Below are 907657 nucleotides of genomic sequence, written 5' to 3'. Positions count from 1 at the left end.
TGAGCATGTCGATGAGCGTCATCAGTTCCGGCTTGCCGCCGTTAAGCGCCACCATATTGACCCCGAACGAGGTCTGCAGCGGCGTATAGCGGTAGAGCTGGTTGATGATCACGTCGGCAACCGCATCGCGCTTGAGCTCGATGACGACGCGGTAGCCCTGGCGGTCGGACTCGTCACGCAGGTCGGAGATGCCCTCGATGCGCTTGTCGCGCACCAGTTCGGCCATCTTCTCGATCATCGTCGCCTTGTTCACCTGGTAGGGAACCTCGGTAATGATGATCGCTTCGCGGTCGTTGCGCATCGGCTCGACGTGAACCTTGCCGCGCATCATCACCGAGCCGCGGCCGGTTTCGAACGCCTGGCGGATGCCGGCCTGGCCGAGAATGATGCCCGAAGTCGGGAAATCCGGGCCCGGGATGATTTGCATCAGCTCGATCAGGTCGATCGCCGGGTTGTCCATGATCGCCATGCAGCCATTGATCACTTCGATCAGATTGTGCGGCGGGATGTTGGTCGCCATGCCGACGGCGATGCCGCCGGCGCCGTTGACCAAGAGGTTCGGGAAGCGCGCCGGCACCACCTTCGGTTCGGATCCGGAGGAATCATAGGTCTCCTGGAAGTCGACGGTTTCCTTGTCGATATCTTCCAGCATCTCGTGAGAGAGCTTCGCCAGCCGCGATTCCGTGTACCGCATCGCCGCCGGGGGATCGCCGTCGATCGAGCCGAAATTGCCCTGCCCGTCGACAAGCATCGCCCCCATCGACCAATGCTGAGCCATGCGCACCATGGCGTCATAGATCGACTGGTCGCCGTGCGGGTGATATTTACCCATCACGTCACCGACGATGCGCGACGATTTCACATATTTGCGGTTCCAGTGGTAACCGCCCTCATGCATGGCATAGAGGATCCGGCGGTGTACGGGCTTGAGGCCGTCGCGCACATCCGGCAACGCCCGGCTGACGATCACGCTCATGGCGTAATCGAGATAGGAACGCTGCATTTCCTCGATGATCGAAACCGGCTCGATGCCTGGCGTTATCGGTCCGGCGGGTGTGTTCTGGTCTGTCAAAGCGGTCCACGACAATTGGATGGAATCATTTGTGCGTTATAGCCGAAAGCCACTGCTGTCGCCAATTTTCGCACCCGGATTCAGCGCTTGAAGACAGTTTCTCCACCGTTGTGACCCGCCAAGGGGGTTTCGAACCTTCCCGCGGTGTCGTAAGTCCTTGGGAAGGGCTTTTTTGCCGGGCCAGCGGGGGTAAGCCATGAATGTCGAATTGATTATAAACGCTTTCGTCACGATCATCGTGATGTTCGACCCACCGGGACTGGCCGCGATCTTTCTGGGCCTGACGACGGGGATGACCCGCAGTCAGCGTCTGCAGGTCGCCATGCGCGGCACGGTGACGGCTGCCGGCATTCTGGCTGTCTTTGCCATCGCCGGCGCCAGCATTCTCAACATCCTCGGCATATCCCTGGGTGCCTTCCGGATCGCCGGCGGATTGCTGCTGTTCTGGATTGCCTTCGAGATGATTTTCGAAAAGCGCCATGAGCGCCAGGAAAAGAGCGCCGAGCGGGCAATCACCAAGGACCACATTTCCAATGTCGCAGTGTTTCCGCTGGCCATCCCGCTGATTGCGGGGCCGGGCGCCATCTCCGCGGTCATCCTGCTCGCGGGTTCGTTTTATCAGCCGGTCGAGCGCGCCGGGCTGATCGGTGTCATCATAGCCGCATCGCTGGTGCTGTTCGCCTTCCTGGTGATTGCCGATCGCATCGACCGGTTTCTCGGCGACACCGGCCGCACCATCCTGACCCGTCTGCTCGGCGTCGTGCTCGCCGCACTGTCGGTGCAGTTTGTCGTCGACGGCATCAAGCAGGCCTTCGTCACGGTGTGATCGGGGACAGGCCGGTGGACCCCGAACAGACATTCGCATTCGACGCCGAACTCTGGGTCCACAGCGCGGCCAAGGCATCATGGCACTTTGTCACCGTGCCGGCAGAAGTCTCCCGCCGGATCCGTTTCGTTGCCGGTAGGACAAACGGTTTCGGCTCAATCAGGGTCCGGGCCTGCATAGGCGAAAGCCGCTGGGCGACATCGCTGTTTCCGGACAAGGCAACGGGTTGCTACTTCCTTCCGCTCAAGGCTGAAGTGCGCCGGGCTCGCGCCATCACCACCGGCGACCGCGTCAGCGTCGAATTGATGATGGGCTGATCATTCATGCCCATTGAATGCGCCGCGGCTCTTCTTCAGGCTCCATAGTCAGTTGCCGCCCCCCGGGGTCATACGGCCTGTCATCAGCAAAGAAAGCGACGCTTTTCACACCGGCAGGATTGGCAGGTCCCGACCTGCTGCGGATGACTGGTTGCAGCTCCAGCGCATCCGCTTCGCCAAGCGCAACCGCGATGCGCTGGCCTGTTGTCAATCGATACCGGCCTTGGACTAAAGTCGCCTCGCTGCAGCCCAGATTTATTTACGCGCGAAAACATATGTAATTTACTTTATGATAGATATCTGATTTAAAAATCCACCCTAAACATGGGTTTCCTGAGGACAGTTCGTTCCAGTGAGAACACTTCAAAAGCGGCCGTGGTCAGATTAGCGATGTCAGATACCAAGCATGAAAATGTGGTTTCGCGGTTGGTAGAACTGCTTCTGGACGATCCGGTGATTTCAGAACATGCAATCTCAACAACGAACTACTCGTTGGGAAGGCTTTGCCTTGATAGTGAAGACTTCATCGATCACAAATGGTGGGGTGTACACGGTAGCATCGTCAGAAGAATAATCATGGATGCCTACGCGTACATGAATATAGTAGATAATTTCAAGCATACTCTTTAAGACATGGCGTGGCCGCGTGATTTCAAAGTACCGTACTAAGTGGCGAGTGCCGTACCGCGCGGCTTCCACGTCAATCGCAGATTTGAAACGTGACGTGAGGCAAACCCCGAATCGCGGCACAACCACTCTTGTCGCGAGCACGGCTTCTCACCGGCGGGGCGCGGGACATTGGAGTTCACCTCCACATGTGTCCGGCAAATCCCTGCGGCAACTGTCGACTGCAATCAGGTACGGTCAGGCAGCAGCCGGATGCCCATCGGTCAGTTGCAGTAGATCCCACAGATTGCCATAGAGATCCTGGAACACGGCAACCGTGCCGTAATCTTCGGCCTTCGGCTCGCGGATGAACGTGACGCCTTCAGCGATCAAGCGATTGTAATCGCGCCAGAAATCATCGGTGTTGAGAAACATGAACACCCGACCGCCGGTCTGGTCGCCAACAAACGGCTCCTGTTCCGGCTTCGATGCCCGCGCCAGAACGATCGATGTGCCCTGCCCGCCCTTGGGACGGACCACCACCCAGCGCTTGTCCTGTTCGGGCTGGTATGTGTCTTCAAGAAGATCGAACCCGAGCACGCCGCAATAGAACGCGATGGCTTCATCATAGTCGCGAACGACCAGCGCAACATGGGTGATGGATTGGCGCATCCCGGTCTCCTGTTCCCAATGGCTGCCTGATCTTGCGGATCCGAATGGATGCGCTGCCAGCAAACGCCGCTTCCTAGTCCTGCGGATTGTCCTCGAACCATTTAACGATCGACGGCATGAAGATATTGAGCAGACCGACGGGTGCATCAGTCCGGTTTTCGAAGTCATGCATGGTGCCTGCCGGAATGCGCAGAAAGCTTCCCTTTGAGAGCATCCGCCATGTGTCACCGACAAGAATGCTCGCCGTGCCTTCAAGCACATAGAAGAGCTCCTCATTGGCTTCGTGCAAATGCGCGCCAGGCCCGGCGCAGTGCGGCTGCAGCCACCATTCCGACACGGCATAACGGCTGCCGCTCTCATCATGGTCGGCCTTGAACACCGCCCGCATCCGGCCCAGCGAGTAGGCGCGGCCCTGACCTGGCCCAAGTTCAAGTACGTCGCTCTCAGACGTCATGAATCATCGCTCCATTGCAGAATGGAAACGCACACGCCCGCCGCAATGGCTCAGAACGGAATATCGTCGTCCAGATCGCGCGACGAGCCGCCGCCGCCGCCAAATCCGCCGCTGGAACCGCCGCGATCGCCGCCGGACGGCCCGCCGCCGAAGTCACCGCCGCCGCCATAATCGCCGCCACGGCCGCCGCCGCCGCCACCGCCTTCATTGCGACCGTCCAGCATCGTCAGGTTGCCGTTGAAGCCCTGCAGCACGACTTCCGTCGAGTACTTGTCCTGACCGGACTGATCCTGCCACTTGCGGGTCTGCAGCTGGCCTTCGAGATAAACCTTCGAGCCTTTCTTGAGATAATTCTCTGCGATCTTGCACAGACCTTCATTGAAGATCACCACACGGTGCCATTCCGTCTTCTCGCGACGTTCGCCCGAGTTCTTGTCGCGCCAGCTCTCAGACGTCGCCACCGACAGGTTGGCGATCGGACGACCGTCCTGGGTGCGCCGGATTTCCGGGTCCGCGCCCAGATTGCCCACGAGAATGACCTTGTTGACGCTACCCGCCATGATACTTCACCTTCCAACACTTCAGGCGGCCTTGCGCCGCCCCGTCCAAATCGTTTTTTACCTTACAGGATCGCCCCTCTGCCCGTCACTCGGGTGATGACAATCCACAAGCCTTTTTTGTTCTTTATTTGTTCTATTGCTTGTGTCAGTTTCTGTCAAGAGATTCGGCTTTCGCACAGGCAACAACCGGTCAGGTGTCTCGACATTACCTCCGAGGTGCTTATGTATGGATCTGGTCTGCCCCGGAACTATCTTTGATCTCCAGTGTTGCGCAGGGGCAAGGCATTTTGCGAAATGCGGATCAGATGTCTCAACGGTGCATTCCACCCGGCGAGACCTACAGGCAATTGAGCGATCCATGCGCGTTTTGCAAAATGCGCCGGACACTCCACGGCAAATCGGCGGCGACATGACTGAACTGAAATCCATCACCATTCGCGGGGCCCGCGAGCACAATCTCAAGAATGTCGATCTCGACCTCCCCCGTAACAGCCTGATCGTGATGACGGGACTGTCCGGATCGGGCAAGTCGTCGCTCGCCTTCGACACCATCTACGCCGAAGGCCAGCGTCGCTATGTCGAGAGCCTTTCGGCCTACGCGCGCCAGTTTCTCGAGATGATGCAGAAGCCCGATGTCGACCAGATCGACGGGCTATCGCCGGCCATTTCCATCGAGCAGAAGACCACCAGCCGCAACCCGCGCTCGACCGTGGGAACCGTGACCGAGATCTACGACTACATGCGGCTGCTGTTTGCCCGCGTCGGCGTGCCCTATTCGCCGGCAACCGGCCTGCCGATCGAAAGCCAGACGGTCAGCCAGATGGTGGACCGGGTTCTGGCACTGGAGGAAGGCACAAGGCTCTACATCCTTGCTCCGGTGGTGCGCGGGCGAAAGGGTGAATACCGCAAGGAACTCGCCGACTTCATGAAAAAGGGCTTTCAGCGGGTCAAGGTCGACGGCCAGTATTACGAGATCGCGGATGCGCCGCCGCTCGACAAGAAATACAAGCACGACATCGACATCGTCGTCGACCGCATCGTCGTGCGCCCCGACATCGCCGCGCGCCTGGCCGACAGCCTCGAGACCTGCCTTCGGCTTGCCGAAGGCCTGGCGATCGCCGAATTTGCCGACAAGCCGTTGCCGGACGCCGAAACCTCGGCCGGCGGCTCGGCCAACAAGTCATTGAATGAGACCCACGAGCGCGTGCTCTTTTCGGAGAAATTCGCCTGCCCGGTCTCCGGTTTCACCATTTCCGAGATCGAGCCAAGGCTGTTTTCCTTCAACAATCCGCACGGCGCCTGCCCGACCTGCGATGGCCTGGGCACCCAGAAGACCATTGACGAGGCGCTGATTGTCCCCGAGCAGAACCTGACCCTGCGCGGTGGCGCCATCGCGCCCTGGGCCAAGTCAAGTTCACCCTATTACACCCAGACGCTGGAAGCCCTGGGCAAGCATTTTGGCTTCAAGCTGTCAGACCGCTGGAACGACCTTCCCGCCAAGGGGCAGAATGCCATCCTGCGCGGCACCCAGGAGAAGATCTCCTTCAAGTATGATGACGGTCTGCGCTCCTACACCACCTCGAAGACCTTCGAGGGCATCATTCCCAATCTGGAACGCCGCTGGAAGGAAACCGACAGCGCCTGGGCGCGCGAGGAGATCGAGCGCTACATGTCAAACGCGCCCTGCCCGGCCTGTGACGGCTACCGGCTCAAGCCGGAGGCCCGCGCGGTCAAGATCAATGGCTGCCACATCGGCGAGGTCACCGAACTGTCGATCCGCGTGGCGGGGGACTGGTTCGATGAATTGCCGGCGCAGCTCAACGAGCAGCAGAACCAGATCGCCGTGCGGATCCTCAAGGAAATCCGCGACCGGCTGAAGTTCCTCAATGACGTCGGCCTCGATTACCTGACGCTGTCGCGCAACTCCGGCTCGCTGTCAGGTGGCGAAAGCCAGCGCATCCGCCTCGCCTCGCAGATCGGCTCGGGACTGACCGGCGTGCTCTATGTGCTGGATGAGCCCTCCATCGGCCTGCACCAGCGCGACAATGCCCGGCTCCTGGAAACGCTCAAGCACCTGCGCGACATCGGCAACACGGTGATCGTGGTGGAACATGACGAGGACGCAATCCTCACCGCCGATTACGTGGTCGATATCGGGCCGCATGCCGGTGTGCATGGTGGCGAGATCATCGCCCAGGGCACGCCTGGCGACATCATGGCCAATCCGCGCTCGATCACCGGCAAGTATCTCTCTGGCGAACTCGCGGTCGAGGTGCCCTCCCAGCGCCGCAAGTCCTCCAGGAAGAAAGAACTCAAGGTCATCGGCGCCCGCGGCAACAATCTCAAGAATGTCTCGGCCTCGGTACCACTCGGCGTCTTCACCGCAGTCACCGGCGTGTCGGGCGGTGGCAAGTCCACCTTCCTGATCGAAACACTCTACAAGGCCGCCGCACGCAGGGTGATGGGCGCGCGCGAGAACCCGGCGGATCACGACAGGATTGACGGTTTCGAACACATCGACAAGGTCATCGACATCGATCAGTCGCCGATCGGCCGCACGCCGCGCTCGAACCCGGCCACCTACACCGGAGCCTTCACGCCGATCCGCGACTGGTTCGCGGGCCTGCCCGAGGCCAAGGCGCGCGGCTACCAGCCAGGCCGCTTCTCGTTCAACGTCAAGGGCGGCCGCTGCGAGGCCTGCCAGGGCGACGGCGTCATCAAGATCGAGATGCACTTCCTGCCCGACGTCTACGTCACCTGCGACGTCTGCCACGGCAAGCGCTACAACCGCGAGACCCTCGATGTCACTTTCAAGGGCAAGTCGATCGCCGACGTGCTCGACATGACCGTCGAGGAAGGTGTGGACTTCTTTGCGGCTGTCCCAGCCGTGCGCGACAAGCTGCAAGCGCTTCAGGGCGTCGGCCTGGGCTATATCAAGGTCGGCCAGCAGGCGACAACGCTGTCGGGCGGCGAGGCCCAGCGGGTGAAGCTGGCCAAGGAGCTGTCCAAGCGCTCGACCGGCCGCACCCTTTACATTCTCGACGAACCGACGACAGGCCTGCACTTCCACGATGTCGCAAAGCTTCTTGAAGTGCTGCACGAACTGGTCGACCAGGGCAATTCGGTTGTGGTCATCGAGCACAATCTTGAAGTCATCAAGACCGCAGACTGGGTCATCGATTTGGGCCCCGAAGGTGGCGACGGCGGCGGCGAGATCGTTGCAGAAGGCACGCCCGAGGACATCGTCAAGGTCGAACGCAGCTACACCGGCCAGTTCCTCAAGGAACTGCTGGACCGCCGGCCCGGAAGACGGGTGGAAGCGGCGGAGTAACGCCGGCAATCAGGAGGTAAACCGATGAGTAAGCGCTCCGGCTACCACACGGTCACGCCTTACCTCGTCTGTCAGGACGCATCAGGCGCGATCGCCTGGTACGCAAGGCATCTCGGCGCGCAGGAGCTTTACAGGCTGGAGATGCCCGACCATTCAATCGCTCATGCTGAGTTTCAGATCGGAGACAGCCGTTTCATGATCTCAGATGAAATCGTGACAATGGGCATCCTCTCACCTCGGTCTTTGGGAGGGTCACCGGTGTCGCTCAATCTCTATGTTTCAGATTGCGATGCGGCCTTCGAGGCCATGACAAAAGATGGTGCCGAACCCTTGTTTGAAGTCAAGGATCAGTTCCATGGCGACCGCTCGGGCAAGCTGCGCGATCCGTTCGGCCATATCTGGCACATCTCAACCAACCGGGAACCGTGCGACGATGCTGAAATCGTCAAGCGCTTCAATGCGATGGTATCGGGTGGATAAATACCGGCGTGCCGGCGCACAATGCTTTTGATGACGTGAATGATTGACGGGATACGAGCAAATGACCACCTACGGAAACATTCGCACCGGCATCGGCGGTTGGGTCTTTGACGCCTGGAACGAGAGTTTCTATCCGCCAAAGCTGCCCAAGACCAAGCAGTTGCAGCATGCAGGCAGCAAGTTGCGCGCCATTGAGATCAACGGCACCTATTACGGCAGCCAGAAGCCGGCGACTTTCGCCAAATGGGCGGCTGATGTGCCCGACGGGTTCGTGTTTTCACTGAAGGCCAGCCGCTATTGCACCAACCGCAAGGTGCTGGCGGAAAGCGAGCCGTCAATCACCAAGTTCCTCACACAAGGGATTACCGAACTGGGCGACAGGCTCGGCCCGATCCTCTGGCAATTCATGCCGACCAAGAAATTCGAGCCGGATGATTTCGCGGCCTTTCTGGCGCTGCTTCCGGCGGAGCAGGACGGCATTGCGCTGCGCCATGTGGTCGAGGCCCGGCACGAGAGTTTCTGCACGCCGGAGTTCATTGAGCTGCTGGCCAGGCACAATGTGGCGGCGGTCTGCGCCGATCATGACGTCTATCCGATGGTGGCTGATGTCACCTCGGATTTCGTCTATGCGCGGCTGCAGCGCGGCTCCGACGATGTTCCGACCTGCTATCCTGAGGAAGACATGGACCTCTGGGCCCAACGGCTCCAGACCTATGCTGAAGGCTCCGCCCCCGTTGATCTTCCCGTGATCGCCCCGGACCGAACCGTCGAAAAACAGCCGCGTGACGTCTTTGCCTTCTTCATCACCGGCGGCAAGGTCAATGCGCCTGCCGGCGCGATGGCTCTGCAAGCCAAGATCTGACTCTCAGGCGGTTTCAGATATCCGTAACCCTCTTCAGCAGTATCAAGGCGGCTTCAGGTTCGCGAGTGTATCCTTGCCATCAACGCAACCCTGAAGGAGCATTGAAGATGACAGGATTTTCGGGAAAAATCGTACTCGTTACCGGATCCGGCGCAGGCATTGGCCGGGCCACAGCGCTGAAGTTCGCCGCTGAAGGCGCCAATGTCGTTGTTTCGGACATCCACATCCCCGGCGGCGAGGAAACCGTGGCGATGATCCATTCGGCCGGCGGCAACGCGATGTTCCAGCATGCCGATGTCTCAAAGTCCACGGACGTGGCCGCCCTGGTGGCCGGCGCCGTCGACCAGTACGGCCGGCTTGACTGCGCGGTGAACAATGCCGGGATAGAGGGCAAGATCGCTCCGCTCGCCGATCAGGCGGAAGATAATTTCGACGCCATCATGCGGATCAATGCCAAGGGCACTTATCTGTGCCTTCAGGCTGAAATCCGCCACATGCTCCAGGCCGGCGGCGGCACAATCGTCAATCTCGCCTCCGTCGCAGGCCTGATCGGGTTTCCCGGTCTTTCGCCCTACGTCGCCTCCAAGCACGCAGTGATCGGCATGACCAAGAACGCCGCGCTTGAATACGGCAAGGCGGGAATCCGGGTCAACGCGGTCTGCCCCGGTGGTATCGACACGCGGATGCTGGATTCGCTTGCCGAGCAGGCAACGTCAGGCGCCCAGTCAAGCAGCCAGATGATGGATCCGCTGCATCCGCTCGGCCGCATCGGTACGCCCGAAGAAGTGGCAAACCTGATTGTCTGGCTGTCTTCGCCAGAAGCATCCTACATGCTCGGCGCGATCGTTCCTGTCGACGGCGGATATGTCGCGCAGTAGCGCGACATATGTAATGCAATAAGACCTGCCGGAGCCGCACAGAGAAATCGTGGCTCCGCCAGTCTGGCCGAAACCAGCTTCGTCTAGCGGGCGTTTCTTGGCAGGAAGACCGTCAGCAGCCCGAGGAACGGCAGGAACGAGCAGATCTGGTAGACGAAGACGATGCCTTTCGCGTCCGCCACCTGTCCCAGCACCGCGGCGGAAATGCCGCCCATGCCGAAGGCGAAGCCGAAGAACACGCCCGCGATCAGCCCGACACGGCCCGGCACCAGCTCCTGGGCGAAGACCACGATGGCCGGAAACGCCGAGGCCAGCACGATGCCGATGATTACGGTCAGCACCGCCGTCCAGAACAGGTCCGCATAGGGCAGCATCAGCGTGAACGGCAACACTCCCAGGATAGACACCCAGATCACCGCCTTCGCCCCGATCCGGTCGCCGATCGGCCCGCCGATCAGCGTGCCCGCGGCCATTGCACCGAGAAAGACGAACAGCAGCAGTTGCGCTTCCTGTACCCCCACGCCGAAACGCTCGATGGTGTAGAACGTGTAGAAGCTGGTGAAACTTGCCACATAGATGTTCTTGGTGAACACCAGAAGGGCCAGGACCACCAGCGCCGCAATCACCCGCCGGCGGCTGTGCACCAGGGCCGTGTCTGCCGCCGGACGTCCGGCAGAAGCCCGGCGATAGGCCGCGTACCAGCGGCTGACCCAGGTCAGGATCACCATCCCGGTCAGGGCCGCCAGCCCGAACCAGGCGACGGAAGTCTGGCCGTTGGGAACGATGATGAAAGCCGCCAGCAGCGGCCCGCTTGCCGTGCCGATATTGCCGCCCACCTGAAACACCGATTGGGCGGTACCATGTCTGCCGCCCGAAGCGAGCCGGGCAATCCGCGACGATTCCGGATGGAACACAGCTGACCCTAAGCCCACCAGAGCCGCCGCCAGCAGCAGTAACGCATAGTAACCTGCAGATGACAGCAACAGGAGCCCTACCAGCGTGAACCCGGTTCCAACCGGCAGTGCATAGCCGATCGGCCGCTTGTCGGTGAACGCCCCGATCGCCGGCTGCAATAACGAGGCTGTGAACTGAAAGGCAAAGGTCAGCAGGCCGATCTGTGTAAAGCTGAGATCATAGTTGATCTTGAGTATCGGGTAGATCGCCGCCAGCACCGACTGCATCGTGTCATTGAGAAAATGGCAGATGCTCAGCGCCACCACCACTGAAAACGCAGCCGGCGTTGCAGCCTTGGTGACTGGACCTGCCCCAGTGGTTTCGGGAACGACACTCATGGTTTTTCCTCGGCATCAGGCCAGGCATCAAAGCAGGGTTGTGACCTGCTGAAGAGCCGCCTCCAAACATCGACGTGACGAACAGCTCTGTCAGACCCGCATCTGACAGGCAGCAACGAACCCCGCGTTACGGTCCCATCCACCACGTCAAAGCCTGACCGGAGCCTTCGTTTTGTCACTGATACATGCCTTGCCTGCAGCCCGCCTTCGTGGTTTGGTCTAGTCTTTACGCATTTGGGCCAAAAACATGTCGCTTTCGAGTATCCCGCGGGACCCCTCGCCCGCCGTCGCATCATCGCAACCCCACCGCGCCGTGGTCGAAGCCTCAACCATGCCGGCCGTCGCCTTCGCGCACCGATTGGATCGCGACGGGCATTTCACCGAGCACGAACACAGCCGCTCGCAACTCCTGCACCCGATCACCGGTGTCGTCATCGTCAACACCTCAGCCGGACGCTGGATGGTGCCGCCCGATCACGCCTTGTGGATACCCGCTGGTGTCCGCCACGCAGTCGACACGATTGGCCGGGTCGAAATGCAGTCGGCCTATGTCAGGCCCAATGCCGTGGAAGGCCTGCCAGACCACCTGCATGTGACCGGAATGACCCGGTTGATGCGCAGTCTGCTTGCCGAAACGGTCAGACTGGGGCCGGATGCGGCCGACCCCCGGGCGCAGCTCATTCAGGAAGCATTGCTGCACGAAATACCGTTGTTGCCCGAGCGGCCACTCGGCCTTCCATTGCCGCGAAGCTCGCGTCTTGCAGCATTGTGCCGCGACTTCGTGGCGCAGCCATCGGCCCGCGTCGAGATTGACGACTGGGCCAGTGAGGCCGGCATGAGCCGACGCAGCTTCACCCGCGTGTTCCGCCAGCAAACCGGGCTCAGCCTTTCCGCCTGGCGCCAGCAGGCCTGCGTCATGGCGGCGCTGCCGCGCCTGAGCGCAGGTGAACCGGTCACCGCGGTTGCGATTGATCTGGGCTATGAAAGCCTGCCTGCCTTCACCACCATGTTCTCCCGCGTTATGGGCGCGCCGCCCAGAACCTATCTCAAGAACCAACGCGCGCATTGAAACCGAACCCGGTTTCAGGCACTGCAGTCCATACCAAGCGGATATGCGCGCAATACGGGCGCAGACTGATTGAATCCCCAATAAGTAAGCAAATTGTGACATTTGTGAAAATGCGATAATCTGAGTCGCACTCCCGTCAGATCCGGCGCGCATGGACAGCAAGCCTTCGTTGGCTGGATCCGGCATGCCACCGGCTCTGGCGTTTCATTTCAGTCTCAGGTGTTTCATGTCCGGAATGGTCGTTTTCATCAATCTTGCCGGCGCGGTAGCGCTTTTGCTCTGGGCGACACGTATGGTCCGCACCGGTATCGAGCGGGCCTACGGGAACATTCTGCGCGAAAAGCTGCGCCTTGCGATCGGCAACCGGATCACCGCGGCCATAGCAGGCTTTTTCTTTGCGATAGCCCTGCAGAGTGCAACAGCGGTGGCGCTGATCGTCGCGGGCTTCGTTGCCAGCGGCTATGTCTCCACCGCGATCGGCATAGCAACGCTGCTCGGTGCGGATCTCGGATCGGCACTGGTCGTGCGCATCCTGCGTCAGGATCTCTCGCTGCTGATCCCGGTACTGCTGCTTGCCGGAACCATTGCGTTCCGGGCTAGCGAGTCACGGCAATGGCGCCAGGTCGGGCGGATCCTGTTCGGGCTGGGACTGCTGCTGCTCTCGCTGCGCCTGATCGGAGAGGCATCGATCCCGCTCAAGACCAGTGAGATCCTGCCGGTCATCATAAACTACCTGTCGCGCGACTGGATTACCGCCTTCGTGCTTGCCGGCCTGCTTGCCTGGGCCTTCCATTCGAGTGTTGCCGCCGTGTTGCTGCTTGCGTCCCTGGCGGACCGGGCATTGATACCGCCCGTGCTGATCATTCCGCTGGTGCTCGGCATCAATTTCGGTGCGGCGGTCATCGGCGCTGTGCTGACCCGGGGCGAGCGCATCGATGCGCGGATCGTGCCGTTGGGCAATGTCGCCATCCGCGGGTTCGGCACGCTGCTGGCGCTCGCTGCACAACTCGCTTTCGAACTGGAAAGCAGTTTCTTCTCCGCTCAACCCGGCGATGCTGTGGTGCTCGTGCACCTGGCCATCAACCTCGCAGTGCTTGTCTTCGGCCTGCCGTTCTGCGGTCTCGTCGGCAAGATCCTGAAGGCCTGGCTGACGCCAGTGATCCAGCTTGAGGAACAAGAGGCCGAAACCCGCATCACCGCGCTTAACCCGGACCATCTTTCTGATCCGAAGCAGGCAATCGCCAATGCCACCCGCGAGGTGCTGACCGTCTGTGACCGTATAGAACTGATGTTGACCTGGATTTTCGACGTGTTCGACAAGCTCGACAAGCAGAAGATTGCCCGCATCGAGGATCTCGACGATGAGGTCGACGAGACCCATCGCGAGATCAAGTTCTACCTGGCAAAGATCTCGCAGTCCGAACTCGACGACAAGTCCGCGGCGCAGCTGCAGGATCTGCTCGGCGCCACCATCAAGCTCGAGCAGGCCGCCGACATCATCGCCCAGAACATGGTGACGAGGGTGCGCAAGAAGCACGCACGCGATATCGCCTTCTCCGCCGAGGGCTGGCACGAACTCAAGGGCCTGCACAAGGAAGTCATGCGCAATGCGCGGCTCGCCTTCAACCTGTTTGTCAGCCGTGACGTCGACCACGCTCGCCAGCTTGTCGCCCAGAAGGAGGTTGTCCGCACCATGGTGCGCAACAGCGAGGAGAGCCACATGCAAAGGCTGCGTGACGGCAACGACGACAGCTACGACAGCAGCTCGATCCACATCGACACCATGCGAGATCTCAAGGAGATCAACTCGCTGTTCGCATCGATTGCCTACCCGGTTCTAGCCGGGGCCGGAATGCTGCGCAAGAGCCGGCTGCTGTAGCCCCGTGCAGGCACCACCGCCCGGACGCGAAGCGGTTCAAAGGGCAGGAATGTGCGTGGGCAGATCCTCGGCGGTCAGCCCGCTGCCAGCCCGGCGTGCGGCCTCACCATGCATGGCGACACCGGCGCAGGCAGCTTCGAATACCGGCATGCCCCGCGCCAGCAATCCGCCTATGATCCCGGCCAGCACATCGCCGCTGCCAGCAGTGGCCAGCCAGGCCGGCGCATCTGCATTCACCGCGGCGCGTCCGTCGGGAGCCGCGATCACGCTATCCGCGCCCTTGTAGACGACAACCGCATTCTGCGCCCGCGCCGCAGCCCGCGCCCGGTCGATCTTTGACAGCGTTACGTCATCGGCAAGATCGGCGAACAGGCGGCGGAACTCACCCTCATGCGGGGTCAGGACAAGACGTGCCTCACCGGCAAACAACTCCGCCAGTTCCTCGGTCTTTCCGGCGAAAGCAGTCAGTCCATCGGCATCCAGCACAACCGGCTGGCCGGCTTCAGCCAGCAGGGAAGTATAGGCCCGCGCCTTTTCCAGATCCCCAAATCCCGGCCCGATCACGAACCCAGACAACCGGCTATCGCCAAGCCAGTCCGCGAGCTCGGCGGCATCCCGAATTGCCCTTTGCATGATGGCGGTCAGGTGGGTGGCCTGGACCATGACCGCACTCGGCTGCGCCGCCACCGTGACAAGCCCGGCGCCACACCGGAGCCCGGCCATGGCCGAAAGCCGCGCGGCTCCGGAGGAAATCAGAGGCCCGGAAAAGACAACCAGGTGCCCGCGCGTGTACTTGTGCTGGGATGCCGCACTGCCAGGCAGGTGTGCTGCATAGAGACCTCGATGATTACGCCAGACCGTATCATCACTCGCGATCAATCGTGCCGGTATGCCGATATCGCACAAATGCATCTCACCGCAAAGCTCCCTGCCCGGCATCAGCAGATGCCCGGGCTTCAATGCAGCGAAGGTAACCGTGTGAAGCGCTTGAAAACAGGCGCCGGTCGGCTCTCCCGTGCGCCCGGAAAGTCCCGATGGCAGATCGACCGCGACAACCGGTGTTTTCGCTCGGCTGGCACGCTCGATCAGCGCCTCGACATCGCCACTGACCGGCCGGTCCAGCCCGGCACCGAACAAGGCATCGACAATCACGTCACCAGCGCGCGGCCGCCAGTCCGAAAGCGGGCAGATATCACCGGGAAACTGGGCCCGCGCACGAGCCGCATCGCTTCCGGGCTTTGGCTCCAGACCGAAGCGCTGAACCTCCATTCCGCTGCGCTGGAGGAGCATTCCGGCCACATGTCCATCGCCTCCATTGTTGCCCGGGCCGCACAAGACAACCGCACGCTGTGCTTGCGGGAAGCGCGCAAGCACGACCGCAGCCACATGGGCGCCAGCGGACCGCATCAGGCCAAAACTGTCGATGCCGCTATCGGCGGCAGCCTTGTCAATTTGGCCCATCGCATCGGGCGAGACCAGAACGGTTCTGTCTATTGCCATGTTGTGTTGGTGACATGGCCTTACGGCAACGGTCAAGACGGCTGCGCCAACGAGGCCGCCAACACACTCCCATCACAATTATGCACACATTATAGGCATTCAGGGTGAAAAACATGCAGATGATGGCGCACAAAAAATCATCAACAATGAAATCCATTTTTGTGCATTTGCTGCAAATCGTGCAAGAACTGAGCTCCCAAAGGCTCGAGGTGACAAATCGAGCCAGCTTTTCCGGGGAATTTGCGTTGAATTTTAATTTTTTCACCCGGATCCGGAGTTTTTTCGACAAAGTGGCACGGCGTGTGCTTTGATAGACGCGAGTGGGTATTTGGCGTCAGTCTAGCTGCCCGCTTTCACAGGACAGAGCGGAGAATTGGTTCTCATGAAAAAGATCGAAGCGATCATCAAGCCGTTCAAGCTTGATGAAGTGAAGGAAGCTCTTCAGGAAGTCGGCCTGCAGGGCATTACTGTCACCGAGGCCAAGGGTTTCGGTCGCCAGAAGGGCCACACCGAACTCTATCGCGGGGCAGAGTACGTCGTAGACTTCCTGCCCAAGGTTAAGGTCGAAATCGTTCTCGCGGACGAAACGGCGGAAGCAGCGATAGATGCAATTCGCAATGCAGCCCAGACCGGCCGCATCGGCGATGGCAAGATCTTCGTTTCCAACATCGAGGAAGTTATCCGCATCCGGACCGGTGAAACCGGCAACGACGCCATCTGACCACTGTGCGCGGCCGCGCGCCGTGCACCCATCGTCATTTATAAACAGGGAATATCGCACATGACGACTGCCACTGAAATCCTCAAGCAAATCAAGGACAACGACGTCAAGTTTGTCGATCTGCGCTTCACCGACCCGAAGGGCAAGATGCAGCACGTGACCATGGACGTGTCCTGCGTCGATGAAGATCTTTTCGCCGATGGCGTTATGTTCGACGGCTCATCGATCCAGGGCTGGAAAGCCATCAATGAGTCCGACATGGTTCTGATGCCGGACACCTCGACCGTCCACATGGATCCGTTCTTTGCACAGTCGACCATGGTCATCTTCTGCGACATTCTCGATCCGATCACAGGTGAAGCCTACAATCGCGACCCGCGCACGACCGCCAAGAAGGCTGAAGCCTATCTGCAGGCATCCGGCCTCGGTGATACCGTCTATATCGGTCCTGAGCCTGAGTTCTTCATTTTTGATGACGTCAAGTACAAGGCAGACCCTTACAACACCGGCTTCAAGCTCGACTCGTCGGAACTGCCATCCAACGACGACACCGACTATGAAACCGGCAACATGGGCCACCGCCCGCGCGTCAAGGGTGGCTACTTCCCGGTTCCCCCGGTTGACAGCTGCCAGGACATGCGTTCCGAAATGCTCACCGTTCTGGCCGAAATGGGCCTCGTGGTTGAAAAGCATCACCACGAAGTGGCATCGGCGCAGCACGAACTGTGCATGGTCTTCGACACCCTGACCCGCATGGCCGACAAGACCCAGATCTACAAGTACGGCGTCCACCAGGTTGCCCACGCCTATGGCAAGACAGCAACCTTCATGCCGAAGCCGGTCTTTGGTGACAACGGTTCGGGCATGCACGTGCACCAGTCGATCTGGAAGGGCGGCAAGCCGACTTTCGCCGGCGACGAATACGCTGGTCTGTCTGAAAACTGCCTTTACTACATCGGCGGCATCATCAAGCATGCCAAGGCGATCAATGCCTTCTCGAACCCGTCGACCAACTCCTACAAGCGTCTTGTTCCCGGCTACGAAGCTCCGGTGCTGCTGGCATACTCGGCTCGCAACCGGTCGGCATCCTGCCGCATTCCGTTCGGCTCTTCGCCGAAGTCCAAGCGCGTTGAAGTCCGCTTCGGTGATCCGACGGCCAACCCGTACCTCGCCTTTGCTGCCATGCTGATGGCCGGCATTGACGGCATCAAGAACAAGATCCATCCCGGCAAGGCCATGGACAAGGATCTCTATGATCTTCCTGCCAAGGAACTCAAGAAGATCCCGACCGTTTCAGGCTCGCTTCGCGAAGCGCTCGAGAACCTCGACAAGGACCGCAAGTTCCTCACCGCCGGCGGCGTTTTCGACGACGACCAGATCGATGCTTTCATCGAGCTGAAGATGGCCGAAGTCATGCGTTTCGAAATGACTCCGCACCCTGTCGAATTCGACATGTACTACTCGGCCTGATCGACCAACACCGGGCCGCCCTGGCGGCCCGGCACAACAAAGCCGGCGAACCCCTTGTGGCTTCGCCGGCTTTTCATTAGATTATATTTATGTTTATCGTCAGTTCTTCAGCCGCTGCTTTAGCAGATTGAGATATTCCTCATTGCTGTCTGCGGGTGCGGGCTGGGCCGTCGCCGAGCACTCCGGAGCATAGTCAAGCGCCATGCCCGCCTTGACGCAGGACCCGACCTGCCAGCCTGGCGGCAGCGCCGTCAGGTCGACCGATTTCCATTTCGGATGGCCGGTTTCACGCAGTCTTTCCATGTTGTTGAGGACCAGGCTGGAGAAGTCCGATACCGTGGTGCAGCTCTCTCGATGGTAGGCGTTGCGGTTCGGATCGTAATCATACGTCATCAGCACCGCCTTGACCGCGACCAGGTCGACAGCCTCCCGCTGAAAACCATAGGTCCCGCCGGGAATGCTGGTTTCGGTGTAGGTCGCCAGAAGCGGCGCCTCCGTTATGGGCAGAAGATGGAACTTGTCCGGGTCGATATCGGCCTTGGCAAACAAGGAAGCCGGTGCCCCAGCGACATAAAAGAAGGCATCGATCTCGCCGGCCTGAAGCTTCGGCAGCGCCTGGTCCGGATTGAGCGGCAACCGCTCGGCGTCCTTGACCTGAAGAATATCCAGGATCAGCGAGGCGGTAAGGAACGTTCCGCTGTCCTTGACCCCGATGGCCACTCTCTGCCCCTCGAGATCCCTGATCCCCGAGAGGCCGGACCTCGCCAGAACATGAACCTCCTCATTGTAGAGCGGAAACATGATCCGGACGCCGCGCACCGCATCCTGGATTTCGGCGTCATTGGCCTCGAAGGTCTTGAGATACTCGAGCACATCGCTCTGGACGATACCGAACTGGGTGTTGCGCCGTTTGCGCACGCCGACGAAGTTTTCAAGCGACCCTGCGCTTTCCATCACATTCAGCGTCAATCCGCATTGAGCCCCAAGCGCGGCCATGTCCTGACCGATCCGGATATAGGTTCCGGTCGGCCCGCCGGTCATGATGTTGCGCTCGAATTCCTGGGCATGGCCTGGGCTCGCGGCACACAGTGAAATGCCGGTCGCCAGTGCCAGCCCCCGCAAACCGGTGACAAAATCTCTCAAGGGCGTTCTCCTCATCTCAGCAGTTGCTGTTCAGGTCGCGGATCAGATTGCGCAGTGTCAGAATCGGCACCCGGTCGAACAGGCTTTCAAGCGCGCTCGTCACGCATTCGCCGTTGACCAGGCGATCGGTCAATTCCTGCCGTTCCGCCTCGCCCAGTGTTTCAAGGCCGGGCGCGGCGCGCAAGGCCTGGGCAACATCGCCGCGGTCACGCGGATCAAGGGCTGAAGCAGCACCTTGCGCGTCTTGCTCCTCCTGCGGCTGTTCAGGCGAGACATCTATGTTCTCGGCCTGATCGGTGTTTACTGCAGCCTCAACTTCATTGTTGAGCGCTTCAATCGCCAGACGGGCCACCTCCAACTCTCTCCGCGTTGATGTCAGGCTCTCTTCCAGCTCGACGATCCGCGCTGCCTCAGCGACCTGGTCCTCGGATGCAGCCTTGAGCCGGGCTTCGAGCGCAACCTGATCTGCCTGAAGCGTTTCTGCTTGGCGTTTCAACTGATCCCGCTCCGAAGTCAGTGCCGGCAAGACCTCGCCCTGCAGCCGTTCCAGTTCCGCTTGCAGCCTTTGCCTGTCGGTCTCGGCTTGCCGTTCGAGCGCCTGGCGTTCGGCTTCCAGGGCTTCAAGGCCGGACCTGAACGCCTCGTTCTCCGCAGCCAGAACGTCACGCTCGCGTTCCAGCGCATCCATGGCTCCAATTGTCTCTTCCGGCAATGCTGTCGGGGTGTTGCTGGCGGCGAGTTCCTGTGCCAACGCGTCCAGATCGCCGGCCATCCGCGCAACATCCGCCTTCAACGCTTCGACTTCAGCAGCCCTCGCGGCCTCGGCGGCGCGGGCGTCACTGAGCTCATCTCGGGCCTCGGCCAGCGCCTTGTTGAGTTCGGCTGTCTCAACCTGCGCTGCATCGCTGACGACACTCTGACCATCCTGAAGGATCAACGAGGCAGAATAGCCGCCAGCCCCACCGACCAGGAGGGCAATCAGAACCGCAATCACCGTGCGAGCGCCACCGCGCCTGGCACCAGCCCTGAAATCGTTGTCCCTGCCCCACTGGTTTGCCAAATTGCTGCCTTCCTTGCGCAATCTCGCGCGTTTTTTCTGCCGGATACAGCTGTTCCCGGCGCCGTCTGCAAGCGGCACACCCGCTGCCGCCCAGAGGTACCGGCAATGCGCCGGGCGCGCAAGCAAGGCACCACACTCGAAGGCACCCGGTAACGCTTGCTTCGTTCTATCTGGTTAGTCATCAGATCCCCTGCAAGACCGGACTTCTCGCTGTGCGCGCCGGAAATGCACAAGGCCGGGACGCGATCACACGCGCCCCGGCCGAATGGGTGACCTCTGAAAGTAAAGTGCGAGAGCCCTATTTCTTCGTCTGGCTTCCGATGAAATCGCGCACGATGCGAACGATGCCGCGGCCGAGCACCGCATCGAGCGCGGTGATGAACTCATCCACATGCTCGCGACCACAGACAAGCGGCGGCTCGAGCCGGATGACGTTGCGGTTGTATTCGGTGAACGCCACCAGCACATTGTGATCGCGCAGCAGTTCGGCGCCGACAAAGCCCGACAGCGACCCCTTCAGCTTGTCGTCCAGCAGCGCAACCATGGGCCTGAGCAATGCCGGCAGGGTCTGGCTGAAGTCCTGGAACTCGAGCCCGACCATGAAGCCGCTGCCCCGCACATCCTTGATGATCTGCGGATACTTGGCTTTCAAGCCGTTCAGCCGTTCGATCAGGTAGGACCCGACCCGCTCGGCATTGCCGATCAGATCCTCGTCATACATGACGTTGAGCCCCTCGATTGCCGTGACACAGGCCTCGCCGATGCCACCAAAGGTGGCCTGGGCATGGATCATCGCGGTCTTCGGCGTGCCATAGGCCTTCATGTAGACCTTGCGGGAAGCGATCATTGCCGCCATCGCGGTCTTTCCGCCGCCCAGCGACTTGGCCAGCGCGGTGACATCCGGCACGACACCGGCCTTCTCGAAGGCAAAGAAGTGCCCGGACCGGCCCATGCCGCACTGGACTTCATCGGCGATCCACAACACGCCGTGCTTGTCGCACAGCGCCCGCAGTTCCTGCCAGAACTCGACCGGCGCTTCGATGATGCCGCCGCCGCCCTGGATGGTCTCGAGCACGATGACGCCGATTCCCGGATCCGCTTCGAAGGCATTGCGAATGGCATCGATATCGCCGAAGGGCACCTTCACCGTGTTGCCGGTCAGCTGGAATTCACCGCGGTAGAGTTCGGAGTCGGTCAGCGACAACACGCCCTTGGTCTTGCCGTGGAACGAGTTCTGCGCATAGACGATCTTCGGTCGACCGGGACCGGCGGCGCGTTCAGCCACCTTGATCGCGGCTTCCATGGCCTCCGATCCGGACGAGCCGAGGAACACCATGTCGAGGTCACCGGGTGCAATCGCGGCCAGGTTCTTGGCCAGAGCCGACGCATACTGGCTCATGAAGGCGATCGCGATCTCGTGACGATCCTCGTCCTGGAACTGCTTGCGCGCCTCGATGATGCGCGGGTGATTGTGGCCAAGCGCCAGCGAGCCGAAGCCGCCGAAGAAATCGAGGATCTTCCGGCCGTTCTGGTCGGTATAGTACATCCCCGACGCGGTCTCGATCTTGACCTTGTGGAACCCGAGAAGCTTCATGAAATGAAGCTGGCCGGGATTGATGTGATCCTTGAACAGCTCGGTCATTTCAGCGACCGACATTGCCTTTGCATCCGCCACCGTCAGCAGATCGGGACGGTTTGTGCGGCCTGCAGGCGCGTGGCTGCCAGCGCCGGTATCAGACAAGGGCGGAGCGTCGACGGCGACGCGTGTTGGGGTATCTAGCATGGTTCAGGCTCCTTCGGAACGAGTTCATTCGGCCGGTGCGACCTGGGCGGCAGCGGAAGACCCGCCGCGCGCCTTGGCTGCGCGATATTCGTCATAGGCCGCGATCAGCATGTCTTCATCGCGGTATTGCGGCACCCAGCCGAGCTGACGCTCGCCCTTGGAAACGTCGAGAACGCAGTTCTCGTCGGCAATCAGATACTGTTCCGGATCCATGATCGGCATGTTGACAAGGTCAAACAGGTCCAGCGTCCGCTTCACCGCCCAGCCCGGGGTCGGGATCAGGAACGATTTCGAACCGGCATGCTTGACCAGATCGCCAAGCAGCTTGCGCACCGGCGGCGGATTGATCGAGCCCAGATTGTAGGCCTCGTTCGGAACGCCCGCCTTCCAGGCCAGCCGCGCGGCTTCCGCGCAGTCGAACACGGAGATGAACTGATACGGGTTCTTGCCCGACCCGATCATCGGTACCGGCAGGTTGGCATCGATCAGCTTGAACAGTTTCTCGAGGATCCCGAGCCGGCCCGGGCCGATGATCAGCCTTGGACGGAACAGCGATATCGACATGCCCCGCGTCCGCCAATCGGCTGCCAGAACCTCGGTATCGAGCTTGGACTGGCCGTATTCGCCAAGCGGCTCAACCGGATGGTCCTCGGTCATCGGGAACGTGACGGTGTGCCCGTAAATCATGTCGGTGGTGAAATGCACCAGCTTGCTGGCGCCCGCCTTGTCCATCGCCTCGATGATGTTCTTCGTACCGTCGAAATTGACCGGATAGAAGAACTCATGACGCTTGGAGCGGATCTGCAGCGGCGACAACATCTTGGCCGAAAGGTTGTAGACCATGTCGTCTGCGGCGATCGGCACATTGGCGACCATGTCCGGCCTGGTTACATCGCACTCAACGATCGTGGCATCGCGATAGAATGCCCGGTTGTCGTTGACGATATCGGCGATGATCACCTCTTCGCCATCTGCGAGCAGTTTCTTAGCAAGATGGCGTCCGACAAAGCCGTCGCCGCCGAAGAGAATGTGTTTCATCGCGTGATCTCATTTGCTGCTACGTTGATCTTGGAAAGCTGTGCGGACTGCTGCGCCTCGCCGGCTGTATCGTCCCGACCGGACTGGGCGATCAGCACGGTCCCGACGCAGATGAAGGCGATTCCGGCAATGCGCCAGCTGTTGAGGTCTTCCTTGAAGAGCACAAAGGCAAACACGGCCACGGCCACATAGGCGAGGCTCAGGAAGGGATAGGCAAACGACAGTTCAACCTTGGACAGCACATACAAGTGCGACGCCATCGAGATGACGAAAGTGGCGAGCCCGGCAAAGACCCAGGGGTTGAACAGGATCTGGAAGATCCGCGCGATCATGGTGTCGGCGGTAAAGGAGACAGGCCCCAGAGAAATCATGCCCTGCTTGAGCATCAATTGTGCCGCCGCATTGGTCAGCACAGTAAACAGAATGAAGACGATATATTTCATGTCCCGCTCCAAATTAGGATTGGTGCGGTTCTAGTCGTATTTCCCCAATATCCGGTTGATCGGCGCGGTCAATTTTTCCTTAAATTGAATCTATTCCCGAAATGAACCGTTCTCACCTGCAGTCAGGCACCGGATCAGCGGCGCCTGAAGACAAATTCGAGCGTCTGTTTCCAGTCCGTCATCCGGATGGGTGTGCCATGCGAACCGGTGTCAAACAGGATGAATTGAGCCGGGTAGCCACCGGCACTGCGCCGGACCGCGTCGAACACGGACTTCTGGTCCTGCCAGTCATAGACCGTATCGTAACTGCCATGGGTAAAGACCAGGGGCAGTTTCGAGCGCACTGCAAGGCTCCTTGCCAGTGTCATGTCGGGTGCCCCGCCGAGTATTGCCATGCCCGCAAGCCGCGGCACAACAGCCGGGTCGTTGGCAAGTTTCGAACAGATGATCGATCCCATCGACGCGCAGGCCAGCAGCACCGGAGCCCTCCCCGCCATGATCAGCGCCTTGATATCCCTGGCCCCTGCATCGTCGAAACTGGACACGGTCGGAGACAGGTATGCACCGCCATTGAGCACCATCAGGTTCTTGAGCCGGTTGAAATTGCCTCCGAAGGTATAGTCATTCATGCCGAGCCGTTGGTCGCCGCCCCGCCCGTGTACGAAAATCACGGCGAGCCGGGCCCGCGAATAGTCACCGGCGACGCCGGTTTCGATCTTGCGGCCATTGGCTTCGTGTACCGCCACCCGGCTGTATTTTCGAACGCCGGTCGCCACATAATTTGATCGTACGCGCCTTTCCGGTTCGCTGTCTCGGCGATGGATGTCGCGCATCTTGTCGTAGTCGACTACGAAGAACGTCCCCTCGTCGGCCACCGATAGGATGCCGGGATAGGCAAACAAGCGGTCCTTGTGCCCTCTGAGGTCGAGTGCCTGGCCGAGAACAACCGCGCCCGGCATCAGCGTCAGGACGAGCAATAACGCGCCGGACACGACAAGAACGTCGCGCCAAGCCGCAAAGCAAATGCTACACAGTCGATTGAAGGAATGGATTCTGGCACACTCCGGCTGATTCGTTTCCACAATCTACATCAGGCATTACGGCGATATGGACGATTCCAACGATCTTTTTTCCACAACTGGCACCCCGGCGGCAACACCCGAGTCAAAATCGGAAGACATAACGCCCAGGCAAGCTCCGGCGGCGGCGCCGAAAGCGGCACGCCCGGCGGTCTCCAAATCCGGAGCGCCGGCCAGCGGCGACGAGTATGATGCCTCCACCATCGAGGTCCTCGAGGGCCTGGAACCGGTGCGGCGGCGTCCGGGCATGTATATCGGCGGCACCGACGAGCGCGCGTTGCACCACCTTTTCGCAGAAGTCATCGACAACTCGATGGATGAAGCCGTCGCCGGACACGCCAATTTCATCGAAGTCGAGCTTGATGCCGAGGGATATCTTTCCGTAACCGACAATGGCCGCGGCATCCCGGTGGAAAACCATCCAAAATTTCCGGGCAAATCCACCCTCGAGGTGATCATGACCGTGCTGCATGCAGGTGGCAAGTTCGACAGCAAGGTCTACGAGACCTCGGGCGGTCTGCACGGTGTCGGCGTTTCCGTGGTAAACGCCCTTTCGGATGACCTTGTGGTCGAAATCGCCCGCAACAAGAAGCTCTACCGCCAGCGTTTTTCCCGCGGAATTCCTCAGGGTGGCCTTGAAGAACTCGGCGATATCCACAACCGGCGTGGCACCAAGGTCCGGTTTCATCCAGATCCGGACATCTTTGGCCCAGGTGCGCGCTTTGATCCCGGCCGGCTCTACCGCATGGCCCGCTCAAAGGCCTATCTCTTCGGTGGAGTGGAGATCCGCTGGGTCTGCGCACCGTCGCTGGTCGAGGGCACGGAAACGCCTGAGAAGGCCGTGTTTCATTTCCCCGGCGGTCTCAAGGATTATCTCGAAGCCTCGCTCGGCAAGGAACACCGGGTCAACCGCGACATCTTCGCAGGCAAAACGGAACGTGCCGGCGGCCATGGCTCGCTCGAGTGGGCCATCACCTGGTATGGCGGCGATTCCTCCATCAGTTCCTACTGCAACACCATTCCGACGCCAGAGGGCGGAACCCATGAAGCAGGATTGCGGATTGCGCTGACCAAGGGTCTGAAATCCTATGCTGAACTGACCGGAAACAAGCGAGCCGCCGCCATCACCACAGACGACGTGATGATCTCGTCGATAGGCATGCTTTCGGTCTTCATCCGTGAACCGGAATTCGTTGGTCAGACAAAGGACAAGCTCGCAACCGTCGAGGCCCAGAGGATCGTCGAAAACGCCATACGCGATCCATTCGACCATTTCCTTGCAGATTCTCCCGCCGAGGCAGACAAGCTGCTCGAATGGGTCATCGATCGCGCCGATGAACGGGTCCGGCGGCGCAAGGAGAAGGAAGTCAACCGCAAGACTGCGGTACGTAAACTCAGGCTTCCCGGCAAGCTTGCCGATTGCAGCCAGACCAGTTCCGAAGGCGCCGAACTGTTTATCGTCGAGGGTGATTCCGCCGGCGGCTCGGCCAAGCAGGCCCGCAACCGTGCCAACCAGGCAATCCTGCCTCTGCGCGGCAAGATCCTCAACGTCGCCAGCGCAGGACGCGAGAAACTTGGCGCCAACCAGCAGATCGCCGACCTGGTTCAGGCGCTGGGATGCGGCACACGGTCAAAGTACCGCGAGGAAGATCTGCGTTACGATCGCATCATCATCATGACCGATGCGGATGTCGATGGCGCGCACATCGCGTCCCTGCTGATCACCTTTTTCTACCAGGAGATGCCCGAACTGATCCGCCAGGGGCACCTCTATCTCGCCGTTCCGCCGCTCTACAAGCTCACCCAGGGCGCCAAATCGCTCTACGCGCGCGACGATGATCACAGGGTTGAGCTCCTGGAGACGGAATTCACCGGCCGTGGCAAGGTGGAGATCAACCGCTTCAAGGGTCTTGGCGAAATGCTGCCGGCGCAGCTCAAGGAGACCACCATGGATCCGGCCAAGCGAACGCTGCTCAAGGTGGCCGTCGATGCGACCGATCCTGAATCGACCCGTGATGCCGTTGACAACCTGATGGGAACCAAGGCCGATGCCAGGTTCCGTTTCATCCAGGAACATGCAGCTTTCGCCGACAATCTCGACATATAGGCGGGGCGCCAGTGCTTGGGACGGTCGGTCGAGAAGGTATATCCTGCTTCTTCATCGGCGATGAACCGAGCATAAGCTGTTGCTTAAAGACGATAATCCTGCTGTAACATCGCCAAGCAATCATGCAATGTTCGGGGGGACAATGATTTGAGCAATCTTGCGATATCCTTTCTTAAACGCACGATACTGGCCGCCGCGATAGCCATATCGACGGCTGGCGCAGCGGTCGCGGCAGACAAATTCGGGGCCATTGCGTTTTCGAAGTCGACCGGAGCCTACGGGTTTTCCTACGATCATCAATCGCGCCGTGATGCCGAAGCCCGCGCCATGTCCGAGTGCAAGTCACGCAGCCGCGGCTGCATGATCGGCATCTGGTTCAAGAATGCGTGCGGTTCCGTCGCACTTGGAACCAATGGCTGGGGGAGCGCATGGGCAGGCTCACGCGGCAACGCAGAACGCGCAGCTGTCGCCAACTGCTCGAAACACACCGGCAACTGCAGGGTGCTGGCCTGGACCTGTACGGCGCGGTGACTTGACTGCCGCCTACGCGGCCTCGGCCACCAGCGACTGGGCATAGTCGCGCGACTGACTGCGCTGCCAGCTCAGATGCATCGACTCGACAAGCCGCAACAGCTCGGCCACGGACGGCTGCAGTTCTGCGTCCTGCCAATGACGTTGCAGCAATTCGGTGGTGACACGCCCGGTGTCCACGTTTGCGTTGTTGCGCGATGCCGCGCGCCAGATCTGGGTCGCGGTGACAAACACCGGCGCAAGGTCGCCGCCAAGCCCGATCGACCTGTAAAGCGCCCGCATCGCGGTTTCACGTCCATCGACGAGAATGCCTCTTACCCGCGATTCGCTCATTCCTGACAAGGATACCACCGCGCCCGCGAAGAAATCGACATTGCCGGTGCAAAGGGCATGGATGAGAAAGGCGGGAGTCAGGCGTCCGGAGATGCGAAGATGTTCCACCAGCGCCGGGATCTCCGCCGTGACAACCGTTTCCGCAAGCCTGAGCGTCGCGTTCATGCAGGCCTCTTCGGTGATCTTGCGCCCCCTGCCGCTGCCGATCGCCGCGCGGACAAGATCCGATCCGGCCAGCGCCGCCCCGAGACGCTCAACCAGCGACTGACGCACGTCGCAGGGCAGATCCGCACGGTCAAACAGACGCGCCCGGATCTCCGGGTCATCGCCGAACCGCTCGGCGATCCGCCGCAGCGAAATCCGTGCCAGCGACACGTGCGGATTGTCAAGCAGGTCGCCCACGGCCGCGACCTCTCCGACCTCGGCCATTGCGGCCGCAACCGATATGGAAACCGGGCAGCGGAACGCCACGAACCTTTGCAGCGAAGACCGTCCACTTGCAACGATCTCGATCAGGTCATTGTCGCCCAGCACCGGCGAAAGCGCGATGATCCGGCCAGCAACCTCGATCTGGTCGCTGGCAAGCCCAAGCACCACGCTGCGCGGCGCGTGTTCGACCATCGCCAGCCCCTCGGCAAGCGAGAGGCGGACCTTTGGAGAAGGGTCTTCCATCAGCAGCGCCAAGGCGGCCTCCGCCTCGCGGCGTTCCGCCTGGTTCATCTGTCCCTGCGCGTAGGCCCTAGTCAGAGCCTTGGTGGCAAGGCAGCGATCACCGACCTTGGCGGTTTCCGACCACTTCAAAAACGAACTTACGATCATGAATTTGCGACCCCACTCGGTACCAGTTGCTCGACACTAGAGCGAAATGGTTTACGATCGGTTCACCATGATTGTTAACGCCTCGGCAGTGCGCGGTTGCATGAGCGAGCCTCACCGGCCCTGATACCAAAAGGCCATGAAGCCGCGACAACGGCCCGGAATTTGCGAATCTATTCAACATCATCGCGTTATGTGACCCTGATGCCCCCTCCCGCTGTGGAGCTTCGGCATTCTTAAGTAACTGGAACTTGCACATCGGTTTCGAACGCGGCATCAATAAAGCTCAGATTGTGTGAGGAGTAAGCCATGCGCGGCATGTATCTTGAGGAATTCGAACCGGGCGCGGTGATTTCCCACACCTTGCGGCGGACCGTCACCGAAATGGACAACATGCTGTTTTCCAACATGACGCTCAATCCGCAGCCGCTGCATATCGATTTTGAATTCTGCAAGACCACCGAGTTTGGCCAGCCGCTGGTCAACTCCCTCTTCACTCTGGGATTGATGATCGGCATTTCCGTCAACGACACGACTGTCGGCACCACAATCGCCAATCTTGGCATGAGCGAAGTCACTTTCCCGCATCCGCTGTTTCATGGCGATACCGTGCGCGTGGAGACAAAGGTTCTCTCGGTGCGCGAATCGAAATCAAAGCCCGATCGCGGCATTGTCGAGATGGAGCATCAGGCCTTCAATCAGCACGACAAACTCGTCGCTCGCTGTGTTCGCCAGGCGATGATGCGCAAGAGGCCTCAGTCATGATGCGGTCCCTGCTGTTCGTACCCGGGGATTCGGAACGGAAGATGGCAAAGGCGGCGGACACAGGTGCCGACGCGCTGATCCTCGATCTTGAGGACTCCGTGTCACAATCGCGCAAGGCTGATGCCCGGCAGATCGTGACATCCTTTCTCAACGCCGCCGACCGGAGCGCCGGAACCCCTTGGCTGATCGTGCGCGTCAATGCACTCGATACCGGCATGAGCGATGAAGATCTCGCTGCCGTCATCTCCGCTGCCCCCGATGCGATCCTTCTCCCGAAAGCAGGCTCGGGCGCCGACATCCAGCACCTCAGTGCCCGGATTGCTGTCCATGAAGCCGAAGCCGGCTTGGAAGACGGCAAGATCAAGATCCACGCCCTGATGACCGAAACGGCCGGCGGCATGCTGTCCGCAGGCTCCTTCGCCGCCAAGTCAGAGCGGCTTTCGGCGCTGGCCTGGGGCGCGGAGGATCTGGCCGCGGACATTGGTGCATCGTCCAACAAGAATGAAAACGGTGCCTACACCGATGTGTTCCGCATGGCCCGCGCCCTGACGATATTGGCAGCCGCCAATGCCCGCGTCGATGCCATCGATACCGTGTTTACGGATTTCCGCGACATGGAAGGCCTGGATGCCGAATGCCGCGCCGCGGTCCGCGACGGCTTTACCGGAAAAATGGCGATCCATCCCGATCAGGTGGCGGTGATCAACAGGGCTTTCACACCGCCGCCGGAAGATGTTGAGCGTGCGGTCCGGATCCTGGCGCTGTTCGCGGCGGCAGGCCCCGAGGCGGGGGTCCTGTCACTTGACGGAAAGATGATCGACAGGCCGCATCTGCGCCAGGCCGAACGGATTGCGCGCCGGGCGGGACTTGAGCCGCATACCCTGCCCGAGATCAGCTAGGCCGGGTCACTTTTTCAAAGGCCAGGGCGGGCGCCGAAGTTCAAAAGTCTGGGAGCCATCGGCGTAGTCCATGTAGCCGAGCCGCGCCAAAGGCGCCACCGCAGCCATGTCGAGCCTGCCGTTGACCAGTGCAGCCTCGTCGATGTGAATGCCAACCACCTGACCGATAACGACGAAGGCATCGCTGGAGTGACCATCGAGCGCTTTCGGCTGGAACATTTCAGTCACCTTGCACTCGAGCGCGGCATGAGCCTCGGCCACGAAGGGCGCATTGATGAGCCGCGCTTCGGCCATTTCCAGTCCGGAAAAGCCGAACTCGTTCTCGCCATAGGGAGCATTGGCCGAGGACAAGTTCATCTTCTCGGTCAAGGCGCGGCCGACCATGCTGGTGGTGAAAACGCCGGTCTCCTCGACATTGCGCAGGGTATCCTTGCGCCCCACTGAGGAAAACATGACCATCTTGGGGTTGTCGGAAATCGCGTTGAAGAACGAATAGGGTGCCAGATTGACCGACCCGTCTGCGCCCCTCGAGCCGATCCAGCCGATCGGTCGCGGCGAAACGATTGCCTTGAACGGATCATGCGGCAGGCCGTGAGCATTGTCCTTGGTTTCGTAAAACATGGCTCTCACTCACCTGCGAACGTAACAATGTCGGCAAGCGCCGGCCGTGGCCGTTCTCCCGGATGCATTTTCGGCGTGCCGATATGGATGAAGCCCGCGACCTTTTCACCATCGGCAATTCCGAGCACGCCGTATGCGTCTTCGTCAAAGGCAAACCATTCGGTCAGCCAGTTGGAAGCATAGCCAAGTGCATTGGCCGCCATCACCAGGTTGAGGCACACGGCGCCGGCACTCATCACCTGTTCCCATTCAGGTATCTTGACGTGAGGAGCAGCGCGCGAAACCACCGCGATCACTACCGGTGCACGCGTCAGCCGGCTCTTCTCTACCGCAATCATGTCGTCTGCCATGTCCGGCTTCCGCGCCATGGCGATACCCGCGAGTTCCAGCGACATCCGTTCGCGAACATCACCCGCATAGACGATGAACCGCCACGGTGCGAGCTTGCCGTGATCGGGAACCCGGCTGGCAAGCGCGAGTATTTCCTCGATCTCGCCCCGCGACGGACCCGGCTCGCTCATCTGGAAGGCGGGAATCGAGCGGCGGGTTTCAAGATAGGATTTCAGGGCAGCATTGACCGGCATGTCTTCCTCGTGCATTCAGGTTCGACCGAAAACGGCCATGAATTTGCCATGGCTTTGGGGTCCAAGTGACCTCTCGCATTCAAGAAGTCAACCGGACCGCGCCCGCATGAACAGACTGTCGATTGTTCTACTCTCTGCCCTAGCATTGCTGACACAACCGTCCGCTGCCAGTGCTCAGGATGCCTTCGGCAACAGCGGCGATCCGAAAATCGCGTTGCCGGGACTGACAGAATACGCACCGGCAGATCCCGATAGCGCGGCCGCGGCGGTCCGTAGGACCGTCAGGATGGAAGCGGCACTGACAGAGAACGGCGAACCGCTCAGGCATGGCCTGACCTGGCGGATCTTCCATCCGACGCCCGGCACCGACGGCAAGCTGCCGCTGCTTGCCAGTTCGGAAGGCGGTTCGGCCGAGTTCGAATTCGAGCCCGGCGATTATTTCCTGCACGTGGCCTTCGGACGCGCAGGTGTCACCAAGAAGCTGACAGTGCCAAGGGACGGCCCGATCGAGAAGCAGCACATTGTCATGGAAGCCGGCGGATTGATCCTCAACGCCGTCTCCGGGATCGATGCCCGCATCCCTTCAACCCAGCTTCGCTTCAACATCTACAAGGCCGAAGAAGGCATCGATGGCGAGCAGCAGCTTGTGGTCGAGGACGTCAAGCCGAACACGATCGTCAGGCTCAATGCCGGCACCTATCACATCGTCTCCGAATATGGGTCCGTCAATGCCGTCATCCGCTCCGACATCCGCGTCGAGGCCGGAAAGCTGACCGAGGCGGTCATTCAGCACCGCGCCGCCCAGCTTACCCTCAAGCTGGTGGCCGAACCCGGTGGAGAGGCGATCGCCGACACCGCTTGGTCAATCCTCACATCCGGCGGTGACGTGGTCTCAGAAAGCGTCGGCGCCTTCCCCACCATCGTTCTGGCCGAAGGCGAATACACCGCCATCGCACGCAACAAGGCCAAGGTGCACCAGCGCGACTTTACGGTGGTTGCTGGTCGGAATTCGGACGTGGAAGTCTTGCTGAACTAGGCGATTTCGAGCCGCTTTTCGGATGCGCGCTGCGGCATTTCGAGTTCGAAAACAGCGTCGTAAAGCCTGCCGAGCAGCTGCTTCCGGTCGGAGATCTTCGCAAGCTCGTCGGCTTCGAGTACCTGGCCCGGATAGGCGACGATCGCTGAGCCGGACAGCCTCCGGAACTCACGCACCAGCAGCGACGTTCGCAACGTCAGCGACACCCGGCTTGCCAGATGGAACAGGGCGCCGCACTGACCCTCGAAATAGACCGGGATCACCGATGCCCGGGCGGCCTGCACCAGGCGTGCGGGAAACATCTTCCAGGGCAGGTCCACCGCGCGACCGAACCCTTTCGGCGCGGTCGCAACGCCACCTGCGGGGAACACGACGATGGTCACGCCTGCCTTGAGCAGTTCCACGGCCTGCTGCCGCGTTGCCATGTTGATGGCCATGGCCTCGCGCGTTTCATCAAATGAAATCGGCAAGGCGAAGGGCGCGATTTCCGGGATTTTCATCAGGTCATTGTTGATCAGCACCCGGAACGGCCTGCCGAGCGCCTCAGCCATGGCCAGAACCGCAATGCCGTCACCGATCCCGTAGGGATGGTTGGCAATGATCACGAGAGGGCCATCGGGCAGATTGCGCGGCGGCCACTCGGACCTGATATCCAGCCGTATGTTGATCAGCTCGAGCATGCGCGAGAAGACATGCCGCCCCTGCGGAACGATCTCCCGGCTCCAGATCTGGTAGAGCCGAAAGTAGCGGTCGCGGCCTGACAGGCCTTCGATCGACCGGATGATCCAGCGTTTGAACCGCGGCTGGTTCTGGTTGGCGTAGCTAAGCTGATCGAGGCGCATGGTGACTCTCGAAGAATGACACGGTCACTCCGAATGCCACGTCTCCATGAAAGTCATGTGACAACCGGCGCGGCATGGTTTTTCCCGCCGCGCCGGAAAGGGGTCAGGCCGCTCGCGACGCCTTCTCTGCGTTCTTGCGCAGAACGTCGGGTGGCGTGGCTTCCTCGGCCAGCGTCGCAATCGCGTCGGCAAGCGTCATCGACGCCTGGTCACGGCTGCCAAGCCGGCGGATATTGACAGTCTGCTCTTCCGCCTCGCGCATGCCGCAAACCAGGATCACCGGCACCTTGGCCAGCGAATGCTCACGGACCTTGTAATTGATCTTCTCATTGCGGAAGTCGGTATCGACCTGAAGCCCCGCATCCCGCAGCTTCTGAGCCACGGTTGCGCCATAGTCGTCAGCCTCTGACGTAATCGTCGCCACCACGACCTGCAGCGGCGCAAACCACAGCGGCATGTGGCCGGCATGGCTTTCGATCAGGATACCGAGGAAGCGCTCGAGCGATCCGCAGATCGCGCGGTGCACCATGACCGGCTGCTTCTTTTCCGAATCCGCCCCAATGTAGAAGGCGCCGAAGCGTTCAGGCAGGTTGAAGTCGACCTGCGTCGTGCCACACTGCCAGTCGCGGCCGATCGCATCGCGCAGGGTGTATTCGAACTTCGGACCATAGAAAGTCCCCTCGCCCTCATTGATGCCGACCTTGATGCGTCCACCGGATTCGGCTGCCATCTTGTCGAGCACCTTCCTGAGGATATCTTCCGCGTGGTCCCACATCGCGTCGGTGCCGACACGTTTCTCAGGCCGTGTCGCAAGCTTGACGACCACTTCCTCGAAGCCGAAATCACGGTAGACCGACATCATCAGGTCATTGATCTTCAGGCACTCCGCCTCGAGCTGCTCCTCGGTGCAGAACACATGTGCATCATCCTGGGTGAAGGCGCGGACCCGCATCAGCCCGTGCAGCGCGCCCGAGGGCTCGTAGCGGTGCACATTGCCGAATTCGGCCAGCCTGACCGGCAGGTCGCGGTAGGATTTCAGCCCGTGCTTGAAGATCTGCACATGGCCGGGGCAATTCATCGGCTTGAGCGCGAAGATCCGGTTGTCGGCCTCCTCGTCGTCTGGATTGGTGAAGGCATGGGCGGATTTCACCGCGAACATGTTTTCCTGGTACCAGCCCCAGTGGCCCGAGGTTTCCCACAGGCTCTTGTCGAGGATTTGCGGTGCATTGACCTCTTCATAGTCGTTCTCGAGCCGCCGTCGCATGTAGGCGACGAGGTTCTGGAACATCTTCCAGCCCTTGGAGTGCCAGAATACGACGCCTGGCCCCTCTTCCTGGAAATGAAACAGATCCATCTCCCGGCCAAGCCGGCGGTGATCGCGCTTCTCGGCTTCTTCCAGCATGTGCAGATACGCATCGAGTTCCGCCTGCTCGGCCCATGCCGTGCCGTAGATGCGGGTCAGCATTGTGTTGTTGGAATCACCGCGCCAGTAGGCACCCGCGACCTTCATCAGCTTGAAGGCGGTGCCGATCTGACCGGTCGAGGCCATGTGCGGACCGCGGCAGAGGTCGAACCAGTCGCCCTGCTTGTAGATCTTGAGATCCTGGTCGGCAGGGATAGCCTCGATCAGCTCGACCTTGTAGGCCTCGCCCTTTTCCTCGAACACCCGTCTCGCCTCATCGCGCGACCAGACCTCCTTGGTGAAAGGCTTGTTGCGGGCGATGATCTCCTTCATCTTCTTTTCGATCACCGGCAGGTCTTCCGGCGTGAACGGCTGGTTCCTGGCAAAATCGTAATAGAAGCCGTTCTCGATCACCGGACCGATGGTCACCTGGGTGCCCGGAAACAGCTCCTGCACGGCCTCTGCCATCACATGCGCGGTATCATGGCGGATCAGTTCCAGCGCCCGGGGATCGGTGCGGGTGACGATTTCCAGTGCGCCGTCGCGCACCGGGTCGCTCAGATCGGTGAGTTCACCGTCGAGCGCGATCGCAACCGCCTTTTTGGCCAGCGACTTGGATATCGACTCGGCCACCTCGCGGCCGGTTGTGCCGGCAGGGTATTCACGCTTGGAGCCATCGGGAAATGTGAGGGATACGGCTGATGCCATGGCAGTCTCTCCTGAGTCCAGTCCCGCCAACGAACGCGGGTGGTTGAGTATGGTGTGTGTGCAGGGCGGCGTTTACGCGATTTGACGGGGGGCATCAAGTATCGGCAACCTGCTTGGCCGGGCATGCGTGGACGAAGCTTCTGCGCGGCACTCGCACAAGTCCATTATTCGTGGGCACACCGGCGACCAAATGCGGCAAACCTCCACGGCGCCCACCACACGAACCGGGGGCCGAGAGTTTCAGGCACATTGTCGATGCCGTGGGTGCCGCCTGGGCCGCAGCGACCGACCCTGAACAGCGCCATCCATCCACCATTCCACAGCCCGTGCCGGGCGATGGCCTCGTAGGCATACTCGGAACAGGTCGGCAGATGGCGGCACGAATTGCCAATGAACCCGGAGAGCGTGAGTTGATAGAACCGCACCAGCCCGGTGCCCAGCAGCCGTCCCGGCGTTTTCGGCCAGGGGCCGGCCCAATTGCGGCCGGCGGATGTGGCACCCATCAGGCTGCGTCTTCCTTGTCCTTGCGTGCCTCGATCTGGTCGAGGCAGTCGACCACCGCGTCGAATGTCAGCAGCGTCGAGGCATGCCGTGCCTTGTAGTCGCGAACAGGTTCGAGGAACTTGAGATCGGCAAACCGCCCGTCCGGTGCCGGGCCGTTTTCCTTCAGCATCCGACGCATGGTTTCGCGCACCTCGCGCAGTTCTGCAGCACTTGCCCCGACAATGTTGCGCGCCATGATCGAGGACGAAGCCTGACCAAGCGCACAGGCCTTTACGTCCTGGGCGAAATCGGCGACTTGATCGCCATCCATCTTCAGCCAGACCTTGACCTTCGAGCCGCAGAGCTTCGAATGGGCCGAGGCTTCGGCATCCGCATCCTCAAGCATGCCGATACGCGGGATGTTACCGGCAAAATCCAGGATCCGGGCATTGTAGACATCGTCAATCATCACTTCGGACCTTTCCTATATTGCGATCCCGTCGTTCGGCTTGCGACACGAGATGGCGACGGCCATCTCGACGCGCGCCTCATGATGACTATATAGTAACCGTCAGGCGTTCGGCAAAACCTGTTTGCCGGAGCCAAGGGAGACCGTGCCGGAGGGTTAGCGCCCGAAAGCCCCGGAGCCCGCTGGACACGAAATTCGGCGTGATCGAGTATCGGGCACCCGATTAAAATGTCCAACTGCGTGGTCCGATCGAATGTGAACAACGTAAAGGGTGCAATTCCCTACGGAGACCACGAGCATGGATGCCATCGTCAACAGCCTGAAGACAAACGACAATCGCCCAACCGAGGCAGAAGCGGAAGAAGCCGTCCGCACGCTGCTGCGATGGGTTGGCGACGACATCACCCGCGAGGGCCTGCTCGATACCCCGAAGCGCGTGGTCAAGGCCTACAAGGAACTGTTTTCCGGCTACGACCAGGACGCCGAGGAAGAACTCGGCCGCACTTTCGAGGAAGTCGCCGGCTATGACGACATCGTGCTGGTCAAGGACATCCCGTTCTTCTCCCATTGCGAACACCACATGGTACCCATCATCGGCAAGGCGCATGTCGCCTACCTGCCCGACGGCAAGGTTCTCGGCCTGTCGAAAATCGCCCGCGTGATCGAGATCTATGGCCGCCGCCTGCAGATCCAGGAAACCATGACCGCCCAGGTCGCCCATTCCATCGACGACGCCTTGCACCCGCGCGGTGTCGCGGTGATGATCGAGGCCGAGCACATGTGCATGGCCATGCGCGGCATCAAGAAGCAGGGCTCGACAACAATCACCACGACCTTTACAGGCGCTTTCAAGACGGATCCGCACGAACAGGTCCGTTTCATGACACTGATCAGGGGTTGATTGCAGACCCCAGCATGAGGGGTTCCGATGACACCGTCATTCAAGACACCATCAGATGACAAGTCCGTGCTTGAGGAAGGCACGGACATATCTCCCCGTTTCGATGCCATGGGGTTGATCACCGCCGTGGTCGCGGACAGCCGCGACAACGAAATCCTCATGCTCGCGCACATGAATGACGAGGCTCTCAGGCTCACCATCGACACGGGAATCGCCCACTACTGGAGCCGGTCACGAAGCGCGCTGTGGAAGAAGGGCGAGACTTCGGGCAATCTCCAGATGGTCGATGAGATCCGGTTTGACTGCGATCAGGACGCCGTCCTGCTCAAGGTTCGCGTCAGCGGCTCAGATGCCACATGCCACACCGGCAGGCGCTCTTGTTTCTACCGGAAAGTGGTCAAGACCGAGGGCGAAACCCGGCTGGAAACCGATTCCGCGCCGCTTTTCGACCCAAAGTCTGTGTATACCGATCATTAGGCAAGCTGCGCCATTTTGGGTCAACTGCCCGCATCCTTCATGATTTTGCAACCCATGTCTGGTGTCATGACCCTGAACGCGGAGGAGTGTTCGGCAGGGAAGGACCTGGAAATGCTGAACTGGAACATGAGCCGTACCACAGAGCCAGTGGCTGCCGCCGACAGCGGCGACGTCATGGCCATGACACCGGTAGGTGGGATGCAACACAAGCCTTCGCAAAAACCCAAGATTGCCCTGGCGCTGGGCGGCGGCGCAGCCCGCGGATGGGCCCATATCGGGGTTCTCCGGGCGCTGGATGAAGCCGGCGTCGAAGTCTCCATGATTGCCGGCACCTCCATCGGCGCCCTTGTCGGCGGCTGCTACCTGGCCGGTCGGCTCGATGAACTCGAGAATTTCGCCCGCAGCCTGACCATGCGCCGCATCGCCGGCCTGCTCGATTTCGCCATCGGAGGCGGCGGCCTGTTTGGCGGCATGCGGCTTAACGACCGCATGCAGGAACACCTGATCGGCGTCAACATCGAGGATATGGACAGGACTTTCGTTGCCGTTGCCGCGGAGCTCAACACCGGCCACGAGGTCTGGATTTCATCGGGGTCGCTGATTACCGGCATTCGCGCCTCTTATGCGCTGCCTGGCATTTTCGAGCCGGTTCGCTGCAACAACCGGATCCTGCTCGACGGCGCACTCGTCAATCCGGTACCGGTTTCGGTCTGCCGCGCACACGAGCAGCCGCTGGTGGTCGCAGTCAATCTGCATTATGATCTGTACGGTCGCTCGGCCGTCATCAAGCACACCGCAAGCGACCCGGCGCCCACCTATGATGGCCCGGAACGCCGCCAGAGGGCGCGCGAAAGCCGTGTCGGCATGACTTCGGTGATGGTGCAGGCCTTCAACATCATTCAGGACCGGATTTCCCGGGCACGTCTTGCGGGCGATCCGCCCGATCTTTCGCTGCATCCGAGGCTGTCGGACATCGGTCTGTCGGAATTCCACCGCGCCAGCGAAGCCATTGATCGAGGCTACCAGGAAGCCTCCGCCAAACTCGGCGAAATCATGCGCATGCAGGCAATCCTGGCGCCACTCTGAGCCAACAGCCAGCAACGAGAACCGGACCTCCGGCCTCATTAGAACACTGCGACCGGCTCGGCCCGCTTGCCGCTCCGGTCACGATGGTACCTGGTCCAGTGCTTGCCAGATCAGCCCGCGATGTAGGCCTTGATCTCCTCGGCCTCCCGCTCGACGTCCTCGATCCGCCGCCGGACCACGTCGCCGATCGAGATGATGCCGATCAGCGTTCCGTCCTTTTCGACCGGCAAATGCCTGAACCGGCCATTGGTCATCAGTTCCATCACCTGGTTGACGGTATGATCCTCACCACAGGTTGTCACCTTCGATGTCATGATCGCGGAGATCGGTGCGGTCAGGGCTCCAGCGCCTTTCGATGCAAAGGCACGGACGATATCACGTTCGGAAAGAATGCCTGCGATCTTGCCACCGTCACCGGTCACGACCACAGCGCCGATCTTGTTGTCTGAGAGAAACCGCACGGCCTCCTCGGTGCCCATAGAGGGATTAACGGTAACGACATTGCGTCCCTTCTGGTCAAGTATCTGTTTTACAGTCATTCAATCCTCCTTCCGCCAGATTCCCACTTGGTCCCGGCGCTCCCCCGCACCAGAACCCAAGCATATGGTGCGCTCGAACTCGAGCGTTTGCAAGCCTGCGCAGGTTCCGTCCCGCGTTGCTTGCCGGACACTCTTCAAGCTGTCCCGGAACGGGTCAGGAGATCTCTGCCATCCCCGCGGATTCACGAAAAAGGGCACCTGCGGCGGTGCTTTTCACACCGCCGGGACGAAAAGGTTCACAAACCGCCCATGCAATCAGTAAGCGTCCGATTGGCCATGGCCGATCGGATCAAACAGGGAAAAGGCCAGAAACCCGAACAGGAAGCCGCCGACATGGGCCTCCCAAGCGATCGCCGAATCGGCAATACCAAAGGAAAATCCCACGGCCGCCAGCAGGTTGATACCGAACCAGACCACGAGAAAACCGAACACTGTCCGGTTGGTCAGCGACTGGGCTATACTCAGGCGCTCATTGAGATGCGCCCGGTCGCGGTGGAAACCGCCCCCATCACCGAATGCAAACCGTGCCGCCGCGCCCATCAGCGCCGAGACTACGCCCGATGCACCGACCATGATGCTCTGGTCGCCCCAGTGGAAAACAAGGAAAAGCGCCGCCGACGCCAACGCGCTCAAAAGCCAGAAGATGACAAACCGGACCGGGCCAATACGGCGGGCGACAACCGCACCGAATGCAGCCAGCCAGAAACAGTTGAGTGCCAGATGCGCGTAGCCGCCGTGAAGCAGGGAATAGGTGATGGGCGACCAGAGATACGGACCCGCCTGCCCGGCCATGGAGACGGCATAGCGCTGCGGGATAAAGGCTGTCTGCAGATAGATTTCGAGCACTGCGGCCCGTGGCAGCAGTGAATCGAGCGCCACCTGTATCGCCACCATCAGCAGAACCATCGCCAGAACAACATTGGGCAGATTGAACACCGGCTCGCGCTTTCGCGATTCCGGGCCGTGGCCCGCTGGATCATTCTTATGGCTCATGCGAAAGCACTCTCTCTTCAGCTCACACCGACGTCACGAGCAGTAGAACCCATGCCCCGCACTGGCAACAGCGGGACAAAAAAAAGCCGTTCGCGCTGTGCGAACGGCTGGTCGAGTCCCCTCGTCCGAATTGTGCTGAAGGACATCCCTTCAAGAACTGATGGCCCAGAATGGCACGCACTCCGGGCAGCCGCAATCCAAACCGAAAATTAACCTTAACGGCGGCGCGGTGGCATGGTTTTCGCTTCGTTAAAGCCAGATCACGCCGTGGAGATCCGGTTGCGCCAGATTGGCACGACACCGGATCAAAATGGCACCTCGAAACGATTGGTGGCGAGCCTACATGAAACACAAGAACAGTTTTGAACTCTTCGAATACTGGACCGAGAAGCGCGGTAAGCGGGCCGCACCGAGCCGGATCGACATCGAACCTGCCGATATCCGCACTCTCCTGCCGAATGTCTTCATTTGCGATCTTGCAGCAGACAACCAGTTGAACTTCCGTCTCGCGGGTACAGCCCTGTGCGCGCTCCATGGCAGAGAACTCAAGGGCTCGTCCTTTGCTTCACTCTGGCTTGCCGACGGCGTTCGCAATGCCGGACGCACCGGCGCTTCCGTCGCAACCGGCGCAACCCCGGCCGTCATGTCACTCGATTGCCTGAGCCAGGGCGGACGAGTGGCGCAGGCCGAGATGCTGCTGCTGCCCATTACCGGTCCCAGCGGCCTCAACGACCGGTTGATCGGCCTTCTGTCGGTCTTTGATGCACCCTACTGGATCGGCCATGAACCGGTGGTCGGCCTGTCGACAACCGGCATCCGTTTCATCGATCAGAGCCGCAATCCGGTCTTTCTGGCAAACCGGCCGGAGGTCAGGATGCAAGCCTCTTCTCCGAATTTTGCCAATGGATTCAATGCAAATCGAAAGAAAGTGGCCCATCTGGTTGTGCTTGACGGCGGGCGTCGCGATTAACGAGTATAATCGACCGGCGCTTACCCATTGTTAACACTGCGCAGATTAACATGAGGGCTCAAATGTCAGGGAATCGACAGGCTCTCATGTTATCCGCAAGCTCCGCATCACAGCCGACCGACGGCAATGACACCGGCGAACAGAAGTTTCACCGGGTGACCATTTCGGTGCAGGGACGGTTCATGCGTGCGGACCACTCCGAGCATGACTGCATCGTCGACGCCATGTCCCCTTTCGACGCCGTCATCCTGAGCAGCTCCCGCCCCGAAACCGGTGAGCGCATCGTTGCCTATGTCGATTACATCGGTCGCATCGAAGGCAAGGTCACCGAAGCCGGGCTTCGCGCCTTCACGATTTCGCTCAACGCCACCGACCGCAAGCGCGACAAACTCTCCGCGCAGCTGACATGGCTTGCCAACAAGCACGAGCTCGGCCTGCCCGAAGACCGCCGCCACGAGCGCGTTTCGCCCAACAATCCGGTTTCCGAAATCCGCCTCGACGACGGCAGACGATACCCATGCCGCATCATCGACCTGTCTGTTTCCGGCGCAGCCGTGGAAATCGACGTACGTCCCGCCTTCGGCACCATGGTGCTGCTCGGCAACATGCGCGGGCGGGTGGTGCGCCATTTCCAGGAAGGCATCGCCATGGAATTCATGACGCTTCAGCCCGAGGAAACAATCGACAAACTTTCCTAGACGCCCTTCACCCGGGCGCCCTTATTGAAAGCCGGTCCTGTGACCGGCTTTTTTTATGCGAACGGTTGAGGGCTGGCCGCCGCCATCTGCCGACGGCTTAGCGCTGGTGAAACACGGCTGCCCGGCTCCACCCCTCACCCTCCAGAGTTGCCACCCTTCCCATCCAGCAACGACGTCCTGACGCCTCATGCATTCGCACCTGTGCGTGATCGCGCGCGGTCAGAACAAACCACACTTGGTTGTCAAAATCTGAACCCGCAGGATCGAATTTTATACTTGTTTTAGATCAATTTTAATACAGATTTATACTTGTTTTAGTCGCATTAGACTCAACTAAGTACTTAATTATACTGTTGTTTTTTGCGTCATGTCAAAACCTGCATGGCATTGTTGTCCCATAACGGGGAAACAAGACAATGCACACACACATGCAAGCACTGGGGAAATTTGCTGCGGCCTGTGGCCTGGCAATCACATTCAGCACCGCCTCCATGGCGACACCGACAAATCTCGTTGCCGCCGGCAACACCAACCCGCCAATCGGACATTACGAGTTCTGCAAGAACTATCCGGATGAATGCACCTCGCTCGGTCGCGATTCAGGCCCGATGGCACTTACCCGAAAGCGATGGGCAACCATGCTCGAGGTCAACACCAGGGTCAATCAGAGCATCCGGCCCGACACCGACCTCAACATATACGGCGTCGAGGAGCTTTGGTCCTATCCGCGCTCGGTCGGAGACTGCGAAGACTACGTGCTGCTCAAGCGCCACATGCTCATGCAACAGGGATTTTCGCCCAAGGATCTGCTGATCACCGTGGTCCTTCAGCCAAATGGCGATGGTCACGCGGTTCTCACCGTCCGCACCGATTACGGTGACTACATTCTCGACAACATGCGCGGTGATGTCCGTTTGTGGTCGGAAACCGGCTACACCTTCATCAAGCGCCAATCACCTGAACACGCGGCCCGATGGACCAAGCTCGGACCAGGATCGGCCTCCAAGGTCGGCGCCATCAACAATTGATCTTGACGTTCCGGACTTAGGGCCTGCGGGGGCCGTCCGGAACAAGCAATCGCAACCGGTTGCTTACAACAGCCGGTTCAGGGTCAGGCTCTGGTCGAGTCCCCATGCTTCCCCGCAACGGCCAGGCCTCGAGCCGACCCCAATGTCCCCTGGGGTCGGCTCCTTCTTTTTCTGCAGAGCCGCAACGGCAGAGTTCGACCTAGTCGATCCGCTTCAGACCTTGCGAAAATCGCTTGGCATTTTCAACATAATGCTCGGCCGAGAGTTTCAGCATGGCTTCCGCACTGGCATCTAGCTGTCTCACCACCTTGGCCGGCGACCCCATCACCAGTGAATTGTCGGGAATGACCTTGCCTTCCGTCACCAGCGCTCCCGCGCCGATCAGGCAATTCTCTCCGATCTGAGCTCCATTCAACACGGTGGCCCCCATTCCCACCAGGCTGTTGTTGCCGATCGTGCATCCGTGCAGGATCGCCGAATGGCCGATGGTGCAGCCCTTGCCGATCACCAGCGGATATCCCATGTCCGTATGCAACACGCAGTTTTCCTGGATGTTCGACCCCGCACCGACGGTGATCGGTTCATTATCGCCCCGCAGCACGGCGCCAAACCAGATGCCGGCGCCCTCCTCCAGTATGACATTGCCGATCACCTGGGCGCTTTCCGCTACATAATAGAAACCGTCAGGCAGTTGCGGCTGCTTGCCGTCCAGGCTGTAGATCGCCATACGATACTCCTCTCTCGCGTCACCGCTGCCGAAACCCGATCACGCAGGCCTGGAAGCGAAAGATCCCTGATGCCATGACCCGGCGTCACTTCCAAAGCTTCATAACATGATAAATCAGGCTGCTCCGCCACCGCTGACATCAGCCTAAGCCAGAAAATAGCCGCTCGCAAAAGCCATCTGCAGAACAAGCACACCGGAACAGATCGACCATCCCGCGGCAACCAGTGCAAGAACGGCATACAATGGCAGCGATACCATGCCTGCCCGCCAGTTTCTGAAACCATTGATAAGCAGCAACCGAGGGCCGACGAGAGCAGCGAGTACCAGTTCGATACCGACCCGAACCGGATGCGCCCGCATGCCGGCAAACTGCGGCTCACGCCATCCGGCAAGCCTGACAAGCTCGAGCCCAACCCAGGCGGCGGCAAATCCGGTCGCCATGGCGAAAATCGCGGCAAGGAAATCGAGAGAATAAATCATTGGTTAACCATGTCCGGTCCAGTGTTTGCATTCGTCAAGACATCAAGCAAGCGCCATGCCGCAGCGGGATGTTCCACTTTGGCACACATCGAAATCACTGGCACTCCATGTCCGAGACCTCATCCACACTTGAACACGCTCCATTGCTCTCGCCGCGCTTTGTGTGGAGGTTGACCGCGGTGATCGTGGTCATGTGTCTCGTCACCGCTGCAATTGCACTGACGGGCCGGATGATCGGAAAAAGCATTTCCTATGCCGGCAACACGGCCGACCGCACCATTCAGGAGATCGTCATCGGCGATGACGTCATCCACCTTCCATCGAATGTGATCCGGTTCGAAAGCCAAAGGGCGTCAGGCGTCCAGAATGCGGTGGACACCTATTTTTCCTGGCCTGGAATGAATGGCTATAGCGAAGCGCGCCGGGACATCTTCAACCAGACGCGGTCGGCCAACGGGTTGATTTTTGCGCGCATTACCCAGGCGACAATGTCCAGAGACATGTCCGGGCGGTTCGAGCCGATCTACAAGCGCCTGACCGACGGCCCGCCGCTTGCCGGGCCCAACGGCCTCGATTCCTTCCGGCTCCGCCCCGGTGCGGGCTATGCCAACGAACTGATGTATGTGGAGCGCACCGCAGGCCAGCGGCCCTATGCGGTGCGATGCCTGGTCGAGGATCTGACTGGAGCAGACAGCGGGTTTACCACCCAGACCGGTTGCCAGCGTGATATCTTCATTGGCAAGGACCTGTCGGTCACCTACCGGTTTTCGATCGATCTTCTGCCTCATTGGCGTGAGATCGAGCGCGATGTCCGCAACCGCCTCGAGACCGCGCTGGTCAGGTAAGGTCGACGTCGAGAATGGCCATCGAGAAATTGTATGACAGATCTCCGTCTTCATCGTCACGGAAAACGATGCCGAGAAACTCGTCACCGAGATAGACTTCCGCCGAATCATCCTTCCGCGGCCGGGCCTTGATCACCATCTTGTCATTGAAAATGCGCTTGAAATAGGCGTCCAGCTTGATGATTTCGTCCGGTTTCACAGTGCTCTCCTGGGCAATTGGGTTCGACCGGCTTTTGGCACGGACCGCGGGCTAAATCAAACCCGCGATCCCGCCAAAGGACAAAAATCCCGCATCAACTGCGCGTGAGCGTGCTCAGTTGCCGCCGTTGAGCATCTGGTCCATAGCCCGCGATGGCTCAGAGCATCCGGCTGTTCCGACGACCCGTGCAGGTACCCCCGCGACAGTGGAATTGGGTGGAACCGGTTTCAGCACGACCGAGCCGGCCGCCACGCGGCTGCAATGGCCGATCTCGATATTGCCAAGCACATTCGCGCCGGCGCCGATCAGCACACCGTCCCTGATCTTCGGATGACGGTCACCTGTTTCCTTGCCGGTACCGCCGAGCGTGACGCCCTGCAGGATCGACACGTTGTCGCCGATGGTCGCGGTCATGCCGACCACCAGACCGGTGGCATGATCGAGGAACAGCCCCTTGCCGACCTTCGCCGCCGGATGAATGTCGGTCTGGAAGATCTCCGAGGAGCGGCTTTGAAGATACAGCGCCAGGTCCACCCTTCCCTTGCCCCACAGCCAGTGGGCCAGACGGTGGGTCTGGATGGCATGGAAGCCCTTGAAATAGAGCACCGGCTGGATGAACCGGGTGCAGGCGGGGTCACGGTCATAGACGGCCTGGATGTCGACCCGCAGCACCGAGCCCCACTCCCGCCAGTCACTGACCATTTCAAGGAAGGTCTGGCGCAGGATGTTGGCTTGAAGATCCTGGTGATCGAGCCGTTCACAGACACGGTGGATCACTGCTTCCTCAAGCGACGGCTGGTTCAGCACGGTCGAGTAGAGGAACGATGCAAGCAGCGGATCCTGCGCAATTGATCTTTCGGCTTCCAGGCGAATCGAATCCCATATCGGGTCGATCGCCTTGACGGATTCACCCGCCCGCACACCTGATTTCGCTGACATTGCCGCCTCCGGGCCCGCTTCCGGGCTTGTTTGAACCTTCAGCACCAAAGCAGGTTTTTCTTGACCCGCCGGATGCACTGAAGCGCCTTGATAAGGTGTCCAGGACCGATGTTCAAACGAAGAGATTTGAACGCAGCCTTCAATAAAGGATAAGACACATCCGGCAAAAAACAATCGGGCGGATGAAATGGACGTAAACATATCCTTTGCAAACGGCGGAATTGGTGCCGCTGCCAATGAAAGCGGTGTCGGTTTTCTCACCGTCAGCAGGCCGGAAAAACGCAATGCATTGACCGATGCAATGTGGCGGTCGGTACCCGATGCAATCAATTGGCTGGTCGTCGAGCAGCACGTCCGCGTCGTCATCCTGTCCGGTGCCGGAGGCCGTGATTTTTCCGCCGGTGCCGATATCGGTGAATTCGCCACCCTGCGCAAGGATGCTACCACGGCGCGCGACTACGAGGCGGGCAACTCGGCAGCTTTCGCAGCAGTGCGCAACTGCCCGGTGCCCGTTATCGCATCGGTGCGGGGCATCTGTTTTGGCGGCGGTTTCGGCCTTGCAGCAGCAGCGGATCTGAGGCTGGCAGACCATACGGCCCGTTTCGCCATTCCCGCTGCCCGTCTTGGCCTCGCCTACCCGCTGGATGCTGTGCAGGATCTCGTCAGGGCATTGGGGGACCAAGAGGCGCGCCGGGCGCTCTATTCAACCGCCGAACTTTCCGCCGCGCAGGCCTTGGCCTGCGGATGCCTTCTGAAACTGAGCGAGCCCAACCAGCTTGACAGCGATGCGCTGGACCTCGCCGCGTCGATTGCCGGGGCAGCGCCCCTTTCCGTTCGCGCCTCAAAGGCTGCGATCGCGGCAGTGCAAAGCAACTATGAAGAAGACTACAAACGTGCAGCTGGTCTTGCAGCGTCGACCTTCGACAGCGCCGACTACGCGGAGGGCCGCCGCGCTTTCATGGAAAAGCGCAAACCCGCCTTCAACGGCCGCTGAGATCTCAGCGCCGCCCCTCGAGCTTGTCGAGAAACGCAGAAATTGCGTCATTGAACGCGTCATTGCGGTCGCCCGCCACCATGTGTCCGGCCCCCGACACATCGACATAATCGGCATGGGGCACCATTTCGCGGAAGGCTCTGACCGCTTCCTCGGTGACCAGCTCGGATTGCTGGCCGCGCACCAAGAGCACCGGGATTTCCAACCCGCATGCCGCTTCGATCAGACGCTGCTGACCGGTTTCCCAACCGTGATTGATGTTGCGCGGGCCATCGATAAAGGCCGGATCCCAGTGCCAGCGGTAGCGGCCGTCGGCGCCCAGCCGGAGGTTCTTTGCCAGACCGTCTAGCGAACGACGCGGCGCCCGGTTCGGCAGATAGGCCGCAATCGCGTCGGCCGCTTCCTCGAGCGTGGCGAAACCTTCGCGCATCCGTTCCGCCATGAAACCCTGAATGCGGCTAACGCCATCGGCATCCATGTGCGGCGTGATGTCGACAAGAACCAGTCCTGCAAGCAGTGCTGGTCCTCCAAGATGCTCGGCCATCAACCCGGAAATACCACCAAGCGAAGCTCCAACCAGGACCGCTTTCTTGCCGGTCATTTCGGCAATCTCGCGGCTCACCGCAACAGCGTCGGCTGCATAATCATCAAACGCATAGCCTTTGTCCTCGACCCAGGCGCTGTCGCCGTGACCACGCTGGTCGAGCGTAAATGCCATGTGGCCGGCATCGGCGATCCGCCGTGCGGCGCCGCCCCAGGCATGGCGTGTCTGTCCGCCACCATGCAGCAGCAGCACCGGATTGCCATACACTTCACCCCGCGGCTCGTGTACATCGGCAGTCAGCAGATTGTCTGATACACCTTTGAAATTAATTTGTTTTTTCATGTCTTTCATCAAATTGATCCGGCTTCCACGTCACCAAAAAACTCAAGCGCCGCAGCCTTGAAAACCTTGTCGCCAACCGCAAGCATGTGGTCGCGGTTGGGAATATCCAGCGCCCTCGCCCGCAGCATCAGGTCCGCAAGGCCTTCGGCTGATCCCGCAATGTCGTCACGGCTCCCGACGCCGATCAGCGTTGGCACGGTGAGCCGGGCAATCTCCTCCCGGCTCACCAGCGTCCGCGAAGTCCGGATGCAGGCGGCCAGCGCCAGACGGTCGCTCTTGGTCTGCTCGGCAAAGGCCCGGAACATGCGGCCTCGCTCGTCGCTGACATCATCGATTGACGGCGCCAAAAGCGCTTCGGCGATCGGATCCCAGTCCCCGACCCCGTCGATCATGCCGAGCCCCAGACCGCCGAACACCAGCGAATGAACCAGGTCCGGTCGCGCAATTGCCAGGAACGCCGAGATCCGCGCACCCATCGAGTAACCCATCACATGCGCGGATCCGATGCCGAGCGAATCAAGCAGGCCTGCCGCGTCCGCAGCCATGGTTTCGGGATGATAGGCTTCGGCATCGTGCGGCTTGTCGGACTGGCCGTGCCCGCGATTGTCAAGTGCAATGACCCGGAAACCGGCCTGATCGAGCGTCTTGACCCAGCCAGGGAACACCCAGTTTACATGAGCGGTGGAGGCAAATCCGTGAATCAGCAACACCGGAAATCCGTCCGGACTGCCCGCTTCGTACCATGCGATTTCAACATCCCCGGACGTAAACCGCCCGGCCTGCAGCCGATCCAGATTCATGTGAGGCCCCTTTCGCACCCTACCTATCTCAATCCCGTCGCCTTGCAAATGTTCCGGTCTGATGATGACTGCATTGCTCCCCACAAGTATCAGCGCTGTCTTCAATTACCGGCTACACTTTTGCCGGACCAGCGTATAAGGTCCGCTCGAAATCGAGTTCGCCACGACGGAGAGATGTATGGCTGACCACAAAATCCCGCATTTCCAGAATGACGCGGGACACGCCTCTATCGAAATCGGCGTCAAGGAATTCATGTGCGTGGGTGCCAACCCGCCTTTCGATCACCCGCACGAATTTCTCGACATGGGATCGGACAGCGAGAAGGTCTGCCCTTACTGCTCGACCCTCTACAAGTACAATCCGGCTTTGCACGGCGATGACACCCTGCCTGCAGGCTGTTCCTGGGCATACGCCGCAGCCTGAGACCGTTCCGGCCCGGATTGACTGGGTGAGAGCCGCGGACACGGCACCGGGACACAACATTGCCCGGATTTCCGACCTTCGTTTTCTCAAAGCCTTCAGGTCGAAAGACAGATGCTCTTTGCCGTGTCGGGAGGACGCAGTGACGGTCCGTAACATTCTGATCATCGGCGCGGGTATTGGCGGCCTGACAACCGCCCTCTCCTTCGCCCGCGCGGGCCACGAAGTTCACCTTGTCGAACAGGCACCGGCCTTGAGCGAAGTCGGCGCCGGCCTCCAGGTTTCGCCCAATGCGAGCCGCATCCTCATTGCACTCGGTCTCGGCGAGACCTTGCAGCGAGCAATGGTTCATCCGCACGAGATTGTGCTGGCCTCCGGCGGATCGCTGCGCAAGATCACTCATGTCCCCTGTGGCGCGTTTGCCGCCGAGCGGTGGGGTGCGCCCTATGGCGTCATGCATCGTGCCGACCTGCAGACACTGCTGCTTGATGCGGTCAACACCCAACCCAGCTGCCATATGCATCTTGGCCAGCGCATCAGTTCGACCGGAATGGGAGACCTTGCCAACCGCCTGGGATTGCCGCGCCCGGATCTCGTCGTCGGCGCCGACGGGGTCTGGTCTGAGATCCGGAAGCTGATCAAGGGGGCGCCGTCGCCACGCTTTTCCGGTCAGGTTGCCTGGCGGTTCAAGGTGCCAGCAGATATTGCCCGTTCGGTGTTGAACCCGGCCAGTGTCACCGCATTTCTCGGACCCAGGACCCACCTCGTCGCCTACCCGCTAGAGAACGGAAAAACGTTCAACATGGTGGCGATCACCCGAGGCAACGATCCCGGCCAGACCTGGGCCCAGCGCGAACAGCCCGACCGCCGCCAGGATCTGCTCACCGCCTTTTCCGGCTGGCAGCGGGACCTGGTCGCAATCCTGCGCCAGGCGCCGGAAATGACGCGCTGGCCGCTTTACGAACTGCCCGACGGCCCCTGGCATGATGGGGCGAGCACCATACTGATCGGCGATGCGGCGCATGCCATGACACCTTTCGCAGCCCAGGGCGCAGCGATGGCCATCGAGGATGGCTATGAACTGGCCCAGGCTTGCAACGGCGTTGAAGGAGAACTGGCCGCCACGCTTCAGGCCTATCAGGCCAAGCGCCGGGCACGTGTGGGCCGCGCCCGTTCCCGCGGCGCCTTCAACCAGTTCGCCTATCATGCCCGCGGTCCGATCCGCCTCGGCCGGGATCTGGTACTGGCATTGCGGCAGCCGGAAAACCTGGCAGCCGAACTCGACTGGCTTTACGGCTACCGCACCACAGGGCTGTAACCAAACCGGTTTGACGTATTGTGCAACCCGAGACTTGTGGTCAGCAAAACCGGCAACGGCGTCCACCATCCGGTCGCCAGTCCCGCCTGCCTGAGCATGCGTGCGGTCCAGACATTGCATCCAACGATCGCATTGAACCGCCCTTCCGCCTCATAAAACCGGTCATAATCTCCGTACCTGGCGCCCGCAACGAGTACCGGCACGCCATCGGGCGTTCGGATGAAGCTGGCAAGAACCGACTGGAGCAGACGTTGAAAGGATGCCTCGTCGAGTTCGATAGTCCGGACCGTCGGATGGCTTTGGTCGATGTCACCTGCAAGTCCGACATGCATCACCGACCGGTCCAGCGTCAGGGCTCTGAGCACCGGGCCGGGTTTGAGATCCGACCATGTCGGCGTTTCGATGTAAAAACTGCGGCCACCCCATCCGGCGATCAGATACTCGACACCTGGTTGGGCCGGATCAAGCCCGTCGGCAGCCATGAATGCAAAGTCAGCAGCCACATCAGGCGTTACCGGCAACGCCAGATCGGTATGGATCTCGCTGGAAAGCACCAGAACGGTCCGCATGTTGCCGAGAGCTCGGGAATCGGTTGCATCCGCCACAGGGAGCAAAGCCGACAAGGGCCTCGGAACGACAGTCCCGAGGCCCAATGAAACGAGTATCAGCAGCGCCGCGGCCAACAGACATCGCCGGACACGGGGTCGGCGAGCGCCGGCGCCCGGTGCCATATCCTGCGACCCTAGTGCAGGATCTGGCTGAGGAACAGCTTGGTCCGCTCATGCTGGGGATTGTCGAAGAACTCGCCCGGCTCGTTCTGCTCAACGATCTGGCCCTGGTCCATGAAGATCACGCGGTTGGCGACCTGGCGCGCAAAACCCATTTCGTGGGTGACGCACAGCATGGTCATGCCTTCTTCGGCCAGACCCACCATGGTGTCGAGCACTTCCTTGATCATTTCCGGATCGAGCGCCGAGGTCGGCTCGTCAAACAGCATGATGCGCGGGTTCATGCACAGCGACCGGGCGATCGCCACACGCTGCTGCTGGCCACCGGACAGCTGGCCCGGATACTTGTTCGCCTGTTCCGGGATCTTCACCCGTTCCAGGTAGTGCATGGCGATTTCCTCGGCCTTCTTCTTCGGCATCTTGCGCACCCAGATCGGCGCCAGGGTGCAGTTCTCGAGGATGGTCAGGTGCGGAAACAGGTTGAAGTGCTGGAACACCATGCCGACTTCGCGGCGAACCTCGTCGATCTTTTTCAGATCGTTGGTCAGCTCGATGCCATCGACGATGATCTTGCCCTTCTGGTGCTCTTCCAGCCGGTTGATGCAGCGGATCATCGTCGATTTGCCCGAGCCGGAAGGCCCGGCAATGACGATGCGCTCGCCGCGCATGACCTTGAGATTGATGTCACGGAGAACATGAAATTCACCGTACCACTTGTTCATGCCGATGAGCTCGATCGCCACATCGGTTTCCGACACGGTCATTTTTGAAGGACCGGCACCTTCTGTTGCTGCTGCGTTGCTGTCAGCCATGGTTGAGTTCCCTTTTATCGTTTGTGGCCAGTATCGAGACGCCGTTCCATATAGGCGGAATAGCGCGACATGCCGAAGCAGAAGATGAAGAAGACGAACGCGGCAAAGACGAAACCGGTCGCCGGCGTTGCAGGTGAAATCCAGTTCTGGTCGTTCATGTTCTGCTGAACGATGCCGAGCAGGTCAAACAGCCCAATGATGAGCACAAGGCTTGTGTCCTTGAACAGGCCGATGAACGTGTTGACGATGCCTGGAATGACCAGTTTCAGAGCCTGCGGCATGATCACCAGACGTGTGCCCTGCCAGAAGGTCAGCGCCATCGCGTTGGCTGCCTCGTACTGCCCCTTGGGGATTGCCTGCAGGCCACCGCGGATCACCTCGGCCATGTAAGCCGAAGAAAACAGTGCCACGCCGATCAGCGCCCTGAGCAGTTTGTCGAATGTCACACCGTCCGGAAGGAACAGCGGCAACATCACCGAGGACATGAACAGCACCGTGATCAGCGGAACGCCGCGCCAGAACTCGATGAAGATCACGCTGAACATCTTGACGATCGGCATCTCCGACCGGCGCCCCAGCGCCAGCAGGATCCCGAGCGGGAAAGACACCACGATACCGACGATCGCCACGACCAGGGTCACCAGCAGACCGCCCCACAGGGCCGTCTCGACCGGTTCAAGCCCGAACTGGCCGGTGAGCAGGATGAAGGCCAGTATCGGGAAGACCACCAGCAGATAAAGCGCGTTCTCACGCTTGTAGGGCACCGAGGGGATGGCGATCGGGACAAGGCCGGCGATCAGCAGAAGCCCGGACAGGTTGACCCGCCAGCGTTCCTCGATCGGGTAGCGTCCATAGATGAACTGACCAAACTTGGCCTCGACAAAGGCCCAACAGGCACCGGTTCCTGGCCCAAGGCAGGCTTCACGGCTGTCACCGGTCCAGACCGCGCTGATAAAGGCCCAGTCGATGATCGGTGGGATTATCCACAGCAGGAAAAGGGCTGTCACGATGGTCAGAATCGTGTCGCGCGTGCTTGCGAAAAGGTTCTCCTTGAGCCAGCCACCGACACCACCGGTCGAAACCGGAGGCGCCATCGTCGGGCTTTCTTCAGAGCGAACATACCGTATTGAAGTTGGGAGTGTTTCCATGGTTCAGCGCTCCACCAGTGCGACACTGGAGTTAAACCAGTTCATGAATGCCGAAGTCAGCAAGGAAAGGGTGAGATAGACCAGCATGGTAATCGAGATCACCTCCACCGCCTGTCCGGTCTGGTTGAGCACCGTACCGCCAAAGATCGACACAAGGTCAGGGTAGCCGATGGCAACAGCCAGCGAAGAGTTCTTGGTCAGGTTCAAGAACTGGCTGGTCAGTGGCGGAATGATGACCCGCATCGCCTGCGGCACCACCACAAGACGGCTGGTCAGGTTTGGCCTGAGACCCAGCGCGAAGGCTGCCTCCGACTGACCATGCGACACAGCCAGGATACCGGCGCGGACGATTTCGGCGATGAACGAAGCCGTGTAGAGCGACAGCCCCAGAAGAAGCGCCATGAATTCGGGCTGGATCACCCAGCCGCCAACCATGTTGAAACCCTGAAGGCTGGCATATTCGAGCGACATCGGCATGCCGGTCACCAGGAAGGTCAGCAGCGGCAGCGCAATCACCAGAGCCAGCCCGGTGAGGAAGACCGGAAACTGCTGGCCGGTGGCCATCTGCCGCTTCTTGGCCCAGCGGCCGATAAAGAACCAGGCGACGACCGCAATGATGAAGGCAAAGAGAATAAACTGGGCGCCGCCCTCCGGGACGATGCGCGGCATGTAAAGCCCGCGGTTGTTGAGGTTGAAAACCACCTCGACGCCAGGCTCCAGTCCAACGGCGCGCGGCGACGGCAGGATCGAAAGCACTGCCTTGTACCAGAACAGCAACTGCAGCAGCAGCGGGATGTTGCGCAGCGTCTCGACATAGACGGTGGCGAATTTCTGCACGAGATAGTTTTTCGACAGCCTGGCAAGACCGACGATGAAACCGATCACCGTGGCAAGGAAGATACCGATGATGGCCACCACCATCGTGTTCAGCAGACCGACGAAGAAGGCCCGAAGATAGGTGCTGTCATTGGTATAGGGAATGAAGGACTGGCCGATATCGAAACCGGCACGTTCACCGAAAAATCCGAGGCCGGAGGCGATTCCCGCCCGCGCCAGATTGTCAATGGCGTTGCTTACACCCGAATACACCAGAAAGATGACGGCAATGATAAGCAATGCCTGGAATACAAGGCCACGCGCCTTGGGATCATTCATCAACGATACACGTCCGGCATCGTCAGCGTCAGCTGAGACGCCTGTTTGATGAGCCATGTCTGTCCCCAACTCTTTTCGTCCGGACCTTGTGGCCGGATCGTTTGATTGCCTGCCGTCGTTGCGTCAGGTTCTTACGGTTCCGGATGGAACCGGAGAAAGCGGGCTCCGAAGAGCCCGCTTTCAGTTTTGGGTGCTTAGCGAAGCGGCGGTGCGTACTGCAGACCACCCTTCGACCACAGCGCATTCACGCCGCGTGCGATACCGAGCGGGGTCGAAGCGCCGACATTGGCTTCAAAGACTTCGCCGTAATTGCCGACTTCCTTGATCACGTTGTAGGCCCAGTCGTTGCCAAGGCCGATGCCTTCGCCGAAAGTGCCTTCCTTGCCGAGCAGACGCATGACGTTCGGGTCGGTGGAATTGGCCATTTCATCGACATTGGCCGACGTGATGCCCATTTCTTCGGCGTTCAGCATGGCGTTGTGAACCCACTTGACGATGTTGAACCACTGGTCATCACCCTGGCGGACCACGGGGCCGAGCGGCTCCTTGGAGATCACTTCCGGAAGAACCATGTGCTCATCGGGAGCCGACAGGCCGAGGCGGATCGAATACAGGCCCGACTGGTCGGTGGTGTAGACGTCGCAACGGTTGGCGTCATAGGCAGCGTTCACTTCTTCAAGCTTCTCGAACACGACCGGGTTGTAGGTCATGTCGTTGGCCTTGAAATAGTCGGTCAGGTTCAGCTCGGTGGTTGTTCCGGTCTGCACGCAGACCGAAGCGCCCGAAAGCTGCAGCGCGGAATTCACGCCGAGCGACTTGCGCACCATGAAGCCCTGGCCGTCGTAGTAGTTGACGCCAGCAAAGTTGAGACCCAGCTGGGTGTCACGGCTCATGGTCCAGGTGGTGTTGCGGGAAAGCACATCGATCTCGCCAGACTGCAGAGCGGTGAAACGCTCCTTGGCCGAAAGCGGGCTGAACTTCACAGCGGTTGCGTCGCCGAAGACGGCTGCAGCAATACCGCGGCAAAGGTCAACGTCGATACCCGACCAGTCACCTGCGTCGTTCGGAGCGGAAAAGCCGGCGAGGCCGGTGGAGACGCCGCACTGGACGAATCCCTTTGCCTTGACATCATCGAGAGTCGCGGCGGAAGCAGCAGATGCTCCCATGCCAGCAACGGCAGCGATGCCAACGACAGCCGACAGAATCTTTTTGTTCATTTGATACAACCTTTTTTTCTGTTGCCCTGTTTTGGGTGCGACAAAGGCGGCAGGAGCCATTAACCTGGCTCTCAGCCGTATCTCTTAGCGCCCAAGCATACCATGCCGAAATCCGCCATGGGTCAAGTCTTCCATGGTCGAAAATTGTCGAATCAAACGATTCGCATGATAATTTCGGCCTCGGCGGACAGGCGGAATAAGTCACTCTGACGCAGCATGGCCGCCTCTCCTGACACAAATCGTCGCCCTGAGCGCAGCTGCTGCCGGTTCTTGTGATTGCCGGCCACTCACGATAGATCTTTCCGCCTGAAGACACCCCAATGATGCAACTCCCAGGCAGACGGATCCGGCATGAGCAGCAAGAGCAAGACTTCGCAAACGGGCATCAACACGCGGCTGGCCCATACCGGTCATGATCCGCGTAGCTTCCACGGTTTCGTCAATCCTCCGGTGGTCCACGCATCGACCGTCCTCTTCCCCGATTCGGCCACCATGGTCTCCCGTGACCAGAAATACACCTACGGCACTTACGGCACCCCGACCACCGACGCGTTGACATCCGCTATCAACGAACTGGAAGGCTCGGAAGGAACCGTAGCGCTGCCTTCGGGCCTCGCAGCCGTTACCGTTCCTTTCCTGGGCACGCTGAGTGCCGGAGACCACCTGCTCGTCGTCGATTCAGTCTACGCGCCGACGCGCAACTTCTGCCACGGCATGCTGGCCAGGTTCGGCGTTGAAACCAGCTATTACGACCCGGCAATCGGTGCGGATATCGAAAGTCTGATCCGGCCCAATACAAAGCTCGTCCACACCGAAGCGCCTGGCTCCAACACGTTCGAGATGCAGGATATCCCGGCCATTGCCGAGGTTGCGCATGCGCACGGCGCGCTGGTCTCGATGGACAACACATGGGCCACGCCGCTCTTTTTCAAACCGCTCGACCATGGCGTGGACATCTCCATTCACGCCGCCACGAAATACCCGGCCGGTCATTCGGACGTCCTGATCGGCACGGTCTCGGCCAACAAGCAGGCTTGGCCTGCGCTGTGGAAGGCCTTTGCGATGCTGGGCGTTTGCGCCGCACCGGACGACAGCTACATGACCCTGCGCGGATTGCGCACCATGGGGGTCAGGCTGGACCGGCACCAGCAAAGCACCCTGGCGATTGCCCGCGCGCTCGAAAACATGCCAGGCGTTGCCAGGGTGCTGCATCCTGCACTGGAAAGCTTTCCGGGGCACGCGTTGTGGAAGCGCGATTTTTCCGGGTCGTCCGGCATCTTCTCGATCGTTCTCGACGTGGCCGACACCGCCAGGCACCAGGCCAAGGCACATGCTTTCCTTGATGCCCTTGAGATCTTCGGGCTGGGCTACTCCTGGGGTGGTTATGAAAGCCTCGCCGTCCACGCCAACCTGAGCGACAGGACCGTTGCCCTGCCACCCAAGGAGGGTCCGGTGATCAGGCTGCAGATCGGACTTGAGGATGTGGAGGACCTGATGGCTGACATCGAGCGCGGCCTGGACGCTGCTAAAGCCGCCCGATAGCCCGCGCCCTCAAACCGGCAGGGAAACCACGAACCGGGCGCCATTCCGGTACTCCGTATCGAGCACTATGTTTCCGTCATGGCTTTCGGCGATGCGGCGGCAAAGTGCCAGCCCGATTCCCGTGCCCGAATAAAGCTTTTCATCGACATGCAGACGTTGAAACACGCCGAAAATTCTTTCCGACTGCACCGGATCGATTCCGATGCCGTTGTCCTCAACGATGATCTCAACCCCCTCCGGACCGGTTCTGGCATGCACGCGGACAACCACTGCCACCCCCTTCCGGCCATATTTCAGTGAATTGGCGAAAAGGTTTTGAAACATCTGGGTGAGAAGGTTTCGGTCACCGTCAACGGAGATATCCGCTTTGACTTCGAGCTGCCCCTTGACCTCGACGACGTTGACGGCAAGGTTATCCCAGGCCGCAGCCAACGCCTCGGACAGCCGGAAACTCTCCGGATTGATCTGCTGATAGGCCAGTTGGGAAAACTCAAGCAGATTCGAAATCATCCGCTCCATCGAACTGACTCGATCTGAGATGTAGCCCGAGAACTGTGCCAGCTCATCTGTCTTTCCCGTACTGACATCTTCGGCGATCATGTCTGCGAACAGCCTGATCTGTCTGAGCGGCGCCTTCAGGTCATGCGACACGATCCCGCTGAATTGCTCGAGTGCATCATTGCGCAGCTCGAGCTCCCGGGACTGGTCCGCTATCCTGGTCTGGAATTCCCGGATCTCGGAAATGTCGCGCCCCACCGAGACGAGCTCCACCGGTTCGCCGTCCTCGAACACCATCAGGTTTGACCACTGGTACCAGAAGTGCTTGCCCATCGAATCAACCATCGCCTGCTCGCTCGCCTTCAGAGGCCGTTCCTCCGACAGGCTCGATAGATGCGCGATCAGCAATGGCTTGTGTTGCTCCGGCACAAACTCGAGAAACTTCCGCCCGATCATCTCGTCTGCAGAAAGCCCTACAAACCGGGCATAGTGCTCGTTGACATAGGTCAGCGTGGTATCCGGCGTTGCACGGGTGATGAAATCCGGAATGTTCTGCACCAGCGTCTGGAACTCATGTTCCTTGCGCGCCAGCGCCCGCTCGATTTCCCGCCGCTCGGTAATGTCTTCGGCAAAGGACAGGATCACCGGTTCCGGTGTCTCATCCATCAATTCCAGCCGCACCCTGCAGTCATAGGTGCTTCCATCCTTGCGCCGGTGGCAGGTCTCGGTGACCAGCACCTTTGTTTCCCCCGAAACGATCGGGGCAATCTTCTCGGCAATTTCCAGTGGGCTGTGCCCGACATTCAGATCGAGCGGATTGAGGTTGCGCAGTTCCTCCATGCTGTACTGGAGGTTCTCACGCGCCGACTTGTTGGCGCTGATGATCCGGCCGTTCTTGACGGAGATCAGATAGACTTCCTGCTTGACCCCTTCGATGATCAGGCCGAGCTGTTCTGCCTCACTCCTGATCTTGTTCAACGCCGTGATATCGGTTCGAACACCGACCCGGAAATTCTGCTCGGTCACGCGCTCTTCGACCAGCATGATCCTGTCCGGATTGAGATGCTGGACGAAGGGGTCCCCCGGCCGGTTATGCCGTTCCAGCCGCATCCGCAGCCATTCATCCTGTTCTTCAACCGTCTCCCCGGCATCAGGATACTGACCGTGTTCCAGCCCGTAGCGCAACACTGTCTCGAATGTATTGCCAATCCTTATGGCTGGAGCGGACAGTGCGTAGATCTCACGGTAAGCGTCATTGCACAGTACCAGCCGGTCCTGATCGTCATAGACGACAAACCCCTCCGCGATGGCATCCAGAGCGGTGTTCAGTATTGCTTCCGCCCGCAAGCGTTTCGCCCGCGCCTTGTAGACTTCGCTGAGATCGCGGACCAGGGCGACTGAACCGATCGCCTCTCCATCGGCCGTTTCGAGCCGGCTCACAGTCAGTTCGGCCGGAAACACACTGCCGTCCTTGCGTCTGAGGTCAAGGCGTCGGTGTATGGGATCGACCTTCAGGCTCAGGGGATAAACCGCGTTGCGCATCTCCTCTGCATCCAAACTGGAGGCATAGAGGCCAACGGCATTCATCCCGACCAGCTCCTCGCGGGTGAAACCAAATTTTTCCGTTGCTGCGGCATTGGCGGCTACGACCTGCCGATTGCCGTCAACGACAAGAACCGGGTCCGGCAAAGTGTCGTAAAGAGCCTTGAGCAGATTCTCTGGGGACAGCTGCATCGGGCTTACAGGTCCCGCACGGCCGGTGACCGGGTCACATGTAGTCTTCGGAGCATGTGTCGGAAAGCTGCTCTTTCGTGTATTCTTCGACAATGAAGCTGATCACGGTTCGGTCGATCTCGTCCTTGCCAATTTTGAAATCGACGCCGTATTCCCTGATTTGCTCGAAATACTTGCCGCTGATATCCGATGAAATGATTCCGATCGGTCCGATGAACCCGGCCTGTCTGAGCTGCGGCGCGGTTTCCCGGAAATCGTTGTTGGGCACCAGGCGGTTGTCCAGAAACACCATGTCGATCGCGCCGGATTTCACCTTTTCAACGGCTGCCTCGATATCTCCCACATAGTCCAGATCGACTGCCTTGCCCTCGGCTTTCTCGAGTTTGCGCCTGAGCAGAACGTGCTCGGCAGGATCATCATCGACCAGCAACACCCTGACAGGAGTGCCATTCCGTGTGTCACTCATGATTGGCCTCCCGTTTTCTAGGTGATCAGACCGCTGCGGATGGCCGATGCCACCATCTGCGCCCGATTGACGACATGCAGCTTGCGCAGGACCCCGGCAATGTAGGAATTGACCGTGTGCTCGGACAGTCCGAGGATGATCGCGATCTCCGCAGACGTTTTTCCTTCCGACGTCCAGCGGACGATCTGCAACTCCCTGTCGCTCAGGCCGCTGATCGAATCCAGAGACAGGATAACCTCGAAATAGCGTTGGAAGATCAGTGCTGCATCGAGGGCAATCGAAGCAAGAGACTGGTGTTCCACCTCGGGATTGTCTCCGACCATGACCAGTCCATGCCGTTTTCCGCTCGCCCCATGCAACGGCACGATTGCCGCAACGGCTGATCCACTCGGTGTCAGCACCTCGGACGGTGTTTGCGCCAGGTTCAGCACGCCGGGTGCCGAAGAGCGCTGCAGATACTGCACCACCGGATCGTACGCACCGATCACCAGGCTGCCAGGATCACAAAACCAGGAAACCGGAAAATTATGCAGCGCATGGGTGTGTTTGAAGTCAATTCCCTGGTCCTCAGCCGCGATCTCGGCAACGCCGAAATGGGAAAAACCATGACTGTCTGTCAGGGATTTGAACAGCCGGAAGAAATCGATCCGGTTTACAGCACGTGCAAGCTCAGGACCAAGATGGAGGGCGGTTTCCGTCACCAGCATAATGTCTCTTTCGAATCCGATGTTTCGATAACGCTGCAATAATCAAAGGCAACATCACATGATACGTCATATGTTATACGGCATTTGAGCAAGTGTGAAAATGCCCGCCGCGTGTGTCGTCCGGCTGCAGGTAACAAAATATCGCTCGAAGCAGTGACAGTCATGCGAATGGCGACCCCTGCAGGATTCGAACCTGCGACCGTCGGCTTAGAAGGCCGGTGCTCTATCCAGCTGAGCTAAGGGGCCGTTACGCTTGACCAGACATTCGATGCGGCCAAACGCCGGTTTCTAGTGGGTCCAGGGCTGGCGGCGGTCATAGCGGAAATTGTCCGAATAGGCGACCCGGCGCCGCTTGCTTTCCTTCGGCTCGTCCACCCGGTAGGCAATTCCGTTGCGGGTTGCATAGGCAACCGCCGCATCACGCGTTTCGAACGTCATGCGGATCTGGCTCTTCATGTCGGCGGAGGATGTATAGCCCATCATCGGATCGATACTGCGGGGCTTTTCCTGCTCGAATTCGAGAACCCAGTCGAGGCTCTTGGCCTTGCCGGATTGCATCGCTGTCTTTGCGGGACGATAGATTTTCGCGGTCATGTCCCAATCCCTCTTCATGGCGGTTTCCACCGTAAGAGGCGGAACACGGCGCCCTAATTCATCACGTCCGGAAACCGGATGCGAAAAAAGTGGTCGGAGCGGAGAGATTCGAACTCCCGACCCTCTGGTCCCAAACCAGATGCGCTACCAGGCTGCGCTACGCTCCGATGCCTAAGGCGTGACCCGGATACACCGGAAAGCCATGCCCCGCAACTCCAAATCGTCGCTTATCCGGACATGGCGGCAAATCAGTTGCCGATCACCCGGTGCCGCACTCGGTCACCCACCGAAACACCGGTCTTCGCGGCCGTTCCGGCATTCAATTCGAGCACATACCGGACCGGGCTTCCAGACGGGATGATGGTCTCCGAATAGGGAACCGTGTTCTCCGCTATCCGCGCGATCCGCCCGTTCTCCGCGATGAAGAGCATATCAAGCGAGAGCGGCGTGTTTTTCATCCACATCAGCACGTCGCGTGTCTGGTCAAATCTGAACAGCATCCCGTGGTCGGCTGCCATGCTCTGCCGGTTCATCAATCCGGTCGCCCGGTTTTCGGGTGTCAGCGCCAGCTCGACCGTAAAACCAACCGGCCCCTTTGAAGTATCGATGAAAAGCCGTTCCGAATCGACGGGAAGCGGACCGGCCACCAAGGCGCCGGGACCAAAAGACAGAACCAGGAAAATCAGGAATGCCGCGACCTGCTTGAAGTGGCGCATGGCAGCGTCAGTGGGAATTCGGGATGGGCGCATCGATATCAGGATGGATTTCGGCCGCCATAAGGCCCTTCTCGCCGTCGCCGAACCGCACCAGCACCACCTGGCCAGGCCGCAGTTCCGCCAGCCCGTAGCGCCTGAGCGTCTCCATGTGGATGAAGATGTCTTCCGTCCCCTCGCCCCGGGTCAGGAAGCCAAACCCCTTGGTCCGGTTGAACCACTTGACGATCGCGCGTTCAAGTCCGCTGGACGGCTTGACCTGCACATGGGTGCGAACCGGCGGCAGTTGCGATGGGTGAACCGCCGTCGAAGTGTCCATGGAGATGATTCTGAATGTCTGGTAGCCGCGTTCCCGTTTCTGGATTTCGCAGACCACACGGGTGCCTTCAAGAACGGTTTGATATCCGTCGCGGCGCAGGCAGGTCACGTGCAGAAGAACATCCTCCATTCCGTTGTCCGGAATGATGAAACCGAACCCCTTGGCGACGTCAAACCACTTGATGACGCCGGTAATCTCCATGAGATCCACCGCGTCGCCGCGGGCCTCGGCGTCAGCCTGGTTTTTCTCTGAGGACCTTTCCCCCATCCGGATGCCTCTCCAATACGCGCCACAAACAACTGAAGTGATTCTTGATTAAAACATTAACATTGTATTGCGAGGACAGCGCAAGCCCCGCCTGAAAACTTGTTCATTCATCCCCGCATATCCTTCGGCCATTGCCTCATGGACTTTTCCGCCTATCGTTACGCCCATCAAGAATCATGAGGTAAAGCCAATGCGTTATCTGCACACGATGGTCCGGGTCTCCGACGTCGATGCATCTCTCGACTTCTACTGCAACAAAATGGGACTTGTGGAAATCCGTCGCCATGAAAGCGAAGCCGGCCGTTTCACGCTGATTTTTCTGGCCGCGCCGGAAGACAAGGAGCGCGGGCTGGCCGAACAGGCGCCTCTTCTCGAACTGACCTACAACTGGGATCCGGAAGACTATGACGGCGGCCGTAATTTCGGACATCTCGCCTATGTTGTCGACAATATCTACGACCTGTGTCAGTCGCTGATGGAGAACGGCGTCATTATCAACCGTCCACCGCGTGACGGCCGCATGGCATTCGTCAAGTCGCCCGACGGAATCTCGATCGAGCTGCTGCAGAAGGGTGACGCTCTTGAGCCCGCCGAACCATGGAAGTCGATGGAGAACAGCGGCACCTGGTAAGGCTCGCCGACAAGATGCCCGGAACTGTCGCTGTGCCGGGTCTTCGCGACGCACAAGGCTCACGCAACGATCGAGCCTTAGCCTTGGCTCAAGGGTCATGCTTTCGCCGTATTTGCGACGCATCGCATGGATTTTGGCGTCCGCGCCGGAATGCCTTATCAATGTGCCTGCATTCTCGTTTACAAAATCGTCGCAAATCGGTAGGCACTTTTTCGGACCTTCGGGTCCGCCACTGCAACAGACCCCGGGGGCTCCAGAGTTTGCAAACAGGCGGGAACAAAACGGGCAACGGGCGCGGCACCTCGCGTGCGTTGCTGTTGGCCGGAGCGGCAGTCATTCTCAGTGGATGCGTGTCGGCAGCTGACCCTGAGATGTTTGCCGTACAGGGCTTCACACCAGGCACTCCCGGCCTCGCCGACAGCGGCTTGATCGTTGATCCCTCCACGCAGATGGCCATGAACGGTGACACCGCGACCCAAACCGCCGGTGGCGTTCCTATGCCGGTCCCCTCGCCCAGTGCATCCGACGCAACAAGCCGCATGCCTGCGCCGACGGATGCAGCGCCCCAGACGGCGCTGTCCCCCGGACAATCGGTTGTCATGGCCAGCACCGAAGTAGACGCGCTCAATCGCGGCATCACGCAAACCCAGACTGCCCAGCCCGTTGCCAATCTCTACACGGCCCCGGCGGCCCCGGTAGCGGTTGAGGCAACGAACACGGCTTTGCAGCCGGCCGCCGAACAGGCTGTGCCTTCCGGTGAAACTGTCGCTGCAGAGGATGACGCGTCAGTCGCCGAACCGCAGCCTCCGGTGCAGGAACTCGCCGTTGTCGCGCCACCCAAGAAGAAGTCGATCTTTGCGCGCATGTTCGCCCCGCAGAAGACTTCGAGCAGCGATGCCCGCGCAGGCACGAAAAAACGTCTCGTATCTCAGAAGCCAGCTCCGGTAACAGTTGCGTCCGCCGGGGCAAGTGCACTTCCAGGCGTCAACGTGGCGAGAGCGCTTGGCACGGAATCGCTGAACGCCCCGACGGATCCCGACTCGGGACAGATCCAGCTCGCCTCCGCCGCAGGCCTGGCGCGCCTTGCACCGAACGGGCTGCACCTTCAGACCGAGAAGGTGGAAGTTGCCTGTTTCAAGCCTCAGCTTGTCCGCACGCTCAAGAGCATCGAGCGCCATTACGGCCGCCCGGTGATGGTCACTTCCGGATACCGCAGCCCCAAACACAACCGGCGAATTGGTGGTGCGTCGGGATCGCGCCACACCTCCTGTGAAGCAGCAGACATCCAGGTCGAGGGCGTTTCCAAGTGGCAGTTGGCAAAGTACCTGCGCTCGATGCCGGGCCGGGGTGGCGTCGGCACCTATTGCCATACGGAATCGGTTCATATCGATATTGGAAACAGCCGTGACTGGAACTGGCGCTGCCGTCGCCGCAAGTAAAATCGAGCCGGAAACGGCGAGGCTTCAGCGTCGCCCTCCACCTGACTTCTCCCAAGCCAAAAAATCTTCACACGGATGTCATTTTTTTCTCTCTGAGGCCAATTATCCGCTTGCGGTCCGAAAGCGGTCTGATTATAAGACGCCTCATCGCACGCGCCCTTCGTCTATCGGTTAGGACGCCAGATTTTCATTCTGGAAAGAGGGGTTCGACTCCCCTAGGGCGTGCCACCCTCTTCAAGCACTTAGCTTGAAATTCTCACCTGAAAAATGAACTCGGCCATTGCTCACGGACAGCGTCCGCTGTGCTGTCGTTTCGCTGTCCAGGCTATCTGGCAAGCGCCGTGAAATGGGACCGATCGAGCCGCCTGGAATGGATCTGCGGCGAACCCTGGAGGCGCTGCGCGCAGCATGTCAGCAGGGGCTCTCCTAGCGTGCCGGCGCGGCGTCGGTGACGCGCATCTGGACCCGTCTGACACCCTGCCAGTAATCCGCCGAGAGCGTACCCGCGACATGAAAACTCATGCCCTGCCCGCCAAGCAGCGCGGCTCCCATTTCCGTATCGGCCGCTCGGAATGCGATTCCGTTCAGGCGGCCTCCGTCGGGACCGGCAAAGGACAGCTTGATGTGATTCTGCCCGACCACGCGGGCGTCCTTGAGCGTGTGACCGGGCATCGCAAAGACAGGCTGCGGATGACCGGCACCGTAAGGCCCGGCGCGCTCGATCATGTCGACCAGATCCAGCGTTGCGCCCGACGCGGAAACAGCCCCGTCGATCTTCAGCCGGTGCGTCGATGTCAGCCCCGCCACCGCTTCCTTGGCGCTGTCTTCGAAGAACGCCCGGAGCTCTCCGAGGCGGCTCTGCTCCACGGTCAGTCCCGCAGCCATCGCGTGCCCGCCGCCCTTGACCAGCAGGCCGGTTTCCACCGCCTTGCGCACCAGCCGGCCGAGATCGATCCCAGGCACTGAGCGGCCCGAGCCGGTGCCCTTGCCGTTGCCGTCAAAGGCAATCGCGAAGGCCGGCCGGCGATAACGTTCCTTGAGCCGTGAGGCGAGCAGCCCGACCACGCCCGGGTGCCATCCCTGGCGTTCAGTCACAATGATTGCGGGTCCCTCGCCACTGGCCATTTCGGCAGCAGCTTCCGCGTCGGCTTCCTCCAGCATTGCGGCCTCTATGGCCTGGCGTTCGCGGTTGAGCTCCTCGAGCCGCTCGGCGATCGCTGCCGCTTCGTCGCGATCCTCAAGCGTCAGCAACCGGCTGCCCAGCGCCGCGTCACCAATGCGCCCGCCGGCATTGATCCGCGGACCGATCAGGAAGCCCAGATGATAGGGCGTCAGGGGACCGTTGACACCGGCTCTCTGCGCAAGCGCCGCAAGCCCGACATTGCCCATGCTCCGCGCCGCAAGCAGCCCCTTGACCACAAAGGCACGATTGAGCCCCCTGAGCGGCACCACGTCGCATACTGTCGCCAGAGCGACGAGGTCCAGGGTTGCCAGCAGATCAAAGCTGGAAGCGCGGCTGTCGCCCTTGCCGCGCAAAAACCGCAACGTGCCCGCCAGCACCATGAACACCACGCCGCAGGCGCACAGGTGCCCGAGACCCGAGAGGTCATCCTCCCGGTTCGGATTGACCAGCGCGCGGGCCACAGGCAGCTCGTTTGCCACCTGGTGATGGTCGATCACCACGACATCCACCCCGCGCCGCGCGGCCTCCGACAGCGCCTCGTGGCTGGTCGAGCCGCAGTCAACCGTGACGATCAACCCGGCTCCGCGATCGACAAGCTCGCCGATGGCCGTCGGATTGGGTCCGTAGCCTTCGAAGATCCGGTCGGGAATATAGATCTCGCTGACAACACCGAAATGGCGCAGGAAGCGCTGCATCAGCGCGGAGGAAGCAGCCCCGTCGACATCATAGTCGCCAAAGATCGCCACCCGTTCGTTTCGGGCAATTGCCTGGCCGATCCTCTCGGCCGCCTTGTCGCAATCCGTCAGCTTCGAGGGGTCGGGCATCAACGCCTTGATGGTCGGGTCGAGAAAGGCCTTCGCGTCACCGATGGCGATGTCCCGCCCGGCCAGGACGCGCGCGATCACATCCGGCAACCCGGTCGTCTGAGCAATCGAGATCGCCTTGTTCTCGCCAGCCATGTCGAGCCGCGCCACCCATTTCTGGCCGGAAAAGGATTGCTCAACGCCGAGAAAAGCGCGCTCCGATGTGGTCTTGCCTGTCATCCACTCACCAACCTGTTGCCGCCGTGCCGGGTATGCATCGACAGGGCCAAGGATCGCTCATAGCGCAAACCGGCCGGTGCGGCAAAGCAGCCCTGACGGACCCGACAGACAGTTTCGCCCCGTCTTCGGCGGAAGACGGGGCGAAACAATTGAACCATTGAACGCGGAAACCGGAAACGCCGGTTCTAGTCGAACTTGGCCAGGTCCTGATGGCGCGCCTTGATCTCACGCACGGTGCGCGATGAGGAGCGCATGACAATGGTGTGGGTGACGATCGCATCCCGGGCAAACCGTACGCCCTGCAGCAGGTTGCCGTCCGTGACACCGGTGGCAGCAAACAGCACGTCACCGCGCGCCATTTCTTCCATCGTGTAGATCTTGTTGGGATCGGAAATCCCCATCTTGGCGGCGCGCGCCACCTTCTCCTCAGTGTTAAGCTGGAGCCTGCCCTGCATCTGGCCGCCAATGCACCTCAACGCCGCCGCGGCGAGAACCCCTTCGGGCGCGCCGCCGATACCGAGATAGATATCGATACCGGTCTCGTCGGGATCGGTCGTGTGGATCACTCCGGCCACGTCACCGTCGCCGATCAGCCGGATCGCGGCACCGGTGGCCCGCACTTCCTCGATCATGCGCGCATGGCGGGGCCGGTCGAGAATACACGCCGTTACCTGATCCACGGAAACACCCTTTGCACGGGCGACTGCGTGAATGTTCTCGGTGGCCGAAGCCTCCAGCGCAACCGTGTTGGCCGGATACCCCGGGCCGATGGCAATCTTCTCCATGTAGACGTCCGGCGCGTAAAGCAGGCTGCCTTTTTCCGCAATCGCGATCACGGCCAGCGAATTCGGCAGGTTCTTGGCGCAGATCGTCGTGCCTTCGAGCGGGTCAAGCGCGATGTCCACCTTGGCGCCCTCGCGTGTGCCGACTTCCTCGCCGATATAGAGCATTGGCGCTTCATCGCGCTCACCTTCGCCGATCACCACGGTGCCGTCGATCGGGAGCCGGTTCAGCTCCTGGCGCATGGCGTCAACGGCCACCTGGTCGGCAGCCATTTCATCGCCCCGTCCGCGAAGCCGGGCCGCGGCAACCGCCGCCCGCTCGGTCACGCGCGCAATTTCAAGCGTCAGAATCCGGTCCAGCCCGCTCGTTTCCATCGATGGTTTCGCCATGTTCAGATTTTCCTCAGGGTAAATTCTTGGCCGCTCATACAGCTTTGAAAGCTATCAAGGCAATGTGAACCGCGCATTAAAAGCCGTTGTTTTTTCGAGATAATGGCCTGATCCAACACTAAATCGATTAAAGCGTGCGCTTTCCCGGCCCACCCTTCGGCGCCCGGCGCGCGAACCGGCCGTGGGTCACCGGCGCTTGCCTTCACGGCAACGTCCCTAATCGGTTCATGAATGGTAAAGGTCGATGCGCTGTGGCGGCTTGCACATCTCCTCTCGACTGGTAGACCTGACATCACTCAACCCAGAGGAGAGCCCCATGAACCACCCGATCGCCGGTCTAATCCTTGCCGTGTGCTGTCTCAGCTTCATGACCGAATCAAGGGCAACAGAAGCAGCCGCCCCCTTTGCGGCGAAAACGGTGGCCGAGCGCGACGCGGCCCTGCAGGCTCTTGAAAATGAACGACGGTCTCCCGAAACTGCCATGACACTTGCCACCTGGCAGGCGCTCTCCTCGATCGAGCGATTCGGGCAGGCGCTGCACCGGCACGGCTTCCGCTCTCCTCGTATAACCCTGCTTCCGCTGCTGCGGTTGCCGGTGCCCGAGAACGCGACCCCCGAGACCATGACCTACGAGACATGGCGCAGCACCCTTGCCGAACTCGTCGCCGATCTCGATAAAGCCAAATCCATGCTGGCCGATATCCCGGACGATGCAGAGATCGGTATCGATGTCGACTTGAACGCCTTGCGCTTCGATCTCAATTCAGACGGCCTGCTCGACGAAAGCGAAAGCGTGGCCATGATCTTCCAGGCGATCAGCGGGCCGCAACGCCGTGGCCGGACGGCTCGCGCCGAGACAAATGACGACACGCAGTCACCGCCCCTTTCGCCGTCCTTCCGGTTTGACCGCGCCGACGGCTACTGGCTTCAGGGCTACGCGAATTTCGTCTCCGCCAACGCACGCATGTGGCTGGCCCACGAATTCAGCAAGACGTTCGATACCTCGTTTCAGATGTTCTTTCCCGGCGCAGGTATGGCCGCAGCAGCGCCTGACCGTGCGGACGCCGCCCGGCAGAAAATCAATGCCCAGATAAGACGCAACCCCTATCTGGGTCTGGAGTTTGCCGAAACGGAAGAAGCAAAACAGAGGTTGTCGCGAGAGATCGAGGCGCTTCCGGCGTCCAGGCAGCAACGCCTGGAGCGGGATGCGAAAATGGCGATGATGCTTTATCAGAGTGAGCTTCGCGGGACGGGCAACGGCGGCTTCAACTCCGAGATTTTTGACGCCATAAGCCTTATCCATACGGTCAATTGGCCGGTTGCAGACGCTGATGCGAGAGCCGGGATCCGTCTCGACCTGCTCGAGATGGTACGTTTGTCCCGCCTGAACTGGCGGTCGATCCAGGCTGAAACGGACAATGAGCGCGAATGGCTGCCGGGTCCGCAGCAGCCCGGGCCGCACCCCCTGACAACACTCGAGGTCAGCGGGGAAACCGTCGCGGCATGGCATGATGCGCTGGACCTGTTTGAAAATGCGCTGGAAGGCCGCATACTGCTGCCGCACATCCGGTTTGCGGACCGCGGCTTCAACCTGAAAAGATTCTTCGACGAGCCCACGCCATTCGATCTGGTCCTGACAATCACCGGCCCGGGCGCCCAACCCTATCTGGAAACGGGATCGGTGGCCTCGAACCGTGATTGGAGAGAGCTCACACGCGCCTTCGGCCGGAACGGGTTCTGGTCCTACGCGATCTGGTTCAACTAGGCGCGCGACACTGCGAAGCGCTAGCAGGCAGGTGGCTTAACACCGCCGCTCTTCCGACCTGGCTTCAGCTTTCCCGGGTCCGCTCGATCCGGATTACCTGCGGTTCACCGGAGAGATAACCTTCGCTCTTGATGGCGTCTACCGCGGCGCGCACCCGGGATTCCGTGGTCGCATGCGTGACAAGGATAACCGTCTGCGGCCCCGCCTCGGCGGCGGAGGGACGTGCCCGCTGGACGATCGATTCCAGTGAGATGTCGTTCTTCGCCATCAAGGTGGCGATGGAGGCGAACACCCCTGCCCGGTCATCCACCTTGAGCGAGATGAAATAGCCACCTTCATGGCTCTGGATCTGCGCCCGCGTGTAGGGTTCGAGCTTGTCAGCTGGACGGCCAAGCGCCGGCGCATGCTGATGCCCGGGCCGGCTCTTGGCGATGTCGGCGATATCCCCCAGAACGGCTGAAGCCGTGGCATCGCCGCCGGCACCGGGCCCTGAAAGCATCAGTTCGCCCAGAATATCGGCCTCGATCGTCACCGCATTGGTCACGCCTTCGACCTGGGCGATCATCGATCCCTTCGGCACCATGGTCGGGTGCACACGCTGCTCGATGCCGGTCGCCGTGCGCTGCGACACGCCAAGAAGCTTGATCCTGTAGCCAAGCTCATCGGCGGCGTGAATATCGTCAATGGAGATATTGGTGATGCCCTCGATATAGACTTCGTCCGCAGCAATCTGCGTTCCGAACGCCAGGCTGGTCAGGATCGAGAGCTTGTGAGCGGTGTCGTTGCCTTCGATGTCGAAAGCCGGATCGGCTTCCGCATAGCCAAGCCGCTGCGCTTCGGCCAGGCACTCGGCAAATCCCATGTTGTCGCGCTGCATCCGGGTCAGGATGTAGTTGCAGGTGCCGTTGAGGATGCCGTAGATCCGCGTCACAGCATTGCCGGTCAGCGATTCCCGCATGGCCTTGATCACCGGAATGCCGCCGGCAACAGCGGCCTCGAAGTTCAGCAGGACACCGTTGGATTCGGCAAGCAGTGCGAGTTCCACGCCATGCCGCGCCAGCATTGCCTTGTTGGCCGTAACCACGTGACGCCCGGCGGTCAGCGCGGCAGTCGCCGCTGCATGGGCAGGATCGCCCTCCCCGCCGATCAGCTCGACCAGGACATCGATATCGGCGTCGCGCGCCATCACCACCGGATCATCGAACCAGGCCACGCCGTCGAGGTTGAGACCCCGGTCGCGGCTGCGGTCGCGGGCGCACACGGCGGTAATCGTGATTTCGCGGCCGCAGATATCGGCCAGCAGATTGTGCCGGCTGGAAACGATTTGGAACAGTGCCGCGCCGACAGTGCCAAGGCCCGCAATGCCGATTTTCAGGGCATCAGTCATATCAAGAACCACCTGTATGGGATTGCCCGCAACGACTGTGCGGGCCAATGAAACTCCCGGCGGGTTTAACGGCGGCAAGCCGGACGGTCAACGCCGGGCGGTCAGGGAAACCACATTCTCGCCGCCGCCATTGGTGGCGGTCGAGAAGAAACGCTTGATGTTGCGGGCAGCCTGGCGGATGCGATGCTCGTTCTCGACCAGCGCAATGCGGACATGTTCGTCGCCATGTTCACCGAAGCCGATGCCGGGTGCGACCGCCACATCGGCCTTTTCCACCAGAAGCTTGGAAAATTCCAGCGATCCGAGATGCTTGAACTGGTCCGGGATCGGCGCCCAGGCAAACATTGTCGCCGCCGGCGGCGGCACAACCCAACCGGCCTTGCCGAAGCTGTCCACCAGCACGTCGCGACGGCGTTTATAGACCGAGCGGACTTCAGCAATGTCGGAGCCATCACCATTGAGCGCTGCGGTCGCCGCCACCTGGATCGGAGTGAACGCGCCGTAGTCGAGATAGGATTTGACCCTTGTCAGCGCGGAAATCAGCCGCTCGTTGCCAACCGCGAAGCCCATCCGCCAACCCGGCATCGAAAAGGTTTTCGACATGGAGGTGAATTCGACGCAGATGTCCATCGCGCCCGGCACCTCGAGAACCGAAGGTGGCGGCATGTCGTCGAAATAGATTTCGGCATAGGCCAGGTCGGAGAGCACGATGATGTCGTGTTTCCTGGCAAAGGCCACGACCTCCTTGTAGAAGTCGAGCGTCGCCACATAGCTGGTCGGGTTGGACGGGTAATTCAGGATCAGTGCCAGCGGCTTGGGGATCGAATGCCGCACGGCGCGTTCAAGAGCCGCAAAGAAACTGTTGTCCGGCACCACGTCAAGCGAACGGATGACCCCTCCAGACATGATGAACCCGAACGCATGGATCGGATAGGTCGGGTTGGGACACAGGATCACGTCGCCCGGAGCGGTAATCGCCTGGGCCATGTTGGCAAACCCTTCCTTCGAGCCCAGCGTGGCGACCACCTGTGTGTCGGGATTGAGTTTGACGCCAAAACGTCTCTGGTAATAATTGGCCTGGGCGCGCCTGAGCCCCGGAATCCCGCGCGAGGTGGAATAGCGGTGGGTACGCGGATCCCGGACCGCCTCACACAATTTGTCGACGATGGCCGTGGGAGTCGGCAGATCGGGATTGCCCATCCCGAGATCGATGATATCGGCGCCCCCGGCCCGCGCCGACGCCTTCAGCCGGTTGACCTGCTCGAAGACATAAGGTGGAAGTCTGCGGACCTTGTGAAATTCTTCCATGGAATTCCCCGGAATTGTGGGCTTGACTGCGCTGTCTGATCGCACGGATTTGCGTCCAAACCAAGTCAAACGCAAGCGCTAATTCTCGATTTCCTGCTGCGTGTCATTGCCATGGTTGGCCGCAAGCGCCCGCAATTGCCTGAGCCGCGCCTCGTATTGGGCCCGCGCATCGGCCGTGGTGGCCCGGTTTCGCAGCAACTCGGTCATCTCGGCTTCCGCCGCCAGCTTGTCCGCTTCGCTCAATTGCACATTTGCCGCGACAGGCTGCCGGCCAAACGTCGGATACCGCCCGCTCCGGCTGGCGCCGGCAGCGACGAAATCGCTGGTTCTCGCCGGAGCGGTCTTTTCGATCGGGACAGGCGAAATGAAACCGGGATTGTTGCGCACCACCCCCGGCGTTGAGCTGCCGCCTCCGGCCGCCTCCCCGGGTGGTGGCGTTGTCGCGTCAGAAACTGTCGTCTCATCCACCGGCAGGACATCGGACCGCACGACCTGGGCCTGCCTCGGGGCCGCGTCTTCCAGCGAGGCGGTCTGGCAGCCGGCCACGATAAGGCCGGCGAGGCAGACAAGTGCGGGACGAATTCTCGGTCTCATGATCGTGATTATTCCGGTCTCCACCAAATGGTGGTCATGACATGGACAAAAAAAGCCCGTATCAAGAAAGGATAGATGCCAGTAACGGCACACAAGCAAAGCAAGTAAGCCGATTTAAGGCAGAAGACGGGCCGGAGGCAAGCTCGGGAACTCAGGAGGAGGCGCCACCATGGCGGACAAGGGGAAAACCACGGCCGGAAAAGATGGCGCGGAGACAAGCTCATCTCCTGCGGACGCCTATATTGTCAGGAACCCCGAAGCCTTTGCCCGCAACGTCGCACGCATGCTCGAAGGCCTTGGCAAGGCAGCCTCCGCCTGGGTGGAACCACGCGAAAAGGGCGAGGTCGTCGACACCGTTTCCGAACCCATGGCCGACATGGTCAAGACCTTTTCCAAGGTCGGGGAGTACTGGCTATCCGATCCCAAACGCGCGCTCGAGGCACAAACCTCTCTGCTGACAGGCTATTTCGACATGTGGAGCCAGTCAGTCAAGCGCATGTCCGGCGAAGACGAAAGCCCCAAACCGAAAACCGGCGACAAGCGCTTCTCCGATCCTGATTGGGAGAACAATCCGTTCTTCGAGTTTCTCAAGAACGCCTATTTCATCACGTCGGACTGGGCCAACAAGCTTGTTGACGACAGCGAGGGCTTGGACGAGCACACAAGGCACAAGGCCGCCTTCTATGTCCGCCAGATCACCAGCGCGCTGTCACCGGCCAATTTTCTCGCCACCAATCCCGAGCTCTACAAGGAAATGGTCGCGTCCAATGGCGAAAACCTGGTCAAGGGCATGCAGATGCTTGCCGAGGACATCGCTGCCGGCAAGGGCGAGTTGCGGCTGCGTCAATCCGATGCGTCGAAGTTCAAGGTCGGAGAGAACGTCGCCGTTTCGCCTGGCAAGGTAATCGCCCAGAATGAAGTCTGCCAGATCATCCAGTACGAGCCTTCGACCGAAACCGTTCTCAAGCGCCCCCTGCTGATCGTGCCGCCCTGGATCAACAAGTTCTATATTCTCGACCTCAACCCCAAGAAGTCGTTCATCAAGTGGGCGGTTGACCAAGGTCATACGGTCTTCGTGATATCCTGGGTCAATCCCGACCAGCGTCACGCCACCAAGGACTGGGAAGCCTACTCGCGCGAAGGCATTTCCTTTGCACTCGACACAGTCGAAAAGGCCACGGGCGAGCGGGAGGTCAATGCCATCGGCTATTGCGTCGGCGGAACACTGCTGGCCGCGACCCTTGCCTTGCACGCTCAGGAAAAAGACAGCCGGATCGCCACCGCTACCTTCTTCACCACGCAGACCGACTTCACTTATGCCGGCGATCTGAAGGTCTTTGTTGACGAGGCTCAGATCGCTTCAATCGAATCGGCGATGGAGAAGAACGGCTATCTCGACGGGTCCAAGATGGCGACCGCCTTCAACATGCTCAGGGCGTCCGACCTGATCTGGCCCTATGTCGTCAACAACTACCTCAAGGGCAAGGATCCGATGCCCTTCGACCTGCTCTACTGGAATTCGGATGCGACCCGCATGCCCGCGGCCAATCACTCCTATTACCTGCGCAATTGCTATCTCGAGAACAACCTTTCCCAGGGCAAGATGGAGCTCGCCGGCAGAACGCTGAAGCTCGGCGACATCAAGATCCCGATCTACAATCTGGCCGCAAAGGAAGATCACATCGCCCCTGCACGCTCCGCCTATATTGGCGGCAAGCTGTTTGGCGGCGATGTCACCTATGTGATGGCCGGATCCGGGCACATCGCCGGCGTCGTCAATCCGCCGGAAGCTGGCAAGTACCAGTTCTGGTCGGACGGCCCGCAGAATGCCGAGTTCGAAGACTGGGTAGCCGGCGCCCGGGAAACGCCCGGATCCTGGTGGCCGCACTGGCACAACTGGATCCGCGAGGGCTCCGATGAAGAGATCCCGGCCCGCAAACCCGGCGGCAAGAAACTCAAGCCACTCGAGGATGCGCCGGGTTCTTATGTTCGTGTCCGGGTGTAAGCGGTCCGACACGGATGCGAGCACTAAACGCCTGGCCCGCTAGACCACGCGAGTTTCCAACACGGCGCGCACTGTGTTAGTGGCGGAGCATGAAGTTCGACCCGCCGCTGGTGCCTGCCACTCTCATCCGTCGCTACAAGCGCTTCCTCTTCGACGCGGAGCTTGAAACCGGCGAACGGATCACCGGGTCGTGTCCCAATACGGGCTCGATGCGCGGCCTGACAACGCCCGGCTCGCGCTGTTTTCTCACCCGGCATTCCGGAGGCACCCGCAAATATCCTCACGCGCTGGAACTGGTCGAGGCGGACGGCACCCTGGTGGGGATTAACACCGCGCGCCCCAACCGGCTGGTCGCTGAAGCCATCGATAAGGGCCTCATCGGATCCCTTGGCCGCTACGCCGAGCGCAAGGCCGAGCAGAAATACGGGACCAGTTCACGCATCGACTTCCTGCTGAGCGATCCGGTGAAGGGATTGGCCTATGTGGAAGTCAAGAACGTGCATTTTCGCCGCAACGGCCGCCTGGCAGAGTTTCCCGACAGCGTTACCAGCCGCGGCGCCAAGCACCTGGAAGAACTTGGCGACATGGTGGAGGCTGGACACCGCGCCATAATGGTCTATCTCATTCAGCGCGACGACGTCGACAGCCTCAGCTTGTGCCGTAATCTCGATCCGGCCTATGCCTTAGCCTTCGATCGCGCCATGAAACGCGGGGTTGAAGCTTGCGCTATACGATGCAAGATCACATCTGAGCATATAGATGCTGAAACGATGGTTCCCGTTGAGGAATCCGGTGTAAACAGCGTATCATGAAGCAATACCGGCCCTTGCGGCCGCGACAAGACAGAGTGAGCCTGACATGGTTACCTATATCGATGCCGCTTCGGCCCCGATGAAAAACACCGGCCAGATACGGCTTTACGGCCCGGAAGGCTTCGAAGGCATGCGCAAGGCGAGCCAGATTACCGCCCGCTGCCTTGATGAACTGGTCAGCCGCGTCGTTCCCGGTGTCACCACCAACGAGATCGACCGTTTCGTCTACGAATTCGGCATGGACCACGGCGCCCTTCCCGCAACACTCAACTACCGCGGCTACACGAAATCCTGCTGCACCTCGATCAACCACGTCGTCTGTCACGGCATTCCCAATGACAAGCCACTGCGCGAAGGCGAGATCGTCAACATCGACGTCACCTACGTGCTCGATGGCTGGCATGGCGATTCAAGCCGGATGTACCCCGTCGGCGAGATCAAGCGCGCTGCCGAGCGGCTGCTGGAAATCACCCACAAGACGCTGATGCTCGGCATCGAGGCGGTCAAGCCCGGCGCGCGGACCGGCGCCATCGGCGAAGCGATCCAGAAATACGCCGAAGCCGAACGCTGTTCGGTGGTCCGCGATTTCTGCGGCCACGGCGTCGGCAAGCTGTTTCACGACGCGCCCAACATCCTGCATTACGGCCGCGCCGAAGAAGGTCCGGAAATGCGTCCCGGCATGATCTTCACCATCGAGCCGATGATCAATCTGGGCCGTCCCCACGTCAAGGTTCTCTCGGACGGCTGGACAGCCGTGACCCGTGACCGATCACTGACGGCACAGTACGAGCACACGATCGGCGTCACAGAAACCGGATGCGAGATCTTCACCCTCTCGCCAGCCGGTCTGGACCGGCCCGGCCTTCCCGCATGACATCACGCCGTCGCCCAGGTCTGAAGGAGGAGGGACCGGAGGCAGACGGCATGAACGATGAACGTCTTGGAGCTGAGCCTTCCGAAGACATGCCGCAGGACGAACGCACCTATTTCGCCGAGAGCCGCCAGGGCAAGACCCGCGGACAGGCGCTGGGTCCCGGAGCTGACGCCGCACCTGCCGCACGCGACGAGCATTTTCACGGCCACCGCGATCGGCTGCGTCAACGCTTCCGCGACGGTGGCGACCGGGCGCTCGCCGATTACGAACTGCTCGAGCTGCTGCTGTTCAGGCTGATCCCGCGCCGCGACACCAAGCCGATCGCCAAGGCGCTGCTGGCCCGGTTTGGCTCCCTGGCCGAAGTGCTCGGCGCACCGGCGCACCTGCTTACCGAGATCAAGGGCGTCGGAGAGAGTGTCGCTACCGAGCTCAAGCTCACCGCTGCAATCGCCCACCGCATGCTCAAGGGCGAGCTCAAGGACCGGCAGGTGCTGGCCTCCTGGACGTCAGTGATCGAGTATTGCCGCGCGGCGATGGCGTTCGAGGCCCGCGAGCAGTTTCGGGTGCTGTTCCTCGACAAGAAAAATGCCCTCATCGCCGACGAGGTGCAGCAGACGGGTACAGTCGATCACACGCCAGTCTATCCACGCGAGGTGGTCAAGCGCGCGCTCGAACTCTCCGCCACCGCGATTATTCTGGTCCACAATCACCCTTCCGGCGACCCGACCCCGTCACGCGCTGACATCGAGATGACCAAGCTGATCATCGACACCGCCCGCCCGCTTGGGATCACGGTCCATGACCACATCATTATCGGCAAGGACGGCCATGCGAGCCTCAAGGGGCTGAAGCTGATCTAACCGGACGCGGATTCGTCCCATACCCTCATTTCGGAGCTGTCGAAAAACCGTTCGGAATCAGTCCGCACCTCCTCCAGCCGTTCCTTCTTCATCTTGCCGAGCGACCCCATGATGAGTCCCATGCGGTGGTTCTTCTTCAGAACCTTCTCGTTCTCGGACAGGAAATTCCAGTAGAGATAGTTGAACGGACAGGCCTTCTCCCCGCTCTTCTGCTTCACATCGAACCGGCAGGAACCACAATAATCACTCATCTTGTTGATGTAGGATCCCGAGGCCGCATAGGGCTTGGAGGCGACGAAGCCGCCATCGGCGAACAGGGCCATGCCCACCACATTGGGCATCTCCACCCATTCATAGGCGTCGGAATAGACGATCAGGAACCACTCCTGGACCTCACGCGGATCAATGCCGGCAATCAGGCAGAAATTGCCGATCACCATCAGCCGCTGGATATGGTGGGCATAGGCGTTGGATCTGGTTTCAGAGATCGCCTGACCCAGGCAGTTCATCGCCGTCTCGCCGGTCCAGAAGAACCCCGGCAGGGGGCGCGTCGCCTCCAGCGCATTGCTGTTGGCATAGTCAGGCATCTTCAGCCAGTAAACACCGCGAATGAATTCGCGCCAGCCAATGATCTGCCGGATGAAGCCTTCGACCGCGTTGAGCGGCGCGTCTCCGTCCCGATAGGCCTGCTCGGCCTTTTCACAACACTCACGCGGGTCCAGCAGGCCGCAATTGATCAGCGTCGAGAGGTGACTGTGAAACAGCAGCGGCTCGCCCTGTTTCATGGCGTCCTGCCAGTCGCCGAAACAGGGAAGCGCTTCGGCCACGAACCAGTCGAGATAGGCTTTCGCATCCTTGGCCTTCACCGGATAATCGAAGGGTTCGAGATCGCCAAAATGCCCGTCAAACCGGTCGGCGACGAGCTCCATCACTGCGCGCGTGGTCTCGTCGGGTGCAAATTCGGGACGCTTCGGAACCTTGATCGAATCGGGCAGCGACTTGCGGTTCTCGGCGTCATAGTTCCATTCTCCGCCGGTAGGCTCGCCATCGTCCATCAGATATCCGGTCCGCCGCCGCATCTCGCGGTAGAAATACTCCATCCGCAGTGATTTCGGCTGACCGCCATCATCTTTCGTCGCCCAGCTGACGAAGTCTTCATGGCTCGCCAGAAAACGGTTATCGGCCAGGATGTCGAGATCGACGTCAAGTTCCTCGCGCCAGCTCTCGGCCGCCTCGAGCACCCGCATTTCGGACGGCTCCGTCATGACCACGCGGGCCGCGTCATGCCGTTCCACCGCTTCGGCCAGCGCGCTGCCGAAATCGCCAGGACTGTTCTGTGCATCCAGGCACAGATAGTCGACCGTAAAACCTTCGTCCCGGAGATTTTCGGCGAAGTGCCGCATGGCCGAAAACAGGAACGCAATCTTCTTCTTGTGATGTTTGACCGAAGTCGCCTCGGCCATCACCTCCGCCATGAAGATCACATCGGTGTCGGGTCGGGCATCTTCAAGGCTTGAAATCCAGCGCGACAGCTGATCGCCCAGGACAAATCTCAGTACTTTGTCTTTTACCATGAGGTCTCCCGGCTCAGGCCAGAAATGCCGCAACCATCAGCGGCGGGCCTGCCCTACCTACGGTGCCGGATGCGATATGGATTGCCGGGCACGGGACTGGCCGGCATCCGTCTGCCGTCGGCAAATGCTGCCCACAAACGCAAAAACGCCGGAGCAAGCCCCGGCGTTTTTCCGATCTGGGAACGAAGGGCTTACTCGGAAGCCGCTTCATCCTTCTTGGCGGCCTTTTTCTTGGCAGGCGCCTTTTTCTTCGCGGCCGGCTTTTCCGAGGCTTCCGCCTCGTCTTCGGCCATCAGCTCGTCCTTGGTCACCGTCTTGTCGGTCACCTCGATGACGGTCATCAGGTGATCGACGGTCTTTTCTTCGAAGATCGGCGCGCGCAGCGAGGCGACGGCGCCGGGTGTCTTCTGGAAGTATTCGTAGATTTCCTGTTCCTGGCCCGGGAACCTGCGAACCTGTTCGAACAGCGAGCGCTGCAGCTCTTCGTCGCTGACTTCGACACCGGCCTCTTCGCCGATCTTCGACAGAACCAGTCCAAGGCGGACCCGGCGCTCGGCCAGGGCGCGGTACTCTTCCCGCGCGGCTTCCTCGGTGGTGTCCTCGTCGGCGAAGGTCTTGCCGTTGTCGGACAGTTCCTGGTTGATCTGGCGCCAGATGCTTTCGAACTCGGCGTCGACAAGCTTCGACGGCGTATCGAACTTGTGGGCTTCATCGAGCTGATCAAGGATCTGCCGCTTCAGCTTCTGGCGGGTGACCTGACCATACTGATCTTCGATCTGCGACCGCACGATCTCGCGCAGCTTGTCAGCCGACTCCAGGCCCAGCGTCTTGGCCAGTTCGTCGTTGATTTCCAGCTCGCCCGGTGCGGCAATGGCCTTGACCTTGATATCGAAGGTGGCTTCCTTGCCGGCAAGGTGTGCAGCCTGGTATTCGGCAGGGAAGGTCACGGTGATGACCTTCTCGTCACCTTCCTTGAGGCCAACCAGCTGCTCCTCGAAACCCGGAATGAAACGGTTCGAGCCGATCACCAGCTCCGCATCCTGGTCGGCGCCGCCTTCGAAAGGCTCGCCATCGACCTTGCCGAGGTAGTCGATCGTCACCTTGTCGCCGTCGGCGGCCTTGCCCTTCTTGGGCTCGAAGCTGCGGCTGTTTTCGGCAACGCGCAGCACCTGCTCCTCGACTTCTTCGGCAGGAACTTCAACCACTTCACGGACAACCTTCACGCCCGAAAGATCGGCGATATCGAATGCCGGGATCACTTCGTAGGACATGGTGAACTCGAAATCGGCCGCACCGTTGAGGATCTGGTCGGCTTCCTTCTCGTCCTCGGTCATCGAGATCTCGGGCTGGGTCGCCGAGCGTTCGCCCCGCTCTGCAAGGATAGAGGCCGGCTTTTCCTGGATCATTTCATTGACCAGCTGCGCCATGATCGACTTGCCGTAGACCTTCTTCAGATGCGAGATCGGCACCTTGCCGGGGCGGAAGCCCTTGATCTGCATCTTGCCCTTGGCTTCGGCAAGCTTCTCGTTCATCTGCGATGTCATGTCCGCAGCCGGAACGACAATCTTCAATTCGCGCTTCAGCCCTTCGGCAAGCGTTTCGGTTACCTGCATGTTCAAACCTTCATTTCCTCGCGACTGCGACCGTTCGGGTTGGCCCCGCGACTGGGCCGGTTCTCCGGCGTCGCTTGTGGCTTTCTTCATTATAAGCCCCAGACCGGATCAACCGACTGAATGCCTTTCGTGCACGCCCTGCCATCCAACACCATGCGGTGATCGGACCGGACCTTAATCTGGTGCGGGTAGAGAGACTTGAACTCCCACGCCTTGCGGCACCAGAACCTAAATCTGGCGTGTCTACCAATTTCACCATACCCGCTCTTAGGGCCGCAAAACCACGCTCGCGCGAGGCGACCCTGAACGCGGTCGCTCTATATCACCCGATTGCCGGTGATCAAAGGAAAAATCACCCCGAGCGCAAGGGATTTTGAGGCCTAATGATGCACCTGGCGGTTTTGAAGCCGGCTTTTCAGTACAACGGCTCCTCATATAGGGTCTCGCCGTCGATCATCAGGCGGGAAATTTGTGGCTCTCCATCCTCCGACACGCGAACCGCGACTCTTGTCCGGCCTTCGTTCTGCGCCTTCTCGATCTCGAGCCCCTCGCCTTCGGGAACATAATACCTTTCGATCCCAAATCTCAGCGGACCAATGGAATTCAGCCCGCCGTCGGGACGAGCGATCGTTATCCGCACTGGCAGCGACCTGAGAACCACGAGTTCCTGCACAGCCATCACCGAGGGCTTCGAGAAACGAGCAGCCTTGGGGACATAGGCACCATCGCCGCCCGGTGCCAGGATCAGCCACACCGGCGCGGTCGTGTCCTGCGCGGGCCAGCCGCCCTCGATAAGGCCTTTATCTATGGATGAGATGTCGGTGTAGCCCAGACGGACATAATCTCCGCGCATCAGATCGCGCGGATCGACCGGTTCGGTCTTGAGCACGATTTCAGCCCCGTCACGCAGGATTGCGGCGCGGCCCTGTATCATCAAGACCAAACTTCCGACCAGAACAACGCTGCACACGATCGCTGCCAGCAGCGGATTGAGTTCGCGGCGGAGCAGCCTATCCAGCATGCTCATGACAGGCCCTCCCCGCTCTTGAAGCGCTTTTCAATCTTCATCACGACAAAGGCGACAACGGCCAGCACCACGCCCCCGAAGAACAGAAAGCCGGAGCTGCCCAGAAGTGAGCCCAGGGTTTCGCTGACCACATAGATGGTTTCGCAGGCAAAGGCGAAATAGGCAAAGGTTCGAATCAACCGGTTCTCTCTGCCGGCCATGATGAGCAGGATGACGCTCGCTGCCAGAATGAGCCCGGCCAAGCCCATCTCCCACGCAAGGCTGGCATCATGGAGATCCAGCTGAACCATGCCGAGCCCTGACAAGATCAGAAAGGCGCCATAGGCCGACAGCACCCCGTGCCGCGGCACCACGCCGGCCAGAATCGGAGGCGCAAGCGATCCCATGACAAAGGCTGCAACGCCGATCACCGCCAGCATGTAGCCCGGATTGCTGTCCGTCGTCTCGACAACAACCCAGATGACCCATCCAAGACAGAGTAAAGCGCAAAGATGCCCCGCGACGACGGAGCGCGACCGCCAGGCCGACACCCCGATCGCAATCGCTACCGCCAGCACACTCAGGTATGCAGCCACATTGATCAGGTCGACCGACCGGAAATCGAAGACTGAGGCCTCAGCGAAAAGGTAGCCGAGACCCAAAAACCCTGCACCGATGGCGGCCATCGCCGACGAAAACGCCAGCGATACGACCAGCGCCCCAATGGTCCATGTCAGCATGAAGGCGGCTTCGTCACCACTGAGATGATACATCTGCCCCACCAGGGCGACACCTGCCCCGTAGCACAGCACCGCAAACACAAGTGCCGCTTCCATCACCCAGCGGGCGTTGCGGCGCACGGCAACGGCCGCCGCCACCAAGGCGCCCACAATAAAGAAGATGATCATTGCCACACGCACGGGCCGGGCGATGGCTTCCCAATTGGCCGCGATGAGCGCCACGACCGCGCCACCCAGCAGCAGGGCAGCCAGTACCGCCAGCACGCTGGAAAGGCTGAAGCCTGTATGGCGACGGTCATGATCCTTGAGCAGTGCCTGGCCTTTCTCCGGCTCAAGCAGCCCGGCGCGGACCCAGTGATCGATTTCGCGCGACAGGTATCTCCGAAACATCTGGCGATTCTTCCCTTGCAGCAGCCGGTTTCGAGATTACATCAACGGCCCGACCGCACAACGGCGAGATTTAAGGCACACTGCCCGCTGATTGAGGCCACATTGCACAGCTCTGAGGCAAATATCACTGGATCACCACCCAGTTATGCGTTCTCGGAATGGCTTCCATGACGATATTGCACTGCACAAATCGATTGAATGCCCCTATATTCGAAACATCGGAACGCCACGGTGGTGAACCGGACAACAGCAGGACAAAGGACGATCGACCATGAAACTGATCCAATCCTACGCCAGCTGGCGGAAGTACCGCGAAACCTGCGTCGAGCTGAACCGGCTTTCGGAACGCGAGTTGAGCGATATCGGCATGACGCGGGGCGATATTCCATTCGCCGCACGGCGCGCCCTGTAACAGATTTAGGAATTCGGAGCGGCATCCTCCTCCTCCCAATAGCCGCTTCGATGTGACTGGCGTTCATCCTCCTCCCGAGCGTCAGTCTCCCAAAATGACGCCCACCGGATCCTCCTCCCCCGGTGGGCGTTATTTTTTTGCCCGCATTGCATCATCCCACCGAAGATCATCTCCCTTAAAGCCCGCTGGTCAGCGCGCTTCTTCGAGCCGCTGCCATTACGCCCAGCGGCACGGATCGCGCTCACTGATTGCCAAGCCATTTTCCAAACCATGCAAATTAACGATCATTAACAACCGTTTGTTAAGACGCAATGCACAAACCGCATGGCTCCTTTGCAATATTTTGCACTGCACAAAACACCCGTTTGCACCTATATCAGGATCAACCAAACACGGCGGCCATTCTTCGGAACGGCACCACATCGAAAGGAAAAGACCATGAACTTCCGTAAGGCATACAAAGACTGGCGCGAATACCGCAACACCGTCAACGAACTCTCCCGCATGTCCGAGCGCGAACTCAACGACCTCGGCATCTCCCGCGGCGACATCCCCTTCGTTGCACGCCGTCCCGGCCAGTAAACGGCAACAGCCCTGACCGGTCCGATTGACCGGTCATGTCAAACGGCGCCCTGGAAACAGGGCGCTGTTTCTGTTTGAGCACTTGGTAAAGTCTGCAGGCGTGTCCGGTCACCCCGATCGCGGCAGTGCCCAACTATTGATCACGTCGAAGTATTGACAATCCGATAATCCAGCCATTCCGGGCTTGCATATCAGGGCTGCGATTATTGCGCTGCACAAATGGGCAGCAATCGCCTATATGACAGGCATAAGATTGCTTACATCGTCATCACCGCCCGAACCGGGCGCACCTCAGGAGACTGCCATGAAGATTCTCAGCAGAGCCCGCAACTGGATGAAATCGCGCCAGACTGCACAGGAACTCGCAAACCTTTCCAACGAGACCCTCGCCGACATCGGCCTGACCCGTTTCGACATCGACAACGTGGCCCGCGGCCTGCGCACCCGCTGATCGCATACACAATGTCCGTTCGTTACGGCGTCCCTCGGGGCGCCGTTTTCGTTTTGGTCGAACAGAAAACAACTTTGAGACGGCAACTCGGCCGTGGTAAATGGACGCCATGACCCAGACCAGACCTTCACTCGCCCCCATCCACGTCGTCGGCGGCGGCCTCGCCGGCTCCGAAGCAGCCTGGCAGATCGCCAGGCGCGGACTTCCGGTGGTCCTGCATGAAATGCGCCCGGTGCGGGGCACAGACGCCCACAAGACCGACAGCCTTGCCGAGCTGGTCTGTTCCAACTCGTTCCGTTCCGATGATGCGGAAAACAACGCCGTCGGCGTCATTCACGCGGAAATGCGCATGGCAGGTTCGCTGATCATGTCCTGTGCTGACGCCAATCAGGTTCCCGCCGGCGGCGCGCTTGCCGTCGATCGTGAAGGCTTTGCCCAGGCCGTAACCGATGCGATCCAGGCCGAGCCGCTGATCACCATCGCACGCGAGGAAGTCACCGGCCTGCCGCCGGCAGAGTGGGATCAGACCATCATCGCCACCGGACCGCTGACCGCACCGGGGCTCGCGGAAGCCATCAGTGCCGAGACAGGCCAGGACGCGCTGGCCTTTTTCGATGCCATCGCACCGATCATCCATACCGATTCGATCGACATGTCGGTCTGCTGGTTCCAGTCCCGCTACGACAAGGTCGGGCCTGGCGGCTCCGGCAAGGATTACATCAACTGCCCGATGGACAAGGATCAGTATGACGCCTTCATCGACGCACTGATCGCCGGCGACACCACCGGCTTCAAGGAATGGGAAGGCACGCCCTATTTCGACGGCTGCCTGCCGATCGAGATCATGGCAGAGCGCGGCCGCGAGACCCTGCGTCACGGGCCGATGAAGCCGATGGGGCTGACCAATGCGCACCAGCCCGACATCAAGCCCTATGCGGTCGTACAGCTGCGCCAGGACAATGCTCTCGGCACGCTTTACAACATGGTCGGATTCCAGACCAAGCTGAAATACGGCGCCCAGGGCGACATCTTCCGGATGATTCCGGGCCTTGAAAACGCTGAATTTGCAAGGCTCGGCGGCCTGCATCGCAACACTTATCTCAACTCACCGCTGCTGCTTGACGGAACCCTACAGCTCAAGAGCAGGCCCGGCCTGCGCTTTGCCGGGCAGATCACCGGTTGTGAGGGATATGTCGAAAGCGCGGCCATCGGGCTGCTGGCCGGCCGCTTCGCCGCAGCCGAGCGCCTTGGCGACGAACTGTCCGCGCCGCCGCTGACATCTGCCTTCGGCGCACTGCTCAATCACATCACCGGTGGTCACATCGTCAGCAACGATGAGCCGGGCAAACGCTCGTTCCAGCCGATGAATGTCAATTTCGGGCTGTTTCCGCCACTGGATCCTGGCGCCATAGTCCGCCCGGAAGGTGGCGGCCGCTTCCGCGGCAAGGAAAAGGCCAAGGCAAAGAAACAGGCCATGGCCCGCCGTGCCCTGAATGACTTCGGTGCCTGGCTGGGTCAGTCCGGCGCGCGGCAGGCTGCCGAATAGCGCCCTTCTTCCAATCGAACGATTGACCCACGCCTTCTGGCGTTTCACCATGCCCTTCTTAAACACAGGGGTGAGCGTCATGGGGTTTGAAAGCGGGGCAATCAACGCAAGTACCAAAGGCTTCGCGGCAGCAGCAATGCTTGCCGCTGTTGGCGCAGCGCCAGCTCAGGCTGCGGCGGAATGCGCCGATGCGGTCCGCGCCCTGATACAGGGCTCGCCATCGATCGAGGTACCGGTGAAAAGCAGGTCGATCACGACGATGGCCGGTGGTCTGAAAATGGTCAATCTCGGACTGACCGAAGGCAAAAACCACCTGACGATGGACGAAAACGGCGTTCCGGTTTCGCTCTTTCGCGAAGACAAGTTCTACACTACCGCCGACAAGGGCGAGACCTGGACGCTGGTGCAGACCTATTCGCCCGAGGTGATGGCGCAGACCCGCGAGGGACTTGCCTCCCAGGCCGAGAACGCAACCAACATCACCTGCAACTACGGCGTCGACCTGGATGGCAGGTCTGTCAACCACTTCACCGTGGACTACGCTATCTACAACACCGGCACCCCGGTCCACAGCGAGTACTGGGTGGACCCCGAAACCGGTTTTGCCTGGAAAGCCAGAACAGTCACCGATCCCGGCGGCAACGAGATCATCATCGAACAGGTGAGCGAGCCTGCGCCGGGGGAAAGCCCGCCCGACCCGGACAACTGACCGCCGGGTTTCAGGCTGGTAACGGTGCCATTGCGCGGGCAGCTATTCCGCAGCCGCTACCGGCGTCGATGCACCGGGGCCGGTAGCGCGGCCTGGCAGGCCCGGCATGCCGGCGGCCTCAGGATGCAGTGCTACATAATCGGCCTTGAGCAGTTCCGAGCCTTTTCGCGACCCGTCGTGGCTCCAGCCCGGCGGCGCGAACAGATAGGACAGCCTCTGCCTGATGTTCAAGCCTGGCCGCATCGCATCCCTGAACATGTCGACCCATTCATGAAAGGCGACCCGCACCGGGTTGAACGTGCCGATGTTCTTGACGATGCCGTAGCGCGGCATGTCCTCGTCGAGTTCGGGAACGAAGGTGCCGAACATCCGGTCCCAGATGATCAGCGTGCCGGCATAGTTCGAATCGAGATAGCGCGGATTGGTGGCATGATGCACCCGGTGGTGTGACGGCGTGTTGAAGATCGCCTCGATTGGCTTCCACATCCGGCCAATCGTCTCAGTATGGATCCAGAACTGGTAGACCAGGTTGAGACCGCCGACAAACAGCAACAGCACCGGATGAAACCCGATCAACGCCAGCGGAATCCTCAGGATGAACATGCCGGTGAATGTTCCGGTCCAGCTCTGCCTGAGCGCGGTTGAAAGATTGTAGTGCTGCGAGGAGTGGTGAATCACATGCTCCGCCCACACCCAGCGACAGCGATGCGCAATCCGGTGGTACCAATAGTAGCGCAGATCATCGAGCAGGAAGCAAAGCGCTATCACCCACCAGGAGCTGCCGAGGTCAACGAGGCGGAACTGCCAGGCCCACATCAGGACGCCAAAGGCTATGAAGCCGAGCAGCAGGCCCGATGCCACATTGCCCACCCCCATCAGCAAAGAAGTCGTGGTATCGCGTGTCTCATAGTCGCCACGCCCCTTGAGATAGCGGATCACGAAGACCTCTATGAGGATGGCGATCACGAAGAACGGAATCGCCATCTGCGTTACATCGGGAAAATCCTTGAGGTCAGGCATTGCCGTTTTCCTCAGGTGTTTCATGCCCGGGGCTCGCCAGGGCAAATGTGCCGCAAAGCCAGAGCGAGACCTCCGCAGCGTCCTCGGTCGAATCGAAAACATAATCTCCGCCCTTGAGCGTCGATTCGTGGAACTGTACCCGCAGACCAGGCTGCTCCTCGAGAGCTTCCACGCTGACGTCGCCGGGAAGGATCAGCCGTGCCACCTGATGCCGGCCCATACTTTGTATGAAGCCGGTCTTGCCATCCGCCAGCCTCAGGAAGCTGGCATTGCCGTCCTTCGTCATGGTGACGGAGCGGATCGCCTCACCGGGATAGGCGCGGGCGAACTCCATGATGACCTCGCCGTGGTCACGACCGGTCCTCTGGCGCGATCCGCCGGTATAGTGAACCACGCCGATCACCAGCATGACCGCGAAGGCGACGACAACGATCAGGGCTCCAAGACTCATGCATTCCTCCGACTGACGTAGCTTGCGACCGCGTCAACGTCTCGTGACTATGCCGCTCCAGCTAACACTGCGCAAGCCACCACAGAATCCTTGCGCGAGGCGGTTTTCCGCACAAATCGAGCGAGCATCAATGAAAAACTCAGATACTTCCGCGCCGCGCGGCGCTCCAGAGCTGCCACTGCCGCCGCCATTGCGGCAAGCGAACCGAGGTGCTGAGGCAGCCGGCGCCCTCGCGCTCGGCTCTGGCAAAAACCGATTCGGCAAGCGCGACCGGCAGATAGGCCGGGCGGGCGGAAGCCGGAACACCGGTCAAGGCCCGCCTCGCCTTGTCGAGATGCTCGCGACCGAAGCCGCCGAAGGCACGAACCGCATTCGTCACCCTTTCGGTTTCCGTGCCAACCAGGAAGGCCTCGCGATCGAGCCCGGTCGCCGCCAGCAGGTCACCAGGAATGAAGACCTGTCCCCGCGCCTGGGAAATGGGAAGCATCAGCAGATGCCCTGCCACGGCCTGCGCAACGCCGGCATGGCCACTGGCCGTCGCGCTCAGCGTGGAGGCATCCGGATCGATCAAAAACGCCGACATCTGCAGAAGCGCGGAAGCCGTCTCGCCCGCGTAGCCCTCGTAACTGGTGCGGTCAGGCATCGGATCGTCATAGAGATCGAACACCCGCGCGTCACACATGGCAATCAGCGGAGCGACGGGCATTGCCCGCCGCTCTATTACCTCAACCAGGGCGGAAGCAACCGGATGCGCCCGCGCCTCGCTATCCCTTTGCCCCGACAGCACATCTCTCCACCACTGCAGACGGACTTCCCCGGGCAGGGCTTCGCGAATCCTGTCACGGATGGACGCGATCTCGGCGTTGAACAAGAACAGCGCCAGCAGGTCGTTGCGAACGGCGTCAGGCATCAGCAACAGCGAGAGGTAGCGGTCGATATCCGCTTCGCGAAGCGCTGCCAGCATGCCTGGCCGGGAACTGTCAGCCGGCTGCGTTGACGAGGCGGCCATCCGCTCAGACAGCGATCAGCGCGACTGCCACCGCGCGTGATTCGGCCAGCATCACATTGTAGGTACGCACCGCGGCCCCCGTGCTCATGGGATCCGAAGATACATTGGCAGCCCGCAGTGCCGCTTTCAGATCGACCGGCAAGGGCCGGATCGAGGAGCCGGTGCCAACCAGCAGGAACTCTATGTCCCCGGCTTCATCGAGAACGCGCCGGAACTGCTCCATGTTCAGCGGCATATCCTCCGTCACATCCCAGCCGTGCACGCCAGACGGCAGACACAGGATTGAGCCGCGGTGCGACATCTCCGCAAACCGGAACCCGCCATTGCCATAGGCGTCTATCGGCGGCCTTCCCGGAAAATGCGCCTCGCGGATCTCGATGCCTGACCCCATCCGTCAGGCCCTGCTCTGGCCCGGCATCTCGGGAGGCGTCTCTCCTTCGGTCTCCGTATCCAGCCCAACCCGGAAATTGTCCGCACGGAGCTTGAAAAGGATCAGCACCGGCGCCGCGATGAAGATCGAGGAGTACGTGCCCACAGCGACACCGAAGATCATGGCGAATGTGAACGAGCGGATAACCTCGCCGCCAAAGATGAACAGAGCCAGAAGCGCCAGAAGCGTCGTCACGGAAGTCAGGATGGTGCGCGGCAACATCTGGTTGATCGATAGATCAAGCAGACCGGTCAACGGCATCTTCTTGTAACGCCTCAGGTTCTCGCGGACGCGGTCATAGACGACAACCGTATCGTTGAGCGAATAGCCGACAATTGTCAGCACCGCCGCGATACTCGACAGGTTGAACTCTATACCCGACAACACGAAAATCCCGATCGTCAGCACCACATCGTGCAGCGTCGCGATAATCGCGCCGAGCGCAAACTGCCACTCGAACCGGAACCAGATGTAGACCAGGATCGCAAGCAGGGACGCAATCACAGCGATCGTGCCGGCCTGGGCCAGCTCGCCCGACACCGTCGGTCCGACAACCTCGACACGGCGGATGTCGTAATCGCCCTCGAGTTCGCCGCGCACCAGGGTGATGACGGTCTGCTCGGCATTCTCGCCGCCGCCCTGCGCCTGAACCCGGATCAGCACTTCACGCGGTGAACCGAACTCCTGTACCTGGATATCGCCAAGATTGAGTTCGGACATGCGTGCGCGGATATCGGCAACATCGGCATTGCCTTCCTTGGCCTGGACCTCGATCATCGATCCACCCTTGAAGTCGATGCCGTAGTTCATGTTGATCGTGGCAAACAGAACCATTGCACCGACCGAGAGTACGGCCGACAACATGAAGGTGAACCTGCGCAACTTCATAAACCGAAAGGTGAAATCGCGGATGATGCCATCCAGCGCCCCCCTCGGCATTGATTTTGGCCGCCTGCGCTTGACCCACTCGGCCACCATCCACCGGGTAAAGGTGAAAGCCGTGAACACGGTGGTGACGATACCGACGGCAAGCGTCACCGCGAAGCCGCGTACCGGACCGGTGCCGAGATAGAACAGGATCACGGCTGCGATCAGGGTGGTCACGTTGGCATCCAGAATGGTCGCAAACGCTTTAGAGAAGCCCGCGTCGATGGCCTGAATCAGTGATCGGCCCGAACGGTGCTCCTCGCGGATGCGCTCGTAGATCAGCACGTTGGAATCGACCGCCATACCGACGGTCAGCACAATACCCGCAATACCAGGCAAGGTCAGCGTCGCGCCGATCATGGTCAGCACCGCCATGATCATCACAACGTTGGCAATCAGCGCCAGATTGGCGATGAAGCCAAGCATGCCGTAGGCCACGAACATGAAAAACAGCACCAGGACCGCGCCAATGATACCGGCGATTTCACCGGCGGCCACCGAATCGGCGCCGAGGCCGGGCCCGACGGTCCGCTCTTCGATCACCGTCAGGGTTGCGGGCAATGCACCCGCGCGCAGCAGGATCGCCAGATCGTTGGCACTCTGAACATCGAAATTGCCGGAGATCTGTCCGGTACCGCCGAGAATCGGTTCGCGGATCACCGGTGCCGAAATCACCTGTTCATCGAGCACGATGGCAAAAGGCAAACCGACATTCTGCGTGGTTGCCTGGCCGAACCGCTGCCCACCTTTGGAATCGAAGCGGAAGCTGACGATCGGCTCATTGGTGCGCTGGTCATATCCGGCCTGCGCATCGACCAGGTTTTCACCCGAAACCAGGACAGAACGCTGAATGAGATAGGGAATCGGCGGGTCATCAGTTGTGTAGAGAACTTCCGAATTTGCCGGCGGTCGACCCTGGATGGCTTCCTGCACCGGCATCGTGGTGTCCACCATGCGGAAGGCCAGCTTGGCGGTCTGGTTGAGCAGGCTCTTCAGACGCTCCGGATCGTCAAGACCGGGAACCTGGACGAGGATCCGGTCAGCACCCTGCCGCTGGATGACTGGCTCGGTCGTTCCGAGTTCGTCGATACGCTTGCGCACCACTTCGATCGACTGGGTAACGGCGGACGAAATCCGGTAGGTGATGCCGTCATCGGTCAGAAGAATCCGAAGCTGGCCAGGCTGCATTTCCTCGATTGTGGCCTCGGAAACAGTACCACCGCCGAACAGGCCGGAATTGACCGGCTCGGTCAGCTCGGAAAGAACTGTTTTAGCTTCCTCTATCCGTGCATCGTCGCGGATCCGGACCTGAACCATCTGCCCGGTGCCAGACAATCCGGTGTATCCGATGCCGGCCTCACGCAAAAGCCGCCGCACGTCATCAACCGTGGTTGTCAGGCGATCCTTGATAATGTCCTGCCGCTCCACCTGCAGCAGCATGTAGGAGCCGCCCTGCAGGTCGAGACCGAGAGTGATTTTCTTCGAAGGCGCCCAATCCGGCAGGCTGTCCGCCTGCTGCTGGCTCAGAAGATTGGGGAATGCGAACACCACACTGGCGAGCACGGCTAGCCAGATCAGGGTTGTTTTCCAACGGGAGAAATAAAGCATGGGGCTCTCGGTTCATCCTCGGGGACGAAATGGGGTTAGGTAATCAATGCCGCCGGCACGCGGACAGGACCGGGATCCTGTCCGCGATTTGCGGTTATTCCTTGACCGGCTCGCCCTTGACCCGAACGTCCGCGATCAGGCTGCGAACGAGGCGCACCTTGACGCCGTCGGCGATTTCAACTTCGAGTTCCGCGTCATCAATCACCTTTGTGACCTTGCCGACAACACCGCCACCGGTAATCACCTGGTCGCCGCGCCGCACGTTCTTGAGCATCTCCTCGCGCTTCTTCATCTGTGTCCGCTGCGGCCGGATGATGAGGAAATACATGATCACGAAGATCAGCAGGAACGGCAGGATCGACATAAGGATCTCGCCGCCACCGCCTGCGGTCTGGGCATAGGCCGGGGTAACAAACATGAAAAACTCCTTGAAGATAAGGCATGGCGGCCTTCACGGGGCCTCCAGCGGTCGAGCGGAATATAGTGGCAAGATGGCCGAATGCAACGCAAACATGGCCCCTTTCCAGCTGATTTCACGCTCAAAACCGCTTTTCGGCGTCTGTCCAGCGTGCTACCCGGTTTTGACAACCAGCCGCCCGCCGCTTTTACCGGTGTTAAGCAAGACATAGCCCGCGCCGTGCCTTCCGGAGCCCGTACCGTATCTTGAATGGGCACGACACCGCAAACGCCGACCCACGGGCGCCCTGAGACATGGACCAGCCATATGCAAGATGAAATCGCCCGCCAAATCCTTGCGGAACTCACCCGGCTCTCCCGCGCGGTCGAATCCCTGGCGCCGGCAAGATTGGCAGAGAATGATTTCGATGCCGCACAGTGTTTTGTGTGGAACGCAGAGGCTGCTCATCTCGCTCCGGTCGCCAAGCCGAACCGTATCGATATAGGCCTTATCAAGGGCGTAGATCATGTCCGCGACATCCTGGTCGACAACACCCGGCGTTTTGCCCGCGGGCTGCCTGCCAACAATGTCTTGCTGTGGGGCGCGCGCGGCATGGGAAAATCCTCTCTGGTCAAGTCAGCTCATGCCGAACTGGCCGCAGAGGCCGAGACCATCGCACCTTTGAAGCTGGTTGAGATCCACCGAGAGGACATCAACAGCCTCCCCGAGCTTATGGCCATTCTCAGACCGGCCACCGCCCGCTTCATCCTGTTTTGCGATGACCTGTCCTTCGACCATGATGACACTGCCTACAAATCGCTCAAGGCAGCTCTTGATGGTGGCATCGAGGGACGGCCCGACAACGTCGTGCTCTACGCCACCTCCAACCGCCGTCACTTGCTGCCGCGTGACATGATGGAGAATGAACGCTCAACGGCGATCAACCCCAGCGAAGCCGTCGAGGAAAAGGTCTCGCTCTCCGACCGGTTCGGACTGTGGCTCGGCTTTCACAAGTGCTCCCAGGAGGACTATCTCGAAATGGTCGACGGCTATGCTCAACATTTTGGCCTCGAGACCGCTCACGAAGACCTGAAGGCTCAGGCGCTTGAGTGGTCGACCACACGAGGCGCACGCTCCGGTCGCGTAGCCTGGCAGTTCATACAGGACCTGGCGGGTAGGAGCGGACAGAGGCTCTGAGGCGCACCGCATCGAACCCGCCCCAAATTGTGCGGTTCAATCTTTTGTTTTTAAATGTCTTTACCGCGGTGCCGGTACAATTCTTGTGCGGAATGCACTGGCGCAGTGCCACCGTTAGCCCGCCAACGAAAAAGGCCGGCACCTTGCAGCACCGGCCTTTTGCGTTTTGCCTGGAGGGGCATCTATTCCAGATACTTCATCGGATCGACCGGTGAGGCGTTCTTGCGGACTTCGAAGTGCAGACGCGGGGTCTTTGCCACGCCTGTCATGCCGGAATTGGCGATCACCTGACCGCGTGCCACCTTGTCGCCACGGTTGACCTGAAGCTGGTCGGCGTGGGCATAGACCGTGACAAGGCCGTCATCGTGCCGGATCAGAACAGTCTTACCGTATTCCTTGAGCCCGTCGCCCGAATAGATCACCACACCATTCTCAGCGGCCTTGATCGGCGTTCCCGTCGGCATCGAGATGTCAATGCCGTCGTTGCGCTTGCCATTTTCGCTCTTGGCAAAGCCGGTGATAACCTGTCCGCGCGCAGGCCAGCGGAACTTGCCGATGCCGGTGGCTGCAGGCGCAACGGCTGCGGTTTCCACCTTGGTCTTTGCCGCGACAGTGTCGGTCGCTGCACTTGCCGGAGGCGTGTAGGCCTTGGGCGCCTTTGCCTCCGGAACCGATGCGGTCGATGAGGGTTCGAGCCCGGCTGCACCGGTTCCAGGGATAGAGAGCGCCTGCCCGATGCGGATGTTGGAGCCCGCCACGTTGTTGGCAGCCTTCAGCGCATCGACGCTGACACCATGGTTCCGCGCGATCTTGCTCAGCGTATCGCCACCCTTGACGACATAAACCCCACCGGCAGCCTGTCCAGTGTTGGAGGCAGGGCCGGAGACGGCCTGGTTCGAGGCCGACTGGTTTGACGGGCTGCGCAGGACCGGTGCGCTCGGCAGGACCGCGACGTCACGACCCGGCGACGGCGCAGGTACCGGCAGTCTGTCATGCTTGACCTCGCCGACAAGACCGGAACTGGAATGCGACGCCCGCGTCTTGGGGTTGTTGTCCGGCGCAGACACCGGCGCCTGCCGCGAGTAGACATAGACCGGAATCAGCAACTGCCGCCCGCTCGCCACATTGGAGGCGTCGGTGATGCCGTTTGCCTTCATGATCTCGTTCGCCGGAACTCCATAACGCTTTGACAGGTTATAGATGGTCTCACCCTGGCCCAGCGTGATCCGTGTGGCGCCTGCGGTGGTCCAGCCGGCGCTCTGCGGCGCTGAACCGGTAACGATCGGATCAGGCGCCAGAACCGGATCGGCGTTCTGATAGCGCGGATTGACCGGGACCGAGGAGGACAGTTGCTGCGGGCGCTCGGGGAAAGCCTGTGCCTGGGGCGCCTGGGGTGCCTGAGCGGCAGGCTGGGACATCGGCTCAAGCAACGGCTGCTGAACCGGCTGCCGCGACGGCAACACGTTGCGCGCAACCGAAGACACGCGCTGCACTCCGTTGGTGATGATGTTCGAGGACGAAGACGCCACCCGCGCCACCGAACCGGGTATGGACCCCGTCGATCCGGGGTCGTATGCCGGCTGTGACGGCGACCGGTAGTCTCCCGGAAACGCCTGGGACACCGACGCAGGAGCGGCCGGATAGGAGTTGTTCTGGGGAAAGGAATTGCTCTGCGGATAGGCAGGCGCCTGCGGGAAACCCTGCGGAGCCTCGCCTGCACCGATATCACCCATCGGGGCAAGCCGGTCGGCGGACGGCTGCGGTACGGAAGCCGTCGTCAACTGATCCGTGTTTCGATAGGCGAAGCGGCTGGCGTCCGAGCTGCACGCGGCAGCAGAACCCGCCAGGAGCGCAACACCGAGCAAACGGGTTACCGAAGCACCGGAAACAACAGTCTGTCTGAGACGCATAACACTACCCAATCAACGCAAAACCAACTGGGATGATTAAAGCGCGTTAGTGTTACTCATCGGTTAAGCTGGCGAAATTCGATGCTTTTTGTGGCGATTTTGGCGCTACAAGGCGGCGGCCACGCCCGGGATGAATGCCCGGTATGGCACTTCGAACAGGTCCTCGCGCTCGAAGCGACTGCCGATCTTTGTCAACCGTACCATCCTCGCCTTGCCGTTTTCCTGAAGCATGGGCGCGAGCATTACGCCGCCGGAGGCGAGCTGGTCGACAAACTGGCGTGGCATTGCGTCAAAAGCGCAGGTTGCAATGACCCTGTCGAAACTGCCCTCCCCGTTCATACCCTTGAGCCCATCCACCTGCCGCGACACAACATTGCCGAGCCCGAGATGGGCAAACCGCTGCTGGGCAAGCTGGATCAGCGTCTTGAAACGGTCCACCGTCACCACCCTCTCGGAAAGCCTTGCTGCAACCGCCGCAAGAAAACCGCTGCCGGTTCCCAGATCGAGAACCCGGTGCCCGGGTTCGATCCCGAGCGCCACGATCAGTCTTGCGACGAGGTCTGCGCTTTCAGCAAATCCACCGCAATCGATCGGCACCAGCCGGTCCTGGTAGGCACAATCTGAATAGGCGGCGGACAGGAACAGCGTACGCGGCGTCTGCTCGAGCGCTGTCAACAAGGCCTTGTCGGCAAGCCCTTCGGCCCTGAGGCGAAGAAAAAGCCCGGCAAACCCTTCCTTCTCCGCCAGCCGCACATCCATCGTTCAGTTTTCCAGCACGCTGGCGATCTGTTCCTGAACCTCGTGATTTGTCAGATCCAGCTTCAACGGCGTCACCGATATGTAGCCGTTGGAGATCGCCTTGATGTCGCTGTTGGCCTCGGGCGAAAAATCGCGGCGACCGAATTTGAGCCAGAAATAGGGAAAGCCGCGCCCGTCATGGCGTTCTTCGATCGACAGCCCGTGGGTCATTTGTCCCTGGTCTGTGACGATCACCCCCTTGACCTCGTCGGCGGCGCAATTGGGGAAGTTGACATTGAGCAGCGTGCCTGCCGGAAGATCGATCTTCACCAGCTTCTTCAGAAGGTCCGGCGCCAGCGTCTCGACCACATCCCAGGGAACGATCCTGCCATTGACGAAGTTGTAGGCCTGACTGATCGCGATCGAGCGGACGCCGAGCAGCGTGCCTTCCATGGCGCCTGCAACCGTGCCGGAATAGGTCACATCGTCGGCAACATTCTGGCCCGAGTTCACACCGGAAAGCACCAGGTCCGGAGCCTCGTCCATCAGGCTCCTGATGGCCATGATCACACAATCGGTGGGCGTGCCGCGCAACGCGTAGCTCTTGTCGCGGACCTTGCGCAGCCTGAGCGGCTCCGACAAAGTCAGGGAGTGCGCAAGCCCGCTCTGGTCGGTTTCAGGCGCGACGATCCAGACATCATCCGAGAGTGTCCTTGCGATGCGCTCAAGCACCTCCAGTCCCTCGGCGTGGATGCCGTCGTCATTGGTGATGAGTATGCGCATGCCTGCTCTCCTGAATTGAATGCGTTACGCCGCCTTCTCGATCTTCGTGATTCCGCCCATATAGGGCCGCAATACGTCGGGCACGGTGATCGAACCATCGGCGTTCTGATAGTTTTCCATGACCGCGATCAGGGCACGTCCGACGGCCACGCCGGAGCCGTTCAGGGTATGGACAAAGCGCGTGGCCTTGTCTCCGGCCTTCCGGCAGCGTGCGTTCATGCGCCGTGCCTGGAAATCGCCGCATACCGAACAGGACGAGATTTCGCGGTAAGCCTTCTGCCCGGGCAGCCAAACCTCGATGTCATAGGTTTTGCGCGCGCCGAACCCCATGTCTCCGGTGCACAGCACAATGGTGCGGAAATGCAGACCCAGCCCCTTCAGCACGGCTTCCGCGCTCGCCGTCATCCGCTCGTGCTCCTCCAGTGAGGTTTCAGGCGTGGTGACCGAAACAAGCTCGACCTTGGTGAACTGGTGCTGGCGCAGCATGCCGCGCGTGTCACGTCCCGCCGAACCGGCTTCGGAACGGAAGCAGGCCGTTTGTGCCGCATAGCGCTTCGGCAGCTCTTCCTCGGCAATGATTTCGCCGGCCGCCATGTAGGTCAGCGGCACTTCCGCCGTCGGGATCAGCCAGCGGCCATCGGTGGTGCGGAACAGATCATCGCCAAACTTGGGAAGCTTGTCGGTGCCGTAGGCTGCCGCGTCATTGACCATCAGCGGCGGATTGACTTCCGTGTAGCCGTGCTCGCCGGTGTGCAGATCCAGCATGTACTGACCGAGCGCCCGCTCGAGCCGCGCCAGACCGCCCGACAGGATAGTAAACCTCGAGCCCGACATCTTGGCCGCACGTTCGAAATCCATCATGCCCAGCGCTTCGCCGAGTTCGAAATGCTCCCTGGTCTCGAAGCCGAGTTCAGGCTTGGTCCCTGAAACCCGGATCTCGACATTGTCGCTCTCGTCCTTGCCTACCGGCACGTCATCATGCGGAATGTTCGGCAACACCGAAAGCGCGTGCTTGAGCGCATCGTCGAGTTCGCGTTCCTTGGCTTCGCCGGCCTGCAACTCGTCCTTGAGTTTGGCCACCTCCGCCTTCAGACTGTCGGCCGTCGCCTGATCCTTGGCCGCCATGGCCTTGCCAATATCCTTGGAGGCAGCATTGCGGCGTTCCTGCAGGGCCTGCAGCGCGCCGACATGGCTTCGGCGCGCCTCATCCAGCGCAATCAACTGTTCCGACTGGGGCTCGGCACCGCGCTTGGCAAGCGCCGCGTCGAGAGCTGCGGGGTTCTCACGTATCCATTTGATGTCAAGCATGGCAGGTTCCGGTACTTAAATGGCAGCGCCAAACCCGCAACCGTGCCGCCAGACGGCACGGTCTGCACATCAATACGGAGCTCAGGCGTCCCCTTCGGGATCAGAGGCTGCCGCCGATTTCTTGTCATCGGCTTCCGCCAAGGCCGCGTTCGCAGCGCGCTGGCGCTCCACGAGTCGGGCGCAATAGATTGCAATCTCGTAAAGAAGGATGGTTGGCAGCGCAAGCCCGATCTGGGAGACCGGGTCCGGCGGCGTCAGGATGGCCGCCGCAATGAAAGCCGCGACGATGGCGTACTTGCGCTTGTCGGCGAGCCCCTGACTGCTTACCAGCCCGACACGGGCGAGCAACGTCGTCACCACGGGCAGCTGGAACACCAGCCCGAAGGCGAAGATCAGCGTCATGATCAACCCGAGATACTCGGAAACCTTGGGAAGCAGCATGATCGAGGCTTCACCGGTGCCGCCTACCTGCTCCATCGACAGGAAGAACCACATCACCATCGGCGTGAAGAAGAAATAGACCAGCGCCGCGCCGAGCAGGAAAAGCAGCGGAGATGCCACCAGAAACGGCAGGAAGGCGCCTCGCTCGTTCTTGTAGAGCCCAGGAGCGACAAACTTGTAGACCTGCGCGGCAATCATCGGAAACGCCAGCACCAGACCGCCGAACATGCCGATCTTGATCTGCGTGAAGAAAAACTCCTGCGGCGCGGTGTAGATCAACTCGATCTTGCGATCCGACATCCCCGCCCAGTCGACCGCCCAGGTAAAGGGCTGAACCAGCATGTTGAACAGCGGTTTTGCAAAGGAGAAACACAACAGGAATGCGATGAAGAAGGCGCCGATCGCCCACATCAGGCGATTGCGCAACTCCAGCAAGTGCGCCAGCAGCGGCTGCGGCTTGTCTTCGATATCGTCGGTCACGCCTTGTCCTCGCCTTGCTTGGGTTTACTGGCGCGAGGCGCAGTTTTCGTCGTTGCAGGTTTGGCGGACGATTTCGCCTTGATACCTGAAGCCGCGGTCTTTGAAGCGGGTTTCGACGCAGCGGCTTTTGTGGCTGCCGGTTTCGCCGTGGACTTTGCAGCCGTGGACTTGCCAGCGGCAGGCTTGGTATCTGCCGGCTTGGCAGCGGCGGGTTTGGCCTTTGCGTCAGACGCAGCTTTGGCAGGCTTGGCCGCGGCGACCTTCTTTGTGTCAGCCTTTGCCTTGGCAGCAGCTTGTCCGGCATCGGATTTAGCCGGCGTTTCCGCTGTTTTGGCCGGAGCCTCCGCCTTGAACTCCGGCGGACCGTCAGACAGCTTCATTGACGGCTCCGGAGCGGTCATCTTCGGCGGCTCTTTTTCCGCCGAAGATGGTGAGTTCACCGATTTTTCAAGATCCGCCTTGATATCCTTCGCCGTGTCCTTGAGCGGATTTACGGCATCGCGAATGCCCTGCATTGGGTTGAGCTTGCGCGCGTCGTCAAACGTCTTCTTAACGTCATCGAGCTCCGCCTCCCGCAACGCTTCGTCGAACTGCCCGCGAAACTCCGAGGCCATGCCCCGGAGTTTCTTGGTGGTACGTCCGAAAGCGCGCAGCATTGGCGGCAAGTCCTTCGGACCAACCACGACGATCAGCACAATGGCTACGACCAGAAGCTCTGGCCAACCGATGTCTAACATTCAGGCGTCTCCTCACCCGTCAGGGCAACGGGATAGGGATATTAGCCGCGATCCTTGGCTTCTTCGGCCTTGCTTTCGACTGTCTTGGTTTCGGCTGGCGGAGTTTCTTCCTCGCCCATGCCTTTTTTGAAGCTCTTGATGCCCTTGGCTACATCGCCCATCAGTTCCGGAATCTTGCCGCGACCGAAAAGAAGCAGAACGACGACCAGAACGATTAGCCAATGCCAAATGCTGAATGAACCCATGATACTCTCCTGTATGCACCTACCCTGATTTAGGGTGTTTATCCGTTTCTTTCAAACACCAAAATGTCACGCGCGTTGACAGTGACCGAAACATCGCGGATGCCGCCCCTCAATTGACCTGCGCGGATGCGCGCGTCAATCGGGTTTTCTCCTCCCGCAACCACCACTGTCACCAGTTCCTCCACTCCGAGGAACCGCCGCGCCACAATTCGTGCCGAAACACCGCAAGGCGTTTCCGTAACTTCAACGCCCGGAAGCCTTATGGCAATCGAGACGTTAGCACCATCTCTAAAACCCTTGGCCGCAACCGGTCCAAGCGGGGTTTGTGCGTACTCGCCCGAAACCGTGCCCTCGAAAACGTTGATTTCGGAAAAGAATCCGGCCGCAAACAGGTTGGCGGGGCGATGATAGAGATCTTCCGCTGTACCGACCTGTTCCAGCGCCCCGTCTTTGAGCAGGGCGATCCTGTCGCCCATCCGCATCGCTTCCTCGGCATCATGGGTGACCACGATCGCCGTGGCCCGCGCCTCACGCAGGATGGCAAGCGTCTCGGCCCTGACACTGTCCTTGAGCCGGGAATCAAGACCCGAGAAAGGCTCGTCCATCAGCAGCACCGCCGGCCGCGGCGCCAGGGCGCGCGCCAGCGCCACGCGCTGCTGTTCGCCGCCCGACAGGGCATGCGGATAGTTTTCGGCATAGTGCACCATGCCGACGCGATCGAGCGCGGCAAGCGCTTCCCGCTTGGCGTCCACTGACGAAAGTGCGGTCAGCCCGAACCGGACATTGTCAAGAATTGTCAAATGGGGAAACAGCGCGAAATCCTGAAACATCAGCCCGATGCCGCGCCGTTCAGGCGGCAGATTGATCGAAGGCCCGGCAATCTCGCGGTCGTTGAGCAGCAGCCGTCCGCGGTGCAACGGTTCGATCCCCGCCGCAAGCCGCAACAGTGTGGTCTTGCCCGAGCCTGAAGGACCGAGAAGGCACAGCACCTCGCCCGGTTCTGCCGTCAGCGTCACGCCACGCAGCGTCGGCAGCTCACCATAGGAATGATGAACATCCTCGAAGGCCAGACGCGCGGCAAAGGTAACACCGGCCGTCCTGCGCGCGATCGCCGTTCTTGTCTGCTGTGTAACGATGGTCGCAACCCTTGCAATCAGCCTCAAGCACCCCGGAAAGTTCCGGGGCCGGACGCTTAGTCCTCCGCTTCACCCATCGGTGTCAAGAGACCAAGCTCTTCCAAATCGAGTTGGGTAATCGGATCCTCGTCATCGGTAAGCTCGTCGCCCGATGGCAGAAGCGGCGGCTGGAAGTTCGACGGCACCCGTCCCGAGAGCAGGCCCGCGCCCTTGAGTTCGTCCATTCCCGGCAGGTCGCGCAGGTCCTCAAGGCCGAAATGATCGAGAAACGCCATCGTCGTGCCATAGGTCACAGGACGGCCCGGCGAACGGCGGCGGCCGCGCATCCGCACCCAGCCGGTCTCCAGCAGCACATCGAGCGTTCCCTTCGAGGTCGCCACCCCACGCACATCCTCGATCTCCGCCCGCGTCACCGGCTGGTGATAGGCGATCGTCGACAAAACCTCCAGGCCGGCCCGCGAGAGCTTCTTGACCTCGGTCTCGTCGCGCCGGATCAGGAAACCGAGATCGGCCGCCGTCCGGAACGCCCAGGCGTCGCCGACACGCACAAGGTTGACCCCGCGCGCCGCATAGCGCTCGGCCAGCCGTTCCATGACTACCCCAACCGGTGTATCTTCGGGCAGCTTGCCCGAGATCAGTTTTTCCGAGACCGGTTCGCTTGAGGCAAACACCAGTGCCTCGGCAATCCGTTCGGCCTCGTGCAGGGCCCGCTCCTTGAGCGCATCAAGTGCGTCCGACCCCATCTCGCCGTCCTCCGCGCCATCCGTCTCTGCCCCGTAGGCAAAAGCTGCGCTGTGGCCTGGATCCATAATCATGCTTTGCTCCCTGCGCTGACGGCACTCTCCGGCGGCCGTCGCATGAAGATTGGCTGGAACGCACCGTCCTGACGGATTTCCAGCCGCCCTTCCCGCACCATTTCAAGACTGGCGGCGAACGAACTGGCAATCGCCGTGGTCCGTTCTTCCGGATCGGACAGATAGCGCAACAGGTACTGGTCCAGCGCAGTCCAGTCCTTGAGCTCTCCAATCAGCCGGATCAGGATCACCCGGGCGTCGCTGAGCGACCAGACCCGCCGCCGTGAAATTGTCACTTGGGTGATGGTTTGCCGCTGCTTCTGCGCGGCATAGGCCGTCAGCAGATCGTAGAGGCTTGCCTCAAAGCTCGATTCCTTGTCGATCACCATCGGCTCTGGCGCACCGCGGGCGAAGACATCGCGCCCAAGCCGGTTCCGGTTGACCAGCCGCGTCGCAGCTTCCCGCATCGCTTCGAGCCGTTTCAGCCGGAAGGCCAACTGTGCCGCCATTTCCTCGCCGCTGGGCTCGTCGCCCTTCGGGCCTTGCGGGATCAAGAGCTTCGACTTGAGATAGGCAAGCCAGGCAGCCATCACCAGATAGTCGGCCGCGAGCTCGAGCCGGAGCGCCCGGGCCCTCTCGACAAATTGCAGATATTGCTCGGCAAGCGCCAGGACTGAAATCCGCGCGAGGTCGACCCGCTGGGTGCGCGCCAGATGCAGGAGCAGATCGAGCGGTCCTTCGAAACCGGCGACATCGATCACCAGGGCGGGGTCGCCGGTTGCCCGGTCGGCCTTGGCATCATCCCACATCACGTCCATGGGCGTTTTGCCTTGGGCCGTCCTGCCAGGATTTCCAGCATTCTGCCGGTTGCCGTTGCTCACACCTGCCACCTTTCGCACCAGAGGTTAGGAGGCCGCCATCAACCCCTCGAATTCGTCCCGCAATGCCGCCTCGTCGCTCTTGTCGGGCGCCTTGAACGCCGCCATCACCGCATTTGCACGGCGCAGGCTGTCGCCGGAAAGCGCTGGCGTGGCCGACACCACGGCGTCCATTTCGGCGCGATCACCATTGCAGTGCAATGTGACATCGCATCCTCCGGCGAAAATTGCACTGGCCCTTGTGGCGAAATCCCCAGAAAGCGCGTTCATCGACACATCATCGGACATCAACAGCCCGTCAAAACCGATCTCGCCGCGGATCACCTCATCGACCACACGGCGCGAGGTCGTCGCCGGGTTGGCAGGATCTATGTCGGTGAACACCACATGCGCCGACATCGCCATGGCTTCGCCGGCAAGCGCCTTGAACGGAACGAAATCCCGGCCTGACAGTTCGGAACGCCTCGCATCCACATGCGGCAGTTCGTGGTGTGTATCCGTCCCGGCACGGCCATGCCCGGGAATGTGCTTGATCACCGGCAACAGGCCGCCCGCCTTGAGACCTTCGCACGCCGCAGCGCCGAGGACCGAGACCACATCGGGCGTGATGCCGTAGGCACGGCTGCCGATGACCTCATGTCCACCCGGTGACGGCACATCCAGCACCGGCAGGCAGTCAACATTGATCCCGAGCGGATACAGATCGAACGCATGCAGTCGCGACATGATCCAGGTGGCCCGCAGACCTGCCTCCGGGTTCGCGTTATAAAGCGCGCCGAGGTCCGCTCCGGATGGATATTGCGGGACCAGCGGCGGTTTGAACCGCTGCACCCGCCCGCCTTCCTGGTCGATCAGCACCGGCGCGTCGGGCCGGCCGATGCTTTCACGCAGGCTGTTGGTCAGTTCCGCGACCTGATTGAGACTGACGATATTTCGGCCGAACAGGATGAACCCCCACGGCCTTGTATCTGCAAAAAACGCGGCTTCCGCCGGGCTAAGCTCCGGCCCGGCACACCCGAGAATGACTGCTCTTGATTCGCTCATCGGACAATCCTAGTCCAACCGCCTGGTTTTGACAGCAAGACATGGCCAGATCATCAGAACAGGAAAGGCCGCGCTGCCGTAAGCTGCGCGGCCTCCTGTTGGATCACGGTCCCTCTGAAAATCAGCGCGAGACGAAACAGCTTCCACCGGCCGCCTTGTAGCGGGTGCACAAGGCATTGGCCTGGTCACGTGTGCCTGCAGGCACACGCACCCGGTGAAACACTCCCTTGCCGGGAATGTCCGCACGCTGGATATCCACGCCGCGCCCGCCCAGGACGGAGCTGTAACGATTGGACAGGGTCTGCCAAGAGGCCTGCGCGCCCTCCACTGTCGGCTGAGACGCAATCTGCACGTAATATCCGCCGGGGTTGGCTGCAGGTGCCGCGGCCTGGGGTGCGGCAGCAACTTCGACCGGAGCAGGCGTGACAGGCGCAGGCGCGACCGGAGCAGCGGTTGCCGTCGGCGCTGTGGTGGTTGCGGGTGCGGCACCAACCCGGCCAGCCTGGCTGACGGTGCCAACCACATTGACCGGCTGGTCTGCGGGACGGCCCTGCGGAACCGGAGCATTGGCAACGGGCCGGATCGGCTGGGTCGTGACAACCCGTACCGGCGCCAGCGTGCCTTCAGCCGCCGGTGTCTCGGTTGCGGCGGCCTGGTCCTGCGATCCGGCTTGCGTCTGTGTCGAAGCGGCTGTCTCCGCAGCCTCGCCACCAGCCACCGGTCCGGCCGCAGCAGCATCCTGCGACGAGGCCACCGCAAGAGCCTGTGGAGCGGCTTCGGAAGTCTGCGGCGCGACTGTTTCAGGCTCGGAAACCTCGCGCGCGACAATGGAACCATCGGGCTTGACGATCATGGTGCGCACCTTGCGCGGTGAAACAACCGGCGCCGGCGCACCGCCTGCAGCGGTCTCCTCGCCATTGGTTTCGGCCGACAGGCGTTCTTCGGACTTGACGGAGAAATCTGTCCTCCCTTCCAGCGGAAGGATTTCAGGATCAAGTGTCCGCTGAACGACATCGACCGGTTCTTCGGCCGAATTCACCAGCGCCGGCTGCCCGGTCGAGGATTCGGATCCGCCGGCGACGCGGTCATAGACAGCCTTGTCCTGGTTGGGCACGGTCACACCACCGGGATTTTCGGGCAGCACCTTCACCGGCTCCTTGTCGGCGCGGATGATCCGGGGGCCTCCGTCGGCCGTTGTCGAGTCACCGCCGGAAAGCATGCTCCAGCCAAACCCGCCAATGCCCGCGACCACGGCCAGCGCCAGCACCGCGATGGCCACCATCGGGCCGCGTGAGCGGTTGTCGGCCTCAGCCGGATCATTCTCCGAGGCGTCGGAAAAATCGCCGGTATCCGACAGCCTGTCGCCAATCAGATCCGCGGTTGCTGCGGCAGCGAAATTCGTCCGCTCGACCCCGCTGCCAAGCTCGCGTTCAAGCGCGATGTAATCATCCGAAACCTCGTAGCCGCGCGGAGTTGCCGTATCCCGGCTCCATCCTTCGGCTGCGGCAAAGACCGCACCGCCGCCGTCAACCGGAAGGCTGTCCGCGCTCGGCTCATTGCGATCGATGATATCGGCAAACTCACGCTCTATCTCGATATCATAATCCGGATCGACCGTTTGCGGCTCCTGATGCTCAAGTTCCGGCACATCGATATCGGGAACAATCTCAACCGCTTCATCCGGTTCGGAAATCAGATCCGCATCGAAATAGTAATCCGAAGATGGCGATCTTCCGGAAGCTTCATTGGCGGTCTCGTCCGCGGCATCGAACCCGGCAAGCCAGTCGCCCTGCCCGGCGGGATTGCCACCCGCATCACCGGTATTCGCAGGCACCGCAGCCGTTGCGGCTTGCGAGGTGGGCGGCTCTTCATCGGGAAGCAGGCCCTGAAACGCCTCGGTCAACTCGTCCCGCTGCGGCGGTTGATCGTCCGTGGGATACGAGGAAAGCCAATCGTCATTTTCAACACCAGCAACGGCTTCGATCTCAGGCTCGATTTCCACCGGCTCCGCCCAGTCGTCGTCGCCGTCGAAGCTGTCAGCCAGGATCTTTTCCAGATCAAACTCCAGATCATCGCCCGCATCCGGTCTCGCAGCGACGGGATCGGCACTGCGCTCGGGCAGGCCGAACATGTCGCCAAGCTCTTCGTCGAGCTCTTCTGCGGCGCCTTCCTCGATGCTTTCGATCGACCAATCATCGGGAGTCTCGCCCGCGGCCGCTGATCGGCCGCTGAACTCGACATCATCGTTGATTGCAGCCAGCAATTCCTCTGCTGCATCATCGAAAACCGTGACATCATCATCAAGCGTGCTGTCATTCAACGCTTCCAGAGCGTTTCCGACATCGAAGGGATCATCAGCGTCTGAAGACTGCGGCGTGGCGTCCGGTACCGGGGTCTGTTGCCCAGTATCGGAAACGCCGCCAACTTCGCCCATCGAGTATTCCTGCTCGAAGACATCGAGTTCTGTCGACAAATACTCTTCGAAGTCCAGAGCCGCTTCCCGGCTCGTAGTGTCGGACCCCGCACCACTGCCCGAACCACTGTCAGCAACGTTCTGCGTCGACACCGTGCCTTGCGGATCCCGCGGATCCTTCGAAGACAACTCGAACCGGGCCATGTCGGCAAGAACCTGATCATCGATCGCATCTGCCGGATATGCCGGCTGGACAATGTCCTCGGCTTCCACGGCAGCTTCGGTCAAATATTGGGGAGTGTCTTCTTCGTAAACGGGCTGCTCGTCGGGCGCAGCTGGCTGTTCTGCTGGCAACTCCTCTGGTTCCGAAGAGACAAACCAATGATCGTCTTCGCCAGCCAACAGGTCAGCCGCGGCACTTTCTTCTGGTTCGGAGGGAAACTCGTTCTCTATCGCCTTGAGCAGGGATTCGGAGGATTGCCCCTCTACGGGCGTGCGGTCCGCACTACTGGCGTCCTGGATTTCATCGCCCTGGAAATCGTCAGGCAGATAAGCGAAGGCATCGTCCGCACCTTCAGCATCATCAGGCCCGGCTTCCGGTTCGATTTCAGGTTCCGGATCCGGCTGAGGCTCGAAAGGCGCTTCGGCGAGAATGACATCAAGCGCTTCATCGGCCTCTATCCGGTCCAGCTCGTCGATGGACGGAGCAAGCGGCACATCGAGCTCGCGCATCAGCTCAGCTTCCAGATCGAATTCACTCGATTGGGAAGCCCCGTCGGTCGTCGCCGTATCGCCGGATGGCCGTTCGTAACCGATGATCCTGGCAAGCTCTGCCAAAGGATCATCGATTTCGGCATCCGGATTCGGGGACCGGGCGTTGTTATCGAATTGATCAGCCATGCATCACTCACATACTCTCGCACACTCTACTGCCAGAGCAATGTGGGGAAAAGGTGTCGTTCAGCGCATTTCTTCGGGTGCGTCGGTTCCTGTAATGGCGAGACCTGACTTCAACACCGACGCTACTGCGTACACCAGACCCAACCTGGCAATTGTCGATTGTCTGTTTTTATCGTTAACAAACCGCAAACCCGGCTCATCCCGGCCCTTGTTCCAGTGCCCGTGCAGCAGACTTGCCAGTTCATAGAGGTAGAAAGCGACCCTGTGTGGCTCCTGGCCGGAAGCGGCAGCCTCAATCATCCGCGGATACTCGCCGAGCTTGGCGATCAGCGCCAGCTCGCTCTCGTGGGCGAGATCGGACATATCGGCCGAAGCCAGCGTTTCTGGCGCCAGATCGAGGTCCGGAAAGGTCTCAAGCGCCTGCCGCATCACCGAGGCACAGCGGGCGTGGGCATATTGAACATAGAAGACCGGGTTGTCCTTGGACTGTTCGGTCACCTTGGCAAAGTCGAAATCGAGCGATTCCGAGCTCTTGCGGTAGAGCATCATGAAACGCACCGAATCCACGCCGACTTCATCCACGACATCGCGCAGCGTGACGAAATCGCCCGAGCGCTTTGACATCCGGACGGGTTCGCCGTTGCGATAGATCTTCACAAGCTGGCACAGCAGCACGGTGAGCTTCGCATCCCCGGCGGACACGGCCCTGGCAACGGCTTCAAGCCGCTTGATGTATCCACCATGATCGGCGCCGAGCACATAGATCATCTCGGTGAAGCCGCGCTCGAACTTGTCGCGGAAATAGGCAACGTCAGCTGCGAAATAGGTATAACTGCCGTCTGACTTGATCAGCGGCCGGTCAATGTCGTCGCCGACCTCGGTGGAGCGGAACAGGGTCTGCTCGCGATCTTCCCAGTCCTCGGGCGACTGGCCCTTGGGCGGCGGCAGCTTGCCCTTGTAGACATGGCCCTTGAAGGTCAGGTCGTTGATGGCGTTGCGGATGGCGCGTTCGCTGTCGGCATGCAGGCTGCGCTCGGAAAAGAACACGTCATGCTCGACATTGAGCGCCTTGAGGTCAGAGCGGATCATGTCCATCATCGCATCGATGGTCCTGTCCTTGATCAGGGCCATGCGCTCGGCTTCCGGCATCGCCCTGAGCGACGTGCCGAATTCATCGGCGAGGCTCTGCCCGACCGGGACAAGGTAATCGCCGGGATAAAGCCCTGCCGGGATCTCGCCGATCTCCTCGCCAAGTGCCTCGCGGTATCGCAGATAGACCGACTTCGCCAGCACATCGATCTGCGACCCGGCGTCGTTGATGTAGTATTCCTTGGTCACCTGGTAGCCGGCAAACCCCATCAGGTTCGCCAGCGCATCGCCGACAACCGCGCCGCGGCAATGGCCGACATGCATCGGCCCGGTCGGATTTGCCGAAACATACTCGACATTGACCTTGCGGTCCGCACCCAGGGTGGAACGCCCGTAATCCGTTCCCTCCCGGATTATCGTTGCGGCCAGCCGGCGCCAGAAGGCAGCAGTCAGCCTGAAATTGAGAAATCCGGGGCCCGCGACGGCCGTTTCGGCAACGTCGGCATCATCGGCAAATTGTGCCGCGATCATGTCGGCCAGTGCGCGCGGGTTCATGCCCAGCGGCTTGGCAAGGACCATGGCCGCATTGGTCGAGATGTCGCCATGTGCGGGATCGCGGGGCGGCTCGACAGCCAATCGCTCGAAGCTGACTTCGCCGCCCTTTTCCTGCACTGCATCAAGCGCTTGCACAGCCTGCTTGATTCTGTTTTCGAAGTCCTTGAACACGTTCATTGTAAAAGTCCGGATATGGCGGGATGCGGGGCGAGACTGCTGCTCGCTCGAGGTGAGCGCTGCCTATCGCAAATCCGGCGTATGGTCAAACAAACGCCGGTGCGCCGCAATGGCGTAAGTGTCCGTCATCCCCGCAAGATAGTCGCGCACCTTTCGCGCACGCTTGTGGACCGGCAAATCCTCGATTCCCGCATGCCGGTGCTTCTCTCCCATCGCCGAAGGATTGGCCATGAAGGCTGAGAACAGATCACGCACGATCAGGGTGGCCGATGCCCTCACCCGCATCACATCCGGATGACGGTAGAGATGGCGATAGAGGAAGGCCTTGATGTGTCGGTCGGCCTCAACGAACTCTTCGGAGAAATGCGCCATCGTCCGTCCCGCATGACGCACATCGTCAGCCGATTGCGGCTTGATCTCTTGAATGTGAGCCTGGGTCACCCCGATCACGTCTTCAACCATACGGGTGATCTGCCGCCGCATCACCTCGTGAATCAGACGAGGTTCCTCAAGACCGGGATATAGATCCCGCACCTCGGCCAGCAAACGCGAAATCAGCGGCAGTTCTTCAAGCATCTCGAGCGTGATCAGGCCAGACCGCAGCCCGTCGTCAATATCATGGGTGTTGTAGGCGATATCGTCGGCAATCGCTGCGACCTGGCTCTCGAGACTGGAATGGGTAGAGAGCCAAAGATCATGAGATGAATTGTAGTGCGCAATCGGCTCGGGCACAGCCTTGCCGCCCTCGACAATCAAAGGGCCATTATGCTTGACCAGACCTTCCAGCGTTTCCCAGGTCAGATTCAGCCCGTCGAAATCGGCGTAGCGCTGCTCCAGCTTGGTGACGATACGCAGCGACTGCGCATTGTGATCGAACCCGCCGGCATCCGCCATCAGCTCATCCAGCGCTTCTTCGCCGGTATGGCCAAACGGCGTATGGCCGAAATCATGCACCAGAGCCACGCCTTCGGCCAGATCCTCGTCCAGCTTCAGAGCCCTGGCCAGCGCCCGGGCAATCTGCGCCACTTCGATGGTGTGCGTCAGTCGGGTGCGGTAGTGGTCGCCCTCATGGGCAACGAAGACCTGGGTCTTGTGCTTGAGCCGCCGGAACGCCGTGGTGTGTATGATCCGGTCCCGGTCGCGCTGGAATTCGGACCGGGTCGGACTGACCGGTTCGGCGACCAGCCGGCCGCGGCTCGACCACGGATCAACCGCCCATGGCGCACGCCCACCGGTCCCGAAGCCCAGTTGCTTGATGTCGATTTCCATGCCTATCCCGTCAACAGGCGCCAAACACATGCCCGACTCGCTCCGTCCAAGCATTGACGCCGGGCCAGCGCCTTCATACCTATAGAACAAGTGATTTGAAACATGTCTCTTCCGGACCTTGACCCCGGCAAGGAGGTACCATGACTGAAACAGCCAATGTCACCCTTTCGGATTCGGCCGCCCGCAGGATCCGCGAGATCGTTTCCGCCGAAGCCGGCAAGTCCGCTCTTCGCGTGTCAGTGGAAGGCGGCGGATGCTCCGGATTTTCCTACAAGTTCGATCTCGCCGATCAGCCAGCGGACGATGACATCGTTCTGGAAAAGGACGACGCCAGGGTGCTCATCGACCAGGTGTCGCTTGTCTACATGGCCGGATCGGAGATTGATTTCGTCGACAATCTGATGGGACAGGCGTTCCAGATCAGGAACCCCAACGCCGTCGCCTCCTGCGGCTGCGGCACCAGCTTTTCCATTTGAGCAGCCGTTCAATTCCGCAGTCGGGCGGATCATCTGCTGAAGGACACATGCCTTGAAAATCGTCACCTGGAACATCAATGGCGTCAAGGCGCGTATCGACAATCTGCAGACCTGGCTGAAGGAAAGCGATCCGGACATCGCGTGTCTGCAGGAAATCAAGTCAGTGGATGAGGGCTTTCCCAGGCTGGAACTCGAGGCACTTGGCTATCACGTTGAAACGCATGGACAAAAGGGCTTCAACGGCGTAGCGATCCTGTCCAAGAAAAGCCCCGATGAAGTCAATCGCGGTCTTCCCGGCGATGACAGCGACGAGCAGGCCCGGTTCATCGAGGCGGTGTTCTCGACCGATGGCGGCGTGCTGCGTGTGGTGTCACTGTATCTTCCCAACGGCAACCCAGTCGACACCGAGAAGTTTCCCTACAAGCTGTCCTGGATGAAGCGTCTGCAGGCGTTCGCCGAAGACCGGCTGGCGCTTGAGGAGCCACTGGTTCTTGCCGGCGACTACAATGTCATTCCCGAGCCCGTCGATTGCCACGACCCCAAGGCTTGGGAGGGGGACGCACTGTTTCGTCCCGAATCCCGCAATGCCTTCAGGCAGCTTGAGAATCTCGGCTTCACCGACGCCTTGCGGGCGGTCAATGACGAAGCGGAAACCTACACGTTTTGGGATTATCAGGCCGGCGCCTGGCCCAAGAACAACGGCATCCGCATCGATCATCTGATGCTCTCGCCCGAGGCGGCCAACCTGCTGAAATCGGCAACAGTGGAAAAACACGTTCGCGGCTGGGAGAAACCTTCGGATCACGTCCCCGTGGCGATCCTGCTGGCAGCCTGATCACCAGCAACGCGCGCTCACCTTGATCCCGTCCCGGCAAGTCTTGCCAAATTTCCGGAACGAGCGCATCATCGAGCTATGAAACAAGCTCTGACACAGCGGATTGCCTTGAGCATCGGTTTTGTGGCCGTTACCTTTTTTACCGCGCCTTCGGCATTTGCCGGCCAGGACTGCGAGTGTGTCGGCAACGGCAAGCGCATCAAGGAAGGCGGCGTGATCTGCCTGCAGATCGGCTCGTCGCAACGCTATCTGGCGCGCTGCGAACGCAACCTCAACAACACCAGCTGGAAGAAGATTTCGGACGGCTGCCCGGTGTCGGAAACGTCACCGTCGCAGATGTCTCCGTGGCAGGCTGGATAGGTTGCCCTGAAAAAAGGCTGACACGTCAACCACCGGCCATAGACACGGTGATCATCGTGAACTGGCACTTAACCGAATGAGCAGCGGTTTGCGGCTGTCCTAGTTCAGGCCCTTCGCCAGCATATCCTGTGCAAGCGCGATCGCGGTACGGCGGTCGGCTTCGCCTGCAAGCGAGAAGGCTCGCTCCTGCATCGACTGGATCCAGGCCTTGTCGGAGGCCGGCGAGCGCTCGAGCGCAGCGGTCATGAACGCCAGGCCGCGCACGGTCTGGCCCTCCTCAAACACCACATTGCCGAGAACCGCGGCAGCGGCGGGATGGCCGCTGACCCGGGCGCGGTTTAGCCATTTCTTGGCCTGCTGGATGTCGTTGGCGCCACCCTGCCCTTCAAGGATCATGCGTCCAAGCCGGTACTGCGCTTCCGGCACGCCAAAAGCGGAAGCAGCCTGGAAATAGAGCTGCCGGGCGGCACCGAGATTGGCCTTGACCGGGCTGCCGGGAATACCTTTCTGGTAATAGGTCGCCAGCGACAGCAGCGCATTGACGAAGTAACCGGTGTCCTGCGATCCCGGTTCCACACCCTGGCGGGCGATATCGTCATAGATCTTGAAAGCCTCGTAGTCGTTTTCGACCACGCCATCGCCATAGGCGTACATGTTCGCAAGCGCCCACCGCGCTCCCGGATGGCCCTTTTCAGCCGCATACCGGTAGGCCTCAACCGCCTCATCCTTGCGGCCGCTCTTGTAAGCTGAAAAGCCAAACTTGAAGAGATCGAACGGTCCCGATTCGCGCGTCACCCCTGCATTCGGATCAAGCGCAAACGCCTGTCCGCCAAAGCCGAGGGCAGCGGCAACAACAACACCAAAAAGACCCGTCCGGGTGCGGCTAGATGTCTGCATAGCAGTGTTTTTCTTTCGCTCCGCCCGGATGGGTGACAGCACCGTAACGCGCCGATCCCACTGTCTGGGCGTATTTCCAAAGCGCGCCTGATGCGTAATCAGTCTCCCGCGCCATCCATTTTTCCCTGCGCGCAGCCAGTTCCTCGTCGGAAAGTTGCACATTCAATGTACCGGCAACCGCATCGATCTCGATGATGTCGCCATCTTGAAGCAGGCCGATCGGCCCGCCTTCGGCGGCTTCCGGGCCGACATGGCCGATGCAGAAACCGCGGGTCGCGCCGGAGAACCGGCCGTCGGTGATCAGCGCAACCTTGTCGCCCATGCCCTGGCCGTAGAGCGCAGCGGTGGTCGACAGCATCTCGCGCATGCCCGGGCCACCCTTGGGGCCCTCATAGCGGATCACCAGAACCTCGCCTTCCTTGTAATTCCGATTTGTGACAGCATTGAAGCAGTCTTCCTCGGAATCGAAACACCGTGCCGGACCGGTAAATGCCAGTTTCGACATCCCGGCGACCTTCACGATCGCGCCGTCTTCGGCCAGGTTGCCCTTCAGGCCCACAACTCCACCGGTCTTGGTGATCGGCTTGTTGGCCGGATGCACCACGTCCTGATCGTCATTCCAGCGCACATGCTCCATGTTCTCGGCAAGCGTCCGGCCGGTCACGGTCATGCAGTCGCCGTGAAGATAGCCATGCTCCAGCATGGTCTTCATCAGCACCGGAATGCCGCCGGCTTCGAACATGTCCTTGGCAACATATTTGCCACCGGGCTTCAGATTGGCGATGTAGGGCGTGCGCTCGAAGATCCTCGCAACGTCGAAAAGATCGAACTCGATGCCGCATTCATGGGCAAGCGCCGGCAGGTGCAGCGCCGCATTGGTCGACCCCCCGGTGGCCGATACGACGGCCGCGGCATTCTCGAGCGATTTGCGCGTGACGATATCGCGCGGCCGGATCTGCTTGGCGATCAGCTCCATCACCTTCTCGCCTGCCGCGTAGCAGAACTTGTCGCGCATGTCGTAGGCTGCCGGAGCGCCGCAGGAATAAGGCAGAGCCAGTCCGATCGCCTCGGCCACGGTCGCCATGGTGTTGGCGGTAAACTGGGCGCCGCAGGAGCCTGCAGAGGGACAGGCTGCCTGCTCGATCTCAAGCAGGTCCTCGTCCGAAATGTCGCCAACCGAATGCTGGCCGACGGCTTCGAACACGTCTTGGATCGTAATCTGGCGGCCCCGGTAGCTGCCCGGAAGGATCGATCCGCCATACAGGAAGATCGAGGGAACATTGAGCCGGACCATCGACATCATCATGCCCGGCAGCGACTTGTCGCAGCCTGCAAGACCCACAATCGCATCATAGCAGTGGCCGCGCATGGTGAGCTCCACCGAATCGGCAATCAGGTCACGGCTTGCCAGCGACGCCTTCATGCCCTGGTGACCCATGGCGATGCCATCGGTCACGGTGATGGTGCAGAATTCACGTGGTGTGCCCTTGCCGGCGGCAACACCCTTCTTGACGATCTGCGCCTGCCGCATCAGCGAGATGTTGCAGGGCGCCGCCTCGTTCCAGCAGGACGCCACACCGACCAGCGGCTGAGCGATCTCCTCGCTTGACAGTCCCATTGCATAAAGGAAAGAGCGATGCGGGGCGCGCTCCGGCCCAACCGTCGTGTAACGGCTCGGAAGGCGGGACTTGTCAAACTTCGTGGTGCTCATCATATCCTCAGACGCGTCATGCCGGCAGGGGCGAGCCGCGGGGCTGAAACGGTACCCTGCCCTGCGCCCCGTTTGTGGCGGGAAATGGGCATCTCATACCCCTGCATTTTCATAGCAGAAGCTTTCATGAAATGTGTTGCGGAATCGTCACATTGCGTGATCTCGCGCATCCAAGTGACAAAAAACCGAAAGCTCGAACAGCTACGCCGAGCCGGGCAGAGCCATCGATGCGCCGCCACCAGGCGAAAAGCATCTCAATGAAAAGCGAGGCAGGAACATCACGCGCGATGTTCCTGCCTCGCAATAGACAAGGCGGCCCGTTTCCGGACCGCCTTCACTTCTGAACATTCAGTCTTGCCGTCAGCCCGCCTGACCAAGTCGCTCGATGGCCGCCGCGAGCTTCTCGTTCTGACCGGTGAGATCGACGAGCTTTTCACGCTCAGCTTCCACCACTTCCGGCTTGGCATTGGCCACGAACTTCTCGTTGGCAAGCTTGCGCTCGATCTTCTCGATGTCATCACGAACCTTGGCGAGCGCCTTTTCAAGCCGCGCCTTTTCCGCATCAAGATCGATAAGATCACCGAGCGGAAGGCAGGCGGTTGCCTCCCCCACCACGATCTGGGCCGAGCCAGACGGCACCGCGGCTTGCAAAATGATGTCGGTCACCCGCGCCAGCCGCTTGATGGCGGGATCATGACGCAACAGCCTTGCTTCTGTCGCCTGGTTCGCGCCGACCATCACCAGCGCCGCTTTGGCCGATGGCGGAACATTCATTTCCGCGCGCACCGATCGCAAACCGGAAACCAGATCGATCAGCCAGTTGATTTCCGAGGCCGCATCCTCATCCGAAAACACCGGCTGCGGCCAGGATGCATGGCAGGCAAGACCGGCGCTCTCACCGGCCAGATGCTCCCAGAGTTCCTCGGTCATGAACGGCATGAACGGATGCAACAGCTTGACGGCTTGCGCCAGCACGTGGGCCGCACAGGCGCGGGCCTCGACCTTGGACGCCTCGTCCTCGCCGTTGAACACCGGCTTGAGCAGTTCCAGGTACCAGTCGCACAGCTGGTTCCAGACAAACCGGTAGAGAGCGCTCGAGGCTTCGTTGAACTTGTAGGCCTCGATCGCGGTTTTCACCTCGTTTGCGGTCCGGGTCAGTTCCGTAAGAATCCAGCGGTTGATCGTCAGCTTCGCGGCAGAGGGATCGAAGGCCGGGTCCAGCACGGCGCCGTTCATGTCGGCAAAACGGGCGGCGTTCCAAAGCTTGGTGCCAAAGTTGCGGTAGCCGGCGATCCGTGCCGGATCAAGTTTCACATCGCGGCCCTGTGCCGCCATGATCGCCAGCGTGAAGCGCAAGGCATCTGCGCCATACTCGTCGATCAGGTCCAGCGGATCGATGACATTGCCCTTCGACTTGGACATCTTGGCGCCATCCTTGTCGCGGACCAGCGCATGGACATAGACAGTGTGAAACGGCTCTTCATCCATGAAGTGCAGTCCCATCATCATCATCCGGGCAACCCAGAAGAAGATGATGTCGAAGCCGGTCACCAGCACGTCGGTCTGATAGTAGCGGGCAAGTTCTGGCGTCTTGTCGGGCCAACCCAAGGTCGAGAACGGCCACAGGGCGGAGGAAAACCAGGTATCGAGCACGTCCTCGTCCCGGGTCAGGATCTCTCCCGGCTTGAAGTTCTCAAGCTTTTCCTCGACCCAGGCCTTCCAGGGGCCCTCATGGGCGATGTAGTGCTGGATCGCGGCTTCGAGCGCGGTTTCCTCATCCTTCTCGACAAACACCTGGCCATCGGGTCCATACCAGGCCGGGATCTGGTGCCCCCACCACAATTGCCGGGAAATGCACCATGGCTGGATGTTCTCCATCCACTCGAAATAGGTCTTTTCCCAGTTCTTCGGAACGAAGTTGGTCCGCCCCTCACGCACGCTTTCAATGGCGGGCTTGGCCATTTCGGCAGCGTTGACATACCATTGATCGGTCAGGAACGGCTCGATCGGCACCCCGCCACGGTCGCCATGCGGCACCATGTGGGTGTGCGGCTCGATATGGTCGAGACAGCCGATCTCCTCCATCTTGGAGACGATTTCCTTGCGCGCGGCAAAACGGTCCATGCCGTCAAGCTCCTCGATCACCTCGATGAGCTTGCCCTCGACCTTGAGGCCTTCGAGAAAATCCTCATTGTCCTTGAGCGTCACGCTGCCATCGGTGGTCAGGATGTTGATCGCCTTGAGGTGATGCCGCTTGCCGACCTCGAAATCGTTGAAGTCGTGCGCCGGCGTGATCTTCACCGCGCCGGACCCGGCCGTTTCATCAGCATAGTCGTCGCCGACGATCGGTATGCGCCGTCCAACCAGCGGCAGAACCACCTGCTTGCCGATCAGGTCCTTGTAGCGCGCATCCTCCGGATTGACCGCCACAGCCGTGTCGCCCAGCATGGTTTCGGGCCGGGTCGTGGCGACGATGATATAGTCACGGGTCTCGTAGGTATGGGTTCCGCTTTCCTCGTCGTGGGAAACAGGATGCTCATAGGTCATGCCGTCGGCCAGCGGGTAACGGAAATGCCAGAGATTGCCCTTGACCTCGACCTGCTCCACCTCGAGATCGGAAATCGCCGTCAGCAGTTTGGGATCCCAGTTGACCAGGCGCTTGTCCTTGTAGATCAGCCCTTCCTTGTAGAGGCTGACAAAGACTTCCAGCACGGCCCGCGAAAGCCCCTCATCCATGGTGAAGCGCTCGCGCGACCAGTCACACGATGCGCCAAGCCGCTTGAGCTGGTTGAAGATCATGCCGCCGGACTGGTCTTTCCACTCCCAGATCTTGTCGACGAATGCTTCCCGGCCAATTTCGCGGCGATGGATCTGCTGCTCCGCAAGCTGCCGCTCGACAACCATCTGGGTTGCGATCCCCGCGTGGTCCATCCCGGGCTGCCAGAGAACATTCTCACCCAGCATGCGGTGGTAACGCACAAGGATATCCTGCAGCGTGTTGTTGAGCGCGTGCCCCATGTGCAGAGAGCCGGTGACGTTCGGCGGCGGGATCACGACACAGAATGAATCCTGCTCCGGCTGCGCCCCCGCGCCGGCAGCGAATGCATTCGCCTCCGCCCAGCGTGTCGCAATTTTCGGCTCAATAGCCGCGGCATCATAGGTTTTTTCGAGCATGATCGGGGAACCGTTCGCATCTGTGGGAATAGGACTGTGATAAAGCGGAACCGATTGGCAGTGTCAACACGAGCGGTACTGCCGATAGCGTCATGCAGCAGGCACAAAACCCGCTGCAAAGGACCATCAGGCTCCGCCAGTCAAACTGCGACGCATCGGACCGCCCCGGGTCGGCGGGGCACGCCCAATGCGTAAAAGGAAGTCTCAGCTCTGCAGTTCTGGGCTCACATTTTTTCGTATGAACACATCGCCTCAGCGGCGATTGCCGCGCGATACCCGCTCGATTTCTTCCCTTACAAGCCGCTCGACCAGGGTCGGCAGATTGTCATCGAGCCACTGCGTCAGCATCGGCCGCAGCATTTCTTCGGCAATCTCGTCGAAGGACCGTTGCTGGCCGGCAGCAATCGCTGCATCAAGTTCGTTGAACGCAGCCGCAACCTTCTCGCCGGTTTGCAGCGAAACCAGCTGTCCGCCGCCCTGAGGTTCCGCAGCCGGGGCTGAAGCCCCGGAAGCCGTTTCGGGTGAGGCGGCAACCGCTTCTTTCATTTCGGGGTGTTCGACTTCTTCCGCCTCGTTTGAAACCGGATTTGGTTCTTCGGCCACAGGCTGAACCGGCGCTTCCAACGGCTCCTCGGACACCAGTGCTTCACGCAATTCCTCTGCCGCCGCATCCATTACCTCGGGCGCGGGGTCCGCGGCGTAGTCTTCTGTGCCCTGATCATGGATTGGTGCCTGATCGGTCTCGGGCATCATGCGCGCCCGCGCAGCCACTTCGGCCAGCGAAACCGGCTGCGCGCCAGCCGCATCATTCGCCGCTGAACGCTGGCTCTCCAAACCGCCCACCGCGACGCTCGCATCGGAGGTGTCTGCTTCTGCGTCGTCGGAAACTTCATCGGCGGTCGTTGCATCGGCATCGTACCGGTCGGCCGGGTCGCCGTCGGCGAGACCAAGACCGAGTGGATTGCCATCGGCACCAGGCTCGTTGTTCTCAATGATCCTGCGGATGGAAGCCAGGATTTCTTCCATCGTCGGTTCGCGCTGTGCGCCGGCCTGTCCCATGAATACGCTCCGTTACTCTCGTCGCCAGGCTCATGCCAACCGGCGAATCACCAGACCAGTCTACGGCATTGATCTGGATTTGAGAATCGCACCGGCCGCCGCTTGCATGTTCATGCACAGGAATTCCTGGCGGCCATCGGCTGCAGCAGCGCGCGGCAGCAGCGTGGCTCAAGCGTGGCGGCTCAGCGGCCGTCGACGGTTCGAAGACCGTACCAGCGGTCCTTGGTCGCTTCGTAATGGACTTCAGGCCGGTAGTTGGCAACCTGAAGGCCAAGCTGGTCGATCGTCAGCTTGCCCGTCGAAGCAAGCACGGAGAAGCTTGCAACGATTGCATTTCGTTCCGACTGGGAAATCGCTTCCTTGGCATTGAGCACAGTCTGCTGGGCATTGAGCACGTCAAGCGTCGTGCGCTGTCCGACCCGGCGCTCCTCTACCACGCCGTTCAGGGCAAGATTGGCAGCCGAAAGCTGCGCCCTGTTGGCTTCGATGGTCGCCCGCGCCGCTTCCATCTGCGTCCAGGAGGACACCACAGATTGCTCGATCGACCGACGGGCCGAATCCACCAGAATGCGCTGCTGGCCAAGCTGCTCCTTGGCCTGGCGCACCTGCGCCGAGGCAGCGCCACCCTGGTAGAGCGGCACGGTCAATTTGGCCTGGATCTGGCTGGTGCTCACGCCGCCATCGGCTTCCGCAACCGATCCGGACACCGTCACACCTGGAAGGAACGCGCCCTCCTCGGACTTGACCTTGTACCCGGCTGCATCAACACCGAAGAGAGCGGCAAGCACTGCCGGATGCTCGCGGGTACCCTGCGCCACCGCTGTATCGAGCGATGCAGGCAGCAACTTGCCCGGCAATGGCACCGGCTTGAGGTTCTTCGGCATCGAGCCGACAATCTGGGCATAAACAGCGGCGCTGGACTTGGCCTGTGCCACCGCCGCCGTCAGGCTGGCCTTGGCGCCGGCGAGCTGGGCTTCGGCCAGACTCACGTCCGTACGCGTGCTCTCTCCAACGTCGAAACGGGCCCGCGCCGCCGAAAACTGCTCCTGAAGGAACGCAATGTTCTGCTTGCGGTAGACGACGATCTGGTTGTCGCGGTTGACGTTGGCATAGGCCTGTACGGTTGCAAGCAGGATATCGATTTCGGTACCGCGAAGGTTCTCGCGACCGGCAAAAACCGCAGCTTCGGCCGCCCGCACATTGTTGCGGGTCTGGAATCCGTCAAAAAGGGTTTGCGTGATCGAGACCCCGATGCTGGCCGATTTGGCGACGCGCCCCTCGGTGTTGACAACTGCCGTGGTCGCTTCCGCACCGATGAACGGCCGGTAGCCCGATTTCGCCAGCGCCACCCCCTCGTCGGTTGCGCGCAAGCCGGCACGTGCAGCATTGAGATCGGGATTGTTCTCGTAGGCCTTTGCCATGGCCTGGTAGATTGTCTCTGCGAAAACCGGCTGCGGAGCCAGGGCGACCATGGAAACGACGGCAACACAGGCCAGTGAATTCTTGAGAAATGACACGAGTACATACTCCAGCATGCGCGAAAGCGGTGATCCCGAAGCTGCGCAGGACACCATCATGATGTTCCATCAATATATGATGGCTGGCGCCGCAGGACGCAATCGCGCAGAGTGAATAATCGTTCACTAATCCCCATCAAGTTGCCATCGCGCAACAGCGCGACGATTGGCAGCACCCTTCAAACCCCTTGAGGCAGGAGGCTAGAAGACGAATTCTTCGGCCTTGCGGAAACCTGGCAACGGTTTGACAGAGACGTTGAAAGCAGCCCTGCCCGACACGGCGCCACCCTCCTTGACGAAGAGTCTGGCCTGGGCGGAAAGTCCGACACCGACCGCGGCAACAAGCCGGCCGCCCTCGCGCAACTGGTCGAACAAGGCTGCAGGAACCGTTTCCACCGCGCCGTTGATGAAGATCACATCATAGGGTGCTTCGGCTGCGTAGCCCTTCTCGAGTTCGCCGGTCACCACCGCGACATTGTCGTAGCCGCCGTCACTCAGCCTCTCGCTTGCCGCATCTGCGAGCTCCGTATCGCTTTCGACCGCAACCACGGATCCAGCCAGCAGCGACAGAATGGCCGCGGTGTAGCCCGAGCCGCACCCGATCTCGAGGACGACCTGGTCACGGTTGATCTGCGCCAGTTGAAGCATCTTTGCCAGCGGCGACGGCTCCATTACATAACGGGCAACGCCATCGTCTCCGCCTGCAGCAATCCGGATATCGTCGTCGATGTAAGCCAGCGGCTTGAGCGGCGTTGGGACAAAGTCCTCACGCGCAACCGTCAGGAAAGCCTTCAAAACGGAATGCGATGTCACATCCGTCGTGCGGATCTGGTTGTCCACCATTTTCTGGCGCGCGTCTTGATAGTCGGTGCCCATCCGGTCTCTCCGATGCATCTGGTCTTGCGCTTCATTAAAGCGCCGCACCGCGAGATTCAAGCTGATCCGGACTGCCGCCCGTCGAATTCAGGGTTTTCAACCGGAGAGGCTCACGAGAAACCGGTACACGGGCCAAGATCCCCCCTTGCGCCGCTGCGATTCTCCGTCTATTTGCCAGCCGTCCGGTGAGTAACCGGCAAGAGGCCTCGTGGCGGAGTGGTTACGCAGAGGACTGCAAATCCTTGCACCCCGGTTCGATTCCGGGCGAGGCCTCCATTCATTTCCCCTTCTCCTCCTTGTCTGCCGGGCTTCGTGACGCGGCGCCTTCGCGCTGCTCTCTCTTGCCGTTCCGTCGTTCCCTGCGCACCACGAAAGACCTGCGCCAGCGCCTGACCAGCGGCAGATCAAGGGAAAGCACCAGCAATCCAAGCGGAAGCATCCAGAATCCAAGCACTGGCAGGAAACCGAGAACTCCGCCGAGAATGAGACCCACGCCCAATGCGATTCGCAGGGACGGGTGTCGCGGCAGGCCAAACAGCCTCGACCCGATCCGGATCTCGCCACGGCCGGCATTGAATGTGAAGAACGGTTTTCGGGTCATTGTCACCAGAGCCGTCCAGGGCGGCTGAAGAGGCTGCGGTGAGCCGGGTTGGATGAGCGCAAGAGATGGGCTTTGGAAGACGACTTCGCAAGATCGACACATTTTCTTCAAAAACCGCTTGGCAAATCAGAGAGGCATTTGTTATAGGCCCCCCACGCTGCTTGACGCAGTGATCCCCGGTAGCTCAGTGGTAGAGCAATCGACTGTTAATCGATCGGTCGCTGGTTCGAATCCGGCCCGGGGAGCCAGATTTCCAAAGGCCGCATCCCGCTCGGGACTGCGGCCTTTTTTTGCCGGCTCGCGACAGGCCGCAACTCTTTCGCAATCAAGCATTTTTTCGTGAAACTTTTGATCCGGCTTTTACGTACATCCGTAGAGACATTCAAAAGGCGCGGCGACTTTCGCCAAAACGGAAACAATGCATCGAATGGAACGCGACACAGACCATCTGGAGAGCCCGGCGATTGTCTGGTTTCGCAGTGACCTGCGGCTCTCCGACAACGAGGCGCTGGCGGCCGCTTGCAGCCACGCGTCCCTGATTCCGGTCTACATACGAGAAACCCCGTGCTCGGCACGCCCGCTCGGCGCGGCACGGCAATGGTGGCTGCATCATTCGCTTGCGCGGCTGGCGTCCGAGCTCGAGAACCGCGGAACGCAGCTCGTCCTGCTGACCGGCAAACCCGCTGAGCTGATCCCGCAGCTGGTCAAGGCCACAGGCGCCTCGACAGTGTACTGGAACCGCAGATACGACCCGGCCTTCAGCGATGCCGATGCGGCTCTCAAGGCCGAACTCCAGTCAGACGAGCTTGTGGCGGAAAGCTTTCCCGGTCAGTTGCTGCACGAGCCGACCCGGCTGCGCACGGGATCGGGAACCTACTACAAGGTCTACAGCCCGTTCTGGCGTGCCATCGAATCCGGCATCGAAAACCGGCCGCCGCTTGACGCCCCCAAACGTCTCAAGGCCTTCCCCGGCATTTCCAGGCTCGAATCGGAAAACCTTGAGGATTGGGGTCTGCTTCCAACCAAGCCCGACTGGTCGGGAGGGATCAAGGAGACCTGGACGCCCGGGGAAGCGGGCGCCCGACAACGGCTGGCCGAATTCCTGGAAGACCGGCTCAAGGGCTACTCCGAGCGTCGCGATATCCCGGGCGTGGATGCCACATCCGGCCTCTCGCCGCACCTTGCCAACGGCGAAATCTCGCCAGCACAGATCATCGAAGCCATGAGGGACGCGGACACCAGCGCCTCTTCCGATGATCGCACCACGTTTCGCAAGGAAGTCGGCTGGCGCGAGTTCTCCTGGCACCTGCTGGTCAACCAACCGGAACTCACGAAGAAAAACCACAACTCCAAGTTCGATGACTTCCCCTGGCTCAATGACGACGAGGCGTTGGTTGCGTGGCAGAAGGGGCAGACCGGATATCCCATCGTTGATGCAGGAATGCGCCAGCTCTGGCAGACAGGCTGGATGCACAACCGCATCCGCATGGTGGTTGCGTCCTTTCTCACCAAGCATCTGATGATCGACTGGCGCAAGGGCGAGGAATGGTTCTGGGACACCCTCGTCGATGCCGACGCCGCCTCCAACGCGGCCAGCTGGCAATGGGTCGCCGGTTCCGGCGCCGATGCGGCTCCCTATTTCAGGATCTTCAATCCGGTGCTTCAGGGCGAGAAATTCGACCCTCAAGGAGACTATGTCCGTCGATTTGTGCCCGAACTGGAAAAGATACCGGCCAAATTCATCCATAAACCGTGGAGCGCGCCCGACAAGGTTCTCAAAACCGCTGGCGTTTCCCTCGGTGACACATACCCTACACCGATTGTCGACCATAAACGGGCGCGAGAGCGCGCGCTGGACGCCTATAAGCAGATCAAGGATGCCGCATGAACGTACACATGAAACCCTTCCCGGCCACCACGAGCCCCAAGCGCCTGAAAGTGGCCGTTGTCGGCTCGGGCATTTCCGGCGCTTCCGCGGCTTGGGCCATGCGCGATCTGCATGACGTCACGCTCTACGAAGCCGAAAAACGGCCGGGCGGGCATACGGCAACGGTCGACATTGACTATGACGGCGCTCCGATCTCGGTGGATACCGGCTTCATCGTCTACAACGAGCTGAACTACCCGAACCTCACCGCGCTGTTCGAGCACCTCGATGTGACAACCCATGACAGCGACATGAGCTTTGCCCTGTCACTGGACTACGGCAAGCTCGAATGGGGTGGCGACAATCTCTCGACGCTGTTCGCCCAGAAGCGCAATCTTCTGCGTCCCTCGTTCCTGCTGATGCTGCGTGAGATCCTTCGCTTCAACAAGATCTGCCTTCTCGATCGCGCCGAGGGCCACCTCGCCGCACGCTCGATCGGCGATTATCTCAACTGGCGGGGCTTTTCGCCCGGCTTCATGAACAACTATCTGGTTCCGATGGCGGCAGCCATCTGGTCGACTCCGGCCAAGCGGATGATGGAGTTCCCGGCTACCTATTTCGTCAATTTCTTCGAGAACCACCGGCTCATCTATTCCGAGCGCCCAACCTGGCGCACCGTGACCGGCGGCAGCCGCAACTATCTGACCAAGTTGCTGGCGCCGCTCGGAGACCGCGTCCGCCTCGATGCCGGCGTGGTGTCGGTCTGCCGGAGCGCGGACGGCGTCGACATTCTCGACACCAGCGGCGCGACCATGTCCTATGACCGGGTCATTCTTGCCTGCCACACCGACCAGGCACTGCGCATTCTTGACCGGCCGACCGAACAGGAAACATCAATCCTCAACGCCATCCCCTACAGTCCAAACCGTGTGCTGCTGCACCGTGACGATCGCTTGATGCCGACCCGCAAGAAGGTCTGGGCGTCCTGGAACTACCTGCGCTCCTCCGATCAGCGCAGCGATGCCAATGTCGCCGTCTCCTACTGGATGAACCGGCTGCAGGGCATTGACGCCTCCAAACCGTTGTTCGTCACGCTCAATCCCGACCGGGAGCCGCGGCCCGAGCTGGTTTTCGGCGAATTCAGCTATGACCACCCGCAGTTCGGTTCGGATGCGATGGATGTCCAGGCCCGGCTGCGGCAGATCCAGGGTGACAACAACACCCTGTTTGCCGGCGCCTGGACCGGTTACGGCTTTCACGAGGACGGACTGACCTCAGGCATTCTGGCAGCAGAAGCGCTCGGCGCGGTTCTGCCCTGGCGCAAGGACCCGGCGCAAACCACAGAAGTGGCTGCGTGATCATGAAACACGCCCCACAATCCGCCTCGGCGGATCCGGACGCCGCCAGATCACCGGCATGCCTTTATGCCGGTGATGTCATGCACCAGCGCATGAAACCCGTCGGCCACCGGTTCCGCTACCGGGTCTATTCGCTGCTGATCGATCTCGATCGTCTCGACGAGGCCGACCGGCTTTCGCCGCTGTTCTCTGTCAACCGGGCAAATGTCGCCTCCTTCCACGAGGCCGACCACCTGCGAGGCGCGAAACAGCCGTCCCTGCGCGCCCATGTCGACGCCCTGCTCACCGATGCAGGTCTTGACCGGCCCGCCGCGCGCATCGAACTGGCCTGCTATCCGCGCATCTTCGGCCAGGTCTTCAATCCGCTGTCAGTCTACTACGCTTATGACGAGGCCGGAGAGCTGCTGGCGCTGGTTTACGAGGTGCGCAACACGTTTGGCGAAAACCACACCTATGTCTGCAAGCTCGAGCCAGGAGACATGACGCCCGCCGGAATACGCCAGAGCCGTTCAAAGCTCTTCTACGTCTCGCCCTTCATCGAGATGCAAGCGCGCTACAATTTCCGCATGAACATTCCGGGCGAGCAGATTAGGTGGCGCATTCTGGAAATAGATCGCTCCGGGCCGCTGCTTGCTGCCACCTACAGTGGCCAGAGACGGGCCCTGACAACACCGTCAATTTTGGGCTGCCTCTTGCAGATTCCACTGCTGACGTGGAAGATTGTCGGTGGCATCCACTACGAGGCGCTCAAATTGTGGCTCAAGGGGGTGCGTTATGTGCCGCGCCCGGCGCCGCCTCCCGCAACGAGTTATCGTGACCGGGAAGAGTTCGAAAGTCAGGCGGCAAGGCCGTGACGAGTGAAACATTGGCGAGACGGAGGAGGCTGCTATCATGAAGACTGAAGCCACCTGGAATGAAACTCAAGCGGTTGAAAAGCTCTCAACCGACAATTTGTCAGCCTATCTTCGGGGGCTGCCGGCCAAGGCCAAGATTGCCTTGCGCGGCCTGCTGCACATGGCACACGGGCGATTGTCAATCCGCATGCCCGACGGCCGTATGGTGCTCATAGAAGGCAGGTCCGAAGGCCCCGATGCAACGCTGATCCTGCACAACTGGAATCTTGCCCATCGTGCCCTCACCGGTGGGACCATCGGGGTTGCCGAATCCTACATCGACGGCGACTGGGAAAGCCCGGATGTGACGGCCTTTCTCGAGTTGTTTCTGGTCAATGTGGAAGTCGGAGATAACCTGGCCAGCGGCGCGCGCGGCATCGCCCGTGTCGTGGAGCTGATCCGTCACTGGCTCAGATCGAACTCGCGGTCGCAGGCCAGGAAGAACATCTCGGCTCATTATGATCTCGGCAACACTTTCTACTCGAAATGGCTGGACGAGACGATGACCTATTCCTCGGCGCTGTACAGTGACGGCGCCAATGATCTGGCCAGCGCCCAGACGGCAAAATACCGCGCACTTGCCGAGGCCGCGGGCCTCAAGGCCGGCGATCATGTGCTTGAGATCGGCTGCGGCTGGGGTGGTTTTGCGGAGTTCGCCGCAAGCGAAATCGGGTGCCGTGTCACCGGCCTGACCATTTCCAGGGAACAGCTGGCATTTGCACGCGAGCGCATTGAAAAGGCTGGTCTTTCCGACAAGGTCGACCTTCGGTTCCAGGATTATCGCGACGAAACCGGCAAATATGACGGGATCGTCTCGATCGAGATGTTCGAGGCGGTGGGTGAAAAGTACTGGCCCACCTACTTCTCCAAGGTCCGTCAGTGCCTCAAGCCCGGGGGCAAGGCCGGCCTGCAGATCATCACCATCAAGCCCGACGCCTATGAAGCCTATCGCGCCAATCCCGACTTCATCCAGCGCTACGTCTTCCCCGGCGGCATGCTGCCGACCGAAAACCATCTCAAGTTCCTTGGCGAGGCTGCCGAGCTTGAAATGGTCGGGCATCGCGCCTTCGGGCCCGACTACGGCCGCACTCTGGCCGAATGGCGCCAGCGCTTCTGGAATGCCTGGGACGAAATCCAGCCGATGGGCTTCGATCTTCGCTTCAGACGGCTGTGGGAATTTTACATGTACTATTGCGAAGCCGGTTTCCGCTCTGGTCACATCAATGTCCGGCAGGTCGTCTACAGCTGATCGCACCGAACACGTCTTGTCACCTCGCTGAAGCGGTCTTCGGCGGGGTGAACCATTTCCGGCTTCGCAGCGTATCCAACAACACACCCAAAACTCCTCAAGGTCCCGACCGCTAGGGTCCGGCCAAACCCCGGATGAAACATTGGCCGCAAGCTCCGATACTGCCTCCCACAGCCCGCAGGTGACACCCGAGCGCCTGGCGTTGACCCGGATCGTGGCCTATGCGCTGCCGGCCGTTCCGCTGGCGGCACTGACATTGCCGCTCTATGTGCTGGTTCCGACCTTCTACACCGAGACACTCGGCCTTTCGCTGGCTTCGGTCGGCTTCGCGCTGCTGCTGGTGAGGATTTTCGATGCGGTCAACGATCCGCTGATCGGCTGGGCCGCAGACAGGTTCCGGCCCCGCTTCGGCCGCCGCCGCGCGCTTTTCGCGATCAGCCTGCCCCTAACCGCGATCTCGGCCTTCATGCTGTTCTGGCCTCCCGTCGATGCAACCGTGCTGTGGCTGGCGGTCTGGGGCCTGATGCTGTCTCTCGGCTACACCTCCGCCATGATCCCATTTGCGGCCTGGGGCGCCGAACTTGCGACCGACTATCACGGCCGCTCGCGGATCACCGCCTGGCGCGAGGGCCTTATCCTGGTTGGAACCCTGATTGCCATCGCCCTGCCCTTCACGATCGGGTTTGACCAAGCCGACGGCGTCCATGGCCTTGCCGTGCTCGGGCTGACCATCCTGATCGGCCTGCCGCTGTTCGGCGCCCTGGCGGTCTCTCTGACGCCGGAACCGATTGAACATTCGCGGGTCCGCGTCGATCTCAAGTCAGGTCTCTCGCATCTCGTTCGCAACCGGCCATTCGTTCGGCTGATCGTGGCGTTCTTTCTCAACGGATTGGCAAACGGCATACCGGCGACATTGTTTCTCTATTTTGTCTCCGCGCGTCTGGGCCTTCCCGACGCGCGCGGCCCTCTGCTGTTCTTCTATTTTCTGTGCGCTATCGCAGGCGTACCATTGGCGGCATGGGTGGCGCGCAAGGTCGGCAAGCACCGCGCCTGGTGCTACGGCATGCTGGCCGCCTGTGTCGCATTCGCGCCTGCGCCGCTTCTGCCCGAGGGCAGTCTGATCGCTTTTGCCGTCATCTGCGCCCTGACCGGCGTGTTGCTCGGATTTGACCTGACCCTTCCGCCTGCAATTCAGGCGGACGTCATCGATGTCGACACCGCAGCCTCCGGCGAACAACGGTCAGGCACCTATTTCGCTGCCTGGAGTCTGGCAACCAAGCTATCGCTTGCCGGCGGCGTCGGCGTGGTTTTCCCGGCGCTTGCCGCCTTCGGGTTCGACCCGGCTGAAAGCAACGCAACCGGAGAAGGACTGACGGCGCTGGCCGTCGCCTACGCTTGGGTGCCGATTGCCGCGAAGCTCGCCAGCATCGCCATCATGTGGAATTTCCCGCTGGACGAAGAAACCCAACGTTCCTTGCGTCAGCGGATCGAGTCCGCCTGACGCATCATGTAATCACGCGAAACCGACCGACGCGGATAAAATCTCTTGAATTGAATTTCGCGGAGAGCCTCTTGCGCGCCGTACTGCACGCGCAACCGCTCGCTGCAGCTCAGTCAGTGGTCGTTTCGAGCGGCCGCTTTTTCCAGCCGGTCGCCGCGTTCATCAGCCAGAAATAGGCTGGATAAGGCAGGAACTGCAGCGCCTTGAGCACATAGGTGAAGCGGCGTGGAAACGTGATCTCGAAAGATCCGGATTTCAGCCCTTGCGCGATGCGCTTGGCCGCCTCCTCCGGCTGCAGCAGAGCCGGCATTTCGAATGCGTTGTCCGCGGTTGCCGGCGTATCGACGAAGCCGGGATTGACCACCTGGATGCTCACGCCGAATTTGTCGAGATCGAATTTCAGGCTTTCCGCCATGTTGATAAGCGCGGCTTTTGTCGCACCATAGGCTGCACTTGTCGGCATGCCGCCGTAGCCCGTCACCGACGAGACGATGGCGATCTGACCTCGACCGCGGGCTTTCATCCGGTCGATGGCCGGAACAAGTCCATTGACCACGCCGGAAAGGTTGACCGCGAATGTCTTGTCAAAATCGCCGACCTTCAGTGTTTCACCATGAACGGGGAGATAGACCCCGGCATTGAACACTGCGAGCGCCAGCCCTTTGCCCTCGGTGTCGATGTGCCCGGCAATTCGGGCCATTGCCTGGCTGTCGGTCACGTCCCCGGGTGCGGCGACGATCCGGCCCTTGAGCTTCCCCGCCTCGCCGGCAAGTTTGGCCAGCGCATCTTCGCTGCGTGCGGTCGCATAAACGGTAAATCCTTCGGCGGCCAGATTGAGCGCCAGCGCCTTGCCGATGCCGCTGGATGCTCCGGTCACCCAGACGGCTCCATCTGCTGGGCTGGCGGTAAATGTGCTCATCTGTCTCTCCAATCAAAAAGGCCGTCTGGAACTGATACGTTCCAGACGGCCTGTTGGTTCAATAAATTCGAGGCTTGCGCGGCGTCAGCCGATGATATCTCCGATAAGCTGGCGGAACGACCCGGTCAGCTTCAGCGGCGCATCCATGACGGCCAATCCGATGCACGGACGACCCATATCGGCATTCGGGCGGTGATCGACACTGTCGTCGGCCACGGAAATATCACCCCGTCCGTAATGCCCGCGCGCATCGCTGAAAGCACCATCCAGCACCAGCGAAATTTCGCTGCCTTCATGCGTGTGGGCCGGCACCGTACGACCTGGCTTGATCCAGAACAGGTTGACATGGCAGCCTTCGATCTCGCCGATGTCATATTCTTTGAAGCCGGGCATCCGCGTGCGCCACGGTACGTCGTCGGCGTCAAAGCCGACGAAATCGTAAAGCGCCTTGGGAAACACCCGCTCAGAGCCACCGGCGTCGCGTCCAGAAACCTCGGGCGCGGACGATCCAAGTACCGCAGCCAGCATGGCATCGCGGTTACTGAGAGGAACCGGGTCAATATCCATCAACTCGAGGCCGGCCATTGATTCAAGATTGGCAACCTTGATCCGGTTCTTCGGCTTGAGTTCGAGATGAGCCTCGACGAGAACCCTTGCTGGTGTCGGAAGTGTTCCTGCGACATACCTTGCAAGCAGCGAGTCGATCGTATCGATGTGTTCACGCACCATGCGTATCTAGCTTTCTTTCATTTGCGGCAGCTGCTTTCCACAAGGGACACCACAGCCGTTCCTCAGTACTCCGATTTACCTTCCTTACGCCCACGGACACAATATGGATCACCGGAACATGCCATTTCTCATTTTTGCCGATTGAAGGCAAATTTTCCCTTATCCCCGAGCACCCGGAGTGCCTGTGTCTTGCAACAAAAGCCTTGAGAAGCCAGAACTGGCTGCTTAGTCTCGCCCAGCCTTTACACAAGCAGCCACCACCAGGAAACATCATGCCAGCGATAAATTCCGTTCTCGACGCCATCGGCAACACCCCTCTCATCCGCCTGAAGGCGGCGTCGGAGGCCACCGGCTGCACCATTCTCGGAAAGGCGGAGTTTCTCAATCCAGGCCAGTCGGTCAAGGACAGGGCAGCGCTGGAGATCATCCGCGACGCCGAACGCAAAGGCCTGCTGCGTCCCGGCGGCACGATCGTCGAGGGAACTGCCGGCAACACCGGCATCGGACTGGCCCTGGTTGCCTGTGCTTTGGGCTACAGGACGGTGATCGTCATTCCCGAAACCCAGAGCCAGGAAAAGAAGGACGCGCTGCGCCTGCTCGGCGCCGAACTGGTCGAGGTGCCTGCCGCCCCCTACCGCAATCCCAACAACTACGTGCGGCTGTCGGGCCGGCTGGCGGAACAGATCGCCGCATCCGATCCCAATGGCGCGATCTGGGCCAACCAGTTCGACAATGTCGCCAACCGTCAGGCCCACGTGAAGACCACGGCGCCGGAAATCTGGCGCGACACTGACGGCAAGGTCGATGGTTTCATTTGCGCGGTCGGTTCCGGCGGCACCCTCGCCGGCGTGGCCGAAGGGCTGCGCAGCCACAAACCGTCGGTCAAGATCGGCCTTGCCGATCCCGATGGCGCAGCGCTCTACAATTTCTACACCACCGGCGAAATGAAATCTTCGGGCGGTTCCATCACCGAGGGTATCGGCCAGGGACGTATCACCGCTAACCTCGAGGGCTTCACCCCCGACATGAGCTTCAACATCCCTGATTCGGAAGCCATCCCGCTGGTCTTCGACCTGCTCGAGCATGAAGGTCTGTGCCTTGGCGGCTCATCGGGGATCAATGTCGCCGGCGCCGTTCGCATGGCCCGCGAAATGGGTCCGGGCCATACCATCGTCACCATCCTTTGCGATTACGGCAACCGCTACCAGTCCAAGCTGTTCAATCCGGAGTTCCTCGCGTCCAAGGATCTGCCGGTGCCGGAATGGCTGACCAGAAACAGCGACCTTTCCATCCCCTATGCGAGTGAACAGTAATCAGATGACCGCCCTTTTTCTTGAAGACGCCTATCTCTCAACCGTTGAGGCACTGGTCATTGCGGTTCGCGAAGACGGCGGCATATTGCTCGATCAGACCTGTTTTTACGCAACCTCCGGCGGCCAGCCGGGCGACACCGGCTTCCTTGAGCGCGAAAACGGCGACAGGATCGAGATCGCCGGCACCGTCACCGGCGACACCAAGGCCGAGATCATCCTGATCCCGGCGCCCGGCCAGCCAGCACCTGCGGTGGGCGAGAAGCTGGTTCAGCACATCGACTGGGACCGGCGCTACAATCTGATGCGCATGCACACCGCCTGCCATCTGCTGTCGGTGGTCTGCCCCTACCCGATCACGGGAGCTGCGGTGAGCGAAACCGACAGCCGCATCGATTTCGACATGACCGACACCATCGACAAGGCCGAGGTGACGGCAAGGCTGATGGAGCTGGTCAACGCCAACCATCCGGTCTTCCATCAGTGGATTGCGGAAGAGGATCTTGAAGCCAATCCCGACCTGGTCAAATCCAAGAATGTCCGCCCGCCACGGGGTCAGGGGCGCATTCGCCTGGTCTGCATCGGTGACGGTTCCTCGATTGACAGCCAGCCCTGCGGCGGCACCCATGTTGGTGAAACCGCGGAAGTCGGCGAAATCCACATCGGCAAGATCGAGAAGAAAGGCAAGGAAAACCGCCGTTTCCGCATCCGCTTCGGCCCGCTGCCCGATTGACGGCGGTTCAGCCGGACAATGGCGATCTATCAACAAGCCTTTCGGCGCGGCCATGCGGCGCGATAACGGCAATTGTAAACAATTTGAACCATCGAATTGATAATGCATTAAGCCGCGCCGCGTAAAACATGCGGTGCGTCTCGTGGCAGCTTGTCCTTGCGGCGTGTTCATCCGGTTGCATCAGCCACTTCGGCTGAGGTCCCCAAGCGTCGGAAAGCGCTCGAATGTCCTTGATTCTCGGCAGCACTTATCCCGTCTCCGCCCTTGTGCCCAGCATCATGCCTGCCCCCGCTGCAGGCAGCGACAGCAAGCAGCCCGCACACAAGCCGAACGAATTGTCTGCAGCAGAACCGTCTCGGGTTCTCTCCAACCGCGTCACGGCCTTTCTGACAACCGACCAGACCGCCACGAGCAAGGGCTCTCGCCCCGATAGTCAGGGAACTCGCGGTCCCGCTCCGCAAGAACCCAAAGTAGGCAGAGAAGCCGAAACAGCGCTCTTGCTGGACAAAGCCGTCAACGACGAGAGCGACATCCCCGCTCATCAGTCCGGGAACCTGGCCGGTTCAATCGTTCTTGACGAGGCGAAGATCTATCGCCCCTCCTCACTCTATTGATCCGTTTCGCCAGCTCTGGAGTGATTTTCAGGCCAGGCGATCGGTTGGACTTTTCTGCGATTTTCCACGCTCAAGCGCAGCACCTGTCATTGCGACAGTGCTTGGCCATGGCATAACATGCATGTCGATCCGGCTCCGGTAGCCGCATTCCCCGCCACATTGCTTGCAAGGACACAACCATGACCGAACCCACCGACCGGAGCCCGTTTGTGGTCTCCTTTGATTGGCTGGCGCAATCGCTGGGAGAAGCGGACCTTAAGATCGTTGACGCCTCATGGTACCTTCCGGCACAGAATCGCGATGGTGCCGCCGAATTCGCGGCCGCACGCATTCCCGGCGCCGTGTTCTTCGATCAGGACAGGATCGTGGCTCCGGGCTCCGATCTGCCGCACACCATTCCGCACCCGGACGCATTCGCACGCGCCGCCGGCGATCTCGGCCTGAGCGGCACCGACACGATTGTCGTCTATGACGGCCCCGGCATGTTCACCGCACCGCGCGTCTGGTGGCTGTTGCGCATTTTCGGCGCAGCCAACACCTACGTGCTGGACGGCGGCTTCGATGCCTGGAAGGCACAGGGACTGCCGCTTGAAACCGGCGATCACGCCCGACCTTCGCCCGCTGACTTCAATGCTTCTCTCACTTCCGGCGCGATAACCGATTTTTCCGCCATGCGGTCGATCGTCGAACACCGGTCTTCCCAGATTGCCGACGCCCGCGGGCCAGGCCGTTTTGCCGGGGTGGAGCCCGAACCACGGGAAGGCATGCGTTCCGGCCATATGCCCGGTGCGCGCAATGTCCCTTTCTCCAACCTCTCTGAGGGCGGCAGCCTCAAGCCACTGAGTGAGTTGCGCCGGGTGCTGGAGGGATCGGGGCTCGAGCTCGACAAGCCCGTTGTCACCACCTGCGGTTCCGGCGTCACCGCCGCGGTGATCACTCTGGCCCTTCACTCCATAGGGCACCGCGACAACACGCTCTATGATGGCTCCTGGTCGGAGTGGGGCGGACGTGACGATACGCCGATTGCCACCGGAGAAGCCTGACATGGCCAAGGCCGCAAAACCGAAATCGCTCAAGGCGACCGTCACCCATCTCGAAATGAAGCGCAGGCCGCGCACGATTACGCCGTTGCCGGTCAACCTGCACGCAACCCTGATGAAGGCAACGGATATCCCGTTGCATTTCTACCGCTATCTGCAGTGGCAGGTGGGCCGCGAATGGCATTGGGTTGCGCGCCTGCGCATGACAGATGACCAGCTGTCCAAGATCGTTCATGCCAAGACCAGCCGCATTTTCGTTCTCAGCGTCGACGGCGCACCGGCGGGTTTCTTCGAACTGGCCGATCTTGAAGAGTCCACCGTCGAACTCTGCTATTTCGGCCTGATGGAACATGTGCGCAGACGCGGGCTTGGCGAATGGATGCTCGGCCAGGCGCTGACAACCGCGTGGTCGACCACTCCGGCCCGCGTTGTCGTTTCGACCAACACGCTCGATCATCCCGCCGCCCTGCCGCTCTACCAGAAGATGGGGTTCGAGCCGGTCAGTCAGAACCAGGCCATCATAAGGCCGCTGGCAGACGAGGAAATTCTGGCGCTGATGAAGGCGGGTTCCGCAACGCCGGGCTGAAATCGGGTGGCGGGCTTTTTGGCCGCTGCATAGACGTGATGACGCTACACCAGAAGGAGCGTCGTCATGAACATCAAGTTTGTTGCCCTCGAAACAGAGACAGTCCGCGCACTGCAACGTGGCGGACAAGATGCCAATCAACAGATTCCCCAGCGGGCCATATCAGATGGCGGAGCCATTCCCTGCCGGCATTGCCTCTCGCCTGTCGCCAAGGGAGAGGAATACCTGATCCTGTCACACCGCCCGTTTCCCCGGGCTCAGCCCTATGCCGAGTCCGGACCGATTTTCCTGCATGCGCGCGAATGCGAACGCGCGGCCGACACACACGATGCGGCACCCATGTTTACCTATGGACGCGCCTTCATTCTCCGTGGGTACAGGAACAATGACTGGATCAACTATGACGCAGCGGAGGTCGTGACCCCGGACAAGATCGAGCAGACTGCCAAGCGCCTGCTTGAGCGTGACGACGTCGCCTATGTCCACATGCGTTCATCGCAAATGAATTGCTATCAGTGCCGCATCGAGCGTGCCTGATTCAAAAAAACACCCGCCGGTATCTTGCGGCGGGTGTTTCAATACACGTCTGATGGCCCCTGATGCTACGTCAGGCGACCTTGAGGACCTGATCGAGGTCCGCCAGTTCGTACCCGAGCGCATCGGCAACCGGACGGTTGGTGATGCGGCCCTTGTGTACATTGAGGCCGGCGCGCAGGTGACGGTCTTCTGCGATCGCCTTCAGCCCCTTGTCGGCCAGCATCAGGCCGTAATACAGCGTGGCATTGTTGAGCGCATGAGCTGAAGTGATCGGCACCGCACCGGGCATGTTGGCGACGCAATAATGGATCACGCCGTCGACCTCGTAGGTCGGTTCAGCATGGGTGGTGGCGTGGGAGGTCTCGAAGCAGCCGCCTTGGTCAATGGCGACATCAACGATCACCGAGCCCTTCTTCATGCCCGACAGCATGTCGCGGGTCACCAGCTTCGGCGCCGCGGCGCCGGGAATGAGAACCGCGCCAACCACGACATCGGCCGAGAACACTTCCTCTTCCAGCGCCTCGATGGTCGAGTAGCGGGTATGAACCCGGCCGTTGAAAATGTCATCCAGCTGGCGCAGGCGCGGCAGCGAACGGTCGAGAATGGTCACGTCGGCGCCCAGCCCGACAGCCATCTTGGCCGAGTTCAGGCCAACCACGCCGCCGCCGATGACCGCGATCTTGGCTGGCAGCACGCCGGGGACTCCGCCCAGAAGAATGCCGCGGCCGCCATTGGCCTTCTGCAGCGAGGTTGCACCGGCCTGGATGGCCAGGCGACCGGCCACCTCCGACATCGGCGCCAGCAACGGCAGGCCGCCGCGGTCGTCGGTCACAGTTTCATAGGCAACGGCGGTGCAGCCCGAGGCCAGCAGGCCCTTGGTCTGCTCCGGATCCGGAGCCAGGTGGAGATAGGTGTAGAGAAGCTGGCCATCGCGCAGCTGTGCCCATTCGGACGGCTGCGGCTCCTTGACCTTGACGACCATGTCGGAGCGCTCGAAGACTTCCCTGGCGCTGCCGACGATCTTGGCGCCTGCCGCCTGGTAGGCCGCATCGTCTTCGCCAATGCCCATGCCCGCCTTGGTCTCAATGATGACCTCGTGGCCATGGGCCACATATTCGCGGACAGCGCCTGGGGTCAGGCCGACGCGATATTCATGGTTCTTGATTTCCTTGGGGCAGCCTACGCGCATTGACATCTCCTCCGAGCGTTGACCGGCGCATCAGGCGCCAGGTCAGGTTTCAATGCGGCCAATAAAAACATTCCCCCCCCGAAATGTCCTTGCAAACTGAGCTTGTCCCTCCCCCCTCGATCGAATATTCTTGCGCAGACAACATCGATATTCGGACATTCCACACATGCATGAGCTCGACGCAATCGATACTGCCATTTTGAAGACGCTTCAAAACGAGGGGCGAATCTCCAACGCGGCACTGGCGGAACGTGTCGGACTGTCGGCATCGGCCTGTTCCCGGCGGCTCGACATTCTGGAAAAATCCGGCGTCATCAAGGGCTATCACGCACGGTTGTCGCACAAGGCGCTCGACTACCGGATGATCGCGATCGTGCACATCTCGCTCTCAGGCCAGTTCGCCAAGACGCTCGCGGAATTCGAGGCCGCTGTGAAACGCTGTCCCAACGTTCTGGTCTGCTATCTGATGAGCGGCGAGTATGACTACATCCTGCGCATCGCCGCCCGCGATCTCGAGGACTATGAGCGCATCCACCGCGACTGGCTGTCCGCTCTGCCCCACGTGGTCAAGATCAATTCGAGTTTCGCTCTGCGCGAGGTCATCGACCGCCCCAATGTCGGCCTTGCATGATACATGACTATTTTACTCATGTTATTTTGCGAAAGACCTGCTAGACAGGCTCCCGAAGTTTGAACTCAAGGAGCGCTGACATGGCACGGCCCGAACCAAGACAACTCGTTGTAATCGCCAAGCGGCAGGTAACGCCGAACATGCTGCGCATCACGCTGGGCGGAGCCGGCATGGCTGCTTTCCCGGAAGACCAGGCCAGCGCCTATATCAAGCTCCGAGTGCCGGATGCGTCAGCCGGACGCGAAGTGGTCCGTACTTATACGGTCCGCTCGCACCGTGCAGATGAGATCGACGTCGATTTCGCTCTGCACGAGGAGTGCGGCCCCGCAACCCTCTGGGCGTTGAATGCGCAGGCTGGCGACAGCATCATGGTCGGCGGCCCGGGCCCGCGCAAGCTCGTCCACCCGGAGGCGGACTGGTATCTGCTGGTCGGCGATATGACCGCGCTGCCGGCAATTTCCGGCAATCTCGAATTGCTTCCGGATACGGCAATTGGAACTGCCGTGATCGAGGTCATGGATGAAGCCGATGTCCAGGACCTGCGAAAACCACCGCATCTGACCATCGAGTGGGTGATCAATCCCCGGTCCGGCCATGACAGTGCTCCGCTGATTGAACGCGTCAGATCCGTTGAATGGATCGAAGGACAACCCTCTGTCTGGGCGGCCTGCGAATTTGCAAGCATGCGGCAACTGCGCGACTATTTCCGCACCGAGCGCGGACTTGGCACCGGCCATCTCTACATCTCGAGCTACTGGAAGGCCGGCAACACAGAGGAAACACACAAGCTCGCCAAACGTGAAGATGCCATCGCTCAAAGCGGCTGAATTGGGGCAGCAGCAAACATTTACCCCTAATATCTAACTGGACCACAGGATTTCCAACCGCTACGCTTTGCCAAGGGATCACCAAGAGACCTGGCAAGAGACCTGGGGGGAAAACAAGCGTGAAACAGATCAATCTGAGAGCAGCAATCGTCTGCGCGGCAATATGTGCAGCCAGTGGCGCCTGGGCGCAGTCGGGTTCGGAAGGTGTTTTCACCATCCACAACGACACCGAATCCAATGTGCTGACCGGCTTCTACACCAATGACGGAAGCGGCTGGAGTTCTAACTGGCTGTCGGAAGACCTTGATCCTGGCACCGCGGCCTCGGCAGAGTTCACCGCTGAAACGGGGTCCTGCGAACAGACATTCCAGGCCGGATGGCTGGGTGACGACGGTTCGGAAGTCATGGATGAGCCACATTCGATCGACATCTGCGAAGCCAGCAATGTCTATCTCGGCGACAACGAGATCAGTTTTGACTGACCGTTCTCTGATCCGCTCGACAACAAAAGGCGCGAAACCCTCGGTTTCGCGCCTTTTTCCGTTTGAAGGCAACATGGTCGCCGATGGCAACAATCGTTGACGAAACGGCCACAGGCCACAGGTGCGGCATGCAGATTACCGGAACAGCGCCGGTCCCTGTTCGTCTATGATCTGGCGCGCCTTGCGGTAAGTGGCCGCTTCAACCTCATCGCGGTTGGTGAAAATGTCAGCGCGGATGAACTTGTGCTCCCTGGCCGCCTCTCCTTCGCCCTTGACGATCCGTCCGGCCAGCCGCCACTGCCCGCCTTCCGGCATCGGCTCCGCATAGATCTGGCAGTCCTTGTAGGTTTCGGGCTCATTGGCGGCCACCGGAGGGCTGGATGCGGATTTGCCGCCGAACAAGTTGCGGATGCTGCCCAAAATACCTGCCATGCCATGTTCCTCACTGTCGATACTGCCCGGCTTCAGACTACCCGGTTTTCCGCCTCAACGCTCGCCATCCGCGTATCAGTCGCTGCCGCTGAATTAGGTTGCACAAGTGTCACGCCGGGATCACACTCATTCATTATGGCTTGCCGCCATGAATGACGTAAGGCGGCAATTTGAATGCGTGCCGAACACCCGCATGCACCCTTTTTAGGTCATCTGCAGGGAGAAAGTCCATGAAAGACCAACAACTTCTTGAAATGCTGCACCCGATCTCGCGCCGCTCGCTGCTGGGCGGACTTGCCGCCACAGGCGCTCTGGTCATGGTTCATCCGTTCACAGCAAGGGCGAATGCCAACCAGGCCCACCTGCGCATCATGGAGACCACCGACCTTCATGTCCATGTCTTCGCCTATGACTATTATGGCGACAAACCCAACGACACCATGGGCCTCGCCCGCACCGCGTCGATCATCGACCAGATCCGTGCAGAGGCTCAGAATTCGATCCTTGTCGACAATGGCGACTTCCTGCAGGGCAATCCGATGGGAGATTACATTGCCTATGAGCGCGGCATGAAAGAGGGCGACATTCACCCGATCATCGCCGCAATGAACGTGCTCGGCTATGACGGCGGAACGCTGGGCAACCACGAGTTCAATTACGGCCTCGATTTCATGTTCAAGGTCTTGGGCGGCGCCAATTTCCCCATGGTCTGCGCCAACCTCACCAAGGGCGCGCTGGCCGAAAACCCGCGCGACGACGACCTGTTCCTCAAGCCCTACATGATCCTCGACCGCACCATCAAGGATGGCGCTGGCGCCGAGCACAAGATCAGGATCGGCCTCATCGGCTTTGTCCCGCCCCAGATCATGACCTGGGACGCCCGGCACCTCACAGGCAAGGCCGCCACCCGCGACATCGTCAAGGCGGCCGAAGCCTGGGTGCCGCAGATGCGCGAGGAAGGTGCCGACATCGTCATTGCTCTGTCCCACTCCGGTATCGGCCAGCAGGAATGGGCGGAAAACCTCGAGAATGCCTCGGTCCCGCTCGCCGCTGTGCCCGGCATCGACGCTATTGTCACCGGCCACAGCCATCTCGATTTCCCCGGCCCGAAATTCGACGGATTCGCCGGCGTCGACAATGCCAAGGGCACCGTCTCGGGCAAGCCTGCGGTCATGGGCGGTTTCTGGGGATCGCATCTGGGACTGATTGACCTGATGCTGGAGCGCGACGGAAACACCTGGAAGATTGTCAGCCACAGCTCCGAAGCCCGGCCGATCTACGAGCGCGTCGACAGAAAGGTCAACGCACTTGTTGCCGACAAGCCGGAAGTGCTGGCCGCAACCCAGGCGGACCACGACGCAACCCTTGCCTATGTCCGCACCGCGGTCGGCAAGACCTCTGCACCGCTGCACTCCTATTTTGCTCTCGTCGCCGACGACCCGTCCGTGCAGATCGTCAGCCAGGCCCAGACCTGGTACATCGCCGACATGCTCAAGGACACCGAATGGAAGGATCTGCCGGTGCTCTCAGCCGCGGCGCCCTTCAAGGCCGGCGGCCGCGGCGGTGCGGACTACTACACCGATGTGCCCGCAGGCGACATCGCCATCAAGAACGTGGCCGACCTCTACCTCTATCCCAACACGGTTCAGGCGGTGGTCATCACCGGCGCCGAGCTCAAGGACTGGCTGGAAATGTCAGCCGGCATCTTCAACCGGATCGAACCCGGCGCCAGCGACGCGGAGTTGATCAACGGCGATTTCCCATCCTACAATTTCGATGTCATTGACGGCGTGACCTATCGGGTCGACCTCACCCAGCCCGCCAAATACACCCCCAAGGGCGAGTTGCAGAACGCCGGAGCCAACCGGATTCAGGATCTCAGCTTCAACGGGCAGCCCGTTGATCCGGAACAGAAATTCGTGGTTGCCACCAACAATTATCGTGGCGGCGGCGGCGGTAACTTCCCCGGTATCGGTCCCGACAAGGTGGTCTTCCAGGCGCCCGACACCAACCGTGACGTCATCGTGCGCTACATCGTAGAGCAAGGCACCATCAACCCTTCCGCCGACGCCAACTGGAGCTTCGCGCCTGCCGAAGGCGCCACCGTTCTGTTCTCGACGGGCCCCAAGGCGAAAGACTTCGTCGGTGACGTCAAAGGCGTCTCCATCGAACCGGCCGGCGAAGGCACCGACGGCTTTGCCCTCTACCGCATCAAGCTCTGAACCATTTCGAAGGCCTGCCTGTCCCGGCGTTGACCGCGCCGGGACGACCATCGGCGGCGTTCTCTCGGCACCCGCACCTCCCGCTTGTGCGAACAGGCAGTTTCCATCCGCGCCTTAGCAATTTGATTACCGGCAAATGCGAGACTGAACCGTCAGTCAGCCAGGGGGAACTTTGAAATGACCGGATTGACCGGCCGCTCCATCAAGCGGGACAAGACCAGGGTAAAGGCCAGGATCGACTGCATGGGGCAGAAGACCACCGGAGCGGTTATCGACCTGTCGCCGCAGGGCATATGCCTTCAGCTTGATGCCGGTATTCCCATGGCCCGTGGCGACAAGATCGATGTCGAAACCGAGGAAATGGGTCTACTGGTCGGCACCATCCGCTGGATAAGGGCGGGTCGCATCGGCGCAGCCCTGGTGTTGACCTCCAACAACCGCGCCAAGGTCGAAAGCTACTACAAGATGTTCCTGCACAATCGTCAGCCAGCCTGACACCGGACCCACAGGGCCTGTCTTGCGGACCAACACGCCGCGATCTAAGTTCAGCTCAGCTAGACATGACACGCGGTCGATGACCCGGCAGGCAGGACCTTTCCCATGGCGAAGACCATTACGAGGAGGCGCATTGTGCTCTATCTCCTTGGCCTGCTGATCCTCGCTGGCCTGGCCGCCTTCGCGCTTGGCCCGAGACCCCAGGCAGACACGACGGTCAGCTTCGATGAAGCCACCTTGCCCGATGATCTCGATGCCTATCTCGCTTCAGCGGAGGCAAGGTTTGAGGATCTGCGCCCCGGCAATGAGCGGCAGATCATCTGGGCCTATCCGGCGTCGCGCGCCCGCACGCCCATGGCCATCGTCTATATTCACGGCTACTCGGCAAGCCCCGGAGAATTGCGGCCCCTGCCCGACATGGTCGCCCAAAGACTGGGCGCCAACCTCTATTTTGCCCGTCTCAGGGGCCATGGACGCGGCGGCGATGCCATGCTCGAAGGCTCAGTCCACGGCTGGGTCGACGATTTTGCAGAAGCCGTCGCCATCGGCCGCAGGCTGGGGGAACGCGTCGTTGTCATGGCCACCTCCACCGGAGCCTCGCTCACCACCTGGGCGGCTACGCAACCGGCCCTGATGCGCGATGTCGTTGGACTGGTCCAGTTTTCCCCCAATTACGGCATCCAGGCCTCGGGATCGGGCCTGCTGACCATGCCCTGGGCCGAGCAATTGGTGCGATTGATTGTCGGGGAACGCCGTGCCTTCGAACCGCGCAACGAGCTGCACCGGCAATTCTGGACCTACGAATACCCCAGTGCTGCCTTGCTGCCGATGGCGTCCCTGGTCGATCTTGCCAACGCGGTGGATCCCGGCACGATCACCCTTCCCTCGCTCTTCGTCTATTCGCCGCTGGATCAGGTCATCCGGCCGGAACTGGTCAGGGACAAGGCCTCCCGATGGGGCGGTCCGGCCACAACCATCCAAGTCACGGATTCTGATGATCCGAGCCACCATGTCATCGCCGGCGATGCCCTGTCGCCGTCCACCACAGAAAGACTGGCTGCTGAAACGGCGGAATGGATTTCCGGCCTCTGACATGGTTCAAATGATCAGGTTCGAAATGATCTCGTTGTCCGTGATGTCCTGATAGCTCAGGCCGGCGCCGTCAAAAGCCTCTGTCAGATGCAGGAAGTTTTCGGGCGAGCTGGTCTCGATACCGATCAGGATCGAACCGAAATTGCGTGCCGATTTCTTAAGGTATTCGAACCGGGAAATGTCATCTTCCGGCCCCAGCAGTGTCAGCAGGTCCCTCAGCGCCCCCGGTCGTTGCGGCAGGCGCAGAATGAAATATTTCTTGGTGCCCGCATAGCGCATGGCCCTTTCCTTGACGTCGGGCAGCCGGTCGAAATCGAAATTGCCGCCCGAGACCACTGCCACGACCGACTTGCCCTTCAGGCTTGCCGGATCCATGGCCTCGAGGGCGGCAATTGAAAGCGCGCCGGCCGGTTCAAGCACGATGCCCTCGGTATTGAGGATCCTCGTCATGGTCAGGCAGATCGCGTTTTCGGGAACGGTAAGCACCTGCTCGGCGCGAAACCGTTGCAGGATTTCGAAGTTGCGCTCGCCGATTTCCGCCACCGCAGCGCCGTCGACGAAATTGTCGATCTTTCCGAGCTTGACCCGGAGACCGGCGGCCAGGCTCTCCTTCAGGCTCGGCGCTCCTTCCGGTTCCACAAGCAGGAACCGGGCAGCATCGAGCCTGCCCTCCAGATAGCGCGCCACACCGGCCGAAAGTCCGCCCCCTCCGACCGGCAGCACGACAAGATCCGGCGCTTCGCCCTCGGGCAGCTGCGCTTCGATTTCCGCTCCGACGCTGGCCTGTCCCTCGATGATGTCGTCGTGATCGAACGGCGGCGCCATCAGCGCGCCTTCGGCTGCCGCGAACTCCCGCGCCGCATCGTAGCAAGCGTCGAAAAAGTCACCGGTCAGGCGGATCTCGATGAACTCGCCGCCGAAGACCCGGGTCTTGTCGATCTTCTGCTGCGGTGTCGTCACCGGCATGAACACGACGCCCTTGCGGCCGAAATGCCGGCAGACATAGGCAAATCCCTGAGCATGGTTTCCTGCCGATGCGCAGACAAACAGCTTCTGCTCCGGATTGGCAACAAGCGCCTTGCGGATGAAATTGAACGCGCCACGGATCTTGTAGGATCTGACCGGCGACAGATCCTCCCGCTTGAGCCAGATCCGCGCGCCAAATCGAGCCGAAAGATGATCATTAAGCTGCAGAGGCGTTTCCGCAAACAGCTCCCGCATCTCGGCAAGAGAGCCGTCGACACAGCGGCGGAAATCATCGGGAGATTGTTTTTCGGTCATCACGGGTCTATGCCACGGGAACCGGCCGGTTGCCAACCTGAACCGGCTTTCGAGAGGGCAAGGGGTGCACGGCAACACTTTCCGATCCGCGATCTTCATTGCGTCCATGGCTGGACTCTATCTGTCGCTTGCCATGCTGGCTCCAGCCGCGGTCGATTTCTATTTCGGCAATCCGGACTGGCAGGTCTTTGCGGTCTCGTCATTTGCGGTCGGAGCGATCTGCCTGGCATCGGCGGCTGCCAACCGCGGCATCAACGCGCCGTTCTCGCGGCGCCTCGGCTTTCTCGTCGTCAACCTTTTGTGGATCACGCTGTCGGTCACCGGCGCCATTCCGTTCTATCTTGCCTCGCTCGGGCTCGACATGGCCGATGCGTTGTTTGAATCGGTCTCCGCCGTCACCACCACCGGCGCCACGGTCATCTCCGGGCTCGATAAGGCGCCCCCCGGGCTTCTGCTCTGGCGCTCGCTGCTGCAATGGATCGGCGGGATCGGCATTGTCGCCCTTGGCCTGCTGGTGCTGCCATACCTCAAGGTCGGCGGCTTCACTGTCTTCAAGATGGAATCCTCCGACACCTCCGAAAAGCCCTTCGCCCGCTTCGCGGTTTTCGTCCGCGCCTTCTTCGCCATCTATATCGGCCTGACCCTGACCTGCGCCATTCTCTACCGGGTGCTCGGCATGAGCGATTTCGACGCTCTCAACCATGCCATGACCACCATGGCCACCGGCGGGTTCTCCACCCATGACGCCTCCTTCGGCGCCTTCACCTCCCCGGGGTTGATATGGACCGGCACCGTCTTCATGGCGATTGCCGGCCTGCCCTTCTCGGTGCTGATCCTGTTTGCCGTACGCGGCCGTCTCGACGCACTGCGCGACCCGCAGATCTTCGCCTATGGCGGCATCCTTCTCGTGCTTTCCATTGTCATCGCGCTGAGCCTTCGGCTTTCGCATGACGAGAGCTTCGGCATGGCCCTGACCCATGCGACCTTCAACGTGGTTTCTGTCGTTACCACCACCGGCTACGCCAGCAGCGACTACACGCTGTGGGGCCCGCTGACCGTGGCAATCCTGCTGGTGGCGACCTTTCTTGGCGGCTGCTCAGGATCCACATCGGGCGGCATCAAGGCCTACCGGCTGGTGATCATCGCAAGTTCGATCCGGTCGGGACTGATGCGGCTGATCTATCCCAACAGCGTGCGCCCGGTGCGTTACGGCTCTGTCGCCGTCGAACCCGACATGCAACGCACCGTGTTTCTCTTCGTGTGCGCCTATATCGGCATCTGGGCGCTGGGATCGATCGCCCTGGCCGCGACCGGCCTCGATATCGAAACCGCACTTTCAGGTTCGATTACCGCGCTGGCCAATGTCGGCCCGGGCATCGGACCCATCATCGGGCCATCGGGAAACTTCAGCTCGCTCGGTGATCCCGCCAAACTGATCCTGGTCTTCTTGATGTTGCTTGGACGACTGGAGATTCTGGTGGTTCTAGTCCTGCTGCTTCCCGCTTTCTGGCGCGAGTAGACCATCGGATAACCTACAGGGCCGCTAAATTATCCATCGGTTAACCAAAATCTGCTTATATCTTCAGATCTGGAGGACCGAAACCTATGCAAGCATTGCAAGTTGCCTATGCCGATGAGCCGGAGGTTCGGCACGACGCAGACCCACAGCATGTGGACGTCTTGACGCCTCCCGCAGAAGACCAGGCCAGGCTCGAGCGGGCGATGAACGTCATCGGTTCGCAGATCGGCGAATTGTCCGTCAACATTGCCGACACCAGCGGCATGGTCGGCGATGTCTCGAGTTCAATGTCGCAGCAGGCTGACGAATTCCACGCCCTGACCCGTGACATCTCGATGATCGCCCGGTCCAATCAGACGGTCGCCGAGGCTTCGCGTGGCGCAATCGAGGCTGCCAGAACCACCCAGGCAGGACTCGACACCACAACACAGAGCGTCAACGGCATCCTGGTCAACGCAGTCTCCGACATCAAGTCGATGGCAAGCAACGCCACCGAGATTACCGGCGTGCTTGATTCCGTCTCAATCCAGATCAAGGAAATCCATTCCTTTTCCGAATCCATCCAGGGCATTGCCACGCAGACCCAGCTGCTTGCCGTCAATGCCGGCATCATGGCAGCCCACGCCGGCGAGGCCGGCCGCGGTTTTGCCGTCGTCGCCGATGCGGTCAAGCAACTGGCCGACAAGACCGGCACGGTCTCGCGCGACATCGTCTCCCGGCTCGAGGCGTTGCGCTCGATCGTCGACAAGCTGCAGAAGCAGAACGCCGACAACGAACTGGTGGCCAATGCCGCGCACCAGCGTTCGACCGAGATCGACGGAGAACTGCAGAAATTCACAGGCTTCAGCCAGACGGTTGCCGGCATGATCAGCGAAATCGAACGGATCAGCGACCCGGTCGAGGAAACCACCCGCGCCTGCTCGACCGTGCTCTCCAAGGTCTCCGAACTCGACAAGCAGGTTCACAACAGCGCCGAAATGCTGACCGCGGCCAGCGCCAAGATCGACCGCCTCGTGTCATTTTCCGAAAACGTCATCGGCGAAGTCGCCGAAAGCGGCATTGAAACCGAAGACACCCCGCTCATCCGCCATTGCATCGCCAAGGCCGGCGAAGTCTCCACACTCTTTGAACAGGCCATAAGATCCGGGGCGATGTCGCTTTCCGATCTGTTTGACGAGAACTATACCCCCATCCGTGGGACCGATCCGCTTCAGCACATGACCCGGTTCACCCAGCACACCGACCGGCTGCTGCCGCCGATCCAGGAGGCGATGCTGGAATTCGATCCACGCGTCACCTTCTGCGCGGCGATCGACCGCAACGGATATCTGCCCACCCACAACCATATCTATTCTCAACCGCAAAGCGCGGATCCGGTCTGGAACGCGGGCAACTGCCGCAACCGCCGCATCTTCAACGATCGCACCGGGCTTGCCGCGGGCCGCAACACCAGGCCGTTCCTGCTGCAGACCTACCGCCGCGACATGGGCGGCGGCAATTTCGTGCTGATGAAGGACCTCTCGGCCCCGATCGTCGTTAACGGCCGCCACTGGGGCGGCTTGCGCATCGGCTTCAAGATCGCTGTTTGACCGAGCTTCCGGTTCGGCTATGCCGACCGGGTCGCTTGCGACATCCGTCAGGCAGATGCTATTTGTCACCGTCCCGGACGATAGAGGTGACGTCAGATGCGCTCAATGGCCCTCTCCCTGCTGACAGCAGCATTCCTTGCTGGCTGCCAGTACTCCGCCGAACCCACGATCACCGAGCCGGTGCAGGTCTACGTATCAGACACACGGAAAAACCCTGGCAAGTATCTGCTGTACATTGATGCGTCGGAGCTCAGCCGGAACGTGCGGGCTTCAGATTTCACATGCATCGCCCACACATTCCCGGTCGATCTGCGGGCCGGCTTCAAGACCGCTGTCGAGCTGGCAATGCAACAGCAGTTTGAGACGGTTGAGACCGTTACCGCGCCGGTGAAGCAGTCCGAGTTGCGGGCGCGTCAAGCCGCAGGCGTGATAAAGGTGACCGGCATCACACTCGACGCCGAGCTGACAGCCGTTCCGGGTTTCCTGCGCAACACCATGAACACATCGGTTCTGATGACTGCCGGCCTTACGGTCGACGGCAGCGCCAACGGCAGGCTGCTGGGAACGACGGTTCAAGGTGCGGGCAAGGCGCAAGCCGATGGCGGAATGGCCTGCGAAGGCGGGTCAAGGGCATTTAACGCCTCATCCGAAGCCGCAATCGCGCAAGCAAAACGACAAATCGTCGAGGCAATCGCCAACTCGCCGGAAATCCGAAACAACCGCTGATAAGCAATCCCACCGGCCACTTCCCTGCCGGAAGCCTTCAGCTTTGATCGTCGGGCGGGCCCTGTAAATGGAAAACGCCTGGAGCCGGCACGCGGATTCACGCGCTCATCGGCTAGCAGGTCTGGGAAAATTGGTGCGGACGACGGGGCTCGAACCCGTACAGCCTCGCGGCCGAGGGATTTTAAGTCCTTGTTTTTAAAAGGAAAGTTATTGATTCTATTGCGCGATTTTAAATGATCGCGCTTACTGTGTATAAAAATGTGCACAAAATAGGCAGAACGTTACCAGAACAAATTCCGAATTTCGGGAAAGTCCTCGCCCACTAAGGGTTTGCGGCGCTTGCGCCGCCACCGCTCCATTTGCCCTTCCTGAGCCAGGCGCAGGCGGAGCGCAGCAGTCAAGGCCAACGCCCGCTTGCGGGTGCTGAAAGCAGCCTTGACGGGTGCGGGACGTCTGCAAGGATATTGTAGGGCTAATTAGATGCCGTTTTACTCTCTAGAGCCCGCCGGCTTGGCGATGCATGTGAACCGGCAGGTAAAGCGATCCTGACGCCCGCATAATCGGCGTAGGTCGATTCACGCAATTTTTCGTCGACAACCACAGTCATCGTGTTTGGATTGATCCGGATGAGCTTACAATCAAAAAGCGTATGAAGGTCTGCCCGCAGGAGAATTCCATTCGTCACAACGTTGGATGCCTCGCCTCGATACGGGTCGATATGTGCAGCCTCCAAAACATCCAGGACATTGCAGCCGGAAATAGCGCATTTCCCATCGTAGGCTTTGATCAGTCTATCGCGGAATTGCTTCTGACCACGCCGCGCCTTAATGGCGCGCATCGTCTTCTCGCGTGTGTCCTCAACATTATCGGGATCGAACGGGGCCTCGTCCGCATCCTCTGCAATTAAGGAAGTATCCTTTCCAACACGTTGTAGGATGAAATCCGCAGGCAACTTACCGGAATGACTGACATAGTCGAACTTCCCGAGGTATCGAAAACCGGCTCCTGGATGCTCGTATTTCTTCGTCCGAAAAAATACCAATAATTCCAGCCCTAAGGCTTTCTGATCGATATAAAGATGGTCTTTTCGCCCGGCAGATTGTCCCTGACAGTACAGGACGTCATCCTCGATCCTATCATGGTATTGTGTGCGATCGGCCGTCTTGTTTTGTGTGATGAATATCCAAACGGACTTCGTTCCCTTCGGTTGGAAAATTCCGGTGTTGAGGGTGGCATCAGTAATGCCGAAATGTTCCCTCAGATCGTCACGCGTGTAGACCGAACCCGGATCCAATTGCTCTGAGGTGTAAATCAATTCGTTTGCGCCGTCCTTCATCCAAACTGCTTTCATTCATCAATATTTACTGGATCCTATCACGATGCATGTTCTCTGGTCAGCAAACAAACTAAGCCAAACTGCGTCCGACGGACGTTGCACAGGGGTGCGCGTAGGGTCGCAACAGATCATAAGAAAGAAGTTAGTCTGGTTTATATGTCTCAGTGGGTTTTCCGTCCCACAGAGTTCCTTCTCGGGACAACGCCTGTTCGGGGACAATTAGATTTCCGGACGCAAGTGGTAGCCAACCCGGCACCCTGGCCTGCCAATGCACCGTTTCGTCAATAGCCCAAGGCTCTTCCGCCGGAGCTTCTGGAGAAAAGTAATTGCAGTACACAAACATGATAGGTTTGTCTTGAATGTCAAAATTGTCGATTGTATTTCGGATTTTCTGATAGCGGCGCTGCTCAACAATATCTCCGCCTAAGCTCTCAATCCCAATGTGGATAATACTAGGTCGATTAGTCGGAACTTGCCTGTGCGCTTTTACGAGCAGCCGTTTTACGTCCCGTGCTTTGCGATCGATTGATGTCTCTGAGGCACTTCGCCAGCGCGCGGCAACCACCTGATCTACCTCATCAATAAAATGAGGGTTTGGACCCAGTTTTGCCTTCTGAAGTAGGTGCAAATTGTCATTTCTAACGTACTCACCAAAAAGCGTTTTGTTATAGACTGACCCTGGGTGAAGCATATAACCCTTTTTCAAGGCCGTCTGGATAGGCTCAAGATCCAAGTATCGAATGCGCCCAATCGAGATGTCATCGCTCAAAACATGTTCCGTTTTCGATGAAAGAAGAAAGCTACGGACAGCTCTGAGCAAATAGTCATCCGGCACTTCCGCTAACGGAACCTGAAAATCAATCTCGAGGAATACACTGCGTCCAGTTAAAACGATCGAATGCGCAGCCTCACGCCAGAGCTCTCGCATTCTTTGGCGTTCGCTTTCGTCAAACTCTCCTGCTTCAAGTCGCTTGCACTCAACCGCAAAAGTCGTTCCATCAATCTCCACTTCAAGATCTGGAGATTTATCGCCACCAGGGTTCTCCGGAACAAATCGAACACTTCGGCCTTCTCTGGCATAGGCAAGGGCTACCAGTAATTCGAAAAGCGTCCCGTTTGGCTGTTTTTTTTCATCGCTCCAAAGGCGCCGAGCACGGTCTTCAAATCCATCGATCTGATCAGCGAGCGCTATGTTGCGCCCGATGGCAGACAGTACCGGTATTACCTTGGACCCAAACATAGGTTCATAGTTTGGTGGATGATGGTTGAGCGCTTCACCAAGGAACACATACCAAGCGAATCTGTCTTCTTGAGCAAAGAAGTGCCCTTTGCCCGTTGGATCTTTCACTTCACCAATAAGGCTTCGGTAAAACCACTGAGCTATCGCCAGTCGTCGGGCTTTCCAATCTTCTTCTGAAATCAGAGACTTAAAATACTCAGTTCCGCGATCAACTTCGGGCTCAAACCCGTACATTGGGATTTCTCCCTCGCGCAATTCAAACATATCATCGGGGAGCCGAATTCGTGACATGCAACTACCAATCTATTCTGCACTGAAACAGGGTCTTATTCACCTTTGCTCTTCGGTTTGGTGCTTCGGGATTTTTTCTTGGGCATTCCTAAAAGGGAACGCCACCAGATCGCATTGTCCTTCTTCACCTCAGAATCAGCCTCATCGATAGTTTCAAGCATTTCTTCAAGAGCGCCAATCGAGGTTTCCTTTGCAAGTTTCAGTGCCGTACGCAGTGATTTTTTCATATCCTCGTAGATCGCTTTGATATCGGAGAGGTCGTCCAACATGAGCAACGGCATCACGAACTTCTGAATAGTGATGTCTGGCTGCTCATCGAAGGGAAAAAGGCTAAATTGTTGTGGGAACGTTCGCGCTAGTCGCACAATGTTTTCACCTTGGATTTCCGTATCTTTTGCCCGAGTGAGCAATTGACTTGCCACAACGCGCCGAAGATTGGGCTTAAGCCCGCTGGAAAGGCCATCCCAGTTCAAATTTTCAGAAATCTGTCCATTGAGGACCTGTTCAAGATAATCTAGTAGCGGGGTTTGGTAGATGGCGGGATCAAACCGGAGCCCAGACTCTATCCGTGACTCAGCGATAATCTTCACTCTGGTATTTTTGGTGAGAATCTCTTGCCACTCTTCCTGGGTGAGCTCCAATAGTCTTTTGTCATATTGCTCTCGCACATACTCCCAACCCGATTCATTTCGATCTGCGATATCTTGAACCAGTGCAGAGTCGAGCTTCAGTAGATCAATATCGCTCCAGTCCTCTGGTGGCATCTGACCGATAACTACCAGCCATTTTTCAATTGATTCACCGGTAAGTTCCTTAAGAAATTGGTAATTAGGGAGCACCGAGTTTAGAGCAGGAGGCGCAAGATCCAAACTATTTGTCGCTTCTAATATTATCTGCTGAGCAAGTTCGCTCGTTTTTGGTGCCTCTGCTGCAGATTTAATGAGCTGCGACATTTTCCCTTGAGCAATGCAGATTTGCGCTAAGAATTTTAGTGCATCAGGCTCGATGTTACCCTCTAGCAGCGTTCGCTGTACCCACTCTCGTCCTGTTGTAAGGTTTCCAAGTTGGTGTGCGGTGAGATCTACAGCCGGAAGCTTAAAGTTAGGATGAGCGTCCAAATGGAACCAAAGGGTATAAGCGATTATCTTTCCGGCATCATCTCCCGGTAAATCTTTCTGCCCAATCTGACTTAGTGCACCATCAGCCACTAGGCCCTGGATAGCTTGTTTTGCAGTCTGTTTGTTTTTGCCGCTTAAGCCAATGTATCCCCAAGCGTACAAAGTCTGGAGCAAAGCAGCATAAGACTGAGGGTCCTCTGCTAGATCTGTTTTCTGCAGATGAGCAATTGACGCTTTGATGAGCGAAAGTTGATCTGGTTGGCTAACCTTAGAATTAATCTGCGGCCATGCATCCACGAGCATCAACGGATTCTCGGTTATCTCCTTAGTGAGTTCTGCTGTAAAATTCTCTGGGGCCTGATATGGGGCCAGATCATTTATATCAAGGTCGTTTTCAGAGGCATCGGCCGCGAAACCAATTAGGTGTTCGTAGTTTGTTGGCACTCTAATTTGCCGCATCGCCACCCGCGCCATCGTTTCATCATGTGAACGTTCAATAGTATGCTTCAACGCACCTACAAATTCGGCGAGAAAGGCCCCTTCATCATAGCCATTATCTTCTTTTGTATTTTCTGGGCGAACAGAGAGCCAGTGTGAGAATAGTTGTGATAGCTTTATAACTTCGTTTTCTGTTTCACAAAACTCATAGAGAGCTAGTAGGCCAGTGTGAGCCGACCAGTCTTTCGGTCGGATCGGTTTGACCTCGTTAAAGGCTTCCAAAATTCGCTTCTTAGCTGTCCGTGTTACAGCGCCGCTGCAGCCGATCATATTGAGATTCTGAACCACATTACGGAACCGAGTCGCGGAATGACGAGCCCAATTGCCGGCCTTATCGCGAGCTACGGCAGTGATCATGTGAGAAAAGCCGGGGGCTTCTCTTAGCTTTTTCAGTTCGACCGGCTCACCACTGTTTTCCTTCTCCGACTCGGACCAGTCTGCGGTCAACACACCCTCGATGGGGTCCGCGAGAAGTAGTTGTTCAGCGTGATCAGACGGAACATTAAAGGCTAATGCGGCTAGATTTCGATCCAAGTTGGGATCATTAGCGGCCAATCGGTAGTCACTGGAAATCGTCATCGGATCCAACAGAGAATTAGGATCACGATCGATCTTATCTCGATGCAGTACATAGATTGCGACTGTTGGCATCGGAATCTCATCATTCCATTGAGCCCAAAGGGACACAGTCTGATTGATAAACGAAATGATGTGACGAGGAGTAACAACGACACGGTGCTGGAGCAAGCGCTCATGAAAAACCTGATAGGTGCGGTGCATGGTGTCCTCGTCAGCACCACTACTCACCGCATAATTGATTTTTTGTTGAAAGTAGGCTGCGCGATCGGACAACACGGGAGGCGCCACATTCAGGATTGTATCGAATGTTTTTCGGAGTAGGTCTTGCTGCTGATAACGCCCTTCGTCTTCGTTAGGCATATAAAGCGCAAGCTGTTCTTCAGAGGGATTTCGCGCAACAATGGCACGTTCTGCCCTCGGGTTTAGCGAATTCACAATGTGGGCGCGGTCATAGGGTACGATCGCTGTAACCGTTGAATTTGGGTCTTCGAGCTCCCCATTGATTGGGTCGAAAGTTTCTTCTCCTGCAAACACCGCTCGGATATTTGACCACGCATCTGCAATCCTGTCACTTGGTAGTCGATCAATATTATCAAAGACAACAACGAGGCGTCTCTCATCGCTTTGAAATAAGCTAAGCAGCTTGCGAAACGTCTTCGTAAACTCGTAATCCGTTGGATCTATATCCCGAATTTCTTGACTTATTTTTTCGTATTGCGAATCATTGGAGAATAGACCGAGCGCTCTTGATACCGCTTGCCGGTGGGAGATTTCTTTATCAGCGGTAACCGACTTATTATGATTTTTCTTAATGCAATGGGCTTCCCAGAACACTCCAGCGATCATAATGGCAAGCACAACCAAAAACGCCATGGTGATTGGATTGATGACGAAATTCTTGTCCGAGTTCAAAACCGCAAATGGGCTTAGCCACGTATATAGGATGGGTAAAGATATGACAAAAAAGACGGCGATAATGCCGAAGAGGCTCAGGTTGCGGTGCTTGTCTGTCGTGATCTCACGCGTCTTATTTTGAAGTCCTGATAGGACCTTCTCGAAATCATCTCTCTCCGTCTTGGCGCAGTTTTCCATCATCCACTTTGTTAAAGATTCAAGGAACGATCGACGGAAATGGCTCGTTTGGTGACGCCATAGATCAAACGTATAGAAATGAAACGTTTTCCGGAAACCCTCGCTCTTTTTGTCGGCCGGCTCTGCGGTTTTATTCCGTTGTAGGCTGTCGGAAGCCATTCTGATGATGGAAGATTTCCCAGCACCCCAGTTTCCTTCAAGTCCGATCGATTTATCGGTGCCGTCAAAATCCTGGATTAGACGGGCGAGAACGCCTGCCGTGCGCTTATGCCCTTGCCCTGAAAATTCATCTTCTTTCGCTGGGTCGTCAGGAATGGTTCTAAATTTGATGTGTGTCTGCCCCACTAAGCAAGCCTCCTTATTCGTTCCTCGGCTTCATACTAACTCCTAAATCGTCATGCTCATAATTTGTTTTCGTTTTGTTCGCGCTTCTCAACGGCATTCAGTACGAGAAATATTGCTTCCCTAAATTGCAGATATCCTTAATTAAACCGCAGGCTTTAATTTGTCCAAGGCGAAGTTCAGTTCAGTTGGGGGCGTTGCGGGGTCTCCCCGCAGAAGGGGTAGCGCAAAACCACCGGGTTGGAGCGAGGGGAAGGCTTTCCCCTCCTGATTCTCCCCACCACTCATCAGACAAGCGAGCCGAGAAGGGGCCAAACGAGCCTTCTCTCATCGGACATATATTATCCGATGAGAGAAGGCGGCGCGTCCGTCACTCCCTGCCGCAACAGGGAGTGACGGAAAGCGCCCTACCCCGTGAAGCCCCTGTAACCAAGGCAAGTGACCACACATGACGCTTACGGGATCGCGTCAGCCGATCCCGTTCAAGCATCATTTTTCGCCTCTTTTTATAGCACTTCGCCCTTCCGGCCTGCATGATACCGATGGATCACGCACCACGCCTGACCCTATCTCCCAGCCCGTTTAACCCACGAAAGGAGCGCGTTATGTCAACGCCCTATCCCCGGCCGCCACCATGGGGCGGCACCCCCTGGTTTCGATCCGGAAAGGATCGTCACCATTTGCCCACCGGGCAATCTTACATGATCGGTTACCCAATCGATCTGAGGAGGCTCTTACCGCACTGAAAGGAGTTCAAGCACGTCTTCGGCCATTGTCGCAGACGATGTCTGCGGGCTGCCCTGCGCCACGGCCAGGCAGCGGCCATCAACACTCACCATCCTAACCGAGGAATGAGCAAGATGGACAACTTGACAATGGACCTGCGCCGTATGTGTCGCCATAACCGCGACGGCTCTTACGGCACTTTCAACAACCGCCTGCGTGGCCTCATTGCCATCGCGGCCGAGCTGCGCACCCTGGGCTATAAACTGCCGGGATCGGCCTCCCTTAAACCCAAACATGTTTCCGCCCTGGTCGAGCACTGGCACAGTGCCGATCTGGATGACGCCACCATCCGCAATCGCCTGACCTGGCTGCGCTGGTGGGCCACTAAAATCGATAAACCCAACGTGGTCGAGCGCGATAACGCCGCCTACAACGTCGCCGCCAAAGCCGCACCCCGCCGCAATCGCGCCTATGCTCTTGATCCAACGAAATTCCATGCGATCGAGTGCCCGTATGTTAGGGCCTCAGTCCTGTTGCAGGCCACCTTCGGCCTGCGCCGCGAGGAGGCGATCAAGTTCCAGCCCGCCACCGCAATCCAGCGTAATCAGCTGGTGCTTAAACCGTCCTGGACCAAGGGCGGCAGAGGCCGCACTATTCCGATCACCACGGCGCAGCAGGCCAAAGCCCTGCAGCAGATCTGCCGTCTGGTCAACGGCAAGGGATCACTGATTCCGCCGCGCATGACCTATGTGGAGCAGCTTAAACGCTACGAGTATTTCACTCTCAAGGCCGGCTTGCGCAATACCCACGGCCTGCGCCATGCCTACGCCCAGCAGCGCTATCTTACCCTGACCGGTCGCCCATGCCCTCTGGCCGGCGGTAAACACTGGCACCAGCTCACCCCGATCGAGCGGGAAGGCGACCGCGCCGCCCGCTACAAGATCTCCGGCGAGCTGGGCCATGGCCGCCTTGCCATCACCGATACGTATCTGGGACGGGCCTGCCAATGACCCGCGCCGAAACCACCTATCTGCTGACCGCCGCTGCCCGCAAAGCCTACGCTGACGAGTTCTTCGATCTGGCCAGCGTTGCCGCCGCCATCGATCAGCGCGCAGAGAAGGGGCATCGGTTCTGCCGTTTGATCCAGGATCAGCCCTTTGATCTCCGCGAGACCAAAGCGGCCCAGCATCTGCAGGTCTGGCTGGATGACGAAGCCTATCGCTATATCTGGCGCCCTACCCCGACGGTCATCGATCCACTGCACCCGGCTCCGGCCTTCGACTACCCCGAGCTGGAGATACAGTGGTGAGCCCGCTCACCCTCCTGCTGCTGCTTGCACTTCTCACAGGCATCCGTGTCATCCTTACAGTCAGCGGCTGGGTGACACGGGTGATAAGTATCTTGGTGTGGCTGGCACTGGTGGTGATGCTGATGGTCAGTCTGGCAAATTGAACAGGCGGCCAAGGAATGTTTGGTCAGGTATAGCTGCGACGCAGCGACATAGGCATAGCGGGATTACGCAATGGAATCTTGCAAACGCCAAGCCGCTGAAATCAATAGATTAATTTGGGCGCTGCATAAGTTATGACTTTTGGCTGGGTCGAGAACAGCTATGCCTGATACCTTTTTTACGATGCTAGCATTACGTAGGCCACTCCGATCAGGAATAACCCTGTCGCGACCTGGAGGGCCACTCCTAACAGATGTGCCGCAACGCTATTTTTGCCAATGGCACTGCTGAGAGTCTTTCTGGCAACTGCGGCTGTGACAGCGACCAGCCCCAGCACCGAGGCAACCCCCATGAGCATAACTAGCGCAAAGGCAAGGCCTGCTTCGGTAACACCACGGGATGCCGCGAACGTCATGACAAACAGAGTAAGTGGGCATGGGATCAAACCGGCGACGACCGCGAAGCCAAGACCCTGTCCGGCATGACCATGACGGTGGTGCAGCCGAAAGGCCTGCCAGATCATCCAAACGCCGATCAGGCCAATCAGTCCCCGGCTTAGATTTTCAAGAAAATAGGCGCGTCCTGCCGATCCGAGCACGACAGAAACAAGCGGTAGCGCGAGCGTAACAATGATGATCGATGTACCGATATGCACGGCCGACAGAACAAAGGCCAATCGCAGGGCGGGCCACAAATCTTGTCCTGTTCCAGCGGTGTAGGCCGCCAGAACCGTCTTTGAGTGGCCTGGCGTCATAGCGTGGACTGCACCGAAGAGGATGCCCATGGGCAGAAACACCGCGAGCTGGGACCAGTCGCCGGTTTCCGCGTAGGCTTTAATCCGATCGGCAAAGGCATGATAGATCTCGCGCTGAATACCTATCGCATGTTGAATGAACGACAACATCAAGACATCAGACCGGAAGTCATGAGAGCAAGAATGATGTACCGTCCCGTCTTGGCGATGGTAACAATCAGGAGAAAGCTCCACAGTGGTTCACGCAGCACACCGGCCACGACCGTTAAGGCATCCCCTCCAATGGGCGCCCATGACAGCAGCAGGGACCACCGGCCCCATTTATGGTACCACGCAGTAGCCCTTTGCATTTGCTCGGGCGTTGCCGGAAACCAGCGGCTGCCCTGAAAGCGTTCGATACCCCGGCCAAAGAACCAGTTCACCACAGCACCAAGCGTGTTGCCAATGCTGGCAATGATGACAAGAGCCACAACGGGATACCCCGCCAGCTGTAATCCGACCAAAACCGCTTCGGACTGAGCCGGCAAAAGCGTCGCTGCCACAAACGCCGAGGCGAAGAGGCCCAGATAAGCCGGTAAAATCTCCATCAGCCCTGACGCTCTGGCCAATGAGCATGCAGGTCATCGATCACAAAATTATGGCTGTGCACCGTAACGCGACGGTCGTGGCCTTCACCCAAATGAGGATGATCCGGCGAAAGATCGTTGTGATCGTGCACCAGTTCCTGGGTAGCCTCCGGCGGCCAGATAAAAAGAGCCACAACCGAACCGATCAACGCAATCAGCCCCAGAATAATCATTGCAGCAGCTAATCCAAATGCCTGACCTGCCCATCCAGCGACGGGATAGGTCAAAAGCCAGCAGGCATGCGAAAGTGCAAACTGTGCTGAAAAAATGGATGGCCTGTCTTCCGGGTGCGCAGATTTCCGGAGCAAGCGGCCTGAGGGGGTCAGGATTGCTGAATATAGCGCCCCGCTGGCCATCCATACGCACAAGAACAACGCCCACCCAAGCAAACCATTGGTGAGCATATAAAGTGCGTGTCCAATTGTGAGCGCCGTCAAAACGAATGCCGCCACCAGCATCAGCGTGCGGTCGGCGATCAGGTCGAGAAGGCGGGGAAGCAACAGCGCGGTCAGCATCGAACCGCTGCCAAATGCCATAAGAGCATAAGCTACATCACTTTGGCTTGCACCATAACCTGACTGGACAATCACAACGGTATTTACGATTACAAAAGCACCTGCCGCTGCCGCCACCAGGTTCAAAGCGAGCAGCCCGCGCAAACGCGGCGTTGCGAGATAGATGCGCGATCCTCTGGTGAGGCGTTCAAAAAACGTCCTGACTTTCTGGTGACCAGCTCTGGCTGGAATGCTGGTGATCGACACAAGCGCTGCCGAACCAACGAACCCGACTACTGTGCCGCCAAAGAGCCAATGATAGCTCATGAAAGCCAGCAGGAGCCCTGCGAGGGCAGGACTGATCAGATTTTCCAGATCATAAGCGAGGCGCGAGAGCGACAGCGCTTTGGTATAGTCTTTCTCATCCTTCAGAATATCAGGAATGATCGCCTGAAAAGCAGGCGTGAACGTTGCTGACGCTGCCTGAAGGACAAAGATCAGGATGTAGATTTGCCAGATGGCGTCGATAAACGGGAGAGACAAGGCCACCGTCGCCCGCAGAAGATCCGCGCCGATCAGGACGGCTTTGCGCGGGAGTTTCTCGGACACCGCATTCGCCACGGGCGCGAGACCGACATAGGCGATCATCTTGATCGCGAAAGCGGTTCCCAAAACGGCCCCGGCATTGGCCCCGGCGAGATCGAAAGCAAGCAGACCCATGGCAACAGTCAAGAGACCTGTTCCCAACAAGGCGATAACCTGAGCTGAGAACAACCGGGCATAAATTGGATGCTTGAGAACCTCAATCATGGGGAAACTTTCAAATAGGTGCCCCTCCGACGATGGTTGTCGGAGGGGCGATTTTAGCGATTTTACTTATACACGATGATGTCGCTGTAAGCGCCACGAACGGACAGCGTCAACTGCACATCCTGCTTGTCGCGATTACGCCAGAACCAGCCGTGATTGCCTGAAAAAGCCGCCTTCAAGACACCATCCTGACCAGGGACGCCGCGTCCTTTTTCATAGCTGATGTTTTTGCCGGAGCCGTCCCCATGCAGATCAAAATTGAGCCGACCGTTTGCCGCGACCCATTTGAATTCAGCTTCAGCGCCTTCTTCCATGACCAGCTTGACTTCGATGCTTTCACCGGGTGCCAGTGTATAGGTTTGTTCATCAGTCCAGGCTTCGCTGGCAGACTGGGCATGAGCTGAACTCACAAAAAGACCGAACACGCTTTCCAGCAAGCTGCTCGACTTATCATCCGTCTCCATCTTTTGCATTTCCAGCTGACGATCTGCTTCCGCTTCCGCGTGCAGCTGCTGCTTGATCTCGCCCATTTCGGTGAGATTGAGCATCTTGCCGACGCCGGTCGGATCAACCGCATATTCGGACGGCAGCACGATCGTCACGAGAATAACGATGGCCGCCACGATGGCGATGATGGTGGATTTGATGAGCTGACGGGTTGACGGCAGCTCTGCACGGGTTGGGATATCTGAGTTATACATGAGAGTTCTCCTTATGAATTGATCGTTGTGAAGTAGCCAGTGAGGTGCATGCCAACCAGAACGAATCCGGCGGTCATCATCACCACATTGGCCGTGTAAGCATGTCGCCAGAAACTGCCTGATCGCCGCCAGTAACTCATGGCAATCAGGATGGCTGCGAGAGCCAGCAGTTGACCGACTTCAACCCCGAGATTGAAGGCAATCAGGTTGGTGAGCAGGCCGTCAGGGGCAATTTCATATTCCTGCACCTTGGTCGCCAGACCAAAGCCATGAAACAGCCCGAAGATCAGGGTTGCCGCCTTGGTATTCGGCTGGAAGCCAAACCAGCGCTGATAGGCGCCCATATTGTCGAGCGCCTTGTAGACGACCGACAGGCCGATGATCGCATCGATGAGGTAAGAGCTCATCGTGATGTTGTAGTAAACACCGACGATCATGGTGGTTGAATGCCCGATGGCAAACAGGGTCACGTAAATTCCGATGTGTTTCATCCGGTACAGGAAGAAGATCACACCTGCCAAAAACAGCAGATGGTCATACCCCGTCATCATGTGTTTGGCGCCCAAATACATGAACGGGATAAAGTGAACCCCATAGATTTCCTGGATGTAACCTTTGTCACCTTCGGTGACCGCGTGTGCCCAGGCGGCTTGTTCCAAAAACGGAAGAAAAGCCAGCGTAAGCAAGATAGTGAGAGTCAGCCGCCACAAAGCAAAACGCTTTTGTCGCAGCCTCTCGTTAAGAGAGTAGTGCATGATAGTTCCTATTTCTTTGTTCGATATTTTTGGCTGCAGCAGCAGCCGGGATCAGATCAAAGAAATAGATTTTGGCGGGCGATCCAGCCTGAATGAAGCGCCAGGCGTGATGGATTCTGGAATGGCTACGAAATCAATCCGGGCCAGTTCACGGCTAGCCAAATGCACATGGGCATTCAGGTGCGGTGTTTCGTGAGAATGATCAGCAGGGTTGTGGTCATGGGTGTGACCTATGCGCTGTTCGTCAAATTCTCCGTCGTCATGGCTGTGGCCATGCTCGTCGGTGGTAGGGGCTAATTCGGCGTGCCTGACTTGTTCAGCTGCCTTCAGATCTGTGGGCAGATGTGAAATAGAAGCCCCCACAGCAGATATCACCATGCCAAGCGTCAGCGCGAACGCAAGGGAGAATCGGAATGTTCTGGCGAAAGGGATGATCATCATTGTTGGTCAACAAATTACCACAGGCCGGACAAAGCTGAAATCATTTTTTGCGCATCTTTTGAAAGCTTTGACCCATAGATCGGAGCATCAAATCCGATCAGACCAGACTGGAGTTTTGAGGCTGCCGACGGATGTAAACTACCCGACGTGAGGTCATGGCCCTGACGGTCCTGATCAACTAATGCAGCTCCCGCTGGAATGGTAACTGTATCTCCGCACCGAGACGAGCTGAATCTAGATTCAATTCTCGCAATGCTAGAACTTCTTCGTCTGTAACAACCTTGGCAGGCACCCAATTTTCCCGTATCATCTTATGAAACAGTAACGGTGAGCGGACATAATACACGCCACCATCAATCTTTTTTAAATGATGTTGGATCTGATGCCAGATAGACTGCGAAATCATAAAGTACCCGTTGCGCGACTGCTCCGTAAGCAGCAGCTGCAAGGGAGTATTGGCCAAGGTTAGAGTTTCGGATGGAGTTATATTCATGACTTATCCTTACCTCGTTGGCGACTTTTTGTCACGCGCAACCAACGCCTCCACCCTCGAAGAATTGATGAATTTGTATGCGGAGGAGCTGCGCCGCTTCGGTCTCAATCACTGGGCATATCAGGCAATTCCTCAGGAAATCCGGCCTGACAAACCACCGGTGATTGTGTCCAATTATCCTGAAGCCTGGGTCGAGCGCTACGTGGAAAAGTCATACCATGTGGTGGATCCGGTAATCTCCCAGGGCAAGGCCTGCTTTGAGCCCTTTACCTGGCGCAGCCTGGAAGATCGCAACACGTTCAATTCGTCACAACGCGAATTTTTCAATGAAGCCACCGAGTTCAATCTTGGTGATGGCATCGGCATTGCGATCCACGGGCGCAAACAGGTGCATGCCATGATCAGTATGGGTGCTCCCGAAGATACCGGAGATTTCGGCGCGTTCTTCCAGGAATACAGCCAGAGCATCTATCTGATCTCGTTGGTCTTCAACAACGTGGCACAGGATCTGGTTCAGGCCGATCTGATTTACAAGGTTGGTGATGTCCGCTTGTCACCCCGCGAATCCGAGTGCCTGCAATGGTATGCTGCCGGCAAATCTGTCCCGGAAATCGCCCTGATCCTGAATCTGTCAGAGTCGGCGGTGAAACTTTACCTCTCCAACGCTCGCGGCAAGTTCGGGGTTCATTCGACCACCGAAGCGGTGGTCAAAGCCATTCTGGGCAACTTCCTGACCGTCTGATCCTGCTGACCAACTTTGTCTGACTATGGCCATTCGGCCATATTTCCCTGTTCTGCAATCCCCGCCATCATGCCAAAAAAGAAAGTAAGAGGCATGTTTAAGTTATTGAGTGGACGGAATTTTGAGGCAGACCGGGCGTTATTTGAATCAATGCATCGCTTGCGTTACCGGGTGTTTGTTGAAGAGCTGAAATGGCCGGTTGGGCGCGGTCTCTTCGTGGAAAACCAGATGGAGTTTGACCAGTTCGACACGGAGGATGCGTTTTACATTGTCCGGATCAATGAAGCGGGCGAAGTGGATGCCTGCACCCGGCTGATCCCGACGAATGTACCTTACCTGCTTGGTGATGTGTTCACCGAATATGTGGAAACGCAACCGGTTCCCCGGAGCAGCTCCATCTGGGAGACCAGCCGGTTTTGTGCAGATCGCCGGACAGCACCACGCAACATCGTCGGTCAACTGGTCGCGGCCATGCTGGAGTTTGGTCTCGAGATGGACATGACCAACTATGTATCGATTTCGGATGTCCGGATCGAGCCGCTGTTGGTGCGTTGCGGCTGGCAACCAACCCGTCTGGGCGAGCCCCGCTTTACCGGAACGGATTATGCGGCTGGCGAAATCTTTGAGGTGTCACCCGAGGCCCTGGCACAGGTGCGCCTGAAATCAAAAATCAACGATACCCTGCTGACCGAAAACAGCCCGATGGTGCCAATGCCGCATCCGGTGGCCGGCATGCCGAATTATGAAGGGAGAGCATGATGCAACAGGATCTGATGTGTCTGATCGATATGGTGGAAGTGGTCTCCCAACGTTACCCGCGCTACCGCAAATACTTCATGGTGATGAACCGGGCGCTGGTGCGGATGATGTATCAAAGTGAAGGGGGCAAATAATGATTATTCAGGGAGCAGATACCCCTACCTCGGGCTACTGGGTCGGCTTTCAGCGCTGTCTGGAATATCTGGCGCAGGAAGCGGAGCTGAAAGGCAAGGAACAATTGGCTGATACGCTCAAACAAAGCATGACATTGATTGAACAGGAAGCAGCAGAAGAGCAGCAGCAATCTGGAGGCACCGGCTGGTAAGGAGTTTACCAGCCGCTAGAAACGGGCATCCTGGAAAAACTCGATCAGCGGCGCATTCAGGAACTGCGCCAGCACAAACAGCCGCCCGGCCGAGATACGGTTGGTGCCGTTTTCAAATTTCTGTATCTGCTGAAAGGAGATGCCAAGTTTCTCTCCGACCTGCTGCTGGGAAAGTCCGCGTTCGTTGCGGAGCCTTCTGAGATTGATCCCGACCAGTTTTTCCAGCTTTGCCTGACGTTCGGGGGTAATAGATGCGGACGTATTCATTACCGCTACTATAAAAAAATTCCGGGCATCGCACAATTAAAAGTTGCGTCATGCATTTGAAATCACGCAACAAACGTGGCGAAATTGCTGCTGTGCGGATTTACCCGCCCAGCAGCAACAGATCGCGTTCCAGCTCGGTAATCGAGCCTTCCAGCACCATATCGCGGCCAAGCCGCTCATAGTCGAGATAGTACGCGATCCGATCGGGCAGCTGGTAGCAGTCCGCGACCATCTCTTCGGCATATTCGGCTGCTGTCCCGTGATAGATGCTGAAGTCGTCCCAGCGTGGCGCAAGCTCATCGATGGCATAGCCGTCTTCAGCCAGATGGCAGGCAATCAGATACCGTTCCTCGTCATCATCCAGCTGCTCCAGCAGGTCAAACCATGCGGCCAGCGAGGCCTGGGTGACAACAATGGCGTTAAACAGCCGGTAAAACTCGCCGTCGATGTACTGGAGTTCAAACTCTTCAACCGGCAAGCCGAAGCGATCAACCGCCTTGGCCGCTTTGGCCTGATAGTCCGCCAGATCGGTGAAGTAGAAACCCACCGCATCGAGGCTGTACGGTTGGGCGAAGTATTCAGACTCCGCCCCGGTGGTGTGTGCAGCGGTGGTCATGCGTCCGCCTCCTGCGTACCGATAACCGTGACGTCATCGAGCCCGTTATCCCGGAACCGGAACGCTTCCGGCCCGAGTTCATGCCACATGTGTTCGGCATCCTTGCGGGCGGTTTCGGCATCAGCGGCCTTGATCCAGATCTCGTAGAGTTCCCAGGTGGTCAGCTGCACGCGGAATTCCTGCGTGCGGCTGACGGTTTCTGGCTGGCGGCGGCTCATTATGCCTCCTCCTGCTGGGCCTTGATCTTGCGCACCACGGTGCGGCCGGCGACGAGGGGCGTATAGTTGATGACGAGATTGAGTCCGTCGTGATCCTGATGCTGCCAGCCGACACCGATCTTGGTCCAGCGGGCTTTGTCCTTGTCGCCCACCACGTGAAAGACTTCATGGGTGGGTCCTTTGGGCGTATTGGTTTTGGTCATTGGTGTGTTCCTTCGTTGGTTTCCCGGCCACCCCTTGCGGCCGGTCGCCAACATGAAGGGCTGATCTTCAAGGGACAGGGGCATGGTCTTCTCGGGAGACCGTCTGCGGCGGAAGACCATTGCGCATGGCCCGGATCAGCCCAGTTTGGCGATTTTCAAGGCCAGCGAGGGTGACGGGTCCAACAAAGGATCAGGACACGCCACAAAACCGCGCCCACGGCACCACCATGCAAGGCAGCACCGGGCGACAGCAAAACCGCACCAACAATCAGAGAGGGATGGGTTTAACGCTCGGGTTCGTCGTGGTCAGGCTCTTCCCGCAGATGCTCGTCGAGCATCCGTTCCTGGGCGCGGTCAAGTTCCCGTTGGGTGAGGAGTTCCCCATGGGGCCCCGGCACCGGCAAATCCCGGTCGGCTTCGTCGCGATCATGCCGCAGCGCTTCCAGCTTCCGGCGAACCTCGGGTTGGATCTGGGCCAGTTTGGCCGCGCGATCCCGCTCGCGGATGACCTGCATCCGTTCCTGCAGAATGAAGTCTTCGACAAAGCGTTGCGCTTCCGGCGGCGCGTCCCGCATGGCGATCAGGGCTTCGTGTTCCGCCTGATTGCGGGTCATGGCTTTGGCCCTGCGCATCACCTCGGCGTCGTAACGTTCCTGCGCCTCGTCATGCCGACGGTTGGGCTGTTCCATATCTGACTGGCGGAGATAAGTCTCCAGTGCCGCAGCCTGCTGGGGTTCCATCCGCTGCTTGAGTTGACCGATGAGCTGTTGTTCATTCTGACTGCGGCGGGCAGCAATCCGCCGTGAATGAATCAGGGTTTCAACCTGCTCCTGCGTGCGCGGGTCACTGCTCTGCAGCAGATTGAGGAGGACGTGTTCTTCGGCCTGCAGGGGCTCCTGCAAGGCCTGATTGGCGAGATCGCGTTCATAGTCGGCACGCTCGGCATCCTGCTCGGGATCGGGAACGGGCAGGCCATAGACGGATTCGGAACGCGCCTTGGTCAAGGCCTGTTGATACCATGGCTGTTCAGCCTTTGAAGCGCTGACCTGTTCAGGTTCAGCAAGAGCTTGTTGCTCCAACTGATTGATTTTCTGGTCTTGCCAGTAGCGATGATGTTCATCCCGCTCCTGTCTGGTCATGTCGGGAGACGCCTCCGGTTCCGGCGGCCATGTCTCCCGTGCAGTTAAATGCGGATACTGACGGCGATCATACACGTCGGGTTTGGCCATGGTGTGCTCCTCTCGTTGTCCCTGTCTGACGCGCCGCGCGTGTTCACGCTTGGTGCGGCGCTCCAGCCGATCAGGCCCGCGATGCACGGTCGGTACCGCCTCGATGCCACGGGCCTTGTAGCTGCGGTGATCAACCCGCAGGGTTGATCCGGCTTTGGCTAAATACTGATTGGTCAGGTCCGCCCATTGGCGGCGGACCTGTTTGACGAACTGGCGCTGCTCCAACGCTGCAAGTTTCGCTGCAAACCCGTCTGCGCTCAGCTGACGGGTGGTGAGCAGAATATGGACATGGGGATTGTGGTCGGTGCCATCCTCATGGATGGCGACATCGGCCACACATCCAAGCTTCACAAAGGGCGCAACAAATTCCAGCAGAAAGGCCTGCCGCTGATCAGCGGGGATATCCCGCGCCAGCGCACCCTCAATGGTTTTGGCCAGACGGGCGTCTTTGCGTTTCGCGGTCAGATCCACCCGGTTCCACAGGGTGGTGCGATCACTGGCCCAGTCAGGCGCGCCGTCCGGCAGGACAAGCTTGGCAAACACCACATCTTCGCGGATACCGAAGTCGACAAAACGCTTTTCCAGTTCTGACCAGAGGCGCTGCCCCGCGTTATAGGCAGCAGTCGCCACGGCGATCCGCTCGCCGTTCTTGCCGTTGCGCCGGGAAAGATTGTCGATATGACAATGGATGTTGCCATCCTGCATGCACCGGAACTCCCAAACTCAAATCCCCTGCCGCTGGTGCGGAACGCACGGCGTGGGGTGCAGGGGGTATCCCCCGCCGCACTTCGGGGTTTCGCGGCTGTGAAGCCGTCTGAAACGCCGCAATGTTGCCAACCTGTAGTACAGGTCAGGCAACATGTAAGTGCGCTGTACACATATGTTCGCGTTATTGTTGACTCATTTTCGGGTTGTTGGCTAGTCTGCCCGCAAGTACCGGGTGTGGGGCACAGGTAATGAGTAAGAACCCGTTTGATCTTTCCAAGGCGATCACCTCTCCAGCAAAGGACATCATGCGTTCCGCACAGGTCGGTGTGCAGATCGGCCGCGCCTTTTCCGGCTGGGGTTTCAAACGGCGGCTGGAGAAGGAAGGCTACGACCCCATCACCGTCGAGGCAGCGGTCCAGGCCCTCAAGGAAGGGCGCGATCCTTCACCCATTCTCCAGCAGGCCGAGCGGGCCTATGCCCTGCAGCGCAAACAGGCGGCCATGCGGACCAATCCCCCACCAGTGCACGGCTCGGCGCGCTGGGCGACCGCGGATGATCTCAAGGCCGCCAACCTGCTGCGCCCGATCGACGGACGCAGCCTGAGCCTTGGTCAACATGGCGGCCAGTCCGTCACCTGGGACGGCGAAAGCCATCTGCTGACGATTGCCCCGACCCGCACCGGCAAGAGCACCATGCAGATTGTGCCAAACCTGCTGACCTATCAGGGCTCGGCAGTGGTGCTCGATCCGAAAGGCGAGCTTTACCAGCACACCGCCAAATGGCGAGCGGAGAACGTCGGGCCGGTTCACGTGATCAATCCGTTCGGCGTGGAGGGGATTCCCGCCACAGCGGCCTTCAACCCGCTGGACGGGGTGACGGACAGCCAAAGTGCGCTGGAGCTGGCAGAGATTCTCTATCCGCGCACCCACGACGAAAAACAGCAGTTCTTCGAGAATGAGGCCGTGGCCTTCCTGACTGCCGTGGTGGAGTTTACCGCCCGCTTTGCCCCGGCTGGTCATCGCTCGCTTGGCACGATCCGGGACGCACTCTCCACCATCGATGCCAATCTCTATGGCCTGCTTGATGCAATGGCAGATGAGGTGATGCCTGCCTCGATCCGCAACGCTGCCCGCAATTTCAAGACCAAGACCCGCGAGACCGGCCAGCCACGGGTGCTGGACAGCCTCAACACCCATCTGCGGATCTGGGATGCGGACGGGCTGCGCCGGGCCACGGCACGTTCGGACTTCAGGTTTCAGGAGCTGAAGGATCAGCCTGCCACCATCTATCTGGTGCTGCCGTTCGAGAAGATCGGCGCGTATTCCACCTTTGTCCGGATGCTGTTTGCCACCGCACTCGATGCAATGCTGGGCAATCCGCGCATACCGGAGATTCCGGTGCTGTTTGTGCTGGATGAGTTTCTGGCGCTGGATCGCGACGATCGCTTTGTCAGTGCATTGCGCACCCATGCCAGTGCCGGGGTGCGGCTGTGGTTTTTCCTGCAGGATCTGCCGACGCTGGAGCAGAAGTACCCCACCACCTGGAAATCCTTCCTGCAGGTCGAAACCAAGACCTTTTTCGGCACCGATGATCCCTACACGGCGGAACTGATCTCGCGCTATCTGGGCGACGTCACCGTGGCCTATGAGACTCCCAACATGTCTGCCTCCACCACGGGCGGGCAATCGCCGTCAGCGAGCTATTCCATCTCGGAAAACCTCCATCTGACCGGGCGCAAGCTGATGATGCCGGAAGAAGTGATCAGCCTGCTGCGCGGCAATGCGCAGGGCCGCAAGGCCATCCACTTCCTGCGCGATCTGCCCCATGCGGCGCAGGCCGAACTGGTGCCGTGGTTCCTGCAGGAGACGCTGCGGGGACGGGTATGAACAAGATCCCCATGAAGCTTCCCAGACATCCGGTCTGGCCAACAGTCCTTATCCTGTGCGCAGGTGCGGTTATCGGCGCCATTGTTGGCGGGCTCATTACATTGATGGGGTCTACGTTTGCGGTGGCCGCAACAGGTCCGGTGGGCTGGCTGATTTTCGGGCCGATTGCATTGGCGCTGTACACCGTGTCGGTGAGTTGGGCCCTGATCGGGGTGCCGCTCTGGGCGCTGTTTGGTGGGCAGCTTTTTGCAGGAATGAGCAGCGGCAAACAAGGCAGCGCCGCCCGCAATATGAAGGTCACGTTCTTTTCGGAGACGCACCCGATCAGTCAGGCAACCCGGCGGCTGACCGATCTGATGGGCGTGCCACCGGTGGCTTACATCGGCTGGTTTCCGAATGAAGAGATCAACGCTTTTGCGATGGGAACCAATTCTGGGAATTCCCTCATTGCGCTGAGCAAAGGGGCGGTCGAGCGTCTGACCAAAAAAGAACTGCTGGCCGTCATCGGCCATGAGCTTGGTCATGTGGCCAGCCAGGACATGGCCCGGATGACGTTTGCGCGCGGCGTCCAGAATGCGCTGACCTTCTTTTTGATTTTTCGCGGCCTCAAACGGCTGGCGCGGTGGGTATTCACCCCGCTTTCGGAGCTGGAAATCCTGCGCATGTCCCGCGCACGTGAGTTCACCGCCGACAAAATCTCGGCCATGGTGCTCGGCCCGGAGGCGATGATCTCGGTGCTGCAGAAACTTGAGGGCGAAAAGGTGAAGCCCAAAACCAGAGGCTATGCCAATGCCATGATGTGGTCCGGCTTCGTCCGGCGCAGCTGGCTGAGCACTCATCCACCGCTGGACGCGAGGATAGCGGCGCTGGAAGCATTTCAACGTGAGATCGAACAGATGCAGACATTGCCGGAGCCGATTGCAGCGGAATAACCGGATCATTGATTGAGGAATGGAAAGGCCTCTGCTAGCAAAGGGCATCATGCGGACGTGGTGGAATCGGTAGACACAAGGGACTTAAACGAAAATTGAGTGCACTGGCGGAAACGCCGGCTGTAGAACTGCTCAAATTCGGGGAAACCTGTCAGATGGCAATCCCGAGCCAAGCCTGAATCATCATACATTCAGGAAGGTGTAGAGACTAAACGGGCAGCACCTAAGGCAAGCGCTAGGGTGAAGAGATAGTCCAGACCACAAACGCCCGCCGGGCGGCGGTGAAAACCGTAGCTGGTAAGAAAATCCCTCGGCCTATGGCTATGCGGGTTCGAGTCCCGCCGTCCGCACCATGTTAATATGTTTGGTTAAGTCTATCCATATTTTCTGTTGCCCGAAACAAACGGCATCTTATTAAAAAATTTACAGTCGATTAGAAAGGCCGTAGCATCATTTGATGCAAATTTTGGGTGAGTATTGGGCTCATCTATTTTAGCGCCAGCAAAAAGATTGACAGATACATGCGTATATTCTCACTCCAAATCGAAGGTTTCCGCGGCATTAGAGAAGGCACAGTTATCTTCAACGATTTCACTGTTCTTATTGGCCCTAACAATTCTGGAAAGACAACTATCATAGAGGCTCTCGCCCTGCTGTTTGGACGAGACCGCCTTGTTCGCGCGCTAACAGAGCATGATTTCTACGGTTCGAACCCTGAGGCCGCTGACCGCATCAAGATCGTCGCGACCATTTCCGGCTTCCTGCACAATGATCCCTCTCGGCATGGTGAATGGTTCCGTGCTGGTCGGGCTGTGCCGAAGTGGTTAGACCCAACTACAGGAGATTTATCTCCGGAGAAACAGAATGAGACTGACCTTCTCGCGTGTCAAATCGCATTTTGTGCTCGTTTCGACTACACTTCGCTCGAAACAGAGAGCATTCGTTACTTTCTTGATGATGAAGCACAAGTCGACCCATTCGCTGACGATGCCGGTACAATCCAAGTTCCGACTAACCTCATCAGAGAACTTGGCTTTTTTCTCGTCCCGGCTAGTCGCACTTGGGATCGAATGATTTCTTTCGGTTCCGAGCTCTTCAGGCGCGCAGTAACCTATGTCGGCGGTCAGCCTGCTGAAGCAGTTCTGGCCGAGCGGGATCGGCTGCGAAAGCCTGAACATCCCTTGGAAACCGACACAAGGCTGAAACCCTTGGTAGATGAGGTAAACAAGGATATACTTAGCCTGTTTGGTCGGCAAACGGAACTTCGGCTTAGACTGACTTCCACTGACAGTGAAGGCGTCTTGGAAGCTGTCATTCCCCATTTTTCCGAGGGTGAGCAGATACCGTTACCATCTCGCCGTCATGGAAGCGGTCTAATATCGCTGCAAACGCTCATCCTGCTGATGCGATTTGGGGCTCTTCGAAAAGCAAACGGAGAGAACTTTCTAATGGCTATTGAAGAACCGGAGCTTCATATCTCCCCGCCGCAACAGCGCAAACTGCTACACATCATTCAGAAACACGCATCGCAGACAATTATCACCACCCACTCTCCAACTGTTGCAGCTATTCCCAGCCCGCATCAACTGGTCCTCTTAGTCAACGAACAGGGCTCACTAAGAGCATCGCCCCTACTAAAATCCCCATTAGGGGGCGACGCGTCGAGTCCCAGGCGGGGCCTATTTCTTTCAGATCGGGACGCGACCGTAACAGCAATTATGAATCCTGCGGTCATCATCCCGGAAGGAAAGACAGACGCTGGTTGGCTACGCCTTTTGTCACGCGTCGCAGATCTTACGTCCACCGAAGAGGATCCAAGCAACTTCACTCACGAAGTCGGAGTTATTCCGACAAAAGACGCGCGAATCGGTGATGTCTTCGACGATCTGCGGGAAGTTCACCCTAAACTGACTTGTCTCGTGGATGGAGACAGGCAGGGCCACGAATATGTGGCAGCGCTTGCCGCCAAGGCAAGTCCGCCAGAACGCCTTATTATCTGGCCCAACAATTGGACGATTGAAAATGTAATAACGTGGGTTCTCTCTGCAGATGCAGGCATTCTTCAAGATGCTGAGCTGGTCGCGTATGGTATTCCGCCCAACCTGGCAAATGTGCCCCGTTTTCTTGTCGAGAAGAAAGCCGATGAAGTGTTTCACGGTCTAATTGCTGATGCAATTTCCCAAAAGCCTAGATGTTGCGCGAGGGTTGCCCATTTGTTGGATGTTGTCGGGTCAATTGCGATGGGAAGGCCCGGGCCCGCAAACGGCGCAAATTCAGTAATGAATGCAAATGGTATAACCACAATTTGGACTTTCAACGATGCCGTTTCGGGGATTTGAAGGACCGGCTGGAACTGGCAAGACGCACCGGCTGATAGAAGAAGTCGGGCAGCACCTAATTGAAACCTCGCTAGATCCACATCAGCGTGTACTGGCACTGACCTTTATGCATGGATCACGCAAGCGTTTGGATACACGTTTCGGCGCTACGCCTGCTCTTCGAGGTAAAGCAGTTTGCATGACAATAGATAGTTTTGCGCAATCTGTATTGCAAAGATGGTCTACATTATCACGAGCAAAAGCAATAGCGCCGGATGGCTTCGATCAAGTGTGCGATTCCTGTGGGCAACTACTTGAGGATCCTACCGTGGCTAACTGGGTAGCACGCACCTTCCCAGTGGTCGTAGTTGATGAAGCACAAGAGTTAAAGCCTGTGCGGCTCCGTATCTTAAGAGCGCTTGCACCTCATGTTTCACTCTATGTTGCGGCAGACGAATTCCAGTGTTTGGATGAGGGCGTAGATACAGAACCTTTCCGTGACTGGTTTAACAGCGGTCGAGTAGAGACTTTGAACATTGTTCATCGAACTAACCAGCGGGGGCTTCTTGATGCTGGACTTGCGTTGCGATCACTTTGCGCTCCTGTTCAGGGGCCTGGACTCCGTATCAGGTATGAATTCAAGAACGTAATGCCTTTCGCCATTGCCTCTACTTTATATCGTGCGCGTGGCAGTAGTGCACTAATCTATGGGCCTGCTGGGCGCGCCTGGGCGGACGAGATTATCGCTAGAGCTGCTAAAGGAATGCGGTCAGCCGGTTACGGTGAAATACCGGCAATGACGCTTATTCACGAGGATAGAAACCAAGAAGAAAAAGAGGCAGTCTTGGGCCTATTTCAAGGACCAGAAGCCATTGAGACTGCTGCAATCTTAAGAGCGCTGAACGGCCTAGAATCACCACCACCATGGATTGAAAGTGTTCGATCAACAGTTATCCGAACAGAACAGACACAAGGTTTAACTGATTGGCAGCCAGCCGACCTCGCCCAGCTAGTCGAACGGAAAGCTGCTCAACATCGTGCCTACGGATATCATCGGACCAATGGAATCTCTGTAATGTCGATTCATCAAGCTAAGAACCGTCAGTTTGACAATGTCGTCCTTCTATGGCCCCCAGGAGTACCAGGAAGCGACGAACAGAAGTGTCGGCTTTTGTATAACGGCATAACGAGAGCTGCGCGCAACTGTTCTGTATTCGTCCGCGTCGAAAGAAACTTGAGGGAGCCACCCTTTGGTTTCTAGCCGTCGAAATGCGAATTTCGGATTTCGGACGATCTAAGACCGATGAGCGTTCCGCCGAGCATGCTCCACAATCTCACGCTTTGACTTCGCCTTGCGCTTCACGTTGATCGCGGCGGCGCTGATGCTCGTGGCGATGTGTGATGCGTAATATTTCTCGATCATCTCCACGCTGGTGCGGCAGTTCTTGGCGATCTGATAGATGTCCGCGCCCTCCATCAGACGAAGGCAGATATAGGTGTGCCGCAGGCTGTAAGCCGTGCGGCGGTTGCCCTCCCGGTCGAACTTCAAACTCTCCTCGTCGAGGATGTTGTTGAACATGATCACATGACTACCCGGAAAAACCAGATCATCCGGTTTGGGCAGATTGCGCTTGAGCAGGCGCTCGAACGGGTAGACGGCGTTCGCCGTGCTTTTGCAGTAGCCCACACCCCGTTTGCCGCGCACCTGGATGAGGAGGATGGTTTCATCCGTTTCCTCATCCAGTACGATTTCCACGTCCCGGTATTGCAGCCGGTTGGCTTCATCGGGCCGCAGGCCGGTATTGGCCATGAAGAGGACGTAGTCGTGCAGCTGTTCAGCATGCCAGCCGAAACGTCCGCCTCTATGCTTTTCCGCCCGGTTCCGGGTGGCCATATAGAGCTGCTTGTATTCGCTGGCTGAAAACCACGCCCGGTGTGAGATCTTCTCGGCGTGACGATACGGCATCGACAGATCCGGCAGATGGGTCAGCCAGCCATGCCGGATGGCGGTCTTGAGTACCTGCCGCAAGACGACAATTTCCTGGTGGATGGTGTTTTTGGCCGGCGGTTTCCCCGGCAGCGCGGTCTGGTGCCGCATGACGCGGTATTCCTGGACCTGACTTGTTGTGACATCAGACAGACCCAAAGAGCCAAAGAAGGGGATCAGGTAAAGCCTGAGCCGTCGCTCGTTGCCCGCCACATAGGTGCGGTTGCGGGTGCCGCCGGTGACGACGTCATATTCCGCGAGGTACTTTTTTGCCGCGTCGGCAAAGGTTTTCTCGTGTTTGAGGCTGCCGCCCTTTTCCTTGGCCTTCATCCGGAAGTACCAGTCCTCGGCAAACTCCTTGGCCATGGCCAGGCTGGTTTCGCCGCTGCTGACCCGCCAGTTACGGCCATTCAGGCGCGTTGAACATTGCCATTTGCGGCTGTTTTCGCGTCGGTAGACCCGAACTTCCCCTCCCAAAACAGCATGACTTTCCATCGTTTGACTCTCACCCTCTCTCATTGGTGAAAACCATACTATACTGTGTACAGACTGTGTACGCAAAAATCGACTGAAAATGATGGTGAAAAGTAGGCTAAGTTGTTGATTTTATGGTGCCCGGGGTCGGACTCGAACCGACACTGGAAGGATTTTAAGTCCCTTGCGTCTACCAGTTTCGCCACGTCCGCACGTGATCTAGTCGGTAGCCGACGATCAGCGAGCAGGCAAGGCTTGCAACCCAGTTTGGGCAAAAAACGACAAGTGCCCCGCTGTCACTGACAGCGGGGCACACGCCATCCGGCCTGCGATGGCCCGGGGTCTCGGCCAGTCTGTTCAGGCGACCAGCTTGGCAGCGATCTCGGCGACCCGCTTGCCCTGGAATTCGGCGCCTTCAAGTTCCTGCTCGGAAGGCATCCGCGAACCGTCGGTGTTCGACGTGGTGGTCATGCCGTAGGGCGAGCCGCCGCGCACGACGTCGTTGCCCGACTGGCCCTGGTAGGCGTAGGACAGCGGCACGATGATCATGCCATGGTGCTGCAGTGAAGCCTGCGTGGTCAGGATCGCAAGTTCCGCGCCACCATGCTGGGTGGCGGTCGACGACATCACCGAAGCGACCTTGTTGATCAGTTTGCCTTCTGCCCAGAGCGGCCCCGTCTGGTCGACGAAGTTCTTCATCTGCGCCGACATCATGCCGTAGCGGGTCGAAACACCGAAGATGATCGCGTCGTAGTTGGCAAGCTCCAGCGGGTCGGCGATTTCCGCGTCCTGATCGAGCTTGTAGTGAGCCGCCTTGGCAACGTCTTCGGGCACCAGTTCGGGCACGCGCTTGATTGTCACATCGGCGCCGGCGGAAGCCGCGCCCTTGGCGGCTGCCTGCGCCATCGTCTCCATGTGGCCCCAGCTCGAATAGTAAAGCACCAGTACCTTCGCCATTTTCATCTCCTTGTCCGTGGTTGCCGCCCGCGGCGGTTCATGCAGACAAGTAAGCGATCTGCTGTTCACATAAACCTCCCGATCACAGCACAGATTGTTCACAATCCAACCCAAGCGACACGGCGATGCTCTCTTGCGCCGGCGCCGGAAACAGGTCTATTCAAACGCGTTTGGCTGAGGAGCAAAATCATGAGCGACACCCGTTCCGTCACCGCAGCAGCGCTCGCCATCGGCGACGAATTGCTGTCCGGCCGTACCCGGGACAAGAACATCGGCCACCTGGCCGAATTGCTCACCGCCGCCGGTATAGAGCTGCAGGAAGTCCGCATCGTGCCCGATGAGCGGGACCGGATTGTCGAGGCCCTCAACGCCCTGAGAAGCCGTTATGATTACGTTTTCACCTCAGGCGGCATCGGCCCCACCCATGACGACATCACCGCCGACGCCGTGGCCGCAGCCTTCGGCGTCGAATGCACCCATGATGCGGCTGCGCTCGCCCTGCTCGGCGCGCATTACGCCGAGCGTGGACTGGAGTTCACCGAAGCACGGCGCCGCATGGCGCGGATGCCGGTGGGAGCCAAGCATATCGACAATCCCGTCAGCCGCGCGCCTGGCTTCGTCATCGGCAACGTGCACGTAATGGCCGGCGTACCCTCCGTCTTCCAGGCCATGCTCGACAATGTCCTGCCGACCTTGAACACCGGCGTGAAGATTCTCTCCGACAAGGTCAGCTGCCCTTATGGAGAAGGCGATATCGGTGACCCGTTGAGCGCCATTGCCAAGGCTCATCCAGACGTCAATATCGGCTCCTACCCGCGTTTTTCCGGCGACAGCTTTTCAACCGAAATTGTCATTCGCGGCCGCGATTCGGTTGCCATCCGTGCCGCCAGGCGGGATGTCGAGGCCATGTTGAGCGAAATCACCTCGAAATTGACCAAAAAGGACGTTTGATAAGGATCAATGCGGCAACCTCCCGCGCGACGCATGGTGGCCGGACAGACACCTGCCATTGTGCCTCGACAAAGGAGATCAACCCATGGCCTACCATACGATTCTTGCCGTCTACTCATCCCAGGCCGACGTGGCACCCCTGACCTCCGCCATCGCCGATTTTGCCGCCGGCAGGGATCTGCACCTGATTGGCTGCCATGGAGAGCCGTCGCAGTTTGTTGTCCTTTCTGCCCCCATCGACGTTCCGGATGCAGCGACCATCGCCGCGCTCTATGAGCAGGCCGACCAGCGCATGCGAGATCTCGGTGCCGCTTTCGAGAAAGCCTGTGAAACCGCTGGTCTTTCGCACGAATGGCGGCCGGTCCGTTCCCCCGGAGGCGACAGCGCGGTTTCCGCACTTGTCAGCGCCCGCTCGGCCGATCTGGTGGTTGTCCGTCAGCCCGACCGGGCCGCAGACGAGGACATGGCCACAAATGTCGAGGCGCTGCTGTTCGAAGGCGGCCGCCCGGTCCTGTTCCTGCCGCCCAACGGCAAGCTTGCCTCGCCGATCCGCCGGGTGCTCATCGCCTGGGACGGCTCACGCGAGGCCGCCCGCGCCACCCATGACGCACTGCCGCTGCTCAAGGCCGCCGAAGCGGTCGAGGTGGTCATTGTCGATCCCGACAAGCTGCCTGACATCGACGCGCCGCTGGCGGGCACCGACATCGCCAGCTGCCTGTCGCGCCACCACATCCACGTCAATGTCACGACCGTGTCCAAGGGATCGGGCTCGACTGCCGAGGCGATTTCGGCCCAGGTTGCCGCCAGCAACGCCGATCTTGTGGTCATGGGCGCCTACACCCACCAGCGGCTGAGGGAATGGCTGTTTGGCGGCGTTACCCGGGCATTCCTGGAAAGCTCTCCGGTACCGGTGCTGATGTCTCGCTGACCTGCTGCAGGCACCGCGCGGCTCACAAGGGGCGCGCGGTCCGTCATCCGAGCATCATCCAGAATCCGACACCGGCCAGTATGGCGGCAAAGACCAGGTTGAGCCGGCGCGCATGGGCTTCGCTTCGAAACAGCCGGCCCAATCCGTCCCCGGCCACTGTCCACAGCAGGAATGCCAACAGATTGTTGAGCGTGAACACAAGCGATATCACGCCAACCCGCGCGAGCAGGTCGGCGGGTCCCATCGCACCGAACTGCGAGTACATCAACAAGATGATGACATAGGCCTTGGGGTTGAGCAGAAGCAGCCAGACGCCATCAAGAAACCCGGCCTTGCCGCTCTCCATGCCCGCGCCGGTGCTGCCTGATGTCGCCAACTTCCAGGCCAGCCACATCACGTAGACCGATCCGGCCAGCTTCAACCCCACAAACAGGGATGTGCCGGGATGCACCGCCGACACAAGTCCCAGGCCCAGCAGGCCGGTGACCACCAGCGTGGCGATATGATAACCGGCATTGGCCGGCAAGGTAGCCACGGTCCCGAAACGCGCGCCAAGCGCGGCAAAGAACATGTTGCCGGGCCCCGGGCTGTAAGCCAGCGGAAACAGGAAGGCCATAAGAGCAATGACAAACAGCATGATCAATCATCCCCGTTTTGCAATGAGACGTGATGATTGCGCACGGGTGACGCGGCCGCCACCCGATTCCAGCCACAGCTTTTGGGGATAGCCGCAGCTCTGCGGCTTGCGCTTGATACCGGATTCCGGCTATTTGCCGCGTTTAATCATGTTGGAACGCAGCCATCGCGGTTGCCAGCTCTCGCAAGGAAGCAAACCATGTCCCTTCCAGACAAAGCATTTCCGGTCTCATGGGACCAGTTTCACCGCGACGCACGCGCGCTCGCATGGCGTCTGAGCGGCACCGGGCAGGAATGGACGGCGATTGTCTGCATCACCCGCGGCGGCCTGGTTCCGGCCGCAATCATTTCGCGGGAACTCGATATCCGCCGCATTGATACGGTGTCCGTCGCCTCCTACCATGATTACATCAGCCAGGGCGAAATGAAGGTGCTCAAGGAGATCAACTCCGACATCCTCGAAACCGAGGGCGAAGGCGTTCTCATAGTCGATGACCTCACCGACACCGGCAAAACGGCGGCGATCGTCCGTGCCATGCTGCCGAAAGCCCATTTTGCCACGGTCTACGCCAAGCCCAAGGGCCGGCCGCTGGTGGATACTTTCGTGACCGAGGTCAGCCAGGACACCTGGATCTACTTCCCCTGGGACATGGGTTTTGCCTATGTCGAACCGATTGCCAAGGATTCCCGCGGTTAAATCGCGCAATGCCTCACTCGAAGAAGCTGTGGCCGCCAGTGACCTGGCGGCCTTTTTGTTTTCGCGCTGACGTTAACCGTCTCTTATATAGATCTGTAGCAATGTGGGGCACTAGGACACCATCCCCGGCTGGAATGATATCAGCTTGTCAAAGCCTGTGACAGGCATGTACCGCGGCCCACCGGCGTATCATTCACCACCATGCAGCATGCCACACCAGCTTCCAGCAAAACGCTCAGTCAGTACCGTATCGTCGGCATCAATCTTGCCGTGATCCTGTTCGTGCTGTCCGCAGCCGCCATTGTTCCACGCAACGGGCAGGCCCTGGTGATTGTCGCGCCATGGAGTGATCCGGGACGCGTCATCGACGTCATCGGGCGGGCCGGCGGATCTGTGATGAACGGCACCGGCGCGCCCTATGCGGCTATCGCCTATTCCGACGACCCGGGCTTCACCCTTCGCTTGTTCAAATCCGGCGCAATGCTGGTTCTCGACGGCAGTCTCGCTTTCTTTTGCAGGAGTACATCTTCGCTATGAATTACATGAATTCGCTCCGTACCCGGGCAGCCATCGCCATCGTATCGCTGCTGTGGATCAATCTCGGCATGATGGTGCTCCGTTACCTTTGGGGCATGGAAGCAGATCCCGTTGTCGTTCTGGGTGGCGGCGCCGCCATCGCAGGTGTTGCAACGCTTACCTGGTGGCGCGACCGGACCGGCACCGCGACGCAGATATCGACTGCGCTGGCACATGCAGCAAGCGTGGCGCTGCTTGTCTACGCCTTCTCCGGCTCGCCGCTGCAGATCGACATGCACATGTACTTCTTCGCCAGCCTTGCGATCTGTGCGTCATGGGTGAACTGGCAGCCGATTCTGGCTTTTGCCGGCCTGACCGCCGTCCACCATCTTGCACTGTTCTTCCTGATCCCGGCTGCAGTCTTCCCCGGCGAAACGGATTTCAGCCGCGTGGTTCTGCATGCGGTCATCCTGATCCTCGAAGCCGGCGCCCTTGTGGCCCTTGGCCATTCGCTTGCCACCGCCTTCGCCCAGAATGACGAAGCGATGCGTGAAACCGAAGCCGCCAACAAACAGGCCGGCGAAATGTCACGCAAGGCCGAGGCGGCGCAGCAGCAGAACCTTGAGGATGCACGCAGCCGCGAAGCCGAACGCGCAGCCGACACCGAACGCCTTCAGTTCGCCATGCAGTCGCTCGGCCGCGGCCTGCGCCAGCTGGCGCAAGGCGACCTTCGCATTCGCCTGACCGACCGCTTCGACGAGACGCTGGAAGTTCTCAGGAGCGACTTCAACTCCTCCATGGAATCTCTTGAGCAACTGGTTGCGGAATTGAGCCGCTCTGCCCGCCAGATGAGCGAAGGATCGAATGACGTGTGTTCCGACGCGGAGCGCATCTCGCAGCGCACCGAGCAGCAGGCTGTCTCGCTTGAAGAAACCGCCGCAGCCATCGGCCGCATCACCGAAAACGTCCAGACCGCATCAAAGCGGGCCGGTGAAGCCGGTCGCCTGGTCGACGAGGCAACCAAGAATGCCTCCGTCTCCGAGCAGATCGTCTCCAAGGCCGTCAGCGCCATGACCGAGATCGAGGGCTCGTCCCGCCAGATCGGCCAGATCATCACTGTGATCGACGAAATCGCCTTCCAGACAAACTTGCTGGCGCTCAATGCCGGCGTTGAAGCAGCCCGCGCAGGTGAGGCCGGCAAGGGATTTGCCGTGGTTGCCCAGGAAGTTCGCGAACTGGCCCAACGCTCGGCTGGCGCCGCCAAGGAGATCAACGCGCTGATCGAAACCTCCTCGACGCAGGTCAGCAGCGGCGTGACCCTGGTCAACCAGACCGGCGAGGCGCTTCGTTCGATCGGCGAGCAGGTCAAGCACATCAACGACTACATCGCCAAGATTGTCGATACGGCGCGGGAACAGGCGGCCGACATCTCCGAGATCAACTCGGCCGTGGTCAACATGGACCAGACCACCCAGCAGAACACCGCACTGGTGTCCGACACCACCAAGTCGATCCGCGGCCTGGCAACCGATGCCGACGGTCTGGTCGCCAAACTTGCGGTGTTCAGCGTCAACGAGACCAGCACGTCTCGGCCGAGCGCGCCTGCGGCGAGGCCAAAGACGGCTGCGGCGGCTCCCGCGCCCAAGCCCGTGCGGCGCGCGGCCAGCGGCGGTGGCGCAGCAGCTGCGGCCGCAGAACAGTGGGACGAGTTCTGATACCGCATGCCTCCTCTCCCCGTCCCGCCGGACAAGAAACTTGGCCAGACGGATTGAGACACTATATCAGGGACACGGCCAGCGCCGTGTCCCTTTTGCGTTCGCTTGCCATGCATCCGCCAATAGCCCTTTCAGAACACGGCGATGATGCCATGACACAACAGCATGAAAGCCCGCACAGGCCGAAAGAATGGTCGGCCAGGGTCCGATTGTAGCAAAACGGTCAAGATTCCATGCGAAGACCAATCAAGGAGATGATTCGTTCCCATGACTGCATTTGACAGGCTCAAACACCTGCTGGACCTGTTCAGGCTTCCGGACGATGAACCGAATGGTCTCAAGCGCAAGACCAGGCGGCAATCGGCAGCGGCGGTTTTCCGCGGCTCGGGCGAAGCGCGGGAACTTCTCCTGGTCACCAGCCGTGACACCGGACGCTGGATCCTACCAAAGGGCTGGATCGAGGAAGACGAGGACGGTGGGCAGGCCGCACTGCGGGAAACATGGGAAGAAGCCGGGCTCATCGGCGAGGTGATGCCAGGCGGCCCGGTCGGTCACTACCGCTATGTCAAGCAGCGCACCCGGCGCGGCGATGCCCTGTGCGACGTCGATGTCTACCTCCTCCGGCTTGTCGAGGAAAAGGAACAATGGCCCGAAAAGGGCCAGCGCCGGCGCAAGTGGTTCCCCGTCGCCACCGCCATCGGCCTCATCGGGGAGGACGGATTGAAGGACGTCATCCGCGACGCCTTCCAGCTTTTGCGTGCGGCCTGATTCGCGCCTCGGGATCAGTAATCCAAGCGGCTGCAGTCGCGATGACTGCGAACAGCTGACTAGATCCCTGCCGATCACGGCGAGGCATCCCGACACTGACTGTGCGTTACTTGACCTTCCCGCAGTCTTGAGTGTGCAGTTCAAGGTTCTCCTAAAGCTTTGATTGTTCGGGCATCCTGCCTGAACTGAGTCGGCCCTGAACAGTCGCCGCACCCCGGCAGGCGTTTCCATCATCTTTCTTGGAGCAATGGGCGACAGGCGCATTTGCGGCCCTGTCCTCGTTTTCCACAATCGCAGTCCACTAGATATGGTGTGCAAGAATCTGGCACAGACAACCCCTTGACGCATTCATACGAGTCGCTGCTTATAGGAAACACGTTGCGGCGGCGGCGCGGCTGGAATGTTTAGAGCCCAGTCAAATCCCGACATTTTCGGTTCAGAGCATCTTTCCCCGTGAGTTTTGCGGTGGTTTGAGGGGCACGCTTTGATGTGCGGAATTGACGGCGATCTGCCATGATGGGGACTGGCATAAATGAGTTGTTAACACTATATTTAGTGTTTACAGCCAACCTACCCACAAGATAGAGCGTTCCCCTGAGCGGGAACACATTGAGTGACCGAGTTGAGCAACTGGCTGTACAATGACTGTGCGGCCTGCGGGGAAGATATTGTCGCGACGCAAGAATGCGTTCGGCTACGAATTTAAAAAAGAGGACGACAATGCGCATTGAACGCCGGTTCACCAAAGAGGGCCAATCTGCCTACGCGGACATCGAATTCCGCAAGGCGACAAGCGAGATCAGGAACCCGGACGGCTCGATCGTCTTCCGCCTCGCCGACATTGATGTCCCGGTACAGTTCAGCCAGGTCGCAGCCGACATCCTGGCGCAGAAATATTTCCGCAAGGCAGGTGTGCCTGCGCGCCTGAAGAAGGTCGAGGAAAACTCGGTGCCGTCATGGCTGTGGCGCTCGGTCGCCGATGAAGAGGCTCTCGCGGAGCTTCCCGAGGACGAACGCTACGGCTCGGAAACCGATGCCCGCCAGGTCTTCGACCGGCTCGCCGGCACCTGGACCTACTGGGGGTGGAAGGGCGGCTACTTCACCTCTGAAGAAGACGCTCGCGCCTTCATGGACGAGCAGGCCTACATGCTGGCCACCCAGCGCGTCGCACCGAACTCCCCGCAATGGTTCAACACCGGCCTGCACTGGGCCTACGGCATCGACGGTCCCGGCCAGGGCCACTTCTATGTCGACCCCTTCACCGGCAAGCTGACCAAGTCGAAATCCTCCTACGAGCACCCGCAGCCGCATGCCTGCTTCATCCAGTCGGTCGAGGACGATCTCGTCAACGAGAACGGCATCATGGACCTGTGGGTGCGTGAAGCCCGCCTGTTCAAATACGGCTCCGGCACCGGCTCCAACTTCTCGCATCTCAGGGGCGAAGGCGAGAAGCTGTCGGGCGGCGGCAAGTCGTCGGGCCTGATGAGCTTCCTCAAGATCGGCGACCGCGCCGCCGGCGCCATCAAGTCGGGCGGCACCACCCGCCGTGCGGCCAAGATGGTCGTGGTCGACATCGATCACCCCGATATCGAGGACTACATCAACTGGAAGGTCAAGGAAGAGCAGAAGGTCGCGGCCCTTGTCACCGGCTCGAAGATCGTCGCCGGTCACCTGAAAGCCATCATGAAGGCCTGCATGAACTGCGAGGCCGACAACGACGCCTGCTTCGATCCCAAGCAGAACCCCGCGCTCAAGCGCGAGATCAAGGCTGCCAAGAAGGACCAGGTGCCGGAAAACTACGTCAAGCGCGTTATCCAGTTTGCGCGCCAGGGCTACACCGACATCGAGTTCAAGACCTACGACACCGACTGGGATTCGGAGGCCTACCTGACGGTTTCGGGCCAGAATTCCAACAACTCCGTCTCGATCAAGGACGACTTCCTGCAGGCGGTCGAAGCCGACGGCGACTGGAACCTGACCGCCCGCAAGGACGGCAAGGTGATGAAGACGCTCAAGGCCCGTGACCTGTGGGAATCGATCGGCCATGCCGCCTGGGCCTCGGCCGATCCGGGCCTGCACTACAACACCACCATGAACGACTGGCACACCTGCCCGGCGGCCGGCCCGATCCGCGCTTCCAACCCGTGCTCGGAATACATGTTCCTCGACGACACGGCCTGCAACCTTGCCTCGCTCAATCTGCTGCGCTTCAAGGACAAGGACACCAAGCGCATCAACATCGCCGATTACGAGCATGCCGTCCGGCTCTGGACCATCGTGCTTGAAGTTTCGGTGATGATGGCGCAGTTCCCCTCCCACCAGATCGCGGAACTGAGCTACAAGTACCGCACCCTGGGCCTCGGCTTCGCCAATATCGGCGGCCTGTTGATGACCACCGGCATTCCCTATGACTCCAAGGAAGGCCGCGCAATCTGCGGTGCGCTGACCGCGATCATGACCGGTGTTGCCTACGCCACCTCGGCCGAGATGGCCGGCGAGATCGGCCCCTTTGCCGGTTACAAGGAAAACAAGAAGAACATGCTGCGGGTCATCCGCAACCACCGCCGCGCTGCCCACGGCGAGGTCACCGGCTACGAGGACCTGTCGGTCAACCCGGTCGCCCTTATCCATGAGGATTGCCCCGACCCGGACCTGATCGCCCACGCAACCGCTGCCTGGGACAAGGCGCTCAAGCTCGGCGAGAAGCACGGCTACCGCAACGCCCAGGCCACCGTGATTGCGCCCACCGGCACCATCGGCCTGGTGATGGATTGCGACACCACCGGCATCGAGCCCGATTTCGCGCTGGTCAAGTTCAAGAAGCTCGCCGGCGGCGGCTACTTCAAGATCATCAACAACGCGGTCCCCGAGGCGCTCCGCACGCTCGGCTACTCCGAAGCCCAGCTGGCCGAGATCGAGGCCTACGCCGTCGGTCACGGCAACATCAACCAGGCGCCCGGCATCAACCCCGGCTCGCTCAAGGCCAAGGGCTTCACCGACACCCAGATCGAGGCCATCAACGGCGCCACCAAGGCCGCCTTCGACATCAAGTTCGTCTTCAACAAGTGGACGCTGGGCGAGGACTTCTGCAAGGACGTGCTCGGCTTCACCGACGATCAGATGAACGATTTCTCCTTCGACATGCTCTCTGCCATGGGCTTTTCGAAGAAGGACATCGAGGCCGCCAACATCCATGTCTGCGGGGCGATGACGCTGGAAAGCGCGCCGCACCTCAAGGTCGAGCACTATCCGGTGTTCGACTGCGCCAATCCCTGCGGCAAGGTCGGCAAGCGCTACCTCTCGGTGGAAAGCCACATCCGCATGATGGCGGCGGCCCAGCCGTTCATCTCGGGCGCGATCTCGAAGACCATCAACATGCCCAACGACGCCACCGTCGATGACTGCAAGAGCGCCTACATGCTCTCGTGGAAGCTGGCGCTGAAGGCCAACGCGCTCTATCGCGATGGCTCCAAGCTCTCGCAGCCGCTCAATTCCTCGCTGATCGAGGATGACGAGGACGAGGATGACGCCATCGAGGCGCTGGTGGCCCAGCCCGCCGCCGCCCAGGCCGTCACCGTCACCGAGAAGATCGTCGAGCGGGTGGTCGAGCGGCTCTACCGCGACCGCGAGAAGCTGCCGAACCGCCGCAAGGGCTACACCCAGAAAGCCGTCATCGGCGGCCACAAGGTCTATCTGCGCACCGGCGAATTCGATGACGGCCGCCTCGGCGAGATCTTCATCGACATGCACAAGGAAGGCGCTGCCTTCCGCGCGATGATGAACAACTTCGCCATTGCCATCTCGCTCGGCCTGCAATACGGCGTGCCGCTCGAGGAATATGTCGAGGCCTTCACCTTCACCAAGTTCGAGCCGGCCGGCATGGTGCAGGGCAACGACGCCATCAAGAACGCCACCTCGATCCTGGATTACATCTTCCGCGAGCTGGCCGTCTCCTACCTGTCGCGCCACGACCTTGCCCATGTCGACACGTCCGATTTCACCAACACTGCGCTCGGCAAGGGGATCTCGGAAGGCAAGGCACAGCCCTTCTCCAAGGGCCTGACCCGCGGCGCCTCGCTCAAGGTCGTCACCGGTGCCGGCACGGCGGCCAACGCCGAACCCAAGGGCCAGGCCGCACCTTCGCCCTCCTCCGGCGCTTCGGTGATCACCGCCTCGTTCTCGTCGAAGACCACCTCGACCAAGGCCTCGGGCAACCTGGCCGTCCGCGCCGAACCGGAAGCCATCGCCTCCGACGGCGCCCTCGCCTTCAAGCGCGAGTACGAGGAACGCGCCGAGGAACTGGCCGTCGAGATCGAGATGGACGAAATGTTCTCCGACGACGCAGCCCAGGACGCGGCACACGCCAAGGCCGATGCAGCGACCGAGGCCAAGAAGCTCGAAGCCGACCGCCGCCTGCGCTCGATCGCGCAGGGCTACACCGGCAACATGTGCGCCGAGTGCCAGAACTTCACCATGGTGAGGAACGGCACCTGCGAGAAGTGCGATACGTGTGGAAGCACGAGTGGTTGTTCGTAAGATCGGATTGAATTGAAGAGATCAGCCCGGGGCGAAAGCTCCGGGCTTTTTGTTTGAGGCGCGGAACAGCACCGCCTCGGCCCTATCATTGCCTCCAATCCGCCCCTCAACATCACGCATTGGATCCTCAGCTCGGAGGCAAGGATGACGACGGAGAGATGTGCAGGGCAGCAGCACAATCCCCTCACCTGCAATTTCTAGCGCTTAGCCTTCGGCTAAGACGCTGAAATTGCTTCCTCTACCACAAGGGGCGAGGATGAAGGCGGAAAGCGCGGCACCCTGCCTCTCCCTTGGTGGGAGAGGACACAAAATCGCGGTCTTAGCGCAGCTAAGTCGCAGATTTTGTTGGTGATGGGGTACGGCGGACACCGCAAAATTCCCCTCACCTGCAATTTCTAGCACTTGGCTGCGCCAAGACGCTGAAATTGCTTCCTCTCCCACAAGGGGAGAGGCGGGATCCATCATCCCTCTCCGGCATTCCTCAACTCCGCAAGGATCATCAGGCAGACGCCATCGATGTTTGTCAGCACCTCCTCATTCCAGAAACGCAGAATGCGAAAGCCGTCCGCTTAAAAGGCGGCGTCACGGCGGCGATCATGCGTGCTGTCCGCATGTTGCCATCCGTCAACCTCGACGATCAGCTTCGCATCGAAACAGACGAAATCGAGGATGTAGCCCTTGAGCGGCGCCTGCCGGCGGAACTTGAAGCCTTCGAGCTGGCGTCCGCGCAAGGCATCCCAAAGCTTCGCCTCCGGACGCGTCGGGTCAAAACGCATCCGCTTGGCACGCTGGCGATGTAGAACTGGCGGCGGGTGGCGCATGGGTTTTCTTCTACCCATGCGAGAATAGCACTGATCCCCTCACCTGGAAAATCTACGACTTGGCTGAAGCCAAGGCCGTGATTTTCCTTCCTCTCTCACAAGGGGCGAGGAGGAAGACGGAATGCGCGGCACCCCACCTCTCCCTTGGTGGGAGAGGATAAAAAATCGCGGTCTTAACGTGAGCCAAGTCGCAGATTTTGTTGGTGAGGGGGTAAAGTCTCTCGGCTAACCTCAGCGACGCGCCTTGCGGGCGGCGTAGCGCTGGTCGCGCTTTTCCTTCATCGCCGCCATGTCGGCGACGGCGCGTTCGGCGCGGGCGGCCTCTTCCGCCTCGCGGGCAATGGCTTCGGCATGTTCGGCTTCATAGGCGGCAGCGGCGTCGGCAGCATCCTGCGCGGCCTTGCGCTCCTGCTCTTCAAGCTTTGCCCGCGCGCGTTCGGCCTGGCGCTCTTCGCGCGCCTTGGCCACCGCGGCGCGTTCGGCGCGCTTGGCAATGACTTCGGGATCATCCGCCTTTGGCGCCGCCTTCATTTTCTCCAGAAGCTTCTTCTTGGCTTCCATGGCATCCTGACGGCGGTCGGTGAAGGCAGTGCGTAGTGAGTTTTTCAAACGAAATTCATCCTGGGTTGAGATCAATGCCGGGTAGGCAAGCCGCCGGATGCGGCGATCAGCCCCGTGTTTGAACGCTGCCGAGGCTTTGCACAACCCCATCTGCCCCGATTGGCCCGGACTTTTTGACACAACAGAGCCCTTCGGCGGACAAACCTCACCCGATTGCCCGGTTTTCACCAATAGACAAGCCACAGCAGCGCCGGACCCATTGGATTGCAGGTGGCTGGTCTTGCGGGCAGTCGGTCTTGACGAGCAACACCCGGCGGGTCAGACAATTGGCACCGAGGCTGCGACCAGACCCTGGCCGGCATCAGTGCCACAGACAACAGCAAGGATCCCCGAATGTCGCTCACCTACGCCATTGGCGATGTCCACGGCCGGCGCGACCTGCTGCAGGCCCTGCTCGAAGCCATCCGCACGGATGCGGGCGATCGCCAGTTTCGCATCATCTTCCTGGGCGACCTCATCGATCGCGGCCCGGAAAGCCGGCAATGCCTCGATCTGGCAATTGCCACGCTCGAGGCGCATCCCGGTTCGCGGCTGATCCTCGGCAATCACGAGGAATTTCTGCTCAGCTTCCTCAATGCCGCCCACGACCGAGAAACGATAATGCACCGCTGGCTGATGAATGGGGGCGACGAGACCCTGCGCTCCTACGGGTTTGAGAACATCGACGACGTGGACGGCGCCGTCCGACAACTGGCCATCGCTCATCCCGGCCATGTCGCAGCCCTGCGTGCGGCGGACTGGATGGTGGAAACCGACTGCCACGTCTTCGTCCACGGCGGCATAGACCCCAATCTTGCCCTTGCCGATCAGGATCCGGTGACCACCCGCTGGATCCGCGAGAAATTCCTTGGTTTCACCGGGCCGCTCCCCAAGACCGTTGTCCACGGCCACACCGTCACCGCCTCCGCGCTTCCCGAACTCCACGCCAACCGCATCGCCATCGACACCGGCGCGGTCAACACCGGCCATCTCACCTGTGCCGCGTTCGACGCGGATGCGCCGCCACGGTTTCTCGCCACCGACGATCATGGCCGAAACATCGAAGTCGGCGAGGTCCGACCGCTCGACTGCCGCTGAGAGCAAATTCCTCGCCGGCGCGGATGCGACATCAGGCGAAAAAGGCCACGCCTCATTCGGCATGGCCAGTTTCCGGTCGGGCGGTGTCCCCGGTTGTTGAGCGATGAAGAGAAGACCTACTTCAAACCCGTGCAGCTCGCGTAATAGCTCACCGTCGCCGGCCAGTCGGAGAACATGCCGACAATGCCGACCTGGCGCGCCAGCACGTCGAGCACCTCGTACATCTGCCCGTCATTGTTGATCACGTCGCCCACCGACTGATAGTACCAGCCGCCGCCGCTGTTGAGCGGGCCCGACCTTTCGAACGACCAGGCGATGATGTTCAGCCCGGCCTTCTTCGCCTCCAGCGCATAGGCTGACGGCACCACTTTGCCATCCGCCAGCGTCAGCAGCATCCAGATCGGCGGCGCGATGTAGTTGACTCCCTGGTCGGCAAGCTGCTGCATGGAGGGCTTGAACGTTTCCGGCTTGCGGAAATCAAACCCGTCTTCGCTGTAGCGGCCATCGAGATAGACCGCCTGGGCGCCGAATTCCGGCTCGTTCTCGATCCAGTAGAGCACATCATCGAGATTGAACGATTGCGGCCAGACATCGGATGCGGGGATGCCGGCATCCTTGTACTCGTCGATCATCTTCTGCGCATAGTCAGCCTGGCTGAAGCCGTCATAGGGCATCTCCACCGAGGGAGATTTCAGCTCCGGCGTGAACTTGCCGCCGAGCGAGGCGATCAGCGCGATTGATTCGCGGTGGGTCAACACCGTGCCGCCGGCCGCCGCATAAAGGTCGGTCCGCCACTCCGCGGTACCGTTAATGTAGTCCTCGACGGTTTCGGCCTGGCTGTTGGCTGCGTCCATCTTGCCATTGAGCGTCTTGAACTCCGAGAGGGTGATGTCGGAGGCGCGGCACTCGGCAGAAGCCTTGCCGCCAGCAGCCGGAGTGAACCCCTTCGTGCATTTTTGGGCCAGATCGGTCGCCAGAATATTGGTCGTGGTGTGCAGATCGTTCTGAGCGTGGCGGCAGACCAGTTCCTTGTTCTTCGTGAACGTCACGTCGCACTCGATGATGCCCGCGCCCATCTTCGCGGCTGCCATGTAGGATTCCCGTGTGTGCTCGGGGAACTGCAGCGGCGCGCCGCGATGGCCGATCGAGAACAGCGTTGTCGACACCGGCTTGCCGTCACAGGCGAGCAGCTCGTCCTTGAGCGCCCCTTCGGCCATCTTGTCTATCAGGAAGGCGGGACGCGGTCCCAGTTCGATATCCGCCGCCGGCGCGGCACCGGCCAGTGTGGCCGAGACAAGAATGGCGCCGGCAACAAGCCTGTACAACATCGTCATGATCAATCTCCATGTGCAATGACGCCCCCTTAAACCGTCATTGCGACAGCCACGTGTCAGCCGGACAACGGTCTGGTTCGTAGTGCGAAAGCGCACCCGGGCGCCAACCCGCCTGCCGGCCCTTCCCCTGGGCGCATCGAAACGCTACACCGGCCGCCAACCCCTGCGAAAGGCAAATATGATGAGCGACGAAACCCGGGATTCCAATGGCGCGGTGCTGGCCGACGGAGACAATGTCACCGTGATCAAGGATCTCAAGGTCAAGGGCACCTCCTCGACCATCAAGCGCGGCACGCTGGTCAAGGGCATCAGGCTCACCGGCAATCCCGACGAGGTCGAGTGCCGGGTCGAAAAGATCAAGGGTCTGGTGCTCCGCACCGAGTTTCTGAAAAAGGCCTGAGCCTCGCAAACACTCCCTCGCAGCCCGGCCGGAACTCAACGTCCCGAGACTCTGCCGATCCACCGGGCCAGCGGCGTCGAACTCAGCCCGTGAACGATGATCGACAGCGCCACCGTCATCGATACGCAGGCAAGCAGTTCGGCCTCGTTGGCAAACTCGAACTCGTCGATGATCACCAACGTGAACAGGATCGAGGCCAGCCCGCGCGGCCCGAACCAGCCGAGAAACAGCTTTTCGCGCGTCTTCAGCCCCGAGCCCAGAAGCGACAGCCAGATTGCGCCCACCCGCACGACGGTGAGGAACAGCACCGCTATCAGCACGGTCTTCATCGACGCATGCGCCAGTCCATCGGGCAGGAGAAGCGCACCGAACACCAGGAAGGCGGACATGGTCAGAAGCAGTCCCGCCCCTTCCATGAATTCGCGCACGAAGCGGATATTGTGCCTGTAGGTGTTGCCGAAGATCATGCCGGCGACGAACGCCGCGATAAACCCGTTGCCGCCGATGACCGTGGCCTGCACATAGGCCGCAAAGGCAGCGGCCAGGAACACCACCCCTTCCGCCGATGCGGCAATCAGCCGGCGCGCCTGAGCCACATCCATCAGCCGCGCCACCACCCATCCCGTGAAAATCCCGGCCAGCGGGCCAAGCACGATCTGCAGCACCGCCTTGAGCGCCAGCCCGTCGGTCGCAGCATTCGCCATGCCGGCGGAGGCGAGGATCGCGCCCAGCAGCACGAAGGGCAGCACCAGCCCATCATTCAGTCCGCTTTCCACATTGATGGTTTCGCTTAGCTTTTCAGGGACATTGGCGCTGGTGACAACGCTCTGGCCCAGAGCGGCGTCGGTCGGCGTCAACACCGCGGCGGTCAGCAGCGCCATCGCGACCCCGCCCTCCGGGCTGACCAGGAAGGTGACCAGCGTGCCAAGTCCGATCGAGAGCGGCAGGCCGATCAGCAGCATCCGGGCAGGCAATCGCCAGCTTTGCCTGAGTTGCGAGAACTGCACATGCGATGCGTCGGAAAACAGCACCAGCACCAAGGTGACTTCGGCGAGCAGCCGCTTGCCCTCGTCGAGGACTTCCGGCGGCGCGGCCATGCGCAACGGTTCCGACAGCGCGAAGCCCAGACACATGAAGATGATCGGCAGCGTCAGCAGCGAGCGGTCAACGGCGCGTGTCACCAGCGAATAGGCCATGAAGGCACACAGGATGCCAAGCACCACCAGATCGAATTGCATGTTCTGGTTCATTCAACCCGCCTCAAGCCACCCTTCTTAGGCCCGACTATGGCCCGGCGCGGGATGATTATCCACCACCCAGGCCCCTCGGCCCGGATCAGGTGCCGCAAAAGGTTGTGTAGGGTCCGAAGTCCGAGGGCGCCCCCAGCGCGAAGACCTCCAGCCCCTTGCGCTCCGTGAACGGGTCGGCAAGCACCTCGACCAGCCGCTCGAATGGCGCCAGGTCGCCCTTTGTCGCAGAATCGAGCGCCGCCTCGACCATGTGGTTGCGCGGAATATAGACCGGGTTGACCCGGTTCATGGCCCCGATCCGCTCTTCCTGCGGCATCTCTTCGCGCTTCAGCCGCGCTTGCCAGAGCGGCAGCCAGACATCGAAGCCGGCAGGATTAGCAAGCAGCGCGCGGACCGGCGCCACATCCCCGGCTGCGGCGTGTCCGAGGCTGCGGAAGATGCGGGTGAAATCTGCGCCCTGGGTTTCCAGAACCGCAAGCAGCCCGACGGCAAGATCCATGTCGTCCGGCTCCTCGCGCGCGAGCCCGAGCTTCGCCCGCATGCCGGAAAGCCAGGCGCGCTCATAGGCAAGCGGAAAACCGTTGACCACATCGCTGGCGCGCTTGACCGCGTCGTCGCTGTCCTCGGGATTGATCAGGTCGAGCAGGGTTTCCGCCAGCCGCGCCAGGTTCCACTGCGCGATCTTCGGCTGGTTGCCATAGGCATAGCGGCCATGGCTGTCGATCGAGCTGAACACCATCGCCGGATCGTAGCCGTCGATGAAGGCGCACGGACCATAATCAATGGTCTCGCCGGATATCGTCATGTTGTCGGTGTTCATCACCCCGTGCACGAAACCGAGGTTCATCCACTGGGCGATCAGCGAAGCCTGGCGGTCGCGCACCGCTTCAAGCAGGCCGAGATAACGCTCAGGCTGTCCCGCAAGCTCGGGATAGTGCCGGGCGATGGCATAGTCCGCCAGTTGCCTCAACCGCTCGGTTTCGCCGCGCGCCGCAAAGAACTGGAACGTGCCGACCCGCAGATGGCTCGACGCCACCCGCGCCAGCACGGCACCCGGCGCGGGTCCGTCCTGCCGCATGATCTCCTCGCCGGTGGCAACCGCCGCCAGCGCCCGCGTCGTTGGAACCCCGAGCGCATGCATCGCCTCGCCGATGATGTATTCGCGCAGCACAGGTCCAAGCACCGCCTTGCCATCACCGCCGCGCGAAAAAGGCGTCCGCCCCGATCCCTTGAGATGGATGTCGCGCCGCCGGCCCTGCCTGTCGATCACCTCGCCCAGAAGCAGCGCCCGTCCATCGCCCAGCTGCGGTGAAAATCCGCCGAACTGGTGCCCGGCATAAGCCATGGCCAGCGGCTCGGCGCCCTCGGGGGCTTCATGACCGGCGAAGATCGCGGCGCCGGCGTCGCTCTCGAGTACTTCCGCATCAAGGCCCAGTTCCCCGGCAAGCGCCCGGTTGAAGTGGATCATCCGCGGCGCGGGCACCTCGGCGCCTTTCCAGGGCACGTAGAACCCCTCGAGCTCGCGCGCGTAGGTGTTGTCGAACTGGAAGCCGGCGATGCTCATGGTGAAGTCCCTTTGTTTGCTGGTTCCGAAAACGCAAGCGACCGGCTGATGCCGGTCGCTGCTCTTTCCATGGAGATCCGGCTGCCGCTATTCAGCCGCATCCCGCTTCGGCAGCACCCAGTCGGGCCGCACGAAATGGCAGGTGTATCCGTGCGGAATCCGCTCGAGGTAATCCTGATGCTCGGGCTCGGCTTCCCAGAAGTCACCGACAGGCTCGACTTCCGTGACTACCCTGCCCGGCCAGAGCCCCGAGGCATTCACGTCGGCGATGGTCTCGAGCGCGGTCTGGCGCTGCTGATCGTCGGTGTAGTAGATCGCAGAGCGGTAGGACATGCCACGGTCATTGCCCTGCCGGTTGGGTGTGGTCGGATCATGGATCTGGAAGAAGAACTCCAGAAGCTGCCTGTAGCTGATCCGGTTTGGATCATAGATGATCTCGATACCCTCGGCATGGGTGCCGTGGTTTCGGTAGGTGGCGTTCTTCACATCACCACCGGTATAGCCGACCCGGGTCTTCTCGACGCCTGGCATCTTGCGGATCAGATCCTGCATGCCCCAGAAACATCCGCCGGCAAGTACTGCACGTTCGCTCATCTAGATATCCTCCACCTGGTCGAGATAGTCGCCATATCCTTCAGCCACCATGTCGGCTTTGGGCACGAACCGCAAGGATGCGGAATTGATGCAGTAGCGCAACCCGCCCCGGTCCCTGGGGCCGTCTGGGAACACGTGCCCGAGATGGCTGTCTCCATGCTTGGAGCGCACCTCCGTTCGGATCATGCCGTGGGTGGAATCGCGCAATTCCGTCACGTGAGCAGGTTCGATCGGTTTGGTGAAGCTCGGCCAGCCGCAGCCGCTCTCGAACTTGTCAGAGGATGCAAAGAGCGGCTCTCCGGAGACGATGTCGACATAGATGCCGACCGCCTTGTTGTCATTGTATTCGCCGGTAAAGGGCCGCTCGGTTCCGTTCTGCTGCGTCACCCGGAACTGCTCGGGTGTCAGTCGGGCAATGGCTTCATCGGTCTTGGCAAAAGCTTTGGTCATGCCGGTTTCCTCCTTCAAGGCGCATGGTGTCAGAAAGAGAGATGGGCCACACCGGTCCGGTTTTCAATCGGCCCATGTGGATCCGCCGATGGCTTTTCTCTCACTGGGAGTCAACTTGTGGTGAGGCAGGGCCAATCCGGCCCTATCCCGTCTAGTATTCGCGCTCGTAGAAGATGCCGCCCTTGGTTTCACCGCCCGAACTGGCCTCGCCGCGCAATTTGATCCCGCGGCCGATGTCGAGGTCGATACGGGCCTTGCCCGATCCAGCAGACGATCCACTCTCGATTCCGAGGTAGGTGCGGTCGTTGAGATACTTGCCGACCCCGAGCGACGTGTCGCCGGTTTCCTCATCGGTGCGCACATCGATATCGTCGACACCGGTTGCCCTGCGCAGTCTTTCAAGCACACCACCGCCTTGCACCGCACCGGTCAACTGCGCGGCCGCTTCGGCAAGCTGGGCGATCTGCAGCGGCGACAGGCTGCTGATCGAGCGGCCGAAGATCAGCTGTGCGAGCACCTCGTCCTCAGGCAGCTCCGGGCTCGAGCTGAAAGTGAATCTCGGAGCATCCGCAGGCCCGGTGACAAGCACGGTGACCGTGGTGCTGCCCGCCTGGCTCGAGGCCGCAAGATCGAGAATGGGAACAACGGAGCCGGCAAACCCCAGCGAGCCGCGGGTGAACTCGAGCCGTTTGCCCAGAACGCTCAGCCGGCCACGCACCAGATCGAAGCCGCCTGCGGCGATGGGTGAGCCGGTGGTTCCAGTCAGGCGCAGCGATCCTCCCAGTTCGACATCCATGCCCCTGCCGCGGATGAAAATGCGGCTGGCCTGCACCCTGAGATCAAGTCCCAGCCCGCCCGATGAGCTGCCTTGGCTGTCGCCGGAGAGGCGCTCGGCCTGGGATTGAATGTCGGCCGAAGCATTCTTGTGGGTCACGTCAAGGCTTGCGATCGAACTCGGCAGCGTGTCGGGCACCGTGATCGTGGTTTCGTCCAGCAGCACTGTTCCGCCAAGTTGGGGCAGTGCGGTCAAGGGACCCGACAGAGTGAGATTGGCATCGAAACGAGTGGCCACCATCTGGCCATCGGCATAGCGCCCACGCTCGACTTTCAGGTTGAGATCGGCGGGAAAATTGCCTGCCGGATCGATCGCAACGGTCCCGGATCCGCTGATCCGCCCGCCCGAAGACAATTCCCCGGACAGCGATCGAATCGAAGCCTGGCTGGGAGTAAGAGCAATGTCTGCGGCCAGGTTGTCGATGGCGATCCCGGACCGGCCATCGACCAGACGACCGCCCGACGTTGTGATAGCACCGGAAATCTCCGGCGCGCCGACAGAGCCGCTGACGGAAATGTTTGCCTGGGCCGTCCCCGTTAGCGCCAGTCCCTGCTTGGCGATCGCGCCCGAGAGCAGCGAGAATGGAACGCTGCCATTTATCTGCGCCGAGATCGCCCGCGCGCCCGAGGTCGACAGCCCGCCGGTGGCTGTGAAGGCCAGACCGCCGCCGCTTGCCCGCGCCTCAAACCGAAGCCGGTCGGCCTCAAAGCCCCCCGTGGCACTGATCGACAAGGGCACATCCGAAACCGACGAGGCGGCAGCGGCCCGCACCTCGCCAGCGTTGAGATCGTACTGCACCACCGGCGCGGAGGCCGCGCCGCGAATGCGGACATCGCCGGAGAGCGCGCCTGAGAGCCCCGCTCCCGGCGCAACCGCATTAACCGAGGTCAGCGGCAGACCGGCGAGCGCCACGTCGATCGCCAGGGTTTCGCCAGCCGAGCCGGTCACCGAAACCCGGCCGCCGCCGGGCGAAACCACCAGCCGTTCGATCTCGGCCACCCCGTCGCGCACCACGACCCGCGCAGGCTCGAGCAGATTGATCGCCAGGCCTTGCCACGCGGTCCGCGCGGTTTCGACTTCGAGTTCCGTTCCTGCTTCGCTCTGCCGTACCCGCGCATTGACCGACACCGGAAGCCCGGCGGCCTGCGCCTTGCCTTCGATGACGGTCCAGGATTGAGCCTGGGTGAACGAGGCCGTGAGGTTTGACACGTCGGTCCCGCCGGCACTCAGTCTGGCCACATCCAGCGTTCCCTCGGGCTTGGGAGCGCCCAACAGGTCGGCGACGGTGAGATTGAGCCGCGCATCGCGCAGCAGGAACGCTTCACCCGACAGCTCCGGAAAGCCCAGACCGATTTCGGCAAACGACTGTTCGTCGCGAACCTCAAATCTGATCGACCCGCCGCCGTTTCCCTTGATCGCCTGCAGCGCCAGCGCCGAGAGCGATCCGATATCTTTCAAATCGAGATCGATAACGCCTTCCGGGCGATAGGCCTCATCCAGCACCAGCGATCCGGAAATCAGATTGTCGGCGACCTGCAATCGCAACGGACTGACCCGCACCACGCCGTCCGATTGCCCGATCACCAGGCTGCCGTTGACCGGCCGGCCTTCCAGCGCACCGGTCAGTTCGACATCGGCTTGCGGCGATACGGGGTCGGCCACTCCTTTGGCCGTGAGCACCAGTTCGGAAAGATCGCGGCTCTGAACTTTCAACTGCTTGCCGGTCAGGCTCAGTTCGAATGCCGGTGCGGAGGAAGGACCGGAAAGACTGGCCGTCAGTTCCAGTCCGCCGGATATCGCCGCATCGGCGCCCGCGAGTTTCGACAGACTTGCGTTGATGTCGCCGGCTATTTCCCCCTCGGAGGAAAGCGCAACCGAGCCAGAGAGTGCGACAAACTCCGACGACGCCTCGAACTCCTCCACGAAGAGGTCACCGCCCTCCTCCAGTGCGAGGTTCGCGGAAAAACCGGTGTCCGGCCCCAGAAATCCCGGCGCCTGCTCGGACAATACGGCGTTCCTCATCGTGCCCGAAAGCCGCGCCGCCAGCGCGCCTGCGCCGTCGAAGGCAAGATCCTCAATCGTCAGCGCCGCCACGCCCGTGCGCACCTCGATCGCATCGCTGGAGATCGCTCCGCCTTCCTCAAGCACCAAGGGGCCGGAGAGTGTGAGACCACCTGCCACGGCTCGCGCCGCAATGTCGTTGCTCGATCCGATCGCATCGATGGCCAGCTTGATCGAACCCGTACCGCTGCGGCTGTCCATTGAAAACCGGTCGAAATCCGCAACCGCGGAGATGCCGCTGATATCGAAATCGGCTCCGGCGACCTCGCCCGCGGTGATTTCAAGACGCACTGCGGCTTCGTCCGCATTGCCGTTCACCTGGATCGTTGCCTCCGGCTCGGTCAGACTGATCCGGGCGGCCTCTTCGCCGAACACAAGCGGTGCGGCGCCGGGTCGCGATACCACCGAGGCCGAGAGGTCGACTTCGCCCTCCCGCGCCACTCGGCCGCGCCCTTGGGCGGTCAGTTGCGATGACGAGAATGTAAAGATGTCGATCACAGCGCCGTTGCGGTCCGGCTCAAGCAGGCCCTCAAGCACAAGCTCGCTCTGACCTGAGAGCAATTGACCAACAGACGGCGGCAGGAAACGGTCAAATGTACCGATGGCCTCAAGCGATACCGCATCACCGGCTTCGCCGGAGACCATCTGCAGATTGGCTTCGGCAACGATTTCGTCGTTGACGGTGCCTGAAGCGTTGAGCCGCCAGTCCGCAAGCGAGCCTTGCGAGGTTGCGGAGAGGCTGATGGCGTCGTCGGGCGCAAGATTGAGCAGATGCGCCATCACCCCGCCGGCTGGCTCGGACAGCTTCGCAGACACGTTGAAACGGTCTTCCGCCTCAAGGTAGTCGGCATCCACCGTCAGCTCGCCGCCGACCCCGTCGATGCGCTTGACCACAAGATCGGCAAGCGCGGACGACAGCGACGCGTCCACGCGGGCACTGCCGCGGGCTTCGAACCGGGCCACGCGACCGGCAACCGGTTCACCGACCAGGATATCCGGCGCGGTAAACCGCTTGATGTCGAACGCCAGCGGCAGTTGCAAGGCTCCGCCTTCCGACTGACTCTCGCCGCTCTCGGGCAGCTGCGCCAGCTCGACCGCCTCGATGGTCAGGTCATCCACCGCCAGGCCGGCATTCAACAATGCCAGCGGCGACCAATCGATCCGGATACCCTTGAGCAGCAGCCAGGGCTCGCCTTCCGCGTCGCTGAGCATGACATGACCGATCCGGGTCGATCCGGACAACAGTCCCTCGATCCTGTCGATCTCGACGCTCTGGCCGGGACCGGAACCGAGACGGTTCAAGGTCAGCGCGATCAACCGCCCCCCCGGGCTCGTGGCGAAGATGAATATCAACCCGGCCAGAAGGATCAGGATGACAATGGCAAGCCATCGCGCCGCGCGCCGGATCAGACCCGGCCGGGAGCTTTTGCGTTCGTCAACCGTCATGTCAGAATGCCTGCCCGATCCCGGCATAAATCCCGTAATCGGGATCCGTCGCATCCTTGTTCAAGGGAACTGCGACGTCGACCCGCAGCGGGCCGAACGGTGTCGAATAGCGCACGCCGATCCCCGCTCCCGCCTTGAATTTCGCACCGGAGAATGTCTCGCTGGCGCTGACCAGCCCCGCATCCACGAACGGCACCAGCCCGATCGTGTCGGTCACACCGATGCGCACTTCGGCCGATGTCTCTATCAGGGAACGGCCGCCCGTGGGCTGCCCCGCAGCGTTGACCGGACCGATGTCCTGATAGCCGTAGCCGCGCACAGAGCCTCCGCCGCCCGCATAGAACCGGCGGTTGGCCGGAACCGAGGCGAGGCTCGCGCCGTAAATGGTGCCCGCGGCGACGCGCCCGGCCAGCACGAATCGCTTGTCGGCATCAAGCGCCCGATAAGCCGAGGCTTCGGCCCGCAGTTTGACGAAAGTTGCGCCGCCATTGATCTCGTAAGTCGGCTCGACCAGCAGCGACAGCCTTGTGCCGGACGTCGGGTTGAGCTTGCTGTCGCGGGTATCGCGCACATATTCGAGCGGCAGCGCCACTGTGATGGTTTCGAGGTCGACATTGAAGCTGTCAGTCAACCTGGCATACTCGACATTGACGCCGGCCGAGACAGTCTGCTGCGGCGTCAATTCGTAAGTGATGCCTGCCGCTGCCTCGACGGAGAAGCGCCGGTAGGCGTCGGGATTTTCCTGCTCGACTTCCAGGCGGGAGACGAACTTCGAGGCGGGACCGAGCACGCCAGGCTTCTCGAACAACGCGGCACCCCGCCATGTCATGTCCTTCGCCTGTCCGGTTGTGCCCAGGCTGCTGACGGATCCCTCAATCCTCAGTTTCTCGGCGCGTCCGAAAAGGTTCCGGTGGCCCCAATAGGCTTCCAGCCCGCCACCATCTGTGGACGAGTATGTGGCGCCAACCCCGAGATAGCGATGCTTGCGCTCGGCAACCGTCACCTCGACCGGCACCGAGCCGTCGCCCGAAAGGCTTTCACTGCCGCGCACGGTCACACTCGAGAACACCTCGAGCGCCCGCAACCTTTTTTCGGCGGCTGCAAGCTCTTCGGGATCATACTGCTCACCCTGGCGGATGCCTGCCATACGGGCGATGAATTGGGAATCGACACTTTCCGCCCCATCCACAGCGGTCTGCCCGAACGGAGCGACCGGACCCGCTTCGAGTTCGAGCGAGACGTCGAGCAGACCCCGGGCGTGATCGGCGACGACATCGCGGCCGGAAACCTTTGCGAACGGATGCCCGTCCCTCTCCAGTTCCAGCACGAGCGCCTGTTCGGCGTCGAGGATGACGGTGGACTTGGCAAGCTGACCGGGCGCCAGCCCCTGTTCGCCGGCGGAATAGGCACGTCCGTCGGCGTCACGCACCGAGACATCGCCGAATCGGAACTGCTTGCCGGGATCGACGAGAATACGAACCGGAACGGGTCCACTGCCCCCCAGGCTTGCGTCGGGCGGAAGGTCGGCAAGCCGCCTTCCGTCAAGCAGGATGCGGACTTCACCGGCATATCGGGCGTTTTCATAAAGCGCGGCGATCAGCTGCTCGAAGTCACCATTGGCACGCTGGATCAGTCCGATCGATCCCGAGACCGGCCGATCGGCTCCCTGTACGAGCTGCGATGCTGCTTCCAGCTCGCTGCGCAGGTCCCCGTCAGGATCATTACCGGTTACTTCAAGTGTTACCGAATAGGAAAGCGGATCAACCACTTCCACCGCTTCGGCGGTGTCGTTTTCAAACAACTTGAAACCGAACAACTCGAACGCCTCGGCCCGCTCGGCGGCCAGACTGACAGCGCTCGACATGAGCAAGACAGCCGAAAGGGTTCGCAGCCACGAGAAGCCGCGCGCCCGGGATCTGATGTCCTGCACGTTTGTCATCATCACCAATCTAGCAGTCCACAATGAACGGTTGCTGAACATTATGGCCCGAAGTCGAAGTCTTAGCTAACCACATGGGATCCTTATATAGAACATACGACCGGTTTGTCGCCCTCTCAGGTTAAGCCACGCCCAAAGATTTCGCCTCTGCCAAGCGACACGCCATTGACGCGGGATCGCGCAGGGCGCGGTGCTGTGAAACGCCCTGTCATTCAATGCAACCGGGCTGGCCGCCGGACCGTAGACGTCTTTGTTGCCTCATGTCGCTTTTCCCTCTTGTGCGCACCGGACCTATTTCGCAATCTGCCGCCGGATCGAGCCGGGAGAAACCGATGAAATCGCATGTCAGGGCAGTTGTAATCGGTGGCGGCGTCGTCGGATGCTCCGTGCTCTATCACCTGGCAAAGGCCGGATGGACCGACGTGATGCTGATCGAGCGATCGGAACTGACCTCGGGATCGTCATGGCATGCCGCCGGTGGCTTCCACACTTTGAATGGCGACCCCAACGTCGCCAAGCTGCAGGCCTACACGGTTAGCCTCTACGACGAACTGGAAAAGCTCTCCGGCCAGTCCTGCGGCCTGCACCTGACCGGCGGCGTGATGATGGCCGACACCCCCGAGCGCATGGATTTCCTTCGCCTGGTGCATGCCAAGGGTCGCTATCTCGGCATGGAGACCGAACTGATCACCCCGTCCGAAGCCAAGGCAATGTTCCCGTTGATGGACGAAAGCAATTTCGTCGGCGCGCTCTGGGATCCGGTCGAGGGCCATCTCGATCCGTCCGGCACCACCCACGCCTACGCCAAGGCGGCCAAGAAGCTTGGCGCCGAGATCGTTCTCCGCAATCGTGTCATCGAGCTCACCCAGGAGACCGACGGCACCTGGAACGTCGTCACCGAACAGGGCACCGTCAAGGCAGACCACGTGGTCAATGCCGGGGGTCTCTGGGCGCGTGAAGTCGGCCGCATGGTCGGCCTCGAACTGCCGCTTCTCGCCATGGAGCACATGTATCTGCTCACCGAGGAAATGCCCGAGGTTCTCGAATTCAACGCCAGGACCGGCCGCGAACTGGTCGGCGTCATTGATTTCAAGGGCGAGATCTACACCCGCCAGGAGCGCACGGGGATCCTGCTCGGCACCTACGAGAAGGCCTGCAAGCCCTGGTCGCCGGTCAACACGCCGTGGGATTTCGGCCATGAGCTGCTGGCGCCCGATCTCGACCGCATCGCGCCCTCACTGGAAGTGGGCTTCCGCCATTTCCCGGCGATGGAAAACGCCGGCATCAAGCAGGTGATCAACGGCCCCTTCACCTTCGCGCCGGACGGCAATCCGCTGGTGGGCCCGGTGCCGGGACTTACCAACTATTGGACCGCCTGCGCCGTCATGGCCGGGTTCTCCCAGGGCGGCGGCGTTGGTCTGGCGCTGTCGAACTGGATGGTGCATGGCGATCCCGGCGCCGACATCTGGGGCATGGATGTCGCCCGCTTCGGCGAATGGTCGACACTGCGCTACACCAACGCCAAGGTGCGCGAAAACTATTCGCGCCGCTTCTCGATCCGCTTCCCCAACGAGGAACTGCCCGCCGCCCGGCCGCAGCAGACCACGGCCCTTTACGACGTCATGGTGCGCGACAATCACGCGGTGATGGGCGACAGCTGGGGGCTGGAAACACCTCTCTGGTTCGCCCCGAGCGCAGAGGAGGCACACGACGTACTCTCCTTCCACCGCTCGAATGATTTCAAGCACATTGGCAATGAAGTCCGCGCGGTGCGCGAGCGCGTCGGCGTCACCGAGATTGCCAACTTCGCCAAGTACCGTGTCTCCGGCAAGGGCGCCGAGGCCTGGCTGTCGCAGCTGATGACCAACACCATGCCCAAGCAGGGCCGGATCGTGCTGACCCCGATGCTCAACGAGTTCGGCAAGCTGATCGGCGATTTCACCATCGCCAAGGCGGGCGACGAGGACTTCATGATCTGGGGATCGTCGGCGGCGCAGCGCTACCACATGCGCTGGTTCGAAAAGCACCTGCCGAAGGACGGCTCGATCCGCGTCCACCGTTACGACCTCACCCTGGTTGGCCTGTCGATCGCCGGCCCCCGCGCCCGCGACGTGCTTCAGAAACTGACCGACGACGACGTCTCCAACTCCGCCTTCCGCTTTATGGATTTCCGCAAGATGGACGTCGGCGGCGCGCCCTGCATGGTCAACCGCGTGACCTACACCGGCGACCTGGGCTACGAGATCTGGATGGAGCCCTGCTACCAGCAGGCGGTCTACCGCGCCATCAAGGCGGCAGGCGCGGAATTCGGCATCGCCGATTTCGGCATGCGCGCGCTGCTCTCGATGCGGCTCGAGAAGAACTTCCCGACCTGGTTCCGCGAGTTGCGACCGATCTACGGCCCCTATGAGGCCGGCATGGAGCGCTTCATCAAGCTCTCGAAGAACGACTTCATCGGCCGCGAGGCCGCCGCCAAGGAACATGCGGACGGCCCAAGGCTGATGCGCACCTCGTTCCTGGTTGATGCGGCTGACGCCGACGTGATGGGCGACGAGCCGGTGTGGGCGAAAGTCGGCGACACCGACTACGGCACCGTCGAAGCCCCGCACGGTTACGGCGCCCCGCGGTTTGATGCGGATGGCATCGAAATCGCCAAGCCCGAAGGCGGTACCTTGCGCGATGGTCAATGGCGCGTCGTCGGCTGGATCACCTCGGGCGGCTATGCCCACACCATCGGCAACTCGATGGCCCAGGGCTACATCCCGGCGGCGTTGGCGACCAACGGCGATGCGGGCATGTTCGAAATCGAGATCATGGGCATCCGCCGCCCGGCCCGCATCGCGCTCGAAGCGCAGTTTGATCCGATGGGCGAGAAAATGCGGAGCTGAACCGATGACGCAATTCGAGAACGAAAATCGGGCGCAGGACATCCTCAAGGCCCGCCGCGACAGGCGGCAGATCGCCTGTACCGGGCCGGGAGAACTCCCGATGGACGCAGCCTACCGGATCAGCCGGCGGATCAGGGATCTGCGCACGGATGATGGGGAGCGTGTCTTCGGGCGGAAGCTCGGCTTCACCAACCGCACCATCTGGGATGAATACAACGTCCACGCCCCCATCTGGGGTTACATGTACGACACCACCTTCCACGACGTCTCGTCGGCGGAGACCCCGTTTTCACTCGCTCCTTTCTGCGAGCCGCGGATTGAACCCGAAATCGCCTTCGCGTTCACGCGCGCCCCCCGGGCCGGAGCAAGCGACGACGAACTGCTCAGCGCTATTGCCTGGTACGCGCACGGCTTTGAGATCGTCGATTCGCTCTACAAGGACTGGAAATTCGAAGCGGCCGACACGGTGGCCGCCTTCGGCCTGCACGGTGCCTATCTGTGCGGACCGCGCCGGCAAGTGGCGGATGAAGATGCTGCTCTGCTGCGGTCGGCTTTGCAAAGCTTTCAGATCGAACTCGCGCGCGATGGCGAACCGGTCGACACCGGCCACGGTTCAAATGTTCTTGGCAGCCCGTTGTCGGCGCTCCGCCATGCCATCGAGGTGATTGCAGATGATCCCGACGCCGACCCGATCCGCGCCGGTGAAATCGTCACCACCGGTACGGTGACGCGGGCGTTTCCGATCAAGCCCGGCCAGACATGGTCAACAACGGTCAGTGGCCTTCCGCTCGACGGCCTGCGTATCACGTTCGCATAGCGCATCACGCACGCAACAGAAAAATCGCTTGACGCAAACACAAAAAAAACCGCGAAGTCAGCGACTTGCGGGCATTTCAGGACTCAGTGTCAAAAGCACTTGAATCGATCTCTCAAATCAATCGGTGCGCACCACCGGATTGCCGGCTTCCGCCAGCCTGGCCAGATCGGCGGGCTTGAGTTCGACCGATTCCCCGCAGCCGCAGGCCGAGGTCTGGTTCGGGTTGTTGAACACGAAGCCCGAGCGCAGCTTGGTGACTTCGTAATCCATCTCGGTGCCGAGCAGGTAGAGCACCGCTTCGGGCGCCACGAACACGGTGGCGCCGTCGCGCTCGATACGGTCGTCCTTCTCATTCACTACCGTCGCCATGTCGATGGCGTATTCCATCCCGGCACATCCGCCCTTCTTGATGCTCACGCGAATCCCCGCGGCATTGTCGGATGTCTTCACGATCGTCTTGACCCGCTCGGCAGCGGCCGGGGTCAAGGTCATTACGGCAAAACCCATCACGGTCTCCTTCGGCTACACGGGTTCAAGGCCCGCGGCTTCGTTCCATGAATGTAGTGTGGATCAGTCAACTTAACAAGCGACCAAGATCGCGGTCCGAGTTTTCTCTCAGTACCAGCCGACCGCAACTTGCGCCTCTTCGCTCATCCGATCCGGTGTCCAGGGCGGATCAAATGTCATCGACACGTCAACGCCCGAGATGCCCTCGACCGTGTTGACGGCGTTCTCGACCCAGCCCGGCATTTCGCCGGCCACCGGACAGCCAGGTGCAGTCAGCGTCATCTGGATCTTGACCATCCGGTCGTCCTCGATGTCGATCTTGTAGATCAGACCGAGCTCATAGATGTCGGCCGGAATTTCCGGGTCGTAGACGGTCTTCAGTGCCGAGATGATATCGTCGCTCAGCCGCGCCAGTTCCTCGCGCGGGATCGCCGAGTCCGCCACGTTTGGGTCGGCGGTTGAAGTGTCCGTTTCGGATGCGTCGCTCATTGGCTTTGCTCCTTCAAGAGTTTGTCCGGGAAAGTGGAAACCGGTATTCCCGAAAAGACAAACGAAAACAAGAAACCTTGACCTTGTCTGATTGAGACCAGGTCTAGGAGAAAAACGCCCGGGCCTTTTCGAGTGCTTCAACCAGCACATCGATCTCCGCGCGGGTATTGTACAGCCCCATCGAGGCCCGGCAAGTCGAGGTTGCGCCGAACCGCTTGAGCAGCGGCTGGGCGCAATGGGTCCCTGCCCTGACGGCAACGCCCGAGCGGTCGATCAGCATCGAGACATCATGGGCATGGATGCCCTCGATCTCGAAGGCGAAGATCGCGCCTTTGCCAGGAGCGGTGCCGATCAGCCGGAGCGCGTTCACCGCTGAGAGCCGTTGCTGCGCATAGGACGTGAGGTCGGCTTCATGTGCCGCGATCCGGTCACGGCCGAGCTTTTCCATGTAGTCGAGCGACGCGCCAAGCCCGATCGCCTGGACGATCGGCGGCGTACCGGCTTCAAACCGGTGCGGCGGATCATTGTAGGTGACGCTGTCTTCGCTGACATCGACGATCATCTCGCCGCCGCCCATGAAAGGTTGCATGGCGTTGAGGGCGTCTGTCTTGCCGTAAAGCACGCCGATCCCCGACGGACCATAGAGCTTGTGACCGGTCATCACATACCAGTCGCAATCGATGTCCTGGACATCGACCGGCATGTGCACCGCCGCCTGACTGCCGTCGACCAGCACCTTGACGCCGCGCTCATGCGCGATGCGGCAGACTTCCTTGACGTCAACAACCGTGCCCAGCACGTTCGACATGTGGGCGATCGCCACCAGCTTGGTGCGGTCGGTCAGCGCCTTGCGGAAATCATCGAGATCGAAATTGCCCTGGTCGTCGACGCCGACCCAGATGATTTTTGCACCCTGGCGTTCGCGCAGGAAATGCCACGGTACGATGTTGGAGTGGTGCTCCATGATGGTGATGACGATCTCGTCGCCCTCGCCGATGAAGGGCTGGCCATAGCCATAGGCAACGGTATTGATCGCCTCGGTGGTCGACTTGGTGAACACCACATTGTCGACCGATGGCGCGTTGAGGAACCGCTTGACGATCTCGCGCGCATTCTCATAGGCGTCGGTGGCCGCATTGGAGAGGTAATGCAGCCCGCGATGTACATTGGCGTACTCGTTCGCATAGGCATGGCTGACCGCGTCAATCATCGCCTGCGGTTTCTGTGCCGAGGCGCCATTGTCGAGATAGACCAGCGGCTTGTCATGAACCTTGCGTGACAGGATCGGGAAATCCCGGCGCACCGCTTCAACATCGTAGGTCTGATTCAGAATCTCAGCCATGATCGTTAAGCCATTGTTCAATCAAGGTTTCCAACGCCTCAACAAGCTCCTCATTGTCGAGTTCGTCAATCAGTTCATCGACGAAGCCGTTGACCAGCAGCCCGCGCGCCGACTTTTCGCTGATACCGCGCGCCATCAGGTAGAACAGGTGATTGTGGTCGATATCGATCACCGTCGCGCCATGCGCGCAAACCACGTCGTCGGCAAAGATCTCCAGTTCCGGCTTGGCGGCAAATTCACCGTCATCGGACAGAAGCAGCGTATTGCACGCCATCTGCGCGTCGGTCTTCTGGGCGATCTGAGCCACCCGGATCTGACCCTGGAACACACCGCGCGCCCGGTTCAGCACCACGTTGCGGACGATCTCGGAGGACGTGGTGTTGGGCACGTTATGGCCCAGCGTCAGCGTCACGTCGGTGTGGCTTTCGCCCGCCAGCAGGTTGACGCAGCGCAGGTCCAGATGCGCGCCCTCGCCCGCTGCCTCGACATGCAGCTCCTGGCGCACCAGCTTGCCGCCGGCATTGATCACGTAGAGCTTCAGTTTCGCATCGGCGCCGAGCCGCGCATTGAGCTGGCCCAGATGCTGGTCCGCGTCGCCGCAGCCCTGCAGGATGATCCAGGTCACCTCTGCGCCATCCGCAAGCTCCAGCGAGGAGACCGCCGTCGACAGCCCGGCGTCGGACGTGTCGGCGAGATACCGCTCGATCACCGTCGCACCTGCCTTCGCGCCGAATGAGGCCACGTACCGGTTGTGCACCTGGCCGCCGGACTGGACCGACTGGATCTCGATGATTTCGTCGATCACCGTGTCGGCAGCGACCGTGAAACTGTAGCCGTCCTGCACAAAGGCGCCGTTGAACTGCCCGATCAGGTCATCGGATCCGCGCGCCGTCAGGCTTTTCGCAGCCGCTCCCGAGACCAGCAGGTCCATAAAGGGCTCGAGTTCCAGGCCTTCGGGCGCGCTCGGCTCCCCGCTCTGGCCCTGCACCATCGGCAACACCAGGCTTCCGCGAACTAGCGGTTCCACCAGCGTGGCCGATCCCTTGCCCGGCTTCGGCAGATCGCGCATCAGGTTGCGCAGATCGGTGTAGTGCCAGCTTTCGATCCTCCGTGTCGGAAGACCCGACGTGCTGATCTCGCTGAGCAGCTTGTCGCGCGCGGCGGTCACCGGCGCATCGCCCGGCAGTTGACCGATCATTTCGGCGAAACTGTCGACGATCGCCTGTTCTGCTGCGGTATGGGGCGGCTTTGTCTGCATGTTCATGCCTGTCTCTCCTGGCCTTGCGGCCCGTCTGTCCCGCGTCGCCTCAAGCGGCGGCTTCGATGATCCCGGCATAGCCATTGGCTTCGAGATCGAGCGCCAGGTCCTTGGTCCCGGACTTGATCACCTGGCCCTTGTAGAGCACGTGCACGGTATCGGGCACGATGTGCTCGAGCAGGCGCTGGTAGTGGGTGATGACGATGACCGCACGGTCCGGCGAACGAAGCGCGTTGACACCGTCGGACACGATCTTCAGCGCATCGATGTCGAGGCCGGAGTCGGTCTCGTCGAGCACGCACAGCTGCGGCGCCAGCAGTTTCATCTGCAGGATCTCGGCGCGCTTCTTCTCGCCGCCCGAGAACCCGACATTGAGCGGACGCTTGAGCATGTCCGGATTGATTTCGAGGCTGGCGGCAGCCTCCTTGACCAGCTTGATGAAGTCCGGCGTCTTCAGCTCTTCCTCGCCGCGCGCCTTGCGCTGCTCGTTCATCGCCACCTTGAGGAACTGCATGGTGGCCACACCCGGGATCTCGACCGGGTACTGAAACGCCAGGAAGATGCCCTTGGCGGCGCGCTCGGACGGGTCGAGTTCGAGAATGCTCTCGCCATTGTAGAGGATGTCACCCTCGGTGACCTCGTAATCGTCGCGGCCGGCCAAAATGTAGGACAGCGTCGACTTGCCCGAGCCGTTCGGCCCCATGATGGCGGCCACTTCGCCGGCCTTGACCGTCAGGTTGAGGCCGCGAATGATTTCCGTGCCATCTTCGGCGATACGGGCGTGAAGGTTCTTGATTTCCAGCATGTCTGATTCCGATACCTAGATAATTTCAAGCCACTTGTTACAGCGGCGATACAAACTGCGAAGCTGCCGCCGGGTGCCTTGGCCTTGTCGGCCGGCACCCGCGGATCAGCCAATGGCCACTATCCCACGCTGCCTTCGAGCGAGATGCCGATCAGCTTCTGGGCTTCAACGGCAAACTCCATCGGCAATTCCTGGATGACGTCCTTGACGAAGCCGTTGACGATCAGCGCGATGGCTTCTTCCTCGGGAATGCCGCGGGCCAGGCAGTAGAACAGCTGGTCTTCCGAGATCTTCGAGGTCGTGGCTTCGTGCTCGAACTGGGCGGTCGAGTTCTTGGCTTCGATATAGGGCACCGTATGCGCGCCGCAGTCATTGCCGATCAGCAGCGAGTCGCACTGGGTGAAGTTGCGGGCATTCGTTGCCTTGCGGTGGGCCGAAACCTGGCCACGATAGGTGTTGGACGAATGGCCGGCGGAGATGCCCTTGGAGATGATCCGGCTCGAGGTGTTCTTGCCGAGATGAATCATCTTGGTGCCACTGTCGATCTGCTGGTAGCCGTTCGACACCGCGATCGAGTAGAACTCGCCACGGCTGTCGTCGCCGCGCAGGATGCAGGACGGATATTTCCAGGTGATCGCCGATCCGGTCTCGACCTGGGTCCAGGAGATCTTCGATCGGTCGCCGCGGCAATCGCCGCGCTTGGTGACGAAATTGTAGATCCCGCCCTTGCCGTCCTTGTCGCCGGGGTACCAGTTCTGCACCGTCGAGTACTTGATCTCGGCGTCGTCCATGGCAATCAGCTCGACCACGGCCGCATGCAGCTGGTTCTCGTCGCGCTGCGGCGCGGTGCAGCCCTCGAGATAGGACACATAGGCCCCTTCTTCGGCGATGATCAGCGTGCGCTCGAACTGGCCGGTGTTCTTCTCGTTGATGCGGAAATAGGTCGACAGCTCCATCGGGCAGCGGACGCCATTGGGCACGTAGACGAAGGATCCGTCGGTGAACACCGCCGCGTTGAGCGTGGCGTAGTAGTTGTCGGTCACCGGCACCACGGTGCCGAGATACTTCTTCACCAGTTCGGGATGCTCGCGCATGGCTTCGGAGATCGACATGAAGATCACGCCGGCCTTGGACAGCTCTTCCTTGAAGGTGGTGACCACCGAGACCGAATCGAACACCGCGTCGACGGCGATCTTCGACTGCTGCACGCCGGCCAGGATTTCCTGCTCGCGCAGCGGAATACCAAGCTTCTCGTAGACGCGGAGCAGTTCCGGATCGACATCGTCGATCGACTTCGGCCCGGTGATGCCCTTGGGCGCCGAGTAATAGTGGATGTCCTGAAAATCGATCTTCGGATAGTCGACACGCGCCCAGGTCGGCTCTTCCAGCGTCAGCCAGCGCTTGAACGCATCCAGCCGCCACTCGAGCATCCAGTCCGGCTCGTTCTTCTTGGCCGAGATCATCCGGATGGTGTCTTCGTTGAGACCCTTCGGTGCGGTATCGCTCTCGATGACGGTCTCGAAACCGTATTTGTACTGGTCCACGTCGATCTGACGGACCTGATCGATGGTCTCCTGCACAGCAGGCATGGCGCTCTCCAATCTCGCCGGGTCAAGGCCGGCAGCTTGTTAACGTCGTGTGATGTGCCATTCATGGCTCACCACTATGTAGGGCGGGACGGCTGTCCACGCTATGTCATTCGCGAAATATTCTGGCTCGCGAAACGAATTCTATCGGGCCACATCACGCGGCCACGGCGGCTCCCATTCGGGCAAGCCGACGTGTGTTAATCGCTTTGAACGCTTCAAGGAACCGCTCAATGTCATTTTCCGTGTGCGCGCTGCCCAGGCTGACGCGTATCGCGCCGAGATCGGCATCCGCACCCATCGCCGTCAGCACGTGGCTCAAGCCGATCTTGCCCGACGAACAGGCAGCGCCCGCCGACACCGCAACACCTTCCATGTCAAACGCGATCTGCGCCGTCTCGGCCTTCAGGCCGGGAAGCGAGAAGAAACTGGTGTTGGCAAGGCGATCAACCGCCGCGCCATGCAGGATCACGTCGGGCGCCTGGTCGCGCAAACCGGCCTCGAGCCCGTCGCGCAAGGCCGCGATCCGGCCGATATCGCTCAGCCCCTCGAGCGCGGCATCGGCCGCGGCACCGAAGCCCGCGATGCTGACAAGGTTCTCGGTTCCGCCGCGATGGCCCTTTTCCTGACCGCCGCCACGCAGGAGCGGCGCCGGCATCAGGATTTCGCCGGCACTGACAAGCGCCCCGATCCCCTTTGGCCCGCCGATCTTGTGACCCGACAGGATCAGGAAGTCGGCCCCGAGCGCTTCAAGCGACAGCGGCAGACGGCCTGCCCCCTGCACCGCGTCGACAACCATCAGCCCGTGATGGGCCCGGACGATGTCGGCGGCTTGCCGGACAGGCTGGATCACGCCGGTCTCGTTGTTGGCGAGCTGCAGCCCGAGCATCGCCTGCCCGCTTGTCTGGTCATGTGCGGCGAGAGCATCTTCCAGCGCGTCGAGATCGAGCCGCCCGTCGCGGTCAACCGGAAGCACCGTGATCTCATCTGCTGCGAACCGGCCGCCGGCCAGCATGGCCGGATGCTCGACAGCCGAAACGAACAGCCGCGACACCCGCACCGGCGAGCGGCCCATCCGGAAATCCGGTGTCAGAACATGGTTGGCGGCTTCCGTCGCGCCCGAGCAGAACGTCACCTGTGCGGCAGGAACACCGCAAAGCCTTGCCACGGCCTCGCGCGCCTGGCCGATCACGGCGCGGGCCTTGCGACCCTCGGCATGCACCGATGACGGGTTTCCGGGCAGGTCCATCGCATCGATCATCGCCGACCGCGCCTCGTCAAGAAGCGGAGCCGTCGCGTTGTAATCGAAGTAGAGACGCTCCCTGGCCATCATTGCCGTTGCCTGCCCGTTGCCCTGTTCGTCACGCCGGCCACCATGGCAGGCGCATTTTTCTTGAATTTTCAGTGTCCGATGCCGTAAGACACACAGACTTTCAGCGATCACGCTGCAGTTTCGAACGATTCTAAACTAGGTTCTAGGGAGCCGCCCTGCCCCCGTCAAGGGCACGCAAGCGATATCCACCCGCCCGCCGGCATCCACAAACCCGGACGGCAGGCCGCCCGAACCTGAGCCCATGCATGGAGTATCAATGCCTGAAGTCATTTTCAACGGACCCGCCGGTCGTCTCGAAGGCCGCTATCAGCCGGGCAAGGAAAAGAACGCACCGATCGCCATTGTGCTGCATCCGCACCCGCAGTTCGGCGGCACCATGAACAACCAGATCGTCTACCAGCTGTTCTACATGTTCCAGCAGCGCGGCTTCACCACGCTCCGCTTCAATTTCCGCTCGATCGGCCGCAGCCAGGGCGATTTCGACCACGGCGCCGGCGAACTGTCCGATGCCGCCGCGGCACTCGACTGGGTGCAGAGCCTGCATCCGGACTCAAAGAGCTGCTGGGTTGCCGGCTATTCCTTCGGCGCCTGGATCGGCATGCAGCTGCTGATGCGGCGCCCCGAGATCGAGGGCTTCTTCTCGATCGCGCCGCAGCCCAACACCTACGATTTCTCGTTCCTCGCCCCCTGCCCGTCCTCGGGCCTGATCATCCATGGCGACGCCGACAAGGTGGCGCCAGAAAAGGACGTCAACGGCCTGGTCGAGAAGCTCAAGCTGCAGAAGGGCATCCTCATCACCCAGAAGACCATGCCCGGCGCCAACCACTTCTTCACCGGCAAGGTCGACGAGCTGATGGAAGAATGCGAGGACTATCTCGACCGCCGCCTGGCGGGAGAGCTAGTGCCGGAGACGGCTGCCAAGCGGCTGCGCTGAGCGGGTCCGATCAGGGCTGAATGCAAGGGCATGGCGGGGGAACCCGCCGTGCCTTTTTGTGTGTGGACCGGATGTCGGAACTTGGGCTTTGGTCAGGAACTGTTCGTCAATGACGAACAAATGCGGGTTCGGTGGTTTTCGAATATTCGACTGATCACGGCTTAAGGCTGGAATGGGCGGGGAGTTGACCTTCACTGCGTCGGAAACGAATGATCGAGTTGAGCCGTTTCAGGTCCGATAGCCTTTCGAAGTACAAGGTTGTATATTCCTGCATGTATGCAATTGAACCGAGTTCACGAGCAAACAACGGAATCCCAGACTGGCAAACTATAACCGACCGGAATGGCTAGGATGAATGATGTCAAAGCCCGTAATAACCATATCGCCGTATGGCGGCGGTTCACCGTTACCTGGTCTAAATGCTCTTTCCTCGCTGAAGATTGGCGCGTCGTATCACGAGCAGCGCGACTGTCGGCATCCGCTTGGCGTTTACAATATTTCCATCGGACGTATTTGTGACAAAGTAGCGAAGTGCGCTGACAAACTGGAAGCTTATTGGAGGATACCGGGCGACCTCGATAGCGTGGAAAGTTTTGGATCTGTCATAAGCGATATAGTGGATTATCTTGATCTAACCATTTACGCGGCGGCTGAGCATGTTGACGACCTCGAAGTAATAACGAAGACATTATATAAAACAGATCGCGAAGCTGCGAAATCTCTAGATATAAAGAGGTTCAAAAAGGCGATAAAACCATTACGAGATGAAACATCAATGATTGCCAATACTATAAAACATACGCATGGCCGCTTGAGGATATATCAAACTGAGCTTGGCCATGCCGGAAATATCACTCGTTTAGTTGGTTTTTTCATAGAGGGATGGGAAAATGGGGGAATCGCACCTCACCCACTTCTTCATAGCGGCGGTAAGACCGTTATTTCAGTAACATCTTTTCTTTGGAACGTGCTTACTTACGTTGGAGAAATGTCTGTGGCTCTGGCCGAGTTTCTGACAAGGATCAATGCTAGCGATCCCGACGTTGTCGACGTGTGTGACACGCCGAATTTCCGGAAAGCGGCAATGAAACTCGCTAGGCTTCCGCTCTATTCCTTTGATGATGACCATCCTTTCCGTCGAGTTAGATGGGTAATAAAGCCGGATGATGAAATGAGGGTTGAAGCCGATTCTGGGATTTACGGCTCTCTCCTTACGCGTTGGTCAAAGAGTAGCGACGGACAAATCGGCAGATCGATAGTATTGTATGCCGGCGACGGAGCTACGAAAATGATCAGGATAGCCCATCCAACGAAAGCCAGCATTAATCGTTGGGATTGATCCGATAGTCTGCACAAATTTGTTACCTACAAATTTCATCAGATGCACAAATAGTTAGTCGAAAAATCCAACCATACCAAATCAGTATGCAAGACAGAAACAGCTTGAATATATGTTCTGACATTCGCTTGTGAGTTTAAGAATTATTGCAAATAACAACTGAATTGCTGCACAACGCAGCCATCACACGAGTCATGGCTAAGAGTCGGCAATGGGCAGGAAGCGTCCTAGCGACAAGGCTCCTCAATTGTCTCAACAGATCAGAGAGATAAAGCCCAATATCAATCCTAGAGAACCCAGCGCGACGGACCAAACTGCGAGCCACGCAGGAACGTGCACGGCCGGCTCAGGCACCGACAAATACCAGCGAACCCTGCCGCAGAACCCCACTCGCGTCAGCGTTAAATCAATGGAACTGCTATCATCAACGCCGAGGTCAGCACGTTGGTCGATGTCCAGTAGGATCTTATCAGCCTCTTCTTCGTGCCCAAGAACGCTTGCTAGAAAGGACGTCTCACCGTTGGAAATTCTGAACACGGTGAACCTTTTGGCCCCATTGCGTCGGCTAAGGTGGATGCGGACACGCCCCCTACCGATGTCGTCGATCGGCGCCTTTCCAACCTTGAAAGTGTAGTTCGCCATCCTCTGTGCTTCCTACTAGAATGCATCGGTCGATAAGACTCCGGCAGCGCGGCAAACGTCTCATACCACTTCAAGTAATATGTCCGCATTCTAAACCTACACGCCTACACGACTGAATCGGATGCAGCCGCGACACTCCCCCCTAAACCTCCACCACCTTCCCATCCTGCAGCGTCACCCGGCGGTTCATCAGGCTGGCGAGGTCGTGGTTGTGGGTGGCGATGACGGCGGACAGGCCCGACTGGCGCACAAGCGCATCGAGCGCCTCGAACACGTAGCCGGCGGTTTCGGGGTCGAGATTGCCGGTGGGCTCGTCGGCGAGCAGCACCAGCGGCGCGTTGGCGACTGCGCGGGCGATCGCCACGCGCTGCTGTTCGCCGCCCGACAGTTCGGCCGGCCGATGATCGGCGCGGTGGCCGATGCGCATGTAGTCGAGCAATTGCTCGGCGCGCTCCCTGGCGTCGGCCTTCGGCAGCCCGGAAATCAGCTGCGGCATCATGATGTTTTCAAGCGCCGTGAATTCCGGCAGCAAATGATGGAACTGGTAGACAAAGCCGATCTCGGAGCGGCGGATCGCCGTCCGGCGGTCGTCGGACAGGTCTCCGCAAGCCTCGCCGTCGATCAGCACGTCGCCTTCGTCGGGCCGCTCAAGCAGTCCCGCCAGGTGCAGCAACGTGGATTTGCCGGTGCCCGAAGGCGCCACCAGGGCCACCGTTTCGCCGGCCTGAAGCGTGAAGTCCGCGCCGTCGAGAATCGAGATCTGGTTTTCGCCCTGCAGGAAGTGGCGCCCCACGCCGGACAGCTGCAGAACCGGGTGCGGGCGTGCGCCCATGCGATCACTCATAGCGCAGCGCCTGAACCGGATCGAGCCTCGACGCCCGCCAGGACGGGATCAGGGTCGCGATGAAGGACAGAACCAGCGCCACCACCAGCACGACGATGGTTTCGCCCGAATCCATGTCGGCGGGCAACTGGCTCAAGAAATAGAGTTCCGGGTTGAACAGCGTGGTGCCCGACAGCCAGGAGAAGAACTGCCTTATGCTTTCGACGTTGAGACAGACCACGACGCCGAGCAGAAACCCTGCAATCGTGCCGGTCACGCCGATCGCGGCCCCGGTCATGAAGAAGATCCGCATCACCGATCCCGACGTCGCCCCCATGGTTCTCAGGATCGCGATGTCGCGTCCCTTGTCCTTGACCAGCATGATCAGCCCCGAGATGATGTTGAGCGCCGCCACGAGAATGATCAGCGTCAGGATCATGAACATCACGTTGCGCTCGACCTGCAGCGCCGAAAAGAAGGTCTGGTTGCGCTGCCGCCAGTCGGTGATGAACACCTGCCGTTCCGCCGCCGCCTCGACCAGCGGCCGCAAGCGGTCGATATCGTCGGGCCTGTCGACAAACAACTCGATCGACTGAACCAGTCCCTCGGCATTGAAATAGAGCTGCGCCTCCTCGAGCGGCATGTAGATGATCGAGGCATCGTATTCCGACATTCCGACTTCGAAGATGCCGGAGATCGGATAGGCCTTGACCCGCGGATTGACGCCGAACGGCGTCACGTCGCCTTCCGGCGCCACCAGCGTGATCAGGTCGCCGGCGCCAAGCCCGAGCGACTGGGCCATGCGCGAGCCGACCAGAACCCCCTCGCCCGCGGTGAAGCCGACAAGGTCGCCGGTCCGGATATTATCGGAGACGATCTTCATCGATTGCAGGTCCTCGACCCTTACGCCGCGCACCAGCGCGCCGGTCCCGGCCCCGCCCACGCCCGAGGCCAGCGTCTGGCCTTCCACCATCGGGATCGCATTGAGCACGCCATCGACGGCCTTGAAGCGGGTCGCCAGCGCCGCATAGTCATCGAGCGGCCGGTCGATCGGCTGCACCACCATGTGCCCGTTGATGCCGAGGATACGGGTGATCAGCTCGCCGCGAAACCCGTTCATCACCGCCATGACGATGATCAGCGTCGCCACGCCGAGCATGATGCCGACAAAGGAGAACCCGGCAATCACCGAAATGAACGCTTCTTTCCGCCGTGAGCGCAGGTAGCGCCAGGCGACCATCCGCTCGAAGGTCGAGAACGGCCTGGCGGCGGCGGGCGCAATTGCGGCGTCTGGATCGGTCATAGGCTTTTCCTTTGCCCCATGCTTGACCTAGCGGGCTTGCGCGAGGCGGTTGATGGCAGCCTCGATAGAAAGCGTTTCGCGCTCGCCCGTTGCCCGCACCTTGATTTCCACATTGCCATCGGCGACAGCCCGCGGCCCGGCGATCATCTGGATCGGCAGGCCGATCAGATCGGCGGTGGCGAACTTGGCGCCGGCGCGCTCGTCGGTATCATCGTAAAGCACCTCGAGCCCGGCATTCTCGAGCGCGGTCTCGAGCTTCTCGCAGGCCGCGTCGCAGGCAGCATCCCCGGGCTTCATGTTGATCAGGCCGATGTCGAACGGCGCCACGCCCTTGGGCCAGATGATGCCGTTGTCGTCATGCGAGGCCTCGATGATGGCGCCGAGCAACCGCGACGGCCCGATGCCGTAGGAGCCCATGGAAACGAAGTGCTGCTTGCCGTCGGGCCCCTGCACATAGGCGTTCATCGGTTCGGAATACTTGGTGCCGAAATGGAAGATGTGGCCGACCTCGATGCCGCGGGCGGAAACACGGGAATCCTCGCTCAAGCCGTCCCAGGCCTGGCGCGCCCAGTCTTCCTTTTCCATGATCTCGTCGGTGGCGGCAAACGGCGTGGTCCACTTGTCGACGATCGACGCCACCGCCGCGTCGTCATCATAGTTCATGTCCGCGCCGGGCACGGCAAACGCCTCGAAATCGCGGTGGCAGAACACCTGGCTTTCGCCCGTCTCGGCCAGGACGATGAATTCATGGCTGAGACTGCCGCCGATCGGCCCGGTGTCGGCACGCATCGGGATAGATTTCAGCCCGCAGCGCTCGAAGGTCCTGAGGTAGGAGACGAACATCCGGTTGTAGGCGGCCTTCGATGCCTCGTAGTCGAGATCGAACGAATAGGCGTCCTTCATCAGGAATTCGCGTCCGCGCATCACGCCGAAGCGGGGCCGGCGCTCGTCGCGGAATTTCCACTGGATGTGGTAGAGGTTGAGCGGCAGGTTCTTGTAGGACTTGACGTAGGACCGGAAGATGTCGGTGACCATTTCCTCGTTGGTCGGTCCGTACAGCATCTCACGGTCGTTGCGGTCATTGATGCGCAGCATTTCCTGGCCGTAATCGTCATAGCGGCCGCTTTCCCGCCAGAGATCGGCCGGCTGAACCGTCGGCATCAGGATCTCGATGGCGCCGGCCCGGTTCTGTTCTTCCCGGACAATGTTGCAGACCTTGTCGAGAACCCGCTTGCCCAGCGGCAGCCAGGAATAGACCCCCGCCGACTGCTGCTTGATCATGCCGGCACGCGCCATGAGGCGGTGCGAGACAATTTCCGCATCCTTGGGATTTTCCTTCAGAATCGGCAGGAAGTATTTTGACAGGCGCATGGGATGATCCGGTTTGGCTTCAAGCCTTGAGGGCTGAATCGGGCAAAATGAGGGTTGTCATGACGAGCATGGTGACTCATGCGTACATAGCCGCTTCGTCAAGCAATGAAAACCCGTACAGCAAGGCTGTACGGGCACGATTCGGTATAGCTCGAGGATATATTTCACTACCGCCACGTCACTGTCACAAAACGCGTGACAAGCCGTCTTTGTTGAGCTAAATAAAGCTCACTAAAGAGGCATATCCCACTGGGAACTGCCCAATTCGCGGTCAAAGTCTTGGGAGGATAGGATCTCAGGCGCGCTTTGTTCGCAGCCCCCGGGCAACCGGGAAACAGATCACGCGACACCTGAACAACAAGGCTTCATGCCTTGTTTTTTTTTGGCTTGATCACCGTTCAGATACACGCGGCGGCACAACAACAGTACGGCCCCGGCACTACAAGTACCGGAACCGCTGCAGGCTCTGCCGGTTTGTCAATCGGGTTTACGGGCGCCCTTGCCGAGTTCTCTCTTGGCGCGGACGTCCTTGTCCATCTTCTCGAGGCTGTCGACCACGCTCTTGTCTGGCTCCTGCTTGGCGTCCGGGACAGCGTGGCGCTGATTGCGCACATTGGCCTGGTCATCGCCTTGCAGGGAGTTGTCACCCATCTTGTCCTGGGCAAGATCGTTTTCGTTGAGCCGCGACGTCTTGTTGAGGGTCTTCGACATGAACATCTCCTTGAAACTGTTGCATTCACTCGTCAACGGCACGAGGGAGGCAAAGTTCCATTGGGAGTCGGGCAAACGAACCGGCGAAAGCGCCGCCGAAACAGAGACCGCGGGTCAGTTGCCGGCAGGCCTGAAATCCGGCGACAGCGCGATAAGATCGTCGAGCGAATAACCGCCGATCACGGTGACAACAAAATAGGTGCCGAAGACCAGTGCCGAGATCAGCGTTGTGCGCCAGAAGATCGGTGCGAACCGGAAATTGGCAGGCGCGCTGTGGGCGGTGCCAAGCGTGATCTCACCTTCATCCGCCTGGCTGCGTGCGGAAAACGGCAGAACGGTGAACAGCACCACCCACCAGATGATGAAGTAGATTGCAAACGCTGTTCCAAATCCCATCAGAAACGCTCCTCAGACCTGCTCGAGTTCGATCAGGGTGCCGTTGAAATCCTTCGGGTGAAGAAACAGCACCGGCTTGTTGTGGGCGCCGGTCTTCGGCTCACCGCTGCCCAGAACCCGTGCGCCTTCGTTTCTGAGCCGGTCACGCGCCGCCAGGATGTCTTCCACCTCGTAACAGACATGATGCATGCCGCCCGAAGGGTTCTTTTCCAGAAACGCCGCGATCGGAGATCCTTCACCCAGCGGCTCCAGAAGCTCGATCTTGGTGTTGGGCAGCTCGATGAACACCACCGTGACGCCATGTTCGGGCAATGCCTGCGGTTCGGTCACTTCGGCCCCGAGCATGGTCCGGTACTGGGCGGCCGCTGCCGCAAGGTCCGGCACCGCAATCGCAACATGGTTCAGGCGTCCAAGCATGATGGTCCTCTTACACCTTGGTGACGAACACCGTCACGACGGGTTTCTTGCCCCATACCTCGTTTGCGGCGGCGCGAACAGAGCGGCGAATTGCCTCGCGTACCCCATCGGTGTCCTTGCGCCGTCCGCGCGGAATGCTTTCGACCGCGCCCAGGACGGAATCATAGAGGATGTCCTCCATGTCGTCCCCCTCGGCATCGAAGGCCGGCAGACCGATGGCCGAGACCACCGGGTCACGCTGAAACTCGAAGCGGTGATCGAGGACGACATTGACCGACACGTGGCCGGCAAACGAGAGCTTTCGGCGCTCCGAAATGCCCATCTCGTCATAATCACCGATCAGCTGGCCATCCTTGTAGATGCGGCCATGATGGGCTTCACCGATGACTTCCGGATTGCCCGGCGCCAGACGCAGGATCGAGCCGTTGCGCACCCGCGGGGTAATCTCGATTCCCGATGCCCGGGCCAATTCGGCCTGGGCGGTCAGATGCGCCGCCTCGCCGTGAACCGGCACCAGGATCCTGGGCTTGACCCATTCATACATCTGCACCAGTTCCGAGCGCCGTGGATGGCCCGAGACGTGCACCAGCGCATCGGAATCGGTGATAATCTTGATGCCCTGGTCGATCAGGCCATTCTTGATCTCGAGGATCCCTTTCTCATTGCCCGGGATGGTGCGCGAGGAGAACACAACAGTGTCGCCGGAAGCCAGGGCAACATTGCGCATTTCGTCGCGTGAGAGCTTGGCAAGTGCTGCCCGCGGCTCGCCCTGGCTGCCGGTCAGGATCACCACCACCTTGTCGCGGGGAATATAGCCATACTCGTCTTCGGCCAGGAATTCGGGAATTCCCTCCATCATGCCGAGTTCGGTGGCGACATTGACCACCCGCTTGATCGAGCTTCCGAGCAGCAGGACTTCGCGGCCGGCATCGCGTGCCGCTTCCGCGATCGAGCGGATACGGCCAACATTGGAAGAGAAGGTGGTGATTGCCACCCGGCCTTCCGCCTGCTCGATGACCTCGCGCAGCCCCTGGCTGATTTCCTTCTCGGACGGCGACACGCCGTCGCGCATGGCATTAGTGGAATCGCACATCATCGCGAGGATCCCCTCCTCGCCCAACTGCCGGAACCTGTTCTCGTCAGTCAGCGGTCCAAGCGATGGCGTGAGGTCGATCTTCCAGTCACCGGTGTGAATGAGATTGCCCAGCGGCGTCCGGATCGCCAGCGAAAACGGCTCGGGGATCGAGTGGTTGACCGCAACCGGCTCGATCTCGAAGGGGCCGACGGTGAACCGCTCGCCCGCCTTGAACAGCGTGATCGGCACCTCCGCGCGGGTTCGTTCATAGGCCCGCTTGGCCTCAAGCATACCTGCGGTGAAGGCCGACGCATAGACAGGAACATTCAGACGCGGCCAGATCTGCGCCAGTCCGCCATAGTGGTCTTCATGCGCATGCGTGATGATGATCGCCTTGAGCTGCTTGCCCAGGCTCTTGACGAAATCCACATCGGGCAGCACCAGATCGACACCCGGAAGCTCCGGTCCCGGAAACGTCACGCCGCAGTCAACCATGATCCATTCGCGCTGTTTTGGTGAACCATAGCCGTAAAGCGCGAGATTCATGCCGATTTCGCCAACGCCGCCAAGCGGTACGAACACGAGATCCTGGTCTTTTGACATCAACTATCCTTGTCTGGTCATTGGCTGCGGCGCCCGGCATCAGGATTGACGCATGCAGGCAGCGGCAGGATTTGTGGTCTATGTATGGTTTTCATCTGGAGCCGGAATCGGATCAAGGTGAAAAACATGCCTTGTTACGAGAAAAACACATCACCTGAGGCGATTGTTTGTCTGTTCCCGTCCGGCAATGCAAGCATCAACCTGCCTTCGATATCTATTCCATCAAACAGACCACTGATTTGCCGGTCAGGCAAATTCACGGTCACCGGCTCCCCGATGCCCTGCGCGCGTTCGATCCAGGCATCGCGGATAGCTGCCACCCCCCGTCCCTGGTCCCATAGGCTCAGCACGCTGTCCATGGTGACAACCAGCTGCGCAAACAGGTCTTGCGGGGTTACCGCACTTCCCTGCTCCGCCAGACAGGTGGTCGGATAAAGCCCCGCTTCCGGGCGGTGGGCGACATTGATGCCGCAACCTATGACCACTGCCCTGCGTCCATCGGGCATCTGTTCGGCTTCGATCAGGATACCGGAGGTCTTGCGGCCGCCAATCAGCAGATCGTTCGGCCACTTGATCCTGAGCGCCTTCGCGGCCTCGGCCGGCAACGCCGAGGACACCGCCGCCTCAACCGCAACGGTGACCGCAAGCGGCAGGCTCGCCAACGCCGCCCATGGCGCCGGGTCAATCAGCAAGAGTGAGGAATAGAGATTGCCGGGTTCCGAAACCCAACTTCTGCCACGACGCGCGCGGCCACCGGTCTGGCGCACCGCCGTAATCCACAGATTGCCCTCATCACCGGAGCGGGCCCTGTCCATGCATTCGAGATTGGTCGACGCGACGTCTCCAAGCTCGATATGCCGGAAATCAGGCCCCCTCATGCAGCCTTCCGCCGCATGCTAGAAGAACGTCTTCGCGGCAACGTCGGCGGCAAGGCCCAGAGGGTTGGAGACAAGCACATAGAACATGACGAACAGGCCGGAAATCCCGAACACCAGCCTCAGTTCACCCGCAACCGGGGCAAACGAGCCGCTGGGCTGATCAAACCACATGATCTTGACGATCCGAAGATAGTAATAGGCACCCACGACCGAGGCCAGCACACCAATGATGGCCAGACCATAGAGCTTGGCCTCGATTGCCGCGACAAAGACGAAATACTTGCCGAAGAAACCTGCCAGCGGCGGAATGCCCGCAAGCGAGAACATCAGGATGGTCAGCATAAGCGCCATGAACGGGTTGGTCGACGACAGCCCGGCCAGATCGTCGATCTGCTCGACATTGCCATCTTCCTTGCGCCGCATGGCGAGAATGCAGGCAAACGTGCCGAGCGTCATGACCATATAGATCAGCATGTAAAGAATGACGCCGCGTACACCGGCCTGGCTGCCGGCCGCAAGACCAACCAGGGCAAAGCCCATATGGGCGATCGAGGAATAGGCCATCAGCCGCTTGATGTTCTTCTGGCCGATTGCCGCGAAGGCACCCAGCACCATCGAGGCAATCGAGATAAACACCACGATCTGCTGCCAGTCGAGCGTCACCGGCTCGAAGGCAACGATGACGATACGAACGAACAGCGCCATCGCCGCGACCTTGGGCGCAGCCGCAAAGAACGCGGTGACCGGCGTCGGCGCACCCTCATAGACGTCCGGCGTCCACATGTGGAACGGCACCGCGGAGATCTTGAAGGCGACGCCTGCAAGCAGGAACACCAGACCGAAGATAAGGCCGAGAGACCGCTCGCCGCCGGAAATCGCGGCCGCAATCTCGTCGAAACCGGTGTGTCCGGTATAGCCGTAGACAAGCGATGCGCCGTAAAGCAGCATGCCCGAGGACAGTGCGCCAAGCACGAAATACTTCAGGCCGGCTTCGGTCGAACGCTGGCTGTCGCGGTTGATCGCCGCGACGACGTAGAGTGCAAGCGACTGCAGCTCGAGCCCCATGTAGAGCGCGATCATGTCATTGGCGGAGATCATCAGCAGCATGCCGAGTGTCGCCAGCACGAACAGCACCGGAAGCTCGAACTTGTCGATCCGCTCCGCCTTGGCATGACCGACCGTCATCACCATCGCGGTGATCGATCCGATCAGCACCAGCACCTTCATGAACTTCGCGAACGGATCGGACAGGAAGGCGCCATTGTAGGCTTCCCCGTTCTCGGTCACCAGCACCAGCACAAGGCCGGCCATGATCAGGAGCGCCACCGCCAGTCCGTTGACCAGCGTCACCGACTTCTCGCCGGAGAACACACCGACCATCAGAAGCGCCATGGCGCCCAGGGCAAGCATGAGTTCGGGCACGGAAAGCAGAAGGCTGGAAGTGAGTATCTCTGACGTCATGGTCCTGCAGTCTCCGTAGCTCAGTTAACCGACAGCGCGAGATCGCGCGCTGCCTGCAGCGAAGCCGTGTAGTTGTTGATCAGTGCGTCAACCGAGGCTGCCGTCACATCAAAGATCGGCGCCGGATAGACCCCGAAGAGGATAGTCAGCGCGATCAGCGGATAGAGGATCGCCTTCTCGCGGCCCGACAGGTCCAGCATGGCCTTGAGGCTTTCCTTCTCCAGCGATCCGAAGACGACGCGGCGGTAGAGCCACAATGCGTAGCCGGCCGACAGGATCACCCCGGTCGCGGCAAACAGCGCCACCCAGCTGTTGACCTGGAACACACCCATCAGCGTCAGGAATTCACCGACGAAGCCGGAGGTGCCGGGAAGACCGACATTGGCCATGGTGAAGATCATGAACGCAACCGCGTATTTCGGCATGTTGTTGACCAGACCGCCATAGGCGGCGATCTCGCGGGTGTGCAGCCGGTCGTAAACCACGCCGACGCACAGGAACAACGCACCCGATACCAGACCATGGCTCAGCATCTGGAAGATCGCCCCTTGCACGCCCTGCTCGTTGGCGGCGAAGATGCCCATGGTCACGTAGCCCATATGCGCCACCGAGGAGTAGGCGATCAGCTTCTTGATGTCTTCCTGCATCAGCGCCACCAGCGAGGTGTAGATGATCGCAACAACGGACAGCGTGAAGATGAACGGCGCGAAATCGGCCGAGGCGAGCGGGAACATCGGCAGCGAGAACCTCAGGAAGCCGTAGCCGCCGAGTTTCAAGAGAATGCCGGCCAGGATCACCGATCCAGCGGTCGGCGCCTCGACGTGCGCATCGGGAAGCCAGGTGTGCACCGGCCACATCGGCATCTTCACAGCAAACGAGGCGAAAAACGCCAGCCAAAGCCATGTCTGCATTTCCGCCGGGAAGTTGTGCGCCAGCAGCATACGGATATCGGTCGTGCCCGCATCCCAGTACATCGCCATGATCGCCAGCAGCATCAGCACCGAACCGGCGAGCGTGTAGAGGAAGAACTTGAAGCTCGCATAGACCCGGCGCTTGCCGCCCCACACACCGATGATGATGAACATCGGGATCAGGCCTGCTTCGAAGAACACGTAGAACAGCACGATATCGAGCGCGCAGAACACGCCGATCATCATCGTCTCGAGCACCAGGAAGGCGATCATGTATTCCCGCACGCGCGTCTGGATCGAATTCCAGCTGGCAAGGATGCACAGCGGCATCAGGAAGGTGGTGAGGATGACGAACAGCATCGAAATGCCGTCAACGCCCATCGCGTAGGAGAACATCGAGCCCGGAAGATCGATGCTTTCCACCATCTGGAACCCGGGGTCGGTTACATCGAAGCTCGCCCAGATCAACAGCGACATCACGAAGGTCGCGGTCGTGCCCAAAAGTGCGACCTGACGGATGTTGCGCCGGCCGATCTCGGTATCATCCTTGATCGGCAGCAGGAACAGCACGCAGATCAGCGGTATGAAGGTGACAACTGACAGAAGAGGCCAATCGGTCATCAGAATGCACTCCCGAGCATCATCCATGTGACAAGCGCTGCAATTCCGATCAGCATCACGAAGGCGTAGTGGTAGAGGTATCCGGTCTGCAGCCGGATAACCCGGCCGGTGATGTCCTGCACCCGCGCGGCGATGCCGTTGGGGCCGTAACCGTCGATGACGCGCATGTCACCCTGCTTCCACAGGAATGAGCCGAGCCACTTCGCAGGGCGGACAAAGATGAAATCGTAAAGCTCGTCAAAATACCATTTGTTGAGCAGGAACCGGTAAAGGGCCTGATGGTCCTCGGCCAGCTGCTTGGGCGTCTCAGGCGAGCGGATGTAGAAATACCAAGCGGTCACAAGGCCCAGCAGCATGGCCACGAACGGGCTCAGCTTCACCCACAGCGGCACATGGTGGAATTCCTCGAGAATCTGGTTCTCGGCGCCGGTGAACAGCGCGCCCTTCCAGAAAGCCTCGTAGTGATCACCGAAGAAGAAATCCTTGAACACCACGCCGGAAAGCAGTGCGCCAACCGCCAGAATGAACAATGGCACCAGCATCACCGGGGGCGATTCATGGGCGTGATGCATCACGTCCGACGAAGCGCGCGGCTTGCCGTGGAAGGTCATGAAGATCAGGCGCCAGGAATAGAAGCTCGTAAACAGCGCCGCGATCACAAGCAACCCGAAGGCGATGCCAGCGGCGGAGTTGTGCGCCACGTAGGCAGACTCGATGATGATGTCCTTGGAGAAGAAGCCGGCGGTCCCGATCAGCGTGCCGGGAATGCCGACGCCGGTCAGAGCGATGGTGCCGATGATCATCATCCAGTAGGTCATCGGGATCTTCTTGCGCAACCCGCCCATGCGCCGCATGTCCTGCTCGTCGGAGACGGCATGGATCACCGAACCGGCACCAAGGAACAACAGCGCCTTGAAGAAGGCATGGGTGAACAGGTGGAAGACCGCGCCGCCATAAGCGCCGATGCCGAGCGCCACGAACATGTAGCCGAGCTGCGAGCAGGTCGAATAGGCGATCACCCGCTTGATGTCATTCTGCACCAGGCCAACGGTGGCGGCAAAGAACGCCGTGATCGCACCGATCCAGGTCACCACGGTGAGCGCATCCGGTGCGTGTTCGAACACCGGAGACATGCGCGCGACGAGAAACACGCCTGCGGTCACCATGGTCGCGGCATGGATCAGCGCCGACACGGGTGTCGGGCCTTCCATGGCGTCAGGCAACCAGGTGTGCAGCAGGAACTGGGCCGACTTGCCCATCGCGCCCATGAACAGAAGCAGGCAGACGCCGGTCAGAGCGTGCGCCTTGTCGAGATGCATGCCGAACAGGTTGAGAACCGTCTCGCCGCCCTCGGCGCCTTCCGCCGGCAGATAGTCCGCAACACCGGCAAAGATAGCATCGAACGAGGATGAGCCAAACAGCACGAACAGGCCGAAGATGCCAAGCAGGAAGCCGAAGTCGCCGACGCGGTTGACGATGAACGCCTTCATTGCCGCGGCATTGGCCGACGGCTTCTTGTACCAGAAACCGATCAGCAGGTAGGAGGCCACGCCCACGCCTTCCCAGCCGAAGAACATCTGCAAGAGATTGTCCGAGGTCACCAGCATCAGCATGGCGAAGGTGAAGAACGACAGGTAGGCAAAGAACCGCGGACGGTGCGGGTCATGATGCATGTAGCCGATCGAATAGACGTGAACCAGGCAGGACACCGTGTTGACGACAACCAGCATCACCGCGGTCAGCGTGTCGATCCTGAGTGCCCAGTCGACGCTGAACCCGCCCGAATCCATCCAGCGCATGATCGGCACGCGAACAGTTTCGCCGTCGCCCATGGCAACCGTGAAGAAGGCCACCCAGGACAGGAGCGCGGCGACGATCAGGAACAGCGTGGTCACGTATTCCGAGGCCTTGGCGCCGATGGCGCGGCCACCGAAACCCGCAATCAGCGCGCCGATGAGGGGAAGAAAGACGATAGCGTGGTACATGGCTCTCTCAGCCCTTCATCATGTTGACGTCTTCCACGGCAATGGAGCCGCGGTTCCGGTAGAAGACGACGAGAATGGCAAGACCGATCGCCGCTTCCGCCGCGGCAACCGTCAGGATCAGCAACGCGAACACCTGCCCGACGATATCGTTGAGATGCATCGAGAACGCCACCATGTTCAGGTTCACGGCAAGCAGGATCAACTCGATCGACATCAGGATGACGATCACGTTCTTGCGGTTCAGGAATATCCCGAAAACGCCAAGCGTGAACAGGATCGCGCTGACAGTCAGGTAATGGGAGAGTCCGATTTCCATGCGATTATTCCTTCACGTCCCCGCGTTCAAATGCCCTGGCCGGGCTTGACCTTGACCACCTCGATGGCGGTCTCCGGTGTCCGGGCGACCTGCTGGTTGATGTCTTGCCGCTTGATGTGTTCCCGATGCCTGAGCGTCAGCACGATGGCGCCGATCATGGCCACCAGCAGCACCATGCCGGCGATCTGGAAGAAGAAGATGTAGTCGGTGTAGAGCACATCGCCGAGCGCCTGGGTGTTGGACCGTTCGCTCAGTGCCGGGATCGGACTGGCCCCGCTGCCGGCCGCTGCCGGATGAAAGGCGTTGCCGGCAAGCACGATGATCAGCTCGGCCGCCAGAATGATGCCGACAAGCGCGCCGACGGGCGCGTATTCGAGCGCACCGGACTTCATCTCGGCGAAGTCCACGTCGAGCATCATGACGACGAACAGGAACAGAACCGCAACTGCGCCGACATAGACTACCAGCAGGATCATCGCCAGGAACTCGGCGCCTGTGAGCAGGAACAATCCGGCCGCGTTGAAGAAGGTGAGGATCAGGAACAACACGGAATGCACCGGATTGCGCGCTGCGATCACCATGAAGGCGGAAGCCACTGCCACGAAGGCAAACAAATAGAAAAACAGAGCCTGCAGACCCATGATCGGCGCCTTTTCGTCTTTCCCCCGAGTGACAGGAACCATTTGTTCCCGCCCCGAATGGAGGCAGATGGACCGAAGCCGGCCCCTGCCCCCCGCATGTGAATTCAGGACGGCGCGCCCCGATGGTGCGCCGTTCCGGTGTCTTACCTGTAGGGCGAATCGATCGCGATGTTGCGAGCGATTTCCCGTTCCCAGCGGTCGCCATTGGCGAGCAGCCGGTCCTTGTCGTAGTAGAGCTCTTCGCGCGTTTCCGTCGCGAACTCGAAGTTCGGCCCCTCGACGATCGCGTCGACCGGGCAGGCTTCCTGGCAGAAGCCGCAATAGATGCACTTGACCATGTCGATGTCGTAGCGAACCGTGCGGCGGGTGCCGTCATTGCGTCGCGGACCGGCCTCAATGGTGATCGCCTGCGCCGGGCAGATGGCCTCGCACAGCTTGCAGGCGATACAGCGTTCCTCGCCGTTCGGATACCGTCGCAGCGCATGTTCACCGCGGAAACGCGGGCTGACAGGCCCCTTTTCGTTCGGGTAGTTCACGGTCGCCTTCGGCGCGAAGAAATAGCGCATCGACAGGAAGAACGCGCCGACGAATTCCTTCAGGAACAGCGATTTTGCGGCTTGAGCCAACATGGTCAGTCTCCGCTCTTGCTAGGCTTGATCAGCCGGATGGAAAAACAGGTGGTCAGGATCACGGCGCGGTTCCCGTCAGCTTGAGAACGAAGGCCACGATCACCAGCATGCCCAGCGAAATCGGCAGGAACACCTTCCAGCCAAGCCGCATCAGCTGGTCGTAGCGGTAGCGCGGTACGAAGGCCTTGACCATCGAGAACATGAAGAATACGAGGCAGGCCTTGAGCACGAACCAGACGATGCCGGGGACCCAGTTGAGGAACCACACATCTAGCGGCGGCAGCCAGCCGCCCAGGAACAGGATCGTGGTCAGCGCGCACATCAGCACGATCGCTGCATACTCGCCGAGCATGAACATCATGTAGGGCGTCGAGCCGTATTCGACCATGAAGCCCGCCACCAGTTCCGATTCCGCTTCCGGCAGATCGAAGGGCGGACGGTTGGTCTCGGCCAGCGCCGAAATGAAGAAGATGATGAACAGCGGGAACAGTGCGAACCAGTGCCAGTCGAACAGCGAGTTCGGCAGCCCCATCCGGGTTCCGATGCCGTCGGCCTGCGCCAAAACGATATCGGTGAGGTTGAGCGAACCGACGCAGAGCAGCACGGCGACGATGACGAAGCCGATCGAGACCTCGTAGGACACCATCTGCGCCGCCGAGCGAAGCGCGCCGAGGAACGGATATTTCGAGTTCGAGGCCCAGCCGCCCATAATGATCGCGTAGACTTCGAGCGACGAGATCGCGAAAACGAACAGGATGCCGACATTGATGTCTGCAATCACCCAGCCGGCATCGAAGGGAATGACCGCCCAGGCCGCCAGCGCCAGCGTCACCGCCACCAGCGGGGCGAGCAGGAACACCGCCTTGTTGGCACCCGATGGAATCACCGGTTCCTTGAAGACGAACTTCAGAAGGTCGGCGAAGGACTGGAACAGACCCCACGGGCCAACAACGTTCGGGCCGCGGCGCAACTGCACGGCAGCCCAGATCTTCCGGTCGGCGTAGAGGATGTAGGCGATGAACAGCAGCAGCGCCACCATCACCAGCAGCGACTGCGCCAGAATGATGGCCCCGGGCCAGACATAAGATGTGATGAAACCGTCCATGGTGTTTCCCGCCCCTATTCCGCCGCCACTGCCTTGGCGGTCTTCGCCAAGGCCGAGCACTCAGCCATCACCGCAGAAGCGCGTGCGATCGGGTTGGTCAAATAGAAGTCTTTGACCGCGGACGCAAACGCCGATTTGTTCATCCGGCCCGCTTTCTTCGCAATTGCGGCAATTGCACTGCTGTCACCGGTGGAAATCATGTCGATTTCCGCGAAATGCGGATACTCGGCATAAAGCGCGGCCCTGAGCGCGACAAGCGAATCATAGGGCAGCTTCTTGCCCAGAACGTCCGAAAGCGCCCTCAGAATGGCCCAGTCTTCGCGCGCCTCGCCCGGCGCGAAGGCGGCGCGGCTGCCAAGCTGAACCCGGCCTTCGGTGTTGACATAGGTCCCGGACTTTTCCGTGTAGGTCGCAGCCGGCAGGATCACGTCGGCATGGTGCGCGCCATTGTCGCCATGGGTACCGATATAGACGGTGAAGCCCGCGGTCTTCTTGGTGAAGTCGAGTTCGTCCGCGCCGAGCAGGAACAGAACGTCGGTGCCGGTCAGCATGGCTGCGGCATCGAGGCCGCCCTCGCCCGGCACCAGGCCGAGATCGAGGCCGCCGACGCGCGCTGCCGCCGTGTGCAGCACCGCAAAACCGTTCCAGTCGCCCTTCACCGCCCCGACCGCATCGGCGAGCTTGGCGGCGTTAGCGAGAACACCCGCGCCATCGCCGCGCGCCAGCGCGCCCTGGCCGATGATGATCATCGGCTTCTTGGCGCGCTTCAGCTTGGCCGCAAACTTGTTGGTGCCGTCGACCAGTTCCTTCAGCGTTTCCGGGCCGGCGCCGAGATACTCGTGAGCATAGCGCAGATCGGCCTGCTCGCCGATCAGACCGATCGGCAGCTCGCCCATGCGCCAGCGCTTGCGGATCCGGGCATTCAGGATCGCAGCTTCGCGGCGCGGGTTCGACCCGATGATCAGGATCGCGTCCGCATCCTCGATGCCTTCGATGGTCGGATTGAAGATGTAGCTCGAGCGGCCAAGTGACGGGTCAAGTGCAGCGCCATCCTGGCGGCAATCGATGTTGGTCGAGCCGAGCGAGCTGATCAGCGCCTTGAGCGCGTACATTTCTTCCACGGCTGCCAGGTCTCCGGCGACAGCCCCGATGCGCTCGGGCTTTGCGCCGGCAACAGCTGTTGCGATCGCACCGAAAGCTTCGCCCCAGGATGCGGCTTCCAGGCGGCCGTTGCGGCGTACATATGGGCGGTCGAGGCGTTGCGTGCGCAAGCCGTCCCAGATGAACCGGGTCTTGTCGGAAATCCATTCCTCGTTGATCGCCTCGTTGACGCGCGGCATCACCCGCATCACTTCGCGGCCGCGGGTATCGACCCGGATCGCCGAGCCGCAGGCGTCCATGACGTCGATCGATTCGGTCTTGTTCAATTCCCACGGACGCGCCTGGAAGGCATAGGGCCGCGAGGTCAGCGCGCCGACCGGGCAGAGATCGATGACGTTGCCCTGCAACTCCGAGCTCATCGCATGCTCGAGATAGGTGGTGATCTCGGCATCTTCGCCACGGCCGATCAGGCCAAGCTCGGAAATGCCGGCCACTTCGGTGGTGAAACGGACACAGCGCGTGCAGTGGATGCAGCGGTTCATGATCGTCTTGACCAGCGGTCCGATATACTTGTCTTCGACGGCGCGCTTGTTCTCGGCATAGCGCGAATTGTCCATGCCGAAGGCCATGGCCTGGTCCTGCAGATCGCACTCGCCGCCCTGGTCGCAGATCGGGCAATCAAGCGGATGGTTGATGAGCAGGAACTCCATCACCCCTTCGCGCGCCTTCTTGACCATCGGCGTGTTGGTGAACACTTCCGGCGTTTCGCCGTTCGGGCCAGGCCGGAGATCGCGCACGCCCATGGCGCAGGAGGCTGCGGGCTTGGGCGGTCCGCCCTTCACCTCGACCAGGCACATCCGGCAATTGCCGGCAATCGACAGCCGCTCGTGAAAACAGAACCGCGGCACTTCCGCGCCGGCCTCCTCACACGCCTGCAGCAGCGTGTAGTGATCCGGCACTTCGATCTCGTTTCCATCAACCTTGATCTTGGCCATGCAAGCAGTCCTACCTTTGCGAACGGTCGGAGCGACCGCGTACCATCCCTCACCGGGACCTGATTGTGTTTTGCCGGGCGGCGGTCAGACCGCCCGGCTTTGCATTCCTGTTTGGCGGTTACCCGCCCTTTGCCAGCGCACCGGCCTGTGTGATCCAGTTGTCGCGACCGATCCTGCCGCTGAACTGCAGATAATCGTCGACCCAGGCCGCCTCTTCCGGCTGCCATGCGGCGATCTGGTCAAAAGTCCAGATCCCCAGACCGTTGAGCACCTGCTCGAGTTTCGGCCCCACACCTGAGATCAACTTCAGATCGTCCGGAGTTTCCGGCTTCTCGATTTCTGCCGGACGGCGGAAATCTTCAGGCTCAAGCGCCGGTGCGGGGGCTGGCTTTGCCGGGGTATCAACGACGGCCACGCTCTCGCTGGCCACACCTGCAGCAACCTCGGCATCCGACTTCAGCTTCTCCACCGCTGCAACGGTGACCGGCTTGCTCTCAGCGGCTTCAACCTTGGCCTTGGCTGATGCGGCCTTGGCCGGAGCCGGCTTGGCATTGGCCGGCTTTGCCGCAGTTGGCTTTGCCTTCGCCTTGCTCTTGGCAGGCACCGGCTTGGCTGCAGGCGTCAAGGTGACCACATCGGCAGTCTTGGCCCTTGCTGCCGGTTGCACCTCCACTGCCTCGCTCTCATCTTCTTCGGGCGCAAGGTCCTCGGCCAGCGTCGGCACGATCCAGCTCAGATCAGGGTGGTTGCCAAGCAACGAAGACTGGTTCTGCATCGCCGCCTGCATGGCGCCCATCATCATGCCGGCCATCTGGCCTGCCATGCCGAAACCGATGGCGGTGGCTGCCGCCGCCGCACCCAACGGATAGACCATAAGCGGCGAGACGGGCATCTCGTCGAGCTTGGTCCAGTCGGTCATGGATTGCATCGGTTTCATCATTTCATTCATGTCTGCGGGAAAAGAAAACATCGACATCAGTTTCTCCTTAGTCGGTTGTTGGCTCTTGTCCCTCGTGACGTTTCCTTGTCTTTCCGGGCCCGGCTAGGTGCGGGCCTCTTATTCCGCCGCTTCCAGCCGCGTGTTGCGGCTTTGCACGGCATTGCGTGTGTACTGGTCGATCCGCGCTTCCATCTCGGGACGGAAATGCCGGATCAGGCCCTGGATCGGCCAAGCCGCCGCATCGCCAAGCGCACAGATGGTGTGACCCTCGATCTGCTTGGTAACATCAAACAGCATGTCGATTTCGCGTTTCTGGGCGTTGCCTTTGACCATGCGGTCCATCACCCGCATCATCCAGCCGGTGCCCTCGCGGCACGGCGTGCACTGGCCGCAGCTCTCATGCTTGTAGAAGGCCGACAGCCGCCAGATCGCTTTGACGATATCGGTCGACTTGTCCATGACGATCACTGCCGCCGTGCCGAGGCCCGACTTGAGATCGCGCAGACTGTCGAAATCCATCGGCGTGTCGATGATGTCGGCGCCCGGCACGCATGGCACCGAGGAGCCGCCCGGAATCACCGCCAGCAGATTGTCCCAGCCGCCGCGAATGCCGCCGCAATGGGTGTCGATCAGCTCGCGGAACGGGATCGACATCGCCTCTTCGACCGTGCAGGGCGTGTTGACGTGTCCCGACACGCAAAACAGCTTGGTGCCGGTGTTGTTGGGCCGGCCGATCCCGGAAAACCAGGCGCCGCCACGGCGCAGGATCGTGGGCGCAACCGCGACGGATTCAACGTTGTTGACCGTTGTCGGGCAGCCGTAGAGACCCATGTTGGCCGGGAATGGCGGCTTCAGCCGCGGCTGGCCCTTCTTGCCTTCGAGGCTTTCGAGCAGCGCGGTTTCCTCGCCGCAGATATAGGCGCCGGCGCCATGATGGACATAGATGTCCATGTCGTAGCCAAGCTTGTTGTTCTTGCCCAGAAGGCCCGCGTCGTAGCACTCGTCGATCGCCGTCTGCAATGCTTCGCGTTCGCGCATGTATTCGCCGCGGACATAGATGTAGGTCGCATGCGCGCCCATGGCGAAGCCGGCAATCACGCAGCCCTCGATCAGCGTATGCGGATCGTGGCGCATGATGTCGCGGTCCTTGCATGTGCCGGGCTCGGACTCGTCGGCATTGATGACGAGATAGTGCGGGCGCCCGTCGCTTTCCTTGGGCATGAACGACCATTTCAGGCCGGTCGGAAATCCTGCCCCGCCTCGGCCGCGCAGGCCGGAAGCCTTCATCTCGTTGATGATCCAGTCACGACCCTTTTCCAGGATCTGCTTGGTGCCGTCCCAGTGGCCGCGCGCCATCGCGCCTTTCAACGACTTGTCGTAGACGCCGTAGATATTGGTAAAGATCCGGTCTTTGTCATCTAACATCATTCACCTCTATCGCGGCTTCTTGCCGAAGACCTTGATGTACTCGGCCTCGCCACCCTTGGCCAGCGCCTTGGCCTGCTTGAGCCAGTCCTCGCGCTCGATGCGGCCCTTGAACTTGAGATACCCGTCGACCCAGTCCCGTTCGGCCTTCTTCCACGACGCAACTTGCGCGAACGTGTAGATGCCGAGCGAATGTAGGATGCCCTCGATTTTCGGACCGACGCCCGAGATCATCTTCAAATCGTCCGGCTGGGCCGGCTTGGCGATACCCGCGGGACGATTCCTGTCTTCCGGTGCCGCGGCGGGAGCCGCTTTCGCGGTACCCTTTGCAGTCGCCGCAACGGCCATCGTCGCATTGCCCTTGGTCACCGGTTTGGCGGTCTTTTTCGCAGACGCAACAGATTTGGCCGTTGAAGCCAGGTCCGAGGAGGAATTGCCCTTGGCAGCCGTCGCACCGGCGCTCTTGGTCTTCGCCGTCGCCGATTCCTTGCGCGCAGAACTCATCTTCGGCGCTTCGCTTGCAGTGGCAGCGGTCTTCGCATCAGCCTTCACATTCGCCTTGGCCTTGGCGGGTGACTTTGTCTCGGTTTCCGTCGCAGCCGATTTCGGACGTCCGGCCTTGGTCGCGGCGGGCGATTTGGCCTTCGCCGACGTCTTGGAACCGCCCTTGCTTCCCGGCTTGATTTCCTCGGTCAGGCTGGTCAGCCCGCCCTCAGGCGCCGAGAAGGTGCGCTTGACCTGTGGCCCCGGCGTCACGTCCTCGGGACGCCCCGCTTCGAAGCGGTCGATGATATAGGCCAGCCGCTCGGGCGACAGGTCTTCGTAGGAATCCTTGAAGATCATCACCATCGGCGCATTGACGCAAGCCCCCTGGCACTCGACCTCCTCCCACGACAGCGTGCCGCTCTCGTTGAGATGGAACGGCTCCGGGTGGATCTTGCTGCGGCAGACTTCCATCAGCGCTTCCGAACCGCGCAGCATGCACGGCGTGGTGCCGCACACCTGAACGTGAGCGCGGGTGCCCACCGGCTTGAGCTGGAACTGGGTGTAGAAGGTCGCCACTTCGAGCGCGCGGATGTAAGGCATGCCCAGCATGTCGGCAATCGTCTCGATCGCCCGCTTGGTCACCCAGCCGTCCTGTTCCTGCGCCAGCATCAGCAGCGGAATCACCGCCGACTGGGCACGCTCCTTGGGATACTTCTTGATCCACACCTTTGCCTGCGCGGAAAATTCGCGGTTGAAGGCGAATTCCGCTGGCTGGACATTATCTTCGGCAAGTCGACGAACGGACATGATGTACTCTTCTGTCTTATTTCCGGCCTAGTGGATCTCGCCGAGCGGCGACCTGGTCATGAACCTGAAACCTCTGAGTCACGCTCACCGGTCAACCTCCCCGAACACGATGTCGAGCGAACCGAGCGCAGCCGACACATCGGCCAACTGGTGGCCGCGGCAGACGAAATCCATCGCCTGCAGATGCGCATAGCCGGGCGCGCGGATCTTGCAGCGGTAAGGCTTGTTCGATCCATCCGACACCAGATAGACACCGAACTCGCCCTTCGGCGCCTCGACGGCTGCGTAGACCGATCCTTCCGGAACCCGGTAGCCTTCGGTGTAGAGCTTGAAGTGGTGAATCAGCGCTTCCATGGACCGCTTCATCTCGCCGCGCTTGGGCGGCACGATCTTGCCGTCGGTGGCAGACACAGGCCCGGTCTTTTCCTTGCCAAGCAGCTGTTCGACGCACTGCTTCATGATCTTCACCGATTCACGCATTTCCTGCATGCGGATCAGGTAACGGTCGTAGCAGTCGCCATTCTTGCCGATCGGGATATCGAAATCGAGTTCCGAATAGCATTCATAGGGCTGCGAACGGCGCAGATCCCAGGCGGCACCCGAGCCGCGCACCATCACTCCCGAGAAGCCCCAGGCCCAGGCGTCATCGAGCTTGACGACGGCGATGTCGACATTGCGCTGCTTGAAGATGCGGTTGTCGGTGAGCAGACCCTCGATGTCATCGCAGGTCTGCAGGAAAGGATCGCACCACTTGCCGATATCCTCGACCAGCTCATGCGGCAGGTCCTGGTGAACGCCGCCGGGACGGAAATAGGCCGCATGCAGCCGCGCGCCGCAGGCACGCTCGTAAAACACCATCAGCTTCTCACGCTCTTCGAAGCCCCAGAGCGGCGGCGTCAGCGCGCCCACGTCAAGGGCCTGCGTGGTGATGTTGAGAAGATGCGACAGGATCCGGCCGATCTCCGAGTAGAGCACCCGGATCAACTGCCCGCGCTTGGGTACGGTCACGCCCGCGAGCTTTTCCACGGCCAGCGCGAAGGCATGCTCCTGGTTCATCGGCGCGACGTAGTCGAGCCGGTCGAAATAGGGAATGGCCTGCAGATAGGTCTTGGCTTCGATCAGCTTTTCGGTGCCGCGGTGCAGAAGACCGATATGCGGGTCCACGCGCTCGACAATCTCGCCATCGAGTTCCAGCACCAGCCGGAGCACGCCGTGCGCCGCCGGATGCTGCGGACCGAAGTTGATGTTGAAGTTACGGACGTTGTGTTCGTTCATGGTTCCCGTCCTCAACCCTTGGCTTTTTCGTCGCCCGGAAGCACGTAGTCGGTGCCTTCCCAGGGGGAGAGAAAATCGAAATTGCGGAATTCCTGCCTGAGTTCGACCGGCTCGTAGACGACCCGCTTGACTTCATCGTCGTAGCGCACCTCGACAAAGCCGGTCAGCGGGAAGTCCTTCCTGAGCGGGTGGCCTTCGAAACCGTAGTCGGTGAGGATGCGGCGCAGGTCGGGGTGGCCGGTAAACAGGATGCCATAGAGATCATAGGCTTCGCGCTCGAACCAGTCCGCGCCCGGAAACACCGGCGTCAGCGACGGCACCGGAACATCCTCCGACGTCATGACCTTGACCCGGATGCGGAAATTCTGGCGTGGCGACAGCAGGTGATAGACCACGTCGAAACGATCCGCCCGCCCAGGCCAGTCGACGCCGCAGATATCGATGAAGCTGACGAACTGGCACTGCGCGTCATCGCGCAGGAAGGTCATCAGCTCGATCAGATTTCCCGGCACCGCAATCAGCGTCAGCTCGTCATAGGCGAGTTCGGCCCGGTCAATCAGATTGCCTTTGACCTCCACGAGATAGTCGGAAAGATCCTTGAGGGCTTGGCTCATCTTCCGCTCTCCTATCGCTCGATCGTGCCGGTGCGGCGGATCTTCTTCTGCAGAAGCAGAACCCCGTACAACAGCGCTTCGGCCGTGGGCGGGCATCCGGGAACATAGATGTCAACCGGGACCACCCGGTCGCAGCCGCGCACCACCGAGTAGGAGTAGTGATAGTAGCCGCCGCCATTGGCGCAGGAGCCCATCGAGATCACGTAGCGCGGCTCGGGCATCTGGTCGTAGACCTTCCTGAGCGCTGGCGCCATCTTGTTGGTCAGCGTTCCGGCAACGATCATCACGTCCGACTGGCGCGGTGAGGCGCGCGGCGCAAATCCGAATCGCTCTGCGTCATAGCGCGGCATCGACATCTGCATCATTTCGACCGCGCAACAGGCAAGACCGAAGGTCATCCACATCAGCGAACCGGTCCGCGACCAGTTGATCAGCTCGTCTGTAGAGGTAACAAGAAAGCCCTTGTCGGCCAGCTCGTTGTTGATCTCGCCGAAAAACGCGTCGTCGCTGCCAACCGGCTTGCCGGTATTGGGATCGATGATTCCCTTGGGCGCAGGCGCCACCAATGGTGCGTTGCTCACTCCCATTCGAGCGCTCCCTTCTTCCATTCGTACACAAAGCCGACCGTCAGAACGCCGAGGAACGCCATCATCGACCAGAAACCGATCCAGCCGATATCGCCGAACGACACCGCCCACGGAAACAAGAATGCAACCTCGAGGTCGAAGATGATGAACAGGATCGAGACCAGGTAGAACCGCACATCGAATTTCATGCGGGCATCATCGAATGCATTGAAGCCGCACTCATAGGCCGACAGCTTTTCCGGATCGGGATTCTTGTAGGCGATCGCGAATGGCGCGATCAGCAAAGCCAGACCGATAACCAAAGCCAGACCGATGAAGATAGCAATCGGCACATAAGCGCCCAGAAGTTCCGTCATGACGTCCGTTCCTGTATCCGTCACAGTCGAAGCCCCTGCCTTTCCCGAAGGTCTGGAGCCGGCCCCTCACCTGTGCGGCTGATCATGTTGCAACGCGGCGTGGTTAGCGCAGCCCGCCAAGCGGCGCAAGAGCACAAGAAACATTTGATCAGATAGTGTGAGCTTTCGCCACCCAATGTTTCGCCGCACCCCTTTGCACTCACCGTTTTTTCCGTTTCGCTTGCCGCATCGGTGGATTTCGGGGCTTGAAGAGAATCAGTGCCAACACGGCTTTTCCGGCTAAGGCACCTTGCGGAAACGACACGCGACCCAACCTGCCCTGTGCGGCACGGCTCCTGTTGTGCTGTCTCCCGGCGTCATTGTCCGTAGCTGCGGCTGAAGCAGAGCGGCAAGGTCGCGAAGGGAGCGACAACGGGTACAGCATGGGGCACCGGCACAGACTATCCGGCTTGATGGCGACCTGAACCTGGAATCAGCCCGAAAACGAAAAAAGCCCGGCAAAGCCGGGCCTTTTCGCAAATGTGTCCACCCCTCCAAGAAGAGAAGTGGCGCGAGTGACGGGGCTCGAACCCGCGACCTCCGGCGTGACAGGCCGGCACTCTAACCAACTGAGCTACACCCGCGCATTTGTTCCGGAACAGTGGGTGACCGCCGTTCCGTGAGCGGTGAATTACGGCGTTCGCACAAAGGTGTCAAGCGTCGAATGCGAAGGAAAAACGACAAAGTTCAAACTGGGCGAAAACAGTCCCCGGAAGTTCAGGCGTTCCGGGGCCTGTTCACAAAATCATGGTTCCGCGGCCACATTTTTTCTTGCGGATCGCAAGCGAACCCCCTAAAGCATGCGCCACCGATCTGGGGGCGATTAGCTCAGTTGGTAGAGCGCTTCGTTTACACCGAAGATGTCGGGAGTTCGAGTCTCTCATCGCCCACCATTCGGCCTGAACTTTCATGACAATCTCATATGCCAGGCAGGGTCAGCCCTGTGCCGTTGCTTTCGGCTGCGCCAGCACGCCGCCGGTTGCGGGTTTTTTCACGCCGGTGGTCCCGGGATAGGTGATCGGCAATCCCCTCAGCGAGCGCACCGCGAGCCAGGCCCAGGCCTCCGCTTCCATCGAATCGCCGTTCAGCCCAGCCTCCTCGGCCTTGATCACCTGGCCGGTGTGCCGCAGCGCCACGGTCAGGTCCTCGACGACCCTCTGGTTATGGCGCCCGCCGCCGGTCAGGATCCAGAGTTTCGGCTTCTCCGGCAGATGCGCCTGCGCCTTGGCGATGGCCGCGGCAGTCACGAAGGCCAGCGTGCGCGCGCCATCCTCGAGTCCGGCCTCGTCGTCGTCTGGCAGCTCAAAATCGTTGCGGTCCAGCGACACCCGCTCCCGGGCCGTGAAGAACGGCGACGAAAGATAGCGGTTGGCAAGCCCCGACAGCACCCGGCCTTCAGAGGCGATGGCGCCGCCCGAATCGTAGGGAATGCCGGCATGGCGGCTCACCCATTGGTCGATCAGAGTGTTGCCGGGGCCGCTGTCGAACGCGCGCAGGTCTCCATCAGCGCCGATATAGGTGATGTTGGAAATGCCGCCGATATTGACGAAGACGACGGGCGTCTCGCCGGCCCATTCAGCCGGAAGACCAGCGGCAAGCGCCCGGTGATAGGCCGGCACCAGCGGCGCGCCCTGCCCGCCGAGCTCCATGTCATTGGCCCGCAGATCATAAACGACATCGATACCGAGCCGTTCCGCCAGCCGCGCGCCGTCCCCCAGTTGCACGGTCAATCCCTCGAGCGGGCGATGCAGCACGGTCTGGCCGTGGAATCCGACCACGTCGATGTCGCTGGCCGCGAGCCCCTCGCGCGCCAGAAACGCCTCGACCGCCGACGCATGCCGGTCCGTCAGTTCCGTCTCGAGTTCAGCGAGATCACCCGGACGCTCGTGCCGCTCGCGGATTGCCTTTGCCGTGCCAAGCGCCTGCTCGAGCTGCTTGCGGAAGGCCGCATCATAGGGGGTGAAGGACGATCCGCCGCGCAACACGTTTCCATCGCCGTCGGTATCGAGCATGGCGAGATCGATGCCGTCCATCGAGGTGCCGCTCATCAGTCCGATTGCCCGTTTCACAGTCACGTGTGGTGCCATCACCTTCATCCTCGATTCCTTGGCTTTTCCGTGTCACGCAGAATCAGCCTTCTTATGGGGCTGGTTTTTACACGCCCGGGCAAGACGCGTCAGCAGCCGCAGTGACCGGGTTCAGTTGAATGCGCCCGCCGCTAGTGCTAAAGGCCCGCCCGGGCGTTCCTCACCCCGTGACGCCTGATCTGTTTTCCGGAATTGCCGACAACCCCAAGGACAGTGTTATGTCAGCCTTCAAGTCCGATTTTCTCCGCACGCTTTCAGAACGCGGGTTCATCCACCAGCTCTCCGACGAGACTGGCCTGGATGACCTGTTCGCAAAGGAAACCGTGACGGCCTATATCGGCTATGACCCGACGGCTTCCAGTCTTCATGTCGGACACCTCACACAGACCATGATGCTGCACTGGCTGCAGGCGACCGGTCATCGGCCGATCTCGCTGATGGGCGGCGGCACCGGCATGGTCGGCGACCCGTCCTTCAAGGAGGAGGCCCGCAAGCTGATGACCGTCGAGATGATCGAGGACAACATCGCCTCGCTCAAGCACTGCTTCGGCAACTACCTCGATTACGATCGCGCCGAAAATCCTGCCCTGATGATCAACAATGCCGACTGGCTGCGCGGGCTGAACTACCTTGAGTTCCTGCGCGATGTCGGCCGGCATTTCTCCGTCAACCGGATGCTGGCGTTTGACAGCGTCAAGACCCGGCTCGACCGGGATCAGTCGCTGTCGTTCCTGGAATTCAACTACATGATCCTCCAGGCCTATGATTTCGTCGAGCTCAACAAGCGCTACGGCTGCCGCGTGCAGATGGGCGGGTCCGACCAGTGGGGCAACATCATCAACGGCATTGATCTCGGCCATCGCATGGGCTGCCCGCAGCTCTACGCCCTGACCTCGCCGCTCTTGACCACCTCGTCGGGCGTCAAGATGGGCAAGACCGCCAATGGAGCGGTCTGGCTCAATGCCGACCTGCTTCCGGTCTATGATTTCTGGCAGTTCTGGCGCAACACGGAAGATGCCGATGTCGGCCGGTTCCTCAAGCTCTACACCACACTTCCGATGGACGAGATCGCCCGTCTCGAGGCGCTTGAGGGCGCGGAGATGAACGAGGCCAAGAAAGCCCTGGCAACCGAGGTCACAGCGATGCTGCATGGCCGGTCGGCGGCAGAGGAAGCAGCCGAAACCGCCCGCAAGACCTTCGAGGAAGGTGCCATTTCCGAAAATCTGCCGACCATCACGGTCTCCGCATCCGAGCTCGATACCGGCATCGGCCTGCTGGCGCTGTTTGTCCGTGCCGGCCTGGCCGGCTCGAACGGCGAAGCCCGCCGCCATGTCCAGGGCGGCGCCATCAAGCTCAATGACGTGTCGATCACGGACGACAAGACACTCGTCGACGCCGGCTATCTCAATGATGATGGCGTCATCAAGCTTTCGCTTGGCAAGAAGAAGCACGTGCTGGTCCGCCCGCAGTAGCCGGAGGCTCCCACCCCCCCTGGACAAGGCCGCCGACCTCAGGATCTGGCGGCCTTTTTCATGGCCGGAATTCGAAAATCGAACGGAACACGCCGGGCGCGATCACCGAGAGTGGATTGACTTCGAGCAGCGGCGAAGCAGCCATGCCGGTCAGGCGGAAGGTAATGCCGATCAGCCCGCGATCGCGGCCATTGCCCAAGAGCACGCCGATGATCGGCAGTTCGCTGAACAGCCGGTTGACCCCGTAGGCCGGCATGAAGGTGCCGGTCAGGTCGATGCGGCCCTTGCTGTCATGGACCTTTCCCTGGAACGACGCGCCGATCTGCGGGCCGCGGACAACACCTTCGCTGATCAGCAGCTCTCCGTTGCCGGAGACGAGCCGTGCGCTGGCGATCTCGAACCGCGCCACCGACACATCTATATCCGCCTTGACCGCATCCCTGAGGCTCCGGCCGTCCTGCTTGCTCGGCGTGGACACCAGCGAGCCGAGCCGTGGCTCGCCCACGACCTGGAAATTCCTCAGATCGAGGGTTCCGCGCCGCAACGGACCACCCTCGCGCTTCAGCCTGACATTGAGCAGTCCGCCCTGAATCCGCGAATAGATCCCGGCAAACCGCGAAAACGCACCCGCATCACCGCTGGTGATCTGGATCGTTTCTCCCGATGCTCCGCCGGAGATGGCGATCACCACGGCCTGGCCACTTTTGGTCGCCGCCTTGAAATCGAGCAGGTCGATCCGGTCGCCCTGTCCCTTGTAGCTGACGGTCCCTGACGAAAGCTGCTCGTCGGAATAGCCATGGAGGGTCGCGACACTGCCCGACACTTCCACCGGCACCTTGTTGCCCCCCGTGCTTTGGCTGGCAGATTCGGCCGCCTTTGCCAGCGTGATGACCGGCCTCAGGTCGATCGATGCGCCGCTCACCTTGATCTGGTAGCCCTTGCCCTTGCGGTCGATAACTGCCTGGTAGTTGTCACGCGGCGACAGGCCGATCCGGTCGAAACGGGCGGAAGCGAGTTGACCCTTTTTCAGGGAAACCTCGCCCGAGGCCGCAAAGCCGTCGCCCGATAATTTCAGATCAGAAAGCGTCATCGCATCGCCATCGGCCAGCAAGACGAAGTCGAGCTTGGCGCCGACGCCCTCATCTTTCACCCAGCCTATGCCGGGAATGGTGAGTTTGGCGGCTTTCAGGTCAAGGCTGACAAGCTGGCGGCCTTCGGTGTCGGGATCGACTTCCAGTGAAAACCCGACAGGCCCGGAAAACAGTGCGCCACTGCCGGGCGCGATCTTCTCACGGTCTTCAGGGCTCAGCGTTCCGGACAGCCGGCGTTGCACCGCGGTCTGGGACGCCTCGCCCACCGGCTGCACGATATCGAGGCTCATCTGCGCCCCGTCGACCTGCGCATCGGCTTTCAGCGTGGCTTTCTCCGGCGTGACCGACAGGGTGCCGTCCATCTTGCTCAGCATTCTGCCTTCGACCGGCTTGGCGATGTCCACACCGGTCATGTCAAGATTGACGGTCCAGTCCGGCGGCGGTGGAGACTGCTCCCGGATCAATCCGAATCTTGCGGTTACCGTCGATTCGATTTCCCCACTCAGCTCGGACGGCTGTAAACCGATCCGGTCAAGCGCATTGATCGGGTGATAGGTGATCAGTTCGGCAACGGCGTCGGCCTTTCCCTGCACCGCCATCGACAGTTCGGCCATCAGCGGCTGCTTGTCGGCTTCCGGGATAGAGAACACCGCGTCGTTGATGTCCACCGTGCGCCCGGTCGGGAAGAACGCGGTGGCCGATTCGATCGTGACGCTGATTTCAGAGCCGCGAAGCCGCATGTGGCCGGTCGTGTCGCGCAAGGGCGGGATGTCGCCAGCGACGTTCATCCGGGCCCGCTCGATATCAAAATCGATCTGCAACTGGTTTTCGTCAAACGTCACATCGCCATAGGGCTTGTAGTGTCCGGCCGGCGCGGCCAGCTGAATGCGCGCATTGCTCACCGTGCCGCCATAGAGATTTTCAAGCACCCACTGCCTGGCCCGCTTGCCGACCCAGTAGGGCCAAAGCTGCTTGACCGCGGCAGTCGACATCCGCTCTGCCTGGGCGACCAGATTGATTTCCGGGGATATGCCTTCGACAAAACGCCAGGAGGCCGAACCGAACATTGCGCCCTGCGCCGACGCAACCGTCAGCTCGTCGGCGACAAGCCGCCTGTTGGCAGCGTCAAACCAGCCGAAAGCCTTGCCCGCGAAAGGAATTGGTGCCTCGTCGGAATCACCGGGAGCGGCAAGCCCCCTGTCGATGACGAAATCGAAGGCGATCCCTTCGCCGCCGAGATTGTCGAGCCGGTCACTGTCGATCAGCCCGCCGGTAAACGGGATGTTGGTTTCACCGATCCGGAAAATCGAGGGAAGGATCTCGATCTTGTTGGCTGCCGGCATGTAAGCCAGGTTAACGCTGGCATCGCGGATATCCGCCTCGACCCCGCCCATGGTCATTGTCCCATCCACCGCGACCACCTTGATCGAGAGCGCCGTCTTTCGCCTTTCGGTCGCCCGTCCCGCGGTGAAGGTGATCTCGAGTGGCGCCTTCATCCCGTTCTGCCGGTCGCTCGGCCCCTCCGTCAGGAAGTCGATCGCCAGCCCGCCGATTTCGCCGGTCACTTTGGTCAGTTCGCTTTCATTGGGCCGTGCGCTGGCTGAGCCGTTGACCGAGATCCGCCGCCCGGACTGTTCGATTTCCGCTTCGATCTGGTAACGCTTGGCGTCCATGCGGCGCACCAGCGCACTTTCCACCACCACGGGGTCCCCAACGCCGGAAATGCGTATGTCCGAAAACCGGAACGCCCCGGCCTCGACGGCATTGACCTGAACGGCCACGCGGTTGAGCGCATCGAACAGCTGCTCGATCATCGCATCGGTGCCATCCACCCGGAACCCGGCAAGGTCGGTCAGGTTGAAGCCATTGCCCTGCGGTGCGGCCAGCTCAACACCGCCGATTTCCACCGATGAAATGGAGATTCTGCCGGACAGCAGCGCCAGCGGATCGAGCGCGATCAGGGCACTCTCGGCGCGGCTTGCGGGTGTCGTGCCGTCCAGCCGTTCCACCACCACGTCCCGCGCCAGAAGCGCAAGCTGCCCGCGCCCGGTAAGCCTGATCCCGGCACTTTGCAGCTCCGCCCGGTTGTCAGGCCCGACTGCTCGCGCCAGGGCAATCTGTGCCCGCTCGCGGATAAGACCGTCGACCACACCGGTTTCAAGGGCTGTCAGCAGCCCGCCGGCGAGTACCGCGAGCAACAGCACGAGTCCGAACACCCAGCGAAGTGTCGTCCCGCTCCAGTGCCGCGGATGATGCCCGCGCACCAGAATCGCGTCCTTGCACTGCGCCGACGGATACTCGTGCAACCCGGTAATGTCGCGTCTCTTGAACAGAACCTTGTCTATCGGCTTATCCGGCATGGGCGTTGGAACGATATCTTTCTATTATGGCGGTGATTCCGCTGGACTGTCGGTTGGCCGTTTATATATCCCCGGAAGGCAGGGTCACCTGCGAAAACGCGACTGAACCGGCGAAAGGGTTTGATAGTGAACGAATTGCTTGAAGGCGCACCGGCGCCAAATATGAATTTGCCACGCGATGGCGGCGGAAACGTGTCGCTGGCTGAATTGGCCGGCAAGAAAGTGGTACTCTATTTTTACCCGAAAGACGATACCAGCGGCTGCACGACCGAGGCACTCGACTTCACCGCACTCGCGGACGATTTCGCCGCCACCGGCGCCGCGGTCGTCGGCGTCTCGCCCGACCCCGTAAAGGCGCACGACAAGTTTGTCGCCAAGCACAATTTGGGCGTCATCCTGGCCTCGGACGAAGAAAAGACCGTTCTCGAGGCCTACGGCGTCTGGAAGGAAAAGAGCATGTACGGCCGCCAGTATATGGGCGTCGAGCGCTCCACCTTCCTCATCAACGCCAATGGCGAGATCGCCAGGATCTGGCGCAAGGTCAAGGTCAAGGGGCACGCTCAGGAAGTGCTCGAGGCGGCCAGAGCGCTTTGATCTCATCAGAACATCAGGATCCGGATTGAAGTGACAGCACAAGCCCACACCATACTGTCCCTGCGCGACGGCGCCGCGCAGGCGATCAGGGCTGCGGACCTGGTTGAGAAAACCGCTCTCGCTCAGGACGTCGCCAGGCGCTGGCATGCGCGACGGCTGTCGCTTCGCTCACCGCTCGACACGCTGGCTCCGGTGCGGCCCGGCCGCCCGGAAAGGCCGGAGCTTGTGCCGCCCACCAAGGTGGTCCGGCGCTCGCTCAATTCGCGCCGCGGCCGGATCGCGCTTCTGCATGCCATCGCCCATATCGAGCTTAACGCGGTGGACCTTGCACTCGACATCGTTGCCCGGTTCGCCGCCGCTCCCATGCCGCAGAGCTTTTTCGACGGGTGGATGCAGGTGGCATTCGAGGAAGCCAAGCATTTCAACCTGGTCAGGGAGCGGCTTCAGGCGCTGGATGCGGATTACGGCGACATGCCGGCCCATGACGGGCTGTGGCAGGCCGCCCACGACACCCGTAACGACCTGACCGCGCGTCTCGCGGTGGTGCCGCTCATCCTCGAGGCCCGCGGGCTTGATGTCACCCCTTCCCTGCGCGCCAAGATGCGCGAGGTCGGAGACCATGACACCGCCGCTGTCCTTGATGTCATCTACGAGGACGAGAAGAAACACGTCGCCGTCGGCGCAAAGTGGTTCCGCTTCATCTGCGCCCGCGAAGGCAGGGATCCGGCCGAAACCTTCCGCCTGCTGGTACGGGCCAATTTCCGCGGAGGCCTGAAGCCTCCCTTCAACGATCTGGCCCGCGCCGCTGCAGGGCTGACCCCCACCTTCTACCGGGCTCTGTCGAGCCAGAACATGTCCTGATCCCATTGAATTTGCCTGTCGCGGCTTCAATTCAAAGCTTTATTAACCTTAACAGGCTGTAATCCCCTCGAACAATCAACGGCAACCCGTTCTGAGGATTATCGCGTGTCGCAGAGGCAGGACAGCCGCGTATTTGGCAAGAGGCCAAAGCATTCCCACACCATCATTTTCGCCAGCGGCGAAACCATCCGGCACATCACGGTTCGTCCCTGGATGGCTGGCTTGCTGATGTCCGTGCTCGGGGTCATGGCAATCGGCTATCTCGCTGCCACATCCTATCTGGTGCTGCGCGATGATCTGATCGGCGCGTCGATGGCGCGCCAGGCCCGCATGCAGCACGCCTACGAGGACCGCATCGCCGCCCTGCGTTCGCAGGTCGACCGGGTCACCAGTCGGCAGCTCCTCGACCAGCAACTGATGGAGGAGAAGGTCGCCGAACTGATTGCTCGCCAGAACGCACTCAGCAACCGCCATGGCAAGCTCGGCCCGCTTCTCGACCGCGCCGGAGCCGCGGCTGGCCAGGTGCCGGTTCCAATTGTCAAACCGAAGGACCAGGCCTCGCTGCCTGCCGTTTCGGCGAAAACCGCGCGTCTTGCAGCGCTCGCTGCCCAGCCCACGATCGTCTCGGATCCGGCGGAAAAGCATCTCAATCCGCTGGCATTTGCGCCTGTCTCCAAGCCAGCGGGGCAGGAATCCGTCGGCGAACGCGCAGACCGGATCTTCTCAAGCGTCACGCTGTCGCTCAAGTCGATTGAGCGTGAACAGATCGAAAAGATGCAGGGCCTGGCCATCGACGCCTTCGAAACCGCTTCGGAGATCGGCGAAATACTCAAATCCACCGGCCTTCCGGTACCGGCGTATGACGACAACGCAGTCGGCGGTCCGTTTGTCAGGCCCAATGATCCCAATGCCTTCGAGGCGACGCTTGACGATCTCGACCAGGCACTCGGCCGGCTCGACACAGTGCGGCGCCATGCCCGGAAACTGCCGATAGGCATGCCTGCGCCCGGACGCGAGATCACATCCCGCTTCGGCAACCGCCGCGATCCCTTCCTCGGCCGGCTCGCCTTCCATGGCGGGATTGATTTTCGCACCCCGACCGGAACCCCGATCTATTCCACCGGCTCGGGAACCGTTGTGCATGCGGGCCGCAATGGCGGCTACGGCAAGATGGTGGAAATCGACCACGGCAACGGCCTGACCACCCGTTATGCTCACCTCTCCGCCGTTGAGGTTCGCGAGGGCGACCGCGTCGGCATCGGCGCCCGTATCGGAAAATCCGGCTCGACCGGACGGTCCACCGGCCCTCACCTGCATTATGAAGTCCGCCGCAATGGAAATGCCATCGACCCGATGCGTTTTCTCAAGGCCGCACAGAAGCTCAAGCCGCTGCTCGTCTCCAACTGACCGGGCGGTTTGGCCGCTCCGTCCGGGACGCATCCCGCAGACACGAAAAAGGGCCGCAAAAGCGGCCCTTCTCTATTCCATCAAGTGCTCTGATTACAGAACGCCTTCAGGCACCAGCACCTTGTCGATGACGTGAATGACGCCATTCGAGGTATCGATGTCGGCGGTTACCACCTTGGCATCGTTGACCATTGCACCGTTGTCGAGGTCAATAGTGACCATTGAGCCCTGAACGGTTGCAGGGGTCGAATCGTCGACGAGATCGGTCGACATTACCTTGCCGGGCACCACGTGGTAGGTCAGCACGGCAACCAGCTTGTCCTTGTTTTCCGGCTTCAGCAGGTCATCGACGGTCATTCCGAGTGCGGCAAAAGCCTCATCGGTCGGTGCGAAGACCGTGAACGGGCCGTCGCCTTTCAGTGTATCGACAAGACCTGCTGCCTGAACGGCTGCAACCAGGGTCTGAAAGCTGCCGGCTTCGACGGCCGTGTCGACGATGTCCTTCTTGTCCGAATGCGAACCGGCCATGGCGGCACCACCGGCAAGACCAAATGCGATGACGGCTGCTGCGATAGTCTTTGTCAGTTTCATAAGTAAACTCCGTTGTGAGGTGTAGCCCCCCGACGCGACCTTTCACGCAGGCCGGTGTGCATTGGTTCACCGCCTCACCCCGTCAGAAGGGGTGAAAATGAAAACGCGCCTTCACCGTTTGTCGAGCCTTGAAAAAAACAGCAGGCGCCCAAGCGGCCGGGGGTGCCGATACTGCCCTTATCCGGGCTTTTCCTTGACTTAATGCACTGCAGCGACTATTCGAAAGCCTATGGGACCGCGCCAGACACCGCGCTCCCGCGCATCGCCGCAAACTCCGAAACGGAAAACGCTCCCAATTGACCACTTTTGCTGATCTTGGCTTAAGCCAAAAAGTACTGTCCGCCGTAACTGACGCCGGCTACTCGACGCCAACACCGATCCAGGCAGGCGCGATCCCGCCAGCCCTTGAAAGGCGCGATATTCTAGGCATCGCCCAGACTGGAACCGGCAAGACCGCATCCTTCGTCCTGCCGATGCTGACCATGCTGGAACGAGGCCGCGCCCGGGCGCGGATGCCGCGCACTCTGATCCTCGAGCCGACCCGCGAACTGGCGGCCCAGGTGCACGAGAATTTCGAGAAATACGGCAAGAACCACCGTCTCAACATCGTTCTGCTGATCGGCGGCGTTTCCTTTGACGAACAGGATCGCAAGCTTGAGCGCGGCGCCGATGTGCTGATTGCCACGCCCGGCCGCCTTCTCGACCACACGGAACGCGGCAAGCTCCTGATGACCGGCGTTGAGCTTCTGGTGATCGACGAAGCCGACAGAATGCTCGATATGGGCTTCATTCCCGACATCGAGCGCATTGTGAAGTTCATCCCGTTCACCCGGCAGACTCTGTTCTTCTCGGCCACCATGCCGCCGGAAATCCAGAAGCTGGCCGACAAGTTCCTGCAGAACCCTGCACGCATCGAGGTGGCCCCGCCCTCCTCGACCGCAGCCACTGTCGAACAGCGGCTCGTGGCCTGCGGCAGCAAGGATTTCGAAAAACGCGAACGCCTGCGCGATCTGATCCGCTCCCAGTCGGAACTGACCAACGCGATCATCTTCTGCAACCGCAAGAAAGATGTTGCCGATCTCTACAAATCACTTGAGAAGCACGGCTTCTCCGTCGGCGCGCTTCATGGCGACATGGACCAGCGCTCGCGCACCAACATGTTGCAGGGCTTCAAGGACAACGAGATCACCCTGCTTGTGGCCTCCGATGTCGCGGCCCGCGGTCTCGACATTCCGGCGGTCAGCCACGTCTTCAATTTCGACGTCCCCATCCACGCAGAGGACTATGTCCACCGGATCGGCCGCACCGGTCGAGCCGGACGCGCAGGCGCCGCATTCACGCTGGTTTCGCGCCGCGATGCGAAATATGTCGACGCCATCACCAAGCTGATCGACCGCGAGATCAGCTGGCTGGACGGCCAGCAGGCGATCGAGAACGCCGACCCGGCCGATGACAAGCCGGCTCGCGGCCGCCGCGGCGAAAGCAAGTCGCCGGCACGCAAGACCGCACGCGGAGAAAAACGCGCTAAGGAAGACGCAGTCGAACCCGCAGCGGTGGCCGAGAAGGCTGCCGAAACGGTCGAAGCCGACAAGCCCACAGAGGTGGCTCCGGCGACCAAGGAAGCGCCCCGTAAGGATCGCGAGGAGCGGCAGCCACGCCAGGAACGCGAAAGCCGTGCGGCGTCCCAACGGACCCCGGAACCGGCCAATGCCAACAATGACCGCAATCGCGGCCGCAACCGCCGTGGCGGTCGGGACAATGATGATCGCGAGCCCACTCCGGTCGGCTTCGGCGACGAGATCCCGGCCTTCATGATGATCGGCAGCTGATCTCACGATCCGCTCCTGACCATCCAGACAATCAGCCGCCAGCGTCCTAGCCGGCGGCTTTTTTGTCTGTGGCCGGGCATGAGAGACTTCAGGAAACTGCATCAATCGATGTATTCAGCCTGCGGGTCAGCATCGTCGAGTGGTGCCAGAATTTCAGCGATCCGGTCACGCAGCCAGCTATGGCCGGGAGACGAGGTCGATCGCCGGTGCCAGACCATCGTGATCTGTGCCAGGTCGACAGGCATCGGTGCCGCATAGATCGACAAACCGGCCCCGGGCGCAACCTGCAGCGCCAGCTGGTGCGGAATAAGCGCGATCAGGTCGGACTGGCTGACCGCACGGTATACCCCGGAAAAGACCGGCAGGGTCATGGCAACACGGCGTTGACGGCCGACCCGCGCCAGCGCCGCATCGCCCATGCCCTTGAGATTGCCCTCCGGAGAAAACAACACGTGGCCGAGATCGCAGAACAGATCGATCGGCACGATGTCGCCCGGACTGAGGCCTGCACGCTGAAGCCGGGAATTGCCCTGGCGCGCGATGACGGAAAAATTCGACCGGAACACAGGGCGTTGCTCCGCCCAGTCCGGCAGAGCAATAGCCGGGATCAGGGCGATGTCGACCTCGTAGCGCTCGATCGTATCGATGTGGCTGTCGGGCACAAGATCGACAAGCTGCACCCGAACGCCCGGTGCCTGGCTGGAGAGAAGCTCGGCAAGCCGCGGCATTAGCATCTCCGCGAAGAAGTCGCTGCCGGAGATCCTGAAACTCGCCGATGCTGTCAGCGGATCAAAGATCCTCGGCTTCTCGAACATCAGCTCGAGGCCGTCGAGAATCTCCCGCAGGGGCAACTCCAGTGATTTTGCGTAGTCTGTTGGTTCCAGCCCCTGCCCCCGCCTGAGAAACAGCTCATCCTTCAGCGCCGTGCGCAAACGCGATAGAGAGGCGGAGACTGCCGGCTGCGACAAGCCGATCCTGCGCCCTGCCTTGACGGTGGAACCTTCACGAAGAAGCGCATCAAGCACCCGCAACAGGTTCAGATCAAACGCAGATAAATTCATCAGACGAATACCTTTCATATCAAAATGCGATTTCACGAATAGGTATAGCCGATCTAACATCGGTTCAATCGAATGCGCGTTCGTTTCTTTCCACACCTGAACCGGAGGAAACGATGAGACCGAACATCCTGGGCGCTGAGGCTATTGAATGGCTTGGCGTTCACTACAAGACCATCCTCAGACAAGAAGAGACCGGCGGCACGATGTCCGTGGTGGATTCGGTGTCACCGCCGAATTCAGGGCCACCGCGCCACATCCATCATGATGCCGACGAGACCTTCGTCATCTTGTCCGGAGATATCCTGTTCTGGCTGGAGGGCGACGAGTTCACCAGGGGGCCCGGCCAGACCATGTTCGTACCCCGCGGAAAACAGCACACGTTCCGCGTCGTCAGCGACGCGCCCGCCCGCCATCTGGTCATCCTGACACCTGGCGGTTTCGAAGGGTTTTTCGCGGAGATGGCTGACAACAACTACCGAATTCCCGAAGACATGCCGGCGATAGCCGATTGCGCAGCCCGTTATCAGCTCAGCTTCACCGGTCCGGCGCTGTAACCAGACAAAAACCAATGAGGAGCAGACCCATGAAAACCATTGCCACCAGATTCTTTGCCACTGGAGCCATTTTCGCCCTGTGCGGCATGGCGTGGGGGATCGTCATGTCCGCCACCCAGAACCACACACTGTCCCCCGCGCACGGCCATCTCAACCTGATCGGGTTCGTGATCATGTCGGTTTCCGGCACGTTCTATGCGCTCAGTCCGGGCGCTGCTGCATCGAAGCTTGCCGGCGTCCACTACTGGCTGAGCCTTGCGGCGGTGCTCGCAATCGTGCCCGGGATCGTCATGGCGATTTCAGGCTCGGGCGAGGCACTCGCCAAGATCGGATCCGTGTTGACGCTTGCTGCAATGGCGCTGTTCGCTTTCCAGGTCATGCGTCATGGAATCGGAGGCGGCCCGCTGCGGGAAACGGCCTAGAGCATAAGTACCGGCACCGCCGTGCGCGCCTGATGTCACCCGTCAACCGCGCACGGCTCACGAGTTCAAGTCATTGAACACCCTGTTTTCTGGCGCGAAGCGCTGCCTGGCAGGCGAGGCCCACCCATTTCGCCAGCTCCTCCGGATCGTCGAGCGCCTGGTCGGGGATCGACCAATAGGGCATCGCCACCGGCTTGCTCTTGCCGTCATAGATCCACTGGCTGGCGCCGGCATCGGCAAAGTCCGGTGCACTTTCCGCATCGGCCTTGAGCAAAACCTCGCCACTGACTTCCAGCGCCAAGATCCGGCCCTGATGATAGATCCCCTTGCCGCCGAACATGTGCCTGATCGTCACCTCGCCGAGGCTGTCAAACATGTCCCGGATCAGATCATTGTCCACACCAGCACTCCCGTTCCAACTGATCGCGCCTACTGTGCTGCGCATTTTTCCAGGCGGCAAGCTTGTCATCCCCCAAGACCGGACCATATCGCTCGAATGGGCAAGACCGTCACGAAATCGAACCTGCCGCAGAAGCTGTGCACGACGTGCAGACGCCCGTTCACCTGGCGGAAGAAATGGGCGCGGGCCTGGGACGAGGTCAAGTACTGCTCAGCACGTTGCCGCAGCGAGGCCCGCCGCGCCACAAACGCAAAGTGAAACCCACCGGGGCGCTTCAGGATTGACGGTCGTGCGCCGGTTCACGTATCGCGCGCGGTGTTTTCAGTCACGCCGCCGGCCTCTCGAACTGCTTCGGGCGTATCGACATCCAGCCGCGCCGCGGCGCCGATCTCGACATCGATCACCGGCCAGACCCCGCTTTCGATCAACGCGCGGGCGCCGACATCGCCCGTAAGCTCCATCGCCTCGGCAAAGGCGCTTGCCGGCAGGATGACCGGATTGCCGCGCCGCTCGCCGTCACAGGCACGCACGATGGCGCGGCCCCTATGGTCGGCAAACGCCTCGATCAGGCGGTCCAGGTGCGCGGTGGTCAGCGCCGGCATGTCGCCAAGCAGGACAAGCGCGCCGTCACACTCTTTGCCAAGTGCGGCCAGCCCGGTTTTCAGCGACGACGCCATGCCGGTTTCATAGTCCCCATTGCGCACCAGGCTGACATCGAGGCCCTTGAGGCTCGCTTCGATCTCAACGCTGCGATGCCCGGTCACGACCACCGTTTCCGCTGCCTTCGAGGATAGCGCCATACCGGCCATGCGGCGGATCAGCGTTTCTCCACTAAATTCCGCCAGCAGTTTGTGTCCGGCCTCGTCACCCATGCGGCTTGCCCGGCCCGCCGCAAGCAGCACCACGCCGACGGCCGCACCAGCCTTGCGTCCGCTTGTCGCCGCATTCGGCTGCCGCGGTTGCGGACGGGTCGGGATCTCCTTGAGCAGGCCACCCACGCCCATCCCGGCAATGTCCATCGATGTCGGAGTGTCACCCGCCACGATCCGTGCCAGCACCCAGTCGAACCCGTTCTCCTTGGGACTGCGGGCGCATCCGGGCGCGCCGATCACAGGAACGGCACCGACCGAGCCCAGCACCAGAAGGTTGCCTGGATCGACCGGCATGCCCACCCGTTCCACGCGCCCGCCAGCCTTCCCGATCGCCGCGGGAATGACGTCCTGCGGATCGGTCACCGCCGAGGCGCCGAAGACGATGATCATCTCGTGCACACTCGCCATGCGGACGATCTCGCCCGCGACCGCATCGGCATCATGCGCAACCCGTCTTTCCTCCGCGAGGCTTGAGCCGCTGAGCGCCAGCCGGGCCTCGAGCAATCCTCTGGTCTTGTCCATGACCGACTCCTTGAGCGAGGGCAGCACGGTCGAAATCAACCCGGCACGGACCGGGCGGAACGGCAAGAGATGCGCCAGACCCGGCGCCGCAATCGCTGCTTTGGCCCGGTCGAGGGAATTGCCGGACACGGCCAGCGGAATGATCTTGATCGTCGCCACCATTTCTCCGGCCTGAACCGCGGTATGATCGGCAAGGCAGGCAAAGGTGATGGCGGGGTCGATCGCATTGAAGGCGTCGACGAGTCCTTCGTCGGCGCGAAAAAGACCGGCGCAATCGGCATGAAGATTGACCCGCCCGGTCGACGCATTTGCCGCACGGATGCCGGGTACCGAGAAAGCCCGCGACAAGGCTTCGGCGCTGGCATCTTCCCCGACATCGCCCGCCTCCAGCCGCGCCACGATCACCGTGTCGATGCCACCCTGCCTGATCTGTTCCAGGTCATCGGCAGTGAGCACGTGCCCCTTCTTCAACCGCATGCGGCCGAGCGCCAGCGAATGTGCCAGCACCGCACCCTCGGCCTCCAACAGAGCAACCGGGCCGAATTTCATGCCTCAGACTTTCTCCGCTTGCGCCAGCGTGTGCGGTGACGGTCTGCGCAGCGCCGCAATCACCTGGCCGAGGATCGCCACGGCGATCTCTTCCGGGCTCTGCGCCCCGATATCAAGCCCGATGGGCGCATCGATCCGGCCGATTTCGGCCTCACCAAGACCAGCATCGCTCAGTCGCTCCACGCGCCGTGCATGGGTCTTGCGCGAGCCGAGCGCACCCACGTAGAACGCACCGGTCTTCAGTGCCGAGATCAGCGGCCAGTCGTCGATCTTCGGATCATGGGTCACCGCCACAAGCGCCGTGAACGGGTCGATCGGCCGGTCCTTGAGTGCGTCCTCCGGCCAGTCGGCGACAAGGTCCACATTCTCGAACCGCTCGGGCGTGGCAAAGGCCGTACGCGGATCGATCACCCGGACATCGAAGCCCGCCATCGCCGCCATCGGTGCCAGCGCCTGCGAGATGTGCACCGCGCCGATAATCACCATCCGCGGCGACGGCACATGCACATTGAGAAAGAAGCGCTGTCCTTCCGCCTCCACCACTCCGGCCTTGCCGGTCCGGAACGCCTTCTCGACGGCCTCGCCGAGTTCTCCGGCAATCGGATCGCCCTTCATCACCAGCCGGTTGCGACCGTCGGCAAGGTCGGTGAGCATGATGGCGGCCCGCCGGTCGCGCCGCGCAGCATTGAGTTTCCTGAGCAGATGCGGATCCATCAGCCGACCCGCTCCACATAGACCTGGATCTTGCCGCCGCAGGACAGCCCGACCCGCCAGGCGGTCTCGTCGGCCACGCCGAACTCGAGCATCTTGGCCTCCCCGCTCGCGATCACCTCCACGGCTTCCGAAATCACCGCACCTTCAACGCAACCACCGGAAACCGATCCGCTGAAATTGCCGTCAGTGTCGATCACCAGATGACTGCCGACCGGACGTGGCGCCGAGCCCCAGGTCTCGATCACCGTCGCCACGGCAACGTCACGCCCGTCCAGCATCCAGCGTTCGGCCACCATCAGCGGATCGAGCTGATCGTCCGTCGCCTGCGCAATAGTCTGAGATGTCATGCCAGCCTCCGTCCTCTGTCACTCAATCAAATATGGCCACCACCACCGTGTGAATACAAGGGCGAATACAAGAGTGCTCAGAGATAGCGCCGGGGATCGGCCTTCGCCGCATTGCGTTCGCCCAGCGCCGAGACAAGATCCGCCATCGCATTGATATTGTGCACCGGCCGGAATTCGTCGACATGATCGAGCATGGTGCGCACGCCGCGGGCGCGGGCTTCAAAACCATCGAAGCGCAGCAGCGGGTTGAGCCAGATCAGCCGACGGCAGGACCGGTGCAGCCGGTCGATCTCGGCATCCAGTTCCTCGATGGAATCGCGCTCAAGCCCGTCGGTGATCAGGATCACCACCGCACCCTGCCCCAGAACCCGGCGCGACCATTGCCGGTTGAACAGCCTCAGGGCCTCGCCGATGCGGGTGCCGCCCGACCAGTCCTTCACAGCGCCGGTGCACTGGTCCACCGCATCGTCGGGATCCTTGTTGCGCATCTGCCTCGTGATGTTGGTAAGCCGCGTGCCAAAAAGAAAGGTATGAACGCCGCGCCGCTTCTCACTGATCACATGCATGAAATGCAGGAAGATCCGGGTGTACTGGCTCATCGATCCAGAGATGTCGGCAATGATCACCAGCGGTGGATGCACCTTCCGGCGCTTGCGGAAGCGCGGCAGGATCAGGTCGCCACCGGTCCGCATCGCCGCGCGCATGGTCGCCCGCGGATCGATCTTGCGCGCCTTTGCCGCAGACTTGTAACGCCGCGTCTCGACCTGGTCGAAGGGCAGCATCAGTTGGGCAATGGCGCGTTTGGCATCCGCCAGTTCGACCGCCGTCATCTGGGCGAAATCCTGCTGCCGCAACACTTCGTTTCCCGACATCGTCTCGCGCGCATCGATGTCGATCATCGGCTTGTCTTCGGGCGGGCGCTGCTTCTCGTGCCCTTCGAACAGGGCCTGGCTGACCCGTGTCTCGCCGGCCTTCAGCTTCTCCCGCTGCTTGTTCTCCATCGCCACCGGCGAAAACAGCGCAATCATCTTCTCGACAAGGTCGCGTGTCCGCCAGAACAGCCGGAAAGCCTGGTCGAAGACCTCGTGGTCCTCGCGCCGCTTGACGAATACCGAGTGCAGCACCCAGTAGAACTCCTCGCGGCTGCCGATGCCGGCGATCTGCACGGCTTCCACCGCATCGCGCACCGCTGCAGGGCCAACCTTGAGGCCCGCCTTGCGCAGCACCCGCGCGAAATAGACGATGTTGTTGACGATGCGGCCGTCGCCGCCCTTGAAATTGATCGCGTTGCCGGGTTCGGCCATCAGATTGCCGCCATCAGATCGATTGCGCCAGCTCGGCCTTCACCTCGGCCAGCAGTTCCCGGCCGGCGCTGCCGTCGATGCGGGCGATGTCATCCTGGTATTTCAGCAGCGTTCCGAGCGTATCGGAGACGGTCTCGGGATCGAGCGCCAGCCGGTCGAGCTCGGTAAGCGCCGTCGCCCAGTCGATGGTCTCGGCCACGCCGGGGCTCTTGAACAGGTCCATCTGCCGGAGCTTCTGCACATAGGCGACCACCTGCCGCGAAAGCTCCTCGTGGCATCCCGGAACCTTCAGCCGGACGATCTCGAGCTCGACATCGGCGGCGGGATAGTCGACCCAGTGATACAGGCAGCGCCGCTTCAGCGCATCATGGATCTCGCGGGTGCGGTTGGTGGTAATGATCACGATCGGCGGCTCTTGCGCCTTGATCGTGCCAAGCTCGGGGATCGTCACCTGGTAGTCCGACAGGATTTCCAGCAGGAACGCCTCGAAGGCTTCGTCCGTCCGGTCAAGCTCATCAATCAGAAACACCGGCGCGCGACCGCCTGTTCCCTCGAGCGCCTGCAGCACGGGCCGCCGGATCAGGTGTTTTTCGGAGAAGATGGTGCGCTCGATCGCCCCCCGGTCGTCCTCGCCGGTGGCTTCCGCCAGCCGGATCTCGAGCATCTGCGCCGGGTAGTTCCACTCATAGACCGCCGAGGAGACATCGAGCCCCTCATAACACTGCAGCCGGATCAGCGGCCGGTCGAGCGCCTTGGACAGCACCTTGGCAATCTCGGTCTTGCCGACCCCGGCCTCGCCTTCGAGAAACAAAGGCCGCTGCATCTTCAGGCTGAGAAACAGCACCGTCGCCAGCGCCTTGCTGGCGACATAGTCCTGGCTCGACAGCAAGGCCATGGTTTCATCAATCGAGGTTGGCAGCGGGTTGGTGATCGACATCATGGCTCCGGCTTGAGGCTTGGGCGTGTCCCGTCGGGCAGGAGGCTAAACAGAATGGTATCCGCGGTCCAGATACAAAAGCGCCGGTCCTGCGGGCCCTTTGCGCAATCCCGTCACCTCGCCGAACAATACCGTGTGAGTAGCCACGATTTTCGCCTCGATGAGACGGCAATCGAACACGGCTGCGGCTCCGACGAGTGTCGGCGCGCCGGTGGTGATCGTATCCCATTGTGCCCGCGCAAACCGCTCGTCGACGGTCAGATCCTCGAGACCGGAAAACGCCATGGCCAGATCCTCGTGACCGCTCATCAGCGAGTTGAGCGCAAACACGCCTGATTCGGCAAAGATCTCGTTGTGCGGGTTCGAATGATTCAGGCAGACAAGCAGCGTACCCGGATTGTCCGACACCGAGCAGGCGGCAGTCACGGTCACACCGCGGCGTACGCCCTCATGCGCGGTCGTGGCGATCTGCACGTGCCCGGCATAGCGCGCCATGGCGTCGCGATAGTCCCTGGAATCTATAGTCTGCCGTTTCAACACGCCTGCGCCTCGGTTTCGGGATCGGTTCTGCAACGATGCAGCTTGCGACCATACATAAAGTGCATGCACGAATTTGAAACCCGCCGCCCACGACTTTTTCTCCCCCAACCCCGTCAGATCAGACCCAAGCGACGGATTTCGCTTTGATCCGCCGGGATCGCCGGGCTAAATACCGCCCATGTTAATCCGTCTTGCACTTTCACCCCTGCAGCTTCTCATGGCTCTGCTCATCGCCGCCGCTCCGGTGCGGGCGGACTCGCTGCATGTCGGGCTGGTGATCCCCCAGGAAGGCCAGTTCAAACCGCTTGGTGATCATGTCCGTGAAGCCTTCGAGATCTGGGAGACCGGGCATCCCGAGATCTTCGCCGACCTGGTCGAGGGCGATGACGGCTGTAGCGAAGAGGCCGGCACCGACGCCGCCGCGGCAATGATCGAGGCCGGCGTCAACGTTGTCGTGGGCTTTCTGTGCACCGAGAGCCTGGCGGCCGCCCTGCCGCTATTGTCGGCGGAAGACATCCCGGTCATGACGCTGACCGTGCGCGCCGACATCATCGCCGAGGAAGCCGGGCGGCTGGGCTGGAATTTCTTCCGCCTCGCTCCGCGCGCCGGCTCCGAGGCCGAGATCGCCGCCGACGCCATCCTCAGGCTCTGGGCCGACAAGTCCTTCGCCCTGATCGAGGACGGCGCCATTTCGGGACGGGAACTGGTCGAGGCAATCCGGGTCATTCTCGAAAACCGTGGGCTCAAGCCGAATTTCGTCGACAACTACCGCCCCGGCCAGGCCACCCAGCCGAGCCTCGTGCGTCGCCTCAAGGCCGCCGGCGTCTCCCGCGTCTTCGTCGGTGGGGAACGCTCGGACATGGCGGTCATCGCCATGGAAGCCGACCGCCAGGGTGTACCGCTTGAATTCATGGGTGGTGATCAGCTCAATGCGCCGCAGGGAGAACTCCCGCTGCCCGACGGCACGATCGCCGTGCTCGCTGCCGGCGCCACGCCCGGGCCGGAAGCGGAAGCCGCGCGGGCCTCTTTTGAAGAACGCGGCCTGATCGCGGAAGGGTTGCGCATTCCGGCCTATGCGGCAGCCGAGATCCTCGGCGCCATCGCAATCCGCATGGATTACAGCCAGACCGGGCTCGGCGAAGCCCTGCGTTCGACCACCTTTTCCACGGCGCTGGGACCGGTCACCTTCGACCAGAACGGCGAACGCCGCGAACCGGGATTCGTGCTGGCGATCTGGCGCGACGGCGCCTTTCATCGGCTCAGTCTCGAAGACATGGCGCGCATTGCCGGAGAAAGCCGATGAAGACGACCGGCCCGAAAAACCTGATCACCGACGTTGCTGGGCTGCGCGTCGGCAATGCCAGCGATCGCAAGCTCAATTCCGGCGTCACGGCGATTGTCTGCGACCCGCCGGCAACCGCCGCCGTTCAGGTGCTCGGCGGCGCGCCGGGCACCCGCGAGACCGATCTGCTCGAACCCCACAACACGGTCGAGACCGTCAACGGCATCATCCTGTCCGGCGGCTCGGCCTTCGGTCTCGATGCCGCCAGCGGTGCCCAGGCCTGCCTGCGCCAAGAGGGCAAGGGATTCGAAGTCGGCCCGCACCGTATTCCGCTGGTTCCTGCGGCCATCCTGTTCGACCTGATCAATGGCGGCGACAAGGATTGGGGAACCTATCCGCCCTACCGCGAACTCGGCTATCAGGCCACCGAAGCCGCATCCGGGGATTTCGATCTCGGCACTGTGGGCGCAGGCACCGGTGCGCTGACGGCAACCTTCAAGGGCGGCCTCGGATCCGCATCGACCCTCGTGGCTGACGGTATCACTATTGGTGCCCTCGTTGCCGCCAATCCGATGGGCTCGGCAACGATCGGTGACACCCGCCATTTCTGGGCAGCACCCTTCGAAATCGGCGACGAGTTCGGTGGTCTTGGCATGCCCTCCCCTCTGCCCGCTGAGACCAGCGAGCTAAAGATCAAGTTCCGTGACATGAACCGTGGCGTCTCCAACACCACCATTGCCGTCATCGCCACCGACGCAAGCCTCACCAAGGCCGAAGCCAAACGCCTGGCGATTGCCGCCCATGCGGGCTTCGCAAGGGCGATCTGGCCGAGCCACACGCCTTTTGACGGCGACCTGGTGTTCGCACTTGCCACCGGCGCCTCCGGCCGCAAGCCGACCCCTGACGAATTCATCGACCTGTGCGCGGCGGCGGCCTCGACCATGAGCCGCGCCATCGCACGCGGCGTCTTTGCGGCCACGCCCGACGAGCGCGACCTGATGCCGGCCTGGACAACCGCCAAGGCTTGAACCGGCTTGCGGTTGCCCGCCCGCCCCGGCAATGCTAGGCGGTGCTGTCTTGAAGCCCGAGATCTGCTCATGCCGTCAGCGCCTCGCAAAGTGCCCGTTCTGAAAGCCCGAGCGCTGCGGATTTTTACCGGAACCCGAAACAGTCCATGACCAACCCCGTCAAACGCCACAAGGGACCGCGACCCAGACCGGCCAACGACAATTCCAATCTGCGGGACCGGTTTCTGGCGGCAAGACCGCACTGGCGTGACGTCGTCTACGGCGCGATCGGCTGGGGTGCGGCCATGGCAGTCTCGGCGCAGGGCTGGCTGTGGCTGTCGGTGGGGGCCCTCACCAGCAATTACTGGAGCCTCACCCTACTGGCTTTCTGCGGCGGGATGCTCGCCTGGCCCTTCGCACTTGCCACGTTCCGCTTCGTCGCCTTCGGGCGAAGCCGTGAGGCCGCCTTTGCAGCCGCCTTCATATGTCTGACCGTTTTCACCATCGGCGCCACTTCGCTGATGTTCGCCATCATCTACCGCAATTTTTATGCGCAATGGCACGGCGACCCGTTTACCAGGCTCTGGGTCATCCAGCTTGTCTTCACCACGGCCGCGGCGCTCTATCAGTTCGCCGTCCAGGGGCTGCGCCTCTATCTTCCTTTGGGCGTGATCTTCCTGTTCGGCGCCTCCTGGCTGCTGGCCAGCCGCAACATGCCCTCCAAACTGCGGAAAACCGCTACCAACGTCTAGCCGCTTGAGATCCCGCGTTTGATTTCGCCCGAAAATGGTCTAGACCCGCCGCAACGCCAACCTTTACGGAACTTGCCATGATACCTCGTTACTCCCGCCCGGAAATGGTCGCAGTCTGGTCGCCGGAATCGAAGTTCCGGATCTGGTTCGAGATCGAGGCCCATGCCTGCGATGCACTGGCCGAACTCGGAGTCATTCCGAAAGAGGCCGCGCAGACCATCTGGAAAAAGGGCGGCAACGCCACCTTCGACATCGACCGCATCGATGAAATCGAGCGCGAAACCAAGCACGACGTCATCGCCTTCCTTACCCACCTGGCTGAGATTGTCGGCCCCGATGCCCGCTTCGTCCATCAGGGCATGACTTCCTCCGATGTCCTCGACACCTGCTTCAACGTCCAGCTGGTCAAGGCCACCGACCTTCTGCTCGCCGACATGGATGCGCTCCTCGCCGCCATCAAGCGTCGCGCCATCGAGCACAAGGACACCGTCTGCATCGGTCGATCGCACGGCATCCACGCCGAACCCGTGACCTTCGGGCTGAAGATGGCCGAGGCCTATGCCGAGTTCGACCGCTGCCGTACCCGCCTTGTCAACGCACGCGAGGAAATCGCCACCTGCGCCATTTCCGGCGCTGTCGGCACCTTCGCCAACATCGATCCGCGCGTCGAAGAACACGTTGCCAAGGCAATGGGCCTGACCGCCGAGCCGGTCTCGACCCAGGTCATCCCGCGCGACCGCCACGCAATGTATTTCGCCACGCTCGGCGTCATCGCCTCCTCGATAGAGCGTGTCGCCACCGAAATCCGCCACCTGCAGCGCACCGAGGTTCTGGAAGCCGAGGAGTATTTCTCCAAGGGCCAGAAGGGCTCGTCGGCGATGCCGCACAAGCGCAATCCGGTGCTCACCGAAAACCTCACCGGCCTGTCGCGGCTGGTGCGCATGGCGGTCACGCCGGCGATGGAGAACGTCGCGCTCTGGCACGAGCGTGACATCTCCCACTCCTCGGTCGAACGCATGATTGGCCCCGACACCACCGTCACGCTCGACTTTGCGCTGGCGCGACTGACCGGGGTCATCGACAAGCTGATGGTCTATCCCGAGCGCATGGTCGGCAACATGGACCGGCTTGGCGGCCTAGTGCATTCGCAGCGCATTCTCCTGGCGCTGACCCAGGCAGGATCGTCGCGCGAGGACGCTTACCGGCTGGTCCAGCGCAATGCCATGAAGGTCTGGAACAGCTACCAGACTTCAGGCGATTCCGAGGTCGACTTCCTCACCGAATTGCTCAATGACGAGGATGTGCGCAAGTATCTCTCGGAAACCGAAATCCGCGACCGCTTCGATCTTGGCTATCACACCAAGCATGTCGACACGATCTTCGCACGGGTGTTCAAGGACAGCTGATCCTCTCCCCCCGGCAGTTCACCTGAGACATAAATGACACGCATTCATCCGAAGTGATTGCGTGTCACCATACTGCCCTGCTGTTGCCCCCATCTTGCCGCGGTTACCGCCCAGTCTGGCGTTCATCCGACACATTGGAGGATCCCATGCAGGACCACCCGCCCCTTGCCGGCAACGGCCATCACCGCCGCAACGACGGCGCCGAACAGCATCAGACCCACGACAGCGGCATCAGCCTCTGGATTGCGGCCGCAACCGTGATCATCTCGCTTGGCGTCCTGCTGGTCTTCTCCCAGGGGCAACTAAAAAATGGCGGCGGACCGTTTGTGATCACCCCACCGACGGAAATCAGCGCCTACCCTGCAAGCGGCCTTTAGGCGGCCGCATGGCCAGTCAAGGCCGTAAAATGCCCGGCCCGGAGCCCACGCCGGTCGGCGAATGTGGCACGAAAGCCAGTTTCAACCACCCGCAGACCATCTCGGCCCGCTGCACCGGTTGACATTTGACCCGCCCTCGCCCACCTCGGCGGCATGAAAGTAGCAGAAGCAGACATCCTCATTGTACCGGGCTACACAAATTCCGGTCCCGACCACTGGCAATCCCGCTGGCAAGGCCGCCTGTCGACAGCCCGCCGCGTCGAACAGGACGCCTGGGCCAAGCCGGTCCGCGAGGACTGGACCGCGCGCTTCGCCGAAGCCGTCAACGAAGCAACCAGGCCGGTGGTGGTGATTGCCCATTCGCTGGGCGTGGCAACGGCGCTGCAGGCATTGCCACAGTGCAACAAAAAGATTGCCGGCGCCTTCCTGGTGGCGCCCCCCGAAGTCAACAACCCGAGAGTCCGGCCAAAGCACCTGATGACCTTCGGCCCTTACAAGGAAGAGCCGCTGGAGTTCCCGTCGATCGTGGTGGCCAGCCGCAACGATCCCTTCGGATCCTTCGAACATGCCGGCGACATGGCCAATGCCTGGGGGTCGATGCTGATCGACGCCGGCGAAGCCGGTCACATCAACGCCGAATCGGGCCATGGCCCCTGGCCGGAAGGCATCATGGTATTCGCCAACTTCCTGACCCGGCTGCAGCCTTAGGGCAGCGGGACGGCGGTCAGCCCCGCGCCTTGTCCAGCATCACCGCGGCACCGGCATGAATGATCGCAGGATCCGTATTCAAGGCCGCCAGCCGGTAACCCATCTTGCCAAAGCGTGGTACATCGGCCGGATCGACGGCAAAGATCGCCGCTGCCTTGCCGGCCCGGTGAGCCCGGTTGCCGATCTCGGCAATCACGTCCTGAAGCTCTTCGTTTTGCGGATCGACACCTGCCCCGTCCGACCACGAGATCGAAAGATCCGAAGGTCCGACAAAGATTCCGTCGATCCCGTCGGTTGCAAGAATCCCGTCAAGCGCTGCGAATGCGGCGCGGGTTTCGATCATTGCCAGCGCCAGGGTGTCGCTGTTGGCCGACCTGAAATAGCTCTCGGGCGAATGCCCCGAATGCAGCTGCAGCGCTCTCATCGGTCCCCATGAGCGTTCGCCCACCGGCGGGTATTTCATCGCGGCCGCGAACGCCTCTGCATCGGAAACCGAGTTGATCATCGGCGCGATGACCGCCTCGAAGCCCATATCGAGCGCCCGGCTGGCAAGATCGTTCCGCCCCACCGGTATGCGCATGATCGCAGGCTTGCCCGCGGCAAAGATCGCCTTCGCGGAGGCAAAGGCAGTCGTTTCTGTATGCGCGCCGTGCTGCATGTCGACTGTGACGGTGTCGAACGGGCAGCGGGCCAGTGCGCCCGCCATTTCCTCGGACGGCGAGGTCGACCAGGCGGTGATCAGCATCCTGTCCTGATCAAGCTTGTCTCGCAGTTGCATTGCCGGCTCCTCCCGAATCGCTGTTGCGCCCGCTGGTGGCGGTTTGTTTCCTTCAATCCAACAAAAAACCGCCCCCGGCAAGCCGCGGGCGGTTTGAAGATAAGACGGCAGAAAAGCCTTAGCTGTTCTGGATCTGCTCGACGGCGACCGCGAGAAGCTCATCCATCCTGCGGCGCAGCTGATGATCGGACTGGTCCACACCGGCCGCATCGAAATCTGCGCGCACCTTGCGGAACACGTCCTCGTCGCCCGCTTCCTCGAAGTCGGCCATGACAACAGACTTGGCATAGGTTTCCGCCTCATCGCCGCTCTTGCCGAGCAATTCGGCCGCCCAGAGGCCCAGAAGCTTGTTCCGGCGGGCTTCCGCCTTGAACTTCAACTCCTCGTCATGGGCAAATTTGTTTTCAAATGCGTTTTCGCGGTCTTTCATACTGCTCATGAGCTGGCTCCCGGCGGTGAATCGATAATCCCTATATGGGGGTTTGGTCCATAAAACAAAAGACCGCCGAAAGTGCAATGTAAACTCGTCTCATGCCGTGCAATTCGGGGGACATTGCCGATAACAGCGTTGTGAAAGCCTGGACAATCCGCTAAAGCACGGCTCAAAATCGACCCTATGCCGAGTTGCCGCGGCTTCAGCCGGCTCAACTGACAGAGATGCTCCATGACCCGTCGCCGCCGTATCTACGAAGGCAAGGCCAAGATTCTTTATGAAGGCCCAGAACCAGGCACGCTGATCCAGTTCTTCAAGGACGACGCCACCGCGTTCAACAAGAAGAAGCACGACGTGGTTGACGGCAAGGGCGTGCTCAACAATCGCATCTCCGAATATATATTCTCGCATCTCAACCGGATCGGCATCCCGACGCACTTCATCAAGCGCATCAACATGCGCGAGCAGCTGATCAAGGAAGTCGAGATCATCCCGCTGGAGATCGTCGTGCGCAACGTTGCCGCCGGCTCGCTCGCCAAGCGCCTCGGCATCGAGGAAGGCACCGTGCTGCCGCGCTCGATCATCGAATTCTACTACAAGGCCGATGCGCTCGACGATCCGATGGTTTCCGAAGAGCACGTCACCGCCTTCGGCTGGGCCAGCCCCCAGGAAATCGATGACATCATGGCGCTTGCCATCCGCGTCAACGACTTCCTCACCGGCCTGTTCCTCGGCGTCGGCATCCAGCTGGTCGATTTCAAGATCGAATGCGGACGCCTGTTCGAAGGCGACATGATGCGCATTGTCGTCGCCGACGAGATCTCACCCGATTCCTGCCGCCTCTGGGACGTCAACACCAACCAGAAGCTCGACAAGGACGTCTTCCGCCGCGATCTGGGCAATCTGGTTGAGGCCTACCAGGAGGTCGCCCGCCGGCTTGGCATCATGAACGAGAACGAGCCGAACCGCCCGACCGGGCCGGTTCTGGTCAAGTAAGCCTCAGGAGTTGGGTCAATGATCAAGGCACGCGTCACGGTAACGCTCAAGAACGGCGTTCTCGACCCGCAGGGCAAGGCCATCGAGCACGCACTCGGCGGTCTCGGCTTCTCCGGCGTTGATTCCGTCCGCCAGGGCAAGGTCTTCGATGTGGTTCTTGAAACATCCGACCGCGCCAAGGCCGAGGCCGAACTCAAGGCCATGGGCGAAAAACTGCTCGCCAATACGGTGATCGAGGATTTCGCGGTCGAGGTGCTCTGAGCCATGAAAGCCGCCGTCATCCTGCTTCCCGGCCTCAACCGCGACCGCGACATGATCGCGGCGCTGACCAAGATTTCGGGTCAGGCCCCGCAAACGATCTGGCAGACCGAGACTTCGATCGATGACGACGTCGATCTGATCGTCATCCCCGGCGGCTTTTCCTATGGCGATTATCTCCGCTGCGGCGCCATTGCCGCGCGCATGCCGGTCATGCAGGCGGTGCGCGAGAAGGCCGAAAAGGGCACCCGCGTCATCGGCGTCTGCAACGGCTTCCAGATCCTGCTCGAAGCCGGCCTTTTGCCCGGCGCTCTGATGCGCAACGCCTCGCTCAAATTCGTCTGCCGCGAGGTCAAGCTCGAAGTCACCAACGCGAAGACCGCGTTCACGCAAGGCTATTCGCAGGGCCAGGTCATCCGCTGCCCGGTGGCGCATCACGACGGCAACTATTTCACCGATCCCGGCACGCTGGCCGACCTCGAAGCCAGCAATCAGGTCGCGTTCCGCTATACCGCCGACACCAACCCCAACGGATCGCTCAACAACATCGCCGGCATAGTTAACAAGGCGGGCAACGTGCTGGGCATGATGCCGCATCCTGAAAACCTGATCGAACCCGCGCATGGCGGCAGCGACGGTCGCGCCCTGTTCGAGTCCGCGCTGGGACTGGTCGACGCTTGAGACGGGTTATGGCGATCGGCGTTCTTATCACAGGATCTCATCCCCGCTCGCGGCGGACCGCAATCTGGCTGCTGGCAGCCCTGGTTCTGGCCACTTTGACAGGTGCGCCTCGCGCTGAAGCGGCAAGCAAGACAACCGCCACAACGACCCAGGTCTATTTTATTCGCGGTTTCATGGGCGTGTTTTCGACCGGTTTCGATACGATGGCCAAGACCCTTGCCAAATCCGGGGTCACCGCCAAGGTCTATGGACACCTCAGCGGCGCGGCCATTCGCTCCGCCATTGTCGAGGAAAACGCCGGTTCGAAGCGAAACAAGCCCGTCATCCTTGTCGGACATTCCTTCGGCGGCAATGCCGCGTTACAGGTTGCCGCGGGCTTGCGCAGGGACAACATCCCGGTCGCCCTGGTTGTCACCGTGGATCCGACCCGCGGCGGCCCACTTTCAACCAATGTCGGGCGCTATGTGAATTTCTTCTTCTCCGGCAATGGCCTGGGATCCCGTCTCAAGTCCGCCCCCGGCGTGCCGCAGTCGCGCATCACCAATATCGACATGGGCGAGCGCGACGAAGTAGCCGGAGCCGGTGACGACCACTGGACCGTCACCCACAACGCCGCCATTCAGTCCGAAATCCTCAAACTGGTCAAACGCGCCGCCCGTTGAGGCAAAGCGCGATGCTTACCCGCGCAGTTCTTTCAGAACCGCTTCCAGCTCGCCTTGGTATTCGTAGGTTTCGACCTGTACGGCATGCCGTGGGCTGGCCTTGTACCGCAAGGCATCGCGCCGGTTGTCACGCTCAATCAGCTTGGCCATGTCACTTGGCCGCTGCCATTTGCCCGAGATCTCGGAAGCCGCGATCTTGGCCTGCAGATCGGCAAGCACCCAGATACATCCGACCGGTTGAATGAGGCCGATGAAGAACAGTCCGGGCACGTCCGCCATCATCATCTTGAGGTAGAGCGGCACCTGCTGCGCCTCGCTCCAGTCCGGACAGACACGGGAAAGGTAGGACGTACCAAGCCGGTAGCCGGTGGCCCAGATGATGGTGTCGAACTCGTCACTCGCGCCATCGCTGAACGTCACCATGCGGTTGTTGGCAGAACTGATGCCGCGCCGCATGGTCACCGTGCCATGGCGGATCCTGTCGAGAACATCCGTGTTGAGGGTCGGATGCTGCCTCAGCACCCTGCCCTTTGGCTCCTGCAGCCCGTACCGGTCATAAGGCCCCACGGCCAACCTGACCCCGAGCTTGAGAAGCGTGTCCCTGAGCCATCGGGAATGGATTTTGCGCAACTTTGAGAATTGAACATCCACCGGGCGTCCGGCGATCAGTTTCGGCACGATGACTTGCGGGCTGCGTATGCTCAGACTGACATGATCGGCGACCCGGCTGAGTGCTGCCGCAATATCGCAGGCCGAGTTTCCTCCCCCGACAACAAGCACCTTCTTGCCTTCGAAGCCGCGAGCCGTCTTGTAGCGCCCGGCATGAAGCTGTTCGCCCGAAAAATCCCCTGCAAGGTCCGGAACAAACGGCTCCCTGTGGTGGCCTGAGCAGATGATCAGGTAATCAGCCGTCTGGGTGTGCCGCCCAGAAGCATCTTCATAGGCGATCACCCATCCACCCCCATCTCGGGCGCTCACATCTGCGACCCTGGAGTTCAGCCGGATGTGGCTGCCGAGACCGAAATGGGATTCGTAGGCCCGCATGTAAGCGAGGATTTGCCGGTTCGACGGATAATCGGGATAGTCCTCCGGCATCGGAAAATCCGGAAATTGCGACAACCGCCTTGAACTGATCGTATGCGCGTTTTCATAGACGCTCGGCCGGTCCGGATCATCGCTGAAAACCCAGATACCGCCGCTCTCGCCCTGCGCTTCATGGCAGACGATATCGGTGATGCCCGCCTCGACAAGGTTCTTCACCGTCGTCAGTCCGGTCGGACCCGCCCCGACCACGCAAACCCGGACATGATCCGCCCTGCTCATCCCACCTGTACTCACACTGATGTCCCCTTGCCGTGCGTCTTACCAGCAGGTATCCCCCGCGACAATGTCTACGCCGCCCGGCTCAGAGCGATAGAACCCAGCCAAGAACCGCTGTCACGCGCAGGAATCGTGCTATTGCAGCAGTATAACTGACTTCCATCCCTGAAGCCGCCCGGAGACCTTGATGAAACTGAGTAAGACATTGCTTGTCCCGGCTGTTGGGTTCGTACTGTCCGCCTGTGCGCCTGCGTCAGGCCCGCCGGCGGGAATGAGCAGCAATGCAATTGCTGTCGCGACCCTGCAGAAGGTCAACAGCCAGGCCCATGCCTGCTGGCTCAAGGATGGCGACTTCGCCGCCTACGGGATTGTCCCGGAACTCGACACCACCAGCACGCCGCGCCTGTTGATCATCCCGCGCGGCAAGCCGCAGTCCCTGCCCCAGGCGGTCATCATTGCTTCCGCCGGCAATGCTCAGTTCTACGGCCCGCTCTCCACCTCGCCGCTGGCCGGCCGGATCAATGGCGACATTTCGCGCTGGGCGTCAGGCGGCACCGGCTGCTGACCGGTGCCGGCCGGGCGGATTGGCATCGGCCATGTCCACAGTTTAGCGCTTTCTTTCGGCCCAAATCCGAATTTACAGGTGCCAACCGGCCCGTCATTGCGCTATAGCCACAGGCACGCGCAGGACAAGAAGGGCGACCACCGCCATGAGCATTCCAAACATCGTTCCCATCACAGAAGACCTGATTGCCGCTCACGGGCTCAAGCCCGAGGAATACCAGCGCATTCTCGATCTGATCGGGCGTGAACCGACATTTACCGAACTCGGCATCTTCTCGGCGATGTGGAACGAGCATTGCTCCTACAAGTCCTCGAAGAAGTGGCTGCGCACCCTGCCGACCACCGGCCCGCGGGTGATACAGGGGCCGGGCGAGAATGCCGGCGTGGTTGATATCGGCGATGGCGACTGCGTCGTCTTCAAGATGGAAAGCCACAACCACCCCTCCTACATCGAGCCCTACCAGGGTGCTGCCACCGGCGTTGGCGGCATCCTCCGCGATGTCTTCACCATGGGCGCGCGGCCGATCGCGGCGATGAACGCGCTCAGGTTCGGTTCGCCCGATCATCCGAAGACCCGCCACCTGGTCTCGGGCGTCGTCGCAGGCGTCGGCGGCTACGGCAATTCCTTCGGCGTGCCCACCGTCGGCGGCGAGGTCGAGTTCGACCCGCGCTACAACGGCAACTGCCTGGTCAACGCCTTTGCCGCGGGCATCGCCAGGACCGACGCGATCTTCCTGTCTGAAGCAAAGGGCGTCGGCCTGCCGGTGGTCTATCTCGGTGCAAAGACCGGCCGCGACGGCGTCGGCGGCGCCACCATGGCCTCTGCCGAGTTCGACGAATCCATCGAGGAAAAGCGCCCCACCGTCCAGGTCGGCGACCCCTTCACCGAAAAATGCCTGCTCGAGGCCTGCCTCGAACTGATGCAGACCGGCGCGGTCATCGCCATCCAGGACATGGGTGCCGCAGGCCTCACCTGCTCGGCGGTCGAGATGGGCGCCAAGGGCGATCTCGGTATCGAGCTCGATCTCGACAAGGTGCCGGTGCGCGAAGAGAACATGAGCGCCTACGAAATGATGCTCTCGGAAAGCCAGGAGCGCATGCTCATGGTGCTTGAGCCGTCCAAGGAAGAGGTTGCCAAGGCGATCTTCGTCAAGTGGGGCCTCGACTTCGCCATTGTCGGCAAGACCACCGATGATCTGCGCTTCCGCATTCTGCACCAGGGCGATGAGGTCGCCAACCTGCCGATCAAGGAACTGGGCGACGAAGCCCCCGAATATGACCGCGAATGGCGCGAGATCGGCGGCCTGTCGCCGCTCGACATCACCGAAGTCGAAGAGCCCGAGGACTACGGCCAGTCGCTGCTCGACCTTCTGGGCTCGGCCAACAACGCCTCAAGGCGCTGGGTCTGGGAGCAGTACGACACCCTGATCCAGGGCAATTCGCTGCAGATCCCCGGCGGCGACGCCGGCGTGGTCCGTGTCGAGGGCCACGACACCAAGGCGCTGGCCTTCTCTTCCGATGTCACGCCCCGCTATGTCGAGGCCAACCCCTACGAGGGCGGCAAGCAGGCGGTGGCAGAATGCTGGCGCAACCTCACCGCCACCGGCGCCGAACCGCTCGCCGCGACCGACAACCTCAATTTCGGCAATCCGGAACGGCCCGAGATCATGGGCCAGCTGGTGATGGCCATCCAGGGCATCGGCGAGGCCTGCACGGCGCTCGGCTTCCCCATCGTTTCCGGCAATGTCTCGCTCTACAACGAGACAAATGGCGAGGCGATCCTGCCCACGCCCACCATTGGCGGCGTCGGCCTGATCGACGACTGGAACCACATGGCCCGCATCGGCGGTGCCAATGCCGGTGATGCCGTCATCCTGATCGGCGGCGATTGCAGCCATCTCGGCCAGTCGGCCTGGATGCGCGATTGCCTCGGCCGTTCCGAAGGCGCGCCGCCAACGGTCGACCTGATGGAAGAGCGCCGCAACGGCGATTTCGTCCGCTCCGCCATCCGCAACGGCCAGGTCACGTCCTGTCACGACATTTCCTCGGGCGGCCTCGCCACCACGCTGGCCGAAATGGCCATGGCTTCCGATCTCGGCATGAAACTTGACCTCTCCTCAAGCCACGGACCCGCCCATGCACTCTTGTTCGGCGAGGACCAGGCCCGCTATGTCATCACCGTCCCTTCCGATCTGTCGGGATACATCATGGCCAGCGCCGAGGGAGCGGGTGTTCCCTTCCGCCACCTGGGCACGATGTCCGGTGACAGCCTGACCATCGGTGGCCTGCTCTCGCTGCCGGTATCCACATTGCGCGCCACCCATGAATCGTGGTTTCCTGCCTTTATGGATGTTCCCGAAACCCTTGCCGCCGAATAGCCCAATCAGGAGCCGACCCACATGCCAATGAATGCAGGCGATATCGAAAAACTCATCAAGACCGGGATTCCTGACGCCAAGGTGACCATCCGTGACCTGGCTGGCGACGGTGATCACTATGCGGCGGAGGTTGTCTCCGAGAGTTTTCGCGGCAAGAGCCGGGTGCAGCAGCACCAGATGGTCTACAACGCGCTTGAAGGAAACATGGGCGGCGTTCTGCACGCATTGGCGCTGCAGACCAGCGTGCCCGACTGAGCCAATCCATGGCTGGGTTTCTCGACAGCCTGATCAGCGAGATCATCGACGGTGTGGTTGACGGCATGGCCAAGGGCGCCGTCACCCGCAAGCGCCGCCGCTCCTCCATACGCCGCACGAAAACCCGCCGGAAAACCACGTCGCGGCGCAAGCGCTCGACCACTACATCGACAATCGAGAAAATCCTGGTCGAGGCGCTGACCGGCAAGAAGCCGGCGCCCAAGCGCACCAGGATCCGCCGCACAAAGATCCGCAAGACGCGCACCACACGGCGGAAGTCGACGGCTCGCAAGCCTGCATAGACCGACCGTCCGAGATCTAGTGGTCCGCTTTCGCGAACACCGCCACAACCGGCCCCGCCGGTTCGCCTGCATCGATTTCCATATGGATGCTGAGGGCCAGGCTCGAGACCGCACCGTCGAAGAACAGCGCGTTGTCACATCTCGCGACATCCCTGAAAAGCCGCGCGAAGGAGCCGAGGCTGACCCGATCGCGGGTGATCGCCAGCACGATTTTTCCGTCAGCCCTCACGCCGACACCGTTGCGGATGTATTTCGAGGTGCCGTCAGGCAGGAAGCGCGGATGCATGGCGCCGTCGATCAGAAGCATGGGCCCAGACTGGGTCGCAAATTCCGGCGCGATACCGGCAGCCAGATAGGCATCGGTTTCCATCACCCCGGCGCTGCCGTCCTCGCGGACAAAGAACACCCCGTTGGGCTTGAGAAAGAAATTGCCGAACCCGTCATCTTCATTGAGCGGCGCAATCTCCACACCGTTTTCGACATAAAGCCCCACCGGCGTCATGTCGGCGTGATACATACCGGCATTCATCGCCAGGATCGGTGTTTGCCCGCCGGCCGCCAGCGCCGTCACCGCCTTCTCCACGCTGCCCAGAACAGCGCCATCCGGCCCGCGATAGGCAAGCCGGACCGAATGAACGGAGGGATCGGCAACACACAGGATCGATCGCGCACCCTCGAACACGGTTTCTTCGCAGATATCGGGCATGTCGGTCACCGTCTCATTCCTTCCTTGCGGGCTCTTCTCCATTGCACCTTCCGGCAGGCTTCGCTGCGGCAGGACCAGCCCGGACGGCTCGCTTTGGCCACCCACAACATTCCACACAGCCCAGCCGCCCCAAAGGGCCAGCAGGATCAGGACAAGATAACCGGCGCCACGTATCCACATCTCATCACTTATAGGGCTCCCCTTCTTGTCTTGTCATGCCGCCCGCGTTATCTGAAAGGCAAGAACTATCGTGGCCACACGCTTTGAAAGGATCCAACGATGTCCGGCATCAATGATTTCATCGACAACGAAGTGAAAAACAACGACGTGGTGCTGTTCATGAAGGGCACCCCGCAGTTTCCGCAATGCGGCTTCTCCGGTCAGGTCGTGCAGATTCTCGATTACCTCGGCGTTCCCTACAAGGGCGTCAACGTTTTGGCCGACGATGCGCTCAGGAACGGCATCAAGGAATATTCCAACTGGCCGACCATCCCCCAGCTCTACGTCAAGGGCGAGTTCATCGGCGGCTGCGACATCATCCGCGAGATGTTTCAGTCAAGCGAGCTGCAGCAGCACATGACCGACGCCGGCGTGCCGGTCAAAGCCGCCTGAGACTGACGACAGGACGACACGGCAAGAGGCGGATTTTCCGCCTCTTTTCGTTTCAGGGGCAGAAGGCAATCGAGGACCTCTGCCAAGACATGCAAGACACGACTGGAGACGATCATGAACTGGACCATTTATCTCTCGGGCGAAATCCACACCGACTGGCGCGAGCAGATCGAGGCTGGCGCCAAGGCGGCCGGACTGCCGGTGACATTCTCGGGCCCGGTCACCCATCATGAGGCTTCCGACGATGTCGGCGTCGCCATCCTCGGCGCAGAGCCTGACAAGTTCTGGCACGATCACAAGGGCGCGCAGATCAACGCCATCCGCACCCGCACGCTGTTGCAGAAGGCCGACATCGTAGTCGTCCGCTTCGGCGAAAAATACAAACAGTGGAACGCCGCCTTTGACGCGGGCTTTGCGAGCGCCCTCGGCAAGCCGCTGATCATCCTGCACCAGGACGAGCACGCACACGCGCTCAAGGAAGTCGATGCCGCAGCCCTTGCCGTCGCCAAGTTTCCTGACCAGGTGGTTTCGATCCTCAGCTACGTGATCGACGGGGAGTTATCCGGCTACACCGGTGTCAAGGACGCCGCGCAGTAAGCCGCCGATTGCGATGGCCGACAGCAGGAACTCTTGATGGCCGCGGCTGAAGCCCCGTCACTCTCACGCTCCAGCACCGTACATTTTGTCAAACCCGCAAAGGTCGCTGCAGAACGTTGACTCCCTGCATGATTTTCATCCTAGATCGATTCCGATTTGGAGAATTGAGCAGTAAAGTTGGCACGTCAGGATTTCGAATTGAGCAAAGAACCCGACCCGCCTCGACCAGAAGCCCGGGATTCGCGGCTGGCTTTGGTGGTCACCTCATCATCGCTGTTCAGGCTCACGCTTACGGTCGGGCTTGCCGTCGTCATCTCGATCGCTGCGGTCACGCTGCGTGCCAATAACCAACGCAACCACTGCGAAACCTATCTCGAAGCCCCTGCTGAAGTGACCCTTGTTGCCCACGCCGGCGGCGGCTTGCCGGAGGGAGACTATTCGAATTCGAAAGAGGCGCTTGATCAATCGGCGGCAAACGGCCTTCGCCTTTTCGAACTGGACTTCAACTGGACCGCGGATGGCGAGCTTGCAATCGCCCATGATTGGAACCGTGAATACCGGTACTGGCATCATCTGGGCTGGACCGATTGGCTGGCATCCCATTTTGTTGCACCTTCATCCGCAAGGTTTCACGCCAGCACACCCAAATACGGCCTGACCCGGCTGTCCCTCGAAACGTTGATCGAATGGCTACGGGCCAATCCGGGCAGGATCATCACCGATATCAAGGGCGGCAACATCGAAGGCCTCGCCCTTATTGCCAGCCTGGCCGGACCATTGCAGAACCGCTTCGTGCCTCAGATATACTCGGCTGCGGAGTACCAGGCGGTGCGGCAAATGGGGTATGAAGACATCATCCTGACAACCTATCGGCTGTCTCTTTCTCCGAAATCGCTTCAAGAGATTGACGAGCTTGATCTCTTCGCCGTGACCGTGCCCGAAAATCAGGTTGCGGATGCAGCAGATATCATCTCGAAAAACCGGATTTTCACTCATACAATCAACACGCCGATCAATTTGACGGCGGCAGGCTATTACACCGATTGTCTGATTCCGGCAGAAACACGCAACGGTGTCTGAAAGCGCAATCCACGAGGGCGGACATCAATGACAGACACCACTTACACAGGTTTCGGCGACAAGGCCCTGCCCTTCCTCAAGGCGCTCGGCTTTCACCAGAACCGCGAATGGTTTCACGAGAACAAGCCCATCTTCGAGGAGCATCTCAACGAGCCGCGCGGACGGCTGATTGACGATCTTGCCGTGCGGCTCGCGGAAAAGAAGATCCCGCTCACCTGCTCCCGCAAGGCCTCCACCTTCCGCATCAACCGCGACGTCCGTTTTGCCAAGGAAAAACATCCCTACAACACTCATGTCAGCGCGGTCATCACCCGCTCGGGCACCAAGAAGGACCAGGGGCTGCTCTATTTCCACGTCTCTCCGGACGAGAGCTTCCTCGCCGTCGGCTTCTATTCGATGGAATCCGATGAAGTGCGCGCCTTCCGCGAGGCCATCGTTGCACGCAAGGACCAGTTTGACGTGGCGCTGAAGCCGCTCACCGCTCTCGGCTTCGCCTTCGACCGCGAAAACAGCCTCAAGCGCACGCCGCGCGGCTTCGAGGACATCACCGATCCCGAAATCGTCGATCTGCTGCGGCTCCGGCACCTGACCCTGTCGCGGCGTTTCTCCCCGGACCGACTCGAAGGCACGGCGCTGCTTGATGACCTCACCGAACTTGCCATCGCGGCGCAACCGTTCCTGAATTTCGGCTGGCGCGTCATCGACCCGGTGCGCGCCGCCCGCGACGAACCCAACCGCTAGGAAAGAAACACGGCCATGCACCTCAAATCCCTGTTCGGCCTGCTGGCCTTCGCTGTTGCCCTGCTACCGATTTCGACCGCCGCCGACGATGCCGACGAGATCGACCTCAAGCTGTTTGGCGAGAACGTGATTCAGGGCTGGGATGGATGCCGCTTCGCGCTTTGGCAGAACAACCGCGATCCGTCGGAAGACCGATACGCCTATGTGTTCTTCGCGCCGATCCCCGATGGCGAGGAGCTGCCGGGATGGGTCAAGATCGGCGACGATGTCATCGAGATCTCCCGGCTCGACATCGGCTCGGCCGACACCGGCATGCTGGAGCCGTTCCGGCTCTATCGCGACCCGGACGCCAGGCTGACGGTGATGATGGAGATCCTTGAGCAGACCCGCACCGATGACGGCATCGAGGTCACCGACGGACGCCTGACCTTCCTCAGGAACGACAAGTTCCCCTTTGCCATAAGGGTCAAGGGCCTCAATGGCTGCCCCGGCGCCGGTGCCGATGAGGCGGCAATGGCGCCGGCCTCGTCTGGTCTCAGCCTCGGTGCGCCGGTCGGCTATGACAGCCTCTCGGCTGTCCCCGCGCCGGTGCTTCGCGCCATTGCCGCCGATGCGCCTCAGTGCGAGCCGCAAGCCACAGCTGGTTATTCCTCCGCCTATGCCATCAACACCGAAGTGACCTTGTGGGAAGTACCGTGCAATCTCTACGCCGCCAGCGGATCAAGCGTGTTTGCGGTGACATGGGCCGGCTATCCCGATCACGCGACCATTCTCCCGTTCCCCGCTCCACCCGGCATGGGCATGAATGATGACGCCGAACTGTTGAACGCGAGTGTCGATCCGGCCAGCGGCAGCGTCACCTCCTATTCGCTCGACAGTGGCGGCGATTGCGGCTCCTTCAGCCGGTTCCAGCTGGCCGATGCCGAGGGCGAAACGGTCGAATTCGTGCTGCGCGAATTCCGCGAGAAGACGCTATGTGACGGCGTTCAGTCCGATCCGGCAGGCTTTCCGCTGGTTTATCAGAATCCCTGAGCCGGCCTGGCGGCGGCCGGGCATCACCCGAGCTGCACCATGGCACCCTGTTGCGATGACTGTGTGATCGCATCGATCAACGCATGGACCTTGAGCGCCTCGCGCCCGGTGATCGCAGGAGGACGGTTGTCGCGGATTGCACCGGCGAAATCCTCAATCACCGCCCTGTGCCAGTCGCACGGAAACGCCATAGGATCGGCCCCGCCGCCGGTTGCCGCCGGTTCCCCGGTCTCCTCTCGCCGTCCATCGCGCCAGGAAACCGTCAGCTGTCCTGCCCTGAGCACCGCCGTGCCAAGCGCGCCATCAAGCGTGATCGTTTCCTCCGAACCCGGATAGCTCGCCGTCGTCGCCATGATCGTGCCAACTGCCCCGGACGCAAAGCGCAGGCCCGCAGTCGCAAAATCCTCGGCTTCCATCCGGTGCAGGCGCGTAGTGGCGCACATCGCCTGAACAGAGACCACCGGTCCGGCAAGATGCAGCATCAGGTCAAGCGGATGGATTGCCTGGCTGATCAGAACACCGCCGCCATCGCGCGCATAGGTGCCGCGGCCCGGCTGGTCGTAGTAATCCTGGCCGCGCCACCAGGGCACCTCGACCCGCACCAGCCCGATCTCGCCCAGGGCGCCATCTTCCATCAGGGTGCGCAAATGCCGGGCTCCGGCGCGAAACCTGTGCTGCAGCACAATGCCCAGCTGCACACCACGGCGCTCGCAAGTCTCCACCAGGTCTCGAGCGGCTGAAACCGTCCGCTCAACCGGCTTTTCCATCAGGATATGCTTGCCCGCCTGCGCCATCATCCCGACAATCTCGGCCCGCTGGTCCGGTGGGGTGGCAAGGATGATGCCATCCACGCCGGGATCGGTTGCAATCTGCTCCAGACTGTCAAAAACCTGATAGCTGCGGCCTTCAGCGACACTCTCCGCTTTCGCCCGGCTGCGGTTGAAAATACCCGCAACATCAATGCCCGTTCCCGGATCCGACAGGGCTTCAAGATGTGGTTTGGCCGCCATGCCGAGACCGATCAGGGCAAGGCGCACAGGCCGCTCTCCATTCATTCCCCGCATCTCCCTTTCTGGCAGAGTTTCTGATCCGGTCGCGCCCGGTGTCCCGGACAAGCCTAGCCGTGTTGTGTCGTAGCTGAAAGACCATCCACAGTTCATCCGCCGTGACTGCACCGTTTCGCCGAACTCCCATGGAATTCCGAGGCTTGCCGGATCGGAAAACCGGGTTTAAGAACGAAACCGGCACAAGCCAGAACGGCCTGCCTTCTGATCTCAGGACCGGTCAAGTCCAGGCAAATGGTGCGCCGAGCGGCGTCCATTGCAAAGACAGCTTCGAAAATCAACCGGGCGCTTTAACGCGCTCTGGTCCCGATAGGACAGCATCCCCATGCACGGAACAACGGCAACCGCCGTCAGCCCACCTGCGACCATCGGCGGAATTGGCCGCCCGCAATTCATCGCCATCATCGCTTCGCTGATGGCGCTCAATGCGGTGGCCATCGACATCATGTTGCCCGCGTTCCCCAACATCGCCGGCAGCTATGGAATCACCGATGCCAACCGGATTCAGCACATCCTGCTGTCCTATGTGATCGGCTTCGGCCTGGCCCAGCTGTTTTTTGGGCCGGTGTCCGATCGCTACGGCCGTCGCGCTCCCCTGTTCATCGGTATCGGGCTTTATGCCGTGTGCGCGGTCGCCGGGGCCTTTGCGCCGAGTTTCGAGTTTCTTCTGATTTCACGGTTTCTGCAGGGCGTCGGCGCAGCTGCAACCCGCGTCATTGCCATTTCCGTTGTCCGCGACACCCATTCGGGCCGCGGCATGGCGGCCACCATGTCGCTGGTCATGATGGTCTTCATGGTCGTCCCGGTTTTCGCCCCGATGATCGGACAGGTGATCATTCTGGCCGGCGACTGGCACCTCATCTTCATTTTCATGGCATTTGTGTCTCTCGCGGTTGGCATGTGGGCGCTGTTTCGCCTTCCCGAAACCCTGCATGAGCAGAACCGCCGCCCGCTGACCGTGAAGAGCATCAGCCAGGCCTTCGCCATCGTGCTGTCGAACCGGATCGCGCTGTTCTACACGCTGGCGACGAGCTTCTATTTCGGTTCGCTTTTCGGCTTCCTCAATGTGGCCCAGCCGATCTATGTCGACATCTATGGTCTGGGGTCCTATTTCCCGATCGCTTTCGCGGCGGTGGCCGTTGTCATGGCCGGGTCATCATTCATCAATTCACGGCTCGTCGGACGTTTTGGCCAGCGCCGTCTGTCCCATGGCGCGCTGCTCGCCTATTTCGGCTTTTCGCTGCTGCTTGCCGGGCTGACGGCGATGGGCCCGATCCCGTTCTGGCTGTTCTTCGGAATCTCCATGCTGATGATGCCGTTGTTCGGCTTTGTCGGCTCCAATTTCAATTCGATCGCCATGGAGCCGCTCGGCGCCATCGCCGGCACCGCGTCGTCGACACTGGGCTTTGCCCAGACCGTCGGCGGTGGGCTTGTCGGCGCGCTGATCGGCCAGGCCTATGACGGCACGGTGTTCCCGCTGGCAGCCGGCTACGCCCTGGTCTCCGCGGTGGCGGTGATGATGGTGCTCATCGCCGAGAAAGGGCGCCTGTTCGGCGTCGGAACGCCGGACTGACGTGAATCAGGATCAGCCCCGCCAAAGCGCCTCACGCACCATGTTCCAGCTGTCGATGTCGGTGGTCGCAAGCACGCCGCCATCGGTGTGTTCGGGCCGGTAGACGCTGCCATCGAAACGGCGGACATAGCCGCCTGCTTCCGTGGTGATCAGGCTGCCCGCCAGATGGTCCCAGGGCATCAGCTTGTTGTAGAGCGCAAAATGGATATGGCCGCCGGCAAGCAGCCGGTATTCCTGCGCGGCACAGCGATAGGCGACGCTGCCCAGGCAAAGCGCCTGGTTGCGCGCCAGAGTACTGCGCTCGGGCTCGGGCATGTATTGCCAGGAGGCCGAGCCGATCATCCGGTTGATTGCCCCGGCCGGCTCGGCAACCTGAAGCGCGGTTTCGCGGCCATCGAGCCGGCGCAGGATCGCGCCGCTGCCCTTCTCGGCCATGATCCAGTCCTTGCCAACCGGATCGTGTATGATACCTGCGACGGTCTCGCCGGCTTCGACGACCGCCAGCATGACCCCAAACGAGGCCACCCCTGAAGCGAAGTTGAAGGTACCGTCGATCGGATCGACCACGAAAGCCAGCCCCTCGGCCCTGCTCCAGCCCTCGAGCAGCGCCGGATTTTCCGAAACGGCCTCCTCGCCGATTACCACGGCGCCGTCAAATCGCTGGAGCAGCGCATCGGTGATCACCCGTTCCGCGTTGACATCGGCCTCGGTGACCAGATCGGCGGCAGAGGTCTTCTCTTGAACCGCGCCATCGCCGAGATTGCGGAACCGCGGCATGATTTCCGCCGTGCCCACGTCCAGCAGCAGCGCCGCCAGCCAGTCCATGTCCCCTGAACTCAGAGTGCTCATGTATCCACCTTCCTGGATTGAACGGTAAGTCCCGCAAAATCGAACAGCGATCTGTCCAGCAGATGGGAAGGCCGCGTGTTGGAGAGCGCCCGGATCATCGAATCCTTGCGGCCGGGCATCCGCCGCTCGATGTCGCCGATCATCAGCTTCATGGCATTGCGCTGCAAGCCGTCCTGCGATCCGCATAGGTCGCACGGAATGATCGGAAACTTCAGCGCTTCGGCAAAGCGCGCCAGATCCTCTTCCGCGCAATAGGCCATGGGGCGGAGCACCATCACGTCGCCGTCATCGTTGAGCAGCTTCGGCGGCATCGCTTCCAGCCGCCCGCCATGGAAGAAATTGAGAAAGAAGGTCTCGAGAATATCGTCGCGGTGATGGCCGAGCACCAGCGCCTCGCAGCCTTCCTCGCGCGCGATGCGGTAGAGGTTGCCGCGCCTCAGCCGCGAGCACAGCGCGCAATAGGTGGCGCCTTCGGGAACCTTCGAGGTCACCACCGAGTAGGTGTCGCGGTACTCGATCCGGTGCGGCACGCCATGGGCAGTGAGATAATCGGGCAGGATGTGTTTCGGGAAATTCGGCTGTCCCTGGTCGAGATTGCAGGCGATGAGATCAACCGGCAGCATGCCGCGCCATTGCAGGTCCATCAGGAGCGCCAAGAGCCCGTAGGAATCCTTGCCGCCCGACAGCGCCACCAGCCAGCGCGGCCGCTTGCCGGTCCCGCCCGCGGCCGGCCCGACCATGGAGAAATCCTCGATCGCCTGGCGCACATTGCGGATCAGCCGCTTGCGCAGCTTGTTGAAAGACACGCTTGACGGAGCCTCTGCATAAAGCGACGGCCCGGCCTCCATTGCGTCCGCAAGCGCAGGCGCGGCCTCCCGCTCCGGTGACGGATCGGTGCCGGTGTCCTGCACGTCTGGGGTCTGAAGTGTCTCGTTCATGCCACCGGGCATGATGGCTTTGCGCAGCTCCGTCAAGCCCCGAACACCGACCAATCCATCCGCCGGGCCAATTGTTCCAGCGCCGCCGTTCCGAGTTTGGAATTGCCGACCCTGTCGAGCCCCGGCGACCAGACCGCGATCGAGGCCTTGCCGGGCGCGATCGCCAGAATACCGCCGCCGACACCGCTCTTGCCCGGCAGGCCGACGCGAAAGGCAAATTCACCCGATCCGTCGTAATGGCCGCAGGTCAGCATGATGGCGTTGATGCGCCGTGCGCGCTGTTCCGAAACCACCTGCGCGCCGGTCACCGGGTCACGCCCCTGGCTGGCCAGAAACAGCCCCGCGCGCGCAAGCTGCCGGCAGTTCATCACCAGCGCGCACTGGTGGAAATAGACGCCCAGAACATGGTCGACCGGATGATCGATATTGCCGAAGGACCGCATGAAATGCGCCAGCGACGCGTTGCGGTCTCCATGCGCGGTTTCCGAGCGCGCCACATGTTCGTCGATCAGAATGGAATCGTCATCGGCCAGATGGCGGATGAACTGGATGATCTCGCCGATCGCCTCCTTCGGCTGATGCCCGGCCATGATCAGGTCAACCACGGCGATGGCGCCTGCGTTGATGAACGGATTGCGCGGCCGGCCCTTTTCCTGCTCCAGCTGAACGATCGAGTTGAACGGGTTGCCAGACGGCTCGCGCCCAACGCTGCTCCACACCGAATCGCCGAGCTTGCCCAGCGCCAGAGCAAGGGTGAACACCTTCGACACGCTTTGAATGGAAAAACCGGTCACCGAATCGCCCGCCGAGTGGACGGTTCCATCCGGCAGGGTGACGGCAATGCCAAACTGCTTCGCATCGACCTTGGCAAGTTCGGGAATATATTGCGCCACCACGCCGCAATCTTCGACACTGGCGGCCTCGGCGGCAATCTCGTCTAGAACCTCTTGCAGATCAGTCATCGGCGATCTCCGGAGCTGGACCTTCATGTCTTCGCATACAAAAAAGCCGCCCCGAAGGGCGGCCTTGATCTGACGCGACCCGGAAAGGGATCAGCGCGAATAGAATTCGACGACCAGGTTCGGTTCCATCACGACGGCGTAAGGAACGTCCGACAGGGCCGGCACGCGAACGTATGTGGCAGCCATCTTGTGGTGATCGGCTTCGACATATTCAGGAACGTCGCGCTCGGCCAGCTGCGAGGCTTCAATGACGAAGGCCAGCTGCTTGGACTTTTCCTTGACCGCAACCACATCGCCCGGCTTGCAACGGTACGAACCGATGTTGACGCGCTTGCCGTTGACGGTGACATGGCCGTGGTTGACGAACTGGCGGGCAGCAAAGATCGTGGCGACGAACTTGGCGCGGTAGACGATGGCGTCCAGACGCGATTCCAACAGGCCGATCAGGTTCTCGGGCGTATCGCCCTTCATCCGGTTGGCTTCGTCGTAGATCTTGCGGAACTGCTTTTCCGAGATATCGCCGTAGTAGCCCTTCAGCTTCTGCTTGGCGCGCAGCTGCACGCCGAAGTCGGAAAGCTTGCTCTTGCGGCGCTGGCCGTGCTGGCCGGGGCCGTATTCGCGGCGGTTGACCGGGGACTTCGGACGGCCCCAGATGTTTTCGCCCATACGGCGATCAAGTTTGTATTTTGCCGATTCGCGCTTGCTCATCGCATTTCCTCTCAAAAGGTTACACCGGTTTGTTGTCAAACCGGATGAAGGAAACGCGCCCTCCTCTGGCCCCTGTTTATGAGACCTGACAGAACGGTTCACGCACGCATTGTGACAAACCGTCCACGGGACACGTAAGAAAACGCGAGGGCATGAACCCTCGCGCTGGCCGGGTCTCTAGAGCATCGTGCCGTGGCTGTCAACGCTTGCGGCGAAAGGCAGATGCCGCAAAACGGATTGCCGGCATGCGCCCGATCCGGCGCAGGCATCCCTGCCTGCATCCCCGGTCATCAATGGATGGCGGCGACGGCAGCGCAATGCCGCGTCAAGCCGATGTTCCCCAAGCCCGCAAGGATCGGTATAGCAGGGCATGCCCCAATTGGAATCGGATTCTCCCATGACAGACACCGTTCTCGACCGCCTGCTCCGCTACGTCGTCATCGACACCCAGTCAGATCCGGAATCGCACGCGCAGCCCTCGACGGAAAAGCAGAAGGATCTCGGCCGCGTTCTGGTCGAGGAGTTGCTGGCTCTCGGACTCTCCGACGCCCACATGGACGAGCACGGCAATGTCTATGCGACGCTTGACGCCAACACGGACAAGGACGTTCCGGTCATCTGCTTCTGCTCGCACATGGACACCGCCCCCGATTTCACCGGCACCAACGTCAAGCCCAATATCGTCAGCAACTACCAGGGCGGCGATATCCAGCTCACCGGCGACACAACCCGCATCATCAAGGTCTCAGAGCATCCCGACCTCAAGCACCAGATCGGCCACGACATCGTCACCACCGACGGCACCACCCTGCTCGGCGCCGACGACAAGGCCGGCATCGCCGAGATCATGACCGCCGCCGCCACTCTGATCGCCAACCCGGAGATCCGGCACGGCACCATCAGGATCCTGTTCACCACCGACGAGGAAATCGGCCGCGGTGCCGACAAGGTCGATATTGCCAAGCTTGGCGCAGCCTTCGCCTACACGCTAGACGGTGGCCGCATCGGCGAGATCGACGACGAGACCTTCTCCGCCGATGGCGTCGACATCGAGATCTCGGGCGTCGCCCAGCACCCGGGCACCTCCAAGGGCGTGATGGAGAACGCCATCAAGATCGCCTCAGACATCGTCGCACGGCTGCCCAGGGATCTGGCGCCCGAAACAACCGACGGCCGCCAGGGCTTCATCCATCCGACCGACATTTCCGGATCAATGGACGCGGCACATGTAAAGTTCATCATTCGTGATTTCGTCAACGAGGGCCTGACCCAAAAGGAAGACCTGCTCAGGTCCATCGCGGAAGACGTGATGAAAGCCTATCCCGGCTCGACCATGCGCTTCACCGTTACCGAGCAGTACCGCAATATGAAGCAAGTGCTCGACCGCAATCCCGAGATCGTCGGCAATCTCATCGAAGCCGTCCGCCGCGTTGGCCTCGAGCCGGTGACCAGTTCGATCCGCGGCGGCACCGACGGCTCGCGGCTCTCCTTCATGGGCTTGCCCTGCCCCAACATCTACACCGGCGGCCACTCCTACCACTCGCCGCTTGAATGGATCAGCGTTCAGGACATGGAAAAGTCGGTGGAGACGATCGTCGAACTGGTCAAGGTCTGGGAGGAACGGGCGTGAAACACAATTGACTGTGGACTGCCGCTCCTGGTCACAACCCGGCTCAAAAGCCTGGTTGCCGGAAACCCGCCATTGTTGTCATCACAGTTGTGCCCCGGCGCCAGATCAGACAGGAAAGCCATGCAAGCCTATTTGCTGTGAACCTTGATGCGCCACCATTTCGGGCGACTTCCAGTATAGGAATGTGCCACGGGAACAAGATCACTTCGGCCGGGTTTGTCAAAGCAGCCCACCAGCAAGGCAATCGTGGGCTGATCATCAATAGCGCCTAAAGTGCTGCCGCATACTTGGCAAAAAGCGCGGCTGGAGTAGTCCGATGATCGGTACACCGACGGAGCACCTCCCGGCCCGGTCCACGACACCGCGTCCTTTGGAAAATCCACCCAGACCGAGGTAGGGCACCCGGTATGACGCTGGCACATCTTGCACGAACAGGTGTGAGGGTTTGACGCTGGCGCTCGAGCTTCGAAACGGATCGCGCCGCAAAGACACCCACCAAGATGTATTGACCTGCTTGCCATCACCACCTCTTTACGCTGCGGAGAGACGATCACTCGCCAATGAGCTCATTGCTCACTCCCTTGATGAAGCAAGGATTGTGTCCTTACGTCAATGCGACACCTCGTTGTTTCCGGGTGAATGAAACACGGGCCAGAACCACAGGTTCAGGAATTTCAACCTGAACGGCGAGCAAGCAACAGAATGCGGGCCCGACTCAAACTCCAGAAAAATTCATCCGACCGGGCTCACCCGCCAGGCCACACACGAAAACCCGGAAACGGCCTTCTATCCAATTCTGCCTTGTGAAGGGCGCTTCTGGGCAGCGGTGGTGGGGCCATTTTCACAGCGGCATTCCACACCTCGTCTCCCACAAAGCGAGGAAAACAGTGCCTGATTACTCCGCCGCCTGTGCCGCGTCCTCGTCCGGCGCATCCGCGGCTCCCGGCGCCGTTTCCGCCTGCAGTTCCGGGATGCCAACGATCCGTTTTCCCGAATGATCGGCATGCACGATGATCAGCTCCTGCTCCTCGAAATAGCCGAGCAGCCTGCGCGCGCGCCGCGCCGAGTGGGTGCCGTAGGCCCGCGCAATGCGGGCGTCGGACGGGCACGGCTCGGCCCGGATCGCGGCCACCGCCAGCATCAGGAACACGCCCTGCAGATCCTCAGACACCTGCGCCGAGAGCCTCAGCGCCGTGGCCCAGGCCTCGCCGGCCGCGGTCTCGGCGTCAACGCCCGAGCGGGCGATGGCGACACGGCGGCGGAATTCGGCAAGCGGCATCGGCGAGCCCGTCACCCGCCGCATCCTCAGCCGCACCAGGAAGTCCTGGTAGAGCGCGGAATCCGTCCGGTAGCCGGACTCCGGATCGGCGAGAATTTCCGAGAGCACCGCCGCGACCCGCTCCTCGCGCTCTTCCGCCGACAGGCCACCGGCGCTTGCCGCCTCCCCGCCCGACCGCGCGATCGGCTGATCCTGCAAGGGCGTGGCGCGCGACAATTCGGCCAGGATATCGGTGGTCGGCCGCGGCGCCGGACGCGCCCTGCGAACGGGCGGCCGGGTCAGTTCCTCCGGATCGGGGGTGAAGATCAGGTCTTCGACGTCCTCCACCGTTTCGGGCATCGGCATCAGCTTCGGGCTCGAAGACCGCGCCTGGGTTTCCACCGCACCAATGGCAATCGGCAGCGGCCTGCGCGACAGCGCCGGGCCGAGGCCGACGAAATTGCCGCGCTGCAGGTCGCGGAACATTTCCGCCTGGCGCCGGTCCATGCCTAGGAGATCGGCGGCGCGGGCCATGTCGATGTCGAGAAAGGTCCGGCCCATCAGAAAGTTGGACGCTTCAGCAGCCACGTTCTTGGCCAGTTTCGCCAGCCGCTGGGTGGCGATGACGCCGGCCAGCCCGCGTTTTCTGCCGCGGCACATCAAATTGGTCATCGCGCCGAGCGACATCTTGCGCGCGTCCTCGGAAACATCCCCGCCGACGGCGGGCGCAAACATCTGTGCCTCGTCCACCACCACCAGCACCGGATACCAGAACTCGTGCTCGGCATCGAACATGGCGTTGAGAAACACCGCCGCGGCGCGCATCTGCTGCTCGACATCGAGCCCCTCGAGCGACAAGACGCAGGAGACCCGGTGCCGCCGGATCCGGCTGGCGATACCCGCAAGCTCGCCCTCGCTGCGCTCGCCCTCGACCACCAGGTGGCCATACTTTTCAGACAGCGTGACGAAATCGCCTTCGGGATCGATGATCACCTGCTGCACCCATTGCGCCGATTGCTCCAGCAGGCGCCTGAGCAGATGCGACTTTCCCGAGCCCGAATTGCCCTGCACCAGGAGACGGGTCGCCAGCAGCTCTTCGATGTCGAGCTTGGCTGGCTGTCCGCCCGTCAAGCTTCCCATGTCAATTCCGACCTGCACCTTGGCTTTACTCCGTGAACGCGACGCGACAGTTCTGCGATTCGGCCACCACCAGGCCACCGCATTCCCTAACAGAATTTGCCGGTCCTGCCGCCGCTGATACGTGAAATACACAGGATTTCGTGCCCGGCAGACGGTCTCAGCCGGCAGTCAATCCAAACCCGTGCATCAGTCTGAGCGCGCTGTAATCCGGCTTGCCCGAGGTGAACACCACGCTGTCGCGCGCGTCGGGCAGCGCGTGGCCGCCCGGCAGGGTCTCGACGATCGCGAGCGCCCGCCGGGCAATGGCTTCCGCCGGATCGATCCAGTCCACCGGCCATGGCGCGAGCTTGCGCATGCGGTTGACCAGGAACGGGAAATGCGTGCAGGCAAGCACCACGATATCGGTCTTTTGCCCGTCCTTCTCCACGAAACAAGGCTCGATCTCGGCCTTCACTGCCGCTTCGTCGACAAAGCCCTTGCGCATATAGGTCTCGGCCAGTTCGGCGAGGTTTTCCGATCCCACCAGCCGCACATGCACGGTGTCGGCATAATCGCGGATCAGGTCGCGCGTGTATTGCCGCTTCACCGTGCCCGGCGTTGCCAGCACCGAGACCAGGCCCGAGCGGGTCCGTTCCGCAGCCGGCTTGATCGCAGGCACCGTGCCGACAAACGGCAGCTCCGGATAGGTCTGCCTCAGTGACGGCATGACGATGGTCGATGCGGTGTTGCAGGCAATCAGCGCCAGTGCCGGGTTGTGACGCTTGATCAGGCCAGCGAACAGGCCGACGATCCGGTCGTTGAGCGCGCCTTCTTCCCAGCGTCCATAGGGAAAGCCGGCATCATCGGCGACATAGACGAATCGCCGTCCGGGCATGATCACCCGGGCCTCGCGCAACACGCTCAATCCGCCAATACCGCTGTCAAAGACCAGAACCGGCCGCTCGCTCATTCCTCGTCACCCCGCCCTTCGTCCAGAGGCTCCCTGCCGGCGCCGGGCACGCGCTGTCCCCGGCGAGCAAACCTGTCAAATGAGGCGAAAAGACCGCGCAGCACGGCAATTTCATCGCTGGAAAACCCCGGCCGCGTCAGCACGGCGCGCAGATTGTCGACCGCCTTCATCTTCTTGGTCTCGGAGCGGAAATAGCCGCGCGCCTCGAGCCCCTCCTCGATCTGGTCGAACAGGCCAAACAGATCCGCCTTCGGCGCCGGTTCCACCTCGGCCTTGTCGAATGCCGTCTCGTGCGGGCTGGAGAGCCCCGATTTCATCCATTCATACGACATCAGCAGCACGGCCTGGGCGATGTTCAATGAAGCGTAGGCCGGGTTGACCGGAAAGGTGACGATCTCGTCGGCAAGCCCCACTTCCCAGTTGCGCAGCCCGATGCGCTCGCGCCCGAACAGGATCCCGGTCTTCTCGCCGTCATTCTCCCGCCCGCGCAGCACTTCGCCCGCTTGCACCGGCCCGCGCACCGGCTTGTGCCCGTCGCGCGGCCGCGCCGTGGTGGCATAGACAAAGTTCAGATCCGCAACGGCTGCTTCCAGCGTCTCGTACACCACTGCCGCGGCAATCACGTGATCGGCCTTCGCCGCAGCACTCACCGCCTTGTCGTTGGGCCAGCCGTCGCGTGGATTGACGATCCTGAGATTGGACAGGCCGAAATTGGCCATGGCGCGCGCCACCATGCCGATGTTCTCGCCCAGCTGCGGCTCCACCAGGATGATCGCCGGCCCGCCGGTCATCAGCTCGCGATTTCGGTCGGTTCCGGCCACTAGCTTGCTCCCAGCCAGGCGCAACGCAGAAACGACGCCACCAGGCCGGTATACCCGGGGCGGCGGAGGTGAGGCTTATTGGTTTTCACAAGCACAAATCTTCCATTCTCAATCCGGACATGCCTAGAGCCCGGCGTTTGCACAGTCAATCTGAACGGCAGGTTCGGAAGCTGCCGCGCCGGTGCGATATCAGGCTTTGGTCGCGATCCCGCCTGAACGGCCGGCCTGCATGTTGTGCGCCCGCAACTGTTTTGTTATGAGAAGCGCCAACTGAACGGGCGGTTTTCTGCCGCCCCCCGACAACCCTCTCAAAAGGTCAAATAAGAATGGCAAAGATCAAGGTTGCAAACCCCGTCGTCGATCTCGACGGCGATGAGATGACACGCATCATCTGGCAGTTCATCAAGGAAAAGCTGATCCTGCCCTACCTCGATCTGCCGATCGACTATTACGACCTTTCGGTCGAGTATCGCGACGAGACCAACGACCAGGTCACCATCGACGCCGCAAACGCCATCAAGAAGCACGGCGTCGGCATCAAGTGCGCCACCATCACCCCCGATGAAGCCCGCGTCGAGGAATTCGGCCTCAAGAAGATGTGGCGTTCGCCCAACGGCACCATCCGCAACATCCTTGGCGGCGTCATCTTCCGCGAGCCGATCATCATGAAGAACGTGCCGCGCCTGGTTCCCGGCTGGACCAAGCCGATCATCGTCGGCCGTCATGCTTTCGGCGACCAGTACCGCGCCACCGATTTCAAGTTCCCCGGCAAGGGCAAGCTGTCGATCAAGTTCGTTGGTGATGATGGCGAAACCATCGAGCACGAAGTCTATGACGCACCATCCTCCGGCGTTGCCATGGCGATGTACAATCTTGATGATTCGATCCGCGATTTCGCCCGCGCCTCATTGAACTACGCCCTGATGCGCGGCGTGCCGTGCTACCTGTCAACCAAGAACACCATCCTCAAGGCCTATGACGGCCGCTTCAAGGATCTGTTTCAGGAAGTCTTCGATGCAGAATTCAAGGCTCAGTACGACGAAGCCAAGATCTGGTACGAACACCGCCTGATCGACGACATGGTCGCTTCCGCACTGAAATGGTCCGGCGGCTACGTCTGGGCCTGCAAGAACTACGACGGCGACGTGCAGTCCGACATCGTTGCCCAGGGCTTCGGCTCGCTCGGTCTCATGACTTCGGTCCTGATGACGCCGGATGGCAAGACGGTGGAAGCCGAAGCAGCCCACGGCACGGTGACCCGTCACTACCGCCAGCACCAGAAGGGCGAGGAAACATCGACCAACTCGATCGCCTCGATCTTCGCCTGGACCCGTGGCCTGGCCCACCGCGCCAAGCTCGACGACAATGCCGAGCTCGCCACCTTCGCCGAAACGCTGGAAAAGGTCTGCATCCAGACCGTCGAATCGGGCTTCATGACCAAGGACCTGGCGCTGCTGATCGGTCCCGACCAGCCATGGCTCTCGACCACCGGCTTCCTCGACAAGATCGACGAGAACCTGCAGAAGGCCATGGGCTGATCCATGGCCACCGGACCTGCCGTCACGCTCAAGCGGTTGTGGCGGCAAAACCGGTGGCTCACGATTGCCTTTGCATTGACATTGACGCTGGCGCTGGTGTTCATCATCCGCGCCGGCGTTTTTCTTGTCTACTGGCAGCAGCATCAGGACGAACCGATCGAAGGCTGGATGACCGTCCGCTATGTCGCCCGCTCCTACCGGGTTGACCCGAAACTGGTTCACGATGCCATCGGCCTGCCGCAAACAGGCCCGGACCGCCGCCCGCTGATCAGGATCGCCAACGACCAGCGTCAGTCGCTCGACGCCCTGACCGACAGGATCATCGAGGCCATCAGGCTCGATCGCGCCATCCGCGGCGTTCCCGATGCCGGCCTCAACGCTGCCCGCCCGCCGCTGCCACGCGCCTCTGCGCCATCCGATCCCCAGCCATGACCGCAACCCTGCTGGAGTTCCTCACCAGCTATGGCCTCCCCGCAGCCGCCCTGCTGCTGGCCATCGGGCAAATGGGTGTGCCGCTGCCCACATCCCTGGCGTTGCTCACACTGGGGGCACTGGCCGCCAATGGCGACACCGGCCTGGCAAACGCCTTCATCTGGGCGCTGGGCGGGACCGTCCTGGGTGATCAGGGAGGCTATCTGGCGGGGCGCTTCGTCATCCTTTCCGCCGAGGGCCGCCCCGGCTTTCGCGGCAGAATGGCCAGAAAGGCGCGCTCCGCAGAGCCGCATCTCGCCAGATGGGGCGGAAGCGGCGTGTTCTTCACCCGTTGGCTGTTCACGCCGCTCGGCCCGGCCATCAACATCGCCAGCGGCATTGCCGGCCTCTCCTGGCCGCGTTTTTCTTTCTGGGGCGTTGCCGGTGAAGTTGTCTGGGTGTCGATCTACATTGCACTGGGTTACAGTTTCGGTTCGAACATCGAGACCCTGGCCGGTATTTTGGGCAACCTTTCAATGGCGCTCGCCATGCTGGCTCTGGCAGCCTTTCTCGGCTGGCGGTTGTTGCATGCCGTTCGCGCAACGCAGACCAGGGCACACGAGGATCGGGACGAAGAGCGATGAAATCTCCGGGCGATCGGGTAATTCCTGTCCTGTATGGCGCCAGCTACAGCGTCTACACGCGCATCTGCCTTTCCACGTTCGGGATGAAGGCTGTGCCCTTCCGGTTCGAAGCCCTCGATGTGTTTGCCGGGGACGGCCCCGCCCGGGCCCGCCTTGCGGGGCACCCGTTCGGCAAGATCCCTATCCTGCATCATGGCGATCTCACCCTTTACGAGACGCTCGCGATCACCCGCTACATTGATGATCGCTTCGAAGGCCCGCCGCTGCAACCCGATGATGCGGCCGGTCGCGCCCGCATGAACCAGTTCATTTCGATCGTCGACACCCAGGTCTACCCGGTCCTTGTCTGGGGACTCTACGTGCCGAAATCGGAAGGCAGGAAACCGAAGCCCGGGACGCTGGGCAAAGGCCGCGCTGTTCTCGCAGCACTTGAAACGCTTGCCGGGCCTGAATGGCTGTGCGGCGCCAGGCCGACGCTCGCCGATGCCTATCTCGCCGCCTGCATGGACTACATCATCGACAGCGCCGCCGGAAACGACATGGCCAGCAATGCGCCGCGATTGATGAACTGGTGGCAACGCGCCCAGGCACTGAAGCCAAAGGCCTGATACTGCGGCATGCCGCTGCCGAACAACCGCCGGAAGCCCCGTCTACGTCTCCTGCTCGGCCGCCAGCGCGCGCACAGGCTGACGCAACAGCGTCCTGATCTTTTCCGGCGCCACCTTTCGCGGATCGTTGAGATAGATCTCGTGGTGCAGCCCGGCAGGCTGATAGCCATGTTCGGGCATGAACCGGTCGTGCAGATCGATCAGCAGCGGCGCCTCGTCGACATAAGGGCCGAAATAGAGCCGCTGCAGCGAACGTCCCTCCTCGTAGGCGTTCAAAGCCACAGCCTTAATCGCGCCCCTGGAGGCTTCGGCCTCGGCACCCTTGATCTTGCCCAGCACCGTCGCGCGGACGGCCTCGAGATCCGCCTCCGTGATCCAGTCAGGCTGCCGGATCATCATCCGCCATTTCCACGCCGCCCGGTCGCCTGCCCGGTACGCCTGCATGTCATCGGCCCACCACAGCCCCTCGAGCGGGCCGACCACGCAATCGCGGTCATGAACCGATTTCGACCGGAACTTCAGCCCGTAGGACAGGCTGTAGAGTGCGGAAACGGCCGCGGTGTAGCCGGGCGAACTCTGCGGATCGCCCTGCCCTTCGGCACTTAGAAACTGCCATTCGGGAACATCGACCAGTTCCCACCGGTCGGTCTTACCCGTGTAGAATGTCCTGTCGGTTCTCTTGAAATCGATCTTGTCCATGTCAGCCTCTCCAACCGCTGCGCTTCAGCCGAGCTGCATGTGGATTTCAGTCAGCAATTCGGTCGGCGCGGCATCGAGCGGCGTGTTCAGATAGCGCTCCACCGCCGGTGCCGGACCGGCGCTTTCGCCGCTCGCCGCCAGCCAGGGCCCGAAGAACCAGTGATAGGCCTTGGCCAGTTCCGCATAGGGACCCTTGTGGGTCAGCACCGCATAGCGGCCTGCCGGCAGCACGCAGGTTTCCATCCCGTCCGGTGGCACAGAACCGGGCTTCAGCGCCATGCCGGCCAGTGACCTGAGCGCTTCGGGCGGGGTGATGTCGGGATCGGAGAAATAGACCGCGGCCATGCCCGCTGATTTCTCCCAGCCGCCTGTCGCCGCCATGTGCGAGCCGAACCGCTCGAAGGCCGCGCCAACATCAATATAGGGTCCGGTGTGGGCAAGCCCTGCAATCACCACCGGTTCGTGCTCTTCTATGCAGACATCATACATGTCTTCGGTCTCCCGCCAGTCAGGATTGTCATAGCGCCGGTGACCGCCCTCGGCGCGATAGCGAAGCGGTGGCAGACCGAAATCGGATTTGAAGGCCTGGGAGAAAGCGCGCGGATTGGTGTATCCCGACCTCTCCGCGATCTCTTCGATCGGCAAAGTGCCGTTGACCAGGTCCGAGGCTGCACGGTGCAACCTCAGCCGTCTGACCGTCTGCCACACGGTTTCCCCGGTCAGTCCGCGATAGGTGCGGTGCCAGTGAAAGCGGGACAGGCAGGCGATGTCGGCAAGGTCGTCGAGATTGAGCGGCCCATCGAGATTGGCGCGGATATGTGACCGCACCCGCTCGAGCCGTTCGCGATAATCCCTGATGTCTTGCGTCGTCGCCATGCCTCTCCCTCCGTCGGTCGACAGAGTAACAGCACACCGCGACCGCACAAATCTTGCTGAATTGCTTACCCCGGCACCGGCCGATGATTCCTGCAAACGCAAAACGCCCGGGACAGTCCCGGGCGTTTGACGAAATCAAATATTCAAGAACCGGCCGCGCAGTCAGCCTATCCGATGGCGGCCGCCACTGCGTCTACCGCCGCGCTGGCCTTGGTCCCGTCCGGGCCACCGGCCTGGGCCATGTCGGGCCGTCCGCCACCGCCCTTGCCGCCGATGGCTTCGGAGCCAGCACGCACCAGATCGACCGCCGACAGTCGCGATGTCAGATCCTCTGTGACGCCGACCACAATGCTGGCCTTGCCGTCTTCGCTGACTGCGACAAAGGCCGCCACGCCGGATCCAAGCGACGCCTTGGCGGCATCGACCAGCCCCTTGAGCTCCTTCGGCGCCACACCGGTAACCACCTTGCCGAGATATTTCACCCCGCCGATGTCGCGGCTTTCATCGCTGCCCGCGGCACCGCCGCCGCCCAGCGCCAGCTTCTTGCGTGCTTCGGTAAGCTCGCGCTCGAGCTTCCTGCGCTCGTCCATCAGCGCTTCGATCCGCGAGGGAACGTCTCCGGGCTGCACCTTGAGCAGTGATGCTGCCTGCCTGAGCTTCTCGTCCTGCTCGCTCAGGTGCTGGCGCGCGGCATCGCCAGTCAATGCCTCGATGCGGCGCACCCCGGCGCTTACCGCGCTGTCCGACAAGACCCGCACCAGGCCGATCTCGCCGGTGGCGGCGACGTGGGTGCCGCCGCACAGCTCGACCGAGTAAGGACGGTTGGCCTTGACCCCGCGCATGGCCGTGCCCATCGACACCACCCGCACCTCGTCGCCGTATTTCTCGCCGAACAATGCCATGGCGCCCTCGGCAATGGCGTCATCGACCGCCATCAGCCGCGTTGTCACCGCGCTGTTCTGAAGGATGATCTCGTTGGCCATGGTCTCGACCTCGGCCAGTTCTTCCGCTGTCATCGGCTTGGGGTGAGAGACATCGAACCTGAGCCGCTCGGGCGCAACCAGCGATCCCTTCTGCGCCACATGGGTGCCAAGCACCTCCCGGAGCGCTTCATGCAGAAGATGGGTGGCCGAATGATTGGCGCGGATCTTCGCCCGCCGGGAATGATCGACGGCCAGCTGCGCCACCGCGCCCTTCGTCACGGCGCCCGAAACCACCTTCGCCCGGTGCACGAACAGGCCTTCGCCACGCTTCTGCGTGTCGCTGACTTCGAGCTGGTAGCCTTCGCCCGAAATTTTGCCCTGGTCGCCCATCTGGCCGCCGGACTCACCATAAAACGGCGTCTGGTTGACCACGACATCGACCAGGTCACCGGCTTGCGCTGTGTCCACCTGCTTGCCGTCGCGGACCAGCGCCTGGATCACGCCCTCGGCGGTCTCTGTATCATAGCCGAGGAAATCGGTGGCGCCGGCCTTGTCCTTGATCTCGAACCAGATCGTTTCGGTCGCCGCATCACCCGAGCCGGACCAGTGCTTGCGCGCCTCGGCCTTCTGACGCTCCATCGCCTCGCTGAAACCCGCCGTGTCGACATCGACGCCGCGCTGCCGGAGCGCATCCTGGGTCAGGTCGAGCGGGAAGCCATAGGTATCATAGAGCTTGAAGGCGGTCTCGCCATCGAGCCGGTCGCCCTCGCCAAGCTCGGCGCTGGCTTCGTCAAGCAGGCTGAGCCCGCGTTCCAGCGTCTTGCGGAAGCGGGTTTCCTCAAGCTTCAGGGTTTCCGAGATCAGCGCTTCGGCACGCTGCAGCTCCGGATAGGCGCGGCCCATCTCGGCCACCAGCGTCGGCAGCAACCGGTACATCAGCGGATCGCGCGCACCGAGAAGCTGCGCATGGCGCATGGCCCGGCGCATGATCCGGCGGAGCACATAGCCGCGGCCCTCATTGGACGGCAGCACCCCGTCAGCAATCAGGAACGAGGCCGAACGCAGATGGTCGGCAATCACCCGGTGGCTGGCTCGGTTCTTGCCCTCGGCGGGGACGCCGGTGGCATCCTCCGAGGCAGAAATCAGCCGGCGGAACAGATCGATGTCGTAATTGTCGTGCTGCCCCTGCAACAGCGCCGCAATGCGCTCAAGCCCCATGCCGGTATCGATCGACGGCCGCGGCAGGTCGACCCGCTCATCGGTCGTGATCTGCTCGAACTGCATGAAAACCAGGTTCCAGATCTCGATGAAGCGGTCACCGTCTTCATCCGCCGAACCGGGAGGCCCGCCCCAGATATGATCGCCGTGATCGTAGAAGATCTCGGAACAGGGGCCGCATGGTCCGGTATCACCCATCGCCCAGAAATTGTCATTGGTCGGGATCCGGATGATCCGGCTTTCGGGAATTCCGGCGATCTTGCGCCACAGATCGAAAGCATCGTCATCGGTGTGGTAGACCGTGACCAGCAGCCGCTCCTTGTTGATCGCGAAATCCTTCGTCAGAAGGTTCCAGGCAAGCTCGATCGCGCGCTCCTTGAAATAGTCGCCAAAGGAGAAATTGCCGAGCATCTCGAAGAACGTGTGATGGCGCGCGGTGTAGCCGACATTGTCGAGGTCGTTGTGCTTGCCGCCGGCACGCACGCATTTCTGCGAGGTCGCCGCCGTCGAATAGGGACGGTGTTCGAGTCCCGTAAAGACATTCTTGAACTGCACCATGCCCGCATTGGTAAACATCAGTGTCGGGTCATTGCGCGGCACCAGCGGGCTTGAGGCCACAACTTCATGCCCGTTTGTCTTGAAATAGTCGAGAAACGCCGACCGGATTTCGTTCACGCCACTCATGATCAACCCTTTGTCTGATAGGCAGGCAGTCCCGGAAACCGTGCCAGATGACCGTTCCGGAGTCCGCATCGCGACTTGCGGACCGCCGCTTTTATCGTTCGCCCGGATGCCTGTCCAGACGCCAGCCGCCGCACGCTCAACGGAAAACCGGCCCCAGGCCCTTCAAGGGACCGGCGACCGGCTCAAAACAGCGCGATGGCTGCGAAAACGGCCTACATTTCGGCCGCACCATCGCTGTCGTCGTTATCCTCGCCGCCACTGCGGCCATCCTCGAGGAACTTCTCGGCGATCAGCCCGGCGTTCTGTCGGAGCGCCAGTTCGATCTCGTCGGCCAGCACAGGATTGTCGCGCAGGAACTGCTTGGCGTTCTCGCGCCCCTGCCCCAGCCGCTGGCTGTTGTAGGAGAACCAGGCGCCGGATTTCTCGACGATGCCGGCCTTGACGCCGAGATCGACCAGTTCGCCCATCTTCGACACGCCCTCGCCATACATGATGTCGAACTCGACCTGCTTGAAGGGCGGCGCCATCTTGTTCTTGACCACCTTGACCCGGGTCTGGTTGCCGACCACCTCGTCGCGGTCCTTGACCGAACCGATGCGGCGGATGTCGAGGCGCACCGAGGCGTAGAATTTCAGCGCATTGCCGCCGGTGGTGGTTTCGGGAGAGCCGAACATCACGCCGATCTTCATGCGGATCTGGTTGATGAAGATCACCATGCAGTTCGACCGCGAGATCGAGGCGGTGAGCTTCCTGAGCGCCTGGCTCATCAACCGCGCCTGCAGGCCGGGAAGGCTGTCGCCCATCTCGCCCTCGATTTCAGCCCGCGGCGTCAGCGCCGCCACCGAATCGACCACCAGAACATCAAGGGCGCCCGAGCGGACCAGCGTGTCGGTGATTTCAAGCGCCTGCTCGCCATTGTCGGGCTGCGAAATCAGCAGGCTCTCGAGATCGACGCCGAGCTTGCGGGCATAGACCGGGTCGAGCGCATGCTCGGCGTCAATGAAGCCGCAGATGCCGCCCTTCTTCTGGGCTTCGGCGATGGTCTGAAGCGCCAGCGTGGTCTTGCCCGAGCTTTCAGGCCCGAAAATCTCGATCACACGGCCACGCGGCAGGCCGCCAATGCCGAGCGCGATGTCGAGCCCCAGCGAGCCGGTCGGAACCGTCTCGATCTCGACCACGCCCTCATTGGCGCCGAGCTTCATGATCGAGCCCTTGCCGAATGAACGTTCGATCTGGGAAAGTGCGGCGTCGAGCGCCTTGCTTTTGTCCACGGATTTTTCCTCTACCAGCCGCAAAGAGTTCTGTGCCATTCGGTCCACCTTTAGGTTATCGTGCCATCGCAAGCAATGAGTGCTCGTTTGTCCAATTTGTACCCTATTTGTTCCGACTTCGCAAGGCCACATCAAGGCACTGAAATACAATGACAAATCCCTTCATGTTCTTTTTTTGTTTTTCAATTGCGGAGAGAGCTGCCGCAGGCGGGGCGGCGGTCAATCACCATTGCTTGCGGCGCGGGGCGATTCGCCCTGGCGCGGCTCTGGGGGGACATTGAGATGGCGCGCATTCTGGCAATCGGCGGCGCCCATATCGACCGCAAGGGCTGGCTTTCGGCCCCGCACCAGCCCGGCGCCTCCAATCCCGGCCGCTGGGAGACCGAGGCCGGCGGCGGCGCCTTCAACGCGGCGCGCAACCTCTCCCGGCTCGGCCACCAGGTCACCCTCGTCGCCCCCCGCGGCGGTGATGCGGCTTCCGACATGGTTGCCCGCGCGGCCGACGAGGCGGGTATCGAGGATTGCCCGCTGACCTTTCTCGACCGCGCCACGCCGAGCTACTCGGCGATCCTCGAGCCAGACGGCAATCTGGTCACGGCACTGGCCGACATGGCGCTCTACGATCTCATCCCGGCGCGCCGGCTGCTGACGTCGCGGCTGCGCAAGCGCCTCACTGGCGCCGATCTGCTGCTGATGGATTCCAACCTTCCGGCAAGCGCCCTCATCGCGATGGCCGAGGCTGCATATGAGCGCGGCCTGCCGCTCGCCGTCATTGCCGTTTCCCCGGCCAAGGTGGTGCGCTGGAAGCCAAGCCTGTCGAAGATCAGCTGTCTCGCCATGAATGCCGCTGAGGCCGCAGCCTTGACCGGCGCGCCGGCGCAATCGCCCGATGACTGGCAGGCGATGCTTTCTGCGAGCGGGCTGAAAGGCGGCCTTGTCTCCGCCGGCGCGGGCCCGGTGGCGGCCTTTGCCTCCCTGCCCTCTACCACCGCATCCAGCGTATTGGTGCCGCCACCGCTCGACGATGTCCGCGATGTGGTCGGCGCCGGAGATGCCCTCGCCTCGGGCTATCTCGACGGCTGGCTGGCAGGAGACACAATCGGCGACAGCCTCACCCGTGGCATCGCGCTGGCCCGGCTGATAGCATCGGTGCGCGGCCCCGTGCGGCAGGATTTGTCACGCGAGCTGCTTGCGCAGGCGCTCCAGACCATGCCAAAGCCGGCCCAATACGAAAATCCCGCTGCAGGAGCCCCCGCATGACAGCCCCCCTCACCATCGAAACCACGCCGGAAGTGAAGGCCGCCCTGTCGGCGGGCCGCCCGGTGGTGGCGCTCGAATCCACCATCATCACCCATGGCATGCCCTGGCCGGGCAACCGCGACATGGCGCTCGAGGTCGAGGCCGTCATCCGTTCGGAAGGCGCCGTGCCCGCCACCATCGCGGTGATCGACGGGCGCCTGCATGCGGGCCTAGACGAGGCCGCCATCACCGCGCTCGCCCAGGCGAAAGATGTGATGAAACTCTCGCGCGCCGACTTTGCCTATGCGCTGGCCGAAGGCCGAACCGGCGCGACCACGGTCGCCGCCACAATGATGGCGGCCCACCTCGCAGGCATTTCGGTCTTTGCCACCGGCGGGATCGGCGGCGTGCACCAGGGCGCTGCGGAAAGTTTCGATATCTCCGCCGATCTCGATGAACTCGGCCGCACCCCGGTCATCGTCGTCTCCGCCGGCGCCAAGGCCATTCTCGACATTCCCAAGACACTTGAAGCACTGGAGACCCGCGGCGTGCCGGTGGTGGCTTACGGCCAGGACGCCATGCCCGCCTTCTGGTCGCGCGAGTCCGGCCTGAAGGCCCCGCTCAGGCTCGACGACCCGGCCGCCATCGCCCGTTTCGAGGCGACCCGCCGAATGCTCGGCGGCCATGGCGGCATGCTGATCGCCAACCCGGTGCCGGTCGAAGACGAGATCGCGGCCTCCGAGATGAACCGCCACATCGCCGCGGCCCTGGCCACCGCAAAGGCAAAGAGCATCGAGGGCAAGGCGGTCACACCGTTCCTGCTCGGCGAGATCCTGAACCTGACCGATGGCGCAAGCCTCAAGACCAACATCGCGCTGGTGCTCAACAATGCCCGCCTCGCCGCCCGCATCGCAGCCGCCCTCGCCTCCCCCGCCATCTGATCGCCCGCCGAACCAGCCAACCGAGAGGACATTCACGATGAAGCCACCCCGCCGCACCGGCAGCGCCTTCGAGCGCGCCGAAGCCGCCTTCAAGTCCGCAACCACCAAGCCGGTTGAGGCAGCGTCCAGGCCCGCGCCCAAGACCATTGGCGTGCCTGAAGGCAAGGAAACGGTCTCGATCCGCCTCGACCGGGCCGTGCTCGAGCATTTCCAGGAAGACGGTCCCGGCTGGCAGGACCGCATCAACGCGGCACTTCGCATCGCCGCGGGGCTGGAAGGGGAATAGGGTTCGGCGTCCGGTGATAAGTTGGCCCGCTCCCGGAATTCCGTCATCCCGGCCTTGAGCCAGACAAGCGAAGCGACGTCGCAGACAGCGGGATCCGGTGACCCGACGTCTGCCGGGTCGAAAGACTGATTCAGCCCAGGGAGTTGGGCTGGCTGGATTCCGGAACAGGTCCGGAATGACGGGGGATGATTGCCATTGCGCGCCCTGACAATCCCCTTGCAGCCCCCATGAGTTCCGCGACAACCGCTATCGCACCATCAGCAAATCCCTCAGCCCCCAGCCCGACACAAAAAGACCCGGCCGCTTGCGCAGCCGGGTCCGGTGTCGCCTCAAACGATCTGTTCGTCGCTGATCAGCTCAGCGGCGAGATCTGGATTGTCACGCGGCGGTTGGCGGCACGGCCGGCCTCCGTGCCGTTGTCGGCGATCGGCTGGCTTTCGCCAAACCCTTGCGTGAAGAAGCGGCGCGGGTCGTTGCCCTGCGAGATCAGGTAGCTCGTTACCGACTGCGCCCGCTGCTGCGACAGTGTCAGGTTGTAGCTGTCCGACCCGGTCGAGTCGGTATGGCCTGCCACGTCCACCAGCGAGCGGTTGAACTTCTGCAGCACCAGCGCCACCGAATTCAGCGTGTCGTAGAACTGCGGCTTGACCGCCGACTGGTCGGTATCAAAGGTGATGTTGGAGGGCATGTTGAGCACGATCTTGTCGCCAACTCGGGTCACCGACACGCCGGTGCCCTGCAATTGCGCGCGCAATTGCGCTTCCTGCTGGTCCATGTAGCCGCCCACCGCGCCACCGGCGAGCGCGCCGATGCCCGCGCCGATCAGCGCGTTGCGGCGGTCGTCGCCGCCGGCCAGCGTGCCCAGCGCCGCCCCGCCGAGCGCGCCAAGCGCCGCGCCGCCGGCCAGGTTGGAAACCTTCTGCTGACCGGTATAGGGATCGGTCGTGCAGCCGGAGACGAAGACGGCGGCAAGCGCCGCGATCAGGAGTTTGGATTTCATGATGGCCCCTCTTGGCGAAACTCGAAAATCGGACTTTAGCGGAAAATGCGGCAGGATGATGAATATTCTGTCACCGCAAAATTAACCCTGTGCCGGGCGGCGCTGCCCCTGCGCCCCGCTCCGCCTTCCTTTTGTGTTCCGCTGCGCTCTCCTCTCGTCATCCTCGGCCTCCGAGCAAGACAAGCGAAGCGACGTAGTGCCTCCGAGGATCCATTCCGTGATCCATCCACGTGTCACTTTGTTTGGAGAGACAACGGAATGGATCCCAGGGTCGCGGCCCTGGGATGACGACGGGAGGTGCAGCAATCACCCGCGCCCAACGTCCAGCCATTCCAGAAATCGCTGCCCTCCGCCAGCGGATTGGGATTGTCCGTGCCGCGATAGGAGATGACGGTTTCGCCGTTCCACTGATAGGCGACCGCGTAGAAGCCGGCGGCTTCTGCTATCCCCTCGATATCTTGTGCATCTTGAACAACGGTTGCATTTCCGATCTGTGATCCAACCCGGCCCAGACCATCAGAATCTACGCCATCAACGACATTCTGCCCATCGCCAATGCCTGCATCGTAGCCACGGTTGTAGGCATCCATCGACAGAATGGCCAAGAACAGTTTAGGCGAGATACTCGTGGTCATGATCAATTGCTCCTGAGATATCCGATTTCGGGCGGCAGCGTATTGGTGAATGGATTTTTTGGATCTGTTCGGTAGGCGGAAAGATTGTCCAACCACCCCAGCACCGCCTCCACCCGGCCCATGGTCACCGGCTCGTCGGTGATCGCAAGCGTGATCGAGGAGAGCGCATAGCCGGGGCCGAACTGGGCTGCGAGATCGTCGGGATCGACGCGTTGAACGCTCGCCGGGTCATTGATGTCGGCGAAGGTGACCAACAGCGGGTAAGCCTCGACCGGAAGGACAAGCGGCTCCTTCAGTCCGAGAATGGCCCGGCTGTTGTCCTTCATGCTGGCGCCGCGGCCATCCTTGTTGCGGAACTGGTAGAGCAGCTTGCTGTCCATGCCCTTGAGCAGCGTAAACAGATAGCGCCCGTTGCCGAGCTTCACCACGGGAGCTTCCCCCGTCAGATTGAAGCCGCCGCCCTTGGCATCGCCTACGATAAAGGGAATGCCGCCGCTCCACGAGACTTCCATGACGCTTGCGCCGGACACTTCGCCATTCGGGGTTGCGACCGTGACTGTCACCTTCTGCTGCCAGCTGACATCATTGCCGCAGCCGGCCAGCCCCGCGACGGCCAAGGCCAGTACCAAACCCGTCCAAAACCCGCGCCAGTCACTCATGCGTACTGCCCTCCACTCTCGTCATCCTCGGCCTCCGAGCAAAACAAGCGAAGCGCCGTCGTTGCCTCCGAGGATCCATTCCGTGATCCTCCGGTATACCGTTTGTCTGGAGAGATATCGGAATGGATCCCAGGGTCGGAGCCCTGGGATGACGAATGAAGTTGATGCGCCCAGAATCGACGATGTAGCCCGCGCTTGGCCTGTGTCTCCGTCGCTTCTGACTCATCGCACCCCCGCCCTCTGCAACCCAGAGACGAGCACCGTTTGCCATTGCGCACAACCCGAAATTCTATTGAGCCTGCTGGTATGCTTGACGGTCCGTTAGCACCGGCCCGCTCGAAGCGCCCGCAGATTTGCGCCCCGCCTCAGGCGTCCAGCATCTCGCGCACCGCCGTTGCCAACTGCTTGAGCGAGAACGGCTTGGCGAGGAAGCCGAACTTGGCGTCGGCGGGCAGGTTTTTCGCGAACGCGTCCTCGGCATAGCCTGAGACAAAGATGAACTTCATGTCGGGGTAATCCTTGCGCAGCTCGGTCAGAAGCGTCGGCCCGTCCATCTCCGGCATCACCACGTCGGAGACGACGATGTCGACCTTGCCTTCGAGCTCCTGCAGCACTTCCAGCGCCTCGACGCCGGTGCCGGCCTCGTGCACCTCGTAGCCGCGGGCTTCGAGCATGCGCTTGCCGCCGCGCCGCACCGCCTCCTCGTCCTCGACCAGCAGCACCACGGCCGAGCCGCCGGTGAGGTCTTCGGGTCCGTCCGAGCCTGCCTTTGCGGCTGCGCCAGGCGAACCCTCGGCAGCGGCGCGGCCGGCGGCGGCCTCGGCTTCGGCCAAAGCTGCCGCCTTCTCAGCCTCGTCCTCAACGTGGCGCGGCAGGTAGATGCGGAAAATGGTGCCCTGGCCCACTTCGGATTCGGGATAGATATAGCCTCCCGACTGCTTGACGATGCCGTAAACCATCGACAGCCCCAGCCCGGTGCCCTTGCCGACATCCTTGGTGGTGAAGAACGGCTCGAAAACCTTTTCCATCACCTCCGGCGCGATTCCCGTGCCCTGGTCGGCAACCTCGATCAGCACATAGTCGCCCACTTCCATGCCGCGGTGGTTGAGGCCTTCGACCTCGTCGGCCTCGACATTGCGGGTCCTGACGGTGATCGTGCCGCCCTCGGGCATGGCGTCACGGGCATTGACCGCCAGGTTGATCAGCACCTGCTCGAACTGCCCCAGATCGGTCTTGACCGGCCAAAGGTCGCGGCCAAATTCGAGATCGAGCTTCACATTGGTGCCGGTCAGCCGGTCGACCAGCATTCGAAGGTCCCCGATCACATCTGTCATCGACAACACCGTCGGCCGCATCGTCTGCTTGCGCGAGAACGCCAGCAACTGCCGCACCAGCACCGCGGCGCGGTTGGCGTTGCGCTTGATCTCGATGAGATCGGCAAAGCTCGAATCAGCTGGCCTCAGCGACATCAGCAGGTGATCGGCGGACAACAGGATCGCCGTCAGCACGTTGTTGAAGTCGTGCGCGATGCCGCCGGCGAGCGTTCCCACGGCATTCATCTTCTGGGTTTGCGCCATCTGCGCTTCCAGCGCCTTTTGCTCGGTGGTCTCCACCGCATAGATGATCGCGGTCTCTTCCGGCGCTTCTTCCGAATGTTCGATCACCGCGTTGACGTAGAAGCGGAAATGCCGCTCCTCGTTGTCGGCGCGGCGGCTGTCGATCGGCGCGATGTCGCCCTGCTTGTCGGCCGCCTGGGAAAGCGCGTCCTGAAAACTCTTGCGGTCATCCTCGCGCAGCACGGTCTCAAACAGCGAGCCGCGCTCCATGTCGTCGCGCGTCACCAGGCCGTGAAACATCTGCAGGAACGGTCCGTTGGTCCTCAGGATCTTACCGTCGCCGTCGACCGAGGCGATCGCCATCGGCGTGTTGTTGAAGAAACGGGTAAAGCGCATCTCGGCGCTTGCCGCATCGTGCACGCCCGAGCCGCCCTCTTCGCGGCTGATGACGATGGTCCGGCTTTCGCCCGGCGCGCCGTCGCGGGTGGCCGAAACCCGGTGCACCAGCCGCACCGGCAGGCTCTGGCCGTTGGATTTCAAAAGATCGAGATCAAGCTGCGCGGTGCGGTTGAGGCCCGGTTCGGCCTGCACCGATTCCACCAGCGCCATGCCGGCGCCGGCAACCAGGTCGCGCAGCATCACCTTGCCCGGCAGGAACGAGGTCAGGTCGATGCCCAGCCAGTCGGCCAGCGTCGCGTTGAGATAGACGATCTCGCCGTCGCGGCCCGCCGAAAAGAAGCCGACCGGCGCATGATCGAGATAGTTGATGGCGTTCTGCAGCTCCTTGAACACCATTTCCTGCTCGGTGCGCTCATGGCTGATATCGGACAATTGCCACGCCATCAGCGTGACGTCCTTTTCACCCGAGGCGACCGGCCGCCCGCGCAAGCGGTACCAGTGGCCGGCATCGGTGCTTTCCTGGCCGGCGCCCAGCGGCTGCGGCATGCGGAACTCTTCCTGCCCCTCGCGGCCCTCGCGCATGGCGTTGGTCAGCCGGTAGACGGCTTCGGCCGATTCCCGGTGGCGCGACAGGATCGCCTCTATCGACTGCACGTCGCTCGCACTGGTCGAGCCGGTCAGCCGACCGTAGGCGTGGTTGGCATAGATCACCCGGCCCTTCTGGTCGGTGACCAGCGTGCCTTCGGGATGGGTGTCGATGAAGGCGCGGGCCAGCGGGTCGGCTGTGGTTTTCGGCATGATGTCGACGAAGCCGATCACCGTGGAAACCAGGAAGAAGATGCCGACCACGGCGAGCACGCCAAGAATGCCGAGCATCAGCTCGTTGTTGAGCTTGTCCTTGAACAGGAAGAAGGTGACCGACGCGCCGATCATCACCAGCGCGAGGAAGATCAGCCTCGACACCGAGCGTGGTTTTGCGCTTCGGTCTACAAGCGCCGCCGGGTTGCCGGCCGCAGGTGTCGTCTCGGTCATGAATCGCTCTTTCGCCCCGCCACGGATCCGTCCGGTTTGAATCACATTCCGCCGCTGATGGAAAGCCCAAACACGGCTGCTTGCGGTTTGGCCGCCCAGTTTGCCGGAGAATCCGACGCCGTCCGGCGACCGCGAGGCATACCCTCGCCACATTTCACACCATATTGGATAAATCCCGCGCGCCGCTTGTGGACCGGGTGCAAAACAAGTCAAATACATTCTGGTCACGATCAGATCCGGAAAACGACCCGGATTTCATCGCCAAATCTGGACTGAAACAGGAGGACACCGGATGCCGGACAATCTTTTGGGCGGCCAGGGTGCAACTCTGCTGACCGCCATCATCATCGTCGCCGTGGCGCTTCTGGCCCTGGTCGGGGTCTTCTGGCTGATCCGCAACCGCGCCGCCTCGACCTTCATCCGCGGCGGCAAGAACCGCCAGCCCCGCCTGGCCGTGCTCGATGCCACAGCGGTCGACACACGCCGCCGGCTGGTGCTGATCCGGCGCGACGATGTCGAGCACCTGGTCATGATCGGCGGTCCGACCGACATCGTCATCGAAAGCCGCATCACCCCGCACGACGACATGCAATCCGCGCAGGCAGCCCAGCCGCGCCAGCAGCGGGCAGCACCGCCTGCGCCGGAACCGGCGCGCCCTGCCCGCGCCGCTGCCCCGGTCCAGGCCGCACCGCAACCACCCGAACGGCAGGCCCGCTCGGCCGACACCGCCGCCCCGACGCCGCCACAGGCCCGGCAGCAGCCGGTTTCGGCGCCACTGGCGGCAGCATCCGCAGGCGCCGCCGCTGCCCCGGCAGACAGCGCCCGCAGCGAGGCGGCGGACCTGCTGGAAACCGCCCGGAACAGGGTTTTCGAGGAGCCGTCCTTTGAGGACGCCGGCCTTGATGAGGACCTGTCAGCCGCCCCGAAACCGGCGCCGCCTGCGCAAGCCCGGCAACAGCCCGCACCCGCTTCGCGTCCCGAGGTTTCCCAGGCCGCATCGCCGGGCGCAAGACTGGGCGCCGGACCGGGCACCGCAGCCGCCGACCCGATCCAGGCCAAGGCCGTCGATGTGCTTGACACCGTCAGGACCCGGGTTTTTGAAGAACCGAGTTTTGACGAGAGCGCCTTTGACGAACTGACCTCCGCGCCGCAGCCGGACCCTGCCCGCGCCACCCGCCCCGCTCCCTCGGCATCGGCCGCTCCGCCAGCTTCTGCGCCTGCGGCGGCATTGGCGGCAACCGGCTCCGGCATGGCAACCAGCCGCCCGGCTCCGGCGGCCGAGCAGCCTGCCGCGGCCTCTTCCGACTTCGAGACCGTCCTCGCCGCGGAACTGTCGCAGGACCTGACGATCGAGCCCGCACAGGACAGCCTCATCACCGCGCATTACAGCGAGCACCAGCTCGACCCCGAGGAAGCCGAACTGCTCGAAGCCCCGGAAGTCCAGCCGGAAACACAGGAATCAAGGGACTCGCTCGAGGCCGAGATGGAACGGCTGCTTGGCGACATGTCGCGCAAGACCTGAGAGTGGAACTGCTCGCCTCCATAGAACGGCTTGACCCGCCCGGCGCAGGTATGGTGCCGGACTGGATCTGGCTTGCCGCAACCTGGTTCGGCGCTGGGCTGCTGGCGCCGTTCCGGGCCGGGCTCGCCGTCTTCGCGGTGCTTCCGATGCTGGCGCTGGCAATCGCGCTTCCAAGATACGTCCTGCCGGTCCTCGCCGTTGCGATCTTCCTCGCCGGCGTTCATGTGGCAACGGAGATCGAACTGGCGACCGGCGACAAGGACGACCGCCGGATCGTGATTGACGAGGTCGCCGCATTCGTCCTCGGAGCCGCCATCATTCGCCAGGCGGGATGGAAAATGCTTGTGCCGTTCGCGGTCATCTTCCTGTTTCTGGACCGGCTCAAGCCCTGGCCGATGGCCTATGTCGAGCAACTGCCCTCGGGCTGGGGCGTGATGGCGGATGACCTTGTGCCGGCAGTGATCCTCGGCGTGCTGTTCATGGGCGTTCAGACCCTGATCAAACGACGGACGACCTGAACCCGGCCTCAGCGCAGCAGACCGATGTGAGAGTGCGCAAGCCCGTTCAAGCCGCGTTGGGGGAATCCGGAGCCTTGCTGACCAGCAGCTTGTCGATGCGGCGGCCATCAAGATCGATGATCTCGAAGCGCCAGCCTTTCGCCGTAAAGCTTTCGCCGAGCGCAGGCAGGCGCTTCATTTCGTCGATGGCGAAGCCGGCCACAGTCTCGTAGTCGAAATCCTTGTCGAGCGAGAACCCCATTTCATCGGCAAACTCGTCAATTGGCATCCAGCCCGAGACGAGAAAAGAGCCGTCTTCACGCTCCAGCATGGCGGCCTCCTCGGTGGTGTCCTCACGAAACACCCCGGTGATCGCCTCCAGCACATCGCCCGACGAAATGACCCCTTCAAAATGGCCGTATTCGTCATAGACCAGCACCATGTGAGAAGGTGACTTGCGCAGCGACCCGATCACATCCATCGCTCCCGACCGGTCGGACACCACCGGCGCGTCGCGCATCAGGCTGCGAACGTCAAGATTGGCGCCCTGCAGGAAGGCGTCCAGCGCATCCTTGACGAAGATGACACCGATGATCTCGTCCGTGGGCCCGTTTCGAACCGGAAGGCGGGTCCGGTTCGAGTTGCGCAACTGCTCGCGGATATCGGCCGGATCATCCTCGATGTCGATGACCTCCACCTCGCGGCGCGGCGTCATCAGACCGCGCGCCGTGCGATCGGCAAGCCGCATGACGCCCGATATCATTTCCGATTCCGCTGTTTCGATCACACCGGCGCTCTGCGCCTCGGCCAGCACCGAACGGACCTCCTCGTCGGTCATCCTCTGGTTTGTTTCACCCTTTTGGCCCAGAAGCGCCAGAACCGCCTTCCCCGAGGCGTTCAGCAGCCAGACCAGAGGCAGGGCGACCCTCGACAGCATCGCCATCGCCGGCGCGACCTTCGCCGCCACGGCTTCCGGCGCCCGCAAGGCGATCTGCTTGGGCACCAACTCGCCCACGATCAGCGACAGATAGGTGATGGCCAGGACGACCGAACCGACGCCAAGGGCATCCGCCATCACGTCCGTCAGACCCCGGGCTTCGAGCCAGTCCGCCAACCGCGCGCCCAGCGTCGCACCCGAAAACGCGCCGGACAGGACGCCGACCAGCGTGATGCCGATCTGCACCGTGGACAGGAACCGTCCCGGATCCTCCACCAGGCGAAGCGCCGTGGCGGCTCCCGTGCTGCCCTGGTCGGCGAGCAGCTTCAAGCGAACGGGGCGCGAGGAGACGACAGCCAGCTCCGACATGGCGAGAACGCCATTGATCAGAATAAGGACGATGACGATAGCGATTTCGATAAACACGCGAGGTCCATTGAGTGGGTCTGGATGTCCGGTAACGCAACAGCGCCGGACTCCGGGATGCCGATGAGCCGGCCAATCCTCCCATCCTTGCATGGGAATGAATACTCACCAGGCGAAAGGACGTCGACCCCGTCGATATAAGATGCCTACCCGGACGTGAGCAATGCATCCGTGAAAATTCTGTCGCTGGCGCCTGCCGAGCTCGAAGACCGCCCCGGCTTCAATGCTCGTCCCAAGAAAGGCCACAGCCCAAAACGCCAAAACCGGCCAGAAGGCCGGTTATGCAGTCCTGTACCGATCCATCGCAACCCGATTACTCGTCGCGGTAGACCTTCTCCCGCCGCTCGTGGCGTTCCTGCGCCTCGATCGACAAGGTGGCGATAGGCCGGGCGTCAAGCCGTTTCAGGCTGATCGGTTCGCCGGTTTCCTCGCAGTAACCGTAGGTTCCGTCGTCGATGCGCGCCAGAGCCGCATCGATCTTGCCGATCAGTTTGCGTTGACGGTCGCGCGCCCGCAATTCAATGGCGCGATCCGTCTCGGACGATGCGCGATCGGCCACATCAGGGTGGTTGGCACTTTCCTCCGCGAGATGGTCAAGCGTCTCGCGAGCCTCCTTGAGAATGTCATTCCGCCAGTCAATCAGCTTGGCCCGGAAATAGGCCTTCTGCTTGGCGTTCATGAAATCCTCGTCATCCGAGGGCACATAAGAGGAAAAATCGAAGTCTTCACTCATGACGATTCTCCCGGCTAAGCCATTCCGGGGGGTGTATAGCCAGACGGGGGCATTGGTACAAGCGGTAAAGTAGCGTTTCACGGCAATTTCATTGAACTGTCAAACTGTGCCAATGCGATGAAAAAAACCAGCTTTTACGCCTGAAAAGCCCCGAAATCCGGTCGCGATTCGGTGAAATCGAGCCAACTGACGCGAGCGGTCGGGCTACATCCGGCCAGACGCGACGAATGCTGCAGTGCACTTTGTGCTTTTGGTCAATTGAAGCACCGCCGCAAATAGCTACATTCACAAGATGAGCCCGGCACCCGATACGAATCTGCGTGTTTTCCTGGTCCGCCACGCCCACGCGGCATGGGGACTTCCGGGCATGCGCGATTTCGACCGGCCGCTGGACGAGCGGGGCCGCGAGGAAGCCGCCCGCCTCGCCGCCGCCATCTCGGTCAACGGATTTGAACCCGATCTCGTACACTGCTCCAACGCCCGCCGCTGTATGGAGACATTCGAGATCCTGAATGCCAGCACGGGTGCCAATCTGAAGGTCGAGTACTCCGACGCGCTCTATGCGGCCAATCATGACGCCTATCTCGACCTGATCGCCGCGGCCGGCAACGACACCATCCGCTCACTGATGATCATCGGCCACAATCCGATGCTTGAGGACACCGCCCAGGCCCTGCTGCAGGACGATCCGGCAAGCTTCGAGACAGCGCTTGGCTCTGGCTTTCCAACCGCCGGGCTGCTGATCGTCGATTGCGGGCAAAGGGGCGTCAACGCCGTGCGCGGCGGCGCGAGCTTCGTCGGCCGGCTCTCCCCGGTCGACGCCTGACGGTCGAGGCCTGCCCCGGCTTTCACCGCTCCCGAGCGTCCCAACGCGGCAGCATCGCAATTGCCTTGCGTGCTTTTAATCGACCGGGCCATCTCCTATATCGGTAAAAGCAATTCGGAGCAGTTTCCAACGTGTCATCGCCCATAACCAGTTTCACCGACGAGGCCCTGATTGCCTTTGACACGCTCGCGGACCGGGCAAGCAATCTGATCCAGCCGACGCTGAGACTGGGCGTTACCGGGTTGTCCCGGGCCGGCAAGACGGTTTTCATCACGGCACTTGTGCACAACCTGCTGCATGGCGGCCGCCTGCCGATGTTCGAGGCTGCCCATTCCGGCAGGCTTGCCCGCTCCTTTCTCGAGCCCCAGCCCGACGACGCGGTGCCGCGGTTTCAATACGAGGATCACGCCGCCCGCATGATCAGCGATCGCATCTGGCCCGACTCCACCCGCGCCATCTCGGAATTGCGGCTGGTCGTCGAGTATGAATCGGCCAGCGGCTGGAACCGCTTCTTCTCCGGCGGCAGGCTCTGCCTCGATATTGTTGACTATCCCGGCGAATGGCTGCTCGACCTGCCCCTGCTCGGCCAGGATTTCGCCGCCTTCTCGCTCAATGCCGCCTCGCTGGCCCGGTCCCCGGTGCGTGCCGACCTGGCTGCGCCCTGGCTCGAGAAGGCCGGCACCATCGATCCGCATAAACCCGCCGACGAGGCCGATGCGCGTGAACTGGCCCGTCTCTTCACCGACTATCTCAGGGCCTGCAAGCAGGACGAACGGGCGCTGTCGACGCTTCCCCCCGGCCGGTTCCTGATGCCGGGCGATCTCGACGGATCCCCGGCGCTGACCTTTGCGCCGCTGCCCAACCTGCCCGACACGCCCGCCCCCAAAGGCTCGCTGATGGCGATGATGGAGCGGCGCTACGAGAGCTACAAGTCGGTCGTCGTCAAACCGTTCTTCCGCGAACACGTGGCCCGCCTCGACCGGCAAATCGTGCTGATCGACGCCATGCAGGCGATGAATGCCGGCCATGAGGCGGTCATTGATCTCGAGCGCGCGCTGTCGGATGTGCTGTCCTGTTTCCGCCCCGGCAGCGGCAGCCTGCTGACCAGCCTGGTTTCGCGCCGCATCGACAAGGTGCTGATCGCGGCCACCAAGGCCGATCACCTGCATCATGAAAGCCACGACCGGCTCGAAGCCATCGCCCGCCGCATCGTCGAGCGCGCCTCGAGCCATATCGGGTCGTCAGGCGCCGATATCGAGGTGCTGGCCATGGCGGCGGTCCGGGCTACCCGGGAGGCCACGGTCAGGCAGGATGGCGAAGAGCTTCCCGTCATCGTCGGCACCCCGCTTGACGGCGAGCGCATTGGTGGCGAGCTGTTCGACGGCAAGCGCAAAACGGCCATTTTTCCCGGTGACTTGCCAAAGAACCCTGATGCATTTTTCAAGGCGGTAGATGCAGCATCCAAACCACCGCTGCCCGACATCAACATCGTCCGTTTCCGCCCGCCACTGATCGAGGAAACCGAAAACGGCATCAAGCTGTCCTTGCCGCATATTCGCCTCGACCGGGCCTTGGACTATCTCCTGGGAGACCGCCTGGCATGACCACCGGCAACGACGCCAATTCCCCCACCCGCAAGCCACGGTCCTTCAGGGTGAATGAGCCGGAAGGCAAGACAGCTTCCGCACCATCCGGCGAAGAGCCCCGGACAGAGCAAAAACCGCGCAAGCCAGCGGCCATCCCCGTCACGGTTTCCATGACGTTGGAGGAAGACGACCCGTTCCTGTCGCAGCCGGAAGAGCTTGACGGCCTGACCCCGCCACCCGCGAAACCCCGCCGCCGCCGGATGACCCCGGGCAAGATCCTTCTGGCCAGCCTCGGCTTCCTTCTGGCCCTGGCCTTGGGCGTCTGGACGGACGCTCTGATCCGCAGCCTGTTCGAGCGCATTCCCTGGCTCGGCTGGGCCGCGATTGCGGCAGCAGCCATTGCCGCCGTGGCGCTGCTGGCGCTGATCATCCGTGAGATCATCGGCATCCGCCGCCTGGCCAAGGTCGCGCATCTGCGTGAGGCCGTCGCGGCAAAGTCCCGGTCGGCGACGCCGAAGGAGGCCCGCGCGCTTGCCGGCGAAGTCTCGGCGCTGATCGCCGTCAATCCGCTCTCGGCGCGCGGCCGGAAGAACCTCGAGGCGCTCGATGACGAGATCATTGACGGCCCGCACTATCTGGCCTTTGCCGAACGCGAGCTGATGACGCCTCTCGACCGCCAGGCCCGGCAACTCACCGTCAACGCGGCCCGCCGGGTGTCCGTCGTCACCGCAGTCAGCCCGCGCGCCTTCGTCGATCTCGCCTATGTCGGCTTCGAGGCCATCCGCCTGATCCGCGCCATGGCCGAGCTTTACGGCGGACGGCCGGGCGCCATCGGCATGATCCGTCTGTTCCGCGATGTCATCGCCCATCTGGCCGTGACCGGCGCCATCGCCGCCGGCGACAGCCTGATCCAGCAGGTGGTCGGCCATGGCATGGCAGCGAAGCTCTCTGCCCGGCTTGGCGAAGGCGTGATCAACGGGCTGATGACAGCCAGAATCGGCATCTCGGCGATGGACCTGTGCCGCCCGATGCCGTTTGCAGCACTCAAGCGGCCCGGCATCGGTGACTTCATGTCGGACATCGCGGGCTTTGCCGGCAAGTCGGCGGGCAGCGGAAAAAGCACCGACGGGCTATGAATTTCCCCGAAACTGTGGATTAATCGGCGCCGATTACGGTCCATTAACCATTCTGGGTCACTTTCAGACCTCGTCTCCAGCCGCAACAGGTGTGACCATGTTCTCCAAGTTTCGCATCATCCCGCTTTGTCTTGCGGCAATCATCCTCTCCCCCGCCTCGCCCTCTGTCGCACGCGACAAGGATACGGTCTTCTTCGAATCCGTGGCCGGCGAGTGGAAGGGCCCGGGCGAAATCGTCGCCGGAAAATACAAGGGGACGAAATTCGTCTGCAATCTGAGCGGCGACCCGGTTCAGGGCAGCGCCGCGGGCATTTCGCTTGACGGTCATTGCCGTGTCGGCGTCTTCAACCAGAAAATGTCGGCGCTGATTACCCGCAAGGGCAAGACCTATACCGGCCGCTTTCTTGACGGCTCCGCCGGCGACGGCCTCGACATCGTTTCGGGCAAGATCAGCCGCGACCGCGCCGTCATGGCGATCAACCGCAAGACGCTCGACGGCGCCATGATTGCCCGCCTCCACGACGAGGAAACCATGAACGTCACCATTTCCGTCAAGGTCGGACAGGAAATGGTCCCGGTGATCGGCATGACCCTCAAGCGCGGCGCCCGCAAGGTTGCCTCCGGCATCCTGCGCTGAAGCCAGCCTGCCGGCCTAAGCCTCGTCCCGCCACCAGTCGCCGGTGCGGGTCAGCGCCTCGATCCCTTCGGAATCCACCTCGCTCGACCAGTCGGCGATACTTTGCAGATTGACCACGGCCCGCGGCGCGATGTCGGCCAGCGGCACCATCACGAAGGCGCGCTCGGTCATCCGCGGATGCGGGACCGTCAGATCGGTATGGTCTGAGAGAAAATCGCCATGCAGCAGAACGTCGAGATCGATCGTCCGCGGCCCCCAGCGGTCGGTCCGCACACGGTCAAGCTGCAATTCGATATCAAGGCATACCCTGAGCAACTCGTGCGGATCGAGGGTCGTCTCCACCAGCGCGCAGGCGTTATGGAACCATTCCTGGTCGGTCTTGCCCCAGGGCGGTGTCCGGTAAAGCCGTGACACGGTGCGGATCGAAACGTCGTCGCGCGCATCAAGCAGCTTGAGCGCCCGCGCCATGGTCCGGCGCGGATTGCCGATATTGCCGCCGAGCCCGATCGCCGCAATGACCTTCTTCACCTCAGGCACGATGCTCGACCGTCACTTCGACATGGTCGAGGATACCCGGAACCGCAGCACTCGGCTTGCGCACCGTGATCCGGGCCAGACGGATCTGTGCAAACCGGGCGGTCAGCGCCGTGGCGATGTCCATCGCCAGCGCCTCGATCAGGTAGCGCCGCTTGCCGGTAACGATGTCCTCGATCACCTTGAACGCAATGCCGTAGTGCACCGTGCCCTCGATGTCGTCGGTTTGAAGCGCATCGCCCGGATCGACTTCCAGCTCGGCGTCGACGAAGAAGCGCTGGCCGAGGAACTCCTCCTCGTCATGCACGCCGTGGCGGGCGAAGAAAGCGCAATTGGCAAGGCGGATTGTGTAAGTGTCAGCCATGGCCGGGTTCCTTTTTGCGGCTGCTTTGAACCATCGCGTCGGCGACCGCAAGCCCGTCCCTGTTGAATGCCACATTGTGTACCCGAAACATCGCGGCACCGGCGAGCCTGAGCGCGACGCTGGTCGCAACGGTCCCGACATCGCGGTCCGCTGCCTCTCGCCCCGTCAGCCCGCCGATGAAGCGCTTGCGCGAGGTCCCCGCAAGCAGCGGCAGGCCGAGCGCATGCAGTTCCGCAAACCGCGCCATCAGTTCGAGATTGTCATCCGCGTCCTTGGCAAAGCCGAACCCCGGATCAAGCAGGATCCTGTCGTCTTCGATCCCCGCCTTCCGCGCAATCTCCAGCGACGTGGCGAACCAGAAGAACTGGTCTTCGACGAGATCGGGCAGACACTCACGTTCGCGGCCGGTATGCATGATCGCCACCGCGGCGCCGGCCTCGGCGGCAACCTGCGCCATCGCGGGCTCGCGCTGCAGCCCCCAGACATCGTTGATCATGTGCGCCCCGGCGGCAAGCGCCAGCCGCGCGGTCTCCGCCCGCCATGTGTCGACCGAGATCAGCACATCGTCATGCCCGGCCAGCGCCTCGATCACCGGCAGCACCCTGCGCTGCTCTTCCAGTGCGCTTACAGGATCTGCGCCCGGCCGGGTCGATTCGCCACCGATATCGACGATATCGGCCCCCTCCCCGACCATCGCCAGCGCCGCCTCGACGGCGACGCGCGGATCAGCGTGCAGCCCTCCATCGGAGAATGAATCCGGCGTCACGTTGACAATGCCCATCACCCGCGCCCGGGGACCAAGGCCGATCACCCGGTCGCGGCCAAGGCGCAGAATGTTCGGGTCAAACACGGAGTCTGGCGGCAGTTGCATGGGGAAGGATCCTGTCACCTGTGGCAAATTGGCTTGCGCTTCCTGTTGCATGAGCCCGCTCCATGACGCAAGTTCGGGCTTCGTGTTTGTTAACGGGAGTCTGCAATGCGCCGCCTGGGCACCACTGTCACCGCCCTGACATTGCTGTGCGCATCAGCCATCGCGGTGGCGTCTGCACCGCTGATCAAGAAGACCTATTCCTACTTCAACATCTCCGGGCTGACCGGGGCCGATCTCGAGCGCGAACTGTCCAAACACGGACCGATGCTGGCGGAAACCGGCATCCGCCATCCCGGGGCCACCAAGATCAAGCTCGGCGGATCGGTCGACTACAGGAATTCAGACGGCAGATGCCGCGTGCTCGACGCCAAGGTGACGCTCGAGACCCATCTCACCCTGCCGCGCTGGACCGACCGCAACCGCGCCAACCGAGAAACCGTGCTGGTCTGGGACACGCTGTCGTCCGACATCAAGCGCCACGAGGAGCGCCACGCCGAAATCGCCCGGCAGTATGCCCGCAAGCTCGAAAAGACGCTTGAAGCGCTGCATCCCGAGCGCAACTGCCAGCGGATGGAAGCCAAGGTCGACGCGACCAGCAAGCGGATCATCGAGGAACACGCCGCCGACCAGCAGAGGTTCGACCGGGTCGAGGCCGCAAGCTTTGAACGCCGCATGCTCAGAATGCTGCGTTTCAAGGCAGCCAAGCAGAACAACCGCAGCTGACCCCTGGCTCGCGGCAAGAAGCACCCGGTTTGCCGGCGGTCCGGCATCGACGCCTGAAGCGGACAGGAATCCCCCCGCTTCCATAAGGGAAGCTTTTCGGCATCAACAATCGGCAAAGTGAAACGACGCGCGCAAGAGCTGTCTGGCACAGCAAAGGCGCGTTTGCGGCAACTCTCGCTCAACTAAGCTTCGCCCAAGACCAAACAGTTCCACTATATGGACTAAGATTAACGCTGAACATCTCGCCAACTAAGGCGTACCCCAAGTTTCCACCGGGCATTACTTCCAATATTCGCACAAGCTTCATTGTATAAGAGTGTGCTTAAGGGGCAGTTTTCAGCATTTGATTCGGGTTCCCCGGCGCATGGATGTCACCTGACGGTCCTCCCTCGTCAGGTTTGATACCTGAGCGCCCATTGGCCCCGCTTTGCCGTAACGGGAAAGCGGGGCTCTTTTTGCGGTTTTTCCGGGAATGCTGCGCTGGGCCTGTGTCTTACTGGACGCCGAGCTTCTTCTGCAGGCTGGTCGACGATGTGGTGTACTGGAACACCATCTTCTCGCCCGGATGCGCCAGCCGCTTGACCGCCTGGGTCATCAGCGCGGCTTCGTGGAAGCCCGACAGGATCAGCTTGAGCTTGCCCGGATACCAGTTGATGTCGCCGATGGCGAACACGCCGGGAATGCTGGTCTCGAATTTCTCGGTGTCGACCTTGATCAGGTTTTCATGCTGGTTGAGGCCCCAGTCGGCAATCGGACCGAGCTTCATGGTCAACCCGAAGAACGGCAGCATCCGGTTGCAGGCAACCTCGACCTCTCCGTCGGGTCCCTTGATCGTGGCGCCCTCAAGCTGGCCGTTCTCGCCCTTCAGCCCGGTTACCTGGCCGACTTCGAACTTGATCTTGCCCTCTTCGCGCATCGCGAACATCTTGTTGACGCTGTCGGGAGCTGCGCGGAATTCGGGCCGGCGGTGCACCAGCGTCACCGATTTGGCCACCGGCTGCAGGTTCAGCGTCCAGTCGAGCGCCGAATCGCCGCCGCCGACGATCAGCAGATCCTTGTCGCGGAACTCTTCCATCCGGCGGACCGAATAGAACACGCTCTTGCCTTCATAGGCCTCGATGCCCGGCACCGGCGGCCGTTTCGGCTGGAACGATCCGCCGCCGGCCGCAATCACCACCGCATGCGCATGGAACAATTCACCCTCGTCGGTCTCGACTTCAAACCGGCCGTTTTCCAGCTTGCGGAAGCCGGTCACCATCCGGTTGAAGTGGAACTGCGGCGAAAACGGCGCAATCTGCTCCATCAGCTTCGAGGTCAGTTCCTGACCGGAAATCTCCGGCCATGCCGGAATGTCGTAGATCGGTTTTTCCGGGTAGAGCTCGGCGCACTGACCGCCCGGCCGGTCCAGAATGTCAATCAGATGGCACTTGAGGTCATAAAGGCCAAGTTCAAACACGGCAAACAGGCCAACCGGCCCGGCGCCAATAATCACGACATCGGTTTCAATCGGGGAAGTCATCGCAAAAATCCGGAAATCAGAGAAAAATCAGGCCTGCCGCTCGGGCACATGCACCACCAGACCGTCGAGTTCGTCACGCACCTTGATCTGGCACGAGAGCCGCGAGGTCGGACGCACATCGAAGGCGAAGTCCAGCATGTCTTCTTCCATCGCCTCGGGCGCGCCCACGGTCTCGGCCCAGGCGTCATCGACATAGACATGGCAGGTCGCGCAGGCGCACGCCCCGCCACACTCAGCTTCGATGCCTGGAACAGAGTTGCGGATCGCGTTCTCCATCACAGTCGAGCCGTTCTCGGCATCAACATCGAAACGCGTTCCGTCAAAAGCGACGAGGGTGATCTTGGTCATTGCGGCCTCTGGCATAGTCTCGGGAGTAGGAGGCTTTCATACACGCTGGACTGTATGAGGCAAGAATGAAAACCGCGCTGCGACAGTGATTCGCGGCATGGTATTCCAAAAAGCGGATTTCCCGGATGCAATCGGCCGGCGCCTCAGCGCATCAGTCCGACGATGAAGCTGTCAGCCTCGACCACCGCCTTGGTGAATGCGGCAATGGCGGCTGAGTTGCCGGGTTCGGCTTCGATGGTGGCGGAGCAGCGCGCCACTTCGAATGCGCCCACGCCCTTGGCTGCGCCTGCAATCTTGTGTGCCAGTTCGGAGCGCGCGGCTTCCTTCATGTCACCAATCTGGGTCACTGCCTGGCGGGCCTGGCGGGCAAACAGCGCCAGCACTTCGGTTTCCAGCGCCTTGTCGCCACCGGTCTGACGCGCCAGATGGACGAGATCAATCGGCCGGCCGCCCGAGGGGCGCGGCGGGTGGGCGATTTCCTGGACTTCAAACGCGATACCGAGTGCCGCCATGGCGGTTTTTCCTTTCCTTCGACAACAGTTAAGTGAGTTTGGCGTCAACAGTCTCTAGAACCGGTAAACACGGGAGCGCCCCGGCTCCAGAAACTTGCCGGGATGGTTAACGACGCGTAAATGTGGCGTTTCATTGACGTTTGTGGCTCTTTTTGAGACACGCAATCGTTAAAAACCAGTGGATGCAGGGGCCATCCCACCGGTTTCATTTGTGAATTCGAGCCGTGTATGCCACTTAATTGATAGTTTAAGAGGCCGGAAAGCTGTTTTTCGGATCTCGTCGCGTGCCCGGACGGAGCGTGTTGTACCGCACCGGGGCCGCGGACAATAACGGGGCATGCGCAAACCCCGTTTGGAGTAATGAGGCTTGAGTGGCATGAGTAAGACACCAGCGGACAAGAGCATAGAAGACCAGACGTTCGAAGCGCTTGAAGATGCGCTGAAAATCGATCTGAACGACGACGGCCTGGGTGTTCTCGACGACGTTTCCCTGGACGAACTGGAAGACAAGGTCTCCAGCGCGGCCCGCGAACTCAAGAGTGCTGGAGCCACGCAACGCCAGTCAGCGCAATCGGCGAAGACTGCGCCGGGCGAAAACACTGCGCCCAAGACTCCCACCCCGCCGTTCACGCCGGCAGGCCCGATGGCCCCGGCCAACGACGACAGCCGCAAGAACACCGCCGGTTTGCTGCGCGCGCTCGAAAGCCGTTCGAGCCGCGGCGCGATCCGCAACGCCGCCCTGCTCTCGCTGCTGTGGGCCGTGGGCGTGCTCGGACTGGCAAACCTGCTCTACGCCCCGGCGATCTGGCAGATCCGCTCCGTCTCCGGTCTGCTGGCAATGCCGGCGGCCATCGGCTTCCTGGTCGCAATCATCATTCCGATCCTCGTCTTCTTCGCGTTCTCGATCATGATGGCGCGCGCCCGCGAGATGCGCTCGGCCGCCCGCTCGATGGCCGAGGTCGCCCTGCGCCTCGCCGAGCCGGAAAACATTGCCGGCGACCGCATTCTCACCGTCGGCCAGGCCGTCCGCCGCGAAGTCTCCGCCATGAACGAGGGCATCGAGCGCACCATTGCCCGCGCATCGGAACTCGAGACCCTGGTCCATTCCGAGGTCAACGCGCTTGAACGCAGTTATTCCGACAACGAGATGCGCGTGCGCAGCCTGGTGCAGGAACTTGGCAGCGAGCGCGATGCGATCGTCAGCCACGCCGAGCGCATCCGCGCCTCCATCGCCGGCGCGCACGAGCAGCTCAAGGAAGAGCTGACCACCGCCAGCGAGGAAATCGCCACCCGGATCTCGACGTCCGGAGAGGCCTTCGCCCAGCTCATGGAAACCCGCGCCGCAGCCCTCCAGGAGCGGACCACCCAGACCAGCCGCGAGCTGGAGCAACTGCTCGACGGCCGCACGGAAGCGCTCGTCACCACGCTCAAGACCTCCGGCGGCGAACTCACCGACGAATTCGACACCCGTCTGGAAATGCTCAACGTCCAGCTCAATCATCGCGGCAAGGCGCTGCTGGCCGAGTTCGAGACCCGGGCATCGACGCTCGACGCCAACACCGAGAAGCTCAACGCGGCTCTCGGCGAGCGCGCCCGCCAGCTCAACGAAACCCTCATCGCCCGCACCCGCGAAATCTCCGACAGCCTGTTTTCTGGCCAGCAGGCGATTTCCGCCGGTCTCGAGGAAACGCTGGCAGCCCTCAATTCCTCGCTCGACGAGAAGGGCTCGACCTTCAGCCAGGCGCTCAAGTCGAGCGCCGACGACGCGATCATGGACCTCGATCTGCGCTCCGGCTTCTTCGAGGAAAAGCTCGAATCCACCATCGGCCGCATCACCACGGTGTTCGACGAGCGTGTCGGCGAGTTCACCTCCGCCTTCGACAGCCGCGCCGGCAATCTGGACACCAAGCTGTCCGAAAGCCTGTCGCAGATCAACGAGACCCTCAATGGCGGCACCAACGCCATGGACGGCATCCTCTCGGCCAGCCTCGAGCGCATCGGTGCCACCCTTGCGGACCGCAGCCAGGCGCTGGAAGCAACCCTCGGCACCGGGGCCGAACGGATCGAGAATTCGGCCTCGGCAGTCTCCGAGCGCATTGAAGCCTCCAGCACAAGCGCAGCCGAGCGCCTTGAAGCCAGTGCCGAAGGCCTGGCCCAGCGGATCGAAGCATCGACCGGCAGCGCCACCGAACGGCTTGAGACAACGGCCACGAGCGCCGCCGATCGGGTTGAAACCACAGCCGCAAACCTTGCGGAACGGGCCGAAACGGCATCGAAGAGCACTGCCGAACAACTCGAAGCCACGGCCACCAGCCTCGCCGAGCGCATGGACACGACTGTTCTCGATCGCACCATCGCCCTGGAAATGGCGCTGGCAAGCGGCGCCGAGCGTATCGAGGTCTCGACGAGCAGCGCGGCAGAACGGGTGGAAACCTCCACCAGCAGCGTTGCCGAGCGGGTGGAAACGTCGACCCGCAATGTCACCGAGCAGATCGACAGTACACTGGCAAGCCGCACCGTAGCTCTTGAAAGGGCTCTGGAAGCCGGCGCCGAGCGCATTGACAGCAGCTTGAGCGAGCGCTCCACCGCACTGTTCGGCTCGATCGCTGAACACGCCGATGCCCTGGATCTCCGGCTCGCCGAGCGCGCCAAGTCCTTCGGGACCGCCATCACCCAGTCGACAGAGGCAATGGACGGGCTGCTCAACGAGCGGACAAGCGCAGTGCAGGCAAGCCTGTCGGAAGCCTCGGAGCGTCTGGCGGCCACGCTCGATGTCGAAGGCCAGCGCTTCGCGGAACTCTCGAACGCGGCATCCGAACGGGTCGACGCCAGCTTCCTCAAGGGCACCGACCATATCAACGAACGCCTGACGACGATGAACAACATGCTCGGGATCGGCCTCGATTCCGTCTCCAAGACCATCGAAGGCAAGGCAACCGGCCTCGCGGCGAAACTGCGCGAAGCCGTGGCTCAGGCCGCCACCGAACTCGACGCCGAGGCCCTCAAGGCGGGCGACGCGCTGCAGTCGGTCGGCACCGGATTTGCTGGACGCATGGATGAACAGGCCCGCAACTTCGTCGAGCGGCTCGACAGCCACGTCGATGAGCGCACCGCCGATCTGGCGGCCCACGCCGAGAACATCGCCAACCGCATTTCCAACGGCGCAACCGAACTGCGCAGCGAAGCCAGCCGCATCAGCGAACTGGTCGAGCGCGTCGGCGAGACCGTCGGCAAGCAGGCAGACGCCATTTCCGGCACGCTGGACGCCACCGAGAGCCGCTTCACCGCCCAGGCCGAAGCCCTGGCTTCGCGGCTGGAAAAGGAAACTGGCGCCATCTCGAACCGGCTTGGACAGACCGCCAGCGAGCTGGTCTCGACCCTCGACGAGAAGACCAGCACGATCGATGCCCGCCTTGCCGAATCCGGCAAGAAACTGGTCGACCAGACCGGCTCGCTGGGCACGGCGCTCGACCAGAAGGCGGTCTCCATCATCCAGCGGCTGGTGGAAGCCGAGCAGGCAATGGACGTCCGCGCCACATCGGTCCACTCGACCCTCGACGAGCGCACCCGCGAGCTCAATTCGATGCTGGCAAGCCGCTCCGCCGAACTGTCCCGCGTCATCGACGAGCAGGCACGCCCGCTGGTCGACCGCTATGCCGCAAGCGGCGAGGAGTTCGCCAACCGCCTGACGGAAGTCACCCAGAACTCGACCGATCGCCTGCGTGCCGAAAACGCAGCCCTGATCAACGCCATCACCAATCGCACCAGCGAGACCCTGTCGGCCCTCGAAACCGTCAACCAGAGCCTGAGCAGCAGTGTCGGCTCGCTGCTTGACCGTCTGGGCAGCAGCAACGAGGAAATCTCGAGCGTCGTGGCCAAGGCCGCAAGCACGCTGGGCGAGGCCAACACGCAGTTGAGCCAGACCTCCGGCGAGATCTCCTCGTCGACAGAAAAGGCGGCCGAGCTCTTGTCCGGTTCGGCCCGCCTGCTCGACGGCAAGGTCGAACGGCTCACCGACATTTCCAGCCGCACCCTCAACCAGGTGGGCGCCATTGCCGGCCGGTTCGACGATCATTCCAAGGTGCTCGCTTCCGCCTCCGACCTTCTCGGAGCGGCGCAATCCAACCTCGCCACCACGCTCGAGGAACGCCGCGAGGCACTGCAGGCGCTGTCACTGGGACTGGTCAACCGTTCCGAACAGATCGAAGCCACGATGCACTCGCTCGAAGAGATCATCGAGAAGGCCTTCGACGGTGCCGAGGAACTTTCCAGGCGCTCCGCGATGCGGCTTGAAGGCGGCCTGCGCAATGCCGCTGAAAATGCCGGCAAACTGATGGGCGAGACCGAAGAACGGGCACATGTTGCTGCCGGACTGATGCGCGAAAGCATGCGCGAGGCCGTCGAGGACGCCGACAAGCTGCTCGGCAAGACCGAAAACCGCGCCCACTCGGCGGCTGGCACTGTCCGCCACACCGTTGGCGAGGCCGTCTCCGAGGCCGACAAGCTGCTCAGCCAGACCGAAAGCCGGGCGCAGGCCGCGGCCGGAACAATGCGCGAAAGCGTTCGCGAAGCCATCGAGGACGCGATCTCGCGCTTCTCGGGCGCCACCGAGGAGATCCGCCAGTCCGCTTCCAGCATCCGCAAGGAACTGGAAGACACCAGGGGCGAACTCAAGCGCGGCGCGTTTGACCTTCCCGAGGAAACCCGCGAAAGCGCCGCGGCAATGCGCCGTGCGGTCGCAGACCAGATCAAGGCGCTGCAGGAACTCTCGCAAATCGTCGGCCAGTCCAGCTACCGCGCCGAAGTCAGCGAACCCGCTCCACGCCCTGCCCCGCGCGCGGCAGCCCCGCAGCCTGCTCCCGCACCGGCGCCTCAACGCGCGCCGCGGCGTGATCCGGCGCCCGCGCCGCGCCCCGAGCCTCAGGCCCAGCGCGCTCCGTTGCGCGGCAGCCTCGAGCCCGCCGGTGCTGCGCCCGCCAAGAGCGAAGGCTGGGTCAGCGACTTGCTGCGCGGTGCCTCCCGCGAGGAGAACACCCCTGCACCGGCACCGGTGGCCAGCAAGACGCCAGAGCGCAATCCGCGCCATGTCGTCGAATCGCTCAACTCGCTCTCGGTCGACATCGCCCGCGCGATCGACCACGACGCCTCGGTTGACCTGTGGCGCCGCTACCAGCGCGGCGAGCGCGATGTCTTCACCCGAAGGCTCTACACGCTCAAGGGTCAGCAGACCTTCGAGGAGATCAAGAACAAGTATGGCCGCGAACCGGAATTCCGCGATGCCGTCGACCGCTACATCGCCGATTTCGAGAAGCTGCTGTCCGATGTTGCCCGCAACGACCGCGACAACATGATGACCCAGACCTATCTCACGTCCGATACCGGCAAGGTCTACACCATGCTGGCCCACGCCAGCGGCCGTTTCGGACGGGACTGACACCCGGATAAGTCAGACGATCTCAGCGACCGGACAGACACCAAGAACCCCGCCACCGAGCGGGGTTTTTTCTGTTGAGGGCCGCAACGAGATTGCCATTCGCCAAGTGGTTTGCGCGCGGATTTGTCACCTCAGAAGCACGGATCACACTCGATGTGGTGTCTGTACCCAGGATGTTCGAGGAGTGTCAGAGCGCCATAGGCGAAACCCAGCCAGAGTATGGGAAGGAACAAGACCAACACGATCGATACTGCGGCCAACTGCCCCTGGATACCTAGCCTCGTCGAACCGCATTTGAGAACCGCGAAAAGAACCCCCGCCGCAATCGCAATTGTCAGGACGGGCACCCAAAGCACATGGGCATAGATTTCCAGAACCAGATGGAATGGTGTGTCAGTGTGAACCTGCATCGTGGGGGGCTTCCGTCTGCAATCTGTTCAAAACGGGATCATCCCGAAAAAACCTTCGCAGGCATGAATGATCCTGGCGAGAGCAGCGGTTGCCGGAGCCCCGTGCTGCCAATCCGGAACGGCGACGGGCAGTGTCATTTTGTCTCGCCCCTATCCCCCCAAATGCGGCGTTTTGCCTTCGTGCAGGCCTTCATCCGCCGTGCAAGAAACCTACATCCCGGTTACACCTATTGCGCTGGGCGCTTCACGGTACGGAAAGCAAGGAACACAATCATGGCTCTGGCAATACTGGCTTACGCGGCAATCATCGGTCTTCTCGGCTGGGCGGCCTGGAACAGCGGCGTGACCGAGAAGGCGATGTTCGTCGTCAATGTTGTTTTCCTGTGGATAAGCGCCATCTGGTTTTTCGGCTATCCGGCACTGATCGGCCCGGCCGTACTCGCAGCGATCGCCTATCTGGCGCTGCTGGTGGTGATGACCTCGTCAGATCTGCGGGTTCCGGTCACCGTACCGGCGCGTCAGCGGCCGGACTACCCGCACGACGAAAGCTGATTGCGCGACGATCTTCGAGGATGGAACAGCGGTCGGTGGTGATCGCAGCACCCGGCAATACCGGTCAGATCCGCGACAGGGTCCAACTGACGATATCCTGGACCACTGTCTCGAAGGCCCGGTCGAGCGACTGCACGTAAGCCGCGTTGCCGCTTCCGGTGACCGGCGTGCTGGCGCTGAAGATCCGCGTCGCCACCACCACGCCGTTGCGGTCATTGAGCACCTTGACCGACAATTCGACCACGGCGCGTTCACCCCGGTCAGCCTTGATCTCGAAGGCGCGGATGGCGGTGATGATCTTGAAGTCGATCGCCAGCCCGTCTCCGGGCCGGCCGACACCGCCGACCTGGCCCGAATTCTCGAACGCCTGAACCAGCTTGTCCTGCACGATGCTGGGCAAGCGGTCCGACCATTGCGAATTGGCGAGATACTGAATTGCCGACGGTGTCGGGCGGATGACGATCTGCTCGCTGTCGAGCGCCTTGAGCGCGGTCGGTTCGCCGATCAGGATCTGTCTGTTCCTGGCGCGCTGACCGGTAACCGCCGGTGCCGCAGACAACCCGTAGGTGTCGGGCGGAGGACTGGACACAAGCCCGCCGCCGGCGCAACCCGACAGACCCGCGGCCAATGCCAGCGCAACTATCCATCGACCCGCTCTCACGCTTACGCCACTCCCCTGGGCCGCGACCCGGCCCATAAGCATTTCGTTAACCATTGTCTTGCGACGTGAAACCCGAAGAGTCAACGCCGGTTCCGCCCGTCATACTGCTTGACCGTGTCGCCGCCAAAGATCAACCGCTGCGGGTCCTGCTCGATGGTCGAGATCGAACGCTCTATCCGCTGGATCGAGCGGCGCGCATCATTGACCAGCGCCTCGACATTGCGCAGCCCCGAGCCGGAGAACCGCTGCAGGTTGTCAGCGATCGGGCCGACCCGGGCATTGAGCGAATCCGCCACGTCACGGAAGGATTTCAGCGTCGCTTCGGCATCCGCGATCAGCGACGAGGCGTCCCCCTCGCCAAGGAAATTGTCGAGCTTGGCAAGCACCCCGTCAACCCGCGTCGACGCCGCGTTGAGCCTGCCGGTGAGCTGCTTCACATCGGTGATGATGAGGTCGTAATCTTCCTTGCGGGCACTGAAGGTTTCCACCACGCCACGCGCATCGGCGAGCGCCTTGCGCGCATCCGCGCTGGCGAGCGCGATGTCGTCCATCGACTGGCCGACCTTGGCCGGATCGATGCTGGCGATGATCGTGTCGACCTTGTCGAGGGATTCACCTGCGTCCGCAGCCAGTCGCTCAAGCGACCCTGCGGCCTGGCTGAAGCTCTCGAGCGTCCTGGTGATCTCTCCCGATGCGCTGGCGACATCCGAGGTCACCTTGTCGACATTTGCGAGGATCCTGTCGATCTTCTGAGGATCGATCGAGGTGATGAGGTTCTCTGCCGAGGCCAGCGTGCTGTCGATCCGGCCCGAAACGGACTTCACCGTCTGCGACAGATCGGCAACGCTTTGCAGGAAATCGTCAATGCCATCGGCATTGTCACGCAGGGCAGCGGTGAAGACCTCGGTGTTCTTGAGTGTCTCGGTCAGCGGCGACCGGGCATCCTTGACGAACCCTTCGACCTCGCCGATCACCCGGTTTGCGCGGTTGAGAATGTCGTCGGCGGTAGCCAGCAGGTTGGTGACACCCGACGGATCGGCGTCGATGACAGCGACCTGTCCCAGCTCCCGCGCCCGCGTCAGGATATTCGGATTGCCGGGCGAACCGCCCTGCAGTTCGATATAGGCCGATCCCGTCAGGCCCTGGATTTCGAGCGCCGCGCGGGTGTCGGTGTAGACCGGCGCGTCGGCCCGGATCGTGGTTTCCGCAATGACGAAATCGGGGCTGTCCGGATCGATGCTGATGTTTCGGATCACGCCGTAGGGAATGCCGTTGAAGCGGACCGGCGAGCCGTTCGACAGACCGTTGGCGGAACCGGGAATGCGCACGATCATCGGCGCCGTCTCGCCGGTATTGCCGAATTTCGCCATCCAGTAGACGAAGCCGAACGCCGAGAGCATCACCACCAGGGTGAAGAAGCCGACAATTGCGTAATTGGCCCGCGTTTCCATCAGTTTGCTTCGCTTTCCTGGCCGCTTTCAAGCGTGGCGCCGGTTTCCTGGGGTGGACTGGAGCGTTCCTGCGATGTCCGGTCAGGGATCATCCGCGCCCGCTTGCCCTTGAAGTAGGACTGGATCCACGGGTCGTCAAATGAAAGCATGTCCTTGATCGTTCCTTCCGCGATCACCCGCTTCTGTCCCAGCACCGCGATGCGGTCACAGACCGAGAACAGGCTGTCGAGATCATGGGTCACCATGTAGACCGTCAACCCCAGCGTGTCACGCAACTGCGCGATCAGCTCATCAAACTCCGCCGCGCCGATCGGATCAAGCCCGGATGTCGGTTCATCCAGAAAAACCAGATCCGGATCAAGCGCAAGCGCCCGCGCGAGGGCGGCGCGCTTGATCATGCCGCCGGAAAGCTCGGAGGGGTACTTGTCTGCCGCATCCGGCGCGAGCCCCACCATCGCCACCTTGAGTTCGGCCAGTTCATCCATCAGCGACTGCGGCAGGTCCAGATACTCGCGCATCGGCACCTGGATGTTCTCACGCACGGTCAGCGCCGAAAACAGCGCCCCGTGCTGGAACAGCACACCGAGACGCATGTCGAGCTCGATCTTCTTGGCCTCGTCGACCTTGTCGTAATCCTCGCCGAGAATCCGGATCACACCGCTTTGGCGCGGGATCAGACGCAAAATCGAGCGCATCAAGACCGACTTGCCGGTTCCCGAGCCGCCGACGAAGCCCAGGATCTCGCCGCGATAGACATCGAGATCGAGCTTGTCGAGCACCACGTTGCTGCCGAAGGCCACGGTGACATCATGCGCCGACAGGATGACTTCGCGTTTGCCAGGTTCTTTCTCGCTGCTTTGGATCATCCGGTCGGCCTCAGAAATCAATGGCGGCGTAGAACATGGCAAACAGGCCATCGACCAGGATGACCACGAAGATCGACTTGACCACTGAAGCGGTTACTCGCCGGCCCAGCGATTCGGCGCTGCCGCCGACCTTCATGCCCTCGACCGAGGCAACGATGCCGATGATCAGCGCCATGAACGGCGCCTTGATCATGCCCGATGTGACGGTCGACATGTCAATCGCCTCGCGCAACCGGGTGACGAACACGTCCGGCGTGATACCCGAATAGCTCCACGACACCGCAGCCGCGCCTGCAAGGGCGGCGAAATTCGCCACGATCGTCAGCAGCGGAAGCGCCACGGTAAGCGCCACCAGGCGCGGGAACACCAGCACGCCGACGGGGTTGAGCCCCATCACCTTGAGCGCGTCGACCTCCTCGCGCATCTTCATCGAGCCGATCTCGGCGGTAATCGCGCTGCCGGAGCGACCGGCGATCATGATCGCGGTCAGAAGCACGCCGATTTCCCGCAGTTGCAGGATGCCGACCAGGTCGACAACGAAGACTTCCGCGCCAAAATAGCGAAGCTGGAACGCGCCCTGCTGGGCAATGATCGCCCCGATGAGGAAGCTCATCAGCATGATGATCGGCACCGCCCGAACACCCATATGATCGATCTGGGTGACAATCGCCGCGGGCGAGATGCCTGCCGAGCGGTTGAGCTTGAGTTGCGCACCGCGGACGGCCGAGCCGAGAATGTAGAGCGAGGCGATGAAATCGTCGTAGAGCTCGTACATCGCCTTGCCGACCGGCGAGAACATGCGCTCAAACCTCGGCGGCAGATCCTTGGGCCCTGCCTGAGGCTCATCGACCAGATCGGGAATGGCCTCGATCAGTTCGGACACCTGTTCCGACGCGCCTGTCAGGCGCACATCGGCCCCGCGCGAGCGTGCCGCCAGCATGGTCTTTCGCACCAGCCAGGCGCCGGCAGTGTCGAAATTTCCCAGTTCGCTCAGATCGATTTCCAGCGGCTTGCCCGACAGGTTGCCCTGGATTTCCAGCATCTTGCCGCACACACCGGAGATCGCCGCATGCCGCCAGTCGCCGGCAAGCATAAGCCGCTCCACGCCGTCCGAGACATCATGCTCGATCCGCGGGGGCTGGCTTTTCAGGCCGACCTTCGGGGCTTCGGCTCTTGTATCTTCTTGCTGTTTGGTCAACATGAACCACACATAGCGGCTCGTTCCGGACCTGTCACCGCACAGGCTCCGGAATAGCGTCCGTCCCGCCTGTTCATCGACCCTTTTTTCAGGACCCGTTGCAATGCCCCGACACCTCAGCGCCCGGATCGACAGTTTTCCGCTCAAGCGAGCCTTCAACATATCGCGCGGCGCCAAGACCGCTGCCGATGTCGTGACCTGCACGCTGACCGAAAACGGCGTCAGCGGCCACGGCGAGTGTGTGCCCTACAAGCGCTACGGCGAAACAGTCGAAGGTGTGCTCAAGGCGATCGAGGCGCTGGCCGGAGCGGTCTCGGCGGGCATGACCCGGCAGGAGCTGCAGACCGCGATCAAGCCCGGAGCTGCCCGCAACGCCGTCGATTGCGCCATGTGGGATCTCGAGGCCAAGCTCACCGGAAAGCGGGTCTCTGCCAGCGCCTGCCGGATCCTGCCGCGCCCGGTTCCCACCGCCGTCACGATCTCGCTCGGCGATCCCGCCGACATGGCCGACGAGGCCCGCGCCCACTCTTCGCAGAAGCTGCTCAAGGTCAAGGTCGGCACTTCCGATGACCGCGCCCGCATGCATGCGGTGGCCAGTGCTGCGCGCGACGCGGAGATCATTCTCGACGCCAATGAAGGCTGGGATGAAAGCAACATCCGCGAACACCTTCTGCTTGCCGCCGAACTCCATATCGGGCTGATCGAGCAGCCCTTGCCGGCGGGCAAGGACGAGCTTCTGGCCCATATCCCCCACCCGGTCCCCATCTGCGCCGATGAAAGCGTCCACACCATCGACGACCTGCAGGCGCTTTCGGACCGTTATGACGCGATCAACATCAAGCTCGACAAAACCGGCGGCCTGACCGAGGCGCTGGCCATGCGCGACCGCGCCCGCGAGCTTGGTTTTGGCGTGATGATCGGTTGCATGGTCGGCACCTCGCTTGCCATGGCGCCGGCGGTGCTGCTTGCCCAGGATGCGGACTGGGTCGACCTCGACGGCCCCCTGCTGATGGCCAGGGACCGCTCCCCGGGCCTGGTCTATTCCGGTTCGCTGGTCTCTCCGCCCTCGCCGGACCTCTGGGGCTAGCCGCGCGCCGTCGTGACGGTCCCGATAGACCATCAAACAGGTTCCATTTGGCCGCGATCGGTTCTAGAACGGAATGAACCGTTCAAACGGTTTATCGAGGGGGAAACCGATGAATTCTGACAAGCTCGCCGCAATTTGCGCTGGAATCAGCTTAATTGCCGGTCCCTGCCCCTCAAGGCGTCTGTTCCCGATCCCGGCACAGTGACCGCCTGATCCCTGTTCCACGACCAAATACAAAGAAGAGCCGCAGATGACCTCCACAGACAACAAGCGCGCCGCCGATCCCAAACCTTCAAGCGGTGAGCTCGACGAAAACGCGCTGTTCTACCATCGCTATCCGCGGCCGGGAAAACTCGAGATCCAAGCCACCAAGCCGCTTGGCAACCAGCGCGACCTGGCGCTGGCCTATTCTCCGGGTGTCGCTGCACCCTGCCTCGCCATTCGCGACAATCCGGACGCCGCTGCCGCCTATACCGCGCGCTCCAATCTGGTCGCCGTGGTCTCCAACGGCACCGCTGTCCTTGGTCTCGGCAACATCGGGCCACTTGCTTCCAAGCCGGTGATGGAAGGCAAGGCGGTGCTGTTCAAGAAATTTGCCGGCATCGACGTCTTCGACATCGAGATCGATGCCCCCGATGTCGACCGCATGGTCAGCGTGATCTCCGCACTCGAGCCGACATTCGGCGGCATCAATCTCGAGGACATCAAGTCGCCAGAATGCTTCGAGGTCGAGCAGCAGCTGCGCGAGATCATGGATATCCCGGTTTTCCATGACGACCAGCACGGCACCGCCATCATCGTTGCCGCCTGCATTCTCAACGGCCTGGAGCTTGCAGGAAAGAACATCGAGGATGCCAAGATCGTCACCTCCGGCGCGGGTGCAGCGGCACTGGCCTGCCTCAACCTGCTTGTGGCGCTCGGCGCCAAGCGTGAGAACATCTGGGTGCACGACATCGACGGCCTTGTCTACGAAGGTCGCGAAGTGGCGATGGACCAGTGGAAATCGGTCTATGCGCAAAAATCCGACAACCGGGTGCTGACCGAGTCGATCGGCGGCGCCGACGTGTTTCTGGGACTTTCCGCCGCTGGCGTGCTCAAGCCCGAAATGCTGGCCACGATGGCCGAACGGCCGCTGATCATGGCGCTCGCCAATCCTTCACCCGAGATCATGCCGGACGAGGCCCGCGCCGCCCGCCCCGACGCGATGATCTGCACCGGCCGGTCGGATTTCCCCAACCAGGTCAACAATGTCCTGTGCTTCCCCTACATCTTCCGCGGCGCGCTTGATTGCGGCGCGCGCACCATCAATGAAGAGATGAAGATGGCTGCCGTCCGCGCCATCGCGGCGCTTGCGCGGGAAGAACCCTCCGACATCGCAGCCCGGGCCTATTCGGGAGAAACTCCGGTGTTCGGCCCCGAATATCTCATTCCCTCGCCCTTCGACCAGCGGCTGATCCTCAGGATCGCCCCGGCCGTGGCCGAGGCGGCGGCCAAATCCGGCGTCGCCCGGCGGCCGATCGCCGACATGGATGCCTATGTCGACCAGCTCAACCGCTTCGTCTTCCGCTCCGGCCTGATCATGAAGCCGCTGTTCACCGCCGCCAAGTCCGCCACCAAAAAGCGCGTGATCTTCGCCGAGGGCGAGGACGAGCGGGTTCTGCGCGCAGCCCAGGTGCTGCTCGAGGAAGAGATCGCCGAGCCGATCCTGATCGGCCGCCCCGGCATCATCGAAAGCCGCCTGCAAAGATTTGGTCTCAGGATCAGGCCCGGTGCAGATTTCACCGTCATCAATCCCGAGGATGATCCACGCTTCCGCGACTATGTGGACGAATATTTCTCGATTGTCGGACGCAGGGGCGTGATTCCGGAAGCCGCCCGCACGATCGTGCGCACCAATGCCACCGTGATCGGCTCGCTGGCGGTCCGGCGCGGTGAAGCCGATGCGCTGATCTGCGGGCTCGAAGGCCGCTACACCAAGCACCTGCGCGATGTTTCGCAGATCATCGGCAAGCGCGAGGGTGTGATTGACTTCTCCGCGCTCAGCCTGCTGATCTCCCAGCGCGGCGCCACCTTCTTTACCGACACCTATGTGTCGTTCGATCCGAGCGCCGAGGAGATAGCAGAAACCACGATCATGGCCGCCCAGGAGATCCGCCGCTTCGGAATTGCGCCGAAGGCTGCACTGGTCTCGCATTCGAATTTCGGCTCGCGCGATTCAGGCAGCGCCGACAAGATGCGACGCGCGCTTTCGATCATCCGTTCGCTGGCCCCGGAGCTGGAGGTCGACGGCGAGATGCACGGCGATTCAGCCATATCCGAGGTGCTGCGCCGCCGGGTGATGCCCGACAGCACGCTCACCGGCGAGGCCAACCTGCTGGTCTTCCCCAATCTCGATGCCGCGAACATCGCGCTCGGCGTGGTCAAGACCATGACCGAGGCGCTGCATGTCGGCCCGATCCTGCTCGGCCCGGCCCTGCCCGCGCACATCCTGTCTCCATCAGTCACATCGCGCGGCGTCGTCAACATGGCCACACTCGCTGTGGTCGAGGCGTCCTCGGCCGACTGAACCATCAAGACGCGGCTACCGGCTCTGCAATCCCGGTTAAGGTAAACAACCGGATGTGATTGGAGCAGTCGCCCTCTGGCGCTAGTATAAAACTGTTAGGGTATCTGAGGTATGCCTTGGGTGACTGACGGTGTTTTATATGTGTTGGAGTTGATCATGCGTCGCGTCTGGTTTCGCAGTTCCCTGGCCATGCTGGTGCTTGCCCTTGCCGGCACCGGAGCGGCGGAAGCTTCTGCGGTGTGCTCACGGCTCAAGACACAGCTCGAAAACGTCTCCTCGGGCCCGGGATTCTCCGAAAAGTACCAGCGCTATGCCCAGGCCGCCGAGCAGCAGTCGCGCCAGATCGACCAGGTTGAAGCTGACCTCGTCCGGTTTCGCTGCTCCTCGGGCAGTTTCATCGTGATGGGCGGACAGAACGCCAAGGCCTGCGCCAAGCTCGGCGCCGCCCACGCCAAGATGCGCGCCAATCTCGGCTCGCTCGAGCGCAAGCGCGACTCCTATGCGACCCGTGACGACCGGACCGCCAAGCGGCGGATCCTTGCCGCGCTCAATGCCAATGATTGCGACGGCAACCGCGCCGCTATCCGCGCTGCAGAACTCAAGGGCAAGATGGCCGCACTGAAGGCCAAGTCCCGCCGCAGCCCCGGCCTGGTTGCCGTGCTTGGCAATGGTGACGGAGCGGGCAGCGACACATCGCGCGCCCGCGCCGCGGCCGGCCGCATCGTTGTCGAACCCAGGTCGAGCCGCGGCGGCAATTACCGCACCCTGTGTGTGCGCAGTTGCGACGGCTTCTTCTTTCCGGTCTCCTCGGCAGCCGCCCCGTCCGATTTCGCCCGTGACGAGCGCACCTGCCAGATGATGTGCCCCGGCACCAAGACCGCGCTCTATTTCCACGACGCACAGGGCCAGGAGAGCGAGGACATGATTTCCGCCCGCACCCGCGAACCCTATACGGAAATGGAAAACGCCTTTGCCTATCGCAATGCGAGCGCACCGATGAGCAAGGCTTGCGGCTGCAACATGCGCGCCTTTTACAACGAGATGCAGCGCCGCGAGGCGATCCTTAACGGCACCGCCGACAACGAAGGGTCGGTGACCACCTGGGTGCGTCCGTTCAAACGGCCCGATCCCGGCGAGGATCCCGAATCTCTTCTCAACGCCGAGATGCGGCTGACTTCGGAAGATGTCGCAGCCGTGCTTGCAGCCTCGACCGCAGAGCGGCCGCTGACCCCGGACCGTCAGGACGTGCGCGTTGTCGGTCCGGTGTTCCTGCCCGACCAGTCCGAACAGCTGGATCTGAAGGCACGCCCGCCCTCGCTGATCCGCTAATTCATGCCCGGCCAGTCTGCTGGCGCGCCAGCGCTCTGCGGCTGACCAGCGTCATGATCACGATCACGGCCACGCTGTAGGCGCCCATCGCCGCGATCTGTCCCGGGTAGGATATCCCCGCATCGATCAGCGCCCCGGTCAGGCCCGGCCCCATCGCCGTGGCAAAGACCATGAACGCGACGATCAGCGAGCGAATGCCGCCAAGGTGCTTCGAGCCGTAGAGTTCTGGCCAGAGCGCGCCGAACAGGGTTGATGAGAAGCCGTAGGAGATCCCCATCAGCGCCATGAATGCATAGGCGCCCCACGGCGCATCGGTCGATGCCAGCACGAAGCAGCTGAGCGACAGCGGCACCAGGAAGGACGGCAGCAGCCGGATCGCCGAAAACCGGTCGACCAGTTGTCCGGCGATCAGTGCGAACAGGATGGTCATTGACGACATGATCGCAAACGAGGCCGCGAACACGCTCGGCTCCCAGCCACGCAATTCAGACAGGTAGACCTGGTGAAAGAAGATGGTGGTGCCGATGAACGGCGGAGCGAGCACGCCCGACAGCGACGCCCAGAACAACGGATCGCGCACGACCTCCGCACGGGTCCAGTCGCGCACCGCCGGACGGCCCGGATCCAACACCACCGATTGCGGTGTGCGTTCGACCTTGAGCAGACCATAGATCACAGGCAGTGCAACGACAAGCAGCACGCCCGCGGCCAGCAGCCATGACCCGCGCCAGCCGACCAGCGCCGCAACGCCGACGAAGCTGATCGGAAACACGGCCTCGCCGAGATTGACGCCGATGGCGGTGAGCGAGATCGCCCGGCCGCGCTGAGCCGCGAACCAGCGTCCCATCGCGGTCATGGCGATGTGGGTGAACATGCCCTGCCCGAACAGCCTGAGCAGGTAGATCGCCAGCACCAGCAGAGCCAGCGATCTTGACCAGGCCATCAGGATGCAGGCAATCGCCAGCACCGGGGCCGCCAGGAGCACGGTCGAAGCGACAGAGATCCTGTCAACGATCTTGCCGATCTGCGGCAGCGTCGCTGCACTCGCCAGCGTCGCCAGCATGTAGATCGTGCCGAAGCCACCATGGCTCAGGCCATACTCCGCGCGGATATCCCCCGCCGACAGCGAGATGAAATAGGTCTGCCCGAACGAGGAAAAGAACGTCAGCAGGAACCCGCCGGCGACCCAGCGGGCATTGTCGCGCAGGAAGGTGAAAATCATCCCCGGTCCCGGAACCGGTTTGTGATCGGGTAGCGCCGGTCGCGGCCGAAATTCTTTCGGGTGATCTTGACGCCGGGCGCCGACTGGCGGCGCTTGTATTCGGCGATGTACAAGAGATGCTCGATCCGGTGGACCGTGGCGACATCATGGCCGCGCGCGACGATCTCCTCGACGCCCATCTCGTGCTCGACCAGGCATTCGAGAATGTCGTCAAGCACGGGATAAGGCGGCAGCGAATCCTGGTCGGTCTGGTCGGGCCTCAGTTCGGCTGAGGGCGCCTTGTCGATGATGTTGACCGGGATCACCTCGCCCGACGGTCCGAGCGCACCCGGCGGAACATGCGCATTGCGCCAGCGCGACAGCCCGTAGACCTGCATCTTGTAGAGGTCCTTGATCGGGTTGAAGCCGCCGTTCATGTCGCCGTAGAGCGTGGCGTAGCCGACGCTCATCTCGCTCTTGTTGCCGGTGGTCACCACCATCGAGCCGAACTTGTTGGAGATCGCCATCAGGATGACGCCGCGCGCCCGGCTCTGCAGGTTCTCCTCGGTCACCCCCTCGTCGGTGCCCTCGAACATGTCGCCCAGCGCCTCGAGAAAGCCCTGCACCGGCTGTTCGATCGCCACGGTGTCATAACGGCAGCCGAGCGCCCGGGCGCAGGCCTCGGCATCGGTAAACGAGCTCTCAGACGTGTAGCGGTAGGGCAGCATCACGGTCCGCACCCGTTCCTCGCCGAGAGCATCGACGGCGAGTGCTGCGCAGATCGCCGAATCGATGCCGCCCGAAAGCCCCAGCACCACATTGCGGAAGCCGTTCTTGTTGACATAGTCCCGCAAGCCCAGCATGCAGGCCCGGTAGTCGGCTTCCTCGCGCTCCGGGATCACCGAAACCGGCCCGTTGCTGCAGGTCCACTGCCCGTCCGGCTGGCGCTTGAAAGTGACGATGGAAACGGTTTCCTCGAACTGGCTCATCTGGAAGGCCAGGCTCTTGTCGGCATTCATGCCGAAGCTGGCGCCATCGAAGACCAGTTCGTCCTGGCCGCCGACCTGGTTGGCGTAGATCATCGGCAGACCGCTCTCGATCACCTGGCGCAGCACCACCTGATGCCGGATGTCGACCTTGCCGCGGTAGTAGGGCGAGCCATTCGGCACCAAGAGGATTTCCGCGCCGCTTTCACTCAGCGTCTCGCAGACGCCGAGATCGCCCCAGATATCCTCGCACACCGGAATGCCGATGCGCACGCCGCGGATCGCCACCGGCCCGGGCATCTCGCCGACGTGAAACACGCGTTTTTCATCGAATTCGCCGTAGTTGGGCAGATCCACCTTGTCGCGGCTGGCGATGATCCTGCCGCCGTCGAGCACCGCAGCCGAGTTGAACCGCCTGTCGCCCTCGGTGCGCGGATAGCCCATGATCACCGCCGGGCCGCCATCCGCGGTGTCCAGCGCAAGCGCTTCCACAGCCTTCAGGCAGGCCTTCAGGAACGCCGGCTTGAGCACCAGGTCCTCCGGCGGATAGCCGGCGATGAACAGCTCGGTGAACAGCACCAGGTCCGCGCCGTGGCGGGCCGCGTCGGCCCGGGCCTCGCGCGCCTTGGCAAGATTGCCGGCGATATCGCCGACAGTCGGGTTGAGCTGCGCGACGGCGATGCGGATGGTGCCGGACGGGGATGATGCTTCGGTCTGGGTCATGGATTTGGTGTTATCCCAACTCGCAGCGCTTGAAAATCATTCAATCCCGATTGCAGCGCCTTCGCCGCAGTTTTTTGCCCCACCCGCACGGGCTTGCTGAACACCCGGCAGGCAATGCGCCGGCCATGGGATCAAAGCGCCACGGGATCAAAGCGCCACATGGTCATGGCCAGCACGCCGAATTCCGCGCTGTCGTGAACCCGGCTGGCGCGGGCCCCCTCGCCTGCGGCCCCCAAGGCGACATAGAGCGGCAGCAGGTGCTCGTCGGTGGGATGATTCCTCACGGCGAACGGGGCTTCCCTGCGATAATCGATCAGCGCGTCGACATCGTTCTTCGCCAGCCGCTCATTCATCCAGCCGGTAAACTCCTGCACCCATCCGGGCACATCGGCCTCGCGTACGCCGGCGCGCAAGAGCTTGAACGCCTCGCCGAGATTGTGGGTGAACGAACCGGACCCGATCACCAGCACGCCCTCCGCGCCAAGCTCCGCCAGAGCCTGGCCGAGCCGGAAATGATGGTCCGGCCCCTTGTTGGGATCAACCGAAACCGACACCACCGGGATATCGGCATCGGGATAGGCCAGCTTCAGCGGCACCCAGACGCCGTGATCAAAGCCGCGACGGTCGACCGCCTGCGCCGGAAACCCTGCCGCTTGCAGATCATCCGTGATCCGCCGCGCCAGTTCAGGCTCGCCCGGCGCCGGGTATTGCATGGCGTAAAGTTCCGGCGCGAAGCCGCCGAAATCATGGATGGTTTCGGGATCCGGGTCAGCCGAGACGGCAACCCCGCCGGACACTTCGAAATGGGCGCTGGCGACGACGATGGCCCGCGGCCGCGGCAGATCGGCGGCCATCTGCCTGAGCCAGGCGGCGGCCTGCGTGTCGGCAATCGCCGTGTCGGGCGAGCCGTGGGAAATGAACAGGGCGGGAAATGCTGTTTTGCTCATGGTCTTTCTCCTTGCCACCAAGATAGGCCGTCTCAACTGTTCATAAAAGATGCCGTTTTGATCACTCATCGTTCGGCATATGAAGACAGCCTTTACCGTCTTCGCGCCATGTCACGGCGGAACGCCCGTATGGTGCAGCACCACCGGGATGAGAAAGTGCAAGTCCGGATGGCCGCGCGCAGGCTGTGCCGTTCGGAAGTGGATTTGGTGTGCATGCCGCCGCCGTGGCGGAGACATGCGGGGGGTGGCGCAGATTGCGCGCGGGCCAGAACTTCGCCGGATGGTGTCCGCATCCGACAGGCGGTCGCGTGCCGCCTATTCGCTGCCCGGACACGGGCAGCCTTGAGCGACGGGTGGCATCGTCCGGCACGGGCTGGGCCTCGCGTTGACGATCCGGGAACGCCAGAGCTTCTGACACTGCGCCAGACGTCCTTCCCGCATCCGCAAGACGGCCCGCCACAGGCCCGTTTCCACCCTCACCCTGACAGCCGGCCGGCGCTGGCCGGCACAAGGGGCAAAGGTTTCTCCGGTGGCTGGCTTGGCCGATCCTCCCGTTGGGCATCCCATAAGGTCACCCGTTCAGGCTGATCCTGCTGCCAGCGGAGCCCGCCGGTGCACCGCCTCCTCCTTCGTCCTGCCGCACGTTACGGCAGCCACCTGGAGGCCTTCCTCCCGCCTGGACCGCAACGTTCGCAATCCATCCGGTGACGGGAGCAAGGCCATGATCGCATGGGGTTTGACAGGTGTGGATGAAATGGGGTTGAGAGCGCGGCAGACACCCTCCCCCCCTAGGTGGGGGAGACTTCGAAGCGGTGGCTGTAGGCCAGAAATCGGAGAATCCGATTTCAGTGAACGAAGGCCTGAGCGCGACGCCACGCGAAGGCTGTATCAGCACCTTGGCTTCAGCCAAGTGCTCGAAATTTCAAGAGAGGGGGTCGGTTTCGGAGACGGGACCGCCCCCTCACCTGAAAAATCTACGACTTGGCGCTATCGCGCCAAGACCGTGATTTTTCTTCCTCTCCCACAGGGGGAGAGGAACAAGACCCTCACTCCGCCACCAGCAACCCGGCAGAGCCTTTCTCGTATTGCGGCAGGCCATCCGCGATCTCGTAGAAATCGCCCTTGTCGGCACAAAAGATGTGCTTGGTCATTTTGAGCCCCGACGGCTCGTCAAAGCTGCCCGCCAGCACCGAGATGAACGGATCGGACTGGTGCTTCCAGAACAATGCCGAGCCGCAGGTCGAACAGAAGCCGCGCCTGGCGAAATCCGACGCCTGGTACCAGGTGATCGCGTCCCCGCCCTCGATCTCGATATTCTCGTCGGCCACATTGGTAGCAGCGAAATAGAGCCCGGACTGACGCCGGCACTGCGAGCAATGGCAGGCGATGACATCGCGGAGCTGACCGCGGGTGCGAAAACGCACAGCCCCGCAATTGCACCGTCCGGTGCGGATTTGATCGTCTGACATGCGGGCCTCCGGGGACTGTGATTCAGGTCGGAGGCGATACAAGCACGCAGGCGCCCTGCCATTCTACTGACATTTGCGACATGCAAGGCCGCGACTTGAAGCCGAGGGCTCCAACACAGGGAAGGCCAACGGCGGGCCTTGGCCCGGCCGCTGTTCTGGGCGGCCGGGAACGCGACGCAAAGCGACCGTCTACTCCACCGGAGCAAGCGACACGTCGGCGGATGCGCCGGGGCTGACGGTGATGGTGCGGCGCGCGATCACGCGGCGGTCGCCCTTCATGCCCTCAATGACGTAGCGCAGGTCGTAGCTGCCGGGTTCAGCCGGCGCGGTCAGGCTGCCTTCCGTGAAGGGCGCACCCGGTTCACCGAGATAGAAATAGCCGATCTCGCCGCTGAATTCGGAGAAACCCGGCGTGACGATGTCGACCCAGTGGCGCGAATTCTGCGGCCCGCGCGCACGCACCGGGAACTCTGCTCCCGGCGCCACCTCTTCCGCTGCCTCGATCTCCGCCCTGCCCAAGATCACGTTGAGCGGCACCGACAGTCCGACCGCGCGTGCGCTCTCGCCCTGCACCACGTAGCGCAGCTGGTACTCGCCGGCCGTGATTGGCGCCATCAGCTCTGCCGGATTGCCGTCTCGGGCCCATGCATAGGAGGGTTCGTTCTCCGTTGCAGTCGAGCCCTTCTCCATGATGTCGATGTAATTCTCTTCGCCTTCCGGTCCGCGCCAGTTGACGCGGAAGCTCTCGCCCACCTGAACAGTGAGCGGCCCGTCGAGAACGAAATCGCCTTCAACCACCTTGATCGGGCGGCTTGCCACCACCGGTTCGGCAGCATCGGGCGCGATATAGCGGATGACATAGTCGCCGGGTTCGGGCGGCATGCGCAGCATGACCTTGTCACTGTCACCAAGCTCGACCCAGGAGGCCCACTCGAAGGCGGGCGCACCCAATGGAGCGACGTCGATATAGTCGCGTTCGCTGCGCGTCGCGGTCCAGGTGACCTTCACGGCCGAGGTGATTGCAGCGCTGTCGGCGGCATCGAGCGTGGCCTCCGGCTGAACCGGTTCCGGCGCTGGTGCGGCGGGCGTTGCCGCCGGAGCGGCGGTCTTGATCGCCTGATCGAGCGCCTTGCCCAGCCCCTCCCGGTCGGAAGCATCGAAGTAGGAACCGCCGGTGTTACGCGCCAGGCAAGACAGTTCGAGCCCTTCCTGACGCGTCAGGCCGAAACCGACGACATGGGCGGTGAACTCGACGCCGGACTGCTCGAGTTCCTTTCCGAGCGCGCAAGGATCAGCGTTGCAGGTCTCGATGCCATCGGTCACCAGAACCACGGTGGCAGGATTTTCTGTGAAGCGGAGCTCTTCGGCGGCGCGGCGCACGGCGTCGGACAGCGGCGTCCGCCCCTGGAAGCGCATGGTATTGACTGCCTGCGAAATAGCATCGGCCGTTCCCGCCGCCGGCGGAACCATGATCTCGATGTCGCTGCAGTCTCCTCGCGTGCGGTGGCCGTAGGCAACAAGCCCGATTTCCCGCTCCTGAGGAAGGCCCTTGAGCACCTCCGCAACAGTCTCCCGGGCGATCTCGAGCTTCGGGACGCCATTGATCTGGCCCCACATCGACCCGGAGCCATCCATGACGATGATGGTTCTGGCTCCTGCAGACGCATCTTGGGCAAAGGATGTTTCAGCCAATTGCGGAGCAACAAGGGAGAGAACAAATGCAAGACTAAACCTGCCGACAAACCTTCCAGACAATATACACCTCGAACCAATGAAACAAACAACAAGAGACCTGTTGTTTTTACCGGCCAATTTTGCAGTGTTCAAATCGTTTCTGGCATCGCGCAGGAACTGCACGACCCGAAACGCAAAACGCCGGGGACTTGCCCCGGCGTTCTTGCATTCATGTCAGTCGGTTGCGACCCGAACCTTAGCCGTTCACAACCTGCTTTTCCTCGTCCCGGCCGCCCTTCATGCGTTCGGCGACGAGGAAGGCGAGTTCGAGCGCCTGGTCGGCGTTCAGACGCGGGTCGCAATGGGTGTGGTAGCGGTCCTGCAGGTCTTCGCCCGACAGTGCACGGGCCCCGCCGGTGCATTCGGTGACGTTCTTGCCGGTCATCTCGATGTGGATACCGCCCGGATGGGTGCCCTCGGCGCGGTGGATCTGGAAGAACGAATCCACTTCCGACAGGATCCGCTCGAACGGACGGGTCTTGTAGTTGTTGAGCGTGATCGTGTTGCCGTGCATCGGATCGCATGACCACACAACCTTGCGGCCCTCGCGCTCAACGGCGCGGATGAGCTTGGGCAGGTGATCGGCCACCTTGTCGTGGCCGAAGCGCGCGATCAGGGTGAGCCGGCCGGCCTGGTTGGCAGGGTTGAGAATGTCGATCAGCGTCAGCAGTTCGTCCGGATCGAGCGACGGGCCGCATTTGAGGCCGATCGGGTTCTTGATGCCGCGGGCATATTCGACATGGGCGTGGTCGGTCTGGCGGGTACGGTCACCGATCCAGATCATGTGGCCCGACGTGGCGTAATGATCGCCCGAGGTGGAATCGATGCGGGTCATGGCTTCCTCGTAGCCAAGCAGCAACGCTTCGTGGCTGGTGAAGAAATCGGTCTCGCGCAGGCTCGGGTGATTTTCACCGGAGATGCCGATGGCCTTCATGAAGTCCATGGTCTCGGAGATCCGGTCGGCGAGCTTGCGGTAGCGCTCGGCCTGCGGGCTGTCCTTGACGAAGCCGAGCATCCACTGGTGCACATTGTCGAGATTGGCGTAGCCGCCCTGGGCAAAGGCGCGCAGCAGGTTGAGCGTCGCCGCCGACTGCCGGTAGGCCATGATCTGGCGTTCCGGATTGGGGATGCGGTCGGCTTCATTGAACTCGATGCCATTGATGATGTCGCCGCGGTAGCTCGGCAGCTCGACGTCGCCCTGCTTCTCGATGTTGGACGAGCGCGGCTTGGCGAACTGGCCGGCAATGCGGCCGATTTTCACAACCGGCTGCTGCGCGCCAAAAGTCAGCACCACGGCCATCTGCAGGAAGACGCGGAAGAAGTCGCGGATATTGTCGGCCTCGTGCTCGGCGAAGCTCTCGGCGCAATCACCGCCCTGGAGCAGAAAGCCCCTGCCTTCGGCGACATCGGCAAGCGCCGAGGTCAGCCGGCGGGCCTCACCCGCAAAAACCAGCGGCGGAAACTTGGCCAGCCGGGCCTCGGTCACCTTCAGTGCCTCTGCATCCGGATAATCCGGGACCTGCTGGATCGGTTTGTTGCGCCAGCTTGATGGGGTCCAGTTCTGTGCCATGTCGTTCACCGTGTTGGCCGGGCTCATGCCCGGCGGTTTAAACGGGCGATCCGCCCGCGGGTTGGCCGGGCGCATACCCGGCTGTTTTGCGGGCAACATGCCCGCGGATCCGTTGATTTCACCGGGCTTATAGCGATCAATTGGGCGGCTGCAAACCCGGCAATGCGAATCAGCGCTCCGGACCGCTCCCGCGGCGGCCGAGAGCCAGATCAAACAGCTCGGTTTCACTGGCCGTCAGGCTCACCGCGCGGGGATAGAGCGGGCGGTCGCGGTCCTCGTGGATCGGCAGGTGAAACGCCTCGGTCTCCGCCACGAAACGATGCACCCCCTCCTCCCCGAACTCGCGGAGAAACCCCTGCATCACCGCATCGAGATAGGACCTCAGGATCGGCGACGGGCCGCCGGCCTCGGGATGCTCCACCCTCGCCTCGTAGACATGCAGCCGCGTGCCGGAACCGAGCCTCAGCCCGGTCTCCCGTTCGGCGCGCTCTGCATCGAAGCTCAGCTCCGCAAACGTGATGTCACGCCGGTGATAGCGGAATTCGCGGGTGTCGATGACCGGCAGGTTGACGGCAAGATCAATGATCAGAACGCCGTCGATCGATGCCTTTTCGGCGCGATGCGCGGTCAGCAGCGAGGGCACCACATCTCCGGCAAGCGCGGTCTCGGCCATGGTGTCCGCCTCCATCAGCGGCCGCGGCCGCCAGGTCCGCCGCCAGCCATTGAGCCGCGCCGGGATGGCCGCCACGATGTCGGTCCGCAGCGTCACCCGATTGACCAGCGAGCCGTAGCCGAAATAACCGACGATTTCGCCCGGCCCGGCGGGTGCGGCGCGACGCTGCGGCGAAGGGTCGGTCCGCGGTTTGCCTCGCAACCCGGCCTGCAGCGGCTCTTCAATCTTGGACATCGTGATCGCGTCTTCCTACATAAAGGCAATAGCCATGAAGCACAGTCTACTCACAAACGGGCAAAGATCATGACCAACCCATCAGAGCGCATCGCCAGCCTCCGCGCCAGTTTCGACAGCGGCAAGACCTGCCCGGAAAAGTGGCGGCGGTCGCAACTCAAGCGCCTGCAGGCCATGATCGAGGAAAACGAGGAGGCCTTCAACGAGGCGCTGCATGCGGATCTCGGCAAGTCCGGCTTTGAAGCGCGCATGACCGAGACCGGCACCGTGCTGGCCGAGATCGGCCACATCCTGTCCCATCTCAAGGCCTGGATGCGGCCCGACAAGATCTCGACACCGCTGTCCAACCAGCCCGGACACAGCCAGGTGGTGCATGAACCGCTCGGCGTGGTGCTGATCATCGCGCCGTGGAACTATCCGGTCAACCTTGTGCTGACGCCGCTGATCGGGGCAATTGCCGCGGGCAACTGCGCCGCCATCAAGCCTTCGGAGGTCTCGGCCCGGACATCCGAACTGCTGGCGCGGCTGATCCCCGCCTATCTCGACCCGGACGCGTTCCAGGTCTTCGAAGGCGGCGCGGATGTATCGACCGCGCTGCTTGAACAGCGTTTCGACCACATCTTCTTCACCGGCAGCGAGGCGATCGGCAGGATCGTCATGACGGCGGCGGCCAAACATCTCACGCCGGTGACGCTGGAGCTGGGTGGCAAGAGCCCCTGCATCATTCATGAGGACTGCGACCTTGCGACCGCGGCAAGGCGCGTCGCCTGGGGCAAGTTCCTCAATGCCGGCCAGACCTGCATCGCGCCCGATTACATCCTGGTGCAGGAAGGCGTCGCGGATGCCTTTGTCGAACAGCTTGGCAAGGTGACCGCCGAGTTTTTCGGCGACGATCCCAAGTTGAGCCCGGATTACCCGCGGATCATCAACGAGCGGCATTTCGACCGGGTCAGCGGGCTGATCTCCGGTGGCGACATCGCCATGGGCGGCGAAACCGACCGCTCGGAGAAATACATCGCACCCACCGTTCTCACCGGCGTGCAACCCGAGTCAGCCGTCATGCGCGAGGAGATTTTCGGCCCGGTGCTGCCGGTGATGACCTACCGCGCAATCGACGATGCGATCCGGTTCATCACCTCCCGCCCCAAGCCGCTGGCGCTGTATCTGTTCGCCAAGTCCGGCGACATCCAGCGCGAGGTGATCGAGCGGACCAGTTCGGGCGGCGCCTGCATCAACGATGTGGTGATGCATCTCGCAGTCCCCGACCTGCCGTTCGGCGGCGTCGGCGCCAGCGGCATGGGCGCCTATCACGGCCGAGCCTCCTTCGACACGTTCAGCCACGCACGGGCAGTGCTGACCAAGAGCGAGCATTTCGACGTGCCGCTGCGCTACCCGCCCTTCTCCGAGCGCAAGCTCACCTGGCTCAAGCGGCTGCAGTAGAAGCACGGGGTCACCGAGCCTGCACCAGCAGCGTTCCCGGCAGGTCTTGACGCATATCAAGGTTACAAATTCAAATCTTGCTATGAATAGGTTCAGCCTAACGTTGAGCGGAGTGAAGACCATGACCGGACAGTCTGCCTATTCCAACACCACCGAAGCCGTCGGCATTTTCCATACCGCGGAAGATCTGCAGGCCGCGGTCGATGATCTGCTGAGCCAGGGCTTCAACCGGATGGACCTGAGCATTCTGGCATCGGAAAGGGCGATCGAAGACAAGCTGCACCAAGCCTATGTGCCGGCGCGCGAGCTCGAGGACCGGGTCGAGGTGCCGACCACCGCCTTCGTCTCAACCGAATCCGTCGGCGACGCCATGGGCGCCGTCATCGGCGTCCTGGTCTATGTGCCGGCGATGATCGGCGGGGCGGCGGTCGTCGCCTCCGGCGGCGCACTGGCTGCGGCCGCCACCGCGGCGCTGATTGCGGGCGGCATCGGCGGCTCCATCGGCACCGTGCTGGCGGGTCTTATCGGCGCGACCCAGGCGAGGGAAATGGAAACGCATCTTATGTCCGGCGGCCTGCTGCTCTGGGTCCGCACCCGCGATGAACAACACGAACAGCGGGCGCTCGCCATCCTAGCAGGCCACAAGGGCGAGGGCGTGCACCTGCACACCCTGCCCTCGCTGGTGGGCTCAGGCATGAGCAAGCCGGTCGAGGATGTCGTCAACCTGGACGCAGCCAAGGTTGAATGAACCGGACATGACAGACCTGACCCACCTCACCTGCCCCTCCTGCCAGGCCAAGAACCGGATCCCCGCGGCCAAGCTCGGCGCCCGGCCCAGCTGCGGCGTCTGCAAGGCGCAGCTCATGCCCGACACGCCGTTCGAGCTCGACGAGGCGCAGCTCAACAAGCACCTGAAGAACGACGAACTGCCGCTGCTGGTCGATTTCTGGGCGCCCTGGTGCGGGCCCTGCCGGATGATGGCACCACAGTTTGCCGACGCCGCCAAACAGATGTCGCCAAAAGTGCGATTCGCCAAACTCGACACCGAGCAGCACCAGGCCGTCGGCTCCCGCTTCCAGATCCGCGGCATCCCGCTGATCATCCTGTTTGACAAGGGCCGCGAAACAGCCCGCCAGCCCGGCGCCGTGGACGCGCGGTCGATTGTAAGCTGGGTCAGCCAGCACCTGAAGCGGTGACGGCCGTCAGGCACTTGGCTTGGGTGCTCGGTGAGAGAGGTTGGTTGATGAGCTTTGGTGGCGCTTTCGGCCCATTGCTGACGTTCGAACCGGGTGCAGCGAGTGGCGACTCCGAGCCCAAACTTCAAGATGCTGCGCAATGTGCCAATGGCAGCTCGTCATATTAAAGCCGACATTGTAGGGGCTATGGGCGGTCCGGAGCAGATATTCAGCATATTCTCCAAGTGCTACGACCGCATCCCGTATATCCGCCAATCGCGGCAAAAGCCTAGTTCAGGCGCCAGCCGAACAGACAAAGTCTGTTGTTCAACGTCACAAGACGAAGTTCCAATCTTTCTAGGCAAAGTTTGTTAATTGCGACGGTTGAGCGAGTTTCTGGCTGGCCAGTTAACCTGTGACAAGCTGAGTTTCGTTGCCGCTTTGTGGCCAATCAAGAAATGTGAAGTCAGCGAACGTGGCTCTCGAAAATCTCTGTCAAAGTTTCAGGTAGCGTTGCAGTCCAAACCGTTACTCCGTTATCTGCCTGAAATTCTCGTAGTTGTGCATCACGAAACCAAAGATCTATCTCGTCGATCCGCAAAACAACTGTTTCCAACACCGAATCACGCACGCCGTCCCAGAACACAGAAGCTACATCCGGCTGCATACCAGACATTCCGGAGGCACTTAGATAGAAATAGACTTGCGCACCTGCCAAATCACTCAGCGAGATAATCTCACCACTGCTATCCCAAAATTGGCTGTCGCTGGTATTAGATTGCAAGATGTTGAATTTTGAGCCTTCCAACTCGTAACTCAGATTTGGTAGGTCTTCTATTGTGAAGCCAATTTGCAGATCCGGTTGCCCTTCGCCGGACCAACGCATGGCCACCAAATCAGCGTCTGCCCTCGGCTCCTTATAAAATGCAGCTTCCAGGGAAAGACTCTCCAGCAACCAGCCTAATGAATTCGATTTACCCGACTGCGGGTACAACCCTCCAAATGCTGAGACTGAGATTGCCTCAATGCCATCATGCGAGGTTCGAGACGCGTAAACTGGACCGCCATACGCTGTCCCGGCTTTAACAAAGGCCGAATACTCCGCCAGCAGTTCTTGTTCAAACTGGCCTATCAATTCGACATTATCGGGGAGCTCAATAAAAGCAGACGCCGAAATTGCGCTGAATTTTGTGAGACTCCTTTCCAAAGTCGACAATATCGACTGAGACTGCTCTCCTTGTGTGACCATACGCTCAAGTATTTTTCGCTGGTTTTCTACCTGCAGTTCTATGCGTTCAGTTGACTTTTTTGCGCTTTGTTGATCGATTAATTCTTGGATGAATTGAGTCGAAACAGCAGTGATGGAACTAACGACGACGCCAATAAGAGCAACTTTGCCCCACCTTGTCACTTCGCCGTCTTCGCCACGGAACTCCTTTACGGTGCCAATCGCACCGAACACGCCGGCTAAAACTGCACTGAAAATCTTCAAGACAAAGAGGGCAGTCTGCAGCATAAAAGTCACTTTCTGATTTCCAAGATATTATACGAGTTGGCAGAGTTTACGTAAATGGCTGACCCAAACTGTTGTTGAACCGTTTTACTGGGGTGCTTGCTACTTGCTCAAAATGCGGGCCTTGGCGGAGATTTGAGGCCAAGATTGCGCATTACAGTCCTTTTGCGGACCCCAGATGCAGGGCAGCATCGAATTAGAAGCTCGCTTCTTCTTTTGCAAATCCGCCCTTGGTACAGCATGCAGCGAAGGCCCGCTTCCCGCCCAAACCGGGCCCCAAAAGCGCTCCAACGGCTGCGCGGCAGGTTACCCGACGGGGCATCCGCTGATGATCGATTAACAGGTTCCAAGATGCGAGCGCCCTGGCTCTCAACCGCCAGGGCCATCATTCAGGCCCATGGCGCAGCACCTCAACGACATGAATCAATTTGCCTGAATCTGCTCACAAGCCGTTGAAACAGTGAAAGGAACCGCTGCAGCAAGGAGGGTCTCACCCGACCCGGCCACGCCACCGCGCGCTCCGGCGGACCGAAATCCTTGTCCGCACCGGCGGCCCGCAAGGCCGCCTCGAAGATCTCGCAGTTGCGGGCGATCTCCTCGCCGATCATCTTGGCGTCGCCGTTGACGATGTCGCGGGCGGCGGCGTAGTCGAGCCCGGCGTCAGAGCAGAAATCCGCAAGCTTGCAGGGCCGGAACCAGCCCTCGATCATGCCGGAATAGGCCACGTGGGCGGAGACCACCGGATCGAGGATCAGGTCGTAGTTTTCGCCGAGCCCGACCGACACCCCGAAGCGGCGTTTGAGTCCCTCCTCCGCGCCGAGATAGTTGCGCCGGTGGGTGAGCTGGATGTCGCCGCCGCCAACCGGGTGGCGTCCGGTCTCGTCGGCCATCCAGTAGGGCTCTCTCACCCATTTTAGCCGTCCCGCGTCAAAAGCCTTCTGCAGCCGCTCGGCCGAGGTCGCCCGATCCGGCGCAAAGGCCTCGAGCACCGGCTCCATCCGCCCGCCGGTCTCGCGAAAGATCTGCCCCAGTGCTGCGGCAAGAAAGGTCAGCGGATGATCGGCGGCGTACCATCCGGCCCAGACATCGAGCTTGACCGACAGCCCTGTCCGCTGCGCGGCCGTCATCCCGTTCGGGAACAGGCGCGGATCGGTTTCGGTCAAGTGGGTGAAGAAGGCGGCGCGGTTCATGGCGCGACGATGAACGGTTCCGAGCCGATGCTCAAGTGGGTTTCCCGGCATGAGCCGGCTCCATAAATGAGGTATGGCCAGGGCTTGTCCGAATGCCTCGCCCTCACCGCCGGGGGCGGCCACGAAGCCGGTCAGGGAACAGGGTCCAAATGACGCCACAGGTAATTGACGTGAACGTAAACGTTAGACAGAGTGACGGCAGCGCCACAGGAGGTCCAGCGCAATGCCATCATCAACCGGTCAGCCCGCCGCTGCGTTAGAGCAAGCCGCTACGACGGAACACTCCGCCAGCGTAGAAATCATCCGCTTCGAGGCGGACGACGGCCATCTGCTCGAGGGCACGCTGACAACAGGGACCGGCGACGGACCGCTGGCGCTGATTTCCGCCGCCACCGCGGTCAAGCGCGGTTTCTACCAGAAATTCGCCGAAAGCCTCGTCACCCGGCACGGGTTTCGCGCAGCCCTCACTTATGATTACCGCGGCACCGGCGGCTCTGTGAGCAGAAACGTCAACCCACGCCATATCTCGATGGCCGACTGGGGCATGAAGGATTTTCCCGCAGCACTCGCCCGGCTCGAAAGCGTGGCGCCAGGCCATCCGGTCGTCGGCGTCGGCCAGTCCTATGGCGGCCAGGCGCTGGGGCTTGGAAACGTCTCTGAACGTTTCGAGCGATACCTGATGGTGGCGACGATTTCGGGCTACTGGCGCAATCTGGGCGGCGGCCTGAAACTCTACGCGCTGATGAACTGTGTCGCCAACCCGGTTGCCAAGGTGCTGGGCCAGGTGCCGTCCGGAATGGGCCTCGGCTCCGGCCTGCCCGGCGGGGTGTTTGCCGACTGGACCAAGTGGTGCCGCAGGCCGGACTACTTCTTCTCCGAGCCGCGCTTTGACGCCAAATCACTCTTCGCCTCGGTGCGAACGCCGATCCTGGCCATAGGTGCTGCCGACGACCCCTGGGGGACACCGGCGGCGCGCCACGCCATCATGCGCCATTTCGTCAACGCGCCGGTCGAAATCAGATGGCTCGACCCCGAAACCGCAGGCGGTCCGATCGGCCATCTCGATTTCTTCCGCTCGCGCTTCAGCGAGACGCTCTGGCCGGAGCCGATCGCCTGGCTGAAGGGTGAGGAAACCGGCTGACGAAAGTCAGACCCGTTCGCCGTTCTTCACCCGGTAGCTCGGCTTGTACATGGTCACGAGTTCTTCCGACGCGGTCGGATGCACCGCCATGGTCCGGTCGAAATCATCCTTGGTGCAGCCGGCCTTGAGCACGATACCGAGAATCTGCGCCAGTTCGCCCGCATCATGGCCAAGAATATGGGCGCCGAGTACCTTGCGGTCCTCGGCATTGACCACGAGCTTCATCACGGTCTTTTCCTTGCGGCCCGACAGCGTCGCCTTCATCGGGCGGAATTCGGCCCGGTAGATTTCCAGTTCATCATACCTGCTGGATGCCTCGTCCTCCGACAGGCCGACCGTGCCGATTTCCGGCTGCGAGAACACCGCCGTGGCGATCAGGTCGTGGTCCGGCGAGGTCGGCCGGTCATGATAGAGCGTGTCGATCAGGCACATCGCCTCGTGGATGGCCACCGGGGTCAGCTCGACCCGGTTGGTCACGTCGCCGACGGCATAGATGCTTTCGACATTGGTGCGCGAATACTCATCAACGATGATCTCGCCCTTGTGGCCTGTTTCAACGCCCGCCGCCTTGAGCCCGAGGCCGTCGGTGTTGGGATCGCGGCCCAGCGCCAGCATCACCTGGTCTGCGACCAGCGCCTTGCCGTTGCTGGTGTGGGCGACAAGACGCCCATCCGGGCCCCGCTCGATCTTGGAGAAGACCTCGTGGCACAGGATGCGGATGCCCTTTTCCTCCATCGCCGAATGCAGGCCGCGGCGCATGTCCATGTCGAAGCGCGACAGGATTTCCTTGCCGCGGTAGATCAGCGTGGTGTCGACGCCGAGGCCGTGGAAGATGTTGGCGAACTCGACCGCGATGTAACCGCCGCCGGCGATCAGAATGGCCTTCGGCAACGCCTCGAGGTGAAACGCCTCGTTGGAGTGGATGCAAAGCTCGTGGCCAGGCAGCGACGCGTGCGGATTGGGCTTGCCGCCAACTGCGATGAGAATGTGACGGGCGGTCACCTCCTGCCCGGTTGCCTTGATCAGGACGGAATTGGGTCCGGTCAGCTCCGCCCGCGAGGCAATGATCTCCGCCCCGGCGTTTTCAAGCCCGTGACGGTAGAGCCCCTCCAGCCGGTCGATCTCGCGATCCTTGTTGGCAATCAGTGTCGGCCAGTCGAAACTGGTCTCTCCGACCCGGAAGCCATATCCGTGGGCGTCCTCGAAATGCTCGTTGAACTGCGAGGCGTAGACGAACAGCTTCTTGGGAACACAGCCGCGAATGACGCAGGTCCCGCCGAAACGGTACTCTTCGGCGATCGCCACGCGCTTGCCCAGGCCCGCCGCCAGACGTGCCGCGCGAACGCCGCCAGATCCGCCACCAATGACAAACAGGTCGAAATCGAACTCGCTCATGTGCGGATATCCTTATTGGGGTGTTGTCAAAAGGCTCATCGCCTTTGCGGGACGATGCGGGATCTCTGATGTCCCGGCAGCAGCCGCCTTTTTAGCCAAGACCGGCCAAAATAAAAGCCCGGGCTCTCGCCCGGGCTGTGAAATCGATACGCCAACACGGCAATGTGATCGCGCGCGCCGCTGCTGGCGGCCGCACGATATCGCCGATTACTGGTTGTCGTTGGAGAGCTTCGGGCGCTCGCCGACCTTCTCTTCCAATGCCGCGCCGACATTGTTTGCAAGGTCGCGGGCAACGCCGGAGGCCCAGATATCGGCCGATTTGACCAGTTCGCGCGTCACCAGCGGACCGGTCTCGATCAGCTTCTTGCCTGCTGGAGAATTGTAAAAGTCGGCGATTGCGGTCAGTTCGTCCTTGCTGAAAGACTTGGCGTAGATCTGCGCCGCTTCCCTTTCCAGATCACCCCGACGCGGCACGATTTTCAGCGCCTCCTCGTCGACGGTGGTGCTGATCACTTCCTGAAGGTCAGCATTGGTTCGAATCATGTTGACTTTCAGTTCCTCGGCAGCGCCGGGAATGATCGCGTCGAACTGGTTGGTGGATCCCAGGGCATCGATGGCGGCCCGGGCGGCGGCAATGTGATCGTCGCTCAGTTCCTGCGCAATGGCCGAATGGCCGGCCACGGCGAGACCGGAGATCACAATCATGCCCGCGCCGAAGCGCTTTAGACCGGTGAGGATAGTCATGTTCGGTTTCACTCCTGTTTAATCCTTCGCGAGCAGGGTGCGCGCGCCGCTTTGCGAAGCGATGATCGCGGCATCCGCCATTTTGAGAAACAATCCGTGTTCGACGACACCGGGAATGGCGACGAGCCCGTTTGCGAGCGCTTCTGCATCCGGAATGCGGCCAAAAGATGCATCAAGGATGAAATGGCCGCCATCGGTAAGATAGGGGCCGTCCTTGTCGGGGCGCTGCACGATATCGCCGGTCAGGCCCAGCCGCGACGCCAGCCGCTCGACCGCGAGCCGTGTCGCCGTCATGCCGAACGGAGCAACCTCGACCGGCAGCGGAAACTGGCCGAGTGTGTCGACCAGCTTTGTCTCGTCGGCGATCACGATCATCCGGGCCGAAGCAGAGGCGACGATCTTCTCGCGCAGCAGCGCACCGCCGCCCCCCTTGATCAGGCCGAGCGAACCATCCACCTCGTCGGCGCCATCAATGGTCAGGTCGAGTTCGGGCAGGTCATCAAGCGAATAGAGCGGCACTCCCAGCTCGACGCAGAGCCGCGCCGTGCGTTCGGATGTCGGCACGCCCTGAACATTGAAGCCTTCTGCGACCTTTTCCGCCAGAAGACGGACGAATTCATCCGCGGTCGAACCTGTCCCGATACCGAGCCGCATTCCGTCCTCGACATGTTCGAGGGCTGCCTGTGCTGCTGCGATCTTGAGTTGCCGGGCGTCCATGCCTGTCTGCCATTGTTGTTGATACCGGCCCGCCTGTTAGCATGGAAGCATGGCAAGGCAAAGCCCGTGATGGCGCTCCTCGACCCCGGCGCGGTGGCCAGCGCCGTATTCGGCGGAATCGGGCGGCCTTTTCAGCAAGGCCCGCTTGGTTTTCCACTGAAAACGTCAGATCGGCAGGCCAAACCGCCGATTGCGGAGGTAACGCCTGCCTGATAAGCCAGCACCGCGTTGCCAGTCCGGCGCCGCCTGTCCCCTTGCCCCGGAGCATTCATGACTTCTTCCCTGGTTATTTTCGACCTCGATGGCACCTTGATCCACACCGCTCCGGACCTGATGGCGAGCCTCAATCACGTGCTCGCGCTGGACGGTCTTGCCCCGGTGACCTTCGAGGACATGACATGGCTGGTCGGTCAGGGCGCGAAAGTGATGATCGAACGCGCCTGGTCGCATCACGGCTACGCCTTCGCACCCGAGAAGCTCGAGACCGCCTTCGATGCCTTCCTGGTCCACTATGCCGCGGAAATGCCGGGGCACTCGGAGCCCTATCCCGGCCTGCTCGCAGCACTCGACCGGCTGGAAGCCAGCGGCATGAAGCTCGCCGTGTGCACCAACAAGACCGAGGCGCTGGCGCGGCGTCTGCTCGACAGTCTCGGCCTGACCGGGCGCTTTGCCGCCATCACCGGCGGCGACACCTTCGCGGTCAGAAAACCCCATGGCGAGCATGTTCTCGGCACCATCGAGATGGCCGGCGCCCTGCCCGGCAACGCGGTGATGATCGGCGACAGCATCAATGACATCCTCGCCGCACAGAACGCCGCGGTACCGGCGATCGCGGTTCCCTTCGGCTATTCAGACAAGCCGGTGTCGGACTTCAACCCGGACATCATCATCAACCATTTCGACGAACTCGACGCGGACATGGTCCGCTCCCTGATCGAGAGCCGGCGCACGGCCGGCTGAAAGGCGGCCTGCTCGGCTTTTGCCAAAAACCGCGACACCCGCGGATCTGCCGCTTGACGCCTGCCCCGCGCTACGCTTATACCGCCGATCAACCGTTCGCGCCGCACCTTGCGGGCCGGCGACGGGCGCGTAGCTCAGCGGGAGAGCACTGCCTTCACACGGCAGGGGTCACAGGTTCAATCCCTGTCGCGCCCACCATTTATTTTCTGTTACCTGGCAAGCCCGATCCCTTTGTGATCGGCCGTGTCGCCGTAATTGCCAACTGACCGAATGCCCACTCCAGATTTGATTGCCTCTAGAGTTTCAAGGCATCCGCCAACGAGAGCGGTGATCTGTTCACATCACTCAAATTCAGCCCCGAATGCAAGTCAACGATATGGCTGCGCATGATCTCTTCGGCGGCTGCCGGGTCACGGTGTTCGAAAGCCTTCATCAAGGCATGGTGGGAATGGCTCTCACAGGTCGTGTCAGCCCTGCGCCAGTAGAGTGCGATGATCAGCGACGACCGGGAAATCAGCGCGCGGATAAAGTCGGTAAAGACCTCATGCCCGGCGATTTCGGCGATCTTGAGATGGTACCCGCCTGAAAGCGACAACGCCCGGCCCTTGTCCCCTGACGCCGTCGCCGCATGTTCATCTTCGATATGGCTCGCCAGAATTTCAAGCATCTGATCGGTCATGCGCTTGGCGGCCATCGCCGCGACCCGGGGCTCGATCAGCCCGCGCGCCTCGAAAACCTCGTGCGCTTCCTTCGGTGTCGGGCTGGCGATGAACGCGCCGCGGTTCTTTTCGATGGAGACCAGTTGGGAGTGGGCCAGGGCCTGCAGCGCGGAGCGGACAATGGTGCGGCTGACCCCGAAGATCTCGCCGACTTCATCCTCGGACAATTTGGTGCCCGGTGCGATCTTGTGTTCAAAGATCGCACGCTGAAGGCCGGCGACCACCATATCCGACCGGCTTGCCGGGCCTGCCTGGCCGTGCGCCTCGCCTTGGACTGTGCGTAGAGCTTTGGTCACCGCTGAATGCCTGAAAGAGCTGAAGTTCTTGACCTGTGTTCATAGAATTTGCCGCCCGATTTGGCAATGCAATATTGTATACGATAATTAATCATATTGTATAAAATATTGGCTACAATTTAGGCAGACGATGAAACGTGCGTCGGACGCACAAAATTATAGTTCAAGAAATCAATGACTTGAAAATTCCGCGAGTCTGGCACGGCGCTTGCTCACCCTGTGTGGAAGGCAAGGAACCAGACCATGATGGACAAATCCGCAGCAGAGCTGATCTCGATAACAAAATCCTATGGGCAATCGATTGCCGTCGACGACATCACATTAAGGATTCCCGGAACGTCCTACACCTGCCTTCTGGGGCCCTCGGGTTGTGGAAAGTCATCCACCCTGCGGATGATCGCCGGGCATGAAACCGTCACCCGGGGTGACATTCTGCTGGGTGGCAAGAACATCACCGATCTGCCGCCGGCCGGCCGCGGCACCGCGATGATGTTTCAGAATTATGCGCTGTTCCCGCATCTCAGCGTCGCCGACAATGTGGCCTTCAGCCTGAAGATGAAGGGCGTAGAGAAATCCGCGCGTCACGTCGAGGCGATGAAGCTTCTGGAACTTGTGGACATGGTGGGCTTTGCCGCTCGACTGCCGGCGCAACTCTCGGGCGGTCAGCAGCAGCGCGTGGCGCTTGCCCGGGCGCTGATCACCAATCCATCTATCCTGCTGCTTGACGAGCCCTTGTCTGCACTCGATCCATTCCTGCGGCTGCGCATGCGCTCCGAGCTCAAGCGGTTGCAGCGTGAGCTGGGGATTTCCTTCATTCACGTCACCCATTCCCAGGACGAGGCGCTGTCCCTTGCCGACCAGGTCATTGTCATGAACAAAGGCCGGATCGAACAGGTCGGCAGCGCCCAGGACGTGTTCAACAAGCCGCAGACGCAGTTCGTGGCCCAGTTCATGGGCGGACACAACGTGATGCGCGATGGCCAATCCTATCTCGCCATCCGCGCGGACAAGGTCCAGATCAGCAAGACCAGCTCGAAGGACGGCGCCGGGCTCTCCGCTGTCGTCCGCGAGATCGAGTATCTGGGCACCACCTTCTCCGTCGGCCTCGACGAAGCCGATGCGACGCAAGCGTCAAGCCCGATAAGCGTCACCATTTCCGATGCCCTCTTTTCCCAAGAACCTTTGGAGATTGGCCAGACGGTCTTTCTCAACTGGAAGCCCGGCGACACACACCGCCTGGCGAGCTGACCCTTACCAACCACCACCAACATGCCAATCACCAGCAAGGAGAATGAACATGACCGAGACGCCAAACTCCAAATCCATCAGCCGACGTTCAGTGCTCAAGGGCACCGCCGCCGTTGCGGGTGCCGCAATCGGCTCGGGTGTTGTGACCGGGTTTCCGACAATCTGGGCGCAGAACATCAAGGACGTGACGCTCCGCCAGTTCGGCACCGGCGTGTCCAACCTCAACGACGTCGCCATCAAGGTAAAGGAAGACCTGGGCTTCACCCTGGAAATGACCGCGCTTGATTCCGACAGCGTGACCCAGCGCGCCGCCACCCAGCCAAAGAGCTTCGACATTGCCGACATCGAGTACTGGATCTGCAAGAAGGTCTGGCCGACAGGCAACCTTCAGGCGATGGATACGTCCAAGATCAAGAATTTCGACAAGATCGCGCCAATCTTCACCACCGGCAAGCTGACGCCCGAGAGCACCGTTGCCCAGGGCACCGCACCGAGCACGGTCGGCTTTGTCGACGGCAAGGACGGCACAGCCTTCGCCAAGGACGTCACCGGCTGGATGACGCTGATCCCGACAATCTACAATGCCGATACGCTGGGGATCCGTCCGGACCTGATCGGCCGCCCGATCGACACCTGGGCCGAGCTCCTGAACCCCGAGTTCAAGGGCAAGGCCTCGATCCTCGACATCTCGTCGATCGGCATCATGGATATGGCCATGGTCTGCGAGGCCATGGGCGAGATCAAGTATGCCGACAAGGGCAACATGACCCGCGAAGAGATCGACAAGACCATCGCCATCTTCACCGAGGCCAAGAAGGCCGGCCAGTTCCGCGCCTTCTGGAAGAGCTTCGACGAGAGCGTCAACCTGATGGCGTCGGGCGAAGTCGTCATTCAGTCGATGTGGTCGCCCGCAATCACGGCGGTGAAGGCCAAAGGCATCGAGTGTGTCTATCAGCCGCTGAAGGAAGGCTACCGCTCCTGGGGCGGCGGCATCGGCCTGTCAGCCAACCTCTCGGGCCTCGAGCTCGAAGCCGCCTATGAATACATCAACTGGTACCTCTCTGGCTGGGTCGGCGGTTACCTCATGCGTCAGGGCTACTACTCGGCCGTTCCGGAAACCTCGAAACTGTTCATGTCCGAGAACGAGTGGGGCTACTGGTACGAAGGCAAGCCCGCGACAGGGGACATCACCAGCCCGACCGGCGACAAGCTGGCCGCTGCCGGCGACGTTCGCGACGGCGGCTCCTACGAGGCCCGCATGGGCGCCGTTGCCTGCTGGAACGCCGTCATGGACGAAAACCAGTACATGGTCGGCAAGTGGAACGAGTTCATCGCCGCCTGACGCCAGCCGGTATGGCAACTCCCCGCGCCTATTTCCGGCGCGGGGTTTCATCCCCCGAATGTCAGGTGATCAATGTCTTCCAAGCGATCCATTTCCAATGATCTGACCGGCTGGCTGATGGCGTCGCCGCTGGCCCTCGTGCTCGCGCTTTTCCTGGTGCTGCCGATCGCCATGATTGTCGTGGTCAGCTTCTGGGGCGCCACGGAATTCTCGATCTATCCGGCCTTCAAACTCGACAATTACCAGTTCCTGTTCGGCTCGGCGGTGACCTACTCGGTCTTTCTCAAGACCTTCATGTTCACTCTCATCTCCTGGGCGTTGTGCCTGGCGATCGGTTTCACGGTTGCCTATTTTCTCGCCTTCCATATCCGCACCCAGACCTGGCAGATCGTGCTGTTCCTGGTGTGCACGGTGCCGTTTCTGACATCCAACATCATCCGAATGATCTCCTGGGTGCCGTTTCTCGGCCGCAACGGCATCGCCAATCAGACGCTGATCTCGATGGGCATCATCGACGAGCCCCTGGAATGGCTGCTGTTTTCCGACTTCGCCGTGGTGCTGGCCTTTGTCCATCTCTACACGCTGTTCATGGTGGTCCCGATCTTCAACACCATGATGCGCATCGACAAATCGCTGCTGGAAGCTGCCCGCGATGCCGGCGCCACCGGGTTTCAGACGCTGACCAATGTCATCCTGCCGCTGACCAAGCCCGGAATCATGATCGGCTCGATCTTCGTGGTCACGCTGGTGATGGGCGATTTCATCACCGTGCGGTTCATGAGCGGGTCGCAATCGGCCAATGTCGGCCGCCTCATCTCCAATGACGTGGCCCTTCTGCGATATCCGTCCGCCGCCGCCACTTCCGTTGTGCTGCTGATCACCGTGCTGATCGTGATCGGCATCATGCTGCGCTTCGTCAACATCCGGAAGGAGCTCTGATATGTCGGAACAGCGCGGTCGATCATTTTATGTGCTGGCGGCTTTCTTCGCCCTCTTCATCCTGTTTCTCTACGGCCCGACGATCACCATCGCCATTCTCTCGTTTCAAGGCCCCAAGGGCGGACTGACGTTTCCGATGAACGGTGTCTCGCTGCACTGGTTTTACGATCTGTTCGAGCAGCAGGCGGTTGGCGATATCTGGGGCTCGTTTCGACGCTCTCTTGCGCTCGGGCTTATGGTGATGGTTACCACCGTTGTTGTTTCCGTGATGGGCGGTCTCGCCTTCCGCAAGCGCTTCCTCGGCTCCGGCGTGCTGTTCTATATGGTCATCACCAGCCTGATCATTCCCTCGATCCTGATTTCGCTCGGCGTTGGCCTGATCTTCAACCAGCTGGATCTCGACGTGCACTGGACAACCTCGGGCTTCGGTTCGCAACTGACATGGACCCTGCCGTTCGGGCTGTTGATCATGTTCGCGGTGTTCAACCGCTTCGACAAGACCTACGAAGAAGCCGCCCGCGATCTCGGCGCGACGTCATGGCAGACGATCCGCCATGTGGTGCTGCCGATCATCGCCCCGAGCCTGATCGGCGTCGCCCTGTTCGGCTTTACCCTTTCCTATGACGAGTTTGCCCGCACACTCCTCACTGCTGGGTCCTACAATACCCTGCCGCTCGAGATCTTTGGTATGACCACCAACGTCACCTCGCCGGTGCTCTATGCGCTCGGCACGCTGACGACGGTTTTCTCGCTTGTTGTCATTGCCGTTTTCATTCTGAGCGCCTGGGTGCTCAACCGCAGGCGCGCCAGCAGCGGAAATGATTCCGGAAACGGTCTTGTGTAACCAGCCATGCGAATCCTGATCATCAATCCCAACACCACAGCCACCATGACCGAGGCCATTGGAACAGCCGCGGCAAAGGCCGCGTCAGCCGGAACGACCATCCTTGCAGTCAATCCAGACCAGGGTCCGGCCTCCATCCAGGGAGCCGAAGACGGCGAAGCTGCACTTCCCGGCCTCTACGCCGTATTCGACAGGCACATGAGCGCCGGGCATTCCTTTGATGCGGTCATCATCGCCTGCTTTGATGACACCGGACTGGGCGAATTGCGCGCCCGCTGCGAGGTGCCGCTGACCGGGATCGGAGAAGCGGCCTACTTGCTGGCGGCCGAAAAGGCCACGCCATTCTCGGTGGTCACAACCCTTGCGGTCTCCATTCCGGTGCTGGAGCACAACATCAGAGCCTACGGCCTGTTGCCCCAGTGCGCCCGTGTTCGCGCCAGCGAAATTCCGGTTCTCGATCTCGAACAGCACCCTGATCGGGCGCTGGCCCGCATCGGCGCTGAAATCGCGGATGCGATCAGGACGGATCGGTGCGGCTCCATCGTGCTGGGATGCGCCGGCATGGCGGATATGGCGCTGATCCTCGAAAACACCTATTCTCTGCCGGTTATTGAAGGTGTCAGCGCGGCGGTTGCCTGGTGTGAACGTGAGGTCACCGCGCGGATGGCAAAGACGGATATGGCCTGATCATGGATCCAGAACCGCAGGGCGGGTTTAGAGTGCGCAGTGCAACGCCGGAGGCATTCGCGGTGGCCAGAGGCTGGGCACGCGATGAGGGCTGGAACCCCGGCATTGCAGATCTCGAGGCTTTTTTCGCAGCCGACACGTCCGGCTTCCTGTTGGGCTATGCGAATGACAGGCCAGTGTCCTCGATCTCAGTGGTGAAGTATGGCGAGACCCAGGGCTTTTTGGGCTTTTACATCGTTCACCCCGATGCCCGGGGCAAAGGCTTCGGCATGGCTACCTGGAGCGCGGGAATGGCCTATCTCGGCAAACGCACCGTCGGGCTCGACGGCGTTGTCGCACAGCAGGAAAACTACACGAAAAGTGGCTTCCAGCTCGTCGGCCGCAACATCCGCTTCACCGGCGTGCCGATACTGACTGAACTGCCGGGATCAGCGGTGACGGTCGAAGCGGCTTTGGATCAACATGCCGGCCAGATAGAAACACTCGACCGGGTCTGTTTCGGTTCGCCAAGGCCGGGTTTCCTCAAGGCCTGGATCTACGCAGCACCTGAGGCGGGCCGCAAGACGCTTGTGGCGTTCGAAAGCGGCGCTTTGAGCGGCTATGCGACGATCCGCAAATGTGTCGAGGGTTACAAGATTGGGCCGTTGTTCGCGCAAACCCGGCACGCTGCCGAAGCGTTGCTTAAAGCCTGCTGCGCAGAGGCCGAGCGCGGGGCATCAATCACGCTCGATGTGCCGGAGACCAACAATCAGGCGATGGGAATGGCTCAAAGCGCAGGCCTGACCTCGGTGTTTGAAACCGCCCGAATGTATCGCGGGTCTGCCCCGGAGCTGCCCTGGGCCAGCATTTATGGCGTCACCAGCTTCGAGCTTGGTTGAAACCGGCAACCTCTGCCCGCACGCACGGGACTAGAGCTGATCAGCCAGCCGGTCCTCGATGATCTGCGCCGCGTTGAGGCCGCTCTGATAGGCGCCGTGCACGGTGGCGTGATACTCGAAATTCGTGTGTTCGCCGGCCAGCAGGACGGTATCGGCGATCGGTGTGGCCAGATTGTCGAAATGCGCAGGCTTCGAGCCGACCGCACTGTAGGAATAGGCGCCCAGGCTGTTCGGGTTGGTCGACCACCGGGTGACCAGATGCGCAACAGGATCCGGGGAGCCGGCCCCGAACATCGACCTTACGGCGTCCATGCAATCGGCAACCATGTCTGCATCGCTCATCGCCTCGACCTTGCGGGCATAGTCGCCGACACACAGCCCCAGCAGGATGTTCTCCTCGCTGAAGGTGCGGTAGTTGAGAAAATAGTTCCAGCGCCCCCGCGTCTCGGTCATCAGTCCGAAATACTGAACATCGTCGGGCCAGAAGGCTTCGTCGAACTTCAGCGCCAGTTTCGTCACATTGCCCATGCCGATGCTCTCGATGCCGCGACGGTGGGCTTTCGGCAGCGGCGGATCGAACCGGATCGCGCCAGCCTTCAGCACCCCCAGCGGCACCGTACAGATGACGAAACTGGATTCGAATTCTCCCGCATCTGTGGAAACCAGCGCCCCCTCGCCCTTCTCGTAGGATATTGCGGTGACCCTTGTGTTCAGCCGGATATCCAGATCGCGCGCCAGGTGCTTGACGATGCTGTCATATCCCCTGGTCAGCACCACGTCTTCGCCCGGGTAAACACCGTCTTCATCGAAATAGTACGCGGACAGCTTTTCGATCGGTCCGCCGGTGGAGAATTCGGTATAGGCCGACGTCATCCAGCCGAGTATGGGGTCGGACTTAAGCTTGCCCCCCATCCGCGAAATCGCCTTGGAAAGCGCCATGTCGTCGTCGAGCTCGTCATCAATGGCCGCATAGAGCTTCTCGAGCCGCCGGTAGCCCGCCTCGATGTCACCCGCAGAGACCGGGTCACCATTGGCCGCAAAGACCTGGTAGCTCTCGTCATCGGTCACGAACGGCCCGGCATCCACCGCCTCGGCAAGCGCCGAGACCGGATTGCCATCAGGCCCGTGAATCCAGCCCGCGCCGACCTCGAACGGCGCACCGAGCGACCAGTCCGTCCTCACCCGTCCACCGGCGACGGCATCCGCTTCCAGCACGATGGTCTCGTAACCAAGATCGATAAGGCGCCGCGCCGCCGCCAGCCCGGCGATCCCGGCGCCGATGACGATGACGTCGACATCGGCAATCGCGGCGCGCGACCGCCTCGGCCCAAGCAGCGGCAGCACAGCCGTGCCAAGAAGCCCGGTCTTGAGGAGGTGACGGCGCGAGATCATGGGCGTTGTCCTGTGCTGGGTCCTGTTCTGGCGGGGCTTGCCGGATGGTATCGCCTGACGGAGCACGTGACTAGCTGTGTCCCACGAGAGCCCCCCGCGTTTGCGGCAATAGCGGCAGGCCCGGTCCGTCAAGGCTGATCCTTCAAGACTGGACATTTAAGTCTGGCCCTTCAAAACGAGCCCTGCCGTTCCCATCTGTGCCGCATAGACAGCGACCTTGGCAGCAGCAGCAGCAGCGGCTTGATCAGGCTCAATGCATCCCGCACGCAGGCAATGCTAGGAAGGATGTGCAGGCCGTCTTTGCGTCAGTCGACATGCTGACGGGAAGGCCGTCCGATGCAAGAGCCATGGCCGCGCTGCCGCGATGATGTCAAGGATTGCCGATTGAAGCTGGAGCGAACCGCATGAAGAACCCCTACGAGGTCCTCGGGCTGAAAAAGGGGGCAAGCGATCAGGAGATCAAGCTTGCCTTCAAGAAGCTCGCCAAGAAGTACCATCCCGACCTGCATCCCGACGACAAGCAGGCCGAGGCCAGGTTCAAGGAGATTTCTGCGGCCCATGAATTTCTCAAGGACAAGGACCGCCGCCGCCGTTTCGATGCCGGCGAGATCGATGCCTCGGGCGCCGAACAGTACCAGCAGCAGTATTATCGCGACCATGCCGGCCCGCGGGCTTCGGGCTTCCACGCCGGCCAGGACGGCTTTGCCAGCAACGAGGATCTCGAGGAGTTTCTCGCCCGCGCTTTCGGTGGCATGGGCGGTGGCATGGGCGGCGGTATGGGCGGCGACATGGGCGGTCGCAACCGAGGCCAGGCCGGGATGAAAGCGCCGGGACAGGATGTCAGCTACACCTTGCGCGTTTCCTTCCTCGACGCGGCCAGGGGCGGCGTGAACACGCTGCAGCTTCCCGACGGCAAGACCCTCAAGGTCACGATCCCCGAGGGCGCCGAGGATCGCCAGACCCTGCGTCTGAAGGGCCAGGGCATGCAAGGCTATGGCGGTGGTCCCGCCGGCGACGCCTATATCGAGCTGCACATCGAGCCCGATGCACACTTCGTGCGCAAGGATGACAATATCCATCTCGAGGTTCCGGTGACGCTGAAGGAAGCGGTGCTGGGAGCAAAAATCGAGGTTCCAACCCTGACCGGCCATGTCAGCCTGACGGTGCCGAAGGGATCGAATTCCGGAACCAAGCTCAGGCTCAAGGACCGCGGCATCAAGAACCGCAAGACCGGGGTGAGAGGTCATCTCTACGTCAGCCTCAAGGTGGTTCTGCCCGAGGGCGACGAGCCGGAGCTCTCTGCGTTCCTTGAAGGCTGGACACCCAGGCAAGCCCAAAATCCGCGCAAGGAGATGCTGTCATGAAAAACCTGGAAGAGGTGATTGCGCTCATCCCCGAGCTTCATCGCGACGATCTTGAGCGATGGATGCGTGGCGCCCTGGTCGAGGTCGCAGAGCAGTCGGGAACCGCGAGCTTCAGCGAGATCCAGTTCGCCCGGATCCGGCTGATCTGCACGCTGCGCTACGACATGGATGTCGAGGAGGAGACCCTGCCCGTGGTTCTCGATCTGCTCGACCAGCTGCACGACACCAGACAGCGCCTGTACACGCTCAGCCACGCCGTGCTGGCCCAGGACGAAGACGTCAAGGCTGCCGTTCTTGAGGCCCTGGCGCAAACCAGGCGGTCCCGCCGCGGGTAAGCGCCAGGGCGCAAACCCCGGTCGCTCACGGCCACCCCGGGGAGCCGACGCTTTGCAGTGCAGCACCGGCCCCGGTCTGAGCCCTACCGCCAACCAGCGCAGACCTCATCACGTTACGTCCGGCTGTCAGGATGTGCCGTCCATCAGTTTCTCGACATAACCGTCAAAGCTGATGATGCCGCCTTCCGCAGCTGCGCGGCCCGCGTCCCTGGCGGGAAGCGCGTCCTGCACAAGGTCGATCCGCTTCCAGCTTGGGAACGGCTGCTCACCTTTCTCGTTCGGAACATAGGGGCTTTGCGCGACCCGCGTGTGCTTGTGGATATAGCGCGCGCAATTGAGAAAACAGGCTGTCACATCCACCCGCACCAGCATGTTGGCGCCGGGGTAGCCGTCGAGTTCCGGATCGTCTGCCGAAAGCGTGGCAGTGCCCTGAACCCGGACCCGGTTCGGCGTTTCCATGTCGATGAACAGCAGACCCACCTTGCTGGCTTCGGAGATGTTGCCCATCGACTTGAACATGCCGTTGCCGTCGTAATTGGGAAACACCAGGGTCCTGGAATCGAGAACCTTGACCAGCCCCGGCGCCCCGCCCTTATAGCTTACAGTCGGCTCGCCTTCCGCACTGACGGTGGAGAGAAAAAAGAAATCCCGGCTCTCGATGAAGGGCACGTGCGGAGGCTCGATTTCGTCGCGGACGATCGCCTGGACGACCACATCGGCGAGTTTGACGCTGTCATGCCGGGCTTGCAGCTGGCGCTGCGCCTCGGTGTAGAATTCGTCACTTGTAAGCATTGGAGAAAATCCTTCTGACGGGGACACAGCCCCTGCCCGCCCGAACGCGCCGCATCGCGCTGCCGGGACAGACAGGGCGTACGATGCCTATTCGGCGGCAGCTTGCTGAACCACGCCAAGTTGGTCTTCTGCGGCCTCGGCAATCTCCCGCGCCGCCTCGTTGTCGAAGGCCATCACCACGGGGCTCGGTTTCTGGTTGAACATCAGCCGGAATACATCGGGCCGCGAATAATGCCCGCACGGATCGCCCGCCGCCTTGGCGATCGAGATCATGTCGAGATCAATCTCGGCAATCACCAGCCCTTCCTCGTGCTCGTCGAGCACATTGCCCATCGGCGAGCCGTCGGGTCCGAAAACGCGCGCGAAGCCGCCGCCAGTGGTCAGGAATTGCTGCTTCATCGGATTGTCGCAGAGCATGTCGACCATCTCCTGACTCACCGTCGCGCAGGAAGCGATGACGAAGCACTGGCCCTCGGCGGCATACATCTGGCTGGCGGCGGTGTTGAGCTCGGCGCCAAGTGCGTAGGCGCCGCCCTTGTAAAGGCTGAAGCTCGGCCAGGAACCGATATGGATCTGCTCGTTCTGCGAATACATGGCGTATTTGTTGAGCGGCTGCAGATGCTCCCAGCAGCACAGTGCACCAACCCGGCCGAGATCGGTCTGCCTGACCACCATGTCAGAGCCGTCGCCTTCGCCGAACACGGTGCGCTCGACATGGGTCGGCTTGAGCTTGCGCCGCCGCGAGATGATCTCGCCATCGGCGCCATAGTGCCACTGGGCAAGATAGAGCGTGCCGTTGTGCCGCTCCGAAAGCCCCATGACGACCTGGATGTTGTTGTCGCGCGCAGCCTTTGCCAGCCGCTTGTCCTGAACGCTGCCGCGCTCCACCGAATTTTGATTGTAGGGAATGACATAGGGCATGGTCACCGCCGGTGCATCGAGCCAGATCCACCACGGATAGCCGGGCAGCCAGGTTTCCGGAAACCCGATCAGCCTGGCGCCCTCAGCCGCCGCCTGCTCGATCAGTCCAACCGCCTTGTCGATACCCGCATCCAGATTGAGAAAGGCCGGAGCGGCCTGCACTGCTGCAACTTTGAAAGATCCTGACATTTCCAGTGTTCCCTTGTTTTGATTATACGTCGCAGATTACCCTGCCACCGCCGGGACTGCGATGCTTTGCAGTTTGGGCGCGTGGACTTGTGATTCCGGGCAGCGGTGAAAAACCGCTTGATTTTCGACGGGAATGGTCAATCCTCAAGACAAGACAAAGGAGGCTGTACTGATCGAGACCGGCATCCACCTGAGCACGTCGAGCGTGCATCAACGCGACAGATTTGCATTCTGGCGCGAGGCTGTTTGTGACGCCTATGTCCAGCTCGAGTGCATTTCGGAAAGCCGAAGCGACTTTACCGGAGAAATCCGGCTCAACCGCATGCCGCGCATATCAACCTCCATAGTCTCCGGCAGCCAGCAATTGGTGCGCCGCCGCAGGCACGACATCGCAAAGGCCACCGACGAGTGGTTCCTGCTCAGCATCCAGCTGGAACGCATCGGGCTGATCCAGCAGTGCGGACGAATGGCTGAACTTGGCCAGGGCGATTTCGCCCTTTACAGCTCCATCGACCCCTATGATCTGTCATTGCCCGACGGGTTCCGCCAACTTGTGGTTCAGATACCCCGCCTCGAATTGCTGCAAAGATTGCCCAATGCGGACCTTCTGACCGGTCTGACCGTGAGCGGGGCATCGGAGATCGGCGGGCTTGTCCGCGACAGTGTGCTTCGCCTTATCAGGGCCCAGGTGACCGCAAATCCGGCCACCCGCCATTGTCTCGAAGACAGTATCATCGACTTGTGCGCCACGGGACTGACGACCTTGCGCGGTGGCGAGGCGGTCCGAACGGCAACGGAGAACCGGCTGATCCACCAGGCCGATACCATCATTGCCCAGCGCATCCGCGACCCTGATCTGGATCGCGCCGAGATTGCAGCGGCTCTGTCGGTTTCAGTACGCCGCCTAAGTGAAGTGTTTCAGGCGGAAGGCACATCGGTCGCCTCGAAGATCAGGCAACTGCGGCTCGCCGGCGTTGCCTCCGATCTGCGCAATCCGCAATTTGCCGGCTGGACTGTGAGCGCCATCGCCATGCGCTGGGGCCTGAACAACATGCAGCATTTCTCGCGCATCTTCAGGGAACACTACGGCATATCTCCGCGAGAATACCGCGCCGCCGGGCCGGACGGCAGTGTCCAGTCAGCAAGGCTTGCGGGAAAACCGGAATAGAGCGCAAAATCCTGAAACTTGTTCATGGCCGCAGCACTGGTCCGGCCGCAAAAACTCTTTGCAGCGCAATCCCCGGAACGACCGGACAATACCAGATACAGATCACCGCACCCAGAACCGACCGCAAACCCACCATGTATCAACCTGATATATCTGAAATACTTCTATATCGATACATGGGTCGCAAACGACATCTTCGGCAACCGTGGCGCACAAATTAGTTAGAAATCAAACTTTTTACAGCATTATACGTTAGATGAATGACCTGTTGCATGACAATGATATTTGCACCACTTAATTTTGAGGGTTAGTTTATCCAGATGATGAGCTGATTCAATCGGCGCAAAGGCCTTTTCAATTCGGGTATTTAGATGGGTGTGCAGGATACGAAAGTCTTCGAATTTATCGAGCGCGTCGACAATCACATCCTGATTGACGACCTGCTCGATGATCTGCTGCAGGTGGTTGGCGATTACGGCTTCCAGCACATGATCTATACCGGCCTGCCGGTCGGCAACAACGCGATCGACCCTCTGGTCAAGACCAACCGCTTTCCCCAGGACTGGTGGGATCGCTATGTCGAGCGTGATTATGCCGGCACCGACTCGGTCTGTCAGCAGGTCTATTCGACCATGTCTCCCTTTGCCTGGCATGAGGTCGACCAGAGATTTGCGCAACGCGACGGCGCGGCCCAGGTGGCAGGCGAAGCCGCAGAGCACGGTCTGGCAGACGGCTACATCGTGCCGGTGTTTTCAAGGGATGAATGGCTTTCGGCCATCTCGTTCGGCGCAGCGACCAGGCTGAGGCTGAGCTCGCGAGAACGCGGGGCTCTCAACCTTATGGCAGTCTACACCTCCTCGGCAATCGAGCGACGCCAGCAGAGGCGGCCGGGCCGCGGCAGACTGTCTTCCCGCGAGCGCGAAGTACTGTTGTGGACCTCGGCGGGCAAATCCTGCTGGGACGTCTCGGTCATTCTCGGTATCAGTGAAAAGACGGTGCGCTTTCACACCGCCCAGATCCGCATGAAGCTCAACGCCACCAACACGACCCACGCGGTTGCACGTGCACTTCAACAAGGCGAGATCACCCTGGGTCAACTGGCCGAATCGCTAGGCGACGCTCGCTAGCCACGAGGACTACCTTTCCCCCAGGAGCAAAGGGGAAAGAAGATGATTGAAGCTCATGTTGTCAACACACGGAACAAGCATCTCTACGAACGCGAGTTCGAGGAGTTCCTTCGCCGCCGCCACGACTACTATGCGGTAGCCAATCGCTGGGTGCCAATCAGCGACGATGGGCTGGAACTCGATCCATTCGACACGCCGGACTCGACCTATCTGCTCGGCATGCTCGAAGGCCGGGTGGTCACCTCCGCGCGGCTGATGCCGACCACGGTCCCGAATCTGGTGTCGGAAGAATTTCCGCACATGTGCGAAAACATCGGCCTGCCCCGCAGCCCCGAATGGGCTGACTGGACCCGCACCTACGTCTTGCCGGAGTATCGCGGCGTTGGTGCCACTGGCATCCTGGGCCAGATGTTCTGTGCGGTGATGGAATATTGCCTTGACGAAGGGGTGACCCATACCGGCGGTGTTCTGCAACAGTTCCTGCTCAAGCGCTGGCTCGATCTGGGATGGAAAGTCATACCGGCGGGCATGCCGCGCATCCTGTCGGGTGACTGGTGCCTTGTCGCCTATGTCGAAGTCAGCGAGGTCGCGCTGCAATCGGGCAGGATCCACGCCGGTATCGAACGGTCGCTGATTGTCCGCAGGGGTGCGCAACTGCCTTTCATCACGCAGGATCAGGCCTCTCGGGCCGGGGCTTTCTCATGAGCGACAAGCCGGCTGGAATCGACCAGACGATTACACTGCTGAAAATCCAGGCGCTTCTGGCCAGCGCCTATGAGCTCTCGCGCAGCACCGGCGAGGATCAGCCGCGCTCCGACACGCGCTTCCTCTCCTACCTGATCAAGATGGCACGTATGGAGGTCACGGCCTGCTTCGACACCGCCAACTCGCCGCACAGCGACCCGGATGCGCGCGACAGCCACAGCCGCATCTGATCCCGGCTGCGCCGGTGATCGCAATCGCATCATCGGCGCACCATCATGCCGGCTCCGGCTTTATCCGCCGCGCGGCTTTCACCTTTCCTTAAATCCATTCGGTTAACCTTAAACTGCGAGACCCCTCAAGGGGCGGCATGATGCACTCTCGCGGGCCAACCCGATCGCTCCCGATCCAGGCATGCTAATCAACATTGCAGACCGCGTTCGCATGGAGCCGCAGCCCGAAAGGGCGCGACACGTCCTTGCGCCGGTTCAGGTCAACATTTTTGTTATCGTGTAAGGAGTTCGTCGTGGCTGCCCAGAAATCAGAAAAAACCAAGGCTCAGAACGGCAAAGGCGGCTTGATGGGCTTGGTTGCGAAACTCCTCGGGGTCGTGGCGATCTCGCTCGGAACGCTGTTTTTCGCGGCCATGTTCGACATCGGTCACGCAGGGCTTATTCACACCCTGGCAGGACCCGCAGCGGCACTTGTTCCACTGTTCGCGGCTCTTTCGATCGCTGCAATGTTCCTGACGCCCAAATCCACCGCCGATCTCGATGAGCAGGAAGCCCAGATCGCGGCGCTGTCGGAATTCCAGTCAAAGATGAAGTCGCAGATCCTCACCCTTCAGAACCAGATGGATTCGATGAACGGCCAGGACGTCGAGGCTCTGCGCGCCCGCAACAAGGAACTGCAGGAAGAGCTCGACGCGATCCACCAGGCCGAGCGCGAAAAGATGGATGTGGAGGTCGATGCGCTGCGTCAGCGCAACGAGGAACTCGAAGCCCAGATCAAGCAATGGGCACTCGACACAGTCACCAAGAACATCTCCGGTGACGCCGCCAAGGCTGCCTGATCCGGGTTCATCCGTCCATACTGAGCCGTGTATTTCACCAGAAGTACAAGGGCCACCGCGAACCTCAAACAAATGCACAAAGCCCTAAATCGGAATCGATTTAGGGCTTTGTGCGGTTAGCTGTCGCAACGCCCCGGCGCCAGACAATTGCACACGCCCGACACCCGCCATCCCGCGCAAGCCGCCAAGCTCGAGAGCACACTCAACAGTTTCCAATGCCGGTCAACGCTTGCGCTGGACCGGCAGAATCCAATGGAAACCTGATTGCTGCGCGCACTAAAAAATCTTGAAACTCGCAACAAACGGCAAATGATCAGATACGCTTTTCCTGAAGGATTCACGTCCCATGTCCATCGTCCAATGCATTGGAAACAGCCTTAGGCTTCCCTTGATGTAGTCGGTTGAATAATTGCGGCTAATCGCAAATCCATCGAGCAAGTTGGCGCGACCTTTCTCCAGAATGTGAGAAAACCGGTCTTGCAGATCCCATGAAGAGACAAAATCCATCACATCATCACCGCCCAAATGATGAAAATTCGACACATCCTGACCAGGTATCATGTTAAAATCGCCCATCAGAAAAATTGCCCGCTGCATCGTGCCCGGAGTCTGTTGTATCGCCGTGATGTAATCGCCGATAACTTTGCACTGGCTGTCGCGAACCAATTGCTCTTGTCTGCCGCGTCCTGACTTGAGGTGTACACCGATAACCGTAGCGGAGAGCTTGCCAATCTTGATATCAACGGCGATTGCCTGCCTTCCGCCGGCATAGTTACCCTCAGAGCCGGGAATGAAACGCGCATTGGAAACACCAATGCCGGGCTTGTGTAGAAAGCCTATTTGAATGTTGCCGGATTGTTGAGGCAGGATTGTTTTTTGATAATCAACTCCAAACACCGCCAGCTTCGCCACCAGAGTGTCGATGTAATCCAAAGGCGAAACCTCGACCAGAGTGACAAAATCCGCATCAAGAAGAGCCAATCCCTTGGCCTGATTGCTCGCTTTCCTTGAGTTCGGACCTATTCCAACAGGTCTTCCAGGCAATGTGTAACCGGCGAGGTTCCAAACTGCCACACGGATAGCTGAATGATTGTATTTGGTCATACTGCATCCTCAAAATTACTCATTCTTGGAAACGCATGCGATACAAGCCAACCAACCCAGAGTTCGGCGACTTATTATTCTAGAATACTTGTAGATTACGACAAAATGATAATATTTAAACCCCTGCGATCTTTACATGCCTCGACCGCAAGATATCGCAAGATACCAGTCACATGGGCGGCCAATCAAGCCATCTGGCAGTCGTATCGACAGCAGCCATTTATCAAACACTGCTTATGTTTTTGTCAGCGCGAACGCACCCCCTGATGCGAACCTATCCCAGCCTGACCGGGACCCCGGTTTCAAGTGACATGGCAGCCGCATCGGCGATCATCTGGGCTGCCAGCCCGTCGCGGATGCCGGGTGACGGCGCCATGCCCGAGGCCACGCACTCCACGAAATGGATCATCTCGGCCACATAGGCCCCTGCATAGCGTTCGAGGAAGAAATGCTGCGCCGGCGCCGAGCGGAACCCGGCGCCGCTGGCGATCTCGACATTGTGTTCAGGCACGTTGTTGGCCTTGATCAGCCCGAGCGAACCGTGCACCTCGGCTCTCTGGTCATAGCCGTACGTGGCGCGGCGCGAGTTGGAGATCTGGCAGATCCGGCCCGACGCGGTGGTCAGCACGGCAACGGCGGTGTCGACATCGCCGGCCTCGCCGATCGCCGGATCGACCAGCGCCGAACCGGTGGCGAAGACACGCACGATCTCCTCTCCGAGCAGGAACCTGGCCATGTCGAAATCATGGATCATCATATCGCGGAACAGCCCGCCCGAGCTCTTTATGTAGCTGACCGGTGGCGGCGAAGGATCGCGCGACAGGATGGTGACGAGTTCCACCTCGCCGATCTCGCCCGCGGCGATACGGGCGCGCATGGCCGCAAAGCCGGGATCGAAGCGGCGGTTGAAACCGGTCAGGAACGGCGCGCCCGCGGCCTCGACGATCGTGATCAGCTGACGAATTCGGTCGGCCGACATGTCGACCGGCTTTTCGCAGAAGATCGCCTTGCCGACCTTCGCGCTCTTATCGATCAGATCGAAATGCGTGTCAGTCGGCGTTCCGATCACCACCGCGTCGATATCCGGGCTGGCGATGATCTCATCCGTACTCATCACCCGGGCGCCAGTCTTTTCGGCAAGCGCGCTGGCCGCCGCGGGAAACGCATCAGCGACGGCGGCGACCCGCGCACCATCCACGTGGCTGACGCTGCGGGCATGAACCTGGCCGATGCGGCCGCAACCCAGAATTCCAATATTGAGCATGTCCGTCTGTTCCTGTTGCGCCGGCTAAAATTGCGCCGGTTCGGGTTGGGTTGGGCCAAGCGCACGGATCACCTGCCGTGCCACAGCTGTCACCGGGTCGTGGGTCTCTTTCAGAATCGTCACGCGGTCGAAGCGATCCGGATCACGGTTGACCGCCTCGCGCAGGGCCGCGCCAAAAGCCATGCGGAGTTCGGTGCCGATATTGAATTTGCAGATCCGCGAACCCCGCGCCAGCGCCGTGCGCTGCGCCAGCGGAACGCCCGAACCGCCGTGGATGACCAGCGGCACCGTGGTGATCGCCTCGATGGCGCGGATGCGCGGCTCGTCCAGTCCGCCCTGCCTGTCCTGTTGCAGATGCACATTGCCGACCGAGATCGCCATCGCGTCGACGCGGGTTTCGCGGGCAAAGCGGGCCGCTTCCTCCGGGTCTGTGCCCGCGGAATTCTCGCCGCCCGAATAGCCGACAAAACCGATTTCGCCCTCGCAGGAAATGCCGGCCTCGTGCGCCATTTCGGCGATCCGCGCGGTCTCCTCGATGTTCTGCTCGAGCGGCTTGCGCGAGCCGTCAAACATCAGCGAGGTGAAGCCGCTGTCGAGCGCTTCCCTGCAGTCCTCGAAGGTGTAGCCGTGATCGAGATGGGCCACCACCGGCACGCTGGCATTCTCGGCCAGGTACCGGAACATCTTGCCCAGGACCGGCAGTGGCGTGTGCGCCCGGCAGGAGGGCCCGGCCTGCAGGATCACCGGCAGGTTTTCGGCTTCCGCGGCCGCCATATAGGCGCGCATGTCTTCCCAGCCGAGCGTGACCAGCCCGGCGACCGCATATCCACCCTTCAGCGCCGGCTGAAGCACCTCGGCGAGTGTTGCAATGCTCATTTGAACTTCGCGACCATGTCCTTGATGCCCGGGATCGTCTCGATCTGGTAGGCATGGGTGGGCTGGAAATACTGGATCAGCGAGCGCTGGCTGAGCCCGCCCAGAATGGTGAAATAATACATCTCGTAGCCCGGCAGCACGCAGCATGGGTGGTAGCCCTTGTCGAGGCAGATCGTCGAGCCGTCGACGATGTGATAGGCGTCCCCCGGCTTGTTGTCCTCGCGCTGCAGCATCTGCACGCCGGAGCCGTGATTGGGCCGGAAGCGGAAATTGTAGGTCTCGTCATGCCGGGTCTCGTCAGGCAGACGGTCGGTGTCGTGCTTGTGGCTCGGGAACCCCGACCAGCCGCCCTGCCCCACGGTGAACAGTTCGCTGACCAGCAGCCGGCCAACCTTGCCATGCTGCTTCTGGCCGAGAATGTGCTTGATCTTGCGGTGGGTCTTGGTGTCGTCGGAGCCGTACTGCACAAGATCGAGCCCGTCGGCGCGCACATCGAAGGGTTCCAGCACCTTGTCGTATTTCGCGCCGGCAATGAAGGTCTCGGTCTGATCCGACACGCAGACAATCGTCACCTTCGCGCCGACCGGCACATAGACACCCTCCGGTTCGCCGTCCCAGACATCGACGCCGCGATTTCCGAGCCTGGCGAAGGACACGCCCTCGACGCTGACATCGACGCTGCCGGTGGCGGGCACGATGCAGGTCTCGTAGCCGGGCACCTGGTATTCGAACGCCTCACCCTTCCTGAGCTTGACGATGTTGAAATAGTTGAGCGGAACACAGGCGTTCTCGACATCCACGATCGGCTTGTTCTGATTGTCATAGGGCGCGATATGCATGGTTCTGGTCCTTTCAGACGATATGGGGCTCAGACAGGCGTCGGGCCGGGATGGGATGCGAGGAAGGCCTCGAGCTGCTCAGTGTCGGGCATGGCCGGGGCGCAGCCGGGCCGGGAGACGACGATTGCAGCGCAGGCCGAGCCGCGCAGCACGGCGTCGCGCATGTCGCGGCCTTCCGACAGCGAGGCCAGCAGGCCCGCCATGAAACTGTCGCCCGCGCCGGTCGGTTTGAGCGCGTCCACCGGATAGATGCCAGTGCGGATCTGCTCGCCGCCGGAAAACGTGATCGCGCCTTCGGGGCCCATCTTGTAGACCACGATCGCGGCGCTCGAACCGGCGAGGTCCCGCGCCTTGGAAAGCCCCTTGTCTATGCCGCCGGCCATGAAGCCGAACTCCTCGTCATTGCCGACGATGACATCGGCCAGGCTGCCCGCGCGCGACAAAACCTCTTCGGCGACCTGCGGCGAGGGCCACGAATAGGGCCGGTAATCGACGTCGAAGATGATCGGCAGCCCGCTAGCCCGCGCCAGTTCGAAGGCCCGGAACGCAGCCGAGCGCGAAGGCTCGGCCGCAAACACCGTTCCGGCGGTGATCAGCGCGCCGTAGCTGGCGTAGTCAACCGCTTCGACATTCGCGATGTCCATCTGGAAGTCTGCGGCGTTGTTGCGGTAGATGACGCTCTGGTGCTCCTCGACCCGGGTCTCGTAGACCGCAAGCGAGGTCCGATATTCCCCGGTGACCGTCTTCACGTGGCCGCGGTCGATGCCGTAGTGATCGAGCTGACCCAGACAATACCAGCCGACCGCATCGTCGGACACTTTGGTCACCAGCGCCGCCTTGCAGCCGAACTTGACCAGGCCCGCCGCAATGTTGGCGCTGGAACCGCCCATCGCCACCATCATCGAACTTGCGTCCCGGGTGCGGGTGCCCGCTGGATCGGGCGACAGATCCATGCCGACCCGGCCGATGACGAGGAAGTTCCGCGCTCTTATGCCCTCGAGAACGTTCATCTCCGTCGCCCCCGCAAGGATTGGGTCTGAAAGGACTTCATCACCTCAGACACCCTTGCGTTGTTTGACGCGGGTGGCTTCCTGCTCTTCGTGTGCAGCCTTGACCTTCGGATTGCCGGTGACATGCGGTGTGCCGACCTCCCACCAGGCATGGCCCTCAGTGGTCCAGCCGTCATAGGGATCGACCTTCATGACGATGACATGGGTCTTGCGGCTCGCCTTGGCGCGCTTGAACGCCTCGCCAAGTTCGTCCGGGTTGGAGACGGTTTCAGCAATCGCACCCATCGCCGCCGCATGCGCCTCGAAATCGACCGCGAAGGGCTCGGAAACCGTCGGGCAATCGGCGATCAGATTGTTGAAGCTCTCATTGCCGGTGTTGTTCTGCAGCTTGTTGATGACGGCAAAGCCGCCATTGTCGAGCACCAGGATGATCAGCTTCCGGTCGCTTAGAACCGAGGAATAGATGTCGGAATTCATCAGCAGGTAGGAGCCGTCGCCGACAAAGACGATTGTGTCCCGGTCCGGCTCGCGCTCGAACTGGGCGATGCGCGCGCCCCAGCCTCCGGCGATCTCGTAGCCCATGCAGGAAAAGCCGAATTCGACGTCGACCGTGCCGATATCAAGCGTGCGCCAGTTGGCGGTGACTTCCGCCGGCAGCCCGCCTGCAGCGGTGACCACCCGGTCGCGGGCATCGCAGAGCGCGTTGACCACGCCGATCGCCTGCGCATAGGAATTGGGCCGGTTGCCATGCGCCACATTGCCAGCGACATAGGCGTGCCACGCCTTGCGCTGGTCTTGTGCGAAGCCGGTCCAGTCCGCCGGGCTCCTGTAGCCGCCCAGCGCCGCATCGAGGGCTTCAACCCCCAGTTTCGCGTCGCCCACCACCGGCAGCGACAGGTGCTTGGACGCATCGTGCCGGGCGGCATTGAGGGATACGAGCTTCGCCGCCTTGTCGAAGGCGGTCCAGGAACCGGTGGTGAAATCCTGCAGCCGTGTGCCGATGGCGATGATGACGTCTGCCTTTTCGGCAACCGCGTTGGCGCTGTCCGAGCCGGTGACGCCGACGGGACCGATGTTGAGCGGATGATCATTCAGAAGGTTCGCACGGCCGGCGATGGTCTCGATCACCGGGATCTGCCGGGCCTCCGCAAAGGCGGTCAGTTCCTTGACTGCGCGCGAATACTGCACCCCGCCGCCGGCGATGATCACCGGCCGTTTTGCCGATGCGATTGCCGCCGAGGCATCAGCGATTTCATCCGCATCGGGCGCCTGCCGGCGGATGCGGTGCACCTTCTTCGCAAACAGCTCCACCGGGTAATCATAGGCCCAGCCCTGCACATCCTGCGGCAGGCCGAGGAAGGCCGGACCGCAATCGGCAGGATCGAGCATTGTGGCGATCGCCGCGGGCAGCGACTGGATGATCTGCGCCGGATGGGTGATCCGGTCCCAGTAGCGGCTCACCGCCTTGAAGGCGTCGTTCAGCCCCATGGCCGGATTGCCGAAATGCTCGAGCTGCTGAAGCACCGGGTCGGGCAGCCGGGTCACGAAGATATCGCCGCACAGCATCAGCATCGGCAGCCGGTTGGCGTGCGCCAGCGCCGCCGAGGTCAGCAGGTTTGCGGTGCCGGGACCGGCCGATGCCGTGCAGAACATGAAACGCTGCCTGAGCCACTGCTTGGCATAGCCGGCGGCGGCGAAGCCCATGCTCTGCTCGTTCTGGCCGCGATAGAGCGGCAGTGCCTCGCGATGGTCATAAAGAGCCTCGCCCAGGCAGGTGACATTGCCATGGCCGAAAATGCCGAAGCCGCCGCCGCACAGACGCCTCTCCTCGCCGTCGACCTCGATATATTGATTGGCCAGGTACCTGATGATGGCCTGCGCCGTCGTCAGCCGAACGGTCCCTTCATTCATGAGCGCTGCAACCTCCCGATGGCTGCGGCAGATTCTCCGGATTGTTTCCGGTTCCCAAAATGCCGCTTGCGAAACTCCGATTCCGAGGATACTTATTTTGCAACCGGTTGCAAACTGAATTTCAAAACAGAGGCTGATATGGGAGAGATCGGCATCGGAATCGTCGGCGGAGGCTACATGGGCAAGGCCCATGCGGTGGCGATGTCGGCTGTCGGCGCGGTGTTCGACACCGGCCTGCGGCCACGGCTCGAAATGGTCTCCGCAGGCTCGCCGGATTCGGCCGAACGCTATCGCGCCGCTTACGGTTTCGGGCGCGCCGCGCGCGATTGGAAGGAGCTTGTTGCCGACCCGCAGGTCGAGGCCATCATCATCGCCTCGCCGCAATCCACCCACCGGGCCATTGCCGAGGCCGCCTTCGCACTTGGCAAGCCGGTGCTGTGTGAAAAACCCATGGGCGCCACGCTCGATGACAGCCGCGCCATGGTGGAAGCGGCGGAGGCAAGCGGTGCGGCCAACATGGTCGGCTTCAACTATATCCGCACGCCGGCAAGCCGGTTCGCCCGGCAATTGATCGCCGAAGGCGCGATCGGCGACATCACCTGGTTCCGCGGCGAACATACCGAGGATTTTTATGCAGACCCGCAAGCCCCGGCGAACTGGCGCACCGACGGTCGCGCCAATGGCACCATGGGCGACCTTGCCCCGCACATGATCAACGCAGCCCTGGCGCTCGTCGGCCCGATCCGCTCGCTGATCGCCGAGATCGAGACCGTTCATACCAAACGTCCCGGCGGAACGGTCTCGAATGACGACCACGCGCAGATGATGTGCCGGTTCGAAAACGGCGCCATGGGATCGATGTATTTCAGCCGCATCGCCACCGGCCGCAAGATGGGCTACGCCTACGAGATCACCGGCACCAGGGGCGCGATCCGCTTCGACCAGGAAGACCAGAATGCGCTCTGGCTCTACCGGATGGACGAGCCGGAAGCCGTGCGCGGCTTCCGCAAGATCCTGACAGGCCCCGCGCATCCAGACTACCTGCCGTTCTGCCAGGGCCCCGGCCACGGCACCGGCTACCAGGACCAGATCATCATCGAGGCGCGGGATTTTCTTCGCGCCATCGAGACCGGCGAGCCGGTCTGGCCGACATTCCGCGACGGGCTCGCGGTCAACGAAATCGTGGCGGCGGCCTTCGCCTCGTCACGGACGAAAAGCTGGCAAACCATCCAAACGCTCTGAGGCTTTAGGACATGACCATCCAAATCGGCAATGCGCCCTGCTCCTGGGGCGTTGAGTTTCCAAACGACCCGCGCAACCCGGCCTGGCGCACGGTGCTCTCCCAATGTGCAGAGGCCGGTTACACCGGCATCGAGCTCGGGCCCGTGGGCTTCATGCCCGAGGACCCGGCGATCCTTGCCGAGGCGCTTGACCAGCACGGGCTGGAGCTGATCGGCGGCGTGGTGTTCCGCGCCTTCCACGATCCGGCGCAATGGGACGACGTGATGGACGGCGCGGTCAGGACCTGCAAGGCGCTTCATGCCCATGGCGCAAAGCACCTGGTGCTGATCGATTCGATCTCGCCGCGCCGCGCGCCGACCGCCGGTCGCGCCAGTGAAGCCGAACAGATGGACCAGGCCGAATGGTCGGCCTTCCGCGATCGCATCGCCACCGTGGCCAAGCTCGGCGCGGAGGACTACGGCCTGACGGTGGGCATCCATGCCCATGCCGCGGGCTTCATCGATTTCGAGCCGGAACTCGAACGCCTGCTTGACGAGGTTGACGAGAACATCCTCAAGATCTGCTTCGACACCGGCCATCATTCCTACGCCGGCTTTGATCCGGTCAGTTTCATGAAGCGTCACATCGAGCGTATTTCCTACATGCATTTCAAGGACATCGACCCGAAAGTGAAAGCCGAGGCGATTGCCAACCGCACAGGCTTCTACGATGCCTGTGGCAAGGGAATCTTCTGCAATCTCGGCCAGGGCGACGTCGATTTCCCGGCCGTGCGGCAGATCCTGCTCGACCAGGGCTTCGAGGGCTGGTGCACGGTGGAGCAGGATTGCGACCCGCTTCTCGACCCCGACACGCTGGGCGACGCCAGCGCCAACCGCGCCTATCTTCAATCCATCGGCTTCTGAGCGGAGAACCTGACCATGACAAAGCTCAAATCGGGGACAAAGCTCAAATCGGGGACAAAGCTCAAATGGGGCATGATCGGCGGTGGCGAAGGCAGCCAGATCGGACCGGCGCACCGGCTCGGCGCCGGTCTTGACGGTGAATTCGAATTTGCCGCCGGCGCACTCGACCACCGGCCCGATGCCGGCCGCGACTACGGCCAGCGGCTGGGCCTTGCAGCCGACCGCGCCTATGGGGACTGGCGCGAGATGCTGGAGGGCGAGAAATCCCGCGAAGACCGCATCGACCTGGTCACCGTGGCCACCCCGAACGCCACCCACTACGAGATCACCAAGGCCTTTCTCGAGGCTGGCTTTCACGTGCTCTGCGAAAAGCCGATGACCATGACCGTCGCCGAGGGCGAGGACATCGTCCGCACCGCCCGCGCCACAGGAAAAATCTGCGCCGTCAATTACGGCTACACCGGCTATTCGCTGGTGCGTCACATGAAGGCGATGGTGGCGCGTGGCGATTTGGGCAAGATCCGGCTGGTCAAGGCCGAGTTCGCTCACGGACACCATGCCGATGCGGCCGACGCCGACAATCCGCGCGTGCGCTGGCGCTACGATCCGGCCCAGGCCGGCGTCTCGGCGCAGTTCGCCGATTGCGGCATCCACGCTCTGCACATGGCAAGTTTCGTGACCGGCCAGGAGGTAGAGAAACTCTCCGCCGACACGGTGTCCTGTATTTCGAGCCGAGAGCTCGAAGACGATGCCATGGTCAATTTCCGCATGGACGGCGGAACGGTGGGGCGGCTTTGGACCTCGTCAATCGCCATCGGCCGCCAGCACGGGCTGACGTTGCAGGTGTTCGGCGAAAGCGGAGGGCTCCGCTGGGCCCAGGAACAACCCAACCAGCTTTACTGGATGCCGCTTGGCGGCAGACTGCAGGTGATTGAGCGAGGTGAAGCCAACCTCTCTCCCGAGGCCGACCGCACCAGCCGCGTCACCATTGGCCACGCCGAAGGCATGCCGCTGGCCTTCGCCAATATCTACAAGGATCTGGCCGAAGCCATCCGCGCCGGGAAAGAAGGCCGGGCGATGGACCCTGCCGCCAATCTCTACCCCCGCGCCGAGGACGGACTGCGCTCGATGGCCGCCGTCTTCGCGGTGGCCGAGTCCGGCAAGGCGGACGGGATCTGGGTCGACGCGCGGCCGCCGATGTTCCGGTAGCCGGCAAGACAGGCAGAGCGCAAAAAATGCTGCCGGCCAGCAAGTGCGTTCGCCAACCGGTGGACTGACATGGGTACGGCTCAGCCCGATCAGCCTGTGCATGAGCGGCGCGGTACTTGGCTGACGCTGTGACAGGTCGGATGAGCGTCAGCCGACCTTTACGGCGCTTCAGAGTGGCCGGGCGCAGAGCCAGCGGTGCATCAGGGGCGTTTTGTTGACAGGAAGAACAAGGCCGCGAGACCTGCTTCACCCAGGGCCGACAGGATCATCTGGGGACCTGATGTACCGCTGAAGTAGCTCCAGAAACCGGTGAGCGCAGCACCGCCGAAGGCGACCGCCGCGCCAAAGCAGATCGCATCGCGAAGGGCGCTCTTTTCGGCATCGCGCGCAAGCCAGAAGATGACGGCAAGGCCAAGGAACAACACGGAGGCGCGACGGCCCATGAAGGCGGCCCCTGCGTCGGCACTGGCACCATAAAGCATGACGAAAGTCGTCGGAACGAAGAAGCACAACAGGAATAGGCCTGCACACATCGCGGTTCCGATTGTAGCTGTCAGTTTGAACATCGAAGGTTTCCTCTTGAAAGACGATTGGAGATCGGGACGGCTAGTAAGGCTGCATGTTCGCCAGCCGTTTGACGGCCGGGGTAAGGAAGGTTTGCACCTCGGATGGATCGCGCTTCGACATGACTTCTCCGGTCGCGCAAACGCCCTTTCTCGGGTCGATTGGCCGTTGGCTCAAAGAGAATACTTATTCTTTTTGTAGCGTGAGAGCAAATGTTGTCAAGCGCCCGGCCAAACGATAAGGGTTGCCGATGCCCCGCATTTCCGAACGAAGACGCCAGCAGCAAAAGGACCGTATTCTCACGGCCGCGCGCCTTTGCTTTCAGGCCAATGGCATTCAAAACACTTCCATGGCCGACATTATTCAGAAATCCGGAATGTCGGCGGGAGCGGTCTATACATATTTCGACAGCAAGGAGCAGTTGGTCCGTGCCAGCATCCAGCAGTCCCAGGATCTGTTGTCGTTGGTTGCCGCATCGGCCTCGAAAGCAAACGGCGATACATCCATCGCTGACGTGATCGGGTCTCTGTGGGCCGCGCTCTCCGCAATCGAAAGCGACGACGGCGTGGATTTCAAGAGGCTGGCGGCCGTCGGCCTGGAACAAGCGCGCCACGACCCTGTCACACACGAGATGCTGCAGAAACGATACACAGAATTGATTGCGCAGCTCGGAGTATCGACATCGTGGGAATCCAATGGCCTATCCAGGGAGCAGGCGGCCAGCTTCATCTTTGTCTTTCTGTGGGGCTTGAACGTCACGGAAGGCCTTTTTGGGCCAACCACAGATGTGACGAAGGATGCGCTTGAGGGGCTGGTAACGTTGGCGAAGAAACGCGAAACCTGACGCACCCTATGCGGTCCGGGGTCAAATTTCCCGCGTTTCACACGAATGGCTATCATGAGTGCGGCGTCCCGAGGGACCCATCCCCCACTCCGGCAAACAATCCCCAATGGGGAGCGGAACGGCTGGCGGCTGAAGCCCGGCCTCCAGCGTCCGGATCGCTTGGCGTGTCGGGTAACCTTCCGGTCCCGCGAGCAGGGCTTGCTGCTGCGGTTGCATGTGACAGTCGTTTCCGCCAAAAATACCTTATGGCCCTTGAGATCGAACGCAAATTCCTCGTGGAAACCGACGCGTGGCGCAATGCCGTCGAGAGCTCGAAGGCCATCGTCCAGGCCTACGTTGCCATTGATGGAGACACCTCGATGCGGGTACGCATCTCTGACGAAACGCGAGCGGAACTGACGGTCAAGATCGGCGTCTCGGACATGACCCGGCATGAATTCGAGTATTCCATACCCGTCGCCGATGCCCGCGCGATGACCGAAGCCAGCCGCGGGCGGCTGATCGAAAAGACCCGCCACATCCTCACCATCGATGGCTTCATCTGGGAGGTCGATGTCTATGAGGGCCGGCTCGCGGGGCTGGTTACTGCCGAGATCGAAATGGGCTCGGAAAGCGACGATCCGGCCCTGCCCTCCTGGCTCGGGCCCGAAGTGACGGGCGATCCGGCCTGGTCCAACGCCATGCTGGCGATGAACGGCTGGCCGGGAGGCGGTTTCGCGTGAGCTACCGGATCCGCCCCGGCCAGCCGCTGACCGGTGAAGTGGTCCGCATCGCCGAAATCCAGTATGAGCGCGCCATCCATGTCTTGCGCCGCCAGCCCGACGGCCCCTATCAGGCCATTCACGACGCCCGCAAGCGCTTCAAGCGGCTCAGGGGCCTGTTCCGGCTGGTCCGTGCCGCCGCACCCGATTTCTTTGCCCGTGAAAATGCCCGGCTGCGCGACATGGCGGCCACATTGTCCGAGGTGCGCGATGCAACGGCACTGGTCGAGGCACTCGACCATCTACTCGCCTCGGGCGCGGCAGGCGAGAGCCGGCCAGATCTCGAGGCAATCCGCGCCCGCTTGGCCACGCGCCGCGACCGGATTGCCACCGATGCAGTTGACCTTGACGCCAGGATCACCGCGGCCATCGCCATCTGCCAGGACGGCATGAGAGCCCTCGCCGATCTGCAGCTTCCCGCCAGGCGGAAGAAGGCCATCGCCCTGCTGGCAGCGGGCACCGCAAAGAACTACGGCAAGGCGGTCTCCGCCCTGGAAAGGGCCATCGAAAGCGGCGATCCGGAAGACTGGCACGACCTTCGCAAGCGTATCAAGTATCATCGCATGCATATCCAGTTATTGAGCCTCGCCTGGCCCGGCGAAATGGCCCTGCGTGCACGGATTGCCGACATCGCCGGCGAAGCGCTCGGCGACGACCATGACCTCGACGCCCTTAAAACGCTGATCGCCACGGACCCTGAGGCGATCGGCAGCGAAGCCGAGATCGCCGTCCTGCGCGCCTGCATGATTGCCCGTTCGGCACGCCTGCACGATCAGGTCCGAGACATCGTAAAGGACCTCCTCGGGGACAGCCCGGACACGCTTGAAACCCGCATCACCGCGCTGTGGCGGGACGCGGCGGGCTGAGCATGGCCGCATGGCCGACAAAATCCGGCAAGGCAACCGGCCGCTCGAAGGGCAGACAAACGCCTACGGCCGCTGCGGAAAACCCGCAGCGGCCGTTTCATGATCGAACGACCTGTTGCCGGATGCTCAGCCGGACTTCTTCATGTGCTTGGGTGCACCCGTGGTCATGTCGGTGCCGGTATAGGTCAGACCGGCCTCCTTCCAGGCGCCAAAGCCACCCTCCATGTGGGCGATCCGGTCGATGCCAGCATTCAGGCACATTTCCGCGACTTTTTTCGAACGCACGCCCGATCCGCAATGAAACACGATGCGTTTCTCGCCCTGCCCCGGCATGTGCACCGCCTGGAAGGCCTGCATCGGAGCCAGCAGCGCGCCGTCGATCCGCTCGAAACTGTATTCCTGCGGCGTGCGCACGTCGATCAACACGATCTCGTCGCGTTCGAAGGCTTCCGCAACCTCCTTCGGGGTCCAGTTTTCCAGAGTGCCCTTGTTGGTCTCTTCGGTTTTCATGCTGTCTCCTTGGGAAAACGGTTCAGTGGAATCTTCAGGTAGCGTTTGCCATCGCTCTCGGGCTCGGGAGCCCGCCCGGCCCTGAGGTTCATCTGCAGCACGTGCAGCATCCGGTCCGGCAGGGCAAGCGTCTTGTCGCGGGCGTCACGCTGCTTGACGTAGTTTTGCTTCGATGTTCCGCCACCAATATGGGCGTTTGAGGTATGCTGTTCGGCAACCGTCGATTCCCAGGCTGGTTCGGTGCGGCTGTCGGTGCCGTAGTCATGGCCGACAAACAGCCGCGTCTCGTCATCGAGCGCAAGGATGGATTGCAGGCTGTCATAGAGCTGGCCTGCCGAGCCACCGGGAAAATCGGCCCGTGCGGTCCCCACATCGGGCTGCATGAACGTGTCATTGACGAAGGCCGCGTCGCTGCCCACGACATAGGTCACCGATCCAAGCGTGTGTCCCGGCGTCAGCATGACCCGAACCGGCAGCTTTCCGATCTTGAAGGTTTCGCCATCGCCAAACAGTCGATCAAAATCCCGCTCGGGCCGAAAGGCGTCGGGCAAATGATAGAGCTTGCGCCACAGCTCGGCGATGTCCCGGACCTTCTCGCCGATCGCGTTGACCGCGCCGAGACGTTGTTTGAGATACCAGGAGGCCATGAGATGGTCCGCATGCGGATGGGTATCCAAAATCCATGAAATGTCGATATTGGTGTCACGGGCATATTCAATGATCTTGCTGACACCCTGGGGATCTATTGATGCATGCGCAGGATCAAAGCCCATGACCGCATCGATCAGCGCGCCCTTTCCGGTTTGCGGATCTGAAACCAGATACTGAATGCTGCCGGTGTCATCATCATAAAAACCGACGACGTCTGCCGAACCTGTTCCGCGCGAGTGGCTTTGCTTGTGTGGACTCAACTCTGCCTCCTTCATATCTGCATTTGACAATGTGTCAGCAGGAGGAAAGTTCCGGATTTGATCAGGCAATACGTTCTACGGGTCTGGCCAGTGGGTGCGGCCAGTGGCTCAGTCCCCGTGTTTATGAGTGTGCTCGTGGTGGTGCCCGTGGCGGTGCTCCCGGCTTACCGGTTCCGGTCCGTCGCCGATCACCTCCGCTCCCACACAGGCATGTTTCGAGCACTCCAGTTCCAGTGTCGTGTGACCGATTTCGAAATCGGCTTTCAGCTTCTCTTTCACCGCCAGCTTGATTGCGTCGGCATCGTCCCAGCGACCGGAATCGATTACCAGATGCGCATCGAGAGCCGCGCGGTGCTCCTGCATCTGCCACAGGTGCACATGATGGATGCCGGTCACGCCGTCGACGGCCTCGACGGACTTGAGCACCGCGCCGGTATCGAGGTCCGCGGGAGAGCCGAGCATCAGGATGCGGATGACCCCGCCGATCTCGGAGAACGACATCCACAGGATGTAGCCGGCGATCGCCAGCGTGACGAGCGGATCGATGATCTGCCAGTCATAGAGAATGATCAGGGTGCCGGCGAAGATCACCGCCACCGAGCCGAGCGCATCGGCGACATTGTGCAAGAAGGCGGCTCGAATGTTGACGCTGTCCTTTGACAGCGACCAAGTCAGAAGTGCGGTGACCACATCGACCACAAGCGCCACACCGGCGATGATCACAACCAGCCAGCCATCGACGCCGGATGGTTCGATGAAGCGCATCACCGCCTCGTAGATGAGATAGAACCCGATCACGATCAGCGTCGTGTAGTTGATCAGCGCCGCCACCACCTCGGCCCGGCCATAGCCGAATGTCATGCTGCCGTCGGCGGGCCGCCGCGCGATCTTGCGGGCGAAGAAGGCAATGACAAGCGACATCGCGTCGGAGAGGTTGTGGATGGCGTCGGCGATCATGGCGAGGCTACCCGAGACGATGCCGCCGATGATCTGCGCCACCGTCAGCCCCAGATTGACGACGACCGCCCAGGCCACCCGCGCGTCGCCTGCGCCGGGATCCATGTGATGATGATGGTGATGGCCTGCCATGATGGAATTCCGCCCTTGCCTTAAAATTCGCCGCTCCCGGCCTAAACCCTCCAGCAGATGGAAGGGCAAGCAAAAAAGCCATCCCCGGCCAATTGTCCTGGAACAGACCGTCAAGACCGAATTGTATTGACCCGGCGCGCCGCCTAGATAGACCCGGAAACCGAACCGAAAAACAAGGCAGCACAAGGACGCAGCGCGTGAGCCGATACAGCTATCCGGCATTTCCCACAAGACATGGCTACATGACCGAGAAGATCCAGCGTGACTACATAACGTCTGCCATCGCCCGCGGGCTGCTTCCCGAGGATTCACACCGCATGGCGCAGATCCTCTCGCTCGAAGCCTCCGACGATCTCTCGAAGCCGATCCAGTTCTGGCAGCTCTTCTCCGTGCTTGGGCCGGACAGGATCGTCCGCATCGTCGAGAATTTCTACACCCGGGTCTTTGCCGATGAGGACTGGTTCGTCTCAGTCTTCGCCCGCGTTGGCGGGGTCAACCACCACATCAACACGCAAGCCTCAATGTGGGCCGACGTGATGGGCGGCGGCCCGTACTATCACGGCGCCGATTTCAGGCTGAGCTTCCATCACACCCACAATGCCATCCAGCTGATGAACGACAAGGGCGCGGCGCGCTGGACCGCGCTGATGGTCAACACGCTTGAGGACTGCCAGGCCCACATGACCGACGATCCGAGAGTGAGGCCGGCGCTCAACACCTTTCTCGATCATTTCATGGGCAAATATGCCGAGGAGTTCGCTTTTGCCAACACCAGCGTGTTCGGAGACCTCAACCCGCCGGTCAAGCGCAAGATCAACTTCATGAAGATGACCAGCGAGGCGATCGAGGCTCTGAGCGAAGACGAACTCCGTACAGCACTCGAGGAAAATGGTGTCGATACAGCACCCTATCCGGGCAAGCGGGATCTTGTCGAAAAGGCAATGATGCTGTGACCTGTCATAGGGCGAGCCGAGCCTTTCCACCCGATCATGCTTGTCCCCTTGAGGCCGTGCCCTAATTTCCGGTCACGGCAACACGTTCGCCCGGAGAAAGACTGCACTCATGGAAACCATCCTGGCGCTGGTGCGCGACTACGGTACGGCGGTCTACCTGCTGCTGTTTGCCTATTGCGCGCTCAAGAGCGGCTCCCTGCCGCTGTTTGCCGGTTATGCCGCGCAAACCGGAGCTCTCGATGTGGCAACCGTTGCCGCAGCGACCTTTGCCGGCGGCTATCTGGGCGATGAAGCCCGCTTCTCGCTTGCCCGGCGCTACGGCCACAGGCTTTCCACCGGACGCCCCAGGATCGCGCGGCTGATCGCCCAGGGAACAGACCTGCTTGACCGCTATGGCCTGATCTATCTGTTTCTCTATCGCTATCCGAAAGGCATGCGCACCATCGGCGCCCTGCCCGTGGGACTTACCACGATGCGCTGGCAGAGCTTCACCGCGCTCAACGCCGCATCGGCAGCTCTTTGGACCGGGCTTCTGGTCGGTGCCGGTTTTGTCTTCGGCAAGACGCTAGAACAGGCGGTGGCATCGAACTGGGCGGCAGCCAGTGTGCTGCTGCTGCTGGCCTTCGCCGGGTTGACCGGATGGCTGTGGTGGCGAGCTTCCCGGATGGCGCCGTCCCACCCCGCACCGGCACACCCGCCGGCAGCTGACATCAATCGACCGGCCTGAGCGTGCCGCGCTCGATCACCTTGCACGGAAACAGCCGGGCTTCCGGGTAGCGCTCGGGATTTTCCAGCATCGAGACAATCAGTTCAATCGAGGAATCGATGATCTGGCTGATCGGCTGGCGGATCGTGGTCAGGTTGATGTTCTCCCAGCCCGCCATCTCCATGTCGTTGAGCCCGATGATGCCGATGTCGCCGGGCACCTTCAGCCCGCTGTCTGATATGGCGCTGAGCGCGCCGATAGACAGAACGTCATCGCCGCAGAAATAGGCTTGTGCCGGCGTGTCCTTCAGGCGCGAAAGCATCTCCGCCCGGCCGGCGTTGAACGAATAGGCTTGCGCGAAGGAGTGCCGAAGCGAAATGCCGGGGTGCTGCGCAAGCTCTTCCATGAAACCGCGAAACCGGTCCTGGGTCGAGGTTGCGGATTCCGGCCCGCCGAGAAAGGCCACGTCGCGGTAGCCGCGCCGGACCAGCTCGCGCGCCGCCATCCGCCCGCATTCGGCGTTGTCGATGCCGACCACATGCACTTCCGGCGAACTGGCATAACGGCCGAAACTGTGCACCACCGGCACGCCGGCATCGCGGAACGCCTTGGCGAACCCCGGCGGCAGCGTCGATGAGGCCACCACCACACCGTCGACCGAATACTGCCTGAGCATACGGATCGAGTTGGCGGGATCGGTTTCATCCGACAAATTGACCAGGAGCGGTCGCAAGCCTCGTTCCTGCAGGCCGCGGGTGAACAGATCAAACACCTCGAGAAAGATCGGGTTGTGGAAGTTGTTCGAGACCAGGCCGATCAGCTTGGTCCGACCGGTGGTCAGGCTCGAGGCCAGCGCGTTGGGACTGTAACCGAGTTCAGTGGCGGCCTTCTCGACCTTCTTGCGCATTTTCAGCGAAACCGACGCGCCATCGGTGAAGGTGCGCGATACCGCCGCACGCGACACCCCTGCCCTTTCGGCGACATCCTTCAGCGTTGGCGGCATTGAGCAGCGTCTCCATTCTGTGGCCCGCATACATTCGGACCTTCCCTCATTACTGCCCAGAATGCCTCGCGAAAGCAAGAATTTCGGTTTCCATTTTGCAACCGGTTGCAAAACGGGTTGATTCGTGGTTTCCTGATCATCGAGAGACGGCGGGAGGCCGGACTTTCCATTCATTCGACGAAAACTCTGGGAGGAGATCATGATGTCATTGACCAAGAAGCTCGCATTGGCCGTTGCGGTGTTCGCAGCACCGGTGCTGAGCGCCGCCACGGCGTCCGCCGAAGGCGAGCGCTATGTGCTCGTCAGCCACGCCCCTGACAGCGACAGCTGGTGGAACACCATCAAGAACGGCATCGCGCTGGCCGGCAAGCAGATGAATGTGGAAGTCGAGTACCGCAATCCGCCCACCGGCGACCTCGCCGACATGGCCCGCATCATCGAACAGGCAGCGGCTTCCAGCCCCAACGGCATCATCACCACCCTGGCCGATTACGACGTGCTGTCCGGCCCGATCAAGGCAGCTGTCGATTCCGGCGTCGACGTCATCATCATGAATTCCGGCACCCCGGACCAGGCCCGCGAAGTCGGCGCGCTGATGTATGTCGGTCAGCCCGAATATGACGCCGGCCATGCAGCCGGCCTGCGCGCCAAGGGCGACGGCGTCGGCTCTTTCCTCTGCGTCAACCACTACATCTCCTCGCCGTCCTCGACCGAGCGCTGCCAGGGCTTTGCCGACGGGCTCGGGGTGGAGCTGGGCAACCAGATGATCGATTCCGGTCAGGATCCGGCTGAAATCAAGAACCGCGTGCTGGCCTACCTCAATTCCAACCCGGACACCGACGCCGTTCTGACGCTTGGCCCGACAAGCGCCGACCCGACGCTGCTGGCGCTTGAGGAAAACGGCATGGCCGGTCAGATCTACTTCGGTACCTTCGACCTCGGCGCCAACATCGTCGAAGGCATCAAGGCCGGAACCATCAACTGGGGCATCGACCAGCAGCCGTTCCTGCAGGCCTATCTGCCTGTGGTGGTGCTGACCAACTACCACCGGTACGGCGTGCTGCCGGGCAACAACATCAATTCCGGCCCCGGCTTCGTCACCGCCGACGGACTTGAAATGGTTGAGAAATATGCGGGCGAATACCGCTAAGGGTTCCTCCCTGGCAGTGGCGCCCCTGTGCGCCGCTGCCATTTCTTGCAGTTTCCCATTCAAATCAACGTCTGTGAGGCCTCATGTCCGATACGGCTGACGCACCCGCAAGCGACGAACGCATCAAGCAGACATCGGCCCTGCGCAAAGCCCTGATCCGGCCTGAACTGGGCGGCATCTGCGGCACGGTGATCGTGTTCGTGCTTTTCGCAATCTTTGCCGGAGACAGCGGCATGTTCTCCTCGCAAGGGGTTCTCAACTGGTCCGTCGTCTCCGCCCAGTTCATGATCATCGCCGTGGGCGCCTGCCTGCTGATGATCGCCGGCGAATTCGACCTCTCGGTCGGTTCGATGATTGGCTTTGCCGGGATGATGATCGCGATCTTCACTATCACACTGGGCTGGCCGGTATGGCAGGCGATCCTGATCACGTTTGCCTTGTGTATTGCCATCGGCGCGCTCAACGGCATCATCGTCGTGCGCACCGGCCTGCCGAGCTTCATCGTCACGCTGGCGTTCCTGTTCATCCTGCGCGGCTTCACGATCTATTTGCCGCAGTTGATCGAGCGCAAGACCATCATCGGCGGCATCGACAAGGCGGCCGAAGGTGACTGGCTGGCCGCTCTCTTTGGCGGCAAGATCCTCACAGGACTGTTCACCTGGCTCGGTGACGCAGGGATCATTGCGGTGTTCGAGCGCGGCAACCGCGCAGGAGAGCCGGTCGTCGACGGCATTCCGATGCTGATTGTCTGGGCGCTCATGCTGGTGGTTTTCGGACACTTCCTGCTCACCCGAACCAAATTCGGCAACTGGATCTTTGCCTCTGGCGGCGACGCCCAGGCTGCGCGCTATGTCGGCGTTCCCGTCAACCGCGTGAAGATCCTGATGTTCATGTTCACTGCCTTCTGCGCCTGCGTTTTCGCCACCTGCCAGGTGATGGAGTTCGGCTCCGCGGGCGCAGATCGCGGCCTGCTCAAGGAATTCGAGGCCATCATCGCCGTCGTCATCGGCGGCGCGCTGCTGACCGGCGGCTACGGCTCGGTCATCGGTGCGGCCCTGGGCGCGCTGATCTTCGGCGTGGTCCAGCAGGGCCTGTTCTTTGCCAATGTCGAAAGCTCGCTGTTCCGGGTGTTCCTCGGCGTCATCCTACTGTTCGCCGTGGTGCTCAACACCTACATAAGACGCATGATCACGGGGGAGAGATGAGATGAACCCGGAACACGCTCCCCTGATTGAAATGAAGAACATCGAGAAGCATTTCGGCTCGGTGATCGCATTGAACGGCGTCTCGCTGGAGATCTATCCAGGCGAATGCCATTGTCTGCTCGGCGACAACGGCGCCGGCAAGTCAACCTTCATCAAGACCATGTCCGGGGTCCACAAGCCGACCCGCGGCGAGATCCTGTTCGAAGGCAAGCCGATGCATTTCGAAGACCCGCGCGACGCGATCTCGGCAGGAATCGCCACGGTCTATCAGGATCTGGCCATGATCCCGCTGATGTCGGTGAGCCGCAATTTCTTCATGGGCAACGAACCCGAAAAGAAATTCGGCCCTTTCAAGCTGTTCGACCATGCCTATGCCAACGAGATCACCATGCAGGAAATGCGCAAGATGGGCATCAACCTGCGCGGGCCGGACCAGGCGGTGGGCACGCTGTCAGGCGGCGAACGCCAGACCGTGGCGATTGCAAGGGCCGTGCATTTCGGCGCCAAGGTGCTGATCCTCGACGAACCGACCTCGGCGCTCGGCGTGCGCCAGACCGCAAACGTGCTCGCCACCATCGACAAGGTGCGCAAGGACGGCATTGCCGTGGTGTTCATCACACACAATGTCCGTCATGCGCTGGCCGTTGGCGACCGCTTCACCGTGCTCAACCGCGGCAAGACGCTGGGAACCGCCCAGCGCGGGCAGATCACCCCCGACGAGTTGCAGGACCTGATGGCGGGCGGCCAGGAAATGGTGGCGCTGGAGAGCTCGCTTGGCGGCACCGTCTGACGTCACGCTCTGACTTTCCACAGGAACAGGACGGCGCGGCGGCAGGCCGCGCCTTTTCGTTACAGGTCCGTTTTTGTTTCGTTTTCTTCGATTTTCTGTCGCAAAACTGTCACGTTTTGGCTCGTATTCGCGAAACGCGATCAGCTTCAGTCCTGTTAATTCAAACAGATGACCTGTCATAATCGCTTGCCATTTCGCCGCTGACCCAGAATAGTCAGCGCGGGAGAAACGAAATGCCATTTGGGAGGAAGATCATGACCTTGAAATCACTGCTTTTGAGCACCATCGCCGGTGTTGCCCTGACAATCGCGGCGCCGCTGGCCGCATCCGCTGCCGATTGCGAGCGCGGAACGCTCGATGAACGCTATTGCGACGTTGACGGCGACATGATCGCCGACATTCCGACCGATGCGGCCGAGCTCATCGATCCGGACACTCTGATTTTCGCCTACACGCCGGTGGAGGATCCTGCCGTCTACAAGGAAGCCTGGTCCGACTTCCTGACCCACCTCGACAAGATCACGGGCAAGAAGTCGGTGTTCTTCCCTGTCCAGTCGAACGCCGCCCAGATCGAAGCCATGCGCTCGGGCCGCCTGCACATCGCAGGCTTCAACACCGGCTCCAACCCGCTTGCGGTCAACTGCGCCGGCTTCCGCCCCTTCACCATCATGGCCTCGGAAGATGGCGGCTTCGGCTACGAGATGGAGATCATCACCTATCCGGGTTCCGGCGTGGAAAAGGTCGAGGACATCAAGGGCAAGACCATGGCCTTCACCTCGGAGACCTCGAACTCCGGCTTCAAGGCGCCGTCGGCACTGCTGAAAGCCGAGTACGGCATGGTCGCCGGCACCGATTTCGAGCCTGCCTTCTCCGGCAAGCACGACAACTCGATCCTCGGCGTCGCCAACAAGGATTATCCGGCTGCTGCCATCGCCAACTCGGTGATGAGCCGGATGATCGAGCGTGAGGTGATCACCGCCGATCAGGTCAAGTCGATCTACAAGTCGCAGACCTTCCCGACGACGGGCTTCGGCGTTGTCTACAACCTCAAGCCCGAGCTTCAGGAAAAGATCAAGGAAGCCTTCTTCACCTTCCCTTGGGAAGGATCCTCGCTGAAGAAGGAGTTCGAGAAGTCCAACGAAGGCCAGTTCCTCGAAATGAACTACAAGGATTTCTGGGAAGTCGTTCGCAAGATCGATGCGGCCAATGGTGTTGAATACACCTGCGGGTAATCCCCTTCCCTCTGGCGCCGCGCGTTTTCGCGCGGCGCCGTTCTGTTTCATGACGGGGCCCCATGCTCGAACTCAAGAACCTGTCCAAGACCTATCGCACCGGCGACAAGGCACTCCAGAACGTCACGCTGACCGTGCCGAAAGGCCAGGTCATGGCGCTGATCGGTCCATCCGGCGCCGGCAAGTCGACGCTGATCCGCTGCATCAACCGGCTGGTTGAGCCGACATCAGGCAGCGTCATCCTCGACGGCACCGATGTCACCGCTCTCGGTTCCGGGGCACTGCGCAAGATGCGGCGCAAGATGGGCATGATTTTCCAGCAATACGCCCTCGTCGAGCGCCTCACCGTGATGGAGAACGTACTCTCAGGACGCCTCGGCTATGTCGGTTTCTGGCGCTCCTATTTCCGCAAATATCCGCAAGCCGATGTCGACGAGGCGTTTCGCCTGCTCGACCGGGTCGGCCTGCTGGCCATGGCCGACAAGCGTGCCGACGAACTGTCCGGCGGCCAGCGCCAGCGCGTCGGCATCGCCCGCGCGCTCATCCAGAATCCGCGTCTGCTGCTGGTCGATGAGCCGACTGCCTCGCTCGATCCGAAGACCTCGCGCCAGATCATGCGCCTGATCTGCGAACTCTGCGCCGAACGCGATCTCGCCGCCGTCATCAACATCCACGACGTGGCTTTGGCGCAGATGTTCGTCGAGCGCATCGTCGGCCTCAAGGCGGGTGAACTCGCCTTTGACGGCAAGCCGGTCGAAATGACCGAGGACGTGCTGACCAACATCTACGGCGAAGAGGACTGGCACGCGACCATACGCGAAGTCGACGATGAAGATGCGGAAGCTGAGGAACCCGTTGCATGAGCGCGGTCCTGCTTGAAGACAGGCTCGGCACCACCTGGAAGAAGCCGCCGCTGATCTCCAATCCGACGCTGCGCTGGGGTCTTTTCATCGCAGCCGCGGTCTATCTCGTGCTGGCCACTGCCTCGATCGACGTCAACTGGTCCCGCGTCGCCGAGGGCCTGAGCCGCGGCTGGGCCTTCATCGCCTCGTTCTTCAATCCCGATTTCGTCTCGCGCGGCACCGATATCCGCGACGGCATACTTGAAAGTGTTATCATCACTGTTGCTTCGACCGTGGTCGGCATCCTGATCTCGATTCCGATCGGGCTTGGGGCCGCGCGAAACATCGCGCCATTGCCGGTCTATCTGATCTGCCGCGGCATTGTTGCACTGTCGCGGGCACTCAACGAGATCATCGTCGCCATCCTGCTGGTGGCGATCTTCGGTTTCGGCCCGCTCGCGGGCTTCCTCACCCTGTCGTTTGCCACGATCGGCTTCCTCGCCAAGCTCCTGGCCGAGGACATCGAGGAGATGGACAAGGTACAGGCGGAAGCCATCCGCGCCACCGGCTCGACATGGATGCAATGGATCAATTACGGGGTCCAGCCGCAGGTGATGCCCCGGCTGATCGGCCTGTCGATGTACCGCCTCGACATCAATTTCCGCGAATCCGCGGTTCTCGGGCTGGTCGGCGCCGGCGGCATCGGCGCCACGCTCAACACCGCCTTCGACCGCTACGAGTTCGACACGGCGGCAGCGATCCTGCTGATCATCATCGTCACCGTCATGGTGCTGGAATACCTCTCCGGCATCATCAGGGCAAAGGTGCAGTAATGCCGGTTTCACAAAACGCGAGCGGCGCGAAAATCTGGCAATTGCGCAACCGCAACCAGACGCTTGCGCGCTGGGCCGCCTACCTCGCAGGCGTGGCCGTCTTCATGTGGTGCTGGCAGCGCATATCAGATGCCACCACATGGTTCTTCGTCTGGGATGCCCCGCGCATTGCCGCCGACATCGGCGGTCGCGCCTGGCCTCCGCGCTGGTCGTACATGGACAAGCTCTGGGGCCCGCTCTGGGACACGCTCAACATGGCGACGCTGGGCACCCTGCTCGCCTTGGTGATGGCGGTGCCGGTGGCCTTTCTGGCAGCCCGCAACACCACGCCGAGCGCCACCTTCATCCGACCGATCGCACTGTTCATCATCGTTGCCACGCGCTCGATCAACTCGCTGATCTGGGCGCTGCTGCTGGTCGCCGTCATCGGCCCCGGCGTCTTCGCCGGGCTTCTCGCCATCGCCTTCCGCTCGATCGGGTTCTGCGCCAAGCTGCTCTACGAGGCGATCGAGGAGATCGACCCCACCCAGGTCGAGGCGATCACCGCCACCGGCGCCAGCCGCTGGCAGGTGATGGCCTATGGCATCGTGCCCCAGATCATGCCTGCCTTTGCCGGCATCAGCGTCTTCCGCTGGGACATCAATATCCGCGAATCCACCGTTCTCGGCCTCGTCGGCGCCGGCGGCATCGGCCTGCAGTTGCAGTCCTCGCTCAACACGCTGGCCTGGCCGCAGGTGACGCTGATCCTGATTGTCATTCTGGCAGCCGTCGTGATAGGCGAATGGGTCTCGGCCAAGGTGCGTGGAGCCATCATTTGAGTACAGGATCAGAGGTCATCAGCGACCAGGGCGCCGCGTGGGCCTTCCGGGAGTATGAATCCGTGCGCCACCGCCTGCCGGCGCTGCGCCGCCAGGCCGAGTTCGTGCGCGCCGACACTCTCGACGCGATCGCCGACCGGTTCGATGTGTTCCTGCTCGACGCCTTCGGCGTGCTTAACATCGGCGAGACCGCCATTCCCGGCGTCGTCGACCGCGTCAACGGACTGCGCGCGCGCGGCAAGCAGGTGATGGTTGTCACCAATGCCGCAGGCTACCCCTCCTCCGTGCTTCATGCCCGCTACGAGCGTCTGGGCTACAGCTTCGCCACCGAGGACGTGGTCTCGAGCCGCATGGCCTTGCTCCGGGGGCTTGAAACCCACCCGGAGCTGAAATGGGGCATGGCGGCGCAGCCGAAATTCGGCCGCGAGGAACTTCCAGACGGCGCGGATTTTCTCGAGGATGACGCGGCCGCCTATGCCGGCGCAGAAGGCTTCCTCATGTTCGGCGCATCGGCCTGGAGCGAGCCCCGCCAGGCGCTGCTCGAACAGGCGTTGAAAGACAGCCCGCGTCAGGTACTGGTCGGCAATCCCGATCTGGTCGCACCCGTGGAGAACGGCCTGTCACGCGAACCGGGCCATTATGCCCACCGCCTCGCCAACGCCACCGGCATCGAGCCGGTGTTCTTCGGCAAGCCGTTTCCTGCGATCTTCGACATGGCCCGCGAGCGCATCCGCCCCGGCGTGCCCGACGAGCGGGTGCTGATGGTCGGCGACACGCTGCACACCGACATTCTCGGCGGCAACGCGGCGGGCTTCCGCACCGCGCTGATCGCGGGCTACGGATTTTTCGACGGCGAGGATCCCGCCGCGGCGATCGCGGAATCAGGCATCATTCCGGATTTCATTCTCGACCGGCCCTGACGCTCCGGCCGGCTTCCGCCGCCGTCATGGTCCGAATTCAATCGTTTTGCATCCGGTCTTGACGCACATCAAGGCGGGGCAAAATCCTGCACCTATAGTTGCCTCTCGTTCTGACTGTTTCAATCAGCCTCCGGGAGAGCCTCATGTCCGCAGCCAACAAGAATGTCATCTGGTTTGAAGATCTGTCGCGCGGCGATGTCGGACTGGTCGGAGGCAAGAACTCGTCACTGGGCGAAATGGTGCAGCAACTGGGCGAGAAGGGTATCGACGTTCCGCCCGGCTTCGCCACCACGTCTGATGCCTTCCGCGCCTTCATCAAGGCCAACAATCTCAATGAGGTGATCGCCGAGGCGATGGAGATGCTCGATTCGGGCAAGCGCACACTGGCCGAAACCGGCAAGGCTGTGCGCGCCGCAATCGTTGCCGGCGACTGGCCCGAGGATATCCGCGAGGCGATCCTGGCGGCCTACCGCGAACTCTCCGAACGCACCGGCAACACAGACCTCTCCGTCGCGGTCCGCTCGTCCGCCACCGCAGAGGATCTGCCGGACGCGAGCTTCGCCGGCCAGCAGGAAACCTATCTCAACGTCCGCGGCGAAGCCGCGCTGTTGTCGACATGCCGGCGCTGCTACGCCTCGCTGTTTACCGACCGGGCGATCACCTACCGCAAGCTCAAGGGCTTCGACCACAACCAGGTGGCGCTGTCGATCGGCGTCCAGCTCATGGTGCGCTCCGACATCGGCGGTTCCGGCGTGATGTTCTCCATCGACACCGAATCCGGCTTCGACAAGGTGGTTCTGATCAACGCTGCCTGGGGCCTGGGCGAGAACGTCGTCCAGGGTGCTGTCACGCCCGACGAATACGAAGTCTTCAAGCCCTTGCTTGAAACGCCGGGCCTGAAGCCGATTGTCGAGAAGACCTGCGGCGCCAAGGAGATCAAGATGATCTACGCGGGTGCAGCGGGCGGCGAGACCAAGAACGTGCCGACGTCGAAGGCCGAACGCCAGGCCTATGTGCTCTCCGACGAGGAAATCCTCAATCTGGCCCGCCAGGCTGCGACCATCGAGAAGCATTACGGCCAGCCGATGGACATGGAGTGGGCCAAGGACGGCGAGACCGGCAGGCTCTACATCGTCCAGGCCCGGCCCGAGACGGTGCAGTCGCGCGCCGATGTCACAGCCCTGAAAAACTACACCATCAAGAAGACCGGCAAGACCCTGCTGACCGGGCTCAGCGTCGGCGCCGCGGTCAAGGCCGGTCGCGTCTGTCTGATCGAAAACGTCAAGGACATCGACAAGTTCGTCGACGGCTCGATCCTGGTGACCTCGACCACCGACCCCGACTGGGTGCCGATCATGAAGCGCGCGACGGCCATCGTCACCGACCACGGCGGCCGCACCTCGCACGCGGCCATCGTCAGCCGCGAACTCGGGCTCCCAGCCATCGTCGGCACCGGCAACGCAACCCATATCCTGCATGACCAGCAGGAAGTCACGATCTCCTGCGCCGGCGGCGAGGAAGGCGCAGTCTACGAGGGCATCGCCGAATACGAGGTCGAGGACGTGCGCCTCGACAATGTGCCGGAGACCAGGACGAAGATCATGCTCAATCTTGCCGATCCATCGGCTGCCTTCCGCTGGTGGCGGCTTCCGGCCGACGGCGTCGGTCTGGCGCGGATGGAATTCGTCGTCAACTCCGCCGTCCAGGTGCACCCGATGGCGCTGGTGCATTTCGATACGCTCAAGGACGAAGAGGCCAAGGCGGAGATCGCCAAGCTCACCCGCCGCTACGAGAACAAGGGCGACTACTTCGTCGAGACCCTGGCGCGCGGCCTCTCGCGCATTGCAGCCGTCGCCTACCCGAAGCCGGTGATCGTGCGGATGAGCGATTTCAAGACCAATGAATATGCCGAACTGCTCGGCGGACGCCCATTCGAGCCCAACGAAGAAAACCCGATGATCGGATTCAGGGGGGCCTCGCGCTACTATTCCGACGCCTACCGCGAAGGTTTTGCGCTCGAATGCAGGGCGATCAAGATGCTGCGCGAGGAGATGGGCTTTGGCAATGTGGTCGTCATGATCCCGTTCTGCCGCTCGCCCGACGAGGCCGACAAGGTGCTGGCGGTCATGGCCGACAACGGCCTCAAGCGCGGCGAGAACGGGCTGCAGGTCTATGTCATGGGCGAGATCCCGTCCAATGTCATCCGCGCCGCCGAATTCGCCGACCGCTTCAACGGCTTCTCCATCGGCTCGAATGATTTGACCCAGCTGACGCTTGGCGTCGACCGCGATTCGGGCGAACTGGCGAACCTGTTCAGCGAATCTGACCCTGCGGTGATCTGGATGATCGAGACGCTTGTCGCCCGCGCCCACGAGGCGGGCGCGAAAGTCGGGCTCTGCGGCCAGGCGCCGTCGAACAATCCGGCCTTCGCCAAGATCCTTGTCAAGGCCGGCATCGATACCATCTCGGTGACGCCCGACAGTTTCGTGGCGGTCAAGACCAACGTCGCTGAGGCGGAAAAAGCCGGGAATTGATCGCCCTCCTCGTCCGACGAGATTGAAACCGCCCTGCCCTCTGTGTGATGGTTCGCGCCATGTCTGACATCCTGACCATCACGCTCAACCCTGCCTATGACGTGTCGACCTCGGTCGGCACGGTGACGCCCGGGCCGAAACTGCGCTGCGAACCTGCGACTTACGATCCCGGCGGCGGCGGCGTGAATGTCAGCCGCGCCATCTCCCGGCTCGGCGGCGTGTCCACCGCCTTCGTGGCGCTCGGCGGCCAGACCGGGGCGATGTTCCATGCGCTGCTCGACGCCGAGGATTTCGAGGTTGCGCAGTTCGAGATCGAGGGCAACACCCGCCAGTCGCTCGCCGTCATCGAGACCTCGACCAGGCAGCAATATCGCTTTCAGCTGCCCGGCCCGGACTGGCGGCCGGAACAGACCGCGGCAATGCTCGAGCATTTGCGGTCACACCTGACCCGGGGCCGCATCGTTGTGATGTCCGGCAGCCTGCCGCCGGGGGTTCCCGCCGACATCGCCTCAACCGTCAACAAGCTGGCGGTTGAACGCGGATCGCGGCTGATCCTCGACACCTCGGGTGCAGCCCTTGTCGCCGCTGCCGCCAACCCCGGCCCGCCCTTTGCCTTGCTCCGGATGGATGGAGCGGAAGCCACCGAGGTTTCAGGCCGCACATTCACCTCACCCGCCGAACTGGCCGATTACGGGCTCGAACTGGTGCGTGGCGGCGTGGCGGAGCAACTGGTGATGTCGATGGGCGCCACCGGCACCGTCGGCGTGTCAGCCACCGAACGGTTCTTCTGCCGCCCGCCGAAGCTCGAAACACTCAGCGCCATCGGCGCCGGCGACAGCATGGTCGCGGCCATCGCGCTCGAGCTGTCGCAAGGCATGAGCCTCAGGGACGCCGTCCGCCACGGCGTTGCCGCCGCCGGGTCGGCCGTGCTGACACCGGCCACCGAACTGTGCTCGAAGGCAACCGCTGACGAGATACTGGGCCAGGTGGTGACCGAGGAAATCTGAGCACGAAATCTAAAGGCTGAGTCTGGACGAAAACGCCGAGATCACCTCGGCGCTGCGCTTGAGCGCCGCGCGTTCGGTCTCGTCCAGATCCGGCATCAGCGTGGCGATGATGCCTTCGCGGCCAACGATACGCGGCAGCGACAGCGGCACATCCCTGACGCCCTCGATGTCCGCGTTGACCTGGGAGACGCTCAGCACCGTGCGCTCATCATCGGTGATCGACTGGACAATGCGAGCAAGCCCGGCGCCGATGCCATACCAGGTCGCGCCCTTGCCCTTGATGATGGTGTAGGCAGCGCCACGCACCTCTTCGGCGATGCGGGTCCGGGTGGCCTGATCAAGTGGGCGGCCGATCTGTTCGGCAAAGGAAACGATCGGGACGCTGCCGGCCATGGCGCTCGACCAGACCGCCAACTCGCTGTCGCCATGCTCGCCCAGCACATAGGCATGCACGGAATTGGGCGCAATACCGAGATGATCGCCCAGCAGGCTCCTCAGCCGCGCCGTGTCGAGAATGGTGCCCGATCCGATCACCCGCTCGGGCGGCAGACCCGAGATCTGCCGGGCGGCAAATGTCATGACATCCACCGGATTGGTGGCGATCAGCAGGATCGCATCCGGCGCCGCTTCCATGACGCCGCCGATCACGCTGCGGAACACCTCGACATTGCGTTCGAGCAGCGCCAGCCGGTCTTCTCCGGGCTTCTGGCTGACACCGGCAGCAATGATCACCACGGCGGCATCACCAAGGTCCGCATAGTCACCGGCGCGGATGGCAACCGTGGTGGCAAACGGCACGGCGTGGGCGATGTCCTGAGCCTGTGCGCGGGCGAGAGCCGCATCGGCATCCACCAGCACGATCTGTGTGCCGACACCCATCAGCGCCATGGCATAGCCCGCGGCGCTGCCCACCATCCCGGTTCCAACGATTCCGATCTTCATCTGCTCTTTGCTCCGAAGCTTGTCCCGCGCACATCCTTGCGCCTGACGACCTTCCTAGCAAATCCGATCCCCCCGCAATGTGACACGGGTCAAATCGGTTTTCTGCAATACATGGCGGCAGCCACCGCAAAGGCACAGCCGCGAACCAGCGGGTGGCCGCAGCTTCGAGCCCGCATGCGGGTCAACGCTGGGCAGCCCTGCCTGAAAGCGCGGGCGCCCGGTTTCAGGATCCGCGAGCAGATTCCGTGGCGTCGATTGCCTTGCGCAGATAGCTGTCGCGGGCATAGACGTCTGCGAAATACTCGACCTTGCCGGCATCATCAGGCCACGCGGTAAAATAGGCCACGTGGACAGGAATCTGCGTCGACAGCTGCACCTGCTTGTTCTGCCCGCCGGCAATGTGACCACCGATGGCGTCGACAGAGGTGCCAAGCACCTTGGCAGCCATTGCGCGAGGATCCTGCAGGCGGATGCAGCCATGGCTGTAGGCACGGGTATCACGCTGGAACAGCGATTTCGACGGCGTGTCGTGCATGTAGATGGCGTGGCTGTTGGGGAACAGGATCTTCAACTCGCCCAGCGCGTTGCCGTCGCTCGGCGGCTGGCGCACGCCGATATTGCTGCCGCGACCGACCGTCGACCAGTTGATGTTGCTCGATGACACACGCTTGCCGCCGGCGGTCACCTCGTAGCCGAGACGGTCGAGATAGGACGGGTCGGCCCGAAGCTTCGGCACCATCTCGTTGAAGATGATCGACTGCGGAACACCCCAGTAGGGATTGAACTCGACCAGTTCGATCGTGTCGTCGAAGAAATAGGTCTGGTTGGATTTTGTGCCGACAACGACCCGCATCGACAGGTCGGCCTTGCCATTCTCGACATAGGTCGCGGTGTAGGCCGGCTGGTTGATGAACACCCGCCGCGAAGCCAGCACGCCCGGCAGCCAGCGCGCCCGCTCCATGGCCAGTCGCACCTTCTCGATCTTGTCGGCATTGGTGATGCCGACCATCGCACGGCGCGTTGCAGGGCCGACAACGCCGTCGGGCTTGAGCCCGGCTTCCTTCTGGAACGCCTTGACCAGCGCAACCAGTTCCTCGTCATACTCGGGCTTGCCCGCATAGCTCGCAAACAGCAGCGCATTGTCGGACTTCAGCTCATCGCTGCCCTTCATCAGGATTGCCGCCATCACATTGGCCAGCTCCGGATTGGACTGTCCCGGCTTGAGCAGCACATCGGGCGCGATTTCGATGCGCGCGCCCTCATCGAGATCCTGAAGCCGCTTGAGCTCCGCCGTAAGCGCCTCGAAATGCGCCCCTTGCGGATTCTGCGCCAGCAGCGCCTCGTCGGGATCGGAAGCCTTGGACAGCGCTTCAAGCTGCTTGGCGAGATCCGGCACCTTGCGCTTGAAATCATGGTAGCCGGAGATCCGGTTGGGATCGACCCGTCCGCGGGTCGCATCAAGCATGTAGCTGGCGACCGCAACAGACAGCTTCATTTCAAACGCCATCAGCTCCTTCTGACGCTCCGTGCCCTGGGTCACGTCGAAGCCATCAGCCGGAACCTCGACCTTGTAGTCATCGGCCGACAGACCGACCTCGTCGGCGGCATCGAGTACATCGATCACTGCCCTGGCGCGGTCAGTGATCGCAGTTCCCGCAACCCACATATAGGCGGGATGGGTTGAATAATGTTCGACAACCGCTTCAGCGGCTTCCGGCAGGGCGCTGACGGAAAGGTCTGCAAGAGCCGGACGGCCTTCCTCGAACGGATCGATCCCGAGCGGTGCCAGCCCCATGTCATCGATGGCACCGGTCACCACCGGGTCGGCGATCTTGCCGAAATCGACCTTGACCAATGTGTCGGGCTTGTAGGTACGATAGCTCGGCCCGCTGATCCGGACCGGCTTGACCTGCCGCGCCGCAGCGGCATCCTGGCGCGCTTGTTCCCGAGCCGCCTGCTCCCGCTTGCGCTGCGCCGGGCTCTTGAACAAGGCATCGAGCAGCCCCTGTGCCTGTACCGGAGGTGTTGTCGCAACCACGCCAGTAAATGAAACCGCGATGGCGATCAGCGCCACACCTGCACGTATCTTGATGCTCATACCCAACCCAGATTGTTGTGCGCGAGCCAGCAGCCACGCGCGTTCATGCCCAGTCCTCAGTCAGCGAAGACCCTAACAAATCGCGCCTTCCATGGAAAGAACGGAGGCTGACATCAACGCATCAAAAAAACTTGTCCGGACCGGCGCACCGATCAGCGGCCCGGACATGCCTCCGGTTGCGATCATCTGTTCCGGCTTTGCCCTTGCACCGGGATCATCGAGACTGCTTGGCGAAATCGGACGGATTCATGCCGGTACGGGCCTTGAAGGCTTTCTGGAAATACGAAGAATCGCGAAAACCCACGGCAGCCGCGATCTGTTCCACGCTCAAGCGGCGCTCAGCAAGAAGAAACCGCGCCGATTCGATGCGTTGCCTGAGCACGTATTGATAGGGGCTTTCACCAGTTTCGGCCTTGAAAGCCCTGTTGAAGTGAAACCGGCTCAATCCAGCCTGTGCCGCAAGATCTTCCAGGCTGATCGGATTGGCCAGATTCGCTTCGACATACTCGACAACCCTTGCCAGGGCGCGGCGCGGCAAAGCGGGCTTTCGAGCCGGCTGGTCGATCTGGTTCTTGTGCAGGGTCAGCACCGTCATCAGCCCAAGGGTTTCGGCGTAGAGGTCGTCTGCACCGTCCCCCTGCTCAAGCAGCCTGCTAAACCTGTACAGACAGGCAGAGAGCTCGGGATCGCGAAAATACAGCCGTACATCCCAATCATCGGGGAACCGTTGATCGAGTTCCTCATGCAATTCGCCCGGATTGAAATAGATCGCGCTGTACGAATTTTGCCTTTGCGTGAGCTCAGACCAGCCCTCAACCTCGGCTCCTGCCGGGACATAGGTCAGCAAGCCGCGAAGATCTTTTCTTTTCTCTTCCCTGCCGCCTCCAGCACGAATGCCACCATCCTTGAGCAGGATGTCATGAATTGCGCAGAAATGGAGATCGCTTTGCCACTGGTAGGCGAAGCGGTCGCCTTGGGCAGGGATGACATGTTCGACCGAAATCCCCGGCCAGGCGCGATGCCGACGGACCGCCTCGCTTTGCGAGTTCTTGAGATCGAACAGCTGGCCGGTCAAATTTCACCGCCAAAAAAGTTGCGCGAAATCGGCGTATATTGCTAGAACAACCTTCATTGCAACCTCTCATTTTACAACGCTCGGCCGACAATCGTCAGCCATTTCCGAACAGAATTGAGTCCGATGGAAGACAGACTAAAAGGATATCCCGAACAAACAAGCGTCCTGCGTGTCTTGTTCACCCTGCCTGCCTTCCGAAACGCAGTGCATGGACCGACCTCGTCAAGCATGCTGGTCGGCCAGATCGCGGCGCTCGCCATGACCTCCATCGCCCTGGCTCTGCGGTTCTACCTCGACCCGTTGCTGCCGCCCGGCTTTCCCTATCTCACCTTTTTTCCAACCGTCGTGATCACCGGTTTCGTTTGGGGCATTTTTCCCGCCATTACCGCCAGCGTCCTTTCAGGTCTGGCGTCCTGGTACTGGTTCATAGAGCCATCGGGCAGTTTTGCACTCAACGGACCCGCCGCCACCGCACTCGTCTTTTATGTCTTCGTCGTCGCCACGGACATAGGGCTCCTGTTTCTCGCGCTTCGCGCCCTGGGCGCGCAGGTTCGCTCACACGAAGCACTCACCACGGCCCTGGAGTTGCAGAAACTTGTTTCCCAGGAGGTCGACCATCGGCTGAAGAACCTGATGGCCACCATCAATGGCCTGATCTCGATGCTGCAAAAACATGCTTCGACACCCAAGGAGCTCGGCGATCAGCTGCGGCAGAGGATCGATGCTCTGAGCCACTCGATCGCATTGCTCCGCGGAGCGGTGGAAGGGGAACGCATCTCCTTGCGCAAGGCAATCGAGTCGGCGCTTGAGCCCCTCGGCCTGACCGAATCGGATCGGCTGGCTATCAAAGGGCCGGATTTGACGATCAGTCCGAACGGACTCATCCCGCTCAACCTCATCCTGCACGAACTCGGGACAAATTCGGTCAAGCATGGTGCGTTCAGCAACCAATCGGGACGGCTCAGCCTGTCGTGGGATGTGGTTACCCGTGAAGACGACAGGTCGATGCTGTCATTTGTCTGGGTGGAAAGGGCCGGTCCGGACGTAAGCCCGCCCGAGCGGACCGGTTTCGGCACCGAACTGCTGGACCGAATGAGCCGGTCGCTCGGGGGCTCATGCGAGTTCGATTTTGATGGCGAGGGGCTGACGGCACGGCTTTCGATGCAGTCGCTCCACGTGCTTGAAGGCGATAGTGCCTAGCTGCCGGATTGGCCCGGCGGCACGGCGGCGGACCGGCGGGCAAGTGCCGAACTCGTGTCGTACCAGCCCTTCGACCGGTTCACGACCCAGACCAGCGAAAGCATCACCGGCACTTCGATGAGTACGCCGACAACGGTGGCCAGCGCAGCCCCCGAATTGAATCCGAACAGGCTGATCGCCACGGCAACGGCAAGTTCGAAGAAATTGCTGGCGCCAATGAGCGCGGAAGGCCCGGCGATGACGTGGGTCTCGCCCACAACGCGGTTTGCGAAATAGCCGATGCCGAAGATCAGGTAGGTCTGGATGATGATCGGTACGGACAAGAGCACGATGATCAGCGGCTGGGCGAGGATCGCCTGGCCCTGGAACGCGAACAGCACAACGAGCGTGGCCAGCAGCGCAAGGATCGACAGCGGCTGCAGTTTCGAAAGAAGTCCCTGAAGCGCAGCCTCGCCACCCGACGCCAGAAGCCTGCTGCGCAGGAACTGCGCAATGGCCACCGGCACCACGATATAGAGCGCCACTGACAGCATCAGGGTTTCCCAAGGAACCGTGATCGCCGAGATACCAAGCAGAACCGCCACGATCGGGGCAAAGGCAAACACCATCACCAGGTCATTGACGGTTACCTGGCTCAGTGTGAACAGGGGATCGCCCTTCGTCAGGTTGCTCCAGACGAAGACCATCGCCGTGCACGGCGCGGCGCCGAGCAGGATGAGGCCGGCGATGTAGCTGTTGATCTGGTCAGCAGGCAGATAGGGAAGAAACAGCCAGCCGATGAAGAACCAGGCCATGACCGCCATGGTGAACGGCTTGATAGCCCAGTTGACGATCAGCGTGACCGAGATTCCGCGCCAGTGCCGGCTGACCTGTCCCAGCGAGGCGAAGTCGATCCTGACCAGCATCGGGATGATCATCAACCAGATCAGCACCGCCACCGGCAGGTTGACATTCGCAATCTCGGCCGATCCGATGGCCTGGAAGAAGGACGGAAAGACATAGCCGAGGCCAATGCCCGCCACGATGCAAAGGGCAACCCAGACCGTCAGGTAGCGCTCGAATGTCGACATGTCTTTCTCCTGGTCATGAACTTCGCCGGCTGCGCACGATGAACGAGGCCCTGTAAGCCCGGATTCGCAAAAACCGACAGATTATAAATTTCCATAAATCATGATATCTCGAAGCATACAAGACGTCCGATCCCGCACCTATGGCGCAATTGCAATTCACCGGCCTTCATCTTAAGACCGGGCCTCAATCAAAGCGACAAACAGGCGACCGGAAAGGTATCCCGTGGCAAACGATCTCTTCCCCCTTGGACCCGACACCACCCCCTGGAAGAAACTGACCGACAAGCATGTCGGCGTCGAGGAATTCCGTGGCCAAGAGATCCTGACGGTCGATGTGGACGGTTTGCGCCTTCTTGCCGAAGCGGCCTTCGGCGATATCAACCATCTGCTCAGGCCCGGACATCTCAAGCAGCTGGCAGCGATCCTGGACGATCCCGAAGCCACCGAGAACGATCGTTTCGTCGCTTTCGACCTTCTCAAGAACGCCAATATCGCAGCCGGCGGCGTACTGCCGATGTGTCAGGATACCGGAACGGCGATCATCATGGCCAAAAAGGGCCGCAAGGTCTGGACCGAGGGCGGCGATTACGAGGCACTGGCCGGCGGCGTGATGGACGCCTATGAGCGCCGCAACCTGCGCTACTCGCAGCTCGCTCCGCTTTCCATGTTCGAGGAAAAGAACACCAAGACCAACCTCCCCGCCCAGATCGACATCTATGAGGAAGGCGAGGACAGCTACGACTTCCTGTTCGTCGCCAAGGGCGGCGGTTCGGCCAACAAGACGTTTCTGTACCAGGGCACGCCGTCGCTGCTCACCCATGAGCGGATGGTCGAGTTCCTGCGCGAAAAGATCCTGACCCTGGGCACCGCCGCCTGCCCGCCCTATCACCTGGCAATCGTCATCGGCGGCACTAGCGCCGAGATGAACCTCAAGACCGTCAAGCTCGCCTCGACCAAATATCTTGACGAGCTGCCGACCGAGGGTTCGGAATCGGGCCACGCATTCCGCGATCTGGAGATGGAAGCCGAAGTCCACAAGATGACGCAGCAGATGGGCGTCGGCGCGCAGTTCGGCGGCAAGTATTTCTGTCACGATGTCCGCGTCATCCGCCTGCCCCGCCACGGCGCCTCGCTGCCGATCGGCCTCGGCGTCTCCTGCTCGGCCGACCGCCAGGCCAAGGGCAAGATCACCAAAGACGGCATCTTCCTCGAGCAGCTTGAGACCGATCCGTCGACATACCTGCCGGAGATCGATGAGGAAAAGCTCTCCGAACACGTGGTCAAGATCGATCTCAACCAGCCGATGGCGGACATTCTGGCCGAGCTGTCGAGGCACCCGATCAAGACGCAACTGTCGCTCACCGGTTCGATCATCGTCGCCCGAGACCTGGCGCACTCGAAGATCCGCGCCCGGCTGGAAGCAGGCGAAGAAATGCCCGATTACCTCAAGAACCACCCGGTCTACTATGCCGGCCCAGCCAAGACACCGGAAGGCTATGCCTCGGGCTCCTTCGGCCCGACAACCGCAGGCCGGATGGATTCCTATGTCGATCAGTTCCAGTCCTTCGGCGGCTCAATGGTCATGCTCGCCAAGGGCAACCGCTCCCGCTCGGTGCGCGAAGCCTGTGCCCGGCATGGCGGCTTCTACCTCGGTTCGATCGGCGGCCCGGCGGCCCGCCTGGCGCAGGACTGCATCAAGAATGTCGAGGTCGTCGAGTACCCTGAGCTCGGCATGGAGGCGATCTGGCGGATCGAGGTGGAGAATTTCCCGGCGTTCATTGTCATCGACAACAAGGGCAACGATTTCTTCAAGGAATTGAATTTAGGCTGAAATCCCGAAAGAGCTCGGAGATTAGCACATTAGACATTGGTGCAACGGAGGTGTCTGACTTCGTTGCCATTAACATTTCCCCAAGATTTAACCCGTAAGAATATCGGTAGTCAGAGCTATGAAAGCCACTTTGGGGACGAAAGATGACGGTAGCGCCTACGAACAAGGTCCATTCAATGGACACGGCCACTTTGGTGCTCGCCACCATGCGCCGTCGTGGTATTGCCGGCCTGCCGCGCAACTACGAGCTGGTCTACGAAGCCCTCAACGCATCCAATCCGACCCTGACAAGGCAGTTTGAAGCGCTCGGACGCAACCCAAGCCAGGAAGAACTCGATGTTCTTGGCAAGAAGGTGTTGCCCCATCACCATCGCGCCGCCGTTGTCGAAGGCGCGCACGACAGGATTTCCGGAGAACTCGACGGTATGCTGCGCCTGCTCAAGCAGGAACAGTCATCCATGGAGAGCTATTCGAAACTGCTTGGCGAAGCTTACAACCGCATTTCCAGCAAGAGCATGGCAAGCGCCGAGATCCTCAACAACGTGATCAGCGTTCTCACCAATGCCACCGGCGACAACATGGAAAAGGGCAAGGTCGTCGTCGAGCACATGGTCGAGCGCGCGCGCGAGATGGAACAGGTCAAGCTTGAACTCGACGAGTACAAGCGCATCGCTAATACCGATCCGCTGACCCGGCTTGCCAACCGCCGCGCCTTTGACGAGGTCCTCGCCAACATTTACAACGAACAGCGCGATGCGATGTATTACGCGTTGATTGTTGCCGACATCGATCATTTCAAGAAGTTCAACGACACTTACGGTCACCCGGTCGGCGACAGGGTCCTGGGCGTGGTTGCTGCGGTGATGAAAAGCACGCTGCGCAAGGATGTGTTCATCTCGCGCACGGGCGGCGAGGAATTCGCGGTCATTCTCCAGGGAACCAGCCTCGAGATCACCCTCGAAATCGCCGAGCGCCTGCGCAAGGCGGTCGAATCAACGCCGTTGCGCAACCAGAAAACCGGGGTGAATTACGGCCCCATTACGCTGTCTCTCGGAATATGCATGGCCACCGACGCCGACAGCGCCGAGGAACTCTACAACAAGGCCGACGTTGCGCTCTATACCGCCAAGCACAGCGGCCGCAACAGGTCGCAGCTCTACAAGCCGGAACTCAACCAGGAGTTCGAGAAAAACTGGGCCATATACAAAACCTGAAGTTTTACTCCGCCATACTGGACATGGCCTGTATTCACCGGGCCGGAACATCAAGAGATTTTGGCGCAACCGAACCGCTGCATGCTGGACAGCCCGTGGCGAAGCAGTTACCCATAACAATTGAGGGTCGGGTCTTGTCAGTGGGCAGGCGCGGGCCTGGCAGACCGAACCGTCCCGCAACATTTCAACGACAGCCCTGGATCGTGACATGATACGCCTGATTTCCTCCGCTTTTCTCGCCCTGTGCCTGATGGCGCCTGCTGCCGTGCAGGCCCAGCCGGCCGGCCAGACTTCATCGGAATCCAAGACCCTCCTGCAGATTCTTTTTCCGCCATCGGAAAACTACAACAAGTACCGTCGCTCGGATAAGTCGCCGATCAAGCGCAAGGTGATCTCCTTCAAGGAAAACCATCCCGAGGGCACGATCATCATCGACACGTCAGACCGGCGTCTCTACCACGTCACCGGCAAGGGCAAAGCCATGGCCTACGGCATCGGTGTCGGCCGCGACGGCTTCACCTGGCAGGGCAAGAACAAGATCACCCGCAAGGCTGAATGGCCGGGCTGGACCCCGCCACAGGTCATGCGCGATCGCGTAAAGCGCCAAGAAGGCCGCGTGCTGCCGGCCTACATGCCCGGCGGCCCCGACAACCCGCTTGGTGCGCGCGCCATGTATATCGGCTCGACCATCTACCGCATTCACGGCACCAATCAGCCCTGGACCATCGGTCAGGCGATGTCGTCGGGCTGCATCCGCATGGCAAACGAGGACGTCGAACACCTCTACGACCAGGTCAAGGTCGGAACCAGGGTGATTGTCCGGAACTGATCGGGCCGCCACACCGTCCAGCAATGCAAGAACCGGCCTCTCAGGCCGGTTTTTTTATCACCACAAGCTATTCTTCGCCCGCTCCGGCCATTCCCGGTCGTAGGCGCGGCCGTCAAAATCCTGCTTGAGCTCGCGCATCAGCGCTCCGGGCGTCGGCAACCCGGACGCATCAGGCCAGGCTTCCTGCTCCCAGAGCCTGGCCCTCATCAGTGCCCGCGCACACTGGAAGTAGATCTCCCCGACGGTAATGACGATCACCGAGCGCGGCGGCTTTCCCTCCATGGCAAGGCTGGCGAGCAGCGCCGGCTCAACCGATATCTCGGCGGTACCGTTGACCCTCAGCGTGCTGTTGGATCCGGGAATCAGGAACAGCAACGCAACCCGGCTGTCGCGCACGATATTGCGCAGAGAATCAATACGGTTGTTGCCGCGCCTGTCGGGCAGCAACATCGTCCGGTCATCCCTGATCGAGATAACCTGGCCCGGATCACCCCGCGGCGAGCAATCGAGGCCTTCCGGGCCGCAGGTGGCAAGCGCAACGACCGGCGAAGCTTCGACAAGTCTGCGGTAGCCTTCGGTCAGCCGGTGGCTGACCTTGATCCGAGAGGCCTCCGAGCTCTCTCCGTAGATCGCCTCGAGTTCAGCCACCGTCCTGACAACGCTCATGCGAGCCTCCGTTTGCTCCCCTGTTCAGCGGGCGGTGCCACTCTATTCGCTTCGCGCTCACATGGAAGCGGCAGGCCGACGATTTCCCCCGCACCTGCGCCCTGTTGCAGAAATTCGACAACCGCCTGTGTGACCGGAGGAGCAGCGACGATGCGGCGATGCCCGAAACCGTTCGCCTTCATCAGCCGGACATGCGGTCCGAGCCGGGCGATGGCTTCCGCATTGGCAAATGCTACTTCCTTGTCGTCCTCGGCGTGGATCACCAGTGTCCGGATCGGCAGGTCGTGCATCATCCTTTCAACCTGGAACTCGGACAATGGCCGGCCGGCAAACCTCAAAACCTGACGTTCAAAGGCCCGCTGTGCCGCAGCACCAAGACCAAGCAGCCTGCCGGCCCACCTGAACACATCGGCCATGTCCGAGGGGGCTGCGATGGTGACGATACGGTCGGGCCGCCGTTGCGGCACATGCAGGATCGACCCCGCCGCCGCCGCCATCACCGAAGGGCCGCCGAAGGAATGGCCGACAAACGCATCGAACGGTCCATGCTGCCGCCAGGCGGCATCGATCGCCTCCACCGCTTTGCCCAGATGAAGCGTGCGACCGGTCGACGCCCCGTGTCCCGGAAGATCAAGGCAGACCGCGGTATGGCCCGCGGCAACAAGCGCATCGGCAAGCGCAATCATGTGATCGCTGCGGGATCTGTAACCATGCACGAGGAGCACCTTCTGCCCTCCGGCGCGGCAGGGATCCGGCCGGAATACATGGGTGGCAATGACGCTGCCGGGAATGACGAGACGGACGGTTTCGCTCTCATCCATGCGCGCCCTGGCCAGTTCCAGCGCCTTGCGTTCCTTGTCGCTCTGCGGCTTGGTCGACCGGGTGCGCGTGAACAGCCAGAACGCCATTTCGCCTGCCCGGTCGGGCGATTGTGCGGCGACAAGACCGAGCAGCGCACGGGTGACCTTTTCAACGAGAGATGCCATAGTGGGATTTCCAGATTGGTTCAACTATGAACAGAATTGTACAACCATGAACAAAAAGCAACCCCTTCCCTGGGACAACCCGCGTTTTCACAACTGGATCGCTGTGGCCCGCGCCTGCCAGGTGATGGGACTGAGCCTTGCGCGCGCGCTTCAGCCGCTCGACATCAAGCCGCCGCACCTCGACATTCTGGTCAATCTGTTCCGCACGCCGGGTATCTCGCAGCAAGATCTGGCCGACAAGCTGCTGGTGGGCCGCTCCAACCTGTCGATGCTGTTGCCGCAACTTGAAAAACGCGGGCTTCTGGTCCGGCGCAGCGACCCCCAGGACCGGCGCGTGCTGCGGCTGGAACTGACGCCTTCGGGAACCGATCTGACGCTTGAGGCAATTGCCATCCAGACAGACCTGATCGACCGGACCATGAAGACAGCAAGCACGGAGGAGTGCAACCTCGTTGGCGAAGTGATGACCCGCATCATCCACGAGCTGACCCGACCGGACGGTGCAATTGAGGCCCGGACGGAAGAAGCCGAGCGCAAGAAGGCCTGATCCAGCCCTTACCGGGTCCGTGTCATGCCCTTGTCGGCAAGTTCAGCGATATACTCCGCCCAGCGCTCTTCCTTCGCCTCGCCAATCTCCGACAGGAAATTCCAGGTGAAGATGCCGCTGTCATGACCATCGTCGAACACCAGCCGCACGGCATAATTGCCCACCGGCAACACCTTCGTGATGGTCACGTCGGACTTGCCGCCCACAGTCACCCGTTGCGCCGGAGAGTGCCCCTGTACTTCCGCCGACGGGGATCGGACCCGCAGCAACTCGGCCTCTATCGCATAGGACCTATCGTCGGTGAATTGGACCGTCAGCATGCGACGGTCGGGAGAGACCCGCAATTGCTTGGGCCAAGCCGTTTCATGAACGCTCATCGGTCGCTGTCCTCAAATTCTTCGCATTTGTGGCTGATCTAGAACCGATCCGGTCCGATCACAAGCCAAAGCCGTCAAAACACAGCGTACTGGTGCCAATCCGTTTGCTCCGCCCCCTTGACGCACCGGCGGAGGATGACGACATTGCACACCACAAGTGAAGGATCATCCGCCATGGAAGACACCGCAGCGCCGATCATGATCGACCCCTTTGGGCGGACGGTGAACTATCTCCGGGTTTCGGTCACCGACCGTTGCGATTTCCGCTGCACCTATTGCATGGCGGAAAACATGACCTTTCTGCCCAAGAAGGATCTTCTCACGCTTGAAGAGCTTGACCGGGTCTGCACCGTTTTTGTCGAGAAGGGCGTGCGCCGCATCCGCCTGACCGGCGGCGAACCGCTGGTGCGCAAGAACATCATGGAGTTCGTTCGCCAGGTCGGACGCCACATCGACGCCGGCCGCATGGATGAGCTGACGCTGACCACCAATGGCTCGCAGCTCACGCGCTTCGCCTCCGAACTCCATGATTGCGGCGTTCGCCGCATCAATGTCTCGATCGACACGCTGGATCCCGACAAGTTCGCAAAGATCACCCGATGGGGCGATCTCGGCAAGGTTCTCGACGGTGTTCGCGCGGCCCAGGCAGCGGGCCTGAAGATCAAGATCAACGCCGTGGCGCTCAAGGGCTTCAACGACACCGAGATTCCCGAAATGCTCAAATGGGCACATGGCCAGGGCATGGACATGACGGTGATCGAGACCATGCCGATGGGCGAGATCGACGAGGACCGCACCGACCAGTACATGCCGCTGTCGCTGCTCAGGAGCAATCTCGCCAAACAGTTCACGCTTGAGGATATCCCGTTCCGCACCGGCGGCCCTGCCCGCTATGTGACGGTCAAGGAGACCGGCGGCAAGCTCGGCTTCATTACCCCGATGACCCACAATTTCTGCGAAAGCTGCAACCGGGTGCGACTGACCTGCACCGGCACGCTCTACATGTGCCTCGGCCAGAACGATGCCGCAGATCTGCGCGCCCCCCTGCGTGCTTCCGAAGGTAATGAGCTGCTGTCGGCCGCCATCGATGAAGCCATAAGCCGCAAGCCCAAGGGCCACGATTTCATCATCGACCGGACCACGAAGCAGCCGGCGGTCTCGCGCCACATGAGCGTCACCGGGGGCTAGGCTCCCCGATCACTGCTTGGCGCCGCTCGGCGTTGGACCGACAGATCCCAGCCCCTGATCGATCAATTTCCGTGATGGACCGGTCATTGACGGCGGCTGTCTCGGCTTTCCCAACGATGCTAGGGTGAGGCTCGAGCCAGCGATTCCTGCCGGCCAGTTCCGGAAATCACATGGCACTTTCCTCCAATTTGCGCGGTGCGTTGTTCATGTCCCTGTCGATGGCCGGGTTCACGTTCAACGATTCGATCGTCAAGCTCCTTACCGATCACATCAATGTCGGACAGGTGATGTTCCTGCGCGGCGTCGTTGCCACGCTACTGATCTATCTTCTGGCCCGCCAGCGCCGCGCCCTGCGTCCAATACGCGTACTCGCCGATCGCTGGGTCGGCCTGCGCGTGGTTGGCGAGGTGGGCGGCACCCTCACCTTCCTCATCGGCCTGTCCCATATCCCGCTCGCCAATGCCTCGGCAATCCTGCAGGCGCTGCCGCTGGCGGTGACCATGGGAGCAGCCGTGTTCCTGTCCGAACCGGTCGGATGGAGGCGATGGGGCGCCATTCTTGCCGGGTTTGCCGGTGTCTTGATCATCGTCCGCCCGGGACTGGACGGGTTCTCGCCCTATGCGCTGATGATCGTCGGCACGGTCCTATTCGCGGCCGCGCGCGACCTTGCCACGCGCAAGATCAATGCCGCGATCCCCTCGCTGTTCCTGTCAACGATAACGGCGGCTGCCGTGGCTGTCGCCGGCCTCTTCATGACCTGGCCGATGGGCGGTTGGCGGCCGGTCAGCGCGGCCGATTTCGGACTGATCAGCCTCGCGGCATGCCTTCTGCTGGTCGGATACCAGTTCATCATCATGTCGATGCGCGAGGGCGAGATCTCGTTCATCGCCCCGTTCCGCTACACCAGCTTCATCTGGGCCCTGCTCCTGGGAATGGTGGTGTTCGGCGAATATCCCGATGCCTACATGATCACCGGCGGCGTGATCGTCATCGGATCAGGTCTTTACACGCTCTATCGCGAGCGCGTCAGGGGCACGGCCAAACCCGCCGCCCGTTCCGCGCCCCGCCATTCGCCATGATGAGCGTTCATCCTGTACCTGAAATCGACTTCGGGCAATCGGGCTCATCGCCATTGCCGGCCGTGCCTCCTTCGGCGGAACTGTTGACATTGCCGGCCCGAGGCGTACTTGCAGAGGACGTCACGCCGGACCGGGAAGCTGCTTCCTTGTCCAGATCAACGAGCAACTTGACATGCATACATTCGCCCCACGCAGCGTTGCAGAATGGACATTGGTCTACTTCGCTGTTGCCGGACATGCGGCTCCACCCAATCGCAACACAGCTCCCATCAACAACAAACACCCTAGGAATCTACTGCTTTCAAGACTTTCCTTCAGAATCACAAAGTAAATTTTATTGGTCCTGCATGCAACAGCGTCAAAACAGTTCTCCCGGCGGTAAAAATCCGCGCGATCAGGCACCGTTCCTGTCTCAATTCGTTTGCATCGCGATCACCAAGGACACACAACACACGCAATGACCAGAACAGTATTCCTTGATCGTTCGACTCCGCCGCACATTGCCACCCTCGTGGTGATCGCCGGGCTCAGTGCGTTGAACATGAACCTCATTCTGCCGTCCCTGCCCGGCATCGCTTCCTATTATGAGGCGGACTATGCACTGGTGCAGCTGGCAGTATCCGGTTACCTCGCCGTCACGGGCCTGCTGCAGCTGATCATCGGCCCGCTGTCGGACCGGTACGGCCGGCGCCCGGTGATGATCGCGAGCCTGAGCATCTTTCTCATTGCCACCGCCCTGACCCCGTTTGCCCCGACCATCGAGGCTTTCCTGATAATCCGCATGGTGCAGGCCGGCGTCGTGTCGGGAATGGTTCTTTCGCGCGCCATCGTGCGGGACATCGTCGGCACCGAAAAGGCAGCGTCGATGATCGGCTATGTCACCATGGGCATGACGCTGGCGCCGATGATCGGGCCGGCCCTGGGCGGCATCATGGAGGAACTGTTCGGCTGGCAATCCGTGTTCGGGTTGCTGTTCCTGTTCGGGGTGATCGCATTCGTGATGCTCCTGACCGATCTGGGCGAGACCAACCACAACCGCTCCGCCAGCATGCTCAAGCAGTTTGGTGCCTACCCCGAACTTATCCGCTCGCGCCGCTTCTGGGGCTATGCACTGACAGCCACCTTCGCGTCCGGCGCATTCTTCTCGTTTCTCGGCGGCGGTCCTTTCGTGGCAACCGCCATCCTCGACTTGCCGCCCTCCCAGCTCGGCCTCTATTTCGTGTTCATCGCGCTGGGATACATGACCGGCAATTTCCTCTCCGGGCGCTTCGCCAGCCAGATCGGCATCAACCGGATGATGGTCACCGGATGCATCATCGCAACGCTTGGCATGAGCCTTTCGCTGACGCTCTTCCTCGCAGGCCTCTGGCATCCGCTGTCCTTTTTCGGACCGATGCTGCTTGTCGGCCTCGGCAACGGCATCACCCTGCCAAGCGCCAATGCCGGCATCGTCAGTGTCCGCCCGCATCTGGCGGGATCCGCATCGGGTCTTGGCGGGGCCATGATGATTGGCGGGGGCGCAGCCCTGTCGGCGCTTGCCGGAGCGATCCTCTCCGCCGAAACAGGTCCCTACCCGTTGATCATCGTCATGCTGGTTTCCTGTATCTTCAGCGTCTTTGCCACGCTCTACGTGATCAGGGTAGAAAACAGCCTTTCGGACGATGCAAAGATCACACGCGTGTCCTGAAAACCGCCCACCGGTTCAGTCGTTGACCGGCCGCCGGCCTGATGGTCCTCGATCAATTCCGGCTCCGGCCGGGCAGTGATTGACAGCTCGGCAAAACTTACGCGAAACGGATTTGGGTAACCTGGGATTTCCTGTTGCAATCATCTGCTAAACAATGGGAATATTCCCCATAGCGCGGTGAGCATCACCAGCGATCAACGGAAAGCGGCGGTCAACAAGCCGCTATCCCGCCAACAGAGAGGACACCTATGTCAATTTCCAGACGCTTTACCCTCGCAGTCTCCGCTGCAGCCCTTGCCCTTTCCATGGGCGCTGCGGCTCAGGCAGCCAGCCACGGCGGCATGAAGAAGGTCATCATCGGCACCGAGGGCGCATACCCTCCCTTCAACAATCTTGAATCGGACGGCAGCCTCGTCGGCTTCGACATCGACATCGCCAACGCCCTGTGCGCCGAGATGAAGGTCGAGTGCGAATTCGTCACCCAGGATTGGGACGGCATCATTCCCGCCCTGCTCGCCGGCAAGTTCGACGCCATCATTGCCTCGATGTCGATCACCGAGGAGCGCAAGGAGAAGGTCGATTTCACCAACAAGTACTACAACACGCCCCCGGCCGTCGCCGTGCCAAAGGACAGCCCGATCACCGAAGCCACCGATGCCGGCCTTGCCGGCAAGATGATCGGCGCTCAGTCCTCGACCACCCATTCCAACTATGCCGAGGAAAAGCTGTCGTCGGCCGAGCTCAAGCTCTACCCGACCCCTGACGAGTACAAGCTCGACATCGATTCCGGCCGCATCGACGCGGTCATCGACGATGTCATCGTGTTGACCGAATGGCTCAAGTCGGACGCAGGCACCTGCTGCAAGCTGCTCGGCACCCTGACCCCTGATCCGGTCATCAACGGCGAAGGCGCCGGCATCGCCATCCGCAAGGGCGAGACCGAACTGCGCGACATGTTCAACGAGGCCATCGCCGCCATCCGCGCCAACGGCACCTACAAGGAAATCAACGACAAGTATTTTGACGTTGATGTCTACGGCGACTAATCCGCAAAAGCTTCTCTGAGGCATCAGGGGGCGGCGGGCAGCAATGTTCGCCGCCCTGCACCACACCAGAACCGCCGGAAAGGCGGCAAGGGTCAGGGGACAGCATGGAACCGACGGCATCGCTGGGAGAGCAGCTGTATTGGCTTGCATCGCTGTTTGACCCGTTCTGCGGCCCGCTCGGCTTTCTCAACCTGCTGCCCGACGGCTCGCTCTTGTCCTGCGGGGACACGGGCTGGGGTGACGAGGTGGCAAGAGGCTTTTTCGTTACCATTACGCTGGCGCTCTGCACGCTTCCGATCGGGCTCATCATCGGGCTGTTCCTGGCTCTGGCCAAGCAGACCGAAGTCCGTTCACTGCGCGCGGCGGCCAACATCTACACCACCATTTTCCGCGGCCTGCCCGAACTCCTGACGATCTTCATGATCTATTTCGGCCTGCAGATCGCAGTCCGCGAAGTAGCCATCGCGCTGGGTTTTGAGCGCGGCTTCGACATCAACTCCTTCATTGCCGGCACCATTGCACTGTCGTTGGTGTTCTCCGCCTACGCCTCGGAGGTCCTGTCGTCCGCCTTCAAGGCGATCCCCAAGGGCCAGTACGAGGCGGGCCATGCGCTCGGCCTGCGGCCGCGCAAGACCATGCGGCTCATCATCCTGCCGCAGCTGGTCCGTATCGCTCTGCCCGGTCTCGGCAACCTCTGGATGATCCTGATCAAGGATACGGCGCTGATATCGGTGATCGGGCTTGGCGACACGCTGCGACAGACCGGCATCGCCGCCAAGGTCACCAAGGAAGCCTTCTTTTTCTATGGCATCGCCTGCCTGCTGTTCCTGGCCCTGGCGATGGCCTCATCCGTGGTGTTCTCGAAGATCGAGACCCGCGTGCGCCGTTCGGGGGTGAGCCGATGAGCATCGCCAACGACCTGATCCCGCCGCAGCCGCCACCGCCTGTCACGGCCTTCCGCTGGACCGGACTGCGCATCCTCGGGGCGTCCTTGCTCGGCCTCTGGATCCTTGCGGGCATCGCCCTGGTGCTCTGGCTGATCGACGCCTGGGACATCGACAAGGTCGAAACCTATGGCCCGAAATTTCTGTCCGGCCTTGGCACCACCCTCACGCTTGTCGGCATCTCGATCACGCTCGGAGCAGTGTTGTCGGTTCCGGTCGCCTTCGGCCGGATGTCGTCGAACCGCATCCTGTCGTCGCTCGCCTACGGCTATGTCTATTTCTTTCGCGGCACTCCGCTGATTGCACAGCTTTTCCTGATCTACTACGGCTTCGGCACCTTCCGCGATCAGCTTGAGGCGATCGGGCTCTGGGTGTTCTTCCGCGACGCCTGGAATTGCGCGCTGTTCGCCTTCACGCTCAACACCGCCGCCTACCAGGCCGAGATCCTGCGTGGCGCCATCGAGAGTGTCACCCGCGGCCAGCACGAGGGCGCGGCAGCCCTGGGCCTGACCCGGTTCCAGACCTTCTACAAGATCATCCTGCCCCAGGCGATGATCGTGGCACTGAGGCCCTATGGCAACGAGATCATCCTGATGATCAAGGGCTCGGCGATTGTCGCCATCGTCACCGTCTTCGACCTGATGGGCGAAACCCGCCGCGCCTATTCCCGCACCTTCGATTTCCAGACCTATATCTGGGCCGCTGTGTTCTACCTGGTCATCGTCGAGGCCCTGCGCAACATCTGGGAAAAGCTCGAGCAGCGCCTGACCCGCCACCTCAAGCGCTAGCCGGGCCATTCGCCGCTTGCCGCGACCGCACCTTTGTATAAAAGGGGCGCGAAACCAGATGTGGAGCCTCCAGATGGCCAGAACAGACGACGATGCTTTGGCGGAAGCCTATAACCGCGCACTTGCGCTGGAGAAATCCGGCGATTTCGATCTCGCCGCAGCGGCCTACGCCGAGGTTCTGGCGCTCGATCCCGATGATCACGGCGGTGCCGCGGTAAGGCTCGCCTCGATGAAGCGCGGCGAGATCCCCGTGCGCGCACCCGAAGCCTATGTCGCCACCCTGTTCGACCAGCATGCCGATGTCTTCGACAAGGTTCTGGTCGAGGACCTGGGCTACCATGTGCCGCTCTTGCTCAGGCAGCGCCTGATCGAACTCGGCCTCACCAGCTTCGACCGGATGCTCGATCTCGGCTGCGGCACCGGCCTGACCGGCGGCGCGCTCGAAGACATGGTCGATGACGCTACCGGCCTCGATCTCGCCGAGAACATGGTCGAGATCGCCCATGAGAAGGGCCTCTACGACACGCTCTACGTGGCCGACGCTGTCGACTATCTCGAGGACAATGACGACGAGCCGTTCGATCTCATCGCCGCGACCGACGTGTTGCCCTATCTCGGCGCACTTGAGCCGCTGTTCGAGGCAGCAGCGAAAAACGCCACGCGAGGCGCACTGTTCTGCTTCTCGAGCGAGACCCTGCCCGACGCCGATTTCGAGGGCCGCCCCTACACGGTTGGCCGCTTCCAGCGCTTCGCCCACACCGAGTCCTATGTCCGCGAGGCACTCACCGCTGCGGGCTTCGAGACGCTGGAGGCCGGCGACATCATTGTCCGCCACGAACAGGGCCTGCCGATCGCCGGGCATCTGTTCATCTCGCGCAAGAGCTGAACCGGCGCCGAACCAGGTTGAACACCGGGCTTGGAAACACAAAGGCCGCGAGAGGGATAACCACCTCGCGGCCTTGAGGCGCTTAAAGCCGTAAAGCGCCCTACTTCATTTTGAACACCGACGGATCAGGACCATTGCGCAGGCCGACATCGAGACCCTCGATAGCCTTCATTTCGTCGTCGGTCAGCGTGAAGTCGAACACGTTCAGGTTCTCCGCCTGACGGCCAGGATTGACCGAGCGGGCGATCGCAGCATGGCCGAGCTGCATGTGCCAGCGCAGGATCACCTGTGCCGGGCTCTTGCCGGTGCGCGCTGCAGCCGTCGCGATCGGCTTGGCCTCGAACGAGCGTGCATTGCCAAGAGGAGTCCAGGCTTGCGCTACAATCTTGTGCGCATCGCAGACCGCGCGGAGTTCGGGCTGCTGCAGCAGCGGGTTGATCTCGATCTGGTTGAGCACCGGCGTCTCGCCGGTTTCCGCGATCAGCCGGGCCAGATGGTCGGCATTGAAGTTCGACACGCCGATCGAGCGCATCAGGCCATCGTTGCGCATTTCGATCATCGCCTTCCAGGTTTCGACATAGAGATCCTGGCTCGGCACCGGCCAGTGGAGCAGAACCAGGTCCAGTTGATCGACACCGATGCTCTTCAGGCTTCGCTCGACCGAAGCCCGGGCCTTGTCGCGCCCCTGATCACGGTTCCAGATCTTGGTGGTGACGAAGATCTCCTCGCGCGGCACGCCAGAACTCCTGAGGCCTTCGCCAAGACCGGCTTCGTTACCGTAGATGAAAGCTCCGTCGATCAGCCGGTAACCGGTCTTGATGGCGCTGGCGACGGCGGCCGCAGTCTCGTCCTGCGGGATCTGCCAGATGCCAAACCCGAGCTGCGGAATTGCGTGTCCGTCATGAAAAGCAATGTTTTTCTGGTCAGTCATTCTCGATCCTTGATGTGAAAAAGGCAGTGCGACTGCAGCGTCGTTCCAGCCTGTCACTTAAGCACCTCGCGCACCGCCGCAACCCCGGCCCACAAACTTTACCAAGAGAAGGGGACGGCAGGGCTGTGTCGAATTTTGGCCCGCTGTAACGTGGCTCAGGCAATTCGGGCCGGATCGCATTCAGATTCCGGCGATCACAGAAGCGTGATCTCTTGAAATTATCCCGCGGGCGGCAACGTATGACTCATGTCAACGCACTCGGAAGGAACCTATAATGCGCCGTCTTCTCTTCGCAGCAGCACTCATGATGCCGACCGCGGCCTTTGCCGCCGGAACCACAGACACATCTCCCCCGAAGCCGACCGAGACCACCAAAGTCTGCAAGGATGGCAAGATCTGGGACAAGAAAACCAAATCCTGCGTCAACGCAAAGGAGAGCCGGCTGGATGACGACACACGCTACTCCGCGGTACGTGAACTCGCCTATGCCGGCAAGTATGACGACGCGCTCACAGTGCTTGCGGCAATGTCGGATCAGAATGAGAGCCGCGTTCTGACATATTATGGGTTCACCCATCGCAAGGCCGGACGTGTCGAACTTGGGATGCAATACTATCAGGCCGCATTGAAGAGCAATCCGGACAATCTGCTTGCACGGTCCTATATGGGCCAGGGTCTGGTGGCCGCAGGCGACGTCAAGGGCGCCAGCGTGCAACTGGCGGAGATCGAAGCCCGTGGCGGAAAGTGGGATTGGCCTGGCCTCGCGCTGCGTCAGGCAATCCAGTCAGGCAAGACCTACAGCTACTGATACTCGTCGCTGCAGCAAGCCGCGACCCGGCAATGGAGTGGTTTCTCTCCTCGTCCGGGTCGCATTTTTTCGATCGCAACAAACGGCCGTGGCTACAACGGAGCCTTGCCGGATCAGCCTCACCCCGGGCTGAGGCTCCATACCCCCACCGGATCGGCAACATCCGTGGCCGGGATCTCGATCGAGTTCACATCGGCCCAGATCGGCGCGAAATCGTTGTAATGGCCAGAGAACACATTGCCTGATTGTCCGGTGGTCTGGATGTAGGTGGAGCGGTCGAGATCGGCCATATCGAAGATGCCGCGATAGCTGGCCGCATTGGTGTTGGCGTAGGGATCCTTGTCGTCCTGGACCTGGGTGCGTCCGCGGTCCAGCGTGAACGGCCCGCCGCCGCTTTCCACCTCGACATTGAAGAACCGCCTGAGCAGGCTCACTTCGCCGAACGGGCGGTGCGCGCCCTTGGCGTAATGCGCCTGACCCCAGCGCCATGTGCCCGGATCCTCGCCATACCGTTCGGAAAGTTCTGCAACCGCAGCCCCGAAGGCGTCTGTGACGATCTGCTCGCAGCTTTCCTCGTCCGTGGTGGATTTGACATCGCACCAGTTGCGCGCGGTCTGGCCGTCGAGCAGCCGCTCGACCACCTTGCCGCGGATCTTGAACCAGTCCCTGAACATAAAACCCAGATCGTCTTCAAACGTCATCATCATGGTGTGACGCACCCAAGCCATGAACAGGAGCGGCTCCATCTTGTCGCGCGCCATGGTCTCGTCCCAGGAGGCAAGCCGGGCAACAAGCGCCTGATTGTCTTGAGACAGGGACTTGCCCTCCAATGCCTTGAGCATGCGCGGCTTCAGGCTGGCAAAGGCCGGGGAGAAGATATCGGCCTGCATCTGCCGCGACATCGCCGGCGTGTGCTTCTCGCCCGATCCGTTGAACAGCGTCTCGATGCGGTTCTGACGATAAGGTTCTTCCCAGTCGAAGGTCAGATGAAGCGGATACTCCGGCCCGACAATCTTGGTGTTGGCCGTGGCGATCAGCCCGCTGTCCGGGTTGGTCTGCCGCGGCAGATCCCTGTAGGGCGCATAGCCGCGCCAGTCATAGATCGCGTTCCATCCCGGCGCCGGCGCACGGCCCATCAGCCGGTTGGCCGGATCGCGCCGCGGCACCCGCCCTGCAGCGACAAAACCGATATTGCCGGACCTGTCAGCCACCACCATCGACTGCATCGGCGTCAGGAAGGCGTCGAACCCGTTCTGGAAATCCTCGACCGTGCGCATGGTGTAAAGCCGCGGTCCGACCATGGCCGTGGTGTCGTCATGCGCAAGCGCCACCCATTGCAGCGCCGCAACGGTATTCTGGGGCAACAACCTGTCGAAATGCTTGTAGGTCGCCGGGAAGACCGGTCCGTGGCGGGTCCAGCGGCGGGTAAAGCTCTGGTCTTCACCCCCCTTGACCTTGATTACTTCCTCTTTCTGCCCGAACGGCGCCCAACCGGTGGGCGTCAGATACTCGTCCGGATTGTCGGGATTGACCCGCTCGACAAACACGTCCTGCGCATCGGTCGCCGTGTTGGTGAACCCCCAGGCGATGTCGTTGCCCCGCCCCAGCAGCACGAAGGGCGTGCCCGGCAGCGAAACTCCAATCAGGCGCCTTGGCTCATCGAACTCCCCTGTCACCTCCAGATGCGCAAGGTACCAGATCGACGGCGCCATCAGGCCAAGATGCGGATCATTGGCAACGATCGGCAGTCCCGACTGGGTGCGCTCACCCGAAACAACCCAATTGTTGGAAGCGCCCGTCGCCAGAACGCCATCGATGTCGTCAAAGATTGCCGATGCATCGGCCGTGGTCGCGGGCTCGCCGATCGGCGCCGGATCAAGACCAAGCAGCGCCGTCAGATCCGGCATCTCCGGCGGAGTGTCGACATCGAGGTAAGGCAGCAGATCGCGGATTTCCGCCTCGCTCAGCCCGATCCGGTGAAAACCGAGACGCAGCGCTTCTTCGCCAAGGTTCTCTGCAAGCGAAACCGACATCATCTTGATCGCGGTCAGCGTATCCACCGGCCGCCAGGGCTCCGGCTTGTAGCCGAGGATCACATATTCGGGCGGCAGCCGGGAGGAAAACACCTGCGGGTTCCGCTCGATCCAGGCGTTGACGCCGCGCGCATAGCCCTCGAGCATCACCATCGTGTCCGCGTCCATGACGGCAAGCGAAGCTTCCGCTGCCTCGCTGATCGCCATGGTCCTCAGCCAGATATCAGTGCTGACCGTGGCGCCGCCAAACAGTTCGGACAGGCGCCCCTTCCCGGCCATGCGGCTGACTTCCATCTGCCAGAGCCGGTCCTGTGCATGCGCAAATCCGAGGCCGGCTGCAACATCACCCCGGGTCGCGGCCTTGATGTGCGGTACGCCGTTAACGTCCCGCGTGATCGTCACCTCGCCGCCCAGTCCGGCAATTTGCATGGCCCCGTCGGAGGGCGCTTGCGAGCGCGAAGCCCACAGCATTCCCGCGCCCAGAGCCATTACCGCCAGCGGAACCAGCAGAAGAATGAGCTTGATAAGCCCTTTGACGATGCGCATCATTGGTTTATGTCCCTCCCAGGAACCGGCGGCCTGCCTTACGTATCGCGCAATCAGGTCAGCCGTAAAGCGCATTTGTGACAAAAGGATTGGCGAAATGGCAACAGTTTCCTTCATCGGACTTGGCGTGATGGGCTACCCCATGGCGGGACACCTCAAGACCAAGGGCGGCCACGAACTTAGGGTTTACAACCGCACTGCGGAGAAAGCCCGCAAGTGGGCCGATGAGTTTGGCGGTACCGCCTGCGACACTCCGGCCGAGGCTGCCAAGGGCGCCGATTTCGTCTTCACCTGCGTCGGTAACGACGATGACCTGCGCGCCGTGACGCTTGGCCCGGACGGCGTTCTCAGCGGCATCAAGGATGGCGCCATCCTGATCGACAACACCACGGCTTCCGCCGAAGTGGCGCGTGAGCTGGCCGAAGCCTGCGCCGCCAAGGGCTGCGGCTTTCTCGATGCGCCGGTGTCCGGCGGCCAGGCCGGAGCCGACAACGGCGTGCTGACCGTCATGGTCGGCGGCGACGAGGCGACGTTCGAAAAGGCAAGCCCCGTCATCGACGCCTATGCCCGCATGGTCGGCCTGATGGGGCCGGTCGGCAGCGGCCAGCTGACCAAGATGATCAACCAGATCTGCATCGCGGGCCTGGTTCAGGGTCTGGCCGAAGGCATTCACTTTGGCAAGAAGGCCGGTCTCGACATCGAGAAGGTGGTTGATGTCATCTCCAAGGGGGCTGCGGGTTCCTGGCAGATGGAAAACCGCCACAAGACCATGAATGTCGGCAAGTACGATTACGGCTTCGCTGTCGACTGGATGCGCAAGGATCTCGACATCGTGCTCAACGAGGCCAAGCGCAATGGCGCGACGCTGCCGGTAACGGCATTGGTCGACCAGTTCTACGCCGATGTCCAGGCGATGGGCGGCAACCGCTGGGACACCTCCTCGCTGCTGGCTCGCCTGGAAAAATGACGTGGCGCCCCGCCGGCCTCCCGAAAACGCCGACTACAGCCTGCCCGACATCCTGGCGTGGCTAGAGGCGCACGGGTCGGCTCACAACATTGCCGGCATGGCGCGCTTCGGCATCAACACCGAAAAGGCCTATGGCGTCGGCAACACCGCGCTGATGCCATTCGGAAAGACGCTGGGGCGCAATCATGAGCGCGCGCTGGACCTCTGGCGGACCGGCATTCGCGAAGCCCGGCTGCTGGCCCTCTTTACCGAGGAGCCGGCCCGGGTCAGCCCGGATCAGGCCCGCGAGATGACCGGCGACTTCGACAGTTGGGAAATTGTCGACCACGCGTCGGATCTGTTCGTCGCCGCCGGCCATCTCGATGAACTGGTGCCGGAGTTCGCCGCCGACGACCGCGAATTCGTCCGCCGCACCGCCTTCGCCATGATCGCCTGGGCCGCGGTGCACCTGAAAAAGCGCGACGACGCGGATTTCATCGCGCTTCTACCAATGATTGAAACCCACGCCACCGATCCGCGCAATTTCGTCAAGAAGGCTGTCAACTGGGCGCTCCGGCAGATCGGGAAACGCAGCATGGACTGCCACGGACCAGCGCTCGCTCTGGCGGAAAAGCTCGCCTCATCTCAAGACAAGACGGCGCGCTGGATCGGCAAGGACGCGGTCAGGGAACTGTCCGACCCCAAGCGCATTGCCATGATCGGCCAGAAGAAGACTGCCGCCAACAGACAGCGAATACTGGGCAAACTTTAAGGCCCGCAACTTCTCAGCAGCCTGATCTGCTGTCAGAAGCCCTCAGCAGCAGACGTCACGATCTCATCGAGCAAGACATTGACCTGATCGCGCTCACCACCTGCCGGCAACAACCGATGGCCGACCACGACCGTGCCCGGATTGGCTTCCGCTTCATAGACAAACACCACATAGGGGCAGTAGGCGATGTCGCCGATCTCGGCTTCCATTACCTGGCGCGACACCACCGCCGAGCAGAAGGTGAAGAATTCAGCATCCTTGTAGAGCGCCTTGCCGGCCTCCACGTCGGACGCGGTGCGCTTGAGCATATCGCCGATGAAACCGTGATAATCGATCTTGAAGCCGCGATTGACGATCGCGTTCTCGATGCCCGAGGCAACATCGGCGAAGACTGCTTCTGTCTCGACGGTCCTGACATCGTCACCCGCAGCATGGGCCGATGCGGCAAAGCAGGAAAGAGCAATGGTTGCAGCAAGTAGCGTTCTCATGTGACACCTCCGGTCAGGGGACGACCCCCTACACATATCGAATTTTCACTATATACCAAAACGACAAGGGCCGCGACCGATTTGATCGCCGCCTGCCACACACTCCTGGCTGGTTGTCTTCTGAACCGCCCCGCCCTTACCGGCCGATCCGGTCGGCTATGAGCTCGATTCGGATTTTTCCTTGGCGAGTTGAATATAGTCGAGCGGCAACTGCGTGGTGTACTTGATCTGCTCCATGGCGAAGGACGACGATACGTCGCGGATCTCGATCTTGGCGATCAGCCGCTTGTAGAATGCGTCATAGGCGGCGATGTCGGGCACCACCACGCGCAGCAGGTAATCGACGTCGCCGCTCATCCGGTAGAACTCGACCACCTCCGGAAACTCGGTGATCACCTCCGAAAACCGCTTGAGCCATTCATTCGAGTGCGAGTTTGTGCGGATCGAGACGAAAACCGTCACCTTGGCATTGACGGCAGCAGGCTCGAGCAGCGCCACACGCCGCTTGATCACGCCGTCTTCCTCGAGTTTCTGGATTCGCCGCCAGCAGGGCGTGGTCGAAAGCCCTACCTTCTTGGCGATTTCAGCCACCGCCAGCGTGGCGTCCTCCTGGAGGAGGCGTAGTATCTTGCGGTCGAGGCGGTCCATGAAAATCTCCGGAAACAGGAATAAACACCCTGATACTCCGTCTCTTGCCCCTTCACAAAGAAGATTTTACCTCTCAAAGACAAATCGATAGTTTATCGTTTCTGTTTATGGCGAGATCTCCCGTTTCACGATCTGTTTGAGCTCCGGCAGCAGCTCCGTCTCGAACCAAGGGTTCTTGCGGATCCAGCCGCTGTTGCGCCAGGACGGATGCGGCAGCGGCAGCACGGCGCATCCGGCACCGCTCTCGGCCATGATGGATCTCCAGTTGCGCACCGTTTCCGTCAGCGATTTCTGCCTGAGCCTGCCCAGATGCCAGGCCTGCGCATACTGACCGATCACCAGGATGAGCTTGAGTTGCGGCATGTGCTCCATCACCATGCCCCGCCAAGCGGGCGCGCATTCACGCCGTGGCGGCAGGTCGCCGCCCTTCGCGTCCTGGCCCGGAAAACAGAACCCCATTGGCACGATGGCGAAGTTGTCTCGATCATAGAACTGCGCTTCGTCCACACCGAGCCAGTCGCGCAGCCGGTCACCGGAGGGGTCGGTAAACGGCCGGCCGCTCCGGTGCACCCGTGTCCCCGGCGCCTGGCCGGCGATCAGGATCGGCGCCCTGGACGAGGCTACACAGACCGGGCGCGGCTCGTGCGGCAGCGCATTGGTAGAACCGCCGAGAGGGGCATCCCGGCAGATCCTGCAGGATGCGATGTCGGCAAGCAGTGCGTCGAGCGCCGCCTGCCTGTCCCCGGAACCGTCGGCGGCACCGCTCATTGGCCAGTCAGGCCTTGGCGCTCGGCCGCGAAGACACTGCCTGGTACCAGCGCATCACATTGCTCAGATGTTCCGGACGCTCGATCTTCGCCGGTTTCATGAAGTCCATTCCGATCATCCCGGTGATGTCGGCAATCGTGTAGCGATCGCCGGCGATGAACTCGCGATCAGCCAGTTCAGTGTCCAGCATTTCCAGAAATTTCAAAGCCTTGGGCCGGTTGACCTCACCCCATTCGGGAAGTTGCGGCACTTCCCACTCCTTCATCGCCGGATGCGTATGCCGGAAAGCGTTGGCGACCGCACCAAGGAATATCAGTTCCACCCGGCGGTTCCACATCTCGACGATGGCCTTGTCCTTGGCATCCGTGCCCATCAGCGGCGGTTCGGGATGCAGTTCCTCGAAGTAACGGCAAATCGCCACCGTTTCCGAAATCGCCGTGCCGTCATCCAGCTCAAGCACGGGCAGGCGTTGCAGCGGGTTGAGCCTGGTGACTTCCTCGGACTTATGGCCCAGTTGCCCCATGTCCACCGGCACCTTTTCGACCTCGATCCCCTTTTCCGCCAGAAACACGGTTACCCGGCGCGGATTTGGCGCCCGCCCGCCATCATAAAGCTTCATGCGATTTCCTCTCCCAAACAAAGATCCGATCAGACACCAAACAGCCGTCGCAGGAAAGCCGTCAGCGTTGACAATCCCGCATGAAAATCTTCGTCGAGCCCGCCATAAACGGCGCGCCACTCTTTCGGCTGTTCGAATTCACCGGCCCAGAGTCCTGCCCGCGCCGACCTGGCTTCCGCTTCCGCCAATACATAGTCCCCGAAAGCCACCGCGTGGCCGGACCGCACCATGGCCGCGTTGAGATCGATGCCGCCTGACCGGCATCGCACCAGATCCCGGCCGTAGCGATCAATGCCTTCACCCTTGCAGTCGACCGGCGTGCTCCCAACAAGACTTCTCAGGTGGGCTGCCGATTCCAGACCACAGCCATAGTCCAGCCCGTCCCTCAGACAGCGCTGCTTGAGCTCGGGTGCATCGATACCCTTGAGCCGCAGCCGCCGCGCTCCCATAGCCAGACTGTCGCCATCGACAACGCGCACGGACCCCGAAATCTCGGTTGCTGCGAACTCTTCCATGCGGGCGGCAAAGAAGGCTGCGCCGGCAAAGAGCAGCACGGCAACGCAGATATCGAGGATCCTGCGCCAGCGCGGCCGCCGTGCTCCTGCCTGCCGTCTGCGAAATCTCATTATGTCAGATGATCCCATTCATCCATTGGATTCAAGACGATTGATCCGACTGCAGCTCAAAATGCAAACAGGTTCTTAAACTTTGACGACTAGATTTTCAGCCCAAACCGGAGAAATCGGAACCGCTGTGTCGACGCCTCAGACCATGACCGACAAGAACATTGTCGATCGTTCGCGCATTCACAAGAACGCGGCGGTCATGAAAACCGTGCGCGCCACCCGCGAACAGTTGCAGTATGGCCGTGAGCGTTCGCCCTTCTTCGACCATGAGATGCTCCGTCTCCACATCAACGCAGTGCTGCAGGGCGCCGCCGCACCGGCTGTTCTGGTGATCCTGGCCGCGGTCGGCGGCCTCTGGTTTGACGAAGCGCTGTGGTTGCTGGGCTGGGCGCTGATGACGCTGGTGGTCTATGCCGGACAGATTCTCATCGCCCGACGCGCCTCGCGCGAACACTCCAGCCAGGAGAACTTCGGTCGGTGGCGCAAGCGCTTTCTTGCCGCCTATACGGTTATCGGCCTGACCTGGGCCCTGTTTGCCTTTCAGAACTGCACCACCTGTCAGGGTGACACGTTCGTCTTCTACAAGGCGGCTGTGCTGCTGATTGCGCTCGCCGCAACCGCGATGACCACATTCGCCTTGCGCTATGCGTTCTACTTCGCGGCCATTCCCGCCATCCTCGCGCTTGCGGCCCGCGCCTCGATCAGCCGCGATGCGGCGGACCTTTCAGCTTTTGCCATGATTGCCGCAGCAGCCCTGTTCTTTGCCTTTATGTCGCAGCGCCTCTACAGCACCAACCTGAAGATGCTGAGCTACCAGACCGAGAAGGACGACCTCATTGCGGAACTCGAGGTCGCCAATTCCGTCTCCGACGAAGCCCGCCGCCGTGCCGAGGAATCCAATCTCGCCAAATCGCGCTTCCTGGCCTCGATGAGCCATGAACTGAGAACCCCGCTCAACGCCATCCTTGGCTTCTCCGAGGTCATGTCCGGCGAGGTGCTCGGCCCGATCGAGAATGCCAGCTACAAGGAATATGTCGGCGACATCCACCGTTCCGGCCAGCATCTTCTCAATCTGATCAACGAGATCCTCGACCTGTCGCGAATTGAAGCAGGTCGCTACGAGCTCAACGAGAATGCCCTGTCTCTTGCCGATATCGCCGAGGACTGCATAGGCCTGGTGCAGCTCAAGGCGCGCAGCAAGAACATCCGCATCATCGAGGCGTTCGAGGAAAACCTGCCGATGGTCTGGGCGGACGAGAAATCCATGCGCCAGGTGGTGCTCAACCTTCTCTCCAATGCGGTCAAGTTCACCCCGTCCGGAGGGGAAATCCGCGTCAAGCTCGGCTGGACCGCCGGTGGCGGTCAGTACCTGGCGATCAAGGACAACGGCCCCGGCATTGCCGAGGAAGAAATCCCGGTGGTGCTTTCTGCCTTCGGCCAAGGCTCGGTCGCCATCAAGAGCGCGGAACAGGGCACCGGCCTCGGCCTGCCCATCGTCCAGGCAATCCTCGCCAAGCATGGCGGCGAATTCGTGCTGAAATCGAAACTGCGCGAAGGCACCGAAGGCATCGCCATCCTGCCACGCAACCGCGTGCTTGAAAGCATGGCGCCGGTGGAAGGCGTCCCCGGCGGAGCAGTCAAGAAGAAGCGGGCTTTCGCCTGAACTTCCGCCTCTTGCCTGACTGACGGAGCTTCACTCCTTGCCGGCAACTCCTGCCTGGGAGAAGGTTGCCATGCCTGAATGGCATTGGGCCGCCGACTTGACGATGCCGGCGGCCAGTGCGGCGCCTGTCCCCTCGCCCAGCCGCATGCCAAGTGCCAGCAGCGGCGTCTTGCCGAGTTTTTCGATGGCCGCCATATGGCCCGGTTCGGCCGAGACATGCCCGATCAGGCAATGATCCAGCGCCGAAGGGTTGGCCGCATGCAGCACCGCAGCCGCCGCGGTTGCCACATAACCGTCGATAAGCACCGGGATGCGTTCCATCCGCGCCGCGAGGATCGCCCCGGCCATGGCCGCGATCTCGCGCCCGCCCAGCCGGCGCAGCACTTCGAACGGATCATCGAGATGGCTCTTGTGCAGCGCCACCGCGGTTTCAACGACCGCGATCTTGCGCGCCAGCACCTCGCCTTCAGCGCCGGTGCCCGGACCGACCCAGTCGACCGCAGATCCGCCATAGAGCGCGTAGAAGATCGCCGCTGCAATGGTTGTGTTGCCGATGCCCATTTCACCGATGCACAGAAGATCGGTGCCACCGGCGATCGCCTCCATGCCGAACGCCATCGTCGCAGCACAGGTGCGCTCGTCCATCGCCGCTTCGACCGAGATGTCACCGGTCGGCACTTCCAGCGCAAGGTCGAAGATCTTCAGGCCAAGGTCATTGGCAACGCAGATCTGGTTGATCGCGGCGCCGCCGGCGGCGAAATTTTCCACCATCTGCGCCGTCACCGAGGGCGGGAACGGCGACACGCCCTGCGCGGTGACGCCGTGATTGCCGGCGAAGATCGCCACCAGCGGGCGCGTCACCTGTGGCGAGCGTCCCGTCCAGGCGGCCAGCCAGAATGCGATTTCCTCGAGCCGACCCAGCGAACCTGCCGGCTTGGTCAGTTGCGAATCACGCTCGCGCGCCACCGCCAGCGCGGAGCTGTCAGGGCCCGGCAGATTGCGCAGGAGTTCGCGAAAATCATCAAAAGGCAAACCGCTGGCACTCATTTTTTTCTCCAAGACTTTTCTGCGCATGACGCGCGACGTGGCCCGGTGTAATTGTCAAATCGCCCAAGGACAATAACGTTCGCGACATCCGGGGTCTTGCCCCGGACAATGCCGCCCGCCGGAGAGCCCATGCAGATCAGCGACTACATCGACGACCTCGTTCGCGCCACCGGTTTCCTCAGCCGCCTGCCGATGCCGGCACGCCATTTCGAGGACCATGACGGGTCGTTAAGCCGGGCGTCAGGCATGGCCCCGATGGCAGGCATCGTGATTGCCCTGTGCCCGGGTCTCGTGGCCCTGCTGCTTTCGGCCGCGGACGCCAATGCGGCGCTGACGGCGATCCTGTGCCTCATGGTCCTGATTGGCGTGACCGGGGCGCTGCACGAGGACGGACTTGCAGATTGCGCCGACGCACTGGGCGCGCGGGGCGGACGGGACAAGATGCTCGACATCATGAAGGACAGCCGCATCGGAACCTACGGCGTGCTTGCGCTGCTGCTGAGCGTTTCGCTGCGCGCCGTGGCACTTATCATCATCCTGTCGGTCGCTGGCGGATGGGGTGCATTCTTCGTGCTGCTGGCGGTTGCATCTGCCTCCCGTGCAGCCATGGTATGGCACTGGAACACGCTGCCATCGGCACGCTCGAACGGCGTCGCCGCGGCAGTCGGCGCGCCGGAAGAAGGCGCTGCGACGCTGGCACTTGTCTCCGGCACCGTCGTTTTCGTGGCTCTGGTCACATTTGCAGCGGGCATCGTCGCCGCGCTGTTCGGTCTGGCCCTTCTGGCGGCGGCAGCACGCCGGTGGACCACGATGGTCCGCTCCCGGCTGGGCGGGCACACCGGCGACACGATCGGTGCGACCCAGCAGATCAGCGAGACAGTCTGCCTGACGACCCTTGCCCTTTTGCTGTGAACGACCGATATAAAACACTGACTGTTGTACCAAACGAGCGAAACCACCGATGAGCATAGAATCGCCCTGCATCCTGGTATGCTCGATTGACATGAAGAGCGGGTTTTGTTTTGGCTGCGGTCGAACCCGCGACGAGATTGCTGGCTGGATGAACTATTCTCCCGAGTCCAGACGCCAGTTGATGGCGGAGTTGCCGGCCCGGCTCGAAACGGTCGAGCGCAAGCCCCGCCGCGAAACCAGGCGCCAGCGCATTGCGCGTGAACGCCAGGACAGTTGAGAAGGATGGTTTTCGTTCTCGCGCTGATCGGCGCCGCCCTCGCCGTCCTGATTTTCAATCATGAAACGGGTTTCAGCTTCGGCCTGCCAAACACCGACCTCGCCAGCCTCGTCTATCTCGGCCTGATCGCCTCGGTCATCGGCGCAGGCGTGGTCGGCGCTCACCGCAACATCGGCGAGATGGTCAAGAACCTGCTGATCTGGGTGGTGATGATCCTCGGGCTTGCCACCGGCTGGCTCTACCAGGACCAGGCCAAGGAGGCCGTGCTGCGTGTCGCCGGGGGCCTGGCGCCGGGACGGCCGGTCACTGTTTCCGACGAGAAAGGCCAGGCGGTCCTGATCCGCAAGTCACTCAACGGCCATTTCGAGGCGGCAGGCGACGTCAACGGCCAGCCGGTGAACTTCCTGATCGACACCGGTGCAACGTCGATCGCCCTGTCGCACCGGGATGCGCTCAGCATCGGCTTTACCGAGGGTGAGCTGAACTACTCGCTCATCATCAACACCGCCAACGGCCAGGCCCGCGCGGCTCCGGTGCGGCTTGACAGCGTCGCGATCGGCACCGTCGAACGACGCGGGCTTCGCGCCACCGTGGCCGAGCCCGGCCGTCTCGACCAGAGCCTGTTGGGAATGAACTTTATCTCTTCCTTAACCGCTTTCGAGATGCGGCGGGACGAAGTCATCCTGCGCGACTAGTATCATCTTGATGAGAAATGCCGGCCTGGTTCAGGCTGCAGCCCGTCCGACCGGCGGAAAGCCTCGGGCAAGCGACCGGTGACACTGTGACAGACGTTCCATCGCTGCGCGGTGGAAACCCGATTGTTCAAATATTGCTGCATTTGTTTCCCGGTTACAGGTCGCGCCATGATAACGAGTTTTCAATCCTACCAGTTCTACACAAAGGACATCAACGAGACCCTGCGCCGTGCTGCGGCGGACGCGGTCACCAGCCGGGAACTGCAATACTACCGCGACAACATCGGCTCGATCACCAGCATTGACGAGTTCCTCGGCGACGACCGGATCTACGCCTATGCGATGAAAGCCTATGGCCTGGAAGAGATGACCTACGCCAAGGCCTTCATCCGGAAGGTGCTGGAAAGCGATCTGACCGACACCGACAGCTTTGCCAACCTGCTGACAGATACCAAGTACCGCACGCTGGCGGCGGCCTATGATTTCGGCAGCACCGTGACATCCGAAATCATCCAGACCACCAGCCAGATCGACAACCTGATCGATACCTACGAGCAGTCCATCGAGGACAATGACGGTCAGTTGAAGGCAGACACCGCCTATTTCACAGCCGTCTCGCAGACATTCACCACTGTCGACGATCTCTTCAGGGACACGCGGGCGCGGGACTACGTTTTCACCACCTTCGGAATCGATCCCTCGACCTTCGACTACAACACGATCAGAAGCGTCATCACCAGCGACATCAGCGATGCCAACAGTTACGTGAATTCCGTGATTGCGCCGCAGGTCAATGACTGGCTTGTTCTCGTCGACGATCTCAACACGCAACTCGCCGACCCGGCCAATACTCCGGCGCAGAAAGACAAGATCAACTACCTGATTGCCCAGTACTCCAAAGCCATCGCCAAGGCCGACAATTTCTACAATCTGGCGGCCGCGTTCAACTTCAAGGCTGACGGCACGCTGGATGCCGGCGTCGACGCGATGAGCGCCGCCCAGCTGAAAATGGTCACCGAATCCTACGTCCTCTCGCAGCCGAGACTGACGACCACCGGCGCCCTGCTCAACAAGCAGTATTACGAGGACACGATTTCGACCGTCACCACGATCGACGAGCTTCTGAACAATTCGCGCCTTAGCATCATGTTGTTGACCGCCTACGGCATTCCCCTGACCACCAGCCGTGCCGATGTGAAATGGGCGCTGGAACAGGACACCTCCGACCTCAATGGCGAGATTTACACCAAGAGCGAGGGAATGATCGCTCTGGCCAAGGCCTTCAATTTCGAAGCCGATGGCAGCATCACTCCTGGTCTGGATATTCAGGACAGCGATCAGCTCTTCCTGACCATGGCCAATTACATCGACAAGTACAATGATGCCGATGAGGAGGCCGACCAGGCCGCGATCGCCAAGTACAAGCTCTATATCGGGCTGACCAAGAACCTCGATGACTTCCTCTCTGCCGAACCGGCAGCGGTGACCATTCGCGAATTTGCGCTGAAAGCCTTCAACATCGCACCCGAAGAGGTCTCCACCTTCAAGCTCAAGCAGATCTTCACCAGCGACCCCTATGATCCCGAGAGCTATGTCAACCAGATGAAGGACGACCGGTTTGTGCAACTGGTCAAGGCCTACAACTTTGCCGCCGACGGCAGCATCGGCTCACCGCGTTATGCACAGTCCGAAAACGAGATCACCCGGATCAGCAAGGCCTACTACACTGCCGTCACCAGGCTGGATTCGAGCGAATCCTCCAAGGCTGCGGCCGAAGCCGAAGCGGTCTACTACCGCACCCAGCTGCAGTCGCTGGAAACCGTTGATCAACTGCTCGCCGATGTCCGCCTGAAAAACGTACTGCTTGTCGCCGAGGGCCTGAGGCCGGTCGATGTCAGCAACGAGATGCTCAGGGCCGTGCTGACCTCGGATCTCGATGATCCCGACAGTTTTGCCAACCAGCAAAGCGATATCGGATTTCAGAAGGTTGCCGGCTCCTTCAATTTTGATGCCGACGGCTTCATCCGCAGCGAGTCCGGCCGCAGCGTCCAGAATGAGCGCGGCCTGGTTGAAACCCAGCGGCTATACCTGACACAGGCGATCGAAGAAGAAGCCGGACAGGAAAGCCTCGGCGCCCGTCTGGCGCTCTATTTCGAACGCATGGCGCCCACTGTGACTAGCAACTTTGAAATCCTGGCTGACGATGCCCTGGCGCAATTTGTCCGAACAGCGTTCTCCATTTCAGAAGAGACGGCAAGCAGCGACATCGACAAGCAGAAAGCCATGCTGGACAGGTACCTCGATGTGGACGACCTGCTCGATCCGGAAAAGCTGGAATCCCTTATCCAGCGTTTCCTGGCGCTTTACGATCTCGACAATGGTGCGCCGGACCCACTGCTTACGATCATGAACGGCAGCACCTCGATCAACTTCGAGACGGTGGCGACACTGGCGCAATTGCGCGCCAGCTTCTGATCCTGACACTGTCGCAGCCGCCTGAGCATGGCATCCGACGATGGCACCGATCTCCGGGACTTGACGGTCAGCTCAGGCTGTAGAGGAACCGGGCTGCGACCGAGAGCATGAAGATGCCGAACCCAATCTCCAGTTGCCGCTTGTTCAGCGCATGGGCAAAGCGAACGCCCAGCGGCGCCACCACAAGCGTGATCGGGATAATCAGTGCCACGACCACCCAGTTGATGTAACCGGTCGAAAAAGGCGGCAGGCCACCAGCCCCCCATCCCGCCCAGATGTAGCCGAACAGACCGGGGATGGCGATCAGCACGCCAACGCCTGCGGAGGTGGCGACCGCACGGTGAACCGGGCTGCCGTAGAGCGTCATGAAGGTGTTGTTGAGAACGCCGCCGCCGATCCCCATCAATCCCGAAAGCAGCCCGATCAGCCAGCCGACGACAGCCCTTACCGGATTGGAAGGCAACACGGTTCCAAGCCGCCAATGCTGCCGGTTGAGCAGCATGCGCACCCCGACGAGAATGGCGATCAGGGCAAAGATCGCCCGCAATCCGGCGCTCGAAACCGACGCAGCGACCACTGCTGCCGAAAAGACCCCGAGTGGCACGGGCAGAATCCAGCTTCTGAGCAGATCCTGGTCGACTGCGCCGCGTTTCCTGTGCGCCAGGAACGAGCGGATCGACGTGGGCACGATGATTGCCAGAGACGTGCCGACCGAAAGATGCATCCGCACCGCATCGTCAACATGCAACAGTCCGAACAGCTGGTAGAACACCGGGACCAGGATCGCCCCACCCCCGATCCCGAACAGGCCTGCAAGCAAACCTGCCACTGCTCCCGCTCCGGCCAGCGCAACCGCAAACCAGATCAAATCCCCCACTGCCGGCATTGACGCTGTTCCTTGTACGCGGTTTGCGGCGGGTGCCGCGGCATCTCGCCTGCTGGCTTACCCCAACGGACAACCGTCATCAAACCGAGACATAGATCGGGCACTCTCCCCCTGCGACCGGCGCACACAGATCCGGCCGCATGAACTTCATGGGCCGGTTCCCCGCACGCAACTCGGCCGCGTCTGGAGTTCCCCGATCCGGGTTGACGCCCCATCCCCCGGCAACGGGCTGAAGGCTGGCACGTCCAGCCTTCTTTTTTTCCTCAATCGCAGTGCCGGTATCCGGCCTTGCGCGTTCTCAGATCGAAATGGAAGTGGTCCTTGTGGTGGATATCGCTGCCCGGACCAAGCACTGTGGTGAAATACTTGCAGCTGTCGTGCCTGATCGTCTTGAGCAGGCTCTTCTCGCGGAAGGAAAAGAAGCCGGGCTTGCGCACGGCAATCGCTTGGCCGTTGTTGAGCGTGATCTTGCCGACATCGATCGCATTGCCGCTGGCATGCTCGGACATCGGGGCCCCGCGTTTGGAGTTCATGGTCCTGCACGAATAGGAGGAGAGCTGGCGGATCGAACTGACGCCGGAGAGATAGCGGAGCCGCGCCGCAGGCGCGAGTTCGTTCTTGACCCATTGCGCAAACGCGTCCGTGATCTGGCAGTTGAGCTTCGCCGCCGGCTTGATCTCGATACCGCCCGAAAGCTCGGTGACCTCTATCGGATAGGGGATCGAGCAGCCCTTGCCGCTGTTGATGGCCGGAAGGTCGCGGAAGGTCACGCCCAGGCGTTTCAGCCGGTTGCGGCAGGCCTTCTCCGAAGCCGGCATGCCTCCGGCCCATTGCGGTGCGTTCATCGGATCGGTGACCCGCGGCATCAACCCGGCCACCTGCACCTGGGCATTTTCGGTGCGGTCGTTCTGCAGCGAACCGTCGGATCCGCTGCTGGAGGGATAGCCCGAAGCGGTGACCAGTTGCGGGTTGTCGGTGCCGATGCCCGTAACGATCGGCTGATCGCCGCCACTCTCGGGAAGGGCCGAAGTCATCTGTCTCGTGTCGACGCCGTCAGAGACCGGATAGGCAAGTACATTCTGCATCGGCGCATCCGGACTGTTGGGCACGGCACTGTCGGAGACGTCGGCAAACATGGCCGGCGCAAGCGGCGCGCTGGTCATTGCTGGGGCAACCGGTTCGCTCAGGATGACCGGCGCAGACGGCTCGATCGCCAAGAGATCACCCGGAGGCGCCATGTCGCCCGAACACCCGGCAGCAAACAGCGCGGTTGTCAGCGCCAGTCCGGCTCTGGAAAGCCGGCAATGGCGGTATCTGGATACGCGGGACAACATGGCTTACTCCGGAGATACGCAAAACTAACCATGACACTCTCACACAACAGTAAAGGAAGACTGATCCCAGGCGTTAACGCCTGGGGCAATATTGCGGCAATTGGTCGATCCACGGCCCCGACTGCGGGGACGGTCGCAACCGTGGAGGTCGGATCACCTGGCCGTCTTCCCCATGTTCTCGCCGACTCTCCCTTCAAAACAATGCGGCGCCGGGTTAAAGCTTCAGTCAAATGAGGAGATGACCATGATCAGCCCGACCGGTGAATTGACTTTGCGGACCCTTGCCATGCCGGCCGATGCCAACGCCGCCGGCGACATTTTCGGCGGATGGGTGATGGCCCAGATGGACCTTGCCTGCGGCATCCGCGCCGCAGAGCGGGCCCGTGGCCGTGTGGTCACCGCCGCCGTCAATGAGATGTCTTTCGCCATGCCGGTCAAGATCGGTGACACGCTGTGCATCTACACCGACATCGTCAAGGTTGGCCGCACTTCGATGACGCTGCTGGTCGAGGCCTGGGCGCAGCGCTATCTCTCGCCGCAGATGGACAAGGTCACCAACGCCCTGTTTGTCATGGTGGCGCTGGACGCAAACAACAAGCCGACACCACTACCGGCCGAGTGATCCGGCAAACCAAAGCCCAGCAGCACAGCTTGAATCAGCGCATCAACCACGCGATTCAATCCGGCAACGAACCTCCTCAACCCTTTGGATAAAAACGCAAATCTGAATTCAACCAGCAATGAGCTTAGGGGAAGACAGAGCGTGTTCGTCAGCCGGCTTTGCCTGCTGCACCATCACCAGCCTTGGCCCCTTCCGGCTGGCTCATCTCGTAAAGGTACAATCGCGTCTTGCGCCGGTCGGCGAGCTCCCAGATCTCCGAAGCCTCGACACCGGGCACTGCGAAACTGTTCGAGACCAGCAGGCTGCCGAGCTTCATTTCCCGTCTCGCCTTTTCAAACAGCTGCGGCATCGGTTCAGGCGACAGAAACGCATAAACAATGTCTTCACCGGACAGGTCGGTTGACCAGATATCCTGGCGCACAATCTCACCCCGCCGCTGGATTTTCGACAGGAGGGCAGAAACCAGCCAGACCATCGGCGCAGATTCGACGCCGGTCGCATGCCGCCCCTCCCCGTCCAGCGCCCGCACGACACCGCCAAGACCCGAACCAAGGTCGATGAAGCGCCGGGCGCCGCGTTGATGTACCAGCGACAGCAGAGCTTCGGTGGTGAGCCGGTTGGTCAGATACAGCGGTACGCGCTCCCGCGCGGTGTTGGAAAAGAAGAGATAGAGCAGGACAAACCCGACACCGAATGGCCAGGCCGGCAGTTCGCCAGCATTGAGCGCCAGCGCCAGCGCAGCCGGAAAGCACAGGCCGATCCAGACCCACCAGACCGGCAGGCCCAGCAGCCTGGTCACCAGGGCGGCCGCCACGCTCTGGACAACCAGCCCGAGCCAGAACAGGCTCTGCGCATCGAGCACACCCGCCAGCCCGGCGCTGATCGCGATCACCATGACGCCGGCTGCGACCTGCGCAATGACCGCGCCGATGATCGGGTAGCTGCGAATTGCCTTCATGCCGGATCCTGTCGATTGGACCGCCTGCCGTGCCCCATCGTCAGGCCGCGGCTGTCAGATCGCTGAAGTCGATTGCGTCGAACGCGGCCGCGATTACCTCGGGGCCCGCACCGGGACGAACCGCGTCCGCCGACAGGATCTGGCGGAAACGGCGCGCCCCGCGCACACCCTGGAACAGCCCGACCATGTGCCGGGTGACGTGAACAACCCGGCCACCGGCCACAAGATGTTTCTCGGCGTGTGCCATCATGGCTGCGCAAACCGCAGCCCAGTCGGTATCAGCCACATCCATCCCGTAGATCTGCCGGTCCACCCCACCGAGCAACGAGGCATTGTGGTAAGCGGCCCTGCCGAGCATCACGCCATCGACATGATTGAGATGCTCAACGGCCTGATTCAAATCCGTAACACCACCGTTTATCCCTATGAAGAGATTGGGATAATCCTGCTTCAATCGGTAAACTCGATCATAGTCAAGCGGCGGAATGTCACGGTTTTCCTTGGGCGAGAGCCCCTCGAGCCAGGCCTTGCGTGCATGCACCCAGATCGCGTCGACGCCCGCATTCGCAACCGCGCCGGCGAGGTCCGAGAGGGCAACCTCCGGATCCTGCTCATCGACCCCGATGCGGCATTTGACTGTCACCGGCACACTCGCGACAGCCTTCATCGCCGCCACGCAGCGCGCCACCAGATCGGGCTCGCGCATCAGGCAGGCGCCAAAGGCGCCGGACTGCACCCGGTCGGACGGACAGCCCACATTGAGATTGATTTCGTCATAGCCAAAATCACTCGCAATCCGCACCGCCTCGGCCAGCTTGTCCGGCTCCGAGCCGCCCACCTGCAACGCCACCGGATGTTCACACGCATCATAGCCGATCAGCCGTTCGCGATCGCCATGGATGATGCCATCGGCAACCACCATCTCGGTGTAGAGCAACGCCTCACGCGTGAGCTGACGATGGAGAAACCGGCAATGCCGGTCCGTCCAGTCCATCATCGGCGCGACCGCAAATCGATGTGACGGATAGGTGCTCATATCGTCCTTTTGATCGGATCAAGAAAAGGCTGGATTTTCCGGCCAAACATTCTGGCCTGCGTATAGCGCAATTTTCCCAGGTGCGAAACTCCGGCCTCGGTAGCCTTGCGACCGGCCTGGTGGAACAAGTCCCGGCACTTCTGCGTTGACCACCAAACAGCAACGGAGATCTTCATGCCGACAGACAAGAACGGATCGCCCATAGACCCCGTCGACGCCCAGATCGGCGGCGACGGGGACATCGACGGCATCGCCCAGACGCTGACCGCCGACGATATCAACGCTGTGCTGATGTCGCCACAGCCGGCCGAACAGCGGCTTGAAAGCCTCAAGGCGATGCGCGCTGAAATAGAAGCACGATCCCATGCCGACTTCGGAAACGACATGGGACCGTTGCTCGACGACATTGATGCCGCCATCGCCCAACTGTCATCCCGGGCCTGAACCCGGTTCGATCAACCAGCCCGGTTCGATCAACTCGTTTGCAAGGAGCAATATCCATGGCCAGCAATTCGCACGGAGCTTCCGTCAAGGACGACGACACATACGAGGCATTGCGCGACGACGGCGCCTCCAAGGAAAAGGCTGCCCGCATCGCCAACGCCCAGGCCAATGACAGCCAGAAGCCATCGGTCAAGGGTGGCAAGGCTTCACCCTACGATGAGTGGACCAAGGACGACCTGTATCAGCGTGCCCAGGACCTTGATCTCGACGGCCGCTCCTCAATGAGCAAGGACGAACTGATCACCGCACTGCGCAACAACTGAAGACGCGATCAACCCTCCGGCCCGCCCAGGCAGGCCAGAAAACCCCGCTCGGATTGCCCCCTCCGTAGCGGGGTTTTCGAATCCACGAACCCATTCAGACCTTCAGGCTTGCGACCTGCGCCACGGCATCCGCCGCTTCGCGGCCCTTCTGCACAAAGTGGGTTGTGAAAAAGGCTTCGTGTTCGCCCTTGGGCTGGAAATGATGCGGGGTCAGGGACACAGAGAACACCGGAACTTCCGTCTTGAGCTGGACATCCATCAGCCCGGTGACGACCGCCTGGGCGACGAAATCATGCCGGTAGATGCCGCCGTCGACCACCAGGGCGGCAGCCACGATCGCGTCATAGTCTCCCGTTTTTGCCAGTTTCTGCGCCAGGAGTGGCATCTCGAACGCACCGGGCACGTCGAAGGGACGGACTTCGGCGTCAGGAGCCAGCTCCGCCATGCGCTGCCTGAAGCCCACAAGCGCCTGGTCGACGATATCGGCATGCCAGCGAGCCTTGATGAAAGCAATTTTGAGGGATTTTGTCATTGCTCGGATCCTTTCAATAATGACAAGATCCCAGAGCGCACAAGCGCTTGGAACGGGTCTTTCGACCCGCTGCCTCACGCCCATTCTCTACCATCCGGACTGTAACCGTCGGCCCTGGAGTTTCACCAGTGTCTGCTGACCCACCCGAAGGTGGCGCTCGCGGGCTGTAACCGCCGGTGGGGAATTCCGCCCCGCCCTGAGAATAGGGTGGTGGTAATTTGTCAGCTGGCCGGAGTCAATTCGTTCCGATCCGTGCCTGGCTCAGACCCTCGGACCAGCCCCGTGACACTGCGTTCACCGCACCGAACCCAGGCTATCGGGAAATGTCGGAACTCAAGCCGCGGGCATGCGTTGACTGCTCGTAAGTTTCACGACCAAGGAGCAAACCATGCCCACAATGGAAAATGCGAAGATCCTCATCATGTCGACCCACGGCTTTGAGCAGTCAGAACTGGAATATCCGCTCGAACACCTCAAGAAGGCCGGCGCTACCGTTCACGTCGCCACCCTCGACGGCAAGCCGATCAAGGGTTGGGATGAGAAAGACTGGGGCAATACCGTCGACGCCGATCTGAAGATATCGGACGTCAATGTCGATGACTACATCGCTCTTGTGCTGCCTGGCGGCCAGATCAACCCGGACCTCCTGCGCGTCGAAAAGGATGCCGTGCAACTTGTCCGCGACTTCGTCACCAACGACAAGATTGTCGCCGCCATCTGCCATGCCCCGTGGCTGCTGATCGAGGCCGGCGTCATCAAGGGCCGCGAGGCAACCTCCTACCACTCGATCCGCACCGACATGGAAAATGCCGGCGCCAAGTGGGAAGACAGCGAGATCGCGATCGACAACGGCATCATCACCAGCCGTTCGCCCAAGGATCTCGAGGCCTTCGTCAACAAGATCATCGAGGAAGTCCGCGAAGGCGAGCATCATCGTGATTCCGCCAACGCTGCCTGACCTATACCGGGGTGGCCACCTCTGTGGCTGCCCCGGGCCAGCCCGTTCAGCATCCAACCGGTGTCCACTGGGCTGAACATCCACCACCCGAGGGAGATTGCATGACCCACCTGCCCGTTCCACACAAGACCCTCATCGTTGTCGGCACCGGAGAGGGCGCCAAGTTCTACCGCAATGCCGGCAAGAACGGCGATCTCAAGCTGCAGCATTCGAAAGATCTCGAACCCGGCGACCTCGCCGATCAGGGTCCCGCCGGCAAACAACCGCCGGATACGTCAGCCAAGGAATCGATGGAAGCGACATTTGCCAAGATCCTGGCAAACCACCTTTATGCGCTTGCCCAGTCGCACAAGTTCGACGACCTCATCCTGGTCCTCGATCCCGACACGCTCGGTGAAACCCGCCCGAGCCTGCATGTCAGCGTGACGGACAAGATCATGCTGGAGTTGCCCAAGACTTTGGTCAACAGCCCAACCGATGAAATCGAGAAGTCCATCATGGCCGCGCTTTGATCGCCAGTCTGACTTCCGGCCGGGCCCCACACCCGGCCGGTTTCACGACTGCCCTCCTCCGCTCCTTTTCGAGATAGCTTGCGACTACCTTTCAAACCTTTGGGGAGTTGCTTCATCGCATCGTAAATGCGAAATCCGGGAAGGATTTTACGTTTGGGGGGGATCATGACTGTCAGCTTTACCACAGATCGCATGCTGCATTTCGGCGACTGCGACATTTCCGGCACCGCCTATTATCCGTCCTATCTCAACCTGCTCAATGGCGTGAACGAGGAGTTCTGGGCGGCGATCGGCTACCCCTGGCACGAAATCATCTGGAAGGAACGCTGGGGCACGCCGACGGTGCATCTGAGCTGCGATTTCTCCAAGCCCTCTTTTTTCGGCGACAAGCTGACCTTCGAGCTGACTGTCACCAAGGTCGGCAAATCATCAATGACCGTGGAGCACACCGTGCTGTGTGGCGAGGAGAAGCGCTGGACGAGCAAGCAGGTGCTGGCGGCGAGCCATCTCGACGAACACACCTCCATGCCCTGGCCGGACGACGTCCGCGCCAAGCTGCTCTCGTTCCTGCCAGCCGATCCCGCAGAGTGATCTGCGGGACTGTGCCGGCAGTTCAGGTCAATCGGATCTGATTTTCGGCGATTTCTCCGGGATCAGCCCGGAGCGGAACTTCTGCAGCACGAACTGCAAGAGCAGGCCGACCAGCAGCATGCGGATATAGGATGAGCGCGTAATCCATTCCGGCGGCAAGCGGCTGGTGATGATCTCGGTCGCCGACCAGATGAACCAGATCGCAAGCGCACCAACGATGGCGCCCTTGTTGTTGCCGGATCCTCCGGCCATCAGCATCACCCAGACCAGGAACGTCACCAGCAGCGGCTCGGTTGCCGACGGTGACAGGAACTTGAAGTAATGTGCCGACAGGGCGCCGGCGAGGCCCATGATGGCGCAACCGATGACGAAGGTCTGCAACCGGAACCAGTCGACGTCCTTGCCCGCGGCGCGCGCCGAATCCTCGTTGTCGCGGATCGCCCGCAAGGTCCGCCCCCAGGGACTGACATAGAGCCTCTGGCACAGGATGTAGACGGCAAGCACGCAGAGCCACACCATCGCCAGATAGAGAAGATCGGCCTCCCTGCCCTGCACCAGATCGCCGAACGGACGCGGCACCCCGGCAATGCCGAGGCTGCCGTTTGTCAGCCAGGATTCGTTGACGATCACCAGCCGCAGGATCTCGGCGATGCCGACCGAGGCCATCGCCAGGTAATCGCTCTTCAGCCGAACGCAGATCTTGGCCACCACCCAGCCGGTCACCCCGGCGACGATCATCGCCGCCACAAGTCCGAACGGGATCGGCAGCTCGAAACCACCCAGATGCTTGGTGGAGACAGCCGTGGTGACGATCGCCGAAGTATAGGCGCCGACCGCGAAGAACCCGGCGATGCCGGCATTGAACAGACCACCCATGCCCCATTGCACATTGAGCGCGAGACAGAGCACGGCATAGATGCCGCCGGCGATCAGCACGCTGACCAGGTAGAAGAAAAGGCCGGTGAGTTCCATTACAGAAGCCTCCCCTTGAACAGGCCCTGCGGCCGGAACAGCAAAAGCGCCACCATGATGAAGAAGGCGACCGCGGATTTGTAGGAAGGCGAGATCAGCGGCTCGTCGCTGAGCCAGGTAAATGTCGCGGTTTCCTCGGCAATGCCGATGATCAGCCCGCCGGCAATCGCGCCCATCGGCTTGCCGATGCCGCCGAGCACGGCCGCCGCAAACATCGCCAGCAGCAGGTTCCAGCCGAGATTCGGATGCATCGATGTATCCATTCCGGCGAAAACCCCGGCGGTTGCGGCAAGTGCCGCCCCGATCACCCAGGTCCAGCGCACCACGCGCTCGGTATCAAGCCCTGCAACGGCTGCCAGTTCCGGCTCGTCGGAAACAGCACGCATGGCCCGGCCAAGCTTCGACCGGGTCAGGAAGAAGTGCAGCGCAACGGCGATGATCAGTGTCAGGATGATCACCTGCAGATGCAGTTCCGAAATCCGGAACGTGTCGAAGAACACCATTGGCGGCCGAACGCCGGAAACGAACACCTGGTTGCCGGAACTCCAGAACAGCTGCGCCAACGAGCGGAAGATCAGTGCCACACCGAAGGAGGCGATCACCGTGTAGATGGTCGGCAGCTTTCTCAGCGGCTTGTAGAAGAACTCATCCACCGCCAGCGCCGCCCCGATGGCCAGCGCCATGCCGACCGGCAACAAGAGCAGCGGATGCAGCGGAATGAACCAGACCGCGGTCAGCACGCCGTAGCCGCCGATGGTCATCAGGTCGCCATGGGCGAAATGCGCAAACCGCAGGATCCCGAAGATCATCGAAATGCCGACCGCGCCAAGCGCATAGACGCTGCCGATGGTCAGCCCCGGAACCAGATAGAGGTTGATAAAGTCGATCACGCTGCTGCACCCCCGAGGAAGGACCGCCGCACCGCGTCGTCGTTGAGCAGCGCCTCGCCCGTTCCTGAAACGAAATTCTTGCCGCTGACCAGTACATGGCCATTGTCGGCGATCCTGAGCGCCTGCTTGGCGTTCTGCTCGACCATCAGGATGGTCACACCACGCTTGCGGATGTCGAGCAGCAGATCGAAGATGATCTCGAGATAGGCCGGCGAAAGACCCGCGGTCGGCTCGTCGAGCAGCAGCAGCTTCGGCTCGCTCATCAGCGCCCGGCCCATCGCCACCATCTGCCGCTGGCCACCCGAGAGTTCACCCGCCGCCTGGTCAAGCTTGCCCCTGAGGTCGGGAAACAGCGACAGCACGTTCTCGCGCACCTTTTCCTTGTCCTTTGGCGGCGCGGCATAGGTGCCGACATCGAGGTTCTCGTCGACGGTGAGCGTCGGAAACACGTTGCGGCTCTGCGGCACCATGGAAATGCCCAAGGGCACCAACTGCGCCGTCCTCAGACCGGTGATCCCCTTGCCGGCAAAGCTGATTTCGCCCTCCGAACGTGCGGTCAGGGCGAAGATGGTCTTGAGCAGTGTCGACTTGCCGGCCCCATTCGGCCCGATGATGACGGAGATCTCGTGTTCGGCCAGATCGAGATTGACCCCCTCGATGATCGGCACACCGCCATAGCCGGCAGTAAGCCCTGCAACCGACAGCAAAGCGCTCATGACTGGGCCTCGTATTTTCCGCCACCGAAATAGGCTTCGATGACGCGTGCATCCTGGCGCACATCATCGACCGAGCCGCGGGTCAGAAGCGTGCCCTGCGCCATGACGATGACCTCGTCGCAAAGTTTCGAGACATAATCGAGATCGTGCTCGATCAGGCAGAAGGTCAGCCCCTGCTCCTTGTTCAAGAGCAGGATCTTGTCGGAAATCTTGGCCAGCAGGGTGCGGTTGATGCCGGCGCCGATCTCGTCGAGCAGGATGATCTTGGGCTTGCGCATCAGTGCCCGGCCGAGTTCCAGCAGTTTCTTCTGGCCGCCCGAGAGGTTGCCGGCCTTCTCGTCCTTGACATGGTCGATCTCGAGGAAGGCCACCATGTCGCGCGCCGCGCGGTATGTCGCCTCCTCTTCGGCGGCAAACCGGCCGCGCCGGAAAATGACGTTGAACACGTTCTCGCCGATTGGGGTGGCGGCGGCGGCCATGAAGTTCTCGATCACCGTCAGTTGAGAGAATTCATGCGGGATCTGGAAGGTCCTCGCCAGACCGCGCGCCGCGCGCTGATGCGGCTTGAGCCCGGTGATGTCCTTGCCCTCGAGCAGGATCCGTCCCCCGGCCAGCCCCACATGCCCCGCAATCGCGTTGAACATGGTGGTCTTGCCGGCGCCATTCGGCCCGATAAGCCCGGTGATCCGCCCGGACGGTATGTCGAAGCTGACGTCATCGACGACATTGGGGCCGCCGTAACTCACCTTCACATGTTCAACTGATATCATTTGCGCCCCATAGTGCGGTTTTGTTCAACCGCCGGCGAGCCTTTCCGAGCAGGTCCTTGCCCGACGGATGGCTCGCGCTTTGTTTATGCCCCTCCCCGCGGGTCGCAGGGAGGGGCTGAAGTTTCAGGCCGGTTCAGGCCAGTTCGGGCAGAATCACTCGACGATGGCAACCTGCTTGTAGACAGTGCCGTCAACGACGAACTTGCCGATAAATCCGGCCACATCGCCGTTCTCGTCGAAGTCGTAGCTGCCGCCGGCACCATCGTAATCGATGTCCTTGCCTTCGGCGATCAGTGCCTTGGCCTTGGCCCACTCACCAGGACCAACCTTTTCGCCCGGAGCCGAGGCGACGGCGCGCAGTGCTTCGGCCATCTTTGTGCGGTCGGCGGAACCGGCCTGCTCGACGGCGAGCAGCGCCAGGAAGGTGGCATCATAGGTCTGGTCGACAAACGGCTTGTCAGCTGGCTCGTTGTAGGCCGCGGTGTAGAGTTCGTGCAACTTGGCCTGGTTCGGGTTGTCGGCCGGCGAGGTCGGCGCCGAGAAGAACGAGGTCGCCAGCGCTTCCGCGCCGATATCGGAGATCAGGGCTTCATCGCGAAGACCGTCGGTGCCGATGAACCTGGTGAACAACCCGCCTTCGATCGCCTGCTTGACGATCTTCCCGCCGGAATCACCGGCATAGGCGACCACCACCAGCGCGTCGCCGCCGGCTTTCGACAGCGTTGCCAGTTCGGAACGGTAGGAGTTCTTCTTTTCCTCATGCTTGACTTCGGCCACGACTTCGCCGCCGAGCGCCTTGTAGGCCTCGACGAAGGTGCCGCCGATGCCGACGCCGTAGTCATTGTTGACGAAGGTCACGGCGACTTTCTTGATGCCCTCATCAAGCACCATCTTGGCCAGCACCTGACCCTGGAAGTTGTCGGACGGCACGATGCGGTAGAGCAGGTCATTGTCCTGGATGCCGGTCATCGCCGGCGAAGTGGCAGTTGGCGAAATCTGCACCACGCCGGCCGGAATGCCTGCGGCTTCGGCCGAGGCGATCGTCGTGCCCGACATCAGCGCACCCATGATGATCGGCACATTCTCGACGTTGATCAGCTTGCCGGCGGCATCGACCGCGCCCTGCGAGGAGCCGGTGGTGTCGCCATAAACCGCCACGGCCTGACCGTCGAGCAGTCCGCCCTGTTCGTTGACCTGGCTGAAAGCCAGATTGGCCGCGTTCTGCAGCGGCGGAATGAAGCTCGCGATCGGACCGGTGATGTCCATCAGGACTCCGACTTTGGTGTCGGCTGCGAGAGTTGACGCGCTCGACGCGAGCAACGCCGCAATCGCCAATGCATATGTTGTTTTTTTCATTGTTCTGCTCCCATTGAATTTGTGTGCCCTATGCTATGTGAGCGCCTCGCGGGCTTGATCAAAAACGCTCAGATTTCTTCAACGACCTGTGTTTCAAACGATCCGGGAAGCGAGACTTCCAGCAGTTGCAGATCGCCGCTCGGGTCACTGTAGCGCGTTGCCATGCGCGGTGGAATGACAAAAGCATCGCCTTTTTCAAGACGATAAGGCTCCTTGCCCTCGCCTTCCAGCACCATGGTTCCCGACATTACGAAATTGAACAGGATGTCGCCCTCGTGCCGGGTCCAGACCGGCGAATGCATGCCCAAAGACCGCGCCACCATGACCGACGCGACACCCTTGGTGTTCTCCTTGATGGTCGTGTCGCGGGCTTCAAAACCGGGAATCCTGAACGGTGTGAAGACGCCGTCCTTGGCCAGGCTGTGGACGAAGCGTTGGCCGTCCCATTCCCGGTCCGGCCGCTCATGCGGTGTCGGCAGTTCCATCGTGTGATCGATTTCGGTGACATGTTCGGCCGGAACGCCGATCTCGATCACCTCTATCCCGTCCGCCGCATGCAGCACCTTGTGGCGGATCTGCGGTGGCTGGATGAAGCAGTCGCCGGCATGCAGCCGGCGGGTTCCGCCCTGATCCTCATAAAGCACGTCGACCCAGCCATTGATGCAGAAGATCAGCTGGAAACCCACCTTGTGGAAATGCACCATGTCGGGCACCGGGCCGTCAGGTACCCGGATATGCGAGGCGATCATCGCGCCGCCGAGCCGGGTCGGGATCAGGTCGCGGTATTCCATCCCGGCACGGCCTATAATCCAGGGCGCCTGGTCGGCCAGCCTGCGAACCACGAAAGCGTGTTCGGTCCGTGGCAGCACCATCGGTGGATTGAGTTCGTCGATCTCGATGCGGGTGCCGTTCGGTGCAACCAGCTCGCGCTTGCCCCCGGCGAAGCCGTCGGGATCATCGGTGAGGATACGCAAAGTGCCCGGCGCCTCCGGAGCGCCCTTCTCGATGCGGATCCTCAGTCCATGGCCCGAGAGAACCGCCACTTCCGGGTCATCCGCCGGATAGATCATGTCGAGACGCATCTTCAGCGTCTTGGTGTAGAATGGCAGGTCGTCCCTGAGTTCCGAAGTCGGCAACCTGATTTCTGCGCGCGTATCCAACCTGCTCTCCCAATTTCAGGCAAACCGTCATGGTGGTGGTTTCGGGATCAGCCTAGCCCGCCCACCAGAGGCAGTCCAAGACTATCGAACCGAATGGATATTTCAAGGCTGAAATATCTCTCCCGGGCTGCCCCGACCGCCTTCTACAACTCGGTCCGCACACGCCAGAGTTCGGGGAAAAGCTCGACATCAAGCATCCGCTTGAGATAGCTCGTACCGCCGGTGCCGCCGGTGCCGCGCTTGAGCCCGATCACCCGTTCCACGGTGGTCACATGGTTGAAGCGCCAGCGCCGGAAATAGTCCTCGAGATCCACCAGCTTCTCGGCAACCTCGTAGAGCGCCCAGTATTTTTCTGGCGCCTCGTAGATCATTTTCCAACCCTCAGTCACCCCGTCATGCAGCGCGTGGGTCTGCCGCACGTCGCGGGAAAGCACCTCTTCGGGCATGGCGATGCCACGCCGTGCCGCGAGCCGGATCGCCTCGTCGTACAGGCTCGGTTCGCTGAGCTCCGCCTCGAGTTTTGCATACACACCGGGAACATGCGCATGCGGCCGCATCATCGCGTGATTGCGGTTGCCGAGCGCGAATTCGATCATCCGGTACTGATAGGACTGGAAACCCGAAGATTGCCCCAGCTTGCGCCGGAAATGGGTGTAATCGCTCGGCGTCATGGTCCTGAGCACGTCCCAGGCCGAATTGAGTTGTTCGAATATCCGCGACACCCGCGCCAGGGTCTTCATCGCCGGCTGCAGCTGATCGGCGCGGATTGCCGCCCGCGCCGCGACGATCTCGTGGATCGCCAGCCGCATCCACAATTCCGATGTCTGGTGCTGAACGATGAACAGCATCTCGTCATGCGCATCGGTTCGCGGATTCTGCGCCGAGAGGACCTTGTCGAGACAGAGATAATCGCCATAGGACATGCGCCCGTCGAAATTCATCTCCGCACCCTCGGCGGAAGGATCGTAGTCCCGGGGCTCGCTCATGTAACGGCTTTCCGTTGCTTGAATTCGGGGCGATCCCATTCGCCGGTGGCGATGATCTCGCAGAGCACCGCTGCCGCATGGCTGACGTCTTCGGCCGTGTTGTACAATGGGCAAAATCCGAACCGCATGATGTCCGGCGCCCGGAAATCGCCGATGATGCCGCGCGCGATCAGCGCCTGCATCGCCGCATAGCCTTCGTGGAACCGGAACGAGACCTGGCTCCCACGCGCCTGCGGGTCGCGCGGACTGGCAAGCACCACATCCTTGCAGCCGGCCTCGACTTCCGAGATAAACTGCTCGGAGAGCTCGATGGAGCGCGCGCGGATATCAGCCATTTCGACACCGTCGAAGGCGTCAAGCGCCGCGTCGAGCACCGCCATCTGGATCACCGGTGGAGTGCCGACCCGCATCCGGCTGACGCCCTCGCCCGGACGGTAGTCGAGATCGAAGGCAAACGGCGCCTGGTGCCCGAGCCAGCCCGAAAGCGCCGGACGCACCTGGTCTATCAGGTCCGGACGGACATGGATGAATCCGGGCGCGCCCGGGCCGCCATTGAGATATTTGTAGGTGCAGCCCACCGCGATATCGGCATTGCAGCCGGTGAGATCGACCGGCAGCGCGCCGGCGGAGTGCGCCAGGTCCCAGATCATGATGGCGCCGGCGGCGTGTGCCTTGTCGGTGATCGCCTTCATGTCGTGTACCCGGCCGGTGCGGTAGTCGACATGGGTCAGCATCACAGCCGCCACGTCTTCGGTGATGTTCTCCGCCACCGTTTCCGGGTCGACGACCTTGAGCTCATGCCCCTGCTTGAGGCTCTTGAGCAGACCGTCCGCCATGTAGAGGTCGGACGGAAAATTGCCGTTGTCGGACAGTACGATCTTGCGGCCCGGACGCATCTCCACCGCCGAGGCCACGGCCTGGTAGACCTTGATCGACAGCGTGTCGCCGACCACCGTGCTTCCGGCCGGAGCCCCGATCAGCCGGCCGATCCGGTCACCCAGACGCGCGGGCAGATCCATCCAGCGGGCCTTGTTCCAGCCGGTGATCAGCATCGGCCCCCATTCCTCGGCCATCGTTGTGCGCGCGCGGTCAACCGCTGATTTCGGCAGCGGCCCGAGCGAGTTGCCGTCAAGATAGGTGATGCCTTCCGGCAGGTCGAAGAGATCCCGCTGCGTCTGGAAGCTGCTCATGGTCTCACGCGTCCTTTGCCGATTTGCCGATTTCCGCGGTCGCCTCGATCTCGATCATCGCCTCGTCCTCGATCAGCCCGGCAACGACGATCACCGACATCGACGGAAAATGCCGGCCCATGACCTTCCGGTAGGCGGCACCGACATCCTTCTGGCGCGCCATGTATTCCTTCTTGTCGGTGATAAACCAGGTCAACCGCACGATATCCGTGACTTCACCTCCGGCCGCGTGAACGATCGCCACGATGTTGGCCAGCGTCTGCTCGAGTTGGCCGACGAAATCGTGGTGTTCGAACACCTGATCCTTGTTCCAGCCAATCTGGCCGCCTGTGTACAGCCGGGAGCCGTCGACCAGCATGCCATTCGCATAGCCCTTCGGCTTTTCCCAATCCGGCGGATTGATGGCTTCTATCATTTTGAAAATCCTCGTTTATGTCCTGGGAAACTGGGCTCAGGCGTCGCCGGTGCGAAGCCGGAAGCGCTGGATCTTGCCGGTCTGGGTCTTGGGCAGCGCGTCGACGAAGACGACCGACCGGGGATACTTGTAAGGGGCGATGACGGCCTTCACGTGATCCTGCAACCGCTTGGTGGTTACCTCGTCGTCGGCGACACCGGCCTTGAGCACGACATGCGCCTGCACGATCTGCCCCCTCGCCTCATCGGCGACGCCGATCACCGCGCACTCGGCGACATCCGCATGTGCCAGAAGTGCCGCCTCGACCTCCGGGCCGGCAATGTTGTAACCGGCGGAAATGATCATGTCGTCACTGCGCGCGGCGAAATGGAAGAAGCCGTCGGCATCCTGTGTGAACGAATCCCCGGTGAGGTTCCATCCGTCGCGGACATATTTCTGCTGCTGCTCCGGATCGGCAAGGTAGCGGCAGCCGGTCGGCCCGCGCACCGCCAGCCGTCCAACCTCGCCGCGTGGGACTTCGTTCATGTCGCCATCGACGATCCGCGCCTCGTAACCCGTGACCGGAAGCCCGGTGCAGGCAGGTTGCGAGTTCTCGAACCGGTTGGAGATGAAGATATGCAGCATCTCGGTGGCACCAATCCCGTCAAGCATCGGCTTGCCGGTCTTGGCCATCCATTGCTCATAGACCGGCCCCGGCAGGGTCTCGCCGGCCGAAACCGCGGCCCGCAGCGAGCTGAGGTCCGCTCCCTCTTCCATCGCCGCCAGCATGGCGCGATAGGCGGTCGGCGCGGTAAAGCACACGGTCGCCTTGTGGTTCTGGATGATCTCCACCATGTTGGCAGGTGTCGCCTGCTCGAGCAGCGCCGCTGCCGCGCCGAAGCGCAGCGGGAACACCGCCAGGCCACCAAGCCCGAAGGTGAAGGCCAGCGGCGGCGAGCCGATAAACACATCCTCGGGCGTAACGCCGAGCACTTCCTTGGCGTAGCCATCGGCGATGATCAGCATGTCGCGATGAAAATGCATCGTCGCCTTCGGCATGCCGGTCGTGCCCGAGGTGAAGCCCAGGAGCGCCACGTCATCACGGCCGGTCTTCACCGTCTCGAAGCGCACCGGCTTGGACAGCGCCAGCCGGTCGAGCTCTGCATCGTGGTTAGCGGTGCCGTCAAAGCCCACCACCTTGGTGAGGAACCGGTTTTCCTTGGCACAGGCGACCATCTCGTCCATCAGCCGCGTGTCGCACAGCGCCAGCGAGATCTCCGCCTTGTCGGCTATCTTGGAGAGTTCGACAGCGCGCAGCATCGGCATGGTGTTGACGACCACGGCACCTGCCTTCGTCGCCGCCAGCCAGACGGCCACCATCGCCGGATTGTTGGCCGAGCGGATGAGAACCCGGTTGCCCGGCTTGACGCCATAATCCTCGACCAGCACGTGGGCGATGCGGTTGGTCCAGTCGGTCAGTTCCTTGTAGGTCCTGATCCGACCATTGCCGATCAGCGCGGTGTGGTCGCCAAAGCCCTTTGCCACCATTGCATCAGTCAGCTCATAGCCGCAATTGAGCCATTCCGGATACTCGAAACCTTCAAGCGGCATATCTGGCCACTGATCGGCTGGAGGCAGGTTGTCGCGTGTGAAGCTGTCGATATGGCCCGATGGTCCCAGCACGTTACACTCCTTTGGAATTCGCCAATGTCTGCCGTGCAATCACGACCTTCTGAACATCCGAAGCGCCTTCGTAGATCCTGAGCGCACGGATTTCGCGATAGAGGCTTTCAACGATGTGGCCCTTGCGCACCCCGTCGCCGCCGTGCAGTTGCACCGCCTTGTCGATCACATCTTGCGCGTGGTCGGTAGCATAGAGCTTCGCCATCGCCGCCTCGCGGCTAACGCGCGGTGCCCCCTGGTCCTTGAGCCAGGCCGCACGGTAGACCAGCAGCGCCGCCGCATCCACGTCGAGCGCCATGTCGGCGATGTGACCCTGCACCATCTGCAGATCGCTCATCGGCGCGCCGAACAGCTCCCGCTCGCTGACGCGGTCGAGGCTTTCATCGAGCGCCCGGCGGGCAAAGCCCAGAGCGGCCGCGGCAACCGTGGACCGGAACACGTCGAGCACCGACATGGCAATGCGGAACCCGTCGCCCGGATTGCCGATCATCGCCGATGCCGGAATCCGGCAATCGTTGAAGGCAAGCCGCGCCAGCGGATGCGGCGCCACCACTTCCAGCCGTTCGGCGATTTCCAGTCCCGGCGTATCGGCAGGCACGATGAAGACCGAGAGCCCCTTGGCACCCGGCGCCTCTCCGGTACGGGCGAAAACGCAGTAGACATCGGCAATGCCGCCATTGGATATCCAGGTCTTCTCGCCATTGAGAACGTAATCACCGCCATCGCGCACCGCCGTCATCGCCATGTTGGCGACATCCGATCCCGAAGCCGGTTCAGACAGCGCGAAAGCCGAAAGCGCCTTGCCGGCACGGGTTTTCGTCAGCCATTCCGATTTCTGGTCCGGCCTGCCGAACAACGAAATGCAGCCGGTTCCCAACCCCTGCATGGCAAAGGCAAAGTCGGCCAGCCCGTCGTGCCGGGCCAGCGTCTCGCGCAGGATGCAAAGGCTGCGCACATCGATTTTCGACCTCTCGTCTTCGGGGTCCACCGCGGAGAGCTTGAGCCAGCCGGCATCGCCCAGCGCCTTGACCAGCGCCTTGCAGGTCTCATCGACATTGGAATGGTCGAGATCGGCCAGTTCCTTCCTGGCCCACGCATCGACGCGATCGGCCAGGTCGCGGTGGACCTCATCGAAGAACGGCCATTGGAGAAAACTGCGGTCAGACATCAGTTACCCTCGAACACGGGTTTCTGTTTCGCGGCAAAGGCCTCATAGGCGCGGCGGAAATCCTGGGTCTGCATGCAGATCGCCTGAGCCTGTGCCTCGGCCTCGATCGCCTGTTCGATGCCCATGTTCCATTCCTGCGCCAGCATGGTCTTGGTCATCATGTTGGCGAAAGTCGGCCCGTCGGCGATACGCTTGGCCAGCTTGCGCGCCTCGTCCTCGATCTCGGACGCAGCCACGACACGGTTGTAGAAACCCCAGCGTTCACCTTCCTCGGCGCTCATCGAGCGACCGGTATAGAGAAGATCGGCAGCCCTGCCCTGGCCGATGATCCGCGGCAGGATGGCGCACGCGCCCATGTCGCAGCCCGCAAGCCCGACCCGATTGAACAGAAATGCGGTCTTGGCTTCCGGCGTGGCCATGCGCAGGTCGGAGCACATGGCGATGATCGCACCTGCTCCGGCGCAGACGCCGTCAACGGCCGCAATCACCGGCTTGCCGCAACCGATAATGGCCTTGACAAGGTCACCGGTCATCCGGGTGAACTCCATGAGGCCCTTCATGTCCTTGTCGAGCAAGGGACCGATGATCTCGAAGACATCCCCGCCCGAGCAGAAATTGCCGCCGTTCGAACCAAAGATCACCACCTTGACATCATCGCGGTAGACCAGTCCGCGAAACCAGTCGCGCAGTTCGGCATAGCTTTCAAAGGTCAGCGGGTTCTTTTTTTCCGGACGGTCCAGCGAGACCTCGGCGATGCCGTCGGTCAGGGTCAGTCGGAAATTGACGGGGGCGTCAGTCGGCATGGGTTCAGTCCTCTCCCTTGGTACTCTTGCGGGCGATGCATTCGAGCTGATCGGACAGATGCTGAACCTCGGAGACATTGATGCCGTCGAGAAGGCTGTCGATCCAGGCTTCGTGGCTTGCCGCCATCGCCTCGAACTGCTCCCGGCCCGCCTTTGTCAGCCGCACCGTTGTCGCGCGGCGGTCATTGTCCACCGGTATCCGTACCAGGATTCCGTCATCGACGAGCCGGTCGACAATACCGGTGACGTTGCCGTTCGAAACCCTGAGCACGCTCGACAGTTCGCTCATCTTCAAGCCCTGCTCGATACGGTACAGCGCCGCCATCACGTCGAAGCGCGGCAGCGTGGTGTCGAAACCGGTGCGGAAATTCTCGCGCAACTCGGCCTCGACATGCTTGGTCGCCTTGAGAAGCTTCAGCCAAAGACGCAGTCTCGCCTTTGACGCCGCTGCGTCCTTTATGCCGGTGTCGGCCATGCCCGACCGGCTTGCCAGATTTTCACTCATGTCTCTCCCCCCGATAGCGAGATCGCCTGACCGGTCACGGAAGCAGCCGCATCACTGCAGAGCCACAAGACCGTTTCGGCGATTTCCTCCGGCTGTATGAACCGTCCCTGCGGATTGACATCGCGCAGTGACGCCTCCGCCTCCTCGCGCGATCGTCCGGTTTTTTCCACAATGTTGTCAATTGAGCGATGCAACATCGGCGTTTCGGTAAAACCCGGACAGATGGCATTGACCGTCACACCGGTCCTGGCGAACTCCTGTGCCAGGCTGCGAACCAGGCCGACAACGCCGTGCTTGGCCGCGCAATAGGCGCTGACATAGGCATAGCCCTTCAACCCGGCTGTGGAGGCAATGGCGATCAAGCGGCCGGGCTGCGCCCGATTCATCTTCACAAATGACGCCTGAAACGTATTGAAAACACCGGTCAAATTGACATCCAGCGTGGCACGGAACAAGGCCGCATCAGTGCGCTGGAACGGCGCGCTCTCAGCCGACCCGGCATTGGCGATGACAATCGTCGGCGCCCCGTTCTTCTCGACGGCTTCGGCAATCGCGGCCGCCATGGCGTCCGCATCCGTCACATCGGCGGAAACCGCTATGATCCGGTCATCCTGCGCCGCCAGCACCTCAAGCGGCGCCAGCCGCCGACCGATCGCGGTGACCCGCGCCCCCTTGCCCGCAAGCGCCAGCGCGATCGCCTCTCCGGCGCCCGATCCGGCACCGGTGACGATCGCATGATGTCCCATCAGCTCGGCCATGGTCAGACCTTGCCGAGCATCACGTCGTTGCGTTCCGCCAGCCGCCACATCTGGTCGCGGCCGGGATGATACGGATCAGGCCATTTCTCGTCATGGTCGCCAAGCGCGCTCGCCGCATGCAGCGTCCAGTAGGGATTGGAGAGATGCGGACGGGCAAGGCAGACCAGGTCGGCACGTCCAGCCATCAGGATCGAGTTCACATGGTCGGGCTCGTAGATGTTGCCAACGGCCATGGTCGCCATTTGCGCTTCATTGCGGATCCGGTCGGCAAAAGGTGTCTGGAACATGCGTCCATAGACCGGCCTTGCGAGCTTCGAGGTCTGGCCCGCCGAAACGTCACAGATGTCAACGCCGGCTTCCTTGAGCATGCGGGCGATATCGACCGCGTCCTGCGGGGTGACGCCATCCCCCTCAACCCAGTCGCTGGCCGAGATACGCACGGAGATCGGCTTGTGCTGCGGCCAGGCTTCGCGCACCGCGTGATAGACCTCCAGCGGATAGCGCATGCGGTTCTCGAGGCTGCCGCCATATTCGTCGCTACGCCGGTTGGTCAGCGGCGTGATGAAGGACGACAGCAGATAGCCATGCGCCATGTGCAGCTCGATCATGTCGAAACCGGCGCGCTCGGCCATTTCGGCGGCGGCGACAAACTGGTCGCGCACCTGATCCATGTCCTCGCGGGTCATCGCCTTGGGTGCCTGATTGTCGGACGACCAGGCAACATCGGAGGCCGACATCAGCGGCCAGTTGCCCTCCTTCAGCGGCGCATCCATGATTTCCCAGCCGAGCTGGGTCGATCCCTTTGCCCCGGAATGGCCGATCTGCATGCAGACCTTGGCTTCGCTTTCGGCATGGATGAAATCGGCGATCCGCTTCCAGGCTGCTTCATGTTCCGGGGCATAAAGCCCGGGACAGCCCGGCGTGATCCGGCCTTCAGGCGATACGCAGGTCATCTCGGTGTAGACCAGGCCTGCGCCGCCCTTGGCGCGCTCGCCGTAGTGAACCAGGTGCCAGTCGGTCGGGCATCCGTCGACGGCCTTGTACTGCGCCATCGGCGACACCACGATCCGGTTCTTGAGCTCCATGTCGCGCAATTTGTAGGGTGCGAACATCGGCCGCCGAACCGGGGCCTGGGAGGAGACCTCGGCCTGGGTCTGGAACCAGCGCTCGGCATCCTCCAGCCATTCCGCATCGCGCATGCGCAGGTTTTCGTGGCTGATGCGTTGCGAACGGGTCAGAAGCGAGTAGTTGAACTGCACCGGGTCGAGGTGGAAATAGCGCTCGATTTCCTCGAACCACTCCATCGAGTTGCGCGCCGCCGACTGCAGCCGCAGCACTTCCAGTCGCCGCTCGTCCTCGTATTTGTCGAAAGCCTTCTGCAGCGTTGGTTCGGAGTGCAGGTAATTGGCCAGCGCGATGGCGCTTTCCAGCGCCAGCTTGGTGCCCGACCCGATGGAAAAATGCGCCGTTGCCGCAGCATCGCCCATCAGCACGATGTTTTCATGGCTCCAGCGCGCGCACAGCACCCGCGGGAACCGGATCCAGGCCGACCCGCGAATGTGGTTGGCATTGGTCATCAGGCTGTGGCCGCCAAGATGCTTCGCAAAGATCTCCTCGCAGGTCGCTATCGTTTCCTGCTGGCTCATCTCGCCGAAGCCATAAGCCTGGAATGTCTCCTCGGTGCATTCGACGATGAATGTCGCGGTCTCGTAGTCGAACTGGTAGGCATGCGCCCAGATCCAGCCTTTGTCGGTTTCCTCGAAGATGAAGGTGAAGGCATCATCGAACTTCTGATGCGTGCCCAGCCAGACGAACTGGCACTTTCGCACATCAATCTCGGGCTGGAACTTGTCAGCGAATTCGGTGCGCGTGTGCGAGTTCAAACCATCCGACGCCACCACCAGGTCGAACTCCTTGGCATATTCGGAGGCACTGGCCACATTGGTCTCAAAGCGAAGCTCGACGTTCAGTTCTCTGGCCCGCGCCTGAAGCAGCAGAAGCAGTTGCTTGCGGCCGATTCCGCAAAAACCGTGACCGGTGGATACCGTCTTGGTATCCTTGAACAGAACCGCGATGTCATCCCAATAGGCAAAGTGCGCCCGGATCGATTCCGCGCTGACCGCATCATTCTCCGCCAGATTGTCGAGCGTCTCGTCGGACAGCACGACCCCCCAGCCGAACGTGTCATCAGGCCTGTTGCGCTCGATGACAACAATCTCGTGCGAAGGATCGCGCAGCTTCATCGAGATCGCGAAATAGAGACCGGCAGGACCACCACCAAGACAAGCAATTCTCATTTTTCGCACCTCCAGACCGGTTTTCACTGACAGCAATCCTACGCCTGAAGAATTATATTTCAAGCATAAAATTTTAAGACTGAAACAAAATGGGATGTCGGGAGCTCACTGGGCCGTGCGCAACAACGGACGCCCGTTTTGCCGACTCCGCCGCCGCCCGAGAAAACCCGGCGGACGGGATCCGGCCAGGCCACATCCCCCTAAGTCAGTTAGCGGGAATTTTCGGCAGGTCAATGCGCTCCGAATGGAGCGGACGCCTTGCGATGCTGCCACTTCAACTCTGACTCAGGGCAGCTGTCAGCCGTCCGATGCCGTCATCGGTCGTCAGGAAGCCCGGCGAGCATCTCAGAATGGCGCCGCGCGCGTCTGCAAACACGGAGACTGATCGCAGGTGCGCAAGCAACGCCTGCGCAGCGTCCGCGTCGGACAAGCGGATCATGACGCTGCCACCGCGCCTGGCTGCATCCCGCGGCGAGGCCAGCTCAAGACCGGCCGCGTCGGCAGCGGCGATGATCGCGTCACACTGGGTCCGGTTCTTTGCAAGCTGTTGGCCCCAGTCCTGCGCCGCATGCCATTCAAGTGCAGGCACCGAAGCCACGCAAGCCATCACCGATGGCGTACCATTGTCGAAACGGCGGATATCCGGCGCATAGGCAAACGCGTTGATGTCCCAGGAGAATATGTTGTCCTGACTGAACCAGCCTCTCAGGCTGGGCTGGCAGCGCGCGATCACATCGGGCATCACCTGCAGGATGCCGCCACCGGGCGATCCACACATCCATTTCAGGCTGGTCGAGATCGCAAAATCCGCGGCCACCGCCATGCAGTCATAGTCGAACAGTCCCGCAGCCTGGGTGATGTCGACCCCGATGAGCGATCCCTGCTTGCGGCCATGCGCCACAAGCGCCTCGAGATTGCAGCGGTTTGACGAGGTGGAGCTGACCCAGGTCAAGAGCGCCAGCCCCACTTCCGGACCCCAGGCGGCGATGACATCCTCATCCTCGACCCAGTTTGCACCTTCACGCAGTTGCACGGTGCGCAACTCGAAACCGTATCGTTCGGCAAGGCCGGTGAGCAGGAAATGCAGGCTCGGAAAACAGTCGCCCGCCACCAGCACTACCCTGCCCTCAAGATCCTCGCGCGGCAGCGCCATGATCAGGGCCGCCAGCCCCGAGGTCACGTTCTCGGTCGTTGTCAGTGACGCAGACGGCGCCTTCAGGAGTTGGCTCCACAGATCGATGAACCGCTGCCGTTGCCCCAGCGCGTAGCCCCACTGCTCGTCATTGGGCGCGCCCCAGCATTCGGCAAAAGCAGTCAATGAGGCCGCCATATCACTGGCCTTGCCGGGATACTGCCCGATGGAATGATAAAGCAGATAGCCGTCGCCCTCGGCGCGCCCGCTTTCTGTTCGGCCTGTCTGGTCTGTCATTTCAGTCTCCCCGGACCACGCCGTCCCGGCGTTCCCTGGCCCTTTACGATGTACAACATCTTCATGTTTGGCGAACGCCGGTCTACCAGCCGGCCTGCTGCGGGTCGGGCAGCGGAATGGCGTCGAGCAACTCACGCGTATAGGCCGCCTGCGGCGCATCGAACACGTGGTCCACATCGCCATACTCGACGATATTGCCCCGTTGCAGCACCATCACATGATCGCACAGCCGCCGGATCACCGACAAATCGTGGCTGATGAAGGCCAGCGTCAGCCCCAGTTCCTTGACCAGCTCCGCCAGCACATTGAGCACCTGCGCCTGCGACGACACATCCAGCCCCGAGACGATCTCGTCGGCCAGGATGAATTCCGGTTTCAGCGCGATGGCGCGCGCGATCCCGACCCTTTGGCGTTGTCCACCCGACAACTCGTGCGGATACCGGCTCCGAAACCCGCGCGGCAGGCCGACATGATCGAGCGCATCGTCAACGCGCCCGGTTACATTGTCAAACCCGTGCATCTGCAGCGGATCGGCGATGATCGCGCCGACCCGCCGGCGCGGGTTGAGCGACGACATCGGATCCTGGAAGATCATCTGCATGCGCCGCCGGATCGGTCTGAGCGCATCCTCGCTGAGATGGGTGATGTCACGACCATCGAACTCGATTGCGCCCGCAGTGGGCTCGATCAGCCTGAGCAGCGCGCGGCCGAGCGTCGACTTGCCTGACCCCGAGCCTCCGACGATGCCGAGAACCGAACCGCGGCTGATGTCGAGATCGATACCGTTGAGGATACGGATCATCGGTGCCTTGCCAAACAGCGGTTTGGCCGCCATGTCCGGCAGGGCTACTTCGAGGGAACGGGCCGAAAACAGGATGTTCTCCTTCGGAGCCGCATCGGCCATGCCGTTCTTATCGACCATGACGCCACTCCTTGTCGGCGGCCAGGACCTCGGCTGCCACCGCCTCTATCACGGATTCATCGACGGGCAGCAGCGACGCATCCGGATCGGTGTATTTCGGCGTCGCCGCCAGCAATGCCCGGGAATAGGCATGTTTCGGACCTTTGAAAAAGTCCGGAACGCTCGAGTTTTCGACGATCTTGCCGCCATAAAGCACCGACAGCCGCTGGCAGACCTTGGAGACGACCCCGAGATCATGGGTGACGAACACCATCGCGGTGGAATGCCGTTCCTGCAACTCGCGGATCAGCCGCAGGATCTGCTTCTGCACGGTGACGTCCAGCGCCGTTGTCGGCTCGTCGGCGATGACCAGCTTCGGGTTGGCGGCAAAGGCTGAGGCGATCAGCACGCGCTGGCGCATGCCGCCCGACAACTCGTGCGGATAGCTGCCCATCACCCGCTCCGGATTGTCGATATGCACCTCGTTGAGCAGTTCCATGGCCCGAACCCGGGCATCCGCCTTGCTCCAGCCAAGGATATCCACCAGCCGGCTGGTGATCTGCGGCTCGATCCGCCGCGACGGATTGAGCGCGGTCAGCGGATCCTGCGGGATCAGCGCCGCGGTGGCGCCGATTAAGCGCCGCCGGTCCGCCGGTTTCATCTTCTGCAGATCCTGCCCGTCGAGCAGGATCTCGCCCTCGATGATCGAGATGGCCGATGGCAGGATGCCCAGAATGGCCTTGCCGATCATGCTTTTGCCGGCGCCGCTCTCGCCCACCAGGCCGAGCACCTCGCCGGTGTCGATGGAGAACGAGACCGATCTGAGCACCCGCTGGTCAAAGCCGTGCAGCGCCGCGGACAGATTGTTGACGGTCAGAAACGCGCTCATCGCAGCACCGGGTCGAAGCGGTCCTTGAGCCCCTCGCCGAACTGGCTGAAGGAAAGGACAGTCAGGAACAGAACGCCGAGCGGGAACGCCAGCACCCACCATGCCTGGTAGATCGAGGTGCGGCCCTCGGCGATCATTCCGCCCCAGGTCGGCGCATCGGTGGAGATCGACAGGTTGACGAAGGACAGGATCGCCTCGACGATCACGGCGATGCCCATTTCCAGCGTCAGCAGCGCGACAATGGTCGGCAGAACGTTGGGCAGGATTTCGCGCCACAGGATATCGCGCCGCGGCCGACCCGCGACGATGGCGCTCGAGACATAATCCATCGCCGACTGGTTCATCGCCTCCGCCCGCACCACCCGGCAGAACCGGGTCCAGTCAATGACCACGATGGCGATGATGATCGAGGTCAGCCCGGTGCCGAGCACGGCGATCAGCAGGATCGCGAACAGCACCGGCGGGAAAGCCATCCAGATGTCGACCAGCCGCGAGATCACCACATCGACCCAGCCGCGCATGTATCCCGCAAGCAGGCCGAGCATCGATCCGACGATGGCCGTCGCAAGGCCGGCCACCAGCGCCACGGAAAAGGCAATCCGCGCGCCGTGAATGAGGCGCGAGAGCACGTCGCGACCGAGACTGTCGGTCCCCAGCAGATAGGCCGGATCCGAACCGTTCATCCAGAACGGCGGCAGCCGCCCTGCAAACAGGTCCTGCGCCAGAGGATCGTGCGGGCTGCTCAGCGGTGCGAACAGCGCGAGCAGCGCCATGACGCCTAGCCAGGTGCCCGACAGCCAGAGCCGCGCGCCGAGCCGCCGCTTGATGGAACCGCGGCCGTCAAGCATGACGCAGCCTCGGATTGAGAAGGGCATAGGTCATGTCGACAACCAGATTGATGATGGTGAACAGCAGCGCGAAGACGATGACGATGCCCTGGATCAGCGGCAGGTCGCGGTTGATCACCGCATCGATCGCCATGTTGCCGAGCCCCTCGTAGGAAAACAGCCGCTCGATGATCACCGTACCGCCGATCAGGAAAGTGAACTGCACGCCAATCAGCGTCAGCGTCGGCAGAACCGCGTTGGGCAGCGCTTCGGACAGGATGACATGGTTCTCGCTGTAGCCCTTGGTCCGCGACAGCGTGACGTAATCGAGATGCATGGTTTCCTTGAGCGACTGCTTGAGCAACTGGCTGATGATTGCCGCAAGCGGGATCGCCAGCGCTAAGGCCGGCATGAACATGTGCTTGAGCAGGTCCCACCACAGATCAAAGCGCAGCCGCACGATGCTTTCAAACACATAGAATTGCGTGACGAACGGCAGGTCCAGCGACGGCGAGATCCGCCCCGAAATGTGAAACACCGGCATCAGCACGCCAAACAGCACGATCAGGATCAGCGCCCAGAGGAAATCCGGGATCGAAAGCCCGACGCCGTTGGCAACATCGATCGCCGTTTCCGTGCGCGTCTCGCGGTGCCGCACCCCGGTCAGCGCCATTGCGCCGCCGATCACGACGGCAATGACAAGCGCGAAGATCGCCAGTTCGAGTGTCGCCGGCAGCCGTCCGAGCACCAGCGGCATCACCGGCTGGCGCAGCGAGATCGATGTGCCGAAATCGCCGTGGAAGACCCCGGTCAACCAGATCCAGAACTGCTCGAAGATCGTCTTGTCGAGCCCGTAATGGGCGGTCAGACGGGCAATGTCCTCTTCCGATGCGCCGGGAGGCAGCATCATGGCGATCGGGTTTCCCGGCACCACGCGGATGACGAAGAACACCACCACCGCCGCCCCGATCAGCGTAACCGACATGGTCGCAAGGCGTAGGAGAATTGCGCGCAACAGTTTCAAGAGAAGATGTCCTGCAAGAAGGGGCCGCCACCCTCAGGCGGCGGCCCGTGCATGTGAAAGAGGCTTACGAAGCCCGCTTCATAAGATGCGGCAGCAGAGCGCCCGAGGCATGCGGCGTCACCGCCACGCCATCGGCGTGAAGGATCGGCTGTACATACTGCAACAGCGGGATCACCAGTGCATTGTCGGCAATGTACTTGTCGACGGACTTCCAGCCTTCGATGCGCTTTTCCTCGTCGGCTTCGCCCCAGAGCGGCCCGATCATGCCGATCAGGTCCTCGCCGTCCCACACCGAGTGCGGCGACGGGCCGAACATGGCAAAACCGGTCGACGTCGTCGGATCCGCAACCGAGTTGCCCCAGTTGTAGAACGCGGCAGGTGCCAACTGATCGGCGGCGCGCAGCTCGTAGTGCTTGGCGATCTCGTAGACTTCGATTTCCGCCTCGATGCCGATCTTTCGCCACAGGCCGACGATCGCCTGGATCATCTCGTAATCCTTCGGCTTGAAGCCGCGCGTCGTCTGGATCTTGAACTTCACCGGGTTTTCCGGCGAATAGCCGGAAGCCGCCAGCAGTTCCTTGGCCTTCTCGGGGTCATAAGGAACCTTGATCGAGGCGTCATAGGCCGAGTACTCCGGCGTCTGCAGCGTGTCGATGGCAACACCATAGCCCGACAGCAACCGGTCGATGATCAGCTGCTTGTCGATCGACATCGCGGCCGCCATGCGCACATTCGGGTCCAGCATCGCATCGATATCGTTGAGGAAGATCATGCCGATATCGGAGATCGGCGCATCGGTGCCGGCGATACCGCTGCCGCCCTTGAGACGGTCATACTCCTCGTAGGGCATTTCCAGCGTCACATGCGCATTGCCCGATTCGATTTCGGCCACGCGCGAGGCGGCGTCGGTCACGAACTTGATGGTCACCGTCTCGAAGTCCGGCTTGCCGCCCCAGTAATTCGGGTTGGCCTTCAGACGCACGAACGCGTTGCGCTCGAACTTGTCGACCATGTAGGGGCCGGTGCCGATCGGAGCGGCTTCGAAGCCTTCGGCGCCAACCTTTTCGTAATAGGCCTTGGGCAGCACGTAACCGGTGAGGAAGTACATCCACTTGAAGATCGTCGGCTCGAAGCGGGCGACGTCAGCTGTCACCACATTGCCTTCGGCCTTGATGTTGGCGAGCGTCGACCAGATGAACTGGATCGGGTTGCCGGTGGTCTCGTCGGCTGCACGGGTCAGCGACCAGGCAACATCCTCGGCGGTGAACGGCGAACCGTCATGCCATGTGACGCCTTCGCGGACCGTCATCATGATCTTGGTCTTGTCGTCGTTCCAGCCCCATTCAGTCAGCAGGCCGGGTGCCGGCGACAGATCCGGCTGCTGCAGGATGAACTGGTCGAAGACCGACTGGTAGATGCCCTGGATGGTCGGGTTGACCGCCGACGGACCAACGGTCGGATCCCAGGACGGCAGGTTGACGTTGTAGGCAATGACAAGTTCTTCGATGCCCTGGGCAAGCGACGGTCCGGCAAAGGCGGTGATCGCCATTGCCGCTGCCGTGCCCTTGAGCACCGTGCGACGCGAAATCTGTTTCATGCTGTTCTCCCTGTTTTTTGGGTGTTCATTTCCCGCCCAGTTTCTGGGCGAGCATATAGCCTGCACCCGCCCCGGTGCCCGCACCCGGCCAGACACTGGCGCCGGTGAGATGCAGGCCCTCGACGGGGGTTTTTCCCGTGGCGTGGCCGAGAGCCGGCCGGAACAGGAAATTCTGTGAAAGATGATGGCTGCCGGCCACCTGGTCGCCTCCGACCAGGTTCGGGTTGTCGGCTTCCAGATCGAGCGGGGACACCACCGCACGGCCAGTGATCTTCTGCCGGATTCCCGGCGCATGCCGCTCGATGATATCGAGAGCCCGCTCGGCATAGATCTCCTTGACCCGTGCCCAGTCGGTTTCCGTGATCTTTCCGGCCGCATCGCCGCGGATTTCTCCAGGCACCATGCGCACCTGAACCCACAGCACGTGCTTGCCGTCGGGCGCCCGGCTCGGATCGACCGTCGTCGGCTGGCCCACCACCAGCACCGGATCGTCGGGCAGAAGGCCTGCGACCGCCTGCTGGTAGGTGCGCGCCATCTGGTCGAGCGACGGCGCGATGTGCACATAGGCGAAAGATTTCAGCTCATCGCTCGCGGTCCAGTCCGGCAGGCCATCGAGCGCCAGGTGGATCATCATGGTTCCCGGCGCATGAACAAAGCCGGTCATCTTGCGGTCAAACCCGGCATCCCCGGATTGGCCCTCGATCAACGACATCAGTCCGCTGGGCGCCACATTGGCGATCACCGCCTTGTTGGCCTTGATCCTGGAACCGTCAGCAAGCTCGATTCCCGTCGCCTTGCCGCCTTCCCGGACGACCCGTGTCACTTGGCTGCCACAATGGACAGCGCCGCCCGACGCCTCGATCTTCGACACCAGCGCCCGCGTCACCGTGTCGGCGCCGCCCTTGCCGATGACCATGCCGAAATTCTGGTTGGCCATCGATTCAAGATACGGAAACACCGCGCCGCCGGCCATGTCGGGCGCGAAATCGAGATGCATGCCCCATGCCGCCATGGTTGCGCGCACATGCTCGGACTCGAAGGTCTCCGACAGCCATTTGCGTGGCGACGAGAGCAGCATGCGCACCAGATCGGCCGTCCATGCGAAGCCCTTGCGGAACAGCGCCTTGGCCAGCAGCTTGCCTTGTACATGCATTTGCATGGGATTTCCGAGCAGCGCAAAAACATATTCCGCCGTCCCGGGGAACTCGGCGCACAGCCGGTCCCAGGCCTTGGCGTCGGCCTCGGAGAAAGCGGCGATGCGGGCCCGCGTCTCCCCTGCCCCGGTGCTGACACCCATCCACCGGCCATCATCGAAAACGCTGGCAAAACAATGCGTAGCAGGCGCGAACTCAAGCCCACGACTTACCAGATCCTCTCCGTAAGCCTTGAAAAAGCCGGATCCGCCAAAGAGGCTGAGGTTCATTGCGGCCCAGTCATGGCGGAAGCCCGACTCGGTCAGCTCCAGCGTCTTGACCGCGCCACCCGGTACCGCCGCCTGCTCGAACACACCGACCCGCCAGCCTTTGGCGCCCAGGTGAACCGCGCAGGCAAGACTGTTGATCCCGGCGCCAACAATTATCGCGTCATAGTCACTTTGCACGGCAGTCGTTCCCCATTCACGATTTATAATTGCAAATGCATATTATTTTGTCTAGCATCTATTTATCGCAGAACGGCGGCCTGCAACCGAGCCGCACACACAAACAGGGCACCGCCAGAGGAGGGTCAGTCATGAACGCTGCAGAAACACTGGGTAATCTCGCCGCAATGCTAATCGAGGGTAAGGTTGAGGTCGTCGACCTGTCAGGCCGGCTTGGCCCCGACACTCCCCTGCTCCAGTTGCCCGAAGATTTCGCCAAGAACACACCCAAGATCGAGATCCACAAGATCTCCGAATACGACAGCGACGGCCCCTTCTTTGCCTGGAACTGGCTCAAGCTCGGCGAACACTCCGGCACCCACTTCGATGCGCCGCATCACTGGATCACAGGCAAGGACTTTGCCGACGGTTACACCGACAGCATTCCGCCACAGAACTTCGTGGCACCGGTCAACGTGATCGATTGCTCAGCTGAAGTGGCCAAGAATCCCGACTTCCTGCTCGATGCAGCCGGCGTCAAGGCATGGGAAGCCAAACATGGCGAGATCAAAGCCGGGGAATGGGTGGTGATGCGTTCTGACTGGGATTCCCGCGCAGGCGATGAGGCAGCCTACCTCAACGCGGATGAAACCGGCCCGCACTCACCTGGCCCGACCGTTGATTGCATCCAGTACATCCTGTCAAAGGGTGTCATTGGCTGGGGCAACCAGTGCATCGGTACCGATGCCGGCCAGGCAGGCGGAATGGAACCGCCCTACCCGGCGCACAACCTGCTGCATGCGGCCAACAAATACGGCCTCGCCTCGCTCGCCAATCTCGACAAGCTTCCTCCAAAAGGCGCAATCCTGATCGCTGCGCCACTCAAGATCGTCAAAGGCACCGGCAGCCCGATCCGCGCCATGGCTTTGGTCGCTCGCAACTGAGGCAAACCCTACGCCGGAGACCAGCACGATGGCAGATCATGACCACATCATCGTGGGCAGCGGCATCAACGCGCTCGTTGCCGCGGCCATGCTTTCCTCAAAGGGAAAACGCGTGCTGGTGCTCGAACGCGGCGACCGCTTCGGCGGTTGCATGCGCACCGAGGAAATCACCCTGCCGGGGTTCCACCATGACGTCATGGCGGCAACCTTCGTGCTCTTCCTTACCTCCCCCGCCCATGCCGCGCTCGGATCCGACCTTGCGCGGCATGGGTTGGAGTTCTGCCATACCCCGCAGCCAACAGCGGTGATCAGGCCGGACGGCACGTCTCTGGTCCTGACCACCGACCGGGCGGCCAATATCAAGACACTCAATGCTCTCGCGCCGGGCGATGGCGACCGGCACGGCGCTGATGTTGGCGCGATCGAGGCCGATGCACCCTTCCTCTTCGCCCTCCTCGGCGGTGAATTGTGGAGCTGGCCGACCGCCAAATTGTTGATCCAACAAGCCTGGAAGCGCGGACTTCGTGGCCTCGCCGCCTGGATGGGAGAGGCGCTGCGCCCGATCCGCGCCTGGCTTGAGAGCAATTACACTTCCGATCTCGTCCAGGCGCTCTGGGCGCCCTGGGCGCTGCACACCGGACTGACGACCGAATCCGCCTATGGCGGCCAGATGGGCAAGGTCATCGCCTTCGCGCTGGAAGCCGCCGGCGCTCCCGTGGTCCGGGGCGGCGCCGGTCAGGCGGTCGATGCCTTCAGGCGCCTGATCGAGGAGAACGGCGGTGAGCTGCGCGCCGGCGCCGATGTCGACCGGATCCTGGTGCAGAACGGCAAGGCAACAGGCGTCAGGCTTGCCGACGGCAGCGAACTCTCGGCGTCCCATGTCATCTGTTCCGTCGCGCCCGGCCAGCTCTACAACCGGCTTCTGCGCGATGAGACCGCCGATCTCCCGGACAGCACCACCTCCGGCCTGAACCAGTTTCGCCACGGCCGCGGCAATTTCCAGCTGCACTATGCGATTGACGGTCCGATCAAATGGAAGTCGGAAGGTCTTGAGGATGTCGCCCTCATCCATCTGGCCGAGAGTATCGATTCCGTATCCAAATCCTCCAACGAGGCCGAGCGCGGCATGCTGCCGGTCACCCCGACGATCTGTGTCGGTCAGCCGCACCGCCTCGATCCGTCCCGTTGCCCCGAGGGCAAGTCGATCCTCTGGCTGCAGATCCCCGATGCGCCGCGCACCATAAAGGGCGATGCCGCAGGCGAGATCGAAACCGATGGCGGCTGGACCGAGGCCACGCGAGAAGCCTTCGCCGACCGCATCGAGGCGATCCTCGCATCCCACATCGAGGGCTTTGCCGAGAGCGTTCTCGCCCGCAAGGCCTACTCGCCGACCGACCTCGAGACCATGAACATCAACCTCGTTGGCGGTGATCCTTACGGCGGTTCGTGCGCGCTCGACCAGTTCTTCATCTGGCGGCCTTTCCCGCACTCGACGAACAACGCAACGGCGATCGCCAACCTGCACCATATCGGCGCTTCGACCCATCCCGGCCCCGGCCTCGGCGGCGGCTCGGGCTTCCTGCTTGCCAAGAGGTTGGGCGGATGAACGAGATCAAGACGCCCCCCTCCGGCAAGGCCGAGCCGCTGCAGCGGCTTGGTGAAATCGGCCTGTCCAATTTCGCGCCCTATCTGATGAACCGCATCATGGGGCGCTACAATGCGGATCTGCGGCAGGAGATGACCGGACTTGGACTGACCACGCCGAAAATGCGCGCGCTTGCCGTTCTCTCGGTCATCGATGATCTGCCGATCAGCGAGCTTGCGGTCTATGCCGTGGTGGAGCAGTCGACATTGAGCCGTTCTCTCGAGCAGCTGGCATCCGATGGTCTTGTCCGCCGTGATCCGGATCCGAGCGACAGCAGGGTTACACGCATCGGCATCACCGAGACCGGCCGTGCCGCCCTTGATCAGCTCTGGCCCTCAATGGCGCGCATCTACGCCCAGATGTTCAAGGACATCCCGGACGAAGAACGCCAGGCCTTCGTCACCACCTTGCAGAAAATGCTCAAGAACATCCGCAAGCACGATTTCTAATGACGGGAAAGACACAGCATGGCTGAACGTTCATTCGCCAAGGAAGTGCAGAAACTCAAGGTCGGTGAAGGTGAAACCTTCTCCGGCGAGGGTATTCTGGCGCTGACCAAAGCGCTTCTCGAAGCCGGGGTTGGCTATGTCGGCGGTTACCAGGGCGCGCCGATCAGCCATCTGATGGACGTGCTCGCCGATGCCGAGGAGATCCTCACCGAGCTCGGCGTGCGCTACGAGGCCAATGCCTCCGAGGCCGCCGCGGCGGCAATGCTTGCAGCCTCGGTGCATTATCCGATCCGCGGCGCGGTCACCTTCAAGGGACCAGTCGGCGTCAATGTCGCCTCCGACGCGCTGGCGAACCTGTCTTCCTCCGGCGTCACCGGCGGGGCGCTGGTGATCATCGGAGAGGATTACGGCGAAGGCTCCTCGATCATGCAGGAGCGCAGCCATGCCTTCGCGATGAAATCGCAGATGTGGCTGCTTGATCCGCGCCCCAACCTGCCCTCCATCGTCCAGTCCGTCCACCAGGGGTTCGAGCTGTCGGAAGCCAGCAACACGCCTGTGATGCTGATGGTCCGCATCCGCTCCTGCCACGTCACCGGCAGTTTCGAGGCGAAGAACAACAAGCGTCCGCCGTTTACCGTCAAGGACGCGCTGGCCAATCCGCGCAGTGATTATGCCCGCGTTGTGCTGCCGCCGATGTCCTACCTGCAGGAACACGACAAGATCAACAACCGCTGGCCGGCGGCGCAGAAGTACATCGTCGAGCACAAGCTCAACGAGATGTTCGGCCCGAAGCAAGCACCGGTCGGCATCGTGTTGCAGGGCGGCATGTACAATGGCGTGATCCGCGCTCTGCAGCGCCTCGGCCTCGCCGACATCCATGGCGATACCGAGATCCCACTCTACGTGCTCAACGTCACCTACCCGCTGGTCAACGACGAATTCTTTGAGTTCTGCGAAGGCAAGTCCTCAGTCCTGGTGGTCGAGGAAGGCCAACCGGAGTTCATCGAGCAGGCGCTGGGGTCGGCGCTCTACCGGGCCGGAAAGAGCATCAGCCTGCACGGCAAGGACATGCTGCCGATGGCGGGCGAATATACCGGCCAGGTGATGCTCGACGGTATCGAGGCCTTCCTCAAGAAGGCAGCGCCCGAATTGCTGCCCGCCCGTCTGCGCGCGCCCAATTCCGAAGAGAAGCCGGCGCTGCCCGATCTTTCCAAGACCGTGCCGATCCGCCCGCCCGGGTTCTGCACCGGCTGTCCGGAACGGCCGATCTTTGCCGCACTCAAGATGACCGAGCAGGAATTCGGCAAGCACCAGATCGCCGGCGATATCGGCTGCCACCTGTTTGCCAGCCTGCCGCCATTCGAAATCGGCGGTTCGACCATGGGTTACGGCCTCGGCCCGGCCTCGAACGCGGCTTTTGACGGCGGCGGCGAGAAACGTTCGATCTCCATTCTTGGCGATGGCGGCTTCTGGCACAACGGCCTGTCCTCCTCGATCGGCAACGCCGTCTATAACAAGTCGGACGGCGTCATCGTCATCGTCGACAATTTCTACTCCGCCGCCACCGGCGGCCAGGACATCCTGTCATCACGCGCCGACAACGCCTCCAAGGCCACCGGCCACCCGATCGCCGATGCGGTCAGGGGTGTCGGCGTCAAATGGGTGCGCCAGCTCGACCGCACCTATGATGTGCCGAAGATGCGCGAGATCCTGAAGGAGGCGCTGACCACCGACCATGTCGGCCCCAAGGTCATCGTCGCCTCTTCTGAATGCATGCTCAACAGGCAGCGCCGCGAAAAGCCGCTGATGAACAATGCGATCAAGGAAGGCCGCCGGGTCGAAAAGCCGCGCTTTGGCGTCGATGAGGACATCTGCACCGGCGATCACGCCTGCATCCGGCTGTCGGGCTGCCCGTCGCTGTCGCTCAAGAAACTCGACGATCCGCTCCGCGACGATCCGGTCGCCAGCATCGACCAGAGCTGCGTCGGCTGCGGCAATTGCGGCGAAGTCGCCGATGCCGCGGTGCTGTGCCCGTCCTTTTTCCGCGCCGATGTCGTGCACAATCCGGGCTGGTTCGAACGCACGCTCGGTTCTTTCACCAGCCGCGCCATCGCCTGGCTGCAAAACCGCCGCTCCCGCGGCCGCATCGAATTCGTCCGGACCTGATTAATGGCAAGCAAGACCCAAACAGCACTGCAATCCAAGGCCCATGACCCGGCGCTCGATCAGATCATCAAGCTGGCGATCATGGCGGTCGGCGGCCAGGGTGGCGGCGTTCTCACCAACTGGATCGAGGATTGCGCCCACCGCAATGGCTACGTGGTGCAGGCGACCTCGGTGGCGGGTGTCGCCCAGCGCACCGGCGCGACGATCTATTACATGGAGATGGCTCCTGCCCAGGAACGCGCTCCGGTGTTCTCTCTTCTGCCGGCCGCAGGCGATGTCGACATTCTGGTCGCCGCCGAGATGATGGAGGCCGGCCGCGCCATCATGCGCGGTTTCGTCACCCCCGACCGCACGACACTGATCGCGTCCTCGCACCGGGCGCTGGCGGTCTCGGAAAAGACCGTGCCCGGCGACGGCATCGCCGATTCCGAGGAAGTGATCGCGGCGGCGGAAATCGCCGCGCAGCGCTTCATCGCCTTCGACATGGAGAAGATGGCGGTCGACGCGGGCTCGATGATCTCGGCCAGCCTGTTCGGCGCACTCGCCGGTTCCGGCGCCCTGCCCTTCGAGCGCGAGAGTTTCGAAGCCGCGATCAAAGCTTCGGGCCGCGGTGTCGAGGCGAGCCTTCGTGCCTTCGCGGCCGGTTTCGAGGCCGCTGCCGGCGGCAAGATCGAACGGCCCCAGGCTGGCCAGGCAAAACTCCCGGCAGCCAATGCGCCGGCGGGACCGAAGCATCTGGTCGAGCAGTGGTCCAAGCTCGAAGCCCGCGCTGCCGCCATGCCCGAAGCCGCGCGCGAGATGGCACTTACCGGGCTTCGCGCCGTGGTGGATTTCCAGGACCTCGATTATGGCGCCGAGTATCTCGACCGGCTCGAGCATGTGCTCGCCCAGGACGACCCGGCCAAGGGGCACGAGCTGACCCGGGAAGCGGCGAAATACATTGCCAAGGCAATGGCCTATGACGACGTCTTCCGCGTCGCCGATCTCAAGACCCGCGGCAGCCGTTTCGCCCGGGTTCGCACCGAGATCGCCCCGGCAAAGGGCGCGCAGATGAAACTGACAGAATTCATGCATCCGCGCGCCGAGGAGATCGTCGGCATGATGCCGTCCGGCCTCGGACGCCGGTTGTCCAACAGCCAGGGCGGCATGCGTCTGATCGACCGGCTGTTCAACAGGGGCCGCAGGCTCAGAACCGACAGGCTGCTGCCCTTTGCCCAGCTCTATGTGCTTGGCGGCCTGCGCAAATACCGCCGCGGTACCTTGCGTCACGCCATCGAGAAGGAACACATGGAAGCCTGGCTCGACAAGGCCCTGACCTACCGAAAGATCGACTATGCGCTCGGTGTCGAGACCCTGCGCAACCGCCGCCTGGTCAAGGGCTACTCCGACACCCATGCGCGCGGCCTGTCGAAATTCGACCGGGTGATGGATGGCGTGGCCCTGCTCGCCGGCCGGGACGATGCCGCCCACTGGTGCAGGCTCTTGCGCGAGGCAGCGCTTGCCGATGAAAAGGGCGACCAGCTCGAAGGCGCGCTCAAGACCGTACGCTCCTTTGCGGGCCAGGCAGAAACCGCAATGCAGAACTGAGCCCTTTGGCCCGGGAAAGGCCGGTTTCTTGCCCTGCATCAACGCCGTGCCAAGTTTGCCTGCCACCGCAGGCCTTGCGGAAAATCACACCCGGACTTACATAGGCCGCATCAGCGAGGACGACCTCCCCATTCAGGAAAAACCGCCGGGACGACCCGGCAATCCATGAGGGACTCCCATGCGAACAGTCAGGGACAGACTTCGTCACGCGCTGAGTTTTGAAATCATAGCTCTTTTCATCGTCATACCGGTCGGCGCCCGGGTATTCGATGTTCCGCTTGGCAGCATCGGCATTGTCGCGATCGTCAGCGCCACCATCGCCACGATCTGGAACTACCTCTACAATCTGATGTTCGATCATGCGCTTCTGCGGCTGGTTGGCCGCGTGCAGAAGTCCCTGCCGATCCGAATCATTCATGCGCTGCTCTTTGAAGCGGGACTGCTTCTGATCCTTCTGCCCTTCATCGCCTGGTATCTGCAGGTCAGCCTGACAGATGCCTTTCTGATGGATGTGTCCTTCGCGGTTTTCTACCTGGTTTACGCCTTTGTCTTCAACTGGGTTTACGATCTCGTCTTTCCCCTGCCGCGGGCTACGGCGGCACAGGATACGCAAACGCGGATCTGAACCCGAGCACCGCCGAACAAACGAGAACGGCCGCGGATTGCTCCGCGGCCGTTTGCATCTTTGTCAGGTGACGCCTGGGATCAGGCAAACCACCAGCGCTCGGCAACCTTGTTGCCATCGCTCTGCCAGTTGGCTGCCACGGCATCATCATGGGCAAGGCCCTTGCCATGGGCGTGGATGAAGCTCGCCCACATGCCGACGATGGCACCGCCATCATCCTGCAGCAGCTTCTGGGCTTCCCAGTACTGCTCCTTGCGCGTGGCTTGGTCGGTTTCGGAGCGGGCCATAACCACCAGCTCGTTGAACTTCTCGGCCGACTCGCCGGTTTTCCAGGCGGTGTCGTTCCACTCGGTATCCGATGTGTAGGCTGCCGAATACATCCAGTCCTGGGTCGGGCGACCGCCCCAGTAGCAGGCGCACCAGGGCTTCTTGTTCCACACATTGGACCAGTAGCCGTCGCTCGGCTCGCGCACCAGTTCGATGTCGATCCCGGCTTCCTTTGCCGAGGCTGCAACCAGCTGGGCCGCATCGACGGCGCCCGGGAAGGCGGCATCGGAGACCGAGAGCTGGATCGCACCGGAATGGCCCGACTTCTTGTAATGGAACGCGGCCTTTTCAGCGTCGAACTCGTGCACCGGCAACTCGGTGTTGAAGAACGGCATCGAGGCATTAACCGGCACGTCATTGCCGGGTTCACCGTTGCCAAGCAGGATCTTGTCGACCAGTTCCTGGCGCTTGATCGCGTACTTGAGCGCCATGCGCAGGTCGTAATTGTCAAACGGGGCAGAATTCACCCGCATCGGGAAAGTGTAGTGCTGCGTGCCGGTGGTCTTGAGGATATCGAGCGTCGGCACCCGCCCAAGCAGGGTCACGGTCTTCGGGTCGACATTGTCGATGAAATCGACGTCGCCGTTCATGATCGCGTTCTGGCGGGCTGTAGTGTCGGACAGGGTGATCATCTCGACTTCATCGAAATGGGCACGGCCTTCCTTGAAGTAGTTCGGGTTGCGCTTCATCTGGATCCGCACGCCCGGCTCGTAGCTCTCTACAATGTAGCCGCCGGTTCCCACCGGGCTGTTCGGATCAGAGATCGCGCCGTCTACCGATGGCATGATCATGATGTGATAGTCGGAGACGATGTAGGGGAAGTCGGCATTGCCGCCGTCGAGTTCGAAGATCACCCGGTTGTCGCCGTCCTTCTTGATCTCCTTGATCGCCGAAAGCAGCCCCTTGGCGGCGGACTTCGAGTTTTCGTCGCGATGATAATTAAACGTCGCGATCACATCGTCGGCGGTCATTGTCTTGCCATTGTGGAACTCGACGCCCTGCCGCAGGTCGAATGCCCAGGTTTTCGCACCGTTCGAGGGTTCGAAGCCCGATGCGAGTTCAGGGATCAGCGTGCCGTCATTGTTGACTTCCGTGAGATGGTTGCCGCGCGCATAGACAATAGCCTGCGTCATGCCGTTTTCCGACGTGCCTGCATCCAGAGCATCCGTGGTCGAGCCATAGGACGAACCCATGCGAATCTTGCCACCCTTCTTCGGCGTCGCAGCCAGCACGTCGGTTGCCAGCGTAAGCGCCGAAGGAACAGCAAGGCCGGCTGCAATGGCGGCCCTGATGAACTGCCGGCGGCCAATCTGACCTTCGCTGAGCCAGCGGGCCTGTTTTTTCAGATACTCTTCTTTCATGGTACGTCTCCGTTTGGTTCCCATAATTTTTGATTGGCGGCGTGGCACAGATCGCCCCGCCACTGAGGTTTTGCCTATCCTCCCCCGCTGCACCGGATTGTCAACTGAGCAGCAAGCCTCGGTGATAGTTTGCTATACCCCATCGACACCGGAAAATGTAGGGCAAAGACGCACTTAACCGACTCCATCGGAAATACGAAGGGCGAAGCAACGCACCCGATACACGCTATGCGGGCTCTCCCGGTGGCACGTTTCGACTGCATGCTTGCGTGTAACACCGGCATAAACCCATGACCCGGTTTACAACTGCCCTGCACTGGACAACAATGTGAACCAAGGCTGGCCGGAGGGGGGCTCATCACTCCGGTCGGTTTCACGAGATGGCAACAAGACCATCGGAAATTCGGGGAAGGAAAGCGCACTTGAATGCAGTGCTGTCGACCATACTGAAACGACTGGGGCTGGGCATCGCCACGCTTTTCGTCGTTTCAGCCATCATATTCAGTTCGATTTCAATGCTGCCCGGCGATTTCAGCGAAGCCGTGCTCGGCCAGGCCGCAACCAAGGAAACCGTGACCGCGTTCCGCAAGGAACTGGGCTTGGACAAGCCCGCGCCCGTCCGTTACTTCGAATGGGTCGGCTCCGTACTTCAGGGCGATTTCGGAACGTCCTTTTCAGGCCGCAACGCATCCGGACAGGACCGCTCGCGCCAGGTGGTCGATCTTGTCATGCCGCGCCTTTGGAACACCTTGTTCCTGGCAGGGGTCACGGCCCTGATCGCGGTTCCGCTGGCTCTTTTCCTTGGCCTGACAGCCGCGCTTTACCGCAACACCGCCTATGACCGTGTTGTCAATGCCGCGACGCTGACGACCATCTCGACACCGGAATTCTTCGTTGCCTATATCCTGATCCTGTTCTTCGCCTCTCTATGGCCCGTGTTTCCCTCGCTTGCCAATATCGATGCCTCCACCGCCTTGGGCGAAAGGCTATACCGGGTTGCGCTTCCGGCGCTGACGCTGACGCTGGTGATTGTCGCACACATGATGCGCATGACCCGTGCCGCCATCATCAACCTGCTGGCCAGCCCCTATATCGAAATGGCAAGGCTGAAAGGTGCTTCACGGTCCGAAATCATTCTCAAGCATGCCCTGCCTAACGCCTGGGCACCGATCGCCACCGTGATTGCCTTCAACCTCGCCTACCTGGTGGTGGGCGTGGTCGTGGTTGAAGTGGTCTTCGTCTATCCGGGCATAGGCCAGTTGATGGTCGACGCCGTGACCAGCCGCGACATTCCAGTGGTGCAGGCCTGTGCGCTGATTTTTGCGGCGACCTATATCCTCCTGAACCTGACCGCCGACATCATCGGCATCGTCACCAACCCGCGATTGTTGCACCCCAGATGAGCGAGCAGCCCGAAACCTACGCCGCCGCTGCCGAAGTCGGTGCGGTCAGAAAGCGCCGCACCCGTCTTGAGCGGTTCAGCTTGCTGATGAAATCGGCCCCGCCCAGCGCCTGGTTCGGCATGATCGTGGTCGCGCTTTACATCCTCGTGGCCATTTTTGCCGATGTCATCGCCCCCTATGGCGAGGCGGAGATCCATCCGGTTCCCTTCGCCCCCTGGAGCGATGAGTTCATCTTCGGAACCGACCAGATCGGCCGTGACGTGCTCACGCGGCTGATCTATGGCGCCCGCAACACCATGGGCATTGCGCTGGCCACCACCTTCCTGTCGTTCCTTATCGGCGGCGGCCTTGGTCTTGTGGCGGCGATCAACCGCAGTTGGCTCGATCAGGGGCTCAGCCGGTTCGTTGACGTGCTGATGGCCATCCCCAGCCTGATCTTCGCGCTGATGCTGCTGTCGATCTTCGGCTCGACCATCACCAGCCTGATCCTGATCATCGCGGTTCTCGATTCCACCCGCGTCTTCCGCCTCACCCGCTCCGTCGCCGTCAACGTCGCGGTGATGGACTATGTCGAGGCCGCGCGCCTGCGCGGCGAAGGCCTGGGCTGGGTGATGCGGCGGGAAATCCTGCCCAACATCATGCCCCCGCTGGTCGCAGAATTCGGCCTGCGCTTCTGCTTCGTGTTCCTCACCATCGCGGCGCTGTCGTTTCTCGGCGTCGGCATTCAGCCGCCGACCGCGGATTGGGGGTCCATGGTCCGCGCCAATGCCTCGCTGATCCAGTTTGCAAAATACGACATGACAGCAGCCATCACGCCACTGCTGCCGGCAGCCGCCATCGCGCTGCTCACCGTGGCCGTCAACTTCATCGTTGACTGGTTCCTGCAGAAAACCAGCGGGCTTCGCGAATGACCGACAACCACGAACCCAATCATGACATTCTGCTCAAGATGCGCGACATCCGCATCGATGGCTTTTCCGACGAGCAGTGGCATCCCATCATCAAGGGCGTCGACCTGACCCTTCGCCGCGGCGAGATCATGGGACTGATCGGCGAATCGGGGGCCGGAAAATCGACGCTTGGCAAGGCCGCGATGGGCTACACCCAACCCGGCTGCAAGCTGACCGGCGGTTCGATCCTGTTTGACGGCATCGATCTTGCAAAAGCCAGCGACAGGGAAAAGCGCAGGCTCTGGGGCACGCGCATCGCCTATGTCGCCCAATCGGCCGCAGCCTCCTTCAATCCCGCCCATCGCCTGATCGACCAGACCGTGGAAGCGGCCAACCGGCGCGGGATCAGGCCCGACGCGGACTCGCGCACCGACGCGGTCGAGCTGTTCAGGGCCCTGCAATTGCCCAATCCCGAGACCATCGGCAGCCGTTATCCGCACCAGGTTTCCGGGGGGCAGCTGCAGCGGGTCATGACGGCCATGGCGATGTCGCCGCGCCCCGACCTGATCATATTCGACGAACCGACCACCGCCCTTGATGTGACCACCCAGGTCGAAGTGCTCTCGGCGATGCGCAACATCGTCGAGGAGTTCAACACTGCAGCAATCTACATCACCCACGACCTTGCCGTGGTTGCCCAGATGGCTGATTTCATCAAGGTGTTGCGCTACGGCGAGGAGGTCGAGCAGGCACCCACCCGCAAGATGCTGACCCAGCCCGAAGAAGCCTACACAAAATCGCTATGGTCTGTGCGGGCGCTGGAAAAGCCGGAGGTCAAGGGAGAGGACATCGTTCTCTCGATCAATCACGTCGACGCGGCCTACGGCCCGGTCAAGGTATTGCACGACGTCAACATTTCGATCCCGCGCGGGCGAACCGTTGCGGTGGTCGGCGAATCCGGATCGGGCAAATCGACAACCGCGCGGGTGATTACAGGACTGCTGCCACCATCGGCCGGAGAAGTGGTTTTCAACGGCGAACCCTTGCCCGCGGCACTCAAGGACCGCAGCAAGGATCAGTTGCAGAAGATCCAGATGATCTACCAGATGGCGGATACGGCCATGAACCCGCGGCAGACCGTCGAGGAAATCATCGGACGGCCGCTCGAATTCTATCTCGGGCTCACCGGCAAGGCTCGCGAAGCCAGGGTGATCAAACTGCTGGAGATGATCGAACTGGACGACAGTTTCATGGACCGGCTGCCTTCGGAACTGTCCGGCGGACAGAAACAGCGCATCTGCATTGCCCGTGCACTTGCTGCAAACCCGGAAGTCATCATCTGCGACGAAGTCACCTCCGCGCTCGATCAGATCGTTCAGGAAGGCATTCTGCAACTGCTGTTGCGGCTGCAAAAGCAGTACAACATCACCTATCTCTTCATCACCCATGACATTGCCACGGTGAAGGCGATTTCCGACGAGATCGTGGTGATGCTGCAGGGCAAGGTGGTCGAACAGGGGCTCAAGAGCGAAATCCTCGCGCCGCCGTTTCCGGACTACACCGAACTCCTGCTGTCTTCGGTCCCGGAAATGGATCCCGACTGGCTCACCAATCTTCTGGCAGATCGCAACACCTGACTCGCTTGAGCACGTGGTTTAGCGTGCTGCCATAAGTGCAGGAAGATCGGCAACCGATCCAATCAGAACATCCGCCAGCGCCTCGAGGGTCTGGCGTGTGCCGGTTCCCGAGAGCACCCCGATGGCGGCACCCGCGGCGGCAGCCCGCGCCATCTCCATGTCATGGCCGTTGTCGCCAACCATGGCGATCTGGGAAGGATGCAAGCCCAGATGCATGGCAAAGGCCAGCAGCATGCCCGGTTCGGGTTTCGGCCCATGGCCGCTGTCATAGCCCGCGATAAACCCAACTTCGGAGGTCAGATCAAGCACGTCGACGGTGCGCCGGATACTGGCCTCCCCGTCGCTCGAGGCGATCCCGATTGCCATGCCGGAACCGGCGAGGCTTTGCATCAATGCTTTGAGATCGCAGATCGGCCAGGGCGATTCCGCGCCCTCGACAAAGGTCTTGTCGAGAAGCTGCATCAGCTCTTCGGGCTCGAAGGGGCTGCCGTGTACAACCATGTGCGCGGCGATTTCCCTGGCATTGGCGGCAGCAAACATGCTGTCTGCCCTGGTCTTGCCGGACACCGGATCCATGCCGCATTCGACAAGCAGGCGTTCAGCCAGCGCTGGGTCGCCGTCGGCCGCAATCAGCGCACCCTTGCGGTTGGTATCCGCCCAGGTCCGGTCAAAATCGACCAGTGTGCCATCCTTGTCGAACAGGATTGCCTTGATCTCGTGTCCCAGTTTGAATGTCATGATGCTTTTCCGGTTTGACACGAGCAGTGCCTCGCGATTGCATGTACGTCAACACCAAGGTGATCTCGAACATGAAGGACACATCCTTGCGCCCAGCCCCATACGACAGCTTGCTTGACGAAGAGACCTGGGCCTTCGTCGACAAATCGGTCGCCTTCTACCCCGAAAACGCGACCAGCCTCGATTATCAGGGCCAGCGCGACGTCTACGACGCGCTGTGCAAGGCCTTCGATGCGGGCCGTCCCTCCGGCGTATCGGTTCGCGATCATTCCCTCCCGGGGGCGGTCTCGCCAATCTTCGTACGCGAATACAGGCCGGCCAGCGCCACTCCGCAAGCAACCGTGCTGTATCTTCATGGCGGCGGCTTCATCCTTGGCGGGTTGGAGAGCCATGACAGCATCTGCGCCGAAATCTGTGACCGCACCGGATATGAAGTCGTGGCCGTCGACTACCGCCTGGCGCCCGAACACCTGCATCCGGCCCAGTTCGAGGATTCACTGGCTGCATTCCGGTTCATTGCCCGTAACCGTCGCCATCCCGTGATCCTCGCCGGTGACAGCGCCGGCGGCAATCTGGCTGCTGCGGTCTCTTGGGCGACGCGCGGTGAAGCGCATGTTCCCGCCGGACAGCTCCTGATCTACCCGGCACTGGGCGCGGATACATCCAGGGGCAGCTTTGTCACCCACATGAACGCGCCCATGCTGACCACCGCCGACATGCTCTATTATGACGAGTTGCGTTCGGGCGGTTCTTCTCCGACCGGAGATCCCCGCTTCACCCCGCTCGCCGCGGCCGATTTCACCGCAATGCCGCCAACCCTGGTCTTCACCGCTGAATGCGATCCGCTGGCAGGCGATGGCCCCGACTATTGCAACCGCCTGACCGCAGCTGGAGGCAAGGCGATCTGCTTTGAAGAGACCGGGCTCGTCCATGGCTACCTGCGCGCCCGGCACTCGGTCGGCCGCGCCCGAGACAGTTTCGACCGGATGATAACGGGCTTGAAGGCACTCGCCGCGAGCGAATGGGCCTATTGAGCACGGTCGACGGCGCTGCCGGCTTAGACAAACCGGCGTGGGATCCGTTCGTTCCATTCCTTGTCGAACATCACGGTGTCGTTCTCCGTCGCCGTCAGCCTGCCGGTTATGTGGAACCAGTCGCTGTCGCAGCGCATCTCCATTTCCGCGATCGTCCTGGTCCACCAGCTGTCGCGTCCCCCGGTCTGCTCCCAGCGGATATGCGCCGTTGCCGACAGCGGGTCGTCCGGCTGGATCGACCAGCGCTCATGCGTCTTGCTGCCGGAGATCAGACCATGCTGCAGATCCCTGTTCTCCCCCGCATCGTTGAGGATAGACGTGGTGATAACACCGGTCTCGGGATCGATCTCGGTGGTCCGCGTCGAGGCGGACGGCCGCAGGTTCTCATGCCGCCAGGGTTCGGCGCCAACCGGCTTTTCAAAGCTGCATTCATCCCTCTCGGCCAGCACGCTGCGGCAGGGAAGTTCAAGCATCCCCGCTTCAAGAGTTATCGTTGCGTTTTCCGGCGCGGGCCAGATGAACGGCCAGTAGCTGGTCGAAACCGCGATCCGCAACCGGTGCCCGGCAGGCAAGCGGTAGGCGATCTGGTCGAGCGTTACGGTCGCCTCGAAAGTCTCACCCGGAGTCAGCCGTTCCGGTGCCTCGGCGGAAGCCCGGTGCGTGAGATTGAGTACGCCCATGGTGATCAGCGCCGATGTCCCGTCCGGACGCAGGTCGCAAAGCCGCACAGCCACTTGCGCCAACGGTTTGTCGGACCTGGCGCGGATCACAAGCCGCGGCGCGCCAACGATGTCGAGCGTCTCCTCAAGCACAGCGCCGTCGAAGCACGCGGATCTCAGATCATCCGCTGTTTGCTCATCGGGCAGTTCCGGCCCATAGGCGAACGGGAAATACTCGCCCGTCTGGCTGCCACAATCCACCGGTGAGCAGATTGCAACAGCTTTGCTCATGGCGCCCTGCCCGAGGCTGCCGTCACCGAGAGCAAACTCTTTCGAAACGATCCCCGCCGCCGGCCATTCGGCTTCGGCAATCCATCGTCCCGGCCGTTCATCCACCCAGCGCTCCGGCGCGATGCTGTCCATCAGCCAGGCCCGGTAGGCCGGCAGGTTTTCTGCGCCATTGTCGATGCCCTTGAGCCAATGGTCCCACCAGCGCCTGGCTTCCTGCAGGAAACCGATCCGCGGTTCTGGTCCGGCGTAGTGGGGATACTTGTGGATCCACGGACCGACAATGCCCTTGACCGGGGCTTCGAGGTGCTCGACGAGGTTCGAGATCGTGTTGCGGTAACCGTCATGCCAGCCGCCAATCGACAGCACCGCCGCCTCGATCGCACCATAGTCTTCGCAGATAGAACCATGTTTCCAGTAGTCGTCCCGCGTCTGCCGCGAGATCCATTCGCGCGCCAGAAACGGCATTTCCCGCAAACGGTTGAGCCACTGTTCCCGCCAACCAGGCCCCATCAGCAACGGATCCGGCGGACGCGACGAATAGGACAGCATGTTCGCCGCCCAGCCGAAATTCTCGCCCAGCAGGCAGCCACCCTTGAAATGGATGTCATCGGCAAAGCGGTCGGCCGTCGAGCAGATGGTGATGATCGCCTTCAGCGCCGGAGGCCTCAGTGCCGCAACCTGCAGCGAATTGAAGCCGCCCCAGGAAATTCCCATCATCCCGGCGGTCCCCGAGCACCAGGGCTGGCTCACCGCCCATGCGATCACGTCGCAGGCATCCTGCAATTCCTGCGGCGTGTATTCATCCTCCATCACGCCTTCGGAATCGCCGTTGCCGCGCATGTCGACCCGGATACAGGCATAGCCCTGTCCCGCCATCCATGGATGGGTCAGGCTGTCACGAACGATCGTGCCATCGCGTTTGCGGTAAGGAAGATGCTCCAGAATGACCGGAACCGGGTCGTCTTCCGCATCTTTCGGTATCCAGATCCGGGCCGACAACCGGCAGCCGTCGGGCATCTCGATCGACTGGTCCTCGATCTCGATGATCTTGCGCGCAAACCCGGTTTCGGTCTCCGGCATGAATGACGCCATGACATGTCTCCCCGACAGTTGAACAGGCTCGAACCTGTCATGCCGGAACCGCGCTGCGCAATGGCCTTGGCGGCAGATTGTGGAAAACGGATTGAACCGATGGAGGTACGCAAAACTGCTCCGCCTGCTCCTTTCAGCATCGGTGCATTGTCAGGTGGCATGCAGCGGGCTTACCAGCCCGCGCGGGCCTTTTCCTTCGGGTGAAAGCGCACCGCCGGAAATCGCGGCAACGATCTCGATACCATGCTGCTCAAGCACGCGAAATGCGTCTTGATGCTCCTCAAAGGCGATGATGCGGCCCGGAGACAGGACAATTGGCGCAAGCCGCCTCAGTCCCTGCGATACAGGAGGCTGCTGATGCCGGACGTCGATAAGGTCCAGTTCCTTGACGGCCAATCCCTCCGCCAGCGCGTCGAGGAACGGCAATCTGCAAGGTTCGATCCCGAGCGGCGCGCCGGGATTGGCCGATCGGACCAGAAACGAGTTCGCACGGCCAAGCAGGTTCTCGTCGACCAGCATGCAATCGCGGCTGAGCGGCAAAAAACAGTCATCGAGACACGCGCAATCCGTCCCGGTCAGATCAAGCCAGAACACGGCGCCACTGCAGTCCTGGCGAAACAGCGATGCTGCCAACAGCGACAGCGCCTGCACGCTTGTGTTGGCTGTGATCGCTCCGACCCAGATCCTGTCACCTGGCATGGCGATGTCATTGCCACTGACCGGCGGGCACGACCGGTCGGCCCCATCGGCGCTCAGCCAGAACTCGAACCGGGACTGGTCAAACAGCGGCGCGAAGTTGAGCACGGTCGCAAGGGTGATCGTATTGGCTCTGGCGCTCCGCCCTTTCGGTTGGGCAAGCACCACTCCGCCATCAATCACGCGGAACCGTTCGCGCAAATGCATGACCCCGTCGAGTGGCGGCAGCAACCAGTGGGAATTCTCGTCAAAGCTTGGACCCACACGCTCAAATCCCGAAGGCAGATCGCCCGTCTTCATCCCCTCCATGAGACAGCGCGTAAGTGTTTCGGCAGGCTGCTCGCTCAGCCACGAGATGATATCGCAACCCGCATTGCCCAGTTCATGATCGGCTCCGGTCATCCGCCGCTCGAGAATCCAATCCCGTGCATCCGCAAAGCCCAGGGCCGAACGCAAGAGCACATCCATGCGCCTGACAGACACGCCGGCTGCTTCCAGTTCCCGCACCATTCGCTGATGTTGCCGTGAAGCCGGATCCACTCCTCTTTCACCGCCCCAGCCTATGACGCCCAAAGGGTTGCACACCGGTCCCTGGACCAGAACGTCGCGCAGAACGCCGATATCATTGATGACGGAAACTGGTGTGCCGGACCGGGTCATGATTTTCCCACCTCCAGGCGCATTGGCGCTGGTTGATGAAACCATGCTCCGTCTAAAGCGATACCCGCACATTGACGTTCGTCAATGCGGGAACCTCGCCTGTCCATGCTTGACGGCAAGCGCGCGGAACCGCGCCACATTCGATCCGTATCGCTCAGTAAGAGGCGATCCGGTTGAGATCTTCCCGGGTTTCGCCCGAGTGGCTGATGAGCGCGTTGGCGTCAATCAGTTCGAAATGCTTGGCATTGATGATGCGGATTACCTTTGCCCGCGCCAGGGTCTGTATGTTGCGGCTGAGCGTCTCGGGTGTCGTTCCGAGATAATCGGCGATATCCCTGCGGCTCAGCGGGATATGCACGACCGATGGCGATGCATCGCCGCCTTCCCGATGCTGGTTTCTCGACCGTCGCGAGAACACATAGAGCAGTGTTGCCACGCGTTGCATCGTGGTGTGACCATTGGTGATCGCAGCCCACTCCCGGACCGCATCGAGTTCGTCGAGCTTGGCCTTGAGCATCTCGTGTTCAACGGTGGGATGGTCCGCGAGAAACCGCTCGAAGCCGGAACGGTTCATGGCGCACAGCGTCACATCTGTAACCGCCTCGTAGGAGAATTGCGATTCCTCGGCAAAAAGGCGCCCGAAAAAGTCCGATGGAAACAGAAGCCCGACAATATGGTCGTCGCCACTGGCCGATGCACTCGAGAGTTTGACAACACCCTCGACGATATTACCGACAATGTCGCTGACCTCTCCCTGCCCCTGGATGACGGTGCCGCGCACAAACTTGCGGACATGCGATATGCGGTTGAGTTGCGCCATCGCGTCTGCTGACGCAGCGCTGCAGACAGACCGGTTGTGAATCGGGCAATTCGTGCATTTGCCGCACGAACAGGCAAGATCAACGGCATTGTCCATATGCACATTCCTGCTCGACCGGGGCCCAGGTCCACAGGCGGCCTGATCGCATGAAGAAACATCCGGGCCACCTGGGGTTCGCGGCGCAGTCAATCGCACTGCCGGTAAGGCGTCAAGGACTAACCCGTACGACCTTTGATTGAAAAACCGCCGTCGCGACTACGCCGATCAGTGTAAGCGATGATCACAGGCGCCATTCGCTTGTTCGAGAATTCGAACCACCTCCTGATCATCGACCTGCCGGAAATCCCGGTAATGTGCTCCAACGGCCCGAAAGGAAGACGGAATTTCCAGACAAATCACATCCTCGGCCAGTGCATGCAACTTCTCCACAACATCGACTGGCGCCACCGGCAGTGCAACGATCAACCGCGTGGCGCCGCGTTCGCGCAACACCCGGAGGGCGATGCGCAACGTGGCTCCTGTGGCAGCGCCATCGTCAACGACGATCACCGGTCTGCCTTTGACTGCAAGGGTCGGCCGGTCCCCGCAGTAAAGCCGTTTCCGGCGCTCGAGCTCAGGCAGGACCTCCTGTGCCAGATCTCGGACCTCTTCATCATCGAGTCCGAGTTGGTCACAAACCTCCCGGTTGATCGTCAATTGCATCTTCTCGCCATCACTGATCGCACCAATGGCGACCTCCGGATATCCCGGCGCACCGACCTTTCGCACCAGCAGAATATCGAGCGGCAGATCCAGTGCCTCGGCAACCTGCTCAGCCACCGGCACCCCGCCACGCGGCAGCGCCACCACGAGCGCCATCTTGTGGTCGAAACCGGACAATTGCCGGGCGAGCTCCCGGGCAAGTTTCTGACCGGCGTCGTTTCGGTCCGCAAACATCGCCTTCTCCCCACGCGTGAAGTCGAGCATCAACCGTGGCAAGATAGCGTACTGGATCGCGTAGCCATTGACCGGCATCAAAACCGCAATGCCAGTCCGCCCCACTCAGCCCTGTGCAAGCGCGGCCGGCCTGAGCGCTTCGATTGCGGCGGGAAGATCGAGCAGGCTGGAAATGACCCGGTCCGCGCCAAGTTTATCGGCGGGCACATTGGTGTAGCCGCCATGCACCGCCACGCTTGCCATGTTGGCGGCCTTTGCCGCGCCGATGTCGGCCGGACTGTCGCCCACCATCAAGGCTCGGCTGGCCGCAACTCCCATAACCGAAAGTGCGTGATGCAGCATGTCGGGCTCGGGCTTGCGCGCCGGCCCGGTATCGCCGCCGACCACGACCGCCACCTGCCCGTCGATCCCGAAATGCCTCAGGATTTCGTGGGTAAAGGCTTCAGGCTTGTTGGTGACCACACCAATCCTGACGCCTGCCCGATGATAGTTCGAAATCAGTTCCAGCGCGCCTGGCATGGCGACCGTGTGCCGGATCAGATGCTTGCCGTAGATCCCCATCATCCGGTCGGTCGCAGCATTCAGCGCATCGCCTTCATACTGCGTCCCTACCGATGCATAGGCCCGCTCTACAAGCTTCTTGACCCCGTTGCCGATCATGCCGCGAACCGCGTCCACGCTCACCACCGGCAGGTCATCGCCCAACAGCAGCTCATTCACCGCAGCGGCAATATCGGGCACTGAATCGATCAGCGTTCCATCTAGATCGAAAAGAATTGCCTCGGGCCAGCCGGACGGGACACTCTTGTTAACCGACGCATCAATCACGCATTTTCCTTCCACTTGATCGAACACCCCATCGAGGCGATCTGGTCTTCCGGCCCCTTGCCGGTCTCCGCCACATGGCGCATCGCCTCGTAGAGGTCACGCCTGAGATCCGCTGGTCCGGACTGCTTGCGCGACGCGTCGAGCCGCCCGCGATATTGCAGTTCCATCTGAGCATTGAAGCCGAAAAAATCCGGCGTGCAGACCGCACCCCAGGCAAGCGCCACGGACTGGTCTTCATCATAGAGATACGGGAACGAAAATCGATGCGCTCCGGCAAAGAGCTTCATGTTTTCAAATGAATCTTCGGGATAGGCCTCGACGTCATTGGACGAGATCGCCACGAAGCCGATGCCGATGTCGGCCAGGTCCTCGGCGTCGCGCACGATCCGGTCGATCACCGCCTTGACGTAGGGGCAATGGTTGCAGATGAAGGCCACCACCAGCCCATTTTCGCCGGCCTGATCAAGAACATTGCGGGCCTGTCCGTCGACGCCGATCAATCGGGCGTCACTCGGTTTCCATCCAAAATCACACAAGGGGGGAATTGCGGCCATTGGACGTCTCCTCGATCAGTTCCGGTAACAAGTCTTAGCGCAGCGCGCCATCGGATGCCGCGCGAATGGCTTCGATATTGGTTTTATACGCTGTTTGTGTCCCTCCTTTGAACACAGCGGATCCTGCAACCAGCACATTGGCGCCGGCGGCCGCCACCAGCGGCGCGGTTTCGGGCGTCACGCCTCCATCGATCTCGATGTCGATCGGCCGGTCGCCGATCATGCTCTTCACCCGCGCCACCTTGTCGACCACCGCCGGGATGAAGTTCTGTCCGCCGAAACCCGGGTTGACCGTCATCAACAGGATCAACTCGAGCCGGTCGAGCACGTATTCAATGACGCTTTCCGGCGTCGACGGGTTGAGCGAGACCCCGGCCTTCTTGCCAAGATCGCGGATCGCCTGCAGCGACCGGTCGAGATGTTTTGTCGCCTCGGCATGCACCGTGATGATGTCACAGCCGGCATCGGCAAAGGCCGCCAGGAAGGGATCGCATGGCTCGATCATCAAATGGCAATCGAAGATCTTGCCGGTGCGGTTGCGCACCGCCTTGATGATCGGCGGACCGAAGGTGATGTTGGGCACATAATGCCCGTCCATCACGTCGAGATGAATCCAGTCGGCACCTGCCGCGACGACCGCTTCGATCTCGTCACCCAGCCTAGAGAAATCAGCCGACAGGACAGAGGGCGCGATGATGGTCTTTGTCATGCCCCCGCCTCCGCTTGACCGTCCGGGATGCCCATGGTGAACACCCGGCTGACCTTCAGGTCCTCGGCCGTGATCGTCGACAGGTCTTCCGCCGTCATCGGTCCGGTGGCAGTCGAGAACAGCCGGTTGGCCTGCCGCAGCCGCGCCCGGTCGAGAGCGTTGCGGATCGAGCGCGCATTGGCGAAATGCGGCTGCTGCCGCCTGAGCCGGATATAGCGCTGCATCAGATCGTGGGCTTCATCGTCAAAATGATAGGTCTGCTGCTTGAGCATGCCATCGGCGATCTTCAGCAGCTCCGCCTCGCTGTAGTCGGGAAACTCGATATGGTGGGCGATGCGTGACCGGAACCCGGGATTGCTCTCGAAGAACTTGTCCATCCGGTCGGCATACCCGGCAAGGATCACCACCAGATCCTCGCGGTTGTTCTCCATCACCTGCAGCAGGATCTCGATCGCTTCCTGGCCGTAATCGCGCTCGTTGTCGGGCCGGTAGAGGTAATAGGCCTCGTCGATGAACAGCACCCCGCCCATCGCCTTCTTCAGGATTTCCTTGGTCTTGGGCGCGGTGTGGCCGATATATTGCCCGACCAGGTCATCGCGCGTCACCGACACCAGATGGCCTTTGCGGACGTAGCCGAGCCGGTGCAGGATATTGGCCATCCGCATCGCCACCGTGGTCTTGCCGGTGCCGGGATTGCCGGCGAAATTCATGTGCAGCGTCGGCGTCTCGTGGCTGAGCCCCATCGCCTTTCGGGCCCGCTCGACGATCAGCATCGCGGCGATCTCGCGGATCCGCTGCTTGACCGGTTTGAGCCCGATCAGCTCGCGGTCGAGTTCGTCCAGCACCTCGGCGACACCGGATTTTTTGTATTCCTCGCGCAGGTCGATCGCAGTCGGCAAGGCCTCTGCTTCATCAGGCGCAATCAGGTCAGCGGCGTCGGCCATCATGGTCTCCTCAACGATTGCCGCCGGCCCGGTGATGCGGGCCGGCGGGAGATTTCAGATCAGCGCCGCGCCGCGTCCCACGAGTAGGTCTGGCTGCGCGAGCGCACATCGGTGCGCGTCATCTGCAGTTTCAGCTCTTCCTTCGGCCGGTTGACGATGAAGCTCATCATCACCGTCTCGAACCCCCGCGAGGAATCAAACGCGTTGATCTTTATGTAGCTGTCGCCATGCGCCTTGCGGCAGTCGTCGAGCTCCATCATCGCGCCCTTGGGGTCCTTCAGATCGAACATCGGGTGGCCCCACATCTCCCAGTAGGTGTTCCTGGGATGCGGATCGTCGGTGTACTCGATGCCGACGGCCCATTCGCGCGACAGGCAATACTCGATCTGGGCGGAAATCTGCTCGTCGCTGAGGTCGGGCAGAAAGGAAAAGCAGCCTTGGGTGATACGCATGTGTATGTCCTTCTCGATCGGGCTTACATGGAGACCGACGCGGTCGGCACGAAGTCCGACGTGTCTGTCGATGTGTAGTTGAAGGTGATGTTGCCCCAGGTCTCAAGCGCGGCTTCCAGCGGCTTGCACCACTTGGCGGCAGCGCGAAGGATATCCGGACCCTCGTTGGCGATATCACGGCCTTCGTTGCGGGCGAGCACCATCGCCTCGAGCGCAACCCGGTTGGCCGTGGCCCCGGCCTGGATGCCCATCGGATGACCGATGGTGCCGCCGCCGAACTGCAGCACCACGTCGTCGCCGAACAGGTCAAGCAGCTGGTGCATCTGCCCGGCATGGATGCCGCCCGAGGCCACCGGCATGACCTTCTTGATGTCGGCCCAGTCCTGCTCGAAGAAGATGCCGCGCTGCAGGTCGACCTCGTTGCGGGTCTCGCGGCAGACATTGTAGTAGCCCTGCACGGTCAGCGGATCGCCCTCGAGCTTGCCCACCGCCGTGCCGCAATGCAGGTGATCGACACCGGCAAGCCGCAGCCACTTGGCAATCACGCGGAACGAGATGCCGTGGTTCTTCTGCCGGGTGTAGGTGCCATGACCGGCGCGGTGCATGTGAAGGATCATGTCGTTCTGGCGGCACCATTCCGAGATCGACTGGATCGCGGTCCAGCCGACGATCAGGTCGACCATGACGATGACCGAGCCCAGCTCCTTGGCGAACTCGGCGCGGCGGTACATTTCCTCCATCGTGCCGGCGGTGATGTTGAGATAGTGGCCCTTGATCTCGCCGGTCTCGGCGGTCGCCTTGTTGACCGCTTCCATGCAATAGAGAAAACGGTCGCGCCAGTGCATGAACGGCTGCGAGTTGATGTTCTCGTCATCCTTCATGAAGTCGAGCCCACCCTTCAGACCCTCATAGACCACGCGGCCATAGTTCTTGCCCGAAAGCCCGAGTTTGGGCTTGGTCGTTGCGCCGAGCAGCGGCTTGCCGAACTTGTCGAGCCGCTCGCGCTCGACCACGATGCCGGTGGGTGGTCCCTTGAAGGTCTTGCAGTAGGCCACCGGAAACCGCATGTCCTCGAGCCGCGCCGCCTTCAGCGGCTTGAACGAGAACACGTTGCCGATGATCGACGCCGTCAAATTGGCGATCGAGCCCTCCTCGAACAGGATCAGGTCATAGGCGACATAACAGAAATACTGCCCCGGCGTGCCCGGAACCGGATCCACCCGGTAGGCCTTGGCGCGGTACTGGTCGCAGGCCGTCAGGCGGTCGGTCCAGACCACGGTCCAGGTCGCCGTAGAACTTTCGCCGGCGACCGCGGCGGCCGCCTCGATCGGATCGACGCCTTCCTGCGGCGTGATCCGGAACAGCGCGATCAGGTCGGTGTCCTTGGGCACGTAATCGCCGTCCCAGTAGCCCATCTGCGCATATTTGAGCACGCCGGCCTTGTAGCGTTCCTTGCCCTTGATCTCGGTTTTTGCGTCCGTATTCATGGCGTTGACCTCTCTTCTTGAATCTCTCCGTCAGGAGCTTGAATCGGTTTCTCAGGCAGCCTTGGCTGTGGTGGCTTGCGGATCGAGCGTGCCGCTGGCATAGCGTGCCGCCATGTCGTCCATCGCGATCACCCGGATTTTCGATGCCTGTCCGGCGGTTCCGAAGGCCTCGAAGCGGTCGCGGCACAGATCACGCATGGCGTCCATCGCCGGTTTGAGGAACTTGCGCGGATCGAATTCGCTGGCCTTGGAAGTGGCGATCTTGCGGAACTGCCCGGTCATCGCCATGCGGCAATCGGTGTCGATATTGACCTTGCGCACGCCGTGCCGGATGCCCCGGACGATCTCCTCGACCGGAACGCCGAAAGTCTGCGGCATCTCGCCGCCAAACTCGTTGATGATGTCCTGCAGCTCCTGCGGCACAGAGGAAGAACCGTGCATCACCAGATGGGTGTTTGGGATCTTGCGGTGGATCGCCTCGATCACACCCATCGCCAGGATGTCGCCGTCGGGCTTGCGCGAGAACTTGTAGGCGCCGTGCGAGGTGCCGCAGGCGATCGCCAGCGCGTCTACCCTGGTGCGAAGCACGAAATCGAGCGCCTGGTCCGGATCGGTCAGCAGCTGGTCATGCGAGAGCTTTCCCTCGGCGCCCGAGCCGTCCTCGGCCTCCGCCTCGCCGGTCTCGAGCGATCCCAGAACACCCAGCTCGCCTTCCACCGATGCTCCGACCCAGTGCGCCATCCGCGCCACCCGTTCGGTGATCGTCACGTTGTAATCGTAGGACGCCGGCGTCTTCATGTCGGCTTCGAGCGACCCGTCCATCATCACCGAGGTGAAGCCGTGGCGGATCGCGCTCATGCAGGTGGCTTCGTTGTTGCCGTGGTCCTGGTGCATGCAGATCGGGATATCCGGATACATCTCGGTCAGCGCGTCGATCATTTTCGACAGCATGATGTCGCCGGCATAGGAACGCGCGCCGCGCGAGGCCTGAATGATCACCGGCGCATTGCACGCCTTGGCCGCCTCCATGATGGCGAGCCCCTGCTCCATGTTGTTGATGTTGAAAGCCGGCACGCCGTAGCCTTGGTCGGCGGCGTGATCGAGCAGTTGACGAAGGGTGATACGGGCCATTGGGATCTCCTGTCAGGCTGAAGGGGCGAAGGTCGGTGTCGGCTCGGGCAGCAGTTTCGCAAGCTCCCTGATCCAGACGGATGCACTCTCGGGCATGCCGCCCGGCACAGCGAAATAGTCACCGAGTGCGCTCAGGCGGATGGCGAAGGTCCGGCTGCGGCGCTGGGCTTCGGGATGAAACCGCAGGTTCTCGAGAAGAGCGATCGCGCCGTCGGGCGTTGCGGCAAGGCCGGATTCGGCAACCGGACCGACGCAATCGCCGACGAAATGCACCGGAAGTCCGGTCAGTTGCTCAAGCGGCTCAACCAGATGGCGCAGCGACAGGGTCGGGTTCACATCCCCACCGGGATCGTCATAGCCGGCGATCACCGCCACCCGGGCGCCGCGAACGGCGAGATTGCGCAGGCCGGCGGCGAAATCCGCATCAAGACCCTTGCCCAGGTCGCAGCGGACCAGCACCGTCCGGTCCTGAAGGTCGGTCACGCCGCTCATGCCCCGGCCCTGCCTGTCAGTTCAAGCGCCAGTCCGGCAACCCGTTCGGCGGTGATGCCGAAATGCTCGTAGAGTTCCGCGGCGGGCGCGGATGCGCCGAAACCGTCCATGCCGACAAAGGCGCCCTCCGGGCCGATCCAGCGGTCCCAGCCCATCCGGGCCGCGGCTTCGACCGCAATCCGCGGAGCGGTTCCAAGCACCTCGTCGCGGTAGCCCTGATCCTGCGCTGCAAACTTTTCCCAGCACGGCATCGAGACGACTGCGGCGCTGATCCCGTTGAGGTCGAGCAACTGCTCGGCCGCCTTGCGGGCGATCTCGACTTCCGATCCGGTCGCAAGCAGCGTGACATCGCGCTTGCCTTTCGGCTGGTGCAGCACATAGCCGCCCCGCGCCGACAGGTTCTCGGCCGACCCGGTATCGCGCAGCATCGGCAATCCCTGGCGCGACAGCGCCAACACGCTCGGCGTCGACCGGTCCCTGAGCGCCAGTTCCCAGCATTCCGCCGTCTCGATGATATCGGCGGGCCGGTAGACATTCATGTTGGGCGTCGCCCGAAGCATCGCCAGATGCTCGACCGGCTGATGCGTCGGCCCGTCCTCGCCGAGCCCGATGGAATCATGGGTCAGCACATAGACCACCCCCTGCTCCATCAATGCCGACAGCCGCATGCCGCCGCGCGCATAATCGGAGAACACCAGGAAGGTACCGCCATAGGGAATGAACCCGCCATGCAACGCCAGCCCGTTCATTACCGCCGCCATGGCGTGTTCGCGGATACCGTAGTGAACGTACCGGCCCTTGAACCGTTTCGGCCGGATGCTCTCGGTCTGCGAGGTCTGGGTCAGGTTGGAACCGGTCAGGTCCGCCGATCCGCCGATCGTCAGCGTGGTGGCGCCATTGATCACCTCGAGCGCCATCTGCGAGGCCTGGCGGGTGGCGACCTTGGTGGCCTTCTCAAGATGCTCCTTGCGGAAGGCGGCGAGTTTGCGGAACACGCTCTCCGGCAGCTCACCCGACAGCGTGCGGTCAAACGCGGCCGCATTGCGCGCCGCTGCATGCCGCTCCTGCCATTGCCTGCGGGCGGCATGCCCGCGTTTCGCCACCGATTCCCAGGCGGATTTGATGCCGGCGGGAACGGTGAACGAATCATGCGGCCAGCCGAGCGCCTCGCGGGCTCGGGCGATTTCCTCCTTGCCCAGCGGCGCGCCATGGGTCTTGTGCGACCCTTGCATCGTTGGCGCGCCCTTGCCGATCGTGGTTCGGCAGGCAATCAGGGAGGGCCTGGCGCTCTTGCGCGCATTCTCGATGGCGGCAGCGACGGCGTCCGCATCATGGCCATCGACCTTCTGAACATCCCAGCCCGCGGCCTTGAACCGCATGGGCTGGTTCATCGACGTCGAGAGGGAGGTGGCTCCGTCGATGGAGATCTCATTGTCGTCCCACAGCACGATCAGCTTTTTCAGCTTCAGGTGGCCGGCAAGATCGATCGCCTCATGGCTGATACCCTCTTGCAGGCAGCCGTCGCCGGCGATCACATAGGTGAAATGGTTGACGAGCTTGCGGCCGAACCGCGCCGCCATCATTTCCTCGCCGAGCGCCATGCCGACGGCTGTCGTGATCCCCTGCCCCAGCGGCCCGGTGGTGGTCTCAACTCCAAGGGTGTGGCCATATTCCGGATGACCGGGGGTTTTTGATCCCCATTGCCGGAAGGCTTTCAGTTGCTCCATCGGCATGTCGGAATAGCCGATGAGATGATTGATGGCATAGATCAGCATCGAACCGTGCCCGGCCGACAGAACGAACCGGTCGCGGTCGGCCCAGTCCGGCATCGACGGGTCGATGCTGATGAAGCGGTTGAACAGCACCGTGGCGACATCGGCCATGCCCATCGGCATGCCGGGATGGCCGGAATTGGCCGCCTGGACTGCGTCCATGGCAAGGAAGCGGATGGCGTTCGCCATGTCGCGTTCGCTGGTGCTGTCGGAAGCTGCGATGGCTTGGGAAATGTTCATGACGGCCTCCTCAGGACATGCGGCGCTTGCGCTCGACCAGCTTGTGGATCAGCGGCGTGAAGATGAGCTGCATGGCGAGATCGAGCTTGTCGCCCGGCACGACGATGGAATTGGCGCGCGACATGTAGCTGTTCTGGATCATCGACAGCAGGTAGGGAAAATCGATGCCGCGCGGATTGGCGAAGCGGATCACCAGGATCGATTCAGCCGGCGTCGGAATCCAGCGTGCGATGAACGGGTTCGAGGTGTCGACGATCGGCACCCGCTGGAAATTGATGTCGGTCAGCGAAAACTGCGGGCAGATGTAATGCACGTAATCCGGCATCCGCCTGAGGATGGTGTCGGTGACAGCCTCCGTGGAGTAGCCGCGCGCCGCCTTGTCGCGATGGATCTTCTGGATCCATTCGAGATTGATCACCGGCACCACGCCGATCTTCAGATCGCAATGCTGCGCCAGGTTGACCTCGTCGGTGACGACGCAGCCATGCAGGCCCTCGTAAAACAGCACGTCGCTGTCGCCGAATTCCTCCCATTCGGTGAAGGTGCCCGGCGCCGCGCCATAGCGCTCGGCCTCCTCGTCGTCGTGGATGTAGTGCCGGGTGCGGCCCTTGCCGCGCCTTCCATACTCCTCGAATACGCTCTCGAGGATTTTCAGCTCATTGGCTTCGGCGTTGAAATGGGTGAAGTCACGGCCTTGTGCCTTTTCCGCTGCGACCTTGTCCTTCATCGCCTGGCGGTCGAAGCGGTGGAATGCGTCGCCCTCGATAAAGGACGCAGTGACCTTCTCACGGGCAAAGATCTTCTTGAAGGTCTGCTCGACCGTCGTGGTGCCCGCGCCGGACGAGCCCGTAATGGATATGATGGGAAATTTAGCTGACATGATGGATCAAACCCTGAAAAGACCGCGGTTACCGAACAGAGGCGAGCGCTCGCTGATCATCTCCGGATCGACGTGATAGCGGGCGATGCGCTCGACCTTAGATTTCGAACCGAAGATCAGCGGAATGCGCTGGTGCAGGCTGGTGGGCTGGATATCGAGGATGCGGTGGACGGAATCGGTCGCTGCACCGTCGGCCTGCTCGACCAGAAAGGCGATCGGGTTGGCCTCGTAGACCAGCCGGATGCGGCCCGAGCCGTAGCCCTTGCGCTTGTCGGCCGGATAGAGAAACACGCCGCCACGGATGAGAATGCGGTAGCAATCGGCCACCAGCGACGCGATCCAGCGCATGTTGAAGTCTTTCTCCCGCGGCCCCTCGCTGCCGGCGAAACAATCGTCGACATAGAGCCGGATCGGCTCTTCCCAATGCCGGTAATTCGAGACGTTGATCGCGAATTCCGACGCATTGTTCGGGATAGACACGCAGTCATAGGCCTCGATGAAATCCCCATATTTGCTTGAATGAATGAAAATCCGCGTGCCGGTGCCTACCGTCAGGACCAGCGCTAGTTGCGGCCCATAGATGAAGAAACCCGCGGCCAGTTGCGCCGTGCCGGGTTGCAGGAACGCCTGCTCGGAGTTGGATTTCGGATCACCGGTGACCGGCAGAATCGAGAATATCGTGCCGATCGAGACATTGGTCTCGATGTTGGAAGAGCCATCGAGCGGATCGATCGCCAGCGCCAGCGGCTTGGCGGGATCAATCAGGATCGCCCCGGTATTTTCCTCCGAACCGTAAAGCGCGACCGGCACCTCCCGGATCGCCTGAAGAAAGATCCCGTCGGCCACGACATCAAGATCCTTCTGGATATCGCCATCGGTATTCGAGCTGCCGCGCGAGGCCGCGAAGCCTGCATTGAGCGCGCCTTGCGTTGTCAGCTTGCGGACCTCGAGAGCGGCCTTGGCCAATGCGCCAATGGTTGCCGAGACGGCTTCACTGTGCGGCTTCTGGGTGAATGACCCTGAACGCAAGAATGCGAGTAACGATTGCCCTGACATTGCGGTTCTCCTCCCGAGCCACAATGAATAGGCACTTCCGCATATTTGTAAATTTTAACTTATTGACCGTTTATATAAGTTTATCTTACACATATTCGATGCTCAATATCTCCATCCGCCAGATGCACACGCTGCTCGCCATACAAAGGCACGGCAAGATTTCCGCCGCGGCGAAGTCGCTCGGGCTGACCTCTCCGGCGGTGACGCTGCAATTGCAGCAGCTGGAACAGGAGCTTGGCTGCCAGTTGTTCCTGCGTTCCAAGTCCGGCGCGCAACCGACAGAAATCGGCGAGATCGCCATTCAAACCGCTCGCCGCATTGTCAACGAGGTGACCTCGCTCGGCGAAACCGTCCAGGCTCACAAGGGCGTTGCCGCGGGGACAATCCGGCTGGGCGTCGTCTCCACCGGCAAGTATTTCGCGCCGCGCGTCATCGCCGCCTTCACGGCGCTGCATCCCGGCATATCGATGACGCTGGTCGCGGCCAACCGTTCCGAGATCATTCAGAAGCTGCACGATCACGATATCGATATCGCCCTGATGGGCCGCCCGCCGACATCGTTCGGGGTCAACGCGACCCTGTTCGGCGACCATCCGCTGGTCTTCATCGCCAGTCCGGATCACCCGCTGGTCGGCAAACTCGACATCAGCAGGGAGGAACTGGCGGAGCAGAAGTTCATCGTCAGGGAGAGAGGCTCCGGCACACGCTCGTCATTCGAATTCTTCATGGCCGACACGATCGAGGGCATGCGCACGGTGCCGACGGAAATGGATTCAAACGAGACCATCAAGCAGGCGGTGATTGCCGGTCTGGGCATTGCCTTCATCTCCGGCCACACCATCGAACAGGAATGCCAGGCCGGCCGCATCGCCATCCTCGATGTGGTGGAAACCCCGATCCGCCGGCAATGGTTCGCGATCCGGCACGCCAACCGGTCCGCCACTCCGGCGCTGCAGGCGCTGGACGATTTCCTCAGAGTCCGCGGCCCCAGCCTGCTGCCGGTGATGAGCAAGCCCTATCAGGCAATGCTGCCCGTACAGACCTGAGCGTCCCGCAGCTCAAGCCTGAGTTCGGCATACACTCAAGCAATCGCCTCACTTCGCCCCGCCTGGCGGCCCGAGAAGATGCAGCCGCCAAGGAAGCTGCCCTCAAGCGCGTTGTAGCCGTGATAGCCGCCACCGCCAAAACCGCTGACCTCACCGGCGGCGAACAGGCCTTCGATCCGCTGGCCCTGATGATTGAGCACCTGGCCATTGAGGTCGGTCTCAAAACCGCCAAGCGTCTTGCGGGTGATGATGTGCAGCTTGATAGCAATCAGCGGTCCGTTTTCAGGATCCAGGAACCGGTGCGGCTTCGCTGTCCGCATCAGCCTGTCGCCGCGATAGTTGCGCGCCGCATGCACTGCCATCAGCTGCGCGTCCTTGGTGAACGGGTTGGCCACCTGACTGTCCCGCGCCACGATCTGCGCCCGGATCTTCTCCAGATCGACGAGGCCGCCGCCTTTCCGGTTCATCCCCTCGACCAGCTCCTCCAACGTGTTGGCAACGATGAAATCCTCGCCATGCCGCTTGAAAGCTTCGACCGCCGGTACGGCCTGCTTGTTGAGGATCCGCTGCCGGATCACCTTGAGCCAGCTTTTCGACGCGAAATCCGGGTTCTGCTCCGACCCCGACAGCGCCACCTCCTTCTTGAGGATCTTCTGAGTCATGATGAACCAGGAATAGTCGTATCCCGTCGACAGGATCTCCCTCAGTGTCGACAGGGTGTCGAAACCCGGCATGCAGGGCGGCTTCAGCCGGTTACCTTCGGCATCGAGCCACATCGACGACGGACCCGGCAGGATGCGGATTCCATGGTTGGGCCAGATCGGGTTCCAGTTCTTCACGCCTTCGGTGTAGTGCCACATCCGGTCGACATTGATCACCCGGCCGCCGGCGGCTTCGGTGATCGCGATCATGCGCCCGTCGACATGGGCCGGCACCCCGGCGATCATCTCGCGCGGCGGCTCGCCCAGCCGGTCACGCGGCCAGACCTTGCGCACCAGATCGAAGTTTCCGCCGATGCCGCCCGATGTCACCAGCACGCTCGGCGCCCGCAATTCGAACTCACCGCGGATTTCGCGGCTGGTCGACTGGCCGCGCTCCTTGATATCATCGACAAGCACTTCCCCCGAGACACCCTTGACCGCATTGTTCTCGGTGATGATGGCCGAGCAGCGATGCCGGAACCTCAGTTCGATCAGGCCGGTCTTCACATGGGTCCGCACTCGCTTTTCGAACGGCTCTACCGTACCCGGCCCGACGCCCCAAGTGATGTGAAACCGCGGCACCGAATTGCCATGGCCGTTTGCAAACGAACCGCCCCGCTCGGCCCATCCCACGACCGGGAACCAGCGCATGCCCATATCGTAGAGCCACGGCCGCATCTCGCCGGCAGCAAAATTGACATAGGCCTCGGCCCATTTGCGCGGCCAGTAGTCTTCCTTGCGGTCGAACTGGGCAGACCCCATCCAGTCGCCAAGCGCCAGCTCACGGCTGTCCTTGATGCCCATCCGCCGCTGCTCGGGCGTATCGACCAGGAACAGGCCGCCGAGCGACCAGAAGGCCTGCCCGCCGAGAAAGTTCTCAGGCTCCTGATCGAGAAGGATGACCCGTTTGCCCCGATCAGCGAGCTCTGCCGCCGCCACAAGCCCGGCAAGCCCGCCGCCAACCACGATCACATCACAACTGTCCATTTGCTCTCGTCCCGATCCATGTCCGTGCACCCTGTCCCGATCTCTTTGGCTCAGGCAAGGCTGCTCATATCAGTAAACCATCTGATCCAAGCGGCAACCACCGCAGCAATCGCTAGAAGCTCTTGATAAGCTGGTTCGCCGAGAACGCAGCCTGGTAGAAGCCGGCTTTCAGGCCCCTCATCGTCTCGGGCTTCACCCCGGTCACCGGCATCGGCAGGTCCGCCTCGCTGCCGCCGGCAATCAGCTCGGCCATGGCCTTGCCGAACACCGTTCCCGGCGCAATCCCCCGACCATTGTAGCCGATCGGCGTGTAGAGCCCCTCGTCCAGCCGGTGAATGCGCGGCAGGTGGTCACCCGTCATGGCGATCTGCCCGTGCCAGCTTTTCTCGAATTCCACCGGTCCCAGACCGGGAAAAAGCCGCTTGAGCTTGCGCGCCGCCCAGCGCTCCGAAAGCCCTTTCTCGCCGCCGATTACAGCGCCCATCGAGCCGATGATCAGCCTGTCCGCCGCATCGCGCCGGAGCGAGAACATGATCTGCCCGGTGTCCCAGATCCCCTGCCGCTCGGGTAGAATGCCCTGAACCCGGGCGCCCAGTGGAACGGTCGCCACCTGGAAATAGTGGATCGGCACGAAGCTCTGTTTCAGTCCCGGCCAGAGATCGTCGGAATAGGCGTTGGTCGCCAGCACCACCGATTTCGCCCGGACCACGCCCGCCCCGGTTTCGAGCAGCCAGCCATCCGGCTGCTTGACCAGTTTTGTCACCGCTGCGCCCGTGTGAATGCGCGCGCCGGCGGCGTGGGCGGCACGGGCCAGGCCACGCACATAGCCCATCGGGTTGATCGTTCCGGCACGGGCGTCCAGCAGGCCGCCATGAAACGCGCCGGAACCGATCTTCGCGGCAGTTTCTTCTCTCGACAGCAGCCGCACCGGCGCGCCCAGTCTGGACCACTCCCCGGCGCGCCGCGCCAGATCCTTGAAACCGCTTTGGGAATGAGCCGCATGAATGGTGCCGGACCGAGTCAGTTCACAGCGGATCTGGTGCCGTTCGATCAGCGACATCACGCAGTCGGGACCCTCGCCCAGGATATCCACCAGGCGCGCACCGCGCTCGCCGCCAAGCTTCGCCCGCACGTCCTGCGGCGGCAGCCACAGCCCGGCATTGACCAGCCCGACATTGCGTCCGGACCCGCCAAAACCGATCTGCCGGGCTTCCAGCACGCAGGCGTCAAGGCCCTTTTCCGCCGCATGCAGCGCCGTAGAAAGACCGGTATAGCCTCCGCCAACGATCGCCACTTCGGTCTTGATATCAGCCGTCATCGGCAACGCCTGAAAGCCCTCCTCGGAGGTCTCGTCCCACAAGGACACTGCCGACGAACCTGTCATCACCTGGCTTCCTTCATTCTACTTGCGTCTGTTGGCGGCGACATAATCTGCCTCCCCGACTTCAGGACTGTTGAACCAAGCGCCCGGTTGCGTCAATCATGCGCACGAACCCAATTCACGTTTGAACAGGTATCCTCATGGCCAAGACCATAACCCCGGTAGCCGATCTCGTCGCGGCCGCGCGCGCCCGCATCGAAGAGATTGAAACCGAGGACGCCATCGCCATGGTCAGTGACCCCGAGGTCGTCATCGTCGATCTGCGCGATGTTCGCGAACGCCAGCGCTCGGGCTTCATTCCCGGCAGCTTCCACTGCCCGCGCGGCATGGTCGAGTTCTGGGTGGATCCGCAAAGCCCCTACTACAAGGAGGTCTTCGGACAGGACAAGAAATTCGTCTTCCATTGCGCCTCGGGCTGGCGCTCGGCGCTGACAACGGCAACGCTCAATGACATGGGCTTCGACGCCGCCCACATCAAGGAAGGTTTCTCGACCTGGGAAGCCCAGGGGGGCCCCGTCGAATTTCCACCCGAGCACAAGCCGTGACGTCACAAACCGCGGCGACTGCCCCGTCAGCAGATATCAGTGCTGGTTAAAATCGGTATCGATCCGCCACTTGACCCTGTCAGCCTCGAGAAAGTCGATCGAATGCACCACCGTGCTGTTCTCGTTGAGGAAACAGACATTGTAGTTCGGCGCCAGGTCACCGTACCCCATCCGGTTGATCTCGCCTGAGAACTCAGGCCAGCAGGTGTGATTGGTCGAGCGCGGAGCCGAATAGGGAATGCCGCAGACTGCGCCGCTGAGAGTATAGTGGCAGTGACCGAAGAACAGATGGGCGACGGTGTCTTTGTACTCCGCGAGCAGCGCCTGGAGCGCCCGCTCGTCGATGATCCCGATGATATCGGCATTGGCCACGTGCACCCGCACCGGATTGTGGTGCATGAACAGGTAAGCCCGCTGGCCTTTGGCCCTTGCTCCGTCGAGCACGGTCCTGAGCCAATCCATCCGCTGCTGGCAATAGCGCCCGCTGTGCTTTCCCTGATCAACCGTGTCCATGTAGACAAACAATCCGGCAGGTGTTTCCTCCGTCCACTGGACAAAGCCCGCCGCGTCCCGGTTGGTTTCCGCAAACATTGAGGCAAACATCTCGCGATTGTCATGATTGCCGATCATCAGCCGGGGCGCGAGCTTGCCCTTGAGTGAACTGGCTTCGAGGATGACCTGGAGCTCACGGTAGCTCTCCTCAAGCCCGTAATGGGTCAGATCGCCTGTGATCACCACCCGGTCGGCATCATGGTCATGCGCCTCGACATAGGCCAGGCATTTCTTGAAATTCGCAATTGAATCATGACCAAGGATGGGCTCGCCGTTGATATGGATATCGGAAATATGCACCAGCTTCATGAAAGTCTCCTTTGCGGCGGCGCAAGGACTAGCGGCAATGTGTTGCGGCGCTATGACGGACGCCTTGGCACCATCGACCACGAGGCAAAACGCTGCGCAAGTCCTCTCCATGCTCATCCCGGTATTTGGCTTTCAAAGCTGCCCTGGCGCTGCGGTCAAACCACCACGGCCTTGACTTCGTTAAACGCAAAACGCCGCGCCTGTCCCGTAAAAGACGGAAAAGCGCGGCGTCGGACTGGTATTCAGTCACTCCCGGCCATCGTGCCAGCCCCGCGGGGATGGCACACCGGCTCGGGCGGCTCCTTACAGCATGTCGAGGTTGATCCCGACGGTGATCGCACCGATCGGCTCACCGGTTTCCGGATCGGAAATGGTCACGCTGGCCTGCGACTGCAGCGCCTGGGTAGATTCGTCTTCCTCGACGCCATCGACAAAGACCACGCCGGGGCCGGCGCCATAGGTCTTCTGCCACTTGGCTTCGTCACCCTGCCAGTAATCGGAAGTGACATCGCTCTGGCCGACATTGAGGCCCTTGGCATCCATCACGAACATTTCGGTGATCATGCCCTGGCTGCCATCCTTCTTTTCCATCAGGAACTTCGACAGTTCGCGTGCAAGCACCTCGTTGACGAAAGGCTTGTCCGAAGCCGTCGCCTGTGCGCGCCACTCCTTGTCCAGCTTGTCGATTGCCGCCTCATCCAGGCCACTGGTCTTGGCGTTCTGCTCCTTGATCGCGCCAACCACGACCGGGTCGGTCAGCCAGGCTTCGACGTTCTGGCTGATGAATTCCTTGACCGGTGCCACATGTGCGTCTTCGGCCTGTACGGTCACCGGTGCAAACGCGATCGTGGCGGCCGCGAGCATGGCAGATGCAAAAAGCTTGGTTTTCATTGGGTTCTTCTCCTCGTTTTGAAGTGGTTTGCGATCACCTCTGATCGCTGTTGGCTTGGGTACGCGGGCTTAAAACTCTTCCCATGTCTCCGTGCTCTGAGCGAGCGCGGCATTGCCCTGGGTCTGGTACTGGGGCTGGGCGGACGGTCGTGCTGCAGCCGCTTTGGCCGCAGCCGCCGGAGCGGGTCTTGGCGTCCCGGCGGTTCGTGCCTGGGCCGCCGTTCCGGTCAACTTGAAAGACCTCACAACATCGGCCAGGCGTTCGCATTCACCCGCAAGATTCTGGGACGATGCGTTGCTGTCCTGGACCATGGCCGCGTTCTTCTGGGTCATGGTATCCATCTCGTTGATGGCCATATTGACCTGGGACAGCCCGGTCGCCTGTTCGCGCGAAGCCCGGGAAATGGCATCGATCTTCTGGGCGACCGCAGTGATCTGCTCCTCGATCTGCTCCATGGATTTTCCGGTCTTGTTGACCAGGTCGACACCATTGCTCACCTGGGCGCCGCTCTCCTCGATCAGGTCCTTGATCTCCTTGGCCGCATTGGCCGAACGCCCGGCCAGGTCACGCACCTCCTGCGCGACAACGGCAAATCCCTTGCCTGCCTCTCCGGCTCGCGCCGCCTCGACACCGGCATTGAGCGCCAGCAGGTTGGTCTGGAAGGCAATGTCATCGATCACCTTGAGGATCTGCGCGATTTTCGAGGAAGACTCCTCGATCCCGCCCATCGCCGTGATCGCCGAACGGACGATCTGCGAAGACGATGTCGCTGCATCGCGGGTCGAGCCGACAAGATCGCCGGCTTCGGTCGCCTGTTCGGACGAGGCCTTGACGGTTGCGGTGATCTCGTCGAGCGCCGCAGCGGTCTGCTCGAGCGCAGCGGCCTGCTGTTCGGTCCGGCGCGCCAGTTCGTCTGTCGAGCCGCCCAGGCTGTCGGAAGCCTGCTTGACGGCGTGCTGGGCGCTGTCGATGGTGCCGACAGTTGCCTCCAGCGCCGACAACGCCTTGTTGAAATTGTCCTGCAGCGCGGCGAACTCGCCACCAAGGTCTGGAACCCGGGCCGTAAGGTCTCCCGAAGCCAGCTTCTCCAGTGCGGTGCCGAGCTCTTCGACCACCTTGCGCTGGGCCTGTGACGACCGCTCGGTCTCACTCATGTTGGCCTGCCGCTCCGCATCAAGCTGCTCGCGTTGCCGGACCATCTCGGCATCGGCTTCGAGCTTCATCCGCGCGGCGTTGCAGAATTCCGTCAGGGCGCGCGCCACGACACCGATCTCGTCGCCTTTTTCAGCGTGCGGAACAGGCGTTGTTATGTCACCGGCTTGCAGCTCGCCTATGCGTCGATTGACATCGGCCAACGGCCTGCCGACAAACTTGCGCATGGCAAACAGCAGGATCGCAACAGCAATGATCAGCACGGCGATCTGGGAAGCCATCGCCTTGAGCGCAAAATCGCGCGACGATATTGCAATATCGGCTGTCGACCAGACAGTCTTGACCTGCCCCAGCGACACGCCGTCCTTGCCCGCTGGCAACGGTGCAGAAACCACGACCCAGGAGGACGCCTCCTCGATACTCGCTTCCTTCATTTCACCCGGATTGACATTCAGCGCCTGCGCAAGGGCCGGATCAGGCGTTTCGGAGCGCGACCAGACATCGACCTGGTCTCCGGCCTGGTTGAAGGCGGCGAACCCGATCAGCGCAAGCTTCGGATCATCCTGGAAAATTTCATAGGCCGAGCGGATCGCTTCGGTCTTGCCCCACTTCACCCCGCCGGCGGCCTGGGCACCGATCTGGGCGGTGTCCTTGAGCCAGTTGCGTTCTGCAGTCGCCATCTGGCTCGCACCAGACATCTGCGAGATCGCAAAGCTGATGACGACAAGGCCAAGCAGATTGATCAGAATCACGGTGATTGCAATTTTCTGCGTGATGCTTCGCGCTGACCCCTTGGCTTTTCCAGCCAGGCCCTTTGTCGGATTGAACCCCATGAAACCCCCTCAACAATTACAGTAGCCAGTTGCCGGTTGTGCAATCATTGCGGGCCGACAGACCTCATGTCCGCCGAATGGCCTAGCATTCAAGATCTCTAATCTGTTCGAGAGTGGTTTAATTACCCTTAATTGTTAGGGGGTCATAACTTGCTAAAATGTGTCGTTTTCGGTCAATTTGTCTCTTTTGCAGGACCTGCGCCCTTTGGTCTGTACCTTGCTTGAGAATTTGATGACAACATCACAGCAGGCGAGCCCTGCTCGGCGAAATGAAGCGCGGTTGTTTGTGACAAAGGCTGTCGGTACAGCTCAGGAGAGGATGCTTGAACGTCTAAACCGCAAGAGAAGCCGATGCCGAAAAAGAAGATCCGCAAAATCTACGATGCATTGATCGAGGGGGCCTATCAGGGGCTCAGCGATGTCGAACTGCATGACTATGTTTTTGAGCAGTGTCCCAAGGCAACGAGCAAGCGTCTTGTCCGTGCCGCCCTTCTTGCCCTGAGCGACCCCCAGGTCCAGGACCGCAATGTACTCAATGTTATTTATGCGCTGGCGATCAAGCACCGCCTGGATGGCGGACCCGACAGTGACGAGGATGACGACTGAGCGCGCCAGGCCCCGTTGATCCATGTTCAGGACTGAACATCCGCCCTTTGCGTCAGGTAGCCAACCAGAGCCAGACCGGCGCGCTCCAGCGTCCCGGAATTGTCGATGACGACATCAGCCTCGAAGCCCGTTTCCAGCGCGGCAGCACGGACCAGCCTGGCTTCAATCTCCTGAGCGCTCTCCCTGCCTCGCGATTGCAGCCGCTGTGCCAGAATGGATCTATCCACCCGGATCTCAACTGCCACGGCAGTCGGGAACACCTGCCGGATAACACCCCATGCCCCTCTCGATCCGTTGACAACGGCCGGCTTGCCCTGGCCCAGATGAGCTTCGATCGTGCGCGGCAGCCCGTAGCGCAAACCGTTTGCTGCCCAGGTCAGGGAAAAGTCGCCACGGTCGATCGCCGCGTCGAACTCGACATCTGTCATCGGCAGATGGTCTTCACTGCCCGCATCCGCCGGTCGCGTGATGGTACGCCTTACGAACAATACGTCGTCGCGCGCGGCAAGCTCGTTGCGTGCATAGGACATCAGCGTGTCCTTGCCCGAGCCGCTCGGCCCGAGCACCACGATCAGAGGTCCCGGCACCGTGCTCGTCAGTTTCCGGGATGCCTGCATCACGCCACCCGCTCGCCCTGACGCCAGACCGAACGCACCACCGGAACCCCGCTCTCACGGTGCACCCTGACCAGGTCCGCGCGTTTGCCGGTCTGGAGACTGCCACGGTCATCGAGACCGACTGTCCTGGCAGGCGTTGCGGTCACCAGCCGGATCGCTGTCGGCAAATCGAGATCATCGATCTCGTCGGCCAGCACGAACGGCGCGTGGATGAGGCTGAACGGAACATAGTCCGACGAAAGCACGTCGAGAACGCCGGAGCGTGCGAGATCGGTGGCGGCGATGTTGCCGGAATGCGATCCACCGCGCACCACGTTTGGCGCTCCCATCAGAACACTCATGCCGGCCTTGTGGGAAGCCTTCGCGGCCTCGATGCTGGTCGGGAATTCGGCCAGCCTGACACCAAAACCCACGGCTTCGTCAACATGATCGAGCGTCGCATCATCGTGGCTCGCAATCGTGATGCCTCGCTCGGCGCAGGCGCTCGCGATCGCCCTGCGATGCGCCTCGGAATACTGCGCCGAAGCCTCCTGCCGCCGGTTTACAAAATGGGCAAACGCCTCGTCGGACAAACCACGCTTGGTCTTGTAGTAGAGCGTGTACTGCTCCATCGTCTGGAACTGCCGCTGACCCGGCGCATGGTCCATCAAAGACGCCAGCCGCACCTGGGTATCGGTCTGGAAGTCGGCAAAATGGTCGAGCACGTCCGACGCGGAAACCTCGCAGCGCAGGTGAATGAGATGATCGGCCCGCAGCCGGTTTTCCGATCTCGCCTTGGCGATGGCATCGGCAATCGCCCGCATCTCGCCCATCCGGAATCCGTCATCCTCATCCGAGCCGAGCCGCAGGCAGTCAAACACCGTGGTGATGCCGGAGGAAGCGATCTGTGCATCATGCGACTGAATCGCCGAAATCGCGTTCCAGCGCACGCCTGGACGTGGCGAATAATGCGCCTCGAGATGATCGGTGTGCAACTCCACCAGACCGGGAAGAATGTAGTCCCCTTCCATGTCCACACCGCTTGCCGAATTGCCTTCGGCGATCTCGGCAATCACGCCATCCCTGAACACCAGGCTGCCGGCAACGATCCGGTCCTCGAGAACAAGCCGTGCATTGGTCAAAACTGTTTCGGTGGTCATTCAGGCAGTCTTTCTGTGCTGGCCGAGCGCGAGCGACGTCCGGCGTCTGATTACGAATGGCGCGCCGGGTTCCGGCTCGACAAACAGGGCAAGTTCGCGCACGGCGACCGGACCGGCCAGAACCGGCGCGAAATGGGCACTGGCGGCGGCCTCGACACGTGTGATCTGCGGCCCCGCAAGCCGCGTGGTCAGGGTCATGTGAAAGCGGAAGCGATCAAAAACGTAAGGATACCCCCACCGCATCAGGTTTCTCAGTTCCTCTGACGAGAGCGAAACGGGATTGCGGCGCTCGATCTCCCTGTCGGTCAGCGGTGCACGCAATGGTTCGAACGCTTCGACGACGGAATTGGCGAGTGCATTGAGCGCAGGCGCCGGACCAGCCGGCACAAGCGCCAGGAAGCCTTCCAGCCGGCCGACCTTCAGCGCCGGAATCTCGAACGTGCTGGTCTGCTCAGCGAAGATTTCCATGGCGTCGGTCAGGTCCGCTTCGCTGGCACCTTCCGCCAGGCGGAACGGGGCCTTCAGCGTTGCGTGAAAGCCATAGCGGCGGGCGGGGCCGGTGATCTCGGCCAGCTCGGTTGCGCCGAGCCCTTCGAGGTCGGGATGCTCGACGGGCTTTCCCGTCGCCGCATCGCGGCCCAGCCAAGTGGCAGCCAGCGCTTCAAACGACGAAGCGGCCTCCGGTGCAAAGTAGATCGCGTATCTCATGCGTGCCCCGTTCGTCCAATCAGGCGGCTTCTGAGCCAGCCCGACAACGTGTCCATCGCCATCACCATCAGCACGATCAGGATAATGTAGTAGCTCACCTCTTCCCAATCCTTCTGGGTGGCGATGGCCTGGGTAAGCAACAACCCGATGCCGCCGCCAACGATGGCGCCGATGATTGTGGCGGAGCGGGTGTTCGATTCGAAATAATACAGAACCTGGCTCAAAAACACAGGCGTGACTTGCGGGATGACGCCGAAACGGGCCTGCTGAATGCGCGACGCACCCGTCGACTGGACGCCTTCCACCTGCTTGTTGTCGATGTTTTCCAAGGCCTCGGAGAAGGTCTTGCCGAAGGTGCCGGTGTCGGTCAGCAAAATGGCCAGCGCGCCTGTCATCGGCCCCGGCCCAAAGGCACGCGACAGGATGATGGTCCAGATCAGGCCATCGACGCCACGCAGGAAATCGAAGACCCGCCGCAGCGTGAACAGGATCGGACGCGACGGCGAAAAGTTCGTGGCTGCGAAAAACGCCAGCGGCAGGGCAATCATGGCCGCACCCATGGTGCCGAGGAAAGCCATCAGTACGGTCTCGAACAAAGCCCACGCCACATCGCCATGCCGCCACATCGCATTGGTCCAGAAGTCATGCAGCATCGCTGAGAGATTCGAGCGATCCGGCGTGATCCGTTCGCCAATCGTTGCAAGCTTGACCAGCTCGACGAATGACTTTCCGTAAAACGGGCTGTCCAGCGTGAAGAAGAACAGCTCCCACCCGGCCTGGTACTTGAACACTTCGGTGCGGTTGCGGGTGTAGCTGAAGCGTCCCTGTTCGGTGGTCACCGACACGCGGGTGTCCGATGCATTGATCCAGTCGGGGATTCCGCCCTCCGGCAGGACAAGTTGCAGCTTGCCTGCCTGGGGCGAAATGTCGATCACGCCGTAGCCGGGAACGGTGTAGCGCGCGCCATCAGCATCAAAGATCACTTCATGGCCCCGGTCGAGGTCGATCCGCGTCACGCCGTCCTGCATGGTCACCCAGTCAGGCAGCATGCCTTCGGGATAGGTGCCCTTGTTCTCGCCCTCGATGGCGACCGTCACTTCGTTGACGCGGTTGTCGCGCGTCACATGGGTCTTGTGGGACCAGAAGTCCGAAACCAGGATCGCCGCATTGTCGAGCCTTGCACGCGAAGCGATGCCGGCAATGTCAAACGCGAAGAACACGTAAACCAGGTAGGCCAGGATCAGCGCGGGAGCGCCGAAGCCAATCATTTGCTTGCGGCTGAACCCCTTGAGCACATGCTGGCGCAAGTCGTCCGGTGTGAGCGTCGCCGTATCGAGAATGGTCATGTCAGTGTCCTTTGACCAGACGGTTGCGGTAGTGGCTCGACAACTGGTCGAAGAACACGATTGTCACGAAAAGCAGGATGAAGATCGCCACCACTTCGTCGTAGCGCCCCTGCCCCCACTGCATGGCGATCCTGAGATCGTGACCGATGCCGCCCGAGCCGACGAAACCGAGAATGGCGGAAGCGCGAATGTTGATTTCGAAACGCAGCAATCCGTAGGACAGCCAGTTCGGCGCGACCTGCGGGATGACCCCGAGCCACATTTTCTGGATCCAGCTCGCCCCTACCGACGACAAGCCCTCGACCGGCTTGAGATCGGCGTTCTCCGAGACCTCGGAAAAAAGCTTGCCGAGCGCACCGGCGGTGTGAAAGGCAATCGCGATCATCGCCGGGACAGGTCCGCCGCCAAGGATGAAGATCAGCACCAGCGCAATGACGATTTCCGGGATCGCGCGCATGCCGTCCATCGACCGCCGGAACAGCGGGATCAGTCGCGGCCAGCGCGCCAGCCCCCTGGTTGAGAGCAGCGCCAGAACGATGGCAAAGGCGGCTCCGATCAATGTGGATACGGCAGCGATGTTCAGGGTTTCGATGAGCGACGGAAGGAATTCCAGAAACAACGCAGGCAGCAACGCCGCCTTCTCGATCCCCTCGGCCAGAACCTCCGAGGGAAAGTCAAACACCTGGGTAAAGCCGGTCCAGAAACCGCCGGCATTGCGCGCATCCGCAAGCTGAAAGCCTGACACCATCATTGCGATGAAGACGATCAGCAGGATACCGCCATACATCTGTTTTTGGCGGGCCATCGCCAGATAATTTTCGCGGATGGCCATCGAGGCGGCGCTGCCGCCATGATGTGTGGTCATATCGCTCATCGGCGGACGCCCTTCCTGAATAGAAAGCGGGGAGCCGGACGGCCCCCCGCGATAGTTTTGGAAACCTTAGTTGCTCTGCGCCTTGCGGACGGCAACGATGGTCTCGTAAGCGTCATGGGTGATTGGCTTGAAACCGGCGGTTTCGCCAGCAGCGATGTTGTAGGCGCACTGTGCGTCCTTCTCGTGCATCGAGCCGACGAGTTCGATCATCTTGTCCTTGACATCCTGCGGCAGCGCCTTGCGCAGAGTGACCGGACCTTCAGGGATCGGCTTCGACTTCCAGATTTCCACGATGTCATTCATGTCGACGAGACCGGAGTCGACTGCCTTGCGCAGTGCACCCGAATTGTAGCCGTCTTCCCAGTTGCCCTGGCCATCGGCCCAAGTCACGCCGGCGTCGATTTCGCCGTTTGCAACCGCAACAATGGTCTGCTCGTGACCGCCAGTGAACTTGACTTCACCGAAATAGTCGCCGCTCTCCATGGAGGCACCGGTTGCCTGGGGAATTTCGATCGATGGGATCAGGTAGCCCGAGGTCGAGTTGGGATCACCAAAACCGAAAGCCTTGCCCTTCATATCATCCAGCGAGGTGATGTTACGGTCCTTGCGGGCAAAGCCGATCGAGTGATAGCTGAACGAGCCGTCGAGGTTGGTCTTGACCAGAACCGGCTCTACGGCTTCAGGATCGGTCAGGAAGGCCTTGGCATAAGAGGAAGCTCCGAGCCACGCCATATCGATCGAACCACCGAGCATGCCCTGGATCACGCCATCATAATCGGCCGGCGTGAACAGCTTGACCGGAACGCCAAGGGCTTCCTCGGCATAGGCACGCAGGCATTCGTTCGAGGTCAGACGGTCCTGGGCGTTTTCGCCGCCGAGGATGCCGATGCGGAATTCGGTGATCGCGTCCTGCGCGAAAGCGCTGGTGGACAAGAGGGCTGCCGTGGCGGCCACGAGGATGGTCTTCATCATAATCTAGTCTCCGTACAAGGGTTGACAGTGGGGTAGGAAAACTGGCGTCTCGGGCCGGAACCGCAGGATGGTCCCGGCAACCGCGAGGTCAGATCGATTCCAGCGCTACGCCGGAAGGAGTGAGTTTCGCTTTGACGTCGGCCGGACGCCCGCGTGCGTGCAGGCTGGTGGACGTCATCGATTCAGAGATTTCCTCGCCGTCGGCACCCGCTCCATAGATCGCGCGAACTGCTTCCGTGGTCAGCTCCTCCGGCCTGCCGTCAAAGACGACCTTACCGGCTGCCATGCCGATGATGCGCTCACAATAATTGCGTGCTGTGTCGAGCGTGTGAAGGTTGGTGACCACCGTGATACCTTCCTGCTCGTTGATGTCCTTGAGCGCATCCATGACGATCTGGGCATTGAGCGGATCGAGCGAGGCGATTGGTTCGTCAGCGAGGATAAGCTTCGGCGATTGCATCAGCGCCCGAGCGATCGCCACCCGCTGCTGCTGGCCACCAGAAAGCGCCTCGGCCCGCTTCGGCGCGTTCTCGGCGACGCCGAGCCGTTCGAGGATCGAGATCGCCCTGAGGATGTCCTCGCGTGGAAACAGGTTGAACATGGTTGCGAACGTCGAACGCATGTTGAGTGTCCCGTGCAGCACGTTGGACACAACGTCGAGACGCGGGACCAGGTTGAACTGTTGGAAGATCATGGCGCAATCGCGCTGCCAGCTGCGCAGTTCGCGCCCGGTCAGCGTCGAGACCGGACGTCCGTGATGGGATATTACTCCGCCGCTGACGCCGGTCAGTCGGTTGATCATTCTCAGAAGGGTCGACTTGCCGGCGCCGGAGCGGCCGATGATACCGACCATCTGCCCCTCGGGAATAGACAGGGTCACTGAGTCAACAGCGGTGTTGGCGCCAAAGCGGCGGGTCACATCGGTCAATTCAAGCATAAGCAAATCCCCATGGGTCACGGCGGGTTTCGTGACTTTCGAGGATTGGACTAGCCCAGCCGTATGAAGGGCCGATGTCGGTTTGATGTCAGTTTTGTTACGATCCACAGCTGCCCGTCCGGATATGTCAAAACCCTTTGTTTTCCTTGTTTTTCCGGCTTGCGCTCAGGCCCCGGTCATGACCCTATGGCTGCATCTGGTGCCTGCATTGTGCGGGAGAATCGGGAATCCGGTGCAATTCCGGAACGTGCCCAACGCTGTGACGGGGACGGCAAGCGCAAGACGCCACTGGGAAATCCGGGAAGGCGCGCCTGCCGGCGGAACCGAAGTCAGAAGACCGGCCAGATGTCATAGCCTTGCCGCGCATGGACAGCGCGGCGGGTTTTCACGGATTGTTGGGGATCAGACAATGCCGAAGACATCAATGCTGGCTGCAGCACAACCATTCACAACAGGTGAACGTGACGCCGTTTACAAGGCCATCTTCACGCGCCGCGACGTGCGCGACCAGTTCCTTCCGGAGCCGATACCGAATGATGTGCTCCGGCGGCTGCTTGAAGCCGCGCACAACGCGCCGTCGGTTGGCTTCATGCAGCCCTGGAACTTCATCACCATCAGGAATCAGACCGTTCGCGATCGGGTCGCCGATGCCTTTGCCCGCGCCAATGAGGAAGCCGCGGCCATGTTTACCGGGGAGCGGCAGTCCAGGTACAAGTTCCTGAAACTCGAAGGCATCCGCAAGGCGCCGCTCAACATCTGCGTCACCTGCGACCGGGACCGCGGCGGCGATGTGGTCTTGGGCCGCACCCACAATTCGAGCATGGATCTCTACAGCACCGTCTGCGCGGTGCAGAATCTCTGGCTCGCAGCCCGCGCCGAGGGCATCGGCATGGGGTGGGTCAGCATCTTTCGCGATGCGGACCTCAAGGCCATTCTCGGCATCCCTGAGCGGATCGAGATCGTCGCCTATCTTTGTCTGGGCTATGTCGACGAGCTCTACGAACGGCCCGAACTGGAGGTCAAAGGCTGGAACCGCAGGCTGCCACTCGATGAGCTGATTTTCGAGGAGTGCTGGCAGGGAGAGGTCTAACCTCCGTGCCGCTCGAGAAACTCTTCAGCCGGCAATGTCCGGAAATCCCTGAGCGCCGCATGTAGCTTCTCATGCTCCCAGTCCCACCAGGCGAGTGCATCAAGCCGGCTGGCGATAGCGTCGGAAAAGCGCTGCCGGATGGTTCGCGCCGGCACGCCGACGGCGATGGCGAAATCGGCCACGTCCTTGGTCACCACCGCGTTCGCGCCGATGCTGGCGCCGTTACCGATTGTTACCCCGGGCATCACCACGGCGCCGTGGCCGATCCAGGTGTCGTGGCCAATCGTGATCCCCTGGCCTGCGCGCCAGTCGAAGAAGTCCTGGTCGTCGCTCTCGCCTTCGAAGTACCATGCCGAGCGGTAGCTGAAGTGATGCAGCGAGGCGCGCTCCATCGGGTGCATGCTGGCATAGATCCGCACATGGGAGGCTATGTTGGCGAACTTGCCGATTTTTGCATAGGCGATCTGGGTATTCTCGACGCAGTAGGAGTAGTCGCCCATGGTTGAATGGGACACCGTGCAATTGGCCCCGACTTCGGTGTAGCGTCCGAGCGTCGAGTCAACGATTTTCGCGGTAGAATGCACCAGAGGCGTTTCCGACAATCTGGTCATGCCGCGGACTTTCCAGCGGCAAAGGCCGAGACGTCGATGACATGGTCGGCTACCGCGTTGCGGACATCGTGATCGTGGAAAATCCCCAGAAGCGCCGCACCCTCCGCCTTCTTGCGGGCGATGAGATCGATGACGACCGCACGGTTCGCCGCATCAAGCGACGCCGTCGGCTCATCGAGTAGCAGGATCGGATGATCGGTGATGAAGCCGCGGGCGATGTTGACCCGCTGTTGCTCGCCGCCCGAAAACGTCGCCGGCGGCAGCGACCAGAGTTTTTCCGGAAGGTTGAGTTCGGCAAAAAGATCCTGCGCCCGCTCATGGGCGACATCCTGCGCCACGCCCCGGATCAGCAGAGGCTCCGCCGCCACATCCAGCGCCGAGACACGCGGCACCGCGCGCAGGAACTGGCTGACATAGCCGATCGTGTCGCGCCGGATTTCGAGCACCGTTCGCGGGGATGCGCTGGCGACATCGACATGGCGGCCATGGTGTTGCACCAAGATCTGGCCGCTGTCGGTGCCGTAATTGCCGTAGAGCATTTTCAGGATCGAGCTCTTGCCGACGCCCGACGGGCCGCCAAGCACCGCGCAGGACCCGGCCTTCAGCGAAAACGAGACATTGGCGACCACCGGCAGTTCGACACCGCCGCGCATGTGCATGATGAAGGTTTTTCGAACTTCCGAAGCGACAAGGAGCGTGTGCATGATTCAGACCTGCAGGATCGAGGAAACGAGAAGCTGGGTGTAGGGCGCGCGCGGATCGTCAAGCACCCGGTCGGTGAGGCCCGCCTCGATCACCCGGCCCTCTTTCATCACGATCATCCGGTCAGACAGAAGCCGGGCCACGGCGAGATCGTGGGTGACGACGATGACGGCGAGGCCGAGATCGGAGACAAGCCCGCGCAACAGGTCGAGAAGCCGAGCCTGAACCGAGACATCTAGACCGCCGGTGGGTTCATCCATGAACACCAGCCGCGGTTCGGTCACTAGGTTGCGGGCGATCTGCAGCCGTTGCCGCATGCCGCCGGAGAAGGTGCGCGGCTGGTCGTCAACCCGGTCCTCGTCGATCTCGACCCGCGACAGCCATTCAATCGCGGTGTTGCGGATGTTGCCGTAATGCCGGTTCCCCACCGCCATCAGCCGCTCGCCGACATTGGCGCCGGCCGAGACCGTCATCCGCAAGCCGTCGATCGGGTTCTGGTGCACGAAGCCCCAGTCGGTGCGCATAAGGTAGCGCCGCTCGGCCTCGGCCATCTTGTAGATGTCGGCAGTCGCGCCGTCGCGCATCCGGTAGTGGACCGTGCCGCAGGTCGGCGTCAGCCGCGAGGAAATGCAGTTGAGCAGCGTCGTCTTGCCGGAGCCGGATTCGCCGACGATCGCCAGCACTTCGCCCGGCCACAGGTCGAAGCTGACATCGGCGCAGCCGATGCGCTTGCCGTAGACCCGGGTCAGGCCCTCGACGCTGAGCAGCGGCTTGACCGGCGCCGGAATGCCGGCCGCGGCAAGCGCTTCAAGTGTGTCGGAATGGCTCATCGAATTGCCTCCTTTTCGGCGCCCGCGTCATCGCCGGCCCCCGGACTTTCGCCAAGCAGCGCTCCGCGGTGCCCATCAGCCTGGCGGCTTTCGCAATGGTGGGTGTCGGAGCAGACGAACATCCGCCCGCCCTTGTCGTCGAGCACCACCTCGTCGAGATAGACCTCGACGGCGCCGCACATGGCGCAGGGCTGATCGAAATGCTGGATCTCGAAAGGATGATCCTCGAAATCGAGGCTCACAACCTCGGTGTGCGGCGGGATCGCGTAGATCCGCTTCTCGCGGCCTGCGCCGAACAGCTGCAGCGCCTCGGACTGGTGCATTTTCGGATTGTCGAATTTCGGCGTCGGCGACGGGTCCATCACGTAGCGCCCCTCGACCTTGACCGGGTAGGCATAGGTCGTGGCGATGTGACCGTTGCGGGCGATGTCCTCGTAGAGCTTGACGTGCATCAGGCCATACTCCTCGAGCGCATGCATCTTGCGGGTCTCGGTCTCGCGCGGCTCGAGGAACCGCAACGGCTCCGGGATCGGCACCTGGTAGACCAGCACCTGGCCTTGGGTCAGCGGCGTTTCCGGAATGCGGTGACGAGTCTGGATGATCGTTGCATCCGGCGTCGCGGTCGTCGTTGCAACGCCTGCGGTCTTGGCGAAGAAGGCCCGGATCGACACGGCGTTGGTGGTGTCGTCGGCGCCCTGGTCGATGACCTTGAGTACATCGTCAGGACCTATGATCGCCGCCGTCACCTGCACTCCGCCGGTGCCCCAGCCATAGGGCATCGGCATCTCGCGGGACGCGAACGGCACCTGGTAGCCGGGCACGGCGATCCCCTTGAGGATAGCCCGGCGGATCATCCGCTTGGTCTGCTCATCGAGATAGGCGAAATTGTAGGTCGCCAGATTCTGCGAACCCTCGTCCTGTGCCAGCGCGTTCATTCCGCAGCCTCCTTTGTGTCGTCCGTTGCGGATGTCTCGCCATCGGCCCTCGCCGCATTGGCGAAATGCTCGGCACGCATGCGCCGCACGAGGTCGAGCTCGGCCTGGAAGTCGACGTAATGCGGCAGCTTGAGATGCTCGACGAAGCCGGTCGCCTGCACATTGTCACAATGCGACAACACGAATTCCTCGTCCTGGGCGGGCGCAACGATGTCCTCGCCGAGTTCGCTCGCCCTGAGCGCCCGGTCGCACAGCGACATTGCCATCGCCTTGCGCTCGGCCTGGCCGAATACCAGGCCATAGCCGCGGGTGAACTGCGGCGGCACCTTGGACGATCCCTGGAACTGGTTGACCATCTGGCACTCGGTCAGCTTGACCCGCCCGATCACCACCGTGAAGCCGAGTTCCGGGATCATCACCTCGACATCGACGTCACCAATGCGGATTTCGCCCACAAACGGGTGGCTGCGCGCATAGCCGCGCTGGGTCGAATAGGCGAGCGCCAGCAGGAAGCCCTCATCGCCCCGCGCAAGCGTCTGCAGCCGCGCGTCCCGACCCATCGGGTATTCGGTCGGCGCCCGCGTGATATCGGCGACCGGCAGCGAGGCATCCGTCACCGGATCGTCCTCGATCAGTCCCTCGTCGCCTAGGATATCGGAGACGCGGATCACACGTTCGTTGCTGTCCTGACTGGTTTCGGGTGCATCCACCGGCGCGTCGCCGGCAAGCACCGGATCGAGCAACCGGTGGGTATAATCGAATGTCGGACCAAGCAGCTGGCCGCCGGGCAGATCCTTGTAGATCGCCGAGATCCGCCGCTCCACAAGCATCTCGCCTGTGTCCATCGGCTCCGAATGACCAAACCGCGGCAGGGTTGTCCGGTAGGCGCGGAGCAGGAACACAGCCTCGATCAGATCGCCGCGGGCCTGCTTGATCGCCAGGGCAGCGAGTTCCGGATCGTAGAGCGAGCCCTCGCCCATCACACGGTCGACGGCAAGCGACAATTGCCCGGCGATCTGCTCGAGCGTCAGCCCCGGCACATTGGCATCGCCACGGCGTCGGGCGGCGAGCAGACGGTGGGCGTTGGCGATGGCGGCTTCGCCGCCCTTGACAGCAACATACATGACTTACGCCTCCCTGCGGACTAGACGGGTGCTGCGCGGCAATGCCGCCACGCAGCCCGGCGCGGCGAGGATCAGGTCGATGCCACGCGGGAAAGTGGCGCGGTTGGCCTGCCACTGCGCTTCGAAATGCTGCGGCATTGGCGCTGGTGCCAGCGATGCCTGACCCTTGATACCGGGACCTCCGAGCGCAAGCGGCACACCTTCGGACAGTGTCGACACCTGCAGGATCACCGTCGTCGACCGGTCGGGAAATTCCTGGGTGCCGAGCGAGAAGCCATTGAGCGCCGAGAGGTTTTGCGGCGCGGCCACGATGGCAAAGGATGCATCGGACGGGTGACTGACAACCGGCGCACCGGTGTGAAACACGATCCAGTCCCTGACTTCGGAACTCTTGGCCATCGCCGCATCCAGCCAGACAGGTGTATCGGCATCGGCCAGTGTTGCAATCAGTGCCGAAGCCGACGCGCAAAGTGGCGGCGGCGGTGTCGTAACCTCTGGCAATGGGTGAACCGAGCCCGGCCGCGACATCGCATCCATCAGCACCCGGAACACCATCTGAGATGAGCATAAGGGATCTGAGAACCCGCCTTCGTAGATCGTGGAATCTTGTGTGGCGGCAGGCATCAGTCTTCCCCTCGCACCATGGTGAAAAAATTGACCCTTGTGGCCGCGGTTTCCTGGCGGATCCTGGCGTCGGCAGCCCTCTCCAGTTGCTCGAGCGGCGCAACGATCTCGCGCTCGACCAGTTCGGCATGGCCAGGGTCCTGGGCCAGCGCATCGATGACGGCGACCAGTTGCGCCTTGCGCGCGTCGCGGCCGCTGATCATAGCGTGCCCCACCTGCCCCGAGCCGATCCTGACCGTCACGCGGGTGGCCGAAACCTCGCCGACATGAAACGGCTGACCGGTGCCGCCCGCGCGGCCCTGAAGCGCCACAAGCCCGGACTCGGGACCGCGCAGCAGTTCAACGGACGGGTCGAGACCGGTCTGCTTCCAGCGAGACACCAGATCCTTGCTCGGCGCTCTGGCAAGCACCGACAGCAGCCTTTGCCGCCTGGCAATATCCGTAGCGACATTGCCGTCCGGCGTTTGGTCCAGCCCATTTCCTGAAAGCGCCATCGAAATCTCCTTATTTGTCTATTTATCTAGACAACCATATCAATTACGATACACTTAAACCGCTCATGTGACGAGCCTGTGACATCACGAAGGGAAACTCCGGTGAAAGCACTGCAGAGACGGACCGGGATCGCGCTCTGGCGGCAGGTTGCCGACCAGATCCGCCAGTCGGTTCTCACCGGACTGGCAGCCAATGAGCGGCTCCCGGCGGAGGCGGAACTGGCCAGCCGATTCGGGGTCAACCGTCACACGGTTCGCTCGGCGATCGCGGCGCTCGAGAAGGAAGGTATCCTGCGCGCCGAGCAGGGCCGCGGCACCTTCCTCAACGACCGCAAGCGCCTGCGTTACCCGATTGGCCAGCGCACCCGCTTTTCCTCGGGCCTGGAGGATCAGGCCCGGACCCGGTCAGGCAGGCTGCTTTCGAGCGAGACCCTGCCCGCTCCGCCCCACATCGCGAAGGCCCTGTCCCTGCCTTCCGGTGCGCCCGTCATCAAGCTCTCGACGCTCTCGACCGCCGACGCCGTACCAATCTCGGCGGCTACCTCCTGGTTTGACGCCAGCCGGTTTGGCGAAATTGCCAGCCTCTACGCAAAGACTGGCTCGATCACCGCCTCGCTGGTCCGCCTCGGAGTGGAGGATTACACCCGCAAGTCAACGGGCGTGGAGGCCCGGCATGCCAGCAGCGAGGATCTCGACCTCCTCGCCCTGTCGCCCGGTGCGATCGTGCTGCTGACCCGCGGAATCGACATCGATCCGGCAGGCAGGCCTGTCCTCTACGGCGAATCCCGGTTTGCCGCCGACCGTGTCGAACTCGTCATCGAGAACCAGGCAGCGGAAACGCCCACCTGATCGAGATCCGGCACCCCTGTCACATTGACCGTCACAAAACTGAGAACTGAATCGTGTCTAAGCCTGCCAGCAGGACGATAGCTCAAAGTTCAGGCGGGCCCCGTGACCACAAATTACCGGACCATTTTTCTTTCCGACATTCACTTGGGTACCCCCGATTGCCAGGCGGAGATACTGATCGACTTCCTGCGCCAGCATGACGCCCCGACCATCTATCTCGTCGGCGATATCGTCGACTGCTGGCGGATGAAGCGCAAAGGATTCTACTGGCCGCAATCCCACAATGACGTGGTTCAGAAACTCTTGCGCAAGGCCCGCAAGGGCACCCGCATCATCTATGTTCCCGGCAATCACGACGAGCTGCTGCGCGAGTATCAGGGCGTTCATTTCGGCGGCATCGAGGTGCGCGAGCGCGATGTGTTCGAGACAGCCGATGGCAGGCGCCTGCTGGTCATCCACGGCGACGAATTCGACATGGTGGTGATGAACCACCGCTGGCTCGCCCATCTGGGCGACATCGCCTACGGCTTCGCGATGTGGACCAACAAGTGGCACAACCGTTCCCGCAAGCTGCTTGGACTGCGCTACTGGTCGTTCTCCCGCTGGGCCAAGCTGAAGGTCAAGAGCGCGGTCAACTTCATTTCGGACTTCGAGGAAGTGCTGGCGGACGAAGCCCGCAAGCACGGCGCCGACGGCGTCATCTGCGGTCACATCCACCACGCCGCCAACGAGATGCGCGGCGGCATCCGCTACATCAACACCGGCGACTGGGTGGAAAGCTGCACGGCCGTGGTCGAGCATTCCGACGGCCGCATGGAGATCATCGACTGGTCGCGACGGATTTCCGAAAAAGCCGGACAGCTGGCGAAGGTCGAACCTCTCAAACAGATCACCGGCACGCGGGACCAGGCGGCATGAAGTCCGCCCCGTCTTCTCCTTTGGAGTCTTGATAAATGACCATGATTGAAGCAACAGCCGTCGGCGCCCGCATCGATGGCGCGGTCGTGCGCAACACAGCCCTGTCCTCCACCGGCATCCTGGAACGGGTGTTCTCCGCCGCGTTTCGCGGCCTCGTCTATCCGCAGATCTGGGAAGATCCGCTCATCGACATGGAGGCGCTTGAGCTCAAATCCACGGACACGCTCGTCACCATCGCTTCAGGCTCCTGCAATGTCATGTCCTACCTGACGGCCAGTCCGGCCGAGATCATCGCCGTCGACCTTTCGCCCGCCCATGTCGCGCTCGGCAAGCTCAAGCTCGCCGCCGCCACCCATCTGCCTGGCCACACGGCGTTCTCCAACATGTTCCGCCATGCCAATCTGAAGACAAATCTGGCACTGTATGACCGTCACATCCGCCCGCATCTCGATGACGAGACGCGCAGATACTGGGACGGACGGGAAATCAACGGCCGCCGACGGGTCAGCCGCTTCACCCGCGGCTTCTACACCACCGGCCTGCTCGGCCGCTTCATCTCGGTCGCCCATGTGCTGGGCAAGCTCTACGGCGTCGATCCGCGCGAGCTGCTGCGGATGGACAGCGTCGAAAAGCAGCGCGAGTTCTTCAACACCCGGATCGCGCCGGTGTTCGACAGCCGCAGCTTCAAGGCGCTGACCTCGCTGCGCGCCTCGCTGTTCGGCCTGGGCATCCCGCCAGCGCAGTATGAAGCTCTCGCCGGCGACTCGACCGACGGGATGATCGGGGCTCTGCGGATCCGCACCGAGCGGCTCGCTTGCGGGTTTCCGCTCAAGGACAATTACTTTGCCTGGCAGGCCTTTGGCCGCGGCTACCAGCCCGGCGAGGCCGCCAGCCTGCCGCCCTATCTCGAAGCCCGCCATTTCGAAACCGTTCGCCGCAATGCCGGCCGCGTGTCCGTCGTCAACGAGAGCATCACCACCCTGCTCGCAGCAAGGCCGGCAGCCTCCGTCGACGCCTTCGTGCTGCTTGACGCCCAGGACTGGATGACCGACGCCCAGCTCTCAGAACTCTGGGCCGAGATCACCCGGACGGCGGCAGCCGGAGCGCGCGTCATCTACCGCACCGCCGCCGCTCCGTCTCCGCTGCCCGGACATGTTCCCGATGGCATTCTCGACAAGTGGAATTACCAGGCTGAGCGCAGTCTGGAGCTCGGCGCACGCGATCGCTCGGCGATTTACGGCGGTTTTCATCTCCACGTAAAGCGCGACCAGGCCGCATGAGCGCCGTCTCCGCCAATGCGTCGGTGATGGATGGCATCTACCGCCACCAGCGCCATATCTACGATCTGACGCGCAAATACTACCTGCTTGGACGCAACGACCTGATCGCGGCGCTGAAACCGCCCGTTGGCGGTTCGGTGCTCGAAATCGGCTGCGGCACCGCGCGCAATCTGCTGCTGGCGGCGCGGCACTACCCCGATGCGCGGCTCTACGGCATCGACATCTCGGCGGAAATGCTCAAGTCCGCCGAGGCGACCATCGCGAAAAACCGCATCGGCGATCGCGTCACCCTGGCCCAGGGCGACGCCACCCGGTTTGACGCGGACGACCTGTTCGCTGTTGGGCGGTTCGACCGGGTGTTCTTTTCCTACAGCCTGTCGATGATCCCCGGCTGGGAAGCTGCGCTCGACCAGGCGATCCAGGCCGTGGCACCCGGAGGCGAATTGCATGTCGTCGATTTCGGCCAACAGACCGCCCTGCCCGGCTGGTTCGGCAGGGGATTGAAAGCCTGGCTCGCCCGTTTTCATGTCACGCCCCGCTCATGCCTCGGCGACGCCATGGCTGCCATCGCGCAGCAGCACCACGGTGAGTTGAGATTTTCGACGCTGTATCGGGATTATGCCCGGATCGGCGCCATCAGGCTGCCGCGGGACTGACCCATTGGAGCGCCGTGCCTCCCAGTGGATCCCCAAAGCACGCTCCAGCACTTTGAAACTAGAGCATCTTGTCTGCGTTCAGACGGTTTCGCCTGAACGCAGGATGCTCTAGCCGGCTCCGCCGACTTCCGACTGGGCAACCGCGACTGATTTCAAGATGGCGAAACAGTCTGCACCGGGCGCAAGCTCAAGCGCCTGTGCCGACCGCCGCGTGATCCGCGCCAGCAGCAGGTCGTCCCCTGCCCTGAGCTGAATGACCGCCCCCGGACCCTCGCCGAGCCGCACCGCGGTCACCGTTGCCGGCAGGATGTTGAGCGCCGACAGGCCCTCGGGCCGTGTTCGTGACAGGATCACGTCCTGCGCCAGAATTCGGATGGACAGACGCGCGCCGAGCGGCGCGTCCACATGCGGCAGGAACAGCGGGCCAGCCGATGCCTCGAGCCGTGTCAGCCCGTCCTCTTCCTGAGTGGCCACGGTTGCATGCAGCGAAGCTCCGGCGGCGCGAATTCCAAGCGCCGGCACATTTTCGGGATCGGAGAGCACTTCGTGAGCCAGGCCGGACCGGACCACCCGTCCCTTGTCCATCAGAACCAGTGTCGTCGCCAGCCGCGCCACTTCCGCCATCGAATGGCTGACATAGAGAACCGGGATATCGGTTTCACCCCGCAACCGCTCGAGATAGGGCAGGATCTCGGCCTTGCGTTCCTCATCCAGTGCTGCAAGCGGTTCATCCATCAGCAGCAGCCGCGGATTTGCCAGGAGCGCCCGGCCGATGGCCACCCGCTGTTTCTCGCCGCCGGACAATCCGGCCGGCCTGCGCTCAAGCAATCCGTCGATGCCGAGCATGCCGACCACGTGATCAAAGCTCTCCCCCGGTCTGCGCGGCGCGAACCAGCGACTGTAAGTGAGGTTCTGCCGCACGCTGAGATGCGGAAACAGACGCCCTTCCTGAAACACGTAGCCCAGACGGCGCTGGTGCACCGGGACCCAGATGCGCCGCTCCGCGTCGAACAGCACGGTCTCCCCCAGCTGGATGCGCCCCGCCTCGGGTCTGATCAGCCCTGCCACGGCATTGATCACCGAGGTCTTGCCCGACCCCGAACGGCCGAACAGTGCGGTCACGCCCGCGGGCGCCTCGAACGCCACGTCGAGAGAGAAATCGCTGAAGCGATGGGTGAAACGGACCGAGAGGCTCATGAACCCGCAATCCTGCGCGCCACGGCCCGCCCGACCCATTCGGACAGCAGCAGCGCCAGAAGCGCGATTGCCACGGCGATCAGCACCAGTTGCGCCGCCTGGGCGTCGCCGCCCGGAACCTGCAGGAAACTGTAGATCGCCGACGGAAGCGTCTGGGTCTGTCCGGGAATGTTGGAGACGAAGGTAATCGTCGCACCGAACTCGCCCATCGCCTTGGCAAAGGCGAGGATCGCCCCGGCAATCACGCCGGGCAGGATCAGCGGCAGGGTGACCGTGACAAACACCCAGCCCCTCGATGCGCCGAGCGTCGACGCCGCCTGTTCGAGCTTCGGATCGACTGCCTCGATGGCCAGCCGGATCGCCCGCACCATCAGCGGAAACGCCATCACCGCAGCCGCCAGTGCAGCACCGGTCCAGCGGAAGGCGAACACCAGTCCAAAAGTGTCTTCGAGGAAACTCCCAACAGCGCCACGCCGGCCGAATGTCAGCAGGAGCAAATATCCAGTCACCACCGGCGGCAGGATCAGAGGCAGATGCACCAGGCCGTTGAGCGCCTGCTTGCCCCAGAATTCACGGCGCGCCAGGACATAGGCCACCGCAACGCCCACCGGCAGGCTCAATGCCGTTGCCCAGAACGACACCTTGAGCGACAGGGTCACCGCGCTCCACTGGTCCGGTGTGAGCCAGTCAGCCATTGCCCTGCCCGAAAAGGGGCGTGAATCCCTGCGCCTTGAACACCTCTTCCGCCGCGGGACTGCTCAGATAGGAAAAAAAATCGTCTGCATCGGGGTCAACGGAGGTCGCCACAATCGCCCCCGGATAGATAATCGGAGCGTGTGAGCCTTCAGGAAACCCGGCCACCACACTGACACCGGCATCGGCCATGGCATCGCTGGCATAGACAATCCCGAATGGCGCTTCGCCGGAGGACACCAGCGCCAGTGCCGCGCGGACATTGTCGGTCTGCGCCACCTTAGAAACGACCCGGTCCCAAAGACCGAGGCTGCTCAGCGCCTGCTTGCCGTAAACCCCTGCCGGTACGGAATCGACCAGCGCCATCGCAAGCCGTCCGTCACCGAGCAATTCTGCCAGATCGGCACCTGCCTCCAGAGCGACATCGGCGGCCTCCCGGCCATGCGCGATCAGCACCAGCCGGTTGCCGAGCAACTCCTTGCGGCTGCCGGTTCGGATCATTTCCGCTGACTCCAGATAGTCCATCCAATCCACCGACGCCGAGATGAAGATGTCGGCAGGTGCGCCCTGCTCGATCTGACGTGCCAGACTGGAGCTGCCCGCATAGGAAATCGTCACGGTCTTGCCGGTTTGCGCGCGCCAGTCCTCGGCGATCTGGTCAAGAACCGTTTTCAGGCTGGCTGCGGCGAACACCAACAGGCCCTCCGCCCGCGCCTGTGCGGGCAAGACCAGCAACCAGGCCAGCACAAGGGCCGCGGCCATCCGGACCAACGAACGGGAAAACATCAGATACGCTCCGGCTCACTCATGTCCAACCGACGTACCAGCGCGGCCCCTGCACTGGCAAGCTTTATGCGGCAGAACGGCCGGCCTCGATCAGCCAGCCGTCAGCGACCGGAAGCGACGCCATCCGCTTCCGGTCGTTTTGCAAGGATGCCCAAGGTCAGCCGAACATGTCTGCGGTAATGCCCGCATACCAGCCCACCGACTCCTCGTAGTTGGCCTTGCGCAGCGCATCCTCCTCATTCATCTGGCTGATGAAACTCTGGGTCGATGCGATCTTGCCGTCTCCGGGCGCATACTGCGCACCGACCTTGATGGCGTCTCCGGTCTCGATCAGGCTCCAGCAGGTATTGGCATATTTCGCCGGGAACACCTTCGATCCGACCAGGTCGCCACGAATGTTCATCGAAGCAACCTTGGCCTGGCTGTTGGCGGAGAAGCCCGATTTCGGCATGTCGCCGGCGATGCAGGCATCTCCGATCACGAAGATCGCCTCGTCGACAGTCGAGCGCATGCTGGCGGCATCGATGGGACAGAAGCCACTGTCATCCGTCAGACCGGCACTGGCGGCGATTTCACCCGCTTTCTGAGCCGGAATCACGTTCATCATCGCCCCCTTGAAAGTATCGAGACCTGTTTCAACGGTGCCGGCATTCACATCGATTCCCTCGATGCCGCCATGCACGTCCGGCCCGTACCATTCGATCATGCCGGGATAGTATTTTTCCCAGCCCTCCTGGAAGACGCCCTGCTTGGAGAATTTCGGCTTCGGATCGAGAATGATCACCTTCGCATCCGTGAGCCCCTTCTCTTTGAGCACATGCGCCATCATCGAAGCCCGTTCATAGGGACCGGGCGGGCAGCGGTAGGGATTGGGCGGAGCCACCATCAGGATCTGCTGTCCGTTCTCGATCGCATCGAGCTTGGCCTTGAGCAATTGCGTCTGCGGCCCTGCCTTCCATGCGTGCGGGGCAATCTCCGACAATTCCTCGGAATAGCCCGCCACCGAATCCCAGATCAGATCGATACCCGGCGAGACCACCAGCCTGTCATAGGGGATCGAGGAGCCGTCAGCCATCGTCACCGTCTTCGCGGCGCGATCGACGCTGCTCGCCCGTCCCGTCACCTTGGTGATGCCGTAGCTCGATTGCAGCGTGTCATAGCTGTGGGTGATCGATTCGAAGCTGCGGTACCCCCCGACATAGAGGTTGGAAAAGAAGCAGGTGGTGAACATTTCCGAATCATCGATCAGCGTGACGTCGATCGCACCGTCCGAATCCTTGGCGATGTAGCGCGCTGCCGTGGCTCCGCCGGCCCCGCCGCCGATGACGACCACACGCGGCTTTCCCTGCGCACGCAAATAGGTTGGAAGCGAAAGCGCCGCGGCACTCGCACCGGCAAACAATCCGAATTGGCGTCTAGTCAGGCCTGTCATGATATCCTCCCGGGTTGCAAATTCTTTCTCGGTTTCTCTTTATTGCGGTTCAAGCGAACTGAAGTAGGCCGCCAGCGCCGCAATTTCCTCGTTCGAGAGGTTTGCGACGCGCAATTTCATCACGTCATTGGAACGCACATTGTTGAGATATTCAAACAGTGAAGTGACAAAGTAATCCTTTGGCAGTCCGACAATCGATGGAATGCCATCGGCATGCCCGGAGGCCTGGTGACAGGTCACGCACTCTCCGGCGAGATACTCGCCATATTCCGGATCGCCGTCCATCTGAAGCACGATATCGGCAAAGCCGCTCACCGGCCCGGAAGTGGAAACTTCCTCGACTGTGGGGTCAGCCGCTGGTGCTTGTTGTGTCGCGGTTTCAAGCCATGAAATCAGCGCCTGGCGATCCGCCGGATCGGCCATGCCCCGGAACGACATGCGGTTGCCCTTGATGAAATCGCGCGGCCTCTCGAGGTACTGGTCGAGTGTTTCCGCGGTCCAGACCAGACCTGCCTCGCCCGCCGCCCGCATGCTTTCGGAATAGCGGAAATCGTCAAGCCCGCCGGCCTTCCGGCCAAACAGCTCATCGAGATGCGGACCGACCTTGTGCTTCGCTCCCTCACCGATTTCATGACAGGTGGCGCAGCGCTTGTAGAGCGTCTCGGGTTCGGCTGCACCCACTCCATGCGGAGACGCGGCCCAGAGCACAATCCCAATGAAAATGGCAGGCACCGATGCGGGCAAACTCGAGATGTGCCAACGGTACCTGCCATATGCTGCCATGTAGTGTCTCCTCCGGGAGTGCCCTCCAGCACGCCCCTTGTATTTCCCGTCAGTCGATACTGCCTCCGGAGTTCTCGTCGCCTTCCCCCTCCGGCGTCACGTCGATGACCTGTGCGCGGGCGGTGATTTCCACCGGACCCGGCTTGCAGTCGGTCATGCACGGCTCGACGCTCTTGGCGTAATGCGGCTCGTCCGCCCGGCCATCCGCAATGAAGTTGGCTTCATTTGGCAACCGCACGGACGCAAAGTTCTCCTTGGAAAGTTCAAACTCTTCATCATCGACCACGTCGTTAAGATACAACAGATAGGCCGTCAGCGCATAGACGTCATCGTCAGACATCGACCGGGCATTGCCGAACGGCATGGCCCGGCGGACATAGTCGAAGACGGTCGACAGATAGGGCCAGTAGGACCCGATCGTCTTTTCGGGACGATCATTGCGAAGTGTATCCTGTCCACCGGCCAGCACAGGCCAGCGGCCGGCACCCTCGCCGAAATCGCCGTGACAGACAGCGCAGTTGTCGGTGTAGATCGGCTCGCCCTGGGCTACGGTGCCGCTCCCTTCGGGAAGGCCGGTCCCATCCGGACGGATATCGATGTCCCAGGCAGCAATTTCCTCGGGAAGTGCCTTGCGACCCAGTCCGAAGGCACCCTGGCTCTTCTCGACGACCATGTCCGCAGCGGGTGCAGGCTCGGGCGGAGCGGCCGCAGCGGCGGTTTCAACAGGTGCTTCACCGGTTTCCGCCGCCGCCGGGGCCGCCGCCGCCTCCTGGGAGAAGGTTCTGAGATACGCGAGCACATTGGCGACTTCGTCATCCTTCTTGAGCCCTGCAAAGGCCATCTTCGTGCCCTTGATCATGCCCTTCGGGTTGGTCAGATACTCGCCCAGCGTCGCCGCATCCCAGACCAGACCGGCGTCACCGGCCTCGATCATCGCCTTGGAGTACTTGTAGCCCTCAGCCGATCCGGCCGCGCGGCCGAAGATCTCGTTCAGCTCGGGGCCGACCTTGTGCTTGGCGCCTTCGCCGACAGCGTGGCAGGCGGCGCATTTCTTGAACACTTTCTGGCCCGCATCGGCGTCACCCTCGGCGAGCGACGGACTGGAAAGCGTGGCGAGCGCCAGAACGGCAAACGCCGCAGACTTAGGAAACTTCAACATTTTCAACCACCCCGTCGTTGTTGACGTGCCATGTCTGGATGCCATTGTTGTGATATATCGAGTTCTCGCCACGCGCCAGGCGCAGCTCGTTCTTGGTCGGCTGAACCAGCCCCTGGTCATCCATGGCACGCGATTGCAGCAACAACTCCGAACCGTCCCAGTTGATGTCGAGATAGAACCGGTGCAGCGCCTTGGGCAGGCTTGGGCCGTCAAGCCGCGCGGTTTGCCAGGTCCGACCGCCGTCGAGCGTGACATCGACGCGTTTGATGGTGCCGTTTCCGGACCAGGCGAGACCCGTGATGACCAGCGGCCCCTTGCCATGGGTTACCGGCGCCTGCGGACTCGGGCTGGTGATGACCGATTTCACGTCCATCACCCAGGTGTGGCGGCGTGCTTTGCCATCGGCGAGAAGGTCGGTGTATTTCGAGGTTTCCTCGCGCTGGGCCCAGGGCTCGTCACCCACTTCCAGACGGCGCAGCCACTTGACCCACATGTTGCCTTCCCAGCCGGGAACGCAGAGCCGGAGCGGATACCCCTGCTCGGGGCGCAGCGCCTCGCCGTTCATCTTGAACGCGACAAGGCAGTCGTCCAGAGCCTTTTCCATCGGGATAGAGCGGGTCATCGCCGAAGCGTCAGCACCCTCGGCAAGCAACCACTTGCCGTTGGTCTTGACGCCGGCCTCTTCCAGCAGATAGCGCAACGGAACACCGGTATAGACCACGCAATGGATCATGCCATGGGTGAACTGACAGCCGTTGAGCTGAGCGCCGCGCCACTCCATGCCGCCATTGGCGGCGCATTCGAGGAAGTAAACGCGGTTTTCGCGCGGGAACCGTTTCAGGTCTTCCATGGTGAAGACGAGAGGCGTGTCGACAAGGCCGTTGATCATCAGCCGGTGATCGGCAGGGTTGATGATCGCGGTGCCGCCATGGTGACGCTCGAAACACAGGCCATTGGGCGTGATGATGCCATCAAGCTCATGCAGCGGTGTGAAATTGATCGAGGAAACCGGATCGGCGGTCAGCCACGGCACATTGCGGCGCACGACATTGGCTTCAAACTCCGAAGGCTTGCCATAGGGCGCGACATCGACACCTTCGCCAAGATAACGGTTCCAGTCCTGGATCTCGGTGATCAGCGGATCGCCCGCCGCCCGCGCGGCACCGGCGCTGGCTGCCACAGCCGCGCCGCCAAGCAGCCCGGCCTTGAGGAAGTCGCGACGCGACGCTGCCTTTTTCGTCGGTTTCGGGTCGGTGATATCTACCATGAGATCCTCCCGGTGTGCTTGTTCAGCATTGTTGTCTCCGTCTTCATCGCCGCGGCGTCATGGCCCGGCCTTTCAGTCGCGATCGGCATCACCGGATCACCCGGACGGCCGCAGCCTCCGGATCCAGCGAAACCACCGATTTCTTGGTGATGTAGTCTTCCATGAGGTCGTAGATCGCAGGACCTTCGACCCCTTCATTGACCGACGCCCAGCCACCGACCACATAAGTCTTGTCCGCTTCAATCAGCTCGCCGCTGCCTGTCAGCCGCATCTCCGAAATCCGGTCACCCATTTCCGCTTCCGGCGCACAGGCGTAGCTGAACCCGCCAACCCGGACCATGTCGCCACCCTGCTGCAGGAACGGGTCCTTGTTGAACAGGTTGTCACAGACATCTTCCATGATGTCCTTGATCTGCGCTCCGGTGAACTCCAACCGATAGACGGAAGGGTAGCTCATCGAGGTTTCACTATAGAGATCGTCAATGGTGATGTCGGAGCCCGGCAGCAGTGTCGTGCCCCAGCGGAAACCGGGCGACAGCGCAATCTGCGTGTCGCGTTCTTCCATGATGCCCTGACAGATCAGGTCATCCCAGGTTCCGTTGAAATTGCCGCGCCGGTAAAGCAGGCTGTCGGTCCGCCCGATCACGCGTTGCGTTTCGGCCTCGTAGGGTGCGCGCACCTCGTCGATCTTGGCTGCCATCTCAGGATCCGGCGTGATGACATCCGAGAAGACCGGGATGAGATTGGAGCTGTAGCCCGCCACCTTGCCATCCTTCACCTCGAGATCGATGCGGCCGAGATACTTGCCGTGCGATCCCGAAGACATCAGAAGCGTGCCGTCGACCTCAAGCGCAAAGGGTGTCGCATCATGGGTGTGGCCGGTGACGATCACGTCCAGCCCGCTGACCGTCGATGCGATCTTGCGGTCGACATCAAAGCCGTTGTGCGAAAGCATGACAACCACCTCGGCGCCTTCGGCGCGGGCGGCGTCGACATTTTCCTGCAGCACTTCGGGACGGATGCCGAAAGACCATTTCGGGAACATCCAGCTTGGGTTGGCAATCGGCGTGTAGGGCATGGCCTGGCCGATGACGGCGACCTTGACCCCGCCCCGCTCGAAATAGGCAGTCGGCTCGAACGCCGGCTCGTCCCACTCGGCGTCAAAGATGTTCGACGCCAGGAACGGGTAGCCCATGGCTTCGATCAGTTCCAGGAAGCGGTCTTCGCCGAAGGTGAATTCCCAGTGCCCGGTCATGGCGTCGGGCTTGAGCAGCTTCATGCACTCGACCATGTCCATGCCGTTGGTCTTCAGCGACGTGTAGGAGCCCTGCCAGGTGTCGCCGCCGTCAAGGAACAGAACCTTGTCGTCACCGCGATCGGCACGGATCGCCTTGACCAGCGTCGCCGTGCGGTCAAGACCGCCGAGCTTGCCATAGGTCCGCGCCAGATCGACATAGTCGACCATTGTGTGCGCGTAGGCGTAAGGGCTGCCTCGCTCGATGTTGAAGTAATCGAGGAATTCCTGCGCCACCAGGTGAGGCGGAACGCCGGCATAGGCGCCAACCCCGATATTGGTGTCCGGCGGCCGGAAGTAGACCGGCTTGAGCTGCGCATGGCAGTCGGTAAAATGCAGCAGCGTCACCTGCCCCTTGGAATCGAACTTGAGCAGGTCGTCCTGCGTCAGCTTCTGCTGCGCCAGCGCGCGCGTGGGGTTCGCCCCCAGCCCGGCGGCGCCGAGCACGAAACCGGCATTCAGGGCATATTGCAGAAAATCTCGCCTGGTATGCATCCCATTCTCCATTTGGGGTGAAAAACGGACAAACGACCTCGCTCCAGCAAATGCCAGAATCCGTATTTTCTTTTATTTTCAATCCGTTAACGCAAAACTCTTCAAGTCGTGTCGATCTGAAGAACGGTGATCGCGTATTGCTCCAGCAGCAAATCTGCTGGCACTGCAGGCCCCGAGGGGCACTTCTGTCAGGGGCTGGAGGCGCCGAAACGCCTCCAGCAAATTCAAGGCCTACTGGCGGACCGACGGGGTTTCGACCGAAAGGCCGGTACCGCGCCATGTCACGTAGGTTTCAAGCGCCATCAAATCGTCCGAGAATGCCTTGGGCTGCTCGGCGCGGGTATCGCGGATACAGCCGCGGAACCGCTGATGAAGCGATGTCAGACCACTCTTCAGACGATAGGTCGGGAACCCGTTGACCTGACCCTGGCTCAGATGGTCAGCGCGGATCATCTTGCCCATTGCTGTTTCGTGGCAGCTGGCGCAGGCGAGGTTCAACTGGCCTGTACGGGTGTAGTAGACGTCCTTGCCCTTTTCCCACCAGCTCTGCATGTCGCCCTGAGAAAGGTCCATCTCCACCGGCATGCCAAGCGACTGATGCTTGATGTAGGCGGTCAGTTCCTGCTGGCCGCCCTTGTTGAAGGGCAGCGCTTCAGCGCCCATCTGCTCGGTCAGGCACTTGTTGATCTGCAGCTCGACATTGATCGGTTTTTGCGAATCGGCATCCCATTTCGGAAACTTCGCGCCAACACCCTTCATGCTCACAGCAGCATCTTCATGACAGGTCGCGCAGGACTTGCCTTCAGTGCCCATGACCGTATTCCACAGCGCCTCGCCATCTTCGACAGCGATCATGCCAGGGTTCTCGAACGAATCACGCGACAAGTCGCGGGTTTCGCTCTCACGGAAAAGCCAGCCCGAATACAGTTCATCGAAGGGATGCCCCTCGGGCGCAGCTGTCCGCGTGATGATTGGCGTGCCATCGATCTCGAGTGTATCGTCCACTGGATCGGCCAAAACCGGACCAGCCCCCGCGAATGTGGCTGCCAACACGACGCCGGCTATCAAAAGTCTTTTCATAACGTTCTCCGTCCTCCCGGGACTTCCCGTTGCAGGAACCTCCCCCGCCCGGGATCCCTCCCAAAGTTACTTGACTTCGATCGGCGCCTCGGCCTCGTAGACCGACCCGTCATCATCGAGCCAGGTGAACTTGAATGTCCCGCTGGTGGGCACCTTGGCGTTGAACTCGAAATAAGGGTTGGCGGAAACTGCCGGATCCAGATCGCATTCGAACACCAGTTGCCCTTCGAAGGTGCAGGTGAACTTGTTGATGATCTGGCGCGGGATGGGGTTGCCATCCTTGTCCTTGCGCTGGCCTGATTCCATCTCGTGGCTGATCAGGGTCTTGATGGTGATCACCTCACCGGCCGAAGCCGACTTGGGCACCTTGATGCGTGGTTTTGATGCCATTTTCGTAAATCCTGTCCTGGCTCAGCCGCCGCAGCCGCCGATGGTTACCTTGACTTCCTTCTTGTCCATGAAGACCGAACCGTCTTTCATCTTCGCAACAGCGATGACGTTCTGGGTCTTGGCAAGTCGGATACGGGTCGTTGCGAGTGCTTCACCGCTCATTTCGGTAAAGTGGAACGTGGCGACGGCCGGGTTCGGGTTTCCATCGGCAAAGATGATGACCGATTCCACCAGATCGTCGCCTTCCATGGCGCTTTCGACAGTGACCGAAACCGGCACGGTATTGCCGTTCTCGGCAATTTCCGGCGTGTTCAGCGAGACCTTGCCTTCGCCGGGGGTAACACCACCGGTGAAGTCCATGACCATCTTTTCAGCATCTTCAGCGGATGCCAGAGCCGGCGAAAACCGTCCGCCGGCCATTGCGAAAGCAGCCGCACCGGCTGTCAGTCCTAAGACATTTCGTCTTGTCAGTTGCATTGGGTTCGAGCTCCTTTGCTCCGGTTTATTCCTTGAGTGTACCGAGATAGGCGACAACATCCTCAACCTGCTGCGCGGTCAGGATCGTCTTGCCGACGAAATCTTTGGCCACATCTTTCCCGGCATCCAGCGAATAGAAGCCGGGCATGACGGTCTCGTCGGTGAAGACGTGCTTCGAATTGACCACGATGGCCCTCAGCATCGGCTCTTCCCAGCGATCTGCCACACCATCAAGCTCGGGCCCGACATTGCCGTGAAACAACTCACCCGCCATATCGGCATTCGCATGGCAGGCCAGGCAATTGCCGAGACGGCGGTTCTTGAAGGCCTCCGCACCGGCAACCGGGTCGCCGGCCACACCGGTCAGCGATACCGCCACGCCGTCATCGGTGAACTCCACCGTCTCGGGCGAAACCTCGCTCGCAATGGCTGCAGTCGACAGCGCAACTGCCGCTATCGCCCCCAGTGTGATTTTCATTCGCCTTGTCATCTGGCGCTCCCTCCTCCAATTGCCCGGACACATTACGTCCGGATCCGCTCCGATTCCAAGATACCCATACTTTGCCGCACAATCAATGCAAAAATATGATTTCTTGAATGTATGACTTGCGGGGATTACTCCGCCTCAAGCCGACCCTGTGCCCGCAATTCGTTAATGATCCGGGCATGGTATTTCTGAAAATGCTCGTCACTGTCGTAGCCTTTCTCGGCTACCCATTTGAACATATTGAGAAATGTCCACTTTCCGAAGGCGCCCGGCATGGTCGCAACCGCAGCTTCGGCGACGGTCATCCCTTCCGGCGCCTCCTCCGGCAGGAACACCAGCGTCGGCGTGAACACATAGCCCCATTTACGTGCCGCGGTCTTCTCTGTCAGCACGTCGCCGTCGAGATCGGTGACTTCCTCATCGCCAAACATGTTGTATTGCACGACCTTGAAGTTCGCCTTGATGAAATCCGAGACTTCAGGGTCTGACAACAGATCCTCGTGCATCTTGGCGCAATAGATGCAGCCGCGCTGTTCGAAGACCATAACCAGCCGCTTGCCCTCGTCCTTCGCGGCCTCGATGTCTTCGGCCACGTCCCGGAATGTCAGGGCAAACCAGTCCTGCTTGTGCAGACCATCCTCGCCGATCTCCGCCGACCAGGCCTGGACGGAAACGGCTACAAGGGCAACAGCTGCAATTATCACGCGTCTGATCATCATGTGTCTCCTATCCAATCGTAGCGAATGCCGGGAACATCTCAAGCAGCCATTGTGCGATCCGTGACATCTGACCGGTCATGAACAGGATACCGGTGATCACCAGAAGTAGGCCCATGGCTTTTTCGATGACAGCCATATGTTTCTTGATTCGGGTCGAAAACCGGATGAAACGGCTCGCGAAAAACCCTGCGATGACAAACGGGATGCCGATTCCGAGTGCGTAGAGCCCGAGCAGAAGCGCCCCCTGCCCCGCACTCTCCTTGGCCGCGGCCATGAACAGGATCGCCGCAAGGATCGGTCCGACGCAGGGTGTCCAGCCGAAGGCAAAAGCCAGCCCCATGACATAGGCGCCAACCATGCCCGCGGGCTTGCGCTCGACCTGAACCCGGGCTTCCCGGTAGAGCAGCGCAAAGCGGAACACCCCGAGAAAATGCAGTCCCATCAACAAGATGAGAACGCCAGCGACAACCGCAAGGATATCGAAATAGCGGGCGACGGATTGACCGATGACGCTGGCGGTCGCGCCAAGAGATACGAAAACGGTGCTGAAACCCAGAACAAAGGCTACGGAGGCCAGCGCGATCCGGCGCGAGGCCACGTTGTCTGCATCCGCATTCTTGACCTCATTGAAGCTCATGCCGGCCAGGTAGGCCAGATACGGCGGCACGATCGGCAGCACGCAGGGCGAGAAGAACGACAACAACCCCGCCAGAAACGCGGCGCCGTACCCGACATCGATCATCAGAAACCCTCCCCCTGGCGCCGACTGCCGGATCTGACCCGCCGGAACCAAACAATTACATGAACCTGGTGCATGCGGGGTCTGCTCCTGCCATATCAATTGCACGAAGCAAACACATTGTTATCCTGCCCCATCGCGCCTCCCGCAAACCGGGGGCAAACCAGAATGCGATTGCAAGATATGCAAAATTGCCTATATATTGCAATCACTATTTTCAAAAGATCGGACCGGCCTCATGAGCACTGTCTATGCCGCTGCACTGGCCCTCGGCCTGGCTCTCTCGACCCCGGTCATGGCCGCCGAAATGATCATGTTCGAGCAAGCCGGCTGCGCCTGGTGCCAGCGCTTCAACGAGGAGATTGCGCCCGCCTGGCCAAAGACCGAGCAGGGACAGCGCGCGCCGCTGCGCCATGTCGACATTCACCAGCCCCTTCCCGAGGATCTCGCGGGCATCCCGATCGAGCGATTTACCCCGACCTTTGTTCTGGTCGAGGACGGCCGGGAGATCGCAAGGTTGCGCGGCTATCCCGGCGATCAGTTCTTCTGGGCGCTTGTCGATGAAATGCTGGCGAAGCTGGAGCAATGACACCCGAACAGTCGGCAGGCCAGAATTTCAACGGGCAGAACATCGCCCTTCTTGCCGGCCAGGCCCGCAAGGCCAGCGACATTCTCAAGGCACTGTCCCATGAAACCCGGCTGCTGATCCTGTGGCTTCTGTCGGAGAATGAAAAAACCGTCTCCGAACTGGAGCACTTGCTGGCGCTGCCGCAAGCGGCGGTCTCGCAACAACTGGCGCGGTTGCGGCTTGATCACCTGGTCAGCACCCGCCGCGAAGGCCGTATCATCCATTACTCGATCACCGACCCCGGCATCTCGGCGGTCGTGACCTCGCTTTACGAACTGCTGTGTGATGCTGATGAGCGCGACGGTTGACACCCAAGCATCGCTTGCGCCCGCACCGGTCACTGCATAAGCTTTGCTTCAGGGCCTGTGGGACGGCCCTCAAATGGAGGAGAAAACCATCATGATCGATTCAGGATGGCTGCTTTCGCTGTCAGGCTGTCTGGTCGGCGCGATCATCGGTTATGCCGCGAGGCGGAGCCACTTCTGCACCATGGCAGCGCTGGAGCGCCACTGGTACGCTAACGACGATGGCCCATTGCGCGCCTGGGTTCTCGCCGCCATGACCGCACTGGTTGCAACCCAGCTGTTGAGCGCCGCGGGCATCGCCTCCATAGATACCTCGTTCTACCTGACCGAACCCCTGCCGATCGCCGGCGCGATCATCGGCGGACTGATGTTTGGCGTCGGCATGGCGCTGGTCGGCACCTGCGGCTTCGGAGCGCTGGTACGGCTCGGCGGCGGCAATCTTCGCGCGCTGGTCGTACTGACCGGGCTCGGACTGGCTGCCCTTGCCGCCCAGCGCGGCGTTACCGCCCACATCCGCGCAAACCTGCTTGATCCCATCTCGATTGACCTGACAGGCTTTGGTGGACAATCGCTTGGCGCCTTGCTGTCACACGCGACCGGGTTGGAAACCAGCCTTCCGCTCGCCTTGGTGATCGGCGCCTTCGGCTTCTACTGGGTTTTCAGATCCGCCAGTTTCCGCGCCGATCGGAGCCGGCTGAGCGCCGGTGTCATCATCGGGTTGTGCATCGCGGCAGGCTGGGTGATTACCAGCAACTTCGCGGCCCAGGCCTACTTCCCGGTCCAGGTCGAGGCAGGTTCCTTCGTCATGCCGGTCGGTGAAACCATTCTGCAGATCATAACCGTCACCGGCGAACTCCCCGACTACGGCGTCGGCCTCGTCGTCGGCGTTTTCCTTGGTGCCGCGTTGTCGGCTTTCCGTTCCGACGACATGCGCTGGGAAGCCTGCGACGATGCGCGCGAACTCAGCCGTCACCTGCTCGGAGCCTTCCTGATGGGAACCGGCGGCGTCTTTGCGCTGGGCTGCACCATCGGCCAGGGCGTCAGCGCCTTCTCGGTGATGGCGATCTCCGCCCCCATCGTCATGATCTCGATTGCCGCAGGCGCACGCATGGGGCTGGGCATGCTGGTCGAAGGCACGCCGTTCAGCTTTATCGCCGACTGGCGTGCCCCCAAGGTCTAGGCGGAAGCGACGAACCGGTAGGCCGAACCATCCCGTTCAACCCTGCCCTCGCCCGGTTTGGGCAGGTGATAGGCAGTCAGCATCGCCTTGTCCGCAGCCAGCCGGTCGAGCAGCTTGAGCCGGGTGGCGACACCCTTCTCCGCATCCTGGTCTGACCCACTGGGCCAGCCCGGATGCGCGAATGACACCGCGAAATGCGTGATCGCGTCGCCGGCGATCAACACCGGACTGCTGCCGCCATGCACCATGTAGGACATGTGGCCGGGCGTGTGGCCGGACGTGTCGACCGCCTCAACCCCGGGCACGACTTCCGCGCCGGGCTCGAACAGGTTGATCATGTCGGCGAGAACGGCCAGCCGGTTCTGCGCCCCGACCGCGAAGGTCTTGCGCTCTTCAGGCATGGCGTCGACCGTGCCCGGGTCGCTCCAGAACTCCCACTCTGCCCGCCCCATGTGGAAACTGGCATTCGGGTAGACGATTTCATCGAAATCATCGATCAGCCCCCAGAGGTGATCGGGATGGCCATGGGTGAAGACGATATCTGTCACATCCGCCGGGTCGAACCCCGCCTCGGCCATATTGTCGAGCAGCTTGCCAGCCGATGGCATGAAGTTGGAACCCGAGCCGACATCGAACATGATCAGCCGGTCAGTCGTTTTCAGGATCGGAACATTGCAGTCGGGCGTCAGTGAATCGGTCGGCTGGCCGTTCTTTTCAAGCAGTGCAACGAGTTCGTCCTGCGGCGCATCCGGATAGGAAAAGCTCAGCGGCAGCACAAGGTTGCCGTCACTGACGCTGGTCAGCACCGCATCTCCGATTTCAAATGCATTTGCGCCCTTGAGCCAGGCCGGCGAGGCCAGCGTCGCGGCCGCAGCCATGCCGGAGTGCAGGAATGTGCGGCGTGTCTGAATGAACGGTGCCATGATCTTTCTCCCATATAGATTTATATGAATATTTGCCTTTGTCTTGACCCAGGTCAATGCCCTGGACCGCAATAAGGTGTTCTTGGCCTCATGGGGGTGATACCATGAACCTTGAGTTTCTGGCTGACCATTTCGGCGACAATCTTGCACTTCTGATCGGCGGCGCAGTGATCGGCGCGATTTTTGGCGCTTTTGCGCAACAGAGCCGGTTCTGCCTGCGCGCTGCGGCAATTGAATTCTCGCGCGGACACGTTGGCGGCAAGGTCGCCATCTGGCTGATCGTCTTCTCCACGGCCATCGCCGGAACCATGTTGCTCAGCGCATTCGACCTCTTTACCGCCACCGAAGCACGGCAACTGGCCTCGCCGCAAAGCCTTTCGGGCGCAGCCATCGGCGGCCTCATGTTCGGCACCGGCATGGTGCTGGCGCGCGGATGCTCGTCCCGGCTTTTGGTACTTTCGGCGACCGGCAATTTGCGCGCCCTGCTTTCAGGCCTGGTCTTCGCCGTCGTCGCCCAGGCCAGCCTGCACGGCTTTCTCTCACCGCTTCGCGAAGCTCTTGCAACACCGTTGACCACCCTGTCGATCGGATCAAACGATCTGCTGGTGCTTTCCTCCGTGTCCGAACAGACCGCTCTCGGCCTCGTTCTGGCCGGCCTTGCTGCAAGCTTGTTTCTGGCGTTGTGGCGCAAGGTCGGGATCTGGAAAACCGCCGCGTCCTTTGCGGTCGGCGCCTGCATTCCGCTTGCCTGGTGGTTCACCAATGCGATGACCTCGATAGCCTTCGAGCCGGTTCAGCTCGAATCGCTCAGTTTCACCGGACCGTCCGCCGACACGCTGATGCTGTTCCTCTCGTCTCCGGGCTCGATGATCGACTTCGACGTCGGCCTGGTTCCGGGGGTCTTCATCGGCGCTTTCCTGGCCGCCTGGGTGACCGGTGAACTCGAACTGCAGGGCTTTGAGGGTGGCGGCTCGATGCGACGCTATCTGGCCGGCGCGGCCCTGATGGGCTTTGGCGGCATGCTGGCAGGCGGCTGCGCCGTCGGCGCCGGCGTGACCGGGGCGAGCATCTTTGCGCTAACCGCCTGGGTGACCCTTTTTGCGATCTGGATCGCGGCAGCTGTCACCGACTGGGTCGTCGACCGCAAGATGGCGGGCCGGATTGTTCCGCCGCAGACCTTGCCTGCCAGCCCCGACACCCGGGGCAGCGAGCTTCAGCCCGGAATCTGAAAGACCGCCAGGCGAAGCGCTATCCGTACATCCGGGATGAGCGGCTTGCTGCCTGACGGCCTTCAAAGCGCTCTTTTCGAGCGTCGTTATGATCCCCTCTGGATCTGGCTTGTCAGATGCATGAACCGTGCCAATTTCAGAACACCCTCGAGATTGAGGCTCTCCGCCGTTTCAGACTGAACGTGTTGAAATCGTTGCACTTGCAATGAGCAAGAGCAGCACGGAAAATGCGGCTCCCGCCCAAATTCCGGGCAGTCCGGCCGCTGCCTGGGCTCAGACCGAAACCGCCGCCCGCAGTGTTTGCTTGCTCAGGCTTTCGCGGTCGCCAGCCATTTTCACTTCTCCGCGCTCGATCACGCAGAACCGGTCGGCAAGGCCGTAGGCAAACTCGAAATACTGCTCGACCAGCACGATCGCCATCTCGCCCTGATCCCTCAAAAGTGCGATCACCCGCCCGATCTGCTGGATGATGTTGGGCTGAATGCCCTCGGTTGGCTCATCGAGCAGAAGCAGTTTTGGCCGGGTGATCAACGCCCGGGCGATCGAAAGCTGCTGCTGCTGGCCGCCCGACAGGTCGCCGCCACGGCGGTTGCGCATGTCCTTGAGCACCGGGAACAGCTCGTAGATGTGATCCGGAATTTTTCGTTCCGGGCGCGGCAGGCAGGCAAACCCGGTCTCCAGGTTCTCGGTGACCGTCAACAGGGGAAAGATATCGCGGCCCTGCGGCACATAACCAACACCCTTCGCGGCCAGTTGGTAGGCCGGAAGCTTTCCGATCGTCTCGCCCGCCAGCGAATAGGCGCCACCGGAGCGGTGATGCACGCCGGAAATCGCCTTGAGCAGGCTGGTCTTGCCGACCCCGTTGGTGCCCATCACGCAGGTGACCTGCCCGACATCGGCCTTCAGCGAAATCCCCTTGAGGATCTGGGACTGGCCGTAATGCAGGGTCAGGTTTTCAACATTCAACATTCTCTAGCGCCCCAGATAGACATCAATGACCTCGGAATTGCCGGTCACATGATCAAGCGACCCTTCTGCCAGAACCGACCCTTCGTGCAGCACCGTGACCTTGCAATCGAGCCGGCGGACAAACTCCATGTCATGCTCGACCACGACGACCGCGCGGGTTTCGGCCGCCCGGCGCAACAGGTCGGTGGTGTGTTCGCGTTCGCCAAGCGTCATCCCTGCAGCCGGCTCGTCGACCAGCAGCAGCTTCGGATCCTGCGCCAGAAGCATGCCGATCTCGAGCCATTGCTTCTGCCCGTGCGAGAGTTCGCCTGCGGTGCGGTCGAGTTCGCCCGACAGCCCGATCTCCCCGGCAAGCGCCGCCACCCGCGCCGCGTCTTCCTTCGAAGCCTTGTAGCGCAGCACCGAGAACGGCAGCCGGTCATTGCTCAGCGCCATCATCAGATTGTCGCGCACGCTCTGCGCCTCGAACACCGTTGGGCGTTGGAACTTCCGTCCGACCCCTGCCCGCGCGATCTGACTTTCAGACAGCCTGAGCAGATCGAGCTGTGGTTCGCCGAACCGCACCCGGCCCTCGTCCGGCCTTGTCTTGCCGGTGACGATGTCCATGAAGGTGGTCTTGCCCGCCCCGTTCGGCCCGATGATGGCGCGCAACTCCTGCCCGCCGATTTCGAACGACAGGTTGTTGATCGCCTTGAACCCGTCGAACGAAACCGAGATCGATGTTACTTCCAGAAGCGCGCTCACGATGCGGCATCCTTCCTGACCAGCTTGTCAAATAACCCGCCAATGCCCTTCGGCGCGAACAGCGTGACCAGCACGAAGCCCAGGCCCAGCAGCACCTGCCACCAGTCGACCCAGTTGACGGTGTAGAAGCCCAGCGGGATGCTCGGCGCCTGCCCGCCGGTGAACCAGGACGACAGAAGCGACACCAGCGCCGCGCCGATGACCGCGCCGTAAAGCCGCCCCCGGCCGCCGATTGCCACCCAGACCGCAAGGTAAATCGAGGCAATCGGCGCGATCTCGGCCGGATTGATGATTCCCGCCTGCGGATAGTAAAGCGCCCCGGCAATCGCCGCGATCACCGCGGTCAGCGTGAACACCACCAGCTTGTAGGCCTCCACCGGATATCCCATGAAACGGATGCGCGCTTCGTCGTCGCGGATCGCCCGGATCACATTGCCGAACTTGCCCGAGACCACCCATGCAGCCACCAGATAGCCAAGGCCCAGGGCAAAGGCCGAAGCAAGGAAAAACCAGACGGAGACCACCGATTGCGGCACTTCGGACAGGCCGGGAATGTTCTGCAATCCTGAAAGGCCGTTGTTGCCTCTGAGGCCCGAGTCGTTCTGGAACAGATAGAGTGACAGCGCCAGGGTCATCGCCTGGGTCAGGATCGACAGATACACCCCGGTCACACGGCTGCGGAACGCCAGCCAGCCGAACACCAGTGCAAGCAATCCAGGCACCAGCACCACCAGCGCCAGCTGCGCGAACAGGCTGTCGGCAAAGTACCAGACCATCGGAATCTCGGCACCGCCGACGACACCGAAGATCTGGGTGCCGATACCTTCGCGGATTTCTTCGGGCGTTGCCGGCAGTTCCCCGCTCGACAGCGAGGCGATGACGATATCCTTGGTCCGCTCGTACATCAGCCACATGCCGATCATGTAGCCGCCGAGGCCGAAGAACGCGAAATGGCCAAGCGACAGGATCCCGCAATAGCCCCAGACCAGATCCATGGCGATGGCGATCAGGCACAGGCACAATGTCTTGCCGAGGATCTTGATGAAGCTGGTTGAGACGATGCCGAGCCCGAAACCTTCCGAAAGAATGGTGATCACGATGGTGAACACCGCCAGAAGGCCGATGAAGATGAGCACCGAGGGTTGCCGGGCAAGAAGGGAGCGTTCCATGATTTAATCCCCCGCCGCACGGCCCTTGAGCGCGATGATGCCCTTGGGTCTGAACTGGATGAAGATGATGATGAAGATGATCATGTAGGTCTGCGCGGCGAGTGTGTTGGACGGATTGAAGAACTCGATCACCTTCTGCAGCGAGCCGATCATCCCGGCGCCCGCAAGCGTCCCCCAGATGTTGCCGACCCCGCCGACCACCACGGTCATGAAGCTTTGCACGATGTAACCGGAGCCGAGTTCCGACGTGACCTTCGCAAACAACCCGATGGCGACGCCTGCGATACCGGCGATGCCGGAGCCGAGGCCGAAAGTCAGCATGTTGATCCGGTCGGGATTGATGCCCATCGACGAGGCCATGCGCGGGTTCTGCGTCACCGCCCGGACCTCAAGCCCGAGCCGTGTGCGGTTGAGAATGAACAGCAGCAGACCCAGAAAGGCGAGAGCGAGAACGAAGATCGCGATCCTGATGTAGCTGATCGACACCACGTCATTGAGCACCCAGGCGCCATCGAGCCAGGACGGCGATGTGAGCGGACGCGCCTGTGTGCCGAAAATGTTCTTGGCGATCTGCTGGAGCGCAATGGAAATGCCGAACGTCGCAAGCAGCGTTTCGAGCGGCCTGTGCGCCAGATAGCGGATCACCAGCCGTTCCAGTGCCACCCCCGCCAGGAAGGCAACCGTGAAGGCCAGCGGCAGCGCCACGATGATCGACACGGTGTAGTTCGGGATGAACTGCTGCACGACATAGCCGGTATAGGCGCCGATCATAATGAACTCGCCATGCGCCATGTTGATCACACCCATGACGCCAAAGGTGATGGCAAGCCCGATCGCGGCCAGGAAGTAGATCGACGCCAGCGACAGCCCGTCAAGCGCCAGATCGACGAACTGGTAGAAACCGACCGTACCGCTGATGTTGGCGAGCGTTTCCCGCGCGGCCGTGGTCAGCACCGGGTCTTTTTCGGCGTAGATCTCGGCAAACACGTGATTGGCGACTGCAGAACGCTGTTCGTCCGGGGTGACCAGTGGCGGCACGCTTCCGTCGGCCGCAAGCGCCAGATAGGCCCGGTCGCGTGCGGCCTGCGTCACCAGCTCGGCGACCGGAGTACCGGCAACCATGCCATTCTCGATATTGTCGATCAGCGCCTGCTTGCGGTCGGCCATCGGAACCACAGGCCGCGCCTTGCCGGCATCGACCAGCATTTGGTAGGCCGACTGGGGATCGATGTCGCTGCCCGGCGTCAACAGCCTGGCGACGTTGAGGTCCTCGGGCACCGCATCGAACACTTCCACTCTGGTCGCGAGCAGCGGATTGAGCGCCGCGCGCGCATCGACGCCGGGGTCTCCGGCAAAACTCTCGATAGCAGCCACCCTGTTTGCCTGGTCACTGCCGAACTGGATGGTCAAGAGCCGCTGCAGCCGCTCCTTCCGCGCCTTGATGGCCGGATCGGATTCAGACTCGATTGCCCCCCTGAGAATGCTCAGATGCGAGGCTTCGGGATCGCGCTCCAGCGCTGTCAGCGCCTGCAGCCGCCGTTCCGGATCAGGGTCCGAAAGCTGGAACTGCACCAAGGCTCCGGCTATCACGCCACGGACGCCACTGTTGGGCTTGAGGTTGTCGAGATCGTTCTTGTCGGCAAGCCCGGCCTCCGCGCCGCTGTCGACATCGATCAGCATCACCTTGCCGTCGGCGGCATCCTCGACAAAGAAGAACCGCCCATCGCTTTCGCGCTGCCACACCTCCTTCTCCCGCCATTTCTCCAGGAACACCGGCACGGCGGGCAACTGGCTGTCGACCAGGTCTTCAAGCACCGGTCCGATGGTGGTGCGCGAAGGCTTTTCGATATTGGCCCGGTAAGTCTCGAGCAGCGCGTTGAGATCCGCGTCCTGCGCTTTGGCGGGCGCAAACGCAGTCAGAGCGGCAAAAATAACAAGGATGATGCGAAGCATGGGAGAACAATGACCAATTGGGAAGGTGGAAGGGGGCGCAAAGCCCCCTTCCCTTGGTGAAGATCAATAGTTGGAATTGAGCTGCACGCAGGTCTTGGTCTCGGTGTTGTACATGCCGCAGGCGAGTTCCTTCCAGTCCGATTCCAGCACGGCGGATTCGGGCAGGAAGTCGGTCCAGGCGTCGCCGGGAACCGGCTCGGTCTGGCTGACGATATCGAACTGGCCGTCCTCCTGGATTTCGCCGATGAGCACCGGCTTGGTCAGGTGATGGTTGGGCAGCATTTCGGCTTCACTGCCGGTCAGGTTCGGAAACTTCTGGCCATACATGGCGGTGCGCACGGCATCGACATCGGTGGTGCCGGCGGCCTCGACCGCATTCACCCACATGTTGAAGCCGATATAGTGGGCTTCCATCGGGTCATTGGTAACCCGCTCTTCGCCGGCGAAGGCCTTCCATTCCTTGATGAATTCGGCATTCACCGGAGCATCGGCGGACTGGAAGTAGTTCCAGGCAGCAAGATGACCGACGAGGTTGGTGGTGTCGAGACCCGACAGCTCTTCCTCACCCACCGAGAAAGCCACGACCGGAATGTCGTCGGCGGAAATGCCCGCGGCGGCAAGCTCCTTGTAGAAGCCGATATTGGCGTCGCCATTGATGGTGGAGATCACGCCGACCTTCTTGCCGTCTGCACCGAGCGCAACCACGTCGGCAACGATCTTGGACCAGTCGGAATGACCGAAGGGCGTATAGTTGACGAAAATGTCCGCTTCCGCGATGCCCTTGTCCTTGAGGTACTGCTCAAGGATCTTGTTGGTTGTGCGCGGATAGACATAGTCGGTGCCCAGCAGTGCGAATTTCTCGACCCCGAGCTCTTCAAGGAAATAGTCGGTTGCAGGAATGGCCTGCTGGTTGGGCGCTGCACCCGTGTAGAAGACGTTCTTGGATGATTCTTCACCCTCGTACTGGACCGGGTAGAACAGAAGCCCGTTCAGCTCCTCGATCACCGGCAGAACCGACTTGCGGCTGACCGACGTCCAGCAGCCGAACATGACATCGACATTCTGAACCGTCATGAGTTCGCGGGCCTTTTCCGCAAACAGCGGCCAGTCGGATGCCGGATCGACCACGACGGCCTCAAGCTGCTTGCCCAGCAGACCACCCTTTGCATTCTGCTGTTCAATCAGCATCAGCATGGTGTCCTTGAGCGTGGTCTCCGAGATCGCCATCGTGCCCGACAGCGAGTGCAGCACGCCGACCTTGATCGTTTCCTCCTGCGCATATGCCGTTTGGGTCAGGATTCCTGTTGTAATAAATGCCGCCGCCCCTGCGATACGCAATTTCGTGGTAAATTTCATGTCAGCCTCCGTGCTGTTCGTGTCCACGAGGGTGATCAATGCAAGCCCCTTGCCAGTTGCGAGGAAAGCCGGATTTTAACGGTTTCTTAATCCGCCAGGCCAGGATGGTGGAAAACGAATGTTCAAAAAGGCGCACATTTTTGCCTACAATTTAGGCGACGTCCATTTTTTATACATTCTTGTCGCAGCCATCAGGCGCGGGATACCGGAGAAGGAAGCCCTCCGGAAAACAGTTCCGCCGGCAAGACTTGCGTAATCGTCGTTTTTCGCTTCTTATCTGCCCAGATGAGGCGCTCGGCCTCTTGAGCAACACAAGACAAGGAGACCTATGCAAACCATGAGCGTACCTCTTTTCATGCTCGCGGCTCTGGCTGCCTTGTTCACATTTCTGTCTCCGGCGGTGGCTTCTACCTGGCTCAAGACGGGCAAACAGACCACCCGGCCTTACGGGCACGTGGAGTACTGTACACGCAATGCTTTCGATTGCCGCGGACGTTCGGCCGATGCCGCATTGCCGCCCGCCCGAAAGAACCTCCTCAACGGCGTCAATCGGGCGGTCAACCGCTCGATAAAGGCAGCAGCCGACCAGACCGCTTTCGGTCGCAAGGAATTCTGGACCGCCAATGCGCGATCGGGCGACTGCGAGGATTTTGCCCTCGCCAAACGCGCAAAGCTGTTGCGTAGCGGCTTCAAGCCTTCCCAACTTCTGTTGACGATGGGATACAATGGCAGCGAGGCGCACACCGTGCTGGTGGTCAGAACCCGCGATGGCGATTATGTCCTCGACAATCTTGTCGACGAGGTTATGCCGGTGCAATCCGCGCGAATGAGCTTCCGCAAGATCCAGGCGCCAGATCATGGCGGCAAATGGCTTCAGGTAACCGGCAAGACCGGCCGCGCGCCCTGACACGCATCCGGCTGCAGACTGCCAAGTTTTGCTGATACCCTCAGGGCCGTTTGAAAAGACGGCCCTTTTGCCGTCCAACCGCTTGCCGTCATACCGATAGCCTGTGCTATGGCTCGGCCTGACCCGATCAACACAAATCCGGAAAAACCGGAGGACAATTCAATCGCCGGCTTCCGCTTCATTCACACTGCCGACATCCATCTTGATTCGCCGCTGAAATCCCTGGCGCTGCGCAATCGGGACCTTGCTGATCTGATTGGCGGCGCCACGCGGCAGGTTTTCAGCGATATCGTCGACCTGTGCGTCGGCGAACGCGTCGACGCATTGATCATTGCCGGCGATCTCTACGACGGCGACCAGACCTCCATGAAAACCGCCCGCTTTCTGGCAAGCGAGCTCAACCGCCTGGCGACAGCGGGTATTCGCACCTTCATCATCCGCGGCAATCACGACGCGCTGTCGCGCATTTCCCGCGAACTGGTGCTGCCGGACCTCGTCAAGCTGTTCAGCGGGCGCGGCGAGCATGTTGTCATCGAACGCGAACAGGGCGAAAAGCCGGTCGTGATCCATGGCCTGAGCTTCGCCAACCCGACGGCGCCCGAAAGCCTGCTGCCAAAATATGGCCGGGCGCACCCGGATGCCATCAATATCGGCATCATGCACACAAGCCTTGGCGGCGCCCCCGGGCATGATCCCTATGCGCCCTGCAGTCCCGCCGAACTGGAGGCAACCGGGTATGACTACTGGGCACTGGGACACATTCACAAGCGCTCGGTTGTTACCGACTCGGCCGCCATCGTCATGCCCGGCATGCCGCAGGGCCGGGACATCAACGAGGACGGACCCAAATCGGTTACACTGGTGTCAATCGCCGAAGACGGGCAGGTGAGCCTTGAAGAGAAACCAACCGCTCTCGCCGAATTTGCCCGCGTTACCATTGATGCGTCCGGTCTGAGCGAATGGAGCGACCTCGCACACGTACTTGCCGAGACGCTGAAGCCGGTCCGCTCCGCTTCGACCGCTCCGCATCTGGTGGTTCGGCTTGCCCTTTCGGGGGAAACTCCGCTCGCCTGGCGCATGCGCCGCGATTCTGATTTGCTTCTGGCAGAGGCTGAGGAACGGGCCGAGCAGATCGGCAACACCTGGATCGAGAAGCTCGACATAGCCTGCACCCCGCCCGTTACTCCACAGGCATCTGCCGCAGACCCGCTTAACGAACTCCGGGCACTGATCGAAAACGACATCCTGTGCTCCGACGCCTATGAGACCGCGTTGGCAAGCGTGGCCGACACCTTGCAGGCGCAGCTGCCGACCGATCTCCGGGATCTGTTCGGCACTGATGAGGCCGAGACCAAAGCGCGGCGCATGGAGCTTGCCCGCCAGGGCGCCGATGACGTGCTGGCCCGGCTGCAGCCCGGCCACACCGCCGGCAGCGAGACCGCCTGATGCGCCTCAATCGCCTCGACCTCACCCGCTACGGCAAGTTCACCGATCACGGGATCGATTTCGGATCGGCCGCCAAAGGCGGTTGCGACCTGCACATCGTCTACGGCCCGAACGAGGCAGGAAAGTCGACCCTGTTCAGCGCCTGGCTCGACCTGCTGTTCGGGATTGGCGCGCAAAGCAGCTACAATTTTCTCCATCCCTACCCCAACATGCGCATTGGCGCCTGCGTGGAGATCGATGGAAAGACCCAGGAATTTGCCCGTATCAAGCGGCAGCAGAACAGCCTGCTCGACAACCGTGACCAACCTGTCTCCGATGGCGCACTGCTGGCCGGTCTTGGCGGGCTCGACCGCGACAGCTACCAGACCATGTTTTCGCTGGACGACGAAAGCCTTGAACAGGGTGGCGAAAGCATTCTGGCAAGCCGCGGGGACCTTGGAGAATTGCTGTTTTCCGCAAGCGCCGGGCTCGGCGACCTCTCCCAACGGCTTTCGGGAATCCGTACCGAGACCGAGGATTTCTACAAGCCCCGCGCCCAGAAACGTATGCTTGGCGAACTCAAGGCCGAACTCGCAGGACTCAAGGCCGAGCGCGAGCGGATCGACACCCAGGCCAGCAGGTTTGCCCAGTTGGGCAAAGACCTCGAAGAGGCAGGCTCGCGGCATGACGAGGCAGGCGATCAGCGAAAACGGCTCAGGATCCGGCTTGCGGCAATCGACCGGCTTCTCGCGGCCCGGCCCCGCCTGGCAGAGCTCGAAAGGCTTCAGGACCAGCTTGCCCCCCTCTCCGACCTGCCCGAGGTTGCACCGGAATGGCGCCAGCAGGTCAGCGACCTTGGACAACAGGAGGCAGCCCTGCAGGCGGCAGGCGCTGCACTCGAAGCCGAAATCGAGCGCCTGGGCTCCGAACGCGATGCCCTCGACATTGACGTGCAGATCCTGTCACTTCGGGACCGGATGAGCGAACTCGAGCGGCTGCGCACCCGCCATGAAACGGCCGGCGAGGATCTGCCGGAGCGGCGCGCGGCGCTGTCCCGAATCGACGGGCGCATCGAGCAGATCCTGGCCCGGCTCGGGCAGGCATCGGCATCATCAGCCGAAGATCTGCTGCTGGACACAGCCAGAACCGCCACGCTCCGCGAACTTATTGATGCCCGCGCAAGCCTCGACGTCCACACAACCTCAGCCCGCAAGGAACATGCCGACGCGACCGTCAACCACGACGAAGCCTTGGCTCAACTGCGTGCCGCGGGCGGCGCGCTTGAGCAAGGGGCTCCCCAACAACGCCAGGTCCGGCTGGCCGAACTCGCCGAAGCGCTCACCGTCCTGCGCAACGATAATCATGACCTGCTTTGCCGGACAGCGAGCCGCACCGTCGCCGCAGCGCGCGACAATTACGAGGCCCTGGTCGAAACTCTGGCACCCTGGAAAGGGGACATCGGCGAGTTGCGCGCCATGCTGCCACCCTCCGCGGAAACGATACGAGGCTGGAAAGCCGGGATCGAGGACCTTGAGCGCAAAAGCCTCTCGACCGATGAGGACCGTGCCCGGCTCGACCAGTCGCTCAAGCGATTAGAGGCGGAAGCCGGCGCTCTCAGCCGTTCCGGCGCGCTGCTCTCGGAGGCGGAGACCGAAGCGCTGCGCACGACCCGCGACGACGCCTGGAAAACGCACAAGGCAAGGCTCGACCCCGAGACTGCAACAGGCTTCGAAGCCGCCATGAAGGCCTATGACGGCGCCGCCGACAAACGTGCCATGCACCAGGCCGATGTCGCCAAGCTCAATGAAATCTCGGTGCAAGCGGAGATCACAAAGGCCGCGCTCGAGAGTGCCGGAACCGCCAGATCCGCGCTGAAACAGGCAATCGCCGAGCTGCGAGAACGGATCGCCACCGCACTCGGCCAGCTGTCGCCCACACTGCCGGCCGGCATGACGCCCGAAGCCATCGCGGACTGGCTGGCCCGCCGCGAGCAGGTGCTCGACGCCGACGAGGCACTGCGCGCCCGGCTTGGCGAGTTGCAAGCCGTTGAGGAGGACCGGCAGGCCGCCGCCTCCCGTTTGCAGCGGTTGCTTTCACCGCTCGACCCCGAAGCAACCACCGGCGACAGTCTCGAAAACCTGCAAAACCGTGCCCAGCATCTGCTCAACCGCGAATCCAGGCTCGACGGCTACCGCCAGGCATTGGCCGAACAGGAGCGCCTGCTCACCCGCCGGCAGCGCGATGTCGAGAACGCCAAAGCGGAAGCCGATGCCTGGATGCTGGCATGGAAGCAGGCCTGTGACGGTTGCTGGCTCGGCAAAGGACCGCAGGCGCCAACCGCCGCGGTGGTTCGCGAGGCTCTGCCACTGCTTGCAGAACTCGCAACCGCGATCCATGAACGCGACGGACTTTCCGACCGCATCGCCAAGATGCAGCGCGATCAGGCCGACTACACCGCAGCGCTTCACGCAACAGCATCCGAGGCCGGCTCCGACACCCGGGACACCCCGGCCGGCACCATCGCCCGGCAGTTGGCGGACCGGCTGGCAATGGCTGAGAAGGCCGGTGCCCGCAATGATGATCTGACACGACAGTTCGAGGAGGCTTTGGCCCGGCAGCGCCAGCATGATGAAACCCGCGCCGCCCATGCCGCCAGGAAGACGCAGATGCTCGATGCACTCGGCACAGATACATTGCCCGATGCGGCACTCAGGATCGATCAGGCTCTCGAACGCAAGCAGCTTGGCCAGCGGGTCAGCCAGATTGCCGCCGAGATCTGCGAGACGCTCGGCGTCGGCTCGCTTGAGGAAGCCCGCTCCCGGTTGAGTGCAGCCGATGCCGACGAGTTGAACGCGGAACGGCAGGAGCTTGAAGCCTCGCTTGAAACGCTCGACGCCGAAATCCAGCACCTGTTCGCCGCCCGCACCCGCGCCTCGGATGCGCTTGATGCTGTCGGCGGCGACGACGCGGTTGCCCGGATCGAGCAGAGCCGCAAGACCATCCTGCTTTCCATCGCCGAGGGCGCCGAGCGCTATCTCAGGCTCTCCGCCGGCGTCATCGCCATGGAGCAGGCATTGACGCTCTACCGCGAGCGTCACAGCTCCTCGATGATGCAGCGCGCCTCTGACGCCATCCGCACCATCAGCCGTGGCCGCTACACCGGCCTTGCCTCCCAGCCAGACCATGGGCGCGACAAGGGGCGCGAACTGCTGATCGCCATCCAGAATGACGGCACCTCGAAACAGGCGGCAGAAATGTCCAAGGGCGCCCGCTTCCAGCTCTACCTGGCGCTTCGCGTCGCAGGCTTCCACGAGTTTGCCGCAACGCGCGACACGGTGCCGTTCATAGCCGACGACATCATGGAGACCTTCGACGATTTCCGTGCCGAGGAAACCTTCCGCCTGTTTGCAGGCATGGCCAATGTCGGCCAGGTGATCTATCTCACCCACCACCGCCATCTCTGCGACATCGCCAGAGCCGTCTGCCCGGACGTGACCATTCACGAACTGACCGCCTGATTTAGGGCTTTTGGTCAGTTTTTCCGCAGCTGCGAACAGGCTTGGCTTGGCATCAGCGGCTTATGCCTGTATCGAGACGGCACTCTCGTTGATCCGCATTCGGATCATTTGCCTGCAGGACGCAGGAACGCAGGGCCTGGTTCAGCTTTGCATCGGCCCACTCCTGCAAGCACAGCATCATCGAAACATCCCTTCACCGGACAGGACGCCAACTCTCCATGATCTCGTTCAACAGCTATGCGTCGCAATGGACCGGCAATATCCGCGGCGACATTCTCTCGGGCCTCGTCGTAGCCCTTGCCCTGATCCCCGAGGCAATCGCGTTTTCGATCATCGCCGGTGTCGACCCCAAGGTCGGCCTCTACGCCTCGTTCTCGATTGCGGTCATCACCGCGATCGTCGGCGGCCGGCCGGGCATGATCTCGGCTGCCACGGCCGCAACCGCGGTGCTGATGGTCACGCTGGTCAAGGAGCACGGGCTTGAATATCTGCTCGCAGCCACCGTGCTCGCCGGCCTGATCCAGATTGCGGCGGGCATTGCCCGGCTCGGCTATGTCATGCGCTTTGTGTCCAAATCGGTGATGACCGGATTCGTCAACGCGCTGGCGATCCTGATCTTCATGGCGCAGCTGCCCGAACTCATCGGCGTCCCCTGGCTCACCTACGTCATGGTCGCGGGCGGGCTTGCGATCATCTACCTGTTTCCGCTGATCACCACCGCCATCCCCTCGCCGCTGGTCACCATCGTCGTTCTTACCGCCATCACCTGGTTCTTCGGTTTCGACCTGCGCACGGTGGGCGACATGGGCGCCCTGCCCGACACGCTGCCGGTGTTCCTGATCCCAGATATCCCGCTCAACCTCGAGACCTTGTGGATCATCCTGCCCTATTCGGTCGCGGTCGCAGCCGTCGGCCTGCTTGAATCGCTGATGACGCAGACCATCGTCGATGATCTCACCGACACCTCTTCCAACCGCAACATGGAATGCGTCGGTCAGGGCATCGCCAACACCGCCACCGGCTTCATCGGCGGCATGGCCGGCTGCGCCATGATCGGACAGTCCATCATCAACGTGAAATCCGGCGGCCGCGGACGGCTTTCGACCTTCGTCGCCGGCGCCATGCTCCTGTTCTTCATCGTCGTGCTCGGCGACTCGGTCGCTGAAATCCCGATGGCGGCCCTGGTGGCGATCATGATCATGGTCTCGATCGGCACTTTCTCCTGGTCCTCGATCAAGAGCCTCAGGACCCATCCGCGCTCATCCTCCGTGGTGATGCTGGCGACCGTGCTGTTCGTCGTCTTCACCCACAATCTCGCCATCGGCGTGCTGGTCGGTGTGTTGCTCTCGGGTCTGTTCTTCGCCTGGAAGATCGCGCAGCTGTTCGGCGTCCGCTCGACGCTGTCGGACGACGGCCGCACCCGCAGCTACATCGTCGAGGGGCAATTGTTCTTCGCCTCGGCGGAAGATTTCATGAAGGCCTTCGATTTCCGCGAAGTTCTGGAGAAGGTCGTCATCGACGTCTCCCGCGCTCACATCTGGGACATTTCCAGCGTCGCGGCGCTCGACATGGCGGTGCTGAAATTCCGCCGCGACGGCGCCGAGGTCGAGATCATCGGCATGAACGAGGCATCGGAAACCATCGTCGACCGGCTTGCCATTCATGACAAGCCGGGCGCGATGGACCAGTTGATGTCGCATTGAGGAGGACAAGATCATGACCAACATACTCCTGGCCCTTGTCGACGGGTCCACCTACTCGAAGAGCGTCTGCGATCATGCCGCCTGGGCGGCGGCGCGGATGGATGCCGAAGTCGACCTGCTGCACGTGCTCGACCGGCAATCCGGCGCCGGCAAGTCCGATCTTTCCGGCTCGATTGCGCTCGGCGCCCGCACCGCATTGCTCGAAGAGCTCTCCACCCTCGACGAGCAGCGCGCCAAGCTCTTGAGCCAGAAGGGCCGCGCCATTCTCGACGATGCCCGCGCCATCATCGAGGCGGCAGGCCAGAAGGTCGTCGGCGCGCATCTGCGCCAGGGCGAGATCGTCGAAACCGTGATCGAGCAGGAAGGCCCTGCCAGCATGATCATGGTCGGCAAGCGCGGCGAGGAAGCCGATTTCGCCAGCCTCAGGCTCGGCGCCCATCTCGAGCGCTTCATCCGTGCAAGCCACAAGCCGGTCTTTGTCGCCTCGCGCGCCTTCAAGCCGATCGACACCGCGATCGTGGCCTTCGACGGCGGCGCCTCGAGCCAGCGCGTGGTCGACCATATTGCCCGCAACAAGCTGTTTTCGGGCCTCAGGATCGATCTGGTCACCGTCGGCCAACGCAACCGCGACACGGAGAAAGCGCAGGAAAACGCCAAGGCCATCCTCACGGGCGGGGGCCTTGAGGTCGAGACCACCATCCTCGCAGGCCAGCCTGATGAAGTGCTCGGCAAGCGCGTCGAAGAGCACGGCGCAGCCCTCGTCGCCATGGGCGCCTACGGCCACTCCCGCATCCGCGCCTTCGTGCTCGGCTCGACGACCAGCGAGATGCTCAGAAGCTGCAAGGCGCCTGTGCTGCTGATGCGGTGAATGGGTGGCTCGGAGCAGAAGTACGGGCTCAGGTAGGAATTGACCCGCTTTGCGTAGTCGAATCGCAACGGCGAGATCAATTCTATAGGTCTTGCATCTCATCAGGCGCCAGACAATCGCGACCGCTGTTCTACTTACAGCTCAGCTGCGAATAGCCCCCGCCGTCCTTGTCGAACAACACTGGCAGGCTGGCGCAGTATATAGCATCCGCGGTATGGGCGTTGCCTTGAGCGGTAACGTGGAAGGCTCCATTGATGGCGCGAGTTGCCATATAGCGGGCCATGTTTAATTTGCCGGTGATGCTCAATCGTAGCAAGGCTGGCGGGTCTTCGCGCTTTCTCTTAAAGCCATGCGTGAGAAGGTAGGAGTCGTTGAGAGTACGGAAGTAGCGCTGTCGATCCGCGTACGGCTTGAGGTCCAACGGGCTGAACCCGTTCTCCCAGACGCGACTCGGAATGTGCATGCGCGGCAGATCGACCTGCTCTAGAATCTCGTTCTTCGATGCACAGACCCCGTTTCGAAGGTAAGCGTTCTGATGTCCGTCCACCCATCTGTAGCCAGCCGAACCGGCTTTACTAGCAAGTTTGAGGTTGAGCTGGTTGAAGAAACTCTGTGCCTCCCTGATGCCAGCCCCATCGCTATCGGGATCGTTGTCACGATACCCCGTCAGAAAAGTCACGTTCAGGCCACTTCGCGAAACACCGCACGGATCGCCATTTTCGTCGTTGAATGGTGAAGGATATTCAACCCACAGCACTTTGCCGGGCTCAACTTCCAGCTTATCTTTCAACCCGGCCACGAGAAGGTTAAGTCGACCTGGCAGGTCTCTGCTCCATCTTTTTTCTAACTCCGCCTCTTTAGTGGTCACGAAACCCCGAATGAGACGATACGTCATTTCATTCAGCGACTGGCTATTAAAGGGCTTGGGATCCAGAACGGCACGCGCCGCAATCTCCGCAAATCCCATATCGTTGCCGCCTATGCTCAGCCAAAGTGCATCGATAGGCCGCACGAAGGATGACCGACGCAATTCAGGAGTCATGGACATACTGGGAATTTGGCCCGGCCAAGCAAGGCACCGTTTCTGCTGCAAGTTCGCATCGGCGCGCCGTTTGCGCCCCTCACGGGTCAGGCCAAAGCTTAATATTCGAGAGCCATCGCGCAGTTCTTCGTTTCGGAACCGGTCATCGGGGTCAAGCGACGGCCCTTCGTATTTAGCCCAACCTTGACTCCTAGCCAGCGCATTCACCACCGCGCCGATTTGCGGCTCCATAAATCGCCGTCGGTTCCCTCGAAGAACCGGCTGATCCGAGCACTCTACCCCATCTTGTGGCCAGAACAGTCCGTTGGTGATTTCTGCGCCCGAACAGGCGAATGTTAGAAAAGTGATGGCATGGTGGCGATCTGCTGCGAAGGAGAGCGCGATGGCCGCGCGTGTTGGCGGTGCGTACATGGAACGGTGGCATCTCGTGTCCAACCATTTGGCGTAGGTTCCTGCCTCAGCCACCCGATATGGCAGTCCAAAGTTGTGGTCCCCCGTAGCCCCGGCCTTAGGAGAGGTGTAAGGCGCTATTGCTTTGGCATGGTATAGCTCAACCGGCACGTCCGGATTGCCTTCGCCGCTGGCGAAGGAGTCGCCGATTGACACGATGAGCTTGTCCTCGACCTTGATTTCCTGCTCAAAAGACTGCCCCGATGCAGGCCCGGAGGTGAACGTGACCGCGATGCGATAACTTTCTTTGAAAGCTAGCTGTGCCTTAACACCCTTCGAACAGTCCTCCACTTCCAGGGTTCGCACTGCGTCGCTGCTTGCAAGATCGTCGCCATCGAGAAGGCCGAAGAAATCGCCGCCCCGGCGCAGGTCACCATCCAACATTTCCATGCGGCAAATGCTGTTAGAACCGCTTCCTTTTGCGGCCAGCGTTACGATGTGGCGTTTAGGCATAATGTATTCGTTGGCGCCCTTGATGCCCCCCGCATCGCTACTGCAACCGCTGTAGACCTGTTCGACTTCATTCCAGCAATGCGCGTTCGCAATGTCTCCTCTAACACTTGTGCGCGCGAGTGACGACCAGCCGGAGCGTACCCGCACCGGCCCGATATCACGGCTGTACAACGCTTTCTCATTTTGTCTCGCAGCACTGTATTCTTGGATCGGCGAACGCCCATTTCCGTGGGGGCGTCGCCACCATGCCTCATCTGCTAGCTTGCTCTGCATTTCACTGACGGGGGTGGAGCCAGAATATTCTTTCCCTCCTATGGCCTCCCACGCCATTTCGTGGATGCGCATATCTGAAGAAAATTTCAAAAAGCGAAACGGTTGATCCACCTGCCAATGAAGGCGAAGATCGTTCGCGTTAGATGGCCCATAAAACATAACTGTCGGCAATGAAAATAATAAAAATACAGGCAATTTCAAAATATTTTTCATTTCTATCCTCCAAATCATTAATTCAAATTATTTCACCAATTGAATATGGAATTGTCAAATGAATGTATTCACCCATGTAATATATAATTGTTGAACCTAAAAATCGACTCTGTATTTGGCGACCGACGAATTCATCGCGAGACACACACACACGCGCATTTCTCCGGTTAGTGCTCGGCGGAAAGCGTTTGGTTGGGCAGCGCTGACTTGCCAGTTGGGCTTTTCTATTGCCTGTGAGCGTTTGGAGGGCAAATTCACCCGCGACCCAATTAACCAAAATGCCTGCTGTCAGAATGATTTAGAAATCGAAGCTTTTGTTGAAGAGATTGTTCGCTTGCAGTTATCGTCAGTTCGATTTTACAGTTGCAACCAACGTCCGCTCCCGGCCCAATCCAGCTCCTCCCCTACCCCGGCAACCCCAATGGCCTTAGCCGCCGCCAGTGATAAAACACTTTCGCCAGCGCCGCCGACACGATCCGCGCGTCCACGGTGTCCGAGCGGCTGGTCAGCATGATCGGCACGCGGGCGCCCAGCGCGATGCCGGCCGACGACGCGCCGGCCAGGTGGATCAGCTGCTTGGCGATCATGTTGCCGCTTTCCAGATTTGGCGTGACCAGGATATCGGCATGGCCCGCCACGTCGGAGACGATGCCCTTGGCGGCGACCGCGGCAGGCGAGATCGCGTTGTCGAAGGCCAGCGGCCCGTCGACCTTGCCGCCCGTGATCTGGCCCCGGTCGTGCATCTTGCAGATGGCCGCTGCGAGCAGCGTCGAGGGCAGCTTGCCGGTCACGGTTTCGACGGCCGACAGCAGCGCCACCAGCGGCACCTCCACGCCGATGGCGATGGCCAGATCGATGGCGTTCTGCACGATGTCTTTCAGAGCTTCGAGATCGGGCGAGATATTGATCGCTGCGTCGGTGACGAACAGCGTCCGGTTCTGACCCGGCACGTCGAGCGCAAAGACATGGGAGAGACGCCGCTCGGTCCGCAGGCCCTTGGTCTTGTCGAGCACGGCCATCAGAAGCTCGTCAGTGTGTAGCTTGCCCTTCATCAGCGCGCCGGCGCGGCCCTCGTGCACCAGCGCCACGGCCACTTCCGCCGCCGCGTGGCTGTGCGGCGCATCGACGATCTCAAGACCGCTGATATCCAGCCCCGCCTGCTCTGCCGCAGCCATGATCTTGGCCGTCGGGCCGACCAGCACCGGCACAATCATGCCCTCGTCGCGCGCCGCCAGCGCCCCGCCGAGGCTCAGCGCATCGCAGGGGTGGACAATGGCGGTCAACAGCGGATCGAGCGCCCTTGCGCGCTCGACAAGTGCGCCGAAGCGCACGCCCGGGGCCTTGAGATGGGACGCCGGCATGCGGGCGATGCGCCGGCGGATCTTGGTACGCGGCGCCTGCACCTTGGCCTGCCCCGACACGATCGTCTCGCCCTCGGCATTCACACATGTACAGTCCAGAGTGATCTGCCCCGTGGCCTTGTCGATGCCGGTCACTTCGACGCGAACCACGATGCGGTCGCCGACATTGACCGGTCGGTGAAATGTCAGCGTCTGACCCAGATGTACGGTTCCCGGACCCGGCAGCCGCGTCGCCAGAACCGCAGAAATCAGCGTGCCGGCCCACATGCCATGGGCAATGCCCTGCGTGAGTTCCGGACCTTCCTCCTCGCCATCCACGAGAGTTGCGGGGTTGATATCGGCGGACACCATGGCAAACAGCGCAATGTCGGGCTGGGTCAGCACCCGTTGGATTTCGGCCCGGTCTCCGATCTTGATTTCGTCAAGCGTGCGATTCTCGATCAGATCCATTGAGACACTCCAAAGGCGCTTGGTTTGACCGCAACCGGTGGGGTGCGCGGAGACGGGCGTTGCAGGACGGTGTTCCAGCCAGGTTCCGGTTGCGGACCCGGACGGCAGCGAACTTGCCCCAGCAGTGCAACAGACACAAGACACCGGGGCTGCCGCGGCCCCTGTTTTCGGTGCTGCCGCCACAGGCTAGCCTCATATCCGCGGGCATGCGTTGAGCCTCGCGCGCCGCTGGCGGCGAGCAAGCACAAAATGACCTGCCAGCGCGGCGGCAACTGGCAGGTCGGCCCAAGCGTCGTGCGGGGGCTTTGACGCTCAGGCGATGTCGTTCGGGCCAGGCGCGCGCTTGCGGCCGGTCACCATGGCGCGGACCAGGTTCTCGCCATGCTCGAAACTGGCGACAAGGACGCCGCCGACATGCAGCGCCACAAGACCAACGGCGCTGAAGGCAGCCGCTTCATGCAGTTCCTGGACCCAGCCCACGCCCCAGTAGGCATCGGTTGTCATCATCCATCCACTCAGCGAGATCACAGCGATGGCCAGAAGCAACCCGAGCACCATCAGCCCGCCCGCGGGATTGTGCCCCAGATAACGCCGGGCTTTCATCCGCATCGTGTCGGCGAGGAACCCTGCCACGGTCGATGGGCGATAGATGAACGAGGAAAACCGTGCGTGGCGGGTGCCGGCAAATCCCCAGATCACCCGGAAGGCGATCAGCCCGGCAATGATGTAGCCTGCCACCTCGTGCGGCTTCTGCCATTCATCGCCGGTGAGAAAGGCGAAGGTGAACAGGCCGACAAGCGACCAGTGAAAAATCCTGACCAGCGGGTCCCACACCCGGACGGTCGCAGGCGACTGAATGTCGCCTGCTTCCATCGTGGCCTTGAGCGGCGTCATCAGTCGTCTGCCGAGACCTTGAGAACATCACCGGTAGCCGGGTGGAAATAGACCTCGACGCGCTTGCCGTTCTTGTCCATGGCATAGGCTTCCAGACAGCCGTCATCGACCTTGATCGAACGCACGTCATAGCCGAGCGCCTTGGCCTTCTCGGTGATGGCGGCATCGCTCATCCACTGGTCACGCGGCACGTTCGGGCAGTCCTGCGAGGCGAACGCTGCGGCCGGCGCGATGACCGAAAAAAGGACGGCGGCGATAAGCGGTGTTTTCATGGTATGTCTCCTTCGATAAAGTGGTTTGGCCGTCTGGCCGTTGACGCTGGCTTTATCGCAGAGCCATCATGACAATCCGCTGATGGGGTCTGTCAGCATTTTGTCATCTTCAAACAGCGATGCTGCACACATGAACCCTGCAATATGCCGTCTCTTGCTGATCACCCTACTCGCGCTGGCGCCCGCAGCGGCACGCGCTGACGATGACCATCGTCAACGCGAAGACATCGAGGCCGCGGTAAGAAAGGGCGAGATAATGCAGCTTTCGGAAATTCTCGAGAAACTGAAACCGCAGATCAACGGCAAGATCCTCGAAATCGAGTTCGAGAACTCGAAGCACAGCCCGGTCTACGAGATCTATGTTCTCGACCGCAGCGGGCGCCGCGTCGAGTACGAGGTAGACGCCCGGACCGCCAGAATTCTCAGCTTCGAAGCCGACGACTGATCCCATGCGCATCTTGCTAGTCGAAGACGATCAGAGAATCCGCCAGGATGTCACCACCGCACTCGAGGCGGCGGGCTTCGTCGTCGACAGTGAAGCCAATGGCGAGGAAGGCTGGTTTCTTGGCGACAGCGAAGCCTATGCCGCCGCCATTCTCGATCTTGGTCTTCCCGGCATGGACGGTTTGACGGTGCTCAAGCGCTGGCGTGCGGAAGGCCGTGATTTCCCGGTGCTGGTGCTGACCGCCCGCGGAGCCTGGACCGAGCGTGTCGAAGGCATTGATGCCGGCGCCGATGACTACCTGCCCAAGCCGTTCCGCATGGAGGAGCTCGTTGCCCGTCTGCGCGCCATCATCCGCCGCTCCGGCGGACAGGCCAACCCTGTCGTCATCGTCGGCGATGCCGAACTCGACACCCGGCAGATGCGGCTCAGCGTCCGCGGCGTTCCCGTCAGCCTGTCCCCGCAGGAATACCGGCTCGTCGCCTATCTGATGCTTCACAAGGGCCGTGTGGTGTCCCAGCAGGAACTCTCAGAGCATCTGCAATCGGTCCACTTCGAGCGTGAATCCAACGCCGTCGAGGTGCTGGTCGGCCGCGTCAGGCGGAAACTGCCCGCAGCCCTCATCGAGACGCGCCGCGGGTTCGGCTACATCGTCAACGAGCCGGATGGCTCTTCATGAGAACCGCCCGCTCCCTTCGCTTCCGGCTGTTTGCCTATGCGGCAATCGTCGTCGCCGCCGCCCTGCTGGTCACGGGCTTCAGCCTTTCCGCGCTGTTCTCGCGCCATCTCGAACGCCGCGTCGGCCAGGAACTCGACACCCACCTCAACCAGCTGACCGGTGGGCTGCGCTTTGACCGGGAGTCCGGGCTTTCGCTCGACCGCGAGCCGGTCGATCCACGGTTCCAGGCCATCTTCGGCGGGCTCTACTGGCAGATCGACGACACCGGAACCGGCACCCGGCTCAAGTCGCGGTCGCTGTGGGACACCTATCTTGATATCCCCGGTGATGTGCTCAGCCCAGGAGATACCCATGTGCACGACACCGGCGGTCCGCAAGGCTCCACGCTGCTGGTGCATGAAATCATGCTGGTCATTGCCGCACCGGACGGAGATCACACGCTCAGAGTATCGGTCGCCATCGACCGCGCGGAGATCAGCGCGCTGGCGACAGGCTTTGCCAGGGATCTCGCGCCGGTGCTGGCAATCCTGGGTATCGTCCTGCTGCTCGGCTTCCTGCTTCAGATCGGCGAAGGCCTGAAGCCGGTCTACCGGGTGCTCTCGGGCGTCAGCGCCATCCGGAGCGGCACCCTCAAACGGCTTGAGGCAGACCGCGTGCCGCAGGAGGTCGCCCCGCTCGTTGAGGAAGTCAACGCCCTGCTGGAGGCCCAGGATCAGGCCATCAGCCGCGCCAGGGACCGTGCTGCCAACCTCGCCCATGGCCTCAAGACACCCCTGTCCGCGCTGGTCTCCGATGTCGAACGGCTCCGTTTGAAGGGAGAAACCGGCATCGCCGATGACATTTCCGAACTGACCGGACGCATGCGCCGGCATATTCAGCGGGAACTTGCCCGTGCCCGTTTGCGTCATGGCCGAAGCCAGGACCGCACGCCGCTGCGGCCGGTTGTCGATGGCATCTTGCGTGCGCTCAAGCGCACACCGGAAGGGGAAAGTCTGGATTTGGAATGCACAGTCGAAGCAGCCCTGACTGTCCCGGTCGATGCGGACGATCTCAATGAACTGATCGGCAATCTTGCCGAAAATGCCGTTCGGTATGCAAGTTCACGGATCCTGATCGCGGCCAAGGCATCACCGGACGCAATCATGATCCGGATCTCAGACGACGGCCCGGGGCTTGATCCGGACGCCGGAGCCGAGGCCATCAGCTCCGAAAAGCGGCGGGACCAGTCCGATCTCGGCGCGGGGCTGGGGCTCGCCATTTCCGGTGACATCGTCGAGTCCTTCGGCGGCCGGCTTGAACTCGGCACGGCACAATTGGGTGGGCTGGAGGCGCGGATTGTCATACCGCTGACCTCACCGGATGCACCCTCCGGGCGGGCGCTCCCAAAAAACACCAAAGAACACGGCCGCTAGACTTCATGGAATTCCTCTGATCAAACTCGTTCGGCCGTCGATAGGCAGCCTTCCGCTCAGCCTGCTGGTTGCCGCCTGGATTATCCTTGCCGTCAACGACGACTTCCGGGCCAACACGGTCAGGGCCTTCGCGATCGGCATGTCGGCACTGCTGACTGCACTGTCGATCAGCGTGACCGTGAAATACATCACCAAGCCGATTTACATCGTCGCCCTTTTCAGCGCCGCGGCTGCGTCCTGGATCATGCAGAAACTTGGCGTCATCATCGACAACCACATGATCCGCAACGCCACCCAGACCACCCCCGCCGGAGCCGGCCACCTGATGACCCCGGCCTGGTGGACGAGACCCTGTCGCGTGACAAACTCTTCCACACTGTGCTTGGGCTGATGGATGTGAACGCGAAGCACTACCACCAGGCTCTCGATGTCACATCAGGCTGTCGTGCGCCGTCGAGATGAGCGGGATACCGGGGTCGGACTGAACCGCCCCGGCTTGCTTGCTTGCGTGATCCTAATCCAGCGTTCGGCGGAACCGCATCAGCGCCAGCACCATGTAGGCCGCGACAAAGACCATGAGCGCGCCGAGCGGTGTCGCCACGCCCTGCAGATCGGCTCCCTTGAGCATCACCGCGCGGATGATCCTGAGGAAATGCGTGAGCGGGAAGATTTCTCCGAGCGCCTGCGCCCAGGCCGGCATGCCGCGGAACGGGAACATGAAACCCGAGAGCAGCAGCGAAGGCAGGAAGAAGAAGAAGGTCAGCTGCATCGCCTGCATCTGGGTCCGCGCCAGGGTGGAAAACGCGTAGCCGAGCAGAACCAGCGCCAGCACGAAGATCAGGATGCTGACCAAGAGCAGCCAGAGCGAGCCGACAAACGGCACGCCGAACAACGTCTTGGCCGCCACCAGCACCACGAGGACCTGCACGCCGCCGACGACCAGGAAGGGCAGAACCTTGCCGAGCATGATCTCCAGCGGGCTCGCCGGCATGGCAAGCAGGTTCTCCATGGTGCCGCGCTCGGTTTCCCGCGTCAGTGCCATCGAGGTCATCATCACCATGGTCAGTTGCAGGATCACGCCCAGGAGACCCGGGACAATGTTGTACTGGGTGATGCCCTCCGGGTTGTAGAGCTGGTTAACGACCACATTGAGTGCTGCGGTTGATTGCTCGGCGGCCTGCGCTTCGGCGGACTGCTCGCGCAGCAATGCTTGCGCCGCCACAGTCCCGAGCGTCGATATCGCTCCCGAAGCCACCGACGGATCGGTTGCATCAGCCTCGATCAGGATCTGCGGATGATCGCCGCGCTGCACCCGCCGCGCGAAATCCGAAGGCACCGTGACCACGAAGGACACGGCACCTGACTTGATCAGCCGGTCGGCCTCCTCGGCGCTCGCCACCACGTGATCGAAGCGGTAGTAGCCGGTGTTTTCCATCGCCGAGACCATGGCGCGGGTGTAGTGGTCCTGGCTGGTGGTCACCAGCGCCGCCGGCAGCCCCTTGGGATCATTGTTGATGGCAAAGCCGAACAGCACCAGCTGCATCAGCGGCACGCCCAGCATCATCGCGAAGGTGATCCGGTCACGCCGCATCTGGATGGCTTCCTTGGTGATGATCGCCATCAGCCGGCGGAACGAGAACAGCGTGTTCATGCCATGTTGTCCGTCGATTTGCCCATGAACTGGATGAAAACATCCTCGAGGCTGGTGCTGCCTTCGATGTAGCTGATCCCGGTTTGTCCGGCCACGCTCGCGATCGCCGCCGAAAGCGCTTGCCTGTCCTGACCGACCACATGCAGGGTCAGCCCGAATGGCGCCACCTGGTCGACGCCCGCCATGCCCTGCAGCATCCTCGCGGCCTCGGTGACTTTGCCGCCCTCGACAACGAAGGTGGTCAGCGCCGCATCGCGGATGACCTCCGGTACGGTGCCGCTGGCCAGCAGCTTGCCATAGGAAATGTAGTGGATCCGGTGGCAACGCTCCGCCTCGTCCATGTAGTGCGTCGATACCAGAACCGTCAGCCCGGCGCTGGCCCGCATGTGGATTTCATCCCAGAACTCCCGCCGCGCCTTGGGGTCGACCCCTGCGGTCGGCTCGTCCAGCAACAACAGCTTCGGCTTGTGCATGATGCAGGCGGCAAGCGCGAGACGCTGTTTCCAGCCGCCCGAAAGCGTGCCGGCCAGCTGCTTGCGCCGCGAGAACAGCCCCAGATCCTCCAGCGTATCGCGCACGACGGCGGAGACCGGATCAAGATCGTAAAGCCGGGCGACGAAGGTCAGGTTCTCCTCGATCGACAGGTCCTCGTAAAACGAGAACCTCTGCGTCATGTAGCCGACTTCGCGCTTGATCCGCTGCCCTTCGGTGCGGATGTCATGGCCAAGCACCCTCCCCTCGCCCTCGTCAGGTGTCAGCAGCCCGCACATGACCCGGATCGTCGTGGTCTTGCCCGATCCGTTCGGCCCGAGGAATCCCGAGATCTCGCCTTCGGCCACCGACATCGAGACATTGTCGACAACGGTCTTGTCACCGAAACGCTTGACCAGCCCCTGGACCTCGATCGCGTTCACTGTCCGCTCCCGGCAAGGTCGACGTCAACGATCTGCCCGGGCATCAATGCGGCGGCATCCGCATCCGGTCGCGCTTCGACCAGATAGACCAGCTTCTGGCGGTTCTCGAGAGAATAGATCACCGGCGGGGTGAACTCGGGATCGGGCGAAACATAGCTCACCGTTGCCCGCATTCCGTCACCGCAACCGTCACACCGCACCACAAGGGTTTCCCCCACCCCGATGCTGGAAAGCGCGGTTTCCGGCACATAGACCTTGAGCTTGACCGCACCTTCAGGCAGCACCGACAAGACCGGCGCCTGCGGCCCTGCCACCTCGCCGGCATTGCGGATGATGTCCGAGACGACACCGGACAAGGGGACCGACAGCACCCGCTTGGAAAGCCGCCACTCAGCAGAATCGAGAACCGCGGCGGCTTGGTCTACCGCGGCCTGCGCAGCCCTGATCTCGTTTTCGCGTGCCGGCAGTCTGGCGACCGCCAGATTGGCTTCGAGCTCACTGACCTTGGCCTTGTTGAGCTCGACCGCGGTCGCGGCTGAGTCAAAGGCCGCCTGGGTGGAGATGCCCTGGCTGAGCAGGTCCGACTGGCGTTGAAGGACCCGTTCGGCCTCCGCCGCCTGGGCCTGGGCCGATCTCAGCGAGGCGACGATGCTGGCTATTTCTTCCGGACGTCGTCCTTCCTGCAGATTGGCCAGCTGCCGTTCCGCCTGCGCCAACCCGGCTTCAGCCTGCGCCACGGCAATCTCCGCATCCCGCCGCTCAAGCCGCACCAGCGCCTGGCCATTGGCGACCCTGTCGCCACGCCTGACCGCAAGATCCACGACCTGGGCCGTTTCGATGGGGGCGACCAGGACATATTCGCCCTCGACATACCCGACCGCGAGCGGTCCGGCACTACCGCAGGCAGCAAACAGGCTGGCAAGGATGGGAAGGGCGCAGATGAAGGACATCATGACTGCTGCTTTCTGTTGGTGGCGATGAACGCGCGAATATTGGCCAGGATCACCGCCTTGATGGTGCCAACCTCATCCGGTCCGACGGCTTTCCACTCCATCCGCCTTGCGACGATGGCGTGCCCGATACGGAAATAGACGACCTGACCCGCAATGCTGAAGGTGCCAAGGCGGATCAGGTCGCTTTCCGGGTCCTGGCCGGTGGCCAGCCCCAGGAGGTCGCACAGGCTGCGATGCACAGGCAGGATGAAATCGGTGTAGACCCGGTCGAAAACGGCGCCTGGAGCTCCCAGCTCGCGCACCATGAAGCCTGCAATGTCGCGGGCCTCGACCTGCCCGAGCATGAAATCGGTCACCCCCATGAGGACCCGCTCGAAGGCGGCCTGCGCCAGCACCGGGTCCCCCTTGGGATCGATGGTCATCAGCGCCGGACCGACAACACTCTGGATCCGGCTTCCCACCATTTCCGCGCAGGCCAGTCGCAAGCCCTCCTTGCCTCCGAAATGATAGGCAATAGAGGCAATGTTTGCCTCCGCGGCAGCGGCGATCTCCCGCGTCGACGTGGCTTCGAACCCCTTTGTCCCGAACAGGCGGATGCCCGCCATCAACAGCGCGGTACGGGTCTGGTCTCCGGCTTTCGCGGTGTTGGGTGAGGTTTCGGCACTTTGGTTCATGGTACCTTCCGGAACGTGATCTGGCAGAACCCTAACGCCGTTCCAAAAATTAATCAATCGATTGATTGAATTTTGTGAAAAACCTGCTTCTTCACCAGCCACCCGCCCATGGAAAGCCGGGTCCCTTCTCAAGCAGCGTCTCGGAAAGACGCTTGGGTTAGGGCTGGATCTTCCGCATCATCAGCCAGTTGTAAAGCCTTGGAGAGAGCCGGTTGATGCGCCAGCCAAGGCTTGCCACCCGGCCGACGGGAATGAAGTCTTTCCCGCGCCGCCAGCCATCCAGGATGATACCGGCGGCCTGCTCCGGGCTCATCTCGTCAAACCCGTCCGTGGCCGCCCCCGGCCTGCCTATGCCATCCTCTCCCGCGTCAAGTCGTCCCGGATTGGTCGCAACGAAGGACGGCGCGGCAATGAGCACCCTGACGCCGTGCCGCGCTTCTTCCGAGGCAAGCGACGAGAAGAAGCCATTCAGTGCATGCTTGCTCGCGGCATAGGCCGTGCGCTTGTAGAGCGGCGCGAAGCCAGCCACCGACGAGACCGCCAGATGCGTCCCCTTACCCGCCCGCACCGCCTTGAGCAGGCCCGCCGCAACCCGCACCGACCCGAAATAGTTGATTTCCATCACCAGCCGTTGCGAGGCGAGAGTGGTTTCGTCAAAAAGCCCGATCTGGGTGACCCCGGCATTGTGGATGACAAGATCGAGTGCCGGATGCCGCGTCGAAATCCCGGCGCAGACCGAGGCAACCGCCGCTTCATCGGTCAGATCGCAGGCGACACGCTCCACCCGCTCGCTTTCAAGCTTCAAAACCTGCAAGGCACCCGGCAGGTCCATCAGAACGACACGCCAATCCTCCTTGAGAAGCTGATGAGCCAGCGCTTGTCCAAGCCCGCCGGCGCCGCCGGTGATGACTGCGACGCGGCTCATAGACCCGCCGCCTTGCGCCAAAGCTCAAATGTCTCGGCACTGCTGAGCTCCGGCTTGTACCCGAACACGGTCTTCAGGGCCCTGTTGTCGAGCACCGGGCGGTATTGCAGAAACCGGACCTGCTCGGGTCCGTAGCGTGAAAGGCCCAGCGGCCGCGCGATGCCGAGCGCCGCTTTCAGCACCCAGGCAGGCAGCGCCATCACCGGTTTGCCGAGCGCTTTCGCGAGGTCGTGCACCGACAGCGCCCCGTCCCCGCAGACATTGAAGATGCCCGCCGGGCCCTCGCCCGCCGCGCGCTTGAGAATCCGCGCCAGGTCCCGCGTCCAGATGAACACGAAGGGGCTGTCCGATCCCGTGACCGCGATCAGTTTGGGCCGGTGAAACAGCTCCGTGATCTGGTTTTCAAGCCCGGCGCCGAGCACCGTGCCCACCCTGAGCACGACCTGCTCAAGACCGGGATGAGAAGCGCGCGCCTGAGCCAGCATTTCCTCCACCTGCCGCTTGTGGTCCGAATAGGCAAACTCGCGATTGCCCCGCACCGGATCGCTTTCGCAAAGCGGCACCGGATTGTCGGCATGGTAGCCATAGGCCGCGCCAGAGGAGGTCACCACCAGGCGCTTCACGCCGAGGCTGATGGCCGCATCGAGAACGTTGTGCGTGCCCTTCACATCGACATCATGGGCAAATTCGCGGGTCATGCCGCGCGTCGGCGAAACGATCGATGCCAGATGCACGATCACGTCCGGCTTGAAGTCGCCGATGACCCGCTTCGCATCATCCCCGCGCACATCCAGCGTCATGAAGTCGACACCATCGGGCATGTCGCCAGGCCTGCGAATGTCGGTCGCCAGCGTCTCGACACCGGCGGCCGCCAGTTCCTGGATGAGCACTTGCCCGACCGCTCCGGCAGCGCCGGTCACCAGAACGCGGCTCATCGCCGGGCCTCCCGGCGCGACCAGAGTGCCGCCAGCGCAAGCCCGGAGATCGCATGCCAGACACCCCAGAATGCCGCGGCCACCGCCATGCCGCCGAGCCCGCCGAAGAACGCAAAGATCAGCACCAGGCCAAGACCCGAATTCTGGATACCGGTCTCGATCGTGATAGCCCGCCGATCATACTCTGACAGCCCTGCCAATCGGGCCGACAGATAGCCGCCCGACAATGCCAGCGCATTGTGCAGGATCACCAGACCCGCGACAGCACCGGCATAGGACAGGAAAAACGCCCAGTTCGCGGCAAGCGCCAGCACGATGAAGCCCACGAAGATCGCCATCGAGATCCGCTGCATGGTCTTGCGGATCCTTGCGGCAAAATCCGGCAGCCGAACATTGAGCAGAACGCCGAGCATCAATGGCAGCAGCAGCATGAAGAACACGGTGATGGCAATCGACACCGGGTCCAGCGTGGTCTGCCGCAGGATCGCCCGCGTCGGCTCGTAGAGATTGCCCCAGAAGGCGACGTTGAACGGCGTCATGATGATGGCCGCTAGCGTTGCAACCCCGGTCATCGAGACCGACAGCGCCGAATTTCCGCCAGCCCGGTGGGTGATGAAATTGGAAATGTTGCCACCCGGACAGGCCGCCACCAGAATCAGACCCAGCGCGATCGATGGCTGGGGATTGGTCGCAAGCAGCATCGCGAATGTCAGCGCCGGCAGCACCACGAATTGCGACACCATGCCGGTGAGCAGGGCTTTCGGCGTCCGCACCAGCGCACGGAAGTCGGATGGCCTGAGGTCAAGCGCGATCGAGAACATGACGATCGCCAGGATGGCATTGAGCAGCATCAGGCTCTCAGGACTGAAGTTCAGCCTGATGGCGTCGATATCGCTCATTTGCCGCCCCCCTTCAGCGCCGCGACCCAGTTGGTCACGGCATTTCGGTAGGTCGCCTTGTCGACGTAGTAGGCCATGCGCGGCAGATCGATATAGTTCATGCCGCCGGTGGCGCGCTTGAAGCCCGCGGCCTTTTCCCCGCGCAGGGCCTTGGCAGCCATGACACCGTTCTTCAGCCCGGCAATGTAACGCGCCACCATCTCGGCCTGCTCGTGGCGCCCCTGCCAGCCGAGACCGGAAGCCTCCACCATGCCAAGCACGAACAGATCGTCGCGCTCGGGATGCAGGCAGTTGAGAAACAGATGCGGCGCATCGCCCTGCCAGTTCAGAAGCGACTTGTCGATGAACGGGTAATGCAATTTGTAGCCGGTCGCGGCCAGAATGAGATCGTAGTCGGACTGCGACCCATCCTTGAAATGCACCGTGTTGCCCTCGAACCTGTCGATATCCGGGCGCACCTTGATGTCGCCATGCCCGGCATGGAACAGGATCAGCGAATTGACCACCGGGTGGGATTCGTAAAGCGCATAGTCCGGCTTCGGAAACCCGTATTTGGACGGGTCTCCGGTAAACCATTTCAGGATCATGCCGTCGATCCGGCGCTTGAGCCACATCGGCAGCTTGATCGCCCCGCCCATCGTGTCTGCGGGCCGGCCGAACACATATTTCGGCACGAAGTAATATCCGCGACGCATCGAGATGTCGCAGCTCTTGCCGTGATGGATGGCGTCAACGGCAATGTCGCACCCCGAATTGCCCGCCCCGATGATCAGCACCCGCTTGCCCTTGAAGACCTCCGGGTCCCGGTAGGCGCTCGAATGCATCAACTCGCCCGAAAAGCTGCCTTTGAATTCGGGCATGTTTGGTTCCGACAAAGTGCCGTTGGCGATCAGCACCCCGGCAAACTCCGCGTGATGCTCGGTACCGTTGGCCTCCCGCCATGTCACCCGCCAGCCCTCGCCGGATTTGCCCAGCGGTTCGGCGCTCAGCACCTCGGCGCCAAAGCGGTAGTGATCATAAATTCCGAAATGCTGTGCAAACTTGCGGAAGTAGTCCTTCAGTTCGCGGTGCGACGGATATTCGGCCACTTGGCTATCCATCGGGAAATCCGTGAACTCGGTCATCTTCTTTGAAGAGATCAGGTGCGCGGTCTCGTACATGGTCGACTTCGGACCGTCGATGTCCCAAAGGCCGCCGACATCGGCATGCAGCTCGAATCCTGTGAAGGCGATGCCCTGTTCTATCATGGTCTTGGCCATGGCCAGCCCCATCGGGCCCGCGCCGATCAACGCATAATGACCGCGCAGATCTCCAGGCCCGGCCGCATCCTTCTGGGCCGTCTCAACTCTCATGTCCAACTGTCCCCCTCCCTGGCTTCAGTGGATTTCTTCCTCGACTCAATATTGAACGATCGTTCAAATTAAGGCAAGATGAATCATGAACCTTAGATCACCAAGCGCCGACACGCCGGACAAGCCGCGCCGACGCGCTGCTTCCAAACGGTCGCTGGCAACCAGCCTGAGCATCCTCGATGCCGCAGAGCGGCTTTTTGCCGAGCGCGGTTATGACGGCGCCTCGGTGCGCGACATAGCCAAGGCCGCTGGCACACAGATCGCCTCGATCAGCTTCCACCATGTAAGCAAGGAAACGCTGTTCGAGCGCGTCGTCGAACGGCGCGCTTCGGAACTGTCGCAATTGCGGCTTGATGCACTGTCGGCGCTGAAGACACTCGACACCGAGCCAACGCTTGAGGCCTTGCTGTCCGCCTTTCTGCGCCCCTACCTCGAAAAGGCTGGCGCCGGCGACCCGCAATGGCTGGCCTATGCGCGGCTGGTGGCGATGGTCTCCGCCGACGCGCGCTGGCACAGGATCTCCGAGCGTTGCTTCGACCCGACAGCCGGGATCTTCATCGCCGAGATCGCGCGGCTGTTCCCGCATGCCGACAGGTCGACGATCGCCGTGAGCTTCATCTTCTCGGTGTCCTCGATGCTGTCGCTGTCAACCTCGACATGGCGGATCGAGGCCCTGTCCGCGGCTGTCGGCAATCAACCCGCCATGGACCGGCTCGCCGATCATCTGGTCAGGTTCTGCGAAGCGGGCATGCACGCCGGGCTTGGTGCTGCTCCAAACCGCTGAACTCTATTCCCCGGCCTTGTCTTCGACCGCATGCCCCTTGCGGATCGAGCGGACCACCATCCAGGTAAAGCCGATTGCCACCGGCACGAACAGTGCCGACATCATGCCCGCCTTGATCGGCAACCCGAGACCGTCGAGCGGCTTGACCAGGTAGCCGAACAGACCGACGATGTAATAGGAAATCGCCGCCACCGAGAGCCCCTCCACGGTCTGCTGCATCCTGAGTTGCAGCTTCACCCTGCGGTTCATCGAACTCAGCAGCGCGCTGTTCTGCTGTTCCAGTTCGACGTCGATCCAGCTTCGAAGCAGCGCCGTGGCGCGCGACAGCTTGCGCGAAAGGTTCGCCTGGCGCTCCTCGATCGACTGGCAGGTGCGCATTGCAGGTGCCAGCCGCTTTTCCAGGAAGGCACCTATAGTCTCGAAACCGGGCTGGCCGCTCTCGTTGAGCGACGAGATGCGCTCCCCCACGATGTTGTAATAGGCCCGGCTTGCTCCGAACCGGTAGAGACTGAGCGCTGCATTGGCCTCAAGCTCGGCGGCAAGCACGGTAATGTCGGCCAGCAGGCTGTCGGCATTTTCCCTGGCCCCGGTCTTCATGCCCTGCGTGATCTTGGTCAGCCCGTCCTCGATCCGCCGCATCTCGGGTGACAGCGAGCGCGCCAGCGAAAGCCCGAGTGCAGCAAGCGTGCGATAGGTCTCGATATCGAGAAGCCGCTGCACCACCGCGCCACGTCCGGCATCGGTCATGCCCTTGTCGATCACCAGGATCCGGGTCAGGCCGTCCCCGTCCTGACGGAAGTCGGTGGCGATCAGCGCCTGTCCGTCCTTGACCTCGCTCAGGCAAAGACTGGTCGGATCGAAACTCTCGAGCGCCGCCTGTGTTTCCGCCGATTCCGGACGGACTTCCAGCCGCACCCCGGCAATCAGGCTGCCAGGCGGCGAAAACTGGTCGCCGAAGGGATGGGTATCGAGTGCATCGCCGAACCGTGACGGCGCTGGCGCATCCCAGAAATAGGTCGAGAATTCCGTGTGCCGTTCCCATCGCAGGGTGCCCTGCCCCCAACCCATGGCGAAATGCGCGGCATCGCGGCCGGGCGCGGCAACGCCCCGGGCCCGCGCCAGACCGGCCAGGACCGCGTGATCGACAACCGAGCCGCCCTCGGTGAGAAACGCCAGCTGGAAAATTACCCGGGACTGGCCGACGAGAGCAAAGGGGCGGGCGTGGATTTCACCCAGCGCTTCCGCCCGTCCCTGCGCCATCGGAAAAGAAAATCTGCCCATGCTGCTCATCCCTGTCATCGCCGGCCCGATCGGAATGCCCGATTGCTGCCCGCCCCGAATGGTGTGCATTTAGAGCCAGCATATAGATCACGTAAAGGCCATATGTGACACCATACGCGGATCGGACGCAAAGGGATCAGTTTTGCAACCCGAAGCGACAGGCTGGGGGCATTTCAACTGGCCGCAACGCCTGCCCGCACGCGACCGCGGCGGCCGGAGATAACGACAACCATCACGACAAGGCAGGCTCCGATGAGATTGGCCGTCCAGTTGAGAGGCCAGTAGGATCCAGCCGCACCGAGGATGACCATGCCGTAGAGCAGCGGAGTGAGCGGCCCCTCGGAATAGCGCTGGATCAGCACGTTGGTGGCATAGATTCCGAACAGACCGAAGAAACCGATTTGCAGCACCTCGTCCAGAGACCCGGTGATCAGCGGCGTGTAGGCAAACATCAGCGGCACGATGTAAAGCCCCTTGGCGATCTTCCAGCTCTCGAACCCCGTTGCCATCGGCTTGGAGCCTGCAATACCGGCAGCGGTAAAGGCGGCCAGACAGACCGGCGGCGTCACATTGCTGTCTTGGCTGAGCCAGAAGATGATGAGGTGCGCAGTCAGCAAAAACGCCGCCTGGGCCGCCGGGTCGACCAGCAGCGGCCGCACGGTGATCGCCAGTTCGAACGGCATTGCCGCCATCAGTGCCACCGCCTCCTCACGCAACATGCCGGTGGCAATCTTTGCGGTATGGGGACTGTCGACCAGCATGAACATCGCCGACTTGGCCGGATCGGCAATGCCCTGGACCAGCTGATCGATGATCAGGCTGTCGGCCAGGATGCCGGCCAGCGCCGGCGCGGTCAGGATCGCCAGGATGATGTAGGCCGCCGTCACCGGAAGCCCCATGCCGAGCACGAGCGACGCAAGGGCGATCAGCAAGATGGCGATGACCAGTGAACCGCCGGACCACTGCGCGATCATCAGCGAGAACCCGTTGCCGATACCGCTGGTCACGATCGCGTTGTTCATGATGCCGATGGCCACCAGCAGAATGCCGGTCATGATCGACGATTTCATGCCGATCAGCAGCGCTTCGCCAATTTTCGACGGCCCCATCTGCACCGGTTCGAACGTACCGGGCCCGACAAAGCGCGCGGCAATGGAGGTGAACCACGACACCGCCACCAGGGCGCCGATGGCCCATGACGCTGCATAGCTAGGGGTCACCCCGCCCATCAGCAGATAGATCATCACCGCCAGTGGCAGGACGAAGACAAGGCCTCCGGAAACCAGCTTGCCCTTGTTGACCACCAGGTCGACGCCCTCACCGACCTGATGCTTCACCGCTTCAATGCGGACGATGAAAGCCACGGAGAGGAAATACAGAAAGGCCGGAATGATCGAGACCGAAACGATGGTGGAATAGGGTATCGAGGTGTAGCTCGCCATCACGAATGCGCCCGCGCCCATGATCGGCGGCATCAGTTGCCCGCCAGTGGAGGCGGCGGCCTCGACGCCGGCGGCAAATCTCGGACGGAAGCCGTTGGATTTCATCAGCGGAATGGTGATGACCCCGGTCGAGGCGGTGTTGGCGATGGCCGATCCGCTGATCGTGCCGGTCAGCGCGGATGAAAGGACGGCGACGAATGCCGCGCCACCGCGCGTGCGCCCGGCCACGACCTTCGACAGCTCGATCACGAAATCACTGGCGCCGGAGGCGACGAGGAAGCCGCCAAAAATCATGAAGAGGGTTATGTTGGTCGAGGAAATACTGGCGAGGATGCCGAACATGCCCTCGTCATTGTAAAGCGTTCTGAACAGGACATCATTGAGCGGCAGGCTGGCGGCGCGGAAAACGCCGGGCAGATAGCTGCCGAGATAGAGGATGTAACTCAGCGAGATGATGATCAGGATCGGGATGACCCAGCCCGAGACTCGGCGCGAAAGGTCGAGAGCCGCAAATATAAGCAGGCCGCCAGCCGCCCAGTCCACCCACGTGAACTGCCAGGACTGACCGGTGACTGCCAGGGTGCGTTCGTAAACGCCATTTTCCGCATAGGCGACCCACAGCGCTGCGGAGGCGATCAGGATGCCGTAAATGACATCGAACGCGAGCGCCCAGGACTTGTCTGCATTGCGTCCGAACGGGCTGATTGTCACCGCGGCGAGAAAGGCAAACCCGCCGAAATGGATGGCGTTCTGCCATTTGCCCGGCTCGTTGAGCCAGATGTTGGTGGCGATGTGCCAGAGCGCGAAACAGATCGCGAAGGCAACAACCAGCATTCTGAGCCGATTGCCCTGCATCGGCAGCGGCCCGAGCCAGGACGCCCTGTCATCGATAGGTGGGGTGAGTGCCGGATCTGCGGTCTTCATCCTGATGCCAATCATGTTTGTTTCAGGCAGTACCAGAGAGGCGGGAGTTTCCCCCCGCCCCAGATTGGTTGGTCCGCGCTGTTACGGCATCAGGTGTGCTGGGATTTCCAGGCCGGCTTCCTTGTAGAAGCGCGCCGCACCCGGATGCAGCTTCACCGGCAGGCCGGCCATGGCCTTCTCCACCGCCATCACCTTGGTGGCCGGGTGGATCGCTGTCAGGAAGCCGAGATTCTCGTACATTGTCTTGGTCAGCAGATAGACGTGGTTTTCGTCAACGCTCGCGTTCACCGCCAGGAAGTTCGGCTGTGCAATCGTGTTGATGTCCTTTTCCTGACCGGGATAGGTGCCTGCAGCGATCGTGTAAGGCACCCACAGATTCCGGCCGCCGTCCATTTTCGCAAGCTCTTCATCGCTCACGTCGAGAACCGTGAACTTGCCTTCGTTGGAAGCCATCAGCTTGGTGATCGCGCCGGTCGGCGGCCCCGATGGGATGCCTGCTGCGACAACCTGGCCGTTGGCCATAGCGTCCGTGGTCGGGCCATAGCCCGCATAAACGAGTTCGAAATCGGTATCGATGTCGATACCCAGCCCCGACAGCAGCACGCGGTTCGAGCCGATGGTGCCCGAATTCTGGCTGCCCATGCCCGCCGACATGCCCTTGAGATCAACCAGATCGCTGACCGTTCCGGTTTTTGCCTTGTCCGCGGCAATGACGAACTGCTCGACGTTCTGCCACAGCATCGTCACCGAGCGCAGGTTCTCCTGGGGTTCGGTGATCGGCCCGGTCCCCGTTGCGGCATAGGAACCGAACAGACCCTGCAGAATGGCGAAATCGGCAGTGCCTGCGCCCATCGCCTGCACATTCGCGCCGGAGCCCGCGGAGTTGACTGCGGTCAGGCTGAAGTTCTCCTTCGGCAACAACTTGACCTTGGTCAATGTCGAGATGGCGGTGCCGACGGGGTGGTAGGTGCCACCGGTCGAAGCCGTGTTGAGAACGTAGTCCTTGGCATCCTGGGCCAGGGGTGCGGTCGCCGAAAGCGCCAGAAATGCGCCTGCAGCCAGAAGTGTAAGTTTCTTCATGTTTTCCTCCTTGAAGCGTCGCCTCCACGGCGCCTGAGTAACTCTTAGATGATAAAGCAAATCCGGTACCATGAGAAATTCCGCCAGTACCGGGAAAACAGCCTGCGGAAATCCGCAGAGCTCAACTGTTCAGGATGGTTTCCTTGTCCAGCCCAAGTTTTACGATCTTCTCGTTCAGCGTTCGCCGGCCAATACCCAGACCGGTGGCGACATCATCCATCCGGCCCTGGTGCCGGGCCAGCGCCTTGCCTATCAGCTGCCGCTCGAACGCAGCCACCGCCTCGCGCAAGGTTTCCGGGGCTTCCAGACTGTCCCGGTTGTCGTTGAGCGCACTGTCGACTGATCCGGCACCGCGCCGCGCCGCAAGCACGTGGCGTTCGCAGACATTGCGCAGTTCGCGCACATTGCCCGGCCAGTCATAGGCGAGCAGCCTGGCGACATCGCCGGATGTCAGTGTCGGCGTCTCTGTCTCGTAGGTGGCGGCAAAGACGTCGAGATAGTGCATGTACAACGTGGTTATGTCGTCGCGTCGCGCCCGCAGAGGCGGCATTGTCAGCATGATGGTGTTCAGCCTGAAATACAGGTCCTCGCGAAACGTGCCTTCCTTCATCATGTCTTCCAGCCGCTCATGGGCCGCCGACAGGATGCGGATATCGGCATTGATCGTCTTCGAGGTGTCGATCGGCGTGTATTGCTTGGTCTCGATCACACGCAGCAGCTTGGCCTGTACTTCAAGCGGAATCGCGCCGAGCTCGTCGAGGAACAGCGTGCCACCCTCTGCCTGCGCCAGCAGGCCCGGACCGTTCTCCGCGGTGCCGAAAAGCATCTCTTCAAACCTGGTGACCGGCACCGCCGCGCAATTGAGCGGCACGAACGGTTCTCCGGATCGGTGACCGAGATCATGCAACGCCTTTGCCACGAGTTCCTTGCCGGTACCGGTTTCGCCAAGAAGCATCACGTTGACATCGGTCGTGCTCAGATCGACGATCTCTGCCCGCAACGCCTTGATCGAAGGCGCGTTGCCGATCATCACCCGGTCCAGTCCGGACAGTTCCGCCAGCCTTGTCTTGAGTCTGTCCGCATTGCGTGTCAGGCGGCGCAGTTGCGAGGCGTTTTCAAGCAGCTTGATCAGCCTCCGCGGATCAAACGGTTTTTCCAAGAAGCTGTAAGCGCCGTTCTGGATGGCAGAAACCGCCATCGGAATGTCGCCATGGGCCGACATCAGCACGATCGGCACATTGGTCTGGCCCTTGAGCTGCATCTGCAACTCCGTGCCACTCATTCCCGGCATCCTCACATCGCAAAGCAACACGTCGGCATCCTGCTTCTGGATGCAGGCAAGCACATTTTCCGGCCGGGATAGACACACCACCTCGAAACCGGCGCTCTCCAGCAAATGGGAAAGCGATTCCCGCATTGTCCTGTCATCATCGACAACCGTGATACGATATCCCTGGTTCACGCCATAACTCCGGATCTTGCCGCCACCAGCGGCAACCTGATTGTAAACACAGCGCCGCCTTCAGCCCGGTTTTCCGCGCTCAACTCGCCATTGTGCTCCCGGACGATGGAAGAGGCGATCGACAGCCCGAGGCCCATGCCGTCTCCCGAGGCCCGGGTCGTGTGGAATGGCTCCTGCAATTGCGAAAGCAACCGGTCGCCAAAGCCGACGCCCTCATCCTCGACCGAAAGAACGGCCGTGTCTCCGGACTGGGCAAGCCCGATCCTCAGCTGCGTTTTTGCCTCTTCCTGCAACGAATAAAGCGCGTTGTTGATGAGATTGATCAGAACCTGCTCGAGCCGCAGCCTGTTGCCCATGACCTCCGCTGTCCCCTCGATGTCACAGCTGACCTCGATCCCCGCCATGGCAAAATCATGCTGCATCAGCTCGAGTGCGCCCGCGATGACCTCGTTGAGCACCACCCGCTCCATCTTCACTTCACCCGGCTTGATGAAGAAACGCAGCTGCCTGGTGATGCTCTCCATCCGGTCGACCACGCCACTGAGCTTCTGATGGATGGGGTAAGTGTTGCCGTTGCCGGCAATCTCCGCGGCAGTGAGGTAATTGCGCAGCGCCGAGATCGGTTGTCCGAGCTCATGCACCACGGAGGCCGACAATTGCCCAAGCGCCGCAAGCTTGCTGGAGCGCGCCAGCTCACTGTGAGCCTGTTCGAGCTTCCTGTTGGCTTCGCGCAACTGGTCGCGGTCCGATTGGGAGATCGCCAATGCCGTCTGGATCCGCTTCGATCTGAGGTAGGTTGCTATGCCGACCAGCAACGAAATCGCCGATCCGAAAACGATTGTCGTCAGCAGCGCCCGCTCATAGGCCCGCGCCTCGCTGAGCAGGTAGTGCACCTTCCAGCCGAGATAATCTGCTTCTGCCTCCGAATAGATGTAGCTGTTGTCGCCCAAACGCACCGACGCGTCACCCGCAGTCTGCCAGGGCAAGCGGCGGATCGTCCTGCCGCCGAACTGTTTGGTTGCCTTCATCCTTGCAACAGCTTCATCGGTGAGGTCTTCCAATCCGCCGAACAGCCAGTCACGGTTCGACGCCAGCACGACGATGCCATCCGCATTGGAGGCAAGCACCGTCTCCTCGCCTTGCTCCCAGGTTTGCTGAAGCTCGCTGATATCCAGCTTGATGGCCATGACGCCAAGCACAGTGCCGCTGGCGTCGACCACCGGCTCGGAGACGAAGTAGCCCGGCCTGCCGGTCGTTGCGCCGATGCCGAAATAGTTTCCCCTCATGCCCTCGATGGCTTCGGTGAAATACGGACGGAACGCATAGTTCTGGCCGAGAAACGAAGGCGACTGGTTGAAATTGGATGAGGCCAGAACCAGGCCGTCCGCATCCATGAGATAGATGGCCTCGAGTTCCGATTCCTCGGCAAACCGCTCCAGCCGCAGGTTCAGTCTCAGGTCGTCGGCGCCGTTCAGCGTTTCCCGGGTGAGCGGATCCTGCGCCAGAACAAAGGGAAAATACTGATAGCGCTTCAGCGTGTCATTGAGCGAGCGCTTGTACAACAGCAGCCGCGTTTCCGCCGCCTCCCGGTCGAGGGATTTGAAATAGGCGAGCGAAACAACGAACAGCAGTCCGATGGACAAAGCCGTCATCGAGATCAGGATCACTGCCACGCTGCGGCGGGCCGTCCCCATGATCGGATGGACATTCTGTGTGGCAGGCTGGAGCATGATATCCTGCTTCTTGGTTCTGCGGGTCCTATATGCCCCACACAAAAGCACTTCTGCAACTTCCGCCTTCGCCAAGGCTGATTGCCGCGTGGACTGCCGCGCCCGCAGCGGTGAGCGGGGCAGAGCGCGACAGCCACATCAAGAGCCGATGAAATGAGCAGAAGGTGGCTGAAGCCGTCAGGGCCGGAGAGTGGCCATCCGGAAGCTACCAGACCGCCGCCGATGCCCCGAGCTCTCCCGCAGGCCTGCCCCAGTGCATCTCCGCATCGCCCACCAACAAGGGTGACCGCAATCGAAGCGCCGGCCCCCAGTCAGTACTCTCCACCTTCTGTGCATAATCGGCCGGCTCGGCCTTGCCGATCGGATCGGCGACCGGCCCCTGCGGGCAGGCAGCGAGAAACCCGCCAACCCGCGCCAGCGATGTGCGCCACCGCGATCCCGTCCCTTTCTGCGCGCGGAGCGTCAGACCGCGCAGCACGGCGGCTGCCATCAGGTAACCCGCTCCCTGATCGAGCGCCTGAACCGGCAACGGCACCGGACGGTCGGCTCCCGCCTGTCGCATGCCGGCCTCGGCAATGCCGCAACTCATCTGCACCAGGCTGTCAAACCCGCGCCGATTGGCCCATGGCCCGCTCCAGCCATAGGCATAGAGCGACACATCGATCAGGCCGGGGCGGATCGATGCGCGCACCTCCGACCCCAGTCCCAGCGCTTCCAGTGCCTCCGGCCGGTAGCCATGCACCACCACATCGGCCTCCAAGAGCAGCGCCCTGAACCGCTCCCGGCCGGCGCCGGTCTTCAGATCCAGCCGCGCACAGCGCTTTCCGGGCGTGACTTCCGGGACCACGCCCGGCTCCTGCCATGATGGCGGATCGATGCGCAGCACATCCGCCCCGAAACCGGCCAGGAAGCGCGTCGCAACCGGTCCGGCCAGCACCCGCGTCAGGTCGAGCACCTTGAGACCCCTGAGCGGCCGCAAGAGATCAAACGCGCCCTCAAAAGCCGCGGCTTCATCTCCCGTTTCCATCCGCATCAACGGTTCCGCCAATACCGCGCGCCCCTGTGGATACTCCGCCCATTGCCGCGTGCTGCGCATTGCAGCCGCGCATCCCTGCTCGGCCACGATGGCCGCTTCCAGCTCGTCGCCGCGCCACCGCGCCACCGCCGCCGCCACCTCAGTGCGTTCGGCAGCAGTCCCAAGCACCTTCAGCGCCGCCTCGCGGTGGTGCGGCGCGTTGGTGTGCAGCCGGATCCAGCCGTCGGCCGACGCGTAATCCCCGGCAACCGGGTCCCAAGCCGGTGGAAGCGCCCAACTCAGCGGTGCAATAGAAAACCCGAACCACAGCGACGCCAGCCGCCGATCGACCGTGACGGATGCCAGCGTGCCTGACCGCGCCTGGCTCCATTCGGCAAGCGCCATCCCCGCCGAAGCCACGGCAGCCGCAGCGAAATCGCTCACGGCAAAGGCCGACGGAAGCGCACCGCGCCCCACGATCTCTGCGGTCCCGGACATCCCCGGCTTTCCGCCGAGCGCGTCCCAAAGCTCCGAAATCATCGGATAGGCGGTGTCTGTCTCGGCTGATGCTCTGTGCGGCATGGCAGGCTCCCTTCGGTTTCGAGCTTCACACAACCGCCAGATCCGTATATCGTCAATATTGATCATATAAATCAACTATCAGGTTTCCCGAATGGCGGATTACATCGACGCAAGACAGGCTGCCGAACGCCTCGGCGTCTCCCGCCAGACGCTCTATGCCTATGTCAGCCGCGGCCTGATCAAGGCTCTGCCGGGCGACGATCCCCGCCAGAGCCGCTATCTCGCCGACGCTGTCGAACAGCTTGCCGAAACAAGGCGGCGGGGCCGCAAGCCGAGGGAAATTGCCAAGGCAACGCTCGACTGGGGCATGCCGGTGCTCGAATCGGGGCTGACGCTGATCGAGAACGGCGAATGCTATTATCGCGGACAGAGCGCGGTGGAACTGTCACGCACCGCCTCGCTTGAAGACATCGCCGCCCTGCTCTGGCAGGCGCCGGTTGAGACCGCCTTTCCACGCCGCGCGCCCATCACCATCAAGGCCTATCTCGAACTCGCCTCGCAGGCGGGCAACACCCTGGCCGCCGAAAGTCTGCTGCCGCTGTTCGCCGTGGCGGCACGTGACGAACCGACTTCGGCCTGGCGGACCGATCCGGCGGCGCTGGCGCGCGGCAGCGGGGATCTGGTGCGCATCCTGGCGGCCTGTGCGATCGGGCAGGCGCCCTCCTCCGCCCCGGTCCACCAGCAACTCGCAGCAAGCTGGGGCGTCGACGCCGCGGGCGCCGGCCTGATCCGCCAGGCGCTGGTTCTCTGCGCCGATCACGAACTCAATGCCTCGAGCTTCACCGCGCGCTGTATCGCCTCCGCCGGCGCCTCGCTGAAAGCGGTCATTGTCGGCGCTCTGGCGGCCCTGAGCGGCATCAAGCACGGCGCCACAACGACAAGCGTCGAGTCGCTTTGGACCAGCATCGATCCCGACGCCCCGGCCAGGAGCCTCCGCGACCGGCTGCAGGCCGGCGGCGCGCTTCCCGGCTTCGGTCATCCGCTCTATCCGGACGGCGATATCCGCGCCAGGGCGCTGCTCTCGGCAATGGGAGCTGACTTCCCCGAGGCCTCACGATTGACGGCCGCTGTCGACGATCTGACCGGAACCGCCCCTTCGATCGATTTCGCCCTTGTTGCGCTGAGACGATATCTGCGGCTGCCCGAGGGTGCCGCCTTCCTGCTGTTCGCCATCGGCCGCTCGGTCGGCTGGATCGCGCACGGGCTGGAACAACGTACGACAAACCAGCTCATCCGACCGAGGGCGCTTTATACGGGCAAACGGCCCAAGCAGGCCCGGGAGCGTTTGGCCGGGGATTCATCAACCGGCTGAAGCCGTGTGATGGCAGCCTGGAAGCTGTTGCAATCTGCAGCAGTCGCACTACCGTAAGGACGCGATGGCGAGATACTCAAGTATTGACGACTATATTGCCCATTTGAACTGCGACGTTCAGGCGTTGGCGCAGACCTTGCGCGCCACGATCAGGAATTCTGCTCCGAACCTGGTTGAAGCAATCCGGTACGACATGCCCGCGTTCAAGATCGGCGATGTTACCATCATCTATTTCGCCTTCTGGAAAAAGCACGTGGGGCTCTATCCGATTTACCCGGGAACCGATGAGTTTGAAGCGGAAATTCGGCCGTATCGTGCAAAAACAGATACCGTTCAGTTCCGGCTCAACAAACCAATCCCGCAGGATCTTGTGGGAAAGATAGTGGCGTCACAGCTTGCCGGATCGGCTCTGTAGCAGGCCCTAAACGCGGGTTGACCAAAAAAGCCGGACTCCCTCAGCCGCCATCCGCAGTCCATCGCCCGCCAGGCCTCGCCTTAGCTGCCGCCTTCGCCCGAACACACCGCCGGCAGCCCGCCGATGACAAGATCCGCGACGATGTCGGCATAGGCGTCGCGGTCCACCGGCCCGCCCGGCTTGTACCAGAGATAGAACCAGTTGAGCATGCCGAACACCGACATCGTCACCGGCGCCAGCAGTTCCGGCCGCGCCGTGAAGCGTTCGGGCTCGATCTCGCGCACGCAGTCCGACATGCAGGCGACCAGCCGCCGCTGCAGCGCCCGCAGATGTGTCTGCTTGTCTTCAGGCAGCGACGACAGCGCATCGAGCTGCACCTTGTGCTCGGCGTCGGAATCCCGGTAGGCGATCAGGATGGCGCGGACCAGCGCCCGTAGCCGCTCCGAGGCGGTCCCCGGCTGCGCAGCGGTTGTCTCCACCACCTCAACAAGCGCGGTCAGATGCGTGTCGAGGATGTCGAACAGCAACGCGTCCTTGGATGGATAGTAGTGGTATATCAGTGCCTTGGAGAAACCACATGCATCCGCGAGCTTGACCATCGAGGCCCGGTCAAACCCCTGTTTGGCAAAGAACATCGCGGCGGTCTTCAGGATCGCCTCGCGTTTTGCCTCGTGATCCTTGGCGATGGTCCGGGCCATGACCTCAGGTCCGGTTCCGGTTGTCGACCACGCGCTTGGCCTTGCCTTCCGAGCGCGCCACCTTGCCCGGCTCGGCGACATTGATCCGGGCAGTGACCCCGACAACGCTCTTGATGTGGTGCGCCAGTTCCTTGCCCGACGCCGTGCGCGCCTCTTCGGACGCACTCGCGATGGTGCACTCCACATGTACAGTCATGTCATCCATCCGGCCATTGGTGGAGAGCTCGATCTGGAAATGCGGCGCAAGGCCAGCGCATTTGAGGATCTGTTCCTCGATCTGGGTCGGGAACACGTTGACGCCGCGCAGGATGATCATGTCATCCGACCGTCCGGTGATCTTCTCCATCCGCCGCATCGACCGCGCGGTGCCGGGCAGCAGCCGGGTCAAGTCGCGGGTGCGGTAGCGCACCATCGGCAACGCTTCCTTGGACAGCGTCGTGAACACCAGTTCGCCGATCTCGCCATCCGGCAGCACCTCGCCGGTGACCGGGTCGATCACCTCGGGATAGAAATGATCCTCCCAGATGTGCAGTCCGTCCTTGGTCTCGACGCACTCGTTGGCAACGCCCGGCCCCATCACCTCGGAAAGCCCGTAAATGTCGACGGCATGCATGTCGAAGGCCTGCTCTATCTCGCTGCGCATCGAATTGGTCCACGGCTCCGCCCCGAAAATACCGACGGCCAGCGAGCTCTCGCGCGGATCGATACCCTGCCGGCGGAACTCGTCGAGGATCGACAGCATGTAGGACGGCGTCACCATGATCACCTGCGGCTTGAAATCGGTGATCAGCTGCACCTGCCGCTCGGTCATGCCGCCCGAGATCGGCACCACGGTGCAGCCGAGCCGCTCGGCGCCGTAATGCGCGCCAAGCCCGCCGGTAAACAGGCCGTAGCCGTAAGAGACATGCACGATATCGCCCGGACGCCCGCCCGAAGCCCGGATCGACCGCGCCACGAGATCGGACCACATGTCGATGTCGGCAGCCGTGTAGCCGACCACGGTCGGCTTGCCGGTGGTCCCCGACGAGCCATGGATCCGCACCACCTTCTCGCGCGGCACCGCGAACATTCCGAAGGGATAGTTGTCCCTCAGATCGATCTTGGTCGTGAACGGAAACTTGGAGAGATCCGCCAGCGTCTTCAGGTCGTCCGGATGCACGCCCTTTTCGTCAAACGCCGCCTTGGTGTGCGGCACATTCTCGTAGGCATGGGCCAGCGACCATTTCATCCGCTTGAGCTGCAGCGCGGAAATCTCGTCGCGCGAGGCGGTTTCGATCGGATCGAGACTTGCCCGGTCGGGCGTCAAATCAAGCATCGGGTTCTCCTGCAATCCCGGGACGGCGGCTCACGCTGAACCGGCACGCCCTCTTCCAAATTCTGTTGTGCCGCCGCTTCAGGCGGCAGGCTCCTCGAAATGCGTGCCCGATACGGTCCGCGACAGCCCGCGGAACTCGGCGATCGTCACGCCGTCCTGCCGGGTCACGCTGACATCGTAGACGCCGGACCGTCCGGCGAGCGTCACTTCTCGGGCGGTTGCGGTCAGCCGGTCGCCTTCCCGTCCGGGCGCCAGAAATGTCACCGAGCAGTGCTGCGCCACGGTGATCGTGTTGTGGCTGTTGCAGGCAAACGCAAATGCGCTGTCGGCGAGCGTAAAGATCGCACCGCCATGGCAGGATCCATGACCGTTGAGATGGTCCTTGCGCACCACCATCGACAGTGTCGCCCTGCCCGGCCCCACTGCATCAATGCTCATGCCCATGCCCTTGGTGGTGTGATCGTCCTTCAGCATTGCCTCCGAGGAACGCTCGGCGCGTTCCTGATCCGAGATCGGGCTCATTTGCTGCCCTCGAATTTGGGCTCGCGCTTTTCAAGAAAGGCGCGAACGCCCTCGGCGTAATCGTCGGAGAAGCCGGCTTTTCGCTGGGTCTCGGCCTCGAGGTCGAGATGCGGGTCGAGTTCCTGCCCGGCAGCCGCCTGGATCAGGCCCTTCATCAGGCCCAGCCCGAAGGTCGGTCCCACGGCAAGGCGGGCGGCGAGCGCTCGCGCCTCGTCCATCAGCTCGGCGTCGTCATGGGTCTTCCAGATCATGCCCCAATGCTCGGCGCGCTCGGCGGTCACCGGCTCGGCAGTCATGGCAATCGCCTTGGCCCGCGCCTCGCCGATCAGCCGCGGCAGCATCCACGAACCGCCGGCGTCTGGAATGAGCCCGACCCGCGAGAATGACTGGATGAACTTGGCGCTGCGCGCCGCCAGCACGATGTCGCAGGCAAGCGCCAGATTTGCCCCGGCCCCGGCCGCCACCCCGTTGACCGCGCAGACGACCGGCTTTTCCAGCGTCCGGATGCGGCGGATCAGCGGATTGTAAAACCGCGTCAGCGTGTCGCCCAGATCCGGTGGACCGTCCATCTTGGCGGGATCCCGGGCCGAAAGATCCTGGCCGGCGCAGAAGCCGCGCCCCGCACCTGTCAAAAGCACCGCCCGGCAGCGCGCATCATCCCGCGCCGTGTCGAAACATTCGGCTAGGGCGACATGCATGTCGTCATTGAAAGAGTTCAAACGATCTGGCCGGTTCAGCGTGATTTCAAGCACACCGCCGTTCCAGGAATGCAGTACCGGTTCACTCATCGATGGGTCCTCCTGAAAAATAATGGTTGCATAAGCCGACCGGTTGGTCAATTAATAATCGTACGGTATTTGACACTTAAAATTTCCCGCCTGTCATCGAGGAGCCACCACTGTGACCACGCCTTCATCCACCTCTCGGACAATTCAGGAGAAGAAGGTGGTCGATGTCGCGATAGAAAATGGCCATGCACTGGTGACCATCGACAATCCGCCGGTCAATCCCCTCTCGGTCAGCGTCAGACAAGGCCTGATGGACGCCGTCCGCCGGGTCAACGAGGCCAAATGCGAGACGGCGGCGATCGTTTGCGCCGGGCGCACCTTCGTCGCCGGCGGCGACATTTCCGAGTTCGCCGGCCCGCCACCATTGCCGCACCTGCCCGACGTGCTCGACGCCATCGAGGCAAGCCCCACACCGTTCATCGCCGTCATGCACGGCACGGTGCTCGGAGGCGGACTGGAACTGGCGCTCGCCTGCGCCTGGCGCATCGCCGACGAGAAAACCAGGTTCGGCCTTCCCGAAGTCAGCCTCGGCCTGATCCCCGGCGCCGGTGGCACCCAGCGCCTGCCGCGCGTGATCGGGCTCGAGCACGCCGCCCGCATGGCTGCGAATGGCAAACCGGTGAATACAAAGACTTTCGAGGAGTTCGGCGGTCTCGATCTCGTCTTCTCGGGCGATCCGACGCAGGCCCTCGCGGCTTTCCGCGCCGCTCTGCCCGCCCGTCCCGTCAACACCTCGGACCGCTCGGTCGAGAACGCCGACCTGACGGCGCTGAAGGCGGAAATCGCAAAATCCGCCAAGGGCGCCGACGCGCCGATGATCGCGCTTGAAACCACGGCGCTGGCGGCAACGCTTCCATTTGCCGAAGGCAGCAAGATCGAACGCCAGACCCATCTCGAGCTGCGCGCCAGCGCCCAGTCACGCGCGCTGCGCCGGCTGTTCTTCGCCAGCCGTTCGGTCACCAGGCCCGATCGCCTGAAAGCCTTCACCCCGGCCGCGATCAACCATGTCGTCATTGTCGGCGGCGGCCTGATGGGTGCGGGCATCGCGGCCGCCAGCCTCGCCGCCGGCCATCGGGTGACCATTCTCGAACGAGACACCGAAAGCGCCGAGGCCGGACGCGGACGCGTCGAAGCCATAGTCGCCAAGGATCTCGAGTCGGGCCGCATCACCGAATCCAAGGCAGAGGCCCGCCGCGCCAGTCTCTCCGCCGGCGCCAACTACGCCGCAGCCTTTGACGCCGACATCGCCATCGAGGCCGTGTTCGAGGACCCCGAAGTCAAACGCGCGGTGTTTGCTCAGCTTGCCGCCGTGATGTCCGAGACCGCGCTGATTGCCACCAACACCTCCTATCTCGATCCCAACCTGATCAGTGAAGGCATGCCCGGACCCGGCCGCTTTCTCGGCCTGCATTTCTTCTCCCCCGCCAACATCATGAAGCTGGTCGAGGTCGTCGGCACCTCCGCCACCGCCGACCAGACCATGGCCACCGCCTTCGCCTTTGCCCGCGGCCTCGGCAAGATCCCGGTTGAAACCGGCGTCTGCGACGGCTTCATCGGCAACCGCATCCTGTCGGCCTACCGCCGCCAGGCCGACTACATGGTGGCCGATGGCGCTTCGCCCTACGAGGTCGACAAGGCCATGCGCACGCTCGGCATGCCGATGGGACCCTATGAGCTGCAGGACCGCACCGGGCTGCAGATCAGCTGGGCCAACCGCAAGCGCCAGCTCGCCGCCGGCACCTGGCCGGGCCGCTATGTCGACATCGCCGACAGGCTCTGCGAGATGGGCCGGCAGGGCCGCGGCAGCCCGATGAAGAAAGGCTGGTACGATCACACCGGCGGCAACGGCCAGCAGGACCCGGAGATCGAGGCCATGATCGCCGCCTGGCGCAGCGAGCATTCGACCGGCGGTCAGTCGTTTTCCACCGACGAGATCACGATGCGGATCATGGCGGCCATCGTCAACGAAGCCAACCTGATCCTCGAGGAAGGCATCGCCACCACCGACACCGCCATCGATATTGTCTGGACCGAGGGCTATGGTTTTCCAAAGCATCTCGGCGGTCCAATGTTCTGGGCCGAAGAGACCGGCATGGAACGGATGCGCGAGGCCTTCGCCGCGATCGAGGCCCAGAGCCCAGGCTCGTGGAAGGCCGCAAAAATATTTCAGGGATAATCATCCCGCGCCGCATGGGCGCAAGACAGCTGGCGGTCAGCCGCCAAAAGGGAGAGAGACATGGGTTTGATCAACGTCCACAGCTTCGTCGCCGGCAACTGGCTTCCGGCCGATGACGGCGCCCGTCCGATCGCCAGTGCGGTCACCGGCGAGCCGCTGGCGATCGCCGGCCAGGCCTCGCTCGATGCGCAAGCCATGATCGACTACGCACGCCTCAAGGGCGGCCCGGCGCTCAGGGCCATGACCTTCCACGACCGCGCCCGCATGCTGAAAGCCTTGGCGCTGGAGCTTTCAAAGTTCAAGGACGAGCTCTACGCCCTGTCCTACACGACCGGCGCCACCAAGCCCGATTCGATGATCGACATCGACGGCGGCATCGGCACCATGATGGTCTATGCCTCCAAGGGCCGCCGCGAAATGCCCGACGGCCACATCTATGTCGACGGCGAACTCGAAATGCTCTCGCGGGGCGGCAGCTTTGTCGGCCAGCATGTCGCCACCTCATTGAAGGGCGTCGCCGTCCACATCAACGCCTTCAATTTCCCGGTCTGGGGCATGCTCGAGAAACTCGCGCCAACCCTGCTCGCAGGCATGCCAGCGATTGTCAAACCGGCGACCGCCACCTGCCACGTCACCGAGCAATGCGTCCGCCGCATGGTCGAGAGCGGCATCCTGCCGGAGGGTGCGGTGCAACTTGTCTCGGGCGGCCTGGGCGATCTGCTCGACCGGCTCGATTACCAGGACGTGGTCGGCTTCACCGGCTCGGCGAAGACCGCGCTGATGCTGCGTTCCAATCCGCATTTGCTTGAAAACTCCGTCCGTTTCGTCGCCGAACAGGACAGTCTCAACGCCTCCGTGCTCGGCCCCGACGTGAGCGAAGCCAGCCCGGAATTCGATATCATCGTCAAAGAAGCCGTCCGCGAGATGACGGCCAAGGCCGGCCAGAAGTGCACCGCCATCCGCCGAATCATCGTGCCCGAGGCGCTCATCGGCCCCGTCGGCGACGCCATCGCCGGTAAGCTCTCGGCAATCCGCATCGGTGACCCGGCGCTCGAGACCACCCGCATGGGCGCGCTGGCCTCCGCCGCGCAGAAAGCCGACGTGCTCGACAAGGCCCGCCAGATTTCAGCCGAATGCCGCCAGCTTGCCGGCAATCAGGATGCTCTCGAGGTCGATGGCGCCGACAAGGCGAAGGGCGCCTTTGTCGCCCCGATGCTGTTTGCCTGCGACGATCCGGATGCGGCGCAAGCCGTGCATTCGGTCGAGGCCTTCGGCCCGGTCGCAACCCTGATGCCCTACCGTGATCTGGCCCATGCCGGCCAACTTATGAACCGCGGCAAGGGCAGCCTCGTCGCTTCCGTCATCACCCATGATCCGGCCGTCGCCCGCTCACTGCTCATCGACGCCGGCGCCGCCCATGGCCGCATCTATGTCAACAACCGCGACAGCGCCAAGGAAGCCACCGGCCACGGCTCGCCGCTTCCGCATATGGTCCATGGCGGCCCGGGACGCGCCGGCGGCGGCGAGGAACTCGGCGGCATCCGCGGCGTCATGCACTACATGCAGCGCACCGCCGTCCAGGGCAGCCCCGACATCATCTCCGGCATCACCGGCACCTGGATCAGGGGCGCCGTCAAGCCGAAATCGACGGTTCACCCTTTCACCCGCACCTTCGATGAAATCGCGATCGGCGACACCATCGAGGCCGGTCCGCGCGTGGTCACGCTCGAGGATATCGAGCATTTCGCCCACTTCACCGGCGACACCTTCTACGCCCACATGGACGAGGAGGCGGCCAAGGCCAACCCGTTCTTCCCCGGCCGCGTCGCCCACGGCTACCTGCTGCTATCCTTTGCAGCCGGCCTGTTCGTCGAGCCTGCCCCCGGCCCGGTGCTCGCCAACACCGGCCTCGACGGCCTCAAGTTCATGAAACCCGTCTCGCCCGGCGATGCGATCTCGGTGCAGCTGACCGTCAAGCGCAAGACCCGCCGCACCGACGAGTACGGCGAAGTCCGCTGGCACGTGGCGGTCCTCAATCAGGACGGCGACGACGTCGCCGAGTACGAGCTGCACACGATGAACGCCTACGAGAAATGACGGGCAAGGGGCCGCTCGTTTTCCCGGCAGAAGCTGGGGGAAGTGGACCGTCCATTGTCAATGGTTTTCAGCGCCGCTTGATCGTCCAGGCCCGCGCCCCGGCCACGGCCTTGAGTGTCGCAACCAGCACCAGGGCACAGAGTGCGACCTTTGAAACGGTTTCCATCGTTCCATCGATCAAGAGCGCATGCACAATGCTTCCCGCGACGATGACCAGTGCAAGTGCCGTGTGCACGCGCCGCCAGAGACGTGGACGCAGCCGATGCCGCAACCCGGCCAGGACGGCAGCGCCAAACAGCGCCCACATGGCGATGACGCCCCACGCGGAAAATGGTGTCGGCGACGTGAACAGCAGAGCGTCAACGACATCAGGCGGGCTGGTAATCCAGAGCCCACCAACGTGCAGCACCACCAAGGCGACCAGAGCACCACCGATCCAGCGATGGATTCGGCGCGCGCGCTGGAGCGTCAGTCCCGGCAGCAGACCCGCTGCCAGGAGCGGCTGCAGCAGGAGAAGCGCCATGGCCCCAATTCCCGCGAAACCGGCAATGATGTAGACCGGCTGCCGCCATGCCAGCAGCGGGCTCCCTGCTGCAGCGGCAATCGGCACACAGATCGCGAGCGCCAGCACGGCCCAGACCAGCAGGGAACGGGTCCGACCGCCAGCTCTTGCAGCCACCTCGCTCAAGCGGGCTTGAGCACGAAGTCTGCATGAAGGGTGGTTTCGTTCGGGCTCGCCATCACCGGACGTAGAAACACGGTTTCGAACCCGTCCCCCTCATAGGCGAGATGGCCATGGGCCTGACCGAAGGCCGGGACGATCTGCGGCATTTCCAGCCGGAATTCGCCGTTTGCGTCGGTCAGCGTGGCGCCGTGGCTTTCGGGATCGCGCTCGTGGCCCTCGGTCGTATGCGCCCAGATCTGGACCCGCTGGCCTGCAAGCGGGGCCCCGTCACCGGCGCGGCGCACCGTGCCGGTCATCCAGAAGCCGCCCGCCCCGATCCGCTCGACGATCGGCGCGCCCGGAAGATAATTGTTGGCCCCGCCCCGCATCGTCGGCGTCGGAGCCAGGCCTGCGGCCCGTGCCGGCAGGATCAGTCCGGACATCCCGGCGGCAACCGTCGCACCCGTGGCGGCAAGCAGTCTGCGGCGTGTGGTGAAGACTTCGGTCATGCAGCTTTCTCCTGTCGCATAGTGTCAGCCGATCGGCCGCAAGCTTCGCGCGACCGTACATGCCCGAAAGGATAGTGCACATGTCGGCAATCCCAAGGCAGCTTGACCGTCAGGCACAGAAAACCTGTTCACAGCTTCGTGAGCCGGTACATAATGTCTGCAATCCGACAACCAGTCATCGGAATTGAACCGAAGGTAATTGTTTTTTGAGCGGGCGCTGCGCAGGTTCAGAACCGCGCCTTCCGCGCCACCAGAATGCGCAAGTCCCCCACCGGCGAAAAGCCTGCATCTCGCGCGTGATTAAGATCATCGCCGGATTCATACCCCACAATCGGCGAATCCGGCGCCAGGCCGCTCACAGCGGCGGTGGCTTCCGCAAAAACCTCGCTTGAATTGGAAACCGAAAACACATTGGAGATGCCGACACAGTCATCCGAGAGTGAGGCGATGCAGCCCGCCAGGATCGCGCCATCAACAACATGGCCAAGGAAGACCGTGTCGGCTCGATCCAGCAGGGCGGCGGGAAACATGGTATGCGGCGTCGGCGATCCCGACCGTTTCCATGCCGCTTCCCAGCTTTTATGCCCAGTCGTGGTGTCGATCCGGGTCCAGTCCGGTGCTGCTTCAGGTCGCGGCTCGCGCCAGATCCACGAAGCTCCAAACAGGACCTCGAAGCCATTGCTCTCAAGAGCCAACTCGCAAAAACTGTCCTTCACACCGATGCCTGCAACGAATTTTTCCGACAGCGCCCGAAGCTCGGCAGTCACCTCGTCGGCATGACCGGGCAACGACACGGACAGATTGGAGTAATAGGGCGGCGGCCTGTCCTGACCGATGAAGCCATACGGCTTTCGCGTAAACTCCAGCCCATGGGCGGAGAACACGGCGGCGTAAAGGTCCGCATTGTTTTTCGCCGCCATTATGGCGCGCGGATCGGCATTCATCCTGTGCCCTCGCAATCCGGAAAGAGCAAGAAGTATGGCAGGGATGTCGGTAGCGTCAAACTAAGCCACCCATCCCTATGGCATGCCAGCAAACCCCGAACACCGCAATCGAGCAGCATGCCCACCCTCTTCCACCTCCGCACCAAACCGGCTATTGCCTCTCATCCATGCGCGACCCTGATCCGATCACAACGGCCATTGCCACTCGCCTTTCGGCGCTGCAGTCCTCGCAGCAGCTGTCAGCGTGGTCGATGATCGTCACCTTCATGGGCGATGCGATCGGCCCGCGCGGCGGCGTGGTTTCAGCTGCGGCCCTGCAGGGCCTGATGCAGCACTTGGGCATCGGCGCCGGCGCGGTCCGCACCGCAGTTTCGCGCCTGTCCGCCGAAGGCTGGATCGAGCGCAGCCGCGAGGGCCGCAACAGTTTCTATCAGCTCTCCGGCGCCGTTGGGGAAACCGTCCGCGCTGCCGAACGCCGCATCTATGCGGCTTCCTCGCTGCTGCCTGCCGATACGCAGCGAACCCTGGTGATCGCACCGGGACCTCTGCCGGAAACGGCCTTGCAGGCGCTGGAAGCGGAAGGTGCGCTGCAGATTGCACCGCAGGTGATGCTGGTCTTCACCCGCCTCGACGCTCTTCCGGCGGATCTGGTCCATACCGGCGCGACGCTGGCTGAAGCGCCCGTGATCCTTGCCGGCGCATCCATGTGCACTCACATCGCCGCAGTCAGGCAGGCCGATGAAATCGAGAGCCTGCGCCAATCCTATCTCCCGGTTGCCGCGGCCCTCAAGCAGGTCCCTGCGCCCTCGCCCGAAGACGCCATGGCGCTCAGATGCCTGATGATCCATGAATGGCGCCGCCTGGCGCTCCGGGTTCAGTCGATCCCCGCCGATCTGATCCAGCCGGACGATCCCGAGCCCGCGACCCGCGCACTCATTGCCCAAATCTACGCTGAGTTGCTGCCCGCTTCTGAAGCGTGGCTTGATGACAACGCCACGACACCGTCAGGAGCCCTGCCACCGCCCGACGCCCGACTTGCCTCCCGGTTCGGCGGATGAACAACAGGCCTGCCATTTTGAGCCATATGTTACAAGTTGATATTGACATGCTTCATACTTGTAACATATAACGGACTCAACATCGGAGGACGTCAGCCATGTACAGTCAGGGCCTTATCGGCGCGGATTCAAGCACCACGGAATCGGAAGAGTTTCTCGCAGCTTTCCAGGCGCGGATCGACCGCGAGGAAAAGATCGAACCCAACGACCCGATGCCCGAAGGTTACCGCCGCACGCTGGTCCGCCAGATTGGCCAGCATGCGCATTCGGAAATCGTCGGCATGCTGCCCGAGGGCAACTGGATCACCCGCGCGCCGTCGCTCCGCCGCAAGATCGCGCTGCTCGCCAAGGTGCAGGACGAAGGCGGCCACGGCCTCTATCTCTATTCCGCCGCCGAGACGCTGGGCGTCTCCCGCGAGCAGATGACCGAGGAGCTTCTGTCGGGCAAGGCCAAGTACTCCTCCATCTTCAATTACCCGACGCCGACCTGGGCCGACATCGGTGCCATCGGCTGGCTGGTCGATGGCGCGGCGATCATGAACCAGATCCCGCTCTGCCGCTGCTCTTTCGGCCCCTATGCCCGCGCCATGATCCGCGTCTGCAAGGAAGAAAGCTTCCACCAGCGCCAGGGCTACGAGATCATGATGACGCTCGCCCGCGGCTCGGAAGAGCAGAAGCAGATGGCACAGGACGCGCTCGATCGCTGGTGGTGGCCGTCGCTGATGATGTTCGGTCCCTCAGACACCGACAGCACCAATTCCGACCAGTCGATGAAATGGAAGATCAAGCGCTTCTCCAACGACGAGTTGCGCCAGAAATTCATCACCGCCACTGTGCCGCAGGCCGAATATCTCGGCCTCACCGTTCCCGACCCGGATCTCAAGTGGAACGAGCAGACCAAGCTCTACGACCACGGCGAGATCGACTGGGCCGAGTTCAAGGCGGTGGTGTCCGGAAACGGCCAGATGAACCGCGACCGCATCCGCGACCGCAACAAGGCCTGGGACGACGGTGCCTGGGTGCGCGAGGCCGCCCTCGCCCACGCCAGGAAACGCGCAGACAATCAGCATATCGCCCGGGAGGCCGCAGAATGACCGACAAGCACGACCTTACGCCGCTCTGGGAAGTCTTCATCCGCCCGCGCAACGGCCTGCATCACCGCCATGTCGGCTCGCTGCATGCCGCCGATTCCGCGCTGGCGCTTCAGGCCGCCCGCGACGTCTACACCCGCCGCGGCGAAGGCAACTCGATCTGGGTGGTCCGCTCGTCCGATATCGCCGCCTCCGACCCGTCCTTTGCGGAACCGAATTTCGAGCCGGCCGACGACAAGATCTACCGTCACCCGACCTTCTACGACATTCCCGATGAAGTGGGGCACATGTGATGGCCGCGCCGGAAACCTGCGTCCCCGCCATCCTCGAGATCGCCGATGACTGCCTGATCCTCGGCCATCGCCTGTCGGAATGGTGCGGCCACGCGCCGATCCTGGAAGAGGAACTGGCGCTTGCCAATATGGGGCTCGACCTGCTCGGCCAGGCGAGTGCGCTCTATGCCCATGCCGGCAAGCTCGAGGGCAAGGGCCGCAGCGAAGATGACTTCGCCTTTCTGCGCCGCGAGCGCGAATACGTGAACTGCCTGCTGGTCGAACGCGAGAACCGCGATTTCGCCCACACGATGTTGCGCCAGCTCTATTTCGCAGCCTTCATGCAGCCCTTCTGGCGCGCCATTGCCGCCACCTCGTCCGACGAAACGCTGCGCGGCATCGCCGCCAAGGCCGAGAAGGAAATGGCCTATCATTTGCGCCATTCCGGCGAATGGGTCATCCGCATGGGCGACGGTTCGGATGAGAGCGCGGCGCGCATGGCCGACGCCGTGATCGAACTGCACCGCTACACCGGCGAATTGTTCATGGCCTCGCCGGCCCGGGCTGCGGCCATCGCCGACGGCCTGCTGCCCGACCCGGACACCTTGCGCGCCGAGTGGGACGAGACCGTCGCCACGGTGTTCAACGCCGCCAAACTCGAGCTGCCGGAGATCCGCGTCATGCAGAAGGGCGGCCGCGACGGCAACCATGGCGAGGACATGGGTCACCTTCTGGCCGAGTTGCAGTTCATGCAGCGCGCCTATCCCGGCCATACGTGGTGACCACCGTGAGCCAGTCACCGACCATGAGCGAAGGCCGGGACAATGGTGCGCGCAACGACGTTGCCGATTTCGAGCTCGCCCGCGCGCTCGAGGTGGCAAGCGGCGTGCCTGATCCGGAAGTGCCGTGCGTCACCGTTGCCGATCTCGGCATCCTGCGTTCGGTCACCCGTGATGACGCGGGCCTTATCGTGGTCAGACTCACCCCGACCTATTCCGGCTGCCCCGCGGTGATCGCCATCGAGATGGCGGTGCAATCCGCGCTGCTCGACGCCGACATCGAGGCCAGGATCGAGCGCGTGATCTCGCCCGCCTGGACCACCGACTGGATCAGCGAGGAAGGCCGAGAGAAACTGCGCGCCTACGGCATCGCCCCGCCGGTGGGATCCTCCGGAGGCCGCCGCGCCTTCTTTGCTGAAGACGTGATCGCCTGCCCGCGCTGCGGCTCGGCGCACACCACCAAGGTTTCCGAATTCGGCTCGACAGCCTGCAAGGCGCATTACCGCTGCGACGACTGCGCCGAACCCTTCGATTATTTCAAGTGCATCTGAGGATCTGACCGATGGCCGCACCCCGCTTCCACACGCTCGAAATCGCCGCTGTCCGCAACGAGACCCCGGATGCCGTGGCCATCAGTTTCGCCATCCCCGAGGACCTCGGCGACGCCTTCGCCTTCCTGCCGGGCCAGTACCTGACGCTGCGCGCTGAGGTGGACGGCGAGGACATGCGCCGGTCCTATTCGATCTGCTCGCCATTGAACGAGAAAGACCGCCGTACAGTCGGCGTCAAGCGCATCGCCGACGGACGCTTCTCGAGCTTCGCCCAGACACTGAAGAAGGGTGACCGCATCGAGGTGATGCCGCCGCAGGGCCGTTTCACCGCCGAGATCGGCGGCGACCATGACTATCTGCTGCTCGCTGCCGGCTCCGGCATCACACCCTGCCTGTCGATAGCCAAGTCGGTGCTTGCCGGCGAGCCGGACTCCTCCGTCACCCTGCTCTATGCCAACCGCAACTCCTCGAGCGTCATGTTCCGCGACGACCTCAATGATCTCAAGGATCGCTACACCACCCGCTTCACGCTGCTGCACGTGATGGACGAAGAGACCCAGGACGTCGAGATCATGAACGGACGCCTCGACGCTGAAAAGCTCGAAAACCTGGCGGCTCTCGGCGTCATCGATCCGAAAGCCGCAGACGCCATCTATATCTGCGGCCCCGAGCCGATGATCCGCTCGGCTTCGACCGCCATGGCCGCGCTCGGCGTTGACGAGGACAAGATCAGGTTCGAGCTCTTCACCCCCGCCCCCGGTTCAACCCCGAAGCCCGCCCCGGCCAAAGCCAACGGCGCGGCCAATGGCGCGAAACACGGCGCCTCGGTGGAGATCATCCTCGACGGCGCCCGCCGCACCATCGAAGTCGACGCAAGCGCCGACACCGTGCTGACCGCCGCCATGAAAGCCGGGCTCGACCTGCCCTATTCCTGCGCCGGCGGCATGTGCTGCACCTGCCGCTGCAGGATCGTCGAGGGTACGGCCACCATGGACGAGAACTTCTCGCTCGAACCCTGGGAAATCGAGGCCGGCTTTACACTCTCCTGCCAGGCGCGCCCCGACACCGACAGACTGGTGCTGGATTTCGACGCGCAATAGGAGTTTGGGGGCAATTACCTGTCCCCATCGTTTTCCGTCATCCGCCACGCTGCGCCGGCGCGCGGCGGTTGCGGCCGAGCGCCCAGCCGAGCGCCACGCCGACGGCGAACACCGGCACCCAGATCGGTGCGTCGAACCTCATGTAGCCCAATGCGCTGTCAAGCCGGGTCGAGCCGTCCGGATTGACGCCGGGCGAAACCTGCAGGAAGAACAGCACGGCCACCACCAAGAGCAGCGGAACCAGCGCATAAGCCGTCCCGCGCACGGCGCCCCAGCGATAGGCGAAGACGAAGCCCAGGATCGCCGGCGCGATGAAATCGGCCAGGAACGCCATCGGATTTTCCAACCAGAATCCCATTCCCGTCTCCATCCCATGGCCTGACATGCAAGCGATCGCGCCAGGCTGCACCCTCGATCGCTCGCCTCAATTTATGGCCATGCGGGCAAACAGGCAAGATGACCCGCTGGTGAGGCGGCCCGCCTGAGCCCGCCTCACCAGGTCCGGTTCATTCCGGCCTATTTCCCGCCGATGCTTTCGGCGGACGCCATGCCCGGCGCGTCGGACTTGCCGCCGAGCTTGTCGCGCACGCCCTTCTCGATCTTCTCGCCGGTCTCGCCATCAATGTTGCGCCAGTACTCGAAGGCGCGCTCGAGCACCTTCTCGCTGACCCCGTCGCAGAGATGGCCCACGACATTGTCGACCAGGCGGCCGCGCGCGTCCTCGTCCATCACTTCGCGCACCAGCGCGCCGGCCTGGCTCCAGTCGTCATCATCCTCGCGCAGCGTGTAGGCCGCACGCACCATGTCGCCGTCCGAATGCCAGAGGCCGGCCTCCTCGGGCGCCGGCTGCGCCGCAGGCCCGCCATAGGAATTGGGCGCGTAGACCGGGTCCGAAACATTCTCGGTCCGCCCCGCGCCGTCCTTGGAATAGCTGTGCACCGGGCTCCTGGCGGCATTGACCGGGATCTGCTTGTAATTGACCCCGAGCCGCGCCCGGTGCGCATCCGCATAGGAAAAGCCGCGCGCCAGCAACATCTTGTCCGGCGACAGCCCGATGCCGGGCACCATGTTGTTGGGCTCGAAGGCGGCCTGCTCGATCTGGGTGTGAAAATCGGTCGGGTTGCGGTCGAGCGTCAGCTTGCCGACCTCGATCAGCGGATAGTCCGCATGCGGCCAGACCTTGGTCAGGTCGAACGGGTTGATGCGGTAGGTCTTGGCGTCCTCGAAGGGCATCACCTGCCATTTCAGCGTCCAGCTCGGATGGTCGCCGTCGCGGATCGCGTTGAACAGGTCGCGGCGGTGGAAATCGCCGTCTGAGCCCGCCAGCCTGTCGGCCTCGTCCTGGCTCAGATAGGCATTGCCGTCGCCCTGGTCAGTGTGGAAATGGAACTTGACCCAGAACCGCTCGCCCTCTTCATTGACCAGCGAATAGGTGTGGCTGGAATAGCCGTTCATCTCGCGCCAGGTCTTCGGGATGCCGCGGTCACCCATCAGGTAGGCGACCTGGTGGGCGCTTTCGGGCGACAGCGTCCAGAAATCCCACTGCATGTCATGGTCGCGCATGTCGTTGTCGGCGCGCCGCTTCTGGCTGCGGATGAAATGCTGGAACTTCATCGGGTCGCGGATGAAGAAGATCGGCGTGTTGTTGCCGACCATGTCGAGATTGCCTTCCTCGGTGTACATCTTGACCGAGAAGCCGCGCGGATCGCGCCAGGTGTCGGGGCTGCCGCGCTCGCCCGCGACCGTCGAAAACCGCATCGCCACTTCGCAGGAGGCGCCGGGCTGGAAGATCTTCGCCTTGGTGTAGCGCGACACGTCCTGCGTCGTCTCGAACCGGCCGAAGCCGCCCGAGCCCTTGGCGTGCGGCTGCCGCTCGGGAATGCGCTCGCGGTTGAAATTGGCCATCTGTTCGAGAAGGTAATGGTCGTTGAGCACGATCGGGCCGTCGGGGCCGATGGTCAGCGAATGCTCGTCGCTCTGCACCCGGATCCCGGCATCGGTTGTCGTGTGGGGGGTGGTGTGCGGGATGTCTTTCTTCTTCGTCATGCTGCGCCTCTCCTGTGTCTCAAGCGAGGACAACTCAACCGCACCGCGAATGTTCCCCAGGCAACCCGAAATTGCCGGCCCGGGCGATAAGGTGCCCGGATGCCGGTTTCGGACGAAACTCTCGGGCGCCCAGCGGGCCGTCCCCCGCAGCCATCGCCCGACGCCACCGCCAGCCGCCATCGCCAGCCGCCATCGCCAGCCGCCATCCGGACAGCCCGAACCGGCCCGCGCGGCACCGCCGCCGGGTGTGGGAAAGGATAGTCCGGAGGGCCGCGCGCGGGCAGTGCCTCAGGGAAAGTGGGTATTGGGTGGCGCTGACAGCGCGCGGCCCGGAACTCGCCGGATGGCGTCCCCACCCGACAGGCGTCGGCCTCGCACGCACGTGGAGGTTGGCTTACTCACCTGCCCCTCTTCAGGGCCCTCCACCCGGGTTGCCCCGGCCGCGGCCTGGACGGGCCGCGGGAGATGCTTTGGGCGCGTGTTCCGGCACGGACCCTGACGCGAAAAGATGCGCCATGTCCGCCACAGGCCCGCACCGGTGATCCACCCCGCCCGTCAGGCAGGCAACAGGACCCCGGCCCGGTGGCTGGCTTTGCACGGCGCTCCCGAAAGAGCGCCGCCCGCCAGCGGAACCGCGTTGGCCATCGCCTCCCCCCGCCCGACACGCTGACGTTTGCGCACCAGATCAGGGGGCATTCCCTCCCGCCTGGCTCGAAACGTTCGCGATCCATCCGGCAGCGGGAGCGCACCGAGTCTGCCACGGGGATGGGAGGTGTGGATGAAATGGGGTGGATTTATTGGGGAAAGGGCGGGATTGTTGGGGTGGTGGGGCGGGAATGTGCACGCCGCCGCCCCGCCGCTATCCGTCGTCATCGTCGGCCACAGAGCCGAGGATCCATTCCGTACCCTATCCACGTGTAGCGAGGTAGAGATGGTTATATACGACCGCTTCGCCCCCATAGCCGGCCTTTCAGAATCAGATGCTTGCTTCCTGAAAAGGGTGAGGAACTCCAGCAGAAATCGAGTCGGCAGCACACAGATCATTTCAGCTGCTGTGCTGGTCGAATCACAAAAATAAGTGCATTAGTTTCCAGTATTTTCGATCGGCAACAGCAGATTTAGCAGACACCATGGCTAAGGCGAGAAAAAACAAATCGATCAGTGAAGAGGCAAAGCTTGCAGCGGAGCAGGCGATTATCGCCGTATCGAGGCAGGTAAAGTTCAACGTCGCGGAATATCCGGTGTCGATGTACGTGAGCAGGTTCAAGGACGATGTTAGCGATCGATATTTCGTTCCGGAATATCAGCGAAATTTGGCTTGGAACGACGAGCAGAAGTCTCAGTTTGTGGAATCGTTGTTGGTGGGCCTCCCGATCCCATTCATGTTCTTCTATCAGACCCCGGAAGGCCGCATGGAAATCGTGGACGGTTCGCAGCGCATGCGTGCGATGCGTTCGTTTCTGAAGGAAGGCTTGCGGCTCCGCGATCTGGTATTGGTACCAGAGCTCAATGGTTTTTCGTTTTCTGATCTGCCGATCGATCGTCAGAACAAGCTCGAAGATATCACGATCCGCACGATCCTACTTGATACGGACACAGACCCGGCGACACGCGCGGAGATGTTCGCGCGCATCAACAGGACGGGTACGATGGCCAATGAGGCGGAGATACGCAGGGGTTCTCTGCCTGGTCCTGTTACCAGCTTGATCCAAGAGCTTGCCGAGTCGGCTCAGTTCGTTGAGGCTACACCCCTTACCGAAAAGGCCGTCGCGCAACGCGAGCGTGAGGAACTGGTGACACGATTTTTTGCTTACCTCAACAGGAACGACACTCCGGATGGCCGCTTTCCCGGTTACCGCGATCGACCGAAGAAATTCCTATACGACTATCTTAAGGACGCGAACACGGCGGCCGAGGCTGATCCTACGATCATACCCGCAATGCGGGAGGAATTCGTACGAATGCTAAACTTGGTCGCGGCTTCCTTTCCACTCGGTTTTCGCAAGACCGCAACCGCAAACACCGTGCCGCGCGTCCGGTTCGAGGCAATAGCGGTTGGCTCGGCGCTTGCCTTGCGCCAGGACCCCAACTTGGTCGCGGCACCCGAGGCGGTGGCGGAAAGGATGGTCAATGCCAACTTCGACCGGGTCGTGGTGTCCGATGGTGCAAACGTCCGATCGAAGCTCGAGGGGAGGATCGATCTCGGTAGATCGCTCTTGATCGACGAATGACAGATCTGCATGTGACCCTTGCCGAGCGTAGGCAGGAATTCGACGGCCACCTTGCATTCGCGGCTGCGCTCGACCGGCGTCTGATCGACGGCGACACGATTTCGATCGGCGAGATGGCCCTGTCCGCGCGTCACCTCTTAACGATCAAGTCGGGTCTTATTGTACATCTTTACAACGTCGTCGAAGCGACGATGACGAAGGTCATAGACGAGATCGGCAAGGAATTGTTGGCGGTACCACCATCACAATGGTCGCACATCACCGTCAAGGAATGGCTTCGTCACTATGCCGCGGTCGGTGTGGATGGTAACGAACATACGAGACTTGAAGTCGTTCATGGCGCGGCATTGAGACTGCTCGCCAGAGAGCCAATGACAGACTCGAAATTCAAGAAACCCTCCGGGACCTGGTCCGATAAGATCATCCTGGAGTTCTCTCGGCGGCTTGGAGTGGACTTTCCGCTTAATGCGCAGATGGCACCACGAATCCAGCCATCGCCAAGATACAGGGATATGACGCCTTTGGAATTCCTAGCCGACCGAAGAAACGCGATCGCGCATGGACGGCGTACTTTCGAGAATGGTGCGAACGACCTTACCCTGCCTGAGATCGCCGAACTTGCTTCGGTAACTCTCGACTATCTGGCGCTAGCGGTGACGGCGTTTGAAAGCTATATTGTCGGAAAACAATTCAGAACTGCCAATGCATAGAATGGAACAATCAGAAATTGTAGCTGTCGATCTCTTTTGCGGAGTAGGCGGGCTCACCTACGGACTGCAATCGTCCGGCATCTCGGTGAAGCTCGGCGTTGACATAGATCCCGACTGCGCCTACCCGATTGAACAGAATTCAAACGCAACTTTTCTGGAGGCTGACGTCGCTTCCCTTGATGCGGGGGTCATCAATGGCGTTTTCGAGAACGCGAAAGTCAGCCTGCTGGCGGGGTGTGCTCCATGTCAACCCTTCTCGACGTATTCTCGCGCGGCGAAGCAGAAGCATGGTGATGCTGCAGGAGAGAATCGCAACAAGGATTGGCGCCTTGTGGAGCACTTCGCCACTCTCATTGAGCGAGTCCAACCGGATCTAGTGACGATGGAGAACGTGCCCCCTTTGGCGCAGCAGCCCGTCTTTGGGCTGCTCCTGGAGAAGCTTCAGCGTTATTGGGTCGATTGGCGGGTTGTCGAGTGTCAAGCAATCGGCCTTCCTCAAACCCGGAAGCGCCTTGTCCTCGTCGCGTCCCGACTTGGGCCAATTGCCATTCCCGATTTTGAAAAGCCTACACTGACTGTCCGCTCTGTGATAGGCGATCTACCTGCACTAGAAGCCGGAGGCCAGGATCCCAATGACCCGCTGCATCGGGCAAGTAAGCTAAGCCCCGTGAACCTGGCAAGAATACGCCATTCGAAGCCAGGAGGGACTTGGCGTGACTGGCCGGTGGACCTAAGATCCTCGTGCCATCTCAAAGATACCGGGGCAACTTATCCGTCGGTTTATGGAAGGATGCAGTGGGATGCACCTGCGCCAACCATCACGACCCAATGCTTCGGATACGGCAACGGGCGATTTGGGCACCCGGAGCAGGATCGGGCCATCAGTCTGCGAGAAGCGTCAATGCTCCAAGGCTTCCCCAAGGACTATTCGTTTCTTCCGGACGAGAAAAGCGCGAGCTTCGACAAGCTCGGACGTCTGATCGGCAATGCGGTTCCGGTCAAGCTCGGACAGGTCATAGGCGAGTTGTTCACGGAACATGTCGCTAAAATCCACCTGCACAGTTAAAAACACTAATGTGGCGCCGCAGGATCGGCCCATGGTCTTTAATTACGAGCCATTCTCCCATCTATTACGTTTCCTTTATCGGAAAATGAGTGGAAGATACCCCGTGACAATCGGCGATGACAAAAAGTCAACGCGCAATTTTCAACGTCACTAGACCCTAACTCCTAAATCCTACCTGTCCGCCAACGGCCCCATTAATGCCATGCGTTCCCGACGCAGCCACCGCCGCTCCGATGACCCCACGGACTTCGGGCGTGCTCACCCGATCGCTTCGACGATCTTCCTGAGCTCCGCGTTCCGGGCGCCGAGCATCAGCACGTTCTTGAGCGCGGTTTTCGGGTCGGCGGTGCGGAACAGGACGCCGTTGTCGCGGATGTCGCGGTTGATCACCTGGCGGCGGTTTTCGCCAGCTTCCGCGTTTTTCATCGCCACGGCGAAATACATCCGGGAATAGCCGGGTTTGACGTGGTGGAAGAAATGCTCACGCGCTGCCTGCTCGGTCATGCTGTCGCCGGCGCCGGCCGCCACGGTCTCCGCGGGAAGGACCACGGCCTTGCCTGCGGCGATGTCGTCCACGCTCTCGGCACCGATCTCGGCGGAGAAATTGGCGATGTAGAAGCCCCAGGTGACGTCCTTGTGGTCGGCGAAATCGGCCTTCGAGGCGGTGACGTGGACGTAGCCGAGATGCGGCGCGGTCGCCAGCGTCTTGTGAAAGATGATCTCCGGGAAGCGGATCTTGCGGTGAAAGCCGTTGAGCCGCTGGTGCGTCTTCCGGCCGGCCTTTTCAAGCCGCTTGCCGGTGCGCTCCGCCACTTCCTCCTCGGTCAGGTAGCGGCGTTCTTCCGCGACCCAGTCATCCTGCCGGTTGATCCGCCCGGTCCTGAGAAAGTTTGTGTGGATCGCCTTTGCGGGAACAAGCGCCTGCCCCTTTGACTTGGCGGCATAGTATCTGAACATCGACATTTCGCGCCCGGGCTCCGGTTTCCTGAGCAAATCTATCGGCTTAAATGGTTAACCAATTGCTTCACCCCTCCCCCCAGAAACGGCCCATGAGATTTGGGCTGGCCCCGCCGAGCCATCCGGTAAGGCCATCGGCCTGCCCGGGGGAGAGCCCGCCCGGGGCCGCAAGCAGAGGCCGGCGGCAGGCGGTCAGAACCCGTGAATTTGCCGCAAAGAATCGTACCGGCGCTGTTCGAGACCGGCAGGCGGAAGGGCCCAGGCCGGTTCCCGCTGTCGCCGGGCGTGCCCCTACTTTTCCTCGAGCGCCAGATGGATCGCATGGGCGATCATCACGTCGAGATGCGCGCCGCCGCCGTTCTTGAAGACCGTGATCTCTTCGGGCGATTGCCGCCCGGCCCGGCCCTGCACCAGCGCGTGCATGTCGCCCTCAATGTCCTCGCGCGCAATCACGCCCGCGTCCATCGGGATCATCACCTCGCCGATATGGCCGACCGTGGTGGCGAAACTGTCGACGAACAGCCGCCCGCGGGTGAGCGCCGCATCATCGGCCTCGCGCATCGAGGGCGTGTAGGCGCCGACGAGGTCGACATGGGTGCCCGGCGCAAGCATGTCGCCCCTGATCAGCGGCTCGGTCGACATGGTGGCCGAGGAGATCAGCCCGGCGCGGGCAACAGCAGCGTCGAGATCGCGCACCACCTCGGCGGCGATGCCGTCGCGTGTCAGCTGCGCCACCAGTTCGGCGGCGCGGGCCTGGCCCCGGTTCCACACCATCACCCGCTCGATCGACGGCCGCACCGAACGGTGCGCGTCAATCAGCGGCCGCGCCATCGAGCCGGCGCCGACCATCAGCATGGTGGAGACATCAGGCCGCGCCAGGCAGGAGGCGCCAAGTGCGGAATCCCCCGCCGTCTTCCAGGCGGTGAGATCCACGCCCTCGAGCACGGCGACCACGTGGCCGCGCGCCTCGTCAAACAAGAGCACCTGCCCCTGCACCGATGGCATCGGCGGGGTCTGGGACGGATTGTCCGGATAGATCGTCACCGCCTTGACGCCCGAGGCGAGGCCCGGGATCCAGGCCGTGCGCACCAGCATCTTGCGGCCCGCCTGCTCGATCAGCGAATCGCGCAGGTCCGCGGGCTGCATCAGGTGCCCGGCCCTCAGCGCCTCCACCGCGAACGGCCAGGAACAGACCGATCGAATGTCGTCTCCGGTAACAATGCGCATCTTCACTCCCTCTCACTGCAAAACTCTCGCGGTCCGGCCCGTCAGGCATGTGCCGGAAAAGGCCCAGGGACCGTTTCCCGACCCGGCCCCGACCCGGCCCCGGCCCGGCCCCGGCCCGGAAGGTCGGTCGGCCCGCATCTAACTGACCCGGCGCGCCGCTTTCAACCCCGCGCCCCGAACCGGCGCCCGAAGCCGGCGCCTTGCCCCGGGAAACGGCAACCGGCCGGCAGCGCGTTGCGCCACCGGCCGGGAAGCATCTCTGCGGTTGAGGCCGCCTGCTATTTCTTCGTCTGCGTCATCGCCCGGCGCGCTTCCTCCAGCGTCTCCTGCATGTTCTGCTGCAGCACCTTGAAGGCTTCGGTCGAGGATTTCTGCGCGATCCCGGCAATCTCGCTGGTGTTCTTGATCGCCGCTTCGAACGAGCGCCTGGCAAATTCGGCCTGGGCCGTCATCAGCGACTGCGGACCGCCACCACCCTTGACGGTCTCGGCCATGGCCGAGATTTCCTCAAGCGCCTCCTGCACCATCGCGCGCTGCCGCGCCATGATCTCCGAGGCGCCGCTGCCGGCGGTCTTGGTCGCGGTATCGAGCGCCTGCAGGTTTTTCTTGTGGCGCTCGACAATGGCCTCGAGGTCGGGCGAAGGAAGCTTCATGTCCTTGCCGAAATTCATGAACATGGAGACCAGGTCGTCGGTGTTCTTCTTGTCGGTCATAAAAGTCCTCCGGGTTGTGGCGGGCCCTCCCGCCGGTTGCTGTGGTTGGCCGCCGCAGCGGTACCTGCGGCCGATCCTATCAGACTTGGCGGCATCACGCCGCCGCCCGTGGCAGGTTTTTTCTCCACCCTTGAATCCATATCGCAACGCACCATTTATTGTGCATCGCACAATTTTTTTGCGGTATCACATCGAAGCTTCGTGTCGCAACGAGCGAAGCCGAACCATTGCTCACAACGAGGATGACACCATGACCAAGACAACCAGGACCAACACAAATACAAAGACCAACACCAGCACGTCCGGGACGACGCCGGAAATGGCAGCCGCGGAAGCCGGCCGGATCATCAACGACACGCTCGACGCATTGCGTCCCGGCCTTGACGTGCCCGCCGCCGCACGCGACTTCGTCGCCGCACAGGCCGCAACCGCGCAGGCCCGCGTCGAGGACGCCCGCAAGGGCGCGACAGAACTCAACGCACAGGCCGGCAACGCCGCCATGTCCCTCGCCGGCGCCTATGCCGGTCTGGCCAGAACCATGATCGACATCTCCGCCGCCAATGCCGGCCATGCGCTTTCGGCTGCCGAAAGGCTCGCCACGGCAAAGACGCTGCCCGAGGCCATGCAGATCCAGGCGGATTTTGTGCGCGACAGCGCCAGCGCCAATTTCGATCGCTTCCGCGAGCTGACCGACACCGCCCGTCAGACAGCCTCGGAGGTCGCCGCCACAACGCAGGACTCTGCGCTCAAAGCCTGGAGCCTCACCAAGACGGCCGCCTGATCCAGGTTTCTGACAAGACAGTACAACGACGCCCGGGACGCGACCCTCGCTCCCGGGCGCCTGCACTCAACAGAAGACATTTCCAAGCGATATCAGAAGCTTGCAAACAGAAACGGATTCAGATTGGCATCAAGCTGAATCAGTTTCTTATATGAGCGATCCTGAAATTGCGGGCGCCTCACCCACCACCGGCGGCGGCAGCGCGAAGTCACGGCTCTTGAGCTTGCGGCCGGCGAGCCTGAGCCCGTCGGCGACATTGATCCGCCCGACCGACTGGTCTCCGGCAAACTGCATCTTCGCACCGAAGCGGCGCGCCAGCGCCTTCATCGCGTGGTTCTGCGAACCGGTCATGACGATGATGGTAGAAATGTCATTTTCAGAAGCAGCCCGCAGAAGCGCCTTCAAGAGCATCGTTCCGAGCCCCTTGTGGCGCCAGTCCGACGCCACGGAAAAGGCCGATTCACCCTGCCCCGGTTCAATCCGCCCGCCGGTGTGCAATTCGGCGACCGCCACCAGGTGATCATCGGCAAAGGCGCCGATGACGATGGCTTCGTTCAGCGAGCGGGCGATGTATTTGTCGAGCCATTCGTCCGACACCAGACCGTTGAACCGGTCACGGAAATCCTCGAAGTGGAGTTCGTGAATATGATCGCGGAAGGCACTCGCGTCAGCGGGGCCGAGATACCTCAGCCTGATGTCTTCGCTTAGAGCAACTTGCGGTTCACGCGGTTTGAAAAGAAACTTCAAGAGCATTGTCGACCTCCAACGGTCATTCCTCCCGAAAGATCCTGCCTACGATCTAATGCTGCAATGCAGCAAATGCAACACACATTTATATGACTAAAGTCATATTCCGTGTTCGCCACTCATGCACCCGCCCCTGCGCCGGTCTCACCGCATTGGAGGGCCGAAAGGGACAGTGCGTCAAGCAAAGCGAGGCGGGACGCGGGTGATCGGATGGAGCTGAACAGTCAAGCAGCCTTGAAACAATTGGTTCGGTGCCAATCAAGATAGTACCGATGTGGTCGCAATCGCGGGTCCTCTGGCACCAGCGCTTTCATGTCCGGCCTCAGAAGATGCGAAACATCATGATTGAGATGCCGGGATCTCAAGATCGTATAGTCATCACTCATCGAGAGCAGGCCACGATCGAACATCCAGTGCACCGTTCCTGACAGCGCGATACCATTCTGCACAGAATCGGGCCCGTCCTTTTCAACAGGCATGATGTGTGCTGCTTCAACTTCTGGACGGCCTTTTCCGTTAATGAGCCTCAAGCCTGTGAATGCACAGCGCCGGTCATAAGCAATCCGAACGTGCTGCCGGAATTTCACATCCCGGAAACGTCGGTTGAGCAACTGCTCGACGAAAGGGCGGACAAGCGGCGTTTGGGGTTGGTCGTCAAATCCAATGCCAGGCTCGACATCATCATAGCGTTCGGGCCAGGGTGTCCGTTCACTCAAACCTGCAGTCAATATGGCATCAAACTCTTCATCACCGATCACTCGAACAGCCTGAACCGCGCGCCCCCCGCTCACCTTGCCATCTGCAAGGATCAGTTTTCGCTCAAAGCCGCCGTTTTCTCGATACCCAACCATCCGATCGAAATCGATGTAGTGATCAAGATCTGCGTAATAATGGTCCGCTCGCAACGGATCCTGGCGGATACCCGTCAAGAGTGCCGTTGCCCAATAGAAACGCCCCGCTTGGCTTCCCAAAGGGCCGTAATAGACGATAGACCGCCCAACAACCTGCTCGACCCTCGAAAGATATTGCCTGGGAAAATGGTAATAGAGTGCTGGCAGGTCGTCATAGGCACTGTCCGCCTTGTGATAGAAAACCGCCGCAACCATTCGAATCGCCCCAAGCTTCGCCGTAGGATCACTCACCGCAGCTTTGGCAAATATTTGCAGAATAACAAGCCTTTGGTGCTGGCTCGCGGCATCTCTGCCACGGAGCATGCCCAGATCGCATCTGTGCGGAAACATGCGCAGCCAAGCGGCCAGAGCCAATCCCAAGGCAGGCCGCCCTTGCGCTGCGCCAGGTCCTGGCCGCTTCGGAGAGCAGATGCGGCCAGCACGCCAAACCGCAGGTGTTTTTGCGCGGGCGGGAAATCGGCGTGCATGAGATCACCGGGCAGCCTGGGAGAAGCCATCGGCAAAACGGCCCGGCCCCGTCACGGGACCGGGACCAGTCAATGTCAGGGCTTGATGTAGGTGTAGCCCATCTGCTGGAGATGCGAGAGTTCGGCCACGCCGCTTGGCACGATGTCTTCCTCGAACACGTCGAAGAGATCGTCCTGGTAGCTGATCTTGCGGCCCTTGAGCGTGTTGTTGCAGACATTGATCGCCACATTCTGGCCCTTCAGGCTCAGCACCTGACCCTGCAGGGCCTCATTGGTCTTGGCATGCGATAGCAGGCCCAGGCCGTTGCCGTGCAGCACCACCCGGATTTCCATGTTCTCCGCGCCGACTGCGTTGATGTGGTTCTGGATGTTTCTGAGCGCGCCGCGATAGGCCTTGTCGTCCTCGCCGCCATTGTAGTTGATGTGGTAGACAACCTTCTGCTTGCCATAGCGCTCATTGGCGCTGGCATTGCCGGCAATGGCCAGCACCAGTCCGAGTGTGATCGTGACCGCCGTGAAAAGTCTCGTGAAAAGTCGCATGAGTTCCTCCCGAATGTGACTGTGATGCGCGTCGCTGAGTAACAACGTCGCGCATCACAGTGTCGCATCAGCAAGGATCGAACTTAACTGGAAGGACTGCGTGTTTTGCGCGTTCTCAGCCTAGGGAAACCCCTTGGTCGTAGCCCAGGCGGGTGGCGATCTGCACCAGATGCGCCATGGTTCCGGCTTCCGTCTTGTGCAGCAGATTGGTCCAGTGAAACTCGACGGTTTTCGGACTGATCCCCAGAGCAATGGCAATCGCCCGGGTCTGCTTGCCATTGCAGATCAGTTCCAGGATCTCGCGTTCGCGCTGGGTCAGCCGCTTCATCCTGTCCTCATAGACTTCAAACTCCGCGGGCATGCGCGGTTCAGGCTGGTGTGCTGCCGCGGTGGGCGCCGCCACCCGGCGCTGCGCATAGAACAGGGCAGCCGAAACGCCCATGACAGCAAGCGCCGCAAGGCCGAACAGCAGCCCCGGCGTAAGCACCGGCGGAGCCGGACTGGCCGAAGCCGCAAGCGCTACCCTTGCCTGGTAGCTTCCAACCAGCTTGCGCGTGTTCTCGTAGGACAGCGGCGCCGACCACAGGTCGCGCAATCCGTAACGGGCCGAGATCTCCGCCTCCTGGCTCCGCAGCAACGCAAGCAACACCGTCTCGCGCAGTTTCTTGTCAACCTTCGGCAGCGCCGCGAAGGGCCATTCGGAAAACAGCGGACTGCTGGACCTGTAGGGAAAACCGGGATGATCCTGCTGATTGAGAACCCGGAAATCATCGAGTTCGATCTGCCCGTCGCCGGCAAGAATTTCCAGAAGGCCGGCACGGATGATGCCGGCATCAACCTCACCGCGCGCCACCGCGGCAATTACCTCGTCATGGGGAAACCCCATGAAGCGCAGCGACGCAAGATCGCGGAACGCATCGACACCCTGTTTCTGCATCTGGCTCCAGGCGATCTGAAAGCCGCCGAACGCATCCGGACTGACCGCAGCCACCTTCCTGCCCTTCAGATCGTTGAGCGAGGCCACCGCGCTGTTTTTGGCGACAATGATCGCGGTTCCGAACCGCGACAGATGCGAACCGGAGATTTCCGCCCAACGCTCCCTTGTCGCAATGGCACTGAGATCATGCCGGGCGGAAAGCGCAACATAATGACCGGGATTGGTGATCAGGAAATGCAGCCTTCCGGCTTCGATCTCGCCCTCCACAGATGACAGGGTCACCGGCAGCAGCTCGAACCTCCAGCTATCGACACTGTCGCTGAGATAGGCCGCAAGCGGTGTCCAGTCCGCAATTGCGGCCCTGTTGCCGCGATAGGCCAGCACGCCGATGCGCGCCACCGCATCACCGGAGGCACCGACCTCGGATGCGGTCTCCTGCGCCCGGCCGCCAATGGCCGCCAGCAGTTGGCATACTAAAATCAGCGCAATGCCCGTCAGTCTCGCTCCATGCAAGGCCTGTCTCCTCCCTGGAGATCATCCTACACATGCAATCTGACGAATACCATCCACCGGAAAAACCCGCGACACGACCCGATCGAGGACGCGAAGGAAAGCGACCGCAGCGCTCGCCCCGATCAATCGATCGGGATCCGCTCGAGTTTCTTCAGCCCGGCCAGCACCTTTTCCGAAGCCACGTTGACCATGTCGATCTCGCCCAACGCACCCTTCACATTGCCGGCGTTGAACTTCCGTGCTGCTTCGATGCCATGCTGGTGGACAGCTGCGTGCGGCGCCTCAAGCGCGATAAAATCAGAGTTGGAGCCGATGACGGTGTTGCGAAGCCCGTCATACCATTTGCCCAGCCGGCAATTGTGGTGATTGGCAAGTTCGTCCGCCTTGAGCCCCTCCCGCCCGATGATCATGTTGGCCAGACGCCGCTTCCAGATCACATGGTCCGATTGCGCCAGCTTGACGATCTTGTTGGGGAAATTCGCCTTGCCGAGATAGAGCAGCCGCGAGTTGATACCCGCCTGCGCGTCGTCCATGCAGTCGACCAGGTTTTCCAGCTGTTCCAGCGAATTGCTGGAACTCATGGCAACGGTACCGATTCCACTGGCGACGCTCTGCGACGCTTCCTTTTGCTGTTCCAGCGCCACCGCGATGTGGTCCGCATTGGCAATCACGTCACTGAGTTCCTGAGATGCCTTTGAAAGCGCCGTGCGAAGATTGGCAAGCGCCGCATCGCCGTTCTGTGCCGAGGCCCGGCTCGTATCCATCGCGCTCACCATGCCGCTCAGTCCGCTGTGCAGGCGAGTGACGATTTCACCGATTTCCTGCGTTGCGACCGCGGTCCGGTCGGACAGTGCCTTGACCTCGGCGGCGATCACCGCAAAGCCACGACCGGCCTCGCCAGCGCGGGCAGCCTCGACAGCCGCGTTGATCGCCAAAATGTTGGTCTGCGACGCGATCTTACGGATATCGGCGGCAATGGCCGAGATGTTGGTGCCCAGTTCCTCGACCACGCCGATGCCAGCGCTGGTTTCCACCAGCGCCTGGTTGATGGTCGACATGCTCTTGGCAGTTTCGCCCAGAGCCTCTTCGCTGATGCTGCTGGCTTCATTGGCGCGCCGGACATTGTTCCTGATCTCCTCGCCATGCTGCGCCACCTCGTTCACAGTGGCAGCCATCTCTTCCGCAGCGGCAGCAATCCCTTGTGCCTCGCCATCGATATGACGCAAGTCATAGAGCAGCTTGGCCGACATCGCCGCGGTCTCATTGACACTGATCGAGGTCTTGACGACATCGTCAAGCTCGGACGAGGACCGGTCGCGGCAGCGGCGAATAAGCGCGGCAACGGACCGCGACAATTCATCCGACCCCTGCGGCTCGCGCGTGAAATCGTCATTGATGGCCGATTTGATACACTCGAGCAGGGCTTCCGTTTCCGAAACATCCGCCTGAACACTGACACTTGCTGGAAGGCCCACTTCATTCTCCTCAAACCAAGAAACGCGTGGGTTTTCTCCAACCCAAGTTCTCGCTACTCTTAATTAGCCTTTGTTAACCAAAACTTATCGGCAACGGCGATCAGAACGAGTTTTTTGACGAGCTCGACACCGCCACGCAGCCTATGTGCTCCCGCCGTCGCAGCAGCAGCAGCAGGCGTTGATTTCGCGGTCATCAAAAAGCCCATGCCCGCACAAGCAAACCGGCATTCGTGTCGCGGGACGAAGACTTTCGAAGCTCACCGCCAAGCCTCAGGACTTGATGATGGCACCAAGACGGAGCACCAGCTTGCGGTCGAACTGATTGTTGCGCTCGAACATCCACCCAAGCGCCTTGCCTGCACTCCAGCCCTGCTTGTAGGGCCGGATCGAGGTCAGCGCATCGAAGACATCGCAGACGGTGCAAATCCGCACCAGTTGGTTGATATCGGCCCCGGCCAGCCGCGATGGATAACCGCGGCCGTCAAGCGATTCATGATGGTGCAGGCAGATTTCCAGCACCTCTTCGGGGATAGCGGAATGGGACTTGAGGATCCGGTGGCCACGCCTCGGGTGGCTTTTGATTGTGGCGCGCTCGGACACAGTCAACGAGCCCTGCTTCTGCAGGATCCCCGTCGCAATCGTCAGCTTGCCGATATCGTGCAGCAAACCGGCAACGATCAGCAGTTCAACGGTTTCAAAATCAAGATCCAGCGCATCGCCGAGTTTTCCCATCAGGATGCTCACCGCCAGCGAATGCTGGAATGTGGTTTCGTCCTTGTGCTTGAGCCGGGTGACCTCGAAGAAGAACGACGACGTCTGATCATCCGCCTGGGTGATTTCTTCCACCACCGGCTTGATGCTTGCCAGGTCGAAGGGATCGCCGGTAACCAGACCGATGAGTTCGGCCTTGAGAATCTTTGTCGAGCGCGCCACCGTGGCCGCGGCCTCGCTGCGTGCCTGCTCTGGCGAAAGAGGCGGGCGCATTTGCTCGGTGGCTGCCCCTTTCGCCAGGGCGCTGCCAACAGCTCCGCGAGCCGTATTGATGAGAACATAATCTGCGGGACTTTTCAGGATTTCCGCCAGTTCATCGTCGGACTCAAGAATGAAGCGGCGTCTGCCGAAGGACACGACCGGACACTCCACGGCTTCAACATACATGCCTCTTCTGACTTCAGTCTTTGGAATGCGTGTGAGCATTTGGTGACCTGAACAAACCGGATGCATTCTTGCATGCCTTATTATGCATATGTCAGCAGGTATTGCGGAAGCGTGAATTTTAGCATGTTCTTTTTAGGTGGATTTTGTCGGATTTCAGCTTGCTGGCTGCCTGAGGCGAGACTCACGCCTACAGAATGGTACAAAACGCCGCGAGATCATCTCGCAGCGGCCTTTTCCACGCTGAAACTGCATCTTGCGCTACAGCCAACAAAAAAGGCGGACCCGAGGGTCCGCCCTGTCAGATTTCACCAAGCCGAAGCGCTCAGAAAAACGCCTGAATGCCGGTTTGCGCCCGTCCGAGGATCAGCGCATGAACATCATGCGTGCCCTCGTAGGTGTTGACGGTTTCCAGATTCTGCGCGTGGCGCATGACGTGGTACTCGGCCTGGATGCCGTTGCCGCCGTGCATGTCGCGCGCCATCCGGGCGATGTCGAGCGCCTTGCCGCAATTGTTGCGCTTGACGATGGAGATCATTTCCGGCGCGAAGCGGCCGTCGTCCATCAGCCGGCCGACGCGAAGCGAACCCTGCAGGCCGAGCGCGATTTCGGTCTGCATGTCGGCGAGCTTCTTCTGGAACAGCTGCGTGCCGGCCAGCGGCTTGCCGAACTGGTGCCGGTCGAGACCATACTGCCGCGCCCGGTGCCAGCAGTCTTCCGCCGCACCCATCGCACCCCAGGAGATGCCGTAGCGGGCCCGGTTGAGACAGCCGAAAGGTCCCTTCAGGCCCGACACGTTCGGCAGCAGCGCGTCTTCACCAACTTCCACATTGTCCATGACGATCTCGCCGGTGATCGAGGCGCGAAGCGAGAGCTTGCCGCCGATCTTCGGCGCCGACAGCCCCTTCATGCCCTTTTCCAGCACGAAGCCGCGGATCTCGCCGCCATGGGCTTCCGACTTGGCCCAGACCACGAACACATCGGCAATCGGCGCATTCGAGATCCACATCTTCGAACCATTGAGCACATAGCCGCCATCGACCTTTTTGGCGCGGGTCTTCATGCCGCCCGGATCGGACCCCGCATCCGGTTCGGTCAGGCCGAAGCAGCCGACCCACTCGCCGCTGGCGAGTTTAGGCAGGTATTTCATCCGCTGCTCTTCGCTGCCGTAAGCCTGGATCGGGTACATCACCAAGGACGACTGCACGCTCATCATCGAGCGATAACCGGAATCGATTCGTTCGACTTCACGCGCCACCAGGCCGTAGGAAACATAGCCGGCCTCTGCCCCGCCATACTGTTCGGGAACCGTGACGCCGAGCAGACCCGCCTCCCCCATTTCCGAGAAGATCTCGCGGTCGGTCACCTCGTTGAGATACGCATCTGTCACCCGTGGCATCAGCTTGTCGGCAGCGAACGCCCGCGCCGCGTCGGCGATCATCCGTTCCTCCTCGGTGAGCTGATCAGTGATCAGAAACGGATCCTCCCATTGAAAGGACGATTTCGCGGATTTGATCGATACGGCGGGAGAAACGGACATTGCAAGACTCCAATTTGATCCAGAAGGGCAGCGTTCCGCCCCTGTTCAAGGGCATGTTACAGCCTCTGCGTCTTCTTTAACACGGAATACCCGAGATACTATAGGCTTAAAATAAATTTCGGAAAGCCGTTTCCCGCGGCTGCGGGCAGGAGGCGACAGTTGGTCACAGCACAGCCGGAGGCTCCATCACCTCCCAGAAGGCGATCAACTCTCGACCGGCCCCGGCCGCCAGCGGCGCGACCAGCCTTGCCAGCGAGACGGTGCGTCCACCGTGCATCCACGATGTCGTTTCGAAATAATCCGGGATTCCAGCCGACAATGTTTGCCTGAAGGAACTCATCACCCGCCTGATGCTCAGCGGCGGAACAGCTTCCTGCACCGGTCTTCCGGTGACCGGCGGTCCGAAAGGCCAGCGCTGGCCAGCGGCAACCTCACGCCAGACAAGCGACTCATCCCCATCGACACCAATCCGCGCAAGCAAAGGATATTCCCCGCTCAGCGCGGTCACGTCGAAATCGGACGAGAGGGGCAGCCCCTGCCCGGCTTTTGCGAGCCAAAGAGCATGAAAGGCCCGGATCCTGGGATGCACTTTTGACGATAGGTGCAAAGCTGAGTCGGGATTATGGTTGTTCATTGCAGTAATGCACTCTTTTCAAGGCACTCGATGGCGACACAATAGCTTTGATCTCGACAAGGTCGCCGGTTCAGCGTTTACTTGATACGCCGATGTCTTCACTTTGGACGCCATTTCATGAAGCCAACTCTGGCAGACCAGTTTGAAGTCGCCGCCGGAATCGCCTCCGGCATCAACCGGCATGCAGCAAGCATCGGCATTGATTCAGACCCGATCGCCAGGGCCTGCGGACTCGACCCGGAACGGTTTGGAATCATCAACCAGCGCGTCAGCCTCGACCGGGTGTGCCGCTACATGGAGGCACTTGCGCTGATCTCCGGTGACGAGTTGTTCGGGCTCAAATCGGCGGCGATGTTCGTGAAGGGATCAACGGGGCCCTTCGGCTATGCGATGATGAATGCGCCCACCCTGCGCGATTGCCTGGTTTTCATGGGCCGCAACCTTCAAAAGGTAAGCGAAACGGCCATCTGTACTTTGGAAATTGGCCCGAGAACCGCACATTTTGAATGGACTTACTCACCACTGATCCTGCATCGCGACCAGTATGTCGATATGAGTACCGCACAGACCTTCAATCACTTCCGCGCCTTCCTTGGTGACGACGTGCAACAGATGCAACTGGAACTCGAGCGGGACAGGCCAAAAAACGTCAATTACCACAAACAGTTGCTGACCCGAAAGATCAATTTCAGGGCGCCTGTCAACGCACTCGTCATTCCCGCGGAACTCCTCAATCGGGCCAATCCGAATGCCGATCCGCAACTGTTTGGGATGATGTCTCAACAGATGGATGCCATCGAATTGCGCCGGACAGATGCGACCGATCCGGTTGCCGCCGTCAGGCTGCATGTGGCCGAGAACCTGGAACACAACACACCGACGCTGGCCAGCGAAGCCGAGCGGCTCGGCATGAGTTCCCGCACGCTGCAGCGACGGCTCAACGAAGCGGGAACAAGCATGCAGGCCATCATTGATGACTGCCGCAGGGAAATGGCAACACGGTTGTTGCTGGAGACCAAGCTGACACTGTCCAGCATCGGCTACAAGCTGGGCTTCTCGGCGCCAGCCGCCTTCACGCGATCCGCCATCCGCTGGTACGCGATGACACCGAGCGAATTCCGCCAGAAGAACCACGCCAAGAGCTGAAGTCGGACCGAGAGATCACATTCAAACGGTTTAAATGGCAGGTAGTTAAAGTTTATCTCAACAGCAGCATTTTGGCGCGACCGGTGAATGTGTTTCCGGCCGGGGAAGCGCATAAGCGCCACCTAATCTGCAATTGTTGCGCTGAACACTTCACGTCGGGCTCGACGCCCTGACGTGTTCTGAGGATCGGCTGCAGCAACGTCAGACATTCCTGACAAAAGGACTTTGAACGTGGATCTCGGCAAGGATCGGGGGTTGTTACCCTTTACCCGTACAGAATTGGAATGCCTTCGCAAGTGCGCCATGGGCAAGACTGATCTTCAGATCGGTCTGGAACTGGAACTGACGGCGGGCGAAGTCGCCTCCGTGCTCAATGTCGTCATGCTGAAGCTGCGCGTGCCCAACCGGTTGGCCGGTCTGGCCAAGGCGGGCCGACTGGGCCTGGTCGACCAGATCGACTGCTGACCGACACGGAAAACCGCAGCCAGTCCTTGCCCCGGGGGCGGATCAAGGATCTGCGGCGCGGTTTCCCCGGACATCAGCCGGAGCCATGCGGGGCTCCGGCTGATGTCGACCTCTCCGGCACAATCGCCCTCAACGGCTAAAGCCAGCTGTCGTAATCCGACACCAGCAGATGCCGCGGTCGCTCATCCTCGATGATCGTTGAAAACCTGCCGATGGGTTCGCGGAAGACATTGTCGGTCAAGTCATCATTGACGGTCGAGACCTCTCCGATCAGCACATCGTCGCCCTCCCCCCAGAACGCGTGCCAGACACCCGGCATCAGCGTGACGCTCTCGCCCGGATCGAGTTTGAGCAATCCACCGGCGGGAAGCGTGCGCATCACACCGTCAGTCGGCACCGAAACCCTGGCTGCATCATCGATCGAGCCATCCTCTGCGGCCGCGAACAACTCCAGCACCAGCTTGCCACCGCCGCGGTTGATGATGTCCTCGGCCTTGATGTTGTGCCGGTGCATCGGCGACAGCTGATCCTTGCGCGAGATCATGATCTTTTCGGCATAGAGCATGCCCCTGCCCGCGGCCAGGTCTGCAGCCGAGCCGTTGCGGACGGTGAACAGGAACAAGCCCAGCTCATCAAACCTTCCCTGGCCGTAATCGGTGATATCCCAGCCCAGCCGGTTGTCGCGAATGCTGGCCGCATCCGAAGCCGTGCGCCTGCGCATCTGGTCCGGATCCCAATAGGCAAAGGGCGGCATGACGTAACCGAAGGAGCGGATGAACCGATCGCTTTCCTCCAGGATTTCGTTGATCTGGCTACGCTCCATCACACCTCCTCGCGGCCTGAGCCGGCCTGCTGGCCGATTGGGTAAAGCCTGATTTAGAAGCCCGGTCCCGGCATGGCAATTGCGCCGGGGCAAGTTTCACGCTATGTGAGGTCCGCAGAACAGTTGAAGCCACATAACAGTTGCAGTCGCAACCATGGCAGGAACGACACACGACGATGACCCTGGCTCAAAGATCACCCACGGAAAAGCCTGACACCGACGCGCTGGCACTCGAAGGATTTCTTCCCTACCGGCTTGCCCGCGCAGCCGAGATCATCAGCCGTCAGTTTGCCACGCTCTACCGCGAGCGGCACGGGTTGACCCGGCCCGAATGGCGGACGCTGGCCACGATCGGGCAGTTCAAACGGATCACCGCCACCGAGATCGGGGCGCATTCCTCCATGCACAAGACCAAAGTCAGCCGCGCCATCCGGGCACTGGAAGACCGTAACTGGATCACCCGGGAGATCGATCAGACCGATCGCCGGATCGAGCATATCGAACTCACCCGCGAAGGCCGCAGCCGTTACCGGGATCTGGTCGTTCTTGCCCGGACCTACGAAGCCCGGTTGATCGACACGCTCGGAGAAACCGGCGCTGGTCAGCTCGAGGCCGGCATCAGCGCCATCGAAACGAGGATTGGGGAGGCGTGAGCTGCGGTTTTGGGCGGGGAGCGGACATTCGCTGCAGATGCGAAAATCCACTGGCACATTACCCGGCACGGACTTTCACACCTCGGATGACGAAGCGCACCGCAGCCACTCACCACGAATGAAAAACTCAGTGCATTTCCAAGAAGGAAGGCATCGGCATCTTTGGGCGAGAGTGATGAGGGCGATGTGATACCTTTTGCAGTCGAACTCATAACCGAGAATTCTTCAGTACGTTTCCGCCATTAAGCCATTACTTGTTCTTAACCAGTCCTACCGAAACGGCTCTATTGAGCGCTCCGAAAGACAAGTCTTTAAGGTTCGCTTTACGCCAACTGCTTATTTGTCCTCGCAATCAGGCTTTGGTCCGAACATGGCGTCTGGCGTCAGGAGCGTTCGAATGTGTGTCTCAAAAAAACTGCTTTCACAGTTCGGCAAATGCAAGCAGGGAAACTTCGGCTTGTTCTCAGCAGCTTTGCTCCCAGTGCTGTTCGTCTCTGCTGGTTTCGCTGTCGACTACGTCAATTTGGCGAGCGCAAGGTCCGAACTGCAGAACTCGGTCGACGCTGCAGTTGTGGCGGTATCAAGGAAAGACGTTACAGATGAAAATCGCTCGGCGGTGTTTGGCCAGTTTCTAACCGCACAGTTGGCATCAAACACCAATATCACCCTGGTCGATCAGCGCTTGGAACAGACGGTTGGCGTGAACTACATTCAAACCGATGCCCGCGCGACAGCGAGTGTTCCTCTTGCTTTCTTGGGCAAATTCATACCGAACAAGGTCTCAGTTGTTGCATCGACAACTTTTTCAACGCGTAGCATCGAGATTGCGATTGCGTTGGATAATACTGGTTCCATGGGGTCAGGTGGCATCTCAGCCCTGAAAGAAGCATCACATGCTCTGGTAGATGCGCTCGGCGGGATAAATACATCCCAGCAGAGTTTGAAGGTTGGTCTCATACCATTCGTGACATCCGTCAACGTGAAGGGTGAAGGCTACGACACGAGCTGGATCGACGAAGATGGGGACTCTCTATACAACGGCTGGACATTCTTGACGGACACCCAACGGTCTACGAGGAAATCATCGGGAAATAGCAATGCGGATTTTGGCAATGGATCTTATCCGCACCATTCCAATCTCTTTAAATGGTCGGGAGCAACATGGAAGGGATGTGTTGAAGCTCGTCCCGCACCTTACAACACTGATCTCACCCCGCCTGATTCCAGCAATCCTGACACCCTATTTGTGCCCTATTTCGCACCTGATGAGCCGGGGAACCGTTTTTCGAAAGGTGGGAACAGCGGCTCGGGATTCAACAACTCCTGGCTCGATGATGACGCGTCAGGTAGCGATGAAGAGATTCAGAGATCAATCAAAAAGTACAAGACCCAGAAGCCTGTTATCAGCAATCACAATGACGATGATGGCCCCCTTACATTGGGTCCCAATCGCGCTTGTCCGACCCCGATCGTTCCTTTGACAAGTGACATTTCAAAAGTCCGCGATGGCATCGATGCAATGCAGTTCTGGAATGGTTCAGGAACCAACATTGCGGAAGGCTTGGCATGGGGTTGGCGTGTTCTCTCGCCAGCGGCTCCTTACACTCAAGCTGCACCATTTGATCCAGATGCCGCTACTAAAATTCTGGTTGTCATGACTGATGGTGCAAATGTCTCATTTGGCGCGTCAAGCACCATCAACAAATCGGACTACGGCTCATATGGCTTTCTGAATGATGGTCGAATTAACTCCGCCAACACGCAGTCAAAAGCCGAGGACTATTTGGACGCGTCGACGGCAAAAATGTGTGTAGACATCAAAAAGCTCGGTGTCGAAGTCTACACAGTTGTCTACAAGACGACCGCATCCGGTGTGGTCAATCTTTTTTCAAATTGCGCAAGCCGTAAAGACAACTTCTTCATGGCCAAGGATGTCGTGGCCCTTAAGCAGGCTTTCTCAGCGATCGGACAATCGGTATCGGGTGTACGGATTAGCAACTGATGAATATCAAGAACACTTGCGGCATAACATCTGGAGGCTCCGCGCTGGACCAAGCGATGTCTTGATGTGGACGATCGGAAGGTCCGCAAAGGGCCGGAACCACCCCTTCAACCGATTTCAATAGAGATACCAGCCGGCCTTCCAAACCGGGGCTCACCCGGCCTGCATCACCCCTGCCCACCCCACGGACCATGATGCTCGCCATCCGCATCCAGCCGTTCAAACCCATGCGCGCCGAAGAAGTCGCGCTGCGCCTGGATCAGGTTGGCGGTGCCGCGCTCGCGCCGGTAGGTATCGAAATAGCCGAGCGCGCCGGCAAGTGCGGGAACCGGCAGACCGTTGAGCGCGGCCTCGGCGACAATCCTCCTCAGATATGGATCGGTCTCCACCAGCATGCTGGAGAAGGCCGGGCTCAGCACCAGGTTCTCGACATCGGGTGTTTCGGTGAAGGCCGTGGCGATCTCGTCGAGAAACCGGGACCTGATGATGCAGCCCGCCCGCCAGATACGGGCGATGGTGGCCATCGGCAGGTTCCAGCCGAACTCCCTCGAAGCCGCCGCCATCACCGCAAACCCCTGGGCATAGGCGGCAACCTTGCCCGCCAGCAGCGCCTTTTCCAGATCATCGACAACAAGCTGTCCCTCGCGCCGGTTCTGCTGCCCGGGAACCCCGAAACGCTTGTGCGCCTTGGCTCTCTCGGCCCGCATGGCTGACAGGCTGCGCGCCGCCACTGCCGCTTCGATCGCGGTCGCCGGAACCCCCATCATCTGGCTTTCGATGACCGACCACCGACCGGTGCCTTTCTGGCCCGCCGCATCGACAATCACATCGACGATCGGACGCCCCGTGGCCGCATCGTGGACCATCAGCACGTCCGCGGTGATATCGATCAGGTAGGAATCGAGCGGCCCGGTCGACCATGCCGAAAACACCGCCGCAATCGTCTCGGCATCCATGGAAAGATGATCGCGCATCACGCCATAGACCTCGGCGATCATCTGCATGTCGGCATACTCGATGCCGTTGTGGATGGTCTTGACGAAATGCCCGGCCCCGTTCTCGCCAAGCCAGGCGGCACAGGGTTCGCCCTGGTACTTGGCCGAGATCGCGGTGAGAACAGGCTCGACCCGGTTCCAGGCTTCTTCGGCACCGCCGACCATGATCGAAGGCCCGTGGCGCGCGCCTTCCTCGCCGCCCGACACGCCCATGCCGATGAAGGTCAGGCCCGAGCCATCGAGATCGGTAAAGCGGCGCATGGTGTCGCGGAAATTGGCGTTTCCGGCATCAATGATAATGTCATTGGCTTCAAGCAGCGGCTTGAGCGCCGCAATCTGCTGATCGACCGGCTCTCCCGCCTTGACCATGATGATGACCGGCCGCGGCGGGCGGATGGCGGCAACGAAGTCCTCGAGCGTCGCACAGGCTGTCACCCGGTCGCCAAGACTGCCGGCGGCGGCCGCGAATTCTTCCGTTCGCGCGGCCGTCCGGTTGAAGACGGCCACATGATAGCCGTTGTCGGCAATGTTAAGCGCCAGATTGGCGCCCATCACGCCCAGACCGATCACACCAATTTCCGCTGCAGCCATGCAAAGCCTCTCCCGGATTGCTGCAGCCGGTACCTGACCTGAGCGAACTCGGGGGATCGGCTGCACATAAACATGCTGACTTTACAATATCTTATCAACGCCGGTTGCAGCGCCGGACACAGGTATAGCCAAGCCTGACTGTGACCCACACCGCGCCGGGCGGCAAGCATCAAGAACCCTGTCAGGGCCGGTTACCACAGTTTTGCTGCACGGTACGGGATCAGGCCCCGGAATAGGGATGGAAGGTCAGTCCGACTTTGGCTTGTCGTCACCATCGTCAAGCACCCGCCAGGCGGCGCCGTCGAGATCTTCATACTGCCCGCTTTTCATCGACCAGAGGAATGCGCCCAGGCCCAGAGCGCCCAGAAACAGGGCAATCGGGATCAGGTAGATCAGGTTGCTCATGCCGATGCCCCCAAACCGGCACCCGGAACCGCGACATCGGAGGCCTGGTCGACCGCCGGGCGGGCAAAGCTCTCGATCCGGGTCTTGCGCCGCAACCTCAGCGAATTCAGCACCACCAGCACCGAGGAGGACGACATCGCCAGGGCTGCAATCAGCGGCGTGGCATGTCCCAGAACCGCCGCCGGCACCGCGATGCAATTGTAGATGATCGCCAGCGCGAAATTCTGCCGGATCAGCGTGCCGGCCTTGCGCGAGACCGCGATTGCCAGAGGCACGGCCTCAAGCGAATCATGCAGGAAGACGAAATCCGCGGCCATCCGCCCGACATCGGCGGCACTCGCCGGCGCCATCGACACGTGCGCTGCCGACAATGCGGGCGCGTCATTGAGACCATCGCCGACCATCAGCGGCTTGCCGCCGGCTGCGGACAGCGACTGGACCCGGTCGACCTTGCCGCGCGGACGCACTCCCGCCATGTACTCGGTAACGCCGAGTTCCGCCGCAAGTCCCCTGACCGGCGCCTCGCGGTCTCCGGAAAGAATTTCGGCCTGAACGCCGAGTTCCAAGAGCCGCGCCACGGCCTGTGCGGCACCCCGGCGCAACTGATCGGAAAACAGAAACACATCAAGGAACTGTCCGTTGCGCGACAGGATCACCTGGCTCGCATCAGCGGCCCGCTCGTAGCTCTCCCCCTGACCTTCGAGCGCGAACGCCCCGCGGCCCAGCCGGTAGACCGTCCCGTCGGCCAGCCTGGCCTCCACCCCGTCGCCGGGAATCTCGACGATGTCGAAGTCCGGAAGATCGGCTACGGCGGTATCAAACGCTGCAAGCGCACGGCTCAGCGGATGCCGTGATGCCCGCGCGATCCGCGCGGCAATGGCGAGATGATCAGCCGCCACCGCATCGGAATTGATCAGCCGCGGCTTGCCCTGGGTCAGCGTTCCGGTCTTGTCGAACACGACATGGTCGGTCTGCGCCATGCGCTCCATCGCCGAGCCGTCCTTGACCATGATGCCGTTCTCGAACAGGCGTCCCGCGGCAATGACCTGGACGACGGGAACCGCAAGACCGAGCGCGCAAGGACAGGTAATGATCAACACGGCAACGGCCGTCATCATCGCCATGCGCCAGTCGCCCGAAACCACCATCCAGCCGATGAAGGTGCCGAGCGCCAGGAGATGCACCACCGGCGCGTATATGGCCGAGGCGCGGTCGGCGATGCGCCTGTAGCCGGCGCGGCCGCTCTCCGCAGCCTCCATCATCGAAACCATTTCGGCCAGGAACGAGTTCTGCGCGCTGCGTGTTGCCTCCAGCACCAGCGGGCCGGTCAGGTTGAGCGTGCCCGCCGGCGTCAGTGATCCGGCCTCGACAAGTTGCGGTGCGCTCTCGCCGTTGACGACGGCAAAGTCCATGTCGGAGCGGCCCGAAACGACCCGCCCGTCCACCGGGATCCGGTCGCCCGGCGCGATCGCCAGCCGCATTCCCGGTTCGATCTCGTCGATTGCCAGATACTCACGGCTGCCATCATCCTTGATCAGCATCGCCCCGCGCGGCGACAGCCGCACCAGGTTGCGCACCGCCGAGCGGGCCTTCTCGCGCATCATGTGGTCAAGCGTGCGCCCGGCCAGCAGGAAGAACAGAAGCGTCACCGACGCATCGAAATAGGCATGCGCACCATGGGTGATCGTCTCGTGCAGGGAGATTGCATAGGCCAGGATCACGCCAAGCGAGATCGGCACATCCATGTTGGCGCGGCCATGCCGGAGCGCACCCCAGGCCGAGACGAAGAAGATCCGGCCCGAATAGATCAGCGCGGGCGCAGCAATCAGCGCCGAAATCCAGTGAAACAGGTCACGCGTCGCAGCCTCAGCCCCGGACCAGACCGAGACCGACAGCAGCATCACATTCATCGAGGCAAAGCCAGCCACCGCAAGGGCTTTCAGCAGTTCGCGGAACGCAGGATCGCCCTTCTCGTCGATACCGCCCGGCAGATGTGCCGGGTAGCCCAGGGCATTGAACTTCTCGCCGAGCGCAGCCAGCAGCGGCTCCGGTTCCTTGCGGTCTTCGAACACCACCGAGACGCGCCGGGTGGAGAGATTGACCCGGGCATGATCCACGCCCGGAACCCTCGGAAGCTCCCGCTCAAGAAGCGCAATGCAGGCGCCGCAATGCACGCCGGGCACGATCAGGTCCACCTGCCGCAGCCCCTCGTCCAGCTTCCGGCTCGAAAGCCACAATTCCTCCGGCGACGGTGCTTCGGACTTCAGCGCCTCAAGTTCCGCAGCGCTTTCGGTGCCCGCTGCGCAACAACTCACGGCCTCAGGCTCCCGTCCGCCCTGACGTGAAACCGGTGTCCGCGCTTGTAGATGGTCTGGCTGCCGCTTGTGGCGGTGACCGTGGCGATCCATTCGCCTTCCGCCAGTTCGCCCGCGCCCCGATAAACGCCATCGGAACCACGGATCAGCTGCATATGCCTGTCCTGGTGGGTGCCGACCGGCCGCCGCAATTCGGCGACCAGGCTGTCGGCAACGGCAGCCGCACCATCAGGGTCTGTCAGCCTGATCGAAAGCCCGTCGGCGTTCGAACTCAGCACGATCTTGTAGCCGAGAGCCGCAATCGCCCGCGATTCGGCAGCCTTGCCATTGAATTGCTGGCTGGCGACATATGTGTTCGGAACCACCAGTCCGCTCCAGGTGGTGACTGCGAACCGGGCCATGATCATGTTGACGGTGATGATCACCCCGAAGAAAGCCACCATGGCGCCAAGCATGTGCTTGCCGGTGAACTCGGTGGGCTGGAAGATTGCGCGGATCATCTGCATCATTTCGTCTCCGGGCCATGGAAGTTGGCAGTATAGGCGTCACGTTCGAAACTCGACTTGTCTTCGGCGATGAAGCGGAATGTCGCGGTTTCGGGAGCGACGAAATCCTTCGGCTGCAGCACATTGACCCTGAGTTCACGAATCCGGTCTGGCTCCACCGGGATTGCGAAGGTAACCCCCGCAGGCTGATCGATTCCGGGGATCCTCATGGTCGCACCGGGGAGCCCCTCGATCGACAGGAAGATGACGCGTGGTTCCGGGATCATGTTGAGGATCTTGACCGAATAGCCGTTGCGGATGTCGCCGCTGGATTCCAGCACATATTGCGGGTTTCGGTCATGCAGCACATTGACCTCGAGCCGGTCGCGCGACAACAGCGCCACCAGGAGACCAATTCCGACCAGCGACCAGACGCCCATGTACAGGAGCGACCGCGGCCGGAAAACGATACGCCAGTTGAAATGCTTCACCGCATCGACGAAACCGCCATCGGCGGTCCGCACACGGGTCGGATCCAGCGCCCCGGTCTCCGGATCCTGCGCCAGCGCCATGTTGTCGGCGTAATCCGAAAGCGTGGCGTAGGAGATCAGGCCGCGCGGCCGGTCGAGCTTGTCCATGATGTTGTCGCAGGCATCGATGCACAGCGCACAGGTGATGCATTCAAGCTGCTGGCCGTCACGGATGTCGATGCCCATCGGACATACCGCCACGCAGGCATTGCAATCGACGCAATCCCCCTGGACCAGCCCCTGGGACGCCGCCTTCTTGGCGTGGCGACCACGCGGTTCGCCGCGCCAGTCATTGTAGGTCACCACCAGCGAATTCTCGTCGAGCATCGCCGCCTGGATGCGCGGCCAGGGGCACATGTAGATGCAGACCTGCTCGCGCATCAGCCCGCCGAACGTGTAGGTCGTCGCCGTCAGGATGGCCACGGTGATATAGGCAACCGGCGCGGCATTGCCGGTCAGGAAGTTCATCAGCAGCGTCGGCGCATCGGCAAAATAGAAGATCCAGGCGCCACCGGTGGCGACCCCGATGAAGATCCAGACCGCGTGCTTGAGCACGCGCTTGCCGAGCTTCGAGGCACTCCAGGGCGCACTGTCAAGTTTCATGCGCTGATTGCGGTCGCCCTCGATCGCCCGCTCGACCACCAGGAACAGATCGACCCAGACGGTTTGCGGACAGGTGTAGCCGCACCAGGCGCGGCCGACGGCCGAGGTGATCAGGAACAGCCCGAACCCGGCCATCACCAGCAGGCCCGCGACGAAGAAGAACTCCTGGGGCCATATCTCGATGAAGAAGAAGTAGAACCGCCGGTTGGCGAGGTCGAGCAACACCGCCTGGTCGGGTGCGAACGGCCCGCGATCCCACCTGAGCCACGGCGTGATGTAGTAGATGCCCAGCGTCACCAGCATGATCAGCCACTTAAAGCGGCGATAGGTGCCCTCCGCCCGCTTCGGGAAGATCTTCTTGCGGGCCTCATAGAGCGGCTTGCGTTTCCAGGCGGCATTGACCGCCTCGGCCTCTAGCCGTTCGATTTCATCGGGATCTGCTGAAGGGTCTACGGGAGTCTGCGTGTTCATATCGGGCACCGTTGGTTTGGAGCGCACCATGCATCCGCGACCTCCCATATGCCTTGATCAAGATCAATCCGTCACAGCCAGCTGCCTGCCCGCACCCGTGCCCTGCGACCGCCATCGGGAGCCATGACATCAAGCAGTGTCCCCTCGTCCCAGAAGTCGCGGCCAATCATTCCAATCGCCACATTTGTCCCGAAATCCGGCGACAAGGCAGCCGATGTTATCTGGCCGACAACCTCGTCTCCGGCCCTGACAAGCCATGGTTCCGTGCATGGCGGGACCGCATCTCCCTCGATCTCGAGATAGCGGATCTGCTTGAGCGGACCTTCCTTTGCGACCCGCAGCAATGCATCGCGCCCGACGCAGCCGATGGCCGAGCGCGTGTCGCAAAACCGCCCCAGCCCGCATTCATGCGGCGTATTGGCGCGGGTCATGTCATTGCCGTAGGACAGCATCCCCGCTTCGATCCGTTCGATCAGATTGGGACATCCGGCCCTCACGTCGAGATCCCTGCCCGCCTCGAACAGCGCATCCCACAGCGGCTCTGCGTGCTGGGCTCCCTCGACATAGATCTCGAAGCCGCCCTGCTTGGAGTAGCCCGAGCGCGCCACCACCAGCTCTGCGCCGTTGAAGGACAGCCGCTTGTAGCGGAAGAAGCGGATCGACCGCACCGCGTCGCCGAACACCCGGGAAGCCAGCTCGTCGGCCTGCGGGCCCTGGATCGCAAGCGGCGAGACATCCGGTTCGAACACGTCGACGGCGAGCCTGAACCCGTGCGCCAGCGCCTTGACCCAGAACAGAAGATCGCTGTCAGCGATCGACACCCAGTAGCGGTCCTCGTCAAGCTTGACGGTTACCGGGTCGTTGAGCATGCCGCCGGTCTCATCCACCATCGGTGTATAAAGGCACTGGCCGATGATCATGTCCGAGAGATCGCGCGGGGTCAGCATCTGCACCAGTTCAGCCGCCTGGGGACCGCGCACTTCCACCTGCCGCTCGCAGGCCACGTCCCAGACCTGCACCGCGGTCTTGAGATGCCGGTAATCCTCCGTCACCGACCGGAACACGGTGGGCAACAGCATGTGATTGTAGATGGTGTAGGCCGACACGCCCGCGGCGGTGACGCGGTCGGTGAACGGTGTGCGCCGGGTACGGCGCGAAATCGACAGGAACGGTGGCATTGCAAGTCTCCCCCAGCAAAACTCACCCTGAAACGGGGTGTTCCGGCAGACTAGATGCGACGTTTCATCGAAGGCGCGCCAAATCGCGCCATGGCATCACTATTTTTGGTCAGGCAACGAGCCCCGTGCGCTCGGCAAACCACCACACGGCCACGAAGGCGATGGCCAGCGACATCGGCATGGTCACGCGCGCCCGGTACCAGCTCTTCTCCGAGAACCAGGCGCCGAACAGAGCATAACAGGCGGCCACCACGGCCAGTTGCCCGACTTCCACACCGATGTTGAACCCGATCAGCCCGCTTGCAAAATGCGCCGGCGACAGCCCGAACTCGGTCAGCACGCCGGCAAAGCCGAGGCCGTGCAGCAGCCCGAAGCCGAACACCACGAAAGGCCGCCACGGACTGAGCCGGTTGGTAGCCAGGTTCTCGACCGCGATGAACACGATGGAGGCGGCAATCAGCGGCTCGACAATGCTGGCCGGGGCGGAAATCAGCCCCATCATCGCCAGCGCCAGCGTCACCGAATGCGCGATGGTGAACGAGGTGATCTGGATCAGCAGCGGCTTGAGCCGCGGCGACAGCAGGAACAGCCCGACAACGAACAGGATGTGATCGAGCCCCTTGGGAACGATGTGGGTGAAACCGACGCCGATGTAGTCCCAGAACACCTGCGCGGCGCTCACCGTGAGCCCGCCCACAACCGGGATCGGCTCGCTCGGACCGCCGTCACCCAGATAGGCGGAATAGCTGATCTCGCCCTGCCCATCGGGCACCCGGATAACGCTTGGGCCAAACGCGGGGTCGAAGGAATAGACAACGCTTTCGGCGCCCTCCGGAACCGGACCGGCAAGTTGCAGACGGCTCAACCGGGCAAAATCCGTATCCCCGACCGGGTCGAGCTCCACAGTCGTTACCTCGAGCGGAATGCGGACGCCGTCCGCGCTCAGGCTGACCCCCTCGAGAAAGCGTGGCTTGAAGCGCTCGAACTCCGTTGCCAGTGCACTCTCGTCGAGAAGCCGCAGGTCGTCATAGCGCGCGGCATTGGGGCTCTCGTCGGTGTCGCTGTGTTCCGCCCCGATTTCCGCCAAGGCCGCTTCCAGGATCAGCGACATGTCGAGCCGGACCGTGCCGTCTCCGGCAAAAACCAGATCGGCGATCGCGGGCCGGATCTCGTGCGCACGCAAGGCTGAAGCCCCCGCAACAACCATGAGAACGGCGACCAACAGGCTCGCAAACACTTGATTTATCGTACGGGAACACATCTTCATCTGGAAAGCCACTTTGGAGAAATCACAATGGAACGACCGGCACGTCGCAGCCCGTATCTTGGGACGGCATCGGCACTAATTGGAGCGATACTGGCCGCAAGTCCAGTCTCTGCACATGAATTCTGGATCGAGCCCGCCGATTTTTCAATCGAAGCGGATGCGACCATCGAGGCCGACCTCCGTGTCGGGCAGGATTTCACCGGCGACGCCTTCCCCTATATCCCGTCCCGTTTCGCCGCCTTCGAGCGTCATGACCGGCTTGGCGCGGCGGATGTGGATGGCGTCACCGGCGACCTGCCGGCACTGAGCTTGCTTCCGCGCACCGAGGGCCTGTCGATCTTCACCTATGTCTCTGCAGGCGAACGCATCCGGTTCCGGCAGTGGGACAAGTTCCAGTTCTATCTGGACTACGAGGGTCTCGACAAGATTGCCGCCGCTCACGACGCCCGCGGGCTTCCGCGTGATGACATCCGTGAAATCTACACGCGCTGCGCCAAGACGCTGGTCGCCGTCGGGGATGCCGAGGCCGACCAGGATCGAGCCATCGGCATGCGGCTCGAACTCGTCGCCGCGGACACCCCCTCAAAGCTCGTTCCCGGAGCCGAGATCAGCTTTACCCTGCTATGGGAGGGAGGGGCGCTGCCGGACACGCAAGTGGCCCTGTTTTACAAGAAGGGAACAGCTGACGAGGCCACGCGAACCCTCACCCGGACCGACGGCAATGGCCGCGCCAGCTTCACCCTGCCCGCTTCCGGCTCCTACATGGCCGCATCCGTGCACATGATAGAAGCCGGGCCCGACCGCAATGCCGACTGGCAGAGTTACTGGGCATCACTGACATTTGGCGTGGAGTAAGCAAAGGATAGGTGGTTCCGCCTGCAGGTAGGAGTGCCAACCACGACAGACTGATGGTTTGCTTTCGAACTCGGAGGAGTTCGGATGGGGAATGCAGCCTGATCGATGCGGCCGCGCGCGCGTGATCTCAAGGCAGATGATGCGGCCGTAAGGGACAGGCTTAAGCTTGTCGCCTTGCACGAAGCGAGGGCCCGCCCTGTCAGAATTTAGTGAATACTTCTGGCAAATTGACCTGTTTAAGAATTTTATGGAGAACTTAAATACAAACAGCGTTTGAGTGTTTACTGCAACCGATTCGGCGGGAGCTTCGAATGCGATGCTCGGAAAATCTGTTCGACGTACTTATGCCAATTCTCGCGGATACGAACAACTCCAGCGTTCAGGAAATATTTCACACAATTTTCCTGGAACGAATCTTAAACAACGCGATGACAGTGTACACGATCACAATTGAGACCGGGGCTCAAACAGGCGCACGGGTTCTTTGCGAGACATACAGATCCAATGAATTGCAGGAAAAGAATTCGGCTGAATTTGCATCGGTAGACGCTGCGGTTGTTGAGGCAGGTCGTTTGGCACACAACAAGATGTGCAATGGATTTCACTACAGACTGGCGTCGGCGGATACGCGTTTTCGGGACAAAGCACCCGTTGCGATCAGCTGAACCCGCTCTGAGGCAGCTTATGATCGAGATCCAAAACGCCTCCAGCTCCGCGCATGGCGCAGGCTGACGGTCCGGCCATCGCAGACCACTATCACCAACACCCGGGAATTGCGCCGGAGGCGGCCGCGCCATGTCGCGACAAGGAAAACCCGCCAGACTTGCATCCGGCGGGTTCGGTTTTTCGCGGGTCCTGGTCAGGACCGGTTCAGGTCTTACTGACCGCCGCCCAGCGTATGGACGAAGACGGCAAGCTGCTTGATCGTCGGTTCGCCGAGGCGGTCCACCCAGGCAGGCATGACACCGTGCTTGGGGTTGCGGATCTGCTGGACGATCTGCGCCTCGGTCGACCCCTTCAGCCAGATGCCGTCGGACAGCCGCGGCGCTCCGAAATCGGCAAGGCCTTCAGCATTGTCGCCATGACAGGCAGCGCAGTTCTCGGCAAAGACCACCTGGCCAGGCTCGACCATGGACGGATCGGCAGGCGTATCGCTCAGGCTGACCACATAGGCCGCCACCTGGTTGATCTGCTCGGCTTCGAGAATGTCTCCGAAGGCCGGCATTTCCGACACGCGGGTGTCCTCGTCGCCATCGTAGCGGATGCCGTGCGCGATGCTCAGGTAGATCTGGTCGATCGTTCCGCCCCAGATCCAGTCGTCGTCATTGAGGTTGGGATAGCCGGGGGACCCGGCAGCACCCGAACCGTGGCACTGCGCGCAATTGACCTTGAAGGCGGAAGATCCGCCGGCAATGGCGAATTGCAGCAGTTCGGGGTCGGAGGCGATCTCCTCGACCGGAGTCGCTGCGACCTTTTCGAGCAGAACACCCTGCGCAGCCTTGGCGTCGGCCAGGTCCGCGACCACATTGGCGCGGCTTGAATAGCCAAGCATCCCCGGGGTGGCACCATTGATCAGCGGGATCGCCGGGTAGGCGATCATGTATCCGATCGCCCAGACGATGGTGGCATAGAACGTCCACAGCCACCAGCGCGGCAGGGGGTTGTTCAACTCACGGATGCCATCCCATTCATGACCGGTGGTCTCGACGCCGGACACGTCATCAATGTGTTTTTCGGACATGTCTCAGTCCTCCTTGAAGGGAATTTGCGCGGCCCGATCGGCGGCAGCCTTGCCGCCGGGCCGGAACATGAAGAGGACAGCGCCGACAAACACAACAAACAGGAAGACCAGCCCCCAGCTGTCGGCAAATTGGCGCATTGCAGTGTAGGTTTCCATCACGCGTTCTCCTTACCGGTAGCCGGAGGCTTCATCGTAGGTCGAGAAATCGACCAGCGTACCGAGCATCTGCAGATATGCCACGAGCGCATCCATCTCGGTGAGCAAAGCCGGGTTGCCGTCAAAATCGCCCAGCTTCGCCTTCGGATAGCGTTCCTCGATCCCGGACGTATCCGCATCGGGATCGGCTTGCGCAATCAGGTCGGCTTCCGCATTGGCAATCATGTCTTCGGTGTAAGGCACACCGACGGCAAGGCTGGAGGTGAGATCGGCCGTGACATTGGACACCTTGAGCGGGGTCGTCGCCAGGAACGAGTAGCTCGGCATGATCGATTCGGGCACGACCGAGCGTGGCTCGATCAGATGCGCGACATGCCATTCGTTCGAATAGCGGTCGCCGACGCGGGCGAGGTCAGGCCCCGTCCGCTTCGATCCCCACTGGAACGGATGATCATACATCGATTCCGCCGCAAGGCTGTAATGGCCGTAGCGCTCGACCTCGTCCCGGAAGGGACGGATCATCTGGCTGTGGCAGACATAGCAGCCTTCGCGGATGTAGATGTTGCGGCCGGCAAGTTCCAGCGGTGCGTAGGGACGCATCCCCTCCACTTTCTCGATGGTGTTTTCGAGATAGAAGAGCGGCGCGATCTCGACGATACCGCCGATGGAGACCACCACGAGCGAGCCGACAAGAAGCAGCGTCGCATTTCGCTCGATAATGCCGTGTTTTTCAATGAGTGACATTGTTTGTCTCCTTACTCTGCCGGCTGCATGACAGGTTCGTTGCCCGGGATCGGGGCCTCGTCCCGTTCATAGCCGCGGATGGTCATGAACACGTTCCATCCCATGATGATGCCGCCGGCCAGATACATGATCCCGCCAACTGCGCGCAGCAGGTAGTAGGGGAACATGGCCGCCACGGATTCAGCGAAGGAATACACCAGGAAGCCCTGGTCATTGTATTCGCGCCACATCAGACCTTGCTGGATGCCGGCAACCCACAGAACCGCCGCGTAGACAACGATGCCGAGCGTGGCGAGCCAGAAGTGCCAGTTGACCAGCCGCATCGAGTACAGCCGCGGGCGGTTCCACAGTTTGGGCACCAGGTAGTAGATCGCGCCGAACGAGATCATGCCGACCCAGCCAAGCGCGCCGGAGTGAACGTGACCGATGGTCCATTCGGTGTAGTGGCTGAGTGAGTTGACGGCCTTGATCGACATCATCGGACCTTCGAAGGTCGACATGCCGTAGAAGGCCACCGCGATCACCATCATCCGGATGATCGGATCGGTGCGGATCTTGTCCCATGCGCCCGACAGCGTCATCAGACCGTTGATCATGCCGCCCCAGGAGGGCATCCACAGCATGATGGAGAACACCATGCCCAGCGTCTGCGCCCAGTCGGGCAACGCCGTGTAATGCAGGTGATGCGGACCGGCCCAGATGTACAGGAAGATCAGCGCCCAGAAGTGGATGATCGACAGCCGGTAGGAATAGACCGGACGATTGGCCTGCTTGGGGATGAAATAGTACATCATGCCCAGGAAGCCCGCGGTGAGGAAGAATCCAACCGCGTTGTGGCCGTACCACCATTGCGTCAGTGCATCCTGCACACCGGCAAAGGCCGAATAGCTCTTCACCCCGAGGAATGACACCGGCATGGCCAGATTGTTGACGATATGCAGCATCGCGATGGTGACGATGAAGGCAAGGTAGAACCAGTTGGCCACATAGATATGCGGTTCCTTGCGCTTGATGATGGTGCCGAGGAAGGCGATCAGATAGGCGACCCAGACAACCGTCAGCCACAGGTCGACATACCATTCCGGCTCGGCATATTCGCGGCCCTGGGTGATGCCCAGGAGGTAGCCGGTTGCCGCCATGACGATGAACAGCTGATAGCCCCAGAACACGAACCAGCCCAGATCACCGCCGAAGAGGCGGGCGCGAGAGGTGCGCTGGACGACGTAGAACGACGTTGCGATCAGCGCATTGCCGCCAAAGGCGAAAATCACCGCCGAGGTGTGCAGCGGACGCATCCGCCCGAAACTGAACCAAGGCTCAATGTTCAGGTCCGGATAGGCCATCTGCAAGGCGACGACAACGCCGACCAGAAACCCGACGATACCCCAGAAGGTCGTTGCGATGATGCCATAGCGCACCACCTCGTCAAAATATCCTGATTTGTCATCAGCCGATTGGCCAGTGGCCGGTGAGAAAGTGACTCGCCGCAGCAGTAGCACGGTGCTCACCAGCAGGACGAAGAACAGGACCCACATATGGGCCGCGAACAGATCGTCCTTGGCGAAAGCCACGCCGAGCAACGCCAGGAAGGCGCCTATGCCCACGGCGATTGTTTCGAAAGCGTATTTCATGGTTGGTATCCCCCAGGGGTATCGGAATAAAGCCGGAGAAAACCGCGCTGCCTGCCCCCTTTTGACAAGCTGCGAAACTTCACCGGACTGTCGCACAATTCGCAGACCGCCCGCCGCAGCGCATTGATCCAAGTCAAGGACGCCCGCCGAATCCGACCCTACCTTCCGGTAATGAGGGAGACAGACTGAACAACAAGATCGCTCTTGGACTGGGATGAGAAAGTCATGACAGACATCGCCACAATCAGACTGGCGCATGGCGAAGATCCGATCGCTGCCTTGCGAAAGGCACACAAGGATCAGTTGCTGCTATGCGACCGGCTTGAGGAAATCGCCGACTCCCTTCCCGACGGCATCAACCGTCAGAAATGCATGTATGCCGCCCGCGCCCTCGGCCCGATGATCAAGGGCGTCCACCGCCTTGAAGAAGACGTGGTGTTCCCGCTCATCGCGGCGCAGCATGGCGCCGACGACAAGATCGAGACGACGCTCAACCGGCTGCGCTTCGAGCATTGCGAGGACGAGTGTTTCGCCGAGGAACTGACCGAGGCGCTCAATGCGCTCGGCACCGGCAATCCCGACGTCAACATCGAGGCGATCGGCTACATGCTGCGCGGCTTCTTCGAAGCCATGCGCCGCCACATCGCCTTCGAAAGCGAGATGCTGCTGCCGATCGACAATCCGCTCTCACCCGGACTTGCCCAGGGTCAGGCACCCTGCAGCACCCGGCAATAGCAGTGGAGTGCGGACACCGCAAGCCGAGCGGCCGGTCAGGTGATCGGTTAAGCGTCTAAGCCCGCACGTCCAGAACACTGAACCGCTGACGGTAGTCGACAGCGCTCAGCCCGGTCACCGACCGGAACACCCGGCCGAAGGCTGAGACATCCTGATACCCCACCGCCCAGCTCACCGCGCTCACCGTGTCTCGGGTCCGCTCGAGCAGTCCGCGGGCTTTTTCGACCCTGAGCGCCTGAACATAGGCATTCGGGCTTTTTCCGGTCGCGGCCTTGAAGCGGCGCAGAAAGGTCCGCCCGGACAGCTTGCTGCGCTTGCTCAACGCATCGGCACTCAAATCATCCCGCACATGGCCTTCCATCCACAGCTGCAGCGTCAGAATCGTCTCGTCACCATGATTGAGGTTGGGCCGGAAACTGCGATAGTTGCGCTGCTCGCGCTTTCCGGGATCAACCAGCAGGTGCCGCGCGGTCGCCGTCAGCACATCAACCCCCTGCCAGCGTTCGACGAAGAACAGCCCGAGATCGACCCAGGCCATCATGCCGCCGGCGGTGACAATATCATTGTCATCGATCAGCAGATGCTCGGGCTGCAGGTCCGCATCCGGGAAGGTCGACCGGACCTCCTCCTCCAGCCCCCAGTGTGTTGTCACCGGGCGCGAGGCAAGCAATCCGGCATGACCGAGCCAGAACAGCCCGGCACACACCGACGCCGTCAGCGTCCCTGCCCTGTGCTGTTGCCTTATCCAGGCGTGCAGCTCGACATCCTCCGCGCCCCGGGCACCGCTGCGGTTGGGCGGCAGGATGATCGCGTCATAGGGAGCTGCTGCTTGTGTCCATTCATTCGGCCTGATCGAGTGAACATCAACCACGACACCATTGCGCCGCCTGCTGATCAGGTTCGCCGCATCAAGCAGATCGGCAAGCCCGAGCACGGCTGCTTCCTGGACTCCCTGGTAGGCGACAATGGCAAGTGATTTTCCGGGCAATGTCATTGTGGCGAATTCCGCATGATCTTTGTCATATCCGCCAATTTATCGGGACCGCCATCACCTGTAAATCAGATCCACCAAAGCAAGGAGAGCCAAGATGACTGATACCGCCCTGATCCTCGTCGACATTCAGAAAGACTATTTCGATGGCGGCCGCTGGACGCTGAGCAAGATGGACCAGGCCAGCGACAACGCGGCCAAGGTTCTCGCCCATGCCCGCACCACCGGCGACATGATCGTTCACATCCACCACGAGATCCCCTCGGATACCGCGCCCTTCTTCCGTCCCGGCAGCGAAGGCGCCGAAATCCATCCGAAAGTGGCGCCGCAGGCGGGCGAGGACGTGATTCTCAAGCACAAGCCCAACAGCTTTCTCAACACCCGCCTCCACGATACGCTCGGCTCACGCGGCATTTCCAATCTGGTCATTGTCGGCGCCATGAGCCAGATGTGCATCGATGCCACCACCCGCGCCGCAGCCGATCTCGGCTACAAGGTGACCGTTGTTCATGACGCCTGCGCGGCGCGCGATGCTGAATTCGGCGGCGTGGCCGTTCCGGCCGCACAGGTTCATGCCGCCTTCATGAGCGGCCTCTCGGGCAGCTATGCGACGGTCGTCGACTGTGCAGGCTATCTCGCCGCCCGGTGAGCGGCTCACTTCCGATTCGGTTCCCGGCACAACCCGTCTCCGGCGCATTTCAACTTGCGCCGGCACTTTGCATGGCCAACGCTGTGGACAAGTGTGGACAACGTGCACAACATTGAAGCTTCGGCGATTCGCTTCTGATTTGGGCTGGCCATGCGCTGACATGGCCAACCACAATCGCTATTGCAAGCCACCGCCCGCATCAAGTTCAGGACCGCCCAGACAATGAATGACGCAGCCCGCAAGATAGAGCCGATTCCGGCCCGCACGGAAAAAAGCCCGCTGTTTCGTGAGGCTCCGTCCAACATCGAGGCGGAACAGGCGCTTCTGGGCGCTATCCTGGTCAACAACGACGCCTTTTACCGTGTGTCGGACTTCCTCAAGCCCGAACACTTCCAGGAACCGCTGCACCGCAAGATCTACGAGGTCGGCGGCGACATCGTCCGCATGGGCAAGACCGCCAACCCGGTGACCATCAAGACCTTCCTGCCCGCCGACGCCAGGGTCGGCGACATGACCGTGGCACAGTACCTCGCCCGTCTGGCCACCGAAGCCGTGACCATCATCAATGCCGAGGACTACGGCCGCGCCATCTACGACCTGGCGCTTCGCCGCTCGCTGATCTCGATCGGCGAGGACATGGTCAACATCGCCTTCGACGCGCCGCTCGACATGCCGCCCTCGACCCAGATCGAGGACGCCGAACGCCGCCTGTTCGAGCTCGCCGAGACCGGCCGCTACGACGGCGGCTTCCAGTCATTCAACGACGCCGTGTCGCTCGCCATCGACATGGCCGGTGCTGCCTACCAGCGTGATGGCGGCCTGTCGGGCATCTCGACCGGCATCTCCTCGCTCGACGCCCGCATGGGCGGCCTGCAGCATTCCGACTTGATAGTGCTCGCCGGACGTCCGGGCATGGGCAAGACCTCGCTCGCCACCAACATCGCCTTCAATATCGCTCAGGCCTATGAGGGCGAAGTGCAGGCCGATGGCTCGATGAAGGCCAAGAACGGCGGCGTCGTCGGCTTCTACTCGCTTGAAATGTCGTCCGAGCAGCTCGCCACCCGTATCATTTCCGAGCAGACCGAAATCTCGTCTTCGAAGATCCGCCGCGGCGAGATCTCCGAGGCAGATTTCGAGAAGCTCGTCGGGTGCTCTCAGATGATGCAGAAGATCCCGCTCTACATCGACCAGACCGGTGGTATCTCCATCGCCCAGCTTTCGGCCCGTGCCCGACGGCTCAAGCGCCAGCGCGGCCTCGATGTTCTGGTCATCGACTACATCCAGCTGATGACCGGATCGGGCAAATCCTCCGACAACCGCGTGCAGGAAATCACCCAGATCACCACCGGCCTGAAAGCGCTTGGCAAGGAACTGAACGTTCCGATCATCGCCCTGTCCCAGCTGTCGCGTCAGGTGGAGAACCGCGAGGACAAGCGGCCGCAGCTCTCCGACTTGCGCGAGTCGGGTTCGATCGAGCAGGATGCCGACGTCGTGCTGTTCGTCTATCGCGAGGAATATTACACCAAGAACAGCGAGCCGCGCCGGAGCCAGGACGAGGTCGTCGCCGACATCAAGACACCGGAATACCTCGCCTGGGAAGAAAAGATGATGAAGGTCAAGGGCACCGCCGACGTCATCATCGCCAAGCAGCGCCACGGCCCGACCGGCACCGTGCAGCTGGGCTTCCAGGCCGAGTTCACCCGCTTTGCCGACCTGGCCGACAATTCCTACGCCCAGTTCATCCACGACGAATAGGCCAAGGTCTTGGCATCAATCCCGACCACGCAGGACCATGGTCCAACTTCCCCAGCCACGGTGAGGATGGCTGTGGATCTGGGGGCGCTGGCGGAAAACTGGCGGACCATGCGCAAGCTGTCGGGCAACGCCCGTTGCGGCGCGGCCGTCAAGGCCGACGCCTATGGCACCGGCGCCGGTCATGCAGCGCCCAGACTGGCGCGCGAGGGCTGCCGGGATTTCTTCGTCGCCGATGCCAACGAGGGCGCGCGGCTGCGACCGCTGCTGCCGGATGCAAAAATTCATGTTCTGAACGGCGTCTTCGAAGGCTCTTTCGCACAAACGCTGGCGCACGACCTGATCCCGGTGATCAACTCGCCGGAACAGGCGGCATTCTGGTGCGGCAATGCAGACGGCCGGCCCTATGCGCTGCACATCGACACCGGCATGAACCGCCTCGGGCTGACGCCTGAACAGGCAGTGCGCCATTCCGAAAGCAGCGCTCCCGCCCCCTGCCTGGTGATGAGCCATTTCGCCTGCGCCGACGAACCCGCGCATCCGCTCAATGCCCGCCAGATGCGAATGTTCTCGGGGCTGCGCGACTGCTTTCCAGCAGCGGAAATGAGCCTCGCCAATTCCGCGGGCATCTACCTTGGTCCCGGCGCCCATCACGACCTCACCCGGCCTGGCATCGCGCTTTATGGCGGCGAAGCAGGCACCGGCGCTGTGACACCGATGCGCCCGGTTATAACGGCGGAAGCACGAATTCTGATGGTGAGGCAGGCAAAGGCCGGTGAGACTGTCAGCTATGGCGCCGCCCATACGCTCGCACGAGACAGCCGCATCGCGGTCTGTGGCGCGGGCTATGCCGACGGGTTTCACCGCTCGGCGTCCGGGGCCGGCGTGCCGCTCCGTTCCGCCGTCGCCCAGGGCGCATTCGGCGCGTTTGATGGCAACCGCGTCCCGGTGATCGGCAAGATCACCATGGACCTGACCATGTTCGATGTCACCGATCTGCCCGAAGCCGCCGTCAACGCCGGCGACTGGATAGAGCTCATGGGCCCCACAATCACGCTGCAGGACGCCGCGACCGCCGCCGGAACCGTCAGCTACGAATTGCTGACCAGCCTTGGCCAGCGCTACACGCGCAGGCATCACGACTGAACAGCGAGCGCGAGCCATGCATTGCGCCAGGGTCCGCAGAACTGAATTGACACCCGAACTGTTGCGTGAATCGCAAGAGAGAAAAGAACAAACGGTGGACAAAACGTCCGCTTCCTGACAAACCGGCTAAAACAGAGAGGTATCCGACCCTTGGCCAAGACCCGCGTTCAATTCGTCTGTCAGTCCTGCGGCACCATCCATTCCCGCTGGGCGGGCAAGTGTGACGGCTGCGGCGAATGGAACACCATTGTTGAGGACGACCCGACCGGCGGCATCGGTGGCGGCCCCGGCACGGCAGCCCGCAAGGGCCGACCGGTGGCGCTCGCCAGTCTGGCCGGCGAGATCGAGGAAGCGCCGCGCATTTCGACCCGGGTCAGCGAACTCGACCGCGTCACCGGCGGCGGTTTTGTCCGCGGATCGGCAGTACTCGTTGGAGGAGACCCGGGCATCGGCAAGTCGACGCTGCTGATGCAGGCCGCGGCAGCGCTGGCAAGACAGGGCCACCGCGTGATCTATGTCTCGGGCGAAGAAGCGGTCGCACAGGTGCGATTGAGGGCCCAACGCCTGGGCGCAGCGGATTCGGGCGTGCTTCTGGCGGCTGAAACCAATGTCGAGGATATCCTGGCGACGCTGGCCGAAGGTAAGCGCCCGGATTTCGTCATTATCGATTCGATCCAGACCCTGTGGAGCGATCTTGCAGGCTCGGCGCCAGGAACCGTCACCCAGGTGCGCACCGGCGTGCATGCGATGGTACGCTATGCCAAGCAGACCGGGGCCGCCATGGTGCTGGTCGGCCACGTCACCAAGGACGGGCAGATCGCCGGTCCCCGCGTGGTCGAGCACATGGTCGATGCGGTGCTTTATTTCGAAGGCGACCGCGGTCATCACTACCGGATTCTCAGAACCGTCAAGAATCGCTTTGGCGCCACCGACGAGATCGGCGTCTTCGAAATGTCCGACAAGGGCCTGCGCGAAGTCGCCAATCCGTCCGAGCTGTTCCTCGGAGAACGCAATGCCAAGGCCCCGGGGGCCGCGGTGTTCGCCGGCATCGAGGGCACCCGCCCTGTGCTGGTCGAGGTCCAGGCGCTGGTGGCTCCCTCAAGCCTGGGCACGCCGCGCCGCGCCGTGATCGGCTGGGATTCGGCGCGGCTGTCGATGATCCTCGCGGTGCTCGAGGCCCATTGCGGGGTGCGGCTCGGAAGCCACGATGTCTACCTCAACATTGCCGGCGGCTACCGCATTGCAGAACCGGCGGCCGATTTGGCTGTGGCTGCAGCTCTGGTTTCCTCTCTCGCCGGGCTTGCCCTTCCCGCCGATTGCGTCTATTTCGGCGAAGTCAGCCTGTCGGGGGCCATCCGGCCGGTGGCGCAAACAGGTTTGCGGCTGAAGGAGGCCGAAAAACTGGGCTTTGCCAACGCGGTCTTGCCGTCGGGATCAGCCGATCTGCCGTCCAAATCGGGCGCGGGCCTGGCCCAGATGGAAACGTTGGCGGATCTGGTTGCGCGCATTGCCGGATCCAAGGGTGCTCTTCTGGCCGGGAGTGACGGGGACGAAAACTGAATGCAGCCTATCCGGACGCCGATTGGCAGGGATGGGCAGAGCCTGAACGGAACGCGATTTCATGCCTATAACCCTTCTTGACGGCATCCTGCTTGGTATCACCCTGTTTTCGGCGGTGCTTGCCATGGTCCGGGGATTTTCGCGCGAGGTGTTGGCCGTCGCATCCTGGATCGCTGCGGCCGCGGCAGCCTATTTTCTCTACCCGCTGCTCACCCCGCTGGCGCTGAAATACACGTCCTCCGACAAGATCGCCATGATCGGCTCGGCCGCAGTGGTGTTCCTGATCGCGCTGATCGTGGTATCCTACATCACCATGCGGATCGCAGACTTCATCATCGACAGCCGCATCGGCGCGCTCGACCGGACGCTGGGTTTCGTCTTCGGCGCGGCCCGCGGCATCCTGCTGGTCGTCGTGGCCATGCTGTTCTTCAACTGGCTGGTGCCCACGCCGAAGCAACCGGAGTGGGTGGTCACCGCGAAATCCAAGCCGATGCTGGATTCGCTCGGCGCGAAGCTGGTCAACATGCTGCCCGATGACGCCGATGCAACGATCCTGGAGCGCCTGCGCGGCGGCTCCGGAGAGCCTGGATCCGAGGCAGCACCCGCCACCAGCGGATGACAAATTCCTTCCGGGATCAGTCCGGAGGATCTATATGAAGGGTTCGACGCCGATGACAGACAATGGCTTGAAACCGGACGACAACGAAGCAGATTGCTTTCATGACGAGTGTGGTGTGTTCGGCATTTTCGGCAAGCCCGAAGCTGCCGCCGTGGTCACACTCGGACTGCACGCGCTTCAGCACCGCGGCCAGGAAGCCGCAGGGATTGTCGCTTTTGACGGCAAGCAGTTTTCCGTTGAACGTCATGTCGGCTTGATCGGTGACACCTTCACCAAGCGCTCGGTCATGGACCGTCTGCCCGGCGACCGCGCCATCGGCCACACCCGCTACTCGACCACCGGCGGCGAAGGCCTGCGCAACGTGCAGCCCTTTTTCGCGGAATTTGCCGGCGGCGGTTTCGCCATTGCCCACAATGGCAACATCACCAACGCGTTGACCGTGCAGCGCGAATTGCAGAAGCGCGGCTCGATCTTCTCGTCGACGTCCGACACGGAAACCATCCTGCACCTGATCGCGGTCAGCGAGAAAACCCGGATCGTACCGAAATTCATCGATGCGTTGTCGCGGATCGAGGGTGCCTATTCGCTGGTGGGGCTGTCGGAGAAGAAGATGATCGGCGCGCGTGATCCGCTCGGCATCCGGCCGCTGTGCATCGGCGATCTCGACGGCGCCTATATCCTGGCCTCTGAGACCTGCGCGCTCGACATCATCGGCGCCCGCTTTGTCCGCGATGTTCAGCCCGGCGAGGTCGTGGTCATTACCGACAAGGGAATCGAGAGCCATTTTCCCTTCGAGAAGCAGTCGCCCCGCCTGTGCATCTTCGAATATGTCTATTTCGCGCGCCCCGACTCGACCATCGAGAACCGCAATGTCTACGAGGCCCGCAAGAAGATCGGCGAGGAACTGGCCAAGGAATGCCCGGTCGATGCCGACGTGATCATTCCGGTGCCGGATTCGGGCACGCCCGCGGCAATCGGCTTTGCGCAGCAGGCCAACCTGCCCTTCGAGCTCGGCATCATCCGCAACCACTATGTCGGCCGCACCTTCATCGCGCCGTCGTCCGAGATCCGCCACATGGGCGTCAAGCTCAAGCTCAATCCCAACAGGAACATGATCGAGGGCAAGCGCGTGGTTCTGGTCGATGATTCCATCGTCCGCGGCACCACCAGCCAGAAGATCGTCAAGCTTGTCCGCGAGGCCGGCGCCCGCGAAGTGCATATGCGCATCGCATCGCCACCGACCATGTCATCGTGCTTTTACGGTGTCGACACGCCGGAAAAATCCAAGCTTCTCGCCTCGCGGATGTCGGTCGAGGCGATGGCGGATTTCATCCGCGTCGACAGCTTGGGCTTCGTGTCGATCGACGGCCTCTACCGCGCCGTTCGCGAGCCGGGCCGCAATGCCGAATGCCCGCAATTCTGTGACGCCTGCTTTACCGGCGATTACCCGACGACGCTCACCGATCAGGAAGATCAGGGCAATGTCCGCAGCCTTTCGCTGCTGGCCAACAACGGATAGTTATTCTCCATGACCTCTCTTGAAGGACGCATCGCGCTCGTCACCGGCGCTTCCCGCGGCATTGGCTACTTTACGGCGCTGGCGCTGGCCAAACAGGGTGCCCATGTCATCGCCGTGGCGCGCACCACCGGCGGGCTGGAAGAGCTCGACGACGCCATTCAGGCCGCGGGCGGCAGCGCCACACTGGTGCCGATGGATCTGACCGACATGCCGGCCGTCGACCGGCTGGGCGGCGCCATCAACGAGCGTTGGGGCAAGCTCGACATTCTCGTCGCCAACGCGGGCGTACTGGGCACCATTTCACCGGTTGGCCATGTCGAGGCCAAGGTCTTCGACAAGGTCATGGCCATCAACGTCACCGGCACCTGGCGGGTGATCCGCTCGGTCGAACCGCTGCTTCTGAAATCCGACGCAGGCCGGGCACTGATCCTGTCCTCTGGCGTGGCCCATTCGGCACGCGCCTTCTGGGGCCCCTACGCAGCCTCCAAGGCGGCCGTGGAAACCCTGGCGCGGGTCTGGGCCGAGGAAACGGCAAAGACCGCCTTGAAGGTCAACTCGATCGATCCCGGCGCCACCCGCACGGCGATGCGGGCGCAGGCCATGCCGGGCGAAAATCCCGAGACCCTGCCCCACCCCTCCGAAGTTGCCGAAAAGCTGCTCCCGCTCTGCGCGCCCGAGTGCACGGAAACGGGCAAGCTGTTCCGCGTCGCCGAGAACCGCTTTTTCGACTACCGGCTGCCCGAATAAATCAAGACCTTCGCGATGCGGTGATCAAACCGGTTTCCTTCGCATGAGATCGGCTCTAGGCTTGCCTGCGGGAGCAACCGCCGGGGTCATGTGAAAAGCCTTCATGGTCCGGCGGGCATGAAGGAGGTCGTGCATGACGGGGTTGCTGGCAACGCTGATTGGTCTGGCTATCGCGGGCGGTTTGTTCGCCGCTCTCATCGTGGCGCGCAAGCGACAATGCGGGTTCGCTCAGGCAATCGCCCTGCTCAAGCTCCGGTCCCTCTTCGACCTTCATCTTCCCGATCGAAAAGAGCCCTCCACACATTCTCGCAGGCCGGTTGTTCAACTCTATTCCCGCCAGTCGGGTCTTGATGCCGCGGTGCTTTGGGCAGCGCTTGACCGCAACTGTCTGCATGTTCTCCACGAAGACGATCAGCGCTCGCTGCTTCTTTTCGGACTTCGGCTTTTCGCCCGGACCGCGCATGCAGGCGACCACTCTGCCATAGAGGCGGCGTTGGCTGAGGGACGCTCGGTCACCCTTGGCTTTCCGCAAAACGCCGAACCAACCCCCGAAACCCTGACCGCCTACAAGCATGCGGCTGGCCTTGCCCGGAAGCATGGTGCGGTCCTGCAGGCGCTGCATGTGCGCGGCTCGAGCTTGTCACCCTGGTCGGTCTGGTCCCGTTCCGAAGCGCCGCGCCACCTTTTGCCTCGGCTGCGGCTGGCGCAGACTGCGCTGCTCGATCTCGACGATCCGCAACCGCCTCAGAACGGCGCCACCGATCCGCGCGACGAAGACCGGGTTCATGACCTGCTGGCCGAAGCCCGGCTTGCCAGCAACGACCTCGACCGCAGTCTGTTTCTGGCATTCCGGGACGCTACCGACCGATATGGCAAGGCGGGGCCAGTGCTCGAGGATGCGCTCGGCGGCAAGCTTTCCTACAAGAAACTTATGATCGGCGCCCGCGTGCTTGGCGCGCGGTTTGTGAAGATGAGCGAACCGGGCGAGGCCATGGGCGTCATGCTGCCCAACGCGAATGCCGCGATCGTCACCTTCCTGGCGCTGCAATCGGCCGGCCGGGTCGCCGCCATGCTCAACTACACGGCCGGCCCGGCAGCCATTGTCTCGGCACTGTCGACAGCAAGAATCCGCACTGTGCTCGCCAGCCGCGCCTTTGTCGAAAAGGCCGGCCTCGAAGCCCCGGTCGCCGCCATCGAAAAGGCCGGCATCACCATCGTCTGGCTAGAGGACATGCGCGAAGACATCTCCTGGCAGGAAAAGACAAGCGCTTTCCTCAGATGGCGCAGCCCGTTGCGCGAGGTCGATGCCGGCGATCCGGCGGTCATCCTGTTCACCTCCGGCTCCGAAGGCACGCCCAAGGGCGTTGTCCTGTCCCATCGCAACATCCACGCCAATGCAGCCCAGGCCGAAGCCCGTATCGACATCTCGGTTCGGGACAAGCTGTTCAACGTGCTGCCGGTGTTCCATTGCTTCGGGCTGACCGGCGGCGCCATCCTGCCGCTGCTCTACGGGGTCCGGCTGTTTCTCTATCCCTCACCGCTGCACTACCGGATCATCCCGGCGGTCGCCCGCGAGGTCAAACCCTCGATCATGTTCGGCACCGACACCTTCCTCGCCGGTTACGCCCGCACCGCCAAGGACACGGATTTTGCCAGTCTGCGGCTGATCGTGGCCGGTGCCGAAGCCGTGCGCGCGGAAACCAGGCGGATCTATAGGGAACGGTTCGGCGCGAGCATCGTCGAGGGCTTCGGCATGACCGAAACCGCGCCGGTCGCGGCCGTCAATTCCGGCAGTCACAACAAGGACGGCACGGTCGGCCGGCTTCTGCCGGCGATGGCGCTCAGGCTGGAACCCGTGGAAGGCATCAACGATGCCGGCCGGCTGTTCGTGTCCGGTCCCAATGTCATGCTGGGCTACATGCTGGCGTCCAATCCCGGCGTGCTGCAACCGCTCGCCGACGGCTGGCACGATTCGGGCGACATTGTTGCCGTTGATGAGGACGGCTACATCGCCATCAGGGGCCGTGCCAAGCGGTTTGCGAAGATCGCCGGCGAAATGATCTCGCTCGGCGCCATCGAACTCATGGTGCAGCAGCTCTGGCCCGAGGACTTCCATGCAGCCGTCGCCGTGGCAGACCGCCGCAAGGGCGAGCGCATCGTTCTCGTCACCACCAGAATGCCTGCACTGCGCGAGGAGTTGCGCGACTACTCCCGCCGCTTCGGCGCCACCGAACTGATGATTCCCAACGAGATTGTCAATGTCCCGCAACTGCCGTTGCTGGGCTCGGGCAAGACCGATTACGTGACCGCCCAGAAGATCGCCGACGAATGGATCAGCACCCATCGCGCCGACAAGGCCGAACGATAGAGACTGCCCAACTTACTTTTCGTCCTGGTTGTCAGTCTTTGCAGGAGCATCGTCCCGGGCTTCGGACTTGCCGTTGGCCGATCGCGACTTGGGCCCGTATTTCCGAGACCATGCACGGGCACCGAACGGCAGGGACGCCAGGTAGGCGAGCGCCGTCAAAGTCAGCGTTTCCCAGGTAAAGCTCATCAGCAGCGAAACATAGACCACCGCAATCAGAATGAACGGCATCACCAGGTCGCGGCGCACCCCGCCGCCAAGGCCCTTACCCGAGAACACCGGAACGCGGCTGATCAGCAGAAAACCGATGAACATCGTGTAGGCCGAAGCCGCAAACCCCGTGCTCTGGTCTATCGGCATGCCCATGATGCCGAGATAGACCGGCAGCAACACCAGAAGCGCACCGGCCGGCGCCGGAACACCGACAAAATAATAGCTCTGCCAGGCCGATCGCTTCGGGCTTTCCGAGATCACGTTGAACCGGGCCAGCCGCAACCCGGCAGCGATGGCAAAGACAATGGCTGCAATCCAGCCGAACGAGCGCGCCTGATCCAGAATGAACACATACAGCACCAGCGCTGGCGCGACGCCGAAATTGATGATGTCGGCGAGCGAATCCATCTGCGCGCCGAACTTCGACTGCGCCTTGAGAAGCCGCGCCACCCGGCCATCGACGCCATCGAGAAAGGCGGCAACCAGAACCATGGCGACCGCGAGCTGGATGTGGTTTTCAAAGGCGAGCCGGATTCCGGTCATGCCGGCACAAATCGCCAGAACCGTGATCAGGTTCGGAATGAGCATCCGGAACGGAATTTCGCGCAGCCGTGGTCCACGCCCCTCATCATGGTCGGTCTCGTCCAGACCGTGAGGGTCATAGGGTGGAAACGGCGTTTGCATGCTTGTCTCCCTTGTTCGCCGAGGCAGCCGCTCAGTCGCGGCGGCTGACCACCGGCCCCTTGCTCGATCCGAATTCCGCGAGCATAGTTTCCCCGGCGATCGCGGACTGTCCGACGCTCACCAGCGGCCGTGCCGCTGCCGGCAGGAACACATCAAGCCGCGAGCCGAAACGGATCAGGCCAAACCGCTCGCCGGCATCAAGCTGTTCGTTTTCCTCGGCCCAGCAGAGAATCCGGCGCGCAACGAGGCCTGCGATCTGCACCACACCGATGGCGCCATGGCTGGTCTCGATCACCAGGCCGCTGCGCTCGTTTTCACTGCTGGCCTTGTCGAGCTCGGCATTGAGGAACGAGCCCTGCGAATAGACCTTGCGGACCACGCGGCCCTTCACCGGCGCCCGGTTCACATGGCAGTTGAAGACATTCATGAACACCGAGATACGCAGCATCTCGCCGGTCCCCAGACCAAGCTCGGCCGGCGGCACCATCCGCACCACCGAGGAGACGCGGCCATCGGCGGGGCTGATCACCAGATCCTCGTCGAGCGGCGTGACCCGCTCGGGATCACGGAAGAAATAGGCGCACCAGGCAGTCAGCACCATGCCGATCCAGAACAGCGGATCGGCGATCCAGCCCAGGATCAATGACGCGACGAAGAAGATCGCGACAAACTTGTAGCCTTCCCGGTGAACCGGAACCAGCGTGTTGCGAACGCTGTCGATGATACTCATGACGTTTTCCCTGAAATTCCCTTTGGCCGTGACTACAGCAAATTGCCGGAAAGGGGAAACCACTTTCGGGCCTCCCCTTCATGAAGGACTTAGGCCTGGTCGATTTCCGGCGTCCTGCGCCGTGTCACCACGCCCATTTCATCTTCTTCACGCATCCGCTTGAGCTGTTCCTCGGCCTCGGTCGCCTCCCGCTGACGATCCCACATCGAGGTATAAAGCCCCTTCTGGGCAAGAAGATCAGTATGCCGGCCGCGTTCGGCGATTTCGCCGTTCTTGAGCACGATGATCTCGTCGGCACTGACAACGGTCGACAGGCGGTGGGCAATGACCAGCGTCGTCCGCCCCTTGGAGACGAAGTCCAGCGCCGCCTGGATTTCCTGCTCGGTCGCCGTATCAAGTGCTGAAGTGGCCTCGTCGAGGATCAGGATCGGCGGTGCCTTGAGGATGGTGCGGGCAATGGCAACGCGTTGCTTCTCGCCGCCCGAGAGCTTCAGGCCACGCTCCCCGACCATGGCATTGAAGCCCTCCGGCAGGCCGCGGATAAAATCCCCGATCTGCGCCAGGTCGGCCGCCCGGTTGACCTCATCGTCGCTTGCATCGATCCGGCCATAGCGGATGTTGTAGGCAATGGTGTCGTTGAACAGCACCGTATCCTGCGGGACCATCCCGATGGCCGACCGCAGGCTTTTCTGGGTGACATCGCGCAAGTTTTGCCCATCAATGACGATGTTTCCGGACTGGATGTCATAGAACCGGTACAACAGCCGCGAGATGGTGGATTTGCCTGCACCCGAAGGCCCGACGATGGCAACGGTCTTGCCGGCGGGAACCTCGAACGAGATGCCCTTCAGGATCGGCCGCGCCGGATCATAGCTGAAGTTGACATTGTCGAAGCAGATGGCGCCCTGGTCCACGGCAAGCGGCCGGGCTCCGGGAAGGTCGCGCACTTCCGGCTCGACATCGAGAAGCTCGAACATCTGCTCGATATCGGTCAGCCCCTGCCGGATCTCACGGTAGACAAAGCCGATGAAGTTGAGCGGCACCGACAGCTGCATCAACATCGCATTGATGAAGACGAAGTCACCGATGGTCTGTTCGCCGGCCTGCACGGCCAGTGCCGACATTACCATCATCACCGTCATGCCGACACCGAAGATGACGCCCTGCCCCATGTTGAGCCAGCCGAGCGAGGTCCAGACCTGGGTGGCCGACTTCTCGTAGGATGCCATCGAGACGTCGAAGCGGCGCGCCTCCATCGCCTCGTTGCCGAAATACTTCACGGTCTCGAAGTTGAGCAGCGAATCGACCGACTTGGTGTTGGCGTCGGTGTCCGAGGCGTTCATCGACCGCCGGATCGAAATCCGCCAGTCCGAGGCCCGCACGGTAAACCAGATGTAGAACCAGACGGTGATCGCGGTGACCAGCACGTAGCTCCAGCCATAGGCCAGGCCGAAGATGACGGCCGTCAAGGCGAACTCGATCAGCGTCGGCGCAGTGTTGAGAATGGTGAACCGGACAATGGTCTCGATGCCCTTGGTGCCCCGTTCGATGACGCGCGACAGGCCGCCGGTTCGGCGCTCCAGGTGAAACCTCAGCGACAATTCATGCATGTGCACAAAGGTCTTGTAGGCCAATTGCCGCACGGCATGCTGGCCGACACGGGCAAACAGTGCATCACGCAGTTGGTTGAACCCCCACTGCACGATCCGGACCGCATTATAGGCGATGACCAGCATGACCGGGGTGGCGATCAGCGCCGGCATCCAGGAAACCACATCCGGATTTCCGTTGAGAGCGTCGGTCGCCCATTTGAAGAAATACGGCACGGAGATCAGCACCAGTTTCGACAACACAAGAAACAGGCTTGCCCAAAGCACCCGCATCTTCAGGTCGGGTCTGTCGGCGGGCCACATGTAGGGCCAAAGATTTTTCAGCGTGCCGAAGGGATTGCCCTGGTCGGCCGATACGGTTTTCGAAGCCAATTCAGATGTCCTTGTGTCCGGCCGGGTCCGCCGCGGCAGGCCCCGTCCGATTGTAGTCCGTCAATTCGTCCCGGCCCGCACCCGTACAACTGGCGCCGGCACAGCAGCGATCAAGTGTCGTGCCGATAATGGCTGCCAATTCGCGCAGTGCATCGGAATTGACCGTGTATCTCGAGCTTTGCCGATCGGTCCGGAAGCTTACCAGTTCCGCGTCGACCAGGACCTTGAGATGCTGCGACACGGTCGACTGCGCCAATCCGATCCGACCGACCATGTCCTTGACACAACAGCTGCCAGCGGCTCCAAGGTCCCTCAGCAGTCGCAAGCGCACCGGATGAGCCAGCGCCGCAAGCTTGCGCGCCACTGCCCTGTCCCGATCCGAATTGTCCGTTGCATCAGCCTTCATCGTTAATCGGCGATATACGATGAAGGCTGAAGGGTCAAGCGGCCTACAGGTTTTTATTCCCGTCGAGCAGCTGCTTGTGCATCTCCTCCGCATTGTCCAGCGGGTTCTCAGGCACGGAGAAGACCTGACCAGGCTTGATCCGGTTCGGATCCTGGATCTGTGACCGGTTGGCGACATAGATGGTGGTGTACCGAACACCCTCGCCATAGGTCCGCCGGGAAATCTGCCACAACGTGTCGCCACGGCGGATGATGACCGCACCCGGGGTGGAGGCCAGTGGCGCCTGCAGGATGGTCTTGGGTTCACCGGTCTGCACGGCCGCTTCCGCGACCTGCTCGGTTGCAGCATCCGCCGCAACGGACATGTCTGCCGGTTCTGCGAGTACCGTCTCGGCACGGGTGAGGATTTCACTCATCGCGGACAAGTCCCCGGTGTCAATCATCGCACCGGCGGCACTGGCACCTCCATCAGCATTCGGCACCAGCACTGCAAGCGCCGACTCCGCCTGGATCCGCATTGAGCGGGCGATGGCCATCGCGTCGCTGCCGCTTCCTTCAGGCAGATCCGCAGAGGCCGCGCTCTTGAGTTTTGCGACGGCCTGGTCCAGAGCCTCGGCAACCCGCCCAGGCTCAGGCGCGTCAGCAGCCGACACCATGTTCTTGAGATCTGACAGCGCCTGGAAAGCGTCTTCGCGCATTTTCGACAGGCTGGCGATATCAGGCAGGATCAGTTCGCCTGTGCCAGCAACATCAGCTTCCTGTGTCGCTGCTGGGGCTTCGTCGACGGGATCGGCCTCGGTGGCAACCGGGGCATCGGCCACGGGTTCCGCCGGCGCAACCGCCGCAAGCGCCTCGCCCTCCGGACGGTTGAACGGCACGGTGGCCCGCAAGAGCACATCGCTGCCGCTCGCGTCCATCAGGTCGGCACTGATGATATGATCGCCAACCGAAAGCTCGCTGATAGCCTCAACGATGAACCGTCCGGTCTCGTCCACCTTGTCGGAGCCGATGACAACCCCGTCTGCGGAGACCTGGACGGTGTATCCGGGTGTGGCCGAACCGGCGATGAAAATCCGGTCACCCTCGATTTCAACGGCATCGACCCGCACCGTGGTACCGGCCGGAAGGTCGGGTTGAGCCGCATCTGCGGACGCCTCGGGCGATGCCATGGCAACCTCCTCGGCGGCAGGCTGACCATCCGAAGAGGTCGCGGAATCGCCGGTTGCCGGCATATTCTGGACGCCCGCTATTTCTGGCGCTGATGTGGTCAGCAGTGAAGCCGCATCGGGCAGCGCCGGGGTCTCAGTTCTTTCGCTCGCCCCAGCCACGGCAACTTCCGCCGCCTGCCCCGCTGCTGCGTCAGACTGGGCCGTGCCGGAAGCATCTGACTGCGTATCGCCGGCAGCATCTGCCACCGGTTGGGCGCTAGCGGTCTCATCGCCGGATACCTGCTCCGCAGGCGCGGTGGCAACGTCGGTCGCTTCCTGATCGGTCGGATCCGTGTTCGTGCTGGCCCCATCAGTGTCAGGGGTTGCTGCAGCAACCGGCGCTGTGTCGGCGGCCTGACCGGCGGGAGCCATGGGCTGCGCGATGATCCGGCTTGCCTTGCCCGGTTTGCTGACCATGGCCAGCAATTCGCCACCGGCGCTTTCTGGAATGGAGACCGTGGCGACTTCCTCGGACTGCCGCATCTCGCCGTCTTCTCCGGTGATCCGCAGGGTCAGCTGGTAGTCCCCGGCCGAAAGCGGGGTATCGAGAATGACAGCGAAATCACCGCTGGGACCAACCTGTGTCGAGGCAATCACCGCATCGCCATTCATGATGTCGAGCGTGGTGCCAGGCTCTGCCTTGCCGGCGATCACGGTGGACCCATCAGGTTCGACACGCAGGATATCGAAGCTTGGCATGATCCAGCCATCGGCCACTTCCGCAGGCTCCGACCCCGCTGCCGGCCCCGATTCGGTGCCTGCACCATCCACGGGCAGGTCCTGGTTGCCGGCCGGCGCATCCTCTGCCGGCGCCGTGGCATCGACCATGTTGCTCTTCGGTGTGCTGTCCGAAGCAGTTTCAGCATTATTTTTCAAGAAGTTGGGTGCTAGAAAAAATGCGCCGATGACAATCGCGGCCGCGACACCGAGGAACGCCCAGAAACCGGCATTATTCTTGTTCATTGTCTGCTCCGTGAATACGGCAAAAACTGCGTATGACGGCCGAAAACCTATATGCTTTGGGTACATGGCACAAGAAAAAGCGGTTCGAGCCACCAGCCCGGCCTTGACCAGGGTATCGGGCCGATGTTCAGTGCACCCATGAGCACAAACCCGTCGCGTATCTCTTCCATCTGCGTCTATTGCGGCTCCCAGCCAGGCATTGATCCATCCTACCGGGAAGCCGCCCGCAATCTCGGCCAGGCAATGGCGGAAAACGGCATCGACCTGGTCTATGGCGGCGGCACCAAGGGCCTTATGGGGGCCGTTGCCGATGCGGTGATGAGCAATGGCGGCAAAGCGATCGGGATCATCCCCGAGTTCCTCATGGACAAGGAAGCCTCGCGGCAGGAATTGGGCAACCTGACCGAGTTGCACGTGACCAGCGACATGCATGAGCGCAAGCACATGATGTTCGATCGCTCGGACGCTTTCGTCACGCTGCCGGGCGGCATCGGCACGCTTGAGGAAATCATCGAGATCATGACATGGGCGCAACTGGGCCGTCACACCAAACCGATGGTATTCGCCAATATCGGCGGTTTCTGGGATCCGCTCAATGCCCTGATCGGACACATGAGCTCTCAGGGCTTCATTCACACCGCCCATCTGGTCCGGCCACTGGTCATCGACCGGGTCGAGGAGATCGTCCCGGCCATCCTGTCTGCGGCGGCCTTGACCGCCAACGGGCAAGATGCCGAAGTGATCGCTAAATTATAACATAATCAGCAACTTACAGCGACATCCTTTTCGGCAAAATTTGTCTTTTCCGGCCTTTCCCCGGGCCTGCGTTAGATCTTTTTTAACGCAACTGGCGCCACTATGGTTTCACGGAACAGGCGACATCCGCCCTGCCCTTCTGCAAGAACGCTGAGCCATGATCGGCCCCGGCAAAATCTATTTCCCGGTTCCGGACAGAAGTCCGGCCCGATGACCGAATACTTTACACTCAGCCATTTATCGACATGCAAGGGTCGGGAACGACCTGACGGATTCACAAGATTTCTCTGTGTCCCGCCTCTCATCACAAGCGGAACACGAAGACAGCATTCTCGGACCGGTCCGGTTTTCGGGTCCGGCCCGCTTTCAGATACTGAACAGGCATGATGCCGATCATGGTCCCGCCTCCTCTTAACGCCCGGCGGTCATGGATTCCAGTCGGTTGAGCCGACAGCCTTTTTTTAAAACAAGTGAATTTTGACAATGACGAGTATCATGACCAACACCGCGGCCATTGCCGCGCTTTCCACCTTGCGTGGCATCAACAATGACATGGAAACCACCCAGAACCGCGTCGCCACAGGCTATCGTGTCGCCAGTGCTGCCGACAACTCTGCCTATTGGTCGATCGCAACCACGATGCGGTCCGACAGGAAGGCCTTGGAGACGGTGACCGACGCCCTTGGCCTCGGCGGCGCCATGGTCGACGTCACCTATACGGCCATGGAATCGGCGATCGACATCGTCGACCAGATCAAGTCGAAGATGCTCGCCGCTCTCCAGCCCGGCGTCGACAAGAACAAGATCCAGCTCGACATCAACGAGATGCAGGAGCAGATCATCTCGATTGCCAAGTCCGCCAGTTTTGCCGGCGAAAACTGGCTTTATCACGAATTCGGCCAAAGCAGCCCCGGCATGAAATCGATCGTCGGCTCGTTCAACCGCGATGCCTCGGGCAATGTCAGCGTGACCACCCTGGACATCGACACCGAGTACACCTCACTGATCAAGCTCGGGTTCGGCGGACCGGTCGCCACCAGCGGCAACGGTTACCTCTCGGTCATCAAGGTCGGGGTCAGCTACACCAATTCCGCCGGTGCAACTGTGACCGGCAACACCACAGCCGGCGTCATCGACTTTGACCTGACGACGATGACCCGGGACGAGTTGCTGCTGCAGGTCCAGGCGACCGACGACGCGCTTTTCGAGCTGACCGATGCCTCTTCAAATCTCGGCGCCATCAAGAGCCGCATCGAGATGCAGACGAAGTTCGTCGAGGACCTGGTGGATTCCATCAGCACCGGTATTGGCAGGCTGGTGGATGCGGACATGAACGACGAATCCTCTCGTCTCAAGGCGCTGCAGACCCAGCAGCAACTCGGCATTCAGTCGCTGTCGATTGCCAACTCCAGCTCGCAGGCAATCATTCAGCTGTTCAACTGAGCCAGCACCCGGCCGCAGAGAGAATGAACATGGACCGCGCTCCGCCGGAGCGCGGTTTTTCGTTGGGAGGGACCGATAGACCTCGCGGCCCACCGCGGCGCTTCAGCCAGGCGGATTGACAGCCGTTGCGGCGGCTGCAGCCTGCCGCGCCCGCCGGCTGCGCAGCAGCGATGACGTATAGATTGCCAATGCAATCCAGATCAGCACGAAGGCTGCCAGCTTGTAAGGTCCGAAGGGCTCCTTGAAGGCGAATACCGCGATGAAGAAGATCATCGTCGGGGCGATATACTGCATGATGCCGATGGTCGAGAGCCTGAGAAGCTTGGCGCCATTGGCGTAGATCATCAGCGGCACCGCGGTGACCACGCCGCAGCCCATGAGAAGCAGCATGTCCGCCGGCCCGGTGTCGCCGAAATGGCCGGTGCCATTGATTTCCGTATAGATGATGAAGCCAAGCGCCGGAGCGGTCAGCAGCAGCACCTCGAGAAAGAACCCCTGGTTCGGGCCGACCGGCAGCGATTTCTTGAAGAAGGCGTAAAAGCCCCAGGACAGCGCCAGCCCGACAGACACCCAGGGCACCCCGCCCGATTCCCATGCCAGAATGCCAACCGCCGCCACTGCAAGCGCGATCGCGGCCTTCTGGCGCCCGTCGAGACTTTCCCTCAAAAGGATCGCGCCCAGAAAGATCGAGAACAGCGGATTGATGTAATAGCCGAGTGCCGTCTCGATCGCCCGGCCGGCAGCGATCGACCAGACATAGATGCTCCAGTTGACGGTGATCAGGCCCGCCGTGATCAGCGCCATGCCCATTGTCCGCGGCGACCGGAAGGCGGCCCGGATATCCTGGGTCCGGCCAAGCAGGATCAGCACCACCGCGGCGATCGGCACCGACCAGACCACCCGGTGCGCCACCACCTCGACCGCGGGAATATGGCTGACAGCCTTCATGTAGAAAGGCAGGAAGCCCCACAACAGATAGGCCACGAGCGCAAAGGCGAAGCCGCGCGGCGTGTCTTCATCATAGGCCGCCGGAGCCTTTCTGGTCGCCATTGTCTGTCCCGTTCTCTTGCTGGTTGCGAGGCTCGACGCATATGGCAAGCAGCGTGAATGCACAAATTCATTCCGATGAACAATGGCCCGGGTCTGTCGAGGCCGCTTGCGGAAAAGGCGGCCGGTTCAACCAGTCACCTGTCTGGCCGGGATGGCTTTTCCGGAGAACCCTTAGCCGGGGCATCGGTCAGATGCGCCGGAATATCGCCACGGCTCCCGCGACCAGCGCGGCGTTATCTGCCGCAAGGGTCCCATCAGGCATATGCCGGCAATCCTCGAGACCGATCCGGGTCGAGTAATTGCGTTGGCGTGCGAGCCGGACGAAGTCCCAGGCAGTGGCGTCAAAGCCGTGCAGAAGGATCGATCGCGTTACCGGCGCTCGCGCCAGCACCGCAACAATCCCCTCGGCTAGGGCATATGCAGCAGACCGCTCCTGCTCCTCGATCTCGATGAGAACGCGCAGGACCTTTTGATGATCGGCAAGGGCGACCAAGCGCTCGGCATCGGCGACCGTCGCGAGCCCGGCCTCTATGCCCACGCCGATCGACCGTAAGAGTTCCATAACGCGAGGCGCGTCGGGCTCGGACAGATTGACCGAGGCGTAGTCGGGCAACACTGACCAGTTGGAAATGCAGGCGCGGGTCTTCTCGATATCGTTTTCAATCCATGCGCCGGTCGACACGCCGACCAGCGTTCCGGGGCAGGCTGCACGGACCACTGCAAGCGTCGAATCCACCGCAAGCAGGCTTTCCGCATGATCCCCATTGCGGGGATGAATATGCAATTCCGCAGCACCGGCTTTGATACAGGCGAGCGCATCCGCCGCCATAGCTTCCGGTGTCAGCGGTAGCCCGGGATGAAAATCCGATGGCCTGGCGCCGTTGAGACAGGCCTGCACAATCATCGGCTGCTCCTTAAAAACGATGGGTTAGCACCCTACTCCGCCGCCACCCTGCCCGCCATGTCGCGGTTCTTCATCAGCTTGAACACGATGGAATCCATCAGCGCCTGGAACGAGGCGTCGATGATGTTGTCCGACACGCCCACCGTCCACCAGCGTCCGCCTTCGCCGTCGGCCGATTCGATCAGCACCCGGGTGATCGCCTCGGTGCCGCCATTGAGGATGCGCACCTTGTAGTCGACCAGTTCGAGATCGGCGATCTCCGACTGGTAGACGCCGAGATCCTTCCTCAGCGCGATGTCGAGCGCGTTGACCGGACCATGGCCTTCGGCCACCGACATCATCTCGACCCCGTCGACCGAGAGCTTGACCACGGCTTCAGATACCGTCCGGATCCGGCCCATGGCGTCGAACCGCCGCTCGACCATCACCCGGAAACTGGTCACCGAGAAGAACTCCGGAACCCGGCCGAGTGTCCGGTGCGCCAGAAGTTCGAAGCTCGCATCCGCGCCTTCATAGGCATATCCCGTGGCCTCGCGCTCCTTGACGATGGCGATCAGCTTGTCGAGCTTCGGATCATCCTTGCCGACCGCGATGCCGCGGCGCTTCAGCGCGTTGATGAAATTGGATTTACCACCCTGGTCGGAGACCATCACCTTGCGGAAATTGCCGACGCTTTCGGGCGGCACATGTTCGTAGGTGCGCGGATCCTTGAGCAGCGCCGAGGCATGGATGCCGGCCTTGGTGGCGAATGCCGAAGCGCCGACATAGGGCGATTGCGTCGAAGGCGAACGGTTGAGCAACTCGTCAAAGCCGTGGCTGAGTGCGGTCAGCTCAGCCAGTTTCTCCGGCACAATGCCCGTCCCGAACCGGTCGGCGAACGCCGGTTTGAGCATCAGCGTCGGGATCAGCGTCACCAGGTTGGCATTGCCGCAGCGCTCGCCGATGCCGTTGAGCGTGCCCTGGATCTGCCGCACGCCTGCTTCCACCGCGGCGAGCGAATTGGCCACCGCCTGGCCGGTATCGTTGTGGGCATGGATGCCAAGCCGATCGCCGGGGATACCCTCGGCGATCAATGTTTCGATGATGTCGCGGATTTCCGAAGGCTGGGTGCCGCCATTGGTGTCGCACAGCACGATCCAGCGCGCCCCGGCGTCATGAGCCGCCCTGGCGCAGGCGATGGCATAGGCGGGATTGGCCTTGTAGCCGTCGAAGAAATGCTCGCAGTCGACCATCGCCTCCTTGCCGGCATCGGCAACGGCTTTAACCGAACCCGAAATAGACCCGAGATTTTCGTCGTTGGAGCAGCCGAGCGCCACTTTCACATGGTAGTCCCAGCTCTTGGCGACGAGGCACACCGCATCGCTTTCAGCCTGGATCAGGCCGGCGAGCCCGGGGTCATTCGATGCAGAGACGCCTGCCCGCTTGGTCATGCCGAAGGCCACGAACGACGCCTTCTCCGTCCGCTTTTTCGAGAAGAACGCGGTATCGGTCGGATTGGCGCCGGGATAGCCGCCCTCGACATAATCGATGCCGAACTCGTCGAGCATCTTCGCGATGGCGATCTTGTCCTCGACGGAAAAATCGATGCCCGGCGTCTGCTGACCATCGCGCAGCGTTGTGTCGAACAGGTAGATACGTTGCTTTGTCATGATTTCATTCCGGTATTGACGGGGCGAACACCCCCCTCTGTCACTTCGTGACATCTCCCCCGCAAGGGGGGAGATCGGACGCCGAGATTTTGCAGGGTCCATTCTCCCCCTTTGCGGGGGAGATGTCGGCGCAGCCGACAGAGGGGGGTGTGACGCAGGTACTCAAGCATCGGCCTTCCCCGCAAACCTGTCGGTAGCCCGAACCAGTTGGTCGAGAATCCCAGGCTCGGAAAAGGCGTGCCCCGCGCCCTCGATCAGGTGGAAATCGGCCCGCGGCCAGGCCTTGTGCAATTGCCAGGCGATGCGCGCCGGGCATGGCATGTCGTAGCGCCCGTGCACGATGACGCCGTCGATGTCTGAGAGCCGTCCCGAATCGCGCAGCAATTGCCCTTCCTCGAGCCAGCCGGCATGGACGAAGAAATGGTTCTCGATCCGGGCAAAGGCCAGCGCGAACTGGTCCTCGTGGAACTTGTCGCTGGTCGAGGGTTCAGGCAGCAGCGTGATGGTCTCGCCTTCCCAGCCGCTCCACGCCTTGGCGGCGGCAATCTGCGCGTCACGGTCATTGCCCACCAGCCGCTTGCGATAGGCCGCCATCAGGTCACCCCGTTCGGCCACGGGGATCGGCGCCAGGAACCGCTCCCACTTGTCGGGAAACATTTCCGAGACACCGAACTGGTAGTACCAGTCAAGCTCGGCCTTGGTCAGCGTATAGATGCCGCGCAGCACCAGTTCGCTCACCCGTTCCGGATGCGTCTCGGCATAGGCCAGCGCCAAGGTAGATCCCCAGGAGCCACCGAAGACCAGCCATTTGTCGAACCCGGCCATCTGCCGCAGCCGCTCGATGTCGGCGACCAGATCCCAGGTGGTGTTGTTGTCGAGCGAGGCAAATGGCGTTGAGCGGCCGCAGCCGCGCTGGTCGAACAGGATAACGTCGTAGAGCGCCGGATCGAACAGCCGCCGGTGAACGGGGCCAAAGCCTCCACCGGGCCCGCCATGCAGGAACACCGCCGGTTTGCCGCCGCGGGTGCCGACCCGCTCCCAGTAGATCCGGTGCCCATCGCCGGTGTCGAGAAAACCGGTCTCGAACGGTTCGATCTCGGGGTACAACCCGCGCGGTTCACTCATGCTCTCACCCCCAACTGACCCAGACCACGACGGCCATCGTCACCACGGCCACCAGTACGCCCTTGCCGATCAGGCCGTAAAGCAGCCATTTCGGCATCTCCGTTCCCGGCTTGCGCTCGCTCATGGTTTCGGCTCCGGCCAGGTTTCGGTATCATGGTCGGGATGCTGGTGACTGACCAGTGTCTGCAGAAAGGCAGCCGCATCGGCATCCTCCAGCGTGTGCCGCTCGGGCAGCGCCGGAATGCCGTCGCACCAGATCCGCTTGGCCTCGGTGCCATAGGCGATGGTTGGCGCCACCCTGTCGGGATCGTCAAACGCCAGCACCGACAGCGCCAGGCCGTCGGGTGCCTCATAGGCGAGCGGCGTTCCGCACTTGTCGCAGAACCCGCGCCGCGCCGCATTCGAACTCTGGAACCAGGACGGGTGTCCCCGCGTCCACTCGAAGTCAGCATCGCCGACCGAGACAAGCGCCAGCGCGTGGCTCGCCGAAGCCTTCTGACACATCCGGCAATAGCACACCGACGAGGCGCCGGGCGCGCCCGTCAGCCGGAACCGCACCGCGCCGCACTGGCAGCCGCCGGAATGGATATCCATGCTCATGGCTTTCCCTCCGCCGGCCAGACACTTGTGTCATGATCGGGATGCTGATGATTGGTTGAGGCAATGCTTTCGAGCCCGCCGGGCAGATCGTTACGATCGACGCTCTTTGCCGGCAGCCCGTCAAGAAGCGCATGAAACGGCACTCGCGTTTCCATGCCATCATTGGCGACCGGCGGAAACGCAGCAGGATCGTCGAGGCTGCCGAGCGACACGGCAATTCCGTCTGACTGCAGCGTGTCGAAGAACAGCGGCGTGCCGCAGTCACGGCAGAACCCGCGCCGGACCGGATCGGAAGACCGGAACCAGCCCGGCTCGCCCCGGGTGATTTCAAGCATCTTGCCCGGCGCGAAGCCGAGCGGCATGAAGTAGTTGCCGGCAGCCTTCTGGCACATCCGGCAATGGCACAGATGCGGGTATTCGAGATCCCCCTCGATGCGGTAGCGAACCCCACCGCATTGGCAGCCGCCGGAGTGGGTGGATGTCATGCTCATGCCCTCCCCACCATACGCAAAATATGCATGCAGACATTGTCTATGTCGTGGAGCACATCGTCGTTCCAGAACCGGACGACCTGCCAGCCTTGGCCTTCGAGAAAGCGCGTTCGCACCTGATCATAGGTCTCGTTCTCGGCATGCTGGCTGCCGTCGACTTCGACAATCAGCTTATACTCCGGGCAGGCAAAATCGGCGATATAGCCGCCAATGGGCATCTGACGCCGGAAGGCCAAACCCATAAGGCGATGCGCCCTAAGTTCGTTCCACAGTTTCAGCTCCGCTTCCGTCATGGCATGGCGCATACGGCGCGCATTTAGTCTGAGATGCGGCGGCACTTTGCTGTGTGGCAAGCTACCCCCCTCTGTCACTACGTGACATCTCCCCCGCAAGGGGGGAGATCGGCGTGTCGCGAGATCACGCCCGGACAACCAAACTTCATCTGCAACCGAAACACAACCTGAAAGCGAATAGTTCGTCGCAATGACAGCGAGCTGCCGCTTGTTCAGGACAATGAGACCCGCAACATGTTCAGACCTCGGCCTTTTACCTCGGCCGGAGCCCCAAGCCCCCAATCTCCCCCCTTGCGGGGGAGATGTCGGCGTAGCCGACAGAGGGGGGTGAAGCCCTGCCGTCACCGCCGGACCTCCCAGGTCGTCACCCGCTCACCGGTCTCCGGATCCTTGCCGTCCTTGAGCTGGATGCCCTTAGCCAGCAGCTCGTTGCGGATCCTGTCGGCTTCGGCCCAGTTCTTGGCCTTGATCAACTCAAGCCGATGGTCGACCAGGGCTTGAACTTCAACAGTCGGCTTTTCAATTGCCAAATCGATATGGTGATCGTTGATTTTCGCAATTCGCCATCCATTGCTTGCAAGCTCATCAGAAATCGACGAACACGAACTAGAATCATTGTTAGCGAATGCAATTCCGTAATCAGTGGCGAGAGAGAACATTTTAATGCTCTCTTCACCACCTACTGAATTTGAAGTCACAACGGGATTCGCAGAGAGCATTCTCTCCCCAACAAGACCAAGCAAAGACAGAGATGAATAGAGTTTATCCATTTCGTCTTTATAGTCTTTTCTATCAAAAAACCTTGACAAGAAACTAATTGCATCACTCGTGTTTAAGTCATCACTCAAAGCTTGAAGAACCTCTTCATAAGGATCAGACTCTAGTGTTCGAAATCCAGAATCTTGGTAAACTTGCCAGTTCTCATCACTCCAGTTGGCAAGAGCAAGGCTCCAATATTGCATTGTTGAACGCGCATCCAAGAGCTTCTTAAGGGTCCAATCGATTGGTTGCCTATAGTGAGTTTTAAGCATTGCCAAACGTAAGACCAACCCGTGCCAAGGACCACCTTCCCATCCTGGGAACTCTCCGCGAAGCAACTCCGAGATGGTGACGAAGTTGCCGTCGGATTTTGACATCTTCTTGCCTTCGACCTGCAGGAAGCCGTTGTGCATCCAGAGGTTCGCCATCCGGTCATTGCCGTGGGCGCAGCAGGACTGGGCGATCTCGTTTTCGTGATGCGGGAAGATCAGGTCGAGCCCGCCGCCGTGGATGTCGAAGGTCTCGCCCAGATGATGCTCGCTCATCACCGAGCATTCGATGTGCCAGCCGGGGCGGCCATGGATGGTGATGCTCTCGCCGCCCTCGGTGAAACTCCCGTCCCAGCCGGGCTCGTCGGCGGCCGATTCCTTCCACAGCACGAAATCCGCCGGATTGCGCTTGTGGTCTTCCACCGCGATGCGGGCGCCGGCCTGCTGGTCTTCGAGCTTGCGGTTCGACAGCTTGCCGTAATCGGGCATCGAGCCGACCGCAAACAGCACTTCGCGGCCCTCGCGGCCGGAGGTGACATAGGCGTTGCCCTTATCGATCAGCGTCTGGATCATTTTCACCATGCCGTCGATATGGGCGGTGGCGCGGGGCTCATGCGTCGGTTCTAGGCTGCCGAGTGCTGCCGCATCCTTGTGAAACCGGTCGGCGGTCTTCTCGGTAACCTTGGCAATCGCCTCATTGAGCGGCAGATCGGGATAATCCCTCAACGCCCGGGCGTTGATCTTGTCGTCGACGTCGGTGATGTTGCGCACATAGGTGACGTGATCCGCGCCATAGACATGGCGCAAGAGCCGGAACAGCACGTCAAACACGATCACCGGCCGTGCATTGCCGATATGGGCAAAGTCATAGACCGTCGGTCCGCAGACATACATCCGGACATTGTTCTTATCGATTGGCTGGAACTCTTCCTTGGCGCGCGTCAGCGTGTTCCAGAACTTGAGCTCGGTCATGTCAACTCCCCGATGCCGGCCCCCGGGCCCGGGTCGTTTGTCCTGTTTGGTGAAAGAAGACGAAAACGGCCGAGCCAGCGGTGAGCTAGCGAATAATGATGCCGCAGATGCAGGTGGCGCGTGCGCCGTGTGCCGTTTTCATGCTGTTCTTATCCCCGATTGCATCCGCCCGGTCAAGATCCGGGCAAGCGGCTTTCAGCCGGTGAAGAACCGCACCAGCAGCGACACCGACAAGGCCGCCATCACCAGCGCAATCAGTCCGTCGAGCACGCGCCATGCAGACGGTTTGGCAAACAGCGGTTCGAGCACCCGCGCACCATAACCAAGCCCGAAGAACCAGATGAACGATGCCGCCATCGCACCGATCGCGAACGCCAGCCGCGCGGTGCCCTCGTAGCGGCCGCTCAGCCCGCCGACCAGCAACACCGTATCGAGATAGACATGCGGATTGAGGAAAGTGAAGGCGAGGCAGGTCAGCACCGCAGCCTTCAGCGAACCCGGTCCTGTTTTCGCAGCCTCCAGTGTCGATGGCGAGATCGCCCGCCTGAGCGCCAGGAAGGCATAGACCGCGAGGAATGCCGCGCCGCCAAGCGTCACCAGCGCGATCAGCAGCCCGGACCCGGCAATGATCGCGCCGAGCCCCGCCACACCGAGCCCGATCAGCAGTGCATCCGACAGCGCGCAGATCAGGCACAGGATGAACACGTGTTGTCTGAGCAGGCCCTGGCGCAGGATGAAGGCGTTCTGGGCGCCGATGGCGATGATCAGCGAGCCGCCGAGCAGCAGGCCGGCGATGGCAGGGGCGACGAACGGAGACATGGGGCCTAGAACAGTTTCATCTGGTCGGAATCCGTATCGGCAGTCTTGGGCTTCACCGGCCGTTTCGCCGGTTTTGCCGGCGCAACGGCCGGTTCGGCGTCAGTGGCAGGCTTCTGCACCTCCGGCCCGCTGTTGGCAACCTTGTTGACGAGATCGGAAACACGGATCGCCTCGAAACAATCATCCGGCGCAGGCTGCATCAGGTCGGCCACATGCCGCGGCTCCTGGTTGAGGCAGTCAAGCCAGCGGCTGAAATCCTCGGGCGCAATCACCACCGGCATCCGGTCATGGATCGGCGCAACCTCGCGATTGGGACCGATCGTCAGGATGGCGGCGGTGTCCATCTCCGCCCCGTCGGCGCTCATGTAGGTTTCCATCAGCCCGCCAAAGGCAACAATGCCGCCAGCTCTGGGCCTGATCCAGTAGGTAACCGATTTTTCCTTCGAGCCCTTAGGCGGCCGCCGCCACTCGTAAAAACCCGAGGCGGCAACGAGGATTCGCCGGTGCCGCATGGCGGCGCGGAACGAGGCCTTTTCAGCCGCCGTCTCCGAGCGCGCATTGATCAGCAGCGGAAAATCGGCCGGATCCTTGACCCATCCCGGCAGGAACCCCCAGCGCGCCAAGAGCGCCCGCCGGTCGGTGCGGTTGTCGCCCTCCTCGCGGCGCCTGTCGCCGGCAATGATCAGGATCGGCTGGGTCGGCGCGATATTGTAGCGCGGCGGGAAACCCTCGATCTCCTCGAGCCCGAACAGCTCCTGCACCTCCTGGGGGGTTGCCGTAAGTGAAAAACGTCCACACATTGCCAATCCATGACTGAGGACAGGAACAGGGTCAAGCAATGAGCATAAAGTCCGGCAAGGCCGGCCCGAAAGCAGCCCTTGCCGTCTCGGTGGCGCTCGAACGCGATGGCAAGTTCCTGCTGGTGCTGCGCGCCAACCCGCCGGCGCAAAATCTCTATGCCTTCCCCGGCGGCAGGGTCGATCCGGACGAGACACTCGAACACGCGGCCCTGCGCGAACTCGCCGAAGAGACCGGCCTGAAAGCGATCAATCCCCGCCCCTTCGCCACTTTCGACCTCGGCTCCGATGCCCCGGGAGAAGACAGCAAGTCGCATTTTTTCCTGACGGTCTTCCTTGCCGAAGATACTGGCGGAGACCCGGTAGCAATGGATGATGCCAGGCAGGTCGGCTGGTTCACGCCGGAAGAAATCCGTGGCCTGCCGGTGCCGCAAAGCATGGTCGACTGCATGGACATGCTCGAGGGCAAGCGCCCGGCGGTGTGAGATCACCGGACGGCGCAGTGTGCCGCGCCTCGAAACCGAAGCGCGGCGTTCTTGCATTTACACGAAGCTCACGAACTCTTCTCTCGGGCGCCGCACCTTCTTCAGCTTTACCAGCCAGTCGCCCTCGCTGTCACGGTAGCCCAGCGGCACAAGCGTCACCGAGCGCAAGCCTCGTGCCTTCAGCCCGAGGATCTCATCCACTTTCTCAGGATCGAAGCCTTCCATCGGCGTCGCGTCGACTTCCTCGAAGGCCGCGGCCGTCAGTGCAATGCCCATGCCGATATAGGCCTGGCGCGCAGCGTGCTGGTAATTGACATCCGCCTCGCGTGGAACATAGCCGCTCAGCAGTTTCTGCCGGTAGGCTTCCCAGCCCTCATTGGTGAAACCGCGTTCGTCGTTGACCAGGTCGAACATCGCGTTGATCCGGTCCTCGGTGTAGTTGTCCCAGGCGGCGAAAACCAGCAGATGGGAGCCGTCGGTGATCTGCGCCTGATCCCAGGCGACTTCGCGGATCTTCGCGCGGACCTCCGGGTCGGTCACGACGATGATCTCGAACGGCTGCAAGCCGCTCGAGGTGGGCGCAAGCCGCGCGGCTTCCAGGATCTTCTGGAGCTTTTCTTCGGGAACCTTCTTCTCAGGGTTCATTTTCTTGGTGGCATAGCGCCAGTTGAGTTTTTCAAGCAGCATTTCCAAGGGCCTTTCAGACTGTGATTGGTCTCGTCGTCCCTGCGTCCGGCGATAATGGGAGGATCCACCGTGGCGCAGTTCTCGGCGAAGTGCCCGGCCCAGATATGCATCAGAGAAATTGCTGCAAGTAGGCACATTTTGCATACCACCCCGCCGCGACCGGCGTTCACACGGACCCAATCTGGGAGTTTGAACAGCCGGAACATTGACCTTTCGGGACGACTCGGGCTCGGAGAGGGAACCAATTTGGCGTCTGAAAAAACAGCGCGACCATGAGCGGCAACCGTCCCTGCTTCTCGTTGTAAAAGGAATGCGGAATGCACCCGGAAATGATGATCCTCGATGGCGGCATGAGCCGCGAACTGATGCGGCTCGGCGCCCGTCTGGTACAGCCGGAATGGTCTGCGCTGGCGCTGATGGAAAGTCCTCAAATCGTGCGTCAGGTGCATGCCGAGTTCATCGCGGCCGGTGCCGACGCGATCACCACCAACAGCTACGCACTGGTCCCCTTCCACATCGGCGAGGACCGGTTTCGGGCCGATGGGGCCTCCTTGATTGCCCTGTCGGGACAGCTGGCGCGGGAAGCGGCCGACGCGGCCGAAGGCCGCAAGGTGCTGGTTTGCGGCTCCCTGCCGCCGATTTTCGGCTCATACGAACCTCAGAATTTCAATCCGGCGCGCGTGCAGGACTATTTGCAGGTTCTCGTGGAAAACCTTGAACCCCACGTCGATGTCTGGCTCGCCGAAACCCTGAGCCTGATTGCCGAAGCCGAGGCGGTGACAAAGGCGGTCAAGGCCAACGGCAAGCCCGTGTGGGTATCCTTCACCCTCGATGACAAACCCGGTGCGACCGGCGCCGAACCGGCCTTGCGCTCTGGCGAGACCGTGGCCGAGGCGGCCCGCTGGGCTGCAGCGAACGGCATCCAGGCACTCCTGTTCAATTGCTCCAAGCCCGAGGTCATGGAACCGGCGATCCGGACAGCCGCATCGATTTTCAGCAATCTCGACGTCAGCCCCAGGATCGGCGTTTACGCCAATGCGTTCGACGAGGAGACGGACGAGAAGAAGGCAAATGACGGTTTGAGCGGCATGCGGGCAGAGCTCGACGGCGATGGCTATCTCGGCTTTGCCCGGAATTGGACCGAAGCCGGCGCAACCCTGGTTGGCGGGTGTTGCGGTATCGGCGTGGAGCAGATCGGCCTGCTTGCGCAAGAGCTCAAGGCCTGAAGCCGTTCAAGCAAATGTGAGCCGGCTTGATTGGCCGGTTTGCCAATTTTCGCCGATCATCCGCCCATGAACAGGTTCGGCCCACCCAGATCGATACGCGTGTTGCATGCCAGGCTCACCGGCATCATCAGCATGGCGCTGGTTGCCGGGCTTTTCCTGGCGGCTTCAGCCGTCGGTGCCGCCGCCGATCCGGACCGCTGGCGCGCCGAAGGCTGGAAGACTGATTTCTCGAAGTCCGGCATCGATTATTCAAGCGTCATGTCGGGTGGCCCGCCAAGGGATGGCATTCCGCCGATCGACGATCCGTCGTTTCTGCCGGTGTCTGAAGCCTCCGGTCTTGATGCGAAGGAACCGGTGATGTCGGTGGCAATCGACGGCCAGGCCCGCGCCTATCCGCTGCGCATCATGATCTGGCACGAGATCGTCAACGACATGCTCGCCGGCCAGCCGATCTCGGTCACCTACTGCCCGCTGTGCAATGCAGCTATCGTGTTTGAACGGACGGTCGAGGGAACGATGACCAGCTTCGGCACCACCGGCAAGCTGCGCAATTCCGACCTGATCATGTACGACCGGGAAACCGAAAGCTGGTGGCAGCAATTCACCGGCGAGGCGATTGCCGGCGCCCGGACCGGCACGATGCTCAAGGTCATCCCCTCGCGGCTTGAATCCTGGCAGAGCTTTCGCGAGCGTTTCCCCGATGGCCAGGTGCTGGTGCCCGGCAATCCGGGCCTGCGTGACTACGGGCGCAATCCCTACGCCGGCTATGACAGCTCGGCCGTGCCGTTTCTTTACCGCGGCCCGATGCCCGATGGCATCTCGCCGCTGTCCTATGTCGTCGTCGTGCGCGACGCATCGGAGCCACTGGCGGTTTCGCTGGACCGGCTGCGCCGCGAGGAAAAGATGGAAATCGACGGGGTGGAAATCGAATGGGTGCCCGGAGTCCGCTCGGTACTTGACACCAGCTCGATCGAAGAAGGCCGCGAGATCGGAAGCGTCAACGTTACCCGCAATGGTGCCCCCCTCGTCCACGAGTTGACGTTTGCTTTTGTCGTCGGCGCATTCCTGCCCGAAATCAGCATCCTCAAATAGCTTGCGCACTCCCGCATGGGATTTCATCGGGCCATGTCTTGGTGTATGGGAGCCGTCATGATCCGCCGCTCGCTCCTGATCCTTACCCTTCTCACGCCCCTGCTGACGGCCCTCGGCTCCCAGCCGGTTCTGGCGCAGGAAAGCGATGGCGCGGACGCAGCCGCTTTGAACCTGCCGCCGCCACCCTATGAGGACAGATTGCTGCGACTGGCCGAAATTCTCGGGTCGATCCAGTATCTGCGCAACCTGTGCAATTCCGAGGGCGAGACCGGGTGGCTCGAAAGCATGCAGGCCCTGCTCGACAGCGAGACCGCCGACGAACCGGAGCGTCGCACACGGCTGACTGCCGGATACAATCGCGGCTTCCGCACATTTGCCTCGGTTTACACCACTTGCACCTCATCTGCCCTGGTTGCCGAGCAACGATACCGTCACGAAGGTGCAACACTTATCGCTGAAATTGTCGCCCGCTACGGAAATTGACATTTTGTTAACTGATATCGCCTCTGCCCCGTGCCGAAACGCGTCAAGCCGTGCTAGGGTGTTAACGACATAGTAAGTAAGAGTTGTTTCGCATGACACATCCCACAGCGCACACGCCCGACGAACTCGATGATCTGATCATCCAGGAAAAGCTCCAGGTTGCTCTCGAGTTACAGCATGATGCATGGGCCGAGAGTGCGGCCGACGGCATCGAACCGGAGATCATCGCCGATGCCGCGATGATCACCGCCATTCGCGAAACGGTGCGCGCACTGGGCGAGGATCAGGCGGAAGCTCTGGTGGAATCGCTCAGGGGACGCATTCTGGCCGGCGAATTCTCTCCGGAACGCACCCTTCAGTAGGATGACCGGCGGGGAGCCAAGTGGTGATCAAGGGCAGGCGCTGCATCCCGACCAGTTTGAGCTTGAGACTATCGGCTGTGGCCGCGCTGCTGACGGTCAGCCTTGCCGGACAGGCATTCGCGCTGAGCGAACTCAAGCCGGTGCAGCCTGCCTCTGACGAGGTGGAACAGGGTCCTTCGCTGCCACCGCTTGAAGAACCGACCACCGGCATCGATGGCGGATTGCCGCAGCCCGGCCCGATCATCCGCGAATTGCCTCAACCGCAGACCGGCGAGATCACTGGAGCCGACACAACGGCCGGCGAAGCACTGGCTGTCGACATCATCACCGATCCGCAACAGCTGCCTGAACCGGCACGGCGCATGCGCGAACTGATCCTTGATGCCGCAACCACTGGAGATCCCGAAAAGCTCCGCGCGCTGCTTGGAACAGGGCCGAATGCCACCCGGCTTGCCTTCAGTGATATCGAGGGCGATCCGGTGGACTATCTGCGCTCGGTCTCCGGAGACAGCGAGGGCCACGAGATACTGGCCATACTCATCGATCTGCTCAATGCAGGCTTTGTCCGTTTCGATGCAGGGGAACCGAGCGAAACCTATGTATGGCCCTATTTCGTCGCTCTGCCGCTTGACGGCCTGACCGCGCCGCAACGGGTCGAGTTGCTACGGCTGGTCACCGCCGGCGATGTCGAGGACATGAAGGCCTATGGTGCCTACAATTTCTACCGGGTCGGAATTTCGCCCAACGGCGAATGGCGCTTCTTCATGGCGGGTGATTGACCGGCCGGCTCTTGCCGGGCGCGTTGCGACTGCATACCTAGTGACCAGCCTCGCCTTCCACGCACCATCCGCAGTCCAACCCCGGAGAGCCGCACCGTGCCAGCCCTGATCCTTCCCGACCGGAGCCTCATTCGCGTGGAGGGGGCGGATGTGCAACATTTCCTGCAGAACCTGATCACCACCAATATCGACGCCATCGCGCCCGGCGAGGCCTGGCCGGCCGCCTTGCTCACACCGCAAGGCAAGATCCTTTTCGACTTTCTGATCTCGAAGTCCGGTGAGACCGGCTATGACTGCGACATCCGCGCCGATCAGGCAGCCGATTTCATCCGCAGGCTGACACTCTACAAGCTGCGCGCGTCTGTCGAATTCAATCTTCTCGAGGATCAGCCTGTGATTGCCGCCTGGGATGAAGACGCGCCGCAGGGCGCATTGCGGGATCGCAGGTTTCCTGAAGAAGCCCACGTCTGGCGGCTTTATGGCAACGAAGCCATGCCTGATGGCAAGCCGGCTGACTGGAACGCGGTCCGGATCGCCCACGGAGTGGCTGAATCAGGCTCGGATTTCGCACTCTCGGATGTTTTCCCCCACGACGTGTTGATGGACAGGAATGGCGGCGTTGATTTCCGGAAGGGCTGTTATGTCGGCCAGGAGGTTGTTTCCCGCATGCAGCACCGCGGCACAGCCAGGCGCCGTGTAGTGACACTGACGGCACAGACCGACCTGCCCGCCCGCACCAGGACCGAGAACGGCAATGAAGATGAACTGAGCATCATGGCTGGCGGCAAGCCGGTCGGCAGCATCGGCTCGACCGCCGGCGGGTCGGCGCTCGCAATCGTGCGAACCGACAGGGTTGCCGACGCTCTCTCGCAGGGCACTCCCCTGACCGTAGGAGACGCACAGGTAACATTGAGCTTGCCAGGCTGGACCGGTTTGTCCTTTAACAGCGGCGACACAAACACGCCGGACAAGTGATCAATGCCTGCAAGAGAAAAAGCGCCCCGTGCCTGGCAACGCATGCTTTCGGGCCGGCGGCTCGACCTGCTCGACCCCTCGCCGCTCGATGTCGAGATTTCCGACATTGCGCAGGGGCTGGCGCGGGTCGCGCGCTGGAACGGCCAGACCCGTGGCGATCATGCGTTTTCGGTGGCGCAGCATTCGTTGATGGTCGAGGCGATTGTCGGACGGATCTCGTCCGCTTCGCCCCAGACCCTCCTCCTGGCGCTGCTGCATGATGCCCCCGAATATGTGATCGGCGACATGATCTCGCCGTTCAAGGCCGTCGTCGGCGGCGGCTACAAGACGGTGGAAGCAAAGCTCGAGGCAGCCATTCACCTCCGTTTCGGGCTGCCTCCTGCAGCTCCCAAGGCGATCAAGGCGCTGATCAAGCGGGCGGACCGGATCGCCGCCTATTTTGAGGCGACCGAACTGGCGGGATTTCAGCCCAGCGAGGCACGGGCCTTCTTCGGGCCACCCCGCGACATAAGCCGCGACATGGTGGATGTGTCGCCGCGCTCCGCGGCAGAGGTCGAAAAGATGTTTCTCGCGCGCTTTGAGACCATCGAAGCCCTCCGCCGGGCCGGGAAAGGCTGAGACATGTCCTACATCGTCATCTGCCGCCTCAATCAGATCGCCGAATCGGCCGTGCTGCATGGCGCGCGCGAGATGGTCAGTCTGCTGGCGGAGAACCAGGATTTTCATCGGCCCGGTGTCATCGATGAAGCCCGGCACCTCAAGCTTGGCCTCAATGACATCGCCGAAGCCCGCCCCGGCCTGACGGCACCCGGTGAGATCCACGTCGACCGGCTGATCCGGTTTGCCCAGGGCTGGGACCAGCGCGCACCTCTGGTGGTTCATTGCTGGCTGGGGATTTCCCGGTCACCCGCAGCCGCGGCCATCACGGCACTGACACTCGAACCCGACCAGGACGAGATGGCATTGGCCGAACGGCTGCGCACCGCCTCCCCCTTCATCACCCCCAATCCGCGGCTGATCGAGATCGGTGACGCCATGCTGGGCCGGGGCGGACGGCTGATCCGCGCGATCAGGGCAATCGGGCGTGGCGCGGACGCTTTCGAGGGAAACAGGTTCTGTTTTGCCATCAGGCCGGGCGAGGAGGTGCCGCCGGCAACGCCGGACCGCCCCAAGGGCACGGGCTGACACAGCCATGGAGCGAGACCGCCATGCAAGCTGATCGCATCCCCCCGCTCCGCATCGGATTGAATGCGGCCATCGTTGCCGTCACCAACCGCACGCCAAGCATTCTGACAGTCCCGGCAACGCCCGGCGACGGTCCCGCAGACGGGCTTCCCTTCGGTCCGTTCGATCCGGTGCGGCACAGGACCTTCGAAGCCAGCCTCCGGGGCAGCGTCGAAAGCCAGACCGCGCTCAACCTCGGCTATGTCGAACAGCTCTACACATTCGGCGACCGCGGGCGCCAGATGGATTTCGATGAAGCGCGCGACGGCAGCCCGCACCTGGTCTCCGTCGGCTACCTGGCGCTGACCCGCGCCGATGCCGAAAATCCCGAAGCATTGCACGCGACTGGCGCCCGCTGGCGGGACTGGTACGAACTTTTCCCCTGGGAGGACTGGCGCGAAGGCCGGCCCTCCATGCTTGACGCGTCCATCCTTCCACGCCTCAAGCCCTGGGCCGAACAGCCGGCCGAACGCCCGCAGAATCCAAGTCGCAAGGCACGCATCCGCCTTGCGTTCGGGCTGGGTGATTTTCCCTGGGACGAGGAGCGTGTGCTCGACCGCTACGAGCTGCTCTACGAGGCCGGCCTGCTCGCCGAGGCCGTGGCCGACCAGAGGGTGAAATCGACCGGGCTGGCATCTGCCCTGGGTCGCGCCATGCGCTTCGACCATCGCCGCATCGCCGCCACCGCAGTCCAGCGGCTGCGCGCCAAGATCAAGTACCGCCCGGTGATCTTCGAACTGATGCCACCCGAGTTCACCCTGACCGAATTGCAAACCACCGTCGAGGCCATCTCCGGCAGGCACCTGCACAAGCAGAATTTCCGGCGGCTGGTTGAGGGCGCGGAACTTGTCGAACCGACGGGCGCTTCAAGCTCCGCCACCGGCGGCCGCCCCGCAGCCCTCTACCGCTTCCGCGCCAAGATCCTCGAGGAACGTCCCGCCCCGGGCCTGAGACTGGGCGGGCGGGGATAGAAGATCTCTTGCCAAACACCTGTGATCTGCGAAAACCGGTTCGCATCAACGTCGTCAATCATCAATCGGGCACCGACGACAGGCCGGCCGGTGCCTGGACCGGCACTCCACGCACAGCCGGTTACTGCCAGAGTACTCCTGACCATGATCCCCATTCTTTCGGTTCTCATCCCCACCATGGGAGTAATCACGCTCGGCAGGGTCTTCCGGGAACGCCTGAGCGTGGAAGCGTGGCGGGGCATCGACCGGCTCAATTTCGAACTGCTGTTTCCCTGCCTGATCTTTTCTGCCGCAGCGTCTCGCGCGATTTCGCTTGATGATGCGGCGGTGATCGGTGCCGGAGTCTGGCTGATCCTGACCCTTGGCCTTTCTCTGGGCTGGCTGCTAAGACCGTTCGGACCCAAGAAGTTTCTCGATTTCGCCGGTGCGTGGCAAACGGCATGGCGTTTCAACACCGCGATCGCCTTCGTTGCCGTCAGCGCTGTCGGCGATGCCGCGACCCTGATGTCTGTGGCCGTTGGTTTCGCAGTGCCGCTGGCCAACGTGTTTGCCATCACGGCGCTGTCGCGCGGCAGCGGGCTGGGCCCATTGGGAGTCCTCGGCCGGATAGCCCGCAACCCCTTCTTCATCGCGTCGGTGGCGGGCATGTGTGTGGGAGCGACCGGCATCTCCCTGCCGGAGGTTATCCAGAAAGGTGTCGACTATCTTGCCGGCGCCGCCATTCCCATTGCGCTGATGGCAGTCGGCGCCACCATGGATTGGGGCGCCCTGGTTCGCCTAAACCGCTTTACCGGCGGCATCACGGCGATCAAGCTGGCAATCCTGCCGGCACTGACATGGATCGGCGTTTCGCTCGCGGGGTTGCCGACAGCCCACGCCAATGTGCTTGTCGTCTTTTCGGCCCTGCCCACCGCCTCCGCCGCACATGTGCTGGCATCTGTCTATGGTGCCGAAAGGCGTCTGCCGGCAACTTTGATCGCCCAATCGACGCTGCTTTCAGCGATCACGCTTCCGCTTTGGATCTATTTCCTGACCTGATTGAGGTCAGGCCAGGAAATACCGGTTGCGATGCGCGGTACGCGGGTGGAACGCCGTCATGGCAAGCTTTCCATCCATTTGCGCAGCTTGTAGGCCGTCGTGGTCTCGTCGATTTCGACATCCTCGAAGCGAACCGGATCACCATCGGCGATGGCGCGCTTGAGCTTGACGTCGTGTGCCAGACCCAGGGGAAGATAGCCGGCAGCCACGGAAGCCTTGGCCGGGCGCAATCCGCCGGTCACGGTGTAACCGCCCTCCCCGTCGAGAATCTCGCCCGCCATGAGGTCACGCTTGGCAATCGCCGCAACATCGCCGTTGAAGCATCGCGCAACCCCCGTCGGCTCTCCACGCAAGCCCACCGAGGCGACCGAAACCGGAAGTTCCAGCCCGATCAGATGCCAGCGCTTGTAGAGCGACGAGTAGCGGCCGCTGTCATCGGTCCTGACCAGATATTCCTGGAAGCAGTTGCGCAGATACTCGGTCTCACCCTCGAACACCACCCAGACGCCCTGCCTGACGTCGTAAGGCACCGGCTTGCCTTCACGCGTGAGAGCCGAAGCGACCTCGACCATGCCCTTTTGCTCGAGCGCCCCGCCTTCGGATTTCGGTCGCATGATGTTGGCCAGATCCTCGGCGCCGCCGACCGGGTACTGCAACCCGTTTGACGGCACAAGAAGACCGGTGGCATTGGCGATTGCCGAGGACTCGATCGCCGGCTTGGAGCCGTCCAGAAACGAATTGAACATCTTCGGGTTCAGCCGCCCGCGTTCGGCGGCCTCTCGGGTGACGCCCCAATGATCCCAAACAGTTTCCGGTGTGGATTTTCGGAATTCGGGCAGCCATTTGTGTCCGCGTCCGGCGGCCGTCACGGTAAAGCCGCAGGTACGCGCCCAGTCGACCAGATCGCAAGTCAGTGCCGGCTGGTCGCCATAAGCCATTGAGTAGATCACTCCGGCCTCTGCGGCCTTGCGCGCCAACGCATAGCCGCAAAATGCATCCGCCTCGACAGTGACATTGATCACGTGCTTGCCGTGGGCGAAAGCGCCCAGAACATGGTCGATCGCAGCCACCGGCGCGCCGGTGCATTCAATGATGATGTCGATCGCCGGATGCGCGACCAACGCCTGCCAGTCATCGCCGACATGGGTGGTTTTTCCCCGGGCCGCCTCATCCAGCGACGGGGCGCCGAACTGCTCCGGCGGCCAGCCGACAAACTCCATGTTCGACCGCGCATTGGCGGGCGACAGGTCGGCCACGCCGATCAGGTGAATACCGCCAAGCTTGCGCACCTGCGACAGGAACATGGTGCCGAACTTGCCCGCTCCGATCATCCCGATTCGGATCGGATTGCCATCCTCGGCGCGTTTGCCCAACATCGAAAACAGGTTCATCTGGCTTTCTCCTCCCCTGGTCAGCCGGTCACAACCGGGGCTCCTCAACCCTGTTGCGCCAGCCTTCTACAACAATCCATGGCCCGGAGCGAGAGGCCCGTGTCGGCAGCTTCTGAGAGAAACCTGACCCTGCGGTTTACAATCACACACCCGCCGCGTTAGCCTTTGGTCGCAATCAAGGCCGTGTTCGGCGTTGGTGAAGCATCACAAGCCTGAAACACCCGGCAGCCTGAAACAGTAACCAGAAATCGGCAGAAAAATGCCGGCCGGGAACAGACGGGGGAAAATCAATGTACAAGAAAATCATGGTGCCCGTGGATCTCGCACACGCTGAAAAGTTGTCACATGCTCTGGATACGGCGGCAAGCCTTTCCAAACTCTATCAAGCACCTGTTACCTATGTGGGCGTCACGGCCTCGACGCCTGGACCACTTGGCCACAATCCGGGGGAATACGATCAGAAGCTCGCCGCCTTTGCTGCCGGACAGGCCGATGCCCACGGCATCGAAACCGGCAATGTCACCGTGGTCAGCCATGACCCGGCGACCGATCTTGACGATGCGCTGATCAGGACGGTGAAAGAAACCGGAAGCGATCTCGTGGTCATGGCGACGCATATTCCCAACGTCGTCGACCACGTCTGGCCGTCCAACGGCGGCAAACTGGCGACGCATACCGATGCGTCTGTCTTTCTCGTCCGCGGCTAGTCCCCGACAGGAAGCACCTGCAACAAACATAACAATACGGGAGAAGACCCCATGAGTGACCCCAACGAACAGGGTATTCCGGCGCCGGAAGGGCCAGCCAACCTGATCGACACCGAATACGAGGTCGGCCAGGACAATGTCGAAGTGTCGGTCGGCCCGTTCGGCCTCGACATCCACAATCCGGTCTTCGCAATCTCCGGATTGACCATCATCGCCTTCGTCTTTGTCACGCTTGCGTTTCAGGAGAGCGCCGGGGCGGCCTTCGGCGACCTGCGCGACTGGCTCACCGGCACATTCGACTGGTTCTTTCTCACAGCCGCCAATATTTTCGTGCTTTTGTGCCTTTTCCTGATCGTCTCGCCCTACGGCAAGGTGCGGATCGGCGGCAAGGACGCCACGCCTGACTATTCCTATACGGGCTGGTTCGCCATGCTGTTTGCCGCCGGCATGGGCATCGGCCTGATGTTCTACGGCGTCTCCGAGCCGATCTCGCACTTCTCGTCCTCGGTCGCAGAAGGCGCCGGTTCGCCGGACAGCTGGGCGCCCCTGGGGGGAGCGGCCGGCAACACCGCCGAGGCGCGCGATCTCGGCATGGCCGCGACAATCTTCCACTGGGGCCTGCACCCATGGGCGATCTACGCCATCGTCGCCCTGGCGCTGGCGCTGTTTTCCTACAACAAGGGCCTGCCTCTGACCATGCGTTCGGTGTTCTATCCGATCTTCGGAGAGCGCGTCTGGGGCTGGACCGGTCACATCATCGATATCCTGGCCGTGTTTGCGACATTGTTCGGCCTCGCCACATCCCTGGGCTTCGGAGCGGAACAGGCCATGGCCGGCCTCGACCACATCTTCGGCATCGGGGTCAGCGATGTCTCCAAGGTCGTGCTGATCGTGGCGATTACCGGGGTGGCCCTGGTCTCGGTGGTGGCGGGCCTCGATGCGGGCGTCAAGCGCCTGTCCGAGATCAACATGATACTCGCAGCCCTGCTGTTGGTCTTCGTGCTCATCGTCGGGCCGACCGTGGCGATCTTGACCGGCTTCTTCCACAATCTGTATGAGTATGCACGCTATCTGCCCGAGCTCTCCAATCCGTTCGGCCGCACCGACGACAATTTCCGGCAGGGCTGGACGGCGTTCTACTGGGCCTGGTGGATTTCCTGGTCGCCCTTTGTCGGCATGTTCATCGCCCGGGTCAGCCGCGGCCGCTCGGTGCGCGAGTTCATAACCTGCGTGCTGATCATTCCGTCGCTGGTCTCGGTGTTCTGGATGACCACCTTCGGCGGCACTGCGATCGACCAGCTCGTCAATGACGGTTACCAGGTCGTGGTCGATGCGCCGCTCGAACTGAAGCTCTTCGCCATGCTCGAAGCGCTGCCCTTGCAGCAGATCACCTCGTTCATCGCCATCGTGCTTGTGATCGTGTTCTTCGTCACCTCGTCGGACTCCGGTTCGCTGGTGATCGACACCATCACCGCGGGCGGCAAGATCGACGCGCCGGCGGCGCAACGCGTATTCTGGGCCTGTTTCGAAGGTCTGGTCGCCATCGCGCTGCTTTTGGGCGGAGGGCTTGCGGCATTGCAGGCAATGGCGGTCTCGACCGGCTTCCCCTTCACCATCGTGCTGCTGCTCGCCTGTTTTGCCATCCTCAAGGGATTGCACAGCGAACCGCGCTGACACAGCAAGGGCCGCCGTTGAGAACGGCGGCCCTTTTGACTTCCGACGCCGTACGAATCCGCAAAGCATCCGCCAGGCACCGTCTGGCTGACACGCTGCAAGTGCTCAGGCCGGATATCCGCTGCAACTGCTTCCGGCCAACTGCAAACGGGGCGGGCTTATTTTGTCCCTCGGACCTGACGGCCTCGCAACAGAATGAACAGGCCCGAAGCAACGATCAGCCCCGACCCGACCATCATGGCGAGGCTCAGTTGCTCGTCAAACAGGATGATCCCCAGCGCAATTCCGAACAGCAGCCGCGAATAGCGGAAGGGAGTGACCGCCGACACCTCGCCAGTCCGCATGGCTTTCATCAGGCATGAATAGGCGATTACCCCGGACAGGACAGCACCCAGGGCATAAAGCGAGGTCACCCCATCCGGCATCACGAACGGCACGCCCTGCCATGCTGCATAAAACCCGCCGGCAACCATGATGGGGAGGAATCCGTACAGCCCGAGGATCGCTGTGCTCAGCTTGGCCGGCGCGGCACGGCTTGCCAGGTCACGGCCGGCAAAGCCGATCATCCCGGCGACAGCCAGCAAGGACAGGGCGGAAAAGCTGTCCGTACCCGGCTGGATGATGATCACGACCCCGGCGAGCCCGACGAAAATGGCGCTCCACCTGCGCCAGCCGACCTTTTCGCCAAACACCAGTGCCGCCCCGGCGACCACCACAAGCGGTGCTGCCTGCAGGATGACGGTTGCCGCCGACAGTGGAATCAAGGACAGCGCAAGCACGTAGAACAGGCGACCGATGATCTCGAAAACCACGCGAATCCACATCGGCCGGGAAATCACGTCTGCACTGTACAGCGGTTCCCTGTTGTAGAGCGCCAGCGATGCGAACACCAGCGCACCGCCAAGGCCAAAGATGACAAGCACCTGGCCGACCGGCAATGTCACTGACGCAGCCTTGATGAAGGCATCTTCGACGGCGAACACCGCCATCGACGCGATCATCCAGCCACTGCCGACAAGGTTGGCCTTGAGATCGGTCGCGATATGTGTGGTCACGGAAATTCCAGTGCGGTTTGCGGCACGGACAGCAAGGCCAGGCTCGCTGGTCGCACCGCTTTGCCCTGATACGACAAGTCTGCTGGCATAGCCTCAGTCGATCGCCATATCCAGCCCGATATCGAGCGTCGGGGCGGCCATGGTGACCTTCGAGGTCGAGATATAGTCGACGCCGGTCTCGGCAATGGCCCTGATCGTGTCGAGATTGACGTTGCCCGAGGCCTCGAGAATGATCGGGCCGCCACTCCTGGCAGCGTTCATCGCCACCGCCGCGCGCAGTATGTCGGGACCCATATTGTCGAGCAGACACACATCGGCCCCTTCGGCCAGCACCTCGGCGAATTGCTCCAGCGTATCAACCTCGATCTCGACCTTGACCAGATGCCCTGCGAAAGCCTTCGCGGCTGTCAGCGCTTCCGCAATGCCGCCGGCGACCGCGATATGGTTGTCCTTGATCAGGATCGCGTCATCGAGCCCGTAGCGATGCGACGAGCCTCCACCGCAGCGCACGGCGTACTTCTCCAATGCCCTGAGCCCGGGAATGGTCTTGCGTGTGCAGGTGACCTTGGCCTTTGTGTGGGAAATCGTATCAGCGAACCGCGCCGTGTAGGTGGCTATGCCCGACAGATGCATGAGGTAATTGAGCGCCACCCGCTCGGCCGACAACACCCCGCGCGCCGGTCCCGAGATACGGGCAATCATCGTGCTCGGATCCACCCGGGCACCGTCAGTCACCAGCGCTTCAAAACGGATCGCCGGGTTGATAAGCCGGAACGCTGCTTCGGCCAGCGGCAACCCGGCGATGATCCCCGCCTCGCGGCTGTTCATCTCGGCCCTCGCCTGCTTCTCCGGGCCGATGGTGGCATTGGAGGTGATGTCGCCGGCCCGGCCGAGATCTTCGATGAGCGCAGCACGCACCTGCTCCTCGACCATCAGGCCCGGCAGTTCGGGAAGATAGGCATGTGTCATGGGTCAGCCCTCCAGCAGATCGGGAATGATGGCATGGGCCTGATCAAGCGTCACCAGCGTCCGCCGCTTCCAGTCCGCCTGCTCTTCCGGATAGTCGGTGCGGAAATGCCCGCCTCGGCTTTCGGTGCGGTTGAGCGCGCAGACCGCAATCAGTTTCGCCGTGGTAATGACATTGTCGAACCGGACCGAGTGGCTTTCCCGCGCCAGATGCAGGATCGTGGCCAGCGCCTCGCGCATGCCCTCGCCATCGCGCAACACGCCAAGATTGGCGCTCATGGTCTTGCGCAGCGCCACCATGTTGGGGTGATCGTTCTCGGTGATGTGCTCGGTCGTCGTCACCGAACCGTCCTGCCAGTCCTTCGGTGCATCCGGCTTGATCTCCGCCTTCAGCGTTTCGGCGATACGGGCAGAGAACACCACCGCTTCAAGCAGTGAATTCGACGCCAGCCGGTTGGCGCCGTGAGCCCCGGTCGAGGTGCACTCGCCGCAGGCCCAGAAGCCGGGCAGCGAGGTCCGGCCATCGATGTCGGTCCAGATTCCGCCCATGAAGTAATGCGCCGCTGGAATGACCGGGATCATCTCCGTGACCGGATCAATGCCTGCTTCACGGCAGTAGCCGTAAACGGTCGGAAACTCGGCTGCAAAACCAGGCACCGCGGTGCGGCAGTCGAGAAACGCGCCCCGCCCCGCCTTCACCTCGGCAAAGATACCGCGCGCCACCTCGTCGCGCGGCGCCAGTTCCGCATCATGGTGCAGCGGCAGCATGAAGCGTTCGCCTGCCGCATTGTGCAGCGTCGCGCCATGGCCGCGCAGCGCCTCGGTGGCGAGCGGCGCCGGATCCTTGCCGACATTGATGGCGGTCGGGTGAAACTGCACGAACTCCATGTCGGCCATCCGCGCTCCGGCCCGCGCCGCCATGCCGATCCCGCCGCCGCGCGCCTCGGTCGGGTTGGTCGTTACCTCGTAGAGATGGCCGATGCCGCCGGTTGCCATCACCACGTTCGAGCCGGTGATCCGCTGCAGTTCCTCGCCGCTGCCCGCCCGGTCCCGGGCAATGACGCCTGTGACCCGGCCCTCTTCGACGATCAGGTCCTCGACGACGTAACCTTCCAGCACGCGGATTGACGGCGTTTTGCGAACCGAGGCCACCAGCGCCTCCATGATGGCACGGCCGGCCATGTCACCCTTGACCCGCACGATCCGGCTTTCCGAGTGCGCCGCCTCGCGGCTGACCGCCAGATGGCCTTCCAGATCCCGGTCAAACGGCACGCCGTAGCCAAGCAGGTCATGCACACGGTCGGAGGCTTCCGACGCCATCATGCGGATGATCGCTTCATCGACGATTCCATCGCCGGCGACGATGGTGTCCCGGACATGGCTTTCGATGGTGTCACCCGCGCCCACAGCCGCGGCAATCCCGGCCTGCGCCCAGGCCGAGGAGGCGCCGCGACCGATCGGAGCCGCGGCCAGAACCGTGACCGCCTTGGGCGCCAGTTTCAGCGCGCAGAACAGCCCGGCCAGGCCGCCGCCGATGATGATCACCTCCTCCGATCGCTTGACCGGTTGCGGCTGATGAATAGCAATCGCGGTGGACGCCATGGCATGCTCCCTGCTGGTCGAGAGCGGCGCTATGGCCGCTGGGCCAGAACGTCAGTTCTTCAGGTTGATCATCCGTTCGACGGCCAACCGCGCACGGTCGGCAATGGCCGGGTCGACCAGCACTTCCTCTGTCATCATCAACAGGCTGTCGAGGATCTTCGGCAGGGTGATGCGCTTCATGTGCGGGCACAGGTTGCAGGGCTTGATGAACTCGACGCCTTCAACCTCGCTCTGGATGTTGGAGGCCATCGAGCATTCGGTCACCAGCAGCACCCGCGGCGGCCGCGTGTCCTTGACGTAATTGATCATGCCGGCGGTCGATCCCGAATAGTCGCAGACCGCGATCACATCCGGGTGGCATTCGGGGTGGCCGATGATCTCGATGGTCGGGTCGGCTTCCTTGTAGGCCAGCAATTCCTCCGCCGTGAAGCGCTCATGCACCTCGCAATGGCCCTTCCAGGTCAGGATCTTCTTCTTGGTCTGCTTGGCGACATTCATCGCCAGATACTCGTCGGGAATGCACAGCACCGTGTCGGACTCGAAGCTCTCGCACACGGCCACCGCGTTGGAAGAAGTGCAGCAGATATCGGTTTCAGCCTTCACGTCGGCGGAGGTGTTGACGTAGGTCACCACCGGGACGCCGGGATAGCGCTCCTTGAGCAGCCGCACATCGGCGCCGGTGATCGAATCTGACAGCGAACACCCGGCCTTGCCATCAGGGATCAGCACGGTCTTGTCCATGTTCAGAAGCTTCGACGTCTCCGCCATGAAGTGCACACCGCACTGGATGATGATCTGCTCATCCACCAGTGTCGCCTCGCGCGCCAGCTGCAGCGAATCACCGACGATATCGGCAACGCAGTGAAAGATGTCCGGCGTCTGGTAGTTGTGCGCCAGGATTGCCGCACCGCGTTCTTTCTTGATGCGGTTGATGGCGTGCACATAAGGCGCGTAGACGGGCCATTCGATTTCCGGGATGTGGTCGCGGACCCGGTCGTAAAGATGCGCGGTTTCGCGCGCCACCGCCGGGGTATACTTCAGCTCCGGACGCTCGATTACGCCGAACCGCTGCGCTGCACTCTGCGCCCGGCTTGCGGCCTTGGCGCCGGTGCTGGTCTCCAACCGGGTCATGGCAAACCCTCCCGTCATCAGCAATTATGCTCAAACTGAGCATAATTGGGTTTTAAAAGAACCCGGCAATGCCGGGGAACCCTTCACATAGGACTTTGCTTTCGTGATTGCAAGCCGGCCCGCAGCGGCAACCCGGCAGGCCGGGCGCGCGTTACTTGAACAGTTTGCTTTTTTCCGCGTCTTCAGCCGGGGCTGCATCAGGTGATTCCGCAAGCGCCTTTTCCAGCGTGAATTCAGCCTGGGCCGCGAACTTCACGGCCGGATTGATGCCCAGTCCGAACGCCTTGGTTACACCGCCGAGCACGTGTTCGATCCGTACGGACCCGGCGTTGTTCTCGTCGGAGACGAACTTGAGCACCAGGTATTCTGCATCGCCTTCGGTACCGATCACGTCACCGATCGGTTTGGAAAAAAGGCCGACCTTGTTTTCTGCTGCAACCGCCGCCCATTCCGGCGCCTTGCGCAGATGGGCGATGAATGCGCGCGCCTGGTCGACGCTCATCATCATCGAATGCCCGCCGCCATCGGCACCGCCCTGTGCCGGTATCACGATGGACGCCATCAGCAGCATCCCGCGGGTTTTGTCCGGCATGGCCGAGCAATAGGTGAAGCCGATGCGGTCGGTCGACAGGTCAGCAACCTGCGCCGGATCGCCGATAATCGCGCCAAAGGGCGTGATGACAAACTTGCTCTCCGGGTCGAAGGTGGCGCGATCCGGATCGAAATTCTCGGCATACGCCCCCGACAACGGACCCAATAGAAGCGCCGATACCACCAGCGCTGCAAACACACCCTGCCTCATTGCCCTGCCTCCTGCGGTCGCTCCCATTCTCGCAAGCATTCCCTCAGCAGCGGCCACTGTCAACAAAGGCCCGGTTCAGGCCTTGTCCGCGGACCGGTTGCCGGTGCGCAGCAACACCCGCTGATAGAACCGGCCGATGACCATCAACGACACGCCGAGGCCGATGAACGAGAACGCCCGCAAGGCGCCGGTGAGCGCCGACATGTCGATGAGAAACACCTTCGCGACCGTCAGCGAGATGACCGCCGCCGACGCCGCCCGCAGAGGCAATGACCGCAAGACCAGTCCCAGCGCCAGCGTGCAGCCCCCCATGATCAGCCACGCCACCGAGTAGGCCCAGATCTCTGCATCAGATGTGCTGCGCAGAAAACCGACCCTCTCGCCCTGAAACCCGTGCCGGACCATCAGCGATACGTAGATGAACAGCAATATGGCGCCGGTTGCGCCATAGCCGATCCGGTACCATCTGGGCCGTGCTGCCGAGGCAAGATAGGCGGTCAGGGCGGCAAGCAGACCAGGGATCAGGTAGCCGGGAAGCAGCAGGTTGAACACCCGCCCTTCACCCACAGCTGCCTGGCTCAGGAACGGATTGAACACCACGATCAGCCCGATCACCATCGCCGCGATGCCGAGCGCTCCGACGACAAGCGAGGCCAGCGGAAACACGCGCGCGTCGCTGCGCCGGGCAGCCCATTGCAGCCCGACGGAAAAGCAAAGCGCCGCAATAGACTGGGTCGCCATGTCGATCAGGCCGAACGGCGCACCGGTGATATCGCCGCCGGCGATGAAGTGGCGCAACTCCAGCGCCACGAACAGCCCGGCAAGAGCAAGGCCGAAGGCAATCACCAGTTCGCCGGGCCGGCGCCCGCCCGATCCGCGCAAAGCCAGACCGCCCCAGATCAGGAGCGCGGCCGGCAGGGCGATGATCACCACCAGCCAGTTGAAGAACGGCGCCGACCCGATCACATCGGCGGAAAACGGTGCATTGAAATAGAGCCCCGAGGAGGCCAGCAGAGAGAGCGCCACGGCAAGCCACCCAAGCGCCGGCACCGACCTTCTGCCATGGATAAGGCAGGCGCCGGCAGCAGTCACCGCAAACCCTAGCGGCATCCATTGACGCGTTAAAAGGATCGCAACCGCGAGCCCCGCGAGCGCCACCGCGCCGACGGCCAGCCATGCCGGAGCCGCGGCCGACCAGTCATCCGGTCTGGCGCGGCCGAATTTCTCGGTCAGCCCCACCATCATCGCCGAGAGCGCCAGCGCCGCGAGCCCGGTCGGAACATGGGTCTCGAACGGGGCGACCGACAGATAGATCGCCGCCATGGTCAGGACGGTGATGGCGCTCAGGGCTATCGCCAGGCGACCGGCCATGATGGGAGCGCTGGCCGCCGCCCGGAGCCCGAGGAACACGGCAAGCAGGAAGGATGGAACCGCCATCAGCAGGCTGTTGCGGACAAAGCCGCCGAGATCCGGCGCCATCAAGCCATCGCGGATATCGAGACCGGAGGTTATGCCTGCAATGACCGGGAAATCGATCCTGAGCGACAACAGCGCCACAACGATCAGCACCACAGACAGCGGAGCAACGGGCGACAGCGAGGGCCAGATCCCGCCAGCAGCCACCATGAGCGCCGCGAGACCGGATACCAAAAGCAGCAACGGCACCTGAGTGTCCCAGGTCAGGATGGCGAGAACGCCGACCAGAACGACGCTCAGCCCTGCGCCGATCGCAAGCCGCGCCGCCGGCCGGTCCTCGAGCGGATCCGGACGCGCCTCGACCCCGGCGACCAGGCTTATCACGTGAACGGCAAACAGTGCGACGAGCAGAAGTCCGAGTGCGAACCAGGCTGTCAGCGTCGAGATCGTCAACAGCAACAAGGCCAGAGCCGTCGACCCGGCAATGCCGCCGATTGCAAGCCAGCGCCAGCCGCGAATCCGCGCGACGCCCATCACGGCGGCGGTCACCACCAGGATATGGGCGCCGAAGGCCACCGGATTGGGGTCCTGCGAGGAGACCAGCAACGGCGACACATAGGCGCCGACCAATCCGAGAGCCGCAAGCTTCGGCCCGTGAACGGCAGACAAGAGCAGGCTGGCGATGCCGAGAACCGTGAGGCCGACAAACGCTACTGCCGGGCCGACAAAACCGTAGAGCGCGTAGGCTGCATAGATCGTGCCAAAGGCGCCGATGGCGCCGGCTCCGGTCAGGATCCCCGGAATATCCGCACTCGTCAGCGTCGGCATCGCGTCCTGGCGGTCGCGGCGGCGCATGAATTCGCCGGCCCCGAACAGGGCCAGTGACATCAGCGTGCCCATCGTCATCCGGGCCCGCGGGCCAAGCAGACCGGCTTCGATGGAATAGCGCGCCAGAAACAGCACACCCAGCGCAACCGCAAGCCCGCCAAGCAGCGCCGACCAGCGGCCGCCAATCAGGCTCTCCAGATCCATGCCCTTGCCCGGGCTAGACGCGGCCAGAACAGCGGCCTCCGGCAACCCGGTGTCATCCTCGTCACGCCGCTCTGGCCCGGCGCCGCCGGTTTCCGCTCGCCCGGCGGCAGCGTCGGCAGAAAGCCGGGCAGCATCTGCCGCCTCAGCGGCCTTTGGCTCAGACCCCTCCGTTTCCGGCCCGGCGCCTGTGCTTTCCGGCGCATCCCGCCGCGGCTCTGCCAGTTCATCGCCTGTCCCGGCACCGGATTCCGCCGCTCCCCCGGCCGGAAGCCGGTCGAGTTCACGGCGCAGCAATGCCAATTGCTCGGCCATCCTGCGTTGCTCGAGCGAAACACTGCGGACCCACAAGGCCAGGGCAATCAGAAGCATAAAACCAAGCAAGGAGAACATGCGCAAATCCAGTAAAGTGAATGGTCCCGATTATAGACTGCCACAGCCATCCACAACCATGGTGTGCGAAATCATCCGGCAGTGTCGACTTTCGCGGTTAACGAGTGGCGAACATCAATTCTGCTGATCCATTCCTTCAAACAAATGCACTTGTCGAATGGATGGAAATGCCTAAAGTCGCCCCACATCTCAGGAGCCGTTCATGTCCGAAACCCGCCCCTCCCCAGCCGTTCCATCGCTGCCCTGGCTGATCATCATCGCCGGTTCGCTGATCTCGCTCCTGTCCTTCGGACCACGTTCGGCCATGGGCTTCTTCCAGTTGCCGATGCTCGCTGACACAGGCTGGGACCGGACGACCTTTGGTCTCGCCATGGCGATCCAGAACCTGTTCTGGGGCTTGGGCCAGCCGTTTTTTGGCGCGATTGCCGACAAGTTCGGCACCTGGAAGGTGCTGGCCCTGTCCGCATTTGTCTATTCGAGCGGACTGTTCATCATGTCGGTGGCGCCAAGCCCCGGCTGGTTCTACATCGGCGGCGGCGTCCTCGTCGGGCTGGGCATTGCGTCGGCCTCCTTCGGCATCGTGCTGGCAGCGTTTGCCCGCAATGTCGCGCCGGAGCGGCGCTCCATGGCGTTCGGCATAGGCACGGCAGCCGGCTCGGCCGGCATGTTCGTCTTCGCACCGCTGAGCCAGGGCCTGATCGATGCCTATGGCTGGCAGGAAGCGCTTATCTGGATGGCGGCGATGATGTTCATCATCCCGTTCCTGGCCATTCCGCTGCGCGGCAACTCGAATTCCGGCTCGCAATCGGCGCTTCAGTACAAGCAGTCTATCGGTGAAGCCCTGCGCGAAGCGCTCGGCCACAAGAGCTACCTGCTGCTGGTCTCCGGTTTCTTCGTATGCGGCTTCCAGGTGGCCTTCATCACCGCCCACTTCCCGGCCTATCTGCGCGATATCGGTATCGAAAGCTCCTTTGCGGTGCTGTCGCTGGCGCTCATCGGCTTTTTCAACATCATCGGTTCGCTGGCCTCGGGCTATATCGGTCAGCGTTATTCCAAGCCGATGGCACTGGTCTGGATCTATATCGGCCGTTCAATCGCCGTCACCGCGTTCCTGCTGCTGCCGCAGACCAGCACCTCGGTGGTGATCTTCGCCATCGTCATGGGCCTGCTCTGGCTGTCGACCGTGCCTCCGACCAACGCGCTGGTGGCAATCATGTTCGGCACCGGCCATCTCGGCATGCTGGGTGGGGTGGTGTTTCTCGCCCACCAGGTCGGCTCCTTCCTCGGCGTCTGGCTCGGCGGCTATCTCTACGACATCTTCGGCACCTACAACCCGGTCTGGTGGCTGGGCGTGGCACTCGGCATCTTCGCCGCGATCGTCCACTGGCCGATCCGGGAACAGGCCGTGGAGCGGCCGGAACTGGCGCCGGCGGAATGAGACGACAGGGCGATTAGTTGTCGAAGTAGATTCCAGCGGCGAGATCCAGAAGATCCGTATCCGTGACGCTGTTGCCGTTGACCGTATAGACCAGCACCAGATCGGCATCTGGATAGTACCGGGCGTCTGCCTCGAAACCATCATAGCTGCCCGAATGGCCGTACCAGTCGCCCCAATCATCGCCGCCGTTGGCCATGCCGAGACCGTAGCTATCGTCCTGCTTAGAGCCGGCCAGCATCTCTTCAAGCAGATCGGCTTTGAGTATCCTCTGTTCGCGCATCAACGCCTGCAGGAAACCTGCAACATCCCGCGCGGTGCTGACCAGCGGCCCGTCCGCCAGAACACTCGCCCAGGACAACTGACTGACATCAGTATTCCCGGTTTCGCCGGCGTAGCCATGTGCGAGATCGGCCGCCTCCGCGGAGGCGCCGACCGTGGTCGCCAACATGCCCGAGGGAACGAACACGCTCTCCCAAAGTGCGGCCTCCAGATCCGCAGATCGGTTTTTGAGAATATGGCCGAGCAGCACATAATTGCTGTTGGAGTACTCAAAAATCTCGCCGGGCGCGCCATAGGCAGGTTCTCCATAGGCAAAGGCAAGGGCCTCGGCCTCGCTCCACCGCCGCTTCATATCAAGCAGGGCAGCGCCCACAAAACTGTCGTCGAGATAATCTGCGAGACCGGAGGTATGATTGAGCAATTGGCGAAGCGTGACTTCACCAATCCCCTCAAGCGCATCAATACCCGGCAGATCGCGAACCAGCGGCCAGACCTTGGCATCGAGATCGAGATCCCCCTTTTCGACATGGGCGAGGACCGCGGCGGCAACCATCATCTTGCCGGTGGAGGCTATGTAGAACCGCGTATCCGGTGTCACCGGCCGCCGGGTCCCGGTCTCGGCCATGCCGGCAACAACCTCGATCTCGGTTTCCGGTCCCCGCACAAAGAGTGTCCCGCCGGCAAGTCCGTTTTCCGCAAGAAACTCTTCAAGCGCACTCCGGTAGTCTTCCAGTTCACCTGCCGCTGCCGGGACTGCCAGCCATCCGAGCGCAAGGCCGACAGCGCTTCCCAGCAAGACCATTCTCAGTGTCATCATTTCCACTCCTCCGAGCCGGCACGAACCGCGGGTAGGCCAGCGAGCGCGCTGCAATGCGCACCGCTTCTAAACAGGAAGGCTGCAATCCTGCGTCAACTGTCATAAGCTCGTTACGCAAATTGGTACATTTGGATTCATCGGGGTCAGTCCAACACGATGGAGAAAGCCATGAACGACATGTTCAAGCCAGATGAAGAAATCATCAACCTCACCGAACTGCGCGAAGCGGAAGAAGATGTCGGCCGCAACCCGTCAGACAATCCCACAATGGGCGACATTATCAACCGCCGTTTCTCGCGCCGCGGCTTCCTTGGCGGCTCGCTCGCCGTCACCGCCATTGCCACGACCGTCAGCCCGCTGGCGCTGATGATCGCCGATGAGGCCCGTGCGGAAGGTATGAGCGCCTTTTCGTTCACCGAAGTCGAGGCCGGCGTCGATGAAACCCATCACGTTGCCGAAGGCTATGACGCCGATGTTCTGCTGCGCTGGGGCGACAAGGTCTTTGCAGATTCGCCGGATTTCGATCCGATGAACCAGACGGCGGAAAGCCAGTCGAAACAGTTCGGCTACAACAACGATTATGTCGGCTTCATTCCGCTCGATGGTGCCGACGACCATGGACTGCTCGTGGTCAACCACGAATACACCAACGCCGAACTGATGTTCCCCAACTGGGCGACCATCGGCAAGGATGGTGAAGGCAAGGACAAGGTGATGATGGGCGAGTTCACCAAGGATATCGTCGACATCGAAATGGCCGCACACGGTGGCACCGTCATCGAAATCCGCAAGCAGGACGGCAAATGGATGCCGGTCCTCGACGGCAAGATGAACCGCCGTTTGCACGTCGGCACCGAGATGGCGCTGACCGGTCCGGCCGCCGGTCACGACCGCCTCAAGACCAATGCGGACACGTCAGGCACGAAGGTGTTCGGCACGCTCAACAACTGCGCCGGCGGCGTCACGCCCTGGGGCACATGGCTGATGGCCGAGGAAAACTTCCACGGCTACTTCATCGGCGAACTGCCGGAAGGCCATCCCGAAGCCGTCAACTACAAGCGCTACGGCGCTCCCGCCGGCTGGTACAACTGGGGCACGCATCACGACCGCTTCGATGTCTCCAAGGAGCCCAATGAACCCAACCGCTTCGGCTGGGTTGTCGAAGTCGATCCGATGGACCCCAACTCGGTACCGAAGAAGCGCACGGCACTTGGCCGCATGAAACATGAAGGTGCTGAAAGCGTTGTCAACAAGGATGGCCGCGTGGTGTTTTACTGCGGCGATGACGAACGCTTCGACTATGTCTACAAGTTTGTCACCAGCGCCGCCTACAACCCCGATGACCGCGCGGCCAACATGGACCTTCTCGACGATGGCATCCTCTATGTCGCGCGCTTTGATGCGGACGGCACGGTTGACTGGATGCCGCTGGTTCACGGTGAAGGCCCGCTCAATGCCGACAACGGCTTCATGAGCCAGGCCGACGTGGTGATCGAGGCCCGCCGCGCCGGCGACCTTCTCGGTGCCACGAAGATGGACCGTCCCGAAGACGTTCAGCCCAATGCCATGACCGGCAAGGTCTATTGCATGCTGACCAACAACACCCGGCGCAAGGAAGGCGACGAGAACGCCGCCAACCCGCGCGCCAACAACGCCTTCGGTCACATCATCGAAATCAGCGAAACCGATGGCGACTTCGCTTCCACCAAATCGACCTGGGAAATCCTGCTCAAATGCGGAGATCCGGCGGTCGCCGAAGTCGGCGCCAGCTTCTCCTCAGCCACCACCACCAACGGCTGGTTCGGCATGCCCGACAACTGCGCCATCGATGCTGACGGACGCCTCTGGGTCTCGACAGACGGCAATTCCGAAAAGCGGACCGGGCGTACCGATGGTCTGTGGGCCGTCGATACGAATGGGGATGCGCGAGCCACCTCGAAACTGTTCTTCCGGGTTCCGGTCGGCGCCGAGATGTGCGGCCCGCTTTTCGATCCGACAGGCGAAACCGTGTTCCTCGCGGTTCAGCATCCCGGTGACGAAGGCCTCGCCACCTATGAGCAGCCCGCCACCCGCTGGCCCGATTTCCGCGACGACATGCCGGTGCGTCCGGCTGTCGTCGCTGTCACCAAGCAGGGCGGCGGCAAGATCGGCATGGCCTGACCGGCTCACACAAGCCATCAACGCGAAGGGCGCCCATGCGGCGCCCTTCGTCGTTCAGAGACCCATAGATCGGCGCCGGTCTACAATTCGAGTTCCGTCAATCCCGGATGCTCTTCCGGCCGCCGCCCCTGCGGCCAGTGAAATTTCCGGTCTGCTTCGGCGATCTCGACATCATTGATACTGGCGTGGCGCGTCATCATGTAGCCCGCCTCGTCGAATTCCCAGTTCTCGTTGCCATAGGAACGGTACCAGGTTCCCGCCGCATCATGCCACTCATAGGCAAAGCGGACCGCGATACGGTTGCCGGAATACGCCCACAGCTCCTTGATCAGCCGGTACTCGAGCTCCTTTTCCCACTTTCGGGTCAGGAACGCCTCGATTTCGCTGCGCCCATTGATGAACTCGCTCCGGTTCCGCCACCTGCTGTCCGGCGTGTAGGCGAGCGCGACCTTAGCCGGGTCGCGGCCGTTCCAGCCGTCCTCGGCGGCCCTGATCTTCTGGACCGCCGACTGCTCGGTGAAAGGTGGGAAGGGAGGCCGCGACATTACCAGGAATTGTAGCCCAGGAACTTGCCCGACATCTCGATCTTGACCCGGTCGCCCTTGGGATTGGCCACGCGGGTGATCTGCATGTCGAAATCGATGGCCGACATGATGCCGTCGCCGAACTCCTCCTGGATCAGCGTCTTGATCGTCGGACCATAGACCCCGACGATTTCGTAGAGCCGGTAGACGCAGGGGTCGGTCGGCACTGCCTGCTCCCAGATCTTGGTGGGATACTCCTGCAGCACCAGCGCCGCCTCCTGCGGCAGCCCCATCACGGAGACCATCGCCTCGGCCTTGTCCTTGGGCATCGCGTTCATGCCCATTGCGGCCGAATGCGTCCACACCGGCGACATGCCGATCTTCTCGGCGATGTCCTCCCATTTCATGCCTGTCGTGCGCTTGGCAGACAGTATCATTTCGGTCACGTCTTCCTTGGTCATCATTTTGGCCATGATGAAGTCTCCTGCTCAGGGTGTTAAACGGCGAGTTTCTTGGGCGACCGCGCAGCCGGCGCGGTCTTGTCGATGCGGACTGTCTCGGGCCGGTTCTCGACGGCGTCTGTCGGTCCTGCGAGTTCCTTCGAATGTTTGCCAAGGAACTGCACCAGATGATTGCGGATCGCGTAGTAGTTCGGATGCTCGACGATCTCGATCCGGTTGCGCGGCCGCGGAATGGTGATCTCCACGGATTCCGCCACCCGCGCGAACGGGCCGTTGGTCATCAGCAGGATGCGGTCCGCCAGCAGGATTGCCTCGTCGATATCGTGGGTGATCATGAACACGGTCTGGTTGGTCCCCGCCCAGACCTTCAGCAGCTCGTCCTGAATGGTGCCCCGCGTCAGCGCATCGAGCGCACCGAACGGCTCGTCCAGCAACAGCAGCTTCGGACTGATCGAAAACGCCCGGGCGATAGACACACGCTGGCGCATGCCGCCCGACAGCTGGCTCGGCTTTCGGTGGAACACATCCGCGCTCAGGCCGACCATCTCGAGATGCTTCTTCGAGTGGCTCAGAACCTGGTCCTTCGACCAGTCCGGATAACGGGCCGCGACGGCAAACGTCACGTTCTTGAGCGCGCTCAGCCAGGGCAGCAGCGAATAGTTCTGAAACACCACGCCGCGATCAAGGCTGGGTCCGGAGACCTCCTTGCCATCCATGATGACAACGCCCTCGCTGGCCTCGGCCAGTCCGGCCAGGATGTTCATGATCGTCGACTTGCCGCAGCCCGAGTGGCCGAGAATGACGACGAATTCGCCCCGCTCGATGCCGAAACTGGCATTCTCGAAAATCGTGGTCTGGCCGCCTTCCCCGTCCGGGTATCTCTGGCTAAGGCGTTCAACGCTCAAGAAAGGAGTGGTCACGGTGGTTCTCCTATTCGCTGTAGACGACAAAGCGCTGCAACACACCGAACATCGCGTCGAGCGCCATGCCGACAACGCCGATCATCAGGATGGAAAAGATGACCGAGGTCAGATCGAGATTGTTCCACTCGTTCCAGACGTAGTATCCAATACCCGTGCCGCCGACCAACATTTCGGCCGCAACGATCACCAGCCAGGCAATGCCGATGGAAATGCGCATGCCGGTCACGATCGTTGGAGCGGCCGCCGGCAGGATCACCATAAAGGCGGTGCGCAGGGCACCGAGCTCATGGGTCCGTGCGACATTGACCCAGTCCTTGCGCACTCCGGCAACGCCAAAGGCGGTGTTGATCAGCATCGGCCAGATCGAACAGATGAAAATCACGAAGATCGCGCTGGTCTCGCTGTCCTGGATGATGAACAGCGCCAGCGGCATCCACGCCAGCGGCGAGATCGGCCTGAGTACCTGGATGAAGGGATTGAGCGCCTTGTAGGCAACCGGGGACATGCCGATCAGGAAGCCCAACGGTATGGCGATCAGCGCCGCCAGGAAATAGCCGGCCAGCACGCGGTAGATCGAATAGCCGATCTGGATGCCGATCCCCTTGTCGTTCGGACCCGCATCGTAGAACGGGTCGCTCAGCTGCTCCCACGCCTTTTCCAGCACCTGGCTCGGCGGCGGAACGCCGGCTTTCTGCGCCCCACCCCCCGTCAGTCGCTCATATTCGGTCAGCTCTCCCACCGCCTTCTGCCCTGGAATGGCGGCCTCCCACAAAAGGAGGCCGCCGATCAGCAGGATGAACGAGAGGATAGCCGCGCGCTTGTTCACGGACATGTCAGTCATGCGTCAGCCTTTTTTGATCGCAAAGCTCGAAACGTAGTCTTCCGGCGTCGCGGGATCGAAAGTCTTGCCCATGATGACGTGCGACTTGTAGCTCTCCGCCGGGGCGTCGTAGCCGAGATCGGTCATGATCTTCCTCGCATCGGAGGCGAGGTACACCTGCTCGGCCACCGCCTTGTAGTCGATGTCGCCCTCGATATAGCCCCAGCGCTTCATCTGCGTGAGAATCCACACACCCATCGAGTGCCAGGGGAACGGATCGAAGTCGATGCGGTCGGGCACCTGCTTCACTTCGCCCAGCCCATCCGCGTAGGTTCCCGTGAGTACCTGCTCGATGACCTCGACCGGCTGGTTGAGATAATTGGTCGGCGCGATCGCCGCCGAGATCTCTTTCCGGTTGTCGGGATTGGAAGCGTATTGCGTTGCGTCGATGATCGCCTTGAGCAGCGCCCCGTAGGTGTTGGGCAACTCGGTGGCAAACGACAGCGGCGCGGCAAATGCGCAGCAGGGATGGCCTTCCCAGATTTCCTTGGTCAGGATGTGGATGAAGCCGATATTTTCCCAGACGGCACGCTGGTTGAACGGATCCGGCGACAGGTAACCGTCGAGGTTTCCGGCGCGCAGGTTGGCAACCATTTCCGGCGGCGGTACGACACGGATCTGGATGTCGACATCCGGATCGAGGCCGTGCTCGGCGACATAGTAGCGAAGCAGGAAATTGTGCATCGAGTATTCGAACGGCACGCCGAAGGTGAAACCCTTCCACTGCTTCGGATCGCGCTTGTCCTTGTGCTCGTTCGACAGCACGATGGCCTGGCCGTTGATGTTTTCAACCGCGGGCATGATGTAGGGTTCGGCCACCGAGCCGGCGCCGAGCGTCATCGCCAATGGCATCGGGGTCAGCATGTGGCTCGCGTCATATTCGCCGGCCAGCGACTTGTCGCGCGCCACCGCCCATCCGGCGGTCTTGATCACCTGCGCGTTCAGACCGTAGCGCTCATAAAAGCCGAGCGGTTGCGCCATGATGATCGGCGTTGCGCAGGTAATCGGCACAAAGCCGATGTTGAGATCGGTTTTCTCAGGCTTGCCCAAAGTGTCGAGCAATGCCGCCTTGGCCTTGTCCATCGGGAAGATAGACGCAAGAGCGGCGGCAGCCGTCCCTCCCCCGACCAGGCCCATGAAGGACCGGCGGCTGATGTCGGAATGCCCGAAAACAGACCGCACGATGGCGCTTTCGATCGCGCGCTCCATCATCTGTTCGCTCGACTGCAACGTACTCTCTTCGCGAATGCCGGACGCCGGTGCACACGCGGAGCATCCGCACTTGGCGCCGTGCCGCAGATCGGCCTTGCTTGAGAAGGGGTCGTTTAGACTCTTGACTGTCATCGGGGTCTCCTGCGCTAATTCCTGACCCAAGACTAACGGCTCAAACACAGAAGTCCGCAAAAATCGAATTCCCGGGAAAATTTGCAAGACGTTGTTTAAACTGGACTATTAGGCGTCACCCTTGTTCAAAAAATTACGAATTATCGTGAATTACGAAATTTCGTTGATTTTTCATGCTGCAATGCGCAATGTTGCCGGATGACCATCCCGCCGCCCCTTCCGCATAGCCATGTGCATTCGAGCATCCTTCCCTGCATCGCGCTCGACACCTTTAGCGGCCTGATTGTCGCGGCCAACGGTGCTGCCGCCCAGTTGCTTGCCAACGATGACTTGCCCGGCAAGGATTTTGCCAGCTTCCTGGTCGGCCGTTTGCCGGAGCTGATCGTTTTCACCGAAAAGGTCGACCACTACAAAACCAGCTGGACCCGCGATCTGCCGGTTATCAGCTCAGCCGGTCGCGAGATCGACACCGAAATTCACGGCTCCACGGTCAGCCATGGCGGCGCGACCTATCTGGTCATGCAGATCATCGACATGGCCGCCTATGACACCCGCTCGCAGAATGTCTCCACCCACAAACTGCACGCCAGGGGCCTGATGGAGTGGGACCGGGCGCGCGATTTCTTCCGGGAGATGGAAAACGAGAACCGGCTGATCCTCGACGCCGCCGGGGAAGGCATCTACGGCATCAATCTCGAAGGCAAAACCACCTTCGTCAACAATGCCGCGCAGGAGATGCTGGGCTGGACCAAGGAGGATCTGCTTGGCGAGGACATCCACGCCATGATCCACCATCACCATCTCGATGGCCGCAAATACCCCTCGCGGGAATGCCCGATCTACCATTCGTTCCGAAATGAGCAGGTCAACCGGGTCGAAGACGAGGTGTTCTGGCACAAGAATGGCCGCCCCATCCAGGTGGAGTACACCTCGACCCCGATTTACGACCAGCAGGTCTTGGCCGGCGCAGTGGTGATCTTCCGCGATGTTTCGGAGCGGCGCGAGAACGAACGCAAGCTGCGCGCGGCGATGGATCAGATCGACGCCCTGCGCGAACGCCTCGAGCAGGAAAACGAGTATTTGCAGGAAGAAATACGCAATGTCCGCTCCCACTACGACCTGGCCGGATCCTCACCCGCCATCATGCGCACTCTGGCGCAGATCGAACTGGTCGCCAGGACCCAGAGCAATGTGTTGATCACCGGCGAAGGCGGCACAGGCAAATCGCTGATTGCGTCCGCCATCCACAAGTCGAGTTCGCGCGCGCGGCGGCCGATCATCCGCATCAACTGCGCCGGCATCTCTCCCTCGACCTTCGAAAGCGAACTGTTCGGCCACGTCCGCGGCGCCTTCCAGGGCGCTGTCCACGACCGAACCGGCAAGCTGGAAATCGCCAATGGCGGTACTCTCTACCTCGACGAAGTCTCCGAAATCCCGATAGAGCTCCAAGGCAAGATCCTCAAGACCCTGCAGGAACAGACGCTCGAGCGGCTGGGCGACAACCGCATCAGCAAGATCAATGTTCGCGTCATCGCCTCCTCGAGCAAGGATCTCAACGCCTGCATCACGAACGGAACCCTGCGCCAGGATCTCTATTTCTATCTCAATGTGTTTCCGATCGAGTGTCAGCCCCTGCGCGAACGCCTGTCTGACATCCCCGAGCTGACACAGCACTTCCTTACCCTCGCCTGCGAGCGGCTGAACCTGCAGAAACCGACGATCACCAAAGCCAATATCCGCCAGTTGCAGGATTACCACTGGCCCGGCAATGTCAGGGAGCTGCAGAACGTGGTCGAACGCGGTGCCATCCTCTCGCGCGGCGAAAAGCTGATCCTCGATCTGCAAAAGGGCGCGAGCGGACACAGCCGCGCAGAGCATTTGGATATCCTCACCGAGCAACAGATGCAGGATTTGCAGGTCAGCAACATCATCGCCTGCCTGAAGCGCTGCGGTGGGCGCGTTTCAGGCGAAGAGGGCGCCGCGCAATTGATGGGCATCAAGCCCACGACGCTCTATTCCCGGATCAAGAAATACGGCATCGTGCTCGAGGAAAGCGAGTAGAGCTCGGGCCTGCCCGCGTCTGGGTGGCACCCCTCAGCGCATCAGCTTGTCGATCGGGAAGATCGCGCAGGTTTCCGTGCCATGCGCCAGAAGTTTGCCCGAGCTGTCTCTGAGATAGGCCTCCGAAGTGGCAATCGTCTTGCCCCGGTGCACAACCCGCCCCTCGCAGGCCAGTTCACCCATATCCGGCAGGATCGGCCGGGTCAGGTTGAGCTTGAACTCCACCGTCGTGTAGCCCTCGCCTGGCTTGATCATCGTCATCACAGCACAGGCGAGCGCGGAATCCATGATCGTCGCCGCCCATCCGCCGTGAACCGTGCCAAGCGGATTGAGATGGTCGACGCCCGGTGTTCCGGTGAACACGATCAGGCCTTCCTCGACTTTTGTGAGCCAGAAATTGAGCGTCCTGGCCATGGCCGCGCCCGGCAGCCGGCCTTCGAGAATGCCTTTCATCACCGACAGGCCGCCTTCCCTGGCGACTAAATCGAGTGGCACGACGCCGGTAAACTGACCGTTGGCGCGTTGGTTGGTGTCATCGGTCATGAAATCGGTTCCTGAAGTGAGGGGGAAACGCGCGGCTCTTGCGGCATTGCCCGCAAGGCTGCCGCGCAAAAGCTCTCGCGGCTGATCGGCGGCTCGACACCGCGCGGCTCAAATACGTGCCGGCCGAGAAAATAGCCGGTCAGCCTGAAAGCCTGGTCGAGCATATCCGCGCTCGTGCAGGCCTGGGTGCGATCGGGCAGGAAGGCCGGCAGCGCCAGCATCCGGTCAGCCCAGGGGCGGCCGGCTTCGGCGGACACCGCCCGGCCCGATTTGGGCGAGACATAGATGAGATCGGTATGGGCGCCGGTGGCAGCACAGGTGCTCAGATCAAGTCCGAAGCCGAGGTCTTCAAGCACCGCGAGTTCGAACCGGACATAAAGCGCCCCGGCTTCCTGCGGCGTATCCAGGCTGTCGAGAATGATCGCGAACGCATCGTGCAGCCGCGGATGGGAATCGCGCTCCGGCAACAGCCGCAACAAGGCGGCCATCGCCTGCACACCGTGCACGCCGATGGCGCTCTCCATCAGCCGTCCGGCGCGCGCGTTCAACAGTTCGACCTGGTATTGTCCGAGATGCTCGTCGAGCCGGGCGCGCCAGACAAGATCCACCGAATTGCCCGGTTGAAGCACCGGCTGCAGCCGCTTGGAACGCCCGCCGCGCACGATGCCCAGGTGCCGGCCATGCGCCTTGGTCATGACCTCGGCGATAACCGAGGTCTCGCCGTGCTTTCGCAGGCCCAGTATGATGCCCTCGTCTCGCCATTCCATCGCGTGACCTTGCCCGCTTACAGCACCGCGCATCCTCCTGGATGCGCAAAGGCTGCTGCAACTCCTTAAATCGATGCATGTACGTTATCGTTCAAATAAACACATTTGAACGCGACATGCATTAATGCGGAAATTCAAGTCCCATCTCGCGGTATCGCTCGGGATCATTGCCCCAGTTCTCGCGGACCTTGACGAACAGGAACAGGTGCACCTTCTGCTCGAGGATCTCGGAGATTTCCTTGCGCGATGCCTGGCCGATGGCCTTGATGGTCTCTCCCTTGTGGCCAAGCACGATCTTCTTCTGGCTTTCGCGCTCGACATAGATGACCTGCTCGATGCGAACCGAGCCGTCCTTCTTCTCTTCCCAGCTTTCCGTCTCGACATGCGAGGCATAGGGCAGTTCCTGATGCAGCCGCAAAAACAGCTTCTCGCGAGTGATCTCGGCCGCCAGCTGCCGCATCGGCAGGTCGGAGATCTGGTCTTCGGGATAGTACCATGGACCTTCCGGCAGCGTTTTCGCCAGGTAATCCATCAGGTCCTTGCAGCCCGAGCCGTTGAGTGCCGAGATCATAAAGGTCTCGTCAAATCTGGCCTTCTCGTGAATGGCGGCCGTCAGCGCCAAGAGCGTGTCGCGCTTGACCTGGTCGATCTTGTTGATCACCAGGATCGTCCGCCCCTGGCGTTCGGCAAGCGAATCGAGCAGCGCTTCGGCGTCTCCCTTGATCCCGCGCTCGGCGTCTACAAGCACCAGCACCAGGTCGCCATCCTTGGCGCCACCCCAGGCAGTCGTCACCATCGCCCGGTCGAGCCGGCGCTTCGGCGTGAAGATCCCCGGCGTGTCGATGAACACGATCTGGGTCCGGTCGTGAATGGCAATGCCGCGCACGATCGCCCGCGTCGTCTGCACCTTGTGCGAGACGATCGACACCTTGGCGCCGACAAGCTGGTTCATCAGGGTTGATTTTCCCGCATTCGGAGCGCCGATCAGCGCCACGAAGCCGGACCGGGTCGGGCCCTGCGGTTCCGCCGGGCTTACCTCTGTTTCAGGTGTATCATTCATCATCTTTTCCTGCATTTGCCTGCCAGACGCCTTCGCGCTCAAGGAGTGCGGTCGCTGCGGCCTGTTCGGCGGCACGCTTGGAGCGGCTGACGCCGCTGGCGGGCTTGGCCCCTTCAATCTCGACGGTCACTTTGAACACCGGCTCATGGTCGGGGCCGGACCGGTCGGTCACCCGGTAAACCGGGGTCACGCCGTAACGGGCATGGGCCCATTCCTGCAATTCGGTCTTGGCGTCGCGCCGTGCGGCGTCCTCCGCAAAGGCCCGCCCCTTCCAGTGAGCGTGGATGAAATCCCGCGCCGCCTCGAGCCCAGCATCAAGATAGATCGCGGCAATGATGGACTCGACCACATCGGCGCGCACATTCAACATCCGCTTGTCGGTCACCTGCTTCACATCCGCACCGGTGCGGATGAACTCGTGCAATCCAAGCTCGTCGGCCACCTCCCCGCAGGTCTGCGCACTGACAAGCTGGTTGAGACGCACCGACAATTCGCCCTCGCTGGCGTCGCGGAAATGGTCAAACAGCAGTTCAGCCACACACAGGCCGAGCACCCGGTCACCAAGAAACTCCAGCCGCTCGTAGTTTCCGCCCGACGGATTGCGCAGGCTGGAGTGCGTCAACGCCCGCTCGAGCCTGCCCGCATCGGCAAATCTGTGGCCGATGCGTTCCTCGACCCGGGCGACGATGTCCGCTGCTTTCCTGGCCGCGCGTTTCATCGCTGAGCTGATTTGAAGAACCGCTCCAACCTGAGGTCAGTCGGCCATTTCCAGATCTCCAGCGGCGATGCGCCCTCGCCGATCGAGAAGAAGATGATCGTTGCCCGGCCGATGAAGTTCTCAAGTGGCACATAGCCAACCTCGAACCGGCTGTCCTGCGAGTTGTCGCGATTGTCGCCCATCATGAAGTAATGGCCTTCGGGAACCACGAACTCGCGCGTGTTGTCGCCCGGCGAATTCGGCGTCAGATCGAGCGTCGTGTAGCTCACCCCGTTGGGCAGGGTTTCCCGGTAGACCGGCACATCCGTGCTCTGGCTGTAGCGTCCTTCCGGCGTATAGCTGCCGACGAGTTCGCGCTTGACCGCTTCACCATTGATGAAGAGCTGTCCGTCAGTCACCTGGATACGGTCTCCGGGAAGCCCGACGACGCGCTTGATGTAGTCGATCTTGGTGTTGCTGGGCAGGCGGAACACGGCGACATCGCCCCGTTCCGGCTCATTGCTCCAGATCCGGCCGGAGAACAGGTCCGGCGAGAACGGAATCGAGTACTTGGTGTAGCCGTAGGAATATTTCGACACGAACAGATAATCGCCGACCAGCAGCGTTTCCATCATCGACCCCGACGGTATGCTGAACGGCTGGAAGAACAGGGTGCGGATGATCACCGCAAGCAGCAGCGCCTGCACGAGGACCTTGATGTTCTCCCAAAGTCCGCCGGATTGGTCTTTTTTTGTATCTGACACGCGTTGAGTTCCTCAAGATAGGGCGCGGAAGCGCTTTCTCTAGCCGTTTGCATCGTTCCGGGCAACACCGCTTGCCGATGTCGCGCATTGTGCCGCACGCGGCCGGTTCGAAACAGCTCGATTCCGGGAGAAGCGCCGGGTTGACGTCAGTCCCGGCCAAGCGCCTCGATGATCACGAACGCCTGCGCCAGCGGATAGTCATCGGTTATCGTCAGATGAATGGCGCACCTCATGCCGTCAGGCGTCATCTCCTTGAGGCGCTCGGCCGCCCCGCCGGTCAATTGCATGGTGGGCTTGCCGCCCGGCAGGTTCACAACGCCCATGTCCCGCCAGAACACGCCTCTCGACAACCCTGTTCCAAGTGCCTTGGAGCAAGCCTCCTTCGCCGCGAACCTCTTGGCGTAGGAAGCCGCACGCAAGGCCCGGCGATCCGACTTGGCCCGCTCGACATCCGTAAAGCAGCGCCGGATGAAACGATCGCCGTGACGTTCGAGGGTCTTCTCGATCCGCCTGATGTCAATCAGATCACTGCCAATTCCGATGATCACGCCCTGTTTGCCCTGTCCGCCGTTCGCTCGGCTCTTGCCGCAGCCAGTTCACGAAGCCGTGCCTTGGCCCGCGCCGCCAGTCTGGATTTGCGCTGTGTCTGAAACGCCCGCACACCCCAGTAGGTCAGGACATAGATTGCCACGCCGGTGATGACACCGGGCGGGATCGCCCCGATCAGCATCGGCTTGAGCACAGGCTCCCACAATTGACCGACATCAAGGTGACGCAGCAGGGCTTCAAGATTGACGTGCTTCTGGTGGACGCCGGTTTCGACCCCGATCAGCATGTTTCCGACCTTGAGCGTCAGCGCCCAGATGAAGGGAAACGAAAGCGGATTGCCGAAGGCTGTCCCCAATGCAGCGGCCACCATGTTGCCCGCAAGCACGTAGGAGAGCGCGAACGCCAGGATGAAATGAAACCCGAGCAGCGGCGTCCAGGATGCAAACACCCCTGCCGCAACACCAGCCGCGATCGCGTGCGGAGTCGCCGTCAGCCGCAGCACCCGCTTGATGAAATACTGGAACGACCGGCCAAACGATCTCCTCGGCCAGAGCGCGGTGCGCAACCGGTCAAAAAATCCTTCGGGTCTTCGGCGACGAAACAGCATGTCGTGTCCGTATATCGCTCTTTTTGTGTCAGCTCTAAGTCAGCCCGACAACAAATTTTCCAGAACGCCTTTCATCCTTTGTCATTGCCACCAAGCCTGCCAGACAACCGCGAAGAACTGGTAAAGGCCCGCCTGAAAATCCGTCCGGTTTTCCACGCCGCCGCAAGGCTACTGATAAATCCGCTCGACGGTCGATACGGATCCCAGTTCCTTCAATTGCGTGATCAGCTGGTTGAGGTGCTTGAGATCCCAGACCTGCAGATCAATCAGCATCTCGGTAAAGTCCGCCGCAACCCGCACCATGGTCAAATTCTGGATGTTGGTCTCGCTGGTCGCGATCGCCTGCGAAACCTCCGCAAGCGTGCCCGGTGCATTGATCGCAGTGACAAGAATGCGCGCCGGGAACCGGTTCTTGTTGTTCTCGTCGATGTCCCAGCGGATATCGACCCAGCGGTTGGGTTCATCATCGAATTTCGTCAGCTCCGGCGACTGGATCGGGTAGATGGTGATTCCCGCTCCGGTTTCGAGAATGCCGACAATGCGGTCGCCAGGCACCGCGCCGCCGGGCCCGAACTTGACCACCGAATTGTCGTCCATACCGCGAATCGGCATCGCCGCCATGTCGGGATCAGGACCGATCTGCCGCGAAGCCCTCGGTGATTTCTGGGTCTTGCCCAGACCGGGTAGCTTGAAAATGAGCCCGGCGGCGCTGCGCAGATTGAACCAGCCCTCGTCTGCCGGCTTGCGCGGCGATACCCGGGCCTCCTGGTGATTGGGGTAGACCGCGCGGAACACGTCGTCGGACGCCAGTTCGCCGCGACCAACCGCCGTCAGAACATCCTCGACATCCTTGTGCCCGAGCCGGTGCAGGACCGGCTTCAACCCGTCACGCGACAGCGGTTTTCCCGCCCGCGTGAAGGTCCGTTCGAGGATCCGCATGCCGAGCCCGGAATACTGCTTGCGCACGGCGGCCTTGGTGGCCCGCCGGATTGCCGCCCGCGCCTTGCCGGTCACCACGATTTCTTCCCAGGCTGGCGGCGGAACCTGGACGCCGGACCGCAGGATCTCCACCTCGTCGCCATTGGCAAGCCGTGTCACCAGCGGCATGATCCGACCGTTGATCTTGGAGCCGACGCAGGTGTCGCCGATATCGGTATGCACCGCATAGGCGAAGTCGATCGGCGTCGCCCCGCGCGGCAGCGCGATCAGCTGGCCCTTCGGGGTGAAGCAGAACACCTGGTCCTGAAACAGCTCGAGCTTGGTGTGCTCCAGAAAATCCTCGGGGTTGTCGCCGACTGACAATGCCTCGATGGTTTGCCTTAGCCACGAATAGGCCCTGGAATCCTTGGACAGCACGACGGCCTCGTCACCGGTCGTTGCATCCTTGTAGAGCGTGTGCGCCGCCACACCGCGCTCTGCCACATCCTGCATCCGGCGCGTCCGGATCTGCAACTCGACGCGCTGCCGTGACGGACCGACGATGGTCGTGTGGATCGAACGGTAGTCATTCTGCTTCGGTGTTGAGATGTAGTCCTTGAAACGTCCCGGCACCACCGACCAGCGCATGTGCACGATGCCCAGCGCCCGGTAACAGTCCGCCTCGCTGTCGACGATGATGCGGAACCCGAACACATCGGAGAGCTGCTCGAACGACAGCGACTTGGACTGCATCTTGCGAAACACCGAATAGGCCTTCTTCTGCCGGCCCTTGACCTGTGCCGTCATGCCCTGCTGCTTGAACAGCGCCGAAAGCTCGTCCTCGATGGTGTGGATCAGGTCGCGGTTGCGCTCGGACAGCTCCGCCAGCTTGCCCGTGACGGTGTCATAGGCCTCCTGGTTGATGTTCTTGAAGGCAAGTTCTTCAAGCTCCTCGCGCATTTCCTGCATGCCCATGCGTCCAGCCAGCGGGGCATAGATATCCATGGTTTCTTCGGCTATGCGGGCGCGTTTATCCGGCGGCACGTGTTCCAGCGTCCGCATGTTGTGCAGCCGGTCGGCCAGCTTGACCAGAAGCACCCGCACATCATCGGAAATCGCCAGCAGCAGCTTGCGCAGATTCTCCGCCTGCTTGGCCCGCTTGGTGACAAGATCGAGTTTCTTGATCTTTGTCAGCCCTTCCACCAGCCGCCCGATATCCTCGCCGAACAGCTCGTCGATTTCCGCCCGCGTTGCCGAGGTGTCCTCGATCGTGTCATGCAGCAGCGCCACGGCGATGGTGGCTTCATCGAGCCGCATCTCGGTCAGGATCGCAGCAACTTCCAGCGGGTGGGAGATGTAGGGGTCCCCGCTCGCACGCGTCTGCTTGCCATGTTTCTGCATGGCGTAAACGTAAGCCTTGTTCAGCAGGGCCTCGTTGACATCCGGTTTGTATTTTTGCACGCGCTCCACGAGCTCGTACTGACGCATCATCTGATGGGCACTCCAAAACAAGAAAATGCGCCGAATCGAACGACCGGCGCATTGCAAAGCATCAGCTGTCTATCGGCCTCCGGACTCATGGCCTGCCGATTCATGCAAATCGTCAGGCCACGTCCAGACGCTTAATAGTCGTCGCTTTTTTCCGGCGGCACAAGTCCTTCGATGCCAGCGAGCAGCTCTTCTTCCGACATCGAGCCGAAAGAAACGCCCTCGGGCTGATCGTCTTCGGCGACAACCTCTTCCGTCGTCTCTGCAGTCTGCAGGTAACGCTCCGGATCGGGCTCCGGCTCGTCCACTTCGACATGCTTCTGCAGCGAATGAATGAGGTCTTCCTTCAGATCGCCGGGCGAAAGTGTTTCATCTGCGATTTCTCTGAGGGCAACAACAGGGTTCTTGTCGTTATCACGCGAGATCGTGATCTGTCCGCCCTGGGAGATCTGGCGGGCGCGATGGCTGGCAAGCAATACCAGTTCAAAACGATTATCAACCTTGTCGATGCAATCTTCGACTGTGACGCGGGCCATTGCCTGTCCTTTGCAAACTGCTATGGGGGAGTTTGACCATGCGATAAACACATTGTGTGGCTAATTCAAGTCCTTTGCGGCAAAAGCACTTGTTTGACGCCCCGTATATTGCAGTTTACGCAACCGACCTTTGCGTCAGAATCATCGGTCCTTTAGCAGCTATGCATAAGTATCAAGGCGACAACCCTTGAAAAATGGGACCAACCGCAGCATTTGGTTCGGCCTGACGATTTATTGAGTCGTGGAACAGTATGAGAATGGTACTTGTATGGCTTTCAAAAAGTTCGAGATCGATCTAAATTGGTCATGCAGAAGCCAGACTTGCCTTCAGTTGAGACAGAGGGCTTCTTTGAAAGGAAGATCATAAGTGTTTGATCCAAGAGAGAAAATTGCGCTCTTTATTGATGGGGCGAATCTATACGCAGCGTCAAAAAGCCTGAATTTCGATATCGACTACCGGAAGTTGCTCAAGGCTTTTCAATCCCGCGGGTATTTGTTGCGGGCCTACTATTACACCGCTTTGATTGAGGATCAGGAATATTCATCGATCCGCCCATTGATCGACTGGCTCGATTACAATGGGTATAAAGTAGTTACCAAGCCCGCAAAAGAATTTACCGACTCCACCGGCCGTCGGAAAATCAAGGGCAACATGGACATCGAGCTCGCAATCGATGCCATGGAGCAGTCTGACGTAGTCGACCACTTGGTAATTTTCTCCGGTGACGGCGATTTCACGTCCTTGGTCGAGGCCTTGCAGCGCAAGGGCCGCAAGGTGACAGTCGTCTCCTCGCTTTCCTCCCAGCCGCCAATGATCGCCGATGACCTTCGCAGGCAGGCTGACTACTTCATCGACCTGACCAGCCTGAAATCGGAAATCGGCCGAGAGCCGTCAGAACGTCCGCAGCGATCCTACGCGCCGGCGGAGGAAGAGGAAGAATTCGAGGATTGACCCGGAAGTGGCTGTGTCCGGCCACATGGCCCGACCGAACGAGCCTGATCCCGATTGCAGCCTTTGTCCGCGGCTGCACGATTTTGCACTCAAGAACCGCGACCGGTTTCCCGACTGGCACAATGCTCCGGTCGAAACATGGTATCCCCCGGAAGGGTCATCCGCGGTTGAGTTGCTGATTGTAGGCCTGGCGCCCGGCCTGCGTGGCGCCAACCGTACCGGCGTTCCCTTTGTAGGCGATGATTCAGGCGCTCTCCTGCATGAAACACTGGCCAGGCACGGACTGGCCGAAAACGATGCAACGCCTGCTTCCGCGGACCAGCCGAGACTGAAGGGCATTGCAATCACCAACGCGGTTCGGTGTGTTCCACCTGAAAACAAGCCGGTCGGGGCGGAAATCAACACCTGCCGGAGATTTCTCACGGCCGCAATCGAAGCCATGCCGCGGCTCAAGGTCATCATCACGCTTGGCAGGATTTCACACGACAGCACCATTCGCGCGCTCGGCGGCAAACCGGCTCACCATCCCTTCAGTCATGGCGCCAAAACAGCAATGGGCAATATGTGCATCATTTCGAGCTACCATTGCTCACGCTACAACACCAACACCGGTCGCCTGACGGTGGAAATGTTTGATGCAGTCTTCGAAAGCGCGGTCAGATGGCTGGACTGACTCCGGACGTCAGCCTGGCGGGTGCAAGCCCTAGCCGCGATCGCGCAACAGCCTGGATTTGTCCCGGTTCCAGTCACGCTCCTTCTGGGTCTGGCGCTTGTCGTGCAGTTTCTTGCCACGTGCCAGCGCCAGCAGAAGCTTGGCCCTGCCCTTGTCATTGAAGTAGATCTTGAGCGGAACCAGGGTCATCCCGTCACGCTGAACGCCCTGCGCCAGCCGCGCGATTTCGCGCGCCTTGAGCAGGATCTTGCGCCGCCGCCGGGGCTCATGGTTGAAACGGTTGGCCTGCAGATATTCGGGCACGTAGGAATTGATCAGCCACATCTCGCCGCCTTCCTCATTGGCGTAGGATTCGGCGATGTTTGCCTTGCCTTCCCGAAGCGACTTCACCTCGGTGCCGGCCAAAACCAGGCCAGCCTCGATCGTGTCGACAATCTCGTAGTTGAACCGAGCCTTGCGGTTTTCAGCCACGACCTTTCCGTGCTGGGATTTGTCGTCCTTCCTGGGAGCCATGATCAGCCCGCCACGCCCGCCTGAGCAAGCGCCGCGTCAAGCAGGGCCGCGGTACCCGGCTCTACCGGAGTGAGCGGCGAGCGCACGACATTCTTGATCAGGCCCATCTTGGCCAGGCAATACTTCGTCCCAGCCACACCGGGCTCGTGGAAGATCGCCTTGTGAAGCGGCATCAGCCGGTCAAGCAGCGTCAGCGCCGTGGCATAGTCGCCGCGCAGGGTTGCCTCCTGAAACTCGACACATTGCCGGGGCGCCACATTGGCCGTCACCGAGATGCAGCCAACACCGCCATGCGCATTGAAGCCGAGCGCGGTCGGATCCTCACCGGACAATTGCACGAAATCCTTGCCACAGGCCATCCGCTGCTCCGGCACGCGGGCGAGGTTCCCCGTCGCGTCCTTGACGCCGACAATGTTGAAGAAGTCACGGGCAAGCGCCGCCATCGTCTCCACCGACATGTCGATCACCGAGCGCGGCGGTATGTTGTAGATGATGATCGGCAGCGTGATTGCCTCGGCCACGGCCTTGAAATGCTGATAGAGCCCCTTCTGCGTCGGCTTGTTGTAGTAGGGCGTCACGACCAGCACGGCATCGGCACCAGCCTTCTCGGCATGAACGGCAAGTTCGATCGATTCCGCCGTGTTGTTCGATCCGGCGCCGGCGATCACCGGAACCCGGCCCGCGGCAACCTCGACGCACAGTTCGACAACGCGCTTGTGCTCGGCATGCGTCAGCGTCGGGGATTCGCCGGTGGTGCCGACTGGAACCAGACCACCGCTTCCAGCCTTGATCATGCGCTCGACATGGCGCGCAAAGCCATCCTCATCCACCGCGCCATCCTCGGTGAAAGGGGTAATGAGGGCCGGAAGGGAACCCTTGAACATGCTGCTCTCCAAATACTGTACTTCGCGCCCCTAGGCGCTTTCACTCACCTGTACCGCAGGCGATACAGGAAATAACGGCAGCCGAAAAGCCTTGCGCAGGCTCTGGCAGCGCTTTTGCGCCGATTGACGTCACCTGAACGGGCGGTTCGCTGGTCTGGCCGCAGATTACCCGCAATTGTGTCCGAACATCGCATTCGAACGAAGATTATAAGCTTTTCTTAATCCTTGTTTCACCGGGTTTTTGCTAGAGACGGTCAAGGGTGGGAAAAACAGACCGGCAACCGGGAAGCCACGGGTGGTGACCGGATGGCGGAAACGTCAATGCGCACAGAAGGTGATGATGTCAAAAATCGCTCTCGCTACCCTGACTGTACTGACCTGTATCCTGGCAACCGCCAGCGGGGCTGCGCCCCTGCCCTCCGGATCGATTCCCTTGCCTACCCCGCGGCCCCAGGCCGAGGCTCCCGGCGTTCAAGCACCTGCCGCTCCGGTAACGCCCGTCATGAACGCGCTCGGCTCCGGCCTCGAAGCGCTCAGTGACGGAAACGCAAGCCTTGCCCGTCAGATCCGCGACATGCTTCCGCGCGCGACGCTCGACCGGCACATCCTGACCTGGGCGATCGCCCTCTCCGGGCTCGAAGATGTTCCTTCCGGCGAAATCTCGGAAGCAGCGGTCGAATTGAAAGGCTGGCCGGGTCTCAATGCTTTGCCGCGCCTGCTCGAAAACGCTCTTTTCCACGAGGATCCGCCGGCTCAGAAGGTGCTCTCGGTCTTTGCCGGCAGGCAGCCCGAAACCGCCAGAGGCGCGATCATACTGATCAGGGCACTGGTAGCCACGGGCGACACCAAACGTGCCCGCGCCATTGCTTCGGAATTCTGGCGCAAGGTCAGCATGAACGACCGCGATGCCGGCCTTTTCCTTTCCGAGTTCGACAGCCTGTTGACCAAGGCCGATCATTTCCGCCGGATGGAAATGCTGCTTTATCGCGATCAGGTCAGCGACGCCGGCAAATTGTCGTCAAGGGCTGAAGCCCAGTCGCTCTACCGGGCCTGGGCCGCTGTGATACGAACGCCAACAAAGGCCGCCGGCGCCATCAAGGCAGTCGACCGCTCCTGGCACCAGACGCCGGCATATCTGTATCTGCGCATTCGCCACCTTCGCGAGCTTGAGAAAAACAAGGAAGCAGCCGCGCTTCTGGCCAAAATGCCGCGCGACCGCGCAGCCCTTGTTGATCCGGATGAATGGTGGGTGGAAGCCCGCATCGTCAGCCGTGGCCTTTATGAGGACGGCGATCCGAAAGGAGCCTACGGGCTGGCTGCCGCCCATCTCGCACAAAGTCCCGAAGACGTGGCCGAAGCCGAGTTCCATGCCGGCTGGTATGCGCTCAGGGGTCTGGGCGACGCAAAGACCGCTGCCAGGCATTTTGCCGCGATCCTGTCGGTCGCAAGCGGCCAGATCTCGACCGCCCGGGCCCATTACTGGCTCGGTCGCGCCGCAGACGCAGGTGCCGGCGGCAAGGCATCGGACCACTACGCAAGAGCCGCGAACCATCCCTCGACCTTCTACGGGCAGCTCGCCAGCGCAAAACTGGGACGCAAGAAACTGAACATTGCCTACCCGTCCCCCTCGGCCAGCGACCGGAACCGGTTTGCAGCCCGTGAAGCCGTCCAGGCCATCAGCAAACTCGAAAGCGCGGGCGCCGAATGGCGTGCCGACACGCTCTACCGGGCGCTGGCCGCCGAACTTGAAAGTCCCGGAGAGCTGGCCATTCTGGCGGCCATGGCAGAAAGGCGGGGCGACCATCAACTGTCGTTGCAGGTCGGCAAGATCGCCTGGAACAGAGGGCTGGATGTGGCTGCCCTCGCCTACCCGCTGGGTGCCGTGCCAAGTGCCGCCAACATAGACGGGTCCGGCAAGGCGCTCGCCTATTCGATTGCGCGCCAGGAAAGCGCCTTCAACAAGGCGGCGATCTCGCCCGCCAATGCCCGCGGCCTGTTGCAGATCCTTCCAGGGACAGCCAAGGGTGTCGCGGCACGTCATGGTCTCGCCTATTCGAAGCAGCGCCTGACCACCGATGCCGGCTACAATGCCACGCTTGGCGCGCACTTCCTCGGCGAACAGATTTCCGATTTCGGCGGTTCCTACATTCTCACCTTCATCGCCTACAATGCCGGTCCGAGCCGCGTCCCGCAGTGGATCAATCGTTTTGGCGATCCACGCGGCCAGCCACTTGATGAAGTGATCGACTGGATCGAGCTCATTCCGTTCACGGAGACCCGTCATTACGTTCAGCGGGTGATGGAGAACTATCAGATCTACAAGGCCCGACTGGGCCAACCGGCCGACATTGAAAACGATCTGAGGTTCGGCCGCAGATGAAGTCTGTCCCATCCGGCTCGAAATGGGCTATAGGCTTGCTCGTGAAGAGAAAGCGACAGGAGCAGGATTGGCCATGACGAACGGAGCATCTGGCGGCACCAGCAAACTGAACACGGGCAAACAGGACACCGGTACCTGGGAAAGCGTGTTCTATTCCGCAAGTGACGGACTGAGGCTGCATGCGGCTGATTACGGCCGCCACAATCCCGCAACCCGTGACCGCTTGCCGGTGGTGTGCCTGCCAGGGCTGACCCGCAACACCCGCGATTTTGACGATCTGGCGAAAATCCTGTCGACCGATCCCAAGGCGCCTCGGCGCGTGGTCAGTTTTGACTACCGCGGCCGTGGCGGCTCGGCATGGGACAAGGACCCTTCGCGTTACACCATCACGGTAGAGGCCGAGGATGTGCTCAGCGGCATGGCGGCGCTCGGCCTCGAGCATGCGATCTTTATCGGCACCTCGCGCGGCGGGTTGATCATGCACGTGCTGGCGGCGACCAGGCCGGGGGTCATGGCGGCGGGCGTGCTCAACGACATCGGGCCGGTGATCGAGGGCGCGGGGCTGGCCCAGATCAAGGCCTATCTGTCGCGCATGCCCAGGCCCAAATCATGGGAGGACGCCGCACAGATCCTGGCTGACGCCCATTCCAAGAGCTTTCCGGCTCTCACCGGCCCGGACTGGTCCGACTTCGCGCGCGCCGTGTACGTGGAGAAAGACGGTAAACTGATTGCCGATTACGATCCCGCCCTGGTCGACGGACTGAAGGGCGTCGACCTCAGCACGCCGTTACCTACGCTGTGGCCCCAGTTCGAAGGCCTGGGCGGAATGCCGCTGATGGCCCTGCGCGGCGAGCACTCGACACTGCTCTCCGAAGAGACGCTGATCGAGATGAAAAACCGGGTTCCCTCACTTGAGACGGTCACGGTTGCCGGTCATGGCCATGCCCCCATCCTGCATCTTGAAGGTATTCCGGGGATTCTCGCGAAATTCTTTGCTTCGGTCGACAAGCAACGGCGGCACTGAAACCAGCCCGAGAGCGGCCTCCCGCATGGAAAGCTCGGTATTTCGAAACCAGCCCGATGCTTCCCTTGGGCGTTCGCAGCTACTTTTGACCGCCCCCCCTGAGCTTGCCTTTCGAACTCGCCACCTCGCCCTTGGCAACCCGCTTGGAGAATTCGGTCTTTTCGCCCTTGGCCAGCACCTTGGCCTGGCGCACCCACTCTTCGCGCTCGATACGCCCGGAAAACGACAATTGCTCAGCGAACTCGGCCTGCTCCTTCTTGGTCCAGACTGCTATCTGGGCGAAGCGGGTGATCCCTGCAGCCTGCAGCTTGGTTTCGATTGCCGGACCGATCCCCTTGATAAGTTTGAGATTGTCGGGCGTGTCTGGAACGGCGGAGCCGGCCTTGGCGGATGGCTTGGCTCTCGCCGGGGCATCGCTTCCCGCCTTGCCGGCTTTCGAAGCCTTTGCCTTGGCCTTCGCCGGCTTGCTCTCTGTGGCATCACCTTTCCGGGTACGCTTGCCGGTCGCCGGCTTTGTCGTTGCAGGCTTCGCAGTCCTGGCTCGGGCGGGCTGCTTGGTCGGAGCCGATTGGCCCTCGGGCTTCGGCTCTTGAGCCGGTGCCGGCGGTGCGGCGACAGTCTCCGGATCGGAGGTCAATGCGGTGGCCGGTTGAGGCGTGGTTGCCGGCTCGTAATGCGGCCTCGGCGCAGCAAGCTCACTTGCGGTCGAGGTCTTCGCGGCGCCTTCATGCGTCACCGCGGCCGCGGCACCCGAATGACGCGGATGAACCGCCATCCGGCCCTTGAGCCAGCATCCGAACAGGCATCCCAGGCCAAACGCAACGGCGATGAGCAACACGCTCTGGACGATAAACATGGTCATTTCTCCTCCTCCCAGGTGGCAGTGAAATCAGGCTTCAGCCCCGCGGACGCCCGCAGGTCTTCCACCCGACCAGTCCGCCGACAAGAAACGCCAGCAACAACCAGAACCAAAGATGCGCAATCATGTACCACATTTGTCTCTCCCCGGGCCCGCAGCCCTTTGACCGGACCGGCTACCTCATGACTTGAAACTCGATCCGGCGGTTTGCCGCCTTGCCTTGTACGGTTTCGTTCTCCCGCACCGGGCGACTTTCCCCATGGCCGACAGCCACCAGCCTTTTGGCATCAACGCCCGCCGCAGTCAGATAATCCGCCACCGCATCGGCACGACGCTCCGACAGCGCGAGATTGTCCGCTTCCGAGCCATCCGAGTCGGTATGGCCGGATATTTCCATCCGGACGTCGCCGCATTGTTGCACAGTTGCCGCAATACGATCGAGAAAACCGAAGGAATGAGACTCGATGCCCGCATCGCCGGTTTGAAACGACACCGTATTTGATCCCGCCAGGGAGTCGAGTTGCTGCTGGCAGTCCGCCGGAACCAACACCGTCTCCGGGATTTCCGCCCTCGACAACGAGCCAGTGCCGGAAAATCCCTCGGGCAAGCCCTCTTCAATCAGGCGTCTTGTCTCACGTAGCGCAACCCCGCTCAGTGCGCTTCCCTGGACAGAGAGGTTCCGATCCTTCAGCACCGCCTCCGATTGCTCAAGTCTGCTGAGCGCCTGAAGCGCAATCAGCGCCGCTTGCCCGAACCCGTCCGGCGCGCCGGGCAACAACTCCATCCTGTCACGGATCTCGATCGTACCGACTTTCAACCGTGCGGCACTCAGAATAGCATCATGAACGGCCTGATCGGGCACCTGACCATCAAGTTCGAGTTGCTGCCGCGTCAGCCGCGCGGACCATTCATAGGGTTGTCCTTGAGCCATTCCGATATCGGCTGTCCCGAGCTTAACCCCGTCAGGCAACCGGTTTCCCAGGATGTCCTGAATGTTTCTGAAGGCTGCAGCGTCCCGCGCCTCACCCGATACATCCAGGGTCGCATCCGTCAGCGTGACCGTACCCTGGCTCATCGCAGCGAGTAGCGACAACCCGGTCTCGGTGGCTTCCAGCCAATCGACGAGTTGAGGTACGCCGGATGCGAACCGCATCCCGTCTTCCGTCTCTGCACCAGCGCCGATTTCCCCGGCTCGGGAGAGTATCGCGGAGCGAACCGCGGAATCAGGAATGTAGCCGGAGATGGTCAACCGATCCTCGTTCCGCGCCGCAGCCCATGTGTAGGACCCGGAAACCGCGGCAGGCGTGATGTCGATCGCACTGACGCTTCCTGCCGAGGGGGGAATCCCGGCAAGTGCCGCCAGGGCAAGCTCGTGGTCGTCGGGATCAAGAGCCTGACCGCTGACCCTCATGCTCCGGTCGCTGATCTCGACGGAACCCGTCGAAAAACGCGGGAAGACCGACAACCCGTAAGCCGCCAGGCTGGCAAGACCCACAGGCGCCCCGCGTGCCAGTTTGATCTGGTCAGACAGCGCGATCCCCGGGAGCAAGCCGGTCAGCGACGAAATGATTTCTGCACGCACCGTTTCATTGGGTACGAAACCACCCAGCACGATGCCGTTTCGGGTTTTCTCGGCTGAAAAACGATAGGGCGCCTCCTCGGGCAGCAGCACCGAGGCATCTGTTACACGCCTGACGCCCGAGATGCTCCGCGCAACACTCAGCGCACGGTCCCTGTCTTCTTCATCCGGTGCCAGCCCGGTCAGCGTCAGGTCGCGGCCCTTGAGCGTCACCTGGGCCCAGCCGTCTTCGCCGCGCAGCGCAGCGAGTGCCCTTGCCTTGAGTTCCGTCTCGACAACACCGGCCGTGAACCACACCGCCAATGCGGCAAGAAAGGCAACGGCGGCCACACCGGGCCAGAACCAGAGTCTGACGTTTCGCATGAGATCTCCGCCACGCAATTTGTGGCGGCAAGCCTATCACCCCTGCCCGACCAAGACCAAGCCCAAAGCGGCATTGCCCCGGTGGAGGCGGCACCCGCACCCGCAGGTCAGCTGCAAAAACGAAAAAACCCGGCAGCCAAAGCTGCCGGGTTCCATCAGATCAAACCGAGGTTTGATTAGAACGAACGACGTACCCAGACGAAGCCCGATGCAGTCGTGGTGTTCACGTTAGCATTGGACTTGTTCCAGCCGTAGTTACCTTCAAGACGAACGTTGAAGTTGGTAACCGGAGTCCACGACAGAGCACCTTCGACGAGGTGAGCGGTCTTGGTGGTACCACCGTTGGCGGCCGAGAAGCCGTCAAAGTACTGGTAGCCGAGAGTCGCGTTGACGGTTTCGGTGACGTCCTGGGTGTAGCCAAGACCTGCGGACCAGTTGGCGGTTTCGCCAGCTGCACCACCAGGAAGACCAACGCCATAACGGTTGCCGACCTTGTTGTTGTAGAACATGCCGACGCGGAGCGAACCGCCGGTTGCTGCAACAGCAACTTCGACAAGGCCCTTGACGCCGACTGCCTTGGCAGATTCGTCGTAGGCGATGCGCACGTCAGCGCCGCCCCAACCCTGGGTCATGCCGAGAACGCCGACGACGTCCGGAGCCCAGTCACCGCGTGCAGCGCTGGTAGCTGCGCCGGGGACCAGATCGTTTTCGAGAACCAGAGCAGCGTAGAAGGCGCCCGCGTCGTAGCGGTAACCGATCTGCTGGGTCTGCTGGTAAGCGTAGATGCCGCCGTTATCCGTCTGGATGATGCCGAAGTTGCCGACGCCGCCGCCCCACAGAGCTGCGAATGCCGATTCGGTGTAACCCATGAACAGGCCGCCGAGCTGCAGCATTGCCTGGTCCTGAACAACGTTTGCGTCGCCGTTAACGCCGCCCGAGTTGGACTGGAAGCGGATGTAGCCGCGCAGGGTGCCGAGTTCAGTTTCCGAGCGAGCGTCAAAGTTGAGGCGTGCGCGGGTGTTCTGCTGGTATTCCGAAGTGCCCTTGCTTGCAGTAACGCGGAAGCGGACATAACCGTCGATCTTCAGGCAGGTTTCGGTGCCCGGGATGTAGAAGAAGCCGGTGCCGAAAGCGTCGCAAACGCGGACGTATTCAACGGGCTCAGGCTCAGCTGCAACGATAGCGTCTGCAGCGCGTGCGCCGGATACAGCAACGAGAGCTGCTGCGGAGCCGATGAGAAGGCTCTTAATGTTCATTTCTGACCTCCAGTCAAAAGTTAATGGTCTGGGTTGTCGCTGAAGGACAGTATTCTCTGTCCCATCCCCACAATGGAAGAAGTCAAGCGGGTTACCGCCGTGCCTTCGAGAGTGAACATACTCACCGGGGCTGAGTGCGCAACGCTGATCGCATCCACCGGAGGACCGTTCGCATGCCTTCACGGAACCCTGTTGCACAAATGACACGAAATCATCGCTGCGCCAGCCATTTGTTTACCCTTCATTAGGATATCCGGGGCGTTCACAGGCCATCCGGGATCGTTCTGCCCGCACGGGCTGGCCAGACTTGCCTTGATTCACGGCGATTCTCGCCGGCTTTGGCAGGCCTTGACGACGAATCGAGGTTGAACCGATTCAGCCGCCGCAAACCGAACCGGTGAATCCGCTGCCCCGAACATCCATTTTTGGCCGTCGGATATGTTGCTTTATATATAGCCGACCCAAGAGCGTGAATTTCGGACGCCCGGCAGGAGCAACCCCGCCCTGACCTGGACTGGCCTGGACTGACCTGGCCTGACCTGGCCTGGACCGGTCAATTGGACGGGTTCATCGGATCAGGGTGACAGATGGGGTAACGGATCGGTGTTCACGCATCAGTCTTTGATGGTCTTTCCTCGCCAAAAGCACCGAGGTTGAATCAGGTCATTCGGAGAAATTACACCAGCGCAGCCGTGGACGTTGACAATGATGCAGTCCGGCCTGAATTGCGGTTGATTACGCAGCCACGCTGGGGTAACAGACCTCTCGACGGAGAGGTGGCCGAGTGGTCGAAGGCGCTCCCCTGCTAAGGGAGTATACCCGGAAGGGTATCGAGGGTTCGAATCCCTTCCTCTCCGCCAGTCTTGTTTGCGCTTTGCCGCCTGCCAACCCAAAGCGCGATGGCTCCGCGGTTGGGTTGCATCCTCTCTCCTGCGTCATTTGTCCTCGGATGCAAATCCATTGAACTCTGCCGGAATGGCGGGTGTTCTCACCGCGATTCCATGCGGCCTGCGTAGAGAGGCCGCATCAGGATCGGCGTCAGATACATCGGGATCTGGTAGCAGCCGATGAACAGCAGAAGCGGGTCGGTGATGGCGGCTGGAAGTGCGACCAGGAAAAGCGCGATATTGCGGTTGCCGGCGATGATCGACCAGGCCACCCGCGAACGCTCATGGCCTCGCCCGCCGGTCAGCATGAAGGCTGCAATCTGAAGCGAGAAGTTGATTGCAAAGGCCGCAAGCAATGTGAGCCCGACCAAACCCGGCGTCTGGATGATCGCGGGTCCCAGCGCCGACATCAGACCTATGACCAGCACTGCCATCAACAGGGCCGAGACCCCGTCGATCACCCCCAGGGTTTCAACACCTGGCTGGGGGAAGAACCGATGCCGGATGATGAAGGCAACGGCGGAAGAGCAGCCGATCAGCAGCAGCAGCTTTCCGGACGCCAGTGCAATGGCACTGAAGGACCCGAATATCGGCCAGAGCAAGAACACCGGCGCGACGGTCAGCGGCAACAGTGCCACGCCTGCAATCATCAGTCTGAGCGCCGGCGCCGGGTCGTGCCCGGTCATGATTGTCAGGTTGGGACTGCCCGAAATCGAGGGCGCAGCGGCCATCAACACCATCGCGGTTGCCAGCGTGCCGCCCAGGCCGAACGCCAGGAAGACAGCGGCCAGCACCAGCGGCAGCAGCAACTGATAGGCAGCGACCAGCCGCAGCGAAATGTGGATATCCGCAAGGCTTCCGCGCGCAGCCGTCGGTCCGATCCGCAATGCCGCCACGCCCAGCATGCAGGCGACCAGCTCCGGCAAGACACCCCGCACCATGCCGGCAATCCCTGGCAACAGGATCCCGGCCACCAGGCCGGCGATGAGAACCAGCCGGCCGTGGCGCGCGGTTGCGAGCAGCAACGCCCTGAGCGCGCCCATCACATCAGCCCGCGTGCAATCAGGATCACAGCGGCGGTGCCGGAGATCGCCATCAGTGCCGGACGGAACCGGCTGTCGAGACGCCCGCCGATGCGACGCGCCGCAAAGACCCCTGCCAGCATCGGCGGAACCATCGCAAGCGCGATGTAGAGATCAGCCAGATGCGCCCAGCCGCTCACCGCCAGCCCGGCAAGAGATGCCGCGCAGCCGAGCGCGAAGAACGCCGACAGCGTCGGCCGCGCCGCGCCCGGCTGGCGATCCTGATAGATCAGCGCCAGCGGCGGCGCGCCGACCGAGGTGATGGTGCCCATCAGCCCTGAAAGCCAGCCCATGGCGACGAGGCTGGAAGTGGAGAATTTCCACCGCCAGCCACTAAGAGACAGAAGAACGGCGATGCCCACCATGATGCCGAACACCAGCATGAAGGCCTTGCGATCGACCAGCAGGGACAGCACCAGCGCGCCGCAGGCAACCCCGAGGAGCCGCCCGGCCATTCCGATACCGACCTCCGGCCAGATGATAGAGCCGCGCTCCCGCCAGCCGCCCAGGCCCGCAGTTACCATGCCCATGATCAGGGTCGGCACCGGCACCAGGTGCGGGTCGATCAGCGCCAGAAGCGGCGATGCGGTCAGGCCGAACCCCATCCCCAGGCCTGCCTGGACGATGCTTGCGACCATGACGATGACAAAGGCTGTCAGGATCAGCCACGGCTGATCGGCAAGGGGAAAGTCTGCGGGCAACACTCAGGAAGCCTTGCAGCTGAATGGAGTCATGGAACGGTCTACCTCGCGGCGGTCTGGCGAATATTGTCGGGCAGCCAGGTTGCCAGGTCCGGAAAGAAAATCAGCACGAACACCATCAGTACCATGATCAGGAACATAGGAAACGCCGCGCGCGAGATGAAGCTCATCTCGTGACCGGTCATCCCCTGCAAAACGAACAGGTTGAAGCCGATCGGCGGGGTGATCTGCGCCATCTCGACAACGACAACGATGAAAATGCCGAACCAGATGATGTCGATCCCGGCCTGACGGATCATTGGCTCGACCACGGCGATGGTCAGCACCACCGACGAGATCCCGTCAAGGAAGCAGCCGATGATGATGTAGAACACCAGAAGCGCCATCAGGAGTTCGAACCTCGAGAGTTCGAGCGAGCCGATCCATTCGGCGAGCGCCCGTGGCAATCCGGTAAAGCCCATCGACAGCGACAGGAATGCCGCGCCGGACAGGATGAGCGCGATCATCGCCGATGTACGCATTGCACCCATCAGGCTCTCGATGAAGGTGGCACGGTTGAGCGAACCTTGCGCAATGGCGAGCAGCATGGCGCCGATCACCCCGATGGCGGCGGCTTCGGTCGCTGTCGCATAGCCCAGATACATCGAGCCGATCACCGCCGCGATCAGCAGCAGCACCGGAATCAGGAACCGCGAATTGGCGAGCTTTTCGCCAAACGTCATCCGCGGCTCCTCCGCCGGCGCATAGCGCTTCGAAAACTTCGAATAGAGCCCGACATAGGTCATGAACATCAGCGCCAGGATCAATCCCGGAACAATGCCCGCCATGAACAGCTTGGTGATCGATTCATTGATCGTCACGCCATAGACGATCAGCGTCAGCGACGGCGGAATCATCAGCCCGAGCGTCGCGGCTCCCGCCAGCGTCCCGATCACCATCTGCTCGGGGTAGTCGCGCTTGCGCAATTCCGGGATCGACATCTTGCCCACGGTGGTCAGCGTTGCCGCCGACGACCCGGAGACCGCCGCGAACACGGTGCAGCCGACGACATTGGTGTGCAACAGGCCACCCGGCAGCCTGGCCATCCACGGCGACAGGCCACGAAACATGTCCTCCGACAACCGCGTCCGGAACAGGATCTCCCCCATCCAGATGAACAGCGGCAGAGCGGTCAGCGACCAGGACGAGGCCGAGCGCCAGATGATGGTCATCATGGCGTCGCCGGCAGGCCGCAGCGTGAACAGCTCCATTCCGAGCCAGGCCACGCCAAGCAGCGCCAGCCCGACCCAGACGCCGGTGCCCAACAACAGGAACAGGACAAACAGAAAAACGATGATCGGTGCCATTTCAGCCATGGTCCGCCCTACTCCGCATGGCTCTGCTCGACCAGATCAGACCCGATATTGTCGCGTCTGGTCGCAAGCAGCGTGATCAGATTGTCGGCGAAACAGACCGCCAGCAGTACCGCGCCGATCGCCACCGGCGTCTGCACGATCCACAGCGGCGTGGCGTCCTGCCCCTGGCTGACATCATTGAGTTTCCGCGACCAGTAGACCAGCTTGACGGCGTACCAGGCCAGATAGCTCGATGCCGCCGTGCCGATGATCATGCACCAGACCTCACCCCAGAAACGGTGCTGCCCGAGCGCGGTGAGAAACAGGTTCACCCGGATGTGGACCCCGCGGTTGAGGCCGTGGGCGAAGGCGAGGAACGAGGCCGCCGCCATCAGGTATCCCGCATACTCGGCAAGTCCCGGCACGGATATGCCCATCCAGCGGGTGGTCATCTGCGCCACGATTACCAAAAGGATGGCCAGTAGGCACAGCGCCGCGACATAGCCGGCGAAATCATAGACGGCATCAAGTACGCGCCTGACGGGATGTTTGTCGACTGCAGTTGCCATGCCCTGCCCCCAAGAATGCGGGCGCCCGCATTGGGGCGCCCGCTGGTTATCTGACCTTCTTACATCGCCTTGTAGGCGTCGACGATGGCCTTGCCCTTGTCGCCGGCAGCCTTGATCCATTCCTCGGTCATGGTCGCGCCAAAGCCCTGCAGGTCGGTCTTGAACTGGTCGCTCGGACCGCTGACGCTCATTCCGTTTTCGGCAAGCGTCTCAAGATAGCCGCTGGTCAGTTCGCGAGACTTGGCATCGCCCGCAGCTTCAGCGGTTGCGCCGCAGTCCATGATCGCCTTCTTGCCGGCCTCATCGAGCGCATTGAAGGCGTCCTTGTTGACGAAGACGGTGTTGCGCGGCAGCCAGGCCTGGACGTCATAGAAATGCGTCAGGCTTTCCCAGACCTTCGAATCCACCCCGGTCGAGCCCGAGGAGATGAACGATTCCGCCACCCCGGTGGCCAGCGCCTGGCTCAGTTCCGCGGCCTCGATCTGCACCGGCACCATGCCGGCAAGTTCGGCAATCCGCGCGGTTGCAGCGTTGTAGGCGCGGAACTTGACGCCGTTCAGGTCAGCTGCCGAGTTGACCTCCTTCTTCATGTAGAAACCCTGCGGCGGCCACGGCACCGAATAGACATAGACCAGGTTCTGCTCGTCGAGCGCTTCGGCGACTGTTTCCTTGGCCGCCTTCAGCAATTTGGCGGAATCATCAAAAGACGTCGCCAGAAACGGTACCGAATCGTAACCGAAAAGCGGGTTCTCGTTGGCATGCGCAGACAGAAGCCGCTCGCCGATCGGCGCCTGGCCGGTCTGCACCGCGCGCTTGATGTCATTGCCGCTGAACAGCGAACCGCCGGGATGGGTGACGATTTCGATCCCGCCCGAGGTGGCATCGGTCACGCATTTGGCAAAGGCAGCACCGTTCTCGGAATGGAAGTTGCTGGCCGGATAGGCCATTGGCATGTCCCATTTTTCGGCATGGGCTGCGGTGGCGCCGGTGGCCAGCACGGCAACTGCGCCAAGTAGTTTCACGATCGTCTTCATGGCATTCTCCCTGTTGAAAAGCTCTTTGGTCAGATGCTGCATCTATCCCGACTGAAAACGCGAAGGCGCGTAGGGTGACATATCGAAGTTCGGTCTCCGCCCGGAGATCATCTGGGCCAGCATCCGGCCCGTTTTCGGCCCGCCCGTCAACCCCACATGGTGATGGCCAAATCCCATGAACGCGCCACGCATGACCGGCGATTCTCCGATAACCGGGATGGAATCCGCCGGTGCCGGGCGATGCCCCAGCCATTCGGTCTTGTGCTTCCAGCTTATCCCGGGAATGGCCGCCCTGATGTTTTTCTCCAGAAGCGCCAGCGGCGCCTTTGACGGCGGCGCATCCAGCCCGCCGAATTCAACGATGCCGGCAAGCCGCAGCCGGCCGTCCATCGGCGTGGCGACGAACTTGCCCGACGCAATCATCACCGGCGACCGCGGCATGATATTGGGCTCCCAAAGTTCCAGATGGTAACCGCGCTCGCTTTCCAGCGGCACCTTGAGGCCGAGCTGCCGTGCCAGAGGCCCGGACCAGACGCCCGCCGCAAGCACCACCGCATCGCAGGCAATCGTTTCACCACCGGCCCGCACGCCGCTGACCTTGCCGCCTTCCTCGATGATGGCCTCGGCATTGCCTTCGATCAAGCGGCCGCCCGACGCCATCACGTGGGCGCCCAGCGCCTTGACATAGGCCCCAGGGTCCGAGATCCGCCCATGATCCCCGAGCCGGACCGCAAAACCCTGCTCCGGTCCGAACGCCGGATCGAAGGACTTGAAGGCAGGCCCCTCCAGTTCCTCCCACTTGAAACCGTGTGCCTTGCGGATTGACCAACCAAAGGCGTCGCCTTCAAAATGCGCGCGGTCACGGTAGAGGAACAGGTAATCGTCCGGCTTGACCCAGGCTTCTGCGCCGGTGCCGGCCGAGAGCGCCTGGTGCTCGCCCAGGCTGTCGCCGACCAGCGGCGCCATAGCGGCAGCGATCCGCTTCGTGTCAGCTGCATTGGCATGGCCGAGATATTTGATCAGCCAGGGGGCAAGTTTCGGCAGGTAGGACCACTTGAGAAACAGCGGCTGGCCCGGATCAAACAGCATTCCCGGCGCCTTGCGCAGCAGGCCCGGCGCGGTCACAGGCACAATCGAGCACGAGGCAAGCACGCCACCATTGCCGTAGCTCGCGCCTTCGCCGATCCCCTTGCCGTCAATCAGGATAACCTTGTGCCCGTCGCGCTGCAGCCAGATCGCAGTCGAAACCCCGACGATCCCGGCGCCGATGATGGCGATGGTCTTGCTGCCGTCATTCTTGCCAGCACTCATGCCACCCACTCCGAAACAGGCGCCGCAGCCTCATGCAGCGGTTGCGATATGACATCGACCAGCGTCGGTCCGTCATGGGCCAGCGCCTGGCGCAGGACCCCCTCCAGTTCGCGGGGGTATTCAACCCGCCAGGACTTGACGCCGAACGCACTTGCCACGGCGGCATGGTCGGTGCGGTTGAAATCGACATTGTAGAAGCGCGCGCCAAAGCCGGCCTTCTGCCCGGCCTTGATCCAGCCGAAGGTCGCGTTGGAAAACACGATGCAGGTGATCGGCATCCGGTAGCGCACCAGCGTTTCCAGTTCACCGCAGCAGAATCCGAACGAGCCGTCTCCCATCACCGCGACCGTCTTCACCGCAGGCCGCCCGACATGCGCGCCCATTGCCGCGGCGAGCGCATAACCGAGTGCGCCATGGGCGCGGTTGGTGATGAAATTGCGCCCGGCAACGGGCCAGCGGTAATGCGCCGAGAAATAGGGACACGGCGTGCCCGGGTCGGCCACGACGATGGCGTCGTCATCGAGCAGCCGGGCGAGCGTCGCCACCACCCGTTCCGGCCGGATCGGGGTCTCGTTGCTCGCAGCCAGCGGAGCGAATTCCGCGAGTTTCGCGTCCCATGCGGCCTTTGCCCGGCGAACGCCGCCCTGCGCGGTCAGACCGGCCTCGGCCTCAAGCGCATCGGCAAGCGCCGCAAGCGCCAGCTTTGCATCGGCGCAGATGGCAACCGCGGTCGGGTAATTGGCGCCGATCACCATGGCGTCGCTGTCGATGTGGATGATGGTCTTGTCCTTGCCCGGCGAGCGCCAGCGCTCGGTGGTCACCGAGCCGGCGCGGCAGCCGATGAACACAATAACGTCGGCATCGTCGACAACGGCGCGGGTGGCCGGATTGCCGCCGTTGGAGCCGACGACGCCCACCGCCAGCGGATCGGTTTCGGCAATCGCCCCCTGCCCCGAAACAGTGGTCGCGACCGGCAATTCGATCAGCTCCGCAAGCCGCTTGAGTTCGGCAAAGGCCCCGGCGATAACCGGCCCACCGCCACAGATCGCCACCGCCGATTTCGCATTCTTCAGGATTTGCACGGCATCCGCGATCGCCTCCGGATCCGGACCGGCGGGCTCGGAGGGATAGCTGCAGTGGCGCTCTTCGGCCCATATCTCCACCGGGTCGGTGGCGGCTTTTTGCGTGTTGAACGGCAGCGCCAGATGCACCGCGCCTGGCCTTCCGGTCGTCATCGCGCGAAACGCCTGCCGGACCATCGCCGGCAAGCGGGATGCGTCATCGAGCGACGCATTCCATTTCGTCACAGGCCGGAACAGCGCCGTCTGGTCAAGTTCGGTCAGCGGATAGCGGCCGCGCGAGGTGGTGGCGACGTCGCTGGTGATCGCCAGCACTGGAATGGAACTCTCGTTGGCCTCGACGACGCCCGGAAGCATGTAGGTCGCCCCGCCTCCGGACGGCCCCTCGCAGACGCCCGGCCTGCCGGTGACACGCGCGTATCCGTCCGCCATATAGGCGGCATGGCGTTCGTCGCGGGTCAGGTAATGGGTGATTCTGTGATCCTGACGCGCCAGCACGTCATAAAGCGGCAGGCTCGTATCGCCGCAAAGGCCGAATACATCGGTCACCTTGTAGGCCTTAAGCATCCGGACCAGGGCTTCGGCGCCAACCATCTGGTTTGTTGTCTCTTGCACCAACGCCCGCCTTACACTTGACCGCCCCGAAGCGGGCATCTTGTGAAGCCGGCGAAGCTGTGTCAACAGATTCCCTTGGACCGGCCGGATCTATCGGTTTGATTTAGCGAAAGGAATGCAGCTTGAGCGCGAAGGTCAAAGGCGGCAAGTCGATTTACGGCGCATCGGTCGGCATCCTCATGCTGGATGCCCGCTTCCCGCGCATCCCGGGCGACATCGGCAACGCCACCACCTGGCCGTTCCCGGTGCTTTACCGCGTGGTCCGCGATGCAACGCCCGATCTCGTGGTGCGGCATGGCGCCGCCGGCACCCTGGACGCCTTCATCGAGACCGCCCGTGACCTCGTGCGCGACGGCGCCGACGGCATCACCACCAATTGCGGGTTCCTGTCCCTGTTCCAGGAGCAACTCTCCTCCGCCCTGCAGATCCCGGTGGCAACATCCTCTCTCATGCAGGTTGACCTGGTCAATCGGCTGCTGCCGCCTGGCAGACGAGCCGGCATCCTGACCATTTCCGCTTCCACACTCACGCCCCATCACCTCGAGGCAGCGGGAGTGCCTGCCAACACACCGGTCGGCTCAACCGAAGGCGGCAGGGAATTCACCCGCGCAATCCTTGGCAACGAACTCGAGCTTGATGTCGACCTGGCCCGCCAGGACAACATGGAGGCAGCCATGGCCCTGTGTGCCGCGCATCCCGATGTCGGCGCCATCGTGCTCGAATGCACCAACATGGTCCCCTATGCGGCCGACATGAGGATGGCGACCGGCGTGCCCGTCTTCTCCATGGAAACCTTCGTCAGCTGGTTCCAGTCAGGACTGACGCCGCGCCGCTACTGACGAAAACGGCGCCCCGTCGCGGCCATTGGGCGGCCAATGGGAGGCCATTGGAAAACAGCAGCGCCTCGACAAGGTGAAGTGTAAATCTCGGCGCCGCCGAATCGATTGCTGTGTTGACCGGACAGCACGACATGATTCCCAGAAAAGCCCATGTAAAACCCGCGCCGCATCCTAAAGTCTAATGACGAAGCAAATACTCAGCAGCATCGGCTGCAGACAGCCGGCATGCAGACCAGCTCCGCAAAAAATGCCGAAACCCGTAAAAAAGTACCCGCCTATTTGCAACACGGGTCGGATTCCATGCCGTCAAAGCGATTTTCAACGCGTCATGGGCATGATTTGCCCCATCCTGCGGCTCTTGCAAGCGCCTGCCTGTACCACACAATCGGCAAGCACAGGCATTGGTTTGCATGAATATACAATAGTCTAATGGCATCGGAGCCCCGGCCATGTTTGTTTAAAGACTGCTATTAGCGTAGCTATGGTGGCAAGGCTGGGAGGCCTTGCACATTCCACTCCAGGGAGGATTTTATGTCGAAATTCCAATTGAATCGCCGTTCGCTTATCAAGTCGGGCGTTGCCGTCGGCGCCGGCCTTGCGCTGCCGACCATCTTCACAAGTTCGGCTCGCGCCTATCTCAATGAGCCGAAGGGCGACACCGTCACCTTGGGCTTCAACGTTCCGCAGTCGGGCCCCTACGCAGACGAAGGCGCAGACGAGCTTCGTGCGTTCGAGCTTGCGGTCGAACACCTCAACGGTGGCGGCGATGGCGGCATGCTCAACACCTTCAGCTCGAAGGTTCTCGATGGCACCGGCATCCTGGGCAAGAAGGTCGGCTTCGTCTCCGGCGACACCCAGACCAAGTCGGACGCCGCACGCGCATCTGCCAAGTCGATGATTGAAAAAGACGGCGCCATCATGATTTCGGGCGGTTCGTCCTCCGGCGTCGCCGTGGCTGTTCAGGCGCTGTGCCAGGAAGCCGGCATCATCTTCATGGCCGGTCTGACCCATGCCAACGACACCACCGGCAAGGACAAGAAGGCCAACGGCTTCCGTCATTTCTTCAACTCCTATATGTCGGGTGCAGCCCTTGCGCCGATCCTGGCCAAGGAATACGGCGCCGACCGCAAGGCCTACCACCTGACCGCCGACTACAACTGGGGCTACACGACCGAGCAGGCTGTTCGTGAATCGACCGAAGCGCTTGGCTGGGAAACAGTGAATTCGGTGCTGACGCCGCTCACTCAGACCGACTTCAGCTCCTACATCGCTCCGGTTCTCAACTCCGGCGCAGACGTGCTCGTTCTCAACCACTACGGCGGCAACATGGTCAACTCGCTGACCAACGCGGTCCAGTTCGGTCTGCGCCAGGCAGAGGCCAACGGCAAGAAGTTCGAAATCGTGGTGCCGCTCTATTCCGAGCTGATGGCCCGCGGCGCCGGCAAGAACATCGCCGGCATCCTCGGGTCGCAGAACTGGGACTGGAAACTCGAAAACGAGCTTGGCGCTCGCTATTCGGGCACCAACGCCTTCGTCAAGTCGTTCGGCGAAAAGTACGGCTTCCCGCCCAGCCAGGCTGCACATACCTGCTATGTCCAGACCATGCTGTATGCGGATGCGGTTACACGCGCCAAGTCGTTCGACCCCTGCGCGGTGGTCGAGGCCCTCGAAGGCTTCGAGTTCGACGGTATGGGCAACGGCCCGACCCTCTATCGTGCAGATGACCACCAGTGCTTCAAGGACGTTGTCGTGGTGCGCGGTAAGGAGAACCCCGAGAACGAATTCGATCTCGTGGAAATCGTTGAGGTCACCCCGGTCGAGCAGGTCACCTACGCGCCTGACCACCCGCAGTTCGCCGGTGGCGACCTGGGCGCCTGCAACTCCGGCGCCTGATCTCAATAGGTCAGTTAAGGAAAACAACCGGTTGCGCCGCTCGCGGCGCAGCCGGCTAGACTACGATATATGCCCCACCCAGCGACTCCTTGAAAGGTGGAACCGATGGACGCCATCATCCTTCAAATTCTGAACGGTCTGGATAAGGGCAGCGCCTATGCGCTGATTGCCCTGGGACTGACCTTGATCTTTGGCACCTTGGGCGTGGTCAACTTTGCCCACGGCGCGCTGTTCATGCTGGGTGCATTCTGTGCCGTCACGCTCTCCCGGATCCTGTCGCTCTCCCACGTCGTGATCGATGAGTCGCGAAAGGACTTTCTCGGCAACCCGATGAAGGTCGAAGTGCCCTACCTCCATGAATGGTTCGGCCCGGAAGTCGGCGCCACGATCATAGATTGGTCGGTGCCCTTGTCGATCCTGTTTGCCATTCCGGTGATGATCCTGATCGGTGTGATCATGGAGCGCGGTCTGATCAAGCACTTCTACAAGCGCCCCCACGCGGATCAGATCCTGGTCACCTTTGGTCTCGCCATCGTGCTGCAGGAGATCATCAAATACTATTACGGGGCAAACCCCATCCCGACGCCGGCCCCCGAAGCCTTTGCCGGCTCCTTCGACTTCGGTGTCCTCATCGGGTTCGATGCAAACTCCATCATCTATCCCTACTGGCGGCTGGTCTATTTCGGCTTTGCCATGGTTCTTGTTGCCGCCGTCTTCTCCTTCCTGCAATTCACCACCTTCGGCATGGTCGTTCGTGCCGGCATGGCCGACCGTGAAACAGTTGGATTGCTCGGCATCAACATCGACAAGCGCTTCACCATCATGTTCGGCATCGCAGCAGCTGTCGCGGGATTGGCCGGCGTCATGTACACCCCGATCAATCCTCCAAACTACCATATGGGTATGGATTTTCTGGTTCTTTCCTTTGTCGTGGTCGTTGTTGGCGGTATGGGCAGCCTTGGTGGCGCCGTGGCCGCGGGCTTCCTGCTGGGCGTTCTGGAGAGCCTTGCCTCGATGGGTTGGGTCATCGACCTGGTCCCGGGGATCAACCAGATCATCATCTATCTCGTTGCCATCGTCATTCTGCTCACACGCCCGCGTGGCCTGATGGGTCGCAAAGGCGTGATGGAGGAATAAGCCATGCTTGGATTGAACACAAAAGACACTCGCCTGCTGCTGCTTGTCATCGCGCTGACTATGCTGGCTCCCTTCCTGCTCAACCCCTTCCCCGTTGACTCGGAGCTTGCCCAGTTCAACGCCGGCTATCCGGACCTGATGCAGCGTTTCGTGATCTTCGGGATTTTTGCCATCGGCTTCAATATCCTGTTCGGGCTGACTGGTTACCTCTCCTTTGGTCACGCAGCGTTCCTCGGAGTTGGCTCCTACGCAGCAATCTGGATGATGAAGCTTCTGACCATGAATGTGATCCCGGCAATCATCATGTCGGTGATCTTTGCAGGTCTGTTTTCGCTGCTGGTTGGCTGGATCAGCCTGCGCCGTTCGGGCATCTACTTCTCCATCCTGACACTGGCCTTCGCCCAGATGTCCTACGCACTGGCCTATTCGGTGCTCACACCGATCACCGGCGGCGAGACGGGCCTCCAGGCCAAGATCAGCGATCCGCGGATCCTGGACAGCAATGCCGGCGAATTCGGTCGCGCCAACCTGTTCGGCCTCCAGATGAGCGAAAATGTCAGTCTCCAGGTCGGAGGATGGGATTTCACCTTCAACGCCGGTTACTATGTAGCCGCCTTCATGATGATCATCAGTTTCTACATTGCCATCCGCATCTTCCGCTCGCCATTCGGCATGATGCTGCGCGCCATCAAGAGCAACCAGCAGCGGCTCAACTATACGGGTCTCAATTCACGCCCCTACACGCTCGCAGCCTTCGTTATCTCGGGCATGTATGCCGGTCTGGCCGGCGGTCTGATGGTGGCAATGGATACCCAGGTCGGGCCGGAACGCATGTTCTGGACGGCAAGCGGCGAGGTCGTGCTGATGACGATCCTTGGCGGCGCCGGCACGCTGATCGGACCGGTCCTTGGCGCAGGCATGATCAAGTACATGGAAAACATTGTCTCCAAGATCAACGATACGATCCTGCATCAGTGGTTTTCCTTCATGCCCGACGGACTGGAAGATTTCGTCGTCACCGTGATCCATCCCTTCATCGGCAAGGGCTGGCACCTGACGCTGGGCATCGTCTTCATGCTTGTCGTGATCTTCCTGCCGGGCGGCCTGATGGAGGGTGGCGAGCGCATCGCCAAGCTCTTCAAGCGCAAGAAGGGCTCCGGTTCCGGCGGCAAGGACCCCGAGCACCACCCCACTCCCAAACCGCACGTAGCCTGAGCTGGAGTCTGAACCATGGGAATTCTAGAAGTTAAAGGCGTCAACAAGCGCTTTGGCGGATTGCAGGCCTTGGGCGACGTGAACCTTGATATTGCCGAAAAATCGGTTCACGCCATCATCGGGCCCAATGGAGCCGGCAAATCGACGCTCTTGAACGTGCTGGTCGGGAAACTGATCCCCGATACCGGAAGCGTGACCTTTCAGGGGCAGTCCGTGCTCGGTCGGACACCATTTCAGATCAACCAGCTGGGCATCAGCCGCGTGTTCCAGACACCCGAGATCTTCAACGATCTGAGCGTCATGGAAAACATGCTCATTCCCTGCTTTGCCAAGCGCGACGGATCTTTCCGCTTGCATGCGGTGGAAAGCATCGAGAGCGAGAAGTCGATCATCGAAAAAGCCGAAGCCATGCTGGAAGAAGTCAACATGGCGGCCAAGCGCGACATGATCGCCGGCTCGCTGTCACGCGGCGACAAGCGCCGCCTCGAGATGGCCATGTGCCTCGTGCAGGAGCCGAAGCTGCTGCTGCTCGACGAGCCGACAGCCGGCATGGCCCGCGCAGACACCAACAACACCATCGACCTGCTCAAGCAGATCCACGCATCGCGCGACATCACGATGGTCATCATCGAACACGACATGCACGTGGTCTTCTCCCTCGCCCAGAGGATCACCGTTCTCGCCCAGGGCACACCGCTGGTCGAAGACATACCCGAGAACATCAAGGGACATCCGAAGGTCAAGGAAGCCTATTTGGGAGAAAGCGCATGACGACGCTGGGAACAGACACGGCCGCGACCAAACCGCGCCCTGATTTTTCGAAGAATGCCAACCAGGCGGCCACCGCACCGGCCTATCTCTCGGTCTATGACCTGCATGCCTATTATGGTGAGAGCTACATCGTCCAGGGCGTGAACTTCAATGTGCACGAAGGCGAAATCCTTGCCTTGCTGGGACGCAACGGGGCCGGAAAGACCTCCACCCTGCGCGCCATCGCACGCCTCGACAATCCCCAGGTCACCCATGGGGAGATATGGCTTGACCACAAGCCTCTCCACCGGATGACCTCATATGAGGCCGCGACCAACGGCCTGGCACTTGTTCCGGAGGACCGGCGCATCATTGCAGGGCTGACAGTCGAGGAAAACATCCAGCTGGCCCAGATCGCCCCGCCTATCGGCTGGTCGGTGGAACGCATCTACGAACTGTTCCCGCGGCTCGGCGAACGCCGCAAGCAGGAAGGCGTCACGCTGTCGGGTGGTGAGCAGCAGATGCTGTCGATCGGTCGTGCGCTGGCCCGCGACATCAAGGTCCTGCTTCTCGACGAACCGTATGAAGGCCTGGCACCGGTCATCGTTGACGAGATCGAAAAGACACTCAACATCATCAAGCAGCAGGGCATCACCACGATCCTGGTCGAGCAGAATGCCGTGCGCGCGCTTCAGCTTGCCGATCGTGCGGTCATCCTTGAATCCGGTGGGGTCGTTTACGATGGCACCGCCAAGGAAGTTCTCGAGAACGAGCAGCTGCGACACGACTATCTGGCGATCTAGCCGCGCAGACAGGTCATACCTCGCAACACCTGCAATCGCGCCCTATCGGGCGCGATTTGCGTTTCGGACCACCGCGGACTGAAACCCGCTACAGGTTGATCATGCCGATGCTGGTGCCGCCGCAAACATAGAGTGTCTGTCCGGTGACAAAGCCGCTGGCGGGATCGCAGAAGAACAGGAACGCATTGCTGACATCGTCCACCGAGCCCAGCCGCCCGACCGGGATCCTGTTGGCAAGGTCCGCCTCGCGGTCGCTGCCTTTCGGGATGATGCCCCAGAAATTGTCGGTCTGGATCGGCCCCGGAGCCACCACATTGACGGTAATGCCATGCGGCGCCAGTTCCAGCGCCCAGGTGCGGGCCATGCCGATCATGCCGGCCTTGGTGGCCGAATAGGCGGTCCGGGTCGGCACGCCGAGTGCCGCACGCGAGCCGTTGAACATCACCCGGCCGAATTTCCTCGCCTTCATCGACGGCAAGAAGCCTTGCAGCAATGTCAGCGCCGACCCCAGGTGCAATTGCGCCAGACCGGTAATGTCTTCTGGCTTTGCCTCTTCCACGAGATTGGGCCAGATCAGCCCGGCATTGTGGACGAAGTGGGTGACTTTGTGCTCGCTGGCAATGCGGTGGGCAGCCGCCTTGACCGCCTCCGCATCAAGCAGGTCGCATTCGAGGCTGACGAGCCGCTCATGCGTCCACTCGGGCGCATTGCGCGACAGGTTGATCACCGTATAGCCGCGCTCAAGGAGTTTGCCTGCCAGGTCGGCGCCGATCCCCTTGGAGGCGCCGGTGATGACGGCCGTGTACTCGCTCATTTGGTCTCTCCAGAACCTGATCCAGCCGGCACCAGCGCCAGCACCCGGAGCGGACTGCCGGTGCCGCCCTTGATCTTCAGCGGCGGCGCAATCAGCATTGCCCCCTTGGGCGGCAGGCGATCGAGATTGGAAAGGCATTGCAGCCCGTACTTCCCCGCCCCATGCAGCAGATAGTGCGCCGGATAGGGCGGCACGTAATGCGCGCCCTGCCCAGCATCGGTGCCGACAGTCTCGGTCCCGAACCCGCGGATGTTGCGCTTCAGCAGTGTCTCGATCGCCGCCGGAGTGGGCCCGGGTGAATGCGGCCCGTCGTCCGCCATATTGAGATACTCGGCACCGCGCCGTTTCGACCAGTCGGTGCGCATCAGCACCCAGTTGTCGGCCGGAATTGGGCCGTGTTCGGCTTCCCACGCATCGATGATCTCGGGCGTAAGCTCAAAATCATCGTTACTCGCAGCGCCCTCGGAACAATCAATCACCACCACCGGCCCGACGAAGACCGAGGGATCGATTTCGTCGACGGCGCCGTTGGCGACATCGCGGCCCGACACCCAGTGGATCGGCGCATCGAAATGCGTGCCGGTGTGCTCGTTCATCGAGATATTGTGCCACTTCCAGGCCGGCCCACGGCCGTCATAGGCCGAGACCTCCTCCATCCGGAACCGCGCACACTGACCGAACTCCGGCGGCAGCACGATCACCGGAAAATCCGGATCCAGCGTGTGGGTGAGATCGACAATCTCGACCGTACCGCCTGCAAGAGCCGACGCAAGCTGATCAAGTGGATTGCTCATCAGGCGCCTCCCGCAAGTTCACGTTCCAGAACCTTGGGATCACGCCGCCAGCGCTCCTCCAGATCCTTTGCGACATCGCCGCAATACACATCCTCGAGCCCTTCGCAGAGCGCTTCGACGATGGACATGGCGAGCGCCTTCGGCGCCACTTTCGGCGGCGGCAGCGGCTGGTGCCATTCATCGTCGGTCGGCCCGGCAAAGACATTGATCATCCTGAGACCCGAAGCGCGGAACTCGGCCCTCAGCGTCTGGCTGATCGACAGCGCCGCCGCCTGGCTGGCCGAAAACGCGCCATACTGCGGGTCCGCCGACAAGGCATGCACCGACAAGAGGTTGACGAATGCAACGGCCGAATTGACACCGTCAGCGGTGCGCGACGCCATGCCTGGACCGAAGGCCTGCGCCAGCCGCATCAGCCCCAGCGCATTGATCTCGAACTCCTCGCGCGCAAACACCGTGTCGGAGCCGAGCACCCCACCGGGCCGCACATGCCGCGCGGTGTTGATCAGGATATCGGTCTTGCCGCCGATCTCGGCAGCCAGTCTCTTCACCGAGGACGGATCGGAGACATCGAGCGGCATCACCGAGACCTTGTCGCGTCCAGCAATCGCCGCATGATCGGATCCACGCCGCCAGCTTTCCGATTCGCCGACAAAGATCTGCGACGCTCCGGCCTTGAGCAGCGCCTCGATCAGCGGCCGTGTTGCAGGAGACCTGATGTCGGTGATCAGCACCCGCCGGTGTTTGGGATGCGCGGTGAGCTCGCGCAATTGCGGATCGTCCGCCATGTCGGGACTCCTTTCCTGAGGCAGAGCGATCATCACACCCTGCCCGGCCTTGTCGAGCTTGAGATCCATACGAACGATGTCGCCCCGCCCCACATCGCCGTGCAGGTGGCACAAAACAGTCGGTCCGGCCGAAAGCCGCACCAGACCGGAACGCCAGGGCAACCGCTCGCGATAATAGGGATCAGGCGACGCGTTAATGCGGGTTTCGGCGATCACCGTGCCTTCCCTCGGTGTCTTGCGCCAGGCAAGATCGACCGAGAGACAGGCGCAGCATGCATCGCGCGGTGGATACTGGACAGCGCCGCATTCCCGGCAATGCTGCAGCGAGAACGCCCCGCGCACCGCAGCAGCAGTCAGCCCCAGCGCCGCCCGCGAGCGCATCTGCGGCGGCAGCGTGGGCACCATCTGGCGCAACTGCGGGTTTTTCTTTTTCGGCGGCTTGAGCTTGTCGGTCATGCGCCATGCCCTGTCAGGATCGCTGCCGAGGAGCACAGGCCACGGTCGTAGTTGATCATCCCGAAGCCAGACACCATCGCGGTCCGAGCCTTGGCAACCTGCGTGCCGCCAGCCTGGCCGGTCACCTGCCTTATCGCCTCGACCAGCCCGAGATACCCGCCGGCGGCTCCCGCCTGCCCGGCTGACAACTGCCCGCCCGAGGTGTTGTGCGGAAAATCGCCGGTGATCGTCAGATCGTGCGCGCGCAGGAACCGCGCGCCCTCTCCCTTGGCGCAAAAACCCAGATCCTCGAACTGCATCATCGAGATCACCGGGTAATCGTCATAGGTCTGCAACAGGTCGATGGATTCCGGCCCGCAGCCCGCCATTTCATAGAGTTCATCGATATCCATTGCCCAGCCGCCGCGCAGCTGGATCGGATCTTCGGGAAAGGCGTTGTGGCGCTCGATCGTTGCAGAAATACGGGCATAGGCAAGGCCGCGCTTCTGCGCCTCGTCCTCGCGCATGACGAGAAATCCTTCGGCGCCGGCGCAGGGCATGACGCAGTCAAACAGCCCGAACGGCTCGGAAATCGGCCGGGCGGAAAGATATTGCTTCAGCGTCAGCGGCGCCTTCATAATGGCATTCGGGTAGTGCAGCGCATTGGCCCGCTGCGCCACCGCGATGCGGCCGAAATCCTCACGCGTCACACCATACTCAGTCATGTAGGCATCGGCGATCAGCGCAAAACTGGCGTTCGGTCCGCCGGATCCATAGGGATAGGACGCATCCATCGCAAAGCGCGAAAACGACGACAGGAGCTGGCGAAAGCTGTCGATCCGGTTGGCATCGCCGGCAATGCAGGCCACCACATCAGCGTCACCGGCCTGTACCGCGCGTGCCGCCCGCCTCAGCGCCACAACACCACTGGCGCCGCCCATCGGAATGCTGTCGAGCCATCGCGGGCTCACTCCCAGGTGCTGGGTCAGCCCCACCGGCGTGTCGGGAAACAGCGTGAAACTGGACACCGAGAAGCCATCCAGCTGGCGCGGCGAAAGGCTCGCCACCTCGAGCGTCTGCTTGAGCGCGCGCGCGATCCACCAGTGTGCGGTTTCCTGGGAATAGCGGACATAGGGCACCGAGACAGGCGCGGTCAGAACCACCCCGTCGTAACTCTGCCGCTTCACGCTGCCGTCCGCTTCTTCATGCCGCGAGTGTCTACCGTTGCAGGGTCCTGCACAAGCCTTTCGGCAAGCTCCTTGAGCTCACGGCGCTGGATCTTCTGCGTCGATGTCAGCGGCAGGGCGTCGACAAAGGCGACATAGCCCGGCGCCTTGTAATAGGCGAGCTGCCCCAGGCACCAGCCGACAATATCGAGAGCCAGCGCCTCGCCCGGCTCACCCTCGACCTTGAGGCAGGCAAACACCTCGTCTCCGCGCACCGGATCGGCCACCGCCGCGACCGCGGCAGCCTTGACCGCCGGATGCCGCATCAGCGCCGATTCGACTTCCACCGCGGCGATGTTTTCGCCCGAACGCCGGATCACGTTCTTCTTGCGGTCGACAAAGAACATCGAGCCATCGGCTTCGCGGCGAACAATGTCGCCGGTGTGAAACCAGCCATCCGTCCATGCCTCATCGGTGGCTTCCGGGTTTTTGAAATAGCCGGCGAAGAAGCCGCGACGGGGATCCCTGCCCTCTCGCCGGACCAGCAACTCGCCCGGACCAGCCTGGCTGACATATCCGTCTGCATCAACGATCCGCACCTGAAGTTCGGCTCCCGGTTTGCCCAGACAGCTTTCGCCAACCCGGCGCGGCAACTGGTTGGCGCAAATCACGGCACCCGCGCCGGTCTCCGTCATGGCCCAGGCCTCGACCAGTGGAAAGCCGAAGCGCGCTTCGAAACCCGCATGAAGCTTTGGATCGACACCCGCCCCGAACCCGAACCGGACCGAATGGTCCCTGTCCGCCGGATCCTCTGCCGCGCCCATCAGCATCGATGGCATCACACCCAGATAATGCAGGCACGTCGCACCGCTTTCGCGTACGCTGCGCCACCAGCTCGACGGGTGAAACCGGTCGAGCACGGTCAGGCAGCCGCCGACCGCGACCATCGCCATGAAGGAATAGGCCATGGCGTTCATGTGAAAGATCGGCAGCGGCGTGATCATCCGCTCGCCATTGGGGGTAAGTGCGCACAGCCCACCCGCATTGGCGTACCAGCGCCCGGCTTCGAGAAAATAGGTATTGGTCAGGATGCAGCCCTTGGGGCTGCCGGTGGTCCCGGAGGTGTAAAGCAGCGCGGCTTCCATTTCCTCGCCACCCAACGCTTCGCCGGTCTCGTCTTCCCTGAGCGCAACGGGGCCCGCTGTTCCGGGTTGGGGCACCGCATCGCCCGGCGCGATCACCGGAACCGAAAGCCCAGCCTCCGCAGCTGCGGCGGCAAGATCATCGCAGCGGTTCGCAAGCCCGACAATCAGGGAGGGCTCGGAATGGCCGGCCATATAGGTAAGCTCCGAGTGCCTGAGATCCGGATTGACCGGAACTACCGAGGCGCCGATCCGGTTCAGCGCCAGCAGCCAGACAAAGAACTGCGGACGGTTTTCGAGCAGCAGCATGACCCGGAAACCGGGGCCGTAGCCTTTCTGCTGCAAGGAAGCCGCCAGTTCCGTGACCTGCTCCTGCACCTGCCGGTAGCTCACCTCGCCGGGTTCGATGCCGTAGATTCCGGCAGTCTCCGCCATGATGTTGAACACAGGACGGTCCTGATAAAGCCCGGCGGTGGCGGCAAAAGCCTGCCAGATGGTCTGGGTCCCCGGCTCGATCATGGCAGCAGCTGAATATTGCGGAAGGCCGCGTCGCAATTGAGGATATCGACCCGCTTGTTGGCGATCCGGAGCTTTCCGTCAACCAGCGCGAGATCATGCCGCGCCGTCAGCGCCAGCAGGAACTGCTCGTCGAGCCGGGTCTCGACATAATGCATGAAGGTCTTGGTCACATAGGTTCCATTGGCCTCGTCGATTTCGTCGACAAACGGACGCTGGATGACATGATGACACCGGCTCTTGGGCTTTTGCGAGAAAGTTCGAGCACCGTTGAGGCGCTCCACCCGCAACTTCAGCATGAACAGGTCTTCATACATCAGCGAGGTGACGTTGAGCGGATCGGTCTGGTTGTAATCGAGCGGCATCCAGTAGTGGCCATCCTTGAGCCACAGCGCGAGCCACTCATCGTAGCGGCCCTCATCGAGCATGCGCGCTTCATCGTAGATGAAGTCGATCAGCTGGTCCCTCGACACACTCATTCCGCCGCCTCCCGCACATCATCCATGTCACAGGTCATGAACCTGACCCAGGCATCGAACTGGTTGCGCATCTGCCGCTCGGTGGTGCCGTTCTCGACCTTTTCCGCGCTGAAGTCCTCATCCTCTTCGTAAAGCCGCTGGATGTTGACCCACTCAAGCCCGTCGGACTGCAGCCCTTCCTGCGCCCGCTCGTACATTTCCAGATCGTCATGGCCGACGATCGAGGTCGGCGCATTGATCATGCGGTTGTACATCGCGGTGCGCGCGGTCAGTTGCTCGGGCCCGTCGACCAGGCGGTAGATGTAGCTTTCCACCAGCGTCTTGTCGGCAGCCAGCGGGATGAACACCCTGAGCTGCTGGATCGGACCCTTTATCATGATGTTAGGGAAATAGACCGTGTTGTGACGGTTCTCATCAAGGATCGCCTTGGCCTTCTCCTCGCCATAGGCCTCGACCATCTTCTCCATGTATCCGGGGATGGCCGAATAGTTCGAATGGATCGAATGATGCACCCCGGTGTGGCCATGGCCGTTCGGCCAGGTCCGGATGCCCATGTTCTCGAAGAACTCGTAGGGTGACATGAACGGCGCGATGATTTCCATCGCCGGCGGCAGCGGCGATCCTTCCGGCATGTCGAGCTCTTCCCAGAGCTTGACCGCGGTTCCGGCCGAACTCTCGTGCGCCACCATCGGATGGCAGGTGTCGGTCTGGTTCTCGACCAGCATTTTCCAGTTGCAGTGATGCATGTATCTGAGCGGCGGCCCGGCGACCTCGAGCCTGCCCGCTGGCGAGCGGTCGACCATGTTGTCGATCGAGGAAAGCGAATCGCCGAAGAAATCCTCGAACGAGATGCCGGTCTCGGCCAGGCGGCAGAAGATGAAGCCGCGGTAGTTCCTGACTTCACCGACGGCCCGCATGCCTTTCTTGCTGTCGCTGTTTTCAAAGCCGGTGTTTTCGTAGCCCTTCTTCAACGGGATCGCCAGCAGGCAGCCATCGGTCTTGAACGACCAGGCATGATAGGGACAACGGAAGAACTTGCCGGTGTTGCCGGCCCGGTCGATGACGATCTTGGTGCCCTTGTGCGGGCAGCGGTTGTGCAGCACATGCACTTCGCCGTCACTGTGACGCACCTGGATCACCGGCTGGTCGCCGACTTGCGTGGAAAAATAGTCGCCCTTGTTCGGCGTCTGGCTTTCATGGCCGACAAACACCCACGCATTGGCGAACAGGTGCTTCATCTCGAGCCGGTAGACCTCCTGATCGATGTAGACGTCGCGATGGACTTCATTGCCGCGATACAGCGCCCTGATCGCCGCCGGATTTCCTGCATATCGTCCCATGAATACCTCCCCTAAAGATCAAGCACGAGACGGGCGGACTTCGCCCGGCTCACGCATATCTGCATCACCTTGCCTTCGGCCTTCTCGGCATCACTGAGCACCACGTCGCGGTGGTCCGGCACGCCTTCGATGACATCCGTCTTGCAGATCCCGCAATCACCGCGCAGGCAGTCATGGATGAGATCGACGCCGCCTGCCTCGAGCACATCGATGATCGTCTTTCCCGGCGGGATCTCGAAGACTTCCCCGGTCGCATGAACCTCGACTTCGAACGCCGTGTCACCGGCCTGCTCTGCCGCCGATGTAAACAGCTCGAAATGGATCCGGTCCGCGGAGACCCCGGCCGCCTCCATCGCCGACTTCACCGCATCGATCATGCCTTTCGGTCCGCAGACATAGACATGCTCTTCAGCGATCACCGACGCTGCCAGGCTGCCCAAGTTCAAAGCCATTTCAGGCTGGTCATCGAAATGCTGTGTCAGTTGATTTCCAAACGCCTGTTCCAGGTCGTTCCGATAGGCCATCGCCGCGCTGGTTCGTCCCGCATAGTGGAAACGGAACGGGGTCCCCTCGTGCTTGAGCGCGGTTGCCATGCTGAAGATCGGCGTGATGCCGATGCCGCCGGCGATCAGCAGGGCGGGCTTGCCCGCGACCAGCGGAAAATCATTGCCTGGTGGCAGCGCCAGAACCTCGTCGCCGGGCGCAAGCTCATGCATGTGCCGCGATCCGCCGGTGCTCTGCGCCTCGAGCTGGACCGCGAAGCGGTAGCTGGTAATGGCGGAATCAGTTGAAACCGGCTCAAAATCGATCAGCGAATAGGAGCGTTCGCCTGCCGGCAACGCGAACTTGACGTGAGCGCCGGGCGTGTAGCTTGCAAGCGTGCCGCCGTCGCTGCGCACAAATTCCATTTCCCGAATGGATGGCGTCAGCATCCGGGCCGTGGCGAGTTTCAATTTGACCGGTTCAACCAATTCCAGGATCTCCTTTGCCAGAAAACATGAATTTTCATATAATTCTTGTCAAGAGGTTTTTGTTGAAGATGCACGTGGGGGATGCGATGAAAGCTCCCCCTGAGAACGCGGAATCCGGATGAGCAACACAATCCACGACCCCAAGGCCCCATTTGTACCCAACTACCTGCTCTATCTGCTGGCGGCGGCGAGCGAGGCGGCAAGCGCGCGCTTTCACAGCCATGTGCGCACGCGCGGGTTGCGCGTGCCCGAGTGGCGCGTGATGGCCTGCCTGACCGACACAGACGGATCCATGGTCACCGAACTTGCACGGTACGCAATGATCGAACAATCGCGGCTGACCAAGATCATCATACAGATGGATGCTCGCGGATTGGTCACCCGTCGCAGTGATCCGACGGATGGCCGCCGGGTACGGGTGTTTCTCACCCCCCAGGGCAGGACCCTTGCGGAGGAACTGGTGGCCGACGCCAGAGCCCACGAACTGGAACTGCTCAAGTCATTCCAGGGCGGTGACGGCTCCGAAATCAAGGAGACGCTGCGGGCGCTGATCCGGCACCTCGAGGCTGACCAGCCCGGCCAGGCTGGCCAGCCCGGCATCGACGATTCGCCCGCCAGAGATGCCGCAATCGCAGATTCCTGAAAAAGATGGATAGATGACGTTGCATGTTTTTATATGATATTGCATGTTTCTCCTGTCGAGGTCGGCGCACAAACAGCTGACCGTCACCTACCGGGAGGAAGCGCATGCAAAAGATTGGGACCCTATTGGCAAGCACGATGCTGGCAGTTGGATTTTCCGCATCGGCCATGGCCGCGGATATCAACCTGACCATATCGAGCTGGCTGCCGCCATCACATCCGATCAACGTCGATATGCTCGAGGGCCTCGTCGACATGATGGAAGAGGCCACTGACGGCAAGGTCAGCGGCGAGATCAAGATGGGCCTTGCCCCTCCGCCCGCACAGATGGACCTCATCCTTGATGGTGCGGCCGACATCACCATCATCTTCAACGGCTACCAGCCGGGCCGCTTCGTCGGCACGAAGCTGATCGAGCTGCCAGGCTACGAAGGCAATGCGGAAGCCGCTTCCGTTGCCTACTGGCAGGCCCATGAGAAGTATCTGGCCCAGCTTGACGAGTTCAAGGGCACCAAGGTCATTGCGCTGACCACACATGGTCCCGGCCAGATTCACTCCAACAAGCCGGTCACCTCGCTGGCTGATCTCAACGGCCTCAAGACCCGCCTCGGCGGCGGCGTCTCCGCCGATGTCGGTGCCGAACTCGGCCTGATCGGCATCCAGGTGCCGGCTCCCAAGGTCTACGAGACCCTGTCTTCGGGCGCAGCCGACGCGGTCGCCATGAACATGGGCGAACGCCTGAGCTTCAAGCTCAACGAGGTCGCAAAGAACGTCTACGAGATGCCGGGCGGCTTCTATCGCGGCGCCTTTGCCGTCCTCATGAGCGAAGACAAGTTCAACTCGATGCCTGACGACGTGAAGGCAGCGCTTGAGGAAAAGGTCTTCGGTGAGCCCGCATCGAAGATGATGGGCATTGCCTGGGACGCAAGCGACGACAAGGCGCGGGAGGCCACCATGGCAGCGGGTGACAACACCATCGTCACCGCCAGCGCCGAAGACCAGGCCACGTTCGCAGAAATGGCCGCACGGGTCCGCACCAAGGTGCTTGCCGAGATCTCGGCCCTTGGCATCGATGCCGATGCTGCCGCCGAAATGGTCAAGTCGACAATGGCATCCTACGGCAAGTAACATCGTTGCGGGGGCACGGAACATCCTGCCCCCGCATCCATATCTGCCTGCAAGGAGCCCCTGATGAAATCCATCGCCAGATTGCTGAACCGGCTGACGGAGTTGCCGATGCTCCTCGCCGCAGCAACTTTGTTCGTGCTCATGGTGCTGACATTCGCCGATGTCATCATGCGCTCCACCTTCTCCGCTCCCATCGAGGCCGCCACCGAGCTGACCCGCATCGCCATGGCGGTGATCGTCTTCTCGGCGCTGCCTGTTGTTTCAGGGCGAGCCGAGCACATCGTTGTCGACCTGCTTGATCCGCTCTTTCGCCGCGCCGGGATAGAGCGCATCCTCAACGGCCTGATCACCCTGATCTGCGGCGTTCTGCTGGTCTGGCCGGCCATGCGCTCGTTTGATCTTGCCGCCCGCGCCAGAAGCTATGGCGACCTGACCGAGTATCTCTCGATCCCGGTCTTCTACATCACCTGGTTCATCGCCTTCATGACGCTTGTCACCGCCATCACGATGGCGCTTCGCGGCATGGTCACTCTCTTCAAGCCAGACCTTCTCCGAGGCGCACATGATTGAATCACTCATCGGTTTTGCCGCGGTGCTGCTGCTGGTACTGCTGCGCATGCCCATTGCTTTCGCCATGGCCATCGTCGGCATGGCCGGCATGACCTACGAGACCAATTTCCGGGCGGCGATCTCGCTGGTCTCCCGGCTGATCATCGACACCAGCCAGGATTACGGGCTGTCGGTGGTCCCGCTCTTCATCCTCATGGGCCTGTTCGTCAACAAGGGCGGCATCAGCCGCGAACTCTATCAGGTGTCGAACGCCTTTCTCGGCCATTTCCGCGGTGGACTGGCCATGGCCACGATCGCCGCCTGCGGCGGCTTTGCAGCCATTTGCGGCTCATCGCTTGCCACCGCCGCCACCATGTCGAAAGTGGTGATGCCCGAAATGCGCAAGCTCGGCTATTCCGATGAACTCTCATCGGCATCGATCGCCGCCGGCGGAACGCTCGGGATCCTGATCCCGCCGTCGGTCATCCTGGTGATCTACGGCCTTCTGACCGAGACCTCGATCGGCAAGCTGTTCATCGCCGGCATCATTCCCGGCTTCCTCGGCATCGTGTTCTACCTGATCGCCGTGCAGATCTCGGTTTTCCGCAATCCCGCCGCCGGTCCGGCCGGCCGCAAGTTCAGCGTGAAGGAAAAGCTCGAGGCTCTGAGCGGGGTCTGGTCGGTTCTGCTCCTCTTCTTCCTGGTGATTGGCGGTCTCTACGGCGCGCTCGATTTCTGGCCGCTTCATCTGACCTTCTCGCCGACCGAAGCTGCCGGCATGGGAGCAATGGGCGCCTTTCTCATCGCCCTGTTCCGCGGCTCACTGTCGTTCGGTGAGACGATGACCGTGCTCAAGGAAACCGCGATCACCACCGCGCAGCTGTTCAGCGTTCTCATCGGCGCCTGGATCTTCTCCAATTTTGTGAATTACGCAGGCCTGCCCGAGGGCCTCAAGGACATGATCGTCAGCGCCGACCTCTCGCCCTGGCTGGTCATCACCGTCATCCTGCTGATCTATGTGGCGCTCGGCTGCGTGTTCGAAAGCCTCTCCATGCTGCTTCTGACCGTTCCGATCTTCTTCCCCATTGTCACCGGCCTGGGGTTTGACCCGGTCTGGTTCGGCATCGTGGTGGTGGTGGTGACAGAGATCAGCCTGATTACCCCGCCGGTCGGTCTCAACGTCTTCATTCTCAAGAGCGTCGTCGGCGACATCTCGGTCGGGACGATCTTCAAGGGCGTCACGCCATTCTGGATGATGGACATCGTGAGGCTGCTGATCCTTGTGCTGTTTCCCTGGCTGGTGCTGTACCTGCCCTCGCACATGTAGCCTGGGACAGCCGCCGGCAGTGCTGCCGGACCGGCGACGAGGCTGAAAACGGTTGACTCCCCGTGCCTTCAACGAATACCAAAATCTTCAATATTTTTTGGTTTGTTGGAGATCCGGGTGTTCGGTTTCAAGAATGACGATGCGGCGACAGTCGTGCAGTTCATCGCCGAGCAGGTTCGCCGGGACATTTCCTTCGGCGTTCTGCCGCCCGATTCCCGGCTGAAAATCGAGGATCTGCGCCAGCGCTATGGCGGCAGCGCCCATTCCTTCCGTGAAGCCCTGACACTGCTTGCCAATGAAGGCATTGTCGAAGCCAGCTCGCAGCGCGGCTTTCGCGTCGCCTCGGCCTCGCAGGCCGATCTCGAGGACGTGACCCGGCTGCGCGCCGAGATCGAAGGCCTCGGCCTCAAATGGTCGATGAAACACGGCGCGGTGCGCTGGGAGGGAGAACTGATTGCGGCCCGCCACGCTGTTGATCGCGCCGACCGGATGGTCATGGACGATATCGATGCGCTGGCGCTGGAATGGGACGAGGCAAACCGCGAATTCCACGCGGTTCTGGTGTCTCGCTGCAATTCGCCGCGACTGATCGAGTTCCAGTCCAGGCTATTCTTCGAGAGCCGTCGTTTCCGTTTCGCAGTACTCAAGGAACGCGCCATCGAACCCGAACGGTTGAAGGACATGCGCAACCGGCTTGTCGATGCGGTTCTTGCCCGCAACGATCAGCAGGCCACCGAGGCGCTCGAAAGGCTCATCCTTGAGCCTTTTGGCGCACCGGGCAACTAGGTACCGGCGTGCGGGAGGAGTGTCATGCCAGCACGCTGAAACAAGACAACCGACACAAATCGATCAGGGAGGATCACATGATCAGGACGACACGCAGAACCGCACTATCCATGTTTGCCGCCACCGCCATCGGGCTGGTGACCGCAGCCGGACTGTCCACCGCCGCGCAGGCCGCCGATGCCATCAAGATCGGCATCCTGTCGCTCACATCGCATTCGCCGAGCATCATCGCCGAGGGCAAGGGCTACTTCACTGAACAGGATCTCGCCGTCGAATTCGTCAGCTTCCAGGCTGCCCAGCCGATGGCCGTGGCAATCGCCTCGGGTGACATCGATTTCGGCATGACCGCCATTTCCGGCGGCCTCATCAGCCTGGCCGAGAAGGGTGCGGTTCGCATCATCGGCGGAGCGCTTCAGGAAACACCCGAGATCTCCGGCCAGAAGATCCTTGCCTCCAAGGCTGCCTATGACGCCGGCCTGACCAGCCCCGACAAGCTTGCAGGCCGTACCTACGGTGTTACCACTGCCGGCTCCTCGTTCCACTACATGGCCCACAAGATCGCCGACAAGTCGGGCTTCGACCGCTCCGAGATCAAGATCACCCCGATGCAGAAGGTGCCGGCCGTAATCGCCGCGCTGAAATCGGGACAGATCGACGCCTGGTCGATCGTCCCCAATATCGCCGGCGCGCTGACCAAGGGTCCTGAAGTGGTCGAGATCGGCAAGGTCTCCGACTACATCGACAACTACCAGGTCACCACGGTCTTCACATCGACGAAGAACGTCACCGAGAACCGTGACCTGGTCACGCGCTTTCTCGCCGGCCTGTCCAAGGGGATCGCCGACTACAACGCTGCCCTGGTCGACAAGACCATGAGTGCCGATGAAGTCGCCGAAATCACCGGCATGGTGCACAAATATGTCTATGCCGACCAGCCGATCGAAAAGGCGGGCCCGCGCATTGCCGCCGGCGCCATGCGCATCAATGCCGGAGCGCAGCTCAACATCGCGAGCATCGAGGACCAGCTGGCCTGGTTCCAGTCCGAGAAGCTCGCACCTGAAGGCGTGACCATGGCTGATCTCGTCGACACCAGCTTCGTCGAGACCTATTGATCCGCTGACACCAACCCGTCACCATGGCACTTCGCGGCGCAAGCTGCTGCGGAGTGCCTCTTTCGAGCCGAATTCAGGATGCCCAGACAATGGAACTGATCCTTGATCACGTCAACCATTCCTATGGAGACGTAGAAGTCCTGAACGACATTTCCCTGTCGGTCGGCTCGGGCGAAATCGTCTGCATCGTCGGGCCTTCGGGCTGCGGCAAGTCGACCCTTTTGCGCATTCTGGGCGGGTTGGAAAAACCCGACGCCGGCGCGGCGCTGATCGCCGGGGATCCGCCGGCGGACAGCCTCAACCCGCTGACTTACGTGTTCCAGGATTTTGCCCTGCTTCCCTGGCGCACGGTCGAGGGCAACATCAGCCTGGTGCTGGAAGATCACTCCGTGCGCAAGGACAAGGCGCGCGCCATCATCACCGACGTGCTCGCCCGCACCAAGCTCTCCGAATTTGCCAATGCCTGGCCGCGTCAGCTCTCCGGCGGCATGAAGCAGCGCGTCGCCATCGCCCGGGCGCTGTCGGTCAATCCCGCCGTCATGCTGATGGATGAGCCGCTCTCCGCGCTCGACAGCCAGACGCGTGAATTGCTGATGGACGACCTGATCGAGCTCTGGGGACAGGTTGGCTTTTCCGCCTGCTACATCACCCACAATCTCGCCGAAGCCGTACGGCTCGGCCACCGCATCGTCATGCTGTCGCGCAGGCCCGGAAAGATCCGCGAGATTGTCGACATCGACATTCCGCTGAACGAACGCATCAACCATCCCGCCGAGACCGCTGCGATCCAGCGCCGGCTGTGGGAAGCCATGCGCGACGAGGCCCGCGCCGCCGACCGGGAGCTGTCCGATGTCGCTTGACGCCACCAACGAACTTGGCGCGCAACCGCGCCGCAATGTCAGCGAGCTTCAGCAAAGCGGGAAGATCAAGCCCGTGCCGTTCCGCGGCGGCGGCTTTGTCCACAGCCGCCATCGTTTCATTGCGCCGATCCTGTTCGTCGTGCTCGTCATTCTGTGGGAAATCGGCTCGCAAACCGGCTTCATATCCAACATCGCCCTGCCCGCCCCTTCGGAGGCGGCCGGTGCCATGTCCGATCTGTTCGAGACCGGCATGATCTGGAACCACCTTTCGGCAAGTCTCTACCGGCTGGTGGTCGGCTGGAGCCTCGGCAGCCTGATCGGCGTCTTTGTCGGTCTGGCTATTGCGCTGTTCTCCCTGGTGCGTGCAGGTGTCTCGCCGTTCATCTCGGCCTTGTTCCCGATCCCGAAGATCGCGCTTTTGCCGCTGTTCATCATCTGGTTCGGGATCGGCGAAGGCTCGAAGGTTGCCACCATCCTGTTCGGCGTCTTCTTCCCCACCGTCATCGCCACCTATGGCGGGGTCGACAATGTCGACCGCAATCTGATCCGCATGGGTCAGTCCTTCGGCCTGTCCTGGATCTCGATCGTCCGCAAGATCATCATCCCCGGCGCCCTGCCCGCGATCCTGTCGGGCTTCCGCATCTCCGCCTCGATCGCCATCATCCTTCTGGTCGCGGCCGAAATGATCGGCGCCGAGTTCGGCATCGGCGCCTACATCCTGATGGCCGGCGCGCTGTTTGCCACCGATCAGCTGATTGCCGGCGTGGCCATGCTCTCGGTGCTCGGCCTGACCGTCGGCTGGTTGATCAGTCGAGCAGAGCACATGTTGCTGAGCTGGCGCGCCTGACATTTCCCGGTTTGCGGGCCTAAGCAGGTTGTTTGATCCTTGTCATGGACGGACCAGGCCCATGACGGCAAAGCATGGATGAGCTAGCAACCCCAGGAGCATGATCACAATGGTCGATATGTCAGGAGCCGAACCCGACCGGCTCGAAAACTTTCCTGTCACTTTCTTTGCGGTCATGATGGGGCTTCTCGGACTGACCCTGTCGATCGCCGCAGCGGAAACTGCCGCCGGCTCATCGGCGGGCATTTCGCAGTTCATGCTCGGTGCCGCGGTCGCGGTTTTCGCGGTTCTCGTGTTCTTCTACGGCCTGAAGGTCTTCCGCCACCCCGGGGCGGTTCGCGCCGAGTGGAACCATCCTGTCCGCATCGCCTTCTTCCCGACGATCTCGATCTCGCTTCTGCTGCTGGGCACCGCGCTGGCACCAAATGCGCCGGGCGCCGCCTACGTGATCTGGAGCATTGGCGTTGCCGCCCAGGCCATGTTGTCTCTGAGCGTCGTGGCCAACTGGATCGGCCACAGGACGTTTCAGGCCATCCACCTTTCGCCGGCATGGTTCATCCCGGCCGTCGGCAACGTGCTGGTGCCGCTGGCCGGCGTCCGTTTCGGTGTGATCGAGCTGTCATGGCTGTTCTTCTCGGCCGGGCTGCTGTTCTGGGTCGTGCTGCTGACACTGGTCATGAACCGGCTGATCTTCCACGAACCCCTTCCCGCCCGGCTGATGCCGACGCTGGTGATCCTGATCGCCCCGCCGGCAGTCGCCTTTGTCGCCTGGGTGAGGCTGACCGGAGAGGTCGACGCCTTCGCGCGTGTGCTTATCAACTCCGGCTACGTCTTTGCCCTGATCGTGCTGACCCAGGCGCCGCGGTTCTTCCGTCTTCCGTTTGCGCTGTCCTGGTGGGCACTGACCTTTCCCGTCGCGGCACTCTCCGTGGCCTCGTTCCTCTTCGCCCAAGAAACCGGCTCTGCCGGGCATCGCCTGATCGGGTTCGCGCTGACGGCTTGCCTGGCGCTCGCCGTCGCCACGCTCGTGGTGCGCACGGCCCAGGCCATCCGCGCCAAAGAGATCTGCCGCCCGGAGTAACGGGCGGGCAGACGCCAGGACAACAGCCCTCAAAACAAAAGGACGCCCGGATGGCTGCATCCGGGCGTCCTCGAAAGCGTTTCGCCGCATGGGCAAAGATTGGTTATTCGGCAGCTTCACCCCTTGCCGCTGGCAGATCGCGCTTGTTCCCAAGGCCGACACGCGCCTTCATGCGCTGCCACCAGGCGATCACCTTGCTGTCCTTCGAACGGGTGACGATCATCAGCAGGGATGGCGTCACCACCAACGTCAGGATGGTCGAGAACGCAAGTCCGAAGACGATGGCGCTCGACAGCGAGATCCACCATTGGGTCGACGGCGCGCCATAGGTGGTCTCGTGCGCCATCAGTTCGAGATTGAAGCCAAAGGCAATCGGCAGCACGCCCAGGATGGCGGTGACGGCGGTGAGCACCACCGGCCGTGCTCGCTCGCGGCAGGTTTCGAGAATAGCGTCGAGCTTGTCGCTGCCCTCGCGCCTGAGATGATCATAGGTGTCGATCAGCACGATGTTGTTGTTGACCACCACCCCGGCAAGCGCAATCACGCCGATACCGGTCATGACTATCCCGAACGGCTGTCCGGTGATCAGAAGCCCCAGGAAAACCCCGATGGTCGACATGACCACGGCCGATAGCACAAGTGCCACGGAGAGGAAGTTGTTGAACTGGGCCAGCAACACGACAAAGATCAGGAACACCGCAGCAGCTGCGGCCTTGCTCAGGAACTCTCCCGCGGCTTTCTGCTCTTCATCTTCACCCGCCAGCTTCCAGCGGATGCCCAAGGCATTGAGATCGGCCTTCTCAAGTTCTGCGACGATACCCTGACGCAACGGATCGGCCTGGATACCTTCGGCTATCCCGGCAGAAACGGTGATCGTCCGCACCCCGTCGATCCGGGTGAGCGTTCCAACACTTGCCGCAGGCTCCCGGGTTACAAAATTCGAGATCGGGACAGAACCCTGGCTGGTTTCGATCCTGAGATCGTCGAGCGTGGCAAGCGTGCGCCGGTCCTCCGGCAGCCTGAGCCTGATATCGACCGCATCGTCGGCGCCCGCCGGCCGGTAGTCGGTCAGCTTCAGCCCGGTGGTGACAAGCTGCACGACCGTTCCGACCGAGGCCGGGCCTATGCCGTAGCGCGCGGCAACCGAACGGTCGACCCTGATTTCCCAGTCGACGCCTGGCGGCGGCAACCCGTCGGAAATGTCGATCACGCCCGGCGTCTGCTCGAGTTGCGCTGCAACCTGCCGCGCCACGTCGGAGAGGCCGGCCGGATCGACTGCCGACAACTGGATCTGGATGGCCTTGCCGGTCGGCGGACCACCCTCGGGCACCAGAACCTCGATATCGACGCCCGGGAAACCGGTCAGTTCACGCCGGAAATCATCGAGAATTTCACCCGCGGGCTTGCGCTCGCGCCAGTCGACGAATTCGTACTGGATCACGCCCACGACGTCTGCGGCCACATCATTGCCGCCGCCACTGACATTGCCGACGCGAGTATACACGCTTGTCAGGCCGGGCCAGCCGATAATCCTGTTCTCCACCATGCGAACCGCGGCATCCTTCTCATCAAGCGACAGGTTGCCCCGCGCATGAACGTAGAGAAGGCCGTAATCGGGCTCGACATCGGGGAAGAACTCGACGCCATTGCCGTACTTGCCGTAGGCCACCGGCACCACGATCAGTGCCGCCATGGTGAAGAAAACAACGAGGAACGGATGCCTGACCGCCCGCGCCACGAACCGCATGTAGAGCCCGTCGCGCTTGGGCCCGTCCTCGACGATCGGCTTGGCGAACATCGCGCCCAGCGTCGGCGTGAACACGAGGGCGTAAAGCAGCGATGCCGACAGCGTCGCAATCAGCGTTATCGGCATGTATTTCATGAACTCGCCGACCATGCCCGGCCAGAACAAGAGCGGCGAGAACGCGGCGACACGGGTCAGCGTCGCCGCCACAACCGGCCCCGCCATGCGCTTGGCCGCGAGCGAGAACGCCTCTTTACGGTGCATGCCCTCGCTCATCCGGCGTTCGGCGAACTCGGTGACGATGATCGCGTCATCGACCAGCATGCCCACCGCCAGGATCAGGCTGAACAGCACGACGATGTTGACCGTCAGCCCGGCAAGCGACAGCGCCAGGATGCCCATCAGGAACGACGCCGGAATGGCAAAGCCGATCAGCAGCGAGGCCCGGCCCGAAAGCGCGTAAAGGATGACGATGAACACCAGGATGACGGCGGTCAGCACCGAGTTCTGCAGGTCGCTCAGCAATTGCCGGATCGAGGTCGACTTGTCCTGGCTGAAGCCGACGACAGCGCCTTCCGGCAGCAGCGCCTTGAAGTCGTTAGCGACAATTTTCACCGCATCCACGGTCTCGATCAGGTTCGCGCCCGTCCGCTTGGACACTTCGATGGCGATTGCCGGCTTGCCGTTGAGCCGGGTGATGGTTTCCGCATCCTTGAAGGTGGAGCGGATGGTGGCGAGATCGCGCGCCCGCACCACTGCGTTCGACCCCGCTATGATCGGCAGGTTGGCAACATCTTCGGCAGTCTCGATGAGGAGAGGAACCTTGACCGCATAATGGCCTTCGACGCCTTCAAGAGCACCGGCGGCAACCACGGAATTGGAAGCATTGACCCCGGCAATCAGCTGGTCAAGCTGCATCCCGTAAGACTGCAATTTGACCGGATCGATGATCACCTCGACCAGATCGTCGCGCGCACCCTGCAGCGAAGCATCGAGCACGCCATTGACTTCCTCGATCCGGTCGCGAAGTTCGCGTGCCGCGCGGGTCAGTGCACGCTCGGGCACATCGCCCGCAAGCGTGACCACCAGAACCGGAAACTCGGAGATATTAACCTCGTTGACCGTGGGCTCGTCGGCACCCTGCGGCAGGTCGGGCTTGGCATCTGAAACCTTGTTGCGGACATCATCCAGCGCCTTCGAAAGATCGGCACCGGCCATGAATTCGATGACCACATTGCCGCCGCCCTGATAGGCGGTCGACCGCATCTCCTTGATGCCGGTGATGTTCTTGAGCTTGGTCTCGACCGGCCGGAGCAGCAGCCGCTCTGAATCCTCCGGAGAAATGCCCGAATAGTGCAGAGAAACATAGATGATCGGGATCTGGATGTCCGGCTCGGCTTCCTTCGGAATCGAGATATAGGACATCGTTCCCGCAACGATCAGGAACAGCAACACCGCCAGCGTCAGTCGCGCATTGCGGATCGCGACGTCGACGAAATTCATTGCGATTGCTCCGCCATGTCGCCGGTCGCACCGGTGATCAGGCTGTTGTCGGCGGCCACCGCATTGACGGTTTCACCGTCGCTGACGAGGTCCTGCCCCGCAACAATGATCCGGGCGTCCTGCGGCACGCCGCTCAGCACCAGGCCCGAGGGCGAATCGTCGATCAGGTCAATCGGCACGAAACCGACAGTGCCGTCGCCATTGAGAATGCGCAGGCCGAGATTGCCGGCGGCGTCCAGCGTCACCACCGAGCGCGGCAGCTGGACCGCTCTGACGGGTTCGGACTTGATCATGATTTCCGCGGTCATGCCGGCGGGTATCTTGCGGTCCGGGTTGGCAATCGCGACCTCGATCGGGAACGTCCTGGTGCCCGATGTCGCCTCGAGACTGACATGGCGCACGATGCCGGAAACGATATCGCCGCTGATCAGGCGCACATCGGCCTCGCTACCGACTTTCACCTGTGAGATTTCCCGTTCGCTCACTTCACCGAGCGCCACCACCGGATCAAGCTGCAACAGCACCGCCGCCGCTTCGCCCGAAGGCAGCCAGCTGCCCTCCTCGACCATCACCTGGTCGATAATGCCGGAGAACGGTGCAACAACGGTCAGCCGATCGAGTTCGGCTTGTGCCGTCTCCAGTTGCGAGCGCGCCGAGGCCAGAGCCGAACGGGCGCTGTCGCTCTGTGTGGTCGGCGAGATACCTTCCTTGACCAGACGCTCGATGTTTTCCGCTTCTTTCTCACGCTGGTCGAGCAAGGCCCTGGCGGTATCCACCATTGCCTGCTTCTCGGCCGCTTCAAGGATCAGCACCGCGTCGCCGACCTGGACCGTGTCACCCTTCTTCACCTTGAGCTCGCCCAGGATTCCGGCGCTGCGCGTTGCGAGCGTCGTGCGCTTGTCAGGCGTGGTCACTCCGGAAATCCGGATGATACGGTTATGCTCGATGAAATCCGGCTTCAGCACCGCGACGGTCCGCAGCACCTTCTCCGGCGCGGCTTCGGCCTGCACCGGCTTCGGCTCATCACCCGAAACATCATTTGCAGCACTGCCGATTGACGAGAACTCGCCCGTCAGCACCCATGCGGCGGACACAGCCAGCACCACGAATGCTGCGACGGTATGAAACCTTGGCTTGGCCATGATACCTGCTTTCAAACTTTTTCCGCGCAAAGGCACGGTCGTAAATGCGCCACCCAAAAACCGCGCATGGCGGGGACTATTCGACTAAGGTCGGATAGCTGCGGCTGCTGCTATATAGTGACTTAGCCAAGTCCGAAAAAGCACAATGGCCAAGAAATGGCCGCTGCGGGGCCATTGTTCTTTGGCCGTGGCTTCACTGCAACATATAGCTGTTCTCAAATATCAACCGCACTTCAGGCGCGCCGGCCCTGCCATCTGCCGAACTAGGGCAGCCGCATGGTCTCGATCAGCTCGACATCGAAATCGCGGCAGATCTTCCGCACCCTGTCATCCGGACACTGATCTGTGACGAAGGTGTCGACCTGCTCGAGGTGACCGATGCGGACAGGCGCTGTCCGTTCGAACTTGGTCGAGTCCGCCACAAGGATCACCTGACGCGCATTCGCAATAATGGCCTGCGCCACCTTCACTTCCCGGAAATCATAGTCGAGCAGCGCGCCGTCGGGATCGATCGCCGAAGTGCCGATCACCGCGTAATCAACTTTGAACTGGCGGATGAAGTCCACCGCGGCCTCGCCGACGATGCCGCCATCCGACGCGCGCACCACGCCGCCCGCGATCACCACTTCGAACTGGGTGTAGGGGCGCATCCTGTTGGCGACATTGATGTTGTTGGTGATGATCATCAGCCGCCCATGGCGAAGCAAGGCCTGGCTCACGGCCTCGGTCGTGGTGCCGATATTGATGAACAGCGAGGCGTTGTCGGGAATAAGTGCCGCCGCGGCAGCACCGATCGCCTGCTTTTCCTCCGCGGCAATCTTGCCGCGCTGCGCATACTCCATGTTCTGGGTGCTCGACGGAATGACGGCGCCGCCATGAATGCGGGTGAGCAATTGCCGCTCGCACAGATCGTTGAGATCCTTGCGGATGGTCTGCGGCGTCACATCGAAGCGCTGGGCCAGATCATCGACAAGGACCCTGCCCTCGGTCTTCGCAAGTTCAATGATTTCCGTGTGGCGTGGTGCAAGGTACATCAGCATCGTTTTTCCGGACTCACCTGTTTCGCATCCAGTCTAAAACGAAAGAAACGAAAATCACAATGCGGACGGGGACGACGGTGTCGAGTTGTCCAGTGCCGGTCAGAAACGGTCGGGCCGCACCACCTCGACGTCGGAGATGGTGATCACCCCCATCTGCGGACTGACCACGTCGAAGATATCGGTGAGCACACGATCGAGATCCTCCTCGTCGAGCACCACGACAACCAGCACCATCTGGCCGGCATCGCCAATCATGCCTTCCCGGTCCCAATCGCCCTCCGATCCAGACCCTGAAAGCGCCGGAAACACCGTGTATCCCTTCACGCCGGCGCTGGCGAGATGACGTTGCACTCTCTTCAGGATGGGCCGTTCGCAGATGATCCGGATCTGTTTCTTCGCAAAAGTTTGCATGGTCATCTCCGCGTTAGCCGGCCGCCATCTGAGCCAGGGCGATATAGGCAGGTATGCCGATGGTCAGGTTCATCGGGAAGGTTATACCCAGCGACAAGGTAAGATAGATCGAAGGCCGCGCCTCCGGAAGAGCCAGGCGCAGCGCCGCCGGCACGGCGATGTAGGAGGCTGAAGCCCCCAGCACCATCAACAGCGCCACACCGCCGGTCGACAGGCCGATTGCAAGCCCGGCGGCCATCGCGAACACCGCGCCGACATAGGGCATCAGCAGGCCGAACAGCACCAGGCCCGGGCTCATGTGCTTCCATCCCGAGCGGATTCCGCGTCCGGCGACCGCGCCCATGTCGAGAAGGAACAGGCACAAAACGCCCTTGAAGGGATCGACGATGAACGGACCGATATCGGCGAGCCCCTTGGGTCCCGCCAGAAAGCCGATGACGAATGAGCCCACAAGCACGACAACCGATGAATTGAGCATCACCTCGGTCATCAGCCCCTCCTGCCGCCCGCCAGCCTTGCTCGCGGAACCGCTTCCCGACCGGCCCGCATGGGCGAGATAGAGCGCGACAAGGATCGCCGGTGTTTCCATGACAGCGGCGACGGCGACCAGGTAGCCTTCGAAACTCAGGCCTGCCAGCCGCAACGCCTCGCTTGCCGCCACGAAAGTGACGATCGAGATCGAGCCGTAATGGGCGGCCACCGCCGCGCGGTCGACCCGGTCGAGCCGGGCCATCACAGTCAGCAGCCCGAAAGCCACCAGTGGAATGAGCGCAGAAAGCACGATGCCCGCAACCAGCGCCAGCACGATGTCGACACCGAGACCGTGTTCGTTGACCGCCACGCCGCCCTTGAAGCCGATGGCGAGCATCAGGTAGATCGACAATGTCTTGGCCACGGCCTCGGGCAATGTCAGATGCGAACCGGCTATCGTGCCCAGGAAACCGAGCGCGAAAAACAGCACCGCCGGTGACAGCAGGTTCGCGCTCGCCAGCGCCAGAACATCTTGCATTGAACGTCAAAGCCCCTCTTGACTGCCCCTTCTGGCACCGCGTTTAGCGACAATGGGCCGGAAGTTCCAGCCTGTTGCAACTCAAACCTCGTTTCGGGTGCATTTCAGCCCAGCGCGGTGCGCCGCCGGAGGATATCCGCAAAGAACAGGGCGGCGTCATGCGGCCGGTCCGTCTCGCGGGTGATCAGCCCCACCGCCCCCATGGTGGTGCCCGTGTCGATCGGCAATTCGACGAATTCGCCGGAGCCGAGTTCCGCCGCGACCACGCCGCGCGAGATGATCCAGATGGCGTTCGTGGATCGCAGAAAGGCGCGTCCGAAACTGTCCGAAACGGTTTCCACCGCCTGGACCGGCGGCGCCATGCCCTGCTCCAGCATCACCCGCTCGACGAAGGGATGAATGATCGAACCCGCCGGAGGAACCAGCACGGGATGACGGGAGAGAATATCCGCCGCCACCTGCCGCTGTCCCGCCAGCGGATGCCTGCTGGAAACAATGAACACCACCCGGTCGCGGTAAAGCTGCTCGAAGCGCAGACTTGCCATGTTTTCGGGCGCCGGCATCCGGCCCATCACCAGGTCGAGATCGCCCTTGCGCAACTGGTCAAGCAGAACCCGGTTTTCCCCGGTTGTCACCATCAGCGGACTTTTCAGGCCGGATGCCAGGAAATCAGCCACGGCCCCGGGCATGATGGTGGCGGACACGGTCGGTAGCGCCCCGATGCGCACCGGTGGCCCGGCCACCGTGGCCACATTGGCAAGCGCCGCGATGCCGCCGCGCACCGCCGCAAGCCCAGAACCGGCATGGGACAGGAAAACTTCCCCCTGATGGGACAGGCGGATGCCGCGGCCATCCCGCTCGATCAGCGGCGTGCCGACGATCTGCTCCAGTTCGCGAATGGTGCGCGTTACCGCCGGCTGCGTCAGCGACAGGGTAATCGCCGCCCGGCCGACGCTCTTCTGCCGGGCCACTTCGACGAAAGCCTCCAGATGGCGGATCTTGATGCGTCGTGAAATATCCATATCGAAGTCGCTATAATTATTGCGATAAAAAATCATTATTCATTTCCATTCCAATATGTAAACCTGTTCATGGATTGGCGGGGAGGAACTCATGACGGAAACCAAGTCCAGTGGTGAACGCACACGCCGTGCGGTGCTGGGTGACGCCCATGTCGACCGTGCAATAGCGGCGAAGACCACCTTTGATGCCCCCTTTCAGGACCTGATCACCGCAAGCGCATGGGAAGGCCTTTGGTCGCGCCCCAATTGGAGCAAGCGCGATCGCTCGATTGTCACCATTGCGCTGCTGGCTGCCCTCGGCCATGAGGAAGAGGTCGCCATGCATGTCCGCGCCACGGCAAACACCGGCGCGACGGAAGAAGACATTTGCGAGGCGCTGATGCACGTGGCGATCTACGCCGGCGTGCCTGCGGCAAACACCGCCTTTCGCATTGCAAAGCGAACACTGGCGGAGATGAAGTCCACATCGGGAGGATCCGGGGCATGAAAAACAGCAGGCCACAAGCAGCCAATTACTTCCCCAGGGACCGGGCATGGCATCCGCAAGCCTACGCACCGGGCTACAAGTCGTCGGTGCTTCGCGCACCCCAACGACCGCTGATCGCTTTCGCCAACACGCTGTCGGAAACCACCGGCCCTGCCTTCGGCCACGACCTGATCGGGCCGCTCGACAACGATCTGACGCTCAATTTCGCCCAACCCGGCATGAGCGCCATCGGCGAACGCGTGGTCGTCCAGGGACGGGTGATGGATGAACGGGGGCAGCCTGTTCCCAATGTCCTGCTCGAATTCTGGCAGGCCAATGCCGGCGGGCGCTATCGCCACAAGAAGGACAATTATCTGGCACCGCTCGACCCCAATTTTGGCGGTTGCGGACGGACCGTGACCGGCGATGACGGCACCTATGCCTTCCGCACCGTGCGGCCCGGCCCCTACCCGTGGCCGAACGGTCCGAACGACTGGCGTCCGGCGCACATCCACATTTCGGTCTTCGGCCAGGCCTTCGCCCAGCGCCTGATCACACAGATGTATTTCGAGGGCGATCCGCTGATCCCGCGCTGCCCGATCGTTCGCACCATCAATGATCCGGCAGCCATCGACATGCTGGTCGCCCGGCTCGATATGGATGCCTCCGCGCCGATGGATTCGCTGACCTATCGCTTCGACATCGTTCTGCGCGGCAGCCGCTCGACCCTGTTCGAAAACCGCTTGGAGGGCAACTGACATGACCAATGTGACACCGGGACCGCTCTACCCCTTCAAGGAATCGCCGTCGCAGACTGCTGGTCCCTACGTGCATATCGGCCTGACGCCGAACTTCTGCGGCATTGAGGGCGTCTACGATCAGGACCTCGGAATCGCCATGGTCAACGACAAGACCAGCGGCGAGCACATTACTGTCGAAGGCCGCGTCTTCGACGGCGCTGGCACGCCGCTCAAGGATGTGCTGGTGGAAATCTGGCAGGCGGATGCCGACGGTCTGTACAACAGCCCCGCCGAGCCTCGCGGAACCGCCGATCCTGCCTTCACCGGCTGGGGACGCTGCGCCGCAGATCAGACCACCGGCCATTTCCGCTTCGAGACGATCAAGCCCGGCCGCGTTCCGTTTACCGACGGACGCCTGCAGGCGCCGCACATCAACATCTGGATTGTCGCACGCGGCATCAATCTCGGCCTCAACACCCGGATCTATTTCGAGGACGAGGCCGACGCCAACGCCGCCGACCCGGTGTTCGAGCGTTTCGAGCACAAGGACCGGGTAGCGACGCTGCTCGCCAAGGGCGGCAACGGCAAATACAGCCACGACATCCACCTGCAGGGTCCGCAGGAAACCGTGTTCTTCGATATCTGAAAGAGAAGCAGGCCATGGCACAATTCATGACGCTGTCCGAGGCGGTAGCGCAAAACCTCAACTCCGGCGACACCGCCGCGTTCGAGGGGTTCACCCATCTTATTCCCCATGCCAGCGCCCATGAAGCGCTGCGCCAGGGGATCAAGGACCTCACCCTGGTCCGGATGACCCCCGATGTGGTCTACGACCAGCTGATCGGCATGGGCGCGGTCAAGAAGCTGATCTTCTCCTATGCCGGCAATCCCGGCGTCGGTCTGCTCAGGCGCTTGCGCGATTCGGTCGAAAACGGCTGGCCGCACGCAATCGAGATCGAGGAACATTCCCACGCTGCCATGGCCAATGCCTATGAGGCCGGTGCAGCCGGCCTGCCCTTTGCCGCCTTCCGTGGCTACAAGGGGGCAGAACTGGCGAAGGTCAACCCGAACATCCGCTCGGTAACCTGCCCGTTTACCGGTGAGGAACTGGCAGCCGTGCCGGCGATCCGGCCGGATGTGACTTTCATCCACGCCCAGAAAGCAGACCGCAAGGGCAATGTGCTGATCGAAGGCATTGTCGGCGTCCAGAAGGAAGCCGTGCTCGCGGCCAAGCGCTCGGTCGTGACCGTCGAGGAGATCGTCGACGATCTCCACGCCCACCCCAATGCCTGCGTGCTGCCCGGCTGGGCCGTCACCGCCATCTGCCTCGTCCCCGGCGGCGCCCATCCGTCCTACGCCCACGGCTACTATTCGCGCGACAATGCAAGCTACATCGCCTGGGACAAGATTGCCGCGGACCGCGATACGTTCCTCGCCTGGATGAAAGACAATGTTCTCGACGCAAGGCCCGAGGATTTCGCCGACCGGATCAAACATCTCAGGAGCGCGGCATGAGCGACACCGACTTCACCTCCAATGAAATGATGACGATTGCGGCGTCCCGCGCGCTCAAGAACACCGATGTCTGCTTCGTCGGCATCGGCGCACCGTCGGCGGCCTGCAACATCGCCCGCCTCACCCATGCGCCGGATGTGACGCTTATCTACGAAAGCGGCACCATCGGCACCGCGCCGCAGGTGCTGCCGCTGTCGATAGGCGACGGCGAACTCTGCGACACGGCGGTCACCACCGTCTCGGTGCCGGAAATGTTCCGCTACTGGCTTCAGGGCGGACGCGTCACCGTCGGCTTTCTCGGTGCCGCCCAGATCGACCGTTTCGGCAACATCAACACCACCGTCATCGGCGATTACGACCAACCCAAGACCCGCCTCCCCGGTGGCGGCGGCGCACCGGAGATCGCTTCCTCCTGCGGCGAAATCTTCATCACGCTAAAGCAATCGAAACGGGCCATGGTCGACAAGATCGACTTCTACACCAGCTTCGGCCACGGCGAAGGCGGCGACCATCGCCAGCGGCTGGGAATTGCCACCAAGGGGCCAACCCTAATGGTTACAGACCTTGCGGTCTGGAAGCCTGATCCTGTAACACGTGAGTTCACCGTGGTCTCGATGCACCCCGGCGTGACGCGCGAAATGGTTCAGGCGGAATGCGGCTGGACCGTGCGGTTCGCCGACAAGCTCGAGGAGACCCCGGCGCCAACCGGGATCGAGCTGTCGACGCTGCGCGATCTCAATGCACGCACCAAAGCCGCCCATTCCGGCGGCAAAACCGGAGAAGCCGCCTGATGGCCGAAGCATTCATCTGTGATTATGTCCGCACCCCGATTGGCCGTTTCGGCGGCGCCCTGTCCAGCGTTCGCGCCGATGATCTGGGCGCGATCCCGCTGCGCGCCCTGAAGGAGCGCAACGCCGGTGTCGACTGGGAAGTTATCGAGGAGGTCTACTACGGCTGCGCCAACCAGGCAGGCGAAGACAACCGCAACGTCGCCCGCATGGCAACGCTGCTGGCAGGACTGCCGGTCTCGGTTCCCGGCACCACGCTCAACCGGCTCTGCGGCTCGGGCATGGATGCGGTGCTGGCAGCCAGCCGCATCATCCGCTCCGGCGAGGCCGAACTGGTGCTCGCCGGCGGTGTCGAAAGCATGTCGCGCGCGCCCTTCGTCATGCCCAAGGCGGACACGGCCTTTTCGCGCAATGCCGAAATCTATGACACCACCATCGGCTGGCGTTTCGTCAATCCGGTGCTGAAATCCCAGTACGGCGTCGATTCGATGCCGGAGACCGGCGAAAATGTCGCCGAGGATTTCGGCATCAGCCGCGAGGACCAGGATAGCTTTGCGCTGCGCAGCCAGACCCGCGCCGGCAAGGCCCAGGCATCGGGGCGCTTCGACAAGGAAATAGTCGCGGTGGAAATTCCGCGCCGCAAGGGAGATCCGATCATTGTCGACACCGACGAGCATCCACGCCCGGATACCACGCTCGAACAGCTCGCAAAGCTCAAGGCCCCATTCCGCGCCGGCGGCTCGGTCACCGCGGGCAACGCTTCCGGCGTCAATGACGGCGCGGCAGCGCTGATCATCGCCAGCGAAGCGGCTGCGAAGAAGCACGGGCTGACCCCGATCGCCCGCATTCTCGGCGGCGCCACCGCCGGTGTCGAACCGCGGATCATGGGCATCGGCCCGGCCCCGGCAACCCAGAAACTCTGCGCCCGGCTTGGCCTGAAACCATCCGACTTCGGCGTGATCGAACTCAACGAAGCCTTCGCCAGCCAGGGCATCGCCGTCCTGCGCCAGCTCGGGCTTCAGGAAGACGCCGAGCACATCAACCCCAATGGCGGTGCCATCGCGCTCGGCCACCCGCTCGGCATGTCCGGCGCCCGCATCACCGGCACCGCCGCACTCGAACTTGCGGTCCGCAACGAAAAGCTGGCGCTTGCCACCATGTGCATCGGCGTCGGTCAGGGCATCGCCATCGCCCTCGAGCGGGTCTGATATGGACGCTGGCGAACACCGATGGGCGGCGGGGCTCTACAGCGATCCCAAGATTGCTGAATTGTTCTCGGACGCCCCCCTGTTCGCCAGCTTCTCCCGTTTCGAGCAGGCCCTGATCAAGGGACTTGCCAAGGCAGGGCTGGTCGCAGCGGCCGACGCTGAGGACCTGGCGCGCCAGATCGGCGACTTCGCACCCGATGGCGCGGCGATCGCTGAAGCCGGCATTCGCGACGGCGTTCCGGTTCCGGAATATGTGCGCCAGTTGCGCGCCCATGTTTCCGGCCCGGCAAAACCGATGCTGCATCATGGCGCTACCAGCCAGGACCTGATGGATACGGCGACGATCGAGGCGCTGATATCGGTCAATGTCATTTTTGCGGAACGGCTCGACGCGCTGTTGCAGCAGCTTGACGAACTGTCCACCCGGTGCGGAAAGAATGAGCTCCAGGCCATCACCAGGATGCAACCTGCCGTGTTGTTCCATGCCTCCGACCGGATCGCCACGTGGCGGCAGCCCTTGTCGGCCCTGCGCGAACGGCTATCCGCGCTGAGGGAACAGACCGGCATTCTGCAGTTCGGAGGTGCCGTTGGCGATCTCCAGGCGCTGGGAGACAACGCCGAGACCGTGGCCCGCTCCATTGCAAGCGAATTGGGCCTCAGCTGGCCCGGGCACAGCTGGCATTCCGCCCGTGGTCCAGTCATCGCCCAGGCCAACTGGATGTCTGAACTCACCGGCACCCTGGGCAAGATCGGTCAGGATGTGGCGCTGATGGCGTTACGAGGGGCTGATGACATCCGCATGTCCGGCGGCGGCTCGTCTTCGGCCATGCCGCACAAGCAGAACCCGGTCACCGCCGAACGTCTGGTTACCATGGCCCGTTTCAACGCCACGCTGATCTCCGGCATGCACCAGGCCCAGATCCACGAATTGGAACGCTCCGGAGCTGCCTGGATGCTGGAATGGATGATCCTGCCGCAGATCTGCGAGACCACCGGGACCAGCCTTTCAGCAGCTCTCGCTCTCATCCAGTCGATTGAACACATGGGGAAATCCGCATGAAGACCTTGTCCACTCAAGTCTGCATCATTGGCGCAGGCCCCTCCGGCCTGCTGCTCGGCCAGCTGCTGCATGACATCGGTATCGAGACGCTGATCCTGGAGCGCTCGAGCCTCGATCATGTGCTCTCGCGTGTTCGCGCCGGAGTGCTGGAGCAAGGGACCGTGAAGCTGCTCGAAGCTGCCGGTGCAGGCGGACGGATGCATGCAGAAGGCCTGCCGCATGACGGCTTTGCCATCACCTGCGAAAACGACACCCATCGCATCGACCTGGCCAAACTGACCGGCGGCAAGAGCGTCATGGTCTACGGTCAGACCGAGGTGACCCGCGATCTGGTTGAGCGCCGCAAGGACACCGGCGGCATCAGCCATTACGAGGTCGAAGACGTCCAGCTTCATGATTTCGACAGCGACAAGCCCCATGTCACATGCCGGATCGACGGCGAGGACGTCCGCATCAATTGCCGCTTCATAGCCGGCTGTGACGGGTTTCACGGCGCCAGCCGCCGCTCTGTTCCCGAAGACTCCATTCGAACCTTCGAAAAAGTCTATCCGTTCGGCTGGCTCGGCATTCTCGCCGATGTCCCGCCGGTGAGCCACGAACTCATCTATGCGAGCCATTCCCGCGGCTTCGCGCTGTGCTCGATGCGTTCGAACACCCGCAGCCGCTACTACATCCAGTGCAATGCCGGGGACAGCATCGAGGCCTGGTCGGACGATCAGTTCTGGGCCGAGCTGCGCCGCCGCCTGCCCCCCGAAACGGCGGAAACCATGATCACCGGGCCGTCATTTGAAAAGTCCATCGCGCCGCTCAGGTCCTTCGTTGCCGAGCCGATGCACTTCGGCAGCCTGTTTCTCGTCGGCGATGCGGCGCACATCGTGCCGCCCACCGGTGCCAAGGGTCTCAACCTGGCTGCCTCGGATGTGCACTACCTGTTCGAAGGTCTGCGCGGCCATTTCCTCGAGCGCGACACCGACTTGCTCGATGCCTATTCCAGCCTCGCACTCTCAAGGGTCTGGAAGGCGGTCCGGTTCTCCTGGTGGATGACCACCATGCTGCACCGTTTTCCCGAGCAGGCCCCCGTTCGAAGCTCGCATTCTCGAAACCGAGCTCGCCTACACGCTTGACTCCGAGGCGATGAAAACGGCGCTTGCGGAAAACTACATCGGCCTGCCTTACTGAAGCCGGTTTTCCAACGTTTGTTCAGCTTGCATTCAGCAGACCATGGCAATGATGGACACATTATTGTCGCTCAAGCCGCAGGTTGACCACATGACGACCAAGATCCGCATCCGCCCCGCTGCAACCTTCCTCGCCGTGGCACTGATGAGTGCCGCGCCGATATTTGCTGCCCCGGCCTTTGCCGATCGGTACGGCGGTCAACGCATGGTCCTTGTAACGGTCGACGGCGAGTTGATGCGCAACATCCCCGAAGCCGGCTCCGTGCGGATCATCATTGACAACCAGGGCCGCAGGCTGCTCGTCGACAACTGGAACCAGGTGATCGGCTTCGAGATCCCGGCCTGGCAGTATCAGGAGCAGAACGGCGGCAGCCAGCGTGACACGCGACGTGGCATGGACAACCTCATCGATCAGTCCGGTTTTCCGGAACCGCCATCGGCTCGCGAGCAGGCCTCGCAGGACATCTTTCCCGATGCACCGCGCGCCCGCATAGAGCGCCGCGACCTCAACCCGATGACCGGAACCGTGCCGACGCGGCCGAAAATCATCGAAGTCCCGGCAGTCGAGGAACCCGCGCAACCGCGTGCCGAAAAACCGGCCAAGCCTGAAAAGAAGGCTCCCGCCCTGTCCAAGGCACAGGTCTCCGCACTCCAGGTCTATCTTGACCGCAACGGCATTTCGCCCGGCGTCATCGACGGCCGCATGGGCTCCAATGTGGCAAAGGCGCTCGACGCCTGGTTCGAGGCCACCGGCGAACGGCTCGACCCCGCCGACACCGACCTGATCGTCAGCCGCCTGGCCGCTGAAGGCGGACTGGCTTTCACCACCTATGAAATCACCGCCGAGGACGCCGCCGGGCCGTTCATCGCCTCGGTTCCCACCGATTACGCGGAGAAGGCGCGGCTGGAACGTCTCGCCTTCACCTCCACATCGGAGATGCTTGCCGAACGGTTCCACATGGACGAAGCCTATCTCAAGGAACTCAACCCGGGTGTCGATTTCAGCCTTCCCGGCGTCCGGATCAAGGTTGTGGCAACAGGTCGGAAGAAGACCGGAAAGGTCACGCGCATCATTGCCGACAAGGCCCGCAAGCAGGTTCGCGCCTACGACGCCGGCGGCAAGCTGCTTGCGGCCTACCCGGCCACCATCGGTTCCAGCGACACGCCTTCGCCATCAGGTGACGTGACCATCGAACGTGTGGCCCACAATCCCGGCTACACCTACAATCCCAAGATCAATTTCAAGCAGGGCAACAACGACAAGATCCTGCAGGTTCCGCCAGGACCCAACGGCCCTGTCGGAACAGTCTGGATCGCGCTCTCCAAGCCGACCTACGGCATCCACGGCACACCGGAACCCTCGGCCATCGGCAAGACCCAGAGCAATGGATGTGTCCGGCTGACCAATTGGGACGCCGAGGAACTCGCCGGCATGGTCACACCCGGCGTCACCGTCAGTTTCATCGAGTAAAGCGAAGCACCGGCGCGCACGAATATTCGCACTCGCTTGAATGCCTTGAAAAGCAGATGCATGGGGCTCTGAACGGAATCAGGATGCGAGCAAGGGCGAGGCCAGTCGGTCAGATGCCTCTCGCCCGGCCTCTCCAACCGATTATGGCCAGGAAACACTGATCTCAGTGCGGCCAAGCGATACAGCGCGTGCGCACTCAACCGTCGCTACCATGAACCATTCGCAATCGCTTGTATGAGAGTAAAATCAGGTACTCGCCAAGCTTGTCGGAATCAACATCGCAAGAAACGCGAGGATACACTCCCCACCACCAGGAGTTGATGTCTGCACTCTTCAGCGGTGCTGATCGACCAGGATCGGGTTGCCGTCAGGATCCATGATCATGAAGCTTGCCGGCCCGGTGCTCGTCTCATCTGCCTCCGCCTTGAACGCGACGCCCTTGGTCTTGAGCTGCTTCTGCAACTCGCGGACGTCGGTGAACTCTTCGAGCGGCTCTGCCTTCTCGCGCCAGCCAGGATTGAAAGTAAGCATGTTCTTTTCGAACATGCCTTCAAACAGGCCGATCACGCAGCCGCCATTGTGCAGAATCAGCCATCCCTGCGCGGCATCCCCACCGAAGGCCTGGAAACCGAGATTCTCGTAAAACGCTCTCGATGCCGCCAGGTTCTTGACGGCGAGGCTGAGGGAGAATGCACCAAGCTCCATTGCATCGTTCCTTCCTGAGATCTGCAATCGGGATCGTCTCGGTCAAAGTGTAGACGCATGACATACGAATCGGCAAACCGATTGATGGGACCGGACTGGCAGCGAGGGCATGAGGTCTGCGGTTTAGCCCGGCTGGCTCTCGAGCCATGACCGGATCAGCCCCGCCACCAGATCCGGCTTCTGGTGGCAGATCCAGTGATCGGCGTCGCCCACATGCTCGACCGTCAGATCTGGCGCGTACTCCTCGAGCCCTTCGATGCATTGCGGCAGCAGCGCGGTGTCATTGTCACCCCAGATCAGGAGATGCGGGCAGCGCACCTGCAGCCTGTCCTTGCGCAAAGCCGGAACATCGCTCAGTGCCTCGCCCGGAAGCGCGACCTTGAGCGGCGAAGCCCGGTACCAGTTGATCATCGCCTTCAGGCGCCCGGGGCGCGACCATTCCGCCTTGTAGAGTTCCAGCCTCTCCCCGCTCAGCCAGCTCAGGTCCATCTTCGCGGAAAACAGTTTCATTAGGCTTTCGAAGTCATTCGCGGACAGCTTGTCTTCAGAGCCTTCGGCGCGCAGGAAGCGAATGTACTGGGAGGCGCTGGTCTGAGCCCCGCCGGCAGCCAGTTCGCGCTGGAATGGCGCCGGGTGGACACCGTTGATGATGATCAGCCGCGATACCAGCTCCGGGCGGAACATCGCCAGCCCGTAAGCCGTCGCAGCACCCCAGTCGTGGCCGACCACCGTGACCTTCTGGTCCAGCGTATCGATCAGCGCAGCCATGTCTCCGACCAGTTCGCGCATCTCGTAGGCGGACACTTCCTGCGGAGCCCAGCTCTGGCCAAAGCCGCGCTGGTCGGGGGCAATGCAACGATAACTGTCGGCAAGCCGGGACGCGACCTCGCCCCATGCTCCGCTGTATTCGGGAAAACCGTGCAGGAACAGCAAGACCGGAGCCTCTTCCCTGCCCCACTCGAGATAGTGGAAAGGCTGGCCGTTCAAGTCGACAAAACGATGGCTGGCGTCCTGCATCACATCTCCTGACCTATTGCTCCGGTCGGACGGAGGTTACCGGCATACCGACGTTCTTTAAAGCCGGCCTGGCCTCAACGCCCAGGAAACCGGACTATTGGCTCAGTGTCCGCCGCACTGCATCGCGCCAGCCTTTCAGCTTGGCGTTGCGGGTCTTGTCGTCCATCTCCGGCTTGAACTGGCGGTCACGCGCCCAGGCCTTGGCAAAGGCCTTCTGCTTGGGCCAGACCCCGGCCCGCTGGCCTGCAAGCCATGCGGCACCCAGCGCCGTCGTCTCCAGGATTGTCGGCCGGTCAACCGGCGCATCCAGAATGTCGGCGAGCCGTTGCATGGTCCAGTCGGATGCGACCATGCCGCCGTCGACACGCAGCACCGTCGTCGCGCCCGAGCTTTTCCAGTCCTTGCGCATCGCATCGAGCAGATCGCGGGTCTGGTAGCAGACCGCCTCCAGCGCCGCCCGGGCAAACTCGGCCGGGCCCGTGTTTCGGGTCATGCCGTAGATCGCACCACGGGCCTCGGCATCCCAGTGCGGCGCGCCGAGCCCCGTGAATGCCGGCACAAGATAAACATCCTGGGTCGGATCAGCCTCCGCCGCGAGATCACCGCTGTGCTCGGCCTTCTTGATCACCTTGATGCCGTCGCGCAGCCACTGGACTGCTGCGCCCGCGATGAAGATGGAGCCTTCCAGTGCATAGGTCACCTTGCCGTCGAGCCGGTAAGCCACCGTGGTCAGGAGACGGTTCTTCGAGCGAACCATGTCCTCGCCGGTGTTGAGCAACGCGAAGCATCCGGTTCCATAGGTGGACTTCAGCATGCCGGGCTCGAAACAGGCCTGGCCGATGGTCGCTGCCTGCTGATCGCCGGCTACGCCGAGGATCGGGATTTCCGCGCCGAAGAGCGACTTGTCGGTGACACCGAAATCCGCGGCACAGTCTTTCACTTCCGGCAGCATGTCAGCAGGAATCCGAAGGATCTTGAGAAGCTCGGCATCCCATTCCTGGGTTTCGATGTTGAACATCAGGGTCCGCGATGCATTGGTGGCGTCGGTGACGAAGGACTTGCCGCCGGTCAGCCGCCAGATCAGGAAGGTGTCGATGGTGCCGAAGCACAACTCGCCGCGCGCCGCGCGGGTCCGTGTCCCCTTCACGTTGGCCAGCATCCACGACAGCTTGGTTCCGGAGAAATAGGGATCGAGCAGCAGCCCGGTCTTGCGGGTAAACGTCTTCTCGAGACCCTGCCGCTTGAGCTTGTCGCAATAGGATGCGGTCCGGCGGTCCTGCCAGACGATTGCGTTGTGGATCGGCTTGCCGGTTTCGCGTTCCCACACCACCACCGTCTCGCGCTGGTTAGTGATGCCGATCGCGGAAATGTCCGCGGCCTCGACACCGGCATTCTTCAGCGCCTGCCTGACCGACCAGACGACCGTTTTCCAGATCTCCTCCGGGTCATGCTCGACCCAGCCCGATTGCGGATAGAATTGCGTGAATTCCTTCTGACCGGTGCCGGCGATCCGCATGTCCGCGTCAAAGACGATGGCGCGGCTCGATGTGGTGCCCTGATCAATTGCGAGAATGTATCCGCTCATGTTGTCCTCCCATGCTGGTCTCATATGAGCCGGATTCGAGCCGGGGGAAAACCCCGCCCGGACCGGCTTCAAAACTATGCAGCCTGCTTTTCTTCCATATAGGCATCAAGTGCTGCCACCTGGTCCCTGTCGAGGCGGAGCCCGCGCTTGGTGCGCCGCCAGATCACGTCGGCGGCCTCCACCGCCCATTCATGAGCTATCAGGTAGTCAACCTCCAGCGCATAGAGGCCGTAACCGAAATGCTGCCCGAGATCCTCGCGACGCTTGGCGTCGCCAAGCATGGCCCACGCTCTTGTACCGTATTGCCGGACATAGCGCCTTGCCTGTGCGGGATCGAGCAGCGGATAGTCCTGTTGCAGCCGCGAAACCTCCCGGTCGAAGCCATCCGCAGCGAAGTCTCCGCCCGGCAAAGCGGCCCGATGGGTCCAGCGCCCCGATTTCGTGCCGAGCCGCTCCTCGATCAGTTCCAGCATCGATTCCGACAATTTGCGATAGGTCGTGATCTTGCCGCCGAAGATGTTGATCAGCGGCGCGCCTTCTGCCGGATCGGGCTTGAGCACATAGTCGCGGGTGGCTTCCTGTGCCGCCGATGCGCCATCATCATAGAGCGGGCGCACGCCCGAGTAGGTCCAGACGATGGAGGATCGCTTCACTGGCGTGGCGAAATACTCGCTCGCCGCCGCGCACAGATATTCGATCTCCGCATCCGTGATGGCGACGTCTTTCGGATCGCCCGTATAGTCCTGGTCAGTGGTACCGATCAGGGTGAAATCCTCTTCGTAAGGCAGCGCGAAGATGATCCGTCCGTCGCCATTCTGGAAGATGTAGGCGCGGTCATGGTCGTGCAGCTTCGGCACCACGATATGGCTGCCCTGCACCAGCCGCACATTATGCGCGTCGTTGCGGCCGACGACGCCCGACAGGATCCGGTCGACCCATGGACCGCCGGCGTTGACAATCAGCCGCGCCCTGACGGTTTCCTGCGCACCGGTTGCCCGGTCGGCAATCGTGACTTCCCACACGCCATCCTTGCGCTCCGCCGAAATCACCTCGGTCCGGGTTCGGATCACGGCGCCCCGATCCGCCGCGTCGCGCGCATTGAGCACCACCAGCCGCGCGTCGTTGACCCAGCAGTCGGAATACTCGAAGCCCTTCGAGAACAACGGCTTCAGCGGCTTGCCAATTATCGAAGTCTTGAGGTCCACCGTTTTCGTGCCCGGCAGCAGCTTGCGGGTTCCGATATGGTCGTAGAGAAACAGGCCCAGCCGGAGCAGCCACGCAGGCCGCATGTCGGTGTGATGCGGCAACACGAACCTGAGCGGCCAGATGATGTGCGGCGCACTGGCAAGCAGCACTTCGCGTTCGCTCAAGGCTTCACGCACAAGCCGGAATTCATAATATTCGAGATAGCGGAAACCACCGTGGATCAGCTTCGACGACCAGGACGAGGTACCCGAGGCCAAATCATTCATTTCGGCGAGAAACACGGAATACCCCCGGCCGATCGCATCCCGGGCGATGCCGCATCCATTGATGCCGCCGCCGATGACGAAAACGTCGTAGAGCCTGTCGTCCGTCATTGGGGTCCCCTGTCCCGCGCCTCCTGCTCAAATTTTCTAATTCGAAACAATTGCGAATGTCAAAAGAAAACAAACGAAAGCGCTTCAATCCAGAGCGCCCCAAATTAGTGGAGTTTCAGAGCAGGGTTTCCGCAATCAGCAGCCAGAGACCGGTCGAAACCGCGGCCAGGGCGGTTCCGATCGTCATGGAGGTCGAGGCCAGCCGCTGTCCGGTCCCCAACCGGCTGGCGATCAGCCACGAGTTGACCCCCGCAGGCAGCGAGGCAGCCGCGACCGCGACCTTTGCCTGCAGCTCCGGCAGACCCAGCAGCAGGGCCATGCCAAGCGCCACCGCCGGCATCAGCAACAGCTTCAGCGACACCAGCGCCAAAGCCTGCCGAACCTGTCCGCGTATCCCGTAGCCCCAGAGCGAAACACCCATTGCAAACAGCGCAAGCGGTCCGGCAACACCGGCAAGGGTCGCGATCACGCGATCGGCGATCGCTGGAATTTCCAGTCCGGAAAGCCGCGCCACAAGGCCCGCGACGATCCCGATGATCAGCGGATTGGAAATGAGCTGGCGAAAAAAGCCGGTCACCAGCGTGACCACCGATTTCGATGCCGCGCCTGCGCCATCGCGCTTGAGCGCCCACTCGAACAGTATGATCGAGGCCGCCATCATCACCGGCAGGTGGATCGACACGATCTGCGACAGGATCGCCAGCCCGGCTTCACCGTAAACACCCGACATGAACGGAATGCCGAGCAGCACCAGATTGGAAAACCCCGCCGTCACCCCTGCCACCACGCCCGAGCGCGCATCGCGGCCGAAGCCCGACCGGATGGCCACATGCGCCGAACTCCAGGTCACGAAAATCGCAGTGAAATAGGTCACCCACAGCGCCCACGGCGCTCCGTGATCGAATGTCGCCGTGGCGATGGTGCGAAACAAGAGCAGCGGCACCGCGATGGTGAACACGAAATCAGACAACCCGTCACCCGTCTCGGGCTTCAGCACCCGAAACGCCGCCGCACCGTAGCCAATGGCAATCAGCGTAAAGACAACGAGGATGGTTTCGGCAAAGGGAGGCATTGCGGGGGGACTCAGAAGCGTGGCGGGAGTTCCGTCATAGACCGTGTGAACCATTGACGCAAAACACCGTCCGGCGAACCCCAAAGGTCAAATGCTCTCGAATAAGCCGGGCCGGGTTGGGACCCGACTTGAAGCACCGCCACATTGCCGCTAGGGCTTTCCCACCACTGACACAGGACAGATCCCGCCATGCCCGCCTTCTCCCGTTTCACCGCTCTCGCCCAATCGCTGCCGCCCACCGTGCCGTTTGTCGGGCCGGAAACCCAGGAGCGGGCGCGTGGCGCAGAGTTCAAGGCCAGGCTTGGCGCCAATGAAAACGGGTTCGGCCCGGCGCCGTCGGTGATCGAGGCGATCGCCCGCCAGGCCGAGCTCAGCTGGCGATACGCCGATCCGGAGAATCACGATCTGCGCATCGCACTCGGTGCCCATCTTGACCTTTCGCCCGAGCGGGTGGTGGTCGGCGAAGGCATCGACGGACTGCTGGGCCTGATTGTTCGCCTGATCGTCGAACCCGGAACTGCGGTTGTCACCTCGCTTGGTGCATACCCGACTTTTAATTTCCACGTCGCGGGCTTTGGCGGCCGGCTGGTAACGGTGCCCTACAGGGATGACCGGCGAGGATCTCGACGCGCTGCTTGACGCCGTGCGCCGCGAAAACGCGGCCCTGGTCTATCTCTCCAACCCCGACAACCCGATGGGGACCTGGCATTCCGCCGAGGCCGTGACAGAATTTGCCAAAGCTCTTCCCGAAACCACGATGCTGGTGCTCGACGAAGCCTATGGCGAAACAGCGCCGGCTTCAGCACTCCCGGCCATCGCCGCTCTGGCCGACCTGCCCAACGTGCTGCGCTTCCGCACTTTCTCGAAAGCCTACGGTCTGGCCGGTCAGCGTGTCGGCTACGTCTTCGGTGTGGAAGAGACGGTGTCGATGTTCCACCGCGTAAGGAACCATTTCGGCGTCAACAGACTGGGCCAGGCGGCCGCCCTTGCCGCGCTGAAGGACCAAAACTGGCTCGCTCACGTCATTGCCCAGGTCGAGACATCGCGTGACCGGATTGCGGCCATAGCAAGCCGCCAGGGTTTTGCGCCGATCGCTTCGGCCACGAATTTTGTTACCATAGACTGCGGTCGGGATTCGGGCTACGCCAAGGCAATCCTCGACGGCCTTGTCAGCCGCGGCATCTTCATCCGCATGCCCGGTGTCACACCGCTCAACCGCTGCATCCGCATATCCACCGGACCTGCAGCCGAGATCGACCTGTTCGAGGCTGAATTGAAGAACATTGTCGCGGATCTGGGCTGAACTGACCGCTGCGGTCAAAACAATAGGCCGCGACCGACCCTTTCCGGTCAATCGCGGCCTATCTGAAAGCCTCTCCGGTTTGTCCGAAGTGAAGGCCCCCGCCTCGTTCCCCTCGAGGTAAAGTCATTTCGCAGGCTGCTTTGTGCCGCCCGGCAAGGTGCCCTGCCCTGCAAAGGCCGTTCCGGCGCGATGCCGGGAACAAAGCCCCAATCAATGCATGGTCATCCATTCGCGAGCAGCACGCAGCGCCGCTGCCAGTTCGGCCTTGCTCATGCTTTCGGCGAGCTCGGCGCGCAGCGTGGCAGCCCGGTCCGAACCCTTGATGGCGGCAATGTTGAGCCACTTGTGCGCAGCAACGAAGTCGACTTCGCATTCGCGTCCGGTCGCATACATCAGACCCATTTCACAAAAGACGTCGGCCTTGGCTTCGCCGCCGATGATTGCCTGATCCTGATCGTGAATTTCGTAACGTGCCATTTTTCCAGTCCCCGTATTCGGTTTCGTTTCGTTGTCCCTGTCAGCTCTCAAGAGCCAGCATTTGATGCCTTTGTCCGGTTTGGCCCGGCGCTGTGTTGTTGGATTGAAGTGTGCCGCTATCGATTAAAAAGCGAGTTAAATTGCATGCTTAACTGGAAACGAACAAAGTCCGAAGGCTTGGTAAACTTGGGATTCTGTTAAACATCAAAGCCGTTGCGTTCCGGCCAGACTGAGCGGATTCGGTGTTTTCGGAACAGGCGGAAAAGTTACGGACGGCTAACCAAACATGCATCGCATTTTCTGAAAACGCGGCGGGACCAGGGATGAGGCAGGCAGAATTGCCATCCCGGAGAGATCATCGAGAACCGTTCTTCGCCCCTCAGAAATCCCAGTTTATCTTTACCTAAATCCGAGTTAAGTAAGAAATGCGCTTGAGGAAGCGCTTTATATTCCTGGGAGGAACACCATGATCCGCAAACTGATTGTAGCAGGCGCGCTTTTTGCAGCCCTGTCCGCTCCTGCACTGGCAGACCCTATCGAAGGCAACTGGAAGACTGAGAGTGGCGAGACCGCTGCGATTTCGTCCTGCGGCGGCGCTTATTGCGTGACGCTGAAAACCGGCAAGCATGCCGGCAAGAGAATCGGAAAGATGTCAGGCAGCAATGGAAACTACAGCGGTACCATGACGGATCCCGCCGATGACAAGACGTACAAGGGCGATGCAAAGATTACCGGTAACAAGATCAGGCTCCGCGGCTGCGTTCTTGTATGCACTCCGCTGACCAGCAAATCGCAAACGTGGGCCAAACTCTGATCCAGGTCTCCGTTGATCCTTTGGAACAAGGGCCCGCGCCGGCATTTCGGCGCGGGTCTTTGTTATTGACCGCGGCTATCGCGCCTTCTGACCGAAAAGCACTTTCTGCGCATCCTTGTCGTCAGCCAGGTTGCGGCGGTACTCGATCCCGATGCTGCAACCCTTCTCCACTGCCGGCCGTGCCATCAACGTTTCGAACCAGCGTTTCAGATTGGGGAAATCATCCAGGTCCTGCCCCTGGTTCCTGTAAGGCCTGACCCAGCCGATCGCCGCCATGTCGGCGATCGAATAGTCACCAGCAAGATAATCGCGGTCGGCAAGCCTCCGGTCCATCACGCCATAAAGCCGGTTGACCTCGTTGGTGTAGCGTTCGATCGCGTAGGGAACCTGCTCAGGCGCATATTGACGGAAATGATGCGCCTGTCCGGCCATCGGCCCCAGTCCGCCCATCTGCCAGAACAGCCATTGATCGACTTCCACACGGGCTCGTTCCTCCGACGGATAGAACCGTCCGAACTTGCGGCCGAGATATTGCAGGATCGCGCCTGATTCAAAAACCGGTATCGGCTCACCGTCCGGCCCCTCCGGATCGATAATCGCCGGCATCCGGTTGTTCGGCGCAATCGCCAGGAAAGACGGCTCGAACTGCTCACCCTTGCCGATATTGACGTATCTGACCTCGTAGGGAACGCCGAGTTCCTCCAGCATGATGGTAATTTTCCATCCGTTCGGCGTCGGCCAGTAATACAGTTCGATTGCTTTGGTCTGCGGGGTCATCGCCATTCCTTTGGTTGCGCGAGGCAGGATGTGGAATGGAGCGCCGTTTGGCAATCCCCGAACAGGAGGATGCTTCATGCGCTGCCTATGCGAGAGTTTTCAGGAGTTGAGTGTCAGGGACTGACCGCGATCCTCGGATCGACAACGTCGTTGCGCATGACGAACCGGTTTCGTCCCGCGCGCTTGGCCTGGTAGAGCGCCTCGTCCGCCTGTGACAGCATCTCGTGTTGCGAGACCGGCCCTGATAGCGGGTTGAGCGCCACACCGACACTGACGGTCACCACCTCGACCCCGTCGCTGCGTCCCGGATGGGGAATACCAAGAGCCTCGATGGCCCGGACCACAGCATTTGCGAGATGGCGGGCATGAACCTCTTCGGTCTCCCGGATCGCTAGAATGAATTCCTCGCCGCCAAAGCGCGCACAGAACGCATCCGGTTCAGAGAACGCGCTTCGGAAAGCATCCGCGATCAGCTTGAGGCATTCATCCCCCGCCGGATGACCGAGCGTGTCATTGAACAGCTTGAAATGATCGATATCGATCATCATCACTGCCGCCGCCGACCCGTCACCGGTGAACCATTCACCAAGCCGCTCATCGAGAAAGCGACGGTTGGGCAAGCCTGTCAACGCGTCGGTTTTCGACATTTCCTGGAACTGCTTTTCCGATGTTTCAGCCATCTCGGCCCGCATCATTGCTTCGAGCGATGTGCGGTAGTCCCGGCAGCGCCGACGCTCGACCACGTAGTTCGAGTAGGTGGTCAGCAAGCAGACGCTCGTGAACTGAAAACACAGTGCAATCTTCAGTTCGAGAGCAACTCCCTGCTTCATCAGCACCGCGGAAGCGGCCCAAAGGAGCACTAGAGACGAGTAGACAAGGGCATGCCGGAACCTCAGCGCCATCACCATGTTGGCAAACACGATGCACAGGATCACTTCCGTATTCATGTGGGTGCTGTGTGGTGCATCCGAATAATACATCATGAAAATTGGCAAGGCGGTCGCGGTAAGTATTGCTCCCGTGGCCAAGAGTTCCCTCGGTCCGGCGGAAACCCTGGCCATCATATGGGCCACGGCAAGCGAACAGGGAACGATCACAAACAGGGTCGCCAGCACGATGATCCAGTAGTGGTCCGGCAGCAGCAGATAGGTCGAGATATCGTGCAGAACATAGAGCAGGACACCGAAGATGATGGTGTGGCGCAAATGCGCCGCCCGCCAGCGCCCATGCTCCGCTTCATACCGGGCTTCGGTGCTGCGATCGAACCGCAGCAGGCGGTCCAGCACTGGCCGCTGAATCGAGCCATCTGTGGGGTTGTCCGTAGGCCTTCTCATGTTTCAAGCCCTTTGATTAGCAGGGCCGAATATGATGACTGTAGTTTTATTTTCTAATAATCTGGCAACAAAGCGCCCGGGCTTTTCTCAGATAGCATGACCAATCCGTAAACATTTCCGCCGCCTTTCAGTTCAGCGCATAACCGCGAGCCCGCTGCAACACTGGATTCGAAACGGCAATGCTCACCCTGCCCTCCCCGCCGATCTGCCTTTCCGGTTAATCACCTTGAACGCCAGATGAACGCCTGTCTCAGGCAGCGTTCAGCAGGGCTGTGCGAATGTCCTCCCACAAGAAGGGAACAAGACGCATGAGCACCATCGCACGCCGCTTCATCATCATCTGCCTGGTCTTTCTGATCTTTGCACTGCTGATGGCTGCAGCCGTCGCCAACAGCGACCGCCGCCGGAACGGTTGGCACAACGGCGCGATCGATGCCTGCGTTTTTCATCCCGCCCTGACCTGCACCGCTTCGCGCTGACGCCGACTTCAAAGGACCGATTTCATGAGAGCTCGTATTCATCACTCGATCACCACCCTGCTGCGCATCACTGCTCTGGTCAGCTTTTTGGTTGGTCCCGTCGGCGCTTTCGCCTACGCCCAGACCGGCGACAAGGGGCCGGGACTGTCAGGCGCCGGATACGTCCTTTATGTCACCCTGCAACGCAACAGCAACTGACCCGGACGAGGCGACCCAAGCCAAAAGCAATTGGCATCGGATATCCATCCGCGGGCTGAAAGTCCTTTCGGCTCCGGTCGTCTTTTCCTTGTAATCATTTCTCGTATATAACGATGCATGAACCAACGAATCTCTTCTCACATCGCCAACGGCTTCATCTCACCGGACCCGGTCGAACCGCAGGAATTTTCCGACGCGGCGAGCGCGGTTGCCGCGCTTGAAGCCATATATGATCGCAACACACGTTTTTTGTGCGAGGCCTTTCAGGGCCTTGCAACGGAGAAGCCGGCAGGCCGCTATCGCGCCTTCTATCCCCAGATCAGCCTGGAGACGACCTCCTTCGGCATGATCGATTCCCGGCTGTCTTACGGCCACGTGGTCTCACCGGGGCGCTATGCCGCGACTATCACAAGGCCCTCGCTGTTCCGCGCCTACCTGACAACGCAGTTCGAACTGCTTTTGCGCAATCACGGCACGCCGCTGACGGTTTCCGAATCGGAAACCCCGATCCCGCTGCATTTCGCCTTTGGCGAAGGCGCTTATGTCGAAGCGGCCGTCGCCGAAAAGCTCGACATGCCGTTGCGCGACCTGTTCGACACCCCCGATCTTGCCACCACTGATGATGAGATCGTCAACGGACTTTACGAGCCGGCGCCCGGCGAGTCCCAGCCGCTCGCCCCGTTCAAGGCGCAGCGCATCGACTATTCGCTGGCGCGCCTGTCGCACTACACCGCAACCGCACCGGATCATTTCCAGAATTTCGTGCTGTTTACCAACTACCAGTTCTACATCGACGAATTCTGCGCCCACGCCCGCACCCTGATGTCCGAAGGCAATAGCGACTACGAGTTCTTCGTCGAGCCCGGCAATCTGATCACACCGACAGACCACGGCAGCCCGACCGAAGGTATTGCCCCCGCTCGCCTGCCGCAGATGCCTGCCTATCATCTGAAGCGCAAGGATCACGGCGGCATCACCATGGTCAATATCGGCGTCGGACCGTCCAATGCCAAGACCATTACCGACCATATCGCGGTGCTGCGTCCTCACGCATGGCTGATGCTCGGCCATTGCGCCGGCCTGCGCAACAGCCAGAACCTGGGCGACTATGTTCTGGCTCATGCCTATGTCCGCGAGGACCACGTGCTTGACGACGACTTGCCGGCCTGGGTGCCGATCCCGGCGCTGGCCGAGGTCCAGGTGGCGGTTCAGGACGCGGTCGCCGAAGTCACCGGGCTCGATGGTTACGATCTCAAGCGGATCATGCGCACCGGCACGGTGGCCACCATCGACAACCGCAACTGGGAACTCCGCGACCAGCGCGGCCCGGTGCAGCGGCTGTCGCAATCGCGCGCCATTGCACTCGACATGGAATCCGCCACCATCGCGGCCAACGGCTTCCGCTTCCGCGTCCCCTACGGCACGCTGCTCTGCGTCTCCGACAAGCCTCTGCATGGCGAACTCAAGCTGCCCGGCATGGCTTCGGCGTTTTACAAGACCCAGGTCAATCAGCACCTGCAGATCGGACTGCTGGCCATGCAGAAACTCGCCGCCATGCCTCCAGAACGGCTGCATTCACGCAAGCTGAGAAGTTTTTTCGAGACGGCATTCCAGTAGGGATATCCTGCTTCGGCCCGTGGCGACGCAAGCCAATGGACCGAAGCACCGGGATTCTCCACAAGACGCATGACAGACCGGGAAACATGACGGACAAGGCAGAGCTTCACACGCCCTATGACGGCTCGGCACCACCCTTCGCCATCGGGCTCTCGCGGCTTGATCCGGCAACCTGGATCCATGTTGACGACCACCATTCCGGCTACATCGCCGAAAAGCTCCGCCTGACCAATGATCGTTTCGAGGATGTCTTCGTGGCCGAACCGGGCACTGAAGATGCCCAGCGGGAGGTCTATGACCTCATTCACACCCATCTCGGCGAGCGCTTAGAACCGGACGCACACGCCTCACCGGACCTCGCGTTTTCAGCACCGGATGGTGCACCGCTTCCGCTCCTGCACCAGGCCGCTCTTCGGGTGCAGGAAGATCTGGTGCTGATGCGCAAGGGCGAAGCCGGATGGCGGCTTGCCGCAGCTTCGGTGTGCTTTCCCTCATCGTGGAATCTGCGCGAGAAATTCCGCCGCCCGATGCATGAAATTCATGCGCCGGTCCCTGGTTTTGCGGAAGGCACCCGCAATGCCGGACTGATCGAACGCATGTTTGACAACCTGCGCGTCGACATGCCTGTGGTGCGCTGGAACTGGTCGGTTTACGGCGATCCGGAGCTGTTTCATCCGAACACGCACGCAACCGGGGAAGGACGCTTCGGCCCGGGTCCGGTCGCCAGGAATGTCTATCTGCGGCTCGAACGCCAGACCCTGCACAAACTGCCCGTAAGCGATGACATCCTGTTCACGATCCGGATCTACATCGATCCGCTGTCAGCTCTTGAAGCCGATCCCGAAGGCCCAAGACTGGCCTCGGCCATCGCCGCCCAGGTCAAGGCTCTCAGCCCCGCCCAACGGACCTACAAGGGCCTTGCCACCGAGCAGGAGAAGCTGCTTGTGCGGCTGGCCAAGATAAGTGAAAACCAGACCGGCTGAGCACCACCGGGAACGCCTCAAACGGAAAACGGCCGCGCGAACACGGCCGTTTTCACAAGCGGTCGAGGCCGCTGATTCTCAGTCCTGCAATTACATGTTCGTGTAGACAGGCCCCTCGCCGCCCTGCGGCGGCACCCAGTTGATGTTCTGGTTCGGATCCTTGATGTCGCAGGTCTTGCAGTGCACGCAGTTCTGGGCGTTGATCACGAAGGTCGGCGAACCATCGGTTTCCACCCATTCGTAGACGCCTGCAGGGCAATAGCGGTTGGAAGGCCCGGCATAGACCTCGAGTTCGGAGGTTTTCTGCAGGGCCGGGTCCTTGAGCTGCAGGTGCACCGGCTGGTCTTCCTCGTGATTGGTGTTGGACAGGAACACCGACGACAGCTTGTCAAAGGTCAGCACGCCATCGGGCTTAGGGTACTCGATCTTCTTGTGCTTGGCGGCCGGCTCGAGCGCCGCGTAGTCCGCCTTGCCGTGCGCCATCGTGCCAAATGGCGAAACGCCGAAGAGGGTGTTGAGCCACATGTCGAGACCGCCAAGCGCCACGCCGCCGATGGTGCCGAGTTTCGACCACAACGGCTTGACGTTGCGCACCTTCTTGAGATCCTTGCCGATCTCGGATGCCCGCCAGGCCGCATCGTAGCCGTCAAGCGTGTCCTGCGCGCGGCCCGCAGCGATGGCTTCGGCGGCATGTTCAGCCGCCATCATTCCCGAAAGCACCGCATTGTGCGATCCCTTGATGCGGGCGACGTTGACGAAACCGGCCGAGCAGCCGATCAGCGCGCCGCCCGGGAAGACCAGCTTCGGCACCGACTGCCAGCCACCTTCGGAAATCGCCCGGGCGCCGTAGCCGATGCGCTTGGCGCCCTCGAACACCGGCGCGATGGCCGCGTGCGTCTTGAAGCGCTGGAATTCCTCGAACGGCGACAACCAGGGGTTCTTGTAGTTGAGATGGACGACGAAGCCGACGGCCACCTGGTTGTCCTCGAGATGATACAGGAAGGAGCCGCCGCCGGTCTTCATGTCGAGCGGCCAGCCGAACGAATGCTGCACCAGGCCCGGCTTGTGATGCTCCGGCTTGACCTGCCACAGCTCCTTCAGGCCGATGCCGTATTTCTGCGGCTCGCGCCCCTCGTCGAGCTTGAAGCGGGAGATCAGCTGTTTGGCAAGCGACCCGCGGACGCCCTCGCCGATCAGCACGTATTTGCCCAGAAGCGCCATGCCGCGGGCATAGTTGGGGCCAGGCTCGCCATTGCGCTCGACACCCATGTCGCCGGTGGCCACGCCGATCACGGCCCCGTTGTCATCGGTCAGCACTTCGGTGGCGGCAAATCCCGGATAAATCTCAACACCCAGCGCCTCGGCACGCTCGCCGAGCCACTTGGTCACGTTGGACAGCGACACGATGTAGTTGCCGTGATTGTTCATCAGCGGCGGCATCATGAAATTGGGCAGCCTGATCGAGCCGGCCGGCCCGAGCACCAGGAAGTGATCCGCCTTCACCGGTGTCTTGAACGGATGATCCGGATCGTCGCGCCAATCGGGAATGAGCTTGTCGATGCCGATCGGGTCGACCACGGCGCCCGAGAGAATGTGCGCACCGACTTCGCCGCCCTTCTCCAGAACGACCACCGTCAGTTCGGGATCGAGCTGCTTGAGCCGTATGGCGGCTGACAGACCTGCGGGGCCTGCTCCCACGATCACAACATCGAATTCCATGCTTTCGCGTTCGGGAAGCTCATTCACATCAGTCATCGGACGTCCTCGCCTCTGTGATCCGGCGACGCCCTGTCGGGACAAACGCACCAAATCAATTCAACACCGGTCCGAGTGCGCGACCGGAGCATTGCTGCCCACCCTCCTCGCCCACAGGCCGTTTCATCCTGTTTGGCAAATGACACGCGCGAAGTCGAGCCGGGATGCGACAGGATTTGCATTGTTCCCTAGCAAATTCTGACGTTCACGTAAACGTCAACAATTGAGAACGCCGATGTCCCCAGCGGCTTTCCGTTGGGCGCGGCTACCGGCGTACAATCGCAACGGCGAAGGACACCGGGGCCAATCCCTCACCGGCGAAACAGATGGAAACACACGATGAAGCGAATGAGCCTTGTCAGGCTGTCTTGGCGAAAATCGGCTGCATGTTGAGAACAAGCACCGCGCCGGCGATCGTTTTGTCAGATGCCGTAAACGGGGTCATCCGGCACTGGATGTCGAAAAGCCGGCCGTGCGCGTCGGCTGCCTCGTAATTGTAGGAAATTCGCGCGCCCCCGAAACACTGGTCCATTCGGGGCTTGGCCCTGCTCTGGAAACGTTTGTGGTCGATCATGTCGAGCAGGTGCCTGCCGATGAAGTCCGACGGGCGCTTGTTATGGAACTCGGCATTGCGCTGATTGCAGTAGATGTAGCGGTAATCAAGATCAAAAACAGCAACCCGCTCAGGGATTGAATCAAGCACAAGTTCATGCAGAGAGGGGTCGTACCCATCGATCAGCGCGGGTTGTTTGATCTTTGGTGAAAGCGAGTTGTGAGCGCCACCAGGTTCAAGATAGCGAACAAACAGGTTCGACATCATCGTGGTATAGCGCCTTACACTGCTGTCATCCTCGCAGTTTTTCATCGCAAGCCGATTGAAGAATGCGATCTGCGCCACCACCTCGCTGTGGTCCCTGGCTTCGAACTCAAAGATCCGGCAAGTAAGTGGCTGCAACTGGGCATCGATGCGATTGATCTCTGCCTCATCGCCACGCCCCACGGCAACGAGCAATTCGTTGCCAAGCTGGTCGAAATTCTGGATCAGAGCAGACAGCATCGAGCCCTCTATTATGCTTCCGGCCTTTTTTAGAATTATCTGTATAGTGGCAATTTTGCTGCTTCTGCAAGTCAGCTTTTACACGCATTCATACGCAACCGGTTCACTAAAAGCCCAAAATCGCCGAGCGCAGATGGCCGGTGCTGCGCAATACAGTTTGCATAAAGTCGGTATTTTCGGAAGAAGCCCCCCAAAATACTGAAATTAATGAGAAAAAATATCACTTAAGGGTGATCATGTAACCTGCGCTCTCTGGTATCCGCAGCCTCGACCGGCAGACAGGATGAACATTGCCTCAAAAACCGAATTCTCAAGAGCGGCCAGAATATCAGGCCCAGACAGTCATTTGGCAATGACAGTCACCTTACAGAATCAATATCGCAATGGACATCAACTGACTGATCGAAACTACATCGGCAGAGCCGAACAGAAAATCTCAAAAGGCTCTAGGCGGAAGCTCTTTCAACCAGCCGCGCAAGGTCCGGCACTTCCACCATACGGTTGTTGCGGATCACGATCACGCCTTCCTTGCGGAGCTTTGTCATCTGGCGGCTCACCGTTTCGATCGTCAGCCCCAGGAAATCGGCAATATCGGAGCGGGTCAGCGGCAATTCGAAGCTCAGTGGCCCCGATTCCCATTCCGGGTTGATGTGGGTGGCGATGAGGGAAAGGAAGCTCGCGACTTTCTCTGACGCGGTCTTGCGGCCCAGTGTCAGCATCCAGTCCCGCGCCTCGTCAAGTTCCTTGAGCGTTTGTTCAAGCAGCTTGTGCTCCAGTTCCGGAGTGTCCTTGATCATCCGGTCGATCATGGCCTTGGGGAAACTGCAGATATTCACTTCCGTCGCGGCATCGGCGGTAATTCCGCTGTCGGAACGAAACGGGCGCCCCAGAAAATCAGGTGCAAATTGCAAACCGACAATCTGCTGGCGGCCGTCGGCCATCATCTTGGTCAGCTTCACCACCCCGGAAATGATGTTGGCATAGCTGTCTGTTCGCTGGGTCTCGCCGATCAGTTCAACGCCGGAATTCACGCGTTTGCGGGTGGATTGCTTGTTCAGGGAAACGAGTTGGTCTGTTGACAGCGCGCCGCAAACGCCCTGGTGGCGAGCCTCACAGGCCCGGCAAAGCAACGGAATGTCGGAATTGTGGATGTCTTTGCGCTTTGCGTCCATCAAGTCCTCACTGGCGCACGGGATGACCACCCGCTTGCCTCCGAAAGGCGCCGTCCGTGCCGTGCCGGCGCATGAAGTTGTGCTCAAAGAACAGCGCAGTTTGATCAAAGTCAAGGCGGGATGGCGCATGTCAGGCAAAGTACGGCTTGCTAGGAAAGAGGCAGCAAATGCAAAAAGATTTCGTCCGCAAGCACGGTGGTCCGGCTCCCCGCTACACCAGCTACCCCACCGCCCCGCATTTTCACGCTGGCATCGACGGCGAAACTTATGCGCGCTGGCTGCGCGGCTTGAAGTCGGGCCAGACGCTGTCCTTGTACATCCACATTCCGTGGTGCGATCGGCTTTGCTGGTTCTGCGGCTGCAACACAAAGCAGACCCTGCGTTACGACCCGCTGAAGACCTACCTGTCCGCGCTCGAAAACGAGATGGAAACGATCTCAGGTCTGGTCGATCCCAAATGCCGGGTCACCGCACTGCACCTTGGTGGCGGTTCGCCGACCATGCTGCGGCCCGAGGATATGGTGGCCTTGAACCAGATGCTGCGCAGCAGGTTCAGCTTCGATGCCAATGCGGAAATCAGCGTCGAGATGGACCCCAACGATCTGACAGCCGAGAAATACGACGCGCTCGCCGAGATCGGCATGACCCGCGCATCCATCGGGGTTCAGGATTTCGATGAGAAGGTTCAGAAGGCGATCAATCGCGAGCAGACCTTCGAGCAGACCCGGGATGTTGTCGAGCAGGTGCGCGCACGCGGCGTCAGGTCCGTCAACTGTGATGTGCTTTACGGCCTGCCGCATCAAACCCGCCAATCCGTCGATCAAACCATCAAGCAGGTGCTTTCGCTTGCGCCGGACCGGATCGCGCTTTTCGGGTACGCCCATGTTCCCTGGATGAAGACACACCAGAAAATGATCGATGAAGCAGCGCTTCCGGACCTCACCGAAAGATTCGCCCAGATGAACCGCGCCGCCTCGACGCTGACCTCTTCCGGTTACACCGCCATCGGCATCGATCATTTCGCCCTGCCCGGCGACAGCCTGGCGATTGCTGCGGCATCAGGCAGCATGCGCAGAAACTTCCAGGGCTACACCAGCGACACCGCCGACGCGCTGATCGGCATGGGCGCTTCCTCGATCGGTCAATTGCCGCAAGGCTATGTCCAGAACCAGCCTTCCACCGGCGAGTACCAGCGGCAGGTCAATCTGGGTCAGCTTCCGGTGGTGCGCGGCTTCGAGCTATCGGAAGAAGACCGCATCCGGGCGCGCATCATCGAGTTGCTGATGTGCGATTTCGCCTTCTCCTTCGCAACCATACGCCATGAGTTCGGCGGCGCTGCGGAAAGCATCCTGGATGAGGCGGAATACCTGGCGACGTCAGACACAGATGGCATGGTCGAGTTTTCCGGCGGCCTGTTCCAGATCACGCCAAAGGGACAACCCTTTGTCCGCTCGGTAGCATCGGCCTTCGACGGATATTTCGGCACCGGTGTCGCGCGTCATTCACTTGCGGTGTAAGCACAGCGAACCCATTTGATCGACGGAACCGGCCGCTTCGGAAAATGCCGGGCAAAGAAGCCATTGGCTTTTGCGCCGGATTTTTCTATAGCTTCCGCCAAACTGTGATCCAATGAGGAAATGAGCGTGACCGCAACATTCGACAAGGTCGCTGACATCATCGCCGAGACAAGCGAGATTGACCGCGAATCCATCACCCCCGAGAGCCACACCATCGACGATCTGGGAATCGACAGTCTCGATTTTCTCGACATCGTATTTGCTGTCGACAAGGAATTCGGCATCAAGATTCCGCTCGAGCAGTGGACTCAGGAAGTCAATGACGGCAAGGCTTCGACGGAAGAATACTTTGTGCTTGGCAACCTCTGCACCAAGATCGACGAGCTGAGGGCCGCCAAGGGCTGAAGCCCGGCACGGCGAGGCGTCTCATGCAGCTTGAATACTTCCAGATGATTGACCGGATCGAGGCGCTTGACCTTGATGCCGCAACGCTGGTCGCAAGCTCCACGGTTCCCGATGCCAGTCCCGTTTTCGACGGTCACTTTCCCGGCATGCCGCTTGTCCCCGGGGTCTTGCTGATTGAGACCATGGCCCAGGCCAGCGGCTTCATGATCCTGGCTAAGACCGGATTCGCGGCAATGCCGTTCCTGATGGCGGTCGACGGTGCCAAGATGCGTGATTTCGTCAAGCCGGGCACGCCGTTGGAGATTTCGGCAACACTTGAGCACGAAGGCTCGGGCTATGCCGTCACCAAGGCGCGCATCACAAGCGCCGGCAAGAAGGTCGCAGACAGCCAGCTCAAGTTCAGGACAGTCGCGTTCGATCAGGTTCCGCTTGCTGATATTGTTCGCAAGAGAGCCGAAGAAGTGGGGCTTTTGACCGCCATGGCGAACGCTGCAGGAGAACCGCAATGACAGATACGCGCCACCAGGTGGTCGTTACCGGCATCGGACTTGTTACTTCGCTCGGAGTCGGGCGCCAGGCCCATCGCGAGCAGTTGATGACGGGTGGGACCCCGCAGAAGGTGACCGACAGCGAGCGGTTTGCGCCCTATACCGTCTATCCGCTTCCCGAGATCGACTGGTCCGCGCAGATTCCCCGCCGGGGCGATCAGCGCCAGATGGAAAACTGGCAGCGGCTCGGCGTTTATGCAGCCGGCCTCGCGCTTGATGATGCAGGCCTGAAGGAAGACGCCGAGGCCTGTGCCTCGATGGACATGATCGTTGCCGCTGGCGGCGGCGAGCGCGACATCGCCGTGGACAGCCTCATTGTCGAGGAAAGCCGTAAGCGCAACGACCGTGAGCAATTGCTCAACGAGAAGCTGACCACCGAGTTGCGTCCGACCCTGTTTCTGGCGCAATTGTCCAACCTGCTGGCCGGCAACATTTCCATTGTCCACAAGGTGACCGGCTCGTCCCGCACACTGATGGGCGAGGAAGGCGCCGGCATTTCGGCGATCGAGACCGGCCATGCCCGCATTGCCGCCGGACAATCGACCCACTGCCTGGTCGGAGGCGCGTTTGTTTCCGAACGGCTCGACATGCTGATGGTGATGGAAGCCGTCCAGGGCCTCGGCAAGGACCCTGAAGCGCCCTTCTGGAACAGCGACGGCACCGCCAATGGCATGAACCTGGGCACTGCCGGCGCGTTTCTCGTTCTCGAATCGCTTGAGCACGCCCAGGCCCGGGGCGCTCATGTTTATGCCCGGCTCGATGCGGTGCTGGGTGACCGCGGGTCACGCGAAGGCGAGCGCATGGAACAGCGCCTTGCCGGCCTCGCCGATGAAACCGGTGCTTCCGACGAAGGCGACACGGTGGTGTTTTCCGGCGCAAGCGGCTACCCGGATCTCAGCGCACGCGAACGAGCGTTCCTGAAGTCACGGTTTCCATCCGCACCTGTTCGCACCGTTGGCGCATTGTTCGGTCATTCCATTGAAGCCCATTTTCCAACCGCTGTGGCGCTGGCTTGCCTGGCTCTCGATGATGACGCCCCGATCAGCCCGTTTGCTGCTGGTGAGGACGCGCCCGCATCGACAGCAGCCAACGCTGCGATCGTGACCAGTGTCGGTCATTTCCGCGGTGAGGGCATCGCCCGACTGACGAGGATGTCATGAGCAAAGCAGCCTACAAGGACCATCTTGGCCGACCACTGGTCGCCGTCACCGGCATGGGGGTCGTCTCTTCCCTCGGCCAGGGCGTCACAGACAACTGGTCAGCCCTGACATCGGGAAAATCCGGCATCCACCCGATCACCCGTTTCCCGTCGGAAGGCTTGTCCACCCGCATTTGCGGCACCGTTGATTTCATCGACATCCCGGCACCCAACGCGGTCGAGCGGTCTTTTGCATTCGCCCGGGAGACCACCATCGAGGCGCTCGCACAGGCAGGTATTTCGGGCGACTTCGGTGGCCCCCTGTTTCTGGCTGCGCCACCGATCGAACCCGAGTGGAACGACCGCTTTAACCTTGGAGACAGGGTCAAGCCGGAGCAGATGACCGGAAACGCCTATGAGCAGTTCCTTGCGGTGCTGCGCGAAAAGGCAGATCCGACCTACCATGAAGCCATTCTGTTCGGTTCGATCTCCGAGCGACTGGCCGATAGCTTTGGAACCCGCGGCCTGCCCGTCACGCTGTCGACCGCCTGCGCTTCCGGCGCCACAGCGATCCAGCTTGGCGTCGAGGCAATCCGGCAGGGCCGCACCGACCGCGCCCTCAGTGTCGCCACCGACGGCTCGGTAAGCGCTGAATCCCTGATCCGGTTTTCGCTGCTGTCGGCCCTGTCGACCAACAACGACCCGCCGGAAAAAGCATCACGTCCCTTCACCAAGGATCGGGACGGCTTCGTCATCGCCGAAGGTTCCGCCACCCTGGTGCTGGAATCTCTCGAGGCCGCGATCAGCCGCGGCGCTAAGGTTCTTGGCATCATCAGCGGCTGCGGCGAGAAGGCCGACGACTTCCACCGCACGCGATCTTCGCCCAGCGGCGCGCCGGCCATCGCCACCATTCGCGCAGCCCTCGAGGATGCCGGGCTGTCGGCCGACCAGATCGGTTACATCAATGCCCACGGCACCTCCACGCCGGAAAACGACAAGATGGAATATCTTTCCTTGTCCACCGTCTTCGGCGAACGCATGCCCGAGGTTCCCGTCTCGTCCAACAAGTCGATGATCGGTCACACGCTGACCGCCGCCGGCGCGGTCGAAGCCGTCTTTTCGCTGCTGACGATCAGCACCGGCACCCTTCCGCCCACCATCAATTACGACAATCCGGACCCGTCCATACCGCTCGATGTTGTCCCCAACGTCAAGCGAGATGCCACGGTCACCAGCGTGCTTTCGAATTCGTTTGGATTTGGCGGACAGAACGCATGCCTTGTCATGTCGGCGGAACCCGCTTAAGTCATCACCCGCTCCGGCAGGACGGCCGGCTCCGGACTGATCATGCATCCTTGGACCGGTGAGCGCACAATCATGAGGCTGAGCGCGGGGTGCGCGCCATGCAGGGCAACCTGTAGAATTTCTGGTGGCTGACGCCACCGAGCCGAGAAGGACACTATCCATGCGGGCACTGCAACTGATCGAGGATCGCAAGCTTGAAACGGTCGATCTGCCGCCGCCGCCGCCGCCGGGCATCGGTGAAGTTACCGTATCGGTCAAGGCTGTCGCACTCAACCATATCGATGTCTGGGGATGGCGCGGCATGGCCTTTGCCAAGCGCAAGATGCCGTTGGTCATCGGCGCAGAGGCTTCAGGCACCATCGACGCCATCGGACAGGGTGTTGCGGGTCTGGTCCCGGGACAGCTGGTCTCGATCTACGGCGCACGCACCTGCGGTCTGTGCCGTCCCTGCCGGGAAGGCCGCGACAACCTGTGCGAACATGTCAGCGGCGTGCACGGCTTCCATCTCGACGGCTTCGCCCAGGAAAAGGTCAACCTGCCGGCCCGGCTTCTTGTTCCCGCACCGCCGGGCGTCACCCCGGTCGGCGCGGCCGTTGCTCCCGTCACCTTCGGTACGGTCGAACACATGCTGTTCGACAATGCCAGGCTGGAGCCGGGCGAGACCATCCTGATCCACGCGGGCGGCTCCGGCATCGGTTCGGCTGCAATCCAGCTTGCCAAGAAGCTCGGCTGCACGGTCATCACCACCGTCGGCTCCGACGCCAAGATCGAGCCGGCGAAAGCGCTGGGCGCCGATCACGTCATCAATTACCGCGAGGACCGGTTTGAAGGCGTTGTCCGCAAGCTCACCAAGAAGCGCGGCGTCGATGTCGTCTTCGAACATGTGGGCGCGGACACCTGGGCCGGCTCCATGCTCTCGCTCAAGCGAGGCGGCCGGCTGGTGACCTGCGGATCAACCTCCGGAGTCTCGACACAAATGAACCTGATGATGCTGTTCCAGCAGCAGCTCAAGCTGTTCGGCTCCTTCGGCTGCCGGATGGAGAACATGGCGGACGCCATGCAGAAGATGGCTGCCGGTCTGGTCCATCCGGTGATCGACACCCAAGTCGGTTTCGACGACATCGACACCGCGCTGGCGCGCATGGAAGGCCGGGACGTGTTCGGCAAGATTATCCTCAGGATGGATTGAGCCCGGCGCAAAGCGATGTCGCACACATTCCGCATGGCGCTGACGCGCATTGTCATTGCACTCAGGCGTGTCCGGGACTGGCTGATCGCAAAAGCCATTTTCGGGTTGCTGCGGATCATTTCGCTTTTTCCTGCCGACGGGGCAATCAACTTTGTCGATTACATGGCCCGGCGCATCGGTCCCCTCACCCCGCGTCACAAGCTGGCCATGACCAATCTCGCCAGGGCCTTTCCGGATATGCCGGAAGCCGAGCGGCACAAGATCGCCATCGACATGTGGGGCAACATGTCCCGCCTGGCTGCCGAGTACGTGTTCCTCGACCAGCTGTTCGATTTCGATCCGGACGCCACCGAGCCCGGGCGCATCGAAGTCGGCGGTGCCGACACCTTTCTCAAGCTGCGCGACGAGAACAAGCCCTTCATCGTCTTCACCGCCCATACCGGCAATTTCGAACTCCTGCCGATCGCCGCCGCCACGTTCGGCCTTGATGTGATGGTGCTGTTCCGCCCGCCCAACAATCCCTACATCGCCCGGCGGGTCCTGGCTGCGCGGCGCACGAAGATGGGGCACCTTGTCCCCTCGCGGGCCGGCGCCGCGTTCGCCCTTGCCCGCAGGCTGGAAAGCGGGGACGGTGTCGGCGTGCTGGTCGACCAGAAATTCCACAAGGGTGCCAAGACCTCGTTCTTCGGTTTGGAGGTCAACACCAACCCGCTGCTGGCAAAGCTGGTCCGCCAGTATGATTGCGAAGTCTACCCGGCACGCTCCATACGCCTGCCCGGCGGCAGGCACCGGCTGGAAGTCGAACCGGCAATGGAGATCCCGCGCAACGCCGATGGCAGCGTCGACGTCGAGGCAACCGCCCAGAAACTGAACGACAAGGTTGAAAGCTGGGTGCGGGAATATCCCGGTCAGTGGCAGTGGTTCCATGATCGCTGGGCGATCAAGCATTCACTGAAGACGTAAGACGCCACTTCACCCTCATCGAAAAGGCCCGGCAGAACCGGGCCAGATCAGTGATGCGGTTGCTTAGTGATTGATCACGATACGCGTGTTCTTGTTGCCGGCCTGCTGCACCAGCGCGAAGAACTTGGCTGCATTTTCCGGAGCCAGGCGAACGCAGCCATGCGAGGCAGGGCGTCCGAGACGCTTGGTGTCGTAGGTCGCGTGAACCGCGTAGCCGCGATGATAGAACACCGCATAAGGCATTGGCGCGTTGTTGTACTTGCGCGAACGGTGATGCCGCGACAGCCACTTGGCCGAATAGCTTCCGGTGGGAGTGGAATATCCCTTGCGCCCGGTGGATACTGGCCACGTGTACTTCACCTTGCCGTTGTGCTTGACCACCATTGTCTGGGACGAGATGTCCACGCTGGCAATAAGCTTGGCAGCGAACGCCGAAACGGATGAGAATGGAAGGAGCGAAAAGGCCAAAAGCCCGGCCATGATCAGTTTTTGCATGATAAGTTCCCCAGTTGCCCTGCTGCTGTTTAAGCAAGCCGACGACTACTTTAGACAGATGATTTTTCAAGTTAAAGTTAAAATACAATATAAAATTTTCGATACAGATCTAAAGTGTTGTTTTTAATTGCTTAAAAAACCACAAGAAAAAGCAGCACGACCAGCAGAGCAAGGCTGTCGCATGCTCTCCAAAAGATCCCCAGCGCAGCGACAATGTCCGCGGACCCAGCTTGCCTGCGGCCGGCGGCGTTAAGGCTGGCCTCCATCACCAGCTCTCCGCCGTACTGCCGCGGCCCGGCCAGTGCCAACCCGGTCGCGCCCGCCATCGCAGCCTCTGGCCATCCGGCATTGGGAGACCGGTGCAGGCCGGAATCCGTGAGTGTCGTTTCCGCTGCCCGCCGCATCGCCGGCACACCCCTGCTCAGACCAGCCCCGGCAGCAATCAACAGTGCCGAGAGACGGGCGGCAGGCCAGTTTGCGAAGTCGTCCAGCCTGGCCGCCGCGCGCCCGAAATCCCGGTGCCGCTCATTGAGATGCCCGATCATGGAATCCGCGGTGTTGAGCATCTTGTAGGCCAACAGCCCTGGCAGCCCGAAAATCGCATACCAGAGCGCCGGCGCAACAATTCCGTCGGAGAAATTCTCCGCCAGGCTTTCAATCGCTGCACGCGAGACCCCGGATTGATCGAGTGCTTCGGGATCGCGCCCGACGATCATCGAAACCGCCGCGCGTCCGCCCGCCAGGCCGCCTTCGCGCAAGCCATGCGCCACGGCTTCCACGTGGTCGGCAAGGCTCTTCTGCGCCAGAAAGACGGCAACGACGATTACTTCCAGTACGATGCCGACAAGCCCCAGACGACCGAACAGGCTGGCCAGCACGCCCCCAATGATGGCAGAACCGATCAACAGAACCGCGATTGTCACGTTCCCGTTGCGCCGCCGCTTGGCGGCCATATCCGCTGGGCGATTGAACTTTCTGTCGGCGAAGCCGATGGCACGGCCGAAAAGCACAACCGGATGGCTGATCCGGCGCCAGAGCCAATCGGGATCCCCGATGATGCGGTCGACAATCAGGGCGATCAGCAGAACCGCGAGATGACCCATTACGACGTCCGCGGCTCCATCAGCCGCAAGGTTTCGCGAAGCCGGACGGCGGAAAGCTCATCCGGTGCCAGTCCGATGCGGATCCGCGACGGGCTGTGATCAAACGCGCGCACCAGCAGCTTGTGGCTGGCAAGCATGTCGCGAACCGCGGCACCGTCGCCGACCTCGCAATAGAAGAACAGCGCGGTTTCCCCGACAATCGGCACCCGCGCCATCTTCAGCGCCGAACGCGTCATCATGTGGGCCTTGTCGAGCTTGCTGCGGATCTCGTTGATAAGATCGAGCCTGCTGAAGGCGTGCGCGGCAATAGCCAGCGACGGACCGGAGACGGCCCAGGGCCCGAGCCGCTCGCTGAGGATCTTCGCAAGCCCCGCTTCAGCGAACACAAACCCGAGCCGCAGGCCGGCAAGACCGAAGAACTTGCCGAAAGAGCGCATGACCACCAGGTTTGGCTCCATCCCGGCAGCCCCCACCATCGACAGGTCCTGCCGCATGTCGGCGAACGCCTCGTCCACGATCACCAGGCGATGTCTCTGTGACCGCACGAAGCCGAAGACATCATCGCGCTGTGTCTCCCGGCCATCCGGATTGTTGGGATTTGCCAGAATTGCAACACCGGCACGCGTGGCGGCCGCGGCGTCAAGCGTGCCGACCGGATCGACCGTCATGTCCATCCGCTGATAGGCCCGCGCATACTCGCCATAGGTCGGCGAAACAATGGCTACCTCGGAGGCGTTCGGCGTCAGGAAAGGCAGCAACTGGATCGCTGCCTGCGTGCCTGGCACTGCGACCGGCACCACCGAGGCTCCGTAGTGGCGCATCGCCAGTTCGCAGACCCGTTGGACCTCAGCCCGCTCGGGCAGACGCCGCCAGCAATCAGCCGGAAGCTCGGGCAACGGCAGGCTGAACGGACTGATCCCGGTTGAAAGATCGAGCCATTCGGAAGCCGTGCCGCCAAACCGGGCGATGGCTTCGGACAGCGCGCCGCCATGGGCAATCGGTGCGTGGATTTCCTGTGCCATCTCTAGTCGATCCGATCGATCACATGCATGAAGGATCCCGCCACATTGCCGCGGCGCAATCCCGCATGGCCAAGATCGGCGCCCAGCGCATCACGCGCTGCGAAAAGCCGCCCGTCCGCTTCGCCTTCCGAGATCACCGAGGCGTAGTGAAATTCGTGTGCGGAAAGTTCCATGTCCCAGAAGAAGCCACGCGTCGGCGTCAGCCGGCGATAGCCCAGGTGCCGTTTGGGAGCGGCAAAACTCGTTACCAGCGGCAGCGCACCGAGCATCTCGTGGCGGACACCCTCGGCATCGACCAGGCCCTCGCCAAGCACCATGTAGCCCCCGCACTCGCCATAGACCGGAATGCCGCGTTCAATCGCCGCCTTCATACCCGCCTTGAAACCACTTGCACCGGCTATGATACCTGCATGAAGTTCGGGATAGCCGCCGGACAGCACCACCGCGTCGCAATCCGATCCTGGCCCCTCGTCTTCAAGTGGAGAGAAAAAGCTCAGTTCCGCCCCGCGCCGCCGCCAGCCCAGCAGCATGTGTTCATAGGCAAAGGCAAACGCCACGTCCCGCGCCACGGCAATCTTTTGCCCCGGCGGCGGCAGCCGCAGGATGTTGGCCGGTGCCGGCTTGGTGTGCGCCCGCTGTGCCAGCCTGGTCAGCTTGTCGAGATCGATCTGGTTTTCCATCACATCGGCGGCATCGTCAATCAGTTCGGCCAGCTTCTCGTTCTCGCTGGCCTGAACCAGGCCGAGATGACGCTCCGGAAGCTTGAGCTTCTCGTTGCGAGGCAACGCGCCAACCACTTCGACGCGGGCATTTTCCAGTGCCTGGCGCAGCATTCCCTCGTGCCGGGGACTTGCCACATGGTTCAGAATGACGCCCGGTACGAGCACATCAGGATGAAAATTGGCAAACCCGCGGGCAAGGGCTGCCACCGAATGCGACATGCCCGAGCAATCGATTACCAGGATCACCGGCAGCCCGAGAAGACCGGCGAGGTCCCCTGCCGAGCCAGAGCCGTCCGCGGCCCCGTCAAACAACCCCATCATCGCCTCGATCACCAGCATCCGCCCGCCCTGCGATTGCAGCGAGGCATTGGCCAGGAGCAAATCGCTGCGCATCGCCCAGGGATCATAATTGAGGCAGGCCTGGCCGCTGGCGGCAGCATGAAACGCCGGATCGATGTAGTCCGGCCCCGCCTTGCCCGGCGCCAGCGCGACACCGCGGCGCTTGAGCGCCCTGAGCAGTCCGAGAGTTACGGTCGTTTTGCCCGAGCCCGAACGCGGCGCGGCAATCATCAGGCCTGTCATGCACTGTCTTTCTGCGCTTCAGCGCGATTTCCCAGGGGATCGGCAACCAGCACCCTGCCGGCGGCGGCACCCATCCAGTCAAGCGCCGGACGAAGCCGCACCACCTCGCCTACAACAACGATCGCCGGAGGCTGCAGGCCCGATGCCGCAACATCGTCCGCCGCCCGGGCCAGCGTCGTTTCAAGCACCTGCTGCGTGGAGGTCGAGGCATCGGTGACGAAAGCCACCGGCTCGTCGGGACTGCGCCCGGCACCAATCAGCCGCGAGGTGATCGTCGGGATATGTTTCATCGCCATGTACATGACGATCACCTGGCTGCCCCGGGCCACGCCGTCCCAATCGATCCTGTCGGGTACGACGCCCGTCGAATCATGTCCGGTCAGGAAGGTTACGGTGTGGTTGGTGTCGCGATGGGTCACCGGGATACCGGCATAGGCGAGCCCGCCGATGCCGGCGGTGACCCCGGGCACGATCCGGAACGGTACATGATGCTCGACCAGCGTCAGCGCTTCCTCGCCGCCTCGCCCGAAAACAAACGGATCGCCGCCCTTGAGCCGCAAGACCCGGTGACCTTCGCGCGCCAGTTCGACCAGTCTCAATGAAATGTCGCGCTGCTTGGCCGAAGGCTTGCCGCCGCGCTTGCCGGCATATTCGAGGACCGCGCCGGTGCGCGCGAGCTTCAGGCAATCGGCATTGACCAGCGCGTCGTGAACGATCACATCGGCCTGGGCCAGCGCATTGGCGGCGTGCAGCGTCAACAGCCCGGGATCACCCGGACCGGCGCCCACCAGCCACACCTCTCCGGGCTTCATCTGCGGCAGATTCTGTTGCCAGTCAGTCATGCGTTTCCGTTCGATCTTTTCAGGCGATTTCGGCAAATCACCATGGGTTACACCCGTACCAATCGCACTCTATAACGGCAACAGGCAAGACACGACCGGGAACTGCGACATGGACGCTGGCGAAAACGAAATCCGGCTGGAAAAACCCGCCACGGCGTTGCGCCGCGGCTGGACCACCGGGGCCTGCGCCACGGCCGCAACCAAGGCTGCGCTGACGGCCCTGCTCACCGGCGACTTCCCCGATCCTGTCGAGATCACACTGCCCAAAGGCGAGATCCCGAACTTCGCGCTGGCCCGGGAAAGCCTCGGCGGCGATCTTGCAATGGCCGGCATTATCAAGGATGCCGGCGACGATCCGGACGTCACCCACGGCGCACTGGTGATGGCAACCGTGTGCCGCCTGCCACAGGGTTCCGGCATCGTCTTCAAGGCAGGAGCAGGCGTCGGCACCGTTACCAAGGCCGGCCTCCCGGTCCCCGTCGGCGAGCCCGCAATCAACCCGGTCCCGCGCCAGATGATGACGCAGGTGGTGACAGACCTTTGCACCAGGCACGGCATCGCGCCCGACATCGAGATCGAGATTGCCATCGAGAACGGCGCCGAACTCGCGCTGAAAACCTGGAATCTGCGGCTCGGCATCGTCGGCGGCCTGTCCGTGCTCGGCACCACCGGCATCGTGCACCCGTTTTCCTGCGCCGCCTGGATTCATTCGATCCACCGCGGCATCGATGTCGCCCGCGCCGAAGGCCTCAAGCACGTGCTCGGTGCCACCGGTTCGACCTCGGAAAAGACGGCACAGGAATTCCACGACCTTCCAGACATCGCCTGCCTCGACATGGGTGATTTCGCCGGCGGACTGCTGAAATATCTCCGCGCCCATCCAGTGCCGCGCCTGACCATTGCCGGCGGCTTTGCCAAGCTGACCAAGCTCGCCCAGGGCGCGCTCGATCTGCATTCCGGCCGCAGCCAGGTTGACATGGCCTGGCTCGCGACCCGGGCCGGAACGCTCGGCGCGGATGCGGAGCTAAAGCAGCGGATTCTGGGTGCCAACACCGCGCTGGAAGTGCTTGAATTGACTCGGCCTCAGGGGCTCGATTTACCGTCGGCGATTGCCGGCGAAGCCCGCCTCAAGGCGCTTGAAACCCTGCGTGGCGCACCGGTCGAAGTCGATGTCATGGTCACCGATCGCGCCGGAGCGCTGCTCGCCCATGCCCGGTAGAACCGGCCCGCAAGAAACCATCCTCATCCTCGGCGGGACCAAGGAAGCCGCGGCGCTCGCCAGAGAGCTGGTCGCAGCAAAGCCCGATGCGCGCATCATCACCTCGCTCGCCGGACGCACGAAGGAACCCGCCCCGCTTGCCGGCGAGATCCGCACCGGCGGCTTCGGCGGCGTCGAAGGCCTGGCGCGCTATCTGCGAGAGACCGGCGTGACCCACCTGATCGACGCCACCCACCCTTTCGCCCGCCAGATCAGCGCCAACGCGGTGGAAGCTGCCAGCATCGCCGGTGTGCCGCTCGAGATCCGCACACGCAAGCCATGGGCCCGGCAACCCGGCGACACCTGGATAGGAGTGGAAACGCTGGAGCAGGCCCGCGACGCCATCCCGCCCCGCGCCCGGGTGCTGCTGGCACTCGGCTCCCAGCACATCGGCCTGTTCGCCAGCCGCGACGACGTGCACTTCGTCGTCCGGCTGATCGACCCGCCAGCAACGCCGCTCGACCTGCCCGATCACGCGCTGGTGCTCGGCCGCCCCGGCGAAACGGCAGCGGTGGAAACCATGCTGCTGATCGCCCACGCCATCACCCACATCGTCTGCCGCAACTCCGGCGGCACCGCCGCCTACGCCAAGATCGAGGCCGCGAGGGATCTGGGGCTGCCGGTGATCATGGTTGGGCGGGCGGGCTGTTGATAACCTTCAACTCAGAAAAAGGTCCATCAGAACGCTTCTTCGCTAGAGTAAGATTCACCTCGTCTGAAAATTCACTACCCTCTTTGTTTGAGTATTTAATCGTCATCAAAAAATCACCGCCCTTGTTCATATTCTCGAAAAAATGAACCCCAACATGCTTGTATTCACCGCGACCGATGGATTGGAATCGAAACTTTGATCCACTGTATGTGGGAGGCTCTATGAAAACCCATACGTCCAGAGCAATCTCACCTCGATTGAGAATTTCAATTTTAAACGATATTTCTTTACCAGACTGGGAACTCCCTGCCGGTGAAACTTTGAAATCCGGTCGAATTGAAACCTCATGACGAGCTCTTTGAGCCAAGTTTATTTCTCTATCAAACTCAATCTGATCTCGCGACGCCTTAACAAGCTCACGCTGTTGTTCGACGGAATTTTTCAACTCTTCCGCTTGTAGCTTGAGGGTCTCGACACTGTGTCGCAATTCCACACCCTGTTGGAAGAACCCCAGAACCACCCAGAACAATGCCACCGGCCCAAACACGCCGGCAAAAAAATCTCCAAGCTCGTTCGGCTCCAGCGTTCGGATCTCCGAAATCTGAGCGCCAAACAGCCAGCAGAATATGCCGATATACACGAGAGTTGTGAGGACCCCAAACCAGCCTAATCGGCTCATAGCCACACCACCTTCACCTTTTCTTCTCCACCTTCAGCAACTAAGCAAATCGCCATCGCCATAGCATTGCCCCTCAGCGACAAATCAAGTTTACAATTGCTCGTGAGGCGGTTGCCCGGGTACTGATAACACAATCAGTGGAGGAGCAAAGACGATGAGCCGCGAGACAGTCAATTCCATCTGCGCGACATTCCCGGGCGCCGAGGTTTCTGATCCATGGGGTGGCGGTCACGATGCCTGGAAGGTCGGAGGCAAGATGTTTGCCTCAATCGGTGCCGTGACGCCAAGCGTCGCTGTCAAAACCGACAGCGTCGAGACCGCGGACATGCTGATCGAAATGGGCGTCGGCGCAAAGGCGCCGTATTTCCATCGCTCGTGGGTGCTGCTCGACTGGGACATGCAGCCCGAGGAACTCGAGGCACGCATCCTCCAGTCCTACCGGCTCATCCGAACAGGCCTGCCGAAGAAGACCCAGGCCGGACTGCCGGACTTTCCCGAAAGATAAGGCTCAGACCGCGTTCGCCTTCTTCTTTTTGCCCACGTTCCTGAGCACATGCGAGTACTCGGAATTGTAGAGGTCGCTGTCGCGGAAATTGTTCTCGCCGAACACTTTGCCGACCAGGATCAGCGCCGTGCGGGTGATCTTGTGGGCGCGGACCTCTTCCTTCATGCCCTCCAGCGTGGTGCGGATATAGAGCTCGTCGGGCCATGTCGCGCGGTAGGCGATCACCACCGGGCAATCGGCGCCGTAATAGGGCTCAAGCGCCCTTTTGATGTAGTCGAGATTGCGGATCGACAGGTGGATGGCGAGCGTCGCCCTTGACTGGCCGAGAATCTCGAGCTGTTCGAATTCAGGCATCGAGGACGCCTTCATGCCGGTGCGGGTGATGATCACCGTCTGGGCGATTTCCGGCAGCGTCAGTTCGGTCGCGAGCTTTGCCGCGGCTCCGGCAAAGGCCGGCACGCCCGGAACCACCTCGTAGTCGATCCCGAGCGCATCGAGCCTGCGCATCTGCTCGGCGACAGCACCATAGATCGCCGGATCGCCCGAATGCACCCGCGCCACGTCCTGGCCCGCCGCATGCGCGGTCTTCATCTCTTCGATGATCTCGTCGAGATGCATCGGCGCCGTATCCCTGACCAGAGCATCGGTGGGCGCCGCATGCACGATCTCTTCGGGCACCAGCGAACCGGCATAGAGACACACCGGACAGCGCTCGATCAGCTTCAACCCGCGCACGGTGATGAGGTCCGGCGCGCCCGGTCCGGCGCCGATGAAATAGACGGTCATGCCGCGTCTCCTGCAATCGTGTTGGTCATGGCAGTGCCTTCCTTCCGCGCGTAACCACGCGGCGTGTAGACCCAGGTCCGGCCGTCGCCGGTCGTCACCGTCGAGGAGTTGGACGAACCGACCACAACCACGGTCAGCATGTCGACATCATCGACATTGAGCGAGCCGAGCGGAACGATCCGGATCAACTCGCCCTCACGCCCCAGATTGGTGGCGAGGATCACCGGCGTCGAGGCCGGCCGATGCTCGAGCAGCTTGTCGCGCGCCCAGGCGAGCTGCGTCCGCCGCTTCTTCGACACTGGATTGTAGAACGCGATGACGAAGTCCCCCTCGCCCGCGGCCGTCACCCGGCGCTTGATGTCCTCCCACGGCGTCAGCAGATCCGACAGCGAGATGGTGCAGAAGTCATGCCCGAGCGGAGCGCCCGCGCGCGCGGCTGCCGCCTGCAGCGCCGAAATACCGGGAGAGACCGCGATCTCGATCCGCCGCGCCGCGTCCGTCAGTCCCTCCGGCCCCTCGGCCTTGTCGAGCAATTCGAACACCAGTGTCGCCATCGCGTAGATCCCGGCATCGCCGGAACAGACCAGCGCCACCGATCTGCCCTCGCCCGCGAGCTCCATCGCATGGCGCACCCGCGCCTCTTCCTTGCCGAGATCGAAATCGTGCCGGGCCTTGCTCTGAGCCAGCGGCCCGAGCAAATCGAGATAGAGCGAGTAGCCGACCAGATCGGTGGAGGCTGCGACCATGGAAGAAACCTCCGGCGAGCGCCAGCCGTCGGACCCCGGTCCGATACCGACCACCATCAGCTTGCCGCGCGCCCGTCCCGCCAGGCTCGCCTCGGTGAACGGCGCTGGCGCCTGTCCGATGGCGCAGGTGGCGCGGCGGCTCTTGCGCTTTTCCGCGATCAGTTCACCCGACGCACCGGCGGCCGCGAGCGCCGCGCCCTCGGCCACGCCGTGGCAGCCGACTTCTGCGAAAACGATGTCGGAAGGGTTCTTCAGGCGTGGCGTTTCCGCTTCCAGCGTCGCCGCATCGAAGAACCGCACGGGACAACCGAAATGCTTCGCCACGTGATGAACCGCGGTCTCATCCGCCTTCACATCGATAGACGCCACCAGCCCGACCGAAGCGTGAGACAGACCCGCCTGCGCAAGCGTGTCGAGCGCCAGCGTCAGGGCTTCATCGCCCGCGGCGCCGCGCTCACAGCCGATCCCGAGGACGAGATTTCTCGGGTGGTACAGAAGCCCGTTTGCGGGCGGCGAAACAACCTTGTTCGAAACGGCCAGGACAACGTCACCATCAGCCGACAGCGGCAGCCCGCTCTCGGTGAGCCATCCGGCCTCGCCGTCGATCCGCGCGGTTTTGCCGGCAACCAGATCGGCCATCACCTGCTTGGCGTCCTCACGGTTGGCCAGCGTCCAGCCTTCCGGCGGCTGATCCAGCGCAACGCCGAACTTGAGATCTCCCGCGGTCGTGATCGCCGCGAAGCCATCTACGATGGATGCTATCTCGCGCGCCAGATCATTGCCGCCATGATGTCCCCCGAGAAGCGGCACGACCGCCGAGCCGTCTTCCGCGACCGCAACCACAGGTGGTTCTGCATGCTTGTCGGCAAGCTGCGGAGCCAGAAGGCGGATCACCGCACCTGACGCCATCAGCGCCACGATTGCGCGGCCATCCCGAAACAGCGAGGCTAAATGTGACCCCACGTCTGTAAAGCTTACGTCAACGGTTTCAGTGATACGCCGGGCAAGTCCGTGCACCTCGCCGCCGGTCGCACGGGCAATGCGCCTCGCCATCGGCAAGGCCGCCTCGGAGAGAATGATGATGGCGGGAGATTGGGTCATGGCTTGCTCCCGGGCAGCGTCTGGATCCAGTCCTCGCCGCCCTTGTAAATGAGGATCATCGAAAAATACGGGGCCGTGTCTTCAGGCACATCGGCAAGCGGCATCAGCCGCTCCGCGTCGAGCGAAACCCGTTCCACATAGATTGCATGAGGCAGCAGATTCAACTTTTCAATCAGCGCCCTCAAGCGCTTGAAATGCCTGCCTATCTTAATGATCGCTAATGCATCCGCCGCATTGAATCGATTTGTGAGCTCTTCATCGCCAAGTGGACCCGGCACGACGCTCAAGACATCGTTGCGCGCCGCCAGCGGACGGCCTGCGGCGCTTGCCGCCGCCATCATCGAGGAGACGCCCGGCACCACTTCCGTCGGGTACTGTCCGGCCAACCGCTCGAACACATACATGAACGAGCCATAGAAGAACGGATCGCCCTCGCACAGCACCGCCACGTCGCGCCCCGCATCGAGCTGCGCAGCGATCTCCGTTGAGGCCTTGTCATAGACATCGCGCGCCGGAAACCGCTCGGTGCGCATCGGCACCACGATGGGAATTTCCATCTGCCCGCCGGGCAGGTGCGGCGCGGCAATCGAACGGGCAAAACTGGGCCCCGTATCAGGTGCCGGCCAGGCGATCACCGGCACAACCTGGAGGATACGGTGGGTCTTCAGCGTGATCAGGTCCGGGTCGCCGGGACCAAGCCCCAGCCCGTAGAGTTTTCCGGTCATGCATCTTGCCCTTTTGTCACCGACCAGATCGTCACCGGCATCAGCGGCTTCCATCCGAGATAGCGCCCGACAGGTTCGGCCCGGCTCACCTGCAAACGCACCAACTCGCCGCCATAAACGGATTGCAGAGCGAACAACCGCGCCTCGCCCTCCACTGTCACCGCGTTCGCGACCAGCCGGCCGAAGGGCTTGAGCGCGTCCCATACGGCTTCGAACACACCGTCATTGGAAATGCCGCCCCCGATGAAAACCGCGTCCGGCATCTCGAGATCCGCGAGCGCATCCGGCGCGGTTCCGGCGATAATGTCGAGACCCGGTGCACCCAGCGTCATCGCGTTGTGCGCCGCCATCTTCCGGCGCGCTTCATTGGCTTCGATGGCAATGGCCCGCGCCCCGCGCGCCGCGCGGATCCACTCGATGCCGATCGATCCGCACCCGGCACCGACATCCCACATCAGACCGCTCGGCACCGGTCCGAGCCGCGACAGGGTCACCGCGCGCACCTCGCGCTTGGTCAGTTGCCCGTCATGCTCGAATGCATCGTCTGGCAACCCCGGAACCGATGGCAGCAGAACCGCTCCCGGCTGCGCCACGCAAGAAATTGCCAGCGTGTTGAAGTCGGCGAAATGCGGCCTGTCAGCGGCGATCCGGTCGGCGCGGATCACCTTGATGCGTTCGTCCGGGCCGCCCATGTGCTCAAGCACGTGCATCTCGGAGCGGCCATAGCCGCGGGCGCTCAGAATCTGCGCCGCCTCGATCACCGTCTGCCCGGTCGAGGTCAGCGCGATGATCCGCGCGCCCGGATGAACATGCGAGGCCAAGCCGTGCACCGAGCGTCCATGCAGCGAAATCATCGCCACGTCCTGCAGCGCCCAGCCGAGCCGGGCGGCAGCCAGCGAAAAGGCTGACGGCGACGGGATCACCCGCATTTCGCTGGCATCAAGCTGGCGCATCAAGGTCGCGCCGACGCCGAAGAACATCGGGTCGCCCGTCGCCAGAATGGTCACCGGCGTTCCCCGCCGCGCCATTACCAGTGCGATCGTTTCCTTGATCCCGAAGGTCCAGGGGATGGTTTCGCGCGCCCCGCAATCGAACCTTGCCAGCACGCGCTCGGGCGCAATGATGGTCTGGGCCGCATCGAACAGCAGCCGTGCCGGCGGGGTCAGGCTGTCGAGGCCGTTGTCGCCGATGCCGATGATGGTGAGCCAGGGCGTTCGGTTGGCGGCATCGTCAGCCATGACCTTCGAGCCCCCCGGCAATCGCGTTCACGGCCGCGCTCACCAGCGCGCTGCCGCCACGACGGCCCCTGACCGTCAGGAACTCGACGCCGCGCGGATCGGCAGCCAGCGCCTCCTTGCTTTCCACCGCGCCGACAAAGCCAACCGGTATGCCGATGATGGCAGCCGGCCTGGGCGCCCCGGCATCGATCAGCTCGAGCAGTCGGAACAGCGCCGTCGGCGCATTGCCGATGGCGATCACCGCTCCGCCCATCAACCCGGCCCAGAGATCAACCTGCGCCGCCGACCGCGTGGTCGCATCGCGCGCTGCGATCTCGCGCACCTGCGGATCATTGAGCAGGCAGATCACATCGTTGCCCGCCGGCATCAGCCGCGCAATCACGCCATGTCGCACCATCTCCGCATCGCAAAGGACCGGCGCGCCAGCTTCCAGCGCCGCCCGCGCGCTCCGGGCAAAACCGTCCGACACGATGATGTCGTCAGCCAGATCGACCATGCCGCAGGCATGGATCATCCGCACCACGACCGACCTTGTGTCCGCGCCAAAACGCGCCAGATCCGCTTCCGCCTGGATGATGGCGAATGACCGCCGGTAGATTTCCGCCGGATCACGGATGGGCGTTGACGCGGTCAAGGTTCAGCTCTTCTTTTTTTCCATCGAGCGCGGCCCATGCGGATGGTCGGCATGCGGATAGGGATGGTGATGATGATCGTGCGCATGGCCATGGCTGTGATCGTGATCATGCGAGTGGCCGTGCCCGTGATCATGGTCATGCGAGTGACCATGGGCATGATCGTGTGAGTGATCATGCGGATGACCGTGCCCGTGCGAATGATCATGCACCGGCTCGAGCGGTGCCGGGCTTGCATGGCTGTGCACCGGCGTCCACGGCAACCCGTGCGCCTTGCAGAAATCCTCGTCCCGGCAGGAGGCGTCGCAATCACCGTTGCAGGGGCAGTTTTCCAGCCCGCCGCCAATGCCTTCGACATGGTGGTGATGGCTCTCCTGCGGCAGGCCGACCTCGGCCTCGAAGCCCAGCACCTGCTCGCGGTACTTGCACATCTGGCAGTTCATCAGGGCCTGGCCTTCGACAATCTCCTGCACCCGGTCCTGGAAGGTGTCGAGCACCAGCGGATGATCGCTGAGATAGGACGCCTTGATGAACTGGATCTCGGGATGGTTGGCCGCCACCGCGTCGGACTCTGAATAGATCCGCTTGACCAGCACGCCGGTGAACAGGAAGTAGGGAAAAACGATGATGCGCTTGTAACCGAGCTTCGCCGCATGGCTGAGCCCGGGGCCGACGAGCGGAAAGGTGACGCCGGAATAGCAGGTTTCGCCCCAGCCGAAGCCGAAGCCTTCCCACAGCATCCGCATCACTTTCGACACGTTCGAATTGGCGTCGGGATCGGATGATCCCCGGCCGACCACCATCAGAAGCGTGTCATGAAGCGCCACCTCGCCCTGCTCCCGGTTGGCGGTGTCCAGTGCCTCCTGGATCCGCGCGCCTGCAGCCCGGATCATCTTCAGGTCGATGCCGAGTTCGCGGCCGTAATTGATCACCGTTCCGGGGTTTTGCGCCTGGTAGGTGTTGAGCACGGACGGAATGTCGTTCTTCGCGTGACCTGCGGCAAACAGCATGCCGGGAACAGCCAGAACTCGGGTCACGCCCTTGGCGCGCAAGCGGTCGAGACCTTCGGAGATCACCGGATTGCAGAATTCAAGATAGCCATATTCCACCGGAACATCCGGATAGCGGGCCTTCAGGCCTTCCGCCACCGTCGCAAACTCGCGGGCTGCATTCTGGTTACGGCTGCCATGGCCACAGACCATGATGCCGGTCATTTCGGGGATCCCGTTCTTGCTCATGATTCAGGCTTCCGCAGTTTCGGTTTCTTTGCCGTTATCGGCCTTGTCTGAAGTGTTTTTGCCTGAAGCCTTGCTCTTGCTGCCACGCTTGACGGCCCAGGCCGCGATCGCTCCGGCAGCCGCAGCGGCGGCCCAGCCGACCCAGTGCGAATGTCCGGCAAGATCGCCGACATGGCCGCCATGGGCAAACGCGGACTGCGCTGTCAGGACAGAAACAAGGGCGGATAGAACAAGCGTGCGCATCGGGGCCTCCGGACAACGTGACAAAAACAGCACGATACGCCGGATGAAGAGATGCACGCCCTGAAGCCGCATCCCGTCTTACCGAACCGGACAGCACCGGAGTTGGCCCTTGATTTAAGTCGGCCGCACCGGAATATCTCTCAGCCTGTCATCAGGCGCCGTCGCACATGGGGCGAGTCATAGGCGTTCGGGATTTCGAGGTCAAACTCCGAATGCGCCAGCCATTGACTGATCTGCGTCAGACCACAAACACAGGCCACAAACCCGGTTCAGGCAAAGCCCAGGCGCCGGGCGGTAGCCTCAAGCAGACGCCGCTCGCGCGCATCCACCTCACCGTCGGCCTTGGCAATGATGGCCAGGTGATCAAGGATCTCGCGTTTGCGTGCTTCATCGAGACCAGCCAGCATGGAAGCGGCCTGCGCGTCCGTTGTTTCGTATCCGAAATCATTGAGATACTTGAGGATATCCTTGAGTTCGTCCGCATGGAGTCCCAGCAGCCGCGTGCAGATTGCCGCGAAGGCATCGGCCTCCTCCGGTTCGACGGACTTGTCGGCAAACGACATCCGGACCAGGAGAAGCAGTTCCGCCGTCAGCACCGGGTCGTGAGCCACCCGGCTGAGTGAAGCGTGGCTTTCAACAAAAGCTCTGACCCGCTCCGCAAATCCCGCGCTCTTGCCCGCTGCATCATTCATGACCTGTCCCTTTTTTCCGCTTCGGCGGCCGCCAGGTCCAGACCCAGCAAGCTGGCCGTTCTGCGGATCAGCCTGTCGTCCCGCTCATCCCTGACGATATTGGCGTCGGCGATCCGTATCATGTCATCAAGAAGGCTGGTTCGCGCTTCGGTGTCAAGCTGACCCAGCAGCGTGAAAGCCTGGGTGTCATAGGCGCGGGCCCTGGGCGAATCGAGAAGCGCGTGCAATTCCGGCATATCCCGCCGGCTGATGCCGAAATGCTGTTCGCAGATCCGCTCGAAGGTGGTCAGTTGAGACGGTTGCACAATCCCGTCGGCAAGAACCATCCGGAACAGCACCAGGATTTCCGCCAGTGCGACCGGATCCTCGGAGAGTTCACCGAGTTTGCCGGGCAAATGCGGCTTGCGCTCGAACAAACCGGCAATCGAAGCAAAAAGCCCCTTCATCACGTCAGCCCCCTCAGGCCCGGGTGATTCCCCCACTTTCAAAAAAAGTACCTCACACCGGTCGATTGTCCATAGTCGTCCGGCATGCAATAGGTCGCGCCGCGTTCCTGCATCCAACTCCCCGCCAGACAGGCTTGTCCATGGAAGACCTGACGCTCACACTCACCCTGTTGCTGCTTGCTGCTGCATTCATGGCCGGCTTTGTCGATTCGATTGCCGGCGGCGGGGGCCTGATTGCAGTTCCCGCGCTTCTGCTGGCTGGCTTGAGCCCGGTCGAGGCACTCGGCACCAACAAGCTGCAGGGACTGTTCGGCTCCGCCTCGGCCACCCTCGCCTATGCCCGCAAGGGCCATGTCGATCTCAGGACCCAGCTTGCACCTGCGGCACTCGCCGCACTTGGGGCCGCGCTCGGCGCGCTGCTCGCCACGGTCATTCCCGGCGATGTGTTCCGCGCCTTCCTGCCGTTCCTGCTGGTCGCCATCGCACTTTACTTCGCACTCAAGCCAAACATGGACGACATTGATCGTGCCCGGCGCCTTTCACCCTTCCTGTTCGGATTGCTTGTCGTGCCGCTGATCGGTTTCTACGACGGCGTTTTCGGCCCCGGTACCGGCTCCTTCTTCATGCTCGCCTTTGTAGCCCTTGCGGGCTATGGCCTGCTCAAGGCCACCGCGCATACGAAGCTCCTGAACTTCGCCTCCAATCTCGGCGCCTTCGCCGTCTTCGCCTTTGTCGGCGTCATCTCCTGGAAAATCGGGCTGATGATGGGCGCCGCTCAGTTTCTGGGCGCGCAGACGGGATCCCGCCTTGCCATGAAAAACGGCGCCAGAATCATCAAGCCGTTGCTGGTCATCACCTGCGTGGCGCTGGCCGTCAAACTGATCAGTGATCCGGCGAATCCGGTGCGGGTCTGGTTCGGGATCTGACCGGTTAGAACACAGCCAGAAAAATCGCGCCCGTAGCAATCAGGGCGACGCCGAACCAGTTCATCACCGAAAGGTGTTCGCCCAGAAACAGCACGCCGAAGATTGCCACCAGCACGATCGATAACTTGTCGAGCGGGGCTACGCGGGCGGCATCGCCGAGCTTGAGCGCGCGAAAATAGGCAAACCATGACGCGCCGGTGGCAAGTCCAGACAGAGTAAGGAACACCCAGGTCTTGACGGGGATGGTCTGCGGCGCTCGCCATTTCCCCATCGCCGTCAGGATGGCGCCCAGAACCAGGACAATCACGCAGGTGCGGATGAAAGTGGCCAGATCGCTGTCGATTTCGCTGATGCCGACCTTGGCGAAGATCGCCGTGAGGGCGGCGAAAACCGCCGCCACCAGGGCCCAGAACTGCCAATTTGCCGTAAGCCCCATCATCTGCCCTCGCCTGTCAGAATTCCACGCCGATCTGCGCTTTCACACCGGAACGGAAAGGATGCTTCACCATCTCCATCTCTGTCACCAGGTCGGCAAATTCGATCAGCTCTTCCTTGGCGTTGCGGCCGGTGATGATCACATGTTTCATCTCCGGCTTGGCCTTGAGCGTCTCGATCACCTCGTTGACATCGAGATAATCGTAGCGAAGCACAATGTTGAGTTCGTCGCACAGCACCATGTCGATTTCCGGGTCCATGATCATCTCGCGTGCCTTGTCCCAGGCTTCGCGGGCTGCGGCGATGTCGCGATTGCGGTCCTGGGTCTCCCAGGTGAACCCCTCGCCCATGGTGGCCATGGTCACCTGCTCGGGAAACGCTTCGAGCACCTTGCGTTCGCCGGTCGACCACTTGCCCTTGACGAACTGGACCACGCCGACCTTCATGCCGTTGCCGATGGCACGGAAGATCATGCCGAAGGCAGCCGTCGACTTGCCCTTGCCCTTGCCGGTGTGAACGATCACCAGCCCTTTCTCGATCGTCTTGGTGGCGATGATCTTGTCGCGCGCCGCCTTCTTCTTCTTCATCTTCTCGGCGTGGCGGGCATTGAGTTCTTCCTCGCTCATGCCGTCGGTGATTTTCCCGCGTTCGCTCATCTCGTATCCATCCTGTCCATCATCTCACCCGGCGAGCAGCATAGCTGCGGCGGGGGCTTCTATTGCGTCTTGGCAGTCCCGCTGAGATCAAAGGTCTTGGCAAACCAGATCCGCTGCGGTGCACCGTCATGGGCGGGCAACCGGCCGCACTCGTTATAACCCAGGCTCTCATAAAACCGCGGCGCCTGAAACTCGAACGTGTCGAGATAGATGCCGACGAGGCCGCGCTGCCGGGCAATCTCTTCCGCCCTGGCAAGCAGCTTTCGTCCAATCCCGCTGCCCCGCTGCTCCTCGGCAACGCCAAGCAGCTTGACAAACAGCCAGCGCTGCACCGAATGCGCGGTCAACCCGCCCGCCAGCCGGCCACCGGCGTCGACTGCCTTGAGGTGCAGCGGCACCGGATCGAACGGATGGCCCAGCCGGGCAGCCGGCTCGTCTACAATCGCCTCGACCGTTGCGGCAAATTCGGCATCCCCGCTTTCGTCCACGGTGATTTCAATCGTCATGCACTGCCCTCATTCCCTTGCGCTGCCATCTTTTCCGCTGTCGACCGCTGGCCTCGCCGCGGTCATTGCTGACCGGACACCTGTCCGGCGAACTCGCCAAGCGCAAACTTGGCCGAATTGCTCTTCGGCGTCCACAGCCCGCGCTCGATCGCCTCCTCGAACTTCGCCGCCATTTCCTCAAGTGCATCGGGATTCTTGGCGCGCAGGAACGCGAGCGTTTCCTCATCCATCAGATAGGCCTGGTAGACCGCGTCGAAATGCGCGTCGCGAACGGCCCCCGTGGTCGCGGCGAAGGCGAACAGATAATCGACCGTCGCCGCCATCTCGAAGGCGCCCTTGTAACCGTGGCGCTTGACGCCCTCGATCCATTTCGGATTGGCGGCGCGTCCGCGCACCACCCGCGCAATCTCTTCCTCGAGTGAGCGGATCACCGGACGCTCGGGCCGTGAATGATCATTGTGATAGATCGCGGGCCGGCTGCCGCGTGCGGCCTCCACTGCTGCCGTCATGCCGCCCTCGAACTGGTAATAATCGTCGGAATCTAGAAGATCATGCTCGCGGTTGTCCTGGTTCTGTACCACCGCCTCCACGGTCGACAGCCGCTGCTCGAACAGCTCCCGCGCAGGCTTGCCCTCTTCTCCCGCGCCATAGGCATAGCCGCCCCAGACGACAAAAGCCTCGGCCAGATCGCCACGGTCGGTCCAGCCCCCCTCATCGATAAGGGCCTGAAGGCCAGCGCCATAAGCGCCCGGCTTGGAACCGAACACACGGAATGAGGCCCGCCGGTTCGCTTCGGCACCGTCCATCCCTGTTTCGATCAACCGCACGCTCTCAGCCCGTGCCCGTGCCGCGAGCGGATTGTCCGCCTCATCCTCGTCAAGCGCCGCCACCGCGCGCACCGCCCGGTCGAACAAGGCGATCTGGTCAGGAAATGCATCGCGGAAAAAGCCCGAGATCCGCAAGGTCACGTCGACCCGCGGCCGTCTCATCATCGCCATGGGAATGATCTCGTAGCCGGTGACCCGCCGCGAGGCCGGGTCCCAAACGGGCCTGGCGCCGATCAGTGCCAGCGCCTGGGCGATATCGTCACCGCCGGTGCGCATGTTCGACGTGCCCCAGGCGGTCAGCGCCATCGATGTCGGCCATTCACCGTGATCCTGAACATGGCGCATGACCAGCAGTTCCGCCGATTTCTGCCCAAGCTCCCAGGCCGCCGGCGTCGGCACCGCACGGCTGTCGACCGAATAGAAATTCCGCCCTGTCGGCAGCACGTCCGGCCGCCCCCGCGTCGGTGCACCGGAGGGTCCCGGCACCACAAAACGACCGTCGAGAGCAGTCAGAAGCCCGTCGATCTCCGCATCGCCGCAAGCCTCGACCGATGGCCTGATCCGGGCTTCGATCTCGTCCATCACCGCCCGCGTGTCGGCCCATGCGGCGGGCACCGGAGTGCGGCCCGAGACGAGTTCGATGGCCAGGAGTTCGATGCGTTCGACGGTGTCGCCATTGCTGCGCCAGGAGTCGGCGGAGACGTCTTGAAGCTCTTCTGGCCTTGGGCCGGCCCAAGGCTCGGCCATGGCGCAGTCAAGCGGATCGAAACCATCAAGCCGCAGATCCCGCGCAATCGCCCTATGCAGACTGTCCTCGCCCGGCGTCTCGCCACGCTTGATTCGTGCCAACGCGACCGTCAGATCGGTCAACAATCCGCCTTCGGGCGATTGTCCGAAGATGTGCAGCCCGTCACGAATCTGCATTTCCTTGAGATCACACAGCCAGGCATCGAGCTTTTCGAGCGCCAGATCGTCGTCATCACCCTCAGCAATACCCGCATCGTGATCGAGCCCGATATCGCGCACCAGATCGAGGATCTGGCCCTTGAGCAGTTTCAGCCTGCGCGGGTCGTGACCGGAGGCCTCGTAATATTCATCGACCAGCGCCTCGAGATCCTTGAGCGGACCGTAGCTCTCCGCCCGCGTCAGTGGCGGCGTCAGATGATCGATGATCACCGCCGATGTCCGCCGCTTGGCCTGCGTCCCCTCGCCCGGATCATTGACGATGAACGGGTAGACATGTGGCATAGGCCCGAGCACCGCCTCCGGATAACAGGCCCGCGACAGCGCCAGCGCCTTGCCCGGCAGCCATTCGAGATTGCCATGCTTGCCCATGTGGATGACCGCATGGGCGTCAAGACTTTCGCGCAGCCAGGCATAGAACGCCAGGTAGCCATGCGGCGGCACCAGATCCGGTGCATGGTAACTTGCCTTCGGATCGATGTTGTAGCCGCGCGCCGGCTGGATGCCGACAACCACATTGCCAAAACGCAGCAACGCCAGGCGAAATGCCCCTTCACGGAAAAACGGATCAGCCTCCGGCGCCCCCCAGCGTTCAGTCACGGCTGACTGGATCGAGGGATCCAGCCCGTCGAAAAACGCCCGGTAATCCTCAAGCCCCAAAGCAACACCGCCGCTGCGGTCTTCGCGCAAGGCATTGGTCGGCCCGGCTTTCAGCGCCGTCACCAGCGCATCACCATCGCCGGGAAGCTCATCGGTCTGATACCCGTCCGCCTTCATGGCGCGCAGCACTTCAACGGTACCGGCAGGCGTGTCGAGCCCGACGCCATTGGCAATGCGGCCATCGCGGTTGGGATAGTTGGCAAGAACGATCGCCACCCGGCGATCCGCCGCTTGCGCCCGGCGCAACCGCGCCCAACGCGCGGCAAGTTCGGCAACGAATTCCACCCGGTCGGGCTCCGGTGCGTGAGTGACGATGTTGGCCTCGACCATCTCGTCGAACCGCGCTGCGGACTTGAACGACACTGCCCGGCTCAACACCCGTCCGTCAACTTCGGGCAATGCCACATGCATCGCCAGGTCGCGCGATGTGAGCCCCTGCTGCGATCCCGCCCAGGTCTCGCGACTGCCGCCGGCGAATACCGCCTGCAGCACAGGCGCGCCGGTGGATTCGAGCACCGTCCCCTTTGTCTCCCCACCCGGCGAAGACACCGCGAAACCGGTGGCATTGATCACCACATCCGGCGCCGCCTCAGCAAAGATCGCTTCCACCGTCCCCACCGACACCGGGTCCTTGAGGCTTGAGACAAACACCGGCAGCGCGTTGACGCCTTCATCCGCCAGCGCCTCGCACAGGGCCGCGACCGGCGCGGTCTGCCCGCTCTGCACCAGCGCCCGGTAAAAACAGATTGCCACCACCGGCGCACCGTCGCGCCAGTTCTTGCGAAGATCAATTAGCGTCGGATTGCTGGCAGCCGGATGCCACAGCCCAGCCTTGAGCAGCGGAGCAGCAGGCGCGGGCCGTTCCGCCTCGGTGATCAATGCTTCGGCGTAGTCGATGAGCCCGCGGGCGTTCTCTGCCCCGCCTTCGATCAGGTAGCCCCACAAGCGCTCCCGCTCTGCCAGCTCGAGCGTCGACAGCGGCTCCAGTCCCGGATCGGGCCGGTCGTCGCCGGGAAGGGCCGCAATCTTGAAGCCATGTGCTTGGGCTGCGGCGTGCAGGCTTTCAAGCGCGTAGGAGAAATAGCTGGCGCCACCGAGCGCACGCACGATCACCAGCTTCGCATGCCGTGCCATCTTCGCAACGAAGGTATCGACCGACATCGGGTGTTTGAGATCGGACAGGCTTGCAAGTCGCCATTTCAGGCTGCCCGCCATCTGCCGGGCCGCGGCAATGCTGGCAAGTTCCGTGTCCGCCGCACTGAGAAACAGCACGTCACCTGGCGACTGTCCCAGGTCGACGGCTTCGTCGCCATCGCTCAGGCTTCCCTTCTGTGCGACGAGGAGATGCATTGCGCCTACCCGGCCAACGCGGCCAGGCTCGCGCGGATCGCCGTTTCGTCGATATCATGCAGCCCGATGACCACCAGCCTGGTCTGGCGCGCTTCCCCGCCACCCCACGGCCGGTCGAAATGCGTGTCGATGCGGCTGCCGACCGCCTGCACCACCATCCGCATCGGCTTGCTGGGAATGTCCGCGAAGCCCTTGAGCCGGAGAATGTCGTGGCTGACGATCAGCGTCTTCAGCCCATCCATGAAGCCCGCGGCGTCGCCGACTGGTCCAAGTTCGACCACGAAGCTTTCAAATTCATCGTGATCATGATCATGCTCATGGCCATCTTCATGGTGAAGCTCGTGATGCGACTTGCGGTTGGCAATATCGTCCTCGGTTCCGACCCCGAGGCCGAGCAGCACTTCCGGCGCAACTTCGCCCTGACGCGCTTCGACAAAGACCGGCTTGCGCGACATGTGTCCAAGTATTCCGGCGCGAACCCCCTCGAGATCGCCGGCGCTGATCAGGTCTGCCTTGTTGAGGATGATCAGGTCGGCGGCGGTCAACTGGTCCTCGAAAAGCTCCTCGAGCGGGCTTTCGTGATCAAGCCCCTCGTCCGCCAGACGTTGCGCGTCGAGCTTGTCATGGTCATGGGCAAAACGTCCCGCTGCAACGGCGGCGCTGTCAACCACGGTGACAACCCCGTCCACGGTCACCTGCGTCTTGATGCCGGGCCAGTTGAAGGCCGCGACCAGCGGCTGCGGCAGCGCCAGGCCGGAGGTCTCGATGACGATGTGATCGGGCCGGTCCTTGCGCGCCAGCAGTTTCTCCATGGTCGGAATGAAGTCGTCTGCCACCGTGCAGCAGATGCAGCCATTGTTGAGCTCGACGATGTCGTCCTCGCTGCACACCTCGTCGCCGCAGCCCTTCAGAACATCACCATCGACGCCGAGATCGCCGAACTCGTTGATGATCAGCGCGATCCGCTTGCCCTTGGCGTTGGCCAGCATGTGACGGATCAGCGTGGTCTTGCCGGCCCCGAGGAAACCGGTGATCACCGTGGCGGGAATTTTCGAACCATTCAACATCGGGTCAACCCTTCATCTTGAGCGGCAGGCCGGCGGCGACGAAATAGACTTCGTCGGCGAGGCTTGCGATTGTCTGGTGAAGCCGTCCGGCATGGTCGCGAAACGTCCGCGCCATGGCATTGTCGGGCACGATGCCCAGGCCGACTTCATTGGAAACGAACACAACCGGTCCCGTGAGCCCCGGCAGCGCCTTGGCGAGATTGGCAAAGGCGGCGTCAATGTCATGGTCGCCGAGCATCAGGTTTGTCACCCAGAGCGACAGGCAGTCGACCAGCACCGGCCGGTCCGGCCGCGCCTGGGCTTCAAGCGTCCCGGTGAGATCGACCGGCGTCTCGATCGTCTCCCAACCCTTTCCGCGCCGATCCTGGTGGGCTTCGATACGCACGCGCATCTCATCGTCCCAGGCCTGGCCGGTGGCCAGATAGAGCCGCGAGCTCGCCTCCGCCTCCAGCATGTGTTCTGCGAAGGCGGATTTGCCCGACCGGGCACCGCCCAGCACCAGCGTTACCGGCCGAAGCCCGGCTGTCATGCCGTCTGCTCCTCGTCCACACGCGAAAGGAAGTGACCGAGCAGGCCGCCAAGCAGCAGCCAGAAGAACAGCGTTGTCGCAAGTGAAGCGGCGGCATAGGCAGAGGCGATATAGGCCGGAACATTGCTCGTCAGATCTTCCGGAACCGGCGACCCCCAGAGATGCGGCGCGACGATGATCGCAAGTCCCAGAATCTTCAGGGGCCATTCCGGCCGCATCGCGATGCACCACAAGCCCGCAGCCGAGGCCGCGATCGTGATCACCCACCACCCCTGGCGGTCGCCGAGGTCGGCATAGGGGAAACCAGGCACCGCCGGCGGCAGGCTCATCGCTGGCGCAAGCTGGACACAGAACCATGCAGCGGCACCAAACAGCAGCCCTCGCGTGACCCCTGCCGTGCCGGTCGGGAATTCGACGCCCAGAAGCAGTGCCACCGCGGCCAGCATCAGCGCGAAACCGGCGCCGGCGACAAGATTGGCGACGATCGTGTCACCGAGCCGTCCGAAGCCGAACATCGACTGGTCCGCACCATGGTCATGCGCCGCCTCATCCGAGGCGGCGGCATCGCCATGATGATGCCCGGCCCCGCCGTTCTCATAGGCTTCGGCCTGCATGATCAGCGGAATCGTCTTGACATATTGAGCGGGCGTCATCGCCATACCAGCAATGAGCCCGGCGGCGAGAGCCGCCAGGAGCAACCTGACAATCATGAGATCAATCCCTTAGTGGCAGGGAAAGCCGTAGGAATGCCTTGTGTCGTGCGCCGCGTCGTGCAGCGCCTGCGAGTTGGCAAGCCCAACCCCGAACACCAGTATCGAGCCGACAACGAGTGCCATCAACCCGGCAACAGCGCGCGCGCCGATGCGGTCGGTGAGTGAAAGCGAAGCAGTTTTAACAGCCATGACAACCTCCGTGAATGGCTTCGGGAGCATACCTCTCCCAAAGGTCCGGCTCTCAACCGGTGCGAATGGCAGGTCTCCTGGCTCGCGGGTCCAGCACGATGTTTCCATCGCGCAACGGCAAATGCCCACCTTCCCGGCGCGTCTGGCGGTCATGAAAGCGGGACGATTCGTAGAAAAAGAGGCGTCCACGCCGGTTGATCATGCCGCCACGCCAGTGGCCAGCCCGGTCCGGAGTTTCGGATTTGCGGAAAACACCATTGTCCCCCGTCATCCGGGCCTCCCGGGCCGGTGACATTTGCCTTGCCGCTCTACAGTCGCGGGGTCGGCTGCGATAAAGATGCCCGGATTGGGTCCATCCCGTCGCATTCCCTTTTGATCCGGAAAACCAGGTTGGTTTTCTGGAACCATTCGAGGCTTAACTGATAGGGGCGGCGCGCCTGACTGTCAATCGCAGCCGCGTCCTGGATCGTCCCCTCAGCGACGGATCTGCACCGAGGCCTGCATCAGCCGCTCGAAGCCGACAAGCCGGTCAAGTTCTTCGGCGATTTCATCCAGCGCCGCATCGACATCGACCCTGAAACTGGTCTGGCCTCCGCGAATGCCGAACTCGGCCAGCAGCCTGGCACGATAGGCATCCGCCCCGAACAATCCATGCAGATAGGTTCCCGACACCTTGCCGTCAGCAGAGACGGCTCCGTCTGGGCGCCCATCGAGAGTGGTCATAGGGCGAACGCAATCCGGCCCGCGGCTGATGCCCAGATGGATCTCGTAGCCTTCGAGCGGCAAGTCCCATTCCGCCGAACGCGCGGCGATGTTGCGCACGGTCTTTTCGGGCGCCATCACGGTCTCGATGTCGAGCAGGCCAAGCCCCTCGGCGACAGGCGCGCCCCCTTCAATCCCCAGGGGATCGCTCACAGTCCGACCCAGCATCTGGTAGCCCCCGCAGATGCCTATGATCCGCCCGCCGCGCCGGTGATGCGCCCGCAGATCCTCATCCCAGCCCTGCCGGCGGAAATCGGCGAGATCGGAAATCGTCGACTTCGAGCCCGGCAGGATCACCAGTCCGGCATCCCCGGGCAGGCGTTCGCCAGGGCGGACAAACACCAGATCCACCTCCGGCTCGGCTCTGAGCGGATCGAAATCATCGAAGTTCGCAATCCGGGAAAGCACGGGTATCGCAATCTTGAGTCCGCCCGCCCGTCCCTGGACCAGCCGTTCGAGTGCTACCGAATCCTCGGCTGGCAGCCGGTTTGCCGCCTTGAGCCAGGGAACGACACCCAGGCAGGACCAGCCGGTGAAACCCTCGATGGCTGAGATGCCATCGTCGAACAGGCTGACATCGCCGCGAAACTTGTTGATCAGGTAGCCTGAGATCGTCGACCGGTCCTCGTCGGGCAGGATCGTGTGCGTGCCGACAATCGATGCGATCACCCCGCCTCGGTCAATGTCGCCCACCAGCACGACCGGCACTCCGGCCAATGTCGCAAATCCCATGTTGGCTATGTCGCCGGAACGCAGGTTGATTTCCGCGGGAGACCCCGCGCCCTCGACCAGCACAAGGTCTGCCTGATCTGCGATCCGGCTGAAACTGTCCATCACAGCAGCCATCAGCTGGGGCTTGAGTTTCTGGTAATCGCGCCCCCGGGCATGGCCAAAAACCTTGCCCTGAACAACCACCTGCGATCCGGTCTCCGACTGCGGCTTGAGCAGCACCGGGTTCATGTGCACGCTGGCCGGAACCCGGCAGGCCAGCGCCTGCAGCCATTGCGCCCGCCCGATTTCGCCGCCGTCGTCGGCCACAGCGGCATTGTTGGACATGTTCTGTGGTTTGAAAGGCATCACCTTCAGTCCGCGATTGGCCGCCAGCCGGCAGAAGCCCGCCACCAGGACTGTCTTGCCGACATCCGACCCTGTTCCCTGAAACATCAACGCCCTTGTCATGGAGCCGTCGATAGCACTGCGGAAGGCGGATCAAAAGGCCTTTTGCCAGTTGCCTTTTCACCTTCGATTTACTGTCATTTCACACAGGCCGGATTTTCTTTGAGCGACATCTGAATTGCGACATGCGGTGACGGGAACAATGCATCCCGGCAGCCATGATAGGCATAGAGCAGCGTCAGATGGTTCACGCCATGAACCGCAGGGAAACCAAAGGCTGGAAGGACACCACCATGCTGTACGTATTCAATAACGCCGACACCGTCCAGATCGCCTGGAACAACGTGCTGCCGGTCCAGAAGACCAACGAAAAACGCCGTTTCGGCGGTCTGAGGAATTTCGTCCGCACCCTCTCTGCAGGCTGAGCGGACTGCGCGGACACCGCGCTGGAGCGATTGAAACAGATCTGGGCCGGGCGGCACACGCCCGGCCTTTTCTTTACCGGTCCACTGATCTGATCGAAGCGCAATAGCGAAGGCCGCCGGGACCTTGCGATCCCGACGGCCTGCCAAAATACACTGGCGACCTCACAAAAACGCGCGAGGTTCGCGACATCCCGGTACGCAATACCTGATCCGGGATGGTCGGCGGTTGTCCCCCGCCGTGCGAACAGGTTTAACCCGGACATCGTTACCGGAGAGTTATTGAAACCCTAAGCATTGGTGAATCCGGCAATTTATTTGAACTGGCCGGAGCGGACAGCGTGACCTGCCCGCATCTGCGGCGCCAATGACGAATTCTCAAAGCTACGGTTGATTTCTGCTGCCAAGTCCTTACCCTGAAAAACGGTAATTCAAACGACCGCCCGCCCGCGACAGAGTTCCGCGGGCACTTTTGCGTCGGTTGAGGTCGCTTCTTGCGTCTTGATGACGCTTGGATTGGTCGTGACGGCCATGATGTGACATGCCTTCAATTCCATCGGCTCCCGGTAAAAAGCAGTGACCGGGCCTGTCGAGCTTTGGAACAACCACTGCACCAAATAAGACTGGGAGGTCTTACATATGAAGAAGCTTCTCGCTTCCACCGTCCTTGCCGCTGGCCTCATGGGCTTTGCTGGCGTTGCTCAGGCTGCATCTCATGGCGAATGCGGCCGTGTGACCGTGGCCAACATGAACTGGGCATCCGCCGAAGTTCTCGCCAACATCGACAACGTGATCCTCACTGAAGGTTACGGTTGTGACGTAGAGCTCGTTCCGGGCGACACCATGCCGACACTGACCTCGATGATGGAAAAGGGTGAGCCTGACGTCGCCCCCGAAGCCTGGATCAACGCGGTCCGCGAGCCGCTCGACAAGGCTGTAGAGGAAGGCCGCCTGGTCTATGCAGCGGAATCGCTGTCGGATGGCGGCGTTGAAGGCTGGTGGATCCCCAAATACATCGCTGACGCCAACCCCGACATCAAGACCATTGATGACGCGCTTGCCCGTCCCGATCTCTTCCCGGCTCCGGAAGACGCCTCCAAGGGCGCCGTCTACAACTGCCCGTCGGGATGGAACTGCCAGATCACAACCGCCAACTTCTTCCGCGCACACGACGCCGAGGAAAAAGGCTTTGTCCTGGTTGACTCCGGTTCGGCAGCAGGCCTCGATGGCTCGATCGCCAACGCCTACGGCAAGGAAGAAGGATGGCTCGGTTACTACTGGGCACCGACCGCCATTCTCGGCAACTATCCGATGACCCTGCTCGGCTTCAACGCCGAATTCGACAAGGACGCATGGGACAGCTGCATTGTCGACGCCGAATGCCCCGATCCAGAAAAGAACGCCTGGCCCAAGTCGGAAGTCTACACGGTGGTGACCGACGACTTTGCCAAGCGTGCTGGTCCTGCGATCGATTATCTCAAGAGCCGCGCCTGGTCCAACGAGACCGTCAACTCGCTGCTGGCCTGGAAGGACAAGAACCAGGCAACAGGTGAAGACACCGCCTACTACTTCCTGGAAAACCGGGAAGACATCTGGGGCAAGTGGGTTTCGCCTGAAGTGGCGGAAAAGATCAAGGCAGCCCTTTGATCCTTTGAATATCCAAGGGGCGGTTTCAGACCGCCCCTTCCTTTTCCGGCCACGCGCGCGCCGGCAAGACCAATGAAAAGAAATGACAGGGGGTGGGCCAATGGAATGGCTGACTGAGTTTCCCGACCTGGGAACAAGTACCTTGCGCAACATACGCCTGACGGTGGATGGCGCATTTCGCGATTTTACCCGTGCGTATGGAGAGTCGATCGAACTGCTGTTTGAACCGGTCAAATGGTTTCTGATCAATTCCGAGAATTTCATGACCGACATGCCCTGGCCGCTGATCCTCGGCATCGTTGCCGTTCTGGTCTGGATTGCCAGCCGTTCCTGGAAGATCACGCTGAGCTCGGTCGTCGTGCTCATCGTCATCGGTCTGTTCGGCATGTGGGAAGACACCATGAAGACGATCGCGATGACCTTCGTGGCAACCGTCCTGGCCATCATTTTCGGCATACCGATCGGCATTGGAATGTCGCGTTCGAACCGCGTTCAGAGCGTCGTCAACCCCATTCTCGACATCATGCAGACCATGCCGAGTTTCGTCTATCTCATCCCGGTGATCATGCTCTTCGGAATCGGCAAGGTTCCAGGCCTGATCGCCGTTATCATCTATGCCATCCCGCCGATTATCCGTCTGACCAATCTGGGCATTCGCCTGGTCGACAAGGATGTGCTTGAAGCCGCCGACGCCTTTGGCTCATCGAGCTGGCAGCGGCTCAAGAATGTCCAGATGCCGCTGGCTCTGCCGACCATCATGGCCGGCATCAACCAGACCATCATGATGGCGCTCGCCATGGTCGTCGTCGCCTCGATGGTTGGCGTTCAAGGTCTGGGCCAGCAGGTGCTCCGGGCCATCAACAACCAGTACTTCACACTCGGTGTCCTCAACGGTCTCGCGATCGTCGGCGTTGCCATCATCTTCGACCGTGCCAGCCAGGCCTATGGCCAGCGGCTTCAGCGCCATACGGAGGTGGTCCATGGCTGAGCAACACACCGGGATCGGCATCTCGATCAAGAATCTCTACAAGATTTTCGGATCGAATCCGGAAGCCTACATCGATGCCGTCAAGAGCGGCATGACGAAGACCGAGCTCAACGAGAAGCACAATCATGTCCTCGGTCTCAAGGACATCAACATCGACATGCCCGGCGGCAGCATCCAGGTCGTCATGGGCCTGTCGGGCTCGGGCAAGTCGACACTGATCCGCCACATCAACCGGCTGATCGATCCGACAGCCGGCGAGGTCATCGTCGGCGACGAGGATGTGGTCAAGATGAACGAGACGGAACTGCGCGAGTTCCGCCGCCACCGGACCGCCATGGTGTTCCAGAAGTTTGCGCTTCTGCCGCATCGCACGGTGCTCGAGAACACGGTATACGGCCTGGAAATCCAGGGCGTCCCGCGTGAGGAACAGGAAAAGCATGCCCGCCGCTGGATCTCCCGCGTCGGCCTCGATGGCTTCGAGGACAACTATCCCAACCAGCTGTCCGGCGGCATGCAGCAGCGCGTCGGCCTTGCCCGCGCGCTGACCAATGACGCGCCGATCCTGTTGATGGACGAGGCCTTCTCGGCCCTCGACCCGCTGATCCGCATGGACATGCAGTCTGTTCTGCTCGATCTGCAGAAGGAAATCCGGAAGACCGTGGTCTTCATCACCCATGATCTGGACGAAGCGCTTCGCCTGGGCGACCGGATTGCCATCCTGCGCGATGGCGAAGTGGTGCAGCAGGGCACCAAGCAGGAAATCGTGCTGCGTCCGGCAGACGAGTACATCTCGAGCTTCGTCCGTGAGGTCAATCGCGGCCGGGTGATCTCTGTCGACATGGTCATGACCCCGCTTTCGGGCGAGCCCCAGGGCATGCCGATCAGGTCCGGCACGGTGCTGGAAGTTTCTGCCAAGAAAATGACCGACAGCAATGCCTCCTTTGCCCATGTCACAGACGCTGATGGCAAGCCGATCGGCGCCCTGGACATCCAGGAAGTCATCTCGGCCATGGTCACGCCGGTCGATCACGAGACCGCCGCCTGAGCACCAAACGCCTTTCTGGCAGACGACGGCGCAAAGACTTGAACCCGCAGGCAGACAAGTGCCTGCGGGTTTTTCGTTTCAGGAGGCACGGGTCTATTGCAATGACATAAAGATATCTTTATACGATATGCAACTTTACAGGAGATCTGAATGTCCGCTTCCAACCCGCTTGCCGACCTGCTGTCCGAAAAAGGCGTGCTGCTCGCCGACGGCGCCACCGGAACCAACCTGTTTGCCATGGGACTGGAATCCGGCGAAGCGCCCGAGTTGTGGCTGGAATCGGCACCGGAGAAGATCACCAAGCTGCATCAGGATTTCGTTGATGCCGGGTCCGACATCATCCTTACCAACAGTTTCGGCGGCACCCGCAACCGCCTCAAGCTTCACCACGCCGACGACCGGGTCTTTGCCCTCAACAAGAAGGCGGCCGAGATCGCCCGCGCTGTCGCCGACAAGGCGCCGCGCAAGGTCATCGTCGCCGGCTCAGTCGGCCCGACCGGTGATCTGCTGGTGCCCTTGGGTGCCATGACCTACGAATCCGCGGTCGAATCCTTCGTCGAGCAGATTGAGGGGCTGAAAGCCGGGGGTATCGACATCGTCTGGATCGAAACCATGTCGGCCAGGGACGAGATCCGCGCGGCCGCGGAAGCCGCCGTGCGCTGCGGCCTGCCCTACGTCTATACCGGCTCCTTCGACACCGCCGGCAAGACCATGATGGGTGTCCATCCGCGCGATATCCATTCCATCGCCAGCGATATCGGCGAAGGCCCTGTTGCCGTCGGCGCCAATTGCGGTGTCGGCGCATCCGACATCCTGTCGTCGCTGCTCGACATGACCGCTGCCAATCCGGAAGCCATCGTTGTGGTCAAGGGCAATTGCGGCATCCCGGAATTCAAGGGCACCGAGATCCATTACTCCGGCACGCCGCCACTGATGGCCGACTACGCCCGGCTGGCAGTGGATGCCGGCGCGCGCATCATCGGCGGTTGCTGCGGCACCTCCTGTGACCACCTGCGCGCCATGCGCGAAGCCGTCGACAGCCACATCAAGGCCCAGCGCCCGACGGTGGACACCATCGTCGACCGCATCGGCCCGATGCGCAACACGGTCGCCACCGACAATCCCGCGCCCACCCGCGAACGCCGCGGCCGCCGGGGCTGATTCCCAAGGCCGTTCCGGCGCAGGAAGAAACCGGTTTTGTTTCCGGAAGTGTGAATTGCAACAGGATAGAGCTTCTCCAGCGCTTCTGGCCTCACCGGAAATGCCTTAGCCGCCGAATGCCGCCATATGAAACCGCACCTGGTCGGCGCTGAAGCGATGCTTTCGCCCCACGGGACACGCATCCCGCGCCTGGCAGCCCACGTCCATGCAGGTGCTCAACCCTGCTTCGGAAGCCAGAGACCTTCGGCAATCCGCGGCGGCAAACCCGCTTCCGGTGAAGGCGTTTACCGGGCAGGCAGAAAGGCAAGGCTTCTCCGCGCATCCCTCGCAGGGATGCATAGCCACCGGTGGACCGCTCGGTGCCCGGTTACCCAGCCGCTCAAGCGCAAACTCATCCATGAGCATCGCCCCGCGATAGCCGTGCCAAAGCCCGAATTCGGGATGAACGAGCATGCCCAGCGGCGACGCCTTTAGCCCTTCGGCGGCCATCGCCCATTGCTGGAACGGATACCACGGCCGATCCGAAGGATAGACGGCCTCGCAGCCGAGCGTTGCCGTAACCGGATCGATCACCGCCCGGGACCAACTGTCTAGCGGCTCGGAGAGCCCCGGGTGGTTCTGCCACCATGCCTTGAAGACCGGCCAGAAACCGCCGCCGAAATGGCCGACCAGACAGATGGCTCGGGCGGATGCTCCATCTGACAGCAATGGTGCCAAGCCCGGTTCGGTCACAAACCACCCGCGCGGCACAAGACCGCTCGGCTCCAACGCCGCCGCAATGGCGGAGACCGGGTCAGCGTCAGCCACCAGTCCCCCCATCCTTGAACGCAGATCGCCAGACCTCCTTGTGAATGAGGCTGGCAACCTTGTCCTGTCCGCCTGTCTCCCTGGCTTTAGCGGGCTGTGTTCAGGTGAAAGCGTCGGGCATCGATTCCTTGCGGCCGGTGATATAGGCCAGCAGCGCCTCGTCGATCGCGGGATCGAGCTCTGGCGCCACGTAGCCGTCAAGCCATGAGCGGCACAGCGCCCGGGCACGTTCCTCGATGCGCTTTTCGCCTTCAGCGAGCCACTGCTCGTAGGAATTGTTGTCGGCCAGCGACGAACGGTAGAACGCCTGCTGGAAATTGGCCTGGGTATGGGCGCAGCCGAGATAGTGGTTGCCGGGCCCGACTTCGGCAATGGCGTCCATAGCCTGGCCGGTTTCCGAAAGGTCGACGCCTTCAGCGAACCGTTGCTGCATGCCGAGCTGGTCGACATCGATCATGAACTTCTCGTAGGAGGAGACAAGTCCGCCCTCGAGCCATCCGGCAGAATGCAGCGCAAAATTGGTGCCTGCCAGAAGCGTCATGTTCAGCGTCGATGCGCTCTCGTGTGCTGCCTGTGCGTCCGGCACCTTCGAGCCGCACAGCGATCCGCCGGTGCGGAACGGGATCTTCAGGCGTCGCGCCAGCTGTGCTGCCCCATAGGACACCAGCGCAGGCTCCGGCGTGCCGAATGTGGGCGCTCCCGACTGCATCGAGATCGAGGCGGCAAACGTGCCGAACAGAACCGGCGCGCCGGGACGAATCAACTGAGTGAACGCAGCTCCCGCCAGCACTTCGGCCAGGATCTGCGTCAGCGTACCCGCCACCGTCACCGGGCTCATCGCGCCGGCGAGAATGAACGGCGAGACCACGCAAGCCTGATTATTGCGCGCATAGACCTTCAGTGCGCCAAGCATGGTCTCGTCAAACACCATCGGCGAGTTGGCGTTGATCAGGTTGAGGGTCACGCAGTTCTGGTCGACAAACTCCGCGCCGAACAGGATCTTGCACATCTCGATCGTGTCTTCAGCCCGCTCCGGCGCGGTCACCGAGCCCATGAACGGCTTGTCGCTGTACTTCATGTGGCTGTATACCATGTCGAAATGGCGCTTGTTGACGGGCACGTCGACCGGCTCGCAGACCGTACCGCCCGAATGGTGCAGGGCCGGCGCCATGTAGGCGAGCTTCACGAAATTGCGAAAATCCTCGATCGTGGCATAACGCCGCTCGCCATCGAGATCGCGCACGAAGGGCGGGCCGTAAACCGGGGCGAACACGGTGGCCTTGCCGCCGATCTGCACCGAACGCGCCGGATTGCGGGCATGCTGGGTGAACACCTCCGGTGCTGTCTTGAGCAATTCGCGGCACAGTCCCTTGGGAAAGCGCACCCGCTCGCCCTTGATGTCGGCGCCTGCCTCGCGCCACAGCGCAATGGCTTCTGCGTCATCACGGAACTCGATGCCGATTTCCTCGAGCACGGTGTCGGCATTGCGCTCGATCAGGCTAAGTCCTTCCTCGTCCAGCACTTCGTAGTTGCCGAGCTTTCGCAGAATGAACGGCATCGACTGACCGGGGCCGCCGCCCGATCGTTGCGCACGCCGCGCTGCAGCGCCCCTGCCGCGCCGTCCGCCACCCGCCTCGGGTGCTGCATCTTGAACCAGTTCAGGGGTGGAGAGCGTATCTGGATGAGCCATCGAATGCCTGCTTGTTTTTGAACGGCGCACCATCACGCCGGTTATCCCATGCTAGCCAAAACCATGCCCGGCACATTCCTCAAAGCGCCAAGCCTTGGCGCAGCAGGAATATCGGGCGCACAACGGAATACCGCGGAAACGGCATCCCGTCGCTTTTTCCGATATGCGCGTCGCTTTCAAGGAACTTTTTGCAAACAATCACCTATATCGCTATGCACGATGGGTCCGGTGCGTCGAACCACCTGACAGGTGCATTCAAGGGAGAATCCGATGTCTGACGAAGAAATCATCCTGTCCGAACTCTCTGATGATGAACTTGTCCAGCAGATGCATGACGATCTGTATGACGGGCTCAAGGAAGAAATCGAGGAAGGCACCAACATCCTGCTCGGTCGCGGCTGGACTCCTTACGACGTCCTCACCGAGGCTCTCGTTGAAGGCATGCGCATTGTCGGCGAAGATTTTCGCGACGGCATCCTTTTCGTTCCGGAAGTGCTGATGAGCGCCAACGCGATGAAGGCCGGCATGTTCATCCTGCGCCCGCTGCTCGTGGAAACCGGCGCTCCCAAGCTCGGCAAGATGGTCATTGGCACCGTCAAGGGCGACATTCACGACATCGGCAAGAACCTTGTCGGCATGATGATGGAAGGCGCAGGCTTCGATGTTATCGACCTGGGCATCAACAACCCGGTGGAAAACTACATCGAGGCCATCGAGCGCGAACAGCCCGACATTCTCGGCATGTCCGCCCTGCTGACCACCACCATGCCCTACATGAAGGTCGTCATCGACACCATGAAGGAAAAGGGTATCCGCGACGATTTCATCGTTCTGGTCGGCGGCGCGCCACTCAACGAGGAGTTCGGCAAGGCCGTTGGTGCCGATGCCTATTGCCGCGATGCCGCTGTCGCGGTGGAAACAGCCAAGGAACTGATCAAGCGCCGGCACAACCGGCTTGCGGCAGGCGCCTAAACGCGCTCTGCCTCAGGCTCTGGACAAATGAAGCGGTGAACTGGCGGATCGCATTGCCTGGCTTGAACTGGCGGATCGCATTGCCTGGCTGAAGCCGGCGAGACGAGTGCACGTCCGTTCACCGCATGTGGCACGCTCCGTCCCGCACGACTTGTCCATGCCGCATCCGAAGCTTAGGTTCGGGCCGAATTGCCGGGAACTTCGATCCCCGGACACCTTGGCGCGCCGGTTCTGCAACAGCCAGTTGGGTGGCGGCTCCTTGCCCAGGCGAAAGGCACCATCATGACCGGACATACCGAATCAGACCGAAGCCCCAATGATCCAGGCACCCCGCAAGGCAAACGGGTACGGGTCATCGCCTGTGGCATGATTGGCCGCGAAGTCCTGGCGGTCAACCGGCAGCTCGGTCAAGACCATGTCGACCTCAAATGCATCGATGCCAATTATCATCATTATCCGGATCGCATCGCACCGGCGGTTGATCAGGCCATCCGCAAGGCGCGCGAGGAAGGGTTCGAACACATTTTCATCGGTTATGCCGACTGCGGAACCGGCGGCGAACTCGACAAGGTGTGCGAAAGCCATGGGGTCGAGCGGATCGAAGGCCCCCATTGCTTCTCGTTCTATGTCGGCAACCAGGCCTTTGAAGAGGCTGGCGATGACATGATAACAACCTTCTTCATCACCGATTTTCTCGCCCGGCATTTCGAGACATTCCTGGTCCGTCCGCTCGGGCTGGACCGCTTCCCGGAGCTGCGCGACACCTATTTCGCCCATTACGAGCGGGCGCTCTATCTGGCCCAGACCGATGATCCTGAGCTTGACGCAAAGGCGCGCGCCGCCGCTGAACGGCTGGGCTTGCGGTTCGAACGGCGCTTTACCGGCTATGGCGATCTTGAGAAGGCCCTTGCCCCGCTATGATCGCAAAGGCTTCCGGGCCTGCCCGAATTGCCAATGAAAAATATTCGGTATGCGCTGCCATTGAGATGTTTGTTGCCACAATTTTTAAGCAATCCATGCTTATATGAAATGCATCGTCATCCAGGGTTTTCCCAGTGAGTCACCAGTCCGCCGCCGCAACCGTTCCCGCCATCGCCGCAAGCTCGCACAAGCATCCTGAAAAGCTGTCCGAACTGCTTGAACGACTGGCCCGCGACGCCGGTGAACGCGTGAGCATGCGCGAAATCGCCACTGCACTCGATGACCGCTCTTTCGGGGCCTTCCTTCTGGTCTTTGCCGTTCCCAATCTGATTCCACTGCCGCCGGGCGCGACCATGGTCCTCGGCCTGCCGATGGTGTTTGTCGCCTGGCAGATGGTGATGGGGTACCACAAGGTCTGGCTGCCCCGCGCACTTGCCGACTACACCGTAGACCGGGCCACGTTCCAGCGCATGGTGACAAAGGTTTCGCCCTGGCTTCGGGGTGCCGAAAACTGGGTCCGGCCACGCAACTGGCCTCTGGGCGGCGCGATCCGCGAACGGCTGTTCGGCATCTTTGCCCTGCTTCTGGCGGTCACTTGCGTCTTGCCGATTCCCTTCGGCAACTGGTTGCCGGCCTTTGCCGTCGCCATCCTCGGCGTCGCCCACACCGAGCGTGACGGCAATTGCCTGGCTCTGGGTGTCCTTGCCGGTTTGATCTCGTTTGCTGTTGCCGGTTTTGTCGTTACAGCCACCGGCGCGTTTCTGCTGCACATATTCTGAGATCGGGTTTCCGGGCTATGGCCCGTGATCCGCGCAGCCATCAGAATTGAATTCGGCATAGCCGGATCTTAACCCCGCCATACTAGCCTGCGATTTCAACTCGGTGGGATCTTCATGGCAAGTCAGCAGAAAATCATCGTCATCACCGCGGGCGGCGCCTATGCCTGGGTCATTGTCAATGCTCTCGCCTCCCGCTTCGAGAACCTTGAAGTGGTCCTCGAACAGCCGGAATCAAAAAGCCTTTTCCTCAAGCGCAGGGCCCGCAAGATCGGCTGGCTCCAGACCGCCGGCCAGTTCGGCACGATGGTCATTTCACGTTTCGGCAAGCGCTTTGCCGGGAAACGGACGCGTGAAATCATTGCTTTGAGCGGCGCCCGGGCCGATCTCTCACCGGAGGTTACGGTCACCCATGTTTCCTCCGCCAATGGCAGCGATTGCCTTGACCTGATAACCGCCCGCAAACCCGGTGTGGTTTTTCTCGCGGGCTGCCGCATGCTGTCGAAAGCGACGCTGGCGGCAATCCCCTGCCCGGTGATCAACTATCACTCGGGCATCAATCCGAAGTACCGCGGCCTGGCCGGCGGCTGGTGGGCCCGCGCCACTGGCGATCACGAAAACTACGGCACCACGGTGCACCTGGTCGATGCCGGCGTCGATACCGGCGGCACACTTCATCAGGCCTTTCTCACACCGCATCCCGACGAAACCTTGCTGACCGATTCGCTGGCGATGGCGGCGGGCTCCCGCGAGATGGTGGTTCGTGCGGTGGAAGACACACTCAATGGAAACCTGCAGCCCATGACCAGTGATCTGCCATCCGTGCAGCGGTTTCACCCGCCGATCTGGACCTACCTTGCGACCGGGCTTACCAAGCGCATCTGGTAGTTTTCCACGGTCCCGGTTTGACCCCGGGCATCATCGCAAATACCTCCATCATCGCGCAGGTCGCTTTTGATGCGCCGCACGTCGTCGTGAGCGAAGCTGTGAAAAATTCCCATGCGCATTGTAACTTTCAAGGAGACCTCAAATGGCCAACCGCATCGTCGTCTACTGGCGTGACATTCCCGCCCAGGTGATCATCAAGAAGGGACGCGCGACCGCCAAGCGGGAGCTGTCGCTCCGCTTCACCGAAGCGATCGACATGTGCGCCATGCGGACCGGTGCCGCCGAGACCGACGACTATCTGGCCGAATGGCGCCGGGCCGATCCGGTTCAAGTCTCCGACGATCTTGAAGCCGAGGCCGACAAGGCAGCGGCAGAGCTTGAAGCAGCCTACGACAAGGAGCGCCTGGTGGCCCTGGTCAAGGGCGGAGGCAGGGAGAGCCATGGCTGACCAACCGACCAAACCGACACAGGCGAGCCTCAACAAGAAGGCGGCACAGACGACGTCCTACAAGCCGTCGGGCGTCTCTGCCACCGGCCGCAAGGCCCGCAGCTTTGCCATCAGGCTCTGGTCGGTGCGCAACGCGCGCTTCCTGGAATGGTTCTACGCCCGCTTTGCCGACGCCTTCCTGATGCTGCATCCGATGTGGAAGGCCGTCGGCTACGAGCGTGCCGAGGCGCCGGTCAAGTTCGTCGAAAAACACGTCAAGGGCTTCCTTTTCGATTGCCGCATGTGCGGCCAGTGCGTGCTATCGTCGACCGGCATGTCCTGCCCGATGAACTGCCCGAAACAGCTGCGCAACGGCCCCTGCGGCGGTGTCCGCGCCAATGGCAACTGCGAAGTCGAACCCGACATGCCCTGCGTCTGGGTCCAGGCCTGGTCCGGCGCAAACAGGATGAAAGGCCGCGACAACATCCTCAACGTCCAGAAACCGGTCGATCAGTCGCTGCGCGAAACCTCGTCCTGGTTGCGGGTCACCGCCAACGCCGCCGCCGAACGTGAAGCCGCGGCCAACCCGGGAATGCCACAATGAGCCAGGCCGACAGCAACCCGCTTGATCCCAGTGCCCTGCTCGAACCGCTGCCCGGCCATTCGTCCCTCGGCCGGCTGGAGCGCATCCTGCGGCGCGGCGAATTCGCGGTCACCGCCGAGCTCAACCCGCCCGATAGTGCCAATCCGCACGATGTCTATGAGCGCGCCGCCATCTTCGACGGCTGGGTCGATGGCATCAACGCCGTCGATGCCTCGGGCGCCAACGCCCACATGTCCTCGGTCGGTATCTGCGCGCTGCTCACCCGCATGGGCTATGCCCCGATCATGCAGATTTCCTGCCGCGACAAGAACCGCATCGCCATTCAGGGCGACGTGCTCGGCGCCTCGGCCATGGGCGTGCAGAACATCCTGTGCCTGACCGGCGACGGCGTGCAGGCCGGCGACCAGCCCGGCGCCAAGCCGGTGTTCGATCTCGACTGCATGTCGCTGCTGGAAACCATCCGCATCATGCGCGACAACTCGAAGTTCCTGTCCGGCCGCAAGCTGACCAGCCCGCCGACCGTATTCCTCGGCGCCGCCATCAATCCCTTCGCGCCGCCGCATGACTTTCGCCCGCACCGGCTCGCCAAGAAAATCGCTGCAGGCGCCCAGTTCGTTCAGAGCCAGTACTGCTACGACGTGCCGATGTTTAAAAAATACATGCAGCAGGTGCGCGACATGGGGCTCGACAAGGAGTGCTTCATCATGTGCGGCGTCGGCCCGCTGGCCTCGGCGCGCACAGCCAAATGGATGCGCTCCAACGTACCCGGCGTGCATATTCCCGACGAGATCATCAAGCGCCTCGAAGGCGCCGAGGACCAGAAGAAGGAAGGCAAGCAGCTCTGCATCGACATCATCAACGAGGTCAAGGAGATCGAAGGCGTCTCCGGCATCCACGTCATGGCCTACCGCCAGGAGGAATTCGTGGCCGAGATCGTGCACGAATCGGGCGTCCTCAAGGGCCGCAGGCCATGGCGCAAGGAACCCAACCCGGTCGATGAAATGGTTGCCGCCCGCATGGAGGAAATCCTCGAGGAGCCCAGGCAGGTGCCCCATGAACTGGCCGGCGTGGCAGGTGACACAGAGCCATCCGAATAGAGCCGAAGGCTTGCATCTCCAACCAATAACCTATAACGACATAAACAATTCTTTATGTCACTACCGCAAGGATCGAACATGACCCGCACCATCGTTGCCTCCGCGACCCGCGAAGTGATCATCGGCTTTGACCAGCCCTTCTGTGTGATCGGCGAACGCATCAACCCGACAGGGCGCAAGAAGCTTGCCGCCGAGATGATCGAGGGCAATTTCGACACCGTCATCAAGGACGCGCTGGAACAGGTCGCAGCCGGCGCCACCATGCTCGACGTCAATGCGGGCGTCACCTCGGTCAACCCGAACGAGACCGAGCCCGGGCTGCTGGTGCAGACCATGGAAATCGTTCAGGGCCTGGTCGACGTTCCGCTGTCCATCGACAGTTCGGTGACCGCCGCAATCGAGGCCGCGCTGAAGATCGCAAAGGGCCGGCCGCTGGTCAATTCGGTCACCGGCGAATTGGAAAAACTCGAAGCCATCCTGCCGCTGTGCAAGAAGTACGACGTCCCGGTGGTCGCCATCTCCAACGATGAAACCGGCATTTCCGAAGATCCCGACGTGCGCTTTGCCGTTGCCAAGAAGATCGTCGAGCACGCCGCCGACTACGGCATCAAGCCATATGACATCGTCGTTGATCCGCTGGTCATGCCGATCGGCGCCATGGGCACCGCCGGCCAGCAGGTCTTCGCGCTGCTGCACCGGCTGCGCAACGAGCTCAAGGTCAACACCACCTGCGGCCTGTCCAACATCTCCTTCGGCCTTCCCCACCGTCACGGCATCAATGCCGGCTTCATTCCGATGGTCATCGGAGCCGGCATGACCTCGGCGATCATGAACCCCTGTCGTCCGCAGGAGATGGAAATGGTGCGCGCCGCCAATGTGCTCAAGGGCAACGATGCCAATTGCATGAACTGGATCAAGACCTACAAGGACTACCAGCCGCATGTCGCCGGCTCCACCCCTGCCCCACAGTCCGCAGCCCCCTCCGGCGATGGCGGCGGACGCCGCCGCGGCGGCCGCGCAGCCCGCGCCGGTGGAGCATAACCCACCCATGACCGACCATCTCGTCCTGTTCATGCCCTCGGGCAAGCGCGGCCGTTTCCCGACAGACACGCCGGTGCTCGATGCCGCGCGACAATTGGGCGTGCATGTCGAGAGCGTCTGCGGCGGTCGAGGCATCTGCGGGCGCTGCCAGGTAGATGTGCAGGAAGGCGTCTTCGCCAAGCACGGCATCACCTCGTCGAAGGAGCATATCTCGCCTTTCGGCGGAAACGAGGTGCGCTACGCCGAAAAGCGTGACCTCAAAGCCGGTCGCAGACTGTCCTGCTCGGCCAAGATCCTCGGCGATCTGGTCATCGACATCCCGCAGGATGCCGTGGTCAATGCGCAGGTGGTTCGCAAGGATTCCGACGGGCGCGTCATCGAGCGCAATCCAGCCATTCACATGTGCTATGTCGAGGTCGAAGAGCCCGACATGCACAAGCCGCTCGGCGACCTTGACCGGCTGCTGATGGCCATCGAGGCCGACTGGGGCTTCAAGGGACTTGCGATCGACGCCTATCTTTATGGCCAGGTGCAGCAGATTCTCCGAAAAGGTGACTGGAAGGTCACCGCCGCGGTTCACGAACCCGTCGATGGCGGGGCAGCGACACTGGTCGCGCTGTATCCCGGCCTGAAAAACGAAGCCTACGGCGTCGCCTGCGACATCGGCTCGACCACCATCGCCATGCATCTCTCATCGCTCTTGTCGGGCCGCACGCTGGCCTCGTCCGGCACATCCAACCCGCAGATCCGCTTCGGCGAGGACCTGATGAGCCGGGTCTCCTACGTGATGATGAACCCGGAAGGCCGCGAGGGCATGACAATTGCCGTGCGCGAGGCGATCAACGGACTGATCGACAAGGTCTGCAAGGAAGGCGAGATCGACCGCGGCGACATCCTCGACGCGGTCTTCGTCGGCAACCCGATCATGCATCACCTGTTTCTCGGCATCGACCCGACCGAGCTCGGCGGCGCACCTTTCGCGCTGGCCGTCTCCGGCGCGGTCAATGTCAAGTCCTCCGAGATCGACATCCCGCTCAACCCCGGCGCCCGGGTCTACATGCTGCCCTGCATAGCAGGCCATGTCGGCGCCGATGCGGCCGCAGCGACGCTGACCGAAGGCCCGCACCGCCAGGACGAGATGATGCTGCTCGTCGATGTCGGCACCAATGCCGAGATCGTGCTGGGCAACTCGGCCCGCACCGTCGCTGCCTCCTCGCCCACCGGCCCGGCCTTCGAGGGCGCGGAGATCTCCTGCGGCCAGCGCGCCGCCCCCGGCGCCATCGAGCGCATCCGCATCGATCCGGAAACGCTCGAACCACGCTACCGGGTCATCGGCATCGAGCCGTGGTCGGACGAACCGGGCTTTGACGAAGCGGCGAAGAAAGTCGGCGTTACCGGCGTCTGCGGCTCCGGTATCATCGAGATCATCGCCGAGATGTACCTCGCCGGCATCATCACCGAGGATGGCGTCATCAACGGCGATCTCGCAGCCCGCAGCCCGCGGATCACCGGCAACGGCCGCACCTTCTCTTACCTGCTGCGTGACGGCGAGCAGCGGCTGATGGTGACCCAGACCGATGTCCGCGCCATCCAGCTAGCCAAGGCGGCGCTCTATGCCGGCGTGAAGCTGCTGATGGACAAGCAGGGCATCGATCATGTCGACCGCATCGGGCTTGCCGGCGCCTTCGGCTCCTTCATCGATCCGAAATACGCTCTCGTCCTCGGCCTCGTTCCAGATTGCGATCTGGAGAAGGTCAAGGCGGTCGGCAACGCGGCAGGCACCGGAGCCCGCATGGCGCTCCTCAACCGCAGCCACCGCCGCGAGATCGAACAGACCGTGACCCGTATCGAGAAGATCGAGACCGCGCTTGAATCGAAATTCCAGGAGCATTTCGTCAACGCCATGGCCTTCCCCAACAAGGTCGACGCCTTCCCGCGATTGACGGAAGTGGTCAAGCTGCCCGAACGTTCAATGGACACTGACGCCGCCAACGGCATCGAGCCCGGCGCCGGACGGAGGCGCGGCGGACGCAGGAACCGCGGCTAATGCATGTCGCGTTCAAACGGATTCGTTTGAACGATAACGAACATGCATTCATTCAAAGCCTTACAGCCCCGCGCATCCGATTGGATGCGCGGGGCTGTAGAATTCAGGGTTTACCCGAATCGGCGTTCGGTCTACGGGCTTTCGGGTGTCCTCCATCCTCCGCTCACCGCTGTTCAAGGTTTTGGCTCTGTGGGCCGCAGGTCTCGGAGCTGCGGCGCAGTTCGCCAAGATCGTCGTCATTTTCCCCGAACTGCAGGCCTATTACGGAGAGACCGGAGCAGCCTCCGGCTATCTCGTCTCGCTGATCTCGGTCATGGGCATGGTACTCGGACTGGTCGCCGGCCTCATTGCCATTCAGCTCGGCGTTCGCCGCCTGCTGATCTCGGGGCTGTATCTCGGCGCCGCCGTGTCCGCATGGCAGACCATGCTTCCCGGTTTCGAGTGGATGCTGGCAAGTCGCCTGCTTGAGGGCGTTTCCCACCTGGCGATCGTCGTCTCCGCGCCGACGCTGATCGCCCAGCTCTCGACACCCCGGCATCAGCCCAAGGCACTCACCTTGTGGGGCACCTATTTCGGCGTGGCCTTTGCCGGCATTGCGCTGGCCGCGCCATTCGTTCTGCAAACCGCCGGATTGGGCGGATTGCCGGCGATCCATGCCGTCTATATGGCGTTCTTCGCAGTGCTTCTGACCTTCGCGCTGCCTACCGAGGATCATCGGGCTGCCCCGCCCTGGCCATCGCCGGCAGATATCTTCCGCCGCCATGTGGCGGCCTATGCCTCGCCCTTCATCGCAGCACCCGCGCTGGGCTGGCTGTTCTACACGCTGACTTTCGTGTCGATGCTGACGGTCCTGCCGACCATGGTCGATCCATCACAGCGCGCCTTTGCCGCCGCCGCCATGCCTATGGCCAGCATCGTTTCCTCCATGACACTCGGCAATCTGCTTCTCGGGCCGTTCAGGGCCGTCACGGTGATCATCACCGGCTTCATCATCGCCATCGCACTGATCCTGGTCTTCCCGTTCACCGGACCGGGCGTCTGGCTGTTCATCGCCCTGTTTGCAGCATTGGGCCTGGTTCAGGGCGCGACCTTTGCCGCGGTCCCGCAACTCAACATCTCGCTTGAAGATCGCGCACTGGCCAATGGCGGCATCGCCCAAACCGGCAATATCGGCAATGCACTTGGCACACCGGCCCTGCTGGCGGTCGCTTCGACCGACCCTGCCATCGGGCTTCCGGCGATGCTGATCGGCTGCTACGTCCTCGCCATTGCCGTTCACCTGTACCAGGCCCGTAGCCGGATCAGGGCGCAGAAGGCGTGAGCTGAGCACGAAGTGCCGGTCGCGCGTCACTCTGGCCAGATGTACTTGCCCCGTGCCCAGCCGAGTTCGGCATCGTCGGTCATCACCTGGCACCATACGTGAGCCTTCTTCATCCGGGAGTAATTCCATCCGGCACTGCCTCCCTCGTCGATCCGGAAGGAGACATTGGTGATGATGTTCTTGCAGCGCCCGGTCATGCTGATCGGCCGGTTGAGCTCGTATGCATCGATGATCTGCGATTGCGCCGATGGCCATTTGCGGATGTTGAGCGCATCGTCCGGCGCGATGGCCGTGATGCTGCCGGCGGTAAAGGCCGACGACCAGGTCGGAGTGGATTGCAAACTGACGGCTGCAGCGGCAAGCGCCAGAATGATGCGGACGGATGGTTTCATGGTCTTACCTCCCCTTCAGCTGCTCCGGGTTGGAGCCGCCGTACCGGCAAACTGAACCATCACGGCTGATCCCATCCTGAACAGGGTGTTCAGACGGCATTCACCCCCTTTGCGCAGGCATTACAAGGCCTGCGCATCAAAGGATCCTGACTGGTTGTATCGTTCAAAGCCGGCACGGAAATGATCGCTGAGCGCGCAAACCTGGGGCGACGGATCGGCCGCGACCTTGAGCAACAGCTCGTATTGTCCCGGCGCAGGAAGCCCGCAATTTTCGTCAAGAATCTGGATATCCGGCCCCACGAAGTTGCGCCCCATCGGCGCTATCGCAAGATCCGCCAGGATCGCCGCCCGTTGCCCCGCCATGTGCGAGGTCATGAACGCCACCCGGTAGGCCCGCCCGACCCTGTCGAGCGCTGAAAGCGCGCTTTCGCGCCAGACGCAGCCCTCGTCCCACATAGACACCGGCAGCGGATCCATCAGGCAGGCTTGCCCGCCCTTGGCACCGGCCCAGACGATCTCGTCGGTCATCACCACCTCTTCGGGGGTCGGTGTGTGGTTCTTCATGCAGCTGACCAGCGCGATGTCCAGGTGTCCCGAAGCAAACCGCTTCAACAGGCTCGAAGACTGGTCGATCACCACGTCGACAACCACCGAAGGGTGGGATTTTGCAAACAGTTTCAGAACCCCCGGCAACACCGCCTCGCCATAATCTGACGGCGATCCGATCCGCACCACGCCTGAGACTTCAGACGTCACAAAGCGCGAGATCGCTTCGCGATTGAGAGCGATCAGCCGCCGCGCATAGCCAAGAAGGACCTCGCCGTCATGGGTGAGCGAGACATTGCGCGCATCGCGCAGGAACACCGATACCCCCAGTTGCTCTTCAAGCCGCTTGATCTGCATCGAAACCGCCGAGGGGGTGCGATAGATCCTTGCGGCAGCGGCAGTGAAACTGCCGGTCTCGGCAATGGCAACAAAGCTGCGCAGGACATCGGGATCGAGCATCAGCAGCGGATGATTGAGAGGTGCGTTCATAACATTCAAATCCATTGATCATTGAAGTCAATTCATTTCGTTTGATTGAATGATGCATCGGAGAGATGCTGTTGTCAATCCAGCAGGTCTGGACAACACAGGTACAGGAGACATTACAATGTTCGGATATTCCAGCATCACCCGGCAGATCCGCAAGTGGCGCGTTGAACGCGACCGAATCGCCATCGAGAACATGCTCTCCGAGCTTCCGCTCGAGCTGCAGAAAGACATCGGATGGCCCGCTGCAAGAGCACGGCAGCCCAGGAACGGACCGCTGTCTGGCATGCAAGCGCGTGCAACCCGGATGTAACCGGTGGCTCATGTCGCAGGCCAAAGATTTTCGCTGCCATGACCGTGACAAAGCGCGAAATTTATGGCCTGATCGCGACATGGGCCCCTCGGGGCGCGCAATACGGGTTCAGGCATGCCCTTACAGACCAAACACAAGCGTTCCATCGTCTTTTTCATGGTTCCCGACTTTTCGATGATCGCGTTCTCGATGGCGATCGAGCCATTGCGTCTGGCCAACCGCATGCTTGGCTACGAGTGCTACAAATGGCGCCTGACCTCGGCTGACGGGGAGCCGGTGAACGCATCCAATCAGGTCGTGGTCAACGTCAACACCTCGCTCGCCGACGAGCGGCGCAGCCTGTCGAGCGAAAACCGCCCATCCATGGTCTTTGTCTGCTCAGGCGTCAACGTCGAGCGGTTTCAGAACAAGTCGGTGCTGGCCTGGCTGCGCGAGGAACACAATCGTGGCGTCGCCGTTGGCGGGCTGTGCACCGGCGCTCACCTTCTTGCCCAGGCAGGGCTGCTTTCGGGACGGCGTTGCGCCATCCACTGGGAAAACCTGCCCGGCTTCGCCGAAGCCTTCCCCAAAGCCAATGTCTTTGCCGATCTTTACGAGATCGACGGTCTGATCCACACCTGCGCCGGCGGCACGGCGGCACTCGACATGATGCTCAGCCTGATCGGAGAGGATCACGACGACACGCTGGTCAACCGCATCTGCGAGATGGCTCTGACCGACCGGGTCCGCAACGCTCACGATCGCCAGCGGCTGCCGTTGCGCGCCCGTCTCGGCGTGCAGAACGCCAAGGTGCTCTCCATCATCGAGTTGATGGAAGCCAACCTGTCCGAACCGCTATCGCTGATCGAGATCGCCGATGATGCCGGCCTGTCGCGGCGACAGATCGAGCGCCTGTTCCGCCAGGAAATGGGCCGCTCGCCGGCCCGCTACTATCTGGAAATCCGTCTCGACCGGGCCAGACACCTGCTCATCCAGTCACCGATGCCGGTGGTCGAGGTGGCGGTTGCCTGCGGCTTCGTTTCCGCTTCGCACTTTTCCAAGTGCTACCGCGAACTCTACAACCGCTCTCCGCAGCAGGAACGCGCCGAACGCAAGCAGTATCTCAGCGCAGCCTGAGTGACCGCATTGATGTCACGGTTCAGTTGAGTGCCTGGGATCAGGCCGGAACGGCAACGGCCGAGTACCGGGCCGCGGCCTTCTTCAGCGCTTCCATCTTCATCAGGATCCCGATGTTCTGTGCAATCCTGCACTGGAATTCTTCCTGAACGAAGGGGCGATAAAGAAAATCGCTGGCGCCGGCCTTGAGAAAGCTCGCCGACAGTTCGGGATCGTTGGAGTTCGAGATGCCGATGATGCGCAGCATGTCGTCGGTGTAGTCGCGGCGCAGTTTGCGGGTCAGCTGGTACCCGTCCATGTCGCCCATGTGATAATCGGTCAACACCAGCTTGATGTCGGGGTTTTGCGCAATCGCCTGCAGAGCCTGCTGCCCGGAAGCCGCTTCCACCACCTCGAATTTCTGCGCCCGCAGCATGGCCGAGAGAATGCTGCGCTGGGTCTTGGTGTCATCGACCACTAGGATGCGGTAGTCTCGATTGGAAATGATCCGTTGCACTGCGGTGACGATTTCGTCAAACGCCCGGTCGGTATCCTTGATCACATAGTCGAGCACGTTCTTCTTCAAGATGCTGGCACGCGTGTTGAAGTCGAACTTGCCGGTGAAGACGATGGTTGGCAGGTCGATGTCGAGTGCATAGTCCAGCGCCTCGCAATGCGGCGAATCCGGCAGGTTGAGGTCTGTGACGGCGACGAAGAACCCGTGGTCCGCATCGCTCGCCGCATGCCTCATCTCCGCCAGGGAGCTGCATGTGACGACATCCACACCCAGATCGGTCTCGAACCGGAATTTCAGCGCGGAGGTGAACATCCGCGAATCTTCCACCAGCAGAACACGCAGCCGCTCACCTGTTGTTGACCGGTTGGCCTGCATTTCGAGTTCATTCGAAGCTCTCGGCATCAACTACTCCATTGGGTGCGCAGGCCAACCACTTGGTGACGCCATCGGACCGGGCTATGCGACTTTCGCCGCCACTTTGTTTCCAATCATCCGCCGTGCGGACTTGATCTGGTCGAGCGTGTCCAGGTTCTGGTTCACGCGGCAGTAGAATTCTTCATCGACATAAGGCCGCAGCATGAAATCATTGCCGCCGGCTTTCAGGAATCGCGCCGACAGCAAGCGGTTGTCGGAGGACGAGACACCGATGATCCGCAGCTCGTGGCTTCCGCGAACCGCGCGAAGGCGGCGGGTCAGCTCAAACCCATCGATATCGGGCATGTTATAGTCGGTGATCACCAGACCGATATCCGGCGTCACCTTGAGCAGGCTGAGTGCTTCCGCGCCGCTTTCAGCGGCACTGACCTTGAAATTGAACCGCTCTAGCCGGGTGCGCAGAAGTGCACGCGCAGTCGGGCTGTCATCCACGATGAGCACATGATGACGATGATTGGTCAGAAACCGGCAGACCGATTCCTCGAGCATGTCGATCGCCAGCGGGCTGTCCTTGATCACGTAATCAACGATGTCACGGGCAAGGATGCCTTCCCGGGTCTTTTCATGAAAGCTCCCGGTGAAAACGATGATGGGAATCGACAGTCCGGCCAGGTAGGCCAGTGCCTCGCCGTTTTCCGCACCGGGCAGATTGATGTTGGAAATGGCCAGCGTAATCGGCCGCTCATTGTAGTCATAGGCGAGCTGCAGGTCTTCGAATGAGCGGCAGATTTCGATGTCGATATCGAAACTTTCCTTCAGCTTCTGGCCAATCATCGAAGTGAAGACATTCGAATCTTCCGCCACGATGATGCGGTGGTCGCGAAGCGACCCTCCCGTATACTGCATTCCCGATAGACCGATAAACATACATGCACCCCTCTGTATGCTTCAGGCTAAACATGGTGGCATTGAATTTCGGTTAACAGCATTAGAAAAACGCAATGTTTGAATGAATTCCCGCCGGTTCGGAACACCGGTAATCTACCCGTGTGCCGGCTTGCTTGCGCGCGTGCAGAGGAGCCAAGCAAAGCTGTCCGTGTTGCTTGGCGGATAGTGTGGGACGCCGTGACCCATGCCGGCCGCGCCGAGCACTTCTCGCTAAGCCGCTGTTCCGGAATTTCAATCAGGAGCGTCGCTGCTCCCCATCCCTGTTACGGGTCATCGAACATCCATCGCCGCTGGTCCCAGATCTTCTCCCCGATGAGGCAGTCATAAGGCTCGGAAGATGGCCGGAAACCCAACCCGGGCGAGACCTGTGCCGGGACGACCGATTGTTCCATGGCTGGCAGTCCGCCGATCTCGAGAATGAGCTTGCGCCGGATCGCCTCGGGAAACTGGTCCCAGCTCGTCACCGGAACCAGGAAACTACCGGGCCCGCCGATCACGCACTCGCTGTAATAGGCGTCCAGGTCCGCGATGTTGAATCCGCTGCCTGGCCCATCACTGGTCATCAGCGGCAGCCCGTTGATGACGATGCGATTGGCGAGAGCGATCTCACGGGCCGCCAGTACCGGCTGCCCCTGATTGTTGGGCCCGTCGCCGGAGATATCGATCACCTTGCGGAAACCGTCGACGGGGGCCTCTTCGAGCCGCCTCAATGCATGCAGAATGGCGCCCGATATCGAAGTTCTGCGCATACCGACCGGTTGGGACTTGCCGACGATCGCCGAGAGACGATCCGCATCGGCACCCGTCTCCACAAGCGTCCAGTCAAAGACTTCGCGTATCGTGTTGTTGCCGGCCCACTCGAACATCGTCACCGCGATCCGGCCATAAGCGCCCTGGCCAATGGCGCGAATGACGTCGGGATGGTTGAGTGCAGCGGCATAACCGTCCCGCTGGATCTCCAGTTCCATTGCCGACATGGAGCGCGAGACATCGACCGCAAGAACCAGCGCCACATCGACCTGCTCTCGGGCATGTCCGGCAGACGACGTCATCAGCAAAGTTGCGGCTGCAAGAGCAGCCCTGATCCATCCTGTCATGCCTCAGTCTACCATGGCCCCAGACAAGGCTGAACCGGATTTTGCGATCGCCGTGGCGCAGATCACGGGCAACCTGTGCCTGATCGCATGCAAACTAGTCATGTCTTGCCGCAGGCAGTCAGCCAGAAACCTCAGGTGTCACAGCACGAGAAAACGACCGCCCAGTCGGCCTTGACCGCACGGTCGTTCGCTGGCGTGACGCGGTGACGATCAGCTCCGCGGCTTGAGGTTCTCGGGATCGTACAGCGGCGTGTAGCCCACTGCCGCAACTTCGACCGGATAGGTTTCGCTGAAATACTCGATGTTGAGCTTGCGCCCCACCTGGCAATACTCCCATGGCAGATAGGCCAGCGCGATGTTCTTGCCGATGGTCGGGCCGTAGGCGATCGACGTCGTGTAGGAGCGGCGGCCGAGTTCATCGACAAGCGTCTCCCCGGTCTCGGGATCCATCACCGGCAGGATGCCGACCGGGTAGCGGGCCACGCCCTTGGCGTCGACGTTCTCGGTCATCACCAGCGTGCACAGCATCGCCGGCTGGTGCGCGCGCGCCTTGTATTCAAGGTGCTTTTGCTTGCCGCGGAAATCGGCTTCCTTGACCTTCGGGCGCGCCAGATCCGATTCAATCAGGTTGTACTGGGTCAGAAGATCGGCGTTCTGCAGCCGCAGGCTCTTTTCCATGCGTCGTGAGTTCGCATAGGTCTCGACACCAACCGGCGTCACCCCGGTTGACCGCAGCGCGTCCCAGACGGCCAGGCCGTCCTCATATTTCATGTGCAGCTCCCATCCCTGCTCGCCGACATAGGAGAGGCGGAAAGCGGACACCGTCTTGCCGGCGATCTCGATCGGCTTGATCGCGGCGAACGGGAAGTTCTCGATGTCCAGACCCGCCGGATCGGAAACCACCTTCTTCAGCGTCTCGCGGGCATTCGGGCCCCAGATCCCGATGGTGGTGAACTTCTCGGTCACATCGGTAATGGTGACGTCGTAGCCCTTGTCCTCGGCGACGCGGCGCATGTAGTGGAAATCGCGCGGACCGGCATCGGCGCCGTTGATCAGCCGGCAGCGGTCGGCCATGCGGATGACCGTGAAATCGGCCCGCACCATGCCTTCGTCATCGAGGAAGTGGGTGTAGATCCCCTTGCCGATATTGCCGTCGCCGCCGATCTTCGCCGCACACAGCCATTCCATCATCGCAACATGATCGGGACCCTCGATGTCGACCATGTGGAAATGCGACAGGTTGATGATGCCGCAGTCTTCGGAAAGCTGAAGGTGCTCGGCGTTCGACACCCGCCAGAAATGCCGGTTGTCCCACTCGTTTGCACGGACAGGAACCCGCTCTGCAAACTTCTCGAGGAGGTGCGCGTTGGACGCGTAGCCATGCGCACGCTCCCAGCCGCCAAGCTCCATGAAATGGCCGCCGAGCTCGACTTCACGCTCGTGGAACGGGGAGTGCTTGACACCGCGGCTGGTGGCATAGGGCTCACGCGGATGGATAGCCGGGAAATAGATTTTCTGGGCCGCCTCGTAGCAACGGTTTTCGATGAACTCCTCGGTCATCTGGTGCGGATAGAACCGGGCGTAATCGATCGAATTGTGATCGATCTCGGTGCGCCCATCGGTCATCCAGTCGGCAATCAGCTTGCCGTAGCCGGGACCGTCCTTGACCCAGATGGCAACGCAGTACCAAAGCCCGCGCACCTTCTGGCTCTCGCCACAGGAAGCCCCGCCGGCGGCTGACACCTGCAGCAGACCGTTGAAGGAATGGCTCTCGTTGTAGCCAAGCTCGCCGAGAATGGGCGTGAGCTCCATGGCGCGTTCGAGCGGCTCCAGGATCTGCTCCATGTCGAGGTCGCGCTGCGAGGGCGAGAGCCGCGCTTGGTTCTTTTCAAGAATATCGCGCGGATGACACAGCCGCGGCTCGTCGGTCTCGTAGTAGCCCCACTCGATCTGCCCGCCCTCGGCGGTGGTCGGATCGCCGGTGTCGCGCATATAGGCCGAATTGCCCTGGTCGCGCATCAGCGGCCAGCCGATGTCCTTGCCGGTGCCTTCGAATTCCTTGTACGGGCCGAAAAAGGTCAGCGGGTGATCAACCGGCATCACCGGCAGGTCCTCGCCGACCATTTCGGCGATCTGGCGGCCCCAGATGCCGGCGCAGACGACGACATGATCAGCCATGATCGTGCCACGATGCGTGACGACGCCCTTGATGCGGCCGCCCTCGACGATCAGCGACTGGGCCGGTGTGTTGGCGAAGACCTTCAGCTTCCCGGTCTTCTCGGCCGCATCGACCAGCTTGCCGGCCACCGTCTGCGAGCGCGGAATGACAAGTCCTGCATCCGGATCCCAGAGCGCGCCGGCAACCATCTCTTCCTCGACCAGCGGAAACTTCTCTTTCACCTCTGCCGGGCCGATGAAGCTGGCGCGTGTGCCGAAGGCCTTACCGGAGGAAATCTTGCGCTTGACCTCTTCCATCCATGTCTCGTCGCCGGCACGGACAATCTCGAGGCCGCCAATGCGGGCGTAGTGGCCCATCTTCTCGAAGAAATCGATCGAATACTGCGTTGTCCAGACCGACAGATAGTCATGGCTGGTCGTGTAGCAGAAGTCCGAGGCATGCGCCGTCGAGCCGATATCCGTCGGCACGCCGGACTTGTCGATACCGACAATGTCGTCCCATCCGCGCTCGATCAGATGATGCGCAATGGAAGCACCCACAATGCCACCCACGCCGATAATCACGACCTTTGCCTGCTTCGGAAACTCTACCATTTTGATCTGCCCTGATTGTGCTTCGAACAGAATTTAGAAGCTGCCGCCCCAAAACTAGAGCCTGTCTACGACATAATCACAATGCAGGACGACCAGTGACATCGGGAACGGCATCGCCATGCAGGCCTGCCGGCGGGCTCGGGTGCTCAAAGCGTTTCAGAGGGCATCACCGAGCGCTTTGGCAAGGCGTTCGATCTCGCGTTCGGAAAACACCGCAATGCCGTGCTCGGCAAGGGCAGGAACTTTTCCCTGGTGAACAAATCACGACAGATTTGGTGCAATGAAACCGAGGTAGCTGCGGGCCGGCCGATGTTCAAACCGGCCGGCCCGGCGGGACTGCCTTCACCTTGCACAGACGCGCCGGCGATTACTTGATAACCGCTGCGCCGTTGATGATCTCGATGCTCTCGCTGCCGGCAAATGTTTCGCGGTCGCCGGAAGGCATGGTCACGAAACATCCGGCCGGGCAGAAACTCACCGTGGCGCCGGCTTCCACCACCATTTCGATCTTGTTGCCGGCTTCGGTCACGATAAGCACCTGCGGCTGCGCATCCTTGTTGGTGATGCTTGCAGCATTGGCACCCGCAATCATTGCCATGCTGGTCAAAAATCCGAGGATAAGTGTTTTCATCAGTGTCCGGCGGAAACTATCCACCGCTCCCTGTTGGAACTGTGTCGAGCCGGTTTTGGCCCGGTATAGATGCTTTATTGCATTGCGAGAATGAATGCAGCCTGAATGAACCGGGATCACCGGTCACCCCCCTCGCCTTCGGCACCGTCCTCAAACGAATCCGACTTGCTCTTGGGCACATCCTTTCTTCTGGAGCGCTTTGGCTTCGGCGGGTCCCCGGCGGCAGCAGCGGCCGCATCCCGGCTCGCAGCTCCCTTGAACTTCGCACCCATCAACTTCTCCGCAATCACCGTCACCGGCTCATTGTCGTCGCCGAGCTTGATATTGAGATCGCGCTGCGGGAACGGAATCTCGATATTTTCGGCTTTCAGCCGCTCGAAGATGCGCAGGCTCAACTCCGTCTTGACACCAATGCCGGTGAGAACGTCTGCGACGTGGCATTTCAGCACGAAGTCCAGCGAGGACTCGCCGAAACCGGAAAAATGCACAACCGGTTCCGGATTGCGCAGCACCAGTTCGTGGCCCTGAGCAACCTCGATCAGGAGGTCGATCAGCCGGCGCGGATCCGAATCGTAACTCACGCCCACCGGCACGTCGACTCGGCCGAGCTTGTTGCGGTGGGTCCAGTTGCCCACCGGCGAATTGATCAGCTCGGAATTGGGAACGATGATCGACTGGCGATTGAAGGTCTCTATCTCGGTGGCCCGCACGGAGATTTTCTTGACGAACCCCTCGGTCGAACTGGTCGACACCCAGTCACCAACCTTGAAGGGCCGCTCGGCCAGCAGGATCAGGCCGGAAACGAAATTGCTGACGATGTTCTGCAGACCAAAACCGATGCCGAGAGAGAGTGCACCCGCCACAAGCGCAAGACTGGACAGGTCAATCCCCGCCGCCGAAATGCCGATCAGGCCGGCCACCGCCACCCCGAGATAACCCACCCCGGTCTTGATCGAATTGCGGACACCGGCATCCATGCGGCCCCGCGCCATGACGCTTCCATCGAGCCAGCGCTGGAACCAGCGGGTGACCACCAGCCCCAAAAGGAACAGCAGGATGCCGAACAGGATTCCGACTATCGAGATCGAGATCCCGCCAATGCGGATTTCTGTCAGGAAACGGTAGAACCACAGCTCGATGTCCTGGATCTGGAACCCCCAGAGCAACAGGATCAGCGGCACACCGAAGAGCAGCACGAGCAGGCTGATCAGCAGCCCCGCGCCCAGCCCGAACTGGTCGAGAGCCATGCTTCCCAGCTTGAAACGCTCCCCGACACGCCGCCCGATCGCCGTGTGGGCGAAAGCCTCGGGCTCGGAGATCGCCTTGCCCGAGAGATAGCCGATATACATGGTGGTCAGGATGGCGCCGGTCACGACGATCTGCGTCGCTGCAAATCGGGCAAACCCGACATAGCCCATGAGCGCGGTTGCCATCAGGCCGACCCCCGTCACCAGTAGCGCGACCGAAATGATGCGCGGCCAGGGCTGTCCCTGGTCCGACGGGTCACCCGATGCTGCCACCATCGGCCTTCCAAGCGCCATCGCCATCAGGATCAGCGCCATCAGAAACACCGACAGGAGCCCCTTGAAGACTGTCAGCACCACGGGCGATCCGAGCGATTGGCTGATCTCGTCTCCAACGAAATCGATACCGTTGACGACCACCATGGCCACGACGAGATAATAGAGCGTCCGCGCGCCGCCATTGGACAGGTTGACCAGTCGCCAGGCTGATGTCCTGGGCGCAAGAATGCCGCGCGCCAGCTTGCTGACAAAGAAGATCGCGACGAGGGTCATCAAGACGCTGGCCACAACCGGCGCAACATCCGGCCGCAGCACCGAAAAGCTTTGCCCGAGCACATAGATCGTCGCCGCCAGCGCCGTCATTGCCGCCGTCGGTATTACCGTCGACCAGAACGCCACCGACAGCCGGCTCGTATAGGGTGGATCGTCGTCTGCGGGATCACGGTCGATAAGCCCGCCGAACACCCGGTATGCCCCGGGCACGAACACCAGCGCTGCAAGTAGGGAGAAAAACAGCCACCCCAGCAAAGCCTGCCACTTGAAGGCGATGACGAAATTAGCCCAGGAGCCGTAGATGCGCACCACATCGCCGCTTTCCGCATAAAAGGCGCTGAGCGCCTGCGACAACATTGCCGGCCCGATTTCGGTCCGTTTGAACAAGGTGGTGGTAAACAGCTCCCGCCGTGCTTCGGTGATGCTGTCGCCAAGCTGGTTGGCTCTCACCGAAACCGCCTCGGCGCGTCCGGTCAGGGCATTGATCTGTGCGCGTTCCGCGGCCAGCCTTGTCCGCTCCGCGATGACCGAATCCGGTTCGGCCGGCTCGCCCTCGGCTGGAGGCGGGCCCAGTTGCTCAAGCCGCGCCTTGACCTCTGTCAGTCTCGGGCGCAGAGACACCCCGATGTCGAGCATGCTGCGGGCAAGTTCCTCGACCTCGACCTTCAGATCGACCAACGAGCTGTCGTCGGTCATGTTCTCCTCAACCCGGCGGGTCAGCCGCGTGATGCTGGTTTCCGCCGCCGTCAGCTTCTCTTCTGCCTGGCTGATTGCCGGCGAGACTGTCGGCTCCGCCGGCGTGGCCGCGACAGAGGTTTGCGCCGGAGGAGACGCCGTGGGAACGGCTTGATCAGGTGCCTGATCCTGTCCATCCGTTTGCACGGCCCCGGAAGGGGATGACGTTTGAGACTGCGCTGACACAGCCTGACCTGCCAGCATGAAGGCAACCAGCAGTGCCGCGATCAACCGGTCAAAACGCATGAAGTTCCTGTCCATTCACAAAGTACCCGACCATCCATAGCAGGCTCGCAGCGGTTCTCAAACGATGACCGCTCTGTCACCGCCAATGGACCGGCGCTGTGACAGGAGTAAGGCTTGCCAGAAATCTCAGAAGCCTGCACCGGGCTCGGCCAGATAGGCTTTCTCCTCCGGCGTTGACGTCCGGCCGAGAATGGGATTGCGGTGCGGGAACCGGCCAAAGCGCTTGATCACATCAAGATGCTGGTGGGCGTAATCGAGATAGTTCTCGTTGCCGAGCGCCTCGAACAGCGCCACGCAACGTTCCTGTTCGTCCATGTCCTCGGCGTGTTCGAAAGGCATGTAGAAAAACGCCCGTCGGTTTTCATCGATGCTCTTGTCCGCCCCCACCGCCAGTGCCGCCTTGGCTTCCTTCAGCGCAAGGCCATCGGTGGCGAAGGCCAGCGGCGAACCACGATAGATGTTGCGCGGAAACTGATCGAAGACGATGACAAGTGCCAGTCGGGCGTCCGGCGTTGCCCGCCAGGCCTCGCCGACCTCGCGTGACAGGGCAAGGTGCAGACCGGAAAATCGCTCGGCAATTCGCTTGTCCAGATCCTCGTTCTTGACGAACCAGTCTTTCGGGACCAGATCGTTGAACCAGAAATCGAGGACTGTTTCAGGTGTCTCGGTCATGAAGGATTCCTGCTTTCGTGGGTATGTTTCCGCAGATCGAATCTGGTGTCTGCAGCTTCGCTGTCAACCAGCCATGCCGCAAACCGCAGACGCGCATATGCGACCGTCAGGCGGAAATCCTAGCCTCAGCCCGCAGCCGCTTCGCTCTGCAGCATCACCAGGCTGACGCCGTCGGATACCTGCGCGCCTACACTTACCAGAACCTCTCCCACCACGCCATCGCGCGGCGCAGACAGCGTCATTTCCATCTTCATGGCTTCCATGATCACCATCGCCTCGCCGGACTTGACCTCCTGGCCCTGAGCCACGAGCACCTGCTTGATGATCCCTGGCATGGCCGAGACAACCTGGTCTCCGCCGGATGCCAGATCATCGGCGCGGCTGCCCTGCGGCTTGGCGAACCGGTGGGTCAGCCCCTCATGGAACACCGCCACTTCCGTGCTGCCTTGAACCAGCCGGCAGCGCTGTGTCACGCCACCAGCGCGGAAAGCCCACTCATCATGTTTGCATTCAACTGCGTTCAACAGCATGTCGGACGATTGGAGACCGCTCCCGGCTATCCGCCACGCAGAATCGCCCTCCCGCAAAACCCGGAAGCCATGCTCCGCTCCGTTGGCCTCAAGCGTCACCGACCGCATCGGAGATCCCCAGATTTCGAAGGGACCGATCTCCGCAACCGAACCGGTATTTGACCTCTCCGGCGGAACCATCCCCGACGCTGCGAGCACCGCCAGCGCCACGATGGCGTCAGGCGCTGAAACCTGCTCGGTCAGGCTGGCGATGTTGCGGTCGATCAGCCCGGTATCGAGCCGTCCCGCCGCAAAATCCGCGTCCCGGCACAGCCGCGCGAGGAATGCCGTGTTGGTCACGGTGCCGGCAATCTCGGTCCGGCCCAGCGCGCCCGCCAGTTTGCCCAGCGCTTCAGTCCGCGTCTTGCCATGCGCAATCACCTTGGCAATCATCGGATCGTAGAACGGCGTGATCTCGTCGCCTGCCCGCACTCCGGCATCGATCCGGATTTCACCCTCGGGAAATCTCAGATGCATCAGCCGGCCGACGGCGGGCAGAAAGCCCTTCTCCGCGTCCTCGGCATAGATCCGCGCCTCGACCGCATGGCCGTTGATCGAGAGTTCGTCCTGGCCCATCGGCAGTGCCTCGCCGGCGGCCACCCGGATCTGCCATTCGACGAGATCCAGCCCGGTGATCAGTTCCGTGACCGGATGCTCCACCTGCAGTCGCGTGTTCATCTCCATGAACCAGAACTTGTCGGCCTTGAGCCCGTTCGAAGCATCGACAATGAACTCGACCGTCCCCGCACCCGAATAGCTGATCGCCTTGGCCGCAGCCACGGCGGCAGCACCCATTGCAGCCCGCATATCCTCAGGCATGTCCGGCGCGGGCGCTTCCTCGATCACCTTCTGGTGCCGGCGCTGCGCCGAGCAGTCGCGCTCGAACAGATGCACCACGTTGCCATGATTGTCGCCAAACACCTGGATCTCGATGTGCCGCGGGGTTGCGACATATTTCTCGACGAGCACCCGGTCATCGCCGAACGAAGCCTTGGCCTCTCGCCGTGCCGAAGACAGCGCCGCCGGGAAATCGGCCTGGACGTCGACCTTGCGCATGCCCTTGCCGCCGCCGCCGGCGCGCGCCTTGATCAGCACCGGAAAACCAATCTCGTTTGCCTTGCCCGCCAGCACCACCAGGTCCTGCGCCTCGCCGTGATAGCCTGGAACAACAGGTACATCGGCCTTTTCCATCAGCGCTTTCGCCGCATCCTTGAGGCCCATGGCCCGGATTGCCTTGGCCGACGGCCCGATGAAGATCAGCCCTGCCTTCTCGACTTTTTCCACGAATTCGGGATTCTCCGACAGGAAGCCGTAGCCCGGATGGATCGCATCGGCTCCGGTGCGCTTCGCGGCATCAAGGATCGCGTCGACCTTGAGATAGCTCTCCGAGGCCGCGGCGCTGCCGATCAGCACCGCCTCCTCGGCCATTTCGACATGCAGCGCGCCTGCATCGGCTTCGGAGTAAACCGCGACCGTGGCGATACCCATTTTTCGCGCCGTGCGGATGATCCGGCAAGCGATCTCGCCCCGGTTGGCGATGAGGATTTTGCTGATCGTGTTCATGTCGGCTCCTCCGCGGCGAAATCTTCAACAACTTCGAACCGCTCGTAGATAAAGATCATCTCGGGATCGAATGAGCCCTGGCGCTGGTAGTAGGCACGGTAGCCCCTGCGCCAGTCCTCCAGATCCTCGAATTCGCCCTGCGCCGCGATCCGACTCTCGTCCATCTGCGCGTAACTGATTGTCTCAAGGCTCAGTGTGCGCGTCGCCAGCGCCGGGTCGCCGTTCCAGTCAAGCGCGATGTCGATGCGTCCGACCTCGGGACAGGAATCCGGATCATCGGCGAACTCCTCGGGCACCGCGCAGGTCGCCGTCTTCCGGCCCGCGCGCATCAGGTCGATGATCAGGCGATTCAGCTTTTCTCCGTCACCGGGTCTGTAGGTCTGTGCGCTCGGATAGCGTTCCAGAACGGATTTCAGGTCAGGCTTCACAGGTTTCTCCAACATATGCCGCGGATATGCCAACCATCATGCCCGTCCTCTTGTCCGGAGGAACTTTTGGAGATGGAAGGCGATCGCTTCAGAAGCATCCTCCTGCACCAGGTGACCGGCCCCGGGAACGGAAATGAACTGCGACCCCGGAATCATTGCATGCAGCTCCCGTCCGCGCTCGATCGGGATCCATTCATCGTCCTCGCCCCAAAGGATCATGACCGGACAACGGATTTCCGAATATCGACCCTGCACCTCATCGGTGAAGCGCTGATCCATCTGCGCGATCTGCCTGTAGAACGAGGCCTGCTGGCACCCGCCAATCCATTGCTCGGCATAAGGCGCCAGAACCTCGTCCGTCGCTTCCCGCTTCATTGCTGATTTCAGATAGGCAGGCAGGATCGCTTCATGCATGTAGCCAGGCATACCGGCGAACGCCGCCTCATGATGTCTGACGTGCTGTACCAGCGGCGACCCCCAGGGACGGATGGCCACCGGATCAATCAGGGTCAGGCTGTTGTAATCCACCCGGTTGATCAGATGCGCCCGCAAGGCCGTCGCCCCGCCGAAATCATGAGCAACGACATCCGGCGCGTTGAGGTGCCAGTGCTTCATCAGCGCCGCTAACACCCGGTTCTGGACACCCAGCGACACGTCCGCATCCGGCCGGTCAGAATTGCCGTAGCCAAGCATGTCAAAGAAATAGACCTTGCGCTCAAGCGCCAGCAGTGGCGCCAGCCGGGCCCATTCGTAAGACCAGAACGGCGTCCCGTGCATCAGCACAACAGGTTCACCTTCGCCAAGCGCACCCCAGCAGATGCGATGGCCCTCGAACATGAATGTCTCCGGTGTTTCCCAACTCATGTCATCACATCCGGAACACGCCGAACTTCGTGTCCTCAACCGGTGCATTCAGCGCCGCCGACAGGCTCAGCGCCAGGATTTCGCGGGATTTCAGCGGGTTGATGATGCCGTCATCCCATAGCCGCGCCGAGGCATAGAGCGGGTGCGACTGCCGCTCGAACATCTCGATGGTCGGGCGCTTGAACTCGGCTTCGTCCTCGGTTGACCACTCGCCACCCTTGCGCTCGATGGCGTCGCGCCTGACCGTGGCCAGCACCCCGGCCGCCTGTTCGCCACCCATCACCGAGATCCGGCTGTTGGGCCAGGTCCACAGGAAGCGGGGCGAATAGGCCCGGCCGCACATGCCGTAATTGCCCGCGCCGAAGGAGCCGCCGACAATCATGGTGATCTTCGGCACCTTGGTGGTCGCCACAGCGGTCACCATTTTGGCGCCGTCCTTGGCAATGCCGCCAGCCTCATACTTCTGCCCGACCATGAAGCCGGTTATGTTCTGCAGGAAGACCAGCGGGATCTTGCGCTGCGAGCACAGTTCGACGAAATGCGCGGCCTTCACCGCGCTTTCGGAAAACAGCACGCCATTGTTGGCGACGATGCCGACCGGCATGCCCATTACATGGGCGAAGCCGCAGACGATCGTCGTGCCATAGCGCGCCTTGAACTCGTCGAACCGCGAGCCGTCGACGATGCGGGCAATCACCTCGCGGATATCGTAGGGTTGGCGGGTGTCGGCGGGAATGATGCCGGCGATTTCCGCCGGATCATAGAGCGGATCTTCGGGCGCCAGGCAGTCCATCTGGCAGAGCCCCGCCCTGCCCCTTCCGTTGAGATTGGCCACCGCCTGGCGCGCCAGTTCCAGCGCATGCGCGTCATTGTCGGCGAGATGATCGGCGACGCCCGACAGCCGCGTGTGCACGTCGCCGCCGCCCAGATCCTCGGCGCTGACCACCTCGCCGGTGGCGGCCTTGACCAGCGGCGGACCGGCAAGAAAGATCGTGCCCTGATCGCGCACGATGATGGTCTCGTCGCTCATCGCCGGCACATAGGCGCCGCCCGCTGTGCAGGACCCCATCACCACGGCAATCTGTGCGATCCCCGCGGCACTCATGTTCGCCTGGTTGAAGAAGATCCGTCCGAAATGGTCCCGGTCGGGAAACACCTCGTCCTGGTTGGGCAGGTTGGCGCCGCCCGAATCGACCAGATAAACGCACGGGAGATGGTTCTCGAGCGCAATTTCCTGGGCCCTGAGATGCTTCTTCACCGTCAGCGGGTAATAGGTGCCGCCCTTCACCGTGGCGTCGTTGCACACCACCATCACGTCGCGGCCCCTGACCCGGCCGATGCCCGCGATCACGCCAGCCGAAGCGATGTCTCCACCGTAAAGGTCGTGCGCCGCGAAACGTCCGATCTCGAGAAACGGCGAATCCGGGTCCAGCAGTGTCGCCACCCGGTCGCGCGGCAACAATTTACCGCGTCCGACATGACGCTCGCGCGAAGCCTCCGGCCCGCCCAGCCCGTGCAGAGCGGCCGCCGCTGCCGTCTCGGCAATCTGCGACTGCATGCGGGCCGCATTGTCCTTGAAGGCTTGCGAACCCGTGGAGATTTTTGTTGGAAGGATGCTCACGCCGTCTCCGCCATCATTTCGCGCCCGATCAGCATGCGGCGCACCTCGGACGTTCCCGCGCCGATCTCGTAGAGCTTGGCGTCGCGCAACAGCCGGCCGGTCGAATAGTCGTTGATGTAGCCGTTTCCACCCAGCGCCTGGATCGCTTCCAGCGCCACCTGCGTGGCCTTCTCGGCGGCATAGAGAATACATCCCGCCGCGTCCTTGCGCGTGGTTTCGCCGCGGTCACAGGCCTGCGCCACCGCGTAGACATAGGCCCGGCAGGCGTTCATCGTCGTGTACATGTCGGCGAGCTTGCCCTGCATCAGCTGGAAATTGCCGATCGGCTCGCCGAACTGCTTGCGCTCATGGCAGTAAGGCACGACGACGTCCATGGCCGCGGCCATGATGCCCAGCGGTCCGCCGGCCAGCACCACCCGTTCATAATCGAGCCCGGACATCAGGATCCTGGCGCCCTGGCCCTCCTCGCCGAGCACGCTCTCGAACGGCACTTCGCAGTCCTCGAACACCAGCTCGCAGGTATTCGAGCCGCGCATTCCGAGCTTGTCGAGCTTCTGCGCGGTCGAGAACCCGGCCATGCCCTTCTCGATCAGGAATGCGGTGATGCCGCGCGATTTCGCCTCCGGATCGGTCTTGGCATAGACCACCAGCGTGTTGGCATCGGGCCCGTTGGTGATCCACATCTTGTTGCCGTTGAGCACGTAGCGGTCATTGCGCTTCTCGGCGCGCAGCTTCATCGACACTACGTCCGAGCCCGAGCCCGGCTCGCTCATCGCCAGCGCCCCGACACTCTCGCCGGAGCAGAGCTTGGGGAGATACTTCTGCTTCTGTGCCTCGTTGCCCCAGCGGTTGATCTGGTTGACGCACAGGTTGGAATGCGCGCCGTAGGACAGGCCGATCGAGGCGGATGCGCGGCTGATTTCCTCCATCGCCACCACATGCGCCAGATAGCTCATGCCGGTGCCGCCGAAATGCGGGTCCGCCGTCATGCCAAGCAGGCCGAGTGCACCCATCTCCTGCCACAGATGCATGGGAAACTGGTTGTCGCGGTCGGTCTCGTCGGCAACCGGCGCGATCCGGTCGGCGGCAAAGCGCGAAACCGTGTCGCGGAGCGCATCGATCTCTTCGCCAAGCCCGAAATTCATGCTTGCTGTGAACACGTCAGTCTTCCTTCTTCTGCCCCACCAGTCGCGCCACCAGGCGGACATAGAGCGCTTCGATTTCATCCAGCGACAGCCGGCCGTTTTCGCGGTACCAGGTGGTCATGCCGTTGAGCATGGCAATGATCGCCATGGTGGTCACTTGCGGGTCCACGATGTCGAAGGTCCCGTCGGCAGCACCACGGTCAAGAATGGCGCGCGGAACGCTCTCATATCTGCGCCGCAACCCCTCAATGGCGCTGAAGTTCGCCGCTTCGAGGTTGCGCAGCTCCATGTAGGAGATGAACACCTCGCGCGACTTGGCCAGGTGATAGCGGATGTGGAATCGGACAAAATGTTCGAGCGCCTGCGGCGGCGTCAGGCCGGGCTCTTCGGCCTCAGACCAGGCATTCAGCAGCGTTTCCATGTGAACCTGCAGCAACTCGTTGAGCAGATCCTGCTTGGTCGGGAAGTGATTGTAGATCGCCCCGGCCTGCACACCGGTTTCCGCTGCGATCTCGCGCATCGACACCGCGGCGTAGCCGGAACGTGCGAACAGTTCGAGCGCTGCATTGCGCAGCTTCTCCGCTGTCTCAGCCCCCGTTGATCCCGCCCGTCGCGCCATGGCCCACACAATTAAATGAACGTTTGTTTATTTTATCGTCTTCCGCATTGATCCGCAAGTCCTGCATCGCAACGGCTGGAAAGCCGCCGCTCTCATCCGCATCCGTGCAACCGGCTGTCAGGCCAGCCAGCGCTTGCGCCGCTTGTAGTGCTTGACGTTCTTGAACGATCGCCGTCCTTCGCCGCCAACACCGAGGTAGAATTCCTTGACGTCCTCGTTTTCACGCAAGTCCTTCGCCACGCCATCCATGACGATACGGCCGGATTCGAGAATGTAGCCATAGGTGGCATAGCGCAGCGCAATATTGGTGTTCTGCTCGGCCAGCAGGAACGACACGCCTTCCTGCTCGTTGAGCTTCTTGATGATCTCGAAGATCTCTTCCTGCAGTTGCGGCGCCAGTCCCATCGACGGTTCGTCGAGCAGGATCATCTTCGGCCGGCTCATCAGCGCCCGCCCGATGGCCGTCATCTGTTGTTCGCCGCCGGATGTGTAGCCGGCCTGGCTGGTCCTGCGCTCTCTCAGTCGCGGAAAATAGTCATACACCATCTCGATATCGCGCTTGATCGCGGCATTGCCGTCACGTCGCGTGAACGCGCCTGTGAGCAGGTTTTCCTCAACGGTGAGATGGCCGAAGCAATGCCGGCCCTCCATCACCTGGATGCAACCGCGCCGCACCAGCTCATTGGCTGTCTGCGCCTCGACACGCTTGCCTTCAAATTCGATAGATCCCTTGGTCACCTCGCCGCGCTCGGAACGCAGCAGGTTGGAAATCGCTTTCAGCGTCGTCGACTTTCCCGCGCCATTGGCACCGAGCAACGCAACGATCCCGCCTTCCGGCACCACCAGCGACACGCCCTTGAGCACAAGGATCACGTGATCATAGATCACTTCGATATTGTTCACCGCCAGGATGTTCGGCTGTGCGGTCGCATCGGTTGATACGGACGTGGACATCGACATGGACCCTCTCCGGTCGGGAATGAAACTTGGGGCAGTTGCCTGCCGCGCGCAGCCAGGGCCCGCGCGGCAGGTTTTCGGTGTGCCTGTTAGTTCAGGCAGGCTTCCGTCCGCTCGGGCCACGGCGCATTGCTCGCGGCATAGTCTTCAGCGGCCTTCTTCAGCAGCGGCTTGACCACGTCGACATCCGGCGAGAACCAGTCGCCTGATTTCTGCCAGTCCTTGCCGTCCCATTCGACCACATAGACCTTGTGATGACCGGAATGGTCGTCGCACGACAGCTTCATCGGCAGCGCGAAGCCTTCCATGCCCATTTCCTTGAGGCGGGCCTCTGTGATGTCGAGGTTCTCAAGGCCATTGCGCATATCGGTCGCGTCGATCACGGTCTTGCCCGTGAGTTCCTGCGCACGACGGATGCCCTCGGCGATCAGCATCGAGTTGTAGACGCCGCGGTTGTAGAGATTGTCGGCGAACTTGGCCGGATCGACCTCGCTCTTGCCGGCATCCACGACGTACTTCTTGATGTCCTGGATCACGCCGAAGTCGGAACCGACACCGTGGAAGTTGAGGGTGCGGTAACCCTTGGCGGCTTCACCGCCGGCTGCCGCATCATCATTGCCGCCCGACCACCAGATGCCGTAGAACTTGTCCATCGGGTAGCGGATCTTGGTGGCTTCCTTGACGGCCGTCGGGCTCATTGCGCCCCAGCCCCACATGATCATGTAGTCAGGCCGGTCGCGGCGGATGTTGAGCCACTGCGACGACTGGTTCTGCATTTCCTTGCCCGGAACCGGGTACTGCAGCAGCTCGAAGCCCATGTCGCTGGCCATCTGCTCCAGCAGCGGAATCGGCTCGCGGCCATAACCGGCGTCAAGGAAGATGTAACCGATCTTCTTGCCCTTGAGGGCCTCTGCGCCGCCTTCACGGCGGGCAATGTCGGTCACGATCGCCGAAGCACCGTCCCAATAGGTGTTGGGCGGGTTGAAGACCCAAGGGAAGGTGTTGCCTTCCGCGGCAGCCGAAAGACCATAGGCCATCGACAGGACCGGGATCTTGTCGACCGAGGCCTTCGGAATCACCTGCAGCGTGATGCCGGTCGAATAGGGGCTGATGACCAGCGCGCCTTCGCCCTTCACCTGCTCGTAGCACTCCACACCCTTCTGGGTGTCATAGCCGGTTTCGCATTCCGAGACGCGGATCTTGACACCGTTGATGCCGCCATCGCGCTCGTTGAGCATGGTGAGATAATCATGCATGCCGTTGGCAATCGGGATGCCCGAGCCGGCAAACGGGCCGGTCCGGTAGCTGAACAGCGGTACAAACAGCTCGTCGGCGAAGGCCGGCAGCGCTGCGCCCGCCAGGGTACCGGCCATGATGGTTCCGGCAATCAGACGTTTCAGTCGCATTGTATTCCTCCCATGTGGCGTGGGGATCACGCCAGTTCGGGGACCCAATTCCTCCCGACATTTTGGGTCCGGACGGGTCCCGTGCCCGGACAATGCCTTATGTTCAACGCTCCCGGACAGCCTCCTCTGGCCGTCGCGGGAAACGTCAGCCGGTCAGCCGTAGGGGAACGGCCAGACACGCAATTTCTCCTTGCCGAGCGACCAGAGCCTTGCCAGCCCATGCGGTTCGACAATGAGAAAGAAGATGATCAATGCGCCCACAACCATGGTCGCAATGTGAAACACGGTTTCAGCACCGATATCGATGCCCATCGCAGGCAGCACCGCGCGCAGCACGATCGGCAGGCCCCAGATGAAGGCCGCGCCGAAATAGGAGCCGACCAGGCTTCCCAGGCCGCCCAGAATGACCATGAACAGGATCTGGAACGACAGCGTGATCGAGAACGCCGAAGGTTCGGCCGCACCGAGATAGAAGAAGATGAACATCGCGCCCGCGACACCGCACAGGTAGGACGACACGGCAAAGGCCGAGAGCTTGGCGGTCAGCGGCCTGACCCCCATCAGTTCGGCCGCGATATCCATGTCGCGGATCATCATCCATTGCCGCCCGATGCGCCCGCGCACGATGTTCTTCACCGCCAGCGTCACCACCACGACGATGCCGAGCACGACAAAATACTGGGTCATTGCACCGGCGGCCGGGCCGGTCAGGATGATGTCACCGAAGCCGCGGCGCTCCGGCACTTCGATCGCGCCGGAGGAATTGTAGTTGTAGAGCCACGGAATGCGGATGAAGCACCACTCCAGAAAGAACTGCGCGGCAAGCGTCGTCACCGCCAGGTAAAGCCCCTTGATCCGGAGTGAGGGCAGTCCGAAGATCACCCCGATGCCGGCCGAAAACAGGCCTGACAACAGAACCAGAATGATGATGTTCACATCCGGAAAGATCGTCGTCAGCTTGTAACAGCTGTAGGCGCCCACGCCCATGAAGGCACCGGTGCCCAGCGACAGCTGCCCGGCATATCCGGTCAGGATATTGAGCCCGATCGCCGCCAGCGCCAGGATCAGGAACGGCGTCATGATCGCGTTGAGAAAAAAGTCGCTTGCCACGAACGGGATCACGATCGCAATCACTCCGATGATGGCAATGCCGATGCGGTCTTCCCGGATCGGGAAGATCGACTGGTCGGAAATATAGCTGGTCTTGTACTGGCCAGATTCGCGATACAGCATTACTCGTCTCCCCAGACATTCCCGCTCGACGGCAGTATGTGCGAATGTGGCCCCGTCAGCCGGAACCGGTGCCCGGTCGGCGCTTCCATGATCACGGTGTGATCGACCACGCTGACCTTGCGCCCGCCCAGCTGTTCGATGCGGTGGATTTCCGCCGCAAGGTCGTCGGTCTCGATGTCGAAATGGATCCGCGCCTCGTCGTGCACCGCTTCGATAACCAGCGACACGCCCTTGTCTGCCGCCATGATGGTGGCGCGCTTGCCGTCATCAATGTGTGACGGCTGGCCCAGAAGCTGGGACCAGAAACTGGCTGCATGCTCGATATGGTCGGTGTGACAGTCGACGACGATGGCTGAAAGTCTGCTCTTGTGCATCGCTTACACCCTTTCGATGATACGTTCGCCGAACAGGCCCTGCGGCCGGAACAGCAGGAAGATCAGCGCGATCATGTAGGCAAGCCAGCTTTCGATACCGCCTCCGATCAGCGGCCCCCAGTAGATCTCGCCGATCTTCTCGCCGATGCCGATGATCAGTCCACCGACGATTGCGCCCGGGATCGAGGTGAAGCCGCCAAGGATCAGCACCGGCAGCGCCTTGAGCGCGATGATTTCGAGCGCGAACGACACATCCGAGCGCGCGCCCCACATGATGCCCGTCGTCAGCGCCACGATGCCCGCGGCAAACCACACGATGGCCCAGATCTGGTTGAGCGAGATGCCGACCGAAAGTGCTGCCTGGTGATCATCGGCCACCGCGCGCAGCGCTCGTCCGATCCGGGTCTTGTTGAAGAACACCGCCAGGCATCCGACCATGATGATCGCGATTACGGCTGCGGCAATGTCGATATGCTGCAGGATCAGAAGCCCGCCGTCGCCGATTTCGAGCGCAGTCGATCCGGTCGGCAGCCCCAGCTCCTCGGTGATCATCTGCTTGGGTTCGCCGCCGAAGATGAACTCGCCAAAGCCGATCAGGAAGTAGGTCAGTCCGATGGTCGACATCAGCAGGATGATGTCGGGCTGGTTGACCAGCGGCCGCATCACGAAACGCTCGACCGCAAGTGCCAGAAGCCCCATCACCCCGATCGTCAGGATCAGCGCCAGGTAGGCGGGAACGCCCTTCTCATGCAGGCCGACCAGCGTCAGCCCGGCAAACACCACCATGATGCCCTGCGCGAAGTTGAACACGCCGGACGCCTTGAAGATCAGCACGAAGCCCAGCGCGATCAGCGCATAGAGAACGCCCGCCACGAACCCTTCCCACAGCACCTGCAGCAGGAAGTCGGGAAGCTCGACCATCTGGATAAAAGGGTCGATGAAGATTGCGTAGAGAAAGTCCATCAGTGCGACACTCCCAGATAGGCGTCGATGACATCCTGGTTGTTCTTGACCTCGTCGGGCGGCCCGTCACCGATCTTGCGCCCGTAGTCGAGCACCACCACCCGGTCGGAGATGTCCATGACCACGCCCATGTCGTGCTCGATCAGCGCGATAGTCGTGCCCATCTGGCTGTTCACGTCGAGGATGAAGCGGCTCATGTCCTCCTTTTCCTCGAGGTTCATGCCCGCCATCGGCTCGTCGAGCAGCAACAGGTCCGGCTCCATTGCCAGCGCCCGTCCAAGTTCGACCCGCTTTTGCAGCCCGTAAGGCAGCTTGCCGACCGGGGTCTTGCGGATGTGCTGGATCTCGAGGAAATCGATGATCTCCTCGACCTTGAGCCGGTGCTCGATCTCCTCGTCGCGCGCCGGACCGACATTGAGCACCTGCCAGAAGAAGTTCTTGTGCATCTTCAGCGTCCGCCCCGACATGATGTTGTCGAGCGTCGACATGCCCTTGAACAGCGCCACGTTCTGGAAGGTCCGGGCAATCCCGGAAGCCGCCGCCTCATAGGGCTGCATCCGCGAGCGGGCCTGGCCACGAAATGTGATCACCCCTTCCTGCGGATGATAAAAGCCGTTGATAACGTTGAGCATCGAGGTCTTGCCGGCTCCGTTCGGACCGATGATGGCACGGATCTCGCCCTTGAGAATATCAAACGAGATGTCCGAGATCGCCTTCACGCCGCCGAATGACAGCGAGACATTGTCCACCTTGAGCATCACGTCGCCGGGGTTCAGCCCGTCATCCTCGGCATGCAGCTCGACATGTTGGATCCGCGCGTTCATTCGGCTGCCTCCGGCATTGTGTTCGACACCGGCAGCACTTCCGCATCCGCCACCTTCACGGTGGCCCGGATCACACCCTTGCGGCCATCCTCGAAGGTCATTTCGGTTTCGATGTATTTCTCCGCCGATCCGTCATAAAGCGCCTCGATCAGCGGGCCATAGCGGTCCGCCAGGAAGCTGCGCCGCACCTTCTGGGTCCGGGTCAGCTCCCCGTCATCGGCATCGAGTTCCTTGTGCAGCACCAGAAAGCGCTTGATCTGCGCGCCGGCCATCATCGGTTCGGCCGCGAGGTCCCGGTTCACCTGGTTGATATGGCCGGTCATCATCTCGTAGACCTGCGGCAGGCCCGCCAGTTCCTGGTAGGAGCCGTAGGAGATGTTGTTGCGCTCGGCCCAGTTGCCGACAGCCGTCAGGTCGATATTGAGGAACACGGCGACAAAGTCACGCCCGTCACCGAAGGCCACGGCCTCCTTGATATTGGGGAAGAACTTGAGCTTGTTCTCGATATATTTCGGCGCGTAGAGCGCTCCGGTCGTCAGCTTGCCGACATCCTTGGCCCGATCGATGATCTTCAGGTGACCCTGGGCATCGAAGATGCCCGCATCGCCGGTCATCACCCAGCCGTCAGGCGTCAGCGTTTCCCTGGTCTTTTCCTCGTCGCCGTAATAGCCGGCAAACATGCCCGGAGACTTGAACTGGACCTCGCCATTCTCGGCAATGCGGATCTCCACGTCGGGCGCAGCCGGCCCCACCGTGTCCGGACGGACTTCGCCATCCTTTTGCGCGGTGACATAGAGGAACGCCTCGGTCTGCCCGTAGAGCTGCTTGAGATTGATCCCCAGCGAGCGGAAGAACGAAAACAGGTCCGGCCCGATCGCCTCGCCCGCCGTATAGGCAGTGCGGATCCGGGTGAAGCCGAGCACATTGCGCAGGGGTCCATAGATCAGCTTGTCGCCGATCCAGTAGGATATCCGCCCCGACAGCGGTACCGGCCGGCCTTCGAGGATTTTCTCGCCGTATTTCTTGGCAACACCGAGATAATGGTCGAACAGCCACTTCTTCAGCCGGCTGGCATCCTCCATCCGGATCATCACACTGGTCAGCAGACCTTCAAACACCCGCGGCGGCGCGAAATAGAAGGTTGGCCCGATTTCGCGAAGGTTCTGCGCAACCGTTTCGGGGCTCTCGGGGCAGCTCATGCACAGCCCGACAGCATAGCCCTGGGCGTAGTTGAGATAGTGATCGCCGACCCATGCCAGCGGCAGATAGGCCAGCACCTCGTCGTGTTCAGTCATGTTGTCGAATTTCGCGGTGTCTTCCGCAGCCTTGACCGAAGCTGCCGCCGTCAGCATCACACCCTTCGAACGGCCGGTGGTACCGGACGTGTAGAGGATTGCCGAAATTTCGCTGCCGTCCGACGCCCAGATTCCGGCCTCCCAGTCGGATATGGCCGACGGATTGGCGGAGGCCGCCGCCCGGCCCTTCTCCTGCACATCGGCGAAATCATGCAGGTGCGTGCGCTCGTAATCACGCAATCCACGCGGCTCATCGAAAATGATGTCGGTCAGCGCCGGGATGTCGGATGCGACCGACTGGATCTTGTCCACCTGCTCCTGATCCTGGACCACGGCGAACCGCACACCGGCATGATCGAGCACATAGGCCATCTCTTCGGCCACCGAGTCCGCATAGACGGGAACCGGGATCGCCTTGAGCGATTGCGCTGCGCAGAATGCCCAGTAAAGCCGCGGCCGGTTCGAGCCGACGATGGCGATGCGCTCGCCCTCGGTCAGGCCCATCGCCTTCAGGCCCAGCGCAAATGCGCGGATCTCATCACGCTGCTCGCCCCAGGACCAGGTTTGCCAGATCCCGTAATCTTTTATTCGCATCGCAGGCCGCTCTGCAAAACGCTTGGCGTTCAACAGCATGTACTGCGGAAACGTAACCGGCTTGCCGCCGGCGGTCACGCCTGTGGCTTCCATTCCTCCACTCTCCTCCCTGTCCGGACGGCTTGTCGCAATGTCCGGGCGCATGGCTCTCACCCCATGCAACTGGCCGTTCCCACTGGCCACATTCCCACCGGTTTCAGCCGGTGTTTTCATTTGCGGGACCAGCCCCTGTCCTCTCAGAAGCCGATCCGCAAAGCGATCATCAATTAAATGAACGCTCGTTTACCTTATTCGCCTTTGCTGCCGTTGCAAGTCCTACTTTTGGTGTTTCTCACTCATTTGCCCTGATTATTTCCAGCTGGTCGACCAGAGCGGAAACGCCAAAACGGATCGGATCCGTGGCTGGCACTCCATACTCGCTCTCAAGCCCAGCCAGCAGCGCCCTCGCCTCTTCCTCGCCGAGCTTCTGCGTGTTGACCGCTATTCCGGTGCAGCGAATCGACGGGTTGGTCAGCTTTCCACAAGCGATGGTCATGTCGATCACTTCGCGGATGCTCGGCAGCCCGTGTTTGACGCCGCGCATCATTGTCCGCGTCGGCTCATGGCAGACAATGAAGGCATCTGCCTGCGCGCCGTGCAGAAGTCCGAGCGACACGCCGGCAAAGCTCGGATGAAACAGCGAGCCCTGTCCCTCGACCAGATCCCAGTGGTCCGGCTCTGCGGCAGGCGCGATCCATTCCACCGCTCCGGAAATGAAGTCCGCGGCCACCGCGTCGATCGCCGCACCACGGCCCGAAATGAACACTCCGGTCTGCCCGGTCGCTCGGAAATCTGCCTTCATGCCGCGGGCACGCATTTCGCGTTCCAGCGCGAGCGCCGTGTATTTCTTGCCGACCGAACAATCCGTGCCGACCGTCAGGCAGCGCAGGCCGGGACGCTTGGTTCCCTTGCCGGTGTCAAACCGCTGGTCCGAGAACCGCACGTCGTGCAGCTTGGCGCCGCTGCGCGCCGCGGCATCGCGGATCTCGTCAATCGAGGCAAGCCTTGTGTGCAGTCCGGTCGCCACGTTGAGCCCGGCGTCGAGTGCCGCGACGATCGAGGCAATCCAGTGCGCCGGCAGCACACCGCCGGCATTGACCGCGCCGACCACCATGGTCTTCACGCCTTGTGCCACGGCCTCTTCAATCGAAAGGTCGGGAATGTTTGCGTCCGCCTGGCATCCGTCGAGCCGCAACTGGCCGATGCACCATTCCGGCCGCCAGTCGACAATCCCCAGTCCCGTCTTCGCCGCAAGCGCATCCGGCACGTCGCCGAGAAAAATCAGATAGGGCGGATCGATGACCATCACATACTCCGGACGTTGGGACTGGCTTTAAGCCCCACTGTCCTGCGCCATGCCGGAGCCGTCAAGATGCCATTTGCCGTCTGTGCAGGTTTACCCGCAGCCAACGCTGCTCAAGGGGTGCGCGGCAGGATGAACGCGTCGTAGCAGGGTGTGAGCGTGATCCGCTCGTGTCCGCCCAGAGCCGGCGCATAATGCTCCAGCAGCACGTTCCTAGCATGATGCGTCGGACAGGTCGGCAGCAACACCAGATCGGTCTCGGCCACCGCGTCGCGCGCCTGCCCGTCAAGCTCCGGCACGGCCCTGTTCGGATCAGCGCCGATCGAGACATACCGGGTCCCCTTCCGGTTCAGGATATAGGGAAACGGATTGGCGAAATCGAGACTGAGGATGGTTTCGAACCGCCGCCGGTTTCTCAGCTCATAGGACTTGATCGCCTCGGTCACGCCCTGCATTTCCTGAAGCAGCAGGTACTGGTAGTCCGGGTCGGAAAACAACAGGAACGACGGCAGGATACCATTCTCCGCTATATCCTCGAAGGTTTCGCGCTGGTCGATATAGACCTGCCGGATCCGCTCCGCCCGCGTGACGAAAACATCCTTGGCCGAGACCCGCCCCAGCGGGCCGAGATCGGGCGCATCAAGCGCGACATAGCCCGGCGCCACCGCCAGTGCCCGCGCCGCCTTGTGCAGCACCGTGCTGACATTGGGCAGCACGGTCAGCCCGACCAGCACCACGATAGCCGCGCCAAAGCGCCCGTACCCCGATCGCGGCCTGAGCAGGATTGCCAGCAGTGCCGGCCAGACCATCAGGAAGGCCTGGCTGCCCGTATTCTGCGTCTCGTAGAACAGGCCGCACAAAAGAAGCAGCCCCACCCAGAACCAGTCGGCATCGATCATCCGTGCAACCGGATTTCCATCGGCCCGGCCGCGGGCGGCCGCATGTCCGGCAAGAGCGGCAATCAGCAGCACGATCGCAAGCACCCCGCCGGCGCCGAACACGTTAAAGTGCAGCGATGCCGCCGTCAGGAAGCGCGGCAGCAGCGCATCGGTGTTCTGCGAGGCCAGCACGATGATGTCCTGAACGTAAGGCACGACCAGTCCCGTCGTCAGTTCCGCAATGCCGGTCACACCCACACAGACGAGTGCCGTGGTGACCGCTGTCGACAGCCGGATACGCCCGAGCACGAGGCCAAACAGCAGGATCGGCCCGGCAGCGAGAAACGCGGTGATCTTGCAGAACGCCAGCGCCAGCAGCAGCACGCTCAGCAGCACCGTCTGCAGCACCGGTCCGCGCACGAACAGCACCGTTACCGCCACCAGGTAGATCAGGTGCGCGCCGTGACGGTTGTAGATCCCGAAGGCGTCGGTGCCCGGATAGGGATAGAAATCGACCACATTGTAGGGCAGCGCCGTAAACAGCATCCACGGCGCGAGCAGCCAGAAGGCGACCCTGCCGCCGTGGCGGCCCGCCACGTCCCAGAGAATCAGCGCCATGACCGGCACGGTCACCGGCAGCCAAATCCACTGCGTCAGCAGCACAGGGTTGGCTTGCGGGAACAGGAAGTCGGAAAAAGCTGCAAGGAAGTACTCGCCCGGCCCCACCGGTGCGAAGAAATCGATCGCCGGCCACTGGCCGTTGGCGATCCGGCCGATGGCGTCGTAATAGACCAGAACATCCCAGTACATCGGTCCGATCGGCAGCACCAGCGGCAGCGTCTGCAGCACGAGAAGCACCACCGCGAAGACGATGAGGACCGGGTAGAGCCATATCAGCGCGCGGTGGCCGCGGGCATCCCTACCATCCATCACATTCGTGCTCATGTCGCATCCCGCCCTGATTCTGTCTGCCGCGATACTCGGCGCAATCGAGCGGCAAGGTCAATCGCGCGAGTGCCGCAACCGTTCTCCTGTCACGGGAAAGGCAAGAGCCCTGACGGCCCGGCCGGAGGCCGCGATCATGAGGAGAGAACCTAGAAGCCCTCGCCCTCTTCCTGAATGATTTTCAGGCTGCCGTTTTCGATCCGGTGCACGATCATCCGCCGCTCGATCCGGCCATCGGGCCGGAACCGGAACAGGCCCGTGGCTGCGCGGAACCCCTGGCTCGAGGTCAGGTTCTCGACCGTGATTGCATCGGGCCCTCCGGACCGAACCAGGCCCGCGGCGATGGCGATGGAATCATAACCGATCGCCGCGTCATAGCTCGGCGCACGCCCATACTTGGCCTTGAACCGCTCGGCGATCACGCTGACATCGGTGGTCGAGGGAACGGCCACCATCAGCCCCTGCGCCGAGGGCCGCTTGTAGATCTCTTCGGGAATGAGCGACGTGGCAATGGCGGTGGCGATCGACTGCCCGAACTCGCCCGCAGCAAGAATGTCGATCACCTCGCCGATGGCATCGCCGCCGCCCAGCAGCACGATCGTGTTGGCCTTGGCAAACACCAATTGCCCCTTGGCGAAGGCCGCGCGCAGATTGATGCCGCTCGCCGGATAGGGCACGAAACCGATGGTGTTGCCGCCCTTGAGCTTGATCCCCTCGCGCAAACGCAGCAGGTTTTCCGCCGGGAACCCCGCCTCGTGCACCACCACGATGTTCTTCTGCTTGGCCGCGACCGCGACACCGACGCCCTCGAGCGCGCTGTCGATGGCATCGCCATAGAGCGGCCAGATATGCGTGCCACCGGCAGAATTGTTCGGCACCAGCGCCAGGATCGGCGGCCGCGGCAGGCTGGTGCCGGAGATGATCCGCGACACTTCCGCGTTCGTCGCCGGCCCGATGATCAGCTTCGACCCCGCCGCGCTCGCCGCCTGGACCTTGCTCGCGGCCTGTCCGGAAGTGGACGCAGACGCCTGGAAGTCAATCCTGAGCTGCCCCGCGCCAAGGTCGTCCAGCGCGAGCTTCGCACCATCGGAGATATCGGCGGCTTTCTTGCGCAGCGCGCCATCCGTAGGCAGCAGCATGGTCACCTGCACCGGCCCGTTGCCGTAAGTTGAGCTGCCCAGCGCCGCGACACCCGAATTGGAGGCCGACAGCCCATCCCCAAGGTTCGACGCCTGGCACCCTGCAAGGCCGAGACAGGCCGCCAGGAAAACCGAGCGCACGGACTTTTTCAGCCAGCTCCGCCCGGCGCTCGCCGTACCGTTACTCGAAACGCTTGTCACTGCACCACCCCGACCAATCCGCATACCCGAAACAACCTGTATCATGGCACTACAGCGCCACCTCAATCATGACGCGACGCTGTAGCATTTTGAAACCCGCTGCGTAAGCCCGGCCCTGATCCGGCCCTGATCCGGTTCGGGTCAGGGCCGGATCATGCCGGATCAGATGGTCACCGTGGAGCCTGTGTCGTCATCCACGAGGATCTTGAGCGCTTCGGCACCCGGAGCGGCAGAGAACTGGGCGATCTCGACGAAGTTCTCACCGCCCGTTGTCCCATTAACATCGACCGTCAGGACATTGCCGTCCATTCTGACATAGTCGGTCTCGTTGGTGTCATTGACGACCTGGCCGTCAAGCAGCGCCGAGAGATCCACGACATCGCCTTCGAGGATGTCGTAATCGGCGATGAGATCCTGGATACCGTTGTTAACCGCATCCGAGAGCGCATCGGCATCGAAGACGAAGGTGTCGCCACCGTCCCCGCCGGTCAGGGTATCAAGGCCCAGACCGCCATTGAGGATGTCGTCGCCTTCACCGCCGAACAGCAGATCGTCGCCGCCCAGTCCGAGCAATGTGTTGTCACCACCATTGCCGGTAAGGGTGTTGGCAAGATCATTGCCCGTCCCGTCGGCACTGTTGTGAACCGACATCTGCAGGTCGTCGAACAGGAAGCCCTTGTTCTCGCCGCCGGGTCCGTCCACCGGTGCGCCACCGGCGCTCGGACGGAAGAAGATGCGGCTGGTCTGATTGGCTTCCGCATTGTCCTCATGGGTCCCGCCGACAGTATCGCGATAGTTCTCGAAAGTCGTCGTTGTCCCGATGTGGGCGCCATCAAGGTAAACCTCAATCACGTCGTTGTCCGGGCCATCGGCATAGGTCAGATGGAGTTCGATGTCGTGCCAGTTGCCCAGGCTGACACCGTCCGCCAGCGTCACATTGCCGGTGAAGGCAGCGAAAGCATTGTTGGTCCAGTTGCCATCCAGGAGTGGCTCATTGACGGCAATCCGAATGCCTGCCGCTGTCGCCTCAAGAACCATGAAGTTGTTGCGGTCCGTGGCATTGGCCCGACCAAAATCCACTTCCAGGCGGGAATTGTCGCCTGCCGGATCAACCGGCTTGAAGCGGAACTTGATCGTATGACCATTGAAGTCTGCCGATGTTCCCGGTTCTCCCGCCGTCGCCGGCAGAGCCGCGGAATACGGCCCCGCGAAATCGGTGATCGATGGATCGCTCGACATCCGGAACACCTGGTTGCCGCCATCGTCGACAATGTTCTGATCGCGACCCGGGCCACCGGCCACTGCCCAACCATTCTCGCCATTGGCAATCGGGCCAAGATCGAAGCCTTCGAAATCCTCGAAGCTGCTGGCGCCGTCAAGCAGCGTCAGGGTCTCGACGTGATCCGGCAGGATGTAGCTGTCGGTGGTCCGGACCTCGTCCGTCCCCTCGCCAGCGGCTTCCACAACCGTGTCGTTGCCGTCAACGAGATAGACGTCATCACCATCACCGCCAACCAGCGTGTTGCCGCCGATACGGCCCGATGCGGTGCTGTCGTCGCTCAGCGTGTCGTTGCCGGCCGTCCCGTTGAAGGTGTTGCCTTCAACCAGGTCGGTGGCAAGGGCCGGGTCGTAGTTGAACACCCCGGCGCCGTTGAAGGTATTGCCGGAAATGTCGCCGGCCCAGGAGGCGCCGCCCACGGATCCGATTCCCATGCCTTCGAGAACCTGGTCGGTAAAGGTGTTGCCATTGACCGCCAGGCCGGTTGCACCGGCATAGGCATCGAGCGACATCCCCACGAGATTGCCCTCGTAAAGGTTGTTCTCGACCGTCACATCGGTTCCGCCATTGACATAGGTGCCGGTGTGCCAGCCGGTAAACGCATTGCCGCTCACCGTCAGACCGTCGCCCGAACCCACCGAATGGGTAATACCGCGGGAGACGTCGGCATCGACCACACCGTCTCGGTAGAACACCGAGTTCTCGATGGTCACGTTTGCCGCCTGGACGTGGATGCCGGCATTTTCGAAAGCGCCGCCGGAATTGCCGTTGAGCACCCGGACACCGTCGATGGTGACATCATCGTGAAGAACGATGATCCGACCTTCGATGGTGCTTTCACCTGCGCCGCCAGTCAGATCGCGTGCTGCATCAGTACCAACCACGCCGCCATTGGCGCCAATGATCGTCACCAGCTTGCTGATCGTCAGGTCCTCGGTAAAGGTGCCTGCCCGCAGCATGATGGTGTCGCCGTCCGATGCATTGTCGATCGCTTCCTGGATCGACATGCCTTCGGCCACGATGAAGGTGGTGCCGAGTTCCGCATCGACATCGTCCGGACCAAGCGGACCGGTGATCACCGAGGCGGTGTTCCCGCCACCCAGGAGCTGCAGGTTCAGTGCAAAGGCAACCGCATCCGCTTCGGAGCCGAAGAAGAAGGTGAAGTCTTCGCCGCGGTTGTCTCCACCATCGCGATGCGCTTCGTTCTGCACCGCGTAGACACCGCCCGGGAAGATGCCGCCGAAGTCGATGTTCTCGACCGAGGTGACACCCTCTTCGTCCGCGTAGATGCCGATCGGCTCACCATGGCTGTAGCTGCCATTGAAGGTGACGTCGTTGGTGCCGGGATCGTAGCTGCGGCCCGCCGAGTAGAGACCGACCGAACCCCAGTTGTTGCCGGTGGTCGTGATATCGGTGAGCACGATACCGGTCGAGTCCGACAGGGCGATGCCGACGCCGGCAGTCCCCATGCCGTCAGCCGTCACATTGGTCAGGCTCGAGTTGTCAACGCCGTTCAGATCGATTTCGGACCGTCCCGCACCCTGAACCGTCACGTTTTCCAGCTGGAAGCCGGTCAGCGTGTCGGCTGGAATGCCGGTTCCCGGGTCAACCTTGAAGCCGTAATGCGTCGTCGCCGATGCATCCAGCGTCAGGTCGCTGATGTGGACATTGTCGGCAGTCACGTGAATGCCGTAGCCCGCAGTTGCGGTCTTGAGCGTCACCTCTCCTTCGCCGGCGCCGATGATGGTCAGCGACTTGGAGATGTTGAGCTGTCCTGCCAGCGTGTATTCGCCGGCCGCGATCCGCACCGTGTCACCCGATGTCGACGCGGCAATCGCCGCCTCGATCGTGGCATAGCTGGTCACTGCACCTGACGTGCCGTTGACCACCTGAACCGGGTCGATGGGCACATCGCCATCTGCGAAACGAACAGTCTCGACGCTGGTGGTGATGGTCGTCACGGCTCCGGTAGCTGTGTGGGTGATGGTGACGGTTCCGTCTCCGTTCACGACGCGTGTGTACTCGGCCTGATTGCCCGAAAGCACGACCCGGTCATTGCCAGCACCGCCATCAAAGCTGTCGTTGCCGTCACCGGTGACAAAGACATCATCGCCCGCACCGCCGGAGAACTCGTCATCGCCGCCACCCGAGGTGAACGTGTCGTTGCCGTCGCCGCCGTTGAAGACGACGCGGTGGCCGCTGGTGATGCCCGAGGCATCGACAGTGTCGTTGCCGACACCGCCGTTCACGGTAATGGTGTTCACATTCAGCGCCGTGCCGCCAAGCGGGGTGGTCACGTTCACCGTGTCGCCGCCCGAGCCGAGATTGAGGACGATGTCCTCGATCTCGTCCATGCGCACGGAGCCGCCGCTGCTCACAGACACCTCGATGTCCGTGTTGTCCACGCCCGGCGCCTGCGGCGTGATTTCCGAACCGCCAGCAACCGCGCCGACCGTGAAGGTCGCCGAAGCCCCCGTGTTGGTGAGAACCACCGTATCCGTGTCGGAATCGGGGCCGGAAACTGGACCGGCATTGCCGCCGTCAACGCGGTCAGTGCCGTCGCCGGTTGACCACAGGAACGTGTCATCGCCTGCCCCGCCGATCAGCGTGTCGCTGCCGGTACCGCCGCGGATCACGTCATTGCCGGAAGACCCGGTGATCGTGTCAGAGCCGCTCTCGCCGTCAATCCGCACGATGCCGCTCAGCATGGTCTGGCTGAAGTCCAGATTGTTGTTCGAATTGTCGCCGCGGATCGTGACATTGTCGAAGCCGCCCGAACTGATCTCCTCGACCGCACCGGCCGCGAAGTGAATATCGATGCCGATTGCAACATCGTCTTCCGTCGCCAGGATCCGGTCCGTGCCGTCGCCACCATCGAAGGTGTCGACGCCATCGCCCAGATCGACCAGGAAGTCGTCATCGCCGTCGCCGCCATTCAGCGTGTCGGAGCCGGTGCCGCCGCGGATCACGTCATTGCCGGAAGACCCGGTGATCGTGTCAGAGCCGCTCTCGCCGTCAATCCGCACGATGCCGCTCAGCATGGTCTGGCTGAAGTCCAGATTGTTGTTCGAATTGTCGCCACGGATCGTGACATTGTCGAAACCGTTTGCACCGATTTCCTCGACCGCACCGGCCGCGAAATTGATATCGATGCCGATCGCTACATTGTCCTCTGCTGCAAGGATCCGGTCCGTGCCGTCACCGCCATTGAAAGTGTCGACGCCGCCATCCGGACCGATCAGGAAGGTGTCGTTGCCGCCACCGCCATTCAGGGTGTCCGTCCCGCTCTCGCCAACGATGATGTCATTGCCATCGCTGCCGTTGACCGTGTCGTTGCCACCGCGCGCAAGCACCAGATAGGCGTCTGTGGTCGCGCCACCGGCCGCGGTTGCAACATCCAGGAGGTTGTTACCCGAGGTCCCGACCAGCACCTTGTCGAACGGCAGGAAGCTGTCACCGATGGTGACGCCCTTGATGATCGTCTCGAAGCCTTCTGCCGAGAAGTCGAGGCCTGCGGCATTCACCGTGCCGTTGACGCCCGAACCCGCCACCAGGGCATCGATCTGGGTGATCAGGCTGCTGTCGGCAGCCTGGGCCAGCGTCAGCGCGATCCTGAGCGTGTCGGTGCCATTGCCGCCACGGTAGACCACATGGTCGCTCGTCGTCTGCGATGTGGTCACCACATCGTTGCCGCCGGAAGCATCGACGATGACACCGTTGATCAGCTGCACGTCGCGGAAGTCGAGATCGTTGACGGCATTGGTGCCCAGCACGCGGACATTGGCGCCGCCATTGGCATCAATCACCTCGATACCGGTCAGCCCCTGCGAGAAGTCGCCGGAGACATTGATCCGCGTGTTGGTGTTGGTCGCCAGGATCGTGTCGGTGTCGGAAGCCGAACCCGTGTCGGTGATCGTGTCGATGCCGTCATTTGAGCCGAAGTGGTAGGTGTCCGAGCCTTCGCCGCCATCGAGGATGTCGTTGCCGGCATCGCCGCGGATCACATCGTCGCCGTCACCGCCATTGATGGTGTCGTTGCCCGAGCCGCCGCGGATCTCTTCGCCAGCGGACGTGCCGGTGATGGTGTCATCGCCGCCCTGGCCGTCAATATAGGCGATGTCCGTCAGCGTCACGGCGGAGAAGTCAAGCACGTTGCCGCTGTTGTCGCCACGGATGGAGACACCCGAATTGCCATTGCCGCTGATGGCTTCGATGCCATTGTCGGAACCGAAGTCGCCGGAGATCCCGATCCGGGTGTTGTCCGACAGCGCCACGATCGTGTCGGTGTCGCTGCCCGAACCATTGTCGTCGAAGATGTCGTAGCCGTGACCGGAACCCGAAACCTGATAGGTATCGGAGCCGTCACCGCCATCCATCGTGTCATTGCCCGCGCTGCCGCGGATCACGTCCGCAGCGGAGGACCCGATGATGGTGTCGTCACCATTCTGGCCATCGATATAGTCGATGCCGGTCAGCGTCATGCCCGAGAAATCAAGCGTGCTGCCGCTGTTGTCGCCACGAATGGTAACGCCGTTGTTGCCATTGGCGGTGATCGTCTCGATGCCCGCAACTGAGCCAATAAACTCACCGGCAAGGCCGATCCGCGTATTGTCAGACAGAGCCACGATCGTATCGCTGCCGCCGGCGCTGTCCTCATAGGTGTCATAGCCATGACCACCGCCGGAAACCTGGTAGGTGTCATCGCCTGCGCCACCCCGGAGGATGTCGTTGCCCGCGCTGCCGCGGATCGTATCATCACCGGATGTGCCGATGATGGTATCGTCGCCGTTCTGGCCATCGATATAGTCGATGTCGGTCAGCGTCATGCCCGAGAAATCAAGCGTGCTGCCGGTATTGTCGCCGCGAATGGTAACGCCGTTGTTGCCATTGGCGGTGATCGTCTCGATGCCCGCAACTGAGCCGATAAACTCGCCGGCAAGACCGATCCGGGTGTTGTCCGAAAGAGCCACGATCCTGTCGTCGCCGCCGGCGCTGTCCTCATAGGTGTCATAGCCATGACCACCGCCGGAAACCTGGTAGGTGTCATCGTCTGCGCCACCCCGGAGGATGTCGTTGCCGCTACCGCCACGGATCGTGTCTTCCACCCCGGTACCGGTGATGGTGTCTGCACCGTTGCCGCCGTCAATGAAGGCTATGTCGGTCAGGCTCACGCCAGAGAAGTCGAGCGTATTGTCGCTATTGTCACCCGAGATATAGACGCCATTGTTGTTGTCGCCGGTGATCGCTTCGATGCCGTTGTCGGAACCGAAGTGACCGGAAATCCCGATGCGGGTGTTGTCGGACAGCGCCACGATCGTGTCCGTGTCGCTCGCCGAACCATTGTCGTCATAGATGTCATACCCGTGACCGGTACCGGACACCTGGTAGGTATCCGAGCCTTCTCCACCATCGAGCGTATCGTTGCCGCCATTGCCGCGAATGACGTTTGCGCCATCATTGCCGGTGATCACATTGACAGCGTTGTTGCCGATCACCTCGAACGGTGCATCGCCGAGCAACGTCAGCGTGGTAACGCCGCCGCCAAGCGTGAAGACATTGCCGGTGTCGTCGGTACCGCCCTCGATCTTCAGATTGTCCTTGGAGATCGTCAGCGACTGGCCGGTGACGGTTCCGAACAGGTTGATGCGGAACCCAGGCACCGTGCCTGCATCGTCATGCGCAAGCTGCAGCGTTGCAAAGGTGCCCACCAGCGAGTCGCTGGCATCATAGACGTGAACCGGCATCGTCAAGTCGATCAAGGTCCCGCCGATGTTCAGGAGCTCGACATTGGCCTCGGCGGTATCGACCGCACCGCTCACGGTATGTGTAATGGTCACCGTTCCGTTGGATGCAACGGCAATGCTGTAGTCGGAGAATGCTCCGGTCGCGATGTAGGTGTCGATGCCGTCGCCGCCGTCGAAGGCGTCACTGCCCGCACCGGACGTGAATGTGTCGTCCCCATCATTGCCGTTGAAGACGACCCGATGATTGCTGGTGATACCCGAGGCGTTGACTGCGTCATTGCCGGTTCCGCCATTGACGGTGATCGTCGTCGTGTCGAGCGCCGTGGTCGAGAAATCGCCGGTGATGGTGACGCTGTCGCCAGCGCCGCCGAGATTGAAGACGATGTCCTCGATCTCGTCGGCACGGATCGTCTCCGTTCCGGCGGAGATCAGGATATCGGTCGCGTCAGTGCCCGTGACCGGAACGATATTGGGTCCGACAGCCGCGACATTGACCGCAAAGGCGGTTGCGCCACCCGTGTTGGTAATATCGAGCGTGTCAGCGACGGTGTGAGAACCACCGTCTACGATGTCGTTGCCGTCGCCGGTCGACCAGGTGAAGGTATCGTCACCCGCAGCGCCCTTCAGCGTGTCGTTGCCGGTTCCGCCGATGAGGGTATCGTCGCCGCCACTTCCGAGCAGCAGGTCATTGCCCGCACCGCCATCAAGCGTGTCGTTACCGGCATTCCAGGTCGAGCTGACGCTGTCGTCGCCAATCAGAACGTCATCCTGATCGCCGCCAGTGAGCGTATCCGAATTCTGGAAACCGATGAGTATCGAGCGTTCGCCGTTGTTGCCGACCAGGGTGTTGACCGCGTTTGAACCGCGAACCAGTGTGAAGGTGCCCTCGGCAAACGAAAGCTTCTCGACATCCGTGAACACCTTGGTCTGACCATCGCCATTCGGGCGGGTGTCAATGACAAGCGTGAATGTCGGATATCTCTCGAAGCTGTAGTCTTCCACCGAACCGGTAAACACGGCCGTGTCTGTTTCCGAACCACCATGCAGCTCATCATTGCCCGCGCCGCCGATCAGGATGTCGTCGCCTTCGCCGCCATTGACGATGTCGTTGCCGCCGCCGCCGGCCAGCAGGTCATTGCCCTCCGTACCGGTGATTGTCTCGGCAACCGGTGTTCCGTTGACGATGGCGCTCAGCACCACGCCATTATAGGCAAACAGCGGATGGGTCGGGTTGGAAACATTGACCGCCGTCGTGTTGACCAGTGTGACGCCCGAGAGGTTGACCGTACCATCGGCGCCGGTGGTGTTGAAAGCCCCCGGATAGCCGGCAACGTCAGCCGGAGTGCCGGCGGGGTTGTCGATCGTCGGGTTGATATAGGTGGCATAGCCCCACCCTGCGGCCACGGTTCCGGTCACGCCGCTCAGCGAGAGGCCGTTGAGGTTGGTGTAGCCCTGGATGTAGACACCGACCTTGGCAAATGCGCCGTTCACTTCGACCGTGTCGATGACCACGGTGCCGATCGGGTCGTTCACATCGTAATCGGCCTGTTCGAACCCGGCGATCTGGATCGCCGTGTCGGCAGTGCCGGTTGCATTGTTGATGGTGACGTTCTGGATCGTGGCGTCGCCGCGATACTCGAACAGCACGATGTCGCCATCGCCATTGCTGCTGCCGTCGCCATTGTCGGCGAAGCTCGATCCCGAAACCGTGACCTTTCCGATGCCATCCGATTTGCCGTTCACGAACACGCCGTGCTGTGAATTGCCGCTGAACGAGGAATTCAGGATTTCGAGATGGCCAAGCGTTACCGCGCCGCTGGCCGACACGCCGTTGGTGCCGCCCTGGAAGCCGATTCCGTCGATCGTCACGGTACCTGCGCCGATATTGCCGGACACGGTGAGACCCGTGCCGCTCGCCGGATCGATGATGACGTTTGCCGCGCCGCCCATTCCGATCAGCGTGATTGCCTCATCGACGACCACATTTTCGGCATAGGTGCCTTCCGCGATCAGGATGGTGTCGCCATCCACGGCCGCATCGACTGCGTCCTGGATGGAGGCGAAACCGCCATTGCCAACCAGCAGGAAGCGGCCCGTTGCAGCCCCCACCGGATCCGTGCCCTCGACAATCTGCACGCCGGTCAGCGTGTCGGTGCCTTCACCGAAGCCGTTGGCATTGATCTCCCAGCCCGGGATGCCGGCACTGTTGGGATCGGCATCCGTGATGGTGGTGAAGTTCCCGACCGTCAGCTCGCCATTGTAGATGGCGGTATCTGTACCGCCGCCGCCGATCAGCGCATCGTTGCCGGCGCCGCCTTCAAGCGTGTCGTCGCCGATCTCGCCTGCAGCGCTGCCGGTTGGCTTGTCCGCGCCATAAAGCTGGTCGTCGCCTTCGCCGCCGCGCAGCGTGTCGTTGCCGCCCTTGCCCATGATCCGGTCATTGCCGGAGGTACCGGTGATGGTCTGGTCGACCGCCGGCTGGCCGGACTTGTCGCCCTGGATTTCCGTGTGGATATCCGAACCGGCAGGCAGCGTGATGGTGAAGCCCGACACGTTGATCTGCAGGTCTGTGACGCCATCGATGTTGAACAGCGGGCCCCAGTTGCTGACAGCGCCCGACAGGTCCAGGTCGGGGACGGAAAGACCGTCGATCTCGCTGAAGTTGAAGATCGCAATCGGGTTCTTGTGATAGGCCCCGGTAACCGTCACGTCATCGAACACGACGGTGCCGATGTTCGGCGCGGTGAACGGCGTCGCGGGGTTGCCACTGCCATTGTTCACGTAACCGGTGATTTCGACGGCATTGTCGGGCCGGTCGTTCTGGGCCGTGGCAGGCGTTGCTCCCTCGAACGTCACGCCCTGGAACAGGGCATTGCCCTCGTAGCCAAACAGCTTGACGTGGGCCGCGCCCTGGAAGTTGTTCTGGAAGCCGTTGTTGGAGAAATCCGTGTCGACAACTTCCAGCGAAGTGATGCCGGCAACGATCGGCGCATCGCCGTCATTGTCCGGATCATCGCCCACGAGATAGATTCCGTGCTGCGAATTGCCGCTGATCTCGCTGTTCACGATCGTCAGCTTGCCGGCATTGGCCGAGGTCTCGACAAAGATGCCGTTGGTGCCGCCGATCAGATCGATGTTATCGATCGACACGTTTCCGCCAGCCAGATCGCCGGTCAGCGTCACCGCCGTGCCCGAAGCCGGGTCAATCGTGACCGCCCCGATGCCGACAAAGGACAGCGCCTTGGTGACGGACAGATTCTCGGCGTAGGTGCCTTCCGCGATCAGGATGGTGTCGCCATCCACGGCCGCATCGACTGCGTCCTGGATGGAGGCGAAACCGCCATTGCCAACCAGCAGGAAGCGGCCCGTTGCAGCCCCCACCGGATCCGTGCCCTCGACAATCTGCACGCCGGTCAGCGTGTCGGTGCCTTCACCGAAGCCGTTGGCATTGATCTCCCAGCCCGGGATGCCGGCACTGTTGGGATCGGCATCCGTGATGGTGGTGAAGTTCCCGACCGTCAGCTCGCCATTGTAGATGGCGGTATCTGTACCGCCGCCGCCGATCAGCGCATCGTTGCCGGCGCCGCCTTCAAGCGTGTCGTCGCCGATCTCGCCTGCAGCGCTGCCGGTTGGCTTGTCCGCGCCATAAAGCTGGTCGTCGCCTTCGCCGCCGCGCAGCGTGTCGTTGCCGCCCTTGCCCATGATCCGGTCATTGCCGGAGGTACCGGTGATGGTCTGGTCGACCGCCGGCTGGCCGGACTTGTCGCCCTGGATTTCCGTGTGGATATCCGAACCGGCAGGCAGCGTGATGGTGAAGCCCGACACGTTGATCTGCAGGTCTGTGACGCCATCGATGTTGAACAGCGGGCCCCAGTTGCTGACAGCGCCCGACAGGTCCAGGTCGGGGACGGAAAGACCGTCGATCTCGCTGAAGTTGAAGATCGCAATCGGGTTCTTGTGATAGGCCCCGGTAACCGTCACGTCATCGAACACGACGGTGCCGATGTTCGGCGCGGTGAACGGCGTCGCGGGGTTGCCACTGCCATTGTTCACGTAACCGGTGATTTCGACGGCATTGTCGGGCCGGTCGTTCTGGGCCGTGGCAGGCGTTGCTCCCTCGAACGTCACGCCCTGGAACAGGGCATTGCCCTCGTAGCCAAACAGCTTGACGTGGGCCGCGCCCTGGAAGTTGTTCTGGAAGCCGTTGTTGGAGAAATCCGTGTCGACAACTTCCAGCGAAGTGATGCCGGCAACGATCGGCGCATCGCCGTCATTGTCCGGATCATCGCCCACGAGATAGATTCCGTGCTGCGAATTGCCGCTGATCTCGCTGTTCACGATCGTCAGCTTGCCGGCATTGGCCGAGGTCTCGACAAAGATGCCGTTGGTGCCGCCGATCAGATCGATGTTATCGATCGACACGTTTCCGCCAGCCAGATCGCCGGTCAGCGTCACCGCCGTGCCCGAGNTGATGCCGGCAACGATCGGCGCATCGCCGTCATTGTCCGGATCATCGCCCACGAGATAGATTCCGTGCTGCGAATTGCCGCTGATCTCGCTGTTCACGATCGTCAGCTTGCCGGCATTGGCCGAGGTCTCGACAAAGATGCCGTTGGTGCCGCCGATCAGATCGATGTTATCGATCGACACGTTTCCGCCAGCCAGATCGCCGGTCAGCGTCACCGCCGTGCCCGAGGCCGGGTCAATCGTGACCGCCCCGATGCCGACAAAGGACAGCGCCTTGGTGACGGACAGATTCTCGGCGTAGGTGCCGGCGTGGATCTCCACCGTGTAACCGTCGAGCGTCGAGCCCGCATCGATTGCAGCCTGGATCGTGGCATAGGTGCCGATCAGGTTTCCGGATCCGTCGAACACCATGACATCGGCGGTCAGGTCGAGATCAACACCATTGCTGCCGAAATCGATACCCTCGATGCCATAGAGCGCATCGACCTTGCCGTGTGCGATGTCTTCGACCCGCCAGCTGCCATCGGTCTCGCGGGTGACGTTGTAGTCACCGGCAACACCGTCATAGAGCGCCGTGTCGCTCTCGCCGGACTGAGCCAGCACGTTCGAAGCAACGCCGAGGTCGGTCTCGTTACCGTACAGCGTATCGCTGCCGCCGCCGCCCTTCAGTGCGTCGTTGCCGGAGCCGCCGATCAGGATGTCGGCATTGCTGCCGCCATTGTAGCCCGTGTCGCCGATCAGCGTGTCGTCGCCGCCCATGCCGCGCAGAATATCGTCATTGTTGCTGCCGATGAGAACGTTGGCATTGCCGTCGCCGGTAAAGTCGGCGGTGGAATTGTGCGCCGCTGTCACGTTCTCGAAGCCCGAGATCGTGTCACCGGTCAGTTCGCCACCCGAGACCGTGTTGGTGGTCAGGTTGACGGTGTGGATCACCGAGGCATTGCCGCCGACCGACAGCCGCAGCGTGTCGATACCCGCGCCGCCGGAAAGCACATCCGCTCCTGCGCCGCCGTCGATGATATCATTGCCGTCATTGCCAGAGATCGTGTCGTTGCCTTCACGGCCCGACAGGATGTCGTCACGACCCGATCCGACGATCACGTTGTCCAGGCTGCTGCCGTTGACGATGCTGGCAGCGCCGCCGCTCACATCGGCCGCATTGAGGATAATGTTCTCGATTTCGGTGAAGGTCGCCCCGTGCGCCGCGTAACCGCCCGCGCCGCTGGTCAGATCAACGGTAACCTTGCCGGTCAGAGCCGACAGGTCAACCGTGTCGACACCGGCGCCGCCGTCGAACGTGGTTCCGCCGCCATCGACCAGGTAGTCGTTGCCGGCACCGCCGCGCAGCGTATCGGTGCCCGCGCCGCCGATCAGCAGGTCGTCGCTGTCGTCACCAACAAACACGTTGTTGCCGCCAAGTCCCTGCATGCCAATGTCCTGCGGACCGGTTCCGATCGCGTTGGTCACGCTCAATGGCAGGCTGGAAAGGTCCAGATCCCCGTCAATGCCGTCAATGGACAGGCCAAACCAGTCAGCCGTGACATTGATCGTCAGCCCGGTGCCGATGATGTTGAGACCATTGGCATTGGCAAAATTGTAAATCGCCACGCCGACCTTGGAATAGGTACCGGTGACGCTCACGCCGTCGAGCGTAACCGTGCCCATCGGCTGGAACGGCGCATTGACGCCGCGGAACTGGATGCCGTTTTCGGCTGCAGCCCCAGGGTTTTCCACCGTGACACCGGTCAGCGTGATGTTGCCATTGTACTGGTAGAACGAGACCGGACCTTCGCCCGCGCCGCCCGATTCGGTTGTCGCGTTGCCCGTGAAGACGACGGTATCGAGGCTGATTGCCGCCACGCCGGTGGCGTTGCTGACATGCAGACCGTTGTACTTGCCGCCGGTCACGGTACCGTTTTCAAGGCTGATGCTGTCATAGACCGCGGACGAATTGACCAGAATGACCTGGTTGCCCGCACCGGTGAAGTCGATGTTGTCGATGCTCAGCATCTGGCCTGCGCCGCCGCCATTCACCGTCAGGGCAATGCTGCCTGCGCCGTTAACCGTGACATTGCCGACCCCCTTGAGGGTGATCCCTTCGGATACCGTCAGGTTCTCGGCATAGATGCCTTCATGCACTTCCACCGTGTAACCGGCATCAGCAGCGGCGATGCCGGCAGCGATGGTTGCAAAGGTCCCGACAAGGTTGCCCGCTCCATCGAACACGAAGACATTGGCCAGCAGGTCGAGATCGACACCGTCATTGCCGAAGTCGATGCCTTCGATGCCGTAGAGGGAATCGGTCTCGCCTGCGCCGATGTCTTCAACCCGCCAGCTGCCATCGAGTGCGCGCGTGACATTGTAGTCCGTTGCCACGCCATCGAAGACGGCTACGTCATTTTCACCCACCTGCGCCAGAACGTTCGAGGAGACGCCGAGGTTGGTCGCGTTGCCGTAGAGCGTGTCGTTGCCACCGTCTCCCTTGAGAGTGTCGTTGTCGGTGCCGCCGATCAGCGTGTCTGCGCCGCCATTGCCGGTAAGCGCGTCGCTTCCCGCACCGCCATTGATGGTGTCGACACCGCTGGTGCCGGTCACGTCGTCATTGCCGCTGCCGGTGGTGATGTTCATGGCGCCGGAGCTGGAAAAATTGTTGGTCTCCAGGCTGCTCAGATCAATGGTGATGTCGGAAGTGACGTTTCCGAAATTGATGTCGCCGATGACATTGTTGAATTCGTTCCCGCTGATGCTGGCAATTACCGGTCCGCCAGTGATCGCATCGATCTGCAGGCCGTAGGCGATCTTGGTGAAGGTGTTGCCCGAGATCGAACCTGTCGCTTCATCGTAGGTGGCGAGCCTGATCGCCGAACCAAGCGAAGGACCGAAGCTGTTGTTGTCGATGGCCAGGTCAACGCCCGCACCGTCCGACTGGATCGCCGGATTCCAGTTGGTGTTGTAGTGGCCGTTGGCCGCACCACCGAAGGCATTCTGCGTGATGCTGACCTCTCCGGTTGCGTTCACCGTCAGGTAGATGCCGCGGTCGCCATTGGCGCCGCCCGTGCTGGTTGCGTCGAACACGCTGTTTTCAACGGTTACATTCGCGCCGCCATCTACGGTCACGCCATCAAACTGCGCACCCGGGCCGCTGGTGTTGGAAATCTCCACGCCGTTGATGACAACCGTACCGGTCGCCGCCGTCACGGTGATCTCGCCCTCAAGGACGGATTCCGCCCCTCGTGCGCCGTTGCCGGCCGTGCCCCAGTTCGCACCGAGGATCGTTACCGCCTTGTCGATGGTCGTGTCACCGGCAAAGGTGCCGGCCGCGATCATGATCGTGTCGCCGGCAGTCGCCGCGTTCACGGCCGCCTGCAGGCTGTCGAAGCCACCGTTGCCGACGAGCAGGATATTGCCGCCCGCATGCTGGATGATCTCGATCTCGATCAGGCCGTCAGAACCCTCCGTGCCGCCGGTCGCAACCGTCCAGCCGGTCTGGTCGCCGCCCGTCGCCGGGTCGGCATCGGCGACAAAGGCCACCATGCCCGGCATCACGGTCTGGGTGTAGACCGCGGTATCGGTGCCGGTGCCGCCGTCGAGCAGGTCGTCGCCATTGCCGCCGGTCAGCGTGTCGTTGTCCTGGTCGCCATACAGCCGGTCCGCGCCCGAGCCGCCCGAAAGCATGTCGTTGCCGGTGCCGCCGTGCAGTTCGTCGGCATTGTTGCCGCCGCGCAAATCGTCATTGCCGCCATTGCCGAAGATCTGGTCCGAGCCGCCGCCGCCATTGATGGTGTCGTCCATGTCGCCGCCGTTGACGACGTCGCTGCCGTTGCCGGCATTGAACACCTTGCCCGGGCCATATTCGCCCGCCAGAACATCGCCGGCATCCGGCAGCGTCACGATATCATCGCCATCCATGGCGTCGAGATAGTTGCCGTCCTGCGCGTCTGCGGCGGTAAGCCCCCCGGCATTGCTCAGATCGACCGTCTCGCCATTGTCGGTGAACAGCACGTCATTGGCGCCGTTGACGGTGACCGTGATCGTCTGTGTCGCCGTACCGCCCTTGCCGTCGGATACCTCGACCACATACTCGATCTCGACGGTTTCTCCCGTCTTCAGATAGTCGAAGAAATCGTCGCTTGCGGTGAATGCCCAGTTGATGCTGCCACCGGTGGTAGCACCTGTCGAGGACACCGACCCTGCAACGCTCATCAGCGCGAGTGCTGCTGCCTCGAAGGCAGGCTTGGTGTAACCGCCGATTTCACCGCTTGTCTGGGTGGCCGAGACGACGCGGAACGTCTGCGTGTCGGTGACATCGACATCGTTGAAGGCGAGCGATCCGTTCAGCGAACCGCCGGTCAGCACGCCCTGACCGGTGGCGCCGGCCACATCGACGGCTTCCGCATAGGTGACGGCGACCGGACCATCGGTGATCACCGGCGCATCATTGGTGCCGGTGATCGTGATGGTTACGGTGACCGTATCGGTCGCCAGGTGAGGATCGGTGACCGTCGCGACGAAGCTGTCGGTGACGATCTGCCCTTCTGAGAGCTCCTGCGTCGAGGCAAGGCTGTTGTCGAGCTTGTAGACCCATTCGCCGGTGTTGGCGTCGATCGAGAACGTGCCGTAGGTGCCGGTCGCATTGCCCGACCACAACAGCTGCGCCGTTTCGCCATTGTCGACGTCGGTGGCCGTCAGCTGGCCCGATGCCGCCTCGACATAGCCATTGGCGATGTCGAATGCGCGTGCCGCCGCATCAGAGGCGTTTTCATTGCCCGAGAAGTAGGGACGGGTCAGGAGATTGGCGTCAACGCCGGTGACCAGGCTGGTCAGCGTGGTTTCAAGCGCATCGCCGCCGAAACGCTGCGCAATCGCCGCACTGGTGACGTTGCCCAACAGGTTGTCATGCAGGCTCTGCACCCGGTTCGGTGCAGTGCCCGGATCGCCATTGTCGGGCGTGTACTTCGCCGTCACATCGACGAGCGGGCTGATCGTGCCGGCCTTGAGCAGGCCGGCATAGGCTGCGCCGAGACGGATGAAGGCCTCATTGATCGGATCCTGCGTCGGACCGCCATTGACGTAATTGTCGTCAAGGTAATCCCAGATCACCGCGATCGCCTCGGCATCGTCGCCGAGCTCGGTGGTGATCGCCGTCAGCGCGGCCTCGAGCCCCGAACCGTCGGCCTGCAGCCCGTCCAGAAGCGCCTGCGAGCCAGCCGTCAGCACCACATCCGAGCTCAGCGAACCACCAAAGCCCGCCTCATTGATATCGGCAATGTCGCCGCTCTCGGTGACTGAACCCGTGATAACCGAAGTTGCGTCGATCACCGGAACATCGTTGGTGCCGGTGATGGTGATCACCAGGTTCTGGGCGCCGACATTGCCCTGGCCGTCATCGACCTGGGCGACATAGGTCAGCACAAGGTTCTCGCCTTCGCGCAGCCAGTCGAGATCGGCGGCGGCCGGATCCCAGGTCCAGTTGATGGTCTGGGTCTCGCCATCGGAGATAAGCGCATCGAAGCTGATCGCGCCCTCGGCGATCAGGGCTGCGACATCGACCGAGTCCTCGGCGGGAACCGTGCCGGTGCCGTTGTAGTTGGCGGTCGCATCGCCGGTCACCGTGACCGTCAGCGTGTCGCCAAGGTCCTGGTCGGTGATGGTGATGGTGCCGACCGTCGCCGGGATGTCCTGCGTCGAGCTGTCGCCGGCGACCTCCAGGATCGCAGCCGGATTCGTGGCCCCCTCGATCACCGGAACGTCGTTGGTGCCGGTGATGGTGATCACCAGGTTCTGGGCGCCGACATTGCCCTGGCCGTCATCGACCTGGGCGACATAGGTCAGCACAAGGTTCTCGCCTTCGCGCAGCCAGTCGAGATCGGCGGCGGCCGGATCCCAGGTCCAGTTGATGGTCTGGGTCTCGCCGTCGGAGATAAGCGCATCGAAGCTGATCGCGCCCTCGGCGATCAGGGCTGCGACATCGACCGAGTCCTCGGCGGGAACCGTGCCGGTGCCGTTGTAGTTGGCGGTCGCATCGCCGGTCACCGTGACCGTCAGCGTGTCGCCAAGGTCCTGGTCGGTGATGGTGATGGTGCCGACCGTCGCCGGGATGTCCTGCGTCGAGCTGTCGCCGGCGACCTCCAGGATCGCAGCCGGATTCGTGGCCCCCTCGATCACCGGAACGTCGTTGGTGCCGGTGATGGTGATCACCAGGTTCTGGGCGCCGACATTGCCCTGGCCGTCATCGACCTGGGCGACATAGGTCAGCACAAGGTTCTCGCCTTCGCGCAGCCAGTCGAGATCGGCGGCGGCCGGATCCCAGGTCCAGTTGATGGTCTGGGTCTCGCCGTCGGAGATAAGCGCATCGAAGCTGATCGCGCCCTCGGCGATCAGGGCTGCGACATCGACCGAGTCCTCGGCGGGAACCGTGCCGGTGCCGTTGTAGTTGGCGGTCGCATCGCCGGTCACCGTGACCGTCAGCGTGTCGCCAAGGTCCTGGTCGGTGATGGTGATGGTGCCGACCGTCGCCGGGATGTCCTGCGTCGAGCTGTCGCCGGCGACCTCCAGGATCGCAGCCGGATTCGTGGCCCCCTCGATCACCGGAACGTCGTTGGTGCCGGTAACCGTCACCGTCACCGTCTGCGTCACGGTGAAGATGCCGTCATTGATCTGAACGTCGAAAGACAGCGTGATAACATCGCCCGCGGCGAGGAAATCGACGGCGGCATTGCCGACCTGGTAGGTCCAGTCGATCGAGCCGCCTGCAGCCGTGGTCGATTCGACCGTGATCCCGCCGGGCGTGTCGAGGCTGAAGCCGGCGAGCAACGCATCAAGCTGTGCGGCGGTGAGCGAGCCACCGCTCTTGAGCACCTGGGAGACCACGTTGCTCGCTGCAATTTCGGCGGTGCGGGTCTCGCCGAAATCCGGATCAAAGAAGGTGATCGAGCCGGTGGCGGCAACAGGATCAGCGTCCACGCCGCCCGGATTGTCGACCGATTCGACGATGCCGCCGGTTGAAACGCCGCCGGTCAGCACCGAAGCGATGTTGCCGGTGTCCTCGTCGAACGCGGCTGCGGCTCCGCCATCTCCGCCACCCGAAGTGTCACCCAGCAGGCCCAGAGTCTCCAGCCCGTCGCCGGCAATGGAGGCACCGCTCGAATCCTCGAATTCTCCGCCCGAACCTGTCGGTGACTGCGGCGAGACCGAAAGCGTGTTGCCGGGGCCTGCCGCGACGTTGAAGCCGCTGGTTTCCAGCGCCGCAACCAGCACCTCCTGCGGCACCTCGATGTCGCCGATGACGAAGGTCGGCACGCTCAGTGCGCCGCCGATGATCCGGATCTGGGAACCGTCCGGCTGAACCAGCAGCAGGTCGTTGCCGTCGAGCTGGATGTCCTCGATGCTGGCGCTGGCGGCCAGCGTGACGCGGTTGTCGGCGTCAGGAACGATCACGCTGATCCCCGGCGCTCCGCCGGATGCGGAAGGATCGGACGGAGGAGTGCCCGCCGGGTCGGTACCGGTGTCGGCCTGGGCCAGCAAAACCGCATCCATGCCGCTGTCGGCCTCTGCGTTTTCGATAATGGTTTCCGAAGTATCAAGGCCGCGGTCTTCAATCATGACAGGACTCCCAAACAGAATTCACCCATCCTTAACCACTTAGTATTTCGTCAACAATTACTTTGAATCGAAAATGAATACACTCATATGCGATCTGGAAATTAATAAACTCATGGTTAATCCTATTGCATATCATTATATGCTTTTAGAAAACGGTAATGCACATACTGCAACCTGCCGTTTTGACCGCCGGAATCGATCCGAAGCTCTTTCAAGAAAATTGAATCAATTTTTATCGAAACAACACCGGTTTCGTTAGTTCTGTTTGTTTCTAAGATCTTATGTTTATTTGAGTAGTCTTCTCCCAACAAACGGGGAAGGCCAAAAAGATGTATAGCTTTGCAAAAGAGACAGTAACTCTGAGAAATACTGCAATTGCATTCTCTTTGTTCTGCGCCACCGCAGCACAGGCCAATGTCTTCGCCGAACCCGAGGCACAACTCCAGGTCTCATCGCCCGCCGCCACGCCAGCCCTTCTGGCCGAGACCGGGGTCCCCGCTCCGCAATGGCTGCTTTCCTCCCATCGCATCACCACCCTGCGCCTGACACGGGCCGGTATCGCGCCGCTTGGCCTGGACCGGTTTGCCCATGCCGCAGCCAGCAACATCGCCCCTGCGCACGCCACGCTTTCCGGTTTCGTAGCTCTCGCACCCCGCGACCGGATCACCACCGCCTCGATCCCCGTCCCCGCGCCCCGCCCCGCAACCCGGGCCGCCAGGCAGGAAACCAGTTCTCAGGACACCAGTTATCAGGCCACCAGTTATCAGGCCACAAGCCAGGCCGTCAGCCGCACCATCCGCCAGGACCGGCCGCTGTTCGGCGCCCACCGCATCCGCTTCGGCAAGATCGGCAGCGGCGCCCGCATCTCGGGCCTGATCCGCAAGGCGGCAAGCACCGGCGCCTCCGCCATCTGCATCAACAGCTGCGCTGACCTCGCCGACCGCCTCGATCTCGGCGGTGCCGACATCACCGCCCAGCTCCGCCACGTCTCGGCTTCCGTCAACACCCTCGTCACCTACCGCACCGACGAGGAAACCCACGGCCGTCTCGACCAGTGGTCGACACCCAACGAGACGCTCGGCCGCGCAAGCGGCGACTGCGAGGACTACGCCATCCTCAAGATGGCGGTACTCGCAAGGCTCGGCGTGCCGGTGAACGCCATGGAGATCGTCGTCGTCAAGGACACAAGCCGCCGCCTGTTCCACGCCGTGCTCTCCGTCACCCTTGCAGACCGCACCCTCATCCTCGACAACATGACCGATGCCGTCGAGACCGACACCGCAAAGCCCAGCTACGCACCGCTGTTCTCGCTCTCAGGCACTGCCAACTACGTCTTCGGCTACAAGGGCGGAAAGCAAAACCTCACAGCCTCGCTTAAAAACATCGCAAGCATCGCGCCAGGTGCGGGCTTCTGATACGGCGGGCCCCCGGCCACTACGCCAAAGCCGGTGAAACCGAGCACCGCTCCCCGTCGATGAGGCTCGTCAGGCGGGACCGGAGACGAAGGCGATCGCCGCGGGCGGGTCGTCCATGTCCGGCGCCAGTGCCATGCTCAGCCGCCCGCGCAGGCGGCGCTCGCCATAGCCGACCGTGAACCCGGTGTATTTGGGACGGCTGCTGTCGCGCTTCATTTCCTCGATCATGTCGATCAGCGGAGACTCCAGCGTAAGCTTGATGTTGCTCAACGCCTCGACGCTGTCCAGACCGGTGAACCGGGTCTGCAGATACATAAGGAAGCCGCTGTTCTGGTAGAGGATCCGCTTGTCCACCGAAATGATGAACCCCGGCACCGGACAGGCTGCGACGATGGTCTTCGAATTGAATTTGCTGAACCGGTCCCGCAAGCGTTCATGCTGCTCAAGCACACGCTGCATGATCGAGGCCCGCAGATGCGAACTCAGCCCGTTGTCGCCGGTGCGGACATCGTTGAGTTTCGAGATGTATTCGGCCACAGACACGCCTTCGCTGCGGGTGACCGCGTCCAGCGCCTTCCAGAACACGCCTTCCAGGCGAAAGCCCCGGCGCTTCCCGCCGGAGTTGATCGCCCTGAAATGAGGCTTGAACGGATCTGGATCAGGCATCGCGCGCGGGGCTCTCCATAGGTTCTCAGCGCTCGGTCAAGGCTTCGTAGCGTGCCTTGCTCAGCGGTTTGATGAGATAATCGAGAACTGATTTTTCCCCGGTCAGGATTTCCACCGAGGCGATCATGCCCGGCCGGATGGCGTGCTTGACGTTGCCCTTGCCGAGCTGTGAATCTCCGGTCTGGACCAGGACCTGGTAATAGGTCTCGCCGGTATCCGGGTTTACGATGCTGTCGGCGGAGATGTTCGACACCGAGCCATCGAGACCGCCATAGACCGAGAAATCATAGGCTGTGAGCTTGACCAGCGCCTTCTGCCCGGGCTGCACGAAGGCCACGTCCTTGGGCGAAATCCGCGCCTCGACCAGCAGCGTGTCGGTGACCGGAACAACGCCGGCCACCACCGATCCGGGTTGCAGGAACGCCCCGATCGTGTTGACTTCCAGCGTGTTGACGATGCCGTCCACAGGCGAAACGATGTCGGTGCGGCGAACCCTGTCCTGGGCACCGGTCAGTGTTGCCTCGAGCACGCTGACCTCGGCCAGCGTATCGCCAAGCTCGCGGCGGGCCTCCTGTTTGAACTGCGAATCCAGTTCCTGAACCTGGAGCTCCGCCTCGCGCAGCGCGCTTTCCAGCCGCTTCAGGCTCTGGTTGACATTGACGCGCTGACCCTGCTGCTGGGCGATCTCGCGGTCGAGCCGCAACAGGTCGATTTCGGGATGCAGCCTGCGTTCGACCAGCGGTGCAATCTTGTCACGCTCGTTGAGCATCGCCTGGATGACCAGATCGGTCTGTTCCACATTGGATTTGGCCTCGCCGATCTCGTCCAGCCGCTGCTGCTGCCTGGCCTCGAGCACCTGCAGCTTGTTGAGATAGTTTTCCCGCCGCGCATCGAGCAGGCTGGCCTCGTTGTCACAGATCCCCTGCGACACCCGCCTTGTCTGTTCCGGGCAGACGAACTCGGTGTCGAACAGGCCGTCGATTTCCAGTTCCAGCCGCGCGATCCGCGCCTGCAGCGCATCGTAACGGGCCTGGGATTCGCCGAGCGACGCCAGATTGCCGGAACTGTCCAGCCGGATCAGCAGGTCGCCCTTTTCGACCAGCTGACCGATCGTCACCGCGATTTCCTGCACCACGCCGGGTTCACTCGACTGCACAACTTGCGTCTTGGAAAGCGGGATCACCTTGCCGTCGCCGCGCGAGATCTCGTCAACCCGCGCCCATGCCGCCCACACCAGGAACGACACCACCAACAAAAGGCAGACCCACACGATGTAACGCGACAATGCCGGCGGCGTATCCTGCTCCATCGCGCGCATCACTGGATCCCGTTCGATTTGCGTTGCAGCGCCGCGATCACCTGTTCCTTGGGACCGTCGGCGATCAGCTTGCCGTTCTCGATGACGATCAGCCGGTCGATCAGGTCGAGCATGCTGTAGCGGTGGGTGGAGAGAATCAGCGTCACGTCCGGCGCGATCGCCTGCCGCAGGCAGCCGATCAGGTGACGTTCGCTGGCCAGGTCCATGGCTCCCGAAGGCTCGTACAGGAAGATGATCTTCGGATCCGCCAGCAGCAGCCGCGCAATGGCGACCGACTGCTTCTGCCCGGCCGAAAGATTGCCGCCGTTTTCACCGACCTGCATGTCGAAGCCGCGCGGATGCCGCGCAACGAAGGATTCGATGCCGACCTTGCGCGAGACCGCGATCAGATCCTCATCCGAGGCGTTCGGGTTGCCCATCAGCAGATTGTCCTTGACCGATCCCGAGAACAGGTCGCTGGTCTGGCCCGCCACGGCGACCGCCGAGCGGACTTCGGAGGGATGAAACTGCTGCATGTCGATGCCGTCGATCAGCACCCTGCCCTCGCTTGGCTGGTAAAGCCGCGACATCAGCCGCCCGACGGTGGTCTTGCCCGAACCGATACGGCCGATGATACCGACCTTCTCGCCGGAGCGGATCGAAAACGACAGGCCATCGAGCGCATCCTGATCGGCCTGCGGGTAACGGAAATGAACGTTTTCAAAGGCGATATCGCCGCGCGCGATCACCCGGTTGACGAAACCGGATGCTTCCGGCGTGTCCTCGGGCTGCTCCATGATCTTGTCGAGGATCCGGAGCGACAGGAGCGCCTGGCGGAACCGCGCCAGCGTCATCGCCAGCTGCCCCAGCGGGCTGACGGCACGGCCTGACAGGATCACCGAGGCGATGATGGCGCCGGTGGTGACATGGCCTTCGCGGAACAGGTAGGCCCCGACCAGAATGATGCCGACGGTCACAAGCTGCTGCACGAACTGCGTGGCATTGACCGCAAAGGCCGAGATGCTCTTGATCTGCTCGTTGGTTGCCGAGCTGTTGATGGTCAGGTCGCGCCAGCGCTTGAGCAGCAGGCCTTCGGCCCTCAGTCCCTTGACCGTTTCTGTCGTGTAGATGGTCTCGACCAGCATCGACTGTCGCAGCGCCGCCTCGTTGGCCGCCGCCGCGACCCGGCGGCTGATCAGCGTCTGTGCAACCAGCCCGATGATGACCACGGCAACGAGCGCAACTGCCGGCACATAGGCGAGCGGGCCGCCGATCGAGTAGACCACGGCGATGAAGATGAACACAAAGCACGTATCGATCATCGTCGCGATCGTGTTCGATGTGAAGAATTCCCGTACGAACTCGTATTGCGACACCCGGCTGACATACTCGCCCGTCGACATCGACCGGGCCGAAAGCGAGGTGTTCATGACTTTCTGGAACAGCACATAGGCTATCTTCAGGTCGATCTTGCGCCCGGTGTAGTCGATCAGCGCAGCGCGGGCGAACTTGAGCATGAAATCGAACAGAAACGCGACGCTGATCCCGACGGCCAGCACCCAGAGGGTCGAGATGGCCTCGTTCGGCAGCACCCGGTCATAAACGTTCATGACAAACAGGGGCGACGCAAGCGCCAGGATGTTGATGAAAAGCGCCGCGAACGCAACCCGTACGAAAGAGCGCCAGTAGGGGCGCACGGCCGAAGACAGCCAGTGCTGTTTCTCGATCCGGCCGGCATGCAGCTCGCCGGCCTCTTCGCGGTTGTTGAAATAGACCTTCTTGAAATCCAGCACGGTCGGGTCGAGTTCCGCAGCCCTGCCGCGAAGATCGACACTCTCTGAGGCGATGGCGCCGATAGCCTCCTTGCAGACGAAAGATCCGTCGTCATTAAGGCCGAAAACCGGGATGAATGAACCGTCTGCGGTTCTGACCAGCGCGGGAAGGTCGGCATTGCCGCCGAGCAGGTCCGCCAGATGGATCTTGGTGACATCCAGCCCGATGCGGCTTGAGACCTCGCGCACGGTCTCGATGTCGGCCGCCTCAAGCTGATCGTTGGGAATGCCCGAATACAGAACGGTCGCGGAACCGCTGCGCTCGAAATGAACGCTGATTTCGCGGAAAGCCTCGTTGAAGTTCATCGCAGCTCACCGTCCGATCTTGCCACTCCGCTCAACAGGAAGATTCAGTTCTTCCTGACGGGGGCAAGCAGATCGAAGGGCGCACCGCTCACCTGCCGTGACGGAAGCCGGTGGTAAACCGGTTCGGTTTCATGCGAAACGGCCTTGAACTCTTCCCTGGCATAGGCTTCTGCCTGCGGGGCGCTCTCAAGATTGAAGGCTCGAACAAGCGACCCCATGGCTGCCAGCGTCTGATAATCGGCATAGACTGCGGCATACTGAGCCGTTTTGGCCAGCACCTCGGTGTTGAACCGGGTGTTCTGGGCACTCAGCACATCAAGAAGCGAACGCTCGCCAACCCGGAACTGGTCCCGGTAGGACGACACCAGCGATCCTGACGCTGAGGCCTGCTCGCGCAGAAGCGACGCCTGCTGGGCGCGCTTCGAGCGCTTGTCCCAGGCCGACTGGATCGATTCCTGGACTTCACGATGCACCAGCACATTGTCCATCCGGGCCTGGCTGGCGCGGCGGATACGCTCCTGCTCAGAGGCCTGATCACGGCCGCCGCGGTACAGATTCCAGCGCGCCACGACCTTGGCCTCGAGGTCGGAGGTGCGGCCTTCCGAACCATCGATGTCATTGCCGACGCGAGCCTTCGCCTCGAACGAGATCACCGGCAGATAGGCAGCCTTGGCGCCCCGGGCGAGTGCGTCGGCAGCATCGACATCGGCGCCCGCAGCCGCGATCCGCGGGCTCTGGCGCCGGGCGATATCAACGGCTTCGGCGGAGCTGCGGGGAAGCGCCTTGCTTACCGACGGCGGATATTTCATCGAGCCGAGCTTCACACCGACCAGGCGGAGAAAGCGGATCTGCGCCTGGGCAAGATCTTCTTCGGCTTCCTTGAGACGTGCCTGCGCCGAAAGCAGACGCTCACGGCCCTGCGTACGGTCGGCCGATGTCAGCGTGCCACCGGAAACGCCAGTGGAAATGTCGGAGACGATCCCCGAGAGCACATTGGCGTTCTTGCGCGCAATCGCGACAATCTCGGCCTGCAGCAGGATCTCGAAGTATTCCTGGGTGACGGCCAGCGCGATGGCTTCCGAACGCTCGGCAACACGGAACGAGGCGCCGTCGACGCGGGCTGCCTGGCGCTCGACCTCGGCGCGGCGGGCGCCGCCATCAAACAGGGTCTGGGTAAAGGTCAGGCCGACATCGGAGGAATTGAGGGTATCGTCCTCATTGCCGAGACGGCGACGGCCGGGGCTGTCAAGCTTGCGGCCACCTGCGGAGGCTTCAAGATCAAGGGTCGGAAGGTAGAGGCCACGGGCCTGCCTGAGCTCGAACTCGACCGCCTCGCGGTTCTGGATCGAAGACAGAATCTCAGGATTTGACTTCAGCGCCTCGTCAACCGCTTCCTTCAGCGTCAGCGCGTTGGCCGGAAAAGCCACGAATGCACTGAACCCAACTGAAAAGCAGCACGAATAGAAAAGCGATTTTATCATTTTTACCCCAAAAACCTACACCCGATGATTGCTTGTTACACATATCATTCGGCTGACGCGAGTCATGAAATTACGAATCCTTAAGTACTTACGGAACAGAAATCACCGTGTGGCCTTTTTGACACATGTCATCAATATGATGATTGACTAATATTCGAAAGTACATATGAAGTAAAAAATGTTCCTTTTTTGTAGAATTAAAATTTGATAACTTTAACGTTGCATATTTGTTTGATGGATTTTCGTATTTATTACGTTACTATAGATTTATTTCTCGCATTGGTTGAGATTTAGACATAAAAATTATAAGATTTTGAACATAACATATATTATATGGCATAAATAGATATTCAATTGATGGTTGAAAATCGACAGTATAATTGGATCGCTCAAAAACTTGACCTTGCCCGGAAGAAATCCTCGAATTCATCTTCGGCGATCAAGGCAGGTCCTGGGGTGCCAACAACATCGGGCATGCAGTGGGACAAGTCGGGGAATCAGAGGTCTACCGCCGCTTCTCTGGCCACGTGTATCCGCATCCGACCCGGGAACACCTGCTGCTTTTCGAGTGAGACAGGTACAGCATTCCGCTGGCGCGGAACATCACGACACTGGCCTGAGAAAAATGGTGGGTGAGCACGGGCTCGAACCGTGGACCCGCTGATTAAGAGTCAGCTGCTCTACCAACTGAGCTACACACCCACACGTTCCGTGCGGAACCGGAACGAGGGGGCGTATAGACCGGATGAAGAGGCTTGTCCACACTGTTTTTTACGCTGTTGCAACAATCACGCCATAATCTGCATACCTGCCGTCAAACCAGCAGTTTGCCCTCGGAAATCCGCACTGCCTCGCCACCGATCCGGACGTGGGAAACCTCTGCCCCCCTGCAGGCGATGTGCAGGTGAATCAGCGACGGCCGGCCCATTTCGACGCCCTGCTCGATCAGCAGCGCATGGTTGCCCTCCCGCAGGCCGTCAAAATGGTGGATCGCGCCGGACAAAGCCGCGGCGGCCGACCCGGTTGCCGGATCTTCGCCGATGCCTTCGCCGGGGGCGAACATGCGGGCATGGAAAGATGCCTGGTGATGGGTCCCGCCACGGCAATAGACATAGGCCGAGGCCAGTTGCCCATCACCCATCGGCGCCACACGGTCCCAGTCTGCACCATTGCACTCGGCCTTGGCGACCGCGGCCTGGTCATGCACGGGCACCAGCACGAACGGCACTCCGGCGCTCCACAGCGAGATCTTGTGATTTTCAAACCCGATCTCGTGCGGATCAAGCCCTAGCGCCAGCCCGATATCCGCAGGTTCGATGTCCGCGCCCAGATTGCGCGAAAGCTTCGGAAGATCGAACTCGGCAAACCCGGCCTGGCCAGCGCTGATCCGCACGGCGCAGCGCACCTGCCCGATCTCTTCTTCCAGCATCTTGACCAGGTCTATGCCGTTGGCGGGCACATCCGCGCCCAGCCGCCGGTCCGCCAGCGCCACCGCGGCGCCAACCGTCGGGTGGCCGGCAAAGGGAAGCTCCCGCGCAGGTGTGAAGATCCGCAGCCGGGCGGTATGCGCGGGATTTTCCGGCTTGAGCACGAACACTGTCTCCGACAGGTTGAACTCGCGTGCGATCGCCTGCATCCGGTCGCCGCTGTAGTGATCGGCGTCGAACACAACCGCAAGCGGATTGCCGGCCAGAGCAGTGCCGGTGAAGACGTCGTAGATTGCGTAATCTGTCATGCCCAGCGTCATCCTCTACCGTGGCAGCCGGTTATCCGGCTCCTGCCAAGTCTTCAGCGTGCCCGCATCCTATCCATTTCCTTGGGCCTGCCAACCGCCACCTTGCCCGGGTGCGGAGAAATGAAAGTCGACCATGGCCCGCATGTAGGGCGGTGCGGTCGGTCCGGCGTCTTCCACTCTGCGCACAACAACCACATCATCGATTTCCTGTTCCGGATCGGTCCGGATATGCTCCCGTATCCGCTCTTCCAGAGCCGCGGCCGGATCGGCCATCCGGAACCGCCGGAACACCGCCACCAGACCACCCCGGCGCCAGCACCAGAGCCGGTCTTCGGCATTGCCTCGCGAAAGCTCAAGCCCGGTCTCTTCCCGCGCCTCGCGCAGGATGCTGCCCTCAACGTCGATGCGGCTGCCCTTGATGTCAGTTTCATCCAGCGATCCGGCCGGGGCATAGACCTTGCCGGGATTGGCCGTCTTCGCCGCCATCCGGATCAGCAGCATGGCGCCGTCCGAGGACAGGATCACCGCCGAACCGAACAGGTGCCAGACATCGGCCTCGGGGCGGGTGTTCACCCAGTGCAGCAGCGCCGCATAGGGTGCCCGGTGGCTGATGCCCGAGATCACGCCCGCCTCAAGCGCCAGCCCGCGATTGAGCACCACCGTCCCGTTGAACAGCCATGGCCGCTCCACCTGCTCGCGCGCCCAGTGCGCCTCGACCGCGCCGTGTTCCGCGACCAGCCAGGGATGCTCCGCCGCATCGAGCGTCAGACGGACGCGGTCGAAACCGAACACGCGGTTTTCCGGGATTGCGGCCATCACGTTTAGACCAGATCGAAGGTCATCGCCACCGGGCAATGATCCGACGCCTTGGGCCGGTCCCAGCCGGTGCGCGGGTAGCGGTCGACCTCCTGGCCTTCGGGGAACAGCGTCCGCCAGGGCTGGCCGGCTCGGATGATATCGGGCAGCCGGTCGCGGTTCGAGCGCGTCAGCGCCGGCGAGGCCAGCAGGTAGTCAAGCTGGCACAGATGCCGCTCCTGCGGCCCGCGGGTGTGGTAGAGCGTCCAGCGGTCCATTTCCGGACGCCGCGCCACCACGTTCTCGGCAAAGCCGCCGGCTGTCAGCACACGGACCGCGCCGTCCTCGGCCTCTTCCGGCGTGAACCGGTAGCCGTTGCGGCGGTCGCCGGTGATCACAAGCTTCTCGGTGTAATCGTTGAAATCGCCGGCGATGACATAGCGCTTGCCGCCGCCATCCGGGCCGAAGCGCTCGGAAATGAGCTTGCGAACCACACGCGCCTCCGCCACCCGCACCGCCATGGTGTGGGTGCGGCCGTCGACGCCGTTGCGCGGGGATCCCATCGACTTGAAATGCACCACATAGACCGTCAGCCGTTTCGACCCGATCTTCAGGTCGACCTCGAGGCAATCGCGCTTGAACACCTTGTCGTGCGGCTTGGCGACGTCGGCCAGCTCCGGCGTGTAGACCCCGGCCGCCTCATAGCTCAGATGCGCGTGGCTGGTGACCTCGAGGATTTCGATCTTCGCCCCGTCGAGCGTGTGTTCCCGCGTCATCAGGGCAAGATTGATGCCGCGGCTGTCATTGCCGTCGATCAGCACCTTGTGGCGGTAGCCATCGCCGATCATCTTGAACAGGTAGCCATATTCGAACCGGTGCAGCGTATCGAGATTTTCCACCTCCTGCATGCACAGGATGTCGGCGTCCGCATCGGCAATCGCCAGCGCGGTCAGCTGCCGCGTGTCGTCGGTGAGCGAGATGGCGCGGGCGATCTCGGCCTGGTGGTACTGCGCCTCCGAAGTGAAATCATAGAGCTGCGCCACCCGGTCCTGCCGAAGCTCGTTGCGGAAGCCGGAGAAATCGAACCGGCTCAACAGGTTCTCGGTGTTGAAGGTGGCGATGCGTACGGTCATGCGGCGTCCTGATTCTGGCCCGGGAGAGGTCGCCCGAGCCTAACAGTCCAACCCGGCACCGCAAGCCAAATCGGGCTCGTCGAGGCGCCACCATGATCCGGCAGGCAGCATCCGGGCAATCGGCCGCCCTGGCCCTGCAATCCCGGCTCAGCGGCCGGTCAGAAGCCCCAGAACCAGCTGATGCACCGCGCCGCCATCGCCCATCTCGACCCGGTCGAAGGCGCGGCCGCGGGCCCGCTGCTCGTCCGACAGCCGCTTGAGATGGGTCTGCAGCTCGGCGCGCACCTTGTGGCAGCCCGGATCGTTCGGCGCGGAGAGCCCGACGCTGACTGCCTCAATCGCCTGCACCATCTCGATGATGTGCTGCCCGTGCACCCGCTCATGTTCGGCCAGCCCGTCATAGAACCGCTTCCAGCTCGAGGCCACGCCCTGAGGCAGCCCCTCGCGCGGTTTCGGCAGCGTGTAGGTGATGATCAGTCTCGGCACATTTCGCGCGATGACGCAGCTGCCATCGGCACGCTCGCGGTAGTCGCGCCCCCAGGTCAGCTTGAACGTGGTGTGGGCGATGGTGCGGCGATCCCCCGAGATCACCGGCCCGTTCTGGCCGATCGACTCGTAGAGCTCCGGGCCCGACTTTCCATAGACCGGATAGGTCTTGACCTGCTCGGCCGCGGTCCAGGCCAGCGCCGGCTGCGCCGCAACGGCGGCACATGCCACCAGGAAGGCGGCGGAGAGTGTATGTCGGGTCACGCGCATCGGCCTCACTTGATCACCATCAGATAGAGCCACCAGCCGGCAAAGGCCAGCGCGAAACCGGTCAAGCCGAAAACTATGGCGCCCCTGAGACGGCGCCCGGGATTTTTGCCAAACCCGCGCCAGGCGCCGAATGCGGCGCCGATCACGAACCCCGGCGCGCAGGCGACGAGGATCATCACGATGATGTCCCAGGTGGAAAAGATCGAGCCGATATCGGACATGAAGCGCCTCTCATGGTTCGGCCCATGGTGGCACAGCGGACAGCCCGCCGCCAAGCACCCCACCGACTTCAGCAGATCGGTCTGCCCGGCTGCGCCCACTCCTCCAGCCGGGACCGCGGTGCAGAGCCCCGAAAGGCCGGGCGACGGACACATTCGTTGATGTGCATCAATGCGCAGGGCTGACGGGCGGATAGCGATGGAGACAGGGCGGCCCGGCACACCGGGTTCGCGCCGCGCATGCAAAGGAGATGCAGATGAAATCCACCCCGATGATATTCGCCGCCGGCCTGCTCGTCGGCCTCACCGGCCTCGTCCCCGCGGGCTCTGCCGCCAGTTGCTGGGATCTCTGGTACGAGCGCAACGCGATCTATGACCGCAACGGCTACTGCTTCTCCACAAATCTCGGCCAGCGCACCTTCAACAATGCCGACTGCTGGACCAGGAACCCGACCCTGAGCCAATGGGAACAGCGCCGGGTGGCCCAGATCCAGGCCGAGGAGCGCCGCCGCGGCTGCAAGGTCAACAACTAGGGGGGCTGCGCGCTTGAACGCCCCCCATCTTCGTCATCCTCGCCCTTGAGGCGAGGATCCATGCCGTGACGCTTCAAAGACTGCAGTGGCCGAGAGACCACGGAATGGATCCTCGGCTCGGGGGCCGAGGATGACGACGGTGGGAGGCCGAAGTTGCATCCCGCTCAGGCGTCACGACGCGCTTCAGACAGCCGAAACCGCGCCCGCGCGAAAATCTCCGCCGGGGTGTGGGAAATACTTTTTGCGGCGCCTGTACGTTATCGCTCAAGTGCAGGTACTTTCGCGCGACAGGCGGGCAGTCCGGAGGGCCGCACGCGGGCAGTGCCTCTGGGATGGGTGTTGGTGATGCGGCGACCGGCAAGGGTCCCGCATCATGGGTGGCGCTGAGCGCGCGCGGCCCGGAACTCGCCGGATGCTGTCCGGCATCCGACAGGCGGCGGCCTGCATGACGCGAAGGTTGGCTTATCCACCCGCCCCTCTTCAGGGCCCTCCGCCCGGATTGCTCCGGCCGCGATCCGGACAGACCGCGAGAGATGCTTTTGGCGCGGGTTCCGGCACGGACCCTGGCCGGCCGTTTCCGGCCCGCCATGTCCGCCACAGGTCCGGCCCGGTGACCCGCCCCTCGCCCGCCTTTTCAGGCGGACGCGGAACGACCCCGGCCCGGTGGCTGGCTTTCCACCGGCCTCCTCGGGGACTTACCCGTCTTGGACCGATGCCGCCAGCGGAACCCCCATGGCCTCCGCCTCCCGAAACCTCGCGCGCCACGTCAGCACGCCCGGCCCCGGACATTCCCTCCCGCCTGCATCGAAACGTTCGCGATCCATCCGGCAGCGGGAGTGGAGCGAGTATGGCATGGCGGTGGAGGGTGTGGAAAAGGTGGGGGATTCTCCAACCCAATTCCACCTAATCCAACGGAGGCTAAATCTCGGCAAACTTGTATTTTCAGGGCGACAGCCCGAATGTTTTGCCAGACCGAGGTTCACAATTATCTAGAAGCAAACGTTTTGAACGAATCCAGTTGGTCTCGTAGATCATCTGCTATCTTACAGACGTGCAATCGAATGCCTCAATTCAAAAAATTATTTCAAATTTATAAAATTTGAGTATGCTCTAGGAAATATTTGGGCGCACCAATGGCAAGAACTCGCGTATTTGTTAGTTCGACATACTACGACCTGAAGCATATAAGAGCATCGCTCGATGGATTCATAGAATCACTCGGTTTCGAATCGATTTTGTCGGAAAAGGGAGGCGTAACTTATGCGCCCGACCTGCCATTGGATGAATCCTGCTATATTGAAGTCGGGAACGTAGACCTTTTCGTAATTATTATTGGAGGAAGATACGGATCAGAAACCAGTTCTAGCAAGCCGATAGATAAAAACTTTTACAAGAAGTACGAAAGTGTAACCAAGAGAGAGTTCGAAGAAGCCGCATCTCGAGACACTCCAATTTACATACTAATAGATTCGTCCGTGTACTCTGAGTACCAAACATATCAAAAAAACCGTGATAACGAGTCGATAGTTTACGCCCACGTAGATTCAATTAACATTTTTAAGTTTATTGAGGAAATTTTATCTAAACCTAAAAACAACCCAATTAAAAGCTTTGAAAAATTTTCCGATATTGAGAACTGGCTTAGAGAGCAATGGTCTGGATTGTTTCGAGAATTATTGCATCGAATGTCGGCCCAGAAACAATTGTCCGACCTCAACTCTCAAGTAAACGAGCTTCAGGAAATTAACTCTACACTAAAATCCTATCTTGAATCACTAATGAGGAAAATAGACCCAGATAAATCTGACTCTATAATTAAAACAGAATCCGAAAGACTTGAAGAAGTATCAATTGCTGGGAAGATATCTAGAAACGATCTAGCAAGACATATTATTCAATACTCAAAGAGGGAAATAAATTCAGAAGAGATAATATCAATTGTAAGAAAATCAAATTCTAAAGAGCAGTTTTTATCATTCTTAAAGAAGAAGTTGTTATCCAAGAAGCCGCCGAGATCAGATATTGATGAAAAAATCGAGTCTTTAAGCAATAACCCGCACGTAATAGAGGATGTAAACAGAATGAAGGAAATCATTGGTTTGAAAGAAATTGAGAACTAGCATCTTTAGAGGAAGGCCGCATCAACCATCATGCCCCTATCTCCTCCTGCCCTCGCCCAGCGCTGTCACCAGCATGGCCCTGAAGTCGGCGCCGGTATCGGACAGCGTGATGATGGCGGTGTAGGCGATGGTGGTGGTGCTGAGCTCAAGCAGCTCGCCCGCAAGGTAGATTGCGGCGGGATCGGGCTAGGCGGGGCTGATCAGGTATGACCTGTCCGTTCTGTCCGCCGCCTGCGGCAAGCTGGGGTGCCTCGATGCTCTATGATCCTTCCGCGCCTGCGGACGCAGGCGCTGCTGGACCCTGGATCAAGTCCGGGATGACGGTGGAGAGATGCGGTTCGCCCGATCTCCCCCCTTGCGGGGGAGATGTCGGCATCGCCGACAGAGGGAGGTGAACGTGAGGCTTGCACGAGGGGAGAATTTACCCCTCTCTGCCCTGTCGGGCATCTCCCCCGCAAGGAGGGAGATCGGGTGCCGCGGGTAATGCGCTCCACCTCTCCCTTGGTAGGAGAGGATACAAAATCGAGGGCTTGGCCGTAGGCTAAACCTCAGATTTTGTTGGTGAGGGGGTCGGTCGCTGACGACAGATTGCAGCGATACCCCCCTCTCTTGGAATTTCTAGCACTTGGCTGAAGCCAAGGCGCTGAACAGCCCTCGCGCGGCGTCGCGCTCAGGCCTTCGTTCGCTGAAATCGGATTCTCCGATTTCTGGCCTCTGGCCACCGCTCCGAAGTCTCCCCCACAAAGGGGGAGAGGGAAAGAGGCACCCTGTACCCGCCGCCGCGCACTCAATCTCCCCCCTTGCGGGGGAGATGTCGGCATCGCCGACAGAGGGGGGTGGAACGTGAGGCTTGCACGAGGGGAGAGATTGCCCCCCTCTGCCCTGTCGGGCATCTCCCCCGCATGGGGGGAGATCGGGTGCCGCAGATACTGCGCTCCACCTCTCCCCTGGTGGGAGAGGAGACAAGATCGACGGCCTGGCCGGAAGCTGAACCTCAGATTTTGTTGGTGAGGGGTCGGTCGCTGACGGAAGATTGCAGCAGCCCCCTCTCCCCTTGTAGCGGACAGTGCTGCCCGGGCTTTTTGTCCGTCCTGACATCCGTCGCGTCAGTTGACGAGGAAGATGCCGAGCAACGGGCGCTTGATGCCCAACTTCTTTTCCAGGGTGCGGATCGTGCGCTTGGAGTGCTTGATGTTGCGCTCGACCGATTTGATCTCGGCCAGGTGCTTGCGAACGTCGGAATTCGTCTTCCAGACCTTCGTCTTGCGCTCCCTTTCGAGCCTTTTGAGTTCCTTTTCAAGGTGCGCCACGCTCTTTTTGGCATCGTTCAGGCGCTTCTTGTCCTTGGCTGTCTGCTTCGCCTTTTTGGCCTCGGCCTTGGCTTTCTCCTTGGCCTTCTTCTTCGCAGCCTGCTCGGCCCGCCGTTCCGCGCCGCGCTGTTTGAACGTCTTTTTCGCCTTCTTGGTCACACCCAGCCGGCTTTCGCCCAGCGGTGGGCCGCCGCCTTCATTCGCCATTGCGGGGGCGGCAAACTGAATGCCGGCAATGGCGATGGCAAAAGCGAGAGCGATTTGTGTCATTCGCCTGGCAATCATGAGATGTCCCCTTCCTCGTCCCTGTGTGGGTCCTGTGGATTGTTGCGATCCTGTCATTGGGGCGTCCGGGCTGATCATCTCACCCCTGCCTCTTGTCGTTGTGTGACCGGATACTGGTCCACCGGCACTGTCGCGTAATCATCAGATGTGATGAGCCGCCGAGAACGGAGCGGCATGGTTCGAACGACCAGAAAGCGTTCAAACCGCCTGGTGAAGTTTCCGCATCAGGGTCTGGAGACTGCCGGGAAGATTTTTCGGGATGAGATTACGAGATGGACTACCGGAATTCGAACCCGGACAACATTCGCTTTCCGGCACTTGGCCGCAGCCTGGATCATCAAACGTCCCGGCGCCGCCCAATGCGGCGGCACGGTCCGGCGGCGCGGGCAGTCGCGCTGCCCCTCTCCCCTTGTGGGAGAGGACACAAAATCGCGGTCTTGGACCGGCAGGGCCAAGTCGCAGATTTTGTTGGTGAGGGGATCCGGGGCAAGAGCCGATGGCGCAGCAAGACCCCCTCTCTTGCGATTTCTAGCACTTGGCTGAAGCCAAGGCGCTGAAATCGCTTTCTCCCCCACCAGGGGGGAGAGGGGCAGCAGCCGGCGTCGCGCTCAGGCCTTCGTTCGCTGAAATCGAAACCTCCGTTTTCTGGTCTCTGGTCACCGCTCCGAAGTCTCCCACCGAGGGGAGATTGTCCGCGTCCGGCAAAGTGCCCCTACCCCCGCCTGCCCTCGCCCAGCGCCACGGCCAGCATGGCCCAGAAGTCGGCCCCGGTGTCGGGCAGGGTGATGGTTCCGGTGTAGGCGATGGTGGTGCTGCTCAGGTCGAGCAGTTCGCCGGCGAGATTGATCGTGGCGGGATCCGGCCAGACCGGACGCACCCGCGGGGCCGGGGCCTTGACCGGCTGCGGCGCGGCACTGGTCGCGGTCAGGTCCGGCGCCGCGGCCAAGCCGGCGGGAGAAGACGACCGGGAGGCAAGCGGCCCGAAGGGCGGGACGGACAATCGGATCATCTCGGCGGACATTGCTGCGGACTCCCCTGCGGCTGGCGGCCTGCATCAGGCTTCGGCTGAACCATGGTTCGCGCGCAAACCTACCGCCCGCCGCCTTGGGCACGGGTAAACGCAAAGCTGCGGATTTGATGAAAATGCGCGGGAAATGGCGATCCCGGCGGCGCCCCGGTAGCTGCCCCTACTTCTCCTCGATCGACAGGCCGCTCTCGCCGATCTTGATCTCGACGCCGGAGGTCTGCTGGTCCTGGTAGACCATGTAGCCGAGGATGGCGGCGCCGACGACAAAGATGGCGATGACGATGGCAAGCGTGTTGCGGGACATGGCTGTGATCCTGGAATGAGCGTGCGGCGGAGGTGCGCGCCTGTATATGGGACCGTGACAACGCGTGAGGAGCCTATTGGTTCCACGCCGGGAGTGGTGCCCCCTATCTCCCCCCTTGCGGGGGAGATGTCACGAAGTGACAGAGGGGGGTAATCTCTCGCCTCGCGCCAGTCTTACGTTCACCCCCCTCTGTCGGCTACGCCGACATCTCCCCCGCAAGGGGGGAGATTGGCCAACGTTCAGCATCGCGCTTGCAGCTCCCTACCGTCCCGGCCGCCCCGTCTTGCCCGGACGCCGTTTCTGGCGTGACGCCTCGACGGGATCCTCGTAACTCCCGGCGCCGACCTTGCCGCGCTTGACGATCGGATCGTCGGGCTTCTGCGGCAGCTTGCCCGGAGGCATCGGTTTTTCGGTTCGGCCGACGGTCATCTCGTCGAGATCGTTTTTCCTGAAGTAGCTGGACTCGCGGTTGCGCAAAATGTCCGGGTTGGGCTCCTTGGAGGGCCCGCGCATCGGCTTTCCGGTGGCCTCGGCCTTGCGCTTGGCGCGAGTGTTGTCGATGCCGGAATCGCGCGCCATCGGGTCGTCCATCAGGTCGAGCTCGACGGCCTTCAGCCGCTTGATCTCATCGCGCAGACGCGCGGCGGTTTCGAAGTCGAGGTCGGCGGCGGAATCGCGCATCTGCTTTTCCAGCGCTTCCAGATGCGCCTTGAGATTGGAGCCAACCAGCGCGCCCTCGTCCGTCTTGGCGCCCTTGCCGCCAGGTGCTGCGATGGAGGCGCGGACATGGTCGCGCTCGTAGACCGAATCGAGAATGTCGGAAATATGCGCCTTGACCGATTCCGGGGTAATGCCGTTGGCGGTATTGTATTCCTCCTGCTTGGCGCGGCGGCGCGAGGTTTCCTCCATCGCCCGCTCCATCGAGCCGGTGACCTTGTCGGCATAGAGGATGACCTTGCCGTCGACATTGCGCGCGGCGCGGCCGATGGTCTGGATCAGCGAGGTCTCGGAGCGCAGGAACCCTTCCTTGTCGGCGTCGAGGATCGCCACCAGCCCGCATTCGGGAATGTCGAGTCCCTCGCGCAGCAGGTTGATGCCGACCAGCACGTCGAAAGCGCCGAGGCGGAGGTCGCGGATGATCTCGATGCGCTCCAGCGTGTCGATGTCGGAATGCATGTAGCGCACCCGCACGCCCTGCTCGTGCAGATATTCGGTCAGATCCTCGGCCATGCGCTTGGTCAGCACCGTGCAGAGCGTCCGGTAGCCGGCCTCCGCCGTGGCGCGGATTTCGCCCAGCACATCGTCGACCTGGGCGCGGGCCGGACGCACCTCGACCGGCGGGTCGATCAGCCCGGTCGGACGGATCACCTGCTCGGCGAAGACGCCGCCGGCCTGCTCCATCTCCCAGTTGCCGGGCGTGGCGGAGACGGCGATGGTCGAGGGCCGCATCGCGTCCCATTCCTCGAAGCGCAAGGGCCTATTGTCGAGGCAGGAGGGCAGCCGGAAGCCGTATTCGGCCAGCGTCGCCTTGCGGCGGAAGTCGCCGCGGTACATGCCGCCGATCTGCGGGATCGACACATGGCTCTCGTCGATGAACAGAAGCGCGTTGTCGGGGATGTATTCGAACAGCGTCGGCGGCGGTTCGCCCGGCGCGCGCCCGGTCAGGTAACGGGAGTAGTTCTCGATGCCCTGGCAGACGCCGGTGGCCTCGAGCATTTCGAGGTCGAAGCGGGTGCGCTGCTCGAGCCGCTGCGCTTCCAAGAGCCGCCCCGAGGCTTCGAGCTCGGCCAGACGGTGCTTCAATTCCTCGCGGATCGATTTGGTGGCCTGGTTCAGGGTGGGGCGCGGGGTGACGTAGTGCGAATTGGCGTAGATCTTGACGCTTTTCAGGTCGCCGGTCTTCTGCCCGGTGAGCGGGTCAAACTCGGCGATGCTCTCGATCTCGTCGCCGAACAGCGTGATCCGCCAGGCCGCGTCCTCAAGGTGGGCCGGGAACAGCTCGATCGTGTCGCCGCGCACCCGGAACGAACCGCGCTGGAAATCCATGTCGCGGCGCTTGTACTGCTGCGCCACCAGGTCGGCCAAGAGCTGGCGCTGGTCGATGCGGTCGCCGACCGCCATCTGGAAGGTCATGGCGGTGTAGGTTTCCACCGAGCCGATACCGTAGATGCAGGAGACCGAGGCGACGATGATGACGTCGTCGCGCTCCATCAGCGCGCGGGTGGCCGAGTGGCGCATCCGGTCGATCTGCTCGTTGATGGTCGACTCCTTCTCGATGAAGGTGTCGGTGCGCGGAACATAGGCCTCGGGCTGGTAGTAGTCGTAATAGGAGACGAAATACTCGACCGCGTTGTCGGGGAAGAAATTCCTGAACTCGGAATAGAGCTGCGCGGCCAGCGTCTTGTTCGGCGCCAGGATGACGGCGGGACGCTGGGTCTCCTCGATCACCTTGGCCATGGTAAACGTCTTACCCGAGCCGGTGACACCCAAGAGAACCTGGTTGCGCTCGTTCTCGTTGGCGCCGGCGACAAGATCGGCAATCGCGGTCGGCTGGTCGCCGGCCGGCTTGTACTCAGTGGCCATGCGGATCTTGACGCCGCCCTCGGATTTCTCCGGCCGCGCCGGGCGGTGCGGCGTCCAGGTCTTGCCGTTCTTGAACAGCGGGTTGCCCGATTCAATAAGATCGGAAAGTGCCTGCACGGTGGCAGTGTTGGCCGAGGTCGCGCCCGAGGCTTCCGCCTCCTCCACCGACATGTCGAGACCGGCCACCGCGTTAAGCCCGGCGGCGGCACGGGCGCGCGGATCGTTCGAGCTGCCGATCGAGGTGCCGCGGGCGGTCTTCCTGGATTTCTCGGCGGATGCAGCCTTGGCTTTCGCCGGGCCCTTCGCTGGCGCCTCTTCCTTCCCCTTGCCCGCCTTCAGCCGGTGCTTGCCAGCCTGGGAACGAAGTTCCCGGTTTTCCGCCTTGCGCCGCGCCTTCACCGCGTCGAGCTCGGCTTCCCTGGCGAGGTCCGCGGCCCAGTCGGCGATCGATCCGGACGAGGAAACCTGCGCGCCCGAAAGCTTCGGCTGCGGCGCCTCCTCGAAACCATCGAATTCGGAACCATCGGGACGGGTGTTTTGTGCAGGGGTCTTGGCCATGGCGGCAATATGGGCAGAGTCTGCGGCGAAAGAAAGAGGTCTAAGGGGCAAAAGGGGAACGAAAACGGGCCATACTGACAGCAGGTGTCAGCATGGCGATCGATGCCCCGGTTGGTCCGGACCAGCCGGCGTCAGTTCCGCTCCCGTGAGCGGGGAAGAACCATCCGCAATTTATGGGTATAGGCTGGTCAGCGGGATGTGCTAAACAGTCACGCGCAAAACCGAAGCTCTCCGGAATCA

General features: G+C 61.5%; 832 protein-coding genes, 11 tRNA genes, 4 pseudogenes and 3 riboswitches (1 of these 850 cut by a window edge). Of the genes and pseudogenes, 345 read left to right on the top strand and 502 right to left on the bottom strand.

What is annotated here, in order from left to right; translation table 11 throughout:
• Positions 1-1072, bottom strand: the 5' portion of a protein-coding gene (gene gyrA / locus SPHINGO391_RS10020; protein ID WP_152008697.1) for a DNA gyrase subunit A. Its footprint begins 1742 nt before the window's first position; 1072 of the gene's 2814 nt are visible here — the first part of the coding sequence; its start codon is at positions 1070-1072; its stop codon lies beyond the left edge, outside the window.
• A gap of 196 nt (positions 1073-1268) precedes the next feature.
• On the opposite strand from gyrA, the gene SPHINGO391_RS10015 reads away from it, so the two are divergent.
• Positions 1269-1898: a MarC family protein gene (locus SPHINGO391_RS10015; RefSeq protein WP_152008696.1), complete on the top strand. Its 630-nt coding sequence runs from the start codon at positions 1269-1271 to the stop codon at positions 1896-1898.
• A 14-nt stretch (positions 1899-1912) separates the two neighbouring features.
• Complete coding sequence (locus SPHINGO391_RS10010; protein ID WP_152008695.1) at positions 1913-2215, top strand: DUF1905 domain-containing protein; 303 nt, start codon at positions 1913-1915, stop codon at positions 2213-2215.
• Between the two features lie 864 nt (positions 2216-3079).
• Here the strand turns inward: SPHINGO391_RS10010 and SPHINGO391_RS10005 are convergent.
• The 3 genes from SPHINGO391_RS10005 to SPHINGO391_RS09995 form a co-directional block, all read right to left on the bottom strand.
• Entirely contained in the window at positions 3080-3493 is a 414-nt protein-coding gene (locus SPHINGO391_RS10005; protein ID WP_152008694.1) for a VOC family protein, read from the bottom strand.
• 73 nt (positions 3494-3566) lie between these two features.
• Positions 3567-3947: a cupin domain-containing protein gene (locus SPHINGO391_RS10000; protein ID WP_152008693.1), complete on the bottom strand. Its 381-nt coding sequence runs from the start codon at positions 3945-3947 to the stop codon at positions 3567-3569.
• Positions 3948-3997: 50 nt separating this feature from the next.
• On the bottom strand, positions 3998-4507 hold the full coding sequence (locus SPHINGO391_RS09995) for a single-stranded DNA-binding protein (protein WP_152008692.1): 510 nt from the start codon (positions 4505-4507) through the stop codon (positions 3998-4000).
• A 409-nt stretch (positions 4508-4916) separates the two neighbouring features.
• Here SPHINGO391_RS09995 and uvrA point away from each other — a divergent pair, with 409 nt between their 5' ends.
• The 4 genes from uvrA (at position 4917) to SPHINGO391_RS09975 (ending at position 10058) form a co-directional block, all read left to right on the top strand.
• On the top strand, positions 4917-7838 hold the full coding sequence (uvrA, locus tag SPHINGO391_RS09990; protein ID WP_152008691.1) for an excinuclease ABC subunit UvrA: 2922 nt from the start codon (positions 4917-4919) through the stop codon (positions 7836-7838).
• 24 nt (positions 7839-7862) lie between these two features.
• On the top strand, positions 7863-8318 hold the full coding sequence (locus SPHINGO391_RS09985) for a VOC family protein (protein WP_152008690.1): 456 nt from the start codon (positions 7863-7865) through the stop codon (positions 8316-8318).
• Between the two features lie 61 nt (positions 8319-8379).
• On the top strand, positions 8380-9180 hold the full coding sequence (locus SPHINGO391_RS09980; RefSeq protein ID WP_152008689.1) for a DUF72 domain-containing protein: 801 nt from the start codon (positions 8380-8382) through the stop codon (positions 9178-9180).
• A 107-nt stretch (positions 9181-9287) separates the two neighbouring features.
• Positions 9288-10058, top strand: coding sequence for a glucose 1-dehydrogenase (locus tag SPHINGO391_RS09975; RefSeq protein WP_152008688.1), 771 nt, complete (start codon positions 9288-9290; stop codon positions 10056-10058).
• 83 nt (positions 10059-10141) lie between these two features.
• On the opposite strand, the gene SPHINGO391_RS09970 is transcribed toward SPHINGO391_RS09975, so the two are convergent.
• Positions 10142-11350: an MFS transporter gene (locus SPHINGO391_RS09970; protein WP_152008687.1), complete on the bottom strand. Its 1209-nt coding sequence runs from the start codon at positions 11348-11350 to the stop codon at positions 10142-10144.
• A 247-nt stretch (positions 11351-11597) separates the two neighbouring features.
• Here SPHINGO391_RS09970 and SPHINGO391_RS09965 point away from each other — a divergent pair, with 247 nt between their 5' ends.
• Together SPHINGO391_RS09965 and SPHINGO391_RS09960 are read left to right on the top strand one after the other, a co-directional pair.
• Positions 11598-12419, top strand: a complete 822-nt coding sequence (locus SPHINGO391_RS09965) for a helix-turn-helix transcriptional regulator (RefSeq protein WP_152008686.1) — start codon at positions 11598-11600, stop codon at positions 12417-12419.
• Between the two features lie 226 nt (positions 12420-12645).
• Entirely contained in the window at positions 12646-14298 is a 1653-nt protein-coding gene (locus SPHINGO391_RS09960; protein WP_152008685.1) for a Na/Pi cotransporter family protein, read from the top strand.
• Between the two features lie 36 nt (positions 14299-14334).
• Here SPHINGO391_RS09960 and SPHINGO391_RS09955 read toward each other — a convergent pair whose 3' ends face one another.
• On the bottom strand, positions 14335-15798 hold the full coding sequence (locus SPHINGO391_RS09955) for an NAD(P)H-hydrate dehydratase (protein WP_152008684.1): 1464 nt from the start codon (positions 15796-15798) through the stop codon (positions 14335-14337).
• A gap of 382 nt (positions 15799-16180) precedes the next feature.
• Here SPHINGO391_RS09955 and SPHINGO391_RS09950 point away from each other — a divergent pair, with 382 nt between their 5' ends.
• Together SPHINGO391_RS09950 and glnA are read left to right on the top strand one after the other, a co-directional pair.
• Entirely contained in the window at positions 16181-16519 is a 339-nt protein-coding gene (locus SPHINGO391_RS09950) for a P-II family nitrogen regulator (protein WP_152008683.1), read from the top strand.
• A gap of 60 nt (positions 16520-16579) precedes the next feature.
• Positions 16580-17989, top strand: a complete 1410-nt coding sequence (gene glnA / locus SPHINGO391_RS09945) for a type I glutamate--ammonia ligase (RefSeq protein ID WP_152008682.1) — start codon at positions 16580-16582, stop codon at positions 17987-17989.
• Between the two features lie 99 nt (positions 17990-18088).
• Here glnA and SPHINGO391_RS09940 read toward each other — a convergent pair whose 3' ends face one another.
• The 6 genes from SPHINGO391_RS09940 to SPHINGO391_RS09915 form a co-directional block, all read right to left on the bottom strand.
• Complete coding sequence (locus tag SPHINGO391_RS09940; RefSeq protein ID WP_244615159.1) at positions 18089-19132, bottom strand: TAXI family TRAP transporter solute-binding subunit; 1044 nt, start codon at positions 19130-19132, stop codon at positions 18089-18091.
• A gap of 16 nt (positions 19133-19148) precedes the next feature.
• Entirely contained in the window at positions 19149-20192 is a 1044-nt protein-coding gene (locus tag SPHINGO391_RS09935; protein WP_152008680.1) for a hypothetical protein, read from the bottom strand.
• A gap of 298 nt (positions 20193-20490) precedes the next feature.
• The gene (locus SPHINGO391_RS09930; RefSeq protein ID WP_152011508.1) at positions 20491-21849 is read right to left on the bottom strand and encodes an aspartate aminotransferase family protein; all 1359 of its coding nucleotides are present in this window, start codon (positions 21847-21849) and stop codon (positions 20491-20493) included.
• 150 nt (positions 21850-21999) lie between these two features.
• Entirely contained in the window at positions 22000-23013 is a 1014-nt protein-coding gene (locus SPHINGO391_RS09925; protein ID WP_152008679.1) for an NAD(P)-dependent oxidoreductase, read from the bottom strand.
• Complete coding sequence (locus tag SPHINGO391_RS09920; RefSeq protein WP_152008678.1) at positions 23010-23456, bottom strand: transporter; 447 nt, start codon at positions 23454-23456, stop codon at positions 23010-23012. The genes SPHINGO391_RS09925 and SPHINGO391_RS09920 overlap by 4 nt, the downstream gene beginning before the upstream one ends.
• Positions 23457-23590: 134 nt before the next feature.
• A complete protein-coding gene (locus tag SPHINGO391_RS09915; RefSeq protein ID WP_244615158.1) occupies positions 23591-24448 on the bottom strand; it encodes an alpha/beta hydrolase in 858 nt (285 codons plus the stop codon).
• 115 nt (positions 24449-24563) lie between these two features.
• On the opposite strand from SPHINGO391_RS09915, the gene parE reads away from it, so the two are divergent.
• Both parE and SPHINGO391_RS09905 read left to right on the top strand, forming a co-directional pair.
• On the top strand, positions 24564-26642 hold the full coding sequence (gene parE / locus SPHINGO391_RS09910; RefSeq protein ID WP_152008677.1) for a DNA topoisomerase IV subunit B: 2079 nt from the start codon (positions 24564-24566) through the stop codon (positions 26640-26642).
• A gap of 147 nt (positions 26643-26789) precedes the next feature.
• Positions 26790-27173, top strand: a complete 384-nt coding sequence (locus SPHINGO391_RS09905) for a DUF4189 domain-containing protein (protein ID WP_244615157.1) — start codon at positions 26790-26792, stop codon at positions 27171-27173.
• A 12-nt stretch (positions 27174-27185) separates the two neighbouring features.
• Here the strand turns inward: SPHINGO391_RS09905 and SPHINGO391_RS09900 are convergent, their stop codons facing one another.
• A complete protein-coding gene (locus tag SPHINGO391_RS09900; protein ID WP_152008676.1) occupies positions 27186-28325 on the bottom strand; it encodes a DUF2336 domain-containing protein in 1140 nt (379 codons plus the stop codon).
• 306 nt (positions 28326-28631) lie between these two features.
• On the opposite strand from SPHINGO391_RS09900, the gene SPHINGO391_RS09895 reads away from it, so the two are divergent.
• Both SPHINGO391_RS09895 and SPHINGO391_RS09890 read left to right on the top strand, forming a co-directional pair.
• Positions 28632-29087 carry a MaoC family dehydratase gene (locus SPHINGO391_RS09895; protein WP_152008675.1) on the top strand — a complete coding sequence of 152 codons (456 nt, stop codon included), beginning with the start codon at positions 28632-28634 and terminating at the stop codon, positions 29085-29087.
• Complete coding sequence (locus SPHINGO391_RS09890; protein WP_152011505.1) at positions 29087-29986, top strand: CoA ester lyase; 900 nt, start codon at positions 29087-29089, stop codon at positions 29984-29986. Before SPHINGO391_RS09895 ends, SPHINGO391_RS09890 begins: the two co-directional genes overlap by 1 nt.
• A gap of 6 nt (positions 29987-29992) precedes the next feature.
• On the opposite strand, the gene SPHINGO391_RS09885 is transcribed toward SPHINGO391_RS09890, so the two are convergent.
• Together SPHINGO391_RS09885 and SPHINGO391_RS09880 are read right to left on the bottom strand one after the other, a co-directional pair.
• Entirely contained in the window at positions 29993-30607 is a 615-nt protein-coding gene (locus SPHINGO391_RS09885) for a flavin reductase family protein (RefSeq protein WP_152008674.1), read from the bottom strand.
• A gap of 5 nt (positions 30608-30612) precedes the next feature.
• Complete coding sequence (locus SPHINGO391_RS09880; RefSeq protein ID WP_152008673.1) at positions 30613-31206, bottom strand: nitroreductase; 594 nt, start codon at positions 31204-31206, stop codon at positions 30613-30615.
• 91 nt (positions 31207-31297) lie between these two features.
• Here SPHINGO391_RS09880 and SPHINGO391_RS09875 point away from each other — a divergent pair, with 91 nt between their 5' ends.
• Complete coding sequence (locus SPHINGO391_RS09875; RefSeq protein WP_193217250.1) at positions 31298-32227, top strand: hypothetical protein; 930 nt, start codon at positions 31298-31300, stop codon at positions 32225-32227.
• Here the strand turns inward: SPHINGO391_RS09875 and SPHINGO391_RS09870 are convergent.
• From SPHINGO391_RS09870 to SPHINGO391_RS09855, 4 genes are all read right to left on the bottom strand, one after another.
• Complete coding sequence (locus tag SPHINGO391_RS09870) at positions 32224-33069, bottom strand: lysophospholipid acyltransferase family protein (protein WP_152008672.1); 846 nt, start codon at positions 33067-33069, stop codon at positions 32224-32226. The two genes, SPHINGO391_RS09875 and SPHINGO391_RS09870, sit on opposite strands and share 4 nt — an antisense overlap.
• Before the next feature lie 103 nt (positions 33070-33172).
• The gene (gene thrS / locus SPHINGO391_RS09865; RefSeq protein ID WP_152008671.1) at positions 33173-35179 is read right to left on the bottom strand and encodes a threonine--tRNA ligase; all 2007 of its coding nucleotides are present in this window, start codon (positions 35177-35179) and stop codon (positions 33173-33175) included.
• Between the two features lie 164 nt (positions 35180-35343).
• Entirely contained in the window at positions 35344-35682 is a 339-nt protein-coding gene (gene yidD / locus SPHINGO391_RS09860; protein WP_152008670.1) for a membrane protein insertion efficiency factor YidD, read from the bottom strand.
• A complete protein-coding gene (locus tag SPHINGO391_RS09855; RefSeq protein ID WP_152008669.1) occupies positions 35682-36131 on the bottom strand; it encodes an iron-sulfur cluster assembly scaffold protein in 450 nt (149 codons plus the stop codon). The genes yidD and SPHINGO391_RS09855 overlap by 1 nt, the downstream gene beginning before the upstream one ends.
• Positions 36132-36429: 298 nt before the next feature.
• On the opposite strand from SPHINGO391_RS09855, the gene folE reads away from it, so the two are divergent.
• The 3 genes from folE (at position 36430) to SPHINGO391_RS09840 (ending at position 38595) form a co-directional block, all read left to right on the top strand.
• Positions 36430-37032 carry a GTP cyclohydrolase I FolE gene (folE, locus tag SPHINGO391_RS09850; RefSeq protein WP_152008668.1) on the top strand — a complete coding sequence of 201 codons (603 nt, stop codon included), beginning with the start codon at positions 36430-36432 and terminating at the stop codon, positions 37030-37032.
• Positions 37033-37059: 27 nt separating this feature from the next.
• The gene (gene hisI / locus SPHINGO391_RS09845) at positions 37060-37509 is read left to right on the top strand and encodes a phosphoribosyl-AMP cyclohydrolase (protein WP_152008667.1); all 450 of its coding nucleotides are present in this window, start codon (positions 37060-37062) and stop codon (positions 37507-37509) included.
• 111 nt (positions 37510-37620) lie between these two features.
• Positions 37621-38595: a patatin-like phospholipase family protein gene (locus tag SPHINGO391_RS09840; RefSeq protein ID WP_152008666.1), complete on the top strand. Its 975-nt coding sequence runs from the start codon at positions 37621-37623 to the stop codon at positions 38593-38595.
• Between the two features lie 110 nt (positions 38596-38705).
• On the opposite strand, the gene SPHINGO391_RS09835 is transcribed toward SPHINGO391_RS09840, so the two are convergent.
• Both SPHINGO391_RS09835 and SPHINGO391_RS09830 read right to left on the bottom strand, forming a co-directional pair.
• Positions 38706-39134, bottom strand: a complete 429-nt coding sequence (locus SPHINGO391_RS09835) for a CBS domain-containing protein (protein WP_152008665.1) — start codon at positions 39132-39134, stop codon at positions 38706-38708.
• A gap of 255 nt (positions 39135-39389) precedes the next feature.
• The gene (locus SPHINGO391_RS09830) at positions 39390-40127 is read right to left on the bottom strand and encodes a rhomboid family intramembrane serine protease (RefSeq protein WP_152008664.1); all 738 of its coding nucleotides are present in this window, start codon (positions 40125-40127) and stop codon (positions 39390-39392) included.
• A gap of 343 nt (positions 40128-40470) precedes the next feature.
• Here SPHINGO391_RS09830 and SPHINGO391_RS09825 point away from each other — a divergent pair, with 343 nt between their 5' ends.
• The 3 genes from SPHINGO391_RS09825 (at position 40471) to SPHINGO391_RS09815 (ending at position 42823) form a co-directional block, all read left to right on the top strand.
• Positions 40471-41097 carry a PAS domain-containing protein gene (locus SPHINGO391_RS09825; protein WP_193217249.1) on the top strand — a complete coding sequence of 209 codons (627 nt, stop codon included), beginning with the start codon at positions 40471-40473 and terminating at the stop codon, positions 41095-41097.
• Positions 41098-41183: 86 nt separating this feature from the next.
• On the top strand, positions 41184-41795 hold the full coding sequence (locus SPHINGO391_RS09820; protein ID WP_193217248.1) for a PilZ domain-containing protein: 612 nt from the start codon (positions 41184-41186) through the stop codon (positions 41793-41795).
• A gap of 428 nt (positions 41796-42223) precedes the next feature.
• Complete coding sequence (locus SPHINGO391_RS09815; RefSeq protein WP_244615390.1) at positions 42224-42823, top strand: transglutaminase-like cysteine peptidase; 600 nt, start codon at positions 42224-42226, stop codon at positions 42821-42823.
• Positions 42824-43022: 199 nt separating this feature from the next.
• On the opposite strand, the gene SPHINGO391_RS09810 is transcribed toward SPHINGO391_RS09815, so the two are convergent.
• Positions 43023-43550 carry a gamma carbonic anhydrase family protein gene (locus SPHINGO391_RS09810; RefSeq protein ID WP_152008661.1) on the bottom strand — a complete coding sequence of 176 codons (528 nt, stop codon included), beginning with the start codon at positions 43548-43550 and terminating at the stop codon, positions 43023-43025.
• A gap of 144 nt (positions 43551-43694) precedes the next feature.
• Positions 43695-44030 carry a hypothetical protein gene (locus SPHINGO391_RS09805; RefSeq protein ID WP_152008660.1) on the bottom strand — a complete coding sequence of 112 codons (336 nt, stop codon included), beginning with the start codon at positions 44028-44030 and terminating at the stop codon, positions 43695-43697.
• Positions 44031-44221: 191 nt separating this feature from the next.
• Between SPHINGO391_RS09805 and SPHINGO391_RS09800 the strand changes: the two genes are divergently transcribed.
• A complete protein-coding gene (locus tag SPHINGO391_RS09800) occupies positions 44222-44875 on the top strand; it encodes a hypothetical protein (protein ID WP_152008659.1) in 654 nt (217 codons plus the stop codon).
• Here the strand turns inward: SPHINGO391_RS09800 and SPHINGO391_RS09795 are convergent.
• Together SPHINGO391_RS09795 and cysE are read right to left on the bottom strand one after the other, a co-directional pair.
• Positions 44868-45074 carry a DUF3126 family protein gene (locus tag SPHINGO391_RS09795; RefSeq protein WP_152008658.1) on the bottom strand — a complete coding sequence of 69 codons (207 nt, stop codon included), beginning with the start codon at positions 45072-45074 and terminating at the stop codon, positions 44868-44870. The two genes, SPHINGO391_RS09800 and SPHINGO391_RS09795, sit on opposite strands and share 8 nt — an antisense overlap.
• A gap of 114 nt (positions 45075-45188) precedes the next feature.
• Entirely contained in the window at positions 45189-46013 is an 825-nt protein-coding gene (cysE, locus tag SPHINGO391_RS09790; protein ID WP_152008657.1) for a serine O-acetyltransferase, read from the bottom strand.
• Between the two features lie 187 nt (positions 46014-46200).
• On the opposite strand from cysE, the gene SPHINGO391_RS09785 reads away from it, so the two are divergent.
• Positions 46201-47007 (top strand): enoyl-CoA hydratase-related protein, encoded by an 807-nt coding sequence (locus tag SPHINGO391_RS09785; RefSeq protein WP_152008656.1) that lies wholly within the window; start codon positions 46201-46203, stop codon positions 47005-47007.
• Between the two features lie 4 nt (positions 47008-47011).
• On the opposite strand, the gene SPHINGO391_RS09780 is transcribed toward SPHINGO391_RS09785, so the two are convergent.
• Positions 47012-47893 (bottom strand): alpha/beta hydrolase, encoded by an 882-nt coding sequence (locus SPHINGO391_RS09780; protein ID WP_343200297.1) that lies wholly within the window; start codon positions 47891-47893, stop codon positions 47012-47014.
• A gap of 8 nt (positions 47894-47901) precedes the next feature.
• Positions 47902-48693: an alpha/beta hydrolase gene (locus SPHINGO391_RS09775; protein WP_152008654.1), complete on the bottom strand. Its 792-nt coding sequence runs from the start codon at positions 48691-48693 to the stop codon at positions 47902-47904.
• Positions 48694-48871: 178 nt separating this feature from the next.
• Between SPHINGO391_RS09775 and SPHINGO391_RS09770 the strand changes: the two genes are divergently transcribed.
• Both SPHINGO391_RS09770 and SPHINGO391_RS09765 read left to right on the top strand, forming a co-directional pair.
• Entirely contained in the window at positions 48872-49117 is a 246-nt protein-coding gene (locus SPHINGO391_RS09770; protein ID WP_152008653.1) for a zinc-finger domain-containing protein, read from the top strand.
• 139 nt (positions 49118-49256) lie between these two features.
• Entirely contained in the window at positions 49257-50432 is a 1176-nt protein-coding gene (locus tag SPHINGO391_RS09765) for an FAD-dependent monooxygenase (protein ID WP_244615156.1), read from the top strand.
• Here SPHINGO391_RS09765 and SPHINGO391_RS09760 read toward each other — a convergent pair.
• The 5 genes from SPHINGO391_RS09760 to SPHINGO391_RS09740 all read right to left on the bottom strand — a co-directional run bounded on the left by SPHINGO391_RS09760 (position 50411) and on the right by SPHINGO391_RS09740 (position 55492).
• Entirely contained in the window at positions 50411-51163 is a 753-nt protein-coding gene (locus SPHINGO391_RS09760) for a TIGR02117 family protein (RefSeq protein WP_152008651.1), read from the bottom strand. The genes SPHINGO391_RS09765 and SPHINGO391_RS09760 overlap by 22 nt on opposite strands.
• 11 nt (positions 51164-51174) lie before the next feature.
• Complete coding sequence (locus SPHINGO391_RS09755; RefSeq protein ID WP_152008650.1) at positions 51175-51972, bottom strand: amino acid ABC transporter ATP-binding protein; 798 nt, start codon at positions 51970-51972, stop codon at positions 51175-51177.
• Positions 51973-51986: 14 nt separating this feature from the next.
• Positions 51987-53120: an amino acid ABC transporter permease gene (locus SPHINGO391_RS09750; protein WP_152008649.1), complete on the bottom strand. Its 1134-nt coding sequence runs from the start codon at positions 53118-53120 to the stop codon at positions 51987-51989.
• Between the two features lie 3 nt (positions 53121-53123).
• Positions 53124-54332, bottom strand: coding sequence for an amino acid ABC transporter permease (locus SPHINGO391_RS09745; protein WP_152008648.1), 1209 nt, complete (start codon positions 54330-54332; stop codon positions 53124-53126).
• 137 nt (positions 54333-54469) lie between these two features.
• Positions 54470-55492: an amino acid ABC transporter substrate-binding protein gene (locus SPHINGO391_RS09740; protein WP_152008647.1), complete on the bottom strand. Its 1023-nt coding sequence runs from the start codon at positions 55490-55492 to the stop codon at positions 54470-54472.
• Positions 55493-55843: 351 nt separating this feature from the next.
• On the opposite strand from SPHINGO391_RS09740, the gene SPHINGO391_RS09735 reads away from it, so the two are divergent.
• Positions 55844-57034 (top strand): cystathionine beta-lyase, encoded by a 1191-nt coding sequence (locus SPHINGO391_RS09735; RefSeq protein WP_152008646.1) that lies wholly within the window; start codon positions 55844-55846, stop codon positions 57032-57034.
• A 9-nt stretch (positions 57035-57043) separates the two neighbouring features.
• Here the strand turns inward: SPHINGO391_RS09735 and SPHINGO391_RS09730 are convergent, their stop codons facing one another.
• The 8 genes from SPHINGO391_RS09730 to SPHINGO391_RS09695 form a co-directional block, all read right to left on the bottom strand.
• Complete coding sequence (locus tag SPHINGO391_RS09730) at positions 57044-59266, bottom strand: PAS domain S-box protein (RefSeq protein WP_152008645.1); 2223 nt, start codon at positions 59264-59266, stop codon at positions 57044-57046.
• Between the two features lie 34 nt (positions 59267-59300).
• Positions 59301-59732, bottom strand: a complete 432-nt coding sequence (locus SPHINGO391_RS09725; protein WP_152008644.1) for a response regulator — start codon at positions 59730-59732, stop codon at positions 59301-59303.
• Between the two features lie 17 nt (positions 59733-59749).
• Positions 59750-60439, bottom strand: a complete 690-nt coding sequence (locus SPHINGO391_RS09720) for a LuxR C-terminal-related transcriptional regulator (protein ID WP_152008643.1) — start codon at positions 60437-60439, stop codon at positions 59750-59752.
• Positions 60440-60608: 169 nt separating this feature from the next.
• Positions 60609-60685: transfer RNA gene (locus SPHINGO391_RS09715), tRNA-Arg, on the bottom strand.
• A 42-nt stretch (positions 60686-60727) separates the two neighbouring features.
• Positions 60728-61033, bottom strand: a complete 306-nt coding sequence (locus SPHINGO391_RS09710; RefSeq protein WP_152008642.1) for an ETC complex I subunit — start codon at positions 61031-61033, stop codon at positions 60728-60730.
• A 90-nt stretch (positions 61034-61123) separates the two neighbouring features.
• Positions 61124-61200 (bottom strand) — tRNA-Pro (locus tag SPHINGO391_RS09705).
• An 81-nt stretch (positions 61201-61281) separates the two neighbouring features.
• Positions 61282-61749: a DUF192 domain-containing protein gene (locus SPHINGO391_RS09700; protein ID WP_152008641.1), complete on the bottom strand. Its 468-nt coding sequence runs from the start codon at positions 61747-61749 to the stop codon at positions 61282-61284.
• A gap of 7 nt (positions 61750-61756) precedes the next feature.
• Positions 61757-62332 (bottom strand): cold-shock protein, encoded by a 576-nt coding sequence (locus tag SPHINGO391_RS09695; protein WP_152008640.1) that lies wholly within the window; start codon positions 62330-62332, stop codon positions 61757-61759.
• Positions 62333-62522: 190 nt separating this feature from the next.
• Here SPHINGO391_RS09695 and SPHINGO391_RS09690 point away from each other — a divergent pair, with 190 nt between their 5' ends.
• The 3 genes from SPHINGO391_RS09690 to SPHINGO391_RS09680 all read left to right on the top strand — a co-directional run bounded on the left by SPHINGO391_RS09690 (position 62523) and on the right by SPHINGO391_RS09680 (position 64630).
• Positions 62523-62963, top strand: coding sequence for a VOC family protein (locus SPHINGO391_RS09690; RefSeq protein ID WP_152008639.1), 441 nt, complete (start codon positions 62523-62525; stop codon positions 62961-62963).
• Positions 62964-63334: 371 nt separating this feature from the next.
• Positions 63335-64402: a D-Ala-D-Ala carboxypeptidase family metallohydrolase gene (locus SPHINGO391_RS09685; RefSeq protein ID WP_152008638.1), complete on the top strand. Its 1068-nt coding sequence runs from the start codon at positions 63335-63337 to the stop codon at positions 64400-64402.
• A 153-nt stretch (positions 64403-64555) separates the two neighbouring features.
• Positions 64556-64630 (top strand) — tRNA-Glu (locus SPHINGO391_RS09680).
• Between the two features lie 198 nt (positions 64631-64828).
• Here the strand turns inward: SPHINGO391_RS09680 and recJ are convergent.
• Together recJ and glpX are read right to left on the bottom strand one after the other, a co-directional pair.
• On the bottom strand, positions 64829-66628 hold the full coding sequence (recJ, locus tag SPHINGO391_RS09675; RefSeq protein ID WP_152008637.1) for a single-stranded-DNA-specific exonuclease RecJ: 1800 nt from the start codon (positions 66626-66628) through the stop codon (positions 64829-64831).
• A gap of 185 nt (positions 66629-66813) precedes the next feature.
• On the bottom strand, positions 66814-67800 hold the full coding sequence (gene glpX, locus SPHINGO391_RS09670) for a class II fructose-bisphosphatase (protein WP_193217247.1): 987 nt from the start codon (positions 67798-67800) through the stop codon (positions 66814-66816).
• A gap of 316 nt (positions 67801-68116) precedes the next feature.
• On the opposite strand from glpX, the gene SPHINGO391_RS09665 reads away from it, so the two are divergent.
• Positions 68117-69565 carry a hypothetical protein gene (locus SPHINGO391_RS09665; protein WP_152008636.1) on the top strand — a complete coding sequence of 483 codons (1449 nt, stop codon included), beginning with the start codon at positions 68117-68119 and terminating at the stop codon, positions 69563-69565.
• A gap of 64 nt (positions 69566-69629) precedes the next feature.
• Here the strand turns inward: SPHINGO391_RS09665 and SPHINGO391_RS09660 are convergent, their stop codons facing one another.
• The 3 genes from SPHINGO391_RS09660 to SPHINGO391_RS09650 form a co-directional block, all read right to left on the bottom strand.
• On the bottom strand, positions 69630-70952 hold the full coding sequence (locus tag SPHINGO391_RS09660) for a homoserine dehydrogenase (protein WP_152008635.1): 1323 nt from the start codon (positions 70950-70952) through the stop codon (positions 69630-69632).
• A gap of 87 nt (positions 70953-71039) precedes the next feature.
• Positions 71040-72260, bottom strand: a complete 1221-nt coding sequence (locus SPHINGO391_RS09655; protein WP_152008634.1) for an LL-diaminopimelate aminotransferase — start codon at positions 72258-72260, stop codon at positions 71040-71042.
• Between the two features lie 78 nt (positions 72261-72338).
• Positions 72339-72854, bottom strand: coding sequence for a hypothetical protein (locus SPHINGO391_RS09650; protein WP_152008633.1), 516 nt, complete (start codon positions 72852-72854; stop codon positions 72339-72341).
• Positions 72855-73023: 169 nt separating this feature from the next.
• Here SPHINGO391_RS09650 and phaC point away from each other — a divergent pair, with 169 nt between their 5' ends.
• The 4 genes and pseudogenes from phaC to radC form a co-directional block, all read left to right on the top strand.
• Positions 73024-74859, top strand: coding sequence for a class I poly(R)-hydroxyalkanoic acid synthase (gene phaC / locus SPHINGO391_RS09645; protein WP_152008632.1), 1836 nt, complete (start codon positions 73024-73026; stop codon positions 74857-74859).
• Positions 74860-74948: 89 nt separating this feature from the next.
• Positions 74949-75671 (top strand): DNA/RNA nuclease SfsA, encoded by a 723-nt coding sequence (gene sfsA, locus SPHINGO391_RS09640; protein ID WP_152008631.1) that lies wholly within the window; start codon positions 74949-74951, stop codon positions 75669-75671.
• Positions 75672-75717: 46 nt separating this feature from the next.
• A complete protein-coding gene (map, locus tag SPHINGO391_RS09635) occupies positions 75718-76545 on the top strand; it encodes a type I methionyl aminopeptidase (protein WP_152008630.1) in 828 nt (275 codons plus the stop codon).
• 194 nt (positions 76546-76739) lie between these two features.
• Positions 76740-77405, top strand: a pseudogene (gene radC / locus SPHINGO391_RS09630) (DNA repair protein RadC); the annotation flags it as partial.
• On the opposite strand, the gene SPHINGO391_RS09625 reads toward radC, so the two are convergent.
• The 5 genes from SPHINGO391_RS09625 to SPHINGO391_RS09605 all read right to left on the bottom strand — a co-directional run bounded on the left by SPHINGO391_RS09625 (position 77402) and on the right by SPHINGO391_RS09605 (position 82728).
• Positions 77402-78979 (bottom strand): cryptochrome/photolyase family protein, encoded by a 1578-nt coding sequence (locus tag SPHINGO391_RS09625; RefSeq protein ID WP_152008628.1) that lies wholly within the window; start codon positions 78977-78979, stop codon positions 77402-77404. The pseudogene radC and the gene SPHINGO391_RS09625 overlap by 4 nt on opposite strands.
• A gap of 191 nt (positions 78980-79170) precedes the next feature.
• Positions 79171-80592: a trigger factor gene (tig, locus tag SPHINGO391_RS09620; protein ID WP_152008627.1), complete on the bottom strand. Its 1422-nt coding sequence runs from the start codon at positions 80590-80592 to the stop codon at positions 79171-79173.
• A 180-nt stretch (positions 80593-80772) separates the two neighbouring features.
• Positions 80773-80857, bottom strand: a tRNA-Leu gene (locus SPHINGO391_RS09615).
• Between the two features lie 150 nt (positions 80858-81007).
• The gene (locus SPHINGO391_RS09610) at positions 81008-81619 is read right to left on the bottom strand and encodes a GDYXXLXY domain-containing protein (RefSeq protein ID WP_244615155.1); all 612 of its coding nucleotides are present in this window, start codon (positions 81617-81619) and stop codon (positions 81008-81010) included.
• The gene (locus tag SPHINGO391_RS09605) at positions 81616-82728 is read right to left on the bottom strand and encodes a DUF2157 domain-containing protein (RefSeq protein ID WP_152008626.1); all 1113 of its coding nucleotides are present in this window, start codon (positions 82726-82728) and stop codon (positions 81616-81618) included. The genes SPHINGO391_RS09610 and SPHINGO391_RS09605 overlap by 4 nt, the downstream gene beginning before the upstream one ends.
• A gap of 271 nt (positions 82729-82999) precedes the next feature.
• Between SPHINGO391_RS09605 and SPHINGO391_RS09600 the strand changes: the two genes are divergently transcribed.
• The 5 genes from SPHINGO391_RS09600 (at position 83000) to SPHINGO391_RS09580 (ending at position 86428) form a co-directional block, all read left to right on the top strand.
• Complete coding sequence (locus SPHINGO391_RS09600; RefSeq protein ID WP_152008625.1) at positions 83000-83140, top strand: DUF1127 domain-containing protein; 141 nt, start codon at positions 83000-83002, stop codon at positions 83138-83140.
• A 438-nt stretch (positions 83141-83578) separates the two neighbouring features.
• Positions 83579-83722 carry a DUF1127 domain-containing protein gene (locus SPHINGO391_RS09595; RefSeq protein ID WP_152008624.1) on the top strand — a complete coding sequence of 48 codons (144 nt, stop codon included), beginning with the start codon at positions 83579-83581 and terminating at the stop codon, positions 83720-83722.
• 304 nt (positions 83723-84026) lie between these two features.
• The gene (locus SPHINGO391_RS09590) at positions 84027-84173 is read left to right on the top strand and encodes a DUF1127 domain-containing protein (protein WP_152008623.1); all 147 of its coding nucleotides are present in this window, start codon (positions 84027-84029) and stop codon (positions 84171-84173) included.
• Between the two features lie 109 nt (positions 84174-84282).
• On the top strand, positions 84283-85719 hold the full coding sequence (trmFO, locus tag SPHINGO391_RS09585; RefSeq protein WP_152008622.1) for a methylenetetrahydrofolate--tRNA-(uracil(54)-C(5))-methyltransferase (FADH(2)-oxidizing) TrmFO: 1437 nt from the start codon (positions 84283-84285) through the stop codon (positions 85717-85719).
• A gap of 79 nt (positions 85720-85798) precedes the next feature.
• Positions 85799-86428: a hypothetical protein gene (locus SPHINGO391_RS09580; RefSeq protein WP_152008621.1), complete on the top strand. Its 630-nt coding sequence runs from the start codon at positions 85799-85801 to the stop codon at positions 86426-86428.
• A 42-nt stretch (positions 86429-86470) separates the two neighbouring features.
• Here SPHINGO391_RS09580 and SPHINGO391_RS09575 read toward each other — a convergent pair whose 3' ends face one another.
• The 6 genes from SPHINGO391_RS09575 to yajC form a co-directional block, all read right to left on the bottom strand.
• Positions 86471-87448: a sterol desaturase family protein gene (locus SPHINGO391_RS09575; protein ID WP_152008620.1), complete on the bottom strand. Its 978-nt coding sequence runs from the start codon at positions 87446-87448 to the stop codon at positions 86471-86473.
• Positions 87441-87899: a hypothetical protein gene (locus SPHINGO391_RS09570; protein WP_152008619.1), complete on the bottom strand. Its 459-nt coding sequence runs from the start codon at positions 87897-87899 to the stop codon at positions 87441-87443. Before SPHINGO391_RS09570 ends, SPHINGO391_RS09575 begins: the two co-directional genes overlap by 8 nt.
• Before the next feature lie 139 nt (positions 87900-88038).
• On the bottom strand, positions 88039-88863 hold the full coding sequence (locus tag SPHINGO391_RS09565) for a phytoene/squalene synthase family protein (protein ID WP_193217246.1): 825 nt from the start codon (positions 88861-88863) through the stop codon (positions 88039-88041).
• A 49-nt stretch (positions 88864-88912) separates the two neighbouring features.
• A complete protein-coding gene (locus tag SPHINGO391_RS09560) occupies positions 88913-89299 on the bottom strand; it encodes an Mth938-like domain-containing protein (RefSeq protein WP_193217245.1) in 387 nt (128 codons plus the stop codon).
• Positions 89300-89302: 3 nt separating this feature from the next.
• Complete coding sequence (gene secDF / locus SPHINGO391_RS09555) at positions 89303-91873, bottom strand: protein translocase subunit SecDF (protein WP_152008617.1); 2571 nt, start codon at positions 91871-91873, stop codon at positions 89303-89305.
• A gap of 94 nt (positions 91874-91967) precedes the next feature.
• Positions 91968-92291, bottom strand: coding sequence for a preprotein translocase subunit YajC (gene yajC / locus SPHINGO391_RS09550; protein WP_152008616.1), 324 nt, complete (start codon positions 92289-92291; stop codon positions 91968-91970).
• Between the two features lie 306 nt (positions 92292-92597).
• On the opposite strand from yajC, the gene SPHINGO391_RS09545 reads away from it, so the two are divergent.
• Positions 92598-93467 carry an ATP-binding protein gene (locus SPHINGO391_RS09545; protein ID WP_152008615.1) on the top strand — a complete coding sequence of 290 codons (870 nt, stop codon included), beginning with the start codon at positions 92598-92600 and terminating at the stop codon, positions 93465-93467.
• Between the two features lie 182 nt (positions 93468-93649).
• Here the strand turns inward: SPHINGO391_RS09545 and SPHINGO391_RS09540 are convergent, their stop codons facing one another.
• From SPHINGO391_RS09540 to SPHINGO391_RS09475, 14 genes are all read right to left on the bottom strand, one after another.
• Positions 93650-95377: a peptidoglycan DD-metalloendopeptidase family protein gene (locus SPHINGO391_RS09540; RefSeq protein ID WP_152008614.1), complete on the bottom strand. Its 1728-nt coding sequence runs from the start codon at positions 95375-95377 to the stop codon at positions 93650-93652.
• A gap of 105 nt (positions 95378-95482) precedes the next feature.
• On the bottom strand, positions 95483-96136 hold the full coding sequence (locus SPHINGO391_RS09535) for a protein-L-isoaspartate(D-aspartate) O-methyltransferase (RefSeq protein WP_152008613.1): 654 nt from the start codon (positions 96134-96136) through the stop codon (positions 95483-95485).
• A 3-nt stretch (positions 96137-96139) separates the two neighbouring features.
• Complete coding sequence (gene surE / locus SPHINGO391_RS09530) at positions 96140-96898, bottom strand: 5'/3'-nucleotidase SurE (protein ID WP_152008612.1); 759 nt, start codon at positions 96896-96898, stop codon at positions 96140-96142.
• Positions 96899-96922: 24 nt separating this feature from the next.
• Positions 96923-98206: a serine--tRNA ligase gene (gene serS / locus SPHINGO391_RS09525; protein ID WP_152008611.1), complete on the bottom strand. Its 1284-nt coding sequence runs from the start codon at positions 98204-98206 to the stop codon at positions 96923-96925.
• 81 nt (positions 98207-98287) lie between these two features.
• Positions 98288-99127 (bottom strand): twin-arginine translocase subunit TatC, encoded by an 840-nt coding sequence (gene tatC / locus SPHINGO391_RS09520; RefSeq protein ID WP_152008610.1) that lies wholly within the window; start codon positions 99125-99127, stop codon positions 98288-98290.
• Positions 99124-99864 carry a Sec-independent protein translocase protein TatB gene (tatB, locus tag SPHINGO391_RS09515; RefSeq protein WP_152008609.1) on the bottom strand — a complete coding sequence of 247 codons (741 nt, stop codon included), beginning with the start codon at positions 99862-99864 and terminating at the stop codon, positions 99124-99126. Before tatB ends, tatC begins: the two co-directional genes overlap by 4 nt.
• Positions 99865-99905: 41 nt before the next feature.
• Positions 99906-100109: a twin-arginine translocase TatA/TatE family subunit gene (locus SPHINGO391_RS09510; protein ID WP_152008608.1), complete on the bottom strand. Its 204-nt coding sequence runs from the start codon at positions 100107-100109 to the stop codon at positions 99906-99908.
• Between the two features lie 38 nt (positions 100110-100147).
• Entirely contained in the window at positions 100148-101263 is a 1116-nt protein-coding gene (locus SPHINGO391_RS09505) for an ABC transporter ATP-binding protein (RefSeq protein ID WP_244615389.1), read from the bottom strand.
• A gap of 38 nt (positions 101264-101301) precedes the next feature.
• Positions 101302-101988, bottom strand: a complete 687-nt coding sequence (scpB, locus tag SPHINGO391_RS09500; RefSeq protein ID WP_244615387.1) for an SMC-Scp complex subunit ScpB — start codon at positions 101986-101988, stop codon at positions 101302-101304.
• Between the two features lie 68 nt (positions 101989-102056).
• A complete protein-coding gene (locus SPHINGO391_RS09495) occupies positions 102057-102857 on the bottom strand; it encodes a ScpA family protein (RefSeq protein WP_152008606.1) in 801 nt (266 codons plus the stop codon).
• Positions 102858-102944: 87 nt separating this feature from the next.
• On the bottom strand, positions 102945-103961 hold the full coding sequence (gene nagZ, locus SPHINGO391_RS09490; protein ID WP_152008605.1) for a beta-N-acetylhexosaminidase: 1017 nt from the start codon (positions 103959-103961) through the stop codon (positions 102945-102947).
• A gap of 121 nt (positions 103962-104082) precedes the next feature.
• Entirely contained in the window at positions 104083-107274 is a 3192-nt protein-coding gene (locus SPHINGO391_RS09485) for an SPOR domain-containing protein (RefSeq protein WP_152008604.1), read from the bottom strand.
• 60 nt (positions 107275-107334) lie between these two features.
• A complete protein-coding gene (gene argS / locus SPHINGO391_RS09480) occupies positions 107335-109095 on the bottom strand; it encodes an arginine--tRNA ligase (RefSeq protein WP_152008603.1) in 1761 nt (586 codons plus the stop codon).
• A 63-nt stretch (positions 109096-109158) separates the two neighbouring features.
• Positions 109159-110364: a deoxyguanosinetriphosphate triphosphohydrolase gene (locus tag SPHINGO391_RS09475; RefSeq protein ID WP_152008602.1), complete on the bottom strand. Its 1206-nt coding sequence runs from the start codon at positions 110362-110364 to the stop codon at positions 109159-109161.
• A gap of 140 nt (positions 110365-110504) precedes the next feature.
• Here SPHINGO391_RS09475 and erpA point away from each other — a divergent pair, with 140 nt between their 5' ends.
• The 3 genes from erpA (at position 110505) to SPHINGO391_RS09460 (ending at position 112035) form a co-directional block, all read left to right on the top strand.
• Positions 110505-110840: an iron-sulfur cluster insertion protein ErpA gene (gene erpA / locus SPHINGO391_RS09470; RefSeq protein WP_152008601.1), complete on the top strand. Its 336-nt coding sequence runs from the start codon at positions 110505-110507 to the stop codon at positions 110838-110840.
• A gap of 52 nt (positions 110841-110892) precedes the next feature.
• Positions 110893-111675 carry an exodeoxyribonuclease III gene (gene xth, locus SPHINGO391_RS09465; protein WP_152008600.1) on the top strand — a complete coding sequence of 261 codons (783 nt, stop codon included), beginning with the start codon at positions 110893-110895 and terminating at the stop codon, positions 111673-111675.
• Between the two features lie 108 nt (positions 111676-111783).
• A complete protein-coding gene (locus SPHINGO391_RS09460; RefSeq protein WP_152008599.1) occupies positions 111784-112035 on the top strand; it encodes a hypothetical protein in 252 nt (83 codons plus the stop codon).
• Between the two features lie 99 nt (positions 112036-112134).
• Here SPHINGO391_RS09460 and SPHINGO391_RS09455 read toward each other — a convergent pair whose 3' ends face one another.
• From SPHINGO391_RS09455 to SPHINGO391_RS09430, 6 genes are all read right to left on the bottom strand, one after another.
• Positions 112135-112932, bottom strand: a complete 798-nt coding sequence (locus SPHINGO391_RS09455; protein WP_152008598.1) for a tetratricopeptide repeat protein — start codon at positions 112930-112932, stop codon at positions 112135-112137.
• Complete coding sequence (gene ilvD, locus SPHINGO391_RS09450) at positions 112919-114643, bottom strand: dihydroxy-acid dehydratase (RefSeq protein WP_152008597.1); 1725 nt, start codon at positions 114641-114643, stop codon at positions 112919-112921. Before ilvD ends, SPHINGO391_RS09455 begins: the two co-directional genes overlap by 14 nt.
• A gap of 360 nt (positions 114644-115003) precedes the next feature.
• Positions 115004-117817, bottom strand: a complete 2814-nt coding sequence (locus SPHINGO391_RS09445; protein ID WP_152008596.1) for a valine--tRNA ligase — start codon at positions 117815-117817, stop codon at positions 115004-115006.
• Between the two features lie 252 nt (positions 117818-118069).
• The gene (locus SPHINGO391_RS09440; protein ID WP_152008595.1) at positions 118070-118876 is read right to left on the bottom strand and encodes a DUF2497 domain-containing protein; all 807 of its coding nucleotides are present in this window, start codon (positions 118874-118876) and stop codon (positions 118070-118072) included.
• Between the two features lie 182 nt (positions 118877-119058).
• The gene (locus tag SPHINGO391_RS09435) at positions 119059-120411 is read right to left on the bottom strand and encodes a TolC family outer membrane protein (RefSeq protein ID WP_152011498.1); all 1353 of its coding nucleotides are present in this window, start codon (positions 120409-120411) and stop codon (positions 119059-119061) included.
• A 183-nt stretch (positions 120412-120594) separates the two neighbouring features.
• On the bottom strand, positions 120595-121269 hold the full coding sequence (locus SPHINGO391_RS09430; RefSeq protein WP_152008594.1) for a protein-L-isoaspartate O-methyltransferase: 675 nt from the start codon (positions 121267-121269) through the stop codon (positions 120595-120597).
• Positions 121270-121471: 202 nt separating this feature from the next.
• Here SPHINGO391_RS09430 and SPHINGO391_RS09425 point away from each other — a divergent pair.
• Positions 121472-121545: transfer RNA gene (locus SPHINGO391_RS09425), tRNA-Cys, on the top strand.
• A 1-nt stretch (position 121546) separates the two neighbouring features.
• Here the strand turns inward: SPHINGO391_RS09425 and SPHINGO391_RS09420 are convergent.
• Entirely contained in the window at positions 121547-121870 is a 324-nt protein-coding gene (locus SPHINGO391_RS09420; protein ID WP_152011497.1) for a hypothetical protein, read from the bottom strand.
• 173 nt (positions 121871-122043) lie between these two features.
• On the opposite strand from SPHINGO391_RS09420, the gene SPHINGO391_RS09415 reads away from it, so the two are divergent.
• The 6 genes from SPHINGO391_RS09415 (at position 122044) to SPHINGO391_RS09390 (ending at position 128738) form a co-directional block, all read left to right on the top strand.
• A tRNA-Asn gene (locus SPHINGO391_RS09415) sits at positions 122044-122118 on the top strand.
• A gap of 179 nt (positions 122119-122297) precedes the next feature.
• A complete protein-coding gene (locus tag SPHINGO391_RS09410; protein WP_244615154.1) occupies positions 122298-123758 on the top strand; it encodes a deoxyribodipyrimidine photo-lyase in 1461 nt (486 codons plus the stop codon).
• Positions 123755-125095, top strand: coding sequence for an FAD-dependent oxidoreductase (locus SPHINGO391_RS09405; RefSeq protein ID WP_152008592.1), 1341 nt, complete (start codon positions 123755-123757; stop codon positions 125093-125095). The genes SPHINGO391_RS09410 and SPHINGO391_RS09405 overlap by 4 nt, the downstream gene beginning before the upstream one ends.
• Positions 125096-125097: 2 nt before the next feature.
• Positions 125098-125949: a DUF1365 domain-containing protein gene (locus tag SPHINGO391_RS09400; protein WP_152008591.1), complete on the top strand. Its 852-nt coding sequence runs from the start codon at positions 125098-125100 to the stop codon at positions 125947-125949.
• Positions 125950-125986: 37 nt separating this feature from the next.
• Positions 125987-127237: a cyclopropane-fatty-acyl-phospholipid synthase family protein gene (locus SPHINGO391_RS09395; protein WP_152008590.1), complete on the top strand. Its 1251-nt coding sequence runs from the start codon at positions 125987-125989 to the stop codon at positions 127235-127237.
• Between the two features lie 142 nt (positions 127238-127379).
• Complete coding sequence (locus SPHINGO391_RS09390) at positions 127380-128738, top strand: MFS transporter (RefSeq protein WP_244615153.1); 1359 nt, start codon at positions 127380-127382, stop codon at positions 128736-128738.
• Positions 128739-128847: 109 nt separating this feature from the next.
• Here SPHINGO391_RS09390 and SPHINGO391_RS09385 read toward each other — a convergent pair whose 3' ends face one another.
• Both SPHINGO391_RS09385 and SPHINGO391_RS09380 read right to left on the bottom strand, forming a co-directional pair.
• Positions 128848-129657: an SDR family NAD(P)-dependent oxidoreductase gene (locus SPHINGO391_RS09385; RefSeq protein WP_152008589.1), complete on the bottom strand. Its 810-nt coding sequence runs from the start codon at positions 129655-129657 to the stop codon at positions 128848-128850.
• An 84-nt stretch (positions 129658-129741) separates the two neighbouring features.
• A complete protein-coding gene (locus tag SPHINGO391_RS09380) occupies positions 129742-130386 on the bottom strand; it encodes a ChrR family anti-sigma-E factor (RefSeq protein ID WP_152008588.1) in 645 nt (214 codons plus the stop codon).
• Positions 130387-130658: 272 nt separating this feature from the next.
• On the opposite strand from SPHINGO391_RS09380, the gene SPHINGO391_RS09375 reads away from it, so the two are divergent.
• The 6 genes from SPHINGO391_RS09375 to SPHINGO391_RS09350 all read left to right on the top strand — a co-directional run bounded on the left by SPHINGO391_RS09375 (position 130659) and on the right by SPHINGO391_RS09350 (position 135206).
• Positions 130659-131699: a cysteine synthase A gene (locus SPHINGO391_RS09375; protein WP_152008587.1), complete on the top strand. Its 1041-nt coding sequence runs from the start codon at positions 130659-130661 to the stop codon at positions 131697-131699.
• 4 nt (positions 131700-131703) lie between these two features.
• Complete coding sequence (locus SPHINGO391_RS09370) at positions 131704-132429, top strand: alanyl-tRNA editing protein (protein ID WP_152008586.1); 726 nt, start codon at positions 131704-131706, stop codon at positions 132427-132429.
• Between the two features lie 224 nt (positions 132430-132653).
• Positions 132654-133043 (top strand): hypothetical protein, encoded by a 390-nt coding sequence (locus tag SPHINGO391_RS09365; protein ID WP_152008585.1) that lies wholly within the window; start codon positions 132654-132656, stop codon positions 133041-133043.
• Positions 133044-133222: 179 nt separating this feature from the next.
• Positions 133223-134086 carry a 3-mercaptopyruvate sulfurtransferase gene (gene sseA / locus SPHINGO391_RS09360; protein ID WP_152008584.1) on the top strand — a complete coding sequence of 288 codons (864 nt, stop codon included), beginning with the start codon at positions 133223-133225 and terminating at the stop codon, positions 134084-134086.
• 1 nt (position 134087) lies between these two features.
• Positions 134088-134669, top strand: coding sequence for a GNAT family N-acetyltransferase (locus SPHINGO391_RS09355; RefSeq protein ID WP_152008583.1), 582 nt, complete (start codon positions 134088-134090; stop codon positions 134667-134669).
• 66 nt (positions 134670-134735) lie between these two features.
• Positions 134736-135206: a DUF1203 domain-containing protein gene (locus SPHINGO391_RS09350; protein WP_152008582.1), complete on the top strand. Its 471-nt coding sequence runs from the start codon at positions 134736-134738 to the stop codon at positions 135204-135206.
• Between the two features lie 70 nt (positions 135207-135276).
• Here SPHINGO391_RS09350 and ald read toward each other — a convergent pair whose 3' ends face one another.
• Positions 135277-136395: an alanine dehydrogenase gene (ald, locus tag SPHINGO391_RS09345; RefSeq protein ID WP_152008581.1), complete on the bottom strand. Its 1119-nt coding sequence runs from the start codon at positions 136393-136395 to the stop codon at positions 135277-135279.
• Positions 136396-136561: 166 nt separating this feature from the next.
• Between ald and SPHINGO391_RS09340 the strand changes: the two genes are divergently transcribed.
• From SPHINGO391_RS09340 to SPHINGO391_RS09330, 3 genes are all read left to right on the top strand, one after another.
• Entirely contained in the window at positions 136562-137026 is a 465-nt protein-coding gene (locus SPHINGO391_RS09340; protein ID WP_152008580.1) for an Lrp/AsnC family transcriptional regulator, read from the top strand.
• An 80-nt stretch (positions 137027-137106) separates the two neighbouring features.
• A complete protein-coding gene (locus tag SPHINGO391_RS09335) occupies positions 137107-137853 on the top strand; it encodes a siderophore-interacting protein (RefSeq protein WP_152008579.1) in 747 nt (248 codons plus the stop codon).
• Positions 137854-137972: 119 nt separating this feature from the next.
• On the top strand, positions 137973-138335 hold the full coding sequence (locus SPHINGO391_RS09330) for a hypothetical protein (RefSeq protein WP_210385778.1): 363 nt from the start codon (positions 137973-137975) through the stop codon (positions 138333-138335).
• Between the two features lie 135 nt (positions 138336-138470).
• Here the strand turns inward: SPHINGO391_RS09330 and SPHINGO391_RS09325 are convergent, their stop codons facing one another.
• Positions 138471-138767, bottom strand: coding sequence for an HlyU family transcriptional regulator (locus SPHINGO391_RS09325; protein ID WP_152008578.1), 297 nt, complete (start codon positions 138765-138767; stop codon positions 138471-138473).
• 230 nt (positions 138768-138997) lie between these two features.
• On the opposite strand from SPHINGO391_RS09325, the gene SPHINGO391_RS09320 reads away from it, so the two are divergent.
• The 3 genes from SPHINGO391_RS09320 to SPHINGO391_RS09310 all read left to right on the top strand — a co-directional run bounded on the left by SPHINGO391_RS09320 (position 138998) and on the right by SPHINGO391_RS09310 (position 142576).
• A complete protein-coding gene (locus tag SPHINGO391_RS09320; protein WP_152008577.1) occupies positions 138998-140989 on the top strand; it encodes a bifunctional 2',3'-cyclic-nucleotide 2'-phosphodiesterase/3'-nucleotidase in 1992 nt (663 codons plus the stop codon).
• Between the two features lie 177 nt (positions 140990-141166).
• Positions 141167-141484, top strand: a complete 318-nt coding sequence (locus tag SPHINGO391_RS09315) for a PilZ domain-containing protein (RefSeq protein WP_152008576.1) — start codon at positions 141167-141169, stop codon at positions 141482-141484.
• Positions 141485-141589: 105 nt separating this feature from the next.
• Positions 141590-142576, top strand: a complete 987-nt coding sequence (locus SPHINGO391_RS09310; RefSeq protein ID WP_152008575.1) for an alpha/beta hydrolase — start codon at positions 141590-141592, stop codon at positions 142574-142576.
• Positions 142577-142582: 6 nt separating this feature from the next.
• Here the strand turns inward: SPHINGO391_RS09310 and ilvA are convergent, their stop codons facing one another.
• Positions 142583-143857, bottom strand: a complete 1275-nt coding sequence (ilvA, locus tag SPHINGO391_RS09305; RefSeq protein ID WP_152008574.1) for a threonine ammonia-lyase IlvA — start codon at positions 143855-143857, stop codon at positions 142583-142585.
• A gap of 64 nt (positions 143858-143921) precedes the next feature.
• On the opposite strand from ilvA, the gene SPHINGO391_RS09300 reads away from it, so the two are divergent.
• From SPHINGO391_RS09300 to SPHINGO391_RS09290, 3 genes are all read left to right on the top strand, one after another.
• Positions 143922-145376: a TrkH family potassium uptake protein gene (locus tag SPHINGO391_RS09300; RefSeq protein WP_193217244.1), complete on the top strand. Its 1455-nt coding sequence runs from the start codon at positions 143922-143924 to the stop codon at positions 145374-145376.
• 86 nt (positions 145377-145462) lie between these two features.
• Positions 145463-146965: a methyl-accepting chemotaxis protein gene (locus tag SPHINGO391_RS09295; RefSeq protein ID WP_152008572.1), complete on the top strand. Its 1503-nt coding sequence runs from the start codon at positions 145463-145465 to the stop codon at positions 146963-146965.
• A gap of 96 nt (positions 146966-147061) precedes the next feature.
• Positions 147062-147691, top strand: a complete 630-nt coding sequence (locus SPHINGO391_RS09290; protein WP_152008571.1) for a hypothetical protein — start codon at positions 147062-147064, stop codon at positions 147689-147691.
• A gap of 472 nt (positions 147692-148163) precedes the next feature.
• Here the strand turns inward: SPHINGO391_RS09290 and SPHINGO391_RS09285 are convergent, their stop codons facing one another.
• The 3 genes from SPHINGO391_RS09285 to SPHINGO391_RS09275 form a co-directional block, all read right to left on the bottom strand.
• Positions 148164-149027, bottom strand: coding sequence for an HNH endonuclease (locus tag SPHINGO391_RS09285; protein WP_193217243.1), 864 nt, complete (start codon positions 149025-149027; stop codon positions 148164-148166).
• 142 nt (positions 149028-149169) lie between these two features.
• Positions 149170-150501, bottom strand: a complete 1332-nt coding sequence (locus SPHINGO391_RS09280; protein ID WP_152008569.1) for a transposase — start codon at positions 150499-150501, stop codon at positions 149170-149172.
• 92 nt (positions 150502-150593) lie between these two features.
• Positions 150594-154190, bottom strand: a complete 3597-nt coding sequence (locus tag SPHINGO391_RS09275; protein ID WP_152008568.1) for a P-loop NTPase fold protein — start codon at positions 154188-154190, stop codon at positions 150594-150596.
• 857 nt (positions 154191-155047) lie between these two features.
• Here SPHINGO391_RS09275 and SPHINGO391_RS09270 point away from each other — a divergent pair.
• The 3 genes from SPHINGO391_RS09270 to SPHINGO391_RS09260 are packed head-to-tail and all read left to right on the top strand — an operon-like array spanning position 155048 to position 156365.
• Entirely contained in the window at positions 155048-155923 is an 876-nt protein-coding gene (locus SPHINGO391_RS09270) for a phage integrase N-terminal domain-containing protein (protein ID WP_152008567.1), read from the top strand.
• Positions 155920-156222 (top strand): hypothetical protein, encoded by a 303-nt coding sequence (locus SPHINGO391_RS09265; protein WP_152008566.1) that lies wholly within the window; start codon positions 155920-155922, stop codon positions 156220-156222. The genes SPHINGO391_RS09270 and SPHINGO391_RS09265 overlap by 4 nt, the downstream gene beginning before the upstream one ends.
• The gene (locus SPHINGO391_RS09260; protein ID WP_193217242.1) at positions 156219-156365 is read left to right on the top strand and encodes a hypothetical protein; all 147 of its coding nucleotides are present in this window, start codon (positions 156219-156221) and stop codon (positions 156363-156365) included. Before SPHINGO391_RS09265 ends, SPHINGO391_RS09260 begins: the two co-directional genes overlap by 4 nt.
• A 176-nt stretch (positions 156366-156541) precedes the next feature.
• On the opposite strand, the gene SPHINGO391_RS09255 is transcribed toward SPHINGO391_RS09260, so the two are convergent.
• The 7 genes from SPHINGO391_RS09255 to SPHINGO391_RS09225 form a co-directional block, all read right to left on the bottom strand.
• Positions 156542-157267: an ABC transporter permease gene (locus tag SPHINGO391_RS09255; protein WP_152008565.1), complete on the bottom strand. Its 726-nt coding sequence runs from the start codon at positions 157265-157267 to the stop codon at positions 156542-156544.
• A complete protein-coding gene (locus SPHINGO391_RS09250; RefSeq protein ID WP_152008564.1) occupies positions 157267-157704 on the bottom strand; it encodes a YqaA family protein in 438 nt (145 codons plus the stop codon). Before SPHINGO391_RS09250 ends, SPHINGO391_RS09255 begins: the two co-directional genes overlap by 1 nt.
• Positions 157704-159047 (bottom strand): MFS transporter, encoded by a 1344-nt coding sequence (locus tag SPHINGO391_RS09245; RefSeq protein WP_152008563.1) that lies wholly within the window; start codon positions 159045-159047, stop codon positions 157704-157706. The genes SPHINGO391_RS09250 and SPHINGO391_RS09245 overlap by 1 nt, the downstream gene beginning before the upstream one ends.
• 62 nt (positions 159048-159109) lie before the next feature.
• Positions 159110-159748, bottom strand: a complete 639-nt coding sequence (locus SPHINGO391_RS09240; RefSeq protein ID WP_152008562.1) for a transmembrane anchor protein — start codon at positions 159746-159748, stop codon at positions 159110-159112.
• A gap of 11 nt (positions 159749-159759) precedes the next feature.
• Positions 159760-160503, bottom strand: a complete 744-nt coding sequence (locus SPHINGO391_RS09235; RefSeq protein ID WP_152008561.1) for a HupE/UreJ family protein — start codon at positions 160501-160503, stop codon at positions 159760-159762.
• 51 nt (positions 160504-160554) lie between these two features.
• Positions 160555-160944 carry a hypothetical protein gene (locus SPHINGO391_RS09230; RefSeq protein ID WP_152008560.1) on the bottom strand — a complete coding sequence of 130 codons (390 nt, stop codon included), beginning with the start codon at positions 160942-160944 and terminating at the stop codon, positions 160555-160557.
• 178 nt (positions 160945-161122) lie between these two features.
• Positions 161123-161437, bottom strand: coding sequence for a hypothetical protein (locus SPHINGO391_RS09225; RefSeq protein ID WP_152008559.1), 315 nt, complete (start codon positions 161435-161437; stop codon positions 161123-161125).
• Between SPHINGO391_RS09225 and SPHINGO391_RS09220 the strand changes: the two genes are divergently transcribed.
• From SPHINGO391_RS09220 to SPHINGO391_RS09210, 4 genes are all read left to right on the top strand, one after another.
• A complete protein-coding gene (locus tag SPHINGO391_RS09220) occupies positions 161436-162179 on the top strand; it encodes a LuxR family transcriptional regulator (protein WP_152008558.1) in 744 nt (247 codons plus the stop codon). The two genes, SPHINGO391_RS09225 and SPHINGO391_RS09220, sit on opposite strands and share 2 nt — an antisense overlap.
• Positions 162180-162272: 93 nt before the next feature.
• Positions 162273-162938 carry an acyl-homoserine-lactone synthase gene (locus SPHINGO391_RS09215; protein WP_152008557.1) on the top strand — a complete coding sequence of 222 codons (666 nt, stop codon included), beginning with the start codon at positions 162273-162275 and terminating at the stop codon, positions 162936-162938.
• Positions 162938-163072: a hypothetical protein gene (locus SPHINGO391_RS25340; protein WP_280177926.1), complete on the top strand. Its 135-nt coding sequence runs from the start codon at positions 162938-162940 to the stop codon at positions 163070-163072. Before SPHINGO391_RS09215 ends, SPHINGO391_RS25340 begins: the two co-directional genes overlap by 1 nt.
• Positions 163072-163263, top strand: a complete 192-nt coding sequence (locus SPHINGO391_RS09210; protein WP_152008556.1) for a hypothetical protein — start codon at positions 163072-163074, stop codon at positions 163261-163263. The genes SPHINGO391_RS25340 and SPHINGO391_RS09210 overlap by 1 nt, the downstream gene beginning before the upstream one ends.
• 15 nt (positions 163264-163278) lie before the next feature.
• Here SPHINGO391_RS09210 and SPHINGO391_RS09205 read toward each other — a convergent pair whose 3' ends face one another.
• The 5 genes from SPHINGO391_RS09205 to SPHINGO391_RS09185 all read right to left on the bottom strand — a co-directional run bounded on the left by SPHINGO391_RS09205 (position 163279) and on the right by SPHINGO391_RS09185 (position 166501).
• Positions 163279-163530 (bottom strand): helix-turn-helix transcriptional regulator, encoded by a 252-nt coding sequence (locus SPHINGO391_RS09205; RefSeq protein ID WP_152008555.1) that lies wholly within the window; start codon positions 163528-163530, stop codon positions 163279-163281.
• Positions 163531-163630: 100 nt separating this feature from the next.
• Positions 163631-164146, bottom strand: coding sequence for an antirestriction protein ArdA (locus SPHINGO391_RS09200; protein ID WP_152008554.1), 516 nt, complete (start codon positions 164144-164146; stop codon positions 163631-163633).
• Positions 164143-164364, bottom strand: a complete 222-nt coding sequence (locus SPHINGO391_RS09195; RefSeq protein WP_152008553.1) for a hypothetical protein — start codon at positions 164362-164364, stop codon at positions 164143-164145. Before SPHINGO391_RS09195 ends, SPHINGO391_RS09200 begins: the two co-directional genes overlap by 4 nt.
• Positions 164364-164567, bottom strand: coding sequence for a hypothetical protein (locus SPHINGO391_RS09190; RefSeq protein ID WP_152008552.1), 204 nt, complete (start codon positions 164565-164567; stop codon positions 164364-164366). The genes SPHINGO391_RS09195 and SPHINGO391_RS09190 overlap by 1 nt, the downstream gene beginning before the upstream one ends.
• 284 nt (positions 164568-164851) lie before the next feature.
• Positions 164852-166501, bottom strand: coding sequence for a MobA/MobL family protein (locus SPHINGO391_RS09185; RefSeq protein WP_152008551.1), 1650 nt, complete (start codon positions 166499-166501; stop codon positions 164852-164854).
• A gap of 251 nt (positions 166502-166752) precedes the next feature.
• Between SPHINGO391_RS09185 and SPHINGO391_RS09180 the strand changes: the two genes are divergently transcribed.
• The 4 genes from SPHINGO391_RS09180 to SPHINGO391_RS09165 all read left to right on the top strand — a co-directional run bounded on the left by SPHINGO391_RS09180 (position 166753) and on the right by SPHINGO391_RS09165 (position 172901).
• Positions 166753-168390 (top strand): type IV secretory system conjugative DNA transfer family protein, encoded by a 1638-nt coding sequence (locus SPHINGO391_RS09180; RefSeq protein ID WP_152008550.1) that lies wholly within the window; start codon positions 166753-166755, stop codon positions 168388-168390.
• Positions 168387-169322, top strand: a complete 936-nt coding sequence (locus SPHINGO391_RS09175; protein ID WP_152008549.1) for a M48 family metalloprotease — start codon at positions 168387-168389, stop codon at positions 169320-169322. The genes SPHINGO391_RS09180 and SPHINGO391_RS09175 overlap by 4 nt, the downstream gene beginning before the upstream one ends.
• A 521-nt stretch (positions 169323-169843) precedes the next feature.
• A complete protein-coding gene (locus tag SPHINGO391_RS09170; protein ID WP_152008548.1) occupies positions 169844-171661 on the top strand; it encodes an AAA family ATPase in 1818 nt (605 codons plus the stop codon).
• Positions 171642-172901, top strand: a complete 1260-nt coding sequence (locus tag SPHINGO391_RS09165) for an ATP-dependent helicase (protein WP_152008547.1) — start codon at positions 171642-171644, stop codon at positions 172899-172901. Before SPHINGO391_RS09170 ends, SPHINGO391_RS09165 begins: the two co-directional genes overlap by 20 nt.
• Before the next feature lie 33 nt (positions 172902-172934).
• On the opposite strand, the gene SPHINGO391_RS09160 is transcribed toward SPHINGO391_RS09165, so the two are convergent.
• Entirely contained in the window at positions 172935-174122 is a 1188-nt protein-coding gene (locus SPHINGO391_RS09160) for a site-specific integrase (RefSeq protein WP_152008546.1), read from the bottom strand.
• A gap of 336 nt (positions 174123-174458) precedes the next feature.
• Positions 174459-175058 carry an NAD(P)H:quinone oxidoreductase gene (wrbA, locus tag SPHINGO391_RS09155; protein WP_152008545.1) on the bottom strand — a complete coding sequence of 200 codons (600 nt, stop codon included), beginning with the start codon at positions 175056-175058 and terminating at the stop codon, positions 174459-174461.
• Between the two features lie 189 nt (positions 175059-175247).
• Between wrbA and SPHINGO391_RS09150 the strand changes: the two genes are divergently transcribed.
• The gene (locus SPHINGO391_RS09150) at positions 175248-176009 is read left to right on the top strand and encodes a competence/damage-inducible protein A (protein WP_152008544.1); all 762 of its coding nucleotides are present in this window, start codon (positions 175248-175250) and stop codon (positions 176007-176009) included.
• Between the two features lie 85 nt (positions 176010-176094).
• Positions 176095-176937, top strand: a complete 843-nt coding sequence (locus SPHINGO391_RS09145; RefSeq protein ID WP_152008543.1) for a universal stress protein — start codon at positions 176095-176097, stop codon at positions 176935-176937.
• A 43-nt stretch (positions 176938-176980) separates the two neighbouring features.
• Here SPHINGO391_RS09145 and SPHINGO391_RS09140 read toward each other — a convergent pair whose 3' ends face one another.
• Complete coding sequence (locus tag SPHINGO391_RS09140) at positions 176981-177574, bottom strand: LysE family translocator (protein ID WP_152008542.1); 594 nt, start codon at positions 177572-177574, stop codon at positions 176981-176983.
• Positions 177575-177772: 198 nt separating this feature from the next.
• On the opposite strand from SPHINGO391_RS09140, the gene gpt reads away from it, so the two are divergent.
• The 5 genes from gpt (at position 177773) to SPHINGO391_RS09115 (ending at position 185805) form a co-directional block, all read left to right on the top strand.
• Positions 177773-178270, top strand: coding sequence for a xanthine phosphoribosyltransferase (gpt, locus tag SPHINGO391_RS09135; protein ID WP_152008541.1), 498 nt, complete (start codon positions 177773-177775; stop codon positions 178268-178270).
• A 201-nt stretch (positions 178271-178471) separates the two neighbouring features.
• A complete protein-coding gene (locus tag SPHINGO391_RS09130) occupies positions 178472-178807 on the top strand; it encodes a hypothetical protein (protein ID WP_152008540.1) in 336 nt (111 codons plus the stop codon).
• On the top strand, positions 178804-180501 hold the full coding sequence (locus tag SPHINGO391_RS09125) for a methyl-accepting chemotaxis protein (RefSeq protein ID WP_152008539.1): 1698 nt from the start codon (positions 178804-178806) through the stop codon (positions 180499-180501). The genes SPHINGO391_RS09130 and SPHINGO391_RS09125 overlap by 4 nt, the downstream gene beginning before the upstream one ends.
• A 267-nt stretch (positions 180502-180768) precedes the next feature.
• On the top strand, positions 180769-181269 hold the full coding sequence (locus SPHINGO391_RS09120) for an NUDIX hydrolase (RefSeq protein WP_152008538.1): 501 nt from the start codon (positions 180769-180771) through the stop codon (positions 181267-181269).
• A gap of 720 nt (positions 181270-181989) precedes the next feature.
• Complete coding sequence (locus tag SPHINGO391_RS09115; RefSeq protein ID WP_152008537.1) at positions 181990-185805, top strand: vitamin B12-dependent ribonucleotide reductase; 3816 nt, start codon at positions 181990-181992, stop codon at positions 185803-185805.
• A gap of 461 nt (positions 185806-186266) precedes the next feature.
• Here the strand turns inward: SPHINGO391_RS09115 and SPHINGO391_RS09110 are convergent.
• Positions 186267-186626, bottom strand: a pseudogene (locus tag SPHINGO391_RS09110) (DUF559 domain-containing protein).
• Positions 186627-186857: 231 nt separating this feature from the next.
• Positions 186858-187187: a DUF6481 family protein gene (locus SPHINGO391_RS09105; RefSeq protein WP_152011494.1), complete on the bottom strand. Its 330-nt coding sequence runs from the start codon at positions 187185-187187 to the stop codon at positions 186858-186860.
• A gap of 393 nt (positions 187188-187580) precedes the next feature.
• On the opposite strand from SPHINGO391_RS09105, the gene SPHINGO391_RS09100 reads away from it, so the two are divergent.
• Positions 187581-188324: a metallophosphoesterase gene (locus SPHINGO391_RS09100; RefSeq protein ID WP_152008536.1), complete on the top strand. Its 744-nt coding sequence runs from the start codon at positions 187581-187583 to the stop codon at positions 188322-188324.
• A 116-nt stretch (positions 188325-188440) separates the two neighbouring features.
• Here the strand turns inward: SPHINGO391_RS09100 and SPHINGO391_RS09095 are convergent, their stop codons facing one another.
• Complete coding sequence (locus tag SPHINGO391_RS09095; RefSeq protein ID WP_152008535.1) at positions 188441-189658, bottom strand: glycerophosphodiester phosphodiesterase family protein; 1218 nt, start codon at positions 189656-189658, stop codon at positions 188441-188443.
• Between the two features lie 181 nt (positions 189659-189839).
• Between SPHINGO391_RS09095 and SPHINGO391_RS09090 the strand changes: the two genes are divergently transcribed.
• Entirely contained in the window at positions 189840-190058 is a 219-nt protein-coding gene (locus SPHINGO391_RS09090; protein WP_152008534.1) for an alkylphosphonate utilization protein, read from the top strand.
• Between the two features lie 35 nt (positions 190059-190093).
• Here the strand turns inward: SPHINGO391_RS09090 and SPHINGO391_RS09085 are convergent, their stop codons facing one another.
• From SPHINGO391_RS09085 to SPHINGO391_RS09060, 6 genes are all read right to left on the bottom strand, one after another.
• Positions 190094-191308 (bottom strand): cation:proton antiporter, encoded by a 1215-nt coding sequence (locus tag SPHINGO391_RS09085; RefSeq protein WP_193217241.1) that lies wholly within the window; start codon positions 191306-191308, stop codon positions 190094-190096.
• Positions 191309-191393: 85 nt separating this feature from the next.
• Positions 191394-192872, bottom strand: coding sequence for a YdiU family protein (locus SPHINGO391_RS09080; RefSeq protein ID WP_152008533.1), 1479 nt, complete (start codon positions 192870-192872; stop codon positions 191394-191396).
• Positions 192873-192959: 87 nt separating this feature from the next.
• Entirely contained in the window at positions 192960-193466 is a 507-nt protein-coding gene (gene msrA, locus SPHINGO391_RS09075) for a peptide-methionine (S)-S-oxide reductase MsrA (RefSeq protein ID WP_152008532.1), read from the bottom strand.
• Entirely contained in the window at positions 193467-193916 is a 450-nt protein-coding gene (gene msrB / locus SPHINGO391_RS09070; RefSeq protein WP_152008531.1) for a peptide-methionine (R)-S-oxide reductase MsrB, read from the bottom strand.
• A gap of 151 nt (positions 193917-194067) precedes the next feature.
• Positions 194068-198258: a translocation/assembly module TamB domain-containing protein gene (locus SPHINGO391_RS09065; RefSeq protein ID WP_152008530.1), complete on the bottom strand. Its 4191-nt coding sequence runs from the start codon at positions 198256-198258 to the stop codon at positions 194068-194070.
• Position 198259: 1 nt separating this feature from the next.
• The gene (locus tag SPHINGO391_RS09060) at positions 198260-200197 is read right to left on the bottom strand and encodes an autotransporter assembly complex family protein (protein WP_152008529.1); all 1938 of its coding nucleotides are present in this window, start codon (positions 200195-200197) and stop codon (positions 198260-198262) included.
• Positions 200198-200529: 332 nt separating this feature from the next.
• On the opposite strand from SPHINGO391_RS09060, the gene SPHINGO391_RS09055 reads away from it, so the two are divergent.
• Positions 200530-203085: an FAD-dependent oxidoreductase gene (locus tag SPHINGO391_RS09055; RefSeq protein WP_152008528.1), complete on the top strand. Its 2556-nt coding sequence runs from the start codon at positions 200530-200532 to the stop codon at positions 203083-203085.
• A 100-nt stretch (positions 203086-203185) separates the two neighbouring features.
• A complete protein-coding gene (locus SPHINGO391_RS09050) occupies positions 203186-203902 on the top strand; it encodes a fumarylacetoacetate hydrolase family protein (protein ID WP_244615152.1) in 717 nt (238 codons plus the stop codon).
• A gap of 117 nt (positions 203903-204019) precedes the next feature.
• On the opposite strand, the gene sufA is transcribed toward SPHINGO391_RS09050, so the two are convergent.
• The 7 genes from sufA to SPHINGO391_RS09015 form a co-directional block, all read right to left on the bottom strand.
• Positions 204020-204409: a Fe-S cluster assembly scaffold SufA gene (gene sufA, locus SPHINGO391_RS09045; protein WP_152008526.1), complete on the bottom strand. Its 390-nt coding sequence runs from the start codon at positions 204407-204409 to the stop codon at positions 204020-204022.
• 108 nt (positions 204410-204517) lie between these two features.
• The gene (locus SPHINGO391_RS09040) at positions 204518-204898 is read right to left on the bottom strand and encodes an SUF system Fe-S cluster assembly protein (protein WP_152008525.1); all 381 of its coding nucleotides are present in this window, start codon (positions 204896-204898) and stop codon (positions 204518-204520) included.
• A gap of 103 nt (positions 204899-205001) precedes the next feature.
• Positions 205002-206240: a cysteine desulfurase gene (locus SPHINGO391_RS09035; protein WP_152008524.1), complete on the bottom strand. Its 1239-nt coding sequence runs from the start codon at positions 206238-206240 to the stop codon at positions 205002-205004.
• The gene (sufD, locus tag SPHINGO391_RS09030) at positions 206233-207504 is read right to left on the bottom strand and encodes a Fe-S cluster assembly protein SufD (protein WP_152008523.1); all 1272 of its coding nucleotides are present in this window, start codon (positions 207502-207504) and stop codon (positions 206233-206235) included. The genes SPHINGO391_RS09035 and sufD overlap by 8 nt, the downstream gene beginning before the upstream one ends.
• Positions 207505-207547: 43 nt before the next feature.
• Complete coding sequence (gene sufC / locus SPHINGO391_RS09025) at positions 207548-208303, bottom strand: Fe-S cluster assembly ATPase SufC (RefSeq protein ID WP_152008522.1); 756 nt, start codon at positions 208301-208303, stop codon at positions 207548-207550.
• Between the two features lie 119 nt (positions 208304-208422).
• Positions 208423-209892 carry a Fe-S cluster assembly protein SufB gene (gene sufB, locus SPHINGO391_RS09020; protein WP_152008521.1) on the bottom strand — a complete coding sequence of 490 codons (1470 nt, stop codon included), beginning with the start codon at positions 209890-209892 and terminating at the stop codon, positions 208423-208425.
• 154 nt (positions 209893-210046) lie between these two features.
• Positions 210047-211219 carry a cysteine desulfurase family protein gene (locus SPHINGO391_RS09015; protein ID WP_152011492.1) on the bottom strand — a complete coding sequence of 391 codons (1173 nt, stop codon included), beginning with the start codon at positions 211217-211219 and terminating at the stop codon, positions 210047-210049.
• Between the two features lie 259 nt (positions 211220-211478).
• On the opposite strand from SPHINGO391_RS09015, the gene SPHINGO391_RS09010 reads away from it, so the two are divergent.
• Both SPHINGO391_RS09010 and SPHINGO391_RS09005 read left to right on the top strand, forming a co-directional pair.
• On the top strand, positions 211479-212156 hold the full coding sequence (locus tag SPHINGO391_RS09010) for an alpha/beta hydrolase (protein WP_152008520.1): 678 nt from the start codon (positions 211479-211481) through the stop codon (positions 212154-212156).
• A gap of 358 nt (positions 212157-212514) precedes the next feature.
• The gene (locus tag SPHINGO391_RS09005) at positions 212515-213495 is read left to right on the top strand and encodes a hypothetical protein (RefSeq protein WP_152008519.1); all 981 of its coding nucleotides are present in this window, start codon (positions 212515-212517) and stop codon (positions 213493-213495) included.
• Between the two features lie 252 nt (positions 213496-213747).
• On the opposite strand, the gene SPHINGO391_RS09000 is transcribed toward SPHINGO391_RS09005, so the two are convergent.
• The 25 genes from SPHINGO391_RS09000 to SPHINGO391_RS08880 all read right to left on the bottom strand — a co-directional run bounded on the left by SPHINGO391_RS09000 (position 213748) and on the right by SPHINGO391_RS08880 (position 238592).
• On the bottom strand, positions 213748-214137 hold the full coding sequence (locus tag SPHINGO391_RS09000; RefSeq protein ID WP_152008518.1) for a hypothetical protein: 390 nt from the start codon (positions 214135-214137) through the stop codon (positions 213748-213750).
• Positions 214138-214279: 142 nt separating this feature from the next.
• Complete coding sequence (locus SPHINGO391_RS08995) at positions 214280-214981, bottom strand: ABC transporter ATP-binding protein (protein WP_193217240.1); 702 nt, start codon at positions 214979-214981, stop codon at positions 214280-214282.
• Positions 214974-216263 carry a lipoprotein-releasing ABC transporter permease subunit gene (locus tag SPHINGO391_RS08990; RefSeq protein WP_152008517.1) on the bottom strand — a complete coding sequence of 430 codons (1290 nt, stop codon included), beginning with the start codon at positions 216261-216263 and terminating at the stop codon, positions 214974-214976. The genes SPHINGO391_RS08995 and SPHINGO391_RS08990 overlap by 8 nt, the downstream gene beginning before the upstream one ends.
• A 27-nt stretch (positions 216264-216290) precedes the next feature.
• Positions 216291-217634 (bottom strand): proline--tRNA ligase, encoded by a 1344-nt coding sequence (proS, locus tag SPHINGO391_RS08985; protein WP_152008516.1) that lies wholly within the window; start codon positions 217632-217634, stop codon positions 216291-216293.
• Between the two features lie 477 nt (positions 217635-218111).
• Positions 218112-218345, bottom strand: coding sequence for a hypothetical protein (locus SPHINGO391_RS08980; protein WP_152008515.1), 234 nt, complete (start codon positions 218343-218345; stop codon positions 218112-218114).
• A gap of 114 nt (positions 218346-218459) precedes the next feature.
• Positions 218460-218741: a DUF1467 family protein gene (locus SPHINGO391_RS08975; protein ID WP_152008514.1), complete on the bottom strand. Its 282-nt coding sequence runs from the start codon at positions 218739-218741 to the stop codon at positions 218460-218462.
• A gap of 12 nt (positions 218742-218753) precedes the next feature.
• Positions 218754-219158: a methylmalonyl-CoA epimerase gene (gene mce / locus SPHINGO391_RS08970; RefSeq protein WP_152008513.1), complete on the bottom strand. Its 405-nt coding sequence runs from the start codon at positions 219156-219158 to the stop codon at positions 218754-218756.
• A 10-nt stretch (positions 219159-219168) separates the two neighbouring features.
• A complete protein-coding gene (locus tag SPHINGO391_RS08965) occupies positions 219169-220836 on the bottom strand; it encodes a ribonuclease J (protein WP_152008512.1) in 1668 nt (555 codons plus the stop codon).
• Positions 220837-220970: 134 nt separating this feature from the next.
• Positions 220971-221714 (bottom strand): biotin--[acetyl-CoA-carboxylase] ligase, encoded by a 744-nt coding sequence (locus tag SPHINGO391_RS08960; RefSeq protein WP_152008511.1) that lies wholly within the window; start codon positions 221712-221714, stop codon positions 220971-220973.
• A gap of 18 nt (positions 221715-221732) precedes the next feature.
• Positions 221733-223175 (bottom strand): NADH-quinone oxidoreductase subunit NuoN, encoded by a 1443-nt coding sequence (gene nuoN, locus SPHINGO391_RS08955; RefSeq protein ID WP_152008510.1) that lies wholly within the window; start codon positions 223173-223175, stop codon positions 221733-221735.
• Between the two features lie 20 nt (positions 223176-223195).
• The gene (locus SPHINGO391_RS08950) at positions 223196-224707 is read right to left on the bottom strand and encodes an NADH-quinone oxidoreductase subunit M (RefSeq protein ID WP_152008509.1); all 1512 of its coding nucleotides are present in this window, start codon (positions 224705-224707) and stop codon (positions 223196-223198) included.
• Positions 224707-226692, bottom strand: a complete 1986-nt coding sequence (gene nuoL, locus SPHINGO391_RS08945; RefSeq protein ID WP_152008508.1) for an NADH-quinone oxidoreductase subunit L — start codon at positions 226690-226692, stop codon at positions 224707-224709. Before nuoL ends, SPHINGO391_RS08950 begins: the two co-directional genes overlap by 1 nt.
• A 7-nt stretch (positions 226693-226699) precedes the next feature.
• Positions 226700-227008 (bottom strand): NADH-quinone oxidoreductase subunit NuoK, encoded by a 309-nt coding sequence (nuoK, locus tag SPHINGO391_RS08940; protein ID WP_152008507.1) that lies wholly within the window; start codon positions 227006-227008, stop codon positions 226700-226702.
• Between the two features lie 26 nt (positions 227009-227034).
• Complete coding sequence (locus SPHINGO391_RS08935) at positions 227035-227649, bottom strand: NADH-quinone oxidoreductase subunit J (RefSeq protein ID WP_152008506.1); 615 nt, start codon at positions 227647-227649, stop codon at positions 227035-227037.
• Positions 227650-227792: 143 nt separating this feature from the next.
• Positions 227793-228278 carry an NADH-quinone oxidoreductase subunit NuoI gene (gene nuoI, locus SPHINGO391_RS08930; RefSeq protein ID WP_193217239.1) on the bottom strand — a complete coding sequence of 162 codons (486 nt, stop codon included), beginning with the start codon at positions 228276-228278 and terminating at the stop codon, positions 227793-227795.
• A 58-nt stretch (positions 228279-228336) separates the two neighbouring features.
• Positions 228337-229383, bottom strand: coding sequence for an NADH-quinone oxidoreductase subunit NuoH (gene nuoH, locus SPHINGO391_RS08925; protein WP_152008504.1), 1047 nt, complete (start codon positions 229381-229383; stop codon positions 228337-228339).
• A gap of 14 nt (positions 229384-229397) precedes the next feature.
• Complete coding sequence (nuoG, locus tag SPHINGO391_RS08920) at positions 229398-231479, bottom strand: NADH-quinone oxidoreductase subunit NuoG (protein WP_152008503.1); 2082 nt, start codon at positions 231477-231479, stop codon at positions 229398-229400.
• A gap of 118 nt (positions 231480-231597) precedes the next feature.
• Positions 231598-232455, bottom strand: a complete 858-nt coding sequence (locus SPHINGO391_RS08915; protein WP_193217238.1) for a 5' DNA nuclease — start codon at positions 232453-232455, stop codon at positions 231598-231600.
• An 81-nt stretch (positions 232456-232536) separates the two neighbouring features.
• Positions 232537-233844 carry an NADH-quinone oxidoreductase subunit NuoF gene (gene nuoF / locus SPHINGO391_RS08910; RefSeq protein WP_152008502.1) on the bottom strand — a complete coding sequence of 436 codons (1308 nt, stop codon included), beginning with the start codon at positions 233842-233844 and terminating at the stop codon, positions 232537-232539.
• Positions 233845-233853: 9 nt separating this feature from the next.
• Complete coding sequence (locus SPHINGO391_RS08905; RefSeq protein ID WP_152008501.1) at positions 233854-235137, bottom strand: NADH-quinone oxidoreductase subunit E; 1284 nt, start codon at positions 235135-235137, stop codon at positions 233854-233856.
• A gap of 84 nt (positions 235138-235221) precedes the next feature.
• Entirely contained in the window at positions 235222-236412 is a 1191-nt protein-coding gene (locus SPHINGO391_RS08900; RefSeq protein WP_152008500.1) for an NADH-quinone oxidoreductase subunit D, read from the bottom strand.
• 11 nt (positions 236413-236423) lie between these two features.
• Complete coding sequence (locus SPHINGO391_RS08895; RefSeq protein WP_152008499.1) at positions 236424-237026, bottom strand: NADH-quinone oxidoreductase subunit C; 603 nt, start codon at positions 237024-237026, stop codon at positions 236424-236426.
• Positions 237027-237037: 11 nt separating this feature from the next.
• The gene (locus SPHINGO391_RS08890) at positions 237038-237613 is read right to left on the bottom strand and encodes an NADH-quinone oxidoreductase subunit B (protein ID WP_152008498.1); all 576 of its coding nucleotides are present in this window, start codon (positions 237611-237613) and stop codon (positions 237038-237040) included.
• Positions 237604-237969, bottom strand: a complete 366-nt coding sequence (locus SPHINGO391_RS08885; protein ID WP_152008497.1) for an NADH-quinone oxidoreductase subunit A — start codon at positions 237967-237969, stop codon at positions 237604-237606. The genes SPHINGO391_RS08890 and SPHINGO391_RS08885 overlap by 10 nt, the downstream gene beginning before the upstream one ends.
• A gap of 546 nt (positions 237970-238515) precedes the next feature.
• Positions 238516-238592: transfer RNA gene (locus SPHINGO391_RS08880), tRNA-Asp, on the bottom strand.
• Positions 238593-238825: 233 nt separating this feature from the next.
• Here SPHINGO391_RS08880 and SPHINGO391_RS08875 point away from each other — a divergent pair.
• Positions 238826-238901 (top strand) — tRNA-Val (locus SPHINGO391_RS08875).
• A 42-nt stretch (positions 238902-238943) separates the two neighbouring features.
• On the opposite strand, the gene SPHINGO391_RS08870 is transcribed toward SPHINGO391_RS08875, so the two are convergent.
• On the bottom strand, positions 238944-240095 hold the full coding sequence (locus tag SPHINGO391_RS08870) for an anhydro-N-acetylmuramic acid kinase (RefSeq protein WP_152008496.1): 1152 nt from the start codon (positions 240093-240095) through the stop codon (positions 238944-238946).
• Between the two features lie 218 nt (positions 240096-240313).
• Here SPHINGO391_RS08870 and tyrS point away from each other — a divergent pair, with 218 nt between their 5' ends.
• Positions 240314-241567, top strand: coding sequence for a tyrosine--tRNA ligase (gene tyrS, locus SPHINGO391_RS08865; RefSeq protein ID WP_152008495.1), 1254 nt, complete (start codon positions 240314-240316; stop codon positions 241565-241567).
• A 58-nt stretch (positions 241568-241625) separates the two neighbouring features.
• Here tyrS and SPHINGO391_RS08860 read toward each other — a convergent pair whose 3' ends face one another.
• Positions 241626-245018 (bottom strand): DUF3971 domain-containing protein, encoded by a 3393-nt coding sequence (locus SPHINGO391_RS08860; RefSeq protein WP_152008494.1) that lies wholly within the window; start codon positions 245016-245018, stop codon positions 241626-241628.
• Between the two features lie 126 nt (positions 245019-245144).
• On the opposite strand from SPHINGO391_RS08860, the gene SPHINGO391_RS08855 reads away from it, so the two are divergent.
• The 3 genes from SPHINGO391_RS08855 to SPHINGO391_RS08845 all read left to right on the top strand — a co-directional run bounded on the left by SPHINGO391_RS08855 (position 245145) and on the right by SPHINGO391_RS08845 (position 247880).
• Entirely contained in the window at positions 245145-245612 is a 468-nt protein-coding gene (locus tag SPHINGO391_RS08855; RefSeq protein WP_152008493.1) for a peroxiredoxin, read from the top strand.
• Between the two features lie 30 nt (positions 245613-245642).
• Positions 245643-246473 carry a ferritin-like domain-containing protein gene (locus tag SPHINGO391_RS08850; protein ID WP_193217237.1) on the top strand — a complete coding sequence of 277 codons (831 nt, stop codon included), beginning with the start codon at positions 245643-245645 and terminating at the stop codon, positions 246471-246473.
• 105 nt (positions 246474-246578) lie between these two features.
• Entirely contained in the window at positions 246579-247880 is a 1302-nt protein-coding gene (locus tag SPHINGO391_RS08845) for a M23 family metallopeptidase (RefSeq protein ID WP_152008492.1), read from the top strand.
• Between the two features lie 93 nt (positions 247881-247973).
• Here the strand turns inward: SPHINGO391_RS08845 and SPHINGO391_RS08840 are convergent, their stop codons facing one another.
• Positions 247974-248408 (bottom strand): fasciclin domain-containing protein, encoded by a 435-nt coding sequence (locus SPHINGO391_RS08840; RefSeq protein WP_244615385.1) that lies wholly within the window; start codon positions 248406-248408, stop codon positions 247974-247976.
• Between the two features lie 359 nt (positions 248409-248767).
• On the opposite strand from SPHINGO391_RS08840, the gene SPHINGO391_RS08835 reads away from it, so the two are divergent.
• Positions 248768-250300 (top strand): DEAD/DEAH box helicase, encoded by a 1533-nt coding sequence (locus SPHINGO391_RS08835; protein ID WP_152008490.1) that lies wholly within the window; start codon positions 248768-248770, stop codon positions 250298-250300.
• Between the two features lie 101 nt (positions 250301-250401).
• Here the strand turns inward: SPHINGO391_RS08835 and SPHINGO391_RS08830 are convergent, their stop codons facing one another.
• Positions 250402-251361, bottom strand: coding sequence for a LysR family transcriptional regulator (locus tag SPHINGO391_RS08830; protein ID WP_152008489.1), 960 nt, complete (start codon positions 251359-251361; stop codon positions 250402-250404).
• A gap of 113 nt (positions 251362-251474) precedes the next feature.
• Between SPHINGO391_RS08830 and SPHINGO391_RS08825 the strand changes: the two genes are divergently transcribed.
• Both SPHINGO391_RS08825 and SPHINGO391_RS08820 read left to right on the top strand, forming a co-directional pair.
• Positions 251475-251915: a cupin domain-containing protein gene (locus SPHINGO391_RS08825; RefSeq protein ID WP_152008488.1), complete on the top strand. Its 441-nt coding sequence runs from the start codon at positions 251475-251477 to the stop codon at positions 251913-251915.
• Positions 251916-251944: 29 nt separating this feature from the next.
• Complete coding sequence (locus tag SPHINGO391_RS08820) at positions 251945-252337, top strand: hypothetical protein (protein WP_152008487.1); 393 nt, start codon at positions 251945-251947, stop codon at positions 252335-252337.
• A 70-nt stretch (positions 252338-252407) separates the two neighbouring features.
• Here the strand turns inward: SPHINGO391_RS08820 and SPHINGO391_RS08815 are convergent, their stop codons facing one another.
• The gene (locus tag SPHINGO391_RS08815) at positions 252408-252737 is read right to left on the bottom strand and encodes a TfoX/Sxy family protein (RefSeq protein ID WP_152008486.1); all 330 of its coding nucleotides are present in this window, start codon (positions 252735-252737) and stop codon (positions 252408-252410) included.
• 96 nt (positions 252738-252833) lie between these two features.
• Here SPHINGO391_RS08815 and SPHINGO391_RS08810 point away from each other — a divergent pair, with 96 nt between their 5' ends.
• Positions 252834-252995 carry a DUF2256 domain-containing protein gene (locus SPHINGO391_RS08810; RefSeq protein ID WP_152008485.1) on the top strand — a complete coding sequence of 54 codons (162 nt, stop codon included), beginning with the start codon at positions 252834-252836 and terminating at the stop codon, positions 252993-252995.
• Positions 252996-253036: 41 nt separating this feature from the next.
• Here SPHINGO391_RS08810 and SPHINGO391_RS08805 read toward each other — a convergent pair whose 3' ends face one another.
• The 6 genes from SPHINGO391_RS08805 to SPHINGO391_RS08780 form a co-directional block, all read right to left on the bottom strand.
• Complete coding sequence (locus SPHINGO391_RS08805; protein ID WP_152008484.1) at positions 253037-254680, bottom strand: molybdopterin-binding/glycosyltransferase family 2 protein; 1644 nt, start codon at positions 254678-254680, stop codon at positions 253037-253039.
• 3 nt (positions 254681-254683) lie between these two features.
• Positions 254684-255394: an XdhC family protein gene (locus SPHINGO391_RS08800; RefSeq protein WP_152008483.1), complete on the bottom strand. Its 711-nt coding sequence runs from the start codon at positions 255392-255394 to the stop codon at positions 254684-254686.
• Positions 255394-255741, bottom strand: coding sequence for an XdhC family protein (locus SPHINGO391_RS08795; RefSeq protein ID WP_152008482.1), 348 nt, complete (start codon positions 255739-255741; stop codon positions 255394-255396). The genes SPHINGO391_RS08800 and SPHINGO391_RS08795 overlap by 1 nt, the downstream gene beginning before the upstream one ends.
• Positions 255742-255818: 77 nt before the next feature.
• The gene (locus SPHINGO391_RS08790) at positions 255819-257045 is read right to left on the bottom strand and encodes a VWA domain-containing protein (RefSeq protein ID WP_152008481.1); all 1227 of its coding nucleotides are present in this window, start codon (positions 257043-257045) and stop codon (positions 255819-255821) included.
• Between the two features lie 13 nt (positions 257046-257058).
• Positions 257059-257985, bottom strand: coding sequence for a MoxR family ATPase (locus SPHINGO391_RS08785; RefSeq protein WP_152008480.1), 927 nt, complete (start codon positions 257983-257985; stop codon positions 257059-257061).
• 42 nt (positions 257986-258027) lie between these two features.
• The gene (locus SPHINGO391_RS08780; protein WP_343200296.1) at positions 258028-258522 is read right to left on the bottom strand and encodes a flavin reductase; all 495 of its coding nucleotides are present in this window, start codon (positions 258520-258522) and stop codon (positions 258028-258030) included.
• Positions 258523-258739: 217 nt separating this feature from the next.
• Here SPHINGO391_RS08780 and SPHINGO391_RS08775 point away from each other — a divergent pair, with 217 nt between their 5' ends.
• The 6 genes from SPHINGO391_RS08775 to SPHINGO391_RS08750 all read left to right on the top strand — a co-directional run bounded on the left by SPHINGO391_RS08775 (position 258740) and on the right by SPHINGO391_RS08750 (position 264054).
• Positions 258740-259825, top strand: coding sequence for an ABC transporter substrate-binding protein (locus SPHINGO391_RS08775; RefSeq protein WP_193217236.1), 1086 nt, complete (start codon positions 258740-258742; stop codon positions 259823-259825).
• Positions 259822-260832 (top strand): P1 family peptidase, encoded by a 1011-nt coding sequence (locus tag SPHINGO391_RS08770; RefSeq protein WP_152008478.1) that lies wholly within the window; start codon positions 259822-259824, stop codon positions 260830-260832. The genes SPHINGO391_RS08775 and SPHINGO391_RS08770 overlap by 4 nt, the downstream gene beginning before the upstream one ends.
• 146 nt (positions 260833-260978) lie before the next feature.
• The gene (locus SPHINGO391_RS08765) at positions 260979-261563 is read left to right on the top strand and encodes a hypothetical protein (protein ID WP_244615150.1); all 585 of its coding nucleotides are present in this window, start codon (positions 260979-260981) and stop codon (positions 261561-261563) included.
• Between the two features lie 77 nt (positions 261564-261640).
• On the top strand, positions 261641-262969 hold the full coding sequence (purB, locus tag SPHINGO391_RS08760; protein WP_152008477.1) for an adenylosuccinate lyase: 1329 nt from the start codon (positions 261641-261643) through the stop codon (positions 262967-262969).
• Between the two features lie 146 nt (positions 262970-263115).
• Complete coding sequence (locus tag SPHINGO391_RS08755) at positions 263116-263346, top strand: hypothetical protein (RefSeq protein WP_152008476.1); 231 nt, start codon at positions 263116-263118, stop codon at positions 263344-263346.
• Positions 263347-263499: 153 nt separating this feature from the next.
• Positions 263500-264054: an alpha/beta hydrolase gene (locus tag SPHINGO391_RS08750; RefSeq protein WP_152008475.1), complete on the top strand. Its 555-nt coding sequence runs from the start codon at positions 263500-263502 to the stop codon at positions 264052-264054.
• A gap of 16 nt (positions 264055-264070) precedes the next feature.
• On the opposite strand, the gene SPHINGO391_RS08745 is transcribed toward SPHINGO391_RS08750, so the two are convergent.
• Positions 264071-264832, bottom strand: coding sequence for an aldolase/citrate lyase family protein (locus tag SPHINGO391_RS08745; protein WP_152008474.1), 762 nt, complete (start codon positions 264830-264832; stop codon positions 264071-264073).
• Positions 264833-264950: 118 nt separating this feature from the next.
• Complete coding sequence (locus SPHINGO391_RS08740; RefSeq protein ID WP_152008473.1) at positions 264951-265271, bottom strand: DUF1476 domain-containing protein; 321 nt, start codon at positions 265269-265271, stop codon at positions 264951-264953.
• Between the two features lie 225 nt (positions 265272-265496).
• Here SPHINGO391_RS08740 and purC point away from each other — a divergent pair, with 225 nt between their 5' ends.
• The 4 genes from purC to SPHINGO391_RS08720 are packed head-to-tail and all read left to right on the top strand — an operon-like array spanning position 265497 to position 267862.
• The gene (purC, locus tag SPHINGO391_RS08735; RefSeq protein WP_152008472.1) at positions 265497-266261 is read left to right on the top strand and encodes a phosphoribosylaminoimidazolesuccinocarboxamide synthase; all 765 of its coding nucleotides are present in this window, start codon (positions 265497-265499) and stop codon (positions 266259-266261) included.
• An 18-nt stretch (positions 266262-266279) separates the two neighbouring features.
• Positions 266280-266522: a phosphoribosylformylglycinamidine synthase subunit PurS gene (purS, locus tag SPHINGO391_RS08730; RefSeq protein WP_152008471.1), complete on the top strand. Its 243-nt coding sequence runs from the start codon at positions 266280-266282 to the stop codon at positions 266520-266522.
• A gap of 3 nt (positions 266523-266525) precedes the next feature.
• Complete coding sequence (gene purQ, locus SPHINGO391_RS08725) at positions 266526-267200, top strand: phosphoribosylformylglycinamidine synthase subunit PurQ (protein WP_152008470.1); 675 nt, start codon at positions 266526-266528, stop codon at positions 267198-267200.
• Positions 267201-267208: 8 nt separating this feature from the next.
• A complete protein-coding gene (locus SPHINGO391_RS08720) occupies positions 267209-267862 on the top strand; it encodes an alpha/beta fold hydrolase (RefSeq protein WP_152008469.1) in 654 nt (217 codons plus the stop codon).
• Between the two features lie 15 nt (positions 267863-267877).
• On the opposite strand, the gene SPHINGO391_RS08715 is transcribed toward SPHINGO391_RS08720, so the two are convergent.
• The gene (locus SPHINGO391_RS08715) at positions 267878-269200 is read right to left on the bottom strand and encodes an NAD(P)-binding domain-containing protein (RefSeq protein ID WP_152008468.1); all 1323 of its coding nucleotides are present in this window, start codon (positions 269198-269200) and stop codon (positions 267878-267880) included.
• A gap of 169 nt (positions 269201-269369) precedes the next feature.
• Between SPHINGO391_RS08715 and SPHINGO391_RS08710 the strand changes: the two genes are divergently transcribed.
• The 4 genes from SPHINGO391_RS08710 (at position 269370) to SPHINGO391_RS08695 (ending at position 272681) form a co-directional block, all read left to right on the top strand.
• Positions 269370-269747: a hypothetical protein gene (locus tag SPHINGO391_RS08710; protein WP_152008467.1), complete on the top strand. Its 378-nt coding sequence runs from the start codon at positions 269370-269372 to the stop codon at positions 269745-269747.
• A 145-nt stretch (positions 269748-269892) separates the two neighbouring features.
• The gene (gene purL / locus SPHINGO391_RS08705; RefSeq protein ID WP_152008466.1) at positions 269893-272124 is read left to right on the top strand and encodes a phosphoribosylformylglycinamidine synthase subunit PurL; all 2232 of its coding nucleotides are present in this window, start codon (positions 269893-269895) and stop codon (positions 272122-272124) included.
• A gap of 21 nt (positions 272125-272145) precedes the next feature.
• Positions 272146-272379 carry a BolA family transcriptional regulator gene (locus tag SPHINGO391_RS08700; RefSeq protein ID WP_152008465.1) on the top strand — a complete coding sequence of 78 codons (234 nt, stop codon included), beginning with the start codon at positions 272146-272148 and terminating at the stop codon, positions 272377-272379.
• 8 nt (positions 272380-272387) lie between these two features.
• Positions 272388-272681, top strand: coding sequence for a hypothetical protein (locus SPHINGO391_RS08695; RefSeq protein ID WP_152008464.1), 294 nt, complete (start codon positions 272388-272390; stop codon positions 272679-272681).
• 16 nt (positions 272682-272697) lie between these two features.
• Here the strand turns inward: SPHINGO391_RS08695 and SPHINGO391_RS08690 are convergent, their stop codons facing one another.
• Positions 272698-273567, bottom strand: coding sequence for a phosphodiester glycosidase family protein (locus SPHINGO391_RS08690; RefSeq protein WP_244615149.1), 870 nt, complete (start codon positions 273565-273567; stop codon positions 272698-272700).
• A 99-nt stretch (positions 273568-273666) separates the two neighbouring features.
• On the opposite strand from SPHINGO391_RS08690, the gene grxD reads away from it, so the two are divergent.
• From grxD to SPHINGO391_RS08665, 5 genes are all read left to right on the top strand, one after another.
• Positions 273667-273999: a Grx4 family monothiol glutaredoxin gene (gene grxD, locus SPHINGO391_RS08685; protein ID WP_152008463.1), complete on the top strand. Its 333-nt coding sequence runs from the start codon at positions 273667-273669 to the stop codon at positions 273997-273999.
• Positions 274000-274113: 114 nt separating this feature from the next.
• Complete coding sequence (locus tag SPHINGO391_RS08680) at positions 274114-274596, top strand: YtoQ family protein (protein WP_193217235.1); 483 nt, start codon at positions 274114-274116, stop codon at positions 274594-274596.
• A 198-nt stretch (positions 274597-274794) separates the two neighbouring features.
• Complete coding sequence (locus tag SPHINGO391_RS08675) at positions 274795-275676, top strand: hypothetical protein (RefSeq protein WP_152008461.1); 882 nt, start codon at positions 274795-274797, stop codon at positions 275674-275676.
• Positions 275677-275703: 27 nt separating this feature from the next.
• Positions 275704-276417, top strand: coding sequence for a TIGR02453 family protein (locus SPHINGO391_RS08670; protein WP_152008460.1), 714 nt, complete (start codon positions 275704-275706; stop codon positions 276415-276417).
• Positions 276418-276432: 15 nt separating this feature from the next.
• Positions 276433-277449 (top strand): DUF1176 domain-containing protein, encoded by a 1017-nt coding sequence (locus SPHINGO391_RS08665; RefSeq protein WP_152008459.1) that lies wholly within the window; start codon positions 276433-276435, stop codon positions 277447-277449.
• A 23-nt stretch (positions 277450-277472) separates the two neighbouring features.
• Here the strand turns inward: SPHINGO391_RS08665 and SPHINGO391_RS08660 are convergent, their stop codons facing one another.
• Positions 277473-278504, bottom strand: a complete 1032-nt coding sequence (locus tag SPHINGO391_RS08660; RefSeq protein WP_152008458.1) for a Gfo/Idh/MocA family oxidoreductase — start codon at positions 278502-278504, stop codon at positions 277473-277475.
• A 334-nt stretch (positions 278505-278838) separates the two neighbouring features.
• On the opposite strand from SPHINGO391_RS08660, the gene SPHINGO391_RS08655 reads away from it, so the two are divergent.
• On the top strand, positions 278839-280086 hold the full coding sequence (locus SPHINGO391_RS08655; RefSeq protein ID WP_152008457.1) for a multidrug effflux MFS transporter: 1248 nt from the start codon (positions 278839-278841) through the stop codon (positions 280084-280086).
• Between the two features lie 12 nt (positions 280087-280098).
• On the opposite strand, the gene SPHINGO391_RS08650 is transcribed toward SPHINGO391_RS08655, so the two are convergent.
• The 4 genes from SPHINGO391_RS08650 to rpsD all read right to left on the bottom strand — a co-directional run bounded on the left by SPHINGO391_RS08650 (position 280099) and on the right by rpsD (position 283543).
• Entirely contained in the window at positions 280099-280935 is an 837-nt protein-coding gene (locus SPHINGO391_RS08650) for an inositol monophosphatase family protein (protein ID WP_152008456.1), read from the bottom strand.
• Positions 280932-281783 (bottom strand): tRNA 2-thiocytidine(32) synthetase TtcA, encoded by an 852-nt coding sequence (gene ttcA, locus SPHINGO391_RS08645; RefSeq protein WP_152011486.1) that lies wholly within the window; start codon positions 281781-281783, stop codon positions 280932-280934. Before ttcA ends, SPHINGO391_RS08650 begins: the two co-directional genes overlap by 4 nt.
• Before the next feature lie 122 nt (positions 281784-281905).
• The gene (locus SPHINGO391_RS08640) at positions 281906-282835 is read right to left on the bottom strand and encodes a glutaminase (RefSeq protein WP_152008455.1); all 930 of its coding nucleotides are present in this window, start codon (positions 282833-282835) and stop codon (positions 281906-281908) included.
• A 90-nt stretch (positions 282836-282925) separates the two neighbouring features.
• Positions 282926-283543, bottom strand: a complete 618-nt coding sequence (gene rpsD, locus SPHINGO391_RS08635; protein ID WP_152008454.1) for a 30S ribosomal protein S4 — start codon at positions 283541-283543, stop codon at positions 282926-282928.
• A gap of 397 nt (positions 283544-283940) precedes the next feature.
• Between rpsD and pepT the strand changes: the two genes are divergently transcribed.
• Positions 283941-285173 carry a peptidase T gene (gene pepT, locus SPHINGO391_RS08630; protein WP_152008453.1) on the top strand — a complete coding sequence of 411 codons (1233 nt, stop codon included), beginning with the start codon at positions 283941-283943 and terminating at the stop codon, positions 285171-285173.
• Positions 285174-285301: 128 nt separating this feature from the next.
• On the opposite strand, the gene SPHINGO391_RS08625 is transcribed toward pepT, so the two are convergent.
• The 4 genes from SPHINGO391_RS08625 to SPHINGO391_RS08610 all read right to left on the bottom strand — a co-directional run bounded on the left by SPHINGO391_RS08625 (position 285302) and on the right by SPHINGO391_RS08610 (position 289341).
• Positions 285302-285694, bottom strand: coding sequence for a GFA family protein (locus SPHINGO391_RS08625; RefSeq protein WP_152008452.1), 393 nt, complete (start codon positions 285692-285694; stop codon positions 285302-285304).
• Between the two features lie 374 nt (positions 285695-286068).
• Positions 286069-287589, bottom strand: a complete 1521-nt coding sequence (locus SPHINGO391_RS08620) for an ATP-binding protein (protein WP_152008451.1) — start codon at positions 287587-287589, stop codon at positions 286069-286071.
• A gap of 139 nt (positions 287590-287728) precedes the next feature.
• Entirely contained in the window at positions 287729-288520 is a 792-nt protein-coding gene (gene murI / locus SPHINGO391_RS08615) for a glutamate racemase (RefSeq protein WP_152008450.1), read from the bottom strand.
• Positions 288517-289341 (bottom strand): RNA methyltransferase, encoded by an 825-nt coding sequence (locus SPHINGO391_RS08610; RefSeq protein ID WP_152008449.1) that lies wholly within the window; start codon positions 289339-289341, stop codon positions 288517-288519. The genes murI and SPHINGO391_RS08610 overlap by 4 nt, the downstream gene beginning before the upstream one ends.
• Before the next feature lie 326 nt (positions 289342-289667).
• Here SPHINGO391_RS08610 and SPHINGO391_RS08605 point away from each other — a divergent pair, with 326 nt between their 5' ends.
• From SPHINGO391_RS08605 to SPHINGO391_RS08590, 4 genes are read left to right on the top strand one after another with little or no spacing between them, the layout of a single operon-like run.
• Positions 289668-290879 (top strand): NADP-dependent isocitrate dehydrogenase, encoded by a 1212-nt coding sequence (locus SPHINGO391_RS08605; protein WP_152008448.1) that lies wholly within the window; start codon positions 289668-289670, stop codon positions 290877-290879.
• A 3-nt stretch (positions 290880-290882) separates the two neighbouring features.
• Entirely contained in the window at positions 290883-291311 is a 429-nt protein-coding gene (locus tag SPHINGO391_RS08600; protein WP_152008447.1) for a hypothetical protein, read from the top strand.
• Positions 291308-291934, top strand: a complete 627-nt coding sequence (locus tag SPHINGO391_RS08595) for a VTT domain-containing protein (protein WP_152008446.1) — start codon at positions 291308-291310, stop codon at positions 291932-291934. The genes SPHINGO391_RS08600 and SPHINGO391_RS08595 overlap by 4 nt, the downstream gene beginning before the upstream one ends.
• Positions 291931-292542, top strand: coding sequence for a glutathione S-transferase family protein (locus SPHINGO391_RS08590; protein ID WP_152008445.1), 612 nt, complete (start codon positions 291931-291933; stop codon positions 292540-292542). The genes SPHINGO391_RS08595 and SPHINGO391_RS08590 overlap by 4 nt, the downstream gene beginning before the upstream one ends.
• Before the next feature lie 42 nt (positions 292543-292584).
• Here SPHINGO391_RS08590 and SPHINGO391_RS08585 read toward each other — a convergent pair whose 3' ends face one another.
• The 4 genes from SPHINGO391_RS08585 to recA all read right to left on the bottom strand — a co-directional run bounded on the left by SPHINGO391_RS08585 (position 292585) and on the right by recA (position 298252).
• Positions 292585-293241, bottom strand: a complete 657-nt coding sequence (locus SPHINGO391_RS08585) for a GyrI-like domain-containing protein (protein ID WP_152008444.1) — start codon at positions 293239-293241, stop codon at positions 292585-292587.
• A gap of 24 nt (positions 293242-293265) precedes the next feature.
• On the bottom strand, positions 293266-294117 hold the full coding sequence (locus tag SPHINGO391_RS08580) for an AraC family transcriptional regulator (protein WP_152008443.1): 852 nt from the start codon (positions 294115-294117) through the stop codon (positions 293266-293268).
• Positions 294118-294284: 167 nt separating this feature from the next.
• Complete coding sequence (alaS, locus tag SPHINGO391_RS08575) at positions 294285-296942, bottom strand: alanine--tRNA ligase (RefSeq protein WP_152008442.1); 2658 nt, start codon at positions 296940-296942, stop codon at positions 294285-294287.
• A gap of 212 nt (positions 296943-297154) precedes the next feature.
• Positions 297155-298252, bottom strand: coding sequence for a recombinase RecA (recA, locus tag SPHINGO391_RS08570; protein ID WP_152008441.1), 1098 nt, complete (start codon positions 298250-298252; stop codon positions 297155-297157).
• 243 nt (positions 298253-298495) lie between these two features.
• Here recA and SPHINGO391_RS08565 point away from each other — a divergent pair, with 243 nt between their 5' ends.
• Genes SPHINGO391_RS08565 through SPHINGO391_RS08555 form a run of 3 tightly spaced genes read left to right on the top strand, consistent with a single transcriptional unit; the run spans position 298496 to position 300679 of the window.
• Positions 298496-299473: a carbohydrate kinase family protein gene (locus SPHINGO391_RS08565; protein WP_152008440.1), complete on the top strand. Its 978-nt coding sequence runs from the start codon at positions 298496-298498 to the stop codon at positions 299471-299473.
• Positions 299470-300393 carry a pseudouridine-5'-phosphate glycosidase gene (locus SPHINGO391_RS08560; protein WP_152008439.1) on the top strand — a complete coding sequence of 308 codons (924 nt, stop codon included), beginning with the start codon at positions 299470-299472 and terminating at the stop codon, positions 300391-300393. The genes SPHINGO391_RS08565 and SPHINGO391_RS08560 overlap by 4 nt, the downstream gene beginning before the upstream one ends.
• Before the next feature lie 37 nt (positions 300394-300430).
• On the top strand, positions 300431-300679 hold the full coding sequence (locus SPHINGO391_RS08555) for a BrnA antitoxin family protein (protein ID WP_152008438.1): 249 nt from the start codon (positions 300431-300433) through the stop codon (positions 300677-300679).
• Positions 300680-301031: 352 nt separating this feature from the next.
• Here the strand turns inward: SPHINGO391_RS08555 and SPHINGO391_RS08550 are convergent, their stop codons facing one another.
• The 4 genes from SPHINGO391_RS08550 to SPHINGO391_RS08535 form a co-directional block, all read right to left on the bottom strand.
• Positions 301032-301679, bottom strand: a complete 648-nt coding sequence (locus SPHINGO391_RS08550) for an OmpA family protein (RefSeq protein ID WP_152008437.1) — start codon at positions 301677-301679, stop codon at positions 301032-301034.
• 233 nt (positions 301680-301912) lie between these two features.
• Positions 301913-302314 carry a hypothetical protein gene (locus tag SPHINGO391_RS08545; RefSeq protein ID WP_152008436.1) on the bottom strand — a complete coding sequence of 134 codons (402 nt, stop codon included), beginning with the start codon at positions 302312-302314 and terminating at the stop codon, positions 301913-301915.
• 2 nt (positions 302315-302316) lie between these two features.
• Positions 302317-302973 (bottom strand): hypothetical protein, encoded by a 657-nt coding sequence (locus tag SPHINGO391_RS08540; RefSeq protein WP_152008435.1) that lies wholly within the window; start codon positions 302971-302973, stop codon positions 302317-302319.
• A gap of 365 nt (positions 302974-303338) precedes the next feature.
• Positions 303339-305960, bottom strand: a complete 2622-nt coding sequence (locus SPHINGO391_RS08535) for a PAS domain-containing sensor histidine kinase (protein WP_152008434.1) — start codon at positions 305958-305960, stop codon at positions 303339-303341.
• A 292-nt stretch (positions 305961-306252) separates the two neighbouring features.
• Here SPHINGO391_RS08535 and SPHINGO391_RS08530 point away from each other — a divergent pair, with 292 nt between their 5' ends.
• Together SPHINGO391_RS08530 and SPHINGO391_RS08525 are read left to right on the top strand one after the other, a co-directional pair.
• Positions 306253-307482 (top strand): flagellar biosynthetic protein FliO, encoded by a 1230-nt coding sequence (locus SPHINGO391_RS08530; protein ID WP_152008433.1) that lies wholly within the window; start codon positions 306253-306255, stop codon positions 307480-307482.
• Between the two features lie 2 nt (positions 307483-307484).
• Entirely contained in the window at positions 307485-308000 is a 516-nt protein-coding gene (locus SPHINGO391_RS08525; RefSeq protein ID WP_152008432.1) for a phosphatidylglycerophosphatase A, read from the top strand.
• Between the two features lie 46 nt (positions 308001-308046).
• On the opposite strand, the gene SPHINGO391_RS08520 is transcribed toward SPHINGO391_RS08525, so the two are convergent.
• Both SPHINGO391_RS08520 and dksA read right to left on the bottom strand, forming a co-directional pair.
• Positions 308047-309342 carry a hemolysin family protein gene (locus SPHINGO391_RS08520; protein ID WP_152008431.1) on the bottom strand — a complete coding sequence of 432 codons (1296 nt, stop codon included), beginning with the start codon at positions 309340-309342 and terminating at the stop codon, positions 308047-308049.
• 313 nt (positions 309343-309655) lie between these two features.
• Complete coding sequence (gene dksA, locus SPHINGO391_RS08515; protein ID WP_152008430.1) at positions 309656-310075, bottom strand: RNA polymerase-binding protein DksA; 420 nt, start codon at positions 310073-310075, stop codon at positions 309656-309658.
• 292 nt (positions 310076-310367) lie between these two features.
• Here dksA and SPHINGO391_RS08510 point away from each other — a divergent pair, with 292 nt between their 5' ends.
• The 4 genes from SPHINGO391_RS08510 to SPHINGO391_RS08495 all read left to right on the top strand — a co-directional run bounded on the left by SPHINGO391_RS08510 (position 310368) and on the right by SPHINGO391_RS08495 (position 314260).
• Entirely contained in the window at positions 310368-310901 is a 534-nt protein-coding gene (locus SPHINGO391_RS08510) for a histidine phosphatase family protein (RefSeq protein ID WP_152008429.1), read from the top strand.
• Positions 310902-311032: 131 nt separating this feature from the next.
• Complete coding sequence (locus SPHINGO391_RS08505; protein ID WP_152008428.1) at positions 311033-312505, top strand: YcjX family protein; 1473 nt, start codon at positions 311033-311035, stop codon at positions 312503-312505.
• Positions 312502-313623, top strand: coding sequence for a TIGR01620 family protein (locus tag SPHINGO391_RS08500; RefSeq protein WP_152008427.1), 1122 nt, complete (start codon positions 312502-312504; stop codon positions 313621-313623). Before SPHINGO391_RS08505 ends, SPHINGO391_RS08500 begins: the two co-directional genes overlap by 4 nt.
• Before the next feature lie 97 nt (positions 313624-313720).
• Entirely contained in the window at positions 313721-314260 is a 540-nt protein-coding gene (locus SPHINGO391_RS08495) for a hypothetical protein (protein WP_152008426.1), read from the top strand.
• A gap of 15 nt (positions 314261-314275) precedes the next feature.
• Here the strand turns inward: SPHINGO391_RS08495 and folK are convergent, their stop codons facing one another.
• Genes folK through folP form a run of 3 tightly spaced genes read right to left on the bottom strand, consistent with a single transcriptional unit; the run spans position 314276 to position 316029 of the window.
• Positions 314276-314797 (bottom strand): 2-amino-4-hydroxy-6-hydroxymethyldihydropteridine diphosphokinase, encoded by a 522-nt coding sequence (folK, locus tag SPHINGO391_RS08490; protein ID WP_152008425.1) that lies wholly within the window; start codon positions 314795-314797, stop codon positions 314276-314278.
• Positions 314790-315158, bottom strand: coding sequence for a dihydroneopterin aldolase (gene folB, locus SPHINGO391_RS08485; RefSeq protein WP_152008424.1), 369 nt, complete (start codon positions 315156-315158; stop codon positions 314790-314792). The genes folK and folB overlap by 8 nt, the downstream gene beginning before the upstream one ends.
• Complete coding sequence (folP, locus tag SPHINGO391_RS08480; RefSeq protein ID WP_152008423.1) at positions 315151-316029, bottom strand: dihydropteroate synthase; 879 nt, start codon at positions 316027-316029, stop codon at positions 315151-315153. Before folP ends, folB begins: the two co-directional genes overlap by 8 nt.
• 105 nt (positions 316030-316134) lie before the next feature.
• Here folP and SPHINGO391_RS08475 point away from each other — a divergent pair, with 105 nt between their 5' ends.
• Complete coding sequence (locus tag SPHINGO391_RS08475) at positions 316135-316752, top strand: DUF922 domain-containing protein (RefSeq protein ID WP_152008422.1); 618 nt, start codon at positions 316135-316137, stop codon at positions 316750-316752.
• 493 nt (positions 316753-317245) lie between these two features.
• Here SPHINGO391_RS08475 and SPHINGO391_RS08470 read toward each other — a convergent pair whose 3' ends face one another.
• From SPHINGO391_RS08470 to SPHINGO391_RS08460, 3 genes are all read right to left on the bottom strand, one after another.
• Positions 317246-318271, bottom strand: coding sequence for an NAD(P)/FAD-dependent oxidoreductase (locus tag SPHINGO391_RS08470; RefSeq protein ID WP_152008421.1), 1026 nt, complete (start codon positions 318269-318271; stop codon positions 317246-317248).
• 27 nt (positions 318272-318298) lie between these two features.
• Positions 318299-318619, bottom strand: coding sequence for a 2Fe-2S iron-sulfur cluster-binding protein (locus SPHINGO391_RS08465; protein ID WP_152008420.1), 321 nt, complete (start codon positions 318617-318619; stop codon positions 318299-318301).
• Between the two features lie 143 nt (positions 318620-318762).
• On the bottom strand, positions 318763-319131 hold the full coding sequence (locus SPHINGO391_RS08460; RefSeq protein WP_152008419.1) for an Hpt domain-containing protein: 369 nt from the start codon (positions 319129-319131) through the stop codon (positions 318763-318765).
• A 376-nt stretch (positions 319132-319507) separates the two neighbouring features.
• Here SPHINGO391_RS08460 and SPHINGO391_RS08455 point away from each other — a divergent pair, with 376 nt between their 5' ends.
• Entirely contained in the window at positions 319508-324565 is a 5058-nt protein-coding gene (locus SPHINGO391_RS08455) for a hypothetical protein (RefSeq protein WP_152008418.1), read from the top strand.
• A gap of 683 nt (positions 324566-325248) precedes the next feature.
• A complete protein-coding gene (locus tag SPHINGO391_RS08450; RefSeq protein WP_152008417.1) occupies positions 325249-325527 on the top strand; it encodes a hypothetical protein in 279 nt (92 codons plus the stop codon).
• 64 nt (positions 325528-325591) lie between these two features.
• On the opposite strand, the gene SPHINGO391_RS08445 is transcribed toward SPHINGO391_RS08450, so the two are convergent.
• The 4 genes from SPHINGO391_RS08445 to SPHINGO391_RS08430 form a co-directional block, all read right to left on the bottom strand.
• The gene (locus SPHINGO391_RS08445) at positions 325592-326188 is read right to left on the bottom strand and encodes an ABC-type transport auxiliary lipoprotein family protein (protein WP_244615147.1); all 597 of its coding nucleotides are present in this window, start codon (positions 326186-326188) and stop codon (positions 325592-325594) included.
• A gap of 80 nt (positions 326189-326268) precedes the next feature.
• Complete coding sequence (locus SPHINGO391_RS08440) at positions 326269-327639, bottom strand: MlaD family protein (protein WP_152008416.1); 1371 nt, start codon at positions 327637-327639, stop codon at positions 326269-326271.
• Entirely contained in the window at positions 327639-328505 is an 867-nt protein-coding gene (locus tag SPHINGO391_RS08435; RefSeq protein WP_152008415.1) for an ABC transporter ATP-binding protein, read from the bottom strand. Before SPHINGO391_RS08435 ends, SPHINGO391_RS08440 begins: the two co-directional genes overlap by 1 nt.
• Before the next feature lie 10 nt (positions 328506-328515).
• On the bottom strand, positions 328516-329598 hold the full coding sequence (locus SPHINGO391_RS08430; RefSeq protein WP_244615381.1) for an MlaE family lipid ABC transporter permease subunit: 1083 nt from the start codon (positions 329596-329598) through the stop codon (positions 328516-328518).
• A 208-nt stretch (positions 329599-329806) separates the two neighbouring features.
• On the opposite strand from SPHINGO391_RS08430, the gene dgcA reads away from it, so the two are divergent.
• The 3 genes from dgcA to SPHINGO391_RS08415 all read left to right on the top strand — a co-directional run bounded on the left by dgcA (position 329807) and on the right by SPHINGO391_RS08415 (position 334685).
• Positions 329807-330790, top strand: a complete 984-nt coding sequence (dgcA, locus tag SPHINGO391_RS08425; protein WP_152008413.1) for an N-acetyl-D-Glu racemase DgcA — start codon at positions 329807-329809, stop codon at positions 330788-330790.
• A gap of 250 nt (positions 330791-331040) precedes the next feature.
• Positions 331041-333356, top strand: a complete 2316-nt coding sequence (locus SPHINGO391_RS08420) for an NADP-dependent malic enzyme (protein ID WP_152008412.1) — start codon at positions 331041-331043, stop codon at positions 333354-333356.
• Positions 333357-333512: 156 nt separating this feature from the next.
• Positions 333513-334685, top strand: coding sequence for a DUF2865 domain-containing protein (locus tag SPHINGO391_RS08415; protein WP_193217234.1), 1173 nt, complete (start codon positions 333513-333515; stop codon positions 334683-334685).
• A 1-nt stretch (position 334686) separates the two neighbouring features.
• Here the strand turns inward: SPHINGO391_RS08415 and SPHINGO391_RS08410 are convergent, their stop codons facing one another.
• From SPHINGO391_RS08410 to SPHINGO391_RS08380, 7 genes are all read right to left on the bottom strand, one after another.
• Positions 334687-335907: an MFS transporter gene (locus SPHINGO391_RS08410; RefSeq protein WP_152008410.1), complete on the bottom strand. Its 1221-nt coding sequence runs from the start codon at positions 335905-335907 to the stop codon at positions 334687-334689.
• Positions 335904-337595: an NAD+ synthase gene (locus SPHINGO391_RS08405; RefSeq protein WP_152008409.1), complete on the bottom strand. Its 1692-nt coding sequence runs from the start codon at positions 337593-337595 to the stop codon at positions 335904-335906. Before SPHINGO391_RS08405 ends, SPHINGO391_RS08410 begins: the two co-directional genes overlap by 4 nt.
• Before the next feature lie 131 nt (positions 337596-337726).
• Positions 337727-338542 carry a class III extradiol ring-cleavage dioxygenase gene (locus SPHINGO391_RS08400; RefSeq protein WP_152008408.1) on the bottom strand — a complete coding sequence of 272 codons (816 nt, stop codon included), beginning with the start codon at positions 338540-338542 and terminating at the stop codon, positions 337727-337729.
• Between the two features lie 1046 nt (positions 338543-339588).
• Positions 339589-340011, bottom strand: a complete 423-nt coding sequence (locus SPHINGO391_RS08395) for a GFA family protein (protein ID WP_152008407.1) — start codon at positions 340009-340011, stop codon at positions 339589-339591.
• A 189-nt stretch (positions 340012-340200) separates the two neighbouring features.
• Entirely contained in the window at positions 340201-341703 is a 1503-nt protein-coding gene (locus SPHINGO391_RS08390; RefSeq protein WP_244615146.1) for a VWA domain-containing protein, read from the bottom strand.
• Positions 341704-341941: 238 nt separating this feature from the next.
• The gene (locus tag SPHINGO391_RS08385; protein ID WP_152008406.1) at positions 341942-343315 is read right to left on the bottom strand and encodes a 3-deoxy-7-phosphoheptulonate synthase class II; all 1374 of its coding nucleotides are present in this window, start codon (positions 343313-343315) and stop codon (positions 341942-341944) included.
• A 169-nt stretch (positions 343316-343484) separates the two neighbouring features.
• Positions 343485-344222, bottom strand: a complete 738-nt coding sequence (locus SPHINGO391_RS08380) for a gamma-glutamylcyclotransferase (protein WP_152008405.1) — start codon at positions 344220-344222, stop codon at positions 343485-343487.
• Positions 344223-344291: 69 nt separating this feature from the next.
• On the opposite strand from SPHINGO391_RS08380, the gene SPHINGO391_RS08375 reads away from it, so the two are divergent.
• The 3 genes from SPHINGO391_RS08375 to trxC all read left to right on the top strand — a co-directional run bounded on the left by SPHINGO391_RS08375 (position 344292) and on the right by trxC (position 346858).
• Positions 344292-345662, top strand: coding sequence for an aldehyde dehydrogenase family protein (locus SPHINGO391_RS08375; RefSeq protein ID WP_152008404.1), 1371 nt, complete (start codon positions 344292-344294; stop codon positions 345660-345662).
• 121 nt (positions 345663-345783) lie between these two features.
• Positions 345784-346410, top strand: coding sequence for a hypothetical protein (locus tag SPHINGO391_RS08370; protein WP_193217233.1), 627 nt, complete (start codon positions 345784-345786; stop codon positions 346408-346410).
• 7 nt (positions 346411-346417) lie between these two features.
• Entirely contained in the window at positions 346418-346858 is a 441-nt protein-coding gene (gene trxC / locus SPHINGO391_RS08365) for a thioredoxin TrxC (RefSeq protein WP_152008403.1), read from the top strand.
• 445 nt (positions 346859-347303) lie between these two features.
• Here trxC and SPHINGO391_RS08360 read toward each other — a convergent pair whose 3' ends face one another.
• Together SPHINGO391_RS08360 and SPHINGO391_RS08355 are read right to left on the bottom strand one after the other, a co-directional pair.
• A complete protein-coding gene (locus SPHINGO391_RS08360; RefSeq protein ID WP_152008402.1) occupies positions 347304-348362 on the bottom strand; it encodes a hypothetical protein in 1059 nt (352 codons plus the stop codon).
• A 398-nt stretch (positions 348363-348760) separates the two neighbouring features.
• The gene (locus SPHINGO391_RS08355; protein WP_152008401.1) at positions 348761-349591 is read right to left on the bottom strand and encodes a hypothetical protein; all 831 of its coding nucleotides are present in this window, start codon (positions 349589-349591) and stop codon (positions 348761-348763) included.
• A gap of 172 nt (positions 349592-349763) precedes the next feature.
• On the opposite strand from SPHINGO391_RS08355, the gene SPHINGO391_RS08350 reads away from it, so the two are divergent.
• Positions 349764-350681: an alpha/beta fold hydrolase gene (locus tag SPHINGO391_RS08350; protein WP_152008400.1), complete on the top strand. Its 918-nt coding sequence runs from the start codon at positions 349764-349766 to the stop codon at positions 350679-350681.
• Positions 350682-350687: 6 nt separating this feature from the next.
• Here SPHINGO391_RS08350 and gor read toward each other — a convergent pair whose 3' ends face one another.
• From gor to rpiA, 3 genes are all read right to left on the bottom strand, one after another.
• The gene (gene gor, locus SPHINGO391_RS08345) at positions 350688-352076 is read right to left on the bottom strand and encodes a glutathione-disulfide reductase (RefSeq protein ID WP_152008399.1); all 1389 of its coding nucleotides are present in this window, start codon (positions 352074-352076) and stop codon (positions 350688-350690) included.
• A 207-nt stretch (positions 352077-352283) separates the two neighbouring features.
• Positions 352284-352820, bottom strand: coding sequence for a DUF2059 domain-containing protein (locus tag SPHINGO391_RS08340; RefSeq protein WP_152008398.1), 537 nt, complete (start codon positions 352818-352820; stop codon positions 352284-352286).
• Positions 352821-352838: 18 nt separating this feature from the next.
• On the bottom strand, positions 352839-353537 hold the full coding sequence (gene rpiA / locus SPHINGO391_RS08335) for a ribose-5-phosphate isomerase RpiA (RefSeq protein WP_152008397.1): 699 nt from the start codon (positions 353535-353537) through the stop codon (positions 352839-352841).
• Positions 353538-353807: 270 nt separating this feature from the next.
• Between rpiA and SPHINGO391_RS08330 the strand changes: the two genes are divergently transcribed.
• Complete coding sequence (locus tag SPHINGO391_RS08330) at positions 353808-354497, top strand: HAD family hydrolase (RefSeq protein WP_152008396.1); 690 nt, start codon at positions 353808-353810, stop codon at positions 354495-354497.
• A 123-nt stretch (positions 354498-354620) separates the two neighbouring features.
• Positions 354621-354695: transfer RNA gene (locus tag SPHINGO391_RS08325), tRNA-Val, on the top strand.
• Between the two features lie 97 nt (positions 354696-354792).
• Here SPHINGO391_RS08325 and SPHINGO391_RS08320 read toward each other — a convergent pair.
• Complete coding sequence (locus SPHINGO391_RS08320; RefSeq protein WP_343200295.1) at positions 354793-355512, bottom strand: GntR family transcriptional regulator; 720 nt, start codon at positions 355510-355512, stop codon at positions 354793-354795.
• 243 nt (positions 355513-355755) lie between these two features.
• Between SPHINGO391_RS08320 and SPHINGO391_RS08315 the strand changes: the two genes are divergently transcribed.
• From SPHINGO391_RS08315 to SPHINGO391_RS08290, 6 genes are all read left to right on the top strand, one after another.
• Positions 355756-356760, top strand: coding sequence for an ABC transporter ATP-binding protein (locus tag SPHINGO391_RS08315; RefSeq protein WP_152008395.1), 1005 nt, complete (start codon positions 355756-355758; stop codon positions 356758-356760).
• Positions 356761-356809: 49 nt separating this feature from the next.
• Entirely contained in the window at positions 356810-358102 is a 1293-nt protein-coding gene (locus SPHINGO391_RS08310; protein WP_152008394.1) for a PotD/PotF family extracellular solute-binding protein, read from the top strand.
• A 72-nt stretch (positions 358103-358174) separates the two neighbouring features.
• The gene (locus SPHINGO391_RS08305) at positions 358175-359041 is read left to right on the top strand and encodes an ABC transporter permease (RefSeq protein WP_152008393.1); all 867 of its coding nucleotides are present in this window, start codon (positions 358175-358177) and stop codon (positions 359039-359041) included.
• 1 nt (position 359042) lies between these two features.
• Complete coding sequence (locus SPHINGO391_RS08300) at positions 359043-359885, top strand: ABC transporter permease (protein ID WP_152008392.1); 843 nt, start codon at positions 359043-359045, stop codon at positions 359883-359885.
• A 6-nt stretch (positions 359886-359891) separates the two neighbouring features.
• Positions 359892-360572, top strand: a complete 681-nt coding sequence (locus SPHINGO391_RS08295) for an aspartate/glutamate racemase family protein (RefSeq protein WP_152008391.1) — start codon at positions 359892-359894, stop codon at positions 360570-360572.
• A 2-nt stretch (positions 360573-360574) separates the two neighbouring features.
• The gene (locus SPHINGO391_RS08290) at positions 360575-361450 is read left to right on the top strand and encodes a GNAT family N-acetyltransferase (protein WP_152008390.1); all 876 of its coding nucleotides are present in this window, start codon (positions 360575-360577) and stop codon (positions 361448-361450) included.
• A 30-nt stretch (positions 361451-361480) separates the two neighbouring features.
• Here SPHINGO391_RS08290 and SPHINGO391_RS08285 read toward each other — a convergent pair whose 3' ends face one another.
• Complete coding sequence (locus tag SPHINGO391_RS08285; protein ID WP_152008389.1) at positions 361481-362842, bottom strand: FAD-dependent oxidoreductase; 1362 nt, start codon at positions 362840-362842, stop codon at positions 361481-361483.
• A gap of 404 nt (positions 362843-363246) precedes the next feature.
• On the opposite strand from SPHINGO391_RS08285, the gene SPHINGO391_RS08280 reads away from it, so the two are divergent.
• Both SPHINGO391_RS08280 and SPHINGO391_RS08275 read left to right on the top strand, forming a co-directional pair.
• A complete protein-coding gene (locus tag SPHINGO391_RS08280) occupies positions 363247-364206 on the top strand; it encodes a DnaJ C-terminal domain-containing protein (RefSeq protein WP_152008388.1) in 960 nt (319 codons plus the stop codon).
• Positions 364203-364541, top strand: coding sequence for a chaperone modulator CbpM (locus SPHINGO391_RS08275; RefSeq protein WP_152008387.1), 339 nt, complete (start codon positions 364203-364205; stop codon positions 364539-364541). The genes SPHINGO391_RS08280 and SPHINGO391_RS08275 overlap by 4 nt, the downstream gene beginning before the upstream one ends.
• Before the next feature lie 126 nt (positions 364542-364667).
• Here the strand turns inward: SPHINGO391_RS08275 and SPHINGO391_RS08270 are convergent, their stop codons facing one another.
• A complete protein-coding gene (locus SPHINGO391_RS08270) occupies positions 364668-365333 on the bottom strand; it encodes a pyridoxamine 5'-phosphate oxidase family protein (protein WP_152008386.1) in 666 nt (221 codons plus the stop codon).
• Between the two features lie 87 nt (positions 365334-365420).
• A complete protein-coding gene (locus tag SPHINGO391_RS08265) occupies positions 365421-366443 on the bottom strand; it encodes a carbon-nitrogen hydrolase family protein (protein ID WP_152008385.1) in 1023 nt (340 codons plus the stop codon).
• A 133-nt stretch (positions 366444-366576) separates the two neighbouring features.
• Here SPHINGO391_RS08265 and SPHINGO391_RS08260 point away from each other — a divergent pair, with 133 nt between their 5' ends.
• The 5 genes from SPHINGO391_RS08260 to SPHINGO391_RS08240 all read left to right on the top strand — a co-directional run bounded on the left by SPHINGO391_RS08260 (position 366577) and on the right by SPHINGO391_RS08240 (position 370512).
• Positions 366577-367611, top strand: a complete 1035-nt coding sequence (locus SPHINGO391_RS08260; protein WP_152008384.1) for a helix-turn-helix domain-containing protein — start codon at positions 366577-366579, stop codon at positions 367609-367611.
• A gap of 371 nt (positions 367612-367982) precedes the next feature.
• Complete coding sequence (locus SPHINGO391_RS08255) at positions 367983-368738, top strand: LuxR family transcriptional regulator (protein ID WP_152008383.1); 756 nt, start codon at positions 367983-367985, stop codon at positions 368736-368738.
• 42 nt (positions 368739-368780) lie between these two features.
• On the top strand, positions 368781-369443 hold the full coding sequence (locus tag SPHINGO391_RS08250) for an acyl-homoserine-lactone synthase (RefSeq protein ID WP_152008382.1): 663 nt from the start codon (positions 368781-368783) through the stop codon (positions 369441-369443).
• Positions 369440-369673, top strand: coding sequence for a hypothetical protein (locus SPHINGO391_RS08245; protein WP_152008381.1), 234 nt, complete (start codon positions 369440-369442; stop codon positions 369671-369673). The genes SPHINGO391_RS08250 and SPHINGO391_RS08245 overlap by 4 nt, the downstream gene beginning before the upstream one ends.
• A gap of 293 nt (positions 369674-369966) precedes the next feature.
• Entirely contained in the window at positions 369967-370512 is a 546-nt protein-coding gene (locus SPHINGO391_RS08240) for a hypothetical protein (RefSeq protein WP_152008380.1), read from the top strand.
• A gap of 276 nt (positions 370513-370788) precedes the next feature.
• Here the strand turns inward: SPHINGO391_RS08240 and SPHINGO391_RS08235 are convergent, their stop codons facing one another.
• The 6 genes from SPHINGO391_RS08235 to iolD all read right to left on the bottom strand — a co-directional run bounded on the left by SPHINGO391_RS08235 (position 370789) and on the right by iolD (position 377516).
• A complete protein-coding gene (locus tag SPHINGO391_RS08235; protein ID WP_152008379.1) occupies positions 370789-371616 on the bottom strand; it encodes a GMP synthase in 828 nt (275 codons plus the stop codon).
• 274 nt (positions 371617-371890) lie between these two features.
• Positions 371891-372880 (bottom strand): inositol 2-dehydrogenase, encoded by a 990-nt coding sequence (gene iolG / locus SPHINGO391_RS08230; RefSeq protein ID WP_152008378.1) that lies wholly within the window; start codon positions 372878-372880, stop codon positions 371891-371893.
• Positions 372881-372904: 24 nt separating this feature from the next.
• Positions 372905-373756 (bottom strand): class II fructose-bisphosphate aldolase, encoded by an 852-nt coding sequence (locus SPHINGO391_RS08225; protein WP_152008377.1) that lies wholly within the window; start codon positions 373754-373756, stop codon positions 372905-372907.
• Positions 373753-374595: a 5-deoxy-glucuronate isomerase gene (locus SPHINGO391_RS08220; protein WP_152008376.1), complete on the bottom strand. Its 843-nt coding sequence runs from the start codon at positions 374593-374595 to the stop codon at positions 373753-373755. The genes SPHINGO391_RS08225 and SPHINGO391_RS08220 overlap by 4 nt, the downstream gene beginning before the upstream one ends.
• Before the next feature lie 29 nt (positions 374596-374624).
• A complete protein-coding gene (gene iolC / locus SPHINGO391_RS08215) occupies positions 374625-375605 on the bottom strand; it encodes a 5-dehydro-2-deoxygluconokinase (RefSeq protein ID WP_152008375.1) in 981 nt (326 codons plus the stop codon).
• Positions 375606-375650: 45 nt separating this feature from the next.
• The gene (gene iolD / locus SPHINGO391_RS08210) at positions 375651-377516 is read right to left on the bottom strand and encodes a 3D-(3,5/4)-trihydroxycyclohexane-1,2-dione acylhydrolase (decyclizing) (protein ID WP_152008374.1); all 1866 of its coding nucleotides are present in this window, start codon (positions 377514-377516) and stop codon (positions 375651-375653) included.
• A 138-nt stretch (positions 377517-377654) separates the two neighbouring features.
• Here iolD and SPHINGO391_RS08205 point away from each other — a divergent pair, with 138 nt between their 5' ends.
• Genes SPHINGO391_RS08205 through SPHINGO391_RS08195 form a run of 3 tightly spaced genes read left to right on the top strand, consistent with a single transcriptional unit; the run spans position 377655 to position 380869 of the window.
• Positions 377655-378758, top strand: a complete 1104-nt coding sequence (locus tag SPHINGO391_RS08205) for a Gfo/Idh/MocA family oxidoreductase (RefSeq protein ID WP_193217232.1) — start codon at positions 377655-377657, stop codon at positions 378756-378758.
• Positions 378759-378769: 11 nt separating this feature from the next.
• Positions 378770-379660, top strand: coding sequence for a TIM barrel protein (locus SPHINGO391_RS08200; protein ID WP_152008372.1), 891 nt, complete (start codon positions 378770-378772; stop codon positions 379658-379660).
• 15 nt (positions 379661-379675) lie between these two features.
• Positions 379676-380869 (top strand): Gfo/Idh/MocA family oxidoreductase, encoded by a 1194-nt coding sequence (locus tag SPHINGO391_RS08195; RefSeq protein ID WP_152008371.1) that lies wholly within the window; start codon positions 379676-379678, stop codon positions 380867-380869.
• A gap of 200 nt (positions 380870-381069) precedes the next feature.
• Here the strand turns inward: SPHINGO391_RS08195 and SPHINGO391_RS08190 are convergent, their stop codons facing one another.
• Positions 381070-381435: a hypothetical protein gene (locus tag SPHINGO391_RS08190; protein WP_152008370.1), complete on the bottom strand. Its 366-nt coding sequence runs from the start codon at positions 381433-381435 to the stop codon at positions 381070-381072.
• Positions 381436-381683: 248 nt separating this feature from the next.
• On the opposite strand from SPHINGO391_RS08190, the gene SPHINGO391_RS08185 reads away from it, so the two are divergent.
• From SPHINGO391_RS08185 to SPHINGO391_RS08175, 3 genes are all read left to right on the top strand, one after another.
• The gene (locus tag SPHINGO391_RS08185) at positions 381684-382277 is read left to right on the top strand and encodes a TetR/AcrR family transcriptional regulator (RefSeq protein WP_152008369.1); all 594 of its coding nucleotides are present in this window, start codon (positions 381684-381686) and stop codon (positions 382275-382277) included.
• Positions 382278-382522: 245 nt separating this feature from the next.
• Entirely contained in the window at positions 382523-382999 is a 477-nt protein-coding gene (locus SPHINGO391_RS08180) for a CYTH domain-containing protein (RefSeq protein WP_152008368.1), read from the top strand.
• On the top strand, positions 382996-383904 hold the full coding sequence (locus SPHINGO391_RS08175; RefSeq protein ID WP_193217231.1) for a CHAD domain-containing protein: 909 nt from the start codon (positions 382996-382998) through the stop codon (positions 383902-383904). The genes SPHINGO391_RS08180 and SPHINGO391_RS08175 overlap by 4 nt, the downstream gene beginning before the upstream one ends.
• Positions 383905-384030: 126 nt before the next feature.
• Here SPHINGO391_RS08175 and SPHINGO391_RS08170 read toward each other — a convergent pair whose 3' ends face one another.
• The 3 genes from SPHINGO391_RS08170 to SPHINGO391_RS08160 form a co-directional block, all read right to left on the bottom strand.
• The gene (locus SPHINGO391_RS08170) at positions 384031-384414 is read right to left on the bottom strand and encodes a rhodanese-like domain-containing protein (RefSeq protein WP_152008366.1); all 384 of its coding nucleotides are present in this window, start codon (positions 384412-384414) and stop codon (positions 384031-384033) included.
• Complete coding sequence (locus SPHINGO391_RS08165; RefSeq protein WP_343200294.1) at positions 384411-385325, bottom strand: MBL fold metallo-hydrolase; 915 nt, start codon at positions 385323-385325, stop codon at positions 384411-384413. The genes SPHINGO391_RS08170 and SPHINGO391_RS08165 overlap by 4 nt, the downstream gene beginning before the upstream one ends.
• 108 nt (positions 385326-385433) lie before the next feature.
• Entirely contained in the window at positions 385434-386414 is a 981-nt protein-coding gene (locus SPHINGO391_RS08160; protein WP_152008364.1) for a cation diffusion facilitator family transporter, read from the bottom strand.
• Between the two features lie 197 nt (positions 386415-386611).
• On the opposite strand from SPHINGO391_RS08160, the gene SPHINGO391_RS08155 reads away from it, so the two are divergent.
• Together SPHINGO391_RS08155 and SPHINGO391_RS08150 are read left to right on the top strand one after the other, a co-directional pair.
• Complete coding sequence (locus SPHINGO391_RS08155) at positions 386612-387367, top strand: hypothetical protein (RefSeq protein WP_152008363.1); 756 nt, start codon at positions 386612-386614, stop codon at positions 387365-387367.
• 109 nt (positions 387368-387476) lie between these two features.
• Complete coding sequence (locus tag SPHINGO391_RS08150; protein ID WP_152008362.1) at positions 387477-388094, top strand: VTT domain-containing protein; 618 nt, start codon at positions 387477-387479, stop codon at positions 388092-388094.
• Here the strand turns inward: SPHINGO391_RS08150 and SPHINGO391_RS08145 are convergent.
• Positions 388078-389076: a LacI family DNA-binding transcriptional regulator gene (locus tag SPHINGO391_RS08145; RefSeq protein ID WP_152008361.1), complete on the bottom strand. Its 999-nt coding sequence runs from the start codon at positions 389074-389076 to the stop codon at positions 388078-388080. The two genes, SPHINGO391_RS08150 and SPHINGO391_RS08145, sit on opposite strands and share 17 nt — an antisense overlap.
• Positions 389077-389278: 202 nt before the next feature.
• Here SPHINGO391_RS08145 and SPHINGO391_RS08140 point away from each other — a divergent pair, with 202 nt between their 5' ends.
• The 10 genes from SPHINGO391_RS08140 (at position 389279) to SPHINGO391_RS08095 (ending at position 400407) form a co-directional block, all read left to right on the top strand.
• Entirely contained in the window at positions 389279-390226 is a 948-nt protein-coding gene (locus SPHINGO391_RS08140; protein ID WP_210385830.1) for a sugar ABC transporter substrate-binding protein, read from the top strand.
• 83 nt (positions 390227-390309) lie between these two features.
• Positions 390310-391431, top strand: a complete 1122-nt coding sequence (locus SPHINGO391_RS08135) for an ABC transporter permease (protein WP_152008359.1) — start codon at positions 390310-390312, stop codon at positions 391429-391431.
• Positions 391432-391462: 31 nt separating this feature from the next.
• Complete coding sequence (locus SPHINGO391_RS08130; protein ID WP_244615380.1) at positions 391463-392221, top strand: ATP-binding cassette domain-containing protein; 759 nt, start codon at positions 391463-391465, stop codon at positions 392219-392221.
• A 254-nt stretch (positions 392222-392475) separates the two neighbouring features.
• Complete coding sequence (gene phnD / locus SPHINGO391_RS08125; RefSeq protein ID WP_152008357.1) at positions 392476-393453, top strand: phosphate/phosphite/phosphonate ABC transporter substrate-binding protein; 978 nt, start codon at positions 392476-392478, stop codon at positions 393451-393453.
• A gap of 62 nt (positions 393454-393515) precedes the next feature.
• A complete protein-coding gene (gene phnC / locus SPHINGO391_RS08120; protein ID WP_152008356.1) occupies positions 393516-394316 on the top strand; it encodes a phosphonate ABC transporter ATP-binding protein in 801 nt (266 codons plus the stop codon).
• Positions 394313-395128 (top strand): phosphonate ABC transporter, permease protein PhnE, encoded by an 816-nt coding sequence (gene phnE / locus SPHINGO391_RS08115; RefSeq protein WP_152008355.1) that lies wholly within the window; start codon positions 394313-394315, stop codon positions 395126-395128. The genes phnC (SPHINGO391_RS08120) and phnE (SPHINGO391_RS08115) overlap by 4 nt, the downstream gene beginning before the upstream one ends.
• Complete coding sequence (gene phnE / locus SPHINGO391_RS08110) at positions 395128-395946, top strand: phosphonate ABC transporter, permease protein PhnE (protein ID WP_152008354.1); 819 nt, start codon at positions 395128-395130, stop codon at positions 395944-395946. Before phnE (SPHINGO391_RS08115) ends, phnE (SPHINGO391_RS08110) begins: the two co-directional genes overlap by 1 nt.
• Complete coding sequence (locus tag SPHINGO391_RS08105; RefSeq protein WP_152008353.1) at positions 395943-396866, top strand: HAD-IIA family hydrolase; 924 nt, start codon at positions 395943-395945, stop codon at positions 396864-396866. The genes phnE (SPHINGO391_RS08110) and SPHINGO391_RS08105 overlap by 4 nt, the downstream gene beginning before the upstream one ends.
• A gap of 143 nt (positions 396867-397009) precedes the next feature.
• A complete protein-coding gene (gene ppsA, locus SPHINGO391_RS08100; protein ID WP_152008352.1) occupies positions 397010-399400 on the top strand; it encodes a phosphoenolpyruvate synthase in 2391 nt (796 codons plus the stop codon).
• Between the two features lie 59 nt (positions 399401-399459).
• Entirely contained in the window at positions 399460-400407 is a 948-nt protein-coding gene (locus SPHINGO391_RS08095; protein ID WP_193217229.1) for a hexose kinase, read from the top strand.
• Positions 400408-400416: 9 nt separating this feature from the next.
• Here the strand turns inward: SPHINGO391_RS08095 and SPHINGO391_RS08090 are convergent, their stop codons facing one another.
• The 3 genes from SPHINGO391_RS08090 to SPHINGO391_RS08080 form a co-directional block, all read right to left on the bottom strand.
• Entirely contained in the window at positions 400417-401349 is a 933-nt protein-coding gene (locus SPHINGO391_RS08090; protein ID WP_152008350.1) for an L-lactate dehydrogenase, read from the bottom strand.
• A 223-nt stretch (positions 401350-401572) separates the two neighbouring features.
• On the bottom strand, positions 401573-403447 hold the full coding sequence (locus SPHINGO391_RS08085; protein WP_244615145.1) for a L,D-transpeptidase family protein: 1875 nt from the start codon (positions 403445-403447) through the stop codon (positions 401573-401575).
• A 214-nt stretch (positions 403448-403661) separates the two neighbouring features.
• On the bottom strand, positions 403662-404522 hold the full coding sequence (locus SPHINGO391_RS08080; protein WP_152008349.1) for an AraC family transcriptional regulator: 861 nt from the start codon (positions 404520-404522) through the stop codon (positions 403662-403664).
• A 123-nt stretch (positions 404523-404645) separates the two neighbouring features.
• Between SPHINGO391_RS08080 and SPHINGO391_RS08075 the strand changes: the two genes are divergently transcribed.
• Positions 404646-405722: an HWE histidine kinase domain-containing protein gene (locus SPHINGO391_RS08075; RefSeq protein WP_152008348.1), complete on the top strand. Its 1077-nt coding sequence runs from the start codon at positions 404646-404648 to the stop codon at positions 405720-405722.
• Here SPHINGO391_RS08075 and arsB read toward each other — a convergent pair.
• Complete coding sequence (gene arsB, locus SPHINGO391_RS08070; protein ID WP_152008347.1) at positions 405719-406792, bottom strand: ACR3 family arsenite efflux transporter; 1074 nt, start codon at positions 406790-406792, stop codon at positions 405719-405721. The two genes, SPHINGO391_RS08075 and arsB, sit on opposite strands and share 4 nt — an antisense overlap.
• Positions 406793-407015: 223 nt before the next feature.
• Here arsB and SPHINGO391_RS08065 point away from each other — a divergent pair, with 223 nt between their 5' ends.
• From SPHINGO391_RS08065 to SPHINGO391_RS08055, 3 genes are all read left to right on the top strand, one after another.
• Positions 407016-408623 (top strand): fumarate hydratase, encoded by a 1608-nt coding sequence (locus SPHINGO391_RS08065; protein WP_152008346.1) that lies wholly within the window; start codon positions 407016-407018, stop codon positions 408621-408623.
• 176 nt (positions 408624-408799) lie between these two features.
• Positions 408800-409837, top strand: a complete 1038-nt coding sequence (locus SPHINGO391_RS08060) for a GGDEF domain-containing protein (RefSeq protein ID WP_244615144.1) — start codon at positions 408800-408802, stop codon at positions 409835-409837.
• Between the two features lie 208 nt (positions 409838-410045).
• On the top strand, positions 410046-410666 hold the full coding sequence (locus SPHINGO391_RS08055) for a L,D-transpeptidase (RefSeq protein ID WP_152008344.1): 621 nt from the start codon (positions 410046-410048) through the stop codon (positions 410664-410666).
• 57 nt (positions 410667-410723) lie between these two features.
• Here the strand turns inward: SPHINGO391_RS08055 and SPHINGO391_RS08050 are convergent, their stop codons facing one another.
• Positions 410724-411332, bottom strand: a complete 609-nt coding sequence (locus SPHINGO391_RS08050; RefSeq protein WP_152008343.1) for a pyridoxamine 5'-phosphate oxidase family protein — start codon at positions 411330-411332, stop codon at positions 410724-410726.
• The gene (locus SPHINGO391_RS08045) at positions 411329-412318 is read right to left on the bottom strand and encodes an alpha/beta fold hydrolase (RefSeq protein ID WP_152008342.1); all 990 of its coding nucleotides are present in this window, start codon (positions 412316-412318) and stop codon (positions 411329-411331) included. The genes SPHINGO391_RS08050 and SPHINGO391_RS08045 overlap by 4 nt, the downstream gene beginning before the upstream one ends.
• 46 nt (positions 412319-412364) lie before the next feature.
• Here SPHINGO391_RS08045 and SPHINGO391_RS08040 point away from each other — a divergent pair, with 46 nt between their 5' ends.
• Positions 412365-412865 carry a MarR family transcriptional regulator gene (locus tag SPHINGO391_RS08040; RefSeq protein WP_152008341.1) on the top strand — a complete coding sequence of 167 codons (501 nt, stop codon included), beginning with the start codon at positions 412365-412367 and terminating at the stop codon, positions 412863-412865.
• A gap of 8 nt (positions 412866-412873) precedes the next feature.
• On the opposite strand, the gene SPHINGO391_RS08035 is transcribed toward SPHINGO391_RS08040, so the two are convergent.
• Positions 412874-413242, bottom strand: coding sequence for a DUF971 domain-containing protein (locus tag SPHINGO391_RS08035; protein WP_152008340.1), 369 nt, complete (start codon positions 413240-413242; stop codon positions 412874-412876).
• Between the two features lie 174 nt (positions 413243-413416).
• On the opposite strand from SPHINGO391_RS08035, the gene moaA reads away from it, so the two are divergent.
• From moaA to SPHINGO391_RS08000, 7 genes are all read left to right on the top strand, one after another.
• Positions 413417-414430, top strand: coding sequence for a GTP 3',8-cyclase MoaA (moaA, locus tag SPHINGO391_RS08030; protein WP_152008339.1), 1014 nt, complete (start codon positions 413417-413419; stop codon positions 414428-414430).
• 170 nt (positions 414431-414600) lie between these two features.
• On the top strand, positions 414601-415509 hold the full coding sequence (locus SPHINGO391_RS08025) for a DMT family transporter (protein ID WP_152008338.1): 909 nt from the start codon (positions 414601-414603) through the stop codon (positions 415507-415509).
• 457 nt (positions 415510-415966) lie between these two features.
• Positions 415967-417196 carry a multidrug effflux MFS transporter gene (locus tag SPHINGO391_RS08020; RefSeq protein ID WP_152008337.1) on the top strand — a complete coding sequence of 410 codons (1230 nt, stop codon included), beginning with the start codon at positions 415967-415969 and terminating at the stop codon, positions 417194-417196.
• Between the two features lie 305 nt (positions 417197-417501).
• Positions 417502-418242, top strand: coding sequence for an ABC transporter substrate-binding protein (locus tag SPHINGO391_RS08015; RefSeq protein ID WP_152011481.1), 741 nt, complete (start codon positions 417502-417504; stop codon positions 418240-418242).
• 104 nt (positions 418243-418346) lie between these two features.
• Positions 418347-419147, top strand: a complete 801-nt coding sequence (locus SPHINGO391_RS08010; protein WP_152008336.1) for an ABC transporter permease — start codon at positions 418347-418349, stop codon at positions 419145-419147.
• Entirely contained in the window at positions 419144-419974 is an 831-nt protein-coding gene (locus tag SPHINGO391_RS08005; RefSeq protein ID WP_152008335.1) for an ABC transporter permease, read from the top strand. The genes SPHINGO391_RS08010 and SPHINGO391_RS08005 overlap by 4 nt, the downstream gene beginning before the upstream one ends.
• 73 nt (positions 419975-420047) lie before the next feature.
• Complete coding sequence (locus SPHINGO391_RS08000) at positions 420048-420860, top strand: methyltransferase domain-containing protein (protein WP_152008334.1); 813 nt, start codon at positions 420048-420050, stop codon at positions 420858-420860.
• A gap of 100 nt (positions 420861-420960) precedes the next feature.
• Here SPHINGO391_RS08000 and SPHINGO391_RS07995 read toward each other — a convergent pair whose 3' ends face one another.
• Positions 420961-421791, bottom strand: coding sequence for an aldo/keto reductase (locus SPHINGO391_RS07995; RefSeq protein ID WP_152008333.1), 831 nt, complete (start codon positions 421789-421791; stop codon positions 420961-420963).
• 274 nt (positions 421792-422065) lie between these two features.
• Between SPHINGO391_RS07995 and SPHINGO391_RS07990 the strand changes: the two genes are divergently transcribed.
• Complete coding sequence (locus SPHINGO391_RS07990; protein ID WP_152008332.1) at positions 422066-422599, top strand: tetratricopeptide repeat protein; 534 nt, start codon at positions 422066-422068, stop codon at positions 422597-422599.
• A gap of 119 nt (positions 422600-422718) precedes the next feature.
• Here SPHINGO391_RS07990 and SPHINGO391_RS07985 read toward each other — a convergent pair whose 3' ends face one another.
• On the bottom strand, positions 422719-425181 hold the full coding sequence (locus tag SPHINGO391_RS07985; protein ID WP_193217228.1) for a penicillin acylase family protein: 2463 nt from the start codon (positions 425179-425181) through the stop codon (positions 422719-422721).
• A gap of 94 nt (positions 425182-425275) precedes the next feature.
• Between SPHINGO391_RS07985 and SPHINGO391_RS07980 the strand changes: the two genes are divergently transcribed.
• Positions 425276-426145: an NAD(P)-dependent oxidoreductase gene (locus tag SPHINGO391_RS07980; protein ID WP_152008330.1), complete on the top strand. Its 870-nt coding sequence runs from the start codon at positions 425276-425278 to the stop codon at positions 426143-426145.
• 97 nt (positions 426146-426242) lie between these two features.
• Positions 426243-426896: a DNA alkylation repair protein gene (locus SPHINGO391_RS07975; RefSeq protein ID WP_244615379.1), complete on the top strand. Its 654-nt coding sequence runs from the start codon at positions 426243-426245 to the stop codon at positions 426894-426896.
• Positions 426897-426928: 32 nt separating this feature from the next.
• On the opposite strand, the gene SPHINGO391_RS07970 is transcribed toward SPHINGO391_RS07975, so the two are convergent.
• The 5 genes from SPHINGO391_RS07970 to SPHINGO391_RS07950 form a co-directional block, all read right to left on the bottom strand.
• Positions 426929-427384 carry a DUF302 domain-containing protein gene (locus SPHINGO391_RS07970; protein ID WP_152008328.1) on the bottom strand — a complete coding sequence of 152 codons (456 nt, stop codon included), beginning with the start codon at positions 427382-427384 and terminating at the stop codon, positions 426929-426931.
• Positions 427385-427540: 156 nt separating this feature from the next.
• Positions 427541-428032, bottom strand: a complete 492-nt coding sequence (locus SPHINGO391_RS07965; RefSeq protein ID WP_152008327.1) for an Lrp/AsnC family transcriptional regulator — start codon at positions 428030-428032, stop codon at positions 427541-427543.
• Between the two features lie 105 nt (positions 428033-428137).
• Positions 428138-428800 carry a uracil-DNA glycosylase family protein gene (locus tag SPHINGO391_RS07960; RefSeq protein WP_152008326.1) on the bottom strand — a complete coding sequence of 221 codons (663 nt, stop codon included), beginning with the start codon at positions 428798-428800 and terminating at the stop codon, positions 428138-428140.
• A 7-nt stretch (positions 428801-428807) separates the two neighbouring features.
• The gene (locus SPHINGO391_RS07955) at positions 428808-429419 is read right to left on the bottom strand and encodes a glutathione S-transferase (RefSeq protein WP_152008325.1); all 612 of its coding nucleotides are present in this window, start codon (positions 429417-429419) and stop codon (positions 428808-428810) included.
• 29 nt (positions 429420-429448) lie between these two features.
• Positions 429449-430045, bottom strand: coding sequence for a thermonuclease family protein (locus SPHINGO391_RS07950; protein ID WP_193217227.1), 597 nt, complete (start codon positions 430043-430045; stop codon positions 429449-429451).
• A 145-nt stretch (positions 430046-430190) separates the two neighbouring features.
• Here SPHINGO391_RS07950 and SPHINGO391_RS07945 point away from each other — a divergent pair, with 145 nt between their 5' ends.
• Positions 430191-431708 (top strand): HAMP domain-containing sensor histidine kinase, encoded by a 1518-nt coding sequence (locus SPHINGO391_RS07945; RefSeq protein ID WP_152011480.1) that lies wholly within the window; start codon positions 430191-430193, stop codon positions 431706-431708.
• A gap of 30 nt (positions 431709-431738) precedes the next feature.
• Here the strand turns inward: SPHINGO391_RS07945 and cobT are convergent, their stop codons facing one another.
• Positions 431739-432755, bottom strand: a complete 1017-nt coding sequence (gene cobT, locus SPHINGO391_RS07940; RefSeq protein WP_152008323.1) for a nicotinate-nucleotide--dimethylbenzimidazole phosphoribosyltransferase — start codon at positions 432753-432755, stop codon at positions 431739-431741.
• A gap of 129 nt (positions 432756-432884) precedes the next feature.
• On the opposite strand from cobT, the gene SPHINGO391_RS07935 reads away from it, so the two are divergent.
• The 4 genes from SPHINGO391_RS07935 (at position 432885) to SPHINGO391_RS07920 (ending at position 437114) form a co-directional block, all read left to right on the top strand.
• Positions 432885-433667, top strand: coding sequence for an adenosylcobinamide-GDP ribazoletransferase (locus SPHINGO391_RS07935; protein ID WP_152008322.1), 783 nt, complete (start codon positions 432885-432887; stop codon positions 433665-433667).
• Between the two features lie 49 nt (positions 433668-433716).
• Entirely contained in the window at positions 433717-433944 is a 228-nt protein-coding gene (locus tag SPHINGO391_RS07930) for a DUF1289 domain-containing protein (protein WP_152008321.1), read from the top strand.
• 5 nt (positions 433945-433949) lie between these two features.
• Entirely contained in the window at positions 433950-434639 is a 690-nt protein-coding gene (locus SPHINGO391_RS07925) for a TIGR02281 family clan AA aspartic protease (protein WP_152008320.1), read from the top strand.
• 168 nt (positions 434640-434807) lie between these two features.
• The gene (locus SPHINGO391_RS07920) at positions 434808-437114 is read left to right on the top strand and encodes a DUF1217 domain-containing protein (RefSeq protein ID WP_152008319.1); all 2307 of its coding nucleotides are present in this window, start codon (positions 434808-434810) and stop codon (positions 437112-437114) included.
• A 67-nt stretch (positions 437115-437181) separates the two neighbouring features.
• Here the strand turns inward: SPHINGO391_RS07920 and SPHINGO391_RS07915 are convergent, their stop codons facing one another.
• Complete coding sequence (locus tag SPHINGO391_RS07915) at positions 437182-438000, bottom strand: sulfite exporter TauE/SafE family protein (protein ID WP_152008318.1); 819 nt, start codon at positions 437998-438000, stop codon at positions 437182-437184.
• A gap of 263 nt (positions 438001-438263) precedes the next feature.
• Positions 438264-439334: an extensin family protein gene (locus tag SPHINGO391_RS07910; protein ID WP_244615143.1), complete on the bottom strand. Its 1071-nt coding sequence runs from the start codon at positions 439332-439334 to the stop codon at positions 438264-438266.
• Between the two features lie 238 nt (positions 439335-439572).
• Here SPHINGO391_RS07910 and SPHINGO391_RS07905 point away from each other — a divergent pair, with 238 nt between their 5' ends.
• Positions 439573-439956: an acyl-CoA thioesterase gene (locus tag SPHINGO391_RS07905; RefSeq protein ID WP_152008317.1), complete on the top strand. Its 384-nt coding sequence runs from the start codon at positions 439573-439575 to the stop codon at positions 439954-439956.
• Positions 439957-440104: 148 nt separating this feature from the next.
• Here the strand turns inward: SPHINGO391_RS07905 and SPHINGO391_RS07900 are convergent, their stop codons facing one another.
• Both SPHINGO391_RS07900 and dusA read right to left on the bottom strand, forming a co-directional pair.
• Positions 440105-440914, bottom strand: a complete 810-nt coding sequence (locus SPHINGO391_RS07900) for a hypothetical protein (RefSeq protein WP_152008316.1) — start codon at positions 440912-440914, stop codon at positions 440105-440107.
• 40 nt (positions 440915-440954) lie between these two features.
• Positions 440955-441950, bottom strand: coding sequence for a tRNA dihydrouridine(20/20a) synthase DusA (dusA, locus tag SPHINGO391_RS07895; protein WP_152008315.1), 996 nt, complete (start codon positions 441948-441950; stop codon positions 440955-440957).
• Between the two features lie 174 nt (positions 441951-442124).
• On the opposite strand from dusA, the gene SPHINGO391_RS07890 reads away from it, so the two are divergent.
• Together SPHINGO391_RS07890 and SPHINGO391_RS07885 are read left to right on the top strand one after the other, a co-directional pair.
• Positions 442125-442394, top strand: a complete 270-nt coding sequence (locus SPHINGO391_RS07890) for a hypothetical protein (protein WP_152008314.1) — start codon at positions 442125-442127, stop codon at positions 442392-442394.
• 56 nt (positions 442395-442450) lie between these two features.
• Positions 442451-442717, top strand: coding sequence for a Rho termination factor (locus SPHINGO391_RS07885; protein WP_152008313.1), 267 nt, complete (start codon positions 442451-442453; stop codon positions 442715-442717).
• Between the two features lie 94 nt (positions 442718-442811).
• Here the strand turns inward: SPHINGO391_RS07885 and SPHINGO391_RS07880 are convergent, their stop codons facing one another.
• A complete protein-coding gene (locus tag SPHINGO391_RS07880; RefSeq protein ID WP_152008312.1) occupies positions 442812-443249 on the bottom strand; it encodes a 6,7-dimethyl-8-ribityllumazine synthase in 438 nt (145 codons plus the stop codon).
• Between the two features lie 78 nt (positions 443250-443327).
• Positions 443328-443457: riboswitch (FMN riboswitch) on the bottom strand.
• Between the two features lie 180 nt (positions 443458-443637).
• Here SPHINGO391_RS07880 and SPHINGO391_RS07875 point away from each other — a divergent pair.
• The 3 genes from SPHINGO391_RS07875 (at position 443638) to SPHINGO391_RS07865 (ending at position 445310) form a co-directional block, all read left to right on the top strand.
• A complete protein-coding gene (locus SPHINGO391_RS07875; RefSeq protein ID WP_152008311.1) occupies positions 443638-444207 on the top strand; it encodes a type 1 glutamine amidotransferase domain-containing protein in 570 nt (189 codons plus the stop codon).
• A 101-nt stretch (positions 444208-444308) separates the two neighbouring features.
• Positions 444309-444719 (top strand): host attachment family protein, encoded by a 411-nt coding sequence (locus SPHINGO391_RS07870; protein WP_152008310.1) that lies wholly within the window; start codon positions 444309-444311, stop codon positions 444717-444719.
• A 165-nt stretch (positions 444720-444884) separates the two neighbouring features.
• On the top strand, positions 444885-445310 hold the full coding sequence (locus tag SPHINGO391_RS07865; protein ID WP_152008309.1) for a thioesterase family protein: 426 nt from the start codon (positions 444885-444887) through the stop codon (positions 445308-445310).
• Positions 445311-445337: 27 nt separating this feature from the next.
• Here the strand turns inward: SPHINGO391_RS07865 and SPHINGO391_RS07860 are convergent, their stop codons facing one another.
• From SPHINGO391_RS07860 to SPHINGO391_RS07755, 22 genes are all read right to left on the bottom strand, one after another.
• Entirely contained in the window at positions 445338-446282 is a 945-nt protein-coding gene (locus SPHINGO391_RS07860) for a branched-chain amino acid ABC transporter permease (protein WP_152008308.1), read from the bottom strand.
• Positions 446282-447172: a branched-chain amino acid ABC transporter permease gene (locus SPHINGO391_RS07855; protein ID WP_152008307.1), complete on the bottom strand. Its 891-nt coding sequence runs from the start codon at positions 447170-447172 to the stop codon at positions 446282-446284. Before SPHINGO391_RS07855 ends, SPHINGO391_RS07860 begins: the two co-directional genes overlap by 1 nt.
• Positions 447169-447888, bottom strand: coding sequence for an ABC transporter ATP-binding protein (locus SPHINGO391_RS07850; protein ID WP_152008306.1), 720 nt, complete (start codon positions 447886-447888; stop codon positions 447169-447171). The genes SPHINGO391_RS07855 and SPHINGO391_RS07850 overlap by 4 nt, the downstream gene beginning before the upstream one ends.
• The gene (locus tag SPHINGO391_RS07845) at positions 447885-448658 is read right to left on the bottom strand and encodes an ABC transporter ATP-binding protein (RefSeq protein ID WP_152008305.1); all 774 of its coding nucleotides are present in this window, start codon (positions 448656-448658) and stop codon (positions 447885-447887) included. Before SPHINGO391_RS07845 ends, SPHINGO391_RS07850 begins: the two co-directional genes overlap by 4 nt.
• A 153-nt stretch (positions 448659-448811) precedes the next feature.
• Positions 448812-450014: an ABC transporter substrate-binding protein gene (locus SPHINGO391_RS07840; protein WP_152008304.1), complete on the bottom strand. Its 1203-nt coding sequence runs from the start codon at positions 450012-450014 to the stop codon at positions 448812-448814.
• Positions 450015-450082: 68 nt separating this feature from the next.
• Positions 450083-451174 carry a cupin domain-containing protein gene (locus SPHINGO391_RS07835; protein WP_152008303.1) on the bottom strand — a complete coding sequence of 364 codons (1092 nt, stop codon included), beginning with the start codon at positions 451172-451174 and terminating at the stop codon, positions 450083-450085.
• A gap of 143 nt (positions 451175-451317) precedes the next feature.
• Positions 451318-452160, bottom strand: a complete 843-nt coding sequence (gene kynA, locus SPHINGO391_RS07830; protein WP_152008302.1) for a tryptophan 2,3-dioxygenase — start codon at positions 452158-452160, stop codon at positions 451318-451320.
• Entirely contained in the window at positions 452157-453350 is a 1194-nt protein-coding gene (kynU, locus tag SPHINGO391_RS07825) for a kynureninase (protein WP_152008301.1), read from the bottom strand. The genes kynA and kynU overlap by 4 nt, the downstream gene beginning before the upstream one ends.
• 4 nt (positions 453351-453354) lie before the next feature.
• Positions 453355-453765, bottom strand: coding sequence for a RidA family protein (locus tag SPHINGO391_RS07820; protein WP_152008300.1), 411 nt, complete (start codon positions 453763-453765; stop codon positions 453355-453357).
• Positions 453766-453801: 36 nt separating this feature from the next.
• Positions 453802-455427, bottom strand: coding sequence for an AMP-binding protein (locus SPHINGO391_RS07815; protein ID WP_152008299.1), 1626 nt, complete (start codon positions 455425-455427; stop codon positions 453802-453804).
• 1 nt (position 455428) lies between these two features.
• Entirely contained in the window at positions 455429-456595 is a 1167-nt protein-coding gene (locus SPHINGO391_RS07810) for an acyl-CoA dehydrogenase family protein (RefSeq protein WP_152008298.1), read from the bottom strand.
• On the bottom strand, positions 456595-457398 hold the full coding sequence (locus SPHINGO391_RS07805; protein ID WP_152008297.1) for an enoyl-CoA hydratase family protein: 804 nt from the start codon (positions 457396-457398) through the stop codon (positions 456595-456597). The genes SPHINGO391_RS07810 and SPHINGO391_RS07805 overlap by 1 nt, the downstream gene beginning before the upstream one ends.
• Before the next feature lie 4 nt (positions 457399-457402).
• Positions 457403-457903: a MarR family transcriptional regulator gene (locus SPHINGO391_RS07800; protein ID WP_244615142.1), complete on the bottom strand. Its 501-nt coding sequence runs from the start codon at positions 457901-457903 to the stop codon at positions 457403-457405.
• Positions 457900-458661 (bottom strand): SDR family oxidoreductase, encoded by a 762-nt coding sequence (locus tag SPHINGO391_RS07795; protein ID WP_152008296.1) that lies wholly within the window; start codon positions 458659-458661, stop codon positions 457900-457902. Before SPHINGO391_RS07795 ends, SPHINGO391_RS07800 begins: the two co-directional genes overlap by 4 nt.
• A gap of 2 nt (positions 458662-458663) precedes the next feature.
• Entirely contained in the window at positions 458664-460958 is a 2295-nt protein-coding gene (locus SPHINGO391_RS07790) for a bifunctional salicylyl-CoA 5-hydroxylase/oxidoreductase (protein WP_152008295.1), read from the bottom strand.
• Positions 460959-461232: 274 nt separating this feature from the next.
• Entirely contained in the window at positions 461233-462387 is a 1155-nt protein-coding gene (locus SPHINGO391_RS07785) for an aminotransferase class V-fold PLP-dependent enzyme (protein WP_152008294.1), read from the bottom strand.
• A gap of 82 nt (positions 462388-462469) precedes the next feature.
• Positions 462470-463309: an ATP-binding cassette domain-containing protein gene (locus SPHINGO391_RS07780; RefSeq protein ID WP_244615141.1), complete on the bottom strand. Its 840-nt coding sequence runs from the start codon at positions 463307-463309 to the stop codon at positions 462470-462472.
• Entirely contained in the window at positions 463299-464177 is an 879-nt protein-coding gene (locus SPHINGO391_RS07775; RefSeq protein ID WP_152008293.1) for an ABC transporter ATP-binding protein, read from the bottom strand. The genes SPHINGO391_RS07780 and SPHINGO391_RS07775 overlap by 11 nt, the downstream gene beginning before the upstream one ends.
• Positions 464174-465025: an ABC transporter permease gene (locus SPHINGO391_RS07770; protein ID WP_152008292.1), complete on the bottom strand. Its 852-nt coding sequence runs from the start codon at positions 465023-465025 to the stop codon at positions 464174-464176. Before SPHINGO391_RS07770 ends, SPHINGO391_RS07775 begins: the two co-directional genes overlap by 4 nt.
• Positions 465018-466028 (bottom strand): ABC transporter permease, encoded by a 1011-nt coding sequence (locus SPHINGO391_RS07765; protein ID WP_280177924.1) that lies wholly within the window; start codon positions 466026-466028, stop codon positions 465018-465020. Before SPHINGO391_RS07765 ends, SPHINGO391_RS07770 begins: the two co-directional genes overlap by 8 nt.
• A 64-nt stretch (positions 466029-466092) precedes the next feature.
• The gene (locus SPHINGO391_RS07760) at positions 466093-467625 is read right to left on the bottom strand and encodes an ABC transporter substrate-binding protein (protein WP_152008291.1); all 1533 of its coding nucleotides are present in this window, start codon (positions 467623-467625) and stop codon (positions 466093-466095) included.
• Between the two features lie 25 nt (positions 467626-467650).
• Positions 467651-469225 (bottom strand): NAD(P)/FAD-dependent oxidoreductase, encoded by a 1575-nt coding sequence (locus SPHINGO391_RS07755; RefSeq protein ID WP_152008290.1) that lies wholly within the window; start codon positions 469223-469225, stop codon positions 467651-467653.
• 131 nt (positions 469226-469356) lie between these two features.
• On the opposite strand from SPHINGO391_RS07755, the gene SPHINGO391_RS07750 reads away from it, so the two are divergent.
• The 6 genes from SPHINGO391_RS07750 to SPHINGO391_RS07725 all read left to right on the top strand — a co-directional run bounded on the left by SPHINGO391_RS07750 (position 469357) and on the right by SPHINGO391_RS07725 (position 476620).
• Positions 469357-470148 carry a cyclase family protein gene (locus SPHINGO391_RS07750; protein ID WP_152008289.1) on the top strand — a complete coding sequence of 264 codons (792 nt, stop codon included), beginning with the start codon at positions 469357-469359 and terminating at the stop codon, positions 470146-470148.
• 28 nt (positions 470149-470176) lie between these two features.
• Positions 470177-471754 carry an NAD(P)/FAD-dependent oxidoreductase gene (locus SPHINGO391_RS07745; protein WP_152008288.1) on the top strand — a complete coding sequence of 526 codons (1578 nt, stop codon included), beginning with the start codon at positions 470177-470179 and terminating at the stop codon, positions 471752-471754.
• Positions 471751-472242, top strand: coding sequence for a MarR family transcriptional regulator (locus tag SPHINGO391_RS07740; protein WP_152008287.1), 492 nt, complete (start codon positions 471751-471753; stop codon positions 472240-472242). The genes SPHINGO391_RS07745 and SPHINGO391_RS07740 overlap by 4 nt, the downstream gene beginning before the upstream one ends.
• Before the next feature lie 18 nt (positions 472243-472260).
• Entirely contained in the window at positions 472261-474408 is a 2148-nt protein-coding gene (locus SPHINGO391_RS07735; protein WP_152008286.1) for an indolepyruvate ferredoxin oxidoreductase subunit alpha, read from the top strand.
• Between the two features lie 3 nt (positions 474409-474411).
• Positions 474412-475995 (top strand): indolepyruvate oxidoreductase subunit beta family protein, encoded by a 1584-nt coding sequence (locus SPHINGO391_RS07730; RefSeq protein WP_152008285.1) that lies wholly within the window; start codon positions 474412-474414, stop codon positions 475993-475995.
• A gap of 178 nt (positions 475996-476173) precedes the next feature.
• Positions 476174-476620 carry a PACE efflux transporter gene (locus SPHINGO391_RS07725; RefSeq protein WP_152008284.1) on the top strand — a complete coding sequence of 149 codons (447 nt, stop codon included), beginning with the start codon at positions 476174-476176 and terminating at the stop codon, positions 476618-476620.
• An 80-nt stretch (positions 476621-476700) separates the two neighbouring features.
• Here SPHINGO391_RS07725 and SPHINGO391_RS07720 read toward each other — a convergent pair whose 3' ends face one another.
• Positions 476701-478308, bottom strand: coding sequence for an ABC transporter substrate-binding protein (locus SPHINGO391_RS07720; protein WP_152008283.1), 1608 nt, complete (start codon positions 478306-478308; stop codon positions 476701-476703).
• Positions 478309-478730: 422 nt separating this feature from the next.
• Between SPHINGO391_RS07720 and SPHINGO391_RS07715 the strand changes: the two genes are divergently transcribed.
• Genes SPHINGO391_RS07715 through SPHINGO391_RS07705 form a run of 3 tightly spaced genes read left to right on the top strand, consistent with a single transcriptional unit; the run spans position 478731 to position 482238 of the window.
• Positions 478731-479711, top strand: a complete 981-nt coding sequence (locus tag SPHINGO391_RS07715; protein ID WP_152008282.1) for an ABC transporter permease — start codon at positions 478731-478733, stop codon at positions 479709-479711.
• The gene (locus SPHINGO391_RS07710) at positions 479708-480622 is read left to right on the top strand and encodes an ABC transporter permease (protein WP_152008281.1); all 915 of its coding nucleotides are present in this window, start codon (positions 479708-479710) and stop codon (positions 480620-480622) included. The genes SPHINGO391_RS07715 and SPHINGO391_RS07710 overlap by 4 nt, the downstream gene beginning before the upstream one ends.
• A complete protein-coding gene (locus tag SPHINGO391_RS07705) occupies positions 480619-482238 on the top strand; it encodes an ABC transporter ATP-binding protein (RefSeq protein WP_152008280.1) in 1620 nt (539 codons plus the stop codon). Before SPHINGO391_RS07710 ends, SPHINGO391_RS07705 begins: the two co-directional genes overlap by 4 nt.
• 18 nt (positions 482239-482256) lie before the next feature.
• Here SPHINGO391_RS07705 and SPHINGO391_RS07700 read toward each other — a convergent pair whose 3' ends face one another.
• Positions 482257-482976, bottom strand: a complete 720-nt coding sequence (locus SPHINGO391_RS07700; RefSeq protein WP_152008279.1) for an HAD family hydrolase — start codon at positions 482974-482976, stop codon at positions 482257-482259.
• A 71-nt stretch (positions 482977-483047) separates the two neighbouring features.
• Between SPHINGO391_RS07700 and SPHINGO391_RS07695 the strand changes: the two genes are divergently transcribed.
• Positions 483048-484010 (top strand): alpha/beta hydrolase, encoded by a 963-nt coding sequence (locus SPHINGO391_RS07695; RefSeq protein ID WP_152008278.1) that lies wholly within the window; start codon positions 483048-483050, stop codon positions 484008-484010.
• Positions 484011-484033: 23 nt separating this feature from the next.
• On the opposite strand, the gene SPHINGO391_RS07690 is transcribed toward SPHINGO391_RS07695, so the two are convergent.
• The 15 genes from SPHINGO391_RS07690 to SPHINGO391_RS07620 form a co-directional block, all read right to left on the bottom strand.
• Positions 484034-486052: a CocE/NonD family hydrolase gene (locus tag SPHINGO391_RS07690; RefSeq protein ID WP_152008277.1), complete on the bottom strand. Its 2019-nt coding sequence runs from the start codon at positions 486050-486052 to the stop codon at positions 484034-484036.
• A 150-nt stretch (positions 486053-486202) separates the two neighbouring features.
• The gene (locus SPHINGO391_RS07685) at positions 486203-487408 is read right to left on the bottom strand and encodes an arginine deiminase family protein (protein ID WP_193217226.1); all 1206 of its coding nucleotides are present in this window, start codon (positions 487406-487408) and stop codon (positions 486203-486205) included.
• A 154-nt stretch (positions 487409-487562) separates the two neighbouring features.
• Positions 487563-488228, bottom strand: a complete 666-nt coding sequence (locus tag SPHINGO391_RS07680; RefSeq protein WP_193217225.1) for a Crp/Fnr family transcriptional regulator — start codon at positions 488226-488228, stop codon at positions 487563-487565.
• A gap of 264 nt (positions 488229-488492) precedes the next feature.
• Entirely contained in the window at positions 488493-489164 is a 672-nt protein-coding gene (locus SPHINGO391_RS07675; protein WP_210385776.1) for a phosphoribosyltransferase family protein, read from the bottom strand.
• A gap of 105 nt (positions 489165-489269) precedes the next feature.
• Positions 489270-489992 carry an HAD-IIIA family hydrolase gene (locus SPHINGO391_RS07670; protein ID WP_244615140.1) on the bottom strand — a complete coding sequence of 241 codons (723 nt, stop codon included), beginning with the start codon at positions 489990-489992 and terminating at the stop codon, positions 489270-489272.
• Positions 489989-490546 carry a thioredoxin family protein gene (locus SPHINGO391_RS07665; RefSeq protein WP_152008273.1) on the bottom strand — a complete coding sequence of 186 codons (558 nt, stop codon included), beginning with the start codon at positions 490544-490546 and terminating at the stop codon, positions 489989-489991. The genes SPHINGO391_RS07670 and SPHINGO391_RS07665 overlap by 4 nt, the downstream gene beginning before the upstream one ends.
• A gap of 34 nt (positions 490547-490580) precedes the next feature.
• Positions 490581-491255, bottom strand: coding sequence for a ribulose-phosphate 3-epimerase (gene rpe / locus SPHINGO391_RS07660; protein ID WP_152008272.1), 675 nt, complete (start codon positions 491253-491255; stop codon positions 490581-490583).
• Positions 491252-492199, bottom strand: coding sequence for a CbbX protein (gene cbbX, locus SPHINGO391_RS07655; RefSeq protein ID WP_152008271.1), 948 nt, complete (start codon positions 492197-492199; stop codon positions 491252-491254). The genes rpe and cbbX overlap by 4 nt, the downstream gene beginning before the upstream one ends.
• A gap of 59 nt (positions 492200-492258) precedes the next feature.
• The gene (locus SPHINGO391_RS07650) at positions 492259-492651 is read right to left on the bottom strand and encodes a ribulose bisphosphate carboxylase small subunit (protein ID WP_152008270.1); all 393 of its coding nucleotides are present in this window, start codon (positions 492649-492651) and stop codon (positions 492259-492261) included.
• Between the two features lie 23 nt (positions 492652-492674).
• Complete coding sequence (locus tag SPHINGO391_RS07645) at positions 492675-494138, bottom strand: form I ribulose bisphosphate carboxylase large subunit (RefSeq protein ID WP_152008269.1); 1464 nt, start codon at positions 494136-494138, stop codon at positions 492675-492677.
• Positions 494139-494189: 51 nt separating this feature from the next.
• The gene (gene fba, locus SPHINGO391_RS07640) at positions 494190-495269 is read right to left on the bottom strand and encodes a class II fructose-bisphosphate aldolase (RefSeq protein ID WP_152008268.1); all 1080 of its coding nucleotides are present in this window, start codon (positions 495267-495269) and stop codon (positions 494190-494192) included.
• Between the two features lie 12 nt (positions 495270-495281).
• Positions 495282-495761, bottom strand: coding sequence for a phosphoglycerate kinase (gene pgk / locus SPHINGO391_RS07635; RefSeq protein ID WP_152008267.1), 480 nt, complete (start codon positions 495759-495761; stop codon positions 495282-495284).
• Positions 495758-497773, bottom strand: a complete 2016-nt coding sequence (tkt, locus tag SPHINGO391_RS07630) for a transketolase (RefSeq protein WP_152008266.1) — start codon at positions 497771-497773, stop codon at positions 495758-495760. The genes pgk and tkt overlap by 4 nt, the downstream gene beginning before the upstream one ends.
• A gap of 10 nt (positions 497774-497783) precedes the next feature.
• Complete coding sequence (locus SPHINGO391_RS07625) at positions 497784-498653, bottom strand: phosphoribulokinase (protein WP_152008265.1); 870 nt, start codon at positions 498651-498653, stop codon at positions 497784-497786.
• A gap of 6 nt (positions 498654-498659) precedes the next feature.
• Entirely contained in the window at positions 498660-499709 is a 1050-nt protein-coding gene (locus tag SPHINGO391_RS07620) for a class 1 fructose-bisphosphatase (protein ID WP_152008264.1), read from the bottom strand.
• Positions 499710-499807: 98 nt separating this feature from the next.
• On the opposite strand from SPHINGO391_RS07620, the gene SPHINGO391_RS07615 reads away from it, so the two are divergent.
• Complete coding sequence (locus SPHINGO391_RS07615) at positions 499808-500755, top strand: LysR substrate-binding domain-containing protein (RefSeq protein ID WP_152008263.1); 948 nt, start codon at positions 499808-499810, stop codon at positions 500753-500755.
• A 35-nt stretch (positions 500756-500790) separates the two neighbouring features.
• Here the strand turns inward: SPHINGO391_RS07615 and SPHINGO391_RS07610 are convergent, their stop codons facing one another.
• Both SPHINGO391_RS07610 and SPHINGO391_RS07605 read right to left on the bottom strand, forming a co-directional pair.
• Positions 500791-502443, bottom strand: coding sequence for an FAD-binding dehydrogenase (locus tag SPHINGO391_RS07610; protein WP_152008262.1), 1653 nt, complete (start codon positions 502441-502443; stop codon positions 500791-500793).
• 112 nt (positions 502444-502555) lie between these two features.
• Positions 502556-503827: an FAD-binding oxidoreductase gene (locus SPHINGO391_RS07605; RefSeq protein WP_152008261.1), complete on the bottom strand. Its 1272-nt coding sequence runs from the start codon at positions 503825-503827 to the stop codon at positions 502556-502558.
• A 137-nt stretch (positions 503828-503964) separates the two neighbouring features.
• Between SPHINGO391_RS07605 and SPHINGO391_RS07600 the strand changes: the two genes are divergently transcribed.
• Positions 503965-504369 carry a rhodanese-like domain-containing protein gene (locus SPHINGO391_RS07600; protein ID WP_152008260.1) on the top strand — a complete coding sequence of 135 codons (405 nt, stop codon included), beginning with the start codon at positions 503965-503967 and terminating at the stop codon, positions 504367-504369.
• Between the two features lie 36 nt (positions 504370-504405).
• Here the strand turns inward: SPHINGO391_RS07600 and SPHINGO391_RS07595 are convergent, their stop codons facing one another.
• The 3 genes from SPHINGO391_RS07595 to SPHINGO391_RS07585 form a co-directional block, all read right to left on the bottom strand.
• Positions 504406-505230, bottom strand: a complete 825-nt coding sequence (locus tag SPHINGO391_RS07595) for a metallophosphoesterase (protein ID WP_193217224.1) — start codon at positions 505228-505230, stop codon at positions 504406-504408.
• A 303-nt stretch (positions 505231-505533) separates the two neighbouring features.
• On the bottom strand, positions 505534-506121 hold the full coding sequence (locus tag SPHINGO391_RS07590; RefSeq protein ID WP_152008258.1) for a hypothetical protein: 588 nt from the start codon (positions 506119-506121) through the stop codon (positions 505534-505536).
• Between the two features lie 69 nt (positions 506122-506190).
• The gene (locus SPHINGO391_RS07585) at positions 506191-508107 is read right to left on the bottom strand and encodes a methyl-accepting chemotaxis protein (protein ID WP_152008257.1); all 1917 of its coding nucleotides are present in this window, start codon (positions 508105-508107) and stop codon (positions 506191-506193) included.
• A 351-nt stretch (positions 508108-508458) separates the two neighbouring features.
• On the opposite strand from SPHINGO391_RS07585, the gene SPHINGO391_RS07580 reads away from it, so the two are divergent.
• Positions 508459-508713, top strand: a complete 255-nt coding sequence (locus tag SPHINGO391_RS07580) for a hypothetical protein (RefSeq protein ID WP_152008256.1) — start codon at positions 508459-508461, stop codon at positions 508711-508713.
• A 26-nt stretch (positions 508714-508739) separates the two neighbouring features.
• Here SPHINGO391_RS07580 and phnN read toward each other — a convergent pair whose 3' ends face one another.
• From phnN to phnC (SPHINGO391_RS07545), 7 genes are all read right to left on the bottom strand, one after another.
• Entirely contained in the window at positions 508740-509330 is a 591-nt protein-coding gene (gene phnN / locus SPHINGO391_RS07575; protein WP_152008255.1) for a phosphonate metabolism protein/1,5-bisphosphokinase (PRPP-forming) PhnN, read from the bottom strand.
• Positions 509330-510469 carry an alpha-D-ribose 1-methylphosphonate 5-triphosphate diphosphatase gene (locus tag SPHINGO391_RS07570; protein ID WP_152008254.1) on the bottom strand — a complete coding sequence of 380 codons (1140 nt, stop codon included), beginning with the start codon at positions 510467-510469 and terminating at the stop codon, positions 509330-509332. The genes phnN and SPHINGO391_RS07570 overlap by 1 nt, the downstream gene beginning before the upstream one ends.
• A complete protein-coding gene (locus tag SPHINGO391_RS07565; protein WP_152008253.1) occupies positions 510470-511177 on the bottom strand; it encodes a DUF1045 domain-containing protein in 708 nt (235 codons plus the stop codon). It abuts the gene before it with no gap.
• Positions 511174-512523 (bottom strand): phosphonate ABC transporter, permease protein PhnE, encoded by a 1350-nt coding sequence (gene phnE / locus SPHINGO391_RS07560; protein WP_152008252.1) that lies wholly within the window; start codon positions 512521-512523, stop codon positions 511174-511176. The genes SPHINGO391_RS07565 and phnE (SPHINGO391_RS07560) overlap by 4 nt, the downstream gene beginning before the upstream one ends.
• 1 nt (position 512524) lies before the next feature.
• On the bottom strand, positions 512525-513397 hold the full coding sequence (gene phnE, locus SPHINGO391_RS07555) for a phosphonate ABC transporter, permease protein PhnE (protein ID WP_152008251.1): 873 nt from the start codon (positions 513395-513397) through the stop codon (positions 512525-512527).
• 66 nt (positions 513398-513463) lie between these two features.
• Positions 513464-514366, bottom strand: coding sequence for a phosphonate ABC transporter substrate-binding protein (gene phnD / locus SPHINGO391_RS07550; protein ID WP_152011474.1), 903 nt, complete (start codon positions 514364-514366; stop codon positions 513464-513466).
• A 91-nt stretch (positions 514367-514457) separates the two neighbouring features.
• A complete protein-coding gene (phnC, locus tag SPHINGO391_RS07545) occupies positions 514458-515306 on the bottom strand; it encodes a phosphonate ABC transporter ATP-binding protein (RefSeq protein WP_152008250.1) in 849 nt (282 codons plus the stop codon).
• 180 nt (positions 515307-515486) lie between these two features.
• Positions 515487-515667, top strand: a riboswitch (cobalamin riboswitch).
• Positions 515668-515715: 48 nt separating this feature from the next.
• On the opposite strand from phnC (SPHINGO391_RS07545), the gene bluB reads away from it, so the two are divergent.
• Positions 515716-516396 (top strand): 5,6-dimethylbenzimidazole synthase, encoded by a 681-nt coding sequence (gene bluB, locus SPHINGO391_RS07540; RefSeq protein ID WP_152008249.1) that lies wholly within the window; start codon positions 515716-515718, stop codon positions 516394-516396.
• Here bluB and SPHINGO391_RS07535 read toward each other — a convergent pair.
• Genes SPHINGO391_RS07535 through phnG form a run of 7 tightly spaced genes read right to left on the bottom strand, consistent with a single transcriptional unit; the run spans position 516393 to position 521716 of the window.
• Complete coding sequence (locus SPHINGO391_RS07535) at positions 516393-517007, bottom strand: DapH/DapD/GlmU-related protein (protein WP_152008248.1); 615 nt, start codon at positions 517005-517007, stop codon at positions 516393-516395. The two genes, bluB and SPHINGO391_RS07535, sit on opposite strands and share 4 nt — an antisense overlap.
• Positions 517004-517711: a phosphonate C-P lyase system protein PhnL gene (gene phnL, locus SPHINGO391_RS07530; RefSeq protein WP_152008247.1), complete on the bottom strand. Its 708-nt coding sequence runs from the start codon at positions 517709-517711 to the stop codon at positions 517004-517006. Before phnL ends, SPHINGO391_RS07535 begins: the two co-directional genes overlap by 4 nt.
• Before the next feature lie 3 nt (positions 517712-517714).
• Complete coding sequence (gene phnK / locus SPHINGO391_RS07525; RefSeq protein WP_152008246.1) at positions 517715-518539, bottom strand: phosphonate C-P lyase system protein PhnK; 825 nt, start codon at positions 518537-518539, stop codon at positions 517715-517717.
• Complete coding sequence (locus SPHINGO391_RS07520; RefSeq protein WP_152008245.1) at positions 518536-519474, bottom strand: alpha-D-ribose 1-methylphosphonate 5-phosphate C-P-lyase PhnJ; 939 nt, start codon at positions 519472-519474, stop codon at positions 518536-518538. The genes phnK and SPHINGO391_RS07520 overlap by 4 nt, the downstream gene beginning before the upstream one ends.
• Complete coding sequence (locus SPHINGO391_RS07515; RefSeq protein WP_152008244.1) at positions 519471-520598, bottom strand: carbon-phosphorus lyase complex subunit PhnI; 1128 nt, start codon at positions 520596-520598, stop codon at positions 519471-519473. The genes SPHINGO391_RS07520 and SPHINGO391_RS07515 overlap by 4 nt, the downstream gene beginning before the upstream one ends.
• Before the next feature lie 3 nt (positions 520599-520601).
• Positions 520602-521222, bottom strand: a complete 621-nt coding sequence (phnH, locus tag SPHINGO391_RS07510; RefSeq protein ID WP_152008243.1) for a phosphonate C-P lyase system protein PhnH — start codon at positions 521220-521222, stop codon at positions 520602-520604.
• On the bottom strand, positions 521222-521716 hold the full coding sequence (phnG, locus tag SPHINGO391_RS07505) for a phosphonate C-P lyase system protein PhnG (RefSeq protein WP_152008242.1): 495 nt from the start codon (positions 521714-521716) through the stop codon (positions 521222-521224). The genes phnH and phnG overlap by 1 nt, the downstream gene beginning before the upstream one ends.
• A gap of 102 nt (positions 521717-521818) precedes the next feature.
• Here phnG and phnF point away from each other — a divergent pair, with 102 nt between their 5' ends.
• The 4 genes from phnF to SPHINGO391_RS07485 all read left to right on the top strand — a co-directional run bounded on the left by phnF (position 521819) and on the right by SPHINGO391_RS07485 (position 525419).
• Positions 521819-522565, top strand: coding sequence for a phosphonate metabolism transcriptional regulator PhnF (gene phnF, locus SPHINGO391_RS07500; RefSeq protein ID WP_152008241.1), 747 nt, complete (start codon positions 521819-521821; stop codon positions 522563-522565).
• Positions 522566-522667: 102 nt separating this feature from the next.
• Entirely contained in the window at positions 522668-523483 is an 816-nt protein-coding gene (locus tag SPHINGO391_RS07495) for a UDP-2,3-diacylglucosamine diphosphatase (RefSeq protein ID WP_152008240.1), read from the top strand.
• Between the two features lie 35 nt (positions 523484-523518).
• Positions 523519-524763: a DUF3419 family protein gene (locus tag SPHINGO391_RS07490; RefSeq protein WP_152008239.1), complete on the top strand. Its 1245-nt coding sequence runs from the start codon at positions 523519-523521 to the stop codon at positions 524761-524763.
• Complete coding sequence (locus SPHINGO391_RS07485) at positions 524760-525419, top strand: class I SAM-dependent methyltransferase (RefSeq protein WP_152008238.1); 660 nt, start codon at positions 524760-524762, stop codon at positions 525417-525419. The genes SPHINGO391_RS07490 and SPHINGO391_RS07485 overlap by 4 nt, the downstream gene beginning before the upstream one ends.
• A 108-nt stretch (positions 525420-525527) precedes the next feature.
• Here the strand turns inward: SPHINGO391_RS07485 and modC are convergent, their stop codons facing one another.
• The 14 genes from modC to SPHINGO391_RS07415 form a co-directional block, all read right to left on the bottom strand.
• On the bottom strand, positions 525528-526616 hold the full coding sequence (gene modC / locus SPHINGO391_RS07480; protein ID WP_152008237.1) for a molybdenum ABC transporter ATP-binding protein: 1089 nt from the start codon (positions 526614-526616) through the stop codon (positions 525528-525530).
• A complete protein-coding gene (gene modB / locus SPHINGO391_RS07475) occupies positions 526613-527311 on the bottom strand; it encodes a molybdate ABC transporter permease subunit (RefSeq protein WP_152008236.1) in 699 nt (232 codons plus the stop codon). The genes modC and modB overlap by 4 nt, the downstream gene beginning before the upstream one ends.
• Positions 527304-528095, bottom strand: coding sequence for a molybdate ABC transporter substrate-binding protein (modA, locus tag SPHINGO391_RS07470; protein ID WP_152008235.1), 792 nt, complete (start codon positions 528093-528095; stop codon positions 527304-527306). Before modA ends, modB begins: the two co-directional genes overlap by 8 nt.
• A 157-nt stretch (positions 528096-528252) precedes the next feature.
• Positions 528253-529527, bottom strand: a complete 1275-nt coding sequence (locus tag SPHINGO391_RS07465; protein ID WP_152008234.1) for an NAD(P)/FAD-dependent oxidoreductase — start codon at positions 529525-529527, stop codon at positions 528253-528255.
• A gap of 39 nt (positions 529528-529566) precedes the next feature.
• Positions 529567-530310, bottom strand: a complete 744-nt coding sequence (locus tag SPHINGO391_RS07460; protein ID WP_152008233.1) for a c-type cytochrome — start codon at positions 530308-530310, stop codon at positions 529567-529569.
• 49 nt (positions 530311-530359) lie between these two features.
• On the bottom strand, positions 530360-531469 hold the full coding sequence (locus SPHINGO391_RS07455; protein WP_152008232.1) for a c-type cytochrome: 1110 nt from the start codon (positions 531467-531469) through the stop codon (positions 530360-530362).
• Positions 531453-532736 carry a sulfite dehydrogenase gene (gene soxC / locus SPHINGO391_RS07450; protein WP_152008231.1) on the bottom strand — a complete coding sequence of 428 codons (1284 nt, stop codon included), beginning with the start codon at positions 532734-532736 and terminating at the stop codon, positions 531453-531455. The genes SPHINGO391_RS07455 and soxC overlap by 17 nt, the downstream gene beginning before the upstream one ends.
• Before the next feature lie 88 nt (positions 532737-532824).
• Complete coding sequence (gene soxB, locus SPHINGO391_RS07445; protein WP_152008230.1) at positions 532825-534525, bottom strand: thiosulfohydrolase SoxB; 1701 nt, start codon at positions 534523-534525, stop codon at positions 532825-532827.
• A gap of 231 nt (positions 534526-534756) precedes the next feature.
• Positions 534757-535605 (bottom strand): sulfur oxidation c-type cytochrome SoxA, encoded by an 849-nt coding sequence (soxA, locus tag SPHINGO391_RS07440; RefSeq protein ID WP_152008229.1) that lies wholly within the window; start codon positions 535603-535605, stop codon positions 534757-534759.
• Positions 535606-535671: 66 nt separating this feature from the next.
• Entirely contained in the window at positions 535672-535995 is a 324-nt protein-coding gene (gene soxZ / locus SPHINGO391_RS07435) for a thiosulfate oxidation carrier complex protein SoxZ (protein ID WP_152008228.1), read from the bottom strand.
• A gap of 21 nt (positions 535996-536016) precedes the next feature.
• On the bottom strand, positions 536017-536472 hold the full coding sequence (soxY, locus tag SPHINGO391_RS07430) for a thiosulfate oxidation carrier protein SoxY (protein ID WP_152008227.1): 456 nt from the start codon (positions 536470-536472) through the stop codon (positions 536017-536019).
• Between the two features lie 25 nt (positions 536473-536497).
• Positions 536498-536950: a sulfur oxidation c-type cytochrome SoxX gene (gene soxX, locus SPHINGO391_RS07425; protein WP_152008226.1), complete on the bottom strand. Its 453-nt coding sequence runs from the start codon at positions 536948-536950 to the stop codon at positions 536498-536500.
• Between the two features lie 137 nt (positions 536951-537087).
• Positions 537088-537675, bottom strand: coding sequence for a thioredoxin family protein (locus tag SPHINGO391_RS07420; protein WP_152008225.1), 588 nt, complete (start codon positions 537673-537675; stop codon positions 537088-537090).
• A gap of 10 nt (positions 537676-537685) precedes the next feature.
• Positions 537686-538420: a cytochrome c biogenesis protein CcdA gene (locus SPHINGO391_RS07415; protein WP_152008224.1), complete on the bottom strand. Its 735-nt coding sequence runs from the start codon at positions 538418-538420 to the stop codon at positions 537686-537688.
• 235 nt (positions 538421-538655) lie between these two features.
• On the opposite strand from SPHINGO391_RS07415, the gene SPHINGO391_RS07410 reads away from it, so the two are divergent.
• From SPHINGO391_RS07410 to SPHINGO391_RS07400, 3 genes are all read left to right on the top strand, one after another.
• Entirely contained in the window at positions 538656-539006 is a 351-nt protein-coding gene (locus SPHINGO391_RS07410; RefSeq protein WP_152008223.1) for a transcriptional regulator, read from the top strand.
• Positions 539003-539353 (top strand): metalloregulator ArsR/SmtB family transcription factor, encoded by a 351-nt coding sequence (locus SPHINGO391_RS07405; protein ID WP_152008222.1) that lies wholly within the window; start codon positions 539003-539005, stop codon positions 539351-539353. The genes SPHINGO391_RS07410 and SPHINGO391_RS07405 overlap by 4 nt, the downstream gene beginning before the upstream one ends.
• Positions 539354-539444: 91 nt before the next feature.
• On the top strand, positions 539445-540530 hold the full coding sequence (locus SPHINGO391_RS07400; protein WP_152008221.1) for a YeeE/YedE family protein: 1086 nt from the start codon (positions 539445-539447) through the stop codon (positions 540528-540530).
• On the opposite strand, the gene SPHINGO391_RS07395 is transcribed toward SPHINGO391_RS07400, so the two are convergent.
• Positions 540527-541453, bottom strand: a complete 927-nt coding sequence (locus tag SPHINGO391_RS07395; protein ID WP_152008220.1) for an MBL fold metallo-hydrolase — start codon at positions 541451-541453, stop codon at positions 540527-540529. The two genes, SPHINGO391_RS07400 and SPHINGO391_RS07395, sit on opposite strands and share 4 nt — an antisense overlap.
• 104 nt (positions 541454-541557) lie before the next feature.
• Between SPHINGO391_RS07395 and SPHINGO391_RS07390 the strand changes: the two genes are divergently transcribed.
• Positions 541558-542682 (top strand): YeeE/YedE family protein, encoded by a 1125-nt coding sequence (locus SPHINGO391_RS07390; protein WP_152008219.1) that lies wholly within the window; start codon positions 541558-541560, stop codon positions 542680-542682.
• Between the two features lie 273 nt (positions 542683-542955).
• Here the strand turns inward: SPHINGO391_RS07390 and urtE are convergent, their stop codons facing one another.
• The 5 genes from urtE to urtA form a co-directional block, all read right to left on the bottom strand.
• Entirely contained in the window at positions 542956-543651 is a 696-nt protein-coding gene (urtE, locus tag SPHINGO391_RS07385; RefSeq protein ID WP_152008218.1) for an urea ABC transporter ATP-binding subunit UrtE, read from the bottom strand.
• Positions 543652-543654: 3 nt separating this feature from the next.
• Positions 543655-544395, bottom strand: a complete 741-nt coding sequence (gene urtD, locus SPHINGO391_RS07380; protein ID WP_152008217.1) for an urea ABC transporter ATP-binding protein UrtD — start codon at positions 544393-544395, stop codon at positions 543655-543657.
• On the bottom strand, positions 544392-545564 hold the full coding sequence (urtC, locus tag SPHINGO391_RS07375) for an urea ABC transporter permease subunit UrtC (protein WP_152008216.1): 1173 nt from the start codon (positions 545562-545564) through the stop codon (positions 544392-544394). Before urtC ends, urtD begins: the two co-directional genes overlap by 4 nt.
• Positions 545565-545567: 3 nt before the next feature.
• Entirely contained in the window at positions 545568-547517 is a 1950-nt protein-coding gene (gene urtB / locus SPHINGO391_RS07370) for an urea ABC transporter permease subunit UrtB (protein WP_152008215.1), read from the bottom strand.
• Positions 547518-547580: 63 nt separating this feature from the next.
• Positions 547581-548873: an urea ABC transporter substrate-binding protein gene (gene urtA / locus SPHINGO391_RS07365; RefSeq protein WP_152008214.1), complete on the bottom strand. Its 1293-nt coding sequence runs from the start codon at positions 548871-548873 to the stop codon at positions 547581-547583.
• Between the two features lie 337 nt (positions 548874-549210).
• Here urtA and SPHINGO391_RS07360 point away from each other — a divergent pair, with 337 nt between their 5' ends.
• The 5 genes from SPHINGO391_RS07360 to SPHINGO391_RS07340 all read left to right on the top strand — a co-directional run bounded on the left by SPHINGO391_RS07360 (position 549211) and on the right by SPHINGO391_RS07340 (position 557294).
• Positions 549211-549780 (top strand): transglutaminase-like cysteine peptidase, encoded by a 570-nt coding sequence (locus SPHINGO391_RS07360; RefSeq protein ID WP_193217222.1) that lies wholly within the window; start codon positions 549211-549213, stop codon positions 549778-549780.
• A gap of 108 nt (positions 549781-549888) precedes the next feature.
• Positions 549889-551226 carry a DNA repair exonuclease gene (locus tag SPHINGO391_RS07355; protein WP_152008212.1) on the top strand — a complete coding sequence of 446 codons (1338 nt, stop codon included), beginning with the start codon at positions 549889-549891 and terminating at the stop codon, positions 551224-551226.
• On the top strand, positions 551226-554723 hold the full coding sequence (locus SPHINGO391_RS07350; protein ID WP_152008211.1) for an AAA family ATPase: 3498 nt from the start codon (positions 551226-551228) through the stop codon (positions 554721-554723). The genes SPHINGO391_RS07355 and SPHINGO391_RS07350 overlap by 1 nt, the downstream gene beginning before the upstream one ends.
• 218 nt (positions 554724-554941) lie before the next feature.
• On the top strand, positions 554942-556426 hold the full coding sequence (locus SPHINGO391_RS07345) for a SulP family inorganic anion transporter (RefSeq protein ID WP_152008210.1): 1485 nt from the start codon (positions 554942-554944) through the stop codon (positions 556424-556426).
• 13 nt (positions 556427-556439) lie between these two features.
• A complete protein-coding gene (locus tag SPHINGO391_RS07340) occupies positions 556440-557294 on the top strand; it encodes a universal stress protein (protein WP_152008209.1) in 855 nt (284 codons plus the stop codon).
• 130 nt (positions 557295-557424) lie between these two features.
• Here SPHINGO391_RS07340 and SPHINGO391_RS07335 read toward each other — a convergent pair whose 3' ends face one another.
• The 4 genes from SPHINGO391_RS07335 to SPHINGO391_RS07320 form a co-directional block, all read right to left on the bottom strand.
• Complete coding sequence (locus SPHINGO391_RS07335) at positions 557425-559725, bottom strand: hypothetical protein (protein WP_152008208.1); 2301 nt, start codon at positions 559723-559725, stop codon at positions 557425-557427.
• Between the two features lie 404 nt (positions 559726-560129).
• Entirely contained in the window at positions 560130-561536 is a 1407-nt protein-coding gene (locus SPHINGO391_RS07330) for a bifunctional enoyl-CoA hydratase/phosphate acetyltransferase (protein WP_152008207.1), read from the bottom strand.
• Positions 561537-561848: 312 nt separating this feature from the next.
• On the bottom strand, positions 561849-562430 hold the full coding sequence (locus SPHINGO391_RS07325; protein ID WP_152008206.1) for a cytochrome b/b6 domain-containing protein: 582 nt from the start codon (positions 562428-562430) through the stop codon (positions 561849-561851).
• Positions 562430-562702, bottom strand: a complete 273-nt coding sequence (locus tag SPHINGO391_RS07320) for a PepSY domain-containing protein (RefSeq protein WP_152008205.1) — start codon at positions 562700-562702, stop codon at positions 562430-562432. Before SPHINGO391_RS07320 ends, SPHINGO391_RS07325 begins: the two co-directional genes overlap by 1 nt.
• 130 nt (positions 562703-562832) lie before the next feature.
• Between SPHINGO391_RS07320 and SPHINGO391_RS07315 the strand changes: the two genes are divergently transcribed.
• The 4 genes from SPHINGO391_RS07315 (at position 562833) to SPHINGO391_RS07300 (ending at position 565626) form a co-directional block, all read left to right on the top strand.
• Positions 562833-563147: a PepSY domain-containing protein gene (locus tag SPHINGO391_RS07315; RefSeq protein ID WP_193217221.1), complete on the top strand. Its 315-nt coding sequence runs from the start codon at positions 562833-562835 to the stop codon at positions 563145-563147.
• A 4-nt stretch (positions 563148-563151) separates the two neighbouring features.
• Positions 563152-563823 carry a response regulator transcription factor gene (locus tag SPHINGO391_RS07310; protein WP_152008203.1) on the top strand — a complete coding sequence of 224 codons (672 nt, stop codon included), beginning with the start codon at positions 563152-563154 and terminating at the stop codon, positions 563821-563823.
• The gene (locus SPHINGO391_RS07305; RefSeq protein ID WP_152008202.1) at positions 563820-565235 is read left to right on the top strand and encodes a HAMP domain-containing sensor histidine kinase; all 1416 of its coding nucleotides are present in this window, start codon (positions 563820-563822) and stop codon (positions 565233-565235) included. Before SPHINGO391_RS07310 ends, SPHINGO391_RS07305 begins: the two co-directional genes overlap by 4 nt.
• Before the next feature lie 139 nt (positions 565236-565374).
• Positions 565375-565626, top strand: coding sequence for a phosphoethanolamine transferase domain-containing protein (locus SPHINGO391_RS07300; RefSeq protein ID WP_193217220.1), 252 nt, complete (start codon positions 565375-565377; stop codon positions 565624-565626).
• Between the two features lie 123 nt (positions 565627-565749).
• Here SPHINGO391_RS07300 and SPHINGO391_RS07295 read toward each other — a convergent pair whose 3' ends face one another.
• From SPHINGO391_RS07295 to SPHINGO391_RS07260, 8 genes are all read right to left on the bottom strand, one after another.
• Complete coding sequence (locus tag SPHINGO391_RS07295; protein ID WP_152008200.1) at positions 565750-566886, bottom strand: ABC transporter permease; 1137 nt, start codon at positions 566884-566886, stop codon at positions 565750-565752.
• Positions 566883-567800, bottom strand: coding sequence for an ABC transporter ATP-binding protein (locus tag SPHINGO391_RS07290; RefSeq protein WP_152008199.1), 918 nt, complete (start codon positions 567798-567800; stop codon positions 566883-566885). Before SPHINGO391_RS07290 ends, SPHINGO391_RS07295 begins: the two co-directional genes overlap by 4 nt.
• The gene (locus SPHINGO391_RS07285; RefSeq protein ID WP_152011473.1) at positions 567797-568750 is read right to left on the bottom strand and encodes an HlyD family efflux transporter periplasmic adaptor subunit; all 954 of its coding nucleotides are present in this window, start codon (positions 568748-568750) and stop codon (positions 567797-567799) included. Before SPHINGO391_RS07285 ends, SPHINGO391_RS07290 begins: the two co-directional genes overlap by 4 nt.
• The gene (locus SPHINGO391_RS07280) at positions 568750-569427 is read right to left on the bottom strand and encodes a CerR family C-terminal domain-containing protein (RefSeq protein ID WP_152008198.1); all 678 of its coding nucleotides are present in this window, start codon (positions 569425-569427) and stop codon (positions 568750-568752) included. Before SPHINGO391_RS07280 ends, SPHINGO391_RS07285 begins: the two co-directional genes overlap by 1 nt.
• Before the next feature lie 157 nt (positions 569428-569584).
• Entirely contained in the window at positions 569585-570352 is a 768-nt protein-coding gene (locus SPHINGO391_RS07275) for an SDR family NAD(P)-dependent oxidoreductase (protein WP_152008197.1), read from the bottom strand.
• Positions 570349-571287: an SDR family oxidoreductase gene (locus tag SPHINGO391_RS07270; protein ID WP_152008196.1), complete on the bottom strand. Its 939-nt coding sequence runs from the start codon at positions 571285-571287 to the stop codon at positions 570349-570351. The genes SPHINGO391_RS07275 and SPHINGO391_RS07270 overlap by 4 nt, the downstream gene beginning before the upstream one ends.
• Positions 571284-572186: a bile acid:sodium symporter family protein gene (locus SPHINGO391_RS07265; RefSeq protein ID WP_152008195.1), complete on the bottom strand. Its 903-nt coding sequence runs from the start codon at positions 572184-572186 to the stop codon at positions 571284-571286. Before SPHINGO391_RS07265 ends, SPHINGO391_RS07270 begins: the two co-directional genes overlap by 4 nt.
• A complete protein-coding gene (locus SPHINGO391_RS07260) occupies positions 572183-573538 on the bottom strand; it encodes an NAD(P)-binding domain-containing protein (RefSeq protein WP_152008194.1) in 1356 nt (451 codons plus the stop codon). Before SPHINGO391_RS07260 ends, SPHINGO391_RS07265 begins: the two co-directional genes overlap by 4 nt.
• 85 nt (positions 573539-573623) lie before the next feature.
• Here SPHINGO391_RS07260 and SPHINGO391_RS07255 point away from each other — a divergent pair, with 85 nt between their 5' ends.
• The gene (locus tag SPHINGO391_RS07255) at positions 573624-574322 is read left to right on the top strand and encodes a TetR/AcrR family transcriptional regulator (RefSeq protein WP_152008193.1); all 699 of its coding nucleotides are present in this window, start codon (positions 573624-573626) and stop codon (positions 574320-574322) included.
• A 3-nt stretch (positions 574323-574325) separates the two neighbouring features.
• On the opposite strand, the gene SPHINGO391_RS07250 is transcribed toward SPHINGO391_RS07255, so the two are convergent.
• The 6 genes from SPHINGO391_RS07250 to SPHINGO391_RS07225 form a co-directional block, all read right to left on the bottom strand.
• Positions 574326-575603, bottom strand: a complete 1278-nt coding sequence (locus tag SPHINGO391_RS07250) for a DUF3422 family protein (RefSeq protein ID WP_193217219.1) — start codon at positions 575601-575603, stop codon at positions 574326-574328.
• Positions 575604-575776: 173 nt separating this feature from the next.
• Complete coding sequence (locus SPHINGO391_RS07245; RefSeq protein WP_210385773.1) at positions 575777-577984, bottom strand: TRAP transporter fused permease subunit; 2208 nt, start codon at positions 577982-577984, stop codon at positions 575777-575779.
• A 66-nt stretch (positions 577985-578050) separates the two neighbouring features.
• Entirely contained in the window at positions 578051-579049 is a 999-nt protein-coding gene (locus SPHINGO391_RS07240) for a TAXI family TRAP transporter solute-binding subunit (protein ID WP_152008192.1), read from the bottom strand.
• Between the two features lie 121 nt (positions 579050-579170).
• Entirely contained in the window at positions 579171-580511 is a 1341-nt protein-coding gene (locus SPHINGO391_RS07235; protein WP_152008191.1) for a sigma-54 dependent transcriptional regulator, read from the bottom strand.
• The gene (locus SPHINGO391_RS07230; RefSeq protein WP_152008190.1) at positions 580508-582241 is read right to left on the bottom strand and encodes a cache domain-containing protein; all 1734 of its coding nucleotides are present in this window, start codon (positions 582239-582241) and stop codon (positions 580508-580510) included. The genes SPHINGO391_RS07235 and SPHINGO391_RS07230 overlap by 4 nt, the downstream gene beginning before the upstream one ends.
• A gap of 205 nt (positions 582242-582446) precedes the next feature.
• Entirely contained in the window at positions 582447-583838 is a 1392-nt protein-coding gene (locus SPHINGO391_RS07225) for a CoA transferase (RefSeq protein WP_152008189.1), read from the bottom strand.
• A 91-nt stretch (positions 583839-583929) separates the two neighbouring features.
• Here SPHINGO391_RS07225 and SPHINGO391_RS07220 point away from each other — a divergent pair, with 91 nt between their 5' ends.
• Complete coding sequence (locus SPHINGO391_RS07220) at positions 583930-585150, top strand: citrate synthase family protein (protein ID WP_152008188.1); 1221 nt, start codon at positions 583930-583932, stop codon at positions 585148-585150.
• A gap of 64 nt (positions 585151-585214) precedes the next feature.
• Positions 585215-585565: a DUF1801 domain-containing protein gene (locus tag SPHINGO391_RS07215; protein WP_152008187.1), complete on the top strand. Its 351-nt coding sequence runs from the start codon at positions 585215-585217 to the stop codon at positions 585563-585565.
• Between the two features lie 80 nt (positions 585566-585645).
• On the opposite strand, the gene SPHINGO391_RS07210 is transcribed toward SPHINGO391_RS07215, so the two are convergent.
• The 4 genes from SPHINGO391_RS07210 to paaG all read right to left on the bottom strand — a co-directional run bounded on the left by SPHINGO391_RS07210 (position 585646) and on the right by paaG (position 588888).
• Positions 585646-586263 carry a TetR/AcrR family transcriptional regulator gene (locus tag SPHINGO391_RS07210; RefSeq protein WP_152008186.1) on the bottom strand — a complete coding sequence of 206 codons (618 nt, stop codon included), beginning with the start codon at positions 586261-586263 and terminating at the stop codon, positions 585646-585648.
• Between the two features lie 4 nt (positions 586264-586267).
• Positions 586268-587578, bottom strand: coding sequence for a phenylacetate--CoA ligase PaaK (paaK, locus tag SPHINGO391_RS07205; RefSeq protein ID WP_152008185.1), 1311 nt, complete (start codon positions 587576-587578; stop codon positions 586268-586270).
• 78 nt (positions 587579-587656) lie between these two features.
• The gene (paaI, locus tag SPHINGO391_RS07200) at positions 587657-588100 is read right to left on the bottom strand and encodes a hydroxyphenylacetyl-CoA thioesterase PaaI (RefSeq protein ID WP_152008184.1); all 444 of its coding nucleotides are present in this window, start codon (positions 588098-588100) and stop codon (positions 587657-587659) included.
• The gene (gene paaG / locus SPHINGO391_RS07195; RefSeq protein ID WP_152008183.1) at positions 588097-588888 is read right to left on the bottom strand and encodes a 2-(1,2-epoxy-1,2-dihydrophenyl)acetyl-CoA isomerase PaaG; all 792 of its coding nucleotides are present in this window, start codon (positions 588886-588888) and stop codon (positions 588097-588099) included. The genes paaI and paaG overlap by 4 nt, the downstream gene beginning before the upstream one ends.
• A gap of 112 nt (positions 588889-589000) precedes the next feature.
• Here paaG and SPHINGO391_RS25335 point away from each other — a divergent pair, with 112 nt between their 5' ends.
• Positions 589001-591064 (top strand): FAD-dependent oxidoreductase, encoded by a 2064-nt coding sequence (locus tag SPHINGO391_RS25335; RefSeq protein ID WP_210385772.1) that lies wholly within the window; start codon positions 589001-589003, stop codon positions 591062-591064.
• A 60-nt stretch (positions 591065-591124) separates the two neighbouring features.
• On the top strand, positions 591125-593161 hold the full coding sequence (paaZ, locus tag SPHINGO391_RS07185) for a phenylacetic acid degradation bifunctional protein PaaZ (protein ID WP_152008182.1): 2037 nt from the start codon (positions 591125-591127) through the stop codon (positions 593159-593161).
• A 67-nt stretch (positions 593162-593228) separates the two neighbouring features.
• Here the strand turns inward: paaZ and SPHINGO391_RS07180 are convergent, their stop codons facing one another.
• From SPHINGO391_RS07180 to SPHINGO391_RS07170, 3 genes are all read right to left on the bottom strand, one after another.
• Entirely contained in the window at positions 593229-593840 is a 612-nt protein-coding gene (locus SPHINGO391_RS07180; RefSeq protein WP_152008181.1) for a ferric reductase-like transmembrane domain-containing protein, read from the bottom strand.
• A gap of 5 nt (positions 593841-593845) precedes the next feature.
• Positions 593846-594334: a twin-arginine translocation pathway signal gene (locus SPHINGO391_RS07175; protein WP_152008180.1), complete on the bottom strand. Its 489-nt coding sequence runs from the start codon at positions 594332-594334 to the stop codon at positions 593846-593848.
• Between the two features lie 227 nt (positions 594335-594561).
• A complete protein-coding gene (locus SPHINGO391_RS07170) occupies positions 594562-595278 on the bottom strand; it encodes a hypothetical protein (protein ID WP_152008179.1) in 717 nt (238 codons plus the stop codon).
• A 167-nt stretch (positions 595279-595445) separates the two neighbouring features.
• Between SPHINGO391_RS07170 and SPHINGO391_RS07165 the strand changes: the two genes are divergently transcribed.
• The 6 genes from SPHINGO391_RS07165 (at position 595446) to paaE (ending at position 600129) form a co-directional block, all read left to right on the top strand.
• A complete protein-coding gene (locus tag SPHINGO391_RS07165; protein WP_193217218.1) occupies positions 595446-596336 on the top strand; it encodes a PaaX family transcriptional regulator C-terminal domain-containing protein in 891 nt (296 codons plus the stop codon).
• A gap of 98 nt (positions 596337-596434) precedes the next feature.
• Positions 596435-597430, top strand: a complete 996-nt coding sequence (gene paaA, locus SPHINGO391_RS07160) for a 1,2-phenylacetyl-CoA epoxidase subunit PaaA (protein ID WP_152008177.1) — start codon at positions 596435-596437, stop codon at positions 597428-597430.
• Positions 597427-597720: a 1,2-phenylacetyl-CoA epoxidase subunit PaaB gene (paaB, locus tag SPHINGO391_RS07155; protein ID WP_152008176.1), complete on the top strand. Its 294-nt coding sequence runs from the start codon at positions 597427-597429 to the stop codon at positions 597718-597720. Before paaA ends, paaB begins: the two co-directional genes overlap by 4 nt.
• Positions 597720-598481 (top strand): 1,2-phenylacetyl-CoA epoxidase subunit PaaC, encoded by a 762-nt coding sequence (gene paaC, locus SPHINGO391_RS07150; protein ID WP_152008175.1) that lies wholly within the window; start codon positions 597720-597722, stop codon positions 598479-598481. Before paaB ends, paaC begins: the two co-directional genes overlap by 1 nt.
• Positions 598482-598486: 5 nt before the next feature.
• Positions 598487-599029 carry a 1,2-phenylacetyl-CoA epoxidase subunit PaaD gene (paaD, locus tag SPHINGO391_RS07145; protein WP_244615139.1) on the top strand — a complete coding sequence of 181 codons (543 nt, stop codon included), beginning with the start codon at positions 598487-598489 and terminating at the stop codon, positions 599027-599029.
• Between the two features lie 11 nt (positions 599030-599040).
• Complete coding sequence (gene paaE / locus SPHINGO391_RS07140; protein WP_152008174.1) at positions 599041-600129, top strand: 1,2-phenylacetyl-CoA epoxidase subunit PaaE; 1089 nt, start codon at positions 599041-599043, stop codon at positions 600127-600129.
• 37 nt (positions 600130-600166) lie between these two features.
• On the opposite strand, the gene SPHINGO391_RS07135 is transcribed toward paaE, so the two are convergent.
• Together SPHINGO391_RS07135 and SPHINGO391_RS07130 are read right to left on the bottom strand one after the other, a co-directional pair.
• Positions 600167-600487: a hypothetical protein gene (locus SPHINGO391_RS07135; RefSeq protein WP_152008173.1), complete on the bottom strand. Its 321-nt coding sequence runs from the start codon at positions 600485-600487 to the stop codon at positions 600167-600169.
• A gap of 158 nt (positions 600488-600645) precedes the next feature.
• Positions 600646-602175: a catalase gene (locus SPHINGO391_RS07130; RefSeq protein WP_152008172.1), complete on the bottom strand. Its 1530-nt coding sequence runs from the start codon at positions 602173-602175 to the stop codon at positions 600646-600648.
• 1130 nt (positions 602176-603305) lie between these two features.
• Here SPHINGO391_RS07130 and SPHINGO391_RS07125 point away from each other — a divergent pair.
• The 3 genes from SPHINGO391_RS07125 to SPHINGO391_RS07115 are packed head-to-tail and all read left to right on the top strand — an operon-like array spanning position 603306 to position 606182.
• Positions 603306-604406 (top strand): DUF262 domain-containing protein, encoded by a 1101-nt coding sequence (locus tag SPHINGO391_RS07125; RefSeq protein WP_152008171.1) that lies wholly within the window; start codon positions 603306-603308, stop codon positions 604404-604406.
• Entirely contained in the window at positions 604403-605116 is a 714-nt protein-coding gene (locus SPHINGO391_RS07120; RefSeq protein ID WP_152008170.1) for an MAE_28990/MAE_18760 family HEPN-like nuclease, read from the top strand. The genes SPHINGO391_RS07125 and SPHINGO391_RS07120 overlap by 4 nt, the downstream gene beginning before the upstream one ends.
• Entirely contained in the window at positions 605070-606182 is a 1113-nt protein-coding gene (locus SPHINGO391_RS07115; protein ID WP_244615138.1) for a DNA cytosine methyltransferase, read from the top strand. Before SPHINGO391_RS07120 ends, SPHINGO391_RS07115 begins: the two co-directional genes overlap by 47 nt.
• 258 nt (positions 606183-606440) lie before the next feature.
• Here the strand turns inward: SPHINGO391_RS07115 and SPHINGO391_RS07110 are convergent, their stop codons facing one another.
• From SPHINGO391_RS07110 to phaP, 3 genes are all read right to left on the bottom strand, one after another.
• A complete protein-coding gene (locus SPHINGO391_RS07110; RefSeq protein WP_152008168.1) occupies positions 606441-607145 on the bottom strand; it encodes a DUF6656 family protein in 705 nt (234 codons plus the stop codon).
• 285 nt (positions 607146-607430) lie between these two features.
• Positions 607431-608366, bottom strand: coding sequence for an ornithine cyclodeaminase (locus SPHINGO391_RS07105; RefSeq protein ID WP_152008167.1), 936 nt, complete (start codon positions 608364-608366; stop codon positions 607431-607433).
• 278 nt (positions 608367-608644) lie between these two features.
• Positions 608645-609079: a TIGR01841 family phasin gene (phaP, locus tag SPHINGO391_RS07100; RefSeq protein WP_152008166.1), complete on the bottom strand. Its 435-nt coding sequence runs from the start codon at positions 609077-609079 to the stop codon at positions 608645-608647.
• A 250-nt stretch (positions 609080-609329) separates the two neighbouring features.
• On the opposite strand from phaP, the gene SPHINGO391_RS07095 reads away from it, so the two are divergent.
• Positions 609330-609860: a phasin family protein gene (locus tag SPHINGO391_RS07095; RefSeq protein ID WP_193217217.1), complete on the top strand. Its 531-nt coding sequence runs from the start codon at positions 609330-609332 to the stop codon at positions 609858-609860.
• A 147-nt stretch (positions 609861-610007) separates the two neighbouring features.
• On the opposite strand, the gene SPHINGO391_RS07090 is transcribed toward SPHINGO391_RS07095, so the two are convergent.
• The 8 genes from SPHINGO391_RS07090 to SPHINGO391_RS07055 form a co-directional block, all read right to left on the bottom strand.
• Positions 610008-610613 (bottom strand): GNAT family N-acetyltransferase, encoded by a 606-nt coding sequence (locus SPHINGO391_RS07090; protein WP_152008164.1) that lies wholly within the window; start codon positions 610611-610613, stop codon positions 610008-610010.
• 218 nt (positions 610614-610831) lie between these two features.
• Positions 610832-611878 carry an HNH endonuclease gene (locus SPHINGO391_RS07085; protein ID WP_244615137.1) on the bottom strand — a complete coding sequence of 349 codons (1047 nt, stop codon included), beginning with the start codon at positions 611876-611878 and terminating at the stop codon, positions 610832-610834.
• Between the two features lie 182 nt (positions 611879-612060).
• Positions 612061-612525, bottom strand: a complete 465-nt coding sequence (locus SPHINGO391_RS07080) for a DsrE family protein (protein WP_152008163.1) — start codon at positions 612523-612525, stop codon at positions 612061-612063.
• A gap of 115 nt (positions 612526-612640) precedes the next feature.
• Positions 612641-613975, bottom strand: a complete 1335-nt coding sequence (locus tag SPHINGO391_RS07075) for a PhnD/SsuA/transferrin family substrate-binding protein (RefSeq protein WP_152008162.1) — start codon at positions 613973-613975, stop codon at positions 612641-612643.
• A 122-nt stretch (positions 613976-614097) separates the two neighbouring features.
• Complete coding sequence (locus SPHINGO391_RS07070; RefSeq protein WP_152008161.1) at positions 614098-615450, bottom strand: methyl-accepting chemotaxis protein; 1353 nt, start codon at positions 615448-615450, stop codon at positions 614098-614100.
• 270 nt (positions 615451-615720) lie between these two features.
• Complete coding sequence (locus SPHINGO391_RS07065) at positions 615721-616647, bottom strand: HD-GYP domain-containing protein (protein ID WP_280177923.1); 927 nt, start codon at positions 616645-616647, stop codon at positions 615721-615723.
• Positions 616648-616930: 283 nt separating this feature from the next.
• Entirely contained in the window at positions 616931-618121 is a 1191-nt protein-coding gene (locus SPHINGO391_RS07060) for an acyl-CoA dehydrogenase (protein ID WP_152011467.1), read from the bottom strand.
• 187 nt (positions 618122-618308) lie between these two features.
• The gene (locus tag SPHINGO391_RS07055; RefSeq protein ID WP_152008159.1) at positions 618309-618626 is read right to left on the bottom strand and encodes a hypothetical protein; all 318 of its coding nucleotides are present in this window, start codon (positions 618624-618626) and stop codon (positions 618309-618311) included.
• A 270-nt stretch (positions 618627-618896) separates the two neighbouring features.
• Here SPHINGO391_RS07055 and SPHINGO391_RS07050 point away from each other — a divergent pair, with 270 nt between their 5' ends.
• Together SPHINGO391_RS07050 and SPHINGO391_RS07045 are read left to right on the top strand one after the other, a co-directional pair.
• Positions 618897-619925 carry an AraC family transcriptional regulator gene (locus SPHINGO391_RS07050; RefSeq protein ID WP_152008158.1) on the top strand — a complete coding sequence of 343 codons (1029 nt, stop codon included), beginning with the start codon at positions 618897-618899 and terminating at the stop codon, positions 619923-619925.
• A 231-nt stretch (positions 619926-620156) separates the two neighbouring features.
• Positions 620157-620390 (top strand): LuxR C-terminal-related transcriptional regulator, encoded by a 234-nt coding sequence (locus SPHINGO391_RS07045; RefSeq protein ID WP_152008157.1) that lies wholly within the window; start codon positions 620157-620159, stop codon positions 620388-620390.
• Positions 620391-620526: 136 nt separating this feature from the next.
• On the opposite strand, the gene SPHINGO391_RS07040 is transcribed toward SPHINGO391_RS07045, so the two are convergent.
• Positions 620527-621213 carry a D-lyxose/D-mannose family sugar isomerase gene (locus tag SPHINGO391_RS07040; RefSeq protein ID WP_152008156.1) on the bottom strand — a complete coding sequence of 229 codons (687 nt, stop codon included), beginning with the start codon at positions 621211-621213 and terminating at the stop codon, positions 620527-620529.
• A 176-nt stretch (positions 621214-621389) separates the two neighbouring features.
• Here SPHINGO391_RS07040 and SPHINGO391_RS07035 point away from each other — a divergent pair, with 176 nt between their 5' ends.
• Together SPHINGO391_RS07035 and SPHINGO391_RS07030 are read left to right on the top strand one after the other, a co-directional pair.
• Positions 621390-621866: a MarR family transcriptional regulator gene (locus SPHINGO391_RS07035; RefSeq protein WP_152008155.1), complete on the top strand. Its 477-nt coding sequence runs from the start codon at positions 621390-621392 to the stop codon at positions 621864-621866.
• A gap of 397 nt (positions 621867-622263) precedes the next feature.
• A complete protein-coding gene (locus SPHINGO391_RS07030; protein WP_193217214.1) occupies positions 622264-623868 on the top strand; it encodes a pilus assembly protein in 1605 nt (534 codons plus the stop codon).
• A gap of 167 nt (positions 623869-624035) precedes the next feature.
• Here SPHINGO391_RS07030 and gndA read toward each other — a convergent pair whose 3' ends face one another.
• The 7 genes from gndA to SPHINGO391_RS06995 all read right to left on the bottom strand — a co-directional run bounded on the left by gndA (position 624036) and on the right by SPHINGO391_RS06995 (position 632624).
• Positions 624036-625454, bottom strand: coding sequence for an NADP-dependent phosphogluconate dehydrogenase (gene gndA / locus SPHINGO391_RS07025; RefSeq protein ID WP_152008153.1), 1419 nt, complete (start codon positions 625452-625454; stop codon positions 624036-624038).
• Between the two features lie 246 nt (positions 625455-625700).
• Positions 625701-625859, bottom strand: coding sequence for a cbb3-type cytochrome oxidase assembly protein CcoS (ccoS, locus tag SPHINGO391_RS07020; protein ID WP_152008152.1), 159 nt, complete (start codon positions 625857-625859; stop codon positions 625701-625703).
• Positions 625856-628174, bottom strand: a complete 2319-nt coding sequence (locus SPHINGO391_RS07015; protein WP_152008151.1) for a cation-translocating P-type ATPase — start codon at positions 628172-628174, stop codon at positions 625856-625858. The genes ccoS and SPHINGO391_RS07015 overlap by 4 nt, the downstream gene beginning before the upstream one ends.
• A complete protein-coding gene (locus tag SPHINGO391_RS07010) occupies positions 628171-628683 on the bottom strand; it encodes a FixH family protein (protein ID WP_244615136.1) in 513 nt (170 codons plus the stop codon). Before SPHINGO391_RS07010 ends, SPHINGO391_RS07015 begins: the two co-directional genes overlap by 4 nt.
• Positions 628680-630263, bottom strand: a complete 1584-nt coding sequence (ccoG, locus tag SPHINGO391_RS07005; RefSeq protein WP_152008150.1) for a cytochrome c oxidase accessory protein CcoG — start codon at positions 630261-630263, stop codon at positions 628680-628682. Before ccoG ends, SPHINGO391_RS07010 begins: the two co-directional genes overlap by 4 nt.
• A gap of 71 nt (positions 630264-630334) precedes the next feature.
• On the bottom strand, positions 630335-631441 hold the full coding sequence (locus SPHINGO391_RS07000; RefSeq protein ID WP_152008149.1) for a dimethylsulfoniopropionate demethylase: 1107 nt from the start codon (positions 631439-631441) through the stop codon (positions 630335-630337).
• A 109-nt stretch (positions 631442-631550) separates the two neighbouring features.
• On the bottom strand, positions 631551-632624 hold the full coding sequence (locus tag SPHINGO391_RS06995; RefSeq protein ID WP_210385771.1) for a HupE/UreJ family protein: 1074 nt from the start codon (positions 632622-632624) through the stop codon (positions 631551-631553).
• Positions 632625-632735: 111 nt separating this feature from the next.
• Between SPHINGO391_RS06995 and SPHINGO391_RS06990 the strand changes: the two genes are divergently transcribed.
• Complete coding sequence (locus tag SPHINGO391_RS06990) at positions 632736-633563, top strand: DUF4198 domain-containing protein (RefSeq protein WP_152008148.1); 828 nt, start codon at positions 632736-632738, stop codon at positions 633561-633563.
• Positions 633564-634440: 877 nt separating this feature from the next.
• Here the strand turns inward: SPHINGO391_RS06990 and ccoP are convergent.
• Genes ccoP through ccoN form a run of 4 tightly spaced genes read right to left on the bottom strand, consistent with a single transcriptional unit; the run spans position 634441 to position 637835 of the window.
• Entirely contained in the window at positions 634441-635304 is an 864-nt protein-coding gene (gene ccoP / locus SPHINGO391_RS06985; RefSeq protein WP_152008147.1) for a cytochrome-c oxidase, cbb3-type subunit III, read from the bottom strand.
• A gap of 3 nt (positions 635305-635307) precedes the next feature.
• Positions 635308-635460, bottom strand: a complete 153-nt coding sequence (locus tag SPHINGO391_RS06980) for a cbb3-type cytochrome c oxidase subunit 3 (protein WP_152008146.1) — start codon at positions 635458-635460, stop codon at positions 635308-635310.
• 12 nt (positions 635461-635472) lie between these two features.
• The gene (gene ccoO, locus SPHINGO391_RS06975) at positions 635473-636204 is read right to left on the bottom strand and encodes a cytochrome-c oxidase, cbb3-type subunit II (protein WP_152008145.1); all 732 of its coding nucleotides are present in this window, start codon (positions 636202-636204) and stop codon (positions 635473-635475) included.
• Positions 636205-636215: 11 nt separating this feature from the next.
• Complete coding sequence (ccoN, locus tag SPHINGO391_RS06970) at positions 636216-637835, bottom strand: cytochrome-c oxidase, cbb3-type subunit I (RefSeq protein ID WP_152008144.1); 1620 nt, start codon at positions 637833-637835, stop codon at positions 636216-636218.
• A gap of 225 nt (positions 637836-638060) precedes the next feature.
• Here ccoN and SPHINGO391_RS06965 point away from each other — a divergent pair, with 225 nt between their 5' ends.
• On the top strand, positions 638061-638570 hold the full coding sequence (locus SPHINGO391_RS06965; RefSeq protein ID WP_152008143.1) for a hemerythrin domain-containing protein: 510 nt from the start codon (positions 638061-638063) through the stop codon (positions 638568-638570).
• A 55-nt stretch (positions 638571-638625) separates the two neighbouring features.
• Here the strand turns inward: SPHINGO391_RS06965 and SPHINGO391_RS06960 are convergent, their stop codons facing one another.
• The gene (locus SPHINGO391_RS06960; RefSeq protein WP_152008142.1) at positions 638626-639564 is read right to left on the bottom strand and encodes a helix-turn-helix domain-containing protein; all 939 of its coding nucleotides are present in this window, start codon (positions 639562-639564) and stop codon (positions 638626-638628) included.
• A gap of 94 nt (positions 639565-639658) precedes the next feature.
• Between SPHINGO391_RS06960 and SPHINGO391_RS06955 the strand changes: the two genes are divergently transcribed.
• The 8 genes from SPHINGO391_RS06955 to SPHINGO391_RS06920 all read left to right on the top strand — a co-directional run bounded on the left by SPHINGO391_RS06955 (position 639659) and on the right by SPHINGO391_RS06920 (position 649921).
• Positions 639659-640210, top strand: coding sequence for a cysteine hydrolase family protein (locus SPHINGO391_RS06955; RefSeq protein WP_152008141.1), 552 nt, complete (start codon positions 639659-639661; stop codon positions 640208-640210).
• 222 nt (positions 640211-640432) lie between these two features.
• Positions 640433-641965, top strand: coding sequence for a replicative DNA helicase (locus SPHINGO391_RS06950; RefSeq protein ID WP_152008140.1), 1533 nt, complete (start codon positions 640433-640435; stop codon positions 641963-641965).
• A 66-nt stretch (positions 641966-642031) separates the two neighbouring features.
• Positions 642032-643108, top strand: coding sequence for an alanine racemase (gene alr, locus SPHINGO391_RS06945; protein WP_152008139.1), 1077 nt, complete (start codon positions 642032-642034; stop codon positions 643106-643108).
• A 150-nt stretch (positions 643109-643258) separates the two neighbouring features.
• Entirely contained in the window at positions 643259-644668 is a 1410-nt protein-coding gene (gene radA / locus SPHINGO391_RS06940) for a DNA repair protein RadA (RefSeq protein WP_152008138.1), read from the top strand.
• A 61-nt stretch (positions 644669-644729) separates the two neighbouring features.
• On the top strand, positions 644730-645287 hold the full coding sequence (locus SPHINGO391_RS06935) for a CvpA family protein (RefSeq protein WP_152008137.1): 558 nt from the start codon (positions 644730-644732) through the stop codon (positions 645285-645287).
• Between the two features lie 52 nt (positions 645288-645339).
• Positions 645340-646806 (top strand): amidophosphoribosyltransferase, encoded by a 1467-nt coding sequence (gene purF / locus SPHINGO391_RS06930; RefSeq protein WP_152011464.1) that lies wholly within the window; start codon positions 645340-645342, stop codon positions 646804-646806.
• A 9-nt stretch (positions 646807-646815) separates the two neighbouring features.
• The gene (locus SPHINGO391_RS06925; protein ID WP_152008136.1) at positions 646816-647553 is read left to right on the top strand and encodes an SDR family NAD(P)-dependent oxidoreductase; all 738 of its coding nucleotides are present in this window, start codon (positions 646816-646818) and stop codon (positions 647551-647553) included.
• A gap of 133 nt (positions 647554-647686) precedes the next feature.
• Complete coding sequence (locus SPHINGO391_RS06920; protein ID WP_152008135.1) at positions 647687-649921, top strand: AMP-binding protein; 2235 nt, start codon at positions 647687-647689, stop codon at positions 649919-649921.
• A gap of 12 nt (positions 649922-649933) precedes the next feature.
• Here SPHINGO391_RS06920 and pssA read toward each other — a convergent pair whose 3' ends face one another.
• The 5 genes from pssA to SPHINGO391_RS06895 all read right to left on the bottom strand — a co-directional run bounded on the left by pssA (position 649934) and on the right by SPHINGO391_RS06895 (position 656103).
• Complete coding sequence (gene pssA, locus SPHINGO391_RS06915) at positions 649934-650815, bottom strand: CDP-diacylglycerol--serine O-phosphatidyltransferase (RefSeq protein ID WP_152008134.1); 882 nt, start codon at positions 650813-650815, stop codon at positions 649934-649936.
• Between the two features lie 31 nt (positions 650816-650846).
• Positions 650847-651545, bottom strand: a complete 699-nt coding sequence (locus tag SPHINGO391_RS06910; RefSeq protein WP_152008133.1) for a phosphatidylserine decarboxylase — start codon at positions 651543-651545, stop codon at positions 650847-650849.
• Between the two features lie 89 nt (positions 651546-651634).
• A complete protein-coding gene (locus SPHINGO391_RS06905; protein ID WP_244615135.1) occupies positions 651635-653527 on the bottom strand; it encodes an ABC transporter ATP-binding protein/permease in 1893 nt (630 codons plus the stop codon).
• Position 653528: 1 nt separating this feature from the next.
• Positions 653529-653891: a metalloregulator ArsR/SmtB family transcription factor gene (locus SPHINGO391_RS25220; RefSeq protein ID WP_343200293.1), complete on the bottom strand. Its 363-nt coding sequence runs from the start codon at positions 653889-653891 to the stop codon at positions 653529-653531.
• Between the two features lie 85 nt (positions 653892-653976).
• Entirely contained in the window at positions 653977-656103 is a 2127-nt protein-coding gene (locus SPHINGO391_RS06895) for a LysM peptidoglycan-binding domain-containing protein (RefSeq protein WP_193217213.1), read from the bottom strand.
• A 138-nt stretch (positions 656104-656241) separates the two neighbouring features.
• On the opposite strand from SPHINGO391_RS06895, the gene SPHINGO391_RS06890 reads away from it, so the two are divergent.
• Both SPHINGO391_RS06890 and SPHINGO391_RS06885 read left to right on the top strand, forming a co-directional pair.
• Positions 656242-656859, top strand: coding sequence for a TIGR00730 family Rossman fold protein (locus SPHINGO391_RS06890; protein ID WP_152011462.1), 618 nt, complete (start codon positions 656242-656244; stop codon positions 656857-656859).
• A gap of 483 nt (positions 656860-657342) precedes the next feature.
• Positions 657343-658302 (top strand): flagellin, encoded by a 960-nt coding sequence (locus SPHINGO391_RS06885; RefSeq protein WP_152008130.1) that lies wholly within the window; start codon positions 657343-657345, stop codon positions 658300-658302.
• Positions 658303-658404: 102 nt separating this feature from the next.
• On the opposite strand, the gene rarD is transcribed toward SPHINGO391_RS06885, so the two are convergent.
• The 10 genes from rarD to SPHINGO391_RS06835 all read right to left on the bottom strand — a co-directional run bounded on the left by rarD (position 658405) and on the right by SPHINGO391_RS06835 (position 668033).
• A complete protein-coding gene (rarD, locus tag SPHINGO391_RS06880; protein WP_152008129.1) occupies positions 658405-659352 on the bottom strand; it encodes an EamA family transporter RarD in 948 nt (315 codons plus the stop codon).
• A gap of 187 nt (positions 659353-659539) precedes the next feature.
• A complete protein-coding gene (locus SPHINGO391_RS06875) occupies positions 659540-660256 on the bottom strand; it encodes a 3-keto-5-aminohexanoate cleavage protein (RefSeq protein WP_152008128.1) in 717 nt (238 codons plus the stop codon).
• A 32-nt stretch (positions 660257-660288) separates the two neighbouring features.
• Positions 660289-661905 carry a citramalate synthase gene (cimA, locus tag SPHINGO391_RS06870; RefSeq protein ID WP_152008127.1) on the bottom strand — a complete coding sequence of 539 codons (1617 nt, stop codon included), beginning with the start codon at positions 661903-661905 and terminating at the stop codon, positions 660289-660291.
• A 162-nt stretch (positions 661906-662067) separates the two neighbouring features.
• Positions 662068-663030 (bottom strand): prolyl aminopeptidase, encoded by a 963-nt coding sequence (gene pip, locus SPHINGO391_RS06865; protein WP_152008126.1) that lies wholly within the window; start codon positions 663028-663030, stop codon positions 662068-662070.
• 120 nt (positions 663031-663150) lie between these two features.
• A complete protein-coding gene (locus SPHINGO391_RS06860) occupies positions 663151-663630 on the bottom strand; it encodes a GFA family protein (RefSeq protein ID WP_152008125.1) in 480 nt (159 codons plus the stop codon).
• Positions 663627-664121 (bottom strand): GFA family protein, encoded by a 495-nt coding sequence (locus SPHINGO391_RS06855; protein WP_152008124.1) that lies wholly within the window; start codon positions 664119-664121, stop codon positions 663627-663629. Before SPHINGO391_RS06855 ends, SPHINGO391_RS06860 begins: the two co-directional genes overlap by 4 nt.
• On the bottom strand, positions 664118-664474 hold the full coding sequence (locus tag SPHINGO391_RS06850; protein ID WP_152008123.1) for an endonuclease domain-containing protein: 357 nt from the start codon (positions 664472-664474) through the stop codon (positions 664118-664120). The genes SPHINGO391_RS06855 and SPHINGO391_RS06850 overlap by 4 nt, the downstream gene beginning before the upstream one ends.
• 281 nt (positions 664475-664755) lie before the next feature.
• On the bottom strand, positions 664756-666414 hold the full coding sequence (cysS, locus tag SPHINGO391_RS06845; RefSeq protein WP_152008122.1) for a cysteine--tRNA ligase: 1659 nt from the start codon (positions 666412-666414) through the stop codon (positions 664756-664758).
• 195 nt (positions 666415-666609) lie between these two features.
• Complete coding sequence (locus tag SPHINGO391_RS06840; RefSeq protein WP_152008121.1) at positions 666610-667233, bottom strand: LysE/ArgO family amino acid transporter; 624 nt, start codon at positions 667231-667233, stop codon at positions 666610-666612.
• 5 nt (positions 667234-667238) lie between these two features.
• Positions 667239-668033 carry an SOS response-associated peptidase gene (locus SPHINGO391_RS06835; protein ID WP_152008120.1) on the bottom strand — a complete coding sequence of 265 codons (795 nt, stop codon included), beginning with the start codon at positions 668031-668033 and terminating at the stop codon, positions 667239-667241.
• A 38-nt stretch (positions 668034-668071) separates the two neighbouring features.
• On the opposite strand from SPHINGO391_RS06835, the gene SPHINGO391_RS06830 reads away from it, so the two are divergent.
• Entirely contained in the window at positions 668072-668515 is a 444-nt protein-coding gene (locus SPHINGO391_RS06830; RefSeq protein ID WP_152008119.1) for an NUDIX hydrolase, read from the top strand.
• 57 nt (positions 668516-668572) lie between these two features.
• On the opposite strand, the gene SPHINGO391_RS06825 is transcribed toward SPHINGO391_RS06830, so the two are convergent.
• A complete protein-coding gene (locus SPHINGO391_RS06825; protein WP_152011461.1) occupies positions 668573-669202 on the bottom strand; it encodes an NAD(P)H-dependent oxidoreductase in 630 nt (209 codons plus the stop codon).
• Positions 669203-669519: 317 nt separating this feature from the next.
• Here SPHINGO391_RS06825 and SPHINGO391_RS06820 point away from each other — a divergent pair, with 317 nt between their 5' ends.
• From SPHINGO391_RS06820 to SPHINGO391_RS06775, 10 genes are all read left to right on the top strand, one after another.
• Positions 669520-670428, top strand: a complete 909-nt coding sequence (locus SPHINGO391_RS06820; RefSeq protein WP_193217212.1) for a homocysteine S-methyltransferase family protein — start codon at positions 669520-669522, stop codon at positions 670426-670428.
• A gap of 99 nt (positions 670429-670527) precedes the next feature.
• A complete protein-coding gene (locus SPHINGO391_RS06815; RefSeq protein ID WP_244615134.1) occupies positions 670528-671520 on the top strand; it encodes a DUF3179 domain-containing protein in 993 nt (330 codons plus the stop codon).
• 57 nt (positions 671521-671577) lie between these two features.
• Positions 671578-672003, top strand: coding sequence for a TIGR02301 family protein (locus SPHINGO391_RS06810; RefSeq protein WP_152008117.1), 426 nt, complete (start codon positions 671578-671580; stop codon positions 672001-672003).
• 92 nt (positions 672004-672095) lie between these two features.
• Positions 672096-672365, top strand: a complete 270-nt coding sequence (locus tag SPHINGO391_RS06805; RefSeq protein ID WP_152008116.1) for a hypothetical protein — start codon at positions 672096-672098, stop codon at positions 672363-672365.
• 23 nt (positions 672366-672388) lie between these two features.
• On the top strand, positions 672389-673144 hold the full coding sequence (locus SPHINGO391_RS06800) for a hypothetical protein (protein WP_244615133.1): 756 nt from the start codon (positions 672389-672391) through the stop codon (positions 673142-673144).
• Positions 673145-673240: 96 nt separating this feature from the next.
• Positions 673241-674119, top strand: a complete 879-nt coding sequence (locus SPHINGO391_RS06795) for a folate-binding protein YgfZ (RefSeq protein ID WP_152008114.1) — start codon at positions 673241-673243, stop codon at positions 674117-674119.
• Positions 674120-674122: 3 nt separating this feature from the next.
• Positions 674123-674737, top strand: coding sequence for an HD family hydrolase (locus tag SPHINGO391_RS06790; RefSeq protein ID WP_152008113.1), 615 nt, complete (start codon positions 674123-674125; stop codon positions 674735-674737).
• 3 nt (positions 674738-674740) lie between these two features.
• Positions 674741-675304 (top strand): tyrosine phosphatase family protein, encoded by a 564-nt coding sequence (locus tag SPHINGO391_RS06785; RefSeq protein WP_152008112.1) that lies wholly within the window; start codon positions 674741-674743, stop codon positions 675302-675304.
• A 23-nt stretch (positions 675305-675327) separates the two neighbouring features.
• Complete coding sequence (locus tag SPHINGO391_RS06780; protein WP_152008111.1) at positions 675328-676314, top strand: NAD regulator; 987 nt, start codon at positions 675328-675330, stop codon at positions 676312-676314.
• Positions 676315-676458: 144 nt separating this feature from the next.
• Positions 676459-677352 (top strand): AEC family transporter, encoded by an 894-nt coding sequence (locus tag SPHINGO391_RS06775; protein WP_152008110.1) that lies wholly within the window; start codon positions 676459-676461, stop codon positions 677350-677352.
• A 56-nt stretch (positions 677353-677408) separates the two neighbouring features.
• Here SPHINGO391_RS06775 and SPHINGO391_RS06770 read toward each other — a convergent pair whose 3' ends face one another.
• On the bottom strand, positions 677409-678743 hold the full coding sequence (locus tag SPHINGO391_RS06770; RefSeq protein WP_152008109.1) for a Gfo/Idh/MocA family oxidoreductase: 1335 nt from the start codon (positions 678741-678743) through the stop codon (positions 677409-677411).
• 290 nt (positions 678744-679033) lie between these two features.
• On the opposite strand from SPHINGO391_RS06770, the gene SPHINGO391_RS06765 reads away from it, so the two are divergent.
• Positions 679034-679450: a universal stress protein gene (locus tag SPHINGO391_RS06765; RefSeq protein ID WP_152008108.1), complete on the top strand. Its 417-nt coding sequence runs from the start codon at positions 679034-679036 to the stop codon at positions 679448-679450.
• 51 nt (positions 679451-679501) lie between these two features.
• The gene (locus tag SPHINGO391_RS06760; RefSeq protein ID WP_152008107.1) at positions 679502-681124 is read left to right on the top strand and encodes a BCCT family transporter; all 1623 of its coding nucleotides are present in this window, start codon (positions 679502-679504) and stop codon (positions 681122-681124) included.
• A gap of 158 nt (positions 681125-681282) precedes the next feature.
• Here the strand turns inward: SPHINGO391_RS06760 and SPHINGO391_RS06755 are convergent, their stop codons facing one another.
• From SPHINGO391_RS06755 to SPHINGO391_RS06730, 6 genes are all read right to left on the bottom strand, one after another.
• Positions 681283-682179, bottom strand: a complete 897-nt coding sequence (locus SPHINGO391_RS06755; RefSeq protein ID WP_210385770.1) for a DMT family transporter — start codon at positions 682177-682179, stop codon at positions 681283-681285.
• A gap of 93 nt (positions 682180-682272) precedes the next feature.
• Positions 682273-683148 carry a carboxylating nicotinate-nucleotide diphosphorylase gene (gene nadC / locus SPHINGO391_RS06750; RefSeq protein WP_152008106.1) on the bottom strand — a complete coding sequence of 292 codons (876 nt, stop codon included), beginning with the start codon at positions 683146-683148 and terminating at the stop codon, positions 682273-682275.
• A 3-nt stretch (positions 683149-683151) separates the two neighbouring features.
• Positions 683152-684747: an L-aspartate oxidase gene (locus SPHINGO391_RS06745; RefSeq protein ID WP_152008105.1), complete on the bottom strand. Its 1596-nt coding sequence runs from the start codon at positions 684745-684747 to the stop codon at positions 683152-683154.
• A 51-nt stretch (positions 684748-684798) separates the two neighbouring features.
• Positions 684799-685878 carry a quinolinate synthase NadA gene (nadA, locus tag SPHINGO391_RS06740; protein WP_152008104.1) on the bottom strand — a complete coding sequence of 360 codons (1080 nt, stop codon included), beginning with the start codon at positions 685876-685878 and terminating at the stop codon, positions 684799-684801.
• 151 nt (positions 685879-686029) lie between these two features.
• Positions 686030-686680: a hypothetical protein gene (locus tag SPHINGO391_RS06735; protein ID WP_152008103.1), complete on the bottom strand. Its 651-nt coding sequence runs from the start codon at positions 686678-686680 to the stop codon at positions 686030-686032.
• Between the two features lie 75 nt (positions 686681-686755).
• Positions 686756-689518, bottom strand: coding sequence for a DUF2339 domain-containing protein (locus SPHINGO391_RS06730; RefSeq protein WP_152008102.1), 2763 nt, complete (start codon positions 689516-689518; stop codon positions 686756-686758).
• Positions 689519-689720: 202 nt separating this feature from the next.
• On the opposite strand from SPHINGO391_RS06730, the gene SPHINGO391_RS06725 reads away from it, so the two are divergent.
• Positions 689721-690956, top strand: coding sequence for an MFS transporter (locus SPHINGO391_RS06725; RefSeq protein WP_152008101.1), 1236 nt, complete (start codon positions 689721-689723; stop codon positions 690954-690956).
• Positions 690957-690969: 13 nt separating this feature from the next.
• On the opposite strand, the gene SPHINGO391_RS06720 is transcribed toward SPHINGO391_RS06725, so the two are convergent.
• Complete coding sequence (locus SPHINGO391_RS06720) at positions 690970-692052, bottom strand: serine hydrolase domain-containing protein (RefSeq protein WP_152008100.1); 1083 nt, start codon at positions 692050-692052, stop codon at positions 690970-690972.
• Positions 692053-692220: 168 nt separating this feature from the next.
• Between SPHINGO391_RS06720 and SPHINGO391_RS06715 the strand changes: the two genes are divergently transcribed.
• Positions 692221-694212: a PhoX family phosphatase gene (locus SPHINGO391_RS06715; RefSeq protein ID WP_152008099.1), complete on the top strand. Its 1992-nt coding sequence runs from the start codon at positions 692221-692223 to the stop codon at positions 694210-694212.
• Between the two features lie 80 nt (positions 694213-694292).
• Here SPHINGO391_RS06715 and SPHINGO391_RS06710 read toward each other — a convergent pair whose 3' ends face one another.
• Genes SPHINGO391_RS06710 through SPHINGO391_RS06690 form a run of 5 tightly spaced genes read right to left on the bottom strand, consistent with a single transcriptional unit; the run spans position 694293 to position 698212 of the window.
• Positions 694293-694757, bottom strand: coding sequence for a nuclear transport factor 2 family protein (locus tag SPHINGO391_RS06710; protein ID WP_152008098.1), 465 nt, complete (start codon positions 694755-694757; stop codon positions 694293-694295).
• Entirely contained in the window at positions 694757-695209 is a 453-nt protein-coding gene (gene cynS / locus SPHINGO391_RS06705; protein ID WP_193217211.1) for a cyanase, read from the bottom strand. Before cynS ends, SPHINGO391_RS06710 begins: the two co-directional genes overlap by 1 nt.
• A 23-nt stretch (positions 695210-695232) precedes the next feature.
• Positions 695233-696117, bottom strand: coding sequence for an ABC transporter ATP-binding protein (locus SPHINGO391_RS06700; protein ID WP_152008097.1), 885 nt, complete (start codon positions 696115-696117; stop codon positions 695233-695235).
• Between the two features lie 10 nt (positions 696118-696127).
• Positions 696128-696961 carry a nitrate ABC transporter permease gene (gene ntrB / locus SPHINGO391_RS06695; protein WP_152008096.1) on the bottom strand — a complete coding sequence of 278 codons (834 nt, stop codon included), beginning with the start codon at positions 696959-696961 and terminating at the stop codon, positions 696128-696130.
• 3 nt (positions 696962-696964) lie between these two features.
• Entirely contained in the window at positions 696965-698212 is a 1248-nt protein-coding gene (locus SPHINGO391_RS06690) for a CmpA/NrtA family ABC transporter substrate-binding protein (RefSeq protein WP_244615376.1), read from the bottom strand.
• A gap of 363 nt (positions 698213-698575) precedes the next feature.
• On the opposite strand from SPHINGO391_RS06690, the gene SPHINGO391_RS06685 reads away from it, so the two are divergent.
• Positions 698576-700405: a sigma 54-interacting transcriptional regulator gene (locus tag SPHINGO391_RS06685; RefSeq protein ID WP_244615132.1), complete on the top strand. Its 1830-nt coding sequence runs from the start codon at positions 698576-698578 to the stop codon at positions 700403-700405.
• Positions 700406-700438: 33 nt separating this feature from the next.
• Here SPHINGO391_RS06685 and SPHINGO391_RS06680 read toward each other — a convergent pair whose 3' ends face one another.
• The 9 genes from SPHINGO391_RS06680 to rpoZ all read right to left on the bottom strand — a co-directional run bounded on the left by SPHINGO391_RS06680 (position 700439) and on the right by rpoZ (position 708334).
• Positions 700439-700948, bottom strand: a complete 510-nt coding sequence (locus tag SPHINGO391_RS06680) for a PaaI family thioesterase (RefSeq protein ID WP_152008093.1) — start codon at positions 700946-700948, stop codon at positions 700439-700441.
• Entirely contained in the window at positions 700945-701715 is a 771-nt protein-coding gene (gene recO / locus SPHINGO391_RS06675; protein WP_152008092.1) for a DNA repair protein RecO, read from the bottom strand. Before recO ends, SPHINGO391_RS06680 begins: the two co-directional genes overlap by 4 nt.
• Positions 701716-701836: 121 nt before the next feature.
• A complete protein-coding gene (era, locus tag SPHINGO391_RS06670) occupies positions 701837-702775 on the bottom strand; it encodes a GTPase Era (protein WP_152008091.1) in 939 nt (312 codons plus the stop codon).
• Complete coding sequence (gene rnc / locus SPHINGO391_RS06665) at positions 702768-703493, bottom strand: ribonuclease III (protein WP_152008090.1); 726 nt, start codon at positions 703491-703493, stop codon at positions 702768-702770. Before rnc ends, era begins: the two co-directional genes overlap by 8 nt.
• On the bottom strand, positions 703490-704236 hold the full coding sequence (gene lepB / locus SPHINGO391_RS06660) for a signal peptidase I (RefSeq protein WP_152008089.1): 747 nt from the start codon (positions 704234-704236) through the stop codon (positions 703490-703492). The genes rnc and lepB overlap by 4 nt, the downstream gene beginning before the upstream one ends.
• Positions 704237-704382: 146 nt before the next feature.
• A complete protein-coding gene (acpS, locus tag SPHINGO391_RS06655; RefSeq protein WP_152008088.1) occupies positions 704383-704784 on the bottom strand; it encodes a holo-ACP synthase in 402 nt (133 codons plus the stop codon).
• Positions 704781-705392 carry a DUF2062 domain-containing protein gene (locus SPHINGO391_RS06650; RefSeq protein WP_152008087.1) on the bottom strand — a complete coding sequence of 204 codons (612 nt, stop codon included), beginning with the start codon at positions 705390-705392 and terminating at the stop codon, positions 704781-704783. The genes acpS and SPHINGO391_RS06650 overlap by 4 nt, the downstream gene beginning before the upstream one ends.
• Before the next feature lie 168 nt (positions 705393-705560).
• Complete coding sequence (locus SPHINGO391_RS06645; protein WP_152008086.1) at positions 705561-707801, bottom strand: bifunctional (p)ppGpp synthetase/guanosine-3',5'-bis(diphosphate) 3'-pyrophosphohydrolase; 2241 nt, start codon at positions 707799-707801, stop codon at positions 705561-705563.
• A gap of 131 nt (positions 707802-707932) precedes the next feature.
• Positions 707933-708334, bottom strand: a complete 402-nt coding sequence (gene rpoZ / locus SPHINGO391_RS06640; RefSeq protein ID WP_152008085.1) for a DNA-directed RNA polymerase subunit omega — start codon at positions 708332-708334, stop codon at positions 707933-707935.
• Between the two features lie 367 nt (positions 708335-708701).
• On the opposite strand from rpoZ, the gene SPHINGO391_RS06635 reads away from it, so the two are divergent.
• Together SPHINGO391_RS06635 and SPHINGO391_RS06630 are read left to right on the top strand one after the other, a co-directional pair.
• On the top strand, positions 708702-709286 hold the full coding sequence (locus SPHINGO391_RS06635) for an NYN domain-containing protein (protein WP_152008084.1): 585 nt from the start codon (positions 708702-708704) through the stop codon (positions 709284-709286).
• A 25-nt stretch (positions 709287-709311) separates the two neighbouring features.
• Positions 709312-709959 (top strand): uracil-DNA glycosylase, encoded by a 648-nt coding sequence (locus SPHINGO391_RS06630; RefSeq protein WP_152011457.1) that lies wholly within the window; start codon positions 709312-709314, stop codon positions 709957-709959.
• A 30-nt stretch (positions 709960-709989) separates the two neighbouring features.
• On the opposite strand, the gene smpB is transcribed toward SPHINGO391_RS06630, so the two are convergent.
• A complete protein-coding gene (smpB, locus tag SPHINGO391_RS06625) occupies positions 709990-710472 on the bottom strand; it encodes an SsrA-binding protein SmpB (protein WP_152008083.1) in 483 nt (160 codons plus the stop codon).
• 2 nt (positions 710473-710474) lie between these two features.
• Entirely contained in the window at positions 710475-711356 is an 882-nt protein-coding gene (dapA, locus tag SPHINGO391_RS06620) for a 4-hydroxy-tetrahydrodipicolinate synthase (protein ID WP_152008082.1), read from the bottom strand.
• A 337-nt stretch (positions 711357-711693) separates the two neighbouring features.
• Here dapA and SPHINGO391_RS06615 point away from each other — a divergent pair, with 337 nt between their 5' ends.
• Complete coding sequence (locus SPHINGO391_RS06615; protein ID WP_152008081.1) at positions 711694-713736, top strand: lytic transglycosylase domain-containing protein; 2043 nt, start codon at positions 711694-711696, stop codon at positions 713734-713736.
• Between the two features lie 73 nt (positions 713737-713809).
• Positions 713810-714760 (top strand): alpha/beta hydrolase, encoded by a 951-nt coding sequence (locus tag SPHINGO391_RS06610; RefSeq protein WP_152008080.1) that lies wholly within the window; start codon positions 713810-713812, stop codon positions 714758-714760.
• A 79-nt stretch (positions 714761-714839) separates the two neighbouring features.
• Here SPHINGO391_RS06610 and SPHINGO391_RS06605 read toward each other — a convergent pair whose 3' ends face one another.
• From SPHINGO391_RS06605 to SPHINGO391_RS06595, 3 genes are all read right to left on the bottom strand, one after another.
• Complete coding sequence (locus SPHINGO391_RS06605) at positions 714840-715622, bottom strand: hypothetical protein (protein ID WP_152008079.1); 783 nt, start codon at positions 715620-715622, stop codon at positions 714840-714842.
• Positions 715623-715794: 172 nt separating this feature from the next.
• Entirely contained in the window at positions 715795-717561 is a 1767-nt protein-coding gene (locus tag SPHINGO391_RS06600; RefSeq protein ID WP_152008078.1) for an OmpA family protein, read from the bottom strand.
• A 176-nt stretch (positions 717562-717737) separates the two neighbouring features.
• Complete coding sequence (locus tag SPHINGO391_RS06595) at positions 717738-718817, bottom strand: porin (protein WP_152008077.1); 1080 nt, start codon at positions 718815-718817, stop codon at positions 717738-717740.
• A gap of 770 nt (positions 718818-719587) precedes the next feature.
• Between SPHINGO391_RS06595 and SPHINGO391_RS06590 the strand changes: the two genes are divergently transcribed.
• Positions 719588-719677, top strand: a tRNA-Ser gene (locus tag SPHINGO391_RS06590).
• A 128-nt stretch (positions 719678-719805) separates the two neighbouring features.
• Here SPHINGO391_RS06590 and SPHINGO391_RS06585 read toward each other — a convergent pair.
• From SPHINGO391_RS06585 to SPHINGO391_RS06555, 7 genes are read right to left on the bottom strand one after another with little or no spacing between them, the layout of a single operon-like run.
• Positions 719806-720747: a hypothetical protein gene (locus tag SPHINGO391_RS06585; RefSeq protein WP_152008076.1), complete on the bottom strand. Its 942-nt coding sequence runs from the start codon at positions 720745-720747 to the stop codon at positions 719806-719808.
• Positions 720747-721490: a sulfite exporter TauE/SafE family protein gene (locus tag SPHINGO391_RS06580; RefSeq protein WP_152008075.1), complete on the bottom strand. Its 744-nt coding sequence runs from the start codon at positions 721488-721490 to the stop codon at positions 720747-720749. The genes SPHINGO391_RS06585 and SPHINGO391_RS06580 overlap by 1 nt, the downstream gene beginning before the upstream one ends.
• Positions 721491-721528: 38 nt before the next feature.
• A complete protein-coding gene (locus SPHINGO391_RS06575; RefSeq protein ID WP_152008074.1) occupies positions 721529-722842 on the bottom strand; it encodes a TRAP transporter large permease subunit in 1314 nt (437 codons plus the stop codon).
• Positions 722843-722850: 8 nt separating this feature from the next.
• Complete coding sequence (locus tag SPHINGO391_RS06570) at positions 722851-723390, bottom strand: TRAP transporter small permease (RefSeq protein ID WP_152008073.1); 540 nt, start codon at positions 723388-723390, stop codon at positions 722851-722853.
• Positions 723391-723449: 59 nt separating this feature from the next.
• Complete coding sequence (locus SPHINGO391_RS06565; RefSeq protein WP_152008072.1) at positions 723450-724424, bottom strand: TRAP transporter substrate-binding protein; 975 nt, start codon at positions 724422-724424, stop codon at positions 723450-723452.
• Between the two features lie 42 nt (positions 724425-724466).
• Positions 724467-725735, bottom strand: coding sequence for an FAD-dependent oxidoreductase (locus SPHINGO391_RS06560; protein ID WP_152008071.1), 1269 nt, complete (start codon positions 725733-725735; stop codon positions 724467-724469).
• A complete protein-coding gene (locus SPHINGO391_RS06555) occupies positions 725732-727429 on the bottom strand; it encodes a thiamine pyrophosphate-binding protein (protein ID WP_244615131.1) in 1698 nt (565 codons plus the stop codon). The genes SPHINGO391_RS06560 and SPHINGO391_RS06555 overlap by 4 nt, the downstream gene beginning before the upstream one ends.
• Before the next feature lie 122 nt (positions 727430-727551).
• On the opposite strand from SPHINGO391_RS06555, the gene SPHINGO391_RS06550 reads away from it, so the two are divergent.
• The 6 genes from SPHINGO391_RS06550 to SPHINGO391_RS06525 all read left to right on the top strand — a co-directional run bounded on the left by SPHINGO391_RS06550 (position 727552) and on the right by SPHINGO391_RS06525 (position 734066).
• A complete protein-coding gene (locus SPHINGO391_RS06550; RefSeq protein ID WP_152008070.1) occupies positions 727552-728268 on the top strand; it encodes an aspartate/glutamate racemase family protein in 717 nt (238 codons plus the stop codon).
• 531 nt (positions 728269-728799) lie between these two features.
• Positions 728800-730161, top strand: a complete 1362-nt coding sequence (locus SPHINGO391_RS06545) for a substrate-binding protein (RefSeq protein WP_152008069.1) — start codon at positions 728800-728802, stop codon at positions 730159-730161.
• Positions 730162-730266: 105 nt separating this feature from the next.
• A complete protein-coding gene (locus SPHINGO391_RS06540) occupies positions 730267-731298 on the top strand; it encodes a branched-chain amino acid ABC transporter permease (protein WP_152008068.1) in 1032 nt (343 codons plus the stop codon).
• Between the two features lie 3 nt (positions 731299-731301).
• Positions 731302-732513, top strand: a complete 1212-nt coding sequence (locus tag SPHINGO391_RS06535) for a branched-chain amino acid ABC transporter permease (RefSeq protein ID WP_152008067.1) — start codon at positions 731302-731304, stop codon at positions 732511-732513.
• Positions 732514-732528: 15 nt separating this feature from the next.
• Complete coding sequence (locus SPHINGO391_RS06530) at positions 732529-733284, top strand: ABC transporter ATP-binding protein (protein WP_152008066.1); 756 nt, start codon at positions 732529-732531, stop codon at positions 733282-733284.
• The gene (locus SPHINGO391_RS06525) at positions 733281-734066 is read left to right on the top strand and encodes an ABC transporter ATP-binding protein (RefSeq protein WP_152008065.1); all 786 of its coding nucleotides are present in this window, start codon (positions 733281-733283) and stop codon (positions 734064-734066) included. Before SPHINGO391_RS06530 ends, SPHINGO391_RS06525 begins: the two co-directional genes overlap by 4 nt.
• A gap of 88 nt (positions 734067-734154) precedes the next feature.
• Here SPHINGO391_RS06525 and SPHINGO391_RS06520 read toward each other — a convergent pair whose 3' ends face one another.
• The 8 genes from SPHINGO391_RS06520 to SPHINGO391_RS06485 are packed head-to-tail and all read right to left on the bottom strand — an operon-like array spanning position 734155 to position 742511.
• Complete coding sequence (locus tag SPHINGO391_RS06520; RefSeq protein ID WP_152008064.1) at positions 734155-734880, bottom strand: SDR family oxidoreductase; 726 nt, start codon at positions 734878-734880, stop codon at positions 734155-734157.
• Entirely contained in the window at positions 734877-735674 is a 798-nt protein-coding gene (locus tag SPHINGO391_RS06515; protein WP_152008063.1) for a cyclase family protein, read from the bottom strand. Before SPHINGO391_RS06515 ends, SPHINGO391_RS06520 begins: the two co-directional genes overlap by 4 nt.
• Complete coding sequence (locus SPHINGO391_RS06510) at positions 735674-736918, bottom strand: SDR family oxidoreductase (RefSeq protein ID WP_152008062.1); 1245 nt, start codon at positions 736916-736918, stop codon at positions 735674-735676. Before SPHINGO391_RS06510 ends, SPHINGO391_RS06515 begins: the two co-directional genes overlap by 1 nt.
• Complete coding sequence (locus tag SPHINGO391_RS06505) at positions 736915-738084, bottom strand: thiolase family protein (protein WP_152008061.1); 1170 nt, start codon at positions 738082-738084, stop codon at positions 736915-736917. Before SPHINGO391_RS06505 ends, SPHINGO391_RS06510 begins: the two co-directional genes overlap by 4 nt.
• Positions 738081-739724, bottom strand: coding sequence for an AMP-binding protein (locus tag SPHINGO391_RS06500; protein WP_152008060.1), 1644 nt, complete (start codon positions 739722-739724; stop codon positions 738081-738083). Before SPHINGO391_RS06500 ends, SPHINGO391_RS06505 begins: the two co-directional genes overlap by 4 nt.
• On the bottom strand, positions 739721-740200 hold the full coding sequence (locus SPHINGO391_RS06495; RefSeq protein ID WP_152008059.1) for an aromatic-ring-hydroxylating dioxygenase subunit beta: 480 nt from the start codon (positions 740198-740200) through the stop codon (positions 739721-739723). Before SPHINGO391_RS06495 ends, SPHINGO391_RS06500 begins: the two co-directional genes overlap by 4 nt.
• Entirely contained in the window at positions 740197-741540 is a 1344-nt protein-coding gene (locus tag SPHINGO391_RS06490; RefSeq protein WP_152008058.1) for an aromatic ring-hydroxylating dioxygenase subunit alpha, read from the bottom strand. Before SPHINGO391_RS06490 ends, SPHINGO391_RS06495 begins: the two co-directional genes overlap by 4 nt.
• Before the next feature lie 11 nt (positions 741541-741551).
• On the bottom strand, positions 741552-742511 hold the full coding sequence (locus tag SPHINGO391_RS06485) for a PDR/VanB family oxidoreductase (RefSeq protein ID WP_244615130.1): 960 nt from the start codon (positions 742509-742511) through the stop codon (positions 741552-741554).
• 118 nt (positions 742512-742629) lie between these two features.
• On the opposite strand from SPHINGO391_RS06485, the gene SPHINGO391_RS06480 reads away from it, so the two are divergent.
• From SPHINGO391_RS06480 to SPHINGO391_RS06440, 9 genes are all read left to right on the top strand, one after another.
• Positions 742630-743154: a MarR family winged helix-turn-helix transcriptional regulator gene (locus SPHINGO391_RS06480; protein WP_152008057.1), complete on the top strand. Its 525-nt coding sequence runs from the start codon at positions 742630-742632 to the stop codon at positions 743152-743154.
• A 104-nt stretch (positions 743155-743258) separates the two neighbouring features.
• Positions 743259-744281, top strand: coding sequence for a TRAP transporter substrate-binding protein (locus tag SPHINGO391_RS06475; protein ID WP_152008056.1), 1023 nt, complete (start codon positions 743259-743261; stop codon positions 744279-744281).
• Positions 744282-744344: 63 nt separating this feature from the next.
• Positions 744345-744851, top strand: coding sequence for a TRAP transporter small permease subunit (locus tag SPHINGO391_RS06470; protein WP_152008055.1), 507 nt, complete (start codon positions 744345-744347; stop codon positions 744849-744851).
• Positions 744844-746157: a TRAP transporter large permease gene (locus SPHINGO391_RS06465; RefSeq protein ID WP_152008054.1), complete on the top strand. Its 1314-nt coding sequence runs from the start codon at positions 744844-744846 to the stop codon at positions 746155-746157. Before SPHINGO391_RS06470 ends, SPHINGO391_RS06465 begins: the two co-directional genes overlap by 8 nt.
• A 117-nt stretch (positions 746158-746274) precedes the next feature.
• Complete coding sequence (locus SPHINGO391_RS06460; RefSeq protein WP_210385769.1) at positions 746275-746943, top strand: GntR family transcriptional regulator; 669 nt, start codon at positions 746275-746277, stop codon at positions 746941-746943.
• Between the two features lie 77 nt (positions 746944-747020).
• Positions 747021-748055, top strand: coding sequence for an ABC transporter substrate-binding protein (locus SPHINGO391_RS06455; RefSeq protein ID WP_152008053.1), 1035 nt, complete (start codon positions 747021-747023; stop codon positions 748053-748055).
• An 89-nt stretch (positions 748056-748144) separates the two neighbouring features.
• Complete coding sequence (locus tag SPHINGO391_RS06450; RefSeq protein WP_152008052.1) at positions 748145-748915, top strand: ABC transporter ATP-binding protein; 771 nt, start codon at positions 748145-748147, stop codon at positions 748913-748915.
• On the top strand, positions 748905-749762 hold the full coding sequence (locus SPHINGO391_RS06445; RefSeq protein WP_152008051.1) for an ABC transporter permease: 858 nt from the start codon (positions 748905-748907) through the stop codon (positions 749760-749762). The genes SPHINGO391_RS06450 and SPHINGO391_RS06445 overlap by 11 nt, the downstream gene beginning before the upstream one ends.
• 109 nt (positions 749763-749871) lie before the next feature.
• Positions 749872-750843: an SLAC1 anion channel family protein gene (locus tag SPHINGO391_RS06440; RefSeq protein WP_244615129.1), complete on the top strand. Its 972-nt coding sequence runs from the start codon at positions 749872-749874 to the stop codon at positions 750841-750843.
• 103 nt (positions 750844-750946) lie between these two features.
• Here the strand turns inward: SPHINGO391_RS06440 and SPHINGO391_RS06435 are convergent, their stop codons facing one another.
• The 6 genes from SPHINGO391_RS06435 to pcaQ all read right to left on the bottom strand — a co-directional run bounded on the left by SPHINGO391_RS06435 (position 750947) and on the right by pcaQ (position 758714).
• A complete protein-coding gene (locus SPHINGO391_RS06435) occupies positions 750947-754090 on the bottom strand; it encodes an efflux RND transporter permease subunit (protein ID WP_152008050.1) in 3144 nt (1047 codons plus the stop codon).
• Positions 754087-755247 (bottom strand): efflux RND transporter periplasmic adaptor subunit, encoded by a 1161-nt coding sequence (locus SPHINGO391_RS06430; RefSeq protein ID WP_343200292.1) that lies wholly within the window; start codon positions 755245-755247, stop codon positions 754087-754089. The genes SPHINGO391_RS06435 and SPHINGO391_RS06430 overlap by 4 nt, the downstream gene beginning before the upstream one ends.
• 248 nt (positions 755248-755495) lie before the next feature.
• Positions 755496-756266 (bottom strand): DeoR/GlpR family DNA-binding transcription regulator, encoded by a 771-nt coding sequence (locus SPHINGO391_RS06425; RefSeq protein WP_152011451.1) that lies wholly within the window; start codon positions 756264-756266, stop codon positions 755496-755498.
• Between the two features lie 105 nt (positions 756267-756371).
• Positions 756372-756683, bottom strand: a complete 312-nt coding sequence (locus SPHINGO391_RS06420) for a DUF190 domain-containing protein (RefSeq protein ID WP_193217210.1) — start codon at positions 756681-756683, stop codon at positions 756372-756374.
• A 13-nt stretch (positions 756684-756696) separates the two neighbouring features.
• Entirely contained in the window at positions 756697-757692 is a 996-nt protein-coding gene (locus SPHINGO391_RS06415; RefSeq protein WP_152008048.1) for a sodium-dependent bicarbonate transport family permease, read from the bottom strand.
• Between the two features lie 104 nt (positions 757693-757796).
• Complete coding sequence (gene pcaQ / locus SPHINGO391_RS06410; protein ID WP_152008047.1) at positions 757797-758714, bottom strand: pca operon transcription factor PcaQ; 918 nt, start codon at positions 758712-758714, stop codon at positions 757797-757799.
• A gap of 91 nt (positions 758715-758805) precedes the next feature.
• On the opposite strand from pcaQ, the gene pcaC reads away from it, so the two are divergent.
• From pcaC to SPHINGO391_RS06365, 9 genes and pseudogenes are all read left to right on the top strand, one after another.
• Positions 758806-759201, top strand: a complete 396-nt coding sequence (gene pcaC / locus SPHINGO391_RS06405) for a 4-carboxymuconolactone decarboxylase (protein ID WP_152008046.1) — start codon at positions 758806-758808, stop codon at positions 759199-759201.
• Positions 759198-759938: a protocatechuate 3,4-dioxygenase subunit beta gene (pcaH, locus tag SPHINGO391_RS06400; RefSeq protein ID WP_152008045.1), complete on the top strand. Its 741-nt coding sequence runs from the start codon at positions 759198-759200 to the stop codon at positions 759936-759938. Before pcaC ends, pcaH begins: the two co-directional genes overlap by 4 nt.
• A gap of 1 nt (position 759939) precedes the next feature.
• Positions 759940-760566: a protocatechuate 3,4-dioxygenase subunit alpha gene (pcaG, locus tag SPHINGO391_RS06395; protein WP_152008044.1), complete on the top strand. Its 627-nt coding sequence runs from the start codon at positions 759940-759942 to the stop codon at positions 760564-760566.
• 14 nt (positions 760567-760580) lie between these two features.
• Positions 760581-761435 (top strand): CoA transferase subunit A, encoded by an 855-nt coding sequence (locus SPHINGO391_RS06390; protein WP_152008043.1) that lies wholly within the window; start codon positions 760581-760583, stop codon positions 761433-761435.
• Complete coding sequence (locus tag SPHINGO391_RS06385; RefSeq protein WP_152008042.1) at positions 761432-762226, top strand: CoA-transferase subunit beta; 795 nt, start codon at positions 761432-761434, stop codon at positions 762224-762226. The genes SPHINGO391_RS06390 and SPHINGO391_RS06385 overlap by 4 nt, the downstream gene beginning before the upstream one ends.
• A complete protein-coding gene (pcaF, locus tag SPHINGO391_RS06380) occupies positions 762226-763431 on the top strand; it encodes a 3-oxoadipyl-CoA thiolase (RefSeq protein WP_152008041.1) in 1206 nt (401 codons plus the stop codon). Before SPHINGO391_RS06385 ends, pcaF begins: the two co-directional genes overlap by 1 nt.
• Before the next feature lies 1 nt (position 763432).
• Positions 763433-764491 (top strand): 3-carboxy-cis,cis-muconate cycloisomerase, encoded by a 1059-nt coding sequence (locus SPHINGO391_RS06375; RefSeq protein ID WP_152008040.1) that lies wholly within the window; start codon positions 763433-763435, stop codon positions 764489-764491.
• Between the two features lie 5 nt (positions 764492-764496).
• Positions 764497-765670: pseudogene (pobA, locus tag SPHINGO391_RS06370) on the top strand (4-hydroxybenzoate 3-monooxygenase).
• 90 nt (positions 765671-765760) lie between these two features.
• Complete coding sequence (locus SPHINGO391_RS06365; RefSeq protein ID WP_193217412.1) at positions 765761-767140, top strand: L,D-transpeptidase; 1380 nt, start codon at positions 765761-765763, stop codon at positions 767138-767140.
• A 333-nt stretch (positions 767141-767473) separates the two neighbouring features.
• On the opposite strand, the gene SPHINGO391_RS06360 is transcribed toward SPHINGO391_RS06365, so the two are convergent.
• The 5 genes from SPHINGO391_RS06360 to SPHINGO391_RS06340 all read right to left on the bottom strand — a co-directional run bounded on the left by SPHINGO391_RS06360 (position 767474) and on the right by SPHINGO391_RS06340 (position 773099).
• Entirely contained in the window at positions 767474-767845 is a 372-nt protein-coding gene (locus tag SPHINGO391_RS06360; RefSeq protein ID WP_152008038.1) for a VOC family protein, read from the bottom strand.
• Between the two features lie 123 nt (positions 767846-767968).
• Entirely contained in the window at positions 767969-768862 is an 894-nt protein-coding gene (locus SPHINGO391_RS06355; RefSeq protein ID WP_152008037.1) for an alpha/beta hydrolase, read from the bottom strand.
• A 94-nt stretch (positions 768863-768956) separates the two neighbouring features.
• A complete protein-coding gene (gene glpK, locus SPHINGO391_RS06350) occupies positions 768957-770447 on the bottom strand; it encodes a glycerol kinase GlpK (RefSeq protein ID WP_152008036.1) in 1491 nt (496 codons plus the stop codon).
• Positions 770448-770521: 74 nt separating this feature from the next.
• The gene (gene glpD, locus SPHINGO391_RS06345) at positions 770522-772027 is read right to left on the bottom strand and encodes a glycerol-3-phosphate dehydrogenase (RefSeq protein WP_152008035.1); all 1506 of its coding nucleotides are present in this window, start codon (positions 772025-772027) and stop codon (positions 770522-770524) included.
• Between the two features lie 115 nt (positions 772028-772142).
• A complete protein-coding gene (locus tag SPHINGO391_RS06340) occupies positions 772143-773099 on the bottom strand; it encodes an AEC family transporter (RefSeq protein ID WP_152008034.1) in 957 nt (318 codons plus the stop codon).
• 189 nt (positions 773100-773288) lie between these two features.
• Between SPHINGO391_RS06340 and SPHINGO391_RS06335 the strand changes: the two are divergent.
• Positions 773289-774402 (top strand): annotated as a pseudogene (locus tag SPHINGO391_RS06335) (pyridoxal phosphate-dependent aminotransferase).
• 210 nt (positions 774403-774612) lie between these two features.
• Here SPHINGO391_RS06335 and SPHINGO391_RS06330 read toward each other — a convergent pair.
• Positions 774613-774879: a sel1 repeat family protein gene (locus SPHINGO391_RS06330; protein ID WP_152008033.1), complete on the bottom strand. Its 267-nt coding sequence runs from the start codon at positions 774877-774879 to the stop codon at positions 774613-774615.
• A gap of 466 nt (positions 774880-775345) precedes the next feature.
• Between SPHINGO391_RS06330 and SPHINGO391_RS06325 the strand changes: the two genes are divergently transcribed.
• Entirely contained in the window at positions 775346-775693 is a 348-nt protein-coding gene (locus tag SPHINGO391_RS06325; RefSeq protein WP_152008032.1) for a DUF2147 domain-containing protein, read from the top strand.
• A 75-nt stretch (positions 775694-775768) separates the two neighbouring features.
• On the opposite strand, the gene SPHINGO391_RS06320 is transcribed toward SPHINGO391_RS06325, so the two are convergent.
• Both SPHINGO391_RS06320 and SPHINGO391_RS06315 read right to left on the bottom strand, forming a co-directional pair.
• Positions 775769-776470: a glutathione S-transferase family protein gene (locus SPHINGO391_RS06320; protein ID WP_152008031.1), complete on the bottom strand. Its 702-nt coding sequence runs from the start codon at positions 776468-776470 to the stop codon at positions 775769-775771.
• Between the two features lie 113 nt (positions 776471-776583).
• Positions 776584-777804: a diguanylate cyclase gene (locus SPHINGO391_RS06315; protein ID WP_152008030.1), complete on the bottom strand. Its 1221-nt coding sequence runs from the start codon at positions 777802-777804 to the stop codon at positions 776584-776586.
• A gap of 308 nt (positions 777805-778112) precedes the next feature.
• Between SPHINGO391_RS06315 and SPHINGO391_RS06310 the strand changes: the two genes are divergently transcribed.
• The 4 genes from SPHINGO391_RS06310 (at position 778113) to SPHINGO391_RS06295 (ending at position 781081) form a co-directional block, all read left to right on the top strand.
• Positions 778113-778283, top strand: coding sequence for a hypothetical protein (locus tag SPHINGO391_RS06310; RefSeq protein ID WP_193217209.1), 171 nt, complete (start codon positions 778113-778115; stop codon positions 778281-778283).
• Between the two features lie 24 nt (positions 778284-778307).
• Positions 778308-778481, top strand: a complete 174-nt coding sequence (locus tag SPHINGO391_RS06305) for a hypothetical protein (RefSeq protein ID WP_193217208.1) — start codon at positions 778308-778310, stop codon at positions 778479-778481.
• A 117-nt stretch (positions 778482-778598) separates the two neighbouring features.
• Positions 778599-780098 (top strand): AMP nucleosidase, encoded by a 1500-nt coding sequence (locus SPHINGO391_RS06300; RefSeq protein ID WP_152008029.1) that lies wholly within the window; start codon positions 778599-778601, stop codon positions 780096-780098.
• A gap of 86 nt (positions 780099-780184) precedes the next feature.
• On the top strand, positions 780185-781081 hold the full coding sequence (locus tag SPHINGO391_RS06295) for a DUF3445 domain-containing protein (protein WP_152008028.1): 897 nt from the start codon (positions 780185-780187) through the stop codon (positions 781079-781081).
• 90 nt (positions 781082-781171) lie between these two features.
• Here the strand turns inward: SPHINGO391_RS06295 and SPHINGO391_RS06290 are convergent, their stop codons facing one another.
• From SPHINGO391_RS06290 to SPHINGO391_RS06280, 3 genes are all read right to left on the bottom strand, one after another.
• Complete coding sequence (locus SPHINGO391_RS06290; RefSeq protein WP_152008027.1) at positions 781172-782836, bottom strand: electron transfer flavoprotein-ubiquinone oxidoreductase; 1665 nt, start codon at positions 782834-782836, stop codon at positions 781172-781174.
• Between the two features lie 358 nt (positions 782837-783194).
• Positions 783195-783893, bottom strand: coding sequence for a PAS domain-containing protein (locus SPHINGO391_RS06285; RefSeq protein ID WP_152008026.1), 699 nt, complete (start codon positions 783891-783893; stop codon positions 783195-783197).
• Between the two features lie 446 nt (positions 783894-784339).
• A complete protein-coding gene (locus SPHINGO391_RS06280) occupies positions 784340-785065 on the bottom strand; it encodes a Crp/Fnr family transcriptional regulator (RefSeq protein ID WP_152008025.1) in 726 nt (241 codons plus the stop codon).
• 167 nt (positions 785066-785232) lie between these two features.
• Between SPHINGO391_RS06280 and hemN the strand changes: the two genes are divergently transcribed.
• The 7 genes from hemN to SPHINGO391_RS06245 all read left to right on the top strand — a co-directional run bounded on the left by hemN (position 785233) and on the right by SPHINGO391_RS06245 (position 792130).
• Positions 785233-786582 (top strand): oxygen-independent coproporphyrinogen III oxidase, encoded by a 1350-nt coding sequence (gene hemN / locus SPHINGO391_RS06275; protein ID WP_152008024.1) that lies wholly within the window; start codon positions 785233-785235, stop codon positions 786580-786582.
• A 120-nt stretch (positions 786583-786702) separates the two neighbouring features.
• The gene (locus tag SPHINGO391_RS06270) at positions 786703-786987 is read left to right on the top strand and encodes an acyl carrier protein (protein WP_152008023.1); all 285 of its coding nucleotides are present in this window, start codon (positions 786703-786705) and stop codon (positions 786985-786987) included.
• Between the two features lie 23 nt (positions 786988-787010).
• Complete coding sequence (locus tag SPHINGO391_RS06265; RefSeq protein WP_152008022.1) at positions 787011-787496, top strand: 3-hydroxyacyl-ACP dehydratase FabZ family protein; 486 nt, start codon at positions 787011-787013, stop codon at positions 787494-787496.
• On the top strand, positions 787493-788695 hold the full coding sequence (locus SPHINGO391_RS06260; protein ID WP_152008021.1) for a beta-ketoacyl-ACP synthase: 1203 nt from the start codon (positions 787493-787495) through the stop codon (positions 788693-788695). The genes SPHINGO391_RS06265 and SPHINGO391_RS06260 overlap by 4 nt, the downstream gene beginning before the upstream one ends.
• The gene (locus tag SPHINGO391_RS06255; protein ID WP_152008020.1) at positions 788692-789978 is read left to right on the top strand and encodes a beta-ketoacyl-ACP synthase; all 1287 of its coding nucleotides are present in this window, start codon (positions 788692-788694) and stop codon (positions 789976-789978) included. Before SPHINGO391_RS06260 ends, SPHINGO391_RS06255 begins: the two co-directional genes overlap by 4 nt.
• A gap of 160 nt (positions 789979-790138) precedes the next feature.
• Positions 790139-791167: a zinc-binding dehydrogenase gene (locus SPHINGO391_RS06250; protein ID WP_152008019.1), complete on the top strand. Its 1029-nt coding sequence runs from the start codon at positions 790139-790141 to the stop codon at positions 791165-791167.
• A gap of 33 nt (positions 791168-791200) precedes the next feature.
• A complete protein-coding gene (locus tag SPHINGO391_RS06245; protein WP_152011450.1) occupies positions 791201-792130 on the top strand; it encodes a lipid A biosynthesis lauroyl acyltransferase in 930 nt (309 codons plus the stop codon).
• 63 nt (positions 792131-792193) lie between these two features.
• On the opposite strand, the gene SPHINGO391_RS06240 is transcribed toward SPHINGO391_RS06245, so the two are convergent.
• From SPHINGO391_RS06240 to cobA, 5 genes are all read right to left on the bottom strand, one after another.
• Positions 792194-792625, bottom strand: coding sequence for a L,D-transpeptidase (locus tag SPHINGO391_RS06240; protein WP_152008018.1), 432 nt, complete (start codon positions 792623-792625; stop codon positions 792194-792196).
• A gap of 131 nt (positions 792626-792756) precedes the next feature.
• Positions 792757-793728 (bottom strand): adenosylcobinamide-phosphate synthase CbiB, encoded by a 972-nt coding sequence (gene cbiB, locus SPHINGO391_RS06235; protein ID WP_152008017.1) that lies wholly within the window; start codon positions 793726-793728, stop codon positions 792757-792759.
• Positions 793728-794750 (bottom strand): threonine-phosphate decarboxylase, encoded by a 1023-nt coding sequence (locus tag SPHINGO391_RS06230; RefSeq protein ID WP_152008016.1) that lies wholly within the window; start codon positions 794748-794750, stop codon positions 793728-793730. The genes cbiB and SPHINGO391_RS06230 overlap by 1 nt, the downstream gene beginning before the upstream one ends.
• Positions 794751-794752: 2 nt before the next feature.
• Entirely contained in the window at positions 794753-796054 is a 1302-nt protein-coding gene (locus SPHINGO391_RS06225; RefSeq protein WP_152008015.1) for a cobyrinate a,c-diamide synthase, read from the bottom strand.
• Positions 796051-796896: a uroporphyrinogen-III C-methyltransferase gene (gene cobA, locus SPHINGO391_RS06220; RefSeq protein ID WP_152008014.1), complete on the bottom strand. Its 846-nt coding sequence runs from the start codon at positions 796894-796896 to the stop codon at positions 796051-796053. Before cobA ends, SPHINGO391_RS06225 begins: the two co-directional genes overlap by 4 nt.
• A 109-nt stretch (positions 796897-797005) precedes the next feature.
• Between cobA and SPHINGO391_RS06215 the strand changes: the two genes are divergently transcribed.
• Together SPHINGO391_RS06215 and SPHINGO391_RS06210 are read left to right on the top strand one after the other, a co-directional pair.
• On the top strand, positions 797006-798115 hold the full coding sequence (locus tag SPHINGO391_RS06215) for a cobalt-precorrin-5B (C(1))-methyltransferase (protein WP_152008013.1): 1110 nt from the start codon (positions 797006-797008) through the stop codon (positions 798113-798115).
• Complete coding sequence (locus tag SPHINGO391_RS06210) at positions 798105-798806, top strand: cobalt-precorrin-6A reductase (protein ID WP_152008012.1); 702 nt, start codon at positions 798105-798107, stop codon at positions 798804-798806. Before SPHINGO391_RS06215 ends, SPHINGO391_RS06210 begins: the two co-directional genes overlap by 11 nt.
• On the opposite strand, the gene SPHINGO391_RS06205 is transcribed toward SPHINGO391_RS06210, so the two are convergent.
• Complete coding sequence (locus SPHINGO391_RS06205; protein ID WP_152008011.1) at positions 798781-799485, bottom strand: hypothetical protein; 705 nt, start codon at positions 799483-799485, stop codon at positions 798781-798783. The genes SPHINGO391_RS06210 and SPHINGO391_RS06205 overlap by 26 nt on opposite strands.
• 154 nt (positions 799486-799639) lie before the next feature.
• Between SPHINGO391_RS06205 and SPHINGO391_RS06200 the strand changes: the two genes are divergently transcribed.
• On the top strand, positions 799640-799990 hold the full coding sequence (locus tag SPHINGO391_RS06200; RefSeq protein ID WP_152008010.1) for an MmcQ/YjbR family DNA-binding protein: 351 nt from the start codon (positions 799640-799642) through the stop codon (positions 799988-799990).
• Between the two features lie 3 nt (positions 799991-799993).
• Here SPHINGO391_RS06200 and cobM read toward each other — a convergent pair whose 3' ends face one another.
• The 9 genes from cobM to SPHINGO391_RS06155 all read right to left on the bottom strand — a co-directional run bounded on the left by cobM (position 799994) and on the right by SPHINGO391_RS06155 (position 807837).
• Positions 799994-800776, bottom strand: a complete 783-nt coding sequence (cobM, locus tag SPHINGO391_RS06195; RefSeq protein WP_152008009.1) for a precorrin-4 C(11)-methyltransferase — start codon at positions 800774-800776, stop codon at positions 799994-799996.
• Positions 800773-802623 (bottom strand): precorrin-3B C(17)-methyltransferase, encoded by a 1851-nt coding sequence (gene cobJ / locus SPHINGO391_RS06190; RefSeq protein ID WP_152008008.1) that lies wholly within the window; start codon positions 802621-802623, stop codon positions 800773-800775. The genes cobM and cobJ overlap by 4 nt, the downstream gene beginning before the upstream one ends.
• Positions 802620-803348, bottom strand: a complete 729-nt coding sequence (gene cobI, locus SPHINGO391_RS06185; protein ID WP_152008007.1) for a precorrin-2 C(20)-methyltransferase — start codon at positions 803346-803348, stop codon at positions 802620-802622. Before cobI ends, cobJ begins: the two co-directional genes overlap by 4 nt.
• Positions 803345-804586, bottom strand: coding sequence for a precorrin-6y C5,15-methyltransferase (decarboxylating) subunit CbiE (gene cbiE / locus SPHINGO391_RS06180; RefSeq protein ID WP_152008006.1), 1242 nt, complete (start codon positions 804584-804586; stop codon positions 803345-803347). The genes cobI and cbiE overlap by 4 nt, the downstream gene beginning before the upstream one ends.
• Positions 804579-805220, bottom strand: a complete 642-nt coding sequence (locus SPHINGO391_RS06175; protein WP_152008005.1) for a precorrin-8X methylmutase — start codon at positions 805218-805220, stop codon at positions 804579-804581. Before SPHINGO391_RS06175 ends, cbiE begins: the two co-directional genes overlap by 8 nt.
• 3 nt (positions 805221-805223) lie before the next feature.
• Positions 805224-806456 (bottom strand): sirohydrochlorin chelatase, encoded by a 1233-nt coding sequence (locus SPHINGO391_RS06170; protein WP_152008004.1) that lies wholly within the window; start codon positions 806454-806456, stop codon positions 805224-805226.
• Positions 806457-806459: 3 nt separating this feature from the next.
• Positions 806460-806699, bottom strand: a complete 240-nt coding sequence (locus SPHINGO391_RS06165; RefSeq protein ID WP_152008003.1) for a DUF6732 family protein — start codon at positions 806697-806699, stop codon at positions 806460-806462.
• 269 nt (positions 806700-806968) lie between these two features.
• Positions 806969-807391 carry a TerB family tellurite resistance protein gene (locus tag SPHINGO391_RS06160; protein ID WP_152008002.1) on the bottom strand — a complete coding sequence of 141 codons (423 nt, stop codon included), beginning with the start codon at positions 807389-807391 and terminating at the stop codon, positions 806969-806971.
• A complete protein-coding gene (locus SPHINGO391_RS06155; protein ID WP_152008001.1) occupies positions 807388-807837 on the bottom strand; it encodes a TerB family tellurite resistance protein in 450 nt (149 codons plus the stop codon). The genes SPHINGO391_RS06160 and SPHINGO391_RS06155 overlap by 4 nt, the downstream gene beginning before the upstream one ends.
• Before the next feature lie 140 nt (positions 807838-807977).
• On the opposite strand from SPHINGO391_RS06155, the gene SPHINGO391_RS06150 reads away from it, so the two are divergent.
• A complete protein-coding gene (locus SPHINGO391_RS06150; RefSeq protein WP_152008000.1) occupies positions 807978-808763 on the top strand; it encodes a TSUP family transporter in 786 nt (261 codons plus the stop codon).
• Between the two features lie 4 nt (positions 808764-808767).
• Here SPHINGO391_RS06150 and SPHINGO391_RS06145 read toward each other — a convergent pair whose 3' ends face one another.
• From SPHINGO391_RS06145 to SPHINGO391_RS06105, 9 genes are all read right to left on the bottom strand, one after another.
• On the bottom strand, positions 808768-809199 hold the full coding sequence (locus SPHINGO391_RS06145) for an EamA family transporter (RefSeq protein ID WP_152011449.1): 432 nt from the start codon (positions 809197-809199) through the stop codon (positions 808768-808770).
• A gap of 16 nt (positions 809200-809215) precedes the next feature.
• Complete coding sequence (gene cobO / locus SPHINGO391_RS06140; protein ID WP_152007999.1) at positions 809216-809854, bottom strand: cob(I)yrinic acid a,c-diamide adenosyltransferase; 639 nt, start codon at positions 809852-809854, stop codon at positions 809216-809218.
• Between the two features lie 59 nt (positions 809855-809913).
• Complete coding sequence (locus tag SPHINGO391_RS06135) at positions 809914-810360, bottom strand: GNAT family N-acetyltransferase (protein ID WP_152007998.1); 447 nt, start codon at positions 810358-810360, stop codon at positions 809914-809916.
• A gap of 62 nt (positions 810361-810422) precedes the next feature.
• Positions 810423-814160, bottom strand: a complete 3738-nt coding sequence (cobN, locus tag SPHINGO391_RS06130; RefSeq protein ID WP_152007997.1) for a cobaltochelatase subunit CobN — start codon at positions 814158-814160, stop codon at positions 810423-810425.
• Positions 814161-814165: 5 nt separating this feature from the next.
• Positions 814166-815224, bottom strand: coding sequence for a cobalamin biosynthesis protein CobW (gene cobW, locus SPHINGO391_RS06125; protein ID WP_193217411.1), 1059 nt, complete (start codon positions 815222-815224; stop codon positions 814166-814168).
• A 7-nt stretch (positions 815225-815231) separates the two neighbouring features.
• Positions 815232-815756 carry a bifunctional adenosylcobinamide kinase/adenosylcobinamide-phosphate guanylyltransferase gene (cobU, locus tag SPHINGO391_RS06120; protein ID WP_152007995.1) on the bottom strand — a complete coding sequence of 175 codons (525 nt, stop codon included), beginning with the start codon at positions 815754-815756 and terminating at the stop codon, positions 815232-815234.
• Positions 815753-816466: a CbtA family protein gene (locus tag SPHINGO391_RS06115; RefSeq protein WP_152007994.1), complete on the bottom strand. Its 714-nt coding sequence runs from the start codon at positions 816464-816466 to the stop codon at positions 815753-815755. The genes cobU and SPHINGO391_RS06115 overlap by 4 nt, the downstream gene beginning before the upstream one ends.
• A 12-nt stretch (positions 816467-816478) precedes the next feature.
• Entirely contained in the window at positions 816479-816658 is a 180-nt protein-coding gene (locus tag SPHINGO391_RS06110; RefSeq protein WP_152007993.1) for a CbtB-domain containing protein, read from the bottom strand.
• 49 nt (positions 816659-816707) lie between these two features.
• A riboswitch (cobalamin riboswitch) is annotated at positions 816708-817082 on the bottom strand.
• A 50-nt stretch (positions 817083-817132) separates the two neighbouring features.
• Positions 817133-818599, bottom strand: a complete 1467-nt coding sequence (locus SPHINGO391_RS06105) for a cobyric acid synthase (RefSeq protein ID WP_152007992.1) — start codon at positions 818597-818599, stop codon at positions 817133-817135.
• Positions 818600-818790: 191 nt separating this feature from the next.
• Here SPHINGO391_RS06105 and SPHINGO391_RS06100 point away from each other — a divergent pair, with 191 nt between their 5' ends.
• From SPHINGO391_RS06100 to bmt, 5 genes are all read left to right on the top strand, one after another.
• Positions 818791-818961, top strand: a complete 171-nt coding sequence (locus SPHINGO391_RS06100; RefSeq protein WP_193217207.1) for a hypothetical protein — start codon at positions 818791-818793, stop codon at positions 818959-818961.
• 636 nt (positions 818962-819597) lie between these two features.
• Positions 819598-820605, top strand: coding sequence for an ABC transporter substrate-binding protein (locus SPHINGO391_RS06095; RefSeq protein ID WP_152007991.1), 1008 nt, complete (start codon positions 819598-819600; stop codon positions 820603-820605).
• A gap of 100 nt (positions 820606-820705) precedes the next feature.
• Positions 820706-821593, top strand: coding sequence for a proline/glycine betaine ABC transporter permease (locus tag SPHINGO391_RS06090; RefSeq protein WP_152007990.1), 888 nt, complete (start codon positions 820706-820708; stop codon positions 821591-821593).
• Positions 821586-822638, top strand: a complete 1053-nt coding sequence (locus tag SPHINGO391_RS06085) for a glycine betaine/L-proline ABC transporter ATP-binding protein (RefSeq protein ID WP_152007989.1) — start codon at positions 821586-821588, stop codon at positions 822636-822638. The genes SPHINGO391_RS06090 and SPHINGO391_RS06085 overlap by 8 nt, the downstream gene beginning before the upstream one ends.
• A gap of 150 nt (positions 822639-822788) precedes the next feature.
• A complete protein-coding gene (bmt, locus tag SPHINGO391_RS06080; protein ID WP_152007988.1) occupies positions 822789-823799 on the top strand; it encodes a betaine--homocysteine S-methyltransferase in 1011 nt (336 codons plus the stop codon).
• Positions 823800-823904: 105 nt separating this feature from the next.
• Here bmt and SPHINGO391_RS06075 read toward each other — a convergent pair whose 3' ends face one another.
• Positions 823905-824606, bottom strand: a complete 702-nt coding sequence (locus SPHINGO391_RS06075) for a ferredoxin (RefSeq protein ID WP_343200290.1) — start codon at positions 824604-824606, stop codon at positions 823905-823907.
• 100 nt (positions 824607-824706) lie between these two features.
• Complete coding sequence (locus tag SPHINGO391_RS06070) at positions 824707-826296, bottom strand: trimethylamine methyltransferase family protein (protein WP_152007986.1); 1590 nt, start codon at positions 826294-826296, stop codon at positions 824707-824709.
• Positions 826297-826566: 270 nt separating this feature from the next.
• Here SPHINGO391_RS06070 and SPHINGO391_RS06065 point away from each other — a divergent pair, with 270 nt between their 5' ends.
• The 10 genes from SPHINGO391_RS06065 to SPHINGO391_RS06020 all read left to right on the top strand — a co-directional run bounded on the left by SPHINGO391_RS06065 (position 826567) and on the right by SPHINGO391_RS06020 (position 836390).
• Positions 826567-827268 carry a B12-binding domain-containing protein gene (locus tag SPHINGO391_RS06065; RefSeq protein WP_152007985.1) on the top strand — a complete coding sequence of 234 codons (702 nt, stop codon included), beginning with the start codon at positions 826567-826569 and terminating at the stop codon, positions 827266-827268.
• Positions 827269-827550: 282 nt separating this feature from the next.
• Entirely contained in the window at positions 827551-828189 is a 639-nt protein-coding gene (locus tag SPHINGO391_RS06060) for a DUF1638 domain-containing protein (protein ID WP_152007984.1), read from the top strand.
• Positions 828190-828323: 134 nt separating this feature from the next.
• Positions 828324-828968 (top strand): exopolysaccharide biosynthesis protein, encoded by a 645-nt coding sequence (locus tag SPHINGO391_RS06055; protein WP_152007983.1) that lies wholly within the window; start codon positions 828324-828326, stop codon positions 828966-828968.
• A 114-nt stretch (positions 828969-829082) separates the two neighbouring features.
• A complete protein-coding gene (locus tag SPHINGO391_RS06050; RefSeq protein WP_152007982.1) occupies positions 829083-829853 on the top strand; it encodes a formyl transferase in 771 nt (256 codons plus the stop codon).
• A 142-nt stretch (positions 829854-829995) separates the two neighbouring features.
• Entirely contained in the window at positions 829996-830301 is a 306-nt protein-coding gene (locus tag SPHINGO391_RS06045) for a virulence factor (protein ID WP_152007981.1), read from the top strand.
• The gene (locus SPHINGO391_RS06040) at positions 830294-830884 is read left to right on the top strand and encodes a methylenetetrahydrofolate reductase C-terminal domain-containing protein (RefSeq protein ID WP_152007980.1); all 591 of its coding nucleotides are present in this window, start codon (positions 830294-830296) and stop codon (positions 830882-830884) included. The genes SPHINGO391_RS06045 and SPHINGO391_RS06040 overlap by 8 nt, the downstream gene beginning before the upstream one ends.
• Positions 830881-831981 (top strand): methylenetetrahydrofolate reductase, encoded by a 1101-nt coding sequence (locus SPHINGO391_RS06035; protein WP_152007979.1) that lies wholly within the window; start codon positions 830881-830883, stop codon positions 831979-831981. The genes SPHINGO391_RS06040 and SPHINGO391_RS06035 overlap by 4 nt, the downstream gene beginning before the upstream one ends.
• A gap of 78 nt (positions 831982-832059) precedes the next feature.
• A complete protein-coding gene (locus tag SPHINGO391_RS06030; RefSeq protein WP_152007978.1) occupies positions 832060-833022 on the top strand; it encodes a methyltetrahydrofolate cobalamin methyltransferase in 963 nt (320 codons plus the stop codon).
• Between the two features lie 7 nt (positions 833023-833029).
• Positions 833030-835069 (top strand): ASKHA domain-containing protein, encoded by a 2040-nt coding sequence (locus SPHINGO391_RS06025; protein ID WP_152007977.1) that lies wholly within the window; start codon positions 833030-833032, stop codon positions 835067-835069.
• A gap of 145 nt (positions 835070-835214) precedes the next feature.
• The gene (locus tag SPHINGO391_RS06020) at positions 835215-836390 is read left to right on the top strand and encodes an MFS transporter (protein ID WP_152007976.1); all 1176 of its coding nucleotides are present in this window, start codon (positions 835215-835217) and stop codon (positions 836388-836390) included.
• Between the two features lie 26 nt (positions 836391-836416).
• Here the strand turns inward: SPHINGO391_RS06020 and SPHINGO391_RS06015 are convergent, their stop codons facing one another.
• Together SPHINGO391_RS06015 and SPHINGO391_RS06010 are read right to left on the bottom strand one after the other, a co-directional pair.
• Positions 836417-836782 carry a hypothetical protein gene (locus SPHINGO391_RS06015; protein WP_152007975.1) on the bottom strand — a complete coding sequence of 122 codons (366 nt, stop codon included), beginning with the start codon at positions 836780-836782 and terminating at the stop codon, positions 836417-836419.
• 120 nt (positions 836783-836902) lie between these two features.
• Positions 836903-837817, bottom strand: coding sequence for a LysR family transcriptional regulator (locus SPHINGO391_RS06010; protein ID WP_152007974.1), 915 nt, complete (start codon positions 837815-837817; stop codon positions 836903-836905).
• A 118-nt stretch (positions 837818-837935) separates the two neighbouring features.
• Here SPHINGO391_RS06010 and SPHINGO391_RS06005 point away from each other — a divergent pair, with 118 nt between their 5' ends.
• Together SPHINGO391_RS06005 and SPHINGO391_RS06000 are read left to right on the top strand one after the other, a co-directional pair.
• On the top strand, positions 837936-838127 hold the full coding sequence (locus SPHINGO391_RS06005; RefSeq protein WP_152007973.1) for a hypothetical protein: 192 nt from the start codon (positions 837936-837938) through the stop codon (positions 838125-838127).
• A gap of 114 nt (positions 838128-838241) precedes the next feature.
• A complete protein-coding gene (locus SPHINGO391_RS06000) occupies positions 838242-839243 on the top strand; it encodes a GlxA family transcriptional regulator (RefSeq protein ID WP_152007972.1) in 1002 nt (333 codons plus the stop codon).
• 40 nt (positions 839244-839283) lie between these two features.
• On the opposite strand, the gene SPHINGO391_RS05995 is transcribed toward SPHINGO391_RS06000, so the two are convergent.
• The 24 genes from SPHINGO391_RS05995 to SPHINGO391_RS25115 form a co-directional block, all read right to left on the bottom strand.
• On the bottom strand, positions 839284-840141 hold the full coding sequence (locus SPHINGO391_RS05995) for a response regulator (protein ID WP_152007971.1): 858 nt from the start codon (positions 840139-840141) through the stop codon (positions 839284-839286).
• Between the two features lie 54 nt (positions 840142-840195).
• Entirely contained in the window at positions 840196-841041 is an 846-nt protein-coding gene (locus SPHINGO391_RS05990) for a response regulator (protein ID WP_152007970.1), read from the bottom strand.
• 284 nt (positions 841042-841325) lie between these two features.
• Positions 841326-842159 carry a DUF1194 domain-containing protein gene (locus SPHINGO391_RS05985; protein WP_152007969.1) on the bottom strand — a complete coding sequence of 278 codons (834 nt, stop codon included), beginning with the start codon at positions 842157-842159 and terminating at the stop codon, positions 841326-841328.
• Positions 842160-842369: 210 nt separating this feature from the next.
• A complete protein-coding gene (locus SPHINGO391_RS05980) occupies positions 842370-844931 on the bottom strand; it encodes an FAD-dependent oxidoreductase (protein ID WP_152007968.1) in 2562 nt (853 codons plus the stop codon).
• A 367-nt stretch (positions 844932-845298) separates the two neighbouring features.
• Positions 845299-845562, bottom strand: coding sequence for a hypothetical protein (locus tag SPHINGO391_RS05975; protein WP_244615128.1), 264 nt, complete (start codon positions 845560-845562; stop codon positions 845299-845301).
• 116 nt (positions 845563-845678) lie between these two features.
• A complete protein-coding gene (locus SPHINGO391_RS05970) occupies positions 845679-848354 on the bottom strand; it encodes a DUF3772 domain-containing protein (RefSeq protein WP_244615127.1) in 2676 nt (891 codons plus the stop codon).
• A 111-nt stretch (positions 848355-848465) separates the two neighbouring features.
• A complete protein-coding gene (locus SPHINGO391_RS05965; protein ID WP_152007967.1) occupies positions 848466-849011 on the bottom strand; it encodes a DUF924 family protein in 546 nt (181 codons plus the stop codon).
• A 125-nt stretch (positions 849012-849136) separates the two neighbouring features.
• Positions 849137-851143, bottom strand: a complete 2007-nt coding sequence (locus SPHINGO391_RS05960; RefSeq protein ID WP_152007966.1) for an acetyl/propionyl/methylcrotonyl-CoA carboxylase subunit alpha — start codon at positions 851141-851143, stop codon at positions 849137-849139.
• The gene (locus SPHINGO391_RS05955) at positions 851140-851571 is read right to left on the bottom strand and encodes an ASCH domain-containing protein (RefSeq protein WP_244615126.1); all 432 of its coding nucleotides are present in this window, start codon (positions 851569-851571) and stop codon (positions 851140-851142) included. Before SPHINGO391_RS05955 ends, SPHINGO391_RS05960 begins: the two co-directional genes overlap by 4 nt.
• A gap of 36 nt (positions 851572-851607) precedes the next feature.
• Positions 851608-852435, bottom strand: coding sequence for an alpha/beta hydrolase (locus SPHINGO391_RS05950; RefSeq protein ID WP_152007964.1), 828 nt, complete (start codon positions 852433-852435; stop codon positions 851608-851610).
• Positions 852436-852439: 4 nt separating this feature from the next.
• Positions 852440-854056, bottom strand: a complete 1617-nt coding sequence (locus SPHINGO391_RS05945) for a carboxyl transferase domain-containing protein (RefSeq protein ID WP_152007963.1) — start codon at positions 854054-854056, stop codon at positions 852440-852442.
• Positions 854053-855216, bottom strand: a complete 1164-nt coding sequence (locus SPHINGO391_RS05940) for an isovaleryl-CoA dehydrogenase (protein WP_152007962.1) — start codon at positions 855214-855216, stop codon at positions 854053-854055. The genes SPHINGO391_RS05945 and SPHINGO391_RS05940 overlap by 4 nt, the downstream gene beginning before the upstream one ends.
• A 1-nt stretch (position 855217) precedes the next feature.
• Positions 855218-855820, bottom strand: coding sequence for a TetR/AcrR family transcriptional regulator (locus tag SPHINGO391_RS05935; protein WP_152007961.1), 603 nt, complete (start codon positions 855818-855820; stop codon positions 855218-855220).
• Positions 855821-855937: 117 nt separating this feature from the next.
• The gene (locus SPHINGO391_RS05930; RefSeq protein WP_193217410.1) at positions 855938-856774 is read right to left on the bottom strand and encodes an ABC transporter ATP-binding protein; all 837 of its coding nucleotides are present in this window, start codon (positions 856772-856774) and stop codon (positions 855938-855940) included.
• Positions 856775-856866: 92 nt separating this feature from the next.
• On the bottom strand, positions 856867-858183 hold the full coding sequence (locus SPHINGO391_RS05925) for an ABC transporter substrate-binding protein (RefSeq protein WP_152007959.1): 1317 nt from the start codon (positions 858181-858183) through the stop codon (positions 856867-856869).
• Between the two features lie 153 nt (positions 858184-858336).
• Complete coding sequence (locus SPHINGO391_RS05920; RefSeq protein ID WP_152007958.1) at positions 858337-859416, bottom strand: branched-chain amino acid ABC transporter permease; 1080 nt, start codon at positions 859414-859416, stop codon at positions 858337-858339.
• Positions 859416-859790 carry a VOC family protein gene (locus SPHINGO391_RS05915; protein WP_152007957.1) on the bottom strand — a complete coding sequence of 125 codons (375 nt, stop codon included), beginning with the start codon at positions 859788-859790 and terminating at the stop codon, positions 859416-859418. The genes SPHINGO391_RS05920 and SPHINGO391_RS05915 overlap by 1 nt, the downstream gene beginning before the upstream one ends.
• 3 nt (positions 859791-859793) lie before the next feature.
• Positions 859794-860753, bottom strand: a complete 960-nt coding sequence (locus SPHINGO391_RS05910; RefSeq protein ID WP_152007956.1) for a branched-chain amino acid ABC transporter permease — start codon at positions 860751-860753, stop codon at positions 859794-859796.
• Positions 860753-861577, bottom strand: coding sequence for an ABC transporter ATP-binding protein (locus SPHINGO391_RS05905; RefSeq protein WP_152007955.1), 825 nt, complete (start codon positions 861575-861577; stop codon positions 860753-860755). The genes SPHINGO391_RS05910 and SPHINGO391_RS05905 overlap by 1 nt, the downstream gene beginning before the upstream one ends.
• Entirely contained in the window at positions 861574-863559 is a 1986-nt protein-coding gene (locus SPHINGO391_RS05900; RefSeq protein WP_152007954.1) for an AMP-binding protein, read from the bottom strand. The genes SPHINGO391_RS05905 and SPHINGO391_RS05900 overlap by 4 nt, the downstream gene beginning before the upstream one ends.
• Before the next feature lie 238 nt (positions 863560-863797).
• On the bottom strand, positions 863798-864811 hold the full coding sequence (gene dgcN / locus SPHINGO391_RS05895; RefSeq protein WP_152007953.1) for an N-acetyltransferase DgcN: 1014 nt from the start codon (positions 864809-864811) through the stop codon (positions 863798-863800).
• A gap of 110 nt (positions 864812-864921) precedes the next feature.
• Entirely contained in the window at positions 864922-866631 is a 1710-nt protein-coding gene (locus SPHINGO391_RS05890; protein WP_152007952.1) for a hypothetical protein, read from the bottom strand.
• 149 nt (positions 866632-866780) lie between these two features.
• Complete coding sequence (locus tag SPHINGO391_RS05885) at positions 866781-867971, bottom strand: ABC transporter substrate-binding protein (RefSeq protein WP_152007951.1); 1191 nt, start codon at positions 867969-867971, stop codon at positions 866781-866783.
• 162 nt (positions 867972-868133) lie between these two features.
• Complete coding sequence (locus tag SPHINGO391_RS25115; RefSeq protein WP_210385766.1) at positions 868134-879449, bottom strand: type I secretion C-terminal target domain-containing protein; 11316 nt, start codon at positions 879447-879449, stop codon at positions 868134-868136.
• A gap of 7943 nt (positions 879450-887392) precedes the next feature.
• Between SPHINGO391_RS25115 and SPHINGO391_RS05875 the strand changes: the two genes are divergently transcribed.
• Positions 887393-888478: a transglutaminase-like cysteine peptidase gene (locus SPHINGO391_RS05875; RefSeq protein WP_152007950.1), complete on the top strand. Its 1086-nt coding sequence runs from the start codon at positions 887393-887395 to the stop codon at positions 888476-888478.
• Positions 888479-888547: 69 nt separating this feature from the next.
• Here the strand turns inward: SPHINGO391_RS05875 and SPHINGO391_RS05870 are convergent, their stop codons facing one another.
• The 10 genes from SPHINGO391_RS05870 to SPHINGO391_RS05825 all read right to left on the bottom strand — a co-directional run bounded on the left by SPHINGO391_RS05870 (position 888548) and on the right by SPHINGO391_RS05825 (position 898700).
• Positions 888548-889144 carry a ribbon-helix-helix domain-containing protein gene (locus tag SPHINGO391_RS05870; RefSeq protein ID WP_152007949.1) on the bottom strand — a complete coding sequence of 199 codons (597 nt, stop codon included), beginning with the start codon at positions 889142-889144 and terminating at the stop codon, positions 888548-888550.
• Between the two features lie 25 nt (positions 889145-889169).
• The gene (locus SPHINGO391_RS05865) at positions 889170-890462 is read right to left on the bottom strand and encodes an HlyD family type I secretion periplasmic adaptor subunit (RefSeq protein ID WP_193217204.1); all 1293 of its coding nucleotides are present in this window, start codon (positions 890460-890462) and stop codon (positions 889170-889172) included.
• Positions 890462-892579 carry a type I secretion system permease/ATPase gene (locus tag SPHINGO391_RS05860; protein ID WP_152007948.1) on the bottom strand — a complete coding sequence of 706 codons (2118 nt, stop codon included), beginning with the start codon at positions 892577-892579 and terminating at the stop codon, positions 890462-890464. The genes SPHINGO391_RS05865 and SPHINGO391_RS05860 overlap by 1 nt, the downstream gene beginning before the upstream one ends.
• Before the next feature lie 44 nt (positions 892580-892623).
• Positions 892624-894006, bottom strand: a complete 1383-nt coding sequence (locus tag SPHINGO391_RS05855) for a TolC family outer membrane protein (RefSeq protein WP_244615125.1) — start codon at positions 894004-894006, stop codon at positions 892624-892626.
• A gap of 680 nt (positions 894007-894686) precedes the next feature.
• Positions 894687-894762 (bottom strand) — tRNA-Lys (locus SPHINGO391_RS05850).
• 112 nt (positions 894763-894874) lie between these two features.
• Positions 894875-895795, bottom strand: coding sequence for a PhzF family phenazine biosynthesis protein (locus SPHINGO391_RS05845; RefSeq protein ID WP_152007946.1), 921 nt, complete (start codon positions 895793-895795; stop codon positions 894875-894877).
• A gap of 69 nt (positions 895796-895864) precedes the next feature.
• Positions 895865-896587, bottom strand: coding sequence for an NUDIX domain-containing protein (locus SPHINGO391_RS05840; RefSeq protein ID WP_152007945.1), 723 nt, complete (start codon positions 896585-896587; stop codon positions 895865-895867).
• A gap of 29 nt (positions 896588-896616) precedes the next feature.
• Complete coding sequence (locus SPHINGO391_RS05835) at positions 896617-897723, bottom strand: endonuclease/exonuclease/phosphatase family protein (RefSeq protein WP_152007944.1); 1107 nt, start codon at positions 897721-897723, stop codon at positions 896617-896619.
• A gap of 147 nt (positions 897724-897870) precedes the next feature.
• Positions 897871-898479: a DUF922 domain-containing protein gene (locus tag SPHINGO391_RS05830; protein WP_152007943.1), complete on the bottom strand. Its 609-nt coding sequence runs from the start codon at positions 898477-898479 to the stop codon at positions 897871-897873.
• A 5-nt stretch (positions 898480-898484) separates the two neighbouring features.
• Positions 898485-898700 carry a hypothetical protein gene (locus SPHINGO391_RS05825; RefSeq protein ID WP_152007942.1) on the bottom strand — a complete coding sequence of 72 codons (216 nt, stop codon included), beginning with the start codon at positions 898698-898700 and terminating at the stop codon, positions 898485-898487.
• A 254-nt stretch (positions 898701-898954) separates the two neighbouring features.
• Here SPHINGO391_RS05825 and SPHINGO391_RS05820 point away from each other — a divergent pair, with 254 nt between their 5' ends.
• Both SPHINGO391_RS05820 and SPHINGO391_RS05815 read left to right on the top strand, forming a co-directional pair.
• Positions 898955-899230: a YARHG domain-containing protein gene (locus SPHINGO391_RS05820; protein WP_244615124.1), complete on the top strand. Its 276-nt coding sequence runs from the start codon at positions 898955-898957 to the stop codon at positions 899228-899230.
• Between the two features lie 1133 nt (positions 899231-900363).
• Positions 900364-901350 carry a DUF4062 domain-containing protein gene (locus SPHINGO391_RS05815; protein WP_152007941.1) on the top strand — a complete coding sequence of 329 codons (987 nt, stop codon included), beginning with the start codon at positions 900364-900366 and terminating at the stop codon, positions 901348-901350.
• Between the two features lie 1106 nt (positions 901351-902456).
• On the opposite strand, the gene SPHINGO391_RS05810 is transcribed toward SPHINGO391_RS05815, so the two are convergent.
• From SPHINGO391_RS05810 to uvrB, 4 genes are all read right to left on the bottom strand, one after another.
• Positions 902457-903023, bottom strand: a complete 567-nt coding sequence (locus SPHINGO391_RS05810; RefSeq protein ID WP_152007940.1) for a hypothetical protein — start codon at positions 903021-903023, stop codon at positions 902457-902459.
• Positions 903024-903657: 634 nt separating this feature from the next.
• A complete protein-coding gene (locus SPHINGO391_RS05805; protein ID WP_152007939.1) occupies positions 903658-903954 on the bottom strand; it encodes a hypothetical protein in 297 nt (98 codons plus the stop codon).
• 178 nt (positions 903955-904132) lie between these two features.
• Positions 904133-904276, bottom strand: a complete 144-nt coding sequence (locus SPHINGO391_RS05800; RefSeq protein WP_193217203.1) for a hypothetical protein — start codon at positions 904274-904276, stop codon at positions 904133-904135.
• 261 nt (positions 904277-904537) lie between these two features.
• Positions 904538-907417 carry an excinuclease ABC subunit UvrB gene (gene uvrB / locus SPHINGO391_RS05795; RefSeq protein ID WP_152007938.1) on the bottom strand — a complete coding sequence of 960 codons (2880 nt, stop codon included), beginning with the start codon at positions 907415-907417 and terminating at the stop codon, positions 904538-904540.
• Positions 907418-907657 lie beyond the last annotated feature (240 nt).

It is taken from the genome of Hoeflea sp. EC-HK425, from assembly GCF_902498795.1.
Taxonomy (GTDB): domain Bacteria; phylum Pseudomonadota; class Alphaproteobacteria; order Rhizobiales; family Rhizobiaceae; genus Hoeflea; species Hoeflea alexandrii.
Note: the sequence above shows the minus strand (reverse complement) of the source record. Positions and strands in the feature narration are given on the sequence as shown.

Excerpts from the sequence above, each read along its gene's own strand:
- SPHINGO391_RS10015 (WP_152008696.1), top strand. The coding sequence starts at position 1,269 with ATGAATGTCGAATTGATTATAAACGCTTTCGTCACGATCATCGTGATG.
- SPHINGO391_RS10005 (WP_152008694.1), bottom strand. The coding sequence starts at position 3,493 with ATGCGCCAATCCATCACCCATGTTGCGCTGGTCGTTCGCGACTATGAT.
- SPHINGO391_RS10000 (WP_152008693.1), bottom strand. The coding sequence starts at position 3,947 with ATGACGTCTGAGAGCGACGTACTTGAACTTGGGCCAGGTCAGGGCCGC.
- SPHINGO391_RS09995 (WP_152008692.1), bottom strand. The coding sequence starts at position 4,507 with ATGGCGGGTAGCGTCAACAAGGTCATTCTCGTGGGCAATCTGGGCGCG.
- uvrA (WP_152008691.1), top strand. The coding sequence starts at position 4,917 with ATGACTGAACTGAAATCCATCACCATTCGCGGGGCCCGCGAGCACAAT.
- SPHINGO391_RS09985 (WP_152008690.1), top strand. The coding sequence starts at position 7,863 with ATGAGTAAGCGCTCCGGCTACCACACGGTCACGCCTTACCTCGTCTGT.
- SPHINGO391_RS09980 (WP_152008689.1), top strand. The coding sequence starts at position 8,380 with ATGACCACCTACGGAAACATTCGCACCGGCATCGGCGGTTGGGTCTTT.
- SPHINGO391_RS09975 (WP_152008688.1), top strand. The coding sequence starts at position 9,288 with ATGACAGGATTTTCGGGAAAAATCGTACTCGTTACCGGATCCGGCGCA.
- SPHINGO391_RS09970 (WP_152008687.1), bottom strand. The coding sequence starts at position 11,350 with ATGAGTGTCGTTCCCGAAACCACTGGGGCAGGTCCAGTCACCAAGGCT.
- SPHINGO391_RS09965 (WP_152008686.1), top strand. The coding sequence starts at position 11,598 with ATGTCGCTTTCGAGTATCCCGCGGGACCCCTCGCCCGCCGTCGCATCA.
- SPHINGO391_RS09960 (WP_152008685.1), top strand. The coding sequence starts at position 12,646 with ATGTCCGGAATGGTCGTTTTCATCAATCTTGCCGGCGCGGTAGCGCTT.
- SPHINGO391_RS09955 (WP_152008684.1), bottom strand. The coding sequence starts at position 15,798 with ATGGCAATAGACAGAACCGTTCTGGTCTCGCCCGATGCGATGGGCCAA.
- SPHINGO391_RS09950 (WP_152008683.1), top strand. The coding sequence starts at position 16,181 with ATGAAAAAGATCGAAGCGATCATCAAGCCGTTCAAGCTTGATGAAGTG.
- glnA (WP_152008682.1), top strand. The coding sequence starts at position 16,580 with ATGACGACTGCCACTGAAATCCTCAAGCAAATCAAGGACAACGACGTC.
- SPHINGO391_RS09930 (WP_152011508.1), bottom strand. The coding sequence starts at position 21,849 with ATGTCGGTCGCTGAAATGACCGAGCTGTTCAAGGATCACATCAATCCC.
- SPHINGO391_RS09925 (WP_152008679.1), bottom strand. The coding sequence starts at position 23,013 with ATGAAACACATTCTCTTCGGCGGCGACGGCTTTGTCGGACGCCATCTT.
- SPHINGO391_RS09920 (WP_152008678.1), bottom strand. The coding sequence starts at position 23,456 with ATGAAATATATCGTCTTCATTCTGTTTACTGTGCTGACCAATGCGGCG.
- parE (WP_152008677.1), top strand. The coding sequence starts at position 24,564 with ATGGACGATTCCAACGATCTTTTTTCCACAACTGGCACCCCGGCGGCA.
- SPHINGO391_RS09900 (WP_152008676.1), bottom strand. The coding sequence starts at position 28,325 with ATGATCGTAAGTTCGTTTTTGAAGTGGTCGGAAACCGCCAAGGTCGGT.
- SPHINGO391_RS09895 (WP_152008675.1), top strand. The coding sequence starts at position 28,632 with ATGCGCGGCATGTATCTTGAGGAATTCGAACCGGGCGCGGTGATTTCC.
- SPHINGO391_RS09890 (WP_152011505.1), top strand. The coding sequence starts at position 29,087 with ATGCGGTCCCTGCTGTTCGTACCCGGGGATTCGGAACGGAAGATGGCA.
- SPHINGO391_RS09885 (WP_152008674.1), bottom strand. The coding sequence starts at position 30,607 with ATGTTTTACGAAACCAAGGACAATGCTCACGGCCTGCCGCATGATCCG.
- SPHINGO391_RS09880 (WP_152008673.1), bottom strand. The coding sequence starts at position 31,206 with ATGCACGAGGAAGACATGCCGGTCAATGCTGCCCTGAAATCCTATCTT.
- SPHINGO391_RS09875 (WP_193217250.1), top strand. The coding sequence starts at position 31,298 with ATGAACAGACTGTCGATTGTTCTACTCTCTGCCCTAGCATTGCTGACA.
- SPHINGO391_RS09870 (WP_152008672.1), bottom strand. The coding sequence starts at position 33,069 with ATGCGCCTCGATCAGCTTAGCTACGCCAACCAGAACCAGCCGCGGTTC.
- thrS (WP_152008671.1), bottom strand. The coding sequence starts at position 35,179 with ATGGCATCAGCCGTATCCCTCACATTTCCCGATGGCTCCAAGCGTGAA.
- yidD (WP_152008670.1), bottom strand. The coding sequence starts at position 35,682 with ATGGGTGCCACATCCGCCGGCCGCAATTGGGCCGGCCCCTGGCCGAAA.
- SPHINGO391_RS09855 (WP_152008669.1), bottom strand. The coding sequence starts at position 36,131 with ATGATTGACGATGTCTACAATGCCCGGATCCTGGATTTTGCCGGTAAC.
- folE (WP_152008668.1), top strand. The coding sequence starts at position 36,430 with ATGGATGCCATCGTCAACAGCCTGAAGACAAACGACAATCGCCCAACC.
- hisI (WP_152008667.1), top strand. The coding sequence starts at position 37,060 with ATGACACCGTCATTCAAGACACCATCAGATGACAAGTCCGTGCTTGAG.
- SPHINGO391_RS09840 (WP_152008666.1), top strand. The coding sequence starts at position 37,621 with ATGCTGAACTGGAACATGAGCCGTACCACAGAGCCAGTGGCTGCCGCC.
- SPHINGO391_RS09835 (WP_152008665.1), bottom strand. The coding sequence starts at position 39,134 with ATGACTGTAAAACAGATACTTGACCAGAAGGGACGCAATGTCGTTACC.
- SPHINGO391_RS09830 (WP_152008664.1), bottom strand. The coding sequence starts at position 40,127 with ATGAGCCATAAGAATGATCCAGCGGGCCACGGCCCGGAATCGCGAAAG.
- SPHINGO391_RS09825 (WP_193217249.1), top strand. The coding sequence starts at position 40,471 with ATGAAACACAAGAACAGTTTTGAACTCTTCGAATACTGGACCGAGAAG.
- SPHINGO391_RS09820 (WP_193217248.1), top strand. The coding sequence starts at position 41,184 with ATGTTATCCGCAAGCTCCGCATCACAGCCGACCGACGGCAATGACACC.
- SPHINGO391_RS09815 (WP_244615390.1), top strand. The coding sequence starts at position 42,224 with ATGCAAGCACTGGGGAAATTTGCTGCGGCCTGTGGCCTGGCAATCACA.
- SPHINGO391_RS09810 (WP_152008661.1), bottom strand. The coding sequence starts at position 43,550 with ATGGCGATCTACAGCCTGGACGGCAAGCAGCCGCAACTGCCTGACGGT.
- SPHINGO391_RS09805 (WP_152008660.1), bottom strand. The coding sequence starts at position 44,030 with ATGATTTATTCTCTCGATTTCCTTGCCGCGATTTTCGCCATGGCGACC.
- SPHINGO391_RS09800 (WP_152008659.1), top strand. The coding sequence starts at position 44,222 with ATGTGTCTCGTCACCGCTGCAATTGCACTGACGGGCCGGATGATCGGA.
- cysE (WP_152008657.1), bottom strand. The coding sequence starts at position 46,013 with ATGTCAGCGAAATCAGGTGTGCGGGCGGGTGAATCCGTCAAGGCGATC.
- SPHINGO391_RS09785 (WP_152008656.1), top strand. The coding sequence starts at position 46,201 with ATGGACGTAAACATATCCTTTGCAAACGGCGGAATTGGTGCCGCTGCC.
- SPHINGO391_RS09780 (WP_343200297.1), bottom strand. The coding sequence starts at position 47,893 with ATGAAAAAACAAATTAATTTCAAAGGTGTATCAGACAATCTGCTGACT.
- SPHINGO391_RS09775 (WP_152008654.1), bottom strand. The coding sequence starts at position 48,693 with ATGAATCTGGATCGGCTGCAGGCCGGGCGGTTTACGTCCGGGGATGTT.
- SPHINGO391_RS09770 (WP_152008653.1), top strand. The coding sequence starts at position 48,872 with ATGGCTGACCACAAAATCCCGCATTTCCAGAATGACGCGGGACACGCC.
- SPHINGO391_RS09760 (WP_152008651.1), bottom strand. The coding sequence starts at position 51,163 with ATGGCACCGGGCGCCGGCGCTCGCCGACCCCGTGTCCGGCGATGTCTG.
- SPHINGO391_RS09755 (WP_152008650.1), bottom strand. The coding sequence starts at position 51,972 with ATGGCTGACAGCAACGCAGCAGCAACAGAAGGTGCCGGTCCTTCAAAA.
- SPHINGO391_RS09750 (WP_152008649.1), bottom strand. The coding sequence starts at position 53,120 with ATGGAAACACTCCCAACTTCAATACGGTATGTTCGCTCTGAAGAAAGC.
- SPHINGO391_RS09745 (WP_152008648.1), bottom strand. The coding sequence starts at position 54,332 with ATGGCTCATCAAACAGGCGTCTCAGCTGACGCTGACGATGCCGGACGT.
- SPHINGO391_RS09740 (WP_152008647.1), bottom strand. The coding sequence starts at position 55,492 with ATGAACAAAAAGATTCTGTCGGCTGTCGTTGGCATCGCTGCCGTTGCT.
- SPHINGO391_RS09735 (WP_152008646.1), top strand. The coding sequence starts at position 55,844 with ATGAGCAGCAAGAGCAAGACTTCGCAAACGGGCATCAACACGCGGCTG.
- SPHINGO391_RS09730 (WP_152008645.1), bottom strand. The coding sequence starts at position 59,266 with ATGCAGCTGTCCCCAGAGAATCTGCTCAAGGCTCTTTACGACACTTTG.
- SPHINGO391_RS09725 (WP_152008644.1), bottom strand. The coding sequence starts at position 59,732 with ATGAGTGACACACGGAATGGCACTCCTGTCAGGGTGTTGCTGGTCGAT.
- SPHINGO391_RS09720 (WP_152008643.1), bottom strand. The coding sequence starts at position 60,439 with ATGCTGGTGACGGAAACCGCCCTCCATCTTGGTCCTGAGCTTGCACGT.
- SPHINGO391_RS09710 (WP_152008642.1), bottom strand. The coding sequence starts at position 61,033 with ATGACCGCGAAAATCTATCGTCCCGCAAAGACAGCGATGCAATCCGGC.
- SPHINGO391_RS09700 (WP_152008641.1), bottom strand. The coding sequence starts at position 61,749 with ATGCGCCACTTCAAGCAGGTCGCGGCATTCCTGATTTTCCTGGTTCTG.
- SPHINGO391_RS09695 (WP_152008640.1), bottom strand. The coding sequence starts at position 62,332 with ATGGGGGAAAGGTCCTCAGAGAAAAACCAGGCTGACGCCGAGGCCCGC.
- SPHINGO391_RS09690 (WP_152008639.1), top strand. The coding sequence starts at position 62,523 with ATGCGTTATCTGCACACGATGGTCCGGGTCTCCGACGTCGATGCATCT.
- SPHINGO391_RS09685 (WP_152008638.1), top strand. The coding sequence starts at position 63,335 with ATGTTTGCCGTACAGGGCTTCACACCAGGCACTCCCGGCCTCGCCGAC.
- recJ (WP_152008637.1), bottom strand. The coding sequence starts at position 66,628 with ATGACAGGCAAGACCACATCGGAGCGCGCTTTTCTCGGCGTTGAGCAA.
- glpX (WP_193217247.1), bottom strand. The coding sequence starts at position 67,800 with ATGGCGAAACCATCGATGGAAACGAGCGGGCTGGACCGGATTCTGACG.
- SPHINGO391_RS09665 (WP_152008636.1), top strand. The coding sequence starts at position 68,117 with ATGAACCACCCGATCGCCGGTCTAATCCTTGCCGTGTGCTGTCTCAGC.
- SPHINGO391_RS09660 (WP_152008635.1), bottom strand. The coding sequence starts at position 70,952 with ATGACTGATGCCCTGAAAATCGGCATTGCGGGCCTTGGCACTGTCGGC.
- SPHINGO391_RS09655 (WP_152008634.1), bottom strand. The coding sequence starts at position 72,260 with ATGGAAGAATTTCACAAGGTCCGCAGACTTCCACCTTATGTCTTCGAG.
- SPHINGO391_RS09650 (WP_152008633.1), bottom strand. The coding sequence starts at position 72,854 with ATGAGACCGAGAATTCGTCCCGCACTTGTCTGCCTCGCCGGCCTTATC.
- phaC (WP_152008632.1), top strand. The coding sequence starts at position 73,024 with ATGGCGGACAAGGGGAAAACCACGGCCGGAAAAGATGGCGCGGAGACA.
- sfsA (WP_152008631.1), top strand. The coding sequence starts at position 74,949 with ATGAAGTTCGACCCGCCGCTGGTGCCTGCCACTCTCATCCGTCGCTAC.
- map (WP_152008630.1), top strand. The coding sequence starts at position 75,718 with ATGGTTACCTATATCGATGCCGCTTCGGCCCCGATGAAAAACACCGGC.
- SPHINGO391_RS09625 (WP_152008628.1), bottom strand. The coding sequence starts at position 78,979 with ATGGTAAAAGACAAAGTACTGAGATTTGTCCTGGGCGATCAGCTGTCG.
- tig (WP_152008627.1), bottom strand. The coding sequence starts at position 80,592 with ATGCAGGTAACCGAAACGCTTGCCGAAGGGCTGAAGCGCGAATTGAAG.
- SPHINGO391_RS09610 (WP_244615155.1), bottom strand. The coding sequence starts at position 81,619 with ATGAGCATGCTGGATAGGCTGCTCCGCCGCGAACTCAATCCGCTGCTG.
- SPHINGO391_RS09605 (WP_152008626.1), bottom strand. The coding sequence starts at position 82,728 with ATGTTTCGGAGATACCTGTCGCGCGAAATCGATCACTGGGTCCGCGCC.
- SPHINGO391_RS09600 (WP_152008625.1), top strand. The coding sequence starts at position 83,000 with ATGAAACTGATCCAATCCTACGCCAGCTGGCGGAAGTACCGCGAAACC.
- SPHINGO391_RS09595 (WP_152008624.1), top strand. The coding sequence starts at position 83,579 with ATGAACTTCCGTAAGGCATACAAAGACTGGCGCGAATACCGCAACACC.
- SPHINGO391_RS09590 (WP_152008623.1), top strand. The coding sequence starts at position 84,027 with ATGAAGATTCTCAGCAGAGCCCGCAACTGGATGAAATCGCGCCAGACT.
- trmFO (WP_152008622.1), top strand. The coding sequence starts at position 84,283 with ATGACCCAGACCAGACCTTCACTCGCCCCCATCCACGTCGTCGGCGGC.
- SPHINGO391_RS09580 (WP_152008621.1), top strand. The coding sequence starts at position 85,799 with ATGGGGTTTGAAAGCGGGGCAATCAACGCAAGTACCAAAGGCTTCGCG.
- SPHINGO391_RS09575 (WP_152008620.1), bottom strand. The coding sequence starts at position 87,448 with ATGCCTGACCTCAAGGATTTTCCCGATGTAACGCAGATGGCGATTCCG.
- SPHINGO391_RS09570 (WP_152008619.1), bottom strand. The coding sequence starts at position 87,899 with ATGAGTCTTGGAGCCCTGATCGTTGTCGTCGCCTTCGCGGTCATGCTG.
- SPHINGO391_RS09565 (WP_193217246.1), bottom strand. The coding sequence starts at position 88,863 with ATGCTGGCAGCGCTTCGCGAAGCGGATATCGACCGCTACCTCTCGCTG.
- SPHINGO391_RS09560 (WP_193217245.1), bottom strand. The coding sequence starts at position 89,299 with ATGGGGTCAGGCATCGAGATCCGCGAGGCGCATTTTCCGGGAAGGCCG.
- secDF (WP_152008617.1), bottom strand. The coding sequence starts at position 91,873 with ATGCTTTATTTCTCCCGTTGGAAAACAACCCTGATCTGGCTAGCCGTG.
- yajC (WP_152008616.1), bottom strand. The coding sequence starts at position 92,291 with ATGTTTGTTACCCCGGCCTATGCCCAGACCGCAGGCGGTGGCGGCGAG.
- SPHINGO391_RS09545 (WP_152008615.1), top strand. The coding sequence starts at position 92,598 with ATGCAAGATGAAATCGCCCGCCAAATCCTTGCGGAACTCACCCGGCTC.
- SPHINGO391_RS09540 (WP_152008614.1), bottom strand. The coding sequence starts at position 95,377 with ATGCGTCTCAGACAGACTGTTGTTTCCGGTGCTTCGGTAACCCGTTTG.
- SPHINGO391_RS09535 (WP_152008613.1), bottom strand. The coding sequence starts at position 96,136 with ATGGATGTGCGGCTGGCGGAGAAGGAAGGGTTTGCCGGGCTTTTTCTT.
- surE (WP_152008612.1), bottom strand. The coding sequence starts at position 96,898 with ATGCGCATACTCATCACCAATGACGACGGCATCCACGCCGAGGGACTG.
- serS (WP_152008611.1), bottom strand. The coding sequence starts at position 98,206 with ATGCTTGACATCAAATGGATACGTGAGAACCCCGCAGCTCTCGACGCG.
- tatB (WP_152008609.1), bottom strand. The coding sequence starts at position 99,864 with ATGTTAGACATCGGTTGGCCAGAGCTTCTGGTCGTAGCCATTGTGCTG.
- SPHINGO391_RS09510 (WP_152008608.1), bottom strand. The coding sequence starts at position 100,109 with ATGGGTTCATTCAGCATTTGGCATTGGCTAATCGTTCTGGTCGTCGTT.
- scpB (WP_244615387.1), bottom strand. The coding sequence starts at position 101,988 with ATGGGGTCGGACGCACTTGATGCGCTCAAGGAGCGGGCCCTGCACGAG.
- SPHINGO391_RS09495 (WP_152008606.1), bottom strand. The coding sequence starts at position 102,857 with ATGGACGTGATGTGGGATGATGCCAAGGCCGACCGGGCAACCGGCGAC.
- nagZ (WP_152008605.1), bottom strand. The coding sequence starts at position 103,961 with ATGAGCGAATCAAGAGCAGTCATTCTCGGGTGTGCCGGGCCGGAGCTT.
- SPHINGO391_RS09485 (WP_152008604.1), bottom strand. The coding sequence starts at position 107,274 with ATGGCTGATCAATTCGATAACAACGCCCGGTCCCCGAATCCGGATGCC.
- argS (WP_152008603.1), bottom strand. The coding sequence starts at position 109,095 with ATGAACGTGTTCAAGGACTTCGAAAACAGAATCAAGCAGGCTGTGCAA.
- SPHINGO391_RS09475 (WP_152008602.1), bottom strand. The coding sequence starts at position 110,364 with ATGGAAATCGACATCAAGCAACTGGGCTTCGGGACCGGTGGGCGTGCG.
- erpA (WP_152008601.1), top strand. The coding sequence starts at position 110,505 with ATGACTGAAACAGCCAATGTCACCCTTTCGGATTCGGCCGCCCGCAGG.
- SPHINGO391_RS09455 (WP_152008598.1), bottom strand. The coding sequence starts at position 112,932 with ATGCAGACATCTAGCCGCACCCGGACGGGTCTTTTTGGTGTTGTTGTT.
- ilvD (WP_152008597.1), bottom strand. The coding sequence starts at position 114,643 with ATGAGCACCACGAAGTTTGACAAGTCCCGCCTTCCGAGCCGTTACACG.
- SPHINGO391_RS09445 (WP_152008596.1), bottom strand. The coding sequence starts at position 117,817 with ATGCTCGAAAAAACCTATGATGCCGCGGCTATTGAGCCGAAAATTGCG.
- SPHINGO391_RS09440 (WP_152008595.1), bottom strand. The coding sequence starts at position 118,876 with ATGGGACAGGCCGGCGCACAGCGCGAACCGACGATGGAAGAAATCCTG.
- SPHINGO391_RS09435 (WP_152011498.1), bottom strand. The coding sequence starts at position 120,411 with ATGCTGGAGTATGTACTCGTGTCATTTCTCAAGAATTCACTGGCCTGT.
- SPHINGO391_RS09430 (WP_152008594.1), bottom strand. The coding sequence starts at position 121,269 with ATGGGCACCGACTATCAAGACGCGCGCCAGAAAATGGTGGACAACCAG.
- SPHINGO391_RS09420 (WP_152011497.1), bottom strand. The coding sequence starts at position 121,870 with ATGACCCGAAAACCGTTCTTCACATTCAATGCCGGCCGTGGCGAGATC.
- SPHINGO391_RS09410 (WP_244615154.1), top strand. The coding sequence starts at position 122,298 with ATGGAACGCGACACAGACCATCTGGAGAGCCCGGCGATTGTCTGGTTT.
- SPHINGO391_RS09405 (WP_152008592.1), top strand. The coding sequence starts at position 123,755 with ATGAACGTACACATGAAACCCTTCCCGGCCACCACGAGCCCCAAGCGC.
- SPHINGO391_RS09400 (WP_152008591.1), top strand. The coding sequence starts at position 125,098 with ATGAAACACGCCCCACAATCCGCCTCGGCGGATCCGGACGCCGCCAGA.
- SPHINGO391_RS09395 (WP_152008590.1), top strand. The coding sequence starts at position 125,987 with ATGAAGACTGAAGCCACCTGGAATGAAACTCAAGCGGTTGAAAAGCTC.
- SPHINGO391_RS09385 (WP_152008589.1), bottom strand. The coding sequence starts at position 129,657 with ATGAGCACATTTACCGCCAGCCCAGCAGATGGAGCCGTCTGGGTGACC.
- SPHINGO391_RS09380 (WP_152008588.1), bottom strand. The coding sequence starts at position 130,386 with ATGGTGCGTGAACACATCGATACGATCGACTCGCTGCTTGCAAGGTAT.
- SPHINGO391_RS09375 (WP_152008587.1), top strand. The coding sequence starts at position 130,659 with ATGCCAGCGATAAATTCCGTTCTCGACGCCATCGGCAACACCCCTCTC.
- SPHINGO391_RS09370 (WP_152008586.1), top strand. The coding sequence starts at position 131,704 with ATGACCGCCCTTTTTCTTGAAGACGCCTATCTCTCAACCGTTGAGGCA.
- SPHINGO391_RS09365 (WP_152008585.1), top strand. The coding sequence starts at position 132,654 with ATGTCCTTGATTCTCGGCAGCACTTATCCCGTCTCCGCCCTTGTGCCC.
- sseA (WP_152008584.1), top strand. The coding sequence starts at position 133,223 with ATGACCGAACCCACCGACCGGAGCCCGTTTGTGGTCTCCTTTGATTGG.
- SPHINGO391_RS09355 (WP_152008583.1), top strand. The coding sequence starts at position 134,088 with ATGGCCAAGGCCGCAAAACCGAAATCGCTCAAGGCGACCGTCACCCAT.
- SPHINGO391_RS09350 (WP_152008582.1), top strand. The coding sequence starts at position 134,736 with ATGAACATCAAGTTTGTTGCCCTCGAAACAGAGACAGTCCGCGCACTG.
- ald (WP_152008581.1), bottom strand. The coding sequence starts at position 136,395 with ATGCGCGTAGGCTGCCCCAAGGAAATCAAGAACCATGAATATCGCGTC.
- SPHINGO391_RS09340 (WP_152008580.1), top strand. The coding sequence starts at position 136,562 with ATGCATGAGCTCGACGCAATCGATACTGCCATTTTGAAGACGCTTCAA.
- SPHINGO391_RS09335 (WP_152008579.1), top strand. The coding sequence starts at position 137,107 with ATGGCACGGCCCGAACCAAGACAACTCGTTGTAATCGCCAAGCGGCAG.
- SPHINGO391_RS09325 (WP_152008578.1), bottom strand. The coding sequence starts at position 138,767 with ATGGCAGGTATTTTGGGCAGCATCCGCAACTTGTTCGGCGGCAAATCC.
- SPHINGO391_RS09320 (WP_152008577.1), top strand. The coding sequence starts at position 138,998 with ATGAAAGACCAACAACTTCTTGAAATGCTGCACCCGATCTCGCGCCGC.
- SPHINGO391_RS09315 (WP_152008576.1), top strand. The coding sequence starts at position 141,167 with ATGACCGGATTGACCGGCCGCTCCATCAAGCGGGACAAGACCAGGGTA.
- SPHINGO391_RS09310 (WP_152008575.1), top strand. The coding sequence starts at position 141,590 with ATGGCGAAGACCATTACGAGGAGGCGCATTGTGCTCTATCTCCTTGGC.
- ilvA (WP_152008574.1), bottom strand. The coding sequence starts at position 143,857 with ATGACCGAAAAACAATCTCCCGATGATTTCCGCCGCTGTGTCGACGGC.
- SPHINGO391_RS09295 (WP_152008572.1), top strand. The coding sequence starts at position 145,463 with ATGCAAGCATTGCAAGTTGCCTATGCCGATGAGCCGGAGGTTCGGCAC.
- SPHINGO391_RS09290 (WP_152008571.1), top strand. The coding sequence starts at position 147,062 with ATGCGCTCAATGGCCCTCTCCCTGCTGACAGCAGCATTCCTTGCTGGC.
- SPHINGO391_RS09285 (WP_193217243.1), bottom strand. The coding sequence starts at position 149,027 with ATGAAGGACGGCGCAAACGAATTGATTTACACCTCAGAGCAATTGGAT.
- SPHINGO391_RS09280 (WP_152008569.1), bottom strand. The coding sequence starts at position 150,501 with ATGTACGGGTTTGAGCCCGAAGTTGATCGCGGAACTGAGTATTTTAAG.
- SPHINGO391_RS09270 (WP_152008567.1), top strand. The coding sequence starts at position 155,048 with ATGGACAACTTGACAATGGACCTGCGCCGTATGTGTCGCCATAACCGC.
- SPHINGO391_RS09265 (WP_152008566.1), top strand. The coding sequence starts at position 155,920 with ATGACCCGCGCCGAAACCACCTATCTGCTGACCGCCGCTGCCCGCAAA.
- SPHINGO391_RS09255 (WP_152008565.1), bottom strand. The coding sequence starts at position 157,267 with ATGTTGTCGTTCATTCAACATGCGATAGGTATTCAGCGCGAGATCTAT.
- SPHINGO391_RS09250 (WP_152008564.1), bottom strand. The coding sequence starts at position 157,704 with ATGGAGATTTTACCGGCTTATCTGGGCCTCTTCGCCTCGGCGTTTGTG.
- SPHINGO391_RS09245 (WP_152008563.1), bottom strand. The coding sequence starts at position 159,047 with ATGATTGAGGTTCTCAAGCATCCAATTTATGCCCGGTTGTTCTCAGCT.
- SPHINGO391_RS09240 (WP_152008562.1), bottom strand. The coding sequence starts at position 159,748 with ATGTATAACTCAGATATCCCAACCCGTGCAGAGCTGCCGTCAACCCGT.
- SPHINGO391_RS09235 (WP_152008561.1), bottom strand. The coding sequence starts at position 160,503 with ATGCACTACTCTCTTAACGAGAGGCTGCGACAAAAGCGTTTTGCTTTG.
- SPHINGO391_RS09230 (WP_152008560.1), bottom strand. The coding sequence starts at position 160,944 with ATGATGATCATCCCTTTCGCCAGAACATTCCGATTCTCCCTTGCGTTC.
- SPHINGO391_RS09220 (WP_152008558.1), top strand. The coding sequence starts at position 161,436 with ATGACTTATCCTTACCTCGTTGGCGACTTTTTGTCACGCGCAACCAAC.
- SPHINGO391_RS09225 (WP_152008559.1), bottom strand. The coding sequence starts at position 161,437 with ATGAATATAACTCCATCCGAAACTCTAACCTTGGCCAATACTCCCTTG.
- SPHINGO391_RS09215 (WP_152008557.1), top strand. The coding sequence starts at position 162,273 with ATGTTTAAGTTATTGAGTGGACGGAATTTTGAGGCAGACCGGGCGTTA.
- SPHINGO391_RS25340 (WP_280177926.1), top strand. The coding sequence starts at position 162,938 with ATGCAACAGGATCTGATGTGTCTGATCGATATGGTGGAAGTGGTCTCC.
- SPHINGO391_RS09210 (WP_152008556.1), top strand. The coding sequence starts at position 163,072 with ATGATTATTCAGGGAGCAGATACCCCTACCTCGGGCTACTGGGTCGGC.
- SPHINGO391_RS09205 (WP_152008555.1), bottom strand. The coding sequence starts at position 163,530 with ATGAATACGTCCGCATCTATTACCCCCGAACGTCAGGCAAAGCTGGAA.
- SPHINGO391_RS09200 (WP_152008554.1), bottom strand. The coding sequence starts at position 164,146 with ATGACCACCGCTGCACACACCACCGGGGCGGAGTCTGAATACTTCGCC.
- SPHINGO391_RS09195 (WP_152008553.1), bottom strand. The coding sequence starts at position 164,364 with ATGAGCCGCCGCCAGCCAGAAACCGTCAGCCGCACGCAGGAATTCCGC.
- SPHINGO391_RS09190 (WP_152008552.1), bottom strand. The coding sequence starts at position 164,567 with ATGACCAAAACCAATACGCCCAAAGGACCCACCCATGAAGTCTTTCAC.
- SPHINGO391_RS09185 (WP_152008551.1), bottom strand. The coding sequence starts at position 166,501 with ATGCAGGATGGCAACATCCATTGTCATATCGACAATCTTTCCCGGCGC.
- SPHINGO391_RS09180 (WP_152008550.1), top strand. The coding sequence starts at position 166,753 with ATGAGTAAGAACCCGTTTGATCTTTCCAAGGCGATCACCTCTCCAGCA.
- SPHINGO391_RS09175 (WP_152008549.1), top strand. The coding sequence starts at position 168,387 with ATGAACAAGATCCCCATGAAGCTTCCCAGACATCCGGTCTGGCCAACA.
- SPHINGO391_RS09170 (WP_152008548.1), top strand. The coding sequence starts at position 169,844 with ATGCGTATATTCTCACTCCAAATCGAAGGTTTCCGCGGCATTAGAGAA.
- SPHINGO391_RS09165 (WP_152008547.1), top strand. The coding sequence starts at position 171,642 with ATGCCGTTTCGGGGATTTGAAGGACCGGCTGGAACTGGCAAGACGCAC.
- SPHINGO391_RS09160 (WP_152008546.1), bottom strand. The coding sequence starts at position 174,122 with ATGGAAAGTCATGCTGTTTTGGGAGGGGAAGTTCGGGTCTACCGACGC.
- wrbA (WP_152008545.1), bottom strand. The coding sequence starts at position 175,058 with ATGGCGAAGGTACTGGTGCTTTACTATTCGAGCTGGGGCCACATGGAG.
- SPHINGO391_RS09150 (WP_152008544.1), top strand. The coding sequence starts at position 175,248 with ATGAGCGACACCCGTTCCGTCACCGCAGCAGCGCTCGCCATCGGCGAC.
- SPHINGO391_RS09145 (WP_152008543.1), top strand. The coding sequence starts at position 176,095 with ATGGCCTACCATACGATTCTTGCCGTCTACTCATCCCAGGCCGACGTG.
- SPHINGO391_RS09140 (WP_152008542.1), bottom strand. The coding sequence starts at position 177,574 with ATGCTGTTTGTCATTGCTCTTATGGCCTTCCTGTTTCCGCTGGCTTAC.
- gpt (WP_152008541.1), top strand. The coding sequence starts at position 177,773 with ATGTCCCTTCCAGACAAAGCATTTCCGGTCTCATGGGACCAGTTTCAC.
- SPHINGO391_RS09130 (WP_152008540.1), top strand. The coding sequence starts at position 178,472 with ATGCAGCATGCCACACCAGCTTCCAGCAAAACGCTCAGTCAGTACCGT.
- SPHINGO391_RS09125 (WP_152008539.1), top strand. The coding sequence starts at position 178,804 with ATGAATTACATGAATTCGCTCCGTACCCGGGCAGCCATCGCCATCGTA.
- SPHINGO391_RS09120 (WP_152008538.1), top strand. The coding sequence starts at position 180,769 with ATGACTGCATTTGACAGGCTCAAACACCTGCTGGACCTGTTCAGGCTT.
- SPHINGO391_RS09115 (WP_152008537.1), top strand. The coding sequence starts at position 181,990 with ATGCGCATTGAACGCCGGTTCACCAAAGAGGGCCAATCTGCCTACGCG.
- SPHINGO391_RS09105 (WP_152011494.1), bottom strand. The coding sequence starts at position 187,187 with ATGGAAGCCAAGAAGAAGCTTCTGGAGAAAATGAAGGCGGCGCCAAAG.
- SPHINGO391_RS09100 (WP_152008536.1), top strand. The coding sequence starts at position 187,581 with ATGTCGCTCACCTACGCCATTGGCGATGTCCACGGCCGGCGCGACCTG.
- SPHINGO391_RS09095 (WP_152008535.1), bottom strand. The coding sequence starts at position 189,658 with ATGACGATGTTGTACAGGCTTGTTGCCGGCGCCATTCTTGTCTCGGCC.
- SPHINGO391_RS09090 (WP_152008534.1), top strand. The coding sequence starts at position 189,840 with ATGAGCGACGAAACCCGGGATTCCAATGGCGCGGTGCTGGCCGACGGA.
- SPHINGO391_RS09085 (WP_193217241.1), bottom strand. The coding sequence starts at position 191,308 with ATGAACCAGAACATGCAATTCGATCTGGTGGTGCTTGGCATCCTGTGT.
- SPHINGO391_RS09080 (WP_152008533.1), bottom strand. The coding sequence starts at position 192,872 with ATGAGCATCGCCGGCTTCCAGTTCGACAACACCTACGCGCGCGAGCTC.
- msrA (WP_152008532.1), bottom strand. The coding sequence starts at position 193,466 with ATGAGCGAACGTGCAGTACTTGCCGGCGGATGTTTCTGGGGCATGCAG.
- msrB (WP_152008531.1), bottom strand. The coding sequence starts at position 193,916 with ATGACCAAAGCTTTTGCCAAGACCGATGAAGCCATTGCCCGACTGACA.
- SPHINGO391_RS09065 (WP_152008530.1), bottom strand. The coding sequence starts at position 198,258 with ATGACGGTTGACGAACGCAAAAGCTCCCGGCCGGGTCTGATCCGGCGC.
- SPHINGO391_RS09060 (WP_152008529.1), bottom strand. The coding sequence starts at position 200,197 with ATGACAAACGTGCAGGACATCAGATCCCGGGCGCGCGGCTTCTCGTGG.
- SPHINGO391_RS09055 (WP_152008528.1), top strand. The coding sequence starts at position 200,530 with ATGAAATCGCATGTCAGGGCAGTTGTAATCGGTGGCGGCGTCGTCGGA.
- SPHINGO391_RS09050 (WP_244615152.1), top strand. The coding sequence starts at position 203,186 with ATGGACGCAGCCTACCGGATCAGCCGGCGGATCAGGGATCTGCGCACG.
- sufA (WP_152008526.1), bottom strand. The coding sequence starts at position 204,409 with ATGGGTTTTGCCGTAATGACCTTGACCCCGGCCGCTGCCGAGCGGGTC.
- SPHINGO391_RS09040 (WP_152008525.1), bottom strand. The coding sequence starts at position 204,898 with ATGAGCGACGCATCCGAAACGGACACTTCAACCGCCGACCCAAACGTG.
- SPHINGO391_RS09035 (WP_152008524.1), bottom strand. The coding sequence starts at position 206,240 with ATGGCTGAGATTCTGAATCAGACCTACGATGTTGAAGCGGTGCGCCGG.
- sufD (WP_152008523.1), bottom strand. The coding sequence starts at position 207,504 with ATGAACATGCAGACAAAGCCGCCCCATACCGCAGCAGAACAGGCGATC.
- sufC (WP_152008522.1), bottom strand. The coding sequence starts at position 208,303 with ATGCTGGAAATCAAGAACCTTCACGCCCGTATCGCCGAAGATGGCACG.
- sufB (WP_152008521.1), bottom strand. The coding sequence starts at position 209,892 with ATGCCTGCTGTGCAGGAGACCATCGATCAGGTCCGTCAGATCGACGTG.
- SPHINGO391_RS09015 (WP_152011492.1), bottom strand. The coding sequence starts at position 211,219 with ATGGCCAGGGAGCGTCTCTACTTCGATTACAACGCGACGGCTCCGCTT.
- SPHINGO391_RS09010 (WP_152008520.1), top strand. The coding sequence starts at position 211,479 with ATGCCTGAAGTCATTTTCAACGGACCCGCCGGTCGTCTCGAAGGCCGC.
- SPHINGO391_RS09005 (WP_152008519.1), top strand. The coding sequence starts at position 212,515 with ATGTCAAAGCCCGTAATAACCATATCGCCGTATGGCGGCGGTTCACCG.
- SPHINGO391_RS09000 (WP_152008518.1), bottom strand. The coding sequence starts at position 214,137 with ATGGCGAACTACACTTTCAAGGTTGGAAAGGCGCCGATCGACGACATC.
- SPHINGO391_RS08995 (WP_193217240.1), bottom strand. The coding sequence starts at position 214,981 with ATGAGTGATCGCATGGGCGCACGCCCGCACCCGGTTCTGCAGCTGTCC.
- SPHINGO391_RS08990 (WP_152008517.1), bottom strand. The coding sequence starts at position 216,263 with ATGACCGATCCAGACGCCGCAATTGCGCCCGCCGCCGCCAGGCCGTTC.
- proS (WP_152008516.1), bottom strand. The coding sequence starts at position 217,634 with ATGCGCCTGTCAAAATACTTCCTGCCGATTCTGAAGGAAAATCCCAAG.
- SPHINGO391_RS08980 (WP_152008515.1), bottom strand. The coding sequence starts at position 218,345 with ATGTCGAAGACCCTCAACAAGACGTCGCGGCTCAACGAAAACGATCTT.
- SPHINGO391_RS08975 (WP_152008514.1), bottom strand. The coding sequence starts at position 218,741 with ATGGGATTTGGAACAGCGTTTGCAATCTACTTCATCATCTGGTGGGTG.
- mce (WP_152008513.1), bottom strand. The coding sequence starts at position 219,158 with ATGCTTGGACGCCTGAACCATGTTGCGATTGCGGTGCCGGACCTTGCG.
- SPHINGO391_RS08965 (WP_152008512.1), bottom strand. The coding sequence starts at position 220,836 with ATGTCAAAAGACCAGGATCTCGTGTTCGTACCGCTTGGCGGCGTTGGC.
- SPHINGO391_RS08960 (WP_152008511.1), bottom strand. The coding sequence starts at position 221,714 with ATGAGGGGGCCTGATTTCCGGCATATCGAGCTTGGAGACGTCGCGTCG.
- nuoN (WP_152008510.1), bottom strand. The coding sequence starts at position 223,175 with ATGACGTCAGAGATACTCACTTCCAGCCTTCTGCTTTCCGTGCCCGAA.
- SPHINGO391_RS08950 (WP_152008509.1), bottom strand. The coding sequence starts at position 224,707 with ATGACCGATTGGCCTCTTCTGTCAGTTGTCACCTTCATACCGCTGATC.
- nuoL (WP_152008508.1), bottom strand. The coding sequence starts at position 226,692 with ATGTACCACGCTATCGTCTTTCTTCCCCTCATCGGCGCGCTGATTGCG.
- nuoK (WP_152008507.1), bottom strand. The coding sequence starts at position 227,008 with ATGGAAATCGGACTCTCCCATTACCTGACTGTCAGCGCGATCCTGTTC.
- SPHINGO391_RS08935 (WP_152008506.1), bottom strand. The coding sequence starts at position 227,649 with ATGGGTCTGCAGGCTCTGTTTTTCTATTTGTTTGCCTTCGTGGCAGTG.
- nuoI (WP_193217239.1), bottom strand. The coding sequence starts at position 228,278 with ATGTTGGCTCAAGCCGCAAAATCGCTGTTCCTGAAGGAATTCGTCGGC.
- nuoH (WP_152008504.1), bottom strand. The coding sequence starts at position 229,383 with ATGGACGGTTTCATCACATCTTATGTCTGGCCCGGGGCCATCATTCTG.
- nuoG (WP_152008503.1), bottom strand. The coding sequence starts at position 231,479 with ATGGCCAAGATCAAGGTTGATGGAAACGAGATCGAAGTGCCGGATCAC.
- SPHINGO391_RS08915 (WP_193217238.1), bottom strand. The coding sequence starts at position 232,455 with ATGTCGATGTTTTCTTTTCCCGCAGACATGAATGAAATGATGAAACCG.
- nuoF (WP_152008502.1), bottom strand. The coding sequence starts at position 233,844 with ATGTTAGATGACAAAGACCGGATCTTTACCAATATCTACGGCGTCTAC.
- SPHINGO391_RS08905 (WP_152008501.1), bottom strand. The coding sequence starts at position 235,137 with ATGTCCGTTCGTCGACTTGCCGAAGATAATGTCCAGCCAGCGGAATTC.
- SPHINGO391_RS08900 (WP_152008500.1), bottom strand. The coding sequence starts at position 236,412 with ATGAACGAACACAACGTCCGTAACTTCAACATCAACTTCGGTCCGCAG.
- SPHINGO391_RS08895 (WP_152008499.1), bottom strand. The coding sequence starts at position 237,026 with ATGAGCCAAGCCCTCAAGGATCTTTCCGACTATCTCGTGGAGGTCAAA.
- SPHINGO391_RS08890 (WP_152008498.1), bottom strand. The coding sequence starts at position 237,613 with ATGGGAGTGAGCAACGCACCATTGGTGGCGCCTGCGCCCAAGGGAATC.
- SPHINGO391_RS08885 (WP_152008497.1), bottom strand. The coding sequence starts at position 237,969 with ATGACGGAACTTCTGGGCGCTTATGTGCCGATTGCTATCTTCATCGGT.
- SPHINGO391_RS08870 (WP_152008496.1), bottom strand. The coding sequence starts at position 240,095 with ATGGCACCACACGTGACTGTGAAACGGGCAATCGGACTGATGAGCGGC.
- tyrS (WP_152008495.1), top strand. The coding sequence starts at position 240,314 with ATGTCAGCCTTCAAGTCCGATTTTCTCCGCACGCTTTCAGAACGCGGG.
- SPHINGO391_RS08860 (WP_152008494.1), bottom strand. The coding sequence starts at position 245,018 with ATGCCGGATAAGCCGATAGACAAGGTTCTGTTCAAGAGACGCGACATT.
- SPHINGO391_RS08840 (WP_244615385.1), bottom strand. The coding sequence starts at position 248,408 with ATGGCCGGTTCGCATTCGGACAAGAAGGACATCGTCGACACGGCCGTC.
- SPHINGO391_RS08830 (WP_152008489.1), bottom strand. The coding sequence starts at position 251,361 with ATGAATTTATCTGCGTTTGATCTGAACCTGTTGCGGGTGCTTGATGCG.
- SPHINGO391_RS08825 (WP_152008488.1), top strand. The coding sequence starts at position 251,475 with ATGAGACCGAACATCCTGGGCGCTGAGGCTATTGAATGGCTTGGCGTT.
- SPHINGO391_RS08820 (WP_152008487.1), top strand. The coding sequence starts at position 251,945 with ATGAAAACCATTGCCACCAGATTCTTTGCCACTGGAGCCATTTTCGCC.
- SPHINGO391_RS08810 (WP_152008485.1), top strand. The coding sequence starts at position 252,834 with ATGGGCAAGACCGTCACGAAATCGAACCTGCCGCAGAAGCTGTGCACG.
- SPHINGO391_RS08805 (WP_152008484.1), bottom strand. The coding sequence starts at position 254,680 with ATGAAATTCGGCCCGGTTGCTCTGTTGGAGGCCGAGGGTGCGGTGCTG.
- SPHINGO391_RS08800 (WP_152008483.1), bottom strand. The coding sequence starts at position 255,394 with ATGGATCCGCATCTGCTCAGGAAACTCAATGCTGCGCGGCGCGACCGG.
- SPHINGO391_RS08795 (WP_152008482.1), bottom strand. The coding sequence starts at position 255,741 with ATGACATCTCAGACTATTGCGCAGGCGACGGACGATCAGCTCGATCCG.
- SPHINGO391_RS08790 (WP_152008481.1), bottom strand. The coding sequence starts at position 257,045 with ATGGCCGAACCCGGCAACGCGATCAATTTCAAGGGCGGCGACGGCCGC.
- SPHINGO391_RS08785 (WP_152008480.1), bottom strand. The coding sequence starts at position 257,985 with ATGATGTCGATCACCAACCCGCTGCCAACCTCGATTGATGAAACCATG.
- SPHINGO391_RS08775 (WP_193217236.1), top strand. The coding sequence starts at position 258,740 with ATGGCTCTGCTCATCGCCGCCGCTCCGGTGCGGGCGGACTCGCTGCAT.
- SPHINGO391_RS08770 (WP_152008478.1), top strand. The coding sequence starts at position 259,822 with ATGAAGACGACCGGCCCGAAAAACCTGATCACCGACGTTGCTGGGCTG.
- SPHINGO391_RS08765 (WP_244615150.1), top strand. The coding sequence starts at position 260,979 with ATGACCAACCCCGTCAAACGCCACAAGGGACCGCGACCCAGACCGGCC.
- purB (WP_152008477.1), top strand. The coding sequence starts at position 261,641 with ATGATACCTCGTTACTCCCGCCCGGAAATGGTCGCAGTCTGGTCGCCG.
- SPHINGO391_RS08755 (WP_152008476.1), top strand. The coding sequence starts at position 263,116 with ATGCAGGACCACCCGCCCCTTGCCGGCAACGGCCATCACCGCCGCAAC.
- SPHINGO391_RS08750 (WP_152008475.1), top strand. The coding sequence starts at position 263,500 with ATGAAAGTAGCAGAAGCAGACATCCTCATTGTACCGGGCTACACAAAT.
- SPHINGO391_RS08745 (WP_152008474.1), bottom strand. The coding sequence starts at position 264,832 with ATGCAACTGCGAGACAAGCTTGATCAGGACAGGATGCTGATCACCGCC.
- SPHINGO391_RS08740 (WP_152008473.1), bottom strand. The coding sequence starts at position 265,271 with ATGAGCAGTATGAAAGACCGCGAAAACGCATTTGAAAACAAATTTGCC.
- purC (WP_152008472.1), top strand. The coding sequence starts at position 265,497 with ATGACCCGTCGCCGCCGTATCTACGAAGGCAAGGCCAAGATTCTTTAT.
- purS (WP_152008471.1), top strand. The coding sequence starts at position 266,280 with ATGATCAAGGCACGCGTCACGGTAACGCTCAAGAACGGCGTTCTCGAC.
- purQ (WP_152008470.1), top strand. The coding sequence starts at position 266,526 with ATGAAAGCCGCCGTCATCCTGCTTCCCGGCCTCAACCGCGACCGCGAC.
- SPHINGO391_RS08720 (WP_152008469.1), top strand. The coding sequence starts at position 267,209 with ATGGCGATCGGCGTTCTTATCACAGGATCTCATCCCCGCTCGCGGCGG.
- SPHINGO391_RS08710 (WP_152008467.1), top strand. The coding sequence starts at position 269,370 with ATGAAACTGAGTAAGACATTGCTTGTCCCGGCTGTTGGGTTCGTACTG.
- purL (WP_152008466.1), top strand. The coding sequence starts at position 269,893 with ATGAGCATTCCAAACATCGTTCCCATCACAGAAGACCTGATTGCCGCT.
- SPHINGO391_RS08700 (WP_152008465.1), top strand. The coding sequence starts at position 272,146 with ATGCCAATGAATGCAGGCGATATCGAAAAACTCATCAAGACCGGGATT.
- SPHINGO391_RS08695 (WP_152008464.1), top strand. The coding sequence starts at position 272,388 with ATGGCTGGGTTTCTCGACAGCCTGATCAGCGAGATCATCGACGGTGTG.
- SPHINGO391_RS08690 (WP_244615149.1), bottom strand. The coding sequence starts at position 273,567 with ATGTGGATACGTGGCGCCGGTTATCTTGTCCTGATCCTGCTGGCCCTT.
- grxD (WP_152008463.1), top strand. The coding sequence starts at position 273,667 with ATGTCCGGCATCAATGATTTCATCGACAACGAAGTGAAAAACAACGAC.
- SPHINGO391_RS08680 (WP_193217235.1), top strand. The coding sequence starts at position 274,114 with ATGAACTGGACCATTTATCTCTCGGGCGAAATCCACACCGACTGGCGC.
- SPHINGO391_RS08670 (WP_152008460.1), top strand. The coding sequence starts at position 275,704 with ATGACAGACACCACTTACACAGGTTTCGGCGACAAGGCCCTGCCCTTC.
- SPHINGO391_RS08665 (WP_152008459.1), top strand. The coding sequence starts at position 276,433 with ATGCACCTCAAATCCCTGTTCGGCCTGCTGGCCTTCGCTGTTGCCCTG.
- SPHINGO391_RS08660 (WP_152008458.1), bottom strand. The coding sequence starts at position 278,504 with ATGAATGGAGAGCGGCCTGTGCGCCTTGCCCTGATCGGTCTCGGCATG.
- SPHINGO391_RS08655 (WP_152008457.1), top strand. The coding sequence starts at position 278,839 with ATGCACGGAACAACGGCAACCGCCGTCAGCCCACCTGCGACCATCGGC.
- SPHINGO391_RS08650 (WP_152008456.1), bottom strand. The coding sequence starts at position 280,935 with ATGAGCACTCTGAGTTCAGGGGACATGGACTGGCTGGCGGCGCTGCTG.
- ttcA (WP_152011486.1), bottom strand. The coding sequence starts at position 281,783 with ATGGAGGCCGGGCCGTCGCTTTATGCAGAGGCTCCGTCAAGCGTGTCT.
- SPHINGO391_RS08640 (WP_152008455.1), bottom strand. The coding sequence starts at position 282,835 with ATGACTGATCTGCAAGAGGTTCTAGACGAGATTGCCGCCGAGGCCGCC.
- rpsD (WP_152008454.1), bottom strand. The coding sequence starts at position 283,543 with ATGAGCAAGCGCGAATCGGCAAAATACAAACTTGATCGCCGTATGGGC.
- pepT (WP_152008453.1), top strand. The coding sequence starts at position 283,941 with ATGACAGACACCGTTCTCGACCGCCTGCTCCGCTACGTCGTCATCGAC.
- SPHINGO391_RS08625 (WP_152008452.1), bottom strand. The coding sequence starts at position 285,694 with ATGGCAAGCAGGTCAATACATCTTGGTGGGTGTCTTTGCGGCGCGATC.
- murI (WP_152008450.1), bottom strand. The coding sequence starts at position 288,520 with ATGAGCGAGCGGCCGGTTCTGGTCTTTGACAGCGGTATTGGCGGATTG.
- SPHINGO391_RS08605 (WP_152008448.1), top strand. The coding sequence starts at position 289,668 with ATGGCAAAGATCAAGGTTGCAAACCCCGTCGTCGATCTCGACGGCGAT.
- SPHINGO391_RS08600 (WP_152008447.1), top strand. The coding sequence starts at position 290,883 with ATGGCCACCGGACCTGCCGTCACGCTCAAGCGGTTGTGGCGGCAAAAC.
- SPHINGO391_RS08595 (WP_152008446.1), top strand. The coding sequence starts at position 291,308 with ATGACCGCAACCCTGCTGGAGTTCCTCACCAGCTATGGCCTCCCCGCA.
- SPHINGO391_RS08590 (WP_152008445.1), top strand. The coding sequence starts at position 291,931 with ATGAAATCTCCGGGCGATCGGGTAATTCCTGTCCTGTATGGCGCCAGC.
- SPHINGO391_RS08585 (WP_152008444.1), bottom strand. The coding sequence starts at position 293,241 with ATGGACAAGATCGATTTCAAGAGAACCGACAGGACATTCTACACGGGT.
- SPHINGO391_RS08580 (WP_152008443.1), bottom strand. The coding sequence starts at position 294,117 with ATGGCGACGACGCAAGACATCAGGGATTATCGCGAACGGCTCGAGCGG.
- alaS (WP_152008442.1), bottom strand. The coding sequence starts at position 296,942 with ATGAGTGGCGTGAACGAAATCCGGTCGGCGTTTCTCGACTATTTCAAG.
- recA (WP_152008441.1), bottom strand. The coding sequence starts at position 298,252 with ATGGCACAGAACTCTTTGCGGCTGGTAGAGGAAAAATCCGTGGACAAA.
- SPHINGO391_RS08565 (WP_152008440.1), top strand. The coding sequence starts at position 298,496 with ATGGCGCGCATTCTGGCAATCGGCGGCGCCCATATCGACCGCAAGGGC.
- SPHINGO391_RS08560 (WP_152008439.1), top strand. The coding sequence starts at position 299,470 with ATGACAGCCCCCCTCACCATCGAAACCACGCCGGAAGTGAAGGCCGCC.
- SPHINGO391_RS08555 (WP_152008438.1), top strand. The coding sequence starts at position 300,431 with ATGAAGCCACCCCGCCGCACCGGCAGCGCCTTCGAGCGCGCCGAAGCC.
- SPHINGO391_RS08550 (WP_152008437.1), bottom strand. The coding sequence starts at position 301,679 with ATGAAATCCAAACTCCTGATCGCGGCGCTTGCCGCCGTCTTCGTCTCC.
- SPHINGO391_RS08545 (WP_152008436.1), bottom strand. The coding sequence starts at position 302,314 with ATGACCACGAGTATCTCGCCTAAACTGTTCTTGGCCATTCTGTCGATG.
- SPHINGO391_RS08540 (WP_152008435.1), bottom strand. The coding sequence starts at position 302,973 with ATGAGTGACTGGCGCGGGTTTTGGACGGGTTTGGTACTGGCCTTGGCC.
- SPHINGO391_RS08535 (WP_152008434.1), bottom strand. The coding sequence starts at position 305,960 with ATGACCGAGACGACACCTGCGGCCGGCAACCCGGCGGCGCTTGTAGAC.
- SPHINGO391_RS08530 (WP_152008433.1), top strand. The coding sequence starts at position 306,253 with ATGCCGGACAATCTTTTGGGCGGCCAGGGTGCAACTCTGCTGACCGCC.
- dksA (WP_152008430.1), bottom strand. The coding sequence starts at position 310,075 with ATGAGTGAAGACTTCGATTTTTCCTCTTATGTGCCCTCGGATGACGAG.
- SPHINGO391_RS08510 (WP_152008429.1), top strand. The coding sequence starts at position 310,368 with ATGAGCCCGGCACCCGATACGAATCTGCGTGTTTTCCTGGTCCGCCAC.
- SPHINGO391_RS08500 (WP_152008427.1), top strand. The coding sequence starts at position 312,502 with ATGACCACCGGCAACGACGCCAATTCCCCCACCCGCAAGCCACGGTCC.
- SPHINGO391_RS08495 (WP_152008426.1), top strand. The coding sequence starts at position 313,721 with ATGTTCTCCAAGTTTCGCATCATCCCGCTTTGTCTTGCGGCAATCATC.
- folB (WP_152008424.1), bottom strand. The coding sequence starts at position 315,158 with ATGGCTGACACTTACACAATCCGCCTTGCCAATTGCGCTTTCTTCGCC.
- folP (WP_152008423.1), bottom strand. The coding sequence starts at position 316,029 with ATGCAACTGCCGCCAGACTCCGTGTTTGACCCGAACATTCTGCGCCTT.
- SPHINGO391_RS08475 (WP_152008422.1), top strand. The coding sequence starts at position 316,135 with ATGCGCCGCCTGGGCACCACTGTCACCGCCCTGACATTGCTGTGCGCA.
- SPHINGO391_RS08470 (WP_152008421.1), bottom strand. The coding sequence starts at position 318,271 with ATGACTTCCCCGATTGAAACCGATGTCGTGATTATTGGCGCCGGGCCG.
- SPHINGO391_RS08465 (WP_152008420.1), bottom strand. The coding sequence starts at position 318,619 with ATGACCAAGATCACCCTCGTCGCTTTTGACGGAACGCGTTTCGATGTT.
- SPHINGO391_RS08460 (WP_152008419.1), bottom strand. The coding sequence starts at position 319,131 with ATGGCGGCACTCGGTATCGCGTTTGAAGTCCAGGAAATCGCCCACCCG.
- SPHINGO391_RS08455 (WP_152008418.1), top strand. The coding sequence starts at position 319,508 with ATGAGTAAGACACCAGCGGACAAGAGCATAGAAGACCAGACGTTCGAA.
- SPHINGO391_RS08450 (WP_152008417.1), top strand. The coding sequence starts at position 325,249 with ATGGCTCTGGCAATACTGGCTTACGCGGCAATCATCGGTCTTCTCGGC.
- SPHINGO391_RS08440 (WP_152008416.1), bottom strand. The coding sequence starts at position 327,639 with ATGGAAACGCGGGCCAATTACGCAATTGTCGGCTTCTTCACCCTGGTG.
- SPHINGO391_RS08435 (WP_152008415.1), bottom strand. The coding sequence starts at position 328,505 with ATGATCCAAAGCAGCGAGAAAGAACCTGGCAAACGCGAAGTCATCCTG.
- SPHINGO391_RS08430 (WP_244615381.1), bottom strand. The coding sequence starts at position 329,598 with ATGCTTGCCGGCGACTGGCGGCATGCGGCGATCTCCGGTGTGTGCGGC.
- dgcA (WP_152008413.1), top strand. The coding sequence starts at position 329,807 with ATGCCCCGACACCTCAGCGCCCGGATCGACAGTTTTCCGCTCAAGCGA.
- SPHINGO391_RS08420 (WP_152008412.1), top strand. The coding sequence starts at position 331,041 with ATGACCTCCACAGACAACAAGCGCGCCGCCGATCCCAAACCTTCAAGC.
- SPHINGO391_RS08415 (WP_193217234.1), top strand. The coding sequence starts at position 333,513 with ATGCGTCGCGTCTGGTTTCGCAGTTCCCTGGCCATGCTGGTGCTTGCC.
- SPHINGO391_RS08410 (WP_152008410.1), bottom strand. The coding sequence starts at position 335,907 with ATGATTTTCACCTTCCTGCGCGACAATGCCCGCTGGGTCGCCGGCGGG.
- SPHINGO391_RS08405 (WP_152008409.1), bottom strand. The coding sequence starts at position 337,595 with ATGACCCAGACCGAAGCATCATCCCCGTCCGGCACCATCCGCATCGCC.
- SPHINGO391_RS08400 (WP_152008408.1), bottom strand. The coding sequence starts at position 338,542 with ATGAGCAAAACAGCATTTCCCGCCCTGTTCATTTCCCACGGCTCGCCC.
- SPHINGO391_RS08395 (WP_152008407.1), bottom strand. The coding sequence starts at position 340,011 with ATGTCAGACGATCAAATCCGCACCGGACGGTGCAATTGCGGGGCTGTG.
- SPHINGO391_RS08385 (WP_152008406.1), bottom strand. The coding sequence starts at position 343,315 with ATGGCACAGAACTGGACCCCATCAAGCTGGCGCAACAAACCGATCCAG.
- SPHINGO391_RS08380 (WP_152008405.1), bottom strand. The coding sequence starts at position 344,222 with ATGTCCAAGATTGAAGAGCCGCTGCAGGCCGGGTTGCGAGGCAAACCG.
- SPHINGO391_RS08375 (WP_152008404.1), top strand. The coding sequence starts at position 344,292 with ATGACCAACCCATCAGAGCGCATCGCCAGCCTCCGCGCCAGTTTCGAC.
- SPHINGO391_RS08370 (WP_193217233.1), top strand. The coding sequence starts at position 345,784 with ATGACCGGACAGTCTGCCTATTCCAACACCACCGAAGCCGTCGGCATT.
- trxC (WP_152008403.1), top strand. The coding sequence starts at position 346,418 with ATGACAGACCTGACCCACCTCACCTGCCCCTCCTGCCAGGCCAAGAAC.
- SPHINGO391_RS08355 (WP_152008401.1), bottom strand. The coding sequence starts at position 349,591 with ATGCCGGGAAACCCACTTGAGCATCGGCTCGGAACCGTTCATCGTCGC.
- SPHINGO391_RS08350 (WP_152008400.1), top strand. The coding sequence starts at position 349,764 with ATGCCATCATCAACCGGTCAGCCCGCCGCTGCGTTAGAGCAAGCCGCT.
- gor (WP_152008399.1), bottom strand. The coding sequence starts at position 352,076 with ATGAGCGAGTTCGATTTCGACCTGTTTGTCATTGGTGGCGGATCTGGC.
- SPHINGO391_RS08340 (WP_152008398.1), bottom strand. The coding sequence starts at position 352,820 with ATGACTATCCTCACCGGTCTAAAGCGCTTCGGCGCGGGCATGATTGTG.
- rpiA (WP_152008397.1), bottom strand. The coding sequence starts at position 353,537 with ATGGACGCCCGGCAACTCAAGATCGCAGCAGCACAGGCAGCCCTCGAA.
- SPHINGO391_RS08330 (WP_152008396.1), top strand. The coding sequence starts at position 353,808 with ATGACTTCTTCCCTGGTTATTTTCGACCTCGATGGCACCTTGATCCAC.
- SPHINGO391_RS08315 (WP_152008395.1), top strand. The coding sequence starts at position 355,756 with ATGATGGACAAATCCGCAGCAGAGCTGATCTCGATAACAAAATCCTAT.
- SPHINGO391_RS08310 (WP_152008394.1), top strand. The coding sequence starts at position 356,810 with ATGACCGAGACGCCAAACTCCAAATCCATCAGCCGACGTTCAGTGCTC.
- SPHINGO391_RS08305 (WP_152008393.1), top strand. The coding sequence starts at position 358,175 with ATGTCTTCCAAGCGATCCATTTCCAATGATCTGACCGGCTGGCTGATG.
- SPHINGO391_RS08300 (WP_152008392.1), top strand. The coding sequence starts at position 359,043 with ATGTCGGAACAGCGCGGTCGATCATTTTATGTGCTGGCGGCTTTCTTC.
- SPHINGO391_RS08295 (WP_152008391.1), top strand. The coding sequence starts at position 359,892 with ATGCGAATCCTGATCATCAATCCCAACACCACAGCCACCATGACCGAG.
- SPHINGO391_RS08290 (WP_152008390.1), top strand. The coding sequence starts at position 360,575 with ATGGATCCAGAACCGCAGGGCGGGTTTAGAGTGCGCAGTGCAACGCCG.
- SPHINGO391_RS08285 (WP_152008389.1), bottom strand. The coding sequence starts at position 362,842 with ATGATCTCGCGCCGTCACCTCCTCAAGACCGGGCTTCTTGGCACGGCT.
- SPHINGO391_RS08280 (WP_152008388.1), top strand. The coding sequence starts at position 363,247 with ATGAAGAACCCCTACGAGGTCCTCGGGCTGAAAAAGGGGGCAAGCGAT.
- SPHINGO391_RS08275 (WP_152008387.1), top strand. The coding sequence starts at position 364,203 with ATGAAAAACCTGGAAGAGGTGATTGCGCTCATCCCCGAGCTTCATCGC.
- SPHINGO391_RS08270 (WP_152008386.1), bottom strand. The coding sequence starts at position 365,333 with ATGCTTACAAGTGACGAATTCTACACCGAGGCGCAGCGCCAGCTGCAA.
- SPHINGO391_RS08265 (WP_152008385.1), bottom strand. The coding sequence starts at position 366,443 with ATGTCAGGATCTTTCAAAGTTGCAGCAGTGCAGGCCGCTCCGGCCTTT.
- SPHINGO391_RS08260 (WP_152008384.1), top strand. The coding sequence starts at position 366,577 with ATGGTCAATCCTCAAGACAAGACAAAGGAGGCTGTACTGATCGAGACC.
- SPHINGO391_RS08255 (WP_152008383.1), top strand. The coding sequence starts at position 367,983 with ATGGGTGTGCAGGATACGAAAGTCTTCGAATTTATCGAGCGCGTCGAC.
- SPHINGO391_RS08250 (WP_152008382.1), top strand. The coding sequence starts at position 368,781 with ATGATTGAAGCTCATGTTGTCAACACACGGAACAAGCATCTCTACGAA.
- SPHINGO391_RS08245 (WP_152008381.1), top strand. The coding sequence starts at position 369,440 with ATGAGCGACAAGCCGGCTGGAATCGACCAGACGATTACACTGCTGAAA.
- SPHINGO391_RS08235 (WP_152008379.1), bottom strand. The coding sequence starts at position 371,616 with ATGACCAAATACAATCATTCAGCTATCCGTGTGGCAGTTTGGAACCTC.
- iolG (WP_152008378.1), bottom strand. The coding sequence starts at position 372,880 with ATGCTCAATATTGGAATTCTGGGTTGCGGCCGCATCGGCCAGGTTCAT.
- SPHINGO391_RS08225 (WP_152008377.1), bottom strand. The coding sequence starts at position 373,756 with ATGAGCATTGCAACACTCGCCGAGGTGCTTCAGCCGGCGCTGAAGGGT.
- SPHINGO391_RS08220 (WP_152008376.1), bottom strand. The coding sequence starts at position 374,595 with ATGCATATCGCGCCCTATGACAATCAGAACAAGCCGATCGTGGATGTC.
- iolC (WP_152008375.1), bottom strand. The coding sequence starts at position 375,605 with ATGAACGTTCTCGAGGGCATAAGAGCGCGGAACTTCCTCGTCATCGGC.
- iolD (WP_152008374.1), bottom strand. The coding sequence starts at position 377,516 with ATGAATGAAGGGACCGTTCGGCTGACGACGGCGCAGGCCATCATCAGG.
- SPHINGO391_RS08205 (WP_193217232.1), top strand. The coding sequence starts at position 377,655 with ATGGGAGAGATCGGCATCGGAATCGTCGGCGGAGGCTACATGGGCAAG.
- SPHINGO391_RS08200 (WP_152008372.1), top strand. The coding sequence starts at position 378,770 with ATGACCATCCAAATCGGCAATGCGCCCTGCTCCTGGGGCGTTGAGTTT.
- SPHINGO391_RS08195 (WP_152008371.1), top strand. The coding sequence starts at position 379,676 with ATGACAAAGCTCAAATCGGGGACAAAGCTCAAATCGGGGACAAAGCTC.
- SPHINGO391_RS08190 (WP_152008370.1), bottom strand. The coding sequence starts at position 381,435 with ATGTTCAAACTGACAGCTACAATCGGAACCGCGATGTGTGCAGGCCTA.
- SPHINGO391_RS08185 (WP_152008369.1), top strand. The coding sequence starts at position 381,684 with ATGCCCCGCATTTCCGAACGAAGACGCCAGCAGCAAAAGGACCGTATT.
- SPHINGO391_RS08180 (WP_152008368.1), top strand. The coding sequence starts at position 382,523 with ATGGCCCTTGAGATCGAACGCAAATTCCTCGTGGAAACCGACGCGTGG.
- SPHINGO391_RS08170 (WP_152008366.1), bottom strand. The coding sequence starts at position 384,414 with ATGAAAACCGAAGAGACCAACAAGGGCACTCTGGAAAACTGGACCCCG.
- SPHINGO391_RS08160 (WP_152008364.1), bottom strand. The coding sequence starts at position 386,414 with ATGGCAGGCCATCACCATCATCATCACATGGATCCCGGCGCAGGCGAC.
- SPHINGO391_RS08150 (WP_152008362.1), top strand. The coding sequence starts at position 387,477 with ATGGAAACCATCCTGGCGCTGGTGCGCGACTACGGTACGGCGGTCTAC.
- SPHINGO391_RS08145 (WP_152008361.1), bottom strand. The coding sequence starts at position 389,076 with ATGCCGCCAACGCTGAAGGATGTCGCCGAAAGGGCAGGGGTGTCGCGT.
- SPHINGO391_RS08140 (WP_210385830.1), top strand. The coding sequence starts at position 389,279 with ATGTCATTGACCAAGAAGCTCGCATTGGCCGTTGCGGTGTTCGCAGCA.
- SPHINGO391_RS08135 (WP_152008359.1), top strand. The coding sequence starts at position 390,310 with ATGTCCGATACGGCTGACGCACCCGCAAGCGACGAACGCATCAAGCAG.
- SPHINGO391_RS08130 (WP_244615380.1), top strand. The coding sequence starts at position 391,463 with ATGAAGAACATCGAGAAGCATTTCGGCTCGGTGATCGCATTGAACGGC.
- phnD (WP_152008357.1), top strand. The coding sequence starts at position 392,476 with ATGACCTTGAAATCACTGCTTTTGAGCACCATCGCCGGTGTTGCCCTG.
- phnC (WP_152008356.1), top strand. The coding sequence starts at position 393,516 with ATGCTCGAACTCAAGAACCTGTCCAAGACCTATCGCACCGGCGACAAG.
- phnE (WP_152008355.1), top strand. The coding sequence starts at position 394,313 with ATGAGCGCGGTCCTGCTTGAAGACAGGCTCGGCACCACCTGGAAGAAG.
- phnE (WP_152008354.1), top strand. The coding sequence starts at position 395,128 with ATGCCGGTTTCACAAAACGCGAGCGGCGCGAAAATCTGGCAATTGCGC.
- ppsA (WP_152008352.1), top strand. The coding sequence starts at position 397,010 with ATGTCCGCAGCCAACAAGAATGTCATCTGGTTTGAAGATCTGTCGCGC.
- SPHINGO391_RS08095 (WP_193217229.1), top strand. The coding sequence starts at position 399,460 with ATGTCTGACATCCTGACCATCACGCTCAACCCTGCCTATGACGTGTCG.
- SPHINGO391_RS08090 (WP_152008350.1), bottom strand. The coding sequence starts at position 401,349 with ATGAAGATCGGAATCGTTGGAACCGGGATGGTGGGCAGCGCCGCGGGC.
- SPHINGO391_RS08085 (WP_244615145.1), bottom strand. The coding sequence starts at position 403,447 with ATGAGCATCAAGATACGTGCAGGTGTGGCGCTGATCGCCATCGCGGTT.
- SPHINGO391_RS08075 (WP_152008348.1), top strand. The coding sequence starts at position 404,646 with ATGGAAGACAGACTAAAAGGATATCCCGAACAAACAAGCGTCCTGCGT.
- arsB (WP_152008347.1), bottom strand. The coding sequence starts at position 406,792 with ATGTCGACATTCGAGCGCTACCTGACGGTCTGGGTTGCCCTTTGCATC.
- SPHINGO391_RS08060 (WP_244615144.1), top strand. The coding sequence starts at position 408,800 with ATGGACACGGCCACTTTGGTGCTCGCCACCATGCGCCGTCGTGGTATT.
- SPHINGO391_RS08055 (WP_152008344.1), top strand. The coding sequence starts at position 410,046 with ATGATACGCCTGATTTCCTCCGCTTTTCTCGCCCTGTGCCTGATGGCG.
- SPHINGO391_RS08050 (WP_152008343.1), bottom strand. The coding sequence starts at position 411,332 with ATGAGCGTTGTCAGGACGGTGGCTGAACTCGAGGCGATCTACGGAGAG.
- SPHINGO391_RS08045 (WP_152008342.1), bottom strand. The coding sequence starts at position 412,318 with ATGGCATCTCTCGTTGAAAAGGTCACCCGTGCGCTGCTCGGTCTTGTC.
- SPHINGO391_RS08040 (WP_152008341.1), top strand. The coding sequence starts at position 412,365 with ATGAACAAAAAGCAACCCCTTCCCTGGGACAACCCGCGTTTTCACAAC.
- SPHINGO391_RS08035 (WP_152008340.1), bottom strand. The coding sequence starts at position 413,242 with ATGAGCGTTCATGAAACGGCTTGGCCCAAGCAATTGCGGGTCTCTCCC.
- moaA (WP_152008339.1), top strand. The coding sequence starts at position 413,417 with ATGGAAGACACCGCAGCGCCGATCATGATCGACCCCTTTGGGCGGACG.
- SPHINGO391_RS08025 (WP_152008338.1), top strand. The coding sequence starts at position 414,601 with ATGGCACTTTCCTCCAATTTGCGCGGTGCGTTGTTCATGTCCCTGTCG.
- SPHINGO391_RS08020 (WP_152008337.1), top strand. The coding sequence starts at position 415,967 with ATGACCAGAACAGTATTCCTTGATCGTTCGACTCCGCCGCACATTGCC.
- SPHINGO391_RS08015 (WP_152011481.1), top strand. The coding sequence starts at position 417,502 with ATGGGCGCTGCGGCTCAGGCAGCCAGCCACGGCGGCATGAAGAAGGTC.
- SPHINGO391_RS08010 (WP_152008336.1), top strand. The coding sequence starts at position 418,347 with ATGGAACCGACGGCATCGCTGGGAGAGCAGCTGTATTGGCTTGCATCG.
- SPHINGO391_RS08005 (WP_152008335.1), top strand. The coding sequence starts at position 419,144 with ATGAGCATCGCCAACGACCTGATCCCGCCGCAGCCGCCACCGCCTGTC.
- SPHINGO391_RS08000 (WP_152008334.1), top strand. The coding sequence starts at position 420,048 with ATGGCCAGAACAGACGACGATGCTTTGGCGGAAGCCTATAACCGCGCA.
- SPHINGO391_RS07995 (WP_152008333.1), bottom strand. The coding sequence starts at position 421,791 with ATGACTGACCAGAAAAACATTGCTTTTCATGACGGACACGCAATTCCG.
- SPHINGO391_RS07990 (WP_152008332.1), top strand. The coding sequence starts at position 422,066 with ATGCGCCGTCTTCTCTTCGCAGCAGCACTCATGATGCCGACCGCGGCC.
- SPHINGO391_RS07985 (WP_193217228.1), bottom strand. The coding sequence starts at position 425,181 with ATGATGCGCATCGTCAAAGGGCTTATCAAGCTCATTCTTCTGCTGGTT.
- SPHINGO391_RS07980 (WP_152008330.1), top strand. The coding sequence starts at position 425,276 with ATGGCAACAGTTTCCTTCATCGGACTTGGCGTGATGGGCTACCCCATG.
- SPHINGO391_RS07975 (WP_244615379.1), top strand. The coding sequence starts at position 426,243 with ATGGCGCGCTTCGGCATCAACACCGAAAAGGCCTATGGCGTCGGCAAC.
- SPHINGO391_RS07970 (WP_152008328.1), bottom strand. The coding sequence starts at position 427,384 with ATGAGAACGCTACTTGCTGCAACCATTGCTCTTTCCTGCTTTGCCGCA.
- SPHINGO391_RS07965 (WP_152008327.1), bottom strand. The coding sequence starts at position 428,032 with ATGGACCGCCTCGACCGCAAGATACTACGCCTCCTCCAGGAGGACGCC.
- SPHINGO391_RS07960 (WP_152008326.1), bottom strand. The coding sequence starts at position 428,800 with ATGAGCGGTGCCGCCGACGGTTCCGGGGACAGGCAGGCGGCGCTCGAC.
- SPHINGO391_RS07955 (WP_152008325.1), bottom strand. The coding sequence starts at position 429,419 with ATGAAGCTTTATGATGGCGGGCGGGCGCCAAATCCGCGCCGGGTAACC.
- SPHINGO391_RS07950 (WP_193217227.1), bottom strand. The coding sequence starts at position 430,045 with ATGAGATTTCGCAGACGGCAGGCAGGAGCACGGCGGCCGCGCTGGCGC.
- SPHINGO391_RS07945 (WP_152011480.1), top strand. The coding sequence starts at position 430,191 with ATGACCGACAAGAACATTGTCGATCGTTCGCGCATTCACAAGAACGCG.
- cobT (WP_152008323.1), bottom strand. The coding sequence starts at position 432,755 with ATGAGTGCCAGCGGTTTGCCTTTTGATGATTTTCGCGAACTCCTGCGC.
- SPHINGO391_RS07935 (WP_152008322.1), top strand. The coding sequence starts at position 432,885 with ATGCAGATCAGCGACTACATCGACGACCTCGTTCGCGCCACCGGTTTC.
- SPHINGO391_RS07930 (WP_152008321.1), top strand. The coding sequence starts at position 433,717 with ATGAGCATAGAATCGCCCTGCATCCTGGTATGCTCGATTGACATGAAG.
- SPHINGO391_RS07925 (WP_152008320.1), top strand. The coding sequence starts at position 433,950 with ATGGTTTTCGTTCTCGCGCTGATCGGCGCCGCCCTCGCCGTCCTGATT.
- SPHINGO391_RS07920 (WP_152008319.1), top strand. The coding sequence starts at position 434,808 with ATGATAACGAGTTTTCAATCCTACCAGTTCTACACAAAGGACATCAAC.
- SPHINGO391_RS07915 (WP_152008318.1), bottom strand. The coding sequence starts at position 438,000 with ATGCCGGCAGTGGGGGATTTGATCTGGTTTGCGGTTGCGCTGGCCGGA.
- SPHINGO391_RS07910 (WP_244615143.1), bottom strand. The coding sequence starts at position 439,334 with ATGTTGTCCCGCGTATCCAGATACCGCCATTGCCGGCTTTCCAGAGCC.
- SPHINGO391_RS07905 (WP_152008317.1), top strand. The coding sequence starts at position 439,573 with ATGACCATGATCAGCCCGACCGGTGAATTGACTTTGCGGACCCTTGCC.
- SPHINGO391_RS07900 (WP_152008316.1), bottom strand. The coding sequence starts at position 440,914 with ATGAAGGCAATTCGCAGCTACCCGATCATCGGCGCGGTCATTGCGCAG.
- dusA (WP_152008315.1), bottom strand. The coding sequence starts at position 441,950 with ATGAGCACCTATCCGTCACATCGATTTGCGGTCGCGCCGATGATGGAC.
- SPHINGO391_RS07890 (WP_152008314.1), top strand. The coding sequence starts at position 442,125 with ATGCCGACAGACAAGAACGGATCGCCCATAGACCCCGTCGACGCCCAG.
- SPHINGO391_RS07885 (WP_152008313.1), top strand. The coding sequence starts at position 442,451 with ATGGCCAGCAATTCGCACGGAGCTTCCGTCAAGGACGACGACACATAC.
- SPHINGO391_RS07880 (WP_152008312.1), bottom strand. The coding sequence starts at position 443,249 with ATGACAAAATCCCTCAAAATTGCTTTCATCAAGGCTCGCTGGCATGCC.
- SPHINGO391_RS07875 (WP_152008311.1), top strand. The coding sequence starts at position 443,638 with ATGCCCACAATGGAAAATGCGAAGATCCTCATCATGTCGACCCACGGC.
- SPHINGO391_RS07870 (WP_152008310.1), top strand. The coding sequence starts at position 444,309 with ATGACCCACCTGCCCGTTCCACACAAGACCCTCATCGTTGTCGGCACC.
- SPHINGO391_RS07865 (WP_152008309.1), top strand. The coding sequence starts at position 444,885 with ATGACTGTCAGCTTTACCACAGATCGCATGCTGCATTTCGGCGACTGC.
- SPHINGO391_RS07860 (WP_152008308.1), bottom strand. The coding sequence starts at position 446,282 with ATGGAACTCACCGGCCTTTTCTTCTACCTGGTCAGCGTGCTGATCGCC.
- SPHINGO391_RS07850 (WP_152008306.1), bottom strand. The coding sequence starts at position 447,888 with ATGAGCGCTTTGCTGTCGGTTGCAGGGCTTACTGCCGGCTATGGCGGT.
- SPHINGO391_RS07845 (WP_152008305.1), bottom strand. The coding sequence starts at position 448,658 with ATGATATCAGTTGAACATGTGAAGGTGAGTTACGGCGGCCCCAATGTC.
- SPHINGO391_RS07840 (WP_152008304.1), bottom strand. The coding sequence starts at position 450,014 with ATGAAAAAAACAACATATGCATTGGCGATTGCGGCGTTGCTCGCGTCG.
- kynA (WP_152008302.1), bottom strand. The coding sequence starts at position 452,160 with ATGAGCGAGCCCCGGGACTACGATCCTTCCGCCGAGGGTGCGGAGATG.
- kynU (WP_152008301.1), bottom strand. The coding sequence starts at position 453,350 with ATGAGCAGCTTCCAGACGCAGCGGGATCTCTTCGACCTGCCGGAAGGC.
- SPHINGO391_RS07820 (WP_152008300.1), bottom strand. The coding sequence starts at position 453,765 with ATGATAGAAGCCATCAATCCGCCGGATTGGGAAAAGCCGAAGGGCTAT.
- SPHINGO391_RS07810 (WP_152008298.1), bottom strand. The coding sequence starts at position 456,595 with ATGTCTGACCGCAGTTTTCTCCAATGGCCGTTCTTCGATGAGGTCCAC.
- SPHINGO391_RS07805 (WP_152008297.1), bottom strand. The coding sequence starts at position 457,398 with ATGCCGACTGACGCCCCCGTCAATTTCCGACTGACCCTGACCGACGGC.
- SPHINGO391_RS07800 (WP_244615142.1), bottom strand. The coding sequence starts at position 457,903 with ATGAGTGAAAATCTGGCAAGCCGGTCGGGCATGGCCGACACCGGCATA.
- SPHINGO391_RS07795 (WP_152008296.1), bottom strand. The coding sequence starts at position 458,661 with ATGGCCGAGCTGATGGGACATCATGCGATCGTCACCGGTGCCGGATCG.
- SPHINGO391_RS07790 (WP_152008295.1), bottom strand. The coding sequence starts at position 460,958 with ATGAGAATTGCTTGTCTTGGTGGTGGTCCTGCCGGTCTCTATTTCGCG.
- SPHINGO391_RS07785 (WP_152008294.1), bottom strand. The coding sequence starts at position 462,387 with ATGACAGACCAGACAGGCCGAACAGAAAGCGGGCGCGCCGAGGGCGAC.
- SPHINGO391_RS07780 (WP_244615141.1), bottom strand. The coding sequence starts at position 463,309 with ATGGTCGATAAGAACGGCATGGCCGATGCGGCTCCGAAGGAGAACATC.
- SPHINGO391_RS07775 (WP_152008293.1), bottom strand. The coding sequence starts at position 464,177 with ATGAGCGCGTTTCTGACCGTCAACAATCTGTCCGCGGCGCTGCACGGC.
- SPHINGO391_RS07770 (WP_152008292.1), bottom strand. The coding sequence starts at position 465,025 with ATGCTTGACGGCCGCGGTTCCATCAAGCGGCGGCTCGGCGCGCGGCTC.
- SPHINGO391_RS07760 (WP_152008291.1), bottom strand. The coding sequence starts at position 467,625 with ATGAAACAGATTTCGCGTCGCACGGTGCTCAAGGGCACGGCAGCGGCA.
- SPHINGO391_RS07750 (WP_152008289.1), top strand. The coding sequence starts at position 469,357 with ATGAACGCTGCAGAAACACTGGGTAATCTCGCCGCAATGCTAATCGAG.
- SPHINGO391_RS07745 (WP_152008288.1), top strand. The coding sequence starts at position 470,177 with ATGGCAGATCATGACCACATCATCGTGGGCAGCGGCATCAACGCGCTC.
- SPHINGO391_RS07740 (WP_152008287.1), top strand. The coding sequence starts at position 471,751 with ATGAACGAGATCAAGACGCCCCCCTCCGGCAAGGCCGAGCCGCTGCAG.
- SPHINGO391_RS07735 (WP_152008286.1), top strand. The coding sequence starts at position 472,261 with ATGGCTGAACGTTCATTCGCCAAGGAAGTGCAGAAACTCAAGGTCGGT.
- SPHINGO391_RS07730 (WP_152008285.1), top strand. The coding sequence starts at position 474,412 with ATGGCAAGCAAGACCCAAACAGCACTGCAATCCAAGGCCCATGACCCG.
- SPHINGO391_RS07725 (WP_152008284.1), top strand. The coding sequence starts at position 476,174 with ATGCGAACAGTCAGGGACAGACTTCGTCACGCGCTGAGTTTTGAAATC.
- SPHINGO391_RS07720 (WP_152008283.1), bottom strand. The coding sequence starts at position 478,308 with ATGAAAGAAGAGTATCTGAAAAAACAGGCCCGCTGGCTCAGCGAAGGT.
- SPHINGO391_RS07710 (WP_152008281.1), top strand. The coding sequence starts at position 479,708 with ATGAGCGAGCAGCCCGAAACCTACGCCGCCGCTGCCGAAGTCGGTGCG.
- SPHINGO391_RS07705 (WP_152008280.1), top strand. The coding sequence starts at position 480,619 with ATGACCGACAACCACGAACCCAATCATGACATTCTGCTCAAGATGCGC.
- SPHINGO391_RS07700 (WP_152008279.1), bottom strand. The coding sequence starts at position 482,976 with ATGACATTCAAACTGGGACACGAGATCAAGGCAATCCTGTTCGACAAG.
- SPHINGO391_RS07695 (WP_152008278.1), top strand. The coding sequence starts at position 483,048 with ATGAAGGACACATCCTTGCGCCCAGCCCCATACGACAGCTTGCTTGAC.
- SPHINGO391_RS07690 (WP_152008277.1), bottom strand. The coding sequence starts at position 486,052 with ATGGCGTCATTCATGCCGGAGACCGAAACCGGGTTTGCGCGCAAGATC.
- SPHINGO391_RS07685 (WP_193217226.1), bottom strand. The coding sequence starts at position 487,408 with ATGACCCGGTCCGGCACACCAGTTTCCGTCATCAATGATATCGGCGTT.
- SPHINGO391_RS07680 (WP_193217225.1), bottom strand. The coding sequence starts at position 488,228 with ATGGCGCAACTCAACCGCATATCGCATGTCCGCAAGTTTGTGCGCGGC.
- SPHINGO391_RS07675 (WP_210385776.1), bottom strand. The coding sequence starts at position 489,164 with ATGTTTGCGGACCGAAACGACGCCGGTCAGAAACTTGCCCGGGAGCTC.
- SPHINGO391_RS07665 (WP_152008273.1), bottom strand. The coding sequence starts at position 490,546 with ATGGCCGCAATTCCCCCCTTGTGTGATTTTGGATGGAAACCGAGTGAC.
- rpe (WP_152008272.1), bottom strand. The coding sequence starts at position 491,255 with ATGACAAAGACCATCATCGCGCCCTCTGTCCTGTCGGCTGATTTCTCT.
- cbbX (WP_152008271.1), bottom strand. The coding sequence starts at position 492,199 with ATGGCCGACGCCGCTGACCTGATTGCGCCTGATGAAGCAGAGGCCTTG.
- SPHINGO391_RS07650 (WP_152008270.1), bottom strand. The coding sequence starts at position 492,651 with ATGCGTATCACCCAAGGCTGCTTTTCCTTTCTGCCCGACCTCAGCGAC.
- SPHINGO391_RS07645 (WP_152008269.1), bottom strand. The coding sequence starts at position 494,138 with ATGAATACGGACGCAAAAACCGAGATCAAGGGCAAGGAACGCTACAAG.
- fba (WP_152008268.1), bottom strand. The coding sequence starts at position 495,269 with ATGGCCCGTATCACCCTTCGTCAACTGCTCGATCACGCCGCCGACCAA.
- pgk (WP_152008267.1), bottom strand. The coding sequence starts at position 495,761 with ATGAGCGGCGTGACCGACCTTCAGGACCGGACGGTGCTGGTCCGCTGC.
- tkt (WP_152008266.1), bottom strand. The coding sequence starts at position 497,773 with ATGAACATTTCCCAAGCCATCGCAGCTTCCGACAGCACCAGCGAACGC.
- SPHINGO391_RS07625 (WP_152008265.1), bottom strand. The coding sequence starts at position 498,653 with ATGTCAGCTAAATTTCCCATCATATCCATTACGGGCTCGTCCGGCGCG.
- SPHINGO391_RS07620 (WP_152008264.1), bottom strand. The coding sequence starts at position 499,709 with ATGTCAGGGCAATCGTTACTCGCATTCTTGCGTTCAGGGTCATTCACC.
- SPHINGO391_RS07615 (WP_152008263.1), top strand. The coding sequence starts at position 499,808 with ATGCTCAATATCTCCATCCGCCAGATGCACACGCTGCTCGCCATACAA.
- SPHINGO391_RS07610 (WP_152008262.1), bottom strand. The coding sequence starts at position 502,443 with ATGGACAGTTGTGATGTGATCGTGGTTGGCGGCGGGCTTGCCGGGCTT.
- SPHINGO391_RS07605 (WP_152008261.1), bottom strand. The coding sequence starts at position 503,827 with ATGACAGGTTCGTCGGCAGTGTCCTTGTGGGACGAGACCTCCGAGGAG.
- SPHINGO391_RS07600 (WP_152008260.1), top strand. The coding sequence starts at position 503,965 with ATGGCCAAGACCATAACCCCGGTAGCCGATCTCGTCGCGGCCGCGCGC.
- SPHINGO391_RS07595 (WP_193217224.1), bottom strand. The coding sequence starts at position 505,230 with ATGAAGCTGGTGCATATTTCCGATATCCATATCAACGGCGAGCCCATC.
- SPHINGO391_RS07590 (WP_152008258.1), bottom strand. The coding sequence starts at position 506,121 with ATGAAAACCAAGCTTTTTGCATCTGCCATGCTCGCGGCCGCCACGATC.
- SPHINGO391_RS07585 (WP_152008257.1), bottom strand. The coding sequence starts at position 508,107 with ATGGGGTTCAATCCGACAAAGGGCCTGGCTGGAAAAGCCAAGGGGTCA.
- SPHINGO391_RS07580 (WP_152008256.1), top strand. The coding sequence starts at position 508,459 with ATGCCGAAAAAGAAGATCCGCAAAATCTACGATGCATTGATCGAGGGG.
- phnN (WP_152008255.1), bottom strand. The coding sequence starts at position 509,330 with ATGCAGGCATCCCGGAAACTGACGAGCACGGTGCCGGGACCTCTGATC.
- SPHINGO391_RS07570 (WP_152008254.1), bottom strand. The coding sequence starts at position 510,469 with ATGACCACCGAAACAGTTTTGACCAATGCACGGCTTGTTCTCGAGGAC.
- SPHINGO391_RS07565 (WP_152008253.1), bottom strand. The coding sequence starts at position 511,177 with ATGAGATACGCGATCTACTTTGCACCGGAGGCCGCTTCGTCGTTTGAA.
- phnE (WP_152008252.1), bottom strand. The coding sequence starts at position 512,523 with ATGACCATTCTCGATACGGCGACGCTCACACCGGACGACTTGCGCCAG.
- phnE (WP_152008251.1), bottom strand. The coding sequence starts at position 513,397 with ATGAGCGATATGACCACACATCATGGCGGCAGCGCCGCCTCGATGGCC.
- phnD (WP_152011474.1), bottom strand. The coding sequence starts at position 514,366 with ATGAAGACCATCCTCGTGGCCGCCACGGCAGCCCTCTTGTCCACCAGC.
- phnC (WP_152008250.1), bottom strand. The coding sequence starts at position 515,306 with ATGCTTGAATTGACCGATGTGACCCGCCGCTTTGGCGCCAACACCGCT.
- bluB (WP_152008249.1), top strand. The coding sequence starts at position 515,716 with ATGCCGAAGACATCAATGCTGGCTGCAGCACAACCATTCACAACAGGT.
- SPHINGO391_RS07535 (WP_152008248.1), bottom strand. The coding sequence starts at position 517,007 with ATGACCAGATTGTCGGAAACGCCTCTGGTGCATTCTACCGCGAAAATC.
- phnL (WP_152008247.1), bottom strand. The coding sequence starts at position 517,711 with ATGCACACGCTCCTTGTCGCTTCGGAAGTTCGAAAAACCTTCATCATG.
- phnK (WP_152008246.1), bottom strand. The coding sequence starts at position 518,539 with ATGAGCCATTCCGACACACTTGAAGCGCTTGCCGCGGCCGGCATTCCG.
- SPHINGO391_RS07520 (WP_152008245.1), bottom strand. The coding sequence starts at position 519,474 with ATGAACGCGCTGGCACAGGACGAGGGTTCGCAGAATCTGGCGACCTAC.
- SPHINGO391_RS07515 (WP_152008244.1), bottom strand. The coding sequence starts at position 520,598 with ATGTATGTTGCTGTCAAGGGCGGCGAAGCCGCCATCGCCAACGCCCAC.
- phnH (WP_152008243.1), bottom strand. The coding sequence starts at position 521,222 with ATGCCTGCCGCCACACAAGATTCCACGATCTACGAAGGCGGGTTCTCA.
- phnG (WP_152008242.1), bottom strand. The coding sequence starts at position 521,716 with ATGGCGCTTTCAGGAAATGGGCTGGACCAAACGCCGGACGGCAATGTC.
- SPHINGO391_RS07490 (WP_152008239.1), top strand. The coding sequence starts at position 523,519 with ATGACCATGATTGAAGCAACAGCCGTCGGCGCCCGCATCGATGGCGCG.
- SPHINGO391_RS07485 (WP_152008238.1), top strand. The coding sequence starts at position 524,760 with ATGAGCGCCGTCTCCGCCAATGCGTCGGTGATGGATGGCATCTACCGC.
- modC (WP_152008237.1), bottom strand. The coding sequence starts at position 526,616 with ATGAGCCTCTCGGTCCGTTTCACCCATCGCTTCAGCGATTTCTCTCTC.
- modB (WP_152008236.1), bottom strand. The coding sequence starts at position 527,311 with ATGGCTGACTGGCTCACACCGGACCAGTGGAGCGCGGTGACCCTGTCG.
- modA (WP_152008235.1), bottom strand. The coding sequence starts at position 528,095 with ATGTTTTCCCGTTCGTTGGTCCGGATGGCCGCGGCCCTTGTGCTGGCC.
- SPHINGO391_RS07465 (WP_152008234.1), bottom strand. The coding sequence starts at position 529,527 with ATGACAGGCCTGACTAGACGCCAATTCGGATTGTTTGCCGGTGCGAGT.
- SPHINGO391_RS07460 (WP_152008233.1), bottom strand. The coding sequence starts at position 530,310 with ATGGCAGCATATGGCAGGTACCGTTGGCACATCTCGAGTTTGCCCGCA.
- SPHINGO391_RS07455 (WP_152008232.1), bottom strand. The coding sequence starts at position 531,469 with ATGTTGAAGTTTCCTAAGTCTGCGGCGTTTGCCGTTCTGGCGCTCGCC.
- soxC (WP_152008231.1), bottom strand. The coding sequence starts at position 532,736 with ATGGTAGATATCACCGACCCGAAACCGACGAAAAAGGCAGCGTCGCGT.
- soxB (WP_152008230.1), bottom strand. The coding sequence starts at position 534,525 with ATGCATACCAGGCGAGATTTTCTGCAATATGCCCTGAATGCCGGTTTC.
- soxA (WP_152008229.1), bottom strand. The coding sequence starts at position 535,605 with ATGAAAAGACTTTTGATAGCCGGCGTCGTGTTGGCAGCCACATTCGCG.
- soxZ (WP_152008228.1), bottom strand. The coding sequence starts at position 535,995 with ATGGCATCAAAACCACGCATCAAGGTGCCCAAGTCGGCTTCGGCCGGT.
- soxY (WP_152008227.1), bottom strand. The coding sequence starts at position 536,472 with ATGCAACTGACAAGACGAAATGTCTTAGGACTGACAGCCGGTGCGGCT.
- soxX (WP_152008226.1), bottom strand. The coding sequence starts at position 536,950 with ATGAAAATCACACTGGGGGCGATAGCGGCAGTTGCGCTGTCGACTGCA.
- SPHINGO391_RS07420 (WP_152008225.1), bottom strand. The coding sequence starts at position 537,675 with ATGATCAGACGCGTGATAATTGCAGCTGTTGCCCTTGTAGCCGTTTCC.
- SPHINGO391_RS07415 (WP_152008224.1), bottom strand. The coding sequence starts at position 538,420 with ATGATCGATGTCGGGTACGGCGCCGCGTTTCTGGCGGGGTTGTTGTCG.
- SPHINGO391_RS07410 (WP_152008223.1), top strand. The coding sequence starts at position 538,656 with ATGAGCACTGTCTATGCCGCTGCACTGGCCCTCGGCCTGGCTCTCTCG.
- SPHINGO391_RS07405 (WP_152008222.1), top strand. The coding sequence starts at position 539,003 with ATGACACCCGAACAGTCGGCAGGCCAGAATTTCAACGGGCAGAACATC.
- SPHINGO391_RS07400 (WP_152008221.1), top strand. The coding sequence starts at position 539,445 with ATGATCGATTCAGGATGGCTGCTTTCGCTGTCAGGCTGTCTGGTCGGC.
- SPHINGO391_RS07395 (WP_152008220.1), bottom strand. The coding sequence starts at position 541,453 with ATGGCACCGTTCATTCAGACACGCCGCACATTCCTGCACTCCGGCATG.
- SPHINGO391_RS07390 (WP_152008219.1), top strand. The coding sequence starts at position 541,558 with ATGAACCTTGAGTTTCTGGCTGACCATTTCGGCGACAATCTTGCACTT.
- urtE (WP_152008218.1), bottom strand. The coding sequence starts at position 543,651 with ATGTTGAATGTTGAAAACCTGACCCTGCATTACGGCCAGTCCCAGATC.
- urtC (WP_152008216.1), bottom strand. The coding sequence starts at position 545,564 with ATGGAACGCTCCCTTCTTGCCCGGCAACCCTCGGTGCTCATCTTCATC.
- urtB (WP_152008215.1), bottom strand. The coding sequence starts at position 547,517 with ATGCTTCGCATCATCCTTGTTATTTTTGCCGCTCTGACTGCGTTTGCG.
- urtA (WP_152008214.1), bottom strand. The coding sequence starts at position 548,873 with ATGAAATTTACCACGAAATTGCGTATCGCAGGGGCGGCGGCATTTATT.
- SPHINGO391_RS07360 (WP_193217222.1), top strand. The coding sequence starts at position 549,211 with ATGAGCGTACCTCTTTTCATGCTCGCGGCTCTGGCTGCCTTGTTCACA.
- SPHINGO391_RS07355 (WP_152008212.1), top strand. The coding sequence starts at position 549,889 with ATGGCTCGGCCTGACCCGATCAACACAAATCCGGAAAAACCGGAGGAC.
- SPHINGO391_RS07350 (WP_152008211.1), top strand. The coding sequence starts at position 551,226 with ATGCGCCTCAATCGCCTCGACCTCACCCGCTACGGCAAGTTCACCGAT.
- SPHINGO391_RS07345 (WP_152008210.1), top strand. The coding sequence starts at position 554,942 with ATGATCTCGTTCAACAGCTATGCGTCGCAATGGACCGGCAATATCCGC.
- SPHINGO391_RS07340 (WP_152008209.1), top strand. The coding sequence starts at position 556,440 with ATGACCAACATACTCCTGGCCCTTGTCGACGGGTCCACCTACTCGAAG.
- SPHINGO391_RS07335 (WP_152008208.1), bottom strand. The coding sequence starts at position 559,725 with ATGAAAAATATTTTGAAATTGCCTGTATTTTTATTATTTTCATTGCCG.
- SPHINGO391_RS07330 (WP_152008207.1), bottom strand. The coding sequence starts at position 561,536 with ATGGATCTGATCGAGAATCGCACGCTTGACGAAATCAAGATCGGAGAC.
- SPHINGO391_RS07325 (WP_152008206.1), bottom strand. The coding sequence starts at position 562,430 with ATGACGCCGCTCAAGGCCACGATGGAAGCAGGCGACATTCAGTCGCCT.
- SPHINGO391_RS07320 (WP_152008205.1), bottom strand. The coding sequence starts at position 562,702 with ATGAAAACACCGCTTATCGCCGCCGTCCTTTTTTCGGTCATCGCGCCG.
- SPHINGO391_RS07315 (WP_193217221.1), top strand. The coding sequence starts at position 562,833 with ATGAACCCTGCAATATGCCGTCTCTTGCTGATCACCCTACTCGCGCTG.
- SPHINGO391_RS07310 (WP_152008203.1), top strand. The coding sequence starts at position 563,152 with ATGCGCATCTTGCTAGTCGAAGACGATCAGAGAATCCGCCAGGATGTC.
- SPHINGO391_RS07305 (WP_152008202.1), top strand. The coding sequence starts at position 563,820 with ATGAGAACCGCCCGCTCCCTTCGCTTCCGGCTGTTTGCCTATGCGGCA.
- SPHINGO391_RS07300 (WP_193217220.1), top strand. The coding sequence starts at position 565,375 with ATGTCGGCACTGCTGACTGCACTGTCGATCAGCGTGACCGTGAAATAC.
- SPHINGO391_RS07295 (WP_152008200.1), bottom strand. The coding sequence starts at position 566,886 with ATGAACACGCTGTTCTCGTTCCGCCGGCTGATGGCGATCATCACCAAG.
- SPHINGO391_RS07285 (WP_152011473.1), bottom strand. The coding sequence starts at position 568,750 with ATGTCCTTCATCTGCGCCCTTCCCATCCTTGCCAGCCTGTTTGCTGCC.
- SPHINGO391_RS07280 (WP_152008198.1), bottom strand. The coding sequence starts at position 569,427 with ATGAACCAAAGTGCCGAAACCTCACCCAACACCGCGAAAGCCGGAGAC.
- SPHINGO391_RS07275 (WP_152008197.1), bottom strand. The coding sequence starts at position 570,352 with ATGAGCCGCGTCGCAGTCATCACCGGCGGCGCCGGCGGGCTTGGACAA.
- SPHINGO391_RS07270 (WP_152008196.1), bottom strand. The coding sequence starts at position 571,287 with ATGAGCCGCGTTCTGGTGACCGGCGCTGCCGGAGCGGTCGGGCAAGTG.
- SPHINGO391_RS07265 (WP_152008195.1), bottom strand. The coding sequence starts at position 572,186 with ATGAGCGATATCGACGCCATCAGGCTGAACTTCAGTCCTGAGAGCCTG.
- SPHINGO391_RS07260 (WP_152008194.1), bottom strand. The coding sequence starts at position 573,538 with ATGAGAGTTGAGACGGCCCAGAAGGATGCGGCCGGGCCTGGAGATCTG.
- SPHINGO391_RS07255 (WP_152008193.1), top strand. The coding sequence starts at position 573,624 with ATGAACCTTAGATCACCAAGCGCCGACACGCCGGACAAGCCGCGCCGA.
- SPHINGO391_RS07250 (WP_193217219.1), bottom strand. The coding sequence starts at position 575,603 with ATGGGCAGATTTTCTTTTCCGATGGCGCAGGGACGGGCGGAAGCGCTG.
- SPHINGO391_RS07245 (WP_210385773.1), bottom strand. The coding sequence starts at position 577,984 with ATGATTGGCATCAGGATGAAGACCGCAGATCCGGCACTCACCCCACCT.
- SPHINGO391_RS07240 (WP_152008192.1), bottom strand. The coding sequence starts at position 579,049 with ATGAAGAAACTTACACTTCTGGCTGCAGGCGCATTTCTGGCGCTTTCG.
- SPHINGO391_RS07230 (WP_152008190.1), bottom strand. The coding sequence starts at position 582,241 with ATGCTCCAGCCTGCCACACAGAATGTCCATCCGATCATGGGGACGGCC.
- SPHINGO391_RS07225 (WP_152008189.1), bottom strand. The coding sequence starts at position 583,838 with ATGCCGCACAGAGCATCAGCCGAGACAGACACCGCCTATCCGATGATT.
- SPHINGO391_RS07220 (WP_152008188.1), top strand. The coding sequence starts at position 583,930 with ATGGCGGATTACATCGACGCAAGACAGGCTGCCGAACGCCTCGGCGTC.
- SPHINGO391_RS07215 (WP_152008187.1), top strand. The coding sequence starts at position 585,215 with ATGGCGAGATACTCAAGTATTGACGACTATATTGCCCATTTGAACTGC.
- SPHINGO391_RS07210 (WP_152008186.1), bottom strand. The coding sequence starts at position 586,263 with ATGGCCCGGACCATCGCCAAGGATCACGAGGCAAAACGCGAGGCGATC.
- paaK (WP_152008185.1), bottom strand. The coding sequence starts at position 587,578 with ATGCTTGATTTGACGCCCGACCGGGCAAGTCTCGATCCGATCGAAACC.
- paaI (WP_152008184.1), bottom strand. The coding sequence starts at position 588,100 with ATGAGCCCGATCTCGGATCAGGAACGCGCCGAGCGTTCCTCGGAGGCA.
- paaG (WP_152008183.1), bottom strand. The coding sequence starts at position 588,888 with ATGAGTGAACCGGTACTGCATTCCTGGAACGGCGGTGTGCTTGAAATC.
- paaZ (WP_152008182.1), top strand. The coding sequence starts at position 591,125 with ATGGGTTTGATCAACGTCCACAGCTTCGTCGCCGGCAACTGGCTTCCG.
- SPHINGO391_RS07175 (WP_152008180.1), bottom strand. The coding sequence starts at position 594,334 with ATGACCGAAGTCTTCACCACACGCCGCAGACTGCTTGCCGCCACGGGT.
- SPHINGO391_RS07170 (WP_152008179.1), bottom strand. The coding sequence starts at position 595,278 with ATGAATGCCGATCCGCGCGCCATAATGGCGGCGAAAAACAATGCGGAC.
- SPHINGO391_RS07165 (WP_193217218.1), top strand. The coding sequence starts at position 595,446 with ATGCGCGACCCTGATCCGATCACAACGGCCATTGCCACTCGCCTTTCG.
- paaA (WP_152008177.1), top strand. The coding sequence starts at position 596,435 with ATGTACAGTCAGGGCCTTATCGGCGCGGATTCAAGCACCACGGAATCG.
- paaB (WP_152008176.1), top strand. The coding sequence starts at position 597,427 with ATGACCGACAAGCACGACCTTACGCCGCTCTGGGAAGTCTTCATCCGC.
- paaC (WP_152008175.1), top strand. The coding sequence starts at position 597,720 with ATGGCCGCGCCGGAAACCTGCGTCCCCGCCATCCTCGAGATCGCCGAT.
- paaE (WP_152008174.1), top strand. The coding sequence starts at position 599,041 with ATGGCCGCACCCCGCTTCCACACGCTCGAAATCGCCGCTGTCCGCAAC.
- SPHINGO391_RS07135 (WP_152008173.1), bottom strand. The coding sequence starts at position 600,487 with ATGGGATTCTGGTTGGAAAATCCGATGGCGTTCCTGGCCGATTTCATC.
- SPHINGO391_RS07130 (WP_152008172.1), bottom strand. The coding sequence starts at position 602,175 with ATGACGAAGAAGAAAGACATCCCGCACACCACCCCCCACACGACAACC.
- SPHINGO391_RS07125 (WP_152008171.1), top strand. The coding sequence starts at position 603,306 with ATGGCTAAGGCGAGAAAAAACAAATCGATCAGTGAAGAGGCAAAGCTT.
- SPHINGO391_RS07120 (WP_152008170.1), top strand. The coding sequence starts at position 604,403 with ATGACAGATCTGCATGTGACCCTTGCCGAGCGTAGGCAGGAATTCGAC.
- SPHINGO391_RS07110 (WP_152008168.1), bottom strand. The coding sequence starts at position 607,145 with ATGTCGATGTTCAGATACTATGCCGCCAAGTCAAAGGGGCAGGCGCTT.
- SPHINGO391_RS07105 (WP_152008167.1), bottom strand. The coding sequence starts at position 608,366 with ATGCGCATTGTTACCGGAGACGACATTCGATCGGTCTGTTCCTGGCCG.
- phaP (WP_152008166.1), bottom strand. The coding sequence starts at position 609,079 with ATGACCGACAAGAAGAACACCGACGACCTGGTCTCCATGTTCATGAAT.
- SPHINGO391_RS07095 (WP_193217217.1), top strand. The coding sequence starts at position 609,330 with ATGACCAAGACAACCAGGACCAACACAAATACAAAGACCAACACCAGC.
- SPHINGO391_RS07090 (WP_152008164.1), bottom strand. The coding sequence starts at position 610,613 with ATGCTCTTGAAGTTTCTTTTCAAACCGCGTGAACCGCAAGTTGCTCTA.
- SPHINGO391_RS07080 (WP_152008163.1), bottom strand. The coding sequence starts at position 612,525 with ATGCGACTTTTCACGAGACTTTTCACGGCGGTCACGATCACACTCGGA.
- SPHINGO391_RS07065 (WP_280177923.1), bottom strand. The coding sequence starts at position 616,647 with ATGCTCACACGCATTCCAAAGACTGAAGTCAGAAGAGGCATGTATGTT.
- SPHINGO391_RS07050 (WP_152008158.1), top strand. The coding sequence starts at position 618,897 with ATGAAGCCAACTCTGGCAGACCAGTTTGAAGTCGCCGCCGGAATCGCC.
- SPHINGO391_RS07040 (WP_152008156.1), bottom strand. The coding sequence starts at position 621,213 with ATGGAGCGTAGCCAGATCAACGAAATCCTGGAGGAAAGCGATCGGTTC.
- SPHINGO391_RS07035 (WP_152008155.1), top strand. The coding sequence starts at position 621,390 with ATGACCCTGGCTCAAAGATCACCCACGGAAAAGCCTGACACCGACGCG.
- SPHINGO391_RS07030 (WP_193217214.1), top strand. The coding sequence starts at position 622,264 with ATGTGTGTCTCAAAAAAACTGCTTTCACAGTTCGGCAAATGCAAGCAG.
- gndA (WP_152008153.1), bottom strand. The coding sequence starts at position 625,454 with ATGGCTGCAGCGGAAATTGGTGTGATCGGTCTGGGCGTGATGGGCGCC.
- ccoS (WP_152008152.1), bottom strand. The coding sequence starts at position 625,859 with ATGAGCAACCTGATCTACCTGATCCCGATTGCCCTGTTTCTGGGCGCT.
- SPHINGO391_RS07010 (WP_244615136.1), bottom strand. The coding sequence starts at position 628,683 with ATGATGCAGATGATCCGCGCAATCTTCCAGCCCACCGAGTTCACCGGC.
- ccoG (WP_152008150.1), bottom strand. The coding sequence starts at position 630,263 with ATGAACACGCAGACTCCCGTAGACCCTTCAGCAGATCCCGATGAAATC.
- SPHINGO391_RS07000 (WP_152008149.1), bottom strand. The coding sequence starts at position 631,441 with ATGCCACCGTTCCTGTCGATTTCGCGCCGTACCCGGCGCACACCGTTC.
- SPHINGO391_RS06990 (WP_152008148.1), top strand. The coding sequence starts at position 632,736 with ATGGAACGACCGGCACGTCGCAGCCCGTATCTTGGGACGGCATCGGCA.
- ccoP (WP_152008147.1), bottom strand. The coding sequence starts at position 635,304 with ATGTCCGAAAAACACATTGATGACGTGTCCGGCGTCGAGACCACCGGT.
- SPHINGO391_RS06980 (WP_152008146.1), bottom strand. The coding sequence starts at position 635,460 with ATGGAAACCTACACTGCAATGCGCCAATTTGCCGACAGCTGGGGGCTG.
- ccoO (WP_152008145.1), bottom strand. The coding sequence starts at position 636,204 with ATGTCACTCATTGAAAAACACGGCATTATCGAGCGAAATGCGACGCTG.
- ccoN (WP_152008144.1), bottom strand. The coding sequence starts at position 637,835 with ATGAAATACGCTTTCGAAACAATCGCCGTGGGCATAGGCGCCTTCCTG.
- SPHINGO391_RS06965 (WP_152008143.1), top strand. The coding sequence starts at position 638,061 with ATGACAGACATCGCCACAATCAGACTGGCGCATGGCGAAGATCCGATC.
- SPHINGO391_RS06960 (WP_152008142.1), bottom strand. The coding sequence starts at position 639,564 with ATGACATTGCCCGGAAAATCACTTGCCATTGTCGCCTACCAGGGAGTC.
- SPHINGO391_RS06955 (WP_152008141.1), top strand. The coding sequence starts at position 639,659 with ATGACTGATACCGCCCTGATCCTCGTCGACATTCAGAAAGACTATTTC.
- SPHINGO391_RS06950 (WP_152008140.1), top strand. The coding sequence starts at position 640,433 with ATGAATGACGCAGCCCGCAAGATAGAGCCGATTCCGGCCCGCACGGAA.
- alr (WP_152008139.1), top strand. The coding sequence starts at position 642,032 with ATGGCTGTGGATCTGGGGGCGCTGGCGGAAAACTGGCGGACCATGCGC.
- SPHINGO391_RS06935 (WP_152008137.1), top strand. The coding sequence starts at position 644,730 with ATGCCTATAACCCTTCTTGACGGCATCCTGCTTGGTATCACCCTGTTT.
- purF (WP_152011464.1), top strand. The coding sequence starts at position 645,340 with ATGACAGACAATGGCTTGAAACCGGACGACAACGAAGCAGATTGCTTT.
- SPHINGO391_RS06925 (WP_152008136.1), top strand. The coding sequence starts at position 646,816 with ATGACCTCTCTTGAAGGACGCATCGCGCTCGTCACCGGCGCTTCCCGC.
- SPHINGO391_RS06920 (WP_152008135.1), top strand. The coding sequence starts at position 647,687 with ATGACGGGGTTGCTGGCAACGCTGATTGGTCTGGCTATCGCGGGCGGT.
- pssA (WP_152008134.1), bottom strand. The coding sequence starts at position 650,815 with ATGCAAACGCCGTTTCCACCCTATGACCCTCACGGTCTGGACGAGACC.
- SPHINGO391_RS06910 (WP_152008133.1), bottom strand. The coding sequence starts at position 651,545 with ATGAGTATCATCGACAGCGTTCGCAACACGCTGGTTCCGGTTCACCGG.
- SPHINGO391_RS06895 (WP_193217213.1), bottom strand. The coding sequence starts at position 656,103 with ATGAACAAGAATAATGCCGGTTTCTGGGCGTTCCTCGGTGTCGCGGCC.
- SPHINGO391_RS06890 (WP_152011462.1), top strand. The coding sequence starts at position 656,242 with ATGAGCACAAACCCGTCGCGTATCTCTTCCATCTGCGTCTATTGCGGC.
- SPHINGO391_RS06885 (WP_152008130.1), top strand. The coding sequence starts at position 657,343 with ATGACGAGTATCATGACCAACACCGCGGCCATTGCCGCGCTTTCCACC.
- rarD (WP_152008129.1), bottom strand. The coding sequence starts at position 659,352 with ATGGCGACCAGAAAGGCTCCGGCGGCCTATGATGAAGACACGCCGCGC.
- SPHINGO391_RS06875 (WP_152008128.1), bottom strand. The coding sequence starts at position 660,256 with ATGATTGTGCAGGCCTGTCTCAACGGCGCCAGGCCATCGGATTTTCAT.
- cimA (WP_152008127.1), bottom strand. The coding sequence starts at position 661,905 with ATGACAAAGCAACGTATCTACCTGTTCGACACAACGCTGCGCGATGGT.
- pip (WP_152008126.1), bottom strand. The coding sequence starts at position 663,030 with ATGAGTGAACCGCGCGGGTTGTACCCCGAGATCGAACCGTTCGAGACC.
- SPHINGO391_RS06860 (WP_152008125.1), bottom strand. The coding sequence starts at position 663,630 with ATGAGCATGGATATCCATTCCGGCGGCTGCCAGTGCGGCGCGGTGCGG.
- SPHINGO391_RS06855 (WP_152008124.1), bottom strand. The coding sequence starts at position 664,121 with ATGAGCATGACATCCACCCACTCCGGCGGCTGCCAATGCGGTGGGGTT.
- cysS (WP_152008122.1), bottom strand. The coding sequence starts at position 666,414 with ATGACCGAGCTCAAGTTCTGGAACACGCTGACGCGCGCCAAGGAAGAG.
- SPHINGO391_RS06840 (WP_152008121.1), bottom strand. The coding sequence starts at position 667,233 with ATGTCTCCGTTCGTCGCCCCTGCCATCGCCGGCCTGCTGCTCGGCGGC.
- SPHINGO391_RS06835 (WP_152008120.1), bottom strand. The coding sequence starts at position 668,033 with ATGTGTGGACGTTTTTCACTTACGGCAACCCCCCAGGAGGTGCAGGAG.
- SPHINGO391_RS06830 (WP_152008119.1), top strand. The coding sequence starts at position 668,072 with ATGAGCATAAAGTCCGGCAAGGCCGGCCCGAAAGCAGCCCTTGCCGTC.
- SPHINGO391_RS06825 (WP_152011461.1), bottom strand. The coding sequence starts at position 669,202 with ATGCTGCTTGAAAAACTCAACTGGCGCTATGCCACCAAGAAAATGAAC.
- SPHINGO391_RS06820 (WP_193217212.1), top strand. The coding sequence starts at position 669,520 with ATGCACCCGGAAATGATGATCCTCGATGGCGGCATGAGCCGCGAACTG.
- SPHINGO391_RS06810 (WP_152008117.1), top strand. The coding sequence starts at position 671,578 with ATGATCCGCCGCTCGCTCCTGATCCTTACCCTTCTCACGCCCCTGCTG.
- SPHINGO391_RS06805 (WP_152008116.1), top strand. The coding sequence starts at position 672,096 with ATGACACATCCCACAGCGCACACGCCCGACGAACTCGATGATCTGATC.
- SPHINGO391_RS06790 (WP_152008113.1), top strand. The coding sequence starts at position 674,123 with ATGCCTGCAAGAGAAAAAGCGCCCCGTGCCTGGCAACGCATGCTTTCG.
- SPHINGO391_RS06785 (WP_152008112.1), top strand. The coding sequence starts at position 674,741 with ATGTCCTACATCGTCATCTGCCGCCTCAATCAGATCGCCGAATCGGCC.
- SPHINGO391_RS06780 (WP_152008111.1), top strand. The coding sequence starts at position 675,328 with ATGCAAGCTGATCGCATCCCCCCGCTCCGCATCGGATTGAATGCGGCC.
- SPHINGO391_RS06775 (WP_152008110.1), top strand. The coding sequence starts at position 676,459 with ATGATCCCCATTCTTTCGGTTCTCATCCCCACCATGGGAGTAATCACG.
- SPHINGO391_RS06770 (WP_152008109.1), bottom strand. The coding sequence starts at position 678,743 with ATGAACCTGTTTTCGATGTTGGGCAAACGCGCCGAGGATGGCAATCCG.
- SPHINGO391_RS06765 (WP_152008108.1), top strand. The coding sequence starts at position 679,034 with ATGTACAAGAAAATCATGGTGCCCGTGGATCTCGCACACGCTGAAAAG.
- SPHINGO391_RS06760 (WP_152008107.1), top strand. The coding sequence starts at position 679,502 with ATGAGTGACCCCAACGAACAGGGTATTCCGGCGCCGGAAGGGCCAGCC.
- nadC (WP_152008106.1), bottom strand. The coding sequence starts at position 683,148 with ATGACACATGCCTATCTTCCCGAACTGCCGGGCCTGATGGTCGAGGAG.
- SPHINGO391_RS06745 (WP_152008105.1), bottom strand. The coding sequence starts at position 684,747 with ATGGCGTCCACCGCGATTGCTATTCATCAGCCGCAACCGGTCAAGCGA.
- nadA (WP_152008104.1), bottom strand. The coding sequence starts at position 685,878 with ATGACCCGGTTGGAGACCAGCACCGGCGCCAAGGCCGCAAGCCGGGCG.
- SPHINGO391_RS06735 (WP_152008103.1), bottom strand. The coding sequence starts at position 686,680 with ATGAGGCAGGGTGTGTTTGCAGCGCTGGTGGTATCGGCGCTTCTATTG.
- SPHINGO391_RS06730 (WP_152008102.1), bottom strand. The coding sequence starts at position 689,518 with ATGTTCTCCTTGCTTGGTTTTATGCTTCTGATTGCCCTGGCCTTGTGG.
- SPHINGO391_RS06725 (WP_152008101.1), top strand. The coding sequence starts at position 689,721 with ATGTCCGAAACCCGCCCCTCCCCAGCCGTTCCATCGCTGCCCTGGCTG.
- SPHINGO391_RS06720 (WP_152008100.1), bottom strand. The coding sequence starts at position 692,052 with ATGATGACACTGAGAATGGTCTTGCTGGGAAGCGCTGTCGGCCTTGCG.
- SPHINGO391_RS06715 (WP_152008099.1), top strand. The coding sequence starts at position 692,221 with ATGAACGACATGTTCAAGCCAGATGAAGAAATCATCAACCTCACCGAA.
- SPHINGO391_RS06710 (WP_152008098.1), bottom strand. The coding sequence starts at position 694,757 with ATGTCGCGGCCTCCCTTCCCACCTTTCACCGAGCAGTCGGCGGTCCAG.
- cynS (WP_193217211.1), bottom strand. The coding sequence starts at position 695,209 with ATGGCCAAAATGATGACCAAGGAAGACGTGACCGAAATGATACTGTCT.
- ntrB (WP_152008096.1), bottom strand. The coding sequence starts at position 696,961 with ATGACTGACATGTCCGTGAACAAGCGCGCGGCTATCCTCTCGTTCATC.
- SPHINGO391_RS06690 (WP_244615376.1), bottom strand. The coding sequence starts at position 698,212 with ATGATGGAGCGCGCGATCGAAAGCGCCATCGTGCGGTCTGTTTTCGGG.
- SPHINGO391_RS06680 (WP_152008093.1), bottom strand. The coding sequence starts at position 700,948 with ATGACCGATGACACCAACCAACGCGCCAACGGTCAGTTTACCGGCGTC.
- recO (WP_152008092.1), bottom strand. The coding sequence starts at position 701,715 with ATGGAATGGCGAGACGAGGGCATCATACTGGGCCTGCGAAAGCACGGC.
- era (WP_152008091.1), bottom strand. The coding sequence starts at position 702,775 with ATGAATGATACACCTGAAACAGAGGTAAGCCCGGCGGAACCGCAGGGC.
- rnc (WP_152008090.1), bottom strand. The coding sequence starts at position 703,493 with ATGAAACGCGCGGCCAGGAAAGCAGCGGACATCGTCGCCCGGGTCGAG.
- SPHINGO391_RS06650 (WP_152008087.1), bottom strand. The coding sequence starts at position 705,392 with ATGCTGTTTCGTCGCCGAAGACCCGAAGGATTTTTTGACCGGTTGCGC.
- SPHINGO391_RS06645 (WP_152008086.1), bottom strand. The coding sequence starts at position 707,801 with ATGATGCGTCAGTACGAGCTCGTGGAGCGCGTGCAAAAATACAAACCG.
- rpoZ (WP_152008085.1), bottom strand. The coding sequence starts at position 708,334 with ATGGCCCGCGTCACAGTCGAAGATTGCATCGACAAGGTTGATAATCGT.
- SPHINGO391_RS06630 (WP_152011457.1), top strand. The coding sequence starts at position 709,312 with ATGGCCCGACCGAACGAGCCTGATCCCGATTGCAGCCTTTGTCCGCGG.
- smpB (WP_152008083.1), bottom strand. The coding sequence starts at position 710,472 with ATGGCTCCCAGGAAGGACGACAAATCCCAGCACGGAAAGGTCGTGGCT.
- dapA (WP_152008082.1), bottom strand. The coding sequence starts at position 711,356 with ATGTTCAAGGGTTCCCTTCCGGCCCTCATTACCCCTTTCACCGAGGAT.
- SPHINGO391_RS06615 (WP_152008081.1), top strand. The coding sequence starts at position 711,694 with ATGATGTCAAAAATCGCTCTCGCTACCCTGACTGTACTGACCTGTATC.
- SPHINGO391_RS06610 (WP_152008080.1), top strand. The coding sequence starts at position 713,810 with ATGACGAACGGAGCATCTGGCGGCACCAGCAAACTGAACACGGGCAAA.
- SPHINGO391_RS06605 (WP_152008079.1), bottom strand. The coding sequence starts at position 715,622 with ATGACCATGTTTATCGTCCAGAGCGTGTTGCTCATCGCCGTTGCGTTT.
- SPHINGO391_RS06600 (WP_152008078.1), bottom strand. The coding sequence starts at position 717,561 with ATGCGAAACGTCAGACTCTGGTTCTGGCCCGGTGTGGCCGCCGTTGCC.
- SPHINGO391_RS06595 (WP_152008077.1), bottom strand. The coding sequence starts at position 718,817 with ATGAACATTAAGAGCCTTCTCATCGGCTCCGCAGCAGCTCTCGTTGCT.
- SPHINGO391_RS06585 (WP_152008076.1), bottom strand. The coding sequence starts at position 720,747 with ATGGGCGCGCTCAGGGCGTTGCTGCTCGCAACCGCGCGCCACGGCCGG.
- SPHINGO391_RS06575 (WP_152008074.1), bottom strand. The coding sequence starts at position 722,842 with ATGGCTGAAATGGCACCGATCATCGTTTTTCTGTTTGTCCTGTTCCTG.
- SPHINGO391_RS06570 (WP_152008073.1), bottom strand. The coding sequence starts at position 723,390 with ATGGCAACTGCAGTCGACAAACATCCCGTCAGGCGCGTACTTGATGCC.
- SPHINGO391_RS06565 (WP_152008072.1), bottom strand. The coding sequence starts at position 724,424 with ATGAAGACGATCGTGAAACTACTTGGCGCAGTTGCCGTGCTGGCCACC.
- SPHINGO391_RS06560 (WP_152008071.1), bottom strand. The coding sequence starts at position 725,735 with ATGAGTGCTGGCAAGAATGACGGCAGCAAGACCATCGCCATCATCGGC.
- SPHINGO391_RS06545 (WP_152008069.1), top strand. The coding sequence starts at position 728,800 with ATGTCGAAATTCCAATTGAATCGCCGTTCGCTTATCAAGTCGGGCGTT.
- SPHINGO391_RS06540 (WP_152008068.1), top strand. The coding sequence starts at position 730,267 with ATGGACGCCATCATCCTTCAAATTCTGAACGGTCTGGATAAGGGCAGC.
- SPHINGO391_RS06535 (WP_152008067.1), top strand. The coding sequence starts at position 731,302 with ATGCTTGGATTGAACACAAAAGACACTCGCCTGCTGCTGCTTGTCATC.
- SPHINGO391_RS06530 (WP_152008066.1), top strand. The coding sequence starts at position 732,529 with ATGGGAATTCTAGAAGTTAAAGGCGTCAACAAGCGCTTTGGCGGATTG.
- SPHINGO391_RS06525 (WP_152008065.1), top strand. The coding sequence starts at position 733,281 with ATGACGACGCTGGGAACAGACACGGCCGCGACCAAACCGCGCCCTGAT.
- SPHINGO391_RS06520 (WP_152008064.1), bottom strand. The coding sequence starts at position 734,880 with ATGAGCGAGTACACGGCCGTCATCACCGGCGCCTCCAAGGGGATCGGC.
- SPHINGO391_RS06515 (WP_152008063.1), bottom strand. The coding sequence starts at position 735,674 with ATGAGCAATCCACTTGATCAGCTTGCGTCGGCTCTTGCAGGCGGTACG.
- SPHINGO391_RS06510 (WP_152008062.1), bottom strand. The coding sequence starts at position 736,918 with ATGACCGACAAGCTCAAGCCGCCGAAAAAGAAAAACCCGCAGTTGCGC.
- SPHINGO391_RS06500 (WP_152008060.1), bottom strand. The coding sequence starts at position 739,724 with ATGATCGAGCCGGGGACCCAGACCATCTGGCAGGCTTTTGCCGCCACC.
- SPHINGO391_RS06495 (WP_152008059.1), bottom strand. The coding sequence starts at position 740,200 with ATGAGTGTGTCGAGGGACCAGCTGATCGACTTCATCTACGATGAAGCG.
- SPHINGO391_RS06490 (WP_152008058.1), bottom strand. The coding sequence starts at position 741,540 with ATGGGACGATATGCAGGAAATCCGGCGGCGATCAGGGCGCTGTATCGC.
- SPHINGO391_RS06480 (WP_152008057.1), top strand. The coding sequence starts at position 742,630 with ATGAGCAACACAATCCACGACCCCAAGGCCCCATTTGTACCCAACTAC.
- SPHINGO391_RS06475 (WP_152008056.1), top strand. The coding sequence starts at position 743,259 with ATGCAAAAGATTGGGACCCTATTGGCAAGCACGATGCTGGCAGTTGGA.
- SPHINGO391_RS06470 (WP_152008055.1), top strand. The coding sequence starts at position 744,345 with ATGAAATCCATCGCCAGATTGCTGAACCGGCTGACGGAGTTGCCGATG.
- SPHINGO391_RS06465 (WP_152008054.1), top strand. The coding sequence starts at position 744,844 with ATGATTGAATCACTCATCGGTTTTGCCGCGGTGCTGCTGCTGGTACTG.
- SPHINGO391_RS06455 (WP_152008053.1), top strand. The coding sequence starts at position 747,021 with ATGATCAGGACGACACGCAGAACCGCACTATCCATGTTTGCCGCCACC.
- SPHINGO391_RS06450 (WP_152008052.1), top strand. The coding sequence starts at position 748,145 with ATGGAACTGATCCTTGATCACGTCAACCATTCCTATGGAGACGTAGAA.
- SPHINGO391_RS06445 (WP_152008051.1), top strand. The coding sequence starts at position 748,905 with ATGTCGCTTGACGCCACCAACGAACTTGGCGCGCAACCGCGCCGCAAT.
- SPHINGO391_RS06440 (WP_244615129.1), top strand. The coding sequence starts at position 749,872 with ATGGTCGATATGTCAGGAGCCGAACCCGACCGGCTCGAAAACTTTCCT.
- SPHINGO391_RS06435 (WP_152008050.1), bottom strand. The coding sequence starts at position 754,090 with ATGAATTTCGTCGACGTCGCGATCCGCAATGCGCGACTGACGCTGGCG.
- SPHINGO391_RS06425 (WP_152011451.1), bottom strand. The coding sequence starts at position 756,266 with ATGTACCTTGCACCACGCCACACGGAAATCATTGAACTTGCGAAGACC.
- SPHINGO391_RS06420 (WP_193217210.1), bottom strand. The coding sequence starts at position 756,683 with ATGCAAACTTTTGCGAAGAAACAGATCCGGATCATCTGCGAACGGCCC.
- SPHINGO391_RS06415 (WP_152008048.1), bottom strand. The coding sequence starts at position 757,692 with ATGCAAGATGTTCTGGCGCTGGCGAGCGCGAACCTGCTGTCACCGGCG.
- pcaQ (WP_152008047.1), bottom strand. The coding sequence starts at position 758,714 with ATGGATATTTCACGACGCATCAAGATCCGCCATCTGGAGGCTTTCGTC.
- pcaC (WP_152008046.1), top strand. The coding sequence starts at position 758,806 with ATGACGGAAACCAAGTCCAGTGGTGAACGCACACGCCGTGCGGTGCTG.
- pcaH (WP_152008045.1), top strand. The coding sequence starts at position 759,198 with ATGAAAAACAGCAGGCCACAAGCAGCCAATTACTTCCCCAGGGACCGG.
- pcaG (WP_152008044.1), top strand. The coding sequence starts at position 759,940 with ATGACCAATGTGACACCGGGACCGCTCTACCCCTTCAAGGAATCGCCG.
- SPHINGO391_RS06390 (WP_152008043.1), top strand. The coding sequence starts at position 760,581 with ATGGCACAATTCATGACGCTGTCCGAGGCGGTAGCGCAAAACCTCAAC.
- SPHINGO391_RS06385 (WP_152008042.1), top strand. The coding sequence starts at position 761,432 with ATGAGCGACACCGACTTCACCTCCAATGAAATGATGACGATTGCGGCG.
- pcaF (WP_152008041.1), top strand. The coding sequence starts at position 762,226 with ATGGCCGAAGCATTCATCTGTGATTATGTCCGCACCCCGATTGGCCGT.
- SPHINGO391_RS06375 (WP_152008040.1), top strand. The coding sequence starts at position 763,433 with ATGGACGCTGGCGAACACCGATGGGCGGCGGGGCTCTACAGCGATCCC.
- SPHINGO391_RS06365 (WP_193217412.1), top strand. The coding sequence starts at position 765,761 with ATGACGACCAAGATCCGCATCCGCCCCGCTGCAACCTTCCTCGCCGTG.
- SPHINGO391_RS06360 (WP_152008038.1), bottom strand. The coding sequence starts at position 767,845 with ATGGAGCTTGGTGCATTCTCCCTCAGCCTCGCCGTCAAGAACCTGGCG.
- SPHINGO391_RS06355 (WP_152008037.1), bottom strand. The coding sequence starts at position 768,862 with ATGCAGGACGCCAGCCATCGTTTTGTCGACTTGAACGGCCAGCCTTTC.
- glpK (WP_152008036.1), bottom strand. The coding sequence starts at position 770,447 with ATGAGCGGATACATTCTCGCAATTGATCAGGGCACCACATCGAGCCGC.
- glpD (WP_152008035.1), bottom strand. The coding sequence starts at position 772,027 with ATGACGGACGACAGGCTCTACGACGTTTTCGTCATCGGCGGCGGCATC.
- SPHINGO391_RS06340 (WP_152008034.1), bottom strand. The coding sequence starts at position 773,099 with ATGCCTCCCTTTGCCGAAACCATCCTCGTTGTCTTTACGCTGATTGCC.
- SPHINGO391_RS06330 (WP_152008033.1), bottom strand. The coding sequence starts at position 774,879 with ATGGCACGTTACGAAATTCACGATCAGGATCAGGCAATCATCGGCGGC.
- SPHINGO391_RS06325 (WP_152008032.1), top strand. The coding sequence starts at position 775,346 with ATGATCCGCAAACTGATTGTAGCAGGCGCGCTTTTTGCAGCCCTGTCC.
- SPHINGO391_RS06320 (WP_152008031.1), bottom strand. The coding sequence starts at position 776,470 with ATGACCCCGCAGACCAAAGCAATCGAACTGTATTACTGGCCGACGCCG.
- SPHINGO391_RS06315 (WP_152008030.1), bottom strand. The coding sequence starts at position 777,804 with ATGAGAAGGCCTACGGACAACCCCACAGATGGCTCGATTCAGCGGCCA.
- SPHINGO391_RS06310 (WP_193217209.1), top strand. The coding sequence starts at position 778,113 with ATGAGCACCATCGCACGCCGCTTCATCATCATCTGCCTGGTCTTTCTG.
- SPHINGO391_RS06305 (WP_193217208.1), top strand. The coding sequence starts at position 778,308 with ATGAGAGCTCGTATTCATCACTCGATCACCACCCTGCTGCGCATCACT.
- SPHINGO391_RS06300 (WP_152008029.1), top strand. The coding sequence starts at position 778,599 with ATGAACCAACGAATCTCTTCTCACATCGCCAACGGCTTCATCTCACCG.
- SPHINGO391_RS06295 (WP_152008028.1), top strand. The coding sequence starts at position 780,185 with ATGACGGACAAGGCAGAGCTTCACACGCCCTATGACGGCTCGGCACCA.
- SPHINGO391_RS06290 (WP_152008027.1), bottom strand. The coding sequence starts at position 782,836 with ATGACTGATGTGAATGAGCTTCCCGAACGCGAAAGCATGGAATTCGAT.
- SPHINGO391_RS06285 (WP_152008026.1), bottom strand. The coding sequence starts at position 783,893 with ATGCTGTCTGCTCTGATCCAGAATTTCGACCAGCTTGGCAACGAATTG.
- SPHINGO391_RS06280 (WP_152008025.1), bottom strand. The coding sequence starts at position 785,065 with ATGGACGCAAAGCGCAAAGACATCCACAATTCCGACATTCCGTTGCTT.
- hemN (WP_152008024.1), top strand. The coding sequence starts at position 785,233 with ATGCAAAAAGATTTCGTCCGCAAGCACGGTGGTCCGGCTCCCCGCTAC.
- SPHINGO391_RS06270 (WP_152008023.1), top strand. The coding sequence starts at position 786,703 with ATGAGCGTGACCGCAACATTCGACAAGGTCGCTGACATCATCGCCGAG.
- SPHINGO391_RS06265 (WP_152008022.1), top strand. The coding sequence starts at position 787,011 with ATGCAGCTTGAATACTTCCAGATGATTGACCGGATCGAGGCGCTTGAC.
- SPHINGO391_RS06260 (WP_152008021.1), top strand. The coding sequence starts at position 787,493 with ATGACAGATACGCGCCACCAGGTGGTCGTTACCGGCATCGGACTTGTT.
- SPHINGO391_RS06255 (WP_152008020.1), top strand. The coding sequence starts at position 788,692 with ATGAGCAAAGCAGCCTACAAGGACCATCTTGGCCGACCACTGGTCGCC.
- SPHINGO391_RS06250 (WP_152008019.1), top strand. The coding sequence starts at position 790,139 with ATGCGGGCACTGCAACTGATCGAGGATCGCAAGCTTGAAACGGTCGAT.
- SPHINGO391_RS06245 (WP_152011450.1), top strand. The coding sequence starts at position 791,201 with ATGGCGCTGACGCGCATTGTCATTGCACTCAGGCGTGTCCGGGACTGG.
- SPHINGO391_RS06240 (WP_152008018.1), bottom strand. The coding sequence starts at position 792,625 with ATGCAAAAACTGATCATGGCCGGGCTTTTGGCCTTTTCGCTCCTTCCA.
- cbiB (WP_152008017.1), bottom strand. The coding sequence starts at position 793,728 with ATGGGTCATCTCGCGGTTCTGCTGATCGCCCTGATTGTCGACCGCATC.
- SPHINGO391_RS06230 (WP_152008016.1), bottom strand. The coding sequence starts at position 794,750 with ATGGCACAGGAAATCCACGCACCGATTGCCCATGGCGGCGCGCTGTCC.
- SPHINGO391_RS06225 (WP_152008015.1), bottom strand. The coding sequence starts at position 796,054 with ATGACAGGCCTGATGATTGCCGCGCCGCGTTCGGGCTCGGGCAAAACG.
- cobA (WP_152008014.1), bottom strand. The coding sequence starts at position 796,896 with ATGACTGACTGGCAACAGAATCTGCCGCAGATGAAGCCCGGAGAGGTG.
- SPHINGO391_RS06215 (WP_152008013.1), top strand. The coding sequence starts at position 797,006 with ATGGACGCTGGCGAAAACGAAATCCGGCTGGAAAAACCCGCCACGGCG.
- SPHINGO391_RS06210 (WP_152008012.1), top strand. The coding sequence starts at position 798,105 with ATGCCCGGTAGAACCGGCCCGCAAGAAACCATCCTCATCCTCGGCGGG.
- SPHINGO391_RS06205 (WP_152008011.1), bottom strand. The coding sequence starts at position 799,485 with ATGAGCCGATTAGGCTGGTTTGGGGTCCTCACAACTCTCGTGTATATC.
- SPHINGO391_RS06200 (WP_152008010.1), top strand. The coding sequence starts at position 799,640 with ATGAGCCGCGAGACAGTCAATTCCATCTGCGCGACATTCCCGGGCGCC.
- cobM (WP_152008009.1), bottom strand. The coding sequence starts at position 800,776 with ATGACCGTCTATTTCATCGGCGCCGGACCGGGCGCGCCGGACCTCATC.
- cobJ (WP_152008008.1), bottom strand. The coding sequence starts at position 802,623 with ATGACCCAATCTCCCGCCATCATCATTCTCTCCGAGGCGGCCTTGCCG.
- cobI (WP_152008007.1), bottom strand. The coding sequence starts at position 803,348 with ATGACCGGAAAACTCTACGGGCTGGGGCTTGGTCCCGGCGACCCGGAC.
- cbiE (WP_152008006.1), bottom strand. The coding sequence starts at position 804,586 with ATGGCTGACGATGCCGCCAACCGAACGCCCTGGCTCACCATCATCGGC.
- SPHINGO391_RS06170 (WP_152008004.1), bottom strand. The coding sequence starts at position 806,456 with ATGAGCAAGAACGGGATCCCCGAAATGACCGGCATCATGGTCTGTGGC.
- SPHINGO391_RS06165 (WP_152008003.1), bottom strand. The coding sequence starts at position 806,699 with ATGCGCACGCTTGTTCTATCCGCCCTTGTTTCTGTCCTGACAGCGCAG.
- SPHINGO391_RS06160 (WP_152008002.1), bottom strand. The coding sequence starts at position 807,391 with ATGAATGATGCAGCGGGCAAGAGCGCGGGATTTGCGGAGCGGGTCAGA.
- SPHINGO391_RS06155 (WP_152008001.1), bottom strand. The coding sequence starts at position 807,837 with ATGAAGGGGCTTTTTGCTTCGATTGCCGGTTTGTTCGAGCGCAAGCCG.
- SPHINGO391_RS06150 (WP_152008000.1), top strand. The coding sequence starts at position 807,978 with ATGGAAGACCTGACGCTCACACTCACCCTGTTGCTGCTTGCTGCTGCA.
- SPHINGO391_RS06145 (WP_152011449.1), bottom strand. The coding sequence starts at position 809,199 with ATGGGGCTTACGGCAAATTGGCAGTTCTGGGCCCTGGTGGCGGCGGTT.
- cobO (WP_152007999.1), bottom strand. The coding sequence starts at position 809,854 with ATGAGCGAACGCGGGAAAATCACCGACGGCATGAGCGAGGAAGAACTC.
- SPHINGO391_RS06135 (WP_152007998.1), bottom strand. The coding sequence starts at position 810,360 with ATGACGATTGAAATCACCGTGGACGAAAGCGGGGATGCCGAATTTGCC.
- cobN (WP_152007997.1), bottom strand. The coding sequence starts at position 814,160 with ATGCATCTCCTCGTCGCACAGAAGGGAAGCCTGAGCGATGGCGACGAA.
- cobU (WP_152007995.1), bottom strand. The coding sequence starts at position 815,756 with ATGACAGCCGGGCTTCGGCCGGTAACGCTGGTGCTGGGCGGTGCCCGG.
- SPHINGO391_RS06115 (WP_152007994.1), bottom strand. The coding sequence starts at position 816,466 with ATGATTGTCAGGTTGCTCCTGGCGGCTCTCGCCGCCGGGCTCATTGCT.
- SPHINGO391_RS06110 (WP_152007993.1), bottom strand. The coding sequence starts at position 816,658 with ATGGCTGTTAAAACTGCTTCGCTTTCACTCACCGACCGCATCGGCGCG.
- SPHINGO391_RS06105 (WP_152007992.1), bottom strand. The coding sequence starts at position 818,599 with ATGACAAGGGCGTTGATGTTTCAGGGAACAGGGTCGGATGTCGGCAAG.
- SPHINGO391_RS06100 (WP_193217207.1), top strand. The coding sequence starts at position 818,791 with ATGAACCGCAGGGAAACCAAAGGCTGGAAGGACACCACCATGCTGTAC.
- SPHINGO391_RS06095 (WP_152007991.1), top strand. The coding sequence starts at position 819,598 with ATGAAGAAGCTTCTCGCTTCCACCGTCCTTGCCGCTGGCCTCATGGGC.
- SPHINGO391_RS06090 (WP_152007990.1), top strand. The coding sequence starts at position 820,706 with ATGGAATGGCTGACTGAGTTTCCCGACCTGGGAACAAGTACCTTGCGC.
- SPHINGO391_RS06085 (WP_152007989.1), top strand. The coding sequence starts at position 821,586 with ATGGCTGAGCAACACACCGGGATCGGCATCTCGATCAAGAATCTCTAC.
- bmt (WP_152007988.1), top strand. The coding sequence starts at position 822,789 with ATGTCCGCTTCCAACCCGCTTGCCGACCTGCTGTCCGAAAAAGGCGTG.
- SPHINGO391_RS06070 (WP_152007986.1), bottom strand. The coding sequence starts at position 826,296 with ATGGCTCATCCAGATACGCTCTCCACCCCTGAACTGGTTCAAGATGCA.
- SPHINGO391_RS06065 (WP_152007985.1), top strand. The coding sequence starts at position 826,567 with ATGTCTGACGAAGAAATCATCCTGTCCGAACTCTCTGATGATGAACTT.
- SPHINGO391_RS06060 (WP_152007984.1), top strand. The coding sequence starts at position 827,551 with ATGACCGGACATACCGAATCAGACCGAAGCCCCAATGATCCAGGCACC.
- SPHINGO391_RS06050 (WP_152007982.1), top strand. The coding sequence starts at position 829,083 with ATGGCAAGTCAGCAGAAAATCATCGTCATCACCGCGGGCGGCGCCTAT.
- SPHINGO391_RS06045 (WP_152007981.1), top strand. The coding sequence starts at position 829,996 with ATGGCCAACCGCATCGTCGTCTACTGGCGTGACATTCCCGCCCAGGTG.
- SPHINGO391_RS06040 (WP_152007980.1), top strand. The coding sequence starts at position 830,294 with ATGGCTGACCAACCGACCAAACCGACACAGGCGAGCCTCAACAAGAAG.
- SPHINGO391_RS06035 (WP_152007979.1), top strand. The coding sequence starts at position 830,881 with ATGAGCCAGGCCGACAGCAACCCGCTTGATCCCAGTGCCCTGCTCGAA.
- SPHINGO391_RS06030 (WP_152007978.1), top strand. The coding sequence starts at position 832,060 with ATGACCCGCACCATCGTTGCCTCCGCGACCCGCGAAGTGATCATCGGC.
- SPHINGO391_RS06025 (WP_152007977.1), top strand. The coding sequence starts at position 833,030 with ATGACCGACCATCTCGTCCTGTTCATGCCCTCGGGCAAGCGCGGCCGT.
- SPHINGO391_RS06015 (WP_152007975.1), bottom strand. The coding sequence starts at position 836,782 with ATGAAACCATCCGTCCGCATCATTCTGGCGCTTGCCGCTGCAGCCGTC.
- SPHINGO391_RS06010 (WP_152007974.1), bottom strand. The coding sequence starts at position 837,817 with ATGAACGCACCTCTCAATCATCCGCTGCTGATGCTCGATCCCGATGTC.
- SPHINGO391_RS06005 (WP_152007973.1), top strand. The coding sequence starts at position 837,936 with ATGTTCGGATATTCCAGCATCACCCGGCAGATCCGCAAGTGGCGCGTT.
- SPHINGO391_RS06000 (WP_152007972.1), top strand. The coding sequence starts at position 838,242 with ATGCCCTTACAGACCAAACACAAGCGTTCCATCGTCTTTTTCATGGTT.
- SPHINGO391_RS05995 (WP_152007971.1), bottom strand. The coding sequence starts at position 840,141 with ATGCCGAGAGCTTCGAATGAACTCGAAATGCAGGCCAACCGGTCAACA.
- SPHINGO391_RS05990 (WP_152007970.1), bottom strand. The coding sequence starts at position 841,041 with ATGTTTATCGGTCTATCGGGAATGCAGTATACGGGAGGGTCGCTTCGC.
- SPHINGO391_RS05985 (WP_152007969.1), bottom strand. The coding sequence starts at position 842,159 with ATGACAGGATGGATCAGGGCTGCTCTTGCAGCCGCAACTTTGCTGATG.
- SPHINGO391_RS05980 (WP_152007968.1), bottom strand. The coding sequence starts at position 844,931 with ATGGTAGAGTTTCCGAAGCAGGCAAAGGTCGTGATTATCGGCGTGGGT.
- SPHINGO391_RS05975 (WP_244615128.1), bottom strand. The coding sequence starts at position 845,562 with ATGAAAACACTTATCCTCGGATTTTTGACCAGCATGGCAATGATTGCG.
- SPHINGO391_RS05970 (WP_244615127.1), bottom strand. The coding sequence starts at position 848,354 with ATGGACAGGAACTTCATGCGTTTTGACCGGTTGATCGCGGCACTGCTG.
- SPHINGO391_RS05965 (WP_152007967.1), bottom strand. The coding sequence starts at position 849,011 with ATGACCGAGACACCTGAAACAGTCCTCGATTTCTGGTTCAACGATCTG.
- SPHINGO391_RS05960 (WP_152007966.1), bottom strand. The coding sequence starts at position 851,143 with ATGAACACGATCAGCAAAATCCTCATCGCCAACCGGGGCGAGATCGCT.
- SPHINGO391_RS05950 (WP_152007964.1), bottom strand. The coding sequence starts at position 852,435 with ATGAGTTGGGAAACACCGGAGACATTCATGTTCGAGGGCCATCGCATC.
- SPHINGO391_RS05935 (WP_152007961.1), bottom strand. The coding sequence starts at position 855,820 with ATGGCGCGACGGGCGGGATCAACGGGGGCTGAGACAGCGGAGAAGCTG.
- SPHINGO391_RS05930 (WP_193217410.1), bottom strand. The coding sequence starts at position 856,774 with ATGTCCACGTCCGTATCAACCGATGCGACCGCACAGCCGAACATCCTG.
- SPHINGO391_RS05925 (WP_152007959.1), bottom strand. The coding sequence starts at position 858,183 with ATGCGACTGAAACGTCTGATTGCCGGAACCATCATGGCCGGTACCCTG.
- SPHINGO391_RS05920 (WP_152007958.1), bottom strand. The coding sequence starts at position 859,416 with ATGCTGTATCGCGAATCTGGCCAGTACAAGACCAGCTATATTTCCGAC.
- SPHINGO391_RS05915 (WP_152007957.1), bottom strand. The coding sequence starts at position 859,790 with ATGCACAAGAGCAGACTTTCAGCCATCGTCGTCGACTGTCACACCGAC.
- SPHINGO391_RS05910 (WP_152007956.1), bottom strand. The coding sequence starts at position 860,753 with ATGGACTTTCTCTACGCAATCTTCATCGACCCTTTTATCCAGATGGTC.
- SPHINGO391_RS05905 (WP_152007955.1), bottom strand. The coding sequence starts at position 861,577 with ATGAACGCGCGGATCCAACATGTCGAGCTGCATGCCGAGGATGACGGG.
- SPHINGO391_RS05900 (WP_152007954.1), bottom strand. The coding sequence starts at position 863,559 with ATGGAAGCCACAGGCGTGACCGCCGGCGGCAAGCCGGTTACGTTTCCG.
- dgcN (WP_152007953.1), bottom strand. The coding sequence starts at position 864,811 with ATGGTCATCGATCCGCCCTATCTGATTTTTCTCGGCGACGTGCCGGAT.
- SPHINGO391_RS05890 (WP_152007952.1), bottom strand. The coding sequence starts at position 866,631 with ATGAGCACGAATGTGATGGATGGTAGGGATGCCCGCGGCCACCGCGCG.
- SPHINGO391_RS05875 (WP_152007950.1), top strand. The coding sequence starts at position 887,393 with ATGTATAGCTTTGCAAAAGAGACAGTAACTCTGAGAAATACTGCAATT.
- SPHINGO391_RS05870 (WP_152007949.1), bottom strand. The coding sequence starts at position 889,144 with ATGCCTGATCCAGATCCGTTCAAGCCTCATTTCAGGGCGATCAACTCC.
- SPHINGO391_RS05865 (WP_193217204.1), bottom strand. The coding sequence starts at position 890,462 with ATGCGCGCGATGGAGCAGGATACGCCGCCGGCATTGTCGCGTTACATC.
- SPHINGO391_RS05860 (WP_152007948.1), bottom strand. The coding sequence starts at position 892,579 with ATGAACTTCAACGAGGCTTTCCGCGAAATCAGCGTTCATTTCGAGCGC.
- SPHINGO391_RS05845 (WP_152007946.1), bottom strand. The coding sequence starts at position 895,795 with ATGACAGATTACGCAATCTACGACGTCTTCACCGGCACTGCTCTGGCC.
- SPHINGO391_RS05835 (WP_152007944.1), bottom strand. The coding sequence starts at position 897,723 with ATGACCGTACGCATCGCCACCTTCAACACCGAGAACCTGTTGAGCCGG.
- SPHINGO391_RS05830 (WP_152007943.1), bottom strand. The coding sequence starts at position 898,479 with ATGCGCGTGACCCGACATACACTCTCCGCCGCCTTCCTGGTGGCATGT.
- SPHINGO391_RS05825 (WP_152007942.1), bottom strand. The coding sequence starts at position 898,700 with ATGTCCGATATCGGCTCGATCTTTTCCACCTGGGACATCATCGTGATG.
- SPHINGO391_RS05820 (WP_244615124.1), top strand. The coding sequence starts at position 898,955 with ATGAAATCCACCCCGATGATATTCGCCGCCGGCCTGCTCGTCGGCCTC.
- SPHINGO391_RS05815 (WP_152007941.1), top strand. The coding sequence starts at position 900,364 with ATGGCAAGAACTCGCGTATTTGTTAGTTCGACATACTACGACCTGAAG.
- SPHINGO391_RS05810 (WP_152007940.1), bottom strand. The coding sequence starts at position 903,023 with ATGATCAGCCCGGACGCCCCAATGACAGGATCGCAACAATCCACAGGA.
- SPHINGO391_RS05805 (WP_152007939.1), bottom strand. The coding sequence starts at position 903,954 with ATGATCCGATTGTCCGTCCCGCCCTTCGGGCCGCTTGCCTCCCGGTCG.
- SPHINGO391_RS05800 (WP_193217203.1), bottom strand. The coding sequence starts at position 904,276 with ATGTCCCGCAACACGCTTGCCATCGTCATCGCCATCTTTGTCGTCGGC.
- uvrB (WP_152007938.1), bottom strand. The coding sequence starts at position 907,417 with ATGGCCAAGACCCCTGCACAAAACACCCGTCCCGATGGTTCCGAATTC.